At 45.6% G+C, this 922,746-nt stretch carries 795 protein-coding genes, 18 tRNA genes, 6 rRNA genes, 2 other RNA genes, 29 pseudogenes and 1 riboswitch (2 of these 851 only partly in view); of the genes and pseudogenes, 386 read left to right on the forward strand and 464 right to left on the reverse strand.

Annotation, left to right across the window (positions count from 1 at the left end):
• Positions 1-1,018, forward strand: partial view of an adenylosuccinate synthase gene (locus EP181_RS05855; protein ID WP_127470819.1) — the 3' portion only. 302 nt of this gene lie to the left of the window's left edge; only the last 1,018 of its 1,320 coding nucleotides appear in the window; its start codon lies beyond the left edge, outside the window; the stop codon is at positions 1,016-1,018.
• A gap of 90 nt (positions 1,019-1,108) precedes the next feature.
• On the opposite strand, the gene EP181_RS05860 is transcribed toward EP181_RS05855, so the two are convergent.
• Positions 1,109-1,462: a response regulator gene (locus EP181_RS05860; protein ID WP_127470820.1), complete on the reverse strand. Its 354-nt coding sequence runs from the start codon at positions 1,460-1,462 to the stop codon at positions 1,109-1,111.
• A 220-nt stretch (positions 1,463-1,682) separates the two neighbouring features.
• On the opposite strand from EP181_RS05860, the gene EP181_RS05865 reads away from it, so the two are divergent.
• Entirely contained in the window at positions 1,683-3,023 is a 1,341-nt protein-coding gene (locus EP181_RS05865; protein WP_232023342.1) for a SurA N-terminal domain-containing protein, read from the forward strand.
• 17 nt (positions 3,024-3,040) lie between these two features.
• Positions 3,041-3,586: a peptidyl-prolyl isomerase family protein gene (locus tag EP181_RS12360; RefSeq protein WP_232023343.1), complete on the forward strand. Its 546-nt coding sequence runs from the start codon at positions 3,041-3,043 to the stop codon at positions 3,584-3,586.
• Positions 3,587-3,695: 109 nt separating this feature from the next.
• Here the strand turns inward: EP181_RS12360 and hflD are convergent, their stop codons facing one another.
• From hflD to EP181_RS05880, 3 genes are all read right to left on the reverse strand, one after another.
• Positions 3,696-4,409, reverse strand: a complete 714-nt coding sequence (gene hflD / locus EP181_RS05870) for a high frequency lysogenization protein HflD (RefSeq protein WP_127470821.1) — start codon at positions 4,407-4,409, stop codon at positions 3,696-3,698.
• A 57-nt stretch (positions 4,410-4,466) separates the two neighbouring features.
• A complete protein-coding gene (gene mnmA, locus EP181_RS05875; RefSeq protein ID WP_127470822.1) occupies positions 4,467-5,645 on the reverse strand; it encodes a tRNA 2-thiouridine(34) synthase MnmA in 1,179 nt (392 codons plus the stop codon).
• A gap of 160 nt (positions 5,646-5,805) precedes the next feature.
• Positions 5,806-6,363: a pseudouridine synthase gene (locus tag EP181_RS05880; RefSeq protein WP_127470823.1), complete on the reverse strand. Its 558-nt coding sequence runs from the start codon at positions 6,361-6,363 to the stop codon at positions 5,806-5,808.
• 177 nt (positions 6,364-6,540) lie between these two features.
• Between EP181_RS05880 and EP181_RS05885 the strand changes: the two genes are divergently transcribed.
• The 6 genes from EP181_RS05885 to EP181_RS05910 all read left to right on the forward strand — a co-directional run bounded on the left by EP181_RS05885 (position 6,541) and on the right by EP181_RS05910 (position 14,673).
• Positions 6,541-8,784, forward strand: a complete 2,244-nt coding sequence (locus EP181_RS05885; protein ID WP_127470824.1) for an NADP-dependent isocitrate dehydrogenase — start codon at positions 6,541-6,543, stop codon at positions 8,782-8,784.
• A 272-nt stretch (positions 8,785-9,056) separates the two neighbouring features.
• On the forward strand, positions 9,057-10,442 hold the full coding sequence (locus tag EP181_RS05890; RefSeq protein WP_127470825.1) for a YcjX family protein: 1,386 nt from the start codon (positions 9,057-9,059) through the stop codon (positions 10,440-10,442).
• Entirely contained in the window at positions 10,439-11,356 is a 918-nt protein-coding gene (locus EP181_RS05895) for a DUF697 domain-containing protein (protein ID WP_127470826.1), read from the forward strand. Before EP181_RS05890 ends, EP181_RS05895 begins: the two co-directional genes overlap by 4 nt.
• A gap of 338 nt (positions 11,357-11,694) precedes the next feature.
• A complete protein-coding gene (locus tag EP181_RS05900; protein WP_127470827.1) occupies positions 11,695-12,234 on the forward strand; it encodes a YaeQ family protein in 540 nt (179 codons plus the stop codon).
• A 64-nt stretch (positions 12,235-12,298) separates the two neighbouring features.
• Entirely contained in the window at positions 12,299-13,735 is a 1,437-nt protein-coding gene (locus tag EP181_RS05905) for an SEL1-like repeat protein (RefSeq protein WP_127470828.1), read from the forward strand.
• Between the two features lie 485 nt (positions 13,736-14,220).
• Positions 14,221-14,673 (forward strand): host attachment protein, encoded by a 453-nt coding sequence (locus EP181_RS05910; RefSeq protein WP_172959708.1) that lies wholly within the window; start codon positions 14,221-14,223, stop codon positions 14,671-14,673.
• Positions 14,674-14,705: 32 nt separating this feature from the next.
• On the opposite strand, the gene EP181_RS05915 is transcribed toward EP181_RS05910, so the two are convergent.
• Positions 14,706-15,284, reverse strand: a complete 579-nt coding sequence (locus EP181_RS05915; RefSeq protein ID WP_127470830.1) for a PhnA domain-containing protein — start codon at positions 15,282-15,284, stop codon at positions 14,706-14,708.
• Positions 15,285-15,611: 327 nt separating this feature from the next.
• Between EP181_RS05915 and EP181_RS05920 the strand changes: the two genes are divergently transcribed.
• The 3 genes and pseudogenes from EP181_RS05920 (at position 15,612) to clpA (ending at position 19,272) form a co-directional block, all read left to right on the forward strand.
• Positions 15,612-16,478 (forward strand): DnaJ domain-containing protein, encoded by an 867-nt coding sequence (locus EP181_RS05920; RefSeq protein WP_127470831.1) that lies wholly within the window; start codon positions 15,612-15,614, stop codon positions 16,476-16,478.
• Positions 16,479-16,676: 198 nt separating this feature from the next.
• A complete protein-coding gene (clpS, locus tag EP181_RS05925; RefSeq protein ID WP_127470832.1) occupies positions 16,677-16,994 on the forward strand; it encodes an ATP-dependent Clp protease adapter ClpS in 318 nt (105 codons plus the stop codon).
• 2 nt (positions 16,995-16,996) lie between these two features.
• A pseudogene (gene clpA / locus EP181_RS05930) lies at positions 16,997-19,272 on the forward strand (ATP-dependent Clp protease ATP-binding subunit ClpA).
• 127 nt (positions 19,273-19,399) lie between these two features.
• Here the strand turns inward: clpA and infA are convergent.
• Both infA and aat read right to left on the reverse strand, forming a co-directional pair.
• Entirely contained in the window at positions 19,400-19,618 is a 219-nt protein-coding gene (gene infA, locus EP181_RS05935; RefSeq protein WP_127470833.1) for a translation initiation factor IF-1, read from the reverse strand.
• A 346-nt stretch (positions 19,619-19,964) separates the two neighbouring features.
• Positions 19,965-20,762 carry a leucyl/phenylalanyl-tRNA--protein transferase gene (gene aat, locus EP181_RS05940; RefSeq protein ID WP_127470834.1) on the reverse strand — a complete coding sequence of 266 codons (798 nt, stop codon included), beginning with the start codon at positions 20,760-20,762 and terminating at the stop codon, positions 19,965-19,967.
• A 114-nt stretch (positions 20,763-20,876) separates the two neighbouring features.
• Between aat and dnaE the strand changes: the two genes are divergently transcribed.
• The 22 genes and pseudogenes from dnaE to lpdA all read left to right on the forward strand — a co-directional run bounded on the left by dnaE (position 20,877) and on the right by lpdA (position 51,222).
• Positions 20,877-24,368 (forward strand): DNA polymerase III subunit alpha, encoded by a 3,492-nt coding sequence (dnaE, locus tag EP181_RS05945; protein ID WP_127470835.1) that lies wholly within the window; start codon positions 20,877-20,879, stop codon positions 24,366-24,368.
• A 153-nt stretch (positions 24,369-24,521) separates the two neighbouring features.
• On the forward strand, positions 24,522-26,486 hold the full coding sequence (gene acs / locus EP181_RS05950) for an acetate--CoA ligase (RefSeq protein WP_127470836.1): 1,965 nt from the start codon (positions 24,522-24,524) through the stop codon (positions 26,484-26,486).
• A 157-nt stretch (positions 26,487-26,643) separates the two neighbouring features.
• Positions 26,644-26,952, forward strand: a complete 309-nt coding sequence (locus EP181_RS05955; protein WP_127470837.1) for a DUF485 domain-containing protein — start codon at positions 26,644-26,646, stop codon at positions 26,950-26,952.
• The gene (locus EP181_RS05960) at positions 26,949-28,580 is read left to right on the forward strand and encodes a cation acetate symporter (protein ID WP_127470838.1); all 1,632 of its coding nucleotides are present in this window, start codon (positions 26,949-26,951) and stop codon (positions 28,578-28,580) included. Before EP181_RS05955 ends, EP181_RS05960 begins: the two co-directional genes overlap by 4 nt.
• Before the next feature lie 894 nt (positions 28,581-29,474).
• Positions 29,475-30,799, forward strand: a pseudogene (locus tag EP181_RS05965) (putative nucleotidyltransferase substrate binding domain-containing protein).
• Positions 30,799-31,449: a 3'-5' exonuclease gene (locus EP181_RS05975; protein WP_127470840.1), complete on the forward strand. Its 651-nt coding sequence runs from the start codon at positions 30,799-30,801 to the stop codon at positions 31,447-31,449. The pseudogene EP181_RS05965 and the gene EP181_RS05975 overlap by 1 nt, the downstream one beginning before the upstream one ends.
• 179 nt (positions 31,450-31,628) lie before the next feature.
• A complete protein-coding gene (rimP, locus tag EP181_RS05980; protein ID WP_127470841.1) occupies positions 31,629-32,084 on the forward strand; it encodes a ribosome maturation factor RimP in 456 nt (151 codons plus the stop codon).
• Between the two features lie 30 nt (positions 32,085-32,114).
• On the forward strand, positions 32,115-33,602 hold the full coding sequence (gene nusA, locus EP181_RS05985; RefSeq protein ID WP_127470842.1) for a transcription termination factor NusA: 1,488 nt from the start codon (positions 32,115-32,117) through the stop codon (positions 33,600-33,602).
• Positions 33,603-33,614: 12 nt separating this feature from the next.
• Positions 33,615-36,140, forward strand: coding sequence for a translation initiation factor IF-2 (gene infB / locus EP181_RS05990; RefSeq protein WP_127470843.1), 2,526 nt, complete (start codon positions 33,615-33,617; stop codon positions 36,138-36,140).
• Positions 36,141-36,374: 234 nt separating this feature from the next.
• Positions 36,375-36,515 carry a ribosome-binding factor A gene (locus EP181_RS12365; RefSeq protein WP_232023344.1) on the forward strand — a complete coding sequence of 47 codons (141 nt, stop codon included), beginning with the start codon at positions 36,375-36,377 and terminating at the stop codon, positions 36,513-36,515.
• A gap of 11 nt (positions 36,516-36,526) precedes the next feature.
• Positions 36,527-36,736, forward strand: a complete 210-nt coding sequence (locus EP181_RS12370; RefSeq protein ID WP_232023572.1) for a ribosome-binding factor A — start codon at positions 36,527-36,529, stop codon at positions 36,734-36,736.
• Positions 36,737-37,645: a tRNA pseudouridine(55) synthase TruB gene (gene truB, locus EP181_RS06000; protein ID WP_127470844.1), complete on the forward strand. Its 909-nt coding sequence runs from the start codon at positions 36,737-36,739 to the stop codon at positions 37,643-37,645. It begins immediately after the preceding gene.
• Positions 37,642-38,502: a class I SAM-dependent methyltransferase gene (locus tag EP181_RS06005; protein WP_127470845.1), complete on the forward strand. Its 861-nt coding sequence runs from the start codon at positions 37,642-37,644 to the stop codon at positions 38,500-38,502. Before truB ends, EP181_RS06005 begins: the two co-directional genes overlap by 4 nt.
• A gap of 225 nt (positions 38,503-38,727) precedes the next feature.
• Positions 38,728-39,219 carry a Crp/Fnr family transcriptional regulator gene (locus EP181_RS06010; RefSeq protein ID WP_127470846.1) on the forward strand — a complete coding sequence of 164 codons (492 nt, stop codon included), beginning with the start codon at positions 38,728-38,730 and terminating at the stop codon, positions 39,217-39,219.
• Positions 39,220-39,371: 152 nt separating this feature from the next.
• Positions 39,372-39,638 carry a 30S ribosomal protein S15 gene (gene rpsO, locus EP181_RS06015; protein ID WP_127470847.1) on the forward strand — a complete coding sequence of 89 codons (267 nt, stop codon included), beginning with the start codon at positions 39,372-39,374 and terminating at the stop codon, positions 39,636-39,638.
• A 240-nt stretch (positions 39,639-39,878) separates the two neighbouring features.
• On the forward strand, positions 39,879-41,969 hold the full coding sequence (pnp, locus tag EP181_RS06020) for a polyribonucleotide nucleotidyltransferase (RefSeq protein ID WP_127470848.1): 2,091 nt from the start codon (positions 39,879-39,881) through the stop codon (positions 41,967-41,969).
• Positions 41,970-42,108: 139 nt separating this feature from the next.
• Positions 42,109-43,551: an insulinase family protein gene (locus EP181_RS12375; RefSeq protein WP_232023345.1), complete on the forward strand. Its 1,443-nt coding sequence runs from the start codon at positions 42,109-42,111 to the stop codon at positions 43,549-43,551.
• Between the two features lie 23 nt (positions 43,552-43,574).
• A complete protein-coding gene (locus EP181_RS12380) occupies positions 43,575-45,023 on the forward strand; it encodes an insulinase family protein (protein WP_232023346.1) in 1,449 nt (482 codons plus the stop codon).
• A 226-nt stretch (positions 45,024-45,249) separates the two neighbouring features.
• Positions 45,250-47,910, forward strand: a complete 2,661-nt coding sequence (gene aceE / locus EP181_RS06030) for a pyruvate dehydrogenase (acetyl-transferring), homodimeric type (protein WP_127470849.1) — start codon at positions 45,250-45,252, stop codon at positions 47,908-47,910.
• Between the two features lie 158 nt (positions 47,911-48,068).
• On the forward strand, positions 48,069-48,629 hold the full coding sequence (locus EP181_RS12865) for a biotin/lipoyl-containing protein (RefSeq protein ID WP_420824404.1): 561 nt from the start codon (positions 48,069-48,071) through the stop codon (positions 48,627-48,629).
• A complete protein-coding gene (locus tag EP181_RS12870) occupies positions 48,614-49,414 on the forward strand; it encodes a 2-oxo acid dehydrogenase subunit E2 (RefSeq protein ID WP_420824405.1) in 801 nt (266 codons plus the stop codon). Before EP181_RS12865 ends, EP181_RS12870 begins: the two co-directional genes overlap by 16 nt.
• A 14-nt stretch (positions 49,415-49,428) precedes the next feature.
• The gene (gene lpdA, locus EP181_RS06040) at positions 49,429-51,222 is read left to right on the forward strand and encodes a dihydrolipoyl dehydrogenase (RefSeq protein ID WP_127470850.1); all 1,794 of its coding nucleotides are present in this window, start codon (positions 49,429-49,431) and stop codon (positions 51,220-51,222) included.
• A gap of 100 nt (positions 51,223-51,322) precedes the next feature.
• Here the strand turns inward: lpdA and EP181_RS06045 are convergent, their stop codons facing one another.
• Positions 51,323-52,822: a thymidine phosphorylase family protein gene (locus EP181_RS06045; RefSeq protein ID WP_127470851.1), complete on the reverse strand. Its 1,500-nt coding sequence runs from the start codon at positions 52,820-52,822 to the stop codon at positions 51,323-51,325.
• 153 nt (positions 52,823-52,975) lie between these two features.
• Positions 52,976-53,074: riboswitch (TPP riboswitch) on the forward strand.
• 311 nt (positions 53,075-53,385) lie between these two features.
• Here EP181_RS06045 and thiC point away from each other — a divergent pair.
• The 4 genes from thiC to EP181_RS06065 are packed head-to-tail and all read left to right on the forward strand — an operon-like array spanning position 53,386 to position 57,382.
• Positions 53,386-55,191: a phosphomethylpyrimidine synthase ThiC gene (gene thiC / locus EP181_RS06050; protein ID WP_420824406.1), complete on the forward strand. Its 1,806-nt coding sequence runs from the start codon at positions 53,386-53,388 to the stop codon at positions 55,189-55,191.
• Positions 55,191-56,342, forward strand: coding sequence for an FAD-dependent oxidoreductase (locus EP181_RS06055; RefSeq protein ID WP_197723356.1), 1,152 nt, complete (start codon positions 55,191-55,193; stop codon positions 56,340-56,342). Before thiC ends, EP181_RS06055 begins: the two co-directional genes overlap by 1 nt.
• Positions 56,326-56,523 (forward strand): sulfur carrier protein ThiS, encoded by a 198-nt coding sequence (gene thiS, locus EP181_RS06060; RefSeq protein ID WP_172959710.1) that lies wholly within the window; start codon positions 56,326-56,328, stop codon positions 56,521-56,523. The genes EP181_RS06055 and thiS overlap by 17 nt, the downstream gene beginning before the upstream one ends.
• Positions 56,524-56,530: 7 nt before the next feature.
• A complete protein-coding gene (locus EP181_RS06065) occupies positions 56,531-57,382 on the forward strand; it encodes a thiazole synthase (protein WP_127470854.1) in 852 nt (283 codons plus the stop codon).
• Between the two features lie 32 nt (positions 57,383-57,414).
• Here the strand turns inward: EP181_RS06065 and EP181_RS06070 are convergent, their stop codons facing one another.
• The 3 genes from EP181_RS06070 to mfd form a co-directional block, all read right to left on the reverse strand.
• The gene (locus EP181_RS06070; protein WP_127470855.1) at positions 57,415-58,287 is read right to left on the reverse strand and encodes a response regulator transcription factor; all 873 of its coding nucleotides are present in this window, start codon (positions 58,285-58,287) and stop codon (positions 57,415-57,417) included.
• Positions 58,288-58,842: 555 nt separating this feature from the next.
• Positions 58,843-59,490 carry a CsiV family protein gene (locus tag EP181_RS06075; RefSeq protein WP_127470856.1) on the reverse strand — a complete coding sequence of 216 codons (648 nt, stop codon included), beginning with the start codon at positions 59,488-59,490 and terminating at the stop codon, positions 58,843-58,845.
• Positions 59,491-59,522: 32 nt separating this feature from the next.
• Positions 59,523-62,984 (reverse strand): transcription-repair coupling factor, encoded by a 3,462-nt coding sequence (gene mfd, locus EP181_RS06080; RefSeq protein WP_127470857.1) that lies wholly within the window; start codon positions 62,982-62,984, stop codon positions 59,523-59,525.
• Positions 62,985-63,290: 306 nt separating this feature from the next.
• Between mfd and EP181_RS06085 the strand changes: the two genes are divergently transcribed.
• From EP181_RS06085 to EP181_RS06110, 6 genes are all read left to right on the forward strand, one after another.
• Positions 63,291-64,529 carry an RND transporter family protein gene (locus EP181_RS06085; protein ID WP_127470858.1) on the forward strand — a complete coding sequence of 413 codons (1,239 nt, stop codon included), beginning with the start codon at positions 63,291-63,293 and terminating at the stop codon, positions 64,527-64,529.
• Between the two features lie 124 nt (positions 64,530-64,653).
• The gene (locus EP181_RS06090) at positions 64,654-65,970 is read left to right on the forward strand and encodes an NAD(P)/FAD-dependent oxidoreductase (protein ID WP_127470859.1); all 1,317 of its coding nucleotides are present in this window, start codon (positions 64,654-64,656) and stop codon (positions 65,968-65,970) included.
• 162 nt (positions 65,971-66,132) lie between these two features.
• The gene (locus tag EP181_RS06095; RefSeq protein ID WP_127470860.1) at positions 66,133-66,789 is read left to right on the forward strand and encodes a trimeric intracellular cation channel family protein; all 657 of its coding nucleotides are present in this window, start codon (positions 66,133-66,135) and stop codon (positions 66,787-66,789) included.
• Positions 66,790-67,133: 344 nt separating this feature from the next.
• Positions 67,134-68,384: a lipoprotein-releasing ABC transporter permease subunit gene (locus EP181_RS06100; protein ID WP_127470861.1), complete on the forward strand. Its 1,251-nt coding sequence runs from the start codon at positions 67,134-67,136 to the stop codon at positions 68,382-68,384.
• Positions 68,377-69,072 (forward strand): lipoprotein-releasing ABC transporter ATP-binding protein LolD, encoded by a 696-nt coding sequence (lolD, locus tag EP181_RS06105; protein ID WP_127470862.1) that lies wholly within the window; start codon positions 68,377-68,379, stop codon positions 69,070-69,072. The genes EP181_RS06100 and lolD overlap by 8 nt, the downstream gene beginning before the upstream one ends.
• 106 nt (positions 69,073-69,178) lie before the next feature.
• Positions 69,179-71,104, forward strand: coding sequence for an ABC-F family ATP-binding cassette domain-containing protein (locus EP181_RS06110; protein ID WP_127470863.1), 1,926 nt, complete (start codon positions 69,179-69,181; stop codon positions 71,102-71,104).
• Between the two features lie 162 nt (positions 71,105-71,266).
• Here the strand turns inward: EP181_RS06110 and EP181_RS06115 are convergent, their stop codons facing one another.
• Positions 71,267-72,046 carry an enoyl-ACP reductase FabI gene (locus tag EP181_RS06115; RefSeq protein WP_127470864.1) on the reverse strand — a complete coding sequence of 260 codons (780 nt, stop codon included), beginning with the start codon at positions 72,044-72,046 and terminating at the stop codon, positions 71,267-71,269.
• Between the two features lie 149 nt (positions 72,047-72,195).
• Here EP181_RS06115 and EP181_RS06120 point away from each other — a divergent pair, with 149 nt between their 5' ends.
• Genes EP181_RS06120 through EP181_RS06135 form a run of 4 tightly spaced genes read left to right on the forward strand, consistent with a single transcriptional unit; the run spans position 72,196 to position 78,624 of the window.
• Positions 72,196-74,502, forward strand: a complete 2,307-nt coding sequence (locus tag EP181_RS06120; protein WP_127470865.1) for an ABC transporter substrate-binding protein — start codon at positions 72,196-72,198, stop codon at positions 74,500-74,502.
• Between the two features lie 3 nt (positions 74,503-74,505).
• Entirely contained in the window at positions 74,506-75,483 is a 978-nt protein-coding gene (locus tag EP181_RS06125; protein ID WP_127470866.1) for an ABC transporter permease, read from the forward strand.
• Positions 75,484-75,522: 39 nt separating this feature from the next.
• A complete protein-coding gene (locus tag EP181_RS06130; protein ID WP_127470867.1) occupies positions 75,523-76,956 on the forward strand; it encodes an ABC transporter permease in 1,434 nt (477 codons plus the stop codon).
• 9 nt (positions 76,957-76,965) lie between these two features.
• Entirely contained in the window at positions 76,966-78,624 is a 1,659-nt protein-coding gene (locus EP181_RS06135) for an ABC transporter ATP-binding protein (protein ID WP_127470868.1), read from the forward strand.
• Between the two features lie 117 nt (positions 78,625-78,741).
• Here EP181_RS06135 and EP181_RS06140 read toward each other — a convergent pair whose 3' ends face one another.
• The 3 genes from EP181_RS06140 to ubiG form a co-directional block, all read right to left on the reverse strand.
• Positions 78,742-79,443 carry an SDR family NAD(P)-dependent oxidoreductase gene (locus tag EP181_RS06140; RefSeq protein WP_127470869.1) on the reverse strand — a complete coding sequence of 234 codons (702 nt, stop codon included), beginning with the start codon at positions 79,441-79,443 and terminating at the stop codon, positions 78,742-78,744.
• Positions 79,440-80,132 (reverse strand): HAD family hydrolase, encoded by a 693-nt coding sequence (locus EP181_RS06145; RefSeq protein WP_127470870.1) that lies wholly within the window; start codon positions 80,130-80,132, stop codon positions 79,440-79,442. Before EP181_RS06145 ends, EP181_RS06140 begins: the two co-directional genes overlap by 4 nt.
• Positions 80,133-80,202: 70 nt before the next feature.
• Positions 80,203-80,919, reverse strand: a complete 717-nt coding sequence (gene ubiG, locus EP181_RS06150; RefSeq protein WP_127470871.1) for a bifunctional 2-polyprenyl-6-hydroxyphenol methylase/3-demethylubiquinol 3-O-methyltransferase UbiG — start codon at positions 80,917-80,919, stop codon at positions 80,203-80,205.
• A 299-nt stretch (positions 80,920-81,218) separates the two neighbouring features.
• On the opposite strand from ubiG, the gene gyrA reads away from it, so the two are divergent.
• The 23 genes from gyrA (at position 81,219) to EP181_RS06255 (ending at position 102,304) form a co-directional block, all read left to right on the forward strand.
• Positions 81,219-83,858 (forward strand): DNA gyrase subunit A, encoded by a 2,640-nt coding sequence (gyrA, locus tag EP181_RS06155; protein WP_127470872.1) that lies wholly within the window; start codon positions 81,219-81,221, stop codon positions 83,856-83,858.
• A gap of 99 nt (positions 83,859-83,957) precedes the next feature.
• On the forward strand, positions 83,958-85,052 hold the full coding sequence (serC, locus tag EP181_RS06160; protein ID WP_127470873.1) for a 3-phosphoserine/phosphohydroxythreonine transaminase: 1,095 nt from the start codon (positions 83,958-83,960) through the stop codon (positions 85,050-85,052).
• A gap of 71 nt (positions 85,053-85,123) precedes the next feature.
• Positions 85,124-86,215, forward strand: coding sequence for a prephenate dehydratase (gene pheA, locus EP181_RS06165; protein ID WP_127470874.1), 1,092 nt, complete (start codon positions 85,124-85,126; stop codon positions 86,213-86,215).
• A 63-nt stretch (positions 86,216-86,278) separates the two neighbouring features.
• A complete protein-coding gene (gene hisC / locus EP181_RS06170) occupies positions 86,279-87,454 on the forward strand; it encodes a histidinol-phosphate transaminase (RefSeq protein WP_127470875.1) in 1,176 nt (391 codons plus the stop codon).
• Positions 87,451-88,320 carry a prephenate dehydrogenase gene (locus tag EP181_RS06175; protein ID WP_127470876.1) on the forward strand — a complete coding sequence of 290 codons (870 nt, stop codon included), beginning with the start codon at positions 87,451-87,453 and terminating at the stop codon, positions 88,318-88,320. Before hisC ends, EP181_RS06175 begins: the two co-directional genes overlap by 4 nt.
• A gap of 54 nt (positions 88,321-88,374) precedes the next feature.
• Positions 88,375-89,721 carry a 3-phosphoshikimate 1-carboxyvinyltransferase gene (gene aroA, locus EP181_RS06180; RefSeq protein WP_127470877.1) on the forward strand — a complete coding sequence of 449 codons (1,347 nt, stop codon included), beginning with the start codon at positions 88,375-88,377 and terminating at the stop codon, positions 89,719-89,721.
• Positions 89,721-90,422 (forward strand): (d)CMP kinase, encoded by a 702-nt coding sequence (gene cmk / locus EP181_RS06185; protein WP_127470878.1) that lies wholly within the window; start codon positions 89,721-89,723, stop codon positions 90,420-90,422. The genes aroA and cmk overlap by 1 nt, the downstream gene beginning before the upstream one ends.
• Before the next feature lie 291 nt (positions 90,423-90,713).
• Positions 90,714-92,375: a 30S ribosomal protein S1 gene (rpsA, locus tag EP181_RS06190; protein ID WP_127470879.1), complete on the forward strand. Its 1,662-nt coding sequence runs from the start codon at positions 90,714-90,716 to the stop codon at positions 92,373-92,375.
• Positions 92,376-92,515: 140 nt separating this feature from the next.
• Positions 92,516-92,821 carry an integration host factor subunit beta gene (locus EP181_RS06195; protein ID WP_127470880.1) on the forward strand — a complete coding sequence of 102 codons (306 nt, stop codon included), beginning with the start codon at positions 92,516-92,518 and terminating at the stop codon, positions 92,819-92,821.
• A gap of 82 nt (positions 92,822-92,903) precedes the next feature.
• Positions 92,904-93,236, forward strand: coding sequence for a LapA family protein (locus EP181_RS06200; RefSeq protein WP_127470881.1), 333 nt, complete (start codon positions 92,904-92,906; stop codon positions 93,234-93,236).
• A 127-nt stretch (positions 93,237-93,363) separates the two neighbouring features.
• Positions 93,364-94,089: an orotidine-5'-phosphate decarboxylase gene (gene pyrF, locus EP181_RS06205; protein WP_172959711.1), complete on the forward strand. Its 726-nt coding sequence runs from the start codon at positions 93,364-93,366 to the stop codon at positions 94,087-94,089.
• 159 nt (positions 94,090-94,248) lie between these two features.
• On the forward strand, positions 94,249-94,650 hold the full coding sequence (gene rpsF / locus EP181_RS06210) for a 30S ribosomal protein S6 (RefSeq protein ID WP_127470882.1): 402 nt from the start codon (positions 94,249-94,251) through the stop codon (positions 94,648-94,650).
• Positions 94,651-94,712: 62 nt separating this feature from the next.
• On the forward strand, positions 94,713-94,880 hold the full coding sequence (gene rpsR, locus EP181_RS06215) for a 30S ribosomal protein S18 (RefSeq protein WP_232023573.1): 168 nt from the start codon (positions 94,713-94,715) through the stop codon (positions 94,878-94,880).
• A 40-nt stretch (positions 94,881-94,920) separates the two neighbouring features.
• Positions 94,921-95,694 carry a hypothetical protein gene (locus tag EP181_RS06220; protein WP_127470883.1) on the forward strand — a complete coding sequence of 258 codons (774 nt, stop codon included), beginning with the start codon at positions 94,921-94,923 and terminating at the stop codon, positions 95,692-95,694.
• Positions 95,695-95,821: 127 nt separating this feature from the next.
• Complete coding sequence (gene rplI, locus EP181_RS06225; RefSeq protein ID WP_127470884.1) at positions 95,822-96,268, forward strand: 50S ribosomal protein L9; 447 nt, start codon at positions 95,822-95,824, stop codon at positions 96,266-96,268.
• A 211-nt stretch (positions 96,269-96,479) separates the two neighbouring features.
• A complete protein-coding gene (dnaB, locus tag EP181_RS06230; RefSeq protein WP_127470885.1) occupies positions 96,480-97,931 on the forward strand; it encodes a replicative DNA helicase in 1,452 nt (483 codons plus the stop codon).
• Between the two features lie 72 nt (positions 97,932-98,003).
• On the forward strand, positions 98,004-99,080 hold the full coding sequence (gene alr, locus EP181_RS06235) for an alanine racemase (RefSeq protein WP_127470886.1): 1,077 nt from the start codon (positions 98,004-98,006) through the stop codon (positions 99,078-99,080).
• Between the two features lie 3 nt (positions 99,081-99,083).
• On the forward strand, positions 99,084-99,737 hold the full coding sequence (locus EP181_RS06240) for an NUDIX domain-containing protein (RefSeq protein ID WP_127470887.1): 654 nt from the start codon (positions 99,084-99,086) through the stop codon (positions 99,735-99,737).
• 272 nt (positions 99,738-100,009) lie between these two features.
• Entirely contained in the window at positions 100,010-100,354 is a 345-nt protein-coding gene (locus EP181_RS06245; RefSeq protein WP_127470888.1) for a hypothetical protein, read from the forward strand.
• Between the two features lie 28 nt (positions 100,355-100,382).
• On the forward strand, positions 100,383-100,928 hold the full coding sequence (locus EP181_RS12385) for an MATE family efflux transporter (RefSeq protein WP_232023347.1): 546 nt from the start codon (positions 100,383-100,385) through the stop codon (positions 100,926-100,928).
• Positions 100,929-100,945: 17 nt separating this feature from the next.
• On the forward strand, positions 100,946-101,257 hold the full coding sequence (locus EP181_RS12390; protein WP_232023348.1) for a hypothetical protein: 312 nt from the start codon (positions 100,946-100,948) through the stop codon (positions 101,255-101,257).
• Positions 101,254-101,886 carry an MATE family efflux transporter gene (locus EP181_RS12395; RefSeq protein WP_232023349.1) on the forward strand — a complete coding sequence of 211 codons (633 nt, stop codon included), beginning with the start codon at positions 101,254-101,256 and terminating at the stop codon, positions 101,884-101,886. Before EP181_RS12390 ends, EP181_RS12395 begins: the two co-directional genes overlap by 4 nt.
• Before the next feature lies 1 nt (position 101,887).
• Positions 101,888-102,304 carry a YchJ family protein gene (locus EP181_RS06255; RefSeq protein WP_127470889.1) on the forward strand — a complete coding sequence of 139 codons (417 nt, stop codon included), beginning with the start codon at positions 101,888-101,890 and terminating at the stop codon, positions 102,302-102,304.
• A gap of 22 nt (positions 102,305-102,326) precedes the next feature.
• Here EP181_RS06255 and EP181_RS12680 read toward each other — a convergent pair whose 3' ends face one another.
• Positions 102,327-102,455, reverse strand: a complete 129-nt coding sequence (locus EP181_RS12680; protein WP_269471127.1) for a hypothetical protein — start codon at positions 102,453-102,455, stop codon at positions 102,327-102,329.
• 90 nt (positions 102,456-102,545) lie between these two features.
• Here EP181_RS12680 and EP181_RS06260 point away from each other — a divergent pair, with 90 nt between their 5' ends.
• Positions 102,546-103,823: an SPOR domain-containing protein gene (locus EP181_RS06260; RefSeq protein WP_127470890.1), complete on the forward strand. Its 1,278-nt coding sequence runs from the start codon at positions 102,546-102,548 to the stop codon at positions 103,821-103,823.
• Between the two features lie 53 nt (positions 103,824-103,876).
• Here the strand turns inward: EP181_RS06260 and EP181_RS12400 are convergent, their stop codons facing one another.
• From EP181_RS12400 to rpoN, 5 genes are all read right to left on the reverse strand, one after another.
• The gene (locus tag EP181_RS12400; RefSeq protein WP_232023351.1) at positions 103,877-104,587 is read right to left on the reverse strand and encodes an ATP-binding protein; all 711 of its coding nucleotides are present in this window, start codon (positions 104,585-104,587) and stop codon (positions 103,877-103,879) included.
• 205 nt (positions 104,588-104,792) lie between these two features.
• Positions 104,793-105,440, reverse strand: coding sequence for a hypothetical protein (locus EP181_RS12405; RefSeq protein ID WP_232023352.1), 648 nt, complete (start codon positions 105,438-105,440; stop codon positions 104,793-104,795).
• A gap of 59 nt (positions 105,441-105,499) precedes the next feature.
• Positions 105,500-106,156, reverse strand: coding sequence for a response regulator transcription factor (locus tag EP181_RS06270; RefSeq protein ID WP_232023353.1), 657 nt, complete (start codon positions 106,154-106,156; stop codon positions 105,500-105,502).
• 125 nt (positions 106,157-106,281) lie between these two features.
• The gene (locus EP181_RS06275; RefSeq protein ID WP_232023354.1) at positions 106,282-107,211 is read right to left on the reverse strand and encodes a cupin domain-containing protein; all 930 of its coding nucleotides are present in this window, start codon (positions 107,209-107,211) and stop codon (positions 106,282-106,284) included.
• A 121-nt stretch (positions 107,212-107,332) separates the two neighbouring features.
• Entirely contained in the window at positions 107,333-108,877 is a 1,545-nt protein-coding gene (rpoN, locus tag EP181_RS06280; protein WP_127470892.1) for an RNA polymerase factor sigma-54, read from the reverse strand.
• 215 nt (positions 108,878-109,092) lie between these two features.
• On the opposite strand from rpoN, the gene EP181_RS06285 reads away from it, so the two are divergent.
• The gene (locus tag EP181_RS06285) at positions 109,093-109,539 is read left to right on the forward strand and encodes a hypothetical protein (protein ID WP_127470893.1); all 447 of its coding nucleotides are present in this window, start codon (positions 109,093-109,095) and stop codon (positions 109,537-109,539) included.
• A 260-nt stretch (positions 109,540-109,799) separates the two neighbouring features.
• Here the strand turns inward: EP181_RS06285 and xseB are convergent, their stop codons facing one another.
• The 4 genes from xseB to EP181_RS06305 form a co-directional block, all read right to left on the reverse strand.
• Positions 109,800-110,024 (reverse strand): exodeoxyribonuclease VII small subunit, encoded by a 225-nt coding sequence (gene xseB / locus EP181_RS06290; protein WP_127470894.1) that lies wholly within the window; start codon positions 110,022-110,024, stop codon positions 109,800-109,802.
• Entirely contained in the window at positions 110,008-111,744 is a 1,737-nt protein-coding gene (xseA, locus tag EP181_RS06295; RefSeq protein WP_127470895.1) for an exodeoxyribonuclease VII large subunit, read from the reverse strand. Before xseA ends, xseB begins: the two co-directional genes overlap by 17 nt.
• Positions 111,741-112,805, reverse strand: coding sequence for a tRNA dihydrouridine(20/20a) synthase DusA (gene dusA / locus EP181_RS06300; RefSeq protein WP_269471128.1), 1,065 nt, complete (start codon positions 112,803-112,805; stop codon positions 111,741-111,743). Before dusA ends, xseA begins: the two co-directional genes overlap by 4 nt.
• Positions 112,806-113,031: 226 nt before the next feature.
• Positions 113,032-115,725 carry a glycosyltransferase family 2 protein gene (locus EP181_RS06305; protein WP_127470896.1) on the reverse strand — a complete coding sequence of 898 codons (2,694 nt, stop codon included), beginning with the start codon at positions 115,723-115,725 and terminating at the stop codon, positions 113,032-113,034.
• Between the two features lie 337 nt (positions 115,726-116,062).
• On the opposite strand from EP181_RS06305, the gene EP181_RS06310 reads away from it, so the two are divergent.
• The gene (locus EP181_RS06310) at positions 116,063-117,577 is read left to right on the forward strand and encodes a hypothetical protein (protein WP_127470897.1); all 1,515 of its coding nucleotides are present in this window, start codon (positions 116,063-116,065) and stop codon (positions 117,575-117,577) included.
• Complete coding sequence (locus EP181_RS06315; protein ID WP_127470898.1) at positions 117,574-119,436, forward strand: RND transporter family protein; 1,863 nt, start codon at positions 117,574-117,576, stop codon at positions 119,434-119,436. Before EP181_RS06310 ends, EP181_RS06315 begins: the two co-directional genes overlap by 4 nt.
• Before the next feature lie 39 nt (positions 119,437-119,475).
• Here the strand turns inward: EP181_RS06315 and EP181_RS06320 are convergent, their stop codons facing one another.
• Together EP181_RS06320 and EP181_RS06325 are read right to left on the reverse strand one after the other, a co-directional pair.
• Positions 119,476-120,279, reverse strand: a complete 804-nt coding sequence (locus tag EP181_RS06320) for an outer membrane lipoprotein-sorting protein (protein ID WP_127470899.1) — start codon at positions 120,277-120,279, stop codon at positions 119,476-119,478.
• A gap of 40 nt (positions 120,280-120,319) precedes the next feature.
• Positions 120,320-122,311: a hypothetical protein gene (locus tag EP181_RS06325; protein WP_127470900.1), complete on the reverse strand. Its 1,992-nt coding sequence runs from the start codon at positions 122,309-122,311 to the stop codon at positions 120,320-120,322.
• Between the two features lie 221 nt (positions 122,312-122,532).
• Between EP181_RS06325 and EP181_RS06330 the strand changes: the two genes are divergently transcribed.
• Positions 122,533-124,674: a RelA/SpoT family protein gene (locus EP181_RS06330; RefSeq protein WP_127470901.1), complete on the forward strand. Its 2,142-nt coding sequence runs from the start codon at positions 122,533-122,535 to the stop codon at positions 124,672-124,674.
• Positions 124,675-124,692: 18 nt separating this feature from the next.
• On the opposite strand, the gene pgl is transcribed toward EP181_RS06330, so the two are convergent.
• The 8 genes from pgl to gltX form a co-directional block, all read right to left on the reverse strand.
• A complete protein-coding gene (gene pgl / locus EP181_RS06335; protein ID WP_232023355.1) occupies positions 124,693-125,520 on the reverse strand; it encodes a 6-phosphogluconolactonase in 828 nt (275 codons plus the stop codon).
• Positions 125,468-126,955, reverse strand: coding sequence for a glucose-6-phosphate dehydrogenase (zwf, locus tag EP181_RS06340; protein ID WP_127470902.1), 1,488 nt, complete (start codon positions 126,953-126,955; stop codon positions 125,468-125,470). Before zwf ends, pgl begins: the two co-directional genes overlap by 53 nt.
• An 8-nt stretch (positions 126,956-126,963) precedes the next feature.
• Positions 126,964-128,433, reverse strand: a complete 1,470-nt coding sequence (gnd, locus tag EP181_RS06345) for a decarboxylating NADP(+)-dependent phosphogluconate dehydrogenase (protein WP_127470903.1) — start codon at positions 128,431-128,433, stop codon at positions 126,964-126,966.
• 354 nt (positions 128,434-128,787) lie between these two features.
• A tRNA-Glu gene (locus tag EP181_RS06350) sits at positions 128,788-128,863 on the reverse strand.
• A 112-nt stretch (positions 128,864-128,975) separates the two neighbouring features.
• Positions 128,976-129,050: transfer RNA gene (locus EP181_RS06355), tRNA-Gly, on the reverse strand.
• Positions 129,051-129,055: 5 nt separating this feature from the next.
• Positions 129,056-129,131 (reverse strand) — tRNA-Glu (locus tag EP181_RS06360).
• Between the two features lie 122 nt (positions 129,132-129,253).
• A tRNA-Ala gene (locus tag EP181_RS06365) sits at positions 129,254-129,329 on the reverse strand.
• A 287-nt stretch (positions 129,330-129,616) separates the two neighbouring features.
• Positions 129,617-131,029 (reverse strand): glutamate--tRNA ligase, encoded by a 1,413-nt coding sequence (gene gltX, locus EP181_RS06370; protein WP_127470904.1) that lies wholly within the window; start codon positions 131,027-131,029, stop codon positions 129,617-129,619.
• A gap of 176 nt (positions 131,030-131,205) precedes the next feature.
• Between gltX and EP181_RS06375 the strand changes: the two genes are divergently transcribed.
• The 3 genes from EP181_RS06375 to EP181_RS06385 all read left to right on the forward strand — a co-directional run bounded on the left by EP181_RS06375 (position 131,206) and on the right by EP181_RS06385 (position 134,250).
• On the forward strand, positions 131,206-133,074 hold the full coding sequence (locus EP181_RS06375; RefSeq protein ID WP_127470905.1) for a M61 family metallopeptidase: 1,869 nt from the start codon (positions 131,206-131,208) through the stop codon (positions 133,072-133,074).
• A gap of 1 nt (position 133,075) precedes the next feature.
• Complete coding sequence (locus tag EP181_RS06380) at positions 133,076-133,309, forward strand: SlyX family protein (RefSeq protein ID WP_127470906.1); 234 nt, start codon at positions 133,076-133,078, stop codon at positions 133,307-133,309.
• A 107-nt stretch (positions 133,310-133,416) separates the two neighbouring features.
• Positions 133,417-134,250, forward strand: coding sequence for a CvfB family protein (locus EP181_RS06385; RefSeq protein ID WP_127470907.1), 834 nt, complete (start codon positions 133,417-133,419; stop codon positions 134,248-134,250).
• A 155-nt stretch (positions 134,251-134,405) separates the two neighbouring features.
• Here the strand turns inward: EP181_RS06385 and rluB are convergent, their stop codons facing one another.
• The 4 genes from rluB to EP181_RS06405 form a co-directional block, all read right to left on the reverse strand.
• Complete coding sequence (gene rluB / locus EP181_RS06390) at positions 134,406-135,326, reverse strand: 23S rRNA pseudouridine(2605) synthase RluB (RefSeq protein WP_127470908.1); 921 nt, start codon at positions 135,324-135,326, stop codon at positions 134,406-134,408.
• A gap of 149 nt (positions 135,327-135,475) precedes the next feature.
• On the reverse strand, positions 135,476-136,129 hold the full coding sequence (locus EP181_RS06395; RefSeq protein ID WP_127470909.1) for a site-2 protease family protein: 654 nt from the start codon (positions 136,127-136,129) through the stop codon (positions 135,476-135,478).
• Positions 136,126-136,749 carry an L-threonylcarbamoyladenylate synthase gene (locus EP181_RS06400; RefSeq protein ID WP_127470910.1) on the reverse strand — a complete coding sequence of 208 codons (624 nt, stop codon included), beginning with the start codon at positions 136,747-136,749 and terminating at the stop codon, positions 136,126-136,128. The genes EP181_RS06395 and EP181_RS06400 overlap by 4 nt, the downstream gene beginning before the upstream one ends.
• Before the next feature lie 77 nt (positions 136,750-136,826).
• Entirely contained in the window at positions 136,827-137,660 is an 834-nt protein-coding gene (locus tag EP181_RS06405; protein ID WP_127470911.1) for a PHP domain-containing protein, read from the reverse strand.
• Positions 137,661-137,738: 78 nt separating this feature from the next.
• Here EP181_RS06405 and EP181_RS06410 point away from each other — a divergent pair, with 78 nt between their 5' ends.
• The 6 genes from EP181_RS06410 (at position 137,739) to EP181_RS06430 (ending at position 140,731) form a co-directional block, all read left to right on the forward strand.
• The gene (locus tag EP181_RS06410; RefSeq protein ID WP_127470912.1) at positions 137,739-138,368 is read left to right on the forward strand and encodes a septation protein A; all 630 of its coding nucleotides are present in this window, start codon (positions 137,739-137,741) and stop codon (positions 138,366-138,368) included.
• 22 nt (positions 138,369-138,390) lie between these two features.
• Positions 138,391-138,693, forward strand: a complete 303-nt coding sequence (locus tag EP181_RS06415; protein ID WP_127470913.1) for a YciI family protein — start codon at positions 138,391-138,393, stop codon at positions 138,691-138,693.
• A gap of 39 nt (positions 138,694-138,732) precedes the next feature.
• Entirely contained in the window at positions 138,733-138,942 is a 210-nt protein-coding gene (locus tag EP181_RS12410) for a LexA family transcriptional regulator (RefSeq protein WP_232023356.1), read from the forward strand.
• 11 nt (positions 138,943-138,953) lie between these two features.
• Positions 138,954-139,193 (forward strand): LexA family protein, encoded by a 240-nt coding sequence (locus tag EP181_RS12415; protein WP_232023357.1) that lies wholly within the window; start codon positions 138,954-138,956, stop codon positions 139,191-139,193.
• 21 nt (positions 139,194-139,214) lie between these two features.
• Positions 139,215-139,745 carry an asparaginase domain-containing protein gene (locus EP181_RS06425; protein ID WP_127470914.1) on the forward strand — a complete coding sequence of 177 codons (531 nt, stop codon included), beginning with the start codon at positions 139,215-139,217 and terminating at the stop codon, positions 139,743-139,745.
• A gap of 77 nt (positions 139,746-139,822) precedes the next feature.
• Positions 139,823-140,731 carry a DMT family transporter gene (locus EP181_RS06430; RefSeq protein ID WP_172959712.1) on the forward strand — a complete coding sequence of 303 codons (909 nt, stop codon included), beginning with the start codon at positions 139,823-139,825 and terminating at the stop codon, positions 140,729-140,731.
• A gap of 76 nt (positions 140,732-140,807) precedes the next feature.
• Here EP181_RS06430 and EP181_RS06435 read toward each other — a convergent pair whose 3' ends face one another.
• From EP181_RS06435 to EP181_RS06450, 4 genes are read right to left on the reverse strand one after another with little or no spacing between them, the layout of a single operon-like run.
• Positions 140,808-141,344, reverse strand: coding sequence for an outer membrane beta-barrel protein (locus EP181_RS06435; RefSeq protein WP_127470916.1), 537 nt, complete (start codon positions 141,342-141,344; stop codon positions 140,808-140,810).
• Positions 141,345-141,403: 59 nt separating this feature from the next.
• The gene (yjgA, locus tag EP181_RS06440; protein ID WP_127470917.1) at positions 141,404-141,949 is read right to left on the reverse strand and encodes a ribosome biogenesis factor YjgA; all 546 of its coding nucleotides are present in this window, start codon (positions 141,947-141,949) and stop codon (positions 141,404-141,406) included.
• Positions 141,942-144,029: an NAD-dependent DNA ligase LigA gene (gene ligA / locus EP181_RS06445; RefSeq protein ID WP_127470918.1), complete on the reverse strand. Its 2,088-nt coding sequence runs from the start codon at positions 144,027-144,029 to the stop codon at positions 141,942-141,944. Before ligA ends, yjgA begins: the two co-directional genes overlap by 8 nt.
• A 59-nt stretch (positions 144,030-144,088) precedes the next feature.
• Entirely contained in the window at positions 144,089-145,222 is a 1,134-nt protein-coding gene (locus tag EP181_RS06450) for a cell division protein ZipA C-terminal FtsZ-binding domain-containing protein (RefSeq protein WP_127470919.1), read from the reverse strand.
• Positions 145,223-145,468: 246 nt separating this feature from the next.
• Here EP181_RS06450 and EP181_RS06455 point away from each other — a divergent pair, with 246 nt between their 5' ends.
• Together EP181_RS06455 and EP181_RS06460 are read left to right on the forward strand one after the other, a co-directional pair.
• A complete protein-coding gene (locus tag EP181_RS06455; protein WP_127470920.1) occupies positions 145,469-146,914 on the forward strand; it encodes an FGGY-family carbohydrate kinase in 1,446 nt (481 codons plus the stop codon).
• A gap of 22 nt (positions 146,915-146,936) precedes the next feature.
• Positions 146,937-147,308 (forward strand): HopJ type III effector protein, encoded by a 372-nt coding sequence (locus EP181_RS06460; RefSeq protein WP_127470921.1) that lies wholly within the window; start codon positions 146,937-146,939, stop codon positions 147,306-147,308.
• A gap of 99 nt (positions 147,309-147,407) precedes the next feature.
• On the opposite strand, the gene EP181_RS06465 is transcribed toward EP181_RS06460, so the two are convergent.
• On the reverse strand, positions 147,408-148,184 hold the full coding sequence (locus EP181_RS06465) for an HAD family hydrolase (RefSeq protein WP_127470922.1): 777 nt from the start codon (positions 148,182-148,184) through the stop codon (positions 147,408-147,410).
• 276 nt (positions 148,185-148,460) lie between these two features.
• On the opposite strand from EP181_RS06465, the gene dksA reads away from it, so the two are divergent.
• From dksA to EP181_RS06480, 3 genes are all read left to right on the forward strand, one after another.
• Entirely contained in the window at positions 148,461-148,889 is a 429-nt protein-coding gene (dksA, locus tag EP181_RS06470; protein WP_127470923.1) for an RNA polymerase-binding protein DksA, read from the forward strand.
• 133 nt (positions 148,890-149,022) lie between these two features.
• The gene (locus EP181_RS06475) at positions 149,023-150,675 is read left to right on the forward strand and encodes a bifunctional aminoglycoside phosphotransferase/ATP-binding protein (RefSeq protein ID WP_127470924.1); all 1,653 of its coding nucleotides are present in this window, start codon (positions 149,023-149,025) and stop codon (positions 150,673-150,675) included.
• A gap of 33 nt (positions 150,676-150,708) precedes the next feature.
• Positions 150,709-151,317: a hypothetical protein gene (locus EP181_RS06480; protein ID WP_127470925.1), complete on the forward strand. Its 609-nt coding sequence runs from the start codon at positions 150,709-150,711 to the stop codon at positions 151,315-151,317.
• A gap of 4 nt (positions 151,318-151,321) precedes the next feature.
• Here the strand turns inward: EP181_RS06480 and EP181_RS06485 are convergent, their stop codons facing one another.
• On the reverse strand, positions 151,322-151,984 hold the full coding sequence (locus EP181_RS06485; RefSeq protein ID WP_127470926.1) for a YqiA/YcfP family alpha/beta fold hydrolase: 663 nt from the start codon (positions 151,982-151,984) through the stop codon (positions 151,322-151,324).
• A 17-nt stretch (positions 151,985-152,001) separates the two neighbouring features.
• On the opposite strand from EP181_RS06485, the gene EP181_RS06490 reads away from it, so the two are divergent.
• Complete coding sequence (locus EP181_RS06490; protein WP_127470927.1) at positions 152,002-153,762, forward strand: single-stranded-DNA-specific exonuclease RecJ; 1,761 nt, start codon at positions 152,002-152,004, stop codon at positions 153,760-153,762.
• A gap of 58 nt (positions 153,763-153,820) precedes the next feature.
• On the opposite strand, the gene EP181_RS06495 is transcribed toward EP181_RS06490, so the two are convergent.
• From EP181_RS06495 to EP181_RS06530, 9 genes are all read right to left on the reverse strand, one after another.
• On the reverse strand, positions 153,821-155,731 hold the full coding sequence (locus EP181_RS06495) for an ABC transporter substrate-binding protein (protein WP_194073977.1): 1,911 nt from the start codon (positions 155,729-155,731) through the stop codon (positions 153,821-153,823).
• A gap of 31 nt (positions 155,732-155,762) precedes the next feature.
• The gene (locus EP181_RS06500) at positions 155,763-156,245 is read right to left on the reverse strand and encodes a nucleoside deaminase (RefSeq protein WP_127470929.1); all 483 of its coding nucleotides are present in this window, start codon (positions 156,243-156,245) and stop codon (positions 155,763-155,765) included.
• A 270-nt stretch (positions 156,246-156,515) separates the two neighbouring features.
• A complete protein-coding gene (locus EP181_RS12420; RefSeq protein WP_232023358.1) occupies positions 156,516-157,100 on the reverse strand; it encodes a PALP domain-containing protein in 585 nt (194 codons plus the stop codon).
• On the reverse strand, positions 157,082-157,990 hold the full coding sequence (gene thrC / locus EP181_RS12425; protein ID WP_232023359.1) for a threonine synthase: 909 nt from the start codon (positions 157,988-157,990) through the stop codon (positions 157,082-157,084). Before thrC ends, EP181_RS12420 begins: the two co-directional genes overlap by 19 nt.
• A gap of 74 nt (positions 157,991-158,064) precedes the next feature.
• Positions 158,065-159,186, reverse strand: a complete 1,122-nt coding sequence (locus EP181_RS06510) for a hypothetical protein (RefSeq protein WP_127470930.1) — start codon at positions 159,184-159,186, stop codon at positions 158,065-158,067.
• A gap of 123 nt (positions 159,187-159,309) precedes the next feature.
• Positions 159,310-161,883 (reverse strand): bifunctional aconitate hydratase 2/2-methylisocitrate dehydratase, encoded by a 2,574-nt coding sequence (gene acnB, locus EP181_RS06515; RefSeq protein ID WP_127470931.1) that lies wholly within the window; start codon positions 161,881-161,883, stop codon positions 159,310-159,312.
• 118 nt (positions 161,884-162,001) lie between these two features.
• The gene (locus tag EP181_RS06520) at positions 162,002-162,760 is read right to left on the reverse strand and encodes an elongation factor-1 alpha (RefSeq protein WP_127470932.1); all 759 of its coding nucleotides are present in this window, start codon (positions 162,758-162,760) and stop codon (positions 162,002-162,004) included.
• A 209-nt stretch (positions 162,761-162,969) separates the two neighbouring features.
• Positions 162,970-163,425 carry a YcgN family cysteine cluster protein gene (locus EP181_RS06525; RefSeq protein ID WP_127470933.1) on the reverse strand — a complete coding sequence of 152 codons (456 nt, stop codon included), beginning with the start codon at positions 163,423-163,425 and terminating at the stop codon, positions 162,970-162,972.
• Positions 163,426-163,453: 28 nt separating this feature from the next.
• Complete coding sequence (locus EP181_RS06530; protein WP_127470934.1) at positions 163,454-164,209, reverse strand: pseudouridine synthase; 756 nt, start codon at positions 164,207-164,209, stop codon at positions 163,454-163,456.
• 102 nt (positions 164,210-164,311) lie between these two features.
• Between EP181_RS06530 and EP181_RS06535 the strand changes: the two genes are divergently transcribed.
• Positions 164,312-165,526, forward strand: coding sequence for a GNAT family N-acetyltransferase (locus EP181_RS06535; protein WP_127470935.1), 1,215 nt, complete (start codon positions 164,312-164,314; stop codon positions 165,524-165,526).
• A 66-nt stretch (positions 165,527-165,592) separates the two neighbouring features.
• Here the strand turns inward: EP181_RS06535 and EP181_RS06540 are convergent, their stop codons facing one another.
• The gene (locus EP181_RS06540; protein ID WP_127470936.1) at positions 165,593-166,081 is read right to left on the reverse strand and encodes an RNA pyrophosphohydrolase; all 489 of its coding nucleotides are present in this window, start codon (positions 166,079-166,081) and stop codon (positions 165,593-165,595) included.
• 298 nt (positions 166,082-166,379) lie between these two features.
• On the opposite strand from EP181_RS06540, the gene EP181_RS06545 reads away from it, so the two are divergent.
• A complete protein-coding gene (locus EP181_RS06545; RefSeq protein ID WP_127470937.1) occupies positions 166,380-167,036 on the forward strand; it encodes a histidinol-phosphatase in 657 nt (218 codons plus the stop codon).
• Between the two features lie 153 nt (positions 167,037-167,189).
• Here the strand turns inward: EP181_RS06545 and EP181_RS06550 are convergent, their stop codons facing one another.
• Both EP181_RS06550 and ampD read right to left on the reverse strand, forming a co-directional pair.
• Positions 167,190-167,705, reverse strand: coding sequence for a flavodoxin (locus tag EP181_RS06550; RefSeq protein ID WP_127470938.1), 516 nt, complete (start codon positions 167,703-167,705; stop codon positions 167,190-167,192).
• Positions 167,706-168,095: 390 nt separating this feature from the next.
• Positions 168,096-168,683: a 1,6-anhydro-N-acetylmuramyl-L-alanine amidase AmpD gene (ampD, locus tag EP181_RS06560; RefSeq protein ID WP_127470940.1), complete on the reverse strand. Its 588-nt coding sequence runs from the start codon at positions 168,681-168,683 to the stop codon at positions 168,096-168,098.
• Positions 168,684-168,752: 69 nt separating this feature from the next.
• On the opposite strand from ampD, the gene nadC reads away from it, so the two are divergent.
• Together nadC and EP181_RS06570 are read left to right on the forward strand one after the other, a co-directional pair.
• On the forward strand, positions 168,753-169,604 hold the full coding sequence (gene nadC / locus EP181_RS06565) for a carboxylating nicotinate-nucleotide diphosphorylase (protein ID WP_127470941.1): 852 nt from the start codon (positions 168,753-168,755) through the stop codon (positions 169,602-169,604).
• Between the two features lie 82 nt (positions 169,605-169,686).
• A complete protein-coding gene (locus EP181_RS06570; protein WP_127470942.1) occupies positions 169,687-171,678 on the forward strand; it encodes a monovalent cation:proton antiporter-2 (CPA2) family protein in 1,992 nt (663 codons plus the stop codon).
• Between the two features lie 27 nt (positions 171,679-171,705).
• On the opposite strand, the gene pgeF is transcribed toward EP181_RS06570, so the two are convergent.
• Positions 171,706-172,500 (reverse strand): peptidoglycan editing factor PgeF, encoded by a 795-nt coding sequence (gene pgeF, locus EP181_RS06575; RefSeq protein ID WP_127470943.1) that lies wholly within the window; start codon positions 172,498-172,500, stop codon positions 171,706-171,708.
• Positions 172,500-173,543 (reverse strand): 23S rRNA pseudouridine(1911/1915/1917) synthase RluD, encoded by a 1,044-nt coding sequence (gene rluD / locus EP181_RS06580; RefSeq protein WP_127470944.1) that lies wholly within the window; start codon positions 173,541-173,543, stop codon positions 172,500-172,502. The genes pgeF and rluD overlap by 1 nt, the downstream gene beginning before the upstream one ends.
• Positions 173,544-173,707: 164 nt before the next feature.
• Between rluD and EP181_RS06585 the strand changes: the two genes are divergently transcribed.
• Positions 173,708-174,553 (forward strand): outer membrane protein assembly factor BamD, encoded by an 846-nt coding sequence (locus EP181_RS06585; protein WP_127470945.1) that lies wholly within the window; start codon positions 173,708-173,710, stop codon positions 174,551-174,553.
• A gap of 148 nt (positions 174,554-174,701) precedes the next feature.
• Here EP181_RS06585 and EP181_RS06590 read toward each other — a convergent pair whose 3' ends face one another.
• The 3 genes from EP181_RS06590 to sucC all read right to left on the reverse strand — a co-directional run bounded on the left by EP181_RS06590 (position 174,702) and on the right by sucC (position 178,514).
• A complete protein-coding gene (locus EP181_RS06590) occupies positions 174,702-176,351 on the reverse strand; it encodes an NAD+ synthase (RefSeq protein WP_127470946.1) in 1,650 nt (549 codons plus the stop codon).
• A gap of 97 nt (positions 176,352-176,448) precedes the next feature.
• On the reverse strand, positions 176,449-177,333 hold the full coding sequence (sucD, locus tag EP181_RS06595) for a succinate--CoA ligase subunit alpha (RefSeq protein WP_127470947.1): 885 nt from the start codon (positions 177,331-177,333) through the stop codon (positions 176,449-176,451).
• A gap of 2 nt (positions 177,334-177,335) precedes the next feature.
• Positions 177,336-178,514, reverse strand: coding sequence for an ADP-forming succinate--CoA ligase subunit beta (gene sucC, locus EP181_RS06600; protein ID WP_127470948.1), 1,179 nt, complete (start codon positions 178,512-178,514; stop codon positions 177,336-177,338).
• Between the two features lie 162 nt (positions 178,515-178,676).
• Between sucC and EP181_RS06605 the strand changes: the two genes are divergently transcribed.
• Complete coding sequence (locus tag EP181_RS06605) at positions 178,677-178,949, forward strand: hypothetical protein (protein WP_127470949.1); 273 nt, start codon at positions 178,677-178,679, stop codon at positions 178,947-178,949.
• Positions 178,950-179,010: 61 nt separating this feature from the next.
• Here EP181_RS06605 and EP181_RS06610 read toward each other — a convergent pair whose 3' ends face one another.
• The 4 genes from EP181_RS06610 to EP181_RS06625 form a co-directional block, all read right to left on the reverse strand.
• The gene (locus tag EP181_RS06610; protein WP_127470950.1) at positions 179,011-179,454 is read right to left on the reverse strand and encodes an FKBP-type peptidyl-prolyl cis-trans isomerase; all 444 of its coding nucleotides are present in this window, start codon (positions 179,452-179,454) and stop codon (positions 179,011-179,013) included.
• Positions 179,455-179,483: 29 nt separating this feature from the next.
• Positions 179,484-180,782 carry a GGDEF domain-containing protein gene (locus tag EP181_RS06615; protein ID WP_127470951.1) on the reverse strand — a complete coding sequence of 433 codons (1,299 nt, stop codon included), beginning with the start codon at positions 180,780-180,782 and terminating at the stop codon, positions 179,484-179,486.
• 98 nt (positions 180,783-180,880) lie between these two features.
• Entirely contained in the window at positions 180,881-181,336 is a 456-nt protein-coding gene (locus EP181_RS06620) for a hypothetical protein (RefSeq protein ID WP_127470952.1), read from the reverse strand.
• 119 nt (positions 181,337-181,455) lie between these two features.
• A complete protein-coding gene (locus tag EP181_RS06625) occupies positions 181,456-181,779 on the reverse strand; it encodes a hypothetical protein (RefSeq protein ID WP_232023360.1) in 324 nt (107 codons plus the stop codon).
• Between the two features lie 95 nt (positions 181,780-181,874).
• On the opposite strand from EP181_RS06625, the gene EP181_RS06630 reads away from it, so the two are divergent.
• The gene (locus EP181_RS06630) at positions 181,875-183,227 is read left to right on the forward strand and encodes a glycosyltransferase (RefSeq protein ID WP_127470953.1); all 1,353 of its coding nucleotides are present in this window, start codon (positions 181,875-181,877) and stop codon (positions 183,225-183,227) included.
• Complete coding sequence (locus EP181_RS06635) at positions 183,224-183,535, forward strand: VF530 family protein (RefSeq protein ID WP_127470954.1); 312 nt, start codon at positions 183,224-183,226, stop codon at positions 183,533-183,535. Before EP181_RS06630 ends, EP181_RS06635 begins: the two co-directional genes overlap by 4 nt.
• Before the next feature lie 82 nt (positions 183,536-183,617).
• Here EP181_RS06635 and EP181_RS12430 read toward each other — a convergent pair whose 3' ends face one another.
• Both EP181_RS12430 and hrpA read right to left on the reverse strand, forming a co-directional pair.
• The gene (locus EP181_RS12430; RefSeq protein WP_232023361.1) at positions 183,618-184,190 is read right to left on the reverse strand and encodes a c-type cytochrome; all 573 of its coding nucleotides are present in this window, start codon (positions 184,188-184,190) and stop codon (positions 183,618-183,620) included.
• 158 nt (positions 184,191-184,348) lie between these two features.
• The gene (hrpA, locus tag EP181_RS06645) at positions 184,349-188,461 is read right to left on the reverse strand and encodes an ATP-dependent RNA helicase HrpA (RefSeq protein WP_232023362.1); all 4,113 of its coding nucleotides are present in this window, start codon (positions 188,459-188,461) and stop codon (positions 184,349-184,351) included.
• Between the two features lie 117 nt (positions 188,462-188,578).
• On the opposite strand from hrpA, the gene EP181_RS06650 reads away from it, so the two are divergent.
• A complete protein-coding gene (locus EP181_RS06650; RefSeq protein WP_127470955.1) occupies positions 188,579-189,274 on the forward strand; it encodes an MBL fold metallo-hydrolase in 696 nt (231 codons plus the stop codon).
• 56 nt (positions 189,275-189,330) lie between these two features.
• On the opposite strand, the gene EP181_RS12685 is transcribed toward EP181_RS06650, so the two are convergent.
• On the reverse strand, positions 189,331-189,630 hold the full coding sequence (locus tag EP181_RS12685; protein WP_269471129.1) for a tyrosine-type recombinase/integrase: 300 nt from the start codon (positions 189,628-189,630) through the stop codon (positions 189,331-189,333).
• Positions 189,603-190,310: a phage integrase N-terminal SAM-like domain-containing protein gene (locus tag EP181_RS12435; protein WP_269471130.1), complete on the reverse strand. Its 708-nt coding sequence runs from the start codon at positions 190,308-190,310 to the stop codon at positions 189,603-189,605. Before EP181_RS12435 ends, EP181_RS12685 begins: the two co-directional genes overlap by 28 nt.
• Before the next feature lie 388 nt (positions 190,311-190,698).
• On the opposite strand from EP181_RS12435, the gene EP181_RS06660 reads away from it, so the two are divergent.
• From EP181_RS06660 to EP181_RS06675, 4 genes are all read left to right on the forward strand, one after another.
• On the forward strand, positions 190,699-191,352 hold the full coding sequence (locus EP181_RS06660) for a DUF2972 domain-containing protein (RefSeq protein ID WP_127470956.1): 654 nt from the start codon (positions 190,699-190,701) through the stop codon (positions 191,350-191,352).
• Between the two features lie 37 nt (positions 191,353-191,389).
• Positions 191,390-191,725: a hypothetical protein gene (locus tag EP181_RS06665; RefSeq protein ID WP_127470957.1), complete on the forward strand. Its 336-nt coding sequence runs from the start codon at positions 191,390-191,392 to the stop codon at positions 191,723-191,725.
• 273 nt (positions 191,726-191,998) lie between these two features.
• Positions 191,999-192,685, forward strand: coding sequence for a transposase (locus EP181_RS06670; RefSeq protein WP_127470958.1), 687 nt, complete (start codon positions 191,999-192,001; stop codon positions 192,683-192,685).
• Between the two features lie 155 nt (positions 192,686-192,840).
• Positions 192,841-193,893: a Fic family protein gene (locus EP181_RS06675; RefSeq protein ID WP_127470959.1), complete on the forward strand. Its 1,053-nt coding sequence runs from the start codon at positions 192,841-192,843 to the stop codon at positions 193,891-193,893.
• A 303-nt stretch (positions 193,894-194,196) separates the two neighbouring features.
• Here the strand turns inward: EP181_RS06675 and thiL are convergent, their stop codons facing one another.
• The 8 genes from thiL to glyA form a co-directional block, all read right to left on the reverse strand.
• A complete protein-coding gene (gene thiL, locus EP181_RS06685) occupies positions 194,197-195,249 on the reverse strand; it encodes a thiamine-phosphate kinase (protein ID WP_127470960.1) in 1,053 nt (350 codons plus the stop codon).
• A 76-nt stretch (positions 195,250-195,325) separates the two neighbouring features.
• Entirely contained in the window at positions 195,326-195,814 is a 489-nt protein-coding gene (gene nusB, locus EP181_RS06690; RefSeq protein WP_127470961.1) for a transcription antitermination factor NusB, read from the reverse strand.
• Positions 195,814-196,275: a 6,7-dimethyl-8-ribityllumazine synthase gene (ribH, locus tag EP181_RS06695; RefSeq protein ID WP_127470962.1), complete on the reverse strand. Its 462-nt coding sequence runs from the start codon at positions 196,273-196,275 to the stop codon at positions 195,814-195,816. The genes nusB and ribH overlap by 1 nt, the downstream gene beginning before the upstream one ends.
• Before the next feature lie 70 nt (positions 196,276-196,345).
• Positions 196,346-197,461 (reverse strand): bifunctional 3,4-dihydroxy-2-butanone-4-phosphate synthase/GTP cyclohydrolase II, encoded by a 1,116-nt coding sequence (ribBA, locus tag EP181_RS06700; RefSeq protein ID WP_127470963.1) that lies wholly within the window; start codon positions 197,459-197,461, stop codon positions 196,346-196,348.
• Positions 197,462-197,463: 2 nt separating this feature from the next.
• Positions 197,464-198,132 (reverse strand): riboflavin synthase, encoded by a 669-nt coding sequence (locus tag EP181_RS06705; RefSeq protein ID WP_127470964.1) that lies wholly within the window; start codon positions 198,130-198,132, stop codon positions 197,464-197,466.
• Positions 198,133-198,164: 32 nt separating this feature from the next.
• Positions 198,165-199,370, reverse strand: coding sequence for a bifunctional diaminohydroxyphosphoribosylaminopyrimidine deaminase/5-amino-6-(5-phosphoribosylamino)uracil reductase RibD (ribD, locus tag EP181_RS06710; protein ID WP_338064728.1), 1,206 nt, complete (start codon positions 199,368-199,370; stop codon positions 198,165-198,167).
• Positions 199,363-199,836, reverse strand: a complete 474-nt coding sequence (gene nrdR / locus EP181_RS06715) for a transcriptional regulator NrdR (protein WP_127470965.1) — start codon at positions 199,834-199,836, stop codon at positions 199,363-199,365. The genes ribD and nrdR overlap by 8 nt, the downstream gene beginning before the upstream one ends.
• 160 nt (positions 199,837-199,996) lie before the next feature.
• A complete protein-coding gene (glyA, locus tag EP181_RS06720) occupies positions 199,997-201,268 on the reverse strand; it encodes a serine hydroxymethyltransferase (protein ID WP_127470966.1) in 1,272 nt (423 codons plus the stop codon).
• Positions 201,269-201,499: 231 nt separating this feature from the next.
• On the opposite strand from glyA, the gene ettA reads away from it, so the two are divergent.
• The 3 genes from ettA to EP181_RS06735 all read left to right on the forward strand — a co-directional run bounded on the left by ettA (position 201,500) and on the right by EP181_RS06735 (position 204,700).
• A complete protein-coding gene (ettA, locus tag EP181_RS06725) occupies positions 201,500-203,170 on the forward strand; it encodes an energy-dependent translational throttle protein EttA (RefSeq protein ID WP_127470967.1) in 1,671 nt (556 codons plus the stop codon).
• A gap of 5 nt (positions 203,171-203,175) precedes the next feature.
• Entirely contained in the window at positions 203,176-204,111 is a 936-nt protein-coding gene (locus EP181_RS06730; RefSeq protein ID WP_127470968.1) for a sensor domain-containing diguanylate cyclase, read from the forward strand.
• Between the two features lie 76 nt (positions 204,112-204,187).
• Positions 204,188-204,700: a DsrE family protein gene (locus tag EP181_RS06735; protein WP_232023363.1), complete on the forward strand. Its 513-nt coding sequence runs from the start codon at positions 204,188-204,190 to the stop codon at positions 204,698-204,700.
• Between the two features lie 180 nt (positions 204,701-204,880).
• On the opposite strand, the gene EP181_RS06740 is transcribed toward EP181_RS06735, so the two are convergent.
• The 4 genes from EP181_RS06740 to dapA all read right to left on the reverse strand — a co-directional run bounded on the left by EP181_RS06740 (position 204,881) and on the right by dapA (position 212,941).
• Positions 204,881-206,794, reverse strand: coding sequence for a 5'-nucleotidase C-terminal domain-containing protein (locus EP181_RS06740; protein WP_127470969.1), 1,914 nt, complete (start codon positions 206,792-206,794; stop codon positions 204,881-204,883).
• A gap of 181 nt (positions 206,795-206,975) precedes the next feature.
• Positions 206,976-210,845: a phosphoribosylformylglycinamidine synthase gene (purL, locus tag EP181_RS06745; RefSeq protein WP_127470970.1), complete on the reverse strand. Its 3,870-nt coding sequence runs from the start codon at positions 210,843-210,845 to the stop codon at positions 206,976-206,978.
• Positions 210,846-210,907: 62 nt separating this feature from the next.
• The gene (locus EP181_RS06750) at positions 210,908-212,029 is read right to left on the reverse strand and encodes an outer membrane protein assembly factor BamC (protein ID WP_127470971.1); all 1,122 of its coding nucleotides are present in this window, start codon (positions 212,027-212,029) and stop codon (positions 210,908-210,910) included.
• A 27-nt stretch (positions 212,030-212,056) separates the two neighbouring features.
• Positions 212,057-212,941, reverse strand: coding sequence for a 4-hydroxy-tetrahydrodipicolinate synthase (gene dapA, locus EP181_RS06755; RefSeq protein WP_127470972.1), 885 nt, complete (start codon positions 212,939-212,941; stop codon positions 212,057-212,059).
• A 255-nt stretch (positions 212,942-213,196) separates the two neighbouring features.
• On the opposite strand from dapA, the gene EP181_RS06760 reads away from it, so the two are divergent.
• On the forward strand, positions 213,197-213,670 hold the full coding sequence (locus tag EP181_RS06760) for a peroxiredoxin (RefSeq protein WP_127470973.1): 474 nt from the start codon (positions 213,197-213,199) through the stop codon (positions 213,668-213,670).
• A 68-nt stretch (positions 213,671-213,738) separates the two neighbouring features.
• A complete protein-coding gene (locus EP181_RS06765; RefSeq protein WP_127470974.1) occupies positions 213,739-215,145 on the forward strand; it encodes a PhoH family protein in 1,407 nt (468 codons plus the stop codon).
• A gap of 75 nt (positions 215,146-215,220) precedes the next feature.
• Here the strand turns inward: EP181_RS06765 and EP181_RS06770 are convergent, their stop codons facing one another.
• The 5 genes from EP181_RS06770 to EP181_RS06790 form a co-directional block, all read right to left on the reverse strand.
• Entirely contained in the window at positions 215,221-216,174 is a 954-nt protein-coding gene (locus tag EP181_RS06770) for a LysR family transcriptional regulator (protein WP_127470975.1), read from the reverse strand.
• A gap of 118 nt (positions 216,175-216,292) precedes the next feature.
• Positions 216,293-217,615: an FAD-dependent oxidoreductase gene (locus tag EP181_RS06775; RefSeq protein WP_232023364.1), complete on the reverse strand. Its 1,323-nt coding sequence runs from the start codon at positions 217,613-217,615 to the stop codon at positions 216,293-216,295.
• 2 nt (positions 217,616-217,617) lie between these two features.
• The gene (locus EP181_RS06780; protein ID WP_127470976.1) at positions 217,618-218,901 is read right to left on the reverse strand and encodes an FAD-dependent monooxygenase; all 1,284 of its coding nucleotides are present in this window, start codon (positions 218,899-218,901) and stop codon (positions 217,618-217,620) included.
• A gap of 64 nt (positions 218,902-218,965) precedes the next feature.
• Positions 218,966-220,300, reverse strand: a complete 1,335-nt coding sequence (locus tag EP181_RS06785) for an aminopeptidase P N-terminal domain-containing protein (protein WP_127470977.1) — start codon at positions 220,298-220,300, stop codon at positions 218,966-218,968.
• A 54-nt stretch (positions 220,301-220,354) separates the two neighbouring features.
• Positions 220,355-220,987 (reverse strand): UPF0149 family protein, encoded by a 633-nt coding sequence (locus EP181_RS06790; RefSeq protein ID WP_127470978.1) that lies wholly within the window; start codon positions 220,985-220,987, stop codon positions 220,355-220,357.
• Between the two features lie 98 nt (positions 220,988-221,085).
• Here EP181_RS06790 and EP181_RS06795 point away from each other — a divergent pair, with 98 nt between their 5' ends.
• On the forward strand, positions 221,086-221,322 hold the full coding sequence (locus tag EP181_RS06795) for a cell division protein ZapA (RefSeq protein ID WP_127470979.1): 237 nt from the start codon (positions 221,086-221,088) through the stop codon (positions 221,320-221,322).
• Positions 221,323-221,787: 465 nt separating this feature from the next.
• Positions 221,788-222,381: a 5-formyltetrahydrofolate cyclo-ligase gene (locus EP181_RS06800; protein ID WP_127470980.1), complete on the forward strand. Its 594-nt coding sequence runs from the start codon at positions 221,788-221,790 to the stop codon at positions 222,379-222,381.
• Positions 222,382-222,480: 99 nt separating this feature from the next.
• On the opposite strand, the pseudogene EP181_RS12875 reads toward EP181_RS06800, so the two are convergent.
• The 3 genes and pseudogenes from EP181_RS12875 to EP181_RS12440 all read right to left on the reverse strand — a co-directional run bounded on the left by EP181_RS12875 (position 222,481) and on the right by EP181_RS12440 (position 224,833).
• A pseudogene (locus tag EP181_RS12875) lies at positions 222,481-224,210 on the reverse strand (N-acetylmuramoyl-L-alanine amidase).
• Positions 224,211-224,321: 111 nt separating this feature from the next.
• Entirely contained in the window at positions 224,322-224,693 is a 372-nt protein-coding gene (tsaE, locus tag EP181_RS06815) for a tRNA (adenosine(37)-N6)-threonylcarbamoyltransferase complex ATPase subunit type 1 TsaE (RefSeq protein WP_338064753.1), read from the reverse strand.
• Complete coding sequence (locus EP181_RS12440) at positions 224,642-224,833, reverse strand: P-loop NTPase family protein (protein ID WP_232023365.1); 192 nt, start codon at positions 224,831-224,833, stop codon at positions 224,642-224,644. Before EP181_RS12440 ends, tsaE begins: the two co-directional genes overlap by 52 nt.
• A gap of 167 nt (positions 224,834-225,000) precedes the next feature.
• On the opposite strand from EP181_RS12440, the gene queG reads away from it, so the two are divergent.
• Positions 225,001-226,272, forward strand: a complete 1,272-nt coding sequence (gene queG / locus EP181_RS06820) for a tRNA epoxyqueuosine(34) reductase QueG (protein WP_127470983.1) — start codon at positions 225,001-225,003, stop codon at positions 226,270-226,272.
• A 58-nt stretch (positions 226,273-226,330) separates the two neighbouring features.
• On the opposite strand, the gene EP181_RS12690 is transcribed toward queG, so the two are convergent.
• On the reverse strand, positions 226,331-226,429 hold the full coding sequence (locus EP181_RS12690; protein ID WP_338064754.1) for a hypothetical protein: 99 nt from the start codon (positions 226,427-226,429) through the stop codon (positions 226,331-226,333).
• Positions 226,405-227,718 carry an anti-phage deoxyguanosine triphosphatase gene (locus tag EP181_RS06825; protein ID WP_269471131.1) on the reverse strand — a complete coding sequence of 438 codons (1,314 nt, stop codon included), beginning with the start codon at positions 227,716-227,718 and terminating at the stop codon, positions 226,405-226,407. Before EP181_RS06825 ends, EP181_RS12690 begins: the two co-directional genes overlap by 25 nt.
• A 649-nt stretch (positions 227,719-228,367) precedes the next feature.
• Between EP181_RS06825 and EP181_RS06830 the strand changes: the two genes are divergently transcribed.
• The 6 genes from EP181_RS06830 (at position 228,368) to EP181_RS06855 (ending at position 238,094) form a co-directional block, all read left to right on the forward strand.
• On the forward strand, positions 228,368-231,214 hold the full coding sequence (locus EP181_RS06830; protein ID WP_127470984.1) for an intermembrane phospholipid transport protein YdbH family protein: 2,847 nt from the start codon (positions 228,368-228,370) through the stop codon (positions 231,212-231,214).
• A 301-nt stretch (positions 231,215-231,515) separates the two neighbouring features.
• Positions 231,516-231,824: a YnbE family lipoprotein gene (locus EP181_RS12880; RefSeq protein ID WP_420824407.1), complete on the forward strand. Its 309-nt coding sequence runs from the start codon at positions 231,516-231,518 to the stop codon at positions 231,822-231,824.
• Between the two features lie 68 nt (positions 231,825-231,892).
• Positions 231,893-232,261, forward strand: a complete 369-nt coding sequence (locus tag EP181_RS06840; RefSeq protein ID WP_127470985.1) for a YdbL family probable chaperone protein — start codon at positions 231,893-231,895, stop codon at positions 232,259-232,261.
• Between the two features lie 246 nt (positions 232,262-232,507).
• The gene (locus EP181_RS06845) at positions 232,508-234,877 is read left to right on the forward strand and encodes an AsmA family protein (RefSeq protein WP_127470986.1); all 2,370 of its coding nucleotides are present in this window, start codon (positions 232,508-232,510) and stop codon (positions 234,875-234,877) included.
• 131 nt (positions 234,878-235,008) lie between these two features.
• Positions 235,009-236,268, forward strand: a complete 1,260-nt coding sequence (locus EP181_RS06850) for an APC family permease (protein ID WP_127470987.1) — start codon at positions 235,009-235,011, stop codon at positions 236,266-236,268.
• 110 nt (positions 236,269-236,378) lie between these two features.
• A complete protein-coding gene (locus EP181_RS06855; protein ID WP_127470988.1) occupies positions 236,379-238,094 on the forward strand; it encodes a proline--tRNA ligase in 1,716 nt (571 codons plus the stop codon).
• A gap of 249 nt (positions 238,095-238,343) precedes the next feature.
• On the opposite strand, the gene ppnP is transcribed toward EP181_RS06855, so the two are convergent.
• The 18 genes and pseudogenes from ppnP to rpsB form a co-directional block, all read right to left on the reverse strand.
• Positions 238,344-238,658, reverse strand: a complete 315-nt coding sequence (gene ppnP, locus EP181_RS06860) for a pyrimidine/purine nucleoside phosphorylase (RefSeq protein ID WP_127470989.1) — start codon at positions 238,656-238,658, stop codon at positions 238,344-238,346.
• Between the two features lie 151 nt (positions 238,659-238,809).
• Positions 238,810-240,693: a polysaccharide biosynthesis protein gene (locus EP181_RS06865; RefSeq protein WP_197723357.1), complete on the reverse strand. Its 1,884-nt coding sequence runs from the start codon at positions 240,691-240,693 to the stop codon at positions 238,810-238,812.
• A 48-nt stretch (positions 240,694-240,741) separates the two neighbouring features.
• The gene (locus EP181_RS06870; protein WP_127470990.1) at positions 240,742-241,290 is read right to left on the reverse strand and encodes a sugar transferase; all 549 of its coding nucleotides are present in this window, start codon (positions 241,288-241,290) and stop codon (positions 240,742-240,744) included.
• Positions 241,291-242,051: 761 nt separating this feature from the next.
• Positions 242,052-243,026 (reverse strand): chemotaxis protein CheV, encoded by a 975-nt coding sequence (locus EP181_RS06875; RefSeq protein ID WP_127470991.1) that lies wholly within the window; start codon positions 243,024-243,026, stop codon positions 242,052-242,054.
• Positions 243,027-243,371: 345 nt separating this feature from the next.
• Entirely contained in the window at positions 243,372-244,046 is a 675-nt protein-coding gene (gene rnhB / locus EP181_RS06880) for a ribonuclease HII (RefSeq protein WP_127470992.1), read from the reverse strand.
• Entirely contained in the window at positions 244,046-245,239 is a 1,194-nt protein-coding gene (gene lpxB, locus EP181_RS06885; protein ID WP_127470993.1) for a lipid-A-disaccharide synthase, read from the reverse strand. Before lpxB ends, rnhB begins: the two co-directional genes overlap by 1 nt.
• A gap of 12 nt (positions 245,240-245,251) precedes the next feature.
• The gene (gene lpxA / locus EP181_RS06890) at positions 245,252-246,022 is read right to left on the reverse strand and encodes an acyl-ACP--UDP-N-acetylglucosamine O-acyltransferase (RefSeq protein WP_127470994.1); all 771 of its coding nucleotides are present in this window, start codon (positions 246,020-246,022) and stop codon (positions 245,252-245,254) included.
• Between the two features lie 3 nt (positions 246,023-246,025).
• Positions 246,026-246,463, reverse strand: coding sequence for a 3-hydroxyacyl-ACP dehydratase FabZ (fabZ, locus tag EP181_RS06895; protein WP_127470995.1), 438 nt, complete (start codon positions 246,461-246,463; stop codon positions 246,026-246,028).
• Positions 246,464-246,583: 120 nt separating this feature from the next.
• The gene (gene lpxD / locus EP181_RS06900) at positions 246,584-247,630 is read right to left on the reverse strand and encodes a UDP-3-O-(3-hydroxymyristoyl)glucosamine N-acyltransferase (protein ID WP_127470996.1); all 1,047 of its coding nucleotides are present in this window, start codon (positions 247,628-247,630) and stop codon (positions 246,584-246,586) included.
• 7 nt (positions 247,631-247,637) lie between these two features.
• Positions 247,638-248,182 (reverse strand): annotated as a pseudogene (locus EP181_RS12885) (OmpH/Skp family outer membrane protein).
• A gap of 224 nt (positions 248,183-248,406) precedes the next feature.
• Positions 248,407-250,704: an outer membrane protein assembly factor BamA gene (gene bamA, locus EP181_RS06910; protein ID WP_232023368.1), complete on the reverse strand. Its 2,298-nt coding sequence runs from the start codon at positions 250,702-250,704 to the stop codon at positions 248,407-248,409.
• A 1-nt stretch (position 250,705) separates the two neighbouring features.
• Positions 250,706-252,103, reverse strand: a complete 1,398-nt coding sequence (gene rseP / locus EP181_RS06915; protein WP_127470998.1) for an RIP metalloprotease RseP — start codon at positions 252,101-252,103, stop codon at positions 250,706-250,708.
• Positions 252,100-252,915, reverse strand: coding sequence for a phosphatidate cytidylyltransferase (locus tag EP181_RS06920; protein WP_172959713.1), 816 nt, complete (start codon positions 252,913-252,915; stop codon positions 252,100-252,102). Before EP181_RS06920 ends, rseP begins: the two co-directional genes overlap by 4 nt.
• A gap of 4 nt (positions 252,916-252,919) precedes the next feature.
• Positions 252,920-253,602, reverse strand: a pseudogene (uppS, locus tag EP181_RS06925) (polyprenyl diphosphate synthase).
• Positions 253,603-253,777: 175 nt separating this feature from the next.
• The gene (gene frr / locus EP181_RS06930; RefSeq protein WP_127471000.1) at positions 253,778-254,335 is read right to left on the reverse strand and encodes a ribosome recycling factor; all 558 of its coding nucleotides are present in this window, start codon (positions 254,333-254,335) and stop codon (positions 253,778-253,780) included.
• 1 nt (position 254,336) lies between these two features.
• Positions 254,337-255,056 (reverse strand): UMP kinase, encoded by a 720-nt coding sequence (gene pyrH, locus EP181_RS06935; RefSeq protein ID WP_127471001.1) that lies wholly within the window; start codon positions 255,054-255,056, stop codon positions 254,337-254,339.
• Positions 255,057-255,218: 162 nt separating this feature from the next.
• Positions 255,219-256,106, reverse strand: a complete 888-nt coding sequence (gene tsf, locus EP181_RS06940) for a translation elongation factor Ts (RefSeq protein ID WP_127471002.1) — start codon at positions 256,104-256,106, stop codon at positions 255,219-255,221.
• 74 nt (positions 256,107-256,180) lie between these two features.
• Positions 256,181-256,921: a 30S ribosomal protein S2 gene (gene rpsB, locus EP181_RS06945; RefSeq protein ID WP_127471003.1), complete on the reverse strand. Its 741-nt coding sequence runs from the start codon at positions 256,919-256,921 to the stop codon at positions 256,181-256,183.
• Between the two features lie 298 nt (positions 256,922-257,219).
• On the opposite strand from rpsB, the gene map reads away from it, so the two are divergent.
• Positions 257,220-258,011: a type I methionyl aminopeptidase gene (map, locus tag EP181_RS06950; protein WP_127471004.1), complete on the forward strand. Its 792-nt coding sequence runs from the start codon at positions 257,220-257,222 to the stop codon at positions 258,009-258,011.
• Between the two features lie 22 nt (positions 258,012-258,033).
• Positions 258,034-260,673 carry a [protein-PII] uridylyltransferase gene (gene glnD, locus EP181_RS06955; RefSeq protein WP_127471005.1) on the forward strand — a complete coding sequence of 880 codons (2,640 nt, stop codon included), beginning with the start codon at positions 258,034-258,036 and terminating at the stop codon, positions 260,671-260,673.
• A gap of 199 nt (positions 260,674-260,872) precedes the next feature.
• Here glnD and EP181_RS06960 read toward each other — a convergent pair whose 3' ends face one another.
• A complete protein-coding gene (locus tag EP181_RS06960; protein ID WP_197723358.1) occupies positions 260,873-261,247 on the reverse strand; it encodes a VOC family protein in 375 nt (124 codons plus the stop codon).
• A gap of 146 nt (positions 261,248-261,393) precedes the next feature.
• Between EP181_RS06960 and dapD the strand changes: the two genes are divergently transcribed.
• The 5 genes from dapD to EP181_RS06985 all read left to right on the forward strand — a co-directional run bounded on the left by dapD (position 261,394) and on the right by EP181_RS06985 (position 264,878).
• Positions 261,394-262,221 (forward strand): 2,3,4,5-tetrahydropyridine-2,6-dicarboxylate N-succinyltransferase, encoded by an 828-nt coding sequence (dapD, locus tag EP181_RS06965; RefSeq protein ID WP_127471006.1) that lies wholly within the window; start codon positions 261,394-261,396, stop codon positions 262,219-262,221.
• Positions 262,222-262,307: 86 nt separating this feature from the next.
• Positions 262,308-262,679: a Spx/MgsR family RNA polymerase-binding regulatory protein gene (locus EP181_RS06970; RefSeq protein ID WP_127471007.1), complete on the forward strand. Its 372-nt coding sequence runs from the start codon at positions 262,308-262,310 to the stop codon at positions 262,677-262,679.
• 128 nt (positions 262,680-262,807) lie between these two features.
• Complete coding sequence (dapE, locus tag EP181_RS06975; protein ID WP_127471008.1) at positions 262,808-263,947, forward strand: succinyl-diaminopimelate desuccinylase; 1,140 nt, start codon at positions 262,808-262,810, stop codon at positions 263,945-263,947.
• A gap of 5 nt (positions 263,948-263,952) precedes the next feature.
• Positions 263,953-264,219, forward strand: coding sequence for a hypothetical protein (locus tag EP181_RS06980; RefSeq protein WP_127471009.1), 267 nt, complete (start codon positions 263,953-263,955; stop codon positions 264,217-264,219).
• Positions 264,220-264,398: 179 nt separating this feature from the next.
• Positions 264,399-264,878, forward strand: a complete 480-nt coding sequence (locus EP181_RS06985; protein WP_127471010.1) for a Crp/Fnr family transcriptional regulator — start codon at positions 264,399-264,401, stop codon at positions 264,876-264,878.
• Between the two features lie 92 nt (positions 264,879-264,970).
• Here EP181_RS06985 and EP181_RS06990 read toward each other — a convergent pair whose 3' ends face one another.
• Positions 264,971-266,437, reverse strand: coding sequence for a sodium-dependent transporter (locus EP181_RS06990; protein ID WP_127471011.1), 1,467 nt, complete (start codon positions 266,435-266,437; stop codon positions 264,971-264,973).
• Between the two features lie 51 nt (positions 266,438-266,488).
• Here EP181_RS06990 and murB point away from each other — a divergent pair, with 51 nt between their 5' ends.
• Positions 266,489-267,511, forward strand: coding sequence for a UDP-N-acetylmuramate dehydrogenase (gene murB / locus EP181_RS06995; protein ID WP_127471012.1), 1,023 nt, complete (start codon positions 266,489-266,491; stop codon positions 267,509-267,511).
• A 66-nt stretch (positions 267,512-267,577) separates the two neighbouring features.
• On the opposite strand, the gene EP181_RS07000 is transcribed toward murB, so the two are convergent.
• Entirely contained in the window at positions 267,578-267,952 is a 375-nt protein-coding gene (locus EP181_RS07000; RefSeq protein WP_127471013.1) for an ArsR/SmtB family transcription factor, read from the reverse strand.
• Positions 267,953-268,197: 245 nt separating this feature from the next.
• Here EP181_RS07000 and EP181_RS07005 point away from each other — a divergent pair, with 245 nt between their 5' ends.
• From EP181_RS07005 to EP181_RS07035, 7 genes and pseudogenes are all read left to right on the forward strand, one after another.
• Positions 268,198-269,157 carry a permease gene (locus EP181_RS07005; RefSeq protein ID WP_127471014.1) on the forward strand — a complete coding sequence of 320 codons (960 nt, stop codon included), beginning with the start codon at positions 268,198-268,200 and terminating at the stop codon, positions 269,155-269,157.
• Positions 269,158-269,276: 119 nt separating this feature from the next.
• Positions 269,277-269,846, forward strand: coding sequence for a thioredoxin family protein (locus EP181_RS07010; RefSeq protein ID WP_127471015.1), 570 nt, complete (start codon positions 269,277-269,279; stop codon positions 269,844-269,846).
• Positions 269,847-269,963: 117 nt separating this feature from the next.
• On the forward strand, positions 269,964-270,980 hold the full coding sequence (locus tag EP181_RS07015; protein WP_127471016.1) for an ArsJ-associated glyceraldehyde-3-phosphate dehydrogenase: 1,017 nt from the start codon (positions 269,964-269,966) through the stop codon (positions 270,978-270,980).
• Positions 270,981-271,063: 83 nt separating this feature from the next.
• Positions 271,064-272,247, forward strand: a pseudogene (arsJ, locus tag EP181_RS07020) (organoarsenical effux MFS transporter ArsJ).
• A 167-nt stretch (positions 272,248-272,414) separates the two neighbouring features.
• Positions 272,415-273,908, forward strand: coding sequence for a SulP family inorganic anion transporter (locus EP181_RS07025; RefSeq protein WP_127471017.1), 1,494 nt, complete (start codon positions 272,415-272,417; stop codon positions 273,906-273,908).
• Positions 273,909-274,841, forward strand: a complete 933-nt coding sequence (locus EP181_RS07030) for a universal stress protein (protein WP_127471018.1) — start codon at positions 273,909-273,911, stop codon at positions 274,839-274,841.
• 277 nt (positions 274,842-275,118) lie between these two features.
• A tRNA-Met gene (locus EP181_RS07035) sits at positions 275,119-275,195 on the forward strand.
• A gap of 53 nt (positions 275,196-275,248) precedes the next feature.
• Here EP181_RS07035 and EP181_RS07040 read toward each other — a convergent pair.
• A complete protein-coding gene (locus tag EP181_RS07040; protein WP_232023369.1) occupies positions 275,249-275,860 on the reverse strand; it encodes a site-specific integrase in 612 nt (203 codons plus the stop codon).
• 151 nt (positions 275,861-276,011) lie between these two features.
• Here EP181_RS07040 and EP181_RS07045 point away from each other — a divergent pair, with 151 nt between their 5' ends.
• A complete protein-coding gene (locus EP181_RS07045) occupies positions 276,012-276,311 on the forward strand; it encodes a transposase (protein ID WP_127469905.1) in 300 nt (99 codons plus the stop codon).
• A 14-nt stretch (positions 276,312-276,325) separates the two neighbouring features.
• Entirely contained in the window at positions 276,326-277,243 is a 918-nt protein-coding gene (locus EP181_RS07050; RefSeq protein ID WP_232023575.1) for an IS3 family transposase, read from the forward strand.
• Between the two features lie 36 nt (positions 277,244-277,279).
• Here EP181_RS07050 and EP181_RS07055 read toward each other — a convergent pair whose 3' ends face one another.
• The gene (locus EP181_RS07055; RefSeq protein WP_127471021.1) at positions 277,280-277,627 is read right to left on the reverse strand and encodes an EAL domain-containing protein; all 348 of its coding nucleotides are present in this window, start codon (positions 277,625-277,627) and stop codon (positions 277,280-277,282) included.
• 80 nt (positions 277,628-277,707) lie between these two features.
• On the opposite strand from EP181_RS07055, the gene istA reads away from it, so the two are divergent.
• On the forward strand, positions 277,708-279,201 hold the full coding sequence (istA, locus tag EP181_RS07060) for an IS21 family transposase (protein ID WP_127470654.1): 1,494 nt from the start codon (positions 277,708-277,710) through the stop codon (positions 279,199-279,201).
• Positions 279,194-279,946: an IS21-like element helper ATPase IstB gene (istB, locus tag EP181_RS07065; protein WP_127470655.1), complete on the forward strand. Its 753-nt coding sequence runs from the start codon at positions 279,194-279,196 to the stop codon at positions 279,944-279,946. Before istA ends, istB begins: the two co-directional genes overlap by 8 nt.
• A gap of 9 nt (positions 279,947-279,955) precedes the next feature.
• Here the strand turns inward: istB and EP181_RS07070 are convergent, their stop codons facing one another.
• The 7 genes from EP181_RS07070 to smpB all read right to left on the reverse strand — a co-directional run bounded on the left by EP181_RS07070 (position 279,956) and on the right by smpB (position 287,032).
• A complete protein-coding gene (locus EP181_RS07070) occupies positions 279,956-282,112 on the reverse strand; it encodes a bifunctional diguanylate cyclase/phosphodiesterase (RefSeq protein ID WP_172959714.1) in 2,157 nt (718 codons plus the stop codon).
• Positions 282,113-282,164: 52 nt separating this feature from the next.
• Positions 282,165-283,148: a substrate-binding domain-containing protein gene (locus EP181_RS07075; RefSeq protein WP_197723359.1), complete on the reverse strand. Its 984-nt coding sequence runs from the start codon at positions 283,146-283,148 to the stop codon at positions 282,165-282,167.
• Positions 283,149-283,401: 253 nt separating this feature from the next.
• Positions 283,402-283,887, reverse strand: coding sequence for an Lcl domain-containing protein (locus EP181_RS07080; protein WP_127471023.1), 486 nt, complete (start codon positions 283,885-283,887; stop codon positions 283,402-283,404).
• Between the two features lie 227 nt (positions 283,888-284,114).
• Positions 284,115-284,474 (reverse strand): DUF1801 domain-containing protein, encoded by a 360-nt coding sequence (locus tag EP181_RS07085; RefSeq protein WP_197723360.1) that lies wholly within the window; start codon positions 284,472-284,474, stop codon positions 284,115-284,117.
• Positions 284,475-284,512: 38 nt separating this feature from the next.
• Positions 284,513-285,844 (reverse strand): NAD(P)/FAD-dependent oxidoreductase, encoded by a 1,332-nt coding sequence (locus tag EP181_RS07090; RefSeq protein WP_127471025.1) that lies wholly within the window; start codon positions 285,842-285,844, stop codon positions 284,513-284,515.
• A gap of 227 nt (positions 285,845-286,071) precedes the next feature.
• Positions 286,072-286,425: a transfer-messenger RNA gene (gene ssrA, locus EP181_RS07095) on the reverse strand.
• A 124-nt stretch (positions 286,426-286,549) separates the two neighbouring features.
• The gene (gene smpB / locus EP181_RS07100) at positions 286,550-287,032 is read right to left on the reverse strand and encodes an SsrA-binding protein SmpB (protein WP_127471026.1); all 483 of its coding nucleotides are present in this window, start codon (positions 287,030-287,032) and stop codon (positions 286,550-286,552) included.
• A gap of 318 nt (positions 287,033-287,350) precedes the next feature.
• Here smpB and EP181_RS07105 point away from each other — a divergent pair, with 318 nt between their 5' ends.
• Complete coding sequence (locus EP181_RS07105) at positions 287,351-287,779, forward strand: type II toxin-antitoxin system RatA family toxin (protein ID WP_127471027.1); 429 nt, start codon at positions 287,351-287,353, stop codon at positions 287,777-287,779.
• Positions 287,780-287,798: 19 nt separating this feature from the next.
• Entirely contained in the window at positions 287,799-288,098 is a 300-nt protein-coding gene (locus tag EP181_RS07110) for an RnfH family protein (RefSeq protein WP_127471028.1), read from the forward strand.
• 205 nt (positions 288,099-288,303) lie between these two features.
• Here the strand turns inward: EP181_RS07110 and EP181_RS07115 are convergent, their stop codons facing one another.
• Positions 288,304-288,639 (reverse strand): outer membrane protein assembly factor BamE, encoded by a 336-nt coding sequence (locus tag EP181_RS07115; RefSeq protein WP_232023370.1) that lies wholly within the window; start codon positions 288,637-288,639, stop codon positions 288,304-288,306.
• A 228-nt stretch (positions 288,640-288,867) separates the two neighbouring features.
• Between EP181_RS07115 and fur the strand changes: the two genes are divergently transcribed.
• Positions 288,868-289,281, forward strand: coding sequence for a ferric iron uptake transcriptional regulator (gene fur / locus EP181_RS07120; protein WP_127471030.1), 414 nt, complete (start codon positions 288,868-288,870; stop codon positions 289,279-289,281).
• A 362-nt stretch (positions 289,282-289,643) separates the two neighbouring features.
• On the opposite strand, the gene EP181_RS07125 is transcribed toward fur, so the two are convergent.
• Positions 289,644-289,886: a helix-turn-helix domain-containing protein gene (locus EP181_RS07125; RefSeq protein WP_127471031.1), complete on the reverse strand. Its 243-nt coding sequence runs from the start codon at positions 289,884-289,886 to the stop codon at positions 289,644-289,646.
• A gap of 349 nt (positions 289,887-290,235) precedes the next feature.
• Here EP181_RS07125 and EP181_RS07130 point away from each other — a divergent pair, with 349 nt between their 5' ends.
• Together EP181_RS07130 and hrpB are read left to right on the forward strand one after the other, a co-directional pair.
• Positions 290,236-291,585, forward strand: a complete 1,350-nt coding sequence (locus EP181_RS07130) for a Wzz/FepE/Etk N-terminal domain-containing protein (RefSeq protein WP_127471032.1) — start codon at positions 290,236-290,238, stop codon at positions 291,583-291,585.
• A 216-nt stretch (positions 291,586-291,801) separates the two neighbouring features.
• On the forward strand, positions 291,802-294,417 hold the full coding sequence (hrpB, locus tag EP181_RS07135; protein ID WP_232023372.1) for an ATP-dependent helicase HrpB: 2,616 nt from the start codon (positions 291,802-291,804) through the stop codon (positions 294,415-294,417).
• 46 nt (positions 294,418-294,463) lie between these two features.
• Here the strand turns inward: hrpB and EP181_RS07140 are convergent, their stop codons facing one another.
• From EP181_RS07140 to mog, 4 genes are all read right to left on the reverse strand, one after another.
• Positions 294,464-294,739, reverse strand: a complete 276-nt coding sequence (locus EP181_RS07140; RefSeq protein WP_127471033.1) for a hypothetical protein — start codon at positions 294,737-294,739, stop codon at positions 294,464-294,466.
• A 200-nt stretch (positions 294,740-294,939) separates the two neighbouring features.
• The gene (locus EP181_RS07145) at positions 294,940-295,980 is read right to left on the reverse strand and encodes a carbonic anhydrase (RefSeq protein ID WP_127471034.1); all 1,041 of its coding nucleotides are present in this window, start codon (positions 295,978-295,980) and stop codon (positions 294,940-294,942) included.
• Between the two features lie 75 nt (positions 295,981-296,055).
• The gene (gene prmB / locus EP181_RS07150) at positions 296,056-296,985 is read right to left on the reverse strand and encodes a 50S ribosomal protein L3 N(5)-glutamine methyltransferase (protein WP_127471035.1); all 930 of its coding nucleotides are present in this window, start codon (positions 296,983-296,985) and stop codon (positions 296,056-296,058) included.
• A gap of 74 nt (positions 296,986-297,059) precedes the next feature.
• Positions 297,060-297,614, reverse strand: coding sequence for a molybdopterin adenylyltransferase (gene mog / locus EP181_RS07155; RefSeq protein WP_127471036.1), 555 nt, complete (start codon positions 297,612-297,614; stop codon positions 297,060-297,062).
• 208 nt (positions 297,615-297,822) lie between these two features.
• Between mog and EP181_RS12455 the strand changes: the two genes are divergently transcribed.
• Positions 297,823-298,392, forward strand: coding sequence for a hypothetical protein (locus tag EP181_RS12455; protein ID WP_232023373.1), 570 nt, complete (start codon positions 297,823-297,825; stop codon positions 298,390-298,392).
• Between the two features lie 38 nt (positions 298,393-298,430).
• Positions 298,431-300,569 (forward strand): endopeptidase La, encoded by a 2,139-nt coding sequence (lon, locus tag EP181_RS07160; protein ID WP_232023576.1) that lies wholly within the window; start codon positions 298,431-298,433, stop codon positions 300,567-300,569.
• Between the two features lie 181 nt (positions 300,570-300,750).
• On the opposite strand, the gene EP181_RS07165 is transcribed toward lon, so the two are convergent.
• The 3 genes from EP181_RS07165 to EP181_RS07175 all read right to left on the reverse strand — a co-directional run bounded on the left by EP181_RS07165 (position 300,751) and on the right by EP181_RS07175 (position 303,011).
• Positions 300,751-301,584 carry an HDOD domain-containing protein gene (locus EP181_RS07165; RefSeq protein ID WP_127471037.1) on the reverse strand — a complete coding sequence of 278 codons (834 nt, stop codon included), beginning with the start codon at positions 301,582-301,584 and terminating at the stop codon, positions 300,751-300,753.
• 64 nt (positions 301,585-301,648) lie between these two features.
• Positions 301,649-302,182 (reverse strand): DUF4136 domain-containing protein, encoded by a 534-nt coding sequence (locus EP181_RS07170; RefSeq protein ID WP_172959715.1) that lies wholly within the window; start codon positions 302,180-302,182, stop codon positions 301,649-301,651.
• Positions 302,183-302,318: 136 nt separating this feature from the next.
• Positions 302,319-303,011 carry an arylesterase gene (locus EP181_RS07175; RefSeq protein ID WP_127471847.1) on the reverse strand — a complete coding sequence of 231 codons (693 nt, stop codon included), beginning with the start codon at positions 303,009-303,011 and terminating at the stop codon, positions 302,319-302,321.
• A gap of 30 nt (positions 303,012-303,041) precedes the next feature.
• Between EP181_RS07175 and EP181_RS07180 the strand changes: the two genes are divergently transcribed.
• Together EP181_RS07180 and EP181_RS07185 are read left to right on the forward strand one after the other, a co-directional pair.
• Positions 303,042-303,740 (forward strand): ABC transporter ATP-binding protein, encoded by a 699-nt coding sequence (locus EP181_RS07180; protein ID WP_127471039.1) that lies wholly within the window; start codon positions 303,042-303,044, stop codon positions 303,738-303,740.
• A 75-nt stretch (positions 303,741-303,815) separates the two neighbouring features.
• Positions 303,816-306,311 (forward strand): ABC transporter permease, encoded by a 2,496-nt coding sequence (locus EP181_RS07185; RefSeq protein WP_127471040.1) that lies wholly within the window; start codon positions 303,816-303,818, stop codon positions 306,309-306,311.
• Between the two features lie 240 nt (positions 306,312-306,551).
• On the opposite strand, the gene EP181_RS07190 is transcribed toward EP181_RS07185, so the two are convergent.
• The 4 genes from EP181_RS07190 to EP181_RS07205 all read right to left on the reverse strand — a co-directional run bounded on the left by EP181_RS07190 (position 306,552) and on the right by EP181_RS07205 (position 310,470).
• Positions 306,552-307,034 carry a hypothetical protein gene (locus EP181_RS07190; protein WP_127471041.1) on the reverse strand — a complete coding sequence of 161 codons (483 nt, stop codon included), beginning with the start codon at positions 307,032-307,034 and terminating at the stop codon, positions 306,552-306,554.
• Between the two features lie 116 nt (positions 307,035-307,150).
• Positions 307,151-308,725, reverse strand: a complete 1,575-nt coding sequence (locus EP181_RS07195) for a cryptochrome/photolyase family protein (RefSeq protein ID WP_127471042.1) — start codon at positions 308,723-308,725, stop codon at positions 307,151-307,153.
• A 3-nt stretch (positions 308,726-308,728) separates the two neighbouring features.
• The gene (locus tag EP181_RS07200) at positions 308,729-308,908 is read right to left on the reverse strand and encodes a DUF2256 domain-containing protein (RefSeq protein WP_127471043.1); all 180 of its coding nucleotides are present in this window, start codon (positions 308,906-308,908) and stop codon (positions 308,729-308,731) included.
• 2 nt (positions 308,909-308,910) lie between these two features.
• Positions 308,911-310,470, reverse strand: coding sequence for an FAD-binding domain-containing protein (locus tag EP181_RS07205; protein WP_127471044.1), 1,560 nt, complete (start codon positions 310,468-310,470; stop codon positions 308,911-308,913).
• 317 nt (positions 310,471-310,787) lie between these two features.
• Here EP181_RS07205 and EP181_RS07210 point away from each other — a divergent pair, with 317 nt between their 5' ends.
• Positions 310,788-311,654: a delta-class carbonic anhydrase gene (locus EP181_RS07210; protein WP_127471045.1), complete on the forward strand. Its 867-nt coding sequence runs from the start codon at positions 310,788-310,790 to the stop codon at positions 311,652-311,654.
• Between the two features lie 165 nt (positions 311,655-311,819).
• Here the strand turns inward: EP181_RS07210 and folD are convergent, their stop codons facing one another.
• On the reverse strand, positions 311,820-312,680 hold the full coding sequence (gene folD, locus EP181_RS07215; RefSeq protein ID WP_127471046.1) for a bifunctional methylenetetrahydrofolate dehydrogenase/methenyltetrahydrofolate cyclohydrolase FolD: 861 nt from the start codon (positions 312,678-312,680) through the stop codon (positions 311,820-311,822).
• Between the two features lie 325 nt (positions 312,681-313,005).
• Here folD and EP181_RS07220 point away from each other — a divergent pair.
• From EP181_RS07220 to EP181_RS07230, 3 genes are all read left to right on the forward strand, one after another.
• Positions 313,006-313,082 (forward strand) — tRNA-Pro (locus EP181_RS07220).
• Positions 313,083-313,138: 56 nt separating this feature from the next.
• Positions 313,139-313,215: transfer RNA gene (locus tag EP181_RS07225), tRNA-Arg, on the forward strand.
• 29 nt (positions 313,216-313,244) lie between these two features.
• Positions 313,245-313,320 (forward strand) — tRNA-His (locus EP181_RS07230).
• A 233-nt stretch (positions 313,321-313,553) separates the two neighbouring features.
• Here the strand turns inward: EP181_RS07230 and EP181_RS12890 are convergent.
• Together EP181_RS12890 and EP181_RS07240 are read right to left on the reverse strand one after the other, a co-directional pair.
• Positions 313,554-314,096: a DUF1294 domain-containing protein gene (locus EP181_RS12890; protein ID WP_127471047.1), complete on the reverse strand. Its 543-nt coding sequence runs from the start codon at positions 314,094-314,096 to the stop codon at positions 313,554-313,556.
• Positions 314,097-314,316: 220 nt separating this feature from the next.
• The gene (locus EP181_RS07240) at positions 314,317-314,970 is read right to left on the reverse strand and encodes a LexA family protein (protein WP_127471048.1); all 654 of its coding nucleotides are present in this window, start codon (positions 314,968-314,970) and stop codon (positions 314,317-314,319) included.
• Between the two features lie 99 nt (positions 314,971-315,069).
• On the opposite strand from EP181_RS07240, the gene EP181_RS07245 reads away from it, so the two are divergent.
• The 14 genes and pseudogenes from EP181_RS07245 (at position 315,070) to hslO (ending at position 328,088) form a co-directional block, all read left to right on the forward strand.
• A complete protein-coding gene (locus EP181_RS07245) occupies positions 315,070-316,401 on the forward strand; it encodes a Y-family DNA polymerase (protein ID WP_269471132.1) in 1,332 nt (443 codons plus the stop codon).
• Positions 316,398-316,463, forward strand: a complete 66-nt coding sequence (locus EP181_RS12695; RefSeq protein ID WP_269471170.1) for a DUF4113 domain-containing protein — start codon at positions 316,398-316,400, stop codon at positions 316,461-316,463. Before EP181_RS07245 ends, EP181_RS12695 begins: the two co-directional genes overlap by 4 nt.
• Before the next feature lie 329 nt (positions 316,464-316,792).
• Positions 316,793-317,837, forward strand: a pseudogene (locus EP181_RS07250) (rod shape-determining protein).
• 348 nt (positions 317,838-318,185) lie between these two features.
• Positions 318,186-319,100, forward strand: a complete 915-nt coding sequence (gene mreC / locus EP181_RS07255; protein ID WP_127471049.1) for a rod shape-determining protein MreC — start codon at positions 318,186-318,188, stop codon at positions 319,098-319,100.
• Positions 319,090-319,593: a rod shape-determining protein MreD gene (gene mreD, locus EP181_RS07260; RefSeq protein WP_127471050.1), complete on the forward strand. Its 504-nt coding sequence runs from the start codon at positions 319,090-319,092 to the stop codon at positions 319,591-319,593. The genes mreC and mreD overlap by 11 nt, the downstream gene beginning before the upstream one ends.
• A 130-nt stretch (positions 319,594-319,723) precedes the next feature.
• Positions 319,724-321,511: a penicillin-binding protein 2 gene (mrdA, locus tag EP181_RS07265; RefSeq protein WP_232023374.1), complete on the forward strand. Its 1,788-nt coding sequence runs from the start codon at positions 319,724-319,726 to the stop codon at positions 321,509-321,511.
• 23 nt (positions 321,512-321,534) lie between these two features.
• On the forward strand, positions 321,535-322,662 hold the full coding sequence (gene rodA / locus EP181_RS07270; RefSeq protein WP_127471051.1) for a rod shape-determining protein RodA: 1,128 nt from the start codon (positions 321,535-321,537) through the stop codon (positions 322,660-322,662).
• A 142-nt stretch (positions 322,663-322,804) separates the two neighbouring features.
• On the forward strand, positions 322,805-323,962 hold the full coding sequence (locus tag EP181_RS07275) for a D-alanyl-D-alanine carboxypeptidase family protein (RefSeq protein WP_127471052.1): 1,158 nt from the start codon (positions 322,805-322,807) through the stop codon (positions 323,960-323,962).
• A 148-nt stretch (positions 323,963-324,110) separates the two neighbouring features.
• Positions 324,111-325,028: a D-amino acid aminotransferase gene (locus EP181_RS07280; RefSeq protein WP_127471053.1), complete on the forward strand. Its 918-nt coding sequence runs from the start codon at positions 324,111-324,113 to the stop codon at positions 325,026-325,028.
• Between the two features lie 32 nt (positions 325,029-325,060).
• Positions 325,061-325,345, forward strand: coding sequence for a YbeD family protein (locus EP181_RS07285; RefSeq protein ID WP_127471054.1), 285 nt, complete (start codon positions 325,061-325,063; stop codon positions 325,343-325,345).
• Between the two features lie 28 nt (positions 325,346-325,373).
• The gene (lipB, locus tag EP181_RS07290) at positions 325,374-325,847 is read left to right on the forward strand and encodes a lipoyl(octanoyl) transferase LipB (protein WP_232023375.1); all 474 of its coding nucleotides are present in this window, start codon (positions 325,374-325,376) and stop codon (positions 325,845-325,847) included.
• Positions 325,838-326,011 (forward strand): lipoate--protein ligase family protein, encoded by a 174-nt coding sequence (locus EP181_RS12950; protein ID WP_232023376.1) that lies wholly within the window; start codon positions 325,838-325,840, stop codon positions 326,009-326,011. The genes lipB and EP181_RS12950 overlap by 10 nt, the downstream gene beginning before the upstream one ends.
• Positions 326,012-326,120: 109 nt before the next feature.
• On the forward strand, positions 326,121-327,188 hold the full coding sequence (gene lipA / locus EP181_RS07295) for a lipoyl synthase (protein WP_127471055.1): 1,068 nt from the start codon (positions 326,121-326,123) through the stop codon (positions 327,186-327,188).
• A 36-nt stretch (positions 327,189-327,224) separates the two neighbouring features.
• Positions 327,225-328,088 (forward strand): Hsp33 family molecular chaperone HslO, encoded by an 864-nt coding sequence (gene hslO, locus EP181_RS07300; protein WP_232023377.1) that lies wholly within the window; start codon positions 327,225-327,227, stop codon positions 328,086-328,088.
• Between the two features lie 38 nt (positions 328,089-328,126).
• On the opposite strand, the gene yaaA is transcribed toward hslO, so the two are convergent.
• Positions 328,127-328,894, reverse strand: coding sequence for a peroxide stress protein YaaA (yaaA, locus tag EP181_RS07305; protein WP_127471056.1), 768 nt, complete (start codon positions 328,892-328,894; stop codon positions 328,127-328,129).
• Positions 328,895-329,268: 374 nt separating this feature from the next.
• Between yaaA and EP181_RS07310 the strand changes: the two genes are divergently transcribed.
• From EP181_RS07310 to EP181_RS07320, 3 genes are all read left to right on the forward strand, one after another.
• The gene (locus EP181_RS07310; RefSeq protein ID WP_127471057.1) at positions 329,269-329,595 is read left to right on the forward strand and encodes a carboxymuconolactone decarboxylase family protein; all 327 of its coding nucleotides are present in this window, start codon (positions 329,269-329,271) and stop codon (positions 329,593-329,595) included.
• A 501-nt stretch (positions 329,596-330,096) separates the two neighbouring features.
• The gene (locus EP181_RS07315; protein WP_127471058.1) at positions 330,097-330,969 is read left to right on the forward strand and encodes a bile acid:sodium symporter family protein; all 873 of its coding nucleotides are present in this window, start codon (positions 330,097-330,099) and stop codon (positions 330,967-330,969) included.
• A 26-nt stretch (positions 330,970-330,995) separates the two neighbouring features.
• Positions 330,996-331,481 (forward strand): RDD family protein, encoded by a 486-nt coding sequence (locus EP181_RS07320; protein WP_127471059.1) that lies wholly within the window; start codon positions 330,996-330,998, stop codon positions 331,479-331,481.
• Positions 331,482-331,580: 99 nt separating this feature from the next.
• Here the strand turns inward: EP181_RS07320 and EP181_RS07325 are convergent, their stop codons facing one another.
• From EP181_RS07325 to EP181_RS07340, 4 genes are all read right to left on the reverse strand, one after another.
• Positions 331,581-331,853: a hypothetical protein gene (locus EP181_RS07325; RefSeq protein WP_127471060.1), complete on the reverse strand. Its 273-nt coding sequence runs from the start codon at positions 331,851-331,853 to the stop codon at positions 331,581-331,583.
• A gap of 140 nt (positions 331,854-331,993) precedes the next feature.
• On the reverse strand, positions 331,994-332,689 hold the full coding sequence (locus tag EP181_RS07330) for a pseudouridine synthase (RefSeq protein WP_127471061.1): 696 nt from the start codon (positions 332,687-332,689) through the stop codon (positions 331,994-331,996).
• A 21-nt stretch (positions 332,690-332,710) separates the two neighbouring features.
• A complete protein-coding gene (gene murU, locus EP181_RS07335) occupies positions 332,711-333,445 on the reverse strand; it encodes an N-acetylmuramate alpha-1-phosphate uridylyltransferase MurU (protein ID WP_420824408.1) in 735 nt (244 codons plus the stop codon).
• A 5-nt stretch (positions 333,446-333,450) separates the two neighbouring features.
• Positions 333,451-334,488 (reverse strand): aminoglycoside phosphotransferase family protein, encoded by a 1,038-nt coding sequence (locus EP181_RS07340; RefSeq protein ID WP_127471062.1) that lies wholly within the window; start codon positions 334,486-334,488, stop codon positions 333,451-333,453.
• Positions 334,489-334,611: 123 nt separating this feature from the next.
• On the opposite strand from EP181_RS07340, the gene EP181_RS07345 reads away from it, so the two are divergent.
• From EP181_RS07345 to EP181_RS07370, 6 genes are all read left to right on the forward strand, one after another.
• On the forward strand, positions 334,612-336,954 hold the full coding sequence (locus tag EP181_RS07345) for an LPS-assembly protein LptD (protein WP_172959716.1): 2,343 nt from the start codon (positions 334,612-334,614) through the stop codon (positions 336,952-336,954).
• Positions 336,955-336,986: 32 nt separating this feature from the next.
• The gene (locus tag EP181_RS07350) at positions 336,987-338,282 is read left to right on the forward strand and encodes a peptidylprolyl isomerase (protein ID WP_127471064.1); all 1,296 of its coding nucleotides are present in this window, start codon (positions 336,987-336,989) and stop codon (positions 338,280-338,282) included.
• Positions 338,283-338,579: 297 nt separating this feature from the next.
• Complete coding sequence (pdxA, locus tag EP181_RS07355; RefSeq protein WP_127471065.1) at positions 338,580-339,578, forward strand: 4-hydroxythreonine-4-phosphate dehydrogenase PdxA; 999 nt, start codon at positions 338,580-338,582, stop codon at positions 339,576-339,578.
• Between the two features lie 116 nt (positions 339,579-339,694).
• The gene (rsmA, locus tag EP181_RS07360) at positions 339,695-340,567 is read left to right on the forward strand and encodes a 16S rRNA (adenine(1518)-N(6)/adenine(1519)-N(6))-dimethyltransferase RsmA (protein WP_127471066.1); all 873 of its coding nucleotides are present in this window, start codon (positions 339,695-339,697) and stop codon (positions 340,565-340,567) included.
• A 3-nt stretch (positions 340,568-340,570) separates the two neighbouring features.
• Positions 340,571-341,548, forward strand: coding sequence for a symmetrical bis(5'-nucleosyl)-tetraphosphatase (locus EP181_RS07365; protein WP_127471067.1), 978 nt, complete (start codon positions 340,571-340,573; stop codon positions 341,546-341,548).
• Positions 341,538-342,134 carry a hypothetical protein gene (locus EP181_RS07370; RefSeq protein ID WP_232023378.1) on the forward strand — a complete coding sequence of 199 codons (597 nt, stop codon included), beginning with the start codon at positions 341,538-341,540 and terminating at the stop codon, positions 342,132-342,134. Before EP181_RS07365 ends, EP181_RS07370 begins: the two co-directional genes overlap by 11 nt.
• A gap of 39 nt (positions 342,135-342,173) precedes the next feature.
• Here the strand turns inward: EP181_RS07370 and EP181_RS07375 are convergent, their stop codons facing one another.
• Positions 342,174-343,097, reverse strand: a complete 924-nt coding sequence (locus EP181_RS07375) for a histone deacetylase family protein (protein WP_127471068.1) — start codon at positions 343,095-343,097, stop codon at positions 342,174-342,176.
• Positions 343,098-343,119: 22 nt separating this feature from the next.
• Here EP181_RS07375 and EP181_RS07380 point away from each other — a divergent pair, with 22 nt between their 5' ends.
• Entirely contained in the window at positions 343,120-345,813 is a 2,694-nt protein-coding gene (locus EP181_RS07380) for a bifunctional acetate--CoA ligase family protein/GNAT family N-acetyltransferase (RefSeq protein ID WP_127471069.1), read from the forward strand.
• A gap of 246 nt (positions 345,814-346,059) precedes the next feature.
• On the opposite strand, the gene EP181_RS07385 is transcribed toward EP181_RS07380, so the two are convergent.
• From EP181_RS07385 to EP181_RS07405, 5 genes are all read right to left on the reverse strand, one after another.
• Positions 346,060-346,929 (reverse strand): ATP-binding cassette domain-containing protein, encoded by an 870-nt coding sequence (locus tag EP181_RS07385; RefSeq protein ID WP_127471070.1) that lies wholly within the window; start codon positions 346,927-346,929, stop codon positions 346,060-346,062.
• 1 nt (position 346,930) lies between these two features.
• Positions 346,931-347,920 carry a FecCD family ABC transporter permease gene (locus EP181_RS07390; RefSeq protein WP_172959717.1) on the reverse strand — a complete coding sequence of 330 codons (990 nt, stop codon included), beginning with the start codon at positions 347,918-347,920 and terminating at the stop codon, positions 346,931-346,933.
• A complete protein-coding gene (locus EP181_RS07395) occupies positions 347,911-348,843 on the reverse strand; it encodes a YihY family inner membrane protein (RefSeq protein ID WP_127471071.1) in 933 nt (310 codons plus the stop codon). Before EP181_RS07395 ends, EP181_RS07390 begins: the two co-directional genes overlap by 10 nt.
• A complete protein-coding gene (locus EP181_RS07400; protein WP_127471072.1) occupies positions 348,843-349,394 on the reverse strand; it encodes a DJ-1 family glyoxalase III in 552 nt (183 codons plus the stop codon). Before EP181_RS07400 ends, EP181_RS07395 begins: the two co-directional genes overlap by 1 nt.
• Positions 349,395-349,747: 353 nt before the next feature.
• A complete protein-coding gene (locus EP181_RS07405; RefSeq protein WP_127471856.1) occupies positions 349,748-351,088 on the reverse strand; it encodes a S41 family peptidase in 1,341 nt (446 codons plus the stop codon).
• Positions 351,089-351,291: 203 nt separating this feature from the next.
• Between EP181_RS07405 and EP181_RS07410 the strand changes: the two genes are divergently transcribed.
• From EP181_RS07410 to mepK, 7 genes are all read left to right on the forward strand, one after another.
• Positions 351,292-351,609: an ArsR/SmtB family transcription factor gene (locus tag EP181_RS07410; RefSeq protein WP_127471073.1), complete on the forward strand. Its 318-nt coding sequence runs from the start codon at positions 351,292-351,294 to the stop codon at positions 351,607-351,609.
• Between the two features lie 120 nt (positions 351,610-351,729).
• The gene (locus EP181_RS12700) at positions 351,730-351,861 is read left to right on the forward strand and encodes a hypothetical protein (protein ID WP_269471133.1); all 132 of its coding nucleotides are present in this window, start codon (positions 351,730-351,732) and stop codon (positions 351,859-351,861) included.
• Between the two features lie 32 nt (positions 351,862-351,893).
• A complete protein-coding gene (locus tag EP181_RS07415; RefSeq protein ID WP_232023379.1) occupies positions 351,894-352,589 on the forward strand; it encodes an HDOD domain-containing protein in 696 nt (231 codons plus the stop codon).
• A 70-nt stretch (positions 352,590-352,659) separates the two neighbouring features.
• Positions 352,660-353,367 carry a hypothetical protein gene (locus EP181_RS07420; RefSeq protein ID WP_127471074.1) on the forward strand — a complete coding sequence of 236 codons (708 nt, stop codon included), beginning with the start codon at positions 352,660-352,662 and terminating at the stop codon, positions 353,365-353,367.
• 13 nt (positions 353,368-353,380) lie between these two features.
• Positions 353,381-354,148, forward strand: a complete 768-nt coding sequence (locus tag EP181_RS07425) for a L,D-transpeptidase scaffold domain-containing protein (RefSeq protein ID WP_127471075.1) — start codon at positions 353,381-353,383, stop codon at positions 354,146-354,148.
• A gap of 17 nt (positions 354,149-354,165) precedes the next feature.
• Positions 354,166-355,191 carry a L,D-transpeptidase family protein gene (locus tag EP181_RS07430; RefSeq protein ID WP_127471076.1) on the forward strand — a complete coding sequence of 342 codons (1,026 nt, stop codon included), beginning with the start codon at positions 354,166-354,168 and terminating at the stop codon, positions 355,189-355,191.
• A gap of 86 nt (positions 355,192-355,277) precedes the next feature.
• Positions 355,278-355,844 (forward strand): peptidoglycan L,D-endopeptidase MepK, encoded by a 567-nt coding sequence (gene mepK / locus EP181_RS07435; protein ID WP_197723362.1) that lies wholly within the window; start codon positions 355,278-355,280, stop codon positions 355,842-355,844.
• A 41-nt stretch (positions 355,845-355,885) separates the two neighbouring features.
• Here the strand turns inward: mepK and glmS are convergent, their stop codons facing one another.
• The 10 genes from glmS to hldE form a co-directional block, all read right to left on the reverse strand.
• Entirely contained in the window at positions 355,886-357,739 is a 1,854-nt protein-coding gene (gene glmS, locus EP181_RS07440) for a glutamine--fructose-6-phosphate transaminase (isomerizing) (protein WP_127471077.1), read from the reverse strand.
• A gap of 477 nt (positions 357,740-358,216) precedes the next feature.
• Complete coding sequence (locus EP181_RS07445) at positions 358,217-360,709, reverse strand: glycogen/starch/alpha-glucan phosphorylase (RefSeq protein ID WP_127471078.1); 2,493 nt, start codon at positions 360,707-360,709, stop codon at positions 358,217-358,219.
• Entirely contained in the window at positions 360,710-362,230 is a 1,521-nt protein-coding gene (gene glgA / locus EP181_RS07450; RefSeq protein WP_127471079.1) for a glycogen synthase GlgA, read from the reverse strand. It abuts the gene before it with no gap.
• A gap of 22 nt (positions 362,231-362,252) precedes the next feature.
• Positions 362,253-364,454: a 1,4-alpha-glucan branching protein GlgB gene (gene glgB, locus EP181_RS07455; protein ID WP_127471080.1), complete on the reverse strand. Its 2,202-nt coding sequence runs from the start codon at positions 364,452-364,454 to the stop codon at positions 362,253-362,255.
• Positions 364,455-364,530: 76 nt separating this feature from the next.
• Positions 364,531-365,922: a 4-alpha-glucanotransferase gene (gene malQ / locus EP181_RS07460; RefSeq protein ID WP_127471081.1), complete on the reverse strand. Its 1,392-nt coding sequence runs from the start codon at positions 365,920-365,922 to the stop codon at positions 364,531-364,533.
• 341 nt (positions 365,923-366,263) lie between these two features.
• Positions 366,264-367,943 carry a glycoside hydrolase family 57 protein gene (locus EP181_RS07465; protein ID WP_127471082.1) on the reverse strand — a complete coding sequence of 560 codons (1,680 nt, stop codon included), beginning with the start codon at positions 367,941-367,943 and terminating at the stop codon, positions 366,264-366,266.
• A gap of 257 nt (positions 367,944-368,200) precedes the next feature.
• Positions 368,201-369,469: a glucose-1-phosphate adenylyltransferase gene (gene glgC, locus EP181_RS07470; protein ID WP_127471860.1), complete on the reverse strand. Its 1,269-nt coding sequence runs from the start codon at positions 369,467-369,469 to the stop codon at positions 368,201-368,203.
• A 150-nt stretch (positions 369,470-369,619) separates the two neighbouring features.
• On the reverse strand, positions 369,620-370,786 hold the full coding sequence (locus tag EP181_RS07475; protein WP_127471083.1) for a glucokinase: 1,167 nt from the start codon (positions 370,784-370,786) through the stop codon (positions 369,620-369,622).
• A gap of 66 nt (positions 370,787-370,852) precedes the next feature.
• A complete protein-coding gene (locus EP181_RS07480) occupies positions 370,853-371,281 on the reverse strand; it encodes a D-sedoheptulose-7-phosphate isomerase (protein ID WP_232023380.1) in 429 nt (142 codons plus the stop codon).
• Between the two features lie 130 nt (positions 371,282-371,411).
• The gene (gene hldE, locus EP181_RS07485) at positions 371,412-372,929 is read right to left on the reverse strand and encodes a bifunctional D-glycero-beta-D-manno-heptose-7-phosphate kinase/D-glycero-beta-D-manno-heptose 1-phosphate adenylyltransferase HldE (RefSeq protein WP_127471084.1); all 1,518 of its coding nucleotides are present in this window, start codon (positions 372,927-372,929) and stop codon (positions 371,412-371,414) included.
• 163 nt (positions 372,930-373,092) lie between these two features.
• Here hldE and EP181_RS07490 point away from each other — a divergent pair, with 163 nt between their 5' ends.
• From EP181_RS07490 to waaA, 3 genes are all read left to right on the forward strand, one after another.
• The gene (locus tag EP181_RS07490; RefSeq protein ID WP_127471085.1) at positions 373,093-373,755 is read left to right on the forward strand and encodes an acyloxyacyl hydrolase; all 663 of its coding nucleotides are present in this window, start codon (positions 373,093-373,095) and stop codon (positions 373,753-373,755) included.
• Positions 373,756-374,015: 260 nt separating this feature from the next.
• Entirely contained in the window at positions 374,016-374,957 is a 942-nt protein-coding gene (locus EP181_RS07495; RefSeq protein ID WP_127471086.1) for a KpsF/GutQ family sugar-phosphate isomerase, read from the forward strand.
• A gap of 137 nt (positions 374,958-375,094) precedes the next feature.
• Positions 375,095-376,459, forward strand: a complete 1,365-nt coding sequence (gene waaA / locus EP181_RS07500) for a lipid IV(A) 3-deoxy-D-manno-octulosonic acid transferase (protein ID WP_127471087.1) — start codon at positions 375,095-375,097, stop codon at positions 376,457-376,459.
• Between the two features lie 83 nt (positions 376,460-376,542).
• On the opposite strand, the gene EP181_RS07505 is transcribed toward waaA, so the two are convergent.
• From EP181_RS07505 to dapF, 5 genes are all read right to left on the reverse strand, one after another.
• Positions 376,543-377,145: a YqhA family protein gene (locus EP181_RS07505; RefSeq protein WP_127471088.1), complete on the reverse strand. Its 603-nt coding sequence runs from the start codon at positions 377,143-377,145 to the stop codon at positions 376,543-376,545.
• Between the two features lie 23 nt (positions 377,146-377,168).
• Positions 377,169-377,711 carry an ATP-dependent protease subunit HslV gene (gene hslV, locus EP181_RS07510; RefSeq protein ID WP_127471089.1) on the reverse strand — a complete coding sequence of 181 codons (543 nt, stop codon included), beginning with the start codon at positions 377,709-377,711 and terminating at the stop codon, positions 377,169-377,171.
• Between the two features lie 242 nt (positions 377,712-377,953).
• Positions 377,954-378,874 (reverse strand): tyrosine recombinase XerC, encoded by a 921-nt coding sequence (locus EP181_RS07515; RefSeq protein WP_232023381.1) that lies wholly within the window; start codon positions 378,872-378,874, stop codon positions 377,954-377,956.
• A 61-nt stretch (positions 378,875-378,935) separates the two neighbouring features.
• Positions 378,936-379,712: a DUF484 family protein gene (locus tag EP181_RS07520; protein ID WP_127471091.1), complete on the reverse strand. Its 777-nt coding sequence runs from the start codon at positions 379,710-379,712 to the stop codon at positions 378,936-378,938.
• Complete coding sequence (gene dapF, locus EP181_RS07525; RefSeq protein ID WP_127471092.1) at positions 379,709-380,539, reverse strand: diaminopimelate epimerase; 831 nt, start codon at positions 380,537-380,539, stop codon at positions 379,709-379,711. Before dapF ends, EP181_RS07520 begins: the two co-directional genes overlap by 4 nt.
• Before the next feature lie 218 nt (positions 380,540-380,757).
• On the opposite strand from dapF, the pseudogene hslU reads away from it, so the two are divergent.
• The 7 genes and pseudogenes from hslU (at position 380,758) to EP181_RS07560 (ending at position 386,966) form a co-directional block, all read left to right on the forward strand.
• A pseudogene (gene hslU, locus EP181_RS07530) lies at positions 380,758-382,076 on the forward strand (ATP-dependent protease ATPase subunit HslU).
• Positions 382,077-382,108: 32 nt separating this feature from the next.
• The gene (locus tag EP181_RS07535) at positions 382,109-382,489 is read left to right on the forward strand and encodes a gamma-butyrobetaine hydroxylase family protein (protein WP_127471093.1); all 381 of its coding nucleotides are present in this window, start codon (positions 382,109-382,111) and stop codon (positions 382,487-382,489) included.
• 63 nt (positions 382,490-382,552) lie between these two features.
• On the forward strand, positions 382,553-383,305 hold the full coding sequence (gene ubiE / locus EP181_RS07540) for a bifunctional demethylmenaquinone methyltransferase/2-methoxy-6-polyprenyl-1,4-benzoquinol methylase UbiE (RefSeq protein ID WP_127471094.1): 753 nt from the start codon (positions 382,553-382,555) through the stop codon (positions 383,303-383,305).
• Position 383,306: 1 nt separating this feature from the next.
• Positions 383,307-383,969: a ubiquinone biosynthesis accessory factor UbiJ gene (locus tag EP181_RS07545; RefSeq protein ID WP_127471095.1), complete on the forward strand. Its 663-nt coding sequence runs from the start codon at positions 383,307-383,309 to the stop codon at positions 383,967-383,969.
• Positions 383,969-385,582, forward strand: a complete 1,614-nt coding sequence (gene ubiB, locus EP181_RS07550) for a ubiquinone biosynthesis regulatory protein kinase UbiB (protein ID WP_127471096.1) — start codon at positions 383,969-383,971, stop codon at positions 385,580-385,582. Before EP181_RS07545 ends, ubiB begins: the two co-directional genes overlap by 1 nt.
• A gap of 34 nt (positions 385,583-385,616) precedes the next feature.
• The gene (locus EP181_RS07555) at positions 385,617-386,297 is read left to right on the forward strand and encodes a hypothetical protein (RefSeq protein ID WP_127471097.1); all 681 of its coding nucleotides are present in this window, start codon (positions 385,617-385,619) and stop codon (positions 386,295-386,297) included.
• 96 nt (positions 386,298-386,393) lie between these two features.
• Positions 386,394-386,966 carry a thioredoxin family protein gene (locus tag EP181_RS07560; protein WP_172959718.1) on the forward strand — a complete coding sequence of 191 codons (573 nt, stop codon included), beginning with the start codon at positions 386,394-386,396 and terminating at the stop codon, positions 386,964-386,966.
• Between the two features lie 130 nt (positions 386,967-387,096).
• Here the strand turns inward: EP181_RS07560 and EP181_RS07565 are convergent, their stop codons facing one another.
• On the reverse strand, positions 387,097-390,096 hold the full coding sequence (locus EP181_RS07565) for a methyl-accepting chemotaxis protein (RefSeq protein WP_127471099.1): 3,000 nt from the start codon (positions 390,094-390,096) through the stop codon (positions 387,097-387,099).
• A 551-nt stretch (positions 390,097-390,647) separates the two neighbouring features.
• Here EP181_RS07565 and EP181_RS07570 point away from each other — a divergent pair.
• The 3 genes from EP181_RS07570 to EP181_RS07575 are packed head-to-tail and all read left to right on the forward strand — an operon-like array spanning position 390,648 to position 393,241.
• The gene (locus EP181_RS07570) at positions 390,648-391,853 is read left to right on the forward strand and encodes a cation:proton antiporter (protein ID WP_197723363.1); all 1,206 of its coding nucleotides are present in this window, start codon (positions 390,648-390,650) and stop codon (positions 391,851-391,853) included.
• Between the two features lie 59 nt (positions 391,854-391,912).
• A complete protein-coding gene (locus EP181_RS12050; RefSeq protein WP_197723364.1) occupies positions 391,913-392,281 on the forward strand; it encodes an NAD(P)-binding protein in 369 nt (122 codons plus the stop codon).
• 9 nt (positions 392,282-392,290) lie between these two features.
• Positions 392,291-393,241 carry a universal stress protein gene (locus tag EP181_RS07575; protein WP_172959719.1) on the forward strand — a complete coding sequence of 317 codons (951 nt, stop codon included), beginning with the start codon at positions 392,291-392,293 and terminating at the stop codon, positions 393,239-393,241.
• A gap of 166 nt (positions 393,242-393,407) precedes the next feature.
• Here the strand turns inward: EP181_RS07575 and EP181_RS07580 are convergent, their stop codons facing one another.
• From EP181_RS07580 to EP181_RS07650, 16 genes are all read right to left on the reverse strand, one after another.
• On the reverse strand, positions 393,408-393,989 hold the full coding sequence (locus tag EP181_RS07580; RefSeq protein ID WP_127471101.1) for a hypothetical protein: 582 nt from the start codon (positions 393,987-393,989) through the stop codon (positions 393,408-393,410).
• Positions 393,990-394,034: 45 nt separating this feature from the next.
• Positions 394,035-395,891 (reverse strand): S8 family serine peptidase, encoded by a 1,857-nt coding sequence (locus EP181_RS07585; RefSeq protein WP_127471102.1) that lies wholly within the window; start codon positions 395,889-395,891, stop codon positions 394,035-394,037.
• Positions 395,891-396,835 (reverse strand): type II secretion system protein N, encoded by a 945-nt coding sequence (gene gspN, locus EP181_RS07590; protein ID WP_127471103.1) that lies wholly within the window; start codon positions 396,833-396,835, stop codon positions 395,891-395,893. Before gspN ends, EP181_RS07585 begins: the two co-directional genes overlap by 1 nt.
• On the reverse strand, positions 396,835-397,383 hold the full coding sequence (gene gspM, locus EP181_RS07595; protein WP_127471104.1) for a type II secretion system protein GspM: 549 nt from the start codon (positions 397,381-397,383) through the stop codon (positions 396,835-396,837). Before gspM ends, gspN begins: the two co-directional genes overlap by 1 nt.
• Positions 397,367-398,644 (reverse strand): type II secretion system protein GspL, encoded by a 1,278-nt coding sequence (gspL, locus tag EP181_RS07600; RefSeq protein ID WP_127471105.1) that lies wholly within the window; start codon positions 398,642-398,644, stop codon positions 397,367-397,369. Before gspL ends, gspM begins: the two co-directional genes overlap by 17 nt.
• Entirely contained in the window at positions 398,604-399,608 is a 1,005-nt protein-coding gene (gene gspK / locus EP181_RS07605; RefSeq protein ID WP_127471106.1) for a type II secretion system minor pseudopilin GspK, read from the reverse strand. Before gspK ends, gspL begins: the two co-directional genes overlap by 41 nt.
• Positions 399,605-400,540 (reverse strand): type II secretion system minor pseudopilin GspJ, encoded by a 936-nt coding sequence (gspJ, locus tag EP181_RS07610; RefSeq protein ID WP_127471107.1) that lies wholly within the window; start codon positions 400,538-400,540, stop codon positions 399,605-399,607. The genes gspK and gspJ overlap by 4 nt, the downstream gene beginning before the upstream one ends.
• On the reverse strand, positions 400,537-400,983 hold the full coding sequence (gene gspI, locus EP181_RS07615; RefSeq protein WP_127471108.1) for a type II secretion system minor pseudopilin GspI: 447 nt from the start codon (positions 400,981-400,983) through the stop codon (positions 400,537-400,539). The genes gspJ and gspI overlap by 4 nt, the downstream gene beginning before the upstream one ends.
• Positions 400,980-401,516, reverse strand: coding sequence for a prepilin-type N-terminal cleavage/methylation domain-containing protein (locus EP181_RS07620; protein ID WP_127471109.1), 537 nt, complete (start codon positions 401,514-401,516; stop codon positions 400,980-400,982). The genes gspI and EP181_RS07620 overlap by 4 nt, the downstream gene beginning before the upstream one ends.
• A 47-nt stretch (positions 401,517-401,563) precedes the next feature.
• On the reverse strand, positions 401,564-402,031 hold the full coding sequence (gspG, locus tag EP181_RS07625; RefSeq protein ID WP_127471110.1) for a type II secretion system major pseudopilin GspG: 468 nt from the start codon (positions 402,029-402,031) through the stop codon (positions 401,564-401,566).
• Between the two features lie 188 nt (positions 402,032-402,219).
• Complete coding sequence (gspF, locus tag EP181_RS07630; RefSeq protein WP_127471111.1) at positions 402,220-403,461, reverse strand: type II secretion system inner membrane protein GspF; 1,242 nt, start codon at positions 403,459-403,461, stop codon at positions 402,220-402,222.
• Positions 403,462-403,510: 49 nt separating this feature from the next.
• Positions 403,511-404,968: a type II secretion system ATPase GspE gene (gene gspE / locus EP181_RS07635; protein WP_127471112.1), complete on the reverse strand. Its 1,458-nt coding sequence runs from the start codon at positions 404,966-404,968 to the stop codon at positions 403,511-403,513.
• Positions 404,965-407,154 carry a type II secretion system secretin GspD gene (gene gspD / locus EP181_RS07640; protein ID WP_232023382.1) on the reverse strand — a complete coding sequence of 730 codons (2,190 nt, stop codon included), beginning with the start codon at positions 407,152-407,154 and terminating at the stop codon, positions 404,965-404,967. The genes gspE and gspD overlap by 4 nt, the downstream gene beginning before the upstream one ends.
• A gap of 55 nt (positions 407,155-407,209) precedes the next feature.
• Positions 407,210-408,082, reverse strand: a complete 873-nt coding sequence (locus EP181_RS07645; RefSeq protein WP_172959720.1) for a type II secretion system protein N — start codon at positions 408,080-408,082, stop codon at positions 407,210-407,212.
• Between the two features lie 378 nt (positions 408,083-408,460).
• Positions 408,461-408,673 carry a hypothetical protein gene (locus tag EP181_RS12475; protein ID WP_232023383.1) on the reverse strand — a complete coding sequence of 71 codons (213 nt, stop codon included), beginning with the start codon at positions 408,671-408,673 and terminating at the stop codon, positions 408,461-408,463.
• Between the two features lie 8 nt (positions 408,674-408,681).
• A complete protein-coding gene (locus tag EP181_RS07650; protein ID WP_232023384.1) occupies positions 408,682-410,085 on the reverse strand; it encodes an NAD(P)/FAD-dependent oxidoreductase in 1,404 nt (467 codons plus the stop codon).
• 247 nt (positions 410,086-410,332) lie between these two features.
• Between EP181_RS07650 and fdxA the strand changes: the two genes are divergently transcribed.
• On the forward strand, positions 410,333-410,659 hold the full coding sequence (gene fdxA / locus EP181_RS07655) for a ferredoxin FdxA (RefSeq protein ID WP_127471114.1): 327 nt from the start codon (positions 410,333-410,335) through the stop codon (positions 410,657-410,659).
• A 34-nt stretch (positions 410,660-410,693) separates the two neighbouring features.
• Here fdxA and EP181_RS07660 read toward each other — a convergent pair whose 3' ends face one another.
• From EP181_RS07660 to EP181_RS07670, 3 genes are all read right to left on the reverse strand, one after another.
• Positions 410,694-411,803 (reverse strand): 5-(carboxyamino)imidazole ribonucleotide synthase, encoded by a 1,110-nt coding sequence (locus EP181_RS07660; RefSeq protein ID WP_127471115.1) that lies wholly within the window; start codon positions 411,801-411,803, stop codon positions 410,694-410,696.
• Between the two features lie 79 nt (positions 411,804-411,882).
• The gene (purE, locus tag EP181_RS07665; protein WP_127471116.1) at positions 411,883-412,392 is read right to left on the reverse strand and encodes a 5-(carboxyamino)imidazole ribonucleotide mutase; all 510 of its coding nucleotides are present in this window, start codon (positions 412,390-412,392) and stop codon (positions 411,883-411,885) included.
• 140 nt (positions 412,393-412,532) lie between these two features.
• A complete protein-coding gene (locus EP181_RS07670) occupies positions 412,533-414,332 on the reverse strand; it encodes a GGDEF domain-containing protein (RefSeq protein ID WP_232023385.1) in 1,800 nt (599 codons plus the stop codon).
• 576 nt (positions 414,333-414,908) lie between these two features.
• Here EP181_RS07670 and metK point away from each other — a divergent pair.
• The 18 genes from metK to EP181_RS07760 all read left to right on the forward strand — a co-directional run bounded on the left by metK (position 414,909) and on the right by EP181_RS07760 (position 437,129).
• Entirely contained in the window at positions 414,909-416,075 is a 1,167-nt protein-coding gene (gene metK / locus EP181_RS07675) for a methionine adenosyltransferase (RefSeq protein WP_127471117.1), read from the forward strand.
• Between the two features lie 65 nt (positions 416,076-416,140).
• On the forward strand, positions 416,141-417,001 hold the full coding sequence (gene metF / locus EP181_RS07680) for a methylenetetrahydrofolate reductase [NAD(P)H] (RefSeq protein ID WP_127471118.1): 861 nt from the start codon (positions 416,141-416,143) through the stop codon (positions 416,999-417,001).
• Between the two features lie 12 nt (positions 417,002-417,013).
• A complete protein-coding gene (locus tag EP181_RS07685; protein ID WP_127471119.1) occupies positions 417,014-417,805 on the forward strand; it encodes a 16S rRNA (uracil(1498)-N(3))-methyltransferase in 792 nt (263 codons plus the stop codon).
• A 128-nt stretch (positions 417,806-417,933) separates the two neighbouring features.
• Positions 417,934-420,324, forward strand: a complete 2,391-nt coding sequence (locus EP181_RS07690; protein ID WP_127471120.1) for a transporter substrate-binding domain-containing diguanylate cyclase — start codon at positions 417,934-417,936, stop codon at positions 420,322-420,324.
• A gap of 93 nt (positions 420,325-420,417) precedes the next feature.
• Positions 420,418-421,728, forward strand: a complete 1,311-nt coding sequence (gene gshA / locus EP181_RS07695) for a glutamate--cysteine ligase (RefSeq protein ID WP_127471121.1) — start codon at positions 420,418-420,420, stop codon at positions 421,726-421,728.
• A 71-nt stretch (positions 421,729-421,799) separates the two neighbouring features.
• Positions 421,800-422,786: a glutathione synthase gene (gene gshB / locus EP181_RS07700; protein WP_127471122.1), complete on the forward strand. Its 987-nt coding sequence runs from the start codon at positions 421,800-421,802 to the stop codon at positions 422,784-422,786.
• A gap of 128 nt (positions 422,787-422,914) precedes the next feature.
• Entirely contained in the window at positions 422,915-424,603 is a 1,689-nt protein-coding gene (locus tag EP181_RS07705; RefSeq protein ID WP_127471123.1) for a class I SAM-dependent DNA methyltransferase, read from the forward strand.
• Positions 424,593-425,996: a restriction endonuclease subunit S gene (locus tag EP181_RS07710; protein WP_127471124.1), complete on the forward strand. Its 1,404-nt coding sequence runs from the start codon at positions 424,593-424,595 to the stop codon at positions 425,994-425,996. The genes EP181_RS07705 and EP181_RS07710 overlap by 11 nt, the downstream gene beginning before the upstream one ends.
• Positions 425,997-426,234: 238 nt before the next feature.
• Positions 426,235-426,765: an REP-associated tyrosine transposase gene (locus EP181_RS07715; RefSeq protein ID WP_127471125.1), complete on the forward strand. Its 531-nt coding sequence runs from the start codon at positions 426,235-426,237 to the stop codon at positions 426,763-426,765.
• Between the two features lie 95 nt (positions 426,766-426,860).
• Positions 426,861-427,898 carry a virulence RhuM family protein gene (locus EP181_RS07720; RefSeq protein ID WP_127471126.1) on the forward strand — a complete coding sequence of 346 codons (1,038 nt, stop codon included), beginning with the start codon at positions 426,861-426,863 and terminating at the stop codon, positions 427,896-427,898.
• Between the two features lie 87 nt (positions 427,899-427,985).
• Positions 427,986-431,126: a type I restriction endonuclease subunit R gene (locus tag EP181_RS07725; RefSeq protein ID WP_127471866.1), complete on the forward strand. Its 3,141-nt coding sequence runs from the start codon at positions 427,986-427,988 to the stop codon at positions 431,124-431,126.
• Positions 431,127-431,172: 46 nt separating this feature from the next.
• Positions 431,173-432,279, forward strand: coding sequence for an FAD:protein FMN transferase (locus EP181_RS07730; protein WP_232023386.1), 1,107 nt, complete (start codon positions 431,173-431,175; stop codon positions 432,277-432,279).
• A gap of 8 nt (positions 432,280-432,287) precedes the next feature.
• Positions 432,288-432,854 carry a YqgE/AlgH family protein gene (locus EP181_RS07735; protein ID WP_127471128.1) on the forward strand — a complete coding sequence of 189 codons (567 nt, stop codon included), beginning with the start codon at positions 432,288-432,290 and terminating at the stop codon, positions 432,852-432,854.
• Positions 432,847-433,290, forward strand: coding sequence for a Holliday junction resolvase RuvX (gene ruvX / locus EP181_RS07740; RefSeq protein ID WP_127471129.1), 444 nt, complete (start codon positions 432,847-432,849; stop codon positions 433,288-433,290). Before EP181_RS07735 ends, ruvX begins: the two co-directional genes overlap by 8 nt.
• A gap of 19 nt (positions 433,291-433,309) precedes the next feature.
• The gene (gene pyrR / locus EP181_RS07745; protein ID WP_127471130.1) at positions 433,310-433,867 is read left to right on the forward strand and encodes a bifunctional pyr operon transcriptional regulator/uracil phosphoribosyltransferase PyrR; all 558 of its coding nucleotides are present in this window, start codon (positions 433,310-433,312) and stop codon (positions 433,865-433,867) included.
• A complete protein-coding gene (locus tag EP181_RS07750) occupies positions 433,864-434,928 on the forward strand; it encodes an aspartate carbamoyltransferase catalytic subunit (protein ID WP_127471131.1) in 1,065 nt (354 codons plus the stop codon). The genes pyrR and EP181_RS07750 overlap by 4 nt, the downstream gene beginning before the upstream one ends.
• Positions 434,925-436,208 carry a dihydroorotase gene (locus tag EP181_RS07755; RefSeq protein WP_127471132.1) on the forward strand — a complete coding sequence of 428 codons (1,284 nt, stop codon included), beginning with the start codon at positions 434,925-434,927 and terminating at the stop codon, positions 436,206-436,208. The genes EP181_RS07750 and EP181_RS07755 overlap by 4 nt, the downstream gene beginning before the upstream one ends.
• A 69-nt stretch (positions 436,209-436,277) precedes the next feature.
• Positions 436,278-437,129: a hypothetical protein gene (locus EP181_RS07760; protein ID WP_127471133.1), complete on the forward strand. Its 852-nt coding sequence runs from the start codon at positions 436,278-436,280 to the stop codon at positions 437,127-437,129.
• A gap of 65 nt (positions 437,130-437,194) precedes the next feature.
• On the opposite strand, the gene EP181_RS07765 is transcribed toward EP181_RS07760, so the two are convergent.
• Both EP181_RS07765 and ppk2 read right to left on the reverse strand, forming a co-directional pair.
• On the reverse strand, positions 437,195-437,425 hold the full coding sequence (locus tag EP181_RS07765) for a hypothetical protein (protein WP_127471134.1): 231 nt from the start codon (positions 437,423-437,425) through the stop codon (positions 437,195-437,197).
• Positions 437,426-437,522: 97 nt separating this feature from the next.
• Entirely contained in the window at positions 437,523-438,305 is a 783-nt protein-coding gene (gene ppk2, locus EP181_RS07770; protein WP_197723417.1) for a polyphosphate kinase 2, read from the reverse strand.
• Positions 438,306-438,560: 255 nt separating this feature from the next.
• Between ppk2 and EP181_RS07775 the strand changes: the two genes are divergently transcribed.
• From EP181_RS07775 to EP181_RS12480, 3 genes and pseudogenes are all read left to right on the forward strand, one after another.
• Positions 438,561-439,277, forward strand: a complete 717-nt coding sequence (locus tag EP181_RS07775) for a YggS family pyridoxal phosphate-dependent enzyme (RefSeq protein WP_127471136.1) — start codon at positions 438,561-438,563, stop codon at positions 439,275-439,277.
• 1,541 nt (positions 439,278-440,818) lie between these two features.
• Positions 440,819-441,960: pseudogene (locus tag EP181_RS12895) on the forward strand (methyl-accepting chemotaxis protein); the annotation flags it as partial.
• Between the two features lie 27 nt (positions 441,961-441,987).
• Entirely contained in the window at positions 441,988-442,137 is a 150-nt protein-coding gene (locus tag EP181_RS12480) for a hypothetical protein (protein ID WP_232023387.1), read from the forward strand.
• 140 nt (positions 442,138-442,277) lie between these two features.
• Here EP181_RS12480 and EP181_RS07790 read toward each other — a convergent pair whose 3' ends face one another.
• A complete protein-coding gene (locus EP181_RS07790) occupies positions 442,278-443,303 on the reverse strand; it encodes a hypothetical protein (RefSeq protein WP_127471139.1) in 1,026 nt (341 codons plus the stop codon).
• Positions 443,304-443,720: 417 nt separating this feature from the next.
• On the opposite strand from EP181_RS07790, the gene EP181_RS07795 reads away from it, so the two are divergent.
• From EP181_RS07795 to feoB, 7 genes are all read left to right on the forward strand, one after another.
• Positions 443,721-446,033 (forward strand): hypothetical protein, encoded by a 2,313-nt coding sequence (locus EP181_RS07795; protein ID WP_127471140.1) that lies wholly within the window; start codon positions 443,721-443,723, stop codon positions 446,031-446,033.
• A gap of 228 nt (positions 446,034-446,261) precedes the next feature.
• The gene (gene proC / locus EP181_RS07800) at positions 446,262-447,086 is read left to right on the forward strand and encodes a pyrroline-5-carboxylate reductase (protein ID WP_127471141.1); all 825 of its coding nucleotides are present in this window, start codon (positions 446,262-446,264) and stop codon (positions 447,084-447,086) included.
• Between the two features lies 1 nt (position 447,087).
• Positions 447,088-447,681 carry a YggT family protein gene (locus tag EP181_RS07805; RefSeq protein ID WP_127471142.1) on the forward strand — a complete coding sequence of 198 codons (594 nt, stop codon included), beginning with the start codon at positions 447,088-447,090 and terminating at the stop codon, positions 447,679-447,681.
• A 5-nt stretch (positions 447,682-447,686) separates the two neighbouring features.
• Entirely contained in the window at positions 447,687-448,853 is a 1,167-nt protein-coding gene (gene metX, locus EP181_RS07810) for a homoserine O-succinyltransferase MetX (RefSeq protein ID WP_127471143.1), read from the forward strand.
• A 12-nt stretch (positions 448,854-448,865) separates the two neighbouring features.
• Positions 448,866-449,480, forward strand: coding sequence for a methionine biosynthesis protein MetW (gene metW / locus EP181_RS07815; RefSeq protein ID WP_127471144.1), 615 nt, complete (start codon positions 448,866-448,868; stop codon positions 449,478-449,480).
• Positions 449,481-449,507: 27 nt separating this feature from the next.
• The gene (locus EP181_RS07820; protein WP_127471145.1) at positions 449,508-449,744 is read left to right on the forward strand and encodes a FeoA family protein; all 237 of its coding nucleotides are present in this window, start codon (positions 449,508-449,510) and stop codon (positions 449,742-449,744) included.
• Entirely contained in the window at positions 449,741-452,122 is a 2,382-nt protein-coding gene (feoB, locus tag EP181_RS07825; protein WP_127471146.1) for a Fe(2+) transporter permease subunit FeoB, read from the forward strand. Before EP181_RS07820 ends, feoB begins: the two co-directional genes overlap by 4 nt.
• 333 nt (positions 452,123-452,455) lie before the next feature.
• On the opposite strand, the gene EP181_RS07830 is transcribed toward feoB, so the two are convergent.
• The 4 genes from EP181_RS07830 to EP181_RS07845 form a co-directional block, all read right to left on the reverse strand.
• On the reverse strand, positions 452,456-455,818 hold the full coding sequence (locus EP181_RS07830) for an efflux RND transporter permease subunit (protein WP_232023388.1): 3,363 nt from the start codon (positions 455,816-455,818) through the stop codon (positions 452,456-452,458).
• Positions 455,818-456,969 (reverse strand): efflux RND transporter periplasmic adaptor subunit, encoded by a 1,152-nt coding sequence (locus tag EP181_RS07835; protein WP_127471147.1) that lies wholly within the window; start codon positions 456,967-456,969, stop codon positions 455,818-455,820. Before EP181_RS07835 ends, EP181_RS07830 begins: the two co-directional genes overlap by 1 nt.
• A gap of 96 nt (positions 456,970-457,065) precedes the next feature.
• On the reverse strand, positions 457,066-458,418 hold the full coding sequence (locus EP181_RS07840) for a TolC family protein (protein ID WP_127471148.1): 1,353 nt from the start codon (positions 458,416-458,418) through the stop codon (positions 457,066-457,068).
• Positions 458,419-458,701: 283 nt separating this feature from the next.
• Positions 458,702-459,424 (reverse strand): alpha/beta hydrolase, encoded by a 723-nt coding sequence (locus EP181_RS07845; protein WP_127471149.1) that lies wholly within the window; start codon positions 459,422-459,424, stop codon positions 458,702-458,704.
• 120 nt (positions 459,425-459,544) lie between these two features.
• Here EP181_RS07845 and EP181_RS07850 point away from each other — a divergent pair, with 120 nt between their 5' ends.
• The 5 genes from EP181_RS07850 to EP181_RS07870 all read left to right on the forward strand — a co-directional run bounded on the left by EP181_RS07850 (position 459,545) and on the right by EP181_RS07870 (position 464,038).
• Complete coding sequence (locus tag EP181_RS07850) at positions 459,545-460,756, forward strand: 4-phosphoerythronate dehydrogenase (protein WP_127471150.1); 1,212 nt, start codon at positions 459,545-459,547, stop codon at positions 460,754-460,756.
• 188 nt (positions 460,757-460,944) lie between these two features.
• Positions 460,945-461,514, forward strand: a complete 570-nt coding sequence (locus EP181_RS07855; RefSeq protein WP_127471151.1) for a DUF302 domain-containing protein — start codon at positions 460,945-460,947, stop codon at positions 461,512-461,514.
• Between the two features lie 353 nt (positions 461,515-461,867).
• Positions 461,868-463,205: an OmpP1/FadL family transporter gene (locus tag EP181_RS07860; protein ID WP_127471152.1), complete on the forward strand. Its 1,338-nt coding sequence runs from the start codon at positions 461,868-461,870 to the stop codon at positions 463,203-463,205.
• A 322-nt stretch (positions 463,206-463,527) separates the two neighbouring features.
• Entirely contained in the window at positions 463,528-463,770 is a 243-nt protein-coding gene (locus EP181_RS07865) for a type II toxin-antitoxin system Phd/YefM family antitoxin (protein WP_127471153.1), read from the forward strand.
• Positions 463,771-463,774: 4 nt separating this feature from the next.
• Positions 463,775-464,038, forward strand: coding sequence for a Txe/YoeB family addiction module toxin (locus EP181_RS07870; RefSeq protein WP_127471154.1), 264 nt, complete (start codon positions 463,775-463,777; stop codon positions 464,036-464,038).
• A gap of 29 nt (positions 464,039-464,067) precedes the next feature.
• Here EP181_RS07870 and EP181_RS07875 read toward each other — a convergent pair whose 3' ends face one another.
• Complete coding sequence (locus tag EP181_RS07875) at positions 464,068-464,247, reverse strand: hypothetical protein (protein WP_127471155.1); 180 nt, start codon at positions 464,245-464,247, stop codon at positions 464,068-464,070.
• Positions 464,248-464,370: 123 nt separating this feature from the next.
• Here EP181_RS07875 and EP181_RS07880 point away from each other — a divergent pair, with 123 nt between their 5' ends.
• A complete protein-coding gene (locus tag EP181_RS07880; RefSeq protein WP_127471156.1) occupies positions 464,371-465,225 on the forward strand; it encodes an SDR family oxidoreductase in 855 nt (284 codons plus the stop codon).
• A gap of 285 nt (positions 465,226-465,510) precedes the next feature.
• On the opposite strand, the gene EP181_RS07885 is transcribed toward EP181_RS07880, so the two are convergent.
• The gene (locus EP181_RS07885; protein WP_127471157.1) at positions 465,511-466,008 is read right to left on the reverse strand and encodes an FxsA family protein; all 498 of its coding nucleotides are present in this window, start codon (positions 466,006-466,008) and stop codon (positions 465,511-465,513) included.
• Between the two features lie 129 nt (positions 466,009-466,137).
• Between EP181_RS07885 and EP181_RS07890 the strand changes: the two genes are divergently transcribed.
• The 10 genes and pseudogenes from EP181_RS07890 (at position 466,138) to EP181_RS07935 (ending at position 477,001) form a co-directional block, all read left to right on the forward strand.
• Entirely contained in the window at positions 466,138-468,417 is a 2,280-nt protein-coding gene (locus EP181_RS07890) for a protein-disulfide reductase DsbD (RefSeq protein ID WP_127471158.1), read from the forward strand.
• A gap of 183 nt (positions 468,418-468,600) precedes the next feature.
• On the forward strand, positions 468,601-469,044 hold the full coding sequence (aroQ, locus tag EP181_RS07895) for a type II 3-dehydroquinate dehydratase (protein ID WP_127471159.1): 444 nt from the start codon (positions 468,601-468,603) through the stop codon (positions 469,042-469,044).
• Between the two features lie 191 nt (positions 469,045-469,235).
• The gene (gene accB, locus EP181_RS07900) at positions 469,236-469,706 is read left to right on the forward strand and encodes an acetyl-CoA carboxylase biotin carboxyl carrier protein (protein WP_127471870.1); all 471 of its coding nucleotides are present in this window, start codon (positions 469,236-469,238) and stop codon (positions 469,704-469,706) included.
• Positions 469,707-469,741: 35 nt separating this feature from the next.
• Positions 469,742-471,089: pseudogene (gene accC, locus EP181_RS07905) on the forward strand (acetyl-CoA carboxylase biotin carboxylase subunit).
• Positions 471,090-471,328: 239 nt separating this feature from the next.
• A pseudogene (gene prmA / locus EP181_RS07910) lies at positions 471,329-472,137 on the forward strand (50S ribosomal protein L11 methyltransferase).
• A 108-nt stretch (positions 472,138-472,245) separates the two neighbouring features.
• Positions 472,246-473,253 carry a tRNA dihydrouridine synthase DusB gene (dusB, locus tag EP181_RS07915; protein WP_127471160.1) on the forward strand — a complete coding sequence of 336 codons (1,008 nt, stop codon included), beginning with the start codon at positions 472,246-472,248 and terminating at the stop codon, positions 473,251-473,253.
• Positions 473,250-473,495, forward strand: coding sequence for a helix-turn-helix domain-containing protein (locus tag EP181_RS07920; RefSeq protein WP_127471161.1), 246 nt, complete (start codon positions 473,250-473,252; stop codon positions 473,493-473,495). Before dusB ends, EP181_RS07920 begins: the two co-directional genes overlap by 4 nt.
• Before the next feature lie 57 nt (positions 473,496-473,552).
• Positions 473,553-475,126 (forward strand): annotated as a pseudogene (gene purH, locus EP181_RS07925) (bifunctional phosphoribosylaminoimidazolecarboxamide formyltransferase/IMP cyclohydrolase).
• Between the two features lie 108 nt (positions 475,127-475,234).
• On the forward strand, positions 475,235-476,524 hold the full coding sequence (gene purD, locus EP181_RS07930; protein ID WP_127471162.1) for a phosphoribosylamine--glycine ligase: 1,290 nt from the start codon (positions 475,235-475,237) through the stop codon (positions 476,522-476,524).
• Between the two features lie 192 nt (positions 476,525-476,716).
• On the forward strand, positions 476,717-477,001 hold the full coding sequence (locus EP181_RS07935; RefSeq protein ID WP_127471163.1) for a late competence development ComFB family protein: 285 nt from the start codon (positions 476,717-476,719) through the stop codon (positions 476,999-477,001).
• 99 nt (positions 477,002-477,100) lie between these two features.
• Here the strand turns inward: EP181_RS07935 and clpB are convergent, their stop codons facing one another.
• The gene (gene clpB / locus EP181_RS07940) at positions 477,101-479,671 is read right to left on the reverse strand and encodes an ATP-dependent chaperone ClpB (RefSeq protein WP_127471164.1); all 2,571 of its coding nucleotides are present in this window, start codon (positions 479,669-479,671) and stop codon (positions 477,101-477,103) included.
• A gap of 138 nt (positions 479,672-479,809) precedes the next feature.
• Here clpB and EP181_RS07945 point away from each other — a divergent pair, with 138 nt between their 5' ends.
• Entirely contained in the window at positions 479,810-480,613 is an 804-nt protein-coding gene (locus EP181_RS07945; protein WP_127471165.1) for a YdcF family protein, read from the forward strand.
• An 85-nt stretch (positions 480,614-480,698) separates the two neighbouring features.
• Here EP181_RS07945 and EP181_RS07950 read toward each other — a convergent pair whose 3' ends face one another.
• The 21 genes and pseudogenes from EP181_RS07950 to EP181_RS08055 form a co-directional block, all read right to left on the reverse strand.
• On the reverse strand, positions 480,699-482,201 hold the full coding sequence (locus tag EP181_RS07950; RefSeq protein ID WP_127471166.1) for a DNA recombination protein RmuC: 1,503 nt from the start codon (positions 482,199-482,201) through the stop codon (positions 480,699-480,701).
• Positions 482,188-482,853, reverse strand: a complete 666-nt coding sequence (locus tag EP181_RS07955; RefSeq protein WP_127471167.1) for a hypothetical protein — start codon at positions 482,851-482,853, stop codon at positions 482,188-482,190. The genes EP181_RS07950 and EP181_RS07955 overlap by 14 nt, the downstream gene beginning before the upstream one ends.
• A 30-nt stretch (positions 482,854-482,883) precedes the next feature.
• On the reverse strand, positions 482,884-483,588 hold the full coding sequence (locus EP181_RS07960; RefSeq protein ID WP_127471168.1) for a hypothetical protein: 705 nt from the start codon (positions 483,586-483,588) through the stop codon (positions 482,884-482,886).
• Positions 483,572-484,585: a hypothetical protein gene (locus EP181_RS07965; RefSeq protein ID WP_127471169.1), complete on the reverse strand. Its 1,014-nt coding sequence runs from the start codon at positions 484,583-484,585 to the stop codon at positions 483,572-483,574. The genes EP181_RS07960 and EP181_RS07965 overlap by 17 nt, the downstream gene beginning before the upstream one ends.
• 8 nt (positions 484,586-484,593) lie before the next feature.
• Positions 484,594-485,154 carry a hypothetical protein gene (locus tag EP181_RS07970; RefSeq protein ID WP_127471170.1) on the reverse strand — a complete coding sequence of 187 codons (561 nt, stop codon included), beginning with the start codon at positions 485,152-485,154 and terminating at the stop codon, positions 484,594-484,596.
• A 2-nt stretch (positions 485,155-485,156) separates the two neighbouring features.
• Entirely contained in the window at positions 485,157-486,359 is a 1,203-nt protein-coding gene (locus EP181_RS07975) for a type II secretion system F family protein (RefSeq protein WP_127471171.1), read from the reverse strand.
• A 9-nt stretch (positions 486,360-486,368) separates the two neighbouring features.
• Positions 486,369-488,063: a GspE/PulE family protein gene (locus EP181_RS07980; RefSeq protein WP_127471172.1), complete on the reverse strand. Its 1,695-nt coding sequence runs from the start codon at positions 488,061-488,063 to the stop codon at positions 486,369-486,371.
• Between the two features lie 2 nt (positions 488,064-488,065).
• Positions 488,066-489,919 carry a tetratricopeptide repeat protein gene (locus EP181_RS07985; protein ID WP_127471173.1) on the reverse strand — a complete coding sequence of 618 codons (1,854 nt, stop codon included), beginning with the start codon at positions 489,917-489,919 and terminating at the stop codon, positions 488,066-488,068.
• Between the two features lie 35 nt (positions 489,920-489,954).
• A pseudogene (locus EP181_RS12900) lies at positions 489,955-490,532 on the reverse strand (type II secretion system protein GspD).
• A gap of 41 nt (positions 490,533-490,573) precedes the next feature.
• On the reverse strand, positions 490,574-491,728 hold the full coding sequence (locus tag EP181_RS08000) for a hypothetical protein (RefSeq protein ID WP_127471175.1): 1,155 nt from the start codon (positions 491,726-491,728) through the stop codon (positions 490,574-490,576).
• Positions 491,715-492,365 (reverse strand): hypothetical protein, encoded by a 651-nt coding sequence (locus tag EP181_RS08005; RefSeq protein ID WP_127471176.1) that lies wholly within the window; start codon positions 492,363-492,365, stop codon positions 491,715-491,717. Before EP181_RS08005 ends, EP181_RS08000 begins: the two co-directional genes overlap by 14 nt.
• Positions 492,362-493,288: an ExeA family protein gene (locus tag EP181_RS08010; RefSeq protein ID WP_127471177.1), complete on the reverse strand. Its 927-nt coding sequence runs from the start codon at positions 493,286-493,288 to the stop codon at positions 492,362-492,364. The genes EP181_RS08005 and EP181_RS08010 overlap by 4 nt, the downstream gene beginning before the upstream one ends.
• A 117-nt stretch (positions 493,289-493,405) precedes the next feature.
• Positions 493,406-493,520: ribosomal RNA gene (gene rrf, locus EP181_RS08015) — 5S ribosomal RNA — on the reverse strand.
• Positions 493,521-493,712: 192 nt separating this feature from the next.
• Positions 493,713-496,575 (reverse strand): 23S ribosomal RNA (locus EP181_RS08020).
• A 412-nt stretch (positions 496,576-496,987) separates the two neighbouring features.
• Positions 496,988-497,063: transfer RNA gene (locus EP181_RS08025), tRNA-Ala, on the reverse strand.
• A 4-nt stretch (positions 497,064-497,067) separates the two neighbouring features.
• A tRNA-Ile gene (locus tag EP181_RS08030) sits at positions 497,068-497,144 on the reverse strand.
• Between the two features lie 77 nt (positions 497,145-497,221).
• A 16S ribosomal RNA gene (locus EP181_RS08035) occupies positions 497,222-498,767 on the reverse strand.
• The 16S, 23S and 5S rRNA genes sit together here with 2 tRNA genes alongside, the layout of an rRNA operon.
• A gap of 583 nt (positions 498,768-499,350) precedes the next feature.
• Positions 499,351-501,822: a YhdP family phospholipid transporter gene (locus tag EP181_RS08040; protein ID WP_476718459.1), complete on the reverse strand. Its 2,472-nt coding sequence runs from the start codon at positions 501,820-501,822 to the stop codon at positions 499,351-499,353.
• Positions 501,813-503,186, reverse strand: a complete 1,374-nt coding sequence (locus EP181_RS08045) for a hypothetical protein (RefSeq protein ID WP_127471179.1) — start codon at positions 503,184-503,186, stop codon at positions 501,813-501,815. The genes EP181_RS08040 and EP181_RS08045 overlap by 10 nt, the downstream gene beginning before the upstream one ends.
• 102 nt (positions 503,187-503,288) lie before the next feature.
• Positions 503,289-504,760: pseudogene (rng, locus tag EP181_RS08050) on the reverse strand (ribonuclease G).
• An 11-nt stretch (positions 504,761-504,771) separates the two neighbouring features.
• Positions 504,772-505,407, reverse strand: coding sequence for a Maf family protein (locus EP181_RS08055; RefSeq protein WP_127471180.1), 636 nt, complete (start codon positions 505,405-505,407; stop codon positions 504,772-504,774).
• Positions 505,408-505,574: 167 nt separating this feature from the next.
• Between EP181_RS08055 and EP181_RS08060 the strand changes: the two genes are divergently transcribed.
• Positions 505,575-505,991: a hypothetical protein gene (locus tag EP181_RS08060; RefSeq protein WP_127471181.1), complete on the forward strand. Its 417-nt coding sequence runs from the start codon at positions 505,575-505,577 to the stop codon at positions 505,989-505,991.
• A gap of 49 nt (positions 505,992-506,040) precedes the next feature.
• Here the strand turns inward: EP181_RS08060 and EP181_RS08065 are convergent, their stop codons facing one another.
• From EP181_RS08065 to EP181_RS08130, 13 genes are all read right to left on the reverse strand, one after another.
• Positions 506,041-509,016: an FAD-binding and (Fe-S)-binding domain-containing protein gene (locus EP181_RS08065; RefSeq protein ID WP_232023389.1), complete on the reverse strand. Its 2,976-nt coding sequence runs from the start codon at positions 509,014-509,016 to the stop codon at positions 506,041-506,043.
• Positions 509,013-509,678: an O-antigen ligase family protein gene (locus tag EP181_RS08070; protein ID WP_232023579.1), complete on the reverse strand. Its 666-nt coding sequence runs from the start codon at positions 509,676-509,678 to the stop codon at positions 509,013-509,015. Before EP181_RS08070 ends, EP181_RS08065 begins: the two co-directional genes overlap by 4 nt.
• Positions 509,679-509,707: 29 nt before the next feature.
• Complete coding sequence (locus EP181_RS08075; protein WP_127471183.1) at positions 509,708-510,346, reverse strand: hypothetical protein; 639 nt, start codon at positions 510,344-510,346, stop codon at positions 509,708-509,710.
• Positions 510,347-511,417, reverse strand: coding sequence for a phosphotransferase (locus EP181_RS08080; protein WP_172959723.1), 1,071 nt, complete (start codon positions 511,415-511,417; stop codon positions 510,347-510,349).
• Positions 511,404-512,420 (reverse strand): polysaccharide pyruvyl transferase family protein, encoded by a 1,017-nt coding sequence (locus tag EP181_RS08085; protein WP_127471185.1) that lies wholly within the window; start codon positions 512,418-512,420, stop codon positions 511,404-511,406. Before EP181_RS08085 ends, EP181_RS08080 begins: the two co-directional genes overlap by 14 nt.
• Positions 512,421-512,449: 29 nt before the next feature.
• Positions 512,450-513,046: a glycosyltransferase family 29 protein gene (locus tag EP181_RS08090; protein ID WP_127471186.1), complete on the reverse strand. Its 597-nt coding sequence runs from the start codon at positions 513,044-513,046 to the stop codon at positions 512,450-512,452.
• Positions 513,043-514,164 (reverse strand): hypothetical protein, encoded by a 1,122-nt coding sequence (locus EP181_RS08095; RefSeq protein ID WP_127471187.1) that lies wholly within the window; start codon positions 514,162-514,164, stop codon positions 513,043-513,045. Before EP181_RS08095 ends, EP181_RS08090 begins: the two co-directional genes overlap by 4 nt.
• Positions 514,157-515,275, reverse strand: coding sequence for a hypothetical protein (locus EP181_RS08100; protein WP_127471188.1), 1,119 nt, complete (start codon positions 515,273-515,275; stop codon positions 514,157-514,159). The genes EP181_RS08095 and EP181_RS08100 overlap by 8 nt, the downstream gene beginning before the upstream one ends.
• Positions 515,272-516,312 (reverse strand): lipopolysaccharide heptosyltransferase I, encoded by a 1,041-nt coding sequence (gene waaC, locus EP181_RS08105; RefSeq protein ID WP_127471189.1) that lies wholly within the window; start codon positions 516,310-516,312, stop codon positions 515,272-515,274. The genes EP181_RS08100 and waaC overlap by 4 nt, the downstream gene beginning before the upstream one ends.
• Positions 516,313-516,440: 128 nt before the next feature.
• Entirely contained in the window at positions 516,441-516,620 is a 180-nt protein-coding gene (locus EP181_RS08115; RefSeq protein ID WP_127471190.1) for a hypothetical protein, read from the reverse strand.
• A gap of 52 nt (positions 516,621-516,672) precedes the next feature.
• Positions 516,673-517,641 carry an ADP-glyceromanno-heptose 6-epimerase gene (gene rfaD / locus EP181_RS08120; protein ID WP_127471191.1) on the reverse strand — a complete coding sequence of 323 codons (969 nt, stop codon included), beginning with the start codon at positions 517,639-517,641 and terminating at the stop codon, positions 516,673-516,675.
• Positions 517,642-517,650: 9 nt separating this feature from the next.
• Positions 517,651-518,022, reverse strand: coding sequence for a diacylglycerol kinase (locus EP181_RS08125; RefSeq protein WP_127471192.1), 372 nt, complete (start codon positions 518,020-518,022; stop codon positions 517,651-517,653).
• A gap of 178 nt (positions 518,023-518,200) precedes the next feature.
• The gene (locus tag EP181_RS08130; protein ID WP_127471193.1) at positions 518,201-519,688 is read right to left on the reverse strand and encodes a phosphoethanolamine transferase; all 1,488 of its coding nucleotides are present in this window, start codon (positions 519,686-519,688) and stop codon (positions 518,201-518,203) included.
• Between the two features lie 97 nt (positions 519,689-519,785).
• Between EP181_RS08130 and EP181_RS12485 the strand changes: the two genes are divergently transcribed.
• The 6 genes from EP181_RS12485 to EP181_RS08155 all read left to right on the forward strand — a co-directional run bounded on the left by EP181_RS12485 (position 519,786) and on the right by EP181_RS08155 (position 527,233).
• Positions 519,786-519,974 (forward strand): hypothetical protein, encoded by a 189-nt coding sequence (locus EP181_RS12485; protein ID WP_232023390.1) that lies wholly within the window; start codon positions 519,786-519,788, stop codon positions 519,972-519,974.
• A gap of 14 nt (positions 519,975-519,988) precedes the next feature.
• Positions 519,989-520,459, forward strand: coding sequence for a protein-tyrosine phosphatase family protein (locus EP181_RS08135; RefSeq protein WP_232023391.1), 471 nt, complete (start codon positions 519,989-519,991; stop codon positions 520,457-520,459).
• 10 nt (positions 520,460-520,469) lie between these two features.
• Complete coding sequence (gene msbA, locus EP181_RS08140; protein ID WP_127471194.1) at positions 520,470-522,221, forward strand: lipid A export permease/ATP-binding protein MsbA; 1,752 nt, start codon at positions 520,470-520,472, stop codon at positions 522,219-522,221.
• Positions 522,205-523,209 carry a lysophospholipid acyltransferase family protein gene (locus EP181_RS08145; protein WP_127471195.1) on the forward strand — a complete coding sequence of 335 codons (1,005 nt, stop codon included), beginning with the start codon at positions 522,205-522,207 and terminating at the stop codon, positions 523,207-523,209. The genes msbA and EP181_RS08145 overlap by 17 nt, the downstream gene beginning before the upstream one ends.
• 397 nt (positions 523,210-523,606) lie before the next feature.
• Entirely contained in the window at positions 523,607-525,874 is a 2,268-nt protein-coding gene (nrdA, locus tag EP181_RS08150; protein ID WP_127471196.1) for a class 1a ribonucleoside-diphosphate reductase subunit alpha, read from the forward strand.
• A 273-nt stretch (positions 525,875-526,147) separates the two neighbouring features.
• The gene (locus EP181_RS08155; protein WP_172959724.1) at positions 526,148-527,233 is read left to right on the forward strand and encodes a Fic family protein; all 1,086 of its coding nucleotides are present in this window, start codon (positions 526,148-526,150) and stop codon (positions 527,231-527,233) included.
• A gap of 33 nt (positions 527,234-527,266) precedes the next feature.
• On the opposite strand, the gene recR is transcribed toward EP181_RS08155, so the two are convergent.
• The 16 genes from recR to EP181_RS08235 all read right to left on the reverse strand — a co-directional run bounded on the left by recR (position 527,267) and on the right by EP181_RS08235 (position 542,261).
• A complete protein-coding gene (gene recR, locus EP181_RS08160) occupies positions 527,267-527,860 on the reverse strand; it encodes a recombination mediator RecR (protein ID WP_127471198.1) in 594 nt (197 codons plus the stop codon).
• Between the two features lie 12 nt (positions 527,861-527,872).
• Positions 527,873-528,202, reverse strand: coding sequence for a YbaB/EbfC family nucleoid-associated protein (locus EP181_RS08165; RefSeq protein ID WP_127471199.1), 330 nt, complete (start codon positions 528,200-528,202; stop codon positions 527,873-527,875).
• Positions 528,203-528,247: 45 nt separating this feature from the next.
• Entirely contained in the window at positions 528,248-530,653 is a 2,406-nt protein-coding gene (gene dnaX / locus EP181_RS08170; RefSeq protein WP_127471200.1) for a DNA polymerase III subunit gamma/tau, read from the reverse strand.
• 271 nt (positions 530,654-530,924) lie between these two features.
• An RNA gene (gene ffs, locus EP181_RS08175) (signal recognition particle sRNA small type) lies at positions 530,925-531,021 on the reverse strand.
• 47 nt (positions 531,022-531,068) lie between these two features.
• A tRNA-Ser gene (locus tag EP181_RS08180) sits at positions 531,069-531,158 on the reverse strand.
• A gap of 53 nt (positions 531,159-531,211) precedes the next feature.
• A complete protein-coding gene (locus tag EP181_RS08185) occupies positions 531,212-532,696 on the reverse strand; it encodes a hypothetical protein (RefSeq protein ID WP_127471201.1) in 1,485 nt (494 codons plus the stop codon).
• 4 nt (positions 532,697-532,700) lie between these two features.
• A complete protein-coding gene (locus EP181_RS08190; protein WP_172959725.1) occupies positions 532,701-533,330 on the reverse strand; it encodes a tetratricopeptide repeat protein in 630 nt (209 codons plus the stop codon).
• Positions 533,331-533,341: 11 nt separating this feature from the next.
• Entirely contained in the window at positions 533,342-534,238 is an 897-nt protein-coding gene (locus tag EP181_RS08195) for a type II secretion system F family protein (RefSeq protein ID WP_127471203.1), read from the reverse strand.
• Between the two features lies 1 nt (position 534,239).
• Entirely contained in the window at positions 534,240-535,190 is a 951-nt protein-coding gene (locus EP181_RS08200) for a type II secretion system F family protein (RefSeq protein ID WP_127471204.1), read from the reverse strand.
• Positions 535,190-536,608 carry a TadA family conjugal transfer-associated ATPase gene (locus EP181_RS08205; RefSeq protein ID WP_127471205.1) on the reverse strand — a complete coding sequence of 473 codons (1,419 nt, stop codon included), beginning with the start codon at positions 536,606-536,608 and terminating at the stop codon, positions 535,190-535,192. Before EP181_RS08205 ends, EP181_RS08200 begins: the two co-directional genes overlap by 1 nt.
• Entirely contained in the window at positions 536,605-537,945 is a 1,341-nt protein-coding gene (locus tag EP181_RS08210) for a CpaE/TadZ family protein (RefSeq protein WP_127471206.1), read from the reverse strand. The genes EP181_RS08205 and EP181_RS08210 overlap by 4 nt, the downstream gene beginning before the upstream one ends.
• Positions 537,945-539,666, reverse strand: a complete 1,722-nt coding sequence (locus EP181_RS08215) for a type II and III secretion system protein family protein (protein WP_232023392.1) — start codon at positions 539,664-539,666, stop codon at positions 537,945-537,947. Before EP181_RS08215 ends, EP181_RS08210 begins: the two co-directional genes overlap by 1 nt.
• Positions 539,663-540,553, reverse strand: coding sequence for a Flp pilus assembly protein CpaB (cpaB, locus tag EP181_RS08220; RefSeq protein ID WP_127471207.1), 891 nt, complete (start codon positions 540,551-540,553; stop codon positions 539,663-539,665). The genes EP181_RS08215 and cpaB overlap by 4 nt, the downstream gene beginning before the upstream one ends.
• Positions 540,554-540,658: 105 nt before the next feature.
• Entirely contained in the window at positions 540,659-541,132 is a 474-nt protein-coding gene (locus tag EP181_RS08225; RefSeq protein WP_127471208.1) for a hypothetical protein, read from the reverse strand.
• 42 nt (positions 541,133-541,174) lie between these two features.
• Complete coding sequence (locus tag EP181_RS08230) at positions 541,175-541,384, reverse strand: Flp family type IVb pilin (RefSeq protein ID WP_127471209.1); 210 nt, start codon at positions 541,382-541,384, stop codon at positions 541,175-541,177.
• 370 nt (positions 541,385-541,754) lie between these two features.
• On the reverse strand, positions 541,755-542,261 hold the full coding sequence (locus EP181_RS08235) for a GlcG/HbpS family heme-binding protein (protein ID WP_127471210.1): 507 nt from the start codon (positions 542,259-542,261) through the stop codon (positions 541,755-541,757).
• Positions 542,262-542,461: 200 nt separating this feature from the next.
• On the opposite strand from EP181_RS08235, the gene EP181_RS08240 reads away from it, so the two are divergent.
• The 3 genes from EP181_RS08240 to EP181_RS08250 all read left to right on the forward strand — a co-directional run bounded on the left by EP181_RS08240 (position 542,462) and on the right by EP181_RS08250 (position 544,235).
• A complete protein-coding gene (locus EP181_RS08240) occupies positions 542,462-542,728 on the forward strand; it encodes a FeoC-like transcriptional regulator (RefSeq protein WP_127471211.1) in 267 nt (88 codons plus the stop codon).
• Between the two features lie 76 nt (positions 542,729-542,804).
• Positions 542,805-543,746 (forward strand): PilZ domain-containing protein, encoded by a 942-nt coding sequence (locus EP181_RS08245; protein WP_127471212.1) that lies wholly within the window; start codon positions 542,805-542,807, stop codon positions 543,744-543,746.
• Between the two features lie 51 nt (positions 543,747-543,797).
• On the forward strand, positions 543,798-544,235 hold the full coding sequence (locus tag EP181_RS08250) for a DUF4414 domain-containing protein (protein ID WP_127471213.1): 438 nt from the start codon (positions 543,798-543,800) through the stop codon (positions 544,233-544,235).
• 6 nt (positions 544,236-544,241) lie between these two features.
• Here EP181_RS08250 and EP181_RS08255 read toward each other — a convergent pair whose 3' ends face one another.
• A complete protein-coding gene (locus EP181_RS08255; protein ID WP_127471214.1) occupies positions 544,242-545,252 on the reverse strand; it encodes a hypothetical protein in 1,011 nt (336 codons plus the stop codon).
• Between the two features lie 31 nt (positions 545,253-545,283).
• Positions 545,284-546,009: an alpha/beta hydrolase gene (locus tag EP181_RS08260; protein ID WP_127471215.1), complete on the reverse strand. Its 726-nt coding sequence runs from the start codon at positions 546,007-546,009 to the stop codon at positions 545,284-545,286.
• Positions 546,010-546,221: 212 nt separating this feature from the next.
• On the opposite strand from EP181_RS08260, the gene lptM reads away from it, so the two are divergent.
• Positions 546,222-546,419 (forward strand): LPS translocon maturation chaperone LptM, encoded by a 198-nt coding sequence (gene lptM, locus EP181_RS08265; RefSeq protein ID WP_127471216.1) that lies wholly within the window; start codon positions 546,222-546,224, stop codon positions 546,417-546,419.
• A complete protein-coding gene (gene lysA / locus EP181_RS08270; protein ID WP_127471217.1) occupies positions 546,416-547,669 on the forward strand; it encodes a diaminopimelate decarboxylase in 1,254 nt (417 codons plus the stop codon). The genes lptM and lysA overlap by 4 nt, the downstream gene beginning before the upstream one ends.
• Before the next feature lie 365 nt (positions 547,670-548,034).
• Here lysA and EP181_RS08275 read toward each other — a convergent pair whose 3' ends face one another.
• From EP181_RS08275 to leuS, 11 genes are all read right to left on the reverse strand, one after another.
• On the reverse strand, positions 548,035-549,189 hold the full coding sequence (locus tag EP181_RS08275) for a hypothetical protein (protein ID WP_127471218.1): 1,155 nt from the start codon (positions 549,187-549,189) through the stop codon (positions 548,035-548,037).
• Positions 549,183-550,376 (reverse strand): class I SAM-dependent rRNA methyltransferase, encoded by a 1,194-nt coding sequence (locus tag EP181_RS08280; protein WP_127471219.1) that lies wholly within the window; start codon positions 550,374-550,376, stop codon positions 549,183-549,185. Before EP181_RS08280 ends, EP181_RS08275 begins: the two co-directional genes overlap by 7 nt.
• 153 nt (positions 550,377-550,529) lie before the next feature.
• A complete protein-coding gene (gene gcvH / locus EP181_RS08285; protein ID WP_127471220.1) occupies positions 550,530-550,919 on the reverse strand; it encodes a glycine cleavage system protein GcvH in 390 nt (129 codons plus the stop codon).
• Positions 550,920-551,012: 93 nt separating this feature from the next.
• Positions 551,013-552,881, reverse strand: a complete 1,869-nt coding sequence (locus tag EP181_RS08290) for a sensor domain-containing diguanylate cyclase (RefSeq protein WP_127471221.1) — start codon at positions 552,879-552,881, stop codon at positions 551,013-551,015.
• A 570-nt stretch (positions 552,882-553,451) separates the two neighbouring features.
• Positions 553,452-553,922: a 23S rRNA (pseudouridine(1915)-N(3))-methyltransferase RlmH gene (rlmH, locus tag EP181_RS08295; RefSeq protein ID WP_127471222.1), complete on the reverse strand. Its 471-nt coding sequence runs from the start codon at positions 553,920-553,922 to the stop codon at positions 553,452-553,454.
• Between the two features lie 35 nt (positions 553,923-553,957).
• The gene (gene rsfS, locus EP181_RS08300; RefSeq protein WP_127471223.1) at positions 553,958-554,317 is read right to left on the reverse strand and encodes a ribosome silencing factor; all 360 of its coding nucleotides are present in this window, start codon (positions 554,315-554,317) and stop codon (positions 553,958-553,960) included.
• Between the two features lie 87 nt (positions 554,318-554,404).
• Positions 554,405-555,034 (reverse strand): nicotinate-nucleotide adenylyltransferase, encoded by a 630-nt coding sequence (nadD, locus tag EP181_RS08305; RefSeq protein WP_232023394.1) that lies wholly within the window; start codon positions 555,032-555,034, stop codon positions 554,405-554,407.
• Positions 555,035-555,042: 8 nt separating this feature from the next.
• On the reverse strand, positions 555,043-556,296 hold the full coding sequence (locus EP181_RS08310) for a glutamate-5-semialdehyde dehydrogenase (protein WP_127471225.1): 1,254 nt from the start codon (positions 556,294-556,296) through the stop codon (positions 555,043-555,045).
• A 38-nt stretch (positions 556,297-556,334) separates the two neighbouring features.
• Positions 556,335-557,423 (reverse strand): DNA polymerase III subunit delta, encoded by a 1,089-nt coding sequence (gene holA, locus EP181_RS08315; protein WP_127471226.1) that lies wholly within the window; start codon positions 557,421-557,423, stop codon positions 556,335-556,337.
• A complete protein-coding gene (locus EP181_RS08320) occupies positions 557,420-558,085 on the reverse strand; it encodes an LPS-assembly lipoprotein LptE (RefSeq protein ID WP_127471227.1) in 666 nt (221 codons plus the stop codon). The genes holA and EP181_RS08320 overlap by 4 nt, the downstream gene beginning before the upstream one ends.
• 31 nt (positions 558,086-558,116) lie before the next feature.
• Positions 558,117-560,594, reverse strand: a complete 2,478-nt coding sequence (gene leuS / locus EP181_RS08325) for a leucine--tRNA ligase (RefSeq protein WP_127471228.1) — start codon at positions 560,592-560,594, stop codon at positions 558,117-558,119.
• A gap of 203 nt (positions 560,595-560,797) precedes the next feature.
• Between leuS and EP181_RS08330 the strand changes: the two genes are divergently transcribed.
• Entirely contained in the window at positions 560,798-561,190 is a 393-nt protein-coding gene (locus EP181_RS08330; RefSeq protein ID WP_127471229.1) for a zinc ribbon-containing protein, read from the forward strand.
• Between the two features lie 9 nt (positions 561,191-561,199).
• Here the strand turns inward: EP181_RS08330 and lnt are convergent, their stop codons facing one another.
• The 25 genes from lnt to nudE form a co-directional block, all read right to left on the reverse strand.
• Positions 561,200-562,741, reverse strand: a complete 1,542-nt coding sequence (lnt, locus tag EP181_RS08335) for an apolipoprotein N-acyltransferase (protein WP_232023395.1) — start codon at positions 562,739-562,741, stop codon at positions 561,200-561,202.
• Positions 562,742-562,811: 70 nt separating this feature from the next.
• Positions 562,812-563,666, reverse strand: coding sequence for an HlyC/CorC family transporter (locus EP181_RS08340; protein ID WP_127471230.1), 855 nt, complete (start codon positions 563,664-563,666; stop codon positions 562,812-562,814).
• A 43-nt stretch (positions 563,667-563,709) separates the two neighbouring features.
• Positions 563,710-564,189, reverse strand: coding sequence for an rRNA maturation RNase YbeY (gene ybeY, locus EP181_RS08345; protein WP_127471231.1), 480 nt, complete (start codon positions 564,187-564,189; stop codon positions 563,710-563,712).
• Between the two features lie 72 nt (positions 564,190-564,261).
• Positions 564,262-565,272, reverse strand: a complete 1,011-nt coding sequence (locus tag EP181_RS08350) for a PhoH family protein (protein ID WP_127471232.1) — start codon at positions 565,270-565,272, stop codon at positions 564,262-564,264.
• A gap of 104 nt (positions 565,273-565,376) precedes the next feature.
• The gene (gene miaB, locus EP181_RS08355; RefSeq protein ID WP_127471233.1) at positions 565,377-566,816 is read right to left on the reverse strand and encodes a tRNA (N6-isopentenyl adenosine(37)-C2)-methylthiotransferase MiaB; all 1,440 of its coding nucleotides are present in this window, start codon (positions 566,814-566,816) and stop codon (positions 565,377-565,379) included.
• Positions 566,817-566,969: 153 nt separating this feature from the next.
• Complete coding sequence (locus EP181_RS08360; protein ID WP_127471234.1) at positions 566,970-568,613, reverse strand: O-antigen ligase family protein; 1,644 nt, start codon at positions 568,611-568,613, stop codon at positions 566,970-566,972.
• Positions 568,614-568,682: 69 nt separating this feature from the next.
• Positions 568,683-569,195 (reverse strand): prepilin-type N-terminal cleavage/methylation domain-containing protein, encoded by a 513-nt coding sequence (locus tag EP181_RS08365; RefSeq protein ID WP_127471235.1) that lies wholly within the window; start codon positions 569,193-569,195, stop codon positions 568,683-568,685.
• Between the two features lie 136 nt (positions 569,196-569,331).
• Positions 569,332-570,435 (reverse strand): sensor histidine kinase, encoded by a 1,104-nt coding sequence (locus EP181_RS08370; protein ID WP_127471236.1) that lies wholly within the window; start codon positions 570,433-570,435, stop codon positions 569,332-569,334.
• A 394-nt stretch (positions 570,436-570,829) separates the two neighbouring features.
• Entirely contained in the window at positions 570,830-571,093 is a 264-nt protein-coding gene (locus EP181_RS08375; protein WP_127471237.1) for a Txe/YoeB family addiction module toxin, read from the reverse strand.
• On the reverse strand, positions 571,083-571,340 hold the full coding sequence (locus EP181_RS08380) for a type II toxin-antitoxin system Phd/YefM family antitoxin (protein WP_127471238.1): 258 nt from the start codon (positions 571,338-571,340) through the stop codon (positions 571,083-571,085). Before EP181_RS08380 ends, EP181_RS08375 begins: the two co-directional genes overlap by 11 nt.
• Positions 571,341-571,610: 270 nt before the next feature.
• Complete coding sequence (locus EP181_RS08385; protein WP_127471239.1) at positions 571,611-572,243, reverse strand: response regulator; 633 nt, start codon at positions 572,241-572,243, stop codon at positions 571,611-571,613.
• A complete protein-coding gene (locus EP181_RS08390) occupies positions 572,243-573,730 on the reverse strand; it encodes a type II secretion system protein (protein WP_127471240.1) in 1,488 nt (495 codons plus the stop codon). The genes EP181_RS08385 and EP181_RS08390 overlap by 1 nt, the downstream gene beginning before the upstream one ends.
• Positions 573,727-575,118 (reverse strand): hypothetical protein, encoded by a 1,392-nt coding sequence (locus tag EP181_RS08395; RefSeq protein WP_127471241.1) that lies wholly within the window; start codon positions 575,116-575,118, stop codon positions 573,727-573,729. Before EP181_RS08395 ends, EP181_RS08390 begins: the two co-directional genes overlap by 4 nt.
• A gap of 1 nt (position 575,119) precedes the next feature.
• The gene (locus tag EP181_RS08400; protein ID WP_127471242.1) at positions 575,120-576,001 is read right to left on the reverse strand and encodes a type II secretion system protein; all 882 of its coding nucleotides are present in this window, start codon (positions 575,999-576,001) and stop codon (positions 575,120-575,122) included.
• Positions 576,002-576,032: 31 nt separating this feature from the next.
• Positions 576,033-577,034 (reverse strand): hypothetical protein, encoded by a 1,002-nt coding sequence (locus EP181_RS08405; RefSeq protein ID WP_127471243.1) that lies wholly within the window; start codon positions 577,032-577,034, stop codon positions 576,033-576,035.
• Positions 577,035-577,232: 198 nt separating this feature from the next.
• On the reverse strand, positions 577,233-577,712 hold the full coding sequence (locus tag EP181_RS08410) for a hypothetical protein (protein WP_127471244.1): 480 nt from the start codon (positions 577,710-577,712) through the stop codon (positions 577,233-577,235).
• A 103-nt stretch (positions 577,713-577,815) separates the two neighbouring features.
• Positions 577,816-578,409 carry a signal peptidase II gene (lspA, locus tag EP181_RS08415; protein ID WP_127471245.1) on the reverse strand — a complete coding sequence of 198 codons (594 nt, stop codon included), beginning with the start codon at positions 578,407-578,409 and terminating at the stop codon, positions 577,816-577,818.
• The gene (ileS, locus tag EP181_RS08420) at positions 578,402-581,239 is read right to left on the reverse strand and encodes an isoleucine--tRNA ligase (protein ID WP_127471246.1); all 2,838 of its coding nucleotides are present in this window, start codon (positions 581,237-581,239) and stop codon (positions 578,402-578,404) included. Before ileS ends, lspA begins: the two co-directional genes overlap by 8 nt.
• Entirely contained in the window at positions 581,236-581,649 is a 414-nt protein-coding gene (gene hepT / locus EP181_RS08425; RefSeq protein ID WP_127471247.1) for a type VII toxin-antitoxin system HepT family RNase toxin, read from the reverse strand. Before hepT ends, ileS begins: the two co-directional genes overlap by 4 nt.
• Positions 581,650-581,811: 162 nt before the next feature.
• A complete protein-coding gene (gene mntA, locus EP181_RS08430; protein ID WP_127471248.1) occupies positions 581,812-582,156 on the reverse strand; it encodes a type VII toxin-antitoxin system MntA family adenylyltransferase antitoxin in 345 nt (114 codons plus the stop codon).
• Between the two features lie 26 nt (positions 582,157-582,182).
• Entirely contained in the window at positions 582,183-583,124 is a 942-nt protein-coding gene (gene ribF, locus EP181_RS08435) for a bifunctional riboflavin kinase/FAD synthetase (RefSeq protein ID WP_127471249.1), read from the reverse strand.
• 102 nt (positions 583,125-583,226) lie between these two features.
• A complete protein-coding gene (murJ, locus tag EP181_RS08440; protein ID WP_127471250.1) occupies positions 583,227-584,756 on the reverse strand; it encodes a murein biosynthesis integral membrane protein MurJ in 1,530 nt (509 codons plus the stop codon).
• An 81-nt stretch (positions 584,757-584,837) separates the two neighbouring features.
• Complete coding sequence (gene rpsT / locus EP181_RS08445; RefSeq protein WP_127471251.1) at positions 584,838-585,101, reverse strand: 30S ribosomal protein S20; 264 nt, start codon at positions 585,099-585,101, stop codon at positions 584,838-584,840.
• A gap of 154 nt (positions 585,102-585,255) precedes the next feature.
• The gene (gene cysQ, locus EP181_RS08450; protein WP_232023396.1) at positions 585,256-586,167 is read right to left on the reverse strand and encodes a 3'(2'),5'-bisphosphate nucleotidase CysQ; all 912 of its coding nucleotides are present in this window, start codon (positions 586,165-586,167) and stop codon (positions 585,256-585,258) included.
• A complete protein-coding gene (gene nudE, locus EP181_RS08455) occupies positions 586,164-586,769 on the reverse strand; it encodes an ADP compounds hydrolase NudE (RefSeq protein ID WP_127471252.1) in 606 nt (201 codons plus the stop codon). Before nudE ends, cysQ begins: the two co-directional genes overlap by 4 nt.
• Before the next feature lie 59 nt (positions 586,770-586,828).
• Here nudE and yrfG point away from each other — a divergent pair, with 59 nt between their 5' ends.
• On the forward strand, positions 586,829-587,506 hold the full coding sequence (yrfG, locus tag EP181_RS08460; RefSeq protein ID WP_232023397.1) for a GMP/IMP nucleotidase: 678 nt from the start codon (positions 586,829-586,831) through the stop codon (positions 587,504-587,506).
• A gap of 44 nt (positions 587,507-587,550) precedes the next feature.
• Here yrfG and EP181_RS08465 read toward each other — a convergent pair whose 3' ends face one another.
• Positions 587,551-588,177 (reverse strand): thiopurine S-methyltransferase, encoded by a 627-nt coding sequence (locus tag EP181_RS08465; RefSeq protein WP_127471253.1) that lies wholly within the window; start codon positions 588,175-588,177, stop codon positions 587,551-587,553.
• A 75-nt stretch (positions 588,178-588,252) separates the two neighbouring features.
• Between EP181_RS08465 and EP181_RS08470 the strand changes: the two genes are divergently transcribed.
• The 8 genes from EP181_RS08470 (at position 588,253) to nrdB (ending at position 593,857) form a co-directional block, all read left to right on the forward strand.
• Positions 588,253-588,867, forward strand: a complete 615-nt coding sequence (locus EP181_RS08470; protein WP_127471254.1) for a redoxin domain-containing protein — start codon at positions 588,253-588,255, stop codon at positions 588,865-588,867.
• Between the two features lie 132 nt (positions 588,868-588,999).
• Positions 589,000-589,239, forward strand: coding sequence for an antitoxin (locus EP181_RS08475; RefSeq protein WP_127471255.1), 240 nt, complete (start codon positions 589,000-589,002; stop codon positions 589,237-589,239).
• Positions 589,236-589,496, forward strand: coding sequence for a type II toxin-antitoxin system VapC family toxin (locus tag EP181_RS08480; RefSeq protein ID WP_197723365.1), 261 nt, complete (start codon positions 589,236-589,238; stop codon positions 589,494-589,496). The genes EP181_RS08475 and EP181_RS08480 overlap by 4 nt, the downstream gene beginning before the upstream one ends.
• The gene (locus EP181_RS12055; RefSeq protein ID WP_197723366.1) at positions 589,466-589,636 is read left to right on the forward strand and encodes a PIN domain-containing protein; all 171 of its coding nucleotides are present in this window, start codon (positions 589,466-589,468) and stop codon (positions 589,634-589,636) included. Before EP181_RS08480 ends, EP181_RS12055 begins: the two co-directional genes overlap by 31 nt.
• Before the next feature lie 4 nt (positions 589,637-589,640).
• Complete coding sequence (locus EP181_RS08485) at positions 589,641-590,411, forward strand: spermine/spermidine synthase domain-containing protein (RefSeq protein ID WP_127471256.1); 771 nt, start codon at positions 589,641-589,643, stop codon at positions 590,409-590,411.
• A 228-nt stretch (positions 590,412-590,639) separates the two neighbouring features.
• Complete coding sequence (locus EP181_RS08490) at positions 590,640-592,574, forward strand: ATP-binding cassette domain-containing protein (protein WP_127471257.1); 1,935 nt, start codon at positions 590,640-590,642, stop codon at positions 592,572-592,574.
• Positions 592,575-592,724: 150 nt separating this feature from the next.
• The gene (locus tag EP181_RS12955) at positions 592,725-592,877 is read left to right on the forward strand and encodes a hypothetical protein (protein ID WP_476718455.1); all 153 of its coding nucleotides are present in this window, start codon (positions 592,725-592,727) and stop codon (positions 592,875-592,877) included.
• The gene (gene nrdB / locus EP181_RS08495) at positions 592,874-593,857 is read left to right on the forward strand and encodes a class Ia ribonucleoside-diphosphate reductase subunit beta (RefSeq protein ID WP_476718460.1); all 984 of its coding nucleotides are present in this window, start codon (positions 592,874-592,876) and stop codon (positions 593,855-593,857) included. The genes EP181_RS12955 and nrdB overlap by 4 nt, the downstream gene beginning before the upstream one ends.
• 142 nt (positions 593,858-593,999) lie before the next feature.
• On the opposite strand, the gene EP181_RS08500 is transcribed toward nrdB, so the two are convergent.
• Entirely contained in the window at positions 594,000-594,296 is a 297-nt protein-coding gene (locus EP181_RS08500; RefSeq protein WP_127471258.1) for a BolA family protein, read from the reverse strand.
• 154 nt (positions 594,297-594,450) lie between these two features.
• On the opposite strand from EP181_RS08500, the gene EP181_RS08505 reads away from it, so the two are divergent.
• The gene (locus tag EP181_RS08505; RefSeq protein WP_127471259.1) at positions 594,451-594,969 is read left to right on the forward strand and encodes a DsrE family protein; all 519 of its coding nucleotides are present in this window, start codon (positions 594,451-594,453) and stop codon (positions 594,967-594,969) included.
• Positions 594,970-595,105: 136 nt separating this feature from the next.
• On the opposite strand, the gene EP181_RS08510 is transcribed toward EP181_RS08505, so the two are convergent.
• Positions 595,106-595,972, reverse strand: coding sequence for an ion transporter (locus EP181_RS08510; protein WP_232023398.1), 867 nt, complete (start codon positions 595,970-595,972; stop codon positions 595,106-595,108).
• A 77-nt stretch (positions 595,973-596,049) separates the two neighbouring features.
• Here EP181_RS08510 and EP181_RS08515 point away from each other — a divergent pair, with 77 nt between their 5' ends.
• Positions 596,050-596,301, forward strand: a complete 252-nt coding sequence (locus tag EP181_RS08515) for a 2Fe-2S iron-sulfur cluster-binding protein (RefSeq protein WP_127471261.1) — start codon at positions 596,050-596,052, stop codon at positions 596,299-596,301.
• Positions 596,302-596,420: 119 nt separating this feature from the next.
• Here the strand turns inward: EP181_RS08515 and EP181_RS08520 are convergent, their stop codons facing one another.
• The gene (locus EP181_RS08520) at positions 596,421-597,389 is read right to left on the reverse strand and encodes a PstS family phosphate ABC transporter substrate-binding protein (protein ID WP_127471262.1); all 969 of its coding nucleotides are present in this window, start codon (positions 597,387-597,389) and stop codon (positions 596,421-596,423) included.
• Positions 597,390-597,649: 260 nt separating this feature from the next.
• Here EP181_RS08520 and EP181_RS08525 point away from each other — a divergent pair, with 260 nt between their 5' ends.
• A complete protein-coding gene (locus EP181_RS08525) occupies positions 597,650-599,221 on the forward strand; it encodes an inorganic phosphate transporter (RefSeq protein WP_127471263.1) in 1,572 nt (523 codons plus the stop codon).
• 224 nt (positions 599,222-599,445) lie between these two features.
• Here EP181_RS08525 and phoR read toward each other — a convergent pair whose 3' ends face one another.
• The 6 genes from phoR to EP181_RS08555 all read right to left on the reverse strand — a co-directional run bounded on the left by phoR (position 599,446) and on the right by EP181_RS08555 (position 607,332).
• Positions 599,446-600,747: a phosphate regulon sensor histidine kinase PhoR gene (gene phoR / locus EP181_RS08530; protein ID WP_232023399.1), complete on the reverse strand. Its 1,302-nt coding sequence runs from the start codon at positions 600,745-600,747 to the stop codon at positions 599,446-599,448.
• A gap of 3 nt (positions 600,748-600,750) precedes the next feature.
• The gene (gene phoB / locus EP181_RS08535; RefSeq protein ID WP_127471264.1) at positions 600,751-601,449 is read right to left on the reverse strand and encodes a phosphate regulon transcriptional regulator PhoB; all 699 of its coding nucleotides are present in this window, start codon (positions 601,447-601,449) and stop codon (positions 600,751-600,753) included.
• Between the two features lie 256 nt (positions 601,450-601,705).
• Positions 601,706-602,419 (reverse strand): phosphate signaling complex protein PhoU, encoded by a 714-nt coding sequence (gene phoU / locus EP181_RS08540; protein WP_127471265.1) that lies wholly within the window; start codon positions 602,417-602,419, stop codon positions 601,706-601,708.
• 96 nt (positions 602,420-602,515) lie between these two features.
• Entirely contained in the window at positions 602,516-603,334 is an 819-nt protein-coding gene (gene pstB, locus EP181_RS08545) for a phosphate ABC transporter ATP-binding protein PstB (RefSeq protein ID WP_127471266.1), read from the reverse strand.
• 42 nt (positions 603,335-603,376) lie between these two features.
• Positions 603,377-605,029: a phosphate ABC transporter permease PstA gene (gene pstA / locus EP181_RS08550; RefSeq protein ID WP_127471267.1), complete on the reverse strand. Its 1,653-nt coding sequence runs from the start codon at positions 605,027-605,029 to the stop codon at positions 603,377-603,379.
• An 11-nt stretch (positions 605,030-605,040) separates the two neighbouring features.
• Positions 605,041-607,332, reverse strand: coding sequence for an ABC transporter permease subunit (locus EP181_RS08555; protein ID WP_127471268.1), 2,292 nt, complete (start codon positions 607,330-607,332; stop codon positions 605,041-605,043).
• A 335-nt stretch (positions 607,333-607,667) separates the two neighbouring features.
• On the opposite strand from EP181_RS08555, the gene glnA reads away from it, so the two are divergent.
• Positions 607,668-609,074 carry a type I glutamate--ammonia ligase gene (gene glnA / locus EP181_RS08560; RefSeq protein WP_127471269.1) on the forward strand — a complete coding sequence of 469 codons (1,407 nt, stop codon included), beginning with the start codon at positions 607,668-607,670 and terminating at the stop codon, positions 609,072-609,074.
• Positions 609,075-609,219: 145 nt separating this feature from the next.
• Here the strand turns inward: glnA and glnE are convergent, their stop codons facing one another.
• Together glnE and EP181_RS08570 are read right to left on the reverse strand one after the other, a co-directional pair.
• Positions 609,220-611,964, reverse strand: coding sequence for a bifunctional [glutamate--ammonia ligase]-adenylyl-L-tyrosine phosphorylase/[glutamate--ammonia-ligase] adenylyltransferase (glnE, locus tag EP181_RS08565; protein ID WP_127471270.1), 2,745 nt, complete (start codon positions 611,962-611,964; stop codon positions 609,220-609,222).
• Between the two features lie 58 nt (positions 611,965-612,022).
• On the reverse strand, positions 612,023-612,826 hold the full coding sequence (locus EP181_RS08570; protein ID WP_232023400.1) for a hypothetical protein: 804 nt from the start codon (positions 612,824-612,826) through the stop codon (positions 612,023-612,025).
• Positions 612,827-613,050: 224 nt separating this feature from the next.
• Between EP181_RS08570 and EP181_RS08575 the strand changes: the two genes are divergently transcribed.
• From EP181_RS08575 to EP181_RS08585, 3 genes are all read left to right on the forward strand, one after another.
• On the forward strand, positions 613,051-613,389 hold the full coding sequence (locus tag EP181_RS08575) for a P-II family nitrogen regulator (protein ID WP_127471271.1): 339 nt from the start codon (positions 613,051-613,053) through the stop codon (positions 613,387-613,389).
• Between the two features lie 14 nt (positions 613,390-613,403).
• The gene (locus EP181_RS08580) at positions 613,404-614,651 is read left to right on the forward strand and encodes an ammonium transporter (protein WP_127471272.1); all 1,248 of its coding nucleotides are present in this window, start codon (positions 613,404-613,406) and stop codon (positions 614,649-614,651) included.
• A 198-nt stretch (positions 614,652-614,849) separates the two neighbouring features.
• Positions 614,850-615,311, forward strand: a complete 462-nt coding sequence (locus EP181_RS08585) for a flagellar basal body-associated FliL family protein (protein WP_127471273.1) — start codon at positions 614,850-614,852, stop codon at positions 615,309-615,311.
• 72 nt (positions 615,312-615,383) lie between these two features.
• Here the strand turns inward: EP181_RS08585 and EP181_RS08590 are convergent, their stop codons facing one another.
• On the reverse strand, positions 615,384-615,812 hold the full coding sequence (locus tag EP181_RS08590; protein WP_127471274.1) for a hypothetical protein: 429 nt from the start codon (positions 615,810-615,812) through the stop codon (positions 615,384-615,386).
• Between EP181_RS08590 and EP181_RS08595 the strand changes: the two genes are divergently transcribed.
• The 3 genes and pseudogenes from EP181_RS08595 (at position 615,806) to EP181_RS12060 (ending at position 620,326) form a co-directional block, all read left to right on the forward strand.
• On the forward strand, positions 615,806-616,669 hold the full coding sequence (locus EP181_RS08595; protein WP_232023401.1) for a flagellin: 864 nt from the start codon (positions 615,806-615,808) through the stop codon (positions 616,667-616,669). The two genes, EP181_RS08590 and EP181_RS08595, sit on opposite strands and share 7 nt — an antisense overlap.
• A 189-nt stretch (positions 616,670-616,858) precedes the next feature.
• Positions 616,859-619,612 (forward strand): annotated as a pseudogene (locus EP181_RS08600) (valine--tRNA ligase); the annotation flags it as partial.
• A gap of 57 nt (positions 619,613-619,669) precedes the next feature.
• The gene (locus tag EP181_RS12060) at positions 619,670-620,326 is read left to right on the forward strand and encodes a TIGR04211 family SH3 domain-containing protein (protein WP_232023582.1); all 657 of its coding nucleotides are present in this window, start codon (positions 619,670-619,672) and stop codon (positions 620,324-620,326) included.
• Between the two features lie 121 nt (positions 620,327-620,447).
• Here the strand turns inward: EP181_RS12060 and EP181_RS08605 are convergent, their stop codons facing one another.
• The 7 genes and pseudogenes from EP181_RS08605 to ffh form a co-directional block, all read right to left on the reverse strand.
• On the reverse strand, positions 620,448-621,173 hold the full coding sequence (locus tag EP181_RS08605; protein WP_127471276.1) for a DsbC family protein: 726 nt from the start codon (positions 621,171-621,173) through the stop codon (positions 620,448-620,450).
• Positions 621,174-621,314: 141 nt separating this feature from the next.
• A pseudogene (xerD, locus tag EP181_RS08610) lies at positions 621,315-622,132 on the reverse strand (site-specific tyrosine recombinase XerD).
• 203 nt (positions 622,133-622,335) lie between these two features.
• Positions 622,336-622,680, reverse strand: a complete 345-nt coding sequence (gene rplS, locus EP181_RS08615; protein WP_127471277.1) for a 50S ribosomal protein L19 — start codon at positions 622,678-622,680, stop codon at positions 622,336-622,338.
• A 141-nt stretch (positions 622,681-622,821) separates the two neighbouring features.
• Complete coding sequence (trmD, locus tag EP181_RS08620) at positions 622,822-623,502, reverse strand: tRNA (guanosine(37)-N1)-methyltransferase TrmD (protein WP_127471278.1); 681 nt, start codon at positions 623,500-623,502, stop codon at positions 622,822-622,824.
• A complete protein-coding gene (rimM, locus tag EP181_RS08625) occupies positions 623,499-624,020 on the reverse strand; it encodes a ribosome maturation factor RimM (RefSeq protein ID WP_127471279.1) in 522 nt (173 codons plus the stop codon). Before rimM ends, trmD begins: the two co-directional genes overlap by 4 nt.
• 31 nt (positions 624,021-624,051) lie before the next feature.
• Positions 624,052-624,297, reverse strand: a complete 246-nt coding sequence (rpsP, locus tag EP181_RS08630) for a 30S ribosomal protein S16 (RefSeq protein ID WP_127471280.1) — start codon at positions 624,295-624,297, stop codon at positions 624,052-624,054.
• Between the two features lie 386 nt (positions 624,298-624,683).
• On the reverse strand, positions 624,684-626,087 hold the full coding sequence (gene ffh / locus EP181_RS08635) for a signal recognition particle protein (RefSeq protein ID WP_127471281.1): 1,404 nt from the start codon (positions 626,085-626,087) through the stop codon (positions 624,684-624,686).
• A gap of 280 nt (positions 626,088-626,367) precedes the next feature.
• Here ffh and EP181_RS08640 point away from each other — a divergent pair, with 280 nt between their 5' ends.
• The 3 genes from EP181_RS08640 (at position 626,368) to EP181_RS08650 (ending at position 629,448) form a co-directional block, all read left to right on the forward strand.
• Positions 626,368-627,156 carry a cytochrome C assembly family protein gene (locus tag EP181_RS08640; protein ID WP_127471282.1) on the forward strand — a complete coding sequence of 263 codons (789 nt, stop codon included), beginning with the start codon at positions 626,368-626,370 and terminating at the stop codon, positions 627,154-627,156.
• A gap of 235 nt (positions 627,157-627,391) precedes the next feature.
• Positions 627,392-628,633 carry an HlyC/CorC family transporter gene (locus tag EP181_RS08645; RefSeq protein ID WP_127471283.1) on the forward strand — a complete coding sequence of 414 codons (1,242 nt, stop codon included), beginning with the start codon at positions 627,392-627,394 and terminating at the stop codon, positions 628,631-628,633.
• Between the two features lie 2 nt (positions 628,634-628,635).
• The gene (locus EP181_RS08650; protein WP_127471284.1) at positions 628,636-629,448 is read left to right on the forward strand and encodes an inositol monophosphatase family protein; all 813 of its coding nucleotides are present in this window, start codon (positions 628,636-628,638) and stop codon (positions 629,446-629,448) included.
• A gap of 80 nt (positions 629,449-629,528) precedes the next feature.
• Here EP181_RS08650 and EP181_RS08655 read toward each other — a convergent pair whose 3' ends face one another.
• The 19 genes and pseudogenes from EP181_RS08655 to EP181_RS08745 all read right to left on the reverse strand — a co-directional run bounded on the left by EP181_RS08655 (position 629,529) and on the right by EP181_RS08745 (position 647,973).
• The gene (locus tag EP181_RS08655) at positions 629,529-631,820 is read right to left on the reverse strand and encodes a PAS domain-containing hybrid sensor histidine kinase/response regulator (RefSeq protein ID WP_172959726.1); all 2,292 of its coding nucleotides are present in this window, start codon (positions 631,818-631,820) and stop codon (positions 629,529-629,531) included.
• A gap of 207 nt (positions 631,821-632,027) precedes the next feature.
• Entirely contained in the window at positions 632,028-633,305 is a 1,278-nt protein-coding gene (locus EP181_RS08660) for an OmpP1/FadL family transporter (RefSeq protein WP_127471286.1), read from the reverse strand.
• Positions 633,306-633,441: 136 nt separating this feature from the next.
• Entirely contained in the window at positions 633,442-634,809 is a 1,368-nt protein-coding gene (gene radA, locus EP181_RS08665; protein ID WP_127471287.1) for a DNA repair protein RadA, read from the reverse strand.
• A 132-nt stretch (positions 634,810-634,941) separates the two neighbouring features.
• Positions 634,942-635,601: a cytochrome c1 gene (locus EP181_RS08670; RefSeq protein WP_127471288.1), complete on the reverse strand. Its 660-nt coding sequence runs from the start codon at positions 635,599-635,601 to the stop codon at positions 634,942-634,944.
• Positions 635,602-636,846 (reverse strand): cytochrome b, encoded by a 1,245-nt coding sequence (locus tag EP181_RS08675; RefSeq protein WP_127471289.1) that lies wholly within the window; start codon positions 636,844-636,846, stop codon positions 635,602-635,604.
• Positions 636,847-636,898: 52 nt separating this feature from the next.
• The gene (gene petA / locus EP181_RS08680; RefSeq protein ID WP_420824409.1) at positions 636,899-637,462 is read right to left on the reverse strand and encodes a ubiquinol-cytochrome c reductase iron-sulfur subunit; all 564 of its coding nucleotides are present in this window, start codon (positions 637,460-637,462) and stop codon (positions 636,899-636,901) included.
• Between the two features lie 132 nt (positions 637,463-637,594).
• Positions 637,595-638,347 (reverse strand): Nif3-like dinuclear metal center hexameric protein, encoded by a 753-nt coding sequence (locus EP181_RS08685; RefSeq protein WP_127471290.1) that lies wholly within the window; start codon positions 638,345-638,347, stop codon positions 637,595-637,597.
• Between the two features lie 144 nt (positions 638,348-638,491).
• Complete coding sequence (gene hisD / locus EP181_RS08690; RefSeq protein ID WP_127471291.1) at positions 638,492-639,793, reverse strand: histidinol dehydrogenase; 1,302 nt, start codon at positions 639,791-639,793, stop codon at positions 638,492-638,494.
• Positions 639,786-640,427: an ATP phosphoribosyltransferase gene (gene hisG, locus EP181_RS08695; protein WP_127471292.1), complete on the reverse strand. Its 642-nt coding sequence runs from the start codon at positions 640,425-640,427 to the stop codon at positions 639,786-639,788. The genes hisD and hisG overlap by 8 nt, the downstream gene beginning before the upstream one ends.
• Before the next feature lie 66 nt (positions 640,428-640,493).
• Positions 640,494-641,753, reverse strand: a complete 1,260-nt coding sequence (murA, locus tag EP181_RS08700) for a UDP-N-acetylglucosamine 1-carboxyvinyltransferase (protein ID WP_127471293.1) — start codon at positions 641,751-641,753, stop codon at positions 640,494-640,496.
• Between the two features lie 87 nt (positions 641,754-641,840).
• Complete coding sequence (locus tag EP181_RS08705; protein ID WP_127471294.1) at positions 641,841-642,059, reverse strand: BolA family protein; 219 nt, start codon at positions 642,057-642,059, stop codon at positions 641,841-641,843.
• 19 nt (positions 642,060-642,078) lie between these two features.
• Positions 642,079-642,849, reverse strand: coding sequence for an ABC transporter permease (locus tag EP181_RS08710; RefSeq protein WP_232023402.1), 771 nt, complete (start codon positions 642,847-642,849; stop codon positions 642,079-642,081).
• Positions 642,846-643,772: an ABC transporter ATP-binding protein gene (locus EP181_RS08715; RefSeq protein WP_338064730.1), complete on the reverse strand. Its 927-nt coding sequence runs from the start codon at positions 643,770-643,772 to the stop codon at positions 642,846-642,848. Before EP181_RS08715 ends, EP181_RS08710 begins: the two co-directional genes overlap by 4 nt.
• 234 nt (positions 643,773-644,006) lie before the next feature.
• Positions 644,007-644,297, reverse strand: a complete 291-nt coding sequence (locus EP181_RS08720) for an STAS domain-containing protein (RefSeq protein WP_127471295.1) — start codon at positions 644,295-644,297, stop codon at positions 644,007-644,009.
• Positions 644,294-644,971: an MlaC/ttg2D family ABC transporter substrate-binding protein gene (locus EP181_RS08725; protein ID WP_127471296.1), complete on the reverse strand. Its 678-nt coding sequence runs from the start codon at positions 644,969-644,971 to the stop codon at positions 644,294-644,296. Before EP181_RS08725 ends, EP181_RS08720 begins: the two co-directional genes overlap by 4 nt.
• Positions 644,972-644,994: 23 nt before the next feature.
• Positions 644,995-645,462 carry an outer membrane lipid asymmetry maintenance protein MlaD gene (gene mlaD / locus EP181_RS08730; RefSeq protein ID WP_127471297.1) on the reverse strand — a complete coding sequence of 156 codons (468 nt, stop codon included), beginning with the start codon at positions 645,460-645,462 and terminating at the stop codon, positions 644,995-644,997.
• Between the two features lie 138 nt (positions 645,463-645,600).
• Positions 645,601-646,355, reverse strand: a pseudogene (gene mlaE / locus EP181_RS08735) (lipid asymmetry maintenance ABC transporter permease subunit MlaE).
• Positions 646,356-646,377: 22 nt separating this feature from the next.
• Positions 646,378-647,226, reverse strand: coding sequence for an ATP-binding cassette domain-containing protein (locus tag EP181_RS08740; RefSeq protein WP_127471298.1), 849 nt, complete (start codon positions 647,224-647,226; stop codon positions 646,378-646,380).
• A 111-nt stretch (positions 647,227-647,337) separates the two neighbouring features.
• The gene (locus tag EP181_RS08745) at positions 647,338-647,973 is read right to left on the reverse strand and encodes a hypothetical protein (RefSeq protein ID WP_127471299.1); all 636 of its coding nucleotides are present in this window, start codon (positions 647,971-647,973) and stop codon (positions 647,338-647,340) included.
• A 408-nt stretch (positions 647,974-648,381) separates the two neighbouring features.
• Between EP181_RS08745 and EP181_RS08750 the strand changes: the two genes are divergently transcribed.
• From EP181_RS08750 to EP181_RS08785, 8 genes and pseudogenes are all read left to right on the forward strand, one after another.
• Complete coding sequence (locus tag EP181_RS08750; RefSeq protein ID WP_127471300.1) at positions 648,382-649,371, forward strand: calcium/sodium antiporter; 990 nt, start codon at positions 648,382-648,384, stop codon at positions 649,369-649,371.
• A gap of 83 nt (positions 649,372-649,454) precedes the next feature.
• Positions 649,455-649,946, forward strand: coding sequence for a KdsC family phosphatase (locus EP181_RS08755; RefSeq protein WP_420824418.1), 492 nt, complete (start codon positions 649,455-649,457; stop codon positions 649,944-649,946).
• Positions 649,947-649,992: 46 nt separating this feature from the next.
• On the forward strand, positions 649,993-650,568 hold the full coding sequence (lptC, locus tag EP181_RS08760; RefSeq protein ID WP_127471302.1) for an LPS export ABC transporter periplasmic protein LptC: 576 nt from the start codon (positions 649,993-649,995) through the stop codon (positions 650,566-650,568).
• 103 nt (positions 650,569-650,671) lie between these two features.
• Positions 650,672-651,244: a lipopolysaccharide transport periplasmic protein LptA gene (lptA, locus tag EP181_RS08765; protein WP_127471303.1), complete on the forward strand. Its 573-nt coding sequence runs from the start codon at positions 650,672-650,674 to the stop codon at positions 651,242-651,244.
• Positions 651,245-651,293: 49 nt separating this feature from the next.
• Positions 651,294-652,014 (forward strand): annotated as a pseudogene (gene lptB, locus EP181_RS08770) (LPS export ABC transporter ATP-binding protein).
• A 262-nt stretch (positions 652,015-652,276) separates the two neighbouring features.
• The gene (hpf, locus tag EP181_RS08775; protein ID WP_127471304.1) at positions 652,277-652,612 is read left to right on the forward strand and encodes a ribosome hibernation-promoting factor, HPF/YfiA family; all 336 of its coding nucleotides are present in this window, start codon (positions 652,277-652,279) and stop codon (positions 652,610-652,612) included.
• A gap of 177 nt (positions 652,613-652,789) precedes the next feature.
• Positions 652,790-654,148 carry a magnesium transporter gene (gene mgtE, locus EP181_RS08780; protein WP_127471305.1) on the forward strand — a complete coding sequence of 453 codons (1,359 nt, stop codon included), beginning with the start codon at positions 652,790-652,792 and terminating at the stop codon, positions 654,146-654,148.
• Positions 654,149-654,292: 144 nt separating this feature from the next.
• Positions 654,293-654,937 (forward strand): OmpA family protein, encoded by a 645-nt coding sequence (locus EP181_RS08785; protein WP_172959727.1) that lies wholly within the window; start codon positions 654,293-654,295, stop codon positions 654,935-654,937.
• 106 nt (positions 654,938-655,043) lie between these two features.
• Here EP181_RS08785 and EP181_RS08790 read toward each other — a convergent pair whose 3' ends face one another.
• Positions 655,044-657,197: a sensor domain-containing protein gene (locus EP181_RS08790; protein WP_172959728.1), complete on the reverse strand. Its 2,154-nt coding sequence runs from the start codon at positions 657,195-657,197 to the stop codon at positions 655,044-655,046.
• A gap of 238 nt (positions 657,198-657,435) precedes the next feature.
• Positions 657,436-659,019 carry a peptide chain release factor 3 gene (locus EP181_RS08795; RefSeq protein WP_127471308.1) on the reverse strand — a complete coding sequence of 528 codons (1,584 nt, stop codon included), beginning with the start codon at positions 659,017-659,019 and terminating at the stop codon, positions 657,436-657,438.
• Between the two features lie 232 nt (positions 659,020-659,251).
• On the opposite strand from EP181_RS08795, the gene EP181_RS08800 reads away from it, so the two are divergent.
• Positions 659,252-660,307, forward strand: a complete 1,056-nt coding sequence (locus EP181_RS08800) for an AI-2E family transporter (protein ID WP_127471309.1) — start codon at positions 659,252-659,254, stop codon at positions 660,305-660,307.
• Positions 660,308-660,411: 104 nt separating this feature from the next.
• Here EP181_RS08800 and secF read toward each other — a convergent pair whose 3' ends face one another.
• From secF to EP181_RS08830, 6 genes and pseudogenes are all read right to left on the reverse strand, one after another.
• Positions 660,412-661,446, reverse strand: coding sequence for a protein translocase subunit SecF (gene secF / locus EP181_RS08805; RefSeq protein WP_127471310.1), 1,035 nt, complete (start codon positions 661,444-661,446; stop codon positions 660,412-660,414).
• Positions 661,447-661,454: 8 nt separating this feature from the next.
• The gene (secD, locus tag EP181_RS08810; RefSeq protein WP_127471311.1) at positions 661,455-663,341 is read right to left on the reverse strand and encodes a protein translocase subunit SecD; all 1,887 of its coding nucleotides are present in this window, start codon (positions 663,339-663,341) and stop codon (positions 661,455-661,457) included.
• A 115-nt stretch (positions 663,342-663,456) separates the two neighbouring features.
• Positions 663,457-663,785 (reverse strand): annotated as a pseudogene (gene yajC, locus EP181_RS08815) (preprotein translocase subunit YajC).
• A 115-nt stretch (positions 663,786-663,900) separates the two neighbouring features.
• The gene (tgt, locus tag EP181_RS08820; protein ID WP_127471312.1) at positions 663,901-665,025 is read right to left on the reverse strand and encodes a tRNA guanosine(34) transglycosylase Tgt; all 1,125 of its coding nucleotides are present in this window, start codon (positions 665,023-665,025) and stop codon (positions 663,901-663,903) included.
• A gap of 43 nt (positions 665,026-665,068) precedes the next feature.
• Positions 665,069-666,126 (reverse strand): annotated as a pseudogene (queA, locus tag EP181_RS08825) (tRNA preQ1(34) S-adenosylmethionine ribosyltransferase-isomerase QueA).
• A 136-nt stretch (positions 666,127-666,262) separates the two neighbouring features.
• The gene (locus EP181_RS08830) at positions 666,263-668,203 is read right to left on the reverse strand and encodes a putative bifunctional diguanylate cyclase/phosphodiesterase (RefSeq protein WP_232023584.1); all 1,941 of its coding nucleotides are present in this window, start codon (positions 668,201-668,203) and stop codon (positions 666,263-666,265) included.
• Between the two features lie 282 nt (positions 668,204-668,485).
• On the opposite strand from EP181_RS08830, the gene EP181_RS08835 reads away from it, so the two are divergent.
• From EP181_RS08835 to EP181_RS08845, 3 genes are all read left to right on the forward strand, one after another.
• Positions 668,486-668,572, forward strand: a tRNA-Leu gene (locus EP181_RS08835).
• A gap of 56 nt (positions 668,573-668,628) precedes the next feature.
• Positions 668,629-668,705 (forward strand) — tRNA-Val (locus EP181_RS08840).
• Between the two features lie 622 nt (positions 668,706-669,327).
• Positions 669,328-669,630 (forward strand): helix-turn-helix transcriptional regulator, encoded by a 303-nt coding sequence (locus tag EP181_RS08845; RefSeq protein ID WP_127471314.1) that lies wholly within the window; start codon positions 669,328-669,330, stop codon positions 669,628-669,630.
• Positions 669,631-670,186: 556 nt separating this feature from the next.
• Here EP181_RS08845 and EP181_RS08850 read toward each other — a convergent pair.
• Complete coding sequence (locus EP181_RS08850; protein ID WP_127471315.1) at positions 670,187-670,534, reverse strand: hypothetical protein; 348 nt, start codon at positions 670,532-670,534, stop codon at positions 670,187-670,189.
• Positions 670,535-670,665: 131 nt separating this feature from the next.
• Here EP181_RS08850 and EP181_RS08855 point away from each other — a divergent pair, with 131 nt between their 5' ends.
• Both EP181_RS08855 and EP181_RS08860 read left to right on the forward strand, forming a co-directional pair.
• Positions 670,666-670,998, forward strand: a complete 333-nt coding sequence (locus tag EP181_RS08855; protein ID WP_127471316.1) for a hypothetical protein — start codon at positions 670,666-670,668, stop codon at positions 670,996-670,998.
• Positions 670,999-671,024: 26 nt separating this feature from the next.
• Positions 671,025-671,792 (forward strand): IS3 family transposase, encoded by a 768-nt coding sequence (locus EP181_RS08860; RefSeq protein WP_127471317.1) that lies wholly within the window; start codon positions 671,025-671,027, stop codon positions 671,790-671,792.
• 44 nt (positions 671,793-671,836) lie between these two features.
• Here EP181_RS08860 and EP181_RS08865 read toward each other — a convergent pair whose 3' ends face one another.
• Both EP181_RS08865 and EP181_RS08870 read right to left on the reverse strand, forming a co-directional pair.
• A complete protein-coding gene (locus EP181_RS08865) occupies positions 671,837-672,181 on the reverse strand; it encodes a helix-turn-helix domain-containing protein (RefSeq protein ID WP_127471318.1) in 345 nt (114 codons plus the stop codon).
• Complete coding sequence (locus EP181_RS08870; protein ID WP_127471319.1) at positions 672,178-673,491, reverse strand: type II toxin-antitoxin system HipA family toxin; 1,314 nt, start codon at positions 673,489-673,491, stop codon at positions 672,178-672,180. The genes EP181_RS08865 and EP181_RS08870 overlap by 4 nt, the downstream gene beginning before the upstream one ends.
• A 347-nt stretch (positions 673,492-673,838) precedes the next feature.
• On the opposite strand from EP181_RS08870, the gene EP181_RS08875 reads away from it, so the two are divergent.
• Positions 673,839-674,126: a transposase gene (locus EP181_RS08875; protein ID WP_127470532.1), complete on the forward strand. Its 288-nt coding sequence runs from the start codon at positions 673,839-673,841 to the stop codon at positions 674,124-674,126.
• 11 nt (positions 674,127-674,137) lie between these two features.
• The gene (locus tag EP181_RS08880; protein WP_232023563.1) at positions 674,138-675,031 is read left to right on the forward strand and encodes an IS3 family transposase; all 894 of its coding nucleotides are present in this window, start codon (positions 674,138-674,140) and stop codon (positions 675,029-675,031) included.
• Here the strand turns inward: EP181_RS08880 and EP181_RS08885 are convergent.
• On the reverse strand, positions 674,925-675,584 hold the full coding sequence (locus EP181_RS08885) for a hypothetical protein (protein ID WP_127471320.1): 660 nt from the start codon (positions 675,582-675,584) through the stop codon (positions 674,925-674,927). The two genes, EP181_RS08880 and EP181_RS08885, sit on opposite strands and share 107 nt — an antisense overlap.
• A gap of 261 nt (positions 675,585-675,845) precedes the next feature.
• Between EP181_RS08885 and EP181_RS08890 the strand changes: the two genes are divergently transcribed.
• From EP181_RS08890 to EP181_RS08900, 3 genes are read left to right on the forward strand one after another with little or no spacing between them, the layout of a single operon-like run.
• The gene (locus tag EP181_RS08890; RefSeq protein WP_127471321.1) at positions 675,846-676,511 is read left to right on the forward strand and encodes a restriction endonuclease subunit S domain-containing protein; all 666 of its coding nucleotides are present in this window, start codon (positions 675,846-675,848) and stop codon (positions 676,509-676,511) included.
• The gene (locus EP181_RS08895) at positions 676,511-677,602 is read left to right on the forward strand and encodes a DNA methyltransferase family protein (protein WP_127471322.1); all 1,092 of its coding nucleotides are present in this window, start codon (positions 676,511-676,513) and stop codon (positions 677,600-677,602) included. The genes EP181_RS08890 and EP181_RS08895 overlap by 1 nt, the downstream gene beginning before the upstream one ends.
• Positions 677,545-678,081, forward strand: coding sequence for an N-6 DNA methylase (locus tag EP181_RS08900; protein ID WP_232023585.1), 537 nt, complete (start codon positions 677,545-677,547; stop codon positions 678,079-678,081). Before EP181_RS08895 ends, EP181_RS08900 begins: the two co-directional genes overlap by 58 nt.
• Before the next feature lie 229 nt (positions 678,082-678,310).
• On the opposite strand, the gene EP181_RS08905 is transcribed toward EP181_RS08900, so the two are convergent.
• Entirely contained in the window at positions 678,311-678,553 is a 243-nt protein-coding gene (locus tag EP181_RS08905) for an AAA family ATPase (protein ID WP_127471324.1), read from the reverse strand.
• Positions 678,554-679,098: 545 nt separating this feature from the next.
• Between EP181_RS08905 and EP181_RS08910 the strand changes: the two genes are divergently transcribed.
• Positions 679,099-679,833, forward strand: coding sequence for a MobA/MobL family protein (locus EP181_RS08910; RefSeq protein WP_172959730.1), 735 nt, complete (start codon positions 679,099-679,101; stop codon positions 679,831-679,833).
• A 37-nt stretch (positions 679,834-679,870) separates the two neighbouring features.
• On the opposite strand, the gene EP181_RS08915 is transcribed toward EP181_RS08910, so the two are convergent.
• The 4 genes from EP181_RS08915 to EP181_RS12905 all read right to left on the reverse strand — a co-directional run bounded on the left by EP181_RS08915 (position 679,871) and on the right by EP181_RS12905 (position 682,298).
• Positions 679,871-680,170, reverse strand: coding sequence for an addiction module antidote protein (locus EP181_RS08915; protein WP_127471326.1), 300 nt, complete (start codon positions 680,168-680,170; stop codon positions 679,871-679,873).
• Positions 680,157-680,465 (reverse strand): type II toxin-antitoxin system RelE/ParE family toxin, encoded by a 309-nt coding sequence (locus EP181_RS08920; RefSeq protein ID WP_127471327.1) that lies wholly within the window; start codon positions 680,463-680,465, stop codon positions 680,157-680,159. Before EP181_RS08920 ends, EP181_RS08915 begins: the two co-directional genes overlap by 14 nt.
• Positions 680,466-680,500: 35 nt before the next feature.
• Positions 680,501-681,826, reverse strand: coding sequence for a tyrosine-type recombinase/integrase (locus EP181_RS08925; protein ID WP_127471328.1), 1,326 nt, complete (start codon positions 681,824-681,826; stop codon positions 680,501-680,503).
• Positions 681,827-682,175: 349 nt separating this feature from the next.
• The gene (locus tag EP181_RS12905) at positions 682,176-682,298 is read right to left on the reverse strand and encodes a hypothetical protein (protein ID WP_420824419.1); all 123 of its coding nucleotides are present in this window, start codon (positions 682,296-682,298) and stop codon (positions 682,176-682,178) included.
• 11 nt (positions 682,299-682,309) lie between these two features.
• Here EP181_RS12905 and EP181_RS08930 point away from each other — a divergent pair, with 11 nt between their 5' ends.
• Entirely contained in the window at positions 682,310-682,570 is a 261-nt protein-coding gene (locus EP181_RS08930; protein WP_197723368.1) for a DUF1016 N-terminal domain-containing protein, read from the forward strand.
• Positions 682,571-682,794: 224 nt separating this feature from the next.
• Here the strand turns inward: EP181_RS08930 and EP181_RS08935 are convergent, their stop codons facing one another.
• The 4 genes and pseudogenes from EP181_RS08935 to lptF form a co-directional block, all read right to left on the reverse strand.
• Positions 682,795-683,637, reverse strand: coding sequence for an MYG1 family protein (locus EP181_RS08935; RefSeq protein ID WP_127471330.1), 843 nt, complete (start codon positions 683,635-683,637; stop codon positions 682,795-682,797).
• A 115-nt stretch (positions 683,638-683,752) separates the two neighbouring features.
• Positions 683,753-685,150: a mannose-1-phosphate guanylyltransferase/mannose-6-phosphate isomerase gene (locus EP181_RS08940; protein WP_127471331.1), complete on the reverse strand. Its 1,398-nt coding sequence runs from the start codon at positions 685,148-685,150 to the stop codon at positions 683,753-683,755.
• 40 nt (positions 685,151-685,190) lie between these two features.
• Complete coding sequence (gene lptG / locus EP181_RS08945) at positions 685,191-686,360, reverse strand: LPS export ABC transporter permease LptG (protein WP_127471332.1); 1,170 nt, start codon at positions 686,358-686,360, stop codon at positions 685,191-685,193.
• Positions 686,357-687,393: pseudogene (gene lptF, locus EP181_RS08950) on the reverse strand (LPS export ABC transporter permease LptF). Before lptF ends, lptG begins: the two are co-directional and overlap by 4 nt.
• 226 nt (positions 687,394-687,619) lie before the next feature.
• Here lptF and EP181_RS08955 point away from each other — a divergent pair.
• The 4 genes from EP181_RS08955 to EP181_RS08970 are packed head-to-tail and all read left to right on the forward strand — an operon-like array spanning position 687,620 to position 691,894.
• Positions 687,620-689,119, forward strand: a complete 1,500-nt coding sequence (locus EP181_RS08955; protein ID WP_127471333.1) for a leucyl aminopeptidase — start codon at positions 687,620-687,622, stop codon at positions 689,117-689,119.
• 9 nt (positions 689,120-689,128) lie between these two features.
• Positions 689,129-689,632 carry a DNA polymerase III subunit chi gene (locus EP181_RS08960; protein ID WP_127471334.1) on the forward strand — a complete coding sequence of 168 codons (504 nt, stop codon included), beginning with the start codon at positions 689,129-689,131 and terminating at the stop codon, positions 689,630-689,632.
• 46 nt (positions 689,633-689,678) lie between these two features.
• Positions 689,679-690,716: a type IV pilus twitching motility protein PilT gene (locus tag EP181_RS08965; protein WP_127471335.1), complete on the forward strand. Its 1,038-nt coding sequence runs from the start codon at positions 689,679-689,681 to the stop codon at positions 690,714-690,716.
• A 20-nt stretch (positions 690,717-690,736) separates the two neighbouring features.
• A complete protein-coding gene (locus EP181_RS08970) occupies positions 690,737-691,894 on the forward strand; it encodes a PilT/PilU family type 4a pilus ATPase (RefSeq protein WP_127471336.1) in 1,158 nt (385 codons plus the stop codon).
• A gap of 91 nt (positions 691,895-691,985) precedes the next feature.
• Here the strand turns inward: EP181_RS08970 and EP181_RS08975 are convergent, their stop codons facing one another.
• From EP181_RS08975 to uvrB, 3 genes are all read right to left on the reverse strand, one after another.
• The gene (locus tag EP181_RS08975; RefSeq protein WP_127471337.1) at positions 691,986-692,426 is read right to left on the reverse strand and encodes a type II toxin-antitoxin system VapC family toxin; all 441 of its coding nucleotides are present in this window, start codon (positions 692,424-692,426) and stop codon (positions 691,986-691,988) included.
• Positions 692,420-692,734, reverse strand: coding sequence for a type II toxin-antitoxin system Phd/YefM family antitoxin (locus tag EP181_RS08980; RefSeq protein ID WP_127471338.1), 315 nt, complete (start codon positions 692,732-692,734; stop codon positions 692,420-692,422). Before EP181_RS08980 ends, EP181_RS08975 begins: the two co-directional genes overlap by 7 nt.
• Positions 692,735-692,860: 126 nt before the next feature.
• A complete protein-coding gene (gene uvrB / locus EP181_RS08985; RefSeq protein ID WP_127471339.1) occupies positions 692,861-694,903 on the reverse strand; it encodes an excinuclease ABC subunit UvrB in 2,043 nt (680 codons plus the stop codon).
• Positions 694,904-695,055: 152 nt separating this feature from the next.
• On the opposite strand from uvrB, the gene EP181_RS08990 reads away from it, so the two are divergent.
• Complete coding sequence (locus tag EP181_RS08990; RefSeq protein ID WP_127471340.1) at positions 695,056-696,237, forward strand: pyridoxal phosphate-dependent aminotransferase; 1,182 nt, start codon at positions 695,056-695,058, stop codon at positions 696,235-696,237.
• A gap of 101 nt (positions 696,238-696,338) precedes the next feature.
• Here the strand turns inward: EP181_RS08990 and EP181_RS08995 are convergent, their stop codons facing one another.
• The 5 genes from EP181_RS08995 to EP181_RS09015 form a co-directional block, all read right to left on the reverse strand.
• Entirely contained in the window at positions 696,339-697,271 is a 933-nt protein-coding gene (locus tag EP181_RS08995; RefSeq protein WP_127471341.1) for a DNA ligase, read from the reverse strand.
• A 125-nt stretch (positions 697,272-697,396) separates the two neighbouring features.
• Positions 697,397-697,792: a 30S ribosomal protein S9 gene (rpsI, locus tag EP181_RS09000; RefSeq protein ID WP_127471342.1), complete on the reverse strand. Its 396-nt coding sequence runs from the start codon at positions 697,790-697,792 to the stop codon at positions 697,397-697,399.
• Positions 697,793-697,803: 11 nt separating this feature from the next.
• Complete coding sequence (gene rplM / locus EP181_RS09005) at positions 697,804-698,232, reverse strand: 50S ribosomal protein L13 (protein ID WP_127471343.1); 429 nt, start codon at positions 698,230-698,232, stop codon at positions 697,804-697,806.
• 372 nt (positions 698,233-698,604) lie between these two features.
• Positions 698,605-699,297: a TorF family putative porin gene (locus EP181_RS09010; protein WP_127471344.1), complete on the reverse strand. Its 693-nt coding sequence runs from the start codon at positions 699,295-699,297 to the stop codon at positions 698,605-698,607.
• Positions 699,298-699,479: 182 nt separating this feature from the next.
• Positions 699,480-699,764, reverse strand: coding sequence for a winged helix-turn-helix domain-containing protein (locus EP181_RS09015; RefSeq protein ID WP_232023406.1), 285 nt, complete (start codon positions 699,762-699,764; stop codon positions 699,480-699,482).
• A gap of 306 nt (positions 699,765-700,070) precedes the next feature.
• Between EP181_RS09015 and EP181_RS09020 the strand changes: the two genes are divergently transcribed.
• Positions 700,071-700,271, forward strand: a complete 201-nt coding sequence (locus tag EP181_RS09020; protein WP_127471345.1) for a YgaP family membrane protein — start codon at positions 700,071-700,073, stop codon at positions 700,269-700,271.
• A gap of 144 nt (positions 700,272-700,415) precedes the next feature.
• Here EP181_RS09020 and EP181_RS09025 read toward each other — a convergent pair whose 3' ends face one another.
• Positions 700,416-700,991 (reverse strand): hypothetical protein, encoded by a 576-nt coding sequence (locus EP181_RS09025; protein ID WP_127471346.1) that lies wholly within the window; start codon positions 700,989-700,991, stop codon positions 700,416-700,418.
• A gap of 405 nt (positions 700,992-701,396) precedes the next feature.
• Here EP181_RS09025 and EP181_RS09030 point away from each other — a divergent pair, with 405 nt between their 5' ends.
• The 5 genes from EP181_RS09030 to EP181_RS09050 all read left to right on the forward strand — a co-directional run bounded on the left by EP181_RS09030 (position 701,397) and on the right by EP181_RS09050 (position 707,046).
• Positions 701,397-702,458 carry a GGDEF domain-containing protein gene (locus EP181_RS09030; RefSeq protein WP_127471347.1) on the forward strand — a complete coding sequence of 354 codons (1,062 nt, stop codon included), beginning with the start codon at positions 701,397-701,399 and terminating at the stop codon, positions 702,456-702,458.
• A gap of 182 nt (positions 702,459-702,640) precedes the next feature.
• Positions 702,641-703,432 (forward strand): DAHL domain-containing protein, encoded by a 792-nt coding sequence (locus tag EP181_RS09035; protein WP_127471348.1) that lies wholly within the window; start codon positions 702,641-702,643, stop codon positions 703,430-703,432.
• A 98-nt stretch (positions 703,433-703,530) separates the two neighbouring features.
• A complete protein-coding gene (locus EP181_RS09040; protein WP_127471349.1) occupies positions 703,531-703,953 on the forward strand; it encodes a GAF domain-containing protein in 423 nt (140 codons plus the stop codon).
• Between the two features lie 46 nt (positions 703,954-703,999).
• Positions 704,000-705,748: a putative bifunctional diguanylate cyclase/phosphodiesterase gene (locus EP181_RS09045; protein WP_127471350.1), complete on the forward strand. Its 1,749-nt coding sequence runs from the start codon at positions 704,000-704,002 to the stop codon at positions 705,746-705,748.
• Positions 705,748-707,046 carry a CobW family GTP-binding protein gene (locus EP181_RS09050; protein WP_127471351.1) on the forward strand — a complete coding sequence of 433 codons (1,299 nt, stop codon included), beginning with the start codon at positions 705,748-705,750 and terminating at the stop codon, positions 707,044-707,046. Before EP181_RS09045 ends, EP181_RS09050 begins: the two co-directional genes overlap by 1 nt.
• Here EP181_RS09050 and EP181_RS09055 read toward each other — a convergent pair.
• The 18 genes from EP181_RS09055 to EP181_RS09140 all read right to left on the reverse strand — a co-directional run bounded on the left by EP181_RS09055 (position 707,019) and on the right by EP181_RS09140 (position 733,743).
• Entirely contained in the window at positions 707,019-708,884 is a 1,866-nt protein-coding gene (locus tag EP181_RS09055; protein WP_127471352.1) for a putative bifunctional diguanylate cyclase/phosphodiesterase, read from the reverse strand. The genes EP181_RS09050 and EP181_RS09055 overlap by 28 nt on opposite strands.
• On the reverse strand, positions 708,854-709,819 hold the full coding sequence (locus EP181_RS09060) for a methyl-accepting chemotaxis protein (RefSeq protein ID WP_127471353.1): 966 nt from the start codon (positions 709,817-709,819) through the stop codon (positions 708,854-708,856). The genes EP181_RS09055 and EP181_RS09060 overlap by 31 nt, the downstream gene beginning before the upstream one ends.
• Entirely contained in the window at positions 709,816-710,781 is a 966-nt protein-coding gene (locus tag EP181_RS09065) for a phosphate/phosphite/phosphonate ABC transporter substrate-binding protein (protein WP_197723369.1), read from the reverse strand. Before EP181_RS09065 ends, EP181_RS09060 begins: the two co-directional genes overlap by 4 nt.
• Before the next feature lie 362 nt (positions 710,782-711,143).
• Positions 711,144-711,219, reverse strand: a tRNA-Asn gene (locus EP181_RS09070).
• A gap of 159 nt (positions 711,220-711,378) precedes the next feature.
• Positions 711,379-714,249 carry an EAL domain-containing protein gene (locus EP181_RS09075; protein WP_127471354.1) on the reverse strand — a complete coding sequence of 957 codons (2,871 nt, stop codon included), beginning with the start codon at positions 714,247-714,249 and terminating at the stop codon, positions 711,379-711,381.
• Positions 714,246-715,454 (reverse strand): hybrid sensor histidine kinase/response regulator, encoded by a 1,209-nt coding sequence (locus EP181_RS09080; RefSeq protein WP_127471355.1) that lies wholly within the window; start codon positions 715,452-715,454, stop codon positions 714,246-714,248. Before EP181_RS09080 ends, EP181_RS09075 begins: the two co-directional genes overlap by 4 nt.
• 9 nt (positions 715,455-715,463) lie before the next feature.
• Entirely contained in the window at positions 715,464-716,381 is a 918-nt protein-coding gene (locus EP181_RS09085; protein ID WP_127469975.1) for an IS3 family transposase, read from the reverse strand.
• Positions 716,382-716,395: 14 nt separating this feature from the next.
• Positions 716,396-716,695 (reverse strand): transposase, encoded by a 300-nt coding sequence (locus tag EP181_RS09090; RefSeq protein ID WP_127471357.1) that lies wholly within the window; start codon positions 716,693-716,695, stop codon positions 716,396-716,398.
• 2 nt (positions 716,696-716,697) lie between these two features.
• Positions 716,698-717,357, reverse strand: coding sequence for a sensor histidine kinase (locus tag EP181_RS09095; protein WP_127471358.1), 660 nt, complete (start codon positions 717,355-717,357; stop codon positions 716,698-716,700).
• A gap of 8 nt (positions 717,358-717,365) precedes the next feature.
• Positions 717,366-718,268: a cache domain-containing protein gene (locus EP181_RS09100; protein WP_127471359.1), complete on the reverse strand. Its 903-nt coding sequence runs from the start codon at positions 718,266-718,268 to the stop codon at positions 717,366-717,368.
• A 56-nt stretch (positions 718,269-718,324) separates the two neighbouring features.
• Entirely contained in the window at positions 718,325-721,153 is a 2,829-nt protein-coding gene (locus EP181_RS09105) for a PhnD/SsuA/transferrin family substrate-binding protein (protein WP_172959731.1), read from the reverse strand.
• 203 nt (positions 721,154-721,356) lie between these two features.
• On the reverse strand, positions 721,357-724,548 hold the full coding sequence (locus EP181_RS09110; protein ID WP_172959732.1) for a response regulator: 3,192 nt from the start codon (positions 724,546-724,548) through the stop codon (positions 721,357-721,359).
• 169 nt (positions 724,549-724,717) lie between these two features.
• A complete protein-coding gene (locus EP181_RS09115) occupies positions 724,718-725,092 on the reverse strand; it encodes a hypothetical protein (RefSeq protein WP_127471362.1) in 375 nt (124 codons plus the stop codon).
• Positions 725,093-725,163: 71 nt separating this feature from the next.
• On the reverse strand, positions 725,164-725,892 hold the full coding sequence (locus tag EP181_RS09120; protein WP_127471363.1) for an ATP-binding response regulator: 729 nt from the start codon (positions 725,890-725,892) through the stop codon (positions 725,164-725,166).
• Positions 725,893-725,900: 8 nt separating this feature from the next.
• Positions 725,901-729,323, reverse strand: a complete 3,423-nt coding sequence (locus EP181_RS09125; RefSeq protein WP_127471364.1) for a PAS domain-containing protein — start codon at positions 729,321-729,323, stop codon at positions 725,901-725,903.
• Between the two features lie 11 nt (positions 729,324-729,334).
• Positions 729,335-730,240 (reverse strand): sensor domain-containing diguanylate cyclase, encoded by a 906-nt coding sequence (locus EP181_RS09130; protein WP_127471365.1) that lies wholly within the window; start codon positions 730,238-730,240, stop codon positions 729,335-729,337.
• Between the two features lie 223 nt (positions 730,241-730,463).
• Positions 730,464-732,860, reverse strand: coding sequence for a methyl-accepting chemotaxis protein (locus tag EP181_RS09135; RefSeq protein ID WP_127471366.1), 2,397 nt, complete (start codon positions 732,858-732,860; stop codon positions 730,464-730,466).
• 181 nt (positions 732,861-733,041) lie between these two features.
• Positions 733,042-733,743 (reverse strand): response regulator transcription factor, encoded by a 702-nt coding sequence (locus tag EP181_RS09140; RefSeq protein WP_172959733.1) that lies wholly within the window; start codon positions 733,741-733,743, stop codon positions 733,042-733,044.
• Positions 733,744-734,144: 401 nt separating this feature from the next.
• Here EP181_RS09140 and EP181_RS09145 point away from each other — a divergent pair, with 401 nt between their 5' ends.
• The 3 genes from EP181_RS09145 (at position 734,145) to EP181_RS09155 (ending at position 735,297) form a co-directional block, all read left to right on the forward strand.
• Positions 734,145-734,435: a ComEA family DNA-binding protein gene (locus EP181_RS09145; protein ID WP_172959734.1), complete on the forward strand. Its 291-nt coding sequence runs from the start codon at positions 734,145-734,147 to the stop codon at positions 734,433-734,435.
• A gap of 370 nt (positions 734,436-734,805) precedes the next feature.
• Entirely contained in the window at positions 734,806-735,015 is a 210-nt protein-coding gene (locus EP181_RS09150) for a BrnT family toxin (protein WP_127471369.1), read from the forward strand.
• Between the two features lie 123 nt (positions 735,016-735,138).
• Positions 735,139-735,297, forward strand: a complete 159-nt coding sequence (locus EP181_RS09155) for a BrnA antitoxin family protein (RefSeq protein WP_232023586.1) — start codon at positions 735,139-735,141, stop codon at positions 735,295-735,297.
• A 409-nt stretch (positions 735,298-735,706) separates the two neighbouring features.
• Here EP181_RS09155 and EP181_RS09160 read toward each other — a convergent pair.
• From EP181_RS09160 to rpsU, 5 genes are all read right to left on the reverse strand, one after another.
• Positions 735,707-735,783: transfer RNA gene (locus tag EP181_RS09160), tRNA-Ile, on the reverse strand.
• A gap of 173 nt (positions 735,784-735,956) precedes the next feature.
• Complete coding sequence (rpoD, locus tag EP181_RS09165; RefSeq protein ID WP_127471370.1) at positions 735,957-737,744, reverse strand: RNA polymerase sigma factor RpoD; 1,788 nt, start codon at positions 737,742-737,744, stop codon at positions 735,957-735,959.
• Positions 737,745-737,917: 173 nt separating this feature from the next.
• Positions 737,918-739,774 carry a DNA primase gene (gene dnaG, locus EP181_RS09170; protein ID WP_127471371.1) on the reverse strand — a complete coding sequence of 619 codons (1,857 nt, stop codon included), beginning with the start codon at positions 739,772-739,774 and terminating at the stop codon, positions 737,918-737,920.
• Between the two features lie 214 nt (positions 739,775-739,988).
• A complete protein-coding gene (locus EP181_RS09175) occupies positions 739,989-740,432 on the reverse strand; it encodes a GatB/YqeY domain-containing protein (protein ID WP_172959766.1) in 444 nt (147 codons plus the stop codon).
• 61 nt (positions 740,433-740,493) lie between these two features.
• A complete protein-coding gene (rpsU, locus tag EP181_RS09180; protein ID WP_127471373.1) occupies positions 740,494-740,709 on the reverse strand; it encodes a 30S ribosomal protein S21 in 216 nt (71 codons plus the stop codon).
• A gap of 173 nt (positions 740,710-740,882) precedes the next feature.
• On the opposite strand from rpsU, the gene tsaD reads away from it, so the two are divergent.
• A complete protein-coding gene (tsaD, locus tag EP181_RS09185; protein ID WP_127471374.1) occupies positions 740,883-741,908 on the forward strand; it encodes a tRNA (adenosine(37)-N6)-threonylcarbamoyltransferase complex transferase subunit TsaD in 1,026 nt (341 codons plus the stop codon).
• Positions 741,909-741,978: 70 nt separating this feature from the next.
• Here the strand turns inward: tsaD and plsY are convergent, their stop codons facing one another.
• Complete coding sequence (gene plsY / locus EP181_RS09190; RefSeq protein ID WP_232023407.1) at positions 741,979-742,605, reverse strand: glycerol-3-phosphate 1-O-acyltransferase PlsY; 627 nt, start codon at positions 742,603-742,605, stop codon at positions 741,979-741,981.
• 210 nt (positions 742,606-742,815) lie between these two features.
• Between plsY and folB the strand changes: the two genes are divergently transcribed.
• Entirely contained in the window at positions 742,816-743,190 is a 375-nt protein-coding gene (folB, locus tag EP181_RS09195) for a dihydroneopterin aldolase (RefSeq protein WP_232023408.1), read from the forward strand.
• Between the two features lie 8 nt (positions 743,191-743,198).
• Here the strand turns inward: folB and EP181_RS09200 are convergent, their stop codons facing one another.
• Both EP181_RS09200 and EP181_RS09205 read right to left on the reverse strand, forming a co-directional pair.
• The gene (locus EP181_RS09200; protein ID WP_127471375.1) at positions 743,199-743,663 is read right to left on the reverse strand and encodes a FliG C-terminal domain-containing protein; all 465 of its coding nucleotides are present in this window, start codon (positions 743,661-743,663) and stop codon (positions 743,199-743,201) included.
• Between the two features lie 104 nt (positions 743,664-743,767).
• Positions 743,768-744,232 carry a FliG C-terminal domain-containing protein gene (locus EP181_RS09205; RefSeq protein WP_127471376.1) on the reverse strand — a complete coding sequence of 155 codons (465 nt, stop codon included), beginning with the start codon at positions 744,230-744,232 and terminating at the stop codon, positions 743,768-743,770.
• Positions 744,233-744,513: 281 nt separating this feature from the next.
• Between EP181_RS09205 and EP181_RS09210 the strand changes: the two are divergent.
• The 8 genes and pseudogenes from EP181_RS09210 to EP181_RS09245 all read left to right on the forward strand — a co-directional run bounded on the left by EP181_RS09210 (position 744,514) and on the right by EP181_RS09245 (position 751,453).
• Positions 744,514-745,523: pseudogene (locus EP181_RS09210) on the forward strand (class I SAM-dependent methyltransferase).
• Positions 745,524-745,608: 85 nt separating this feature from the next.
• Positions 745,609-746,435, forward strand: a pseudogene (locus EP181_RS09215) (undecaprenyl-diphosphate phosphatase).
• Positions 746,436-746,784: 349 nt separating this feature from the next.
• A pseudogene (locus tag EP181_RS12910) lies at positions 746,785-747,533 on the forward strand (substrate-binding domain-containing protein).
• A gap of 1 nt (position 747,534) precedes the next feature.
• The gene (locus EP181_RS09230) at positions 747,535-748,866 is read left to right on the forward strand and encodes a histidine kinase dimerization/phospho-acceptor domain-containing protein (protein ID WP_127471379.1); all 1,332 of its coding nucleotides are present in this window, start codon (positions 747,535-747,537) and stop codon (positions 748,864-748,866) included.
• Positions 748,867-748,949: 83 nt separating this feature from the next.
• Positions 748,950-749,498, forward strand: coding sequence for an ATP-binding protein (locus tag EP181_RS09235; protein ID WP_172959736.1), 549 nt, complete (start codon positions 748,950-748,952; stop codon positions 749,496-749,498).
• The gene (locus EP181_RS09240) at positions 749,492-749,887 is read left to right on the forward strand and encodes a response regulator (RefSeq protein ID WP_127471381.1); all 396 of its coding nucleotides are present in this window, start codon (positions 749,492-749,494) and stop codon (positions 749,885-749,887) included. The genes EP181_RS09235 and EP181_RS09240 overlap by 7 nt, the downstream gene beginning before the upstream one ends.
• A 22-nt stretch (positions 749,888-749,909) precedes the next feature.
• Entirely contained in the window at positions 749,910-750,101 is a 192-nt protein-coding gene (locus tag EP181_RS12505; RefSeq protein WP_232023409.1) for a hypothetical protein, read from the forward strand.
• A complete protein-coding gene (locus tag EP181_RS09245; protein WP_232023410.1) occupies positions 750,101-751,453 on the forward strand; it encodes an NAD(P)H-hydrate dehydratase in 1,353 nt (450 codons plus the stop codon). The genes EP181_RS12505 and EP181_RS09245 overlap by 1 nt, the downstream gene beginning before the upstream one ends.
• A 25-nt stretch (positions 751,454-751,478) precedes the next feature.
• Here EP181_RS09245 and EP181_RS12510 read toward each other — a convergent pair whose 3' ends face one another.
• The 4 genes from EP181_RS12510 to EP181_RS09265 all read right to left on the reverse strand — a co-directional run bounded on the left by EP181_RS12510 (position 751,479) and on the right by EP181_RS09265 (position 755,435).
• Positions 751,479-752,333, reverse strand: a complete 855-nt coding sequence (locus EP181_RS12510) for a response regulator (protein WP_232023411.1) — start codon at positions 752,331-752,333, stop codon at positions 751,479-751,481.
• Positions 752,255-754,129, reverse strand: coding sequence for a PAS domain S-box protein (locus tag EP181_RS09255; protein WP_127471382.1), 1,875 nt, complete (start codon positions 754,127-754,129; stop codon positions 752,255-752,257). Before EP181_RS09255 ends, EP181_RS12510 begins: the two co-directional genes overlap by 79 nt.
• A 160-nt stretch (positions 754,130-754,289) precedes the next feature.
• Positions 754,290-754,493 carry a zinc-finger domain-containing protein gene (locus tag EP181_RS09260; RefSeq protein WP_127471383.1) on the reverse strand — a complete coding sequence of 68 codons (204 nt, stop codon included), beginning with the start codon at positions 754,491-754,493 and terminating at the stop codon, positions 754,290-754,292.
• A 15-nt stretch (positions 754,494-754,508) separates the two neighbouring features.
• Positions 754,509-755,435, reverse strand: coding sequence for a branched-chain amino acid transaminase (locus EP181_RS09265; protein ID WP_127471384.1), 927 nt, complete (start codon positions 755,433-755,435; stop codon positions 754,509-754,511).
• Between the two features lie 437 nt (positions 755,436-755,872).
• Between EP181_RS09265 and EP181_RS09270 the strand changes: the two are divergent.
• The 4 genes and pseudogenes from EP181_RS09270 (at position 755,873) to mrtJ (ending at position 761,187) form a co-directional block, all read left to right on the forward strand.
• Positions 755,873-757,053, forward strand: a pseudogene (locus tag EP181_RS09270) (acetylornithine/succinylornithine family transaminase).
• A 41-nt stretch (positions 757,054-757,094) separates the two neighbouring features.
• Positions 757,095-758,005, forward strand: a pseudogene (gene argF / locus EP181_RS09275) (ornithine carbamoyltransferase).
• Positions 758,006-758,456: 451 nt separating this feature from the next.
• On the forward strand, positions 758,457-760,553 hold the full coding sequence (locus tag EP181_RS09280; RefSeq protein WP_127471385.1) for a choice-of-anchor O protein: 2,097 nt from the start codon (positions 758,457-758,459) through the stop codon (positions 760,551-760,553).
• Between the two features lie 103 nt (positions 760,554-760,656).
• Positions 760,657-761,187, forward strand: coding sequence for a JDVT-CTERM system glutamic-type intramembrane protease MrtJ (mrtJ, locus tag EP181_RS09285; protein WP_127471386.1), 531 nt, complete (start codon positions 760,657-760,659; stop codon positions 761,185-761,187).
• Between the two features lie 100 nt (positions 761,188-761,287).
• Here mrtJ and galU read toward each other — a convergent pair whose 3' ends face one another.
• From galU to folM, 5 genes are all read right to left on the reverse strand, one after another.
• Positions 761,288-762,184, reverse strand: coding sequence for a UTP--glucose-1-phosphate uridylyltransferase GalU (gene galU / locus EP181_RS09290; protein WP_127471894.1), 897 nt, complete (start codon positions 762,182-762,184; stop codon positions 761,288-761,290).
• Between the two features lie 41 nt (positions 762,185-762,225).
• Positions 762,226-764,463 carry an ATP-binding protein gene (locus EP181_RS09295; protein ID WP_127471387.1) on the reverse strand — a complete coding sequence of 746 codons (2,238 nt, stop codon included), beginning with the start codon at positions 764,461-764,463 and terminating at the stop codon, positions 762,226-762,228.
• Positions 764,463-765,704, reverse strand: coding sequence for a hypothetical protein (locus EP181_RS09300; RefSeq protein WP_127471388.1), 1,242 nt, complete (start codon positions 765,702-765,704; stop codon positions 764,463-764,465). The genes EP181_RS09295 and EP181_RS09300 overlap by 1 nt, the downstream gene beginning before the upstream one ends.
• Before the next feature lie 17 nt (positions 765,705-765,721).
• Positions 765,722-765,940, reverse strand: a complete 219-nt coding sequence (locus EP181_RS09305) for a hypothetical protein (protein ID WP_127471389.1) — start codon at positions 765,938-765,940, stop codon at positions 765,722-765,724.
• A gap of 218 nt (positions 765,941-766,158) precedes the next feature.
• Positions 766,159-766,878 (reverse strand): dihydromonapterin reductase, encoded by a 720-nt coding sequence (gene folM, locus EP181_RS09310; protein WP_127471390.1) that lies wholly within the window; start codon positions 766,876-766,878, stop codon positions 766,159-766,161.
• Between the two features lie 168 nt (positions 766,879-767,046).
• On the opposite strand from folM, the gene EP181_RS09315 reads away from it, so the two are divergent.
• The 4 genes from EP181_RS09315 (at position 767,047) to folE2 (ending at position 771,971) form a co-directional block, all read left to right on the forward strand.
• On the forward strand, positions 767,047-768,156 hold the full coding sequence (locus EP181_RS09315) for a YeeE/YedE family protein (protein ID WP_127471391.1): 1,110 nt from the start codon (positions 767,047-767,049) through the stop codon (positions 768,154-768,156).
• A gap of 137 nt (positions 768,157-768,293) precedes the next feature.
• Positions 768,294-769,646: an FAD-dependent oxidoreductase gene (locus EP181_RS09320; RefSeq protein WP_127471392.1), complete on the forward strand. Its 1,353-nt coding sequence runs from the start codon at positions 768,294-768,296 to the stop codon at positions 769,644-769,646.
• Positions 769,647-769,672: 26 nt separating this feature from the next.
• Positions 769,673-770,851 carry a CobW family GTP-binding protein gene (locus tag EP181_RS09325; RefSeq protein ID WP_127471393.1) on the forward strand — a complete coding sequence of 393 codons (1,179 nt, stop codon included), beginning with the start codon at positions 769,673-769,675 and terminating at the stop codon, positions 770,849-770,851.
• A gap of 169 nt (positions 770,852-771,020) precedes the next feature.
• Entirely contained in the window at positions 771,021-771,971 is a 951-nt protein-coding gene (gene folE2, locus EP181_RS09330; protein ID WP_127471394.1) for a GTP cyclohydrolase FolE2, read from the forward strand.
• A 219-nt stretch (positions 771,972-772,190) separates the two neighbouring features.
• On the opposite strand, the gene EP181_RS09335 is transcribed toward folE2, so the two are convergent.
• Complete coding sequence (locus tag EP181_RS09335; RefSeq protein ID WP_127471395.1) at positions 772,191-773,492, reverse strand: DEAD/DEAH box helicase; 1,302 nt, start codon at positions 773,490-773,492, stop codon at positions 772,191-772,193.
• A gap of 14 nt (positions 773,493-773,506) precedes the next feature.
• Positions 773,507-774,880 carry a nucleotide 5'-monophosphate nucleosidase PpnN gene (gene ppnN / locus EP181_RS09340; protein ID WP_127471396.1) on the reverse strand — a complete coding sequence of 458 codons (1,374 nt, stop codon included), beginning with the start codon at positions 774,878-774,880 and terminating at the stop codon, positions 773,507-773,509.
• A 49-nt stretch (positions 774,881-774,929) separates the two neighbouring features.
• Here ppnN and EP181_RS09345 point away from each other — a divergent pair, with 49 nt between their 5' ends.
• A complete protein-coding gene (locus tag EP181_RS09345) occupies positions 774,930-776,033 on the forward strand; it encodes an AI-2E family transporter (protein WP_127471397.1) in 1,104 nt (367 codons plus the stop codon).
• Between the two features lie 62 nt (positions 776,034-776,095).
• Positions 776,096-777,265 (forward strand): MBL fold metallo-hydrolase, encoded by a 1,170-nt coding sequence (locus tag EP181_RS09350; protein ID WP_232023412.1) that lies wholly within the window; start codon positions 776,096-776,098, stop codon positions 777,263-777,265.
• 99 nt (positions 777,266-777,364) lie between these two features.
• Here the strand turns inward: EP181_RS09350 and EP181_RS09355 are convergent, their stop codons facing one another.
• The 4 genes from EP181_RS09355 to EP181_RS09370 all read right to left on the reverse strand — a co-directional run bounded on the left by EP181_RS09355 (position 777,365) and on the right by EP181_RS09370 (position 782,390).
• The gene (locus EP181_RS09355) at positions 777,365-778,156 is read right to left on the reverse strand and encodes an EI24 domain-containing protein (protein ID WP_232023413.1); all 792 of its coding nucleotides are present in this window, start codon (positions 778,154-778,156) and stop codon (positions 777,365-777,367) included.
• A gap of 56 nt (positions 778,157-778,212) precedes the next feature.
• Positions 778,213-779,622, reverse strand: a complete 1,410-nt coding sequence (locus EP181_RS09360; protein ID WP_232023414.1) for an NAD-dependent succinate-semialdehyde dehydrogenase — start codon at positions 779,620-779,622, stop codon at positions 778,213-778,215.
• An 84-nt stretch (positions 779,623-779,706) separates the two neighbouring features.
• Complete coding sequence (locus EP181_RS09365) at positions 779,707-780,942, reverse strand: EAL and HDOD domain-containing protein (protein WP_127471398.1); 1,236 nt, start codon at positions 780,940-780,942, stop codon at positions 779,707-779,709.
• A 98-nt stretch (positions 780,943-781,040) separates the two neighbouring features.
• On the reverse strand, positions 781,041-782,390 hold the full coding sequence (locus EP181_RS09370; RefSeq protein ID WP_127471898.1) for a dihydroorotase: 1,350 nt from the start codon (positions 782,388-782,390) through the stop codon (positions 781,041-781,043).
• A 383-nt stretch (positions 782,391-782,773) separates the two neighbouring features.
• Here EP181_RS09370 and EP181_RS09375 point away from each other — a divergent pair, with 383 nt between their 5' ends.
• The 6 genes and pseudogenes from EP181_RS09375 (at position 782,774) to ppx (ending at position 791,093) form a co-directional block, all read left to right on the forward strand.
• Positions 782,774-783,823, forward strand: coding sequence for an ABC transporter substrate-binding protein (locus EP181_RS09375; protein ID WP_172959737.1), 1,050 nt, complete (start codon positions 782,774-782,776; stop codon positions 783,821-783,823).
• Positions 783,824-784,020: 197 nt separating this feature from the next.
• Positions 784,021-786,686, forward strand: a pseudogene (locus EP181_RS09380) (bifunctional diguanylate cyclase/phosphodiesterase).
• A complete protein-coding gene (gene yidD, locus EP181_RS09390; RefSeq protein WP_127471402.1) occupies positions 786,673-787,002 on the forward strand; it encodes a membrane protein insertion efficiency factor YidD in 330 nt (109 codons plus the stop codon). The pseudogene EP181_RS09380 and the gene yidD overlap by 14 nt, the downstream one beginning before the upstream one ends.
• A gap of 144 nt (positions 787,003-787,146) precedes the next feature.
• Positions 787,147-788,321, forward strand: a pseudogene (locus tag EP181_RS12805) (polyphosphate kinase).
• Positions 788,246-789,274, forward strand: a complete 1,029-nt coding sequence (gene ppk1, locus EP181_RS12810) for a polyphosphate kinase 1 (RefSeq protein ID WP_338064732.1) — start codon at positions 788,246-788,248, stop codon at positions 789,272-789,274. Before EP181_RS12805 ends, ppk1 begins: the two are co-directional and overlap by 76 nt.
• A 256-nt stretch (positions 789,275-789,530) precedes the next feature.
• Positions 789,531-791,093, forward strand: a complete 1,563-nt coding sequence (gene ppx / locus EP181_RS09400; protein ID WP_127471403.1) for an exopolyphosphatase — start codon at positions 789,531-789,533, stop codon at positions 791,091-791,093.
• Positions 791,094-791,165: 72 nt separating this feature from the next.
• Here the strand turns inward: ppx and EP181_RS09405 are convergent, their stop codons facing one another.
• A complete protein-coding gene (locus EP181_RS09405) occupies positions 791,166-792,365 on the reverse strand; it encodes a flavodoxin domain-containing protein (protein WP_127471404.1) in 1,200 nt (399 codons plus the stop codon).
• Between the two features lie 331 nt (positions 792,366-792,696).
• Here EP181_RS09405 and EP181_RS09410 point away from each other — a divergent pair, with 331 nt between their 5' ends.
• From EP181_RS09410 to EP181_RS09420, 3 genes are read left to right on the forward strand one after another with little or no spacing between them, the layout of a single operon-like run.
• Positions 792,697-793,146 (forward strand): ABC transporter substrate-binding protein, encoded by a 450-nt coding sequence (locus EP181_RS09410; protein WP_338064733.1) that lies wholly within the window; start codon positions 792,697-792,699, stop codon positions 793,144-793,146.
• The gene (locus EP181_RS09415) at positions 793,146-793,670 is read left to right on the forward strand and encodes an ABC transporter substrate-binding protein (RefSeq protein ID WP_127471406.1); all 525 of its coding nucleotides are present in this window, start codon (positions 793,146-793,148) and stop codon (positions 793,668-793,670) included. Before EP181_RS09410 ends, EP181_RS09415 begins: the two co-directional genes overlap by 1 nt.
• A 35-nt stretch (positions 793,671-793,705) precedes the next feature.
• A complete protein-coding gene (locus EP181_RS09420) occupies positions 793,706-795,613 on the forward strand; it encodes a diguanylate cyclase domain-containing protein (protein ID WP_127471407.1) in 1,908 nt (635 codons plus the stop codon).
• Between the two features lie 64 nt (positions 795,614-795,677).
• On the opposite strand, the gene EP181_RS09425 is transcribed toward EP181_RS09420, so the two are convergent.
• The gene (locus EP181_RS09425) at positions 795,678-796,169 is read right to left on the reverse strand and encodes a hypothetical protein (RefSeq protein WP_127471408.1); all 492 of its coding nucleotides are present in this window, start codon (positions 796,167-796,169) and stop codon (positions 795,678-795,680) included.
• A gap of 149 nt (positions 796,170-796,318) precedes the next feature.
• Between EP181_RS09425 and nfo the strand changes: the two genes are divergently transcribed.
• The 4 genes from nfo (at position 796,319) to EP181_RS09445 (ending at position 799,305) form a co-directional block, all read left to right on the forward strand.
• Positions 796,319-797,161 carry a deoxyribonuclease IV gene (gene nfo / locus EP181_RS09430; RefSeq protein WP_127471409.1) on the forward strand — a complete coding sequence of 281 codons (843 nt, stop codon included), beginning with the start codon at positions 796,319-796,321 and terminating at the stop codon, positions 797,159-797,161.
• An 84-nt stretch (positions 797,162-797,245) separates the two neighbouring features.
• On the forward strand, positions 797,246-797,899 hold the full coding sequence (gene pyrE, locus EP181_RS09435; protein ID WP_127471410.1) for an orotate phosphoribosyltransferase: 654 nt from the start codon (positions 797,246-797,248) through the stop codon (positions 797,897-797,899).
• 12 nt (positions 797,900-797,911) lie between these two features.
• Entirely contained in the window at positions 797,912-798,415 is a 504-nt protein-coding gene (locus EP181_RS09440) for a SixA phosphatase family protein (RefSeq protein ID WP_127471411.1), read from the forward strand.
• A gap of 260 nt (positions 798,416-798,675) precedes the next feature.
• On the forward strand, positions 798,676-799,305 hold the full coding sequence (locus EP181_RS09445; protein ID WP_127471412.1) for an OmpA family protein: 630 nt from the start codon (positions 798,676-798,678) through the stop codon (positions 799,303-799,305).
• A gap of 119 nt (positions 799,306-799,424) precedes the next feature.
• On the opposite strand, the gene EP181_RS09450 is transcribed toward EP181_RS09445, so the two are convergent.
• From EP181_RS09450 to dut, 5 genes are all read right to left on the reverse strand, one after another.
• On the reverse strand, positions 799,425-800,189 hold the full coding sequence (locus EP181_RS09450; RefSeq protein ID WP_172959739.1) for a sulfite exporter TauE/SafE family protein: 765 nt from the start codon (positions 800,187-800,189) through the stop codon (positions 799,425-799,427).
• A 93-nt stretch (positions 800,190-800,282) separates the two neighbouring features.
• Positions 800,283-801,095, reverse strand: coding sequence for a mechanosensitive ion channel family protein (locus EP181_RS09455; RefSeq protein ID WP_127471413.1), 813 nt, complete (start codon positions 801,093-801,095; stop codon positions 800,283-800,285).
• Between the two features lie 30 nt (positions 801,096-801,125).
• Positions 801,126-802,022, reverse strand: coding sequence for an acetylglutamate kinase (argB, locus tag EP181_RS09460; protein WP_172959740.1), 897 nt, complete (start codon positions 802,020-802,022; stop codon positions 801,126-801,128).
• Between the two features lie 23 nt (positions 802,023-802,045).
• Entirely contained in the window at positions 802,046-802,531 is a 486-nt protein-coding gene (locus tag EP181_RS09465; protein WP_127471414.1) for a YajQ family cyclic di-GMP-binding protein, read from the reverse strand.
• A 124-nt stretch (positions 802,532-802,655) separates the two neighbouring features.
• Entirely contained in the window at positions 802,656-803,117 is a 462-nt protein-coding gene (gene dut, locus EP181_RS09470; RefSeq protein WP_127471415.1) for a dUTP diphosphatase, read from the reverse strand.
• 149 nt (positions 803,118-803,266) lie between these two features.
• On the opposite strand from dut, the gene EP181_RS09475 reads away from it, so the two are divergent.
• From EP181_RS09475 to EP181_RS09485, 3 genes are all read left to right on the forward strand, one after another.
• Positions 803,267-804,151, forward strand: coding sequence for an SMP-30/gluconolactonase/LRE family protein (locus tag EP181_RS09475; RefSeq protein ID WP_127471416.1), 885 nt, complete (start codon positions 803,267-803,269; stop codon positions 804,149-804,151).
• A 110-nt stretch (positions 804,152-804,261) separates the two neighbouring features.
• Complete coding sequence (mscL, locus tag EP181_RS09480; RefSeq protein WP_127471417.1) at positions 804,262-804,678, forward strand: large-conductance mechanosensitive channel protein MscL; 417 nt, start codon at positions 804,262-804,264, stop codon at positions 804,676-804,678.
• 97 nt (positions 804,679-804,775) lie between these two features.
• Entirely contained in the window at positions 804,776-806,875 is a 2,100-nt protein-coding gene (locus tag EP181_RS09485; protein WP_127471418.1) for an EAL domain-containing protein, read from the forward strand.
• A 96-nt stretch (positions 806,876-806,971) separates the two neighbouring features.
• On the opposite strand, the gene coaBC is transcribed toward EP181_RS09485, so the two are convergent.
• From coaBC to EP181_RS09510, 5 genes are all read right to left on the reverse strand, one after another.
• Positions 806,972-808,252, reverse strand: a complete 1,281-nt coding sequence (gene coaBC / locus EP181_RS09490; protein WP_127471419.1) for a bifunctional phosphopantothenoylcysteine decarboxylase/phosphopantothenate--cysteine ligase CoaBC — start codon at positions 808,250-808,252, stop codon at positions 806,972-806,974.
• Between the two features lie 371 nt (positions 808,253-808,623).
• Positions 808,624-809,553, reverse strand: coding sequence for an IS3 family transposase (locus tag EP181_RS09495; RefSeq protein ID WP_127470533.1), 930 nt, complete (start codon positions 809,551-809,553; stop codon positions 808,624-808,626).
• A complete protein-coding gene (locus tag EP181_RS09500; protein ID WP_127470532.1) occupies positions 809,529-809,816 on the reverse strand; it encodes a transposase in 288 nt (95 codons plus the stop codon). The genes EP181_RS09495 and EP181_RS09500 overlap by 25 nt, the downstream gene beginning before the upstream one ends.
• A gap of 167 nt (positions 809,817-809,983) precedes the next feature.
• Entirely contained in the window at positions 809,984-810,538 is a 555-nt protein-coding gene (locus EP181_RS09505) for a cytochrome b (RefSeq protein WP_127471420.1), read from the reverse strand.
• Between the two features lie 601 nt (positions 810,539-811,139).
• On the reverse strand, positions 811,140-811,529 hold the full coding sequence (locus tag EP181_RS09510) for an acyl-CoA thioesterase (RefSeq protein WP_127471421.1): 390 nt from the start codon (positions 811,527-811,529) through the stop codon (positions 811,140-811,142).
• 71 nt (positions 811,530-811,600) lie between these two features.
• Here EP181_RS09510 and radC point away from each other — a divergent pair, with 71 nt between their 5' ends.
• The gene (gene radC, locus EP181_RS09515; protein WP_127471422.1) at positions 811,601-812,281 is read left to right on the forward strand and encodes a RadC family protein; all 681 of its coding nucleotides are present in this window, start codon (positions 811,601-811,603) and stop codon (positions 812,279-812,281) included.
• A gap of 25 nt (positions 812,282-812,306) precedes the next feature.
• Here the strand turns inward: radC and EP181_RS09520 are convergent, their stop codons facing one another.
• Genes EP181_RS09520 through EP181_RS09525 form a run of 3 tightly spaced genes read right to left on the reverse strand, consistent with a single transcriptional unit; the run spans position 812,307 to position 815,412 of the window.
• Positions 812,307-814,283 carry a BCCT family transporter gene (locus tag EP181_RS09520; RefSeq protein ID WP_127471423.1) on the reverse strand — a complete coding sequence of 659 codons (1,977 nt, stop codon included), beginning with the start codon at positions 814,281-814,283 and terminating at the stop codon, positions 812,307-812,309.
• Between the two features lie 56 nt (positions 814,284-814,339).
• Positions 814,340-814,477: a hypothetical protein gene (locus EP181_RS12070; protein ID WP_197723370.1), complete on the reverse strand. Its 138-nt coding sequence runs from the start codon at positions 814,475-814,477 to the stop codon at positions 814,340-814,342.
• A 50-nt stretch (positions 814,478-814,527) separates the two neighbouring features.
• Positions 814,528-815,412 carry a porin gene (locus tag EP181_RS09525; protein ID WP_197723371.1) on the reverse strand — a complete coding sequence of 295 codons (885 nt, stop codon included), beginning with the start codon at positions 815,410-815,412 and terminating at the stop codon, positions 814,528-814,530.
• A 270-nt stretch (positions 815,413-815,682) separates the two neighbouring features.
• On the opposite strand from EP181_RS09525, the gene selD reads away from it, so the two are divergent.
• The 4 genes from selD (at position 815,683) to EP181_RS09545 (ending at position 819,475) form a co-directional block, all read left to right on the forward strand.
• Positions 815,683-816,753 (forward strand): selenide, water dikinase SelD, encoded by a 1,071-nt coding sequence (gene selD / locus EP181_RS09530; RefSeq protein WP_232023415.1) that lies wholly within the window; start codon positions 815,683-815,685, stop codon positions 816,751-816,753.
• Positions 816,753-817,961 carry a tRNA 2-selenouridine(34) synthase MnmH gene (mnmH, locus tag EP181_RS09535; RefSeq protein ID WP_127471425.1) on the forward strand — a complete coding sequence of 403 codons (1,209 nt, stop codon included), beginning with the start codon at positions 816,753-816,755 and terminating at the stop codon, positions 817,959-817,961. Before selD ends, mnmH begins: the two co-directional genes overlap by 1 nt.
• A gap of 7 nt (positions 817,962-817,968) precedes the next feature.
• A complete protein-coding gene (locus EP181_RS09540) occupies positions 817,969-818,826 on the forward strand; it encodes a lipoprotein intramolecular transacylase Lit (protein WP_127471426.1) in 858 nt (285 codons plus the stop codon).
• Between the two features lie 148 nt (positions 818,827-818,974).
• Positions 818,975-819,475, forward strand: coding sequence for a helix-turn-helix transcriptional regulator (locus EP181_RS09545; RefSeq protein ID WP_127471427.1), 501 nt, complete (start codon positions 818,975-818,977; stop codon positions 819,473-819,475).
• A gap of 26 nt (positions 819,476-819,501) precedes the next feature.
• Here EP181_RS09545 and EP181_RS09550 read toward each other — a convergent pair whose 3' ends face one another.
• The 5 genes from EP181_RS09550 to EP181_RS09570 form a co-directional block, all read right to left on the reverse strand.
• Positions 819,502-820,056, reverse strand: a complete 555-nt coding sequence (locus EP181_RS09550; protein WP_127471428.1) for a cytochrome b — start codon at positions 820,054-820,056, stop codon at positions 819,502-819,504.
• 27 nt (positions 820,057-820,083) lie between these two features.
• The gene (locus tag EP181_RS09555) at positions 820,084-821,361 is read right to left on the reverse strand and encodes an FAD-dependent oxidoreductase (RefSeq protein ID WP_127471429.1); all 1,278 of its coding nucleotides are present in this window, start codon (positions 821,359-821,361) and stop codon (positions 820,084-820,086) included.
• A gap of 12 nt (positions 821,362-821,373) precedes the next feature.
• The gene (locus tag EP181_RS09560) at positions 821,374-822,432 is read right to left on the reverse strand and encodes a c-type cytochrome (protein WP_127471430.1); all 1,059 of its coding nucleotides are present in this window, start codon (positions 822,430-822,432) and stop codon (positions 821,374-821,376) included.
• 223 nt (positions 822,433-822,655) lie between these two features.
• Positions 822,656-824,113: a sensor histidine kinase gene (locus EP181_RS09565; RefSeq protein ID WP_127471431.1), complete on the reverse strand. Its 1,458-nt coding sequence runs from the start codon at positions 824,111-824,113 to the stop codon at positions 822,656-822,658.
• Positions 824,091-824,777 carry a response regulator gene (locus EP181_RS09570; protein ID WP_127471432.1) on the reverse strand — a complete coding sequence of 229 codons (687 nt, stop codon included), beginning with the start codon at positions 824,775-824,777 and terminating at the stop codon, positions 824,091-824,093. Before EP181_RS09570 ends, EP181_RS09565 begins: the two co-directional genes overlap by 23 nt.
• A gap of 196 nt (positions 824,778-824,973) precedes the next feature.
• On the opposite strand from EP181_RS09570, the gene EP181_RS09575 reads away from it, so the two are divergent.
• The 8 genes from EP181_RS09575 (at position 824,974) to rpmG (ending at position 832,814) form a co-directional block, all read left to right on the forward strand.
• Positions 824,974-825,282, forward strand: a complete 309-nt coding sequence (locus EP181_RS09575) for a hypothetical protein (protein WP_127471433.1) — start codon at positions 824,974-824,976, stop codon at positions 825,280-825,282.
• 32 nt (positions 825,283-825,314) lie between these two features.
• Entirely contained in the window at positions 825,315-826,517 is a 1,203-nt protein-coding gene (locus tag EP181_RS09580; protein WP_127471434.1) for a cytochrome-c peroxidase, read from the forward strand.
• 183 nt (positions 826,518-826,700) lie between these two features.
• Complete coding sequence (locus tag EP181_RS09585) at positions 826,701-827,993, forward strand: ATP-binding protein (protein WP_127471435.1); 1,293 nt, start codon at positions 826,701-826,703, stop codon at positions 827,991-827,993.
• A 167-nt stretch (positions 827,994-828,160) separates the two neighbouring features.
• Entirely contained in the window at positions 828,161-830,062 is a 1,902-nt protein-coding gene (locus EP181_RS09590; protein ID WP_127471436.1) for a PhoX family protein, read from the forward strand.
• 107 nt (positions 830,063-830,169) lie between these two features.
• Positions 830,170-830,913 (forward strand): hypothetical protein, encoded by a 744-nt coding sequence (locus EP181_RS09595; protein ID WP_127471437.1) that lies wholly within the window; start codon positions 830,170-830,172, stop codon positions 830,911-830,913.
• Complete coding sequence (locus EP181_RS09600) at positions 830,910-832,202, forward strand: hypothetical protein (RefSeq protein ID WP_127471438.1); 1,293 nt, start codon at positions 830,910-830,912, stop codon at positions 832,200-832,202. The genes EP181_RS09595 and EP181_RS09600 overlap by 4 nt, the downstream gene beginning before the upstream one ends.
• Before the next feature lie 212 nt (positions 832,203-832,414).
• Positions 832,415-832,651 (forward strand): 50S ribosomal protein L28, encoded by a 237-nt coding sequence (gene rpmB, locus EP181_RS09605; protein ID WP_127471439.1) that lies wholly within the window; start codon positions 832,415-832,417, stop codon positions 832,649-832,651.
• Positions 832,652-832,661: 10 nt separating this feature from the next.
• Entirely contained in the window at positions 832,662-832,814 is a 153-nt protein-coding gene (gene rpmG, locus EP181_RS09610; RefSeq protein WP_127471440.1) for a 50S ribosomal protein L33, read from the forward strand.
• 105 nt (positions 832,815-832,919) lie between these two features.
• Here rpmG and EP181_RS09615 read toward each other — a convergent pair whose 3' ends face one another.
• On the reverse strand, positions 832,920-835,760 hold the full coding sequence (locus EP181_RS09615; RefSeq protein ID WP_232023416.1) for a diguanylate cyclase: 2,841 nt from the start codon (positions 835,758-835,760) through the stop codon (positions 832,920-832,922).
• Between the two features lie 210 nt (positions 835,761-835,970).
• Between EP181_RS09615 and mutM the strand changes: the two genes are divergently transcribed.
• Positions 835,971-836,798: a bifunctional DNA-formamidopyrimidine glycosylase/DNA-(apurinic or apyrimidinic site) lyase gene (mutM, locus tag EP181_RS09620; RefSeq protein ID WP_127471441.1), complete on the forward strand. Its 828-nt coding sequence runs from the start codon at positions 835,971-835,973 to the stop codon at positions 836,796-836,798.
• A 16-nt stretch (positions 836,799-836,814) separates the two neighbouring features.
• On the opposite strand, the pseudogene EP181_RS12915 reads toward mutM, so the two are convergent.
• Positions 836,815-837,971 (reverse strand): annotated as a pseudogene (locus EP181_RS12915) (DUF3095 family protein).
• Between the two features lie 194 nt (positions 837,972-838,165).
• On the opposite strand from EP181_RS12915, the gene EP181_RS09630 reads away from it, so the two are divergent.
• Entirely contained in the window at positions 838,166-838,600 is a 435-nt protein-coding gene (locus EP181_RS09630) for a hypothetical protein (protein WP_127471442.1), read from the forward strand.
• A 92-nt stretch (positions 838,601-838,692) separates the two neighbouring features.
• Here the strand turns inward: EP181_RS09630 and coaD are convergent, their stop codons facing one another.
• Together coaD and rsmD are read right to left on the reverse strand one after the other, a co-directional pair.
• Entirely contained in the window at positions 838,693-839,181 is a 489-nt protein-coding gene (gene coaD / locus EP181_RS09635; RefSeq protein WP_127471443.1) for a pantetheine-phosphate adenylyltransferase, read from the reverse strand.
• Positions 839,182-839,276: 95 nt separating this feature from the next.
• On the reverse strand, positions 839,277-839,963 hold the full coding sequence (gene rsmD / locus EP181_RS09640) for a 16S rRNA (guanine(966)-N(2))-methyltransferase RsmD (RefSeq protein WP_232023419.1): 687 nt from the start codon (positions 839,961-839,963) through the stop codon (positions 839,277-839,279).
• Between the two features lie 89 nt (positions 839,964-840,052).
• Here rsmD and EP181_RS09645 point away from each other — a divergent pair, with 89 nt between their 5' ends.
• A complete protein-coding gene (locus EP181_RS09645; protein WP_127471444.1) occupies positions 840,053-840,379 on the forward strand; it encodes a DUF4282 domain-containing protein in 327 nt (108 codons plus the stop codon).
• Positions 840,380-840,430: 51 nt separating this feature from the next.
• On the opposite strand, the gene EP181_RS09650 is transcribed toward EP181_RS09645, so the two are convergent.
• A complete protein-coding gene (locus EP181_RS09650; protein ID WP_232023420.1) occupies positions 840,431-841,780 on the reverse strand; it encodes a M16 family metallopeptidase in 1,350 nt (449 codons plus the stop codon).
• Positions 841,780-843,153, reverse strand: a complete 1,374-nt coding sequence (locus EP181_RS09655; RefSeq protein ID WP_127471445.1) for a M16 family metallopeptidase — start codon at positions 843,151-843,153, stop codon at positions 841,780-841,782. The genes EP181_RS09650 and EP181_RS09655 overlap by 1 nt, the downstream gene beginning before the upstream one ends.
• A gap of 193 nt (positions 843,154-843,346) precedes the next feature.
• Here EP181_RS09655 and ftsY point away from each other — a divergent pair, with 193 nt between their 5' ends.
• Genes ftsY through EP181_RS09670 form a run of 3 tightly spaced genes read left to right on the forward strand, consistent with a single transcriptional unit; the run spans position 843,347 to position 845,996 of the window.
• A complete protein-coding gene (gene ftsY, locus EP181_RS09660; protein ID WP_127471446.1) occupies positions 843,347-844,522 on the forward strand; it encodes a signal recognition particle-docking protein FtsY in 1,176 nt (391 codons plus the stop codon).
• Between the two features lie 50 nt (positions 844,523-844,572).
• Positions 844,573-845,400: a DUF2914 domain-containing protein gene (locus tag EP181_RS09665; protein WP_127471447.1), complete on the forward strand. Its 828-nt coding sequence runs from the start codon at positions 844,573-844,575 to the stop codon at positions 845,398-845,400.
• Positions 845,397-845,996 (forward strand): transglycosylase SLT domain-containing protein, encoded by a 600-nt coding sequence (locus EP181_RS09670; RefSeq protein ID WP_127471448.1) that lies wholly within the window; start codon positions 845,397-845,399, stop codon positions 845,994-845,996. The genes EP181_RS09665 and EP181_RS09670 overlap by 4 nt, the downstream gene beginning before the upstream one ends.
• Positions 845,997-846,136: 140 nt before the next feature.
• Here the strand turns inward: EP181_RS09670 and fabB are convergent, their stop codons facing one another.
• From fabB to EP181_RS09730, 12 genes are all read right to left on the reverse strand, one after another.
• Positions 846,137-847,357, reverse strand: coding sequence for a beta-ketoacyl-ACP synthase I (gene fabB / locus EP181_RS09675; protein ID WP_127471449.1), 1,221 nt, complete (start codon positions 847,355-847,357; stop codon positions 846,137-846,139).
• Between the two features lie 3 nt (positions 847,358-847,360).
• Entirely contained in the window at positions 847,361-847,876 is a 516-nt protein-coding gene (gene fabA, locus EP181_RS09680) for a 3-hydroxyacyl-[acyl-carrier-protein] dehydratase FabA (protein WP_127471450.1), read from the reverse strand.
• A 189-nt stretch (positions 847,877-848,065) separates the two neighbouring features.
• Positions 848,066-848,141: transfer RNA gene (locus EP181_RS09685), tRNA-Thr, on the reverse strand.
• 44 nt (positions 848,142-848,185) lie between these two features.
• A complete protein-coding gene (locus tag EP181_RS09690; RefSeq protein ID WP_127471451.1) occupies positions 848,186-848,980 on the reverse strand; it encodes a type III pantothenate kinase in 795 nt (264 codons plus the stop codon).
• A complete protein-coding gene (locus EP181_RS09695; RefSeq protein ID WP_127471452.1) occupies positions 848,973-849,773 on the reverse strand; it encodes a biotin--[acetyl-CoA-carboxylase] ligase in 801 nt (266 codons plus the stop codon). The genes EP181_RS09690 and EP181_RS09695 overlap by 8 nt, the downstream gene beginning before the upstream one ends.
• A gap of 87 nt (positions 849,774-849,860) precedes the next feature.
• Positions 849,861-849,975, reverse strand: a 5S ribosomal RNA gene (gene rrf, locus EP181_RS09700).
• 192 nt (positions 849,976-850,167) lie between these two features.
• Positions 850,168-853,030, reverse strand: a 23S ribosomal RNA gene (locus tag EP181_RS09705).
• A gap of 412 nt (positions 853,031-853,442) precedes the next feature.
• Positions 853,443-853,518, reverse strand: a tRNA-Ala gene (locus EP181_RS09710).
• A 4-nt stretch (positions 853,519-853,522) separates the two neighbouring features.
• Positions 853,523-853,599: transfer RNA gene (locus tag EP181_RS09715), tRNA-Ile, on the reverse strand.
• A gap of 77 nt (positions 853,600-853,676) precedes the next feature.
• Positions 853,677-855,222, reverse strand: a 16S ribosomal RNA gene (locus EP181_RS09720).
• A 659-nt stretch (positions 855,223-855,881) separates the two neighbouring features.
• Positions 855,882-857,075, reverse strand: a complete 1,194-nt coding sequence (gene tyrS, locus EP181_RS09725) for a tyrosine--tRNA ligase (protein WP_127471453.1) — start codon at positions 857,073-857,075, stop codon at positions 855,882-855,884.
• 110 nt (positions 857,076-857,185) lie between these two features.
• Positions 857,186-858,088 carry a dihydroorotate dehydrogenase gene (locus EP181_RS09730; RefSeq protein WP_232023421.1) on the reverse strand — a complete coding sequence of 301 codons (903 nt, stop codon included), beginning with the start codon at positions 858,086-858,088 and terminating at the stop codon, positions 857,186-857,188.
• 15 nt (positions 858,089-858,103) lie between these two features.
• On the opposite strand from EP181_RS09730, the gene EP181_RS09735 reads away from it, so the two are divergent.
• Positions 858,104-858,568, forward strand: a complete 465-nt coding sequence (locus tag EP181_RS09735; protein WP_127471454.1) for a tRNA (cytidine(34)-2'-O)-methyltransferase — start codon at positions 858,104-858,106, stop codon at positions 858,566-858,568.
• Between the two features lie 88 nt (positions 858,569-858,656).
• Here EP181_RS09735 and EP181_RS09740 read toward each other — a convergent pair whose 3' ends face one another.
• From EP181_RS09740 to EP181_RS09755, 4 genes are all read right to left on the reverse strand, one after another.
• Positions 858,657-859,667, reverse strand: coding sequence for an NAD(P)H-dependent glycerol-3-phosphate dehydrogenase (locus EP181_RS09740; protein ID WP_127471455.1), 1,011 nt, complete (start codon positions 859,665-859,667; stop codon positions 858,657-858,659).
• A 12-nt stretch (positions 859,668-859,679) separates the two neighbouring features.
• Entirely contained in the window at positions 859,680-860,129 is a 450-nt protein-coding gene (gene secB / locus EP181_RS09745; protein WP_127471456.1) for a protein-export chaperone SecB, read from the reverse strand.
• Positions 860,130-860,253: 124 nt separating this feature from the next.
• On the reverse strand, positions 860,254-860,508 hold the full coding sequence (gene grxC, locus EP181_RS09750; protein WP_127471457.1) for a glutaredoxin 3: 255 nt from the start codon (positions 860,506-860,508) through the stop codon (positions 860,254-860,256).
• Between the two features lie 55 nt (positions 860,509-860,563).
• A complete protein-coding gene (locus EP181_RS09755; RefSeq protein ID WP_127471458.1) occupies positions 860,564-861,016 on the reverse strand; it encodes a rhodanese-like domain-containing protein in 453 nt (150 codons plus the stop codon).
• Between the two features lie 98 nt (positions 861,017-861,114).
• Here EP181_RS09755 and gpmI point away from each other — a divergent pair, with 98 nt between their 5' ends.
• The 9 genes from gpmI to EP181_RS09800 all read left to right on the forward strand — a co-directional run bounded on the left by gpmI (position 861,115) and on the right by EP181_RS09800 (position 874,700).
• On the forward strand, positions 861,115-862,722 hold the full coding sequence (gpmI, locus tag EP181_RS09760) for a 2,3-bisphosphoglycerate-independent phosphoglycerate mutase (RefSeq protein ID WP_127471459.1): 1,608 nt from the start codon (positions 861,115-861,117) through the stop codon (positions 862,720-862,722).
• A gap of 254 nt (positions 862,723-862,976) precedes the next feature.
• Positions 862,977-864,437, forward strand: a complete 1,461-nt coding sequence (cls, locus tag EP181_RS09765) for a cardiolipin synthase (protein ID WP_127471460.1) — start codon at positions 862,977-862,979, stop codon at positions 864,435-864,437.
• A 16-nt stretch (positions 864,438-864,453) separates the two neighbouring features.
• Complete coding sequence (locus EP181_RS09770) at positions 864,454-865,221, forward strand: endonuclease/exonuclease/phosphatase family protein (protein ID WP_127471461.1); 768 nt, start codon at positions 864,454-864,456, stop codon at positions 865,219-865,221.
• Between the two features lie 224 nt (positions 865,222-865,445).
• On the forward strand, positions 865,446-869,936 hold the full coding sequence (gene gltB / locus EP181_RS09775) for a glutamate synthase large subunit (protein WP_127471462.1): 4,491 nt from the start codon (positions 865,446-865,448) through the stop codon (positions 869,934-869,936).
• Between the two features lie 24 nt (positions 869,937-869,960).
• On the forward strand, positions 869,961-871,370 hold the full coding sequence (locus EP181_RS09780; RefSeq protein WP_127471463.1) for an FAD-dependent oxidoreductase: 1,410 nt from the start codon (positions 869,961-869,963) through the stop codon (positions 871,368-871,370).
• Between the two features lie 50 nt (positions 871,371-871,420).
• Positions 871,421-871,660 carry a hypothetical protein gene (locus EP181_RS09785; RefSeq protein ID WP_127471464.1) on the forward strand — a complete coding sequence of 80 codons (240 nt, stop codon included), beginning with the start codon at positions 871,421-871,423 and terminating at the stop codon, positions 871,658-871,660.
• Between the two features lie 103 nt (positions 871,661-871,763).
• Positions 871,764-872,639, forward strand: a complete 876-nt coding sequence (locus tag EP181_RS09790; protein WP_127471465.1) for a tetratricopeptide repeat protein — start codon at positions 871,764-871,766, stop codon at positions 872,637-872,639.
• Positions 872,640-872,971: 332 nt separating this feature from the next.
• Positions 872,972-874,330 (forward strand): NAD(P)/FAD-dependent oxidoreductase, encoded by a 1,359-nt coding sequence (locus EP181_RS09795; RefSeq protein ID WP_127471466.1) that lies wholly within the window; start codon positions 872,972-872,974, stop codon positions 874,328-874,330.
• Between the two features lie 25 nt (positions 874,331-874,355).
• A complete protein-coding gene (locus EP181_RS09800) occupies positions 874,356-874,700 on the forward strand; it encodes a hypothetical protein (protein WP_127471467.1) in 345 nt (114 codons plus the stop codon).
• 74 nt (positions 874,701-874,774) lie between these two features.
• On the opposite strand, the gene EP181_RS11840 is transcribed toward EP181_RS09800, so the two are convergent.
• The 16 genes from EP181_RS11840 to EP181_RS09880 form a co-directional block, all read right to left on the reverse strand.
• Positions 874,775-877,309 carry a methyl-accepting chemotaxis protein gene (locus EP181_RS11840; RefSeq protein ID WP_127471468.1) on the reverse strand — a complete coding sequence of 845 codons (2,535 nt, stop codon included), beginning with the start codon at positions 877,307-877,309 and terminating at the stop codon, positions 874,775-874,777.
• Positions 877,310-877,397: 88 nt separating this feature from the next.
• Positions 877,398-878,111 (reverse strand): NTP transferase domain-containing protein, encoded by a 714-nt coding sequence (locus tag EP181_RS09810; RefSeq protein WP_127471469.1) that lies wholly within the window; start codon positions 878,109-878,111, stop codon positions 877,398-877,400.
• Positions 878,096-879,415 carry a molybdopterin molybdotransferase MoeA gene (locus tag EP181_RS09815; RefSeq protein ID WP_127471470.1) on the reverse strand — a complete coding sequence of 440 codons (1,320 nt, stop codon included), beginning with the start codon at positions 879,413-879,415 and terminating at the stop codon, positions 878,096-878,098. The genes EP181_RS09810 and EP181_RS09815 overlap by 16 nt, the downstream gene beginning before the upstream one ends.
• Positions 879,415-880,407, reverse strand: a complete 993-nt coding sequence (locus EP181_RS09820; protein ID WP_232023422.1) for a glycosyl transferase family protein — start codon at positions 880,405-880,407, stop codon at positions 879,415-879,417. The genes EP181_RS09815 and EP181_RS09820 overlap by 1 nt, the downstream gene beginning before the upstream one ends.
• Positions 880,404-881,846, reverse strand: a complete 1,443-nt coding sequence (cysG, locus tag EP181_RS09825; RefSeq protein ID WP_127471471.1) for a siroheme synthase CysG — start codon at positions 881,844-881,846, stop codon at positions 880,404-880,406. The genes EP181_RS09820 and cysG overlap by 4 nt, the downstream gene beginning before the upstream one ends.
• Positions 881,847-881,867: 21 nt before the next feature.
• Positions 881,868-884,630 carry a nitrate reductase gene (locus EP181_RS09830; RefSeq protein ID WP_127471472.1) on the reverse strand — a complete coding sequence of 921 codons (2,763 nt, stop codon included), beginning with the start codon at positions 884,628-884,630 and terminating at the stop codon, positions 881,868-881,870.
• On the reverse strand, positions 884,627-884,950 hold the full coding sequence (gene nirD, locus EP181_RS09835) for a nitrite reductase small subunit NirD (RefSeq protein ID WP_127471473.1): 324 nt from the start codon (positions 884,948-884,950) through the stop codon (positions 884,627-884,629). The genes EP181_RS09830 and nirD overlap by 4 nt, the downstream gene beginning before the upstream one ends.
• Before the next feature lie 105 nt (positions 884,951-885,055).
• Positions 885,056-887,641, reverse strand: coding sequence for a nitrite reductase large subunit NirB (nirB, locus tag EP181_RS09840; protein ID WP_127471474.1), 2,586 nt, complete (start codon positions 887,639-887,641; stop codon positions 885,056-885,058).
• Positions 887,642-887,726: 85 nt separating this feature from the next.
• Positions 887,727-888,995: an NAD(P)/FAD-dependent oxidoreductase gene (locus EP181_RS09845; RefSeq protein ID WP_127471475.1), complete on the reverse strand. Its 1,269-nt coding sequence runs from the start codon at positions 888,993-888,995 to the stop codon at positions 887,727-887,729.
• A 10-nt stretch (positions 888,996-889,005) separates the two neighbouring features.
• The gene (locus EP181_RS09850; protein WP_127471476.1) at positions 889,006-889,797 is read right to left on the reverse strand and encodes an ABC transporter ATP-binding protein; all 792 of its coding nucleotides are present in this window, start codon (positions 889,795-889,797) and stop codon (positions 889,006-889,008) included.
• A gap of 19 nt (positions 889,798-889,816) precedes the next feature.
• A complete protein-coding gene (ntrB, locus tag EP181_RS09855) occupies positions 889,817-890,632 on the reverse strand; it encodes a nitrate ABC transporter permease (RefSeq protein ID WP_127471477.1) in 816 nt (271 codons plus the stop codon).
• A gap of 71 nt (positions 890,633-890,703) precedes the next feature.
• Positions 890,704-892,011 (reverse strand): CmpA/NrtA family ABC transporter substrate-binding protein, encoded by a 1,308-nt coding sequence (locus tag EP181_RS09860; protein ID WP_127471478.1) that lies wholly within the window; start codon positions 892,009-892,011, stop codon positions 890,704-890,706.
• 349 nt (positions 892,012-892,360) lie between these two features.
• A complete protein-coding gene (locus EP181_RS09865) occupies positions 892,361-893,617 on the reverse strand; it encodes a nitrate- and nitrite sensing domain-containing protein (protein WP_127471479.1) in 1,257 nt (418 codons plus the stop codon).
• Positions 893,618-893,952: 335 nt separating this feature from the next.
• Complete coding sequence (locus EP181_RS09870) at positions 893,953-894,762, reverse strand: response regulator (protein ID WP_269471134.1); 810 nt, start codon at positions 894,760-894,762, stop codon at positions 893,953-893,955.
• A gap of 47 nt (positions 894,763-894,809) precedes the next feature.
• Entirely contained in the window at positions 894,810-896,072 is a 1,263-nt protein-coding gene (locus EP181_RS09875) for an ATP-binding protein (protein ID WP_127471481.1), read from the reverse strand.
• 110 nt (positions 896,073-896,182) lie between these two features.
• Positions 896,183-897,328 carry an FIST signal transduction protein gene (locus EP181_RS09880; protein ID WP_127471482.1) on the reverse strand — a complete coding sequence of 382 codons (1,146 nt, stop codon included), beginning with the start codon at positions 897,326-897,328 and terminating at the stop codon, positions 896,183-896,185.
• A gap of 204 nt (positions 897,329-897,532) precedes the next feature.
• Between EP181_RS09880 and EP181_RS09885 the strand changes: the two genes are divergently transcribed.
• Positions 897,533-898,543, forward strand: coding sequence for a ChaN family lipoprotein (locus tag EP181_RS09885; RefSeq protein WP_232023423.1), 1,011 nt, complete (start codon positions 897,533-897,535; stop codon positions 898,541-898,543).
• 50 nt (positions 898,544-898,593) lie between these two features.
• Here EP181_RS09885 and EP181_RS09890 read toward each other — a convergent pair whose 3' ends face one another.
• The 10 genes from EP181_RS09890 to EP181_RS09935 form a co-directional block, all read right to left on the reverse strand.
• On the reverse strand, positions 898,594-898,857 hold the full coding sequence (locus tag EP181_RS09890; protein ID WP_127471483.1) for a type II toxin-antitoxin system RelE/ParE family toxin: 264 nt from the start codon (positions 898,855-898,857) through the stop codon (positions 898,594-898,596).
• On the reverse strand, positions 898,854-899,114 hold the full coding sequence (locus EP181_RS09895; RefSeq protein ID WP_127471484.1) for a type II toxin-antitoxin system Phd/YefM family antitoxin: 261 nt from the start codon (positions 899,112-899,114) through the stop codon (positions 898,854-898,856). Before EP181_RS09895 ends, EP181_RS09890 begins: the two co-directional genes overlap by 4 nt.
• A 148-nt stretch (positions 899,115-899,262) precedes the next feature.
• Positions 899,263-900,246 carry a 2-hydroxyacid dehydrogenase gene (locus EP181_RS09900; RefSeq protein WP_127471485.1) on the reverse strand — a complete coding sequence of 328 codons (984 nt, stop codon included), beginning with the start codon at positions 900,244-900,246 and terminating at the stop codon, positions 899,263-899,265.
• 35 nt (positions 900,247-900,281) lie between these two features.
• Positions 900,282-901,397 carry a TRAP transporter substrate-binding protein gene (locus EP181_RS09905; RefSeq protein WP_127471486.1) on the reverse strand — a complete coding sequence of 372 codons (1,116 nt, stop codon included), beginning with the start codon at positions 901,395-901,397 and terminating at the stop codon, positions 900,282-900,284.
• An 82-nt stretch (positions 901,398-901,479) separates the two neighbouring features.
• Positions 901,480-902,382: a DnaJ C-terminal domain-containing protein gene (locus tag EP181_RS09910; protein WP_127471487.1), complete on the reverse strand. Its 903-nt coding sequence runs from the start codon at positions 902,380-902,382 to the stop codon at positions 901,480-901,482.
• Positions 902,383-902,493: 111 nt separating this feature from the next.
• A complete protein-coding gene (locus tag EP181_RS09915) occupies positions 902,494-903,897 on the reverse strand; it encodes a dihydrolipoyl dehydrogenase (protein ID WP_127471488.1) in 1,404 nt (467 codons plus the stop codon).
• 294 nt (positions 903,898-904,191) lie between these two features.
• Positions 904,192-906,330 carry a TonB-dependent receptor gene (locus EP181_RS09920; RefSeq protein WP_127471489.1) on the reverse strand — a complete coding sequence of 713 codons (2,139 nt, stop codon included), beginning with the start codon at positions 906,328-906,330 and terminating at the stop codon, positions 904,192-904,194.
• Between the two features lie 95 nt (positions 906,331-906,425).
• On the reverse strand, positions 906,426-908,609 hold the full coding sequence (locus EP181_RS09925) for a TonB-dependent receptor (protein WP_127471490.1): 2,184 nt from the start codon (positions 908,607-908,609) through the stop codon (positions 906,426-906,428).
• An 82-nt stretch (positions 908,610-908,691) separates the two neighbouring features.
• Positions 908,692-909,033 carry a hypothetical protein gene (locus EP181_RS09930; protein ID WP_127471491.1) on the reverse strand — a complete coding sequence of 114 codons (342 nt, stop codon included), beginning with the start codon at positions 909,031-909,033 and terminating at the stop codon, positions 908,692-908,694.
• 73 nt (positions 909,034-909,106) lie between these two features.
• Positions 909,107-910,978 carry a TIGR00341 family protein gene (locus tag EP181_RS09935; protein ID WP_127471492.1) on the reverse strand — a complete coding sequence of 624 codons (1,872 nt, stop codon included), beginning with the start codon at positions 910,976-910,978 and terminating at the stop codon, positions 909,107-909,109.
• Between the two features lie 183 nt (positions 910,979-911,161).
• On the opposite strand from EP181_RS09935, the gene pgm reads away from it, so the two are divergent.
• From pgm to efpL, 6 genes are all read left to right on the forward strand, one after another.
• A complete protein-coding gene (pgm, locus tag EP181_RS09940; RefSeq protein WP_127471493.1) occupies positions 911,162-912,802 on the forward strand; it encodes a phosphoglucomutase (alpha-D-glucose-1,6-bisphosphate-dependent) in 1,641 nt (546 codons plus the stop codon).
• 53 nt (positions 912,803-912,855) lie between these two features.
• Entirely contained in the window at positions 912,856-913,794 is a 939-nt protein-coding gene (locus tag EP181_RS09945) for a patatin-like phospholipase family protein (protein ID WP_172959741.1), read from the forward strand.
• A gap of 96 nt (positions 913,795-913,890) precedes the next feature.
• A complete protein-coding gene (locus EP181_RS09950; protein WP_127471495.1) occupies positions 913,891-915,246 on the forward strand; it encodes an urea ABC transporter substrate-binding protein in 1,356 nt (451 codons plus the stop codon).
• Positions 915,243-915,800 carry a hypothetical protein gene (locus tag EP181_RS09955; protein WP_127471496.1) on the forward strand — a complete coding sequence of 186 codons (558 nt, stop codon included), beginning with the start codon at positions 915,243-915,245 and terminating at the stop codon, positions 915,798-915,800. Before EP181_RS09950 ends, EP181_RS09955 begins: the two co-directional genes overlap by 4 nt.
• Positions 915,801-915,835: 35 nt before the next feature.
• A complete protein-coding gene (locus EP181_RS09960) occupies positions 915,836-917,371 on the forward strand; it encodes a diguanylate cyclase (RefSeq protein WP_127471497.1) in 1,536 nt (511 codons plus the stop codon).
• Positions 917,372-917,528: 157 nt separating this feature from the next.
• Positions 917,529-918,092 carry an elongation factor P-like protein EfpL gene (gene efpL, locus EP181_RS09965; protein ID WP_127471498.1) on the forward strand — a complete coding sequence of 188 codons (564 nt, stop codon included), beginning with the start codon at positions 917,529-917,531 and terminating at the stop codon, positions 918,090-918,092.
• A gap of 79 nt (positions 918,093-918,171) precedes the next feature.
• Here the strand turns inward: efpL and EP181_RS09970 are convergent, their stop codons facing one another.
• Complete coding sequence (locus EP181_RS09970; RefSeq protein WP_127471499.1) at positions 918,172-918,618, reverse strand: BLUF domain-containing protein; 447 nt, start codon at positions 918,616-918,618, stop codon at positions 918,172-918,174.
• Positions 918,619-918,736: 118 nt separating this feature from the next.
• Here EP181_RS09970 and EP181_RS09975 point away from each other — a divergent pair, with 118 nt between their 5' ends.
• The 4 genes from EP181_RS09975 to EP181_RS09990 all read left to right on the forward strand — a co-directional run bounded on the left by EP181_RS09975 (position 918,737) and on the right by EP181_RS09990 (position 921,725).
• Complete coding sequence (locus tag EP181_RS09975; protein WP_127471500.1) at positions 918,737-919,120, forward strand: hypothetical protein; 384 nt, start codon at positions 918,737-918,739, stop codon at positions 919,118-919,120.
• Between the two features lie 236 nt (positions 919,121-919,356).
• Complete coding sequence (gene olsF / locus EP181_RS09980; protein WP_127471501.1) at positions 919,357-921,105, forward strand: bifunctional ornithine lipid synthase OlsF; 1,749 nt, start codon at positions 919,357-919,359, stop codon at positions 921,103-921,105.
• A 96-nt stretch (positions 921,106-921,201) separates the two neighbouring features.
• Positions 921,202-921,441, forward strand: a complete 240-nt coding sequence (locus EP181_RS09985) for a hypothetical protein (protein WP_127471502.1) — start codon at positions 921,202-921,204, stop codon at positions 921,439-921,441.
• Positions 921,438-921,725 carry a type II toxin-antitoxin system RelE/ParE family toxin gene (locus tag EP181_RS09990; RefSeq protein WP_127471503.1) on the forward strand — a complete coding sequence of 96 codons (288 nt, stop codon included), beginning with the start codon at positions 921,438-921,440 and terminating at the stop codon, positions 921,723-921,725. The genes EP181_RS09985 and EP181_RS09990 overlap by 4 nt, the downstream gene beginning before the upstream one ends.
• 47 nt (positions 921,726-921,772) lie before the next feature.
• On the opposite strand, the gene EP181_RS09995 is transcribed toward EP181_RS09990, so the two are convergent.
• From EP181_RS09995 to EP181_RS10005, 3 genes are all read right to left on the reverse strand, one after another.
• On the reverse strand, positions 921,773-922,186 hold the full coding sequence (locus EP181_RS09995) for a type II toxin-antitoxin system VapC family toxin (RefSeq protein ID WP_127471504.1): 414 nt from the start codon (positions 922,184-922,186) through the stop codon (positions 921,773-921,775).
• Positions 922,187-922,197: 11 nt separating this feature from the next.
• Positions 922,198-922,458 carry a type II toxin-antitoxin system Phd/YefM family antitoxin gene (locus EP181_RS10000; RefSeq protein WP_127471505.1) on the reverse strand — a complete coding sequence of 87 codons (261 nt, stop codon included), beginning with the start codon at positions 922,456-922,458 and terminating at the stop codon, positions 922,198-922,200.
• A gap of 250 nt (positions 922,459-922,708) precedes the next feature.
• Positions 922,709-922,746, reverse strand: the 3' portion of a protein-coding gene (locus tag EP181_RS10005) for an ABC transporter permease (protein WP_127471506.1). The gene runs 754 nt beyond the window's last position; only the last 38 of its 792 coding nucleotides appear in the window; its start codon lies beyond the right edge, outside the window — the gene reads right to left on this strand; the stop codon is at positions 922,709-922,711.

Raw genomic sequence — 922,746 nt, forward strand, 5'->3', positions numbered from 1 at the left:
AAGTGATGCTTGTCCTCTAATTTTAGACTATCACGTTGCTTTAGATGTTGCTCGTGAAGTGGCTCGCGGTAATAAGCCTATCGGCACAACGGGCAGAGGAATTGGCCCAGCTTACGAAGATAAGGTAGCACGACGCGGTTTGCGTGCTGGCGACTTACGAAATATGGACAGCTTTAAAGTCAAATTAGCCGAAACACTAGCTTATCATAACTACATGATTGAACATTATTACCAAGCAGAGCCCGTTTCTTTTGACGATTTGTGGGAAAAATGTCAGCGTTACAGTGCACTTGTCGTGCCTATGCTCGCAGACATTCCCAACTTGATTGATCTTTATAATCGTGATGGCAAAAACTTAATGTTTGAAGGGGCGCAAGGTACTCTTTTAGACATTGATCAAGGAACATATCCTTATGTAACATCGTCTAATACCACGGCAGGTGGCGCGGCATCGGGTGCGGGAATTGGCCCGACGCAGTTAGATTATGTGCTGGGGATTACTAAGGCTTACGCCACACGTGTTGGCGGCGGGCCTTTTCCAACAGAACTTGTGTACGACTGTGCCAGTGACGTAGGGGACGAAGTTGGAAAAATTTTAGGCACTCGTGGCCGTGAATTTGGTGCTACTACCGGTCGTCAACGTCGTTGCGGTTGGTTTGATGCAGTCGCACTGCGTCGTTCTGCACAAATTAACGGTTTAAGCGGCATGTGTTTAACCAAACTTGATGTAATGGACACGCTAGAAGAAATTAAGATTTGTGTGTCATATTCTCAGAATGGCAACACATTGTTATTGCCACCGAGCAGTGCAGATGAATACGAAACTTGTTTGCCTAATTTTATAACTATGCCAGGTTGGAATACCTCAACGGTTGGAACGGCTTCATGGGATGACTTACCAGAAGCTGCACAAAACTATATTCGCTTTTTAGAAAAAGAAGTGGGTGTTTCAGTATCAATTTTATCCACAGGGCCTGATCGTGCTGAAACCCTTGTGTTAAATGATCCATTTGCATAAGGTTGTTTAAGGCTTAAATTAAAAACCCAAGTAGATTAGAGGCTGATCCACTTGGGTTTTTTTGTATGCGGCGTGATTGTAACGCTTGATTTAAAAGCGCTCTAATATCTTAATTAATTTTTCAGGATCAAAAGGTTTTACAATCCAACCAGTCGCACCGAGTTGTTTGCCTTGTTCTTTTAACTCATCGCTGGCCTCGGTTGTGAGCATTAATACCGGTACAAATTTGTACTGAGCTTGCTGTCTAAGATGACCTAAAAACTCCAACCCCGTCATAACCGGCATATTAACGTCCGAAATAACGACATCAAAATTCTCTTTTAAAATTGCGTTTAATCCCTCTTGACCGTTCTCAGCGGTAGTTACATCGTAGTGTTTGCTTAAGACAAGCTCGACCAGTTTGCGCATTGAGCGTGCATCATCAACATAAAGTATTTTTTTCATTATGAGCCACTTTTTTTCTTGTAAATACGTATATTAGTGGATTTATGCCGAACAAAAGTTATTTTTAGCCAACTAAATTCACCAGGCCTGGTAATGTTTGCTTAATTCGTCTTTAAAATACTTGTTAACCAATAAATAGAATGCAAATAAGATGAAACCTGCTCAGCAGATTGGTATCATATCGACTATTTTTTAATGCTATGCCCACAAAGGATTTACCATGTTACAAACCATTCGAGATCATGCTCAAGGCTGGATAGCTTGGGTTATTGTCGGTCTGATTATTTTAACGTTTGCCCTATTTGGGATTGATCAGTACGCCCGCGGCGATAAGCTGGTTACCGTCGCAGAAGTCAATGGTGAGGACATCACGGCCACGAGCTTTTTAACTCTGTACAATCGACAAAAAGTTCGTTTGCAAGAGCAGTTTGGCGACTTATATGATCAAGTGGTTAAAGACGAAGAATTGCGTAATCAGGTTTTGGATGCGTTAATTGAGTCTGAGGTAATACGTCAGTGGTCACGCGACAGTAATATGACGATTAGCGATCAGCAATTGGCCGCCACGATTCATGGTGCTGAAGTATTTCATCAAGATGGCACGTTTTCAGACAAGGTCTACGAAGAAATCTTAATGCGTAATGGTTTAAATGTGGCTCGGTTTGAATATGAGCAGCGTCAATACTTGTTAGAAGCACAGTACCGTGAGCTGACCAATGGTTCAAACTTTACCACCGCATTTGAGCTTAACCAACTAGCCAACTTGCAAGGCCAACAACGTGATGTTAGTTATTTACGCGTAGATCAACGTCCATTTTTAACAACTGTTCAAGTAACAGATGAGCAAATTGCACAGCATTATGAAGCGCAAAAAGCACTGTATGTTGAAGCCGAAAAAGTTGCGATTGACTACATTGAATTGTCACAAGCCACTATCGCTGAGTCGGTCGCGGTCAGTGATGAAATCATTACAAACTATTATAATGAAAACCAGTCGGCTTTTACTCAACCAGAAAAGCGTCAAGCTAAGCATATTTTGATTGCCGTCGACGCGAATAACCCTGAATCTGAAGCCGCCGCATCTGTGGTGCTTGCCGAGGTTCAAGCTAAATTAAAAGCCGGTGATTCGTTTGAAACGTTAGCGCAAACTTATTCAAAAGACCCTGGCTCGGCCAGTTTAGGAGGGGATTTAGGTTCGTTTGAGCAAGGCATGATGGTACCTGCATTTGATGAAGCTGTTTTTTCGATGGACGTTAATCAAGTCAGTGAACCTGTACAAACTGAATTTGGCTATCATTTAATTAAGTTGATGGCGATTGAACCCCCTAAAGTACAAGCATTAGCCGACATTAAAGTCGATGTTACTGCTCAGTATCAAATGCAACAAGCCGAAAAGCAGTATTTTGAAATGCTAGAAAAGCTTAATGTATTGGCTTACGAGCAACCCGACAGTCTTGAACCAGCTGCACAAGCAGTAGGTTTAAGCGTTATAACTTCTGAAAATTTGGCCGGGAGGGTGGCCCCGGTGATGTGTTGTCTAATACAAAAGTGGCTAATTTAGCGTTTTCGGATGAGGTTTTGAAATCTCGTCAAAACAGCACTTCCATTGAACTTTCTCCAAACCGTTCGGTTTTTATACGTTTAAATGAACATTTCCCAAGTAAACAAAAAACTTTAGAAGAAGTGGCCACTGTTATTAAAGAACAATTGGTACGTCAAGCAGCGATTGATGAAGCCGCGCGTTTGGCCAGCACTTTATTTGAAAAAGTTACTAAAGGTGAAGCACCAGAAACTCTTGCAAAAGAAGGGATTGAGTGGAGTGTAGTGGGCTGGGTAGGGCGAGATACGCAAAAACTATTACCACAATTAACGGCGGATATTTTTAAAGCGTCTAAGCCGGTTAATGGTCAACCAACTTGGCGTTCGCTTCAATTAAACACCGGTGATACTCTGTTGATTCAGTTAAAAGGTATTAAAACAGACGCTATTACAGAAGAACAGAAAACGCCATTATTAACAGCTTATGCTGACTTGATCAGCGGAGCTGAACTTGATGTGCGATTAAATTCGTTGTTGGCAAATGCTGAAGTGGTTAAAAAGCCAGAGTATTTAACCCTTAAGTAAAGCTGTTTTACTTAACGGTTTTAAATCGTCACCGCCTCTTAATTGGCTGTAAACAAAAAAGCCCCTAACAACAACGCCTGGTTGTTAGGGGCTTTTTTGTTTTGAGATTTTAATCGGGTCTAAAATAACTGGGTGGTTCAGACTGATTGTTGTCGCTATTGGTGTCAGTTGGTTGAGTAAGTTTCGTGGCAGGGGGTCGATACAATGCTTGAGCCGATTGAAGATATTTTTTGCGTGATAAAATCAATCCCCAACGCGTTCCACCCACTTGACTCCAAAGCAGAGATGCACGAATGCCAGCCAAAAGCAGCGCGCGAATTTTATTGGCGGTGTTGGGGTTTTGTAGATGGCCATGTTGACCATTAACCATAATTCTGGGCTTAATGTTGCTAACGTTTTCGGTATAAGCGCGCGCAATGCTGGCGATGACGTTTTCGTGCAGTTCGCTAAAATGCACTTGTTGCGTTTTAGCGGTGCTTAATATGCCAGCAATTTTTTCAAACGGTGTGCCTAACTGTGATAACTTTTTTTGTAAAATAATTAAGGTTAAAACGTAACGCGTAATTTCGATATTACGATTTTGCATTGCCATGTCAGAGCTCATTTGCGCCAATAGAGTGTTTACGCCTACCTGTAAATTGGCAATGTCACCCCCAAATACATCCAAAGTGCTCTGCGGGTTTTCGACAAAGAGCGATTGAATACAGGTTTTATAAGCCAACTCATCCGTTTTGCCCGTGGTGGCCAATTCGAAGACCAATTGAGCGGCCTGATAAAGGCCTACTAAAGCCAGTGTTTTATCTTGTTGGGTAAAGTCTGCCATAAGGTGTGTCCAATTAATTATTTTAAAAATCTTTAAAACGTCTTTTAAAGATTGTGATTACGGTGCGTTTTGGGCAGTTAAATCAAGGTTAACTTCGGCAAGAGTATGAAAACGTTGCTCAATAATTCCGCCTCCTAAGCAGTCATCGGCTTGGTAAAATACCACCGATTGTCCTGGCGCTATGGCTGTTTGCGGTTGATCAAACTGCACTACAATTTTGTCATTTTGGGCATATATAATTTGACAAGGTTGCTCTTCTTGACGATAACGTATTTTAGCTTTAAGTGGCGTGTTGAGTGCTGGGCAGTGACCAGCCACCCAATCTAACGTATCGGCAGTCAGCACCGCATGTTGCAGCAGTGGATGCTGTTTGCCTTGTACGGCAATTAATCTATTAAGCGCTAAATCTTTGTCGGCTGCAAACCAAGGTGCATTGTCTTCACCGTGACCACCGCCTACGCCTAGGCCTTTTCGTTGGCCCAGAGTGTGATACATTAAACCTTCATGGCGACCAATAATGTGTCCTTTGTCGTCGACAATGTCCCCCGGTTGTGCGGGCAGAAAGCGTTGTAAAAAGTCTTTAAATTTACGCTCTCCAATAAAACAGATGCCTGTACTGTCTTTTTTATTGTGTGTGACCAGGCCTGCTTGTTCTGCTAAGTGTCTTACCATTGGTTTTTCTAGTTCACCAATAGGAAAAAGCGTTTTTTGCAATTGCGCTTGCTGTAAGGTGTACAAAAAATAACTTTGGTCTTTATTGGCGTCTAAACCTTTAAGTAAATGAAACTTTCCATTAGCGTCTGTGCTGATGCGTGCGTAATGCCCCGTGGCAATGTAGTCCGCTCCCAAAGTCATTGCGTGCTGTAAAAAGGCTTTAAACTTAACTTCTTTATTGCACAAAATATCTGGATTGGGTGTTCTTCCTACTTGATATTCTTGCAAAAAGTGGGCAAATACATTGTCCCAATATTCGCCCGAGAAATTCTCGATGTGCACCGGAATGTCCAACTTTTCGGCAATGGCTAAGACGTCTTTTAAATCTTCGGCCGCCGGACAAAAGTCTTCGGTGTCGTCGCCTTCCCAGTTTTTCATAAACAAGCCTTCGACTTGATAGCCTTGCTCTTTAAGCAACCATGCGGTCACCGACGAGTCAACACCGCCCGATAAGCCCACAATGACTTTGATACGCTGATTGATTGGGTTAAATAAAAAAGGAGATTGAATGGAATCGCTCATAAGCTTAGGGTTCGCGTTTTAATTAATTTTTAAGACCCACATTTTAACAGAGCCTGGCGTTGGCAAACAGTTGATTAACACTGGTCTGTAAAGCAAAATATGGTGTGTAATGTTAAGCAAAATATGGTGTGTAATGTTAAGCAAAATATGGTGTGTAATGTTAAGCAATAGAGCGTAATACGCTTTGACCTGGTTGTAAGCCCTCTAGACTCCAATCGCCAATTTTTAGACGAATTAAACGTAACGTTGCGCATCCTACTGCGGCCGTCATACGTCGGACTTGGCGATTTTTACCCTCGGTAATAGTGAGTTCTAACCACGTGGTAGGAATCAATTTACGCTCTCGAACGGGCGGGTTTCGCGGCCATAGCCAGTCGGGTTGAGGTACTACTTTGGCTTTGGCGGGGCGAGTTAGACCGTCTTTGAGTAGCACACCGGCTTGAAGCTGTTTAAGCGCCGCTGAATTTAGAATGCCTTCGACCTGAACCAAATAGGTTTTAGAGAGTTTATTGGCCGGGTTAGCAATCTGATGCTGTAATTGGCCGTCGTCGGTCAGCAGTAAAAGGCCTTCCGAATCGCGGTCTAAACGTCCTGCGGCGTAAAAATTGGGGAGTTGAATGTAGTCGGCTAAGGTTTGACGTTGGCCTGCAAACTCAGGCTCATCGGTAAATTGGCATAAAACATTAAACGGTTTGTTAAATAAAAGAACAGAACTCATAGAGGGTACAGGCACTTTTGTGGTCGACTTTTGTGGTTGGTCGGTTAAAATAGCTCGTATTCTAACAAATTTTAGCCTTTAACGCCGAGCCGGCTGTACGCTTAAGTTTTAAAAGAGACCTTTGCTCGGTGGTTTTTGCGTTTATTCCTGTATTTTGCTTTGATCTAAGGAACGTTTATGCCTACACACACTAAAAACCCAGCCAAAATTATTTACACGCTTACCGACGAAGCACCAGCACTAGCAACGTATTCATTATTGCCGATTGTAAAGGCGTTTACTCAAGCGGCGCATGTGCAGGTTGAAACACGGGATATTTCGTTAGCTGGACGAATTTTGGCCAATTTTTCGGACATTCTAACGCCTCAGCAGCGTATAGCCGATGATTTGAATGAGTTGGGGCATTTGGCGATTCTGCCGCAGGCTAATATTATTAAGTTGCCTAACATCAGTGCATCGGTTCCGCAATTGGTGGCCGCCATTAGCGAATTACAGGCGCATGGCTTTGCAGTCCCTGATTACCCTGCCAACCCGCAAACAGAGCAAGAAAAATCCATAAAAGCGCGCTATTCTAGAGTGTTGGGCAGTGCGGTAAATCCAGTGTTGCGTGAAGGCAATTCCGATCGTCGTGCGCCCTTATCGGTAAAAAACTACGCCAAAAAACACCCTCATTCAATGGGTAAATGGCAAGCCGATTCTAAATCGCATGTGGCGCACATGAAAAGCGGAGATTTTTACGGCTCTGAAAAATCAATGACACTTGACCAGGCCTGTCAGTTTACTATTGAGTTTGAAGGTCTTGATGGTGAGCGTACCACACTAAAAACCGCCGCGCCCTTGCTGGCCGGAGAGGTGATTGATGTTGCCGTAATGCGTCAAAAAGCCTTGCGTACATTTTTAAGTGCGGCGATGGCCGATGCTAAAGCCCAAGGAGTTTTGTTTTCGCTGCATTTAAAAGCCACTATGATGAAAGTGTCTGACCCCATAATTTTTGGCCAAGCGGTTGAGGTCTTTTTTGAAGAATTATTTGAAAAATACCGCGAAACCTTTGCAACGCTAGGGGTAAACCCCAACCACGGTTTAGGGGATGTATTGGCTAAAATTGCCAGTTTGCCTTCGGTATTACAAACACAAATTAAAGCCGATATAGAGCATATCTTAGCGCTTCAAGCCGATGTGGCTATGGTTGATTCCGACAAGGGCATTACCAATTTGCATGTGCCCAGCGATGTGATCGTGGATGCGTCAATGCCGGCGATGATTCGTACTTCTGGAAAAATGTGGAACGCCGCAGGACAGTTGCAAGACACTATGGCGGTAATTCCAGACCGCGCTTACGCCGGAGTTTATAAGCAAACTATACGCTTTTGCAAACGCCACGGTGCATTTGACCCAACCACCATGGGAACCGTGCCCAATGTGGGGTTAATGGCTCAACAAGCCGAAGAATACGGCTCGCACGATAAAACGTTTCAGATGAGTGCGCCAGGTGTCGTGCGTGTGGTGAATCAACACGGTGCCGTTTTATTAGAGCAAACGGTTGATACGGGCGATATTTTTCGCATGTGCCAGGCCAAAGACGCGCCCATTCAAGACTGGGTTAAGTTGGCCGTTAATCGTGCGCGAGCCACGGGTTTGCCTACTGTGTTTTGGCTAGATCCAAAACGCGCCCACGACCACGAGTTAATTATTAAGGTCAATAACTATTTATTAAATTACGATTTAACGGGATTAGAAATTCACATTATGTCGCCTAAAAAAGCCACTCGCTTTACTTTGCGCCATATTAGAAAGGGAAAAGATGTGATTTCGGTCACAGGAAATGTATTGCGCGATTATTTAACCGATTTGTTTCCTATTTTAGAGCTGGGTACCTCGGCAAAAATGTTGTCGATTGTGCCGCTTATGAATGGCGGTGGCTTGTTTGAAACAGGTGCGGGAGGCTCTGCACCCAAACATGTGCAACAATTTATTAGCGACAACCATTTACGTTGGGATTCGCTGGGTGAGTTTTTAGCATTGGCCGTGTCGCTGGAGCATTTGGGCACCACCCTTAATAATAATCAAGCGCATGTTCTGGCGGCGACCCTAGACCGTGCAACGGGCACATTTTTAGAACAGGATAAATCGCCTTCGCGTAAAGTGGGTGAGCTAGACAATCGCGGCAGTCATTTTTATTTGACCTTATACTGGGCGCAAGAATTGGCTCAACAAACCCAAGACCTTGAACTGCAACAACGCTTTATGCCCTTGGCTAAAACCCTAGCTGAAAATGAAGCCAGCATTGTGGCCGAGTTATCACAAGGTGCGGGTCAGGCGGTCGATTTGGGAGGGTATTACCAACCCGATGTGACTAAACTAAACGCAATCATGCGCCCAAGTGCTACTTTTAATGCGGCGCTGCAAGGTCTAAATGAGTAACCCAAAGCGTTTAAAATAAGTTGTTAATAACAAAAGCCCTTTGACCAGGCCTGGTCAAAGGGATTTTTTATCAAGGCATACAAAAACAAACATTAAGAGACCTTTGCACGAGTGAGGTGCGAGGAAAAAATGAGATAAAATTTGCCTGATTGAGGCGGAAAACGCAGTGAATAGCTGGCTATTCGCAAGGTTTTCAACAAAAATCAGGCAAATTTTAGCCATTTTTTCCTCGCACCTCACTCGTGCAAAGGTCTCATTAACTAAGGAGCAACATGACCTCTATTTTTTCACGAGCCAGTCATGCGTTGGAGTCGTTAGTACATAAAGGTTCAGAGCAACTCGAACAATGGGTTAGCCAAGAGGTGCATAAAATTGCCATAACCGGCTTAAGTCGCAGTGGTAAATCAATGCTTTTTACCAGCCTTATGGGTGCCTTGCAGTATCGAGCCGATCATCTTTACGACAGTTTGCCATTGTTAAAAAGCTTGCCGGTGGAGCTGATTGATAAAATGGAATTGCTGCCTATTATGGGTCACACGCCGTTTCCGTTAACAACACACTTAGATGCATTAGACGCACAGCAATGGCCGCGTGCCACCGATGAAGTGTACGGTTTTCAACTGGTTATTTGGCTTAAGCAAACCCACTTTATAAAAAAACAGCTAATGCCGCATAAAAAAGTGGTGTTTGAGTTTTATGACTACCCCGGCGAATGGCTTACTGATTTGCCCATGCTAAATAAAACCTTTACCCAATGGTCCGATTCGGCATGGGCTCAACAAATGAGCGCTCCCCAAAAGTTTTACGCCAACGACTGGCATGCTTTTGCGGATGATTTTAATTTTGATTCTACCCCCGATAACGCAACGGTAGCACGCTGGGTAAATGAGTATCGTGGCTATTTACAAACCGCTAAAGCCGGTGGCATTTCGCTGTTGCAACCGGGTAGCTTACTGTTGCCTAGTACGCAATTTGATTGGGGCACTTATGGGTTTGCGCCACTGCCCACCAACATCAGCAGCGACCCGCAACATCCGTGGACGCGATTGTTTAGTGCGCATTACAACCTGTTTAACCAGGCCTGGTTAAAACCTCTTAAAGAAACCACGTTTAAAACCACCGACAAACAAATTATCTTAATTGACCTGTTTGAAGGCTTAAACCACAGCAAGCAGCATGTTTTGCAACTTAAAGAAGCTATTAGCAATTTAGCCGCTACCTTTGTATACGGCTCAAATCACTGGTTACGCCAAAAAGTGTTGCGTAAAACGCGGGTGGCCAAAGTGGCGTTTGTAGCCACTAAAATTGATTTAATACCGTTGTCTCAGCAAGCCAATTTAATGGCGTTATTGCACGAAGTCACTGCTGGCGCGCGCGCGCAATTTAAGGCCGATGAAGTTGATTTTGAGCATTTTCTGGTGTCGGCCATGCAAACCACCGACCCCGGAAAAACCCCCGAGAGTTTGCGTTACACGAATCAATATGACGACTACATTGAAGCGCAGTTTGAACCGCTTCCCAGCGGGCTAAAACAGATGCTTGAACATGAAAATTACCCGTACTTACCGGTTAAAGTTCCAAAAGACTATTTGGCTCGCATGCTTAACGCACAAGGTTTAGACCGCTTGTTTGAATACATAATTAAGGATAAATCATGAACGATGCGCACTATCGCTCTAAAGTGACTCAAACTAAACTTAATCAGCGCGCTCCCGAGATGGGCTTACCGAATCCATTGCCCAGTTTAAAGTCCGATGAAGAGCGCAACACAATGGCTGGCTCATCATGGGGTTGGTGGGCATTGGGGCTGGGTCTTACATCTATTATTGCGTTTGCGGTGTTGGACGCCGTTTTGTTTTTGCAAACGCTGTTTGCTGAGTCGCCCATTATTAGCACTGTGCTAGCCGGCTTATTGTTGGCCTTTTTGGTGGTTGCAGGCTTGTTTATTAACCGTGAGGTGCAGGGCTATCGTTCGATTGAGCCATTTTTACAGGTGCAAACGCACATAGTTGACTTGGCCAGTAAAGACGACCGTGCCTTTACCCTAAAAACTTTGCAAAAGCATGCTAAACAGCAAGCCGGTAGCCGGTTTGCGCAAGACTGTTATCACCAGTTTTTTAGCAGTTTAAAGCCACACCACAGCAATGCCGAACTGTTGAGTTTATACGAGCAAAAAGTGCACGGGCTTATTCATGCTAAAGCTCAAGCGGTGTTAAAAAAAGAGTCGTTATTAAGCGGTGGTTTGGCCTTTGTAAGCCCAAATAGCTTGATTCAAACTACCTTAATTTTATGGGTGAGTGTGCGCACACTTAGACGCATAGCTCAGGTGTATGGTTTACGTCCTGGCAAAGTCGGCGGCGTTAAGTTGTTGCGAATTACGCTCGAAAATCTAGCCGCGCAAGGCGTGTTAGACGTTATAAGCGATGAAATTGCTAATCAAATAGGCAGCAGTCTAGCCGCTAAGTTTATCGAAAATTCAGCACAAGCCGTCGCGGCCAGTGCGTTAAACATTCGGCTTGGCAAAGCGTTAATTCGTCAATTAGAAGGGCCTAATAGAGAGGTAAAACTGTAAATGGTTAACGCGTGAACTTAAAGCTTAAAGTTTAAATTACCGCACTGTTTAACGTAGTTTAGATGAGTTAACCCATTGTATTACCAGGCCTGGTTAAAGCATTAAACCTACTTAGAGCCTCTCTAAAACCTCTTTATTCACTACAAATTGATAAAGGCAATGGCAATTTGTTCAAATTTAGGCCGTCAACTCAGAATCAAATAACTTGGCTAAGTCGTTCTTAATTCAACTTGGCGTTAACAGCGGTGCTCTTTAAGATCAGTCTATTAAGATTTGCTTATCAATTTTATCCTGGCACTGTACAATCGCCGCTTCTTTAGTCTAAAAGGCGGTTCTCTGTGGCACTTAAACCCACTATATATAAATTTAAAATTGCGGTTTCTGACTTAAATCGTAATCGATTTGACGATGTAGCCTTGACCATTGCCCAGCATCCTTCAGAAAACTTAGAGCGTATGATGGTGCGTGTGTTAGCGTTTTGCATTCATCAAGCTGAGTTTTTAACCTTTACTAAAGGTTTAAATGAAAACGACGATCCAGCAATTTGGGCGCGCAGTTTAGACGATCAAATTGATGTGTGGATTGACGTAGGCGAGCCAGCGGTTGATCGCCTTAAAAAGGCAAGTTACAACGCCAAACAGGTGTTTGTATACAGTTTTAACAGTAAGTCAGATGTTTGGTGGGAGCAGTCGCGCAGCAAACTTGCGTTGTTAAAGGTAAATGTATTGCAAGTTCCGTGGGGACAGGCTCAAGATTTAGCCAAAATGGTGGAACGTACCATGGATTTTTCAGTGACATTAACGGGTGAGTCGGCTTACTTTGCCACCGCCCAGGGTGACTGCGAAGTGCATTGGAACGTATTGCAGATACCTCAATAATGTTTAATTGACCAGGCCTGGTGTGTTTTTAAGCCGTGCAAAGGTCTTAAATAGGAAAAATTTTGTGATTAAAAAACGACTAATTACCTCATTATGCATGGTGTTGTTAAGCGCTGTTTTTTCAGTAGCCCGTGCCGATGGCTTTGACGCGGCTTTTAGTGCTTACGAAAAACGTGATTACACCAGCGCGATGGCTGGCTTTAAACCTTTGGCCAAAGCTGGCGATGTGGTGGCGCAAAATATGATGAGCTTAATGTACGCCAATGGCCAGGGTGTAAACGTGGACATTGCGCAGGCGGTTTTTTGGCAAACTCAAGCGGCAAATCAGGGTGATGTAGGGGCGCAAGTAGCCTTGGCATTTCGTTATTTTGAGGGCAATGGGGTTCCCAAAGATTATCAAAAAGCGTTAGAACTCAATATCGCGGCCGCTAAACAAGGCAATGCCGCCGCGCAATTTAATTTGGGCGTGATGTATGGGCAAGGTATTGGGGTTGAAAAAAACACTGAACAAGCACTGTATTGGTACAGTCAAACCGCCGAACAAGGCGATGCAGCGGTGCAGTTTAATTTAGCTAAAATGTATCAAACGGGTCAAAATGCACCTCAAAGTGATGCCAAAGCATTGTACTGGTACAACAAAGCCGCTATGTCTGGGCATGCAGGTGCGCAAAATAAATTAGGGTTAATGTTTAAAAGTGGTCTTGGGGTTAAAGCCGATTTAGCAAAGGCAGTGCATTGGTTTAATCAAGCCGCCGCGCAAGCTGAACCCGATGCACAACATAACCTTGGGCAATTGTTTCATCTAGGGTTAGGCGTGTCAAAAGACCTTAAAAAAGCGTTTTATTGGTACGATGAAGCCGCTAAACAAGGTCATTTAGGCGCGCAAAACAGCGTGGCCTGGATGCACGAGCATGGGCTAGGGGTGGTTAAGAATGCCCAAACGGCCTTTGCTTGGTATGAGCAAGCTGCAAAGCTGGGCGATGCACAAGCGCAATACAATTTGGGCGTGCTCTACGCCACGGGCAAAGGGATAAAGTCTGATGCGGTTCAAGCAGCGCATTGGTTTAACCTAGCCGCTCAACAACAACACGTGCGTGCACAATACGAATTGGCGGCGGCTTATTTACGTGGTTTAGGGGTAGCACCTGATTTATCTAAGGCCGTAGATTGGTTTAGAACAGCGGCCAAGGCCGGTTATCCTCAGGCTCAAGATCAATTGGGAGTGCGTTATGCACTGGGAGAAGGCGTTGAGCAGAGCTGGGTTAAAGCCTATCACTGGTTTAATTTGTCTGCCGCACAAGGGTTTAAACCCGCACAAGCGCACCGCGAGCAAGCGGAACAAAAAATGACGCTTAAACAAGTTGAGCAAGCCCAAGCGTTATCACGTCAGCATGACAGCCAAACCAATCAAAATAATAACGCGACGGATTTAGGTGAGCGAGACTTGCCAAGCATCACTGGGAGAGATGCGTTAACCGATGTATTGGGCAATCCAATTTAAATTCGCCTTATAACGACTCTATAACAACCCATAACAAACCCATAACAACCCATAACAAACCCATAACAACCCATAACAAACCCATAACAAACCCATAACAAACCCATAACAAACCCATAACAAACCCATAACAAACCCATAACAAACCCATAACAACCAACTTTAGTCTTTAACGCAGTGAAGTCGTTACATTCTTAAACTGGATTAACCAGGCCCTGCTCAATGCTTGATGCTCAATGCTTGATGCTCAATGCTTGATGCTCAATGCTTGATGCTCAATGCTTGATGCTTGATGCTTGATGCTTGATGCTTGATGCTTGATGCTTATTAAGTTTTGTTTAAAAACAGCCACTATTCTTTTTAATCTTATTTTGAACGATTAAGGCATTTGCCTACGCTGGGTAAAATTAGACCGTTGCAATGCGTAATGAATTTATCAAACCCGCAATTGTGTCAAATTCAGCCTAAACGTAAGGATGTCAACCATGAATACAGAAAGCAAACCCATTTGGATTTTAGTGGCCAATAGCGCACAAGCGCGTGTTTTTAAAACTCAGGATTCAACCGCGCCTTGGCATGAAATAGCCGATTTCTCGCACTCAGAAGCACGCCTGCATGAGCGAGACTTGGACACCGATGTGTCGGGGCGCAATCGCACACCGTTGGGTGGAGGGCATGTTTTTGACGAAATCATTTCACCTAAAGAACAAGAAAATATCTATTTTGCTAACCAAATCGCTCATTATTTGCACGATGCTTTAAATCAAAATCAGTTTGGTTTGTTGTATGTGGTGTCTGCCCCAGAATTTTTGGGGCAGTTGCGTCAGTTGTTTGGTGAACAGCTTCAAAAACAGGTGGTATTGAGTGTGGATAAAAACCTAGTAACGGATTCTGTGCAGAATATTCGTGCACATTTGCCGTTGGCGTTAGGAAAATAGCACATCTAAACACTAAAGTGCTCGGTTATGGGTTAGGCTTTTTTAAGATACGCGGCGACCAATACAATTTGAGTGCCGTTTACTTTGCCTTCAATATGCAATGGATTGTCTGTTAAATGAATCCCTCGCACCATGGTCCCACGTTTTGCAGTAAACCCCGCACCTTTGACCTCCAAATCTTTAATAATAGTGACGTTGTCGCCTTCAGATAACGTAGTACCATTACTGTCTTTGGTGGGTTGCGTGTCATCGTCTGTGAGGGTTTGTGTTAAACCAGCTTCGGCCCACGCTTTGGTGTCGTCGTCCAAATAAAGCATGTCTAACAGGTCTTGCGACCATCCAGTATTAAGGGTTTTTAGCATTCTGTAAGCAACCACTTGTACAGCAGGAACCGTGCTCCACATACTGTCGTTTAGACAACGCCAGTGATTTTCATCGATGGGGGCTGTTTGATTGATTTGGCTTAAACAAGTATTGCACACCACAATAGATTGGTCAGCCGATTCATCGCTTGGTGTAACGGCAAAAGCGCTTAGGTTGTGTTCACTGTTGCATAATTCACAACTGTTTTGGCTGCGTGCCAATAAAGTGTCTAATATTTGATTACTCATTGATTGTCCTTTTTAAGGTTCTATGAGAGCTTTGCACGAGTGGGGTACGAGAAAAAATTGCGAAAAAACTTACCTGATTCTTGGCTTTTCGCCAAGCTCTTCGTTTGAGGCGGTCACTTGTGCAAAGGTCTCTTTATAAATTACGAGCGTATTATGCCAATTTTAACCACTAAACGGCGGCTTTATTCAACCAGACCGCCAAGCCAAATAACTAAAACTTAACCTTTTTACCGATTTTATCGCCCCGCCCACTCGTGCAATGGGGTTAATGTGTATAAAATAGCGGCTTATTTATTGTTGGTGATTTATAGGCCATGACGCGACTCAATGTCTTCCTTTAACGCTTTATACGACCCATTAATGGACTATTTTGCCGTATTGGGAGTGCACCAAGGTGCCTGTCAACAATCGGTTAAATTAGCGTACCGCAAAATGGCGCGACGCTATCACCCAGATGTGTCTAAAATAGTTGACGCAACGACTAAATTTCAAGAAATTGCTCATGCCTATGAGGTCTTAACTAAGCATCGTAAGACGTATTGTCAAGATTTTGAATTGGCACGTCGACAGCAACAGGCAATGCATGCTGCGCAAACTGCCAGAGCTGCTAGAAGCGCTCAGTTTGCTAAAAAAGAGCACACCGCGCATACCGCGTCTAAAAAATCCTGTGAAGAGTCCGGCTCGCACCATGCCAAAAACACTGAGTTTTCGTGGCATAATGCCGGTCGGGGTCAAAAACCATTAAACGGCAAAAATCGCTTAATTACTTATCCATTAACTCTACGTTATGCAATACGCCTACTTAAACTTGGATTTTTTTACATTCCAGGATTAAAAATTAACATGAAATTTACCCGTGAGGCCTTTGAAGGCAAAACCTTTAGAATCGCCGGCAAAGGTTACAGTGGATTATTTGGCGGCACGTCAGGTGATTATTTAGTGCGTTTTAATATTAAGCTCGACACCCTTCGCTATGAATTAAAAGGGGCTGATATTCACGGTGTTTTTTACGTGGAATATGAACAGTTAACCGTTGGAAAATCATTAATGCTGGATGCGCCAAGCGGCCATTTTAGTGTGCTAGTTTCTACTGATTTTGCATCCAATCAGGTTATTAAAGTACCTAATATGGGTTTACCTGGCGATGCTCGATTTCAGGCGGGGCATTTGTATGCAAGATTAGTTGTTCGCTAGGCGTTGCAATTGTGACCAGGCCTGGTTAGATACATGTCTTGAAACCATGCCATTACGTCGCTATAACACATCAATGATTACGCCTTAAAATTTAAAAAAATTAAAAGCTTTTCTATTTTATGAGACCTTTATTGTCTTTTGGTGGATATATTTTATTAACCCCCTGTTTTAACGAAATTGATTAAAGAAGTTATAACCATGCCACACGCTCCAGATTACGACGACGGTAACACACTGCTCGACACTGCCAAGCCCAAGTTAAAGCGCCCTAAACGCTACCAAGTAATACTGTTAAATGACGACTTTACGCCCATGGAATTTGTGGTGCTGGTTTTGCAAGAGTTTTTTGGTATGGACGAGCAAAAAGCCCATGCCATTATGTTAGCCGTGCATCATGATGGCAAAGGGGTCTGCGGTGTGTTTAGCCGAGAAGTGGCCGAGATGAAAGTACAGCAAGTCAATCAGTTTTCACGCGCGCACAAGCACCCATTAATGTGTCAATTAGAGGTAGTCTGACCATGTTAAGCAAAGAGTTACAACTCACCTTAAGCAACGCGTTTAGTGTGGCGCACGAGTACGAACACGAATTTGTAACACTTGAGCACCTGTTGCTTGAACTGTTGGGCATACCCGCGGTTCAAGAGGTTATTAAAGCATGCAATGCCACTGTGGCCGACATTGAAACCGGCTTAGAGCACTTTTTAGAAACCGAAATGCCTGTGCACAAAACCGCTGACTTACAACCCTCGATGGGCTTTCAGCGAGTGATTGAACGCGCGATTTATTTAGTGCAATCAAACGGTTACCCTGAAGTGACTGGGGTACACGTTTTAGCATCATTGTTTGCCGAACAAGATTCGCAAGCGGTCTTTTTGTTAGAAAGTCACGGAGTAGAGCGGGTCGACGTGCTCAGTTACATTTCGCACGGTGTCACCACCAACGAAGCGGATTCTTACAACCCAGCCAGCGGCCAAGATTCGGCGCAAAGTGATGCGGGCGAGGCCGCGCAAAAAAATCCTCTTGAAGCCTACACCACCAACCTAAACGAAGAAGTGGTGAAGGGACGCATTGACCCTATTATTGGACGCGATTGGGAGCTAAATCGCACCCTAGAAATACTCAGCCGTCGGCGAAAAAATAACCCATTATTGGTGGGAGAGCCTGGCGTAGGCAAAACGGCGGTGGCCGAAGGCTTAGCGTATCAAATTGTTCACAACAAAGTACCCGAGCAGCTGGCCAATGCGGTGGTTTACAGCCTAGACATGGGCGCGCTTTTAGCCGGAACGCGCTATCGGGGCGATTTTGAAAAGCGCTTTAAGGCATTGCTAAACGAGCTTGAAAATCAGCCGCACGGCATTTTGTTTATTGATGAAATTCATACCGTTATTGGCGCGGGTGCGGTGCAGGGTGGGGCGATGGACGCTTCTAATTTAATGAAGCCTGGATTGTCGTCGGGCAAAATTAGGTGCATTGGTGCGACCACCTACGAAGAGTATCGCGGTGTGTTTGAAAAAGACCGTGCTTTAGCGCGACGTTTTCAAAAAGTCGATGTGAAAGAGCCAACGGTTCACGAGGCGTTTGAGATTTTAAAAGGTTTAAAAGACAAATACGAGGCACATCACAACGTTAAATACACCTTGCCCGCGTTAAAAGAAGCGGTGGCGTTGTCGGCGCGTTATTTAACCGATCGTCATTTGCCCGATAAAGCCATTGATGTCATTGATGAAGCCGGTGCAAAGCAAGCCTTAGCCGTGGCCAGTAAGCGTAAAAAACAGATTGGTGTGCCCGAAATTCAGCAGGTTATTGCCAGCATTGCGCGCATTCCCGTGTCGCAAATTACCCAAAAAGAAAAAGACAAATTACAAGACCTGGGCGCGAGCTTAAAACGCGTGGTGTTTGGGCAAGATCATGCGGTAGAACAGTTAACGTCGGCCATTAAATTAGCGCGTTCCGGTTTGGGCGACACCAATAAACCCACCGGTTCTTTTTATTTTCTGGACCAACGGGGGTCGGAAAAACAGAGCTATCGCAACAGTTGGCTCTTCACTTAGGGGTAGAGATGCTGCGCTTTGACATGTCCGAATACATGGAGCGTCATACTGTTTCGCGTTTGATTGGCGCGCCACCTGGATACGTTGGGTTTGATCAAGGCGGCTTATTGACCGAAGCGGTTAATAAACAACCGCACGCTGTAGTGTTGTTAGACGAAATTGAAAAAGCACATCCTGATGTGTTTAATATTTTATTGCAAGTGATGGATCACGGCACGCTCACCGACAACAATGGCCGTAAAGCTGATTTTAGAAACATTATTTTAATTATGACCAGTAATGTGGGCGCTCAACAAATAGCGCGATCCAGCATGGGGTTTAGTGTGCAAGATCACACTCAAGATTTTGAAGGCGAGCTTAAAAAAGTCTTTAGCCCCGAGTTTAGAAATCGCTTAGACGGCGTGATTCAGTTTAATCGTTTGTCACAAGATTCGATGGCTTCGGTGGTGAATAAGTTTATTTATGCGCTTGAAAATACTTTGGCCGATAAAAAAGTCACCTTAACCGTAACCGATGCCGCACGTGCCTGGTTAGCGCAACATGGCTACGATCCGTTAATGGGTGCGCGTCCAATGAGTCGTTTGATTCAAGAGAAGGTAAAACAACCGCTAGCGGATAAATTGTTGTTTGGTGATTTACAGCACGGTGGAGTGGTCATCATTGATTGCAAAGACGATGCATTGACGTTTGGCGTAACGGCATCCAATAATAAGTCTAATAAGACAGGTAATAAGCAGGCCTAAAAAGCCAAAACCCCCTTAACAACGAGTTGTTAAGGGGGTTTATTAGGGTTTAACGAGCGTAGACAGTGTGTGAACTTAAACGCTTATTTACCTTTACCGTTAATAGCCGTAAATGGCTTGTGGTGCGTTACTTACCGCGATAAGTAATGCGTCCCTTGGTTAAGTCGTAAGGTGTAAGTTCAACCTTAACAGCGTCACCGGCTAGAATTCGGATATAGTTTTTACGCATGCGACCAGAAATGTGCGCCAAAATTTTATGGCCGTTTTCCAGTTCCACTTTAAACATTGTGTTAGGCAGCGTTTCTAAAACCACACCTTCAAATTCAATGACATCTTGTTTTGACATAAGCTTGTATAGACCCTTTTTTTGTATAAAGCACTTTAAAAATGTGCGCGGATTATACCAAAGTTAATTGATTGAATTCAAATATATTTTTTATGTCGTGTAAAGTGGGTTAAAGATGTTTTTTTACTGTTTCTTTAGATATTTTTTAGAGACCTTTGCACGAGTGGGGTGCGAGAAAAAAATGAGGAAACATTTACCTGATTGAGGCGGGAAACGCAGTGAATAGCTGGCTATTCACAAGTTTTCCAACGAAAAGCAGGAAAGTTTTAACCATTTTTGGCCGTATATCCACACGTGCAAAGGTCTCTTTAAGTTATGTTTTGTAAGAATTTTTTATATTGACTCATCAAATCGGTTGCAAGGTATTTGATGGCGCATGCTTTTGCTCATACACGTAATAATCCACCCAATTAAACCAGTCTGGACTCACTTGCCAAGCGTGTGCCGGAAACGCCATTTGAATTTGCGTGTTTAAATATTGTTCAAATTCAGTACGTGGAATAGAGCGTGCGCCCAAACTTTTAAGGTGAGGGGTTTCTACTTGAGTGTCAAGTAAGCTAAAACCCCATTGTTTTAAATGCATACACAACGCCACTAAACCAATTTTAGACGCATCACGCACGTTAGCAAACATGGATTCACCATAAAACATTTTGCCCAATGCTACGCCGTAGACACCACCCACCAATTCATCGCCTTGCCACACTTCAACCGAATGTGCGTGACCAGACTGATGCAGACTAGAGTATGCGGCAATCATTTTCGGGGTAATCCATGTACCATTTTGACCAGGCCTGGGTGCGTTTGAACAGGCCTGCATCACTTGAGTAAAGGCTTGATCAAACGTAACCGTAAGGTTCTCGTTGTCTTCGATTCGCACTAGAGTTTTTTGCAGACTTTTATGAATTTTTAACTCGTTCATAAACAACACACTGCGTGGGTTAGGTGTCCACCATAAAACAGGTTCGTCTGCGTTAAACCAAGGAAACAAACCTTTGCTGTAAGCGTGTAAAAGCCATTCTGGGGTTAGGTCTCCGCCCACAGCCAATAAACCATTAGGCTCGGTGAGCGCCAAATGACTGGGTGGAAATAAAACCGGTTGCGGGTCAAGCCAAAAGGGGGTGTTTTTCGGGGTATTTTTCATTGCGAGCGTTTTGAAACCATTATGAGTTGAGGCGTAATTTATCGTGTAAAACCATAATAAGGCGTTAGAATACCACACATTCTAACAGCCTTAAAATTATGCGATAGCCTCCTCATGACTCAATTTGTACACTTGCACGTTCACTCTGAATATTCGATTGCCGACAGTACCCTGGGCATAAAACCCATGGTTAATTTGGCCAAAGAAAGTCACCAGCCAGCGTTAGCCTTAACCGATTTTAACAATCTATTTGCCTTAATTAAGTTTTACAGTGCCTCCAATGGTGCGGGGCTTAAGCCCATTATTGGTGCAGATGTTCGTATTGAAGATGTCAGCGGCGAGGTGTTTCATGCGGTTTTATTGTGTCAAAACACACAAGGCTATCTAAATTTATCGCACTTAATTTCGCAAAGTTATCTTAAAAACCAAAAGCTGCTCAATAATAAAACGGTCGCGCTGATCAAACGCGAGTGGTTGGCTGAGTTTAATGGTGGGTTATTGGCGCTGTCAGCCGGTCGCGAGGGTGATATTGGCAACGCACTGGTCGGGCAAAAGCCCGAGCTGGTCGACAGTCGGGTGCAGTGGTGGCAAACCTATTTTGCCGATCGCTTTTATTTGGAATTGATTCGCACGGGTCGTGATCATGAAGAACTTTACATAGAGCACGCTTTGGATTTGGCTCTGCGCTATGATTTGCCCGTGGTGGCCACAAACGATGTACGGTTTGCCAAAACAGACGATTTTGAGGCGCATGAAGTGCGCACCTGCATTCACGACGGGTATGTGTTGGATGATCAAAGTCGTCCTAAACGCTATTCGGAAGAACAATATTTCAGAACCAGCCAAGAGATGTTTGAGCTGTTTTCCGACATTCCTGAAGCCATTATTAACACCGTTGAAATCGCCAAACGATGCAGTTTAAGTTTAACGTTAGGCGAGTATTTTTTACCCGAATTTCCGGTGCCAAAAGGCTTAACCGAAGCCGAGTTTTTTATTCAAGAGAGCCACAAAGGTTTGGACGAACGCTTGACGTTTTTATTTGGGCACTTGTCGGCCGAAGAGTTTGCCTTTAAACGCGCGCACTATTACGAGCGTATTGAGTTTGAGCTCAAAATTATTTTGCAAATGGGTTTTCCAGGGTACTTTTTAATCGTGGCTGATTTTATTCAATGGGGCAAAAATCATCAAATTCCAGTCGGGCCTGGTCGAGGCTCGGGTGCGGGTTCGCTGGTGGCGTACGCGCTTAAAATCACCGATTTAGACCCCATTGAATACGACCTTCTGTTTGAGCGTTTTTTAAATCCCGAACGTGTCTCCATGCCCGACTTTGACGTGGATTTTTGCATGGATCGCCGCGACGAAGTGATTGATTACGTCTCTAATCATTATGGCCGTGATCACGTTTCGCAAATTGTGACTTATGGCACCATGGCCGCTAAAGCCGTAGTGCGCGATGTGGGACGCGTGCTGGGTTTAGGCTATGGCGTGGTAGACGGCATTGCTAAATTAGTGCCAAACGAACTGGGCATTAAGCTCAAAGACGCGCTAGACAAAGAAGAAGAGCTGCAAGCCAAATACGACAACGACGATGACGCGCGGCAATTGCTTGAATTGGCGTTAAAACTTGAAGGCACTGTGCGTAACACCGGTAAGCACGCCGGCGGCGTGGTGATTGGTTCTAAACCACTGGATCAGTTTTGCCCTTTGCTGTGCGACCCCGATGGTTCGAGTGTGGTTACGCAACTGGATAAAAACGATGTGGAGTACGCAGGCCTGGTCAAGTTTGACTTTTTGGGTTTGCGAACACTGACCATTATTGATTGGGCGTTGCAGTCGATTAACGTGGGCAAGCTGCCCGGTGACCAGGGCTTTGTCGACATTGCACGCATTCCGCTTATTGACCCACCAACGTTTGATTTAATTAAGACGGGCAAAACCACCGGAGTCTTTCAGTTAGAGTCCAGCGGCATGCAAAGCTTGATTGTGCGGCTGCGCCCAGACTGTTTTGAAGACATTATTGCGTTGGTGGCCTTGTTTCGACCCGGGCCACTGGAGTCGGGCATGGTCGATAACTTTATTGCCCGTAAACACGGTCGCGAAAAAGTCTCGTATCCCGATGCACAATATCAACATACCTCGCTGCAACCGATTTTAGAACCCACTTACGGGGTTATTTTGTACCAAGAGCAGGTTATGCAAATTGCGCAAGTTTTGGCCGCTTACACCTTGGGTGGAGCCGATATGTTGCGCCGAGCGATGGGTAAAAAACAGCCCGAAGAGATGGCTAAGCAACGCTCCATTTTTAAAGAAGGTGCTATTTCCATTGGTGTCGATGGCGACTTGGCAATGAAAATCTTTGACTTGGTTGAAAAATTTGCCGGTTACGGATTTAACAAGTCGCACTCGGCGGCGTATGCCTTGGTGTCGTATCAATCGGCATGGTTAAAAACCCATTACCCAGCCGAGTTTATGGCCGCGCAAATTTCGTCCGACATGGACAACACCGAAAAAGTGGTGCACATGGTCAATGAATGTTACGCAATGGGATTAAACGTATTGCCGCCCAACATTAATACCGCGCAAATTCACTTTAAACCCTATGGTGAGCGCACGGTAAATTACGGTTTGGGCGGCATTAAAGGTGTCGGCGGCGCGGCGTTAGAAGGGGTGATTGAAGAGCGTAACGCCCACGGTGCGTTTGTGGATTTATTTGATTTTTGCTTGCGCGTCAGCCGCAAGGTCAATCGCCGTGTGCTCGAGGCGTTGGTGCGCTCCGGCGCATTTGACAACCTGCACCCCAATCGCAACGCTATGTTAGAGAGCATTCCAATGGCGTTGCGCCAGGCCGAGCAGCAACAAAAAAATCAACAGTTTGGACAAGACGATCTGTTTGGCGACAGTTTGTCGGTCGAGGCGGTGGGCGGCACTCAGTTATTAGACGTGCCCGAAATGCCCGAAAAACTGCGTCTTAAAGGTGAAAAAGAGACCTTGGGATTGTACATGACCGGTCACCCCATTGATTTGTACAAAAAAGAGCTAGAACACTTGGTGGGTGGAAGTTTAAGTGGGTTGCGTCCCGAAAAATGGCAAAAGAAATGGGTCGCAGGCTTGGTGATGGAGTTGCGCAATAAAACCACCAAAAGCGGCTCGCGCATGGGGTTTGCGGTCATTGACGATAAAACCGCGCGGCTTGACATTGTGATGCGTCCGGCGGTGTATGAATCGATTAAAGAGTCCGTTAAGGTTGATACCGTGGTGATGGTGTTTGGTGAAGTCAGTGAGGATAATTTTAACGGCGGCATTAAAATGGACGCCGAACAGATCATCAGCTTGGCCGAAGCGCGAATTGAGAAGGCTCGCGCCATTAAATTAACCGCGCATCAGCACAGTTTACACAGCGATAAAATTACGCAACTTAAAGGTTTGCTGAACGATTATCAAGCCGAAAAAGGCTTGCCATTGGTGTTGGATTACACTAATAACCAGGCCACGGCGCAACTTATAAGCTCAGCGGATGTGTTTTATTTACCCGAAGACAGTTTATTAGAACTGTTGCACGCACACGGCTGGCAGCCCGAAGTGGTGTTTGCCGATGTTAAAAAATAATGCATTAAAGTACGTATTAAAATTAACTTATTCGTCATATAAGTAAGTAAATTGACTTTCTTTTGACTTAACTTACCCTTAGCGACTTTAAATTTTTACGCGCGGTGGTAAACTTGCCCAAAATTTGTAAACCCTATTCAACCAGGAGACAGCATGTCTAAACCAAACATTGAATCCATCCTAACCGAAACGCGCGTTTTTGAAGCCAGTGATGCGATTAAAAGCAGTGTTGCTATAAATGAAGAAAAGTTGGCGCAGATGCGTCAAGAAGCCAAAGACGATAATGTCGGATTTTGGTCACGTTTGGCCAAAGAAAAATTGGTTTGGTCAAAGCCATTCACTGTGGGTTTAGACGATTCGAATGCACCCCATTACAAGTGGTTTTCTGATGGTGAACTCAACGTTTCATACAACTGTATTGACCGCCACTTAGACACCAAAAGCGATAAATTAGCCATTATATTTGAAGGTGATCGCGGGGATGTTGAACACTACACCTACAAAGAACTGCATGATCAGGTATGTCGTTTTGCCAACACATTAACCGCCCAAGGCGTAAAACTTGGTGATCGCGTTATTATTTACATGCCGATGATTCCCCAGGCGGTTATTGCCATGCAAGCTTGTGCGCGCATTGGAGCGATACATTCGATTGTATTTGGTGGATTCTCATCCGAAGCGCTGCGAGATCGTATTGAAGACGCTGGCGCTAAAATGGTCATTACCACCAATGGCAGTCGTCGCGGTGGCAAAACGATTCCTTTAAAAAGTGCTGTAGACGAAGCCTTAGCAAAAGGTTGTGAGCAAGTTAAACACGTAATTGTGTATCGCCGTACTGACGATGTTGTGCCTATGCAAGCGGGACGCGACTTGGATTGGTTAGAAGCTGAAGCAGGAATGAGCAACTATCACACTCCTGTCATGGTCAATGCAGAACATCCTCTATTTTTACTTTACACATCAGGTTCAACAGGCAAACCTAAAGGGGTGCAACACAGCACTGGTGGTTATTTGTTGAATGCACATTTAACCAACGAATGGATGTTTGATTTAAACGACAAAGATGTGTTTTGGTGTACGGCCGATGTAGGCTGGATTACCGGGCACACTTATGTGGCATATGGCCCTTTATCAGTGGGCGCGACCATGCTAATGTTTGAAGGCGTGCCAACCTATCCAGACGCGGGTCGTTTTTGGCAGGTATGTCAAGACAATGGCGTAACCGTTTTTTACACTGCGCCTACGGCGATTCGCGCTTTAATGAAGTTTGGTGCCGATTTACCCAATCAATACGATCTTTCTAAATTGCGTATTTTAGGCACAGTGGGTGAGCCCATTAACCCAGAAGCGTGGATGTGGTATCACGATGTGATTGGTGGCGGTCGTTGCCCAGTGATTGACACATGGTGGCAAACCGAAACGGGCGCACACATGATTGCGCCTTTTCCTGTTACACCCCTTAAACCTGGTTCGTGCACCTTACCCTTACCCGGTATTGAAGCCGGAATTTTGGACGAAGAAGGTAACGAGTTATGCAAAGGCGAGGGTGGTTTGCTGGTGATTAAAAAGCCATGGCCATCTATGTTGCGCACTATTTGGGGTGACAATCAGCGCTATCTTGATACCTATTTTCCAATTAAAGGCAAGCATTACTACGTGGTAGGCGACAGCGCGCATCAAGATACTGATGGCTATTTTTGGATTTTAGGTCGTGTAGACGATGTCCTTAATGTATCCGGTCACCGTTTAGGAACCATGGAAATTGAATCCGCATTAGTGTCACACCCACAAGTAGCCGAAGCCGCTGTGGTGGGTCGTCCTCACGATGTAAAAGGCGAAGCGGTGTCGGCATTTGTGGTGTTAAACGTTGATATTCCGGTGGGTGAAGCGCGCGAAAAATTGATTTTAGAATTGCGTAATTGGGTGGCTAAAGAAATTGGCCCTATCGCTAAGCCAGATGATATTCGTTTTGGTACTAATTTACCCAAAACACGTTCGGGTAAAATTATGCGTCGATTACTGCGTACTATCGCTAAGGGCGAAGAAATTACCCAAGACACTTCGACCCTAGAAGACCCGGCTATTTTGGCGCAATTTCAAAATCAAAGTGCTAAGTAATCAGTTTGTACAACCCCATTCTTGAGTCGAAGTACTGATTGTATTCGGTTCAATAAATACGGTGGCTTGGCTGTTTTGATACTGTTTAAAACACCTAAAATGCCACCTTTATAAAAGCAAAGGCCTGTCTAAAACAGGCCAAAAAGAGGAGAGAACTATGGAATCCACCATGGTCGAAAAAATTAACGCTCTACCGCAATATCGGCGATTAGTGCGTGAACGTTCACGTTTAGCTTGGTTGTTGAGCGCTGTAATGTTAGTTGCTTACTTTGGTTTTATTTTGTTAATCGCTTTTAACCCAGATTTTTTTAAAATCGTTGTTTTGGGTGAATACATGACCATTGGTTTTCCTTTGGGTGTGGGCATTATCTTATTAGCGTTTGTACTCACTGGAATTTACGTGCGTAAAGCCAACAGTGATTTTGACGAATTAACACAGCAAATTCGTGACGAGGTTCAACAATGAAATTACATTCTTATACAACTGGACTATTGGCACTGTTGGCCTCAAGCAGTGTTATGGCAGACGACGGTGGTTTATTTCAACCCAAAACCATCATGTTTCTTTTATTTGTTGTGGGAACCTTAGCCATTACTTATTGGGCGGCGCAGCGTACTAAAACAGCCAGAGATTTTTATACTGCAGGCGGTGGAATTACTGGTTTTCAAAACGGATTGGCTATTGCAGGCGATTACATGTCTGCAGCCTCGTTTTTAGGTATTACGGCGTTGGTGTACTCCAGTGGTTACGATGGTTTAATTTATGCGATCGGTTTCTTGGTGGGTTGGCCGGTTATTATGTTTTTAATGTCGGAGCGTTTACGTAATCTAGGAAAATTTACGTTTGCTGATGTCGCATCATTTCGTTTTCAACAAACACCTATTCGCGTCTTTTCGGCCGTAGCCGGAATTGCGATTGTTTTATTGTATTTAATTGCCCAAATGGTCGGCGCCGGTGCTCTAATTCAAACTTTATTTGGCTTGGATTTTGAAACGTCAGTCGTGATTGTAGGTCTGTTGATTATTGCTTATGTAACTTTTGGTGGCATGTTAGCGACTACCTGGGTGCAAATTATTAAAGCAGTGTTGCTGCTGTCAGGTGCGACCTTTATGGCGTTGGCAGTAATGTATTTGTCTGAGTTTAGTTTTGAAACCTTGTTTAAGAACGCGGTGGAAAATCATGCCAAAGGCATGGACATTATGTACGTTGGTGGCTTGGTTAAAGACCCAATCAGTGCTATTTCTTTAGGGATTGCATTAATGTTTGGTACAGCAGGTTTACCTCACATTTTAATGCGTTTTTTCACAGTACCTAATGCTAAAGAAGCGCGCAAATCAGTGTTTTATGCCACTGGATTTATTGGCTACTTCTATATTCTTACCTTTATTATTGGTATGGGTGCGGTGGCGTTTGTCTTAGGCAACCCTGCTTATTTTGTTGACGGTAAAATGATTGGTGGCGCAAACATGCCAGCGGTGCATTTAGCGCACGCAGTCGGTGGTGATCTGTTCCTAGGTTTTATCTCAGCGGTTGCATTTGCTACCATTTTAGCGGTAGTTGCGGGCTTAACCTTGGCAGGCGCGTCGGCGATTTCGCACGATATTTACGCCAACGTAATTAACCCTAATGCCACCGAGCAAAACGAATTGCGCGTTTCACGCGTGGCGACAATTGTTTTGGGTATTGCGGCTATTTTGTTAGGTATTGCTTTTCAAACGCAAAACATCGCCTACATGGTTGGTTTGGCCTTTACCATTGCCGCCTCAACGACGTTCCCTGTGCTGATTATGTCTATGTTCTGGAAAGACATGACCACGCGCGGTGCAGTGATTGGCGGAACCTTAGGGTTGTTGTCAGCAGTTACCATGGTAGTGTTAAGCCCGAACGTATGGGTTAAGGTAATGGGGAATGCTGAGGCCATCGTGCCTTACTCAAACCCAGCGCTGTTTACTGTGGCGATTGCGTTTGGTGGTATTTGGTTGTTCTCTAAACTGGACAATTCACCACGTGCAAAAATTGAACGCGATTTGTTTGATGCACAATTTATACGTTCACAAACTGGGATTGGCGCCGAAGGTGCTTCTTCTCATTAAACCCAAAAACTAAAATGTTAAGGGTTTCGTAACGTTTAAATTAAACGCTAGCGACAATAAAAAAGGGCTGTATTTTACAGCCCTTTTTTTTCATTAAATTTTATTGTTTGATGCCCAAAGGCCTCACAAAAAGAGACCTTTATGCTAATAGATTATGGTTTTAAGCACGCCTTGTGGGTGTAAAATTATGAATCTTACATCGGACTTTTTTGCGTCGTACGCAGGTAAAATTTTCTGTATTTTTTCTTTTACATCACTCGTGCAGAAATCTCACAAGGATAAATTATGGCTCTTGAACAACAAATGCAGTTTTTAGCACAAATTTCGCCCTTTGATGTTTTAGATTCAGCACAATTAAAATTGGCCGCCGAAAGCTTAGACGTCGTTTATTTTGTAACAGGACACACCTTAAAACTACAAGACCCTAAGACATCTGACCAGGCCTGGTTGTATTTCGTTATTAAAGGCATTGTGGCTGAAAACGTAGGCGATTTGCTTATAGCACGCTACAGCGTAGGCGGTTTTATTGGCGCGCGTCAATTGTTGTTAGAAGCAACACAACCTCAAAATACCGTTCATCAAAGTCAAATTAACCACGCTGTTTCTACGATTGATGCACAGTATTGTATTGTGGAAGAGGCTATTTTGTATCGTATGCCTGGCGCTGTTTTTGTAACACTTATGCAGCAAAATACTCAATTTAACAGTCATTTTAACGCCAGTTTAGTTGATAAACTTAATGCTTTGCACAATCAATTACAAGCTCAACAATCCACAGAAGTAATGATGGAAACAGTGTGCTCTGCCCCAATGCAACCCCTGGTAAGCGTGGCCGCAACCAGCAGTTTGCTCAGTGCTGTACAAGCTATGGTTGCGGCCAATACCGACGCGTGCATGATCGAGTTTGCATTAGATTCTTTAGAAATTGATGCGTCAGAAAAATGGGGCATTATCACCGCCACCGAAGTGCTAAAAAGTTTGGCGAGTGGAGATAATCCGCAACTTATAAAGGTAGGAGAGCTTGCTAATAAGCCCGTGTACACGGTACATCAGTTTGATTATTTGTTTAATGCCTTGCTTAAAATGACGCGTCATCAAATTAATCGGTTGGTTGTACGCAGCGACAGCGGTTGGTTGGGGTTTTTGCATCAAAAAGAACTGATGAGTTTATTTGCCAATCAATCTGGATTGGCATTGTTAAAAATTGACCAGGCCTGCTCGATTGAGGATTTAAAACAAGTTACTCTGCAAATGGATCAGCTTATAGCCAGCTTAAATCGTAAAGGCATTAAAATGCACTACATTGCTAAACTGGTAGGTGAATTGCATCGCAAGTTGTTTTATAAACTTACCGAGTGGTTTTTACCACAAGAATTGCATTCAAAAGTGTGTTTGTTGGTTATGGGCAGTGAAGGGCGATTTGAGCAACTTATTCGCACCGATCAGGATAATGCACTTTTATTGCAAAACGACTTGTTAGACCAAGAGCGTGCGCAAGTTGATAAGTTTGCTGTGGTGTTTAATGGTGCATTAATAGAGTTGGGGTTTCCAAATTGCTCGGGCAATATTATGGTAACCAATGAGCAATGGCGGCAGCCGATAGGAACGTTTATTGCCCAGATTGACCAATGGTTTGATCAGCCCAATACCAATAGCTTTATAAACATGGCCATTTTTTTTGATGCTCAACCCATTATGGGTGACGAGAGCTTGTTGGATAAAGCCAAGCAACGTTTAAGACTGCGCATGCAACAACAGCCAATGTTGTTAAAGCACTTTGCTAAGAGTGCCTTGCAATTTGAAACTCCGGTGAGTTTTTTTGGTGGATTAATTACCCAAAAAAACAGTGGGGTCGAACGTATGGACATTAAAAAAGGCGGTATTTTTCCCATTGTGCATGGCATACGTTGCTATGCGTTAAAGTCAGGTATTTACGCGACTAACACCCATTGGCGCATAAAAGCCCTAATGGACAAAGGCGTTTTAGATCCCTCTTTTGGAGTTGAACTAGGCGAAAGTCTTAACTTTTTAATACACTGCGTCTTGAATCACAACTGAATCAATTGGCGCACGGAATACACTCTAGTCAAGTAGATAATTGCATCGAACTGCAGGCTTTGTCGCACTTGCAGCAAGATTTGCTAAAACAAGCATTGGGTGTAGTCACCCAATTTAAAAAAATCCTGACACGACAATTTAGCATACAGGATATTTTATAATGCACACTGTCCAGGCCTGGTTAAAGGCAAAACAGCGTTCTTGGCAGTTTAAAAAACTAAAGAATCCTAAATTTACACACCTGTTTACACCAACAATACCGGGGCGTTATGTGTGTTTTGATTGCGAAACCACCGGACTCAGCCCTAAACAAGACAAGATTATTTCGCTAAGCGCCATAATAATAGAAGATAACCAGGTTTTAACCAGCCAAGCGCTTAACTTATGGATTAAGCAATCACAACCCATTAACGCAAAAAGCATTAAAGTGCACCGCATTCGCAATGCGGATTTGACCCATCATCACAATGTAATGAACGAACAGGAAGCCATTAGTCAATTTTTAAAGTTTATCGAAGGCGCGACACTAGTAGGGTATTTTTTAGAATTTGATGTCGCCATGATTAATCAAGTGATAAAGCCATGGCTAGGTGTCAATTTACCCCATCCTCAAATTGAAGTATCCAAACTCTATTATGCGCAGCAATTGGCCAAGCAGTCCCCAGGCGTCTATCAAGGCGATATTGACTTACGCTTTAAGGTAATGCTAAACCAGTTGCAGATTCCAAATTTTGCACAACACGATGCATTTAGCGATGCCCTAATGACCGCATTAATGTTTATAAAACTCAATAAATACCTTCAGCCATAGGCTAAAGGTACAGACAAACTTGACAAAACAGCCTTTAGACTATATATTGCCGACAGATTTTTTAAAAAGTTTGATTAAGAGGCGTTTAAAGCAATTTAAACGACTGCTTAAATTTTTAAAAACCCCGTTTTTACGGGGTTTTTTGTTATTAAAAACCGTTAAATTAATGGAATCTTTGCGTGACTGTAGAAGAAAAATTAGAAAACCTCTTGAAACCCACCATTGAATCAATGGGCTTTGAGTTTTGGGGCTGTGAATATTTACCAGCAGGAAGACATTCTGTCTTAAGAATATACGTCGAAAAGCCCGATGAAGGCATTAATGTAGACGACTGTGCCGATATCAGTCGTCAAATTAGCGCCATTATGGACGTTGAAGACCCTATTTCAACCGCCTATATGCTCGAAGTGTCCTCGCCGGGTATGGAGCGTTTGCTTTTTAACCTTGAGCAGTATCGTCGCTACGAAGGCAAAACTGTGCAAATTCGTACCGCTATTTCTGTACTAGGTCGCAGACGCTTTAAAGGCCCCATGCTCAAAGTAACCGAGTCCCACATCGAAATAGAAGTGGACGGTGAGTTGTTTGAGATTCCATTTGACGTGATTGATAAAGCGAATTTAGTCGCAGAGTTTTAATCAAACACCCCTATTTAAAGTGAGTGCATAATGAGTAAAGAAATTTTAGCGATTGTTGAAATCATGGCAAACGAAAAAGGCGTTGATAAAGAAATTATTTTTGATGCCATCGAAACTGCGCTTGCCACCGCCACCCGAAAAAGTCACGACGACGAATTGGATGCGCGTGTACACATCGATCGTCATACCGGTAATTACGAAACCTTTCGTCGTTGGGAAGTCATTGACGACGCCACCGCCATTGAAGACAACGTGGGCTGGTATTTACGCGAAATGGATGCAATAGACATTGACCCCAATATTGAAGTCGGCGAATTTATTGAAGAGCCTATTGACTCAATTGATTTTGGACGCATTGGCGCACAAACCGCCAAACAGGTCATTATTCAAAAAGTTCGTGAAGCCGAACGTAAAAAAGTCGTAGAGGTTTACTCTAAGCGCGTGGGCGAAATTTTAACCGGCCAAGTTAAGCGTATTGACCGCGGCGATGTTATTTTAGACATGGGCGATTATGTAGATGCTGTCATTCCACGCAATCAATTAGTAGGTCGTGAAACCTTCCGTATTGGTGATCGTGTGCGTGCCTATTTACAAGAAGTTGGTTTTAGACCACGTGGCCCACAACTGTTTATGTCACGTGCATGTAAAGAAATGCTGATTGAATTGTTTAAAATTGAAGTTCCCGAAATTGGTGACGATTTAATCGATATCATGGCCGCAGCACGTGATGTTGGCTTTAGAGCCAAAATTGCAGTTCGTGCCAATGACCCACGACTAGACCCAATAGGTGCTTGCGTGGGTATGCGCGGGGGGCGTGTGCAAGCCGTTACCAATGAATTGGCAGGCGAGCGTATTGACATTATTATTTGGGATGGCAATGATGCGCAGTTTGTTATAAACGCTATGGCACCCGCTGAAGTCACCAATATCATGGTTGACGAAGACAAACACACCATGGATCTTGCGGTTGAAGACGAGCAGTTATCACAAGCCATTGGTAAAAATGGACAGAATATTCGTCTTGCCAGTGAGTTAACAGGCTGGGTATTAAATGTTATGACCAAAACCACCATGTCTGAAAAACACGACACCGAATCGAAAGATCAGGTTGAAGTGTTTGTAAATGCTTTGGACGTGGATGAAGAGATGGCCGAAATGCTTGTCTCTGAAGGGTTTACTACCCTAGAAGAAGTGGCGTACGTGCCTGCAGCTGAAATGCTGCAAATTGATGGATTTGACGAAGATATTATCGCCGAACTTAAGCAACGTGCTAAAGATGCGTTGTTAACACAAGCCATTGCCGCAGAAGAAAAAACCGTTTTAGCCGAACCTGCTGACGATTTGTTGAATTTAGAAGGTATGACTCCTGAGATGGCCAAACAATTGGCCACGCACGGAGTGATTACCCAAGAAGATTTAGCCGAACTTGGTACGGATGAATTACTAGAATACATTAATATTGACGAGACCTCTGCAGGTGAGCTTATTTTAAAAGCGCGTGCACCATGGTTTGAGTAAGGGAGAGTTTCAATGGCCGAAGTATCAGTAAAGCAATTTTCAGAAAACCTTAATTTGTCTGTAGATAAATTATTATCACAGCTTGAAGCTTCAGGCGTGAAAGGCAAAAAATCTGCCGATAATATCTCAGAAGACGAAAAACGTACCCTTTTAGGGTACCTAAAAAGTTTACACGGTGAAACCGGTGATGCTCCCGAGAAGGTGACGTTACGTCGTAAACAAACACTAAACTTATCGGCAGGCACTGGCAGTGGCAAACGCACTGTCAACGTGGAAGTGCTTAAAAAACGTACTTACGTTAAAAAACCCGAAACGGTGGAAGAACCTGTGGTTGAAGCTGTTGTAGAACCCATTGTGGCGTCTGTAGCAGTAGAACAAACTCCAGTTCAAACGCGCGTTGATGCTGGCGTAACCGATGCAGCGGTTGAATCTTTAATTCAGCCAAAATCGGTTGAAAGACCCAAGCCTACACATCAAAAACCAGCGGCAAACAAGCCGGTGGTTGCCGTCAAAGTAGGACAGACATCAGTTGTAGTAGAAGCACCACTGCCTGAGAAAGAAGATCATTCTAAAGCCGCTAAAAAAGAAAAAGACAAAAAACACCACACTGGTCGTAAAGCCAATGACGGTGTAGATGGCCCTAAAGGCGGTAAAGCGAAAGTGCTTACTGCACCAGCAGGCAATCGCCGTCCAGGTGGAAAAGGCGGGCGTAAAGGTGGGTTTAAATCCAATCATGCGCAGTCTGACAACGAACATGCTTTTCAAATGCCTACCGAACCTGTTGTACGTGAAGTAAAAGTACCTGAAAGCATTACCTTGGCCGCATTGGCTGATCAAATGTCGGTAAAAGCCGGTGAAATTATTAAATTTATGATGATGCAGTTGGGCACTATGGCCACCATCAACCAAATTTTAGATCAAGAAACGGCCATGTTAATTGTTGAAGAGATGGGGCATAAAGCCATCGCTTATAACGAAGTAACAATTGAAGACGAAGTGGTTAATCAAGAATACCACGGTGAAACAGTAACACGCTCACCTGTCGTCACCATAATGGGTCACGTTGACCATGGTAAAACGTCCTTGCTGGATTACATTCGTAAAGCCAAAGTTGCCTTTGGCGAAGCCGGTGGAATTACTCAGCACATTGGGGCATACCATGTGGATACCGATCGTGGCGGGGTAACCTTTATTGATACCCCGGGTCACGCCGCGTTTACCGCAATGCGTGCACGTGGTGCCAAAGTTACCGATGTCGTGGTCATTGTTGTGGCTGCCGACGACGGTGTAATGCCACAAACCAAAGAAGCTATTCAGCACGCTAAAGCCAGTGGTGTAGGCATTGTAGTGGCAGTCAACAAAATGGATAAAGAAGCCGCTAACCTTGATCGAGTGATGCAAGAATTGGTGGCCGAAGGTGTGGTGCCCGAAGCATGGGGTGGGGATGTGCAGTTTGTACCTGTATCGGCTAAGACCGGTATGGGCATTGAAGAACTGCTAACCGCTATTTCATTGCAAGCCGAAATGCTTGAGCTGGAAGCACCTATTGAAGGGCCAGCCAAAGGGGTGGTTATTGAATCACGCCTAGACAAAGGTCGAGGGCCTGTGGCGACTGTACTAGTGCAAAGCGGTACGCTTAAAAAAGGCGATATTGCATTGTGCGGAATGGAATACGGCAGAGTTCGTACTTTGCTGGGCGACACCGGTGTGATTATTACCAGTGCAGGTCCTTCTATTCCGGTTGAGATTATTGGTCTTTCAGGTGTGCCAGTAGCCGGTGACGAGATGATTACGGTTGAGACTGAACGCAAAGCGCGTGAAGCCGCAACGTTCCGTCAAGGAAAGCATAAAGAGTTAAAAATTGCGCGTCATCAAAAATCGAAGTTAGACAACATGTTTAACAAGATGACCGAAGGCGAAATGCAAAGTATTAATATTGTGCTTAAGGCCGATGTGCAAGGTTCTATCCAGGCGATATCCGATGCATTAACCAAGTTGTCTAACGATGAAATTCGCGTTAACGTTGTGTCATCTGGCGTGGGTGGAATTTCAGAAACCGATGCCAACTTAGCCATTGCGTCTGATGCGTTGATTGTTGGCTTTAACGTGCGTGCCGATGCTACGGCAAAACGTATGATTGACAGTGAAGGTGTTGCGTTAAAGTATTACAGCATCATTTATGAAATTGTTGATGACGTTAAACGTGCGATTGAAGGCAAAATGGAACCCGAGTTTAAAGAAAATATCTTGGGAATTGCCGACGTTCGTGAAGTCTTTAAAGCACCTAAAATTGGTCTAATTGCAGGTTGTATGATTGTAGATGGCGTCGTTAAGCGCAATAACCCTATTCGTGTGTTGCGTGATAACGTGGTGATTTACGAAGGTGTATTAGAATCATTACGTCGCTTTAAAGACGATGTAGCCGAAGTACGCCAAGGTATTGAGTGTGGTATCGGGGTCAAAGATTACAACGATGTACGCGCCGGCGATCAAATAGAATGTTTTGAGCGTATTGAAGTTAAGCGTACCTTAGCTTAATGCTTGAACCCAAGTCTGTTGCCCGTTAGTTTAAATAACATGTTGAGTTATAAGCGTATTGACCAGGCCTGGTTAATGCGTTTATGGCCAAAACAAATTATTTGTGCCAGACGTAATCACTTTACAAAATTACCCCGTTTGGGGTTTTTTTGTTTAAAATCATCTTAATATTTTAAGATTCGTTTTAATAAACTAAAATTAAATCAATAGCCTACGGGCTTAAGTGAGAACACCATGAGTAACGATGCCGTTAGCCGCCCAACGCGCGTGGCGTATGAAATTAAAAAAACTTTGGCGCAAATGCTGTTGCGTGAGGCCAAAGATCCACGTTTTCAAAAATTAACATTACCGAATGCAAAGTCAGCAAGGACTTAAGCATTGCTAAAATTCACTTTACCTTGATTGGCCACAATGGCGATGATCCAGAAGTGCAAGACGTAGTGCAAGCGCTTGAAAAAGCCAAAGGCTTTTTTAGATCAGAATTAGGAACCAAGTTACGCTTAAGAATTGTTCCAGACGTGCGGTTTTATTACGATGAAGTGCCTGAGCATGCGCAGTATATGGAAGCCTTAATTCAAAAAGCGTTGAACTCGTAAATGGTGCAATTTAAACACCCTCCAAAGCAGAATGTTCATGGCATAGTTTTACTTAACAAGCCAGTGGGCGTTTCGTCTAACGGAATTTTACAAAAAGTCATGCGAGTGTTTAACGCCAAAAAAGGCGGACACACCGGTGCTCTCGATCCATTTGCCACTGGATTGTTGCCTATTTGTTTAGGCGAGGCCACTAAAGTTTCGGGATTGTTGCTCGAATCGGACAAACGTTACACCGCTACCTTAAAATTGGGCGAGCAAAGCAGCACCGGCGACACCGAAGGTGAGATTATTAAACGTGATGCGGTTCCGGTTTTATCACGCGAAATAATTGAAGCCGTTTTTGCTCAATTTACAGGCGATATTCAGCAAATCCCCCCCATGTATTCGGCTCTAAAACACCAAGGAAAACCCCTTTATTATTACGCGCGTCAAGGCATAGAGATAGAACGGCCTGCTCGAGATATTACTATCAAGCAATTAAATTTAATACGTTTTGAAGAAAACAACATTGTGTTTGATGTATTGTGCACCAAGGGCACTTATGTGCGTACATTAGGTGAGGATTTGGCTAAGGGGCTGGGCACGGTCGGGCATTTAATTGCCTTGCATCGTACTCAAACCGGCAGTTTAATAGGCGACGACATGTTATCGCTAGAGCAAATTGAACAGCAAAAACTTGATTGTGTTAAGCCATTAGACATAGCACTTGAGCATTTACAACGAATTGATTTAACGTCGGAAGAAATGGACTTAATTCGTCACGGTCAAATGCTTGCCAAACCTAAGCCTCACACCGAATTGGTGCGTTTATACCACGCCAATGTATGCATTGCTGTGGGAGAATGGCACCTTGAAAAAGGCTTACTTAAGCCCAAAAGGGTATTTAATTTAGAGGAATCTGGTGTATGAGCGAGCAAAAAATGCGCTTTGAACAAGCCGACGGCATTTTAGATTTACGCGATGAGATTGCCTACCAAACTGCACATCTTCTGGGCGCGACTTGGTTAAGTTGGGACGATTTACCCGAAAGTTTAGCCATGTTGCCCGCGGCACCTGCACAATTTTTTTTAGTGGGTTCTAAAGCACAAATAGACGCCGCAAGTATTTTTTTAGACTTAAAAGAATATCAAGTTACCGGTTCATTAGTGGTTGAGTTAGACCAATCAATGGCATTATGGGACGCGCAATTACCAGGCCTGGTGGTTTCTGGAAACGATTCAAAAGTCTTGTGGTCACCCAACGAGCTTGTGGTTAGATGGTTGAGCAAATTAGAGTTTGATCCTAAAGCCTTAAAACCCAGACCACTGGCACTCGATTTGGGCTGCGGTGCTGGGCGTGACGCCGTTTTTTTAGCACAAAAGGGTTTTGTCGTCGACGCTATTGACAGTGAGGCACGCACCTTAAAACGAGCCAAGCAATTGGCTGCACGCAGTCGTACGCAAGTGCGCTTTAAATGTTGCGATTTAAAAAATACCGAGTGCTTCCCCGACCAAATGTACGATGTGATTTTAATGGTGCGCTATTTAAATAGAGATTTATTTGACGCCATCAAACAACACGTTAAACCCGGCGGTTATGTGTTAATTCATACCTTTAGTGAAGGCGTTGAAGAGTTTAAATCTCCCAAAAATCCTAACTTTATTTTGCAACACGGTGAATTACGTCAAATTTTTGCTGGTTTTACCATCTTGGTAGATAATACAACTTATCTAAACGATGGCCGTCCCATGAATGCGTTTATTGCGCAAAAGCCACTTATTGAATAAAACAACGTCCTGAGACCTTTGCACGAGTGGGGTGCGAGAAAAAAATGAGGAAAAATTTGCCTGATTGAGGCGGGAAACGCAGTGAATAGCTGGCTATTAACAAGTTTTCCAACGAAAAGCAGGAAAGTTTTAACCATTTTTGGCCGTACATCCACTCGTGCAAAGGTCTCGTCCTGTAACATCGCCTTTAAAATTAACCATTCAATCTATGTTAGGAGACCCAAAATGTTATCAATGAATCCCAAAGAGTTATTTAACTTTTTTCAGCAACACGCTATTTGTGAGTCACTCACCTTTCCTGAGGTTGAACGTCTGATGGCGTATTTGCAAGAAAAATCCTACGCCGCCGGTGAAATCATTTCGGATGCGGGTGAAGTAAGTGAAGCGCTGGGCTACGTTATTAATGGCAAAGTACAGTTCTCTAGTTTTGATGGTCAAGATGCCGCCATTGTGGGCAAGCAAGATGAAGGGAGCTTAGTGGGTGAAATGTCATTTTTTGACCGAAAGCCCCGTAATTTGCGCATGGAAGCGTCTAAAAAAGGGGTTTTAATGTTTATATTAACCCGTGCTATGTACGACCGTATTAAAGTAGAAGAGCCGTTTATAGCCGTTAATATTTTAGAAAACGCCATTGTCAGCTTGGATAATTTAGTGCGTCATATGGGTGACGATATTTCAGCCTTAGGTCATTACATGCAAGGTTTTGGCAAACATTAAGCGTACTTTGCTCTTACAAATGCACCCTAAACATATTTATGTGTTTAAAGCGCTTGATTTTCGGTTATAAAACCGTAAAATGCGCACATTAACTTCTATCATCGGTTGTGGAAGTTACTTTTATTAAAACCGATCCAATGGAGAAACCCGCTATGTTTAACGCTGAAGTAAAAGCAAACATCGTTGCAGAATACGCGACATCAGAAGGTGATACAGGTTCACCAGAAGTTCAAATCGCACTTATGACGCACCGTATTAAGTACTTAACTGAGCACTTCAAGACTCACAAACAAGATAACCATTCACGTACTGGTTTATTACGTTTGGTAAGTCGTCGTCGTAAACTTTTGGATTACATCCATAAAAAAGATGGTCAAAGATATTTGAGCATCATTCAGCGTTTAGGATTACGTAAGTAATTTGTTCGTTGTTAAAAAACCCCGCTTGCGGGGTTTTTTTATGCCTAAAATTTAACGCTAAAAAGCCCGATACAGCACATTAATAACGAGTAAAATGACTCACTATTTATTTATCCGCTTACTGCAAACCCATTGAGCCTGAATCCCTAATATCGCCAAACCGCTTTTTGCGTTCGTGCGACATTAGGGATTCAGGTTTTCAGTAGCGACGTTTTACCTTACTAAACCAAAGGACATTTCATGGCTAAGATTACCCAAACATTTCAATATGGCAAACACCACGTTACTTTAGAAACCGGCGAAATCGCCCGTCAAGCCGACGGTGCCGTGATGATTGGCATGGGCGACACCCGAGTATTAGTAACGGTTGTGGCCGCTAAAACCGCCAGTCCCGGACAAGATTTTTTTCCTTTAACGGTTAATTACCAAGAAAAAGCTTACGCCGCAGGGCGTATTCCAGGCGGATTTTTAAAGCGCGAAGGCCGTCCTTCTGAAAAAGAAACCTTAACCTCGCGTTTAATTGACCGTCCAATTCGCCCATTGTTTCCAAAAGGGTTTTTAAACGAAGTTCAAGTTATTGCGACCGTAGTTGCACTTGACCCCGAAGTAGGCACCGAAGTGGCGGCCATGTTGGGAACGTCCGCCGCCTTGGCGATTTCGGGCGTGCCTTTTAACGGTCCATTGGGTGCGGCGATTGTTGGGTACGTTAACAATGAATACGTGTTGAATCCTAGTCAAGAAGTGCTAAAAACCTCGGCGTTAGAGTTGAGTGTGGCCGGTACAAAAGATGCGGTATTAATGGTTGAATCGCAAGCCGCAGAACTGCCCGAAGCCGTGATGTTAGGTGCGGTTATGTTTGGGCATTTGCAAATGCAAGTGGCGATCCAAGCTATTGCCGAATTTGCACAAAAAGCGGGCAAACCTGTTTGGGATTGGCAAGCTCCGGCTGAAAATACCGCTTTAAAAGAGGCCGTATTTGGTTTAATTCGTTCAGACGTTGAAGCTGCCTATTCGATCGCCGATAAAATGGATCGTTACAGCGCATTAGATGCCGCCAAAACCAAGGCATTAGAAAGTCTGGCGTTATCAGACACCAATCCAGCTGGTTTTGGTGAAAAAGACATTGATGGCATGTTTGGTAAATTACAAAAAAATATTGTGCGTGGCCGCATTATTAAAGGCGAGCCGCGTATTGACGGGCGTGATGTACAAACCGTGCGTCAAATCACGTGTCAGGTGGGTGTATTGCCAAAAGTACACGGTTCAGCCCTGTTTACCCGTGGCGAAACGCAAGCATTGGTCGTGACCACTTTAGGCACCGAGCGTGATGCCAAAATTGTGGACGATTTAACCGGCTCTTACCACGATCGTTTTATGTTGCATTACAATTTTCCGCCGTTTTCGGTCGGTGAGTGCGGACGCGTTGGCAGTCCAGGACGTCGTGAAATTGGTCATGGTATGTTGGCGCGTCGTGGTGTGGCGGCATTATTGCCCAGTGTGACCGAGTTTCCGTACACCATTCGCGTGGTGTCAGAAATTACCGAATCAAACGGTTCAAGCTCTATGGCCTCGGTGTGCGGTACGTCTATGGCGTTAATGCACGCTGGTGTGCCTATTGCCGCGCCCATTGCAGGGATTGCCATGGGACTGATTAAAGAGGACAGCGGTTTTGCGGTGTTGTCTGACATTTTAGGCGACGAAGATCATTTGGGTGACATGGATTTTAAAGTCGCAGGAACCCAGCAAGGGATTACCGCTTTGCAAATGGACATTAAAATCACCGGTATAACCGAAGAGATTATGAGCATTGCATTGCATCAAGCGCAAGCTGGGCGTTTGCATATTTTAGAAGAGATGGCCAAGGTCATTAGTGTGTCTAATAGCGACGTCGCCGGCACCGCACCGCGCTTTTTCTTAGTAAAAGTAAAACCTGAAAAAGTCCGTGAAATCATTGGTAAAGGCGGGGCAACCATTCGCGCTTTAACCGAAGAGACCGGATGCACTATCGAAATTGACGACGAAGGCAACGTTAAAATTGCGGCCGTAGACGACGAATCGGCCAATCGCGCCAAAGCGCGTATTGCCGAAATTACTGCCGAACCCGAAATTGGCAAAACCTACGATGCCGTGGTTAAAAAGATTGTTGAGTTTGGGGCGTTTGTGGCGTACATGCCTGGTCGTGAAGGCTTGGTGCACGTATCGCAGATCTCAAACGAGCGTGTTGAAAACGTTGAAGATTATTTAAAAGAAGGTCAAGAAATTCGCGTTAAGCTAACCGACATAGATAAGCAAGGTCGCGTTAAGTTGTCAATTACGGCGGTAGAAGCTTAATTTTTAACGCCGTTTTTATGTGAAGCAAAGGCCATGAAAGTGGCCTTTTTTGTCATCAAAATAACCTTAAACCTTTGCATGCGTTTATGCCCTTGTGCGTAGACCGTAAAGTGTCTTTTGAATTGGAAAATAAAATATTATGTCAACAGCGCATTCCGCCTTTAAATACCTTGGCCAACACGCCATAGAGAGCTTAAATTTAACCGTAGAGCATTATCAGCATAACGTCACCGGTGCGACGCATTATCACTTGGCCGCTGAAGATGGCCAAAATGTGTTTTTAGTGGCCCTTAGAACCGTGCCCATGGACTCAACCGGTGTAGCGCACATTTTAGAACACACTACTTTATGTGGCAGTGAAAAATATCCGGTGCGCGATCCGTTTTTTATGATGATTCGTCGCTCTCTTAACACCTTTATGAATGCCTTTACTTCAAGCGATTGGACCGCGTATCCGTTTGCAACCGAAAACCGTAAAGATTTTCAGAATTTATTGCAAGTCTATATGGATGCGGTGTTTTTTCCGTTACTTGACCCGTTAGATTTTGCCCAAGAAGGCCATCGGTTTGAGTTTGAAGAGATGGAAAATCCCAATTCACCTTTAACTTACAAAGGCGTGGTGTTTAATGAGATGAAAGGGGCGATGAGCTCACCCGTTTCTACGCTTTGGGAGGTGCTGAGTCGTGAACTTTACCCCACCAACACCTATCATTACAACAGCGGTGGCGAGCCAGAAGAGATTCCTAAGTTAACCCATCAGCAGTTGGTTGAGTTTCATCAAAATCATTACCATCCGTCAAACTCGGTGTTTATGACCTACGGTGATATTTCGGCACTTGAGCATCAAACGCAATTTGAAACCTTGGCGCTGCATCGCTTTACCGAATCGGTTGAGCAAGTGCACGTTGGCTTAGAACAGCGTTTTAGTACGCCCAAAGTAATCGAAGAAGCCTATGCGCTGGATGAAGAAGATATTGAGGGCAAAACTCACATTGTTTTGGGGTGGTTATTAGGTCAAAACCAAGATCCGTTAGAGGTGTTAAAAGGCCATTTATTGGGTGCGGTATTATTGGACAACAGTAATTCACCCTTACGTAAAGTACTAGAAGAGTGCGACTTAGCCGCCGCACCGTCGCCGTTGTGCGGATTTGAAGAGTCTAATAAAGAGATGGCGTTTGTCGTAGGGGTAGAAGGTTCAGAACCCGAACACGCCCAGGCAATTGAGCAGCTTATTTTAGACACGCTTGAACAAATCGCCCGCGATGGGGTTGAGCAACACCAGGTGGAAGCGATGTTGCACCAATTAGAGTTGTCACAACGTGAGGTAGGCGGCGACAGTTACCCTTATGGCCTGGGGTTAATTTTGCACGCTCTGCCTGGGGCGTTGCACGACGGCGATCCTATTGCTTTATTGGATACCGATAAAGCCTTGCTGGCGTTAGAGAGTCAAATTAAAGACCCTAATTTTATACCAGGCCTGGTCAAGTCTTGGTTGCTAGATAATCCACATCGCGTGCGCTTAACCCTAAAGCCCGACACCGAATTGTCGGCGCAAAAAGCCCAACACGAAAAGACACGTTAGCCGCTATACAAAACGCGTTAACCGTGTCGCAAAAGCAAGCGATTGTTGAGCAAGCGTTGGCGTTGCAAAGTCGCCAAGCTCAGGTAGATGATCCGGATATTTTGCCCGAAGTCACCAAAGATGATATTCCCGTTGATATTGCTAATTTAACATTACCGGTTATGGCATTGGGGCAAATGCCAGTGAGTACCTATCAATGTGGCACCAATGGGTTAGTGTATGAGCAATTAATTTTAGAATTGCCAGCCTTAACGCCACGTGAACAGATGTTAATGCCGTTGTTTAACAGTTGCTTAACCGAAGTGGGCAGTGGCGGGCGCGACTATTTAGAGACGCAATCGTACCAGGCCTCGGTCACAGGCGGATTATCGGCGCGTTCGGCAATTCACTCTAAGTTAAATGCACCTGACGACTGTCACAGTCATTTTATTGTTTCGGGTAAAGCGTTAAATCGCAACCACCAACCGTTGGCCAGCCTAATAAAAGAGACCTTGTTTGATGCACGTTTTGACGAACACGCTCGCTTAAAAGATTTGGTGGGACAAATTCGCTCGTCTATTGACCACGGCATAACAGGCAACGGCCACGGTTTAGCCATGATGGCGGCGGTGCAAAACTTTACGCCCACCGCACAATGGCAGTTTCAGCGTTCGGGATTTGCCGGTATTCAAGCCATAAAAGAACTGGATAAAACCCTTAAGAAAAAAGCCCATTTAGAACAGTTTGCCGAGGATTTAAGCACCATTGCGCAAAAGCTCTGTCAAGCACCCAAACAAGCCTTGTTAATCAGTGACGAAGCCGGTTTGCCACAGGCTATGGCTGGTCTTAAAAGTGAATGGTCTGCAATGAGTAATGTGGCGGCTACCAGCTTGTTTAGCTTACACGCTGATAAAACTCCTATTCACCAGGCCTGGGTAACCAGCACTCAAGTTAATTTTTGTGCATTAGCCTATCCTGCCGTTATGGCCGACCACGCCGATGCACCCAAGTTGGCGGTGTTAGGTGCGTGTTTGCGTAATGGTTTCTTGCATTCCGCCATTCGAGAAAAAGGCGGCGCGTACGGCGGCGGCGCCAGCTACAACAGTGAAGCAAGCGCCTTTGTATTTTATTCGTATCGTGACCCGCGCTTATTAGAAACCTACGATGACTTTAATCTTGCCCAGGCCTGGTTAATGAGCAATGAGGCCACACAAGCCAAAGTGGACGAGGCGATTTTAAACGTCATCAGCGCCATGGACAAACCTGGCTCACCGGCGGGCGAGGCTAAAAAAGCCTTTTATCAAACGTTATATGGCCGCACGCACGCGGTGCGTATGGCGTATCGTCAGGGCGTTATTTCAACTACGGTGGACGAGTTACGCACCGTGGCCGAGCGTTATTTAAGCGCTAATAATGCCTCGCGTGTGGTGCTTACCAATAAAGGCAATGCCCAAAAATTGGTTGATTTTGGTTTTGAAACCCAAATTTTGTAAGCGATTGACACTGTTCAAAGGTCTCAATTGCCATAAAAAATGGTATTATGCACACACTTTTTTTGTTGACCTGTACCGTTGTGCAGGTCCTGTTTTGGACATACTAAGTAGCTGGAACCCAAAACAGTATTGTTGGCAGCATCGGTAAGACCTACCGCATGTTGACTTACTTCAGGCAAACCCAGCTCCTGAAGATCATTGACCCCAACCCATGAGGTAACTTTATATGAGCGGACAGTTTATTGACCAAGATCCACAAGGCACGCAAGAGTGGATCGATGCGTTAGAGGCCGTTGTTGATTTTGAAGGCTCCGAAAAAGCCGAACACATTATTGCCAGTTTGATTGAAAAAGCCCGTTTGCACGGCGTTGACATTCCTTACTCGGCCAATACACCGTACATCAACACCATTGCATTAGAAGATCAAGCGCACTATCCGGGTGATCTTAAAATGGAACAGCAAATTCGGGCTTTATTGCGTTGGAATGCTATGGCGATGGTGGTACGCGCCAATAAATCAACCAGCGTGGGCGGTCATATCGCCTCTTACGCCTCAAGCTGTACCTTATATGAAGTGGGGATGAACCATTTCTTTAAAGGCCCTAAACATGAATTGGGTGCCGATATGGTGTTTTTTCAGGGTCATACCGCGCCTGGTATGTACTCACGTGCCTATTTAGAAGGTCGTTTACCGGTTGAAAAACTGCGCAACTTCCGCCAAGAAGTAAACGGCGAAGGCTTGTCTTCGTACCCGCACCCTTGGTTAATGCCCGATTTTTGGCAATTTCCGACTGTGTCCATGGGATTAGGACCGTTAATGGCTATTTACCAAGCGCGTTTTATGAAATACATGCACGCACGCGGTCTAAAAACCACCGAAGGGCGTAAAGTCTGGGCGTTTTTAGGCGACGGTGAGATGGATGAACCCGAATCACGCGGTGCATTGCAAGTAGCCAAACGCGAAAAACTCGACAATCTTATTTTTGTGGTCAACTGCAACTTGCAGCGTTTAGACGGTCCAGTGCGCGGTAATGGCAAAATTATTCAAGAGCTTGAAGGCGTGTTTAGAGGTGCCGGCTGGCGTGTAATTAAAGTGCTTTGGGGCACAGGTTGGGATCGTCTGTTGCAAAAAGACAAAACCGGCAAGCTCATCGAACTGATGGGCGAAGTGGTGGACGGCGAATACCAAGGTTACAAAGCCAAAGACGGCGCGTACGTGCGTAAACATTTCTTTGGAAAATACCCAGAAACCCTTGCGTTAGTCGAAGACATGACCGACGCTGAGATTTTTCATTTATCGCGTGGCGGACACTCACCACGCAAAATGTACGCCGCTTACAAAGAAGCGGTTGAAACCAAAGGTCAGCCCGTTGTTATTTTAGCGCACACCGTTAAAGGCTACGGCATGGGCGAATACGGTGAAGCCGCCAACACCTCACATCAACAGAAAAAACTCGATATTCACGGTCTAAAGCATTTCCGCGACCGTTTTAGCGTGCCTATCTCTAATGCCGAATTAGAAAATGACGTGCCGTTTTACCGTCCAGAAGAAGACTCGGACATGATGGCGTACATTAAAGACCGTCGTGCCGCGTTGGGTGGCGACATTCCGTCACGCGTGGACGTGGCCGAAGCCTTGCCTATTCCCGATTTAGCCACCTTTAAAATGCTCACCGACGGCACGGGCGACCGTGAAATGTCAACCACCATGGCGTTTGTGCGTATTATCTCTATTTTATTGCGCGACAAAACCATTGGGCCACGTGTTGTGCCTATTATTCCTGACGAGGCGCGCACCTTTGGTATGGAAGGTTTGTTCCGTCAAGTCGGTATTTACGATCCAGCTGGTCAGTTATATGAGCCAATGGATCAAGACCAACTCATGTGGTACAAAGAGTCGGCCACCGGTCAAGTGCTTGAAGAAGGCATTAACGAAGCCGGTGCGATGTCCTCGTGGATTTCGGCCGCGACCGCTTACGCCAACTACGGTGTGGCGATGGTGCCGTTTTACATTTATTACTCGATGTTTGGTTTTCAGCGTATTGGCGACTTGGCTTGGGCGGCGGGCGATTCACGTGCGCGTGGCTTCTTGTTAGGGGCTACCGCAGGGCGCACCACACTTGAAGGCGAAGGCTTACAACACCAAGACGGTCACAACTTAATCATGTTTGACGCCGTGCCCAACTGCATGAGCTACGACCCAACGTTTGCCTACGAAATGGCGGTCATTATTCGTGACGGTTTAGACCGCATGATGGCCAAAAAACAAGACGTGTTTTATTACATCACCTCTATGAACGAAAACTACAGCCACCCCGCCATGCCAGAAGGCGCGGAAGAGGGCATTATTAAAGGGATTTATTCGTTTAAAAAATCCACGTCAACCGCCACTGCACGCGTGCAGTTGATGGGTTCGGGCACTATTTTTGGCGAGGTGATTAAAGCCGCGCACATGCTTGAAACAGACTGGAACGTGGCCGCCGATATTTGGGCCGCACCGAGCTTTAACCTATTGCGCCGTGATGGGATTGAAGTCACTCGTTGGAACATGTTAAACCCAACCGAAACACCAAAAGTACCTTATGTCACCCAAGTGTTGTCAGCCGTAGAAGGGCCATTTGTGGCCGCCACCGACTATATGCGCGACTACCCCAACCGTATTCGTGAATACGTGCCAGGGGCGTTTCATATTTTAGGAACCGACGGTTTTGGACGTTCAGACACGCGTGCCCAGTTGCGTAATTTCTTTGAAGTGGACAGCTACCATGTCGTAGTCGCCGCCTTAAAAGCACTTGCAGACGAAGGCAAAGTGGACGTGTCTTTGGTTACAAAAGCCATTAATCAATATGGTTTGAGTGGACAAAGAGCGTTTCCATTGCACGTCTAATATATGAGCCGCCTATCGCTAAAGTAGCAATTGTAAACTTTGCATAAGCGGCCTTAACGCAATGGGCTTGAACAGACAACACTTTTTATACCCAAACCCAGTCAAGAATACGATGAGTCTTTTATTGGGTTTGCAGGTAAAGACAAAGGAATACGATCATGGCAACAATACAATTTAGCATTCCCGACATCGGGGATTTTGACACCGTCGAAGTCATAGAGGTGTTGGTTAAAAACGGTGACACGGTAAAAATGGACGACTCTTTAATGACCTTAGAGTCGGACAAAGCGACCATGGAAATTCCGTGTCCGGTTAACGGAGTTATCAGTAATTTAAAAATCGTTTTAGGTGATAAGGTAAAACAAGGCACCTATGTGTGCGACATTGAAGTAAACGACGCGGCGCAAACAACCCAAACAACACCGCAGGTGTCTGCGCCCGTTGCAGCCGTAACAGCAACGGCTGCGCCAGTTGCCCCTGTTGCGGCTGTGCAAGCCGCCGCGCCTTCTGCTCCGGCGGTCTTACCAGGCCTGGTCAATGACTCAAAACCCATTAACAAACAATCCATGGGCGCGCAGTTTCATGCTTCGCCCTCGGTGCGAATTTTTGCCCGCACTTTAGGCACCGATTTAACCCACGTTAAGGGTTCTGGGCCAAAAGGCCGTATTCAAAAAATGACGTTGAAGCCTTTGTTAAATCGGTTATGCAAGGTTCGGTAAATCCGACTGGTCAGGCCGGTCAAACTGGGCAACCCGCCAACAGTGGTATGGGCATTCCGCCTATGCCACAAATTGATTTTAGTCAGTTTGGTGCAACCGAAACCGTTGAGCTTGGACGCATTAAGAAAATATCGGGCAAGCATTTGCACACCAGTTGGCTTAATGTGCCACACGTCACTCAGTTTGACGAATGCGACATTACGCAAATGGATCAGTTTAGAGTGGACATGAAAGCCACCGCCGAAAAACAAGGCGTTAAACTTACCCCATTGGTGTTTGTCATGAAAGCCGTGGTTAAGGCTTTGCAAGATTTCCCGCATTTTAATGCCTCTTTGTCGGCTGACGGCCAAGCGTTAATTAAAAAATCCTATTACAACATTGGCATTGCGGTTGATACGCCCAACGGATTAATGGTTCCGGTAGTAAAAGACGTCGATAAAAAAGGCATTTATGAGCTATCACGCGATTTAATGGCCATTTCGGCCAAAGCGCGTGACGGTAAACTTAGCCCAGCCGATATGTCGGGCGGCACGTTTACCATTTCAAGTTTGGGTGGGATTGGCGGCACGCAGTTTACCCCCATTGTTAACGTTCCAGAAGTGGCGATTATGGGTTTGTCTAAAGCTAAAATGCAGCCTGTTTGGAACGGCACAACCTTTGAACCTAAACTGATTATGCCTTTTAGTGTGTCATACGATCACCGCGTGATTGATGGCGCAGAAGGGGTTCGCTTTACCACCAGCGTCGGCCAATATTTAACCGATATACGTCAATTGCTACTGTAATTGGGAGAGATTTAATGAGCAGTATAGTAGACATTCACGTCCCAGATATTGGCGACTTTGCCCAAGTAGAAGTCATTGAAGTGTTGGTTAAAGCCGGCGATGAAGTGATTCAAGACGACTCCATGCTTACGTTGGAATCGGACAAAGCCACCATGGAAATACCCGCACCGCACGCCGGAAAAGTGGTTGAAATGTACGTGTCCATTGGCGACAAAGTCGCGCAAGGCACCTTAATTGGCAAAATGGAAATTGCTAATATTCAATCGGTCAGTGCTAACGTAGAAGTCAGTGTGGGGTCAACGCCCACTGCGGCCTCTGCAACACAAGGGACAGTAGAGCAAACAGCTGCGGCATCCACCGCATTATCGGCAGATGATTTACCAGATGCCGATGTGCAATGCGAGTTATTGGTGTTAGGTTCAGGGCCCGGTGGTTACACGGCAGCATTTCGTGCAGCCGATTTAGGTAAAAACGTGGTGATGGTTGAACGTTTTGAACAGATTGGTGGCGTGTGTCTAAACGTGGGTTGCATTCCCTCTAAAGCGTTACTGCACATGTCGGTGATATTAAACGAAACCAAAGAGATGGGCGCGCACGGCATTACTTTTGCCGAGCCGCAGATTGATATTGATAAAATCAGAGCGTTTAAAGACGGCGTGATTAACAAGCTAACCAGCGGTTTATCAGGCCTGGCCAAAGCGCGTAAGGTTCAAGTGGTAACGGGTTACGGTAAGTTTACCTCGGCCAATACCGTAAGCGTTACCGCCGCCGACGGCTCGGTTAAAACCATTGCCTTTGAAAAAGCCATTATTGCGGCCGGTTCACGCGTGGTTAAACTGCCGTTTATTCCGCACGACGACCCACGCGTCATGGATTCGACCGGTGCCTTGGCGTTAGAAGAGATTCCTAAGCGTTTATTAGTGATTGGTGGGGGCATTATTGGGCTAGAAATGGCACAAGTGTACGATGCATTGGGTTCAAAAATCACCGTGGTCGAGCTAGGAGATACGATTATTCCGGGTGCTGACAAAGACATTAGCAAGCCGTTGCTTAAAAAGATTCAAAAGAAATACGAAAACATCTTTTTAAAATCCAAAGTGACGAATGTAGAAGCAACCGATGCAGGCCTGGTGGTTACGTTTGAGGGCAAAAATTGCCCAGCAACCGACACCTTTGACCGTGTATTGGTGGCGGTAGGTCGCGCAGCCAATGGCAAATTGATTGACGCAGACAAAGCCGGCGTAGCCGTTAACGACTGGGGCTTTATTGAAGTAAATGAGCGCCAAGAAACCAATGTGGGTCATATTTATGCGATTGGTGATGTGGTTGGTCAGCCTATGTTGGCACACAAAGCGGTGCACGAAGGTAAAGTAGCCGCCGAGGTTATATGCGGTTTGCCCAGCGCCTTTACGCCGATGAGTATCCCGTCGGTGGCTTACACCGATCCAGAAGTCGCTTGGGCGGGTAAAACCGAAGAGCAACTTAAAGCCGAAGGCATTGAGTATGAAAAGGGCGCGTTTCCTTGGGCAGCGTCAGGGCGTAGCTTAAGTTTAGGCCGTGATGAAGGTTTAACCAAAGCGATGTTTTGTGCGCAAACCCATCGTTTGCTCGGGTGCGGGATTGTTGGCCCTAACGCCGGTGAACTGATTGCCGAGGCAATGTTGGCGATTGAAATGGGCGCAGACATGCAAGATTTGGCACTGACCATTCACCCTCACCCAACGTTGTCCGAAACCCTAGGGTTTGCGGCGGAGATGGCCGAAGGCACAATTACCGATTTAATGCCGCCTAAGAAGAAAAAACATTAAATTAAATCAAATCAAATCAAATTAAATCGACCAGGCCTGGTAGATTTAATTTAAACTCTTTATTAAAACCCGTGCAAACGGGTTTTTTTTCGTGCAAAAGTTACTGTATGACAAAGCCGCAATCTTGTTGGGCGGCGTGTTTTGCAAATGCAAAGTCTGCTTCAAATTCAGCGTAAATGGTGTACAGTGGCGCGCCTTTTTTAAGGCTGTCCCCCAGTTTTTTATGCAGTTTAACCCCCGCACCTTGATCCATAGGCGCACCCGCTAGGCGTGCGATGTGGGCAATCACAAAATTATTAATGGCACTCACCACACCTTTACGCGGAGCTAGCACGGTAAAACTCAAATTACCTAATGTTAACAAGCTATGGTTACGACCTTGAGCATCCAAAATAGCGTTAAATTTTTCTAACGCTCGACCCGACTCTAAAATATCGCGTGCCATGTAATACCCTTGGCCGGCACGTACTTTGGCATCAAATTCAATAATTCTGCCCGCCAGTTGTAAGGCTTTTTCTTGTAAATGTTTAGACGCTTCTGGGTCATTTTTTAGTACCAATAAAACATCTTGCGCTTCTAAAACCGGGCCCACGCCTGCGCCAATGGGTTGTTGTCCATCGGTAATCATCACCTCTAAATGCAAGCCCATATTATCGCCTACGTATTCAAATAACTTGCGTAGTTTCATGGCCTTAGCGTAGCTGTGCACTTTAGCCGTAGGGCCCACAGGAATATCAATAATTAAATGAGTAATGCCGGCGGCGACTTTTTTAGACAAAATAGACGCCACCATTTGACCCGGAGAGTCCATCGAGAGTGGGCGCTCTACTGCAATTAAAATATCGTCTACCGGAGCAAGCTTGGCTGTGCCGCCCCACACCAAACAGCCACCGTGTTGTTTTACAATTCGTTGTAAGCTGACAATGTCCAATTCTACCTTGGCAAACACCTCCATAGTGTCGGCCGAACCCGCCGGCGATGTAATGGCGCGGCTGGAGGTTTTAGGCATTAACAAACCGTAACTGGCCACTATTGGCATCACAATTAAACTGGTTCGATTGCCGGGAATTCCCCCAATGCAATGCTTGTCACATACCATTCCACCGTCCCAATGAATCGTATCGCCGGTATTGACCATAGCTTGCGTTAGATACAAGACTTCTTCACGTTCCATATCCGATTCGGCGCAACCAACCAAATACGCAGTAATTTCAATTTTAGAGTAGCGATTATGATTAATGTCTTGAATAATTTCAAAGTACTCTGGATAGCTTAAGCGGTCACCCGAAATTTTACGGTGCACATACGACAGCGATTTAGGCTGAGTAGCATGACGAACTTTAACCAATGCACCTTCTGGCTGACCCAATTGGGCAAAGACCTGCTCGCTTAAACCAATTTGATCAAGAGCCGTAATTTTTTCATCGTCAACCACATTAAGAACAGCCACTACGGGCTGAGTTTCGCCGTTTAAATAAATCTCTATTTTATTCAGTGCTTGAAACCCTTGGCTTTGATAAATTTCACAATTACGATGTAAGTACGCGACGTTTTCGCGGTATGTGTCAATGGCAATGCGGCGTAACTTTAAAGTATCCATTATTTTCCCAGTGTGCTTAATGCATAAGATGCAAAGTAAAATCATACTGTTAAAGCAAAAAACATCACTTGATTTAAACGAATAATGTGTTTAACCAGGCCTGGTTAACGTGCAAAATTTGCAAATTTTGTTGTTCAGGTTATAATCAGCATTCGTTTTTTGTCGGAGTGCCTTTAGGCTGAGATCGCGCAAGCGGGATCCGTAGAACCTGATCTGGTTAGTACCAGCGAAGGGAACAATTGAATTTAAGTTGGTTTTTTTAGCCAACTTCTCCCAAAAAACCCCGCCACTTGGCCGTTAAACGCATTTATATTGAATGGGTTAACGGCAAGGTGAGCGGGGTTTTTTGCTCAGTTTTCTACACATGTCTTTAGAGCTTCGCCTACTTTTATATTTAATGTTTAAAAGGGCCAAGCCATGAACCAAATTAAACCCAGTAAAGAACAAACCCGTCGTGAAAGTCGTGCCAGTGCCGAGGCGTTTATTAACAACGTGTCTGGGCAATCGTTTCCCAATTCGCAAAAATTTACGTTGATGGCGCTTTGCACCCCATTAAAGTCGGCATGCGACAAATTACTGTCAGTTCAACGTACATTAGCGGTGAAAAAGATCAAGCGGTGTACGAGCACAACGATCCTGTTTGCGTGTACGACACCTCTGGAGCTTATACCGACCCTGCGATTACTATTGACGTTTACCAAGGGTTGCCCAAACTTCGCCAGGCCTGGATAGAGGCGCGCGGAGATACCGAAGTGTTAGATTCGGTGACCTCAAAATTTACCCAAGAACGTTTGGCCAATCAAGGGCTGGATCACATCCGTTTTGAAAACTTGCCCACGGTACGACGTGCCAAAGCGGGCAAAAACGTTACCCAAATGTACTACGCGCGCCAAGGCATCATTACCCCCGAAATGGAGTACATTGCCATTCGTGAAAACATGCAACGTGCGCAAGTGCGCGATGACCTGCTTAAACAGCAGCACCGTGGGCAATCGTTTGGGGCGAGCATTCCAAAAGACATTACCCCCGAGTTTGTGCGTGACGAAGTGGCGCGTGGCCGCGCCATTATTCCCAATAACATCAATCACCCCGAATCAGAACCGATGATTATTGGCCGTAATTTTTTAATCAAAGTAAACGCCAATATTGGTAACTCGTCGGTGGGTTCGTCTATTCCTGAAGAGGTTGAGAAAATGGTCTGGGCGACCAAATGGGGCGCAGATACGGTCATGGATTTATCTACCGGGCGCAACATTCACGAAACCCGCGAATGGATTATGCGTAACTCACCGGTGCCAATTGGCACGGTGCCGATTTATCAGGCGCTTGAAAAAGTTAATGGCGTGGCCGAAGACTTAACCTGGGAGATTTTTCGCGACACCTTAATTGAGCAAGCCGAGCAGGGAGTGGACTATTTTACGATTCACGCTGGCGTACTGTTGCGCTACATTCCCATGACCGCCAAGCGCGTGACCGGTATTGTGTCGCGTGGCGGCTCTATTATGGCCAAATGGTGTTTGGCGCATCATCAAGAAAGTTTTTTATACACCCATTTTGAAGACATTTGCGAGATTATGAAGGCCTACGATGTGAGCTTTTCGTTGGGCGATGGTTTGCGCCCCGGCTCAATCGCCGACGCCAATGACGAAGCACAGTTTGCCGAATTAGAAACGTTAGGCGAGCTAACGCACCTAGCCTGGAAGCACGATGTGCAGGTGATTATTGAAGGTCCTGGGCACATTCCTTTGCACATGATTAAAGAAAACGTCGAGCGCCAATTAGAAGTGTGTGGTGAAGCGCCGTTTTACACGTTAGGGCCGTTAACGACCGACATTGCACCCGGTTACGACCATATTACCTCGGCGATTGGGGCGGCCAATATTGGTTGGTACGGTTGCGCCATGTTGTGTTATGTCACCCCAAAAGAGCATTTGGGCTTGCCCAATAAAGACGATGTAAAAGAAGGGTTGATGGCCTATAAAATTGCCGCGCACGCCGGTGACTTGGCCAAAGGGCATCCTGGGGCGCAAATTCGTGACAACGCTTTGTCTAAAGCGCGCTTTGAATTTAGATGGGAAGACCAATTTAACCTCGGACTTGACCCCGAACGTGCGCGTGCGTACCACGACGAAACCATTCCACAAGAGTCGGGCAAAGTAGCGCACTTTTGTTCGATGTGCGGGCCTAAGTTTTGCTCGATGAAAATCAGCCAAGAAGTCCGTGATTACGCGGCCGAACAAGAGCGCGTTAAGGTGGCCAATGAAGGAAATATCACCGAAATTTCGCTTGAGAGCATTCAATTGGGTATGAAAGAAAAATCGCAACAGTTTCGCGATGCGGGCAGTGAGATTTATCAAAAGGAAGCGTAATGATGGCCAATCTTAACCAAAAGAGTAAGCCAAACATTGCCATTTTAGGCGCAGGCCTGGTCGGACGAATGTTGGCGGTAAGTTTAGCCAAAGACGTTGACCAGGCCTGCGATATTACGTTATACGACCAAGACGATGGTCACGCCACGCAAAGTGCGGGTTGGTTGGCGGCGGCGATGTTATCACCCGCAGCTGAATCAGCCGATGCGTCGATTGACATTATGCACATGGGCGAACGCGCTTTGCGCTTGTGGCCAGAGTTTTTGGCGCAACTGAGCACGCCGGTGTTTTTTCAGCAACAAGGCAGTTTGGTGTTGGCGTTTGAGCAAGACATGGGCGATTTACAACAGTTTAAAACGCGCTTAAAAAGCACCGATTACACGTTGGTAAACGCCCAAGATATTTTAGAGCTAGAGCCCGGCATTAACCGCCGTTTTAGCCACGGAGTGTTTTTACCCAACGAAGGCCAGTTGGACAATCGCGGGCTGCTGCTGGCGCTTAAAACCGAGTTGGTGTCGCTGGGGGTAACTTGGCACACCCAACAAACCATCGCATTAACCGCAACGGGTTATAGTGCAAATCACACCCCGCTGCCACAGTTCGACTGGGTGTTTGATTGCCGGGGTTTGGGGGCAAAGCCATTAAACGCCGTGCCAGCGTCAATGAGCGGCATTGCCAAAGCTCATTGTGAATTACGGGGGGTTCGCGGCGAGGTGATTCGTTTGCACGCGCCGCAGGTGCATTTAACCAGGCCTGTTCGTTTAATGCATCCGCGTTATCCGTTGTATATCGCTCCCAAGCCCAATGGGGTGTTTGTGGTGGGTGCCACGCAGTTAGAATCACAAGACCTACGCTTGCCCACAGTGCGTTCGGCGTTGGAGTTGTTGTCGGCTTGTTTTAGCGTGCACAGCGGATTTGCCGAGGCCGAAATTTTAAGCATGGACGCCGGTCTTAGACCGACTTATGTGAATAACGAACCGCGTATTGTGGTGCAAAATCGCACCGTGAGTGTGAACGGATTGTACCGTCACGGCTATTTATTAGCGCCACTGATGGTGCAAGCTTGCAAGCAGATTGTGCAAGGCATTCAAGATGATTCTTTACGGGATTTGTTGCAGTTTACGGAGTTTAGCTATGCACGTTTTGGTTAATAATCAACCGGTTGAGTTGGGGTGTGACACTCAATTATCCGTCGCGCTGACGCACTACGGCGCACAGCCTCCGTACGCTATTTTATTAAACGATCGTTTTTTACCGCAATCCGAACACGCGCACACTCAGCTTACGCAGGGCGATCGAATTGATGTAATTTGCGCCATTCAAGGAGGTTAATAACCTAATGACATTGACCGCACATAAACAAACCGCAATCAACGCACATACAGAGTTAAACACAGCCAACGAGGACGGCTTGGATATTTACGGCACCTTGTTAAGCAGTCGTTTATTTATAGGCAGTGCGTTGTATCCTTCGCCGCAGATTATGCAGCAAGCCATTGTGGCCTCAGGCGCACAGGTGGTGACGCTTTCGCTGAGTCGTCAAAACCCGGCCGCCAGCGGTGGTCAGGCGTTTTGGGACATTATTAAAGCGTTGGGATTGCATTTACTGCCCAATACCGCCGGCTGCCATTCGGTAAACGAAGCGGTGACCATGGCGCAGATGAGTCGCGAACTGTTTAAAACCGATTGGATTAAATTAGAGTTGGTGGGTGACGATTATAATTTGCAACCCGACCCGATTGATCTGGTAAAAGCCACCGAGGTTTTGCTAAAAGACGGTTTTAAAGTCTTGCCCTATTGCACCGACGATTTGGTGATTGCGCGGCATTTGGTGGAGCTTGGGTGCAAAGTTTTGATGCCGTGGGGTTCGCCCATTGGAACCGGCAAAGGTTTGCTTAACCCTTATGCGTTACAAGCGATTCGCGATCGATTTCCGCAGATTACCTTAATTGTCGATTCGGGGATTGGCCTGCCGTCGCACGCCTGTCAAGCACTTGAAATGGGGTTGGACGCGGTGTTACTCAATACCGCCGTGGCGCACGCTAAAGAGCCGGTCAGAATGGCGACCTCGTTTGCGCAAGCGGTTAAATCGGGGCGTAACGGATATTTAGCGGGCCCTATGGCGCAACGTAATACCGCCAGTCCGAGTACGCCTACCTTGGGTTCGCCTTTTTGGCATCATGAGGTTTAAGGTTACGGTTACGGTTACGTTTAAGGCTGTGTTTACAGCCCCTGTTTTTTCATGTCCAACACTTCGCCCTTGCCATTACCATTGTGATTGTTGACGCAGTTGTAAAGCTCAAGTTTTGAATTAACATTGTATTTATTAAAAATGTTTTTTACATGGGTTTTAACGGTATTAAGACTAACGCACAGTTCGTTGGCAATTTGCGGGTAGGGCGTGCCAGACAACACCCATTTAATGACCTTTTGTTCGGTTTGCGTGAGTTCTGGTGTATCGGTATTGACGCAGATACACTTTGAATAAAAAGCATCGTTTTGCTCATCGTACAAGGGTCTAAAAATAAGCTGTAACATGGCTGTAATTTTGTATAAATTAACTAAATTTGGCGTGTGATTGTGTTGATAAATATAGACAACGCAGCCAAATTTTTGTTCGGCAAAACTAAAAATAGGAAACGCCACCGCGCTTTCAAAACCCATTGAGGCCTCAAGTTCTTGGCATTGAGCGCGTGGTATGTCGCCGTCAAAAAAGTCTTCTAACGAACTTAATATAAAATGCCCTTTATGATTATTTAACTTTAAACCGTGAAGACGAATAAAGTTTTTTAAACTAAAGTGTTTTGGCTTAGCGTTGATTTTACGTAGATTTTTTAACAGTTGTCTTTCTTGATCTAACACAAACTCAAAGTGCAATTGATGATGGTGATTTAAACAAATAATGGCAAGTTTGCACCCAGTGACTTGTTCTATAAAGGGCACTTCTTGGTGCAATAATGCCTCTAAGCTGTGGCCGTTAATTAGGCAGGATTGAATATGAACCACTTTTTGCAAAAAGACCGCATCGTCTTCAATGTCGGGTTCAGACCAAGTATTTTTTATGGGTTGTAAGGTAGTCTGGTTTGCCTGTTGCATGACGTGTACACCTTTTTTTTCTAGCAAAAATCTGCATTAAAAAGTATTAATGTTTTTAAATAATAGTAGCTAATAAAGGGTGAGAGCGTATCACCTTAAAGGGTGATTTCAGGGTAAAAAACTATATTTTTTTAAATAAATTAGCGAAGTAACAACGAAAATGAACCAATTGGTTAAGTAAATAATTATATTAATTTACGTACTAATGTGCAGAAATAACTATTTTTAAAATTTATTTTTTACCAGTTAGAACCCATTTAAGTTGTACAAGATAAGTACAATTAAGGTGGAGATTTAAGGCTTTTTTGAGGGTTTTTTGCGCTAAGATGAGCCATTTTTTATAAAATTTTTTTATAACGATGGTTGATTTTTGTAGTTTTTAAATGGCTTTAATACTATTATACTAACACAGTTAATTCGTATTATTCAATTTATTCGTTTAAAAAATAGATACGCACATACCTATGTTAGGTATAAGCACATGCGCTTAAAAATTATAAATGGGGTAATGAGAACGACGCATTGGCGTTAAAGCGGGTTAGTGGTTAAAGCGCATCAGCTTTTGGGCGTGATTTGCACCAACACGCCAAACTGCGGGTGGTCAATGTAATGCAGTTCGCCAGGTTTTATTTTTCGGGCATCTTTTAAATTAAAACGCCAATGAGTTGGTAAGAGGTTGGCCGAAATTTTTTGATGGCGTGCAAAATCATCGCGTATGCGAGTGGGAATAATTTTATCTAACGTTAAATCAACGGCTACATGGGCAAAGCGAGTTTTGTACAGTTTAACCGTGCCGTTTAATTGCGAGCCAGTTTGCGCTGGTGCGTTAATGATTACACTGGGGCTTTTAGACGAGTTGCCTGCAGTTTGTGACCAGGCCTGGTGAAACAGAATTTTATACCCTTGTGAACCGCTCATTTTACTGACCACTTGGGTAAGGTTTTTGGGTGCTTGACCAATGCCTAATGGCGCACTGCCGATTTGCGAGAGCGACACACTGTTTTGAGTAGAAGGCTGTTCAACGTCGGCTGGCCAAACTTCTTCAGTCCAGGCTTTTTGAGTGTAGTTTTCAAACACAATCACTTCAATGTTGTAGTTTTCGGCCGCGTGCGCTGGGTTAAAGACCGTTAAAGTGAGTAGACTTATTAAGCCTACAAACACCCATCTTGGCATGGCAAACGTGGGAGTGGTAATGTTGTTCATAATAGTCAGCCTTTAAGGGTCTTTAAGGGTTTTTAATTCTGTTTAATGCTACGTAAGGTGTAATCAATTGCCGCCATACGGTGTTCTAGGGTGGGCATTGTATCTAAAAATTTTAATTCTGTTTGCCCTTTAAGCTGGTATTGCTTGGGTTGTGATTGAATGAGTTTAATGAGTTTAACCGGGTCAATGTCGGGTTGGCTGTTAAATTGAAAACGAATCATCGCCTCTGAAGCGTCGAGTTTAATAATGCCCATGGGTTCAATTTGCAATTTAATGTGCGTGACCGCCAGCAGGTTTTTAACCTGTTGTGGCAACAAACCAAAGCGGTCAATCATTTCAACTTCAAGCTCACGCAGTGCGTGCGTACTGCTGGCGCTGGCTAAGCGTTTGTAAAACACCAAACGGCTGTGCACGTCGGGCAGGTAATCTTCTGGAATAAGCGCAGGAATACCCAGATCCACTTCAGAGCCGGTGTGTAACGCCCGATTAAACTCGGGTTGCTTGCCGGATTTTAACGTTTTAACAGCGCGTTCTAACAGTTCGCTGTACAGAGTAAAGCCAATTTCTTGAATTTGTCCCGACTGGCCATCGCCCAGCAGTTCGCCTGCACCCCTAATTTCTAAATCGTGACTGGCCAGCATAAAACCCGCCCCCAAGGTGTCGTGTTTGGCAATGGCCGTAAGGCGTTTTTCGGCGTCTTTGCTGAGCATGGCTTTGCCGGCGGTAAATAAATAGGCGTAAGCACGATGGTGTGAGCGTCCGACGCGACCGCGCAGTTGGTGCAGTTGCGCCAAACCAAATTTATCGGCACGGTGAATTAAAATGGTGTTGGCAGTGGGAATGTCAATGCCGGTTTCGATAATGGTGGTGCACACCAAAATATTGTAGCGACGGTGGTAAAACGCTTCCATTACGTCTTCGAGTTCGCGCTCGTTCATTTGACCGTGCGCAAAGGTGACTTTAGCCTCGGGAATAAGCGCTTGAATGTGCTCGACCATCTGCTCAATTTTATTGACTTGGTTAAACAAAATATACACCTGACCACCGCGCCTAATTTCACGCAAAGAGGCTTCACGCGCCACGTCGTCGTTCCATTCTTGCACAAAGGTTTGCACCGCCAAACGTTTGGCCGGTGCGGTAGAGATAATGGATAAATCGCGCAGGTCGTTCATGGCCATGTTTAAGGTTCGCGGAATGGGCGTGGCGGTCATGGTGAGCACGTCTACTTCGGCGCGCATTTTTTTAAGCTGCTCTTTTTGTCTTACGCCAAAACGGTGTTCTTCGTCAATGATAATAAGGCCAAGATTTTGGTATTGCACCTCTTTTTGAATCAGCTTGTGGGTGCCGATAATAATATCGACTTGCCCAGCTTTTAGCGCCTCAAGGGTAACTTTTTGCTCTTTGGCCGATTGAAAACGTGACAGGGCTTCGATGCGAATCGGCCAATCTGAAAATCGGTTTCTAAAGTTTTCTAAATGCTGTTGCGCCAATAATGTGGTGGGCACCAAAATGGCGACTTGTTTGCCATCGTACGCGGCCATAAAGGCGGCACGCATGGCCACTTCGGTTTTACCAAAGCCCACGTCGCCGCAAATGAGTCGGTCCATGGGTTTGTCGCTGCGCATGTCCAAATACACCGCTTCGATGGCTTGCTGTTGGTCGGGAGTTTCTTCAAACGGAAAGCTGGCGCAAAAGCGTAAGTATGCGTCTTGCGGTGTTTTAAAAGAGTAACCAGGCCTGGCGGCACGCTGGGCGTAAATATCGAGCAGCTCGGCGGCCACATCAAAGACTTTTTCGGCGGCTTTGCGTTTGGCTTTTTCCCACTTGTCAGTGCCCAGCTTGTGCAGTGGCGCGCTTTCTGGGGTGGCACCGGTGTAGCGACTGATAAAATGCAACGAGGTAACGGGCACGTATAATTTGGCTTGGCCGGCGTATTCAATGGTTAAAAACTCACGCAGTTCGCCACGAATGTCCAAGGTTTGCAAGCCTAAATAGCGTCCAACTCCGTGGTCTATGTGGACAATGGGGCTGCCAATGTCCAGCTCAATAAGGTTGCTGACCGCGCTGTCAAAGTCGTTGTGCTTGCGTTTGCGACGACGCTTTTGCACCACGGTTTGGCCAAAAATTTGCGTTTCGGATATTACGCATACGTCGTCTGAGTACATAGACTCTTCAAGCGGGCTGACCACAATGCAGGTGTGGGGGGCGTTGAGCGCGGCAGGCCAATCGTTGACAATTTGCGGAATAATGTGTTTGAGGGTGCGTTCGGTGCTGAGTTTGCCCAGTAATCCCAGCAAGGTTTCGCGTCGTCCAGTGCTTTCGGCGCTGTAAATGATTTTGCTGGGGTGCGCGTCCAAAAAGGCGTTGAGCTTGCTCAGTGGGTAATCGCTTTGCGATTGCACCGTTAGGTCGGGCAAGGTTTTGGTGTTAAACGCTGTGGTGGTTTTGTCGCCTATTTGCGGTTCTAACGTGATGCGATGGTAGGGTTTAAGCGCGGTTAAAAACTCGGTTTTAGACAAAATAAGTTGGTCGGGTTTGAGCAGCGGAAAGTCGGGGTTGTGTTGGCCAATTTGATAGCGTTCTTGAAAGTCGTGGTGAATCTTGTCCAAACTGGCTTCGAGCTCGCCAAAATCAAAAAAGGTGCTGTTGGCGGGCAGATAGCTAAACAGAGGCGTTAATTGAGTGTGAAACAGCGGTAAATAATACTCCAGTCCACCGACCATTTGCGCCTGACTCACGTCTTGGTATATTTGCGCTTTGCGTGCCTCGTCGCCAAAGTAATCTCTAAACTTTTGTTTAAATAAATCAATGCCTTGCTGGGTAAAGTTAAATTCACGTGCGGGTAACAGCTCAATATTGGCGATGGTTTCAATCGACAGTTGACTTTCTGGATTAAAACTGCGAATGCTTTCGACTTCTTCGTCAAATAAATCAATACGATAGGGCAGCTTGCTGCCCATGGGGTAGAGGTCAATAATGGAGCCGCGTATCGCAAATTCGCCGTGTTCCATTACCTGACCAACCCGTTGGTAACTGCTGGCTTCTAGCTGGCTGGCAAACGATTCGAGCGCTAGAGTGTCGCCGGTTTTAAGCACAAAACTAAATTGCTGAATATAGCTGTGCGGTACGACGTTTTGCAGTAAAGTGGCGACCGGCAAAATCAAAATGCCTTTGACCAGGCCTGGTAACTGATACAACGTTTTTAAACGCTCAGAAATAATATCTTGATGCGGCGAAAACTGATCGTAGGGCAAAGTTTCCCATTCGGGAAAGCTGATAATAGGGGTGGCTTGATGGTTAAAAAACTGCAAGGTTTCGACCAGTTGATTAGCACTTTGACTGTCTTTGGTTAACACAATGACCAGGCCTGGTGAATGTGCGGCGGTTTGGCTGATAACGAGTGCGCTTTCGGACGCGTTGAGCGCCCCCCAATAAGAGCGATTGCCACGAAGGACGATGGCTTGGTCAAATAAAACAGAGTGCAGTTTTTTCATTACGGAAACAAGATTCTTTAAAAAATTAAGTGCCGATATTCTAACCCGAATGTTTGATGAATTTGTGCCTAGATTGCGCAGTAGCTTGATTCCACAAGGTCATTTTAGAAGAAGCGTCGTATCCACGATTACGACCGACTGAGAAAATTGGCCTTGTGGAATCAAGGGGCAAGTAGGGTTGGTGCAAATTTGTGAAATATTCGGGTTAAACTACTGAACGCTAAAAGTTATTTTTTAATGGCGATTATTCGTCTTCTTTTAAGAGGTTTTATGGGCAAAAATTGGGCTTTTACATGGGTTCAAACCATGGCACATCACCGATTAGCGCTGTTTGCGGGCTTTGGTTTATTAAGTTTTGGCCTACTCTTGGGCTGGCTTTGGTTAGACAAGGCGGCTTTGCAAGTCGTTTACCCAGACTTGAGTTGGCTGTTTTTAAGCATCGTTTTGATGAGCGTTGCAGTAGGTTGGTTTGCCGATTCGGTTAAAACCGGTTTTTTGCAAGCGGGGCTAAGTGGCTTTATTGTTATGCTTACATTGGGCGCGCTGGGCTGGTTGGGGTTTGAAATTAGTGCCCAGGCGTTATTGGGTTTGGTGGTGGTAATCAGTTTGCTGACCAGTAATTTAATTCATCTTATGTTAAGTGTATTGCGCGAAATGGCGCGCGGGGTGTTTCAGTTTGATGCGTTGGCTGAAGCATTAAACAGCAATAATGTGCCTATTTTCTTGTCCAACAGCACCACCGCATTGGGCTTTGCCTTTGCGGCATGGTTTGACAGCAGTTTGCACGATTTGGCTTGGATGGTCGCGGTGGGGGCATTATTAAGTTATTTAACGGTCATCAGTTGGTTGCCATTAATTTTACTGTCGTGGTTACTTGAGTTTAGGGTGGGGTCTACAAGCGATCGTCATGGCTTTGGTTTTATAGCGCAATGGTTGATTAAACGTCCAAAGATAACTCAAAAAACAGTGGTTTTAAGTGCGCTTGCCAGCGTTGGTTTACTGGTTTACGTGGCTTTAACGCAACGCCTTGTATTGGATGCGTTGTGGATGACGGGGATTTTTTTTGGTGTGTTTTTAGGGCTGTTTTGGTTTTTTTGGCGTCGCTTTGCTTTAGCGTTGTTAAATGTTTATTTAAACTTAATCGCTTTGCTGTTCACGCTGGTGATTTATCAGTCTTGGATAACGGTGGGCAATGAGGCACTTTTTTTAACACTGTTATTTATTCCAATGGGTTTGATTGTGGATGACGGAATTCACTTTTTTACCCGTTACGTGCGGGCTAAAAACCGTTTTTTAAACGACACACCTGCGGCCGTAAAGTACGCGATGGCCAGCGTAGCCCGGCCAATTTGGATGAGTTCGGTTGTTTTGTTTGCCGGTTTGAGTGTGTTATTGCTTAGTAATAATGGCTTGATGGTGAGTGCCAGTGCGGTGACCTTAGTGGCAATTGTTATTTCGACTGTTTTTATTCTTGGCGTGTTACCAGCGCTGTTAATAAACGGCAAAATCGGGGCTTTTATTAAAAATACTAATGAAGAGCCATAACGTATTCATAAATTTGATTTTTAATTAGGCGCTCAATGTTTGATGATACCGCGTCTAAAATAATTTGTTCTAGGCGCAAATCACTGTAAAGCGGTTGCGCCTAACACCTAAAAAAGGAAAAAATATGTCAACAGTTGTTATTGTAGGTTCTAGCACCGGTGGTTTGCCCATGGCGTATGATATTCGTAAGCACCTTGATAAGGGGCATACGGTAAAAGTGGTTAACGCCGTTGAAGAATTTAGTTTTGTGCCGTCTAACCCTTGGGTTGCGGTCGGCTGGCGTAAGGCCGAAGACATTTCGTTTAAGCTAGAGCCGTATTTAACGCGAAAAGGCATTGAGTTTTATCACCAAACGTGTGTTGGGTTAGACCCAAATGCCAATAAAATTACGTTGGATGACGGTCGAGAGCTTGAATACGACTACCTTATTTTAGCCACGGGCCCCGCGTTGGCGTTTGATGAAATTGAAGGCTTTGGCCCTAAAAGTCATGGCGGCCACACAGTTTCGGTGTGCACAACCCCGCATTCGGTTGAAGCCTATGATGAATGGGAAGATTTTTGCAAAGAGCCAGGCCCGATTGTAGTAGGCGCGGTGCAGGGCGCATCGTGCTTTGGTCCAGCGTATGAGTTTGCCATGATTATGGAAACCGATTTGCGTAAACGCAAATTACGCAGCCAAGTGCCCATTACATTTGTTACCGCTGAGCCATACATTGGGCATTTAGGCTTGGGTGGCGTGGGCGACTCTAAAGGCTTAATGGAATCAGAAATGCGCGCCCGCCACATTAATTGGATTTGCAACGCCAAAGTCACCAAAATTGAAGATGGCATGATGTTTGTTGACGAATACAGTAATCGGGGTGAGGTGATTGATCAACATCAACTGCCGTTTAAATACTCGATGATGTTGCCGGCCTTTAAAGGCAGTAAATTTTTACAACAAATGGTTGATGCTGACCCAGCCAAAGCCGGCGGTGCATTGGTAAACCCGCGTGGTTTTGTAAAAGTGGATCAATTTAGCCGTAACCCAACGTATCATAATATTTATGCCTTGGGCGTGGGCATTGCCATTCCTCCGGTTGACACCACGTGCCCTGTGCCCTGCGGAACGCCTAAAACCGGCTTGATGATTGAGTCGATGGTGACGGCCATTTGCCATAACATAGAAGCTAATTTGCAAGGCAAAGAGCCGTGCGAAGAGCCTACTTGGAACACAGTATGTTTAGCCGACATGGGCGATTCGGGTGCAGCATTTGTGGCGTTGCCACAAATTCCACCGCGTAATTTAACCTGGGCTAAAAAAGGCAAATGGGTGCATTTGGCTAAAATCGCGTTTGAAAAATACTTTATTCGCAACATGAAAGCCGGTAACTCTGAACCTATTTACCAAAAGTACATTATGAAAATGCTGGGCATTAGTCGCTTAAAATCCGAAAAATAAACCGTTTACCGCATTAAACGCGGTTAATATCATTTCTTGAGATGAATAGATGTACCACCGTTAAAACGCCCTTTTGGTCATGGCACTAAAAGGGCGTTTTTTTATGGCATTTTTAAACTATTTTTTCGTTACTTTTAGCCACGCCCCCTTATAATACCGCGCATGAGTATTTCCCTTTCATTACATTATTTAGATTTATTAGGTACGGTGGTGTTTGCCATTACCGGACTGCTCGCGGCCAGCCGTAAACAACTCGATTTGTTTGGTGCTATTGTTATTGCCATGGTTACAGCGATTGGTGGTGGAACGCTGCGTGATATTATTTTAGACCAACCTGTGTTTTGGATAAGCCAGCCCATGTATATTTATGTGATTGTGCTGTCGGCCTTATTTATGTTTTTTTACGCACGTTTTAAACCGGCGCCCATGCGTTTATTGTTATTATTAGACGCTTTGGGATTGGCCGTTTTTACCGTAATAGGCGCTCAAAAAGCGATGGCATTAGGATTAAGCGACCCTATTGTTATCATGACAGGTATTATGACGGGCGTGGCCGGCGGAGTCATTAGAGATGTTTTGGTGGGCGAAGTTCCGCTGATACTTCGTAAAGAGATTTACGCCACCGCCTCTTTTTTAGGTGCCAGTGTGTTTGTATTGGTAAACGATTACGCTCACCAAACTGAATGGGCTATTGGTTTAGCCATGTTAGTGGTGTTTGGCTTACGCATGATGGCTATTTTACGCGATTACAGTTTGCCTGTTTTTAGCCCTGTAGTGACGCCCACGCAAAAAAAACATACAGATTCGTCTAAAAAATAACTTAACAATTTTATTGAGATACCTATGCACGAGTGATGTGCAACAAAACTAATTGAATCCTAACCATTTTTATTTGAGACCTTTGCACGAGTGGGGTACGAGAAAAAAATGAAGAAAAATTTACCTGGTTGAGGCGGGAAACGCAGTGAATAGCTGGCTATTCACAAGTGACCGCCCAACGGAAGTACCTTTGGGGTGCAACGAAAAGCAGGAAAAATTTAACCATTTTTAGCCGTACATCCACTCGTGCAAAGGTCTCTATTTGTGCGTTAACACCTAAAAAAGTTTCATCCTGGCTTAAAGCCTTACTTTGATTGTTTTGATAACTGGAACCCAGACCCCTTATGTTTAAACTGCCCTACGAACTTTTATTAGGTTTGCGCTACACCAAGGCCAAACGCAGAAACGGATTTATTTCGTTTATCTCATTTTCATCCATGATTGGCATTGCTTTAGGCATTACCGCGTTAATAACCGTATTGTCGATTATGAACGGCTTTCAAGAAGAGTTGCGTGAACGAATTTTGGGCATGACATCACACATTACAGTGACTGAAAGCAACGAACGTTTGCAAAATTGGAACGCGTTATACAACAAAGTAATTAATCAGCCCCATGTATTGGGTGCCGCACCCAACATCATGGAACAAGGCATGCTTACCAATAACAACCAGGTAAAAGGTGCGGCCATTCGCGGAATATTACCCGAGTTTGAAGGGCAGGTTGCCGACATTCAAAGCAAAATGGTTTATGGCAGCCTCAACGACTTAACCGCCAACGGTTTTAACATTATTTTAGGTGGGCAATTGGCCAAAAGTTTGGGCGTAACCGTGGGCGATAAAATCACCCTTATTGCGCCCCAAGGCAGCGTGTCGCCCGTGGGCGTTGTACCCCGCATTAAACGTTTTACCGTAGTGGGTTTATTTGAAGCGGGCATGCACGAGTACGACAGCGGCTTGGCTATTATTCATATTGATGATGCCCAAAAAGTCTTTAAATACAATGATTCCTATGGCGCACTACAGCTTAAATTAGACGATTTATTTCTAGTCGGTCAAGTGCGTAAAAAGATTGCCGAGCAAATGGACGATGGGTATTTATTAAGAGATTGGACGCAACAACACGTCAACTTTTTTAAAGCCATTGAAATGGAAAAACGCATGATGTTTATTGTGTTAGCACTGATTATTATGGTGGCCGCGTTTAACATTGTTTCTACCATGGTCATGGTGGTAACCGACAAACAAAGTGACATTGCTGTACTGAGAACCATTGGTGCGACCCCTAACAGCATTATGCTTATTTTTATAATTCAGGGTTTAGTGATTGGTATATTAGGCTCCGTCATGGGTCTTATAGGTGGGATTAGTTTGGCCAGTAACATTGATGTTATTGTGCCGTTTGTAGAAGGGTTGTTGGGCATTCAATTTTTCCCACCCGACATTTATTACATTAGCCAAGTGCCCTCAAAACTTGACTGGAACGATGTATGGTCTATTACCATGATTGCCTTTATTTTAACTTTGTTGGCAACCTTGTACCCTGCGCGCAAAGCCGCTAAAACCCAACCTGCGGAGGCGTTACGTTATGAGTGATTTTATTAAAAGCAATTTAGTCCTAAAAGCCACTAACTTAAGCAAAGTGTATCAAGAAGCCAGTTTGTCTACGGCCGTGTTTGCTAGCTTAAATTTAGACGTGCAAGAAGGCGAAAAACTCGCCATTATTGGTAGCTCAGGTTCGGGTAAAAGCACCTTACTGCATTTATTGGCCGGTTTAGACCAACCAAGCTCGGGTGACGTGCAATTAATGGGGCAAGCGTTTTCAGGTTTAAATGAGGTAAAACGCGGTCGTTTACGCAACCAATATATGGGGTTTGTGTATCAGTTTCATTATTTATTGCCAGAGCTTACAGCACTCGAAAATGTCATGATGCCGCTCAGAATTCGTCGTGACTCGGCCAGCCAAGCACAAAAGCAGTCCCAAGTGTTGTTGCAACGCGTGGGATTAGGCCACCGCTTACACCACAAACCCAGTGAGCTGTCGGGAGGCGAACGCCAACGCGTTGCTATGGCTCGGGCATTAATTACTCAACCCAAGTGCATCTTGGCCGATGAGCCGACAGGAAACTTAGATTATCATTCGGCTGAGCAAGTCTTTAACTTAATGTTAGAACTCAATCAAGAGTTTGGCACCGCGTTACTGATTGTGACCCATGATTTAAGTTTGGCGGCCAAAATGGATCGCCAACTCATCTTGCGCGATGGCTCGTTACACACGCAATAACGGCTTATTTTAATTTGACCAGGCCTGGTGATTGCGTTTAACCAGGCCTGGTTATCTGTTTTAGTCTCTGTTTTTAATCAAATTTGTTGTAATCTGGATTTTTTATATGCTGTCTTTGCAAGGTTTAAGTGTTCGTGCGGGTCTAAAGTCGCTGTTTCAAGGGGTGAATTTAAACATTCATCCAGGGCAAAAAGTGGGGTTAATTGGCCAAAACGGCACGGGCAAAACCACGTTGTTTAAGGTCATTTTAGGCGAGGCGTCGCTTGACGCTGGACACATTGGCATTCCAGCTAATTGGTTAATTGGTTATGTGGCGCAAGAGGTTCATCAAAAAGAGGTTAACGCACTGGATTACGTAATGCACGGAGACAGTGTCTATGCGCAAGTTCAAGATCAACTTAAGGTGGCCGAACAAACTCATAATGAGGCCTTATTGGTCGAGTCGTATGACACTTTGGATAAAATTTCAGGCTATGAAGTGCCTCAAAAGGCTCAGCAACTATTGTATGGTTTGGGTTTTGTTGAAGACGATTTTTGCAAACAAATCAACGAGTTTTCGGGTGGCTGGCAAGTACGATTAAAGTTAGCGCGTGCCTTAATGCAACGTGCCGATTTACTCTTATTGGATGAACCCACTAACCATTTGGACATTGAAGCCGTCGCCTGGCTTGAGCAATGGTTAAAAGGGTTTTTGGGTGCGGTATTAGTGATTTCACACGACCGCGATTTTTTAGATCAAGTGGTGCAGGGCATTGCTCACATTCACGATCAAAAAATTACTTTTTACTCGGGAAATTTTGCCTCGTTTGAACGTCAACGCAACGAGCAAATAATGCAGCAACACGCGCTGCACGACAAGCAAAAGCAACAAATGCAGCATTTAAAAAGTTTTATTGAACGTTTTAAAGCCAAAGCCAGTAAAGCCAAACAAGCCCAAAGTAGGGTAAAAGCCTTAGAACGCATGGAAGAAGTGGCCGCTGTGCAAGCGTCTAATCCGTTTCAATTTCACTTTTTTGAACCTTTGCATCAACCCGATCCTATGATGAGTATTCAAAAAGTCAGCTTTGGTTATGATGAAAAATTGCTCTTAAATAAAGTCGATTTGGTATTGCGCGCCGGCGACCGTATTGGGCTGGTTGGCGTAAACGGCTCAGGTAAAACATCGCTTATTAAAGTGATTGTGGGTGATTTAGTTCCGCAAGCAGGCTTAGTGCAAACCAGTCATGGGGTTAAATTTGGGTACTTTGCTCAACACCAACTGGATTCTTTGCACTTAGAGCAAAGCCCATTGCAGCATTTATTGTCTATGCCAGAAGCGCCTTCGGATCAGCAAGCACGCGACTTTTTGGGCGGTTTTGGGTTTACAAATGAGCAGTGCTTGGCCAGTATTAAACACGCTTCGGGAGGTGAAAAAGCCCGTTTGGCGTTAGCATTAATCGTGTTTCAAAAACCCAATTTAATCATTTTAGATGAGCCTACTAACCATTTAGACATGGAAACCCGCGATGCCTTAGACATGGCGTTGCAAGATTTTACCGGAGCGTTAATTTTAGTCACCCATGATAAGCATTTGCTGGCCAGTATTGCCGACCAATTTTGGTGGGTGCACGAAGGTCAAGTGACGCTGTATAACGGTGATTTAGAGTCGTATTTGCAAGCGCGATTGCGATTAATTAAACAAAAACAAAATGAACAAAAAGCCACTCGACCCGATATTGCACCCTCTAAAAAGCAGTTACGCCAAGTTAATGCCCACGCCCGTAAACAGATTGATGCGGCGTTAAAGCCATTAAAGCTGACCATTGGTAAGCTTGAAAAACAACTTGATTTGGCTCAGGCACAATTAAACCAAGTGCACACACAAATGGAAGACGTGAGTTTGTATGAAGCACACAATAAAGCCCTGCTTACCGAATGTTTAATGGTGCAAGCGCGTGCCGAAAAAGAGATTGAAGCGTGTGAAATTCAATGGTTAGAACTGCAAGAAACGTTAGAAATAGAACAGGCCAAGGCAGAAGAGCAGTTTGTTTAGAATGAATTAAGATTGATTTATAGATTGATTTAAGTTAACTGAATAACTAAACATCTCAACATCTAAGCAAACTGCATTTTACATCAAGGTATCTCTGTTAAACGGCTCGTTTTTACTCATCATGCAGGGCATAAAAACAAACCGTTTAGGGCGTTACCCGTCTTAGTTAGACGCGGTAATGTTGTAACCACCGTCCACATACGTGATTTCGCCAGTAATACCCGAGGCCAAATCTGAGCATAAAAACGCGGCGGTATTGCCCACTTCTTCGATGCTCACATTACGTCTTAACGGCGTAGCAGCCGCGGCTTTATCCAGCATACTTCTAAAATCTTTAATGCCCGATGCGGCTAAGGTTCTAATAGGCCCGGCCGACACAGCGTTAACACGAATGCCATCTTGCCCTAAATCGGCGGCTAAATAACGTACCGTGGCTTCTAATGACGCTTTGGCAATGCCCATGACGTTGTAATTAGGCACCGCGCGTTCTGCACCTAAGTAAGAGATGGTTAATACCGCGCCGTTTTTGGCTTTAAGCATTTCATAAGCGGCTTTGGTGCACGCGGTTAGGCTGTATGCGCTAATGTCGTGCGCTAGGCTAAAACCACTGCGGGTTGACGCGTCAATCATGCGGCCTTCTAGTTCGGCGCGCGGAGCAAAGGCCACAGAGTGTACCAAAATATCTAAACCATCTGACCAGGCCTGGGCAAGTTGATTAAAAGTGTCGGTGATTTGTTCGTCACTGCCTACGTCTAATGGCAAAACCACTTTAGCGCCTAATTCTTCAGCAATCGCTTCAACGCGACTTTTTAACTTATCGTTTTGATAAGTTAAGGCGATTTCGGCTCCTTGAGCGTGCATCTGTTTAGCGATGCCGTAAGCGATGGATTTGTTGTTTGCGACACCAATAATTAAGGCTTTTTTGCCGGCTAAGAATCCCATGTTTTCTTCCTTTATTTATTCATTCGGTATTTTGATTGCGTAGCTAAGCGGCAAGATGCACGAACCAGCATTGCAGGCATTACGGCATTATAACGTTAAATTATTCGCTATAATGAGCCTTCTTTATAATTTACTAAGGTGTTGACGTGATGCAATCACTCAATAAGAGTTTATTTGGTAGGCTTTTAAATAGGGGCTTTATTGGGCGCGTTTTGTTGTCGTGCGGACTTTTAAGTGTGGCGATTCAGTCGCCGGTGTTGGCCAATACGCCTTGGAACAGTCCTTATAGCCATGACCAAATCGCGTCCAAAACCTTATTTAGCTCGTTTGATCAATCGCCCAAACACCTCGATCCGGTGGTATCTTACAGCTCAAATGAGTGGAGTATTTTAGGGCAAATTTATGAACCACCGTTGCAATACCACTATTTAAAACGACCTTACACCTTAGAGCCGTTAACCTTGCGCGAGATGCCAAAAGTGCGTTATTTGGACAAAGACGCTCAACCGGTTGACGCGCAGTTTGAAGCCATTGCGTATTCTGAATACACGTTTAGTCTTAAACCCGGGGTTTTGTACCAGCCGCATCCGGCGTTTGCACAAGATGCACAGGGTGAGGCGTTGTATTTTAATTTAGATCCAGCCACGCTTAACAGCCTAAACAACCTAAACGATTTACAGCAGGGCGCACAGCGCCAACTGCGAAGCGATGATTATGTGTATGCCATTAAACGCATGGCGTTGCGCCAAAATCATTCGCCTATTTTAGATTCCATGACTCAGTATATTGTTGGCCTAGAGGAATTTTCTAAGTCGGTTACCGCGCTGTACCAAACCCAATTAGACATTCAAAAACAGCACGCTGGCGAGGGCGAGTCACTTGGGGCTAAAGTCAGTTATTTTGACTTAAATAAGCATTCCATAAGTGGCGTGCAAGCCATTGATTCGCATAGTTTTAAAATCACCATTAAAGGCAAGTACCCGCAATTTTTGTATTGGTTGAGCATGAACTTTTTCGCCCCCATTCCTTGGGAAGTTGACCGATTTTACAAACAACCAGGCCTGGTTAAAAAGAACATTACTTTAGACACCTCACCAGTGGGTACAGGGCCGTATCAGTTGGTTGAAAACAATCCTAATAAGCAGATGCGGCTGTTAAAAAATCCTAATTATCGTGCCGATTTTTACCCCGTTGATGGCTTGCCTTCTGACGCTAATCCTAACTTATTGGCCGATGCCGGCAAGCCCATTCCGTTTATTGATGAGGTGATTTACTCGCTCGAAAAAGAGAGCGTGCCTTTGTGGAATAAGTTTTTGCAAGGCTATTACGATGCCTCAGGCTTAAGTTCGGACAGTTTTGATCAAGCCATCAGTGTGTCCAGCTCTGGGTCGATGAGTTTAACGCCCGAAATGGCTGAAAAAGGCATTCAATTTTTAAACGTGATTCAACCTTCAACTCTTTATTTTGGCTTTAACATGGCCGATGAACAGGTGGGTGGGTATTCTCCACAACAACAAAAGCTACGTCAAGCTATTAGCATTGCGCTTAATTTTGAAGAGTATATTTCTATTTTCATGAACGGCCGTGGCGTGGCCGCGCAGAGTCCTATTCCTCCAGGAATCTTTGGCTTTAACGAGGGGCAAGCCGGTATTAATCCGTGGGTTTACGATTGGCTTGAACAACGCCCACAACGTAAGTCGATTGACGTGGCCAAAGCCTTGTTGGCCGAAGCGGGCTATCCCAATGGCCGTTTGCCCAATGGTGAGCCGCTGGTCTTGCATTACGATACCGCAGCCACTGGGCCAGACAGTCAATCTTTGCTAAATTGGTATCGCAAACAGTTTGCCGCATTGGGCATTCAATTGGTTATTCGCGCCACGAATTACAATCGTTTTCAAGATAAGGTACGTGGGGCTAAAGTACAAATGTTTTCATGGGGTTGGAACGCTGACTACCCCGACCCTGAAAACTTTTTATTTTTATTGGCGGGCAAAAATGCCGCTATTAACACCAACGGTGCGGGCATAAACAGCAGTAATTATGACAACCCCAAATTTAACGCGTTGTTTGCACAAGTTCAAAACATGGACAATACCCCTGAACGCCAGGCATTGATTGATAAGATGGTGCACATCGCACAGCAAGATTCGCCTTGGGCATGGGGATACCACCCGCAGTCTTTGGCACTGTATCATTCTTGGTACCACAATGTTTGGGCTAATCCATTGGCCAACAATACGCTTAAATACAAGCGAATAGAGCCTGAGCAACGCAAGGTTTTACAAAATGAGTGGAATCAAGTGGTTACCTGGCCATTTTGGTTGTTGCTGTTGGTCATTATTGGGGCTATTTATCCGTTACGCAAAGCGTATGTTAAGCGGCAAAATGCAACGTTACTTTTGGCATCTCCGTTGGCGATAAACACGGTTGCAACGTCTACTTCGAGTAAGGACTAAATTATGTTTGCGTATATTGTTAGACGAATACTCATGGCCATTCCCATTTTAATTGGGGTCAATTTTATTACTTTTTCGCTGTTTTTTATGGTCAATACCCCCGATGATATGGCGCGCTCGCAATTGGGTGCAAAACAAACTACACCCGAAATGATACAGGCCTGGAAAGTGGATCACGGTTATGACAAACCGCTGTTTGTTAACACCGATGCAGAGGGTTTACACATTTTGAGTGAAACGCTGTTTGTACAACAGTCGCTTAAGTTATTTGTGTTTGATTTTGGACAATCAGACGCTGGACGGCAGATTTCGGCGGATATTTACGAACGCATGTGGCCGAGCCTATCGATTGCACTGCCCACTTTTTTTATTGGCTTAATCACAACCATTGCCCTGGCTTTACTGATTGTGTTGTTTAGGGGCACGGTACTGGATACTGCGGCCATGGTGGTGGCCGTGGCAATTATGTCTATTTCGGGTCTGTTTTACATTATTGCTGGCCAAGTATTATTCAGTAAAATATGGCATTGGGTACCCATTTCAGGGTATGAAAACGGCTGGGATGGCGTTAAATTTTTAATTTTACCGGTATTAATTGGCGTGTTTGCCGGGCTGGGTGCCGGCGTGCGCTGGTATCGCAGTATCTTTTTGGAAGAAATTAATAAAGAGTACATTCGTACTGCGCGCGCTAAAGGATTGTCTGAAATAAAAGTGCTGTTTTCACACGTTTTACAAAATGGTTTATTGCCTATTTTAACCGGTGTGGTGGTGGTCATTCCAAGCCTGTTTATGGGCAGTTTAATCATGGAATCGTTTTTTGGTATACCAGGCCTGGGCAGTTACACCATTGATGCCATTAACGCCCAAGACTTTTCCATTGTAAAAGCCATGGTGTTTTTGGGTTCGGTGCTTTACATTGTGGGGCTTATTTTGACCGATATTTCATACACTTTTTTTGATCCCCGCGTCAAATTGACCTAATCAAAATCGTTACAAAATCGTTAGCATAGGATGGTAAACATGACTGTTGTTTTTTTATGGACCGATATCATGGTCTGGAGTTTGGTCTTTATCATTGTTTTGGCCATTAAATCCGCCAGACAATCTATGCACACCCGCCAACAATGGCGGCGTGTTTTTGCCTCTCCCATCGCCATGAGTTCGACGATAATTTTGATGTTTTACCTGACGTTTGCATTATTGGATTCAGTGCATTTAAAACAAACAGTTTCTACTCATGCAACCCAAGCAGACAGTTCATCAGCAAGTACAAACACCGCTTTGCCATCCACCATCAATCAATCGGTGTATAGCCTATTAGATTTAGGGTTAATGCACTTAATTGAACAACAAGAACGCACCTATTCGGCGCCATTTGCGCTAACCGAATACAGCAGTTCTTTGGTGTACGACGCGCAAGGTCAAGTACAGCAACGTTACGTACCATTGCAATACGCGGGGCAACATTTACTCTTACCAACACACGAGACAGCGCATGACATTACCCAGCAGCAAATAGCCCGCGATGTACTCATAAAAAGCGCGCAGGCCTTAGGTGGTGCGATGCTGTTTATGTTGGTGGTCTTGAGTTTGTATACCCTGCGTTATAAGCACGTAAATAAGGCAACAGACACGATTAAGTTGCCGCTTAGAGCGGCTTATATCACGGTGTTTGTGGTAATAAGCTTGCTAACAATCGCTTATTATTTAAGCCACTTTTATCACGTGCTGGGCACCGATAAAGTGGGGGCTGATGTCCTGTATAAATCGTTAAAAAGCATTCGCACTGGCGTCTTAATTGGTGTGCTAACCACCTTGGTTATGTTGCCGTTAGCGTTAATTTTGGGCATAAGTGCCGGTTATTTTAAAGGCTGGGTAGACGATGTGATTCAGTACCTTTACACCACGTTAAATTCGATTCCTGGAGTATTATTGATTGCAGCGGCGGTGTTGGTTATGCAAGTCATGATGAGCAATCACCCCGAGTGGTTTACCAGCACCGAAGAACGCGCCGACATGAGGTTGTTGTTTTTAATTTTTATTTTAGGGGTGACAAGTTGGACTGGCTTATGCCGTTTATTGCGCGCCGAAACCTTAAAAATAAGTCAAATTGAATATGTGAGTGCGGCCAAAGCGTTTGGCGTAGGGCCGTTTGGCATTATAAAACGTCACATTATGCCCAATTTAATGCACTTGGTACTGATTGCATTGGTACTTGATTTTAGTGGCTTGGTGCTCGCCGAGGCGGTGTTGTCGTATGTGGGCGTTGGGGTTGACCCCACCATGCACAGTTGGGGCAATATGATTAACCAAGCGCGTTTAGAAATGGCGCGTGAGCCTATGGTTTGGTGGTCGCTGTTTTCGGCGTTCTTTTTTATGTTTATTTTGGTGCTGGCGGCAAATTTATTTTCAGATCGCGTGCAAACCGTCTTAGATCCGCGTGGTCAAAAATAGGAAGTTGGTATGAGTGAATTACCCTTGTTAACGGCGTTACCGGTGCTGTGCGTTAAAAATTTACAAATATTTGCCGGCAACACTGTGTTAGTTAATCGGCTTAACTTTGACATTAAGCCAGGCGAAATTTTCGCTTTAGTAGGCGAATCCGGCAGCGGAAAGTCATTAACTTCATTGGCTATTATGCGTTTGTTACCGCCCGCTTTAAGCGTATCCGCTGATTGGGTTAAGTTGCATCAAGATGATTTATTTGCCTTGCCCGAATATAAAATGCAGGCGGTGCGCGGTCGTAAAGTGGCCATGATTTTTCAAGAGCCTATGACCTCGCTTAACCCTGTTATGAAAGTGGGTGAACAAGTTGCCGAGGTACTTCGGGTGCATCTTAAACTGTCAAGCAAAGCGGCACGCGCGCAAGTGGTGAGTTTGTTTGAAGAGGTGGGCATTCCCAACCCCAGTGAGCGTTACGATTGGTATGCACATCAATTGTCTGGTGGGCAAAAGCAGCGGGTGATGATTGCCATGGCACTCGCGTGTGAACCCGATTTATTGATTGCCGACGAACCGACTACTGCGCTGGATGTGACCATTCAAGCGCAAGTATTGGATTTACTCAAGCAGATTCGCGACAAGCGCGGCTTGGCCATCTTGTTTATTACCCACGACATGGGCGTGGTAAGCGAAATGGCCGATACGGTTGCCGTAATGCGCCAGGGTGAAATTGTTGAAATGGCCGAAAAAAACCAATTTTTTAACGCCCCGCAACATCCCTACACGCAAAAATTACTGCAAGACGCTGTTCCTAAAAAGCAGTTTAGGGTAATCAACGATGGGCACACCGTCTTAAAACTGCACGATTTAAAAGTGCACTTTCCCATTAAAAAAGGCCTGTTTCAGCGCACTGTGGGTTACGTTAAAGCGGTCGATGGTGTGTGTTTAGAGATTAAAAAAGGCCAAACATTGGCGCTGGTGGGCGAGTCGGGCAGCGGCAAAAGCACCATTGGACAGGCCATTTTAAAATTAGTGCATACCACCGACGGGGCGGTGTTTTTTAACGCACACGACTCGAATGGGACAGACAGTGGTGTCAATTTAAGTCAATTGTCCGAAAAACAGATGAAGCCGTTTCGTAAAAAAGTCCAAGTGATTTTTCAAGATCCTTTTTCGGCCTTAAATCCGCGCATGACCATTCAAGAAATTATTAGAGAAGGCATGGTGAGCTTAAAAGTAGGCCCACAAAACCGCGCATGGCAAGACCAACGCATTGAAGCACTTTTGGCGCAAGTGGGGCTGTTGAGTGAGCATAAAACCCGTTACCCACACGAATTTTCGGGCGGACAGCGCCAACGCATTGGCATTGCCAGGGCGTTGGCGGTAGAGCCAGAATTAATTATTTGCGACGAGCCCACCAGCGCACTGGACGTTACCGTGCGGGCGCAAGTATTGGATTTGTTAGAAGATTTGCAAAAAGAGTACGGTATGTCGTATCTGTTTATCACCCATGACCTGTCTATTATTCCGGGCATTGCCCACCACGTGGCGGTGATGCAGCAGGGTAAAATTGTTGAACAAGGCTCGGTACAAAGCGTTCTGCAAAACCCCCAACATCCTTACACTAAGGCATTGTTAAGTTCTGCACCCAAGTTGATTCAGCAGACTTTGCTCACATAATGTGATGTTAATGAGTGTTAATGGGTGTTAATGGGTGTAAAGCGCTTTAAACACGTTGACCAGGCCTGGTCAACGTTCTTTCTTAATTAGTTTTCTTAATTAGTTTTTCTTAATTAATTACAGTCGATTCAATAGAGCACTCTTTGGTTGGCTTACAGCGGCCTTTTCGTCCAGTAAATCGTTTAACAGTTCTTTGGCTAACGCCTGTGGGCTGGGTAGGTCATTGGGGTTTTCACCCGGAAACAATCGGCCGCGAGCGGCGGTAGCAAACGCGGGCAAATTGGCCAAATAGACGCCTAAATTGCTGTGGGTCTGTTCGGCGGCGACGGTGCGGCACAACTGTTCTAATCCGGCTTTGGCCACGCCGTAAGCACCGTAAAAGGCGGGGTGTTGCTTGGGTAAACGGTCCAAAATACCCACCAATTGACCATTAGGCGCTTGGGTGAGTAACGATAAGGTTTGCTGAATGATATGAAAATTAGCGTTTAAATTGGTGTGCAGCACCTCATACCATTGACTGTAATCAAACTGGGCAATAGGCGTAAACGCCGGCATAATTGCGGCGTTTAAAATAACGCCGTCTAAATGCGTGTAATACTCAGTTAACGTCGTTCGCAACTCTTTGTAGTGCTCAATGTTGGCACCCAATAAATCCAATGGGTAGAGCGTTACTTGGTCTGAATCAAGTTGATCGCACAGGTCATACAGTTTTTCGAGTTCTTTATCAATCAAAATGACGTGATGACCGCGAGCAATCAGCTCGGTGGCAAACGCTTTACCCAATCCGCTGGCCGCGCCCGTGATTAAATAGGTTTTCATAACATTTCCTTTAAATTGGAATGGGGTGATGTTGTTAAGGTTGTTAAAAATTCGGTCAGTTCGTAAGGTGTGCCAAAGTGGTAGTCGGCTTGCCAATCTTGGGCGGTAGAATCTTCTGGAATATAGCCAAATAACGCGGCCGCAGTGCGCATGCCGGCGTTAACGCCCGCTTTAATGTCACGCGGATGATCGCCAATGTACAAGCAATGTTGTGGCTCTACTTGGCACTGTTGCGCCGCTAACCACAAGGGTTCTGGGTGTGGCTTGCGCACCGCTAAAGTGTCGCCGCTGACAATGCTGTGTGGCGTACTGGGAAAGTTAAAATGGGTTAATAATTCAGCGGTAAGCCAGCCGGGTTTGTTGGTGACAATACCCCACGGAATGGCATTATTGGCCAACGCTTGCAGGCCGGCTTCTAGCGACGGAAAAAGCTGAGTGTGGCGCGCAATATTGTCAAAGTAAATTTTTAAAAAGTGCGTGCGACGCGCTTGCAGTTCGTCACCGCTTAAATCGGGAAACGCGAGTTGAGTCATGGCCAAACCGCCTTGCGACACCACTTTACGAATGTCTTGATAACGTAACGGTGGTTGTGAAAATTCTTGGCAAGTTTTATTAAGGGCGTAGGCAAAATCGTACGAGGTGTCTAATAGCGTACCGTCTAAATCAAATAAAATGCATTGAATGCTCATGAAAAAACCTTGCTTGAAAAAAAGTGTAGGGATAAAAACTAAAACCAACTAAAGCCAAAACTTTATAGCGTTAAAGGCCTTTTTGATAGGCTAATAAATAGTTCACGTCCAAATTATCAGACAATCCATAACGATTAAGCAACGGATTAAACTCAATGCCGGCGCTGTCGCGCAAGTACAGTCCGGCCTCGCGGGCCATGGCATCCAGTTCGGCTGGGGTAATAAATTTTTGATGCGTATGCGTACCTTTAGGCACCAAGTTTAATACGTGTTCGGCGGCGACAATGGCCAATAAATACGATTTGTAATTGCGGTTTAAGGTCGAAAAAAACACCCAACCGCCCGGTTTAACCAATTGAGCGGCTGCGCGAATAATCGACGCGGGGTCAGGAACGTGCTCTAACATTTCCATGCACGTTACCAAGTCAAAGCGGCTCGGGTGTTGTTGGGCAAAGTCTTCGGCGGCCACCAATTGGTAATCCACTTTAATACCCGAATCTAAGCCGTGTAACTTGGCGATGGTTAACACCTCTTTGGCCAAGTCTATGCCGGTAACGGCCGCACCCGCACGCGCAAGGGCTTCGGACAAAATACCACCGCCACAACCAATATCCAACGCTTGCATGTCTTTAAGTGTGCCATGCTTTTCTATAAACGCCAATCTGTGCGGGTTGATTTTGTGTAGCGCACCAAACTCACCTTCAAGGTCCCACCAAGTGTTGGACAGACGATTAAAATTGTCTAGCTCGCCGGCGTCGGCATTGGTGTGAGAGGCTGCGATGGTCATATGATTACTCGATTAAAGGCGTTATAGAAGGCGGGCAGTAAAATTAGCCCAAAATTATACCTAAATATGCATGGCGTTTAGAGCTTTAATTGACCAGGCCTGGTCAACTTAAAATATAGATTTGTCCAAAAAACGCCGTATTAAGCGATTTGAGCGGTTTTATTTTGGTCGGCGTTAGGGGGACGAGGAATTTTTTATTTTAGCTTAAAGACCGTTATTTGCTTATTAAACCCTAATTTTGGCTATAAATTTCGCTATAATAAGCGGTTTAGAAATTTACCACTAAGATTGGATGATCGATGTCAGTATTTGCACGTGAAATTATTCCTATTGCTCTCGAAGATGAGATGGAGCAATCCTACCTAAGTTATGCCATGAGCGTAATTGTAGGACGAGCACTTCCAGATGTAAGAGACGGTTTAAAGCCGGTACACCGTCGCGTTTTATACGCCATGAGTGTGTTGGGCAACGACTTTAATAAACCGTACAAAAAATCGGCACGTATTGTCGGGGATGTTATTGGTAAGTATCACCCGCATGGTGATACGGCCGTGTACGACACGATTGTTCGTATGGCGCAGCCGTTTAGTTTGCGTTATATGCTGGTAGACGGACAAGGTAACTTTGGTTCGGTAGACGGCGATTCGCCCGCCGCCATGCGTTATACCGAAATTAGAATGTCTAAAATGGCGCACCAATTGCTGGCCGATTTGGACAAAGAAACCGTTAATTTTTCAGAAAACTACGATGGTTCAGAACACGAACCCAATGTGTTGCCCACACGTATTCCCAATTTACTGGTAAACGGCTCGTCGGGGATTGCCGTGGGTATGGCCACCAATATTCCGCCTCACAACATCACCGAAACGGTCAACGCCTGTTTAGCCTTTATTGAAAACCCCAATATGGACGTGGCTCAGTTAATGGAATACATTCCAGGGCCTGATTTTCCAACCTACGGCATCATCAATGGCACATCAGGCATTCGCGAGGCGTATGAAACCGGTCGTGGTCGCGTTAAAATTCGCGCTAGAACTGGGGTAGAAACTGATAAGTCGGGCAAGTCGCAAATTATTGTTCACGAACTGCCCTATCAGGTCAACAAGGCACGTTTAATTGAGCGCATTGCCGAGTTGGTTAAAGAGAAAAAAATTGAAGGCATTACCGGTCTACGCGACGAGTCGGATAAAGACGGTATGCGCATTGTGATTGAACTGCGTCGCAATGAAGTCCCAGAAGTGATTATTAATAATTTGTACAAACAAACGTCCATGCAAACGGTGTTTGGCGTAAACATGGTGGCGTTAATTGAAGGCCAGCCTAAGCTGCTTAATTTAAAACAAATTATTGAGGCGTTTATTAAACACCGCCGCGAAGTAGTAACCCGCCGCACTATTTACGACTTACGCAAAGCCCGTGAAAAAGCCCATACTTTAGAAGGCTTGGCCGTGGCACTCAATAACATCGATGAGATGATTGAGCTTATTAAAGCCTCACCCAGTCCAGCGGTGGCCAAAGAGCGCATGTTAGAGCGCAACTGGCCGCTAGGGCGCGTGATTGATTTATTAGAGCGCGTTGAACTTAAAGACGTGCGCCCCGAAGACCTGCCCGAAGGCTTTGGCGCCAAAGACGATATTTACAAACTGTCGCCCAATCAGGCGCAGGCTATTTTAGAGATGCGTCTGCACCGTTTAACCGGGCTAGAACAAGATAAAATCATTGAAGAATACCGTGGTTTAATTGCCAAAATTGCCGAGTTTTTAGAAATTTTGCGCAACCCAGACCGTTTAACCGAAGTAGTCAAAGCCGAGTTGGTTGAGGTGATTGAAACCTTTGGCGACGTTCGCCGTACCGAAATTGACCATTCGTATCAAGATTTGGACGCCGAAGATTTAATTGCAGTAGAAGACCGCATTGTGACCTTGTCTAACGATGGCTACATTAAAACGCAGCCGTTAAGCGATTACCGCGCGCAAAAACGTGGCGGGCGTGGCAAATCGGCCACCGCCATGAAAGAAGAAGACGAAGTAGGTCAGCTGTTTGTGGCCAGCACGCACGACATGCTGCTGTGTTTTTCAAACAAAGGTAAGCTTTATTGGCAAAAAACTTGGCAGTTGCCATTGGCCAGTCGTGGCAGTCGCGGTAAACCTATCATTAACGTGTTTCCATTAGAAGACGGCGAGCACATTACCTCGGTACTGCCGGTAAACGAGTTTGACGAACAACGCGTGGTCTTTATGGCCACTCGTGATTCGATTGTAAAACGTGTGGCCTTAAGCGATTTTTCTCGCCCACGCGCCAACGGCATTATTGCGGTTGACCTGTCGGACGACGATGAATTGGTGGGCACGGCGTTAACCGATGGCCAGCAAGAAATTATGCTGTTTAGCAATATTGGTAAAGCCATTCGTTTTAAAGAGAGTGACGTACGCATTATGGGACGCACCGCGCGTGGTGTGCGCGGCATGAAGTTAAGCGACGGCGCTAAGGTGATTAGCATGCAAGTGGCTAAACCCGATACCTTAATCTTAACCGCGACCGAACACGGCTTTGGTAAGTGCACCCCGGTGGACGACTATTCGACCATCAATCGTGGTGGGCAAGGGGTTATCTCGATTAAAACCACCGAGCGCAATGGCCAAGTGGTCGCGGCCGTGTCGGTCAACGCCAATCAAGAAATGGTGCTTATCACCAATAAAGGTACTTTGGTACGCACTCGCGTCTCCGAAGTTTCGGTGGTCGGGCGCAACACCCAGGGCGTTAAACTGATTAATGTCACCAAAGGCGAGCAAGTGGTTGGTTTGGCGGTGGTCGATCTTGAACAAGACGACGATAGTTTGACGGATGATGTGGCAGACAATTTGGTTGACGGTTTGCCCGAAAACCTAAGCGATGCGCAAGACGCCTTGCCACAAGCCGACAACACACCAGAGTCTTAACGACAGGTTTAACGCAATACAATAAATGACCAGGCCTGGTCATTTATTGTTTTACCTTTTAGATTATTTGAAAGAAATCTTTGCTAAGGAAAATCCTCCATGACAAGAGCGTATAATTTTAGTGCCGGTCCGGCCATGTTGCCCGAACCCGTAATGCAGCAAGCGGCCGCCGAGTTTTTAAACTGGCAAAACACCGGTATGTCGGTAATGGAAATGAGTCATCGCTCAAAAGAATACATGGCGTTGGCGCATAAAATGGAAGCCGATTTACGTCAAGTAATGGCCATTCCGAGTAACTACAAAGTATTGTTTTTACACGGTGGCGCGTCCATGCAGTTTTCGGCCATTCCGTTAAATTTAACCCAACCTGGCGACACAGTTGATTATTTAAACACCGGCGTGTGGTCAACCAAAGCCATTGTTGAGGCGCGACGTTTTGTGCACGTAAACGTGGTTACCGGCGGTGAGCTTGATAATCCTGTGACCATCGCCGACCCGGTAGAATGGCACTTTAGTGAAAATGCTAAATACATTCATATTTGCGTGAACGAAACCATTACTGGTTTAGAGATGCAAACCAGCCATTTAGAGGCTGTTTTTGCCCAAGGCAAACCGGTGATTGCCGACATGTCGTCTAATATTATGTGCCGTGAAATCGACGTAAGTCGTTACGCCATGATTTACGCGGGCGCGCAAAAGAACATTGGTCCGGCCGGAATGGCCATTGCGATTGTTCGCGAAGACCTTTTGGGTTATGCCCGTGACGACACGCCTACATTATTAAACTGGCAGGTTTACGCAAATAATGAGTCGATGTTTAACACGCCGTCTACTTACTCTTGGTACTTAGCAGGCCTGGTGTTTGAATGGTTGCAATCGATTGGTGGCGTGGCGCAAATGGCTAAAATTAATGAACGTAAAGCCACTTTGTTGTACAACTATTTAGACCAATCCAGCTTTTACCACAACCCCATTCACCCCGCACAACGCTCGTGGATGAATGTGACTTTTACGCTTAAAAACCCAGCGTTAGAGACGGACTTTTTAAGCCAAGCCAAAGCCGCAGGCCTTCTCAGTTTAAAAGGTCATAAAGCGTTTGGCGGAATGCGTGCCAGCATTTATAACGCCATGCCCGAAGCCGGTGTGGTGGCGTTAATTGCATTTTTAGAACAATTTGCGGCACAAAACGCTTAATTGCCTAATCGCCTAACGCTACGGGCGCGGTTAAATTATTATTAAAAATCAACACTCAAAATAGGCCAGAGATGACAACAGAACAAGCGCAGTTGACTGAGATTCGCAATCAAATTGATGCAATCGATCAGCAAATTCAAGAACTGATTGGTCAACGTGCGGCGTGTGCGCAAAAAGTCGCTGACATTAAAACCCAAGGGGGCAATGTCAGCGCGGTTTTTTATCGCCCAGAGCGCGAAGCGCAAGTGTTGCGAGCGGTTAAAGCGCGCAACACCAGTTTGTTGCCGGACAATGAAATGGCCAAATTATTTCGTGAAATCATGTCGGCCTGTTTGGCACTCGAACACCCCATTACTGTGGCGTATTTAGGGCCAGAGGGCAGTTATTCGCACGCCAGCGTGATCAAGCAGTTTGGTTCCTCGGCGCATCCTATGGCGGTCTCCACCATTGAAGAGGTGTTTAGCGTTGTTGAAAAAGGCGAAGCCAATTACGGCATGGTGCCGGTCGAAAACTCCAGTGAAGGTGTGGTTAAAACCACCCAAAACCAATTGGTGCGCACACCTTTAACGGTGTCTGGTGAAGTCGAATTGGCGATTCACCATTGTTTGCTGTCCAACGCGCAAGAACCCGATGCGATTAAAAAAGTGGTCGCGCATCAGCAAGCTTTGGGGCAGTGCGAACAGTGGCTTAAAAACAACTTACCGTGGGCTGAGGTTCTGGCGGTAAACTCCAATGCGTTGGCGGCCAAAATGGCGCAAGCTGATCAAAGTTTGGCGGCGCTTGCCTCTAAGCAAGCGGCTCAACTCTATAACTTGCGCATTGTAGAGTCGGACATTGAAGATCAGCGCGACAACACCACTAAGTTTTGGGTGATTGGTCGAGAGATGACGCACCCCAGTGGCGAAGACAAAACCGCCTTAATTGTGTCGATTCAAAACAAGGCGGGTGCCTTGTTGGATATTTTGGCGTGCTTTGGTGATCGTAACATCAGCATGACGCGCATTGTGTCGCAACCCACTCACAATAAAGCTTGGGATTACCAGTTTTTTATTGATGTGTTAGGGCACAAAGACGACGCCAATGTAAAGCAAGCCTTACACGATGTGGCGAATAAAGCCGCTTATTTTAAGTTGATTGGTTCGTTTCCGGTGTCGCCTTTGTAAAGTGTCGATGTAAGTTTACGATTTAAACGAACGTTAAAGAATTATTAAAGAGTCCCAATTTCGATGTCGCAGCCAGCACCATTAGTACACTCAACAGCTTCAACACCCACCGCGTTAACGTCCTCTTTTAAAGAGGTGGTTTTGCCGCAAATTTTGGGAATTCATCCCTATGTTCCGGGCAAACCCATTAGCGAATTACAACGCGAGCTGGGGTTAACACGCATCACCAAATTAGCCTCTAACGAAAACCCATTGGGCGCAAGCCCCAAGGTATTAGAGGCTATTCACCAAGCCTTGGTGGACATTGCGCGTTATCCCGATGGCAGTGCTTATGAGTTAAAAACCGAATTGGCTCATTTTCTAAAGTGTCAAACCAATCAATTGGTGATTGGCAATGGTTCAAACGAACTGCTTGAACTGGTGGCACGTGCCTTTGCGGGGCCGGGTGATGAAATTGTTTACTCGCAATACGCGTTTGCCGTATACCCAATTTCGGCGCAAGTAGTTGGGGCTACGGGGGTCGAGGTAACGGCCAAAAATTGGGGGCACGATTTAGACGCTATGGCCAACGCCATTACCGCTAAAACCAAAGTGGTGTATTTGGCCAATCCCAATAACCCAACCGGTACATTGTTTAATCGCCAGGCCTGGGAGGCTTTTATAAGCCGTGTTCCCGCGCACGTGATTGTGGTATTGGACGAGGCTTACGTTGAATACGCCCAAGCGGCGGTTAACGCACAAGACTATTTAAACGGTATGGCTTATATAAACGCCCATCCTAATGTATTGGTGTCGCGCACTTTTTCTAAAGCGTACGGCTTGGCCTCATTGCGCGTGGGTTACATGGCGGGCACGCCAGAGATAATTGGCTATTTAAACCAGTTACGTGCACCGTTTAACATTAATCAGTTGGCGCAAGTCGCCGCCGTAGCGGCGCTAAAAGACGCTGAATTTGTGCAAAAAGGGGTGGCGCTTAACCAGCAGGGCATGCAGCAAATCATCACCGCTCTAAACGAGTTAAACATTGAGTCGATTGCCTCGGTAGCCAATTTTTTATGCATAAACCTAGGTGAGAAGGCGGCAAAAATCAATCAAATGCTCTTACAAAAAGGGGTGATTGTTCGCCCGGTGGCCAATTACGGTTTAACGCAATTTTTACGCGTCTCGATTGGTACACACGCAGAAAATGCCCATTTTATTGAGGCGTTGCGCGCCAGCTTGCAGGAGCAACAGGCGTGAAAAATCTGCATAAAATCACCATTATTGGCGTGGGTCTGATTGGCGGCTCGTTTGCTTTGGGGTTAAAAAAGTTAGGCTTAATTGATGAAATTGTCGGTTACGGACACAATGCCGATAACCTACAATTGGCGGTTGATTTAAACGTCATTGACTCTTTTAGCACCGACATTAAAACGGCGGTAGAAAACAGCGATTTAATTATGCTGAGCGTGCCTTTAGGGGTGATGCAAACTGTGTTGCGTGACATGCAGCCATTTTTAAAAGCCGACGCCATTATTACCGATGCTGGCAGTGCAAAAATGAGCGTGGTCGAGGCGGTGCAAGCCGTGTTTGGTGAACTGCCCAGTACATTTGTACCCGGTCATCCTATTGCCGGCAAAGAGCAATCGGGTGTGGCAGCCGCCTGTGAAGACTTGTTTAAAGCGCATCGGGTTATCTTAACGCCAACGGTAAACACCGATGCGGCGGCACTGCAAACAGTGCAATCCCTATGGCAAGCATTGGGGGCTAATGTGCAAACAATGACTCCGGCGTATCACGATGAAGTCTTGGCTGCCACCAGTCACCTGCCGCACTTATTGGCCTTTGCCTTAGTGGATTTATTAAATGAGCATGATGAACTTGGTAATGTGTTTCAGTACACCGCCGGAGGGTTTAGAGACTTTACCCGTATTGCCTCCAGTGACGCGACAATGTGGCGTGACATTGCCTTGTACAATAGCGACGCCATCAGTAAATGGCTTAAACACTATCAAAATGCCATTGGCCACTTAATTGAATTGGTTGACGCTAAAGATGGTCCTGCATTGCACCATCTGTTTTCTGAGGCCAAAGCCGCGCGTGATGAACATATTGTTAAAAAATAAAATTTAATATCCTACTTAATACCCTACTTAAAAAACAAACTTAAAGAAAATACTATGGCAAATGTAAAGTTTAAAGTTCAACCCGGTGGCGTCATTACAGGTCGTATTCGAGTGCCTGGCGACAAGTCAATTTCACATCGCAGTATTATGTTAGGCGCGATTGCAGAAGGCACTACGCATGTTACAGGGTTCTTAGAAGGTGAAGACAGCTTGGCCACTCTTAAGGCTTTTCAGGCGATGGGCGTGCGCATTGAAGGACCGCAGGATGGACGCGTAGCGATTGAAGGCGTTGGATTAAAAGGGCTTAAAAAACCGCTGCACCCCTTAGACATGGGAAACTCTGGCACCGCCATGCGCTTAATGGCCGGAATTTTGGCTGGTCAAGACTTTGAGTGTGAGTTAATTGGCGATGCGTCGCTCTCCAAACGCCCGATGAAACGCGTCACCGAACCCTTAAATTTAATGGGTGCCAATATTGAAACGGCACCTGGGGGCTTTCCTCCATTAAAAATAAAAGGCACCGGAACAAGTTCGCTCAAAGCAATTGACTACACCTTGCCCATGGCCAGTGCACAGGTTAAGTCTTGTGTGTTGCTGGCCGGTCTGTACGCGCAAGGCACAACGTGCACAACCGAACCAGCACCCACTCGTGACCATACCGAACGCATGCTGAATGGTTTTGGTTATCCGGTACACAGCACTAAACTAGACAGCCAACGCACTCAGGCGTGCTTGCAAGGCGGCGGGCGATTAACGGCGCGTCCTATTGATGTGCCGTCGGACATCTCATCGGCGGCGTTTTTTATGGCCGCCGCCGCGGTATCCAAAGGCTCTAATTTGGTCATTGAGCACGTTGGCATGAACCCAACACGAGTAGGCATTGTCGAAATTTTAAAATTAATGGGTGCCGACATTACGCTTGAAAACCCGCATGAAGTCGGCGGCGAACCCGTTGCAGACATTCATGTACGCTATGCACCCCTTAAAGGCATTGCCATTCCAGAAGCGTTGGTGGCGTTAGCGATTGATGAGTTTCCAGTGTTGTTTGTGGTCGCGGCCACAGCACAAGGTCAAACGGTGTTAACCGGTGCAGAAGAGCTGCGCGTAAAAGAGTCGGATCGCATTCAAGTCATGGCCGATGCGCTGCACACCGTTGGTATTGATGCTGTACCCACCGAAGACGGCATGGTGATTAATGGTGGCGTGCAAACGGCTCAAAAGGGGACTATTTTAAGTCACCACGATCATAGAATCTCTATGGCCATGACCATCGCGGGTTTAAATGCGGTGGCTGAGCTAACCATTGACGATTGCGCCAATGTAAACACCTCGTTTCCAACGTTTATTAAGTTAATTAATCAGGTCGGCATGCAGGTAGACGTTATTAAGGGCGATTTATAATGTCTTTGTTTAATGCACATTCCAATGAGTCTAACCCCATCATCCCCGTCGTTACCATTGATGGCCCCAGTGGGGTCGGCAAGGGAACCTTGGCGCAGTATTTAACCTGCAAAACCGGTTTTCATTTATTAGACAGTGGAGCTATTTATCGCGCTTTAGCGTATGGCGCAGTGCAAAATAGTTTAGACGGCACAAATCTACCAGGCCTGGTCAATTTGGCGTTAAATTTACCGGTTGAATTTATGTCCACCAGTATTTTATACAACGGCGTCGATGTCACTGCATCGGTTCGCACAGAAGAAGTGGCTGCGGTAGCCTCAACGCTCGCCGCAATCCCCGAAGTTCGCAGTGCGTTATTAGCGCGTCAAAAAGCCTTTGCACAAGCCCCAGGGCTAATTGCAGATGGTCGTGACATGGGTACAGTCGTGTTTCCAGACGCACCCGTAAAACTGTATTTAACCGCTTCGGCCGAAATTAGAGCACAAAGACGCGTTAATCAGTTGAAAAACCAAGGACTTAATGCTAATATTCGCAAAATAACTCAAGACATCCAAGAACGCGATGAACGCGATTCAAATCGTGTTGCAGCGCCTCTTAAACCAGCCCAAGACGCAGTGGTTCTAGATACTACGCACTTAAGCATCGAAGACGTTTGCCAGCAGGCTATGTCCTTGTTGTGGCAAAAAGGTTTAATAAAATAAGTTTTAAAGCCAGCCTTATACAAGCCAAACTTTAAAACTTAGGTAGATGTGAGTTAACTTTCAACAGCGGTATCTGTAATAACTTGGTAATAACTTTTTCGTTAATACTTCTTTTGTTTTACACCCCACTGTATTGATTGACGTTTTTTGAATCCCTGGTTTCTATTGTAGAAACTGGGGATTTTATTTTAGTTGGCCATTGGGAGGCCAACCTTAATTAATTGACCCGACTGCTGTTTAATACTCCCATTTGAGATTAGCAGTCGGCTTGAACTATTGGTAATGTTATCCATGAGTGAATTATCTTTCGCGGAATTATTTGAAGAGTCCTTACAACAAGGTCGTTACAACACCGGTTCTTTAATTATTGGTACGGTTGTTGGTATTGATAAAGAAACCGTTTTAGTTGATGCAGGTATGAAATCTGAATCAGCCATCCCTAAGTCTCAGTTCCTAAACGCAAACGGTCAGTTAGAAGTAGCTGTTGGCGATGAAGTCGAAGTTTATCTAGAAATGCTAGAAGATGGATCGGGTGAAACTCGTCTGTCTCGTGAAAAAGCAAAACGTGCTAAAACTTGGGATCGTCTTGAAGCCGCTATGGAAAACAGCGAAGTCGTTATCGGCTTGGTTACTGGCAAAGTTAAGGGTGGTCTAACGGTTGATGTTGAAGGCGTGCGTGGTTTCTTACCAGGCTCACTTGTGGATATTCGTCCAATCCGCGACTTTGGCTTCCTAGAAGGCAAAGAAGTTGAAATGAAATTAGTTAAACTTGATCGTAAACGCAACAACGTGGTGGTTTCACGTCGTGCCGTTATCGAACAAGAAAGCTCTGCAGAGCGTGAAGCTATTCTTGCCAACATGGAAGAAGGTTCAGTGCTTAAAGGTATCGTTAAGAACCTAACTGACTATGGCGCATTCATTGATTTGGGTGGTGTTGATGGTCTATTGCACATTACTGACATGGCATGGCGTCGTGTTAATCACCCATCTGAAATCGTGCAAGTGGGCGATGAGATTGACGTTAAAGTTCTTAAGTTTGACAAAGAACGTAACCGTGTTTCTCTTGGTCTTAAGCAGCTTGATGAAGATCCATGGGCAGACATGGTTGCTCGTTACCCAATGGGTTCTGAAGCCGTTGGTAAAGTGGCTAACATCACCGATTACGGCGCATTTATCGAAATCGAAGATGGTATTGAAGGGTTGGTTCACACGTCAGAATTGGATTGGACTAACCGCAACATTCACCCGTCTAAAGTGGTTCACCTTGGACAAGAAGTACGCGTGAAGATTCTTGATGTAGATCAAGAACGTCGTCGTATCTCTTTGTCAATCAAGCAGTGCACTGTTAATCCGTGGGAAGGCTTCTCAGCCACTCACGCGAAAGGCGATAAAATCTCTGGAAACATCAAGTCAATTACTGACTTCGGTATTTTCATTGGTTTAGACGGCGGGATTGATGGTTTGGTTCATTTAACAGACATTTCTTGGAATCAACCTGGTGAAGAAGCGATTCGTGACTTCAAAAAAGGCGATGAACTAGAAACAGTTATTCTATCAATCGATCCTGATCGCGAGCGCATCTCTTTAGGTCTTAAGCAGTTAGAGCAAGACCCATTTGGTCAGTTTGTAGCTGAAAACGGTAAAGGCAGCATTGTTGAAGGGATTGTAAAATCTGTTGATGACAAAGGTGCTGTGATTGATTTAGGTCCTGAAGTTGAAGGTTACTTACGCGCATCAGAATTACTAGAAGACACGCGTGATGCTTCAAGCATTCTAAAAGAAGGCGATAAAGTATCTGCCAAAATCACCAACATTGACCGCAAAAACCGTTCAGTTTCTTTGTCTGTAAAAGCGAAAGAAGCTCAAGAAGAAGCGCAAGCCATTAAAGGTTACACGGATCAAACACCTGTTGCCGGAACTACTTTTGGTGATCTGTTCAAGGATAAGATGTAATCTGAAGAGTTCTTTTTAGCGCCTTTTTAAAAAGGGCGTTTATCAAGTCTTTTGTGGCTCAACATTCGTTGAGCCATTCTTTGGTCTTAAGTTCAATATTTGAAGACTCTCTTTGTAAGAGATAAAAAGAGCAATATCAAATGACCAAGTCAGAATTAATTGAACTCATTGCAAGAAAACAGACTCAGTTTACACAAAAGGATGTTGAAATTGCCGTGAATCAAATTGTAGATGCGATGATTGATAGCTTGTCTAAAGGTGAACGAATTGAAATTCGTGGCTTTGGCAGCTTCAGTCTTCATCATCGAAAAGCTAGAGTGGGCCGCAATCCTAAAACAGGTGAAACGGTAACCCTTTCTGATAAACGTGTTCCGCACTTTAAGCCTGGAAAGTCTTTAAGAGAGCGAGTTGATGCATCTAAAGAAAGTACTGACATTCTAGTTTGAATAAAAAAGAGGGGCTACTTTGGTAGCCCCTTTTTGTTTATTGCTCTATAATTCTTGTTTTACCATAAACAAAGAGCAATCTATGCTTAAGTTACTCTCTCTTATTGTCACGCTGGTAGTTTTGGCGCTAGGCATTTCTCTTGGTGTATTAAATGCGACACCTGTTGAATTAAATCTTTTTTTAATAAAGCCTACTTTGCCATTAAGTTTAGTACTAACTCTTTTCTTTATTGCTGGTTTTCTTTTAGGCGCGTTAATTATTTCTATGCAAATTATTCGCATTAAATGGCATTTGCGCAAACAAATTAAATTAAATCAAAAACAAGCCGATGAAATTATTCAGCTTAAAAAGTTTAATCTTGAATCACAAGCAGAATTAAAAAAACCAGCTAACAGTATGATTAATTTGAAATAAAAGCAGGAAAATTTTAACCATTTTTGGCCGCACATCCACTCGTGCAAAGGTCTCTATTACACTAAACATTACCTTTATCTTTTTTTGACACAACCCCAAACACTAAACCAATTACTTAGAGATTTTTATGAACTCCCACGCCGTCCATCCTGTATCCAATATAGCTGACCCAAAAGTCTTGGTCGCTCTTGATTTTGCCGAGGCTCAGCCTGCACTAGATTTTGTAAAGACCTTAGACCCGAGCTTATGCCGTTTAAAAGTAGGGAAGGAGTTATTTGCGGTCGCTGGACCAGAGTTGGTTAGAGCTTTAGTAGCCTTAAAATTTGATGTCTTTTTAGATCTTAAATACCATGACATTCCCAATACCGTTGCCAAAGCAATTCAAGCTGCCGCGCGCATGGGGGTTTGGATGGTTAATGTTCACGCGTTAGGTGGGCGAAAAATGATGCAGGCCGCACACGACGCTTTACTTGAGTTTGAGAACAAACCTTTACTGATTGCCGTAACAGTCTTAACCAGTATGGAGCAGGACGATTTAAATGAAATAGGGTTAGTGGGCACCCCTGAGAACATCGTAATACGTTTAGCGCAATTGGCTAAAGACTCGGGCATGGACGGTGTAGTGTGCTCGGCACAAGAAGCTGGTGTATTACGTTCAGCTTTAGGCAGTGACTTTTGCCTGGTAACACCTGGGATTCGACCAGAGGGCAGTGCTAGTAATGACCAAAAACGAATTATGACTCCCAAACAGGCCATACTGGCTGGTTCGAGTTATTTAGTAATTGGCCGCCCCATTACACATTCTCATGACCCTGTACAAACCTTACGTGAAATTAACCAATCAATTTGTTGATGGCTTATAACTTAAAGTATAAATAATTGATTAGGCTTGTATAAATAGCTTTTTTTCATTATAATTCGCCGCTTTCAAGTGTAGTGCTTGAATTTCCTTGTTTCACTTTACGTCAATACGTAATAGGAAACTGTTTTATCATCCATAAGGAGATATTGAATGCGTCATTATGAAGTCGTATTTCTAGTGCACCCTGATCAAAGTGAGCAGGTTACTGCCATGTTAGAGCGTTACCGCGCTCTTATCGAACAGTCTGGTGGTCAGATTCACCGTTTAGAAGATTGGGGTCGCCGTCAATTGGCTTACCTAATTAACAAGGTTCACAAAGCCCATTATATTTTAATGAACATCGAATGCTCACAAGCGGCGTTAGATGAGTTAGAAAATGCATTCTATTATAACGATGCCGTTTTACGTAGCATGGTTACCAGAACTAAAGAAGCGGTAGTTGCTCCTTCTATTATGGCTGGCAAGAAAGAAGAGCGTTCTGACAAGCGTCGTGATACCCGCGAATCTTATGACAACCGCGATTCTCGCGAACCTCGTGATTTTAAGGAGTAAGAAATGGCTAGAAGTTTCGGAAGAAAAAATTCTGTCGTTTTACTGCAGACGACGTAAAAGAAATTGATTACAAAGACCTAGATACCTTGAAAGCGTATATTACCGAAACCGGTAAAATTGTACCAAGTCGTATTACAGGTACTAGTGCTAAGTATCAGCGTCAATTAGCAACTGCAATCAAACGTGCGCGTTACATTGCATTGTTGCCATATACTGATCAACATAAATAATTGATTGTTTTGTCGTTACACTGGGTTTAACAGGGGCTGCATGCAGGGAATCGCTAGTTTTGCAATGAAAGGTCGTTATCAGGCCTTAGTTTCAGTCTTATTGTTTTCTGTTATCAGTGTGTGGATTGCGCCATTTGGAATTTTAGTCGGCGCAATCATTGCTTTAATCACGCTAAGAGTTGGCGTGGTTGAAGGAATACAAGCTCTGGCTTGGGGTGTGATTAGCCATTTATTTTTAACCGTAATGTTGTCGGGTAGTTATTGGCCTGGCTTTATTTCGGTTATGGAGTATATGTTGCCGGTATGGGTGCTTAGTTTGGTTTTACGACAAACAAACTCTCTTGCGTCAACGCTCCAGGTGGCCATGATTATGTCTGGAATTGGTGTTTTGGGATTCTATTTATTGATCTCAAACCCACAAGATTGGTGGTTAGAGCTGTTTAGCCAACATGTGTTACCCATTTTAGATGCGTCTAAAGTGGTTTACGAGGCAGAATCCGTTAAGATTTTTGCAGGTATGGTAACCATGTTATTGGCTGTGTTTGCTGTAGTGCTTTGGTACTCGATAGTACTTATTGCACGTTACTGGCAAAGCTCGCTCTACCATCCAGGGCAATTTAAAATTGATTTTTATCAATTAAGACTGCCCAAAAGCACCGCTTATGCTGCTATTGTTTTAGCTTTGTTAGCAGTGGTGTTTGAGTTTAGGATCGTTATAGATCTTTCCACGATTGTTATGGTTGGTTTGATGTTTCAAGGCTTAGCTATTGCGCATCAAACCTTGGCTGTTAAAAAATGCACACCGCATGGTTAGTCGTTTTGTATTTACTGTTACTGGTGTTTCCACAAGCAATGTTGATGTTAGCAACTATTGGTCTAATCGACATGTGGGTTGATTTTAGAAGCCGATGGGAAAAATAGACAATATAGAGGTTTAAGCCATGAATGTTATTCTGCTTGAAAAAGTATCAAATCTTGGTGGATTAGGCGACCAAGTATCAGTAAAGTCGGGTTATGCTCGTAACTTTTTGATTCCGCAAGGAAAAGCTAAGTCTGCAACTAAAGATAATTTAGCCGCATTTGAAGCTATGCGTGTTGAGTTAGAAAAAGCGGCCGCAGCTGAATTGGCTGTTGCGCAAGGTGTTTACGAAAATCTAAACGGTCAAGTAGTAACTATTGAAGCCTCTTCAGGTGACGAAGGTAAATTATTTGGTTCGGTTGGAACGCAAGACATTGCAGATGCATTAAAAGCCGCTGGTTTTGATGTGGCTCGTCGTGATGTACGTATGCCTGAGGGTGTTCTGCGTCATGTAGGAACATATGAAATTGACGTTCAATTACACACAGATGTAATTGCTTCAATTACAGTTGACGTTAAAGCGGCTTAATAAAATTTGTTTTAATTAAGCAGTTTTAAACTTAAAAACAGAGTGCATTCTTCGATTGCCTCTGTTTTTTTTTGCTTAAATTTTATTAAAAATTTATTGCTTCATTAATTGCTTCTTGATGGACGTGGTTAAGACTCTAAACCCATTCTTACTATCCTACCTTTGCTATAATAACGCCCTTGCTTGTTAAACGGTTTTAAAGCGTTGTCCTATGAATAAAAATACGTCCAAAAACACTCATAATTCTGACACTTTATTTAAAGTGCCGCCTCATTCTATTGAGGCTGAACAATCTGTTTTAAGCGGTTTAATGCTGTCTAATGAATCGTTTGATGATGTTGCCGCGGTGGTTAACACAACGGACTTTTACACCAAACAGCATCAGGCAATTTTTTCGACCATTAATGAATTAAGTCGCAATAATAAGCCGTTTGATTTGGTAGCTGTCGTGGATTATTTGGGCTCGGTTGGACAAATTGAACTCGCTGGTGACCGAGATTATTTAGTGCAATTGCTCAAAAATACTCCGGGTGCGGCCAATATTTTGTATTACGCACAAATAGTTCGTGATAAATCTATTTTGCGAGGCTTAATTCAGGCGTCTAATGAAGTGGCTGAAACCGCTTATTTTCCGCAAGGTAAAGACATTCGAGATGTGCTTGATATTGCTGAGTCTAAAATTATGGCGATTGCCGAACACGGCGAAGGCAAAGAACGTCAATACAAAACCATGGACATGTTGTTAGAGTCGGCCATTAATAAAATAGATGAGTTATTTAACACAGAAGGCTCTATTACTGGTCAAGAAACTCATTTAACTAAATTTGATGAAGTGACTGCTGGGTTGCAAAAAGCCGATTTAATTATTGTGGCTGGCCGCCCATCGATGGGAAAAACCACCTTTTCGATGAACTTAGCTGAAAATATTGCCACTAAAAACGACGCTGCTGTGGCCGTTTTTAGTATGGAGATGCCGGGTGAATCCTTGGCAATGCGTATGATTAGTTCTATTGGACGGATTGACGCTGGTCGAATGCGTACAGGTAAATTACAGCAAGACGATTGGCCTAAGTTAAATAAGGCCATTAATATTTTATCCAAAGCTAAGGTGTACATTGACGATACGCCCTCTTTAATGATCACTGAGTTAAGAGCCCGTGCGCGCAGAATTGATAAAGACGTTAGGGTGTTGCAGCGAAAAGAGGCTCTAGCCGCGGGCATTGAAAAACCCGAAACTAAAGAAATAGGTTTAGGTTTAATTGTGGTTGATTACATTCAATTAATGCGTGGCTCAGCCAACGCCGAAAACCGTGTAAACGAAATTTCTGAGATTTCGCGCGGTTTAAAAGCCTTGGCTAAAGAGTTGAATGTACCCATTATTGCTTTGTCCCAGCTAAACCGTAGTTTAGAGCAACGCCCTAATAAACGTCCAATCATGTCCGATTTACGTGAGTCTGGTGCCATTGAGCAAGATGCGGATTTGATTATTTTCATCTACCGCGACGAGGTCTATAACAAAGAAAGTGAAGATAAAGGCACCGCTGAAATTATTATAGGTAAACATCGTAACGGTGCGCTGGACATGGTACGACTTACCTTTATTGGTGAATACACTCGTTTTGACAATCATTCTGGTTACGATGTGCCAGAAAGTCATTATTGAACAGCACATGATTGACCAGGCCTGGTCAATCATGAATGTATTTAACGCAGTCTTAATTTATATGGAATTTTAATGACATACCGTCCTGCCAAGGCGCTAATTGATTGTTCAGCCCTTAAACATAATTTAGCGCTGATTAAATCACTGGCACCTCATAGCAAAGTATTGGCTGTTATTAAAGCCAATGGCTATGGCCATGGCATGCATAGAGTTGCACAGCAATTGGTTAAAGCCGATGGTTTTGGGGTAGCCTCGATGGATGAGGCCATTTATTTGCGCCAACAAGGGTTTTTACACCGTATTTTACTGTTAGAAGGCGTTTTTTCTGAAGCTGAACTGCACTTAGCCGCTCAGCATCGTATTGATGTGGTTGTGCACGCTTCTCACCAATTACATTGGTTGCTGGACAATACTTTCGAAAACACCATTAATGTTTGGATTAAAGTTGACACTGGCATGCACCGTTTAGGGTTTTTGCCCGATGAAGTCCCCAATGTACTGTCTAAACTGCAACCCTTGGTCAAGCGTTACCCTATTCATGTAATGACGCATTTGGCCAGTGCTGACGAGGACAGTTTGCAGGCTCAACAGTTTACACAGCAGCAATTAAGCTGTTTTGCCAGCTTGTTTAATCACTTGAACTACCCTAAAAGTGTCGTTAATTCTGCGGGCGTTCAAAAGCTTGTCCAAGCTCAGTTTGACTGGATTCGTCCTGGAATATTATTGTACGGTGCGGGCAATTTACAACAGCTGGATGCGCGCGCGGTCATGACTTTATCCTCTGAAATTATAGCGTTAAAGTGGATCAGCGCAGGTGAGTCGGTAGGGTATGGTAATGCCTGGACGGCTCAAAACACTACTTTAGTGGGTGTGGTTGCAATGGGTTATGGTGACGGTTATCCACGTCATGCACCAAGTGGTACACCTTTATGGATTAAAGGACAAAGGGTAGCATTAATTGGTCGTGTTTCTATGGACATGATTATGATTGACCTAACAACAATGGCCGAGCACGTTGCTTTGGGTGATGTGGTTGAGTGCTGGGGTAAGAATGTGTCGGTAGACGAAGTAGCGCGCTATGCCGGAACCATAGGCTATGAATTGCTGTGCGGTGTTACTCAGCGTGTGCCTATGATTGAGATACATTAACCCATGATTAATAACGAAAAAAAACAAATTCTGATTGAGTCTGTTAAAACAGAGTTTGACGGTTTCTTTAAACTTTGTCGCCTGCGTTTTAAGCATTCGCTCTACAAAGGCAATTGGTCTGCGCCCATAGAGCGCGAAGTTTTTTGTCGCGGAGAAGCCGTTGTGGTGTTGCTGTATGATTCACGCCGTCAGCAGGTGGTTTTGGTAGAGCAATGTCGACCTGGCGCTGTTTTGCATCGTTGTGCATTGCCTGAATCCAAAACTAACATAGGCACAGCTATTAATCACGTAATTGAATTAGACCAGGCCTGGTTACTTGAGCCTGTGGCCGGCATGATTGATGCTGGAGAAACCCCCGAACAAGCGGGCATACGCGAAGTGCAGGAAGAAGCGGGGATTACGGTAGACACGTTAGAATATATCTGCCAACTCTATCCCAGCCCAGGTGGGTGTGATGAGATGCTTTACCTTTATGCGGCTGACATAGACTCGAGCCAGTTGCCCAAGTTTGCTGGCTTAGCAAATCATGTAGAGGACATTAAAGTGGTTACCCTGTCTTATGGTGAGGCCAAACAGGCTTTACGTGAGGCACGTTTTAACGTAGCAACTACCTTTATTGCCCTGCAATGGCTTTTCTTTCAAAGAGAATCACAATGAAACCCTTGCACTAGCGCAACGGTTTCATGAATTAAAAATTGCAATTTAAAACGATAAATGACCGCTAACAACGACTTATTAGTTCTTTTAGCTCTTTTAGCCCATTTATCCATTTGCTCATTTTGTAACCAAAAGCCTTAAATTATTAATAATTTTTGCCCAATAACCCATACGTTTAAAGGTTTTATTATGTTTTGTTTGTTTAAGAATACCCATATTCACCCCAAAATTAATCCATATGTGGTGGCTTTAAGTCTATTGGGTGTGTTGTTTTGGATGCACTTTACGTTTATAGAAAAATCGTTAATTCAAAAATAATCACAGGCGAAGCCGTCATCGTTGATTTAGTGTTTGGTCTGCCATTAGTTCTGTCCTTAGCCGTAGTGGTCTATGCGATGATTTATTGGAGCATAAAAGTAGCGTTTATTTACTTATTACCGCAAGCCATGGTGCAGTTGCAAGAGGCATCTACATTGGTGGATAGCCCTACAGATGAACATGAAATCAGCACCCTTGAAGCGCAACACGGCCAAGCGTATTGGCAAAAACATACGTTAAACACCGATGCTGCGTTAAATTCCACGCCGCTAAAAACGCCCAATAACCCAACTTCCTAATGTTAAATACATAATGTTAAACACATCCTTGAGCAGATTAAACATTGCGGCTTTAACCCACGAAACACGTTTGTTAATGAAGTTGGCGTTTCCCATTTTCTTAGCCCAACTTGCACTCACCGGCTTGGGGGTAATTGACACTATTATGTCGGGTTGGGTGGGCACAGCTGACTTGGCAGCGATTGGTTTGGGGTCTAGCATTATGTTTCCGGTGTTTATTTTCTCAACCGGAATACTGTTGGCGTTAACGCCCATTGTGGCAAAGTCTCTTGGACAAGGGGATTTACATCAGAGCGCACAACAACCAAATGAACAGCGTGCTCCAAACATTAATAGCGCACTCAATACCGACACACGCTTGATTATCAGTCGTTTTTTATTTCAGGGATTATGGCTGTCTATTCCACTGGGTTTAATCAGTTTAGTGGTATTGATAAACTTAGAGTGGTTACTTAATCTGCTCAATTTAACACCGCAAGTCTACCAACTTACCCAAGATTATCTGTTTTATGTGGCAATGGGGCTGCCGGGTGTGGCGCTGTATCAAGCTTTACGTTTTTTTGGGAAGGCTTAGGTTTAACCTTACCCACTATGTGGATAAGCTTTTTAGCCTTGTTGATAAACGTCCCACTTAATGCGCTGTTTATTTATGGCTACGGCCCAGTGCAAGCAATGGGTGCGGCTGGTTGCGGTGTGGCCACCGCGTTGGTGATGTGGTCAATGTTTGCGATTGGTTTAATTTATGTGTTTAGATCACCGATTACCAGGCCTTTTATTTTACTAACTGAGTTAACTTTATTAAACCCAACGCACGCCAAACTATGGCATATTAATTGGAATAATGGCGTGTATCCCATTTTAAAACTAGGCTTTCCAAATGCCATGGCACTTATTTTGAAGTGAGCTTATTTAGTTTTATTGCCTTATTTATCGCACAATTGGGTTCAGTGGTAATAGCAGGGCATCAAGTGGCCATTAGCTTTACCTCACTGGCGTTTATGCTGCCTTTAAGCATGGCTATGGCCATTACCGTTCGGGTAGGTTATGGATTTGGTCAGCACAGCCCAACACAAGTTTGGATCAGCCTGGTCAGTGGCATGAGTATGGCGATTGTTATGGGCGTATTTTTAGCGGTCTTTACTTATGTATTCAATCATCAAATTGTGGCCATTTACTCTCAAGACCCTCAAGTTCTTGCTTTGGCGGCCAGTTTATTGGTATTTGCCGCCCTGTATCAAGTGTTTGACGCAATTCAAGTCGCGGCCGCTGGTGCGTTAAGAGGCCTGCATGACACCCAAATTACCATGCTGGTTACATTTGTAAGCTATTGGGGCGTTGGATTAGGGTTAGGGTATTTAATGGCATTTACCCACGTTTTGGGAGATCCAATGGGTGTTAAGGGCTTTTGGTTGGGTATTTTATTGGGATTGGGTTTGGCGGCCATATTACTGGTTTGGCGATTAAAACGCATCTTGGCCGTGACCTTTACAACTGTATTACCGCTTAAAACAGTACCCTCAAGCGAAATTTAATATGAGCCCTTTTAAAACACAATCTTATTTATTACAGCCATGCCTGTGTGGTTCTAACAAAACCTACCATGTTTGCTGTCATAGATATCACACGCAACTTGCCTTTCCTGCAACCGCAAAAGCATTAATGCGCGCACGCTTTGTCGCATATTCATTACACTTAAAATCATACTTACTCAGCACGTGGTGCGAATCAACCAGGCCTGGTCAAGAAGCATTTGAGCTTGACGATGCCTTAATTTGGCAAAAATTGCACGTTCATGAATGCGTAAAAGGCCGTGGCAAGATGCGGGAAGGTTGGGTTAGTTTTAGCGCGCATTATCAAATTAATAATGTTGCGGGCGTAATGCAAGAAAAAAGTTATTTTACCCGCAACACACTAGGCCACTGGTGTTATGTGGATGGCGATGTGCAGTAATTAATTTAATGCAGTTGCCAATTTATACTTCGTCTTTGTTTTTAAAGAAATGATGTACCCACCACATGGCCAAACCAACTATGACAATAGACACACTGACAAAACCAAATGTAATCAGTAAAGCCCACCCAACGCTTTGTATATCAGGCATTTTTGCCTCCTATAAGTTTTTAAAGTATCTTTTTAACGCTAAGCATTCTACAATAAAACCTCTTTTAACTTACGGTTTGTTGAACTCATTATGTCGTTAACCATCTCTGAACTTGAAACCGAGCGCGCAAAACTTCTTGAAGCGATTGAATCTCAAGCCCACAAAATTTCTTCTCAACGCGAACCCACTATTGACAGCGGTCACACTCTAAAAGATTGGTTAAGTGCGGCAGAAGAAGTGATGCCTAAATCTCCCGTACCCAATCAAAATAACAATCAAAATAACAATCAAAATAACAATCAAAATAACAGTAAAACTCAAGCATCCAAGAGTGCGAGTCTATCAGGTAATAACACTATGAATCAAAATAATAAAATCTCATATATTGGGGTTATTTTAATGCTGTCACTTATGCTAACAGTCCTGGGTGTGCTGTATGTAGCGTATGTAACCATTAACAAACAATTAGAATCGGTAAAAGAAGAAAGTTTGGGCGAAATAAAAACACTGCAAGACTCCATGACCCAACTGCAACAAACGCTGTCTGGCGGTGGAAATCCTGAGCTATTTATTAAGTTAGAAGATAAAGTCGTGTTACTTGAAAGTAGATTAAACGACATTCAGCAACAACTGGCAGCGCAAGCCGTTACAAACATCACCGCCGTTGTACCTTCGGCTCAAGCCGCCACTGCCAACACCGAACCGGCTAATGATAATGCTTTAGAGCTGCCTATTAGCTTGCAAGAACAAGTGACCGCACAAACCCAAGTTAATCAAGTCACAGAAGCAATATTAGATGTTAAATTAGCGGCTCTCGAACAAAAAATTGATCAAAAGCTCGAAACTATTCTTAATCATTTATTGCAAACAACCCCTAAAACAACCGCGCAATCCGGCCTTGTGACAGGAGCTTTACTGGCGTCAAAACCAACCGAACAAAGCATTACACAGCCTAATGTACCCAGTGTTAATGACGTTAAAGCACCCACAGTGCAAGCGCCCGTTGTCTCGGCGGTTAAAGTAGCCGAAGCACCTGCGGTGCCTGCTAAACCGGTTGACGCACAAAAACCTTTAAAAAATTACACGGCCGATGTGCAGTGGTTAATGAACGAGCCACCGTTAAATTACACCATGCAATTGGCTAGCACTAATGAGCAAGCCCTGTTGAATAGAATGATTAAGCAAAAACAGTTAACCGATACCAAAATTATTTCGCAAACCCGTAATAATGTTAAAAGTTATGTGTTGGTCAGCGGTTCATTTGTAAGCCGTAAAGAAGCCGAAAAAATAGCCCGCGAGTTTAAAGAACAAACTGGCATTGCACCATGGGTGCGTAAAATTCGCGACATTACCAGTCGCGTAGAGTAATTGATTTAAAGCGCTTTAAGATGACACTTAGGGCAAGGCTTAAGCATTAATCTCTAAGACTTCAGCAACGGCAATTCAATGGTAAACCTAACCCCGCTTATGTCGGGGTTTTTTGTAAATGTCATATTTTGTGCATAAACTTTACCGTGGTGGTAGTCGGTAATAAGCTTCACAATGTGCAACCCTAATCCTAAGTGCGCTTGATCGTCTTGATTTAAAGTGCGTATTGAAGTCATGCCATCAAATATTTGCTGCTCATAACCACTGGGCAGTTCGGGTCCCGAGTTTTCAACACAGACTTTAACAGTTTGATCTTCTGTCCAGCCTTTAACCGTAATAGGTCGTTGATTGTCGCTAAAATCTTTGGCGTTACTGATTAACTTATCCAATAATTGTTCAAGCATAAAACCATCTCCCAATATTTTTTGCTCAGGGCTAATGGTATTTTCTACCGCCAAAGACCAATCAGGGTGCAGTGCAATGGTGTTTTGCATGTAATGATTAAGCATTACGCCAATCCTAAAAGGTTCGGGTGGTTGGCTGTTTAAGCTGTCTTCAATACTGGTGGCCTCGGACAATGAAAAAATAATTTGCTTTAACTGCGCCAAAGCGTGTTGCGCATAATCAAGCTGGTTGCTCTTAAACTCACCGTCAAGCAACGTGAGTGACATAGACAATTTATTGAGTGGATTGTGGAGTTCATGCCGCAAGGTTTTAGGCAACTGCTTAAGATAACGTTCGTATGCGCCGAGTTGTTTTAACATTTCGTGTATATGGTGGCGTAAATCCGATAGTTCATCTTGATAAAAACGCAGTCGACTGTCTGGAAACTCTAAATCGGTTAAACGTCCTTTAAGGTTAAAGGTTTTTTAACATCATTGTCTAGCCTAATAATTCGGTTAGACAGCGCGGCCGTGTGCAAAATGGCGCCAATAATCACTATAAAAAAGATAAGCCCACCAATACCAATTAAGCGATAAAATAATTAAAAGTTTCGCTAAATAGGGTTTCCATGCGTTGCTCAAGCACAATACTGCCAATGATGCGATTTTTAATCATTAATGGGGTAGCAGACATTAAAGAGATGGGCTGCTGTTGGTAATCCATTCGATATTGCTGTATTGTTTTGCCTTTTAAAGCGTTAGCAATCAGGTTGATTTCGGGAGTTTCACTTTGCGGATAGGGGTAGGGTAAAGAGTAAGGGATGACAGTTGCCAGCGTTTTAATCAGGCTTTTGCCCACCATGGTAAAAAAATCATTGTGACCATTGGCCTCTTTAGAAGGCAGTTCGCCTACCACATAGGTGGTTTGCCCTTTTTCGTTCACCACCCAAAGCACTGAGTTGGTTAGATTAAGATGCGACAATCGAGTCGGCTTGCCAGTTTGAATTTGCAAAGCCCATAAATCGGTACGATTTTCTAAAATTAATGCAAGGTTTTCAACAGTTTGTTGCTGAACAATCGCCTGATTGTTCAGCATTATGCGATGCAGATCAATGGCAAAACGATAGGCTAAAAAAGGCAAAATGGTCAGCAATAATAGCAGGATAAAAAAACGTGTTCTTATCGAAATACGCGCATTAACGGGTGTTTTAAACGGTCGGAGAAGCCGATTCATAAAAAATTATTACTCTTCCTTATTTTGCCAGCTGTAACCACGTCCGTATTCATTGTGTATTAGGTTAAAGTCAGGGGTAATTTTTTAAACGCGTTACGAATACGACAAATATGGGTGTTGATGGTATTGCGTTCTACCACGCCTTGAGTTGAAGCCTGTAATGAATCGTAAGAGACCACACTGCCTTCGCCTGCATTGGCAAATTGCTTGAGCATTTCAAACTCGGTGGCGGTTAAATCTAAAGGTTTTTGATGCCAATACGCTTTAAATTTTTCGTTAGCAAGCGTTAAGTTTATGATTTTTGAACGATTTTCGTCAACTTTAGGTTTGGGGCTTGCCGTAATACGCAATAAGTTTTTAACCTTAACCATCAGTACATTTAAACTAATAGGCTTGGGCAAATAATCAATAGCGCCCAAAGCGTGGCCGGTATAAATGTCAAACTCGGACTGGCGTTCTGACAGAAAAATAATGGGAATAGGTTGGTTGTAACTTAATAAATGTTTGGCAAGATCAAAACCACCGTCCATTTCAGCACCCAAAATAATGTCGGAAATAACAAGATTTGGCAAAGACTGGGCAAAGCGCTGTTCGGCGCTAATTCGATTATTAAACGCCTCAACCACAAAACCTTGCTGTTGCAAAGCCAGCACCAAGGTTTCTAACTGAATAGGGTCGTCTTCAATAACGGCAATACGATAATCGGTGTTGTGCATGTTGCATAATCCTAAATAACTAGGCCTGGTCAATGCAAAAAAAGCGTTGACCAGGCCTGGTTAGATGTAAAACAAATTTTAAATAAACTTAAAGAGACCCTTAAGTCACATTGACAACGTTCATATTAACCAACGTATTGAAAATCCAATACTTGCATATTCATAATTAAACCAGCGTCTTGAATAGGCAATACAATCGCATCTTCAGCCGAGTCGTTGTGGTGAGAATGCCACCAGCCTGGAGGCGTAATAAAGGCCGAGCCTGGTGTCCACATGGCTTTGATTGGATCAATAATCTGGCCATTTTCATCGAGTTCTTTGCCAATTAAAGTATAAGTTTCTGAACCAGCAGACACACAAAAGTCTAATGCAATTGAGTTATGACGGTGGGGTTTTTGTACCACACCTGCTGGCAAAACATTGTACAAGGCCCACAAGGTGTGAGTAATTGTCATGGTCAAAGGAAAGTTTGGGTTGTAAAGCAAAAAGCCAGTTCGGTTACGGCCTTCAGCAATTTTACGCACTTCTGCCAACTCTTTGGTTAAGCGTTCTTTTGTGTACAACACGGGTTCAAATTTTGGTTTACTGGGTACCGCGCCTAAATAATTTAGTAAAGGCTCATCATGCACCCAATAAAACGCACTGTCTTCGGTGGCACTGTGCAAAGCATCGGGTAGGGCAGGCAGGGTAAATAAGTCACCTTCTTTCCACTCAATAGTGCCTTGAGCCATTTGGGTACGGCCACGGCCACGTATAACGTAGAACACTTGTGAGGTGGCACCCACATCAGTTTTGAGCGTGTCGCCCTGGCAAATATGAATGTAGTTGGCCATCAAGTTAGGCGAGGTTGCGGGGTAAGCGGTTTTAAGATCTTTGGACAAATCAAACGGGATGACCGCTGTGCCGCCGGTTTTATGCAATGCACTTGGGTAATCGGTTACCGCAATTTTAGGCATTGGCGGATTAACCGCTGACATGTATTCTTTAACCTCGGCTTGGCGTTCCCACTGCTGTTGGGCAACTTCTTGAATGTGTTCAACTTGGATACGATTCATGATTTAAGTGACTCTCATTTATATTTTGCTTAAGATTATAGAACGTGTGGTTGTAAATTTCCATCAAAAGGCACACTTAATAATGGGCTTGAGACATTTTAAAAACCAAGTAAAACAAGGGTTATCGTTTAAATTGGTTGTTCTTTTTACGCTCGCTCGATGACGGAATGTTAAGTGCCTCTCGGTATTTAGCAATGGTTCGACGAGCCACACTAATCTCTTTTTCTTCCAGCAACTCCATTAATTTACTGTCACTTAAGGGTTTCTTAGGATTTTCTTGATCAATTAAACCCTTAATATGCGACTTTATGGCAATAGACGATTGGTCGGCACTGCCATATTGACTAACGCCCGTTGAGAAGAAATACTTTAGTTCAAACGTGCCGCGGGGAGTTTGAATGTACTTTTGACTGGTGGCGCGTGAAATAGTCGATTCATGCAGCTCTAAAAAGTCAGCAACTTCTCTAAGCACCAGCGGCTGCATGGCCGATTCACCTTCTTCAAAAAACTGACTCTGTTTTTCAACAATAAATTTACCCACTCGTAATAAAGTCTCACCCCGGCTGTGAATGCTTTTAATTAGGCCTTTTGCTTCGATAAGTTGTTCTTTAATTTGTTTAGACTGTTCAGAATCGCCAATTTGACTGGCCAGGTCAACGTAGGTTGAATTAATGGCTAAACGTGGAAACGCATTAGAATTTAACTCAACCAACCAGCCTTGTTTAGAGCGTTTTAAGCGTAAATCAGGAATAATAATTTCATCTTGCGTAGTCGAAAACGCACGGCCAGGCCTGGGATTGAGTGACTGAATTAACTTAAGTAATACATTAAGTTCATCGTCGTTCAACCCGTACATTTTTTTTATGCGCTTGTGGTCGTGAAAGGTCAACCAATCAAAATTCTCATGAATTAATTGCAATGCACTTACGACATAAGGTGTTTTAGGCAGAGCGTTTAATTGCAATTGCAAAGACTCTTGAATAGAGCGGGCGGCTACACCAGTAGGTTCAAATTGCTGAATAATCATCAAAACGGCATTGAGCTGCGCAAGTGTAAAAGGGTTAGAGCCTGGTTCAAGTTGAGCTTGAGTGTTATTGATGATGCTCAATAATTCGTTGAGCGGCGTGGTTACATAGCCTTCTTCATTAATGTCGTCAATTATGTAGGATGCTAAAAATTCCTGCTGGTCTTGCCATTGATAGGTGTCTGATTGCCAATAAAGATGGTCGTGCAAGTTCTTTTCAGAAGAGGTGTAGTTTTCTGGGCTTACATAGTCATCGTCTGAACCGCTGCTGGATTGGTTTGCACCGTGATCCGAATAAACGTCTTCCCAGCTGTAGTCAATCTCTAAATCGTCCGATAACGTATTGGAATCATTAATGTCTAATGGTTGTTCAATCTCACCGTTTTCGCCATTAAGCTTAAAATCACTTTGAGCTTGTTCTTCTTGTTGGTTTAAACGATCAGAATTAGCCTCAAGCGGAAGAATGTCTTCACTGGACTGCTCATCATCGATTTCAAGCATAAAGTTGATTTCAAGGGTGGCTTCAATGGTTTGTTGAACCTCAAGTGCTGAATACTGAAGAATTTTGATGGACTGCTGCAACTGAGGTGTCAGTTTAAGCTGTTGACCCATGTTAATTTGTAAACCAGGCATCAGTGCCATATTAATTCAAACTCCATATTAAGGGCATTGAAAGGGTGCTCAAATCGCATTGCTAATAGACAATTTAGATTAGTAAAACCATACAATATAGCTATAATAATCCAAAATTAAGCAAAACGTCACGCAAAAGCGTTTTTAACCCTAAATTATGGCCTTATTTATGCTTGTTACTGGGGTTTTAATTAAAGCTTTGCTCTTAAAATAGGAAGTAAACTATGTCCATTAAACCCATAGCGCGTGAAATTGTTGATCAGCTGGCCGATGATGCCACTTGGAATGATTTGGTTAGAGCGTTGTATAAAGAGAAAAAAATAACCTTAGGCATGTCTGATTTAGAATTGGTTCAAGACCAACTTTCGGACGGTGAAGTCAACAGTATTATGGCGCGTCTACAATCGTCAAGCTCGCAGCCAAGCGATATGCGCAACACCAAAACGTATAATCCTGGCAATGCCATTACCGCCAGCTGGGCGTTGGTTGCGTTGGCACCATTACTGTTTATTTCTTTGTTATTAGCGCCCGCTGCGTATATTTTGGCGCTGTTAGGTATCGCGTTTGGTGTAAAAGCACTCTTTAAAAAAGAACGTGGCGCGTGGCTACCCATAATGGTGGGTGCAATCGAACTGGTGCTGTTTATAGCCATTCCTGTTCTAGGTCATTAAACATTTTAAAGTCTTACTTAAACCGGCCAAGGCCGGTTTTTTATTAAAATAATCAACATACCAACAGCAAGCTTTGCACAAGTAGCTACAATTTTAAGCCCTTTTCTAGAATTATTAATTTCGCATAATGTATATTATGTTAAATTGAATAATCATTTAAACACACCAAGACCGTTTAACGGTTCTAAACCGTATTGACCAGGCCTGGTCAATACGACTCAGCAATTTAAAGTCTTTTACATACTCTTTGTTTAAAATGTTTATAACGCACCGTCATCTGCTGACGTTTTTTCGGTATCGAGGCGTTGGCTTAACGCCGTTTCGACCGCTTCAATGCGTGACTTGCATAACTGATACGCACGCGTAGCTTCATCGACCATCGGGACTAACTCATCAATGTCTACATCATCGTTATTAGAGAGCTTTTGGGCAATTTCTTGCAATTTAGCGTAATTATATTTAAAACTTTCAGCGGCTTGGCTCATCGTAATTCCTTGGATTGCTAAGATTTTTAATTGTGTCAATAGTATTGGACTGTTGGTGCGGTTCTTGAATGATCGTTTGAGGTTCAATGCGTGCCATTAAGGTACCGTCCATAAACACCAACTGCACCGTTTGACTTTTTAACGCTTGTTGCGCGGTTTTTAACGGCTGACCATTTTGGTCTTTTGCGATTACAAAACCGCGATTTAATTGTGTTTTAGGGCCAGAGCTTAAAATAAACCCAATCCATTGCACCATCTGCTGGCGTTTTTGCTCAACCACCCGCTTGGATTCGCTTGAAATTTGCGCGTGATGTTGCTGTAACTGGAGTTTTTTTAAGTTTATTTTATTGCTGGTTTGTGCGTTAACCACTTGATTAAGTTGCGTAATTGTCTGGCTCGCATTGCGCACAATGGCATCACAGCGTCGTTCGAGTTGGTGCTTAAGAGGCACCAATTGATTTTTCCAACGATAAACTAAATTTTGGCTATTTTGGCCAATACCGTGATTAAGTTGTTGCAAATGATTTTGCGCTTGCCTAACCCACAAACGACTGGCCTGGTCAATGTGTTGCCAATGTTGTTGCGCTAAATGTGCCTGACTAAAAATCGCCTGACGAATCGCGGCAATGACCTTGCTGGGCGTGTCAAAGCGGCTTTGGGCGACTTCGTCCAGTATTGTGTTATCACGCTCATGGCCAATACCGGTTAAGACCGGTAGTTTGGCTAAACAAATGTGCTTGGCTAAGGTGTATTTATTTAGGGAGTTTAAATCGAGCTTAGCCCCGCCTCCCCTAATGATGACCAACGCATCAAACGCGTGCGCACTGTGCAGCGATTGCATCGCCTCAAACGCCGCCGACATTTCACTTTCGACCGATTCGCCCTGAAACGCGCTGTAAAAATAAGTAAATTCGCACAGGCCTGTCTTTTGTAAAATATCGGCATCAATTCTAAAATCGCCCAAACCTGCCGCGGCCGGTGGGGCAATCACTGCCACTCTAAAAAAATCTTTGGGCAATGTTAATTGTTTGTTTTGAGTGTAAATCCCTTCTAAAATTAACTGCTTACGAATGTTATTAACATTGGCTTCAAGCTCGCCCAATGTATAACTTGGGTCGATGTCTTGCACCACCATCGAAAAACCGTACTGTTCGTGAAAGGTCATTTCAGCTAATAACAAAACCTTTTGCCCAATCGCTAAGGCGCTGCCGGTTTGGGTCTCAAATTGGGTTAAAATTCGTGGGGCTTGGCTGGCCCACAACATCGCGCGGCATTGTGCCAAGGTTTGGCCTTGAGCATTCGATTCGGTTAATTCTAAATACAGGTGCCCACGACGCTCGTTTAAATTAGCAATCTCAGCCATCACCCACATTGCCCCGGGAAAGCGATTAGCCAAAACGTACTGCACCTCTTTGAGCACGCTGGACAAGGTTGCGCCCTTTTGGGCTTTTTCGGCCGTTAAGCCAAAACTTAAGCTTAAACCCGTGCCATCCAAAGACCCCTGATTTAAGTGATGAACATCACTTGCTAAAGTGCGTTGCTGAGCGTCGAAATTGGCCAAGCTGGTGTCGATTAAGGTGGGTGCCAACCATTTTTGAAACGCATCGGTTTTCTCACTGAGTTCGTGCGGTACATACCATTTTTTACTGGCCGAATCCCAACGTGCGCCCAACGATTTAGCATGGTCTTTTTCTTTAAATGGTACATCTAAAAAAATCATATCCGGTCTTCCATGCGCTGTATCTCGCTTAACACTTGCTGGTAAGCGCTTTCAACCACGTCAATGCCCGCGCCCTCTTTAAAGGCGTTTTCGGACAGCGCACGACGCCAAATACGCCCGCCAGGTAACCCGTGAAACAATCCCAGCATGTGGCGGGTTATTTGATTTAGTTTTCCACCCTTGAGCAAATGCTCTTCAATATACGGATACATATTGGTTAAAACCTGCTCGCGGCTAATAATGGGGGCTGTGCAGCCGTAATAAAGCGCGTCTACTTCGGCTAATAAATAAGGTTGTTCGTACGCGGCGCGCCCTAGCATAACACCGTCTATGGCTGGAAAACCTTGATAATCGCTAAAATGCGTTAAGGCATTATCGTGCGTGACAATGCCGCCGTTAATCATAATGTCTAAGCCGCAAAACTCAGCCTTTATGCGATGCACCCAGTCGTATTTTAACGGCGGAACATCACGATTTTCCTTAGGCGACAAACCTTTTAACCAAGCCTTGCGGGCGTGAATAATCACCCCATCCACTCCGGCTTGCATTAGGCTATCTATAAAATGAGCTAATAGTTCAAAATCTTCTTGGTCGTCAATGCCAATGCGGCATTTGACTGTGACCGGAATTTTCTTAACCGCCGCTTTCATGGCCGCTACGTTTTCGGCCACCAATTGTGGGTGCGCCATTAAGCACGCGCCAATCATGTTATTTTGCACACGATCGCTTGGACAACCCACGTTAAGGTTAATTTCGCTGTACCCCCACTCCTCTCCCAGTCGCGCACACGTGGCTAAATCGGCCGAACCACTGCCACCCAATTGCAAAACAACAGGCGATTCAATGGGGTTATGCCCCAAAAATCGTGGTAAGTCTTTGCCATAAATAATGGCACCGGTGGTAATCATTTCAGAATATAACCAGGCCTGGTGGGTAAGCTGGCGATGAAAAAACCGACAGTTTTTATCGGTCCAATCCAGCATAGGCGCTACCGCAAAGCCGGTGGCGCTGTTTTTATGGGCTAAGTTTTTGGTGATTTGTGCGTCTAAAAGTCTGTTCAAGTCAATCTCGGTGTGCGCTTTAAGTGTGTGGTAACGCAGGATTAGGTTTTAAAAATAGAGCAAGATTATCCCACGCTTAAGCGAATTATCCAATCACAAAGCTAATTGATTTAATGTGACCAGGCCTGGTTACATTGAGTTTTAACAGCGCCAAAAACAAAAAAGCCCCGTTTAACGCGTTATCACGTTAAACAGGGCTTTTGAGTTTACAGTTTAAAGTGTGGTATTACACTTTTAGATTTTGTACTTCTTCTTTTTCAACGACCGTTTCTACCACTGCTGTTTTTACAACATCAGTATCTAACACTGGGCTATTGCACGCCGATTCATTGGGTTTTACGCCGATTAATGAGGCAGGCAATTGTGGTACCGAGCTAATAAGCGAAAGAATCAGTGAGGCAAAATAAGGAATCATCTGCACCACCATTACGCAAATCCATAGGACTGTTTCAAACGAATCTAACCCTACGCGCCAAATAATAACCCACATTAAGGTAAACAGTAAAAAGCCCATAAATGTTTCGGCACGCGCGTCCATTACGGCTTGCGTTAAGGCAATGGTGTCGGCCTTTTTAGGGGTACGCACAAAGGGCATTTGGCGACCAATAAACAGACCCGACAACACCGCCATGGCAATGGCGTGCGATAACGCCAACCCCGCAATGGCCGCCGCAAGCGCGGTTCTAAACGAGGTGCGAACTTGCCCCATGTATAGAATCAGCATTTTCGCCACTTTAAACCCAAAGAAGAAAATGGGTATGAGTGAGAAAATAATTTGCGGTGCATTAAACTCAATCGGGCTAATAATCATCAATACCGACCAGACAATGGCCATTAAGGTAAAGATAAAGTTAAATCCGTCGGCAATCCACGGCAACCAACCGGCTACAAAGTGATAACGCTGACCTGGTTCAAGCTTGGTGCTGTTCCAATGCAGTAAGGCTTTGGCGTGCTCACGCAAGATTTGCATTGCGCCATACGCCCAACGGTAACGCTGTTTTTTGTAGTCAATAAAGGTGTCTGGCATAAGCCCTTTACCAAAACTTTGCTCAATGTAAGCGGCTTGGTAGCCGTGCTCAAAGATTTTAAGACCCAAATCGGCGTCTTCGGTAATGGTTGTTTCACCCCAGCCACCCACTTCTTCAAGCACGCTTCTGCGCACAATGGTCATAGTGCCATGCTGAATAATTGCGTTACGTTCGTTGCGCGTGACCATACCAATGTGAAAAAAGCCTTTGTATTCGGCGTAACACATTGCTTTAAAAGCATTTTCTTGGTGGTCACGATAATCTTGTGGTGCTTGCACAATGGCAATATCGGGGTCAACCAACTGCACCGCTAAACGTCTTAACCAGCAAGACTCAACCATATAATCGCTGTCGATTACCGCAATGGCTTCGGCTCGCGCGTCAGTCTCTTTTAACGCAAAGTTGAGCGCACCTGCTTTGTAACCGGCTAAAGGCGACACGTGGAAGAATTTAAAACGCTCTCCCAAGGTCAAACAATGCGCTTGCACAGGCTCCCAAACAGCAGGATCTTTAGTGTTGTTGTCTATCACCAAGACCTCAAAATTGGGATAATCCAAGAGCGCTAACGCATCCAGCGTTTCAATCATCATGTCAGCCGGTTCGTTATACGCTGGCACATGAATACTCACAAACGGCAAGGCCTGGTCTGGCACGTTGGAATGGGTTAAAGCACGTCTACGCGATTTATACCACAGTGCTTCGGCCCATTCATGAGCCTCAGCCAAAATAACCACCAATACGCCCACCACGCCCAAGAGCAGCAATATGCCCACCAACGCACTGACCCAGTTTTGATAATGTATCGAATAGTCGTAAATAATCCATACAATCAACGACGAGGCCACAAACGCCGAACCAATTAAAAACCCTCGGCCACGGTTGTCAAGCGTTGAGCTGTCAATCATTAAGATTAGCACCAAAAATACCGCTACCAAGACCGATGCGGCCGCCAATAAACGCCATTCTGGTACGGCAATAATAGATTCGTGAAACTCAAATTTTGGCTGACGATTAACATCGTACACGCCCCAATATCCGCCTACTGCACCTTCTAAGTTGGTTTTCCAGGGCTGATCAAACGCTTCCATTAAATAATAAACGTAGCCTTCTTGGTTGGCGCGTTCAATAAAACGGCGTAAAAAGATGGCCTCACTGGCTTTTGAGGCCGACGCTTCTTTAATAGAACGCCCACTGCTCGGCCAGCCAACTTCACCAATCACAATGGGTTTACCGGGAAAGGCGGCTTTTAATGCATTCATCTTATCAACAATGTAGTCGATAGAATCTTCCATTTTAATGCCTTCCCAATACGGCAACATGTGTACAGCAATAAAGTCCACATGCTCAGCCAGCTCGGGGTGTTTAATCCAGACGTGCCAAGGCTCTGCCGTACTAATAGGCACAGTGATTTTACTGCGCACATCTTTAAGATGCACAATCATCTCTTCAACGGTTAAGTCTTCACGTAGCAATGATTCGTTACCCACAATGACGCGCACAACGCTGAATGGGTTGGCTTTAACCAACTTAACCAAGTTATCCAACTCAACCTGGTTAACGTCTTTACGTGCGTCTAACCAAGCCCCCAAGGCCACGTTAATTTTGTATTCACGCGCAATCGACGGAATCTCACCAAATACGCCGGCTACGGTGTAACTGCGAATCGCATAAGTAGTCTCAGACAGGAGTTTAATGTCTTTGGCCACCGATTCACGACTGGGGAATGTTTGGGTAAATGGACTTTCACCTTCTTGATACGGCGAAAAAGCAAACCCAGGAATTTTGTCGGGCCAAGGCGGCTCTTCTATAGGGTTGTTAAAGTAACCCCACACCCCAAAAACAAACAAAACAAAGGCAAATACAATTAAAAACGTTTGTTTAAAACCAGACACAATGGCACTCCAAATAAAGGCGCAGGCGAAAACGCATATTCTTACAGATTTACGTTAATTTTGTCGGGATTTGTTTGGCATTACGTGCAAATTTTGATAAATATTTTTGTACCAAAATCAGCGTAAATACGCTAACAGATCAGTAATGCTCGAGTAATAGTTTAAAGTGATATCGTCATAATGAATGTTGATTAGGTTTTGGACGTTTTTACGCTATCATTTCTTTTATTTTTTAGCGATTATTGAGAATGTGCATGTTTTTATTTTTGGCTTTTTTAAAGTCTTTTTATTTTAGTGTTTTACCCGTTAACGTAACGACAAAAATGAGCAACAACTCATGAAAAGTGCCTGGATAATCCCGACAATTTTTTTAACATTGGGACTCTTTGGATTGCCGGTACAGGCGCATGAAAAAATACACCCCAAATCCTCATCGCCTTTTTGGCCCGATTTTTTAAACGCTAAAACCGACACTGTTAAAGAACAGTCTTCCAATCAACAACCGGCTAATAATGAGTCTTTAGAACCAATATCTAATTTAGACACAACAGAACAACTTAAATCTGACACACCAAGTTGGGTTAAAGAAGTCGACGTTAACGGCGCGCTGTTTTACCGAAATTTAGAAGATGAAACCATCTTTAACGATTCAGCTCTTGGCTTAATCGAGGCCGATTACGCAGGCGATACCTATGAAGTTCAAGCAGGCCTGGTCTACGAAAACAGTTTGGAGTCTTCTTTAAAAATTAACTCACTGTCGTTTAAAAGCTACCACGATAATGCCGTGCGCAATCAACACTATGATTTTCAGCTTGGAAAATTTGTAACTAAAGTAGGCGTGCTGGATTACCTGAGTTTGTTAAACACCTACAACATTCCACGCGTGCAATATTACGATGAAACCAACCCCAATTTACGTTTTGTGCCGGCTTGGATGGGCAAGCTAGACATTTACCCCGACACCGACTCAACCGTAAGCCTGCATTTGCAACCCTTTGACCCCGAATACGTTGCTTTATGGGGACGAGGACAGCAATTTGGCTTAAACGCCGTAGTGCCTTATTTGCTGACCAATACTGGCAATGAAGACTTAGATTTAATTGGTAACGCCATTTTAGTGCCCGTATACGAAAACGGCGCCAAAACCGCTTTAAACCGCTACATCGACTCCAAAGTGCAAGAGATTGACTCGGACATGTACAACAGCACCATGGGCGTTAGTTATTTAATCAACCAGCAACATAATACCTACGGTGTATCGTTTGTAAATGGTGTGTCTAAAGCGCCTTTGATTAAGATTGATCCCAATTTAATCGCCGCAGTAGGTTTATTGGTGGGCGAAGACAAACAAGCGTATTTAGACGATTTTGTATTGCAAGCTGACAACGCGCCTATTAAATCAATTGATTATTTTCGCTACAATCAAGCCGGGTTGTTTTATGAAACCACTCTGGCTCAACTTGGGTTAAGAGCAGAAATTACCCATCAAGACAAGTTTCCGTTGTTAAACGAATTGTCTAATTTAACGACATTGGGTGTTGGCATAGATCATAAAGGCATGGTTTACAACAACCTAGAGTTGCAATATTTTAATTTTAACGAACGCAATTTGGCCGCTTATTACGCTGTGTGGGCATTAAAGCTTGACCCGTTCAATCTTGGCGGGAGTTGGAAGCTACACCTTAAAAACACCCTAGCATACGGAAAATTTGATAACACCGACATCGCAACCACATTGCCCAGCGTAACGTTTAGTTACGATACGTTGGACATTGCACTTGAGTATTTAGCGCATTCGCGTCAAGAGTTTACCCCCGACACCGCAACGGTTGCTGTGAAATTACGATTTTGAAACACTTTCTTAAACTATTGCTTTTAGGGCTGCTGGTAGCAATTAACGCCCATTTGGTTACCCAAGTAAGCATTAACGACATCGATGTAGAGGAGTTTTTTCCCGAAAAAACTGCATCCTCAACAAATACTTCAGCGCAAAATAACATTAATGCAACCAATCGATACTTATTTGTGGCCAACGTGCCCAGCACCACATTAAGTGGATTGCAAGAACAAGCCTTAATTAGCGAATACATGGCTGTACCGTTTAAAGAACATACCTATTTAATCTTGTTTAAATACCCGCAACAAGCCCATGTACTGGCGCAACTGCAACTTAATAAATCGGACTATTTGGGCACGCCTATTGTAGGAACCATACTGTCACAAGAGTTTTTAACTGGTTTAAAAACCTATTTGTGGATTTTAATCCCCATTTTACTGCCCATTATTGTGTTGCTCACCTCGTTTAGATACTTGTTAAATTTAAGTAACGAAGTATTAGTGTTTTCACTGCTTATATTAAGTTGCATTGTGCTGTTTAAAATGCACCTTAATGCCGCTTATCTATTGTCTTTGCTGTTTATTTACATCTATGCGTTTACCTTAATAAACCAAGTGTATTACAACAAGATTGCTACTCCAACACTGCTGTTTAGTTTACTGGCCTCGTTGCTCACAACTTGGTTAAGCGCGCTGTTGTTATCGTTTTCAAACTTTGGCATTATTAAAGATTTTGGCTGGTCGCTTATGCTGTGGCTGGGTGTATTATCGGTGTACATATTGTTGCGTGTGATGGGGTTTTCGCGTTCTAGTTTGCAACTTCACTGGCTTAATTTAAAACCCTCATTTTTAAGCTCAAAAATGCTTGGGTTAATCGCCGGTCTGTTTGTTGTTATTTTTGCGTTATGGCTGATAAAACCGATGACGGTTAATTTAAACCCGCTGGCCATGTCCACTTCACAGCAGCATATTAATCAATTTGAGCAACAACACACCTTAACTCAGCCTATTTTAATGTCAGTAACGGCACACCACTGCAGTCTTAAAACCGTACAATGCAATCAAGAACTGGCCACGTGGCTTAAAGAGGTTTATAAAAACCTTAACGTTAACTACGCCCTAATTTTAGACCTTGAACACGCCTACCAAACTTTTGCTGAAGAGCCTTTAAGCCATGCCACGCCGCAAAAATTAGCTCAATTTCAATTAAGCTTAGACCTTTTAGGTGCCGAAAAACTACTGTATAACCAAGACTTTACGCAAGTAAACAGCCTATTTTCGGTGAGTCTATTACAACCCCTAGAACAGTTAATTATTATGACCCAAAAAATTCAAGAAGCCGACCAAGCCAGTGACCAATTTTCGGTACATTTAGTGGGTCACATGAACCAAGTCGCGCAATATCAAGCCACTTTTTTACAAGAGATGGGGTTGGGTGTGTTGTATATTTTTATACTGTTGGCGGGTTTGTTTGCGCTGTTTTACCAAGACCTTAAAGTCACTGTAAGTTTAGTGCCTGCGCTGCTGTCGATGATGGCGCTGTTGAGTTTTCACAGTCTTATGCAAATAGATTTGTCGATTATGACATTGATTGCGCTTATTTTATTTGTGGGAATTATTTCAGACAATATTATTCATATTTTGATTGCTTACAAAACAGTGCAAAACAACTGCTTTAAAACGGTTTTTAGGCCCATCATATTAACCAACTTAATTATGATTGCCAGCTTGCTGCTTATGGCGTTAATTAACCACAGCTTTTTAAAACAATTTGGCCTAGAACTGGCCAGTTTATTAATAGTGCATTTGATATTAATGGTGTATTTATTACCCAGTTTGTTTAAAACCTTTTTAACCAGGCCTGGTCAAACCTAAAATCGTCTTAAATCATTAAGCTTACTTAAATCATTAAGCTTAATAAAGACAACGACTTAATCGGTTTTTATGAAACAAACCATTGTCCACTTTATTTGAAATAGACGCGCTATCAATAGTGTAATGAATCACTCGTTCACTGGCCGGTTCGTGCACATTCCACGCCGTTATGAGCTTTTCACCAAACACCTGAGCTGTGGTCAAAATAGTCACCTTCTTTTGCAAAGTGTTTTGCTGGTAGACCTCAATACTGTCTAAATTAAAGTTTTCAGCCTCAATCCAATACACAGAATAGCCGTTAGCCGACTTAACCGTGACGTTGTAAAAGGGTTTATTTAAGCGCGTAATCTGCGTCAGCGGCTCAAAGTCACCTTTGGGTTTATTTAACTCTTCATAAGAGATACCAATACCAAAAATTTCTTTATTTTTGTCGCTTTCAGGAATAATTCTAGTGCGATTTAGCGCCGGAAAATAAGCATAACGCTGCGTATCTTGCGCCTGTTTTTGAATAAGAACGGCTGTGCATTTAATGTCGTCGGGTGCGGCAAAACGAATTAATACCGCACTTTCGTGCGCGTTGGGATTATGTTTAGCCAGTAAAAAACGCCGCTGCTGAGTTGAGCCATTGGCGTTTTCAATGGTGGATTGCACCGTAAAACTAAGGTTGTTTTGCGAAAAAAACTGCACGCTTTTGTTATAGACCGTTTGTGCGTCCAACTCATTGGCCATCGCTACGCTTGGGCATGCCACCAAGCCCCATGCAATGGTTGCGCCTGCGAAAATCAAACGGGGTTGAACACAACCATTAAACCAAAAACGTGGCCAAAAGCGTGCTGGAGTCATGAATGAATCCTTAATAAAACTAACGTTATACGACAGGTTCTTACGCAAATTCTTCTAAGGAGTCAATGGTTAACTGTCTTAAAACCTGTTGATTCTCCAAAACGGCCAGCGAATACTCATGCATTTGCGAAAGCATTTGGGTCACGTTGCTGTTAATGGTGTCTAAAATAATGTCTTCAGATGCAGGCGAATACCATTCACGGTCAAAAATAATGGCCAGGCCTGTTAAGATTAAATTGGTGATTTGTTTGATCACCCCGTAAATTAAAATGCCAAAATCTAAAATCAACATTTCGGTGTATACAATCAGTTGTTCGGTGTACACAATACGATCGGCCATTTCGCCAATCCGGTCGGCCATTAAACCAATCTGCACCGCCATCCATAAAATACGGTCAGCCATCACCCCAACCTCTTCACCGCGCGACGCAAACAAATAACCGTATTCCATACCTTGCATGGCAAAGTTATACGCATCGTCTTCAATTTTCATGGTGAACTGGTAGGCTAAATTGGCTAAATTTGTAGCAAATCCAACCGCATTCGATTCAGTTTGTGACGTAAATTGATAGGCAAAATCGGCCAGTTGTAATGCAAAATCGTATGCGTCTGAATCCGCTTCACTGGTAACGTCTTTGGTTGTTGCCAAAAATGAAACATTGCTCTGGGTTGCGATCAAATCATCATCAATTGCATCTGTATGTAACAAAGTGTTATTAGCTGTAAACGCCGTTAACGCCTCATCGTTTGGATTGATTGGTGAAGCAAACAAAATACTAAAAATATCAGCCGTACTGCCGTCTGTAAAGGCGTCACTGCTCACGGTTGAGCCATCAATACTTTGATTAGAAAACAGTGTAAATAAGCCCTTTAGAGCCAAACCTACCATGGTTAAAAACAGTGAGTTTTTATTTAAACTCGCAACTAAATCACCTTGATCGGTAGGCATTGCCTTAGTGAGCACCGCTGTATGCGCGCTGGCTAAACTCGCTTCAATTGTTTGGCTCATAAGGTTTTCTATGACCGTTAACCAACCTAATGAGATTTGATTCACTAGGTTGTTTGACGCCATAAATGCAGTGATAAAATTAATATCGCCTGGAGAGCCCGCCGCTTGATTGTTAAGGTCGTTAATTTTAGTCAACGACAACAACGCCACCGAAGCAATACTCACTTTGGCCAAGCTTAAAATAACCGCTTCTTTATTTGTAAAATCTAAATTAGTTAGGCTTTGTTGCGTAATACTGGCCAATAACTTATCAATGGAGAGATAGGTTAAAAATAAATACGCTAAATTATTCAACGTGCCGTTGATTTTTAAATAGTCGTAAGCTGCGTTTACTGCTGAAGCAACCAAATTTAACGTCGTGCTGGTCAGCCCACTTTTGACAACTGCATTAACACCAGAATCAAGCGTTTCTAGCAATCCTTTTTCAGTTGCATTAATCGTACTACGCGCCTGAGCCTCAATTTGTACAGTCGATTTTGTATTTATATTAGATGCGCTAGCTGGGCTTACAAAGGTTCTTGAGGTATTTTTTGCATCAAACAATCGTAATGCCGCCACCAATTTGGTGTGTTGACGTGTGTATTGCTGGTAGGCCAATTGGTGTGCCGCAACCTGTTTTTGCCAAACCAAACCGTTGCCTAGAGGGGTCGGATCGAAATAATGCAACACTGGATTTGCTACATTAGCCGCGCTGTAAATAGGTTGTTCGTCATTAAAAAACCCCCTTAGTGCCGATGCCACGTCTGCGGCCACTGAGTTTTTGGGCGCCAACAAGCCACTTGGTGAAGCGGTCGGTGTGGCAGAAATAAGATTAAATTCACTTGCTAAAGTGGCATTTGAAGCATCTAAGGTTGTTTTTGCGCTGGCGACATCGGCCAGTGACGTGTTTATTGAACTCACTTGCGCTGGCGTGACTTCATCACTACTTGAACCACCACCGCCGCCACAACCGCTTAGCGAAGTGGGAATAAGGCCTGCGGCCGCTAGTTTGGCACTTAGGCTTAGAAAATCTCTTCTATTCATAACTTAATACTCCGCTAATACAGTTCAATACGGTAATTTTACAATAAAATGAAAATACTCATACTGATTTAAGACTTTTATTAAAATTTTATGAAATTTAAACCTCTGTGTACGTCATTACGTTAAGGCTAATCTTTCTATAAAAAACCTTACCGATAAAATCGTGAATTATTTAGCTTGAGCCGATAGAATATGAGTTCTTTTCTAAAATTGATTACGCCATGACCGACTCCGCTGAACTGTTTAAACGCTTGTTTAAAACCGATGAGCTTACAGATACTGAAAAGCAGCAGTGCAAACTGGCGTGCAGTATTGCCATTGAAGCGTTAAATTTACCCAACTTAAGCATTGTGCGCAGTGTGGATGTGGCGTTAATTTTAGCCAATGTTAAAGTGGACATTCCCACCCTAATCGCCACCCTGCTCAGTGATGCTAATGTGGCGCATTTGTACGATGCCGAGTTTATAGACCAACATTTTGATTTGGCCATTAGTCCATTGGTGATGGGTATTAGGCGCTTAAATCAGTTTAAAGAGTTAAACGTCGCTCAACGTTCGGATGTACAGCACGAACGACTTAGGCAAATGCTGTTGGCCATGACCTCGGACATTCGCATCATGCTGGTTAAATTAGCTTATCGCGTTGCACGCTTACGCCATTTAAAGTTTGAAGACGATGCCACGCGCCATCAAGTGGCCGCCGAAACTCAATTGGTTTTTGCGCCCTTGGCCAATCGCTTGGGAATTGCTCAGCTTAAATGGGAGTTAGAAGATTTAGCCTTTCGTTATTTGCACCCTAATGAATACAAACGCATCGCGTTGCTTTTACAAGACAAGCGTGATGAGCGTGAAATTTATATACAGTCCATTATAAGTACACTGCAAGGCTTGCTTAACCAACACGCAATCAGTGCAAAAATTTCTGGTCGTCCAAAGCATATTTACAGCATTTGGAAAAAAATGTCCCATAAACATGTCTCTATTGATGCGCTTTACGATCTTAGAGCGGTGCGTATTTATGTAGACAATATTCCGCTGTGCTACGAAGTACTGGGCTTAATTCACAGCCATTGGAGTTACGTTAAACAAGAGTTTGACGATTACATTGCTTCGCCTAAAGAAAACGGTTATCAGTCGATTCATACGGTCATTATTGGGCCTGAACATAAAACGGTCGAAATTCAAATTCGCACCCACGAGATGCATCGACATGCCGAATACGGTGTGGCCGCACATTGGCGCTATAAAGAAGGCGGTAAAAACTTTGATTCTAATCTTGAGCGCAGCATTAGCAATGTTAGACAACTGCTTGAAAACAATGATGATCCAGAAGTTTTTAAAGAGATTAGCACTGAACTGCAATGCAAGCATATTTATGTTTTTACACCCAAAAATGAAATTATTACCTTACGCCAAGGTGCCACACCACTCGACTTTGCCTACACCATTCACACAGAGTTAGGCCATCGTTGCCGTGGGGTTAAAGTCAACGGTCGCATTCAACCGCTAAGCTATGCTTTACAAACCGGCGATAAGATTGAGGTTTTAACGGTTAAACAAGGTGACCCGATTCGCAATTGGCTTAATCCAAACTTAGGGTATTTAACCAGCAGCAGCGCACGTAACAAAGTGCGTAGTTGGTTTAACAAACAAAACAAATCGCAAAACATTCAAGCCGGCGAAATTATTTTTAAGCGTGAAATTAAGCGTTTAAACGCTTTGCGTGTTAATGTTAAGCTGTTACTACAACGTTTTAAATTAAACGCCGAAGAAGAGCTCTTTGAAGCGATTGGTAAAGGTCAAATTAGCGACCGTCAGCTTTCTAAGGTGATTCAGGAAAATATTCACCCTTTGCACAAGGCAACCGGAGTTAAGTTTACCCCTCGTTTTGATGATTTAACCAAAGAGCCGATAGCTTATGTGGTGGGTGCGGCTAATTTAAGAACGCAATTAGCCCCTTGTTGCCAACCGCAATTGGGTGACGACATCGTAGGCTTTGTAACCCGTGGTCGAGGTGTTACCGTGCATCGCAGTGATTGCGCCAACATGCTTAACTTATCGCACGAAGATTTACAACGCATTATTGAAGTGTCTTGGAGCGCGGAAGAACCTCAACCCGAGTGCTTTACCGCCGAACTGACCATTAGTGCGTTTGACCGTAAAGGTTTACTAAGAGATGTGATGGGCGTGTTAACTGAAATGGACATTAACTTAACCGACTGCATGACCCATACCGACAGCGCGGAGCGTTCGGTACAGATGGTACTGTCCTTAGAAATAGACTCTAATACGCAATTAAGCGATGTTTTAGATCAGGTAGAACGGGTTAAAAATATTGAAGCGGCGTCCATTACTAAAATTTAATGGGCGGCATTTTAAACGCTAGATTTCAGTATTTGGCAGACTGTCTTTTGAACAAAACACCCAAGTTTCTCCGCTTAGGTTAGTTTTGGCATCGACCTTTGCATTTACTGTTGCAATAGGCAACACGTTTAACACGTTCTTAGCTAAACGGTCTAGCAACCAACGCGTGACCGCCTCTTGCTTATTATTGCCGGTAATTAATTTAATTAACATGCGCGTATTGGCAAGACAATGTGCCGACAAAGTAACTCGCTCTAAAGGCGGTTTGGGTGAGTTAAATTCGGTTAATACGCAGGCGGTGTTGTTCTGCAATGTATCGTGCCCCGGAAACAAGCTCGCAGTGTGTCCATCTTCTCCCATGCCAAGCAATACCACATCAAATATTACATTACAAACCCGGGATTCATACGCCAGAGCGGCTAATTGAGCGCCTAATTCGGTGGGTATAAAGTACCTTTGGTTATGCGGTATTTGACTGTGATTTAACCAGGCCTGGTTAAGAGCAAAGCTATTACGTTGTTCGTTGTCAGCCGGCAAGCAACGCTCATCACCCAAATAGATGTACCATTTAGACCAATCCATTTGAGCGGTTTCTGCCTTAAAGCAATGGCCTTGCTCGGCCTCAAGTAATAGGCGATAAATCGCCAAGGGCGTTGTTCCACCAGCCGTCACTAAATGAAACGCTCCACGCGCTGCAATAGCCGCTTGGGCTTGAGTTAAAATGCACTTAATCGCATGCTGTGCGACTTCATTGGCGTCTTCAAACACCTGCCAATTTTTGGGGAGTTTAATTTCAGGCATCATTAATTTCAACAAAATGTCGCCACTCTTGACCGGCGTGTTCAAAGAGTTTATTAGCCCCTTTTGGCCCCCAAGTACCCGAAGAATAGGTTTCAATAAAACTGGTATTAGCCGACCAGGCCTGGATAATTGGATCAACAATATTCCAACAGGCTTTTACTTCGTCAAAGCGTAAAAAAAGCGAATGATCGCCTTTAATAACATCCAATAACAACTCTTCGTACGCGTCGTTACTAAAGCCTTCGGTGTCCATTAAACTGGCGTCCAAACTCACTTGTTGGGTGTCAATTTCTAAACCGGGTTTTTTAACAGTCATCTCAATTTTAATGACCTCATCGGGCTGAATTCTAAAAACAATCCAATTGGGTTCCATTTTTTTAACTTGCGAGGCTTTAAAAAACTGCTGAGGCGGATGCTTAAAGCAAATAGAAATCAGCGTTTGGCTTTGCGGCATGTTTTTGCCGGTTTCTAAATAAAATGGCACACCTTCCCAACGCCAGTTGTCTACATACAGTTTAAGTGCCGCATAAGTTTCGGTGACGCTGTCGTGCGCCACGCCCTCTTCTTCTAAATAACCGTTAACCGATTTGCCGTTGAGCACCCCTTGCGAATACTGCGCGCGAAACGCTTGTGCGTTGACGTTTTTTTGGGTAATGGGTCTAATCGACTTAAGCAGTTTAACCTTTTCATCGCGCAGGCTTTCAGCCTCGATACACGCTGGCGGCTCCATGGCAATCAGCGCCAATAACTGCAACAAATGACTTTGAATCATGTCACGCATCGCACCACTGTGATCGTAATAACCCGCACGCGTGCCCACGGGACGGTCTTCGGAATGGGTAATTTGTATGTGGTCGATGTAATTACGGTTCCACAACGGTTCCATTAAAATATTGGCAAAACGGAACACCATTAAATTCTGCACCATGCCTTTGCCCAAATAATGGTCAATGCGATAGGTCTGTTCTTCGGTTAGGTATTTATTTAACTGATGTTGCAGCGCTTTGGCCGAATCGGAATCGTAGCCAAACGGCTTTTCGAGCACCACGCGTTTCCAGCCTTTGGTTTCGTCAAGCAGTTGCGAGTCACCCAAATTTTTAACCACCGGGCCAAAATCAGATGGACTCATCGACAAATAAAACGCCATATTGCACGACCAGCCTTTATCACAAATAAACTGGCCTAATTTGGGAAAACTGGTGGCGTCATTTACGTCCATGTGAAAATACGCCAAGCGGCTGGCAAATTGATTAAAACGCTCAATGCTCATGCCACCGCGGGCTTTAAAATCCACCGATTCTTTAACCACGCAAATCCACTGTTCGTCCGTCCAGTTTTTGCGGCCAATGGCCACAATATTGACTTCAGGCGCTAAGCGGCCTTCCACTTCTAAATGATAAAACGCCGGCATTAATTTGGTGAGCGACAGGTTGCCAGTGGCGCCAAAAATAACATAAGTACACGGGGATTGATTGGCCATATCGTGCTTTAAACCTCGTAACTACTAGAACTAATATTGCCGCCAGATTTAATCCAGTCGGTGTGAAACCGCTCGCCGCGTGGCGCGTCAATGCGCTCGTAAGTGTGTGCGCCAAAATAGTCGCGTTGCGCTTGCAACATGTTGGCCGACACAGTGGCACTGCGATAGCCATCAAAAAATGCTAAGGCTGAGCTTAATGCCGGGGTAGGAATACTTTGACTGATGCCAAAAATAACCGCTTTGCGCCAATTGGCTTGGCTGGATTTAATAGCGTGTTCAAAAAAACTATCTTGCAGCAAATTCTGCAAATCAGGCTGTTCATCAAAAGCACGTTTAATTTCACTTAAAAAGGTGCTGCGAATAATGCAACCCCCACGCCACATCAGTGCAATGCCGCCGTAGTTTAAATCCCATTTAAACTCTTTTGCAGCCTCTTTCATCAACATATAGCCTTGCGTGTAAGAGATGATTTTAGAGGCGTAAAGCGCATCGTGAATGGCTTGCAATACCGCTTCTTTGTCTTCGGTATTGGCCACAATCGTGCGCGGGTAAATTTCGGCCGCCACACCGCGCTCGTCTTTTAACGACGACAAACAACGCGCGTAAACCGATTCGGTAATCAGCGTTAGAGGCACACCCATGTCAAGCGAGCTGATTCCCGTCCATTTTCCGGTGCCTTTTTGACCTGCAGAATCTAAAATCTTGTCAATCAAAGGTGCGCCGTCGGTGTCGTTAAAGGTCAAAATATCGGCGGTAATTTCAATTAAATAAGAGTCCAGCACGCCGGTGTTCCAACGCGCAAACACGTCATGGCATTCGTCAGCACTTAAACCTAGCCCTTCACGCATGAGTTGATAGGCTTCCGAAATTAATTGCATGTCGCCGTATTCAATGCCGTTGTGCACCATTTTTACATAGTGCCCAGCGCCCTCTTTACCCACCCAGTCACAACAGGCCTGATCGTTTACTTTTGCTGCAATCGCTTGAAAAATGGGCTTTACCGCCGCCCACGCTTCAACATTGCCGCCCGGCATAATAGATGGGCCATTGCGCGCACCTTCTTCACCACCTGATACGCCCGTGCCAATAAACAAAATGCCTTGCTGTTTAAGGGCATTAGTACGGCGTGTTGAGTCGGTGTACAGCGAATTACCGCCGTCAATAATAATGTCGCCTTCGTCAAGCAGTGGCACTAATTGGGTAATAAAGTCATCCACCACCTCACCGGCTTTAACCATTAACATCACTTTGCGCGGTGTTTTTAGCGATTGCACCAACTCGGGCAATGAATACGCACCTTGTATGGTTTTTTGGGCGGCTTGTCCGGCTAAAAAGTCGTTGGTTTTATCGGCGCTGCGATTATAAACAGCCACACTAAAACCATGGTCGGCCATGTTGAGCACTAAGTTTTGCCCCATAACGGCTAAGCCAATTAATCCAATATCTGCTTTATCTGTTTGCGACTTTGTTTGCGACATAACCCACCCACCTGCTTAAGATTTTAAAAAAATTTATTGTAACCAAAAAAAGTCAAATAACACGCGATAAAGGGCAATAACCTTAAAAAAACTAGAATATAGCTGTTATAAGAGACCTTTGCACGAGTGGTTGTACGGCCAAAAATGGTTAAAACTTTCCTGCTTTTCGTTGGAAAACTTGTGAATAGCCAGCTATTCACTGCGTTTCCCGCCTCAATCAGGTAAATTTTTCCTCATTTTTTTCTCGCACCCCACTAGTGCAAGGGTCTCTATAAGAGATAAAAATGAGTCCTAGAAAAGAGAAAACAAAATTGCGGACATAAAAAAACCCACGGTTAAGTGGGTTTTTAAATGTGGCGTCCCGTAGGGGAGTCGAACCCCTGTTACAGCCGTGAAAGGGCCGTGTCCTAGGCCTCTAGACGAACGGGACAAGTTGTTGTTTAACAAAGTTAAACTAATTTTAATCCGTGCTTATATTTATAAACACCGATTAAAGTTTGCTGATGAGTTATTAGCCTAGGTCATCAACACACTTAGTAATATGGAGCGGGAAACGAGGATCGAACTCGCGACCCCAACCTTGGCAAGGTTGTGCTCTACCGCTGAGCTATTCCCGCAAATTTGGCGTCCCGTAGGGGAGTCGAACCCCTGTTACAGCCGTGAAAGGGCCGTGTCCTAGGCCTCTAGACGAACGGGACACACATTTGATTTTTTGTTTAAAATAAACTAAAAATCGATAGATTTTAAAACAGCGTTAACGAAAATTCCGGCCTAGGGAGTTTTTTCTACTGAATTAAATTTGGTATAAAAGTTATCAACTTGGTGGAGCTAAGCGGGATCGAACCGCTGACCTCAACACTGCCAGTGTTGCGCTCTCCCAGCTGAGCTATAGCCCCTCAAGCTGATGTGGCGTATTATAAAGATTTGCGCTTTCTGGTCAAGCGTTAATTTGAAAAAAACACTCTATATTTGCAAATATTTGTTTAATTCAACGTCCGCCCTAAATTAGCGAACGTTGTGTCAATGACTAAGAAAATCGCTAAGTGTTTGTTTTAACGATAAAAGGCCTTTATTGCCAATATTAAAACCCATATTAAAGCCCATAAAAAACCCAACATACGTTGGGTTTTAAAGCTTTGACCAGGCCTGGTCAAATAAGATATTAAAACGTCTTTAACCCGCTTTAAGCGTTTTCTTGACGTTTTTCAATGTAGGCCAATGCCATTTTAATGCGTGTTAGACAACGCGCTTTGCCAATAAGCTCTGCGGTGGCGTCAATGGCGGGCGACTGACCGCCGCCGGTGATGGCTACGCGCAATGGCATACCGACCTTGCCCATACCCACACCAAGCTCTTCGGCAGTGGTGTTAATGGCGTTGTGAATCGACTCAGCATCCCATTCGCTTAGCGCTTCAAATTGGCTGTACACCACTTGTAACGCCTCTGCGGCCACCGGTCTTAAATGCTTTTTAGCGGCATCGGCTTCAAATTCATCAAAGTCACTGTAAAAATAAATTGACCCATTAGCCATTTCAACCAAGGTTTTAGCGCGGTCACGCAATAAGTTAGCCACCGACGATAAGGCTGGGCCTTGCGATAAATCGCATCCCAATTGCGCCACAAAGCTCGACAAATGACGGGCAAGGTGCTCGGCACTGGCGACTTTAATATGCTGTTCATTAATCCAAGTGAGTTTTACGCTGTCAAAAGTGGACGGTGAGCCGTTGACCGACTCCAAATTAAAGTACTCAACCATTTCATCCATGGTAAAAATTTCTTGATCGCCGTGCGACCAGCCTAAACGCACCAAATAGTTTAATAACGCCTCGGGTAAAAAGCCCTGCTCTTTGTATTGCAACACACTCACCGCGCCGTGGCGTTTTGATAGACGCGAACCGTCTTCGCCCAACACCATCGGAATATGGGCAAACTTTGGCACTGGTGCGCCCATAGCGGCGTACAAGTTTATCTGTCGGGGTGTATTGTTTAAGTGATCGTCACCGCGAATGACGTGGGTCATGCCCATGTCCCAGTCGTCCACCACCACCGAAAAATTATAGGTGGGCGTGCCGTCAGAGCGCGCAATCACCAAATCGTCGATTTCTTTATTGGCAATCACCACACGACCTTTTACCAAGTCGTCAATCACCACTTCGCCGTCAATGGGATTTTTAAAGCGAATAACAGGGGCAACGCCCGCAGGTGCTTCGCCGGTAAAGTCGCGGTAACGACCGTCGTAACGTGGTTTATCGCCAGCGGCTTTTTGGGCTTCGCGCATTTGATCCAACTCGTCGGGGGTGGCGTAGCAGTAATAGGCTAAGCCTTTGGCAAAAAGTAAATCAATGACTTCTTTATAGCGTTCAAAACGATGGGTTTGGTAGATTGGACCGTGATCGTAATCAAGCTCGAGCCAGCTCATGCCTTCTAAAATGGCGTTAACCGACTCTTCGGTTGAGCGTTCTAAATCGGTGTCTTCGATTCGTAGGGTGAATTCTCCCCCCAGTTTTTTGGCGTACAACCAAGAATACAAGGCGGTTCTAACACCACCAATGTGTAAATAACCCGTTGGGCTAGGGGCAAAGCGAGTACGAATCACAAGAACTCCATTTAGACCGCTTAAGGGTCTATTGTCAAAAAAAACGTATTATAAACGCTCACTCGCGCGCAAGTGCGGGATAAATATTAAATATAACCGTTTTTATCCAAGTCATTTGTCTATAATTTGCCCAATAGATTGTCGCCACAGCGCGAAGAAATTATGGAAACCACTTTATGAAACACCCTATTCATTACACCCTTTGTCCAATCGACCCAAATGGCCATTTGTTTGCGGTTAGCTTAACCATTAGCCATCCCAGCCAACCGGTGCAAGAAGTGTGTTTGCCCAACTGGATACCCGGCAGTTATTTAATTCGTGATTTCTCTAAACACCTTATTAACTTAACCGCCAGCGATGACCAGTACCACCCTATTGAACTGGTGCCCATAGACAAATCGACTTGGCATTTTAACAGCGATGGCCGTGCCGTCACCTTGCGCTATAACGTGTACGCATGGGATTTATCGGTGCGCGGTGCGCATTTTGACTGCAGCCATGCGTTTTACAATGGCACGTCGGTATTTTTAGCGGCGCAAGGTCAACGCCAAGCCGCGTGCAGTGTCGAACTAGTGCACAGTGAATGGAGCCAAAAGCACCATTGGAAGGTTGCAACGGGTATGCCCGCCGCGCAGGTTGACGCACAGGGTTTTGGCCTGTATGCCGCCCAAGACTACAATGCACTCATTGATTACCCGGTCGAGATGGGCACGTTTGTGGAAGTGGACTTTATAGCCGCCAATGTGCCGCATAAAATAGTGCTTACCGGCGTATTTGAGTGCGATACCGAGCGCCTAAAGGCCGACTTAACCCACATTTGCGCCACCGAAATTGCCTTATTTGGCGCACCGGCTCCCATGGAAAATTATGTGTTTCAGGTGATGGTTACCGGCAGCGACTACGGCGGGTTAGAGCACCGCAACTCAACGGCGTTGCTGTGCAGTCGCGACGAACTGCCTTATGTGGGAATGACCCAAGCCACAGAAGGCTATTTGCGCTTTTTAGAGTTGTGCGCGCACGAATACTTTCACACCTGGAACGTTAAGCGAATTGCCCCGAAAGTCTATTTGCAGTCCGATTTAAAAACCCCCGCTTACACCCAGCAACTGTGGTGGTTTGAAGGCGCTACCTCGTATTACGATGCGCTGCTGTTAAAACGAGCAGGCCTGGTTGATAACCTGGGCTATTTGCAGATATTGGCCAAACAGATGACCTTGGTCTATCGCATGCCGGGGCGTTTTATGCAGTCCACCGCGCATTCGAGCTGGTTTACCTGGACCAAGTTTTACCAACAAGACGAAAACGCGCCCAACGCCATCATAAGTTATTACACCAAAGGCAGTTTGCTGGCATTGGGGTTAGATCTCACCATTCGCATCCAAACCCAAGGAGCCAAATCGCTCGATGATGTACTACTGCATCTTTGGCAACATTACGGTAAAACCGCCATAGGATTAGAAGACGGTGAAATTGAAGCGCTGTGCTCACAGATTAGCGGATTAGACTTAAGCGAATTTTTTACCCTGTACTTACACGGCACGCAAGACTTGCCGTTTAGAGAGTGGTTTGCCGCCGTGGGCATTGACTTTTCTTTGCGCCCGGCCAACGCCTTAACCGACGCGGGCGCGCACAGTGAAGCTTCTGGTTTAAAGGTTAGTCTGGGCGCAAACCTGACCGACAGCGGCTTTAAAACGGTTAAAATCACTCACGTTTGGAACGACCAAGCGGCCTATCACGCCGGTTTATCCGCCGGCGATGAAATTATCGCCATTAACTCGGTCAAAATCACCTCGGTAAGCCAGTTGGAAGGTCTGCTTAAAAAAGCTCAAGTCAATGCCCAATGGACTTGCCACTATTTTAGACGTGATGAACTGCGCACTACGCAAATCACCTTAACCGCTCCGCCGGCCGACCGCGTAGTATTAAAAGTGGTAAACTCCGCTAAAACCGCGTTATGGCTCGGCGCAGATGATATCAGCACCGATAATGACGCGGATAACCAGGTTATGCACGATCAAAATTCAGCGTCATTAGGAGCCGATTAATATGCAGACTTGCACGCCGAGTTGCTCCGAACTGGCACAAAAAATAGCCCAACTTGAAATGACCGTCAGCTTTCAAGACGACGCTTTGGACGCGGTGCAAAGCACCTTAATGACTCAACACAATCAAATACAGGCACTGCAAACACAAATTAAACTGCTGTCGGACTATCTTAAAACCGTACGCGAAGAGAGCATTCGCGCGCCGCAAGATGAGTTACCGCCACCGCATTATTAATGTACTTAAAACAGGCGTTCATACATTGGCAAATGCACAATGACCAGGCCTGGTTAAACACCATTACACGCTAAACACGACACGCTACATAAATTAAAGGTTTTTACATGGCAGAATTAGGAAAACTCAGCACGCTTAGAGTGGTGAAAGACGTTGAATTTGGGGTGTATTTAGATGGCGGTGAACTGGGTGAAATTTTACTGCCCAAACGCTACGTGCCCGCCAACACCACCAAAGGTCGGCCCATTGAAGTGTTTATTCACCTAGATTCGCAAGACCGTTTAGTGGCCACCACCGCCACGCCGCTTGCTTATGTGGGTGATGTGGCCTTTTTAGAAGTCACCGATGTCAATCGTACCGGCGCGTTTATGAATTGGGGCATGCCAAAAGATCTGTTTGTGCCGTTTTCAGAGCAACGCGTTCCTATGGAAGTGGGTCGTTCGTACTGCGTGTATTTGTACATTGATATTACCGGGCGCATCGCCGCGTCCAGCAAACTAAGCCTGTATTTAGACGAAACCAATAAAGAGTTTAAAGCCGGTCAAGCGGTCAGTTTGCAAGTGGCGAGCCGCAGCGATATGGGCTACACCGCCGTTATTAACGGCACGCACTTGGGGTTGATTCACAACAGCGACATTTTGCAGCCCTTACGCATGGGGCAAAAAATGAACGGCTATATTAAAGGCATACGACCCGACCACAAAATAAACTTAACCCTGCAAAAGCAAGGTCAAGCCGCGCGTGACGAAGATTCAGAGCTTATTTTAGCGTTTTTGCAAGCCAACAACGGCCGCTCAACGCTCACCGACAAAAGCACGCCCGAGGCCATTTTTAAGCAATACCGCATGAGCAAAGCCAGTTATAAAAAAGCCTTGGGCAAACTCTATAAAGCGCAAAAAATCAACCTTGGAAAAGACGAGATTACCTTGGTTCAAAGTTAAGCGTTAAAATTTATTTAAGTCTAATTTTATACTGACCAGGCCTGGTGAATCGGTTTTTTAAGGTATTTAAGATTTATTTATCACAGTTTAAGCTGTTATCTATGTTTGACCAGGCCTGGTCAAACGTAATTAAGCTGATTCAAGATTATTCAATTCTATTTGCGTTTGTTATGAGGTTTAAAACCGCTGGTATTTTTTTCACTTAAATCGTGAACGGGGCGTTTTTTACCAATTAAAGCCCGTTGCGCCGAGCGTGAGTTTTTAAGCGGATTACGCGTTTGGCTAACCACTTTTACTCGCAAATCGGGACGAACCTCTTCGGGCAAACTAACGACTGTTAACAGTTGATTGATTTGTTTCCAACCCAAGCTTTCGGTTTTGCCTTTGCGTAAACCACGCGGCAGTTGAAATTCGCCGTAACGTACACGGTGCAAACGACTGACCTGCACGCCTTGCGACTCCCAGATACGGCGCACTTCACGGTTACGCCCTTCCGATATCACCACTCTAAACCAGTTGTTCATCGACTCGTCTTCAGCCACTTTCATGCGGCTGATTTTGTCAAAACGCGCCGGACCATCGTCCAACATCACGCCACTTTTAAGCAGTTTTATTAAATCGTCCGATACTTCACCAAACACGCGCACCGTATATTCACGTTCAATTTCAAACGACGGGTGCATTAGGCGGTTGGCCAACTCGCCGTTGTTGGTCAAAATAAGCAAACCGCTGGTGTTCACATCCAAACGCCCAATGCTTATCCAGCGACCATTGTGAATGCGTGGCAGTTGTTCAAAAATAGTGTCACGGCCTTTTTCATCGCTGCGCGTGCATAAACGGCCTTCGGGTTTGTTGTACAACAACACTTCGGTGGGTTGTATTTCAAGACGGCTCTCTTTAACCGGCAAATCACGCACTTTAAGCTTGTCCATTTCGGTTGCACGGTCGCCTAATTTTGCGGTTCTGCCGTTGATTTTAACCAAACCTTCAGCAATTAAAGCCTCCACCGCGCGACGTGAGCCAAAGCCGGCGCGCGCCAAGATTTTTTGTAGTTTTTCACCTTGTGGTTGTTCCATTCATTTCTCTTTTACTGTGTTTGATTAGCGGTGTCATGGCGATGCAATGACAATTTTATTATGCTGTTTTTTATTATGCTGTTTTTTATTATGCTGTTTTATCGCGCTGTTTTTATAAAGCTTTTTGTGGACGGCGTTTAAGCGCTGGCTTACAAACCCACCAACTGAACAATAACGGTTTTAAGGGCGTTAAACGGCCCCATCAAAATAGGGCTAAGCAGACCAAGCACCATTAAACCAATCAGCAAAATAAAGCCCATGGGTGCAAAGCGATTGTATTGCCAGGCCAGTTTTGCGGGCAAAAATGCCGACACAACTCGACTGCCGTCTAAAGGCGGAATGGGCAGTAAATTCAACACCAATAAAATAAGGTTAATGCTAATGCCGGCAAATCCGCTGTAAATTAAAAACTGAGCCACGTCGGGCGATTGCGCCTGCACAATCAAGCCCACTTTAGCAACCAGTGCCCATAATACCGCCATGATTAAATTAGAGGCCGGTCCAGCCATGGCTACCCACGCCATGTCTTTGGCGGGGTGTTTAAAGTTTCGGGTGTCTACCGGTACGGGCTTGGCCCAACCAAAGACAAATCCGCCCAGCACCAACAACGCAATAGGCACCACCACGGTGCCAATCGGGTCAATGTGTTTTAACGGATTTAACGTTAAACGTCCCAGCATGCGGGCGGTTTGATCGCCCAGTTTTGAGGCCATCCAACCATGCGCCGCTTCGTGCACGGTAATGGCAAATATAACCGGCAGCGCCCAAACGGCAATTTTTTGGATGAGGGTTAGCTCCATCATTCCAAAAACACCCCTTGGCCTTGGCGCACCAACACCGGTTCGTCTTCGGTAAAGTCAATAATGGTGGTGGGTTCAAACCCGCTGTAACCGCCGTCCAATACCGCATCTAAGGTATGGCATAACGCTTCACGAATGCTCCAACCGTCGGTCATAGGATGGTCCTCTCCCGGCAAAATCAGCGTGGCGGTGATGAGCGGCTTGTCAAAATAGGCCAATAACGCGTTGGTCACCACATTGGGGGTTACCCGTAGTCCAATGGTTTTGCGTTTAGGGGTTTGCAAGCGTTTAGGAACTTCTTTACTGGCAGGCAAAATAAAGGTGTAGGCGCCTGGCAAGTGCATTTTTAAGTACCTAAACTGCACATTGCCCACTTTAGCGTATTCGGACACATTGCTTAAATCACGACACATTAGGGTAAGTTCGTGTTTGTCGTCCAGCCGCCTAATGTCACGGATTTTATCCGCACCGGTTTTGCTGTCCAGCAAACACCCCAAAGCATAACCCGACTCGGTGGGGTATGCGATTAACCCACCTTTATTTAAAATATCAACCACTTGCTCAAGCAAACGCGGCTGCGGATTTTCGGGATGAACATTTATGTAAATACACTCTTTTGCCACGCTAACGACCTTTTAAACAATTTAAGCAAAAATTAACTGGTGTATTATACAGTGTTTTAAAGCTGTATTTTAAGGTGTTAAAACAACTCCCACACCGGTTTAACTTGCTCGGGCATAGCGGCCAACCACCCTAGGCCACGCCAAGTGTGTTCTGGACGATGAAAATCCGACCCCATTGAGCCGTATAAGCCGTGCCTAACCGCCCGTTCGGCCATGCGGCTAATATTGGCATTAAACTGCGATTGATTGACCACCTCGATGGCTTGTCCTCCGGCTTGTTTAAAGTCGGTAATGAGTTTATTGAGTTTGTTATTGGTAAATTTATAAGTATCGGGGTGGGCAATCACCGCAACACCACCGGCGGCTACAATCCATTGCACCACATCGTTTAAAGGCGGCCATTCACTGGCAACGTAACCAATCCGACCTTTTTTTAAATAGCGATCAAACGCTTGTTGCGCGTTATTGACCAAGCCCTCTTCAATCAGCAGTTGGGCAAAATGACCTCGACCCACTACGCCATCGCCCACTAAAACGTCTATTTTTTCGCGTAAGTTAACCACGTTAAAATTATAACGTGCGTCTAGATTGGTAATCATCTGTAACGCTCTGTGCCAACGCAGCTCGCGGGTGCGTGCTAGTCCGTGTTGCAATTGAGCGTGCGCCACATCAAAATTTAACCCTACAATATGAATGGTATGACCTTGCCAATCGCAGGAAGCTTCAACCCCACTAATAAGCTTAACGCCCGCTTGCTCGGCCGCCGTTTGCGCCGTACTAAAACCCGCCGTAGTGTCGTGATCGGTAATCGCTAAGGTATCTACTTGATATTGCACAGCTAAATCAATAATTTGCTGCGGGCTAAGTGCACCGTCCGATGCGGTGGTGTGACAATGAAAATCAACTTTCATGGTTTCTTGCTTTTAATCCCGTCTAAACCCATATAGAATTCGATAACTTAACACAAATTGAAGACCATAAGAAATCCCATGAAATTATTATTTGATCTGTTTCCCGTTGTTCTGTTTTTTATTGCCTACAAACTCTACGACATTTACACCGCCACCGCGGTGATTATTGTGGCCTCAATTGCCCAAGTAGCCTATGTGTACTTTAAGCATAAACGAGTCGAAAAAATACACGTGATTACTTTATTGCTTATTTTAGTACTAGGGGGATTAACCCTTATTTTGCAAGACGAAGACTTTATTAAATGGAAACCCACCATCGTCAACTGGGGCTTTGCGTTGGTGTTTTTAGGCAGCCATTACATTGGCCAAAAATCGATTATTCAGCGCATGATGGATCAAGCATTAAGCCTAGACCCACCTATTTGGATTAAATTAAGCTGGATGTGGATTGCGTTTTTTATCTTCTCAGGCGTCGTTAACTTATACGTGGCGTTTAACTTTGACACCGACACCTGGGTAAACTTTAAACTGTTTGGTTTAATGGGTATGACATTGGTGTTTATTGTTTTGCAAGGGCTTTACATTAGTCGTTACATTAAAGAGAGCAAAACGGACGAAGAAACCACCGAAGCGGCCCCTGACGTGGCGCTTGAAAACGAAACCGACAAATCGACCAGCAAGCCAGCGGTTGATTCGGTTAAATTTTAACTCAATATTTAAGAGAACCACCATGCTCTATTCTATTTTTGCTTATGACGTTGCCAACAGTTTGCCTTTGCGCGTTGAGGTACGCCCGGCGCACGTGGCGCGTTTAAAAGTGTTAAACGACGCCAACCGCTTAATATTGGCTGGCCCCAATCCAGCGATTGACAGCCCAGAACCGGGTGAAGCCGGTTTTACAGGCAGTTTAATTGTCGCCGACTTTCACTCGCTTGAGGAAGCTCAAAATTGGGCCGCGCAAGACCCTTATGTGTTGGCTGGGGTGTATGAGCGCGTGGACGTAAAACCGTTTAAAAAAGTGTTACCGGCTTAAAGGCACCTTAATAAAGACGTAAAAACCAAAGGAAATTGTATGACCAATGTTGCCTATCTTATTCCCAAAAGACTGCAAAAACTGCAATTAGAACACGCCGATCCGCTGGAGTTGCTGGACATTGAATTTGTCCACATTCCCCTACTGGGCTGGACAGCGGCCGGTCAGCCCATTCAAATGGAAATGGACTACGATACCGTGGCGGTGCCGAGTTCGATGGTTAAAAAGAGACCTTTGCGTTGCGCGTAAAAGGTCATTCGATGGTGGATGAAAATATTCACGACGGCGATATTGTTATTATTGAGCGCCGTTCGTCGGCCGAAAACGGTGAATCGGTGGTGGTGCGCATAAACAACGAAGAAGTCACCATGAAAAAACTCTACATTGAAAAAGGCGGCGTGCGTTTACAGCCTGCCAACGCCAACATGGAACCGATTTTTTTAAAAAACCAAGACATTGAAATTTTAGGCATTGTTACCGGTATTTTAAGACAGCCTTAAATCATTACACTGAGCAAAAAAATGACCTTACTCAATACGCCTTGTAGTTTGAACGCCACCCTGCAGTTGTTTATTACCGGCGGCACGCTCGACAAAGAGTACGATGCGTTAAGCGGTGAACTCATTTTTTCCAGCACTGTTGTGCCCGACCTGCTTAAAGAGGCCAACTGCACGCTTGCAAGTGATGTGCAAGTGCTCATGCAAAAAGACAGTTTGCACATGACCGATGAAGACCGTGCCATTATCTGCCAGGCCTGCTTAAACGCTTCTGCTCAGCACATTGTGATTACCCACGGCACCGACACCATGGTGCAAACCGCGTTGGCGTTATTGACCGCTTTTGCAGCAGACGACTTGCAAAAAACCATTGTGCTTACCGGTGCCATGCGACCTTTTCAATTGGGGCGCTCTGATGCCTCGTTTAACCTAGGCAGTGCGCTCATGGCCGCGCAAACCGCCCCATTTGGCGTGTATATTGTTATGAACGGTCGACTCTTTAACGCGCAAAGTGTGCAAAAAAACCGTGCATTGGGTGTGTTTGAACCGCTGTAACCTTTAGCGAGCTTTAATTTTTAACGTTCTTAAACACGCTTTACACTCCTTAACCTCTTTATTAAAGATTACCCATCATGCACATACTTTTGGCCTACTTTGGGGTCATTGCGATTTGGACTACCACACCGCTGGCCATTCAATGGAGCGGGCAAGTGGATTGGTTTTTTGGCATTGCCATTCGCTTAGGGCTAAGCGCCCTGCTGATTTTACCCTTAGCATTTTGGTTGAGTGGTCGTCCCATGTCGTTTGGCTGGCCGGCGTTAAAAGTCTATGGCGCAGCTTCGATTGGCTTATTGGGTGGCATGACGCCGGTTTATTGGGCCGCGCAAACCATGCCATCGGGCTGGATTGCCTTAATTTGGGGCATGACCCCCATTGCCACCGGAATTTTAATTTTCTTTTTACTAGGCCAAGAACGCTTAACCCTTAACAAATGGTTAGGCATTTTAGTCAGCGTGCTGGGGCTCGTCGTGTTGTTTGCGCCCAATTTGCACAGCGAACACGCGGCCTTGCAAATTACCGGTTTATTGGTGGCTTTGGTGGGGGTGTTTTTTCACTCATTAAGCACGGTACTGGTTAAAAAATCGCAACACGATTTACCCCCCTTGCACGTGGTCACTGGCGCATTATGGATCACCACATTGGTGTTTTTAGTGGTACAACCCAGTGCGTTCTTTAACTGGAGTTTACTGCCAACCTTGCCGCTTAAAACCAGCTTGGCCATTGGCTATTTGGTGGTGATTGGCTCGGTACTGGGCTTTGTGCTTTACTATTATGTGCTTAAACACATGGACGCATTACGCCTGGGAATGATTCCCATGATTACCCCATTGTTTGCGATTTTACTGGGGTACTTTGCCAATCAAGAGCAATTAAACCTGAGTATTTTACTGGGAGCAGGCCTGGTGATATTAGGATTGGGGTTGTTTGAGCTTAACACCTTGTACCGCTATTATCAGCGTCATAAGGCAAAGACCTTATGAAACTTAAAACCATAAAAAAATAACATAAAAAAAGCCGGTCTTAAAAGCCGGCTTTTTTGCTTTACATTAACAATCATTAAAAGTGGTAGTTTGCCCCTACGCTAAAACCTTTAACGTCGGTGTTAGAGTCTTGGTACAAATTAACATAGTCTAAATTTAAGCTAACATTGCTTTGCGTATAAGCTCTTACGCCTACACCCCACGACAATGAACTGTCAGATTCTGAATTTGAGCCCAATTTAGTCGAGACTTGCGCCAAGCCTAACTTACCCGTCACTTCAAACATATTAGAAACCGGATAAAAACCCGTCGCGTACAAGCCATAGAAATCTTGAATCTCGGCTTTGACATTCATGCTGTTCACTCTTTGTGAGTCCTTGTCAACGCCATATCCCAACACACCTTCTACTCCAAAATTTGGAGTAATTTTAGTGCCTAACTTCATCGTCATTGCGGGGGTATCAAATTCGCCAATACCATCGTCTTGATCTAGTTTAAAGAAATCATAACTTACGCCCACGTATGGACGCTCTGATGCAAATACAACACCACTGTTTAAAAGTAATGTGCTGGTGACCGCCGCGATAGCCGTCATGGTGAGTGTCTTTTTCATGAAAAGGTCTCCTAGTTTAGGGGGTTAAAAGTCTTTATTTATGCTGTGACGTGTCACGGTTACCACTCAAGCGAGCGTAAATATTTAAAAATCTCTTTTGAGGCTTTGGCTGGCAATTCTTGTTCACGCTCTTTTTGCGCGTTACGAATCCATTGGCGCAACTGTTGACGGTCGGCTTGCGTATAAAGCTCTAAAAACTCGGCCAATACGCCATCGCCCTCTTCAATCATGCGATCGCGCCACTGTTCTAATTTATGAAAATGAGCGTTTTGCTGCTTTTTCTTAATATCAATTTCGGCCAATTTAGTTTTGATTTCAATAATCAAGTCTTCATCTTGACGCAAAGTGCGACCTATAAACAGTTTTTGGCGTTTTAATGCCGGCCCTCTGTCCATGGTTTTTACAAACAACAGCGCCTTAGTAATGTCTTCGGGCAGTTGCAAACGCTTAATTTCATTATCGGTTAAGGCCGCCAGTTCTTCGCCCATGTCGGTTACCGCTTGAGCGGCATCGCGCACTTGGGTACGACTTTTAAACTCTTCTTGCTCCCAATCGGGCACTTCTTTTTTGGCGGTTTTTCTGTTTACGTTACGTGATCTAACCATGGGTTTCTCCGATCATTGTTAACCATTCTTCTTCCGATAAAATGGGGATGCCTAGCGCATCGGCTTGAGCGCGCTTAGAACCGGCTTTTTCACCTGCAATCACATAATCTGTTTTTGCGGAGACACTGCCGGTGACTTTTGCGCCCAAGGCTTCTAATGTTTGTTTGGCGTCTTCTCGTGTGCCGTGCAATAAAGTGCCCGTTAAGACAACGTTTTTACCCGCAAAAGGCGAGTCATTATTCTGACCAGGCCTGGTCACTTCTACTATTTCTGGCCAATGTACGCCAGCGTTTAATAAACCGTTAATGACCTCTAAATTGTGCGGCTGGGCAAAAAAAGTTACCAAATGGTGCGCTACAATCTCACCCACGTCGGCAATTTGCACCAAGGTTTGCAGCGGTGCCTGCATTAACAGGTCTAACTTTTTAAAGTAATTGGCTAAATTTTTAGCGGTCACTTCACCCACTTCGGGAATGCCTAATGCATAAATAAAGCGCGGTAAAGTGGTCTTTTTGGCCGCATTGATGGCCGTAATAACCTTATGCGCCGATTTTTCAGCCATGCGTTCTAAGCCAATCAACTGCTCAAACGTTAACTTAAAAAGATCGTCTGGATGTTTAACCAGGCCTGCTGACTCTAATTGTTGTATGAGCTTATCGCCCAAGCCCTGAATGTCCATAGCTTTACGCGACACAAAATGCTCTAAAGCCCGTTTGCGCTGTGCGGGGCAAAACAGACCACCCGAACAGCGAAACACCGCTTTGTCATGCTCTTTTATCACCGCCGAACCGCACTCTGGGCAGTGCGTTGGCATCACAAAGGGGTGTGCTTCTGCACTGCGTTTAGACAAAACCGGCCCAACCACTTCGGGAATAACATCGCCGGCACGACGAACAATCACCCAGTCGCCAATGCGCACATCTTTGCGGGTAATTTCATCCAAATTATGCAATGTGGCGTTAGACACCACCACTCCGCCCACCGCCACGGGCTGTAACCGCGCCACGGGGGTGAGCGCACCTGTGCGACCCACTTGAATTTCGATGTCCAACAAGGGCGTCCACACTTCTTCGGCCGGAAACTTGCGTGCCACCGCCCAACGTGGTGCTTTGGCGGTAAAGCCTAAAATTGCATGATGCGCCAGCCAATCAACTTTATAAACAATGCCGTCTATTTCATAAGGCATGGTCGAGCGTTTGGCGTGTAGCGCGTCGTAATAGCGCTGCATACCCGCCGCGCCCTCCACCTGTTGAGCATCGGGATTGGTGGGCAGTCCCCAGGCTTTAAATTGTTGCATGAGCGCGGTGTAAGTGGCCGGCATGTTCCAATCGTCTGCATTGGTATCCAAGGCTTTACTGGTAATTTCACCGCTAATTTCTCCCCAGCCGTACAAGTACAAACTTAAGTGCCGTTGCGCGACAATTTTAGGGTCCAGTTGGCGCAATGTACCGGCGGCGGCATTGCGCGGATTGGCAAAAGGTTTTAAGCCTTTTTGCAGTTGCTGTTGATTAAGCTCGTTAAACGTCTGCTTAGACATAAACACTTCGCCCCGCACCTCAAGCACATCAGGCCAGCCTGTTCCCATTAACGCCAGCGGCACCGACTTTATAGTGCGAACATTGGTCGTGACCTCTTCACCCACCGAACCGTCACCGCGCGTAGCCGCTTGGGTTAATTGGCCATTTTGGTAGCGCAAGCTAATCGCCAATCCATCCATTTTGGGCTCGGCACTGTAGACAATTGTATCCGTGGTGTTAAGACGCTCTTGAATGCGTCGCTCAAAATCAAGCAAATCGGCTTGGCTAAACGCGTTGTCCAATGAAAACATGGGCACACGGTGGGTAACTGAGGCAAATTGCGCCAAAGGCTGCGCGCCAACCCGCTGTGTGGGCGAGTCGGCCGTAATAAGTTGTGGGTGCGTGCGCTCAAGGCTCGCCAGTTGTTGATACAGCTCGTCGTACTGTGCATCACTGATCTGCGGCGCGTCCATAACGTAGTACGCGTAATCATGCAAGGCAATGGTTTCGCGCAACTGCTTGGCGGCTTGAGTTAAATCGGGAATAGACTCGGTAATAGGCATCGCTTAGACTTTGAAAAGAGGCACAGAAAGAAAATACATTTTAAGACAAGGCGAGTGCATTACAACGGCGAGGACTCGTAAGCAATTGCCGCTTCACGCATGGCTTGCAAATCAGACTCTTTAATGAGCTGGCGCTCCATGTTATATAAACGACCGTTTAGACGCTGCGACACCTTTCGCCCCATCATAATTAAATCGTCCATCGCGCGCGGTGCCCGCACGGTGGTGGGCAATTCTAAAATCATCGCGATGCCTGGCGTGGTAAAGTGCGCCAAATTTTCGGTGGGAAACGTACCAGGCTCTAACAAATTGGCAATCCGAATAATCTCACCGCCCATGGTGTCGTTTTTAACGTAAATTAACTTGGGTGAAAAACTTAAACCTGCCCCTAACAACGCTTGATTCACATCCGGCATAGCAAAATCGGTTGCGCCACTGAGCACCAATAAAACATACACTTCATGGTTCTTTTTAACACCAGAAGAGACACCCGGTGAGCGACCTTCTTTGTCTTTTGGTATGCCAAACGATGGCTTTTCGGATTCGCAAACCGTTTGAACCGCGGCTGTGCCGTTTAAACCAGGATCGTCCACTACCAACACATAATGGTTGTTAGATGGATTAAGCGTCACGTTAGAATCAATCGCACTGGAGTGAAGGGTAGTTAGCGTTGGCGTGTGCTCAACCACTGTTTTTTGCTCTAAAAACTGCACGTTAACCGGGTTAAACTCAGCCGATGGCAGTTCAAACTCTTCCCCTAACGGCAAAGAGAGCTGATTGGGATTAATTTCAGGCAAGGCTTCAGGGCTAAGGTGCAAGCGCTCCTCGGTGGCTCGCGACAGCGGCATGTGCGGCTCACCCAACTGATTTAAGGCATTAGAAGCAAGTTGTTTTGATGCATGCGATGCTTGAACTGATTGTGGCGTGACATCATTAACCCCAGACGAATCAGGTGTTTTTTTAGACAATAAATCGATTAAACCTGAAAATGCACTACGTTTAATGGTTGGTTCAGCAGACGCATTACTAGGCTCTTCTGCAGTAGATTTGTTTAGAGAATTCACCGAGCCTGACGAAACGGCTGTTTTTGACGGCGAAGAAGACGCCGATTTTTGGCGACTTTTGCTTAAAAAATACAAACCAGCGATCACCACAATCGAAAATATGAGTAAGACTTGTTGTAACTCATTCATGCAAACCGGCTCCAAACACCAACAATTACAGATTCTCAATGAATCATTTTGACAAAAAATTTAATTTAAAATTGTACCTTTTATAACAGGCTAATTTGCAATAAATATGGGTTAAATTGCAGATAAAATAAACACTCGTTTAAATTAGTTGTAAAACCATTTACTTATAAAGCTCTTTTTAAAGCATTTTTACGGTCACTTTTAGCCATTTTTGAGCACAAGATTAAGCAAAATACTGAGATACCTATGCCAACCACTCAAACACATCGTGCAAATCAACTGTCCACTGAAACGCAAAACGCAACAAAAAACCTAATATTGGGCATTGATGTTGGCACTTCGGGTCTACGCGCCTGCTTGGTGCAACGCAGGCCTGGGCAAACACCCGATTCTCTAGCAGATGCTGCGGTAGGATTTTTAAACGTTCATAAAGACTTGCGCAGCTCAACGTGCGTACAATCGTCACCACAAAGTTGGTTAGACGCCTTAACATTACTGCTCGATGATTCCGTTATAAAACCATACCTAAGCCAAGTGGCGCATATTGTAGTGGACGCGACCTCTTCGACCGTGTTGTTGTGTTCTCAAGACGGCCAGCCGCGCACAGCCGCGCTTATGTATAACGACCAGCAAGCGCAGGTTCAAAGCGAACAGCTGGCGCGTTTAACAGACTCATTAGGGGTGAGCACAGCCGCACAAGGCGCGTCTAGCACCTTGGCGAAAGTACGCTTTTTACAAAAAGGCGTTAATGCATCAGCGCAAGAACTTTTTATATGCCATCAAATTGATTATGTTAACCATTATTTGGCTGATTTTGATTGGATAACCGATGAAAACAACGCGTTAAAATTAGGCTACGACTCGGTACAAGGGGCATGGCCTGGGTGGGTAAGTGACTATTTGAGTCCATTAAACGCATTAAATCAACCCAATACTAACACCTTGCCACGGCTTACGCTGCCAAAAGTGGTTGCACCAGGCACCGCCTTGGCACATTTAAAACCCTGCATAGCGCAGCGTTTTGGCCTTAATCCACACGCCACGTTGTACGCGGGAACCACCGACAGCATCGCGGGGTTTTTGGCGGCGGGTGCATCGCAGCCGGGCGATGCGGTAACCTCTTTAGGTTCAACGCTGGCGTTAAAAATGCTGTCGCCCCAACCCATTTTTAACGCGCAATACGGCATTTACAGCCACAGACTTAAAGACCAATGGCTGGTGGGCGGTGCGTCTAACAGTGGGGGCGCGGTGTTATTGGCGTATTTTTCTTTAACAGACATAAACGATTTAATGCGCATGTTTTATCAACTCAATGGCGCACAACAAGACGCTTTATTGAACACAGCCGCGGCAACCAATTATTACCCTTTAACCAGGCCTGGTGAACGTTTTCCGATTGCAAGTTCAAGGTTTAGCCCTAAAATGCCCCCACCGGTTCACGCTGTCCATAACGATTTGGATAAACTGGCGTACTTTATGGCCATGGTGCAAGGCTTGGTGAATGTTGAAAACACTGGCTATCAAACCCTACACGCATTGGGCGCACCCCGGGTAAAACGACTGTACGCGGTGGGTGGCGGTCTTAAAAATCCGCTGTGGGTGCGTTTACGCCAAAACATCTGGCCGACCCAGCTTAATCCCGCCTTAAGCGCCGATGCCGCCTTTGGCGTAACGCAATTAATTTCACTGTAAAATCAATGTAAAAGGAACAACCATGACCAACACATTAACCGTAAATCAACTCATAGAGCAGTTAAATAAAACACCTATTGACTTTAACTTAGTAATTCAAGCCATTGAAAATAATTACGAATTTATCCCAACCGAGTTTAAAAATGGCACCACTGTTAATGCCGCTAACACCAACAATGGCTCGTGCAAAATCTTTGCTTTTGGTCTATTAAACCGCCTAAGCCCCCAGGCCACCTTGCACGCCTTTGGTGACTTTTACACTCAAGATGTGCTGTTGCACCCCAATAACACCGACCATCAAAACATTCGCACGTTTATGCAGCTAGGATGGTCGGGTATTGAATTTATGAGTGCTGCGCTTACCCCAAAAGTCTTTAATAAAGCCTTAATTTAAACCGCTAAAACGTAAAAAACCATTTAACCAGGCCTGGTTAAATGGTTTTTAATGCTTTTTTTAATGCTTTTTTAATGCTTAATGAGACCTTTGCTTTTATTACGCTGCAAAAATTTTATGCACCAGCGCCAAGTCTAAAAACATTGCATCACCCAACGTGTTGGTATCGAGTGTGCCGCCTAATACGGTAAAACCGCTTTTAGCGTCGCCCATTTGATCCAAAATTAACTCCGCACCGGTAAAATCGTCGTCTTTGGTGTATTCATTAATCGTAATAATGGTTTTTAAATTTGAACCTGCTGACGATTTATATCCGTTAATCGAGTCTTCAAACGCAATGGCGTCTGCGGCGGTTAGGTTCATTTTTTCTAACGCCCAAAGATAAATATCCGGCGCAGGCTTTTTGGCCGGGACGACGTCACCCGCGGCAATCACTTCAAACCAGCTTTCAGAATCGGCACCTAAAGTGTTTTGCAATAACGCTGTCACGTTTTCAGGCGTGGTGGTGGTAACCACGGCCATGCGCATGCCCGCTTGGCGTGCTTGGTTAATTAAGTTTTCAACGCCGGTGCGCAATGGAATCTTACCTTGTGCCATCAGTTCGGTGTAAAAGTCGGTTTTAGACGCGTGCAAACTTTTTACAAATTCGTCAAAATTATCGGGCTTAACAAACTCGGTGTTAAATTTTTCTAAGTAAAAACGAATACGCTCTTTACCACCGGTTACCGCCAACAGTTCGCCATACAGCGCTTCGTCCCACACCCAATCCAATCCCGCTTTGGCAAACGCCATATTAAACGCCGGACGGTGACCATCGCGCTCGGTATCGGCCAACGTGCCGTCCACATCAAATAACAGTGCTTGTAAGGTTGCCATAGTAATTTACTCTCTTGGTTTATAAGTTTGCTGGCATTTTGCTGGATAGTTTAGGTATTTTCAAGACTAATTGTTTTTTAACTCAAAATTGATTTAGCGTAACTTAGTCATTCGATATAGTTTTTATGTATGGATGAACAAGTAAAATATCACAAAAAAATCTTGTTGGAGTCTCTTAAAACTGATATAAAACACCGCATTAAAATTATGGTACTCGCCAGCTGGTTGCTTAACGACCGTTTAATCCAATAATCAAGAGTACCTAGGAGCGAGAAAATGGAAAACAACATCGACTTTATTGAAAACTTCCCAGCTTACCAAACTAAGCCAGGCGAAGAGTACATGAGCCCCGGAATGCTTGAACATTTTAAGGCTAAATTATTGGCATGGAAGACACAACTTTTAGCCGAAGCCAACAGCACAGTGTCGCATTTAAAAACTGAATCCAATACACCTGCCGATCCCAACGACCGCGCCTCGCAAGAAGAAGAGTTTGCCCTTGAGCTACGCACTCGCGACCGTGAGCGTAAATTAATTGCCAAAATTGATAAGTCGTTGCGTGACATTGAGTCGGGGCAATACGGCTACTGCAAAATCAGTGGCGACGAAATTGGTTTACCGCGCATGGAAGCTCGTCCTACCGCCGACATGACCGTTGAAATGAAGCGTAAACAAGAAATTCGTGAAAAACAAGGCGTGGCGTAAGGCCTACTTAGCTTTATTAGTTTTAGTTTAAGCGTTAAATTAAATCTTAAAATTTAATGTACGTCTGCAAATTTACGCCTAACTGCGGGCGTAAATTTGACCGCTCTGCCATGCAATATGGGGCTTAATTTTATTGAACTCAAATCAACCTGCGTCTTTGTTTGAGTTTTCTGAACTCGTTAATGCTCTGTGCAATCCGCTGACTTACCCGCACCCTGTTGAAGTCATTACCACCATTGAAACGCATATTTCGATTGTGTTTTTAACCGGTGACTTTGCCTACAAACTTAAAAAACCGGTCAACTTTGGCTTTCTGGACTTTAGCACCTTGGCCAATCGCCAACACTATTGCCAACTCGAACTCACCTTAAATCGCCGTTTTGCGCCGCAACTGTATTTGGCTGTGGTACCCATCTATTTTGATTGCCCAAACTTCTCGGTGCAAACTCCGCTTAACTCCACCGCCCAACCCGTTGATTTTTTAGTCAAAATGACTCAGTTTGACCCTAACCTTGTATTGGGACGCTTGTTAAACCAGCGTATATTCAGCCCCAGTGAGCGCGACAACTTGGCCAATCAAGTGGCGCAAGCAATCAGTCAGTTTCACCTTTTAGCATCGCACGTTGAGCCAACCAGCTTTTTAGGCGAACCCAACACCCTGTTACAACCGATGTTAGATAATTTTGCAGTATTGCAAAGCACCTTTAGCGCGCCCACGCACCAGGCCTGGTTAAACGATTTATTGGACTGGACGCACAGCCAATTTAATGCCTTACGCCTCTTATTGGTGGTCAGAAAACAACAGGGATTTGTGCGCGCTTGCCACGGCGACTTGCATTTGGACAACATTGCGCTGGTTGACGAACAACCGGTGCTGTTTGATGGCATTGAGTTTAGCGAACCGTTTCGCTGGATTGATGTGATGAGCGATTTGGCATTTTTATTAATTGATTTGGATTTTCGCGGTCAATTTGCGCTGCAACGGCAAATTTTAAGCCGTTATTTAACGCTCACCAACGACACCGAGGGCTTAGCGGTACTGCGGTTTTATAAAGTCTATCGAGCGTTAGTGCGCGCTAAAATTACTACCTTGCGCGCCCAGCAACTGGCACACGATCCTTTAGTGCAAAACAATTTACGACAAGACAATTTACAAGAGCAAGCCTGTTTGCAAAACGCCGCGCGCTATATTGAACAGGCCTGGTCATACACTCAACCATCACCAACTCTCAAACTTATATTATTGCAAGGGGTTTCTGGGTCGGGCAAAAGCTTTTTAACGCAAGCCTTACTGCAACACATCGATGCCATATCGCTCAGTTCGGATCTTGAGCGCAAACACCTGTTTGGCATCAATGCCTTAGATCGGGTTAAACCCGCGCAAAAAAGCCAGCTGTATTCGCCCCAAATGAATCAACAAACCTACGCCACGTTGTTAAGCAAAGCGCAAAGCATGCTCAGCCAAGGCTGTAACGTGTTGATTGACGCGACGTTTTTAAAACGCGCGCATCGCCAACCGTTTTACGACTTGGCCAATCGTTTGCAGTTAAACGCGTATGTACTGTATTTACAAACCCCAAGCGCCTTGGCACAACAGGCCATTACCGAACGATTACACGCCAACAACAATCCGTCGGATGCCGATGTCTCGGTAATGCTAAATCAACTGCACGTTTTAGAACCCCCGCAACCCGATGAGCCGGCACTTAGTTTGCACGCGGTCGAATTGCGCCAAGAGATTCCCATTAAACGCATTCAAGATTTTTTACAATCGGTCGATAAGTAGACTAATATTAAAAAACTTACACAAAGTGACTGTATGAACTCCAGCGTGTTTAACTTTTACAATAAAACCGTTTTACCAGGCCTGGTGATGTTGTGCTTGGTAATGCTCAATTCTGCAAACTTATACGCTCAAGACGCTCAACCAGACGCGCCGCCGGTAAAAGTGAGTGAGGTTAAAGTTTTGGGGTTAAGTTTGCTCAGCGCCAATAAAAAAGACGTCAGCAAACACCTAAACGATTTGGGCGGATTTACCCAAGAGCGCAGTACACAGGGGCACAATAACATCAGTCGGTTTTTTCCAATTTCTAATCAACGCGACAGTTATGACTTTACGTTTCGTTTTAATACCGCCGGCAGCATTACCTCGGTCAAACGTCTGTATCGACCTTATTCACTGCAGCACAGTAATCAGCGCACGCCGCTGCAAACCAAAGACATTGCCCTTAGCTTTATCACCCAAATTGGCCAACCCAGTTTTATTAATCGTAAAGGCAATGGCGGGCCAAACACCTATTTAAGCTACGTTTGGCAAGACGACCAACTTAAAATTACCGTTGACAGAGAAGGTTCTGAAAAACACGGTGATGTGTTTGTTGAATATCAGGTAAAAGGCAACGACCCGTTCTTGCTGGCTAAAAAATAAGGCTTTAAACGTCTTTGTCTAATTGCGCCACAAAGTGTTCAATTTCTAACCAGGCCTGGTCAATGTGCGCAAAGGCATGATGGCCTCCGGCATAACACTTCACCTTAAAACGATTGGTTGGTAAGGCTTGATAACGGCTCAAAGCGTGCGGCACATCAATCACTTCATCGGCTTCATCCACCAACAACAACGCATTAATCGTTGGGTTTAAATGCGCCACATCATAGTGTTGCAACGCCTCACAATAGTCTGTATCTATGCAAAACGCCTCACCGGTAACGGGATTAACATGCGAGCCGGCTTCGGCCGCTAAAATGGGCACGGGTGCCAATGCCGGGTTAATCATGATATAAGGCAAATGGTATTTTTGCCCTAAAAATTGCGCGTAAAACCCACCCATAGAACTGCCCATTAACAATACCAACTCGTGCTTATTCAATAGGGGCAGCAAAATCGCCTCAATGGCTTGTACGCTGTGCTGTGGGCTAACAATGGGATAGGTTGGCGTAATAACCTGGGTTATGCGATGTTTGTTGGGCAAATGCGTGCTTTTATCACACTGTGGATGACGAGCTTGACTGGCCACAATATGCGAAAACCATTGACCTTTAACGCTTTGGCCACTGCTTAAAAAGCCGTGTAGATAGATGCATGTGAAACCACTCATTCTGCTAAAATCCTTGCATGATTAAAATTCCCAAAATTATTGAACGCCCCACTTCTCAAGCTGTCTATTTGGCGGCCTTGCAATTAAATTTAACCCCATTGCAAGCCACCTTGGTGGCTAAACGTCTGAGTGAAACCGATTCAATAGAACAGATTGTTTTTCCTAAATTAAAGCATATTCAACACCCCAGCACTCTAAAAAACTCGCTGGCCGCCGCGCACATTATCAGCGACGCCATTGCCGCCAACGGCTTGATTGTTTTGGCCACCGATTACGACACCGACGGCGTAACATCAGCCTGGGTCGCCATGACGGCACTGGTACACTATTTTAACGTGCCAGCCCACAAAGTCGTGCACATTATTGGCGAGCGCAAGGCCGGTTACGGCATTACCGACGAAGTGTGCGATCGTATTTTAGCGCTCAATCAACCGGTGTCTTTAGTGATTTCGGCTGACCAAGGTTCCAGTGACGAGCCGCGAATTGCCCGCTTAAAAGCCGCCGGCATTGCTGTGTGCGTAACCGATCACCATCAAATGCCCATAGACGGCGCTCCCCAAAGTGCTGTCTGCACCGTCAACCCACAACAAGCCGGTTGCGATTACGATAAAACCGTCGCGGGCTGTTTTGTCATTTTTTTGGTCATGACCCAAGTGCGTCAGGTATTAATCGAACGCGGTCTGTTGGCCGCCGACTCCCCTAGCTTAAAAGCCTTAGCCCTTAACGTCGCTTTAGGCACGATTGCCGACAGCGTGAGCTTAAAAAGCCCTAATAATCGGGCCATTGTGCAGTCGGGTTTGCAATTTATTAATCAGTTTACGGTGCCGGCTTGGCAAGCGGTCAAACAACTTAACGACAATCAGGGCGAGCCGTTTAATGCCGAGTTTTTAGCGTTTCAGGTGGCCACACGCATTAACGCGGCCAGTCGAGTCAGTGATGTGACCACGGCATTTAATTTTTTAAACGCCGCGCATCTCAGTGAGGCACAACGCCATTTACAACAATTAGACGACGACAATCAAGACCGCCGTCATCAACAACAAGCCATGTTAGCGCAAGCACAAGACCTGGCGCAGGCGCTTTATCACAATCAAAAATACAGTTTGGCGCTTAAACTGCAAGGCAATGCGGGGATTCAAGGCATTATTGCCACACGAATAGGCGAGGCGTATGGCTTACCGTGCGTGGCCATGACCGATTTAAAAGACGGTTATTTAGCAGGCAGCGGCCGTGGCATTGTTAAACACATCGATTTGCGTCACGCTTTTCAGTGGATGGCCGATCAAGAACCCGGTCTGTTTAAATCGATGGGCGGTCACGCAGGTGCGGCAGGTTGCATGATTAAGCTTGAACACTACGACATCTTTAGCGCCCTATTTGAACAGGCCATTAAGTTGCAAATTGGCGACCAACCGCCCGTGCCGATTATCGAAACCGACGGACAACTGAGCGAGGCGCAATTAACCCCCAATCTTATCAACGAGCTGGCGCAATTAGAACCTTATGGACGCGAATGGCCGCAACCGTTGTTTAATGGTGAATTTGAGATTGTCGAAGTAAAAGCGGTCGGTCAAACGCAAACGCATCTGTCGTTTAAACTTAAACAGGCCTCGGGAAAATGGATTCAAGCCATCTACTTTAACGCCAAACAAAGCGCGCAAGACCCCATTGAGTTTACCCCAGGTGAGCGCATACGCTGTGTCTATCAAGCCAGCTTAAACCGTTACAACGGCCGGGTATCTTTGCAACTTAGACTGCAATGGGCGGCGGCTATGTAGCCAAGGCCATAACTCTCTTGACACGCGCCCAAAAAAACTAAAAAAGACTTGTAATGGTCTAATAATCCGACCGGCTGCTAGGGCTATTAAAATTTGCGTTATGCGCGGCTTTAACTTTGTACATAGATTGGTCAGCCAACCTAATCAGTTGCTCAGCATGTTCCGCATCTTGCGGATAAAACGTCGCGCCAATACTGGCAGAAATGTTTAATGCCAAGTCATTTACGACTATCTCCGAAGCGACGGCGCGCATAATGTCTGCCTGAACGGTTTCCAATGCTAAAGGCTCTTTAACGCCCTTAACCACGGCTAAAAACTCATCGCCCGACAAACGTCCAACCGAGTTAGTTTCGCCCAAAACCTGCGAAAGACGAAGTGCCACTTGCTTGAGCACTTGGTCTCCCACTAAATGACCATGGGTATCATTAATCAACTTAAAGCCATTTAAATCAATAAATAAAATGGCCAAACTCCATTGATATTGCTTGGCCTCGGCCATCGCTTCTTGCAAAAGACTTAAAATCAACACTCGGTTTGGCAGTCCCGTTAAATCATCATAATGCGCGGCTTTATAGAGCTTTTCTTGCATTACTTTTTCTTGCGTAATGTCTCTGGCCATGCATATCACACGTCTTGAACCGCTTTTTCCGGTTGCAAACGGCATATTCGCCCATTGACAAATCAAACGCTCACCATCTTTGCGTTGATTGTGACTTTCCAAATACACCATTTTATTTTGTACCAAGGCCTGATGCACCCGATCACGCACAACGACTTCTTCGTCTTGAGCCATGATAAGATTAAAAACCGTTTGTCCTAGCGCCTCTTGAGCACTGTATTGAAAGGTATTCTGCGCTTCAGTATTCCAATGATAAATTTTGCCCTGCTCATCAACTTCCATCAGGCTCACGGGGGCATTCATAAACAAAGCTTCAAACTGCTGCTGTCTAAGATTGGCTAAATAATACTGACGATAAAAAATAAGAGCCAATAATCCAACTAAAAATAACGCACCAAAAGCATAATAAAACTGCTGTTTTAAGCGTTGATAAGCCATGTCTTTAGTCTGATAAAACAGACCTTCAATTTCAAAATTTTCTGGCAGCAAACCCAGTTGATAATAAACATGCGCGATATGTTGCCAACGCCCAGGATTCATATAACCGGGCTCCACCAAACTCGGAATCATCAGCTTGCGTATCTGGTCGGCTTCAAACAGCAAATGGGCTCGGCTTTTACGTGTGGAGTACTTTGAAAAAATCAAATCAACCATTTCATCAGGGTGCTGCATGGCATAACGCCATCCCGCCAACGATGCTTGGCGAAACGCCTCTACTCGTTCGGGATGGAATTGCACCATCGACTGAGTGGTGACTAAGTTATCGCCATAAAAATCTATGCCCGCCATAATGGGACGAAAAAGCTGCACATCAGCACCTTGGCTGGCAAACTCAAAAGGCTCATCAGCAGTATAGATCGACATTGACTTAACCTTGCCTTCAATCAAATTCCGTGTTTCATGCTGATGCTCCACCCATTGTAAACGCTCAATATCCACCCCTTCCGTCTTCAAATAAGCCAATAATTCCAAAGAATTCGGCTCAAGCATGATGGGCTTACTGGCCAATTGATGAATATTAGAAATTCCCGACGATTTTAGCACCGCGAAGGCTAAGGGCGAATGTTGCATAATGGCAGCCAACACCACAACAGGATCACCTTGATAATAATTCAACAAAACCTCACTGGTGCCAACGCCAAAATCAGCCTTACCAGATAACACAGTTTTGATAATATCCTGCCCAAAACTCGCCTCGATCAGCGACACATCCAAGCCTGCTTGTCGATAATATCCCTTCTCAATGGCTGCATAATAACCCGCAAATTGAAACTGGTGCTGCCACTTAAGCTGCAACTTAACAGGCGTTAATTCGGTGGACGACGCCAAAGCCAAGCTATGACCAATCAAGCAAAAAATCACCAAAACTAAGCCATTAAATCTAGCAGCATGAGTCACAAGCGCACTCCCCAATATCTTCATTCCAAATATCGGGACTTTGCTGAATAAAGCTTGCCATGAGCGATATACATCGCGCATCATTCAACTCAACCACCTGAACCCTCGCCTCTCTTAGCCAGTCCAAATGCCCTTCAAAATTAACCGACTCGCCCACCACCACCGTGCCAATATTAAACTGCCGAATTAAACCCGAACAATACCAACAGGGTGCCAAAGTGGTGACTAAAATTTTGTCGCGATAAGAAGACTGCCGCCCCGCCCGCCGAAAGGCATCTGTTTCACCATGAATAGACGGGTCGTTTTCCTGCACTCGTCGATTACGACCAACGCTCAATAAATCGCCAGACGCATCGAACAAAGCCGCTCCCACAGGCACGCCTCCTTCGGAAAACCCAATTTCGGCCTGCTCAAAAGCGGGTTCAAGCAAAGCAGCATACGCTTGTTTAGACAAAATTCCTGACATACACCCCCCTGAAAAACTCCGTTAAAGTCCTGAAAAAATTCGGTCAAAGTAATAAGGTGAGACCTTTTCACGATTGGATGTAAGGCCAAAAATGGTTAAAATTTTCCTGCTTTTCGTTGCACCCCAAAGGTATTTTCGTTGGGCGGTCACTTGTGAATAGCTGGCTATTCACAAGTGACCGCCTCAAATAAAAAAGCCCATTTATTTTAAAGTGAACGGCATGTTAACGCTCAACACACTTTACGTTAACAAAGAGCTTTACTTATCAACCTACCCTAAAAACGCCAAAATGGCTTCTTCAATTTGGGTCTTTTCAACTACACCATCTTGAGTAATCGGTTTTTGCAAGACCGCTTTAATTTGTGCCGGAATGGGCACATTGGCTTTTTGCGCAATTACGTTCAACGCCGCCACATCACCTTCCACTGTTTGACCGGTAAGGGCTTTGGCAATCACGGGTGAAAACTTTGTCCATTCTGCGGTGGAGTAAACAATGGTTTTTAAGGCTTTATTGTCGCGCCCAGTGTCGTACACTTTAAAGCAGGTGGCGGTGTGCGGATCCATTAAATAACCGTGGTCAAAGGCGGTTTTCATGTACGCGCTGCCTTCTTCATCGGTGCAAAAATCGGCGGCAAACAGATTTTGAATAACGGCCAGTTCCTCTGGGTTTAAAGCGTAAAACTTGTCGTTGTCTAACTGAAGCATTAACGCTTTGGTGCGCGCGGCACCAAACAAATCAAACAAAATCCGTTCAATATTAGACGATTTTAAAATATCCATGGCCGGTGACGACGTGGGAATAACCGGAGTATCGCGTAAATCGTAATGCCCGGTGGTTATAAACTGGGTAAGCACGTTGTTGTTGTTGGACGCGATAAGAATTTTTGCACTGGCAAGCCCATTTTCATGGCGTAATAGCCGCCTAGTGCGTTACCAAAGTTGCCACTGGGTACGTTTAAATAGATTTTTTCGCCCAAGGTAATCGCGCCCTGGCGTATCAACTCTAAATAACTGTGAATGTGGTAAATGGTTTGAAAAATAATGCGCCCAAAGTTAACCGAGTTGGCTGCCGACAACGAGATGCCATGTTCCATTAATTTGGCTTTAAACTTGTCCGACACCAATAAACGTTTAAGCGCGCTTTGTGCGTCGTCAAAATCGCCTTTAATACCAATAACTTTTAAGTTGGCCGCGTCTTCGGTCACCATTTGCAAACGCTGCACGTCCGATGTTCCGCCTTGCGGATACAAGCACGCCACCATGACGTTTTCTTTGTTTCTAAACGTGTCTAACGCCGCAGGTCCGGTGTCGCCACTGGTGGCCGCTAAAATTAAGTACTTTTCGTTGCGCTGTTTGGCAATGGCCGACAACACAGTGCCAAACGGTTGCAACGCCATGTCTTTAAAGGCGCGCGTAGGACCGTGGTACAACTCGCTAACGTACAAATCGTCTAACACTTTAACCACCGGAACGGGGTTGCTTGGGTCGTCAAACTGGTCGTACAGACTTAAAGCCTGGTCAATCACCGCGCTGTCAATGTCAATTTCAAAGGCGTCTAGCACCGCGCGCGCCAATGTTTTGTAGTTGGATTGTAAATGGGCGGCTAAAAATTCTTGACCCAAATGCGGCAAGGTTTTGGGTGAGTAAATGCCACCAAACGACGACATTGGACTTAAAATAACCGCCGAAAAAGGCAGTTCTAGCGGAAAATGGCAGTCGTTTCCACGCGTTTCGATAAAATTCATAGGGGTTCCATCGTGATTAAATTAAACAAAATTAAAGTGCACAAATTATACTCAAAAGCCTTGCTATCGACAGCTTAAAATTGTTTTAACGACTTTTTTAGCCGCCAAAAACGCTTTAAGTGTTTGGGTTGCACATGATATTGACGGCCATCGCCCAACACCAACAACACCGATTGCAAACGCTGTTCACGTAAGCCGTTTAGTATGCCTTCTAACCAATCTTGGTCTAACTGCTGCACCGCATCAATCCACTGCGCTTGGGTTAAATTGGCCAAGGAATCGCTTAACGCATCGTGATAAATTAAATGATGTTTTATCGGCTCTGCATCACTGTTATTTATATTTTGAACTTGTGTGGCGTTTGACCAGGCCTGGTAGTTTGCCAAACTGGGTTTAGCGTGCGCTTGGCAGGCGCTTGCCAGTCCGTTTAAATACGGATTATGGCTCCAAATCGCGGCATCAGGTCGCAGTTTAAGCACACTCTGCCCCTCTACATTGTGCAATTGGCCTTCGCCCCACACCCAAATACTGTTAATTTCGGGGCGATTTTGTTCGCGCCGTGCTTCGTTAACTGGATGAGTGTAAAACAGCATTTGCACTTCATTCATTAACGGGTGCCAATAGCCCGCGGCGTTACCTTTGGGATAGCGTAAATTAACGCTTTGGTTTGCCGCGTCCATTAAGCTGGTCGTGGTAAGGTCAATGGGTTGCACCATGCGCAAATACCAGCGCTGCGGCGCACCGTATTCCAGTTGCACCCCGTCTTGAGCAAAGTGCGCATTAAAACTGTTCATTAACGCCTGCGATTCGGCGGACGTAATGGCCAAGTCCTCGGGCGGAATCAGCACCAAAGTATCGCGATCTGGCACCATTTGTGCCGGATCAACCCGCAACCAAAAGGCCTTGGCGTCAACGTTACCATCAAAGTTTGGAACATCGTAATGCGCGCTGATGGCCGCAAGTGGTAAATCGCTGTTTTGGTGAAACAAGTAATTGGCTTGTTTAAAAAAAGCCTGCTCATTAAACACTTTGGCGCTAAACACATCGGCTTTGGCGCACAAGGTTTGTAAATTGGGCAACTTAAGCTGGCTCCACGCGATACCGGCTTCTTTTAAACGTAACGGATTCAGCAGGTCGGGAACCCACAGGGTCACAACCTGCTGTGGTATGGACGGTGTTGAATGGCTCGATGACATACTATTTGACCTATTTTTGACTTATCTTGCCATAAAAAAACACCCTAATCGATTAAACCGATTAGAGTGTTTATTAGGGTGCTTATACCAACATGAACGGTTAAGCGTCGCGTTATGAATTTATTACGCGACTGCTACGCCTATGTCGGACAGTTTTTTGGGCGAAATCACTTCGTAATCGGCCATTTCATCAAATTGCAAATAACGGTATACGTCATCGCTCATGGTGTCCAGCATGGCAACCGCATCCATGTACTCTTTAATGGTCGGAATACGCCCTAACGCCGCGCACACCGCCGCCAATTCCGCCGAGCCTAAATACACATCGGCACCGTTGCCTAAACGATTGGGAAAGTTGCGGGTTGAGGTTGAAAACACCGTTGCGCCATCGGCCACACGCGCTTGGTTACCCATGCACAATGAACAACCCGGCATTTCGGTGCGCGCGCCCACGCGACCGTAAATACTGTAATAGCCTTCTTCAATGAGTTGACGCTCGTCCATTTTAGTCGGCGGCGCAATCCATAAACGCGTCGGCACATTGCCCATGGTTTCAAGCACCTTGCCAGCGGCACGATAGTGACCAATATTGGTCATACACGAGCCAATAAACACCTCATCAATGTGCGCGCCCTGCACCTGCGACAATAACTTAACATCGTCAGGGTCATTGGGACACGCCACAATCGGCTCTTTAATGGTGTTTAAATCAATTTCTATCACCGCCGCATAATCGGCATCGCTGTCGGCTTCTAGCAGCTGTGGATTATCAATCCACGCTTGCATTTCATCACGACGACGCAACAAAGTGCGCGCGTCTTGGTAACCGTTTTCGACCATCCAATTAATCAGCGCCATATTGGATTTTAAATATTCAATAATGGGCTCTTTAGCCAACTTAACCACGCAGCCGTTGGCCGAACGTTCGGCCGAGGCGTCGGATAATTCAAACGCTTGTTCGGCTTTTAAATGCTCTAAGCCTTCAATCTCTAACACTCGACCGTTAAAAATATTTTTCTTGCCCTTTTTCTCAACGGTTAATAGACCTTCTTGAATCGCTTGGTACGGAATAGCGTTGACCAAATCGCGCAAGGTAATCCCCGGTTGCATTTGGCCTTTAAAGCGCACCAGCACCGATTCGGGCATATTAAGCGGCATCACCCCCAAGGTGGCGCCAAAGGCCACCAGGCCTGATCCGGCTGGGAACGAAATACCAATTGGAAAACGGGTGTGCGAGTCGCCCCCTGTGCCTACCGTATCCGGCAACAATAAACGGTTTAGCCAAGAATGGATAACCCCATCGCCTGGACGCAACGCCACCCCTCCGCGACTGGTCATAAAGTCGGGCAACGAGTGCTGTAAGGTAATGTCTACCGGCTTAGGGTACGCGGCGGTGTGGCAAAACGATTGCATCACCAAATCGGCCGAAAAGCCTAGGCACGCCAACTCTTTCATCTCGTCGCGGGTCATCGCACCGGTGGTATCTTGCGAACCGACGGTGGACATATGCGGTTCGCAATACATGCCTGGACGCACGCCGGCGATGCCGCACGCTTTGCCCACCACTTTTTGCGCCAAAGTATAACCGTGTGCCGCCGCCGATTTATCAGCTGGGCGAATAAACACCTCAGACGGAGCAAGTTTCATCGATTTACGTGCTTTATCGGTCAAACCACGGCCAATAATTAAGGGCACGCGTCCACCGGCACGCACTTCGTCGGCTAGGGTGTCGGGGGCGAGTTCAAACGTTGAAATGGTGTCGCCTGCTTCGTTGGTGATTTTGCCTAAATACGGATGAATGGTAATCACGTCGCCCATGCTCATGGCTTCGACATTGCACTCTATGGGTAAAGAACCCGAGTCTTCGGCGGTGTTAAAGAAAATCGGCGCAATAGTGCCGCCCAATACCACGCCGCCTTGGCGCTTGTTGGGTACAAAGGCAATGTCGTCGCCAAAAAACCACATGACCGAGTTCATGGCCGATTTACGCGAAGAACCGGTGCCTACCACATCACCCACGTAGGCGACAGGATGTCCTTTGGCTTTTAAACGCTCAATGGTGCCGTCCACGTCGTCAATGCGCGCGGCCAACATCTCTTTGGCGTGCAGTGGAATGTCTGGGCGTGACCATGCGGCGGTGGCCGGTGATAAATCGTCGGTGTTGGTTTCGCCGTCCACTTTAAACACGGTAACGGTAATGTGCTCTGGTAACTTGGGCTTGGCCAAAAACCATTGTGCATCGGCCCAAGACTGCACCACTTTTTGAGCAAAGGGATTGATTTTGGCTTTTTCGATCACATCATGGTACGCGTCGTACACCAATAAGGTTTTAGACAGAGCGACCACAGCGGCCTCGGCGACTTCGTTAATGGGGCTGTCCAACAGTTCAATTAACGGCAATACGTTGTAACCGCCCAGCATGGTGCCTAACAAAAACGTGGCGTGTTCGGCTGAAATTAAATCGGTTTTAACCGTGCCTTTGGCCACATCGGCTAAAAAACTGGCTTTTACATAAGAGGCTTCGTCCACACCCGGTGGCACTCGATGGGTCAGTAGGTCGACAATAAACTGGGCTTCGCCAGCGGGAGGGTTTTTAATTAATTCCACCACTTGCGCCGTTTGTTTGGCGTCTAACGACAAAGGGGGAATGCCAAGCTCAGCTCGCTCGGCGACGTGTTGACGGTACGCATTTAACATAGACCTACTCCAAAACTTAATTCAAAACTTAAAATTTAAACTTAAAAAACTGCGATCTTTGCATCTGACCAGGCCTGGTTAAACCAAAAAATTAGCAATATTTTAGCACAAGGCGGTTTTAGCGCCCATCTTGCCAGGTGTTTTCTGCGGACTTTTGACCCCTTAACGGCATAATCCACATTTGATACAGCGAGGTAAACAGCATAATAACCGCCGCCATACTGTACCCAAAGCCACCAATAATCACCAAATAGGCAAATCCTGGGTGCCATTTGGTGAGCCACCAAGAGGCAATGTCCACCAATAAAAACGCAAACGGCACAAAAATAAGCAACGCTTTTAACCACGGTTTAATGCCGCTGGCCATCGAAAAAATAAAGCCAATAAAAAAGAAAATAAACGCAATGCCAAACAGATGAATATGCGACACGCGCGTTAACGCACTCAAGCTCGCACCTTGGTCAATGTGGGCGACCGTTTGCATGACTTTATAATCGGCCACGTTTGGCAGGCTGGCCATATTGGCATGACAGCTGGCGCACTTAGCGTCGACAATGGGTTTAATAATGGGCTGCCATTGGCTTTCGGGCGCACCTTCTCGCGCCCACTGGATTAAGGTAAAGTTCTCTTCTGCCGTGGCGTGATGTTGCATCGAACCGTGCAGCTTGCTCTCTAACTTAGAGCCTTCTCGATTACCGTAATAGCTGTACACAATGTCGTCTACCGACAACCCCACTTTGCCGTCGGCCATACCGTGGGTGAGCATAATTTGCGCGCCAGCCATAATCAATCCGAGTCCAGTGACTAAAATATAACCGGTAAACAACGCTTTTACCGACAACGATAAACTCGCTAAATTTAACCAAGATGTTTGCATAGTAGTAACCTTGTATAAGTGCGTTTGTGTTAAGCCGACAGGCTCTTAGAGACCTTTGCACGTGTGGGGTGCGAGAAAAAAATGAGGAAAAATTGTCCTGATTGAGGCGGGAAACGCAGTGAATAGCTGGCTATTCACAAGTTTTCTAACGAAAAGCAGGAAAATTTTAACCATTTTTAGCCGTACATCCACTCGTGCAAAGGTCTCTCTTAGGGTTTGGGGATTAAATAATCTTCGTAATCCAGTTTACCGTTGTCGATAACCACCGCAATAGCGGTTAATCCTACACCGGCTTTGCCGACACTGCGCGCATCGCCAGAAATTAACGGATGCCAGTTGGGCAAGCTTTGGCCACGATGCAACACTCGGTACGAACAGGTATCGGGCAACCAATCAAACTGCTCAATACCTTCTTGGGTGAGCTGAACGCAACTTGGCACGTTAACACTGCGATGGGCGTAATCGCGACACTGCCCAGTCGTAATATCCGAATAAGCACAGACCACACAAGTGTAGACAATTTCTTCGGTGTCGTCGTCTTGCAGCTTGGTTAAACAACATAACCCACAACCATCACAAATAGACTCCCATTCACCTTGCGTCATTTGCTGCAGGGTTTTGGTTTCCCAAAAAGGGGCGCTTGAGTTGGTAAATTTTTCTGACATAGTGTGCGTAAATCCTGCGTAAATCCAATTAACCGCTAAAAAAATTCCACGGGTGTAACCAGTTTTTAATAATGGCTTGGCACTCGAGCGTTAAAAACTCGGCACCTTCGTTGGGCGCTAGTACAAACTCGTAAGATTGGTTAAAAAGACTAAATTGCATGGCGTACGCATGCAAATACCCGCGATCACTTAGCTGAGCCGATAGGCGCTCGGCATAACGTAGGTCGCCCAAAATGGGCGCGGCTAAACTTTTTAAGGCCACTCTAATTTGGTGCGTTTTGCCAGTAATGGGTTTAACCAAAAACAGGCGTTTTTTGGGGGCGATTAACGACGTAACAAACTGTGTAATGGCCGGGTTTTGCAACGTCTTAGCCAGTTTGTAGCTGCCCCGACGGGCGCTGAGCATATCGCCCTTAACCCAACCTTGTTTTTTGTTGGGTTTTTTATCGCTAATAGCCAAATAGTATTTTTGCACTTCATGCGCGGCAAACATCAAGCCAAACCGTTGTGCGGCCGGCTTATTAAGTGCAAACACTACCAGTCCCGAGGTCATTTTGTCTAACCGATGCACCGGATAAAGTTCAGGACAATTTAATTGTTGTTTTACCAACACCACCAGGCCTGGTTGCCTTGCATTGTCAAGCGTGGCATCTTCAGGCAGTAAATCGGGCGGTATCAATGCTTGCGACACGTCTTGTTGCACCACGCACTCACTGTGAAAATTTAATCCGCTGGGCTTGTCAACCACCACAAAATCGGCATTTTTAAAAATAATGCTCAGCATGGTTGTTTTAACATCGCTATTGTAACCTCTTGGTGCAACGCTTAAAAAAGAACATTATACTGCAACACCCTAGCTTCTTTAACGCCATTTATGGGAATTGCCATGCCACTAAAGATTCAAGTTCACAGTCAAATCAGTCAAATTGACGCCCAACAATGGGATGCGCTGGTAGAAAACCACCAGCCATTTTTAAGCCATGCGTTTTTGCATGCGCTGGAGCAACACCATTGCGCCGCGCCAAGGTACGGTTGGCATCCTCAACACCTGGCGATTTACCATCAAAACACCTTAATCGCCGCCATGCCGCTGTACGAAAAACACAACAGTTACGGTGAATTTGTCTTTGACCAGGCCTGGTCAAACGCGTGGACGCAAATGGGGTTGGCGTATTTTCCTAAATTGGTTAGCGCTGTGCCTTACAGCCCTGTGAGTGGTCAACGTTTTTTGGTACGAAATGTGGCGTTACAGAATATGCCGATTAATCAAACTGAGGATTACTCGGTCGAATTTTTAACGCAAACCTTATGGAACGCCGCACTTGAGCTTGCGCAACAACACGCCTACAGTGGATTGCACCTTTTATTTGCCCACGCCGCGCAACAAACTTGGTTGGCGCAACAGGTGGCCGGCCAACCATTTGTTTATACTCGCCACGATTGTCATTTTCATTGGTTTAACCAAAACTACACTGGCTTTGACGATTTTTTGGCGCAATTAACGCCCAAAAAACGTAAGAACATTCGCCAAGAGCGTCAAAGTGTGGCGCGTGCGGGTGTTACTTTTAGGCGGCTAAACGGCCACACCGCCACCGCTCAAGACTGGGAGCATTTTGGCTATTTTTACACCAAAACCTTTACCGAAAAATGGAGTACGCCTACCTTAAACACCGAATTTTTTAAAGCCGTCGCACGGGCTTTACCCAACAACGTCTTGTTGGTATTGGCCGATAAAAACGGCCAGTGCATTGCCGGTTCGTTAATGTATTACAGCGATACCACACTGTTTGGCCGTCATTGGGGCTGTATTGAAGAGGTCAACCATCTGCATTTTGAAGCGTGCTATTACCAGGGCATTGAGTTTGCCATTGAACGCGGCTTGCAGGTGTTTGAACCTGGTGCGGGGGGCGAGCATAAAATAGCCCGTGGCTTTGTACCCGTTGAAACACAATCCACCCACTGGCTTAATCCATCACAGATTCCACCCACTCTGCAAGCCGATCTTGATCGTGGATTACAAGGTTTTATTAAACAAGAACAGCAACAAAATCAAAACTATATAGCCCAGTGTCAAACACACAATCCGTATAAAACAACATAAAGCATTACAAATTCAAAACAAAAAGGCCTTTGACCAGGCCTGGTCAAAGGCCTTTAAACGCCTTAACTACCTTGGCAACCAAAACTTTTTAAGCGCGCCTTCTAAATCGGTCAGCGCTTGATGGTATACCGCTTGTTTAAAACTAACCACCTCTTGCACTGGACGCCAATAATCAACCCACGCCCACGATTCAAACTCGGGCGAATCGTGCAGGCCTAAATTAATGCGCTCAACGTCGCCTTCAAACCCCAGCATAAACCAAATTTGTTTTTGGCCAATGCACACAGGTTGACTGTAATGCCGAATAAGGTGTTTGGGTAAATCGTAACTTAACCAGCCATTGGTGCGGCCTAAAACACGCACGTCAGAAGGCTCTAAACCCACTTCTTCTTTTAACTCTCTAAAAACCGCTTGTTGCGGGGTTTCATTTTCACGAATGCCGCCTTGTGGAAACTGCCAGGCATCCTGTTGAATTCGTTTACCCCAAAACAGCTTGCCCTCTTTATTGACAATAATAATGCCCACATTATGTCGGTAACCGTCTTGATCGATCATGGAAACCCTAAATACAATTATAAATATGCGCTAATAGTGCCTAAAATTGGTTTTTTTTCAATCCATAAATGATTTTGAAGCCGATTATCGTTCAATACCGTTATTTACGACTCGTTACGATTAATCACAATTTTTTGCAATTATTTGCAACACCTGGCTAATCAGCCGGCTTGTGCGCGTGTCAGTGATGGTTTAGGATGTTGTTCCAAATTTAGGGCGCCTCTATTTGCCACACAGTCAAATCTACCGGTAAATAAAAGCGCCCTTAAATCAACTCATTTAAAAAGCAGGGAATCCCATGGCATTAGCAATCTTTGATTTGGACAACACCTTAATTGCTGGCGACAGTGATTTTTTATGGGGTGAATTTTTGGTGCAAAATGGCTATGTTAACGCCGAACATTTTAGCGAGCAAAATGCCCTTTTTTACCAACAATATCAAGCGGGCACGCTAGACATTATGGCCTACCAGCGCTTTGCGCTCGAGCCATTAACGCATCATGACATGACTACTTTAAACCAATGGCATAATGAGTTTATGGAGCAGTTTATAAAACCCAGAACCCTCGCAAAAGCGCATGCACTTATTAACGAGCACAAAGCCCGTGGCGATCGGCTATTGATCATTACGGCCACCAACACCTTTATTACCCGGCCGATTGGCACGTACTACGGTATTAACGAACTGCTGGGCACCGAAGGTGTGTTGGTCAACAATCGTTACACTGGTGAAGTGTTGGGTACGCCCACCTTTCAGCAAGGCAAAGTGACCCGCTTACAGGCCTGGTTAACAGAGCACAATGAAACCTTAAACGGCAGTTATTTTTACTCAGACTCGCACAACGATCTTCCATTGCTGTACATTGTGGAACACCCCGTGGTGGTAGACGGTGACAGCAAATTATTAAGCGTGGCGCAAGAAAAGCAATGGAAAACCATAAGCTTGCGTGACTAACCTAATCTTGCGTGTTTAATTTAAAACATGATAAAGCTATATCACCTCAAATTGCAGACATAAAAAAACCGCTCGCATCCTAGACATTAAACCTAGGATTGAGCGGTTTTTTAACGCACTGTTTTTAAAAAGCAGCGTTAAGCTTATTCTTAGTTACAACGCCATCTCTTCTTTAACCTGTTCTACCCACGCGTCAATGCGACCAGCGGTTTTATCGGCTTGCTGATCTTCGTCGATTCCTAAGCCGACAAAGAACTCGCCGTCTTCGGTCACCGCTTTTGACTCATCAAACTCATAACCATCGGTTGAGGTATAACCGGCAGGCGTTGCGCCGTTTTCTACCGCAACATCGTGCATTAAGCCCATCGCATCCAAAAAGTATTCTGAGTAATCCGCCTGATCGCCCAAACCAAAACAGGCCACGGTTTTACCGGTAAAGTCGATGCTCTTAAAATCGTTCCAAAAATCGTCCCAGCTGCTTTGCAGTTCGCCGTAATACCAAGTGGGTTGGCCTAAAATAATATTAGTATACTTGGCAAAATCCCCAGCACTCGCGGTGGAAATGTCATGCACATCAATCAAGTCGGCACCAAATTTATCTTTAATCATGTCTGCAACGCGCTCGGTATTGCCAGTATCTGTGCCGTAAAATAGACCCACTTTGCTCATTTTTATCCCCTCTAAATACAAAATTTACGTGTAAAATTGGCTCTCACAAACGTCCGTAAATGCCATAATCTAAACTGTTCATTTAATTGACGCAAATCATAGCACAGCAAAGCTTCTTATTAATTCACTTAATTTTATACATCACCATGAAAAATACTGATTCAATCGATTGTTTTAAATGCCGGCATTTTTTTGTAACTTGGGATGCCTCCAATCCACGGGGTTGCAAGGCGTTTGGCTTTAAAACCCATAAACTTCCCAGTCAAGTAGTGCTCGAAAGCTCGGGGGAACCTTGCTTAAGGTTTAGCCCAAAACCCGACCCCAACACTCAAACAAAAAGTAAGGGTTGGATTGCTTAAAAAAGTCAATAAACAAGCCATTAAACAAGCATCAATCCTCAAGCAGCCGATGCAGCGCAGGCCAAACAAAATACGCCCCAGGGTCGGTTTTTCGATCGGGTGCTATGTCGCTGTGCCCAACAATATTATCATTATTGGCGGTTTGTAAACCTGGATAAACCTCCCGCAGGCTTTTAATTAAGCGCGCCAAAACCGCATATTGCATTGCGGTATAACAACTAAAATCGGTGCCCTCTAGCTCAATACCTACCGAAAAGTCATTGCAATTTGCTTGCCCTTTAAACTTCGACTGTCCGGCATGCCATGCGCGCTGGTTAAACGGCACAAACTGCACCAAGGTGCCATCGCGCTTAATCAGCGCGTGAGCCGATACTTTTAACCCTTTTATCTTTTCAAAATATGGGTCACTAGCGGCATCCAGTTGATTGGTAAACAAGTCGGCAATGGCGGATCCTCCAAATTGATTGGGCGGCAAACTAATGCCGTGCACCACAATTAAGGTAGGATTTACGCACTTTGGGCGGGCATCAAAATTAGGACTGGCAATAAATTCAACCGAACTGACCAGGCCTGTTTGAGTGTTAATGTTATATAAGTTACTAGACGAAGTGGTTTTCATAAGGCGCATTATAATACGAATTGGGTATAATACCGCCCAATACTCACCAGTCCAGTCTTGAGCACTTATATGACGTCAACAATCCTGCCGAATTATTTTTTAAACTTAAGCACTACGGTCGCCTCCGCGTTGCAAGAAGACGTTGGTGCTGGAGATTTAACCGCGCAATTAATTGCGTCCAATACGCAAGCTAATGCCAAAATTGTCTGTCGCGAAGCGGCCATTATCTGTGGTCGCCCTTGGTTTGAGGAAGTCTTTAGGCAAATAGACGCCAGTATTCAAATTGACTGGCACATTACCGAGGGTCAAGCGGTCGCGGCGAATCAGCTAATTTGCACATTACAGGGTTCGGCTCGCGCGATTTTAACCGCCGAGCGCACTGCGCTCAATTTTTTACAAACCTTGTCGGCCACCGCCACGGTCACCGCGCAGTATGTTGCACAGCTCAAAAACACGCACACACAACTGTTAGACACACGTAAAACCCTACCAGGCCTGCGCTTGGCGCAAAAATACGCCGTTAAGTGTGGCGGTGGTTGCAATCATCGCATGGGGTTGTACGATGCCATTTTAATTAAAGAAAACCACATTATGGCCGCCGGTGGCATTGCACAGGCCGTTAATTTAGCGAAAACCTTGCATCCTGGCGTGTCCATTGAGGTTGAAACCGAAAACCTCGCCGAGGTTAAGCAAGCCTTAATGGCGGGCGCCAACATTATCATGCTTGACAACTTTAGCTATGAGCAGATGCACGCGGCTGTTATGCTGGTTAGCGGACAAGCCAAGCTCGAAGTATCGGGCAATGTCGAAATAGACCAACTTGCGCACTTAGCAAAAACGGGTGTGGATTTTATTTCGAGCGGCGCACTTACCAAACATATTAAGGCGATTGATCTTTCAATGCGCTTTGAGATGCTTTGATATGCTTTTAACAAGCGACTTTTTTCTACGGCCATCTTATTTTTAAAACGCTATCCACTCTTAAACGGAAAAATTCTCAGCTGTGCATGATCATATTTTAGTCAGTATTGTTTTACTCTTAGGCATCGCCGTTTTAACGGTGGCGTTGTCACGTCGGCTGCATTTTCCGCCCATCTTAAGCTACATCGTAGTGGGCATTATCGTGGGTCCGTTTGGCTTTGCCTTTATTGAAAATGAAGAAAACATCTCTTTATTGGCCGAATTTGGCATTGTTTTTTTATTGTTTGCGATTGGCTTAGAGTTCTCGCTGTCGCAAATGGTGGCCATGCGTAAACAGGTTTTTGGCCTAGGATCGGCGCAAGTATTTGCAACAGGCCTGGTGGTCTTTTTTATTGGCTGGATGGCGGGTTTAGACACCAATACCAACATAGTCATTGCCTCGGCTTTTGCCCTGTCTTCCACCGCCATCGTCATAAAACAACTGACCGAACAATCCGAAATTCAGTCGCGTCACGGTCGCTCGGCCGTGGGCATTTTAATTTTTCAAGACATCATTGCTATCCCATTGCTTATCTTAATTCCCACCTTGGCCATCACTCAGAGTGACGGTGACTCTTTTGGCATGTCAATGGCTTTTACGTTTGCAAAAGGCATTTTAGTGGTGGTGATTATGCTGGCCATCGGACGCTACCTTCTGCGCCCACTGTTTCACGAAGTGGCGGCCGCTAAATCGCAAGAGCTCTTTACTTTAACGGTGTTAATGGTGGCACTCAGCTCGGCGGCATTTACCGAAGAGATGGGGTTGTCTTTAACGCTGGGCGCATTTTTAGCCGGCATGATGTTGGGTGAGACCGAATATCGCCATCAAATTGAATCGGACATTCGGCCGTTTCAAGATATTTTACTGGGACTGTTCTTTGTCACCGTGGGCATGTTGATTTCGGTTGATATTTTAATGACGCACTTCTGGTTAGTTCTGCTCATTACCTTGGGCATTATTTTAGTTAAAGGTCTGGTTATTTACACGGTGGCACGACTGCTCCATAAAACCGCCGGTGTCGCCGCCAGAACGGCCTTGTCTTTGGCGCAAGTGGGTGAGTTTGGTTTGGTGTTGATTACTCTGGCCTTTACCTACAATTTACTGCCGCTTGATACCGGTAATATTTTGCTGACGGCGGCCGTGTTAAGCATGGCGGTGTCGCCGTTTATGGTTAAATTTAACGGTAAAATTGCCAAAATTATTCATAAAGAGAGCTACAACGCCAACCATTTTGAAATTGAATCAAACATTTCCGAAACCAGTAAACGCTTAAACAACCACGTGGTTCTGTGTGGTTTTGGACGCGTTGGTCAAACCGTAAGCCGCTTTTTACGCAACGCCAACGAAAACTTTATTGCGCTCGACATGGACATTGTTAGGGTAAAAGAAGCCAGTGCAGCAGGCGAACCCGTGCATTACGGTGACGCATCCAAACAAAGTATTTTGCATGCCGCCGGCTTAGAAAAAGCCAAAATCATCATCATTACCTTTAACGATTTTCACGCCAGTATTAAAATTATTCGCACATTGCGCCGTCTCAACCCCAATATTCCCATTTTAGTGCGTACCTTGGACGATTTGCATGTAGACGAGCTGATTAACGCGGGGGCTAACGAAGTAGTGCCTGACACTTTTGAATCCAGCATTATGCTGGCGTCGCACCTGCTATTGATGATTGGCCAGCCGCCCAGTAAAGTGTTAAAAGAGACCCGTTTAATGCGCAAAGACCGCTATCGGTTATTAGAAAAGTTTTACCCTGGCGAAGAAGATTATTTATTGGTTCCCAGTCAATCATCAAAAGTGATTTTGCACAGCGTAACCTTAGAAGAGTCGGCTTATGCCGTTAATAAAACCTTAAACGACTTACCGTTAGAAGAGTTAAAAGTACACGTTGATGCGATTGTGCGCGGCAACATACGGGGCGAAAACCCCGCAGCAGACACGTTACTAAGAGTGCTTGATTTTGTGGTTATTTCGGGCTTGCCGGAAGACGTCGCCCGTGCTGAAAAGCTTCTAAAAACGGGCAAAAGTTAAGCGTTAATACGTGAATTAAAACGCGCCTTAACGCTCCAACCAAATCAGTGAGGCGATGCGTCCGGTTTGCCCAGAACGACGATAAGAAAAAAACTGCGACTCATCGCGGTAAGTGCATAAATCACCGCCGTACACAAAAGAGACACCTAACTGATTTAATTCATACTTGACCAGGCCTGGTAAGTCGGCTAAATATTTTTTGTGTAAATGACTGTCTACAGACAACGGCTTAAAAAAGCCTGCATTGAGCTCTGACGTTGCCACAAAAACCGCTCTAACCTCTTCACCCACCTCAAACGACTGTGCACCAATCGCCGGACCTATCCACGCCATTAAACGTTCTGGGCTTTCTGGTAAAGCCTCTACGGACTGACGCACAATACCCGAAGCCAAGCCTTTCCAGCCCGCATGAATCGCACACACCAACGTGCCTGCCAAATTAGTGATTAAAATAGGCAAGCAATCGGCCGTCAGCACCACCGCCACTCGACCCGATTCTTGCGTCCAAGAAGCATCCGCAATAGGCGGATTATCTTGAGTCGCTAAAGAGTCAAGACAAACAAGCTCGACAGTATGTTGCTGATTAAGCCAAACGGGTTGGCTGGATAAGCCAGCCCGATTGACCAATTGCTGTCGATTGGCTAAAACGGCGTTTAAATCGTCGCCTACATGCGTGGCCAAATTAAACCCATCAAATGGCGGCAAGCTTACTCCGCCCAAACGTGTAGTACACAGCGCTTTTACACCAATAGGTGCCGGCCAATCTGGGTAGATAAAATGGCTGTCAGACTGATTATTAGGCTGACTATTACGCTCTAACATCAGTCAGGAATGTCTTCATCGGTGACCCATTCGACTTCAACGCCGTGATCGTAGTCGTAATCGTCGTACCCCATATTGCGTGATTCGTACATTTCCATGTCTTCGCGCAACACGTCAATTAACTCAAACATCGCATCGGGCATGTCCACTTTCCACTTCATGGTTTTACCCGTAACCGGATGGGTTAAACTCAGCGCGCCAGCGTGCAGGGCTTGGTGTTTAAAGTTACGCAAAAACACCACAAATTCTTCATTCATCTGCTTCGGAATTCTAAAACGCTTGCCATACACCGGATCGCCCACCAGCGGAAACCCTAAGTGCGCCATGTGGACTCTAATTTGATGCGTGCGACCCGTTTCGAGTTTAACGCGGATGCGTGTATGCTCTCTAAAACGCTCTAACACGCGGTAATGACTGATGGCTTCTTTGCCGCCAAAGTGACGAATGGCCATTTTTTTACGATCGGCTGAACTGCGTCCAATAGGCTGATCTACCGTACCGCCATTGGCCATTTTTCCGACCACGACAGCATCGTAAAGTCGCTCTACTGCATGGCGAGATAACTGACTTACCAAATTAGTTTGCGCCGGTACTGTTTTAGCCACCACCATCAAACCAGAGGTTTCTTTGTCTAAACGGTGCACAATACCAGCACGCGGCACTTCACGCAGTTTGTCATTGTGAAACAACAACGCGTTCATTAACGTCATGTCTGGATTACCTGCACCCGGATGCACTACCAAACCCACGGGTTTGTTAATGACCATAATGGCATCGTCTTCGTACAGAATGTCGAGTTCAATCTCTTGCGCCGGAATATCGATTTCATTGTCAATCTGGGCAATCAATTCGACCTTTTCGCCACCTAAAACCGGTTGGCGTGGCTTAAGCCAGGCCACACCGTTAATGGTGACGTTGCCGTCTTTAATCCACTGCTGAATTCGACTGCGCGAATAATCTGAAAATAGTGGCCCAATGGCGACGTCTAACCTTTCTCCAAGTGCATCGTGAGGAATGGTGGCTGTTAATATTTGCTTACTCAATGGATAACCTTAAACAGTTTACGCTGTCAATTAGTAAGCGTGCCGCACAAAGGTCTTAAAAAACCTTAAAACAAAACCGTTTTAAAATGCAAAGCACGCAGTTGAAAATTTGGGAATTATGATACAATCCGTGTCACTTAAATAACGCATATTGTACCTAAAATATGAAAAAAACGCTGTTATCCATCTTATTATTCTCAACACTGAATTTGCAAGGGTGTTCAACCCTTTCTTCTTTAATTGAAAAACCCGATTCTGAAAAAACCGTAGAAGAGTTTTACACCGCGGCTACTGAAGCATTTCAGGACGGCCAATGGGACACTGCCACACAAAACTACGAAAAACTTAAAGCTTATTTTCCGTATGGTGAATTTGCTGAGCAATCGTATTTAGAACTGGCTTATTCGTATTACAAATACGATGAACCCGAGTCGGCCATTCGTGAACTGGAAGAATTCGTTCGCTTGTACCCTAAACACCCGCAATTAGCCTACGCTTATTATTTAAAAGCGCTTGCCGCCGACTCGGTCAATAAAAGTTGGTTGGATAAATACATTACTGATCCAGCTACCCGCGACGTTAAGTCAACCCAGCGTGCATTTACCTTTTATAACGATGTACTGGCACGTTTTCCTCAAACCCCTTACGCCACACAATCGGCTCAACGTTTAATTGTATTGAGCAACCAAATGGCGCGACATGAGGTGTTTGTGGCTGAGTTTTATTACAATAAACAAGCCTACTTAGCCGCCGCTAATCGTGCGCAATCGGTCATAGAAAATTATCCGCGTGCCTCAAGCACACATAAAGCACTACAAATAATGGAAGCGTCTTATGAAAAATTGGGCATGACCGATAACATGCTCGCCGTGCGCATGGTACAAGACCTTAACCAAAAAGGCTTGGAACCAATGGATGTAAACAACGACAATGATGATTTAACCAACCCACCAAAACCTGAGAACCAGAAAAAATCTTGGTGGTCGAGCATTACCAGTGTTTTTGATTAAAGGCTAATTTTGATTAAAGGCTAATGTTAAGGTCTTTAAACTCGCCTTTAAGCGCGCCTTGAGACACGTATTAACACAATAAAAAACCACTTAAAGCACCCGCTCTAAGTGGTTTTTTTGTTGTTAAAGCAAACTAAAAAATCTCAATCTATTCAGTATATCGACTGGTAATGGGATAGCGGCGGTCTTTACCAAACGCTCGTTGGGTGATTTTTACCCCAGGGGCGGCTTGGCGACGCTTGTATTCACTACGGTCAATTAAGCGCACCACCTTGTTAACTTCCTCGGCATTAAAGCCCATATCAATCATCTGCTGGGGCGTTTTATCCTGCCTAACATACGCTTTAATCATCGCATCCAACACAGCATAATCGGGCAGTGAATCTTGATCCACCTGATCTGGACGCAATTCGGCGGAAGGCGCGCGTTCAATCACGCGTTCGGGAATCACGTTAGACAACCCATTCCGATAGTGCGCTAGGCGATACACCAAGGTTTTTGGCACGTCTTTTAACGGTGAAAATCCACCGACCATGTCGCCGTATAAAGTTGAATACCCAACCGCTACTTCGCTTTTATTGCTGGTGGCCAGTACCATTTTGCCGGTTTTATTGGATAACGCCATCAATAAAGTACCACGAATTCTGGCTTGTAAATTTTCTTCGGTTACATCGTTTTCTAGCCCTATAAAACTCGGTGCCAACGCAGTTTCAAAACTGTTAAATAGGTTTTCAATGGGAATACTTTGATAGTCCACCCCCATGGTTTTGGCTTGTAAAGCGGCGTCGTCTTGGCTAATTTGTGCAGTATATTTAAACGGCATCATAACCGCACTGACGTTATTGGCACCAAGCGCGTCAACGGCTAGCGCTAAAGTAAGTGCCGAATCAATGCCTCCGGACAACCCCAATAACACACCAGGAAAACCATTTTTTTGCACATAGTCTTTTATGCCTAAGGTTAAGGCTTGATAGACACGCGCTTCACTTTCATATAACGGGGCTACCAGGCCTGGTAACACGCTCACACCATGCTGAGACTTAACCACTTTAACCGCCGTTAACGCCGTTTTAAACTCCAGACTTTGTACCTGAACAATACCCTGTGCGTCCATGGCAAACGAACCGCCGTCAAACACCAACTCGTCTTGCCCACCCACTTGGTTAACATACAAAATAGGTGCGTTAATTTCGGCCACGCGACGCGTTAGAGTATTTAAACGGTCTTGATGCTTTTCATCTGAAAACGGCGAGGCGTTTAAGGTAAGCAGAACATCCGCACCCGCTTCTTTGGCTTGGGTAGCGGGGGCAAATTTCCAAATGTCTTCGCAAATTAACACCCCAAATCGAACGCCCTTATGCTCAACCACACAAGGTCGATGGCCGGCCGAAAAATACCGTTGCTCGTCAAACACACTGTAATTGGGCAGATGTTGCTTCATGTAACTGGCTTGAATTGCGCCTTTTTCAATCCACGCAGCCATATTAAAGCGCTCACCCAAAGCATCCTGCATGGGATAACCCACCACCACCACGACGTCATTAACATGCTGACAAATCTGCAACAAAGCTCTATCAATTTGTGGGTACAAGCCACCGCGTAATAACAAATCTTCTGGTGGATAACCGGTAAGAGTCATTTCGGGAAACAGCACAATATCAGCATTGTGCTGTAACTTGGCCTGCTTGGCCGACTCAATCACGAGTTGCGTGTTGCCTGCAATGTCGCCGACCACGGGATCAATTTGCGCCATGACCACGGTAACCGTTGGAGAAGGTTGGCTCGAAGACTGGCTCATAGAAAACTCTCTTTATGGGGCTTATGGGGCGTAAATATATTTAGAGACCTGTGCATGAGTCAATTTTACTCGTGCAAAAGCCTCATTTAGTAATGTGTTAACGCGTCAACTGCGCCAACATGGCCGAACCTAAATCCGCTGGTGAACGCACAACGGTAACACCCGCGGCTTCTAAAGCGGCAAATTTGGCCTCAGCCGTACCCTTGCCACCACTGACAATGGCACCTGCATGCCCCATGCGTTTGCCAGGCGGTGCGGTTACACCTGCAATATAGGCCACCACCGGTTTGGTGACGTGCGCTTGAATAAATTCAGCGGCGTCTTCTTCGGCTTGCCCACCAATCTCGCCGACCATAATGATGCCTTCGGTTTGCGGATCTTGCTCAAACAACGCTAAACAATCAATAAAGTTCATGCCCTGTATTGGGTCGCCACCTATGCCCACGCACGTCGATTGCCCTAATCCGTTGCCCGTGGTTTGGTGCACGGCTTCATAGGTTAATGTGCCCGAACGTGATACCACACCAATTTTGCCAGGCAGATGAATGTGCCCAGGCATAATGCCAATCTTGCACCCGGTACCATTAAGACCTGGAGTGATCAGGCCTGGGCAGTTGGGGCCAATTAAATAAGCATCCGACTTATCCAGTACCGCGCGAACTTTAAGCATGTCGGCCACTGGAATGCCTTCGGTAATGCAGGTAATGACTTTAATGCCTGCGGCAATCGCTTCAATAATGGAATCGGCAGCAAACGCTGGTGGCACATAAATCATGCTGGCCGTGGCACCGGTTTGCTCAACCGCGTCACGCACTGTGTTAAACACAGGCAAGCCCAAATGCAATTGCCCGCCTTTACCTGGAGTAACACCCCCCACCATTTTGGTGCCGTAAGCCATGGCTTGTTCTGAATGAAAACTACCTTGTTTGCCGGTAAACCCTTGGCAAATCACTTTGGTGTGTTGATTAATTAAAATGCTCATAGTTAGTTGTTCCCTGCCACTTCAACGACCTTACGCGCGGCATCGGCTAAGCCGCTGGCGGTAATAATGCTTAAACCACTGTGTGCGAGCTTTTCGCGCCCCAATTCAACATTAGTGCCTTCTAAACGCACCACAACAGGAATCGTTAAACCCACTTCTTGCACTGCCTTAATAATGCCATCGGCAATTAAGTCACAGCGCACAATGCCGCCAAAAATATTCACTAAAATAGACTTAACACCCGAATCGGACAGAATCAACTTAAACGCTTCTGCAACGCGTTCAGGGGTTGCTCCGCCGCCCACGTCTAAAAAGTTGGCTGGATTACCACCGTTTAATTTAATTAAATCCATGGTTGCCATCGCCAAACCAGCACCATTTACCATGCAGCCAATGTCGCCGTCCAAAGCGATGTAATTAAGCTCATGTTTTGAGGCCAAAGCTTCACGAACGTCTTCTTGCGAATAGTCGCGTAAGGCGACCAGGTCGGCTTGACGATACAACGCGTTAGAATCAATGCTTACCTTAGCGTCTAAGGCAATCAGGGTGTTTTCTTGGGTGCGAATCAGTGGATTAATTTCAATTTGCGCAATGTCTTTGTCCAGTGCCAATTGATAGAACTGCTGCATTAATGTGCCCAGCTGTTTAAACGCTGTGCCTGTCAAACCTAAAGCAAACCCCACTTCACGACACTGATACGGCATAACACCCACAGTAGGATCAATGTGTACGCTTAAAATCTTTTCGGGAGAATCGTGTGCAACCGCCTCAATGTCCATACCGCCCGACGCAGAAATAACAAACGAATGGGTGCGCGACACACGGTCTACCACCAAACTTAAATACAACTCTTCTTCAATAGCTAACTTTTCTTCAATAAGCAGGCTATGAATGGGTAATTTTTTACCCGCCGTTTGAATAGTAGCCAACTGACTGCCCAATAATTGGCTGGCCACCTGATGCGCCTCGTCGCGCGATTGCACCAACTTTACACCACCGGCTTTGCCACGCGCACCGGCGTGAATTTGTGCTTTAACCACCCAAGCAGAACCTTGATGAGAACCGGCGATAAAATCTAACGCGTCGTCAAGCTCGTTTAAATGCTGGATTAATTGCCCTTTTGGGGTGGGAATGCCGTATTCTTGAAACAAGGCTTTGGCTTGATATTCGTGTAAATTCATGTAAAAAAACGTCTCCAATTGGCCTTGTTTGTTGGCTTAATTGCACGCAAATCAAGGTTTTTAAACGGTCGAATTAAAAGATAAAAATTGCTTTTATTGTATGATTTTTAGACAATGAATGCATTGCATTTTCAATGCGTTTCAATAATAAGGTGTTTTATTGTGCGAACAATTATATTTTTACTGCTGGTTATACTGGCGTTTTTAGTCATTCGCTTTACCCTTAATCGGGTCATTGCAATTCGCAAAAAAAACCAGGAACTGGACTCACCAGGCCTGGTTAACGTGCAAAAAAATCTGGTCACCTGTGTGGTTTGCGGCCTTAACCTGCCCGAAGAAGAGGCCATTATTGAAACCTTAAACGGCGATGAATTTGCATTTTGCTGCGCTAAACATCAACAAGACTTTCATAAATCGGCCATAAAAGTTCAATAACATATGCAAAAAATATAGGCAAAAATCTAACCTTCCTTTAAAGATTGCAACCCATTATCTTTTAAAGAATCTCCACAATAGTGGCCTCAAACACCACCACTGTATCGGCTAATGGGTGGTTAAAATCCACCACCACTTCGGTGTCGTTTAAAGACTCAATGCGCCCTGGCACTTCTTGACCCGTGGGCGTGTCAAAACCAATCACTTGACCGACTTTTAAAGGCTCTTGCTCACTATTTTCTACAAAATCAGCACGATTCATGACCACCACATTTTGCGCGTCGGCGGTGCCAAATGCAGCGTCTGGTGATAAGGTTAATTTTGCTGTCGTACCCTGCTCAAGACCAATAAGCATCTCTTCTAACGTGTGAATAAATGTGCCATCGCCCAGAGTAAAGAAAAATGTTTCATCGCCTTGCGTGCCTTCCACCCAAGTGCCGTCCAATAAACTTAGACTAAAACGTATTTGGAGAGTGCTGTTTTCTTGTACAACCTTGACGGACATATGACTTCCTTTTTATCAAAAATGCGGGTCTAAATAGAGTGTGCTCTTGACTTAGCCGGTGCTTTTTCAGTTACGCTGGGCGTGGTTTTTGTAACGGCTTTAGCCGTGGTTTTTGCCCCAAGGCTTGTTGCACCGCTAACACGACGTTTTTGCGGTGCCATGCCGTCCACAACCACTAAATTTCGCCCCGATTGTTTGGCTAAATACAACGCCTCATCGGCTTTTTTGAGCACCGCTTGCGGGGCATTTAAATGACTTTGAGCCAAAGCAATCCCCACGCTCATCGTTACTTGAGTGGTGACATACTCTTCTTGACTCATAAACTCGAGTGGTGCTTGCTCTAACGCTTCACGTAAGCGGTTCATTTCGGCTTCGGCCATGGCCACATGTTTGCCTTTAAAGACCACGGTAAATTCCTCACCGCCATAACGATAGACTTTAGCACCCTTTACTGTAGCCAATCCATGCGCGACACGCTTTAAGACTTCATCGCCCACATCGTGGCCGTAGGTGTCGTTAAAGCGTTTAAAATGGTCAATGTCGACCATCGCAATAGCGTACTGTTTGCCCAACCCCATAAACGACTCAAACAACGCGCGCCGGCTTTTTAAGCCCGTTAATTCATCCACATAGGCGATATGGTGAGCATCAAAGATAAGGGCCAGTAAAATCATTAACGCCGCCACGCTCGACAGCAATGCCAGTTGCCCAGGTTGGTAAAATTGGTTTAACGCAAGAGCCAACAGCAACAACACCACCAGCGCCGTGTGATTTAACACCTTTACCGGTTGCGAACGCCTCAGCTTTAAAGACAATAAAAACCCGGTTAGTAAAAAGCTTATCGCCCCCACAAAGGTTAAGTTAATAACACCTTGAGTGGATTGAATAATGGGAGCCGAGATTACCGCAATTAATTCAAAGGGCAACGTATTTAACACCCAATAAACGCCCACAACTTGCGCCAAAAAAAGCCCGCCAACAGTGATGTTCATGCCAACATTGTATAGGCCTTTTTCGGGCAAACTTAACCAGACCAAAACATTAAGCGGCAACAGCACCATCAGCACCGGCAAGAGTATTTCACTTGACAAACTTTGCGCCTGCCCCGGCACAAAAATGTCCAGCACCCCATTTAACAACACGATGCTAAACATAAGCCACAAGGGTTGCGCGCGGTTAAACCAGATGCTAATAAACAGCACAAAAACACCTAATACATACGGCGTATAAGACAACAGACCAAACCACGGTGTTTGAGGCGTTAAAAGTACAACTTGCCAAAGAGCAAAACCGCTTAGCAAGAGAAGCCAACTGTAGTGTTTAATCATGTTTTCTCACTTTGTGAGGCCTGGCTGAACGAAGAACTGCTTAAAAAACTTAAGATTGCCAATATCGGTTTGCCTTAAAACCAACCTGTTTTCAAAAATTAGGTTTTTCCAAACAAGGTAAAGGGTTCGTAAGGCACGTCGTCGCACATAATGCGCCACTCTAGCTCATAACCACACGCCTGCGTGGTTTCGCATTGGTTATGCGATGTCGCAAATTCGCCCGCTCGATACGCTTTGCGTGACTCATAAACATAACCTTTTGGACAGGCCTGCTTGGCTTTAGAGCGCATTGCTAGACTGTCAAAGGTGGTAATAGGCTCATGAAACTGTTCGGTTAGGCGAAAATGGGTTTCATCCACCTGCTCCACTTTAACGTGACCCGTAACCCCCACCAAGGCGTCACCAGCGGCTTGAATACCACGGCCAACCGAATCAACCCCATCGCTAAACGTAGAACAACCCGACAGCCCTGCGGTTAATAAAAGCGCACCGGCAACACTCAGCAGGCCTGGTTGACGCCAGATTGTCTTAAAAGAACGAACACTTTGATGCATATTTTCTCTGCTTTTATTGGCTATAAATTTAAACGACAAATCATAACAAATATGCCGCTTTTACAAAATTTTATTTACGAATGGCCTTTGCGCGATCGATGTACGGCTGAGTCGCGTGGTTAATTGGCACTGATGGGTTCTTCTTTAATGCCAATTTCAGAAATAACGTAACACAAATTGGTTTGGAGTTTTTTGCCGTTTACCAGCAAAGACACGCCGTACTGATCCTCTGGGTTTAGACGTACATCGCCTTTATAAACCTTGAGCAGTTTACCGGTTTGACAACTGTACAACTCAACCGTACGGTCTAAGCCCACCCAATCAGATTGTAGATTTTTAGCACTGTTAGCGACTTTTTCACACCCAGTGGCAAATACGGTAATCGCCCCCAAACAAGCCAATAGAACCGTGCGCTGTATCGCATTTACATTTGTTATTTTCATGTGAGTGGTGTCCTTTTTTAAAACACGTAAATAGAGGTGCCCAGCAGCTAATTCCCCTATAATGTTCAGCTTGCAAATTATAGAATCTTAAATTTATGTCTTGTGTCACGCCCACGTTGCTCATTATTGGTTATGTCTGGCCCGAACCCAACTCATCGGCGGCCGGCACGCGGATGCTGCAATTAATTAAGCAGTTTTTAACCCACGGTTACGGCGTGCATTTTGCCAGCCCAGCCAAATTAGGGGAACACAAAGCCGACCTTACAAGCCTGGGGGTACAAGAATACAATATTGAGCTCAACCATTCCAGCTTTGACCTGTTTATTGCAGCATTACAACCCAACCTAGTGCTGTTTGATCGTTTTATGATGGAAGAGCAATTTGGTTGGCGCGTTGCTCAATACGCCCCCAATGCGCTACGCATTCTTAATACCGAAGACTTACACTGCTTGCGCGAGGTGCGCCAGCAGTTGGTTAAAAGCTATTTAACGTCGTCCAAAAGCAACGGCGCTTGCACACTTGATGAAATTGCTTTGCACGACGTGGCTGTGCTTAAAGCAAAGTTGCAGCAAACCGACTTGGCCAAACGTGAAATAGCCGCTATTTTTAGAAGCGATTTAACCTTGATGATTTCTGAATTTGAAATGGATCTGCTGGTAAATCACTTTAACGTGCCCATAACGCACCTGCATTACCTGCCCTTTTTATACGAGCAAGATGCTGGTGGATTACCCGCTGCTTGGGTGCCAACGTTTGCGCAACGCATTGGCTTTGTAAGCATTGGCAATTTTAGACACGCCCCAAATTGGGACGCGGTGCTGTGGCTCAAGCAGCAAATTTGGCCGCACATTCGCAAGCAACTCCCCCAAGCTGAATGTTTCATTTATGGTGCGTATCCACCCAAAAAAGCCACCGAACTGCACAACCCAAAACAAGGGTTTTACGTTAAAGGCTGGGTCGATGATGCATTTGCCGCATTAAGCCAAGCGCGCGTGTGTTTAGCGCCTTTGCGGTTTGGCGCAGGCATTAAAGGTAAATTAGCCGAAGCGATGTTGTGCGGCACGCCCAGTGTCACCACCTCGATTGGCGCTGAATCGATGCTGCTTACCACCTGGCCTGGTCACATTGCCAACAACGATGAGGCGTTTGCGCGTTTGGCGGTACAGCTGCATCAAGATGACCAGGCCTGGTTAAGTGCACAAACCGTTGGGTTTGATACCGTAGCGCAGCGCTATCAAATGCCACGCCCCGAAATATCCAGTCTTTTTGACACACTCAAGCGCATCAACCAACAACTGGATGCTCATCGCTCATCTAATTTTATGGGCAGCGTACTCAATCATCATCACCACAAAAGCACGCAATACATGGCGCAGTGGATTGAGGTTAAAAATCAACTGGCACAAGCCAATGCACCCATCAACCCAATACAACAGGCTATTTTATGAACCCGCCCTTACCCGATTCCATTAAAAGCAAAGACCATTCAAGTAAAGACCCATTGCACGGCATTACCTTAAAAGAAATTGTCACGCAACTGCACGCCAATTACGGTTGGGAAGAACTCGCATTACGCATTCCTATACGCTGTTTTAGCTTTGAACCCAGCGTGCAATCCACGCTCAAGTTTTTGCGTAAAACCCCTTGGGCGCGCACTAAAGTCGAAGAACTTTACATTAAGGCCAGCAAAAACTGGGGGCACTGTCAGCCAGTTACAACAACCGCTACAACGACCGTTATAAACCCCGCAGAATAATAATCAGCACAAACAAAAACGCCCCAAAGTTGGGGCGCATTTTTTGCATTGCACTTTTAGAGAAAATTAATTCTACTAAGGTTTATTTAAGTGTGACCACGTATTGTGCAATGGACTCCATAGTAGCGGTGCTTAAACCAGCCGCCATCGGTGCCATCATTCCAGTCATTGGACCTACTTGCTCACCCGCTTTGTATTTTTCAAGCTTGGCAACAATGTCGGCAATAGGCTGGTTGTTTAAACGTGGACCCACACCGCCTTCCGCGTTCGCACCGTGACAACCTACACACGTTGCATAATCACTTGCGCCAGACGCAGATGCAACCATCTCTTTAGCTTCAGCTTTAACCTCTTTAACGACCTCTTCAGCCTCTGAAACCATCTCTTTGGCTTCTACCTTAACATCTTCAACCATTTCCTTAGCGGCTTCTTTAATCTCGGCGTTAACGTCACTGCGACTTGCTGGCTCTTGTTGCAACGATTCGACTTTAGCGCTTTCTGGCACAGGTTGCTTTACGTCCATTGCATTATTAGCACCGGTTTGAGCCGGTTCTGTTTTATCGTCCGAACAAGCACTTAATAATAACGCTGTGCTTAACACCGCCATGGTAACCACTTTAGGAGCGGTTTTAGTAAAAAGAGTGTGTAATGTCATGTTTTTTCCTTTATTTGAAAATATGAACGTTGAAATGAAAATGCATTTTAATATGGAAAATTTTACCACATTAGGGCGGCCTGCAACCTGATATAACACTTTAACCTTACATTAACGCTTTATAAGACCCGCGAATTCAAGTAAAAACTTGTAAATCCCTATAAGGCCTTAAGTTTTTGCTCTAGTCGCGCAATCGATATGGGCATTAAGGTTTTCATCGGTTGCGCAAAGAGTGAAATTCGTAACTCTTCAATTAACCAACGTAGTTCCACCAGGCCTGGTTGATTGTAATACGCGGGCTCATTGGCCAATGCGTTGTAGGCGTTTAACACCGGCATCAACTGACGAATCGCCAACTGATCTTTACTCGGGTCTAAATCAATTTTTTGCAAGCGGATTTGAATCGCTTTTAAATAACGTGGAATCTGCTTAAACCACTCATCCGGCACGGTGCGAACAAAATCTTTGGCGACCAACGCATCTAACTGCGCCTTAATATCGGCCACCGAAGCCAACCAGCGCGGATTAACCTTACCACGCACCTGCTTACCAATGATTTGCGAGAGGGTAAAAATCTCGTTCACGTGCGCGCTAATCATCAAAGCGGTTTCAATCCAATGCAAACGTACCTGCTCCAACATGGTCTCAAACCCAGCTTGGGTGCGAATCCTGTGCGGCTGCCCCGCCGCTTGATGAACCAATTGCGCCAACGCTCTATCAATGACCTGCTGGGTTAAATCTTGGCAAGTGCCAAACGGGGCGTAACACAAACAGGCTTTTTGAAGGGGCAATTTTTTTTGCAGATACTTCTCTTTATCGGCCAATAAGCGTTCAATTAACGCCAATACGGCTTGACCATGGGCGTGTTGCGATGCGCTCAAATCGCCCATCAACGTCAACTTAATGCGCCCGTCTTGACACTGCAATGCCGGGTAAGCTTGCATCAACGCACCTTGGCTTTTAATGCTTTGGGTGTCGGCTAAATCACCAAAATCCCAGCGTTCTATAAACTCAGACTTTGGCTCTGACGCTAAAGCTAAAGCGCCTTTTTTATCAAGGCCTTCAACAGCCTCAGCAGGTGTTTGCTTTAACCGTTGTTGATGCTGATGTTGATGTTGTTTAATTTTGGCTTCAACCAAATGCAAGTAATCTTGTTTTAACCGCTCTAAACTTTGGCCTTCAGCCAGGGGTTTGCCCTTATCGTCTTCTAACACAAAATAGGCTTGCAGATAATTGGGCAGCACCACCTCGCTCACATCGTGCAAAGAAACTTTTTGATGCCCCAGATGAACACGACGATTTAACGCCCACACCAACTGATGCAAATAGCGTTCTGGCTGGCCATTGGCGGCCATTTTCTGCGGCGACATCTCAGCCAATATCAAATCGGCATACTGCGGTGCGGGAATAAACTGTTTTCTAAGTTGTTTTGGTAATGCCTTAATATAAAAAGCAGTTTTCTCTTTGAGCAGGCCTGGTGTCAACCAGTCAAAATCGGCTTGATGCACCCGATTTAAACTCGATAACGGCAGGTGATACACCAAACCATCGCGCGCTTTATCGGGTTCAAAATGGTAATTAACCGCTAAATTAAGCTGGTTTTTAATCTGCACTTGATCGGGATAATCGGCCAACCACTGCGCATTGGCCGACTGCTTCATTAAATCGGCTTGGGTTAAATACAATGCTTTTAGTTGCGGCGAATTTTGCTGTTCAAGTGTTTTTAACCAGGTTTCAAACGCTGGCTTGTTGTAGATGTGTTTGGGAACGCGCTGGGCATAAAACTCGTACAAAACATCGTCGTCCACCAAAAAATCGGGGCGACGTAATTTGCTTTCAAGCCGCTCAATGTCGGCAATTAAAGCTTGATTGTGCTTCCAAAACGGCGCACGACTTTCGAGCTGCCCCTCGGCCAAGCCGTGACGCAAAAATAACTTGTGCGCCTCAGCCGGATTAATAGGACCGTAATTGCACAAGCGGCGATTTACAATGGGCAAACCGTATAACGTAATGGATTCGTACGCTCCCACTTGACCGGTTTTTTTCTGCCAGTGCGCGTCGCTGTAGGTGTGTTTAATAAGGTGCTTGGCCAAACTTTCGACCCAGTTTACGTCCATTACCGCGTTATTGCGTGCGTACAGTTTGCTGGTTTCAACCAACTCTCCGGCCAACATCCATTTGGGTTTGCGTTTGTAAAGGCTCGAACTTGGGTGAATAAACAGCTTAGTGGCGCGTGCGCCCAGATAGGATTTTTCGTCGTCGCGCATTGCCACGTTACCCAACAAACCCGCCAGCAGTGAGCGATGTACCGCTTGAGAGTGCAAATCGCTTAAACGTTCTTTGAGTTGATTGTCTTGTTTAATCTCTTCAAACAGGTGTAAATCACCCACTTTTAAACCAATGCGTTTTAAGTTTTGTTCGAGCTGCACGGTCAGTTCGTGCCACTCTTTCATGCGAATGTACGATAAAAAATTGGTTTTACAGAGTTTACGCAGTTTAGCTTGGGTTAAATGACGGCGCTGCCCCTCGTAAAAATGCCAAAGATTTAAATAAAACAAAAAGTCCGAACGCTCGTCTTCAAATAATTTATGAGCGATGCGCGCCGCTTGTTGGGTGGTTTGATTGATGTCGCGCGGGTCTTGAATGCTTAAGGCGGCGGCAATCACAATCAGCTCGGCCAATACGCCGTTTTTTTGCGCTTCAATTACCATCTTGCCAATGCTTGGGTCTACCGGCAACTTGGCGATTTGCCGACCTTGAGGGGTTAAGCGTCGCTGGTCGTCCAACGCGCCCAGCTCATGCAATTGGCGGTAACCGTCGTTAATCGATTTGTCGTTGGGCGCTTCAATAAACGGAAAATGCTTTACCTCACCCAAATCGAGTTGCGCCATGGTTAAGATAATGGACGCCAAAGAGGTTCGGTGAATTTCGGGATCGGTAAAATCGGCGCGGGCGGTAAAATCGTCTTCGCTGTAAAGTCGAATGCAAATCCCCTCGCTCACGCGTCCGCAACGACCTTTACGCTGATTGGCCGACGCCTTAGAAATTTTTTCGACCGGCAGACGCTGAATTTTATTGCGCACGCTGTAACGGCTGATTCTGACCAGGCCTGGGTCAATCACATATTTAATGCCCGGCACAGTCAGCGAGGTTTCGGCCACGTTGGTGCTTAAAATAACGCGGCGTTTTTGTGAGGTTTGAAACACCTTTTGCTGCTCATTCATCGACAAACGGGCGTACAACGGCACAATTTCGGTGTTTTTTAACTGCGCTTTACGCAACGCTTCGGCGGTTTCTTTAATATCGCGCTCGCCCACCTGAAACACCAGCACATCGCCAAACGGGTCAGAATGCGACAACTCTTCTAACGCGCTTAAAATACCGTCGCTTATCTCTTGTTCTATCAAATTACCGCCGTCGTCCTCAAAGCTGGACAAGGGGCGATAACGCAGCTCAACCGGATAGGTGCGCCCCGACACTTCAACCACCGGCGGGCGCACACCATTAAAGGTAAAATGTTCGGCAAAACGCTGGGTATCAATGGTGGCCGAGGTAATAATGACTTTTAAGTCAGGGCGTTTGGGCAACAGCTGTTTTAAAATACCCAGTAAAAAGTCGATGTTAATGCTGCGTTCGTGCGCCTCGTCAATAATAATGGTGTCGTATTGGCTTAGGTAACGGTCGTTTTGCACCTCGGCCAACAAAATTCCGTCGGTCATCACCTTAATGACGCTTTGCGCGTGCACCTGATCCATAAAGCGCACCTGATACCCCACCAACTCGCCCACGTTTGAACCCAGCTCTTGCGCAATGCGCTCGGACACACTGCGTGCCGCCAAACGGCGTGGCTGGGTACAGCCAATGCGGCCAAACACGCCGCGCCCCGCTTCTAAACAAATTTTAGGAATCTGCGTGGTTTTTCCCGAACCCGTTTCACCGGCAATCACCACCACTTGGTGCTGGCGTATGAGCGCCATTAATTCATCTCTTTTGGCTGCCACCGGCAGAGCGTCGTCGTAGGTAATGCTAGGAATCGCTTGCTGATTAAGTTGAGCGGCCGCTTGCGAGGCCTGCACACGGGCTTGCCAATCTAACCAGGCCTGGTCAGTTGGTTTTAACGTCGCAAAACTGAGTTTGTTTAACGCTTGCGTAAGCCGAAATCGGTCTTTGCACAAACACATAGCCAGTTGCTGGGTACGAAATGTGGCGTCGGTAAACAATCGTTCTAAATCTAAGAAGTGTGTTGGCAATAAGGGTGAGAAATTTGGCATAGTTGACTGAATGGCTTTTTCTGAGGATAATAAACGGATAAAAATTTATGATGACATTAAAATATTTAATACACCATAAGTATTCTATTATAACAAACAAAGCACCGAGGCCTTGCAATGAAAATTCGTCAACTCTTTGATTACGACACCTGGACCTACACATATCTGGTATGGGATGAAATCACCAAAGAGGCCGCCGTGATTGATTCAGTGCTAGAAAAAGTAGAACGCGATATTGAGCACATTCAACAACTGGGCTTAAACGTTAAGTATCTGCTAGAAACCCACATTCACGCTGACCACATCACCGGCGCAGGACCTATTCGCAAACACACCCACGCGCAAATTGTGGTGCACAAAAATTCCGGCTCACAATGCGCCGACATTTTGGCCGTAGACGGCGACGTGTTTAAACTGGGCGAGCAACACATTAACGTGCTGCACACTCCAGGGCACACCAATAACGACATCACCTATTTAATTGATGGCGCGGCCTTTACCGGCGACACCCTATTGGTACGCGACTGCGGACGCACCGATTTTCAGTTGGGCAGCAATGAAAGCATGTACCACTCACTGACCCAAAAACTGTTTACCCTACCCGACGACACGGTGGTGTTTCCGGCACACGATTACAAAGGCTTTAGCCAATCGACCATCGGCGAAGAAAAACAATTTAACAATCGCGTAGGACAAAACAAAGCCTTTCAAGACTTTGCCACCATTATGGACGGGCTAAATTTACCCAACCCCAAACGCATCGCCGTGTCTGTACCAGGCAACATGCAATGCGGAAACCTTGAACCGGCTTGATTTGGCCGTTATTTGCTTTCGCTGCTCTTCAATTTGGCTGTTATTGACGACGTAATTTACAAGCAATCAAACGGACTCACCACGCCTTGCCCGCCTTGTTTTAACACATGGGTATAAATCATGGTGGTTTGCAAATCGGCATGCCCTAACAGCGATTGAATGGTGCGAATATCGGTTCCTGTTTGCAATAAATGGGTCGCAAACGAATGGCGAAACGTATGCGCACTGACTTTTTTGGCGATGCCGCATTTTCTAATCGCTTGTTTAATCGCCTTATTCACCAACGACTGATCCACATGATGGCGGCGCGTTACGCCCGAGCGTGGATCTACCGCCAAACTACGGCTCGGAAACACATACTGCCAACCCCATTCCCTGTCCGCATTAGGATATTTTTTGCCAATGCATAAGGCAAGTAAACCGAGCCATAACCCTGTTCCAAATCTTGTTGATGCAGGGTTTTCACTTTTTGCAATTGCACCTCTAACAGCGCAATCAAATTGGTCGCCAAAGGCGTCACCCGGTCTTTTTTGCCCTTGCCATCGCGAACAGTAATCTGCCTAAACCCAAAATCAATATCCTGCACCCGCAAACGCACCGCCTCGGTAATGCGTAAACCACCCGCATACAACAATTTGGTAATCAATCCCGTTGTGCCCTCCATCAAAGACAACACCTGTCCCACCTCCTCCTTGGTTAACACCACCGGAATGCGCGGCTCTTTGCGCGATCGACTCGCCTTTACATCTGAAAAAGGCGCATTTAACACTTTGCTGTAACAATACACCAACGCATTTAAGGCCTGATTTTGGGTAGAAGGTGCCACATTTTGCTTAACCGCCAAATGCGTCAAAAACGCCTCAACCCTTACAGAAGCCTCTGAAAGCATCGCCTCACGGCTCAAAAATCCATGAAACTTAACAAAGCGCCGCACCCAATCGCAATAGCTATTCTCAGTAGAATACGCATACCCCTCACGACGTAACTGGTTACGCATATCTTCTAGTAAAGAAGGTTTCTTTAGTGTATTATCCATAGCAATTCTTTTTGAAACAACAGTTAAACCTAATAATAGCGTATAACCTGTCAAAGTAACAAGCCTTACAATCAATAAGAAGTTTGACATGAAAATAAATGTAATAACCAATAAACAGGCAATAGTGCCTTATACTAAATGTTAAAGCGTCTGAGTTTTTTGGGTTAAAACATTTAAAATGAAGATCCGTTTTAAAACCAAATTCAGTATTTAAAAACAGTTCAAAATAAAACAACCAGGCCTGGTAGCTTTAGTTCTGGCGTTATAAATTGGCGCAATGTTTCAAGTTAAAAGTTTGTCTTTCACCTTAAGCATCACGCTTTAACAAAGCACTCAAGCGGACTGCGCTAACGCGCAGCACGCTTAGTTTTATCGTTAGGTTTTTAAAATGATTACAGAACAACTTTATAATAATATCGCTGAAAAATATGGACATGTAGCAAGCTGGGCGGTATGGGCAAAAGCTGGAAACAAACCAAAATCAAACATTTCAGATATGAGTATTTTTGATTTAAAAAATAACCCTTCACTACTAGATAATCTTAAAACAGATACAGTAATGGTGGCTTTAAACTTTTCAAGAGTAGTGAATATGCCTGAGCCATTTTTAAACTTTCACGATTCGAACCCACACGGTCAAGATTACAAAATTCGATTTGCATTAGACGATACCGATTACTTAGGTGCTTATATGACAGATATAATTAAAGATTTTCCTATGCTGTCGTCGAAGGATGTTTTAAAGCATTTAAAACAAAACCCTCATGTGATTAAAGAACAAATAAATGGTTTTAGAGAAGAGCTGAAATTCATTCAGTCTAACAAACCAAAAATAATTGCATTTGGAAAAGATACTTTCAATATCCTTGACCAAAATTTAGATAAATCCGAATACTCTGAATTAATTGCGATAACCCATTATAGCCATCGAATTAGTAAAGAAAATTACCAGATTGATACGCATGAAAAACTTGGAATTACGCCAATAAAACCTAACAAATCACTCAACCCGACCACGCTAAAGCGCGGCGGGTTAGCTTAAACGTTAGGCAAAAAAATATCGGAGAACTATTCTTCTCATGCAAAAAAAGCTAACTTTTTTACTTTGTTTAATGCTAGCGGGCAATGCTTCCTTTGCCGCTGAAGAATTTTTTTATTGTGGCTATTCTAATCTAGATGGGAGTGCCCAAGATTACGCTAAATTTGGAAAAGGTACCGATTTTAAATTCAATAAATCGAAGAATCGCTGGGAGTGGAACACAAAATACACATACCAATATATTTACCCTAATGGCCAATATGAACAAATAGCACGTGTTGGTATTTTCGACAATCAGCATGGTGTATGCAATGCTGAAATGGAGGCCATTTACAAACGAAAACGTGCAGAAATAATGAAGAAAATTGGTAAATAAAATAAAAGCCTAACAAAACACTCAACCCGACCGCGCTAACGCGCGGCTGGTTAGCTTAATCGTTAAAGCGTCTGAGTTTTTAAGGTTAAAACATTTAAAATGAAGACCCGTTTTAAAACCAAATTCAGCATTAAAAAACAGTTATAAAACAAAACAACCAGGCCTGGCACGCCCTGTGGCCATCTATATTTTGTAGGTATATGAAATGAAAGGGGTCAAAGCCCTTTATGTGGATAACTTTACTTTTTAACCGCCCTAGGCTATTATCGTTTGATGCCTCGTAAACCTAGATTTTTTCTTCCTGATGTGCCTAACCATGTTGTACAACGTGGGCGTAATCGTGACCCTATTTTCTTTGAGTCTGCGGATTATTATTTTTATCTGGATAAGCTCCGTGAAGCTCTAGATAAGTACGAAGTCGCCCTGCACGCTTATGTTTTGATGACCAACCATGTGCATTTGTTATTGTCATCGCCTACTGTTAATGCAATCAGCCAGCTGATGCAATTTGTAGGGCGGCATTATGTGCCCTATGTGAATAAAAAATACGGTTTTAGCGGCAGCTTGTGGGAAGGTCGTTTTAAAAGTAGCTTGATTGAAAGCGAATGTTATTTACTGGCGTGTATGCGTTATATTGAATTAAATCCAGTCAGGGCAAAGATGGTTTACGCCCCACAAGATTATGTTTTTTCAAGCTATCATGCCAATGCACTTTCAGGACCAAGCCTTTTAATTACTCCGCACCCTGAATTTACTAAATTAAGTGATAACCCCTTAGTACGTGGACAGTGTTATGCTGCATTTTTTAACCAAGCCCTATCCGATGATATATTGGACAATATAAGACGAGGAACGGCTTCAGGCACACCTGTTGGCGCGGAATATTTTAAAGCGAAGATTGAGTCTACATTGGGGCGAAAAGTTGGACAAACCCATCGTGGTCGGCCTCGTAAAAGTTAACTTATGCACAAAAAGGGCTTTGACCCCCCTTTTAGACCCTCGAAAAAACGGACATCACCCAACTCAATGCAAAACTCAAAACCACCGTCGCCAAAACCGACCAACTGCGCAAAGACATTGACGCCATCGTGGCCGAAATCGAGGGTGCGTAAACCATGAATGAATTCGGCCAATACAAAAAAATCGGCGACCCCGACAAACGACAGAAGGCACAGAACTGGCGCATCGCCATCGGACTGCAGCAGGTGGACGGCCTCACGCCATCGCCAACCCTGATCCAAATCGCCACCGACAATATCGAAGGCAAATTTTCGGTCGAGGAAGCAGAACAACAGATTGCCGCCTATTACCGCCACAATCCGCCCCGTACCCCAAGCGAACTGAGCAAACGCGAAGCCGATGAAGTGTCATCGCGCATCAACAAACTGCTTAGCAAAAACGCTTTCACCTTTAGCCCTGCTGAATATATCGCGATTCATAACTATCTGTTTACGGGGATTTTAGATGCCAAGATTGCCGGAAAAGTCCGCGACTTCGACATCACCAAAGCAGAACCGATTCTGCAGGGCGAGAGTGTGCAGTATGGCAGCGCAATGAATTTGCGGGAAACGCTGGAGTATGACTTTGCCCAAGAAAAGAAGTTTTCTTATCACAACCTCACCAAACAACAAGCGGTGGCGCACATCGCAGAACTTATCTCTGATCTATGGCAAATTCATCCTTTTGGTGAGGGCAACACCCGCACCACCGCGGTGTTTTTGATCAAATATCTGCGCCTGCTGGGATTTAATGCCGACAACACTCTGTTTGAAGAAAACGCCCTCTATTTTCGCAACGCCTTGGTCAGGGCGAACTACCAAAATCTGGAATACGGTATCGAAAAAACCAGCACCTATCTGGATCGTTTTTTTGCCAATCTGCTCTTTGGAGAACACCACCCGCTTAAAAACCGTGACCTGATGATTATCAAATCACCAGAAAACCACCAGAAAACCACCCGACATTCACCAGAAAACCACCAGAAAATTCTGCGGGCTTTAGCAGATAAACCCACCGCCAGCCGCAAAGAGCTTTCGAGCATGCTCGGCATGACCGAAAATCAAGTGCGTGGCGTAATCAACAAACTGCGTGATACCGGCATGATTACACGAGTCGGCCCCGACAAAGGCGGCTATTGGCAAATACTCACAGGACAGAAACATGCATAACAAGGCGCTCCACCGGACGGCAATTCCGCTGCGCTTCATTACCGCCGGTGAGCTTGGTCGTTAATAAACAGGGTCAGAGTCAATGCCATTAAGTTAAGGATTTTGGCATTGAAAATCTTGTGTTTCCCTAGTCAGCATCCTCGCGATAGCGCGGATTTCAAGCCGTTTAAAAAATTCACGCTTTCGCGGGAATGACAGTTTTTGGCTTAACTTAACGGCATTGGGGTCAGAGTAAAATTAAATTGGCTCGACTTGCTTTTTATTGCCACCCTCCTTTTTTATAAACACTCGCAAACAACACCGCTAAAAATGGCTAAAACCCGTTTTTTTGTCTGTTAATTCATAGGGCTTTTGGTCTTTTAGCAAGGTTATTTTTGCTGGTTGCGTGCTTTGCACATCCTCTGTTTTAATGGTTTGAGTTGTTTTAGTTGCCTGGTTTATTTTGCCAATCACGGTTAAGCGCACGCCTAGGGCTTGGGCTTTTGCGGCTATTTCGTCCCAATATTGGGGGGCTACGCTTAAGCAGAGTTGATAGTCGTCGCCGCCGCTGAGTACCAATGACCAATCGTTGGTGCGTGTAATGTAGGTTTGCATGGCGCTTGAAATGGGCAGTTGGTCAAGATTAATACTGGCTTCTAAAGCGGAATTTTGGGCTTTGGATGAGGCGTTTAAAATGTGACCAAAATCGGCCAATAGGCCATCCGAAACATCAATGGCGGCTGAGGCAAGGCCGTGCAAATTCGCACCCAGAGCCAACTGCGGTTGCGGACGATTAAGCGCGGCAAGTACGGCCGTTTGCTCGGTTTGACTTAGGGCGGCCAACACCGTTTTGTTAAGGGTTTGCAGTGCCAGTTTTAACCCTAATGCGCCCTCGCCCAACACGCCGGTAACGCAGATTAAATCACCCGCATGCGCGCCGGAGCGCAACACGGCTTGACCATTTGGCACCCAGCCTTGCGCGGTCACCGTAATGGTCAGCGGACCTTTGGTGGTGTCTCCACCAATAAGCGGAATATTGTGGTTATGTGCCAAGGCTTTTAGTCCGAGGGCAAATTCACTTAACCAGGCCTGGTCAACGTGTGGCAAGGTGAGCGCCAGTGAATAAAAACCGGCTTTGGCTCCCATAGCGGCCAAATCGCTTAAATTGACCGCCAGCGATTTCCAGCCAATGTCGTACGCGCTGGCAAACTCTGCAAAATGCACACCCGCCACCAAGGTGTCGGTGACCACCACCAGTTGATTATGTGCCGGCACAGTTAATACCGCGCCGTCGTCACCAATGCCCAAATCACCCAGACCTAGTGGCTGCGACAACGGCTTAAAATAGGCATCAATTAAATCAAATTCTTGCGACATGGCTTTCCATACTCTTTTATAAAGATTATAAAAAAGCCCCGCAAAAGCGAGGCTAAGGTTTACATAAATAACCGCGTTACATTTTTTCGCTTAATTCAAGCGGTCTTAAGGTTTTGGCTACCTTGTCTAAAATGCCGTTAATGTATTTGTGGCCGTCTTCGGCACCAAAACGCTTACTGAGTTCAACGCATTCGTTGATGATGACTTTGTAAGGAATCTGTGGCATTGATTGCAATTCGTAGACCCCAATGCGCATAATGGCTTTTTCGATCGGGTCAATCATCGACACCGAACGGTCGAGCATGGGCGCATACAATGCGTCTAATTGTTCTGAGTTATCAGACACTTGCAGTAATAACTCTCTAAACAACTCAAGGTCTAAATCGCCCAACAAACCGTCTTCACTAAATTGCTTAATAATGACATGGCCAATTTCGTGAGTCATTTGCCATTGGTACAACGCCTGCAACGCCACGCGACGCGCTTGGGTACGCGGCGTAACTTGGGTTTCAACTTCTTCAATTTCTATACCCTGTCCGGGCTTAATGTCTTTTAAGGTTTTCATTAAATTTGCTTCATCACATTGACCATTTCAATGGCGGCTAGAGTACATTCAACGCCTTTATTGCCGGCTTTGGTGCCTGCGCGTTCAATGGCTTGTTCAATACTGTCAACGGTTAACACGCCAAACGACACGGGTACACCGGTGTTTAGTTGCACTTGACCAATGCCTTTAACGCATTCGCCAGCCACGTAATCAAAGTGCGGCGTGCCGCCACGAATGACCGCGCCCAAAGCAATAATGGCGTCGTACTTACCCGATTGAGCCATTTTTTGCACGGCCAACGGAATTTCAAATGCACCCGGCACCATCACTTGTACCACATTGGCGCTGTCGCCGCCGTGACGCACAATGGTGTCTAATGCTCCGCTTACCAAGTGGTCAACAATAAAACTGTTAAAACGGCCAACCACTAGGCCAATTTTCATATCTTTTGCGGTTAAGTTTCCTTGAATGGTGTTCATAGTTGTCTCTTTGTTATGGTTAGGATGTTTTGTGGGCGACCAGGGTTATCTTTTAATTAATCTGGTTTGATTAATCTTGTTTAGCGACAATCTCAACAATTTCTAAACCAAAGCCACTTAGGGCGTTCATTTTAATGGATGAACCGATGATTTTAAGCTTTTTGAGTCCTAAATCGGCCAAAATTTGTGCGCCCAAACCGTAAGTTTTAGCGTCGTCTTCGTAGGCGGTTTCGGGTGCATTGATGTTTAGGTCTTTCATTTGAAAACGGGCAATTTTGTCTAACAGTTGCACGGTTTCTTCTTTTTTACGCAACACCACCACAACGCCCGACCCTTCGTTGGCAATTTGCTGCATGGCCGCACGCAACGACCATCCGCATTCGGGACGTTGTGAGCCAAACACGTCGCACAAGGTGTCGAGCATGTGCACGCGCGCCGCGACCGGTTGGTTGGGGTCAATGTTGCCAAAGGTTAAGGCAAAGTGGGCTTTGTGCTCTAACTCGTCTTGATAACCGATTAATTTAAACTCGCCAAATTCGGTTGGTAACTTGCACTCTGACACGCGCTCGATGGTTTTTTCGTTTTTTAAACGGTATTCAATTAAATCAGCAATGGTGCCAATTTTTAAACCGTGCAATTGGGCGTACGCTTCTAAATCGTCACGACGTGCCATAGAGCCATCTTCGTTCATAATCTCAACAATCACCGAGGCGGGTTCAAATCCGGCTAAACGCGCCAAATCGCAGCCCGCTTCGGTGTGACCCGCACGCGACAAGACGCCACCGGGTTGCGCCATTAACGGAAAAATATGTCCAGGGGTCACAATGTCGGCGGGTGTCGCGCCCTTGGCCACAGCCGCGTGCACCGTCACCGCACGGTCGGCAGCCGAAATTCCGGTGGTTACGCCCACGGCCGCTTCAATAGACACAGTAAAATTGGTGCTGTGCATGTCGGTGTTGTCTTTTACCATTAACGGCAAATGCAACAGGTTGCAACGCTCTCTGGTCATGGTTAAACAAATTAATCCACGGCCGTAGCGTGCCATAAAGTTAATGTCGGCGGCGGTGACCGTGCTGGCGGGCACCAACAAATCGCCCTCATTTTCACGATCTTCGTCGTCCATTAAAATGACCATTTTGCCTTGTTTGTAGTCTTCTATCAGCGCTTCAATCGTGTGTAATTGCATGTTTATTGGTATCCATTTTCGGCTAAAAATTGCGAGGTAATGTTTGTTTTTTGGGCGGCACTAGCCGATTCACTTGCGTGCGGCGCGTGCAACATGCGCTCTAAATAACGCGCCAGTAAATCGACTTCTAGGTTAAGTTTGCTGCCCACTTTTAAATGTTTAAGCGTGGTTTCTTGGTAGGTGTGCGGCACAATGTTTACCCCAAACACGCAACCGTTTACTTGGTTTACCGTTAAGCTAATGCCGTTTATGCAAATAGAGCCTTTAGTGGCAATATATTTGCAAATCTCTAACGGCGCTTCAATCTCGTAACGCCACGAACGCGCGTCTTGACCAATTGAGCGCACCATACCCACACCGTCAACATGGCCGCTGACCAAATGCCCGCCCAAACGGTCTTGTAAGCGTAGGGCTTTTTCAAGGTTAACCGCGGTGCCCACTTGCCATTCGCCCGCCGTGGTAACGGTTAAGGTTTCACCCGACACATCGGCTACATAGCTGTTAGGGGTTAAGGCTACGGCGGTTAAGCACACACCATTGGCGGCAATGCTGTCGCCAATTTTTACGTCACTCATGTCTAACTTGCCTACCTCGATGGTGACTTTCCAGTCACCTTGGCGGGGTTCAATTTTGGCAATACGACCTTCTGCAGCAATAATTCCAGTAAACATGTGCGATAACTCTCTTAATTTAGTTATATAAGTTAGTTACAAACCGTTTGATTAGCAACGGGCTTTAAAACCAGGTGAATATCCTCACCAATTTGATTGACCGAGTCAAACGATAACTGAATTTTTTGTGCCATCTTAACCAGGCCTGGTAACACCATTAAAGGCTTGGCGGCATCGCCCAATAAGCTGGGAGCCATAAAACAGTGTAACTCGTCCACCAAACCCGCTTGCACAAATGCGCCACTTAGCACCGCACCGGCTTCAACCAGTACATCGTTAATGTGCTCTGCCTTGGCCAAATAGCGCAACACGGCGTGTAAATTTAACCTACCAGCAGGCGCGCCTTCATGCTCATCTCGCGCATCGCACGCTATGGCGACCACTTCGCATCCTGCTTGTTGCAAGTGCAATGCAACCTGGGGTTGCTGCAACAGCGCCGCGTGCGTGGTCATAATTAGCGTGCGCCCTGGCAGACTTAATAGTTTGGCGTTAAGGGGCGTGCGTAATGCACTGTCTAACACCACCCGCAACGGCTGGGCGCTGTCTGGCGTTAAGTTGAGTGCGTGCAAAGTTTGCTCGGGCAAGCGTACGTTTAAACTTGGGTTGTCGGCCAAAACAGTGTTTACACCGGTGATAAGCGCACCGGCAAACGCGCGCATTTTATGCACTTCTAAACGCGACGCTTCGCCGGTAATCCACTGGCTTTCACCATTGGCCATGGCAGTGCGCCCATCCAAACTGGCCGCCAATTTTACCCGCACATAAGGCAATTGGTGCTGCATGCGTTTTAAAAACCCTAGGTTTAAGGCCTCAGCTTGCGCCGCTCCCAATCCCACGTGCACCGCAATACCCGCCTGTTGCAAAATATGCACGCCCTTGCCCGCCACCAACGGATTAGGGTCAAGCATGGCCACCACAACTTTGGCCACCCCTGCCTCCACTAACCCCGTGGCGCAAGGCGGTGTGCGCCCAAAGTGCGCGCACGGCTCTAACGTTACATACGCGGTGGCACCTTGTGCCGCATCACCGGCAGCAGCAAGCGCCAACCGTTCGGCGTGCGGCTCACCGGCTTTTACATGACTGCCTTGCCCTACCACTTGCCCGTTGTTAACCAACACACAGCCAACGGCAGGATTGGGCTTAGTCGAATACGCGCCGCGCTGTGCCAGCGATAACGCTAGGTTCATGTAGTGCACGTCTTCGGTGTTAATCGTAAAGTCGCTAATAATATTATTCACTGGTTTTAGCGGTGGTGGCTTTAACCAATTTTTCAATTTCTTCTCTAAACGCATTTACGTCTTGAAAAGAGCGATACACCGAAGCAAAGCGCACATAAGCCACTTGGTCTAGCTCGCGCAACGCGTCCATAACCCACTCACCCAATTGCGATGACGGAATCTCACGCACCCCTTCGGCCATCAACCGTTTGGTCATTTGACTGGCCATTTGGTCAATCGCTTCACTGGCAACGGGACGTTTTTCAAGAGCTTTAATAAGACCACGACGAATTTTATCTTCGTCAAAACGTTCGCGGTTGCCGTCACTTTTAATGACCCTTGGCAGAGCCAATTCAGCCGACTCGTAGGTGGTAAAACGCTCTCCGCATTGCAAACATTCACGCCGTCTGCGCACTTGCACGCCTTCGGTGGCCAAGCGAGAGTCGACCACTTTGGTGTCTGGCGTATTACAAAACGGACAATGCATGCGTAGGGTTCCTTATGGATTTAACGTGTTTGGATTTAACGTATTTGAATTTATAAAGAGTACGCATTTAACCAGGCCTGGTTAAACGTTCCAAGCGCGTTACAAAATAAAAACCACCAGGCCTGGTGGTTTTTATTAATGGAAAAAATCGGATATTAAATTACTTGTAAACCGGTTTAGCGGCACACAATGCACTGACTTTGTCGCGCACTTGCGCAATAACCGCTTCGTCCCATGAGCCGCTGGCTTGGTCACACGCGTCAATCACGTCGCACATCCAATGAGCCAAATGGGTTGAATCTTGCTCATTAAAACCGCGCGTCGTAGCGGCCGCCGTGCCCACTCTAATGCCGCTGGTAACAAACGGAGACATAGGGTCATTAGGCACCGAATTTTTATTAACGGTAATGTGGGCGGCGTCTAATGCGGCGTCTACCAACTTACCCGTTAAGCCTTTTTCGATGAGGCTGACCAAAAACAGATGGTTTTCAGTTCCGCCCGACACCACATCACAACCGCGAGCCATAAACACATTGGCCATGGCTTTAGCATTTTTAATCACGTCATCGCAATAGCTTGCCCAAGAAGGCTCTAAACACTCTTTAAACGCCAGGGCTTTTGCGGCCATAACGTGCACCAAAGGGCCACCTTGTCCACCGGGGAAAATCGCTGAATTTAATTTTTTCTCAAGTTCAGGATTGGCTTTTGCCAAAATTAAACCACCACGCGGTCCGCGTAAGGTTTTGTGCGTTGTGGTGGTAACCACGTCTGCAAACGGCACAGGATTTGGGTATTTACCACCCGCCACCAAACCAGCCACGTGCGCCATATCCACCAATAAATACGCCCCGACCGAATCAGCAATTTGTCTAAAACGCGACCAATCAATCACCTGAGAATAAGCTGAAAAACCAGCAATAATCATCTTAGGCTTGTGCTCGGTGGCCAAAGCTTGCACTTCATCGTAGTCAATTTGACCCGACACCGGATCAATCCCATACTGCACTGCATGGTATAACTTACCCGAAAAACTCACATGTGAACCGTGTGTTAAATGGCCACCGTGCGCTAAGCTCATGCCTAAAACCGTATCGCCTGCTTCCATTAACGCCAGGTAAACCGCTGCGTTGGCTTGCGAACCAGAATGCGGTTGTACGTTGGCGTAGTCGGCTCCAAACAGCTCTTTGGCACGGTCAATGGCCGCTTGCTCTACCACATCAGCAAACTCACACCCGCCGTAATAACGTTTGCCAGGATAACCTTCGGCGTACTTATTGGTAAAGTAAGAACCCTGCGCTTCCATGACACGTGGACTGGTGTAGTTTTCTGAAGCAATTAACTCAATGTGCGACTCTTGACGTTTCTCTTCATTTTTAATGGCATCCGCAATCAAATCATCGTAACCGGCAATCGTCATAGATTTAGTGAACATGGTGGAGCTCTCCGTGGCAGTTTTGGCAAAATCAAAGATTCGAATTTTAACCCTTTTTGCCCAAAATAAGCAACGAATTGCACGCTTTTTAGTCCAAAGCCCGGCATCTTTAGTTTAATAGCCTGTTTTAAGCTGTTTTAAGCCGCTTACTCACAATTTAGGCTTTCGTTGGGCGGTATTTTTAGGTAAAGTTGGTGAGATTTGAACTTTTTGATTTTAGGAAAATACCCCATGGCACAATTTGTTTACACCATGAACCGCGTTGGTAAAGTGGTTCCTCCCAATCGTCACATTTTAAAAGACATCTCTTTATCGTTTTTTCCGGGTGCCAAAATTGGCGTGCTGGGTTTAAACGGCTCAGGTAAATCCACGCTGCTTAAAATTATGGCCGGCATTGACACCGATATTGTGGGTGAAGCGCGCCCACAACCGGGCATTAAAATTGGCTATTTATCGCAAGAACCACAGTTAGACGAAACCAAAGACGTGCGTGGCAATATTGAAGAGGCGGTGATTGAAGTTAAACAAGCCCTAGCCGATTTAGACGCGGTGTACGCCGCCTACGCCGAACCCGATGCGGACTTTGATGCGCTGGCTAAAAAACAAGCCGCCATAGAAGATTTAATTCAAGCCAAAGACGGTCACAACATCGACCGCGTGCTCGAAATTGCCGCCGACGCATTGCGCCTGCCACCTTGGGACGCCGATGTCAGCAAACTGTCGGGCGGTGAACGCCGTCGCGTTGCACTGTGCAAACTCCTGCTTGAAAAACCCGATATGCTGTTATTAGACGAACCTACCAACCATTTGGACGCCGAATCCATCGCATGGCTAGAACGCTTTTTACTGGATTTTCCGGGCACCGTAGTGGCCATCACCCACGACCGTTACTTTTTAGACAACGCCGCACAATGGATTTTAGAACTGGATCGCGGCGAAGGCATTCCGTATGAAGGCAACTACTCTTCTTGGTTAGAACAAAAAGAGAAACGCCTACAACAAGAAGCCAAGTCAGAAGCCGCACGGATGAAAACCATTCAAAGTGAACTTGAATGGGTGCGCTCTAATGCCAAAGGTCGCCATGCAAAATCCAAAGCGCGTTTGGCGCGGTTTGACGAACTTAGCAGTACCGAAACGCAAAAACGCAACGAAACCAGCGAGATTTTTATTCCCGTGGCTGAACGTCTGGGCGAAAAAGTCATTGAGGTCAATCACGTTTCTAAAGCCTTTGGCGACCGATTACTTATTGACGATTTAAATTTTAGACTGCCACAAGGTGGTATTGTGGGCATTATTGGTGCCAACGGTGCGGGTAAATCAACCTTATTTAAAATGCTCACCGGGCAAGAAAAACCCGACAGCGGCACCATTGAATTTGGACCTACCGTACAACTGTCTTATGTTGACCAAAGTCGTGACGCCTTAAACGACAACAACAGCGTTTGGCAAGAAATTTCGGGTGGCGATGATATTTTCATGGTTGGCAACACCGAAGTAAACTCACGCGCCTACTGCGGTCGTTTTAACTTTAAAGGCGGCGACCAACAGAAAAAAATTGGCACATTGTCGGGCGGTGAGCGCAATCGCGTGCATTTAGCCAAAACCCTGCGCAGCGGAGGCAATTTATTACTGCTGGATGAGCCCACCAACGACCTAGACATTGAAACCTTGCGTGCGCTCGAAGAGGCCTTATTAGAGTTTGCCGGTTGCGCCGTGGTCATCTCGCATGATCGCTGGTTTTTAGACCGCATTGCCACCCACATGTTGGCGTTTGAAGGTGACTCGCACGTTGAGTGGTTTGAAGGCAACTTTACCGATTACGAAGCCGATTTAAAACGCCGTAAAGGGGTCGATGCAAGTCAACCACACCGTATTAAATACAAACCCATTAGCAAGGATTAACCACCATGAGCGAAAGCACGCTTAATTTTTCGCATCTTGAAGCCATCGCCAACGCCATGCCCGACCCCATTTTTATTATGGGACAAGACGGCACGTATTTGGATCTGGTGGGTGGACAAGATCGCAGTCGTTACGCCGACGGTTCTGGCTTATTGGGTAAAAAATACCAAGATGTTTTGCCCGAAAACATGGCCAAACGGTTTTTAAAAGTGGTGCAACGCGCCATCGCCAGCGGTCAACTGCAAGAAATAGAATACCAACTGGCCAACAATGAAATCCAGGGCATTGATGCAACCCAAACCAATAACATTGACAGCTTAAAAGGCGGTCAATGGTATCAAGCACGCGTTTACCCTTTGCAAGCCGGAACCTACTCGCAACCGGCGGTCATTTGGTTGGCCATTAACATCACCAGTCGTAAACACATGGAAGAACAAATTGAGCACTTGTCGTCTACCGACCCGCTAACCAACTTGTTTAACCGCGACTTCTTTTTAGACTTGGTGGATGAAGAGTTAAATAAAGCCAAAATGAACCACCAACCCTTATCACTTGTTAAAATTGACTTAGATTGCTTTAAGCGCATCACCGATGGATTTGGGCATCAGGCTGGCGACAAAGCGATTTTAACCGCCTCGCACGCGATTCAAAGCATTGTTAAAGAGTTGGGCTATGTTGGGCGGTTAAGTTGTGATCAATTTATGATTGTTTTGCCCCAAGTTAAGGCGGTGGACGCGTTTAGAATTGCCAAACTGGCGCAAAAAACCATCTCGGCACAAAATATTAAGCTCGAAGACAATACCCACACCTGCTTAACCAGTCATGCGGGTGTCACCGAGCTGCGCGACGCGCAACTTGACGACAGTCAAAGCCTGTTTAAACGAGTCAATGAAGCGCTGAGTGCTTTAGAAGGGTCGCGTGAAATTACGCGAATTATGTAAGTTTTGATATGTTTTGGTCACTTTAATATCATTTTTGCCTGTCATCTTTGCACCCGTTAACAATGGAGTTAAAAAAATGAATCGACGCACACTGTTAAAAAACATCGGTAAAACCTTTTTACTGGGAAGTTTAGCCACTACTAGCACTTTAATGTCCTTAGGGGCACATGCCGCTCCAAACCCAGCCGCCAAAGTGGTATACCACGTTGACTTCAAAGACCCCACGCGCTATTCGGCTACGTTAACCTCAATTAATAACATTATTAATTACTACGAATCAGAATTTATGGAAGCCGACGTGCATTTGGTATTTGTTGGCTTTGGCCTACGTTTTACCACCGACGACCCATTAAAAGGCACGCCCTATGAGGCCGACCAAGAGTTGTTAACCCGTCAAGCCGAGCTAAAAGGTCGTTTAGACGCGCTGATTAAAACCCGTGATGTAAAAGTGCATTTGTGCGATAAAACCCGTGAAGAAGTCAACCTACCGCAAAGCGCTGTTTACCCTAGCATTCAATTTACGGCATCGGGGGTAGCCAAAATTGCCATCTTGCAAAGCCAAGGTTACGCGTATTTAAAGGTTCAATAAACAATATAACCAGGCCTGGTTAAACAGGTTTTTAGACCTTACCAGTCCTGGTCAATGTGTTTTTAGTCCTTTGCATGTGTGAACGCACGGCTAAAAATGAGGCATAAAAATAAGACATAAAAAAACCCGCTTTTCAGCGGGTTTTTTGTATTCAATAACTCAATACGATATCAATCAATATTAAGCCATTTCACCTGGGTAGCTTTCGATACCTGGGTTGTCTTTAACACCTTTTAGCTTAGGATGATTCACTTTCTTAAGCTTAGTGTCATTTTTATGGTTACGTAAGTAATCCGCAGTAACGTCCCACATTAGACGACCTTTACCTACCGATTCAACTTGCGCCCAACCTGCAACAGTGTAAGTTTTGTTGGCTTCTAACTTAGTACCATCGTCTAAACGCATGTCGGAAATACGACTGCCCAATTTAGCATTTGGCTCGCATGTATAATCCATACCGCCTAAACGCACCATGTCGCCACCCGATTGTAGGTATGGGTCAACTTGGAACAAGTTTTCACAAATACCTTCTAGGATGTCTTTCATTTGTGCACCAGTCACTTCTGACTTATAGGTTTCGCCATAGGTCATAGAGGTTTCATCCATAACGCGTTCCATGGTAATCATTTCACCCGCTAATACAGACGTTCCCCAACGAACACCCGCCGACATGGCAATTTGAGTATCGTGCTCTTCACGCAATGAGTTAACAATAATTTGATCCCATGAACCCATAAAGTTTCCACGACGATACAAAGTGTCTTGCGCCACAGCCAACTCTTCACCCATAATTTCACCGTAGGTTTTGCCTAAACGGTTCTTATTATTAGCCATTTCAGGGTTGCGTGATTCAACCACTTTGTCATCGTATTTACGCATGTACAACGCTTTGATAAAGTCATCCATTTCTTTATCAGCAGCCAACACGTTTGAAAACACCGGTAGCAAAGTGTAATTAACACCTTTTAATTTGCCGTTTTGGATGTCTAAATCCATTACGCCAACGTATTTTCCGTTAGAACCACCGTTGGTTACGTGACACACACCACCAGCAGGCGTTTTAACCGGAGTTGTTTTTGGGATACCATCGTGCGTGTGACCACCAAAAATAGCGTCAATACCGCTTACGCGTGAGGCCATTTTGATGTCAACGTCCATACCATTGTGAGAAATCATCACTACCGCGGCGACTTTTTCAGTGCTACGAATCTTATCAACGGTTTCTTGCAACTCTTCTTCACGCAGGCCAAATGACCAGTCTGGGAAGTTAGCTTGTGGGTTAGCATTAGCAGTACGCGGGAACGCCTGACCTACCACAGCAATACGCTCGCCATTAACTACTTTGACAGTGTAAGGCTTAAAAGCACGCGCTTCATCTTCAGAGAACAGACCTACGCCGTTGTTTGCCGCAACCAAGTCACGATAAGCGTCACCAAACAATGAATCTTCTTTAATACGTAAGTTTTGTGCTAAAAATTCACCTTTGAACGCACCGATGTTTTTTAATACTTCGGGTTCAGAATAGGTAAATTCCCAGTGACCGGTCATCACGTCTACACCCAAAAGGTTAGACGCTTCTACCATGTCCATACCACGAGTAAACAATGCGGTACCTGAACCATGCCAAGTATCACCACCGTCCATTAACAAGGTGTTTTCACGACCGCCCGCTTGTTCACGCAACTTGTCTATTAGTGTTTTAACGTGTGCAAAACCGCCTACCTTTCCGTATTTTTCAGACGCTTCTTGGAAATTAATGTAGGTAAATGCGTGAGCAAGAGATGAATTTTCTTTAATGCCGGCTTCTTTTAAAAACTTGGTGCCAACAATGTGTGGCATTTTACCAAACGCTGGCCCTGTTCCTAAGTTAACGTTAGGCTCACGGAAATAAACAGGGTTTAATTGCGCATGAGTGTCTGTAATATGTAAAAGACGAACCTTACCTTTAGACGGTACATTGTAAATGTCCGCGCTGGCTTTGGCAGCAGCGGTTTTATCCGCACCATTGGTCATGGCACTGGCCGTACCGGGTAACATACCAGCCGCAGCGGCCAAAGACATTACATGAAGAAATTCGCGACGATTTAAAGACATTAGGTCTCTCCGTTGTAGTTAAAAATAAGCCCGACGTGTGTCGAGCTTGAAATAATAACCCAAATTTAAAGGGTCAGGTTGTTAAAGTCAAATAAAGGAAAGTTATTGGTAATTAGAAAATTCTTATCAGTATTTACTAATACGCTTTAATTTCCATACAAAAAATACCCAGAAAATAGCCTTAACCCACCCACTTACGAGCGTTTCTAAACAAGCGCATCCACGGAGCATCCTCTTGCCAATCATCTGGGTGCCAAGAGTTTTGCACCGTTCTAAATACGCGCTCGGGATGCGGCATCATAATGGTGACCCGACCGTCTGGCGTGGTTAAGCCGGTCATACCTCCTTGTGTTCCATTAGGATTAAACGGATAGCTTTGCGTTGGCACACCATTGGCATCGACATAACGCACACCCACTAGGCCTGCTACATCGTCCATTGAACCTGTACCAAAATCCATACGCCCTTCACCGTGAGCCACGGCCACGGGAATAATAGAGCCTTCCATGCCTTTAAACAAAATAGACGGTGAAGGTTGAATTTGCACCTGCGAAAAACGCGCTTCAAACTGCTCGGATTCGTTACGCACAAACGCTGGCCAGTTTTGCGCCCCTGGGATAATATCTTTTAAATTTGACAACATTTGGCAACCGTTACACACCCCTAGGGTAAAGGTGTCTTGACGGTTAAAAAAGCGTTCAAACTCACTTCGCGCCGTAGCATTAAATAAAATTGAGTTAGCCCAACCGCGTCCAGCACCCAATACGTCACCATATGAGAAGCCGCCACACGCCACCAAACCACTAAAATCATCGAAGCTCAATTGACCAGAAAGTACGTCGGTCATGTGCACATCAATGGCATCAAATCCAGCGCGGTCAAATGCGGCGGCCATCTCTTGCTGACCGTTAACACCTTGTTCACGCAAAATGGCTACTTTAGGACGTTTTTTACCCGCAAATTCGGTGGTAATGTCGTCGTTAATATCAAATGTAACACTGGCGACCAACTGGGTATTTTGGTCTTGTTTAATGGCATTAAACTCATTCAACGCGCAATCTGCGTTATCGCGCATCGCTTGCATTTTATAACTGGTTTGCGCCCAAAGCGTGTGCAAATCGCCACAAGATTTGGCTAATAAAGTGTTACCGTGCGCGGTTATTTTAATCAACGAATCAGTTGAAGGTGCACCAATCCAATGCGCCATGTCAGTTAGGTTAGAGTGCGTTAAAATGGCGTTAACAGCCTCAATATCGGCAACTTTAATCTGCATTACCACACCAATTTCTTCAGCGCACATAGCCGCGACAGGTTCAAGCCCTAAAGCCGACACATCAACGTTTAAGCCGCAATGCCCTGCAAACGCCATTTCTAACAAGGTCACCAATAATCCGCCATCGGCGCGATCGTGGTAAGCCAACATTAAGCCCTGGTTAATAAGCGTTTGTGTGGCATTAAACAAATTAAGCAAATCTTCTGCATGATCTAAATCAGCCGCTACATCGCCAATTTGATTATAAACCTGTGCCAAACAACTGCCGCCAACACGGTTTTGACCACGTCCTAAATCAATCACCAATAACTGAGTATCGCCTAAATCGGTGCGCAATTGCGGGGTAACGGTTTTACGCACGTCTCGTACCGGCGCAAAGGTGGTGATATTAAGCGAAATCGGCGAAATCACCGCTTTTGCGGTATCGCCATCTTGCCAAACGGTTTTCATCGACATCGAATCTTTACCCACCGGCACAGCGATGCCTAAAGCCGGACACAACTCCATGCCTACCGCCTCGACCGCATCGTATAGCGCTGAATCTTCGCCTGGATGTCCTGCAGCAGCCATCCAGTTAGCCGAGATTTTAATGTCGCTCATTTTGGCAATATTCGCGCAGGCAATATTGGTAATGGCTTCGGCAATCGATAAACGCGCCGAAGCTTTTGGATTAATCAACGCCACCGGTGGACGTTCACCCGAAGCCATCGCCTCACCGGTGTAACCGTTGTAATCAGAACAGGTAATTCCCGCGTTGGCCACCGGCACTTGCCAAGGACCAACCATTTGATCGCGTGTAACCATACCGGTAATGGAGCGATCCCCAATGGTAATTAAAAACTTTTTGCTGGCAATGGTGGGCAAACTTAACAGGCGCTCGGTCACATCATCAAAATTGAGCACGGCGGTTTCAAACCCAGCTTGGGGTATTAGACGACTTTGCGCACTACGGTGCATTTTAGGTGGCTTACCTAACAGCACATTTAACGGCATGTCCACTGGGTTATTGGCAAACACCATGTCGTTTACCACCAATTCTTGCTCTTTGGTGGCCACTCCCACAATGGCGTACAAACAGCGTTCGCGTTTACAAATGGCTTCAAACTGTTCAATTTTGTCGGGGTAAATGGCAATGACATAACGCTCTTGCGACTCGTTGCTCCAAATTTCCATCGGTGACATGCCCGGCTCGTCATTGGGCACGGCGCGCAAATCAAAGCGTCCACCACGACCCGAATCGTTAACCAATTCAGGAAACGCATTGGACAAACCACCTGCACCTACGTCGTGAATGGACGCTATGGGCGAGTGTTCACCCAAATAAGTACAACGGTCAATCACTTCTTGCGCACGACGTTCCATCTCTGGGTTTTCACGTTGCACCGAAGCAAAGTCTAGTTTTTCGGAGCCTGCACCACTGTCAACCGAAGACGCCGCCCCGCCGCCCAAACCAATTAACATGGCAGGCCCGCCCAATACTACTAACTTGGCGCCAACTGGAATTTCGTTCTTTTGTACGTGCAAGCCACGAATATTGCCTAAACCACCCGCCAACATAATGGGTTTGTGGTAGCCACGCATCTCTTCACCGTCGTGGGTGATTAATGCGTTTTCGTAAGTTCTAAAATAACCGTTAATGGCCGGACGACCAAACTCATTATTAAAGCCCGCCGCGCCCAAAGGGCCTTCTAACATAATCGCTAACGGCGACACAATACGCGCAGGCTTACCATAATCGCGTTCCCACGGCTGTTTAAACCCTGGAATATTTAAGTTAGACACCGTAAAACCGGTTAAACCCGATTTAGGCTTAGAACCACGCCCAGTAGCGCCTTCATCACGAATCTCGCCCCCTGCGCCGGTGGCCGCACCAGGCCAGGGCGAAATGGCGGTTGGATGATTGTGAGTTTCAACTTTAATTTGAAAATGCACCGCTTCATTATGCGTTTGATATTGACGAGTTTCTGGGTTTGGAAAAAATCGGCTGGCAGGCAAGCCTTCTATTACCGCCGCATTATCACTGTAAGCCGACAACACACCTTGCGGATTTTTTTGGTAGGTATTGCGAATCATGCCAAATAACGTATTGGGTTTTTCAGCGCCGTCAATGGTCCAATCGGCGTTAAAAATTTTATGCCGACAATGCTCTGAGTTGGCCTGAGCAAACATCATTAACTCAGCGTCTACTGGGTTGCGCTCAAGACCGATAAAGGCGTTGACCAAATAATCAATTTCATCCCCACTCAACGCCAAACCCATTTGAATATTAGCGTTTACTAAGGCATCACGTCCACCGCCTAAAACATCCACCGTGTTAAACGGCTTTGGTGTTTGATGTGAAAAAAGCCCCTCTAACGGACTTAAATCATAAAACACTTGCTCCATCATACGATCATGCACCACCGCTTCCATGGCGGTACGGTCAGAATCATTAACGCCGTCAAAAAAGTACACCACACCACGCTCAATTCGATGAACATGGGCTATGCCACATGTGTGGGCAATGTCGGTGGCTTTAGAAGCCCAGGGTGAAATAGTGCCTAAACGGGGCGTTACAATGCACGTATCATTATTTAACACAGACGTTTTATCGTCTTGACTGTTGTTTAACAAGGTCTTTAAACGGGCGTGTTCATCCATCGAAAGCTCACTTTCAAAATCGACCAGGTAAAGATATTGCGAACGAACGGCCTTAATTAAACCCACCGTTTTAAGCTTGCTTAGCAATTGATTTAAACGGTATGTGGAATGTGCGGGATTTCCCCAAATAATGTGCATAGTTTTGCCCTTTACAAAAAACAAAAGCCCTCGTAAAAAGAGGGCTTTAAAAACAATTTGGATTACTTAGTTAATAAACCTAAACTTTCTAATACATAGCGTCTTTGTTGCGCATTTAACGGCGTTGAACCTTCGGCCGACTGGATGTTCAACAAGGTTTTTTCAGCGTCGTTTTTAGATTTAGCCAACTGTAATACAATTACGTCCGGTAAATCTTTCTCACCCGAGTCACGCCAAAAAGCTAACTTTGAAAGCATAGAATCTTCTTTTTTAACCGTTTTAGGCACTTGCACCCACATTTGCATTGAATCCTTACGCACCTTATCCATCTGCCAATTAGCACGATAAATCATGGCTTGTAAATACCCCCAACTGCTGTCTAAATTAGCACGCAATGTTAAGCCTTGCAGTTCCTCACCGTCCACGACTTCAACCATGTTTTCGGTGACTTTTAAAGCAGCCAGCGCTTTTTCGCTGGTTGATCCAAAAAACACCATAGCCTGATACAAAGCTTGCGCTTCCATCACAGGACTATAAGGTTTGATTTTCCAACCCTCGTTCAAATTACGTGCTTCGTTTGCATCGGGTGAATACAGCATGCTGTGGCTAAAATAAACACGCGTTTTGCCGGCTGCGGTGTCTGTTTCTAAACGTGCAGTGTACTTATCATAAACTCCATCAGCCAACTCTGGACGCCAGCTGTTAAGCATTCTTGTAATAGGACCTACATCGTCTAAAGGCACTAACTCAGAACGCTGCTGATAATCAGTTTTCATAACGCCAATGTCTTTACGCTCTTCTTCAATCGCAAAACCAGAATTCATAAAGTAGCGTTTTAACCCACTCCATACCTCTTCACTGTTGACCGAATCGAGTTCTAACCAACGCTCTGACAAATTGGACTGAATGGCGATGCCATCGGCTTTAAAATTAGGAATATGGTCATAAGCGTCTTTTTGAGCCAACGCATCTTGTCCCGCATTTTGCAACGCTACCTGAATGTCATTTTTAGGCTTAGCTGGATTAAACAGGTTTGGGGGCATTTCTAAGTTTTGAACAATTTTACCCTCGCTGTCACGGTAATTGTCGTCCGAACCAAATAAATTGGACAGGGTTGAACAACCACTTAAACTCATTACCGCTAAAGACGTTGAAATCACCAACGTTTTTGAATATCGACTCATAGATAGGTTCACTTATGTTTATGAAAATTATGCCTTAATGGCAATGCCTGCAGCGTGCATAGCGTCTAAAATAACAGATTGATTTGGCTCAGATAAAGGTGTTAATGGTAAGCGAATAGCCATGCCCATTAGACCCATTTTAGCCACCGCCCATTTAACAGGAATAGGATTAGATTCTACAAACAAGTCGCGATGCAAGGCTTGCAAGGGAGCGTCAATGGCGTGCGCCTTAGCAGCATCACCAGCAAGAGCCGCAAAGTAAGCGTCGTGCAATGCTTTGGGGGCGACGTTTGCGGTCACTGAAATGCCTCCATGTCCACCCAATAAAATAAAATCAATCGCGGTAGCATCATCGCCGGTGTACAAATCAAAGCTTTCGGGCACGCCGGCTTTAATTTTTGCCACGCGGCTTAAATCACCCGTAGCCTCTTTAACGCCCACTATGTTTTTAACAGTGGCTAAACGAATAATGGTTTCTGGTAATAAATCACAGGCTGTGCGACCGGGCACGTTATATAAAATTTGCGGAATATCGACCGTTTCGGCAATTTTTTTATAGTGTAAATACAAACCTTCTTGGGTCGGCTTATTGTAGTAAGGCGTTACCAAAAGACATGCATCAGCCCCTGCGTCTTTGGCGCATTGTGTCAACTCAATTGCCTCGCTGGTTGAGTTAGCGCCAGTGCCGGCAATGACTGGAATGCGTCCGGCCACTTTGTCTACTACAAACTTAACGACTTGGCAGTGTTCTTTAAAATTTAACGTAGCCGACTCACCGGTTGTGCCCACAGCCACAATCGCGTCGGTTTGAGATTCAATGTGAAATTCCACCAGTTTTTCAAGTGCATCAAAATCAATTGACTCATCGTCCAACATTGGGGTTACCAACGCCACCATACTGCCTCTAAACACGGTGTCTTTCTCCAATAAATTAACGCAAATTTAAAAAACGTAATATTAACCTTTCCCCCCTGACACTTCAACCAATATTGCTGTAATGCTTCATGTCAAGCATAGGCGGTTAAAGATAACGCCAAGCGGTGTTTTTGGTGATGGCCTTCTTAAAAAGTTCATTAACCGATGGCTTGCGGGCGCACCTAAAAGTCGGCATACTAAAAACTCTCGTTAACATGACCAATTCACTTTAAATGCACAGGAGTTGCTTGCATGAGCGTTACGCCCGGTCAAATCGTACCAAGTTTTTTATTAAGTGCCACATCTCAACGCACGATTACTCAAGAAAATTTTCTTGGCAAATTTACCGTTTTGTATTTTTACCCCAAAGACAGCACCCCTGGATGCACCACAGAAGGTTTGGAGTTTGCACAGTTACACGATGAATTTTTAGCGCTTAATGCACAAATATTAGGGGTGTCTTTAGACAGCCTTACCCGTCACGCAAACTTTAAAAACAAACACAGCTTTCCATTTGATTTAATCAGTGATCCAGAGGCTTTGTTATGCAAAATTTTTGGGGTTTATCAACTCAAAAAGAATTTTGGCAAAGAATATATGGGCATTGTTAGAAGTACCTTTTTAATAAATCCGCAAGGCCAACTTGACCAGGCCTGGTTAAACGTTAAAGTTGCCGGACACGCTCAAATGGTTTTACAAACGCTTAAACACACTGCATCACAATAACTTATAAAATCAACAACCGATAACCAGCAACCGAGATAATTTTAAAACGCAATAATTAAGGAGCAACCATGACCAATAACGCTAAAAAACTCTTTATTTTAGACACCAACGTTCTCATGCACGACCCAATGGCGCTGTTTAATTTTGCCGAGCATGATATTTTTATCTCTATGACCGTTCTCGAAGAGCTGGACGCTGGCAAAAAAGGCATGACCGAAATTGCCCGTAATGTTCGCGAAACCAATCGCTTGATTGATCAGATTATCAGTGATGCGAGCTTTGAGGAAATTCAAAAAGGCTTGCCGCTCGAACGCATTCATCCTGGTGTTAAAAACAAGAGCGTGCATTTAGGCCAACTGTTTTTTGAAACCGAACCGCTGCGCGCCCAGTTACCCGACTCGCTACCCAGCCACAAAGCCGACAATCACATATTGCAAACTGGCTTAGCCTTAAAAGAAAAATACGCCAACCGCAGTGTTACCTTAGTCACCAAAGACATTAACATGCGCATTAAATCTTCGGCCGTTGGATTACACTCCGAAGACTACTACAACGACCGCGTGTTAGAAGACGCCGATTTACTTTACACCGGCTGGGAAGTGTTGCCAGAGAATTTCTTTGAAGACAATCGTAAGTCCATGAAATCGTGGCAAGAAGGCGACCGGACTTTTTATGAAATCAGCGTAGATGAACATTGCCACTGGTATCCCAATCAAGGTTTAATCAGCGCCAATGAGGCTGGCTTTAACGCGATTGTACGCGAGGTTGCCGATGGCAAAGCCGTGCTGGAATACTTTTTTGATTACCAGCAAGAAAACCATAAAGTCTGGGGAATTAACGCCCGCAACATTGAGCAAAACATGGCGTTTAATTTTTTAATGGATCCCGAAATTGATTTTGTCTCACTGCTTGGCATCGCCGGCACCGGTAAAACCCTGCTTACCTTAGCCGCGGCATTAGAACAAACTCTGGATCGCAACATTTACAACGAAATTATTATGACCCGCGCCACCGTGCCCATTGGTGAAGACATTGGTTTTTTACCCGGCACAGAAGAAGAAAAAATGACGCCGTGGATGGGGGCTTTAATGGACAACCTAGAAGTATTAACCGCATCGGAAGGTCATACAGAATGGGAAAAAGAGAGTACACAACAACTGTTAAGCAAACGCATTAAAATTAAATCGCTTAACTTTATGCGTGGCAGAACCTTCCAGAAAAAATTTATTATTATTGATGAAGCGCAAAATTTAACCCCTAAACAGATGAAAACCTTAATCACTCGAGCCGGCAGCGGCACCAAAGTAGTGTGTTTAGGTAACATTGGCCAAATTGACTCACCCTATTTAACCGAAACCACCACTGGACTTACCTACATTGTTGATCGCTTTAAAGAGTGGGAACACAGTGCACACATTACCTTGCAACAAGGCGAGCGTTCTAGATTGGCGGAATTTGCATCGGACAACTTATAAATATCTGCCTTTTGTAACGCACATAAAAAAAGGCCAAAACTGGCCTTTTTTTAATTGGATCAAACACCGCAGAAATTAGCGTAGATTGGTCATGTCATTGCCATCAACAGGGGTTTTAAAGCCTAGCTTTACGGCTCTCTCACGACAATAATCAATCGCAAAATCCAGTAACTCGCCTACTGCGCGATGACGAAACTTGTGTTTTTGACGCACATGCGAAAACGGACGCATAATAGGTGGATATAGTGGAATGGCTCTTAATGTACCCAACTGCAACTCTTTTGATAAGGTCGTACGCGATACAATGGCCACACCCACATCCGATTCTACCGCCATTTTAATGGCTTCAGGACTGCCCAATTCCATCACAACTTTTAAATCGCTGTAACTTAAACCTTGTTCACGAATATAAGTGTCAATCACCGAACGAGAACCCGAACCTTCTTCACGGGTAATGTAGGCGTACTTTCTAAAGTCTTCAACCGAGACTTTATCGCGATTGGCCAATGGGTGATCCAACGGGCAAATCAATTGCATTTCGTCAATTCGACACACGTCCACTTCTAAATTTTTATTGTGAACCGGCGCTTCCACCAAGCCTAAGTCAATCATGTTATTTTCAACCATTGACACAATGGCGTCGGTATTGCCCACTTGCAGACGAATGTTAACGTCTTGAAACTTTTTCTTAAACGCGCCCAACAAACTTGGCAACATGTATTCGGCGATAGTGGTACTCGCACCAATGACTAAACTGCCCGTGACTTCTCCGGTAAGCTCACGCACTTCACTGTTCATTTTTTCGTAATGCTCTAGAATCTGGTCGGCGTAGTCGTACACCAACTTACCGGCATCGGTTAAAGTGATTTTATTGTGAGTGCGGTCAAACAGGCGGGTATTAAAAAAATCTTCAAGTTGCTTAACCTGAAAAGTCACTGCGGGTTGAGTCATGTGCAGGGTTTCTGCAGCTTTTGTAAAGCTCATTACCTTTGCAACTGTGTGGAAGACTTGGAGACGTCTATCTGCCATTGCGCAACATCCTTTTTACTTTGGGTAGGTTAAACAGTTTATGTAAACATCTTTTGTAAACGTTTTACGTAAAACGGTTTGGTTAAATTTTAGTCGGGTGAATATAGGGCTTTACACGTTAAATGTCAAACTTGTTACAAGAAGTGGCCTTTACGCGAGTAGATGCATCGCCTAAATTATTAAAAATAAAGGGTTTGGCCAAGCGTGGCACCCCATCTCGACCGTTTAAGGCTTGCATCATTAACCATTTCTTAACGGGCAACAATCGATTAGCCAAGGGTAAAAACCCGTTAAGCAGGCGCGTTTTAAGAGCGGATTGCTGATTAAACAACCAATCAAACCCTTCCATAGAACGCTGAACCAACGCATTGTCACCGCGGCGAGCGCGTTCGTATTGGCGCAATACCGCAAAATTTCCCCACGATTTACCATGCGCTTTGGCCTCAACAATTACGTCCAGTAACACGGCCGCGTCCAGCAAACCCAAATTAACGCCCTGACCCGCTTGCGGATGAATGGTGTGCGCGGCATCGCCCACGAGGGCTAAATTGGGTTTTACATAATGCAATGCATGACGTCGCACCAAGGCAAAAGCAATACGTTGCCCTACTTCAAGCACCTTGCCCAAACGATGGTCTGAGGCGATTTCAATGTTCCGAGCTAATTCTTCATCGGACAAACTCAACGCCCAAGCCATTTTGTGCGTGGGCAAGTACCAAGCAATTGAACTCATGTTATTGCCCATGGCCAAATACGCAAAGGGCCCTGCGGCTTGATAGCGCTGCCAACAAGTGTCTTGATGGGACAACTCGGTTTTAACACAACCTACCACCGCGCATTGCTGGTAGTCATGGGTGTCTAAGCCAATATGTGCCAAGGCTCTAACCTTAGAAAACGCACCGTCTGCGCCCACAATTAACGGCGTAACCACCTTACCTAACCCATCTAAAGTTAACCAGGCCTGGTCATCTTTAAACTCCAAAGATTCAAGAGCTTGGTTTAACGCAATGTGCACGTATTCACAGCCCTTTAGCTGCTCCCACAATGCGGCCTGCACCACATCGTTTTCAACCACGTGTCCCAAATTAGCTTCACCCACATCAGCGGCAGAAAAATGCACTTGACCCACACTGGCCTCATCCCAAACGTGCATGGCACCAAACGCATGACAACGTCGTGCTTCAATTCCGCCCCAAGCACCCAGGTTACGCAAAATGTTTTCGGACGCACGCGTCAACGCACTTACTCTTGGCTGTAAAGGCAACGAGGCATGCCAGTCGGTGGTCACCGCCTGCTTTTCTAACAACAGTACCTTAAAGCCTTGTTGCCCCAAGCCCAAAGCCAGCACCGAGCCGACCATGCCGCCACCCACAACCACAACATCAAACGATGCTGCAGAATCGTTTATGGCTTTATTATTGGTGTCTTGAGCGTGCATCATACTTACTTACCTCCCATCGCAAATTTAGAAAAACGTTTTTTCACGCTAGGAAGCAACTGCATGGCCATTAATCCCACGCCTCGTAAATGCCCCACCAACGCCGAACGATGTTCAAATACACTGATAAGCGTATCGGTTAATCCCATGACTTTTTGATGATCAGGCTGACGTAACGCCGCGTATTCGCTCAACCACACGTTACTGCCAATATCCGCATTAGGCTGCAACACAGTGTGAACCGGCATGCCTTCTAAAAATACCGCAATATCACGAATGCCCAAATTTAAACCTTGTGCGGCCACTGGATGTTGCGTGTGCGACGCATTGCCCATTAACAATGCACGACCTTTAAACATTTGCTCTACATACGTTTCGGTGAGCGGATAAATCACTCTTGGACTCACTTGAGTAAACGCCCCTAAACGCTCGCCCATTTGCTCGGCAAATAACGCCATAAAACCTTCATCGTCCAAAGCCTTAACCGACGCTATATCACTGGCTGGACAAACGTATACGGCCTTATGAAAATGACCATGCATAGGCAAAAGTGCCACAGGCCCGTTTTGAGTAAACCGCTCATACGCCCAATGCTGCGGATGTTGTTCGGTGGCAATTTGTGCCACTACCCCAAAAGCGTTATACGATTTTTCTTGCAACGGCAAACCCAAAATGCGTCGAACCTTTGATTCTGTGCCGTCTGCACCTACTAGCAACTTGGTTTTAACTTGAATCGTTTTAGCTTGAATAGTTCTAGCAGGCTGTGCTTGCTCAACCTGAGAAGACACTTGATCTTCCACATTTAATGTTGCGCTTATGTACGCGCTGTCCATACCTTCTTCGGTAAAGTGCGTTAATGACGCCGGACACACTATGTGCAAGCCCGTCTGACTCTGAGCGTGTGCCCACAACACGGTACCCAAGTCGCTAGACTGTATGCTGTAACCCAGTGCGGCGACACCCACCTCACTGGCATGTAAAGTTGTCAAACCCAAATAACCTTTTTGCGAGACGTGCACATGATGAATTTCAGTTACAAACGGCACAAGATCAGGCCAAATTCCAAGTTGGCTTAACAGCAGCATCGAGCCGTGCGACAGCGCCAAAACCCGACCATCAAACGAATTAGCTGCTCCGGGCTTAGGCGCATATCGTTCGGCTAGCATAACGTCATAACCGGCCTGCCCTAAACCAATCGCCAACATTAACCCCACGGGCCCACCGCCAGAAATTAACACATCGGTCTGAATGATGTCATCTGATTCGTACGATTTTAAGGTACTTTGCATACTGTATTCCTTTAACGTCGATTCGTTGCTTTGTGTTGCAGAGTTAAACTTTTTAGCACGTCCACTAACGCGACTGCATCCAAGCTTCTATTTCGGCCACAGTTCGGGGCAGGCCTTTAGTAAGCACTTCGTGACCCACTTGAGTTACCAATACATCGTCCTCAATACGAATCCCGATATTATGCCATTTTGCATCTACTTCTGTGTGCTGTGACCCAATGTAAAGCCCTGGCTCAACGGTTACGACCATGCCAGGTTGCAATGTTCGCCAAACCCCCGCATGTTTGTAAAGTCCCACATCGTGCACGTCCATTCCTAACCAATGGCCTGTGCCGTGCATAAAAAAGGGTTTATACGCTTCTGACTCAATTAACGTGGCGACATCACCCTGCAAAATATTCAACTCGACCAGGCCTGTTGTGATTATTTGCAACACCGTTTGATGCAACAAATCATATGACACACCAGGTTTAATAACAGCAATAGCCGCTTGTTGAGCCCGCAATACTAACGAATACAACTGAGCCTGCGCAGGACTAAACTCACCGCTGGCCGGAAACGTCGTAGTAATATCCCCCGCATAGCCTTGCCATTCAGCCCCCGCATCCACCAACACCAAATCGTTGGCTTGAATATAAGCACGGTTTTCGGTGTAATGCAAAATGCAGGCATTTTGACCAGCGGCCACAATAGAATTAAACGCCACGCGCGGTGCGCCCAATCGCATAAATTCGGCCTCTAAACTGGCTTGCACTGCGTACTCGGGCATACCCACTTGTACAGTTTTCATGGCCGCCAAATGCCCCGCTACGCTTATGCGCGCAGCCGTGCGCATCTGTGCAATTTCATCGGCGGTTTTGTGCAAACGCATCTCATGTAAAACAACGTCTAAATCGCAAATTTGAGTAGGTGCTTCAATGCCTTTGCGCACCTTTTGTTTTGCCTGACCAATCCACGTTGTAAGATGTGCAGTCCAATCGGACAGTTGAGAAAAGCTCACATAAATCATCTGACAAGACTCAATCTGCTTAGGCACGTTTTGCACCCAATTATAAAATGACCAGGCCTGGTCAACCTGCAAATGTTCAGCGGCTAAATCAACCCCCAAACGTCGACCTTGCCAGGTTTCTTGCTCGGCGTCTTTTGGGCGTAAAAAAACATGACTGCGAGCACTGCCGTCGGCTAACTTTACCAACAACAGCACGGCATCGGGTTCACTAAAGCCCGTTAAATAATAAAAATCACTTTGCGGACGAAACGCAAATTCTACATCGCGATTGCGAATCTGTTCGTGACCCGAAGCCACCAAAACAGCACTGCACGGTTTTAAAGAAGCCAACAGCTGTGAACGGCGCTGTACACAGTGTTCTATTAAATTTAAAGATTCCGCCACTGACATAAGTTTATTTCCAGGCAAGTAAAGGTTAAGAGGCTTTTGCAAAGACTTCTAAAATTAGTGCACAGTATTAAGATGTTTACCAAACGACTCATCCATCTCAATGGGTGCTGGGTCTACAGGATTTAACTCTTCGTTCATCATTAAAATACCCACTCGCACAAACTCAATTAACTGCACAAAGTCCGATTCGGCCTCTTCTACTTCAGCCAAGCTTTGAGTGCTATTAGAACTTTCAGTGCTTTCGGCACTTAACGCGGCTAAACCGTCAACATCAATGCGCGCAACATCGCTAAAATCACTTATTAACTCTCTTACCTCGGGCGGCAAATTTTTGTCGTCGTTTAAGCGCCCTACCAAACCCAAGCCGTACAATACGCCTTCGCATAACTGTCCCAACATAGCCGCTCTAAACACCAAAGGTTCTGCGTCGTCGGGCAAGCACAACTCAAGCTCAAATCCCGAGCCATTCAGGCCTTTATTGGTGGTTTCAAACATTGCATGCAGTGCTTTTAAAAACGATTCTTTAACCGATTTAATTTGCGCCTCTTCAATGAGTTTTTTAAGCCAAATGGCCTCATTTAATTCACTGTCAGCGCACAATAAACCCAACAACATTCCTTGAATAAACGCAGGCGATTCCAACTCTGGAAACGGCGCTATCACTTCATTGACTTGATCAAAATCCATTCAAACATTCTCTTGTTAAACACTTATAATTGGGGAATAATATCATAATTAACTTATCTGTTAATTCCTGAACGCTTATCGATTGTTGGAGAAACCTCGTGCTTACCTTGACCCTAATGAACCATACGTTCGAGATTCCGTGCGATGCCGATGAAAAAGTGCGCTTAATTGAGGCGGCTACCTTGCTTGAAGACAAACTAGACCAAGTGCCCGGTTTAAAGGGAGAAAGCAAAATACTTATGATGGCGCTTAACCTTTGTTACGACTATATACAATTAAAACAAGACACCACGCAGCACACCCACACACTAGAAGAAAAATTGAACATATTATAAAAGGCCTTGCCTCACAAAATAATACACCTGTTTAATAAAGCAACTTTAATTAATACAATAATTGCACAAAAATCATACATAAACCATGCAAGTACTCTAAAAATTTTAAATTTAGCTCCAGTAAGTTATCCCACCAGCAAGCAATTTGTTATAATGCTTAACGCACGCAGTTGTTGAGTTTAAACCCCCTTCCGATAATTACTTACATTGGGGCCAGATGCCTGAAATGGTGCGCATCTCGTTAGCTTTGGCTAACCCGGGAAGCCTAAATTTCTTGAGGAGGCTGCCACCTTGAACTTACGGTTCAGGGACTTTGGCTCAATGGCTGCGCGCTCTTTTACCAGGCCTGGTTAATCTGCGCTTCGGCTGTAATACTTTTATTTATACTTCTTGTACAACGATAAGTCTTAAAACCTACTTCAAAATCCGCTACACTGTTTTTTTGACTCACTCTTAACACTTACCATGAATCCGTCTCAATCCATTCGACAACACTTACGCCTACAACGGACTTTATTAAACGCTGAGCAACAAATCGCCCATCAAAAAGCCGCTTTGGCGCATTTTAAAGCCCACATAGACCTCACTCAAATTCAACACATTGGCGTATTTTTAGCACAAAATGGCGAACTGGAAACGCGCGCTTTAATTGAATTTTTATGGCTCAACCACCAAAACGTTTATTTACCTGTTCTTGAAACCCGCCCAAACTGGCACATGGGATTTGCTCATTACACCGCGCAAAGCACCTTAGTACCCAATCGTTTTAACATAGACGAACCCAGCGAACCTTTAGAATCTCACATTGCTGGTAATGCCTTAGATTTGGTACTAGTACCTCTGGTTGGGTTTGATATGCAAGGCAATAGACTGGGAATGGGAGGCGGATTTTACGACCGAACCTTTGAATTTAAACGCCTAAACCCCAATCAAAAACCTTTATTAATGGGGTGGGCGCATCAATGCCAAAAAGTGGATAAACTTACAACAGAAAACTGGGACGTGCCGTTAGACGGCGTAATCACCGAACAAGGCGTTAGCCTGTTTAATCACGCCTAACAACGACACAATTAAACACCAAACGACGCTTCTTACAGTTAATTTACACGGTTAAATTGTGAGCTAAAATGGTTAAAAACGGCTAAAAATGGCTAAAACTTAAGAAACAGACTCTTTAATAGAACCGGATAAATTTACGGGTTGAGAGGTAGCAGACTGTTTATTAGACACAGGAATTTTAACCGTTTTACCCACATAAAGCTGATTGGCGTTTTTAATGTCATTCACCTCTTTAAGCGTTTGCATAGACACTTTGTAACTGCTTGCAATACTCGACAAAGTATCACCCTTTCGCACTTTGTGCTGAACATACATTGGCTGATTTACAGTGGGCTGATCCAAAAATCTAGGTCTAGTGTCTTCTACATAAAGAGCCAACCCTTGTCCAATGGCTTTGGCCATATTTTGTTGAAAGGTCTTGTTGACAAGCTTTCTAGCCTCTTCAGGGTTAGAAATAAACGCTGTTTCAATTAATAACGACGGCATATCAATAGATCTTAGCACCGCAAAACCAGCCGACTGTAACGATGGCTTATGCAACTTAACCGTTTTTTGCATCTCTTTTAACACCGTGTTGCCTAATTTACGACTGGCGCGTACGTTAGACTCGCGGCTTAAATCGCTTAGAGCAAACGCCACATCATCGTCCAAACCGCCTAACTTAACGTCTTGCAACGCCGCATTTTCGCTTTTAGCCAACAAACTGGCCATCACACTGCTGGCACTGCCTTTAGACAATACATATACCGACCCACCAGTCACCGTTTTATCGTGAAAGGCATCGGCGTGTACCGAAATAAAAATAGCCGCCTTTTTTGCTTGGCAATTTTAACTCGGTCAGCCAAACCAATGTACACATCCCTATCACGGGTTAACACCGCACGCATGCCTGGTTGAGCATCAATTACCGCTTTAATTTCTTTGGCCATTTGCAATGTAACGTCTTTTTCGTACACATTGCCGTGACCAATCGCCCCCACATCTTTACCGCCGTGACCGGCATCAATAGCCACAACAATGTCAGCAGGCCTGGTTAACGCCGCGCTGTCATTATCCAATATGCCCGATGTGGTTAAGTTGCTTTTAATGTCTTTATTTACACGCGGCGCATGAGCAATTTGCACCACAGAAACAAGTGGTTTAGATTCGACTGGCTTAACAACCGCATCGGGTGACGGGGGTATCGTTTGGGTTATCGCTTGGTTTATAGGCGGTGGCGCAACCACCTTAACGTGCTCTGATTCACTTTTTGCCGCTGTCGTATTTTTAACATCGACTATTGCCGCTACAGCCGTAGCTTGATTAACTGCCACAATTGCCGGTTTAGGAGATGAAGATGCTGGAGGTATAGGGGTGGATTTTTGAGCCGGCGCAGCGTGCGCTGTTTGGGTAGAACTGATTAAATCGAGCACCAAACGTTGATCTTTTTGATTGGCTTTTGCATAACTTATCCAGCCGTGAGTTTTGAAATCAGCGGCCTGGTGTAGCCCTAAAATAATACGTGTACGATTAGGGCTGTTTTGCACTTTAATGGATTGAATGCGAGAATCGTTAATGGATTTGTCGTCAAAATTTAACTTATTTTGCACCTGATAAAAGTCAATCACCAAGCGTTCTGGATTGCTTAAAGCCGTAATGGTGTAATGCTTAGCGTAATCTAACTGAAACTCAACCCGCGTTTTTTCAGTGGTCTGGCCAATGCGAACATTAGAAATTTCGGCCGCTAAAACACCGCCAGACAATGCAATACTTGCAAAGCTCAGTACAAAAATGCCTATAAATGTCCACAAAGAAGCAGGCATTGCACGGTTCAGGTTGTTGAGTGCCATGTTAATAGCCCTTTTATTGGTGTGTTACAACGCACTTAACAATCTTTATGCCAACTTTTGCTTTTGCCATTTTATTGGCACTCATTAAATTAAAATTTAAACACGCCACGCTCAGCTTTGACCTATTAAGTTAGACCCACTTAATGCGGTTAACAAGGCCTTTGCCAGCACCTGCCCCGGCACGCTCAACGCTTGCACACTAACACTGCGACCTATTGATTGGTGCTCAAAGGCAATCAGTACATCGGCGCTGGGTAGGTTAGGCGACCCTTTTTGAGGCCACTCAACCAGGGCAATAAAGTCCGCTGTAAGCAAGTCACGAATGGCCAAATATTCTAATTCTTCTGCATCGCAAAGTCTATATAAATCAAAGTGATGCACTTTAATATTTAAAAAACTGTAACTTTCTACCAAGGTATAAGTGGGGCTTTTTACTTTTTGTCCGGGTAAGAAATTTTGAATAAATGCACGCGCAAAAAAGATTTACCCACCCCCAAATCACCTTGTAAATACATCATAAACCCATTATCAGCCACGTTTTGCTGGGCACAGACTTGCGCCACTGTTTGGGCAAAATACACGCTGGCCGCTTCATCGGCTAACTTAAATTGTAACGCTTGCACCTGCTCACCCCATCATTACCTGTTATTAATCTGTGTTGCCATTACCTGTTACTTTTACTATTGCGACTGCTTATCACGCGTCACCCATTACGAGACAATTGCACACATAAAATGGTGCTATTTTGTTAAACTGGCTGTCTTTATCTCTAACGCGCTTACTTACGCTTATGACGCAACTCACCCAGAACCATTCATTTTATCCCGCTGCTCAAGCCCCCGCAGATTTAGACGCGTTGGCTCAAAATATTAAAACTTGGGGACTGCAACTCGGTCTTGCCAACGTGGGCATTACCCATACTCATTTGGCTCATTACGAGGCGCATCATTTTAGCTGGATTGAGCAAAACTTTCACGGTGAAATGGACTACATGGCACGTCACGGTACCAAGCGTACCCGACCAGAAGAACTTGAACCCGGTACCCTCAGCGTTATTAGTGTGCGCATGAACTACCTTGACCTGCTGGCTCAAGAACCTACGGCACAATTGCATCAAAGCCAGCAAGCGTATATATCGCGCTACGCACTGGGCAAAGATTATCACAAAATAATGCGTAAACGTCTAACGCAGTTGGCCAACATTATTGCCCAACACGTTACCGACTTTAAATACCGAGCTTTTTGCGACAGCGCCCCCGTCCTTGAAAAACCACTGGCTACTCAAGCTGGCCTTGGATTTATTGGCAAAAACAGTTTATTAATTCATCCAAAAGCAGGCTCATGGTTTTTTTTGGGTGAGCTCTACACCAACCTTAGCTTGCCCGCTGACGAGCCGTTTAGCAAACAAGGCTGTGGACCGTGTACCGCATGCATTCAAGAATGCCCAACTCAGGCCATTGTAAGCAATGGCGTGGTCGATGCACGGCGTTGTGTATCGTATTTAACCATAGAATTTAAAGGTTCAATTGCCTTAGAATTAAGACCCCTTATAGGCAACCGAATTTACGGTTGTGACGATTGTCAACTGGTGTGCCCTTGGAACAAATTTACCTCATCAACCGAAGAAGACGCTTTTAAAGCCAGCGCCGCTCAAGACTCAAAACAAACCGCTCCAAATATTGGGCTTGACCGTATAAGCTTATTAGACTGCTGGCAATGGGACGAAACCACTTTTTTGCGCCGTTTAGAAGGCAGTCCCATTAGGCGCATTGGCTACACTCAATGGACACGCAATTTGGCTGTGGCACTGGGAAATGTCCAAGCAGACCAAGCTACCCTACACAACATTATTGAACAATTAACCCAAAAACACGGTGCAGTATCACCCTTGGTGGACGAGCATATTGAATGGGCCATTCAACAACTGACTGCCCGCCTTAAAACATTAAACAACCCCGCAACTCCAAACCTAGAGCCAGCCGAGCTGTCGCTTAAAGCCCTGGAGCCGCAGGCCAACCTTAAACCCTTTTTTGCCAAAAAATATTACGTTCCAACACCGTAGCGCTAAATAACACGGCTTAGCACCACTGAACAATACCGAATACCAAACGCCATCAATCCTACAATCGGTCAAAAATAGAACCCTGCGATGGGGTAAATAATTTAGCGTATAGGCGCGACGCGTACGTATTGGTCATACCGGCAATGTAGTCTGAAATGACACGTTGACGCTGTTGCTCGCCTTGGGCAAGCTGATATTTTTATACGCACTTGAGGGCAATAAGGCGCTGGGATTAGCCCGCAACGATTTAAACAACTCCAATACAATCAACTGCCCTTTGTATTCCATTTGTTTCACCTCTGGAATAGTAATGACATTTTTATACACAAATTGCTTTAACAGCTCTAAAACCGCCGCTTGCTCGTCTTTTAAACGCGCCTGATAGCGCAACAATGGGTGTTCAAACTCAAGGTTTTGGGCAATGTAAATACTTTCGACCATAATGCCCACCATTTTACTGACCGCATGCTTACGACCACGCGACGAGTCACTAAACAGCCGTTGGGTCATTTCTTCATCCCATAAACTACTTTGTAAAAACACCGGATGCTCCATTAACTCGGCTTGCCATAGCTCTTTTGACACCATTTTCATGGCCACAGCGTCTTCTAAATCGTGAATACCATAGGCAATGTCGTCGGCCAACTCTAAAAGCGTTGTGTCGAGCGCTTTAAAAGCGGTTTTTTTATGCCCATGATTGTGGCCCAATAGGCTGTCGGGCTCGTTGTCGATTAAACCGGTAAACTTAACTTTATCCACAGCCGAAAAAGGTTCAAGCACCCAATCAAATAAGATTTTCTCTTCTAAATACAAACTTTTAGGGGGTGCCCAACGAGCCATTTGTAAGGTTCTAAAATCGTCTACTTGCGGCTCGTTTAATTGCGCCAAATAACGAGGGTTTGATGAAATCACTTCGTTGTAAATGGCTGGATATTTCATCACACCTAACGTGGCGCGGCGCGATAAATCTAAGCCATTTTGCGGCGTATACTCACCCAACTTGGCTAAAATTCTTAATGTTTGCGCGTTGCCCTCAAACCCACCGTAATCGCGCATCATGTAATTAAGTGCTACCTCACCGCCATGACCGTACGGCGGATGCCCCAGGTCGTGCGCCAAGCAGATGGCCTCCATTAAATAAAACGAGGGCAACCACGCCACATAATCTTGCGCCGCACCCTGAGCATTTAGCCCGACAGTGATGAGTTGTTCAACCAATCCCGAGCCAATTTGCGCCACTTCCATTGAATGCGTTAAGCGGGTGCGGTAAAAGTCCGACTCGCTTAAGCCAAAAATTTGTGTTTTGGCTTGCAAACGCCTAAACGAAGCCGAATGTATAACCCGCGCGCGGTCACGTTGATACACAATGCGCGCCGGCCGTGCTGGATTATCGTTTAAAAAATCGGTGTAGCGTTGCGTCCAAATGGGTTCATCAAGCTCAATCATGCGGTGTTTTCCTGCCAGTTTTTGGACAATTTTTAAAGGGCATTAAGATGATTAACAACAACCAAAAAACCATAATAATCAATAATAATGATTTAACCAGGCCTGGTTAAATCATTATTTAGAGCCAGAATATGTTCTGCCGTGTTGTTTACTTATAAAGAGACCTTTGCACGAGTGAATGCACGAATAAAAATGGTTAAAATTTACCTGATCTTTGTTGAAAACCTTGCGAATAGCCAGCTATTCACTGCGTTTTTCGCCGCAATCAGGCAAATTTTTCCTCATTTTTCTTTCGCACCTGACTCGTGCAAAGGTCTCAAAATATCATCATACTTAAAAAGCATTATACAAAATCAATTTATTCGTCACAGGCTTTGCACTAAACTTGGTTAGTCTGCTTAAAAACAGTATTTAAAGATAATGCCTAACGCCGGTACTGGTTTAATAAACTGGTTTAATAAAAGTAACGTGCCATTTAACTCATGTCACTAACACTAAACAAACCCTCGTTGCACAAGCGCTTATTTAGCGCTGGTAAAGAAAGTAAATCAACTTAAAACAACTTAAAACAACGTAAAAAACGCATATCACCTAACCCATCCACAACGATTACATTAGCCGTTTATCGTATAAATAGGGAATTAAACCAGTGACTAACCCTGTGATAAACCCCGTGATTAGCCCTCTAATGCAACGCACTCTTAAAGGGGTATTAAACATAGGGATTGGCGTGTTGCTGACAGCATTAATCGCCGCCCTAGCTTTGGGCATGTATGCACTTTACACAGCTTATAACGCAAAACAGCAACTCAACCAGATGGGTATTGAGATTAATGCTATTGCCCTTGGCTCACTAAATTTAGAGCAATTGCATGTTAAAAAAATAGACTTTACCTATTATAAAATGGATGCCACAAATGCAAACGCTCACGACGCAACAGCTCACAACGCAACGACTCACAACCTAGTCATCCATAACCTATTCATTACGTTTGCAAAATCCCAAGACTCAACAAAAGTTTGGTTTTTAGGCCTGCCATCGTTATGGCCTGGGCGAACTATAATCGAAAGCCTGGTGATAGAGTCCATTCAACACCACGTTAACACTGCGGCATTGCCTCAGCACATGACGCTTACAACCCCCAAATCTTCGCATGCGACGCAACCGTTTAACCTTCCCACACAACCACAACACTGGCGGTTAAGTTATTGGATGCAAGCCGTTAATCCTGCATTTTTACCCAAACGCATTCAACTCAAACAGCTCACCTTTCAAAACACGCAAACGGCAACGCAACCCCATACAGCCAGTTTAAGCCTAGAACAGGTTACGCCTCAACATCTCAGTTTAAACGCTGATTTTTCCCTTGCCTACCTTAATACCCCGATTACAGCGCAATTTGACCTGCACGTTTTGGATCATCAAGAAGCCATTACATTAACCATAGACAGCGGCAATGAGCAGGCTACCATGGCAATTGCCACCCAAACCACGGCTCATGGCGCGTATTTAAATAAATTGAGTGTTAAAACCAACGTTCAATCGTTGCAACAAAGCCCGGTGTTAAGCGAGCTGTCTAAAGGCTGGCCAACATCTTCGGCGTTTAATGCAATAATCAATGCACTGACCAACCCCTTAAAACACGATGCGTTAAACCTGCAAATAACCATGTCACCAGGCCTGGTGGATTTAACTCAATTAACCACGCTTAAAAGCCTAGCGTTTGATACGTGCTTTACCAGCCAAAGCACACAAAACCTAACCAATAAAATGCAGTTTGTTAGTCACGGCGTAATCAGTGACCTTTTTAACCCGCAAAAGCGCGCGCTTGCCCTAGAGCACGCGACCTTAAACCTAACTCAACAAAGCTTAAAAACCGCTAATAACCTTTCCCTTGAGGCTACTCAGCTCACTTTAAACATGCCGTTTAATGCCGCAATAACCCGTAACAATTTAAGCGTTACCAGTTCATTAAGCACCTTAAGTGCACACACCATTTTGCCTATTGCTGGGGTTCAGTTTAACCAAAACCACCTTAGCCTCAATAAACTAAGCGCACAATTAAGCCTGCACGACTTTGTGCCTTCACCTCACAGCACCTTACATTTTAACTTGCAACATGCCACCTTAACCCAAGCACTTAAGCTCACCACACCCGCCAGTAACGTTAACACCGCCGCCATACAACAACTGACCACTCAAATTACTGGCTTAACCTTCGGCCACACCAGTACGTCGAATAACTGGCATGACTTTGCCAATAACACGCAAATAACTGCTGCCTATCAGGTTAATGCCGTTGCCTTGCAACACGCGCTGGTGCACACTCAAAACTGGCAAACCAGTGGCAAACTTAACGGCACCCTTAACAACCTTAGCACTTCGGGTCGTGTGCACAATTCTAGCGGGCTCAGTCTTACCCATAAAACGACCACCAGCCAGCAAAAAATCAGCACCCAGTGGCACATTAAGCCCATCGAATTTTCAAATAACTCACCTCACCCCCTTATACAAACTTTTCGCGCTTGGCCAACCTTGCTTACGTTGCACGCCGGCACGATAACTTTGCAGGGGCAAACCCATGTTAACTGGATAAATAAGCCCTTATTACAACGCATCAACAGCACCCTAAACCTAAGCCTTGCCGATGTGAGCGGCATTTACAATCAGACTGCGTTTAACACGGTATTAGGCACACTAACCGCTCAGGTAAAAAACAGCCAACTCACACTGTCGACCCAAAACTTAAAGGTTAAAAATGCCTTGCACGCGCTTAACCTAGACGATATTTCACTTAATGCCCGCTATCAGGTCGCGCTTAATAATTTAACGTTTAATGCATTAAAAAACTTACCCCTACCAGGCCTGGTCACCCTTAATAATGCAACCGCCCGAGTATTAAATGGCACGCTCACCGTTGCCCCCTTTACCTGGCCGCTTAACACACCCGTCACGCTGCCCATTACTTTAAGCCAAATTGACTTAAGCGCACTTTTGCACGCTTATCCATCAAGTTTACAAGGCACTGGATTGCTCAACGGGTACTTGCCAATTCAACTTAGTTTTGTAAACCAAACCCCTGACAATCGCAAAACCTCCGTTGCCTCCAACATCGCCCCTAGTATTAGCCTACAACACGGCATGATTTCATCGGTGCGTGGCGGTACATTGCACTATCGTTCAGCCGACTCGGATAATTTAGCCAGCACGCATAAAAGCATGGCAACGGTTGTAGAGATATTAAACGACTTTCACTACACCCAATTAAGTGCTCAAGTTACTTTAGAACCCACCGGAAAACTCCTACTGGGTTTTACCCTTAATGGCCAAAATCCCAGCGTACAAAGCGCTCGACCTATACACCTTAACGTCAACATTGAAGAGCACTTGCCCACATTACTGCGCAGTTTGCAAATAACCAACCAGGTTAATGAGGTAATTCAAAAACGCATTGAACAAAACCTGCTTAAACAACGCACCAGCGCGTTACCTTAAAGACAGCACTTTTGCACATATAGAAAAAAGTAAAAACATGCGCTAATCCGATTACTTTCTTAAAACAAATGCCTCACAAGCCTATGCTTACTGGTAAACTTGCGCCAAAACGTGTTTCGGGTCGCTCGTGGCGGAATAAGTTGATTTTGATTGGGATTAATAAGCGCGACTTTGATACACTTTGACGCTTGTTAGGTGCATTGCACACGTCAATTTTTGCTGGTTCGCCGCTTTTGCACAGCCCATTTAAACGCTTTTAAAACAGGCCGTTAGTGCCATAACGCATGGCAAGGAACACACAATGAACACACCCTTTTGGTTACGCAAGCTTATTCAACGCGCTGTAAAAAAGCCTACAAGCACCCTTAAAAACCTTAAAAACCTTAAACAATTCCGCAACCATACGCTGCGTGCATTGCCCACTTTATTTCTTACCGGCTGGCTAGGTTTAACCTTAAGCACACAAATGGGTTGTACGCCATCCGTGCAAGTGGCCATGCCAAACGAGCCCATTAACATTAACTTAAATGTTAAAATTCAGCACGAAATTCTTATTAAAGTAGACAAACAACTCGATGCCATGTTTAGTGAATCCAGCGGCTTATTTTAAGCCTATGCAGATTTAAGACTGCCGCTTTAACAAACACGCTCTTTTTTAAGACAATCCAGGAACTCAAAATGAACTTTAACAACACAACGTTTACAAAATCGCTTAAAGCCGCCTTTGCCACCGTTTTATTAATGCTAAGTTTAAATGTTTACGCCATCACTCTATCCGACGCCATGACACAACTGCCCACCGCAAAAGCGCAAGGCTGGGTTGGCGAACAACCCAATGGCTATTTAGGCGTAGTAAACCCATCAGCGCAAGCACAAGAAATTGCTAATTTAATTAATCAGGCCAGAAAAGCCGAATACCAAAAAATGGCACAAGCCAACAATATTAAACTGCAAGACGTTGAGCAATTAGCAGGACAAAAAGCCATTCAAAAAACCCACCGTGGTCACTTAATACAACAAAATGGCCAATGGGTTAAAAAGCCATAAACGCACTTAAGTAGCCATTTAAGTGTCTTTAAACAGCCCAAATGCCTATGCATTGTTAGTAAACCATTATAAAATCAGACCTTTGTATAAGCGAATGCGCTATGGTCTAAAAATAACATTTTAAAATTTTAAACATTAGAGACTTTTGTACGTCTAAATTTGTACGTCTAAATTTGTACGTCTAAATTTACCCCTTACAAGGTCTCTTAAGTCACACAACACGTCACACTGCGCGGAGCGTTTTACATGAAATTTCTTGGTCTTTTTTTAAAAGTATTTGCAGCCCTACTGATTTTGATCATTGCTGCTTTAGCCATATTATTTGCCACCTTTGACCCCAACAGTTACCGCGATAAAATCACGCAAATCGTTAAAGAAGAGACCGGACGCGACCTTGTTTTTGAAAACATCAGCTTATCGCTGTTTCCACACTTAGGCTTTAGCCTTGAGCAAGCCTCATTAAGCAACGCGCCAGGCTTTAGCGAACAACCGTTTTTAACCCTTGAAAAAGCCCAATTAGGGGTGTCTTTACTGCCATTGCTTAAACAAGACTTGGACATTGAAGCCTTAACCCTTTACAACCTTAATTTAAATTTAGAACGCAACGCAGAAGGTGCCGCCAACTGGGACAACCTAGTAAAGTCGGCCACCACGCTAAGCAACGGCAACACAACAGCGGTTACTGATGCAACACACCCAGAAAACCCTTTGGCCACTTTGGGTTCATTGCAGTTTGCTGGCATTAACATCCAAGGCGGTCAAGTCACCTTTAAAGATGCCCAAGCTCAACGCGATATGACCTTTAAAAACATAGACTTAAACACCGGAACTGTGACCTTTGGTGAGTATTTTTCAGTTGCATTTTCGGCGCAAACTCAAATAAGCCAGCCCGCATTGAGTGCAGACATTAATCTCACCGTTCAAGCCATGGTAAATCAAGACGGCAGTTACGCCGTTCGCAATGTCGACTTAACCACAAATGTTGACACCACCGATACGCCCATCAAAACCCTTAACGTGCAATTAAGCGCCCCCACCATTGAGCTGCATGCAGCGCAAAACAGCCTTAACATCCCCAATGTTCAAGTAAACTTTAACGCTGCCGGTGCGCCTGAGGCAAGCATTCAAAACTACCAAGGCCAGCTTAACTTGGTTGATCTTGGCGGCAATTTAGCGCAACAAAACCTCAGTGCCAAACACTTAACGCTTAGCACCCAACTGCAAGGCGCATCGCTACCAGAAGGCAAGGCAAATATAGACTTTAGTACCGTACCCAGTCTAGATTGGGGCAAACAAACGGCCGAGCTGGCCAATATCACCTTTAAAACCCTAAACACACAAGTGATTGGTCAGGTTAAAGCCAGTCAACTTAACGACCATCCCAAGGTTAACGCCCAGCTTAATTTAGCCCAAACCAACCTAAGAACTCTGCTAACCCAGTTAAACGTCACCCTGCCCAACATGAGCGATATGCAAACCCTAACGCAGTTTAAGGCCAATATAAACACCGACTTTGACAGTCAATCACAAACCTTAACCTTTAACGATTTAACGGTGCAACTAGACGATACAACCCTAAATGGCAAAGGCAGCGTGGCGCAATTTTCTACACCCGTTATTCAATACGAGCTGGCGCTAGATAAAATAGACCTAAATCGTTACCTACCCAAACCCAATACCAGCAACAACACACCGCCGGCGGTTCAAGCCCCTGAATTTGCGCCACAAGAAGTCGAAATTAATTTGCCTTCTGAGTTTTTGCGTACGCTCACCATTAACGGCAAACTTAAAATAGACCAACTGCAATTTGCGCAACTGAACCCTAAAAATATTCAAACCACCCTAATCGGTAAAGCTGGAAAACTGGCTCTTAACCCCATTACCATGGACATTTTTAACACCCAAGTTAACGCACAAATAAGTGTAGACGCTACAACCGACACACCGATATACAATGTTAAAACCAACACCCAAAACATTCCGGTAGGTGAGGTATTAATGGCGTTTGCTAACACCGACCGTCTAAGCGGTTTAGGCAACATTAACGCCAACTTAACCACCACTGGCTTAATTGTGTCCGATCTTAAAAAGAACGTAAATGGTGAGTTTAAAACCGATTTAAACAATGGTGCTATTAAAGGTTTTAATTTGGCGCAATCGGTTAGAGAAGCCAAAGCCAAGCTGTCGGGTAAAGCACTTGAAGCGTCCACTGAACCCTTACAAACCGACTTTAGCAGCCTAGTCATGCACGCCACAGTTAAACAAAGCGTGTTAGACACTCAAAAGCTAGAAGCCATGATGCCATTTATGCGCGTTAATGGCTTAGGGCAAGTTGATTTAGTGAAAAACACGCTCGACTATCAAGTAAAAGCCACAGTTGTTAATTCCGACAAAGGTCAAGGCGGTCAAGAGCTTAAAGAACTCAATGGCGTGACCTTACCCATAAAATTAACCGGTGCTTTGGCCAGCCCCAATATTGCTCTTGATTTAGAATCATTAGTAACCGAAAAAGCCAAAGCCGAAGTAGAAAAGCAAAAAAAGAAAGTCGTTAAAGAAGTCAAAAAACAGGCCGAAACCCAATTAAAAGAGGCGTTAAAAGGTATAAAACTGCCTTAAACTGAGACTTTAATCGACCTTAAAACTCATATTTAAATCCACATTTAAAGCCGCTTTAACGCGGCTTTAAATGTATAAATTAGGTCAAAAAACCTCATTCATTTATTTAACCAGGCCTGGTCAATCTTACAATGATCCCCCAACAAGCGCCCACCCTAAAACGTGCACTTTCGCTGCCTAAAATGGTGTTTTATGGTTTAGGCACCACCATAGGTGCGGGCATTTATGCCTTAATAGGCGAGCTGGCGGGGGTATCAGGGTATTTAGCCCCCATGGCCTTTTTAGTCGCCTCGGTGTTAGCAGGTCTTACCGCTCTGTCTTTCGCAGAGCTGTCTAGCCGCTACCCGCATGCGGCAGGTACCGCAGCCTATACTCAAGTGGGCTTTAACCTAAAGCCGCTGTCAACCCTAGTTGGCTTATTGGTCATCTTAGCAGGCCTGGTCTCTTCGGCCGCCCTACTGCATGCGTTTAGCGGTTACTTTTTTAAATTAGTGCCCTGGCCAACTCACTGGATTATATTAAGCACTGCTCTTATATTAGGTGCATTTGCATTATGGGGCATTGTGCAAGCGGTCTGGTTTACTGCGGCGCTTACCCTGCTAGGACTAATAGGCTTGGTATGGGTAATTGCTGTGAGTGTAAGCGCGCTTGACCAATTACCCATGCTTTGGCCCGAGCTATTGCCGGGTGCAAGTTTTTCAAGCTGGGGCATTGTTTTAGCCGGTACGTTGCTGGCGTTTTACGCCTTTATCGGCTTTGAAGATATGGTGGCGGTGGCCGAAGAAGTCAACGATGTCCAACGCACCTTGCCCAAGGCCATCATACTGACCTTGGTTTTAACCACGCTACTGTACTTATCCATTATGCTGCTGGCGGTACTGTCCATTCCACCAGAACTATTTGCAAACAGCTCTGCTCCACTGGCCTTGCTGTATGAGCATCACACCCAAAAAAACCCGCAATGGATTATTTGGATTAGCTTATTTGCCATTATTGACGGCGCGCTCATTCAAATTATAATGGCGTCACGCGTGTTATACGGATTAAGCTCACAAGGGCAACTTCCAGCCTGGTTAGGTCAAATCAACCCAAAAACCCACACCCCTGTTTACGCCACCATTTTAGCCATTTGTACTGTCATTATCCTGGCCTTTATAGGCAATTTAAGCAGTTTAGCGCAACTTACATCGTGGATTATGTTGCTTGTTTTTACCCTTGTAAATCTAGCATTGTGGCGTATAAAACGGCGCGAAGTGCAATTTAAACAACCCATTAACACCTCAAAAGCCGCCCATACCCACGCGTTTAACGTACCCATTAAACTCACTCTATTGGCATTTTTGGCCAGCCTAGGCTTTGTTTTACTCGAAACTTATCGTATTTTTAGTTAAATATCATCATCGTCCGCCCAGCCCGAGCATGCGTTTGAAAACTATATTAAAGCCCACAACAAGTGCTAAAATACGCGCTTTATTCTTTAGCGATTTAAGGCCAAACACCCATGAAAACCTCTAACTTACTGCTTGCCACCACGCGCGAAACCCCTGCCGATGCGGTGGTGATTAGCCATCAATTGATGTTACGCGCCGGCTTAGTGCGCCCGCTGGCCGGCGGCTTGTACAACTGGCTGCCCCTGGGTGTACGGGTATTACGCAAGGTAGAGGCTATTATTCGTGACGAAATGAACCGCGTAGGCGCACAAGAATTGCTCATGCCCGTGGTACAACCGCTCGAACTATGGGAAGAATCGGGTCGCGCCAACGACTATGGCCCCGAACTACTGCGTTTTAAAGACCGCCACCAGCGCGACTTTGCTTTAGGGCCAACGCACGAAGAAATTATTACCGACTTAGTACGCCGTGAAATTCGCAGTTACAAACAACTGCCGGTTAACTTTTACCAAATCCAAACCAAATTTCGTGACGAAATTCGTCCGCGCTTTGGGGTCATGCGTTCACGCGAATTTATTATGAAAGACGCCTATTCCTTTCACATAGACCGCGAAAGCCTACAACAAACTTACGACGACATGTTTAACGCCTATAACCGCATTTTTAGCCGTTTGGGCTTAGATTTTAGACCCGTACAAGCCGACACAGGCTCCATTGGCGGCGACGGCTCGCACGAGTTTCACGTTTTGGCCGAGTCGGGCGAAGACAACATCGCCTTTTCAACCGAATCGGACTTTGCCGCCAACGTAGAATTGGCCGAAGCCGTTGCCCCACGAGGCGAACGCCCAGCCGCCACTGCACCGTTAACTAAAGTGGCCACGCCCAATAAACACACCATTGAAGAGGTGTGCGACTTTTTGCAGCTTAAGAAAAAATTCGTGGCTAAAACGCTGTTAGTAAAAGGTGCCACCGACGCCGCACCCGTTGTGGCCTTGGTGATTCGTGGCGACCACGAACTCAATGAAATAAAAGCCGTTAAACTTGACCTAGTAGCCGACCCGTTCTGCTTTGCCAGTGATACCGAAATATTAGACGCCGTAGGCTGCAACGCCGGCTCGATTGGTCCAATTGGCTTAACCATTCCAGTGATTGTCGATCGCACAGCCGCGCATTTGAGCGATTTTGTCTGCGGTGCCAACCAAGACGGTTTTCACCTAACCGGTGCAAACTGGGAACGCGACACCACCCCAACCCTCATTGCCGATTTACGTAATGTGGTAAAAGGCGATTTAAGCCCCTGCGGCAAAGGCAAAATTGAAATCAGACGTGGCATTGAAGTGGGGCATATTTTTCAGCTAGGCAACAAGTACTCTACTGCCCTTAACGCTAATGTGCAAAACGAAAACAGCCGCGCCCAAATTTTAGAAATGGGCTGTTACGGCATTGGTGTTACTCGTGTGGTCGCCGCCGCAATAGAACAAAACTTTGATGAAAAAGGCATTATCTGGCCTGAAAGCATCGCGCCGTTTCAGGTCTGCATTGTACCCATGCAAATGCACAAATCGCCCCGGGTAGAAAAAGCAGCGCTGCAACTTTACCAGCAACTGCAAGCCAACGGCGTAGACGTACTGCTTGACGACCGCGCAGAACGCCCAGGCGTTATGTTTAGCGACATGGATTTAATTGGGATTCCACACCGCATAGTCATCGGAGAACGCGGCCTAGACAGTGGCATGCTCGAATACAAATACCGCCGTGACCCTCAATCACAAGACATAGCCCAAGACGGGTTTATGGAGTTTTTAATGGCTAAATTGGTGGGATAACTTCGGCCAATGACTGTAACGCCTTGTTTTATAAACAGGGAGTAACAAGTCAGGTTCGCACACATTACAGAGTAGAAGGCACGTTTTATCGTGCCCGTTTTATTTAATTAGTTACTTAACCAGGCCTGGTTGGTTTGGTTTGGTTTTACCAAACATAAACCCCCGTCATTGCTGCCGGCTTAACCCGCAATCTATTACGGCGCACATGGTAGATGCTGTGTCGTGGCACGGCATGATGAACTGGGTAAACTAAGCGATATAAGAGCAGCAATAATCGGCAATGGCGTTTACTTTAATGCCAAACTTAGAGTTGGCCGGTACATCAAAGCTGCTGCCGTTTACAATAGACTTCCAGGTTGTTTCACCGGGCAGCAACACTTCAACATCGCCCGACAACATTTCCATGTTTTCGGCTAATTCGGTGCCAAACTCATATTGACCTGGCATCATAATGCCCAAGGTTTTTTTAGATCCGTCGGCAAACAATACCGTGCGGCTGGTGACTTTGCCGTCAAAATACACTGAGGCTTCTTTTAATACTGCGACATTTTCAAACTTAGACATTTAAACTTCCTTTGTGTTTTAAAAATTTTGTTTTAAATTGGTAAAAATCCGGTTTAAGCCATCTGTGCAAATACAGTACACAGTGTGTGCGGCGAATTCTAACGCCTTTTTGATGCACAATCTAGCGTGTATCAACGAACAAACGCAAAACTCAAACATCCAAGTAATCCACAATCGCCGATTGATGATTAAAGCCCGAAACAATTTTTTCTAACTGTGCGTTGAGGGCTTTAAAGTCATGCTGGCTTAAATGCTGTTGCAGCTGTTGCAGCTCGTGCTCAAACGCTGGTAAGGTTAAAAACTCTTCGTGAGCTTTCATAATGCGTGGGTGTTCAGTGCCGTCTACGTTATCACCTATTAACAGCTCTTCGTACAGCTTTTCGCCGGGGCGTAAACCGGTGTACATAATTTCAATGTCACCGTGTCCCAAAGCATCCACCACCGTTAAACCAGACAGGTGAACCACCCTTACCGCTAAATCTGCAATTTTAACCGGCTCGCCCATGTCCAGCACAAACACATCACCGCCCACGCCCATAGAACCGGCCTGAATCACTAACGAGGCGGCTTCTGGAATGGTCATAAAATAACGGGTAATTTCGGAATGTGTGACCGTGATTGGGCCGCCATGTTCGATTTGCTTTTTAAACAACGGAATGACCGAACCCGACGAACCCAAAACGTTGCCAAAGCGCACCATCACAAAACACGTTTGCGGGTATTGGGTTTGTAAAGCCTGTAGCGCCATTTCGGCCAAGCGCTTACTAGCCCCCATAAAGTTGGTAGGCCTTACCGCTTTGTCGGTTGAAATTAATACAAAGTTTTTAACCCCGGTCTCGGCCGCCACCTTGGCGACCGTGTAAGTGCCTAAGGTATTGTTTAACATGCCTTCAGCAATATTGTGTTCTACCATGGGTACGTGCTTGTAGGCTGCGGCATGGTAAATGGTTTCTATCTTAAACTGACTCACCACATTGGCCAGTTTACTGGCATTTTTAACGTCACCCAACATCACCACTAAATGGGTTTTAAAACCGTGCGTCTTAATCAACTTAAGTAAATCTTGCTCTATGCTGTACAGTGCAAACTCGCTTAACTCGTACACAATCAGTGTATTAGGTTGATTTTTTAAAATTTGTCTGCACAGCTCAGAACCAATTGACCCACCGCCGCCGGTCACCATCACCACTTTATCAGTAATGCACTGGCTAAGCAGTTGAGGCTTAGGCGTTACGCTGTCGCGTCCCAGCAAATCTTCAATGCTCACTTCGCGTACATCGCTAAACGACACCTTGCCGTCGACAATTTCGGCCATGCTCGGCAAAATTAACACGTTAACCGCATAGGGTTCTAACCACGCCAGCACAGCCTTTTTTTGGCTGGCGTTAAGCGAGGGTACAGCCAGCAAGACGTCTTCAACTCTAAAGCGCTCAATTAGCGTGGTTAAATCACGGCGACCATACACCTTTACTGAGCCAATTTTTTGATGATACAAACTTTTATCGTCATCAATAAACGCCACTACTTTTCGATTGGCCAATGGGTCTAACGCCTGCATTAATTGGCGACCCGACTCGCCCGCCCCAAAAATAACCACCGAACGCGCTTGCTCGTTAACCCCTAACGACTTAAGCAATACCCAGCGAATCGCCAGTCTAGAACCCGCCACGTAAAACATGGCCATTAACCAAGCAATAATAAGAGCAGAACGAGGGTATTTTACATCAGCAATAAAAATGGCCGTGGCCCACAATAAAAAACTAAACGACACCGCACTAAACACCACAAACACAAAACGGTGACTAATATAACGCACCACCGCACGGTACAACCCCATGCGAATAAATACCGGCAACGCCAACAAAGGCAACAACACAATCGCAGGCACGTAAAGAGTCACCGGAAAAACCGACTCACCCATACGCAACCAAATAGCAAATACACCAATTAACAACAAACCAACCGCATCAACCGCAATAGAAAGCGCACGCTTTTGCCAACGTGGCAACGCCAATAACCAAGTAACATCAAACACTAAAACATGCTCCTTCTTTGCGACTTAAATAAATGGAAATAAATAGGGTCAGATAACTCTGTCGCCCGCGCCTTTACCCAGCACGGTCATTAAAATGTATTTAAAGTAAGTTTTTACCGTTAAAGCCGCCATCATTTGTGCATCGGTTTGTGCCAATAATGCTGGGGTAGACATGTCAATGTTGCTTACTTGCGCCAAGCCAGTTACCCCGGGACGTGCTGCAAACACCCCTAATGCGTCACGCTCTGCCGTTAACTCTTCTTGATTAAACAAACCAGGCCTGGGGCCTACCAAACTCATTTCGCCCTTTAACACGTTCCACAACTGCGGTAATTCGTCTAATTTAGTGCGGCGCAAAAACGCCCCAAACTTAGTAATAGACGACGAACTTGCCAAATGCGACGCAACCGATGCGGTGTCTACTTTCATGGTTCTAAACTTAACCAACGTAAACGGTTTTTTATTACGTCCCACCCGCACTTGCTTAAACAACGGCGCGCCTGTGTCAAACAAGCCAAGCACAAACAATAAGGCCATTACCGGCCATAAAAACACCAAACCTAAAAACGAAAACACTACATCTAAAAAACGCATCATAAATTTATCCAACCACTCAACTAGAATACTCAAAACAAATAAAATAAATGGAATAAATGGGGTCAGAGCAATGCCGTTAAGTTAAGCCAAAAACTGTCATTCCCGCGAAAGCGTGAATTTTTTAAACGGCTTGAAATCCGCGCTATCGCGAGGATGCTGACTAGGGAAACACAAGATTTTCAATGCCAAAATCCTTAACTTAATGGCATTGGGGTCAGAGTTAAAATTAAATAACGTTACTTTAACCCCAGTTATTTCGTTTAAAACCAAATTCAGCTAAAAACAAAGTTACCAGGCCTGGTAACTTCAATTCTGGTGTTTGTAAATTGGTGTTATGTTTCAGGCTAAAAGTTCATCTTTCACCTCAAGCACCACGCTTTAATAAAGCACTCAATCGGCCTGGGCTAAAGTGCAGCTCGCTTAGCTTAATCGTTAGATGCTAGGAGAACTATGAGCATAGGAAGAACAATTAGAATTTATCTGGATGATGGCTTATGTACGGGTGACGCGCAAAAAACTCAGGGTTTTTAAGCGCCCCACTTATGCAAATATTTACGGTAATCAATCAATTAGAGTGTAAAGTTTTTAATAGAGACCTTTGCACGAGTCAGGTGCGAAAGAAAAATGAGGGAAAATTTGCCTGATTGCGGCGGAAAACGCAGTGAATAGCTGGCTATTCGCAAGTTTTTCAACAAAAATCAGGTGAATTTTAACCATTTTTATTCGTACATTGACTCGTGCAAAGGTCTCTAATAGACTATTTAAATTTTAAACATCTCAGTTTCGACCTTATGAATCGTTTCGACGATTAAATCAGTATCAACTTTTCCAATAAAATAGTTAGCACCCATAGACAATACTTCACGGTTATTATTATTGCTGGTCATAGACGTATGCACAATAATTGGCATGTTTTTGGTTTTAGGGTTGGCTCGTAATTCTCGTATAACAGTGTGCCCTGATGCTACTGGCATTTCTAAATCAGTAAACACCATCGAAATATCATCAAGAGATTCTAATTTGCCTACATAATCAAGCAACAAACGACCATTATCAAAACTTATAAACTTAAGCCCTAACTGTTCAAACACCATAGACATATAACGTTGTATTGACTTACTGTCTTCTGCAAATAAGATTGTTTTTTGAAGCACTTGAGCGCTAAATGCATGTCCTTGCTTGCTTACCTGCTTGGCTGAAGCAAAAATCTTTTCGGCCATTGCAGGCATTGCTTCAATTAACAGCCGCTCAATATCCAAGATAAAACACAGCGTTTCGCTGTTTTCTAGGTACGTGTGGTTTACAATTTGATTCGTATTAACGTCCACATTGTAGTTGCCGGCGGGATGAATATCCGACCAACTTTTTTCTTCAACTCCATGAATATAAGAAACACGCAACCCGATAAAATTATGACTAAAATCAGAAACAATAATAATCGATTTTTCTCGTTCCTCGGGAGTCATTTCAAAACCCATCCATTTGGGTAAATCAATAACAGGCAAGTAAACACCACGAAGTTCAACCATTCCCTCAATCAATGGATTGGCATCAGGCATAGGGGATACTTCGTAGGCACGAGCTTCAAGCACCTCTCGAACCTTAAAAACATTCATACCGTAATAGGCAGGTTGATAATCGGCTCTTGGAAACTGAACCTGAAAAACCATCAAACTCATTTGATTATTTTTGCTCAGCTGTGCGGTCTTTTCAACTTGTTCTAATGTAGTACTCATAAAGGTGCGCTCGATACTTTTAAGTGTTGATTGAGTGATTAATGAACCTATTTATAACAAAATTGATTTTAACCCAAAGCGTATAAACTGAACATTTTTTTATCTTATTTATCTAAAAGAGACCCATGCACGAGTCAAGGCACGGTTAAAAATGGCTAAAATTTACCTGGTTTTTGTTGAAAACCTTGCGAATAGCCAGCTATTCACTGCGTTTTTCGCCGCAATCAGGCAAATTTTATCTCATTTTTTCCTCGCACCTCACTCGTACAAAGGTCTCTAAAAGAGACCCATGCATGCATGAAGTGCAACGAAAAACAGGTAAGTTTTAGCCATTTTTTGCCATTTTCAGCCACCTTTAGCCGTACATGAAAGCATGCTTAGATCTCTTACAGGTTTGAAGGACTTACGATAGCCTTCTATTAATCCATACTGCGCCAACGCCGCCAAATGCTTTACAGTAGGATACCCCTTATGATCGGCAAACCCGTAATGAGGGTAACGCTCATGCAGTTCAATCATTTGTCGATCACGATAAACTTTAGCCAAAATGGATGCAGCGCTAATTTCTAAAATTTTATCATCCCCCTTAATGACGCTTTGGCAAGGCAACGTCAACTTCGGGCAACGATTGCCGTCAACGTACACCATTCTAATATCGCTTACATTAGCATGCAATTGACTCACCGCCCTACGCATTGCAAGCAATGTTGCGTGCAAAATATTTAATTCATCAATTTCTTCAAAAGTGGCTCTGGCAATACAATACCCAACCGCTTGGCTCTCAATTTCTAATGCCAAGCGCTCACGAGTTTTTTCGTTAAGCTTTTTTGAGTCACGCAACGGCAAATCACACCCCTTGGGTAAAATCACCGCACACGCAACCACATCACCAATAAGAGGGCCACGCCCCACTTCGTCTACTCCGGCTGTAAAACCGGTTAAAGTTTGGTAAACAGATTCATCATGAACCAACGTGGGATAAACATCAAACAACTGGCCTTGCAAAGAACAGCTTGCCATTAAACTAACCCAGCCCATTCTTGAATCGCATCGGCGGCTAAACTGGATGCATTTTTCTTTAGTTGTTGATATTGCGTGGTAAATTCCGCAATTTGTCGTGTGCGCAATGCCTCGTTAAAACAAACCTGCTCTAGGGCAAAAGCAATGTTTTGCGGCGTTGCGGCATCTTGTATAAGTTCGGTAACTAAGGTTTGGTTGGCTAAAATATTGGGTAAACCAATCCATTGAATGGTTGCCATTTTCTTCATCAACCAATACGATATTGGGTGCACCTGAATGGCCAAAACCATGGGGCGTTTCATTAAGGCGCATTCTAATGTTGCCGTGCCCGATGTCACAATGGCTTGATCACACGCCTCTAAAACCTCTTTAGACTGTCCATCCATCAACTGTATCGATAAACCGACACCAAATTCATCAACCGACCGCTGTATGCGCGCTTTAGCTTTTTTATTAACGCACGGAATTACATAATGCATACCAGGATGCTGCGTCGACAAAATTTGCGCGGTCTGAAGATACACATCACTCATACGCTCAATTTCACTGGCTCTTGAACCCGGTAAAATAGCGGTAACGTTGGCGTTTAATGGCACATTTAATAAAGTTCTAGCGGCTGTTTTATTAGGATATTCTGCAATTAAATTGGCCAAAGGGTGACCAACAAACTTAACTGGAATGTGATATCGCTCATAATAAGGGGGTTCAAAAGGAAATAATACCAGCACGCCATCAACCGCTTTACGAATCTTAATCAAGCGTTTAACCCGCCACGCCCACACAGATGGCCCCACATAATGAATAGTTTTAATGCCTTGCTGCTTAAGAGTGGCTTCAACTTTAAAATTGAAATCAGGTGCATCAATGCCAATAAAGACATTTGGCTGGCACTGCAATAAGCGCTTAATTAATTGCTTACGAATACTAAGCAGTTCTGGCAAATGCTTTAACACTTCAAAAAGCCCCATTACTGAGAGTTTTTCCATGGAAAACCAACTTTCAAATCCGATGGACAGCATTTTAGGACCGCCAATTCCTACGAATCGTGCCTGTGGAAAACGCGCTTTTAATACCTGCATCAAATCGAAACCTAACGTATCACCCGAGGCTTCTCCCACCACCATGGCAATAACAAAGGGCTGATTGGATACATAAGATTGCGGGTCACGTTGAATGTCTGTGTACAAAGTCATTGCAACAAAAAACTAGCGAACAATGCCGCGATGGGAATTTTTTAGAAATGTATTAAGACCGTCTAATGTACCTTTGGCATCATTGATGGCGTCTAATTCGTGTAACGCTTGCTCTAATCTGTAACCGGTTCGATAAATAACACGATAGGCTTTTTTAATTAAATTAAGTTGCTCTTTATCAAAACCACGACGCTTCAAGCCTTCAAAGTTAATGCCTCTTGGCACCGCAAGGTTACCTGAAACAACAATAAAATTGGGAACATCTTGATTAATGACACTGCCCATACCGCAAAAGCTGTGTGCCCCTATGTTACAAAATTGATGCACTAGGGTATAACCCCCTAAAATAGCCCAATCCTGAACGACAACATGCCCTGCCAACGCTGCGGCATTAGCAAAAATACAGTGATTGCCAATCACACAATCGTGGGCAATATGCACGCCAGCCATCACCCAATTGTCGTCACCAATAATGGTTTCACCACGATCTTGCGTAGTACCCCGATTAATGGTTACATTTTCTCTAAACGTGTTATTGTCGCCAATTAGTAAAGTCGTTGGCTCACCGGCGTATTTTTTATCTTGAGGAGCCGCGCCAATAGAACTAAATTGAAAAAAATGATTATTTTTTCCAATCACCGTTGGCCCCTGCACCACAACATGCGGCTCTAACACGCAGCCCGAACCTAAAGTAACCGCACCATCAATGACACAATAAGCGCCAATGGTTACATTGGCACCGATGTTGGCGCGTGGATCAATAATTGCGGTTGAATGAATCAAAATTTAAACCTTTCTTTCTGCACATAATAAATCTGCAGAAGCAATCACTTTGCCATCTACTTTTGTAACGCACTCAAACTTCCAAATCCCACGTTTGTTTCCCAATGTCTTCACTTCAAAATCCAAACGATCCCCTGGAATAGCCGGCTGCCTAAAGCGACAATTATCTACCGCTGCCAAGTAGTACATTGACGTGCCGTCAGGCTTTGCCCCCTGAGTACGAAACGCTAAAATTCCAGTGCATTGTGCCATAGCTTCAATAATCATAACGCCTGGCATGATAGGATTGTTAGGAAAATGACCCGTAAACTGCGGTTCATTAAACGTGACATTTTTAAACGCTTTTAACGACTCACCCGAGGTAAATTCTGTGACCCTATCCACTAACAAAAATGGATAACGGTGCGGTAAATAATCAAAAATATCCTTAACTTCCATCATTTTTAAAATCCAATTCCGACTGTTTTTATGAGCCCTTAATATAAGGTGAAACCACTTTATTAGGCTCTTTATTGTTATATTTATGGTCTATACGCGGTTATATACATTAGGCTGCGGCTATTAAACAGCTTGCTGTGCAATAAGTTCATACTGTGTTTGTAACTCTTTTAGCTGTTGTGCCATTTTTTCAAGCTGCCGTATACGAATAACATTTTTTCGCCACTCATTCACAGGAACAGCTGGAAAACCCGCATACGTTCCCGGCTCAGACAAACTATGCGTAACAGCCGACTTTGCCATCAAGTGAGTATTGCTTGTTACAGTAATATGACCTGTTATACCTGACTGACCCGCCACGGTACAATAATCACCTAACACGGCACTGCCAGCAAGCCCTGACTGGCCAGCAATTGCACAACCTTTACCCAACGTAACGTTATGTGCAATATGCACTAAGTTATCAATAATACAATGATCGCCTATCAGGGTGTCATCGAGTGCGCCGCGGTCAATGGTGCAATTGTTACCAATCGACACATGACTGCCTATAATCACCCTACCAACTTGTGGAATCTTAACCCACTGTCCATCATGATTCGCCCAACCAAAACCATCACCACCAATAATGCTTCCAGCTTCGATAGTCACAAAGTCGCCTAACATACACCCTTGATGAATAACAACGTTTGGGCCAATTCGACACGATTTACCAATGGTAACGCCTTCTTCAATTACAGCTCCAGCACATAAATAAGTGCCATCGCCAATAACAGACCCTTCATATACTACGGCAAAAGCCTCAACCGTTATTGATGAACCCAGTGTCACATTATCTTGAATGTAGGCTTGTTGATGAACCCCCTGCAAACGATGTTTAACAGGGTTTAATAGTTGAGCTACTAATGCATAGGCATAATATGGATCAGGAACTACAATGCAGGCAACTGAACAATCCGCACTTAATGAATCGGGTAACAATACGGCACTGGCATGAGTTGTTGCTAAAAATGGACGATACTTTTTTTCTTTTAAAAAACTTATTTCTTGGTTTTTCGCATGATTTAAAGCCGCAACCTGCTTAATCTCAATAAAAGGGTCACCGACTAATCGAGCAGTCACCCCATGCATTTCAAGATGCTTAACAATCTGAGCTAACTGAACTGTCATAACTTACTTACTTATTAAATTCAGAACGCTGTTTATCACTTTGAGATTGCAATTGAGTTAACACGTCTTTAGTAACATCAATTCTTTCGTTGGTGTAAGCAATTCCTTCATACAAAATAAGGTCATAGGCTTGTTTTTTACCAATGGCTTTAATCGCTTCATTAACCAATGTTTGCATACTGGCTAATTCTTCGTTACGACGCAAATTAAGCAACTCTTGAACATCGTTACGACGGCGTTGAATTTCACGCGTTAACATTCCAATTTCACGCTCTTTCGTGGCTTTTTGTGCGTCACTCATAACCGCTTTATTTTTTGATAATCGTTTTGCTGCTTATCAAGATTGGCGGCTAAACCTTTTAACTCGGTTTGTTGCGGTGCAAACTCTCTTTCTAGCTTAGCACTGGCTAACTTAGCTTGCGGTGCTTGCTCTAGCAACAGAGCCACGTTTACTACACCGACTTTAACAGGCTCTTCTGCCAATGACAAAGTTGACAAGGTCATTAAAAAAACCGCGCTATAAAGTTTAATAATTTTTTGCATTCCACACATCCATTTTAAATAAAAGACCTTTGCATAAGATTTACTTATACAGAGACAGCAATCAGTAGTTATTATATATTTTTTGAATTTTACCCTAAATTCATGATTTAAGGTAAAGGCTTAAATTAATTTTATTGATTCTACTAATAGAATTTGTTATCCGCTTTAAAAACCTTCATTAACCAGGCCTGGTAAGGTTAAATAATTAACTCATTTAACTAAAGGCATCAGACCTAAAGCGCCATGCCTAGGTTAAATTGAAACGTTTGGGTATCGTCGCTCTTTTCATATGCCACAGGCTGTGCAAAACTAAACGACAATGGCCCAACTGGCGTAATCCACGAAAAACCTAAACCCACCGAGCTTCTAAGCTCACCTAAATCAATCTGATCAAAGGTGTTAAACACATTACCCGCATCAAAAAAGACACTTAAACGCAAATTGCTTGAATCTTCAATTAACGGCATTGGAAACACCAGTGCCGCTGTACTGATGACGCGCGTGCTACCACCTCTTGGACGATCACTACCATTAGCGGTTAAATCATAAAGATCACCCAATGAGTTGGGTTCAAAACCACGTACCGAACCAATACCACCGGCGTAAAAACGCTCGTAAAAAGGCAACTCTTCTGTGTCCCCATAGGCCTCACCATAAGCAATGCCTGCGCGCAAATTAAGGGTTAAATTGCGCGTTAAAGGGTAGTAAAACTTTTCGTCGGCAAAAAGTTTGTAATACGCCGCATCTGATGTACCAGGCACAACCGCTTGCATGGACAAGCTGGTTACTTGCCCATCGGATGGGAAGTAAAAGGCGTTTTTAGTGTCCCGTGTCCAGCCCATGCTGTAAATAGCCGCGGTGGTATCCGTACCGTTAATCGCCGCATAGTCATTACAAAAGCTAAACGTATTCGAACATACCAACTCTTGAGAATCTAACTTTAAACCGTAACTTAGGTTACTCACCTCGCTTAACGGATAACCCAACGACAACCTGATCCCTTTGTTGTTGGTGGTATAGTCGGCAATTTCGAGCTCTTCGGCGTCAATTTCGCTTAAATAAAAGCCACCACCCAAACTCACACCATCGTCGGTAAAGTAAGGATTGGTAATACCGATGTCGGCCGTTTTACGCGCCGCACTGGTGGCCACACTAAAATCGAGTTTATTACCGCTGCCCACAAAGTTTCTTTCGGACACACCTAGGTTAAAACTTACACCATCCAACTGAGAATAACCGACACCCGCACTAAACGAGCCCGTGGCCTGTTCTTCCACTTTAACCACTAAATCAACTTCGTCTTTTGAAACACGCTTAGTTTCAATATCGGCACTTTTAAAGTATCCCAGGCGATTTAAACGCGCTTTTGAATTGCGAACGTCTTTTAGAGAATAAGGCGCACTTTCTAACTGGCGCATTTCACGACGAATAACATGATCTCGAGTACGTGTATTGCCTTCTACTTCAACACGTCGAATATACACTCTGTCCTTAGGCTCAACCTTGAACAGCAGAGCAACGGTTCTATTGGTTTTATCCAACACTGTATCAGGCTCAACCTCGGCAAACGCATAACCTTCTTCACTTAAGCGATCTCGAATAGCGTTTACCGAAGCGACGATAGCACTACGTGAAAAAACAGCGCTTTCTTTAATGGTCAATAAAGCTTCAAGCACTTTGCGTTCAACAATTAGCTCTCCGGCAAAATTAATGGTCGAAATAGTGTACTGCTCACCTTCAGTCATATTAATAGTCGTAAATACTTTGGATTTATCAGTCGATAAACTGACTTGTGACGAACGTACTTTATATTCAGCGTATCCACGATCCATATAATAGGAGCGCAGGGTTTCTATATCCGCTTCTAACTTAGGTTTAGAGTATTTGTCGCCATCTCCGAATGCAGCAGATTTATCGGACATTTGTATTAACGATTTTAAACGCTCATCGGAATACACCTTATTGCCAACCAAAGCAATTTTGCCAATGGTCGCAGGATCGTTTTCGACAATTTTAATTTTTAAAGCAACACGATTGCGCGGTAATTCAGTGCTGATAATTTCAACTTCTGCCGCGTAATAGCCAAAATTGTGGTATCGACGCTTTAAATCAACAATGACACGATCCATCTCAACTTGGTTGTAAATTCGTCCAGTTTTAATACCTAAACCATCCAAAGCTTCTTTGAGAGCGTCTGTTTCAATGAGTTTATTGCCCTCCATTTCAATTTCGGCCAATGTTGCACGCTCAACCACCTTAATTACCAAAACACCATTGTCTTTTTGATATAACGACACTTCATCAAAAAAGCCAGTTTTATAAAGACTTTGGATGGTTTTTTGCACCATTGAACTGCTTAAAGTTGTGCCTTTGGCAAAGGGTAAATAACTGTTAATGGTTTCAAAACCAATGCGATTCGCACCCTCAACTTGAATGGTTTCAACCACAAAAGCGTGACTTAACACAGGAGTAAACATCAGGCCAATAAGTGCGCTTGATAAGGCCGTTCTTTTTAGAGATTTAAAGTTCATATTAACCATTTGCAATTCTAACTACGTCATTAAATAAAGCGACAAAGGTTAAGCCTAAAATCAATACTAAGCCTATCTGTTGCCCCACCATCATTATTTTTTCGTTGACTGGAGAGCCTTTAAGCATCTCAACCAAATAAAACATCAAATGCCCACCGTCTAAAACAGGAATAGGCAAGAGATTTAAAAACCCTAAACTCAAACTTAACAATGCCAACAAACCCAAAAACGAGATAAATCCAGTTTGCATGGCCTGCCCAGAAAATTCAGCAATGCTGAGCGGACCCGATAAGTTTTGAACGCTTACCTCTCCTAAAAGCATACGCTTAAGCATTGTCCAGCTCATTTGCAATAGGTCGACGCTTCGGTCAAACCCTTGCCCTAAAGATTCTATATAACCATAACGAACCACCGAGGTATAAGGCGCCATGTCAGCTTCGGTTATTTTTACCCCTACCCCTAACTTGCCGACCACTTGACCATCGGCTAACGTATTAGACTCTAAACGAACCTGAGTGGTTACAACATTGGCATTGCGCATAAACGTTAAGTCAACCAACTGATTAGGGTTGGCCTGAATACGTTCAACCAGCTCATGCCAATAGGCAACCTGCTGACCATCAATTGACACAATTAAATCGTCAGTTTGCAACCCTGCCAGCTGCCCAGCGCTATTAGGCAAGACCTGCCCCACCACGGGTGGTACTGAAATCTTTGCCGCACTTAAACCCAATTCTTTTAACCAATTTTGCTTGGTTTGATTAATGTCTAAACCGTCCAAACCAACACTAAACAGCGTGAGTTCTCGCTGAGTCAACGCATTTTGCAACGTAATATCAACCGAAGACTGCTTTTCAATTAAGGCGTGTAATACCGCCTGATGAACCATTTGCCAACTTGCAACCGACTCATTATTAATACGCGTAATCGACCAGGCCTGGTCATTTTCAAATAACGTTATTTGACTTGCCTTGGCAGAAATAGCTAATGGACTGTTCTCGTGCGTTTGGTTAATGATAGGTTTAACACCACTCACGCCAATCATAAACATAGCGCTAAGCACTAACCAAGCAAACACCAAGTTGATAATGGGTCCTGCCGCCACCACCGCAAAACGTTTGTAAACCGATTGGCGATTAAACGCCCTGGCTAAATCTTCTGGCGCAACATTGCCTTCACGCTCATCCACAAATTTAACAAAACCGCCCAACGGAATCATTGCAATACTAAAACGTGTTTCTTTGCCTTGACGTTGATAAAGGGGTTTACCAAAACCAATCGAAAACTCCAACACCTTAATATTAAACCAACGCGCTACTTGGTAGTGTCCCCACTCGTGAATACCCACCAGCAAGGCAATGACCACTATAAAACCCAAAACAGACCAAAGCACACTCATATAACGCCTTTGGCAAACACCCAAGCAATGTACAGCATAGGCACGGCAATCAATAAACTGTCTACTCGATCTAATATACCGCCGTGACCGGGCAAAATAGACCCACTGTCTTTTAAACCCGCTTGGCGCTTGAGAACACTTTCAAATAAATCGCCCACCACAGAAAATAATGCAATCAACGCCAAGAGTGTTGCCATAATCCAAAGATTCCACTTAAGGTCTGATGACAACAAAAACAAACCCAGTACAGCAACCACAAACGCAAGGACAGTACCGCCCCATACGCCTTCCCAAGTTTTACCCGGGCTTACAAACTGAGCTAATTTAGTTTTACCAAAGCGTCGACCACTAAAGTATGCGCCCGTGTCAACAGCCCAAATAACCATTAAACTTACCAACAATAACTCAGGCGAAAATTCAGTTCTAAAACGCGCCATTAGCACGGTAAAAAGCACAATTGAGAGCACACCCATTAACGCTGTTACAACGGAAGAGTTTACGCCACTTTGTCCTTTAGAGCGTTGATAGCGAATGACAATAAAAAACAACGCAAACGCCTCAAGCATTGTCAGCAAAACAATAAGTTTTAAATCAAGCCACTCCAGTCCCAGACCAAAAGTACCCATGACGCCCAAAACATAAAGTAATTTATGCCATTGCTTATCCAGACCAGCAAAACTCGACCATTCCCAGGCCGCTAAGCCAGCCAGTAACAACATAAGCGTTTGCCAAAGCCACAAAGGCGACCAAAAGAGCGCAACTGTAAATGCGCTGGCCAAGAGCAAGGCTGTAATAACTCGTTGTTTTAACATTTTTTTAACACTTGGTGACCTGTTCACTGGTTTGGCCAAAACGGCGTTCGCGTTGCTTAAAAGAAGCGATGGCAGCATCCAAGGCTGCTTCATCAAACTCTGGCCAAAGAGTATCGGTAAAATAAAGCTCGGCGTAGGCCACTTGCCAAATTAAAAAATTACTAATGCGCTGTTCGCCACCTGTACGAATTAACAGATCAACCTCGGGCAACTCTTTTAAACACAACCAATGGGTTAACTGCGCCTCGGTTAAATCATTAATGGACAGGTCGGGATGAGCGTGCTGCCACTTTTTGACCGCTTCAACAATATCCCAACGCCCACCATAATTAGCGGCTATTGTTAACACCAAACCGGTATTTCGTGCGGTAGTCGCTTCGGCCAAACTAATGTGCGTTTGAATATCTTGACTAAACGCTGTGCGATCGCCAATCACTAATAAGCGCACGTTGTTTTCATTGAGCTTAGTGACTTCTCGTTGCAAAGCTTTTAAAAAAAGCCCCATCAACTTGTTAATTTCATCGGGAGGACGTCGCCAGTTTTCGGTACTAAAAGCATAAAGCGTTAGTGCTTTCACGCCAACTTTAGAGCAGTGCTGAACCACACGCTTAACCGAATTAAGGCCTTTTTGATGACCAACAAACCGAGGCATCAATCTTTTTTAGCCCAACGTCCGTTGCCATCCATAATAATAGCAATATGCTGGGGCACCAATAATTGATCAATTTGTTGTGACAAAACAAACCCCTAAACAGAGCCAAAATGCAAAACGGTCGTTAAACGGCAATAATTTACCTTTATAAACGACCGTTTTATTATATAAAACCATAGGATTATGCCGTAGTTGAGCATAAATATCGACTTAAATTTCCATTAAGGTCGCTTCTTTTTCATGCAATAACGCGTCAATTCGCTTAATAGCTTCGTCTGTAATTTTTTGAATTTGGTCTTCAACTTGACGTGCTTCGTCTTCGGTTATGGCTTTGTCTTTTAATAAGTTTTTAATATCACCATTGGCATCTCTACGAATATTACGCGCAGCCACGCGAGCCGCTTCTGCCTCATTGCGCGCCACTTTGGTAAAGTCTTTACGACGCTCTTCCGTTAGCACCGGCATTGGAATACGCATTACACTACCTATTGTGACTGGGTTAATCCCCAAATTAGACATCATAATGGCTTTTTCGACCTTGGCAACCATCGGCTGCTCCCACGGCTGCACTAACAAAGTACGCGCATCTTCAACGTTGATATTAGCCACTTGACTTATAGGCACTTCGTTGCCGTAGTAATCTACCATGACCGAATCTAAAATACTGGGATGCGCACGACCAGTACGAATTTTGGCAAAGTTAGCCTCTAAATTTTCAAAGGTTTTTTGCATTCTGCTTTTTGCATCGTCTTTTACACTGTTTAGCATTTTATTCTCCTGAGCTTACGAGAGTGCCTTCATCGCCACCCTTCACAATTCGTATTACCGCGTTATCTTTAAACATGTCAAATACGCGAATAGGCATATTATGATCACGACACAACACAAACGCCGTCATATCCATAACCTGAAGATTCTTTTGAATAACTTCATTGTAAGTTAATGACTTATAACGAGTTGCTGTTAAATCCTTTACCGGATCAGCCGTGTAAATTCCATCCACTTTCGTGGCTTTTAAAACAATGTCTGCATCAATTTCAATGCCGCGTAAAGCTGCAGCCGTATCGGTGGTAAAAAATGGACTGCCCGTGCCGGCAGCAAACACCAATACTTCACCGTCTGCCAACTGTTTTTTAACCGTGTTGGCGTTAAAACCGCTTGAAATACCTTCAATGCTCATCGCCGACAAAATTTGTGACTTCATACCAAAACTTTCAATTACATCGCGTAACGCCAATGCATTTATAACCGTGGCCATCATACCCATGTGGTCGCCGGTAGTACGAGCAATGCCTGAACCCTGAATTTGTGCGCCTCTAAAAATATTGCCGCCACCGACCACAATACCAATCTCAACCCCTAAATCATGCAGTTCTTTTACTTGCCCTACGACCCGATGCAGAGTTTTGGCCTCTAAACCAAAGTCACCATCTCCCATTAAGGCCTCACCACTGAACTTTAAAAGAATACGCTTGTATTTAAGTGTCATCACTGTTCCTCGAGTCTTAAAATTACGGTTAGCTGTAAAGTGCTTTGCAGGTTTAAAAATTAACCTGCAAAAAACTCTAAATTTATAGCGCTATTAACAAAAAAGCCATAGCTAGCTTACTGATTCAGCAAGACAAACTATGGCTTCATAAACTAGGGAAGATTACCCGCCCATAGCCATTTTACCAGCCAACGCCACTTCATCAGCAAAGTTGGTTTCTTCAATCACAATGCCTTCTCCGACTTCTAAACGGACAAACGCATCCACTGTAGCTTTGTTGACTTTTAACAACGCTTCAACGGTTTGATCTGGGTTTTTAACAAACGCCTGACCCAATAGAGTAATGTCTTGCAAATACTTACGCATACGCCCTTCGATCATTTTTTCGATGATTTCCATTGGCTTACCACTTTCTTGCGCTTGCTCGATTTGGAACTTGCGTTCTTTTTCAAGCATTTCTTGATCTACATCCGCCGAAGACAATGCAGACGGTTTTGCCGCTGCAATGTGCATAGCAATGTCACGAGCCAAGGTATCATCGCCACCTACAACGCTCACAACAACACCAATTTTTTCACCGTGCTGATATTGACCAATATGACCGGCAGATTCAACCAACTCAATACGACGAACGCCCATATTTTCACCAATGCGCGCTACCATTTCACGACGCGTAATGTCGACTGTTTTACCAGAGGCCATTTGTGCGTTCATGACCGCTTCAACGTCGGTTGTGTTCATGGTTAAAGCAATACTAACTACTTCGTTAGCAAAGGTCTTAAACTCATCACCCTTGGCTACAAAGTCTGTTTCGCAATACACTTCGGCAATGGCCGCTTTTTTCTTATCGCTTGACACTGCAATGGCAATCACGCCTTCTGCTGCAACACGTCCGGCTTTTTTATCTGCACCAGCCATGCCTTTTTTACGCAAAAACTCAATCGCAGCTTCCATATCGCCATCAGTTTCTGTTAATGCTTTTTTACAATCCATCATTCCTGCGCTGGTAATTTCGCGCAGTTCTTTTACCATTCCAGCTGTAATCGCCATGTTTCTTCCTTAAAGTTTAAAGTCAAATATCGTAAAGTAAAAAGGCCCGATCAAGTTGACCAGGCCTGGTTAAATTATTCTGCTGCTTTATCTTCAGCTTCTACAAAATCATCGCCTTCAACCGAAGTGGTGATAGTAGCCTTACCTTCAAGAATCGCATCTGCTGCAGAAGATAGGTATAAAGTAATGGCACGAATTGCATCGTCGTTACCAGGAATAACATAATCAACACCACGTGGGTCGTTGTTAGTATCAACCACACCAATAACCGGAATCCCTAGGTTTCTAGCTTCTTGGATTGCAATGTTTTCATTACCAGTGTCGATGATAAAAATAGCATCAGGCATAGCACGCATGTCTTTAATACCACCCAAAGACAATTCTAGCTTTTCTCTTTGACGCGTCATGGTCAACGCTTCACGCTTGGTTAGCTTTTCAAACGTACCGTCTTGCTGCATGATTTCTAACTCTTTCAAACGTTTAATAGACGCTTTGATTGTTTTAAAGTTAGTCAACATACCACCTAACCAACGGTGGTTTACATACGGCATACCACAACGGTTAGCTTCTTGTGCAATGATGTCACGTGCAGAACGCTTAGTGCCTACAAACAATACTTTACCTTTGTTGGCTGCAATGCCGCCCACTACGTTTAACGCGTCGTTAAACATAGGCAATGTCTTTTCTAGGTTGACGATATGAATGTTATTTTTTGCACCAAAAATGTATTGATTCATTTTTGGGTTCCAGTAACGAGTTTGGTGACCGAAGTGAACACCGGCTTCTAACATTTCACGCATGGTAACTTTTGCCATGATTTTCTCCAAGTATAGGGTTAAGCCTCCGTTTGCCCATAAAACGAACTAAAAAACAGGGATTGTCCCTTTTAAACGTCTTTTAGCACCCCGTTGTATGTCTTGGCAAACGTGCGGATTCTTTGTTTAACTTTCTGTTAAAATAGCTTTCATTTTGAAAAGCGCGGGATTTATACCATAACCCAAGCAAATTAACAATTTTAATTACCGTGAAAAGCACTGTAAAACCAATGGCATTTTTTAGCCTGCGACTTTAGACAGATCTTTGCTCCAAAAGACTTTAAAAGACTTTAAACCCATGACCATAAAAATAAAAACCCCTACCGAACTTCAAGCCATGCGCATTGCTGGTAAATTAGCGGCCGACGTATTAGAAATGATTGCACCGCACATAGTTCCTGGCGCAAACACCGGCGAACTTAATCAAATCATGCACAACTTCATGGTTAATGAGCAAGGCACCATTCCGGCCACCTTAAATTATCATGGGTTTCCAGCCTCATGCTGCATCTCAGTTAATCATGTGGTTTGCCATGGCATTCCAGACTTTAAAAAATCTTTAAAAAACGGGGACATTGTTAACATTGATGTCACCGTTATTAAAAACGGTTACCACGGCGACACCAGCCGAATGTTTGAAGTAGGAGATGTTAAGCCATTTGCACATCGCCTATGCCAAGTAGCCCACGAATGTTTATGGCTGGGGATTGCGCAAGTAAAACCTGACGCTACATTATGGGACGTGGCCAACGCCATTCAAACGCACGCCGAACACAACAACTTTTCGGTTGTTCGCGAATACTGCGGCCATGGCATTGGCGCTGAGTTTCACGAAGAACCACAAATATTGCACTACGCCACCCCCGAGCTTAAAGACATTGTGCTAAAACCCGGCATGGTTTTTACAATTGAACCCATGATTAATTTAGGCAAATCTGGGGTTAAGCTTTTAGGCGACCATTGGACAGTGGTAACCAGAGACCGTAAACTTTCTGCACAATGGGAACACACATTAACCGTCACCCCAACCGGTTATGAAATCTTTACCTTAAGAACCGGTGAACAACCCGTTTTGCCAAATATTGAATGACTTAACCCATTACGAGCCTGCCATGACACAAAATCGCCCCTCACTACCCCGATTTGTCACCGCCTTAAACGACAGCGCAGTGAGCTCGCTCGACACCCTTAAAACTGGGCGCGAAACGCTTAAACAATTTGCAGATTATCAGTTTGCTCAATTTGAGCAAGGGGTTGCTGTGGCCGAACTTATTAAAGAGCGCGCCACTTTTATTGACCAATTGCTTAAAAAAATCTGGCACCATTACATTCCTAAAGAAGCGGCGACTTTGGTAGCGGTAGGCGGTTATGGACGTGGCGAATTGCAACCGTATTCAGACATAGATGTGCTTATTTTAGTGAATGATACGTGTAACCACCAAGAAGCATTTTCGGACTTTATTACCTTTTTATGGGATTTGGGCTTTGATGTAGGCCATGCCATGCGCACGTTAAACGACTGCGTCAAAGCCGGTTTAGAAGACGTCGCCACGGCCACCAACCTATTAGAAGCACGCTGGATTGCCGGCGACTATTCGCTGTTTGAAAAACTACAAAACATCTGGAATCAAACCGACTTTTGGCCAAGCCAAGAATTTTTTAAAGCCAAGTATCAAGAACAGCTCAATCGTCACGCCCGTTTTAACGAAACAGTGTATCAACTCGAACCCAATATCAAAGAGAGTCCTGGTGGATTACGCGATATTCAAACCATTTACTGGGTCGCCAAACGCCACTTTAAAGCCCATTCTATTAATGAATTGGTGCAACGCAATTTCTTAACCATGGAAGAGTACCTGGACATTGAAGCGGCGTATAAATTTTTAAACCGAATCCGGTTTGCCCTGCATTTAATGAAAAAACGTCGTGAAGACCGCTTGCAGTTTGAGCAACAACAATTTATTGCTCACTTATTTGGCTATACGGACACCGCTGAAAAAATGGCTGTTGAGCAATTTATGAGCAGTTACTATCGTAACGTGCAAAACGTCGTCAAAATGAATGAGATTCTTTTACAACATTTTAGAGAAGTGTTGTTTGACCAAGAACCGCCTAGCATCACGCCTATTAACAGTCGCTTTCAATTGGTTAATCATTACCTAGACATTCACAGTGTTGACGTATTTATTCACTACCCTACCGCACTGCTAGAAGTCTTTTTAATTTTAGAAAACGCCGACCACATTCACGGCCTGCGCTCTAATGCCATTCGCACCATTCGCGATCATTTATATTTAATAGACGACAGTTTTCGTAACGATCCCATAAACAAAGCGCTGTTTATGGAAATCTTTAGACAACCCAAAGGCGTTAATGCCGCGCTTAAGCGCATGCACAGTTATGGCATTTTGGGTGAATATCTACCGGTATTTAAAAAAATTACTGGGCTAATGCAATTTAATATTTTTCACGCGTACACCGTCGACGACCACACCATCTTAACCATTCGTAATTTACGACGTTTTTTTGTAGACACCTTTACCTATGAGTTTCCGACCGCGCACCAAATTGCTCAAAACCTATGCAAACCCGAACTGCTTTTTTTAGCCGGTTTATTTCATGACATTGCTAAAGGCCGTGGAGGCGCTCATGAGATATTGGGCGCGCTTGACGCAGCCGAGTTTGCCGCACAGCATCATTTATCCAATAAAGACGGGGCGCTTATTAGTTGGCTAGTACGCCATCACTTAGAGTTTTCGGGTGTGGCACAGCGCAAAGACTTAAGCGACCCCAATGTTATACGTCGCTTTGCCGAAAAAATGGGCGACCAAGAACACCTTGATTACTTGTACCTACTAACCGTGGCCGACGTGTGCGCTACCTCAAGCGAGGTATGGAATGACTGGAAAAACTCTCTGTTCTTAGACCTGTACAATGAAACAACCACGGCATTAAGCCAAACGGCCAGCATACCCAAAGACAAATCAAAAAAAGCCCTGCAAACCCAAGAAAAAGCCAAAGAGCTATTATCACAACGCGGCTTAGCCTCACCGGCGTATCAGGCGTTTTGGAACAGCTTGGTCAGCAGCGAATTTTTTAGTCGTCACAACGCCAGCGATGTAGCGCGCATTACCACCACTTTATATCAAGCTGAACTGAGTAAAACGCATCTTTTTTTAGACGATAAATGCCAGCGCGGTGCAGCCGAACTGTTAATTTACATGCCCGACCGAGATTACTTATTTGCCCAAATAACGCAAATTCTGGATAAACTTAATGTAAACGTGGTTGAAGCGCGTATTTACGCGACCACCAAGGGCATGACCCTAGTGATGATGTACTTTTTAAGCCGCGACAAGCTTACTGAAATTCACACCGACCATCTGCACATTTTGCGTGAAATAGAAACACAGCTTAGAGATCCAGAGATAAAACCCAGCGGCCTTTACAATCCCATAAAGGCGCGTCGAATCAAACATTTTGACACCCCAACCCAAATCACATTTAGCGACATTAATGAACACTTAACCGAGTTGTCTATTTGCACTAAAGACATTCCAGGTTTATTGTCTAAAATTGGCTATGCGTTAAAAAGTTGCAACATTCGACTGCACGACGCCAAAATTCACACAGAAGGCGAAAAAGCCGAAGACGTATTTTTAATTAGCGACATTCACAATAACGCTATTTCACAAAAACAAGCCAAAGGTGCTCTCACCGAAGCACTGCTGGATTTAATAGAAAAAACTTAGTAACTCTTGCGCATACTCTTGTTATTGTTGGGTTTAGCGATAAAAAAATATCCGCAAATCCGTTGGATAATAGCAAACACTGTAAGTTTTTAACCCTTTTATTCGCGTGTTCGTCAATGCAATGCTCTCTGCGTTGCAAATACTCTTTACCAGCAAACAAATACATTTGACCAGGCCTGGTCAAATGTTTAAAACGTATTTAACTCACTTCAAACAGTTCAACCACATTATTATCTAAGTCTTTAAAAAACAATGCGTTGCGACCTGATGCGCTTTGTGTAAACGTAACCTCTAACGCGCGTAAACGTGTTATAAAATCGGTAAAACCATCTACTCGCAATGCAAAATGATAGTCACGACCGCCATGCGGGGGTCTTTTTGTTCCTAAATTAGGATTGTCTAATTGCATAATATGCAAACTTTGACCAGACAGTAAATCAAGCCAATAACCTGGAAAACCTAAATCAGGCCGTTCCAATAAACGTAACCCCAGCACATCTTGATAAAATTGCACACTGGCCGCCGCGTCTTTTACAATAATGCTTACATGATCAAACCCCATTATCTTTGCCACAACCACTCCTTTTTAGTTAACCATATGACTCATATTCAGCGCATAACACGACGCTTTGTGATACTCTTTGACGCAATTTTAAATTCAAAATTATACCCAAAATGCTATAATTTAACGTTATTAACTAAAAAATATGGAACGCCTCTATGTCAGCTGAACTGCAAAAAATTATTGAAGACGCCTTTGAACGCCGCGCAGAAATCACGCCTAAAAATGTTGATGCGGAAACAAAACGCGCTATTCAAGAAACCTTACACTTGTTAGATTCGGGTAAAATGCGCGTTGCCGAACGTCAATCTGTGGGTAAATGGACTGTTAACGAATGGTTAAAAAAGGCAGTCTTACTGTCTTTTCGTACCGAAGACAATGTCTTAATGAACTCGTCTGAAACGCGTTACTTTGACAAAGTACCTTCCAAATTTGCCGACTATTCACAAGCCGATTTTGAAGCCGCCGGCGTGCGTGTTGTACCACCTGCCATGGCGCGTCGCGGTGCATACATTGCGCCTAGCACGGTGCTTATGCCTTCTTACGTTAACATTGGCGCTTACGTAGACACCGGCACCATGGTCGATACCTGGGTTACGGTCGGTTCGTGCGCGCAAATTGGTAAAAACGTCCATTTATCAGGTGGCGTTGGAATTGGTGGGGTTTTAGAACCACTGCAAGCCGCCCCCACCATCATTGAAGACAACTGCTTTATTGGCGCGCGTTCCGAAGTGGTTGAAGGCGTTATTGTTGAAGAAGGCTCGGTTATTTCAATGGGCGTTTACATCGGTCAATCCACACGAATTTACGATCGTGAAACCGGTGAAGTGCATTACGGTCGCGTTCCGGCCGGCTCAGTCGTAGTATCGGGTAACTTGCCATCAAAATGCGGTAAATACAGCTTGTACTGCGCGGTTATCGTTAAAAAAGTGGACGCTAAAACGCTAGGTAAAGTAGGTATTAACGAGTTATTGCGCGATATTTAAGCCAAACCAACACGTTAAAAAAACTATTAAACGCCCTACTGCGCCTTGGCCAGATTAGGGCGTTTTTGCATCAAGAGACCTTCAAAATGATTTTATACGGAATTTCTAACTGCGATACGGTTCGTAAAGCACGCCATTTTTTAGAGCAAAATAAGGTTGAGTTTACCTTTCACGATTTTCGTAAGAACGGTTTAACCCCACAAATTGTGCAAAATTGGCTCACGTTTGTCGCCCTCGAACAATTGGTTAATCAGCGCAGCACCAGTTGGAAGACGCTGACGCCCGAGCAAAAAACCAACCTGTTAATCCACCAAGATTTAAGCCTATTAATAGACATGCCCACGTTAATTAAACGCCCGGTGCTCGAAACATCTAACCAACTGTTGCTTGGATTTGATGCCATTCGTTATCAAAACCTACTCTGTGCAGACACATCGGCCGCCGCTTTGGCTGGTTAAAAAATCGAGCGCCACAGTTAAGGGTATTTTTTGGTTAAATCCGGGCTAATTTCCACAAGCCATCTTCTCAAACCGCGCATGAAGGCCTAGAATAGAAGGCCATTTTATTCACCATAACGAAGCCGACCATGACCGAAACCATTTCGCTTGCACAACAACTCATTCAAATTGATTCTGTCACCCCAAACGACAAAGGCTGTCAAACACTGATTGCCAATTACCTTGCTCCGCTGGGCTTTAACATAGAACCCATGCCGTTTGGTGACGTGGCAAATTTATGGGCGCGCAAAGGAACCGCATCGCCGTGTTTGGTGTTTGCCGGCCACACCGACGTAGTGCCCACGGGCCCCGAAAACGAATGGACTTACCCACCTTTTTCGGCTCATATTGACGGCGATATGATGTACGGTCGAGGCACCGCTGACATGAAAAGCAGCATCGCCTGCTTTATGGCTGCCACCAAACGCTTTGTTGAACACTATCCACAGCACCAAGGCTCCATTGGATTTTTAATCACCAGTGACGAAGAAGGTCCTGCGGTAAATGGCACGGTTAAAGTCATTGAAACCCTAGAAGCCCGTAACGAAAAGTTTGAATACTGTTTGGTGGGCGAACCGTCCAGCGATCAAAAACTCTGCGATTCCATTAAAAATGGACGTCGCGGTTCGTTAAGCGGCACGCTCACCATTAAGGGAATTCAGGGACACATCGCTTACCCAGAACTGGCCGACAATCCTATTCATGCCCTTGCTCCAGCGCTTGAGCAATTGTTGCAAGTTCACTGGGATCACGGCAATGATTACTTTCCCCCGACCTCTTTGCAGGTGTCTAACATTAACGGCGGCACGGGTGCGACTAACGTAATTCCAGGTAACGTTGTGGTGCAATTTAATTTTAGATTTTCAACCGAGCACACCCCAGAAACCTTAAAAGAGGGCGTACACGCCATTTTAGACCACCATCGTTTAGACTATAGTCTTGACTGGAACTTGTCTGGACTGCCATTTATTACCCCCTCGCATGGCAAACTGATTCAAGCCGTACAACAAGCCTCACACGCTATATTAGGGTACCAACCTACCCTATCAACCGCTGGTGGCACGTCTGATGGACGATTTATTGCACCCACCGGTGCGCAAGTGCTTGAGTTAGGCCCACTAAACGCCACCATTCACAAAATTGACGAATGCGTAAGCGTCAGCGATTTAAACAAACTCACTGACGTATACTATCAGGTGTTAATTAACCTACTCGCTAAAGAGAATTAAACCCTATGATGACTGAAAACGAACTGCCGGTAGCGTTGCAATATGGCTTAATTGGCCTACAACTTTTGGCGTTAGCCGTTTTTATTTACGTGATATGGCCATACGTACGCAGTGAAGCCTGGCGTAAAAAATTTATTGAAAACAAAACTGCACGTTCGTTAATTATTGTGTTCGTGTTAATTTTTATCTTTGTATACGGCTTAGGGGCGTTTTTTGATTATTTTTATCCGCTCGAACGCTTAGACATTCCAGCCAATAATTCTCAACCCTAAATACGAGGCCTTTGCACGAGTAGATTGTCGAAAAAAACAGTAAAAAAATGGTAAAAATTTCACGGTTTTTCGCCTCAATCCGCAAAACTTTAGCGCATTTTTATCTCAATCCCAATCGTGCAAGGATCTCAATATATTTTTTATTCATTTTTTCCATATTTACCATATTAGGACATTACATGACCGACGCTATTTTAATTAGTCAATCCATTTTAGGCCAAGATTTAACCGCTCAAGACTGTGAATTGTTGTCACTTGCTGTGACTCACCGAAGTCTTGAAAAAGGTGAAATTTTATTTGACGAAGGCTCAACCGATGAAACCCTGTACATTTTAATCAGCGGTAAACTAGAAGTGCTCAAAATGGTGGGTTCAGACCATTCGATTTCAATCGACATCTTAAAAGAAGGCAGTATGACCGGTGAGTTAAGTTTTATTGATGGCCACCCACATACTATGCGTTTAATTGCCAAAAAAGACTCTAACGTGTTGATGCTGCACAAAACAGCCTTTGAGAATTTGGTTGAAAAACACCCCTTAGTGACTTACCACGTTATGCGCTCTATTTTGCGTTATTCTCATATGTTGCAACGCAAGATGAACGTTAAATATCTTGAAATGCATCGCATGGTGCAAAATCAATACACGGCACAGTATTAAACAATATTGACCAGGCCTGGTTGCATTTCAATCAATGATAAGACGTTCATAAAGCCGCTATGAGAGCTTTGCGCATATTGGCTTAACATAATTTAACCAGGCCTGGTGGTTTGCAGTACGCTTTTTACATACAATCCGTACAACGCTAATGCCCCTATCATTACCCACCAAACAGCCTGCCCAGTCACTAAGTTACTTGCAAATATCCACAAAATCGCCACGGGCACAAACCATTTTAGGTTTAACAAAAACACTGCCGAAAAACGCTTAGGCAGAGCCATTTCTTGTGCGCGGTCTTGATCTTTAAACACCCATGCTACAAACACGGCCATAAACATTCCACCCAACGGCAGCATAATATTAGTGGTCATAAAATCAAGGCTTTCAAACAACGTTCGCGTGCCCATGAAATGTACGTTTTGCCACATATTAAAAGACAAGACCGTGCCTACGCCCAACAACCAAGTAGCAAAACCCAACCCGCAGGCCGCCTTAATTCTTCCAATACCAAAACGTTGATTAAGCCAACTCACCGACGGCTCGAGTAACGAAATGGCCGAGGTTAATGCCGCAAAGACAACCAGAGCAAAAAACAATGTGCCAAAAAACCAACCCCCGCTCATCTGCCCAAAGGCAATAGGTAAGGTACTAAACAACAACCCAGGTCCCGAACCGGTGGCTAAGCCATTGGCAAAGACAATAGAAAAAATCACTACACCGGCTAACAACGCCACCAAAGTATCCACCACCGCCACCCAAAGGCTCGCGCTGGCAATAGAATGCTGCCTTTCAAAATAAGAGCCGTACACCATCATGGTACCTAACCCAATGCTTAGCGTAAAAAATGCATGCCCCATGGCAACCAAAACGGCTTGCCAACTGAGTTTTGAAAAATCGGCCGCAAACATAAACTGGACACTTTGCTCAAATCCAGTGGTTGTCATTGCGTAACCCAGCAACACCAATAAAATTAACAACAGCGCAGGCATCATAAAATTAAGAGCCACTTCCAACCCTTTACGCACACCCCGCGCGACAATCCACACCGTTAATACTGTGACCACAGTGTGCCACCACAGTAATTGCAGAGGATTAGCCAATAACACGGTCAAATGTTCGCTGGCCTGTTGAGCGGACATAGTCTGAAAAACACCCTGCGCGCTATCAAAAAAATACGCCACACCCCAACCGGCAATGACCGTGTAAAACGATAAAATAAGCGCACCGGCTAAAAGACCATTTACCCCCAGCAAAGACCATAGTCGGCTGGCGCCTTGTCTTTTTGCTAACACCTGCATGGTGTGAACCGGATTACCTTGTCCGGCACGTCCCAAGGTAATTTCGGACATTAAAATAGGCAAACCCAGTAACAACACACACCCTAAATACACCAACACAAACGCACCGCCACCGTTTTCACCGGTAATATACGGAAACTTCCATAAATTACCCAAGCCCACAGCCGATCCCACGGCGGCTAAAATAAAAATCCGCTTGGTAGACCAAGTTTCTCTTAATACCGTGCTCGAAACCTTATTCGAAAGTTTAAGTGAGGGCATGATTCTTCCTTTATAATACAAGTCATTTTTTAAAATTATACACAGAGTCTTATGCACATCCAGGCCAACTGCTCACTTCGCCCCTACAACACCTTTAACATTGACGTTAAAACTCGCTACTATGTTGAAATCAACAAGCAAAGCGACATTCTCGTACTGCGCACCGACTTAAAACTGGCGTCTTTACCATGGCAAATCATGGGAGATGGTAGCAATATTTTATTCACCAAAGACGTCGAAGGCGTTACGGTTCGTTGCAGTTTTAATAAAACCAAAGTGGTTAAAGAAGACCAAGACAGCATTTGGCTTTCGGTAGGTGCCGGCGTTAAATGGCATGATTTAGTGGCCTACACGGTAAAACAAAATTGGTGGGGATTAGAAAATCTAGCCTGGATTCCTGGAACCGTAGGTGCCTCAGCCGTGCAAAACATTGGCGCGTACGGTGCCGAAGCGCAAGACACGATTACTCGCGTACAAACCCTTAATATTTACGACGGGCAACGGGTAGAGTTTAGGCACGCCGAGTGCAACTTTGGCTATCGCACCAGTTTGTTTAAGCAAGAATACACCAACAAATTGCTTATTCATCGCGTGACCTTTAGGCTGCGTAAATCACACGCCGGCAAACCCAATTTGGTGTACGAGCCGCTTAAACAGGCTTTACTGCATATTGCTAAAGACGACTTAAAATCTCAAGATATTTTTGAGGCGGTGATTGCTTTGCGACAAGAGCGCCTACCCGACCCTAAAACACAAGGTAATGCGGGAAGTTTTTTTAAAAACCCCATCATCGAAGCACCATATTTTGACGATTTGATACAAGAACACCCCAATATGCCACATCATAAAATGCTTGATGGGCGATATAAAATCCCCGCTGCCTGGTTTATTGAACAAGCGCAATGGAAAGGTCAACATCGTGGGCAAGCTGGGGTTTCGGCTAAACATGCATTGGTTTTAATAAATTTAGGCCACGCCACTGGCAACGAAATTGTCGAACTCGCGCAATTAATTCAAGCCGATGTAAATCAAAAGTTTGGCATTTATTTAAACTTAGAAGTCATTATTCTATAAAAGAACGTTGAAACCTGCGCACAGTTAGAGCTCTTTAAAGTTTGGAGCTCAAGTAAACACAGGCTTTTAAACCTCGCATTGCACTTTTAACTGCAAAGCCTCTGCATCGGCTTGTGTTTGGGCAAATTGCGCGCACAATCGCTTAAACACTAATTCATTAATGCCCAATAACGCATTTGGGGAAATTTGATAATGCATCCATGCGCCCTTACGGTAAGCCGTGACTAAATTTGCCGCCTTTAAATACGCTAAATGACGCGATACTTGACTTTGACCCACCTTCAAAACAGCCACCAACTCACACACACAAAGCGACTCTTTTTGGCTTAATAAATGCAATAATCGAATGCGTAACGGCTCGCTTAAGGCTTTAAAAAACTGACTGTAATGTTCTAAATCTTTTTCGTACTCTTGCTGTATATCACGCTCTAAGTCGTCCATAACACTCTCTTAAAAACCTTTGCACAAATGTGGCGAACGATAAAAAGTTTAACCATTTTTGGCCGTACAGCCATTCGTACAAAGGCCTCTCTAAATTTAAAAAATACCCAAGTTAAACTCTGCAGGACTTAAAAGCCACAACGCAACAGGTACAACCTTTAGGCGTGTTAGCCTTGACTAAATCTGCTTATACGGATATCATGTTTTTACATTAAGTAAAACAATATTATTTTAGGGTAAAAGCCATGTTTGAACAACTCGGAAATTGGTTTGCGTTTGACCTGTTTGGCTTAAGCCCCACCAGCCAACTAGGTCTTGCCGTGCAATTTTTTGTTATGGACTTAACCAAAATATTTGTTCTGCTGGTGGTGATCATTTATTTAATGGGGTTGTTACGCGCTTACGTCTCCACCGAGCGGGTGCGCCAAATTGTCATGGGTAAACCCGCTTGGATGGCGCGAAGCCTAGCGGTAAGCTTGGGTGCTGTCACACCGTTTTGCTCTTGTTCGTCGGTTCCATTATTTATTGGCTTTGTTGAAGCTCGGATTCCGATAGGCATTACCTTTGCGTTTTTAATTGCCAGCCCCATGATAAATGAGGTGGCCGTAGTGCTGTTAATTGGAATACTGGGTTGGAAGATTGCCCTGGCTTACGTGTTAGCAGGCCTGGTCATTGCCTATGTAGGCTCAATTATTATGGAATGGTTTAAACTCGAGCGCTGGGTAGAGTCGTACGTTTGGGACATTAAAGTACGCCAACAAGCCGAGCAAAAAGCCCTAAGCTCTGGTTTCAGCCAACGCCACCACTTTGCTTTAAACGAGGTTAACGTCATTGTTAAACGCATCGGCCTGTGGATTGTCATAGGCATTGGTTTGGGAGCTGCATTTCACGGCTTTGTTCCCGAATCTTGGGTAGCGGGTACGTTAGCCGATGCGTCAAACTGGTGGAGCGTTCCCGCGGCAGTGCTCATTGGCGTACCGCTGTACTCTAATGCCACTGGAGTGTTTCCTATTATTGAAGCGATGCTTAATAAAGGCGTTCCAGTGGGCACTAGCTTGGCGTTGATGATGAGCATCGCCGCACTGTCGTTGCCCGAATTACTGATACTGCGAAAAGTTATCCGCTGGCCTGCTTTGGCGGTGTTTGTGGGCGTGTTAGTCGTATCGTTTACGCTGGTAGGGTATTTATTTAATTACCTGTTTTAGTAAACGGACATTAAACAAACGTTAAACAAACATTAAAAAAATCGCCAGCGCAATTTAACCAGGCCTGGTCAAACGTAAAAATCTCAAAAACATTTAATTTTAGACTTAAGGAGTAAGACATGAAAGGTAATTTAATGGTTCGTATGATGACGCTGATGGTGATTGTCGCGGTGGTTTTAGCGCATATAAGCGGGCACACTAATCTGTTCACAATAAATTGGCTATGGCTGGCACTTTTTGCATCCGCGATGGGCTTACAAGCCACTTACACTGGATTTTGTCCGTCTAATCTAATAGGCAAACTGTCTAAAACAGGGCAATGCTGTCCTAGCGGAAGTTGTTCAAGCACCGATTCAGACTCACAAACAACGCCTAAAAACCCCACGACTTCTTCGGCCTGTTTTGGTGCTGGCCAATCTGAGCCTGCGTGCTGCGGTAACGCACCCTGCTCGACGTTAATCATTAAAGTGCTTGGCACGGGATGCGCCAATTGCACCAATACAGCCAAACTTATTCAAAGCATCGCCGACGAACTTAATGTGGCAATCAGCATCGAAAAAATCGAAGACATCGCTCAAATTGCCTCTTATGGCGTGATGAGCACACCCGCCGTAGTGATTAACGATCAGGTAGTTCATTCGGGTGGCGTGCCGTCCAAGTCTATAATTACTGGCTGGCTTTTGCCCTAAAACTCCATAAATAAGTCACACGACTGTCATATTAAAACCCTAAATTACCACCAAAATACATACCCAAATACATACCCAAATACACACCCAAACAGTTAACTAAAAAAGGAACACAGCATGACCATTAAAGTAGCCATTAACGGCTTTGGCCGCATGGGGCGTTTAGGATTACGCGTGGCGTTTGACTGGGCTGAGCTCGAATTTGTCCACATTAACGAAACCGCCACCGATGCTTACGGCTCAACACACTTGCTTAACTTTGATTCGGCACACGGTCGCTGGCACCATGAGGCGGTTGAAGACGCTGATCAAATCATTATTAACGGTCATGCCATCAGTTACTCAACTAACAAAGACATTGCCGACACAGATTGGGGCGCGTTAGGAGTGGACGTGGTTTTAGAATGCACTGGCAAATTTCGCACCCGCGAAAGCTTGCAACCCTACTTTGACCAAGGGGTTAAACAAGTCATTGTGGCCGCGCCCATGAAAGAAGGCGTTAAAAACATTGTAATGGGCATCAACGACGCTATTTTTGTAGCCGGTGAAGATTGCATTGTGACCGCAGCATCGTGCACCACCAATTGCATTGCCCCAGTGATTAAGGTTTTGCACGAAAAAATTGGCATTAAACACGGCATGATTACCACTTTGCACAACCGTACCAACACCCAAAAAGTAGTTGATCACGGCCATAAAGATTTACGTCGCGCACGTTCGAGTTTTGAGTCACTGATTCCCACCTCAACCGGTTCGGCTACGGCGATTGGTACTATTTTTCCGGAGCTTAACGGCAAACTTAACGGCATTGCGGTGCGTGTACCGTTAATGAACGCCTCGCTCACCGATTTGGTCATGGAGATGAGCCGCCCTACCAGCGTGGACGAAGTGAATAATTTGTTTAAAGAGGCCTCAGAAACCTATTTGCAAGGCATTTTAGGGTATGAGACTCGCCCGTTGGTGTCAGTCGATTACGAGGGCGAGTCGTGTTCATCGGTGATTGATGCCCTATCTACTATGGTGGTTAACGACACTCAAGTAAAAGTCTTAGCGTGGTACGACAATGAAATTGGCTACATGCTAAGAATGATGGAGCTAACGGTTAAAGTCGGACACGCCAACCAAGCGTTGTAAACGTTTAATCGTTAACTATTGATCTTAAAATGACCAGGCCTGGTCATTTTTTATTTTGCGCATTTTTTAAGAGAACTTGTTCAATGAACCTAAAACAGCAATACGGACTTGTTACAGCGAACTATTGGGCATTTACCTTAACCGACGGTGCGTTACGCATGTTGGTTTTATTGTACTTTTACCAGTTAGGGTATTCGCCCTTGGCCATTGCCATGTTGTTTTTGTTTTATGAGTTTTTTGGTATTGTGACCAACTTGGTAGGCGGTTGGCTGGGCGCGCGCCTTGGCTTAAACGTCACCATGAACATTGGTTTGGCCATACAGGTGGGCGCCCTTATTATGCTCACCGCTCCCCCCGAATGGCTGGGCGTGGCGTATGTTATGGCCGCGCAAGCACTGTCGGGGATTGCCAAAGACCTTAATAAAATGAGCGCCAAAAGCAGTATTAAAAGCCTAGCGGCCGATTCGGACGGCACGCTTTATCGCTGGGTAACCATGCTTACTGGCTCAAAAAATGCGTTAAAAGGTGTGGGCTTTTTTATGGGGGCGGTATTGCTCGAAGTCGTAGGCTTTAGCAATGCCATGTGGCTTATGGCCGGCATGCTCAGTGTGGCGCTGGTAGCCTCTTTGTTGTTACTAGACAGCTCATTGGGCAAAGCGCAAAACAAACCAAAGTTTAATGATATGTTTCAACCTCGCCCACCATTAATTGGCTGTCGGCCGCACGTCTGTTTTTATTTGGCGCGCGCGACGTGTGGTTTGTGGTGGCGCTGCCCATCTATTTACAAAGCCAATTAGGCTGGTCGCACTGGGAGGTAGGCGCCTACATTGCGCTGTGGATTATTGGCTACGGGATTGTGCAAGCCGCCACACCCAAGTTAATCACACGCGGACGCAATCCCACTGCCAGTACCGCAGGCAAACTCGCATTGGCATTGGCCATTGTGCCACTGCTGATGGCGTGGCAACTCTCAACCCACCCCGAACTTATTATTGTGATTGGCCTTGCGGTGTTTGGTGTGCTGTTTGCATTCAATTCCGCCGTGCACTCTTATTTAATTGTGTCGGCGGCCAGTCACGACGGCACGTCTAAAGAGGTCGGATTTTATTACATGGCCAACGCCGGTGGACGCTTATTAGGCACCGTACTGTCGGGGTACGTCTACCAAATTGCCGGCATGGAAGCGTGTTTAGCGTTTGCTGGTGGCTTTGTATTGTTGTCGGCCTGGCTGGTGTATAAAATTCCAAAGCCGCTTAAAACGGCTTAAAACGGTTTAAAACGCCTTAAAACGATATGACGTTCAAAATGATTCTACCAGGCCTGGTCAGGGCAAAAATCGCCCAATAAAAGCAAAGTTTGTTAAGATACCGTTTTTTAAAGACGGGTAACAGACCGCGTACGGTTTGCTGCACGTCATCAGTTAAAAGGTGTGTTATGTTATTTTCTTCTACCCGACAAGACTGGCTAGGCAATGTCCGTGGTGACATTTTAGCCGGTATTGTGGTCGCATTGGCGCTGGTGCCCGAAGCCATTGCGTTTTCAATTATTGCCGGTGTTGACCCCAAAGTAGGCTTATACGCCTCGTTTGCAATTGCGGTGATTATCGCCATCGTCGGCGGTCGTGCTGGGATGATTTCAGCCGCCACCGCCGCTACTGCATTGCTGATGATTACCCTGGTAAAAGATCATGGTTTAGAATACTTATTGGCCGCCAGCGTATTGGCTGGGGTTTTGCAAATTTTAGCCGGCTATTTAAATTTACACACGCTCATTAGTTTTATATCACGCTCGGTCATGGTGGGATTTTTAAACGCCTTGGCCATTCTTATTTTTATGGCGCAACTTCCCGAACTCACCAACGTTACCTGGCACGTTTACGCGTTAACGGCGCTGGGTTTAGCCATTATTTATCTGTTTCCGTACGTACCTAAACTGGGCAAAATCATTCCTTCACCACTGGTCACCATTGTCGTGCTCACCGCGTTGGTGGTCTACATGGGCATAGACGTACGCACCATTGGTGACATGGGCGAACTGCCCGACACCCTGCCCATCTTTTTATGGCCTGACGTCCCCATGACCCTAGAAACGTTATGGATTATTCTGCCCTACTCGGTCGCCATCGCCATTGTAGGACTGCTTGAATCGCTTATGACCGCACAAGTGCTCGACGAGATGACCGACACCGACAGCGACAAAAAACGCGAATGCAAAGGTCAGGGCGTGGCCAATATCGGTTCTGGTTTAATGGGCGGCATGGCCGGTTGCGCCATGATTGGTCAATCTATCATTAACGTAAAATCAGGTGGTCGCGGCCGTTTATCCACCATGACAGCCGGCGTGGTGCTGCTCATTATGGTGGTTTTTGTGAGCGATTGGCTGGCCATTATTCCCATGGCCGCACTGGTGGCGGTAATGATTATGGTGTCCATTGGCACGTTTAACTGGAACTCAATCGTTGAAATACGAACCAACCCCCTGCCTGCCACCATTGTTATGCTCACCACGGTCATCGTCACCGTCGGAACGCACAACTTAGCGTTTGGCGTCATTAGCGGCGTCGTACTCGCGGCCTTGTTTATGGCCAGTCGCTTACGCGAATTTATGCTGGTTGAAAAAACCTTTGATGAAGCCACCCAAACCCAAACGTATACGGTGATTGGCCAAGTATTTTTTAACTCAACCGAGAAATTCACCCAATACTTTGACTTTAAAGAAGTGGTCGATAAAGTGGTTATAGACGTGCATCGCGCCCATTTTTGGGACATCAGTGCCGTGTACGCGCTAGACAAAGTGGTGTTAAAGCTACGCCGCGAAGGCGTTGATGTAGAGATTATTGGTCTCAATCAAGCCAGTGAAACTCTAATGGATAAGTTTGCCGTACACGACAAACCCGAAAAAATAGAAAAAATGATGGGAGGTCACTAAATGACACATTCACATTCGGCACAGACTGAGCCAAAAAAATGGATTATGGCCTGTATTGACGACTCTTCCTTAAGCAACGCGGTGGTAGATTACGCCGCATGGCTAGCACAAGCGTTTGGGCAACCATTAGAGGTGTTACACACCCTAGAGCATCCAATCCAGCACAACAGCCACAATCACTCAGGCAACTTAACCCCCAATCAACAAGAGTGGTTAACCAAAAGTCTGTCTGAAGAAGACCAAGTCCTTAATAAACAACGCATTCAACACGGCAAAGACATATTAGCCAATGCACAATTACGCCTAACCGACTTTCAACAACAGGCAACACAACAAGGCTTAAACGGCCTTGTTGAATACGTTACAAAACAACGTCATGGCACGCTAACCGACACCCTAACCGACCTACAAGACAACATTAAAGTCTTAGTATTGGGCATGAACGGCACACAAAGCCAAACCATCAAGGATGCAAACAAGTCGGCTAACACCATTGGTTCACAAATTGAAGCCGCCATTAAACTATTGCACAAACCCGTCTTAATTGTGAACCAAATGTTTAGCACGCCCAACTCCATTATGCTGGCCTTTAACGACACCCCTGGCGCACACTTGGCTTTAGAGATGATTTGCGCCAGTCCACTGTGCAAAACCCTAAAGGTGCACGCAGTGCACGTCACAGACAACCTTCAAAAAGGTCAAATACTGATTGAGCAAGCCAGACAAAAACTCACGACCGCAGGCGTAACCTTTCAAACCGCGCTGCTGCAAGGCCAAGCACACACCGCCCTACTTGACTACCAACAGCAACACAACCTAGACCTAACCGTAATGGGCGCGTTTAACCACGGTAAACTGCATACCCTACTGTTTGGCAGTGTTACCGCCAAAATGCTCCAGCACACCCAAAAACCGCTGCTACTGCTTCGTTAAAACAGCTTGTTATTAAGGGCACCATTAACCTAAACAATCAGGCCTGGTTGTTTAAGTTGCATTTCAAGTTGCATCCAAACTCACCAGGCCTGGTCAAACGCGCAATTTAAACACAACATACAACACAGTTAACACGCAGCATGACTTGACAAAACCACTTTAAATCAACACCTTATAAATTAAAATCAAATAAATCCCATATAAGGCTTGTAATAAAGCTGTAACTAACTATAATACGCCACATCGGAACAGTTCAACGGTTTCGGATTTCAAATGTCGCGGGGTGGAGCAGCTTGGTAGCTCGTCGGGCTCATAACCCGAAGGTCGTAGGTTCAAATCCTGCCCCCGCTACCACATTCTAAAGCCAGATATTTCAAACACTTACGAGTGAATGAAGTCTGGCTTTTTTATTGCCCAAATTTCCTTAGTGTAGGGATATTTGTAGAGGCGTTGGTCGGGTTCCTGTTTACATATTTCTGTAGATGCTGATGGGTAAAATGCGCATAACGCTTTACCATTTTAAAATCAGACCATCCACCTAACTCCTGAAGTACCTCTAAAGGCGTTCCTCGCTGGATATGCCATGTTGCCCATGTATGACGTAAGTCATGCCATCTTAGGTTTTCAATGCCTACTTGCTCACAAGCATTTTTAAAAGACTTGGTATTTGCCCGCCGAATAGGATTCCCCTTATAGGTGAATACATTCTTAGAGTGTTTACCGACTTGTCTTTTAATAACATTGATCGCAATCTCCGATAACGGCACTACAAAGGCTTTTTCACTTTTGAGTATGTCATCACCCTCAATATAGACAATGCGTTGCGAGAGGTCTACTTGTTCCCAGCGGAGCAGGGTGACGTTGGATTCTCTCAGGCCTGTTTCTAATGAGAAGATGACCATATCTGCCAAGTGGGGCGATAACGCCATAATCAGCCTTTGTGTTTCGCTCTCTGTCAGCCAGCGAACTCGCTTTTTAGGTTCCTTCAAGAGTTTTATAAATGGTGGGTCGCATTTCACTTCCCACTCTTTGTGTGCTTTGTTTAATACCGCTCTAAGTTTCTGAAGTAGTCGATTAACGGTTGCATTGCTAACACCTGGACTGGCTACAATCCTTCGTACACAAAGACACGTTAAAATGTGACTTAAAAAATACGAATAGGAATTGAACATGAAACATCAAAAACGCTATGACGACCAACTCAAACAGCAAGCCATTGAAATGGCGCTAGAAGGTTCAAAATCCGTGGCACAAATCGCCCGAGATTTAGACATAAAAGACAACACTCTTTACGGTTGGGTTGATAAACATCGTCGTGATAATCCTGATAAAGCTTCAACTAAACTGGTTGTCGCAATACCAGTCGATTTAGAGGCACAGAACCGCAAACTCAAACGCGAACTCGCTCGTGCATTGGAGGACGTTGAACTCCTAAAAAAGGCGGCGGCGTACTTTGCGGTTCACAAGTAGCAAAGTACGCCTGGATAGACGAACATAAAGCCCACTATGGAGTGTGCCGACTGTGCCGATTAATGGATCTCAAACGCAGTAGTTACACCAGTTATCTTCAATCGCAGCCTGAGCGCGCCAAAAAGCAAGCTCAGCAACAGAAGAGATTAAACGAACTAGATCAGCACATCACGAAGATGGTCGAGGACTACAAAAACACCATTGGTGCGCGACGCATTAAAACCGCCCTCAAGCGCAAGCATAAGCTCATCGTCAGTCGCCGACATATTATTGAGCGTATGAACGCCTTAGAGTTAAAAGTCGTCACACGCCAGCGTTACCGTAATCGCAATGTGGCGGCCATTGACGATGACCGGATTGCGGCCAATGTACTCAAGCGCGAATTTAATGTTAAAGGGCCGAATCAAAAATGGGTCGCCGACATTAGCTATATCCGCACGCTGGAAGGCTGGCAATATCTAGCCGTGTTTATCGATCTTTATTCACGCCGAGTGGTTGGCTGGGCTATGGATAAACACATGAGTGCCCAACTGGTGAAAACCGCTTTAATGAGAGCGTTGTGGAGCCGAAAGCCCAAGCGCGGGTTGATTATTCATACGGATCAAGGCAGTCAGTTTGTCTCCAAGGCCTATCGTAACGTGCTCAAACACTGGGGCATAAAACCCAGCATGAGCCGTCGCGGAAACTGTTGGGATAATGCGGTGGTAGAGAGTTTTTTTGCTTCTTTGAAAAAGGAACGAGTGTATCGGACAACCTACAGCACGGGTAAAGAAGCATTGTACGATGTGACCGAATATATTGGTTGGTACAACCACAAAAGAATGCACAGTACCAATGACGATTACTCGCCAGTAGAGTATGAAAATCAATGGATCAAAGCCATGAAGGACTTAGATAAAAAATGGGCGTCTTTGTGTACGAAAAAGGGTTGACAGTCCAGTCCGCTTTTTCAGTGCAAAGGTCACCTCTTATATATTGTAAATTTTCCATTCCTCAAAGCCCTTATACTGCAACACCCAGTTGGGCACTTCGGTTGCTGGCATTGGTTTGGCTATGACGTAACCTTGGGCTTGATTACAACCCAGTTGCAATAACAATACGCCGTGCTCTATGGTTTCGACACCCTCAGCAATAACGTTGCAATGAAAGGCAGAGGCCAACCCTAAAGAGGCTTCTATTATGGATAAACTGGCTTTGTCATTAAGCATGTCCATCACAAAACTTTTATCTATTTTTATCGTATTAACCGGTAAATCTTTTAAATATCTGAGAGTAGAATACCCAGTTCCAAAATCGTCTAAAGTATTAAGCGACAATTACCTTGGCCGGTTTAGCGACAATTATCTTGGCCGGTTGATCTGATAAAGTTCGGCACAGCAGAACGGAGGAATTCACTGTGCCGGGAATAAGAATCTCAGATCAACAGGTCACAATTTATATGAAAAGTAGAAAGCATAATAGCCAAGTTATCGCGGCGGCCAAAGCCGGTATTTCAGAGCGAACAGCTAGGCGAATTGATAAACAAAACGAACAAAAAACGGCCAATCAACGCCAATGGCGAACCCGCAAAGATCCGCTTGATTCTATTTGGGACAGCATCGTTGTTCCTATGCTTCAAGTCGATGAATCGATTACACCGGTTGGTCTGTTCGATCACCTTTGCGAGTTTCACACCGATAAATTTAAGCCGAGTTCACGGCGAACACTTGAGCGACGCATTCATAAATGGCGAGCGTTTCATGGCGCGGGGAGAGAGGTGATATTCATCCAGACCCATGAATACGGAGTATTGGGGATCTGTGATTTCACGCACGTTCAGTCGCCTGTTACGATTGCAGGTGAGCCGCTAAAACACATGCTATTTCATTACCGTATGCCCGCCAGTGGCTGGGCTTATGCGCAAGTGATTTACGGCGGTGAAAGCTTCGCCGCCTTCTCGGATGGTTTGCAAAAGGCTTTTAAGACCGCAGGTGGCGTTCCTAAGGTCGTTCGAACGGACAGTCTCAGTGCCGCTTATCGGAACCACTCAAATGATGACGATTTAACCGAGCGCTTCAGCGAGCTTGTTACCCATTATGGGTTTAAAGCCACACGCAACAATCGCGGGATCGCTCATGAGAACGGCGCGATTGAGAGCCCTCATGGACACCTCAAATCACAGATCGAGCAAGCCTTGAAAATCCGAGGCCATTACGACTTTAAAAATCGTGAGGCCTATGAAACCTTTATAACAGACATTGTTGCTCGGCGTAATCGCCGCATCAGTGATAAATATTTACTTGAGCAGCGACAATTACAAGCATTACCACGGGTCATGAGCGTCAATTACACCGAGCATTACCTGAGCGTATCGCGCACGAGCACCATCGCACTAAAGCGGGTGACCTATAGCGTGCCTTCACGACTGATCGGTAGCCGATTATTGGTTCGCCTCTACGACAACCGATTAGAATTATTTTATAGCACGGATTTGATTCAAACACTTGAGCGGGTTTACGCAGTTAAGGGAGAACGCGCACGTCATATTAACTATGTACATGTCATTGACGCACTGGTTAAAAAGCCTATGGCATTCCGTCACTCACAGTTGCGTGACGACTTACTGCCGGACGACAATTACAAGGCCATCTGGCAATACGTTGATGAGAACCTTTTGGCGGATAAAGCCAGCTATTACATGGTAAAACTGCTGCATTTAGCCAAACAAAGTGGTTGTGAGCGTCAATTAGGGCGTTTTGTGGCCGCCGAAATCGCTCAGCGACAATTACCGGCCATCCGGGAGTGTGAAGCGCAGTTTTTGGTCATTGAACCGAACATCCTAAAGATGACGGTCAAACAACACAGCTTGAGCGCTTACAGCCGCATGATACCTGGAGGTCTACATGGATAACCTAACCGCCTCATTGCCTTTAATGCTCAAGCAACTGAAGCTTGCAACCATGGTTGGACAGTGGGACGCACTTGGCCAAAAAGCGGTAAAAGAACAGTGGAGCCCACAGCAATACTTATCTGAGCTTTGTCATATCGAACTGGCGACACGTGAGGATAAGCGCCTACAGCGCCTTTTAAAAGACGCTAAGTTACCGATGAGTAAAAACCTTGGCAACTTCGACTTCAGTCTTGTTGAGGGCGTCAACAAGCCGCTTGTTGCCCAGTTCATTGAGCAAACCTATTGGTTGAAGCTTGGCGCGAACATTTTGTTGTTCGGGGCCAGTGGCCTTGGGAAAACCCATATCGCCAGCAGCATTGGTTATGGCCTGATCGAGCAAGGTTATAAAGTGAAGTTTATGGCCGCCTCAGCCATTGTTCAACAACTCCAACAAGCCAAGCAGCACTTACGTTTGCAGGACGAGCTTCTGAAGCTCGATAAATACCCATTACTGATTGTTGATGACGTGGGTTATGTTCGCAAAACCGAACAAGAAACCAGTGTCCTCTTTGAGCTCATTGCGCATCGCTATGAGCGACACAGCCTGATCATGACATCGAATAAATCGTTCGAACAATGGGATGAACTTTTTGATGATTCAACGATGACCATCGCAGCCATCGACCGACTGGTTCATCATGCAACGATTATTCATTGTGAAGGTGAAAGCTACCGACGCAAAATAGCCATGAGTAACGGTAAATAAAATTCGGTATCAACCGGCCAAGATAATTGACGCTAGACCGGACAAAGTAATTGACGCTGTATAGTCTAAAGCCACTTTCATACCAGAAGATTGCGTGGCCAATATAAGTTCACGTGCCTGAGAAGAGTCTTCTAAAGCGGTACTTTCTAAAACTTCGAGTTCAATATGACTTGGCTTTACATTGGGATAACGAGAGATTACCCTATTTAAAAACTTTTCAAAACTTCTGTCATTTAAGTCATGGGAACTAATATTAATGCTCATGACTAAATTAATGTCATCGTCTATCCACTTTGACAATTGGGCAACCGCTTGCTCTACAACCCAATGGCTTAAACCTAACATGAGTTGAGTTTCTTGATTCATTGAGGGTAAAAAGCTATCAGGATAGACCAAACCATCCGTAGGATGTTGCCACCTTATTAAGGCTTCAACCCCAACCACCTGGCTTGTACGTAAATTAACTTTGGGTTGATAGTGGAGCACAAACTCATTTGAAGCTAACGCCTTTTTTAAATGGCCTATTTGTTCTAAATGAATCTTTAATGCATTATCTTCTGCAATATTATAAATATGATAGCGGTTTTTGCCTGCTGATTTGGCTTTATACATGGCCTGGTCAGCCTGTCGTAGCAGAGCCTGTGAGCCAATATCAAAGGCTTGTGGATAAAAACTAACGCCTATACTTGCCGAAACCATAAGACCCGTTTTATTGTTGTCATAACAAATTACTTCACGAGCTAAACCTGTGAGTAATCGATTAAGTATGACGTTTACATGCTCTTTGGTATCTAGGTCTGTGAGCGCAAGAACAAACTCATCTCCGCCTAAGCGAGCCGCAATATCTTCTATACGAATCGTTTTATGGATTATTTTAGCGACCTCTTTTAGTAGGCAGTCACCCATATCGTGACCATAAAGATCATTAACTTCTTTAAAACCATCTAAATCAATAAAAAGAACCGCCAATAACTTTTGATTACGAAAAGCATAAGCCATTGACTTTTCTATCATTTCATTAAATAAAAATCGGTTTGGCAACCCTGTAAGCACATCATGTTTTGCGGTATGGTCTAACTGTTTTTGGTGCTCTACTTGATTTGTGATATCGGTATTAAAGCCAACAAATCGAATCGGATGGCCAGCATCATCAAAAACTGCTTTACCTCGACCCGATATCCAACGCCATCCGCCGTTTTTGGTTTTCATTCTAAAATTGCTGTGATAAACAGAGCTACCTTTAGAGTCAAAATAGTCATTAACATTTTTCATTGCGGTCTTTACATCATCGGGATGTAATAATGACGTCCAAGCCTCAATCGTATCCGACAACTCATGGCCGCTATATTCCAGCATGGTTTCAAAACGTTTAGAGTGATATACCTTGCCCGATGGCACATGCCAATCCCACAAACCGTCCTGACTCCCCTCAATGGCCAACTCAAAACGTTCTTTTTCTTCTTTTAGCTCTTTTCTTGATTTTTTGATGGTATCAATCATTTTATTGATACCTTTTGAAAGCGATATGACCTCAATCGCCCCTTTTGCTAGCATTTTATTAATCGGCAGGCCGTCTTTGGAGGTATTCTGAATATTGGTCACAATATTAAAAATAGGGTTGAGCAAGAAAAATCGAATGCTATAAAGAAGTAAAGTAATCATAAGAAGAGAGACTAAAATAGCCTCCCAGGCACTTTCTACAACTAAACCTTCAAGCTCTTCTGTAACAAACTTATCGGTACTGCAAATCGAAACTAAACCGAGTTTAACCCCCTTTTGAGAGTAAATTTCAGCTTGGTCTTTATAAAAGCAGGTTGCAAATATATGCTCTGTTAGTGAAGGCTCTTTTTCTAGGCTCGTGACGTGCCATTCTGCATTCTTGATACTGCCAGTTTTATAGGCGGGCTGGTTAAGTAAGCTGCCCATATTAAAATCTTCAACTAAAATACCGATAAAATTCTTTTTTTCCATTTCATTGGTAATTAATTTTTCATACTCATTAACCGCATACGACTCCATAAAGTGCGCTAAATTATTTTGCAGTGCCGACAGTGAAATGGCAGATTCCGTTTTAAGGTCACTTAAAATCATCGCCTTGGTCTCTTTATAAGACAAATAGGATTTAATGCCCATAACGACAATGACCGAACTGACGACAATAATCATCAGTATTTTGTAAAACGATAAACTAAGCAATCTCATAATTTAGTGCGCCATCCTAGTCAACAAGTCCCAAAACATTGCGATTAATGATGAGTAGGTTTTGCTCGATATTGTTTTCTGAAATAGCCAATATAGGCAACTGCGTCTCTTTATTAACAGGCCTGCCTTGAAAATAATCCTCAAGATCTTTTACGGCCTGCTCACCCATTAAAAAAGGCTGTTGCATGGCTGAACCAACTAATACCTTTTGCGGAATAAGCTCTAAAAAACTCGGCTCGGCATCAAAACAAATTAAAAAAATCTCACCTATTTTATGGGTATCTTTAATGGCATCTAATGCCGCTTGATAACGGTCTGAACCTTGCAGCCAGATGGCTCTTAAATCGGAGTGTTGTTCAATTAACTGTTTAGAAAACTCATAAGTTTCTGCATAAGAAAACGACACTTGCTGCCTTAAATCGGCTTTATGAATGCCATATTCTCCTAATGCCTTTATAAAGCCTTGGGTTCGAACTTTACCATTTTCTCTTTTTTGAGGAATAGCAATGATTCCAACTCGGCCTTGTTGCCAACCTTTTTCTTGCATTTTTTGCCCAAGAATCTGACCTAGCTTATAAGCCCCCGTAGCGTTGTCAGACGAAACATACGAAACATAATCTCCACCGTCGGTTCCGATGCCTGCAATCACTACTGGAATATCGGCTTTTTTTGCAAGTTTAAGCAACGTCACACTGGTTGAAGAGCTGATTGGCGACAGAATAATGCCATCGACTTTTTGCTCAATTGCATCAATAAGGTTTTGTAATTCTACTTTGGGGCTGTTATTGGCTGAATAGTGCTCTATTTCAAAGCCAAGTGACTCGGCTTTATTGCCAATACCTTTACTCATAATCGCCCAAAAAGGGATATTTAAATCTGAGGCAATGTAAGCTAACTTCTTAGGCGTTTCGTCTACATCATTTGCGAAAGTGGCTGAAGCGGCAAAAATAAAGCTGAATATAAAGGTTGAGGCAAACATGAGAGCATAATTTTTTTTCATTTTAATCACTTATCAAAGTTAAAGCTCTACCAAAAGTACTATGATAATGTTAAATACTAAAAATAGTAAGTTTTTAAAAATCTCGATTTCAAGTAACTTTTGTGCAACTTAGTTTTCAACAGGCGCTAAAAACCGTGTTCAATTTGAAACGTGACACCTTCATTTGGATTACCCTCTTAAAAATACGCAAAATTAAGATTGATGCACGGTGTAAGAACAGTAGCAAAGAGGCGTTGTATTGGTGTTACTCTCGCTAAACTTGCTTTACAAGCAACACCCAGCCAGTGGTTTTACGAAAATAAAAACGTGCCGATTGGGTGTTGGCATAAACGCCCCACGCCCCTGTTTGGTAACCGTTGCCGAGTGTGCTTGTCCAATAAAATCCAGGATAATTTTTTGACAAGATTGTGTTGGCAAAAAGCGGACCGTTTTGTTGCTGCTGATGCCATTGTTTTAAATAATTTATAAGCTCAACTTGAGTTGGCAAATGCCATGAAGCGCTGTGAGAAGCCATATTGACCGGCTGCATGGCTTGATGCCACGACAGAAGACTTGGTGTGCCCTCGCAACGCATGTTATTAAGTGTTTGCCCCTGCGGACACGCTTGCCAAATTAAATTTTGTTGTGTGTCATACACTAAATTTTGCGCCGTCAAGGTCAAAGACGCCGATGCTTCAGGTATCAATCCCACCAACAACAACCCTAGACCGCCTGAAAAACTAGATAACCTTTTAAGCATTGATAACACTCCTGTTTTAATATCTCTTAAATTACAATTAGATTAATCAAAACATCTGACGTTTCTAGTTTTATATACTCCTACCCTACTCAACTCAAACATGCGCTCTTGCGGATGATTTTATTCATGAGCACGATGCCATTACCGAATTAGACAAACTCAAGTCATCTTAATTTAACTGTAATGATTTTAATTTGCAGCGCCGGTTATATTTTGAGCCGACTTCTTTAGCTATGAATCGCTAATGCGAGATAGTAATTAAGGTTTTTTGTATCGAGTTCATTGCGATTTCTGAACTTGAGGTGGCGACGAAATCTGCCTGAACCTTCAAGTTGTTGATACACATCTTCAAACTGGGCGCCTTGACTAAATTCTAATGAAACATGCTGTTGATACACAAACACGCCACATATTACTGACGATTCGGCTTCGGTTCGGTAGAACAAGATTCCACCGTATTTGACCTTTTCAATGAGTTCTGGCGCTTGCTGTTTTATACACTGATATAACCTATCCGCAATTGAGTATAAATTGGGTTTAGTGGTTTGCCAGTTTTGCAGCAAATCAGTAACAAAGGTGGTTTTCACGGTTATCCTACTAAATTAAATGCTTTAATCGTGGGATTTTAATAGAGTTTTAATTTCGGTTTGACGCGTTTTTCTATAAAGCTGCCAAGCAGTATCCAAAAAAGTTTCCAGCCGCCGTGTAAGGTCATTTGGTGTTGGCGGTAGAGGCTGGCATAAGCCCATTGCGCGAATTTTCCTTCGACCATCCAATGTTTTTTAAACAACTCATCCAATAGGTTGCCAAGAGTTTGGAAGCGGCTGAGGGAAATTAATGTGCCGTGATCATTGTATGCAAAAGGTTTAAGCGGTTGTCCATTAAGTTTGGCTTGCAGATTATAAGTGCATAAGGCAGCCATTTGACTCGCTGCCTGCGCAGTGGGCGGTATTGGGCGCGCAGTTTTATCGTCGCCATTAAGCAAGCATGCACAGTCGCCAATCGCAAAAATGGCGTCTTCGCCTTTTACGTTTAAACAAGAGTCAATTTCCAGCTGGTGGATGCGATTGGTGGGTAGACCAAGTTGGGATAAAAATTGAGGCGCTTTAACACCTGCCGCCCAGACAATAAGATCCGCTTTGATTTCGCCATCGGCGGTAATCAGTTTTTGTGATTGAATGTCCTTTACCATCGTTTGGGTCAGAATGCGCACGCCCTGTTGCTCTAAGGCTTTTTGTGCTTTGCTAGCCAGGGCTATGGGTAGAGCAGGCAAAATACGCTCAAATGCTTCAATCAATGTGACTTGAAGGCTTGTGTGATGAATTTGTTTAACACCAAATTGCTCTAAGCGATCCACTGCGTTGTAAAGTTCTGCCGCCAGTTCAACGCCAGTTGCGCCCGCACCAACAATCGCAATATGTACCGGTGGTAATTGCGGTGGAACGTTATATTCGCCGTGCTCGATTTCTTCGTTGGACTCTTCGGAATATTTAAGAAATTGATTTAGAAACGTAAGGTGAAAGTCCTCTGCTTCGTTGGCGGAATCGAGCGTAGTGCAATGTTCGCGCACACCGGCCAAACCAAAATCGTTAGAGCGTGCACCCACCGCGATGACCAAATAGTCATATTCGACCGTTCTTTGCGCTAATACCTGTTTATTGTGATGGTCAAACAATGGCGCAAGGGTAAGGTTTTTATTTTGTTTATCAAGGCCAATCATCGAACCCATACGATAGTAATAACCGTTTTCGGAAGAGTGCGCTCGGTAGCTAAGTGCTTCCGCACCAGTGTCAAGCGAACCTGCTACCACTTCATGTAACAGAGGTTTCCATAGATGCACTCGATTTTGATCAATCAATGTGATTTCAGCTAGGTTCTTTTTGCCAAGTCTTTTACCTAAACGCGTTGCCAACTGCAATCCGCCTGCACCACCACCTACGATAACAATCTTTTTCATCTATGCGTTCTCTATACAATCAAATTTATAAAGGTGATTAATTATTGTAGTCACATTAAAACTACTAACGTAATAACTTCGCGGGGATACTAATTAAAGCGCCTTAGTTAGATTACAGCAACGAAAAAATAAAGGTAAAAATTTGGATGTTTAAAAAAGTTGAGCTGACATATCAGGCAAAAAAAAACCCGCTTTTCAGTTATAAAAAGCGGGTTAATACGTCAATTTGGTGGAGATGGGCGGAGTCGAACCGCCGTCCAGAAAGCTTCCATTTAAAAATCTACATGCTTATTTGGTCTACTAATTTAACTTGAATGTTGCCCGGCCATCAGGGATCACACCAAGCGAGCTTGTAAAGTTTAGTAAACATTATCCAAACACATAATGAGTACGATTCCGTATAAGTCGATACAGACTAGGGGCTACGAACAACGGGTCTAGTCTGCACCAGCGGGATTAAGCCGCTAGAGCGTAGTTATCGTCGTTTGCAACTATAACATTTGAACTGAGATTTACGTGCGTAGTTCGTGCACGGCATGCATCTTAAACTTCCGTCTCCCTGTCGAAACCAAAACACCCCCATAATAGAAGAACATTTTAAGCATGTAACAATAAGACTTTGTGTTCAAACCTGTTTATAAGGTTTTAAATACTATTTTCAAGGCCAAAACATTAAAAATAATAAGTTGAATAGTATAACGATTTTTAACGGGTGAGTTTCATTATTCTTTGTTTATCGCGATTCCATTCGCGGTCTTTTTCTGTGGCGCGTTTATCGTAGAGTTTTTTACCCTTTGCCAAACCGATGTCTATTTTAACCTTGCCACTTTTGCCCCAATGCATGTCTAAGGGCACTAAGGTATAACCGTCTTTTTCAACCTGACCAATAAGTCGATCAATTTCACGGCGATGCAATAACAATTTACGCAAGCGCAACGGATCGTGAACCGTGTGGCTTGAGGCGGTAATTAAAGGTTGAATTTGCGCGCCAAACAAAAAGGCTTCGTGATTTTTAAGTAAAATATAGCTCTCTTTTATATTCACTTTACCATCACGAATACTTTTAATTTCCCAGCCTTCTAGCGCCAAGCCAGCTTCATGCACTTGTTCAATAAAGTAGTCATGCCGTGCTTTTTTGTTTTGTGCAATGGTATTGGAGTGGTCTTTTTTTTTGGGTTTTTGTGCCATAGATTATTGCCGTAGGTTAAAAAGTGGGCGTTTACACAACACTCAGCGCGATGAAAAGGCCTAAAATACAATAAATATACAATAAATATACAATAGCTGATTATTATAACAGTCGACTTGAACAACATTTTCTTATTTAAATATTAAGTAAGGGCTAAAAACTTTAATTCAAGCAAGGCTCAACCAAATCGACTTAATAAGCGTGCGCGGTTTTAAGAACGCTTGGCGCTGGCTTTGTTATAATGCGTTGCTTAATCGGCCTATTATCCGACTGACATGCTGGTTAACAAGAGTTTTAGACTGGGTTAAATATCTACTATGAAAAAAATTACACGCTCTGCTCTTTTGCCCTATTCGGCAACTCAAATTTATAATTTGGTTAATGACGTTAACGCCTACCCCGCTTTTTTACCCTGGTGTGGGGGTGCGCGCGTGGTATCCCAAAACGGTCTAGAAATGATTGCTGAAGTGACCATCGCTAAAGCCGGCATTAAGCAAACGTTTCGCACTCGTAATCACTTGGTCCCTCCAGAGCGCATTGGCATGCAACTAGAACAAGGGCCTTTTAAAGCTTTAACCGGTGAATGGACGTTTAAAGCACTGGATGTAGACGCGTGCAAAATTTTTTTTGAAGTCGAATTTGAAGTAAACAGTTTATTAGGCCTGGCTCTTGGCCCCATTTTTGAACACATCGCCAGTACCATGGTCGACTCATTTTGCGAACGCGCCAAACACGTTTACGGTTAACCCTGCAAGGTCAAGCAACATGTCCAACACCATTCAAATTGAAATAGCCTACGCACCTTCTATGGAGGAGCAGTTTTTGTACACCCAAACGGTCGAGCAAGGCCGTACCGTCGGCCAGGCGTTATCTCAATCTACTCTACTAACGCGCTTTCCAAACCTAAACACAGAGCACGTTGGCATATTTGGCCGCCCAACCCCCTCTGACACAGTATTGCAAGCCGGCGATCGCATAGAAGTCTATCGACCACTAAAAATTGATCCGCGCGACCGCCGCCGCCAACAGGTTGAAGAAGAACGTAAACAAGATCGAAAAGCCTAAAACTTAAGGTATCTGCCTGCTCTAAAGGATAATTAAGAAATCTAATATATCGCCTTCTTGCGTATAAATGACACTTTTGAGGTTAACCCACGATTTAAAATAACAAGCATCCTAAAAACAAAAAGCCGCTCAATTTAGATAATTGAGCGGCTTTTTTTCAGCTTAGTATTAAAATAGTGTTTAAAGCAATCCTCTTACAACACCTTTAAAACCATCCAAGCCCTAACCAACTGTCGTCTTTATTAAGTTCAACTTTAGAATCACTCACCTGCCAGTCTTTAAGCATTTGATCTTGATCAAACTTTAGCACGATGTGCTTGGCCGAGTCTTGATGTAAACGTTCATTCGTACTGTAAAAAGCGTATTCCCAGTGATTAGGCTGAAATGGATTTTTACCTAACGGTGGCCCTAATAATTCACGCACCTGCTGCTTCGTTAAGCCCGCCTGCAAATACTGAACCGCTTCGGGCTTCATCACATTGCCTTGCGTAAGCGTAGGTTTATAGGGCTCTAAATAAGAGCACCCAGGTAAAGTAGCCACGCCCAACACCATAAAAAGTGGAATTAATCGGCGAAAAAACGGCTTTAAAAATTCACCCATAACGGTATAGTTTAAAAGAGACTTTAAGCGGGTAAACTGAGGATTATTCATAGTCATTTAAATTTAAGTTGCCAATAAATTGAGTTATTATACACGCTAATTTATATTTAACGACAACAACGTTGCTTAACGTTAATTAATACAAAAAGTTAGAAATACGAGGTTTAAATGAGCGGAGCGGAGCTAAAAAAGGTCGGTTTAAAAGTCACCTTGCCACGACTAAAAATTTTAGAGATTCTTGAAACAGCCGGCGAAGACCATCATCTTACTGCCGAAGACGTCTATAAACTGCTGTTAGAACAACAAGAAGACGTGGGTTTGGCAACCGTATATCGCGTATTAACTCAATTTGAGCAAGCGGGCATTGTTCGCCGCTTAAACTTTGAAAATAACATCTCTATTTTTGAACTCGACACTGGCGACAATCACGATCATTTAGTGTGTCTAAAGACCGGCAAGGTCAAAGAATTTGTTGATCCCGTGATTGAAGAGCGCATTAAAGTTATCGCCAAAGAAAACGGTTACGACCTATCTTGGCACAGCTTGGTGATTTACGGGGCGCTGGTAAAACAACCAGATTAACCTTAAAATTCAGCACATTACACCCCATAAAAAAGCAGCCCATTTGGCTGTTTTTTTATTTTTATCATAATTTAAAAACGTTTGCCACTAACCAGGCCTGGTTAAAATAAACAAAGTAAAGAGAAAGCATGAAAAAACCAATTGCACTCACTGCAAAGCTAATATTAAATGCCCTATTACTCGCAAACCTAACCGCCTGTTCAATCATTCCCGATTTACCTGGGCCGATTGGCATTCCGGGGATTTGATGCAATCAATTAGGTTACTTATCCTAATTAATCTTTTTTACTCATAATCATCCAGTATCACCGTCATCAAAAATCGATAAAGTTTGTTTTATAATTCTTTAAAACTCAAAAATCTCAAAACCTCTTCAACGTGGCAATATATGTAATACCCGAAATAGGATCAAAGCCTAATTTTTGGCAGTACCATATAAACTCGACCACATCCAACCTTCTTTGTCCAACCTCAATTTTTCCAATAAACGAATGCGGCTTATCAATCAACTCCGCCGCTTGTCGCATAGTTAAGCCCTTAGCTTCGCGCTGCTGGCGAAGCCACTTGGATAAACACTGCGATTCGGGTGTGTATATAGATTTCATGAGTTGCCATTATGGGAACAAATGCCTTGTACCCAAATCAGGAACTAATTATTGCTATTTACGTAAAGTACTTATAAAATCCTGTACCCAATAAAGGTACAGACAATAAATATGCCGCTAAATTTAAACGAAAAATTAACACTCTATTCAATAAACGTATTACTGGTTGGATTCTTCATTACTGTGTTTTATCCCAGCATATTAATAATTAAAAAAATTAAGGTATTTTTAATCCTCAGCATTTTTCAGCTGATTTTACTAGCAGGTGTTTTCTTTACCCAACCGTGAGTATTGGACTGCATTTAATGCTTTTAACTACTCTTAGCTTATACACATTAAAGAAAAAACTATGACCCATCAAACAACAAACACAAACTACACCTCGCAACCAAACCCCATTAACAATTTTCATTTAGATACAAAAGAAGATGAAATTGATCTGTTTGAACTGTGGCAAACTATTTGGAATCAAAAAATACTTATTGCTGGCATTACTGTATTGGTAAGTCTTGGAGCCGCACTCTATGCGATAAGCCTGCCAAAAACGTATGAAACAAATGCTGTTATCATGCCGCCAAGCCCATCTCAAATTGAAGCGATTTCACTTGCCTCGCTAAAAGACTTTGATATTGAACAACCCCAAATTTCAACGGTTTATGAAAACTACCTTGAACAACTTAATCAGACTGAAAGCTTGTTAAGTGTTTTACAGAATCCCGCCGTTAAAGATTACTTTCAGCAAAAGGAGTTGTCCGATACTAAAAGATTTGAAGTTCTCAGCGAGAGCTTAAACGTATCATTACCAACAGAATCCAAAGAAAAACTGGTATTCAAAACACTTGAAACAAGTCTTAAATTTGAGGCTCACGACCCTCAAATTACGCTTGATGTAATCAACACACTGTTACAAACGACCGCCAATCTTACACAGGCGAGTATTAAGCAAAATTTACTCACGGCTGTTCAAGAAAGAATTAATACTACACAACTTCAACTTAACTTAGAAAATGAGCGTGTTAATAGAGAAATTATTGCCGAAATCAGCCGACTTCAAGACCAAGACAATCTTTCGTTAGCGTCGATAAATCAACAAATTGACTTATTAAGAGACAAATCTAAGCAAGAGCGCCAGTATCGAATTGAACGTTTGAAAATAGACTTTGACATTGCTAAAACCCTTAAAATTGAAGTTCCTGTCAACCCACAAGATTACAATCGCCAAGCCTCTTCAATCACTAAAGTTGACTTTTCAAACAAAGACCCCTCACGTTATTGGCTTGGTACAAAAATACTGGCGTTAGAAATTAAGTCATTAGAAAATCGTCTAAACGAAGATGCTTTTATTGACGAGTTGGCTGAACTTCTCAAGAAAAAAGAAGCCCTAAAACTCAATGTAACCATTGAAAATCTTAAAGCGCGTAAAGACAACTTTCCTTTTTCGGATAGTTTGCGTAATTTAAAAACCAAACTCGATAGATTGGATCAGATATTTAAACAAGTAACACTAGCTGAATTTACAGCTTATCGCTTAGTAAAGCCGGCGTATTTGCCGGAAGAGCCCATTAAGCCCAAAAAATCACTCATTGTTGCAGTGGCTTTTATTTTGGGTGGAATGTTAGGATTATTGACCGCCCTAATTCGCGGTGCCATATTAAAACGCCGCGCTGAAAATAACATACAAAAACAGCCGACTCTTTAAACCAGAGCACCTTTACAGCCAGAAAACTAAATTTAACGCCTTTTTATAAGGCGTTAAACACATCTAACATTTCGGCTTAAATTAAAACGCCATCTGCACTACAAAGACCTATAATCGCCTTAATTTTTCACTGCGCCTAAATCTTAAAAACACTCCGTAAAGTGTTTGACCAGGCCTGGTTAAACACTTTATTTTGATTCTTCTAGGCTCACTACCATGCCCATCAATATGCATTCCCTGCCCATTACCCCCTACTTACCCGATATTTTGCACACCATGGCGTGCAACGCGTGTGGCATTTTACAGGCCGAGCCGGGTGCGGGAAAGTCTACGCAAGTGCCTTTGGCTTTTTTGCGGGCGTCCGACTTTAAAGACAAAAAGATTATTTTATTAGAGCCGCGTCGTTTGGCGGTGCGTGCGTTGGCCGAGTATTTGGCCAAACAGTTGGGCGAAGCGGTTGGGCAAACCGTGGGCTATCAAGTGCGTAACGACCGAAAAACGTCAGCCAACACTCGGTTAGAAATCATGACCGAAGGACTGTTAATTAGGCGTTTGCAACAAGACCCGTCGCTGGCCGATACCGCCTTAATTTTATTTGATGAATTTCACGAACGCTCGCTGGACGCGGACTTGGCGTTGGCGATGTGCTTGGACGCACAAAGTGGCTTGCGCGACGATTTAAAAATTTTAGTGATGTCGGCTACGTTAGAAAGCCAAGAGTTAAGCGTATTTTTACACAATGCGCCCATTATAAAATGCCCAGGGCGCTGTTTTCCGGTCACCATTACCCACGTTAAAATGCCTGTTGCACCCAGCAACTACCCTAATTATCACTCTTTTTATCAACACCTTAACCAGACCCTAACCTTAGCGTTACAAAACCATACGGGTAATTTTTTAGTGTTTTTGCCGGGTAAAAAAGAGATTTTTAACGCCATGCAAGCCGCTCACGCCGTCATTAACCCGCAAAATGTGGGGCTCATCGCGTTGCACGGCGGGTTATCACCCAGCGCGCAAAGCCAGGCGTTGCAACCCGATGCCAAAGGGCGTCGTAAAGTCATTTTTGCCACCAACATTGCTCAAACCAGTTTAACCATTGACGGCATTACCTGCGTGATTGACAGCGGCTTGGCGCGAGCCAATGTGTACGACGTAAGCAGTGGCATGACGCGGATGATAACCCAACCCATTGCACAAGCCAGCGCCATTCAACGTGCTGGGCGTGCTGGGCGCACCACACCGGGACACGCTTACCGACTGTGGAGTGAAAGCGACCATTTAGCACGTCCGGCGTTTGAAAACCAAGCCATCTTAAGTTCAGACCTAACCGATTTAGCCCTTGAGCTGGCCATATGGGGTGTCAGTACACCCGACGCCTTGCGCTGGCTTACCGCCCCGCCGCCCGTGCATTATCAAGTGGCCAAAGACCTGCTCATGCAACTGGGGTTTTTAACCGCCAAAGCCACACCCACTTTGCTAGGCGAGCTTGCCATCACCCTGGGAATGTCGGCACGCTTGGCCAAAATGTGTTTGGCGGCCAGTCAGTTTGGCTCAGCAACATTAGAAGTTGCGTGCGATTTGGCGGCCATTTTAAGCGCCGGTGACCTGTTTAAAAACAATCAACAAAGCATCGACATCGAGGTTCGTTTGCAGGCCTTACAAGCCTATCGAGCGGCACCCAGCAATGCCTTAAAGCGCATTCCATTAATGGCCGCCGTGGTCAATGAAGCCAACACCAACAGCTTAAAATGGCAACAACGCTTAAGCAAATTAACGCATAACAATAACTCACATAACTCACCAGGCCTGGTGGTTAAAGATCTCGCGCTATCCACCTTAGCCACATTGTCCATAGGTCAGCTGTTAGCTTTGGCCTATCCTGATCGCATTGCCAAACGCCGTACGCAGACACTTGATGGCGACGGGCGCTATCAACTAAGCAATGGCAAAGGTGCGTTTTTACCGGCCTATGATGCGCTTAACACCCAGGCCTGGTTAGTGGCTGCGCACTTAGACGGTCAACGAACCGAAGGCAAACTGTTTATGGCTGCCGCCATTCGTTTGGAAGAGATTACGGCACTGTTTTCTGAGCAATTAAGTACGCATTCTGCCGTTAAGTTTAATCCCGACAAACAGCGGATTGAAGGCACACAAACTGTGCGATTGGGTGCACTGGTTTTAAAGAGTCAACCCATTAAAAACCTGCCCGCCGTGGAGTTTTTACGTTGCTTAATAAGCACTCTCACCGCACGCAACTTAAGCGATTTGCCGTGGCATCAGGCACAAGACTGGCTTAACCGAGTGCGTTGGTTGGGCGAACACCAACCCGAGTTTGACTGTTTTTTACCAGAACAATTACTGGCCGAGTTTGACGACTGGTGCGCGCCCTATTTAAGCCACATAACCGCGTGGGCACAGCTTAAACAGCTTGATCTACTGAGTTTGCTCAAAGCCCGCCTAAGTTACGCGCAACTGCAAACCCTAGAACGAAACGCCCCCACCCATTTTGTCGCCCCATCGCAAAAACGCGCGCGCATTCACTACGCTGCGGGGCAAACCCCACGGGTGCGCATGCCGCTGCAAGAGTTATTTGGGCAAGTCACCACGCCCACCTTAGCCAATGGCAAGGTGGCCATTACCTTTGAATTGCTGTCGCCGGCGCAAAGACCCATTCAAATTACCGCCGATTTAGGTCGGTTTTGGCTTGATTCATACCATGAAGTGGCCAAAGAGATGCGAGGGCAATACCCCAAGCACCGTTGGCCCGAAAAACCTTTAGAAGAAAAGGCCGGAAAATCTCTGCAAAGAGCCTTTAAAAAAGACTCACCTTAATCAAAAACCACAATTGACCAGGCCTGGTTAAACACAGTAAGACCGCTTACATTGTGGTTATTTTGCCATCTAATAAATCGCGCACAATTCGATCAAGCGCTTCTTCAAACGCACAATCCGAACTGGTAAAGCTAAATACATCGTGCGATGAAATAACCTTATAGGTCTTAAATTGTGACTTTTTACAATGCATCATCTGACTGCCTAACGCATTTAAATACCGCTCGTCAGTGGCAATGGCTTTAAACGTGGGATGCCCGTGATGCCCTAAAGCAATTAAAACATGATCAGAGGGTAAAATAACGCGTGTTGGAAATAACATAAAAACTAACCTTTATCTTCTACTATCTACATTAAGAGACCCTGGCATGCGTAGAGATACCGCCAAAAATGGTTAAAACCTGCCTAACTTCTTGTTAAAAATGATGAATAGCCAGCCATTCACACTATTTTCACCTCAATTTGGTAAGTTCTGTTCATTTTTTGCAGGAATTACACTCGTGCAAAGGTCTCACAAACAAATTAATAAAACTCGTACGGTTGCAGCTCTTGCGTGCCGCTTGCCCAAGACTTTAGCAAGCTACGTGCATACCTGGCTTGCACAGGCCGCGCATTATTGCCCATTAACGCCCGCAATGCTTGTATTTGTTGCGTCGAAGCCTCAACGGGCTGTTTAAAAACCTGCCATCTTACGCCTTCTGTGCAAGGCGGGGTAGTCAACGACCCACTGTACTGATAAAACTGCATATCTGCCGGTAAAAAATACCCCGGATTCAAGTTAATGTCACCTAATGATTTCATTTTTGTGCCTTTTTTAGGCACATTAGCCAATACCGCACTTAACCATTCATTTTCAGCGCCTTCCTGAAACAGCACACTTAAAATTAGCGCCTGTCCATCTCCGTCTTTATGAACAATTTGCATCTCCATAGGATAGCTAAAGCCTTCTAAGGTGTGCTCGCTTGGGGTGTGAAAACCAACGTGGCTTAGGGCATAACGACGGCCTTCACTTAAAATAAAATGACCCATTGGATACTTTATTTGCACACTTTGGTCGACCCATCCCAATTGCACCGACACATCACGATAAGCAAATTGAACCCCGTTCATACCCACGGTACCCTGCGCCAAAGACTCTCTAATATCAATGGGGGACTGATTTTTGCCCGTTTTACACACGCTAAATTTACTGGACAATCCACCCCAATACGCAGGACCTGCTTTGCCGCTGTAACCCCAAGGCAATGCAGGTTTTGCAACAGGTTTGGCAACCGCTTTTTGTTCTGGGCTTGCCGGCGGTTTAGCCGCTGTATTGGCGTTTTCCTGATTGGATTTTTTATCGTCGGTTTTTACAACTTCGGGCTTGGCGGCCGGCTCAACCGGGGGCAACTGTTTTTCAAGCTCTGCACCTAGGTCAATTAAAGGTTCGTCGGCCACGACGGCTGGTTTAGCGTTATTGGCATTAGTGACGTTATTGGTGTTATTAGACGGTTTTTCTTCTGACCAGGCCTGGTTAACGCTAAAAAAAACCAACGCCAACGACATTAAAAATTTAACTTTCATGTGTGTTCCTTAACTCTAAACCCTGAATCAAACCTAAGCTAAATCTAAGCCAACTTGCAAACATACCCAAACTTTTTACCCAGCGCGTGCGTCTAACAAATCTTGAAACACCGCCAATTCCGATTTTTGAATGGCAAACACACCCTCACCGCCGTGGTCGAACTCAAACCAATAAAACGGCAGTTCGGGATACGCTTCTTCTAAATAATATTGCGACACACCCACCTCAACAATCAATACGCCGTCTTCTTTTAAATGCGCAGCGGCTTGGGCTAAAATTTTACGCACCAAATCCAGTCCGTCTTCGCCTGCTTCTAAGCCCAAACGCGGCTCTTGCAAAAACTCTGCAGGCAATGCGTCCATTTCAATGGCGTCGACATAGGGCGGATTAGACACAATTAAATCGTACTGTTTACCGTCTAACGCACTAAATAGATCCGATTCAATGGCGTAGACAAAATCGTTTAACTCATACAAATCAATATTTTGCTGTGCCACTGCCAGCGCATCCGCTGAAATATCCACTAAATCAATTTCGGCATTTGGAAACGCGTCTAACGAGGCAATGCCAATGCAACCACTGCCGGTGCATAAGTCCAGCATATCAGTAACTTCATCAGGATTTACCCATGGCTCATAACGCTGAGCAATTAATTCGGCAATGGGTGAGCGCGGCACTAAAGTGGATTCATTCACCAAAAACCGTACGCCTGCAAACCATGCCTCGCCCGTTAAATAGGCGGCGGGTTTGCGGTTTTCAATGCGACGTTTAAACAAGTCGGTAACCGCTTGCTTTTCGGGTTGGGTTAAGCGTGCTTGCCAATATTTAGCCGGCACTTTAACCGGTAATTTTAAGGCAAAAAACACCAGCACTTTTGACTCATCAAAGGCATTATCCGTACCATGTCCAAAGAACAACTGGGCGGTTGAAAATAATGTGCCACCCCAGCGTACAAAATCGGCCACGGTTTCTAGACCCTCGTATTGATAATTAATGTTCGTCATGTGTGCTCCTTACAATGAGTCGGCGGCGGCAAATAAACCGCCTAAATATGGGGGGGGGATTTAGCGTGTGCGGTTTAGGGTGCGATTTTTAAGGCGTGTTTAGGTCTAAACGCCTTTACAAACTCGTCATTGGTTTCTAAATACGCCCCATCAATTAAATCAATGCAATACGGCACGGCCGGAAACACCGCTGCCAAACACTCGCCTATGGCCGACGGCTTGCCCGGTAAGTTTATAATAAGACTTGCCCCACGCGTGCCGGCAATTTGCCGTGACAAAATCGCGGTAGGAACGTATTTTAACGATTGCGCACGCATTTGCTCGGCAAAGCCATCTAAAATTTTATCGCACACAGCGGCGGTAGCCTCGGGCGTTACATCGCGTTTAGCCGGGCCTGTGCCACCGGTGGTTAAAATTAAACTGCAACCGTGCACGTCGGCTAACTCGATTAAGGTCGCTTCAATTAAGGACTGCTCATCCGCAATCACTCGACTGTGCGCTTGCCAAGACCCTTTTAAGGCTTGCGACACCCAATCGAGCATGGCCGGACCACCCAAATCTTGATATTCACCGCGACTGGCGCGGTCTGAAATGGTGACAAAACCGATGTTAATTTGGTTGTTTTGCATGACTAACCCTTGAAATCAAATTTTTAAACCCACATATAATAACGCATTGTAAAAAGAAGGTTTACGGACTTTATGCCCCGTTTGCGCCAATACTCGTGGTTTACCAACGCATATTCGCTACATTAACCCATATTTGCCCTTAATGGCCTGTAATTACCCTATAATTTGCGCCCTTAAAATACGCCATTCACACCCAAAAGATGCCAACATGACCGACTCAAACCCTTTGCTTGACCCCAATACTCTCATCATGCACACCGATGCAGACGACCAATCGCCGACGGATTTACGGCTAGATAACGTGGACGAAGAGGACGAGTTAGACGATTTTGACCATCTGGACGACAACGACATTCAATTTGACATAGACGACCAAGTTCAAAACGAAGCTGATGGCGATATGGACAACGACGATTTCACCAGTGCGTCTTTAGAAGACCGTATGGCAGCTCAAAACGACTTAAACAGTCCAGCTACGCACTCCAAAAAACCAGTTTTTGGGCAATTGGCCAAACCTGACATTATCCTACCCAATGAAATTTATTTACTGCCGGTTAAAGAACGGCCGTTTTTTCCGGGTCAACAACTGCCCGTACTGCTTAATAAAGTCAATTGGAACGACACGTTTAACGCCGTTAAAGCGGCCAAATGCAAATACATCGGCTTGGTGTATGTTGACCAAGAGCATCACGAAAAAGCCCTGCCCGAAGACTTTTCGGCCATTGGCACCTTGGTGCGCATCCACGACCCTAAAGTTAAAAAGACTTTATTCAACTGATTGCCGAAGGCATTAAACGCTTTCAAATTGACCATTGGATTTCTGAAAAATCGCCGTATCGCGCCCAGGTAAGCTACCCGGCCGACATCAAAAACGGCACCGACACCGAATTTAAAGCCTACGGCTTGGCGATTATGAACGCCTTTAGAGAGTTGTTGCCGCTTAATCCGCTGTACAGCGAAGAACTTAAATACTTTTTAAACCGCTACAGCGCCAGCGAGCCGGCTCAATTGGCCGACTTTGCTGCAGGACTTACCACCGCAGACAATAACGAACTGCAAGATGTGTTAGAAACCATGGACTTGGTGGAGCGCATGGAAAAAGTCCTGGCGCTGTTTAAGCAAGAAATTGAATTTACCAAACTGCAATTTAACATTCGTGAGCGCGTTGAAGAGAGCATAAACGATCATCAACGTGAGTTTTTCTTGCGTCAACAACTCACCGAAATTCAACGCGAACTGGGCATGGTTAAAGACGATCAAACCTTGGACGGCGATCGCTTTCGCGAACGCATTGCCAAACTGGCTTTAAGCGACGAAGCGCTTAAAAAAGCCGAAGAAGAGCTTGAAAAAATCAACCTCCTCGACCCCCAATCGCCCGAATACAACGTAACGCGCAATTGGCTTGATTGGCTTACTCAACTGCCTTGGGGCGTGCACAGTGCCGACAAACTCGATTTAAAACGCGCTAAAAAAATCCTTGATAAGGGTCACGATGGCCTAGAAGACGTTAAAGACCGCATTTTAGAGTTTTTGGCGGTGGGGGTTTTAAAAGGCGAAATTGCCGGCTCGATTATTTGTTTGGTAGGCCCTCCAGGGGTAGGAAAAACCTCGATTGGCCGCTCAATTGCCAATGCATTAGGCCGTAAGTTTTACCGCTTTTCGGTGGGCGGCATGCGCGATGAGGCTGAAATTAAAGGCCATCGTCGTACCTACATAGGGGCGATGCCCGGCAAGTTTATTCAGGCACTTAAAGATTGCGAAACCGCTAATCCAGTGATTATGCTCGACGAAGTGGACAAAATTGGTGCATCGTTTCACGGCGACCCGGCCTCGGCGTTGTTAGAGGTGTTAGACCCCGAACAAAACAGCGGTTTTATGGATCACTTTTTAGACGTGCGTTTTGATCTTTCTAAAGCGGTATTTGTCTGCACCGCCAATACGTTGGACACCATTCCCGCGCCTTTGTTAGACCGGATGGAAGTGATTCGGTTGTCGGGGTACATTACCGAAGAAAAAATGAAAATTGCTCAACACCACCTTTGGCCGGCACTGCTTAATGAAAGCGGTCTGACCAAAGAACAAGTGCAAATAACGCCGGCGGCCGTTCGCCAGGTCATTGAAGGCTATGCGCGCGAATCGGGTGTGCGTAATCTTAAAAAACAGTTGGCCAAACTGGTGCGCAAGTTGGCGTTTAAATTTGTCACCACCGACTTACAAACCATGCGCATTCACGTCAATGAACTGGAAGCGATGCTGGGACAACCCCGTTTTACGCCCGAAAAAATTAACCAGCAAATTGGCACCATTACCGGGCTGGCGTGGACATCCATGGGGGGCGCGACCCTTACCATTGAAGCCAGTCGAGTACACACGTTAAATCGCGGGTTTAAATTATCAGGGCAGTTGGGCGAAGTAATGCAAGAATCGGCGGGCATTGCGTACAGTTTTATCTCATCCAATCTTGACAAATACAAAGCCGACCCCGAGTTTTTTGACAAAGCCTTTGTGCACTTGCACGTGCCCGACGGCGCCACACCCAAAGACGGCCCTAGTGCAGGGGTAACCATGGCCACGGCTTTATTGTCGTTAGCGCGTAACGAAGCGATTAAAACCCCGCTGGCCATGACCGGTGAGTTAAGTTTGACCGGCCTGGTATTGCCCGTGGGCGGCATTCGTGAAAAAGTCATTGCCGCCAAACGCATCGGCCTTAAAGAACTTATTTTACCAGATGAAAACCGCAAGGATTTCTTAGAGTTACCCGACTATTTAAAAGAAGGAATGACCATTCACTTTGCCAAACACTTTGACGATGTAGCGCGATTAACCTTTAACATTCGCGCTAAATCGGTGGCGTTAAAAGCGCATACAGCGCGCAAAACGCTAACACAGGTCATTGCGCCAGCAGGTTCCGGTTCCATAGCCGCCGCCGAAGCGATAAATACAGTACACATTTAAGTAAGAATGCATCAGCATAAATCCAACTGCATTACTGTATGAACCGACAACGCTAAAAGAGTCTTGTTGATTTATTACAATAAAAAAGCATTGACCAGGCCTGGTCAATGCCTTTTTTATTGCCTATAACGTTGTCTAAAATACGTTGTCTAAAATTTTACGCCTTAACAACGCTTAATTCTTAATTCTTAAACGTATAGGTCATTAACGCTGTTCTAATTTCTTTTATTACCCCAGCACTAATCATTAACTCTTTTAAACCGTCCAGTTCGTATTCTCGCATTTCATTACCGCGGTACGCACCCAACGATACCTCAGAAACAATCGCATTGGCCACTTTTAGCATGGCGACCATGGCACGAACACGGTCGTTTTGAATTCGTTCACATTTGTCATTATGGTGCAGCATAATGGCGTTAATCATGTCGACCGGCAAATGCCATTTTTTGGCGATAAGCACGCCCACCATCGCGTGATTAGATTGATACACCGCCTCTTCTTTTTGCAAAATAGACGTAGGCAATGACATAGAGTTTCTAAACAGCGATTCGTATTGCGCCTCAGACTTGGCCGCCAACATTAACGCGCCGGCGTTATGAAACAATCCCAGCATATAAGCCTGATCACGCGTCACATCTTGCACCCAATCCGAAATGTCCGCCATGCAAAACGCCACGTCCACACTGTGATCCATAATGTCTTTAAACAACCCTTTGGTGCCAAATAAGTTTTTAAGTGCAGCCGACACCACCAAGTTGTACAAATTGTCTAACCCAATCACATTCACTGCATCTCTAATAGAATGACACGGTACTTTAAGCTTAAGAATGGGCGAATTAACAATACGCATAACCTCACCAGAGAGCGTGGTGTTTTGTTCAATAATTTGTGCCACGCTTACGGTATTTGAAAACTTGCTTTTAATTTCACGCTCCAACAGCAACACTTCATCGGGCAGTTCTGGAATAGATTGGCCATGAATGGCGTGCATGGCATTGCGTAACTTTTCGTGCATAAAACGTCCTAATAAGGCCTAACTTAAAGCGGTTAAACTGATCAAATTGACATTAATGTGTCACTTATCTTGGTGGATATTGACTCAAAATAGCGTCTACATTTCGTTGGGTAATGATATCTGAATCTTTTGGATTAGCAGGTCGCTCAACTCCGGTATGAGCTTCTCCTCGCCAAATTAATTGACCTTGAGCATTGTGCACATCAATCACCCATTTAGCCTCTTCAACCACTTCGGTTACATAATCACGAGGAAACGCAGTGCCAAAACCTACATTACGACTCATCATACCAAACCCTAAGGTATTTGAAGGCACCAAGGCTTTGGTTTGACTGAGGGTGTAGTGGTACGAAATATAAGCCTGCGGTGCCGATTGCACAAACTGTGCGCCGCGTTGGGTTAAATGATTTTGAATGGCTTTTTCAATGCGTGTGGCCAAAAAGGGATCACTCTTTTTTAAGGATTCTGCCGTAGGTTCAGTTTGCTGAGGGGCGGGCAACCACTGAAAGGTTGAGGCCATTTGAATTCGCGTGCTCGAATCGTAATCTTGTTTAACCGGAATACCTCCGCACCCGCTCAGGCCAATTAGTATCAGCATTAAAGCTAACATTAACAATGAATTATAAAAACCATTTACATTATTTTTAACTTAATAGTAACACTATTTAAACGCATAACACTCTCCAAAATAAATATAACCAGGCCTGGTCAAATGATTTTATTAAACAACAATACTAACGGGGCACAGCCTTAAATGCCGCGTGCAAGGCGTGTTCTATTAATGGCCACACCCGCGCCAAAATAATGGGTTGTGCCGCGGCATTAGGGTGTAACCCATCGGCTTGCATTAACGTCGGATCAAGTGCAACGGGTTCTAAAAAAAATGCATCAAATCGCTCACCAACCGGCAACTTAAATGTTTGCGCCAAACGAGCGTACATATTTTTAAACTCATTATCGTAGGCCGGTCCATAATTAGTGGGTAATTTAACGCCTAATAATACCACTTGGCAGTTAAATCGTGTAGGCGCACACAATGCCATCATACTGTGCAAGTTTTGCTCTGTGGCCGCCAAAGACTGGCCGCGCAACGCATCATTAGCGCCCAATTCAAGCACCAGTACACTGGGTTTATGAGCCTGCATTAGCGCCTCTAAACGTGCTTTGCCGCCCGAAGTGGTTTCACCGCTGATGCTGGCATTGACCACGTTTACAGATTTTTTATTAGTGGCCGACGCACTAAGCAATTTTTGTTGCAATAAATTGCCCCAACCTTGCGCCACATCCAACCCATAGGCCGCACTTAAACTGTCGCCCATTAACAACACCGTTGGGGCACGATGCGTTACACTACTGGCCGACACCGCTTGCAGTTGCGCGAAGGATACACTAGGATAAAACGCTTGCCCTATGCCCATCACCCCCATTACGCTCAAAAACCAAAGTAGTCCAATATTATGCCAAACCCTCTTCAACGCCATGACACTTCTCCTATTTTAGAACTGCAAAACGTGCATTATGCACTTAAATCAGACCAAGATACTCTGAACATTATAAACGCCTGCAACCTTAGCGTGGCGACCAATGAAAGCGTGGCCATCATTGGCCGCTCTGGCTCGGGAAAATCGACCCTTTTGGCGTTAATGGCTGGACTGCAAAGCCCAACCAGCGGCGATATTACTTTGTTAGGCAAAGCCTTAACGACACTGTCTGAAGACCAGCGCGCCCAAGTTCGCGCGCAGCAAGTGGGCTTTATTTTTCAAAATTTTCAACTCATGCCCAGCATGAGTGCACTTGAAAATATATTAATGCCGCTGGAGCTTTTTCAAGTAGACGACGCCAAAACCAAAGCCTTACATGCGTTAGAACAAGTTGGATTAGCGCATCGCGCATCGCATCGCCCCGCCGAGTTATCAGGTGGAGAGCAACAGCGTGTGGCCATTGCGCGTGCGTTTGTCACACACCCAAAAATTTTATTTGCCGATGAACCTACTGGCAACCTAGACGAAGAAACGGCTCAGCAAATTCAAGCGTTGTTGTTTGAGTTAAATCGCACCTTAAATACAACGCTTATTTTAGTGACGCACGATGTGCAGTTTGCCCAAAAATGCGATCGCGTATTGCGCCTTACTCAAGGGCACCTTAGCCAAGATTAATGTGCAAGGGGTCTTGCATCTACGCGTGCAACAGCCTCAAATACTATAACGCTCACAAAAACAGGAAAACACACAATGCAGGCATTTTGGTTAGACAGTATTACCGCCGCTAAATGGTTTTTTCGCAGTGCTAAAAAAGGCGATTGGCTTTGGTTGATGTTGGCGGTGACGATTGCCAGTTTAAGCGTAACCCTGGTAAAACAACTGGGCGAAACAGTACAGCAAAGCATGTTACTCAAAGCCGCCGAATCGCTGGGCGCCGACTTGGTGCTTAAAAGCTCTCGACCCATTGACCCTGTTTGGCAGCAACGCGCCCAAGACTTAGGCTTGCAAAGCGCCGTAAGCACCGAGCTTATTACCATGGCTCTGGCCGGCACGCAGTTTCAGCTAGTGCAACTTAAAGGGGTGTCTAACAATTACCCGTTGCGTGGTTCAGTTATTAATAAAACACCCGGTGACGGCTGGTGGATTGAGCCCAAAGTAGCCGATTTACTGCCGCTAACAGAACATCCTAACATTACGATGGGTCAAATTACCTTGCCGGTTAAAGGCTTATTTGACCGTGCGCAAAATTTCAGTCCTATGAGTGGCTTTGCCCCGCAAATTTGGACCGATTTAGAAACCCTGTCGCGCACTCAATTAATAGGGCCTGGCAGTCGTGTTAATTACGAGATGAGCTTTGCTGGCAAACCCGCGCAAATTACTGCGTTATCTAAGCAACTTAAAGTGCAAAATCAAGCGCATTGGCAAATTATTTCGGCGCAAGCGCCCAACGAAGATTTAGAAAAGTCGCTCAACACCGCTTGGCTATTTTTAGATTTATCGGCTTTATCGGCGGTCTTGGTAGCGGGTATGGCCATTTTAATTGCCAGCCGATTTTATTTAACCCGCTGGCAAAACAGCATGGCATTAATGCGTGCGTTTGGTGCTAACAACATCAAAATGCGCCGCCTGTTTGCCTTGCAATTGACTTTTATAGCATTTTTTAGCAGCTTAATAGGCATGGGATTAGGCATAGGATTGTGGTGGTTATTAACCCCACTATTAGGTGAATATTTTACCCCATTGGTATTGCCCAACCCCAGGAACGCCATGGCGATTGGCTTAATCAGCGGCATTTTGGTGTTGTGGAGTTTTGCGTGGCAAGCCTTTCAAAGTGCGCTGCAAACCTCGCCGATGGCCGTGCTAAAAAGCGTGCCTAAATCACCCAGTGGGGCGCACTGGTTTATTAGCTTTGGTTTGTTACTGGCGTTAATTAGCTTAATGCTGGGCACCGTTGCCGTGCTGTGGGTAGTATTGGGATTATTGGTCATGAGCTTGGTGCTGTACGGCTTTGCCATTGGGTTGCTTAAGGTCATGAGTGCCCTGCAAACCAACAGTGTGGGCTGGTTTAGAATTGCATTGTCTAATTTATTAAAAGAACCAGGCCTGGTTAAAGTGCAATTAATTTCGGTGGGCTTAGTGCTGTTTGTTTTAATGCTAATGACATTTGTACGCCAAGATTTATTGCAAAATTGGCAGGCCAGCTTACCCGCCACCGCGCCTAATACCTTTGTAATGAACATACAGCCAGACCAATTAGACACGACTCAACGCATTTTAAACGATCACAATATAACGCCCCCACTGGTGCCTATGGCGCGTGGTCGGTTAACGGCGTTAAACGACCAGCCCTTACTGGCCTCGCAACAATTAGAAGACCGTGCACGACGTTTACTAGAACGCGAAGCCAACATTGCTATTTTAGACACGTTGCCTGAACACAATGTAGTGGTTAAACAAACTACACCGTCCAATGCGCAGACCAGCGCATTGCCCAATACCCTGCCGAACGTTTCGGTCGAAATGGGCATGGCCGAACTGTTTAACATTAAACTGGGCGACCGCCTTACCTTTGACTTTGCTGGGCAGGCTTACGATTACCAAGTCGCCAGTCTACGTGAAGTAGAATGGCAAAGTTTTCAGCTTAACTTTTTCTTTATTTTAGAACCGGTAGCCGAGCGCATTTTACCCATTTCATATATTGGTAACTTTTACATACACGATGAGGCAACACCTCAAAACCAACCAGGCCTGGTCAATCAACTCACCCAATCGTTAGCGCAACACGCGCCCGGAGTGCTGTTAATTGATGTAAAAAAAATAATGCAACAAATTAAAGACATCATGAGCCAAGCCAGCGTAGCGGTATCGGCACTGTATGGTTTTACTTTATTGGCCAGTTTAGGGGTTTTGTTTACCGCCACCTTAGCCAGTCAGCAAGCGCGGGTGCAAAGTTGGTTATTACTGCGCACTTTGGGTGCAAGCAACCGAACTATTTTTAAAATAGGCCTAACCGAATTTGCCTTACTGGGCGGACTGGCCGGTGTTTTAGCGGCTACATTTGCACAAATAACCAGTGTATTGGTCAGCGTCTTTTTACTTGACACCTCTCCCACTCTCAACTTAGGTTTATGGGTGGTCAGCCTTTTAAGCGGAACCGCGTTATTGCTCACCATAGGTCTCATTACCCAAGCTCGTTTTTTACGCCATAGCCCACAGCAACTAAAACGCTACTTGGATCAGCACTGATCCAATAATCCGCTAACAATTGGGTAACACATTTGCACCCACATTTTGCACCCACATTTTGCACCCACATTTTGCACCCATTGCACCACATTTTGCACCCACATTTTGCACCCACATTTTGCACCCACATTTTGCACCCACATTTTGCACCCACATTTTGCACCCACATTTTGCACCCACATTTTGCACCCACATTTTGCACCCACATTTGCACCCACATTTTGCACCCGTGGACATTGGCTACCAAGACTCGCCTCTAAGCATGTCCAAGTAGGCCATAAACCCATCCGACCAGGCCTGTTTAAGCTGAACATTAAACTGGACTTGTTGTTCATCAAGCAAATCGCTCACAAGCGGTTGTACTTGATATGGGTTGTTTTGATTGCGAATAGCAATGCCGTTTTCCAGCAGTGCTTCTGCTGAGGCCTGTCCGGCAAATTGCCGTCCGGCTTCGCACGCTTGAGCAATTTGGTGCTCGTCATACCCGGTGTCGGCCAAACGGCTGAGCGGCTGATGTTTAAACTGCAAAGCAAACAATGTATGCTCTACTTTAAACCACACTGCCACTTCGCTAGGCTGAGCTTGCAATAAAATATCGCGCAAACAACTGGGCACATCGTACCCAAACAAATGGGCTAATTGCGCGCGTAAGCGGCGGCTGATTAAATAATCGGCCTGCAAAAATGCCCAATCTTGCGGGGTTAATTCGTTGGTGGACTGCATGCATTCTCCTAAGGGGCTCTAAGCTAATAGGCGGGGATTTTTAACCTAAAATCCAGCCAGTGATATCGCCGTGTAACAATTGTATAAAGACCTGAAGTGCATTTTACACATTCTTATTACACACTCTCAATATGTTCAAACAACCATTGTGCACGTTCGCCAATATCGTGTTGCTGACTGGGTGTTTTTTGCTGCCAATTTTTAACCTGCATACCCAAACGCGGATGACCGGCCAATAACGATTCGTGCCGACGCACAAAATCCCAATACAACGTGGTAAATGGACAGGCCTGCTCGCCACTGGCTAAGGTGGGTTTATACGGGCACTGTTTACAGTAATTAGACATTCTATTAATGTATGCGCCACTGGCAATGTAAGGCTTTGAACCCACAATGCCACCGTCGGCAAACTGGCTCATGCCCAGCGTATTGGGCACTTCAACCCACGCCACCGCATCCACAAACATGGCTAAATACCATTCGTGCACTTGCTGGGGTTTTGCTCCCCACAACAACGCAAACAACCCAGTGACCATTAAACGCTGAATATGATGCCCATAACCGTGCGTCAGCACCTGCTCAATACTGTGATGCAAACACACCATTTTGGTTTGACCGTGCCAATACAGACTGGGCAACGCACGGTGTGCATCTAAGGCATTAAACTCCAGCCAATCGTGGCGATAATGCCAATACAACCCACGAACGTACTCGCGCCATCCTAGCACCTGCCTAATAAACCCTTCTACCGCATTTAAACTCGCTTGCTGTTGCACATACGCATGTTGTACAGACTGCAACACCTCATGCGGATTAAGCAGCTTAAGATTAAGCATGGCCGAGATGTGCGAATGAAACAACCACGGCTCACTTGTCCACATAGCGTCTTGATGATCGCCAAAGTAGCGCAAACGGTGCTCAATAAAATGCGCCAACACGTTTAAAGCCTGCACGCGGGTCACTGGCCAGTCAAACGAATTTAAGTAGCCTGGTAAATTAGGCAAATAGGTCTGCACATCGTGCATGACCGCGAGCGTGAGCGCGTCGGCGCTAAAACGTAACGGTGGGGTTAAGTTTTGCGGACCGGCTTTAGCAAACGCTTGACGATTGTCGGCGTCAAAGTTCCAACGCTCGCCTTCGGGCTGGCCATTGGCTTGCATTAAGATGCCGGTACGTTTACGCAATTGACGATACCAATACTCAAGCCGCGGTTGTTTGCGTCCAGTCATCCACTGTTCAAACTCGCCGGGCAAGCTTACAAAATGTGTGTCAACCACCCATTCCAGCGCCACATTGTGCGCGGCACAAACGCTTTTAAAACTCGCCACCAAACGATAGTCGCCCGGCACCACGCAGCATACGCGTTGCACGTTATGGGCGTGCAAAGTAGCGTGTAGTGCCTCTGCAAAACTGGCCACCTTTTGGTTTAAAGACACATAAATTAAGGGTCTTTGCTGTGCGCTTTGTTGTTGGGCAAAATGGCGCATGGCACTTAAAAACAGCACCGTACGTTGCTTGCTTGAAACAATGTCCAGCGATTCGTCCAATACCTCGGCCATCCAAACCGCATCGGTATTGCCATTAAAATGCGCCCAAAGCGCACTTTGATCATCGAGCTGATCGCCCAACACCAAACACAAACGGTCTATGGCGTGTGCGGGTGCAATACACTCAATATGTGCGTTATCCATAATTTACCTGCGGGTAGTTGATTTAGATTGAGGCTCATTGGCGATGGGTTTGGCATTGCGCCGACAGCGTTCTGAGCAATACAGCACGTGTTCCCAATTGTTGTGCCATTTTTTTCGCCATGCAAATGGCCGTAAACAAATTGGACAGATTTTTTGCGGTAAATTAACTTTTTTATGCGCCATGGCTAAAACAACGCCATTTGCGCGGCATTTACCGCACGTTTTTTGCTTTGACCAGGCCTGGTCAAACTTTTTCGCGTTCGCAATCGACTGCCGTGTTTAACAAACACCGCTTGGCTTATGGTTTTGGACGATTGGGTTTTGCGTACCTTTGAAAGCGTCTGCTTGGCCAACTGCGCGCTGGCGATTAAGTCGACAATGGGCGCTGGATACGCCAACCCATCGTTGTCAAACAAGCCATTGTGTGCGCTGTGCAACCAAGGTTGGTGAATCAGCACATCGTCTAACGCCGCCAGCTCTGGGCACCATTGGCGAATAAAATCACCTTTAGGGTCGTGGTCTTGCGACTGTTTAACCGGGTTGTAAACGCGCATTTGATTTATGCCCGTTACCCCCGACTGCATTTGCACTTGCGAATAATGAATGCCTGGCTCGTAATCGGTAAACAAACTGGCTAAAAAAGGCGCGGTTTTTTGCCAAGGCAACCACAACTGATAACTGGCAAACGCCATAAGCATGGCGCGCATTCTAAAAGGCAACCAACCGGTATGACGCAAACAACGCATGTTGGCATCAATAAACGGCACACCCGTTTGCCCTGTTTGCCAAGCGCTCAAACGCTGTTGCGCAGCGGCATCCCACGGCCGTAAATCGTCAAACAACGGGTGCATGGCGCTAAACTCGATACTGGGTTGCGTTTCTAACTTTTGCACAAAGTGACTCGCCCAAAAACAGCGTGACATAAACGCATTTAAATTTCTCTGCTGACTCGACACGCTTAACTGCACATCAATCGCCTGCATAACCTCACGAATCGACACGGTTCCCCACGCCAAATGCGGGCTTAAACGCGAAGAAAACCGATTGGCCAGGCCTGGTTTGGCGATGGTTTGCAAATAGCGAGCGACCCGATCGGTTAAAAATCGAGAGAGCAAGCTCAACCCCAAGCTTCGACCACCACGCTGCGTGTGCTCATTGGGTTCAATGGGGCATAAACACAATTTAAAGCGTTGCCATTTAAGCCCATCGCAACCCATCGCGTTGACCAGGCCTGGTAAGGTGTGCGGTTCGGGATAGATGGGCTGTTTAAAAAAAGCCTTAGAAATCGCTTGATAGTGGTCGCGATGAAACCGGCCGCGCTGCACTGCCTGCTGGGTAAATTGATGCCATTCAATGCCATGCGCCTTGCACCAGTTGGCCACCGCCCTGTCGCGCTTAAAACTCCAAGCGTTACCGGTTTCTTGATGACTCCACAAACCAAGCAGCGTATGGTGTTTGGCTAAATAGTCCAATACCTTCAAAACATCGCCCTGTCCCACGCTTAACGGCTGACCTAGCTCAGCCAAACGCGTGTCCAATTCGTGCAGGCTGTCGAGCACAAATTGCCATTGACGCAACGACGCGTCGGGCTGGGTCCAAGCCTCGGTTTCAAACACATACAACGGCAAAACCGCCGCCCCACTTTGCAACGCCGCTGCCACCGCCAGAACCAAAGGCGCATGATCAAGCGTGCGTAAATCGCGTTTAAACCACACTACATGAATTTTGGGCAAAGGGGCTGACATAACAATGCGCTCTACTTAACTTAAAAGTGATGCAAGATTGTACACTCTTTGCATAACTTAACCACTTCTTGCGGCGTTCTACAGCCCTCTTTTACGCACCAAGGTATTTCAACCCTGCAGATACGTACAAGCACAACATAATAAAACTTTGTTATGCAATACATAACAAACACTAATCCACAAATCCTTGTTGCGCAGGCCTTAAACCTGTAATATTTGCCTCAGTTTAAAACACATTTATTTTATGGTTTTTAGCGGCATTGTGGGTGCAACATCGCAACCCAAACTAACTCATACGTTTAACTAAGGATGAAAACATGAAAAAAAGAATGATTACTCTGGCTATTTCAGTGATTGCACTACAAGGTTTTGCCATCACAGCCTCTGCTGACGGACACGCTCACAGCTCTGTAGCAGATTCTGTGATTGAAAAACAAAATGCCACTTTGGCCAACAACACCAACGGCAAAGGCTATGGCCCACAAGCACCTAGAGATTTAGACGCCAAAGCGGGCAACAACGCGCGCATTTTTAACGAAGCGCCAGCGTACACGCAAATGAACTTATGTGACATTCATTTTCATGAAAACGCCGAGCACAAAGGTGGCGAATTTACAACGTACGCCGGCAATGGCGATGGAAACGGCTATAACAGTGGCTTTAAATACAACGGCACTTTAACAACTGCTGAAAGCAAGCCTTTGAGTGCCGAAGTGTGCAAAGGCAAACACGGCGGATTGCAAGTAGGTGACACCATCGAGATTCATTACGTACACTCGACCGCACTGGCCAAGCCTGCACCTACATTAGGTTCGTGCTTAAGCGAAACCGACATTAACCCGCAGCTGCGTGTAGAAGGCCAAGTGTTTGTATTGGTTAACGACAGCAAAGCCCTCGACTTTATGAAATTAACCGAAATCGGCATGAAAAACGGCTACCACCAAGCCCTTAACATCCCTAACGACATGGGCACGCCTATCCGTTACGCAGGTTCAACCACCGGCCCTACTTACAATGAAAAAGGCTCACTCATGCAGGTTTCTTGGAGTGTGCGCCCTAAAGTGGCTAAGGTAAACATTAACACAGTGGGTGAATGGTGTAAGAGCAACGTGTTTAACGAAGACCACGCACACGGCGTTAGAAATTTAGTCGTAAACCCAGATTTACTCTCAGAAATGAAATAATTATTGCCATTAATTTTTTTACGAGTTTGTAGAAATTTATTAAACACCCCCCGTTAAACACTTTTTAGTAAAGGTTTAACGAGTTTTTTATGCTCACAATTTAAAAAATGAAAGGTCAATAACATGGCCTTTTTACACACCACTCTTAAGAAGACTTAAAAAGAGTTAAAGCTTACACTCCAAGTGATACGCTACTTTTAAGGTGTTTTGCAATAAGGTCGCAATGGTCATAGGCCCTACTCCGCCTGGCACGGGGGTAATCCAACCTGCGCGCTCTTTAGCGCTGTCGTATTCCACATCACCACACAATGTACCGTCGTCTAAACGGTTAATGCCCACATCAATCACAATCGCGCCGGGTTTGATCCATTCGCCTTTTACCATATTAGGAATTCCCACGCCCACCACGACCAAGTCGGCCTCGGCTACTTTTTGCGCCAAGTCTTTGGTGGCACTGTGACAAATGGTCACGGTCGCACGTTCGTTTAATAACTCAAGCGCCATAGGCACGCCCACAATATTAGACGCGCCCACTACCACAGCATTTAAACCACGCAAAGGAATACCGGTTTTGGCCAACATGGTCATTACGCCATGCGGAGTACACGGCGCTAACTGAATCATGCGCGTGGCCAATCGCCCTACGTTATAAGGGTGAAACCCATCCACATCCTTGCAAGGGTGAATGCGCTCAATAATGGTTTCGGGGTTAATGTGTTTGGGTACGGGCAACTGCACAATAATGCCGTGCACCGTGTCGTCGGCATTAAGTTTATCAATTAAGGCCAAAACCGCTTCTTGTGTGGTATCAGCCGGCAACACTTCAGACACATCTTTAAAACCGGCTTTGTGACAAGCCAATTTTTTATTGCGCACGTACACTTGTGAGGCCGGGTCTTCACCCACCATAATCACCGCTAAACCCGGCGGATTTTTGCCCAACGCAACTTGCGCATCAACTTCTTGTTTAATGGTTTCACGTAACTCTTCTGCAATGGCTTTGCCGTCAAGAATCTTAGCTGACATAACTATCCCCAATATTAGGTTTTGTAGGTTTTAAATAGGTTTTTAAAGCGTGTATTTATAGCCAATAAAAACGTCCATCATACTCGATTTAAGCCAACTCGCCCACTTAGAGCAAGCCATAGAATCCAATTTTGCTTAGATTATTAATCCCCATTCTAAAAATTAATTACAAGTCGCAAACATTTTCAACCAATCAATCATCGACTAATCAATAAGTTACCAATAATCGCGCCAAAGTCTTTTAAAAGACATTGGCCATTTTAAAAAATATTTAATATCGGGTGTTGACAGCTATAAGCCTCGTCTATACAATACGCCACATCTTCGGAGTGTAGCGCAGCCTGGTAGCGCACCTGTTTTGGGTACAGGTGGTCGGGGGTTCAATTCCCTCCACTCCGACCATATTCTTATTGGCTTGAAAAATATGTTTCAGGCTAATAGTTACAAAGTTCGATAGAGCGCCCATAGCTCAATTGGATAGAGCATCGCCCTTCTAAGGCGAGGGTTTCAGGTTCGAATCCTGATGGGCGCACCATTTAGGTGGGTCAATCAAACACTACTATGGTGGATGTAGCTCAGTTGGTAGAGCCCAGGATTGTGATTCCTGTTGTCGCGGGTTCGATCCCCGTCATTCACCCCATTTTTATTTGTTTTACGTAACATCCTTTCTTCTTTTCTATCTATTATTTACATGCTCAGCCATGCAATAGATTTAGAATTCAATCTAAAAATCTTATATCTATAATCTCAAAAAATACCCCAGTAGATGCTGACTTATAAAACACATCGTTATTTTTTGTCTTTTTTATACCTCTAAAAACCTCATTAACGGGCTCTATACCCGCTAACTTAATTTTTCTCTTTAGCCATTGGCTACAAAAACTTTAAAACCAAGACAATCAGGACAACCTGCAGCAAAACAATGGCCCAATAACTTAACTGAAACGACGTTTTAATGGTTTTATGTCTAAAAAAGGTTTGTGCAAACAATGCCGCTGGAGAACCACCTATCATGGCCAAACCATGCAATACTTTTTCAGGCACTCTAACTCTATTAGAACCGGCAATCGCCTTGTCATAACCGTACATTAAAACGGTAACCGCATTAATGCCCAGCAAATAGGCCAGCACAAAGTGGAATACTTGGCTTAAATAAACGCTTAGCAACACAACCAATATCAAGGACACTAGCGCAAACAATCCAAATGGCGATAAGTGTTTCCCCCCAACCTTTACCGAAAACGCGGCCTTGCCTTTTGATGTGTTTTTTATCTCAAACTCAACCTCTTGACCCGGCTCAAGCACCTTGGCATTAACAACATTACTAATATGAACAAACACATTTTTTTCATATTCGGCCGAGCGAATAAACCCAAAGCCTTTGGCTGCATCAAACTTAATAACCACTCCTTTCATACACTCCCCTTTTTTATAGTTATATTTCAATTTGAGACCTTTGCACGAGAGGGGCACGAGAAAAAAATGAGGAAAAATTTACCTGATTGAGGCGGGAAACGCAGTGAATAGCTAGCTATTCACAAGTTTTCCAACGAAAAGCAGAAAAATTTTAACCATTTTTGGCCGTGCATCCACTCGTGCAAAGGTCTCATTTGTAACACCCACTCTTTAGCACTGATTAAAACTGGCGAATGGTGGATGTAACCACTCCCCAAATCACAATATCCGAACCCTCTTTAACTGGAATGGGCGGATATTGATCGTTTTCGGGTACCAACCAGGTACCCGTTGATTTAAGCGACAACCGCTTAACGGTTAACTCGCCGTCTAATGCAGCAATGACAATTTTTCCATCGGTGGGCTTTAGGCTTTTATCGACTACCAAAATATCACCATCAAATATGCCAATTTTTTTCATGGAGTCGCCCTGCACCTTAAGCAAAAATGTTGCGTCTTTATTCTTAATTAACTTGTCATTTAAATTAAGGTGCGCCTCTACGTAGTCGTCGGCTGGACTGGGAAAACCCGCCACAACCTTATGACTGTACAGCGGCACAGTTTGACCTTGATAAGCACTTAACGTACTTGGGGCTAAAAAAACCTGGGCATTTGCTTTAGCCAAGTCTTGCCACTCGCCTTGCTGATGCGTTAAAGACGCATTTAAATCAGATTGCAAGGTCACCCCCAACGCTGGCGTTTGTGCAGCCAACCACGATTTTATTATCGCCACTTTAGATTCGGGAACACGCACCACTTTAGTCGCCTCACCAAATCGACCACTGCCTTTTTTTCGCCCAGCCCCACTTCGAGAACCACCGTGTGATTGAACCATACTTACCTCTTGAAATAGGTTACTTACCTTGAAAATTGTTACAAAAAATCAAAAAACACCGTACAATAAAAAACTGTAACATAATTCAAGACTAAAAACATGCCCCTTAATTTAAATCCCCCTCATCCATCCATTCATATACCGGCTCAGCGGCCTATTTTTGCACTTATTGACGGAAACTCATTTTACGCTTCGTGCGAAATTGTTTTTCAGCCTCACCTAGAGCATCGCCCCGTGGTGGTATTGTCTAACAACGACGGCTGCATTGTAGCGGCAAATCAAGTCGCTAAAAACTTAAACAGCGCGCTTTTACAGCAGGTCAACAATCTAGGTACAGGCGGCTATCGGGCGGCACGCCCAACCAGCATGATGTTTCAACCTTACTTTAAAATAAAGCCGTTTTTAGATGCACACAATACCGCCGTATTTAGCTCTAACTATGAACTCTACGCCGACATGTCTAACCGCATGCATCGCATCGTAAGTACCTTTGCTCCGCGACAAGAAATTTACTCTATTGATGAAAGTTTTTTAGACTTAACCGGCATGGCGCAGCAAAATTTAACCGACCTAGCACGTTTAATTAAAAACACAGTCAAACAACACATTGGCATCCCCGTCGCGGTTGGCATTGGCTTTAGCAAAACACAAGCTAAACTGGCCAATCACTTAGCCAAAGCCCAGCATACTCACCAAGGTGTACTGGACTTAACGGCACTAAACAATAATCAATTAAATACACTATTAAAAGACGTAAGCGTGGGCAAGGTTTGGGGCGTGGGCAAACGGCTTGAACAACGCCTAAACGATTACGGAATCAATACCGTGCTGGCACTAAAACAAGCCAACATCGCCAGCATTCGCAAATGCTTTGGCGTGGTAATGGAGCGCACCGTACGAGAATTAAACGGCGAATCGTGCTTACAAATAGAAGAAATTATTGCCCCTAAACAACAAATAATGACTTCACGCTCATTTGGTGTGGCCATAACTGACTACCCGCAAATGGAACACGCTGTGGTGACTTACACAGCGCGCGCCGCCGAAAAACTGCGCCAACAAGGCTCCGTATGCCAAACCCTTTCGGTGATGATTACCAGTAATCCGTTTAAACAACAGTCATTTTATCGTAATCAGCAGACTCAGGCGTTAATTTACCCTAGCGACAACAGCATTTTACTGGCTAAATTAGCAAAACGCGCTTTAAAATCCATCTGGCGGCCAGGGTTTGAATACCATAAAGCAGGGATCAATTTATCGGACATTTCATTAAAAGGCTCGTTGCAAACTGACCTGTTTGAGCCCAGCCCCGAGTATTCAGACAAACAAGCTTCGCTTATGACCACCATGGACACACTTAACACATTGTGCGGGCGCAATACCTTATTTTTAGCCTCGGCCGGTCTACCCCAACAAAAACCTGGTCAATGAAACGCAACCTTATGTCGCCACGCTACACCACACGATGGCTTGAATTGCTATCGGTGTCTTAATCACAGCAAAACAGCCAAATAATGATTTGACCAGGCCTGGTCAAACGCTTTAAACACTTTAAAACAACAAAAACAATCATTTACAAATATTTGCACAAGTGGAGTACCAAAAAAATGCACCTCACCAGCCAAATAACATTAGGGCACCTCTATTAAGTTAAATTCTGTGAGCCGTAAAGGCCATTAACGCTTATTTTTACTTCGTTTTGTACTTGCGCAAATATCTCTAATGCTAATTTTGTTTTTTAATGGTTTTGTCTTCTCCGAACTGCTGAACTACGTTAGAATAGGCGAATTATTTTTTGGTCTACCTTTAAGGACAACACGCAATGTTTCGCAAATTCATGGGGCTTTTTTCCAACGATTTATCCATTGACCTTGGCACGGCTAATACTTTAATTTATGCGCGCGGCAAAGGCTTGGTATTAAACGAACCATCGGTAGTATCCATTCGCACCAATAAAAGGGGCAACAACAGTCGCACCATTGTGGCCGTAGGCGAAAACGCTAAGCTCATGCTAGGCAAAGAAAACCAAGATATTCAAACCATTCGCCCCTTAAAAGACGGCGTAATTGCCGACTTTGAAGTCACTGAAAAATGTTACAAGCGTTTATTCGCAAAGTGCATGAAGCCAAATTTTTTCAGCCCAGCCCACGCGTATTAATTTGCGTACCTTGCGGCTCTACTCAAGTAGAGCGTCGTGCCATTCGTGAATCGGCGGCCGGAGCAGGCGCACGTGAAGTGTATTTAATTGAAGAACCCATGGCGGCGGCGATTGGTGCGGGCATGCCCGTAAGCGAACCCACGGGTTCCATGGTGGTTGACATTGGTGGCGGAACCACCGAAGTCGCCACTTTATCGCTTAACGGCATTGTCTGGGCGGCCTCGGTTAAAGTTGGCGGCGACCGTTTTGACGAAGCCATTATTAAATATGTGCGTCGCAATTACGGCATGATTATTGGCGAAACCACCGCAGAAAAAATTAAAAAAACCATCGGCACAGCCTACCACGAAGTAAACCCTGCCACCATGGAAGTGCACGGCAGTAACATTGCCGAAGCGGTGCCACGTCGTTTTACGCTTAACAGCAATGAAGTGTTAGAAGCCTTGCAAGAGCCTTTGTCGGCCATTGTGAGTGCGGTACGTACTGCACTGGAAAACACCCCGCCTGAGCTGGGTGCTGACATTGCCGAGCACGGAATTGTACTTACCGGTGGTGGAGCCTTGTTGCGTAACCTAAGCACCCTGCTCTCTGAAGAAACCGGAATCCCCGTTATTATTGCCGACGACCCACTTACCTGTGTGGCACGTGGCGGCGGACGTGCGTTAGAACTTATGGATGAAAAGGTCTTGATCTGTTTTCATTTGATTAAAAAACATTTACACGAAGGAGCTTTTGTACGAGCAAAGTGCAACAAAATTCAGGTGAATTTTAACCATTTTTACTCGTGCATACCTTAGTGCAAAGGTTTTATTGCAAAAGTCTTATTGAGTAAAGCGCCTACGCATTACACATGCTTAGTCAGAACGACCGGTCGCTTTTAAAAAATAGTTCTCTAATACCGCCATAAACGTCTAAATTGCCACTATGTTGCTTACGAACCTAACGGCCAGCAGCCAATGGCAATTTTACTGCACGATGGTACAAACTGTATTTTTATCACCCTGCTTGGCCGGAGTTCGCCATTAACACGAAAAATACCACTACCCAGCAAGAAGGCATGCATTTAATTATAGCCTTCATTCTGGCTATTTTGCTGATGATAGCAGATCATTATGGCAATCTAACAAGCAGCTTTCGCAGCATTCTGCTTACCACGCTTAACCCCATTGAACGCCTGGCGGCGACTCCTAACACCTTCTACACCTGGGTGACGACAGACTTTTCTTCACTGGACTCTCTCGAGATTGAAAATCAAAAACTACTAACCGAAAACCTTCTATTAAAAGCCAAACTGCAACAATTTAATAATTTAGAACTTGAAGTCGCTCGTCTAGAATCGTTGCTAGGCACCACGGGAAAAATGAACAATCAAGCCGTGCAAATTGCAACCGTAACGTATTACAGCAATAACCCACTATCGCAATTTTTAAGCGTAAATAAAGGCCAACTCGATAACATCACATCTCAGCAAACCGTGATTGATGCAGAAGGCATTTTAGGGCAAATAGTAGCCACCACCCCGACCAGCTCTAGAGTATTGTTGATTACCGACCCAGACCATCAAATCCCTGTGCGAATTCAGCGTACCGGTCAAAGAGGTATCTTGGCGGGTACTGGGCATGATTTAGCGCAATTAAACTTTATCCCCAAAAGCAGTGAAATTAAAGTAGGTGACTTAATTGAAAGCTCTGGATTAGGCGGTCTGTTTCCGGCAGGTTATCCCGTAGCTAAAATTATTAACATTGAGATGTTTGGCGACAACCCTTATTACAGCATTACGGCCAAACCACTTGCACAAATGCACCAAACACGTAAAGTGCTTATTTTGACCGAATCCGTCACTAAAAATAACTATAAAGAACCACTCACCAAAGAATCTACATCAAAAGACAACTCTAAAGCGGCCACAAACGAATCACTGCAGCTAAAACCCAACGCCATGCCCAATCAAGTAGAAAACCATGTCCGATAAAATACTCGATGTAAACATTAGACAACTGCGCTGGTTAATTATTCTGTCCTACTTTTTTGGGCTGATGTTTGACACTATGTTATTACTCAATAAAGCCACGTTATTTATTCCGCCCGTCACCCTATTTTTAACCTTGTTTTGGTGCGCTCAATTTACCAACCGTACGCATATTTTAAGTGCTTTTGTATTGGGACTGCTTGCCGACACACTGTACCAAACCACATTAGGCTCGCACGCACTCCTATTTGTAGTGATTACATTTATGATGATTAGACACCGCTTACGCTTTAGAGCCTACCCAGTCTGGCAACAAGCCTTTTTTATTAGTGGGTATATGATGGTATACCAGCTGCTTAATTTTATTTTCTTTTCGCCGGTCTTAAGCAGTCAAGAAATGGTTACTTATTGGGTAATGCCCGCAGCGGCCATTCTGCTGTGGCCTGTTGTCTCAACCATTTTGCGCGTAACCATGCAAAAACTGGTTAGTCCGTAACCCAATTTATGTCTAATCACCTCGCCTTTAATACGGATACAGAAACTTTTTTACAAAAAAGGCTGTTTCGTAATCGCCTGCTGTTTGCTCTGCTTTTTGTGCTGTTTTATTTGCGTTACTGATTATTCGTATGGGCTATTTACAGTGGTTTAACTACGAGCGTTACCACGGTCTGGCCGAAGGCAATCGTATTTCAATTGAAACCTTGCCGCCAACTCGGGGAAAAATTTACGACCGCAATCACATTTTGCTGGCTGACAATCGGCCGGTCTACACCCTAACCATGATTCGTGAAAAAATGGAAGACATTGATGCCTTGCATCACGCCTTGTTTCCTATTTTAGGGCATGTATCGCCTGAAAAATTAGCCGATTTTTTTGCTCAATTTAAACAATCTAATCGCTTTAAAAGCCAAGATTTACCGTTTAGTTTGTCTGAAGAACAAGCCGCGCAATTTGCCGTAGTGGGTCACAATCACCCAGGCGTGACTTTAGAAGCACGGTTAAAAAGAACCTATCCGCAAGCGTCTGCTGGAGTACATGCACTGGGTTACGTAGGGCGTATTAACACCAAAGAACTGGCTAAAATAGATGAAAAAGCCTATCGCGGCACTCAAATTATTGGTAAGGCCGGAATTGAAAAATATTACGAAGACTTACTACACGGCTCTCCGGGTATTCAGCAAATTGAAACCAATGCCCGTGGGCGGGTTTTAAGAAAACTAGAAACTTTACCGTCTGTCCCAGGTGAAGACATTCACTTAACCTTAGACATTGAACTGCAAAAATTTGCCGAATCCATGTTTGTAAACACGCGCGGCAGTTTAATAGCAATTGACCCACAAAATGGTGAAATACTGGCGTTTGTAAGCATGCCTACCTTTGACCCCAATCTGTTTGTGGATGGCATTGATCAGGCCTCCTATTCAGAACTAACCAGCAACCCCAGTCGGCCGTTTTTAAATCGAGCCATTAATGGCCAATACCCACCAGGTTCAACCATTAAACCTTTTATAGCCCTAGGAGCCATCGAAAACAACTTTATCACGCCCGAAAAACAAATTTTCGACCCCGGCTACTTTTTGTATAAAGATCATCGCTATCGTGACTGGAAACGTACTGGTCATGGTTTGGTCAATATGGACAAAGCCATTACTCAATCGTGTGACACCTATTTTTATGAACTCAGCTTAGAAATGGGCATTGATTCCATTAATCGTGTGTTAGATCCATTTGGGTTTGGCAAGGTTACCGATGTGGATATTTTTGGTGAATCCAAAGGCATTTCACCCTCACAGGCCTGGAAACGTGAAGCTAAAGGTTTACCGTGGTATCGGGGTGAAACCATTATTTCGGCGATTGGCCAAGGTTACAACTTAACCACCCCATTGCAATTGGCTAAAGCCACCGCCATTTTGGCTAATCGTGGGCGCATCATTCAACCCCACTTACTCAAAAACACCCTTGACGATAACGACCCCCTTGAACAGGTTGAAATCAAAAAAATCGCTCACTGGGATAAAGTTATTAAATCAATGGAAAACGTCATGCACGCGTCCAATGGCACCGCACGTCGACACGGTACAGACCTGCCGTTCACAATGGCAGGAAAAACTGGAACCGCTCAAGTGTTTGGCCTAAACGCCGGAGATTACATTGAAGCCAATGTGGCATTAAAATTACGCGACCATGCCTTATTTATTGGCTTTGCACCTACCAGCAACCCTAAAATTGCAGTAAGTGTCATTGTCGAAAACGCCGGCAGTGGCAGTGCGGTAGCCGCTCCTATGGCCGTAGCGGTTATGAAAAAATATTTAGAGCCCGACTACCCAACACTTATAGCAGAACCTGTGGTGCCTGACATTCCACCGCCTACCTTAAAAGTCGGTGAAGCGCAGGCCTCTGAACGCCTTGAATAGCGCCATACAAATAGGGTCAATCAATGAAAATAAACGACACTAAATCGGCTCGGGTTTACCGACGCAATAAAGGATTTTTAGAGGCTTTGCACTTAGATGGCCTGCTTTTATTAGGCATTGTCTTATTGCTAAGTGTTAGCTTGGCCATAGTTTACAGTGCCTCTGGTGGTGACCAAGATGTTATTGCTCGTCACATTCTGCGCATCAGTATAGGGCTTGGGCTGATGATTTTATTTGCGCAAATCCCTCCCAACATTTTATACATTTTTACGCCCTGGGTGTTTTTGGCCGGACTTGCCATGCTCATAGGCGTGCTGTTGTTTGGGGAGATTGGCAAGGGCGCACAACGCTGGTTAGAGTTTGGCAGCATTCGTTTTCAACCTTCAGAACTTATGAAATTGGCCTTGCCAATGGCCGTGGCTTGGCTGTTTGCCCACAGTCAATTTCCGCCCAGCCCGCAACGCTTATTGCTAGGCTTATTTATTATTGCGCTAACCGGCGGTTTAATTGTGGTGCAACCCGACTTAGGCACCTCTATATTAATTGGCATGAGCGGTTTATTTGTATTATTTTTTGCCGGCCTTCCCTGGAAAATTATTTTGGGCTCTGGTGCTACCTTACTCTTAAGCTTACCCATTGCTTGGCAATTTATGTACGACTACCAAAAACAACGCGTCTTAACATTTTTAGACCCCGAGACCGACCCACTGGGTACGGGCTATCATATTATTCAGTCTAAAATTGCGATTGGCTCGGGGGGAATTGAAGGCAAAGGTTACATGGGAAGTACTCAAGCGCATTTAGATTTTTTACCCGAAAGCACCACCGACTTTATTTTTTCTGTTCTCTCTGAAGAATTTGGGCTAATTGGCGTAGTTCTTTTGTTAGTACTTTATAGCTTGGTCATTGCTCGCGGTCTGTACATCGCGACACAAGCACAAGACAACTTTACCCGCCTGATTGCCGCAAGCTTTATGATGACATTGTTTATTTACGTATTTGTCAACATTGGCATGGTCAGCGGCATGCTCCCAGTCGTTGGGCTACCGCTTCCTTTGATTAGCTATGGCGGTACATCAATGATGAGTCTAATGATAAGTTTTGGAATTTTAATGTCGATTCACACGCACAAAAAAATGCTTATTGATTAAGATAGCCTTTATCCAAACACTCTTTTACAGAATATCGTCAGGGTTTTCAGGGTTTAGGTTTTGCTCAAAATGTGTTAAATTACCATTCCAATTTTAAAGTCCTTTTAAACCGTTTTTCACCCACAAATCAATATGGATGACCATGACCCTTCTTAAACAGTCCTTAAGTCTAGTGCTGATATTATTCAGTTCTCTCAGTCTTGCCAACACTCAACCCACTCCTGATTTAAGCAATATTGCCATGCCTGCAGTGGTGCCCACGGCACCTAGCATCGCTGGAAGCGCTTATTTACTAATGGATTTTAACAGTGGCAATACCCTAGCCGAAAGCAATGTAGATGCGCGCGTTGAGCCTGCAAGTTTAACTAAAATCATGACGGGATTTGTTGTGATAAACGAGTTAAAAAACGGCAAAATGAGCATGGACGATCTGGTTAACATCAGTGAAAAAGCCTGGAAAACGCCAGGGTCTAAAATGTTTATCGAAGTAGGCAAACAAGTCCCAGTTCGCGATTTAATTAAGGGCATGGTTATTCAATCTGGCAACGATGCTTCGGTCGCCCTGGCCGAGCACATTGCCGGCAGCGAAGACACCTTTGCGCAACTCATGAACAAATACGCTAAAACCATGGGCATGAACAACACCAACTTTGTTAACGCCACTGGCTTACCGCATCCAGAGCATTACACCACCGCTCGCGACTTGGGTATTTTAACCAAAACGTTGATTACCAAACATCCAGAAGAATACAAATGGTACTCAGAGCGTTCGTTTACCTTTAACGGCATAACCCAGCACAATCGTAATCGCATGCTATGGCAAGACCCATCGGTTGACGGCCTTAAGACAGGTCATACTGACAGCGCAGGTTATTGCTTAGTTACCTCGGCTAAGCGCGAAAACACGCGTTTAATTACCGTTGTACTGGGCACCAGCAGCTCTGAACAGCGTGTAGAAGAGTCACAAAAATTGCTTAATTACGGCTTTCGTTTTTTTGAAACCCATAAACTGTACAGCGCAAACCAACGTCTAAATGAGGCCAAGGTGTGGGAAGGCGCCACCGGTTTAGTCGGGCTGGGTCTTTTAGAAGATCTTTTCGTAACCGTACCCACAGGTCAATATAAAAATCTTAAAATTGAAACTTCAGTTGATGCCAATATTAGTGCACCCGTGATGTTGCACCAACCCTTAGGCAAGCTGTTTATTTCAATCAACGACAAGCCTTTAATGGAACGCCCTTTAGTGGCACTCGAAGCGGTAGAAGAAGGCTCTTTCTTTAAAAATTATTTGATCAGTTAGCGCGTTTTTTTAGCTCTATTTTTAGTTTTTTAAACTAAAGCCAAACAGTTAACCTATTTAAGTCCTTTGTACCGCTAAGGCAATTACTTTTCACCAGGCCTGTCCAACCCACGTTGACCAGGCTTTTTTAATGTTAAAAAGGAACACCATGTTGTCGCAAACCGTCACCGAACAAATTGTCTATTTAAACGGTCTGTACCTACCCATGTGCGAATCACAGATTTCTACTCAAGACCGTGGGTTTTTATTTGGTGATGGCGTATACGAAGTTATTCCGGTATACGAACGCACAGTGTTTAGTTTTGATGAGCACTTAGCACGACTTAAAAACAGCTTAAAAGCCACCAGCATTCCTAATCCACTCACCGACGCAGAATGGCTTAACCTATTAAACACCTTAGTGGCCAAGCACTCATGGGACAACCAATTCATTTATTTACAAGTGACCCGTGGCATTCAAATGCAACGCGACCACATGCCCGCCGACTGTTTAACCCCAACGCTGTACGCTTACAGCAATCCGCTTAAAGCGGTCAGTGACGACATTATTAAAAATGGCATTAAAGCCATTACCCTAGACGATATTCGCTGGTTAAACTGCGACATTAAAGCCATTACCTTATTGCCCAATGTCATGCTTAAATTAGCCTGTAAACACCGCAATGCCGACGACGCCATTTTAATTGCCCCCAATGGCAATATCACTGAAGGCACTGCCAGCAATGTGTTTATTGTTAAAAACAATACCTTACTTACGCCGCCCAATAGTTCGGCTATTTTGCCCGGTATTACCCGTTTATTAATCAATCGCATTGCCAAAGCGCACGGCATTACGGTACTTGAACAAAACTTAACCCTTGATGACTTAACCAGCGCCGACGAAATTTGGCTGGCCAGTTCAACCAAAGAAGCCTTGCCCATTACCCAATTAAACGACCTGCCCGTTGGATCTGGAAAACCCGGTGCACTGTGGCAATTAATGCGTCAACATTATCAAACGTATAAACATGACTTTGTCGCGCAATACTTGGCTCAGCAAGTTCAACAGCAGCAACAGCAACAATAATAAGATTCAAAAAAGAATAAAGAGCGCCCACTATGACCCAGGATTTACACACCCCAGATACGGAAAGTTTAATTGAGTTTCCTTGTGACTTTAAGTTAAAAGCCATGGGACACAATTGTGAAACCTTTATTGATTTAGTCTACCAAATCACACTTAATTACGCGCCTAACACCCCACGCGACAACATTGAAATTACTCCATCCAAAGGGCAAAAATTTATTTCGGTTAACATTACGTTTTATGCCACCTGCATAGAACAAGTGCACGGCATTTATGGCGATCTTAAAAAACACCCTGAAGTGTTAATGACACTTTGAGCTTTAACTTTTTTACAGTGCATTAACCATGTCAATCGTCATTAAATCGCTGGGACTGCAACCTTACCAGGCCTGCTGGCAAGCCATGCGCGACTTTACCGATGCGCGCCAACCCAATCAGGCCGATGAGTTGTGGATTGTACAACACCCTGCCGTGTTTACCCAAGGGCTTAACGGCCAAACCGAGCACATTTTGCAACACGCACCCCACATCCCAATCATTCAGACCGACCGTGGCGGGCAAGTGACCTACCACGCGCCTGGGCAACTCATTGTCTATGTGTTGGTCGATTTAAAACGCGCCCACCTTGGGGTACGCGCCTTGGTCACCCATCTAGAACAGAGCATTATTGAACTGTTAGCGCAGTTTAATATTGCAGCAACCGCGCGGTTTGATGCACCCGGCGTGTACGTTAATGGCCAAAAAATTGCCTCATTAGGGCTAAAAATTCGTAAACAAAAAGTTATCACGGCTTGGCGCTTAACGTCAACATGGACTTAACCCCATTTAACTACATTAACCCCTGCGGCTTGTTGGGCATGCAAATGACTCAACTAAGTGACCTCATCGCTTCGCCCTGTCCGAGCATGGACGCTTTAGGCGTGCAATTAACCGCGTTACTTAAACAGCGCTTGCTTAATTCGCAAAGCTTAGAAGACCTATAACTGAGCACCTCTATTAACATTAAAACGCATTCACGCCCTAAGTGTATATCTCGTATAATAATGACCCTTTTATTCTCGTTTGGCGCAGCAAGAGGCAGTAAGCAGCACTATGGCAAGTTCACCGCAGTATCAAGAAATCAGCATCGATTCTATTGGCAACTCTTCACGCTCGACCGATGGTTTATTGAGCTTAAAAAGTCAAAACCAAGCCATGCCCAAAGGGCAATACAAAACCAAGTCGCTTAAAAATCGCCCCGACCCAGAAGCCGAAAAGCTTAAAAAACCCCGTTGGATTAAAGCCAAGCTGCCCAAAGCCCGCGACATGCATCGTGTAGCCGAGTTAAAAGCCATTTTACGCGAGCAAGGTTTGCACAGCGTGTGCGAAGAAGCCTCATGCCCAAACCTGGGCGAGTGCTTTGGTCACGGCACCGCCACTTTTATGATTATGGGCGATATTTGCACCCGAAAATGCCCCTTTTGCGATGTCACCCATGGCCGACCCAAACCGCTTAACACAGCCGAGCCCGCGCATTTAGCGGCCACGGTAAACGCCATGCAACTGCAATACGTGGTGGTCACCTCGGTAGACCGTGACGATTTACGCGATGGCGGAGCAGGCCACTTTAACGCCTGCATCAGCGCCCTCCGCGAAACAGCACCCACCACCAAAATTGAAACCCTCGTGCCCGACTTTAGAGGTCGTTTAAGCATCGCCCTTAACACCTTAGTAGAGTGCCCACCCGATGTGTTAAATCACAACCTAGAAACCGTGCCACGGCTTTACGAAGAAGCACGTCCGGGTGCAGACTACCAGGCCTCGTTAGATTTGTTACAGCGCTTTAAAACCCTTAGCCCACAGACCACCACTAAATCGGGTTTAATGGTGGGCTTGGGCGAAACCTTAGACGAATTATTGGCGGTGATGCGCGACTTACGCCGCCACGAGGTAGACATGCTTACAGTAGGGCAATACTTGCAGCCCAGTGAGTTTCACTTAGCGGTTAAAAAATATTGGACACCCGACGAGTTTAAACAAATCGAAACCGCCGGCTACGCCATGGGCTTTAGCAATGTGGCCGCCGGCCCCATGGTGCGCTCGTCGTATCACGCCGATTTGCAAGCGCAAGGCATCCAAGACGACACCAATGCACTTAATTTAACGCCTTTAACCGCTTAACGCTGTTTACGGCACTTACCAAAGAACTCAAAGCCTATGACCGACATTGACACTAACCACATTCAAAACTTTTTATTTAAAACCTTAGCCATTCGTGGAAAAACTTTACAGCTTCACCAGGCCTGGCAAGCCATGATTCAAGACCGTCATTACCCAGCCCCCATCATCACCCTGCTGGGCGAACTTACCGCAGCGAGTGTATTAATGGCCAGCGGTTTAAAGCATCAAGGAAAGATTACTTTGCAAGTTCAAGGCTCTGGACCGGTGACACTGCTGGTGGTTGAAGTCACGCACGACTTAAATATTAGAGGCGTCGCCAAAACCAACCAAGCCATCACCGAACAAACAACCTTAGATGAATTACTCGGCGATGGCCAAATTTTAGTCACCTTAGAAAACACCCAAACTCGCTCGCATTTTCAGTCGTATGTTGAACGACAAGGCGACAGCATAGCTCAAGCGTTTGAAGGCTTTTTTAGTCAGTCCGAGCAGCTGCCGTCTAAACTATGGTTAGCGGCCAGCGAACACGCTATTGGAGGGGTGTTAATTCAAAAAATGCCTGAAACCGATCAACACGATGCCGACGGTTGGGCGCGAATTTTAAGCCTAACAACCACACTCACCCCTAATGAATTAACCGATTTAGACACGTCCACGCTGTTACATCGCTTATTTCACGAAGAAACCTTAGAGTTGTTTACCGCCAAACCAGTGCAATACAATTGCCCACAAGACAAAGCCCGCGTAGACGTCATGTTGCAAGGCATGGGAGAAGAAGACGTTCGTCAATTACTAGCCGAACAAGGCGAGATTGTGATTCACAATGAAATTTGCAACTATCACATTCGTTACAACGAAGACGATGTAAACCAGCTGTTTGCAGAAAACTCAATTCAATAATGACGCTTAATAATGGTTTGACCAGGCCTGGTTAATGTTTAAACACTTCGCGTAAACACCCAATCCACGGCACTTGAGCTTTCTGGTGAAAACCGATAGCCTTCGACGTCAAAATGCTTTAACTCTTCGGCCTGTTCAATACCATTATCAGCCGCGTAACGAGCCATTAAACCGCGTGCGCGTTTGGCGTAAAAGCTAATAATTTTATACTGTCCATTTTTAAAATCTTTAAAAATGGGCGTAATCACCTGCCCCGTTAACTGTTTGGGTTTTATAGCTTTAAAATACTCATTAGACGCTAAATTAATCACTGTTTTACTGCCCTGCTCATCCAGTTGTTCGTTTAATGCCTGGGTAAGTTGCTCGCCCCAAAAAGCATACAAATCTTTGCCCCTAGGGTTTACCAAAGCCGTTCCCATCTCTAGGCGATACGGCAACATTTCATCGCACGGCTTAAGCAAGCCATACAATCCCGACAAAATACGCAAATGATTTTGAACATAATCCACCCCCACATCGTCTAACGTGTAAGCGTCTAACCCCTGATATACATCGCCCTTAAACAACCACGCGGCTTGTTTAGCCGGCGTATTAAAAGGCCATGACCAAGCCTGGTAACGCTCATAATTTAACGCGCTTAAGTTCTCGCTAATGTGCATTAATTTGCCTATTTCAATAGGGTCAAGAGTCTGCAACTTCGAAACCAACTGAGCCGATTGCTCTAAAAACTGCGCCTGAGTTTTGCAATCGGTGGGTACTTTAGATGTCTCATCCAACGATTTAGCAGGGGAAACCAACATTAACATAACATCATCCTTAACCATTGCGTGCGTTCGACGCATAAAAAAGTGAACTGCTTTTTAGAAACTTTTTAAAAACTTTTTAAAGGTCTCTTTTATATTTCCCAAACCTATTTACCCTAAAATTAATAGGGAAAAGATCGATTTTCATGATGCAAAGTAATAATATTGTCATCAAAGAACATTATAGTAAATAATGCAACTTTTGCACGAGTCGGAGTCAACCTAAAAAATAGGCGCAGTACCCGAAAGCCCCCTTGAGGATAAAACTTTGTGAATTAACATACTCGCTAAAAGCGCAAAAAAATTACCAAGTTTTAACCATTTTAGTCGACAATTAGCACAACCAAACAGCTTCATTAATCTAAAAAGGAACGACCATGGAAAGACTACAAGAAACCGGTGCAATGATGGGCCGCTTAATGCAAGACATGCCTGCACAACTTAAAAGTTTTGCCGCCTTTGTTAAAGGTGCCGAAGCCAGTGGCGCGCTAGAAGAAAAAACCAAACACCTTATGTTGCTTTCATTGGGCGTCGCTTTTCAATGCAGTTGGTGTATTGCCGTGCATGTTAAAGGCTCGGTAGACGCAGGTTCAAGCAAAGCTGAAATTTTAGAAGCCGCTATGATGGCCGTGGTTATGGGCGGCGGTCCTAAACTGATGTACATTGAAGTGGTGTATGAAGAGTTAGATAAATACTTTAAATAAGTGTAAATAAGTTTAAATAATTAATCTTTAAATACTCAGTGATTAAAAAACCCAGATTCTTCTGGGTTTTTTAAATCCGCCAACCCATTTTTTACACTCTCAAACGCTATCTTGGCCTTAAGTTTGCGCGAGCCAAAACCTCTTAAATGTGACCTTAAATGCGACTTTAGGCATCTCTATTTTCCATCGCATTACTACCGCATTTACCACCTTATTTATCACCGCAAAATACAACCTGGGTTAATAGAATTACCCTTTAGAGACCTTTGCACGAGTGGATGCACGGCCAAAAATGGTTAAAATTTTCCTGCTTTTCGTTGGAAAACTTGTGAATAGCTAGCTATTCACTGCGTTTCCCGCCTCAATCAGGTAAATTTTTCCTCATTTTTTTCTCGTGCCCCACTCGTGCAAAGGTCTCTTTAGTTTCTATTCGTTAGCAAGTCTACTACAATTCCAATCTTTGGCGCACCACGCGCATTTATAAACGGCATAGGAATCACCATGACCCCGGATATTTTAACCAGCGTTATTTTGCCTTTGGCACTTTTTATTATTATGTTTGGCCTTGGACTGTCATTACGACCAATCAATTTTTACCAGGTTGTACAAGCCCCAAAGGCGGTATTTATTGGCCTAACTGGACAAATGCTGCTATTGCCCATGACGGCGTTTGCAATTGCAAATGCACTTAATTTGCCACCCGAAATGGCGGTAGGACTGATGATTATCGCCCTTGCCCCAGGAGGAGCGACCTCTAATCTATTTACTTATTTTGCCAAAGGGGACGTGTCGCTGTCTATTACCTTAACCGCGCTTACCAGTGTGATGGTACCGTTTAGCTTACCGCTCATAACTGCGTTAAGCATGACCTACTTTATGGACGCGCACAGTGCCTTTAGCTTGCCATTAATGCAAACGATGATTCAACTGCTGCTCATTACCCTGCTGCCAGTTAGTTTAGGCATGATTGTATTGGCGTACTTTCCTAACATAGCGCAAAAATTAGAACGGGTGCTAAAGGTGTTTTCAATCGCTTTTTTGGTGCTTATTATTGCGTTAATTGTGCTTAAAAACCGTGCCGACATGCTAAACTTTTTTGCACAAGCGGGCTTAGCTACCTTAATTTTGAATGTGGCTGTGCTTTTTTTAGGCTATCAACTAGCCCTTAAGTCACATTTATCAAAAGCACAAGCGGTGACCATTGGGTTTGAGGTAGGCATTCAAAATGGTACCTTGGCACTGGTGGTGGCCGGAACTTTAATTGGCAATGAGCTGATGATGATTCCCGCTGTAACCTACGCCATTATTATGTTTGCCAGTGGCGGGCTGTTTGCCTGGTGGCTAGGTCGATATCGTTCAAAACGCACACTATAACAGCCCTTTTAAACTCAGAGAATCTTATGCTTTTAACACCCGAACACATAGAACAACACCCCACTCAACCCCTTGAAACGCCTCATTACGCTGGGTTTTGGGTGCGCCTTAAAGCGGCCTTAATTGACAGCGTGCTTATTTTATTGGTAATTGGCCCCATATTAACCGTGTTGTACGGCGCTCAGTATTGGGATAGAGGCACTCCGCTGGTTCAAGGAGCGTGGGACATTATTTTAAATTATATTTTTCCGGCCATTGCCGTGGTGGTTTTTTGGCTTTACAAGTCGGCCACGCCCGGCAAAATTTTTATGCACTTAAGCATTGTGGATGCAAAAACCGGACAAAAACCCACTACTAAACAATTTATTGGCCGCTACGCGGCTTATTACGTGTCTATCTTGCCACTGGGTGCGGGCTTAATATGGGTGGCCTTTGACCCCAAAAAGCAAGCCTGGCACGACAAGCTGGCCGGCACGCTGGTTTTATTTACACCCATTAATCAAGAAAAATAGCCGAAAATTCAAATAAAAAAACCAAGTAAATAAAATTTACTTGGTTTTTTTTATTACCAAAATGTAAAAACTTTTAACCGCGCGATTAAATTATCGCTGTTAAGCGTTTAACGTATCGGGTGTTAACTTAACTAATTCTAAAAAATGGCGAAGCTGAGTAATATCCGCTTTATCGGCCAATTCGTGTCCGTGATGCGGCAAGCCCAAGACAATTTCTTCCCCACGTAAAACGACCTTAGCCTTATTACTGCTCGAAATATCAATTTGAGCACCAAAATGCTCTAAGGCGTGTTGCAGTTTTTTCCAGTCAATACTGGTAGAAATAGGGTGAGAAAAAACCTTTTCAATAATGGCTTGGTGTTTATGGCTCATACAATACTTTCCTTCTATATTATTAAGAAACTTTCGCACCTCGCTTGTGCAAAGGTCTCTGTGCTTTAAATACTTCATCTTTCATTTTAAATACAAAACCGCTGTTTCAAACAGACTTTAACGGGCAAATCCGCCAAAAGCTATTTTAAATCAAGAATCAATCGTTCTTGCTCATATGGCGTAGCGTATCGCCATGCGCCAGGCGCTAAATCACTTAAATGCAGATTCATAATAGACACACGTTGTAAACGCACCACGTTATACCCTAAGGCTTTACACATGCGTCTAATTTGCAAATTTAAGCCTTGCACCAAAACAATTTTAAACGCAGTCGCCCCCAATCTTTCTACCAAACACTGTAACGTAACGGTGTTTAAAATGGAGACGCCGCTCGCCATGGCGTGCAAAAACTCATCGCTAAACGGGGCGCTTAGCGTAACGTGATAGGTTTTAGAATGACCATTTTGCGCGGTTAAAATGCGATTTACGGCCATACCATCGTTGGTTAACAGCATTAAACCTTCAGAACACTTATCTAGCCGCCCCACCGCAAACAGTTGTTGAGCCAACCCCACGGCTTGTACCCAATTATTAGCCACAGCCGGATCGTGAGTGCAAACCACGCCTACAGGTTTGTGGTAAAGCACATACACATTTAAAGGCCTACACGGCAAGGGTTGATTATGCACACTCAGTACATCATCCTCACCCACCCACATACCTACTTGCGCGGGTTTGCCATTAACCAAAACTTGGCCGGCTTTGATTAAGCCATCGGCTTGGCGACGCGAGCACAGTCCGGCTTGGCTAATTTTTTGATTAATACGGGTTTTCAAGGCAACGCCAAACTACGCCTATCATTGGCCACACCATAAAGTTTCGGCGGCCTGTAATCGTGCAAGCGTGCCAATATCCGACCATAAACCATGGTACACCTGCCCGGTTACTTGGCGGCTTTGCATGGCATTGCGCAACACCGGCGCAAGTTTAATAACTCTAGATTGAGTGTCGTTGGGCACGGCATTAAACAACGCAGGGTGCAGCACGCTTAAACCAGCAAACGTATACTCACCATGGGCGAGTACATGCGAATGTGCATCTAAGCCAAAATCGCCTTGGGGATTAAACACTGGGCTGGGCACTAACATAAGATGCGCCAAACACGCGGTCGATGTATCCATGGAATTAAGCGCTTTTTGCATTGACCAGGCCTGGTCAATTAAGGGTTTAAACGGCATGTCGGTAAATACATCGCCGTTTATTACTAAAAATGGCTCGTTGCCCAACAAGGGCAACGCATTAATAATACCCCCGGCCGTTTCTAGCCCGCCTTCTGGTTCGGGCGAATACATAATATTTAAGCCCCAACGCGCTCCGTCACCCAATGCGTGTTCTATCGTTTGACCCAACCAGGCGTGGTTAATTACCACCTCGTTAACACCTGCGTGCGCTAGCTTTTCTAAGTGATATTCAATTAACGGTTTGCCACACATTGGCACCAAAGGTTTGGGCAGTGAATCGGTTAAAGGGCGCAGTCGATTACCGCGTCCAGCGGCTAAAATCATGGCTTTAATGGGGGCTGTCGGTTGCATCGCGTTCATTCACTGGGCAACTGAAAAGGGGTGTGCGTTAACACGCGTTTTTCAAGTAATGTCACCAAATCACGCATCTCGCTATACTGCGCACCCACTTTAACAATGTAGTCTAAAGTTTGTGGAATATCGTTTAAATAGCCGTCTTTGCCATCACGGTGCGACAAGCGAGCAAAAATACCCGCCGCTTTTAAATGGCGCTGTATGCCCATTAAATCCATCGACTTTTGAAACCCCGCCCATTCGTCTTTAAAAAACACATTATTAGCACACAAATTTAAAAAATAACCTCGTTGCCACTCCACCACTTGTTCGGCCGGCCAAGCAATGTAACAGTCGCGTAATAACGACACAGCGTCGTAGGTAAATGCACCATGCACAGCATCCTGAAAATCTAATATTCCCGGATTATTCTGTTCGGTTACCATTAAATTACGACTGTGAAAATCACGATGCACATACGTTTGGGGCTGAGAGCGCGCGGCGTTCTCTAAAAAGTTTTTAATCGCCAACCACTGCGTACGCTCAAGCCCGCTCATTGAATACTCTAAATGCGTGTGCAGCAACCAATCGCCAAACAAATCCATTTCACGGTGCAACAGCGCGCCATCGTATGTGGGCAAAGCACCGGCCACCTTGCCACCTCGCATTTGCAACTGCACCAAGGCTTGCAAAGCATCTTGATACAATGCATCGGCTTGCGATTCGCTGGCGTGTTTAAGCACCGACAAATAAGTGATGTCACCCAAATCGGTTAACAACAAAAACCCCTGAATTAAATCGTGCGCCAACACTTGGGGCACCTGCAACCCCATTTGGCTCAGCTGTGCCGACACGGCCATAAAAGGACGACAATCTTCAAATTGAACCGGTGCGTCCATAATAATATACGAGGTTGAGGCGTTGTCGGACGTCACCAAAATTCGAAAATACCGTCTAAAACTAGCGTCACTCGATGCGGCGACTGGGGTTGAGCACTCACAGTGCGCCAATTGCGGCAAGGTTTCTAGCCACGCCAACATCGTTTGAAATCTTTCATTCATGGATTCAATACTCGGTTAAAATAAGCAATTCACGAATAATTAATGATTCTTTGCTTGATGTCAAATACCGCTTTAAAAAAAAACAACCTAACGACATCGCTTTGGCCTTTTAACGTGGGCAATATGCGCTTATTTACGCGTTTTTTATTGCGCTTATTTATGACCTTAGCGGCCTTGTTTTTAAGCCCTTCTCTGCTCATGTTAGCGCACGCTCAGCCCAGCGCCCTAAAAGTGCCGGCGTTGTCTACGTTAGAAGCCTGTTTGCCCGATTACATTTTGCCCCTGCAAACTCTGCCGCCACAAACCCCGCATATTGCTAAAGACAAAACGTTGCAAACGCTAGAAGCCGATCGTTTAGAAAAAACCGGTGCAGGACAATACCACGCGTTTGGTGATGTTATTTTAAAACAACCAGGCCTGGTCGCTTTAGGTGACGAGTTGCATTACAACCAAACCCAGCAAACCGCCGACTTACTGGGGCACGTACAACTGCATCAAACGCAAATTTTAATTCAAGGCCAAGACGCGCACCTTAACGAAGTCCAGCAAACCGGCTTAATAAACCAAGCGCGTTATCAAGTTTTACCCTCTCGGGTACACGGATTGGCGCAGACTATTTCTATAGACCAACTCAAAGATTACGCACGCCTAGATTCGGCCAGCGTGACCGCGTGTAAAATAAAGCCCAATCAAAAAGTCGATTGGAACCTTACGTTTGACACCCTAGAAATTGACAACCAAAAACGCCGCATGATTGGCAAACACACCACTGTATATTTTAAAGACCTGCCGGTTTTTTACACACCCTACTTTGATTTTCCGCTGGACGACCGCGCCTCAGGATTGCTGTTCCCCGAGTTTGGCAGTTACAAATCGTTTACTGAAGAAGAAACCCAGCACTTTATAAAGTTGCCCTACTACTTTAACATCGCCCCTAATTTAGACGACACCTTAACCCTTATTCCCATGAGTGATCGTGGCTTGGCGCTCGACAACGAATTTAGATATTTGGCCAAAAATCAAGGTGTTGTGCACGGTGCCGAACTGGACATCACCCTGCTTCAAGACCAAGAAACAGCGCAAAATGGTTTGGCATCGGCCAACCGAACCACGGGTGACATTACCTTTGGCAAAAAAATAGAGGATCGTTGGAGAGCTTCTCTTAAAGCCCAACAGGCCTGGGGCAGCGGCGTAAGCAGCGACATACTGTGGCACGAAGTGTCGGATGAAAACTTTTTTGCCGACATACCCGTCGAATCGACTTACAAAAACCTAACCCAAACCGAACGCCATGCCACCGTAAACTATGCCCAAGGCAACTTTAACGCCTACGCGCAAATATTAAGTTATTTGCGCTTGCGCGACGCCCCCCTTAACTACGAAAAACGCCCCGAAATAGCCGCCAGTTATTTTAAGCAAATTGACAATCTAAACCTTAGCGTTCTAACTCAAGCCACCGAATTTGTAAAACCTTTAGCCAGTACCGCCAAACCTGAAGCACTGCGTGCGCACCTAGAACCGGCGCTTGAATACCGTTTAAGCCAACCTTTTGGAGAGCTTAAAACTACGGTAGTAGCCAACCAAACCCAATACCAAATGAAAGACAACGGCTTTAACCCCAACAACCAACAAACCTTAAACCGCTTTGTACCGCAAAGTGCGGTAAAAGGTGGCTTAATTTTTGAGCGTGAACTCAATATCAGCGATCACACGTTTATACAAACGCTTGAACCCGAAGTGCAATATTTATATGTGCCTTACGTTAATCAAAGCCAACTCACTTTGTTTGACACAGCACGGCGCAGTTTAGACTTTTCAAACCTGTTTGCACTCAATCGTTTTACCGGTGTTGATCGCATTGGCGACACCAACCAACTGTCCATGGCCTTAACGACCCAATTTTTGCAAGAAACGGGCAAACCGCTGGCCGAAGCCGGAATAGGTCAAATTGTTTATTTTGACGATCGCAAAGTCACCCTTACCAACACCGCACCGCAAACCGAAGCGGTATCGGATATTTTTGTAAAATTAGGCCTTACACTCGACCAATTTAATTTTGCCTCCACCACGCAATTCGATCAAGCCACCCATGAGCTTACCAATGCCACCAATCGCCTTAAATGGCAACCCAGTGAACGTAATCTATTTTTAGTAAGCCACACACTCACTAACAGTGAACTGCCGACAGAACAATCGGTTTTGGCATTAGGCGCGTATTCGCAACTTACCCAACAATGGGAAACCGGTTTATACGCCGATTACGACATTGATACACAGCGGATTAATGAAACCAACTTAGGTTTAAGGTACGATAGCTGCTGTTGGGCCACCGAGTTGGTCGCACAACGTGCCGAACTTGAAAACGGTTTATACAACTACACCGTAATGGTGTTGTTTGAACTCAAAGGCCTAAGCACCTCGGGCACGCCTTTTAGAGACGATTTAACCAAACGACTTAATTTTTAACCGATTTATTTGCAACTTTTAATGGCGAACACATGAACACAACCCTAAAACGTCTAGCACGCTCTTTGTTTATTCCCACTTTAGCCTTAGCCTTAAGTGCCCCGGTTCACGCCGACGTGTTATTGGATAAAATTGTCGCGGTGGTCAATGACCGAGTCATACTCAGCAGCGAACTCAACGAGCGCATGGCCGAAAAAGCCCAGGAGCTGCAAGGGCAAAACATCACCGTAGACGACCGCATGGCGTTGCAAGAAAAAGTATTAGAGTCACTTATTTTTGAAACCCTGCAACTCGAACGAGCCAAACAAGTGGGTTTAAACACAACGGACGAAGAAGTCAACACGCAAATGCAACAAATTGCCGAACAAAATAAATTAACGCTCATGGAGCTTAGAAACCGCCTAAACGCGCAAATGCCCGATGGGTTTGCCCAAGTACGTCAAAAAGTTCAACATAAAATACTGATTCAAAAACTGCGTGAAGCCGAAGTCATTAGCCAAACGCAAGTGACCGAAAGCGAAATTCAAAATTATCTGCAACGTCAAAGCCTAGCGCTAAGCGACTTAGAACTGCAGTTAAGTCACATTTTAATTGCCCTGCCCGAATCAGCTACACCGCAACAACGCAGTGAAGCCTTAACCACCATCGAAGCATTACGCAACCGTATTGTGGCCGGTGAAGACTTTAGTCAAATTGCAGTGCGCCATTCTAATGGCAGCAAAGCCTTAGAGGGGGGGAATTTAGGATGGTTAAAACAAGAACAAATCCCCACCTTTTTTGCCGACGCCATTCAAAACTTAAACGTAGGGCAAATCAGCCAAGTTATTCAAAGCCCCAGTGGGTTTCACTTAATTAAACTGGCGGATAAACGCGATTTAAACGCCCAATTGGTTAAAGAGTACCGCCTGCACCGCTTTATTATTTTAAGCGACAACGCGTCCATGGACAAAGTGCCCGCTCAATTACTCGAACTGTCCAAATCGCTTAACAGCGTTAAAGCCTTTAATGAGCTTAATACCTTATTTGCCGACATTCCTAAAGAGGTTAACGCCGGCAGCGATTTGGGTTGGCGAACGCTTGAGCAAATCCCCAGCGGCATTCGCGACATGGTGAGCAGTCTAGCGCCCAATACAGCTTTGCCACCCCTAGCCACCGAAGAAGGTTGGATGATTTTATTTTTAGAAGACGCGCGTGAAATCAATCAGCAAGACGTTGATAAAACTCAACAGGCCATTCAAGCCATTCGTATTCGTAAAGCCAACGAAACCTTTGACTTATGGTTGCGCCGCTTAAAAGACGAAGCGTACATTAAAACGTTTTTAAACTGATTTACAGCCTTAAAACATCCAAAAAGCATTTAACCAGGCCTGGTCAAATGCTTTTTTGCTTTTATTTTTTGCTTTCATTGAAACGCTAATCACTCTAATTTAACGCTTTGAGACCTTTGCACGAGTCAGGTGCGAAAGAAAAATGAGGAAAAATTTGCCTGATTGAGGCGAAAAACGCAGTGAATAGCTGGCTATTCGCAAGGTTTTCAACAAAGATCAGGTAAATTTTAACCTTTTTTATTCGTGCATTTACTCGTGCAAAGGTCTCTTTATAGAATAAAAATAATAGGACCCAACATGATCCAAAAACTGGTGATTACCTCGGGCGAACCTGCGGGCATTGGACCCGACTTGGTGTTAACGCTGGCGCAACACGATTGGCCCATTCAACTGGTGGTACTGGCCGATCCGGAGTGTTTACGCGCTCGCGCCCAACAGCTTAATTTGCCCATTGAATTAATCCCTTACAACGCCCAGCAAGCGGCTGCTCCAAGTCGAGCGGGTCAGTTGTGCATAGAACCCATCACCACCGCGCAACCGGTGGTGGCCGGTAAGCTCAATGAAGCCAATGCAGACTACGTTATTAACATGCTTAAACGCGCCATTGTTGGCTGCATGAGCAAAGAGTTTGCAGGCATGGTTACCGGTCCGGTTCACAAAGGCATTATTAACCAAGCCGGATTACCCTTTAGTGGCCACACCGAGCTGTTGGCGCAAGAAAGCGGCACTCCGTTGGTGGTGATGATGTTGGCCACACCGGGTTTACGCGTGGCACTGGCCACCACACACCTGCCCTTAGCAGGCGTGTCCAAAGCCATTACTCAGCCATTGCTAACCGATATTTTAACCATTACCGAACACGCTTTACGCACCCAGTTTGGCATTAAAAAACCACACATTTTAGTGGCCGGTCTAAACCCGCACGCTGGCGAAGGCGGTCATATGGGGCGAGAAGAAATTGACGTAATAGAACCGGTGCTTGAACGCTTACGCGAGCACATGCACTTAACCGGACCGCTGCCGGCCGACACGTTATTTACCCCAAAATATCTTAAAACCGCCGACGCTGTACTGGCGATGTATCACGACCAAGGTTTACCGGTTCTTAAACACATTGGCTTTGGTAATGCCGTTAACATTACTTTAGGATTGCCCTTTATTCGCACCTCGGTCGACCACGGCACCGCCCTTGATTTAGCCGGCACAGGACACGCCGACGCCGGCAGTTTTAACTACGCCATTAAAGTGGCGTTAGAGATGATTAACGCAGCGCACTCAAGTAAAGACTTAACTTAAACTCATCTGACCAGGCCTGGTTAAACCCATTAAACCGTTTAACCAGGCCTGGTCATAATTTTTAATAATCTTTACACAATTAACCACTCACCACGATTAACAACAATGAGATCCAGATGGCCGTTAAGCAATCACGTTCTAAACAATCGAATTCAAACTCAAAAAGCGCGGCAAAAGCGCGCTCGGCCGCAAGCTCTGGGCATCAGCACAAAAAAGAGTTTGGACAAAACTTTTTAAACAATGGTCGCATTATTGATCAAATAGTCGCCGCTATTCGCCCTAAAGCCACCGACCATATAGTTGAAATTGGGCCGGGTGAAGCCGCGCTTACCGCCCCTTTATTAGACGTGGTACACAAACTCGACATCATCGAAATTGACAACGATTTAATTGGCCCGCTCACCCAGCGTTTTAGCCAAAAACCGGCGTTTTGTTTACACCATGCCGACGCCTTGCGCTTTGATTACGCCAGCCTACTTGCCCCAGACGAACCTTATATAAGAGTAGTAGGCAACCTGCCCTACAACATTTCAAGCCCACTCATGTTTCACCTCTTACACTTTGCGCCACGCATTTTAGACATGCACTTTATGTTGCAAAAAGAAGTGGTAGAGCGTATTTGCGCCACACCCGGCGGCAAAACCTACGGTCGTTTAAGCGTGATGTTGCAATACGCCTGCCAAACCGAATACCTGTTTAGCGTGGGCCCCGAAAACTTTACGCCGCCCCCTAAAGTAGAATCGGCCATTGTGCGCTTAATACCGCATGTGCAAAAACCCGTGGTGGCTCACCACGAACAACGCTTTGCCGAACTGGTTAAGCAAGCCTTTAGCCAAAAGCGTAAAACTCTGCGCAACACCTTAAAAGGCTGGCTTGACGCCGAGCAAATTCAAGCGTGTGGCATTGATCCTACTGCTCGCGCCGAAACGTTGTCGGTGAGCCAGTTTGTCACCTTGGCAAATTTGTACCACCAATTGCAAACGGCCTAACCTATGACTACCTACGTTATTGGCGATTTACAAGGCTGTTTTGATGAGCTTCAAGCGTTGCTTAAGCACATTCAGTATCAACCCGAAGCGGACGTGTTGTGGTTTGTGGGCGACATTGTCAATCGAGGCCCACAATCGTTGGCGTGTTTACGCTTTGTAAAAACCTTACAACAGCAAGGCAAAGCCGCCATGGTGCTAGGCAATCACGACTTTCACCTGCTGGCCACCTACGCCGGTTTAACCAAGTTTGCCAACGCCTCAGACACCCTAGACGACATTTTAAACGCCCCTGATGTTCAAGAACTGATGGATTGGTTAAGACAACAACCCCTTCTCATTCGCCACCCCGTATTTAACGCGGTCATGGTGCACGCTGGCATTGCACCGCAATGGAGCGTAGAGCAAGCACAACAACACGCCAAAAGCGTAGAGGCGTGTTTGCGCGCACCCAATTGGCAAGAATTTTTAACCAACGAACTGTTTTCGGGTAACACTAAATTACCCAATCAATGGCACGACGCGCTCAGCCACACCGATAAAATGCGTTATATTGTCAATGTGTTTGCCCGCATGCGTTACTGTGATGCACAAGGTAAACTCGACTATGAGTTAAAAGCCGCCCCAAAAGCACGCATCAATTTACCGGACGCAACCCAACCCAGTTCAGAAGATAACGCAATGGTGCCGTGGTTTGTATTGCCCGGGCGTAAAAATAAAACCGTTGAGATATTTTTTGGTCACTGGTCCACGCTGGGCGCACTGGACGCCTATCACGTACACTCAACCGACACCGGCTGTTTGTGGGGCGGCCAGCTCACCGCCTACGCCATTGACACTAAGACACGCCACACCCTAAACTGTCAGCAGCGGCTTAAACCTAAACTGCCTAAAGCCAGTAAGGTGCCCAAACTGAAAGCTAAAAATACTTTAAAATCAAATGCAAAACTCAACGCAAAAAAAGACAGCCGCTATGGAAAATGACGCTTATTCAAACCCCAACGTAAACCTTAACAGTGTAAACCTAAGCGAAGACGACACATTTGAACTGATTCCCAGTGCCGAAGAGATGTTACAGCGTTTGCATGCGGTGGATGCGACGACACTCGACATCAGCCGTGTGGCGCAACAGCTAAAAGGCGATAAAATTTGGATTTCTATTTTTACCATTCCTATTAGTGCCATTGTGCTTGTGTTACTCACTTTATTGGGCACCTTTATGTTTGATCAGTTTGTCGCCAGCTTTTTAATTTCGGCGGCCTTGCTGTTTTGGATTGCTAAAATGCTCGATCAATACGACAAGCAGTTTAGCGTCAAAGCCCGCCAAGTTGTGATTGAGCGCATTGCTCAAATTGAGGGTGAGTTTGGCTTGATTCCGCATTTTAAACACTTTTTACCCGCAAAATACCGCCACTTATGGCAATCGGTGCGCAAAGGAAACTACGTATACATCGACCAATACATTCAAGCACTGGTGCTGTTGCAGCACAAATTAGACCCCAAAAAATTTACCAAAATTTGGTATTTAACTTACCCCGACATTGCACCAGAAGAGTTAGATAACTCATAAAAACCAATCAAATACAATCGACCAGGCCTGGTCAATTGTCTAATCCAGCTCAAACAACGCTTTAACATGCTCACGCGCGCTCATGCTCAACGCGCCCAAATCGTAGCCGCCCTCTAACACCGACAAAACCTTAGCATCACCGCATTGAACAGCCACTTTTATCAATTGCTGGGTCAGCCAAAAATAATCATTCTCATGCAAACGTCCATACGCCATAGGATCTAAAGCGTGACCATCAAACCCCGCCGAAATTAAAATAAGCTGTGGATTAAATTGCGCCAACTGAGGCAATGCCTGCTCTGACCAGGCCTGGCGAAAAGCCGTACCGTCAAACCCTTTGGGCAAGGGCATTTTAACCATGTTGTCTAAATCCGATTGTGGCGTACTAAAAGGGTAAATATCGGCTTCAAAACTTGAAGCAAACCACACCTGTGGTTGACGGCGCACAAAGTCTTCTGTGCCGTCACCATGGTGCACATCAAAATCCACAATGGCCACGCGCTCAATCCCATACTGTTTAACGGCGTACATCGCCCCAATAGCGACATTGTTAAACAGACAAAACCCACTCGACTTGGCGTAATGGGCGTGATGGCCTGGCGGGCGCACATTGCAAAAAACCCGTCGATACTTGCCGTCTATTAGTGCATCAATGCCGTCCAACACCGCGCCTACTGCGTGTCGCGCAGCCAATAAACTCCCCGGACTTAATTGAATATCGTCCCCTAAACTGACCACGCCTTCTTTTGGCACATGGCGCTTAATGCGCTCAAGTACTTTTGGGTCGTGCGCCAAGCACAATTCAGCGTCACTGGCGGCACGCGATTGGGCATGGCTAAACCAGTCAAACAGCTGATTACTAATGAGCTGGTCTTGAATTCGGCTTATACGTTGCGCTATTTCAGGATGTTCGTCGCCATTGTCGTGCAAATGACACAATGAATGAGTAATATATAGGTTCATTTTTTTCTCCAGGATGTCATCAATGGGACCACATTATTTATCTAAGCTGTTTAAACCCAATAGCGTTGCTATTTTTGGTGCCAGCGACCGTCCAGAATCGGTTGGCGCAAATGCCTTGCAAAATATGCTTAAAGCAGGCTTTAAAGGGGCTATTTACCCTATTAATCCTAAACACGCTACGGTACAAAATCAAGTTTGCTACGCCTCTATTGCCGACGTACCCCAAGTACCTGAGTTAGTCGTCATTGCCACGCCAGCGCACAGCATTGCCTCAATTATTCAAGCCTGCGGCGAACAAGGCGTTGCCAATGCGGTTATTTTATCAGCCGGCTTTGAAGACGAAGCAGGAAAAAAACTCCAAAAACAAATTACCGCTACCGCGCACGCATACAAAATGCGCTTATTGGGTCCAAATTGTTTGGGTATTTTACGCCCAGAAATTGGCCTAAACGCCACCTTTAGTAAAAACCAAGCCAAACCTGGACATTTAGCGCTCATTTCTCAGTCGGGCGCGTTATGCACAGCGGTTTTAGACTGGGCAGAAGCCAATGAAGTGGGCTTTTCACAAGTGGTGTCTACTGGCGATGCCGCCGACATCGACTTTGGCGAAATTTTAGACTTTTTAGCCGTTGACCCACAAACCCACAGTATTTTGCTTTACATAGAAGGCATTGCCGACGCACGCCGTTTTATGAGTGGCTTAAAAGCCGCTGCCCGCATGAAGCCGGTTATTTTACTCAAGTCGGGACGCATGCCAGAAGGCACGCGCGCGGCCGTATCGCATACCGGTGCATTAGTGGGTGCAGACGACGTATTTACCGCCGCCATTGAACGCGCAGGCGCTATTCGAGCTCAGTCCATTTCGCAACTGTTTGCCGCCGCTAAAACCCTTTCGCACAACATGAACTTTAAGCACAGCCGCTTGGCCATTTTAACCAATGGTGGCGGGCCTGGCGTTATGGCCACCGACCGTGCAGCCGAACTGGGCATTGCCTTGCCTCAACCCAGCGAACAAAGCCTTGAGGCCTTAAACGCCTTTTTACCCCAGCATTGGTCACACGCCAACCCCATTGATATTTTAGGCGACGCTACCGGCGCCCGCTACACCCAATCATTGGCGGTGTGCCAAGCCGACGAACGCTACGATGCTATTTTAGTGCTGCTTACCCCACAAGCCATGACCGAGCCAACCGAAATTGCCCAAGCCATTTGTGAGTTTATTGACAATACACCACACTGCAAACCCATTTTTACAGCCTGGCTAGGCGAACGTTTGGTCAGTGAAGCGCGCAGTTATTTTAGTCAACACAGCGTGCCCACTTTCCGCACCCCCGAAGCGTCGGTAGAAGCCTTAGCCTTTTTAGCCAACTACCACCAAAACCAAGCGTTGCTTATGCAAGCGCCCGCCACAGGTGCGCACAATGGCAACTTGGTTGACGCCAGTGGCGCGCGTTTAATTATTAACGCCGCCCTGTCCGAACACCGTGACATTTTAACCAGCACCGAAACTCGTGCCATTATGCATGCCTTTGGCGTGCCCATAACGCCTGCAATTGAAGCCGCCAATGCCAACCAAGCGATGATTGCTGCTGAATCACTCGGATTTCCAGTAGGCATTAAAATTAACTCTCCCGATCTGACCCATAAATCGGATGTTGGGGGCGTAAAACTCAATTTGCACAGCGCCCTAGAAGTTAAACACGCGTTTACCAGCATGGTCGAACGCATTCGCCTAGCGCAACCAAATGCAAATGTGCTTGGGGTAACGGTCGAACCTATGAGCGTGCGCCCACACGCCCGTGAACTGCTGGTAGGCGTAATGCGTGACCCAGTGTTTGGACCTGCCATTACTTTTGGCAGCGGCGGTACCGCGGTTGAGGTGTTAAAGGACAGCGCGATTGGTCTACCGCCGCTTAATACCTTTATGGCTAAGAAGATGATTAACAGCACCAAAATTGCCAAAATGCTTGGCGAGTTTAGAGGCCTGCCTGCGGTTAATTGCGATGCGGTGGTTGATGTGCTATTACGCATATCGGACATGGTGGCGCAACTGCCCGAAATTATTGAACTGGACATTAACCCGTTGTTTGCCGATGAACACGGCGCAATTGCGGTCGATGCACGCATTCGTATTCAACACCCCACCAATCACAAACGCGCTTACGCACACATGGCAATTCACCCGTATCCAGCCGAACTGATTGTCCACACCCAAACCAAAACTGGGCTGGAAGTGACGTTGCGCCCTATTCAACCCGAAGATGCGTCGATGGAGCTGGAATTTGTTAAAAACTTGTCCGAACGCAGTCGTTATTTACGTTTTATGAATCAACTGCAAACTCTAAGCCCCGAAATGTTGTCGCGCTTTACCCAAATTGATTACGATCGCGAAATGGCGTTTATAATGACAACCACTAACTCAGCTGGACAAGAAGTTGAAATTGGCGTAACACGCTACACCACTAATCCGGACGGACTGTCGTGTGAAATGGCCATTGTAGTGCGCGATGATTATCATCACCAAGGCGTTGCGGGATTACTGCTAGAAAACTTAATTGACCATGCAAAACTAAAAGGCTTGCATAAAATGGAAGGTGAAGTGCTTAGTGAAAACTACGGTATGCTGCAACTGGCACAACAATTTGGCTTTAAACTGCACACCCTAGAAGACGATCCAGAAGTGACTGCGATTGAGCTGGATTTAACCAAACCGTAATTGACTCTTTTTGATTAACCAGGTCTGCTAGCCAGGCCTGGTTAACAGGCCTGTTCACTTTTTTTGTTGTTTATTTAGAGGCCTTTGCACGTGTGAGGTGCGAGGAAAAAATGAGATAAAATTTGCCTGATTGCGGCGAAAAACGCAGTGAATAGCGGGCTATTCGCAAGATTTTCAACAAAAATCAGGTAAATTTTAGCCATTTTTTACCGTGCCTTGACTCGTGCAAAGGTCTCTTAGAGACTTTTATAAACCAGGCAATACCCAAGGCTTTTGGGTTATAGGGTCTTTTTCTATCCGAAGAACAGCGTCTAATGCCTCGTTTAACAACGGTAACTTAAACGTTTCGGCCAGCGTTCCTGCCTGTAAAACTTCGCCTTTTTTTAACAGCACACACGTGTGCGCCAACTGTGCGGCGTAATTTAAATCGTGCAAACTCATTACAATCCCCAAGCCTTTTTTGACCCAACCTTGCATTTGCGTGCCCAAACACAACTGATGCTTTAGGTCTAATCCGGCCGTCCACTCGTCTAAAAACAGCCACTTGCCAGCAAAAGCATTAGGCTGCTGATCATTTTCTGGCCAAATTTGTGCCAACACGCGCGCCAATTGCGTGCGCTTTTGCTCACCGCCCGACAGCGTTAACACATCACGCTGGCGCAAATACTGCAAATCGCAGGCGGTTAATGCCGCTTCTACGCGGGCAACCAAACGTGCTTTTGTGTCAACGTGCAAAGCAAAATTAGCGCCTACGTCAGCGCCCACTTCCGCACCCAAGCTAACCACTTGCTCAACGGTTAATGAAAATGCCACATCGACCGTTTGCTCTAGCACGCCGCGATCTAACGCTAACGAGCTTAAACTATGATGGGTCAAGTCGCGACCTGCCCACATAATGCGCCCATCACTTGGAAGTATTTCTTTCGCCAATAAGCGTAAAAGAGTGGTTTTTCCCGCGCCGTTCTGTCCCAAAATAACGCTAATCTGACCGGGCAAAAATCGCACATTAACGCCCCTCAGCAAGGCATGAGAGGCCACACAAAAACCCACTGCATTTAACTCAATGGCCTGGGCATCCGTGGACAATGAGTCGGCTGTATCTAAAAACACGGCCATGCTAAAACCCTCGCCGTTTGGCTAAAAGCATCATTAAAAAAAACGGCCCGCCTAACAGCGCCATCAACAAGCCAATGGGCAGCTCGCCCGGACTGATTAAGATACGCGCAAACAAGTCGGCGTACACCAGTAAGCTGGCTCCGGCTAGGGCACTTAAGGGCAATAAGGTGCGATGATCGGCTCCGCAACACAGTCGGATAATGTGCGGCACAATCAAGCCAACAAAGCCAATCACCCCCACCACTGAGACCGAACTGCTGACCAATAACGCGCTAAGCAACATAACTTGCCATTTAAAACGACGTGGATTAAAACCCATGTGCAACGCGGTGCGTTCGCCCAACAAAAATGCATTCATGGGGCGCTTTAACCACCATAATCCTATGAGTGATACACCCATAGCCGCACCTACAAAATAGGTGGTATTCCAAGATAAGTTTGCAAACGAGCCCATCATCCAAAACGTGAGTGAGCGTAGCTGAATGTCGTCTGCTATAAACACCAGTACACCAATAAGTGCGCCGGTTAAGGCGTTTAACGCCACACCGGCAAGTAACATCAGCGCCACGTCGGTGTAGCCTTGTCGAGTTGCAATTAGATAAATAAAGCCAATAGACGCTATCCCAAATGCAAATGCCATTAAGGACATGTGCCAGGCCTCTACACTGCCCCACCACATTGCGCCCAACACAATGATCAGCACCGCACCTAGGGCGGCACTGCTGGACACACCAATGAGGCCAGGTTCGGCCAATGGATTTCTAAACAGCGATTGCAAGGCCACACCCGCCACAGCCAAACCAGCCCCCACCATGGCCGCCATGACCACCCTAGGCAACCTAATGTGCCACAACACAAGACTTTGTTGCGCCGACAAACCTTGAGCCCATACCGTGTTTAAGTCTAATGCCATGGTGCCAAACAGCATGCTAAATGCAATGCCCGCCATTAACACAACCACCAACGACCATTTAACAATTATTACGCGCATGAGGGGTCATTAGGGTTAGAAGAGTTAGCAGAGTTAGCAGAGTTAGAAGGATTAGAAAGGTCTGCGAGTTTAAGGGTATCAGGCGGTGTATGCGTTAAGGTATACACCACCGCAGCGTTCCACATGACAATAAACCACACCAAATACAGCCACATTAAAAACAGCGGCACACTGGCAAACGCGCCATATATTAAATCGTAGGTAGGAAACCAACCTATGTATAACGCAAAACCAGTTTTTAATAGTTCAAGTTGCACCGTGGCCAACAGAGCGCCTATAAAAGCGGCTTTGGCGCTTACAAAGACCACTGGCACAAACTTATACAACACCATAAAACCCAACAAACTAAATATAAACGGCAACAGTTGCATGCCAAAGGTAAACTTTTCAAGCATGGGCATAGTGTCTACAAGCCAAGGCAACGCTAAAATAGTTGAGCTGGTAAGCAAGCTCAACCCCAACAGCAAGGGGCCTAAAATGCTCACTCCTAAATAATTCAACAACCCAACCCACCATTTGCGTTTAACGGGACTGTCCCATAAGCCATTCAGTTTTTGGTCTATTTTCCACAACAACATTAAGGTGGTCAGTAGCATTATCACCAGGCCTGGTCCTTTCAATAAAACCGCTTGTTGAGAAAACTGCATTAAATAAACTTCAATCATAGGCTGCGAATCGGGCATTAAATTGTGTACCACTTGCTCCATTACCAGCGCTTCAAAATTGGCAAAATAAGGAGAAACCGAAAACAAGCTTAACATCACCGCCAACATAGGCACTACGCCCAACAAAGTGGTGTACGCCAAAATAGCCACGGCATCAAAGCCTTTGCTTTGTCTAAAGCGCACCCATACTCGTTTCCACAAAGTAAAATGACCTAAGCGTTTAAACTCAATGGGTGGCGACTTAACCGACTCAAACATTAACGCTGCAATCCTTGCTCGACACCGGTGCGAACCGCCTTATTGGTAAGCCGCTCCAACAACAGCAATGCAAAATCTATTGCCGTACCTGGCCCACGAGAGGTAATCACATTACCGTCCTCAACCACCGCCGCATTAACAAAGCGCATGCCTGCCCCTGGTTGCTGCTCAATCACACCTGGGTAACTGGTGGCTTGCTTGCCATCGAGTAAACCGGCATGCACCAACACTTTTGGCGCGGCGCAAATGGCCGCTACATAATGCCCCTGCGCCACGGTGCGTTGCAATAAGGTAATCACACGCGAGTCCTGTTGCAAATAATCGGCACCAGGCAAACCGCCGGGTAACACCACCATGTCAAACACTTGGTGCTCAACTGCCGCCAACGTGGTGTCCGCCAGTAATCGCACGCCTCGGCTGGCGGTGATCACTAAGTTATCATCCAAACTGGCACTCAACACCTCTACTCCACCGCGCACTAAAATGTCCATAATGGTCACGGCTTCTAGTTCTTCGCACCCTTGTGCTAAAGGAATTAATACTCGTGTCATGTAAACCCCTTAAATAGAGACCTTTGCACGAGTCAAGGCACGGTTAAAAATGGCTAAAATTTACCTGATTTTTGTTGAAAACCTTGCGAATAGCCAGCTATTCACTGCGTTTTTCGCCGCAATCAGGCAAATTTTATCTCATTTTTTCCTCGCACCTCACTCGTGCAAAGGTCTCAAATAAATTAAATAAACGTTCTTAAAAAATGCAAACAGCTTACACATAGGTTAAAGGCATTTAGGTTGGACGTTACACCAAATAAAAAAGCCTCTGCAATGCGAGAGGCTTTTATACAACCGTATCAAACCTAAACGTGTACCAAAAAATTACAGCACACGCTTGGAAAAAATAACGCCTAACTTTTCATTTGCTGGGCAAACGTCATTGTTTTTAACAAGCGAATGGCTTCGTTTAGCTCAAAATCTTTATCCAAGACCTCTTGCAACTCTGCTTTCGCCGCGTCTTTGTCTACGGATTTAGCGTCCGATTTCTCTTTGCTTTCAGTGCCATTGCCATTTTCTAAATGACCTGATAAATCTTTTTCTTTGACGTTACTCAATCCGTTATCGTCGATTTTTTCAACTTTAACCAACTCGATATTCACATCTGGCTTAATGCCTTCAGCCTGAATAGAACGACCCGACGGAGTAAAGTAACGCGCTGTAGTAACCTTAATAGCCGCACCATTGTTTAACTGCAACAAGGTCTGAACCGAACCTTTACCAAAACTGTTGCGTCCAGCAATTAAAGCGCGTTTTTGATCTTGCAACGCCCCAGCTACAATTTCAGACGCCGAAGCGGAGCCTTCATTAATGAGTACTACAATAGGACGACCTTGCATAATATCGCCTTGCTCGGCTTCAAAACGCATTTGTGAATTTTTAATGCGCCCTTCGGTGTAAACAATTAACCCTTTGTTTAAAAAGGCATCCGACACCTGAATAGCGGCATTTAACACGCCACCTGGATTATTGCGCAAATCCAACACCAAACCGCTTAACGGCTTGCCATTATCGGCCTCAAGCTTTTCAATGGCCGCGACTAAGTCAGGACCAGTACGAACTTGAAACTGACTGATGCGTGCGTAACCAAAGTTATCGGTCAGCATGCGCTGTTTTAAACTTTTAACCTTAATGATTGCGCGCGTTAACTCCAATACCAGTGGCTTGTCTTCGCCTTTACGCACAATAGTCAACGACAAAGTAGAGCCTGGCTTGCCGCGCATAATATTAACGGCTTCGTTTAAGGTCTTACCTTTAACGGGCTCAGATCCCAACTTAATAATTAAATCGCCTGCTTTTACTCCGGCTTTTTCGGCTGGCGTGTCGTCGATAGGTGAAATAACTTTAACAAAGCCATCTTCCATACCCACTTCCATGCCTAAACCACCAAATTCGCCTTTGGTGCTCTCTTCCATGTCTTTGTAGTCGCTAGGTGGCAAATACGCCGAATGAGGGTCAAGGCTTGATAACATGCCGCTAATCGCACCTTCTAGCAATTTTTTATCGTCAACCACTTCAACGTAATCGTTTGAAACTCGTTCAAATACTTCCACAAAAGCCCTAAGCTCTTCCAATGGCAAGCTCACTTGCTGAACATCATCAGCCACTTCTACAGCCTGAGGAGTTTTATCAGCCCAAACAGTTGTGCCCACCGCAATGGCCGCACCTAGAAATACACCCGTGCTTACATACATTACTTTTTTTATTCCCGAAGGTTTTGTAGCCACCGTTTGCTCTCCAATTAATACTAAATTTCCCGTACCTTTTAAGTGGTATTAGGGTTTGTAAGGCAGTACCCAAAAATTATTAGTCCATTATAAAGTAACTTTAAGTGACATAACGGCTCGTTTTCATTAGAATTTAACAATTATCATAATATAGTTATACAGTGAAATAGATGATTGATTCAGAATCCAAGCAGTTCCAAATGAAAGAAGACAATATTAATAAAGCCTCTAAAGCCTTAAAAGCCATGGGTCATCCATTGCGATTAAAAATTTTATGCGTTATTGGTGAACAAGAACTCCCCGTAATGGACATCGTGTCGCAAGTGGGCACTACACAAAGTAACATATCACAACACATTGATATTTTAAGAGAAAAAGGCATCATAACCTCACGGCGTGAGGGCAGTAAAATTCTGTGCAAAGTGCGCGACAAAACCATATTAAACTTAATGGGCGCTATGCAACAAACGTTTTGCCAAGTAGATTAGTGGCAAAACATAAGAGGGAGCCGCACTGTTTTAATGCATTGAAAAAAACACGTATTACCTAGCTATAACCGTTAAAATCCTGCTAATATATTCTCTTTTTCTAATTAAGTAGGGTTTTTAATGCAAGATAAACTCGCCATTGCTGCGCAAATTATTGCCAAACTGACCATTCCCACCATTCCAGAAGAAATTATTAAGCTTAAAGAAGAACTCCATAAAAATACCCAAATACCTCGGTTATCGCTGGCTTAATAAGTCACAATCCTGAATTATTAGGCAGTTTTATGCGCTTAGTAAATACCAGCGTAACCAATGAAAAATCCGAAATAAAAGACGCTAAAGCGGCGGTAAATGTCTTGGGACTGGACGAAATTTACAATTTATTTTTAGCCAGCAGCCTTACCAAAGTTATTGCTCAAAACCCACTTGAAAAAGAAATTTTACTGCACGGCGCGCAAGCTGGTTTAGCGGCCGCAGAACTATCATACTGGGTGTTTGATGTGTCGCGCTCTGAAGCGTATATGGCGGGGTTAATGCAAAATATAGGTGCCGTTTATATGTCGCGTGTGGCGCCACAACTTTACAGCGAAATTGTTCGTGCTCAACTATCCAACCCTATTAGTGCTTACAACAACGAGTTAGATGTTTATAATACAGCTCATACATACTTGGGTATTTTTATCTCAAAAAAATGGCATATTAGCGCAAGTGTCTACAAAGCTATACTGTTACATCACGATATAGACTTTGAACTTAAAACCGCTAACGATCAAAAAGTACGTCACATTACAGCTTTAATTATGGCGGCCAATTATGTCGTCAGCTCGTCAAACGGTGAGCAATACATGACACAAGAATTAAGAGATTATAGAAATATTGCATTACATGTCTTAAAGATGCCCGACAACGCCATGAAAGCCGCCACCGCGGCCGTTATGAAATGGGGAAAATCGATTGGGTTATCTACCGGAACACATTAAAACCAGTCTCAAAATAAACATTAAACGGTTTAAATGAGGGTTAATCAGGGTTAATTAGCAGAGAAAAATTATGAAGCAAGTTGACCATATGGCGGCGCTTAAACTGCTGTTAGACATAGATACTACGGTATTTAAAGAAGAACTGTATTATCCATGGTTTATTCAAAAACCAGCTATTATTGGGCTTAGCGTTGCTTGGTTGCTGTTTGCTAGCGGATCCATAATGCTTCTTGCAACACTCACTAAAACTTCGTTACTTGTTTTAATCCTTATTTTTAGCGTCTTAACATTCGCATTGGTGGCGGGCTACGCTGGTCTTGTTAAAACCCAAATAGGCCACGCAAAATCAAAAGTACTTAATCTAATGATGCGCTTAGAAAAACAATATTTTATGAAAGGCATTCAACCCTTTGTGCCAGCCGATCAGCAAACCGCGGTTAAACGCATCGCCAAAGACAAAACCTTTACCCCTAAAGAATATACGTCCATCACATTATCCACGCAAAGTCGTGTGTTGTTTAATACCGAATCGTTCATAAAAGAAATTGAACGCATGCTGGCCGACCCAGACATTAAAATCACGCCTAATACATCCACCGACTTCGACGAAAACACCTTTAGAGTTCCACAAAGTGCTCGAAAAAACTACGATAAAATTAAAAACTCTTCTACGTTTAATGATGTATTTACCATTCCTCCTGAAGCCAAAAAAGCCATTCTGGTTAAGGTACATGATTTGGTTAATCAAGCCGCTTTAGGTAAATTGCCCATGCTATGACTGGGTGTTTATAATGAAAAACCATACTATTAAAACGGCATGGCTGCTTGGCGTGTGGTTAACCTGCCTGCCCTACTTAGGCATACAAGCAAACCAAGTAAATCAAACCAATCAAATTACTCAGCCGCAACCGCTTCAACTTCGCTTGCAAAATATCCTGTCGCAACCCCCCCAAACCTTAACGGGTAAACCCACCTACCTTAACGCCAATCAATTGGCTAATTTACAAGACTTTTATGCCGCACGCGCATATCAACTGGCTTGGACTGCTGAAGACTACCAGGCCTGGTCAAACCCGCTTTTTGAGGCATTTAAACTGGCCGCACACCACGGATTAAACCCCAACCATCCGCTGTACCATCAAGAGCACTTAAACGCACTCATCAACCAATCGACATTACATAGGTCGAGCCTAGACCAAGAAAACACGCTCTTACGCGACCTATGGCTCAGCAGTGCGTTTATGTCTTTAAGTCAACATTTGGTGCAGGGTGTCGCTCCTGAGCTGGGGGCAAATAAGATTCACTCAACCCTTTCCCCGCGTGCGTTTAATGCGCCGCAATTTCTTGAAAAAACATTACGACAACGCCCTATCAAACTGACACACGCGTTAGAATCTTTAGCGCCCAAACATCAAGCGTACCTAAATCTTCAGAAAGCTTTGGCGTTTTATAAAACTCTTTCGCACAACAACGCTTGGCTCACAGAGCCTAACGCCTATATTAACCCCGAGAACGTTAGGCAACGTCTTATGCTCACAGGCGACTACACAAAAAACTAACCAGGCCTGGTCAAAGCGTGCAAAACAACATTGCGATGAGTTGGCAATGGGCAGATGAAACAGAAGATATGAATCAATCCTCGGTCGTCACGACAACAGAACCCCCAAAAGAAGACCATCCAATAGACGACTCAATCGAGCGCAAAGCCAGTCTTGACCAAGCCATTCGCACCTTTCAACAGCGTCATCACATCAACGAGGAAGGTGTGCTGGGTCTAAAAACCCGCGCCCAGCTGGCGCTAAGTGTGCCTGAAATTATAGCGAGCATTCGCACCAATCTAGAACGCTGGCGATGGTTTCAGCACCTACCCACTGAACTCAATCAACAGTATATTGAGGTTAACATTGCCAACTTCTCTTTACGCTATATACACGATGCGCAAAATTTTTCGATGAAAGCCGTTGTGGGTACTTTGCAGCGTCAAACGCCCATGATGGAAGCCAGCCTAAACCACCTGGTATTTAACCCCTACTGGCGCATTCCTAAAACCATTTTGGTTCAAGACATATTGCCTAAGCTTAAAAAAGACCTTAATTATTTAAACCAGCACAACATAAAAATTTTTAACCTAAACGACCCCCAAGAACGCCAACCTCTTGATCCCAACAGCATTGACTGGAAATCTATGTCCGCTCAGGGCATTTTAAAGTACCGCTTCAGGCAAGACGCAGGTGCAACAAACGCATTGGGCGCCATTAAATTTATGTTTCCTAATAACCAAGATATTTACATTCACGATACCCCTGTGCGCTCAACTTTTGCGCGAACAACCCGTTTAGCGAGTTCAGGGTGCATTCGTGCCGAAAAACCCAAAGAGTTAGCGTTTCACATCCTTAACCGCAATCAATCACCCACAACCCAAGCCCTTGTAAAAAATTATCTTCAATCCAATCAACAGCACGTCGTTTGGCTTAAAGACCCTATACCGGTTTATCTCACCTATCAAACGGTCTGGGCAGACGAATCTGGACGGATTTTTTCACGACCTGATGTGTACAAATACGACACTAAGCTATTGGATTTATTCAGAAATCAACTATAAAACCCTTATGGAAACGTAAAAACCAAAGTAATTATGGTACAATTTTACTTTTACGACATCGTGTCAAATAATCGTTGAGAATAAGTATGCCAGACCATCATTCAATGAAACGCAGAGCTTTTTTAAAACTGGGAATGGGAAGTGTCGCCGCCATTGCGGGCATCGCGCCCGCAGCCGTATTTGCCAAATCAAGCCACGAAGAATTCCGCAACCTATCGTTTTACAACACCCACACGGGCGAAACCCTTAGTACCACTTACTGGGAACAAGGCGTATACCACAAAAGCGCCATTAACGAATTTAACCAACTCTTAAGAGACCACCGAACCGGCGAATCGCACCCCATAGACATTAAACTGTTTGATTTGCTGCACGCCATTCGCGCCCAAACCGGCCGCAAGGATGCCTTTAATGTTATTTCAGGGTATCGTTCAGCTAAAACCAACGCCATGTTAAACGGTAAATCGGCCGCGTCGGGTGTGGCTAAAAAAAGTCTGCACATGCAAGGCAAAGCCATTGACATTAATTTACCCGGATTTAAACTCGCCGACCTGCGCACCATTGCCATGCACCAACAGCGCGGTGGCGTAGGTTTCTACCCCAAATCTAATTTTATCCACGTTGACACCGGATCAGTGCGCCATTGGCAATAAAGCCGTGTGCGCATAAATCTTTAGCGACCTCTTGTTATCTCTTATTCGACCGTGACGGATTTAGCCAGATTTCTAGGCTGATCCACATCGGTGCCTTTAATTAAGGCAACATGGTAGCTTAATAATTGCAACGGAATGTTAAAGGTAATAGGGGCGGTAATGCGCCCAACATTGGTGGTGGCTTTAATGACTTTAAAGCCCGGCCCTGATTGCACATTGGACTTTTCATCTTCAAACACAATCATTTGTCCACCGCGTGCATTAACCTCTTGCAGATTCGATTTTAGTTTTTCTAACAAATCGTCGTGCGGTGCAATCGCAACAACCGGAATATTTTCATCAATTAACGCCAAAGGCCCATGCTTTAACTCACCTGCTGGATACGCTTCGGCGTGAATGTAGCTAATCTCTTTTAGCTTAAGCGCGCCTTCCATCGCAATGGGGTACATGGTGCCGCGGCCTAAAAACAGCGCACTGCTTTTATCGGCAAATTGCTTCGCAATCTCCATAATTTGGTCTTCGTTGGCCAGCGCACTTTTGATCAGGCCTGGTAACTTTTGCAAACCCAAAACAATAATATTTTCACGTTCTTCACTTATTAAGCCTTGGGTTTTGCCCACGCACGTTAACAACAACGCCAACGACACCAATTGCGTCGTAAACGCTTTGGTGCTGGCCACGCCGATTTCGGGGCCAGCATGGGTTAAAAAGGTTAAGTCCGACTCACGCGTTAAGCTCGATTCGGCCACATTGCAAATGGTCAGCGTAGGAATGTTTTTAGCCTTTTTAAGACGTTTAATTTGCTGTAACGCCGCCAAGGTATCCGCGGTTTCACCCGACTGGCTAATGCTGACAAACAACGTATTGTCTTGCACAACCGGATTGCGATAACGGTATTCGCTGGCCACTTCGACCTGACAGGGCATACCAATAATGTCTTCAAACCAATACTTAGCCACCAATCCAGAATGGTAACTGGTACCACATGCCACAATTTGCACCTGTGTAATGGTGTTAAACAACGCCTCGGCTTGATGACCAAACGCCGAAACCAACACATGTTCTTGGCTAATGCGCCCTTCTAAGGTATCAATGACCGCCTGTGGCTGCTCAAAAATCTCTTTGTGCATGTAATGACGGTGTTCGCCCAGCTCGACCGCATGCGAACTTAAGGTAGAAGTTTTAATAAGCCGTTCTACGACCTCACCTTCGGCGTTAAAAATACACACATCGTCGCGCGTAATTTTTGCAATATCACCCTCTTCTAAAAACATAAAACGTTGCGTAACCGGCAAAAGAGCCGACACATCAGAGGCAATAAAGTGTTCACCAATCCCCACGCCAATAACTAACGGACTGCCTTTGCGGGCAACCACAAGAGTATCTGGCTCATTAATAGCAATAACCCCCAAGGCGTAAGCGCCTTTAAAGCCTTTAATGGCGGTTAATACTGCATTAAATAAATCATGGCCATCGCTTAAGTGCTTATGAATGCAATGTGCGACCACTTCGGTGTCGGTTTCAGAAGTAAACCGATACCCTTGTGCGAGTTGTAATGTTTTAAGTTCGGCGTAGTTTTCAATAATGCCATTGTGCACCACAGCCACTTGGTTGTTGCAAATATGCGGATGCGCATTGTGCTCGGCCGGAACACCATGCGTGGCCCAACGGGTATGTGCAATGCCAATTTGACCAGAAAAAACGGTGGGACTACCTTGAATTTTTTCGTCTAAACTTTTGATTTTTCCTAAAGAGCGAATGCGCGAAAGCTGCTGCTGATTGTCCAATACGGCAATGCCAGAAGAGTCGTACCCCCGATACTCTAATCGGCGCAATCCTTCTAACAAAATAGGCACAATATTACGCTCGCCCACACCGCCTACAATTCCGCACATATCCCACTCCAAACTGCATAATTTAAACATGAATTGTAGCATTCATTGGGCTTAAAACCCATTCAAACAGGCCGACCTGTCAGTTATAGAAGGCTATAAAACCCTACGCGAGTTCTAAAAAATAAAAGATAATTAAAAAAAACCGATTATCCGTGCAGCACACAAATAATCGGTTTAATAAAGATAGCCAACTCAACAAACATTTAAGAATGCCTAGCAGCCTGTCGGATTAAAGCCGATTGGCTGCAAAAAAGCTGGATTTGGCCATTTTTTGCCCACTTTTTCGTCAAATAGCGGGCTATTTTCCTCAAAATTGAACAAAAACTGTTTCAAACCAGGCTTTTTTTCGCTTCAACCATTTTAATCCGACAGGCTGCTAGAGAAACCTTACATTGAAACCCTTGCATGCAAAGGTTTCACATTAAAGGGCACCCCTATTCAACGTAATAAAGGGCACCCTAATGTTTATATCGAGGGTTAAGCCTCAGGTGAAACTGGCGTGAGTTTCCAAATGTCTTGATTGTATTCGAGCATAGTGCGGTCGGTTGAAAAGACCCCACTGCGTGCTGAGTTGATGATACTCATGCGCACCCATTCTTCACGATTTTGATAAGCCAAAGCGGCCTTTTCTTGCGCGGTAATGTAACTGCCAAAATCGGCCAATGTCATCCAAGGGTCACTCGGGCTTTTAAGCGAGTTTAATATGTCGTTAAAAATTCCGGGTTCAAACTGGCTAAAGTGACCACTTTCTAATAAACCCATTACCGCCTGTAAATTATGGCTTTCATTAATGTACCCTTGCGGATAATAATGATGACGCAACGCTTCTACATCAGGTGTATGCAAGCCAAACAAAAAGAAGTTTTCATCGCCAACGGCTTCACGAATTTCGACGTTTGCGCCGTCCAACGTACCAATGGTTAAGGCACCGTTCATCATAAACTTCATATTGCCTGTGCCAGAAGCCTCTTTACCGGCGGTTGAAATTTGCTCGGACAAATCAGTTCCGGGACAAATAACCTCCATAGCCGACACACGATAATTTGGAAAAAACACCACTTTAAGTTTATCGCCCACATCAGGGTCAGCGTTAACCACTTGCGCCACGTTATTGATTAACTTAATAATGTTTTTGGCCATCGCATAACCCGGTGCCGCTTTGCCACCAAAAATAACACTGCGATTGGTCCAATTATCGGTATCACCACGTTTAATGCGCGAGTACAAATGGATTACATGCAATACATTTAATAGCTGACGCTTGTATTCGTGAATACGTTTAACTTGAACATCAAACAACGATTCGATATTAAGCACGACACCCGTTTCTTTTTGAACCATATCGGCTAAAGCTTGTTTATTAGCTTGTTTAACGTCATACCAAGCCTGGGCAAATACAGCATCGGTGGCTAAAGGTTCAATTTTGGCCAATTGAGTGAGTTCAGTAATCCATCCCTCACCAATTTTGGTTTTTAGCAATGCACGTAATTTAGGATTGCAACCGGCCAACCAACGACGTTGAGTTACCCCGTTGGTTTTGTTATTAAATTTTTCAGGCCACAGTTGATAAAAATCGTTAAACAAACCTTCTTTTAACAGCTGAGAATGCAACGCTGCCACACCATTAACCGAATGACTGCCGACAATGGCCAAATACGCCATGCAGACGTTATTGTGCTCATCAATAATGGACAAACGACGTTGACGCTGTAAATCGGCAGGCCACTTCATGGCCACTTGCGTTAAAAAGCGTCGATTAATTTCATAAATAATTTCTAATGGACGCGGCAATAACTTTTGAAACAAGCCAATCGACCATTTCTCAAGCGCCTCGGGCAATAAGGTGTGATTGGTGTACGCCATGGTCTGTGTAGTGATTGACCAGGCCTGGTCCCAAGGCATGCGCTCTTTATCTACCAATAAGCGCATTAATTCGGCTATCGCCAAACTCGGGTGCGTATCGTTAAGCTGAAAGGCATTAAATTGCGCAAAATCGGTAAAGTCTTGGTATTTGGTTTTCCATTGGGTCACCACATCTTGCAAACTGGCCGACACTAAAAAGTATTGCTGCTTTAGACGCAACTCTTTACCGTTTTCACTGCTGTCATTGGGGTAAAGCACCATAGTAATATTTTCAGCAGTGGCTTTTTGCGCCACCGCTTCGTGATACGAACCGGCGTTAAATTGCGATAAATTAAACCCTTCTTGCGCGGTCGCCGACCACAAACGTAAGGTGTTGACCGTGTTGTTTTTAAACCCAGGAATGGGTACGTCAAACGGCACAGCTTCAACTACCTCTGCGTGTTCCCAATGGGCATACACTTGCCCGCTTTGCGGGTCAACATATTGTCGTGACTCGCCGCCAAATTTAATGACTTGGGTGTATTCAGCTCGCTGCACTTCCCACGGATAAGGCCCTGCACCCAACCAATGATCAGGTTCTTCAATTTGAAAACCGTTTTGAATCATCTGTCTAAACATGCCGTATTCATAACGCAAACCGTACCCCATTACCGGCAGTTGCAATGTGGCACAACTGTCCATAAAACACGCGGCTAAACGTCCTAAACCGCCGTTTCCTAAACCAGCATCACGCTCGGCCGATTCAATTTCTTCTATGTTCAAGCCCAAATCGTACATGGCTTGAGTGGTTTCGTTTTCAATTCCCAAGTTTAATAAATTATTGGTAAGCGAACGACCAATTAAAAACTCCATTGATAAATAATAAGCTTTTTTATGTTTATTGTTGTTATACGCTTCCCAAGTATTTTTCCAACGGGTCATTAAACGATCACGAGTCGCATACGATAACGCTTTAAATAAATAGTAGTCTTCAGAAGTAATATCACGACCCAAGGTGTGGCATAAATACTTTAAAAAATCGATTTCAATGTCGTCTTTTTCCATGCCGATATGGTGCAACATTTCGTTAATTACATCCATTCGTTTGGCCTCGGTTGATGTGGGCATTTAGAGTTTCTCCGCATAAAGTTTTGCATAGTGCTTAGCACTGCTTTGCCAACCAAAATTTTGTTGCATACCGGTTTTTTGTAAAGCTTGCCAGGTACGCTTTTTGGTAAACAAGTGTAAAGCGTGTAATAAAGTTGATTTTAAGGCATGCCGACTGGGGTCATAAAATACAAACCCAGTAGCCGTGCCGTTTTTTAAGTGTTCGTCCGTGGCATTGACAACGGTGTCAGCCAGTCCACCGGTGTGGTGAACAATGGGCGGCGTTCCATACGCAAGGCTGTACATTTGGTTTAGCCCACACGGTTCAAACCGCGAAGGCATTAAAAACAAGTCAGCCCCGGCCTCGACTTGATGCGCTAGGGCTTCTGAATAGCCAATATACACCCAAATTCGATTGGGGTGAGCGGCGGCCAGCTCAAGCAAAGCCGCTTCAAACAATCTGTCGCCCGAACCCACAATAACAAAATTGGCGGTGCTTTGTGCCAGCATTTCGGGCAAGATAGTTAAAATCAAATCTACCCCTTTTTGCTCCACTAAACGTCCCACAAAGCCCACCAATGGGCGCTCTAACCAACTGGCCATTTTAGGCTGTATCACGCAATCATCCTGACCTATTATTAAACACATTTCGTTTAACAAAGCCTGTTTATTGTGTTGTTTACCCACCACACGACCTTTACTGGCCGAATAATTACGATGAATTAACGGGTCTTTTTCAGGGTTCCAAACAGTCTCGTCAATACCGTTTAAAATGCCTACCAATCGATGTTGAGCGGCGCGTTTAAGCAAAACGCCCTCTAAACCATAGCCATATTCGGGGTAGCAAATTTCTTTGGCATAAGTGGGGCTAACCGTACTCACCCAATCCGCAAACATTAAACCCGCTTTGAGCATTGAAAAATGCCCCCAATACTCTACCCCCTCGGTATGCCATAAAGTCCACGGCAGACCTAATTGCTCAAACAATGACTTAGGAAAACTCCCAGGATACGCCATGTTATGAACCGTAAATACGCTTACTGGTGCGTTTTCTTCTAAGTGCAACAATGCAGGGACTAGACCAGTTTGCCAATCGTTGACGTGCACGGCATCGGCACGCCAGTTAAGCTCTGCTCTGTCCATAGCAAGCTCAACCACGACTTTTGAAAACACCGCAAAACGCTCGCCATTGTCCCACCAATCCATACCATCCTCGGCTATGTAGGGATTTCCAGCACGCTCAAACAGTTCGGGAATTTGCACCAACCAAATTGGAACATCCAAACCTTTAATCGAGCCAGCGTTAAGCTCTAAAATATGCGCGACTAGGTTTCGCTCACACCCTTCAACCATAATAGAAGCAATTTTTTTGGGTGAACTACCGACCGGCAAGCGCTCCATAATAGCACCGTACGCTGGCAAGACCAGGCGCAATGAATGTTTTAACGCGGCTAAAGCATTGGGCAAACTTCCCGACACATCCCCCAACCCTCCGGTTTTAATCAGTGGGTGCGCTTCAGAAGTGGCAAAAAGAATTTTCATAACAGTTCCTACGGGTAAAAAATTAAGCATCTCGGTGCATCAACACCAACACCGACAAGGGTGGCAAGGTTAGTTCAGCCGAAAAATTTTGATTCATCCAGGGCTGATCTTGTGCCATGACAAGACCCGCGTTGCCTAAATTACTGCCGCCAAATAACGCCGAATCGGAATTAAGTAACTCAACATACTCACCACCTTGGGGTAATCCAATGCGATAGTGCTCGCGAGGTACTGGGGTAAAGTTAAACACGCACACCAATTTTTCATGTTCGCTGTGACGAATAAAACTCAACACAGATTGCTGATAATCGTGACAATCAATCCACTCAAACCCACTGCTTTCAAACTCACGCTCGTACAACGCAGGTCTTTGCTGGTATAGGTGGTTAAGGGCTTTTGCCATCAATTGCACACCCTTATTAAGTGGGTCTTGGCAAACATACCAATCCAATGCACGCGATTCACTCCACTCGTTCCATTGGGCAAATTCGCAGCCCATAAACAGTAGTTTTTTACCCGGATGCAATATTTGGTAGGCCAATAACAGACGTAAATTAGCGGCTTTTTGCCAATCGTCACCTGGCATTTTGGCAATTAAAGAGCCTTTTAAATGCACCACTTCGTCGTGCGACAGCGGCAAAACAAAATTTTCAGAATAAGCGTACATTTGGCTAAAGGTTAATTCGCTATGATGGTACTGGCGGTAAATGGGCGCATTTTCAAAATAGCTTAAGGTGTCGTTCATCCACCCCATATTCCATTTCATTGAAAAACCTAATCCGCCCATCCAGGTCGGACGCGACACCATGGGCCAAGAGGTAGACTCCTCAGCCATGACCACCGCCCCGGGACACTGGGCATGCACTTGCTCGTTCAGAGCGCGCATAAAGGTAATGGCCTCTAAATTTTCGCGACCGCCAAATTCATTAGGCACCCATTGATCGTGGGCGCGTGAGTAATCCAAATACAGCATAGAGGCCACAGCATCAACGCGCAAACCGTCGATGTGCAGTTCTTTTAACCAATAGAGTGCGTTGCTTATTAAAAAGTTACGCACCTCATTGCGCCCAAAGTTAAAAATGTATGTACCCCACTCGGTATGCTCACCTTTGCGCGGGTCTTCATGCTCGTAGAGTGCCGTGCCGTCAAAACGCCCTAATGCAAATTGATCTTTAGGAAAATGCGCTGGCACCCAATCCAAAAACACACCAATGTGATGTTGATGGCAATAATCCACAAAATATTTAAAATCGTCTGGCGTACCAAAACGACTGGTCGGGGCAAAATACCCGGTGGTTTGGTAACCCCAAGATTCATCTAAAGGATGTTCGGACACTGGCAACAATTCAATGTGGGTATAGCCCATCCACAAAACATATTCGACTAAACGATGCGCAATGTCGCGGTAATTTAAAAACGAGCCGTCATCGGCTCTTTGCCAAGAACCCAAATGCACTTCATAGATATTGATAGGCGCTTTTTGCCAATCAAACTGCTTTAAATGGTTTGACCAGGCCTGGTCATTCCATTGATAGTTTGATTCATACACAATGCATCCCGTAGCAGGACGATATTCCATTGCTTGAGCGTAAGGATCGACTTTGGTAAAACAGTCGCCAGTATGGCGATTACGAATTTCAAACTTGTATAAATCACCCGCTTGCAAACCAGGAATAAACAATTCCCACACCCCAGAACCGCCGTTTACGCGCATAGGATGGCGCAAACCATGCCACGCGTTAAAGTCACCAATCACTGACACACGCTCGGCCGACGGTGCCCACACCGCAAATTGAACGCCGCTAATGCCATCAATGACTTTAGGGTGCGCGCCCAAAACGTCGTACAAATTCCAATGTTGCCCTTGCGAAAATAGGTGCAAATCGAGTTCACCTAATTGCGGTAAAAATGTGTAAGGCGACACCATGGCGTGTTCTGAGCCATTTTTTTCAACCCATTGCACTGTAAAATGCAAGGGTAAACTGGCTTTTTGCTGAGCGTTAAGCGTGGCGACAAACAAAGGACTGTCAGCCACTTGTTTTAAGCAAATATTGCCCTCAACCTGAGCGCTTTCCGCGGTAGGCAGCCACACTCTAACTTCCCATTGTGCAGGTGTTAACGCATGAAAACCTAAAACGGCAAAAGGATCATGATGACGCCCTTGCTTTAAACGCTCAAGATTTGCCTGCATTGATTTATCGAGGGTTTGCCATAAAATCTGCATAGTGATATTCAACCAATCTGTTATGACCCACTCACGCTCGTATTGCCTGCACTTAAGTGGGTAAAAAATGTATTAATTAAGGCGCAATGACACGCTGCGTTTGCGTTAATAAACTACGCAATTGTTGGGCAAGAGCATCGGGCACTTGTGTCCAATCAAATTGCCAACGCCAATTACCCCCGGCCACACCGGGCACATTCATACGGTGTTCTGAGTTAAGCATTAAAAAATCTTGCATGGGCACAATCACCCTTTGAGCCACGGTATTTAACGCAGCCGCCACCAATGGCCACGGCATTAAACTGGGCAGTCCTGCTTGCTCCAATTGGTGAGCCACATTGGGCATAAGCTGTTGCACTATCCATGATTGTGCCGACTCATCAAGACTGTTAAACCATCCTAATGAGGTGTCATTGTCATGGGTACCAGTATAAGTCACCGAATTTTCGACCTGCTCGTGCAACGAATGGGGATTGTCTGGCAAACCATTAAAACCAAATTGCAACACCGACATACCCGGCAGTTGATATTGATTTTTTAACGCCACCACGCCAGGCGTGATAATACCCAAATCTTCGGCCACCAAAGGCAATAGCGGACATTCGGCTTGCAATGCGGCCAATAAAGCCTCGCCTGGTGTAGCAACCCATTGTCCATTTATGGCTGTTTCTTCGTGTGCTGCAATTTCCCAGGCCGCTTCAAAGCCTCTAAAATGATCAATACGAACCAAATCAAACTGCTCTAATGCTTGGCTAACACGTTGACGCCACCACGCAAAGTTATCTTGCAACATCACATCCCAATTGTAATGCGGGTTTCCCCAGCGTTGACCGGTTTCAGAGAAGTAGTCTGGCGGTACGCCGGTTACTACGGTTGGGTTTAAATTGGCATCAAGCTTAAACTGTCCAGGATTAGCCCAAACGTCGGCACTGTCGTAAGCTACAAAAATAGGCATGTCCCCAAACAATTCAATGCCTTTTTGATTGGCATCGGCCTTAAACTTTTGCCAAATCAGCGACATTACAAATTGTTGTTTTTTAAACTCCAACAACTCGCTGGCGTGTTTATTAGAAAACGCTTGCAATGCAGATAAATCGCGAATTTTAAGCGCATGAGGCCATTCTCGCCAAGCCATTTTATTGTGTTGCAACCGAATGGTCATAAACATCGCATAATCTTCGAGCCAGTGTGGTGGGTGATTTAGATAGTGTATAAACGCTTCTTCATCCATCCAACGTAACCAATCATCGGGCAATAAAGCGGGGTTTAAGGCAAAAGCCGATACCGCTTGATACGGTGATAAATCATCGTGAGTTTGAGTTAATGGGAGCATTTGCCAAATAGACAAGCCCGCTTGCGCCATCCAATCTAAAAAGCGCCAGGCCTGGTCATTTAACTGTCCAGGCCTGCCTTCTGTATTGGGTAAGGATGTGGGGTGTAACAGCACGCCAGCTTGTTTTTTATTCACAATATTTTCTCAATATGAGTTGAAGAACAACCTAAAATAACTTTATAAAAATACTTTATGAGACCTTTGCACGAGTGGATGTACGGCCAAAAATGGTTAAAATTTTCCTGATTTTCGTTGAAAAACTTGCGAATAGCCAGCTATTCACTGCGTTTCCCGCCTCAATCAGGTAAATTTTTCCTCATTTTTTTCTCGCACCCCACTCGTGCAAAGGTCTCTTTATAAAACTAATTTATAAAAAAGTTTAAAAACAGTTTAAAACATTAAGTTATATAAGCATCCATTTAAGATTAGGTGTACGCTAATAGGTAAACCAAGTTATAAAGATGCCGCTGGCTGTCTTAATTACGGCGCATAGTGCCGGCATTTTCCATGTCGCCACCCCCATAAGAGATGGCCACCGCCAAGTTTTCAGGTACAGCCACATTCAACATTTGATACAACCGAGTTAAATGGCGACGGTACAAATGATCGAAATCACGCACACTGCCCGATGGATTGTACCCACCAAACCACCAAAACCAATCAGAACCCTCACACACGGCCAATTGAGTAGTAGCCTGTTTAACCTCATTAGGCGTCAGACTGCCTAAAGCCATGACCGTATCAAAAGCGTATTTAGCCTCTACCAATAAGTCCCAGCCTCGATTCTTATCGGCCTCACCAATCCACGTCGAAAACGAACCGTACACCCAACTTCCTGCTTTTAACACAGGTAAATGACGCACCACCGCACCTTGGTCTAAAGCATCCGCAAAAGTGGTCATTTGAATGCGTGGATGCTGACTGAGTTTCTCATACATTTTGCTTAAAAACAGATGTGCGTTATCGGGGTAGTATTCCCATGCATTTTCACCGTCTAAAATGACACTGACCACGTGCTCCTCCACATCATCGCCTAAAAAGTTAGCAATGTTTTCCATGTGTTGTGCAAAATCGTTAGCGGCATCTTGCGGGTTCCAATCTTTATATTGAAAACCCACCATATCCGACAGCCCATCGTCTCTAAAAAACATGGCACAATCTTGCGAGCCTTGCTGCAAAGGCTGATATAAGGCTCGCTTGCTGTGTATGTCGTGCTCATTTAAGTGCGAAGCTTCGCATGAATGACGCCATACCCCTTCTCCCGATGCCGTCCAACGAATATCAAACTCGTCCAGCAATCCCACTGCGGCACTGCTGACAGCACCTTCTGACAGCCAAACCCCTTTAGGGCGCGTAGCAAAATAATGTTCATAAACCTCTATGCCATGTTGCATATGCCATTTAGCGCGTTCATATCCGTCCGGATACCCTGAGTATAAAGGCGCTGGAGCATTAGGTAAGGCGTCTTTCATGCTCGCAAAATCAATGAGCAAAGGCATAATGGGATGACCGTAAGGGGTCATTGAAATCTCAATTTGATCACGTTCTTTTAATGCGCGGTAACGAGGAATAATACTGGCCACTGCATCGGTCATTATCTCCATTAAAATACATTGATCTTCTTTAGTATAATGATTTTTTTTGGCCATGAGCTTGTTCACTCTAGGGTCACAGTGACGCAAACTTACGCCCATCCACGCTAAATGATACCAAACTAACAAGTCCACAAAAAATTGCGTATTTAGGTAGCTAATGCACGCATTATCGACACTTAAAGGTGGTTTATGACACTGAACCATCTCAACCAATTCTTTAAAATGCGGAAATACATTTATCATAGTGGGCGCGTAAGCACGTTGACACGCCATAACAATCTCAGCGCGTAAACTTGGTTCGCTAGGAATTGGTTGCGCGCCAGACACTAGATTGAGTAAAGGGTCTTGCATCATTTTTCCACTGACTAACCAGGCCTGCATTTGTTGCTGATAATCGTCTAATTGCTCAAGCAGCACCGGGGCAAAATTAACGACCACTCTAGCCTCCGGACAATTTTCAAGATGCCAAGCCATGTCGGCGTAATCTTTAATGGCGTGTAAATACACCCAAGGCAGACGATACAAACCGTCTAAGCCATCACGATAATGAGGTTGGTGCATGTGCCAACACAGTACGACTTTTATTTTTTTGTTGTCATGTCGATTCTTATTTCCCTTTAAAGCTATCTGAGATCTTTGCACGAGTCAGGTGCGAAAGAAAAATGAGGAAAAATCTGCCTGATTGCGGCGGAAAATGCAGTGAATAGCTGGCTATTCGCAAGTTTTTCAACAAAAATCAGGTGAATTTTAACCATTTTTATTCGTGCATTGACTCGTGCAAAGGTCTCTATCTAAACCACTTAAAACATTAAGACTGCTTAACGCAATGTATGCAACTTTTGCCCCATCATATCTGGGGTTACCAAAACAATACCGCTTTCTGGTTCAACGTAAAACCGTTTGGCGTCTTCAATAGGGTCTTCACCGATAATGGTGTTTTCAGGTATTTTGGTGCCTTTGTCAATTACCGCGTTTTGAATACGACAATTACGCCCCACCTCAACGCGCGGCAGCAACACCGAATCTTTAATAAGAGAATAACTGTGCACCCGCGAACCGCTTGAAATCACTGAACGCTTAATACGCGCGCCCGAAATAATGCAACCGCCTGCCACTAAAGAGTCAATGGCTTCACCACGACGTCCTTCGTCATCGAAGGTAAATTTAGCCGGAGGCATTTGTGCTTGATAGGTCCAAATAGGCCATTCACGATCGTACAAGTTTAACTCAGGTTCAATCGAGCACAGGTCAAGATTGGCTTTCCAAAACGACTCAATAGTACCCACATCACGCCAATAAACTGGATCACCTTTGTCGTCAACAAACGGATAAGCTTGCACTTTATGGTCGGCAATCACTGAGGGGATAATGTCTTTGCCAAAATCGTGTGACGAATTTGGGTTATCGCTGTCTTCAATTAATTTTTGATACAAAAACTCGGTCGAAAAAATATAAATTCCCATCGACGCCAACGCTTTGTCTGGCTTACCAGGCATGGCTTCTGGATCGGCCGGTTTTTCAGTGAACTTGGTAATTTTTAGCGTTTCATCGACCGACATAACTCCAAAACCAGTCGCTTCCATGCGCGGCACTTCAATGCAACCAATCGTTACATCTGCGCCCGAGTTGGCGTGGTCAAATAGCATTTTGCTGTAGTCCATCGAATAAATATGATCGCCCCCCAGCACCATCACAAATTTAGGCGTGTGACGTCGCATGATGTCAAGGTTTTGATACAGTGCATCAGCAGTGCCTTTATACCAATCTTTGTCCACTCGCTGTTGCGCGGGAAGCAGTTCAACAAACTCACCTACCTCGTAACGCATAAAACTCCACGCACGTTGCACATGACGTATTAGTGAATGCGATTTGTATTGGGTTAACACACCAATTTTACGAATTCCAGAGTTAACGCAGTTAGACAATACAAAATCAATAATGCGGTATTTGCCTCCAAACGGCACGGCAGGTTTTGCACGCCAGCGGGTTAAATCTTTTAAACGACTGCCTTCACCACCGGCCAACACCAAGGCTAAGGTTTTACGAGTTAACTTAGTGGCTGATTTTGTTTCCATATAATATTTCATCACGCATCCTCTCTTATTGTTTTGTAGACGTAAAGTTTGTCACTATTTAAAACAAATTGGCTTTTTTAGAAGCGTTTGTTAAACGCAACCCCTAATTTTCTTGATTTAAATCAACTACCAGGCCTGGTTAAATTTCAATCAGTCCCGATTTCACAACGAATCCATAAAATTATGTTGCATTGCCCCGCGTAAACCCAAGCTGGCATCGGTGACTAAAAACACAGGCATTTTAGCTATTACACCGGCCATACGGCCTTTTTCGAGCAAGGCTTGTTTAAAGTAAGGTTTTAACATCCAGTTCAACAATTTATCCGCAATGCCTCCGGCTAAATAAATTCCTTGTGGCGCGTGCCAAATTAAAGCCGCCGCACCTACAAACGCGCCGTAAATAGTCACAAATTCGGTCAAAGCTTTAATGGCCGTTGGGTCACCTTGCTCAGCCGCCGCATGAATTTGCGCCGCATTTAAACTGGGCTGCGCCGCCAAAAGAGCGGATGCCTGTAAATAGGCGGTCGTTTGAGTAATGCCAAAGGGCGTTAGTGGTTTTAACGTGTTTTTTTGTACGCTCAAAACACTTAAATCACCGGCTTCTATCACGGTATTTAACGAATAGGTAGGCGGACAATCAAACAATTTAAAGAACGTATAAAGCGTTTCTATACCTGGCCCCGATAAAACCCGCTCGTACGAAACGTGCTCCCAAGTTTGCCATAACCAATTTAACAAAAGTTGTTGCGTTTCAGAGATAGGGGCAAAATCAAAATGCCCACCTTCACAACTCACAGGTAAATAACGCGCCCCATCGTAAAAAATGGGTGCAAGACCTAAACCGGTACCTGCACCAATCACCAAACGATTGCCGGCCACTTTGCCGTTGGCGTGAGTGGGTATGTTAAAGGGTTGATACAAAGGCACCACATTTTCATCGGTAAGCGTTTGCACCCCTAATGCCGCCGCGTAAAAATCGTTTACAAAACAAACAGATTGGATAAAACAGGCTTTTTCAATGGCATCAGCGTCTACCTCCCAGGGCAAGTTGGTTAACTTAACCTTGCGCCCACTGACTGGACCGGGCAACCCAAAGCAAGCCCGCTCAACCAGGATTTCTTTAGTTTTAAATGACAATTTAGCGCAAGATTCACTGGACTGCATGGACAGAAAATGAGATAAAAAATCACTCACAATACTTTCTAAAGAGTTAAAGTCTTTGCATAAATAATGCTGCTTGGCCAACACAATGGTATCTGAAGACGATCGTACTTCAATCAATTGTAACAACGCTTTAGTGCCACCAATATCGCCTGCCAAAAATAACATTTATTACCCCATTATTGTCTATCTAGGTTAGAGGACATTGGACGCTTAAAATTTTAGGCTAAATCGCTACCCGTAGATAGAATCAAGCCCCTCACAAATTAAATGGCTTAAAAAGCTATGCGCTTCTTGTGCCCGAGCTGTTTCGAGCGTATTTACCTTAAAACATATGTCGGCCAAACTGCTTAAAGCACTGTCAGCCCGGCCAGTCATGGCAACGGTTACACACCCCAACTCTTTGGCGGCTTGCAACGCTTTAAGCACGTTAACGCTGTTGCCCGAGGTAGACAAACCAATCACCACGTCACCGGCTTTAGCCAACCCCATAATTTGCCTTGAAAACACCGTATCAAAACTAAAATCATTACTGTGAGCCGTTAAAATAGAACTGTCAGTGGTTAAGGCTAATGAAGCAATGGGTGCACGATTTTTAACGTAACGCACCATAAGCTCGGCGGCCATGTGCTGCGCATCGGCGGCACTGCCACCGTTACCCAACCAAAGTACCTTGCCACCGTATTCAACACTTTTTTAATTGCCAATACCACTTTACGCACATTATCGGACTGTTGCAAGACCGATTCAATGGCTTTTTGATGTTCTGCGTACGCATATTCAAAATCAATATTCATGCTTTCGCATCCGTCGTAGTGCGTTGCTCTTGTTTTTTGGCGGCTGTAATCTTATCCACTAAACGAGTGGTCGAATACCCATCCCAAAAAGACAATACCTCTACCTGCCCGCCGCTAGCCCAAACACATTGTGCACCAGCAATTTCGGCGGGCTTATAATCGCCACCTTTTACTAAAACATCAGGTTGCAGTTTACAAATAAGACGCTCAGGCGTGGGTTCGTTAAAGGCCACCACCCAATCAACACAACTCAACGCCGAAAGCAATTCCATACGTCCTTGCACGCCTACAATCGGACGCGCATCCCCCTTTAAAATCTGCACCGACGCATCTGTGTTTACCGCGACAATTAAGCGATCACCCAACCCTGCGGCCTCGTTTAAATAACGCACGTGGCCGCTGTGTAATAAATCAAAACAGCCGTTGGTCATCACCACGCGCTCACCATTGCGTTGCGCCATCTGCACCAAAGTCAATAACTCGTCTTCGTTCATGGCCACATAGCCCTTATGGCGCATAGAAGCTTTAATCGCCTGGTCTAACTCTGCTTTGGATACAGTCGATGTACCCACTTTACGCACAACAATGCTGGCCGCCTGATTGGCCAAATGCGTGGCACTTTGCAAACTCATACCACTTGCAAACCCTACCGCTAAAGCGGCGATGACAGTATCGCCAGCGCCAGTCACATCAAACACTTCTTGCGCTTGGCTGCTCAGTAAGTACGGCGCATCATTACGTGTCACCAGCGCCATACCGTGTTCGCTACGTGTCACTAACAATGCCTCTAAATCTAAGCGTTGCATAAGCTCATTGGCCGCGCTTACCAGCGTTTGGCTGTTTACCGCATGTCCCACCACCGCTTCAAATTCACTTTGATTGGGCTTGATTAGACTCGCGCCGCGATATCGTTCAAACGCCAAGCCTTTGGGATCAACCAGCACAGGTACATTGGCCTGCTTGGCGCTAGCAATCATCTGTTCTACAAACTGCAAGCTGCCTTTGGCGTAATCCGAGACCACCAGCACATCATAGTGCGCTACGTGCTCAGCCACTTTAAGCGCCAAGGCTTGCGCGGCCACTTCAGGCACCGTAGTTTCAAAATCCATTCTAATTAATTGCTGATGATGGCTCAAAACACGTAATTTACAAATAGTGCCACTGGGTGACAACACCCAACCACACTCGACTTGAGCCGACTGCATCAACTCATTTAACTGAACACCATACTGATCCAGCGCAGGTTGAATGCCTTGTTGATTTTCAGTTATACCCGTTGAAACGTCTTGCCCAATCACGCCTAACAAGTGCGCCTTAGCACCAAGAGACATAATGTTCATGGCCACATTGGCGGCTCCTCCGGCACGAACTTCTTGAGTGTGAACGTTTACAACGGGCACAGGTGCCTCTGGCGAAATACGCCCGGCACGTCCCGACCAATATTGGTCGAGCATGACATCGCCCACCACCAAAACTTTTACCTGAGAAAAATCGTGCGTTCCATCTTTAACCATTAAATTTATCAGTCCCTAATAGATTGTCTAGGTGTTTAAAGCGGCTTTTGCCTTTTGTAGGCATGTTGCACGTTTAAACCGCTTCAATTTTAAACGTGTAAATTTACAAAGCGTGTTAAATTTACATTAAAATGCGTGTCACAGTTTATCAGGAATCATAAATATGCGCAGTGTAAAAACCTTCCCAAAATACATTATGGTCACGGCTATTTTAGCCTCTTTCTCAGTAACAAGCCCCCACGCTTTTGCCGCTGACGCACAAAACGGCCCTATGTCATTGGCGATTTTGGGAGCCTTAGGCTCATTAGGCTTTGCCTGCTACCAAGGCAAAGCGCCGTGCTCGTTGTCGCCCGGCATTAACACCGACCAGCTCACATTCAGCTTAGACTTAGGCGAAGACAGCACCTTAAAACACGCCAGAATAGCCTTGGGTGCCAATTGGCAAGAAAAAATTTACGAGGCCAATAGCTGGGAAATCGCAGGGCGTTGGGAGGTTAATTTAAACCATTGGGATTCAACCCTTAGCAACCCAGATCAAGACATCGGTTACATGATTGGCATCACGCCCGTGTTTCATTATCAGCTTAAAAACAGAGCCATTACCCCGTTTATAGAAATGGGCGGTGGCCCACAATTATTAAGCAACGTGACGGTTGAAAATGAGTTTAAATCGACCCAATTTCAGTTTGGCAGTATTTTTGGTTTGGGCGTTAAAACGGCCGATTTTGAGGTGGGTTACCGCTATTTACACATCTCAAACGCCGGCATAGAAATGCCCAATCCCGGCACCGATTTTCACAACATTCACGTGGGTTATTATTTCTAACCACGGTTAATCCCATAAATTACACGCCAAGTTGATTAATGAGACCTTTGCACGAGAGGGGTACGAGAAAAAAATGAGGAAAAATTTACCTGATTCTTGGCTTTTCGCCAAGTTCTTCGTTTGAGGCGGGAAACGCAGTGAATAGCTGGCTATTCACAAGTTTTCCAACGAAAAGCAGGAAAATTTTAACCATTTTTGGCCGTACATCCACTCGTGCAAAGGTCTCAATGTAACTTGCTAACAAAGAGTAAAACCACCGCATGCCAATAGATTATCAAGCACTCGCCAAACAGGTTTTTGACATTGAAGCCGAAGCGGTTTTACACTTAAAAACGCTGCTGAACGACGATTTTAACGGCAGTGTTAATGCCATTTTGGCCACGCAAGGCCGTTTGGTGATTTGCGGCATGGGCAAGTCGGGATTAATTGGTAAAAAAATCGTCGCCACCTTGGCCAGCACTGGCACGCCGTGTTTTTTTATGCACCCAGGTGAAGCGTTTCATGGCGATTTGGGCATGGTATCGCCACAAGATGTGTTTTTGGCGCTGTCAAATTCGGGTGAAACCGAAGAGGTGATTCGCTTATTGCCGTTTTTAAAAGACAACGGCAACATTGTGATTTCTATGACCGGCAAACCCAATTCAACCTTAGCCACCAACTCCAATTTTCACCTTAACGTGGCCGTACCGCGTGAAGCGTGCCCGCATCAACTTGCCCCTACCTCGTCCACCACGGCCACATTGGTCATGGGCGATGCGCTGGCGGTCGCGCTGATGGAAGCACGTGATTTTCAACCGCATCAATTTGCGCGCTTTCACCCCGGCGGCAGCTTAGGGCGCAAACTGCTCACCCGCGTGTCGCATGAGATGATTACTAAAAACTTACCCATGGTCAGTGCAAGCGCCAGCATGAAAGACGTGATTCACACCATGAGCGAAGGCCGCTTGGGGTTGTGCATTGTCGATAATGGCGCAGGCATTATTACCGACGGTGATTTACGCCGCCACATGGAAAGCAACGCGGCGCAGTTTATGACCTTAACCGCGCACGACATTATGGGCAAACACCCCAAAAGCATTGACGCCAACGCCCGCTTAAACGACGCCGAAGAGCTGATGAACACACACAAAATTACCTCGCTGTTGGTCACACAAGACAACAACGTGGTGGGTGTGATTCAAATTTACGACTTAAATCGTTGATTTCAATCTTAATTGAGCAACTAATACTTTCATTGATTTTTAAACTAAAAACCCACTTAACCAGGCCTGGTCAACGCTGTTTTAACACGTAAATCCATCCTACGACCTTTGCACGAGTGGTGGAGTCTTTTACCCTAATGCGTTTACTTACATACCAAATTTTAACCACCTTGGCGCTGCCCTTTGTTGCGTATAAAGGCTACAAACGCTGTAAAAAACACGCCTTACAACACGCACAACAGCCCACTTTACCCGCCATTGTCGATTGTTTTAAAGCGCGTTTTGGGCTAAGTCGCCAACCCCTTCAAACCGATGGCATTTGGATTCATGCGGTATCAGTGGGTGAAACCCGCTCTATTTTCCCGCTGCTTTCGCGCTTAAAACTTGACTACCCTAGCTTACCGTTAACGCTCACCAGCGGCTCTACTCAAGGCGCCATGCAAGCGTTGCAATTTGCCCCAGTGCCCATTCAACATCAAATGATTCCTTACGATTACCCGTTTGCAATCAACCGGTTTTTAAGCCAAATTAAACCGAAACTCGTTATTATGGTCGAAACCGAAGTTTGGCCTAATTTGTACCAGGCCTGTTCAAAACGCGGCATTCCCATTGTGTTAATTAACGCGCGCCTAAAAGCGCAATCGTTTTACGCTTACCAAAAATGGGGCGGCACAATGTTGGCCAATGCGCTTAATCAAACCCAATGGATTGGCGCACAATTTAAGGTAGACGCCGACTATTTTAAAGCCCTCGGCGCACACTCTAGCAAAGTCAAAACCTTGGGCAACCTAAAATTTGACCTTGCACTGCCCAAAGAATTAGAAAACCAAGCACAACACTGGCGGTCACAACAAACCGAGCCAGAGCGTTTTATTTGGGTCGCCGCCAGCACCCATAAAAGCACCGATGGCCAGGTTATAGACGAAGAGTTAATGATGCTTCAAGCCCATCAGCAACTGTTAACCCAACACCCTAACGCCTTACTTATTTTAGTGCCGCGTCATGCCGATCGTTTTAACGATGTGGCGCAGATGCTTGAACAATCGTCGCTTAATTGGGCACGGCGCAGCACCCAGCAAACGGTAAACGCCAATACACAGGTCTATTTGGCCGACACCATTGGTGAGCTTATGTTGTGGTTTGCCATCGGCGATGTGGCGTTTGTCGGCGGCAGTTTGGTGCCGTTTGGTGGGCACAATATTTTAGAACCGGCCGCGCTAAAAAAACCGGTATTGTCAGGACCACACTACGCTAATTTGCAAGCACTCTTTGAAGGTCTATTGCAGCAAAATGCGGTGCAGATTGTACACAACACCAACGACCTAGCGCGCACCTTAACGACCCTAGCCCAAGACCCTCATCAGCGCCAACAACTAGGTCAACAGGCCTACCAAGCCTTTAGCCAGCAAAGCGGTGTATTGGACAAAGTGATGCAACACTTAAGCCCGTTGTTACTCAATACACTTCCCAACACGCCCTCTAAAAACGTTCCCCAAAACTAAAAAGCCCGCTCAAAACAATGAGCGGGCTTTTAGTTTTAAACACCTGGTAAAACCAGGATTGGCTTGGTTGGTTCTAAGGTCAATTAGTGATAAGCCTTATGTGACAAATACAACGCCAATGCCACTAACATAATAGCCAAAGCATAATAAAGCAACTCTAACGGTTCGGTGGGTTTCAAGAAAATGGCCTGTTCAAAGAACATTACAATCAAAATTAACACAATTACCTTGGCCAAACGGTCTTTTAAATCGTCTAACGAGCTGATAAATAAAATATTGCTGGCACCGTGCTTATCGCCTGCAATGTCAATTTTGGAGATAAACAACTCGTACAATCCCAGTGAAAAAATCAGCATGATTGCGCCCAATAAAAAGCCGTCGACCGAACCCACCACGTGCGCCACGGTTTGCGACTTTAACAACGCCCGTCCAGCATCATCTAACTCGTGATAATGCGTTAGATGCGAAATGGTGTAATAAATATCGATGGTGGTGATGTAAAAAATGCCAAACGCGGTAATTAAACTGGCCACCACCGCCACCAACACCACAAAGCGACTGTTCCAAAGCATCGACTCAAACGCAACTTCAACTCGACCTGGCGCCTGAGCAGCAGGATAACAAATCAACTCTTCGGCTTGGTTTGCAGTAGGTTCTTTTACTTTTTGTTGTTCTTTTATTTGCATCGCATTCTCCAAATGGGTAAACGTTAGTCTTTTGACTGCAACATTTCAATTGTAAAGTTATGGTTGGTGTAAATACACAAGTCGGCGGCCACGGTTAGGGCTTTTTCGACCACATCGCGTGCCGACAAATCGGTGTTTTGCATTAACGCTTGTGCCGCCGCGTGAGCGTAATTGCCGCCCGAACCGATGGCAATAAAGTCGTGTTGCGGCTCAATAACGTCGCCTGTTCCCGAAATTAACAGCATGTTATCAGCGTCGGCCACCAGCATCATCGCCTCTAATTTACGCAAAGCGCGGTCGGTGCGCCAGTCTTTGGCCATCTCAACCGCCGCACGCATAAGTTGGCCGTTGTGCGTTTGCAAGCGTCCTTCAAAGCGTTCAAACAAGGTAAAGGCATCGGCCGTGGCACCGGCAAAACCGGCAATTACCTGACCGTTGTGCAGACGACGCACTTTACGGGCGTTGCCTTTCATAACCACATGCCCCAAAGTCACCTGGCCATCACCACCAATCACCATTTGGCCATTGCGCTTAGCGCATAAAATTGTTGTTCCGTGAAATGACATAACACCCCTTTTTAACGGTTTATAAACGATAAATTCAGTTGCGTATTCTAACCCGAATATTTCACAAATTTGCACCGATCTTGCTTGTTACTTGATTCCACAAAAAATATTTTCTCAGTTGGCCGTAATCGTGGATACGACACGCCTTCGAAAATTTCCTTGTGAAGCCAATGCCCTGCGCAATCTCAGCACAAATTCATGAAACATTCTGGCTAAAGGATATTTTATGCGTCTTACAGTTTTTACTCATCCAACGACTGAGTGGGCGTTTTTTTAGCGCGTGGATGCGCCAAATCGTACACTTGGGCTAAATGCTGCAAGTCTAATTTAGTATAAATTTGCGTGGTAGATAAATTAGCGTGCCCTAAAATTTCTTGTACCGCACGTAGGTCGCCACTGGATTCCAGCACGTGCGTGGCACACGCATGACGCAAGCGATGCGGTGACATTTTGGTGGGCAAGCCGGCTTGCACGGTGCGTTTGTCTAAACTTAACTGCACCGAGCGCACCCCCAATCGCGTGCCGCGCGCACTGACAAACACAGCGGTTTCATGGGGTTTGGCATAGGTTGGGCGAACGGTTAACCAGGCCTGGAGCGCTTGCAAGGCTTTAGAGCCAACTGGCGCTAGACGGTGTTTTTGACCTTTGCCCAAGACCTGCACCCAACCCGAATTTAACATGGCCAGGCCTGGTAACAAATCTAAACCCACACACTCAGACACCCGCAAACCGCCACTGTATAAAAGCTCAAACACCGCTTGATCTCGCACATTTTGCCACGAATTTAGGGGTTGGTCTAACAGCGTTTGCGTCCAATCAACATCAATACTTTTGGGCAGCGGCTTCCCTTGCTTGGGCGCTTTAATGCCTTTGGCTGGGTTAAGCGTCACCAAACCACGGTGCAATAAAAAATCGTAAAACGCCCTAATGGCCGACAACTGCCTGGCCAACGTACGCGCACCGATACCTTGCGCCATGCGTTCACTTAAAAAGCGCCGCAGCGCATTAGGCTGAATCTGCGCCCAATCGGTAAACTCAGCATCAGACAACTCACTTAAAGAGTGCTTTAAGTAAAATGCCAAAAAGGCCTGTAAATCACGCTGATAATTGGTTTGCGTGTGCACTGAGGCGTTGCGAGCTTGTAAATCATGGATAAACGCCATTATCTGCGGCGCTTGCGACGGGGCTTGGCTACAACGCATAACTAAACGTGGCTAAACATGACTAAGCATGACTAAAAAGATGCCCTAATTTGGCACTGACCAACTCGGCCATCATTTTTAAAAAATAGGTGCCTAAACTGGGATGAAAACGATCGGTTTGACTGCCCAACGCCAACACGCCCCACACTTTGGTGTTACCCAACGGCAATAAGCAGACCGATTGCATCGCCTGTCCTGTGCTAAACAACCCCTTTTGCCACTCTTTTTCAACCAAACCGCAAATGGGATGCTCTGCCTGCAAGGTGGTTTTTAAGGCGCTAACCCAGGTTTGACTTAAACCCAATTGGTTCATGCCTTGCACACTGACCTTAGGCACATCCCAAGACACCAGCGCGATGTGCTCGACCTTAAAAAGCGTTTTCATCTGTTCAATAATGCACTCCACGGCGGCTTGTTCGCTTTGAGTGGCCATCAGGGCTTTGGTAAACTGCTGAACCTTTTGCGACAACTCGGCATTTTCGCCCACAATGTCCAATTGCAAATCCACCGCCACTTGCAAGGCATCACGCTGTTCGCGCAACTGAAACACCTGACGTTCTAACAACGACACCGCCTGACCACTTTTAGGGTGCGGAATGCTCAACTCATCCAACAGATTGGGAAACAGATGAAAAAACGTACGATTTTGGTCTAAATAATTCACCACTTGCTCGGCACTTAAGCGGTGCTTGCCTTCCACATCGTGCCCCAAACGTTCATAGGCAAATATTTCATTGCCGTGTGCGTCGAGCGTTTTGGTCGCCGACTTAGGCGTACCGACATTAAGGTTTAAACTCATAGTTCCATTACCCCTTCAAACACCGTGACAGCGGGCCCGGTCATCCACAAGGGCGACTCGCTTAAACCGCTCCAACGAATCACCAAATCGCCTCCAGGCAAGCTCACGGTAACGGTTTCAGACAACAGCCCACGACTGCGCAATACCGCCACGGCGGCGCACGCGCCCGTACCGCACGCCAAGGTTTCGGCCGCACCGCGTTCGTACACCCGCAGTTTAATATGCTGGGTGTTTAAAATTTGCGCAAACCCCACATTTACTCGCTCGGGAAACCAAGGGTGCGACTCCAACAGTGCGCCCAAATAGGCCACGGGTGCGGCTTCAATATCGTCTACCAGCAACACGGCATGCGGATTACCCATAGACACCGCCCCCAATTCAATCCACTCATCGTCAATGGGCACGCTGTAAATAGGTTGGCGTTCGTCCACCGTAAAAGGCAAGGCGCTGGGGTTAAAATTGGGTTGCCCCATGTTGACCCGCACCAAATCGCCCTCTATGTACAACACAATAATGCCCGAGGCGGTTTCAACGGTAATCTCGGTTTTAGTGGTTAGTTTTTTATCGACCACAAAGCGCGCAAAACAGCGCGCGCCATTGCCACACTGTTGCACTTCTGAACCGTCGGCATTAAAAATGCGGTATTTAAAATCCACCTTAGGCAGACTGGGTTTTTCAACCACCAGCAGTTGGTCAAACCCTACCCCAAATTGGCGGTGTGCCCACTGCTTGACTTTTTCTGGCGTAAATTGCACGGTTTGATTAATGGCGTCGACCACCATAAAATCGTTGCCTAACCCTTGCATTTTGGTAAATTTGAGTTGCATGATGCTCCTTTAATACGCATTACAGTACGGCATGACGGTACAGTTTAAACCGCCCAAAATAATCGCATGAATTTAGCATGCATGCGCTCAATACGCAAACAACACAAACCAATTTGCGGGTGCTTTAGCGCGATTTAGACGCTAAATTTACTTTTAAATCCACTATAATCATTTGTTCATAAAAATTGTTAGGAAACGACCCAAACATGACGACCCGTATGATGACCCCCAAAGAAATTGTCCACAGTTTAGACGCTCACATTATTGGTCAGGCCGATGCCAAACGCGCCGTGGCCATTGCCTTGCGAAATCGCTGGCGTCGAAGCCAATTGGCCGACGATTTACGCCATGAAGTCACCCCAAAAAACATTTTAATGATTGGTCCTACTGGCGTAGGCAAAACCGAAATTGCTCGACGTTTGGCCAAACTTTCCAACGCCCCGTTTTTAAAAATTGAAGCCACTAAATTTACCGAGGTGGGGTATGTGGGGCGCGATGTCGATTCGATTATTCGCGACTTAGTCGAAACCGCCATTAAAATGACCCGTGAACAAGCCACGCAAAAAGTTCAACGCCAAGCCGAAGACCGTGCCGAAGAACGTATTTTAGACATTTTACTGCCGCCCGCGCGCGGTCGCGAAGCCGAAAGCCACGACAACATGGCCGACACCCGCCAAAAGTTTAGAAAACGCCTGCGCGAAGGCAGTTTAGACGACAAAGAAATTGAACTCGATTTAAGCACCGCGCCCGCCCACGTCGAAATTATGGGCGCACCGGGCATGGAAGAGATGACCCAGCAACTGCAAAGTATGTTTGAAGGCTTGGGGCAAGGCAAAAAAGAGAAGCGCAAACTGCCCATTAAAAAGCCCTAAAAGCGCTGATTGAAGAAGAGGCTCAGCGCCTGGTCAACGACGAAGACATTAAAGCGCAAGCCATCGAAAGTGTCGAACAAAACGGCATTGTGTTTATTGATGAAATCGACAAAGTCGCCAAACGCCAAGAAGGCAGTGGCGGCGATGTGTCGCGCGAAGGCGTGCAACGCGATTTACTGCCGCTCATCGAAGGCTGTTCTATCAGCACCAAATACGGCACCATTAAAACCGACCATATTCTTTTTATTGCCTCGGGGGCGTTTCACCTGGTCAAACCGTCCGATTTAATTCCCGAACTGCAAGGCCGCTTGCCCATTCGCGTTGAACTGCAATCGTTACGGGTCGCCGATTTTGTGCGTATTTTAACCGAACCCAAAGCCGCCTTAACCACCCAAGCCATTGCGTTGCTTAAAACCGAAGGGGTCGATTTGAGCTTTACCGATGCGGGCATTCAGCGCCTGGCCGAGATTGCGTTTGATGTAAACGAAGGCACCGAAAACATTGGCGCGCGCCGTTTGCACACCGTACTTGAACGTCTGCTAGAAGAAGTCTCGTTTGACGCCTCTGAAAAACCCGGCACACAGGTTGAAATTACCGCCGAGTTTGTCGAAGAACGTCTGGGCGCTTTAGCCACTAACCAAGACTTGTCGCAGTACATTCTTTAAACATTTTTTAAAAGTTGATTGAGAAAAAAACTATGCCCCACCCCACCGACATCAAATTGCACCAAGCGTCGCGCAAGCTCGAAGTGAGTTTTGACAGCGGTGAAACCTTTGTGTTTACCTGCGAGTTTTTGCGAGTTTATTCACAATCGGCTGAAGTGACTGGGCATGCGCCTGGGCAAGAGGTGTTGCAGGTTGGCAAACACGCCGTCAATATTACCGCCATAACGCCCGTGGGGCATTATGCGGTAAAACTGCATTTTGACGACGGTCACGACACCGGGCTGTACACATGGGAGCGTCTGTACGATTTAGGCGTACACCAAACCGATTATTGGACCGACTATTTACGCCGTTTAATGCGCGCCGGACACGCCCACCCCGATTTGAATGCGTTAAAAATGCAGCACACTTAAAAAGAGCTTCGCCATCGTGCCCACTCTATCCACCTTAGAACCTTAGAACAAAGGCAAAATACCATGAGCAATCCCAAACAAACCATCGATTTTGGCTTTTTAGAAGTGCCGCTGGACGAAAAAGTTAAAAAGGTTAAAGGCGTGTTTGATTCCGTCGCCGGCAACTACGACATTATGAACGACGTGATGTCGATGGGCATTCATCGTTTATGGAAACGCCACACCATTGAACTAAGCGGTATTAGGCCTGGTCAAGTGGTGCTGGATTTGGCGGGCGGCACCGGTGATTTAACCAAAGAATTTGCTAAACGTGTGGGCAAAACCGGTCGCGTGGTGTTGGCCGACATTAACGAAAGCATGGTGCGTGTGGGTCGTGACCGCTTAATTAATCACGGCATTAGCGGCAATGTGGATTACACCATCACCAACGCCGAGGCCTTAGCGTTTCCAGACAACACCTTTGATTTAGCCACCATCGCCTTTGGATTACGCAACGTCACCCACAAAGACAAAGCGCTTAGCGAGCTGTATCGCGTGCTTAAACCCGGCGGTCAATTGATGGTGTTAGAGTTCTCTAAGGTTGAGCAACCTCTGTTAGCCAAAGCCTACGATTTTTATTCGTTTAATATTTTGCCCAAACTGGGCAAATTGATTGCCAACGACGAAGCCAGTTATCAATACTTGGCCGAATCGATTCGCATGCACCCAGATCAAGAAACCCTAAAACAGATGATGCTCACCGCCGGTTTTGATAAAGCCGACTACCTTAATATGAGTGAAGGCATTGTGGCGTTGCACCGTGGTTGGAAGTATTAATATGAGTGCTGCTAACGCCGATCACACTTCACCAGGCCTGGTAAGTTTAGCCACACTCTTACAAACCCTGCTGACCCAAGCGATGCGCTTAAACGACGCGAACGATGCCAACGGCGCGTTGTTTGCATCCCTTGAAGATCACGTAATAGGTGTGCAACTAAAAGAAACCCAACACCCGCTGTATTTTATCTTTACCCACTATGGGGTAAGCGTGCAAACCCAGTTAATAGGCGAGCCCGATGCCATTCTGCACACCGGTTTTATAGACTTATTAAACAACAAACCCATTGAAATTTTGGCCGGCGATGAATTATTAGCCCAGAACTTTATAGACGCACTGCGTGGCATAGAGATTGATTGGGAAGAACAACTTTCACACCTAACCGGTGACTTAGTGGCCTTTAAAGTGGGACAAGGTGTGCGGGCTTTTTTAACGCAGTCAAACACCACACAAGACCACCTAAGAAATCATCTAACAAATCACCTAGGCCAAACGATTAAAGAGTATTTGCACTTTGAGCTTAACGCCCTGCCCACTCAAGCCCAGGTAACGCGTTTTACCCAGAGCAACCAGCAAACCGCCCAAGCGGTAGACGTCTTAAGCGACCGAATTGAACGCCTACTTGAGCGCTTAACCGCACCTAATTTAAAAGAATCCCATTAATGAAATTTATTCACAAATTGTTGCGCATCATCAAAATCAATCGCGTTTTGAGCTATTACCAAATTGATAAAATGGTGCTGAGCGATACCAAATACGCCTGGCTTATTACCCTAAACAAACTATTGCCCTGGAACTGGCGCACCCCATCGCAGGCGCAACGTGGTGAGCGCATTAGGTTGGCGTTAGAAGAGTTAGGGCCTATTTTTATCAAACTCGGGCAAGCACTGTCCACCCGCAAAGACTTACTGCCGCACGACATTTCGCTTGAGCTGGCCAAACTGCAAGACGACTGCCCACCGTTTGACGAAGTGCACTCCAAACAACTCATCGAGACCGGTTTAAAACAAACGGTAGAAGAAGCCTTTGCCTTTTTTGACCCTGTGCCTATGGCATCAGCGTCCATCGCGCAAGTGCACGCTGCCCGCATGCACAGCGGTCTTGACGTAGTGGTTAAGGTGGTGCGTCCCGACATCAAACCCATTATTGAACAAGACGTGTCCATTATGTTTAGCTTAGCGCGTCTATTAGAAGCCGCCGTTAAAATAGCCAAACGCCTGCATCCAGTAGAAGTCGTGGCCGAGTTTGAAAAAACCATCTTAGACGAACTCGACATGATGCGCGAAGCCGCCAATGCCACGCAATTGCGCCGTAATTTTGAAGACTCTGACCTATTGTATGTTCCCGAAATTTTCTGGTCGCACACCTCCGAAAGTGTCATGACCATGGAGCGCATTTACGGCATTCGCATCAGCGAAACCGACAAACTAAAAGAAGCGGGCATTAACCTCACCGACATTTCGGCCAAAGGCGTGGTCATCTTTTTTACCCAAGTGTTTAAGCACAATTTTTTTCACGCTGACATGCACCCGGGTAATATTTTTGTACTGCCCGACGGCCGTTACGCCGCGATTGATTTTGGCATTATGGGCACGCTCACCCCAGACGACCAACGCTATTTGGCCGAGAACTTTTTAGCCTTTTTTAACCGCGACTATTTGCGTGTGTCCGAGCTGCACATCGAATCGGGCTGGGTGCCCAGAGAAACCCGCGTGGACGAATTTGAGTCGGCCATTCGCTCGGTGTGCGAACCTATTTGGGACAGACCATTAAAAGACATTTCGTTTGGCTTGGTGCTGATGCGCTTGTTTCAGACCGCGCGCCGTTTTGGGATGGAGGTGCAACCGCAACTGGTGTTACTGCAAAAAACCTTGCTTAACATTGAAGGCCTTGGCCGCCAGCTGGACGACGAACTCGATCTGTGGGACACCGCAAAACCGTTTTTAGAAAACTGGATGCAAGAACGCGTCGGCCCGAAAGGTTTGGTTAAAAACATCAAAGCCAATCTGCCATTTTGGATAGAACAAGCCCCGCAAATTCCGGGTTTATTGCACGGTACACTCACTAAGTTAGCCCATCAAGGCATTGGGATTCAGTCGGCACAATTAGACGAAATAAAAGCCACACTTGCCCAACAAAATCGCCAACAACGCCAGCGGGCGATTGGTTTAATGCTGATATTACTGGGTTTATTACTGCCCATCGACGCCGACTACGCCAGTACGCTGCAAATTGGTTTATTGCTGGTGGGTGGTTATTTTATTATTAAAAACTAGAGTTAGAACTAGAACCAGCATAAAAGGATTAAACATGGTAAATACATTAACCTGTTTAGCGAACATTGGCCAACGCGCCCTAATGCCCACTCTAATGCCCATTTTACTGGTGGCCATTTTGGGTTTAAGCGCCTGCGCCAGCCCATATCCACTGGGCATGAGCGAAGAGCAGTGGAACGCGTTAAGCACCGATGAACGCAAAACTCTTTTGGTAAAGCAACAAGCCTATCAAGAAGAGCAACGCCTGGCCAAACAGCAAGCCGACGCCAAAGCCCGCGAACTTAGCTTACAACTGGAAATTGCCGAACGCGCTCGCTTAGAAAAGCTGTATCAACAGCCGCAAAACGGCAATGTGATGATGGTCAATGTTTTAGAAGGCCAATACCGTTCTGGCAAACGCCAATTACGCTTAGTAGAAGCGTCGTATCTTATTGCGCGCGGTGAAAGCCAATTCATAGAACTGGTGTTGGAAGACGCTAAACACCGCACCATAACCACCGTAAACGCGTATTTACACTACGATATAAACGGTAATGGCCTTTATTTGGCGTTTGACCGTTACCAAAACGCCCAACGCATTGCCCTGTTGCGCGATGGTCAATGGAACTGTGGCACCACCTATCAAAAAAACTTAATGACCTCGTATCAACAACTGCTCGGCGTGCACTTTTACGTGCAAGAACAAGGGGCGCAATGCCGAGGACATCGGCGTTAGCGATTAGCGCTTACTTTAAAGCGCCTTTATTAACATGTATTAACATGTATTAACATGTATTAACATGTATTAACATGTATTAACATGAGAACCGTTATGAACATCTGCATAAAAAAGCCGTTATCAAACAAACTTGCCACTCCTTTACTGAGCCTGTTTTTGCTCTTTAATGTAGGGCTTTCTGTCACACACACCGCACACGCCGGCGAAATCTTGCCTCTGGCGGTTGACCTTAAAAAAGACGCTCAAACCGCTCAACAACATAATGTGCCCGTGGTGCTGTTTTTTACCGCCACCTGGTGCGGCTATTGCAAAAAACTTGAAGAAAACATTTTAAACCCCCTGTTTGAACACACCGATTTAGAAAACTACGGCGAGTTTAGACAAGTGGTCATGGACAAATCGCATTGGATGATGAAAGACCTAAACGGTCAAGCCATTGAAATGAAAACCTTTGGCCCCGCTATGCACATTAAAGTGGCGCCCACCACGCTGTTTTTAAACGCCAAAGGTGAGCAAATTGCCGAACCCATAATCGGCTTAACGCTAGAAGAGTTTTACCCAGGAAATTTAGAAAAATCGCTCAATCAAGCCCTTAAAGCTTTGGGCAATCCTAAGCAAATCGATTTATACAAAATGGTCAACGACAGCGCCACGAACGTTAAATAAAGCTTTTAGCAGTAGCACTTTAACTCTTTAAACTAATGAACATACTCAACATAGCGTTAGCGTTGTTGAGCATTATTAAGCATTTCTAAATCAGACTTATAAAGACTTTTGATCGTGTGAATGGTCGGCCTTAAGCTGCTGTTTGCTCAATTAATTGACCCAGCAGTTCAACCACTTTGTCACTTTGAGTATCTAGTTCATTAATCCCTTTTTCTAAGGTTTCATAATCGTCAATACTAAAAGCGTCCATAATATTTTTAATTAAACAGTGCATCATTGAGTGTTCTTCACCAAGGGCTTTCATGGCTGGCAGGTGCATAAAGGCTTGGCCATTAGCACCGTAATACCATTTACCTAAGGCACAAGCGGTATGGTCTATGGCATTTTCATAGGTTACGCCAATTTCAGCGCCATCAATAAAGCTACGAATTTTACTCTTCCAACCCAAGTGCGCCTTAACCATCGCGTCAAACTGCTTGGCTAAATCTGACTTCGCAATCAGCTTTTCACGACGACACTGAACCGCTACTTTGGAATGAGTATTAGGCGGGCAACCGACTTTATTAAGTTTAGTGATTAATTCTTCTGGTTTTAGAGGTTTATGAATAATGTCTTTCATGCCGGCGGCATAAATGGTCTTCTCAAAATCAGGACCGTGTCCGGTGTAAGCCAATATGGGTTTTTGGTAACCCATCTTGCGTATGGCATGAGTCGCGTCAATACCGCTCATTCCTGGCATTTCTATGTCCATAAGAATGGCCGCTGGGTTATAGCGTTGGCATTGGGTAATCGCTTCACGTCCATTGGATGCCACTTTAGTGTAATACCCCATTCTGTTCAGCAACATCACCGCTACTTTTTGATTAGAAATATTGTCGTCCACCACCAGCACCAAATACTGGCTTTCGGTCTGCTCTTGAGTAGAGTTTGCCGCAGTTTCACAATCACCCAATTGGAAAGAGCCAACCAGAGCATCCATGCTTTTTGCTACATCCCCTAAATATTCGGCCAAAGAAGCATTTTCTAACACCAAGGTCGAGTTTTCACTGGCCGACTGCTCAAGACTGATAATGGATTGATTAACCTCATGAATCTGCTCGGCTTGTTGGTGCGCATTGTGCGAAATGTGACGAATATTGACGGTCATATCAGTCACTTGAGAAATAATGGCTTGCAAGGATGCACCCGTAGCCTCAACTTTCTGAGTACCTTGTGCAATTTTTTCGGCGGTCATTCCAATTAAACCATTAATTTCGCGTGCCGCATCAGCAGATTTTTGTGCCAAATTACGCACTTCACCAGCCACTACCGCAAATCCTCGACCATGTTCACCGGCTCTGGCGGCTTCAACGGCCGCATTAAGCGCCAATAAATTGGTTTGAAAAGCGATACTGTCAATTAAGGTAACAATACCGGTAATTTTTTGGCTAACCTCGGCAATCTCACTCATGGCAGAAATGGCTTCTTGCATGTTGCGATTACTGGCCTGCACTCCCGCTTCGGTTTGTATGGCGAGTTGATTAGAAACCTTAGCTTGCTCGGTCGTTTCAGTGACTTTTTGGGTTAGTAAATTCATCGATACAGCGGTTTTTTGCAGTTCATCTGCCTGATTTTTAATTGAATTTGATAAAATTACATTACTTTCAGACACATGCTCTGCCGAGTGCGCAACTTCCTTGGCTTGATTATTAAAACCACAAAAAGAAGTTCTTAACGACTCTATGCCAGCGCCTAAGCTTTTAATGGTCCAACCGTATTGTCCAAAATGCTGACTTTGCGCTTTAAGCGTTAGATTTTTAGCCGGTAACCCACCAATTAATATAGAAATATCACTCAGCGTTTTTTGCAGATTGCTCATGAGCGCGTTAATGTCTGTGCATAGATCGTGATAAAACCCAGTCAGTGAAGACGCGTCTACACGCGAATGCAGCTTGCCCTGACTGGCGTTAGTCACAAGATTTTTAATGCTTTGCTGCACAAACAATTCTTGAAAAATATCTTGCCATTCAATGGCTACACCCAACGACTTACCATGGCTGTCAAAAATGGGTGACATGGACAATTGCACTTCGGCTGAATAAAAATTAAATTTAAAGATTTTGGGCTCTTTTAAATCTAAACAAGCCATTAAAATATTGGCATCATTTCTAAACAAACAGCCTATGTTTTTACCGGTTAGTTTGTTTAAGTTAAAGTCAGAAACCTCTTTTTGAATAATCGCTTCTATGGGTTTTAAAAATTCCACTAGCGATTGATTCATAAACACAATGGTGCCATTTTGATCAGAAAGCATAATGTAGGTTTTTAAATCATCCATACCCGATTTCATGCGTTGCGAAAAACGTGCTTCAGTATCAATTAGATTTTGTTGAGCGCCCAAACGTATTTGCATGGTTTTTAAACGGCGGTTCATGGTGCCGGCTGTATTAGCACCGTGAGTATTGATGCGGCCATTTAATTGCCCATTGGTTAACTCATCCACCGCTTTTATGGCATCTTGAATACGGTTTAAATAGTAAATAACATGCATTGCGGATAAAAGCGTTAATACAACAACCGCAATGTTTAAGAACTCGTAATTAATATCAAAGAAAAAAGACAAAATTTCATTCAATATGGCAATTAACGTGGCTGGAATAATGGTAATCAAAGGCGGCCAATGCGCCAGTGGGTTTAGGCGTTGATAGAGCGAGTCTGGCACCCCGTTATGCAATTTTACTTTTCCGGCTTTAATCGCCGCATAAGCCGCCTCGGCCTCTTTAATTTGTTCGCGCGTTGCCTGAACTCTAACGCTGATATATCCGGTAATTTTGTCATTTTCAATAATGGGCGTCGCATTAGCTTCAACCCAATAAAAACCACCGTGTTTGCGTCGATTCTTAACAATTTGATTCCACGGACGACCACTTTCAATGGTGCCCCAAAAATCTGCAAACACTTGTTCTGGCACATCAGGATGACGTAATATGTTATGCGGCTCACCCAGTAACTCTTCCAACTCAAAACCGCTGGATGTTACAAAAGCTTCATTAGCGTAGATAATAGAACCCTGTAAATCGGTTTTGGAAACCAGCATTTGGCCTTCTGGAATGATGTATTCATCATTTATAACTGGCTGATTATTTCGCATAACGTATCCTTATTTTTCTTAAAAAGATTAAAACTTTTGCACGAATTTGGATCTATATAACAATAAAAAATTACCTTATGGTACAACGAAAACCCGCAAAACGTTAGCCATTTTTACACCCTAAACAGGTAACTATGCCGCCAATTTATTCGTACTAAAAACTTTGTAAACACTATGGCAAAATTAACACCAATTTACCGAGGTTTTCATGCGTTTGATTACGAATAACTTCATACACTCATTTACTTATGCAAAGGTCTAAAGATGTCTAAAGAAGCTTAATACGATTTAAGGCTGCTTTAAACTATGGTTTAATAAAACCTATTAGAGACCTTTGCACGAGAGGGGTACGAGAAAAAAATGAGGAAAAATTTACCTGATTGAGGCGGGAAACGCAGTGAATAGCTGGCTATTCACAAGTTTTCCAACGAAAAGCAGAGAAATTTTAACCATTTTTGGCCGTACATCCACTCGTGCAAAGGTCTCTATTAATAAAGTTGTTCACTAAAACTGTTAATAAAACTGTTAATAAATCCAAAAAAGGAAACCGTATGTTTGAAAGCGCATTTTTAGAGCTCAGCATGTTGTTAACGGTTTCAGCTGTCGTTGGTTTTATTGCAGTACAACTTAAACAACCTCTTATTGTTGCCTTTATTGCCGTGGGAATTATTGCCGGACCAGCCGTTTTGGGTATGGTATCGCTTAACGAGCAAATTGATTTATTGGCGCATTTAGGCATAGCCATTTTATTGTTTGTGGTGGGGTTAAAACTGGATTTGCACATTATTCGCACCATGGGTGTGGTGGCGTTATTTACCGGGCTAGGCCAAGTTATATTTACCTCTGTTATTGGTTATTTAATTGCCTTGGCGTTGGGAATGTCACCCATTGGAGCCTTGTATGTCGCGGTAGCATTAACTTTTTCAAGCACCATCATCATCGTTAAACTTTTATCAGACAAACGTGAACTCGATGCGCTGCACGGGCGTATTGCTATTGGTTTTTTAATTGTGCAAGACATAGTTGTAGTGCTGGCCATGATTGGTTTAACCGCGCTGGGTCAAGCACAAGAAACCACCAGTTTGGGGTTTGAGGCTTTAATGGTGCTGTTAAAAGGTATTTTAATGCTCATCGTGGTAGCACTGTTAATGCGCTACGTTATACCAGGCCTGCTCAAACGCCTGGCGCATTCACCCGAGTTGTTAATCTTATTTGCCATTGCCTGGGCGGTATTGGGCGCATCGCTTGGTGATATGCTGGGCTTTAGTAAAGAAGTGGGCGCATTTTTAGCCGGGATTTCGTTGGCTTCAACCCACTATCGTGAATTAATTGGCGCCAGATTGGTCAGTTTGCGTGATTTTTTACTGTTATTTTTCTTTATTAGCTTGGGCGCAAGCCTAGAGATGGATACATTAGGCGCACAAGTCTGGCCAGCACTTATTTTATCGGTATTTGTATTAATTGGTAACCCATTGATTGTAATGGCTATTATGGGGTACATGGGCTATCGTAAGCGCACTGGGTTTTTAGCCGGATTAACCGTGGCGCAAATTTCTGAATTTTCACTTATTCTGGCGGCTCTAGGCTTTAACTTGGGTCACATTGACCAAGAAACCGTTGGCTTAATTACCCTGGTAGGCTTAATTACCATTTCGGCCTCTACCTACATGATTTTGTACTCACACCCGTTATACGAAAAGCTTTCACCCTTCTTAGGCCTTTTGAACGCAAAATACCCCAGCGCGAAATTGCCCTAGACCAAGACCAACCTGCCCAGCCTACTGACATTATTTTATTTGGTTTAGGACGTTTTGGCATGGTTATGGCAAAAGATTTACAAAAACAAGGTAAAACTGTGCTTGCGGTCGATTTTAACCCCGAACTGGTGCAAGAAACTGCCGAGCATGGCGTTCCCACGCGATACGGCGATGCCGAAGACCCCGAGTTTATTGCCAGTTTGCCATTACACGAAGCCCGTTGGGTAGTAGGAACCATGCGTGACCGCCAAATTAGTTTAGCCTTGTTTAAGTCGCTTAAAGAAGACCATTATCGTGGCAAAATCGCCTTAGCCGCCACACATCAAGAGGATGCCGATTATTTTAAAAAGATGGGCGTAGACATGGTTTTAATCCCTTACCACGATGCAGCAGTGGAAGCCGTAAACCGTTTGATAACACAAAACTAAGGAACCATGATGAACTTTAAACACATCTTATTCATGTCGCAAAACATCCCAAACGATCAAGCGTTGTTTGACTGGATTCTTAGGCTCGCTCAACAACATAATGCCCACCTTACGGTGTTAAGCGTACTGCCCGAGCTGACAGCCAATTTAACCGATTGGATAAAAAACTACTTGCCCGGCGATATTATCGCGCAACAAACCCAAAACGCTTTATCGGCTATGCACCCTTGGGCTATGCAAGCCAATCAAGTGGGAGTGCACTTAAGCACCCAAGTTGAATTTGGAAAACCTTTTTACAAAGCCATTCAAACTGTCTTAAAAACCAACGTCGACTTGATGATAAAGCAAACCGATCAAATTGAATCATCTTTAAGCCATTATGTGTTTGGTAGTCAAGACCTGCATTTATTGCGCAAATGCCCCTGCCCCGTACTGTTGCATAAACAAGGCACTAGCTTACCTTTTGAGCGTGTTATGGCCAGTATAGACGTGGACATTGATGCTGAAAACCTTGCGCCAAACCATCTTAATGAATCTATTTTAAGTTTAGCGTTGGCCATGGCAGAACACGATGATTCGGCCTTATCCGTTGTACACGCATGGCAAGCAGAAGCCGAAAATCTAATGCGTTACTGGAACAGCGACCTGTCGGATGTTGATGTATTACGTTTTACCGAAAGCGTCCATCAGCAACATGCCTGGGCGCTCGACCATGAAATAGCCGCGTATCGAGCACGCAAACCTAATTTAAATGTCATGCTGCCTAAAGGTCGTGCAGAACAGGTGATTCCACAAATAGCCCAAGACCAAAACATTGACTTAATTGTGATGGGAACCCTTGGACGCAGTGGTTTACCAGGCCTGGTCATTGGCAATACCGCCGAAACGATTTTGGAGCAAATTCAATGCTCGGTCTTGGCCGTAAAACCTTCTGGGTTTGTTTCACCTATTACCGTTTAACCAATGTGAAACTTTTTGACTAAAACCTTTTGATTTTAAAAGGCGTTAATCTACCAAGATTTATTTTGAATTTATGTTGAATTTATATTGAGTTTGTATTGAGTTTACTAGTTCACTTTGGCTTTCTTGAGTAATTACACCCTTTTAACAAAGGGTTAGCAAAAAGTTAACGCGTTTTATAACGCGGCTCGCTCAAAATGGGCACGGCAAATTGCACGTCTTTATCGCGGTCTAAGGTTTCTAACAAGGTATCAAACGACGTTTGCGGCAGTACATCAACAATCGCAGTAAGCGGATTGGGCAGACGAGTCAGCAGTTTAAAGCCGTAACGGTTGACAATTTTGTCTAGGTCGTCTGCCTCGTAGCTTTTAACTATAAACGTGCCAGTCAACACGGCGTTAACCCCGGTTTGTTTGTTTAAAAAAACCGGCATAAACTCGTAGGGCTTGTTGTTAAACAAGCGGCTTAACGGCGCACATTGGGTGTAACTTAAATCAGGATGGGTGGTGGAATACACAAACCACGCACCGTGAGTTTCAAGTTGCGTTAATTGCCACTCTTCTGGCAGTTTATTCAGCGGCAATAAACTCGCCAGCCGATTCGGTTGGGCTTGATACACCTTGGCATCGGCCATTTTAACCACCAGCTCACACGGTTGGGTAAATGACCAGGCCTGGTTAGACACCAATAAACCCGCCAGCAGCAGTGTACGGACCGTAATGGGTATAAATCGTTTTTTAAATTGCATCAGGGTGTCCTTTGTTGTCTTATCTTTTTGTCTTATTTACAGGCTTTAGTGACCGTACAGCGTCAACGACCAATTAACTAACTTGCCCAAACCTGTTCCATTGGTACTGTTGTCCAAATCGCGCACGGTCACTGTCCAATTGCCATTTAGAGCCTCGCCGTAAAACGCATGGCTAATAAGCATAAGGTTGTTCATGTCGTAATGCGGCAAATAGGCGTTAAACGGGGTAAGCACAATACTTTGCGTGCCCGACGGCGAGGTTAAAAGAATTTGATAATCGCTTAGGTCAATATTATGGGCAACATTGCCTTCTGTATTGCTGTCGCGCCCAACAATGCTGAGCGTTAACAGCACGCTTTCGGCGGTTAGGGTTGAATTAACCGTGGTGATTTTGCTTAAACCTGCGGCGTTAAAATCGGGGATTTCGTTGTCAGTGCTTAAAGAAAAAACCGGTGTGCTGACGGTTTGCATGGCCAGCAATGGGCTGTAATTAGTGCGCGCCAGGGTAATGGCAGCGTCGACATTAAGCGCCCCAAAGCCATAAGCATTGCTGTACTTTATGCCCGCATTATTGGTGACCCAACCATTTTCTAACACCACGCTTGTGCTGTTTACCGCAAGGGTTTTTGAGCTTAAATCGGGATCAATTTGGCGAGCTGTGCTGGCCAGTACATGCTTAACGTCGCGCCAAGTTAAATTAGGATTGGCCTCTAACAACAAAGCCGCCGCGCCACTGACCATGGCAGTAGATGAAGACGTGCCGTTAAAGCGTGAAAAATAATTGCACGACTCATTGCCAGTGCCTTGCGCTCCATCGTCAAAGGGCACGATGCCGTACGGCGTGTTGGTTCGACTGTAACCAATCGTGCAACCACTTTGATCCGTGGTGACTAAAGTTGGACTTTCAACACCAAACTCGCCACCCGGCGCCGATAACCAGAGTGCCGAACCCGTGTTGGAATAGCTTGCTCGGCGATCACTGGCGTTAAACGCCCCCACCACCATTTGAAACGGTGTGGCGTGTTCGGTTTCCATATTGACGTTGTAACAGGTCATACCATTAGCGCAACTGCCAGAGTCGCTGTAAAATTCATTACCAGCTGCTTTAACGTACACCGCGCCTTTTAACGCGCGAAGATTATTTGTACCCCATTCCAATGCGTCCATGATGGTTTGGTAATACGTCAACTCAGTGCCCTCAGGAACATAATCAGGATTACGACCATAGCTTTTATTAAATACATCGATTTGGGTAGAGGTAAGTCCTACAAACTGATCAGCCGACTCTTTGTAACCCAAAGCCGCTAACTCTTCGTTAAATTCTTGCGACGCTAAAAAATTAAAACCATGCAACTCAACGCTTGGGGCAACGCCCCAAATTCCTAGGCTGTTTCCGCCACGCGCACCGGATAACCCCGCTACGCTTGTGCCGTGATCACCATCAACAAACGTTGACGTTGGGTCAAATAGACTTTTACCATTATTAGAAAAATTATATGAACCATTGAGCACCACATTGGGGCTTAAATCTTCATGGCCAATCTCCATACCTTCATCGATAATTGCCAAATGGACACCATCGCCGGTAAAGCCTTGCGCGTAAGCGTCTACCCCTTCACCCGCACCAAACACGTTAATATCAGCACCCGGCACACCACCGGTTCCGTCATACACCAACGCAGCTTGGCCGCTGTTATACAACGACCATTGGTGTTCAATAAACGGATCATTGATGGCCGTAATAGGCGTATCGGGTGGCGGTGGCGGCGTTGAAGAACCTCCTCCTCCCCCGCCGCCACAAGCCGATAGCAACCCTAGCATCCCTAGTAACCCAATGGCGATAATGCGTTTAACGGTGTTATTTAAAGAGTCACCAGGCCTTGTGATGTTTATTTGCTTCATTACAGGGCTCCTTGCGCGCTTAATATGGCAACTGTGGGGCTTTTTAGGTTCATAAAACTGGCCCAATCGGGCATTTGCTGTGCCGATTGCGCGGTGAGCGTGAGATCAATTTGGTAATGTATGCTGCGCTCGGTTGTGATTGACGGTGATGTAACGTGCGCTTGCGTAAAGACTATTTTACCCGACAATTGCCAAGCGTTACTTTGGCTATTACTGGTACTGTTAGCTTGGCTATCGGTTTGAGCCGAGGCCAAAGAAAGAACTACTTTGTCGTTGTCGATACTCGGTGTAACAATAAGGTCAGGCATGGTACTGCCTAAGAGTTCAAGCTGGCTAATACGCACTGAACCAGCCCATTGTGTTGGCCATAAATTGGGTAAATTAACGTTGGCCGACATATCTTCAAAGTGCAGTGTTCCGCCGCGTGTGGCGCCTTTTGCGGTTGCAACTTGAACACCCAACGCGCTTAAATGCGCGTACATGGCCGTTAAATCTATTTGGCCATTAAGTGCGTTCACGTTTAAAGAATATGGGTTAGACGCATTAAACAACGCGGTTAAAGGTACGCTTGCGTGAGTCTTTAGGGTGATGCCGGGTGATGCATTTTCACGGTTTACATTTAGCCTTAACGCTAAATCGCCCCAAAAAAGGGCGCTTGGTGATACCTGCCAGTCAACCAACCCCACCACGGTACGCGGGTTTAAAGTGAGCAGGTGAGTTTGCCCTTGCCACAGCGTACCTTGAGTGGACTGAGCTTGCCATGCGGCACTGGGCAAGTTTAAGGTACTTTGCACCCATGCCGCTGGCAAGTGATAACCTACCGACACGACCAAACCTACACTAAACAGCAACAACCCTTGCACAAACGCTTTTTTAGAGCGCATGCCATTAAAGGTTTTTGCATGGGGTTTACCATGAGAACTGGCATAAGATTGAGCACTCATTAACGCGCACCTGGTGCGTTGGTGCCGGCATTGCGCAAGGCATCTGCTAACACGTCAAACTGCACTTCGGCCTGGGTTAAGCCGGGCGAAATGGGAGTAATATCTAAGCGACTCGCCACCAAGCCTTGTTGCTCAAGAGCGGCCAACCAGGCAAATAAGCGCGGAGCATCTACTTGAGCAAACCGGACTTTAACCCCTTGTGCGGTAGGCTCAATACCTTGGGCGGCGCGCAATAAATTTTGCACACGCAGCGTTTGTTGCACGCTGTCGATTAAGGCGGTTTTACTGTTAAACGCAAGTGGGTCTGTAAGCACCGTTGCCCTTCCCGTTGCACTTTTTTCGACTATTTTAGGGGCTTGTTCGTTAAGCCACTGCCAATCGGCTTGAGATTTTTGCAAGGCTGCATGCGCTTGTTGTTGAGCATTTTGAATAGGCAACCACAGCAGTTGATAAAACATAAATCCCGTTAAAAATACCGCCAAACCTATTAATAATCGGCGTTCGCGCACCGCTAAAGCTGACCAGGCCTGGTTAATTTGCATCCACATACAACACTCCTTCTGCCAAGGTTGCGGTGACGTTTTTAAGCTCTAAACTAAACGTTATATTAGCCATGTTAGACTTATTAGACATATTGGCAGTACCGGGCGTTAGGACGTCTGCCGCCTCACTCACACTCACTAACGTTTGCAACGCCGCGGCATTGGCGGCACTGACTTGCACGCTCATACGCTGACCATTTTTAACCGGTTGCAGCGCTATTTTTTTAAGCGTAACCTCGGGGTTTTTAAGCACTGTGATTTCTAGCGCGCGCATCATCTGCATCGGTGAGGTTTGGGTACGGTTGGTTGGTTGGTCTTTTAAGCGACTGTTGGTTTGAGCCCGCACGTTGACCACGCGCTTTACATCTGGAAACAACTGCTTAAACAGCGCGTGAGTTTGGGTTTGATACACATCTGCTTGCGCGGCTAATCGCTGGGTCTGCCAATGTGTCGCCAACATGGACGTAACCAGCATAAGCGCCACTAAACCGCCCGCCCAACGCAAACGTTTAACGCCCGCGCCCCATACTGATTGGGCTTTAAAATCGCCCTTGGTTAAACTTAATGCCGACAGGACACTGGCCGATGTAAATGTTGGTTCAACCGCCTGCAGTGTCTTATTTTGATGTTCTGGCAAATGCCTAATTTGCTCAAACCAGGCATGGTCGCACGCAAAACCGCTGTAGAAACCGGTGCGCACAGTGTGTAAAGTAGATTGGTTGGTCGTATAAACCAACCAGGCCTGGTCAGTCGATTTAAGATTGGCTGGATTGTTTGTTGGGTTAAACGGCCAATCCAATGCAAAACAATCTGGCACCAACTGGGCGTGTTCGAGTCCTGCGGCGTTTAAACCGGCTTGCCAGGTAAGCATTTTTTGGCGTTCGACCACGGCACAAAACACCGTATTGCCTGCATGGGTATCGCGCGCAAAGCTCACGATATGAAACTGCTCAATGGGTTGCGACAAACTCTCTTCTAACGCATAAGGCAACGCCGCTTGCCAATCGGCTTTACGTTTTCCTGGCACGCTCACTTGGGTTAACAGTACCGACTGAGTGGGAACCCATACGGTGACCACCGCGCTTTTTAAAACGCCCTGTGCCTTAAGTTCTGCCAATAATGCGTCCACCTCACTGGGCAACGTGACGGTACGCGCCAACGATTCCACTACCAGCGTGTCGTCTTGAGTAAATTTAACGCTCACGGGCGTTATGGCTGTCCCGCGTTTAGGGGGCTGCGCGGCTTTGGGTAACACGTTCTGTAACACTTAACCACCTTTGTACTAAGCTAACGTCTGTTGGACTTTTTCGATAAAACAACCCAAATACGGCTTGCTGTGCCACGCCGTAATCGACCTGCGCTTTAAGCAAAAAATACTGGCTTTGCACGCTTAACACCCCATCAGGAAAATCAAGCGCTACTTCGGCTTGCGTAAACCCGCTTTGGGTTTGTAAAAACGCTGTAAACTCTTCGACGGTCTGCGCCGGCTCGGTTTGCCGGCGCTGTAACCAACTGTCTACCATCGCATCGGTTATCCAGTCGGCCAGCACCAATAAGGTTACTTTTGATGCCGTATTAACATTAATGGAGCTTACACTGGGCAATGCCGCCAAATCGTTTAATACGGCCTGCCACTTTAACGGTTCGAGCGTGGCAAAACCCTGCACATTTTTTAACTCACTTAACATGCTAAAAGGTCTGTTAGCCGCACGATACGCTGGATTAAGCAATAAATAAGCGTCACTTTCGGCGCCCAATGGCATAGGCTCATCGTCGGTGTCTACCCAATCGGTTAACACATCGCTTAGGCTAAAATCTAGCCCTTGGCGCGCCGCGTAACGTGTAAACATAGCGTACCATAAACCCCGCATTACCTCGTCGGTGTCGGCCAGGTTGTTAATATTAAGGCGGCCGTTTAAATCGACCAATTGACCCGATACCTCGCCACCCTCAAACGCCATGGGCGCCATGGGTTGAGCCCACACTTCGGTTAAATGGTCGGTGGCGTTATTTTGCGCGTCGACTTTTAAACCCTTTTTAACCCAACTTTCTAACCCATACGCCACCGACAGCGATTGCGCTTGGTGCAACATATGGGTACTGCGTTTAATTTGCGCGTATTGTTCATACAACACATTGCTGGCCATGATAGCCACCAACGCCACAATGACCAAGACTGTTAACAACGCAAAACCGCGCTGTGAGGCACCATGATGCCGAGCCTGTTTCATGGCGTTGCCTCGGGCGATAACGAATCGGTTATACCCGGCACATCGGCGTTAATGGTTAAACCAGCGTCGGTTTCAACCTCGCCGGTTGCATCGCTGGTTTTATCGCCAGTTGTATCGCCGCTTGCATCGTTTTCAATGTCGTTTACGACTTGCGTGCCACGTACCGTGGTGCTCCAATCTACGGCGTCTACGCCCCTAAACAGTCGGGTAATTATGCCCAAATCATCCAACTCTATTTGCACCTCGGTTAACACCGGCAAAGCCGTTAAGGCATCTTTGCTGGATGAATTGGCAGCGGTGCTAGTGGCAGAAATTATAACTGGGGTAAGCGCCTCGCCGGTCCAAGTTTGTGGCCAAACCTCTACCCAAGATTCAATCCCAGGTTCCATCAAATCATTGGCACTGGGAAGTGCTTTTAAAAACCGCACAGTAAAACGCTTAACCCCGGTTAACACCACTTGACGGGTTGGTTGGGTGTCGGGCGCACGGTCTAACACCGGCCACACAAAGCGCACCAGCGTTTCATCTTCTAACTCATAACCCACTCGCAGTAATCCACCCGAAGCATTGGGGGTGGGAAACTGTGCCAAACGGCTTAACTCTAACCCTAAATCGGCACGGTACTGTAAAGCCGGTAAGCTCGAACCCAAACCGTCCAAAATAGGCCGCGGCACCATTTGAATAAAATCTTGTTCCATCCACCATATCGCGCGTTGCACTTGACCACTGCGGTCGGTATGTTCTTGCATCGCGCTTTGCACCTTAACCATGCCGTTTACAGATTGATAGGCCAAGGCGGCAATCACCGCCGACACCGCTAGGGCAATCAGCAACTCAATTAAGGTAAAACCGCGCTGAACGTACTTGAGCTTTTCGCACGGCTTTACGCACGATGTTATGCATGGTGCTATGCAAAATTGAACGCGACTCACTCGCCCACCACGCTGACTAACGTGGCGTGCGCTTGTGTTTTAGAAAACCTTTGCGATGCGGATTTAGACTCGGATTGCAATACCACATGTTGTTCGGTAATGCGCATTTGGGCTTTAACCACTCCGGGCAATAACGTGGGTTCGGTAGTGAGTTCGCTTTGCCACGTGCGCCCCATAAAATCATGGGTTTGTACGGCTTCGGAGCGCAAACCTGGCATTAACTGCACTCTAAGCAGTTCGTTTTGCGCCAACCAGGTGGCGGCCACTTTGGTCTCTAACTGGGCTTGATTGCTAACCGACATCCCCATGGTGCGGCTTACCGCACTTAAAGCAATGGCCACAATCGCCAACGCCATCATCACTTCAATTAGGGTAAAACCCCGCTGGACATGCCGCGTTAATGGCACGGCCAATGTTAGGGTATTTGTGCCAATGTTGTTCACAGCGACGTCTCAAAGTTTAACAAACCATCCCACACTACCGTGGTCACCCCGGCAACCTTACCGCCTTTTGCATTGGAGGTTAATTGAGTTTGTCCGTCCAACTGTATCTTAACCTCGCCGGGTAAAACCTCGCCACTGGGCCAAAACAGCCAACCGGCTTGGGGCAATTGGTTTTGTTGGGCAAAGGTTAAATCGGTGTTCCATTCCACGCTTAGGCCTGCTTGCCAAGGCAAAAAAGCCACTTGGGATGACACCGACCAGGCCTGGTCAGTGAGTACATACGTGGTTAAACCGTCTTGGGTGGGTGCCATTAAATACAGCCTTTGCTCAAACGCCGCGTAATCACTGACTAAACGCAATGCACTTTTAAGCTGACCTTGCTGCGTGTTTAAAATAGCCGAATCACTGGGTCGCAACGACAGCATGCCAACGCTTAAGACCACTGCCATAATCACCACCACCACCATCAACTCAATTAAAGTAAACCCACGTTGGCGGTGTACTTTAGCCGATGCGACATTGACCCAGTTCATTCCATTAACCTTATTAACCTTATTAAGCGTTCAACACGTCATAAAAATTATTCATCTTTTTTCTCGACCCAATTACCTTGCGTAGCGTTAATGCCTTCGCCGCCCTCTACACCATCGGCACCGTAGCTAAACAGGTCAAACTCGCCATGCTCACCCGGCATTAAATACAAATATGGGTTGCCCCAAGGATCCAACGGCACGCTGTCCAATAACGCTTTCCAATTTTTTGGCACGGGCTCTTGCTCGGGCAACGTCACCAAGGCCTCAATACCCTGATCAGTAGAGGGGTAAATGTAGTTGTCTAATTTATACAACTGCAGAGCCGACGAAATAGCGCTGATGTCTTGCTTAACCTTGACCAAACGCGCTTCGTCTGGGCGTTCCATCAGTTTGGGAACCACCAGGCCAGCTAAGACCGCTAAAATAACCACCACCACCATCAGTTCAATTAAGGTAAAACCGCGTTGGGCGTGGTGTTTAAAACCGCTACGGTTGATTTCTTGCGTTGTTTGCATGTTGCATCCTTTTTATTAAGACTACTCTTTAACACGTTGATAATTAAATATAATATTGTTTTGACCAGGCCTGGTTAACTCCAGAGTTAGTCATTACGGGCTTGACCCGTAATCCATTCATCACACTTCACAAAAGACCCCGGGTCGCGCCCTGGGTGACGAAAACAACGTCCACCCCGTTCAAGCGATTAACCCACCATTTGATTCATTTCAAAAATCGGCATCATAATCGCCAACACAATGGTGAGTACCACCCCGCCCATAATAATAATCAGCATGGGTTCTAAAATACTGACCAATGTGGCGGCGGCGGTTTCAACCGACAACTCGTAATGCTTTGCGCCTTTTAACAGCATGTTGTCCAGCTGGCCTTTGCCCTCGCCCGTTTTAACCAAATTAAGCAACAACGGCGGAAAAAACCCCGCATCGGTCATGGCCGTGCCCACCGTTTTACCTTCACGCACTTGGGTCACCATTTTTAACACCGCTTGTTTCATGGGGTCAAGGGTCATCACCTCGGCCGAAATGGTCAGCGCATCTTTAATGGGCACGCCACTGGACAACAACACCCCCAAGGTACGCGCCCAACGCGCGGTGGCGGCGTAAATTAAAAAGCGTTTTAAGCCAGGGGCGTTCATCATTAGGGTGTGCACCTTAAAGCGCCATTTGGCTTGACGCATCAACCAAATACTCCACAACCAAAGTGCCACAGCCGCCACCAACATAAGCGGCCATTGGTTCTGTACAAACTCGCTCACGCTCAATAACCCTTGGGTTAACGGCGGCAGGGCTTGTTGCATGTTGTCAAACACGCTCACCACTTTGGGCACCACATACACCATTAAAAAAAACACAATCAATACCGCCACCACCACCATTAAGGCGGGGTAAATCAAGGCGGTTTTCATCTTTTTATTCAGCTGATCGCGCTGTTCTACCGCATCCGCTAAACGCGACAATACTTTGTCTAAATGGCCACTCTCTTCACCGGCTTGAATGGTGGCAATAATGTCGTGCGACACTTTGGCCGGAGCCATTTCCATCGCCGTGGCTAACGAATACCCCTCGGACACCCGCGTGTGCAAACTGCTTAAAAAGCGCGTTAAGGTTTTAGATTCAGCCTGACCGGCCAACGATTTAAGCGCCTGATTTAGCGGAATCCCCGCATCCAACAAGGTGTAAAGTTCGCGGGTAAACAGCGCCAGTTCATCGACCTTAATTTTGGCACCAAACCAGGCCTGGTGAGTTTGTTGAGCGCGCCCACTGGCTTGCCCTGCCGACTTTTTAGAGCCGTCTAAGGCACGAATTTCAATCGGACTTAAACCTTGATCACGCAACATTTGTCTAATTTGACGCTCACCATCGCCCTCCAACACCCCTTTGGTGGTTTGACCTTGCTGGGTTAAGGCTCTGTATTCAAATACCGCCATGCGCGCCTCGCGTTATCATCGAATAGAGTTTCTGGTATTTCTTGTGCATTTAACTTTGGGTCACACGTAAAACTTCTTGCAAACTGGTTTTGCCTTCCAATACCGCCTGATAACCATTTTGATTAAGCGACGCACTGTGGGTTCGTAAATAGGCTTCCATCTCGGCCTCGGACGCATCGGTATGAATGAGTTTTCGTACCGTGTCGTCCACCAAAATTAACTCGTACAAGCCCATGCGCCCGCTGTAACCGGTGTGCTGGCAATGCTCACAGCCTTCAGGCTGATATATCTGCGCGCTGGGCACACCCAATATTTCGGCTTCGGCGGCATCGGCGGTGTACGGCGTTTTGCAGTGTTCGCACAAGCGACGCACCAAACGCTGCGCCAACACCCCCACCAAACTGGACGACAATAAAAACGGCTCAATGCCCATGTCGCGCAAGCGCGTGACCGCGCCAATGGCGGTATTGGTGTGCAAAGTTGACAACACCAAATGCCCGGTTAACGACGCTTGCACGGCAATATTGGCGGTTTCGGCATCTCTAATTTCACCAATCATCACCACATCGGGGTCTTGGCGTAAAATGGCGCGCAAGCCTTTGGCAAACGTCATGTCGGCTTTGGCGTTAACCTGGGTTTGGTTAATGCCGTCAATGTTGTATTCCACCGGGTCTTCAATGGTCATAATATTGCGCTGAGCGTCGTTTAAACGTCCCAAGCCAGCGTACAAGGTGGTGGTTTTTCCCGAGCCGGTGGGTCCGGTCACCAAAAAAATACCGTGAGCTTTGCTTAAAGCCTTTTGCACCCCAGCCTCTAAATGATTGGGCAGGCCTAAATCGACTAAATTAAGGCGATTGGCACTTTTATCCAGCAGACGCAACACGACACGTTCACCAAAACTCGACGGAATAGTTGAAACCCGTAAATCGACCGCGCGACCACCCAATTTAAGGGCAATGCGCCCATCTTGTGGCAAGCGTTTTTCGGCAATGTCCAAACGCGCCATGACTTTAATGCGCGACACCAACATACTGGCCAAACCAATTTTAGGGGTTAAAACCGTTTTAAGCACACCATCGACTCTAAAACGAATGCGCAGTTGATTTTCAAACGGTTCAATGTGAATGTCCGATGCATTAGCGCGAATCGCTTCGGTTAATACGGCGTTAAGCAGTTTAATAATCGGGGCTTCGTCGGCGCTGTCCAATAAATCCTCGGGTTCGCCTATCTCGGCAAACACAGAGGCCAAATCGTCGGTGTCAATGGCATCCATTGAATCCATACTGCTTTGCCCGCTGGTGGCGTAACTGGATTGAATTTTTTGTTCAAACTCAGCCTCGCCCAATACCTCAAAATGCACCGCACACTTTAGCAAGCGCCGCTGCAGTTCAAGTAACGCCACCAAAGGCGTTTTGGCGGTGTAAAACAGCGCGGTTTCACCGTTCATGGCGCTGGCCAACACCACATTGTGTTTGCGCGCAAAACTAAATGGCAACGCTAAATTCATAACCCTAACAACTCATCGGTGGTCATGGGGAAAATTAAGCGATTAGCGGATTTGTTGGCCGGCTCAACGTCCGTTGCTGTTTTTGACTCTGAGTTTGCATTGCCGTTTGCATTGGCATTGGCTTTGACATCAGCATCAAATGGGGTAGCGGGTTCACTGGCTTTCCATTGCTCCAAAGTTGGCAAACGTGGGCGCAAGCCTTGCAAATAAGTTGAGTCTTTGGTGCGTAACAACTCGTCTTGCTCATCGTAAACGTAGCTGTACTTTTTATTGCTGTAATAGTCACTCATGGTGTTGTCCCTAATAATAACAGGCCGTAAAAACACCATTAAATTGACTTTTTCGCGCTTATTCTGGGTCGAACTAAACAAAGCGCCCAGGCCTGGTATATCGCCCAAACCTGGAACTTTAGAATCCACCAACGTTTCTTTTTCGTTGATTAAGCCACCCAACACCACCATATTGCCGTCACCCACAATTACGCGGGTTTTAATTTGACGCTTGGTGGTTTGAATATCGACTGCTTCGCCTTTAGGCAAGACGTCCGACACCTCTTGGTCAATGTCCAAATAGATTTCATTGCCTTCGTTAATTTGTGGCTTAACCTTAAGTTTTAACCCGACGTTTTTACGCTCAATGGTGGTGAACGGATTGGTTGATGTCGTGGTACCACTGGTGTAACTACCGGTCTGAAACGGTACTTCGCGCCCCACGACAATTTCGGCTTCTTCGTTGTCCAGGGTTAAAATAGAGGGCGTGGCCAACACGTTAGACGACGAATCGCTGTTTAAAGCTCTAATAAAACCACCCCAACCAGAATCGCCACTGGCCGACACTTCACCGCCGGCAAATGACAAACCAGTGCCAATCACTTTTGACTGCTCAAGCGGATTACCCGCGTTACCAATTAAATTAGGAATGGCGCCCGAAAAATTTAAAAGCCCTACGCCATTTTGACCTGCAAACCCCCATTCAACCCCTAAATCAAGGGCTTTGTCAGCCGAAATTTCCACAAAAATGGCTTCAATTAACACTTGTGCGCGTCGAATATCTAACTGCTTAATCACGCCTTTTAACGCTGTCACTACCGCCGTAGGTGCGCTGACAATAACGGCGTTCATACGTTCATCGGCTTCGATGCTAATATTTTCTTTAAGCGATTTGTCGCTCATAATGGCCGTGTTAGCCGCTTGCACGGTCGAGGTAGTGGTGGTTGTGCCATCCGCCGCAGTTACATTGGTCACACTGGGCGTAGTCAATTCGTCACCCGACCCCTCTCCCGACCCCATGAGCACTCGATTGCCCGCAATTTTTTGCAGCACTGGCACAATTTCGGCGGCTTTGGCGTAGCGTAAATAAATCACCTGCACCCGACCTTCGGAGGCCACTTTAATGTCTAAATCGGCAATTAAGGCACGCAGCTGAATCCGTTTTTGCGCGTCACCGGTCAAAATAACTCGGTTAGATCGGCCATCAAAACTTACTTTTACCTCATTACCGCCCTCGCCTTTAGGAATAAGCCCTTTAAGCGTTTTTGCCAGCTCTTCGGCTGATGAATGCTCAACCGTGATAACCTCATAATTGCCACGCGTATCCACGTCAACGCGGCTTAACACGTCTTTAACCCGGCGAATATTGACCACGGTGTCCGAAATAATTAATTTATTGCTTTCCGCCAGCGCCACCAAATGGCCTTCGCGCGCCACTAATGGACGCAGTATCGCCACCAATTTAGCCGCGTCTACATGGTTAACATTAACCACTTCGGTTACCCAAGATTCGTTATTGTCTTCAGCCGTGCGGTAGGGCATTTGATCACGCGCTAAATTGGCAGGTAAAATCTTAATCACCCCATCACCTGGCACCGCCACGTAACCGTGCACATTCAGCACAGCCAATAAGGTCTGATACAGGGCGGCTGGATCCATCGACTGTGGCGCAATTAAGGTCACTTTGCCTTTAACACGCGGGTCAATAATAAAATTGTAACCCGATATTTTTGACACCGCTTCAATCACCGTGGCAATTTCAACGTCTTTAAAGTTTTGATTAAGTTGCTCTTGCCCTTGTGCGGCCTGCACCACGTGCCCCAATACACTCATGTGCAATGCGGCCGCCAACACACCCATTTTGAGCCATTGACCAGGCCTGGTCGGTGTGCGGGTAAAAAGTGTGTGAATTGTCATCTGTTAACCTTTTGTAAATCTGTTGGGATTTTAATTGGAATTAAATATAAATTTTTTACTGTAAACGTGCGCTAAAGTTTTCGGTCTGTCCGTTGCGCTCTACGCTCAGGCTAAACTCGGTTTGGTTCATTAATGCTTGCCAGCGTTGTGGGTTATTAACCATCTCACTTACCGCCACACCGTTAATGGTTTTAAGCACGTCACCCGCTTGAAAACCTATCTGATTAAACAGCGCCGTTTCTTTGCGCGGCCAGACTTTTATGCCCACCACTTGCGTGCCTTCGTTGACCATTTCAAAGCGCACGTAACGACTAATCGTCAAAGGCGCTTGTTTTATTTCATTGCTAATGTCGCTTAATTGCGACGGTTGCGTGGCATTAAGATCAGGATTAACCGCCGATTTAAGCAATGAATTATCAAAATCCATAACCAATTTTTCAAGTGCACCGCGATGCCTAATAACCACATAGTCGGGGTAAAGCGAATCCAATTCTACTCCAGGCTGAATCGTTTCATTCACCCCAACAATCACCAAGCCGCTGGCGGTTTTAATAATGGCAACGCCACGATTAGACGCACTTTTAAACGCGTTATTAACGTTACCAGCGTTACTCTCAGCATTTGCCACTCTTTTTGGCAAACTGATGATTCCATGCAGTTTTAAATTAAGTTTGCTGGTGGCCACCTCATCGGCGGCAATAAAACGTTGCGTATCTGACCCGCTTAATGCGATGGCTTGATTGTCTTTAGGCACGCTGCCCAACAACGTAAACGGGGCAGATGCCGCACTGCTTGTCACGGTATTTTCTGCCGGATTAAAGCCCATACCAGACTGAGCAAACGCCTCTAAACTCGGGACGTTTACGCGCGCCTGCGGCTCAAGTTGCGCGGTAATCACTTTGCCGACTTGCCACCCAAATCCCAACACTAAAAGCACCATCAACGCATTCAAAGCTCGCGGGTGCAAAAACCAACTTTCTAATTGGAAAAGCCATTTAACCATTGCTTGTTCGCTTTACCTTATAAGGCCTTTGCACCGATGGATACGAGAAAAAATAAGCAAACACATTACCATTTCTAATCGTTCGTCCACACCTGCAAAGGTCTCTTTATATTTATTGCTCGACCAAATCGCTTAGATTGATCTAAAGCGTGAATTGTAAATTAATTTACCCCAGCCACACTAGACCAAACAGTATAAATGAGCGCAAGGTTAAGTTAGGATAAGTTTTAGGCATTTTACCCACTAAAAGCGATTTTTGCATAGCTGAGTGGGTTGCCAAAACTCGGTTATGAATTTGATAATTTAACCAAGCTTTTGCGCTTTAACATCTGCATTTATCGCCAACGCCATCGCTTCGGCCACTTTAATGCCGTCAATGGCCGCCGACATAATGCCCCCTGCGTAACCCGCTCCTTCGCCGGCGGGGTATAAACCGTGGGTGTTGACACTCTGATAATCGTCGCCGCGCTTAATCGACACCGGTGACGAGGTACGGGTTTCTACCCCAGTGAGCATCGCGTCTTTTAAGGCAAAGCCGCTGATTTTTTATTAAACGCCGGAATCGCTTCTTGCAGCGCTTCACGGCAATAATCGGGCAAAATTTGTGTCAGGTCGGTGAGTTTAACCCCCGGCTTGTACGATGGCTCTACACAACCCACTTGCGCCGAGGACTTTCCGGCCAAATAATCTCCCACTGACTGGCCTGGTGCATCGTAATTTTCACCGCCTAAAACATAAGCCGCGCTCTCTAATTGACGTTGCAACTCAATGCCCGCCAACGGGCTGTCACTGGGGTAATCACTGGGATCAATGCCCACCACAATGGCGCTATTGGCATTGCGCTCATTTCGTGAGTATTGGCTCATGCCGTTGGTGACCACACGATGTTCTTCTGACGTGGCGGCCACCACGGTACCGCCCGGGCACATGCAAAAACTGTACACCGCACGGCCGTTTTTGCAGTGATGCACCAGCTTATAATCGGCCGCGCCCAAAATAGGATTACCGGCGTTTTTGCCAAATAACACCTCATCTATGGCCGACTGATTATGCTCAATCCTAAAGCCAATCGAAAACGCTTTTGCCTCGATGTACACGCCTTTTTGATAGAGCATTTCAAAGGTGTCGCGCGCGCTGTGCCCAGTGGCAAGCGCGATGTAATTTGATTTAATCTGCTGACCGTCTGCCAAGGTTACGCCGGTGACTTGACCGTTTTCAATGTGCAAATCGTCTACGCGGGCGCTAAAGCGAATTTCGCCGCCCAGTTCGATGATTTTTGCGCGCATCTTTTCAACCATCCCCACCAATTTAAACGTACCAATGTGCGGTTTACTTACATACAAAATCTCTTCGGGTGCGCCGGCCGCCACAAAGTCATGCATGACCTTGCGGCCATAATGCTTTTTATCGTTGACCTGCGTCCACAATTTTCCGTCCGAAAACGTGCCCGCACCGCCCTCGCCAAACTGCACATTCGATTCGGTGTTTAAGGTTCGATTACGCCAGAATCCAAAGGTGTCTTTAGTGCGTTCACGCACCTCTTTACCACGGTCTAACACCAGGGGTTTGTAGCCCATTTCGGCCAACACCAACGCCACAAAGATTCCGCAAGGCCCAAACCCTACCACCACGGGGCGCTGCGCTAAATCTTCTGGGGCGTGCGCCACGTACTTATAACTCATATCAGGAGTAACCCTAACGTTTTGATTTTGGCTGTACTTTTGCAACAACTCGGCTTCATTTTGTACGTTTATGTCAAGAGTGTAGAGCAAGGTAATGTTGTTTTTGCTTCTGGCATCAAACCCGCGTCTAAAAATCGTAAACTCGATGAGCTGTTCTTTTGCGATGCCAAGGGTTAATAAAACGGCCTCTTCAAGTTGCGCTTCGTTATGATTTAAAGGGAGTTTTACATTGGTGATACGAATCATGAGGGTGTCCCAAAAATATCTAAAAAATATCTAAAAAATATCCAAAAAGTGTTCAAAAACCAGGGTCTGCGTTAAAAAGCACCTTTATTAACCCCCAATAATACAGGCTTGCAATTAGCGCAATATTGGGTAGTATACAGACGATTTTAAATCCAAAACCTTATCCGAAACGGCCATGCAACATTGTACAAGTGGCTTAGAAAATGGCTCTCACATAGCCCATAATGGCTCAAAAAGGCTTACAAAGATGGCATTTGTCGTAACCGAAAATTGCATTAACTGTAAATACACCGATTGTGTGGCGGTTTGTCCGGTTGATGCATTTCACGAAGGACCCAATTTTTTAGTCATTAATGCCGACGTGTGCATTGACTGCGACTTATGCGCCGCCGAGTGCCCCGCGCAAGCGATTTTTCAAGAAGATGCGCTGCCCGAAGGCATGCAACATTATCGTGAACTCAACCACAATCTTGCGCAAGTTTGGCCGGTTATTACTCAAGTCATCGCCGCACCGGCCGACGCCGACCAATGGGATGGCGTGGCCGATAAAGAGATCTATTTGATTATTGAATAACGTACAAGTTTGGCTTTACTTGTCTTGGCTTAACTTAGCCTTGTGGCAAAAACGCACTCAAGGTTTTCATGCTATCAAACAACGCTTCTTCGCTGTCGGCTAACACAGTTATATGGCCTAGTTTACGCCCAGCGCGCTCAGCTTTGTCGTACAAATGCAACGACATGTTGGGCTGTTTAAGTACCTCGTGTACAGGACCAATTTGGCCAATAATATTGACCATCGCCGCCAAAGGTTGGCGTGGCGAGGTGTCGCCCAGCGGCAACCCGCAAATAGCGCGAACGTGGTTTTCAAACTGACTGGTGTTAGCGCCTTCAATAGTCCAGTGCCCCGAATTGTGAACGCGTGGCGCCATCTCGTTGGCCACCAAACCTTGAGCGGTTTCAAACAGTTCTAGGGTTAAAACACCCACGTGATCCAACTCGTCTAACAAACTTAACATGTATTGCTCGGCTTGTTTTTGCACCGCGTCGCTTACCTTGCGCGCCGGCGCGACGCTGTAACGCAAAATGCCTTGGTGATGCACGTTTTGCACCAACGGATAATACACATGTTCGTTATGGGCGTTGCGCACTGCAATAATCGACAGCTCGCGCTGAAAATCCACAAAGCCTTCTAAAATTAATTCGCGTCCACCAATTTCTAACCAGGCCTGGTCAACTTGCGTGGCATCACGCAACACAAACTGGCCTTTGCCATCATAACCTTCGGTGGTGGTTTTAAGCACGGCGGGCAAACCAATTTTATCCACCGCTTGGTGCAAGCTTTCTAAAGAATCCACCAACTGATAGGGGGCGCACGGGATATTTAACTGCGTAAACAAGCCTTTTTCACGCCCTCGATGTTGCGACATGTACAGCGATTTTTCGCCCGGATACACGGGCGTAGTTTGCGCGATTTGGCGCACCAGTTCTACGTCGGTGTTTTCGCTTTCAAAGGTAATTACATCGGCAAACTCAACCAACTTAGCCAGCGATTGGGTGTCGTCCGACTGCACATGCATGTGCCCTAACAACGCCGAAGGCTCGTCGTGATTAAGTCCATAAAAGCCAAACTTTTGCCCTAATGGATAACCAGCAATGGCCAACATGCGACCTAACTGGCCCGCGCCTAATACGCCAATGCGCTTGGTAATCGGGGTCATGGTTTTCTCCAAATAAAAAAACCGTGACCAGGCCTGGTCACGGTTTTATGATTGTAATGATTCATGTAACGCAATCGTTTTAAACTCTTGGGTCGGGATTTTCCAACACACTTTGGGTTTGTTGCGCTCTAAACTCTTTAACCGCTTGGCGCACTGATGGGTGATTAATGCCAATAATTTGCGCGGCTAAAATACCCGCGTTTTTAGCACCCGCCTCACCAATCGCCAAAGTGCCCACGGGCACGCCACCAGGCATTTGCACAATAGACAATAACGAGTCTTGTCCGCTTAACGCCCGCGATTGTACTGGCACACCCAACACAGGCACCACGGTTTTGGCCGCGACCATACCCGGTAAATGTGCCGCGCCACCCGCGCCGGCAATAATTACTTGCAGGCCACGGCTTTCGGCACTTTGGGCGTAGTCAAACATTAAATCGGGGGTGCGGTGCGCCGACACCACCTGCACTTCGTGCGGCACGCCAAACAGCGTTAACATTTCTACCGCGTGTTGCATGGTGGGCCAGTCGGATTTTGAACCCATTATGACTCCGACCAAAGGCTGATCGGCAATTGCGCTGTTTGACATAGTTACACTCAATAATAAAACGGTTAATGCTAAGAGACCCTTACACTGTTACGCTCTTACAAAATAACAGTGCACGCCACCAAAGGGGTAAAATTATACCTACTTCCTTTAAAACCGCAAACCTTAAACGTCCCAAGCCATCAACCCAACGCCACTTGCGAGTGAATCACCGCAAAGGTATTACCCCCAAGTGCTTTGGCTTCTTTTTTGGCCTTAGTGGCTAATGAGGCCAGTTTTTGCTGGTGACTGAACAGGCCTGGTTCAACCAATAAAACCCCTAACGATAAGCTCATAATAGGAAAAAACTCTTCCTTCCCATCGCGTCCAACGGCGCTAATACCACCATTAATTTGATCTTGTGGAGAGTAATAACTGGCAATACGAGATCTAAAGGCGCTTAAAACCGATTGGCAAATAGAGCTGTACTCGTTAACCCTTGGGGTAATAATCATAAAATCGTCGCCACCGATGTGCCCCAAAAACTCAACGTCGGGCACTCGGATTTCAAGCAAAATTTTAGCAACAAACCTAATAATATCGTCGCCCTGATCAAAGCTGTAATAGTCGTTGTAGGGTTTAAAGTGATCCACATCCAGATAAATAACCGCAAACGGCACCTTACTAAACAAGTAACGTTCTATGGTTTTATTAATGGGCACATTGCCCGGTAAACCCGACAACGGATTGGCGTATTGCGCACTTTGCATTTTTAAGTCGGTCATGACGCGCAATAAATCCATAAAATGTCCGCAGCCTTTAAACTCGCCATTTTCAGTGATTAAAAAGGTGTCACCGCGGCGCCGGCCCTGGCAATCGGTAATAAGACGACTTAACTCGACCAACGACATATCGTACTCAACCACCACCGGCTGACGATCCATAATGGCATCAATGCGCTTACGATGATACAAATCGCGTCCAAAACGCCGCGCCAACAAATCCATAAGTTCTCGTCGCCAGACTATTCCCACAACCTTGGTGTTTTCAACCACGGGCACAAAATCAATGTGCGGTTCGCTCAATAAAAACTCAGCCACCTCGCTTACATGACCGCTGGGTTTATAGGTTAAACACGGCTGCAACAACCGCCCAGCGCGCTCTTCTAATAAATTGGGCACGCACACTTGGTGGCTGGGCCATTGATAATCTAACGTGGTCACGGGTAACGCTTGGGGTTTTTTAAACAAAAACCCCTGCACGTAATCCACGCCCATGGCCTCTAGCACCTTTAAGGTGGCTTCGTCTTCAACCCCTTCGGCGACAATTTTAGTGTTAAGACCTTTGGCCAACGCGCAAATAGTTTCCATAAAACGGCGTTTGTCTGGGTCATCTGCCAAGCCAGACACAAAATGTTTATCCACTTTTACAAAGTCTGGCTTTACCTCAGACCAAATGCGCAAACCGTTGTAGCCGCCGCCTAAATCGTCAATGGCTACTTTAAAGCCCATTTGCCGATAATGATTAATCGACTCCACAAACAATGAAAAGTCTTCAACGGGTTGCATTTCAGTAATTTCAATTACCACCTGCTCAATGGATAAGCCCAACTCGCCCAAACATTCTAATGTCATACCACTTTGGTGCGCGCCTTGCATTAAGGTGTTAACCGTGACGTTTAAAAAAAGGTATTCGTTTAAACCAAATTGTTTGTATTTTTCGATGGCGATTTGCCGTGCCAGCCAATCCATTTCAAACAAACAACCGTGTTCTTGCGCCACATGAAACAAGTTTAACGGGCTGTACAAAGCCGTCTGCTCTGGGCCTCGAATAAGCGCTTCAAACGCAAACACATTGCGATTTTTTAAATCGACAATGGGCTGATACACTGGCGACAATGTCTTAAGCGTTAAAATGGACAACAGTTCTCTACCCAGCACCGAGCTTTGTAAATGATTGACCATATTGTCATTGGAGGGTACGCGTTGCAAAGGTTGGCACATAAACGATTTAAAGCCTTTTTACAGAAGCAGTCGTACGACCACCTCAAGTTTAAAACGTTTACTGTACCGACTTAAATTAGGACTTTTTGACAAACAGATGATACTTTTATGACCCCCCTCACCCATCATCGTTGCCCTCAAAACTTGACCCTAAATCGGTTTTATCACATAATACTTCACAGCGCCGATTTGATTATCAGCTTGCGGGCGCATTAAAAGTACGGCTAAAGCGAGGAATCTGCCTCCACCCATTTTATCTGTTTAACGTATCTATTTAATTTTTGCGGCTCGTAAACAACACGTTAGCCCGTATTTATTAACGATTGTGAATGGTTAAAATATCTTAGATTCTTTTCTCGTTTTGTTGCCAATCTGTCTAAATTTTGCATTCATCACGCTAAGGGCACCTCTATTCACCTCAGGTTGAATTCTGCGGGGCTTAGCCAAGTTATTCAGCTCTGCGTTACGAACGCTTGCCAGGTCTAGACATGACCGCACGTTCGCGCCTTGATCTGAATAACTTGACGTTGCCAGAATCAATCTGCGGTGAATAGAGATGCCCTAAAGGAAACCAGCATGACCAACACTGTTACCACTGTTTTTACCTCAGAATCTGTGTCCGAAGGGCATCCAGATAAAATTGCCGACCAAATTTCAGACGCTATGCTTGACGCCATTTTGGAACAAGACCCACGCGCTCGTGTCGCCTGCGAAACCTTTATTAAAACCGGCATGGTGATGATTGGTGGTGAAATCACCACCAGCGCATGGGTAGACCAAGAAGAATTGGTGCGTAAAGTCATAAAAGATATTGGCTACAATCATGGCGATTTAGGCTTTGATGGCGACACCTGTGCGGTATTGTCGTCCATTGGCAAACAATCACCCGAAATTGCCATGGGTGTGGACGAGTCGGACGAACACGAACAAGGTGCTGGCGACCAAGGGTTAATGTTTGGGTACGCCAGCAATGAAACCGATGTGCTCATGCCTGCGCCCATTTACTACGCCCACCGCTTAATGGAACGCCAAGCCCAAGTGCGTAAATCCGGTGCGCTACCGTGGTTGCGTCCCGACGCCAAAAGCCAAGTCACCCTGCGTTACCACAACGGCAAACCTGTGGCGATTGATGCGGTGGTATTGTCCACCCAGCACAGTCCTGACATTGACACCGCAACCTTGCGTGAAGCGGTAATGGAAGAGATTATTAAACCTACTTTACCGGCCGAATGGTTGCACAAAGACACCCAATACCACATAAACCCCACTGGGCGTTTTGTGATTGGCGGCCCAGTGGGCGACGCAGGACTAACCGGTCGTAAAATCATTGTGGACACGTACGGCGGCATGGCACGTCACGGCGGTGGGGCGTTTTCGGGTAAAGACCCGTCAAAAGTCGATCGTTCGGCGGCTTACGCTGGGCGTTACGTGGCCAAAAACATTGTGGCCGCCGGTCTGGCCGACAAGTGTGAAATTCAAATTTCGTACGCCATTGGCGTGGCCAAACCGACCTCAATCAGTATAGACACCTTTGGCACCGAAAAAGTCGCCGTCAGTCTTATTGAACGCTTGGTGAGTGAACACTTTGATTTACGCCCCAAAGGCTTAATTACCATGCTAGATTTGTATCGCCCTATTTACCAAAAAACCGCGTCGTACGGTCATTTTGGCCGCGAGCTGCCCGAATTTACCTGGGAAAAAACCGACAAAGCGGCCGCACTGCGCGCCGATGCAGGGCTGTAACCGCCAATAACAATCATGTGACCAGGCCTGGTCACATGTGTAAAACACAATTTAGGGTGAACACCATGCAATCTCAACAAAAATACCCCCAAAAACTCAGTTTAGAATTTTTCCCGCCGCGCACCGACGTTGGCATGGACAAACTTAAAACCGTTATTGACGGTTTGGGCGCAATGCAACCGCAATACATGTCGGTTACCTACGGCGCGGGCGGCACCACCCAAGAAAAAACCTTAGAAACCGTGCGTTACATTCAAGAAAACACCCCCTTTGAAGCCGCCCCGCATTTAACCTGCATTGGTGCCAGCGAAGAGAGCCTGACCCAACTGCTGGATACCTACGCCAGCTTGGGCGTTAAACGCATTGTGGCGTTACGCGGCGATTTGCCCTCGGGCATGCGCGACCCGGGTGAATTTAAATACGCCAGCGATTTGGTTAAGTTTATTAAAGAGCAACGTGGCGACCAATTTCACCTAGAAGTTGCGGCGTACCCCGAAACCCATCCGCAAGCACGCAATTGCGACATTGGCATACAGTGGTTTAAACACAAAGTGCAACAAGGTGCCGATTCGGCCATTACCCAATACTTTTTTAACTTTGACAGCTACCGTTACTTTATTGACAACTGTGAACGCAATGGCATTGACCTGCCGATTATTCCCGGGATTATGCCCATCACCAATTACGAAAACCTTATTCGCTTTTCGCAAGGCTGTGGCGCCGAAGTCCCACGTTGGTTAAAGTGTCGTTTAGAAAGTTTTGAAGACGACCAAGCAGGCCTGGTCGCTTTTGGTCAAGACGTGGTGACCGAACTGGCGCAAAAACTACTCGACGCGGGTGCGCCTGGCATACATTTTTACAGCATGAACAGCATCGAGCCCACCTTAGGCATTGCCAACGCCTTAACGTTGCGCAACGCGCGCTAAGAGCGTTACACCATGCGCATTCCCCGTTTGTATTTACCTGGCGATTATCGCCAGGCCAAACCTCAAGACACCCTTGAGCTCAACAAAGAGCAAGCCCATTACGCCTTAACGGTATTACGTCTTAAAAGCGGCCATCCGGTTCAGGCGTTTGACGGTTTAGGCCATGCGGCCAATGGGGTGTTAAACCACACCAGCCGGCGCAGCGCCGAGTTTGTTATAGAACACATTACCCCCTGCGATAACGAATCACCGCTTAACATCACTTTAGTGCAAAGCATTTCGCGTGGCGAACGCATGGACATCAGCATTCAAAAATCGGTCGAGCTGGGCGTAAGCGCCATTCAACCAATTTTTACCGAACGCTGTGAAGTCAGGCTGGACGACGACAAGCTCGAAAAACGCCGCGCCCAGTGGCAAGCCATGGTGATTAACGCCTGCGAGCAAAGCGGTCGTTGCGTTGTGCCAACGGTGTTGCCTATTCAAACCTACCAGGCCTGGTTAAACGAGTTTAACCAAGCGCAGACCATGTTACTTGGCTCAAATGCATTGCCCTGCATGGGTTTGGTGCTTGACCCTTACGCTCAAAATCGTTTGCACACCCTAACGCCGCCCACTGTTTTGAATGACGCCAGCCAACCAATTTATGTGTTAATTGGCCCCGAAGGCGGCTTAACCGACGATGAAGTGCATTTGGCTGTGCAAAATGGCTTTAACGCAATTCAACTTGGACCACGTATTCTTAGAACCGAAACCGCCGGCCCCGCTATATTGGCTATTTTACAAGCACTGTGGGGTGATTTTTAAAGCACTTTTCTCTTAGACAAACAGGTATACTATTTAGCCAAAATTTGCTCGAAAACGCGCTTTACACTCCATTAATAGTCGATTTATAAGCAAACATTCTCCCTATCAATGCAAAGGTACTTACATCGGTGTTTAAATCGATTTTTTCATCGCTTTTAAAAGCCTTACCAGGCCTGCTCATTTTAATTCCTGCACTGTTATGGGTAAGCCCTTCTTTGGCGGTGCCAACGCCCATTGTAGAAAAGCCTAATTCAACTAGCGAACTTGAGTCTGTCTCACTGCAACTTAAATGGACACATCAATTTCAATTTGCAGGCTACTACGCCGCGCTTAAAAAAGGTTTTTACCGCGAAGAAGGGTTAGACGTCACCATCAAACCGCGCGAACCTTTTAAAAACAATATTCAACAAGTCATCGATGGCGAATCGCATTACGGCATTGCTGACAGCATTTTACTGCTCTATCAAGCACGTAAAGCCCCAGTGGTCATTATCGCACCCATTTTTCAGCACTCTCCCCAGGTGTTTATTACTTTAAAATCCAGTGGTATTGACAGCTTATACGACCTAAACAGTCGAGCCATTGCCTTTTACGAAAAAGACACCGACGGCTTTGGACTCTTGGCTATGTTGCGCCAAAACAACGTGCAACCCGATTTATCACGCATGATGATTAAAGGTCTGCCCGACAGCTTATTGCTTAATAAAATCCAGGCTTATCCGTCTTATTTGTCGAATGAGCCGTATTGGTTTAAACAACAAGGGATAGACATCAATATTATTAACCCTATGCATTACGGTTTAGACTTTTACGGCGACATGCTTTTTACCACTCAAACCGAGCTAAACCAGCATCCTGAAAGGGTTGAACGCTTTAAACGCGCCACGTTAAAAGGCTGGGATTATGCGCTTAAGCACAAAAAAGAGCTCATCAACTACATCAAAGACGACCTAAAATCCGACAAAACGTTTGACCATTTATTATTTGAAGCCAACGTTCTCGAAGAGATGATTCAGCCGCACTCAACACCCATTGGCTCGTTAAACCCTGGGCGCTTAGAATTTATGCAAAAAACCTTACTGGCGCACAATTTAATAGACAGCGCCTTTGAGCTTAATAGCGGCATTTATCAACCCGAAAACCACACCCTGCATTTATCGCACGACGAAAAACAGTGGATTCAAGATCACCCCGTTATTAAAGTAGCCATTGACCCACACTGGGCACCGCTCGAGTTTGTAAACGATAACGGCCAACATTCTGGCGTTGCCAGTGCCTACCTAGCCCATATAACGGCCATGACCGGTTTAAAGTTTGTCGCCGACACCGAGTCGACTTGGAGCGATGCCGTGCGCAAAGTAAAGTTTAGAGAACTTGACATGTTTAGCGCAGTATTGCCTACGTCTGAGCGACAAAACTATGTGCAATTTACCCAAGCCTACTTAAGCGCACCCACCGTCATTGCCACGCAGCAAGGAGTTGATTACATTGATAAAATGAGCAAGCTCGAAGGTAAAGTTATCACCGTAGTTGAAAACTACGCCATTCACGAAACTTTACACAATAATTACCCCAACTTAACCTTAAACTTAGTGCAAAGCCCCACCGAAGGGTTAGAAGCGGTTTCTCAAGGCAAGGCGTTTGCTTATATTGATCATGTGGCCGTTATCACCCATTACTTAAACAGCATGAACGTCCGCAATGTGCAAATTAATGGCGAAACACCGATTAAATCCGACGTAGCCATGGCCATTCGTAAAGACTGGCCAGAACTGCACAGCATTATACAAAAAGCCCTAAACACCCTAGACACTGCAACCCATCAGCACCTTACACAAAGGTGGATTAACACCCAAGAGCCGCCCAAAATTAATTGGCAATGGATTGTGATTATATTGTCGCCTTTGCTGGTTTTAGTCGTATTTGGTGGGCTGTATCTTTTTAAACTACGCCGTTTAAACACCCAATTAAGTCAATCAAATCTAACGCTTAAAGAAACCAAAGAACAACTGCAAGCCAGCAACCTGCGCTTAGAAGCTTTGTCGGCCACCGACTTTTTAACGGGCATTGCCAACCGCAAGCAACTCGAACACATGCTCGAATACGAACACGTAAAGGCGCAACGCTATCATCAGTCGGTGTGTTTGTTAATGATTGATTTAGACTATTTTAAAAACGTCAATGACCATTACGGTCATCAAGTGGGCGATGAAGTGCTTAAAAAAGTGACCGCTTGGATTGAAAAACAAGTGCGCAAATCCGATACTTTTGGGCGCTGGGGTGGCGAAGAATTTATGCTAATTTGCCCATCTACTTTGCACGAAAGTGCGCAATTATTGGCCGAAAAAATTCGTTATGGAGTGTCCCAGCTTGAGTTTAGTCAACCCATTGTTCAAACCTTAAGCATTGGCGTGGCCTGTTATAAAACCGATGAAAACCTACCAGACTGGATTAAGCGCGCTGACGAACGTCTTTATCACGCCAAACACATGGGACGTAACCAGGTGGTGGCGCATTAAGCCAACATAACGTTATAATGCAACGCTTACTCATTTATTAGCCCTATTTTCACCGCCATTGCGTCCAAAACTAAGAGAACCCAAGAGAACATTATGCTGTCAACCAACCAAGTTCCGCATTTGCAAACCGCTTTAAAAGGCCCGCTTCTTGAGCTCGAAAAACATCTGCTCGACCACCATGTAGCGATTGAATCTTGGTTTCGTAAACAATTTAAAAACACCCCAGCACCCTTTTATGCATCGGTTGATTTACGCAATGCCGGTTACAAACTGGCGCCCGTGGACACCAATTTGTTTCCCGCCGGCTTTAACAACCTACACCCCGATTTGCGCTCGCTGGCGGTACACGCCGCGCAATCGGCCATTACCCAAATTTGCCCCATCGCCGATGGCGTGTTGATTATTCCCGAAAGCCACACGCGCAACATGTATTACTTAGAAAACCTGTACACCTTGCAAACCCTAATTGAAAACGCCGGCTACGAAGTCCACATTGGCTCGCTCATTCCAGGGCTAGACGCGCCACTGTTGGTTAGCCTGCCTTCTGGCAATGTGCTTACCCTTAAACCGCTGGTGCGCCAAGGCAATCGCGTGGGTGTCAACGACTTTTTCCCGTGTGCGGTGTTGCTTAACAACGATTTGTCGGGCGGCCGTCCCGAAATACTCGAAAACATCGAACAAACGCTGTTGCCGCCCATGGATTTGGGGTGGAGCAATCGTTTTAAAAATCAACACTTCAACCACTACTCTGATGTCACCGCCGCCTTTGCACAGTTAATTGGCATACAGCAATGGCTGATTAACCCAACCTCGGTGGCGTGTGGCCCCATTAATTTTAAAGAAAACACCGGCTTAGAGTTGCTGTCTAACACCGTTAAACAAGTGTTAGAGACCACCATTAACGACTACAAAACTCATAACATTTCGTGCAAGCCGTTTGTGATTGTTAAATCGGACAGCGGCACCTACGGCATGGCCATTATGTCGGTCGACAGCAGCGATGAGATTCTTAACCTTAACCGCAAACAGCGCAATAAAATGTCCTCGGTTAAAGAAGGCTTGCACGTTGAACAAATGCTGGTGCAAGAAGGCGTTTACACTTACGAAACCATTGAGGGTGCGGTGGCCGAACCGGTGGTCTACATGATTGGCAGCCAGGTAATTGGCGGCTTTTACCGTGTACACACCGGCAAAACCGCCACCGATAATTTAAATTCACCCGGCATGCATTTTGAGCCTTTGTCGTTTGAACAGGCCTGCGCCCTGCCCGACGAGACGCAAACCCCCGACGCCACACCCAACCGTTTTTACGCTTATGGCGTCATTGCGCGATTGGCACTGTTGGCCGCCGCGCGTGAAATCGCCACCGCCAAAGGCGATTTACCGTCGCTGGATGCAATTTAACCCAAACCACCCAAACCACCAACCCGCTTAAAAACCGATGAAGCGCGTATTAAATGCACAGAGGACGTCCCATGACCAATAAACCGCCGTTTAAACCGCTAAATGTCGGCATTGTAATGGACCCTATCGAGGGCATAAAACCGCACAAAGACAGCTCGTTTGCCATGTTGCTCGAAGCCCAACGTCGTGGTCACACCCTGTTTTACATGCAACCCCAAGACCTGTATTTGCAAAACGGCCAACCCTTTGCCACCACCAGCGCGCTTAAAGTTTGGGACAAACCCAAAGAGCAACAATATTACGGTTTTGGCGCAACCCAGCACACCGCGCTTAATACGCTGGACATTATTTTAATTCGCCAAGACCCACCGTTTAACAACGATTATTTGTACAGCACCCATCTGCTTGAACTGGCCGAAGCTCAAGGGGTGTTGGTGGTCAATAAACCGCAATCGTTGCGTGACGCCAACGAAAAACTTTTTGCCAGCTGGTTTTCCAATTGCATCCCCGCCACCTTAGTCAGCGCCAAGGCCGACTTGTTAAAGACCTTTATTAACGAGCAACAAGACACGATTTTAAAACCGCTGGATGCGATGGGCGGCGCGTCTATTTTTAGAGTAAAACACAACGACCCCAATATTAACGTCATTATTGAAGTCATGACCGGCCACGGCCAGCACCACATTATGGCGCAGCAGTATTTGCCGCAAATTAAAGACGGCGACAAACGCATTTTGCTGATTAATGGCCAACCGATTGACTACACCCTAGCGCGTATTCCGGCGGCGGGCGAAACCCGTGGCAACATTGCCGCAGGCGGTACGGGCGTGGGCATGCCCATTACCGAACGCGAACGCTGGTTGTGCGCCCAAATTGCCCCCACGTTACAAGCCAAAGGGTTGTATTTTGCAGGCTTGGACGTGATTGGCGACTACATTACCGAAATCAATGTCACTAGCCCAACGTGCATTCGCGAGCTGGACGCGCAATTTGGCTTAAACATTGCCGGACAACTCTTTGACTGTTTAGAATCGGTTATTAAGCTAAACCTAAGCTAAACGTAAACAAATCATAAACTAAGCATAAACTAAGCGCGCCGCTTAAAAAACCAACAAGACGTTACACAGCATCCCTTTACCCTAATTCCACTCAACTAAAAGCACACACTAAGTCAATATGAGCCAATATGAACCAATCCATTCAGCAAAACGAAACCCAATTTTTAAACGACCTAGAGAAAAAACTTTGGACTAGTGCCAACAAACTCTTGCCCTCGTTAGATGCCTCGCAATACAAACACGTTATGTTAGGTTTAGTGTTTTTAAAATACGTTTCCGACTCATTTGGCATTCGCCGTGATGAACTCACCGCCCAATTTAAAAACCCAGAACATCCCTACTATTTAGACCCCGCTGATTTTGGTGGCGAAGATAGCCCAGAATACCAAGCTGAAATTAACACCGAACTTGAAGAACGCGATTACTATGCCGAAGCCAATGTGTTTTGGGTGCCCGTTCAATCACGTTGGGAGTTTTTACAAAACCAAAACAAAGTCGTTATTACGGGTGAAATTGAAATTCCAGACGGAAAGAACACCAAAAAAATCCGCTCGGTTGGTCAACTGATTGATAACGCCCTTGATGCCATTGAAGTCGACAACCCAAAACTGAAAGGCGTTTTAAACAAGCGCTACACTCAACTGCAAATAGACCAAGCCAAATTGGGTGAGCTGATTGACCTCATCGCCACCATTCCGTTTGTACATAACTCTCTAAGCAGTAAAGACATTCTTGGCCATGTGTACGAATACTTTTTAGGCCAATTTGCCCTTGCCGAAGGTAAAAAAGGCGGCCAGTTCTACACGCCAAAATCCATCGTCAGTTTAATTGTGCAAATGATGGAGCCCTTCAAAGGACGTGTTTACGACCCTGCAATGGGTTCGGGTGGATTCTTTGTGCAGTCCGAACACTTTATTCGTGAACACCAAGGCCGCATTGGCGATGTGTCTATTTATGGTCAAGAATACAACCACACCACTTGGCAACTCGCCGCCATGAATATGGTGATTCGTGGCATCGACTTTAACTTTGGCAACGAACCCGCCAGCAGCTACACCAACGACCAACACCCAGATTTACGTGCCGACTTTGTCATGGCCAACCCACCATTTAACATGAAAGAATGGGACACAGGGGTGGACGACAACGACCCTCGCTGGGTTTACGGCAAACCGCCTTCTGGCAACGCCAACTTTGCGTGGCTGCAACACATGCTCTACCACACCGCACCCAATGGCAGTGTCGGTTTACTCCTCGCCAACGGTTCTATGAGTTCCAACACCAGCGGCGAAGGCGATATTCGTAAAGCCTTAATAGAAGCCGACCTCATCGAATGCATGGTCGCCCTACCTGGTCAACTCTTTACCAACACGCAAATTCCCGCCTGCATTTGGTTTTTAAGCAAAAACAAAAAAGCCAGAACCGCCGCCAGTGGCCGCCAATTGCGCGACAGAACAGGCGAAGTGTTGTTTATAGACGCCCGTAACCTCGGTTATATGAAAGACCGAGTCTTGCGCGACTTTACCCAAGAAGACCTAACCTTAATTACCGACCTATTTCACAATTGGCAAACCGAAAAAGACTTCCAAAATCAACCAGGCCTGGTCAATTCTGCCACGTTGGAAGATATTAAAAAGCATGATTATGTTCTCACCCCTGGGCGTTATGTCGGCGCACAAGAACAAGAAGACGACGGCGAACCCTTTGCTGAAAAAATGGCCCGACTCACCGCACAACTCAAAACACAGTTTGAAGAAAGCGACCGATTAGAAGTTGAGATTAAAAAGAACTTGGCGGGGTTGGGTTATGAGTTTTAATGAAATCTCGCTTGCTGATGCAGTTGAGTTTGTTGTTGATAATCGAGGTAAAACAGTACCGGTTCAAGAGTCTGGCTTTCCATTAATTGCAACTAATTGTGTCAGCAACGAGAATTTATACCCTGCATTCAATAATGTCAGATATGTGTCTGAAGAAATATACGAAAGCTGGTTTAGATCTCATCCATTACCAGGAGATATTCTTTTAACAAACAAAGGAAGTAAAAATGGTGCTATTTGCTTAGTTCCTAATCCAGTTAGCTTTTGCATAGCACAAGACATGGTTGCACTTAGAGCTAAGAATGGTGTTGTATACCCAAAATACCTTTTTGCTGCTCTACGTTCAAATCTAGTACAAAATAGAATTAAAGAATTAAATGTAGACTCTGTAATACCGCACTTTAAAAAAACAGATTTCAACAAATTGTTTTTTCCATTACCTGATTATGAAAAGCAAATAATAATTGGTGATGGTTATTTTAACTTTTGTAATAAAATCGAACTCAACCGCCAAACCAACCAAACCCTTGAACAAATCGCACAAGCTATATTTAAAAGCTGGTTTGTCGATTTCGACCCCGTAAAAGCCAAAATCGCAGCCAAACAAGCAGGCGGCACCGCCCAACAAATCGAACGCGCCGCCATGGCCGCTATTAGCGGAAAGACCGAAACCGAACTAAACCAACTCACCCCAGAGCAGTATGCAAACCTAAAAACCACCGCCGCCCTCTTCCCCGATAAATTAGTCGATTCAGAATTGGGTAAAATCCCTGAAGGCTGGATGGTTAAATCACTCGATGAAATAGCGCACTATCAAAATGGTTTAGCTTTACAAAAATTTAGACCTGAGAATGAAAAAGACGCCATACCTGTTCTAAAAATTGCACAACTTAAAAAAGGCTTTGCCGATGGCGAAGAACAAGCATCCTCAAAGATCAAAGCAGAATGTATTGTTAATAATGGTGACGTTGTGTTTTCATGGTCAGGCTCTTTAATGGTTGATATATGGTGCGGTGGCAAGGTTGCCTTAAATCAACACTTATTTAAAGTTACATCCGAAGATTACCCTAAATGGTTTTACTATTATTGGACAAAAACACACCTAGAAAACTTTCAACAAATCGCCGCTGATAAAGCAGTAACAATGGGACATATTAAAAGAGAACATCTTACTCAAGCTAAATGCCTCATACCTGCATTTGACTTAAAGAATTGTGAACCACTTCAAAACTTAATTCTCAAACAAATAGAATTGCGGATGGAAGTTTTTACCTTGCAAGAACTTAGAGACTCACTACTTCCTATTCTTCTTTCTGGAAAAGGGTTTGACTCGTTCCCACGCTCCCGCGTGGGAATGCAGACCTGCAGCAATACCGGTAGGCATTCCCACTGAGGACAGTGGGAACGAGGTTGGTATAGAGCAGTGGGAGCCAAGTGGTAAAGGAACAATGGCAACGAGGCGGTAAAAATGGAGTTTGACTCGTTCCCACGCTCCCGCGTGGGAATGCAGACCTTATGCAAGACCAGTAGGCATTCCCACTGAGGACAGTGGGAACGAGGTTGGTATAGAACAGCGGGAGCCAAGTGGTAAAGGAACAATGGCAACGAGGCGGTAAAAATGGAGTTTAATTATGGGCAGAAGTCGTTATCAATTTGTAGATGGGCATTTGCCGCATTTTGTGACTTGTACGGTGTTGCATTGGATTCCTGTCTTTACTCGCCCTGAAACCGTTGATATTTTATTGAGTAGCTTGCGTTTTTTGCAAGCCGAAGGCTTAAACGTTTACAGCTATGTGATTTTAGAAAATCATTTGCACATGGTGGTTGAGAGCGATGATTTGTCACGCGACATTGCCCGTTTTAAGCAGTTTACTGCCAAGCAGTGCTTGGCTTTATTGCAGGAAAAGGGGGCTAAAACCCTGTTGGATCAATTTGCTTTTTATAAAAAGGCGCATAAGTCAGAACGTGCGTTTCAGTTTTGGCAGGAAGGTTGTCATCCAGAATGGATTCAATCGGACGAAATGATGCGTCAAAAAATTGAATATATTCATCAAAATCCCGTTAAGCGTGGTTATGTTGATTTACCCGAGCATTGGCGTTATTCGAGTGCCCGAGATTATATGGGACAAGCGGGCTTGCTGGATATTAAACGTGTTTGGTAAATCGGTATGCATTCCCACGCGGGAGCGTGTGAACGAGAAATGAATTAAAGGCAATTAAAACTAACAGGCCTGCTTGTTTTACATGGAATAAATAGATGAACGAACTGTCGTTAAAAGATCAAACCACCGAGTTTTTGCTTTATACCGCACCAAGTGGTCAGGTAAAGGTTGAGGTATTGCTCAATAATGAAACCTTGTGGTTGACTCAAGAACGCATGGCGGAATTGTTTGGTGTTCAGCGCCCTGCGATTAGTAAGCATCTCAAAAACATTTTTGAAAGCGGTGAGCTAATTGAAGCAGAGGTTGTTTCCATTTTGGAACATACCACTGCACACGGTGCTATTGAAGGCAAAACTCAGACAAAATCGGTTAAATACTATAATCTCGATGCGGTAATTTCAGTGGGTTATCGCGTCAACTCAGCACAAGCGACTCAGTTTCGTATTTGGGCAACGGCGTTGATTAAAGAGTACATCATCAAAGGCTTTGCGATGGATGATGCGCGTTTAAAAAATGGGCAGTTTTTCGGTAAAGATTATTTTAAAGAGTTGTTGGATCGGGTTCGTTCGATACGCGCTAGTGAACGCCGTATTTATCAGCAAATTACCGATATTTTTGCTGAATGCAGTATTGATTATGATCCGCAGTCTGAAACAACCCGTTTGTTTTATGCCCATGTGCAAGATAAGTTTCATTTTGCGATTACGGGAAAAACCGCTAGCGAATTGATATATGAAAAAGCTGATGCCAATTTATCCAATATGGGTTTAAGTACTTTTAAACATGCACCATCAGGCCGAATTTTAAAGTCGGATACGATGATTGGTAAAAATTACCTCAGTGAAACTGAAATTAAACAGCTTGAGCGTTTGGTGACGAGCTTTTTTGATTATGTCGAAGGGATTATCGAACGTCGCACTACTTTTACCATGGAAGCTTTTGCAGAAAGTGTCAATAAGTTTTTAAGCTTTAACGAATACCGTATTTTGGAAGGCTACGGCAAAGTTTCACGTAAACAGGCGGAACAAAAGGCGTTTGCTGAATATGAAGAATTTAATAAACGTCAAAATATCGAGTCGGATTTTGACCGAACCCTTAAGCCATTGCTAAAACAAGTAAATCCGAAAAACTAGGCCTAAAAAGAATTAAAAACTACCAGGCCTGGTGATTTTAAAGATATAACAAACTACTCGATATTTATCATTCAGGAAAACGTGAATATGATCACCGAAGACCAACTAGAACAACTCTGCCTTGAATGGTTTCAATCCATGGATTATGACTATGCCAATGGCTACGAAATTGCACCCGATGGCGAAACCCCAGAGCGCAGTGATTATCGCCAAATTGTTCTGTTTGGTCGGTTAGTGACTCAACTGCAAATCATTAACCCGCATATCCCCTCTTCTGTTTTAGAAACCGTTGCCCATCAAATAGCTAAACCTGAAACCCCTATCCTCATTAAAAACAACAAGACCTTTCACCAGTGGCTATTAGAGGGCGTTAAGGTCAACTTTAAACACCAAGGCGAAGATAAAACCGATTATGTTCAGCTGATTGATTTTAGTAACTCCGCTAACAATCAATTTTTGGTGGTGAATCAATTTACCATTATGGGGAGCAAAGGTAATCGCCGACCCGATGTGATTGTGTTTATTAATGGTTTGCCGTTGGCCGTTTTGGAGCTTAAAAATCCTGCGGATAGCCATGCAGATATTTGGCAAGCCTACCAACAATTGCAAACCTATAAAGATGAAATCCCCGATCTGTTTACCTTTAACGAGGCTTTGGTGGTGAGTGATGGTTTAAATGCCCGTATCGGTTCTTTAACAGCGAATAAAGAGCGTTATTTACCTTGGAGAACCGTGGCCAACGAGGATGACCAGCCTTTATTTGAATATCGCTTAGAAACCTTAGTAAAAGGCTTTTTTAATCCTGAGCTGTTTTTAGATTACATTCGCTTCTTTGTGTTGTTTGAGCAAGACGGCGATAAAACGATTAAGAAGATTGCGGGTTATCACCAGTTTCATGCAGTGCGTGAAGCAGTTAAAGCGACGATCATTGCATCCCAAGAATTGAAAAGCGGCGTTGCTGAACCGCGCGCTAATTATGGCAATGAAGTTGTGCCTGGCTCGCGTAAAGCCGGCGTGGTTTGGCATACGCAAGGTTCGGGTAAGTCGATCTCAATGGTCTGTTATGCGGGTAAGTTATTAGCCCAACCCGAAATGAACAATCCCACCATTGTGGTGGTGACAGATCGTAATGACTTAGATGGCCAGCTGTTTAATACTTTTAGCATGGCGTCTGAAACCTTAAAACAAACCCCAATTCAGGCGGGTGACAGAGATGAGTTGCGCGACATTTTGGCTTCGCGTCAATCGGGCGGAATCATTTTCACTACCGTGCAAAAGTTTGCATTATTAGCGAATGAGTCGCACCACCCTGTTTTAAGCCAGCGCCACAATATTGTGGTGATCAGTGATGAAGCCCACCGCAGCCAATATGGCGATAAAGCTAAGCTCAACACCAAAACCGGTCAATACACCTTTGGCTATTCCAAACATTTACGCGACGCCCTGCCCCAAGCGTCATTTATTGGGTTTACCGGCACACCGATTTCTGCTGAAGACAAAGACACGCGCGCGGTATTTGGTGGCTATGTGTCTATTTACGATATTCAAGATGCGGTAGACGATGGCGCTACGGTTCCGATCTATTACGAATCTCGCTTAGCCAAACTGGATATTAACGAGGGCGATATTGAAGCCTTAAACGATGATGTCGAGGAGGTGATGGAAGATGAAGAAGACATCTCTACCCGTGAAAAAACCAAATCAAAATGGGCTGCCTTAGAAAAATTAGTCGGCAGTGCACCACGCATAGAGCAAGTGGGTAAAGATTTAGTCCACCACTTTAAAACTCGAATTTCTACCATGCCTGGTAAAGGCTTAATTGTCTGCATGAGTCGTGAGATTTGTGTGGACATGTATGATGCCATTGTCGCTATTAAACCTGAATGGCATGACTCTGACCCAGCCAAAGGCACCATTAAAATTGTCATGACCGGTTCAGCATCGGATAAATCAAAACTACAACCGCACATCTATAACAAAGACACTAAAAAACTGTTCGAAAAACGCTTTAAAGACGTTAACGATCCACTGCAACTGGTGATTGTGCGCGATATGTGGCTGACAGGATTTGATGCGCCGAACTGCCACACTATGTATATCGACAAGCCGATGAAAGGCCACAACCTAATGCAGGCCATTGCGCGGGTAAACCGTGTATTTAAGGACAAACCCGGTGGCTTGGTCGTGGATTACATTGGCATTGCTAATGAACTAAAGCGGGCATTAAAAACCTATACCGATTCTAAAGGCAAAGGCACGCCTACTTTAGACACGCGTGAGGCCTTCGCTATTTTATTAGAAAAACTGGACATCGTTCACGGGCTATTTCATGGTTTTGATTACCGCGATTATGAAACCAAAGCGCTTAATTTATTACCCGGTGCAATGAATCATATTTTGGCGCTAGAGGATGGTAAAAAACGTTATTTGGATGTAATGGCCGCTATGAGCAAAGCCTTTACCCTATGCGGCACCATGGATGAGGCCGAGCCTTTAAAAAAAGAAATTGCCTTTTTGTCTGCGGTGAAAGCCGCCATTACCAAATTTACGGTGGTGGATAAACGTTTAACCGATGAAGCCAAAAATTCGGCTCTAAAGCAAATTATCGACAATGCCATTGTGGCCGATGGTGTCGCCGATATTTTTGAGTTGGCGGGCTTAGACAAACCCAATATTGGGTTATTGTCGGATGAGTTTTTAGAAGATGTAAAAAACCTACCACAGAAAAACTTGGCCATGGAACTCCTAGAAAAACTGTTGCGCGACGAAATAAAAGCTCGCATGAAAACCGATGTGGTTTCAGAAAAGAAATATTCTGATCGCATTATGGAATCCCTGCGTAAATACCACAACCGTGCCATTGAAACCGCTCAAGTCATCGAAGAGCTGATTGCTCTTGCCAAAGAGATGGAAGCCGACTTAGTACAAGCCGATAAATTAGGGTTAAACCCTGATGAAATCGCTTTTTACCGCGCCTTAATTCAAAACGAATCGGCCGTACGCGAATTAGGCGACAATAACCTGCGTGACCTTGCCAAATACATCACCGAGCATTTACGCAAAAGCACCACAGTCGACTGGCAAGTTAGGGACAGCGTACGCGCCAAACTGCGCAATTTAGTTCGACGCGCGTTAAGAAAATGGAAATACCCACCTGATAAAGCCGATGAAGCGATTGAACTGTGTTTAAGACAGGCTGAAGTATTGAGTCAACGTTGGAGTGCCTAGGGGTCTAGCGGATTAAAGCAAAATGAGAAAAAATATCGCAATTTTTTTGACCCAAAGATGGCCGGCTTTAGCGGCTTTTACGCGTGGATTTACGCGTGCAAAGCTCTCCTTAGCTTGGCTTGGGTTTATCAATCTATTCTTGCTCATCGGCTGCAGTCAAACAGACGAGCCATCCAGTCAAGCAAGCACACCAACCCAAGCGCAAATACTGGTCTTTGGCACGCACGTTAATATTGTGGTTTACCATCCCGATCCGCTACTGGCGCAGGCTGCGATTAGGGAGGTCGAGCAGACGTTTGCGCAGTTTCATATTGACTGGCATGCTTGGGAAAAAGGCGGCGTGGTGGGTAAAATAAACAGTGCCATAGCCCAACAATCGCCTATCGACGTGGCCGATTCGGTGAAGAGTTTTATTCTAAAATCGCAACAACTTACCCGTCAAAGTAATGGTTTATTTGACCCGGGCATTGGCCAACTTATCGCACTCTGGGGCTTTCACAGCGAACACTGGCAAGGCCCGCCACCGCCACAAAGTAAGATAGATCAATGGCTTAAAGACCGCCCGTCTATTTTAGACCTAACGTTTAACGGCCAAACGCTCACCAGTCGCAACCCCAATGTACAACTCGACTTTGGCGGCAACGCCAAAGGTTTGGCCATTGACATCGCCCTTAACACCTTGCAATCGGCCGGTATACAAAACGCCTTGGTGAGCATTGGTGGCGACATGAAAGTGATCGGTCACAAGCCCAAATCCGCCTCAAACGCGCAAACCCTAGTTGACCAGGCCTGGTCAATTGGCATTCAAAACCCCAGTCAACCCAATCAAGTCGTGGCATCGCTCAATCTATATTCCAACGAAAGTGTGGTCACCTCGGGCACCTATCAACGCTATTTTGAATGGCAAGGCCAACGCTATTCGCACATCATTAACCCTAACACCGGTTACCCAGCCAACGGTTTTGCGTCGGTAACCGTCATTCACCCTGATGCTACCACCGCCGATGCGGCCGCCACCGCACTGCTCATTGCCGGCCCCGAACAGTGGCAAACCATTGCCCAAAAAATGGGCGTTAGCGATGTTTTTTGCATTACACAAAACGGTGAGTTTTTACAAACAAAAGGCATGGAAAAACGCCTGAAACTGTTATAATTTTGCCCATGAATCAATTAACCTCATTCGAACACCATTTTTTAATTGCCATGCCCTCGTTAGACGACAGTTGGTTTGAAAAAACCGTTATTTACATCGTCGAAGACAACGAAATGGGCACTATGGGGTTAGTGGTTAATTTACCTCACAAACTCAATATTCAAGACCTATTAGACCACTTTGACTTTACCGCGCTCGTCCATCGTTCCATGCTAGACGAATCGGTGTACATGGGCGGGCCCATTGACATGGAACGCGGCTTTATATTGCACCATCCTATCGGCGACTGGAAAAGCTCAATGCCCTTGCAAGACCACTTGGCTATGACCGTATCCGAAGACGTTTTGGCGGCGATTGCTCAAGGCGAAGGCCCTAAACAGTGTGTTATTTGTTTAGGTTTTGCTGGCTGGAAACCCGGTCAACTGGCACAAGAACTGCACGCCAACAGCTGGCTTACGATTCCCTATAATCAAGCCCTATTGTTTGACACCCCACACTCGCGCAAATGGCACGTTGCCTTAGGTACCTTAGGCATTTCACCGGCTTTTTTAAGCTCCGAGGTGGGACATGCTTAAACCGCAACCCAACACCGTTGTAAAGGGTGTGGTATTGGCGTTTGACTTTGGTCTGCGCCGTATTGGCGTGGCAGTAGGTCAAACCATTACCCAAACGGCCTCGCCTGCCGCCATTGTAAACAGCAAAGACGGTCAACCCGATTGGGCGCACATAACCAAACTGTTTGCACAATGGCAACCCAGCGCCATTTTGGTGGGTTTGCCTTTGCATTTAGACGGCCGCGAGCAAGCCCTAACCCAGCCGGCACGCAAATTTGGGCAACGCCTTAGCGGCCGCTATCAAAAGCCGGTGTTTTTTATAGAAGAACAACTTAGCTCCATCGAGGCCGAACATCGCGGGCTTAAGCAACGTTATATTGACGACCATGCCGCGCAAATTATTTTAGAAAACTGGCTGCAAACCCACAATACACAGCAGTCTACCCCACCCAATTAAGCTTTATGTTAGGAACTTTATGACCCATCTCGCCATTGACGTCAATGCCCTACTCGATGACCTTTGCCAACAAATTAAAACCAAGGCCATCTTTAGCCAAGCCCCCAAAATGATTGGTATACGCACCGGTGGCGAGTGGATTGCTCAACAACTGCACCAACAACTGCAAATAGAAGCGCCTTTGGGTGTTATTGACATTGCCTTTTACCGCGACGACTTCTCTAAAATTGGCCTAAACCCCACCGTTCAACCGTCCAACATTCCGTGGGAAATTGACGGCCAACACATTATTTTGGTAGACGACGTGCTGTATACCGGGCGCACCATTCGCGCCGCTTTAAACGAGATTTTTGATTATGGCCGTCCTGCCAGCGTCACCTTAGTGGTACTGATTGATCGCAAAGGCTGTCGTGAACTGCCGTTTCAACCCGATGTGGTTGGCCAAATTATTCATTGCCATCAAACCGTTAAACTGTCCGGGCCCGACCCACTGTGCATTACCATGGTTGAGCAACCCTGCTTAGACGGCAGCACTCTTACCCACTCCGAACTCGATCAACATAAGGAATCAGCATGAGCGCCGCGCGTCTTTCCGCCCCCAATATTCAGTTAAATGCGCTGGGTAAAATTAAGCACTTCTTAACCATCGAAGGCCTTAAAAAACACCATTTAACCGAGATATTAGACACCGCCGAATCGTTTATAAACCCGCACACCAACGAGATTAAAAAAGTCCCGTTACTGCGCGGTAAAACCATCATGAATCTATTTTTTGAGCCCAGCACGCGCACCCGCACCACCTTTGAAATTGCCGAAAAACGGCTTTCGGCCGACGTTGCCAGTTTGGACATTCAAACCTCGGCCACCAAAAAAGGTGAATCGCTGCTCGACACCTTATGGAACTTGCAAGCCATGCAGGCCGACATGTTTGTGATTCGCCACGCCGAAAGCGGTGCGGGGCATTTTTTCTCGCAACACGTTGCCCCACACGTGCACGTGCTAAACGCCGGCGACGGTCAACACGCCCACCCCACCCAAGCGATGCTGGACATGTTTACCATTCGTAAACACAAAGGCGATATTTTTGATTTAAAAATTGCCATCGTGGGCGATGTTCTGCACTCGCGTGTGGTGCGCTCGCAAATTCAAGCGTTGAGTATTCTAGAAGCGCGTGAAATTCGCGTCATTGGCCCTAAGACCCTAATGCCAGTCAACACCGAAGCCTTGGGTGTGCACGTGTTTCACGACATAGAAGCCGGTTTAAAAGACGTTGACGTCATTATTATGGTGCGCCTGCAAAACGAACGCATGCAAAGCGCGCTCATCCCCAGTGAAAAAGAATTCTTTAAACTCTATGGCCTCACCGAAAAACGCCTGGCCTTAGCCAAACCCGATGCGATTGTGATGCATCCAGGCCCCATTAACCGAGGGGTCGAAATTGATTCGGCCGTGGCCGATGGCCCGCAGTCGGTTATTTTAGAACAAGTCACCTACGGCATTGCCGTGCGCATGGCGGTGATGTCCATTATTATGAGTAACGCCGCCCAACTTGCGCAACACGAAGCCGAACAACTTGCCCTTGCCACGCAAGAGAGCACGCAATCCGACACGCTACTACCCACGGAGACCAACGCATGAGACTGGTCATTAAAAACGGGCGCATTATTGACCCCAGCCAAAACCTAGACAAAATCACTCACCTGTACGTAAGCCGTGGGCGCATTGCCGGAATAGGCGAAAACCCACCCGAAGGATTTAGCGCCGATCAAGAAGTCGATGCCACCGGCAAATGGGTGTTACCAGGCCTGGTTGATTTGCAAGCGCGTCTGGGCGAACCGGGCAGTCAATACGTCGGCGACATCGCCTCAGAAACCTTGGCGGCTGTGGCCGGTGGCATTACCAGCATCTGCTTTCCACCCGACACCTCGCCGGTAAACGATTCGCAAGCGGTAACCGAACTGATTCAACGTCGTGCCCGCCAAGCGGCCACCGCGTTTGTCATGCCCATAGGCGCGCTTACGCAAGAACTTAAAGGCGAACGCTTAAGCGCCATTTATTCGCTTAAACAAGCCGGTTGCGTGGCGTTAAGCCAAGCCAACACCCCCATTCAAAACCCGTTGACCCTAAAAAATGCCCTTGAATACGCCGCCACCCACGACATTGTGGTGATGTTGCGCAGTGAAAGTCGCCAACTAAAAAACAACGGCGTGGCGCATGCCGGTGCGGTCAGCTCACGCTTAGGCTTACCGGCGATTCCACCGTCGGCCGAGACCATTGCGTTGGCGCGTGATTTAATTTTGGTGGAAGAAGCCGGCATTAAAGCGCACTTTTCGCAACTGTCGTGTGCGCGCTCGGTTGAGATGATTGCGCAGGCCAAACAACGTGGTTTACCGGTCACCTGTGACGTCGCCATTCACCAACTGCATTTAAGCGAAATGGATGTGATGGGCTTTAACAGCCTGTTTCACGTCTCGCCCCCGTTGCGCAGTTTGCGTGACCAAGCCGCGTTATTGGCCGGCTTAAAGTCCGGCGTGATTGACGCGGTGGTCAGCGACCACACGCCGCTGGGCAACGACGACAAATTACTGCCCTTTGGCGAAAGCAAACCCGGCATCAGCGGCCTTGAAACCCTGTTGCCGCTGTTGATGAAACTGGTGCAAGAAAACGAGCTTGATTTAATGACAGCGATTCGTTGTGTAACGCAAAACCCGGCCAATATTTTGGGCATTCAAACCGGTACTTTGTGCGAATCCAGCTCGGCCGACTTCTCGATTGTAAACCCCGAAGCCATTTGGACACTAAACCCAAAAACCATGGTCAGCGCCGGGCGCAATACGCCCTTTGCTGGTTGGGAGTTTATTGGCAAAGTCGAACAAACCTATTTTCAGGGTCGTCCAGTGTTTAGGGATTTTGTATAAAATGCTATTAAAAACTGATATTAAAACGACTTTAACCAGGCCTGGTTAAAGAGCGTTAAGGATTTTGACGTGACATCAAGCCCACCCAACACACACCCATTAACCCTATTCATTGAGCGCGTGGTGCAAACCCCGCAACCTGGCGGGTATGCGCTGATAAACATCACCCTAAACGCACCCATCACCCTGTCGCTCGCCCAACAGTTTGGGGCGTTTTATTGGCACCCTCTGCAAGCCAATACAGCACCTTTGGCGATGTATCTTTTTGACCAGACCCCGCTTAACCTGCAACTGTTAAGCCCAACCACCTTAGACGATGCCGCGCTATTGCAATGGACAAATGCACACATCACCTTGCAAACCGCTCCGCAGCCTGTCTTTAATAATGCGTTGTTTAACACGCTTATCAACTCACCAACCGCCCAGCAAGCAAACCTGCTTATTTTGGCCAGTGAAGCACGACTGGCCAATGCGTTGTATTTGGCCAAGCAACGTCAAGCTAAACAGCGTCAAACCAAAGCAAACACACCTCACCAAACAGGCAACACCTTGGTGCTATTACACGCCTCTAAAACCTTTGGATTTGTGGTTAAGCCCGCACGATTTATGGTGCCCAGCATGCCCGCGCAAGCGATTGGCGCGTGTGAATTATTAGAAGACTGGGGCATAGCCAATCGCCTTGCCAGTGAAGCTGAATTAGTGGGCTGTTACCCAGGCCACCTTGATCAACTGCTCACACTTTGGGCATCAGCACAACCAAACCCAGCCTATTTAAAGGATATCAACAACGTTAATAGCATTAATGACATGAGCCAGGACTGGCAAGTGATCAGTTTTGTAGACGATGAACAATACGCTGACATTAAGATTGCCTGCGCACAATTTGACTGGCTAAATTTAACGACACCTTTGCACGTCTAAGGTGTAAAGGTGTCATTAAAACCATATATTTAAACTGAGCGCACGACTTATGGCGCTTACAGTGCTTACTCTTCTAACGCTTCAATTGACGAGGCACGTTTGCGAGTGGTTTTAGCCAATTTTTCTAAATCTTTGGCTAAATCGTGCAAAGCTTTGGATACGGTATCACCAATGGCGGCCTCAACCAATATTTGCAACTCTTCAAACGCCTCATCACCCAACACATTGCGTTGTTCTTTTGTAAGGCTGCGCTTAAACCCTTCTGTAACAGAATAGGCGTGTTTATCAATTTTCATAAAACTCTCTTTTCTTTTTAGGTCTATTTGTTTATGTCTGTTTAACTGTATCAAGACATTAGCAATTTAAGCATTTGCCTTGCGTTATTTCATCGGTTTAATCGGTCTGAAAAATATCCTCGCCCGAGCTCAAAATTAAAGGGTCGGGCTTGCCAACCACGTCAACGTCCTTACCCGCGTACGGAATCACGTTTAAAACATGGCGCATGGCCTCTAAACGGGCGCGCCTTTTATCGTTAGACTTAACCACCGTCCACGGTGCGTGTAGGGTATTGGTGTAAAAAAACATGTCCTCTTTAGCCTTAGTATACTCATCCCAACGGTCTAGCGAGGCTAAATCCATAGGGCTTAACTTCCATTGTTTAAGCGGATCATGTTTACGGGCATTAAAGCGGCGCAACTGCTCTTTGCGCCCTACCGAAAACCAAAACTTAACCAAACGTACTCCATTGGCCGTAATCATTCGCTCAAACTCAGGCGCTTGATGCATAAATTGATTAAATTCGGGTGGCGTGCAAAAGCCCATAACCCGCTCTACTCCCGAACGGTTGTACCAAGAACGGTCAAACAAGACAATTTCGCCCGCAGTGGGTAAGTTTTGAATGTAACGCTGAAAATACCATTGACCTTTTTCAATGTCGCTAGGCTTATCTAACGCCACCACACGAGCACCACGTGGATTAAGATGCTCCATCATCCGCTTAATTGTGCCACCTTTGCCCGCCGCATCTCGGCCTTCAAACACCAAAACCACCCGCTCATCGTTTTCTTTAACCCAACGTTGTAACTTAAGAAACTCAATTTGCAGCAAGCGTTTGGTGGCTTCATAAGACGCATGGTCAATTTTCTCTTTATAGGGATAATTGTTTTCACTGGACATTACTTTTTTCACGTGCACCTCTTTATGTTTTAGGTTGATTTTATAGCTATAATTTAGTCTCTATTTATTTTATTGTTTACTGAGACCTTTGCACGAGTGAAGTGCGAAAGAAAAATGAGGGAAAATTTAACTGATTGCGGCGGAATACGCAGTGAATAGCTGGCTATTCGCAAGTTTTTTAACAAAAATCAGGTGAATTTTAACCATTTTTATTCGTGCATTCACTCGTGCAAAGGTCTCTTACTAGAGAGTCTTATGTCATATAACCTTACGCCATACCATTTAATAACACAATATCAAGCGGTGCAAACCCGACTTAAATCTGCGTGCCAACTTGCGCAACGCCCACTTAGTTCGGTGAAATTATTGGCTGTAAGCAAAACTAAACCTATAGAGGCTATTGAAACCTTAGCCCAGGCTGGACAACTCGCATTTGGTGAAAACTATGTGCAAGAATCATTGACTAAAATCGCCCAGCGTCCCGATTTAGAATGGCACTTTATTGGCCCCATTCAGTCCAATAAAACCAAACCCATTGCCGAACACTTTGCCTGGGTGCACAGCGTAGACAGACTTAAAATTGCCCAACGCTTAAGCCAGCAACGCCCCAATCACTTACCTCCGCTTAACATTTTATTAGAGGTAAATATTAGCGCACAGCCCAGTAAAGCCGGCTTTACCCCGCAAGAGGTTATAGACAATATGGCGACTATAAGCGCACTGCCTCACTTAGTGGTGCGCGGTTTAATGGCCATTCCCGAGCCGGCCAGCACGCTAGACGCGCAACGCCAGCCCTTTGCACAGATGCACGCCTTATTAAAAACCTTACAAACCGCACACCCAGAGTTACCATTAGATACGCTGTCTATGGGCATGTCTGGTGATTTAGAAGCGGCCATCTTAGAAGGCGCGACCCTAGTGCGAATTGGCACCGATATTTTTGGTGCGCGAGATTACCCAAAAAATGCCTAAAAATTCATGCAGTTAAGGCGATTAAATCGCCTAAATCGTCTAAAAAAACTTCTTAACGACCAACTCAATGCGCCCAAGCAAATCAATGCGGTTTTTATGTGAATTTTTTATGGTTTTATAATCTGTTAATGCGCATAATGTTTCGATTAATCGGGCTTTTCCGACAAGACAGGAATACTTTTATGAAACTTACCCCCAAACTTATTCTTAGTTTTTTAACCATAGGTATTTTACCCCTACTCGTTTTTGGGATCATTTCTGTCAACACCGCCGACACCGGACTTAAGTCTTTAGCGCACCAACAATTAGAATCGGTGAGAGACCTCAAGAAAAAAACCATTGAGCGTTACTTTGCCACCATAGATGCTCAGGTGATGACGTTAGCCGACACCCAAGTTGTGCTGCAAGCCATGTTTTATTTGCCTACTCAAGTAAAAACTTATGCTAGTTTAGCCGACAAAAATGCAGATCAAATGCCCAGCTTGAGACAAGCCTTAACCGATTTCTATCAAAAAAATCACCCACAAGTTTTACCCGTAATGCCCAATTTTGTTGAGCAGCTGTCGCCCACCACCGTGATGATGCAAACTGATTATTTAATTGATAATCCACACGATTTAAACAATCGTTGGAAACTCAATAAAGCCAACAGTGCCACGGCGTATCACGCCATTCACGCGTCCATGCAACCGGTGGTGCGAAAGTTTATCCAAAACGCCCAATTTCTTGACCTTTACCTAGTCGACATCAATAGCCATGACGTGCTTTATTCGGTCAACAAATCGGTGGATTTTGGTATTAACCTTAAACAAGCACCGTATCAAACTACTGGACTTGCGCGTGCTTATCAGGCAAGCCAAGGATTACAACAAGGTCAAACCCACTTTACCGATTTTTCTGGCTACGCTCCCACCCAAGGCTTGCCCGTTGCTTTTGTAAGTACACCCGTGGTGTTTGAAGGAAAAACGCTGGGTATTTTAATAATTGAAATAAACCACAATGCAATTAACGATATTCTATTTGACCGCTCAGGCATGGGCAGCACCGGCGAAACCTTTCTAGTTGGGCAAGACAAGCTGCTTAGAACCAATGCACAACAGCAACCCGAGCGCTTTAACATTAACACCGTCTTTGCCAACCCACAGAGCCACCAAATGCAACATCCGGCCATTGATTTGGCATTGAACAATAAAGCAGGCATTATCGACTCGCCTTCCTACACCAACACCCCTACTTTAACAGCCTACGCACCGCTTAATATTAAAGGAACACAATGGGTTATTTTGGCTGAAATGCAAGATGCTGAAGCCTTTGCCTCTTCAGAGCATTTGTTGAACCTAGCGTTAAGTGTTGGATTTTTATCTATTTTATTCATCACCTTAATTGCCACCTATTTAGCGCGCAGCATTTCCAACCCCATACATCGTTTAGTAGAAACACTGCACCGCGTTCATGAAAGCAGTAACTTTACATTACGCCATACGGCCCACCGTCAAGACAGTGTAGAATTACAAAACGCTGGCTCTGCCTTAAACGCCCTAATGCAAAACCTTGAAACCTCTTTTAATGATATTGAAAAGGTCATGGAAGCCATTGCTAAAGGGAAATTTAACCAACGTGTCACCGCCAATTTACACGGCGATTTAGAAAAGCTTAAAACGTTTGTAAACGCCTCGGCAGACAGCGTTGAAAACACCATGAGCGCCCTGTCAGAAGTTATGACCGGGATTGCAGAAGGACATTTTTCGGTTCGTCTTGATGCTCGCATTCAGGGTGAATTAAAAACCAAAGTAGACTTTGCCATGAGCCAAATGGAAAAAGCCATACTCACGATTGCAGATGCCATGGAGTTTGCGGCCAAAGGCAATTTTTCGCATCGGGTTGAAGGCGATTTAAAAGGCGATATGGCGCGCTTAAAAAATTCGGTCAACCTGTCTTTAACCGAAATTCAATCGGCTGTTGATGAAATCACCGACTCTGCCAAAGCCCTTGCTAAAGGTGATTTAACCCAACTGGCCAGCGGCAAACACGAAGGTGAATTGCATGAGTTACAGCACGCCATAAACCACTCAATTAAACACCTTAACCAAATGATTGAAGGTGTTCGCCTTGCCGCCAATACCGTGACTCTTGGTGCCAACGAAATTTCTAACAGCAGCCAAGACCTAAACGGTCGCACGCAACAACAAGCCGCCGCATTAGAGCAAACAGCGGCGGCTATGGAACAGATGACCGCTTCGGTTAGAGGCAACTCTGACCATGCACAGCGCGCCGCACATTTGGCGGCAAACGCTCAAGGAGTGACTCAAAAAGGCGTTGAAATCATGCAAAAAACCATTGATTCGATGAAAGATATTGAAAGCGCCAGCAATCAAATTAATGACATTATTGGTCTTATTGACAGCGTGGCTTTTCAAACCAATTTATTGGCTTTAAATGCTGCCGTCGAAGCGGCTAGAGCGGGAGAAGCGGGACGAGGTTTTGCAGTGGTAGCGGCAGAAGTACGCAATCTTGCAGGTCGCTCTGCCGAAGCGGCCAATCAAATCAAAAACTCATTGGTAATGCCGGTCAACAAATTAAGCAAGGCACTCAGCTGGTAAATCAATCCAGCGAATCTCTTAACGACATTAATCAAGCCATTGTTCAGGTTAACGACATTGTCAATGACATAAGTCACGCCAGTAATGAACAAGCCACAGGCATCTCTCAGGTGAACTTATCCATCACTGAAATGGATCAATCTACCCAGCAAAATGCCACATTGGTTGAAAACTTGGCATCGCATGCCGATAACGTTGACCTGCAAGCCAAAAAACTGCAAGACTCTGTGGCAAGCTTTGTGACACAAAAACGCATCTAAAACATCGCGGTTTAAAGTATCTGCAAAGACCTCTCTTAATTTTTTTAAGACCTTTGCAGAGGTAAGGCGGGAAAAATTTCTTTAAATAAATTTTTTAAATGAACTCTTTAACCATGGCTGATTTCTAAGACACGTCTTGATTAGGCTTGATTAGGCTTGTCTTGATTAGGTTGGTCATTTTGGTTGTCGGGATTAGGGGCGCTAAGCGCATTGCCCTCTTCCGCCTGACTTAACGGTTCCGCTTTGGCCTGCGCCCACTCTACTAACGTTTTATGAAAACTTTGCACCCGCTCAAACCACCCAGACTCACCTTCTTGCCCCCCAAAACGCTGCGTAAGCGTGTTGCCCATTAAGGTATCTATGCTGTTTTTAGCGTTTAAAAACTGTTCATCCAACCGCTCAATGGCGACTTGCCATTGTTGTAAATACGGCGGTAAGTCGCTTAGGCTTGCACTGTTTTGAGCCGCTTGCGCGTTTTCTGCATCAGCGGCGTGTTGTACGTCGCTGTATTGAGCCAAGGCCGCTTGTTGATAGCGACTGGTGACGCTTTGCGTTTGCGTTAAATTAAACTGTACGCTTTGCAGTTGTCCAAAGTTAATATTCATGTCTTGTGCTTGCTGCAAGGCACTTTCAATGTCGCCGTTAAAAAAGGTATTGGCCAGCTGATCCACCTGCGCAAACACCTCAAACACAGCGTTTAATTCATCTTCGTTCAACTCGCCGTTTACGCTAAAGCCAAAACGTTCTTCAAACGCGCTGGCCTCTAATGCTTGCGTGCTGGCAAAGTACCGCGCACCCACAGGTTGCGTGGCTGATGCGTCAGCGTCAGTCCATTGCGAGCGTTCTTGCGACTGACTTAACGACTGATAGTGAGCGTACAACTGCCTAAAATCGACCGTAACCGTATCACCCTCTTTGGTTTTAAGTTGCAAGCTCATGGTTTCGCTGTATTGATAAGATTGCTCAATTTGCGAAATGTTGCTCATTGAACTCATTCGAGTGGTAGGCGATGACGACAACCCACCCATGGGCGCTGTATTTGGCGGGTTATTGGTATTGTTAAACGAATTTAACCCTGAACGTAACTCAGGCGATTTAGCCTCGGATGCGTTAAATGGCGTAAACAGTTTAGCCGACAATGGATTTGGAATAATTGAATTTGCCATACACACTCCTTAAGCACAGTTGAGACTTTAAAGAGTTATCGGCCGTCAACTTAAATGCTTTAATTTTTAAAGCGTAACAATAAAAAATGCTTGATTTACATCAAGTTACCAGGGCTGGTCAGTTTAAAAACCGGCATAATTTGGCTTAAATTTATTTACAATCAACTTAAGATTAAAGCACATTTATCATTCATTGACCTAAATTAACTGAGGTGATTCAATAAAAACATCTCGAGATCTTTGCACGAGTGAGGTGCGAGAAAAAAATGAGATAAAATTTACCTGATTGCGGCGAAAAACGCAGTGAATAGCGGGCTATTCGCAAGGTTTTTAACAAAAATCAGGTAAATTTTAGCCATTTTTTACCGTGCCTTGACTCGTGCAAAGGTCTCTAACTTATTGTTAAAAAAGGTCATCATGAAAATACCTGCCAATGCCATTGCTACACCCTGTTGTTCGCCGCTCTCAACCCTTCGTCAATCACGTCAATCACATCCACTTACGTGGCTATTTTTTTTATTAAGCTTTTTGCTTATGCTAGGTCTAAACGGTTGCGGCAGTGGTTCGGGTGGCGGCTCGCCTATATCCTCACTGCCGAGCATAACCCTAAACGACGCAACCGCACTGCCCGAGCAAACTCAGGTGGTTTTAAACGTTAGCCTGTCAAAAGCGGCCAATAAAGACATCACATTTAACTACCAAACCTTAGATGGCTCTGCGCTCGTTAATATCGACTACCTAGTCGCATCGGGCAGTGTAACCATTGCTGCGGGTCTTACCAGTGCCAGCTTACCGGCCATTAATCTGGTGGCCAATCGTGATACCACGACCACCAAAATGTTTCATGTCACCTTAAGCAATCCAATCAATGCCACTTTAAGCGACGACACCGCGGTGATTACTTTAGCCAGCGACAACGAAAGCGCGCTGTTTAGCAACCCGGCCTACACCGTTAACTGGGGCGTAAAAGGGGTGTTTACAAATGCGACCCAATGCGCCAGCTGTCACACAGGCACCAGCACCATAATGAACGCCAATGGCGAAGACGTAAGCCCAGTCACCCAATGGCAACACAGTATTATGGCGCACGCCCTTAACGACCCTTACTTTACCGCTGTAGTGGAAGAGGAAACCCACCAATTTGCCGATAAAAAAGTCTTTATTGAAGACACCTGCCTACGTTGTCACGCCCCAATGGCGTACACCCACGCCCATCAAAACATTGAACTGCTCACCCCTGACCCAACCGGCTTACTGCCCAACGGCGGCTACGCCATGAGCCAGGCGATGATTGACCCACACGCCCGTGAAGGCGTGGCGTGTACCGCGTGCCATCAAATGCAAGACCAAAACTTGGGCACGGCCGCGTCTATGAGTGGGCATTACAGCATTAAATCGCTGACCGAAAACAACGGTGTAGACCCCACTATTTTTGGCCCTTATACCAGTCCGGTGGGTCAAGCCATGCAAAACAACACCCTTTACACACCCCAATACGCCGCGCACATTCACAGCTCGGCGCTGTGCGCCACGTGCCATAATTTGTACACCCCCACGCTCGATTTAAGCGGTGCGCCGGTCATGATTGACGTAGGCGGCACCCAAACGTTGTCGCAGTTTCCCGAACAAGCGCCCTATTGGGAGTGGCTTAACAGCCGCTATTCTGACCCAGCTAATTCCGAGGCCAAAACCTGTCAGGCCTGTCACATGGTTCCTCCCGAAGAAGGCTTTACCACTGCAATTAGCACCAAACCCAATAATGCGCCACTGCGTCCTAGCGCAACCGATTTAGCCACAGTTGCTACTTCGCAATTTTCGACTCACGAGATGGTCGGCGGTAACGAGTATTTATTAAACCTGTTAAAAACGTACACCACCGAACTCGGAATCGCCGACAAAACAACAAGCACGGGGTTTGATGCAAAAATCAATCAAACCAAAGTGCTGTTGCAAAACTCAGCCACATTGGACATTGGCACCACCACGGTGGCCAATAACATATTAAATGTGCCGCTTACCATCACCAACTTAACCGGCCACAAACTGCCCACCAGCTACCCATCCAGACGCATGTGGGTGCATTTCACCGTAAAAGACAACACCGGAGCCACGGTGTTTGAATCGGGCGCGGTTGACGCCAATGGACGCATTGCCAAAGACAGCAAATTTACCCAATCCGAGTGTTTAAGCGTGACCAAAGACGATGCGACCTTTGACTACACCACCTGCTACCAACCGCACCAAAACCTTATAAATGACCCAAATCAAGTGGCCATTTACGAATCGGTATTGGGCGATGTAAATCAAGACATTACCCATGTACTGTTGCACGCGCGCCAATACTTAAAAGACAATCGCATTCCGCCCATGGGCTGGACGCAGGCCAATCGCCACCCCAACCCAGTGGATGTAAACATTTACGACGACGGCATTGTGGGCTTAGCACAAGCTGACGCCAACTTTGCCAGCGGTGCCAACACGGTCAACGGCGCGGACGGCAAAGACACCCTAACCTATCAAGTTAACATTGCCAGCGTCGCCTTGCCCCTGCGCATAGAAGCGCGCTTACTTTACCAAACCATTAGACCCAGCTTTGTAGACGCACTGCACGCTGATCAACACATCGAAGGCGACAGCCACGTGCGCCGCTTTAAAACCATGTACGCCCAAACCCCACCCACTCCGAGCGTATTGGCCACCGTTGAAGGCGCGTACACCGCCGCGCCTTAACGATTCATTCTATAAACCAGCTTTTACCAGGCCTGGTCACTTTTTTACAACCTGATGGCAACTTATTCAATCTTACCAGGCCTGGTAATCTAAACCAGGCTTGACCAGGCCTGGTCAAATCATAAAACCGCGCGCAAGTTTTATCTTTGGCGTGTTTATCCTTTATAATAACCCGCTACAAAAAAGCCATGTTATGGTTTAAAGATGGGTTTAAGGGGATTATTGAACATGCAAGCAACACTTTGTTTTATTGGTGCCGGCAATATGGCCAAAAGTTTAATCGGTGGATTGTTGGCCAGCGGCTACTCCAAGCAACACATTATTGCCACCGACCCCACCCCGGCGCAACGCGATGCCTTAACGCAAACCTTTGGCATTCAATGCCTAGCCAATAACAGCGACGCTATCGCGTTGGCCGACATTGTGATTTTGGCTGTTAAACCGCAAATTTTGCAAAGCGTCTGCCAAGACATTCAAAATGCTGTACAAGCCAAGCAACCGCTTATTTTGTCGGTGGCCGCCGGCATTCGCACCCAAGACATTAACCGTTGGCTGGGCAATAACTTAGCGATTGTGCGCACCATGCCCAATACCCCGGCGTTAATACAAACCGGTGCAACCGGGCTGTTTGCCAACGCACACGTTAGCCCTGCACAAAAAGAGCAAGCCGAACACATTATGCGCGCCGCTGGCATTACCATTTGGGTGGACAACGAAGCGCATATTGATGCGGTAACCGCGTTGTCGGGCAGCGGCCCGGCGTACTATTTTTTATTTATGGAAGCCATGGAAGACGCCGCACAAGCGTTAGGATTAGACGCTAAAACCGCGCACTTGCTCACCATGCAAACCGCCCTGGGTGCGGCCAAAATGGTCATGGAAAGCAGTGATGATTGCGCCACCTTGCGCCGTAACGTTACCTCGCCCAACGGCACCACCGAACGCGCAATTCAAAGTTTTGAAACCGCGCAACTGCGCACCACAGTCCACAATGCCATGCAAGCCGCCTATCATCGTGCGGGCGAACTGGCCAATGAATTAGGAGGCGTTTAATATGGAAGCCATGACTCCCATCGGCCAAGGCGGCCTGTTTTTACTGCAATTTATAACCGGTTTAATTATTTTTTCGTTAATGTTGCGCTTTTTATTGCGCGCCAGTGCGGCCGACTGGCGCAACCCCATCGTGACGTTTGTGGCCAAAGTAACCAACCCATTGTGCGCGCCACTCAACAAAATTTTACCCGCGCGCGGGCGTTGGGATTGGGCAGCGATTGGCACAGCCCTGATTGTTCAGGCGCTGTTTATTGTTTTAATTGGCGTATTAACGGGCAAACAATTTGCCGTGGTATTTATTGTCTTGGGCTCCATGACCGAGATTTTAAACCAACTGCTCGACATGCTGTTTTGGCTAATTATTATTCAAGTAGTCTTAAGCTGGGTGTCGCCCGGCAACAACCCCAATACCGCTATTTTTGAGCAAATTACCCAACCCATCTTAGCGCCGTTTAGACGTTACATTCCGCCCATTGGTGGCATGGATTTATCGCCCATTGCGGCCATTGTCGCCATTAAATTAACGCAAATTGTTGTGGTTGGCTCCATTACTCAGTTCATTCAACCCATGGCTCAACTGACAACAGGGTCGTAAACCACATGAAAAACTCATTGGGGGTTATTACCCCACAAATATTAGCGGTTACCACCCCGCTTACCCTTGCCAGTGGTGCGGTATTACCCCGTTACGACTTAATTTATGAAACCTACGGCACACTCAACGCCCAAGGGTCTAACGCCATCTTAATTTGCCACGCATTAAGCGGTGACCACCACGTGGCCGGCATGGACGCCGACCACAAACTTGGTTGGTGGGACGACTACATTGGCCCTAACAAACCCATAGACACCAACCAGTTTTTTGTGGTGTGCTCCAACAACCTAGGCGGTTGCCGTGGCAGTACGGGTCCCACCAGCCTTAACCCTGCCACAGGCAAAGTGTACGGCCCTGATTTTCCAATTGTGACCTGTCGCGATTGGGTAAACAGCCAAAACCAACTGCGCGAACACCTTAACATTCCGCATTGGGTCGCACTAGTGGGCGGCTCTATGGGCGGCATGCAAGTGTTGCAGTGGGCGATTGATTATCCAGATAAAGTCCGTCACGCGTTGGTGATTGCCGCCGCCCCCAAACTGTCTGCCCAAAACATCGCGTTTAACGAAGTGGCGCGCCGGGCAATCATGTCCGACCCCGACTTTCACAAAGGCTATTTTATAGAGGCCGGCACCACGCCCAAACAAGGTTTGGCGTTGGCGCGCATGTTGGGGCATTTAACCTATTTGTCGGACGACATGATGGGCTCAAAATTTGGCCGCGAATTGCGCGAAGACAAATTGCAATACAGCTACGATGTCGAGTTCCAGGTAGAAAGTTATTTGCGCTACCAAGGTGAAAAATTTGCCACCAAACAAAACTTTGATGCCAACACCTATTTGCTTATGACCAAAGCGTTAGACTACTTTGACCCAGCGGCCGAATTTGACCACAATCTAAGCAAAGCCCTCGCCGCCGCGACCGCCAAGTTTTTAGTGGTGTCGTTTACCTCTGACTGGCGTTTTGCGCCCCCGCGCTCACACGAGATTGTTAAAGCGTTGTTAGACAACAACGCCGACGTTTGTTACGCCGAAGTGGAATCCGAACACGGCCACGACGCCTTTTTACTGCCCAACGCGCATTACGAAGGGGTCTTTAAAGCCTATATGCAACGGGTGCTTAACGACGTTTCTAACTCAGCACTCCCCATTAACACCACTACGGCAGGCTAAAGTAGGTTAAACATGCACCAAATCACCCCCGAATTTAAACTGATTGCCGATTGGATTTTGCCCAACACCCGCGTGCTCGACTTGGGCTGTGGCGATGGCTTGTTGCTTGAACACCTGATCAACACCCACGACATTACCGCCTACGGCATGGAAATTGACCCGCAAAAAAATATTTTAGCCATGCAAAAAGGCTTAAACGTCATTCAAAGCGACTTAAACAGCCACGACATTTGCGACTATTTTGACGACGGCTCGTTTGACTATGTGATTATGACGCAAGCCTTGCAAGTAGTGGGTAGACCCGATATTTTGCTGGACGACATGCTGGCGGTAGGCAAGCAAATTATCATCACGTTTCCCAACTTTGGTTATTGGAAAATGCGCTTACAACTGCTGTTGCGCGGCAAAATGCCCGAAACCGACACCTTGCCATATCACTGGTACGACACGCCTAACATTCATTTGTGCACCTTTAACGATTTTGAAGCGTTGTGCGAAGCCAAAGGCATCGAAGTGGTGGAGCGCGCGGTGGTTAACGCCCAACACAAAAGCTCGCTGGGCATGCGTTTAATGCCCAATTTATTGGGTGAAGTGGCGCTGTATAAAGTGCAAAAAAAATCGCTTTAAAACCTATCTTTGCGAGAACGCTTAACCATGCCCCACACTCCGTTACTGTTATCACACTGCCTTGCGGGGCAGGTTTGCCAAATAAGCGCGCTTAAGGGCGATTTATCGATGAAGTTGCGCTTGGTTAACTTGGGGTTTCACACCCACAGCGTGATTGAGGTTATCTTAATTCGCGGCCACAATGTAGTGCTCAGCGTAGACGGCAGTCGCTTTGCGCTTGACCGTGCCATTGCCCACAACATTGAAGTCGAACGCCTAGTATGAACACCGCAACGCCCAAATCCACGTTAAAAAACCCCACCCACGCTTATCAAATTGCCTTAATAGGCAGCCCAAATTGCGGCAAAACCACGCTGTTTAATCGCCTAACCGGCGCACAACAAACCACCGGCAATTGGCCTGGGGTTACGGTTGAACAAAAATCCGGCACGTTTGAACTCACGGTAGAACACCAACCCAAACGCTTTCATTTAATAGACTTACCGGGTGTGTACAGTTTAGAGCAATCGTCGCATTCGGGCTTAGACGAGCAAGTCGCACGGCACTTTTTGCAACACCAACCCTGTGATTTAATTATGAATGTGGTCGACGCCACCAGTTTAGAGCGCCAACTGTTTTTAACCGCGCAGCTGCTTCACATGGGCTTGCCCGTGGTGGTGGTGCTTAATCGCATGGATTTACTCAATCAATGCAATCTGCACATCGACGTCGACAAGCTGGCCGCTCAATTAGGTTGCCCGGTTATTCCTATTTCGGCGTATTTTAATAAAGGCATTGACCAGCTTAAACAGCACCTACCCCAATACCTAAACATTCACCCAGGCCTGCATTTTGACCTGCCCGAAGCCTTGCACAACGCCGTACACGCCTTACGTGATTTGCAACAGCAAAATACTGAAAAAACCCATTTAACCAGGCCTGGTCAGTCTGATACACCAAGTAAAGCGGATGAATCGTGTTGGAAAAGCGTGCAGCAGTTAATGCACCCCGAGCAAGCACCCGCCGAGTTACGCACATTTTGTCAGCGCCAAAAGCAGGCGTTAGAAGCGCATTTTAACGAAGACTTGGCGCTGATTGCCGCCGACCTGTATTTTCAGTTTGCGCACGACGCCGCGCACGCCAGTCAAACGTTTACCGACCAATTTACCCGCAACACCACCGACCGCATCGACCGCTGGGCGTTGCACCCTTGGCTGGGTATGCCGCTGTTTTTAGGCGTCATGTATCTGCTGTTTGCGCTGTCGATTGCCATTGGCAATACCTTTATTGACTTTTTTGACCAAAGTGCCGCCGCGTTGTTTGTAGACGGCCCTACCGCGCTATTGCAAAGCCTTAACGCACCCGATTGGCTTATTGCCTTTTTAGCCAATGGAATTGGCGGCGGCCTGCAAGTGGTCGCCACGTTTATTCCGGTGATTGGCGCGCTGTTTTTACTGCTGTCTATTTTAGAAGAGACCGGCTACATGCAACGCGCCGCACTCATTATGGACACCTTAATGCGCCGTTTGGGTTTATCGGGGCAAGCGTTTATTCCGCTGGTAGTGGGATTTGGTTGCAACATTCCGGCCGTATTGGCCACGCGCACCCTGCCCGACCAGCGCGACCGCATTACCACCATTATGATGACACCGTTTATGTCGTGTTCGGCGCGCCTTACCGTGTACGTGCTGTTTGCCACCGCCTTTTTTACCGAGCACGCCGCACTCATGGTGTTTTCAATGTACGTGATTGGCCTGCTGGCCGCGGTATTAACCGCCCTGTTGCTCAAACACACCTTGCTGCCTGGGCAAGCCCCGCCGCTGTTAATGGAACTGCCCATTTACCACAAACCCGCCGTACTGAATGTGCTGTTAAACACCCGCAACAAACTTAAAAGTTTTATTTTAGAAGCCGGCAAAATTATTGTCTTGGTGGTGTTGGCGTTAAACTTTTTTAACAGCCTTGGCACCGATGGCACGTTTGGACACCAAAACCAAACCAGCTCGGTATTAAGCACCGTGGCGCGCGCCGCCACGCCTATAGTAGAACCACTGGGCATTACCGAAGAAAATTGGCCGGCCACCGTAGGCTTAATCACCGGCTTATTAGCCAAAGAAGTGGTGGTAGGCTCGCTGGACGCGCTTTATCAAAATACCGAAAAAAACACCGAGCAGAACCAATCTAACCAAATCGACCCGTCTTATCAACTCGGTGGTGCGCTGTTGGACGCATTGCAAACTATTCCAGACAATGTAAGCAACATTATTGGCACGCTAACCGACCCACTGGGATTGCAGTCGCTCAACAGCACCCAAAGCCCCACTACACTGGCCGAGCAACAAGGCATTGCACCGTCTACCATTCATAAAATGGCGGTGCATTTTGACGGCTACATTGGCGCTTACGCCTACTTGCTGTTGATTTTATTGTATTTTCCCTGCGTGGCCACGTTTGGTGCTATAAAACAAGAGCTGGGTTGGCGCTGGGCGCTCACCAGCGGTGGCTGGAGTTTGTTATTAGGCTACAGCACCGCCGTAGGGTTTTACCAAGCCGCCACATTTAACCAACACCCAACCCAATCCACCGTTTGGCTGGGGCTAATTGCCATGGTGTTTATTAGCCTAACACTCATCCTTAAACACATAGGCAAGCGCGAACTTTAGTGTTGAACATTAGAGAACAGTAGAAAGTGTTAGAATCGTGGCCTAGCACGGCACAGTAATTAAGTTAAGCACCGCAGTTTATGCAACTTAAACACCGCCATTACAGGTATTAATAATATTATTAAGCCTCTTGGCACTGCCTTATAAGCGCTTCGCACAAGTTGTCTCTTTTCATTAGGCATAAAAAAAGCCCGGTCATCTTAATTGAGATGACCGGGCTTTTTTTTATGTCTACTTTTAAACTTTTAAACTCTTAAACGCTTGCTTAAACTTTTGCTTAAACCCATTACGTAATCTCACCAGCAATGGGTTTAAGACCGTTTACACTAGGGTTTAATTATTTGTTTTAACCTCTAGGCGTGCGTTTAGCGCATCGCGTTCTTCTTGTTGTTTTACTCCACCGTGCCACTGCCAGATGTAGTACATCAACGGAATGACCAACAAGGTTAAGATGGTTGAAGACAGCGTTCCAAATATTAACGCTACCGCCAAACCACCAAACACAGGATCGGTAATCATAATCATCGAACCAAACATAATGGCCAAAGCCGTCAGTAAAATAGGACGGAAACGCACTTTACCTGCCTCAATCACCGACTCTTTTAGCGACTTACCTTCTTTGCGGTACTCTAAAATAAAGTCAATTAACAGCAATGAGTTTCGCACCACAATCCCGGCAAGTGCAATTACCCCAATCATGGACGTAGCGGTAAAGGCCTGATCGGTTAACCAATGCCCAGGAAACACCCCAATCATGGTAAGCGGAATAGCGCCCATTACAATGACCGGCATCATAAATGAACGATAATACCCTACTAAAATCAAATAGATAAAGATTAGCGCCACAATAAACGCACTGCCCATATCGCGAAACACGTCCAGTGTTAGGCGCATCTCACCGCCCCATAAAATGGTGTATTCCATCACATCATTGGGCTCAGCGGCTACAAAACCAAGGTTGGCAGTATGAAACGTCACTCCCGATTCAGGCAACGTCACGCCGTCCAACATTTTGTCTAGACTTAACACCGCATACACTGGGCTTGAGCGTAATAACTCACCACCAACCATTACCATTTGATGTTGATCACGTCCTAAAATAGGCTTGGCCGCTATCACCTTTTCAATGGTAGCCACTGCCGACAAAGGAATAGACTCACCAGAACGTGATTGCACACGCAAGGTAAGCAACTGCTCGGCCACGGTGCGCTCAGAGCGTGGCAAACGCACAATAATGTTTACTGGCTCACGCACGTTATCAAGGTGCATATACCCCAGCTCAAAACCATTAATGTAATCACGCAACATTTTGCTAACTTGAACCGGTGCGACACCCAATAAATTGGCTTGTTCACGGTCAATGTTAATTTCATAACTTTCCGAATCGGCGGTGACCGAATCGTCTATGTTAATTAAACCGTATACCTCATTAAACTTGCCACCCACCTCTAGTGCAGCGGCGCGCAACTTGTCGTAATCAGGCCCGTACAATTCCGCCATAATTTGCGTAGTAACCGGCGGCCCTGGTGGAGTTTCATACAGTTTAATATTGGCGGTAGGAAACATCTTGCGTAAATCGTTCAACGCCACGTCAAATTGCGACACAATTTGATGCGAGGTGGCTTTACGATGATGCTTATCCACCAAATTAACTCTAATTTGAGCAAAGTTTGCACCTTGCTTAATAAGATCGCCACGCACCAATGCGGCAAAATCAATCGGTGCATGATTGCCCAAATACACGCTATAGTCCATTACGTGCGCTGTATTAGCCAACACATCGCCCACTCGGCGAACCACACGGTCGGTGGCCTCTAACGCTGTACCTTCGGGCAAGTCTACCTGCACCAAGAACGTGCCGGTGTTGTCATAAGGCAACATTTTCACCTCAACACCCGCAGGGTGCAGTGGATTGTTCATCCCGTCGTCGCGTAAAAACTGTAACGCCGGTTGCAGCATAGCACCCATAAGTGAGGCTAAGACCACAAACAAAAATACGTTACGTTTGGTACGGCTTTCAATAAACGGCGTAATCGACTTAACGTACAGCTTTTGCATCCAATCTTCTTTATGCGGATGCGGCTCGGCCATGCTTTCGCGTTCTTGCATCTCTTTAATGGCTTTTTTGCCTAAAAAGCGATACGCGGCGTAGGGCACTAAAATATACGCAATCAATAACGACGCAATCATAGCCACAGGCACGTTAAACGGAATAGGCGCCATAAATGGACCCATCATCCCCGTTACAAACAACATAGGAATAAACGCTAAAATAACTGCGATGGTTGCCACGTTAGTGGGGTTACCAATTTCGTTGGTAGCGCGAATCAACACTTCATCAAATTTTTCGGGGTCAAAGCCGTTGTGAATGTGTCGATGAATGTTTTCGATAACCACAATGGCCGCGTCCACCAACAATCCCAGCGATAAAATTAACGCAAACAAGGTGATTCGGTTAATGGTTTGCTCGGCAATCATGCCAATAAACAGCACCACAAATAAAATTAGGGGCACGGTTAAGGTCACAATACCGGCTTCACGCCAACCCAAAAACAGCACTAAAATAACAATGACCGACAACACGGCAATGCCCAAATGCTCCATTAATAGATTTACCGCTGCATTGGCTTTTTCGCCATCGTTGCGGGTCACGACCACATCTACGTTGCTGGGTAACATACTCAGCTTAAGCATGTCGAGCTTTTCTATAACCGCATTGGCCACGTCTACCGCATTGGTGCCTGGCTTTTTGGCCAAGGCAATGGTCACAGCCGCTTGTTCGCCTTTGGCGTTAAGCGTGCCGTCGGGTCCAAAACCTATACGGGTGTATGCGTCGGCTTCAATTGGGCCGTCCTCAATAGTGGCAATGTCTTTTAAGTAAATTGGGCGACCGGCATCGGTGCCAATAATAATATCACCCACCTCTTTAGCGTTGCCTAAATAACCGTTAACGCGCACCAAATGGTCTTTGTTGTTGTTAACCAATGAACCCACTGGCATCGATACGTTACTGCCTAGCAACATTTCACTAATGGTGTCTAACGACATGCCCGTTAAGGCAATCTTTTGCGCGTCTAGCCACACATTTATGCCGCGTTCTTGGCCACCCACCACATCGGTAAACGACACGCCAGGAATATTACGCAAGTTTTCAACCAACTTTAACGACACATCTCGCAAATCGTAGGCCGTCATGTCGCTTGACGTAATCGCCAAGGTCATAATAGGCACATCGTCAACGTTAATAGGTCTTACCAATGGCTGTTGAGTGTCGGGCGGCATTTTATCGATGTTTTGCATCAACTGGTTGTACACTTTTACCAAGCTATCAACCTGGTTTTCACCCACTTCAAACTGCACCGTAACCACGCCAAAATCATTAGACGCGTAGCCGTAAGTATGATCTACTCCAGGCAATGCACGCATAATGGTTTCAAGTGGCTTAACCGCCATATTGGCGACTTCTTCTGGTGTAGCGCCGCCTTTAGGCACAATAATATTGGCCGCAGGCACAATAATTTGTGGGTTGTACTCACGCGGAGTAATAATGTACGCCATCATTCCGGCTAGAGTAATAGCGATCATAATCATCATGGTGATTTTAGAATGAATAAACGCTTTGGCTAATTTACCGGCAATGTTAAGTTGCGGTTCGGACGCGTTGTGCGCCATCTCTTTATGCTGTTCAGACATCATTACGCCCCTTCAGTCGTCGCGACTGGGCTTGGCTTTTGTGCTTCGCCTTCAACTTCAACCGTATCGCCATTAAGCATGCTTTCGTTGTTATCAATCACAATGCGCTCACCCAACCCTAGGCCTGATTGAATCTCAACCAAGTCGCCCATTGCTAAGCCTGTGCGTACCATGTGAAAAAACGCTTTGTTGTTTTCAAGCACAAACACACCCTCTACACCCACACGATTTACCACGGCTGCTTTAGGCACCATAATGGCTTGACGCTCACCGGCTTTAAAACTAACACGCGCAAACGTACCGCTGTTAACGCTGCCCAACACCGGCAAGCTTAACTTAACGGTGTGAGTACGCGTTTTAGGATTGGCCGAGCTGACCAACGTATAAATTGAACCCACAAAAGCTGTGGCTTGGCCATCAATGATCACCTGTGCTTCATCGCCCGTGCGCAAAGCCGCAAATAAATCTTGCGCCACTTCAGTTTGCACGCTCAAAGACGCCATGTTTTCAATTACCACAATGGGGTTGCCTGGGGTAGCTAAATCACCGGCTACGGCCAGTTTTTCAACAATAACGCCGTCAAACGGTGCGGTTACGTTAGCGTAATTTAATTGCGCACGTGCCTGCTCTAATCCCGATTTGGCCGCCGCTAAATTTTGTTGTGCAACGCTGTATTGCAAGCGCACTTTGTCAAACTGCTGTTTTGACACGGTGTCGTCTTTGTACAATTTGCTAAAGCGATCAAAATCTAATTTAGCGTCTTGCAAACCCGCCGAAGCTTGTTGATACACTGAGTTGGCTTGGGCAATTTGACTGCGAATGTCGCCAGAATCAATGCTAAACAGCAAGTCACCACGCTTAATGCTTTGACCCACTTGCACTTCTAATCCTTTAATGTAGCCCGTTAAACGCGAAGCTATGCGCGCTCTTTGGTCGGGTACGACCGAGCCGGGTACCGTGGCAATTAACGGCACCGTGCCTAAATCGACGGTTTGTACGTTGGCTTTAATAACTTGAGTGTTGGCTTCTTGCGCCACCGGTGCGCTCTCATCAGAACCGCAACCGGTCAAGGTTAGCGACAAACCGACGGCCAGCCCCATGGCTTTTGCCAGTGTCGATAACGACAACTTAGAGGTGTTTTGTGCTTGTTTCATTTTAGTCACTCCAACTTTCTTAAAATTTGTTAAATGTTTTTAAAGGTTTTTTAATGCGTGTTAAACACCGCTGCAATCTACTTTTACACGGCTAAATTACAAACGCGTTACGTCCATGGTGCCGGTTGCCAAACGCAAGCGGGCTTTTTCTACATTGGTTTCGTACTGCGCCCCAACCAAGTCGGCACGGGCTTTGTCTAGCTGAGTTTGGCTCGCCAATACTTCGGTAATGGTGGCCACGCCGTTGTTAAAGCGTTGCATAATTAAACGCTGAGCTTCTTCGGCCTGCTCAACCGCCAATACATCCGCTTGCACTTGCTGTTTGTAAATTTGCAATTTACGCCACGCGGTCATCACCTCTAAACGCGCTTTGTTAGACTCGGACTGAACGGTCGCCTTTTGCTGCGCGGCGGCGGCATTGGCCATATCGACCGAATGATTGGTCACACCAAAATCGGTGATTTTCCAAGACACCATTCCGGCTACGGTATAAGAGCTGCTGCTTAAGCCTAAGTTTTGATCGTTCCAGTCTTGGCGCAACATAATGTTAAAGTTAGGGTAGTAGGCCGCTTTGGCTTCGTCTACCGCAAACTCCGACACATTAGCCTCTTTACGCTTGGCTTCTAATTGTGGATTGTCGGCCAAGGTTAACCCTACCAACTCGTCCATCGATTCGGTGGGCAGACTTAAATCTTGACGCGCACCCACGTCTAATGGCGCACCAGGCTCCATGCTCATTAACATTCTTAAGTTGTCTAGGGCAATTTGCTCTTGGCCTTGGGCTTTCATTAAGGCCACACTGGCGCTTGACTCATTTACCTGGGCGCTTAAAAACTCCGAGCGCACCAAAACACCTTGTTCTACCAAACTTTGGGTGGTTTTTACAAAACTTTGAGCGGTTAATTTAGCTTGTTCGGCCACAGCGATGTATGCGCGCGCGGCGTGCACCGATTCGTATGCCTGATAAATGTGATAGGTCAGCATTTGTTGCACCGCCACGTTGCCTTGGCGCGCTGCTTCAATCATGGCGGCAGCTTGATTTTCATATGACGTAACAATGCCGCCATTGTAAATGGGCACCAGCATTTCTAAGCGCGTGTTAAAGTCGGTGTGAGCGTCGGGATCGTTTAACCTTTCAACAATAAAATCCTCTTGCACTACTTCACGCTGTTGCAACTTCATCCCAAACACATTTAAGGCATTATTTGAGTTGGCGGCGGTAAACGAGGCGGTTATTTGTGGCAAACGGCTTGATTGCGCCTTGCCCAAAGCCGATTGCGCTTGTTCAATACGCGCACCACTTACCCGCATTTCGGGGTTTTGACTGAGTGCGTTGTCCACACACATTTTAAAATCTAAGGTTTGCGCCAAGGCCGCTGCAGGCATTAAACACGACAACGCCATGGCCAGGACCGTTAGTTTTTGTTTAAAAGGTTTTTGGTGTTTCATACGCACTCCACAAAATGAGTTTTAAAAATGTAAAAGAGAATTGGGTGGTTTATTTGCCTGTGTGTCCAGGATCATTTATGGGTCTATGCATGCTTAAGTAAGCCCACGTTTTCGTACAAACGCTTAACACAAACGCTTAATTTGCTAACCATATCCATAATTAGGTCATAACTCAAGCTTATTAAAATATAAGAATTTTCTTATATAAAGTTGGGCATTATAAGACTTTTAACATATAAGTAAATTCTAATATGTAAATCTAAGCTTAAAAGACCTTACATTTTTAATAAATTGCCAGCACGGTGTTTTTTAACCAGACCAATTCACCGTGAAAAAAATGGCTGGCTTTGCCACGCCAATACACGTCGGCCATCATCGTGTGGTTGTCGTTATGAGCGGTGTTGGCGCTCATAACCCAAGTTAAAATAGCCTGCGCATTCACCACTTCGTCTTGCCCGCCCTGAATCACCACCCAGGGTACGTCTTGCACGTGCAATCCATTAAAATCATACAAGCCTACGGGTGGCGCTACGGTGCAGATGCCTTTTATAAACGGCTTATAATCGTTTAACCAGGCCTGGTTAAGTGCCTGCAAGGTAACGTAACTGCCAAACGAAAACCCCGCTAACACAATATGTTCGGCCTTAAAACGCTGACTTGCCCAACTTAAAACAGCCGCCAAATCGTCTTGTTCGCCCGCGCCATGATCGTGCAAGCCGCTACTTTGCCCCACGCCTCTAAAGTTGTAGGCGACGGTGATGTAACCCAAACTTAAAAATGCGCGTTCTAACGTAGTGATTACCTTATTATTCATAGTGCCGCCGTATAAAGGGTGCGGATGACTCAACACCACCAACTTAACCAGGCCTGGTGATGATGATATTTGTGCTGCCGCAGTAAACTCCAATGCATCGGCTTTAGGCTGTTTGCAACGCACTTCGATGGCACCGACCGCTCCGTTAATTAAGACCGTATTAATGCCGCTTATTGTTTCTAAGTTTTTCATTTGCCACTCCAAAGTTAACCAGGCCTGGTCACATTAAATTAACGTACAAAACGCGTACCCATAAGCGCTAAAGATGTCGTACCATATTGGCTCTAAAATTTGTTACCAAGGCCACGCAACATGTCACATACAACGCCCCCCGTCACGCCCTCTACAAAAACCATCATCATCGACGACGCTGTGCCCTATGCGCAGGCCATGTTTGGACACTTGGGAAACGTGATTACCGTACCCGGCAAAGACATTACCGCGCACACCGTGCAAAACGCCGACGCGCTTATTGTGCGCTCGCGCACTCAAGTCAACGCCGAGCTGCTGCAACACAGCCAAGTGCAATTTGTGGGCAGTACCGTGGTGGGGTTAGACCACATTGACCAGGCCTGGTTAACGCAAAACAACATTACGTTTTACAGCGCCCAAGGCTGCAACGCCAATTCGGTGGCCGAATTTGTGATAAACGCGCTGTTTGAGTTAGCCCAACACAACCACTTTGACCTTAGCCAAAAAACACTCGGGATTATAGGGGTAGGGCACGTGGGCAGTTTATTGCACCAAAAAGCCCAAGCTTTAGGCATGACTTGCTTGCTTAACGACCCGCCACGCGAAAGAGCACTAGAAAGATCACGTGAAAATTCACGAGAAAAAGCGCCATTAAACAGCGCGCAATCCACTCATCTTGAGTTTGTCGACCTTAACACCGCCTTAAAAGCCGACATTATAAGCTTTCACACCCCGCTCACCTTAAGGGGCGTGGACGCCACCTACCACTTGTTAAACCAACAACGTCTGGCGCACATAAATCCACAACAAATTATTGTTAACGCCGCACGCGGCGGCATTATTGACGAAACTGCCTGGGTCAACACCCCCACGCAAGCCAATATTATAGACTGCTGGGAAAACGAACCCCATATAAATCCCGCACTCTACCAAACCGCCTACTTGGCCACGCCGCACATTGCTGGCCACTCGTTTGAAGCCAAACTAGCCGGCAGCACCATGGTATACAACGCCCTGTGCCAAGCCTGGAACATTGCCCCACAAACCCACTGGCAAACTCATTTACCCCCTGCCCCTGCCGTAATTCACCCCAAAACCACTCCATCGCAAACGGTGCAAAGCGTGGTGCAACAGGTGTTAAGTGCCACACATAACGTGCAACACGACGACCAAGCCATACGTAAGAACAATATAACCGACACTTATAACGCTTACGAAACCTATCGCCGCCACTACCCCGTACACCACGAATGGGTCAAACAACGCTTTACCACCACCGGCAACCAACAAGCCGACAACCTATTGACTTTACTAGGGTTTACCAAACTATAACGCACTCAAAAAACCGTAAAATAAGTGCCCCCATGCACTCACGCATTAGCGTATAAGAATCTGTTAATAAAATAATATTATTACTCAACAAAAAAAATCACATTTTCTTTTGTTGCACTTAGGAGTAACCTTGTTAACAAATTTGGTTAGCCCAACTTTTACACCCAAAATAACAACGGAGAAAACACATGAAATTAATCACACTATTTAAAGCCGGTATTTTAGCCGCCGCCGTCACCACCCTATCAGGTTGCGGAACCATCAACGCCATTGGCAACCTAAACGAAGGCGCAGGCGGCACATTTATGGAAGTTTGGGACAAATGGGTTGAAGCCGAAGGCGACATCGCTGACGCCACCATGTGGGAAGTAAAAGTTGAAGAAGGCGTAAAACTAGAAGACGTTATCGACGCCATCAATGCCGTAGGCGTTAACCGCAACATCAAAAACGTAGGCGAACTACCCTTGTCAGAAGAGCTTAAAGCCCGTGGCGTAGCGTCTGGCGTTATTCACGTAATGTCATTCTGCAACCCAGAAACTGCGCGTAAAATGATTGACTTCTCTCCTGCAATGGCCGGATTTTTACCTTGCCGCGTAAACATTGTTGAAGAAGCCGATGGCCTACATATCTACACTATGAACATGGACATGGCCATTAAAATGGGCAAAAAAATGCCACCTGAGTTGTTAGAAGCCACTTTAGACGTGCGTAACACCATGTGGGAAATGCTAGAAAAAGGTGCAAAAGGCGAGTTCTAAGCCTTTAACCAGGCCTGGTTAAAGCATTATTAATAACGTTATTAACATTGTTATTAACCTTAACCAGGCAAAAAACCGCCTTTAATCGTTACATTTTAAAGCGCGGTTTTTTTATACCTAATATTTATACCCTACATATTAACCCTTACTTAAAAAATGCGTATAATCGCCCGAAAAACCAATCTTATGGGCGTTAAGCATTAGTAATGTCTAATATAAGAAATTAATCGTATTAATCAGTCATTAAATTTATTTGATTATCCAAACAAATAAAATTAATGCATAGTGGCAACCGAATCAAAGACAGACCACCGTCTGTTACAAACAACAACAACAAAGTGAGTCAAAACAGCATGAAAAAAACTAACCTAACAAAAACCAAATTAGCTTTAGCCATCGCCACCGCGGCCATGATCTCTACTCCAGTACTAGCCACCAACGGTGACACTTTAATTGGTTTAGGCGCACAAGCTCGCGCACTAGGCGGAACAGGAACAGCCGCATTTTTTGGTTCAGAAAACGCATTGACAAACCCAGCATTGCTAGGTAAATCGCAAGGTACAGAGTTTTCGATTGGCGGAACTTTGTTTAAGCCTAATGTAAAAGCGACTAGTAATGTTGCAACAGCAGTTTCAGCTGCTTTTGGCGTGCCTGGAGCAACTAATGACCCAGTCTCTCAAACCAGCGACAATGACACTAACGTAATTCCAGAAGTATCAATGTCAACCCGCATTAACGAAAACCTAACATTTGGTCTAGGCATGTTTGGTTCTGCTGGTATGGGTGTGGACTATCGCGATACTGACGCACTGTTTAATGGCTACAGTAACCTACAAATTATGAAGTTTGCCCCTACTCTTGCTTATAACGAAGCTAATTTTGGTATCGGTTTTGCACCAGTTATTCAGTATGGCTCACTAGATATTAATTATGATACTGATGGTGATGCAACTAATGGCGGCCAAGGAAACGGCATGTCGACTGACCTAGGCTATGGCTTTAACCTAGGGGCTTATTTTGATGTCACCAAAGACTTTACTCTTGGTTTAGCTTACCAATCAGCTATTTCAATGGAATACAAAGATCAAGTTTCTGTTGCAGCTGCCGGATTTGGCTTACCTCAACAAGGTGTTAACCTAGGCGACAAACTAGAACAGCCCGCTGAAATCAAAATTGGTGCGGCTTACACTATGGGTAACATTATGTTGACTGCAGACGCCAAGCAAATCAAATGGGCGGATGCTGAAGGTTATAAAGACTTTAATTGGGAAGATCAAAATGTATTTGGTTTAGGCGCTAAATACACTGGACAAGGTTACTGGGTTGGCGCGGGTTACAACTTTGGTTCTGATCCAATCAAAAAAATCAACGACAATACTTATACTGGCCAAGCTGTTGATTTGTTTAACAACCACTTCTTCCCAGCCGTTGTTGAAAGCCACATTACCTTTGGTGGTGGTTACAGCTTAACTAAAAACATGATGATTGAAGGTGCAGTAGTCTATGCACCAGAAGTCACTAAAACCGTTAACACTTCAGCTGTAAGTGCAGGTTTAGCATATCAAGGTGCCATTGATGATGGGCAAGATGCTGATGTTGCTGCTGGTGTTGCAGGTTCTGTTGGTGGAACGAGTCACGAAGTCAACCATTCACAAATCGGTTACACTGTTGCTCTAAAAATGAATTTCTAATTTAACCTTTCGTTAATTTAGAACCTTCAAAAGCCGCGTTAGTTTTTCTAACGCGGCTTTTTTTATACCCAAATTCCGTGAAACTCTTTTATACCATGCAAAAAACCATCGTCATGCCGTGCCACGACACGGCATCTACACCGCACGCCCAACACGTATTAGATTGCGGGTCAAGCCCGCAATGACAAACGTCTACAAACCAACCAAAATAAATGGGTCAGAGTCAAAATAAAAGAACATCCACTTTTCCTTTTCCTAATATACATTTCTATTTAAGCCTGCTATATTAAGATGCGATAACGTACGTCATAAAGGAGGCGTCATGCCAATACTCAATAGCACTCAAGCGCGTGCAAATTTTTATGGCTTACTTACTCAAGTCAATGAATCGCATGAACCCGTCACCATTACCGGTAAAAAGGGCAATGCTGTATTGATTGCTGAAGAAGACTGGCAGGCCATTAATGAAACCCTTCATTTATTGTCGATTCCGGGTTTACGTGAATCGGTGATTGAGGGGTTGCATACCCCGCTAGATGAATGCAGCACCGAGTTAAACTGGTAGCCTTATGGTTTGGCAATTGGTCTATACCAAACAAGCACAAAAAGATGCAAAGAAACTGGCCGGCAGTGGTTTAAAAAATCAAGCCCAGCAATTATTGGCACTGCTTGAACAAGACCCATTTCTTACGCCACCGCGCTATGAAAAACTCGTTGGTGATTTGCAAGGAGCGTATTCAAGGCGAATTAACATCCAGCATCGCATTGTTTACCAAGTACTTGAAGCGCAGAGAACCGTTAAGGTGCTGCGCCTTTGGACGCATTACGAATAATCACCGCTTAAAGATGAAACCCCCTAACCTCAAAACCAATAAATAGGGTCAGCAATAAATGGCGCCATGCAAAAACCCATCGTCATGCCGTGCCACGACACGGCATCTTTACCGCGCGCCTTAGATTGCGGGTCAAGCCCGCAATGACGCATCTGCAAACCAACCAGGCCTGGCATCTCCTGCGGCTTTAAAATAGTCTGTAAGCGCAAGGTTCAACCATTTTCAGGCCTCTTTTGACGCTTTAACCGCCTTAAACATCTTTTTTTTAACCCGAGCCTTTTTTGTTTTGGGCTTTTTGTGCATACTAGGCAAAAAATAAGGGGCTTAAAAGCATGTCAAACATTTTAATTGTGGGTTGTGGCGACATTGGTTGCCAGTTAGGAACTCAATTAACCGCTCAAGGCCATAAAGTATTTGGTCTACGTCGCAACATTGCGGCCTTGCCCGATTGCATTACGCCCATAGGTGCCGACTTAGCGCAACCTTTGCCCGCCCTGCCGCAAGACATCGACTATGTGTTTTACATGACCTCAGCCGGCAAATACAAAGACCCTGCGTACTATCAAGCCTATGTGCAAGGCTTACGCAACACCTTAAACGCTTTAAAACTGCAAACCACGCCCATTAAACGCCTGTTTTTTATCTCTAGCACCTCGGTATTTGGTCAAAGCGATGGCCAAAAAGTCACCGAAGCCAGCCCAACCGTTAGCAATAATTTTTCGACCAAACGTATTTTAGAAGGCGAAGAGTTGGCGTTAAGCAGTGATGTCGCGACCACCATTGTGCGTTTTGGCGGTATTTACGGCCCTGGCCGCACCCATTTAATTGAGTTGGTTAAACACGGCAAAGCCCATTGCATGGACGACGTGTGGAGCAACCGCATTCACTCGGCCGATTGCGTAGGCATGTTAATGCACCTAATGCAGTTAAACGAAACAGCCCCTGAGCAAGTAGAACCCCTTTACATTGGAGTAGACAACCTACCCACCCTGTCGTGTGACGTGTACAACTGGATTGCCGAACAACTCAGCGTACCCGAAGTGGAATACAACGAACCCACCGAAAACTCACGCGTTCAACGCAGCAACAAACGTTTGTCTAACGCCAAAATCCGCGCCACCGGCTACGAGTTTATATACCCCACCTACCAAGACGGCTACCAAGAAATTTTGGAAGATTATTTGTGATTGCCTCTTAACAGCACACCACGATAAAACCAAGTAACGTAAATTTTTCAAGCTAAGCAACGCAAACCCGTCATACCGTGCCACGACACGGCATCTACCGCGTTCTTGGCAATAGATTGCGGGTCAAGCCCGCAATGACAAGTTATTTTATTTACAAATCAGCCTGTCAAGCCAAGTAACTTAAATCCGTCATGCCGTGCCACGACACGGCATCTAACACGTTCTTGGCAATAGATTGCAGGTCAAGCCCGCAATGACACGTTATTTTATTTACAAATCAGCCTGTCAAGACTTCTTCGAATCGTCCTGCGCGGGATTTTCTAGTTCACCTTCAATAACATGACCTTTGCTGGTGTGTTTGAGTTGTTTTTGGCTGTTGTGTGTTTCACTCCATTGCCCGTCGTAGTATTGGCCTTGGGTGCGGCTTTTAAAGCGATAGGCTTGGCCTTGCATGCTTTTTTTAATAAAGTACTGGCGCACCGGTGTAATTAAAAACAACACCCCAACAGCATCGGTAATAAGCCCAGGTACAAACAGCAACAACCCGCCTATAAATATAAACACACCTTCTAACAAAGCATCTTGTGGGGCTTGGCCTTGCGCCATCGCTATTTGGGCTTTTTGCATGGTGGCCAAACCTTGACTGCGCATTAACGCCAATCCAATAAACGCGCTGGCCACCACCCATAAAACGGTGGTTAACGCGCCAATGGCACCGCCAACCTGAATCAGTACATAAAGCTCAAGCAATGGAATCAATACAAATAATAATAAAATTTTCATTTAACGGTCTCTTTGGGTGTATTTGAGGGTAAAATCATGGACTAACTTTGACTTTATGGCGTTATTACTTGCAACCGCATCGGTAAACAAGTGGTCACCATAAACAAAACCTATGCGCGAGAGAATACCATGCGAGCAATACCTGCTAAAACACTTTTTAACACCTTTTTAAAAACCTTTGTTTTAAGTTTTTGGGTGTGGATTCAACCAGGCCTGGTCAACGCCAGTGACGATTTATTAGAAGTGGATCAAGCGTTTGCACTGCAAACACCGGTCGTTCAAGACGGCAAAATTAGCGTTACCTGGGACATTGCGGACGACTACAAACTTTACAAAGACAAAATTTCGGTTACTGCCGACACACTGAGCTTAAGCGAACCGAGTTTTTCGGCCAGTAAAGCGTATGACGATCCGCTATTTGGTAAAACCGAGGTATTTTCTAAGCGTGCCATTATTACTCTGCCTTACCAAAGTACAGCCTCACAAACAGCCAACTTAACCATTAAATACCAAGGCTGTGCCGACAAAATTGGCGTATGTTACCCACCGCAAACCCGCACTTTAAGTGTCACCATTCCGCCACAAGCGTTAAGCGTTGCCTCTGCCGCTCCATCGTCTAATGGATTTTCGTCGTTAGGCGATTTAAACAAATTGCTTACCGGCAACAGCAAACAAGCCGAGCTATTGGACGCCGATGCGGCATTTGCGTTTACCACGCAAATTAACAGCAACGGTCAATTGGTCGCCACTTGGAACATTGCACCCGATTACCATCTTTATAAAGACAAAATTAAATTTAGCGTTATACAAGGCAACGCCACATTGGGCGATGTAGAACTGCCCAAGGCCACCCAAATTGACGACCCATTATTTGGCAAAACCGAGGTATTTCATGGTCAAACCAGCGTTATTTTGCCCATCAGCGCATTAACCGACAAGGCCACCATACAAGTTGAGTTTCAGGGATGTTCTGCCCTGTTAGGCGTGTGTTACCCGCCCATGAAAAAACCAGTGGATGTATTGGCCGGGCAAATCAATACACAAACTACCTCTACGCCTGCGACTTCTACAGCCAAAAGTGATATTAATTTTTCGGAAGGTTTGTCTGAAACCGACCAAATCGCCGACACCCTAAAAAACAGCAGTGTGTGGATTGTAATCGCCACCTTCTTTATTTTTGGTTTACTGCTGGCGTTTACGCCGTGCGTGTTTCCAATGATTCCTATTTTATCCAGCATTATCGTCGGTCAGGGCGACCAGTTGACTACGCGCCGCGCCTTTACCATGTCGTTAGTGTACGTGCTGGCCATGTCGGTGACTTACACGGTGGCGGGCGTATTGGCCGGTATTTTTGGTGAAAACTTGCAAGCGGCGTTTCAAAACCCATGGATTATCGGTAGTTTTGCAGTCATCTTCTTACTGCTGGCGCTGTCGATGTTTGGCTTTTACGAACTGCAACTGCCCAGCCGCTTACAAACCAAACTGGCTAATTTATCCAACAAACAGCAAGGTGGCACCTTAACCGGCGTGGCCATTATGGGCTTTTTATCGGCCTTAATTGTGGGCCCTTGCGTTGCCCCACCTTTGGCGGGTGCGCTGATTTACATTGGTCAAACCGGTGATGCCCTTCTGGGTGGCGTGGCCTTATTTGCCATGAGTATGGGGATGGGCTTGCCTCTATTATTACTGGGCACATCGGCTGGCAAATTGCTACCGCGCGCGGGGGCATGGATGGATGGCGTTAAAGCGGTGTTTGGGGTGATGCTGATTGGTATTGCCATATGGATGCTTGAACGCGTGGTTCCGGCCGAAGTAACGCTGTTAAGCTGGGCACTGTTATTGATGTTTTCGGCCATTTACTTGGGCGCGTTTGAATCAACGCAGGCCAAGTCAGGCTGGTTTAAACTGTTTAAAGGCCTAGGATTGGCGCTGTTTATATACGGTACGCTTATTTTAGTGGGCTTATTGGGTGGCTCTAAAGAGATGATGCAGCCGCTTAAAGTGTTTCAAGGCGGCGCGGGCTCAGCGGGTGTAACGCAACAAAGCCAACACTTAAGCTTTAAAACCATTAAAACCGAACAAGAGCTTGACGCCGAACTGGCCAAGGGTCAACCCGTAATGTTCGACTTTTACGCCGACTGGTGCGTAAGCTGCAAAGAGATGGAAAAATTCACCTTCTCAGACGCCCAGGTGCAAAATGCTTTAGCGGGTGTAACCCTGCTTAAAGCCGACGTCACCGCAAACGATGCCGCCGACAAAGCCTTAATGAAACGCTTTGGCTTAATAGGCCCACCGGCCATTTTGTTTTTTAACGCACAAGGTCAAGAACAAAAAGCGCAACGAGTAATAGGCTTTAAAAAAGCCGACGCCTTTTGGTTAATGTGCAAACCGCGTTACCGCAATAAATAAACACCTTAACCTTTTTTACTAATTTAGCGACTTTAACCAGTTTAGCCACGTTTGCCGTCAATAACGACGGTACGTGACTATTACTGACATTTACGGTTTTTTAGTGTCTTTTGCATACAGTAATATAGAGTAATGAGGTTAGTTCAGTTATAATTTTGCAATTAACGTAATTTGGATGAGGTTATGCTAGCAACCATTTTGGTGATAAACGGCCCCAATTTAAACATGCTTGGCCGACGCGAGCCCGAAATTTACGGCCACCAAACGCTTGGCGACATTTTAGAAACCCTAGAAAATCTCGCCGAAGACTACAACGTAGGCCTGTTTGATTTTCAGTCTAACGCCGAACACGAAATTATTAACCGCATTCACGAAGCGATGATGGACGGCACCGACTACATTATTATTAATCCAGCCGCCTTTACGCACACCAGTGTTGCCATTCGCGATGCATTAGCCACGGTAAAAATACCCTTTATCGAAGTTCACCTTTCAAACATTCACAAGCGCGAACCCTTTAGAGCGCATTCGTATTTTTCAGATTTAGCCGACGGTGTCATTGCCGGACTGGGCGTAATCGGCTACGAGCTTGCATTAACCGCCGCCGTTGAAAAACTAAGAACGTAGTCAAACACTGGTTTAAAAGCACCGCGCAAAACCAGTAACCAACCAACAGACACTTTATTCTTAACCTAAGAAAGCGAACCAAAAACATGACTCATTCGCCAACCGACTCGTTTACGCCCAAGCAAAAAACCGCTAAGGCCAAAAAAGATTCGTCAAAAAACAATTTAAAAGAAAAATCAAAGGATCAAAAAATGGATATTCGTTCAATTCGTAAACTAATTGAAATTGTTGAACAATCTGACATCGCTGAAATTGAAATTAAAGAAGGCGAGCACAATATTCGTATTACCCGCAGCAAAGAACCCATTATGTATGCCGCCCCACAACATACCCACTACCCTATGCAAAGTGCCATGCAATCGGCGCCAACCCATGCCGCACCTATTGTGACCGAAGCCTCGGTGGTTGCGGTCGCAGCCGAGCCAAGCGGTCATAAAATGACTTCTCCTATGGTGGGCACGTTTTACGCGTCGCCGTCACCCGACGCGGGTGCGTTTGTAAAAGTAGGCGATTCGGTTGCTGAAGGTGACACCTTATGCATTATTGAAGCCATGAAAATCATGAACCCCATTGAGGCTGACAAAGCCGGCAAAATTAAGCAAATCGTCGCGGTCAATGGCGAACCAGTTGAATACGGCCAAACGTTGTTTGTTATTGAATAATAACGCGTAACCCTACTCAACAAGGAAGCTTTACTATGATTGAAAAAATTCTTATTGCCAACCGCGGCGAAATCGCCCTACGCGTGTTGCGCGCCTGTAAAGAATTAGGCATTAAAACCGTGGCCGTGCACTCCACTGCCGACGCACATTTAAAGCACGTTTTACTGGCGGACGAATCGGTGTGTATTGGACCGCCGTCGTCGAGTTTAAGTTATTTAAATGTTCCGGCCATTATCGCCGCCGCCGAAGTTACCGACGCGGGCGCGATTCACCCAGGTTACGGATTTTTATCTGAAAACGCCGACTTTGCCGAGCGCGTTGAAGAAAGCGGCTTTATTTTATTGGCCCTAAAGCCGAAACCATTCGCATTATGGGCGATAAAGTGTCGGCCATTCGCGCCATGATGGCGGCGGGTGTTCCGACTGTTCCCGGTTCGGGTGGCCCATTGGGCACCGACGACATTGAAAATCACCGTGTAGCCAAAGAGATTGGTTACCCTATAATTATTAAAGCCTCGGGCGGCGGCGGCGGACGCGGTATGCGTGTGGTACACACCGAAGCCAATTTGCTTAAGTCTATTCAGCTCACCAAGTCTGAAGCCGGTAGCTTTTTTGGCAATCCTGAAGTTTACATGGAAAAGTTTTTAGAAAACCCTCGTCATATTGAAATTCAGGTGCTTGCCGACGGCCAAGGCCAAGCCATTCATTTGGGTGAACGCGATTGTTCTATGCAACGTCGTCACCAAAAAGTGGTCGAAGAAGCGCCTGCACCAGGCATTAACCTAGAACAACGCAACCGCATTGGTGCGGCCTGCGTAAAAGCGTGTTTGGCCATTAACTACCGTGGCGCAGGCACGTTTGAATTTTATACGAAAACGGCGAGTTTTATTTTATTGAAATGAACACCCGTTTACAGGTTGAGCACTGTGTTACCGAAATGGTCACGGGCATTGACTTGGTTAAAGCGCAAATCGAAATCGCTATGGGCATGCCGCTTAGCATTAAGCAAGAAGACGTTAACATCAGTGGTCATGCCATCGAGTGCCGCATTAACGCCGAAAACCCAGCCAAAAACTTTATGCCCTCGCCCGGTAAACTTGAGCGTTTGCATTTGCCAGGTGGTCTGGGTGTGCGTTGGGAATCGCACATTTACACCGGCTACACCATTCCACCGCATTACGATTCGATGATTGGCAAACTTATTTGCTTTGGCAGCAGCCGCGAAGTGGCCATTGCCCGCATGAACAGCGCCCTAAGCGAATTGGTGATTAAAGGCATTGACACCAATATTCAAATGCAACGTGAAATTATGAACGACGGCGGCTTTAAAGACGGCGGACGTAACATTCACTATTTAGAAGAACGTTTAGAACACCTAGTTTAACGAGGTTTACAAAAGGCACGAACCGGCAAGGTGCATTACTTTGCTGGTTCGTGCCTTTTTTCATTTTAAGTTTTTAGCTTTTGCATTTTTAGCTTTTGCATTTTTGGCTTTTAAATTTATAACTTTTAAGTTTAGATGTTTAGCGTTAACTTACCAAAATCAAAGGAACCATGATGGCTTGGATACAAATTAACACCACCGTAGAAGAAGCATTGGCCGAACCCTTATCCGATGCGTTTATGGACGCGCAAGCCGCATCGGTGACCTTTGAAGACGCACTGGATCAACCCATTTTTGAACCCGAATTGGGCACTACGCCTATTTGGGCCAGCACCAAAGTCATTGCACTGTACGATGCACAAGTTGACGCCAATGCCGTGATTGCCTTGCTAACGCAAAGCCTGCCGCACATTGCCGCCAGTAGCTACAAAGTAGAACAACTTGAAGACAAAGATTGGATTCGTGAATGGATGGATCAATTTCACCCCATGCTGTTTGGCGACCGCTTGTGGATTGTGCCCAGTTGGAAAACCCCACCGCAACCCGATGCCGTAAACCTAATGCTTGACCCAGGCATGGCGTTTGGTACGGGCACGCACCCAACCACCGCGCTGTGTTTAACCTGGTTAGATCAGCACGCACCGCTTAATCAAACGGTCATTGATTACGGCTGTGGCTCGGGAATTTTAGCGCTCGCGGCTAAAAAACTCGGGGCAGCCAGTGTAAGCGGTACCGACATTGACCCGCAAGCGATTACCGCCAGCCAAGAAAACGCCCGCCGCAATCAAGAAAACCTAGCCTTTGCACTGGTTAAAGACTTTGACAGCCCTCCGGTCGATTTGCTGATGGCCAATATATTAGCCGGCCCACTCAAAGAGTTAGCCCCTGAATTTTGCGCTTGTTAAAACCCGGTGCCACCCTGGTGCTGTCGGGTTTATTGGCCAACCAAGCTCCTGAGCTCATGGCGCATTACCAAACATTAGGCTTTGAACTCAACACCTTGCAAACTCAAGAAGAGTGGGGATTGTTGGCCGGTAAAAAACTGTAACATTACGGCACATCTATTAGTTTGATAACCGCTTAATAATGTTAAAACACCTTTGACCAGGCCTGGTCAAAGCGCTGTGATGATTTAAGCCACTATAAAGAACCCACTATGCTCACCATTGGCCCCTACACCTTTAACAACCGTCTAATTTTGGCGCCCATGGCCGGCATTAGCGATGCCGTGTTTAGAGAACTTTGCCGACAAAACGGTGCGGGACACACGTTGGCCGAAATGGTGGCGTCTAAAAAATCGTTATGGGAATCCAAAAAATCGGCCACCCGACACGTTAACCTAAGCGACCCCGAACCGCGTGCCATTCAACTGCTGGGCACCCACCCAGACGAACTCGCGCAAGCCGCCGCGTGGCAGGTGGCGCAAGGCGCACAAATCATTGATTTAAACATGGGGTGTCCTGCCAAAAAGGTGTGCGACGTGGCCGCAGGCTCAGCGTTAATGCGCTATCCAGAGCGCGTAGCCGATATTTTTAAAGCTGTGGTCAGCGCCGTTGACGTGCCCGTTACCGTTAAAACCCGCACAGGCAGTGATCACGACCATAAAAATGCGCTGCAAATTGGTTTATTAGCCCAAGAACATGGCCTGCAAGCCATCACCATTCACGGACGCACGCGTGCCGATAAATTTAATGGTTTGGCCGAATACGAAACCATTAAGCAGGTAAAACAAGCCTTAAGCATTCCTGTGATTGCAAACGGCGACATTTGCACCCCCGAACAGGCTAAATTTGTATTAAAATACACACTTGCCGATGGGTTAATGATTGGGCGCGCGGCACAAGGGTATCCGTGGATATTTCGTGAAATAAATCATTACCTTACTACTCATACGCACGCAGAGCCACCCACCTCTGCTGAGTTTTACAGCACCCTGTTAAAACACGTTTTGGGCTTACACGACCTATACGGTGAAACCCTTGGCGTGCGCATTGCGCGCAAACACATAGGCTGGTATGCACAGCGCCTGCCTAATAATGGCAAGAGCAATAATAAAAGCGATGGCAACGCGCTTAGAAAAACATTTAACGCGCTTGAAACATCTCAAGCGCAACTTGAACACCTTGAACTCTATTTTAACTCACAACCGACAGCCACATTATGACCCGACCTGTTTCACACCACTCGTTAAGCCAGCAAGTCACCCAAACGTTAGAGCGCTATTTTGAGACGTTGCAAGAAGAGTCTATTTGCGATTTACACGACATGGTGATTCAACAGGTTGAAAAACCGCTGATTGAATTTGTGCTCAATAAAACCGAATATAACCAAACGCAAACCGCACAGATTTTAGGCATTAACCGTAATACCCTTAGAAAAAAAATGCACAAATACGAGCTGATGTAAGGTCGCAAAATTTTAACCCATTTTTATCGATAACCCATTTTTGGAGCACTCACCACCATGAAACCCGTCCGTCGTGCGCTTATTAGCGTTTCTGATAAAACCGGCATTTTAGAATTTGCCGAATCTTTAATCGCCATGAACGTCGCCATTTTATCCACCGGCGGCACCTACAAAGTGCTGTCTAATGCGGGTTTACCGGTTACCGAAGTGTCTGAATACACTGGGTTTCCAGAAATGATGGACGGACGAGTGAAAACTTTGCACCCCAAAATTCACGGTGGATTATTAGGCCGTCGTGGTACCGATGACGCCATTATGGCTCAACACGGCATTGACCCCATCGACATGGTCGTGGTGAACCTTTACCCATTTGAAGCCACCGTGGCCAACCCAAATTGCGCGTTAGAAGACGCGGTCGAAAACATCGATATTGGCGGGCCGACCATGTTGCGTTCGGCGGCTAAAAACCACAAAGACGTGGCCGTAGTAACCGACCCAGCCGACTACGCCCGTATTTGACCGAACTGCAAGACCATAACGGCCAGCTTTCGCACGCCACCCGTTTTGATTTGGCCATTAAAACCTTTGAACAAACCGCCCGCTACGACGGTGCCATTGCCAACTACTTTGGCACGATGTTTAACAAAGACACAGACCAAGACAAAGCCGATACCTTTCCGCGCACCTTTAGCACGCAGTTTGTCAAAAAACAGTCGATGCGTTATGGCGAAAACCCCCATCAGTCGGCGGCTTTTTACACCGAACGCGCACCAGCCGAAGCGTCTATTTCTACGGCCGTGCAACTGCAAGGCAAAGAGTTATCGTTTAACAACATCGCCGACACCGACGCTGCATTAGAATTGGTTAAAACCTTTACGCAAAACGCGTGCGTGATTGTAAAACACGCCAACCCTTGCGGTGTGGCGCTGGGCGACAGTCAGTTTGACGCTTACGACCGCGCTTACAAAACCGACCCAACGTCGGCCTTTGGCGGCATTATTGCCTTTAACCGCGAATTAGACGCCACCACCGCGCAAGCGATTGTCGATCGTCAGTTTGTGGAAGTGATTATTGCGCCCAGCGTCTCTACAGAAGCGCAAGCGGTGGTGAGCACCAAGCAAAATGTACGTTTATTAACCTGTGGTGCGTTAGGCCAACCATTACCGGCTTACGATTACAAAAAAGTGACCGGTGGCCTGCTGGTGCAAGACCGCGACCTAGGCATGGTGACGGTTGATGACCTTAAAGTGGTCACCAAAATCGCCCCAACCGCCGCGCAAATGCAAGACCTGATGTTTGCGTGGAACGTCGCCAAATTTGTAAAATCCAACGCCATTGTGTACGTTAAAGACGGCATGACCATTGGTGTGGGCGCTGGGCAAATGAGCCGCGTCTATTCGGCTAAAATTGCCGGCATTAAAGCCGCCGACGAAGGCTTAGAAGTACCCGGTTCGGTAATGGCATCGGACGCGTTTTTTCCGTTTAGAGACGGCATTGATGCAGCCGCAGCGGCAGGCATTACCGCTGTGATTCACCCGGGTGGCTCAATGCGCGATCAAGAAGTCATTGACGCCGCCAACGAACACGGCATTGCCATGGTCTTTACCGGCATGAGACACTTTAAACACTAAACAACTTTAACCACGAAGACATGAATGTACGAAGAGATTTCGTGTCAACCTTCATAAAATCCTCTGGTCTTCGTGACTTCGTGGTTCAAACTAAAAAGAGAAACGACAATGAAAGTATTAATTATTGGTGGCGGTGGACGTGAACACGCTTTGGCCTGGAAAACCGCTCAATCGAGCCAAGTGTCCCAAGTGTATGTTGCGCCTGGCAACGCCGGAACCGCACTTGAACCCAATTTAATCAATGTGCCCATTGCCGCAGATGACTTACCAGGCCTGGTAACGTTTGCGGCCGACAATCACATTGAATTAACCATTGTTGGCCCCGAAGTGCCTTTAGTACTGGGTGTGGTTAATGCGTTCAAAGACGCCGGATTAAAATGTTTTGGCCCTGACAAAGACGCCGCGCAATTGGAAGGCTCTAAAGCGTTTTCTAAAGACTTCTTAGCCAAACACAATATTCCGACTGCCGCGTACGCGGTGTTTACCGAAATTTTACCAGCGATTAATTACATTCAAAAAATGGGCGCGCCTATTGTGGTTAAAGCCGACGGTTTGGCCGCTGGCAAAGGCGTTATTTTGGCGCAAACCCTGGCCGAAGCGATTGATGCGGTAAACGACATGCTGGCCGGTAACAAATTTGGTCAAGCCGGTGCTCGTGTGGTAATTGAAGAGTTTTTGGTGGGGGAAGAAGCCAGTTTTATTGTGATGGCCGACGGCAAAAACGTTTTACCCATGGCAACCTCTCAAGACCACAAAGCGCGCAACAATGGCGATACGGGTCCCAACACCGGCGGCATGGGCGCTTACACCCCCGCCCCTGTGGTAACCCGCGCGGTGCATGATCGCATTATGCAAGAGGTGATTTACCCCACCATTGAAGGCATGGCCAAAGACGGATTACCTTACACCGGATTTTTATACGCCGGCGTGATGATTGACCCCAATGGCGCCCCAAAAGTATTGGAATTTAACTGCCGTTTTGGCGACCCGGAAACCCAGCCGATTATGATGCGTTTAAAATCGGATTTAGCGCAACTGTGTTTAGCCGCCATTGATGGCAAACTGGACACCATAACCGCACAATGGGACACCCGCGCGGCCTTGGGCGTGGTCATGGCCGCTGGCGGTTACCCTGAAGACAACTACCGTAAAGGCGACGTTATTTCGGGGCTTGACCATGTTAATGCCGCCGATTTAAAAGTCTTTCATGCAGGCACGGCGCTCAACGCCGAAGGTCAAGTTATTACCTCGGGTGGTCGCGTTTTATGCGTGACCGCGCTGGGTGAAAGCGTAACCGCCGCACAAAAACGCGCCTACCAAGGTGTGCAAGAAGTGCAATGGCAAGAAGCTTATTACCGCGATGATATTGGTTACCGTGCGGTAGCACGCGAAAGCTAAAAAAGCACCGTAACATTGCGTTAAAAAACTACGCAATCGCAACGCCTTTAAAAGCACTTCCGTCACCAACGGGAGTGCTTTTTTTATTGGTAAAATTGCTGTATATTAAATTAAATTATTTAAAGCCAAGTCGAACCTTGCCCATTCGTCCTTACATCACCCACTCAATTTCTACCCTCTTTGGAGCCCATTATGTCAATGGATACCGTACACAACTACTACGAACGTTTGGTTATTAATGAAATACGCGAACACTATTTAGACAAACATTTAGATGAAAACCAACTGGCCGACATGGCCTGTATTGCGCTCAATCGTTTACCCCCCAGATACATTCGTTTTGACATTGATATGTCGTTTTACATGTCCACCCACGAGCACATTGAAGTAGAAACTCGCGTTAAAAAAGCGGTGCGTAAAGCCTATAAAAAAATCAGCAAATTCAGTGAAGATGAGTTTGTAGCCGAAGCCGAGTAATTGCCTTTATAAACAACAATATAAACAAAAAGCCCTTTTAACCAGGCCTGGTTAAAAGGGCTTTAAAGGGTTTTTGCGTAAATTAATCGTTAAACAACCTTAATCAAAACACAACACACCCTCTTCAACACTCACTTTTATCGTGCTGCCTGGGGCGTAATCGCCTTTAAGAATTTTTTGCGCCAATGGATTTTCTAAACGATGCTGAATCACCCTACGCAAAGGACGTGCGCCGTACACCGGGTCAAAGCCAGCTTCACCCAACATATCCAATGCCGCATCGCTGATCTCTAATCCCAAATCGACCGCTTGCAAACGCTGATGCACATGCTGCAGTTGCACGCCAGTAATGGCACGAATTTGCGCCTTGCCTAACGGATGAAACACCACAATGTCGTCAATGCGGTTAATAAACTCGGGTCTAAAATACTGACCCACCACTTCAAGCACATCGGCCTTCATCTCGTCGTAACTGGCCACACCGGCTTTTTCTTGAATCACTTGTGAACCTAAATTAGACGTCATGACAATCACGGTATTTTTAAAGTCCACCGTACGGCCTTGGCCATCGGTTAAACGCCCATCGTCCAACACTTGCAATAAAATGTTAAACACATCGGGGTGCGCTTTTTCGACCTCGTCCAATAAAATCACCGAATAAGGTTTGCGACGCACCGCCTCGGTTAAATAGCCGCCTTGCTCATACCCAACATACCCCGGCGGTGCACCCACCAAACGCGACACCGAATGTTTTTCCATAAACTCCGACATGTCAATGCGCACAATGGCGTCGGTGGTGTCAAATAAAAAGTCGGCCAGCGCTTTGGTAAGCTCAGTTTTGCCCACACCGGTTGGCCCCAAAAATAAAAACGAACCATTTGGACGATTTGGGTCGGACAACCCGGCGCGTGAACGACGAATCGCATCGCTCACCGCACTCACCGCCTCGCTCTGACCAATAACCTGTTGGCTTAACTGCTCTTCCATACGCAAGAGCTTGTCGCGTTCACCTTCCATCATCCGTGCCACCGGAATGCCCGTCCAACGTGCGACCACATCGGCAATCTCTTCTTCGGTGACTTTGTTGCGCAAAAGATGCGTGCCGCCGTCGGCTTGCACAGCGGTTTCGGCTTGTTCGGCGGCTTGAATTTTAGCTTCTAAATCGGGAATTTTGCCGTATTGAATCTCGGACATTTTAGCCAAATCGCTGTTGCGCCGCGCGGCTTCTAACTCAATGCGCGCTTGGTCTAACTGCTCTTTAAATTGTTGCGCCCCTTGTAAAGCGGCTTTGTCGCGTTTCCAAATCTCTTCTAAATCGGAGTACTCTTTTTCAAGCTCGGCAATTTGCTCTTTTAACAGCGTTAAACGCTTTTTAGAGGCCTCGTCTTTCTCTTTTTTTAACGCCACTTGCTCCATTTTTAACTGAATTAAGCGACGTTCCAACTTGTCCATGACTTCGGGTTTAGAGTCAATTTCCATCCGAATGCGTGACGCGGCTTCGTCAATTAAATCGATGGCTTTGTCGGGTAATTGACGGTCGGTGATGTAACGCTGCGACAAGCGCGCCGCCGCAATAATGGCCGGATCGGTAATATCAACCCCGTGGTGAATTTCGTATTTTTCTTTTAAGCCACGCAAAATAGCAATGGTGTCTTCTTCGGTGGGTTCGTCTACCAACACCTTTTGAAAACGGCGCTCTAACGCAGCGTCTTTTTCGATGTTTTCGCGGTATTCGTTTAAGGTGGTGGCACCAATGCAATGCAATTCGCCGCGTGCAAGGGCGGGTTTTAGCATATTGCCCGCGTCCATCGAGCCTTCGGTTTTGCCCGCGCCCACCATCGTGTGAATTTCATCAATAAACAAAATGACCTGACCGGCTTGTTTTTCTAGGTCTTTTAACAAGGATTTTAAACGCTCTTCAAACTCGCCACGGTATTTGGCTCCGGCCAATAAACCGGCCAAATCCAGCGACAAGACGCGTTTATTTTTTAAGCCTTCGGGCACTTCTCCGTTAATAATACGTTGCGCTAAACCTTCTACAATGGCGGTTTTTCCCACGCCTGGCTCGCCAATAAGCACGGGATTATTTTTGGTGCGGCGCTGTAAAACCTGAATGGCTCGACGAATCTCGTCGTCTCGGCCAATGACCGGGTCTAACTTGCCCGCTTCGGCACGTGCGGTTAAATCCACCGTGTATTTTTCTAAGGCTTGACGGTTCTCTTCGGCATTTTGGTCTTTCACAGTATCACCCCCTCTAATGTGTTGTATGGCTTGGTCAAATTCGGCGACGTTACCGCCGGCCTGCTTTAACAGATCGGCCGCACTGTCTTTGCTGGCAAACAGCGCGGTAAAAAACAACTCGCTGGCAATGTAGCTGTCACCATTTTTTTGCGCTTGCTTTTCCATTAAATTAAGCACATTGGCCGACTGTTGTGACAATTGCACTTGGCCACTGCCACCGCTCACCTTGGCCAGACGGTCGATTTTATCGTGTGCGGCTTGCTTTAAAGCCACGACATTGACTTTGGCCAGTTGCAATAAAGCGTTCTGTTCATCGGCTAGAACGGCTAAAATGTGCACCGGTTCAATAAATTGATGATCCTTGCTCAACGCCAACGATTGGGCTTGGCCAAGCACCGATTGAAATTGAGTGGTAAATTTTTCGATCATGAGCGCTGTCCTCTCTAAATGTTGCACTTTCGTTGTTTAGAATATAGGTTCATTTTGCGCTCATTCAAGACAGTATGGCTTTTCGTACCCAAAATTAATCGTAATCAACCTTAGCAAGCAACAGGACACCTCTCAACCATGCTGGACTCTCTGTTTTTTATTGTTTCTAAATTGGCCTGGGCATTTCTTAGCCCAGGCAATTTAATGGTGTTTGCTTTTGCACTAGGAACCACTCTATTGGTCTTTAATAAGCTCAAGGCCGCTAAACGCGTTTTAATGCCCAGCGCACTTATCAGCTTTATGGTGATGGCATACCCAGTCAGTGACTTTTTAATGATGCCGTTAGAATCACGGTTTAGCACCCCAAACCCAATGCCACCCAGCATTGATGGCATTATTGTTTTGGGCGGTGGCGAAGACCTAAAACGCTCGTTAAGCTGGAACGTCGCCGAGTTAGGCTTGGGCGGTGATCGGTACATTGGTGCGGCCAAATTGGCGCAACTTTACCCTAACGCACCTGTCATTTTTAGCGGCGGCAGCGGCTCAATGGCCTTGCAAAACACTCAAGGTGAAGGCGCATTGGCAAACACCTTGTTAACCACCATAGGCGTGGCTCAAGAACGCTTAATTTTAGAATCAAAATCGCGTAACACCTTTGAGAACTTTGCGCTGCTTAAACCGTTACTGCCCAAACTGAATGGCACGTATTTATTAGTCACTTCGGCGTTTCATATGCCCAGAGCGGTGGGAATTGCTCGACAACAAGGGGTGAACGTCATCGCCTATCCAGTCGATTACCACTCCAATACTCGCGATTATAGAACCTGGGATTTTGACCTGTACGATCATCTAAAAGCCTTAGAGCCGGCTTGGAAAGAGTGGATTGGGTTAACGGTGTATTACGCCACCGGCAAAACCAATGAATGGTTGCCAGCGCCATAGCAGATTGCGGGTCAAGCCCGCAATGACGGGGTTTTAATTACAAAAAAACACAACCTACCAGGCCTGGTAGGTCTGATAGGCCTGGTTAAATCTCATCGGCTTCTAACAAGGATTGTTTAACGTCAGCCTCTTGCAAAAGATGTTCTGGCAGTTCTTTTTTAGTTTTACTGGCTAATTCTTTCAGCATATGCGCTTGTTTAACCAGGTTGCCAGAGCCTTCGACCAACTGCTTACGCGCCACATCAAAGGTGCTTTGTGCCGTATTAAGCTGCTTACCGACCTTTTCAAAATTTTCAATAAAGCCCACAAATTTGTCGTGCACTTCGGCGGCGCGCTTAATCAGTTTAAGGGTGTTTTCGCTTTGACGCTCGTAGCGCCACAACTGTTCTATGGTTTTTAACGTGGTAAATAAGGTCGTTGGGGTCACGACCGCCACCCGCTTTTCAAAAGCCACTTCAAATACCGACGCATCGGCCTCAATAGCCATTAAATACGCCCCTTCGACCGGAATAAACATCAACACAAAATCGGGGGCGTTTAATCCCACCAAATGTTCGTAGCGCTTACTGGCCAAGGTATCAATGTGATTTTTAAGGCTGAGTAAATGCTGCTTAAGCGCACCCTCTTTGCCTTTTACATCGTCAAGGTTTAACGCGTTTTCATAATGCAGCAGCGACACTTTCGAGTCGATAACAATGTGTTTATTGTCGGGTAAATTGATAATAACATCTGGGCGCATGCGGCGACCTTCGTCGTTAACAAAACTTTTTTCGCGGTCAAATTCAACGCCCTCTTTTAAGCCAGAACGCTCTAACAGGCGCTCTAAAATTAACTCACCCCAATTACCTTGGATTTTACTGTCGCCCTTTAAGGCTTGGGTTAAGTTTTGCGCCTCTTGGCTCATTTGACTGTTGAGCGTTTGCAACTGTTTTAGCTGTTCGTTTAAGCTCGCGCGACCTTCTAAATCCTCTTTGTGGACGGTTTCGACCCGCGACTGAAATGCCTCAATTGCGCCTTTTACCGGCGCAATAATGGCATCAATCGACACTTTACTGGAATGCGCAAACTGCTGATGCTTGCTGTCAAAGATTTGGTTGGCAAGCACTTTAAACTCATTGCTCATTTGGTTTTTAGCGTTTTCTAGCAACGCTATTTTTTCATGTGCGGCGGTTTTTTCAAGCTCTAAAGCCACGCTGAGTTCGGCCGTTTTGGCCTCACTTGCGCTGAGGCGCTGGCGTGCCTCATCCAACTGATTTTCTTTGCCGGCCAGTTGCTGTTGTAAAGCGTTTACAAAGTGTTCAAGTTGCGCCACGCTGCCTTTAAGCGGTTGCAATTGCGCCATTTGAGTTTGCAATACAAAGTGTTGTTCTTGCAAGGCATCATGCACTTTAACCGCTTCAATATGGCGAATGGCGGCCTCGTTTTGTAAACTTAATTGCTCAGACAGCATGGCCAGTTGTAGTCGGTCTTGTTTGTTTTGACGGTGTGCGCGCACCACTAACCCGGTTAAAACCACTAAAACCGTCAAGACTACCCCTACAAATAAAGAGGCTTGCGGGTACAACGTCAAAATGTCATTCAGTTGCATTAATAATCCTTACCGACTGCAGCGCTTCTTTAGCGGCCTTTTCTTCTGTTTTGGGCACGGCGGCTTGTCTTTTTTGGGTTTGTAATTGCCTTTGCAATTGATAGCTGGGCACCACTTGGTTTTTACCGGTAATGAGCGTTGAGCCTACCGGCACGCGCTGTACTTTACCTTGCACCATGATTGGCACACCATCGGCATTACTGTCTTGATAATTAAGCGCAAATCCTTTGGGATTAGTCGGGTTGTATTGGTTGTTAACCCGTACCAAACTCGAGCCGTCGGGCTTAATAATCACCGCGGATACGGCTACATTTTGCGATGCCACCCTTGGCTTACTGACTTTATTTTCGGCAACACGCTTAGGGGTAACCGCCTTTTCTTCTGGCTGTTTTTGAACTTTTTGCGCTTCTGGATTTAAGTAGTTAGCCCTTTGTTGGTCAATCATGGCGCGCGCGCCTTGAGTCAATAAAAGCGTTTTTAAATTGGGGTTACTTTGAGTCAGCGCTTGGTTTAATTCTTCAACTTTTTCAGGCGTCGGTTCTGGGTTAGGCGCAGCCATCGCTTGGCTTAACGCACTAAAGTCGGCCATAGCGACACCGGAAAATCCAAAGCCAAACCAAACAACCAGGCCTGCTTGTATTAAGGGTTTCATAATAAGCTCTTCACGTAATTAGGCTCTTAATCATAATGCTGCGGTGGACGATGCAACCGCGGCTTGCGTGTTTGGATTATTGCCATTAATTGGCTTAGGTGGTTTTGGATGAATGTGAAACACAATCAACGAACATTGTGTGGCCACATTGCCCTTTAACAAATCAAAATTAGCCCATACTTCATGGTCTGAATCATGCAGTTTGGTTTGGCAGCTTTCCACCAAATACAGCGGCGAAATGGTCTGACTGATGGTTTCAAACAATCGAATTAAATCTTCTTCATGCTGTAAGTCGAGCGTTAATTTAACCCGACTGTAAAAAAATACATTGGGTGGAATTTTAATATTGGCAAAATCAGCGGTGCTAAGGGCTTTTTCGGCTGAAAATTCAAATTTTAAATTGGGAATAGCAAAACGGTCTTTCATTTTAATGAGTGAGTCGGCCCAAAATACTCGGTCTTGTTTTTTTACCAAGCCTTTTTTAATCAGCTCTTCATATTTTTCGCCGTATTGCTCGTACAGCGCCACTTGCTGTCTTAAAAAACTGACCTGACTTTTTAATGAGTTAAGTTGCGCAATTTTAGGTTTTTCTTGCGCCGCTAAATAACCATGCAGCTCTTTAAAGCCATACCATGAGGCCGCACCAATCAAAATCAATAAAACGAATATCACAAACAGCCGCTTAAATAAGCGTATGGCTAAGGGTTCTTTAAAATAACTAGTTAGACTGGGCATCTTTTACTCGCAATGTCACCACAAAAGGCAACGCTTTGACTTCGCCAACCTTGGCATCAATCACTAAAGCTTGGCTTAGCTCTCTATTTAAAGGCTCTTTTTGCAGTTCAACCACCTCAATGCCAGTAAGCTGAGTGAGATCGGCCACAAAGTTATCCACCCAGGTTACTGGCAGTAAATACGTATCGTAAAAAGGAAACACCCAACCCTGCAAAACAAGTTGATTACGTTGGCTGTCAAATTGCCCTAGGGTTTTCCACTCTAATGTGGACAGTTGAATATTAGGGTGTTTGCTCAACACTTGGCTTAAATCGTAAGCGTCAAACCCCAATAGACCGTTCACATTTAATTTTAGAATGGCTTCTGAAAACTCAACCGAGGCTTTTATCTCTTGTGCATCGTCCTGTAACTTTACCTTATCTTGTAAATACGTTTTTTCGGCTTCGTGATCAGAAATGTATTGGTTAATAAGATTTTGCTTGTGTACGCTCATCAAAGCATCCACGCTGTTGGTAAGAATGTAATAGACAGCACCTAACAATAAGAGTGCGTTTAAGCCAATAATGACCTTGCGCGCCTGCAGCAAACCGCTGATTTTTAGCACATAATCGTTAAAATAGAACCCTTTAGGTGGTTGACTAAAAACGTAATCCACAACCGCCTGCTGCGAAAAACAGCATTCTGATGACTCGCCCAACGCGGGCTTGCAAAACACGCCGTTTGGCACAAGGTCAGTAAACGTACTGATGGCAAAAGTGTATTCATGCGCCTCCCACGTCGTCCGCAACAATCCTTCTTTTTGACACGCGCTTTGCAAGTCAACTAATACCTCGGCTTGCCCCTCTAAAAAAACCAAACCAATTGGGCTGTTAAACGGCAAAAGGTTTTGGCTGTAAATGTATTTAACAGCCAATTTGGTTTCATCCAACAAGGCTTGCTGAATAAATGCGGGAGTGTGCTGAGTTTGCTCTAATTCAACCAGACGGCTGATTCGCAACTCGCCATTTAAAAAAACAGCTGTCGAAATGTTGAGCTGGATTGCCGAGCAATCAGTAAAAAAGGTTTTTGCACATCGGTACGGGCTAAGTTTAACGCCGGACGCGCTTTGCTCTTAAAAAACTCCGCTAATAAAAAGGCCTTTGAATAAACGGCGGTTAAAATAACCTGAGCTTCTTCAAGACTGGCTAAAAAATTCGCCAGCGGTTGATTTTGATGCACCGTTGCCAACAAAATCATCTCTTCATTACGACCCTCTTCATTTTTACGCGCATTGCTGGTCCAACGTACCTCAGAGAGCACCTGGTCTTCATGTTTAAAACGTTCTTTTCGGCGATTTAAGATGCCTTTCTTTTCCCAAGGCTGTACTTTGGGCACCCATTCAAAATGAATGTCTTCGTCTACCATGTCTAAAATTAAATACGTTTGTGAGCGCTCGGGAATAAGCGCCAAATATTTTTCAAGCGGTACGTTATCATCAAAAGCAAAAAAACGTGCTTTGTCCGCAAGACTGGCATGATTACTGTAGGCGTGAATACCTATGTCATTAAAATAAAATACGGTTTTCATGCTTATTGCACCTGCGCAATCGTGTCATAAATGGGGCCTAAAACAGCAATCATGACCCAACCCACTACAAACCCCATAATCACGGTTAAAACGGGTTCAATGGCCGGCTCAATTTTATCAATCAACTCTTTGGCTTCTCGGTCGTAAAAATAGCTGACATTTTTAAGCGCCACGTCCATTCCGCCACTGAGTTCGCCCACTTTAATCATTCGCACGGCCATGGACGGAAACACCGTCGCCTGCTCAAACGATTCATGAATCGGCTTGCCGTCTTCAATCATTCGCACTGCGTTGTTGATATTGGTTTCTAAATACTTATTGCCAGCAATGATGCTCGACATGCGCAAACTGTCGGGAAAACTCACGCCCGCACCGTACATAACCGCTAAGGCATTGGCAATACGGGCAAGTTTTAACTTATACAATACCGGGCCGACAATCCATAGGCGCAATGAAAGCTCGTCCGTTTTAAGTTTAAAATCGGGCGATTGTTTGCGCCACCACTTTAAAATAAACACTAAGACCGTTGGCACCACAAAAATTTCAATAATGTACTCTTGTACAAAACCCGATGTGGCAATCAATGCAATCGTTGCAAAACCCAGTTCGCCACCCATCGAGGTGATAAATCCTAGAAGCTCTGGCACCACAAACATCATCATTAAAATTACCACCGCAATCACCACGGTGGCGACGATGGCTGGATAAATCATGACTTTTTTAGCCTTTGAAATCAGCTCGTCTTCCCACTTAAGCATGTTGGCCAAATCAAGCAAAATATCTTCTAACTTGCCGGTTTTTTCACCCACTGACACCAACGAAACATACACCTCACCAAAAACCGTTTCATAGTCTTTTAGCGCGGCTGAAAATGTGGCTCCGCCCTCCATTGATTCGTAAATGGTGGCCAGCATCTCTTTCACCGCATCGCTTTCAAAAGAGTCTTTTAAATCGTCAATAATCTCCATTAACGGCACACCTGCGCGAAGCAGTTGCTCAAACTGAAACGTCATTGAAATAATGTCTTTACGAGTGACTTTAGGTTTGCCTAAAAGTGAAAAACCGTCCGATTTCTTTTTAAACGTAAGCAGATCAATCTTGCTTTTTAGTAATTTTTGCTCAAGTTCATGCTCATTATTGGCCGGAATAACACCACTGACCCGTTTACCAAATTTGTTGATGCCTGTGTATTGATAATTTTCCATCGCTACCCCTTACAACAATTCAGTCAAGTTAACTACGCGACTTATTTCATCAAGCGTGGTTTCGCCTTGCTTTACCCAACGAATGCCACTTTGAGCCATGGTTGAAAAGCCTTTTTCAATCGCTTTATTCAACAATACGTGCTGTGACGCTCCCTCTAAAATCAACTCATCCATTTCACTGGTAAAACGCAACGTTTCCAGGACGGCCAAGCGACCTTTGTAGCCAATGCCATTGCACTTTTCACACCCTTTTGCGCGATACAAAAATTTAGGTTGCTCGGCTGTCCCTTGTGTAATGGACAATAACTGCCGCTCAAAATCATCTGGCTCATAAGGTTCTTTACAATGCTTACACAGTTTTCGTGCCAAACGCTGAGCTAAAACTCCAATAATGTTACCGGCCATAATCGAACGCGAGACACCAATATCCAACAGCCGAGGAATCGCGCCAATGGCCGAATTGGTATGCAAAGTGGCAAACACCTGATGTCCGGTCATGGCAGCTCTAATCGACATTTCAGCGGTTTCAGAATCACGAATTTCGCCAATTAAAATAATATCGGGGTCTTGGCGCATTAAAGCGCGAATACCGGCGGCAAACCCCATGCCAATTTCTTCGTTAACCGGGGTTTGCCTAATTAACGCCATAGGGTATTCCACCGGGTCTTCAAGGGTCATAATGTTAACCCCGATGTCGTTCAGTTCGTTCAAAATCGAATACAACGTGGTGGTTTTTCCAGAACCGGTGGGTCCTGTCACCAACAAAATACCCGTGGGGCGCGCCATCATTAATTTGAGTTCGTTGTAAGAGTCTTTGTCCAATCCTAGTTTGTCTAATGGCACAATGCCTTTTTCGCGGTCTAAGATACGCAATACAAAGTTTTCACCATGCGAACACGGTAAAGAAGACACCCTGAAATCAATACGTCGGCCGTGCACAATTAAGGTCATTCGACCGTCTTGTGGCAAGCGCTGTTCGGTTAAATCTAGATTTGAAATAACCTTTAAACGCACCACCAGGCCTGACCAAAACATTTTGTGCAGTAAACGAATCTCTTGCAAAACCCCATCAATACGGTAACGAATTCGAATATAGTCTTCTTCCGGTTCAAAGTGAATGTCGGACGCATTACGCTTAACGGCATCGGTTAACAGGTTATCGACTAAACGCACCATCGGCTGAGAATACTCATTGCCCGACGACAAACTGCCCATATCGACCTTGCCGGTTTCAAGCTCGCGTAAAATACCTTCAATAGACAATTCATAACCATAATAATTGTCTATGGCATTTTGAATTTCGGATTCCACCACCAATACTGGCTCAACTTGCAGCGCGCCATTTTGTAAATGACGACGCAACTTGTCCAATATAATAATGTCGCCTGGATTGCTCATAGCCACTTTTAGCACGTTGTCTTGCAGGCTGATAGGCATTAACAAATAGTTATGTGCAAACGTTTCCGACACCAGCACCAAAGCCTTGGGGTCTGGCACAACCTCTTTTAGGCTCATTGATGCGTAACCAACGTAGCTGCCGACCACTTCACGCACCAAGACATCGGTCACAAAGCCCATGGCCACTAAAATTTCACCTAACTTTTGCCCGGTACGTTTATGCTCGGTAAGTGCAATGCTTAACTTATCGGGACTAATATAACCGTCTTGAACCAGACGCTCGCCAAGTCTTAAAGGCGTTTGCATACTTATTGAGCCCCCAAAAACTGACGAATCGCCGCCAATCGCTGTTTAATTTGCTCTGCATTAAACGCATACCCAGCTTGCTCACCCATCACCAGCGCATGAGTATAATGGGTGGCTGCCAATGAATACTGACCCAAATGGTCTAAACTAATGGCTAAATTGGTAAGATATTGTGCACTGTCCGTCTCTAACGCCACGGCATTAAAATAGGCCGTTTGTGCATCATGCCACTGTTGTTCTTTGGCGTAGTGGTTACCCAACGCGTTTTGCAACACCGCAGAGCGCGGATGTTCAAGCGCCATTTGTGATAGTTTTACACCCCAATCCGCGTTTAAATCTAACGCACTGGCGTAATGCGCAATGCTTTCAAAAGCGGCCAAATTATTAGGTTCAACCGCCAAAGCGCGCTGATAATAATCCATTGCTGTGGGTAAATCTTGGCGAATGCCCGCAATGTTGCCCAAGCCAATCAACGCCGTTGTGTTGTTTGGCTCGACTGATAACACCTGATTAAACTGCTCGTGTGCGCTCAGATAATCACCGGCATCGTAGGCGCTGTAGGCCTTATGCAAAGGCGCTTGTGCCATCACCCGATTAACCATCTTCTCTTCTTGCTGGGCTGTTGGCAAAAACACATCAGGCTTAGGCGATGCCACCTTGGGTTTAGCAGGAACTTTAGGAGTGGACGTGGACGGATGCTTAGTCGCCGGCTTTTCAGCGACAACAGCGGGGTTTGCTTTAGTAGCATTATCCATCGTTTTTGTATTCGTATCGCCGTTGATGTTTGCTGACTCTTCACCAGGCCTGGTCAAATCATTTTCAGACATGGGCGGTTCAGATGGCTCAGGAACGATTTCAGCATTAGGCTCAACCGAGGTCGCCGCTGTGGCAAGCTCACTTTTAGATGGCACGATTTTTTCCGGTTCAGCACTGACTGGACGCTTAGCTAAAACGTATTTTTGCATGCTCTGTTCCAGTGCCGCCTCCTCTTGCTGGTAATAGGTTAGACCATAAAATAACAGGGAGATAAAAACAAGCGTCACCAATAAACCACCCATAAGTCGAGAAGAACTGGACAATACAAATGCCTTTTTGGCGGGAGCACGATTGACACCCGACACTAAAATAGGGTTTTTATATTCTACAGACTCATTCACCGCGGGTTCTAGCTTAGGCTTAGAATCTAGCCCATCCACTTTAACCGCATAAGCCGGTAAATCCTCTAAACGCCATTCAAATCCGGCATTGGAGGTATCCGGCATCAAAGGTTCAACGCGATCAATGGCTTCTGACTTAACCGGCTCAACCCTAGTTGAGTGCTGCTCAACCTTGGACTGCACCATATTTACAACAATTGACGTATCATCGAAGGTCGCATTATCGGTAATCGTTTGAGCACTCAATGCATTTTTAGCCGCTTCAGCATCAGACACTTGCAGCAAATCTTCAAGGCTTAATTCACTTGGTTCAGCGGCGTTTGGCTTAGCGCGAACGCCATCATCCACATCATGGGCTGGGGCGTGCTTGATTTTAAAAATAGGCAATGAAGACGGTGTAGAAAGAGAGTCCACTGTAGTCAAAACTGGCGGTGTAACGTTAAATGATGCATTTTTTGACTGAGTTAACTCAGCGTCTAAGTCAGCGTTAAAGGCAGCGTTTGACTCGACCTCTAGTGACTGTTGTGTCAGTGACAACTTTAATTCATTAGCCGTCGTTAACGCTTTCTCATCAGCCAAGTCGCTTTCCAAGGGCAAATTGACACTGGGCAAAGGCTCTACAATCGCAGGCGCTAAAACACTCTGTGCTCGTTTTTTATCTTCAGCGGCTTTTTTTAACGCATCCAGTAGTACACTCACAATCGCTCCGACTCCGTTGAATAATTGGCCATTCGTTAATTATTAGCGGTTTTTAAAAACTGACTCACCGGCTTTAAATCTCCATTATCCACGTCTGGGTTTTTTACAATCACGGGACGGATAAAAATAACTAACTCACTTTTACTGGTACTGTCGTCTCGACGCGAGAAAAGATCACCCAAAACAGGGACGTCGCCCAACCAAGGTAATCCTTTACGATTATTTGCGTTATTGTCCTCAATTAACCCCCAATAATCGCCGTTTGACGGTCACGCAACTTAAGAACGGATGACATCTCTTTTTCTTGAATGACAGGTATTAAACTTTGTACCGGAGCGGTCAAAGTCGGATCATTAAACGCAGGATTAGGGTCGGCAATATAACTGATTAATCTAGAAATGGTCGGGCGAACGTTTAAAGTAACGTCACCATCAGCACTCACAAAAGGCGTTACGCTCATGGTAAAGCCTACTGGAACCGTATTAACTTGCGTTTCGTAGGTAGACGTAGGAGCCGCACCAGTTGTGGTGGCCGCTGTGGTGGTGACATCTACCGTAAAATACACTAAATTTTCAACCACTTTTAATAACGCCGTTTGATTATTAATGGCCATTATTTTGGGGCTAGACAGTACTTTAGAATCCCCAAATTGTTTTAACAAAGCCAAATTAGACAAAATATTCCAATCCCCGCTGGCGACACCAGGACTGACCGTCGCCACTGAAAACCATTACTAGGCCCACTAAAAGGCGAAGAAATCTGCAAACCGCCATCGGCACCAAAGGCTCTATTCCCCATCAGCGTCCAATCAATTCCCGCTTGATATTGGTCGTTAAGCACCACCTCAACCACAGTGGCTTCAATTAGAACCTGACGTTGTGCACGCACAGAAATATCAGCAATATACTCTTTTATAGCCTTGTGCTTTTTGCTGGTGGTATACACCGATATTACACCTGCTTCAGGGTTGATGACGGTGTTGGCTGATTTATTAGCCGCTTGAGCGGCCGTTTGTTTAACAGGTGGAATCGTTAAATCTGTCGTAGCGATGTCGTTTGATTTTGCGCTAATCGCCTGTACAGCTTGACTGGTTTTCATATTCTCTAAAGGGTCAAGATGCGCTAAAACCTCAATATTACTTTTTAAACGTTCCCAAAATTTATGCTCAGACTTTACCGTTACATTAGTTGAACTGCCAGTATTTGCAGTTGACGTTGTACCCGTCGTGCCCATAGCGCCTGCAGATACATTCATTTTCATGTTAATAGTGTCATTTGTAACCTTATCAATAAACACATAATCCACATTGTAATTACGCCATTCTGGAATATCGGGTTTAATAACAATCGTACCGCCATCAATCACATACATTAAGCCAACTTGATCCGCGATACGCTCTAGGACTTTTTCTAAAGGCTGGTTAATCGCATTAATCGTCACCCGCCCCTGAATACCGGAATAAAGGTCAATTTGTTTACCTGAATCCTTAGCGATCTGATGCAGTAACTCAGCCACTGGGACTTGCACGGCAGAAACAGAGTACAAATTAAGCTGTTCAGCTGCGTTTAAATCAGGGAGTTTAGGTCGTGTAGCGTCCATCACAGAAGGTATTCCTGGGCTGCCTGGAATAATATCTTCGACCTTCTGTTTCGCCTGAATATGACCCGCTGGAATAAAGTCTTTAGAAACAGGCGGTGCTAATGGATCTCGCTTAACCGCTGACTCTTGACACCCTGAAACACCACCCAGCATTACAACAATCGCGGCAAAAGAGAGATAACAACCAAATTTTGAATTAGGGATTAACATTGATAATTCCATCTTGTTTTAATTGAGTTTGTGTAAATTCTAATTTACTCAGAATGTGTCGAACAGAGGCGATGTAAGGCTTGGAAACTTTTAAATGCTTTGGCAGTGATTCAACTCGAGTGACCAGGCCTGGATGACTCATTGAATCAAAGTACAAAACCTTAACACGATAATGATTCTGCCCCTGATTGTAATCCAATAAAACACGTATGAATAGCGGGTTTATTAACGAATCCGTTTTTAATTTATCCATCACACTCAACGCCCCATTCACTCGAATCGTCGATAACTGTATTACATAAGCTTCAGACGGCAACGTGGCCAGCCACTCTTGCGTACTGACATGCTCTTTAATTAACGCTACAAGGTCATCATAAGACAAGCCCAACCCACCTGACTCAGCCACTTTTGGAAAAATAGAATCCATCAAAACAGGCTCTAATTTGGACGATTCCGATAAAGCATCGCTCTCACCTTTATTGTCTACACGACTTGCCGTAGGCTCTTGTAGGATGGGGGTTTCAGTAGAAACAATTCCTACCAGCTCAATAGGTTGATGTAAGGCTTCGTTACCTAAGATGGTTGAACTATTATCAGGTATAGATGGATTCAGCCATAAATCAATAGACTCCTTCAACGAATCCACCAGGCCTGGTGATTGATGATTAGAAAATGCTTAAGGCTAAAGAAAGTTACGGTTAAAAGTAAGATCAAAAAAGCAGCCGAAATTCCAATCACAAACCGTTTTGATATTGACGCATCACTGACTGATTTGAAGTGGCTGTGCTTTACAACAGTATCATTTGCCCCATAAGCCGCCATTAATAGTTTATCGGCTAAAATATTAATGTCTCTAGGTAAACCATGCGTTAATTTAAAGATACGCCTTGAAACCGAAAGATTAAACAGATCTAAACCAGCATAATGCGCTTTTCGTAATCTAAAATTTAAATAAGCCTGCACCTCTGCCACTGTAAATGCAGGAATATAAAGACTGTAAGAAATTCTACTTTTTAACTGCCTAATGTGGGCATTTTCTAGCGCCACATCCAGTTCGGGCTGACCAAACAGAACAATTTGCAACAGTTTATCTTCATCGGTTTCAAAATTGCTCAATAATCTAATTTCCTCCAAACCATCTAAGGTCATGGTTTGAGCCTCATCAACCAACATAACCACTCGTCCGCCGGCAGCATAAATACTCAGAATGTGCATTTTAATAAGATTAAGTATCACAAATTTTTGCGCTGAATCCGCCACAAGTAAGCCCAATTCAGATGCAATATAGAGCAAAATATCTTTAGACGATAAATTGGGTGAATTGATATAAATGAGTGTGTAACAAGTATTTTCAACGGACAACTTAGATGCCAACAAACGAAGCAACATAGTTTTACCACACCCTACCTCCCCGACCACCTTTAAGATGGCGTCACCACGTCCAATCGCATAATACAGCGCATTAAGCGTATCCTGACGAGAACCTTTTTGATAAAAAAACTCAGGATCAGGCGTAGTTTTAAAGGGCAAAGAGGATAAACCAAAATAATTGCGATACATAACTATCTGTTCACCTTCTCATCGGAAAATTGAAACAAACAACAAAAAATTAAGAATACAGTAAAAAGGGCAAAAAAAAACCCGCGAAGCAAAAGCAAGGCGGGTTTTAGGATATAAGCTTGGCAATGACCTACTCTCGCATGGGAACTCCCACACTACCATCGGCGCTAAGACGTTTCACTTCTGAGTTCGGAATGGGATCAGGTGGTTCCATCTTGCTATTGTCACCAAGCAATTTGGTGCTGGTGGCTGTCGTCTATTCTCTACACAACAACCCCCAAAGTTCTTTATTTATTTGAAATAGATCTCATTTCATTCGGTAACACACATACACAAGGAGTAGATGCTCTCACATCCACCCTCTTACTGTTATTGATCATACTCAAGTGCGTATACCACAACTTCAAAGTCACTTTTGAGTTGTATAGTTAAGCCTCACGGGTAATTAGTACAAGTTAGCTTCATACATTACTGCACTTCCACACCTTGCCTATCAACGTCGTAGTCTCCAACGGCCCTTTAGAAGACTTATAGTCTAGGGAAAACTTATCTTGAGGCAGGTTTCCCGCTTAGATGCTTTCAGCGGTTATCCCTTCCGAACGTAGCTACCGGGCAATGCCATTGGCATGACAACCCGAACACCAGCGGTTCGTCCACTCCGGTCCTCTCGTACTAGGAGCAGCCCCTCTCAATTTTCCAACGCCCACGGCAGATAGGGACCGAACTGTCTCACGACGTTCTAAACCCAGCTCGCGTACCACTTTAAATGGCGAACAGCCATACCCTTGGGACCGACTTCAGCCCCAGGATGTGATGAGCCGACATCGAGGTGCCAAACACCGCCGTCGATATGAACTCTTGGGCGGTATCAGCCTGTTATCCCCGGAGTACCTTTTATCCGTTGAGCGATGGCCCTTCCACACAGAACCACCGGATCACTAGAACCTGCTTTCGCACCTGCTCGACGTGTCAGTCTCGCAGTCAAGCACCCTTTTACTCTTGCGCTCATTGCACGATGTCCGACCGTGCTGAGGGTACCTTCGCGCTCCTCCGTTACTCTTTAGGAGGAGACCGCCCCAGTCAAACTACCCACCATACACTGTCCCTGAGCAGGATTCACTGCTCTAGGTTAGAACCTCAACAATACCAGGGTGGTATTTCAAGGACGGCTCCACAAAAACTGGCGTTTCTGCTTCATAGCCTCCCACCTATCCTACACAGATAGTGTCAAAGTCCAGTGCAAAGCTGTAGTAAAGGTTCACGGGGTCTTTCCGTCTAGCCGCGGGTACGCAGCATCTTAACTGCGATTTCAATTTCGCTGAGTCTCGGGTGGAGACAGTGTGGCCATCATTACGCCATTCGTGCAGGTCGGAACTTACCCGACAAGGAATTTCGCTACCTTAGGACCGTTATAGTTACGGCCGCCGTTTACCGGGGCTTCGATCAAGAGCTTCGCTTGCGCTAACCCCATCAATTAACCTTCCGGCACCGGGCAGGCGTCACACCGTATACGTCATCTTTCGATTTTGCACAGTGCTATGTTTTTAGTAAACAGTTGCAGCCACCTGGTCTCTGCAACCCCCACTAGCTATTGGAGCAAGTCCTTTCACCGGCAGGGGCACACCTTCTCCCGAAGTTACGGTGTTATTTTGCCTAGTTCCTTCACCCGAGTTCTCTCAAGCGCCTTAGAATTCTCATCCTGACCACCTGTGTTGGTTTGGGGTACGATTCTCTATAACCTGAAGCTTAGAAGCTTTTCTTGGAAGCATGGCATCAATTACTTCGTCCAAAAGAGGACTCGTCATCAATTCTCAGTATTAAGAGCCCGGATTTGCCTAAGCTCTCTACCTACAATCTTAAACCAGGACAACCATCGCCTGGATAATCTAGCCTTCTCCGTCCCTCCATCGCAGTTATAAAAAGTGCAGGAATATTAACCTGCTTCCCATCGACTACGCTTCTCAGCCTCGCCTTAGGGGTCGACTAACCCTACGTCGATTAACGTTGCGTAGGAAACCTTGGTCTTTCGGCGAGGGAGCTTTTCACTCCCTTTATCGCTACTCATGTCAGCATTCGCACTCGTGATACCTCCAGGACACTTTCCAATGCCCCTTCGCAGGCTTACACGACGCTCCTCTACCATGCACTATGTGCATCCGCATCTTCGGTATATTACTTAGCCCCGTTAAATCTTCGGCGCAGGCCGACTCGATCAGTGAGCTATTACGCTTTCTTTAAAGGGTGGCTGCTTCTAAGCCAACCTCCTGACTGTCTAAGCCTTCCCACATCCTTTCCCACTGAGTAATATTTAGGGACCTTAGATGGCGGTCTGGGTTGTTTCCCTCTTGACTACGGACGTTAGCACCCGCAGTCTGTCTCCCATGATTGCACTTCTAGGTATTCGGAGTTTGCAATGGGCTGCTAATCCTTGACGGACCGCTAGACCATAACAGTGCTCTACCCCCTAGAGTGATACATGAGGCACTACCTAAATAGTTTTCGAGGAGAACCAGCTATCTCCGGGCTTGATTAGCCTTTCACTCCGATCCACAACTCATCCCCGCATTTTTCAACATACGTGGGTTCGGTCCTCCAGTACCTGTTACGGCACCTTCAACCTGGCCATGGATAGATCGCCCGGTTTCGGGTCTACACCATGCAACTAAACGCCCATTTAAGACTCGGTTTCCCTACGGCTCCCCTATTCGGTTAACCTCGCTACATAATGTAAGTCGCTGACCCATTATACAAAAGGTACGCAGTCACAGAACAAGTCTGCTCCTACTGCTTGTACGTACACGGTTTCAGGTTCTATTTCACTCCCCTTTAGGGGTTCTTTTCGCCTTTCCCTCACGGTACTGGTTCACTATCGGTCGGTAGAGAGTATTTAGCCTTGGAGGGTGGTCCCCCCATCTTCAAGCAGGATTTCTCGTGTCCCGCTCTACTCGTTTTCACTGATAAAAGAATTTTGTGTACGGGACTATCACCCTGTATCGTCAGACTTTCCAGACTGTTCTACTATTCTTATGTCAGCTTAAGGGCTGGTCCCCGTTCGCTCGCCGCTACTTAGGGAATCTCGGTTGATTTCTTTTCCTCAGGTTACTTAGATGTTTCAGTTCTCCTGGTTAGCCTCCCCTAAGGGATATCCTTTACGGATGGGTTTTCCCATTCGGAAATCCACGGATCAAAGCTTGTTTACTAGCTCCCCGTGGCTTATCGCAAGTTACTACGTCCTTCATCGCCTTCTACCGCCTAGGCATCCACCGTGTACGCTTAATCACTTAACTATACAACTCAAAAGTAACCTATTGGTTTGTCTTGTCCTTTTGTTTTGAACTCGCGCCCAAACAAGACCTTTTAAGTGCATACGCAACTAAGATTCTTCGCTGTCATGATATACGCTTGAGTATTCTCAATAATATATGTATGTTTTTACCTTTTACTTGGAGATCCAGGTTATTAACGTATTAATAACCTTTCTCTCCAGCATTTGCTACAAGCCGCTGGAAGGGCGACTTGCAACCCTTTTATGACATCTTGTCGGCGTCATAAAAGGTTCTCTTATGTTAAGGTTTAATTAACATTCGAGATCTATTCCAAATTTTTAAAGAACTTTAAGTACACTATCTTTCAGTACGAATACTGGCCAATACGACTTTTAATACACTCTGTCTAAACAGAATTTATTAAACGTAATATTGGTGGAGCTATGCGGGATCGAACCGCAGACCTCCTGCGTGCAAGGCAGGCGCTCTCCCAGCTGAGCTATAGCCCCAATATGGTGGGTCTGGGTGGATTTGAACCACCGACCTCACCCTTATCAGGGGTGCGCTCTAACCAACTGAGCTACAGACCCGGGTCGTTCATTTCTTCAGTAATTCAGAGACAATTTATGTGAAAGCTCGTCTAAGCTTGTAACCCTTGGTATATCTTAAAGGAGGTGATCCAGCCCCAGCTTCCGCTAGGGCTACCTTGTTACGACTTCACCCCAGTCATGAACCACAAAGTGGTAAGCGCCCTCCCGAAGGTTAAGCTACCTACTTCTTTTGCAATCCACTCCCATGGTGTGACGGGCGGTGTGTACAAGGCCCGGGAACGTATTCACCGCGACATTCTGATTCGCGATTACTAGCGATTCCGACTTCATGGAGTCGAGTTGCAGACTCCAATCCGGACTACGAGAAGTTTTTTGAGATTCGCGCACTGTCGCCAGTTGGCTGCTCTTTGTACTCCCCATTGTAGCACGTGTGTAGCCCATCCCATAAGGGCCATGATGACTTGACGTCGTCCCCGCCTTCCTCCGGTTTATCACCGGCAGTCTCATTAGAGTTCTCAACTAAATGGTAGCAACTAATGATAAGGGTTGCGCTCGTTGCGGGACTTAACCCAACATCTCACGACACGAGCTGACGACAGCCATGCAGCACCTGTGTTAGAGTTCCCGAAGGCACTTCTCCATCTCTGGAAAATTCTCTACATGTCAAGGGATGGTAAGGTTCTTCGCGTTGCATCGAATTAAACCACATGCTCCACCGCTTGTGCGGGCCCCCGTCAATTCCTTTGAGTTTTAATCTTGCGACCGTACTCCCCAGGCGGTCAACTTATCGCGTTAGCTTCGTTACTAATCTTTTTAATAAGACCAACAACTAGTTGACATCGTTTACGGCGTGGACTACCGGGGTATCTAATCCCGTTCGCTACCCACGCTTTCGCACCTCAGCGTCAGTTTTAGTCCAGGAAGGCGCCTTCGCCACTGATGTTCCTCCAGATATCTACGCATTTCACTGCTACACCTGGAATTCCCCTTCCCTCTACTAAACTCTAGACTAGCAGTATCAGATGCAGTTCCTAGGTTGAGCCCAGGGCTTTCACAACTGACTTACTAATCCGCCTACGCGCGCTTTACGCCCAGTAATTCCGAATAACGCTTGCACCCTCTGTATTACCGCGGCTGCTGGCACAGAGTTAGCCGGTGCTTCTTCTGAAGGTAACGTCAAACTAAGCAGGTATTAACTACTTAATCTTCCTCCCAACTGAAAGTGCTTTACAACCCGAAGGCCTTCTTCACACACGCGGTATGGCTGGATCAGACTTTCGTCCATTGTCCAATATTCCCCACTGCTGCCTCCCGTAGGAGTCTGGGCCGTGTCTCAGTCCCAGTGTGGCTGATCATCCTCTCAAACCAGCTAAAGATCGTCGCCTTGGTGAGCCATTACCTCACCAACTAGCTAATCTTACGCGGGCTCATCCTATAGCGAAACCTTTCATGAAGAGGGCTCCTTTACTCCGTAGAGCATATTCGGTATTAGCGTACGTTTCCATACGTTGTCCCCAACTATAGGGTAGATTCCCACGCGTTACTCACCCGTCCGCCACTCGTCAGCAAAATAAGTAAACTTATCTCCTGCTACCGTCCGACTTGCATGTGTTAAGCCTACCGCCAGCGTTCATTCTGAGCCAGGATCAAACTCTTCAGTTTAATCTTGCTGATATGTTTTGAGTCCATCTCTGGACTTGTTACAACTCGGAATTGACAAGATTTTTGCATGGAAGAATTTCTTCTACCTGATTTTAACTAACTTGCGTTATTTAAAATATTTACATAATTTTGTCGTTTCGAGATTTTTTATCGGGTCACTCACTTAGGGAGCTTCCACATAAATTATCTCTGAATTACCTGATTTTTAAAGAACTTAGGTCTCTTCGAGCCAGTCCGCGTTGTTCTGCGTTTCTGTCTCGGTAAGCTGCGTATTGTAAGTGGTTCGTTCTAGGTTGTCAATAATTATTTCAAACTATTTTCAAACTCTTTTCTCTTTACCAATAACATTACCGCTTCTTTCTTTCCTTTCCAACCCGCTTTTCGTTTTGCTTTTGCGTTTCGGTTGGAACGCCGCGTATTCTATCCATTTCACTCTTCAGCGCAACCCCTTTCCCTCTCTTTTTTTGCTCTTTTTGTCTTTTTCGTTTCTTTTTTGTGAATTTTTGCTCTTTCTACACCTTACTCAGGCTTTATCCACAGCTTTATGCACATTTTGCTTTGGCCTGGCCTGGTTGAATCTTCTTTATTGGCTCTTATCTGTGTTGTTTATATTAACGGGTTCTATGTTTGGTTCTTTCCACGGGCCGTTTATTTTATAGTTATAGGTAATAAGTTCTTCTGTTAATCCGGGCATTATTTTCAATATGGCGTATAACGCTAATGCGGTTACAGGGGAAGCGGCGCCGGCGAGTGCAGCGATGGTCGGCAGTGAGCCTCCTATTGTGGGTGTAACATCGGCCTGCAGATTGAATGTTTCATCGATTAAGTTCACTTCTCCAAATAATTTAACATTGGCCGCTGGGGCTTTAATAGCGAACTCTTTAAACTTAAGCAGACCAGCTTCAAGCTGGGCATTACCTTTAATGGTGTCGTACGTCATGCCTTGATGCGTAACGTCTTTTAAATCGAGCTTTAAACGCCTTGCGAGTGAATCCACGCTAAGTAAGCCTAGTAAGCGTGCAAATCCAGGTTCAATATCGGCAATCGCGCCATCGGTTAAAGTAAAATCAAGTTTAGCTTGGGCACTCTGCACCGTAAAGCAATCGGCGCTGCCGTTCCAATTAAGTTTGGTGTTTGCATTGGCTTGCTTACCGGTAAAGCCTTTTTCTAATCCTATAAAATCCGTGACCGCCTCAACATCTTGTGAGGTAAGCGAAAGGTTAAACTCACTGAGTTGATTTTGTTTGTGGTAATGGTAATTGCCTACAAATTCTCCAGCATTACTGCCAAATTGACCTTGTAGAGCGTTTACAGTTAATGAGTCTTGCGTGTCGTTAAGTTCAAAACTCAAGCGATTAATAAGCCGTTCGTTAATAAAAATATTTTGACCGCTAAAAAGAATGTTTGGCCACTGGCTTTTTGATGGCTCTGCTATACATGAAGCTTGCTTTGATTCTTGTTCTTTTGCATCAACGATAGTTTGCGTTGGTACATAAAAAGTAAAATGTTCAACGTTCATCTCTAACGTACCCAGACCTTGGGGCTTCCATAATGCATTAGCCACTATGTCGGGACTGGTTACATTGAGGTTAATATTATCTTGCGTGTCTGATTCCCACGCTACATTAAGTTGCGGGTATACCGTGTCTTTATAATGTACCTCATTAATAGAGACTGTTGAGGCTTGCCAATTTGGCCAGACAATTTCATCAGCCGACTCTAACTGAGAAGAAATAACGGCGGTATAAAAATCAAACCACTCTTTTATATTAAGTGTATGAATTATCCCAGCCATCGATAAGCCACTATTAGAGACGGGATGCGTTAACGAGAGCGGTTTAGACCCCCATTGCAAATGCCCCGACTGCAACTGATAATCTTGTTCACCAATACGCCATTGGGATTGCACATGCGCTGTTTTGGGCAATGTAGCGTTAAGGCTTAAATTATCTTCTTTGATACGCAATTCCAGTGAAAGCATTTGTTGATTAAAAGCCTGTGCGGATAAAGGAGCAGGCATTAAACTTTTAGCGGTGCTTACGTCGGCCTGAATATTTACATTAATGTCTGAAGTTGACGCATTGGACGAACCGCCAAACGGAATGAACGCTTGAGCATTCCAAGGAATCGGATGTTGAAAAACTCCGTTTTGAGTCAATTTGGCCGCGCCTGAACCGCTTAAGCGCACCACTTTATTTTTAGGGTCTGTGGTCAAATCAAAATTCGCTGGCATTCCCAACACCCGCGCGCTAAGGCGCGATGATGCCGCGCTTTTTTCATTAAACGTAAGCACACCATTTAATTGCGTAAATCTGAGCATTTCCGCCAAGTTGAATTCTGCGTTTTTAAATTCAACCTGGCCTTGCACGGTTTCGACCTGCTTATCGTAGCCTAGTACCGGCACCCAAACCTCATTTAGCTTAACGTTGACGGCACCACCAAAATTGCGTTGACCTTGTAAAAACTGGCTTAAGCCTAAGTTTTTGGCCAACGGTGAGTTTATTAAGTATTGACTGGCTTTATCCATAGGCGCGGTCACCTCGCCACTTATTTTGACGGCAATATCAGACCGGTGAAGATTATCAATATCTACCACAACATTGGTAGCCTGAAGACCATCGCCCACGGCCACTGAATCACTTTGAATATTAAGCTGATACGGGGTAAAAACAAGCTTAGCCGAAAAGTCTTGTAACATTGGCCAGGCCTGGTCAAACAGCAATTTAACCTTGTGCACTTGAGCCGTTGCCATAAAACTACCTTGACCGTTATTAAACGGAAATTGCGCTACATGGCCTTTTAACACAGCGTTGCCTTGAATAGACTCCCCACTGACCAAGCCGGTTTTAAGCCAGTCTTGCAGTGTTTGCGACATAAGTTTGTACGGTAAATACGTTTTAAGATCCGCCAGACTGTTGGCTTGAAAACCCAAATTGGCGTCTACCCACCCTTTAAAATCGGTGTTACCTTGCAATTGCAGGGCAAAATCGTCAATCTTAAACGCCGTAGGCTCAAGCTCCCACAGTTGGTTTGCAGAATTTTGATTTAAGGTAATTTTTTAGGCAAAGCCACTTTTAAGGCCGTAGCATGCACACTAGGTTCGTTTATTAGAATGGGTTCGCTGATCGTAAAGTGCATGCTCTGAGCGTCTTTTTTAACCGCTAAATTGCGAATAATCAAGCCGGGATAATGCGTGACTGGAATGTCTAAATGCAGCACATCAAATGCTAAGTAGGGTAATGATAAGGTTTGCCAATTAAGTTGGCCGTTAAGGTTTGCCAGATCAAGCTGTGCCGTTTTACCAAATAATTGGGTGACCAAATTGTTATTGGCTAAAGCCGCGACCATCACTTTAAAAGGCTCTATGTCAAAACGTTCGGTTTTAAAGTGAATATGCTCATCGTCTAACATTACTTCAATGGGCGCAAGCGAGGCGACGTAACGATTGTTAATTTGAATATTAGACAAACTAACAACCATATATTGCGATTGCGTGCTGGGGGCTTGCCAATTAAACACCAAGCCCAAACTGCCGGGTAGCACCGATTTGGATGACTGTGGCCATTGCAAAGATTGGCCATACAAATTAATAGTTACCTCAGCCAATCGTGAGCGCTTAACATGGGCGTTAACATCTATCATCAGCTCACCGCTGGGTAAAATACTGTGCCACTTTGGCGGCAACCATTGCGCGACTTGATGCGCGTTTAAGGGTTCAAACGCCGCAAGGCTTAATTGCGCTTCGGCCACTTTGCCCCATACATTAGGAATAACACGGGCTTTAATATTAAACCGTTCATGATTAAACCCAGGCGGTAAGCCCAAAGACACTTCAGCCACCACGTGCATTTGTGCGGCTTTTAGAGCTTGTAAGTGCACAATTTTAAGACTTTGACCAGGCCTGGTTGCATCGCTTAACGTTATGTTGTCAAACTTAATGCGCTTCCATAAACGGCCGACATTAAGATGCTCATAAGCACGCGTTTGCCATTGCTCTAGGCTAAAGACTGGATTCACTAAATCGGCTTGAACGGCATTGTCTTGGCTAAGACTGTCTTGAGTTGTAAGATTGGATTTTGTTTCTAAATGGCCATTTTGTATGATCAGCGCCGCGCCGTAATCTAAACTAGGCCACAACGGTGCAAAAAGGTTAATGTCACCCTTAACCAAATCCAATTTAAGCGAAAATTCAGGGCGATTGACCGTTAGATTATGTACCTGTAACTCAAACCCCAACCAATCTTGTTTGATGGTAAGCTCAGAAAAATTCACCTCACTGGCGGTTAACCACTCGACCGAAGCCACAAACGGCTCGGGCATAGATTGCGCCCACGTAATAACCGCTCGTGTAAGCAGTAAATAGACCACAAAAATGGCTAATAACACCTCTAAGAAACGGTGGGTTTTTTTGATTAACATCGTAAACTCTCAAATGTTTAACATCGCATTTAACCAGGCCTGGTCAAATATTGGGTGCTTATCCATTACGCATGACGTTTTAGCGCACAAAACATCACAGTATCACAACATGACCACATCAAACTGCTCGGCGGCGTACGTGCTTTCGGCTTGAAAACGCACACTTTTTGTAAAAACGCTTCCAACTCCGCGACGCTATTAGACTCTTCGTCCATAATGCGCGCCACCACGGTTTCGGCCGCAATAACGCGGTATTGGTCGGCGTTATACGACCGTGCCATGCGAGTAATTTCTCTAAAAATTTCATACGCCACTGTTTCAGGGGTTTTAACCGTACCGCGACCGTTACACACCGGACACAATTCACACAAAGTGTGCTCTAAACTGTCGCGAGTGCGTTTACGCGTCATTTCAACCAAGCCCAAATTAGAAATACTGCTAATCGAGGTTTTAACGCGGTCTTTGCTCAACTCTTTTTCAAGCGCGCTTAAAACGTGTTGTTGATGCTCTTTAAACTCCATGTCAATAAAGTCTAAAATGATGATTCCGCCCAAATTACGCAAGCGTAACTGGCGCGCAATGGCTTGGGTGGCTTCTAAATTAGTGCGGTAAATGGTTTCTTCTAAATTTTTATGCCCCACAAACGCGCCGGTGTTTACGTCAATGGTGGTCATCGCCTCGGTTTGGTCGATGATTAAATACCCACCCGACTTTAAATTAACGCGTTTTTCAAGCGCCGACTGAATCTCTTGCTCAATATTATACAAATCAAAAATGGGGCGTTCGCCTTGATACAGCCCCAGCCGCTCGGATAACTCCATAACATACATGTCCACAAACGTTTTCATTTTACGTAATGTTTCGGTTGAATCCACGCGAATTTTTTCAATGCGCTCCAGCGGAATATCGCGCAAAATGCGTAAATACAGCGGCAAGTCTTCATAAATAACGGTTGGCTTTCGAGCCGCTTTAGCGCGCTCTTGTACGCCGTTCCACAAACGTTGCACGTAAATCATGTCGGCGCGCATCTCATGAAAATCGACCCCTTCGGCCACGGTACGCACTATAAAGCCGCCTTCGGCCTGTTGAAACTCAGGGATTTGTTTCATCATTTCACGCAACCGATCACGCTCGGCCGAACCGTCAATTTTTTGCGACACGCCCAAGGTTTTTTCAATGGGCATGTACACCAACATACGCGATGGAATGGTGACTTGCATGGTAATTCGCGCGCCCTTACTGCCTAATGGGTCTTTGACTACTTGCACCATAATTTTTTGCCCAGGATAGAGCAATTTTGCAATGTCGTCGCATTCGTCTTGCGGATCGCGGCCCATGCTTTTTTGACAAATGTCAGACACGTGTAAAAAGGCCGCGCGATCGAGTCCAATATTAATAAACGCCGCTTGCATACCCGGCAACACGCGATCGACCTTGCCCATGTAAATATTGCCCACCAAACCGCGTTTATTGGCGCGCTCAACCCAAACTTCTTGCAAAACGCCGTTTTCGACCCACGCCACCCGGGTTTCGTTGGGGGTAACGTTGACTAAAACTTTTTCTTCATTGTGCATAGTGTGTGCCTTCATAGGTGGGTTTTGGCCGAGTTATGCGCCGTAAAATAACCCGCTTGGGTAAGCAGTGCATGCAACTCAAACAACGGCAAGCCCATCACCGCCGAATAACTGCCATTAATGTGACTGATAAACTGCGCGCCCAAGCCCTGAATCGCGTAACCGGCGGCTTTATCGGCAGGCTCGCCACTGTGCCAATACTGCGTTATTTCGGCCTCGGTTAAGCTTTTAAACGTTACGGTTGTGGTATTAAGCGCACAAAACACTTCCCCATCAAACGCCACGGCCACGGCCGACAACACCTCATGGGTTTGCCCAGACAGCTTGTTTAACATCGACGCCGCATCGGCTTGATTTTTGGGTTTACCCAGTACTTTGCCGTTAAACAACACGGCCGTGTCACCGCCCACCACCCAAATGGCTTTGCCGGCTAACTTATTAAAGCCGTCCAGCGCTTTTTCAATGGCAATGCGCTTTACATACGATTGGGGCGATTCATTGGGCAGTGCGACCTCTTCAACCGGCGCGTTAATAATTGAAAACTCTAAATTAAGTTGCGCCATCAATTCTTGACGGCGCGGCGAACTGGACGCTAAAAATAAACGGCAAGGCAAGGGATTGGCGTAGGGATTGACGTGTATTGTCATAAAATTCTGCTATTATTGGCGACCATTAACGACGATCTGCAATGGCGCGCGGGAGTTTAAGGCACATCTATTCAGCCCCACATTCTAACCGTTAATGGCGCGTTGCGCGTTGGTAAAACCCACTAAAACTCACTAGAACCAATTAAAGCCAATTTTAAGAGCACTCTATGGACATCATTCTTAGCAATCACAGCCCGGCGTTGTTAGAACAAACCTTTAACAGCGTGTATTTATACGACCACCCACTGTTTTCTTTAATGGCCGAGCGCACCGAGCTGCCGTGGTTATTGGTGATTCCCAAACAACCGCTCACCACGCGCGGTTACATCGAAGGCCTCTACGGCGAGATTTACAGTGTGATTAACGCCTTGCAAGACGCAGGATTTGGGCCGCATTTTAACATCGCCAAAATTGGCAATAAAAACCCCAACCAACACATTCACGTTATTTTTAGAGAACCGGGTGACGAAGTATGGCCAGACGCCGTTTGGTGTCACGAGCCATTGCTGACCAGCGACGACATGCCCATGCGCTTAAAAGCGGCGTTGCGTGATTTCTTTGAAGACAAACCGGCTCTAACGTGATTTAACCAGGCCTGGTCAAATGTTTTGCAAACGTTTTGTGCTGTCTTGGTTACGCTCTATTCGACAACACCGCGTCAAAGACTTGCGCCATGTGCCAAACCTGCTTTTGCGCGGATCGGTTTTCAGCACCTTTGCCAACACCTTTGCCAACACCATTGTTGTCACTGTTAATGGGCGCAAACCCCTCGGCCAAATCGACAATTTGATGCCGGCAACTCGTGCCCGTGGCCACAATCCAATCGTGCGCTTGGGCGTTGACCAGGCCTGGTAACAAACTTTGTTGCGCAATAATGTTAGACACATCGTAATGCTTATACCCAAACTCACCCGACATGCCGCAACACCCCGTGGGCAGCAGATTTACGTTTACCCCTGGCAATAATTTAAGCGCGTTTACACTGTCTTGCGGATTGGCCAACGCTTTTTGATGACAATGCACATGCAACCAAATGGTTTTTGGTGCGCCAGACAACTTGGGCAACGCAGGCCATTCGGGTAATGCTCCGCTGGCATGCAAACGCAACATCAGCTCTTCAAAACTCAGTACCGCGTTAGACCAATATGACCAGGCCTGGTCATTCTGCTGATGTGCAGCCGCTTTTACATTCGCCGTTTTTACATTCGCCGCTTTTACACTGAGTAAATCGCCAGCTTCATCGCGCCACACCAATAATTCAGAAGGCTCAATGCCCACAATGTAATCGCCCGCTTGCCAGTGGGCCAACTGTTGCACCGTCTGTTGCAGCGCGCGTTTGGCCTCTGGAAGCAACCCCTGACTAATGAGCGCGCGCGGCGAGTGGGTTAAAAAAACCGGTTGCACGTTTAACCCCAATTTAACCAAACTGCGCAAGGTGGCGCGTCCCACTTCTGGCTCGTGGTATTGACTGTACAGGTCGCACAACACCCACACGGTTTGCCCCTGACTTGCGTTAAACCCAGCGTTTTCTTTATGCCAGCTTTGCCACCAGGCCTGGTTGTTTTGCGCCACCGCTTGAGGCAAGGTGCGGCGCACGTCCACTCCCATTATTTTTTTAACCCAAGCCAAACCTTGCACCGCGTTAAACACGTTTGGCCAGGCCTGGCCAACGCGCAACAACGTGCCATAATGCACCATTAACCAATTGTTTAAACTTAATTTTTTGCGGGTTTGATGCAACACCTCGGCCTTTAACCGCGCCATGTCCACATTGGCCGGACACTCGGTTTTGCAGGCTTTGCACCCCAAACACATCGCCAACGCATCTTGCAAATCGTCCGCGCTTAAGGCCTGTTGCGGATTGGGCTCGGTCAACGCAAAACGCAATAAATTGCTGCGCCCACGAGTCGAGTAATTTTCTTCACGCGTGGCCTGATACGACGGACACATCACCCCGCGCCCCGCCGATTTTCGGCACGCGCCCGCGCCATTGCATTTTTCGACCGCGTCCATAAGCGACAAATCTTTTGACCAATCCAACGCGGTAAAGAGCGGTTTTTGCGGCTGTCGGTGAGCGCGTAAATGTTGCGTAATGGGCGCATCACCAATAATCACCCCGGGGTTAAGCAAATTATGGGGGTCAAACGCGCGCTTTAATGCGCACAACACCTCGTACACCTCGGCCTCAAACTGCTCTTTTAAAAACGGTGCGCGAATTCGACCGTCGCCGTGTTCGCCCGACAACGCCCCGCGATACTTTTTAACCAAGGTTGAATTACGCTCGGCAATCGTTTTAAACAGCGTTTGCCCCTCGGCCGTGGCCAAATCCAACTCAGGGCGAATGTGAATTAACCCCACCGACGCGTGGCCGTAATAGACGCAATTGACCTGCAAATCGGCCATTAACGCCTGCACATCTTGATAATAATCAAACAAATGCGCCACCGGAACCGCCGCGTCTTCAATCACCGCCACCGCTTTTTTACGCGTCACCTTACCCATCAACAACCCTAAGCCGGCTTTGCGAACCTCCCACACTTTGGCCGCATGTGTGCTCTCAATAATGGGCGAGGCGTAAGCGCCATGTGCCAGTAACCAGGCCTGGTAACGTAACATTTGCTGATTTAAATCCGTTAAATCCTCCGCAAACCACTCACACACCAACACCGCTTGCGGGTCGTCCGCAATCCAAAACCGATTGGCTTGTTGGCCAATATTGGTTTTAGTACCCTCCAACGTCGCCTTGTCAATAAGCTCAATCGCCGCGGGCGCAAACGCCAACAAATCACACACCACCTTCATCGCCGCTTCAATCGAATCAAAATGCGCGCACAGTAACTGACGCTGTTTTGGCACCTTAACCAAATTAAGCGTCGCGGTTTTTATCACCGCCAACGTACCCTCACTGCCGCACATTAACGGCGCAAGACTAAACGGTTTACCAGTGGGATTAAACGGTTGATGATGACGATACAGCTCGTCCAAAGCATAGCCGGTATTGCGGCGTTTAATAGAAGGGTGCGGAAAATGCGCTAAAATTTGCGCGCCGTGCGTGTTGAGTAAATCAATGACCGTGCGATAAAGATGGCCTTCAAAAGTGGCCAGCTGCAACTTTTCATCCAACTGTTGCGTGCTAAGCGCACCAAAAGTGGCCTCAGAACCATCTGCCAAAATCACCTCAAGCGACTTAACATGCTCACGCGTAGTGCCATAATAAACCGAGTACGATCCGCACGAGTTATTACCAATCATACCCCCCACCATCGCCCGATTAGACGTTGACGTATCCGGCGCAAACCGCAAACCATCGGCCGCCACAAAATCATTCAAATCGTCCTGAATCACCCCCGGCTCAACATCAATTTCTTGGTCTTCTGGACGGTAATTTAGAATATTGGTCAAATGTTTAGAAACGTCCACCACCACACCAAACCCAATCGCTTGACCGCCTAAAGACGTGCCACCAGCACGAAGGGTGATGGGGGTGTTGTGTGCTAGGAGGTTTTGAATGTGCTGGGTTAGGTCGGCTACATCAACCGGAAAAACAACTTTTTGTGGTTGAAGCTCATACACTGAAGCATCGCTAAAATGCGACGTATTCATCTTCATAAAGACGACTTTGAGGGGATTAAATGACTACTTTTCCTTGTGATCAGTAAACTAAAAACAATAAATAAAGTCGTTATCAGAAAAAAATGTGAACTATACACACTTCGCTGAAGAGGACTCTCTGGCATAAATGACATAAACTCAGCCAATGAGAATACAAAACCTGCAATCCAAACAGGCTTGTCTGTGATATCAGCTGTCTTCATACCTTTTAAAAAATAAAAAAATAAAAATATAAATAGTAGTAAAACACTCATGAATCCAAATAGCCCTTTGGTAATCAATGCCATTAAAAACTGATTGTGAATGTGAGAATAATCAAAACCATCAAACTCTTGATTAAAACGAGTGTAAGCAATTCTTTGTGTTTCGGATTTCATAAACACCTTAAAATCATTTTCTCCAATGCCAAGCCATAAATGATTTGAAATGCCTGTTATACCCGCCTCATACATAAGCAGGCGTTGACCACTACTGCTTTGAAAAGACTTACCAGTAATATAATCGTTGGCACCACTAAATACTTCTCCTACTCTTTTTGTTATTACATTACTGCTTGAGAAAAATAATCCAACAAAAATAAGTGCGACAACAGACAAACTCAAAATAATTCGACTATTGAATTCAGGATGGCCTTTTTTATACAGAAAATAATAGTAAATGCCCCAGGCTAAAAATGCTTCAGGAAGTCCTAGCCAAGCTGTTCTAGTTTGAGAAAAATAACCGCAGTTAACAACATAATGCCCATAATCAAATAAGCACCAAAAATTATTTTATTTTTAAAAAATGCCCAAGGAAGAGCACCGACTAAAATAATTAAAAAAGTATTAGCCAGAATACCAAATCCAATGGGGTTGCCATAAAAATCACCAAGTCGCCCAACCAAGTTAAAATCTACCGCAGCAAATTCTAAAAAACTTAGAAAAAGAATAAAAAACGAACCAATACCAACACTTATCCATAAATAATCAATAGTGGGCTTTAATTTATAAAGTGCCCATCCCATTGCAACAAAAACAAGCACTGAATGTACAACATTCATTGTATTGCCTGAACGTCCCTCTAATCCATCATGATAAAAAAGAATTACTAAAGCAATAAACCAATAAAATACAATTAACCAACTCCATATGAACAAACTTACATTTTTTGTTTTTTTGGTATTTAAACGATCACGCAGTATCACCCAAAGTGAAAAAGTTAACATGATCAAAAACAATATCTCAAAATTAACCTCTACTACGTTTCTTAAGACATATCCAAACATCATTAGCCAAATAAAACTAAACAAAATAATTTTTGAACTTGTTTTTTCTTTTTCAGTAATCATTTAATGACACTCTTTATGTTGAACATCACGCTGTAATTTATTTAAAGCTGGGGATATATGAAATTTATATTTGTATTTAAAAGTCGAGGGTGTTAAGTGCAACATCGCGGCTAAAATAAAACATAAGATTAAAAGTCGATTCTCTTCAACAGAGAAACTTGTAAGGGATTTAAGTTCATAATAAATAATGTCAAAATGTTTTTTTTGTTTTGACATAAAAAATGCTAAATCCCAAACGCGAACTCCAACCTGATAATACTGAAAATCTACTAGCTTTAAATTACCATAATTATCACGCATCATATTAGCCGCTTTATAATCCCCATGAACTAAGCCAATCATGCTCTCGTCGAGTTTGCCAAATTGAACTAAATACTTTTCTACTTTTTCTTGAATGACTTCTATTTCTTTGCTATGCAAGGGATTAATCTTCTTACGTTGATCAAAAAATACTTGAATATATTGCTGTGAAGATGGCGTTCCAAATTGACATATCAGCGTAAGCAGAAGGTCACGAATTCGACTGCCTCCAGTCATCTTAGGAAATCCGTTTGCATTATGATGCTGCCGTATAAACAATTCTCCGACAGATTGCAGCTTGACATACAGCTCAACTATTTCAGCAAAGCTGATTTTATTTGGTGAATTAAGCGCTTCCATCGTCATAAATCTAACGTTTGAATCACCAAGTACGCCTATTACTTTTAAAACCGGGGCGATTGCATGCTGGGTCAAAACATTTTTTTGATGCCACTGCAAAAAATAATCTTCACGCGCGATTTCCTCTGAATAAGCAAATTTTGTCACCCATGTGAGTTTTTTCAATTCAGTTCGGTGCAATAAAAACCCCAGATTATTGGCACCACCCAAGTCTTCAAAACGTGAATTATCAGAGAGTATTCCTAATTCTTGTAAAGAGATTTCTACAGTATTAATTATTTTATCTAGGGTTTCACCAGACGCTAATTGCAGTTTTGTTTTTAATTGATTTGAACGTTTTCTTAAACCAAAAAAAACAGCTAAATATTCTTTTATCTGCCGACACAAAACTATTATTTCAGGATACCTCAACGGAATTCACCTGATTAAAAGTTTGCACTTTTAAAACAACACTCTTTAGCATTGCGAAATTGCCCTCTTCTGCCTTCGATAAAAATTTATCAATTGCATCCAGCTCTTCCGGCAAATAGGGTTTCCAATGCTCTAATTGTAAATGCTCTAATTCTTCAGCTCTAATAACCCTTTTAGAATGTCCAAATACTTCTTTAAGCAAAAAAGTTATCTTAGGTGTATTCGATTCAAGAGCAACAAAAGGAATCTTATTTTTTAAACACATTGTTACAGTATGATATCGACCTGTAACAACTAAATCACACTGTGCTAAATAAGCCTCAAAACTAGAAGGTTCTAGACTCCGTTTTCTGTCACCTAACAGCCACTTAATGGACTCTACAAAATACTTTCTAGGACGCTTCCAAAAACAGTAATTGCTCGGCCTTGCAACGATCATTGAACAATATTTTGCATGATATCTGCGACTGAACCGTTTTAAATGTGGCACGTCTGATTGCATTACAGAGTCAATAACACACACTCTGCCTTTTTCAGGTTTATAAGGTGCACTAGCTGGCAATGCAAACGTCATATCCGCAACAAACTCAGCTAAGATGTTATGTTTGAGTAAAGTTTTATAGCTTGAACGATCACGCACATAAACCCCATCAAACTCACGAATAAACTCATAAATTGAGGCATCATTTGCAAACAAAGTAGCGTTGAGCAAAAAACATGGTACTTTCAGTTCATTATGTGCAAAAGCTGCAAACTCAACCAAAGCTTGAGCTTGCCAACGTCTTGAACCATGATGAATAGTTCCTTCGCCGTTAACAATCACCGCATCCACCGAAGGATATTGACGAATACCAGCTTTATTCTTTCGCCAATCCCGACCAACTGGCCACGTCCAAACTACTTCTACCCCTTGTGCCTCGAGCAATGACTCCAGATTCTTCATCACCATAAGACAACCATAATGGCTTGTTGGCCTGGTATCATTAATAATCGCAACTCGCATATTTAACAATTCAACTCTTTTATTTTTTCTTAGTTAGTTTTAATGACTGTTAATTGGTGCGTCGGCAAACAATTTTGAATAAACATAGCTTCTTTAACGCCGTCATGGGGATTAACATATATTTCCTTGCCCAACCATACTTGTATGCGTTCTTTTATAGAATACTGCTTATGCCAACTTGGATTCTCAAAAAAATCAAAACCATATAGAGTAAGGGTACCGTCGCCAATCATTCTTCTTAACATATCCACCGCCATACAACCTGTCGACGGCCTTGACCCTAATTGCTCGTACAGAGATGCCCACCATTCCTCAGGATAAAAATACAGATTTTTAGATATAGTATCTGAAATAACATTACGGTTTTTTGGTGACATATAAACCACATTCGACAATTTCTCAACCAGTGCGTTTATTTCTTTTTTTGCACCAGACACACATAAAATATCTAACCGTTGCCCAACACTTAACCGCATATTTTCTGGTAAATTCCATGCGCCGTTCATGCGTATAACCAAATCATGTTCATCCACAGGGAATTGTTTACCTAATACATTTTTTGAATTCCCAACAAGCGCTACATTTTTGCCTCTTACCATTACAGCAAGATGTTCAATATTTTTCATACAACACATCCACTTAAAATAACTCGGTCACAATCATTCACACTAACAACGTCTACCATTATTTTTTTACAAAATTCTGCCATTTTTATAGAGTAATTATCATCACTAATTTGTACCATAACGACTCGCTTTACGCCCTCAGCATAATTAGCCAGTAAGATCGTTGAAGACACATCCCCAACCACAGTGCACTGTTTTAAAAATGGCAGCAGCATCTCAAAGCTTACTTGACCTGGTAAACGCCAAACATTTTGTTGTTCGAGCTTTAACGGGTCGCTGTCGCCGGCGGCGGGGTGGTATTTTATCGCTACGTTTAGGCCTTGTGCCTCAAACCCCGCCAGTAATGTGGCTATGGCTTGTTCGTAATGTGCCACTTTAGAAAATATTGTTTGATTGGGTAACGTAATCAATACATCTAGCGCAGCTAACCGTTGCATGGATACCCCTTGCTCTTCAAGGACTTTTTGCGCTAAACCGGTCAATTCTTTAAAGCCGTTATTATCTGGGTAAATTTCGTGCAAACACTTAGATTTTAGAGCTTGATTAACTTGATTTGGGTACATTACCCAGGCCTGGTCAATCCATTTACTCGCGCCGATGGTGAGTGGCGTATCGTACCAAAAGCCGTACATCATTTTTTTTAAAAAAGCGTCTACATAACGCTCAGATTTTTTTTGCGAAGCGGCTCGCCCCAAATAGGTATACACGCCCTCGTCAAGATAGCAGCCCAAACAATTTGGACGGTATGATTTAGCCTGTTTAATAATAAACTGCCCTAACACACTGCGATCATTGCCAATAAACACTCGTTCAATACGGTGCTCCTTGACATAATTGGTCGTCCAAGCAAATTGCGCTCTGCGATTGCGCCATTTTGCAATTCCATTGAGTTCGCGACCCGCCATTAATTGAGTGGCTACAAATGGCGCACTTTCGGTATTTATAAAATGGTTAAACACCATTGGACGGTTGGTATATTGATCAATTATTACAAGGTGACTATCACGTTCGCCGCGATGTTTTGCAGCCAACACAAACGCCCAAAAAAAGTGCAACGTCGAAGAGGCCAAGTATATGTCTACTGGACGAACCATAGAGATTGCCGCCATTTTAGTCATAAACAGCCTCATACGCAGATTCGTAACTTTGCACTATACGCACCTCTAAATTGTGTAATATCGGTTTAAACGCACGTTCAAAAGCACTGTCTTCATTTAATACCGCCACGCCATTTAACTCTGGACGAAGCCATTTTGTGGTGAGTAATGCCGTGCCTACATCGCCAATAATCTGGGCGTGTGCAGGCAAATTAGGTAAGACAAACTCAAACGCCAAGCGCTCAGGCACTAATATGACCCCAAAACGAGCTTCTAATTTTAATGCATCGCGCTCTAAGGCACGCGGATGATATTTAACGGCAACTTTTTGACCGCATTCATAAAGTGTCTGTAAAAAGACTTCTATGCGTTCAACATAGCCGGACATTTTTTGAATATTATTAGGGTGCGGTATCAATATCAAACAGTCTACTGACTGCAAACGCACAAGCATGTCACCCTGTAAGCCGTAAAGTGCGCACATCTGTACGCTAAAAATTTGCACATCTGGTGCAGTAAACCAACTTATATCAAGCGTCTTCATCTGCTTTTTTTGTAAGGCACTTACTGCTTGTTCAGGACGAAACAACCAGGCCTGGTTAATCCAATTTGAAGCACCCACTGTTTTGGGTTCTTGCCACCAATGACCGTAGACTGCTTTTTTAAGCAAACTGCTTATAGAATCTTTAAACCAATGATGCGCTCGACCCGCGTAAGAGTACAGTCCATCGTCTAAATACCAACCTTCAAGCTTTAGGTTCTGTTTTTTTCCCAACTGCATTAAATACTGAAACTCTATTCGCCGATCACTGCCAGTGGCGATAACATCAACTGCAAAGGTCTTAATAACATTGGCTAATATCTCAAAATTAGCTTTACGCTCGGCTACTTTACCCAAGCCTGTCGCCTTACCTGGCAAGATAAACACTTGCTCAAATGGCGAGTTTGGCCAATTTTTTAATACTTGATAATATGCGTTATCTTGAACGTTTTTTTGGTCAATTAACACCAGTTGAGCACGTTGTTGAGGTGCAAAATGCACAGCATGCGCCACCGCGACTAAAATATTTAAAGGCGTAGAGGGGACATACAAAACATTAGGCTGTGCTTTTATGCTTTCAAGGCTATTCATACCGTACTTAACGCCAACTTGTTAGACAAAGCTTTTATTACGTCTTCAACCAACAAGCCTTGTAAAGAATCGTTTTCCTGACAAGGCTGGGTAAACTTTTTAAGATACTTCGTGGCCAAAGGCGAGCAAAGATGCACCACATTTTGCCCATCTGCCCCCACCAATTTAGGGTCAGTTACGCGGTATAAAACCACCATGGGAACTTCTAATGCGGCGGCGACATGCGATAATCCAGTGTCTACCGACACGACGGCTTGGGCGTTTTTTAGAGTTTTGGCCATGTCGTTTAGACTTAACATGGCTTGTGGCACCCAAACATTTTCTGCTTCAACATGACGGCTGATGCGTATAGCACGTTGGTGTTCGTCGGCGTTTCCCCACGGCAAAATGACTTTTTTACCGATGGCATTGGCTTTTTGTAACAGTTCAATCCAATAGTCTTCAGGCCAGTATTTAGTCGTCCACGTTGTGCCGTGCAAAAACACCCAATAATCGTTATCGGCAAACTGTTCAGTGACCAAACTCGGCTTTGACCAGGCCTGGTTGGTTAAGCCATACACCATTGGGGCGTTGGTGGCTAACGAATACCCTAAGCACTGCGCCAGTAATTGCCGTAAGCGCACAATGGCGTGCTGTTGTTTACTTACCGGGTATTTATAGTGATAAAACCACGTTGCCAAAGGTTCACGCGCGCTGCTCCAATCGTAGCCGGCGGTTTTAGCGTGCATTTTTTTGGCCACCCAGGCGCTCTTTAATAAACCCTGTGCATCAATGACCAAATCGTAGTGGGTTTGGTTGACGTGTGCAAAAAATGCTTTTATTTGCGCACGATATTTAAACGGCTGTTTTCGCCATTTACGCAGTTCAATCGCATACACCTTGTCTACCGCTGGATGCCATTTTGGAATCTCTGCAAACGCACTTTCAACCACCCAGTCGACCACCAGGCCTGGTGTATTTTGCAGTGCGTCCGACAACGCCGGAAACGTGTGAAACACATCGCCCATTGACGACATTTTGATTAATAAAATGCGCAAGAATTAAAGTTCCATCTCAATAAAATCCTCTGTCCACTCTGGTAGCTTATGCGTTGCATATAAAATTTAAAACTTGTTCGGTAATCGTGGTTTTCCCCGATCCATTTGGACCGGCCACAATAATAAGCCTAGGCTTGCTTGACATGTAACTTATCATTTTTGATTTTTTGAATTTGCGAATGAATATTGGCCATAAAGGACTTCATGGCTTGCTCTTTTTTTTGATTGGCTTGCTTAATGGCCGAATCGGTTAGAGCAAACAACTCTTGATCGGTAGGCTCTCGCTCACTTATAAATTTATAACTCATGGCATGCTCCTATTAAAATTCCAAAAAATCTAAACAATCCTTACATAACGGACTATATTTTAAAGTTTACTGTGTTTGGATGCTCACTCAACCACGTTAAATATTTTTTTACCCCTTGCGCAACGCTGTTAAAGGGCGCGGTATAGCCGGCTTGGCGTAGTGCGCTGTTGTCGGCTTGGGTAAAGCTTTGGTAGGCGCCTTTTAGGTGCTCGGGAAACTCGATAAATTCAATTTGACCTTTACCATGAAAATCAATCACCGCATCGGCAATGTGTTTAAACGGTTCAGCAGCGGCTGGCCCTAGGTTAAAAATTCCCGATTTTTGCGGGTGTTGCATAAACCACAAGTTCACTGCGGTGACATCGTCGATGTAGACAAAATCGCGGGTTTGCATGCCGGCGTCAAAGCCATCGTACGCGCCAAACAATTTAACGTTTTGCCCAGCTAAAATTTGATTGTGCAGTTTAAAAGCCACGCTGGCCATGTCGCCCTTGTGCTGTTCGCGCGGGCCATAGACATTAAAATACCTAAACCCCACCACTTGGCTTTGGGCGTGCGGCAAAATTTGACGAATGTATTGGTCAAACTGAAACTTTGAAAAGCCATAGACGTTTAACGGTTTTTCATGTTCACGCGACTCAACAAACGTAGGACCATCGCCATACACGGCGGCCGACGAGGCGTATAAAAACGGAATACGGCGATTTAAACAGTAATTAAGCAGATCTTTGCTGTATTCGTAATTGTTGTCCATCATGTATTTGCCGTCCCACTCGGTGGTGGCCGAGCATGCGCCTTGATGAAACACGCATTCAATATCGGGCAAGCCTTCTTCGGCAAAAATACGGGTTTGAAAATCTTCTTTGTCTAAATAATCGGCAAAATCGCAATCGGCTAAGTTAATGAATTTTTTGCCGTTTTTTAAGTTGTCCACCACCAAAATATCGGTGCGCCCCAACGCATTTAACGCTTTAACTATGTTTGAACCAATAAACCCAGCCCCACCGGTTACGACAATCATGCGCTACTCCTACCCAAAAATCTTTGAAATTAAAAATCCGCTCCACACCACCACGGCCATTAAAAATGCCAAAAACACCGCCGCCGACCCTTGGTCTTTGGCGCGCCCTGACAGCGTGTGGTACTCTTCACCAATGCGATCCACCACCGATTCAATGGCTGAGTTTAACAGCTCAACCACCAAGACAATCAGCAAAACCCCAATTAACAGTGCGCGCTCCAGCGCGTTGTCGCCCAACCAGTACGCCAACGGAATCAGCAACAGCGTCAACACCACTTCTTGCCTAAACGCCGCTTCGTGTTTCCAGGTGGATTTAAAGCCTTTCCACGAATACCCTGCGGCGTAAATAACGCGTTTTAAACCTGAATGAGGTGATTTCATTACTAACCTTTTTAACCTATTGGTTTTAATAAAAGTCTTACACTAACCTGTTATCTCATTAAAATTTAAGAGCTTCAGTGTAACAAACCATTCTCATACCTTTTACCAGCAACCGTGCGTGGTTTTGAAACATAACTTTCCTCACAGGGCGACGAATCTTTATATCTAAACTCTGACTTTAGTCCCATAAAACATAGACCAAACTCAAAAAAGAGTCGTTTAAAAATGGCTCAGAACGAAACTTGTGCATATTTTGCATTTTGTAATCAAAAACTTGCTGATAATTTTGGTTTGTCCAAACTATAAATGGGATTTCAAACATTTCAGGGCTGACTCGCTTTAATTCATGCCCAATAAAATTTTTATAATCATAAACTTCTTCACCGTGGTCAGAAAAATAGACCAATCCGTTAACCGATTGTTCTTGTGTTTTAAGCATATTCACGATTTCATTTAAAATAAAATCAGTATAGCGAATCGAATTATCATAAGCATTCACAACGGATACTTGCGCTTCTGAAGGGGTCTTGGTGTAAATCGCCAACTCAGCACTCTTAAAATGATCAAATTCTTCGGGGTACCGCTTTGCATAAGACATGTGACTGCCACGCAAATGTACAAAAATAACTTTATGAGTTTGGGGCGATGCAATAGCTTGTTTTATAGTAGGCAATAAATAACTATCAGTTTTACCGTTATCTGTTAAATAAAGTGCATGATCTGACACCTGAGATAATGACAGCGTGGTTCCCTCGTAACGAGGTTGATTAGAAATCCACCAAGTTTGAAAACCACCCTTTTTTGCTAACTCAACCAAACTTAAAGCCTCGGCAAAAGGGATATTATTGACTAAGCTTTTTTGGGTCAAGGCATGACTAAGCGCAAGATACGTTACCGCAAACGGTGAAATAACATCATCAAATAAGATTAATTCATTTTTAAGTACCGTAAGTGCCGGATTTGTATCTCTGTGATACCCATAGAGTCCATGATGTCCTCTAACCGCAGACTCTCCAATCACAACGACATAAGTTTGCGGGGCTTTTTCAGCTTCCTTACCTACCACGCCTGAATAGTTTTGTAAAAGCATTGGTCGCATAGTCATCTCGTCTTGCAATGCTATGTACTTATGAATACCATCTGTTAACTGACCAAATGCCCCAGGTAAAACATCTTTATAGCGTTCATGAAAAGCCACTTGCTGAACTGCAACCACCAACATAATCAAACCAAAAGCTATAACCAATTTACTTTTATAACCCTCTGGAGTAAATAGTTGCAATTTTCGCCCTAAATAGACAAAACCCAGTAAATAGGCAACGAGTAAGCTTACATTTATCAGACTTATATAAACGTCTAAAAACTCTAATGTTTCTGCACTGTCGGTATCTGTTAAAACACGCACCAGGCTTGCTTCAAATTGCTGGTTAAAAGTAGACGTGTAAAATAAATCAACAACACCCGAAAGTGCAAAAGGCCATAACAACAGCAAAAACAACCACTTGCTTTTAATCACGTAAGAAATAGCCACCAAGAGCAAAAGCCAACCAAGCCTGGCGGTTAATTCAGATTCGCTAAAGTCGTCCGCTAGGGCAAAAAAAACCAACAATGGAAACATTAAAACCCATAAAACCATTCCACTTGAATGCGCTAGATAACGATCCACAAAATCTTTCTCAACTGGTAAAAAAGCCGAATTTTAACATTTTATTGCAAATAAAAGTTAGAATAAGACCCGCTTAAATCTACTATAAAGAACCTGTATGCCCTCCTCAAAATTGCCGCTTGGCACGCCTTTTCGCCGCCTTAAAGCACGTTTAGACAACTTGTTAATTGACCATGAAATTTTAAGAATGGCGTACAGAAACTTTTATGAACTATCCCAAACTGTATTTCGCAGTAACCATCCTTCAGCGGCTTTTCTAGCTAAATTGCAAAAAAACATGGTTTAAAAACCGTCATAAGCATGCGTAAAGCCAACAGCTCAGGTTCGTATCTACTTGAAAAAGAAGCCTGCGATAAGCTAGGAATTACCTTAATAAACCACCCTATGTCGTCTAGAAAACTTCCAAAACCACACATGGTACTCGAAGCCAAACGTCTGCTTGAAACGGTTGAGCGCCCGGTGCTTATACATTGCAAATCAGGTGCGGATCGCGCTGGTTTAATGAGCGTTTTTTACATGCACTTTATTGAGCAACAACCGTTAGAGCAAGCGGTAAAACAACTAAGCATTAAATATGGCCACTTTCGCTGGGCCGATACGGGCAAGCTTGATTACTTTTTTGACGCATTTTTTGCCTACCAAAAACAACATCCAGAAACTGAGTTTTTAACTTGGGTAACCCACATTTATAACCCTGAGGTATTGGACCAATCGTTTAAAAGCGCCGGCTGGGCTAATATTGTGGTTAACAAAATTTTAAAACGAGAATAACGCACCCCTTATGTTTGATAAACACACGTTATATTTATACAAACGGCTTCTTACCTATATAAAACCGTATTGGAAAGTGGTGGCGATTACCTTGGTGGCGCTGGTGATTGCGGCGGCTATGGAGCCGATGATGCCGGCGCTGTTAAAGCCGTTGGTGGACGACAGTTTAATTGGCAAAGACCCCACGGCTATCACATTGATTCCACTGTTAATTATGCTGGTGTTTATTATTAAAGGCCTGGCCGAATACGCCAGTAAATTGGCAAGTGAATGGGTGGCGCATAAAGCCATTCTGGACATTCGCGCGCAGATGTTTGCCAAAATTAACAACTTACCGCAACAGGCGCATCACGACTACACCACGGGCAAATTGCTTTCTAAAATCACCTACGATGTGGCGCAGGTGGGCGCGTCTTTAAGCCAGGCCTGGATCATCATCATTCGTGACACCTTAATTATTATTGGCTTGCTGGGCTTTTTGTTTTATACCTCATGGCAACTCACCTTATTAATGATTGTGATAGGCCCGGTGATTGCGTTTGTGATTGAGCGCGCCAGCCGTTTAATGCGCCACTCAAGCAAAGAGATGCAAGGCACCATGGGTGAGCTAACCCAGCGGCTTGAGGAAGGCTTAAACGGCCATAAAGAGATTAAAATTTACGGCGCCGAACACTACGAGCAGCAACGCTTTTTTACCACCGCCGAAACCCTGCGTAAGCACACCATGGACGTGGTAAAAGTCTCGGCGGCAAACGTGCCCATTGTGCAAATGTTGGCGGCCATCGCGCTTTCAGGCGTGCTGTACGCCGCCTCGTTAATGTCGGCGCAAAACCTATTTACACCCGGTGAATTTATTGCCTTTATTACCGCGATGGCGATGATTTTTGAACCCATTCGCCGCCTCACCACCATTAACGTCACCATTCAAAAGGGCATGGCAGCGGCCGAAAGTATTTTTGAACTGCTTGATCAACCCGACGAACCCAATACGGGCACGCATCTCTTACATGCGCCGCACGGCCACATTGAGTTTAAAGACGTGACCTTTCAATACCCCGGCAGCCATGCACCGGCATTAAGCCAATTTAACTTGAGCATTCCTGCCAAACAAACTACCGCGTTGGTCGGGCAATCGGGCAGTGGTAAAACCACCTTGGCCAATTTAATTACCCGATTTTACGAGCCGCAAAATGGTCAAGTTTTAATTGACGGCACGCCACTCAACCAACTTGAACTCAACAATGTACGCCAGCACATTGCTTATGTAAGCCAAAACGTAGTGTTGTTTAACGACACCTTAGCGGCCAACATTGCTTACGGCCAAAGTGACGTGGCGCAAAGCGACATTATTGCGGCGGCCAAAGCGGCCTTTGCCTGGGAGTTTATCGAAAAACTGCCGCTGGGGTTAGACACCCAAATTGGCGACAATGGAGCAAGTTTGTCGGGCGGACAACGTCAACGTATTGCGATTGCCCGCGCGTTTCTTAAAAACGCCCCTATTTTAATCATGGACGAAGCCACCTCGGCACTCGACAATCAGAGCGAGCAGATGATTCAACAAGCCATGGACAAGCTCAAACAAAACCGCACGGTTATTTTAATTGCGCACCGCTTAAGCACCATCGAAAAAGCCCAGAAAATTGTGCTGTTGCAACACGGCCAATTGGCCGAAATGGGCACACATCAAAGCTTGTTGGCGCAAAACGGTTTGTACGCCCATTTGTATCAACAGGGACACGATATTGATGCCCAACACACCTAACACCCCCAATACTAAAAACACGCAAAGCAATCAAAAAACCACTTTAACCAGGCCTGGTCAAAGCCAAAACGCTTTTAAATGGGCTTTTTTACACCCCAAGTATTGGGGCATTTGGTTGGGTGTGGGGCTGTTAAAGCTGGCCAGCCCACTGCCAAATCGCGCTAAATTTACCCTAGGCAAATGGCTTGGGCGTGGACTGTATTGGCTGGCCCCAAAACGTCGTCGCTTAGCGCGTGCCAACATTCAGATGGCGTTAGACAAACTCACGCCAGCCGAACAACGCGCCATTTTAAAAGCCCATTTTGAATCCTTAGGCATCGGATTAATGGAAATGGCCATGGTTTGGTATGGCGACCATAAAAAACACCACGCCACCGCTAAAGAACGCGCGCTAGTGCATTTTATTGGCCAAGAAAACCTGTATAACGCCCAACAACAAGGCAAAGGCGTGTTAATTTTGGCGCCGCACTTTACCACCTTAGAAGTCACCGGATTATTTGTGTCTTTTTTAACCAACTACCACGCGGTGTATCGCCCGCACGACAATCCGTTAATGGATTATTTGATTGCCAAAGGTCGTGCCATTGCGTTTGGTGACGGCTCACACGTTCAACCTGTGGCCAACTCAAACACCCGCCAAATGCTTAAAATTTTACGCAATGGTCAAAGCATGACCTTTTTACCCGACCAACGTTATCGCTCCAAAGGTCATGTGGTGGTGCCGTTTTTTGGTGTTGACACCAAAAGCAACCCAGCCACCTCTAAAATTGCCAAACTCACCGGGTGTGCGGTGGTGCCGACGTTTACGCGCCGCCTAAAAAACAACCAATACGAAGTCGAATTTTTACCCGCATTAAACCATTTTCCTTCGGGCGATGATGTGGCCGACACCTTACGTTTGCATCAACTTTACGAGGCCGAAATTGCCCAAAATCCCAGCCAATATTTATGGGTACACAACCGCTGGAACTTAAAAAATACTCACTAATTCTTAATGCCACTTAACATCAGCCATAATTTTTTTTGAGTGGCAATAGAAAAATTTTAACGCATCTTATTTCTACCTTTGCACAAAGTTATCCACACCCTTTCAACGTTGATTCTTAGGCAACTTAAGTGACTTTTCCACAGGGAACACCACCCAACTTTTCAAGATAATGTCAAAATTCGTCACTTGCATGATAACCTAAAATACACTATATTTTGACATTCCGCGAACTCCAGTTACTACATGTTGTGGCTCGTCGCAAAAATCTCACTAAAAATTAAACGCGCTTGCTCAGGCTAATTTTTCATTAAGACGCTAAGCGCATGAATTAATTAATTTTTTGTTTTTTTAGACTCTTTTAAGTTTATTACTTTTATACACAGGTTCAACGTCTTCCATGAAAAACCAAAACATTCAAGTCACCAAACGCAATGGCTCTAAAGAATCAATCGATTTAGAAAAAATTCATCGTGTCATCACCTGGGCCGCCGAAGGACTTGAAAACGTGTCGGTATCCGAAATTGAACTGCGCTCGCATATTCAATTTTTTGATGGCATTACCACTTCAGACATTCACGAAACCATTATCAAATCGGCTGCTGATTTAATATCGGAAAACGCTCCAGACTATCAACATTTGTCGGCGCGCTTAGCCATTTATCACTTGCGCAAAAAGGCCTTTAACCAATTTACTCCGCCCGCGTTATTTGAGCACATCCAAAAAATGGTGCACAACGGTTTGTACGACCCCCAAGTGTTGGCCGACTTTAGTCAAAAAGACATTAATGAATTAGACAGTTACATTTGCCACGAACGCGACATGACCTTTGGTTATGCCGCCGTAAAACAGCTAGAAGGCAAATACCTAGTGCAAAACCGCGTGACTGGCAAAATTTATGAAAGCCCGCAGTTTATCTACATGCTCATCCCCATGTGCTTATTTGCCCACTATCCAGCGCACAACCGCTTGCAGTACATAAAAGAATTTTACGACGCCTGCTCGCTCTTTAAGCTGTCCCTGCCCACGCCCATTATGTCGGGTGTGCGTACGCCAACACGTCAATTTAGCTCGTGCGTGTTAATCGAATGCGGCGATTCTTTAGATTCCATTAACGCCACCTCGTCGTCCATCGTTAAATACGTGTCACAACGTGCCGGTATTGGAGTGAACATTGGCCGAATTCGCGCATTAGGCAGCGAGATTAGGGGGGGTGAGGCCTATCACACGGGCATGATTCCGTTTATTAAGCATTTTCAAACGGCGGTTAAATCGTGTTCGCAAGGTGGGGTGCGCGGTGGCGCAGCGACGTTGTTTTACCCTATTTGGCACTTAGAGGTTGAATCCCTGTTGGTGCTTAAAAACAATCGCGGGGTTGAAGAAAACCGCGCGCGCCATTTAGATTATGGCGTGCAAATCAACAAAATGATGTATCAACGCATGATTGAAGGTGGCGAACTTACGCTGTTTAGTCCATCGGACGTGCCTGGCCTGTACGATGCGTTTTTTGCTGACCAAGAAGAGTTTGATCGTCTGTATAAAATTTACGAAGTGGATGACAGCATTCGTAAGAAAAAAGTCAAAGCGATTGACCTGTTTACTCAACTGGCGCAAGAGCGTGCGCAAACTGGGCGTATTTACATTCAAAACGTTGACCACTGCAACACCCACAGCCCGTTTGACCCACGTGTAGCACCAGTGCATCAGTCTAACCTTTGCCTAGAGATTGCTCTGCCCACTAAACCGCTTAACTCGGTAGAAGACCCCAATGGTGAGATTGCGTTGTGTACGTTATCGGCGTTTAACTTAGGGGCGTTGGACAGTCTGGACGAATTAGCCAGTTTGTCTAACTTAATTGTGCGCGCTTTAGACAGTTTATTAGACTACCAAGATTACCCCGTTGAAGCCGCGCGACGTGCCAGCATGGGTCGTCGTACTTTGGGCGTGGGCGTAACCAACTTAGCCTATTATTTGGCCAAAAATAAAACCAAATATTCTGACGGCTCGGCCAATAATTTAGTGCATCGCACCTTTGAAGCGATTCAATACCACCTATTAACCGCTTCTAAAAACCTTGCGCAAGAGTTGGGGCGTTGCGAATACTTTGGCGACACCACTTATTCGCAAGGGGTATTGCCCATTGACACCTACAAAAAAGATTTAGATACCGTATGCAGTGAACCCTTGCACTTAGACTGGGAAACCTTGCGCGCGCAAATTAAACAACATGGCTTACGCAACTCAACGCTAACGGCCTTAATGCCTTGTGAAACTTCGTCGCAAATCACCAACTCCACCAACGGTATTGAACCACCGCGCGGCTATGTGTCGGTTAAAGCGTCTAAAGACGGCATTTTAAAGCAGGTGGTTCCGGGCTTTAAAGAGCACCGTAACGACTACGAATTGCTGTGGCACATTCCCGACAATAAAGGCTATTTGCAGTTGGTGGGCATTATGCAAAAGTTTGTCGACCAGGCTATTTCATCTAACACCAACTACGACCCAGCACGTTTTAACGAAGACCGCGTGCCCATAAAATTGGTGCTGCAAGATTTGTTGTACGCCTACAAAATGGGTTTAAAAACCCTCTACTACCACAACACCCGTGACGGTGCCGGCGACGACCAAGAAGACGACGGCTGCGCAGGTGGCGCGTGTAAGCTTTGACGTGTACAAAAAATAAAAAACTCTTAAGCCCCTGAAATACGGGGATTTTTCTAGCCACTTTTTTACGTTTTCTTACCGGAATACAAACCGGAATACATAAACTCTTAAACATTAAAAAAACATATTATAATCAACATCATAAAATCTGTTTTAAAACCGGAACAAGAATATTTGATTATGAATGAGTTAACCCCCTTTTTACCATCAGAATCCCATCCTAAAAGAGCCGCGCTGCTTGCCATGCTCGATGAACTGCATGTACGTATGCGCTCTATGAGTGCCAATATACATCCGCTTATCCTTGATGAAATCAAATCCGGTATTGGATTTGTTAACAACTACTACTCCAACCTTATTGAAAGCGAAGGCACTCATCCGGCTGACATTGAAAAGGCCATGAAACACACCTATTCAGACAATCCTGAGAGTGAGCTTAAACAGCGTACGGCTATGGCCTATCAAAATGCTCAAAACCTAGTCAGGCTAAGAGAGCCGAGCCTGCACTTCGATTTTGAATTGGTTAAGAAGATTCATCAGGCCTTTTATAGTTCAACAGAACTTTTGCCAGAACAGCTTGTGGTAAGAAACAACAGCGGAAAAGAGTACCCCATCATCCCAGGAGAAACCAGGGAACAAGCCGTGGAAGTGGGCAATCACCGGGCACCAAAACACTCTGACATACCTCGGCTAATGAGTGATTTTGAACAGCATTATTCATTCAGTAACAACGAGATGGGCGCCATAAAGCTCATGAAAACCTTTGCGGCACACCATCGCTTTATGTTTACTCACCCTTTCTTGGATGGAAATGGACGCATTGGGCGGCTATTAACCGACGCTATGTTAAAAACAATTGCTCCCGATGCCTACGGCTTGTGGTCGTTGTCTCGTGGATTAGCGCGTAATAGCAATGACTACAAGATTGCGCTAAGCCGTGCCGACCTAATTAGGCAAGGCGACACCGATGGCCGAGGTCAACGCACTGAGTCAGGCCTTGTTACATTCATCGAGCTAATGACCCAAATATCTATGGACCAGGTTGAGTTTATGAGTAGCAAGCTTTCTATGAATAAGCTTTTTGAGCGTATCGAGCGTTACGCCCAGTATGCCGATAAGCCTATTTTGCCTGAATACATACGATTAGTGCCAAACTTGCTGGTTAACGGCTCCATGAAAAAAAGCGAGGCGCATAAGCTAATGGGCTGTACAGAACGTCATGCTCGAGACATCCTCAAAAAACTAAAATCTCGTGGCGTGATTAAGGATTTAGAAGACTCTGTTCGCTCACCGTTTACATTGCACTTTAATAGCGACATGTTGAACTATTTATTTCCGTCTTTGGTTCCACCAAAGGACTAGGAACGCCTAGAAGCCTGTCGGATTAAAGCCAATTTAAAGCGTTTTGCGGGCTAAAAAAGCGTGCGATAACGTACCGCTGTCTAAATATTCTAGCTCGCCGCCCATGGGAATGCCTTGCGCCAAACGAGACACTTTAATATTAAAGCGGCTGGCCATTTGCTGAATGTAGTGCGCCGTGGCCTCGCCTTCGACCGTTGGATTGGTGGCTAAAATCAGCTCTTCAATCGGTTCAATCGCTAAGCGCTGCTCTAAAACATTTAAACCCAGTTCGTTAGGACCAACGCCGTCAATGGGCGATAAATGCCCCATTAACACAAAATACTTGCCTTTAAAAATCCCTGATTGTTCCATTACGGTGACGTCGGCCGGGCTTTCGACAATGCACAGTTCGTGGGCATTGCGCTTGACCGAAGCGCACAAACCACACACCGGCTCTTCGGTTAAGGTGCGGCATTGCGCACAATGTCCCACCTTTTCGATGGCCTGCGTTATGGCACTTGCCAAGGTTTTTCCGCCTTGTCTGTTACGCTCTAACAACTGATACGCCATGCGTTGTGCCGACTTAGGCCCCACGCCGGGCAAGACCCGCAAGGCTTCAATCAGTTGTTTTATAAGTGGACTTTGCACGGCCAAAAATCCTTAAAACGGCATTTTCATGCCCGCAGGCAAGTTCATGCCAGCGGTCACATCACCCATGCGTTTTTGGCTCTCTTCTTCTACTTTACGCGCCGCGCTGTTTACGGCGGCAGCAAATAGGTCTTCTAGCATCTCTTTGTCGTCCATTAGGCTGTCGTCTAATTCGACTTTTAGCAGTTCGTGTTTGCCGGTCATAACCACCTTAACCAAACCGCCGCCCGCTTCGCCCGTCACTTGCATGTTGGAGACTTCTTCTTGCGCTTTTTGCATGTTTTTTTGCATGTCTTGCGCTTGTTTCATTAAATTGCCTAAACCGCCTTTTCCACCAAACATAGTGTTTTCCTTTGTTGATTGTGTTGTTAATTTATAATTTTCTGTTCAAAGCGGATGCACGCTTGTGGCAATCACGCTTAACCCCAACGTCTGGTGTAATTGGCCAATATTGGGGTCTTGCATAATGGCGTTTTGTGCCGCCACTTGCCTAGCCTGCGCTTGCGCTTGCCATTGCTTTGCTGGCGTATTGTACTCGCCTGACACGTGCGAACCTTGGACAAAGTCCACTTGCACGGCCGCTCCAAAATGCGTTTTAATGCTGTCGCGCAAACGCGTCTGCGCCATGTCGGTTTTAGCGTAAGCCTGCTCTGGGTCAACACTTAACCACCAGGCCTGGTCATCTTGACGTACCAAAATGCAATGCCTGGCCAACTCAAACGCCATGCCGTCTAATTGCATTTGCTCAATTAAGTTCAACCAATCTAAACCATGTGCAGAAATGGGTGCGCGCTCTTGGGGCGGCGTTAGCACCGGTTCAAACATCGGTTCGATTATAGCCTCGATTATTGGCTGGCTGATAGACGCACTTGCAGACTCACTGAGTATGGGTACGGGGTGTTCAACCGGCACTTCTTGAAAAACATCCTGGGTTTCGACGGCCTCAACCAACGAATTTAAGGGTTGCGAAGGCTGTAACGATTGCGCAGTTTCAGAGAGTTGCGCGGCGGCAACCCCATTAAACTTTCCCAATGGTTGTTTTAAACGCTCTCTAATTTGCGCCAAATGATCCATCGCTTCGCCCGAACGTTCTGGTAGAGATTCGACCACTTCACCAGGCCTGGTCATAGGTTGCGGGGCAAATTCGCGGTTTGGTGCCGCATTAAAGGCAGGTGCTGGCTCGTAAGGCATCTCGGTTAACCACGGAGGCATTTCCTGCTCATAAGCATTTTCCAAATGGGCTGCGGCCTGCTCGGCAGGGGTTACTTGAGCAACTTGCGTCCGTTGAGGTTGAGCATAATAGGAAGACGGTTCACTTACCTCAGCCACTTCAACCACTTCATTCACCACAGCGGCCTGATTTGACTCAATGAGTGGTTGAATGATGGGCTCAACAAGGGGTTCAATGGCCGACTGCGTTGCAAGCGTTCTTTCAACCTGTTCGACTTTTTTACCCATTAACGAACGCGCTGACGCCAACCCCGCTAAGGCTTGTTGAGCGTCTAAATGGTTTAATAATTCAGGCTCGGCCGACACCGCATTGACATTAGCCGCGTTAACAGGCAAGGGATTAAACGCCTCTTTTACCAGGCCTGGTGGATTAGGACTAGCGTTAGGATTAGGCGCCGCCGTGGCATTATTAGGGATTTGGGTGTTATTAGAGTTACTAGCGTTATTAACAGGCAACGCCGTGGCATCGGTAAGCGGCACAAAGGCCAACATTCTAATTAACGTCATTTCAAACCCAATGCGAATGTCGGGTGCTAACAACATGTCTTGTTTGCTTAACAACGCAATTTGGTAAAGCATTTGCACGCGATCGGCAGGGATTTTTTGGCTTAAATCGTGCAACACGTCGTCGGGCAACACGCTCATCAACACATTGTCGCCAAACAGTTGATGACTGGCGATGGCGTGCAAGGTTTCAATTAACTGCGCCAACAACGCTTGATAATCAACGCCCATGGCGGCCAATTGCGAAATGACGGCTTTAATTTGCGCGGTGTCGTCCGAGGCCAAGGCGTTTAAAATAGCCAAGCCAAACTGCTGATCCACCAAGCCCAACATGGTTTGCACTGGCTCAAACAGCACTTCGCCTGCGCCATACGCAATCGCCTGATCCAACAAACTTAACGCATCACGCGCCGAACCATCGGCACTTTTGGCAATAAGAGCCAGCGCGCTGTCTTCAAATTTAAACGCCTCTTGTTGCAAAATAAACGCCAAGTGATTTTGAATTTGCGGCGGCGTTAAACGCATTAAATTAAACTGCAAACAGCGTGACAGCACGGTTATAGGCAATTTGTGCGGGTCGGTGGTGGCCAATAAAAACTTAACGTGCTCGGGCGGCTCTTCTAGGGTTTTAAGCAGCGCGTTAAAACTGCTTTTAGACAGCATGTGTACTTCGTCAATTAAATAGACTTTAAAGCGACCTTGCGTGGGCGCAAACTGCACATTGTCTAAAATCTCGCGCGTGTCGTCCACCTTAGTGCGCGACGCCGCATCCACCTCAATTAAATCAATAAACCGTCCTTGATCTATGGCCACACAGGTTTCACACACCCCACACGGGGTTGAGGTAATGCCGGTTTGACAATTAAGCGCCTTGGCAAAAATACGTGCAATGGTGGTTTTGCCCACGCCGCGTGTGCCGGTAAAAAGATAGGCGTGATGCAAACGCTGTTGATCCAGCGCATTAGACAACGCCTGCATAACATGGCCTTGCCCCACTAATTGTGCAAAGTTTTTAGGGCGCCATTTACGGGCCAAAACAGTATAGCGAGAAGAACTCATAAAGACAGTCACCTAAAAGTGGCGCGTTTTAGCCCAGCCAACGCACGTATAAAACGAGTGCTATAACTTAACCATAAACCCAGCACGTTAAAAAACGAAACCGTATTTTAACGTGAATGCACACTAAAATCCGCACAAATTGACCCTGCAAGGCAAACTAATGTACCAAGGTAAAAAAGTTAAAACAAAACGAAAAGTAACGAAAGAGAAAGAGGTAAAAACCGAGGTAAAACGAGAGTAAAAAAAGAAAACCAAACATTAAGGGCGGCAACTCTACCCACCTGGTCTCGGCGCACGCATCAATCGGTACCGTTGCTACCTTCCGGTCCTGGCGGAGTTCCCAACTTAGCGTCGCGAGGGGGCAAATAGAGTCACCATAATAGGATGACACATATAACTAAAACAACTTAAAAATTGGTGGAGAACGAGGGGTTCGAACCCTCGATAGGTATTAACCTATACACACTTTCCAGGCGTGCGCCTTCAGCCGCTCAGCCAGTTCTCCAAAAGAGTGCGGATTATAACGAGTAATCCGCGTAAAGTCTAGTTAACTGTAGGCTATTGAATTTGCCAAGTAAAGCCACCACCTAAAAACGGGATCTTAATACTAAAATAACGCATTTTTTGAATACTACAATCTAACTGTTTATAACTTGTATCAACATCAGTAAAAGGCGAGAAAAACAAACTCATCATCCACTGAAAGAAATTCATACGAGTTTTTTCATTACTATTAAAGTCAATACAGCTTTGCTGCGCATACCCAGTGACATTCGCTGTGGTTTCATAAGTTCCAAAAGGATTGCTGAACCAACACGCTGGATTAAATCCACAGCTTTTAGTAACAGAAGTAGTTCCAACAGTCTTTTCATAACTCAAACAACGAACAACTTCTGAAGCACTGGTTGATGACGCAACATTATTAATATTCGCCAACCCACCAGATATATTAGGGACATTTGCAGCCGTTGTACCCATTACACAAGTCCCCTTCCGACCAACGTAAAAATAACCATGAACCATTATTTTTTTGTCCCAACCATCATAAAAATAGTCCCCAGAATATTCATAACCATTGTCGTAAGAATCACTACGCTTTAGGGTGGTTCCATCCCAGTCACGCACATAATAATTATTTCCACCAAAGAACCACTTTAGCATCCAAAAATCCCAGTAATTCTTAGAAAAAGGATCATCTCCCTTATTCACTTTTAAAGGTTCGTGATTTAAAACTTTAGAAAAAGCATCCGGAAGTACCGTAGAGGTATCAACCAAAATCTCGTTGCCCGATCTATCTTTACCAATCCATTGAGGAGCTAGAGGAACAGATGGATACTTGGTTTTATTCACATTTGCAGGATGAGAATCTACGTGACCATATTCACAGTAATTTTTCCTTGCTGGGCTACCCACAGCACCTACCGAGCCGGGAAATGAAGCTGGTACGCCAGCCATATCGGAAACCAGGCACATTTCGTAACGCTTGTCACAAAAACAAGCGGCAATATCAGGACTCTCTACGCTTTCTTGACTTAAACCGTAAATCGCTTTTCCTGACGGTATAAAAATACGTGGCGTACCTGGTATGACAGAAAAGCCCTTAGCTTCGCTCCACAATTCTACGGCTACCGCGCTAAATTCTATAAATTCATCACTCGCCTTTGGGTTACTTGCATAAGTCTCCAGCGGAATAAACTGATTATTAACAATATTGCCGAATGTAATTTTCTTTTCTAAATCAAAAGCCGCCCCTGAATCTTCAGGATTAGGCAGTGAAAATGCGGCTGTGTTTAAAATACTGGATACCGTAGCATCTGTAATAGCCCTATCCTTCATATTCTTAGTAATCGCCAGCTCCGAGCGCAATGCCACGGCCGCGACATCGCGGGCGTAGTTGTCTAGTTCGCGATCCAGCAGCTTGGCGTTGCCGTATTCAATCATGGTGCCGGCGGTAGACAGTGCCAACACAATAGACAACGCACCCAAAATAGAAATTGAGCCATGTTGCTTTTTAAGCGATTGCGCGGTTAAGTTTACGTTCATGTCATTACTCCGTAATGCTGTTTAAAAGCTGTAAATTACTGCGGGCTTTGCTGTTAAGCGGGTCTTTTTGTAGCGCCTTACCAAAGTACTCTTTGGCCGTTGGGTATTGTTTTTGCAACAGGGCGCTAAACCCCAAATTATTTAACCCGCTTACCTGACGACTGACTTCGTTTGAACTTAACCAGGCCTGGTAAATGGCTTCAGCCACGGCGTATTGGTCTTGCATCAGAGCTAAGCGCGCCCACTCCGACTCGTCGTCCACCGTTTTGCTGGGGAGTTTATTGGCCTCTTGCCACGCCACCAGCGCGGTGGGTAGTTTGCTTTGCGCTTCATACATTTGGGCTAATAGGCGATAAACTCTAATGTCTTGCCCATTGGCTTTACGCAGTTTTTGCAACAAGCCTTCGGCGCGTGAATAGTGTTTGCGCTCGACCGACAGCTTGGCTAAATCCAGTGCAAATTCGTACTCTTGCGCGTCGTTTAACTCGGTGTTAAGCGGTTCGTTTTGCTGGGCAAACTTGGCGTAATCAATGCCAAGAGGCTCTTTTTGCGACGTTTGCGAGCACCCCGCCAGCGCAATGACCAGGCCTGGTAACCATGTTGCTCTAATCAATTTACCCATAAAACCAGTCATTAAAAACATCCTTAAAACCCTCGGCCTAGCATCACAATTTTCTCTCCTAACAATAAAATCAAATAGGGTATAAACAAAAAAGGCATAATCACCAACGCCATTTTGGCCGAGGTTTTGGCGGCTTTTTCTTCTAACATTTGTTCGCGATTTAAATACATGCGGCGCGAAAAATCGTTTAACGCCTCGCTAATAGAACTGCCCAATTTTTCGTTTTGAATAAGCACCTGCACTAAATTTTCAATTTCGGAGGTAGGGTTACGCGCCGCAAATTGGCGCAACGCATCGGCACGCGGTACACCAAATTGAATTTGCTCTAACAAATAATCAAACTCATAACAAATTTCGGGGTGATGCTCTTTTAGCTCGGTCGACACCCGTTTTATCGCCACCAAATAACTTAGCCCTGCGTTCATGCAAATATTGCACATGTCTAAAAAATCGGGCAAATGTTCGCTCATTAACCCCAAACGGCGCTGTCCCAAGTAAATTAACACCCGCTCGGGCAACAACAAAAACACCACCGGCCCTATGGCAATCACTGCGGGCGACCAACCTTGCCAACTCCACAACAGCGCGCCCACTAAACCGGCCACCAACACCAAACTGTATTTCATAAAAAAGTATGCACCAATGTGCGCATCATCTCTAAAACCGGCGCTGATCAATTGGCGCTGCAACAGGTTAATCTCTTTGTGGTTTTTAGGCCCCAACGCACGCCCTAAGGCGCAAAACCCGCACCCCGAATACTGCACACTTTTTTTGGTAAATTGATTGGCCAGCCCAACGCGCGACTTTAAACGCTCTTTTTCGAGCTGATGCGCTTGGCTTTTTAATAATCGATTCACCAGCAACCAGGTGCTTAAAAACGCCAAGGCGGCGGTGAGCGCTAACACAATCAACAAATTCATTTTAAAATCTCATTTTAAGCATGCTGCGTAAAATCAGCATGCCGATCAAAATCAGTACAAGCGATACACTAAACAGCTTAACGCCGGTGGGGTCTTGCAAAAAAAACGTTAACGACGGCTTGTCAAAAAAGTATTTGTAAGCCACATACAACACCGGCGCACCGCCAATAAACCACGCGGTAAACCGCGATTCGGCGGTAAGCGTTTTAAGCTTGGCCTGAAAGTTGACTCGGCGGCGCATAAGTCGAGCCAGCTCGGACAATATTTGCGACAACTGGCCACCGGTTTCGCGCTGAATGATTAAGGTGATAACAAAAAACTGCGCCTCGGGCAGTGCCACACGGCGTTGAAAGTCACGCAAAATGTCACGCATGCTAATGCCAATGGTTAATTGTTTATTGACCTCGCCCATCTCTTGCGCCAAAGGACCTTTTAGGTCTTCGGCCACTGCGCTTAATGCTCCGTCAATGCCGTAACCCGATTGCAAAGAGCGCACAATCGAATCAAGCATATCGGGAAACTGTTTGCGCAACAGCGTTTGCCGTTGATGAATTTTAAACAGCAAAAAGCCACTGGGCAAAAGCGGTAACGCAATGCACAGCAGCACCAATTTATCGTTTAGCACGCTAAATTGGCTGACCACAATAAACGCACTTAAAAACGCGGTAACCGCCTGCGCCACAAACCACGTTGGCATGGCGTTTTTATCGCTTAAACCGGCTTTTTTAAATTTACTGGCCAGCCAAATAAACCACTCGCGGTCTTTTTGACTCATTAACTGCTCTTTAATGGTTTTTTGTTGCGCGCTGCTGATGCCCGCCCGCAGCAACAACTTACTGAGTGCGGCTTTTTGGGCTTGCTGTTTGCGATGGGCGCGGGCGTAAGCCAACAAGGCAAACGGCACTAAAATACCCAAACTTACCAACAAAAACCCTGCGTCTAAGCCGCTCATTAGCCAACTTCCTGTACAAAGTTAAACAAATCTTGTGGCAAACGATAACCCACCGCTTCACACTTTTTACCGCACGCTGGACGCAATCCAGTGGCCCTAAACGCCCCTTTCATCTGTCCGGTTATCGGGTCAATTTCGCGATACTCAAACACGTAAACCTCTTGCAGCACCACGTTTTCTTCTTCAACGCCCACCACTTCGGTAATAGACTCAACCCGACGCTTGCCGTCTTTACCACGGTTTACATAAATAATAAGGTCAATGGCGCTGGCAATTTGTTTACGAATGGACGCGGCCGGAATGTCCACGCCGCTTAGGTTAATCATTAACTCCAAACGCGCAATGCTGTCGCGTGGACTGTTGGCGTGCAAGGTCGCCAAAGAGCCATCGTGCCCCGTGTTCATGGCTTGCAGCATGTCCAACACCTCGCCCCCACGCACCTCACCCAACACAATGCGGTCGGGGCGCATCCGCAACGCATTTTTCAACAGTTCACGTTGTGTTACCTCGCCCACGCCTTCGGCATTGGGTGGACGCGTTTCTAAACGCACCACATGCGCTTGTTGCATTCTAAGTTCGGCGCTGTCTTCAATGGTAACGGTGCGCTCGTTTTCGGGTATTAACCCCGACAACATGTTTAACGTCGTGGTTTTGCCCGAGCCTGTTCCGCCACACACCAATATGTTTAAACCGGCTTTAACGGCGTAGTCTAAAAACTGGTACATCTGCTCGGTCATCGAGCCAAATGCAATTAAATCTTTTGGGCGCAAATGCTGTTCGGGAAACCGTCTAATCGACACGCTAATGCCGTCCACTGCTAAGGGTGGAATAATAATGTTAATACGCGAACCATCGGGCAGACGTGAATCTACCAACGGTGATGACTCATCGACTCTGCGCCCGGTGGTGTAGAGCATGCGATCAACTTTATTGCGCAAATGCTCTTCGCTGATAAAACGCACGTCAGTCAGTTCTAACTGCCCTCCGCGCTCAACGTAAATTTGTTTGTAACCGTTAATTAAAATATCCGAGATGGTGGGGTCGGCCAACAACGGTTCTATCGGACCTAAACCGTAAATTTCGTCCAGTAACTCAACGCCCAATTGACGTACTTCAATCTCGGATAACGGATACCCCATATCGCTGGCGGTTTCGCGCACCAGCACCTCTAAACGAGGGCGCAGTTCTTGGCGGGTTTCGGTGCTGTCGGCTTCGTAAAAAGCTTCGTCTTCGGCGGCCTTTTTTTGGCAACGCGCTTTAATTTCTTGAAACGTGGTGTTTTGCACCAAGCTCGACTCTTGGCGTGCATCACGGGTGAGCATGCTCATGTCGGCTTTTTTGGCGCTGTCGACACTTTCAATGGCGTGATTAACTTGGCGTTTTTGCTCCACTTGACGTAAACGGTCGCGAATGCTCATACGTTACCTGCTGCATTGCTTGGGTTAATTGCGCTGGTTTTCGCGGAGTTTAAGGCCGTTGACTGCTTGGCTTTTTTCTGACTAAAAAAACTTACCAGGTCTGGTAGGCCTGGTAAGCCTGATAACCAACCGGTTTTTGCCTTGGGGCGATGATGATTTTTAGAACGTTTAAACATGCTCACACTGTTTTGTGCGTCTTGCAACTCCAGCGGCACGCTGCCGTTGTGCAGCATATTTGCGATGCCCAACAACTGCAAATTGACAATCGATTCGGGTTTATATTGGTTTAACAAACGCCCCTCTTTTAACGAGTCGTTAAAGCCCAAGTAGTCGTTGGCCACGCGCGCCACCGAGCTCACTTCAAGCGAGGCAATCACCTCTTCGAGCATGTCGTCGTGTTCGCAATTGCAACGGTTTACCACCAATTTAAGCGACTCTTTTAAATAACCCAGTTTTTGGCTTAATTTAATGGCGGTGTTCACCGCTCTAAACGACGACAGCGACGGTTCGGCCACCAAGACAATGTTGTCGGCCTCGTCTAAACAATTTAGAGTTAAATCGGACAAATCACACGCGCAATCTATCACCACGTGGTCAAAGTAACGGCGCAAAACATTAATAATGGTTTTAATTAATTCGCCGTTTAAGCTGTCCAATTCGGTCACTTCACTGGGCAGTGGTAGCAAATACAACCCCGACTCATGCCGACTCAGCGACTTATACACCAAGTTCTCGTCAAAACGGTTTAGGTTGTACACAAAGTCGGTAAGGGTATAAAGGCGCTGGCCTTCCATGTTTAAATACAATGCGGTGTCGCCCAGTGGCATGTTCATGTCCACCAACACGGTGCGGCCTTCGGTAAGCGTGTTTAAATGCCCGGCCAAATTAGTGGCCAACGCGGTGCAGCCCACGCCGCCTTTTAAACTAAACAACGCCGACACATTGCCGTTTTTACCCTTTTGGCGGCGGTCTTGCATGTGCAAAATAGACAAAATATTAAACACTTCACTCGGGCATTCAATAAAGCCGGTCACCCCTTGGTGATTGGCTTCAATAATAAAGTCGGCGTTTTTCTCTTTTAACAGCAGATAAATCGCCACCCCTTTGGCCAGGGTAAGAATTTGATTGACCTTTTCAAGCACCGCTTGCGCATCACCGTGGTATTCCAGCAAGACCAACTGCACATCGTCTGGCCAAATATGCGGCACGTCGTCCAAAGGTTCTAAAAAATATTTAGACAGCACAGACACCCGCACCGCTTCTTTTAAGTCGGCGTCGTGGCCAAAATAGAGCGCGCGCTTAAGCATCATTAAGTTGGTAGAGTAAACTTGGCTCATTAAGGCTTCTCCAACCCAATCTTAACCGACGACTCGGGCAAAGCGCTCTGGCCTTCGGGCAGTAGCTTGGCCACTTTGCCCATAAAAAAGCCATCGGCCACGCTGGGACGTTCTAAGTTTTCGCCTGGCAAAGTCACTTTTGCGCCGGCGGCAATGGGTTCTATAAAGGTGGGGGTAACCAAAATCGCCAACTCAGACTGATCTTTTTCGTAGCTGGTCGATCTAAAAAACGTACCTAAAATAGGAATGTCACCTAATAACGGAATTTTAGACACTTGGCTTCTAAAATTGTCTTGAATAAGCCCACCAATCACAAAACTTTGCCCAGCGGCCAAGGTAATGGTGGTGTTGGCTTTGCGCGAACGAAAGCCTGGCACAATAATACTGCCGTTTTGCATACCAGCACTTTCGTCAATGTTGCTAATTTCGGGTGCGACGGTCATTTGAATTTCACCCGATTCGGTAATAATTGGGCTAAAACGTAAGCGCACCCCAAACTCTTTGTACTCAATTGAAATGGCTCCAGCCTCTTGCGACACCGGAATAGGCACCTCACCACCCACTAAAAAGTCGGCGGTTTCACCCGACTGCACAATCAGTTCGGGTTTAGCTAACACGCGCGCCAGGTTGTTGCCTTCTAAAATTGAGAGCACACCAAAAAAATCTTCATTTTTAGGGTTTACACCAATTTGAAAACCATCAGAATGCGGAAAAGCAATTTCTCTGGGTGCATTAGTACCCACCACCGCGTTTAATAAAAATTGTGCCGTGGTTCCCAAATTACCTGGCGGAAAAACCCCATAGGTATCTTGTTTGTCGCGTACCGCAAACCCACTTCTAAACGGATTGCCTTTTACCACTTCGGCGACGCGCACCGACAGTTTAATTTGTTGTGGCCCGGTGACACCCACCATGTTAACCACGCTTAAACCCAACGCCGAAATAACCGACTGAATGCGCTTTTTTTGCGCCATATTGGGCACAGTACCTGACAACAGCACCATAAAATTACCCGCTTGCGGGGTGGCGCTTAAATTACCGGCGCTGGTTTGCGTTTGCAAAATGGTTTTGTCTTGGCGCGCATTGGCGGTGGGTTTGGCGTCGTCGTCAATTAAATTACCCACATGGTCTACTTCACGGCGCACGGCACCTTCGGCGGCAATCCAAATGTCTTTAAGCTGAAAGCTTACCGTGCCTTCTGGGTTTAAATCTTTAAGCAGTTGGGTCAGGGTTTGTTCAATTTCGTTGCGGCGCGCTTGGTCGGGGGCTACGTTTAACACAATTTGGTGATCGGTATTGGGTGTGTCGCGGTAGGTCACAATTAACTGGGTACGACCGGCCGATTTTCCGCTGATTAACAACTCGTTGTTGCCCAACACTTGCACACTGGCCAGCTCGGGGTTAGCAATCATGGCGCGTTTTAAGGCTTTATCAAACTTTATAATTTGGCTGTCGGTGGCGGTTAGGTTTACTACTTTGCTGGTGTTATTAGCGGGCGATTGCAACGACGATTGCGAAGACAACTGAGAGACATCATTGGCGGGCGCGGCCATGGCGACATTGACCAGGCCTGGTAAAACCGCGGTTCCCATGGCAACGGCCAAACTAAGCGCTAAAACACGTTGGTTGAGGTTTTTGTACTTTATATTCTTGTGCTTGGTGTTCTTTTTAGTGCTTAAAACTGTGGGCTTTAAACGTGCGTGTGTTTGCATAAAGTTCATCGTGTTCTCACCTCTTCAACCTGACCGCCTTGCATAATTTGAATAACATCACGGTCTTGTTTTGCTTTATAAATAGGCGGACGTTGCTGTTCACCTGCCATAGACTGTACGCTTACCCCATTGGTTTCCACCAAATCTACGTCGGCCGCGCCGCGTAAGACTAAGTGAAACGCGCCAATGTTCATGGCCAAAGCCAGTTTTTCGGCTTGCTCGACATTGACATTTAACGCCACCATAGAGGCTTTAACAAACGCTTCACCTTGTTGATTTTGCTGGCTTTCTTTTTGTACTTCTACGGTCTGCTTGCCCATGCGATCGACTTGTCCAATAGAAAGCACCTCAATGTTTTGCAAAATAGTTCGGCTGATCATGCGCTTGCCGTCGGGGCTTTCAAACACGCTAATCACGTCTACATGATCGCTGGGGTTTAACATACCCAATAACCCGCTTTCGGCCGACACCGGAATACGAATGGCGCGCATGCCCTTTTCGAGCAGCGCCAAGACATTGCTTTGGGTCTCTTCTTGCATGCCCAGCTTTTGCTCTAGCAGCCATTCGCCCGCAAAAATATCCTGCTTGGCCACATGACCCACCACCGTGGTGACGTCGGTTAACACGCCGGTGGTGACCACGCCTTCGGTGGGTACCATCAGCAATTTAATGTCGTCGGCCTCTATTTTTTCGCCGCGATACACATCGCGATTGGCCACCACAATGCCTTTAAGCTCGGGCTTTTCGACCACAGTGATGGTTTTAATTTCGGTTTTAACCTTAGCCTCGGCACTGGCCACCCTACTTTCGACGTATCCGTACACCAAACCCATGGCTAACACCGCCGAAAGCAAGGCAACGCCATACAGCACCACATCACTGCGTTGAAATTTCATATAAAACTCGTTTATGTTTGATTGGATTAACTTGCTTGAATTAACACTAATTTGAATTCGGTTAGAGCCATTTAAAAGCCCTTGCACTCATTGAGCGGTATCACGTTAAGCTGGCGTGCAAGTGTCTTTAACACTGATGATGGTGTCTACGCTAATGGGTAAAGGCACGCCTAACGAATTAGGTACTATCAAAGTATTAGCAACTCCTTTTACATTAACTACATACACATCAAACCCACCTACCGCACTTTCGGTAAACTTAGCTGTAACAGGGGTTGCAAACTTCATAACATCTTTGAGCTTTGCTTCCACATCACTTTTTAATGTAGCGGCTGCATCACCTTTTAACGCCACCTTACCAGATGCACACGTCACATAACGCAACGTGGTACCTAGTGCTGCGACGTCACTCACTTCACTGATTATTTCTGAATGCGCTGCGGTGAGTACATCACTTACGGCAAAACTGTTTAAGGCATAATTAAGCGTCTCTACCATAAACAAAATCACCAAAATAATAAGAGGAAGAACATACGCCGCTTCCAGCATCACAGCACCGCGTTGATAATGGAGTTTCATATATTTTCCTCTTAAAACGACTAAGTGATTAACTAAAGAGTTTTATCCTCCAGTCGTAGGAGTTACTGTAGCACCAGAAACAGCACTCTTGATCTTAGTGGAAATATCAGCACCAATATTAGCGTTCGTCACAGCTACACCGATTGCAACAATGACACCCACCAAAATCGCGTACTCAATCATTGACGCGCCCTTTTGCTTTTTAACTTGTTTTGCTTTGATGATCTCTTGAACTTTAACTTCGTTTAACATGGTAATTTCCTCGTTTTATTGAATTAGACCGTTTCCGGTTGATGGGCATTAAAACGCATAAAAAAGTAAAGAACAATAAAATTTATGGGCTTTCATAAACAAATCTTTTGATGCGCTAATAAGTAAATCTTCTACCCTTTAAAAACCCCTTTCAAGAAGCACTCAACCTATTGAAAATAAACATAAATTATTAATAAATGACCGTATAAGTTAAAACTATATTATTATTTTTAATATTATTACATGCTAATATTTATAAGCCTATAAGTAAGAAGCTTAACTAAAATATCGTTTTTTTCAAACCGCAAAAAGCAAAAAAGCCAGCATTTTAGGCTGGCTTTTTTGCATCTCACAACGTTGTTTTAACGCATTATTGCATCTCTAAATCATCTTGCACCGATTCTACCCCGGCAATTGCGCAGGCTTCGTCGTCTTTTCCGTCGGGTGCGCCGCTTACGCCTACTGCACCGTATAGTTTACCGCCGGCCGCAATCGGAGTTGACCCTGCCATAAACGCTAAGCCCTCACCCATGGTTTGCAATGGGCTGTTGGCGCGGCCTTCTAACTCTGAGCCTTTTACGTTAAACATAACGGCGGTATAGGCCTTTTTTTGGCTAATGCCCAGTGATACGGCCGGAGCAATGGTGTCGCGCAATTGGGCTTGAATAATTCCGTTACGATCCACTACGCTTACGCTAACTGGAATACCCTTTTCACGACAAGCGGCTACGGTGTTTAAGGCAATTTTATTGGCCACGTCCATTGAAAGTACCGACACATTGACTGTTAAAGGCTCTTTTGCCATAACAGGAGCCGCCATAAAGGCCGCAACTAACCCTAGAGCAGCCATTTGAGTGTTTAACTTTGTTAATTTCATTGTCAATTCCTTATTTTGTGAGCATTTTTTGTAAACGTTTTGTCTAAAGACAATCTAAAGCTGTCATATGCATTCTATCAGGGCTTTTTTAAAAAACCAGGCCTGGTAAAAACCCTTAGCCAGTGCTTAATAAGTGTGTAAAATGAGTTAAAATTAACTCAAAAGGTGTATTAACGCCTTACCAGGCCTGGTCATTTGTCATGATTTTATTGTCGCTAAAAAATTATATACAACACAACAAACGTGTAAGTTTGCTGGATATTTGCAGGCATTTTGACTTAACGCAAGAAGCGGCGTTGGGTTTAGTGCAACCGTTATTAACGCAGGGTTTTGTTCAGGCTGTTTCGGCTGATGTTTGCGCCAGCGGTGCGTGTCAAAGTGGTTGTGGATCATCCAAAAGCACGCCATCGTATCAATGGGTAAATCGGCGATTAAAAAACCTATCTATTCCCGTGCAAATTCTTTAAAATCAAATGCTGTGCCAAAACGAGTCAATAAACACCACCATCTACGTGAATCTTCGCTGGGAACTCGCTAAAAATTATGAATAAATGGTTTAGAAAAGGTAACTCACGTCGCTTTCACCGCGTTAACATGCCTGTGCGGTATTTTATTGTGCCCAGCTCACCCATTAAAGACCGCGAAATTTACGCCACAGGTGCCGATTATTTTCCGCAAAGTTTTTTAAACGTAATTGAAACCCGCAAACACTTTACCAATTTATGGGTATCTCGCATTCAAGAACAAAATGCATTATTAACTGAAATTTTTGATGAAATCATTTCGTTTATTGAGTTTTTTGGTAATTGCAGTCGCGCTATTGCCGAGGGCCGAAACCCCAAAAGCGATCCCAGTTATTGGATGAGCGTAAATGAGCATTTAAAAGGGTTTCAAAGCACATATAAGTTTCAGGCCAGCTCGCCTAAAACTTTTCAATATTTAAAGATGATTGAAGAAAAATATTTAAGCTTTCTAAACAGTATGGTCAACAGCATTAATCAATCTACTCCCACCCATTTTCATGTTATTGGCCATTTGCCAGTCGGTTTTAAAATGGATGAGATGATGATGATTTTTGACTCTGAAAAGTTTAAAAAAATTCCGCTCATTCAGGCCATTAGCTACGTATGCCAATTGCTCAACGCTTATTTAGAAACATACAGACAAATTAACGACGATAACTACTTTAAGCAGTTTCCTACCGAATGGCCTGTGCGCAATGCTAATGTAAGCGCCAGCGGCATTGCGGTTAATATTAATAAACGTTTTCCGCAGTATTCACGCGTCGACGTGTATTTGTATTTTGAATCTGATAAAAAGGTACTGTATTTTAATGGCAGTGTGGTGGACATGCGTACCGACCCAGACGGTCTAACCGAGCGCGTGGCGATTAATTACGAGTTTCCGGACGGCAACCATCAAAATTATATTCAACAAGAAATTCAAAAACAAGAAGTCAAAGAGTGCATGGACATACCGTTGTAACTCATCGCTTTTTGCACTGACATAAATACACATTAACAACAAGAGAACCCTATGCCTGGCAGTAACCACGACGTTGACCCCTCTTTTATGGATGCCTTGCCCTTAGCATTGCGCGAAGCGGCGTTGGAGTTAATTCGCTTTTCAACCTTAAAAGACATGTTAATCATGCGTAAAAATGGCCCAAGCGAACGTCTTAAAACCAGCTTTGCTCTTACCCCAATGCAATGGAACGAACTGTTAAACGCGGTGATATTAACCAAGGTAAGTTACTTTGACATCGCGCCTAAGTTTCCCAACCAATACATTGATAAACTGCATGAAATTGCCGCTAACGCGTTTGGCATGCCAGGCAAAAACCCCGCCGACTTATACCAAGCCATGCTCACCGACCACCCTTATTTTGCGCAATGGCTAACCAAAAGTTTACAAGTTAAACAACAAAACTTGCGCGCCGCTCGCGCGCATGCTGTTGCCAGTGGTACTGTGTAAACCCCATTAAAGCGCCACTGTTGCCATGGCATCGCGCAATTCTTTGCGCTGCAAAAACAGCTCAATTCCCTGCTGTTGCGCGGTTGTTAAAAACTCAAATTCAATAGACACTTTACAACCGCTTAAACCTGATTGGTGCATTAATAGGTGGGCATTCTTATCACTCGCTACCTTGTCGTTTACCGGCTTATCGTTTAAGGGTTTATCGTTCTGCGTTAGCTCAATTTTTTTGACCGTTACCACTTTGCCACTGCATACCATAACCTGTGATTCAATGGCCATAAACACATGCAACTTACTAAACAACGCAAATCCAGGATGCGCGGCATCGCTTATAAAGCTTAACCCACCTGCGCTTAAGTTTAGCGCGTAACGCTCCCAGTATTCGGAGCGCGAAATAGTGTGAAACGCTGTTTTTAAGCGACCCAATACCGTGGCGTATAAATTGAGTTTTTCAATCATAAGCTGCAATACTTTAGCTGGCAACACACCAGATTGTGCAAGGCTGTTTAAGTTGGTCACGTAGGTTTGAGAATTAAAGGCATCAGCAATAGGCTGTGGATACAAAAATATTTTGCCTTCAATACTGCTGCTAACCACGGTGTTTATTTCTACAAGGTAGTCGTCAATACGCTGATACAATCCCAATATTAACGGCGCAATGGTTGACGATTCTTTGGCTTTGGGCGGGGTAAATTTTTGATCCTCTTTGGCTCTAAATTTATAGTCGTGTTTTAAACGTGGGTCTTGCGATTCCATCAGCGATTCAAGCAACCACCCCATAAAGTCAATGCGATGGTTAAGAACGTAAAAAACATACAACGCATCCGACCGAGCATCAAATACCTTATTTAACAGTTCACTTAGTAATTCGTTTACATCGTGCAACCTAAATTCTTCAGCCTCGGTAATAAGTTCACGCCGTTGGGCGCTTAAATATTGTCCGTACTGATCGACCGGTTCTAAATGCATGGCAATAGTGGCCTGATATCTAAAATGACGCCGAACGTTGCTCATGCTAATAATAACCCATATTAATAATGTCCCATTATGACCAGGCCTGGTTAAGCGTTAATGTGCGGCTGAACCATTTTGCCATGTCGTTTATTTGCGCCGCGCACACCTGATGCGCCATGGGGTATTCGTGCCAATCAACCTTCCACCCTTTGGCCGCTAAAGCCGCACAAGACTGCTGGGCGATACGCAGCCCAATCACATTATCCAATGTGCCGTGCATCATGGTAATAGGCACATCGGTAGACAGCACATCGGTAGGCGGTGCTGTAACACCCTTTGTAAACGCATCAACCAGACGATCCATTGGATAATACGTGGATAACGCCAACACGCCCGCCAAGGTGGGTTTAAAGTGCAATCCAGTATGTAAGGCCACCAGACCACCTTGTGAAAAACCGGCCAACACAATTCGCGAGGCGAGTATGCCTTGATTTATTTGCTGATGAATCAGGGTATCAATCTGTGCGCTGGACGCCTCAATACCGGCCGCATCAACTTCTTTTAAAAAATCGGTTGAAGCAATGTCATACCAAGAACGCATTTTAGCGCCGCCGTTAATGGTTACCGCTTGCACGGGTGCGTGTGGAAACACAAAGCGAATACCGTGCTGCGCTGGCAAATTAAGCTGCTCAACAATCCCGGCAAAATCATAACCGTCGGCACCCAAACCGTGCAACCAAATTACCGCCGCCGTAGCGGGTGCTTTAGGTTCAATAATAATGGGCGCATCTTGCACATCGTTCAAACGTTGGTTCATAGTCACTCTCTTTATTTACTAACCGTTTATGACCGTTTATTGCGTTATTAAAACAGCCAAGGTCGCAGGACGATAACCCACCTAAATGCGAATGGATTCTGCTAGAATAACGCCCATTTTAACGGGTTTGGCTTTAAGTTGAGTAAAGTTGTCTAAATAAAACTTAACGCTAATCAAAGACGATTCAAGTCCCAACCAAAAGCGAGATTTTTATGCGATTGCTGTCTGAGTTAAGACTCTTGACCTTAATGGCTTTAATAGCCGTTACCTTAACCGCCTGCGGTAAAAAAGGCGATTTAACCTTGCCTGCCGCCGAGCAAACGACCATTCAACCCTCGCTTAGCCTGGCGCCTACACTTAGCTTGGCGCCTGCGCACGCTTTACACTCTTTAAACCAGGAGCGACCATGACCACGCCTATTTTTAATTTAAAAAACAATACGTTACACATCGAAGACGTGAGTCTTGTGCAACTTGCTCAAACCTATGGCACGCCATTATACGTTTATTCGCGCACCGAGCTAGAGCAGCGTTGGCAAGCATTTGACCAGGCATTTGGCACGCATCCGCACTTGGTTTGTTATGCAGTTAAAACCAACTCAAACCTGGCGGTACTCAGCGTATTGGCCAAACTGGGTGCCGGCTTTGACATCGTATCGCAAGGCGAATTAGAACGCGTGCTGCGTGCCGGCGGCGACCCTAAAAAAGTGGTTTTTTCCGGGGTCGCCAAGCAACCCGCCGAAATAAAACGCGCGTTAGAAGTCGGCATTCGCTGTTTTAACATTGAATCGCACGCCGAACTCAACCGCATTCAAAGCGTTGCGCAAGCCATGGACAAAATAGCCGACGTGTCGGTGCGCGTAAACCCCGACGTGGACGCCAAAACCCATCCGTATATTTCTACGGGTTTAAAGGACAATAAGTTTGGGGTCGATATCAACACCGCTCCCGCGCTGTACGCCGACGCGTGCGCCTGCTCGCACGTTAACCCCGTAGGCATTGATTGTCACATTGGCTCACAACTCACCGAGCTTAAACCCTTTGTGGACGCATTAGAGCGCGTTTTGGCGTTAAAAAGCACCTTAACCGACATGGGCATTGACATTCACCACCTTGATTTAGGCGGCGGTTTGGGCATTACCTACACCACCGAAAACCCTCCACCCATTGGCGACTACATTCAAGCGTTGCTGGCAAAATTGGCCGACGATTCCTTAGAAATTATTATTGAACCCGGCCGTGCCATTGCCGGTAATGCCGGAGTTTTGCTGACCAAAGTGGAGTTTTTAAAACCCACCGAACACAAAAACTTTGCCATTATTGACGCCGCCATGAACGACTTAATTAGACCTGCGCTGTACCAAGCGTATCAAGACATTGTGCCGGTGTGCCCGCGCACCGATGGCTTAGAAGCCCATTGGGACTTGGTGGGACCGGTGTGTGAAACCGGTGACTTTTTAGGCAAAAACCGCCTACTCAACTTAAAAGAAGGCGATTTACTTGCCGTCATGTCGTCGGGCGCGTACGGTTTTAGCATGAGCTCAAACTACAACACCCGCCCCCGCGCCGCCGAAATTATGGTGCAAGGCCAGAACGCCTTTGAAGTACGCCCACGCGAAACCTATGAAGATTTAATGGGCTCTGAAAAAACCCTAGATTGATTGGACGTATAGAATGATGGAGACTCACGCGCCGTAAACTGCAATAGATTGCGGGTCAAGCCCGCAATGACGTTATTGGGTCGGTCTTGTTTAACAGATTGGGAAAAGTGACCAGGCCTGGTCAAACCAAATCACCGTCATGCCGTGCCACGACACGGCATCTACCGCACGCGCCGTAAACTGCAAGAGATTGCGGGTCAAGCCCGCAATGACGTTATTGGGTTAGTCTTGTAATAACAATCCACCGTCATGCCGTGCCACGACACGGCATCTGCCTCACTCGCCGTAAACCGCTAAAGATTGCGGGTCAAGCCCGCAATGACGTTATTGGGTTAGCCTTGTAATACACAATTTATTGTGCCTGTTTACAACTGACCCGCTTGCCACAAATGCACTTGGGTGAGTTGTTTTGAACCGGCCAGTACATTGTCTAAACCACGTACTTTTAGCACTTTATTGGTCGCGTCTATTAACGCCGCCCAAACGCCCTCTTCGTCTTGCCAGGCCAGTAAATGGCAAGGTTGTGTGTTCGCTGTACTTTCGCCCTCCACCGGTTCACCGTCAACATTGACCCACCACGCGTGTTGTTGCAATACACTTAAGGCGTGCCAATCGTTACGGTGCAAAACCGTGGGTTGGGCGCTTAAACGTTGCGGATTTAAAGCCTTAACCTCAAGACCCTGCAATGCCTGGGTTAACCAGCCCTGGTAGAGTTGACTCACTTCAATTAAGTACCGACATTCGCCAATGTTCTTTAGTTCAGCCGGGCTTAAACCTAAATAGTCGGCCAAGGCGTAGGCGTCTTCTAACAACTCCACCATGCTTTTGCATTGCATGGGGCGGCACGGCAATTGCGCTAACGCCATGTGCAAGCGGCAACCAATCAGCTCTGGAAAACGCGCCGCCAATGACAACGCCATCGAGTTAATGCGCGGCAACGTTTGCAAGGCGTTTAAACGCTGCTCGTCCATTAAACACACCTCGACTTGCTGGGCAATGTCGTCGTTTACGATGCGCAACCGCAAGTTACGCAAAAATCGAATGGTTTCATCTTTGCCCGGCCAGCCCATCTGTTTGGCCATGAGCTGGCGTTTACCGCCCAATAACCCCACCACTTCGGGTTCACTTAGCCCAGCGCTGACCAAACGCCACGCCAACATGGGCGAGTTGTCCAGCAGTTCGAGCATTTGCGGATATTTTCCCGCGTAATGCAACAAGCTTAATTGATGAGTGGGAAACAGCGCGCAACTCTCTTGCACCCATTTGGGAATGGGTTTGCGCCATGCGTTAATGTGCGCGGTGTTGGCCCAAGCCAGCACCTGTAAATTAGACGGATAGGCGTCCACCTTGGCCGCACTCATCATCATTGCGTCCCAACTGGGCACGCTTACCACGCCTAAGGCCGGAAATATTTTGCGGCAATCAATCCACAAGGTGTGTTCGGACTCATCCCAAAAACTAAATTTGGCCAGTTGCAATTGCTTGCGCTGATCCAGCGTGAGTGGGCTTTGCTCTACCAACTGGCAATCACTCTAAAAAACAGGGTTTTAATGTATTCGGTTTCTGGAATGGCGGGATGCACTGGGTGGTCGGGACCTTGATGCCCTTGCTCAAACAACTGTACGTTGCGATCAATGTGACGACTGGCCGACTGCACCGCTTGCACTAAATTGTCGCGTGTTAAATGGTGTGAACACGACGCCGACACCAGAATGCCGTCGGGTGCAAGCACGCGCATGGCAATTTCGTTAATACGGCGATAGGCTTCAAAACCGGCTTTAAAATCTTTTTTACGTTTTACAAACGCCGGCGGGTCAATAATCACCACGTCAAATTTTTCGCCTTCCATGCGCAACGCGTTCAACACATCAAACGCATTACCTTGAATGGTGGTCATTTTTTCGCTCACCCCGTTTAACGCGGCATTGCGGTCAACACCATCCAGCGCAAACTCCGACGAATCGACGCACGTGACCGACTCGGCACCCGCTGTGGCCATTGCCACGCCCCAACCGCCTAAATAACTAAACACGTCCAAAACGCGCTTGCCTTTTACCAGGGTTTGCAAGCGCGCACGCGCCATACGGTGGTCGTAAAACCAACCGGTTTTTTGTCCACCCACCACGGGGATAATAAAGCGCGTGTTGTTTTCAACAATTTCAATTTGCTCGGGTAATTCACCAAACACCACTTCTTCGTACAGGGGCAAGCCTTCGAGTTGACGACTGGCCGAGTCGTTGCGCATCACAATGGCGTCGGGATGATACAAATTAATCAGTACCTGAATAATATCGTCTTTGGCCAGCTCCATACCAGCGGTGGTAATTTGCACCACAAACACCGCACCAAAACGATCAATGACCAGGCCTGGTAAGCCGTCGCCTTCGCCAAACACCAACCGATAAAACGGTTGGTCAAAATGCAACTCGCGCAACGCTTGCGCTTCTTGTAAGCGCTTTTTAAAGAATTTAAGGTTTAACTCTAACTTAGCACTGCGGCTCAACAAACGCCCACAAATCAAGGTATTGGGGTTGACGTATCCCATGCCCAACGGCTTACCGGCCGAATCTTCAAACACCACTCTTTGACCGGCGGTAAACTCTTTTAATGGGGTTTTTTCATTATCCACTTCGTTGCTAAACACCCAAACATGGCCTTGCTTAATACGACGTTCTTCATTTTTTTTAAGTTTTAAACTGGGGTACATGTTGGGATTCTCTTTTGTGTTAATTCTTTTGTTTTAATTCTGTTAAGGCGATCACTTTGGCGTAAATTTAATGCCAATAAAAAAGGCTTTCAAATGAAAGCCCTTTTGCAAATCACACTGTTACGGGTCAGGCGTTTAGCGCATTAATAGCCTTTATTCGTTGTCAATTTGCTCTTGATACTCTTCGTCCGACATCAAGTCTTCCAACTCGCTTACGTCATTGGGGGCAATTTTAAACAACCAACCGCCATCGTAAGGTTCGTCGTTAATCAATTCTGGCTCATCTTCTAAGGCTTCGTTAATCGCGATGACTTCGCCGCTCACGGGTGCATAAATGTCCGAGGCGGCTTTAACCGACTCCAACGACATAATGTCATCGCCCTGCGTTACGTCCATACCCAATTCGGGAAACGTCACGCTCATTAATTCACCTAACGCTTCTTGGGCAAAGTCGGTAATGCCCACTACGACATTGCCGTCTTCATCCACATAAGCCCATTCGTGGGTTTGCGCGTATTTTAAATGACTGGGTAAAACGCTCATGTTGTTTGCTCCTATGAATTTGAATGCAAAATCATATCACTAAAAAGCCTTAAATCGCAAAGCCCATTTTAAACATTTTCTTTATAACGCTTTTTACAACGGTTTTGGGTCTAAAAATGCGTCTACTGCCAGCACCACGCGATTGCGTCCTTGCTCTTTGGCTAGATACAACGCGTCGTCTACCCGTTTTAACAAGGTTTTTTCGCTGTCCCATTTGGTCATTTGCGCCGCACCAAAACTCACGGTTAATTGAGTGGGCAACGCATTAGACGACAGGCTTGCTATTTGTTCACGCAGTCTTTCAGCGGTCGCTTGCGCCTCAAACGCATTCGATTCGGGCATAATAATGGCAAATTCTTCCCCGCCAAAGCGACACAACATATCTGTTTCGCGCAGTAAATTTTTAACCACCGTAGTGATTTCAATTAACACCGCATCACCCACATCGTGGCCGTAAGTGTCGTTAACGCGTTTAAAGAAGTCTATGTCAAACATCAGTAACGACAGCTGGGTTTGATAACGGTGCGAGCGTAAAATTTCTTGGTTTAAGCGTTGATTAAAATACAGGCGATTGCCCACTCCGGTTAAGGCATCGGTTTGAGAAAGATGCTCTAGTTGGTCTTTATAAACTTCTTGTTCGGTAATGTCTTGCAACAATACATTATACAAAGGCTCAGCCAACCCCTGCATTAAGCGTGCTTTAACCGAAAAATAATGGGCTTTGCCGTCTTTTAGAATCTTCGCTTTATGCACTTCACCTGCGTGCTGAATTACATAGTCTAACCAATATTGACCTTGGGTCATGCGTTGCAAAAATCCGTTGTCTTTTTCAAAAGTGTCGCACACGCAAGCGTAACGAGTTAAAAACTCATCCAAGGTTTTAAACTCACTGTAAAACTCAAAAAAGTGCCTATTTACATCCACAATGGTTTGGCGATTGGCCACAAAAATAATTTCAGAAGCTGAATCAATAATTTGCCGATAATACGCTTGACGATGATCGGTCTGACGTTTTAATACATAAAGCAACAGCAGCAAAAATGAGAGAATCAAGAAAATAACAACGCCGTAAACTACCTTTTGCATAACCGATTTTACTTCTGAAAAATCAATGTTTTCACGATCCGAAAATGTAAACCAATATCCAATGGCCTGCTGCTGCGAGCCCATAATTAAATGCTGGCCAATCACCTTATCACCATTAAAAAACTGAGTACTGGCTTTAAACTGACTAACCCCCATTTCGCTAAGCTGCCTTTGTGCGCTCAAAGGCGCATCGGCATTAATAACATAATAGTCTTCTACAAACATGCCCGTTAACGCTAACGTGAGTTGCTCGCGGTAACGCTTGTCCAACAACATAACCGAATCAACCCCCTTTATAGCCTTTAACTGTTTAGCCAACGAACCAAATTGGGAAATTACCTCGACCAAACCTACAAATTGTTTTTGCTCGTTGTACACCGGCACCATCGATTTAAACGACAGCGTATAGCGCCCAGCGCTTAACGAACGAGTAATGCGTGGGTTGTTTAAAATATCAGGCAAATCTTTGCGTACTCTGTGCACTGTATCGTCTTTTAAATCGGTCCAGCTTCTTAAAACAGTAATACCTTGTGCGTCGACCAGATGAATCCAAACATCGTCAAACCGGCTGTTCTGCCCTAAACGCTGTAAAAAAGGCTTAACGTCAAACGGTATGGCCATTGGCGAACACGTCTTGCACAACAAATTTTTAATAGCAGGATTTTCAGCCAACGTAATGGCAATGGCCATAGAGGCATCGTGTTTATCGTCTATCAGTGCGGCAATTTCAGCATCGAGCATTTTTTGATGCACTTGAATTGCACTGGCCTCTAAGCTGTTTTTTCCAAAACCATATAAAACCGCTGCGCCTATTAAAATAAGGCCAAAAATTGCACTGAAAGCAATTGTAAGATGTTGATTTTTATTCACTATCATCCAAAACTTGCTTGTAAAATTAAAAAATAAACACCCTGGCACAGGTACAAAGCTAAAACAATCATTAAAACTCACGCGTGCACAAATTTTAGGCTATTCGTATTTTCAAAACAGTTCTAGTTTGCACCTAAAACCCACGGGTTGCAATTGCTTAAGACCTAGCATTTCTTATTGCTCCACAGGTGTTATTAATGATAAGCGCATAAATATATTCAAGGATGAATTTTTAGCCGAGATAAACCCACAATCTATTGTGGTTTACGGCGCACGTGACAGATGTCGTGGCACGGCATGACGGTGATTTGATGTGACCAGGCCTGGTTAGGTTGCTTAATCTTTTACACAAAATCAACCCAAATACGTCATTGCGGGCTTGACCCGCAATCTATAGCGGTTTACGGCGCACGTGGCAGATGCCGTGTCGTGGCACGGCATGACGGTGGTGAGATGTAACCAGGCCAGGTTGTAAACGCGTGGATTTTTAGTCAAGGTCAAGGCGCTGGCCGGTGACGTGTACATACAAGTACACGAACTGGCCAGCAACGCAGAGATTGGCTAAAAAGACCGCGTTTACTCGCGGTGGTAGGGGTGGTTTTGTATAACCGACCAGGCTCGATAAAGCTGTTCGGCAACCAAAATACGCACCATTGGATGCGGCAAGGTTAGGTTAGACAGTCCCCATTTCCAGTGCGCTTGGTCAATTAAGGCTTGTTCTAAGCCGTCGGGACCGCCGACAATTAAGGCGACGTCTTGCCCGCCGCCCAACCACTCTTCGAGCTTTTGAGAGAGCCCTAAAGTAGTGACTTGTTGGCCGTGCTCGTCTAACACAATCAATCGCGCGCCCTTAGGAATCGCGGCTAAAATGCGCTTGGCTTCTTCGGCTTTTAAATTGTCTACCGAATTGGCTTTGCCGCGTTGCGCCATGGGCAGTTCAATGAGCTTGAGCGCACAGCTTTTGGGCATGCGTTTGGCGTATTCACCGTAGCCGTCTTGTACCCATTTGGGCATTTTTTGACCTACGGTAATAAAGTGAATAATCATGCAAATTTTAAAACATTATTCGACATTACTCGGCATCACTCAGCGGCGGGTGCTACAACATCAGAGGGCTTGATGTCCCACAGTTTTTCAAGCGCATAGTGCGCGCGTGCTGCCTCGGTCATAACGTGCACAATGGTGTCGCCCAAATCGACCAATACCCAGTCAGGCTGTGGACTGCTTTCGATGCCCAATGGCGGCTCTCCTGCGTCTTTTAACGCTTGTGCTACGTGCGAACCCAAGGCTCTTACGTGGGTGGTTGAGGTGCCTGTGGCAATAATCATACAGTCGGCAAAGGTGCTGATGCCGGCTATGTCAATCACCTGAATATCACGTCCCTTAGAATCGTCTAGGGTCTTAACCACTAGGGCTTCTACTTCTTTTAAACTTAAACTCATGTTGTGTTCTCTTTTTGATAATTTTTGTTAAATATTTTTGTTAAATTTGGATTATTTTTAATTAAAACTCTACTTAACCAGGCCTGGTTAATCGAATTGTTTATATAGTTTTTGCTGTTCTATGTAGTCAATCACTGCCGCAGGTACTAAGTATTTTATGGACTGTTTGCTTTGGCACAGCGCGCGCACTACGGTAGAACTGATGTCCAGTTGCGTGATGGCCACCTCAATCACTTGCCCATTGGCTTGGGTTAACTGGCTAACGCCATACGTTTGATAAATAATGGCCGCACTGCTTTGCACTGGCCACGGCTCGCTAGGGCGATGCATCACCGCAATATTGGCCAACGCCAAAATGCCTTGCCAATCGTGCCAGGTGTCAAACTTAGCAAACGCGTCGGTGCCCATCATTAACACCAAACTCTCGTTGCCAAACTGCACTTTTAACGCCCTTAAGGTGTTGACCATATACGACGGGCCACCCAAATCCATTTCGGTGGTGTCCAGATAAAACGTCGGCTGGTCGGCCAAGGCCAGCGCCAACATGGCGCTGCGCTGTTGGGCGCTGGCGCTGGGCGCCAAACGATGCACCGGATTAAAGCACGGCACAAACCGCACCTGCTCTAAGCCTAACTTGGTTTGCACCTCAAGTGCGGCGCGTAAATGCCCAATGTGCACTGGGTCAAACGTGCCGCCATTTATACCAATGAAACGCATTTTATCCATTATTGACGAATGTGACCGTCGCCTAACACAATGTACTTTTGCGACGTTAAGCCTTCTAAACCCACCGGCCCACGGGCGTGAAATTTGTCGGTACTGATGCCGATTTCGGCACCCAAACCGTACTCAAACCCATCAGCAAAACGAGTTGAAGCGTTGACCATCACCGAGCTGGAATCGACCTCGGCCAAAAATCGCCTGGCGACAGTATAGTTTTCGGTAATAATCGATTCGGTGTGCCCCGAGCTGTATTGAGCAATGTGCGCCATCGCCTCGTCCACATTGGCCACGACTTTAATAGACAAAATCGCGGCTAAATACTCGGTTGCCCAGTCTTCTTCTGTGGCCAAAGTAGCGTCAATAATGGCACACGTTTGTGCACAACCGCGCAACTCAACGCCTTTTTGGCGGTACAAATCGGCCAATTGTGGCAACACCGCGTGCGCATTGGACTGCGCCACCAACAAGGTTTCCATGGCGTTGCACACGCCGTAGCGATGAGTTTTAGCGTTAAACGCCACCTTAACCGCTTTGTCTAAATCGGCGGCCTCGTCAATGTACACATGGCAAATACCGTCTAAATGCTTAATGACTGGCACGCGCGCACCGGCACTAATACGAGCAATTAAGCCTTTACCACCACGTGGAATAATCACGTCGACAAACTCGGGTATACTGATTAACGCATCCACCGCCGCACGATCAGTGGTGGCCACTACTTGCACGGCATGGCTTGGCAAACCAGCGGCCACCAGGCCTGCTTGAATGCACTGAGCCAGCGCCTGATTTGAAAAACTCGCCTCAGACCCGCCGCGTAAAATGGCGGCATTGCCCGACTTTAAACACAACGCCGCCGCATCAACCGTCACATTGGGACGCGACTCGTAAATAATGCCCACCACACCCAGTGGCACGCGCATTTTACCCACCTGAATGCCTGATGGACGATAGGCCATGTCGGTTATTTGACCAATCGGGTCGGGCAAAGCCGCCACTTGGCGCAACCCTTCGGCCATACTGGCAATGCCGGCGTCGGTGATGGCCAAACGCTCCAACATGGCCGCATCCAATCCATTGGCTTTGCCGTTGGCCAGGTCTTTGGCATTTTGGGTCTTTAATTCGTCGGCCGATTGCTCTAAGGCATTTGCCATGGCCAACAACGCGCGGTTTTTATCGGCGGTAGTGGCGCGCAACAGTAAGCGTGACGCAATGCGCGCTTGCTGGCCTAATTGGGTCATCATCTGTAAAACGCTCATACATTCCTCTTTTAAAAATTGCGCGTGGTTTGAACGGCTTAGCGGTCGCTGGCAATGTCCACAATCAACTGCAGCAACGCGTGCCAGATTGGGTCAGCACCAAGGGTTGGGGTAATGCCTTTAATCATTAAATCAATCTGTAACGCTTGCGCCAGCAGGCCTGACCAATCGCCTTTTTTGCGTTTAAGCGCCGCACTGTATTGAGCGTGCTGGCTTGACCAAACATGCAACTGCTTTAACGCTTGCGCGACCGACATGCTCATACTTAACTGACGCAAGGCCGCGAGTTGTCTAATCTCGGTGGTTAATAGCCATAAAATAATCGGCGCTTCAACCCCCTCTTCGCGCAGTCGAGTGAGCATTTGCACACTGCTGGCCACTTGACCATTCAGCATGGCGCTGCCCAATGCAAACAGTTGGTAATGCGCCTGATCCACCACATTGTCTAAAATGGTTTGCACGTTGATGGCGACGGCCGGCGCATGGACATTGTGGGCGTTAACATTAAAATCAGCTGGCGCAAACAACAACGACAATTTAAGCAGTTCTTGGTCGGCGGCCAGCAAATTGCCTTCAACTCGTTGCGCCAACAGAGTGGCGGCCTCGGTGTCTAATTGCAACCCCAGAGTATTGGCTTTTTGCTGACACCAGCCTGGCAACGCCGCCAGCGGCACCGATTTGGCTTGCACCACCAAGCCGGCCGACTCAATCGCACTGACCCACTTAGCTTTGCTTTGTCGCGCGTCTAAGCGTTCGCACAAAAAAACCAACACCATCTCGGGCAACGCCACCTGCATTTGGGTCCGCGCACACCAGTCCTGAATAAACTGCGTACCCGCTACCCCTGGCGCACCTTTGGGCATGGACACCAAAATCATCCGCTGTTCGCTAAACAACGAGCCCGCTTGGGTTGCCATTTGCAGCGTTTGCCAGTTAAAGTTGGCATCCACCTCATAAAAGTCGCCGGTTAAATAACCCTGTTGTTGCAACTGGGTGCGCAAACTATCATGGCAATCACGCAAAAACAGCGGCTCTTCGCCGTACAACAAATAAACCGGCTTAATCTCAAACGCTTGCCCGGCCTGCACGGCTTTTAATTGATTTAAAAACCCGCTGGCCAATATCACGGCTGCACGCTTTGCGGTGCAGCGGGCGTAATGTTAGGCGCAACAACCGGGGCGCTGCTTTGAGTTTTGGCCTGCTTTAGCATGGCGCGATTCACTCGGTCAATTACTTGGCGCGCTAAGGTTTCGGCCATTTGACGCTGAATATTGGTTAATTCTCGATTGGCGGCCAAAATAGCGGCGTTATCAATTTGGCGGTCACGATAGGTGCTGGCTACGCCACTCACCACCAACGCATCGCCTTGGCTTACGCTAAAGCCTTGATCCATTCGCAACAGTTCACTGCTGGTGTCGCCCAATCCCGATGTGGCGGTGCGCGTGACTCGATACGCCGTGGGGACAAACTCAATCGCAATATCCGCTTCATTGAGTTTTTCAACCACCTTAACACCCGAGCTGGCTAATTGAGCGCGCAACGCTTGCCGCACATCGGCACGCATGGCCGAGTCGTTGACCAACATCACCGTGCTAAACGTCACTTGCCCAACGTTGCCCATGCCGCGCAAATGAAAGCCACAGCCGGCTAAATGCAACACACTCAGCGCCATCGCTATCACCATAAACAACTTAAATCGCGCTGTGCGATTTAACCAGGCCTGGTTAAAGGCGGTTACGCTCTGATTTAAGCCTGGCTTGAAGCTGTGCATTAAACCTTGCGTTGTCATTTAGCGGTTCTTTTAAACGTAACCAACATGCTTACCCTTTTACCACCAAGTTAACCAAACGTCCTGGCACGACAATTTCTTTGACCATTTCTAGCCCATCAATATACTTAAACACGCCATCAACGGCTTTGGCCGCCGCCAAAATGGTGGCGTTATCGGCGTCACTGGCCACTTCAATTTTACCGCGCAATTTGCCGTTCACCTGCACCATCAACTCAATTTCCGATTTAACCAACGCCAATTGATCCACTTTTGGCCACGGAGTGTCCAGTACCAAGCCTGGTTTGCCGAGCGCATTCCATAAGTGCTGAGTCATGTGCGGGGTCATGGGTGACAACATGGCAATTAACAGTTCTAACGCTTCTTGCATCACCGCACGACCGGCGGGTGATTCATCGCTAAACTTGCTCAGTTCGTTCATTAACTCCATGCACGCCGCAATGGCGGTATTAAAGTGTTGACGTCGCCCCATATCGTCGGTGACTTTTTGCAAGGTTTCGTGCACTTTTAAACGCAATGCTTTAGCGTCTTTGTCTAGGCTAAGTGACGCATCGGCGGCTTTAACCAGGCCTGCTTCAACATGGTTTGTGACCTGACGCCAGACCCGATTTAAAAACCGAAACCCGCCTTCTACCCCTTTATCAGACCACTCTAAACTTTGCTCTGGCGGGGCGGCAAACATAATAAACAAGCGCACGGTGTCGGCGCCAAATTTTTCAATGAGCGCCTGTGGGTCAACCGTATTGCCTTTGGATTTAGACATTTTAGAACCGTCTAGCAACACCATGCCTTGGGTCAGCAAATTTTTAAACGGCTCGTCCGATTTTACCAGACCTTGATCGCGCATGAGTTTGTGAAAAAATCGGGCGTACAATAAGTGCAAAATGGCGTGCTCAATGCCGCCAATGTACTGATCAACCGGCGCCCAATAGTCAGCGCGCTCGTCCAACATGGCGGTGGCATTGTCTTTTGAGGTATAACGCGCGTGATACCAAGATGACTCAAAAAAAGTGTCAAACGTATCGGTTTCACGCTTGGCACGGCCGCCGCACTGCGGGCACGTGCAGTCTTTAAAACTGTCTAACTTGGCCAAAGGCGAACCCGAACCATCGGGCACGATGTCTTCAGGCAATCGCACGGGCAGTTGGTCTTCGGGCACAGGCAGTGCGCCGCAGGCTGGGCAATAAATAACCGGAATAGGACAACCCCAATAACGCTGACGTGAAATCCCCCAGTCGCGTAATCGGTAGTTGGTCTGCTTTTCGCCCAAACCTTTAGCGCTTAACTCCAGCGCCATCGCCTCAAGCGCTTGGCCAAAATCCAAGCCATCAAATTGCGCCGAATTGACCAAAATTCCTTTGTCGGTAAACGCCTGCGCCGCCACATCCACCATAACGTCGGCTGCGGGCGCAACCACCGCTTTAATAGGCAAACCATAGGCCTGGGCAAATTCATAATCACGCTGATCGTGCGCAGGCACCGACATTACCGCACCGGTGCCGTAGGTCATCAACACAAAATTGGCCGCCCACACCGGCAAGGTTTCGCCAGTAAGCGGATGGGTCACACGAATGCCCGTATCAACCCCACGTTTTTCCATGGTTTCCATATCGGCTTCGGCGGTAGACACATGCGAACACGCTTCAATAAACTGCTCGAGCGGCTCGTTGTGAATGGCCGCTTTTTTGGCCAACGGATGATCTGAGGCAATCGCCAAATACGTCACGCCCATTAACGTATCGGGACGCGTGGTGTACACGTCCAACGTAGCGTCTTGTTCTAATAACGGAAACGAAATTTGCAACCCGGTCGATTTACCAATCCAGTTGCGTTGCATGGTTTTAACCTGCTCGGGCCAACCGTCTAACGTATCTAAACCGGTTAATAACTCTTCGGCGTAATCGGTAATGCGTAAAAACCACTGGGCAATCTCTTTGCGCTCTACCGGCGCGCCAGAGCGCCAACCTTTGCCGTCAATGACTTGCTCATTGGCCAACACGGTCAAATCGACCGGATCCCAATTCACCACCGACAATTTGCGATACACCAAGCCTTTTTCCATTAACTTGGTAAACAACCACTGTTCCCAGCGATAATATTCGGGGTGGCACGTGGCCACTTCGCGCGTCCAATCGTAGCCCAAGCCCAATGATTTAAGCTGATTGCGCATGTAGGCAATGTTTTCATATGTCCACTTGGCCGGCGCTACCTTGTGTTGCATGGCGGCGTTTTCGGCCGGCAAGCCAAAGGCATCCCACCCCATGGGTTGCAACACGTTTTTGCCTTGCATACGCTGATAGCGTGAGATTACATCGCCAATGGTGTAGTTACGCACATGCCCCATGTGCAACTTACCGCTGGGGTATGGAAACATCGACAAGCAATAATATTTTTCACGCGGGCTGTCTTCATTAACCACAAAGGTTTGGTGGTCGTCCCAGTATTTTTGAACCTGGGCTTCAAGTAGTTGCGGCTGGTAGGCAGTGGGTGTGTGCTGAACGTCTGACATGGTGGGTTTCTTCTATTCCAAAACGGGATTTATAAATTAGCCATGACAGCGCGCCTTAAACAAGGTGATAACCCTGTGACTAACTTGCGGCCAATCATTGCTAAATAATTAAAATAAGTTCAGTATTATAGAGAGTTTTAGCGCATGAAACACGAAAAGATTTTTAAACCCGCACTCAACCTGCGCTCAAAAGGAGAACCCACATGGCACAAAACAAAATGCTCGTTGCTTACCGCACTTTATTAAATCACGCTTTAAAAACCGCGATTAGCTTAGAGACCAAAACGTGGAGTGTGCTTGGGCACACCATTGAAAAAACACAAAAAGCCGAACACGCACTCGCCGAGCTTACAGAGCACGAATTTAAACAGGTGCAACAAGACCTGCAAGCCGATTTAATGCAAACCGCTGAATACTTTGCCGAAGTAGAAAAAGGCGTAGAAGAGTTTTTAGAAATTGAACTGCCCGTGCTAGAGCAAATATTAATAGACAAAGCCATGAAGTTGGCCGACCCAACCGACATTACCTTATTAAGGTTGCGCTTTGCTGCCGCGCTGGACGAGCAACATCCTACTTTTGATCACAAAATACACTAAACAACACCTTTAGTGACGTGAAAGTCGCCCCGTCCAAAAATAACGGCGGGCTAAAATAAAGCCAAAAATGCCCAATAACGCCAGCATTAACGGTAAGTTTTTCCATTGGGCAAAAAAAGTCAACCCATCGTAAGGCTGAATCTTGCCGCGCAACACACCCACTTCATAGGCTGGAATTTGCTGTTTAATATGGCCTTTGGTATCCACAATAACCGTATAGCCTGTGTTGGTGGCGCGGGCAATTTCTCGTCCCAACTCAAGCGCACGCATTTGCACTTGCTCTAATTGTTGAGCCGGTTCAAAAGTATGCGCAAACCAAGCATCATTACTCACAGTAATAAAATACTTAGCGTCGGGCAAACTGCGTGCCAGCTCCTCGCCAAACGCCATTTCAAAACAAATGCTCAAGCCCGCTAACTGCCCGCCCAACATAAGCGGTGGTTGATGCGGGTCGCCTGCACTAAACGTAGCAAACGGAATATCAAATAAGCCGCTTACAAAAGCAAACGCCGAACTCAATGGAAAATACTCGCTAAACGGCACCAAATGGTGTTTTTGATAAACTTGCTCAGGGTTATGAACATTTACCACTGCGTTAAAATATTCTTTAGTTTCCTTATTGCGGGTAATAACGCCGAGTAAAATGTCGTTTTCAAGCAATTGCGCGTCTTTTATAAAGGTATGCAACGCCCCTTTTTCAACCACATCGTAATAAGACGGCACCGCCGTTTCTGGCCACACAATTACTTGCGCGCCTAAGTTTTGCTTGGTTAAATCAACATACGTTTTTAAGGTTGGCATAAAATTTTCGGTCTGCCATTTGGTTTCTTGCTTAACATTGCCTTGCAACAAAGCAATCTCAATGGGCTGTTCAAAGGGCTTAACCCATTCGATGTTTTGCAATAAACCGCCCACCGACCAAAGTAAGCATAACGACATGCTGGCCATAAACCAGGCGCGTTGCAAAAACAACCAAGTCAGTAAACCGGCGGTAATGGCCACCGTCCAGCCCATGCCTAACACGCCAAAAACCGGCGCGTAACCGTCTAACCAAGTGTGCAAATGAGTATTGCCCACCATTAAAAACGGAAACCCACCAAATAAATACGCACGAACCAACTCACCCACTACCCACGCAGCAGGAAACAACACACTTAAGGCCAGGCCTGGTCGTTGTTTATTAACAAAACTCAGCGCGACCATGCCCGCTAGAGCAATGCTAAGCGCCAAAAACAATACAAACCCAAAGGTAAGCAACACCGCCAACGGCAATACCACGCCCGAATACACGTAAATACTCGAAAACAGCCAACTCACCCCAAGGCCAAACATTCCCAACCCAAACCACAAGCCCAACTTAAAACCTTGCAAACGGTCACGGGCTTGCCATAACAGCGCAAAAAAGCCAGCCAAAGTACCAATCATAACCGGTGCGTAGTTAAACGGCGCAAACGCCAATACCGACACTGCACCCAAAACAAAGGCATAACCATCAAATTTATTAGGAACAACCAGTTGCTTTAAAACAGACCAAAATGCGCTTGCTTTCAATGACAATCACTCTTATGAATACTTATTAATGCTCATTAATGTTTGTGAGCAGGTCGGTAAAATGGTTCACCTAAAACTCTGCAATTTCAGGTAAGTCTTCCGGGGGTGCTAACTTTACTTCAAACAACTGCGCGCACCGCTCATTGGCTTTAAGCACTTTAAAGTGCACACCGCCCACGGTTAACTCTTCGTCAACGCGCGGCACATGCCCCATTTCGGTGGCGACAAAACCGGCGACCGTTTCGCTGTTATCGTCATCAATACTGACCTTAAAAAAGGCGTTAAACTCTTCTATGGGTGTAAACGCTTGGACCGAAAACGTGCCACTTAAACGCTTTTGAATATTGGCGTCCTCGGTCACATCGTGCTCGTCTTCAATTTCGCCCACAATTTGTTCTAACACGTCTTCGATGGTAATCAAACCCGCCAACTCAGCGTATTCGTCTACCACCAAAGCCAAGTGGTTACGGCTCGATCTAAAATCGCGTAATAACACGTTTAAACGTTTGCTTTCAGGTACAAAAATGGGTGCGCGGTAAATAGCCACCAAGTCTTCTTTGGTTTTTAATTCGCCCTTAACCACCGCTCTAAACACATCTTTGGCCAATAACACACCCACAATATCTTTGCCTTCCATCACAGGGTAACGCGAATGTGAGCTTTCAAGCATGTTTTCTAAAATACGCTCTAGCGGTTCGGTGGCATCAATAAGTTCGATCTGCAATCGCGGAATCATAATATCGCGCGCGCGCAGTTCAGAAACGTCTAACACCCCTTTAATCATTAATAAAGCATCGGCGTCAATCACGCCTTGAGTTTGTGCTTCTTGCAAAACAATTAAAAGCTCTTCTTGGCTCTCCGGCTCGCCTGAAAATACTTTTCCAAGGCGTTCTAGCCACGAAGAACCGTTACTACTGTCGCTCATTTAGTTACCTACTCATTATTAAATTTAGTTTTTTCTATTACGTTTAAACGCCGTCTTCTGCATACGGATTGGCAAAGCCCAACGCGTGCATAATCTCTATTTCTAACGATTCCATCTCTTGCGCATCGTCGTCATCAATATGGTCAAAGCCCTGTAAATGCAAGGTGCCGTGCACCACCATGTGCGCCCAATGCGATTCTAACGATTTATTTTGCGCACGCGCCTCGTCTTCAACCACTTGCGCGCAAATCACCAAATCGCCTAAATAAGGCAATTCTTCGCCTAACTCAACCAGGCCTGGTGGGTTTTCAAACTCAAACGACAACACATTGGTGGGCTTGTCTTTACCACGATAGTCGTGATTTAACTGCTGGCTTTCTTCTTCGCTCACAATCCGAACGGTCATTTCAACCTGCTGATGGGCGTGTTCGTCCACCAAACTGGCTCTTACCCATTGCTCGCACTGCGCCTGAGAAGGCAAGGCTTCGGGTTCAATACCCCATTGAAGTTCAAGATCTAGCATGCTGTTTTCCTTGCAAAAAGGTGAGTGAGGAGAACTATTTTAAAACGTTTAAAGCCAGTTTGTGTGGCCAATTTATGACGTTTCCTGAGCTTGGCGCTGTGCCCGCTTTTGCTCTTGCGCCTGCTCAACTTTTTTATCGTGTTTTTCGTAGGCTTGCACAATTTTTTGCACTAAGCTGTGGCGCACCACGTCTTGGGTTTGATAAAAAGTAAAACCAATGCCCTTTACGCCGTCCAGCACCTCAATAACGTGGCGCAAGCCCGACGTTTGATGTTTGGGTAAATCGCACTGGGTAATGTCGCCGGTAATCACCGCCGTAGAGCCAAAGCCAATGCGCGTTAAAAACATTTTCATCTGTTCGGTCGAGGTGTTTTGCGCCTCGTCCAAAATAATAAACGCCTCGTTCAGCGTGCGTCCGCGCATAAACGCCAATGGCGCGATTTCAATCACATTTTTTTCAATTAAACGCTCAACCGTTTCAAAGCCCAGCATATCAAACAGCGCGTCAAACAACGGCCGCAAATAAGAGTCTACTTTTTGGCTTAAATCGCCGGGTAAAAACCCCAGCTTTTCACCGGCTTCTACTGCGGGACGCGTTAAGATAATGCGACGAACTTTTTCACTTTCCAACGCCTCGACCGCACAGGCCACCGCCAAATAGGTTTTGCCGGTTCCGGCCGGACCAATACCAAAATTAATGTCGTATTTTTGAATTGCCTCAATGTACTTGGCTTGATTGGGATTGCGAGTTTTAATGACCTTGCGGCGGGTTTTAATCAAAACCTGATCACTCGCCAACGGCTTGGGCGCTTCAAATCCCAGTTGGTGCAACACCAAATGAATTTTTTCGGGCACCAAGGTTTCGTCCAGCGTGGCGGCGTACAACACGCGTACGACCTCTTGCGCTTGCGCCAAACGATCAGCTTGCCCGGTAATGGCTACGTTAAAACCACGGACGTTAATTTCAACGCCCAAGCGCAACTCAACCTGTGCAAAATGCTCGTTATGCCAACCGCATAAGTTTTGTAAGCGCGTATTGTCTTCTGGAAACAACTTAAATTGTAGTGTGTGCAGTTCTGACAAAAAAGGCCTCTAAACCGATTGACCAGGCCTGGTGAAAGCCTGACTTATTAAAAACAACGTTAAAAAAGGTTAAAACAACCTTAAAAAACCGGTTACTTAAAACCTTATAACGCATAAAACTGCGGGGCAACGTGCGTGTGCGCCTCGGGCGTGGCCACCACTTTACCGCGCAATGAGTTGTTTAATGCCTCGGTAATTTCCACATCGACAAACTGGCCAATTAAATCGGGCGAGCCTTCAAAGTTTACCACGCGATTGTTTTCGGTGCGCCCCGCAAGCATAGTAAACGAATGACGCGACAAACGCTCTACCAATACACGCTCTACCGTGCCTAACATGGCATTGCTAATGGCCTCGGTTTGCGCGTTTAATAAGTCTTGCATTGCCACTAAGCGGCGTTTTTTCTTATCAAGAGAGGTGTCGTCCGGAAAACCCGCCGCCGGCGTACCCGGGCGTTCACTGTAAATAAAACTAAACGAACGGTCAAAATTTAACTCTTCAACCAACTTTAAGGTTTCTTTAAAGTCGTCACAACTTTCGCCCGGAAAACCAATAATAAAATCGCCCGACAAACACAAATTAGGCCGCAACGCGCGCACTTTACGAATGGTCGATTTGTATTCTAGCACCATGTGATTACGCTTCATCATCGCCAAAATCCGATCCGAACCGGACTGAATCGGCAAATGCAAATGCGACACCAGCTCGGGGATTTCGGCGTAACAATTAATAATGCTTTGCGTCATTTCATTGGGGTGTGAGGTGGTAAAACGAATACGATCAATGCCGTTAATGGCGCGTACGCCGTGCATTAACACCGCCAAATCGGCAATTTCGCCGTCGGCCATCACCCCGCGATACGCGTTGACGTTTTGCCCCAGCAAATTAATCTCACGTACACCCTGTTGCGCCAAGACGCGCACTTCGTGCAACACATCATCGTAAGGACGACTCACCTCTTCGCCGCGCGTGTATGGCACTACGCAAAACGTACAATATTTAGAACACCCTTCCATCACCGACACCATGGCTGACACGCCGTTGACTTCGGGTTCGGGTAAATTGTCAAATTTTTCAATCTCTGGAAACGAGATGTCAATCACCGCTTTTTTCTTTTTAATGCGGTCATCACCGCGTATGCGCAACGCCTCATCAATCATCGCGGGCAAACGGTGCAGGGTTTGCGGGCCAAAAATAACGTCCACACAAGGCGCACGCTTACGAATCACCTTGCCCTCTTGCGACGCCACGCAACCGCCCACCCCAATCACACGATTGGGTTTAAGCGATTTCCATTTTTCCCAACGTCCCAACTCCGAAAACACCTTTTCTTGAGCTTTTTCGCGCACCGAACAGGTGTTCATCAACAACACATCGGCGTCTTCAGGCTCGGTCACCAACTTTAAACCGTGGGTTTTCTCAAGCAAACTGGCCATCTTGTCCGAATCATATTCGTTCATTTGACAACCGTAAGTAATCACATAAAGACCGCCGGTAAAAAGCGAAGAACTGTTGGATGACGCAGGGTGAAAAGTTTGAGACATGCTGTTTCCGTGTAATTTTACGTGTGATGTTAAAGGGCTACCAACCAGGCCTGGTCGTTTATTTTTACCCTATCCCACTGAATATACTGATAAATCCAGGGTCGCGTATTCTAACATAATGCCCGCTAAAACCCTAAGTACGTTTTGTAACGACTACTTCAACAAAACGGTGCGTGCTTTAGCAAGATTTTTGCTCGTTAAACTGCTGCGACTTTGCCCAGCTTGGGCTTCTGCCCACCAAATAAAGCGTTGAATGTCGTAACGATTGTTATCTGCAATGGCTTTTATAAGCATTTTATTCATAACGCCATGCACCGAATCTTTAAATACTGGGTGGTAAGACGCGTATTCAAAATAGTGCATATCACGAATTTCTTCTGGCGTTTGCTTGGCGGTTAAAAATAGACGGTATTCATATTGATACACATCTTGAATACTTTTAACGCTCCAATACGCCACTCCAAGCCACCCCAGCATTAACACCGTTAACAAACCACGCCCCACCAACACTTGATTTGAACCTACCTTAAACCGCACCCTTTTTTTAGAATTACGCACCCCATAATGCAATAAAAACAGCAGTAAAAATAGATGAATAGCCGAGAACACAAACGGAGATGACAGTTGGGTCTGAATTAACATAGGGATTGCTAGAGCCAAAACACCCAATGCAAATTGAGCGCGTTGTTTAAACAAAGTGTAAACATAATGTGCAATCATTAAGCCAATCCCAATCAATGCCACCACGCCACTTTGCAGCATCCAATAAAGCACCTCATTATGCGGGTGCAAAAATTGATGCAACTTTAATTCACTAAACGCCGCTGGCACCCCCGCCGTTTGCGCGTAAGCCACAAAAGCGGGCGTATATCCGTCTAAGCCAAACCCAAGCCATGGCGACGTTAAAAACAACTGCCAACTGGTTCGATATAAAAACAACCGAACGTCGGTTCCCATGGCAACATCATTAAGCTTATCGCTCAACAATTCTATTTGACTGGCCTTACCCGGAAACCAAAGCGCCAATAACACCGCCAAAACCACTAAAGCCAACCAAATCATCAAGCGCACGGGGTGTTTTTTTAAAGCCACAAACCGCACAGCCAGCACCAGTGGCAGTGCTACCAGTAACGCCAACCAACCCGCGCGCGAGCCACTTAATAATAAAATATAACCGCTTAACAGCACCGCTAACCATACTACCGCTTGCCAATACCACTTATAACGCCCAAACGACGCGTGCGACACCACATACAAAGCCATTACCGCTACCGTTGCCATAAACGTAGCGGTCATATTAACTTGCTGAATAATGCCCACAGGGCGATTGGTGACTACGCCAAAGGGTAAATACCCCGTTAAGGTGTACCAAACTCTAAACGGATCGAGCAACTGCACGGTGGCCACCAGTGCGTGTACCACACCCAACAAACAAACTAACGTTAAAATCTTTAAAAAAAGAGCATGCGTTATGCGCCACTGCATCAACGCATAAAAAAACAGCCAAGCCCCGATTATTCCGCCCAAAAAGAGCATTTGCTGACTAAAACTGGTGGCGGTGTTAACCAAAGCAAACCCAAAAATGACCAGGCCTGCCAAACCCCAAACATTGCCAACCCAAGACACGGCAAACTCTTTAGCCGACACCACGCGCTGCAACGTCACCAATATTATTAAGCCTGCGGCAAACCACACTCCGACATAATTAGGCATAAACAAACCTGAACCGCCTGTATTGGGTTGAGAGTACAGCAGGCTGATAAAAATAATGAATGCAAAAATAGCTCGATAAAGCATGATATTATCCAGTTATTAAGATATAAAAAAACCCGCACAAGAGCGGGTTTTTAGTGTAAAAACAATATATTACATTAGCTCTTTACACAGGGTAACTGTAGCCGTGGTTGATACATAAGCAAGTCCGTCACTCGTTCTAATAGAACCTGTTGAACCAACTCCATCATCTAACTTAGTATCAATATTATTGGCAATATCAAAAGGAATATCAGAAGCACAAACCTGCTTTCCAGTTATTGCTGGAGCAGTAGCTGAGGCTACATAAGAAAACTCACCATCTAATGCATGCTTAGGCCCTGATACATTAGTCGATACTGCATTACCACCAATAAAACCTTCCGTTCTTAAATCAACAAAAAAATTACCAGCTGTTGTTCCAGGATATGAACCAGTACGATCACGATAAGCCCAATAAGCCGCAGAAATTCCTTCAAAATCAGCTGTCACACTCTTAATTTTAGAGTTCGTAATCAACTCTTGTCCTTTTAACACACCGCCCAATAGTAGACCGATAATGACCAATACAATGGCGATTTCGACTAGGGTGAAGCCTTTTTGATTTGTTACGTTGGTGTTTGTCATGTTGGTATCCTTTTATTTAAATGGCCTACTGTTTCGTAGTGTTGCCATGATAGCAAAGACTTATAAATTAAAAAGAGTAAATTTTTTTACATGGCGCGACTAAATGAGACCTTTGCACGTCTGTTTGCCACAAGACTTAACGTACTGCTGGCACGTTGTTGAGCACTAGGGTAAAGCTTAGGCGTTGGTTTTGTTGGTCAAAGCTGACTTGACTGCCGACTTGTTTGAGCAGTTCGCGGGTTAAAAACAGGCCTAAGCCCATACCGCTTTGGCTGGTGGTCCAAAAGGGTTCAAACAGACGTTCGGACTTTAGCGGTTGGGCGGCCGGCGACGCACAGCTTTGAATGGTGACGGTTGCACCGATGGGCTCGGAGGTGATTTGACAGGCAATAGGCACAATATCAATGTTAAGGTCGCAATCGCCCAGCGGGTGGTCGCGGTAGTTGCCCAGCAAATTTTTAAACACTTCGACCAACACCGGTTTGGCGATGCTTACCGCGCCCTGGCCGTTAAGTTGTGCGGGCAGTTGGTACATAAACAACACTTCTTCTATTAAGGGGGCTAGCTCAACGGGCTGACTGTCGTAAAAGGTGCTAAGGGGTTGTTTCATTTGCGCGATGGTGTTTTTGGCGCGTTGTGCCATGGTGGGCAAGGTGGTTTGCAGGCGGTTCATTAGGCGTACTTTATCGTCGTCTAGGGTTAAGGTGGCGACTTGCTCGTTAAGCAGACTGATAAATTGGGCAATGTTTTTAACCTCGTGTTGCACAAACATTTGATAGCGTTCTAGCCGCTTTTGCGAGGCTAAAATCTCGGCGTGTTTGTGCTCTATGTCTTGCTGCAAAATTTGCACAAACGTGGTGACCACCAAATTAAGCCATTCGCTGCGTTCGCCCCGATATTTGGGCAGCGCCAAGCGCAGTTCAAAGCACATGTCTTCGGTTTGCAGGGTGTAGGATTGGTAGTCGGCCTGCTCTGTGGCGTGCCCTAGGTTTTCAATACGTTGTTCGCCAAACCAGTCTATGTGGGCGTTTAAATGCAAAATTCCAGCGTGTTGCAAAACCGACCAGGCCTGGTCAAAGAAATCGAGCGCGTCTTGATTAACGTGTTTGTTAAGCGCGTACAACTTGGCCAGCGTGCGACTTAAACTGGCGGTTTGTTGGTGAACATAATACGCCACCAGCAGCAACAGTGCACCCAACACCACCAGCGCATAGGGCAAGACGTCCATTATAAAGTTCATGTTGAAGAGTTCATGTTAAAGAGATCATCTGTTAGCCTTTTAAGCATTTAAATCGGTTTAACCAGGCCTGATTGCTTTGGTTTTATCGCACATAAAAACCCGTCATTGCGGGCTTGACCCGCAATCTATGAATTGCTACGGCGTATGTGGCAGATGCCGTGTCGTGGCACGGCATGACGGATTATGCACAACAATCAAACTGACCAGGCCTGGTTGCTTTGGTTTTATCGCACATAAAAACCCGTCATTGCGGGCTTGACCCGCAATCTATGAATTGCTACGGCGTATGTGGCAGATGCCATGTCGTGGCACGGCATGACGGATTATGCACAACAATCAAACTGACCAGGCCTGGTTGCTTTGGTTTTATCGCAACAATTGGATGCCTGAACGATTAATAGTGGTAACGGCAGGCAATGACAGTAATCTGGTTTGAATCAACCGCATAAACAAGGCGATTAGACTCATCTATTCTTCTTGACCAAAAACCTGAAAGATTTTCTTTTAAGGGTTCTGGTTTACCAATCCCTTCAAATGGTGAGCGCATGGTATCTTGAATTAACTTATTAATACGCCTTAAGGTTTTCTTGTCTTGGCTTTGCCAATATTCATAATCAGACCAAGCTTTCTCTGTCCAAGACAGAATTTCAATCGTCATTAAGCAGCCCTTTTTGAACGATTTTTCCTGAATGATATTGCTCAATAGAGTGCTTTAAATGGATCGCATTTGAGGGGGATTTAAGTAAATGCACAGTTTCCATCAAGCTATTAAAGTAATCCAGTGACATGACAACCGCATTACCAGCGTCTCTGCGTGTGATGATTGCGCAATCGGCATTATCAACGACTGAATCCAAGACAGACTTTAAACTGTTTCTCGCTTCTGTATAACTTACAACTTGCATATTGCTTCTCCTTTTTGAAATTATAGCAAACATGAACAATAATATGTACATGTCCGACTTGGATGTTTAAGCAATATTAGATAATCAAGGTGTTACAAAGAGTAAACGGGCAACAAACGCACGATAATAGTTGTAGTAGTTCAGATAAATAAAACCCCGTCATTGCCGGCTTGACCCGCAATCTATGAATTGCTACGGCGTATTTGGCAGATGCCGTGTCGTGGCACGGCATGACGAATTATGCACAACAATCAAACTGACCAGGCCTGGTCATTCGTTATTTTGACGTTGCAGACCGTATTTGTTAATAAGGTAATAGACGTTTTCGCGCTTTATGCCCAATCGTCGGGCGGTTTCGTGGACGTTAAACTGCGTTTGCGCCAGCACATGGCGCACCAGTTTTTCTTCGGCCAAATTGCGCACGCTTTTTACGCCTTCGCCCACGTTAATCTCTAATTGCAAACTTTGCAGACCTTCTTGAATTTTGAGCTTTTGAGCCTGCGTGTAAAACAACACCGCCCGCTTAACGGCGGGTAACAAGGTTTGCAACAAAACGGGTTTTTCTAAAAAATCAAACGCGCCGTGTTTAAGCGCCAAATACGCGCTGGTGTCTGGATTTTGCCCGGTTAACACCACAGTATTAACCTGCGGTTGATGCATTTGCAGCCAGCTTAAAACGCGCAAACCTTCGTCGGCTGAATGCTCGTTGGGCGGCATCCCCATGTCTAAAATGGCCACTGCAATGTCTTGCAATGTAAGTTGCTTAATCGCACTGTCGGCGCAGTCGGCCTCTAACAACGCATAACCCGCGCCCTCTAACGAAAAACCCAACATGCTGCGCAATGCTGGGTCGTCGTCGATGAGTAGAATGGTTTGAGACGTTTGATTATTATTGTTAATCATTATGGTGCACAGGTTGTAGAGCCGGTTTTAAAACAATAAAGCCTCGCGCCATTGGCATCGGCTTTAAATATGACGAGTTCAAAGTTATCAATATATCGTTTTTTTGTGGTTGTTAAACTTGACCAAGAGGCTGTATTCTCAAGCACCACAATATCGTAGCCTGCCCCACCGTCAATATCGTCATATAAAATACCGGTACTGGAATTACTCGCATCACCTAACCACACAATATCATCACCGTTACCCAGGATTAAAGCGCTGTTACTATTAATATTGCCCTGTATCCAAACCTTATCATTCCCCGTGCCACCATCCACGGTTTTGATTAAATTACTGCCCAACACAAACGTATCATCGCCATCACCCAAATAAACAGACGACTGCGCCTTGCCCACAATGTAAACGGTGTCATTGCCAGCACCGGCATTTAAAATGGCTTGAGTGCCCAAATCGCTTTTAACACCCGTCACGTTGTTGTACACCAGCCCCGAAGACAAATCATTGCCTACCACCACATAGTCATTGCCTGCGCCTAAATCCAACGCGGTGGTAATATTGCGATTCACCACAATCACGTCAGGTGTGTTGGCATCGTCCAAGGGCGTGTAGTCGCCTGCACTTAAATCAAAGCTTTCGTAAGTGGCGTTGGGCATGCTGCTGCCACCGGTAAAACTGGTCCAGTTTAAGGTAGAAGACAGCACTTTAGCTTTGATTTCGTAGCCACTAATCACCTCAATCACATCGTCAAAAAAGCCAACGCCACTGTCATCGCCTTTGGTTTTTGTGGCTTGATGATAATACTCGTCCGTGTCGCAGTTTTCGGCCGTTGCACCACTGGCGCTGCCGCAATTGGCAAGGGTATTAACGCCATCTTGGTTATAGGCCACCAACACCACGCTGGCGGCTTGGTGTGCTAACGCACTGCTGGCCGGAGTACCCGAACAACTGGCGACGGTGTTATTGCAGACCGTGTAATTACCCGCACCCAAATTATTCATTATGGGCGGCGTGTCCAATAACGTAAATCTGGCCGTGCCTGGTGCGGCCGCGCAAAAATAGCTGGCCGATGAAGTTGGATCGCACACCACAACACTTACGCTGTCGGCGGCTTGTGTGTTTATGGCGTAGCGAATAAACCCGCCCCAAGCGTCTTGCGCCGCCGTCTGGTCAATGCCCAAAGTTAAATAAGGTGCACTCCCCCACGACTGATCACACACGCCGGCGGTACGATTTTCTAGCCCATCGTCATCCGTGTCTGGGCACGGTAAATATTTGTTAATGACTGCAAATTGCAATAACTGACTTTTTAAATCTAACACCAGGTTTTGACTTTGCTTTTGCTTGTTAACCGCTCTTTGCTCACTGGTAGGAGCCAACAACCCCACCAAAGCGATGGCCACAATCACCAATACAATAGACAATTCGACCAACGAAAAACCCTTTTGCCAGGCCTGGTCAATGGTCTTGTTGTTATGTAAAGCATTCATTGCGTCAACCCCTGCGTTTGACTCACCCCTTCAATAGGGTAAACCGACGGAAAACTGGGCAAGGTTGGCGGCGGATTATACAAAATGACCTCAACATTACTGACCAACACGCGTTCTGTGGTGTGCGTTGAACCCACCACAAAGTTAACATTAACCTGGCCACTCTCATCCAACACCACGTTGTACTCTTTGTACTCATTCCAACTGTCGTAACTGTTGTAACCGGTGTTATCTCTATTGGATGGATCGTCGTAGGTAAACACCTCTAGTTCTTGCTGAGTATTCAACAAAGTGGCTATTTGGCTAGAATCAAGCGTGCCATCATCCGGCTGAGTGCCGTTAATGCCCACAATAAATTGATCCTGAGTATGAGCCACACCGCCGCTGGAGCGTGAACCGTCTTCCCAACCGCCAATAATTTCGGCATCAAATTTTAAAGTAACGGTTTTGCCCGCATTGCCTGCACCAAAATCAAAGTTTTGGTTGTTGTAATCCCACGTGTCAACAGGTCGAGTTTGCACGTTATGCCCAGAACCACCGGTGGTTTTATTTTCTCCTAAACTGCCGGTGTTGCTGCCCGCGATGGCTTGTGTGGGAATGGTTACCGCGTTAACGACGGATTCGGATTCAAAACGTGTTTTAAGCTCATTGGCTGAAATAGTTTCAATCACATCATCAAAATATGGCGACTCGTTGTAAACACCTTGCACAAATACCGCGTCGTTATTGCGATTTTCGGCTTCGTATGTGCCCAGGCCTGAGGTAATCGCACCGTTTTCATTGTAAGCCACCAGCACCGCAACCATGTTGACCGCGGCAGCGACTAAACCCGCTGGCATCTCTTTATTCACGGTTAAGTTGCCGCTACCCGCTTGGCCAGGTAATGGCAGGGTGGTTAAGTTAAACGCCGGCGGGGTAATATTGTTAAAAAAACAAGCCGATTGCGTTGGGCAATTAACAATATCGGTTGCGCTCACTGCATTTTGGTTAACGGCATAACCCACCATAAAACCCCAGCTGTCTTGCACATCAGCGCGCGACAACCCCAAGTCAAGGTAAGGCAAAGCGCCATTTGCCGCAGTGCACGCGCCAGCCGTTCGGTTCTCTAGCCCATCGTCATCCGTGTCTGGACACGGCAAATATTTATTAAGTTTGGCAAACTTTAACAACGAGGCTTTATTTACCTTGAGTTTGGCACCACTGTCCATCCAGTTAACATGCACTTTTTGCTCAGAATATAAACTAACCGAACCAATCCCCAAAACACCCACAATGGCTATTACCAAGGCCATGCCCACTAAAGAATAGCCACGGGCGTGTTGCGTTAATGGATTGTTTAAGCGGTTGTTTAAGCGGTTGTTTAACGGGTTGTAAGGCTTGATGCTCATGTTAACTCTCCAAATCTGACAAAAATCGACCCGTTCGAATAATGGCGTGCTTAAGTTCGTACCCTGTTAGCCATATTAACTGGTCATCAAATAACGATGCATTGTTGTCAGCGGCCACCCAAAAATAGTTGTCGTTATCGATATTTTCGGTTTCAAAGGTGTTTAAGGTCGCCCCTGACCAAGTTTCTTGACCGTTTACGCCAAAGCTGATGACCACCGCGATGGCCACCTGTTCAACCGTGTCGCCGCCTGCGGTGCTGCCATTGCACGCGGCGGCCGTTTGTGCGCAAACCGTGTAATTGCCCGTGCCGGTTTTAGAACCAAAAGGCGGGGTATTAAAACCAAACACAGGGTCATTACCACCTTGATTGCTAAAATAACTGGCCGATTCTGCCACACTATTGATGGTAGCGGCATCATTATCGGCTACATGGTTTACCGCATAATAAAAAGGTTGCTGCCATGCGTCGGTGGGTGCAACACCCAGCTCTAAATAGGGCAAACGGCCTTTGCTGACAGTACATTGAAAATTTCCCGCAGTGGCTCTGTTTTCGCGACCGTCCGCGTCGCTGTCTGGACAAGGCAAATAGCCGTTTACTTGCACAAAGGTCAGTAAGGCCAATTTAATGTCGTCGAGCACTAAACGATTTTGGGCATATTGATCAAAGTTGCGTCCAGTGTGCGTGGTGTTGGCTAAGCCATAAGTCAGCACCCCTAAAATGGCCAAAGCAATGCTAATTTCAAGCAAAGAAAATCCATTTTGCGCATGCGAAGGTATTTTTTTATACGAACATGCCAAACCCTTACGCTTAAACCTCATAACCATCTTGACCAGGCCTGGTAAGTTCACAACGCACCTTAAAAAACCTTGTTTTAAGACCATTTAAAACTCCTTATAAACACCTTCAAACCGGTTAAGGACAACCTAACACCCCACGCCAATTTTGTCCCACCTGATTATCAAAATCAGTCGCCACTCCCGCACACAAAGTGCCGTCACTGGCGGTTTTAAAAATATTATTGCACGCATTAAACCAATGCGCCGAATCGTCAGGCAAGGCACACAAATCGGGGATATCATCTGAGTTAACGTCTTGACTTACTCTTGTCAACAAAGCCGAATTCCATTCATCTCGCGTAATGGCAATCACATGATCGTTAAACTGAGCAGGATTAGCCGAAGTTGAAATAAAATCTGCATCGCCATCGGCGTTTTCAAGCTCTAAAAACGCGGTAACTGTATTGCTGCTACGATCTTGACCGGCTAAAGCACTGCCGGTATAAAACAACACCATAACCACATCGGTTACTCCGTCCAGGGTCAACGCGGCGGTGGCAGGTTCGGTGCTGTTTAACGGCGCGTAACGTTTACTTTTAAATGCGCCAGCGGCACCAAAATTATTAAAGTCGTTGTTTTGCACCACAAAACGAGAATCTACCGCAAACCAATAATTTTCTTGCAACACTGGACGCGTTATAAAATTAAAAAAACGTGAACTGATGTGCGAAGGCACCCGCCCAACGACCACACTCACCCCCGCACCACAAGGCGCATTGCTTATTCCATTACCACTGGTATCTGGACAAGGAAAGTAGCCTGGCCCAGGAATTTGTTCAACGGGTAAAGCCGTGGTAGCGCCAGAAGCCGTTCTAAAAATTTCGGGTTGCATGACCGCGTACATGAGCATTTTATCTTTAATGTCTTTTAAGGCGTTGACGTGCGATTTCTCCATGCTAATTTGCATGGTCTCGGAGCGAATATTGCCCACGTTACCAAACCAAGCCGCCGCGCCCAACACCAGCATTAACATGCCCAACAAGACCATAAACCCAGATTGTTTTCTGAGTTGAATGCGCCTGTTTTTAAGTCGTGCATTAAGCCGTTTTTGGGATAAGTTGTTTACAGGGGTGGTCATGTTTGCCTCGCTAATTAACTTAGCTTTAATACTTATCAAGCTATTCTAAATTATTAAAAACGTTGCGATAACAACTATTTAGACCAATACCTACTTGGGTTAATTAAAGTTTACACCCAACACAGGCAAAGCAAAAGAGATGGTTTTAAATGGCTAAACAAACTTGTGTCACCCTAACAGCGCATTACGCTTGCGACCCTACCAAAGTGTTTTGCCTTGCGCTTGTTGTTCTAACACCCATTGCTGAAACGCGGGTGGGCCGTAGGCGAGTGTGAGGGGATTTTTTTGCAGGAGTTTGCTGTCTGGGTCTTGTTGTTGGTAAATAAGCGGGCGCAAGGTGCGCTCGGCAAACTCTTTTAACCAATCTAAAGTAGCGGGGGGAATTTCTCGGCCAACGGGAACCGCCAAATCAACGCTAAGGCCTTGCCATTTTAAAATTCCGTCGATGACCAGCGCACCGCTTTCGCTGGGTTTTAAATGTTCGGGTAAGGCACTGCCGGCTTTAACCCAGCTGCATTCAAATGTTTGGCAAGGTTGCACAGGGCGATTAAGGTAATCGTCGCAGCCTTGGCCTGTGCTGTGCGGACAGGGATGACCGGGATAGGCTTCACAGCCTTTAACGGTAATTTGCACCCAGCCATCGCAACAGGCGGTGCAAGGTTGGCACTGTCTATTCATGATTTCCTTTGTTTGTGTTTGGCTTGTGTTTGGCTTGTGTGTTTTAGAATGCAAAACAAGCGTTTAAATTAGGTTAACCAGGCCTGATCATACTGACTAACGGTTAAGGTTTGTTTTGCAAATCACTGGGCGAATCGCTTTGCGAATCACTCTGCAACGGGTCTTGTTGCAAGGCGTGCTTGGCCAAACGGGGTTTTAACCACAGCTCGGACCACAACAACAATATCGCACCCACCGTAATCGCCATGTCGGCAACGTTAAAGGTGGCGTAGTGCCATGTGCCGATGTAAAAGTCGACAAAGTCGGTTACTCGCCCCGCCAACACGCGGTCAATGACGTTGCCAATGGCGCCGCCTAATACGAGGTTTATGGCCAATACATCAACCGTAAATCGATTGGGCAGTTTGGCCAACCACAGCCACAAAATCACAGTAACAGCGGCAGCTAATCCGGTAAAAAACCAGCGTTGCCAGCCACCCATATCGGCTAAAAAGCTAAAGGCTGCGCCGTAGTTGTACACCAACGTCATGTTTAAATTGGGCATAACCGGCACGGGAACACCCATCACCAACGTAGACACAGCCCAATATTTAGTGAGTTGATCAACCACAATTAACATAACCGCAAACCACAAAGTGCGCACCGCGCTTGAGGCGTTTGCGCTGTTTAAGTCTGCTTGAATTGAATGGTTAGGCATAGTGACGCACTTCTCCATCACCGTCCACGTTATCCACACAACGTTGACACAACTCTGGATGTTCGGCAATATGACCGACCTCTTCACGGTGATGCCAACAACGCGCGCATTTAGCGTGCTCGGTGGCCACCGACTCAATCCACAGGCCTGGCAGTTCGCTTTCTACCGCGGCGACGGTTTTTTGCGACAACGGTTTTACCCAGGCCTGAGAGGTAATCAGCACAAAGCGCAACTCGTCTTGCAACGCTTCAATGGCGGTTAACAAATCGTCTTGGCAATACAAGGTAACTTCGGCACTTAAAGATGCGCCAATGACTTTTTCGGCGCGCAGTTTTTCAAGTGTTTTGGCCACGGCCGAACGCACTTCAATCATTTGTGCCCAGTAGGCCGAGTTCATGGCGGCGGTTTCGTCTAACGCCGTTAAGCCGGTGTACCATTGCGCCACAAACACCGTTTTATCGCGTTCGCCGGGTAAAAACGTCCAAATTTCTTCGGCGGTAAAACTCAAAATAGGCGCCATCCAACGCGTCATGGCTTCAATAATGTGATACAACGCGGTTTGCGCCGAACGTCGTGCTAATCCATCGGTTTTGCAGGTGTATTGGCGGTCTTTAATAACGTCTAAATAAAACGCCCCCAACTCAACCGAGCAAAAATGGGTTAAGGCCTGATAAATTGCATGAAAATTATAACTGTCGTACGCCGCGACAATCTCTTGTTGCAAGATGTGTGCGTGACCAATCACCCATTTGTCTAGCGGCAATAAATCATCGTACGCCACCAAATCGGTCGCGGGATTAAAGCCGCTAATATTGGCCAATAAAAAGCGCGCGGTGTTGCGAATACGACGATAAGAGTCGGCGGTACGGCTAATGATTTCGTCCGATACAGTCATTTCATAGCGGTAGTCGGCGGCCGAAATCCACAGGCGCAAAATGTCTGCACCCAAGGTGTTAGAGATTTGCTGGGGTGCGACCACATTGCCTTTGGATTTAGACATTTTTTTGCCGTCTTTATCCACCGTAAAACCGTGGGTAAGCACTTGTTTGTAAGGCGCATGGCCGTCGGTGGCTAAGGCCGTTAACAACGACGATTGAAACCAACCGCGATGTTGATCTGAGCCTTCTAAATACAAATCGGCCGGAGCCGACAACTCGTCACGTTGCCCTAACACGGTAAAATGCGAAATACCCGAATCAAACCACACGTCTAAAATATCGGTGACTTGCTCGTAGTCGTCGGCGTCACTGCCCAATAAACTGGCCACGTCCAAATCGTACCAAGCGTCAATTGAATTGACTTCAACCAACTTAGCTACTTCTTCCATTAACTCAATGGTGCGCGGGTGCATTTCTTGAGTCACTTTGTTTACAAAAATAGTGATGGGCACACCCCAAAAACGCTGCCGCGAAATACACCAATCTGGACGGCCGTCAATCATGCCTTCAATGCGGTTTTGACCCCATTCGGGAATCCACTGCACGTTTTTAATTTCACGTAGCGCACCGTCACGTAAACCGGCTTGCGTCATGCTAATAAACCATTGCGGCGTGGCTCTAAAAATAAGCGGCGTTTTGGTGCGCCAGCAGTGTGGGTAACTGTGCTCAATCACTTCAATGTGCAACAGCGCGTGGTGTTCTTTAAGCACTTCAATCACGTGGTCGTCTACTTTTAAAACGTTTTCGCCGGCAAACAACGGCGTGCCGGCCACGTAATTGCCGTTGCCGTCCACGGGGCAATCCACCTCTAAATCGTATTTTAACCCTACCGCAAAGTCATCAACCCCGTGACCTGGTGCGGTGTGTACACAGCCTGTTCCGGCCTCGGTGGTGACGTGTTCGCCTAAAATTAACGGCACAATGCGTTCGTAAAACGGGTGACGCAATCGAATTAAATCAAACTGATTACCACGCCCATAAGCGATGACGCGGTAGGCATCAAAGCCCCATTTATCCATGGTGGTTTTAATCATGGCTTCGGCTAAAAACAGGCGCTCTGGACCGTGCTCGCCGGTGACTTGTACCACGGCGTATTCGAGCTCTGGGTTAATGGCAACGGCTTGGTTAGCGGGTAATGTCCAAGGCGTAGTGGTCCAAATCACCACCGACAAAGGCCCTTCGCCCAAATGGTCTTCAACGTGATGGCAACGCGCAAAAAACGCCGCTTCATCCAGCACCTTAAAACGCACGTCAATCGACTTTGAGCGTTTCATTTCGTATTCCACTTCGGCCTCGGCCAAGGCCGAATGGCCGCCCACCGACCAATACACCGGCTTAGTGCCTTTGACTAAGTGACCGTTTTGAATGATTTTGGCCAGCGCACGAATTTCGTTGGCTTCAAATTTAAAGTCTTTGGTTAAATAAGGATTGTCCCAGTCGGCCATAATGCCCAAACGTTTAAAGTCGGCCATTTGCCCTTCTACCTGACTTTGTGCGTAATCTCGACAGGCCTGGCGAAACTCGGTAGCGCCAATTTTTTGCCCTACTTTGCCTTTTTTCTTTTCAACGTTTAGCTCAATGGGTAAGCCATGACAATCCCAACCGGGCACAAACGGCGCATCAAAACCGCTTAAGCCTTTAGACTTTACAATCATGTCTTTTAAGACTTTATTCACCGCGTGCCCAATGTGAATGTCGCCGTTGGCGTACGGTGGGCCGTCGTGCAAAATAAATTTAGGCAAGCCTTTTTTATGTTCGCGAACGATTTGATACAACCCATCGGCCTCCCACGCTTTGACTTGAGCAGGCTCACGCGTCGGCAAACTGCCTCGCATCGGAAAGTCGGTTTCGGGAAGGTTTAACGTCAATTTATAATCGGTGGTTTGTGTCATACATTGCTCTCTAAAACGTTGGCGGTGTAGTCAATTAAGTCGTGTAAGCGGTTTTCAATAACGTCTTGCATGAGTTGAATATCCAATGTTTGATATTCATGAACTAAGACGTTTCTAAATCCAACCATGTTCTGTAATTTTTGCGATAACTCAGGCGAAATCACTTGGTGTATTTCTAAGATTTGAAAGTGATTCCGACTGTCTTTGGGCAGTCCCCATTTGTATTTTTTTATGGTGTACGCGGCCATATCAATGGCCAACTCAGCAATGCGCTGTAAGTTAATGGCAATGGCGTCTTGCTTTAAAAAATCATCTTTAAACGCGCAACCGGTATTTAACGCATAGTAGGTTTTAATTTGCCTAATGCAGCGCTCTATACTGACTTTTTTATTGAGCAATACATCGTTCATAGCGGCATCAAAACTCCCAAAAGTTGGTGTAGCAACCTAGTACTTAACACTTAATACTTAATACCTAATACTTGATAAGCAGCTAATAAAATCCGCTGGCTAATCCAGATTCAATAATGGCCTGGCGCTCTTCGTTCAGTTTTCGGTAACGCGCCATAACGCCTATTTCAAATTCATCCAGCTGGCTTTGAGTAAAGTCGTCGGCCAAAAAATGACCTTACCCTGATGAATAATTTCATTTTGAAACACGGTATCCACCAACTGCAAATTAATTAAATCAACCCCAACGCCCAACAAAGATTCTAACTGCACCTGACCGAGTGAGTTTAACAAGGTAATGCGTTTAGCGTCGCTGGGTGCAAACAGCAAGGCCAAATCAACATCGCTGTTATTACGTTGCTCGCCATGAGCGTACGAACCAAACAAATACACCGCCTTAACATTTGACCAGGCCTGGTGAATGGCAAAAGCCAGTTTTAAAACATTAAGAGGGGGTGCAGTGGCCAAGCGAACTCCTAAAAACGTTAAACACGTTAAACCAAGCCAAAATAGTTTTTTGCACTTTGCGCATCGTGTTGTATTTGGGCTTTTAAGGCGTCTAAACCAGCAAACTTCATCTCATGGCGAATAAACTGTTGGAGCGTTACCTCAACATGTTGGCCGTAAACGTCTTTGTGCCAATCAAACAAATGCACTTCAATGGACGGCCTTTGGCCATCGACCGTGGGACGCAAGCCTACGTTGGCCACACCCGGCCAGGGCTGGGTGCTAATGCCATGCACCAACACCGCATACACGCCTTGCACCGGCATTTGGGCGCGTTTTGGGTTTAAATTTAAGGTTCTAAACCCCAAGGTTCTGCCCAGTTTTTGACCGTGAATCACCCGACCATTAAAGCTAAACTCTTTGCCTAATAAACGCTTGGCGTAAGGCAAATTGGGCAACGCTAAGGCCTCTCTTATACGGGTACTGCTGACGCGTTGCTCGTCCACTAAATAGGTGGGCATGTCGGTTACGCTAAAACCGTCTTGTGCGCCACGCTCAAGCAAATAAGCAAAATCACCTTGGCGTTGTTGTCCAAACCTAAAGTCGTCGCCCACCACCAATTGCTTAACATGCAAACCGTTTATTAACACGTCGCTAACAAACGCGTGCGCGCTTAATTTGGCAAAGACCGCATTAAAGCGCACACACAATACAAAATCTATGGCGGTATTTTGAAACGCGCACAGCTTTTCTCTAAAGTTCATTAAGCGCACCGGCGCGTTGTCTGGGCTAAAAAACTCAATGGGCAGTGGCTCAAACAACATCACCACGCTGGGTAAATTAAGCGCTTTAGCGCGCGCCACCACCGAGTTTAAAACTTGCTGATGGCCTAAATGCACGCCATCAAAATTGCCAATCGTCAGCACACAGCCGCGCGCCAACGATGCATTAAACTGGGGCAAATTGTTAAGGCTGCGAATCAACTGCATCGGTTAAAGTTCAGTCTGTTAAAAAAGCACAAAGTATAGCGTATTCACGCTAAAACGGCACGCTAATCGATTTTATAAAGAATACATTCACAAAACGCATATTTACCGCGCCAACAACCGCTTAGGATTAAGCCCTACGGCCAACAAAGTGCCAAAATACAGTACTAAAGAGCCAAATATTAATGTGAGTAACCAACTCACCCGCTCCCAACCGCTAAATGCCAGCCATTGCGGATTACTTGGGCTAATCAGCACAATAAACAGCACCAACACCACGGTGGCGGTAACGACTTGTGCGATTAATTTGCTCCAACCCGCCAAGGGTGCAAAGGCATTTTGCTTGCGCAAATACCAATACAATAATCCGGCGTTTACAAACGCCGAAATACTGGTGGCCACAGCCAATCCAACGTGGGCAAAAGGGCCAATCAATAATAAGTTAAGCACCATGTTAGTCACCAGGGCAATAATGGCCACTTTAACGGGGGTTTTCATCTCTTTGCGGGCGTAAAACGCGGGCGCTAAAATTTTAACCAAAATAAACCCTAATAAACCAACCGAATACCCCATTAAACTCAAACCGGCCATGTGCGCGTCGTGCGCGGTAAATGCGCCGTAATAAAACAACGACACCACCAACGGCTCGGCCAGTAACAGCAAGCCCAACATGGAGGGTACGCCAATAATTATCACTAACCGTAAGGCCGAATCTAAATCTTTTTGAAAACCTTGCCAATCTTCATTGGCGGCACTTTTAGCCAGGCCTGGTAATACCACAGTGGCCAACGCCACGCCAAAAACCCCTAACGGAAACTCCATTAAGCGATCCGAATAATACAACCACGACACCGAACCGGTCACTAAAAACGACGCCAAAATAGTGTCTACTAATAAGTTAATTTGCGCCACCGACACCCCAAACAGGGCAGGAATCATTAGACGCTTAACCTCAGACACACCTGGGTCTGATTTTAGCGTAGGCTTGGGCAACAAGCCCAAGCGGTATAAAAAAGGCAGATGAAACAGCAACTGCACCACGCCCGCTACCAACACGCCCCACGCCAAAGCCATAATAGGCACGTCCAACAGCGGCGATACCCAAATGGCAAAAATAATCATCACCAAATTTAAAAATACCGGGGTAAACGCGGGTACGGCAAATTGGTTGTAACTGTTCATAATGGCCGATGAAAACGCCACCAATGAGATTAACAATAAATACGGGAACGTGATGGCCAGCATGTCGGCGGCCAAATTAAATTTTTCGGGGTCGTCAATAAACCCAGGCGCAAACACCATCATCCACAACGACGACCCAAACACGCCAAACGCAGTGAGCACCAGTAAAATACCGGCCAATCTAAAACTAATCGCGTCAACCAAATGCTTAACCGCATCAAAACCACGGCGCTCTTTGGCCTCGACCAACACCGGAACAAAGGCTTGCGAAAACGCGCCTTCGGCAAACAAGCGCCTAAAAAAGTTGGGGATTTTAAAGGCCACAAAAAACGCATCGGCACCGGTGCCGGCACCAAAATAGCGGGCAATAACCATGTCGCGCACAAAGCCTAAAATACGCGAAATCATCGTCATGCCACCCACGGTGGCGGTGGCTTTAATTAATCTTCTCAAGGGCGACTCTTATTGATTAAATTGAGATATAAAAAAACCGGGCAAGCCCGGTTTTTTAAATTTTACGTATTAACCGTAAAATTACGCCATCGCTTTAATGCGCGCGTTAATACGGCTCTTAGTACGTGCCGCTTTGTTCTTAGCAATAATGCCTTTGCGAGCCATGCCGTCTAATTTAGACTGTGCAACACGAAATAATTCGTTTGACTTAGCTTGATCACCCGCTGCGATAGACGCCAATACTTTTTTAAGTGCCGTACGCATGTCTGAACGCATTGCTACGTTGTGTTGACGACTTTGTTCCGCTTGACGTGCGCGTTTTGCTGCTTGTACTGTATTTGCCACTTTGTAAATCTCCAAAAGTTAGGTTTTACGCATCAACGATCCATAGACCGAAATAACGCAACTTCAGATAGCACACCGCGCGCTAAAGAAGAAAAAAAGAATTATCCACATTTAGCCCATAACCGTCAATCCCGAACAGACAAAATTGAATAATTTAAAACACTTCTGGAAACTTAGGCCAAGGATAAGCCGCGTCACCGACCGCCATAAAAAATGGATTAAGCAACGACTGGGTTTGCACGTATTTAAGCGGATGTCCGGCGGCGTTTAAAACCGAACCACCGGCGGCTTCCAACACCACTTGCGAGGCGGCGGTATCCCACAACGACGTAGGGCCAAAACGCGGATAGACATCAGCACGGCCTTCGGCCACCAAGCAGGTTTTAAGCGCCGACCCCATTATAATGCGCTGCGTGTCACCCAATTGCGCCACAAACTTAGTCGTAGACTGGCCATGTCGACGACTTACCGCCACGTTAATAACAGGATGGGTTTGACACACTAACCGACTTGATTCAATAGGTTGCGCTTGCGCCATAACGGTTAACCAGGCCTGGTCGGTTATACCCGCCTCTAAAGCCAATAAACCCGTAAGTTTAAACGCCCCACCGCCGTGCACCGCACAATATAATTCGCCTTTTTCGGGTGCGTACACCACCCCCAACACCGGCTGTTGCGCGTCAATTAAGGCGATGTTTACACTGTACTCACCCGTGCGTTCAATAAATTCTTTGGTGCCATCCAGTGGATCAACCAGCCAATAACATGACCAGGCCTGGCGGGTTGCAAACGGCACGCGCTCAACGCTCTCTTCGCTAATAAGTCCAACGTCGGGCAGTAAATCCGTTAACGCGTGGCAAATAAAGTCGTCGGCCTGTTGGTCGGCAATGGTGACGGGTGAGCCGTCGTGCTTTTTTTCAACCGCCACGGCACCCGCTTGATGATAAATGGCACTAATACGCTGTCCAGCTTCATAGGCAATTTTGCATACCTGTGGCAAAATAGCTTGCAGTTGCGCTTGGGTAAAAGTGGGTAAGCTTGCTTGGGTTACATTAGGTGTGTTCAAATTTTTTTCATCTCTTGTAACAACAACATTAAGGCCGCATAAGCGCGACCCTCGCTAAAATCGGGTTGTTGCAATAAACGCGTCCAATCGTCTAGTTTCCACGGCACCACTTCTAAGGGCTCGGGTTCATCGCCAAGCGCAGTTTGCGGGGTTAATTGAGTGGCCAAGACAATGTGGGTGTGATGCGTCATGTATCCCGCCGCCAGACTGACTGAATCCAACAATTTAACGTGCGCGGGGCAATGCCCCACCTCTTCTTGGCTTTCACGAATGGCCGCCTCTTTCCAGGTTTCACCCGCGTCAATTTTACCCTTAGGAAACCCCAGCTCGTAACGCCCCACACCGGCGGCAAACTCTCTAATCAACAACATGGTATTGGCGTCTAACATAGGAATAATCAACACCGCCCCCAACGTACTGCCCAACAACCGCTCGTAAGTGACCTGCGTGCCATTGGCAAACTGCAACTGCTGAGTTTGCACGGTAAAGTTTTGTGATTGCACCGCAATGTTTTGGGCTAAAATAACCGGCGATTTTTGCGTGGATGGGTTTATTGATTGGTTTGTTGATTGGTTTAACAAGTTTGACGAAATAACCGACATGTTTTAACGCCTTATAAACTAATTTTGATAGAACCTCATAATACGCTAAGGAGCGCCCATTGCCAATAATTCAGCCGCACAAGCCACTCATTGACTGGTCTAACATTGACACGGTTTTATTAGACATGGACGGTACTTTACTGGATTTGCATTTTGATTGGCATTTTTGGATGCATGTCATTCCGCACGCCTACGCCGAGCAAAACCAATTGGCGTTAAGCGATGCTAAAGCGTTAATTCACCAAAAAATTCACTCACAAACTGGCACGTTAAATTGGTACTGTCTAGACTATTGGAGCGCCACCCTTAACCTGCCTATTGCCCAACTTAAACGTGAGCTAAAACACCAAATTAAAGTTCACCCGCAGGTGCTGGATTTTTTGGCGCGTTTAAAGCAGTTAAACAAACACGTGGTGATGGTCACCAACGCCCACCGCGACAGCTTGGCACTCAAATTAGAGATGACCGAAATTGGCGCTTATTTTGACGTATTGGTTTCGGCACACGACTTTGGCACCCCCAAAGAAGACATCGCTTTATGGTCGCACCTGCACAATGCCACGCCCTTTAATCCGCAACGCACCTTATTAATTGACGACAACTTGCACGCCCTGCAATCGGCCAAGGACTATGGCATTGCCTATTTATTGTGCGCCACCCACGTCAGTCCAGAGCTTGAAAAAATTGACCCAAAAGACTTTGCAGGGTTTGAACGCTACGAGCAAATTATGCCGTAAGCGGCTATAAAGCCAGCATCCCGTCTTACAAATTTAACAGCGCGTTAAGATTGCATTAAAAACACCAGCTCGGTGACCGCCACGCCTCGGCGTGTGCTGGTCGATTGAGCGACCTTCTCAATGTGCATAAACCCAGCAAATAATTCCATCACCTCGTCTTGCGTCACCGAAAACGGCGGGCCAGACAATTGCGTTTCGTTGTACTCCATGGTCACCATTAACAGTTGCGTGCCTTTTGGCAAAATGACTTTAAGATGCTGCGCGTAAGCCGCACGCATGGCTTTAGGCAGCGCCACAATCGCAGCGCGATCGTACACCGCACACACATGGCGGCACTCTTGCGCGGTTAAATGAAAAAAATCCCCGCATAATAAACGCATCCCGGGTAACTCGTAACCGCAATAACGGTCGTGCGTAATGGGTTGCGCAACGATATTATTTTCGTGTAAAAATTCGTCCAGCGCCTGGGCGCTTAGCTCAACCCCCAAAACCTCGTGGCCGGCCTCTTTTAACCACAGCATGTCCAGCGATTTACCGCACAATGGCACCAATACCGCGCCACCGTTTAACATTAAGCGCGGCCAAAACTGGCGCAAAAACGCGTTAATATCCGCCTGATGAAACCCCACCACACCGCTTTGCCACATTTTATGCCAAAAATCTGCGTCCATTTTGTTCTCAAACTTAGTTAATTTAAACGTTATGCGCCCTATAATAGCGATTCATTAAACGCAAAGAGCATCGGCATGTCAAACTCAACACCCCCAATCACACCCAATACACCCAATACACCCAATACACCCAATACACCCAACGAAACCAGGCCTGGTCAACCCATTGTGCCAACCTTAAAACGGGTATGGCAAAACAATTGGGTTAAAAACAGCGTGACTGTTTTGGCGTTTTTGGCGCTGTTCTTAATCTTACGACCCTTTATGCAAGGCGATGTATTGCGCGGTCAAGCGCCCATTTTGCAGGTGCAAAGCCTCACCGGACAAACGTTAGATTTGCAAGCCCTAAACCAACAAGGCAAACCGGTGCTGATTCACATTTGGGCCACCTGGTGTCCCATTTGCAGTGTCAGCCGTGATGGCATCGAGTCCATTGCGAAAGACTACGCGGTCATCAACATCGCCTCGCAATCGGGCACCAACGCCGAGCTGTTAGCCTACGCCCAACTTAACAATATGAACCCGGCGTTTATCGTCAACGACGAAAGCGGCCAGTGGCTCAGTCAATTTGGTGCCAAAGCCGTGCCGGCCGACTTTATAGTTGGCTCCGATGGCCAAGTTGAGTTTGTCGAAGTAGGCTTTACCACCGCCTGGGGTTTGCGTTTACGCTTGTGGTGGCTGGGATTATAAAAACCGCTTTAACCAGGCCTGGTCAGAAGCATTTTTGACGTTTTTGATTGGGTTTGCTTACTTTATCCCTATTTGGATTCAGCCCTTATATGGTATATACTTAATGGTAATACCCACTCATTGGAGAACACCATGTTACACACCGCCAAAGTATTTCAAAATGGTCGTAGCCAAGCGATTCGTCTGCCAAAAGAATTTAGAGTAGAAGGCACAGAGGTGTACATTGAAAAAATTGGCCACTCTATTTTAATCAGCGCCAAACAACCCAGCCAGTGGGATTTAATGCGCCGTGCGCTCGACGATTTAGCCGAACTAGACGATTTTGAGCAACAACGTAATCAGCCCGCCGCACAAGAGCGAGCGTTATTTTGATTTATCTGCTGGACACCAACATCATCTCTTATTTAATTCGCAGTCGTGATTATGCACTGATAGACCGCTTTGAAGCCACAGCAAAACAGGCGCGTTTGGGTGTGTCGGCCATTACCGTAGCCGAACTGTTTTACGGCGTGCATAAAAAGCCAGCCCCAAGTTGGCTGTGGCGGTCAGAGAGTTTTTATACCCGCTCGAAAAGTTTGTTTTTGACGACTCAGCGGGCTTGGCTTATGGCCAATTACGAGCTTATTTAGAAGCCTCTGGACAAGTCATTGGCGCACACGACATGCTTATTGCCGCCAACGCAGTGAGTTTAAACGCCACCTTAGTCACCAACAACGTTAAAGAATTTGCGCGAATTCCTAATTTAACCATTGAAAACTGGTGCGACTAAACCAATGACCAAACCAGTGACTAATCGCATGACTAAAACAGCGGCCACATCACGTTTGCCCCGCCAAAAATACGGTGGCACGGTGTTGCATTGTGAGCGCGACGCTTATGGCTTAATCGAGGTGGTGGACACTCAACACATGCGCGGTTTGTTTTTTGGCCCGGGTGCCGAGCAAAGCCGGCTGTATTTTAACGCCCCCATGACCTTAGCACTTGAATACCAAGAAGTGATTGAACAGCAGGTGCTTAATTTTTGCGACCAGCACAGCGTTAAGCGTTTGCTTATGCTGGGACTGGGGGGCGGCACATTGCTCACCCACCTAAACCGCTTACTGCCCAACGTCACCCTGGACGTAGTCGAGCTGCGCCAAGCGGTGATTGATGTCGCCTACCGTTACTTTTACCTGCCCGACGTGCCTGAAATTACCCCCATTTGTACCGACGCTTATACGTTTATGGCGCAATCGCATGCTCAGGGTGCGCCTGGTTATGATGTGCTGGTAATTGACCTATTTGACGACCAAGGCATGCCCGATGTGTTTGCGCAATTTGAGTTTCAACAACACTGTTTGCAACGGGTAAACACACCAGGCCTGGTCATCTTTAATGTGTGGAACAATCCAGAACCGCACATAAAAGCCCAAACCGAACAACTCATTAGCCACTGGCAACACCTGCAAACTGAGCATCTAATAACCCATCCGCGCGCAAGCTTCACAGTTGAACGCTATCAAATTCACTCAAGTGAGAATATAATCCTGTGCATTCAGCGTTAGCCCGGAAAATTCATAAATTATGCACCCTCTCGCTTGCTCCTTGATTCCACAAGAAATATTTTCTCAGTCGGTCGTAATCGTGGATACGACACTTCTTCGAAAATTTCCTTGTGAAAACAAGTTTCTGCGCGATCTTGGCACAAATTTATGAAATTTCCGGGCTAGACGCATTCTTTTGTACAATTTTGGAACAACACCACACATTATGGCTCTTCTTTTTTACGCGACATCACCCTAAGCTTTGGCGCAGCACCCTTATTTGACAAAGCGACTTTTCAAATTGAACCCAACGAACGCGTCTGTATTGTGGGGCGTAACGGCGAGGGCAAATCGACCCTGCTCAAAGTGGTGGAAGGCGCAATTCAAGCCGACGGCGGCACGCGCATTGTGCAAGACGGCGTAAAAATTGCCAAACTGCAACAAGAAGTTCCGCACGACATGACAGGCAGCGTGTTTCACGTGATTGCCAGCGGATTGGGCAACTTAGGCAGTTTAATTGAGCAGTTTCACCACATCAGTCACCAACTGCAAACGGATTACACCGACGAGATTATGGAAGCTTTTAGCGAGGTGCAACAGCAAATCGACAACCAAAACGGTTGGGAGCTAAACCAAAAAGTCGATACCATTATTTCTAAACTGGAGCTGCCCGCCGACGCCGAGTTTTCAAACTTATCAGGTGGTATGAAACGTCGCGTGTTGTTAGCGCAAGCCTTAGTGCAAGAACCCGACATTTTACTGTTAGACGAACCCACCAACCATTTGGACATTCCGTCCATTCAATGGCTTGAAGGCTTTTTAAAGAACATTCGCTGCAGTTTGGTGTTTATCACCCACGATAGAGCGTTTTTACAAGCTCTAGCCACACGCATTGTTGAGCTTGATCGCGGTAAAATCGCCAGTTGGCAGTGCGACTACCAAACCTATTTGCAACGCAAAGAAGAGGTTTTAGAAGCCGAAAGCAAACAAAACGCCTTGTTTGACAAAAAACTCGCACAAGAAGAGGTTTGGATTCGTCAAGGCGTAAAAGCGCGCCGCACCCGCAACGAAGGCCGCGTGCGCGAGCTTGAAAAACTGCGTTTAGAACACCAAGCGCGTCGCGGCGTGCAAGGCACCGCCAACCTGCAAGTGAACCGGGCGGCCAACTCGGGCAAGCAGGTGATTGAAATGGACGAGGTATCGTTTGGCTGGGGCAATCGCACCATTATTGACCAGTTTTCATGCATGATTATGCGTGGCGATAAAGTGGGCATTATTGGCGAAAACGGCTGCGGCAAATCAACCTTAATTGGCTTGCTTCTTGGCAAAACTCAGCCGCAAACCGGCCACGTTAAAATAGGCACCAACATTCAAATTGCCTACTTTGACCAGCATCGCGCCCAGTTAGACGAAAGCAAACCGGTGGTCGAAAGCGTGTTAGAAGAGAGCGATCACGTTGAAATCAACGGTCAGCGCAAACACATCATGAGCTACTTGGCCGACTTTTTGTTTACCCCAGAACGCGCCCGCCAACCGGTCAAATCGCTTTCGGGGGGCGAGCGCAACCGTCTGTTATTGGCGCGAGTGTTTTCCAAACCGTCTAACCTGCTGATTTTAGACGAACCCACCAACGATTTAGACGTTGAAACCTTAGAATTGTTAGAAGACTTGCTGATGAATTATCAAGGCACTGTGCTCATAGTTAGCCACGACCGCGCCTTTTTAAACAACGTGTGCACCAGCTCGATTGTGTTTGACGCCCCCGGCGTGGTCAACGAATACGTGGGCGGTTACGACGATTGGTTGCGTCAACGTCCCGCGCATTTTGGCAAACAGAGTTTTAACAAACTCAATAAAGAAGCCGAAACCAAAGCGCTAGAGAAAACCGATGCTATCGAGCAAGCGGCTATTCCTGCGCCCACCGACAGCGGTCAAGTCACAAAAACCAGCAAACCCAAGAAACTCAGTTTTAAAGACCAGCGCGAATACGACGCCCTGCCCGTTGAAATTGACGCGCTTGAAAAAGCCTTGAGAGCCTTAGCCGAGCAAATGAACGCCGCCGAATTCTATCAATCGGGTGAAGAAAAAATTCAAGCCACCTTAAAAACTCTGGCCGACAAAGAGAGCCAACTGGAAGCCGCCTTTGCCCGTTGGGAAACCTTAGAAGCGTTGCTTAACGAATAATAGCGCGTCATCACGACAAATCAGCAGCCAAGCACACCCAAAACGCATTTAACCAGGCCTGGTCAAATGCGTTTTGTTCTCAAACACGTGTTTTAGACCGATGTTTTAATGTAAACTACTTGACCCATTTTTATTCAGGACTCCGCCACTATGAGCTGCAAAGAAAAACACAGTTATTCTACTTTTTGTCGTTCACCCAACGATGCCATGAAAGAACCGATGTTCTTTGGTCAAAACGTCAATGTGGCGCGTTATGACCAGCAAAAATACCCTTTTTTGAAAAACTCATTGAAAAACAACTGAGCTTTTTTTGGCGTCCCGAAGAGGTCGATTTATCGAGCGATCGCACCGAATACGCCGATTTGCCCGACAACGAACAGCACATTTTTATCAGCAATTTAAAATATCAAACCCTGCTCGATTCGGTGCAAGGCCGTTCGCCTAACATCGCTCTGCTGCCGCTGGTGTCTATTCCCGAGTTAGAAACGTGGATAGAAACCTGGGCGTTTAGCGAAACCATTCACAGCCGCTCGTACACTCATATTATTCGCAATATTGTCGCCAATCCCTCGTTGATTTTTGACGACATTGTCAATAACGAAGAGATTACCAAACGCGCTGAAAGCGTTACCCACTATTACGATGAGCTGATTGCCTTAACCAATCACATGTATGCCAACGAAATTGATTTGTCTCAAGACGATGCGTTTCGTAAAAAGATTAAAACCGCGCTGTATTTAACCTTGGTGTCGGTCAATGTGTTAGAAGCCATTCGGTTTTATGTGTCGTTTGCCTGCAGTTTTTCGTTTGCCGAACGCAGCTTAATGGAAGGCAACGCCAAGGTGATTAAACTGATTGCGCGCGACGAGGCTTTGCATTTGTCGGGCACGCAAAACATGATCAATCTCTTGGCTGACGGTCAAGACGATCCAGAGATGGCGTTAATTGCCAAAGAACAACTGGAACAGACCTACACGATCTTTAAAGAAGCCGCTCAGCAAGAAAAAGAGTGGGCTGAGTACCTGTTTAAAAATGGCTCGATGATTGGTTTAAACGCGCAAATTTTAAAAGACTATGTGGAATACATTACCAACGTGCGTCTAAAAGCCTTACGCCTTGAACCCATTTTTGAACACAAAAGCAATCCACTTCCGTGGATGAACAATTGGCTGGTGAGCGATAATGTACAAGTCGCCCCACAAGAGTCCGAAATAAGTTCGTATTTGGTGGGACAAGTTGACTCAAAAGTAAACCAAGAAGACTTTAACGATTTTTCACTGTAGCGGTTTGCAACACCGTTAAAAAGCTTTTAGACCGCATATAAATCTGGTTAAAAAGGCTTTTAAAACCAAAAAACCCATTTAACCAGGCCTGGTTAAATGGGTTTTTTGCGTTAATACACGGCAACGTTTTTAAAAAGACAACTTAATGCCCGCCGGTGCATTTTGGCGAACGCGGCGCTTGCTCGACTGCTAACCATTCGGTGGGCGAATAGGTGTGCAAGCCCAACGCGTGAAACTGCGGCATTAACTCGTTTAACGCGCGGTATACCGCTTGCTGACGCCTTACTTTGGCCAAGCCTTCAAACTCGGGCGACACCACCACCAACTTAAAATGCGATTCGGGTTCTGGCCCAGAATGCATGTGACTTTCGTTTATTAGCTCCATGTAGACCACATTAAAAGTGGCGCGAATGGCGTGTTCAATTTGGGGTTGTAACATACAAAATACCTCATCAATATGGGCTTGGCGGGGTTAACTCAATGTTAACTGGTCGCACTGAACCCAAGATTATAAAACTTATTTATGCCTTAAATTTATATTTTTATCACTGTTTGTGAGTATAATTTTAGGTCTATTGACACAGGAGTCTGCCATGAACTTTGTTAAAACCTCTGCCCTCGTAAGCGTGTGCTTATTCAGCTTTAGTCCCTTAAGCCAAGCGCAAACACAATCTGCTCCGGCCAGCGGTGCACTTAAACCCGTACCCGAACTGCAAGACGCGCCCACCGAGCGTTTTCCGGGCGATCCAGCGCAACACAAAGCGGTGTACATGTTTAACAAAGCCGACCCCGATTATCAATTGGGAATTTTAAATTCAATTCAGGCCATGATTAAACGCTACGGCGACAACGTGGACATTGCCGTGGTCGCGATTGGTCCTGGGTTGCATGTATTGGCCAAAAACCCGACCCGTAAAGTAGACCCCCTTACCTACGAACGCGTGGCGAGTTTTGCTAAAGACTACAACGTGCGCTGGATTGCGTGCGGCAACACTATGAACACCCTGCACTGGAAAGACGCCGACATGCGTGACTTTGCCGAATACGCCGAAGTGGGTGCGGCGGCGTTAATGGAGCTGCAAGAAGAAGGTTACAAACCGTTATTTTGGTAATGCATCACGGCTAATTTGTAAATTACTCTTTACTTCACCTTTTACATTACCAGGCCTGGTAGATTTGTTAAATTTTGTAAATTCAAATGACCAGGCCTGGTTTAACCGCTCTATTTAACCGCTCTAATTAACGACTCTATTTAACCGCTTGTTGTGCCAAAAGCGCGTCCAGTTTTTGATGCAACGCCTGCAACTCTTGCTCAATGCGCATCTCGTAGTCCACGTGTTCTTGTTTTTCTAGGTCGTCTTGATCGGCGGTTAATTTTTTATGCTCTTCGTCTAACACCTCAACCACAATCCCAATCATCATGTTAAAAAACACAAACGCCGAAAAGAAAATAAACGTTAAATAATAAATCCAACTTAAGCCGTACATCGCCATGGTTTCGTACATTACGCTGGTCCAGCTTTCAAATGTGGCCACTCTAAACAGGGTGAGCAACGACACACCCAAATCGCCCCACAGCACCGGATTAATGTTTTCAAACAACAAGTTTCCAATGACTGCGTACACATAAAAGATAATAAACATTAATAACGCCACATACCCCATGCGCGGTAAGGCGCTGAGTAAAGCGCTTACCAACACGCGCAGCTCAGGAATAAACGAGATTAAACGCATGACCCTAAACAAACGCAACATTCGCGCAATAAGGGCGTATTGCGAATCGTCTAGCGGAATTAAACTCACCGCCACAATCACAAAGTCAAAAATATTCCAGCCCTTTTTAAAGAAGTCTTTTAGACGGTCTTCGGCCGCCATGCGAATGCTTATTTCTAGCAAAAAGAACAGGGTGACGGCGTAATCTAAACCCCATAAAATTTGTTCGGCCACCGGATGCATCTCGTAGGTGCGAATACCAATCATCAACGATGAAAAAATAATCACCCCAATCACAAACAGCTCAAATGCTTTGTTGTCACGAATAGTTTGAAAGCGATTTTGAAAGTCATTCCAGGTCATAAACACAATCTTCTTTTGTTTTTTAAATAAGAGGGGCATTTTACTGCAAAGCCCTTATCAATCGTTGTTAAAATACACCACGTTAAATGACCCATCCAAAACAAAAAGGAAATACCATGGCAAAGATTCAAGTCGTAGGACAAGGTGAGTGTGAATTTACCGGACAGTTTTCACTGTTAGAAGCCTTAGATGAAAACGGTTTTGACATGCCCTACAGTTGCCGTGGTGGCAATTGCGGCGCGTGTACTGTGCGATTAATATCCGGAAAAGTAGAAGAAATTCAAAGTCCCGCTTACGATACGCGGGCGGGTGAGATTTTAACCTGCAGCGTAATTCCGTTAACCGATGTGGTTATTGAGTTAATTTAACTTAAATCGGATACACAAAAAACCCACTAAAAAGTGGGTTTTTTGTGTCAATATGGCCTATTAAGGCCAATAAACCATCTGCTTAACGCATTGTTCAATGCGTTAAGTTTTGCATCATATTACTTAATAGCCGCTAATTGCTTAGCAACGATTTCAGCAGGAAGTGCAATGTAACCATCCTTCTCAACGTCTTCTTGGCCTTTTTTAGACAATACTAACTTTAAGAACTCACCCACAACTGGCTCGATAGGCTTGTTAGGCGCTTTGTTAACATACACATACAATAAACGTGACAATGGGTAAGTACCATTTAACGCGTTTTCAGTAGTGGCTGCAACGTGCTTATCGCCCTCTTTCTTGCCTAATGCTAAAGCTTTAACACCGGCTGTTTTGTAACCGATTCCAGAATAACCAATCCCGTTTAAAGAAGCTGAAACAGATTGTACAACCGATGCAGAACCAGGTTGCTCGTTAACTGACGACTTAAAGTCACCTTTACAAAGCGCTTTTTCTTTGTAGTATCCGTAAGTTCCAGACACTGAGTTACGTCCAAATAACTGAATGTCTTTATCAGATAAAGTCCCTGTTGCGCCAATCTGACCCCAGTTAGTAATATCTTCTTTAGCACCACATGTACGTGTTGTAGAGAAAATAGCGTCTACTTGTGCAAGAGACAAACCGTCAATTGGGTTGTCTTTGTTTACGTATACAGCCAAGGCATCAATCGCAACGGCAACAGCAGTAGGCTTGTAACCGTGTTTTTCTTCAAACGAAGAAATTTCTTTGTCTTTCATTTTACGGCTCATAGGGCCAATGTTAGACGTGCTTTCAGCTAGTGCTGGTGGCGCAGTAGAAGAACCAGCCGCCTGAATTTGGATGTTAACGTTTGGATACGTACGCTTAAACTCTTCAGCCCAAAGGGTCATTAAGTTAGCAAGGGTATCTGAACCCACTGAGTTTAAGTTACCAGAAACACCTGAAACTTTTTCGTAAACAGGTAAATTAGCGTCTACGGCGTGAGCGGCGTTTGATGCCATTACGGTAGTAGCAGCAAGACCCATGGCCATTAAAAACTTACGTTTAATCATGTTTATACTCCGAGTTAATAATAAAAACGTTCTTTACGGGACAAAAGTATAAGCACACTTCATAACACGCAATTGACAGAAATATGACAACTGTGTGACGTCGTACCTAACCGTGCTTAAAAGCACGAAAATATTCATGGCCTAACACCCCAAAAGAGACCATTACTTATCTTGTCATCTTTTTGTAATATTCCGCCCTTTTTAAGCGGTTTTTATATACAATTCACGCCTAATTTAGCCAACAGTAGAGCTTTAAGCTTATGGAATTACGAGATATTAACGACATAGAAAACGCCACCCAGCGCGGCCGCAAAGAAATGTTTCGCTTTGGTACGGCTCTGCTCTTTATTATTATGATTATGATGTTTACCGCAAACCTGCAAACGGGCACGGGCGTGGTCAGCATCGAACTGGTTATCGCCGCCATGATTGGTGGTTACATGGCACTTAACATTGGTGCCAATGACGTGGCCAACAACGTAGGTCCCGCGGTGGGTTCTAAGGCGCTTACGCTTACAGGTGCCATCGTCTTAGCCGCTATATTTGAAACCGCCGGCGCGCTCATTGCGGGGGGTGACGTAATCAGCACCATCAAAAATGGCATCATTGACCCTCAATTAATTAACGACAGCGACACGTTTATTTGGCTCATGATTGCCGCTTTATTGGCCGGCGCATTATGGTTAAACCTAGCGACCGCTATGGGTGCACCCGTTTCTACCACGCATTCGATTGTTGGCGGGGTTTTAGGGGCGGGCATTGCCGCCGCCGGTTGGGACATTGCCAACTGGAACCAAATGGGGGCTATTGCTGCCAGCTGGGTTATCTCACCCATTTTAGGCGGCTTAATTGCCGCCGGGTTTCTGTTTTGGATAAAGCGCACGATCACCTACAAAGACGATATGGTGGCGGCTTCTAAGCGCATGTTGCCTATTTTAATTGCTCTTATGGCGTGGGCATTTTCAACTTATTTGGTTATGAAAGGCTTAAAAACCCTTTGGAAAGCAGAGTTTTACGAAGCCGCATTGATTGGTTTAATCATTGCCTTGCTAACCTATTGGGGCGTAAAACGCATTATTAACCGCAACGCCAACAGCATGCAAAATAACAAAAACAGCGTTAACAAGTTGTTTACCATTCCGCTTATTTTTGCGGCCGCTTTATTGAGCTTTGCTCACGGTGCCAATGACGTAGCCAATGCCGTAGGGCCTTTGGCAGCCATTTACGATGCTGTGCAAACCCACGGCGTTTCAGCCAGTGCGGCTATTCCATTGTGGATTTTAGTGATTGGTGCGCTTGGCATCAGTTTAGGGCTACTCTTGTTTGGCCCTAAACTTATTAAAACAGTTGGCAGTGAAATTACCGAACTGGATCAAATGCGCGCCTATTCTGTGGCTATGGCGGCCTCTGTCACGGTGATTGTTGCCTCTCAACTGGGATTACCCGTAAGCTCTACCCACATTGCGGTAGGCGGCATTTTTGGCGTTGGGTTCTTGCGTGAATATTTAAAACGCAATTACGCCAATACCATACAAGAGATTCGTGACCACCATCAAGGTGCCGATCATCACGTTACTGAACGCTTTATTCAAAAATTTGAAAAAGCATCAGTAAAACAGAAAAAACTCATGCTGGCGCAATTAAAAGACAAGCAAACAGAGCTAGAACTAACCAAAAAAGAGCGTAAATCGCTTAACAAGGTTTATCAAAAAGAGTTGGTAAAACGCTCGGCGTTCTTAAAAATTGTGGCCGCCTGGGTCATTACGGTTCCTGCGTCGGCTCTGTTGGCTGCATTGATATATTATGCAATTCGCGGAATGATGGTGCCTTAATGACCTTTAACCACCCTTTACAACATAACGCTTATTCAGTTTTTTATTAAATATATTTTAACCAGGCCTGGTTGTTTGCATACATTCATCAACAACCTCACCAGGCCTGGTCACTGCGCTTAAATCAAACACTTCTATATAGAGACCTTTGCACGAGTGGATGTACGGCCAAAAATTTTTCCTCATTTTTTCTCGTACCCCACTCGTGCAAAGGTCTCATATACTTAATCTGGCGTTTGCTCAATCACCTTTTTAGCAGAGAACTTACAACTAAACGTTGACCCTTTACCCAACTGACTGTTAATTGCCAATGAAGAGCCATGACGCTCTAAAATGTGTTTTACAATGGCCAGCCCCAACCCTGTTCCCCCCGTGCCACGTGAACGTGCTGTGTCAACACGGTAAAAACGTTCGGTAATGCGGCTAATGTGCTCGGGTGCAATGCCAATGCCGTTGTCTTTGACGGAAAATTGCGCGCTATTTTTTTCTTTAAACCAACGCACTTCTATCACACCGCCTTCTGGCGTATAGCGAATAGCATTTGACACCAAGTTCATAAACACACTTTTAAGCGGTTCAGGTTGCCCCATCACGCCAAGACAAGGGTCTACATCAAAAACAATTTTATGCTGCCCTTGACTGAGCTGATTGGCCTCTACTTCAAGTTTAACCAGCATATCAGGCACATCAACCGGTTCTTCTTTGGCGGTTAAGGTTTCGGACTCCATGCGCGACAACATAAGCAAATCTTCAATAATAGCCTGCATGCGATCCGATTGATTTTGCATATTGCTCAAAGCGCCCTGCCATTGTGCTTGATGCGGCCCTGGGGTGTCGAGCATGACTTCTAAATACCCTTTTAACACCGTAAGCGGGGTACGCAACTCGTGCGAGGCGTTGGCTATAAAATCTCGCCGCACTTGTGCCAAATTATAAAGCTCACTAATATCTCTTAAAATCAATAGCTTATGATTGTTAAAATACGGGATAATTTGCACATTGTAAATGCGTTGCTGACCTTGCAACCGTTTAATGGTTAAGGAAGACGTGTGTTGTTTTAGTTTTAAATACGCTAAAAAATCAGGATGCCGCATCAAACTTTCAATTTTACGACCGACATCATCACGCTTAAACTCTAAAATACTTTCGGTTGAGGCATTAAACCATTCAATGTAGTTTTTAGAATCTAACGAAATAATGGCATCAGGAATCAGCATGGATGCGGCTTTAAATTGCTCTGACTTATACAGTTGCAAATCGGCGTGCTTTTCAACCGCTCGCTGTTTCTTTGACACCAAGTAGCTTAGCTCGCTCCAAAACCCAGACGTGGGTGGAAAAGCCGATTGGGTACCGCCTTCCATCCACCGCTCAAATTTGCGCATACTCCACAACTGTCGAGCCACATAAAAAACGGCATACGCCACAAAGCTTTGTAGCCACCAACTGGTAAGCCAAGCAAAAAACATCACCCCCCACAACGAGGTAACTAGCCAAGTGAGTTCGCGGCGAACGCCGCTGGACAACAACGCTTAAACCTCAAGCGCCGAAAATCGGTAGCCGGTGCCGCGAATAGTTTGAATGTAATCGGCGACATTAAGCGGTTCAAGAATTTTACGTAACCGACGAATATGAACGTCAACCGTGCGGTCTTCGACCACAATGTTTTCGCCCCAGACGTGATTAAGTAATTGCGTCCGTGAATAGACGCGGTTGGGATGAGACATAAAAAACTGAATCAACTTAAACTCAGTAGGGCCTAATTTAACTTCTTGTTGGTCTACTAAAAAACGGTGACTGGTTAAGTCTAAGTGCATTTTTCCGGCCACTAAGGCATCAACCGATTGAACGTCACTTTCTTGACGACGCAATATGGCTTTTACCCTAGCCACTAAGGCGCGCGGAGAAAATGGTTTAACCACGTAATCGTCTGCACCGGCTTCAAAGCCTTTAACCTGATCGTTTTCTTCACCGCGAGCGGTTAACAAAATAATGGGCACCGCACGCGTTTTGTCATTTTGTCTAATGCGTTGCGCCAGTGAAACACCGCTGATGCCGGGAAGCATCCAATCCAATAAAATCAGATCGGGTTGTTGCTCAAGCACCATTAACCAGGCCTGCTCAGCGTTCGCCGCTTCTATTACCGTGTATTCCGAAGATTCCAAGGTAAATCTAAGCATATCGCGAATTGCAGCTTCGTCCTCAACAATCAAAATGGTGGGTTGTGACATTAATGTCTTTCTCCTATTGGGTGGTGCAGACTCGTGAGCCAGACCACCTTTGCACGTCTTTTAGGCTTAATGAGACCTTTGCACGAGTGAATTCACGAATAAAAATGGTTAAAATTCACCCGATTTTTGTTGAAAAACTTGCGAATAGCCAGCTATTCACTGCATTTCCCGCCGCAATCAGGCAAATTTTCCCGCATTTTTCTTTCGCGCCTCACTCGTGCAAAGGTCTCTAATAATTAAACGGGTTTAACGCCTTTTAAAAGTCTGCTAGTTTATCTGAATCCATATTGCGAATGTCTTGACCTTCGACCAAGTACACGACGCTTTCGGCAATATTAACCGCATGGTCGGTAATACGCTCGGCGGCACGCAACGCATAAATCATTTCGATTAAATACTCTGGTGGAATATTGGTACTGTTAAAACCTTGCAACACGCTTTGAGTAGCGGTTTTTAGGGCAATGTCCATGCGTTCTTCATCGTCGATTATATCCGCAATTTCGGATAAGTCTAACCGTGAAAAGGCATTGAGTGACTTTTTAAGCATTTCAGTGGCGCAGGTGGCAATTTCTATCAAACCTAAGTAACCCGGAATGCTTTCGCAACGATAATCACTGTCGGCAATTTTAATGGCTAATTTGGCGGCGTTAACCGACTCATCGCCCATTCGCTCTAAATCGACTGCAATTCGGATGGCAATAATAATTAAACGTAAATCTGACGCCGTAGGTTGTTGACGTGCTAAAACGCTGGCGCACAAACGGTTAATTTCCATCTCTTCTTTGTTGACAATTTTGTCCAACACTTTAATGTTTTTTGCCAATGGCAAATCGTTACATTTAATAGCTTCTAGGGCGTTATCGAGTTGTTTTTCGACCATTCCACCCATTTCTAATACTTGGTTAAACAGGTCTTCTAAATTGCGATTGTATTGCTCAGAAATATGCGCTTTAAATTCAGTACGTTCCATGGTTACACTCCTAAAAACAGCTTTAATAAAATATATGCGGATTTTTGCGTTGACCAGGCCTGGTCAACGCCGTTTTAAAACGTTGTGAAGCGTATATTAGCCATAACGTCCGGTAATGTAATCTTCGGTACGCTTAATTTTAGGGCGCGTAAACAAGCTGTCGGTGTCAGCGTATTCAATGAGTTCACCCATGTACATAAAGGCCGTGTAATCTGATACACGTGCCGCTTGTTGCATATTGTGCGTAACAATAACAATAGTAAAGTCTTTTTTAAGCTCAAAAATAAGTTCTTCAATGGCAAGCGTCGAGATAGGATCTAACGCCGACGTGGGCTCATCCAATAACAGCACTTCAGGCTTAATGGCAATGGCGCGTGCAATGCACAAACGTTGCTGTTGTCCACCAGACAATCCCAACGCATTGTCGTGCAAACGATCTTTGGCTTCTTCCCACAATCCTGCGCCTTTTAATGCCCATTCGACCGTTTCGTCTAATACAGCTTTGTCACTGATGCCTTGCAAACGCAAACCGTAGCAAACATTTTCATAAATGGATTTTGGAAACGGATTAGGCTTTTGAAACACCATGCCCACACGGCGGCGTAATGCAGCTACGTCCATTTGCTTGGCGTACATTTCATCGCCATGCAACAACATCTCACCTTTGGTATTCACAATGTCAATAAGATCGTTCATGCGATTAAAACAACGCAATAAAGTCGATTTACCGCACCCTGACGGCCCAATAAACGCGGTAACGCGGTTTTCGGGGATAATCATATTTACATCCATCAACGCTTGCTTGGTACCGTAATAAAGATTCCAGTTTTTAACTTCAATTGCCACTTTTTCGTTTGCTAACGATAGGCTGCGATCTTCTCTGTCTAACGAAATACTCATGTTGTATTCACTCATGTCGATTTTCCTTAAAAATAGGGGTCATGCCAAGCATGTAGGTTAATGGTCAAGCGCTTTGTAGCGTTCTCTTAATCGGTTACGAATGGTGATGGCGCCTAAGTTAAGCCCGACAATAATAATCACCAACAATAAAGACGTTGCATACACTAAGGGCTGAGAAGCTTCTATATTAGGACTTTGGAAGCCTACGTCGTAGATGTGAAAACCTAAGTGCATAAATTTGCGGTCTAAATGCACAAACGGGGCAATCATGTCTATTGGCAACTCTGGAGCTAATTTAACCACGCCCACCAACATTAACGGAGCAACCTCACCCGCTGCACGCGCAATAGCCAAAATTAATCCGGTCATAATCGCAGGCATCGCCATGGGCAATACTAAACGCATAATGGTTTCGGCTTTAGTTGCACCCAAGGCCAAGCCACCTTCACGTAAAGCACGAGGAATACGCGACAAGCCTTCTTCGGTTGACACAATCACCACGGGCAACGTTAGCAACGCCATGGTCAATGACGCCCATAATAAGCCTGGCGTTCCAAAAGTAGGACTGGGTAAGGCGTAGTTGTAAAACAGTTCGTCTACATTGGCACCTAAAATATATACAAAGAACCCTAATCCAAAAATACCAAAGACAATCGACGGAACACCCGCCAGGTTGTTAATGGATATACGAACCAAACGCAATACCGTGCCTTCTCTAGCGTATTCACGCATGTAAATGGCGGCAATAACGCCCATTGGGGTTACAAATAACGTCATCAATAACACCATGGTCACGGTACCAATAATGGCTGGAAACACACCACCTTCGGTATTGGCTTCACGTGGGTCGTCCCACAAGAAGTTGCCCATAGCATTAAAGAAATACCCCACCTTTTCAGTGGTCGTCATATTGTTAGGCTGCCAAGCGTGTACCATCTTTACCACAGGAACAACGACTTCTTTACCCGTGCTAACGCGTAAAGTTAACTCACCCAACAATTTTAACTGATCATAAAAAACCTTAGTTTGCCCTTGGTAGGCAGTAAATTGCTTTTCATATTCGGCGCGTTGTGAATCCAACAGAGCCTTGCTGTCAGTGGTTAAGGTCTTGTCAGCAATTTGTATTTTTTCTTCTAAACGTAACCCCTCAATTTTGGCGTTTAATTTACCAATCTCGATTTTTTCGATGTGACGTATTTCGGCGCGAATATCGGCGCTTTTACCCACTTGCTCATTTAAGCGCGCCAATAACTCGGCAGGCTCTCTGATATCTTGACCGTCCACACTAAACTGCACCGCGTGACCATACAGATTACCGTACTCAAAACGCTCAACCACCATGACATTGTTAGACAAGGTAGTAAAACCACCTTGCAAGTCCAAACTGCTGACCCATCTAAAATCAATGCCTAGAATATCGCGGTTACCGGTCTTAATAAGGTGCTGGGGAACGTCGATTTTGCCATGAATTGCTTCTGGCGCATCACTTTCAACCACCAACATCTTAGAGTCTTGCCACTCGCCAATCACCGTTTCTAACTGGCCATTGGGTTGCTTAACACTTACCTCATAAACCTCATGTGGCCAAAAGTGAATCAGGCCTTTATAAGTAATCATCGCCAACAAACCAAACACCAATACCAAACTGATACTGACAGTTGATGCACTAAACCAAATCCAATGTTCGCCTTTTTTAAACCAGGTTTTCATCTCATAACTCCTTATAGCGAACCGTATTTGCGACGCATTCTTTGACGAACAACTTCGGCTAATGTGTTAAATACAAAGGTGAAAATAAACAACACCAGGCCTGATAAAAACAACACTCGATAATGCGAACTGGCGACTTCTGTTTCGGCCATTTCAACCGCTAAGTTGGCCGACAGGGTACGCAAGCCTTCAAACAGGTTGGTTTCCATAAGCGGCGTATTACCCGATGCCATCAACACAATCATGGTTTCACCCACGCCGCGTCCAAAGCCCAACATAATGGCCGAAAAAATCCCAGGACTGGCGGTAGGCAACACTACGCCCACCAAAGTTTGCCAACCGCTTGCACCCAATGCCAAAGAAGCATTAACCAAGTAGCCCGGTACGTTATAAATAGCGTCCTCGGCCACTGAAAAGATGGTGGGAATTAATGCAAAGCCCATAGCAAAACCGATAACCATGGCGTTACGCTGATCAAAATCTATGCCTGCACTAACCGTTAACCATTGGCGCATATCACCTTGAAACACAGCGTTTTCAATAGGCACGCTCATAGTCATTGCAACCCAACCTAAGAATAAAACAACCGGAATCATTAAGACTGCACGCTTGCCCACAGGGACTTTATGACGCAGGTTTTCGGGCAATTTTGACCACCCATAACCAAAGAGCAATATCCCAATGGGCACTACAATAAACAGCGAGAAAAACCCGGGTAAATGCGCTTCCATATAAGGGGCTAACCACAGACCGGCTAAAAACCCTAAAATTACCGTAGGCAAGGCTTCAATAAGCTCAACCGATGGTTTAATCCACTGGCGAGTTTGTTTATCCATAAAAAACGCTGTAAAAATGGCCGCCAAAACAGCAATAGGCACGGCAAACAACATTGAATATAAGGCCGCTTTTAACGTACCAAAGGTTAAAGGCGTTAATGAAAACTTGGGCTCAAAATCTGAGTTAGCCGAAGACGACTGCCACGTATAAGTAGGCTCGTCATAGCCTTCATACCATACCTTACCCCATAGGTTTGACATGGATACGTCAGGGTGCTCGTTTTCAATATGATACTGCACCAATTGACCTTCAGCAGTTTCAATCAATGCACCGTTAGCACGCGGCGTAATCGCTACAAAACCAGCACCACTAGAACTAACAAGCTCAGAGTACAAATGACGCTCAGAGGTCGAATGAAATAAATCTAACTCTCCCTCTGCATTGGTTGTGGCAAATCCTTTACGCCCTTTCTCAATAGCAATGGTTTCAATGGGAGATTCGCTGACTTTAAAATTACGAATATTTTTTAAGCTGTAGTCGTTGTTTGCATCACGCACTGGAAACCACTGCATGACCTGACCTTGGCTTGTACCGACCATTAAAGAATAATCGCCTAGTAAAAAACGCACGGTGGTAACATTTTCTTGCTGCCCTGCAGGCAATAAATCAATTTGCTCAATGTATTCAGGGTTGCGTAAATCACGTAGATTAAAATAATGCGCTTCACCGGTTTTGCTTACCGTATACAAATTGCGCATGTTGCCATCCAGTAACAGCCAATCAATTTGACCTTTAGCTTGAATGCTCACCGCGACATCTTGTTCAAGCGTTATGCCATCGGTCAACATCGACTCAATTTTTGAGAAACGTTTTAACTCAATAGATTCACTTGCCCCTGATTGCACATAAGCTATTTGCAAGTCAGACGTTTTATCACGCAAGGCTAAATGCGTAATTTCCGAATCGCCCAACACAAGAGGCGTCTCACCATACGGATAAGTCATAACCGGCGTAATAGTACGCTGATCGTTAGGATACGTTACTTTGTAGCCATATTTAGCGACCAACACGCCCCCACCAGACAAGCCAAACGCTAAGATGTTTTTAGCCTCGTCCACCACATTAAAGCTACTGATTGTTTGACCGCCTAATGGCAAATCTTCTACTAACGTAGTTTCACCCGTTGCGACTGTAAAGCCAAACATCTTACCCGAGGCACTAAAACGTACCGCAGATTCTTGATATTCATCCATAGCGTAGTAAAGTGTTTTTTCAGAAGCTCCACCGGGCACAGTGTACTGATTGGCTTTTTCTACAGAGGCTGATATAAATAATGGACCAACCACGTACACCAAAAAGAACATAATTAAAAGAACAGCAAAAATAACACTGATACCACCCACGGTTATTCCGACTGCGGCTATCGTATCTTTTAAATTTCTTCGTTTGATTCGCTTATCAAACAAAGGTCCTTTTAAGGCTTTGTCTAAAGCGGCTTGCGCGTTTGAGGAACGGGTTGTACTCATAAGTTTTTAACCTTTCGGCAATCAATTTAAAAAGGAAGCGTTTTTTCACGACGCAACTATAACGACTCAATATGACAATAAGGTTGCAAAACTCGTATATTTCTAAAAAAAACACCGCATTTAATCGCTGCATCGCACCACAATAAAACACCCAACGCACCATATTTGTACATTTTTCCATTTTTCTTGCACGCTGTTACGCAAAATACAGCCATCAAACCCGTTAAATTCAAGCAGTTAAAAGATTAATAAATATTATTGGCAACCTGGCACAATTCCAGCTATTATTTGCAAACTTCATTTCAATCACCTTCGCTGTAAAAGGACATATAACAATGCCACAAGCTATTTTTGATTTAATCCAAGAAAAAGACGTCAAATGGGCTGACTTACGCTTTACTGACACACACGGTAAAGAACAACATGTCACCGTTCCTGCGTCTAAAGTAGACGAAGATTTCTTTACCGACGGTCAATCGTTTGACGGCTCATCTATCGAAGGTTGGAAAGGCATTCATAATTCAGACATGATTCTGATGCCACAAACCGACGGTTACGTAATAGATCCTTTCACCAACGATCCAACCATCATCATTCGCTGTATGGTTATTGACCCCAACACCATGGAATCTTATGAAAAAGATCCACGTGGTATTGCGTTAAAAGCAGAAGCTTACCTAAAATCAACCGGCATTGCCGACACAGCGTTTTTTGGTCCAGAACCTGAATTCTTCATTTTTGATGACGTTCGTTGGGGCGCTGACATCTCTGGTTGCTTTGTTAAGATTGACGGTGGCGAAGCCGCTTGGAACTCTGAAAAAGCCTACGAAGGCGGCAACATGGGTCACCGCCCAAGCATTAAAGGCGGTTATTTTCCAGTTCCTCCGGTTGACCAGTTGCACGAAGTACGTGCCGACATCTGCGTTATGGCCGAAGAAATGGGTCTAAAAATTGAAGCGCACCACCACGAAGTGGCCACCGCTGGACAGTGCGAATTAGCTGTAGGTGGTAACACCCTTACCGCTAAAGCCGACGAAGTGCAAATTCTTAAATACGCCGTGCACAACACCTGTCACGCCTTGGGCAAAACCGCTACGTTTATGGCCAAACCCATCGTAGGCGACAACGGTTCAGGCATGCACATTAACCAGTCTTTAACCAAAAATGGCAAAAACATTTTTGCCGGTGACGTATATTCTGGTTTATCGCAAGAAGCCATTTGGTACATTGGCGGCTTAATGAAGCACGCCCGCGCCCTAAACGCCTTTACTAACCCTGGAACTAACTCATACAAGCGTTTGGTTCCTGGCTTTGAAGCGCCTATTTTATTGGCCTACTCTGGTAAAAACCGTTCAGCCTCTATTCGCATCCCTTACGCGCCGTCTGAGCGCGCACGTCGTGTTGAATTACGTTTTCCAGATCCAACGGCTAACCCATACCTAGCGTTTGCGGCAAGCTTAATGGCTGGTTTAGACGGTATTTTAAATAAAATTGATCCAGGCGCTCCGGCTGAAAAAGATCTTTACGATTTAGAGCCAGAAGAAGAAGCGCAATTTAAAACCGTTTGCTCATCACTAGACCAAGCGTTAGAAGAGTTGGATAAAGACCGTGAATTCTTGACCAAAAGCGGTGTGTTCACCGACGAGATGATTGACGCGTACATTGAACTAAAAATGAAAGACGTTACTCGCATGCGCGCCACCACGCACCCGATTGAGTTTGACATGTACTATTCAATGTAATTGCATTAAACGCTCTTATAAAAAAACCGCAGAAATGCGGTTTTTTTATGTCTTAAATTTAACGTCTAAATTAATAAAAAAAGCGTTTGACCAGGCCTGGTTAAACGCTTTTTACTTACATTTATCTACACTTAATTACACCTATCTAACCCGCCAACATCAACCCCTTCCAAACCGCGACCACAGCTTGACGCTCTTCCGAGTAGCACTCTGAACTTACCATGGGCGCTTGATTTTGTAAGGCCATGCGGTGGTATTTTGACCGGTACACTTTGTAGGCCTGCGTTAACATATCCACCGATTCACTGGGCAATAACTGGGTGGCTTTAACGGCTTCTAAGATACGCACGTTATCGCTAAATTGAGACAACTGCGGGTATTGTTGTGCAAAGGCCAGGACTAAATATTGCATCATAAATTCTATGTCTACAATGCCACCCTGCCCTTGCTTTAAATCAAACTCTTGAGCCGTGCTTTTATCCAGTGAGGCTTGCATTTTTTGGCGCATTTCAACCACTTCGGCGCGCACCGTTTGTGGGTTGCGTGCTTGTTGCAAAAAGCTTTGTTTAAAAGCATCAAAATGAGCCACACTTTGTGCGTCACCCACCACTGCTCTGGCACGTACAAACGCTTGATGCTCCCAGTTCCAGGCTTTTTGCTCTATGTATTTGGTAAAGCCATCAAAATCAATCACCATCATGCCCGACACGCCGTTGGGGCGTAAGCGGGTGTCCACTTCGTAGAGTACACCTGCGGGCATGAGCGTGGTCATGAGCGAGATGATTTTTTGCCCCATGCGCACAAAGTAAATAGAGTTATCCACCGCTTTGCCACTCGGATTAATGGATTGCGCACTGGGGTTAAGCCCTTCGTAGACAAACACAATGTCCAAATCCGAACCATAACCCAGCTCAATACCGCCCAGCTTACCGTAACCAATCACCATAAAAGGGTTGCGCTGATTATCGGGGGTCATGCCACCCGGCAGCCCCGATTTTTTAAGGCTAAGTTGCCAAGCAAACTCCACCACGGCGTGCAAAACGGCTTGGGCAATCCAGGTTAAATAGTCACTGACTTGCATAATAGGCACATTGCCGGTAATGTCGGCCGCCGCCACTTTAAACACTTGGGCGTGTTTCCATTGGCGAATCTCTTCCATAAATTGCTCTTCGTCACCGTTGGCGTTGTGCAATAAGCTTGTTACTTCACGCTGCAATGCTTGAGCGTTCATGGGTTCGTAGAGCGTTCGCTCGTCGAGCAACTGATCCATCAAGGCTGGGTATTTGACCAACATATCGGCCACCCACAAACTCACCTGACACAACTTAACCAGGTTTTTAAGCGCCTGAGGATTTTCTTTCAGCAGAACCAAATAGACGCTGCGTTTAACCACCGATTCGACCACCGCTAACACGCGCTTGAGCAGTTCTGGGCTGTAATCGCACTGCAAGACCTCACGCATAATGAGCGGTATGGTGGCGTTAAGTCGTTCAGTGCCTTCTTTGCCCAGCGTTTGCACCATTCGACTGGTTTTAAAACTGAGTAATTGAGCTAAAAAGTCGTCTGCATCGTGAGACGATAAACTAAATTCGGCCAGTTTATCGGCTTCGTCCAAGGCACTTAACCACAGCTCGGTCATTAAATCGTGTGTGCCACAAGCCTCGTCTACGGCAAAGACTTCGGCAAATTGCGCTTCTACAAAGTTGCGATGCACGTTTAAGGTGGTTAAGAAGGCCGCGTAATCAGCAAACCCCATGGCATTGGCCAGCATAAGTTGCTGATGCGATTCTTTAGGCAAGCTGTGGGTTTGTTGGTCGTCCCAGGCTTGCAAACGATTTTCGGCGCGCCGTAAAAACACATACGCCTCTTTAAGCCCTTGATACACGGTTATATCAATAAACCCGTGCTGACATAAAATCTCTAACATGGGCAACAGCGCGCGTCCTTGTAGGGTTTTGTCGCGTCCGCCGTGCACCAGTTGAAACGCTTGAGTTATAAATTCAATTTCTCTAATTCCGCCGCGTCCCAACTTAATATTGTCGTGCATGCCTTTTTTAGCGACTTCGGCGGCAATCATCTGTTTAAGCTCACGCAACGAATCCATGGCACTAAAGTCAACATATCGTCGATAGACAAACGGCCGTAAAACATTAAACAGTGCTTGCGCCTCATCGACATTTCCAGCCATTACACGGGCTTTTACCAACGCATAACGCTCCCAAGCTCGGCCATGCAGCTCATAGTAATGCTCAAGCCCTGCAAAACTCACCGCCAAAGGCCCACCATCGCCAAACGGCCGCAGCCGCATATCCACCCTATAGACAAAGCCATCGCCGGTCATTTCTACCAACGATTTATTAAGCGCCTGCCCTAAGCGAATAAAAAACTGATCGTTAGCCAATGGACGCGAAGCGCCCTGGGTTTCACCGCCCTCTGGATACGCAAAAATAAGATCAATGTCCGATGAGAAGTTTAGTTCTTGTCCGCCCAATTTACCCATACCAATCACCAGCATGGTTTGTGGCTTGCCCGACTCACGCCCTATTGGCGTGCCGTAACGCACACAAAAACGTTCATAGTGCCAATCCAACGCACTGGTTACTAAGGCATCGGCCAAGTCTGAAATAGCCGCCATACTCTCTTCTAATGAGGCCAAGCCCATTAAATCGCGCACGGCGATGCGTGTCATCATACGATTACGTTGCACCCGCAAATGCATTTTTAACTCGGTCTCGTCGGTGGACGCTATCGCCGTTTGATAAACCGTGTTGTAAAGTGTTCGTTCTGGCCAAGCGTCACGCCACACCTCTGGGGTGTGTAAATCGTTAAAACGCTTAAACATATTGCTAACATACAAACTCCAAGCTTGCACTTGTTCTAATGAATACATTGTTAAACCCTACTAAAAAGACTAAAAAAGACTAAAAATTAAATTCAACCAGGCCTGGTCATATTTTGTAAATAAACAATTGGGTTTGCCGAGCGTCGCTTAAAATCCATACTTCGGTGGGCTCTACGTCGGGCACCGCAAAACTGTTGCTCACAAACACCGCGCCACTGGGCAGCTCTTGCGACACTTTTTGCCAAAGCTTAACCATTGGTTCGGGGGATAAAAAAGCGTACACCATATTATAATCAGCCAAAGACACCTTCCATAAATCGGTGGCAAACGTTTCACCGCCTCGCAAGGTCGTGTGCATTTTAGACAACAAATACGGAATAGGCGCGGTTTCTACCCCGTGTGAAACCTGCACATTGGGCACCTGCGCCATAAACACTACGTTGCCGCCAAGGCCGCAACCTAAATCAATAAAGCGCACGTTTTGCGCACTGTCATGCTCACTACAGTGCAAAGCCACTTGCTCGGCCACCAACGCTTTAAGCGCTTGGCGGGTGACTGAGTTGGTTAAATACAGCGGCACGCGCTCGTGTCCGGCGTTAGAAAACACCAAACCAATCAACACAAACAGAGCCAATCCCCACCAAGGATTAACGCCGGCCGATAATGCGCCATACAACCCTAACGGAATTAACAATTGAATCCAACGCCACCAACTGGGTAAACCCAGCCAATGGCTTAACACGGCGGCCAACACACCTTGCACCAACACCAGCGGCCAGTAGGCGTAAGGTGGTGCAATCCACTGACTGGCCAACATTACCCCCAGCGCCAACACCATTAACGCCAAAGCCTGAGCCAGTAAAGCCACCAAAATTTTAGGCCATTTAACCAACCAACGTTTTAATACCACGCTTTATGTCTCATCTGTCTACATTCCTTAAACACCGATTGCACCACAAAATAAAAACCCTGCACCAAAAAAACAAATCCACCTTAAATAAACCCCTAAAAAAGCAAAAAACCACATAAATAAAACACTATCTTGTTGTTTTAAAAGTTATTTTAATTTTTTGGCACATTCCAGGCTTAACAATCATCGAAAACGTATTATTAATAACATTTTGAGAGGTTAGTATGAAACTGGTCGTTGCAATTATCAAACCTTTTAAACTCGATGACGTTCGTGAAGCGCTCCACGAAGTGGATGTTCACGGCATGACCGTTACCGAGTCTAAAGGTTTTGGCCGCCAAAAAGGCCATACCGAAATTTACCGTGGCGCTGAATACGCCATTGAATTTTTACCCAAACTGCGCTTAGAAATTGCCGTATCGGACGAGCAAGTTGAAAGTGTGATTGAAGCCATTGGCACCGCCGCGCGTACCGGCAAAATTGGCGACGGAAAAATCTTTATTTTACCGCTGGAACAAACCATTCGTATTCGTACGGAAGAAACCGGCGACATCGCCCTTTAAAAAAGGAATTAATTATGGAACAAGTACTTCAATTAAGCTATGCGCTTGATACCTTTTATTTCTTAATGTCCGGCGCGTTAGTCATGTGGATGGCCGCCGGATTTGCCATGCTCGAAGCCGGTTTGGTGCGCTCTAAGAACACCACCGAAATTTTAGCTAAAAACATCGGTTTGTTTGCCATTGCCTGTGTTATGTACATGTTGGTCGGTTACAACATTATGTATCCAGCCGAAGCGATTAACAGCTTTATCCCAGGGTTAAGCTTTTTAATTGGTGGTGATAACGAAGTGGCCGCTGTAATTGCAGGTGGTGACGATGCGCCTTATTACTCAGGCATGTCTGACTTCTTCTTTCAAGTTGTGTTTGTGGCAACCGCCATGTCCGTGGTGTCAGGTGCAGTGGCTGAACGTATGAAGTTGATGTCGTTTTTTGCCTTTGCTATCGTATTTACAGCGGTAATCTACCCGATGGCTGGTTTCTGGAAATGGGGCGGCGGGTTCTTAGACGAATTGGGCTTCCTTGACTTTGCAGGTTCTGGTCTAGTTCACATGGCGGGTGCTGCAGCGGCGTTAGCAGGTGTGTTATTGCTAGGAGCGCGTAAAGGTAAATACGGTCCAAACGGTGAGTCACGTGCAATTCCCGGTGCTAACCTACCGATGGCGACACTAGGAACGTTTATTTTATGGCTAGGTTGGTTTGGTTTTAACGGCGGCTCTGAGCTTAAGATTTCTAACGTTGAAGAAGCCAATGCAGTTGCTATGATTTTTGTAAACACCTTAATGGCCGCTGCAGCCGGTGTGATTGGTGCGCTGTTAGCCTCTAAATTAAAATTTGGTAAAGCCGACTTAACCATGATGCTAAACGGCGCATTAGCAGGCCTGGTAGCTATTACCGCAGAACCGCTAACCCCTACTGCATTAGAAGCAACATTGATTGGTCTAGTTGCTGGTATCTTAGTGGTGTTTGTAATTTTAATCATGGATCGTAAGTTTAAAATTGATGATCCAGTGGGTGCGATTTCAGTTCACGGTGTTATTGGTATCTTTGGTTTGATTGCGGTCACGTTCACAAATCCAGATTCAAGCTTAGTAGCGCAGTTAACCGGGATTGTCGTAATCTTTACTTGGGTGTTCTTAACCAGCTTAATTTTGTGGTCAATCATCAAAGCAGTCATGGGAATTCGTGTTAGCGAAGAAGATGAATACACCGGTGTTGATCAGTCAGAATGTGGTATGGAAGCGTACCCTGAGTTTAAAAAGTAAGTTTTAAGTTAGAGAACGTAACTTAGTTGTAAATGTTAAATCCTTCATGTTGTAAATGCTCCTCGTTTTTTGCCCCGCTTAGTCGGGGCTTTTTTTTGCGTAAAATACGCCTCATCCCCCCGTGTTTTCGCTACAATAACACTCATTGCATTCATCCTATTACTATTACTCAAAACATCCTAACCCAGAGAATTATATATGTCCTTACACCGTTTACTGTCTTCTTTGCTGCTGAGCAGTATTTTTATGTTAAACCCGGTCTTGTCCTTCGCCGAAGAAGCCGCCACCGGCAAAACCTACTCACCCAAATACAAGCAATTTGAAGCCCCCAAAGAGAACATTCCAAAATACTTTGCCATGGAAAAAAACGTGGTGAATTTTAAGGGTGAAGGTCAAGCGAAGTTTTTAGCCATTGATTTAAAATTTATGTCGTACTACCCACAAATTGTTGAAATAGAAATGGAGCATTTACGCCCTATTTTAAAAAATGACATTGATCGCTTATTACGCAATAAAACTTACACTCAACTAAAGTCACCCACCGGACCCGATGAGCTAAGAGCCGAAATACTAAAAGTAGCGCGCGATATTTTAGAAAAACACAATCTGTTTCCAGACTTGTTAGAAGACGTGTATCTTGAACGCTTTGTAATGCAATAATTAGCACACAAACGCAATACATAACCCAGAAATACATAATCCCGAGTTAACTCGGGATTAATAAAAAGTACCCTAAAACGTTCTTAACTTATAAAGCCACTTATAGAGCACCATTTTTAAACTTGGTTTTACCTCAATAGGATGCTTAAACACCAAAACAACCGCTTGTTCATTGGGGTTGCGTAACGGGTGGTTATACCAATCCAACAAGCTTTCGTATTCATAACCGCTGTCTAACGCAATAAGTTGCCAAGGCAAAGGGCGTACCGCAGAATCAACTTTTATGCCTTGTGGTGTAAATTCAAGCGCAATTTTTTCGTCAATAAAGACTGGTTTAGCTTTACCAGACTCCATCCAAATACGCACCACCTCTCCTGCTTGCAACAACGTACCATAAGGTAAAAATAAATACTGTGCGTTTAGACTGTTCACAGGGTTGTCCAATAACGGTGGCCCATCAGGAAACGTAAACTTGCAATAACCTCCAGAACAACATGACATTTTATTTTCCTTACGTGCAAAAAGAGTTTATTATTATAACCATAGCCTTTAGCCTTGGAGCGATTCAAATGGTCATTAACTCTAACCCCATCTCACCCAGCTACTTTAATCAGATAAACCAGGTTAATCAGACACTTAGTTCTGGAAGCCAAATCAACAGTGCAGCCGACAATCCTGCAGGTAGCGCCATTGTTAGTGCTTTAACCGCGCAAGTCAATAGCCGCGATATGGCTACCCAAAATGCCAACCAAGGCATAGGATTATTGCAAACCGCCGACGGTGCGAGCAACACCATTGGTCAAGCGTTGTTGCGCATGAACGAACTGGCTCTGCAAGCCCAAAATGGCACACTTAACGATGGCCAACGTGGTGCGTTAAACGCAGAGTTTCAGCAAAACCTGCAAAGCATTAATCAAACGGCACAAAACACCGCGTTTAATGGGCAACCGCTCTTAAACGGTCAAAGCCCTAGCGTTAACATTAACCTGGGCGACAGCAGTAACAGCACCTTAACCCTGCCCAACCAGAGCAGTGACGGCTTGGCCATTAGTGGTTTAAACATCGGCAACGCCGCCGACGCTTCTTTGGCCTTTGCCGGTGTCACCACCGCGCTTGAGCAACTCACCACTCAGCGCAGTGAATTTGGTGCACAACAAAATGGTTTAGTCCGCGCGATTGATAATTTAGCCACTCAAAACATCAATAGCCAAGCCAGTCGCAGTCAAATCAGCGACACCGACTTTGCCCGCGCCATGACCGAAAAAATTAGACAACAAACCCTAAACGAAAGCTCAATTGCCATGCAAGCACAAAGCAATCAAACCCGAGGCAACGTGTTGCAACTGCTGAGTTTTTAACCACATTAAAACCCCCACTCTCCTTAAAACGGCCGAACTTTTCGGCCGTTTTAATTTGTAGCACGTTTAAATTTCAATGACTGTCTTGTTGTAGCCCACTTTTTTAACCGCCCACTTACAGACAACCGCCCAAGCGATTGTTATAATCGCGTCAATATTTTTTATTAAAAAGAGTTTAATAAACGTCCTATGGAAAAGCATTTCGACCCCAATATTATTGAAACTAAGTGGTACCAAATCTGGGAAAAAAAGGGCTACTTTAAGCCGCAAAACAACCAGGCCAGCCCTTACAGCATTATGATTCCGCCGCCTAACGTGACCGGCAGTTTGCACATGGGACACGCGTTTCAAGACACCATTATGGACACCTTGATTCGCTACCACCGCATGAAAGGCGAAGACACTCTTTGGCAACCCGGTACCGACCACGCGGGCATTGCCACGCAAATGGTGGTTGAACGTCAACTGGCCGCCAAAGACTTAAGCCGTCACGATGTAGGGCGCGAAAAGTTCATTGAAAAAGTCTGGGAATGGAAAGAAGAATCCGGTGGCACCATTACCAAACAATTGCGTCGCATGGGTGCGTCGGCCGATTGGAGTCGCGAACGTTTTACCATGGACGACGGTTTATCCAACGCGGTAAAAGAAGTCTTTGTACAGCTTTACAATGAAAACCTCATTTACCGTGGCAAGCGCCTTGTCAACTGGGACCCGGTACTGCACACCGCCGTGTCGGACTTAGAAGTTATTTCAGAAGAAGAACAAGGCAATTTGTGGCACATGCGCTACCCACTGAGCGACGGCTCAGGGTTTTTGGTGGTGGCCACCACACGCCCCGAAACCATGTTGGGCGACCAAGCGGTTGCCGTGCATCCCGAAGACGAACGCTATGTGCATTTAATTGGTAAAACCATTACCTTGCCCTTAGTAGGTCGAGAAATCCCCATTATTGGCGACGATTATGTGGATAAAGACTTTGGTACCGGTTGCGTCAAAATCACCCCCGCTCACGATTTTAACGACTACGAAATGGGCAAACGTCATAACCTACCCATGCTGAACATCTTAACGGTGGATGCGGCGATCAACGACCAAGCGCCTGAAAAATATCAAGGGCTTGATCGTTACGAAGCGCGCAAACAAATCGTAGCCGACTTAGACGCATTAGGCTTAATGGACGCCATTAAACCGCATACCTTAATGGTGCCACGCGGTGACCGTTCGCATGCAGTAATCGAACCCTTATTAACCGACCAATGGTACGTTGCGGTGCAAGAGTTGGCCAAACCCGCGATTGACGCGGTTAAAAATGGCGACATTGAGTTTGTGCCCAAAAACTGGGAAAACACCTATTTTGAGTGGATGAACAACATTCAAGACTGGTGCATTTCACGCCAAATTTGGTGGGGACACCGAATTCCCGCTTGGTACGATAACGACGGTAAAATTTACGTTGGTCGCAGCGAAGCGGAAGTACGTGCCCAGCATCAATTAAGCCCAGACCATATTCTTAAACAAGACGAAGACGTGTTAGACACTTGGTTTAGCTCGGCGTTATGGACGTTTTCGACCCTAGGCTGGCCCGAAAAAACGCCTGAACTTGCCAAGTTTCACCCCACATCTGTCTTAGTGACTGGCTTTGACATCATCTTTTTCTGGGTTGCCAGAATGATTATGATGGGACTAAAATTTACCGGCGAAGTGCCGTTTAAACAAGTTTACGTACACGGCTTAGTGCGCGATGGCGAAGGCCAAAAAATGTCAAAATCCAAGGGCAACGTGCTTGACCCACTGGATTTAATTGACGGCATTGAGCTGGAAGAACTGGTTAAAAAGCGCACCTACGGCATGATGCAACCCGAAAAAGCCGCGCAAATTGAAAAAGCCACCCGCAAACAATTTGCCGATGGTATCCCTGCATTTGGTACCGACGCGTTGCGCTTTACCTTTGCCTCATTGGCCTCAACCGGTCGCGACATTCGGTTTGATTTAAACCGCGCCGAAGGTTATCGCAACTTTTGCAACAAGCTGTGGAACGCCACGCGCTATGTGCTAATGAACACCGAGGGCTTTGACACCGGCGTAGACGATAAACAACCCATAGAACTCTCTTTAGCCGACCGCTGGATTAACGCACGCTTGCAAGACGTTATGAGTGAAGTCAATCGTCACTTTGACGGCTATCGTTTTGATTTAGCCGCCACGGTGTTGTATGAATTTACCTGGAACGAATATTGCGACTGGTACTTAGAACTGGCCAAACCGGTATTGAACAAAGACGCCAGCGACGCCGCCAAACGAGGCACTCGTAAAACTTTGGTGGGTGTACTAGAACAACTGTTACGTTTACTGCACCCTATTATTCCGTTTATTACCGAAGAAGCGTGGCAAGCGGTTGCTCCTTTAGCGGGCAAACACAATGCCACCATCATGCTTGAACCTTACCCACAAGCCAATTCAGTGCTTATGGACGCGCCGGCGGTATTGGAGCTGGAATGGGTTAAACAATTTATTGTCAGTGTGCGTAAAATTCGCTCAGAAATGGACATTGCTCCCAGCAAAGCCCTGCCTGTTTTACTCAGCTGTTTAAACGACAATGACCAGGCCTGGTTAAACAACAATCACGTTTCACTGACCACTTTAGCCAAACTGGCCAGCATTGATGTGGTTGAAGATGAAAGCAGTGTTCCCGAATCGGCTGTGGCGCTGGTGGGTGAAATGAAAATTTACATTCCAATGGCCGGCTTAATCGACAAAGAAGCTGAACTTGGGCGTTTAACCAAAGAAATTGGCAAGCTCGTAGGCGAAATTCAACGCCTAAGCGGCAAGCTTAACAACGATGGTTTTATTGCCAAAGCGCCCGAAGCGGTCGTGGCGGTAGAGCGCAAAAAACTCAACGATTATGAAATCGCCCTTAACAACCTAGAGGCACAGTATGAAAAATGCTTCAACTTTAAGCGTTCACAACGCGCACTGTCGGTAACGGCATTGCTTATGTCTATGAGCCTAAGTGCCCTACCAGGCCTGGCGAGTGCCGCAGAAGGCAGTTATAAAAACTACGTTACCGATGCTGTGGATGTGCCAGTGCGTAAAGGCGCTGATTATAAGTTTAAAATTTCGCACATGCTAAAATCGGGCACGCCCGTGACCATTCTAACCGTGGACAGCGCTGGCTGGGCAAATGTGGAATTTATGAGAAGTGGTAAAACAGTCACCGGCTGGATGCCCACCAGTGTATTGCAAAATGAGCCCGTGGCCAAAGAACGCCTGAGTGCACAAATGGCAAAAACAACGGCCGTTGAACAAAAACACAACGCACTATTACAAGAACTAGACACGCTTAAAGCGCGTTTTGACAGCACTGAGCTAGAACTGACCGCCATTAAACAAGAAAACTTTGAACTCACTCAAGAGTTAACTCGTTTAAAATCCATTTCGAGCAACGCACTCGAACTGGATGAAGAAAATCAAACCATGAAAAAACGGTTGTCGGCATTTGAAACTGACAACGCTATTATGAAAGAACAAATTGACGCGTCAAACGACGCTATTCAACGCCAATGGTTTTTAACCGGTGGCGGCGTGTTGTTGCTAGGTTTACTGTTAGGACGTTTCTTCCGCCTGCCTAATAAGCGTAAAAAATGGGACAGCTTTTAGCAGACCGCTTAAATTTAGTACTGGGGTAGGCTTAAACTTTACCCATAAAAAACCCTTTTAAAAGGGTTTTTTTACGGGTAACACTCTAGGCTATTTAAGTCGAGACTTTTGCACGACTAAATTACTTTGCCAAAAGTTTAATCAACTCTTTGGCCGGAACATAACCTGGCAATAACTCGCCGCTGTCTAATACAATGTTGGGCGTACCATTTACTCCAAATAATTCGGCTTGCATCATATGATTTTCCACTGGATTTTTGCAAGTTTTAGGCTCTACCACCCCACCTTTCATAGCCTCGTCCATGGTTTTTCCCTTATCAGCAGAACACCATACCGACACCGCTTTTAGATACGATGGCGTTGCTAAACCCGAGCGTGGATGCGCCATGTAACGCACAGCAATGCCTGCTTTATTCAGTTCAGGAATCTCTTTGTGCAACTTAGCGCAATAAGGGCAGTCAATGTCGGTAAATACAGTAACACGATGCTTTTGCTCGCCTTGTGCTGGGTACACAATCAGAGTGCTTTCTTCTATTTTATCCAACTCAGATTTACGCGCACTGGCCTTAGCCAATTCGGTTAGGTTTTCACGCGTGTCTAAACGAATCAAATCGCCGTTAAGTAAGTATTGACCGTCCTTTGACATGTAAATCACCATAGGTCCCACACTCACCTGATACACTCCCGGAAACGGACTGGGAGTAATTTGAGCGGCCGGCGCATCTGGTATCACCTTTTTAAGCTGTGCTTGTATGGCCGAATACTCTTCGGCCGAAAACGCCTGCGATACCAAGCTGGCCGATAACGCCAACACCCATACACTTTTTTTAATAATCGACCCTTTCATAACAAAATAACATCCTACTTAGTACTGTTAATAAACACTGCTCATAAAAACCGCTCATAAATACTGCTCATATTGCTAAATTTAATCTCTAACAATCGCTACCATTAATGTTGGTTAATATAACACAAATTATGTTCCATTTTAGCCACGCGGATGATGCTGCTGGTGCAAGCTAGCTAAGCGGTCTTTGGCCACATGGGTATAAATTTGAGTCGAAGACAAATCACTGTGACCCAACAACAGTTGCACTGTGCGTAAATCAGCGCCGTGGTTAATTAAATGGGTGGCAAAGCATGTCGCAGAGTGTGCGGCGACAAATTTGCATCAATACCGGCTTTTATCGCTAATTGACGAATACGGTGCCACAGCGTTTGCCGCGTCATCGTCCGTCCAATCCGGGAAATAAACACACTGTTTACCCATGCACCTTTTAACAAAACTGGCCGAGCATCTCTCATATAACGCTCTAACCATTCAATGGCAAACTCACCCAGTGGCACAATACGCTCTTTATTGCCCTTGCCGGTAACGCGAACCAAACCGGCCGATAAATTAACCTGTTCAAACGGCAACGTGACTGTTTCAGATACCCGAAGTCCGGTGGCGTACATGAGTTCTAAAATAGCGCGGTCACGCAATCCTAACGCTGTGGTCACGTCCGGTGCTGCCAACAACATCACAACCTGCTGCTCACTTAAAGTACTGGGCAAAGTTTGCGCACGTTTGGGTGATTTAATCAGCGCGGTTGGATCAATAATAAACTGTTGATGAACACAACCCCATTGATAAAATCGTTTTAAAGTCGACAATAAGCGAGCGTTGCTTTTAGCATCGCGGCCAACGGTGTGTAAATGATGCATAAACGCTTCAAGAGTAGATGCGCTAGGCGCTTGTAAATCAGGTACGTCAACGCTTATCAACCAGGCCTGGTAGAGTTCTAAATCGCGGCGGTAGGCCATAAGTGTATTGTGACTTAAGCCTTCTGAAAGCTGTAAAAATTCAATAAATTGATGTACTAAGGTGGGCGAATTAGACAAGGGGAGTGACTCAGGCGAATTTGTATTTTGCATGGCAAAATTATAGCAAACTCAACCCAAAAAAACGCCCAATAAAGGGCGTTTTAAACAAAGAAAACCAAAGTAATCGTGTTAGTAATAAACGATTATACTTTTTCTCTGATACGAGCGGCTTTACCAGAAAGCTCACGCAAGTAGTACAATTTAGCACGACGAACCGCACCACGGCGTTTTAGCGTAATGCTATCAACCATTGGGCTGTAGGTTTGGAAAGTACGCTCAACACCAACACCGTGTGAAATTTTACGCACGATGAAGTTTGAGTTAATTCCACGATTTTTGATGGCAATAACTACGCCTTCAAATGCCTGCAAACGCTCACTTGCGCCGTCTTTTACTTTTACTTGTACAACAATAGTATCACCAGGAGCAAATGCCGGAATTTCTTTGGTCATTTGTTCTGCTTCAATACGCTTAATGATATTGCTCATTTTAAGCTTCTCCACTTAGGACGGTCGGGACTTTTGCCACCGAACCATAAGGTCATTACAACCTTATATTTAATTTATTCAACATACGCTAACCCATGTTAACCAGAGGTTGAATCCGAATTTTAAAACTGTATAGGTTATTTAACCCAATATTAAATCAGGCCGACGTTGCTGAGTTCGCGCTAACTTTTGGGCGTGTCGCCAGGCCTCAATTTTAGCGTGATGCCCTTCAAGCAACACGGCAGGAACGTCTAAACCATCTACCACTTCAGGTCGGGTATAATGTGGGCAGTCCAATAAACCGTCCGAAAACGAGTCTTGTTCGGCCGACTGCGCATGCCCTAATGCCCCTGGAATTAAGCGAATCATCGCATCCATCAACATCATAGCCGGCAGTTCGCCACCACTTACTACAAAATCCCCAATGCTAATCTCTTCGTCAACCGATGAGGCAATTAAGCGCTCATCAATTCCTTCATAGCGACCACACAGCAGTGTTAGATTGGCGTGTTCTAATAACTGCACCACCTTACGTTGAGTTAACGGCTGACCTTGTGGTGATAAATACACCACGTGTGGTTTTTGGGTTAACTCAGCTTCAATGGCACACAATGTCTCTTTTAAGGGTTGGTACAGCATCACCATTCCAGGACCACCGCCATAAGGCCGATCGTCTACTGTGCGATGTTTATCGCGCGTAAAATCACGAGGATTCCACAAGGTAAGTTGATAAAGATTGGCCACATTGGCGCGTCTACTCACCCCCGATTCCGTTAATGCACTAAACATTTCGGGAAACAGGGTGATGACATCAAATCTCACAACGTTTCTTCCAATGGTTCAATATCCCAAATAACATTAATGCGCTTATTGACAATGTCTACTGACACCACAAACCGCTCCATTACAAAGGGAATTAAATCACTGTGCTCACCTTTAACACGCATTACATCGTGAACGCCGGTTTCGACCATTTCAGTGATTTCACCCAAAACGATGCCATCTTGGTTGGTCACTGTGCAACCAATTAAATCAATCCAATAAAGATTTTCTTCTGGATTTTTTAACTGATTACGGTCTATTGCAATATCGCATCCCATGTATTCACGGGCTACATCACGATCCGGCACACCCTCAAGTAACGCGACTAAAGTCTTGCCACCTTGTTGCACTTTACTGTCCAACACTTTAACTTGTCGCCATTCGCCCTTGCATTTAATCCACCAGGGAGAATACGCTAAAATATTTTGTCTGGGCTCGGTATGAGAAAATATTTTGACCCAACCTGCTACACCAAACACACCATTAATTTGGCCAACCATCAATTTTTCTTGCGACATAAATCGTCCTTTGACGGCGGTTAAAAAATGATTAAGCTTTAGCTGCTAATTTGATAATACCTTTTACGCGTGGGCTCATTTGAGCGCCTAGTGCAATCCAGTGATCAACTCTCGCCTGATCAACACGGGTTTTTTCTTCATTACCGGTTGCTACTGGGTTGTGAAAACCAACTTGTTCAATAAAACGACCGGTTGCGCTGTTGCGCTGATCGGCTACAACCATTTTGTAAAACGGACGCTTTTTAGATCCACCACGTGCTAAACGAATAACTACCATTTTTGATTCCTTTATTTAATCAGGCGATGAGAGGAATTCCTCTCAACAATTTCTTCTTTTGACTCACTAAATTTCACCGTAGTTGGCGAAAGGCGGAATTATACTGAAAAGCATTTTTTAAATCAATTACTTAAACGTATTTTATTTAATAACTTAAACCGCCAGCCTGACATTGGCAATGTGCGGTAAAAAATTACATAATCCATAACAAGACTTCATAAACCAGACTGTTTTAGATAATTTATTAAAAAACCGTTTGACCAGGCCTGGTCAAACGGTTTTTTGAATGTCTAATGTTGTATTATCTGTCGTTTTTAAAGAGCGTCTTATAAAGAGTTTTATAAAGAGCGCGTTGCACACGTAAGGTGCAATGCTCTCAAAAAGACTTATCGTGACTTGGGCGGCAAGCCCGGCATACCACCCATACCCAAACTGCCCGCCATACCAGGCGGCAATTTACCAGCCAAACCACGCATCATGTTTTTCATGCCGCCTTTAGACATTTTTTTCATCATCTTTTGCATTTGCGTAAACTGCTTAAGCAATTTATTTACGTCCTGCACCGACGTACCCGAACCCATAGCAATACGACGTTTACGCGAGCCTTTAATCACCGCTGGAAACAAACGCTCTTGCTTGGTCATAGAGTGAATAATAGCCTCTAAACGTCTAAACTCGCGCTCGGCGACTTCGTTATTCATCTGTTCTTTCATTTGCCCCATACCAGGCAACTTACCCATCAAGCCGCTAACACCGCCCATAGACTGAATTTGCTGCAACTGCTCAAGAAAATCGGCCAGGTCAAAATCGCCTGACTTTTGCATTTTTTGAGCAAATTGCGCGGCTTTTTTCTGATCGATTTTAGCCTCAGCCTCTTCAATCAGACTGAGTACATCGCCCATACCCAAAATGCGCCCGGCCATACGATCGGGGTGAAAGGTTTCTAACGCATCGGTTTTTTCACCCGCACCAATAAACTTAATGGGTTTACCGGTAATTTCTCGAATGGACAATGCGGCACCACCGCGTGCATCGCCATCTGTCTTGGTTAAAATAATTCCGGTCAACGGCAAAGCATCATTAAACGCTTTGGCGGTATTCGCCGCGTCTTGCCCGGTCATCGAATCGACCACAAACAGCGTTTCTATCGGTTTCACACTTTGATGCAATGCTTGAATTTCACGCATCATGTCGTCGTCAATGTGCAAGCGCCCAGCGGTGTCTAATATAAGCACATCCACAAACTGTTTTTTGGCCGCGGCGTGCGCATTGCGGGCAATCTCAATAGGGTCTTGGTCGGCGCTAGAAGGAAAAAACAGCACGTCTACTTGTTGAGCCAGCGTTTCTAACTGTTTTATTGCGGCGGGACGATAAACGTCAGCCGACACCACCATGACTTTTTTCTTTTCACGCTCTTTTAACCACTTAGCCAACTTAGCGACCGTAGTGGTTTTACCTGCGCCTTGCAAACCGGCCAACATAATAACCGCTGGCGGCTCTACGTTAAATTTAAGCGGCTGCGCTTCTGACCCCATTACCTCGGCCAATTGTTCGCGTACAATTTTAATGAACGCTTGACCAGGGTTTAAACTGCTTGATACTTCTTGGCCTATGGCGCGCTCTTGAACCTTTGTGGTAAAGATTTTTACCACGCTTAAGGCCACGTCCGCTTCTAAAAGCGCACGGCGCACATCGCGCATCGCGTCTTTAATATTGTCTTCGGTTAAACGCCCTTGTCCACGAATGGCTTTAAACGTTTGAGCCAAACGGTCTGCTAAATTGTCAAACATACAAAATATACTCCTGCCCACACGGCGGTTTGCCAAGCGACAAGGCGACTATAAAACGGTGCTTGCTTATTAAGACCTTTGCTCATAAGCAAAGGTCTTATAATAATGAACCGCCGTTTTAACCGCCTTGCAGACTACTAATTAAAATTCAATTCCGCTATTATAACTAAAGTTAGCGCATGTATGCGCCAAAGCAGTTTGTTTGACTGTTTTTGAAATTTAATACAATCACCTCATTACGTACTCTTTTACCGTGCAATAGTGATTAAAGGTTTTTTTTATGCTCGTTAGCGGAATCACCGCGCTGTTTGCCAGCGTACTTTATTTGTATGCAAGCGCTTTAATTTGGCAAAGAATTCAGTCGACTTCAAGTGCCGCTCAGCGCAGCAAAGTGCTTATTATCGCCATTTGCGCCACAGTACTGCACGCTTACACGCTGAGTAACACGCTGTGGGTAGATCAACAAATTAACTTTCACATTGGCAATGGACTTTCGTTAGTGGCGTTATTGGGCAGTGCTATTTTATTAATCACCAACATTAATAAAAGCACCGAAACTTTAGGCATATTCATCTATCCTTTTGCCGCCCTTACAACGTTACTGCCGTTAATGGTGCTTACCACCACCTATTTACCGTTTGAGTTGGGCACGCACGTGCTTATTTCTATTTCGGCTTACAGCATTATGGGCATAGCGACCGCTCAAGCCATTTTATATGCACAACAAGAACGTCTGTTTAGAACCAAAAAACTTTCTAAATTAATGAACGCACTGCCGCCATTGCAAGTAATGGAAACCACCCTAGTTCAGCTAATTTTGATTGGTTTTGTATTTTTAAGTTTTGCATTAATCAGCGGCGCTCTGTTTATAGAAAACATGTTTGCTCAACATTTAGTACATAAAACGTTTTTTGCCGTTCTTTCTTGGCTGGTGTATGCAGTATTACTTTTGGGGCATTTTAAGCGCGGTTGGCGCGGGCAAAAAGCAGCCACCTATTCTATTTGGGCGTACTTTTTACTCATACTTAGTTACATTGGCACAGAGTTAACGTTGGCCATGTTACGCTGACACTCAGGTTTACCAAAATTTGAAGCGCTACCGGCAACCTTATATAAACAAATATATTACAAATATATAACGAATGGATAACCGCTTCATAACGGACAGCGCTTTAACCATCATTGATTGGCAAAATAAGCTTTTTTATCCATCCATCAACCGTTATAATTTAGATTCACTCATAACCCATTGAACGATTTTGAACTCTCTTGATATCTCTACCCTATTTGGAATACTTTTACTAATGATTGTGCTTTCTGCTTTGTTTTCAGCCTCTGAAACCAGCATGATGGCGCTTAACAAATACCGTTTAAGACACCAAGTTAAATCAGGTCACAAAGGTGCTATTAAAGCTCAAAAACTGCTCGAAACTCCCGACCGCTTGTTGGGCGTAATTTTACTTGGCAATAACTTTGTTAATATCTTTGCCTCTTCCATCGCCACCATTATTGCCATGAAACTGATTGGTGAGGCTGGAATTGCTCTAGCGGCAGGCTTGCTAACCTTTGTTATTTTAGTGTTTTCAGAAGTCGCTCCTAAAACGCTAGCCGCGCTGTATCCCGAAAAAATTGCCTATCCAGCCGCCTATCTGTTAACACCCATTCTTAAAGCCCTATCGCCCGTAGTTTGGTTAATTAACTTATTTGCCAACAACTTTTTACGTCTGTTTGGCGTGAACACCAAAGCAGGCGACGACCCGCATTCACTGACCCATGAAGAGTTGCAAACCTTAATTTACGAAGCCACCAGCCAACTGCCCGACACCTACCGTGCTATGCTCACCAGCGTACTGCAGTTAGAGTATGTGACCGTTGAAGACGTCATGATTCCCAAACAAGACATTTACGGTGTGGACATTGACCAACCATTAGAAGATATCTTAAAAGCTCTTCAACAATCACCTTACACACGCATCCCGCTGTATAGAGGCTCTATTGATGAAGAACTTATCGGCATCTTAAATTTACGCCGTGCTCTGCCTTTATTAATGCGCCAAGAAATTACATTAAAAGACATTATTAGAATCACCAGGCCTGCTTACTTTATTCCTGAAACCACTTCGTTAAACGTGCAACTGGGTAAATTTAATCACCATAAGCGTCGTATGGCTTTTATTGTTGACGAATACGGCGACTTGCAAGGTTTGCTTACCATGGAAGACTTGTTAGAAGAAATTGTGGGCAAACTATCAACCGACGCTAAAGCCAAACCTATTGAACTGGCGGTGAGCTTAAACGAAGACGGCAGCATGAACGTAGATGCCTCGGAATTTATTCGTGAACTTAATAAAGAATTTGACCTATGTCTACCCACTGACGGCCCCAAGACTTTAAACGGTTTAATTCAAGAAGAACTTGAATCTTTGCCTACGCCTGGGACATGTTTAAAAATTAACGACTACATTCTTGAAGTATTAACCACCTCGACCAACACCATTGAGCTGGTCAAATTAACCCCACCAAATAACGATCCAAGAGACAATTAACCATGTCAACTGTACAAGAACACCCTTTTTTAAGCGAGCATAACTGGCAACTGCTTAAATCGGGTATTCGTCAATTGGCTTTAAACGAGGTGTTGTCACGATTTGAAAAGGTTGGCTTTGAAGAAAAAGCCGACGGCTCATTATTGACCGAAGCCGACACTCAAATGCAGCTTAAAACCCAAGAATTTTTAGCGCATCACTGGCCTAAGTTTGCATTTTTAGGGGAAGAATCGTCGCTTGAACAGCAACAAAATGCGCTGCAAAGTACGCAAGGTTGTTGGATTTTAGACCCAGTAGACGGCACCAGCAATTTTGCCAGTGGCATTCCTGTGTTTGCGGTGTCGCTGGCATTAATCATAAATAAAGAAATAGTGATGGGGTTAATTTACGACCCCTGCCGTGATGAGCTTTTTGCAGCAAGAGCGCACCTGGGCGCCCAACTTAATGACCAAACTCTGCTGGCCAAAACATCCAAAACGGCTGTAAAGCAATGCAGTGGCATTATTGACTTTAAACGCTTACCGACCAATTTAGCACATCAACTGGCGCTGAACCCGCCCTACTCGTCACAACGTAGCTTTGGTTCGGTTGCTCTTGATTGGTGTTGGATTGCAGCCGGTCGCGGCCAAGTTTATTGCCATGGCGCGCAAAATATTTGGGACTACGCCGCAGGCTGGTTAATATTAGAAGAAGCTGGCGGAAAAAGCAGCACACTGCAAGGCGATTCGGTTTTAATCGCTAAAGTTGAAAAGCGTTCGGCCATTGCGGCCACCACACCGGAGCTGTTTAAACAATGGCAAATGGCCATTCTTTAAACTACCTGCTGCATTCAACAAAGACCTCTTAAAACCCAGCCAGTAAAACCCAGCCAGCGTATATTTATAAGCCCATCAACCTATCGACTTACCAAACTCCACACGGCTAGAGCGCGTTTAAGGGCTTGAATGTCTATGGGCTTAGACAAGTAGTCGTTCATACCGGCTTGTAAAACTCGTGCACGGTCTCCGTCCATGGCGTTGGCCGTTAAGGCCACAATAGGAATATTTGCATTCCTAGAATCGAGCAACCTAATGGCTTGAGTGGCGCTGATTCCGTCCATTATAGGCATTTGCATGTCCATCAAGACCAAATCAAACTCATCGCCATATGTTTGCACCAGCTCTACCGCTTTAAGGCCGTTATCGGCCAAACTTACCCGATGACCCAACTTGCTTAAAATGGCTTTAATTAATAATTGATTAGACGCATTGTCTTCAGCCACCAATATAGACAAGGGGCGAGCATCTTCAAGTTCTTGTTCACTGTTTTCGGTTAACACCTCATTCACGTTGGGCAAGTTAAACGGAATTTCAAACCAAAACACACTGCCTTTGCCCAATTCGCTGATAATGCCGATTTCGCCTTTCATGGCTTCAACTAAACGCTTACTAATCGACAAACCTAGCCCTGTGCCGCCGTGTTGTCGGGTGGTTGAGGCATCCACTTGGGTAAACTCTGAAAACAGCTTGGTTAAACTTTTCTGAGGAATTCCCATGCCTGTGTCTTGCACTTCAAAACGTACACGCTGTCCACCGCTTGAGGCATGACCAAATTCATCCATATCGCGCCCTGCTAACAGCTTAACGGTGACGTGCCCATGGTAGGTAAACTTAATGGCGTTGCCGACTAAATTTAATAAAATTTGCCTTAGTCGCGCTTCATCCCCTTTGTAAAACTTAGGCAACGAAGCGTCTAAAGAGTAACTTAAGGTTAAATGCTTTAGCTTCGCTTGCGTGCTGCTCATATCAATAACGGTTTTAATGGGTTGCTCTAATTCAAACACTCTTTGCTCTAGCTCAACTTTGCCAGCGTCCAATTTATTAAAGTCTAAAATATCGTTAATTAAATACAATAAATGCTCACCCGAGCGTTTAATCATCTCGACGTATTGCCCTTGCTCATCGTCTAAATCCGAATCAAGCAACAAACCAGATGTACCAATTACCGAATTAAGCGGTGTACGAATTTCATGGCTCATCACCGATAAAAAGTCAGCCTTGGCTTTTGCCGAACTTTCGGCGTCTTGCCGCGCCGTTTTAAGCATCTCTTCCATGGCTTTACGTTGTGTGATGTCAAGCGAAAACCCCAAAATCCAAACTTCTGGAGTGCGCTCAGGTCGTTCAACTTTAATAGGTCCTTTGCCCATCATGAGCCAACGCGGCTCGCCGTTTAACAAAAGTGACTCTTCTGAAATAATAAGCCTATTTTCTTCTTTAGCCACCTGATCCCCATGCAAATGTTGGTGAGCAAGGTCTAACGGAAAAATCTCATAATCGGTACGTCCAATGGCTTGCGCGCGGGACACGCCCGTGTCGCGTTCGGTTTGCTTACTAAAAAACCGAAAGCACCCTTGACCGTCTTTAACGTAAATACTGATGGGCAAGGCATCAATAATTTGCTCAATTAATGCCTCTTTTTGTTGCACTTGCTGCTGCGCTTGTTTACGTGCACTTATATCGACTAACGTGCCAGCCACTCTAATGGGTAAGCGGTGTGCATCATCCCAAATACTTTGGGCCGTTACTTGCAACCAATTATAACTGCCGTGCTGATTGCGGACTCTAAACTCAACATCAAACGGCCAATGTTCATCAAAATGCGCTGCCAAAGCCTCACTCACCCGCACGCTGTCGGCAGGGTGAACATGAGCCATTAAACTGGCTTGACTGCTGCCCAACTGAGCGGGGGCGATGTCTAAAATAGTATAGGCGCGCTGTGAGTAATGAATAAAATCTTGCGCCACGTTCCAATCAAAAACCCCAAAATTAGCACCCTCTACCACCCATTGATACAGTGAGGTATTTAAGGCATCGCTTACTAATACAGGTTCAGATTTTCGCTGGCTTTCAGGTAAGAAACTCACCAGCAACGCGTTCTGCTCGGGAGAGGCTGTAAAACGATAAGCCTCTAAAGCGTGATGAAAAGTGTGTAAAAAAGTCGATGCACTGGCGCGCGTCATGGCATCCATTAATTCAAGCTTTAAAGCCAAATCGTCGTTAAGCGCATAATCACCCCAAATGGCTTGAGCCGCCGCATTATGCCAAAAAAGTTGCCATTGCGCGTCGTCATCACGTTTTACAACCGCGTGCGCTAGGGGTAAAAAACCAAACAACAACTCCAATTCATCAGGGGTTTTACTCGAAAACATAGGCATCTCTTGGCAGGGCAGAGTGATTAAATAAGTCCGTTATTCTACTGCAACTGCAAAGCGTATAGTAAATTAAACCGTAATTAATAAGGTGCGGTTTTAAGCAATAAAATGCAAAAATCGTTTTAACCAGGCCTGGTTAAAACGATTTTGACCTTGTTTATATACAAAGAAACAGCGCTTAAAACGTTATTAAGACCTGCGCAATTAATATGTCCAAACGAGCTGCGCGCTTACAATGTCGACGGCAGAATCGTAAGAGCCCACTAAATATTGAGTGTTATCGGTCGTGTAATTAACAGCGGCACGATCTGCAAATAAATGACTGTAGGCGACATCTAAATTAAGCGTCTTATTCATTGCATAACCCAAACCAACCGACACCCACTTGCGATCCGAATCAGGAGTTCTTGGACTGCGATTCACTTCACTCGAAATAGGCGTTTGATCCAATGCCATACCGGCACGCAACTTAAGTGCCTCGGTTAACTCAACCAGACCGCCTAACGACAAACGCCAACTGTCTTTAAAGTCTTGACGCGCATTAAACGCTTCCTGCATTGAGTCGAATTCAATCTCCAACTCTTTATAATCGCTCCACTGTGTCCAAGTGGCATCGGCCAAGACATGCACATTATCGCCAACCGCTTGCTTAATACTAAACGACGCAGTGGCCGGCAAATGTACTGTTGATGTCACATTAGCATCGGTCAATTTTTTAACCGCCGCCAAGGTCGGATTTAAATTATCACTGTAATCAACCTTACCCTTAGCATCGTGAGTCACTTTGGAACGGAAAGCAAACCCTAAATCGGTGCTTAAAGTGGGTTGATAAAGCAAGCCAAAGTTAAAACCATACGCCCAACTGTCGGCGGTTATTTTGGCATTGGCATCGCCCACGCCGCCCGCTAATGCATTATTGAGCTTACTTTCTAAAATCAAATCGACATATTGTGCATTTAACCCAAAACCAAAAGACCACTTATCGTTTAATTTACGTGCCAATGCAGGATTTATATTAACGGTTTTAAGATCGGTTTCAGTGGCATGATAACGCCCAACCCAAGCAGCATCGTATGAAATATGCTGTCCGTAAGGTACATTAATACCCAAACCTAAATCGTAATCGCCTGCTTTACCCTTCCAATAAAAATTAGGCACTAAACCAACGGTTGCGCCATCGTCTCCCGCACCGTTAAGGGTGTTTGCAGGCACACCCACGTATGAACCTTCATTTTTAAACTGCGCTTTAGGTGCAATAATATGCACCGCACCAATCAGTTGATGCCCATCAATCTGGGTTAAACCGGCCGGATTAAACCACATTACACTGGCGTCTTCGGCGTTGGCGGCGGCACCAGCGTAAGACAAACCTTGGCCACTGGCGCTTTGCTCTATTAAAGAAAATCCGGCGGTTGCAGCGGTTTGACTCACTAAAGCAAGCATTACCGCGCTGATGATTTTAGTGTCATTTTTAAGGTTCATACACGTTCCAATTTAAGGTAATTCACAAAGTGCGTAATATTAACACTACACACTAAAAAGAACACCTAAAGGTTTAAAGGCGCCAATAAATACTTTTAATACCCATAAATAACAAGTATGACCAGGCCTGGTCAACTTACAAAACATCCAATGCCTGCTGTAGGGTTTTAACTCCAATAATTTCCATGCCCGGCACACCTCCTTTTGGAACGTTGCCTAATGGCACAATAGCGCGTTTAAAGCCGTGTTTGGCGGCTTCGATTATGCGCTCTTGCCCGCTGGGCACTGGACGAATCTCGCCGGCTAAGCCAATTTCACCAAAAATAATCAATCCTTGATCCAGCACCTGATTGCGCATACTGGATAAAATTGCGCACAACAACGCCAAGTCGGCGCTGGTTTCGGTGACTTTTACGCCCCCCACCACGTTTACATACACATCTTGGTCGCTGGCTTGAATCCCACCGTGACGGTGCATAACCGCCAACAGCATGGTGATGCGATTTTGATCAACGCCCACGGTCACTCGACGCGGTGAGCCGTACAATGACTCGTCTACCAACGCTTGAATTTCGACCAGCAAGGGGCGTGAGCCTTCCCAAATGACCATCACCACCGAGCCGGCGGAAGGTTCGTCGCCACGCGATAAAAATATCGCTGAGGGGTTGGTAATTTGCTTCATGCCTTTTTCGGTCATGGCAAATACGCCCAGCTCGTTCACCGCTCCAAAACGATTTTTAATGGCACGCAAGGTTCTAAAACGACTGTCGGACTGACCTTCTAAAAAAATAACCGTGTCCACAATGTGCTCTAACACCCTAGGCCCGGCCACCTCGCCCGATTTGGTAACGTGCCCCACCAAAAACACCGCTATGTTATTTTGCTTGGCGTACCGAGTTAAGTAGGCGGCCGACTCTTTTACTTGTGACACGCCGCCGGCAGCGCTGCCCACTTCGGCCAATTGCATGGTTTGAATCGAGTCCACGACCATGACTTTAGGCTGCTCTTGGTGCGCGGCGGCGATAATACTTTCAACGTCGGTTTCGGTGAGCAACCGCAAATGCTCGTCCGGTAATTGCATGCGTTTGGCGCGCATAGCGACTTGTTGCAGTGATTCTTCACCAGTAACATACAGTACGGTTTGCCGAGTACTTAGGTAGCACATGACTTGCAATAAAATAGAGCTTTTACCAATTCCGGGATCACCGCCAATCAGCACTACCGAGCCGGGTACAATCCCACCTCCCAAAACGCGGTCAAGCTCGCTCATGCCCGATAAAATACGCGGGACAACGGACAAATCGACCTCACTGATGGACTTAACTTGGTTTTCGAGCACTCCGGCGTAGCCTGTGGCTTTGGCCATAGCGGTGGTCTTTTTAACCGTACTGAGCTTAAACTCTTTTAGCGTGTTCCACGCCCCACAACTGGCGCACTGACCTTGCCATTGATTGTGCTGCGTTCCACAGTCGGTGCAAACATACGCCAATTTTTCTTTTGCCATAATCGCGCTCTCTTTTAATAATGCGTTTAGTTGTGCAATTTTTGCAACACGTAGACCGACAAAGCGGCAGCGATAAAAAAGCCCGCAAAGCGGGCTTTAAAAACAGTACTTATGACGCGTTGGACACATTACTTAATGCTTAATATCACGCCAATATTCACGTTTTAACAAATAGGTTAACAGCAATAAAAACAATAAGAAGGCAATAACTTTCCAACCCAAATCCAAACGCTTTAGTTGAGCCGGCTCGCCCACATACTCCATAAAATTGGCAATATCACGGGTGGTTTGGGCAAACTCTTCTTCACTCATTTGACGCTGTAAACTCTCGAGCACATTAGGCATTGACGTGCCTGGTAGCGCATGATTGTTCCAGTTGCCTTTATCGTCTTCATAATAACTGCGTAAAAAAGTGTAAATGTAATCGGTGCCTTTTAAACGTGCCATCAACGATAAATCAGGTGGTTCTACGCCCAATACCGCCAAACCTGTTTCGGGTAACATGCGAGTTTGGATGATGTCAACGACCTTATTTTGGCCATAAGCCATTTTAGCCAACACCTCTTCATCCGTCCAACCCAAATCTCTGGCCACACGATTGTAGCGCATATACTTAACCGAATGGCACGCCATACAGTAATTAGCAAAATGCACCGCACCACGCTGTAACGAGTCTTGATCTTGCAGGTTGTTTTGTGCAGGCTCTAACTCTATTTTGTATCCACCGGCCGCATTAACCAAAGAGGCTGATAATGCGGTAAGTAGACTTATCATCCATACAAATTTTTTCATTTAACTAACCCTCTCTGGAACCGGTTTGGTTCGTTCGTTAATAGAGGTAAACGGCAATACCAAAAAGAATGCAAAATAGGTCGCCGTAAAAATTTGTGCCAGTTTGGTTAATTCAGGTGTCGCAGGTTGAGTGCCTAAATAACCCAGCACCACAAAACTCACCACCAACATGGTTAATAATATTTTAAATGAAATTCCACGGTAACGAATCGAGCGCACCTTGCAACGATCTAACCAAGGCATTGCAAACAGCACGGCAATAGCGCCACCCATAGCAACCACGCCTAAAAACTTATCAGGAATAGCGCGTAAAATGGCATAAAACGGTGTGAAATACCACACTGGTGCAATGTGATCTGGCGTTACCAAAGGGTTTGCCGGTTCAAAGTTTGGCGGCTCTAAGAAAAACCCACCACCCTCTGGCCAGTAAAACACTACCGTAGCAAAAATAACCATAAAGAACGCCGCGCCCATCATATCTTTAACCGAAAAATACGGATGAAACGGAATCCCGTCAATTGGCAAGCCTTCGGCATTTTTGTATTTTTTAATCTCTACGCCGTCCGGATTGTTAGAACCGACTTTGTGTAACGCCACAATGTGCATAAATACCAAAATCATTAACACCATCGGAAGTGCAATCACGTGCAAAGCAAAAAAGCGGTTAAGTGTCGCGTCCGAGATAACAAAGTCACCGCGAACCCACAAGGCCAAATCAGCGCCAATTACCGGAATCGCTCCAAACAACGAGATAATAACCTGTGCGCCCCAATACGACATTTGTCCCCAAGGCAGTAAATACCCCATAAACGCTTCGGCCATTAACACTAAGAATAACATCATACCAATTAACCACACCAACTCACGGGGCTTTTTGTATGAGCCATACAGCAGGCCACGCATCATGTGCAGATAAATTACAATAAAAAACGCCGACGCGCCGGTTGAGTGCATGTAGCGAATTAACCAACCCCACTCCACGTCACGCATAATGTATTCAACCGAATTAAAGGCTTCTTCGGCACTGGGTTTATAGCTCATGGTCAGCCAAATACCGGTAATAAACTGGTTTACCAACACCAATAAAGCCAAGGCACCAAAAAAGTACCAAAAGTTAAAGTTTTTAGGCGCGTAATACTGCCCAACGTGGGCGTTCCAGGTGCTAATTAGGGGATAACGAGCATCTATCCAACCCAGCAACGAGCCGGGCTTAGCCTGATTCTCTTCAACATCGTATTTTGCCATTATGCCGCGTCTCCTGTCGTGGGATCTAAACCGATACGAATCACGTTTTCAGTCAAAAATGATACGGGGGAACTTCTAAATTGGTTGGTGCGGGCACCGACTGAAACACGCGTCCGGCTAAGTCAAAGCGAGAGCCATGGCAAGGACAAAAGAAACCGCCTTGCCAATCGGCACCCACGTCAGCTGCACCCAATTCAGGACGATACAAAGGCGCACAACCCAAATGAGTACAAATTCCCACTACCACTAAATATTCATCTTTAACGGCGCGACTTGGATTTTTACAATACTCAGGTTGATCCGATGCGTTAGACGCAGGATCACGCAACTGCGTATCCAAAGGCGCTAAACCTTGCAGCATCTCAGGTGTCCGGCGTACCACCCACACAGGCTTGCCACGCCATGCTACTGTGAGCATTTGACCAGGTTGCAACAAACTCACATCTGCATCTACTGGAGCACCGGCGGCTTTAGCTTTTTCACTAGGCTGCCAAGAGCTGACAAAAGGCACGGCTAAAAAAGTTGCCCCTGCCGCGCCCACCACACCAGTAGCACCGGTTAGGATTTTTCTGCGTAAAATATTTACGCCCTGATGGTTATGTTCTGTGTTTGACATATCTGTCTTCCCTTTATCGGCACATTATTCGCAAGCAAATCCACCCCATTCTACCTAAGGAGCCCTAAAACTTAAATTAATATTACTAATGCATGACATAATAAATTTTATCTATAGCTTATAACAAGCCATTTACACCGGATTTGCAATGTCCACAAAATGACATTGCAACCCAAATTTGTCTGCTAAATGCTCGCCCAACGCTTTTATCCCCAAACGCTCGGTGGCATGATGTCCAGCGGCAAAGTAGTGCACACCGCCCTCTTTGGCCAAATGGGTGGTTTGCTCCGAAACTTCGCCGCTAATGTAAACATCGGCCTGCCACGCAATGGCCTGATCAATGTAATTTTGCGCCCCACCACTGCACCAAGCGACTGTTTGAACGGTATTTTTTCCGCCGGACAGATGCAACACCGGGCGCTGTAAACTGTTTGAAACCAGCGTTGCAAAGGCATCAATAGAACACGCCTTTGGTAAACGCCCTAATCTCACTAAACTGTCTAAACCAACCAGGCCTGGTGTGATGTCTTGCAAACCCCATAATTGACCCAGCAACACGTTATTGCCTAACACCGCATGTTGATCAAGCGGTAAATGATATGCCAGTAAATTGATGTCGTGCGCCAGCAAAGCCTTAACACGTTTTTGTTTTATGCCCACAATTTGCGCGGGTTCGTTTTTCCAAAAATATCCGTGGTGCACCAAAACAGCATCAGCTTGTAACGCAATCGCCGCGTCAATCAATGCCTGACACGCGGTTACACCGGTTACGATGGTTTTAATGGTGTCCCGACCTTCAATTTGCAAACCGTTGGGCGCATAGTCATTAAAATTGGCTATGTTTAAATAGTCGTTTAAATAAGCCACCAACTCAGTACGCTGCATGCACACTTCCTTTTGACCGAATTAAGCACATTATTAATCCAACCGTATTCAGCCAAATACACCAATCAACATTCGCATAAAAAAGCCACCAGACTTTTACCAGGCCTGGTGGCTTTACTGCAACGAAAAAATACTACTGTAGCACTAATCTTTAACGCGGTAACGTGCCGATGCAGCGTGCGCATGCAAACCTTCACCATCGGCCAATACGCCGGCAATTTTCCCTAAGGCACTTGCGCCATCGGCCGAACACATAATTAGGCTAGAACGCTTTTGAAAATCGTACACACCCAAGGGGGATGAAAAACGCGCGGTTCTTGAGGTAGGCAATACATGGTTGGGACCGGCGCAATAGTCGCCCAAAGCCTCAGCCGTATAACGTCCCATAAAAATAGCTCCGGCATGACGAATGCGCGGCAACAACGCTTGTGGATCATCCACCGACAACTCCAAATGTTCGGGAGCAATTAGGTTAATCATCTCTAGCGCTTGCTCTTCGTTGTCCACCACAATAATTGCACCACGGTCGTCTAACGCTTTACGAATAATGGCGTGACGCGGCATGGTGGGCAATAAACGGTTCATGCTGTCCACTACTTTTTGAGCAAACTCGGCATCAGTGGTCACTAAAATAGACTGTGCGTCTTCATCGTGTTCGGCTTGTGAGAACAGGTCAACTGCAATCCAATCAGGGTTGGTTTTACCGTCGCAATACACCAAAATTTCAGACGGTCCGGCAATCATATCAATGCCCACAGTACCAAACACCATACGCTTAGCGGTGGCCACATAAATATTGCCCGGCCCTACTACTTTATCGACCGCGGGTACGGTTTGCGTGCCATACGCCAAAGCGGCAACGGCTTGCGCGCCACCCAAGGTAAACACCGCGTCCACATCACAAATGGCAGCGGCTGCCAAGACCATGTCGTTAACTTCGCCATCGGGGGTTGGCACAACCATAATTAACGTTTTAACCCCGGCCACTTTTGCCGGAACCGCGTTCATAATCACTGACGATGGATACGCCGCTTTGCCGCCCGGCACATACAATCCCACGCTGTCTAACGGCGTGACTTGCTGACCCAACAACGTGCCGTCCGACTCAGTGTAGCTCCAAGACTCTTGCACTTGACGCTCGTGATACGCACGCACGCGTTGCGCCGAAATCTCTAATGCTTCACGCTGGTCGACTGGAATACGCTCTAGCGCTGCAAACAAACGCGCTTTAGAAATTTGTAAATCGGCCGCATTGGTTAAGCTTAAACGGTCAAATCGTGCGGTGTACTCTAGTAACGCTGCGTCACCTTGGGTGCGAACGTTGTTCACCACTTCTTTAACAATATCGTTAACCGCTTCATTGGAAACGGTTTCCCACGCTAACAGCGTGTCTAACTCTTCTCTAAAGCCTGCTTGGTTAGCAGATAATCGACGGATATTAAGCATGTTGACTCTCTATGACGGTTTTGAATTGAGTGATGATTTCATTAATTTGACTAAACTTGGTTTTGTAAGCGTGTTGGTTAACAATCAAGCGCGAGCTGATGTCAGCAATGTGCTCAAGGGGAATTAGCCCGTTAGCACGCAACGTGTTGCCCGTGTCCACCAAATCGACAATGCGGTCGGCCAAATCAATCAGTGGCGCAATTTCCATTGAGCCGTACAATTTAATCAAATCGACCTGCTCGCCTTTTTGAGCGTAATAAGCCTGCGCCGATTTTAAATATTTGGTGGCAATTTTTAACCGGTGGCCGTGCGGCTTTTCAACCACGGGGCCTGCTACCATCAATTTACAACGGGCAATTTGCAAATCCAATAACTCATACAAATTATCGGTGGGCGCTTCCATTAACACGTCTTTACCCGCCACGCCCATGTCAGCGGCACCATGCGCTACATAAGTAGGCGCGTCGGTGGCGCGCACAATCAGTAAACGCACCAGTGGATTATTGGTGGGCAAAATTAATTTGCGACTTTTACTAGGGTCTTCCAAAGGCGCAATGCCAGCGGCTTCTAGTAATGGCAAGGTATCTTCATAAATGCGCCCTTTGGACAGCGCAATGGTAATTTGTTGGTTCATAGTAGATTCATTTTTTTAATAATAATTAAAATAAGTTTAAGAAACCTTAACGTGCGGGTTTAATTTTTAATCTGACAAACGATAAATGTGTGCGCCAACTTTATGAAATTTCTCTTCAATCAGTTCGTAACCACGATCAATATGGTACACACGATTCACCACGGTTTCGCCCTTGGCGACCAGGCCTGCTAAGATTAAACTGGCTGACGCACGCAAGTCGGTGGCCATAACCGGGGCACCATAGAGGGTTTTAACCCCTTTAATGTGCGCTGTATTGCCTTCTACACGAATGTCCGCTCCCATGCGCACCAGTTCAGACACGTGCATAAAACGGTTTTCAAAAATGGTCTCTTCAATGGTCGATTCGCCATCGGCTAACGCATTCATCAACAAAAACTGTGCCTGCATATCGGTCGGAAACAACGGATACGGATCGGTTACCAGGCTCACCGGCTTAAGTTGACGACCGCGCATATCCAACGTTACCGTATCTTCGGTACAGGTAATAAGCGCGCCCGCTTCGGTAAACTTTTCGAGCACAATGCCTAAATGTTCTGGATTGACTTTAGTCACGGTAAGCATACTGTTGGTGACCGCAGCGGCGGCTAAATACGTGCCAGCTTCAATTCGGTCGGGTATTACTTGATACGGAACACCCGTTAGACGTTCAACCCCTTCTACCACCAAGGTGCTGGTGCCTATGCCCGAAATTTTAGCGCCCATGGCGTTTAAAAACTCAGCTAAGTCGGTTACTTCGGGTTCGCGTGCGGCGTTACGCAAATAGGTAGTGCCTTCAGCCAATACCGCGGCCATCAAAAGATTTTCAGTTCCGGTGACGGTGACGGGTTGCATAAAAATGTCCGCCCCCTTTAAACGTCCGGCTTTAGCGATAATGTAGCCTTGCTCGACTTTAATGTCGGCACCCATTTGCTGCATGCCGCTGATATGAATATTGACCGGACGCGAGCCAATTGCACAGCCACCAGGCAAAGACACTTTAGCCTCGCCAAAGCGAGCTAATAAAGGACCCAACACCAAAATAGAGGCGCGCATGGTTTTAACCAATTCGTAATCAGCCTCTTTTGAGGTGATGTTTGAAGCATCTATCTCGATATTAAGCGACTCGTCAAACAAAATCTCTACGCCCATCGACGCCAACAACTGAATGGTGGTGGTAACGTCCATAAGATGTGGCACGTTGGACAAGGCAACCGGGGTTTCTGCCAGCAAACAGCCCATTAAAATGGGTAAAGCGGCATTTTTAGCCCCCGAAATTTCCACGCTGCCCGCAAGTTGACCGTTTCCAGCAATAACTAATTTATCCATAAAGGTTCTTTTATTCTTTTAATTTTGACCAAACAGGCGTTAACAACGCGGCGTGTGAATTATTCAACTTTGGTTATTCAAACTTGATTATTCGGCTTTGGTTTTAATGGACAACGCATGCAACTCACCATTGGCAAATTGCGTTTTAAACACGTCGTTTACCATGCGATGACGTGCTAAAGGACTTAGACCAGCAAACACAGGACTGGTCACCACAATAGTAAAATTACAGTCTTCACCAGCGGTTTCGACCTTGCATTCTGGGATTACAGCGCGAATCATATCGCGAATGGTATTAGGGGACACAGCAACCTACTCCAATTTTTTAGTGACGTATTTTAACGCCTTTATGCAATAAAATCAGATTTATCGCCGAGATGACCAGCAAGAAAGCCACCGTCACCGCCAAGCTTAAATAAACCGACACGTCTGATTGTTGAAAAAAACCATATCGAAACCCGTCTACCATGTAAAAAAACGGATTAAAGTGTGAAATTTTTTGCCATACCTCGGGCAAAGCGTGAATCGAATAAAATACTCCGCTTAAAAAGGTTAAAGGCATAATAATAAAATTTTGAAACGCCGCTAGATGATCGTATTTTTCAGACACAATGCCCGCCAACATACCCAATCCGCCCATCATTGCAGCACTTAAGACGGCAAACACCACAATCCAAATAGGGGCATGCCAAGTTAAATCAAACCATACAATGCCTACCAGCAAAATACCCAAGCCCACTGCCACACCACGCACCACAGACGCGGCAATAAACGCAACGTACAGCTCCAGTGGCGAAATAGGACTTAACAATACAAAGGTTAAATTACCGTGCATTTTTGATTGGATTAGACTCGATGAACTATTGGAAAACGCGTTTTGCAAAATAGCCATCATCACCAGGCCTGGTATTAAAAACTGACTGTAACTCAAGCCGCTAAACACATCTATTTGACTGTTAATAACCGTGCCAAACACCAACAAATACAATAAGGTGGCAACCACTGGCGCAAAAATAGTTTGCACCGCAACCGAATAAAATCGGCGCACTTCTTTAATAAACAGCGCCCAACAACCGGTAAAATTAAAGGCCATCATAAGACTGCCTCGCGGGTTAAATCCATAAAGACTTCTTCAAGAGACGCATCACGTGTGCTCACATCACACACCGCCATGCCACTTTGATGCAACCAACCCAACATATCGGTCATAGAATGCTGTTTTTCAAGCCTAAAGACATACCCGTTAGACTCTTGCTCAACCAAACGCTCGGCCAGCGGTGCTATTAAACTTTCAGAACGCTGCTCAACCGATACTCTAATGTAGCGATATGGGTGTTTTGACAACAGCGCACTGGTTTTATCCAACGCTTTAATGGCACCGTTTTGCATAATCGCTACTTTATCGCACAGCGCTTCAGCTTCGTCTAAATAATGCGTGGTTAAAATAATGGTGTGCCCTTGTTGATGCAACTCTTTAGCAAACGCCCACAAGGTACGGCGCAAATCGACGTCTACGCCGGCCGTGGGTTCATCCAGCACCAATACGCGTGGCTTATGCACCAAAGCCATTGCAATTAATACTCGACGTTTCATGCCGCCCGATAACTGACTGGTGTTGGCATTCGCTTTGTCGCTCAGTGCCAAACGTTCCAGTAATTCGTTAATCCACTGGGTTTGTTGTGCGCCTTTAATGCCAAAATAACCCGACTGGAGTTGCAACAACTCCTTAATGGAAAAAAACGGGTCTGAAATTAACTCTTGCGGCACCAAACCTAAAAACCGTCGGGTTTGACGATACTCTTTAATGACATCACACCCTTTTACACGAATGTGACCACTGCTGGGAATAACCAGGCCTGACATGGCATTAATGAGGGTCGATTTTCCGGCACCATTAGGTCCTAGCAAACCAAAAAAAGCCCCCTCTTCAACATTAAAGGTAATGCCATTAAGCGCTGAAAATTGTCCATATTGTTTTGTGACCGCATAAAACTCAACCGCGGGGTTAGAGTGCATCATTAACGATCCTTTGTTTAAATGTTAGACCTTAAAACAAGCGGGTTAAAATAAGGAACCTTTGCACAAGTGAACGTACGCAAAAGATTGACAGAACAACAATCCACTCGCGCAACAACGTATGGTAAAAATGTGCTGTTTAAAAACTGACCAGGCCTGGTTGCTTTATTTTAAGACCTTTGCCCGACTGAAGGTTAATAGCCTGCGGTTTAAAACCATTTAGCTCTTTTAACTGTTTTAACTCTTTTTAACGGCCGCTAAAATAGGTTCAAGCTGGTACAAACCCACTAAAGTTTTTAGCGTTTGCGGTAAATTAATAACCGTTATAGGACGTTGCGCTACACCGTACCAAGTCAAAAGTAAACTCAACATAGCACTGTCAGCGTGGGTAACCTGAGTAAAGTCAACTGTACCCACGCAATACGACAACCAATCTTGTTTTTTTAACAACAACGGCAACGTGTGCACGTTAACCACCGCAGGTAACGTTACACACTGGCTGTCTTTGTCAAAATGTATTTCGTTCATAACGAAGCACTTTCCGAGCTGTTAAACGTTTTATTCTGGATATTCATTTGCTCCACAACAGCATCAACACCCATTTTTTCGAAGTCAGAAGCGTAGGCTTTTCGATAGTTTAGCAACATGCTAATCCCTTCAATAGCCACGTCATACACCATCCACTTTTGCGTGTCTTTGTCTACAAATAAACGATACACCACTTGGGTATTATTGCCATCGGCTTGCAATACCTCGGTGGGAACAGTAACGCGATCAGCTTGCTCAACTTGCACTGTTTTAACCGTAACCGAAGTGATGTTAAGCTTAAGCAAACTTTGTGAGTAAGAGCGAATTAACGTGGTGGTAAACGCATCGGTAAAGGCCTTTTGTTGCGCCTCAGTGGTGGTACGCCAGTAATTACCCATAACATAACGTGCCATTCTAGACGTGTCTAGATAGGGCAAAACATACTGTTTGGCAAACGCCTTAATTTTTTCGGGCTGACCTTCAAGTTCAACTCGCTGCACATTAAGCGCATCAATAATGCTGCTAGACACCTCTTGCATCATTTTACCTGGCTCGTCTTGCGCCACCGCCGCTGCATGGGCATGGGCATGCCCTAACAATAACCCTAGTACACTGGCAACACCCACCAAACTCAAAAAACGACTTAGCCAATTTTTTTTATTTAACCCACTCATACTGATTCCTTATACGCGCTGTATTAATCTTTGCTGTCACTGAATTTAACCAAAAACTGGCCAATTAAATCTTCAAGCACCAAGGCCGATTGCGTGAGTTGCAATGTAGCACCTTCTTTTAATAAATCGTCTTCGGAGCCCACTTCCAGTCCGATGTATTGTTCGCCCAACAATCCAGCGGTTAAAATAGAGGCTGCACTGTCCACCGGCAAAGCGTTGTAATCAGTGTAAATACTCATTTGCACTCGCGCTTTATACGACTGGGAGTCCACTGCAATTTGCGTGACTCGCCCAACGACCACTCCGCTTATTTTAACCGGCGCACGCACTTTTAACCCACCAATATTGTTAAATAACGCCGATACCTGATAGCTTGGACGCTCTTTAAGCGCACTGAAGTTACTCACCTGAAATGCAATCATTAACAACGCAAGCAGTGCCAAAAGCACCAACAACCCCACCCAAATTTCTACTTTCAACTGTCGTTTCATTGCATCACCTTGTTTTTAACCACGCCAAACACCGTTAAGACCTTTACACCCGTGAGTTGTCGGCCGAGATGCCCTTAAAGATATTAAATTTTCTGTCATTTTTATCTCGACCCCCGCAGGTCTAAAAGTAAAGGCCTCTTAAGCAAACATAAGAGACGTTAGTACAAAATCCAACCCTAACACGCCAAGGGACGAATGCACGACCGTACGAGTGGTCGCATTGCTCACCCCTTCGGACGTAGGAATGGCATCGTGACCGTGGTACAGAGCCAAAATAGCAATTAATACTGCAAAAGCAATGGATTTTATCACACCGTTTAACACGTCCTCATGCCAATCGACTTGCGCGTTCATTTGCGACCAAAACGCCCCTTCGTCCACGCCTAACCAACCAACTGCCACCATGTAACCACCAAAATACCTAAGGCGGTAAACATGAGCGTGAGCATCGGCAGGGTAATAATAACCGCACAAAAACGCGGTGCATAAATATACTTTAGCGGGTCGATGGCCATCATTTCCAAAGCAGACAGCTGCTCGGTTGAGCGCATTAAACCAATCTCGGCCGTTAACGCCGAACCCGCTCGACCTGCAAACAATAATGCAGACACCACGGGCCCTAACTCGCGCAACAGTGATAACGCCGTCATACTGCCTACGGCTTCGGCCGAATTATAATCGACCAATACATTGTAGCCCTGCAAACTCAAGACCATGCCCACAAACAACCCAGCGGTCAAAATAATGGGCAGTGACAGCACACCCGAAAAATACACTTGCTTTAACAGCAAATCAAACCGCCAAAACGCATAGGGAATGGCAGGAAACAACGACACCACAAAAAACCATGCGCGTCCTAGCGCACTTAACAGCGCCAAAGTTTTGCCGCCCATTGTCGCTAATAAGGTTATGAAACTAGTCATGGTTATTGGCTCGTGCAAAATCAACAGAATTCGACTTACGGCTTAAAAACTGTAAATCTTGGGCGTATTGTTCATTGGGATAATGAAACGGAATAGGTCCGTCTGCCAACCCATTAATAAATTGTTTTACAAAGCCATTGGTCTGAGCCTGCAAGTCTTCACGAGAACCTTGCGCGACCACTTTTCCTTCGGAAATAACAAAAATAAACTCGGCTATTTTCATCACTTCGGCCACGTCATGCGACACCATAACACTGCTTAGACCCAAACTACTGTTAAGCTTTTTAATTAATTCTACCAACACCGCCATGGTAATTGGGTCTTGCCCTACAAAAGGCTCGTCGTAAAATACCATAGCCGGATCAAGCGCTATGGCACGCGCCAAAGCCACACGCCGTGCCATACCACCCGACAACTGTGAGGGCATTAAGGCTTTTGCGCCGCGCAAACCCACCGCTTGCAGTTTCATAAGCACCAATGCATGAATTAAAGTTTCGGGCAAGCCCGAATGCTCTCTAAGCGGAAACGCCACATTATCAAACACCGACAAATCGGTGAGTAACGCGCCACTTTGAAACAACATGCCCATCTTTTGACGCAATGCGTACAACTGAGTGCGCTTTAACGTGTGTACATTAACACCATCAACCCATATTTCGCCTGCATCGGGCGTAAGCTGGCCAGCAATAAGCTTAAGCAAAGTGGTTTTTCCCGAACCACTGGGCCCCATAATTGCAGTAATTTTACCTTTGGGGATGCTCAACGTTATATCGTCAAAAATCTTGCGATTACCCCGTAAAAAGGTCAAATTTTTAATTTCAATAACGTTGTCAAATGACATACCCAAAATACTCTTAATTCATGCCATCTTAAATAACATAAGACTTTTGCACGGATGGATGGTTGGCTAAGATGATTAACAGGCTAATACCGCGCTGCTTTAAAAATGCCTTTAATACCCTAAAAATTCATTGACTGTTTTAGCGTTGGCAACCGCCAACATATCAACCTCTAAACCACCGACAATAAATACCACACCATTAGACTGCGGTGGCAAACTGGCTTTAAAGTCTTTAAGCAAGGCGGCTTGTTGTTTGCCCTGGGCAGGCAGTGTAAAAACGTATCCCAATGGTGCGCCCGAAACCCACACACCACTCGTCTGCCAGCACCAACCAGGTAACTTATAATTTTTAGACACCAAGGTAACAGATAGATTTTGCAAAGTTGTTGGCAATGGTAATGTCGGCATTTTCACATCATTAAACAAAACCAATCCGGCTAAAGCCGGGCTTAACTCATTTAAAATGGCCTCAATAACCTGAACTTTTTCATCGTTTAAGTCTGAGTCGACCGCCAAATAAAACCGAAACCCGCTAGCAAGGTCCAATCCTAAATCGCCCGCTAATGCATGCAATACATGGCCTTGCCAGGTCATCCACTGCTCTTGCGGCACCAATACCACATGATAAGCATTGGCGTAAAATTCAAAATACCACTCACTTGGCATGTCTTCTGGGTAAAACGTACCCTCCCAAGAAGGGTGCAACCAGCCAAAAGTACCCATTTGTAAATTTTCTAAATAATTCAATATTGCCTCAAAAAAACATGTCAATAAATTAAACAATGAGACCTTTGCACGAGTGAGGTGCGAGGAAAAATGAGATAAAATTTGCCTAATTGCGGCGGAAAACGCAGTGAATAGCGGGCTATTCGCAAGGTTTTCAACAAAAATAAGGTAAATTTTAGCCATTTTTTACCGTGCCTTGACTCGTGCAAAGGTCTCACAATGGTAAAGCCGGTCATTTTAACGTGAGTTAGATGAATAAACAGTAAAAATTGTTTTTTTACCACCTCGGTACTTTTAGTCTGATTAAATACTAGACCTAATAGGTCACAAATTTGTACACGCAAACGCCTAACAATAAATAACACCCCTCTTTGCACAAATTTTCTTTATAATGTTCCAACATTTTTTATTATGAGCCCTGTCCAAATCATGTCAACTACCCTTTTACTGCCCATTATTGCTCTTATTATCGGTTTGATTATCTTAGTATGGAGCTCGGATATTTTTATTGACGGCGCGGCAAGTACCGCAAAACATTTTAATATATCGCCTCTTATTATTGGAATAGTGGTGTTAGGTTTTGGCACCTCGATGCCAGAAATGCTAGTGTCTACCATGGCGGCATTAGACAACAGCCCAGGCATTGCCATTGGCAACGCAGTAGGCTCTAACATTGTTAACATTGGACTGGTGCTGGGCGTAACCGCTTTGATTGCACCCATTTTGGTTAAATCATCTTTGCTTAAACGTGAACTGCCCGTATTGCTATTGGTGTCGCTGATTGCCTACGGCCTTATTTTAGACGGCACCTTGAGTGTCACAGATGGCATTATCTTAATCATCTTGCTGATAGCCACGTTAGTTTGGATGATTAAGGTGAATAAAAACATCGATCCCAGCGACCCATTAGCCGACGAAACATTAAGTGAAGTCAATTCTATGCCAACACTTTCACTAAGAAAAGGCATCTTGTTTTTAATAATAGGCCTGACGATTTTAATTTTAAGCGCCAAAACCATGGTGTGGGGCGCGGTCGAAATTGCACACGCATTTGGTGTACCCGAACTGATTATTGGGCTTACCATTATTGCCGTAGGCACGAGCTTACCAGAACTGGCCGCATCGATATCGGCCGCGCTTAAAAATGAAGCCGATTTGGTCATTGGTAACATTGTAGGTTCTAACTTATTTAACATTTTAGCGGTACTGGCCGTGCCGGCTATTTTGTCGCCTTCGACCCTCGACCGCAGTATACTAACGGTCGATTTTCCAGTAATGCTGGGTTTTACCGCAGTAATGCTGCTAATGGCACTGCCGTATAAAGGACAAGCACTGGTCAACGCCCCCAAAGGTTTACTGCTTTCTTTGGCTTTTGTAGCCTATTTAGGCGTGTTGTACGTCCGCACAGTGACCGCCTAACGCAACCACTTAATATTAAAAAAGAGACACACCATGCACATAGCCGAGCATTTGCGCCAAAAAGCCCAAAAATTAAACTGTTAATTTTAGACGTAGACGGTGTGTTAACCAATAACTACCTAACCTACAGCGACGACGGCCAAGAACACAAAGCGTTTTACACGCGCGACGGTCATGGCATGGTACTGTTGCAAAAAAGTAACGTGGATATTGCCATCATCACCGGACGTAAATCGCAATTAGTGGCGCATCGCATGCGCGATCTTAAAGTAAAGCATGTACATCAAGGCGTGCCCGACAAACTCCCAACTTTTCTTAAACTGGTCGACGAACTGGGCTTAAACCTAGAACAAATTGCTTACATTGGCGACGACATTATTGACCTACCTATTTTAAAACGAGTCGGGTTAAGCGTGACCCCACAAGATGGCGACACCGAGGTTAAATCTCGCGTAGACTACACATCACCGTTTAACGGCGGCCAAGGTTGTGTGCGTGAAGTGTGCGAGATAATTATGCGCTCACAAGACACTTGGCAACAACACATGGACTTTTACTTAAGAGACTTAGATTAATATGCTCTCACGGTTAGTGCGTTTATCGCCACGGAGTGAATAAAAGATGCGGTTGTCTCGATTTAAATTTGTTCTCATTGCACTCAGCTTAGCCGGGGCAACGCTGTGGATTACCAAACATCAAAATCAAAACGCGACTCACTTAGCCAGCGCAAAGGCTCCTTTAAGTTACAGCTGGCAATCTAACCACAGCACCACTTGGCAAATAGACCGCGCCACTCCCCAAAAGCAAACGCTTATTTACACTCAACAAATGAACTACCAAGACACCAGCCAGCGCAGTGACTTTAGTTACCCCTTTGTACTGCTAATCGACGCTCAACAGCACACTAAAATTCAAAGTCAAACCGGCTTTAGTGAACACAATCAGATTATTCACTTTGAAAAAGAGGTATTAATTACCCAATTTGAGCCAAAAAACCCAGAACAAAATAAAACCCTAAGCACCCAAAGCATCACTTATAATGCGCAGACCAACCAGGTTAGCACAAGCGCACCGGTGGTTATAAAGCAACCGCAAGGCACGCTCACCGGAACCGGGTTAAACGCCAATTTAGAAACGGGTTATTATCAACTTTTGTCCAATGTAACCGGCGTATATCAACCGCAATCCCAGCCTTAATACGCAAGCAGCTTGATAATTGGGTTTAACTTTAAGGCTTAACTTTAGAACGTCCTTAAGGTCTTTTGGGATTTAATATAGGCTTTAATATAGGTTCACATTTATGTCGCATTTAAAAACGCTTTTAACACTGGCTCTTATAAGCTATTTAGCCTATGCGCCCAAAGCACTGGCCGTAGAAACCCCTAAACCTTCCAATGTCCCCGACGAACAACAGCCCGTTCACATTTTGGCCGACCGCCTAGAAGTCGATGAAGGCAAAGGCAAAAGCATTTACTCTGGCCACGTGATCATCACCCAAGGAAGCATGACCTTAACCGGTGAAACCATTACGGTAATCCACCCCAATAACCAAGTACAAACCATTGTTTCGGTGGGCAAACCCTCTACGTTTAAACGCTTTAATCCAACTGACCAGGCCTGGTTAAAAGGTCACGCCAATCAAATTGACTATCACGCCATAAAAAACACCGTCTTATTACAAGGCAATGCACAGGTTGAACAACCTGGCGACCATATTATTAGTGGTCCACAATTATTTTACGACATGGCTCAACAAACCCTAAAAGCGCAAAGTACCGCGCAAGAAAAACAACGTATTTCGGTGACTATTAACCCGGCAAGCGCACCAGAAGGCAGCGCAAAACCACCAGCAACACAAACGCCACAACCTTAAAGTTCAAGCACACTAGGCACCTCAACAACCTAATTCACAAGGCGACACTATGGCGCATTTTTACGCTCGCAACCTAGCCAAAAGCTACAAAAAAGACAAGTGGTCACCTCGGTCGATTTAGACGTGTACAGCGGTCAAGTGGTGGGGTTGCTAGGGCCAAACGGCGCCGGTAAAACCACCACGTTTTATATGATGACGGGGCTTATTGAAAACGACAAAGGGCAAATCTTTTTAGACGACACTGAAATCAGCGCCCTGCCCATTCACAAACGCGCCCAACTGGGCATTGGTTATTTACCTCAAGAAGCCTCGGTGTTTCGTAAACTCACCGTCACTCAAAACATTATGGCCATTTTAGAGATGCGCCCAAATTTAACCCCCACACAACGCCAAACCTTGTTTGAAAACCTGGTAGACGATTTGCAAATAGGCCATATTTTAGACCAACCTGGCCAAGCCTTATCGGGTGGCGAACGCCGTCGTGTAGAAATTGCCCGTGCACTTGCAATGGAGCCCAGTTTTATTTTACTGGACGAACCCTTTGCGGGCGTTGACCCTATTTCGGTTAAAGACATTCAAAACATCATCATTCACCTTAAACACAAAACATTGGGGTGCTCATTACCGACCACAACGTACGTGAAACCTTAGGCGTGTGCGACCACGCCTACATTTTGCACGCGGGAACCATTTTAGCCTCTGGCACGCCCAGCGAAGTGTTAGAGCATGCAGAAGTACGCCGTGTTTACTTAGGCGAGCATTTCCAATAAAGTCGCGTTAAGCACCCCTTGACCATAGAAGTCCAATTTTTTGCGCTACCGCATCTTAAGTACGCTTTGTTAAAAAACCAATAACCTTTGAGTAAAATCTGGTGTTATACTAAAAACGAATACAGTTTTAAGCGCCGCCAATTTATAATAATTGGCCTTCAAGAAAAGAACTCCGTATAAATAAAAACGGTCTCTAACTCTTGACCAGCCTTAAAATTTAGCACAACCTCATCGCAAAATTACAAAACCAAGGAGCGATACCATGCAAATCAATATCACAGGCCACCACATTGACGTTACCGACGCACTTCGTAACTACGTTACCGAAAAAATGGGCAAACTTGCACGTCACTTTGATCACGTTACCAACGTTCACGTCATTTTGACCGTTGAAAAACAAGAGCAAAAAGCCGAAGCCACCGTTCACGTTTCTGGTGCAGATTTATTTGCCCACCACATCACGGATGATATGTATGCTTCTTTAGACGGTTTAGTGGATAAATTAGACCGCCAAATCATCAAACACAAAGAAAAAATTAGCAGCCACAACCAAAAATCCGGTGGCGTTAAAAACATGCTGGTAGCTGAAGAAGCGTAATTAAACTACCTTTCAAGCACATAAAAAAACGCCTTACGGCGTTTTTTTTTACCTAACAAGACTGTATACAATTATTTTACATAACACCCCGCCAGTTGCACATACATGTCATATTGTATTGCTACAATACAGAGTTGTATAAACAATTTAAATCAAGGCCTTTGCACAGGAGTCCACATGGCGCAAACTTTTCCGTCCATTGACAAAGCCAAACTGACCGAACAACTTCTGCGTGCCGTAGACGCACAAAGCTACGAGCTTATTAAAGATTTGTTTGCGCATTTGGTGGCCGAAGAAATTGCCGAACTGCTCGAATCAACTCCACCTAAAGCCCGTCATGAACTTTGGGCGTGCATTGACCCTGAGCAACAAGGCGAAATTCTTACTCACACCAACGATGAAGTACGCGCCAGCATTCTCGAAAAACTCGAAGCGCACGAAATTGTTGAAATGACCGAGGAGCTCGAAACCGACGACATCACCGACATTGTTCAATCGCTGGATAAAGATGGTCAAAAAGCCTTTTTAGAAGCGCTTCCCGATGAAGACCGCTCGGCCATAGAAACCGCTCTAACCTTTCCCGAGGACACCGCCGGGGGAATGATGAGCGATGACTTCATCTCTATTCGTGCCGACATCAGCTTGGACGTGGTACTGCGTTATTTACGCAAGCTGGGTAAACTTCCCGAATCGACCATTGAATTATTTGTGCGTGATCGTGATGACCACTATGTGGGCACGCTCAAACTTACCACCCTGCTCACCACCGATGGCGACACCTTAGTGGCCGATGTACTCGAAACCGACCGTCCGGTAATTCACGCATTTATGCCCGAAAAAGAAGTGGCGCAATTGTTCGAAAAAAAGGACTTAATTTCAGCCGCCGTTGTTAACGATCATAACCAAATATTAGGGCGTGTTACCATTGATGACGTGGTAGATATTATTCGTGAAGAAGCCGAACACGCGCAAATGGCCAGCGCAGGTTTGGACGAAGACGAAGACATTTTTGCCCCCGCACAGCGCGCCGCCAAACGACGCACCTTTTGGCTGGGTATTAACTTAATTACCGCTATTTTTGCCTCAATGGTTATTGGGTTATTTGAAGCCTCCATTGAAAAAATTGTAGCTCTTGCCGTGCTTATGCCCATTATCGCGAGCATGGGCGGCATTGCCGGTACGCAAACGGCCACCATTGTTATCCGAGCCTTGGCCACGGGTAAATTAGGTAAAAGCAACAGTCGTTCTTTGCTTATAAAAGAAACCAGTGTAGGCTTTTTAAACGGTGTTATTTGGGCGGCGGTAACCGGTCTTGCCGTACAATTGTGGTTTGACGATTGGGCACTTAGCGCCATATTTGCCACCGCCATGATGATAAACCTTTTGGCCGCTGCGTTTGCGGGCGCGATGATTCCATTGGTATTGCAGCGGATGAAAATTGACCCCGCCCTAGCCTCTGGACTGATGCTTACCACCGTGACCGATTCGTTAGGTTTTTTTGTCTTTTTAGGCTTAGCGACAATTGTTTTAATTTAAGCGGTTTTAATTTGCCTTTAAAACCCTGACAACAGCATGACGGTTTTAACATTCTGCTTAAAATTACTTGAACGCAAGGGATATTACCCTTATAAATGTCACAATTATTTAATTAATACAAACACCCTAAATGAGAATTTTTGCATGAATAAAAAACTATTAAGCCTTTTTATCGCGGGCGGTTTAATCACCTTAACAGGTTGTTCAACCAACCAATACAAAACCGAAGAGGAGCGCGGTACTGAAAAAAACGTTATTACGGCCGCTGCCGCAATTGGTGGGATGTTAGCCGCTAACGCCCTAGGTGTGGACAGCAACATCGGCAAGGTAGCTGTAGGCGCAATTACTGGATTTACCGCCCGTGCGGTGTACGATGAAGTCAACAAAGGCACAGCATCTGATCCAAATACTACAGTTACGCCGGTCCAAATTGATGGCCAGCAGTACATTCAAGTTGAAGTAAAAAACGTCAACTTTCAGTCAGGCTCTGCCAATTTAGCCCCCAGCGAGTTAGGCCGTTTATTGCCCATCATTCAAACCATGACCAGTCATCCTAATACAAAGGTTCATATTGAAGGCCACACCGATTCAGACGGCTCTAATGAATTTAACCAACAACTGTCTGACAGCCGAGCACGCAATGTGTCGTTTTATTTAATGGACAATGGCATCAGCCGTGATCGCATTGTCACCTATGGCTACGGCGAAGAACGCCCCATTGCCAGCAACAGCACCCCAGAAGGCAAACGTGAAAACCGTCGCGTAACCTTTTTAATTAGCGAAAACTAAGCCGTTGTCTTGAGTGGTTATTTAAAACCAAAACGGATCTATTGTGAACATTTAACCAGGCCTGGTCAAAGCCCTAAACCCAAAAGCCACTCAATTGAGTGGCTTTTTATGCGCTTAATAGCCCCACAAAGGCTTTTAATTGTAAAAGCGACAATGGCTTACTAAAAAAATAACCTTGAAACTGCCTACAACCAAAAAGCAATAACTGATTAAACTGCTCCTCTGTTTCAACGCCCTCGGCTATGACCCCAATCCCAAAGTTTTTACTTAAATCGACAATGGCTTTAACCATAATAGAATCCGACTCATCGGTCATTAAATCCCTAATAAAAGATTGGTCGATTTTAATTTCGTTTACCGGCAGACGCTTTAAATAGCTTAACGAAGAATAACCGGTACCGAAGTCATCCAGCGAAATATGAATACCCAGCTCTTTAAGCACGTGCAATTTATGAATCGTATCGACAACATCGTTTAACAATACACTTTCTGTAATTTCAAGTTTAAGCTGGGCAGGCTTTAGCCCCGCTTGTTTTACAATTTCACAGACTTGTTCAATAAAATTAGGTTGCCACAGTTGTTTGGCGCTGATGTTGACACTGACGGTCATATCTTTAAGTATTGGATGACTTTGCCAACTCGTTATTTGCTGGCAAGCATGCGTTAACACCCATATACCAAGCGGTAAAATCAACCCTGTTTCCTCGGCCATCGGAATAAAGTCCGAGGGTGAAATGTACTCGACCAACGCCAAATCCTTGTTTGGACTTGGCACGGGCCAACGAATTAAGGCCTCTAAGCCAATAATGCGTCGTTCGTCATTAAACTGTGGCTGGTAAAAAAGCTCAAATTGATTTTGACCGATGGCCTTACGAAAATTATTTTGTAACTGTTGAGCCGCCCAAAGGTCTTGTTGCATGCTGGGGTCAAATATCACCGTTTGGTTACGACCCTCGGTTTTAGCACGATACAGTGCTAAATCTGCCAACTTTAACAGCTCATCCACCTCGGTAAAATTGCGGCCGTTAAAAATGACCACCCCAATACTGGCGGTTAACTGATGCTCAACATGAATGCCTTTTTCAACCCCTGGTATATTAGACGTTAAAAAAAACGGCTTAGACAAAGCCATGTGAACGTGTTTTGCAATATCAAATACTTGCTGAGCGGCAGCCGAATGATTTAAATCAAGCTTATTAATCACCATGACAAATTCATCACCACCAAAACGCGCAATGGTATTTTCTTGAACAATGGCCGCTTTTAATCGATGTGCCACCTCAACCAACAATAAATCGCCAAATGCATGACCTTGTGTGTCGTTAAGCATTTTAAAATTATCTAAATCCAAAAACATCACCGCCGCAACAGAATGATGTTGTTGGTTATAAATAATAGTACGCTCTAGGCATTGGTGTAACAAACGACGGTTAGGCAAAGAGGTTAAAGGGTCATAAAAAGCAAGTTGTTCAATTTGATGTTTATCGTATTTTTGTTGCGTAATGTCCTGCGCCGCGCCAATCATTCTAAGCGGTTTGCCCAAGGCGTCCCGTTCAACCACCTCACCCCGATCAAGCACCCAAATAACCTGACCATCGGGGCGATGAATCCTAAACTCAGCACAATATTTTGAATCGCCTTCAAGACAGTTTTTAAGTGCCGTTTGCACCTTGGCACGGTCCTCAACCAAAATACACGCTTCAAAATCATCAAAGCTAGACTGACTTTCATTTAAACCCGTTAAGGTGAACCAATACTGGTTGTGAAACACTTTTCCGGCATTAATATCCCAATCCCAAACACCTTCTTGTGTTGTTTCAAGCACGTAGTTTAGGCGTTTTTCATTAAACTCGGCTTGAATTTTAAGCCGCTTAATGTCGGTGATATCTTTGGCAATCACCAAAATATTCACCTCTTCATCGGCATTTTTAAAGGGCACTTTGTACGATAAAAAATGCCTAACCTCGCCGGTTTTGGCGTCGGTTGAATCTTCGTAAACCACTTCGGCTTTAAAAGAGCGCATCACCGCTTGAACATTTTCTAAGAAAAAATTGGACTGCTCTTGATTGCCGGTAAAATAGCCATCGTCATGTCCGAGCATTTTATCTGGGGTTGTATTGTAGAGGGTTGCACAGGCTTGATTGGCGTAAATAAATTTACCGTGCCAATTTTTACAATAATTGGGTCTGTATTGGTGTTGATGATTAGCTCCAAAAAGGCAACTCTTTCTTGCTCTGTCATTGGCTTCATAACACAACACTCTTGCTTTAATGTTTAGTATTGTAGTCTAGCCTAAACGCTTTTAAAAGAGTGCTACATCAAACAAAAACTCAATTCTAAATAAGTCTAAATAAGAACAAAATAACGAAAATAACACTATTTTTAAACCTGACTTTGACCAGGCCTGGTCAAATGCCATAAACCAAAAAGCCACTCAATTGAGTGGCTTTTTGGTTTATGGCTGCTGGCTCTTGATTGTTGATTATTGAGAACAACAATCAGTGTTCGCGAATGGCCACAAATTTAAGATTAGGCCAACGCTCTTCTATTAGGCTTAAATTAACGCGCGTAGGCGCAATGTACACCAACTGGTCTGCTCCGTCGTAGGCGACGTTTTCGACCACTTTGGCGGTAAATTTTTCAATTTCGGCCGGTTCTCCCACCACCCAACGGGCGGTGGAAACGTTAACGGGTTCAAATAAGCAATTTACGTTGTATTCGTCCATTAAACGCTGTGCGACCACTTCAAATTGCAAAATACCCACTGCGCCCAAAATTAAATCGTTGTTGCTCACTGGGCGAAACAGCTGGGTTGCCCCTTCTTCGGACAACTGCGTTAAGCCTTTTTGCAGCGATTTCATTTTCATGGGGTCTTTTAAACGCGCCCGACGAAACAGCTCGGGGGCAAAGTTAGGAATCCCGGTAAACTTCAAATCTTCACCCTGGGTAAAGGTGTCACCAATTTTTATGGTGCCGTGGTTGTGCAAGCCAATAATATCACCCGGAAACGCCTCTTCGGCCTGTTCACGCTTATTGGCCAAAAACGTAATGGCTTTACTCACTTTAACTTCTTTACCCAGACGTACGTGTTTAAGCTTCATGCCTTTTTCGTATTGCCCAGAAACAATGCGCATAAACGCAACACGGTCACGGTGCGCGGGATCCATATTGGCCTGAATTTTAAAGATAAATCCGGTTAGTTTCTCTTCACTGGGCGACACCGTGCGTGTTTCGGTGTCGCGCCCACGCGGTTGGGGTGCGTATTTCACAAATCCGTCCAACAACTCTTGCAAGCCAAAGTTGTTTACCGCCGAGCCAAAAAACACCGGAGTGAGTTCGCCGGCTAAAAATGCCTTTAAATCAAATTCATGGCTCGCACCGCGCACCAGCTCAATCTCATCGCGCAACTCTTGCGCCTGAGCGCCAATAAGCTCATCCAAGCGCGGATTATTAATTCCAGCAATTAACTCGCCTTCGGCCGCACGCAAGGTATCGGTCACGGCAAACAAGCGAATGGTGTCGTTATAAAGGTGATAAATCCCCTTAAAACGTTTACCCATACCAATTGGCCAGGTCATAGGGGCGCAGTTAATTTTTAACACGCTTTCGACTTCGTCAAGTAAATCAATCGGCTCACGACCTTCGCGGTCCAGCTTGTTAATAAACGTTAAGATAGGGGTGGTGCGTAAACGACAGACTTCCATGAGTTTAATGGTACGGTCTTCAACCCCCTTGGCCACGTCAATCACCATCAGCGCCGAATCGACCGCCGTGAGCGTACGATAGGTGTCTTCTGAGAAGTCTTCGTGTCCAGGCGTGTCCAACAGGTTCATCATAACATTGTCGTACGGAAACTGCATGACCGACGAGGCGATAGAGATACCACGCTCCTGCTCCATCTTCATCCAGTCCGAGGTCGCACCACGGTCGGTTTTACGGCTTTTAACCGCGCCAGCCATCTGAATCGCACCGCCGTACAACAGCAGTTTTTCGGTAACAGTGGTTTTACCCGCATCGGGGTGAGAAATAATTGCAAAAGTCCTTCTTTTAGAGGATTCGAGCTGAAGTGTCGCATTAGTCATTAAATCAATTCTTCTTGTTTTGCACGGTGATCGCAGTGGCTTAAACAGCCACTATTGTGGGGTCGAGAAAGCACAGCTTTGGCATGTTAATTATTGGCGTGTATTCTCGCTGATATTGACCTAAGACACAATCTAAGGTTTTGAATACGATTGTTTTCTATTTTATTTAGGAACGGCTTGCGCCGCCTTTAACAGTACAATACACGCAATCAACATTAAGAGTTTTTGTCAGATGTCACAAATATTTAGTAACTCCGCCATCAGCCGAGCCTTATTGTTGCTTATTGTCGGCTTGGGTATTTACTTTTTTTATGGATTTTTAGTGCCTGTATTGGCCGCTCTCATTATTTACTTTGCTAGTTGGCCACTGTATCAACGCTTGCTAAAACGCTGTAATAACAAAAAAATAATCGCCGCCAGCTTGGCGCTTTCGGCCATGATTCTAGGGTTAATTATTCCGTTGACCCTTGTATTTTCTTATGCCATCGAGGAAGTGCAGGCCTGGGTAGCCTGGTTAACCCATGCCAACCAATATGGTGCCGCTGTGCCTTCATGGATTCAAGCATTGCCTATGATGGGCGATTGGCTTGGTAAACAATGGACTCTTTACTTAGGTGAGCCACAAGCATTAGGACACATTATTGGCGTGGTTAGCGGTGATCACATTACCGGCATATCTCGCTGGTTAATTATGTTTGGTTGGGACACCATGGGCTTTATGCTCACTCTATTGTTTATGCTCATTACTTTGTTCTTTTTGTACAAAGACGGCGATGTACTCGCCGCCCAACTGGACACCATTGGTGAGCGAATGTTACCCACTCGCTGGCAAAGGTTTTCACGAGTGGTGCCAGCCACCGTCAGCTCTACCGTTATAGGCATGACCATTATTGCGATTGGCGAAGGCTTTGTACTAGGCATCGCTTATTGGATTGCTGGCGTGCCGTCACCCATTGCCTTTGGGGTGCTAACCGCGTTTATGGCGCTGATTCCGGGTGGTGCACCACTGGCGTTTACTCTGCTTTCACTCTACCTGGTTGGTACAGGTGATTTTACCGCTGGCGCTGGACTGTTTATGTGGGGTGTGATTGAACTCTTTATTGTCGATAAAACCATTAGACCACATCTAATAGGTGGCCCCATTAAGTTGCCCTTTTTACCCACATTTTTTGGATTAATTGGCGGCATCAAAACCATGGGCTTAGTAGGACTGTTTGTCGGCCCGGTCTTAATGGCTTTATTGGTAGCGATGTGGCGCGAATGGCTTTTGGATGAAACCGAGGTATAAAAAGCCAGAACCCATATTGCGGTTCTGGCTTAAGTGCCAGATAACATCTTGACCAGGATACCAGGCTTAACCAGGCCTGGTTAAACGTTATTTAGTCAATAACACTAAGCTTTATCAACTTGTTTTTGGGCTATCAACGCTTCTTTTTGGGCTTCTTTCGCTTCACGCTTGGCTTCTTGCTCTAAAAAATAGCGCTGTAACTCTGCTTCTTCTTGTCCAGAATCTACACCTTCTTTGGGTGCTTTCATTAAGTCTTCGCGTGACAGACCTAACCACAAAGCAACCGACGTGGCCACATAGGTGGATGAAAAGGTCCCCACAACAATGCCCACAATTAACGCCGCTGCAAACCCACTGATGATTTCGCCGCCTAAGACAAACAAGGCCATTAACACCAGTAAAGTGGTCATTGAGGTCATGATGGTACGTGAAAGCATCTCGTTAAGCGCCAAGTTAGTGACATCAAAGGGGGTGCCTTCGGTGCGAATTCTAAAGTTTTCACGCACTCGGTCAAAGACCACAATGGTGTCGTTAATAGAGTAACCAATGACCGCCAAAAGCGCGGCAATCACGGTTAAATCAAATTGCATTTGCGTCCAAGCAAACAAGCCCACGGTAATGATTACGTCGTGCACCAAGGCCAATACCGCGCCCACAGAAAAACGCCATTCAAAACGTAATGCCACATAAATTAAAATACCAAACAGCGCATACAACACGGCTAAAGCACCATCTTCGGTAAGCTCTTCGCCCACTTGTGGCCCTACAAATTCAACACGACGTAACGTCATGTTGGCTTCATCCATTTTTAAGGTGTCCATAATTTGGTTACTGAGTTGCGCCGAGTTTAATCCTTCACGCGGGGCAATTCTAATTAACACCTCTTCAACTGAACCAAAATGCTGCACCACCGCATCGCCATAGCCATTTTGGGTTAAGCGCGTTCTAATTTGCGACAGTTCAACCGCCTGAGGATATGAGACTTCAATCAGTGTGCCACCGGTAAAATCAATACCCAGATTTAAACCTTTAAACCATAAACCCCCTAAAGAGCCAATAATTAAAATGGTCGATAGAACAACCGCATAAAAGCGTTTGCCCATAAAATCAATAGTTTTGTTGGTTGTTTGATTACTCATGTTACATCCTAAATTGAAATTTTAGTCACGTCACGTTTGTTGCCGTACAGTAAGTTAATAATGGCACGCGAACCTACAATGGCGGTAAACATCGAGGTTAAAATCCCGATTGACAACGTAATTGCAAAGCCTTTAACCGGCCCTGAACCAAAGCTAAATAATAATACAGCCGCCAATAGGGTTGTAATATTGGAGTCGGCAATGGTCACAAACGCTTTTTCATAACCAGCATGAATGGCCGCTTGTACCGATCCATTTTTAAGCTCTTCACGAATACGCTCAAAAATAAGCACGTTGGCATCCACCGCCATACCCACGGTTAACACAATTCCGGCAATACCAGGCAACGTCAAAGTAGCTTGCAACATAGACAGAACCGCAACAATCACCACTACGTTAAGCATGAGCACTACGTTAGCCACCAACCCTGCGACTTTGTAGCGCCAAACCATCAAAATTAACACTAAAACAAACCCAACAATCACCGACATAAGTCCTTGGTTAATGTTGTCTTGCCCTAGGCTTGGCCCCACGGTACGTTCTTCAACAATTTCCATGGGCGCGGCTAAGGCTCCGGCGCGCAACAATAACGCCAAATCTTGTGCTTCTTGCGGTGAATCCAAACCAGTAATTTGAAAACGATCGGCAAACTGTCCACGAATCACAGCGGCATTAATCACGTCTTTTGTGGTGATACGCACTTTGGTCTTTACACCGTTTTCTTCGACCGTTTCAACGCGGTTTTCAATAAACACCACCGCCATACGATTACCGACATTTTGCTTGGTGGTGGCCAACATTTTACGTCCACCCGCACCGTCCAATGTCACGTTAACCATGGCCGAGCCTTGTTGCGAATCAATGCCCGATGAGGCGTTAATCACGTTTTCACCGCTAACAATCACACTGCGTTGCAATAAAATTGGCTTGCCATCTCTAAACTGATACAGCAATGCCCCGTTGGGAGCAAAGCCGCTTTTTTGCGCGCGATACGGGTCGCCTTTTTCTTCGACCATTCTAAATTCAAGTGTGGCGGTAGCGCCTAAAATCTCTTTAGCGCGTGCGGTGTCTTGCACACCGGGTAATTGCACGACAATACGGCGATCGCCCTGTTGCTGAATAACCGGCTCGGCTACGCCTAACTCGTTAATACGATTGCGTAACGTGGTTATGTTTTGTTGCAATGCAAACTTTTGAATTTCGGTGGCGGCTTTAGGCAACAAAACCAGTTTAACAGTAGGTGCAGCCGTGTCTTCTACAGTGGTGGTGCTAAATTGCTCACTGTATGTTTCGGTCAGTTTAAGCAGGCCTGCTTGCAAGGTTTGCATATCTTTAAACTGAACATTTAAGGTACGGTCTTGTACTTCTACATTAACGTAGCGCACGGCGGCTTCACGCAACACGCCTTTAATTTCGTCTACATGACGCTCATAAGCTTTGTCGACTGCCGCGTCCATGTCTACGTCCATTAAAAAGTGGACACCGCCGCGTAAATCAAGCCCTAAATACATGGGTTTTGCGCCCAGTGCACTTAAAAAATCGGGGGTTGCTGGCGCTAAATTTAGTGCGACTACCGCTTGACGGCCTAAGGTTTCTTTAACCACTGACTGCGCTTTAAGCTGGTCTTCGGTATTATTAAAACGAATTAAAAAACGACCATTTTCAAACTCTAACGACTTAACCGCTAAACTGGCTTGGCTTAAGGCTTTTGTTACGCTGTCTTGCGTGTCGGCATTAAATACCATCGATTTTGCTGGGGTAATTTGCACCGCAGGATCATCACCAAATAAGTTGGGTAACGCGTAGGTTAAACCAATGATGGTAACCACAATCAGCAGCAGGTATTTCCATGCCGGATAAGTGTTGGTTATGAGGGTTTGTCGTGTTTGAAACATCGCATTCTTCTCGTATTGATTCAAAAAACCGTTGCTCTTCTTAATACTGGTCAACGTTCTCTAGAAACTAAAAACAACAAAAGGGGCTTAAAGCCCCTTTTAATGAAACGGCAATTTACTCGCCTTTTAAGGTGCCTTTTGGCAATAAACGCGAAATAGTTTGACGCTCGATTTTAACCACCACATTGTCGGCGATTTCAACGTCGCAAAAGCCGTCGTTCATTTCACGGACTTTACCGGCCAAACCGCCGTAAGTGACCACTTCGTCGCCTTTTTTAATGGCTTCAACCAACGCTTTGTGTTCTTTTACTTTTTCTGTTGTGGGCGAATTAATAAAAAATAAAACACCACAAACAACAATACTAAAGGAATAATCCCTTCCCAACCGCCGCCTACGCTGGTGGCCGCGCCTTCTGCCATTGCATCACTAATAAAAAAACTCATGCTTTTCTCCTAAGGTTAAAAAATTAATCGCGCTATTTTGGCACAGCCTGCTTAAAAAATCTGCTAAAAATAACCAGGCCTGGTGACTTTAATGCGCTTAGTGGGGTTTAGATCATCATTTAGAGTCTAAAAGTACCGGGACGGGCTGACCAATTCCGGCGTAAAATTCGTCTACAAACGCCTCTAGCCGATGCGCGCTGATCGCCTCACGCAATCCGCGCATTAAATCTTGGTAGTAGTGCAAATTGTGTATGGTGTTTAAACGTGCGCCCTGAATCTCTTTGCACTTATCTAAATGGTGTAAATAGGCGCGAGTGTAGTTTTGGCAGGTGTAGCATTGGCACTCGCTGTCAATCGGCTCAAGGCTGATTTTGTGTTTGGCGTTACGAATTTTAACCACCCCTTGGCGTGAAAACAAAAAGCCGTTACGCGCGTTGCGGGTGGGCATGACGCAATCAAACATATCAATCCCCCGACGCACCGCTTCCACCAAATCTTCGGGTTTGCCCACGCCCATTAAATAACGTGGTTTGTCTTTGGGCATGTGCGGCTCGGTAAAGTCCAGCGTTTCCATCATGGCCTCTTTGGGCTCGCCTACCGACAAACCGCCAATGGCGTAACCGTCAAAGCCAATGGCTTTTAACGCGTCAACGGATACTTTGCGCAAATCCTCAAACATACCGCCTTGCACAATACCAAACAGCGCCGCTGGGTTGTCGCCGTGCGCGACTTTAGAACGTTGCGCCCAACGCAACGACAGTTCCATCGACACTTTAGCCATTTCATGAGTGGCGGGATAAGGCGTGCATTCGTCAAAAATCATCACAATGTCCGAACCCAACTTACGCTGTACTTCCATGGACTCTTCTGGCCCCATAAATATTTTAGCGCCGCTGACCGGACTGTTAAACGTCACACCTTCTTCTTTTATTTTGCGCATTTTACCCAGGCTAAACACCTGAAAGCCGCCCGAATCCGTCAAAATAGGACCTTTCCAGTGCATAAAATCGTGTAAATCGCCGTGCAGCTCAATAATGTCCGTGCCCGGGCGCAGTGCCAAATGAAAGGTGTTGCCTAAAATAATCTGTGCGCCAGTAGCTTCGACCTCTTCGGGCGTCATTCCTTTTACCGAGCCGTATGTGCCAACGGGCATAAACGCCGGGGTTTCGACCACGCCACGCGCAAAGATTAATCGGCCACGGCGCGCTCGGCCGTCGGTGGTGTCCAGTTCAAATTGCATGTTTATTCCTAATTAGTGTTTGACCAGGCCTGGTCAACTCAAGTTAACGTGTTGTCGGCGATACGGCGGGCTTTGGAAACACCAGCATGGCGTCACCGTAACTAAAAAATCGATAGTGCTGTTGCACCGCGTGTTGATACGCCGCCATGGTGCGCTCATACCCGGCCAACGCCGACACCAGCATAATCAAAGTTGATTCGGGCAGATGAAAATTGGTGAGCAACACATCCACTTGTTTAAAGTCGTAGCCTGGGGTAATAAAAATATCGGTTTCACCTTGATAGGGTGCTAACTGTCCGCTCGGCGACAAGCGCGAGGCACTTTCTAAACAGCGAACCGACGTAGTGCCCACCGCAATCACTCGACCGCCGTTAGCGCGTGCCGTGCGCACTTGATCCACCAATGTTTGCTCCACCTCAAGGTATTCGGAATGCATGACGTGCTGAGCAATATCGTCCACCTGCACGGGTTTAAAGGTGCCCGCGCCGACGTGCAAGGTGACAAAACCTATATCAACCCCCAGCGCGGCAATGTCGGCCAACATATCGGCATCAAAATGCAACCCCGCCGTGGGTGCGGCCACCGCACCTGGTTTGCTGGAATAGACGGTTTGATAGCGCGTTTTGTCGGCCAATTGGTCTTCAGTACGCTCAATGTACGGTGGCAACGGCATATGACCGTGCGCCTCAATTAAGTCTAAAGCGCTCTGGTGATGATGGACTTTAAGCACAAATAACGCGTCTTTTCGACCCAACACTTCTACTTCAAACGCGTTTTCAATGATGAGCCGCGCCCCCACTTTGGGCGCACGACTGGCGCGAACATGTGCCAGCACCGTGTGCTCATCTACCACGCGTTCAATGAGAAGTTCAATTTGACCGCCACTGGCTTTTTGCCAAATAAACGCGCTGGAATCACCCGTGTGTTGTTAAACACCAATAAGTCATTAGGCTGTAAAAAGTCCAATAGGTCAGGAAACTGCGCATCTTGCAACGCGCCGTCTTCGGTTAATACCAACAAACGACTGCCGCGGCGTTGCGCGGAGGGTTGCTGGGCAATTAGATTGGGTGGCAGTTCAAAAAAGAAATCTTGGCGTTTCATGCGCTCTCAAAGGCTTCGCGCGCACCTGTTTATGGATTTTAACCAGGCTAACGCTTCAATAAAAGGGCGTTATTTTGACTGATTGCACCTGTATTTTCAAGCGCTTATCGCATGCTTAATTATGGCATTTAAACGTTTAAACCTTTTTACCAGGCCTGGTCATTGTCATGTCGCGCTGATTTATAACAATAAACTCGCTTAACGCCTCAGGGCAAATGGGTCGGCTAAACCAATACCCTTGCCCCACATCACACCCCAAGTCGGACAATACTTGACGTTGCTCATCGGTTTCAATCCCTTCAGCCACCACCGTCATAGACAAATCGTGCGCCAAATGAATCATGGCTTTTGCAATCGCAAATTGACGTTTATCGTCAATAATATCAATTACAAACGCACGATCAATCTTTAAGGTATCAAACGGAAACAGCGTTAAATAGTGCAAAGATGAAAAACCGGTACCAAAATCGTCTAAAGCAATTGAAAAACCCCTAGACTTTAACAACTCAATTTTTTCCAAACTGCGCTCTACATTATTAAGTAAAACACTTTCGGTCAGCTCAATTTGCACTCGGGCCAAATCGACACCCAACCGCTCAAACTGCTCAATAGCCCGTTCACAAAAGACCTCATCCGCAAATTGGCGCGCCGAAACGTTAATAGAAAACTTAATATCAACACCCAAAGCCTGCCATTTAGCAATATCCGCACCCGCTTGCGCCATTAAGGTTTCGCTTACCGCACCAATCAAACCCGTTTCTTCTGACACAGGAATAAACACGCCCGGCGATGGCCCATGCGATCCATCGGGTAAAATCCAACGCGCCAACACTTCTGCGCCCACCATTTGACCACTCTTTAACTCAATCAATGGCTGATAATACGGCTTAATACAGTCGGTTTTTAAGGCAGCGCGCAAGCGCGTTTGCATGTCCACCATTTCGGTGGCGTGTTCGGCCATTTCATGAGCAAAAAATGCCATGCTTAAACCCTGGCTTTTGGCCTTAAACATAGCCGCATCGGCGTGCTGAATCAGCGCTTCGGGTGTAACGCCATCGCGTGGATACACCGCAATTCCAGCTGTCGCGCCTATGCTTAAACGATGCCCCTCAATTCTAAAAGGTGCTTCAAGTAACTGATTTATGCGCAACACACAACCTTGTAAAGCGGCGCTGCTAGTTGATTGCTGCGTTACCAACACAAACTCATCACCGCCAAAGCGCGCTATCATGGCTTGCTCTACCTCTAAACAACTGTGCTTAAAACGCCCCGCGACCTCTTGCAATAACGCATCGCCAATTGAGTGCCCATAAGCATCGTTGACATATTTAAACCGATCCAAATCAATAAACAGCACCGCAAATTCACCTGCATGCTCACCATGAATGGTTAATTCGTCAAAATACGTGCTGTTTTGCGCAATTAATTTTTGCATATAATCGCTTAAATAACGTCGATTAGGCAAATCAGTAAGCGGATCAAACAAACCCAAGTGCTCTAACTGATGCTCGGCCAACTTACGCTCTGTAATGTCAATATTAATGGAGCGCACCCCAATAACATGCCCCGAAGGGTCTCTAACCGTGCCGCACAAATGCTCAAGCCAGCGCACCTCGCCATCACGTTTAACCACTCTAAATTCAACTTTTTCAGGCGCGCCATCATCGTTCATGTGATGCGAATGACTTAACCAGGCCTGGCAATCGTCTTTGTAAATAATGGAATCCATAAAGCTTGGGGTTTGATAAAAATCTTCTGGCTGATAACCCGTAATAGACAACACTGCGGGCGACACATACTGATACACACCCTCTACGGTGCGCAACGACACAAACTCTAATGAAAAGTCAGCCACCGCTTTAAACAAAAGTTTTTCGCGTTGATGCTGCTCATTACGCTCATAAATCCACCCCCAAGCTACACCCAAAAACACACTGGCAAACAGCGGTATTAACCAGCCAACTAACCCAGAATCAGACTGAATTACACTATTTTGAATGTACGCAAACGGCAAAATAAACACAAACGCCCAAAACACCGTTTTAACGTAACTTACGCGCGCCAATTTCTTAAACATTTTCACTTAAAACAACAGCCTTTTTAAATTCATTAACTACGATTAATCCATGCAAAAAAGTCACAGACTAAAAATAAAATTTTGTAGAGTATTAGTTATATTTATAGCAGAGTCAAAACAGCATTTTTTATTTGCCGATAAGTTTTAAACCTAGGTAATTATTCTGCCCACACACTTTGGCGGTCACTAACGAACCCATTATTCAAAATTAAGGCATTGTTTTGGTTTTTACAGTTGACAGGCTTAAAACAAGCCACTATAATTCGCGACCACAACATGCACGCCAGTGTGGTGAAATTGGTAGACACGCCGGATTCAAAATCCGGTGCCTTTAAAAGCGTGTCGGTTCGAGTCCGACCACTGGTACCATTAACTTATCGCAAGTTAATGTTTTTTGTTTTGCACAAATCGTTTCACCTCTTTATACAACCGTAGCTCAGTTGGTTAGAGCACTACCTTGACATGGTAGGGGTCGGTGGTTCGAATCCACTCGGTTGTACCAAATAAACGTTTAAAATCAGTAAGTTACAAAAAAATAAGCCACACATCCCTTCTCGATTCACACGCCAATTAAAAAAACTACACGAAAACTACACGCTGACCAATAAACCACATTCGTTGATTTGTAACCAATGTTGCAACCAAACTCATGTCTTCTAGAAAATCTTAACTTATATAAAAAATAGAATTGATTTCAACTGCTTTCTAGACTGGGAGGAGGTTATAAAGATTAGTGCTGAAAGATGTCTATGACGCTCAACAGAGCTCCCATCAATGAACGTTGATGAGTTACTGCTAATAAATAAAATTAATTGCCTCATAAAATAAAAATAATTCATTTATAAAATAAACTTAAGAAATTACTATTTTTTAAAACTAAAGCTTAATAAGATGCAATCAAGCAAATGAAAACCCGTCAAAATGACGGGCTAATTTTTCAAGCATTACAGTGCTTAAGAGATAAATGCTTCGCAAAGTACTGAGCCATTGTGAATTCGCATTTTTTTGAGATATGCGATTAATATTCTAAAAAATAAACGCTTGTTTAGCAATTTTTTAATTTTCACAATAAAGAGCTAAGTACCTTTTTAATTATTATTTTTATTGTTAAAGGAAATTAAAACATGATACAAAAAAACTTATTCGATATAGTATCTATGCAAGAAGAAGATTTAAAAACGCTAATAAGATTTGTTATTTCTGAAGTCGCAGCAAAAACACAACAAGAATTGACCGCTAAAAAATCTGAAGTTCTTCGGCCTAAACACGTGCAATGTTTGTTGGGGTGCTCTCGCTCGCATTTAGATCTGCTAAGTCAAAAAGATCCAAAATTTCCAAAAGTCATTCGGCTGGGCTCACGATGGACGGGCTATTTAAAATCGGATATAGATACTTACCTGAAAACTCTGGGCTCAACCATTCATTAAATGTATCTTATATACAAGACGACGATCAAAATATTGACGCCGTCTTAAAACACTAACGCGCTTTGACCACCTTCAATTTTTTAAACAAAACAGCCTTTTAATAAAAAATTAATTAAAGACACAAAACAAATAAATAATTAGAGACCTTTGCACGAGTCAATGCACGAATAAAAATGGTTAAAATTCACCTGATTTTTGTTGAAAAACTTGCGAATAGCTCGCTATTCACTGCGTTTTCCGCCGCAATCAGGCAAATTTTTCCTCATTTTTCTTTCGCACCTGACTCGTGCAAAGGTCTCAATTAATTAATTATATTATTTAATTTTTTAATTAATTTTTTAATTAATTTCGCGACTTTAATTCTTTCAAAAACTCTACGCCGCTACTAGCGAAATCACGAGCAATCACTTCCACAAAATGCTGTTAGGGATTTCAGAAAACTTATTTTCAAGCCCTTGTTGTAGTTGTTTAATATCCATTTAGTGTCTTTATCCAGTTACTTACCAAGGTTAACGTTATGAGGAAGTCGCTATCTTTGTTAGGGATTGTTTGCTTATCAGGAAGTGTCACGTTCCGGCGCGTGCAAAGCGTAAAGATACAGCCCCATAACCTCACTGGTAATGCTGTTTTTAGACATGCTTGTTATGGACTTTTCTACCTGGCGGCCAAAGTCTTGCACCTTAGAAGGTAAGATGGCTAAGAAGCGTTGAATACCGCTGTAAATGTCCGGCGCTTTGCCTTTGGTTTCTGTATCAAGCGCATCTTGCAACTGCTTAACGCGCTCAAAGCGGTCGTACTCGTTTTTCTTAATCTCTTCTGCCTTAGTCCATTTAGCCAATAATTCATTAGCCTCTTGGTCAGTAGGCGCGGCAACTTCTTCTTGCGGGTCTTTACGGCTAAACACTAGGTTAGGTGAATCGGCTTGGTCTGGGTCGAATGCGGCGTTGATTGAGCGGATTTGGTTTGGCTTGTAATGGTCTAATAAACCTGTAGGGTTTCATAGCCTATAATTACCTCAACTATAGGATATGGATCATGACCGATAACAGCAGAAAAGATCGCATTAATGTAACGCCCAAACAAAAACACGAATACGCCAGATTGATGGTGCAAGACAATTACACCAACAAACAAATTATGGAAATTTCCGGCGCGGCCGCCCCTGCAGTCACGCGTTGGAAAAAGCAATATCTCGCTGAACAACGCGGTGAAATGATCGAAGGCAAAATCCCCTTGGATGCCGATAAACGGCTCATACATGAGCTCAAACAAGAACTCGCCGAGGCAAGAGAGGATATACGACTATTAAAAAGGCCACAGCCTGGACTGGCTACAATCCTTCGTACACAAAGACACGTTAAAATGTGACTTAAAAATACGAATAGGAATTGAACATGAAACATCAAAAACGCTATGACGACCAACTCAAACAGCAAGCCATTGAAATGGCGCTAGAAGGTTCAAAATCCGTGGCACAAATCGCCCGAGATTTAGACATAAAAGACAACACTCTTTACGGTTGGGTTGATAAACATCGTCGTGATAATCCTGATAAAGCTTCAACTAAACTGGTTGTCGCAAAACGCCCCAAAAAACCGCACTATTATCCCGTGGGTAAAGAATTGCCAAACATTCCCAATCACCTAAATCGAGAATTTAATCCGCCTAATATCAACACCCACTGGGTCGGCGACATTACCTACATTCGTTCACATCAAGGATGGAGTTATTTGGCCACGGTGATGGACTTAGGCAATAAGGAGATCGTTGGCTATGAGATCTCAAAAACCCCCGATGCTCAGTTAGCCAAGCGCGCCTTAATCAATGCCATTGCCAAGCATCAACCGGATACAACGCAATTAATGTTTCACTCAGATCAAGGGGTGCAATATACAGCCAATCTGTTTAAGGATTGTTTAGCGTTACACAAAATCACCCAAAGCATGAGTCGTCGCGGGAATTGTTGGGACGATGCGGTACAAGAGCGATTTTTTCGCAACCTAAAAACGGAGTACCTCAATGACTTGAGTTTTATAAATCATCAATCCGTTGTTGATGCGGTTGAAAAATACATTGGCTTTTACAACCATAAAAGACTCAACTCGGCGATTGATTATTTAACCCCAGTCCAAAAAAGACTGGAAATGCAAAAATTGGCTTAGAAAGCCTACAGAAATACTTGACCATTACACAGAGCAAGGCCGGTTCAATTTTTAGATGCCCTTTGACGCTTGTTCTTGATTTTCTTTTGTTGTAGCTCAAATCGTTCCTGAAGGCTAATCTCAGGCTCAACATACAAGCTAAGTAAATCTTTAACCATCAATAAGGGTATCATTACCTTTATCATATTTTCAGTAGAAACGGGTCTGCCTTGTTCCAGCCGTTTAATCGTTCCCACGCTCACGCCAGTATGAACAGACAATTCTTCTTGAGTGACATTCATGCTTAATCTTTTTGCTTGAATCACGTTGCCAAGCTGCTTAACAGCCTGTTCGATAGGCATGTTATTACCCGGTACATATCGACCACCTAGTTTGCTATTGGTATTCATAATCCGAACTCCATACCATTTGAATCCGTCTCAGGTTGGCTATCCGATTCAGAGTCCAACTCAATTAACGCCTCGTTAATATGCTTTTCAATCGCCTCTTTCTTGGCTTGTTTTACATCAGCTTTATAGGCAAAGACGCTCCATTGTTTTACGGCATCTTTAACCTGTTCAATAACGGTCAGTTTTTGAGTGTCGTCAAGCGACAGAGCCGCTGACTCTGCAAGTAAGTCACCCAAGTGAATATTCAAACCCTTGCCGTTAATAAGCAGGTTGTGCTCTCTTGTCCAAGCGTTTGGATTTCTCTCATTATAGGCATGAGTCACATCATAAGCCGGAGCCAATGACCAACGACCTTCTTTTGAGAGAATGAATGAGAAGTTTTTAGTGTGATCGTCACGATTGACCGCTAGAACATTAAACACCATTCGTCTAAAAGCTTCCTCCTGGTCAGATAACGGCAAGTCAAGATTAACAACGGATGCAAAATAATCACGATAGCTGCCTGATTGGAATTCATTGAAATCAATGCCGGTTAAGGCGCATAAGGTTTGAACGTGAATCTTTTCATTATTAACACGATCAAAACGTTTAGTAACAAAATGTTTTCTATCTCCATCACCTAGTAAATAGCAATCCATCATGTCAACCTTGGCTTCTTTTGACATTAAAAAATAGGCGTATTCAATGTTTGAGTAGCCTTGCGGGTCACAGTCAATGCTATTAGCATCTACACCATCAAATTTAATAAGGTAATGCTCAAATCCTTCGGGAACATCATATTGTCCAGAAATGATGTTCTTAAATCCTTTATCCGCTCCGATAAGTGCTTTTGGCCTTGCACCACCCGCTGATGAGCCAATGGAAATTAATTCACTTGATACTTTGCAGATATTTCCGTTTATGGCACTTCTTGCATCTTGAACAAGTTTATTAACTTGCAATGAAACTTGATAGTTACTTTTATAGGACTCTTGGGGCTCAAACTCTAAAGCACCAATGGCTTTTTTGCCAACATAAGAAAGGCGTTGAAGAGCATTAATACTTATAGCTGAAACCCCTTTTTTAGCATAATAAGAGTTAATGACCTGATTACCAAACCGGTCGGGCAAGGCATCGGAAATGAATTCAGGAAGGCCTTTAAAGGTATTGTTAGAAACTCTGTTGCTATATCGTCCTTGTGATAACGGCATCAAAAACGGAGAGATTTCCAGCCCATTTCTTTGATAAGAATAATCGTACTCAAAGACAATCTTTCCGTTATCTATCGCCAAGTACCCAACGGTTTCCCCATATAATTTAACAGACAACATATCAACCTCTAAAGCAAATATTAAATATTAATAGATAATATATTAGACTTTATTTAAGTATAGTCCAGCTAATTTGAGTCCAAAGCTGAAATGACTTGAGATGGGTGGTGTAGGTGTGATTGGGAGAGATTGAAAGCAATCTAATGTCGGACAGGCTGTTAACGTGTTTAAACACCTTTTCGGGTTAGGCGTGGATTGGGTAGATTAAAGCACTAAAACTAATTTCAATAAGGTGTATGGCGCTTACTCTGTCAATGTCGTATTCAATAGACCTTAATTAACTGGAGTGGTTACACTATTTCGTACCTAGATGATGTTATAAAATCACCATCCAAAGGAGACCCGAAATGGCCAATGCAAAATACGACCTTGAACTTAAAAAAGAAGTTATTGACGCCATCGTCAATGGTGGAAGAAGTTCAGCTCAAGCCGCAAGAGATTATGAGTTACCCGTTACCGTTGTTTACACTTGGGTTCGTGCACATAAACTTAAAAATGATTTGGCTGTGATTCCAAAACTCTCGGAATCTCTAGAACAAGAAAATAAACGGCTTAAAAAAGAACTCGCTCAAGCCAAAATGGAGCGAGACATCTTAAAAAAAGCCACCGCATACTTCGCCAGTCTCGAGAAATAAAGTATGCGTGGATACAAAAGCATCGAGAAGAATTCCCGCTTGTACTGATGTGTAAGGTATTAAACGTGCCCGTCAGCAGCTTTAATAGCTGGCTAAAATTAGACCCCACAGATAAGGCAGCCGAACAAAAAGAGAATACTGATTTGGTTAAAGAGACCTTCGGCATCTTAAAAGGAAATGCAGGAGCAAGAGGCATAAAAGGTTATTTAACCAACGAAAAGAAAGTGACGATGAGTCGGCGTAAGATTGCTCGAATCATGCGAGAACAAGGCCTAATCGTCCACACTCGTAAGAAGTTTAAGAAAGCCAGCAGTGCGGCCATTAATGACCCAAAAATACAGCCAAACTTACTCAAACGGGAGTTTAAAGTCAGCTACCTCAACCAAGTATGGGTCGGTGACATAACGCAAGTTAAAACCCAGCAAGGCTGGATGTACTTGGCCACCTACATTGACCTCTACTCAAGAAAAGTAGTCGGATGGGCATTGGAATCGCATATGCGCTCAGAGCTCATCGAAACCGCATTAAAAAGAGCACTGTGGAATCGTAAACCACCAAAAGGACTGATGGTTCACACGGACCAAGGCAGTCAATTTATCAGTAATGCTTACCGCAAGCTGATTGCCCATTGGGGCATTAAGCAAAGCATGAGTCGTCGCGGAAATTGTTGGGATAATGCCGTTATTGAAAGCTTCTTTAAGTCTTTCAAAACAGAAACCGTTTATCAGCTTACAAAATTAATCGACCAACAAGAAATGCGTTGGCTGGTTTCGGAATATATGGGGCACTACAACCACATCAGGCCACACAGCTCGAACGGTTATATTGCGCCTGCAAAGTTCGAGCAAATAAGGCTAGACCGACTAAAAGAAATTGAAGAAAATCTAGGTACGAAAAAGTGTTGACACTCCAGTGTTGCTCAGTACCGGCTAAGGTGAAACTTCCTTGCATCGTACTTGCGTCCACAAATTCGCGTTCTAATCCTAGTGCGCTTGCAAGGCTAAGTAAAAACTCCGTCTTGCCAATTCCAGGCTCTCCAACGATCAGCACGGGGGTAATGTGCAATGGCTTCTGGCCGTGCTGACAGACCCGCAAGCTAGTCGCGACAATATCGACTACCGGCGTAAAATTTGGGAATTTCTTTGAAAGTGCTTTTACACGCGACACTAAGTCATCGTCAACGATACGCTCGTCTTTCATAAGGGAATGGTCTAAATACGACTTTAAAAGCTTTGCAATGTGCGTGAGATAAGGCTTATCTCTTTTTAAACGTGCGTCAAGCATGACCTCTTCGGCTTTCAATACTAAGCTCGGGGCAATGCTGATCATCTGTCGCTTAGTGTGTGTCGATGTCTCAAGTGTACTGACCATTACATCTTCCATTTTTGAGGCAAGCTCAATGTCATCTTCTTCGTCTTCAATGTTTTCAAAAAGGGCATCGTGACTTTCATGTTCCATTCGACTATGTAATTTTCGTATCCGCTTCTTTAAATCATTCATAAACCTTCTCCCAGATCAATATTGACTATCCCGACTTATAAAACTATTTTTAATTTAGTTTTTATACGACTTCACAATAGCAAACTTTCTCAAGAATGAAAAGTATTTTTTTTTACGTGTTTTAAACATCTTCTGCTACAATCTTTTTAAACCTTAAACTTATGACTAAAAGGCCATTTATTGATGCACATAGACTTTCTGCTGTTTAAAGAGCACAAAATGTTAGTTGAACCCGTTCCTGAATCCTTTCATGGCAGCACCACCCTGGGTGAGATTTGCGACATTTCCGCTGGACTGTCTTTGGGCAAAGTTGAGAGCGTCCCGTTTCAACCGAATACCAGTCAAGACTCAATACAGTTAATTCGCCCTCAAGACCTGGCTCATAGCAATTCGTTGGAGGCTAAGCAGCTAGAAAGCCTTGATACGATTGTTCTGACCGATGAGATTTCTGATCGCTTGCAAGCCCACCACTTTGTGATGGTAGGTGACATCATAATTTCTGCACGCGGCACGCTCTACCATGCAGCTTTAGTCAAGTCACTTCCCGATGAGGCCAATATTATTCTGTTGAACAACATGATCTGCTTGAGACCGAGGATAAGGCTTCCCGAGGTAATATTGCTTTACCTGAACTCCGCTTGGTTTAAAGAGCACGTGATTGAAAAGGACTTTCCCAAGATGCTGTCGCTCACCGTAAAATGGTTAAGAGCACAAAAATTTATTTTGCCTACACTGGAAAAGCGTCAAATGATGGTCGATTTAATCGCGCACCAACAAAGTCATAAGAGTGCGCTTGAGAAGATGATGAAGGCCTCACAAGATCTGGTGGAAGGGGTTTTATTTGAAGCGATGCGGGAAGCCAGTCCACAAGAGGAAGATAATTGATGCATTTTATTTCTAGAAATGACCAGCTACTCGACCCGGTTGAAACCGAGTTTAATAAAATACTCAATACATTAGAAGACTCCGCATACCGCGAAAATGAACTCGATAAAGTGATTGGGGTTTGCATAAACCCTCGCGAAGATGAAAGACATGCCGCCCTTTTTTCGCGCACCGTAGCAAAACTTGGCTTTGAGGACTTAGCGACCAACCTCAGCGTTTTTTTAAGCCTGGTTATTGCGTATCAAGATAGCTCACCTTTTATGACTCCAAGCAGACGCCCTTTCTCAAATTGGCCGGATAGTCCTCTTGCAATGGTGTTTTTAGAACACTATCAAAAGAATCATTGGCCTATACCTCTCCATCAAGCGGCTTTGGATGACTCAACTGAAGTACACAAAAATATAAAATTGAGTCCTGAAGAGGTGCTGAAATCGTGGAATAGCGTGGAGACTTTAATTGACGCGCTGAATTTTATTCAAAGAGAGTACCAACCAGAAAACAATTGGCGACTTAAGCTGGCGGATGACATCAGACATTTTTTGGATAAAAAGGCGCGTGCTTTTGAGTGGTATGGCTTTAACCAAGACATACTGCAGATGATTGCGCACATTCTTGAAGTGGCTGATGTGAACAATCAGTCAGTGATTCAAGATGGTTGCGCGGGTTTGGGTCTACTGAGCTTACAATTACCGTTGCATAATGATACACATCCTGAACTTAGACTTGAAACAACCACCCCGATTTTTCAACAAATTACAATGCAAATGGCTCAAATTCAAGCGTTAAACCGTATCGTGCACTGCCATACTAACAACCCGCTTTCCACGACAGAATTAAAATTCACAGCAAAACAAGCGGATGTAATTCTAAGCTTTCCTAAGATGCCTTATGTACTGAGCCGGGTTGAAAGAAGCATTGAGCAACCTTTTTTAAAGATTAGACGCTATGAAATCTTACCAGGGTACGCCAGTGACGCTCTCTGGGTTCAATATGCATGGCATCATCTAAAAGATGGAGGCATTGCTTTTTGGCCGTGCAAGAAGGGTTTTTACGTCGCGGTGGGTACGACCAAAGTGTGCGTAAGTATTTAATCGACCGCAGCGCGGTTAAATTGGTTATTACGCTTAACGCAAATCAGGCGCGTCAATCACAATACAACCAAGTTTACTTGCTGATGCTGGTCAAAAATAGTGCGCGCGGTCACGTTAATAATGACTCACTTTTTGACAACGAGGGTGTCATGTTTATAGACTTTCGTGAAATTCAACGACTTTACGATAGAAAGGGTACGAGCTTACTCAATCTCACCACGCTGCCCTTCTGGGATGATGAAAAATACAAGCAAATGACTGACCATTTCAATCTGGGAAGTGTTCGTATTTTTAAGTCTAATCATGAGATAGTTATGAACAATTGCAATTTATTGATTGGAAATTATCAAGATAAACCTGGCCAAAATGACTTTCCAAACCTAGCACAGGCAACGTTGTATTACGATGAATCGGCCAAGCACTTAGAGCAGTGCTTTGAAGAGTTTAATGCGGTACTTAAAAAGTTTAAAATTATCTAACAAAGGCACGTCACCGTTGAATAGACTATAAATCATCCCCCGTTAGAATCAGCCTTGCTAGGATGGGGCAACGATTGATACCCCTTGAAATGTCATTGAAACGCTTTGACATTCACCCAGCTCTGCCATCATGCGTACGTGACTGCGAAATCGTAGCACGCTCCATAATATCATCACAGCCAGCTAATTTCTGTCTGGGCTTACGGGCACAGATAACATTGCCTTCACTTTATTTTACAAGTTGCTGTAATAACAACCCGGCCGGTTCAAATCGCAGTGATTTAAACTCTATTTTCAAATCAAAACGGAGCATGGCAGTAGAATTGATATTATCCATCAAATTATTTGAGGCGATAAACACCCCTTCGTAACTTTCCATTTGAATTAACAATTCATTCACTTGAGTCACCTCCCAGCTGCTCTGCGCTTTCTCTCGACTTGGCAAGAAAATATCGACTTGATTGAGCGACAATTATCTTGGCCGATTGATCTGATAAATTTCAGTACAGCAAAACGGAGAGTTTGCTGTACCGGGAATAAAAACCTCAAATCGATTTGCAATTTAATGGACTTCCAATTAATGAATTGATTGGGTTTGTCTAACTCAGCAATGGCTTCTTGCTGATGAATGCAGGCATCGGCAAGAGAGGTTTAAGTTAGGTTTTCCAGGCCATTTTAATGCTCCATTTTTCATGGAATGCTTATTAAAAGTTAACATCTTTTCGCATCAGAATATTTTGAGTTTTTCAAAGGGTTCTCTTGCAAAGTCTTCTCATTAAAAACAAAAGGTAAAGAAAGTATTTCATATTAATGATTTATTTAGATAATCAATTTATTACTTAAATAACTAAACCAGCATACTCATATATAAAATAGGATAATCTAAATGAAAAATGTTTTTTTAAAATAATTAAAGGCAAGCGCTTAAATGACTTATCATCAACAGAGAAAAAAAACGCTAAATGTAAAAGTTCGAGCATAAGTTCACTTGAACCCTTGCACTTAATGAATTATCTTTTGCGTACAAAAGAATCTAAAACGAATAAGAATGATTTAATTGAATATGAAATACTAAACTTACCGATTTGGAGTTCTGACTATCAAGAATTCTGGTGCCAATGTTTTGAAAGTGAAAGAAAAAATAGCGTTTTGTACAGACACATCATTATTCCTCTTCCAACTGGAATTTCGTTAGAAAAAATAAAACCGGCGGTTTATGGCTTTGTACACTACATGTCAAATAAACACTTTAACTCTAAAATACCGCTTATGTGGGCCTTGCACTCCGGCGTAAAGCAAGATTATAAACACATTCATATCCTGCTACACGACCGACCCATTGACACAAAATTAAATAAAGAAGAACACTTCACTACAAAAAATCCAAAAGTGAAGGGTATAAACGCACTAAGCTCTTCCTTTCTAGATGAAATAAAACAATGCTGGATCAATTTCATCAACCCCTTACTAGCCGATTCAGACAAATTCCAACTTCAAAGTAAAGCGAAGAAATACTCAACAGATCCGGTAGAAATACGCACCTCCTCAAACTTCGTCAATTATTCACAACCAAGCCTTGAGCAAACTAATTATAAAAACTCATATGAGTTTATGATGAGTGATGAATTTAAACTGTCGTTTTTAAATGGAATTAGAATTAATTTTGACGCAATATTAAGGGATGGACTTAACATTTCACATAATACAAAACAAACACAAGAACTAGAAAACTCTAACAGCATACGTCACTAAATTGACTTTATAAAATGTTATGAGACCTTTGCACGAGTCAAGTTAATGAGCGCTGTGGCTGTAATCGAAACTCTAACCCGAGCGCAGTAATGACCTTGTAAACGGTTTCGAATCGAGGGTGCTTGCCTTCACCGAATGATTTGTAAAGGCTTTCTCGCCCTAGCCCGGTTCGCTTGCTAATTTCGCTCATACCCTTAGAGCGTGCCACCACGCCAAGCGCATAAATGAAAAACTCCGGATCATTTTCTTCTAAGCAGGCCTCAAGATAACCGATTACATCCTCCGCCGTATTGAGGTAATCCGCCGAATCATAGGCTACAGATTCAAGTTTTTTCATTTAACCAGCTCCTTACTGTTTGAATGTCTTCAGCTTGTTTGGGCTTGTCACCCACCAGCATCAGTAAAATAATTTGACCATTCTCATGGGTATAGTAAACGCGCCAGCCCTTACCTACATCAATCCGCAATTCATAAAGCTGGGCATCAAGTTGTTTATAATCGCCCGGATTGCCTTGAGCTAAGCGGTCTATCCGCATAATGATTCTTGCTTTGGCGCGGTCGTCTTTAATCTGCTGAAAGCGTTCATCAAAGGGAGTCTTGCCGTTACGTTGGTATTTATTGATTTTCTTCATCGCTATTGTATCCAATTTTATACAGCAAAGCCTGGCTATTTTATCTGTTGTCTCGGTTGGCTAATGATCACATCAAATGCTTGTAGCGCACCTTTAGCGCGGTCAGGAACAAGATGACCATAATGCTTTTCAATCATCTTTGTAGACTTGTGGCCGGCCATGCGCGCCACTTGAAGCAGGTTCTCGGTTTGAAGCAAGGTGCTAATCCAGTGGTGGCGTAATGAATAGAAGTCTAAATCATCCGGCAGACTTGCGAATGCGCGAATCTTTTCCCAATGAGTGATGTGCGCGTGTTTGTCATAAGCTTTACCAGTAATGTCAGATGGAAATACTAAGGCGGTGACCGGTGATTTGCCTTGTTGCTGATGCCATTGAGTCATTAGCTCGATAATTGAGTCGGGTAAATCCAGCGTAACTATAATCGGATCCGCGTGATGCCGTGTTTTGTTGGGCGTGAAACTCAAGCGTTTAAAGTTGAGGTTCAGGTTTTGCCATGTCAAAGATTTGATGTCGCCGGTGCGCATACCTGTGTAATACGCCAAATAAGTGAACGGAATTGACCAGTGCGCAAAGCGTTTATCGGCAAGTGGCTCAAGATAAGTGCGGCCACGCTGAATAGAATGCACTCTTTGGCGCTTTAGGTCAGTATTATAGGCTTCAATACCATCAAATAATTGTGTAAGTTCTGCTTTGGTGAGAAGTCGGCGTTTACTTTGGCTGTCGAGTTGTTTATCAACTTCTTCATAGTGTGGGCGCTCCAAGGGTGATTTGGCTGGCAGCGGATTGGTCTCAAGAATACCTTCCTCAATCGCCTTGTTGAGCAATGTCTTTAGTGCACCATAAGCACGTTGAATGGTGGAGAAGGCGATTTCTTGCTCACGTTGTAGTTGCCATAACTTAATGTCAGTCGCTTTAATGCTTGCCATGTCTTTTTCAAGCAGGTGTGCAAAGTTATTGCGGATCATATTAAGTGTTTCGTGACCGGAACGCTTGCGAGCTTGGTGCTTGGCGTAAAGACCATCAAGATAATTACCAAGGGTGCGTTGACTGGCGCGCTGCTGCTGTTCAAAGAAATTTTTCTTCTTATCAGCCGCTTCGCGTAAAGGATCTGCGTCAGTTGCTATAATTTTTAAGGCTTTCTCTGCCGCTTGCTGAGGTTTCAGATGAGTTGATTTAGCAATAACTTTATTTCTAACCTTGCCACTAATATCAGTGTAACGAAGGCGGTAACTTACACAGTTGGGATTCCGGTAGAGATGAAAGCCCGAAATCATTTCACATTGAAGCCGCTCTTTAGGCCTCGAGCTATTTTCAAATTGAGCAAGCTTAGCCAGTGTTATGCTGGTTACCTTTTGAGCCATCGCGACCTTCCTTCTAAAAACTACACAAAAACTACACAGTAACCGAAGTATAACACGTTAAAACTAGTGAAAGCTAAGGAATCAATAATACATTAACTCTATGATAAACATGATATTTTATATGTAAGCATCTGTTTTAACACGCTTCTTATAATGCCTTGACATGGTAGGGGTCGGTGGTTCGAATCCACTCGGTTGTACCAGTTTTTATCCATATTTTTCAATAAGTTACAAAGTCCTTATCTCCTGTTAAATTTCTTAGATCTACTCTCTGTGCCCATCCTGTGCCCTCTTTGTGCCCAACACTTTTTCTTGCCAAAACTATCGCTCTATAATTTTGACCACTACCCTAAATTTCTTTATCGCTTTCATGCCTAATAAATTCTGCAAGATCACAGACTGAACAATCAAAATAGCCACACAACTTTTCTATATTGTCTGTTGTCGTGTTGTAGTCCAACTGCTTTGCCATTTTTGACAAAGTTGTACGATGGATCCCTGTCTCTACATCTGCATCAAGCTTTTCCCGATCTCAAAGGTTTCTCGCGCACCAATTTACTTTACATGCGTTCGTTTGCTGAAAATTGGGCGGATTTTGAGCAAAATCCAATTGTCCAACAGGCTGTTGGACAAATTCCCTGGGGACACAATCTGGTTTTACTCACCAAATTAAACGAACCACAAACACGTCTTGCCTATGCGCGTTTGTGCATTCAACACCGCTGGTCGCGCAATGCGCTTTAACATCACATCGAAAGCGGTTTATTGCAACGTCAAGGCAGCGCCATGACTTGAATTTTATGAATCATCCATCCATTGTTGTTGTGGTTGAAAAATAGATTGGCTTTTACAACCATAAAAGACTCAACTCGGCTATTGATTATTTAACCCCATTCCAAAAACGACTGGAAATGCAAAAAGTGGCTTAGAAACACTACAGAAATACTTGACCATTACACAATGCCAAATCACACACTGCGCGCCAAAATTAGGGCACTGTCTAGACTTTTACACACGGCCATAAAGCCCGATTTATGGCAAAACACGGCGTCTTGCAAACCGCTAATAGCATTGAGTTCGTCGGCGCGTAAACCTCTAAAACGTTCGGGTAAATGGTGTATTGAGCCATTGCAAAACACCCCAAAACCTTCATTGCCTTTTGGGTAAACTACGCGAGTGATGTCGGTACGATGGCGAATAAAATCTTTAAAGGGCAAATTTTTGTCCAGCAATAACACTCCAGCGGTGACGTTTTGGGCGTGCGCTTCTAACTCCACCACCACTTCGGCCTCTTTTATGGCCGCTTTAATAAAATTGGCTAAAATCCCAGTGGTAAATTCAATGGCTTTATCAAACGCCGCCTGCTGTTGCGCCTCGTCGTCGGTGGAAGAAACGTTCATCATGGCCACCAACATTGACACCGATGGGCGTGGATTGTCGCTGTACCAGCCGTTATCAACCGCATCAATGTCTTTAATCAGTTTGTCGTCCACCCACTGCAAAGCAAATGCGGTTTCATACTCACCTTTTAGACCTTTTAACGCCAAAATTTGTGCGCCAAAATATTCCCATACCAAACCTGCCGTCGCAAACGGCACGCCGTCTTCGCGGGTTTTGGTAAAACTGTTTTGATGATGGTCAAAGCGTAGCGTAGCGGGATCATAGTGCGCGCCCACGTCCAACACAATGTGCGCCTGCTCAATAATGGCCTCGTCGCGCGTTCTAACAACGGCACGTTCTTCGAGCATTAAAAGCATCGAAATAGCAAAAACTTCATCGGCATGAAAACGGCCAGAGTGGGTAACAAGCATGTGGATTCCTTGTGGGGTTAATTGGCCTTAATGGCACGGGGGTTCGTAATTTGTACTAATTGATACACACGGCTTTTTAAAACGTAACAACATAGCCACGCAGCAACGCAATCATTTAACTGCGCGCATAAATATCTTCTAAGCGCACAATGTCGTCTTCGCCCGTGTATTCGCCCACTTGCACCTCGATCATCACCAAGTCAATTTTGCCGTCGTTTTCTAGGCGATGAGTTTGACCCATTTTTATGTAAGTGGATTCGTTGGGGCGCACCAGCATAGTGGTGTTGTCTACTGTTACCGTGGCAGTGCCCGACACGACTATCCAGTGTTCGTTGCGGTGAAAGTGTTTTTGCAGGCTTAAGCGTCCGCCGGGTTTGACCACAATGCGCTTAACTTTATAGCCTTTGGTGTCAACCAACACTTCGTACGTGCCCCAAGGTCTAAACGCTAAGCGGTGTATTTCGGCTAATTCTGGGGCTTGTTTTTTTATTTGTGCGACGACGTTTTTGACTTTTTGCGAACTGCCTTTTTTTGAGATTAAGATGGCATCACTGGTGTCTACCACCAATAAATCATCCACATCAATCAGTGCGATGGTGCGTTCTCGGGTCACAATGAGGTTGTTGTTGGCATCAATGCAAATGGGTTGGGGTGAGTTGTCTAACCTTGATAAAACTGCATTGACCAGGCCTGGTTGTTTGATTTCGTCGAACAGCGCATCAAAACTGCCTAGGTCTGACCAGCCCATGTCGCAGGGTACGACTTTTACAATGTGCGATTTTTCCATCACAGCATAATCAATGCTGTCTTCGGGGATGGCGTGCATTTTGTCTAAATCGATACGAATCTCTGTGTGGCAATTTTCTTGTGGCAGAGCCTCTTTACAGGCCTGGTAGATGTCTGGCGCATAGGTTTGCAACTCGTGCAAAAACACCCCGGCTTTAAAACAGAACATGCCTGAGTTCCAGTAGTAATTGCCTTGGTCAATATACGATTGTGCGGTGGTGGCATCGGGTTTTTCTTTAAACGAGATGACATCATTGCCTTGGTGTTTATCGGCTTCAATGTAGCCAAAGCCAACTTCGGGGTAGGTGGGTTTTATGCCAAAGGTCACCAAGTAACCTTGTTGAGCCAGCGCTTTGGCTTGCAACACCGCGTGCTCGTAGGCGGCTTGGTTTTTTACCAGGTGGTCGGATGTGGTCACAAACACCAAATCATCTGGGTCTAATGCCATACACGCCAGCGCAATGGCCGGTGCGGTGTTTCGACCAATGGGCTCTAATAAAAACTGGGCTGTGTGTGAATTAATTTGGCTTAATTGATCCACCGCCAAAAAGTATTGCTCGATATTAGACACAATTAAACTGTGCGAACAGACGCTTTGGTTACGCAACACCGTGTCTTGAAACAAAGACTTACCGTCAAATAAACGCACAAATTGCTTGGGTAACATGGTGCGACTTAACGGCCAAAGACGTGTACCTGATCCGCCGCATAAGATGATGTTAATCATGAGTTTTTCCTTAAATTTTAATACGATTACTCTCAACCATTTACCGCGCCCTGCTTAACCAAAACAGGGCTACCAGCAACACGCTTAACGCCGGCAATAGTGCGCCAAGCACTATAGGAAAATGGTAAATAACGGTTAAATTTCCAATCAATTGATTAAGCAGATGAAATCCCATGCCAATCAGCACGCCAATAAACACGCGTTGCCCCATGGTAACTTGGCGCAATGAGCCAAATATAAGCGGAAACACAATGGCAATCATGGCTGCTACTACCAAAGGTAATGTTATTTTTCGCCAAAGTTCCAGTTGATACAATCCCGATTCTAGTTGATTGGTGTCTAAAAAATTAATGTATTGATACAAGTTCCAAGCGCTTAAGTAACGGGTTTCAATGTTTAAGTTAACCAGTTCTTCGGGTTTGAGTGGAAACGTTTCGGCAATGGTCTTAAGCGCTTGGCTTTGCAATTGCAGTTTTGCGGTCGGACTTTGTACGTTTTCGCCAAGGGGTACATTCACAGAGTCCGTGCTTAAGAACCCCGGCAACGCGCTAAAACCCAGTGTTTGTTCAACCGCTTGACTAAACACCCAGGCCTGTTGTTTGGCATCAAACGTGGCGCGTTTAATTTGCACCACACGACTTAAAACTGGGGTCATTCGCGTATCCATGGTTTGTTCGTAAACACTAATGTCTTTAAGCTCGGTGCTGGACAGTACTTGTTTAACGTGAATAAATCGCTGGCCATCGCGCAACCAAAACCCGCTGGCAGAGCCCATGCCCGCGTCCACCGAAAAGCGTTCGTTTAGTGCTTCTGCTCTAATTTTTTTGGCATACGCTTCGCTGTGCGGTGCCAACCATTCGCCCACCACCACCATAAACACCCAAATTAACAGAGCCGTTTTAAGCACCGCCCATAAAATGCGTTTAATAGACCAACCGGTCACGCGCAAAATAGTCAGCTCTGATTGATTGGCCAAACTGCCCAATCCCATTAAGGTACCAATGAGCAGCACCACCGGAAATATCTCATAACTGTAAACCGGTAGTTTTAAAAGGGTATACCATGCGCCCAGGCCCAGGGTGTAGGTGTCGGTGAGCTTACTTACTTGGTTCATAAACTCAAAAAAAGCCAAAATAACCAACAACACCAGCATCACCAAAAAGGTGTAACTCACCACCACCCCGCCCAAATAGCGTTCGATACGATTCATTTTTGGCCTCGGGTAAAATTGATTGCTGGCAGTTTAAACCACTCAGGCACTTTAAACTGCCAAAAAGCAAACAGCAAAAACAGCACTGGAATAGGCCACAAACCTAGCCAAACCGGCCAAGAACCATCGGCCATGGTGTCGCGTCCTACGACTAAAAACTGGTTGTAAATAATGTACAACACCAGTGCCAGCAAAATTTTAGCAAAGCGCCCTTGGCGCGGCCCAGTTTTGCTCAGTTTTAAGCCCAACAAGCCCAACACAATCAACCCCATTGGCGTTACTAACCGCCATTGCAACAAGGCTTGATGCTCTAAATCGCTAGAACCCCACAAAAGTTCAGTGGCCACTTCGTATTTTTTAGGCTTTGTGGGTGCGACACTCAGTTCGGGCAAGAACCCTTCAAAGCGTGTAAAATTTTGCACCACTAAGTTCTGGTTAAATGTATGTAAATTTTGATAACTGTAACCGTTCTCTAACACCAACACCACGCGTTCGTTAACCCATTCAAACTGACCGGTAGGCGCCATCAACACTAAGTCTTTTTCGGTGTCTTTAAGCTGAATCCACACCCCTTGCATTTGGCCATTTTTCTCAATTAACTTAGCGTAAATAACCCCGTCACCTCCCGGAATACTGTTAAATTTACCCGGCACCAACCCCGAAACGGGGGCCACTACTTGCGCTTGGCTCATTAAATTACGCTCGGCCGTATAACTCCACGGCGACACATACAAGGTAATCCAAGCGGTTAACAACGCCAGCGGCACTAGAAAAATCACAATGATTTTTTGAAAATACTTAGGTGCCACACCACAACTGTTGAGCACCACCATCTCTTGGTCTTGATACAAACGCCCCACCGCCAACATCACGCTTAACAGCGCCACCAAGGGCATAATCACCTCAAGCGCGGGGGGATTTTAAGCAGCAACACTTGCATAACAACCGACGCGGGTAATTTACCCTGCACCGCCAAGGCCAATAGCTTGGTGGCCTCGGTGCCAAAGGTTATGAGCAACAGCACCGTTAACACGGCAAAAAAGGTCGCCAACAACTCTTTTAATAGGTATTTGTCGAGAATTCGCAAAAAACAACTCCACTCACGTTAAAATAAGCTCCATCAAAAACTGAGCAAAGAGGCTCATTATAGTCTAAAGAGTGCAGCAAACCACGCCAAAACACGCCGCACCAACCGACTCAATCTATCCACGCGCAGGCCATTTAGCGCCTGCGCCCACTGCATAAAAAGGTAACCAGAGATGAAAACCATACAATTTGCTTGCAACCACGCCCCCGATTTTAACCAGTTTGACACCTTAATTGTCCCGGTAGGCCAACAAGGTACACTGCCCAGCTTGGCCAGCGAACTGCCGCAATACGCCGCGTTGGCCAGTTTGGTGCACGACCTGTTTGAGTCGGGCGATTTTTTAGGCAAAGTGGCCAAAACCTTATTATTGGTGCGCCCTGCGGGCTTTGATGTGCAACGTATTTTGTTAGTGGGCATGGGTGATTTGGCCACGCTGAGCGTTAAAAACACCTTAAGCGCGCTTAAAGCCGCCGCCGACGCGCTCGACCATTGTGGTACGGTTAACGCCCTTAACGCCTGTGTATTAGTCAACCCAAATGAAACTAACCAGGCCTGGTCAGTTCAACAAAACGCCCAAGTGTTTCAAAAAAGCTTTTACGACTATGCCCATGAAAGCCGTGGAGCGACACCGCTTAAAGACCCCAAACTCAACACCATGACCTTCACCTGTGAAGCCACGGCACAAAACCTTGCGGCCGTTCAACAGGGTCAAGCCACGGCATTGGGCATGGCGCTTACCCAAGAACTGGCCAACATGCCCAGCAACTTTTGCACCCCCAGTTATTTGGCCGACACCGCTGTGCAACTGGGTAATGAATACGGATTTGAGGTCACTATTCTAGAACGGGAACAGATGATTGAAATGGGCATGGGCTCGTTTATGGCGGTCGCTCAAGGCAGTCACACCCCGCCTAAAATGATCTGTTTGTCTTATAAAGGCAGCGACGCCCAAACCGCCCCCATTGCGCTGGTGGGTAAAGGCGTTACCTTTGATACAGGCGGCATTTCACTTAAACCAGGTGAAGCCATGGACGAAATGAAATACGACATGGGCGGCGCGGCCACGGTACTGGGTGTCTTTAAAGCCCTAGGACAACTTAAACCCGACCTAAACGTGGTGGGCGTGATTCCGGCCACCGAAAACATGCCCTCGGGCAACGCCATTAAACCGGGCGACGTGGTCACATCGCTGTCGGGTCAAACCATCGAAATTTTAAACACCGACGCCGAAGGCCGTCTTATTTTATGCGACGCACTCACCTACACCCAGCAAACCTATCACCCCGCTAAAATCATCGACATGGCCACGTTAACGGGCGCGTGTATCATTGCGTTGGGGCATCATGTGTCGGCGTTAATGGGCAACAACCAAGCGTTGGTAAACGACTTATTAAGCGCAGGCCTGGCCACTTACGACCGTTTTTGGCAAATGCCCTTGGGCGAAGAGTGGGACGAACAATTAAAGTCTAACTTTGCCGACATGGCCAACATTGGCGGACGTCCAGGTGGCGCTATTACCGCCGCGCAATTTTTAGCGCGTTACACCAAAGATGTACCCTGGGCGCATTTAGACATTGCCGGCACCGCGTGGGTAAGCGGCGCTAACAAAGGGGCTACGGGTCGTCCGGTGCCTGCGTTGGTGCAGTATTTAATGCAACAGGCGCGTGGCTAATTTAACGCTATGACCTCTACGACGCCCTTAAATAACGCTCACGACACCGCTCACAATAACTTGCCCGACGCGCGCAACCCAACGCGCGCGCCGCAAGACGTACTGTTTTATGTGCTAAACAGCACCGACACCCCCGCACGTGAAGCCTTTTTAAGCAAACTGCTTAAAAAAATTAACCGCGAAAAACGTCTGTGCGACGTACGCTTTGACAGCGATGATAACGCCCTGCGCTACGATTTAACCTTGTGGAACATTGAACCACACAGTTTTATCGCCCACAGCGTACAAGCCCAAACCCCCGCGCCCATTCAACTGTATGGCGCGCACATTGGTCAACCGTGTAAAGATGTGTTAATTAATTTACACCCCGAATTGTTTAGCGCTTTTGGCGTCTATCAACGCACCATCGAAATTTTAGACCAAAGCGACTACCTCATTAAAATGGGGCGCGAACGCTACAAAGCCTACAAACAACAAGGGCTTGAGCCCACGGTGCATAAAATTGGGTTTTAAGTTTTAGTTTTATCAACCCGCAACATCTACTTCGGGAGAATCGGCAATGGACATCACTCAGCTTTTAGAATTTAGTTTTCAGCAAGGCGCCTCCGACTTGCATCTGTCAACCGGTCAGCCGCCTATTTTAAGAATCGACGGCGACATTCAACGCATTGAAGCACCTAATTTTGAAGCCGAAGAGTTGTCCACCATGATTTATGACATCATGAACGACGAGCAACGACGCGGTCTAGAAGCCAGTTTAGAAGCCGATTTTTCATTTGAACTGCCCAACATTGCGCGATTTAGAGCCAACGTGTTTTTTCAAAATCGCGGCATTGCTGCGGTGTTTAGAACCATTCCCAGCACCATTTTGACCTTAGAAGAGTTAAAAGCCCCCAGCATCTTTAAAGAAATTGCCAGTTTTCCGCGCGGTTTGGTGCTGGTCACTGGGCCGACGGGCTCGGGAAAATCCACCACATTGGCCGCCATGGTCGATTACGTCAACAAAAAAGACGCCGCGCACATTTTAACCGTGGAAGACCCCATTGAATTTGTCCACCAACCGATGCGCGCGCTCATTAACCAACGTGAAGTACACCGCGACACCCAAAGTTTTAGCAACGCCCTACGTTCGGCACTGCGTGAAGACCCAGACGTCATTTTGGTAGGCGAAATGCGTGACTTAGAAACCATTCGCCTGGCGCTCACCGCCGCCGAAACGGGTCATTTGGTGTTTGGCACCTTGCATACCAGCTCGGCGGCCAAAACCATAGACCGCATTATTGACGTGTTTCCAGCCGACGAAAAAGAGATGGTGCGCGCCATGCTGTCCGAATCGTTGCGCGCGGTAATTTCACAAGCCCTGCTTAAAAAAGTAGGCGGTGGGCGCATTGCCGCGCACGAAATCATGCTGACCACCACCGCCATTCGCAATTTAATTCGCGAAGGCAAAGTGCCACAAATGCAGTCGGTACTGCAAACGTCCACCCAACTGGGCATGCAAACCCTCGACCAAAACCTAAAAGAACTGCTCACCAAAGGGCTGATTACCCGTGAAAACGCGCGCGCTAAAGCTGTGAACAAAGACGCGTTTATCTAGCTCTATTTGGAGTATTTACCATGAACAATGACACCTTAAACGATTTGCACGCCTTACTGACCTACTTTAGCCAGCAAGGTGGCTCCGATTTATTCATTACCGCCGGTCGCCCCGCGTCCATGAAAAAAGACGGCAAAATTATCGACATTACCGAAGAAAAACTCACCCCTGCCATTGCCACTCAACTGACTCACGCCATTATGAACCACGACCAACTGGCGTCGTTTCAGACCACCCAAGAGTGCAACTTTGCTTATCACATCAGTGGGCTGGCGCGGTATCGGGTTAACGCGTTTATTCAACGCGGCACACCAGGCCTGGTCATTCGTTCGGTACACACGCACATTCCGTCGTTTGAAAGCTTAAAGTTGCCGCCCATTTTGCGCGACATTATTTTAGAAAAACGCGGTCTAGTATTAATTGTCGGTGGCACAGGCTCAGGTAAATCGACCACACTGGCCAGCTTAATTGACGTACGCAATCGAGAAACCCAAGGCCACATTATTACCATTGAAGACCCCATTGAGTTTATTCACTCACATCAAAACTGCATTGTGACCCAACGCGAAGTGGGCGTGGACACCGACAGCTACTCAACCGCCCTTAAAAACACCTTGCGCCAAGCACCCGACGTGATTTTAATTGGTGAAATTCGCAGCCGCGAAACCATGGAACATGCCATTGCGTTTTCAGAAACCGGTCATTTATGCCTGTCCACCCTGCACGCCAACAACGCAAACCAAACGCTTGACCGCATTGTTAACTTTTTTTCATCCGCCGAGCGCGCCCATATTTTGATGGACTTATCGCTCAACATCAAAGCCATTGTGTCGCAACGATTAGTGCCTAAAATCGGCGGCGGCTTGGTGGCCGCCATTGAAGTATTAATCAACACCCCGCGCATGGCCGAGTTAATTTTTAATGGCAAGGTGGGAGAGATAAAACAGTTGATGTTGGCCTCAGAAGCCCAAGGCATGCAAACGTTTGACCAAGCCTTATTTGAACTGTATGAAGCGCAAAAAATCACTTACGAAGACGCTCTGCGCAACGCCGACTCCACCAACGATTTACGCTTAAACATCAAACTAAACAGCCAGCTGCCGCCCCCCAACGCCGAATACGAAGAACAAAAAGCCCAACCCACTCCCACGTTTAGCCTACGCACTCACGTTGATTAATGGTTAAAGTAGAATTTAAGCAGTGAGTTTAAAAATAAGCTTTTACCAGGCCTGGTTACATTCTTTTTGCGGTGCGTTACCCAACAAATTGCTAGCAGGCCGTAAACCAGTTTTCTAACCTAAGACCTTCAACCCCTTTAAAGTCTTTTTGATTACGCGTGACCAAAACTAATCCATTTGAAATCGCGATGGCGGCAATTTGCCCATCGACAAAAGGTAAAACGACCCCTTTCTTTTGACAGTCTATTCTAATTTCAGCATGCACTCGAGCGGCTTTGACATCATAAGTAAAGCAAGGATAGTGCGTAACCACTTGTGAGAGATAAGCGCCTATCGCTTGCTTTTTAGCGCCATCGGGCATTCTTAGCCATCCAAAACGCAGCTCATGCAGCGTGATTGAACTTAAGCCACACAGCTCGCTCAATCCACAGAGTTTGTCCATCACGCCAAAATCAGGTTGTAGACGAGACGGTTCTGAAATCACATTGGTGTCCAATAAATAGCCAATTTGCTCGATATTATTTTCTACCATGAAAAATCACGACCCAAATCACGACCCAAATCACGATTTGCGTCACAACCTAACTCATTTTCGCGAACCGCTGCCCAGTCGTCTAAATCGTTTACTGTGCTTTCCGCTTCCTCTGCGAGGTATTTTTGACGCCAAGCAACAATCGCATCAAACACTGGCACACCCTGTCCAGCGGCGTTAGCAATGGGCATTAAAACTGCACACGGCTTTCCGTGTTTGGTAATCGTGACCGATTGGTGATCACAGGTAACCGTCTCCATAACCAACGCCAAATGATTACGAAAATCGGTAAAACTTTGTGTTTGCATAACGTCACCCTCTTTTTAATGTACACATAAATTGTACATTTATTATCTAAATTCAGGAATAAAAATCGCCAAGTCATTCAATTGCTAACACGTTATCAGGCCTGGTTAAATCCATTTGCACGTTTTTTAACGCAAATCCCCAATGCCTACCAAGGTGTTTTTTAGGGTTTTGAGTTCGTCACGCAGTTGTGCGGCGGTTTCAAATTCCAGTCCTTTGGCGGCTTGATACATCTGTTTTTCAAGTTTTTTAATGTGGCTGGCAATTTGCGCGGGTGTCATGGTTTTGTGATGGGCGGCGTAGTCGGCTTGCGCTTGTGCCACTTTGGCGGTTTGCGCCGCAGTGCTGGGGCGCGACGATTTAGAGGCGTACGGCGAGTCTTCTAAAATGTCGCTGACTTTTTTGTTTAAGCCTTTTGGGGTAATGCCGTGCTCTAAGTTGTAGGCTATTTGCATGGTGCGGCGGCGTTCGGTTTCGTCTATGGCGACTTTCATTGACTTGGTGATTTTGTCAGCGTACAAAATGGCTTTGCCGTTCACGTTGCGCGCCGCGCGACCAATGGTTTGAATCAACGAGCGTTCTGAGCGTAAAAAACCTTCTTTGTCGGCGTCTAAAATGGCCACCAAGGCCACTTCAGGAATGTCTAATCCTTCGCGCAACAGGTTAATGCCCACCAACACGTCAAACACCCCTAAACGTAAATCGCGAATAATTTCAATGCGCTCGACCGTGTCAATGTCCGAATGCAAATAACGCACTTTTACGTTGTGATCTTCTAAATATTCGCTTAAATTTTCGGCCATGCGCTTGGTTAGGGTGGTGACTAAAATTCGCTGCTCTAGCACCACGCGCTGTTTAATTTCGCCCAATAAATCGTCTACTTGGCTTAAGGCTGGGCGCACTTCAATAATGGGGTCTAATAAACCGGTGGGGCGCACCACTTGCTCTACAATTTTGGACGAATGTTCGGCCTCGTATTTGGCCGGCGTGGCCGACACAAAAATCGCTTGCGGCATGAGTTGTTCAAATTCGGCAAACATCAAAGGACGATTATCCAGCGCAGAAGGCAATCTAAACCCGTAGTTAACCAAGTTTTCTTTCCGCGAACGATCGCCTTTGTACATGCCGCCAATTTGCGGAATGGTGACGTGACTTTCGTCAATGACCAGCAAGGCGTTTTTAGGAAAATAGTCCATCAAGGTCGGCGGCGGTTGGCCAGCGTCGCGCCCCGACAAATAGCGCGAGTAGTTTTCGATGCCTTGGCAATACCCCAACTCGAGCATCATTTCGATGTCTAAGCGCGTGCGTTCGTCCAGGCGTTGTGCCTCGACTAATTTATGGTGCGCGCGCAGGTCTTCTAAGCGCACTTTAAGCTCTTCTTTCACCGAATCCAGCATGTCCAACACGCGTTCGCGCGGCGTAACGTAGTGCGACTTGGGATAAATAGTGACCCGGGTGGGTTTGCTAATCACCTCGCCGGTCAGCGGGTCAAACCACGCAATGGCCTCCACTTCGTCGTCAAATAAGGTTAAGCGCACCGCAAACTCTTCGGCTTCGGCCGGAAACACATCAATCACATCGCCGCGTACTCTAAACGTGCCGCGCCACAACTCAACATCGTTGCGGGTGTATTGCATCGAAATTAACCGCGCCAACACATCGCGTTGCGGTAATTTGTCGCCTAGGCGCACCTGCAAAATCATCTTTAAATACATTTCGGGGTCGCCCAAACCGTAAATGGCCGACACGGTGGCAATTAAAATCACGTCTGGGCGTTCTAGTAAGGCTTTAGTGGCGGATAAACGCAGCTGTTCAATTTGCTCGTTCACCGACGAGTCTTTAGAAATATACGTGTCCGACGCGGGAACATACGCCTCGGGTTGATAATAGTCATAGTACGACACAAAATATTCCACCGCACTTTTAGGAAAAAAACCTTTCATTTCACCGTACAGTTGCGCGGCTAAGGTTTTGTTGTGCGCCAAAATAATGGTGGGTCGTTGCACCTGCACAATCACATTGGCGATGGTAAAGGTTTTGCCCGAACCCGTTACGCCCAGCAGGGTTTGAAACGCTTCGCCGTCTTGCAAACCTTCCACCAATTGTGCAATGGCTTTGGGCTGATCACCATCGGGTTGATAGTGCGAAACCAGTTCAAACAATTTAGACACAATTATTCCTTTAAATAAGACACAAAAATCCAGTAAAATAGCCGGTATTGCCTATTACAACGTGTTTTAACGTGCGCCCAACGCTATAAACGCCCAAACGCACCCAACCAACCATTATACAGGCTCCTTTATTTTCGGAGAAAAACATTAAAATGACCAGCTTATCGGATCGCGTTAACAGAGTAAAACCCTCACTGACTCTAGTGATTACGGCCAAGGCCGCTGAACTGAAACGCGCAGGCAAAGACATTATTAGCCTTGGCGCGGGGGAACCCGATTTTGATACGCCCGATCACATTAAAGCCGCTGGCATTAGCGCTATTCAAACTGGCCAAACCCGTTATACAGCGGTGGACGGCACCCCAGAGCTGAAAGAAGCGGTGCGCGCCAAGTTTAAACGCGACAACCATTTGGACTTTGCCATGAACCAAATTTTGGTGTCGTCAGGCGGCAAACAAAGCTTTTTTAACTTGTGCCAAGCGGTGTTAAACGACGGCGATGAGGTGATTATCCCCGCACCCTACTGGGTCTCTTACCCAGACATGGCGCTGTTAGCCGGTGGCGAGCCAGTGATTATTGAGGCAAACATTGAGCAAGGTTTTAAAATCACCGCCGCACAACTGCAAGCGGCGATTACCCCTAAAACCAAAATAGTGGTTATCAACAGTCCGTCCAACCCAACTGGAGCCATTTACACCGCCGCCGAGCTCAAAGCCTTGGCCGAAGTGTTAATTAACTACCCTAATATTCTCATTGCCTCGGACGACATGTACGAACACATTTTATTAACCGACTTGCCTTTTATCAATATTTTGCAAGTTTGCCCAGAACTAACCAATCGCACCATTGTGCTAAATGGCGTGTCTAAAGCGTATTCCATGACGGGTTGGCGCATTGGTTATGCGGGTGGCCCGGTTGAAATCATTGCCGCCATGCGCACCGTACAGTCGCAAAGCACCTCTAACCCATGTTCTATTTCGCAAGCTGCGTCGGTTGAGGCGTTAAATGGTTCGCAAGAGTGCATTCAAACCATGTTGGTCGAGTTTAAAAAACGCAACGAATTTGTGACCGAGCGCGTCAATCAAATCCCCGGTTTTAAATGCATTAAAGCCGATGGTGCGTTTTACGCTTTTATGGATATTTCGCACGCCATGGATTTAAAAGGCTACGCAACCGACGCCGACTTTGCAAATGCGTTGCTTGAACAGCAATTGGTGGCGGCGGTTCCTGGCTCGGGCTTTGGTGCCGACAAACACCTGCGCATTTCGTTTGCGACCAGCATGCAAAATTTAGTCAACGCGCTCGATCGTATTGAGGCGTTTATGCAAAGCTAGGGTTGAGGTTGACCTATAACCGCTAACACGCTTGATTTACCAAAAGCCCGCGACGATTAAATTGTCGCGGGCTTTTTGGTTTTTAGCGGTTATAGCTGTTATTAACGACTATTCTCACCACACCCATCGTTGCGCACTCTTAAAAACACCGGAAAGCGCGGCAAGCCTTTTTGGGTTAGCCCCATATATTGAAAGGTCACGCAACTTCCGAATGGCGGCGGCGTGGCGCGCAACGCGTCGGTTAAACCACTGCCAATTTTAAGCACTCTAAGCTCGCCCACCAAATGAGCAAACTGCCCAGTTGGTAACGCACACAGCAACGCACCAGCTTGTTGGGTGTATTTACCTTTACCGGCTGTTACTCCCTGCACCACGCATTCGGCATCCTGTTTAAGTTTGACCTTTTGCGCCGACGCCAAACGCCCCACTTGGTAATCGTGCTGGGGATTGCGCACCACCACGCCCTCGCCGCCTTGTGCCAACACCGTATGCAGGTAACGTTGTACGTCGCTGTTTTCAAGAATAGGGGCTTGCGCCAAAACCCGCAAATACGGTGCGGAATGCGTTTTAAGATAATCATTCACCACCGCCAAGCGCGCCAATAATCCACCGGGCTGGTACGGCACTTCAAATACCTGATAGGTTAATGTCTGCCAACCAGAATGCGCGGTCAGTTGATTAACAACCGACACGGTTTGTTCAAACTGGCCACGCGCCAACCACAGTTCGCCATCTAACGCAAAAGGTGGAAAACCGGCAATAAACCACTCGGGCACGGCAAACACCAAACCATTGCGACTGATCAGCTGCTTGCCATCCCACAGCGCACGTACGCCATCGAGTTTTTCGCTCATGACCCAACCGTTTACCTCTTGCGTGTTTGAGTACTCGGTTAACAGCATAATGTTAGGACGCTCTACCGCACCTAATGACGGCATGGGTACTGCCAGTATGCACACGGTTATAACCTTTAAAATTAATCTTACCAGGCCTGGTGGGTTTGCTTTTGAGTGTTTACTTAATATGAGTGTCATAGCAATGCCTACGTCTTATTAGTAAGATAACCATCATAGCAAAAGCACGTATTTTTTACAGGCATAAAAAAACCCGCACCAAGGCGGGTTTTTTAACAGAACCAAATACGGTAATAAATAAATTATTAACGCTTTGAGAACTGAGGACGACGACGCGCTTTGCGAAGACCGACTTTTTTACGCTCAACTTCACGAGCGTCACGCGTTAGTAAACCACGTGCACGAAGTGCTGGGCGGTTAACTTCATCGTATACGCACAATGCGCGAGAAATACCGTGACGAACGGCACCGGCTTGGCCGGTAGTACCACCGCCTAACACAGTGATATAAATATCAAACGTCGTTAGGTTTTGAGTGGCTTCTAATGGCTGATTAATAACCATTAAATCGGTATCGCGCGCAAAATATTCATTAATTGCACGACCGTTTACCGTCATTTTGCCAGAACCTGCACGCATAAATACGCGCGCTACTGAGCTTTTACGACGACCTGTTCCGTAATACTGCTGTACTGTTGCCATAATAATTCCTTTTACAACTCAAGTGCTTTAGGTTGTTGTGCTGTATGTGGGTGTTCGGTACCTGCATACACTTTTAGCTTTCTGAACATGTCACGGCCTAAAGGACCTTTTGGCAACATCCCTTTTACTGCAAATTCAATTGGACGCTCAGGGGCTTTTTCAATTAACTTTTCAAAGTTAGTTGATTTTAGGTGACCTACATAACCAGTGGTGTGATAGTACATTTTATCTTTGCGCTTGTTACCGGTTACGGCTACTTTTTCGGCATTGATAACAACAATGTAATCGCCACAGTCAGTGTGTGGTGTGAATTCTGGCTTATGCTTGCCACGTAAACGTGAAGCGATTTCAGCCGCCATACGCCCTAAAGTTTTACCTTCAGCATCTACAATGTACCAGTCGCGTTTAACTTCAGCCGGTTTTGCAACAAATGTTTTCATAATTTGTTCCTAAATAATTTAAATAATCCAAATCCAAAAGATTGTTTGATTAGCGATTGATTTCAACCAGTTAATCAAAAATCCACTTACTGTTTTAACGGGCAATAAGGGGGAAGGGATTAACGAGCCGCAAATTATACAAAGTTATGAATTAAGTTTCAATATTATTTACGACTATTTTGTTGGGTTTAGATGAATTTGACGTGAACTTGATATGTATTTAAAACAATTTGGCCTTGACCAGGCCTGGTGAGTTTAAAAATAGCTTTTAAACGTATTTTTAATCATGCTTAAACTCTTTACACACTTTAAACACAAAAAAACCAGCAAAATGCTGGCTTTTTTGGTTTACAACTTGCTTACAATTTTAAATTACATTAAATCAAATGACTTTGATAAACCGACTACAAAGTAAGTCGTGTCATTGGTGTTTGCACCACTCATGATAACGTTTGCGCCGAAATCAAACCCTTCAACTTCTGTCGAATAACCAATGTCAAAGTAAGCCGCTGCGTCTGCTTTATCGTATTTAGTTTCGCCATAAGTCAAAGAAACCCCTTCAGCCACTGCGCCAGCGTCTAACGACACAGAGTAATGCACATACTTATCTTCAGCCGTAGATTCAACAGTATTATCTTGACCTAAGTCATAAGTTGCTGAAAGTGGTCCAAAACCTGTTGATAAATTAATTTCCTCAAACGCACCAGCTTTTCCACCATAGATTTTTTTATCTGTGTAACTGTAGCTTGTATAAGCCGCGCCTAAATCAACGCCACCAAAGTTACCACCCCAACCAGCATATAAATCGTATTCAGCACCATGCTCCATGGTTGAACCCCATACGCCAGCAAACAATCCAGAATCATGTTCGTAATCCAAACCACCTTGCAATGCTGGTGATGGCGTATCCTCTTGCTGATTAAAACCACGAAAAATATAATCGGTTACAAACCCAGCATTGGCCGAAACACCCGCGTGAGAGGTGGCGGGAGCAACCGCCATAGCCGCAGAACCAGCTAGCGCCATTGACATCAATACGGTTTTTAATTTAAGTGTTTTTTTCATTTGTGTTACTCCAACGTTAAAAATAAATTAAATTGTTCAATAACCTTATAACCAAATAAGTGCCAATATTAAAATTAATTATATAAATCAATAGCATAAAAATAAAAACACTGCCCACCACTTTTTTAACTCTCTAAAATCGCCTCGTTTCGCACAATTTAAAACAAAGTTGCACCAAAATATTACAACTCTTCAAGAGCATGACTCGCTGTCATTAAAAACTTTTGTAAATCGTCTTCAAGCTCTCTAAAGCATTTAATCAATCGCTCAGCCTTGGCCGTTAATTGCGTGCCACCACCCGACTTACCACCCTGCACTTTTACCACCAGTGGTTGATCGTACATGCCGTTAAGCTCTTCAATTAGTTTCCAGGCTTTTTTGTAAGACATGCCCATCTGCTTTGCCGCTTGGTTAATAGAACCAAAATGCGCAATGTGCTCTAACAACTCAATTCGTCCAATGCCCACGTAACTGGCTTTTGTACCTGTAATCCAAAAACGCGCTCTTATGTTTTAGAATACCCTTCACCAGGCAATTTAATTTCAAGCTCTGTGGGCACGGTTGAAATGGACATAAATAAATCTTCCTTAGCAAAAACCCTATTGTAAGATAATTTAAGCCATTTGCACGCGTGAGACGCGAAAGAAACATGAGGTAAAATTTACCTGATTAAGGCGACTACTTGTGCAAAGGCTTTATAAAATATGTTAGCGTATTAATTGACCTTGTATGAATGCATAGGCGCTATTTAAATTCTATTTTGGAGAGTACACATGAACGTTGGATTATTAGACCGTATCATCAGAATCATTGCGGGGTTGGCGCTAATTGCTTTAGCTTTTTTTGATGTTTTAGGGGCCTGGGCTTACATTGGGGTTATTCCATTGGCCACCGGATTGCTTAAATGGTGCCCGTTGTATACCTTGCTGGGCGTGCAAACTTGTGCAGTACACGAGCACATTAATTATAAATAAGCGCTTATTAAGAGCTATAAACACAAAAAAGCCAGGGATAAATTATCGCCTGGCTTTTTATGTTTAACCCTTTTTATATGGCTTTTTTAACGGTTTTTAAAACCCGTTTATTTGCAACCTTTGCACAAGTGAAGTGCGAAGATCTTATTTAGCATAAAACGCCTTAAATTTAGCTCTTAACTCAGTAGGCTGTTTTTCACTATTGGCTTTAGTTTGCGCAAATACAATGGTTTCGCCTTTTAGCCCCGCGCCCACTTCGGTCACTCTAAACGCCACCTCGTGATTGGCTAAATACTCTTGCAATAATGCCCAGTTATCAAACACATTAATACGACCTTCGTGTCTAATTTCACCGTAAAATTTTTCAGCGGGCGCTAAACGCCCTTCTAACATTTCAACTGAAGGAATACCGCTGGCTTTTTCACTGTCTTTTTTGGTTAGACCGTGCATCACTGTTTCGCCCTTTGGACCAGCACCAATCATAGTTTTACGAAATGTAGCTTCGCCTACAGACAAAAAGCTTTTGTATAATTCTGCTTCATAAAACACATTTAAACGACCGTCTTCTATGACCACATAAAAATCATCGTTGTTTTGAGCAGTCGAAGTTGCCGCCGCTTCTGCTTTAGCCATATTTTTGGGTTCTTCAGTGGTTGTTTCGTTGGCCGTACATCCGCTCAATACTCCGGTTGCCATGATTGCTAACAGTAATTTTTTCATTTAGGTTCACCTATTTATTAAGAACATTAAGAATATCTAAGAATAGTAAGACGTGTTTTACCCAACCGCCCATTACTCAATACAATGCACGAGGGATTTAAATGTGGTCACGATTAAAACGACCTAATTTTAAAAAGGCTATGTAACAAATACATTAAAACCATGTTACAAATAGATGAACACCAGCGCCTAACTACTCTCAAAAAACATCAAAAGCCCACAAAATGGTCGCAGAGTTTAGACTCCAAAATAAAAACCTTAATTAAATAACCCTACTGGCGATAATTGCTTGCAATCGCGGCCGATAAAGCTAATATTATTACTTAGTAACCAATCCGCTACAAATTCAATCACCGCTTACACAATGGTCTTTTAAACGTTATTACCTAGGCTTAACACTTAATTATGGCTCAAACTAACATGCCCAAAACTCAGCATCAAATTATTGAACGTTTTGGAGCTTCACATTCAGACAAAAATTTACCCAATTTAACCTTGTCTAAAATTAACGCTTTAAAGCTCAACGCTAATCCTATTCACTACACCCTTATTTACGAACTGCTAAGCCGGGCTGACCCCTACTTTACCGAAGAAATTAGCAATGCCATAGAATTTAACAACTATAACGACCAAACGGCTCAAGGGCTTTTTATAGAGCTTATTACTAATATTATTCATAAACAAATACCCACCGAAGAAGTAGGAAAACTGCTCAATGGCTTGCTTAACGACATTGAAAACTGGGTAAAACGCGCTCAAAGCAAACAGCTTAATTTACGCGATGAAATGCAACACATTAGTGAGCACAACGAGCTTCCCGCCTCTATTGCCGAACGTTTACGTACCCGAATTTTTCCGGCTTTAGATGAATTTTATGTTGAAACCTCGCAGTTGCAGCAACAAGTAAGCGCTTCTGCAATCGAAATTAAACAGCTTAAAGATGAGTTAGAGCAAGCTACTTCTATTGCCAAAACCGACGAGCTAACCAACATTCCTAATAGGCGTGGTTTTAACGAAATCATTCAACGCCTCAAAAACAAGGCCTTACAAGAGCAAGCCACGTTTGCGTTAATTATTTTAGATATTGACCATTTTAAGAAAGTTAACGATATTTTTGGCCACTTAATTGGCGACAGTGTTTTACGTTATATTGCCAAATTACTTAAAGAAGAAACCAAGGGACGTGACTCAGTAGCGCGCATAGGCGGCGAAGAATTTGTGGTGCTGTTGCCCAACACCCATTACGGCGAGGCACTTAAGGTTGCCAACAATTTACGTTTAAAGGTTAATAGCAAAACCCTGAGCGTTAAAAACAACAGCACCCCTTTAAGTTTAAGCATCTCGGCAGGAGTGGCCATGTATCAAATGGACGAAGACATTGAGAGCCTAATACACCGTGCTGATTTATGCCTGTATAAAGCCAAAAACTCCGGTCGCAACAAAGTCTGTGGCGAAGCAGAATCGTAACATCTTTAACTTAACACCCATAAGACTGTTTGCACACCAACACAATTAAAAACAGGTTAACCAGGAGGAGTCATGCTTCAAAAAACATATACTTTTGAACCCCAAATAATCGTTAATTCAAACGACATTAACCTGTTAAACCTGCCTACAGGTCTAACCAGCCCAAAAAAAGGTATCGCATTGTGACTCGTACCAGATTTAAGGCACTCTTAAATCGGTATATTGCCCATTACAAACTGTGGCTGCTTATTTTAGTCAGTTTATTGTTAACCGCACTGCTGTATCAAAAAACTGAATCGCCCTTATTAGAACAGCGCGCCAGCATACTGAAACAAACCTTTATGCTTAACGAACTCCAAAGAGCCATATTAGACAGCCTGGACACTCCTCAAAACCAAACGATTAATCATTTTGACACCCTAAATTACCAAAGTGTGGCTTTACAAAGTCATTTAATGACGCTGATTAAAAATCCTGCCATACACACCAATAACGTCTTAGACAAAAGCCTGCAAACACTGCTCATTTTGTCGCAAGAACAATCTGAGTTAGTAAATCAATTTAAAACCAATTATTTAGTATTGCATAACTCTTGGGCCTATTTTCCAAGCACCTTTGACCAATGCTTTACCGTGTTACACGCCCAATCACATCAAGAACTTGAACCCTTACTAATAAAAACATTTATGTCGGGTGTAACCTTAAAACAGGCACTCAATGACGCCTCTTTACAATCTTTTAACGACCACCTAAACCAGCTTAAACTGGCCACACAAGATGTTCAATGTAAACCCTTTATGCAACACAGCGACCTAATTTCTCGTTACACACCCGTTTTGCAAAAGACTCACCAAACCTTATTTAGCTTGCCCATAGGTTCAGAGATTGCCCAGTTTTACAGTTTGCTTGAGCAAGCCATTAGCGCTCTTGACCAACGTAATAAACACATTTATCTGCTTATTTCACTTTTTTAGGGGGGTTACTGCTTTATATTGGCCTAACCTTAAACACGCTGTTTAAAAAAAATATACAGTTGCAAACGGCTCTTAAAAACCTTTCTAATCAAAAAACCATGTTTGCAGCGCTTATTAAAGCCAACTCGGCCATTATGGACGTTACCCATAAAGAAAGTTTGTATCAAAAAATTTGTGACATCGCCACGCACGATGCCCAATTTGACAGCTGCTGGATTGGCGAGATTCAATCCAACAAAAGCGTAAAACCCATTACCACCGCTGGCTTGGGCGGGGCTTTTTTAAAAACATTAACCGTTTCAGTTGACCCTAATACGGCCGAAGGCCATGGTGCAGTTGCCGAAAGTTACACTAAACGACAAGCGATCATTACCAATAATCATGTTGCAAAAATTCGCGGCACGCCATGGGAAAAAATCAGCCAGGCCTGGGGGGTTAAAGGCAGCGCCACGTTACCTATTTTTGTGGACAAAGAAATCATTGGTTTTTTGTGGTGTACACCGGAACAGCTGACTTTTTAACGATGAAAACGCTCAACTACTGCAACAATTAGTCAATGATTTGGGCATGGCTTTACAACGTATCGCGCTTAAGCAGACCCAGCAACAAGACCAGCAAAACTTGGCCATTGCCTCTATTGCCTTTGAAAGCCATGAGGCCATTATTATTACCGACACGCACGGGCAAATTATTCGCAGCAACCAAGCCTTTAGTGATTTAACCGGCTATCGCCGCGACGAAATTATAGGCAAAACGCCACGGGCGTTTAAATCGGGCTTACACAACGTCGAATTTTACGCCTCGTTATGGCACAGCGTCATGGCTAAAGGAAAATGGCAGGGCGAAATTTGGAACCGTAAAAAAGACGGCACTCTTTACCCAAGTTGGCTTAGCATCAGCGCCGTGCATAATGCCCAAGGGGTTATAACACATTACATTTCGCACGCATCAGACTTAACCCGTGACAAAGAATCTGAGCGCAAAATTCACTATTTATACAATCACGACAACCTCACCAATTTGCCTAATCGTGTTTTATTATTAGACCGTTTAGAGCAACAATTATTAAGCCAAGACAGCCACTATAACGCGCTGTTTTTAATTAACATTTACCGTTTTAAAATGTTTAATGAATCGTTAGGCCACGCGGCGGGCGATGCTATTTTAGTGGCGGTAGCCGAACGCTTAAAAAACTGCAAAATTGACGACGTTCTAAACACTAATGTCGCGCGCATAGGCAGTGATGAATTTACCTTGCTGGCCAAAACTGATGCCGCTGACAGCATCTCTACCACTCACCTTGCGGGACGCATAGCTCGGCGTATTCAAGAAAAGCTTAGCGAACCTTATATCATTAATGGTCAGTCGGTCATTATTGACACCACCTTAGGCATTACAGTGTTTAATGCCGGCTTACAAAAGGCCGAAGAAATTATTCAAGAAGCCCAAACGGCGCTGCATCGCGCCAAATTAAACGCCAAACACTCCCGTCTTAGCACCTTACAATTTTACGAGCCGGCCATGCAGTTGCAGGCGCAAAAGCGTTTGCAACTCGAAACCGATTTGCGCCGCGCGCTAACGCAAAATGAGTTTGTTTTGTACTTTCAGCCACAACTTGACCTTAAAACCAATACCATTTTGGGTGCCGAATCACTCATTCGTTGGCAAAAAAGCCCAGGTCAACTCGTCCCACCTAACGAGTTTATTCCGGTGCTAGAAGAGACTGGTTTAATGGTGCCAGTAGGCTATTGGATTTTAGAAGAAGCGTTAAAACAAGCCGCTAAAATTCATTTAACGCACCCCAACTTTACCGTGGCGGTAAACTTATCGGCGATGCAGTTTAACGACGAACATTTGGTTGAAAACATTCAAACTCGTTTAAGCGCACTTAACTACCCTGCCAGCCGAATTGAACTGGAAGTCACCGAAAGCATTTTAATGATAAACGCCACCAGTACACTCGACAAACTCAACGCGCTGGCTGAGCTGGGCATACACATTGCTATTGATGACTTTGGTACTGGATACTCATCATTAGCCTATTTAAAACGTTTTCCGGTAACCAAACTTAAAATTGATAAATCGTTTATTGACGACCTTAACAGTCACCTGCTCGCCGATACGGCTATTGTGCAAGCCACTATTGACATGGCTCGGGCACTCAACATAAAAACCATTGCCGAAGGGGTCGAAACCGCAGAGCAAAAAGCTCGACTAACGTCCATGCAATGTGATCAAATACAGGGCTATTATTTAGCCAAACCCATGCCAATTGAATCATTTTTACACTTTATTAACGCAGGTAATACCGCTTAATGGCTCTTAATCTTGGCGACGCTTCAATGACGTTAACCCTTACTAAACCCACAGCGGTTAATTTAATTACTGGCTCATTAGGCGCGGGTAAAACCACGTTATTGCGCCATTTAATCGCCCACAAGCCAGCCCACGAACATTGGGTTATTTTGGTAAATGAATTTGGCCTAGTGGGAATTGATGGAGCCATTTTAAGCGAACACCCCAGCGACACGTTGCGCGTTAAGCAAATTCCAGGAGGCTGCATTTGTTGCAGTGCGTTAGGCGAACTAAAAGAAACGCTGCAAAACCTGGTTAATGAGCAAAAACCCGATCGAATATTAATTGAACCCACCGGATTGGGTGAGCCAGACAGCCTAGTTGACGTGCTAAAAAGCCCAGCTTTAGCACACTATTTTGATGTGCAAACCGTGTTTGCAGTGTTTGACGCCACACAAGTCACGTCTGATGATTTTGCGCTTTACACCATCTTGCAAAACTTAGCCAACATGGCCGATGTCATTATTTTTAATAAACAAGACTTAACCATAAACCAGCCACAAGGCTCGCCTCAACGTCTGCAATTTGAAAAACTGCACGACTACGCAAGCCAACTTTATCCGCCTAAAGCGCACATTATTTATACCCAACAAGCACAAATTGATGCCAATTTAATACACCTTTCATCGCTTAACAAAACCACTCACCTTATGCGAAACACTTGGCCAGTCCACAGTGTGTTGTCTGAGCACATGACCAGGCCTGGTCAAAGTTTAGACAATGCGTTGCCATACTGCCCACAAACGCTTAACCATTTAATAGAACGACGTTATCGTCAAGATATAAATTTAATTACTATAGGTTGGTTATTTGATGACAAAGCGTGCTTTGATTGGAAAAAAATACACACTTTGTTTGAGTCATTAAACTCATTTGAACGATTGTTGAATTCACCAGGCCTGGTGCAAAATCAGGGATTAACGCCCATGCCGCGTTTACAACGCGCCAAAGGGGTGTTTAAAGTAGGAAAACCCAGCATGTTGTTTCAATGGGTTAATCAACACACCACCCGCGAACTCATCGCCTATCGGCGTGATTCTAGGCTAGAGCTGTTAATTAATCATTCTGTCTCGACAACCTCAAATTTAGAACCTTTACAAACCATAAACACAGGCACAAGCTCAGACTTAAACGCAAACGAACGACCTAAAATTTCTACGATCTCTACGCCATCAGAAGCATTAAAACCATCCGATGTGTTTGATTTTGCAGCATTTGAAAATGCCTTAGCTCAGTGTTTAATGCCAATGTCTAATTGATCAATCGGCACGGGACGGCCAAAAAAGTAGCCTTGATAATAACGACATCCCATTTTCAACAACGCCAGTTTTTGCGCTTCGGTTTCAACGCCTTCGGCTATAACCGCCAAGCCCAAGCTTTCGGCCAGAGCAATAACCGCTTGGGCTATTGCCGCATCGTTAACATCTTCAATAATATCGCGCACAAACGACTGGTCAATTTTTAACTGATCTAACGGCAGTTTCTTTAAATACGACAAAGACGAATACCCAGTACCAAAGTCGTCTAACGAAAACCCAATGCCATGATGCTTTAACTCGCTCATTTTTTCGACCACCAAATCTATTTTGGTAAGCAACATACTTTCGGTCAGCTCAAGTTTAAGCTGCTTGCCTGGCGCACCACTGTTTATCAAATTAAGTAAAGTCGAGCTCACAAAGTTTGCTTGCAAAAACTGCCGAGCACTCACATTAACCGATAAAGTGAGTGCCATGGTTGCGGGATGCATCGCCCATAACGCCAATTGCTGACACGCTGTACGAATCACCCAATCGCCTATTTCAATAATTAAACCGGTTTCTTCGGCCAAGGGTATAAATTCAGCCGGTGAAATTGCGCCTTTAACAGGATGCGTCCATCTAATTAACGCCTCAACACCCTGCATAACACCGTGCTGGTCTACTTGCTTTTGATAATACAGCGCAAACTGCTCAGATTGAATCGCCTGGCGTAAATCCAGCTCAAGATTAGCCTTGTAGCTTACTTCGGCCTGCATTTTGGGGTCGTAAAAACGTATGGCGTTGCGCCCCATTGCTTTGGCTTGATACATGGCTAAATCGGCACGTTTAAGCAACTCATCAACCGACATTTTATGATCTGAAAACATCGTGACACCAATACTGGGCGTACTTAAATAATTATGCCCCATTAGTCGATAAGGTTGATTTAAGGCTTTTAAAACTTTTTCGGCTATGTTTTCCGCGTAAAACGCCGCCACCGAATGGGCTGTATCGAGCTCGCACAGCATAACCACAAACTCATCCCCGCCTAAACGTGCCACGGTATCCACTTCACGAACACACGACGACAATCGTCCGGCTACTTGCTGCAACAACTGATCTCCCACATCGTGACCCAAAGTGTCGTTTAGAGTTTTAAAGTTATCCAAATCAATAAACATCAACGCACCCAGTCGAGGGTCACGCGCCATTTTAGACACCGCTTGTTGCAAACGATCCTGTAATAAACGTCTATTAGGCAGATGTGTAAGCGGGTCGTAATACGCTAAGTTTTTAATGGCTTCTTCGGCGTCTTTACGCTGGGTAATGTCCGACATGGAGGCTACATAATGCGTAACTTCGTTTTGAGTATTTTTGACCGCCGTAATGGTTAACCATTCGGGATAAACTTCGCCATTTTTGCGGCGATTCCACACCTCACCTTGCCAACCGCCGGTGCGATTAATCGTCGCCCACATAGCTTGGTAAAAAGCATCCGAATGCCTGCCTGAATGCAATATAGAGGGATTGCGCCCCAATACTTCTTGAAAACTAAAGCCCGTCACTTGCGTAAAGGCATTGTTGACACGCAAAATTCGTTGATTCAAATCGGTAATGCACATGCCTTCTTGCGTTTCAAAGGCGGCGGCGGCAATGCGCAAATCAACCTCGGTTTGTTTTTGAGCTGTCACATCAAGCAAGCTTCCCATCATGCGCAATGGCTGTCCGGCGGCATCGCGCTCTACCACATCACCACGGTCTTGTACCCAAATAATGCCACCATGAGCATGGTGCATACGATATTCTTGGCGATATGCACCTTGACCGTTTAAGCACGCCTCAATACTGTGCAACACCATGGGTCTATCTTCTTCAAAATTAAGGCTTTGAATGTGTCGGCATCGTGTTCAAGAAATGCAGCATCCAAGCCTAAAATGCTGCACCATCGCGCATTGTGCACCACATTATTGCGCGCAACGTCCCAATCCCAAATGCCCTCGCCCGTAACCGCCATTACTTGATTAAGACGTGACTCACTGCGTTGCAAGGCCGCGCTGGATTGCTCTATTTCAAGATCTCTCTTAGCCAAGGTATCCAGCATGGCGTTAAACTGCCGTGCCAACTTAGCCGACTCATCGTTGCACGTTAAATACGCCCGCGCAGTATGATTACCCAACTTAACCTGATCAATCACGTCCTGAATTATATACAAACGACGCGTTAATCGATTGGCTGCAATTAAGGCAAAAAGCCCTGCCAATAACATAGCCAATAACGTAAAAATAGTTGCGTTTTTTCCAATATCACTTAACCGCTTGCTAATTGAGTCACTGCCCAAGCCAATCCTAACCCAACCAATTGCGTGCTCATTGAGCATTACTGGGTGCGCTACATCAACCAGGCCTGGTTGATCGCTTATTACATGCATTTTAGCGGCGGCGGGCAAATCCGTTAAATACTGACTACGACGTTTTAAATCGGTATGCGCCAATACTTGACCACTCATGTCCAATACAATGACGTGTTTTAAATCGGGGTAAGTGGCCACGCCATTCACAATTTCTTGCAACCCGCTTAAATCGCGAGCGGCGACCCAAACTGAGCTAGAAGCGGCTACGTTTTGCGCCAAGGCAATCGCGTGGGCAGAACGTTCCTCTAAAATAATATTTTGTTGCATTCGGGTCACTTCCCACGCAAACAAAGACATGGTAATGCTCACCACCAATACAATTCCTACCACCAACTGGCGCTGTAATGAATCAAACAACCAAGATTTAATGGCCTTAAATGTCATGGTGCGCTCACCGGTCTAACCTCTTTTTCAAACTGCGCTATGTAATCACGCACTTTGTTATAGCTTTGATCGTTGCCCGCAACAAACCCAGCGGTTTCAATACCCTCTAAAATAACTGCTCCACCCTTAGATTGCTCAGACAGCGCCAAGAGCCTTTGTTTAACATGCTCTTTAATAGACTCAGGCACACTTTTATGAGCCATTACCGAATTATTGACAAGCGATGGTGTTTCCCAAATAACCTTTAGCTTTGCAGCCTGATCAGGGTGCGACTTTTGAAAACTCCGCCACGGTGGTGGCCAAGTAGCACCCGCCGTGGCATGACCTAAATACACATTCATAATAGAAGATTCTTGTGAACCTACATAAATGTTGTTTAAGTCATTCATTACATCTAGCCCAGATTTATGCAAAAAATACTGCGGCATTATGGCGGCGGCTAATGCCGTTTGAGAAGGGTAACTAACTGTTTTACCTTTTAAATCGAGGGGTTTTTTAATAGCACTGTCTTTACGAACAATTATAAGACCTTTAAAGTCTTCGTTTTGCCCCGCCACCGCAAGCACCTCATAGCCATGCGTCATAGCCTGTAATGTTTGCCAGGGATTAGGCAAAATAAATGCAGGGGCTTCTTGCTGAATTTTTTGTTCAAACACTTGATAATCACGTGAGGCTTCTAACTCGAACTGAACATGTGGCAACCCTTCGCTTAAGTATTGCATTAAGGGTTGATAGGCTTGACTAAGCTTTTGGGGATTATGCAAAGGATGCACCGCAAAACGATAAATTACAGTTTGACTGCTGGGCGGCTGTAAGCTGTATTGCAACTCGGTAGCCGCAGCCTCAGGGCGATCGCAACCTTGCAACATTGCCACCCATAATAAAAAGATAATCGGTGCAATCAAATTTATATTGGGCATAAAATTTGCCAGCATCACTCTATTTTTTAGATGTTCCGTCATGCCTACACCCGCCTTAATTAAACGCCTACCCACTCACTAACACACAAAGCGTTAAGCCATTTAATAGGCCACTTGATGCTTTAAGTACGTGTTAATAATACTCGAGTTTTTGAAGCAAAATTTAACTTAAACCATTTAAAATTTTAAAAAAAATTAACTAAAAACCCTTTATAGGTAAAAACTAAGACAAAAATAAAGAAAATTAACCAATTAAAGCCATTATTTACGTAAAACTAGGGCGAGGATAACAAACGTTAAAGCCTACCGAGTAAGCAACGGGTAAATAAAACGAGGCAGCCTAGGTTAACAAACCCTAAAAGCAAAAAACCCCAGGTTAATGAATAACCTAGGGTTTAATAATTTGGCTCCCCAACCAGGACTCGAACCTGGGACATACGGATTAACAGTCCGGTGTTCTACCAACTGAACTATTGGGGAATAGTAGTTCAAGCGTGTTGCTCGATGTGGCGTATTATAGAGATTTGAAAAACCTTTGCAATCCCTTTTTGCAAAAAAAATTATCTTTTTGTCTCTAGCAGACTGCTGGTATCTTTATACAACGTTTTTATTTAAAACGCGCATAAGCCTGGGGTGCATTTAAAGCCGGTGTTCGGCCTTCCAGCTTGCCAACCAATCGTTACTGGCTTGGGGTTTTGCCAGTAAAAATCCTTGTAGTTCTAAATGCTCTAGTTCAGACAATTGGTTGAGTTGTTCTTGGGTTTCGACCCCTTCGGCCACCACGGTTAACTTCATTTTTTGACCCATTGCGTAAATTGAGGCCACTAAACTGCGCTCAAACCCATACTGAGTCATTGCTAGCAAAAATGCGCGGTCAATTTTAAGTTCATCCACTGGCAAATGTTGTAGGTAGCTTAATGAAGAGTAGCCTGTTCCAAAGTCATCAATTGAAAAACGAATCCCTAGAGCTTTAAGTTGATTCATTTTATCAACCACTTCATCAAACTCATCTAAAAATAGGTTTTCAGTAATTTCTAGCATTAATCCATGAGGATTTGCACCCGTTTGTGCCAGTATCGTTTGGCAGGTTTGTATAAAGCCTGCCTGTCTAAAATGACGTGGACTTATATTAACCGCCACACGCAAGGCTTCATGCGTGGATTGTAACTGCGTTAGTAACACGCACGCTTGGCGCAAAACCCAATTTCCTAAAGACACAATAATGTCCGACTCTTCGGCCAGAAGAATAAAATGAACGGGCAACAACAAGCCTTTTTGGGGATGTTGCCAGCGCACTAAGCACTCTAAGCCTACTAAATCTTTACATTGATTAAACTGTGGTTGAACAAACAAACGTAACTCATCTTTTTCTATTCCCGCGGCCAACGCTTGCTGTAATTGGTGTTTTTCAACTGAGTCTGTCATTAATGCCTCATTAAACACAACCAGTTGATTGGCCCCTTTTTGCTTGGCCTGCTTTAATGCCATTCCAGCTTGATTAAGTGTGTTATTAATGGCTTCTGCGCTGCCCGCTTTGTTTACCATTAAGGCGGATACTCCAACACTTAGCTGTAATTTAAAAAATTCTCCTTTAACTTCGAGCGTTTGTTCAAATGTCAGTAATGCGCGCTGCCCCATCATTAACAGCCATTCGTCAATTTGCTCAAAATCGGCTTTGTTGTCACAAAACACGGCAAAATCGTCTGCCGCTAAGCGCGCCACCAATCCTGTTTGGGCATAGGCCTGTTCTAAACGTTGAGCCATGGCACTTAACACGGCGTCGCCTACATCGACACCGTGCAACTGATTTACAAATTTAAACCGTGCTAAATTGAGCAATACCAAACAACCTTTGACCGGTGCCACGCCCGTTCGATGCAACGATTTATCCATTACTTCTAACAACTTATTGCGGTTGGCCAACCCTGTCACGCTGTCAACATACAGCAACTCTTGAATGCGTTGCTCGCGGTTTTTTCGTTGTGAAATATCGTGCTGAATGGCTAAAAAATGGGTTGTATGACCACTTTCGTTTTTAACAGGTGAAATAATGGCCTGACTTGGATAAAGCTCACCATTTTTACGTTTGTTTATTAATTCACCGCGCCATACTTTGCCGGTATTTAGCGCCTGCCACATAGACTCGTAAACCGATTTTGGTGTTTGACCGGATTGTAAAATGCGTGGATTTTGGCCTTTTACCTCATCCATTTTATAGCCGGTAATCAGTTCAAACATTGGGTTCATGTACGTTACGCGCCCTTGTGTGTCGGTAATTACCAGCGATTCGGGACTTTGTTCTACCGCTTGATTTAATACCCTAACCTGCTCTAACGCGTTCATTAATCGATTACGTTCTAGTTTTAATTGACGCTGTTGTTTAAGCAGTAAACTAATAATTAAGGTAATGGCTACCAAAAAGACTATAAGCCCAATCAACAGTTCGACAAACCACCATTCAAGTACTTCCTTAATGGAATAACCCAAGTTATTAAAGGGTTCTAACTGCAATTCACGCATTAATACATCAATGGTGCGATAGTCACCTGATATGGTAAAACCAGCAATATCCATCGAACTGGCCATTGCCCCTTCTCTTGGCATGGCCAATAAAGCCGAGGAGACTTGACGAGCCATATCTTTATTAACAAAAGGCTGGGCGGCAAACGGCCATTCAGGGTACAAAGGTGTGCTGGTCACAAAAGGAAAATCGGGGTAGCGTTGGGCATTGAGTAATTTAAGGCGCGACATGTCTAGCTCACCGCGTTTAACCAAATCTTCTATAACCCCAGTACGAACAAAACCTACGTCAGCGCGTCCAGAAAGCACGGCATCAATGGCATTACGTTGCGGTTGTCCGGTTTCAACGACTTTGGCATCTCGGGGTAACCTAATGCCATGTTGCAACAGTTCAAAAGCCTGCATTTGATACGCTCCCAATGACGTTGTTGAGGCCCCGGCCACCAATTTGCCTTTAATATGTTTTAACGTTGTTATGTCATCACGGTGCGCAAGCGTAAAAATTACCCCACCAAAGTGCTCGGTAACAAAGTCGCCTTCTAGATTTAACATAGACGCTAACGGTGACGTTAGACTGCTACGATAGGTTAACAATACATACTGAGCGGGCTGAGTCAAAACAAAATCAACGTCGCCTGCGGCTACGCGCTGTTCCATTTCATCGTTATGAAATGCCGCTATGCTAAAGTTTGTGCCGACAATGCTTGCTTGTAAATAGTCGGCTAAAGGTTGCCATCGTAACGCTGTTTGAGCCTTATCCCGAAAAGCTAATACCCCGATAACATAGGATGACTTAACCGACTTTTTAACAGGCGTATCAATAGGCGAGTTAATAACTGCATTTACAGGCGTATTGACAGACATATTTACTGAGGCGGCTACCAACGATTGCTCAGCTGTATTTTCAACTTGCGCCCAGGCCACGCCCATAACGTTTGCACTTAACCACAGCCCCAATGTCCAAAACGTTATTATTTTTTGCACGTTCATTTATCTTCTGCCTTGGTGTCTTGCGTCAGTTGTTTTATTTTATTTTGTGTTTGCTCAACACAACTTTGTAACGTATGCCAAAACAGTTCGTTGGGCACCACTCGGTGAGCCATTAAATCTTCTAAACTTTCCAACCCTCTCACCAACCGCGTTGCGGCCAAATTAGCACTAATGCCTTTTAAACTGTGCACAGCCGATTCAATTGTTAACCAGGCCTGGTCATTAGTTAACGCGGTGTGTGCAATATTGTATTTAATAGACAAAAAGTCTTGCGGCAACTGCTGCGAAAAAGACGTTAACATGGCGTGGTAAAAGGTTTGTTTACCGCCCAACATTTTCAACCCAACCGCCTCATCAATTAAACTTAAATTGTCTTGGTCGGCAACGCTTACATCTGGTTGCACTGCACACAACTGATCGTTAAGCATTATAGGCTGATCTAGCCAGCGCGCTAAGGTTAGCGCCAGTTTACGTGAATCAATAGGCTTGCTGAGATAATCGTTCATGCCGGCTTTCGCAGCCAAAGCACGCTCTTCGCCCATAGCCGAGGCCGTTAACGCTATAATTGGAATGGTGGAATGAAAGGCTCTAATTTTTTGAGCGGCTTGATAACCGTCCATTATTGGCATTTGCTTATCCATTAATACCAAATCAAAATGTTCTTTGCCAAAACGCTCTACCGCTTCTTGCCCATCGGCAACCAAAACAACCTCAAGTCCAAAATCAACCAGCAACTCAGTAATAACTTCTTGATTAATAGGGTTGTCTTCGGCCACCAGCACCTTACCTTTTAGGCACACGTCACTTAAAGGCTTAGCCAAAGCACGAGATTTAACCCTTGACAGTTCAACCACGTTTTTAATTTCGTCATCAAAGCACATTCCCAAGGGCAGCTTAAAAGAAAATTCGCTCCCTTTACCTGGCCGGCTTGTTACTTCAATTGGATGACCGCCCATTAACAGCACCAAGTTTCTACTGATAACCAACCCCAAACCGGTTCCGCCATATCGACGTGAAATAGACTCGTCACCCTGACTAAACGCCTTAAACAAACGTTCTATTTGCACTTCATTCATGCCAATGCCGCTGTCCTGCACTTCAAATAACAACCAGGCCTGGTGGTTTTCACCGCGTAAATTTGTAATGCTTAAACGCACATACCCCTGGTCGGTAAACTTTAATGCGTTACCCAGTAAATTAGTCAAAATGGACTGTCAACCCTTTTTCGTACACAAAGACGCCCATTTTTTATCTAAGTCCTTCATGGCTTTGATCCATTGATTTTCATACTCTACTGGCGAATAATCGTCATTGGTACTGTGCATTCTTTTGTGGTTGTACCAACCAATATATTCGGTCACGTCGTACAATGCTTCTTTACCCGTGCTGTAGGTTGTCCGATACACTCGTTCCTTTTTCAAAGAAGCAAAAAAACTTTCTACCACCGCATTATCCCAACAGTTTCCGCGACGGCTCATGCTGGGTTTTATGCCCCAGTGTTTGAGCACGTTACGATAGGCCTTGGAGACAAACTGACTGCCTTGATCCGTATGGATAATCAACCCGCGCTTGGGCTTTCGGCTCCACAACGCTCTCATTAAAGCGGTTTTTACCAGTTGGGCACTCATGTGTTTATCCATAGCCCAGCCAACCACTCGGCGTGAATATAGATCGATAAACACGGCTAGATATTGCCAGCCTTCCAGCGTGCGGATATAGCTAATGTCGGCGACCCATTTTTGATTCGGGCCTTTAACATTAAATTCGCGCTTGAGTACATTGGCCGCAATCCGGTCATCGTCAATGGCCGCCACATTGCGATTACGGTAACGCTGGCGTGTGACGACTTTTAACTCTAAGGTATTCATACGCTCAATAATATGTCGGCGACTGACGATGAGCTTATGCTTGCGCTTGAGGGCGGTTTTAATGCGTCGCGCACCAATGGTGTTTTTGTAGTCCTCGACCATCTTCGTGATGTGCTGATCTAGTTCGTTTAACCTCTTCTGTTGCTGAGCTTGCTTTTTGGTGCGCTCAGGCTGCGATTGAAGATGACTGGTGTAACTACTGCGTTTGAGATCCATTAATCGGCACAGTCGGCAAATTCCATAGTGGGCTTTATGTTCGTCTATCCAGGCGTACTTTGCTACTTGTGAACCGCAAAGTACGCCGCCGCCTTTTTTAGGAGTTCAACGTCCTCCAATGCACGAGCGAGTTCGCGTTTGAGTTTGCGGTTCTGTGCCTCTAAATCGACTGGTATTGCGACAACCAGTTTAGTTGAAGCTTTATCAGGATTATCACGACGATGTTTATCAACCCAACCGTAAAGAGTGTTGTCTTTTATGTCTAAATCTCGGGCGATTTGTGCCACGGATTTTGAACCTTCTAGCGCCATTTCAATGGCTTGCAATTTGAGTTGGTCGTCATAGCGTTTTTGATGTTTCATGTTCAATTCCTATTCGTATTTTTTAAGTCACATTTTAACGTGTCTTTGTGTACGAAGGATTGTAGCCAGTCCAAAACCTGACCTAAACGCTGACTGTCGCCGCGATACACTGGCAATAAGTCAGGCGAAGACTGCATCACAAAATCCAAACCTTTTTGTTCGGCCAATGCACTAAACTGATTATTAAGCTGTTCAAATACATCGGCTAAACTAAAAGGCACTCTGTTAATCAGCAACTCTCCGGCCTCAATTTTTGACACATCTAAAATATCGTTTAATAAAGCCAATACCAATTGACCCGATTGGTTAATCTTTTGCAACGCACCTAACATTTTTTGTGAATTATTAGGCACTCGCAAACCCAGCTCACTCAACCCCAATACGGCATTCATTGGTGTCCGAATTTCGTGACTCATTGAGGCCAAAAATGTCGATTTCATTTGATTTGCTTGCTCGGCTTTTTGTATGGCTTGAGCCAACTTTTTCTGATTATCATTTTGCTGAATAATTAAACAATTAACCGATTGAATCAGCCGACCCACTTCGTCTTCGGTGGTGTGCACTAACGGCTGCAAAGACGATTGCTGATGAACCATTTTAGTAATGTGATCGCTGGCCTGACGTAAGGGTGTAAATTGCCTACGCATTAACAAATACAACAACGGAACGCTTAAAAAAACAATACCCCTCCGACAATCAGCACATTTAACAACATTGTGCGCGTAGGCTCTAAAACCTGTTCTCGATGCGTGCCCGACACAACCCACCAATCGACGTTTTTTAATTTTTGTGCATTAAAGAATAGTGGCACGCCATCAAAACCCACGGCTTCGCCATGATGCTCGCCTTGCTCTAGCTTTTGTAAAAGTGGTGATGACATACGCTCACCCATCGCTTGAAACACAAAGCCCTTATCAGTTGAATTAATGAACATTTTATTTTTTAAATCAAGCACAAAAAACTGACTCTGATGATTTAAAAATCGTTGCGCTAATTGCGTGAGCAGATGATCCTCTTTAAGAATACTAATGCCAATCATGTAGCCCAATAATTTATTTTGATCTGATAAAACAGGTACGTTTACAATAAAAATAGGGGTTTTTAATCGACGCCCCATAAAAGGCGAGGACGTATACGGTTTTAAATACATCTTTACCCATTGCACATGCTCGCGGTCATGGTAATGGGTGCCCACACGGTTAGGAACTATAGGAGAATCAACCATTCCAACGGCTTCTGAATCTAATAAAAGCAAGCCGCCGTTAAAAAACTGATGCAATAACACGCGATCGTCGAGCATGGCTTGCACGGTTTCTTTCGGCTTTAATTGTTGACCGTTGTGCAGCATAGCCGCAAACTGGGTAAGCGACTCGGTGCGCATTTTTAACGAATCGTCAATTAAATGCGATACCGCCTCAATTAACGCTGTTTTTTCGAGCATAAATCGTGTTTTAGATTCTTGCAAAAACAACTGGCTAACCAATCCCAACAGCAGCACTAAAAAGACCACTGTAAATGCAACCGCAATAAGCAAAATACGCACACTCAAATTGTGAGTAATGGCCTTAATCATTCGTTGTTTTTACCCAAAATTTGCACTCACAATAGACACCCATACATTCAGCCGCATTAATCGTTAATCTCAATATTAACTTTAAACGTCTTTTGCAACGCTTCTACCACATCGGTCAAGTTAGGCCATTGACTTGATACCATGACCTGCTTAATTTCTGGGTGTTGCGTTAGGATAGTGTTGGCTTTTTCGACTTGGTTGGCAACCAACAATCTGGCTTTGCCTTGATACGCATCGGCAATTTTTTTGATGCGCAGTCGGTCTGTTTCTAACACCAAAATGGTTTCAATCGGGCTTAACGGCATAGGCGTACCGGGTTTGAGCCAATGAACCAATTTGGCGTACAGCACACTTTTTTCAATGGGTTTACTTAAATGGTCATTCATCCCCACTAAAAGCGCTTTATCACGATCCTCAACCATGGCCGCCGCGGTAAGCGCAACAATAGGTATAAACGAATTAAACTGACGAATAAGTTTTGTGGCCTGATAACCGTCCATTATAGGCATTTGAATATCCATTAACACCAAATCAAATGTGGCTTCTTTTAACTTATTTACCGCCTGTTCACCATTTGAGACTAACTCAAACGTCAACCCTAGTTGCTTAAGCATTTCGCTAGCAACCTCTTGATTAATTTCGTTATCCTCTACCAACAACACTTTTGCATTGCCAAAATCAGCTTGTTTTAGTACCAATGAGGGTTTGGTATTGGATGCCAGTTGCTGCATTTCTTTGGCGTTAAGCATTTGAAAAGGCACACAAAAATAAAACAAACTGCCATGCCCAAGCTCTGATTTCAACTGTATGCCATCGCCGCCCATTAAACACACCAACTTATCACTAATAACCAACCCCAAACCTGTGCCACCGTATTCGCGGGTAATAGAACCATCGGCTTGCGAAAAAGGTTTAAACAGCCTTTTTTGCTGTTCTAGGCTAATGCCGCGACCGGTGTCTTGAATTTCGAATTTTAACCATACTTTTGACTCATTATCAGCGGCATTGGACGCATTAATATCCGCGTCACTGGCCATTTTAATGCGTAAAATCACCGTGCCCCGCTGGGTAAATTTAATGGCATTGCCCAATAAATTAGTTAAAATTTGACGTAATCGTAAGTCATCGGCCGCGTACCCCTTGGCCACAGAAGGGTCAATTTCTGCCAAAAATTCAATGCGCTTTTCATGCGCACCCAGACGATATACACCCATTAAATCGTTAACCAAATCGGTTACGCTAAACGCATGCAACTCCAGCGATAAACGACCCGCTTCTATTTTAGAAATGTCTAAAATATCATTAATAATGCCCAACAATAAGCACCCCGAATAATGAATTTTTTGCAGGCGCTTATGCAAACCAACCACATCTTGCTCTTTTAAGGCCAGTTCACTTAAGCCAATAATGCCATTCATGGGGGTGCGAATTTCATGGCTCATATTGGCTAAAAAATCAGACTTTGCTTTATTGGCTTGCCCAGCCAAATGAGTTTGCTCGGCTAAACATTGATTGCTGATTTCAAGCTCTGTTATATCAACCATTGTGATTAAGTAAAGACCTAAGCGATTGCTGAAAACCGCATTAACTTTAAAAAAGGTGAGTTTTCCATTAAAGCTTACAATCGCTTTATGCTCTGGCTGTGCTGTATTCATCAGTGCGGTTATCCACGACTGATTAGGATGGTTAAACAAATACCCTTCACGCAAAACAAATAATTCGCAGATGCATTTATGCTCTTGTTTAAACGCCGCTAAAGACTCAAAGTAACCTGCAAAAAACGTATAAAACCCGCCACTCACATCCACCAACTCATCGCCGCTGTTAATCAAAACAATTTGCTCTTGTGATGCCAACAACTCATTACTGTACAGCCCCGCGGTGCGGACTTTTTTAAACCAAATGGCTAACAAGATTAACGCCAATATTAACGCCATTGCTAAACTCACTACCCAGGCAATGGCCAGGCCGTATTGTGCTTTTAAATCAACCCAAGTTATGGCTTCACGCTGCTCAAACGGCGGAACGCGCAATGTGCGTGAAAGAGATTCAACACTTAAATAATCCGCCGGAACACTAAATCCATAAATCATGTCTTGACCAATCACCAACTCTTCAAACTCAAGACTGAGCAATGCGGATGTAATGTGTCGTTTGGCTTTTTCTGACACATGCGACAATGCAAAAACCGGCCACTCGGGGTACAGTCTGGTCGAAACTACGTGGGGAAAATCTGACCGATATTGCACGTTAATTACTTTTAATTCTGACCCATCCAGTTGACCAGAGTGCTGCATTTGCTCTAACAAACCGTCTCTAATAAAGCCCACTGCGGCCTGTTTATTAAGAACAGATTCGACAGTTGCCCGGTGTGACCCAGTAAACAAAATACGATTAACATCCTTAGGCAAGTCCACTCCCGCCAAATAAAGTTCGTAGGCTTGTGCACGATAACCCCCCATAAACTCATCACCGGGTGCCGCAATATTTTTACCCTGAATGTCGGTTAAGCTATTAACCTCATGGTTATCCGCTCTGGCAACAATAACCCCGCCTAAAGACTGTAGAGGCTTGCCTTGATGGTTTCTAACCAAGGTGGCTAAGGCGCCAGATACCTGATATTTGTGACGCGCCAACAAAAAATGCGTTGGGTTTGTCATTACAAAATCCAACGTTTGATTTTCTATGCCTTTGTAAATATCGGCCTGAGATAAAACCTGCAGTTCAATGCGCTCATGAATTAAATGCTTATTTAACAACGCCACCATGGGTGAAAATTCATTATAAGTACGCACATCGCCTTTGTACGAAAACACACCCAACTGATACGTTTTTTGTTTTTCGTCACTGGGTTGAGCGTGACCAGAGGTTGCAAAAGTCAGCAAAAAAACCACCCCAAACAAACCATACGCCCATGATTTAAGCCAACTTAATTTAAATCTTAATTTAAATTTTAATGGCTCACATTGTTGGTGAGGATTGCCTATTGTTTTTAGCTTATGCATACATAAATTCTCTTAGTAACGCTGTTTTCTCACAAAAAATGCTCTTATTTTTTGCTTTTTAATGTTTTTTTTAATTTTGTTTCTTAAAACATAACAACCTTATTACGGCCATTTTCTTTTGCTTTGTATAACGCTTTGTCAGCTTGTTTTAGTAGGGTTTTTGCGGCCGCTTCGCTGTCCACCGTTGCACTTATGCCCCCTATGCTAATGGTTACACGCTCAGCCACCGCCGAATAGGCGTGGTTAAAATTTAACGCCCATACGGCGTGACGTATTTTTTCGGCCATAGTGCGCACGCCTTCGGCATCGGTTTCGGGCAAGAGCACAACAAATTCTTCACCCCCATAACGGGCAAATAAATCGGCCGAACGTTGAAATACCGATCCAATAGCCTGCGCCACTTTAATCAAACATTCGTCCCCTTTGCCGTGTCCATAGTGATCGTTAAAGGGTTTAAAATAGTCAATGTCCAGCATTATTAAGCCCAACGGTTGCCCGTTACGCACAAGACGCTGACTCTCTTTTTTAAGGGTTTCATCAAACTGGCGGCGATTGGCGATGCCGGTTAAGCCGTCAAGGTGCGACTCTAATTCAAGCAAATCGGTTTTTATTTTTAAATTAATCTGGCTGCCCACACGTACCTTAATAATGGGTAACTTGAAGGGCTTGGTAATATAGTCAACAGCGCCCAACTCTAAACCACGTTGCTCGTCAATAGAACCGTCCAAAGCGGTTACAAACATCACCGGAATATTTTGGGTTTGAGGGTTGTTTTTGAGTGTTTTAATCACCTCAAAGCCATCCATTTCAGGCATTACAACATCCAGTAAAATAATATCGGGTTGCGGCAAGGCCTCGGCCAGTCGTAAGGCTTTTTTGCCTGAATCGGCGGCCTGAATTACATAATCGTCTTTTAGGCCATTGGCCAACACTTTAATATTGGTAGACTGATCATCAACGATTAACACACGTCCTTTACGCGCTATGCTATCGACTTTACCCACGTACTCTTGGGTATCGGACTGTACATTAGCCACACTGCCGTCACCTTTTTTAAAGACACTCTCAATATAGGGTTCTCCCAAAATACGTTTTAAACACGCAAACAATTCCGGTCGGCTTATGGGTTTGGTAAGGTGGTCATTCATGCCTGCGGCCAATGCTTTGGCTCGGTCTTCAACCGCCGCCGCGGTTAAAGCCACAATGGGCAAGGCACTGTTAAATTGACGTATGGCCTGACAGGCCTGGTAACCATCCATAATGGGCATTTGAATATCCATTAAAACCAAATCAAAGGCTTGAATTTTTGCTTTTTCAACGGCTTTTTCACCGTTTTCAGCCAGACTCACCTCTAAACCAAACTGGCGCAGTAGCTCAGTGGCCACTTCTTGATTAATGTCATTGTCCTCAACCAAAAGCACTCGTCCCTTAAAGACAATATGGCGCTGAGTTAATTGCGTGTCTTGTTCTAATAGCGTCCATTGTTGAGCGTCACTCAGCTTATCTAACGGCAAACAAAACGTAACGCAAGTGCCTTTGTTTTCTTCACTTATTATCGAAACCGCACCTCCGCCCATGGCGCGTACTAGGCTTTGGCAAATTGCCAACCCTAAACCAGAACCGCTGTAACGACGTGTAATGGTGGTATCAACTTGGCTAAAGGCTTTAAAAAGCGTTGCTTGCTGTTGCTGGCTTATGCCTATTCCGGTGTCTTTAACCGCAAAACAAATACCGGCTGGACTATAAGGCGTTAAATGAACGCTGACCTGACCGTGCTGAGTAAACTTTATCGCATTAGCAATCACATTACTTAACGCCTGTTGTAGGCGAAGTTCGTCGCCCACATACCCTTTGGCTAATAGTAAATCGACCTCAAAAACTAATACAATGCCTTTTTGTTGCGCCAGAGGTTGGTAAAGGTCATTTAACCGCTTTATAAGTGATTGCAATAAAAATGGTTTAAATTCAATGGTTAGCTTGCCGGCTTCAATTTTAGAAAAATCTAAAATATCATTCAAAATGCCTAAAAGTATTTGTGCAGAGTGATGTGCTTTTTTTACACGTTGTCGCATTTTTGGCAGACTATTTTCTTTAATAGCCAAGTCGGTTAAGCCCAGCACCCCGTTCATTGGCGTGCGAATTTCGTGGCTCATGTTGGCTAAAAAGTCAGATTTAGCCTGATTGGCTTCGTTAGCAATTTTTCGCTGTTTGTTTAAACGTTGATTTAAACCCAATACGCTCATTAAACTTACGCTAAGAAGTCCTAACAACACCATTAAACTGATAATGTGCCAATGGTATTGGTACCAAATATCCAGCCATCCGGTTTTTATAGGGGTATCAAACGGTTTAACGCGCAATTGCCGCATTAGGTGTTCAACATCATCGTAATTTTTGGGGCGTGTAAAACCAAAAACCCCCGCAGCCATTGCGGCTGGATGGTCCGATTTTAATTGCAACAGCGCAATTGTTAACGAATTAGCCTGGCGCTCGTTTACCGTTGATAAAGCCAAAATAGGCCACTCGGGATACAGCTTAGTTGAGTGTGCAAAAGGGTACGCTAAATCGCTTTGGGCATTAATAACTTTAATTTGCGACCAGTTAAGCTCACCCTGTGCAATCATCGCCTCTAAAACACCCGTGCGTACAAATCCCACGTCGGCCTCGCCACTTAACACTTTATGCACCACCCTGTCGTGCGGCATGCCCGTGATAAGCACACTCTGATGATCCGGCGCGGCTAATCCAGACTCCAGCATTTGATAAACCTGCATTTGATAACCGCCTAACGAACCGTGAGTAACGGCGGCAATGCGCTGATTGGGTAAATCCAGTAAGGTATTTATGTTATTTTGGTTTGCACGCGTAAAAATCACCCCACTAAACGTATTAATGGGTTTACCATGTTCTTGGCGTGTTAGCGTAACAAGTGGCCCTGACATCTGTAGATTTAAACGCTTACGCAATGAAACATAATGCGCTGGATTGGTCACCACCAAATCAAGCTCTCCGGCATGCAATTGCTGCTCTAAAGCCAAATAATCCAAAGCCCTTAATTCGACGTGACACGAATTGCATTCTACATTTTGCGTTAAATAGTCCACCAACGGTTGCCACTGCTGATGCGTTACGTCTTTAGGACGAAAAGACAAAACACCCAGCACTAACGTTGGTTTGCTTGCGGTCACTTGGTTGCTTGAATGAGTAGGTTGTGTACTGACCGACGCTTGCGCATGAGGCAGTCCAACCCAACACCCCACAACCAATAAACTCATTAATTTAAATTTAAATTTAAATTTAAACTTAAACTTAAATTTCAACATAATGCTCATGGCATTTTTAATGCTAAAACGCTTATAAAAAGCCTGCACACGCGTAAATGTTTTAAGCCAATAATCCGCTCGTGCAAAAATTTGGCTATTCGCTGTATTGCCTAATTTCATCTTAAGCCGCGTTTAGTTGTGTCATAAGGCGGTGTAATACGCCTTGAGCCAAATCAAAATCAAACTCTTCGATGGCCAATTCAAAGGAATGCCAAGTCGCCTGCAATGAACTGGGCATGCGCTGACTCAATAATTGCAACTCGCCCTCATCGATGTATTCGCTGGCGGCCACCCGCTGGGTTAAAACCTGCAGTTGAGCCAATAGCTCGTCTTTGGATGTTGTCTGCATGGCCATAACGCCTTCGTTGTTAACCTTGTCCTGAGCAAGGTACTCTCTAATTTGATGCTGCGTCATGGTCATCGCCTCGACCAATTGCGCATGCTGTTGCGCAGTAGGACATTGATGCTGTTTAATCAGGGTATCAATATCAGTCACTATCAACGCCAAATTTTGAGCTGCTAAATTACCAGCAACGCCTTTTAAAGAGTGATTGAGTGTTTGTGCATTTAACCAGGCCTGGTCATCTGATTTTGACTTAAATTGCTTATTAACAAGGTTAAATTAGCAAACTCTTGCGTTAACTGTTCATCAAAGCGTTTTAGCAGTTTACGATACAACGCCTCATTGCCACCCAGCTGTGTTAAACCCTGCTGAATGTTTAGCATGTCGATCGAATGGTGATGATTTTGTTGCACAATTGGCTTGTCTATAGGCGCGTCACTCTTAGACTCGATTGGCTCAAAGTAATGACCCAACGCCTTAAATAAAGCCTGGGAATCGAGGGGTTTACTTAAATGTTCATTCATTCCTGCCTTTAGGGCTTTTACGCGGTCTTCGACCATTACGGCGGCGGTTAGGGCAATAATAGGAATGTGTGGATTAAACTCACGAATGGCCAAACAGGCCTGGTAACCGTCCATAACAGGCATTTGAATGTCCATTAAAATCAGGTCAAAATGTTTATTTAGGGCTTTTTCTACCGCCACTTGACCGTTTTCAGCCAAGGTAACGTCCAAGCCAAGTCGGCGCAACTGTTCTTGAGCCACCTCTTGATTCACTTCATTGTCCTCAACCAACAACACGCTGCCTTGATAACGAATGTTTGTCTGCTGTTGCGGCAAATGATGCACCGCAAGTTGTGTTTGTTGCTGGAGCGAACAGTTGGCCAGTTCCAGCTCAAAATAAAATGTTGACCCTTTATTTAATTGGCTTTTAACCGCAATTTCACTGCCCATTAACGCCACTAATTTTGGCTAATCACCAAGCCTAAGCCTGTGCCGCCATGTTTTCGAGTAATACTGCTATCGGCCTGGCTAAAAGCGTGAAAAAGCTTTTGCAAATGCAGCTCACTTAAACCAATGCCAGTATCGTGCACGGCAAACGTAACCTTAATTTTTTCATTTTGATCTATAGAATTTGTTTGGCTGTTTGTTTGACTGGCTGCAATTTTAATAGATAAGGTAACTTGACCTTGTGCCGTAAACTTAAGCCCGTTGCCAATCAGATTGGTTAATACTTGGCGCAGTCTTAATTCGTCGGCATACACGCATATGTTTTCAACCCCCGCACAGTCCAATTGAAACGTAAGCCCTTTGGCGTGAGCGGTGCTAATAAATAAGCTGTAAAGATTATCGCTTAAAGTGTGCAAATAAAACGGCTGGCAATCCAGCTCCATCTTGCTGGCCTCAATTTTAGAGAAATCAAGAATATCATTAATAATGCCCAGCAATAAACGCCCTGATTGATGCACCTTATACAAATAATTTTGCAGTTTTTCTGGGTCTTTTTGCTTCAATCCCAACTCACTCAAACCAATAATAGCGTTCATAGGAGTACGAATTTCATGGCTCATATTGGCCAAAAACTCGGACTTTGCTTGATTAGCCGCTTCGGCTTTATCGCGAGCAATAAGCAGTTGTTGATTTTGTTGCTCTGTTTTAATTTGTAACAGTTTTTGCTCCGCAATCACTAAATGACTGCCCATCATTTCAATGGGCTGACCTTGCTCATCGCTTTTGGTGGGATTGCCGCGCCCCTGAATCCAAACCCAATCACCTTGGGCACTTTTTAAACGAAACTCAACAATAAATGATTTTTTGTTGGCTATCTGTTGCTGAACTACCAAAAACATAGGCTCAGAATCATCGGGATGCAACAACGTTGTAAACATCAATAAATCCAACTCAAACGCTTGCGGCTCATACCCTAATTGAACAAAGGCCTCGTCCGACCAATTTAAGCGATTGGTTTGCATATCCCATGTCCACAAACCTATTAATGCGGCTTGCATAGACAACTCAATGCGCCGACTGGTTTGCTCTAACTGAAGTTGTTGAGACTTTTGCTCTGTTATGTCTAAACCTGTTCCTCTGTAAGCAATTAACTCTCCGTGCTCTGAAAAAACAGGAACACCGCTGACTCGTTGCCAAACCCTAGTGCCATTTTGGTGAATAGAGCAATGTTCAAGATTACGAAATGGCGCTCTATTTGCGACTTTTTCTGCAAAAAAAGCCGCAGCTTTTTCTTGCTCGTTAGCCGGCATAAAGTCAAACGGGGTGTGGTTTAAGCACTGTTGCGGCGTAAGGCCTAAAATGTTTTGAATGGGATCGGACGCAAACAGATAACGCCCGTCCATGCCCACTTCCCACACATACTCACCGGCCGCTTGCATTACATCTTGTAAGCGCTTTTCGGAGTCGATGCGCTTTTGTTGCTCTGATTTTTGTTCGGTTATGTCCAAAATAATGCCGCTTAAACAGCCAGGAACACCTTGCTCGTTATAATCTTGAGCTGACCCAGTTTCTGACACCCAAATAACGTGGCCGTCTTTATGCCAAATTCGATATTCGATGCAATATTTTGTTTTATTCACTACGCCTTGTTGCACAGATTGTTCAACAAGCGCTAAGTCTTCTGCCAAAATAACGTCTGCCCAGGTAAGTCTGCCATCTAAAAATGCTTGTGCCTCATAACCGCACAACCTTTGGGAATTTTGACTTACATGCAGCATTTGCCAAGGCGCATCAATTTGACAGCGATAAATCATAACGGGCAAGTTCTCTACCAGTGTCCGATATTTATCCTCACTTTCTGCAATGGATTTTTGTGCTTGCTCAAGGGCTAATATTTGCTCTTTTTGCGTGGTGATATCGTGCACAAAACCATGCCATAAAATCGAGTCATCTTCACGCTTAACCGGCATTGATTGGCCACTTAACCAACGCGTTAAACCGCTGGGTAAATTAACTCTAAACTCTTCAGACCACGGGGTAAGATATTCAGCTGATTGGCGAATAGCGTCTAAAACTTGCGCAACATCTTCGCTGTGTATGCGCTTAAATAAACTACTTGCATCGTATTTAACATCTTCAAAACTTAGGTCAAATAAGTCAACAATGGCCGGACTTACAAATGAAAACGCATAACGCTCACTGGGATAATAAACAAGTTCATAAATCATTCCTGGAATGTTTTTGGCCAGTTCGGCAAGCCGATGATGCGCCTGTTTTTCTTTGGTTTGGTCAATTAAATACCCTAACACCTCAACCACTTCACCTTGTTTATTGTAAATGGGTCGAGAATAATCGTAAAACCAACGACACTCACCATTGGCACTGATCAGGCGATAATCTTGCTCCCAAAAGCTGCTTTTTTTAGCCAAGTATTCACTGACTTCTTGCGCCACCCTTTTAAGGTCATCGGGGTAAAACAGGCTTGAAAATCTAAATTCTTTGGCCACCATCGTGTGCGCCGAATAACCCAACACTTGCTTTACATTAGGCGAAACAAACCCAATAGGCCAACCGTCTTTTGGCAACCACTTAAACACCACCACTGGGCCACTAGAGAATAAGTCGCGCTCGGTTTTTATAAGGTCTGTTTCATAAGACAGTTTCTTTCCCCATTCTTGATAAACCAGGCTCACCAAATCTTTTTGGTGCAACACGCCTATTGCTGCGCCGGTGTGTTCTTCAATAACCACCAAGCGTTTAATGTGATGTTTTCGGGCTACTTCTAATGCCTGACTTAGGGTTAAATGGCAAAAAAAGGTCTTAAGCGGTGCCGACATAACTGCATCGGCTAATTGCATTAAATCAGCCCCATGATCAAACAGCTTAATGATGTCGCTTTGGGTAATCAGTCCAACGGCCTTGTTGCCCTCAAAGACCACTGCGGCGGTTTGTTGTGCTCGACTAAGCTCAATAAACACCTGTTCTATTGTGTCGTGGCACTGCACTTTAACGCACGGCGAACCACTCACCACTTGAGCTAATGTTTTGGTGTGGGTTAAATTTTCTGGATTTAAACAACTTGCCAAATTGGTATAACTCACAATGCCAACCAACTGATTGTTATCCAGCAGGCACAAATATTCATCTGGATGATTGCGAATAATCTCCAAGGCCTCTAATACCGTGGCTTGCGGTGAGAGGGTGGGCACCAAATTAAGATGCACATTTTTTAACGGCTGATTAAACCCAACACATTGCAAACGAAACCCAATTAACTCACGAGTGGTTAATATTCTTAACCCAGCTTCACCCGTAACAATCACATCGCGCAAATCTTGCTCGGCCATCAAATGCACAGCCGCCTCAATAGTTTGTGTGTCGGCTATGGTGATAACGTTGGCAGTAGCAATGTCTGCTAGCTTGGGTAAGTACATTCTAACCTCGTTTAAAATAATTCAATGTCAACGTTAGCACTCACCACTTCGACTTGATTGCGCCCTTTTTGTTTGGCGCGATAAAGTGCCTCATCGGCGTACTTATAAATTTCGTCACTGGCGTATTGTACCCCAGGATTTAGTCCCATTAATCCCATCGATAAAGTGACACAATAAAAAGGTGGGTTGCCAGAGTGACTTATATTTACGTCTTGAAAGTGTTGGCGCGCTTGCTCAGCCCGGTGGCGAATTTCGTGGGGATTGGTTGCTCTCACCATAACGCAAAACTCTTCACCCCCTAACCGAAACACTAAGTCGTGTATTTGATTAAATGTACTCGTTAAGCTACTGCCAATGGTTCGTAACACATCATCGCCGGCGTGGTGACCATAACTGTCGTTGTATTTTTTAAAATTATCCGCATCAATCATTAAAAAACCAATCCAAAAGCCATTGGCACGATGTTTTTTAATATAAGGCTCTAATTGCTGATTAAAATAACGACGGTTATAAACTTGCGTTAACTCATCGGTATGCATCATCACTTCAATTAATTTTTGATCTGTAATATCTTGGCGCACTGCGCTATAACCGATAATACTCCCAAGTGCGTTAAAATTTGCATGAATGTGAACTTTGACCCAATAAAAACCACCGTCTTTTTTTAAGTTTTTAATTTCACCCGACCAGGCCTTACCTTGTTTAATGGTAGTCCATAAATCGTCATACAGTGCGGTAGGCATATCGGGATGGCGCACAATATTGTGACTTTTACCCACTAACTCGTGTTGTGAATAGCCACTAATAATGCAAAAGGCTTTACTTACCGACGTAATCGTACCTTTGGTGTCGGTTGTTGAGGTAATAACATGCTCGTCCAGCATTTGAATATAGTTCTTGCAGTCTTTAACAGACATTAAAACGTTCCTGCTTTATTTTGGGCGTTGCGCCATTTCATGCCGTTAAACAGAACCGTTTATTTTTTAAGCCGCCTTTGCACGAGTGAAATATCGGCCTAGGCAACCCCTGAGATAATAAACTTGGTTAACATTTTACGACTTACCGTTACACCCTAAGAGAGACCTTGCGTTCATTTTTATATCGACCTACGCGTGCGTAAACCATGCATAGGTCTTTACATTAAAACTCGGCCCATTCTTTCTCATTAAGGGCTTTTGCTGGAGTAGCGGGTTTTGCGGACAAGGCATTTTCTACTTTTTGGGGCATCCGCGCATTAGGCTGAACCCTGGGTTTTGGCGGACTTGCACTCGCAGAAACCGCAGAATGAGCAGAACGATTAATATGATGAGTCAACGGTATGGCCGCTGGTGCGGTGCGTGACGTTTTAAAGAAGCTCATTTCTTTGCTTAAATTAGTAGACTGATCACGCATGTTTTCTGAGGCAGCGGCGGTTTCTTCAACCAGTGCGGCATTTTGCTGGGTAATTTGATCAATGCTCGTTATAGCGTCATGCACCTGATTAATGCCTTGCGCTTGCTCGTAGGTTGCTTTTGAAATTTGCTCAATCATGCTGGTGACTTCATCAATTGAAATGGTGATACCCTTTAGAACTTCACCCGATTGATCTGCTAGCTTTGTCCCTTGTTCGACTTGAGTCACACTTTGACCAATGAGTTTTTTAATGTCTTTGGCGGCTTCTGCCGACTTTTGCGCTAATCCGCGCACTTCTCCGGCCACTACGGCAAAACCACGACCGTGCTCTCCCGCTCGCGCCGCTTCTACCGCCGCATTAAGTGCCAGCAAATTGGTTTGAAAAGCAATGCCATCAATCAGCGAAACAATGTCTACAATTTTGTGACTTGATTCCTGAATGGCTTGCATCGCGTCTATGGTTTGACGCATAACAAGCGTGCCATGCTGGGCTTTTTGCTGAACAGCTCGTGCAACTTCTGACGCCTGATGCGTATTTTGAGTGTTGTTTTGAATCGTTGAGCTCATTTGATCCATCGTGGCGGACGTTTCTTCCAGCGATGCCGCTTGTTCTTGCACTCGGTCGCTTAAATCGTGCGAACCTTTTAAGACTTCACGCGCGGCACCGTCCACTATAACAGCCGCTTCAACGGCGACCATAATGGTGCTCTCTAACCGAACAATAGAACTATTAATGGCTTCTTTTAACTCGCCCAGTTCACCATCAAAATTATTTTCTATTTTTTGGGTTAAGTCGCCCTTAGACATGGCATTAGTTACCCTAATAACATCACCCATAGCCCCTTGAATTGCATCCATCAGCTCATTAATTGAGCCACTAAGATCATGAGCAACCCCTTCTAACTGCGACACATCAATACGTTCACCTAAATAACCTTGTTGGGCTTTTTTAACGGTACTGCCTACGTTTTCAAGCAGTTGAACCTCTTGCGTTCTATCACGCCACTCCACCAATGTGGCGGTGCGTATACCCGCACGATTTTTAATGGGCAGTATGGCCAATTCAAAATAATAGCCAGCCACCTCAATATTTGCGTTCATAGGCTTATCTAACGCCGCTAACATTGCACGTTGATGCGATGGGTTTTTATGAAAAATGTCTATATTTTGTCCTATTAACTTACTGGCATTAAAGTTTGGCAAAACCTGTTTAAGCCTGTCTTCTCGACTGGTAAGAAACGTGTGAATATTTTCATTCATATACATAATGTTGTAGTTAGCGTCTGCCATCATTACATTACTTTTTAGCTTATCCAGAGCCATCTTAAGCTGCCGAGCTTGATCGAGTTGAAATGCACTTTCTTCAATATTTTCTTGAAAGGCCAAATTGGCTGAAATCGTCGCATTACGCAATTTTCCGCTGTACGATTCAGGATCGTAAACATGATTAATAAGCGCTTGGCCGCTCGCCATTTTTTGCAACGCGCGCACAGCAAACTCATTGGCTCTTTTTAAGCGATAGCCGTAAAGGGTCATGCTGATTACAAGCATAAAAGACAACACCAACAACAAAGTGTCAGACACGCTGGCCGAAACCATTGACGATACAATCAGGGGAATAAATGAGAATAAAAGGGTTGCAAGACCCAGTTGAAAAGGTGGGCTTATGTGTGCAAATACATTAAGTTTAGTTTTGTTAATACCGCTGTAAACCTGACCGTGTTTTATCTTAGCCTGACCAGAGGCAATCGCTTGGTAAGCCGCCATGGCCGCTTTTTTTTCAGCGTCGCTAATCGCTGACCGTATAGACATGTAACCTACAATATTACTGTCTTTATATATGGGAGTAGCGTTTGCTCGTACCCAATAAAAACCACCTGACTTGCATCTATTTTTAACAATTTGCGTCCAAGGAACGCCATTTTTTAAATCTGCCCACATATCAGCAAACACGGCTGGGGGAACATCTGGATGTCGAATCATGTTATGCGGTTGGCCAATGAGTTCGGCGCGCGAATATCCACTCGCGGCTTCAAAAGCATCATTACACTCTGTAATATTTCCAGATAAATCTGTTTTTGAGACCAGAGTTTGCCCTTCTAACACCACGTATTCTTCATTATTAATTGGTTGATTATTTCGCATGCAGGCTCCCCAAACACTAAACGTTAAATTTTGTGAAAACAAATGTTAACATTCCGTTTTATGGGAACCTTGCTAAACCTTTCAATAATAAGATTCTTTACTTATATGCATGCAGTTTTTTATTTTTTATTTTTTCTGAGGTCTGTGTTTGAGCGGGGTGCGATAAAAAATGGCTTAAAACTTAAGTCCTCTCATCTGACAATACAATACTGATGGGCAATTGATAACCATGAACACGAATGGACTTTATTGACTCGGTCTGCCCAGTTAAATGGGTTAACTTATGCCGAAGACGAGAAATCATTACTTCTAGTTGCTTACGACCTTTTTCATCAAAGGTAAACTGGTTGAGTTCTAATAACTGCCAGTATTCAAGCGTTTGTTCTTCGGCCTGTATAAACGCTTTTAGCACCTTGCTTTCCTTAAAACTAAGCACTTCAACGCTGTGCTCATCAAAAAATAATTTTTGCTTAATAACATCCAAATAAAGAATCTTTTGAGAGCCTGCATCGCTTAATCCAAGCCGTTTATTAAGGGCTTTTATGGCTGCTAAAAGTTCTAATGACTCTAATGGCTTCGTTAAATAAAGGTCGGCACCCGATTCGTAACCCTGGACTTTTTTATCAATTGTATCGTGCATGGTTAACATAATAATCCCCATGCCCGGACACGCTTGTCGCAATTTTTGCGCTATTTCAAAACCATTCATGCCCGGCAAAGACACATCTAAAATAGCAATCTGCCAGTGCATGTAGGTTTGATGCACCGCGCACAACGCTTCTGCTGATTCAAAAGCAGAAACTTCATAATCCGCACTTTCCAAACAATTTATTAAGATTTCGCGAATTAACAGCTGATCTTCAACAATAAGCACTCTAAGCATAAAATTCTTCAAATCCAAACAAGGTGCACTCTTTGCACAAATAAAAGCAGCAATATGGCCTTTTAAAGTCATGTGAATAACACGCAACTCACTGCATTTTTGGCCTTACATCTACTCGTGCATAGGTCTCATCAAGGCAATACAAAAATACTTATTTTAAATTAAACCATCTAATTTTTAGGGGTATATTTTAAAAAAATACATCAACCTGTTTAAAAATGCGAACCATAAAGATTTTTAGAGTCAATAAACCGGTAAAAAAAAGCGGTAAAAATAAACCTAATTAAATATAAATACTTATTTAATTTCTTAATAACGCACCAATTACGCTTTTATTTGCTATTATGAAGTTCGCTTTGCCTTTAAAAGCGCACGCAATATTATGCATTGGAGCAATTACCATGTTATTAAAAAGTATATTTAAAAGTGGTTTTTTAGTGGCGTTACTGTCAATCAGTAGCGGTGTTCTAGCCAGTCCCATTAACGTCAATACTGCAACACCGGCTCAAATATCCGAGGCATTAAACGGCATTGGACCGGCTAAGGCCGAGGCAATTTCAGCCCTTTGCAAAGCAACCCCATGCACCAAACCCGAAGACTTATTAGCGGTAAAAGGCATTGGTGAGAAAACGCTAGAAAAAATTAAAGCCGACCTTTTATTTACCGACGCACCTGTAAAAGCCAAGCCTTAAACAATATAAAATCTTTGCATGGGTAAGGTGCCGAAAAAATCAGGAGAATTTTAACCATTTTTTTCGAGCCTTCACGCGTGCAAAGATTTAAAAACATTACTAACCTTTAACCAGGCCTGGTCAATCATCAGGCTTGCTATCCAACATTAGCCAAAGCGTCACTCGAGCAAAAGCATCCTTCGCCCCTCTCTCAAAGCATCCATTAGTAAAAATACTTTATTTGATTTTTAACGCATCTCTTTAATGCCTAAACTGTTAAGCAGCCTCAGTGAAGCCGATAAACGCAATCTAGCCTTACATCTAATGAACCAAAGCCAAGCGGTCTAAATTTCTTCCAACGCCAAATAAATGTAGGTACAATAATTATTCGATGAATATACAATATGACGAACAGAAACGGCAAATTACGCTAGAACAGCGCGGCCTTGATTTTGCGGACGCATGGCAAATATTTGAAGGCACTCATTACACTCTTGAAGATGATAGACAGAATTATGGCGAACAGCGGCTTATCTCTATCGGGCTGATAAATAAGCGTATGGCTGTTGCGGTATGGACACCCCGAGCCGAAGATAAATGAATAATCTCACTGAGAAAGGCGAATGATCGTGAACAAGCAAGATTTAAACAATACCTTTGATGATGTACCGGAATTAGAGGACGATTTTTTCAACGTGCCGAACTCAAGGACGGTGAAACGCTGATTAGAGCCGGCAGACCAAAATTAGTCCATCCCAAAGAGAAAGTAACCATTCGCTTTGATGCTGAAGTCGTCAATTACTTTAAAAGCACTGGCAAAGGCTGGCAAACTCGAATGAATGACGCGCTCAATGAATGGATGAAAGAACACGCCAAAGCCTGAACAGAATTTGCATTGCCTTGGTTCGTTTCCACAAAACGGTGAATGCGAAAATAAACAGGCCAGCTCATTAGATGGTGCGAATTCGCGCCATTACCAACGAAAACCATGATGGGAAGTTTTGAGAGTGCTGAGAGACGAAGATAAGTCACTCAATGAATATGTGCAACGACTTTCCAAAGAACATATTACAAAAAAACTTGGGCGAAGATACACCAAATATCATTCATCAAAAAATGGATGACGATGGCCTAGGATATGAAGCAGATGATTTATGGCGCTTAAACGGCGAAATCAAGAGATAAACAAACGCTGTATTTTGACATAGTGTTATCTAGGCGCTATCTAGAAAATTAACAGGCAAGCTAAAGCCCTAACAAGGTTCAACATACTGTAAATAAAGGATTTTAAATGGTGGGCCCTCACGGACTTGAACCGTGGACCTAACGATTATGAGTCGTGTGCTCTAACCAACTGAGCTAAGGGCCCTTATAGAAAGGAGTGTTGCGGTAAAACTGTAAAACTTAAACAACCAGGCCTGGTTGTTTAAGCGGCGCTTATTATAGCGCCTGTTTAATATTTTTTAAATCTTTATGGTCAATATATACGTTTAAAACTGGCCTAAAATGCGTTTTAAACCAACTTTAAACCACGGGTAATCGTTAATCTAAAAAGCTTTTTAAACGCTCGGCACGACTTGGGTGACGCAGTTTGCGTAATGCCTTGGCTTCAATTTGACGAATACGCTCACGCGTCACATCAAACTGTTTACCTACTTCTTCTAGCGTGTGATCGGTGTTCATGCTTAGGCCAAAACGCATACGCAATACTTTGGCTTCGCGAGGCGTTAAGGTGTTTAACATTTCACGCACCGTTTCGCTCATGCCTTCGGCATCGGCGGCATCTTGCGGCGACAATATATTGGAATCTTCAATAAAATCACCCAATGAAGAATCTTCATCGTCCCCGATAGGCGTTTCCATAGAAATCGGTTCTTTGGCGATTTTCATCACTTTACGAATCTTGTCCTCGGGCATTTCCATCTCAATCGCCAACTCTTCTGGTGTGGGTTCACGACCCATTTTTTGCAAAAGTTGACGTTGAATACGATTGAGTTTATTGATGGTTTCAATCATATGCACCGGAATACGGATAGTACGCGCTTGGTCGGCAATGGAGCGCGTAATGGCCTGACGAATCCACCACGTGGCGTAGGTTGAAAATTTGTAACCACGACGGTATTCAAATTTATCCACCGCTTTCATCAAACCAATGTTACCTTCTTGAATTAAGTCCAAAAACTGCAGGCCACGGTTGGTGTATTTTTTGGCAATTGAAATCACCAAACGTAAGTTGGCCTCAATCATTTCACGCTTTGCCACGCGCGCCAAAGTCTCAGCCTTACTCAAATCTTTATAAATGGATTTGTACAAGGTGATGGGCATTTTTTCAGCTTTAGAAATCATCGCCAAACGCTTTTGAGCACGTTTAATGTCAGAGCGAACCGATTCTAATTGCTCGGCATGCTTAGGGCTGGCCAACATAAGGCGATCAATCATTTCGTAATCGGTTTCAGAACCTACAAACGCTTCTAAAAACACCGAGCGTGGAACTTTAATCTTACGCATGATGATGTCAACAATGACTTTTTCTTGCTCACGAATCGAGGCAATACGCGTTTTAATGGCGCGAATAATGCGAGTTGAAAACGCGGGCGTAATTTTAGCACCTTGCAAATGCTCAACCACGGCACGACGTTTTTTAACGGCTTTTTCATCCGTTGAGCCATATTTGGCCTCGGCGGCTAAGGCGGCGTTATTTAATTTTTCAAGCTGGGCTAAGAAGGCCGCTAACTCTTCAGGATTAATACCATCTTCTTTGGGTGCAGCATCGGCATCGGCATCGGGCGATAACTCGTCCACGGGCACATCATCCAAATCGCCAGGACGCACAAACCCTTGAACTACGTCGGCGATTTTACCTTCGCCGTCGTCCATTTTGCCAAAGGTATTTAAAATCGAATCGGTAAAAATAGGGTACAAAGACAAGGCGTTAAGCATGTCACGAATGCCCCATTCGATGCGTTTGGCAATTTCAATTTCGCCCGTACGCGTCAACAGCTCAACCGAACCCATCTCACGCATGTACATACGCACCGGATCGGTGGTACGACCAAATTCTGCATCCACTTCAGACAAGGCGCTTAAAGCGGCTTCGGCGGCGGCATCGTCAAACGCTTCGCCATCTTGCGCCAGCAATTCGTCTTCGTCTGGTGGTGTGTCAAACAGCTTAATACCAAAGTCTTTTAATATGGTGAGTACTTGACCCAACTGGTCTTCTTCAATGTCATCAGGCAAAACATCATTTACGTCAGCAAAGGTTAGATACCCTAACTCTTTTGCGCGTTCAATCAAATCCATTAACTGCTGTTTTCTTTCGACTTTTGTCATTTTTGCCTCGATACAAAGAATAAAAACCCAATTTTTGCTTAACAACCACCCTTAAAAAGAGGGGCTAATGTCAAAAATTCAGAGCCAAGTATTATACTAAATTTAATTTAAACCGTGGGGTTAAATAACCCAACCTAACCTTTTAAAAAGATTAGATTTTTAGACTGTACGCTTTACCAGACCGTGCCAAATACCCAGTACTTTGACCTTGATATTAAGACCTTTTTTAATCTTAACCAGGCCTGGTCATTTATTTTTGTAAAATGCTGAAGCTTGCGCATTTCATCAACATTCCAGCCAAATTGGCCAATTTTTCGTCCGTCTAAATCCAAGGCCAGTGCTGTTATAGCTACTTCAAACTCGGCCATTAAAAAGCTTTCATCATTTGGCAGTTCAGACTGTCCAATCAAATTTAGCTCGACCGAATAACCATTTCGCACCATCCAATCGGTAGCCGCCTGAGCCACAAACTGCTGATGTTTTAAGACTTTTATAACCGCACCCAATACAACATAGTCACGCTCAGGAAGTTTTAAAAGGTCATCGGCGAGTTCATTTGTAAAAAACTCTGCCCAGTTGGGACGCTTTAGCAAAATTCTGACCAATTTAAGTGACAAAGTAACTAATTTGCTGGCCGACTCACCTGTTGATAATCCAAATTGAGCACCTGTTTTGGCTGGCTCTTTAAACGTGGCAAAACCCGAACGGACATTCATTTGCTTTTCTAAACGCCACGTGGGCAAATTGACCAATGCAGCAATACCTTCCACCAGTAAAAACTGATACAACCCTTGCGCCAACTGCACATAAGGCTGTGCTAAAGACACCAATTGTTGACGACCTTCAATAGAGTGAATAGAAAAACCGAGCTTGCCTTGCAAGCCTTGCATTAAAAAGGCCGACAAAGATAAGGCACTGGCCGCACGCTGTTCAAACCCGGTTGCACCTTCTTTGCGCACCACCGAATCAGGGTCTTCGCCTTGCGGTAAAAACAGAAACTTAACCGACCGGGTTTTTTCCATTAATGGCAAGGCCAACTCTAAAGCCTTCCACGCTGCTTTTAACCCAGCTGCGTCACCATCAAAGCAAAAAACAATCTCATCTACTTGCCTAAATAACATGTGCAAATGATCAATGGTGGTTGCAGTGCCCAAAGTAGCGACGACGTTGCGAATTCCAAATTGCGCTAAGGCCACCACGTCCATATAGCCTTCAACCACCACAATGTGATCAAACTTAACCCGCGATTGGCGCATTTCGTACAAGCCGTAAAGCGCATAACTTTTGTGAAAAATAGGTGTTTCAGGTGAGTTTAAATACTTAGGCTGCTCATCGTTCATTACTCGACCACCAAAGGCCACCACTCGACCACGACCATCCCTAATAGGAAACATAATGCGATGCCTAAAGCGATCATAAAACTTGTCGGTGTCTTTTTGCACCAATAAACCCACGTCGACCAACTGCTGTTTTAATAAGGCATCGGCTTTTAAACCACTCACCAAACTGTCCCAACCAGGCGGAGCAAAGCCAATTACAAATGTTTTGGCAACCTCGGCACTTAAACCGCGATTTTTTAAATAGGCTTGCGCTTCACTCGCCAACGGATGGTCGCGCAATTGGTGCCGATAAAACTTGGCCGCCAAATGCATGACATCGTATAAATCACGTTGTTGCTTTTGTTTAACTTCTTGTGCCTGTTGCTTTCCCGGTGAAAGTTTTTCACGTGGCACTTGCATGCCGTACTGTGCCGCTAAGGACTCGACTGCCTCTACAAACGAAAGGCCGTCGTACTCCATTAAAAACTTAAGCGCGTCACCACTCGCGCCACACCCAAAGCAGTGATAAAACTGTTTGACCGGACTGACGTTAAACGAAGGGGATTTTTCTTGATGAAAAGGGCAGCAGGCTTTGTAGGTGGCACCGGCTTTTTTAAGCGGTACACGCTGATTGATAACCTGCACCAAATCGGCTCTAGACAATAATGTCTCTATAAACGAACGCGGAATGGACCCTGTTGCACTTGTCATATTCACACCTTATCCACAGAAAAATACACCGCCCTTAAACGCAAAAAACCCGCCAGTTAAAAACGGACGGGTTTATTTGAGCGTGTTTAGCGTAATTGTTTAAACACCGTGACAGAGTATTTTAAGACCTCCTGAACTATTAAAAATTATTTAATATAAATTATATTATTTAATAGCATCTAATAGTCTTACCAGGCCTGGTCACAACAAAGTATTACGTTAATTTAGCTTTAATGAGCTTACTAACCTCAGCCATATCAGCACGACCTTGCATTTGCGGTTTGAGTATAGCCATGACTTTACCCATATCCTGCATATTGGCCGCACCGGTTTCAAGCATAGCGGCGTCAAGCAAAGTAACAATTTCAGCTTGAGTGAGTGCTTGTGGCATAAAGTCCTGAATGACCGTCATCTCATAGGCTTCTTGCTCAGCTAAATCAGGACGCTCTGCGGCCACAAATTGCTGATGAGAATCTCGACGTTGCTTCATTGCCTTGTCTAAAATAGCCAAGACACCTGCATCATCTACAGTAATTTGATTATCAATCTCAACCTGTTTGATGGCGGCTAACATTGTGCGGACTACTAAAAGTCGCTCTTTGTTTTTGGCCTTCATGCAGGTTTTCATTTCATCGCTTAATTGTGTTTTTAGATCAATTGACACTTAAACACTGCTCCTAGCTTGGGTTAACACGTTTTATTAATGATTTTTTAAACAATTAATATAAACGAGTTCCACGACGGTTGTCGCGTGACAAACGCTTAGCCAAACGCTTAACAGCCGCAGCTTTCATACGTTTTTTAACCCAGGTAGGCTTTTCATAAAATTCACGTTTACGTGTTTCGGTTAACACGCCGGCTTTTTCACAAGCACGTTTAAAACGACGCAATGCGACGTCAAATGGTTCAGTATCTCTGATCTTTACGCTTGGCATAATTCTACCTATTAAAATTTTTGAATTCTGTTACGCACCCAACGCAAGAAATGGGGGAACAGTGGAAACGACGAATTATAATTTTCTCAACCCACATTTGCAAACCTTTTTTACAATTAACCCTAAGATAATTTGTTAAAATTCAGTCACTTTTGAATGAATGAGTTTAAATAATGCTAGTACTGGGAATAGAAAGCTCTTGTGATGAAACCGGCATTGCCCTGTACGACACCAATGCAGGTCTATTAACGCACACCTTATACACACAAATTGAACTGCACGCGCAATACGGCGGCGTAGTGCCCGAACTCGCATCGCGTGACCACATTCGTAAACTCAGCCCGTTAATTAAGCAGTCTTTGGCACAAGCCAATGTAAGCTTTACGCAATTAAATGGCATTGCTTACACCGCGGGCCCAGGCTTAATGGGCGCATTATTAGCTGGGGCTTCCGTGGCGCGCAGTCTAGCGTATGCGCTTAATATTCCGGCCATTGGCGTGCATCACATGGAAGGCCATTTACTTGCCCCCATGCTAGAACCTAGTCCGCCGGCGTTCCCATTTGTCTGTTTATTGGTATCGGGTGGCCACAGCATGATTGTTAGAGTGGATGGCATTGGCCAGTACACTTTATTAGGCGATACACTCGACGACGCGGCGGGTGAGGCGTTTGATAAAACTGCCAAGCTGTTAGATTTAGGTTACCCAGGCGGCCCCAACGTGTCTAACCTGGCGTTAAAAGGGGTGGCTACGCGCTATCATTTTCCGCGTCCTATGGTTGACCGCCCCGGATTAGACATGAGTTTTAGTGGCTTAAAAACCTTTACCTTAAACACCTGGCAAGCGGCGGTTAAAGCCGGTGACGACTCCGAACAGACCAAGGCTGATATTTGTAGGGCGTTTGAGTTGGCGGTGGCCGACACCCTTGCGGTTAAATGCAAACGCGCTTTAGAGCAAGTAGGGTTTAATCGCTTGGTAGTGGCCGGAGGCGTCAGCGCCAACCGTGAAATCAGAGCCAAACTTAATGCGCTTATGCTCAAACGCGGCGGCGAAGTGTTTTATCCGCGCCTTGAGTTTTGCACCGACAACGGTGCCATGATTGCCTACGCCGGCGCGCAACGCTTACTGGCTGGGCAGCATAACAATTTAAGCTTTGCCACTACGCCGCGCTGGTCATTAGAAGATTTGCCGGCGGTGTAAACAAAAAATCGTTTTGACCAGGCCTGGTCAAAACGATTTTAGTGGGTCAAATTTGGCTTTAACCATGGTACTATTTGGCTTTAATTAAACTCTCTTCACCGCTTATTAAGCGTTCAATATTACCCCGATGACGCCAAAATAAAAGCATGGTCATTAAGCCTGAAACCAAAATCCAACTCACTTCATCGGCTAAAAAGTAAATATACAATGGCGCTAAAAAGCTCGCTATTAAAGCCGACAACGACGAAATTTTAAGCACCTTTGCCGCAAACAACCACGTAGCGGCTACCGCCAAACCAATGGGTAACGACAACCCAAACATCACCCCCAGCATAGTGGCCACGCCTTTGCCGCCTTTAAAACCAAAAAACACTGGATAAAGATGCCCAATAAACGCCGCAAACCCCACCAACACAATGACCAGGCCTGGTAGGTTAAACGCGTGCGCCACCAATACTGGCAATAAGCCTTTTAACATGTCGCCCACTAGAGTAATCGCCGCCGCTTTTTTGCCTTTATCGCCGCCAATTCGCAACACATTAGTAGCACCCGGATTGCCCGAACCACCCTCTCGTGGGTCACCCAACCCCATGACTTTACACACAATAATAGCCGTTGAAACAGAGCCTAACACATAGGCCGCCGCAATAAATCCAAGTGCCTGAAAATCCATTATCGTGTGTATCAATGTGTCCATAACTGCCTTTTTAAACTGTAAAAATGATTAATTTGTGCGAATTTTACTAGAAGTCACCCGCAAGAAGTAGATAATGATGCGCTAAAATCACTGGATGACACTCACAAAGACCTTTGCACGAGTGGATGCACGGCCAAAAATGGTTAAATTTTTCCATATTTTTTTCTCGTACCCCACTCGTGCAAAGGTCTCTCGCAAAAGGAATTTAATGTGAGCAAACTGTTAATGGACACCATTTTTATTCAAGGCTTACATACGCAGGCCATTATTGGCATTTACGATTGGGAGCGGGCGCAACCGCAACCGCTTATTTTTGACATTGACATGCGACTTGCCATTGCAAAAGCCGCCCAAAGTGATGCTATTAGCGATACGGTAGATTACAAACAGGTGGCCGATGAAGTGATTGAACTGGTAAACCAAAGTCGATTTGAACTACTAGAAAGTTTATGTGAGGCCATTTGTGCGCACATTTTAGCGCACCATTTGCCCGTGCAATCGCTGCGCTTGCGCGTAAGCAAACCACAAGCCGTACCGCAAGCCACCACAGTAGGATTAATCATTAAGCGGCATAGGGCGGCATAAGCCAATAATCACCCCATACTTGCGTGATACTGCTTTTGCTCTTGAGCGGCGCGTTTTATGGTGGGCACGAGTTGCTCCATGTAAAGACAGGCGTGTTGCTCGGTAATTTTATTGAGTTGTGCGTAATCTTCTTCAAACTGACGGCGATTTTGTTGCGATAAGTTGCGCAATACTTTGTTGTACAGCACGTCACCCTGAGCCAAACGCACTATGGTGACCAATTGTTCTGGGGTGACTTTAGTGGCAAACTTTTGTACCACGCGGTCATCGACACTGGCCATTTTTGTGGCCAAGGTGCGATAAGCTTCTAGCTTACGTTTTAAGTTTTCGGCGTCCACTTCACTGGGCTGATTTATTCGCTGTTCAATCACCTGTTGCAAAGCCTTTACCACCTCAACCGGCAACGTAAACACCACTGGCCCTAGCTCTATTTGAAACTCACCACTGGCATCTCTTCTGGCTAAAATTTCCATTTTTATTCCTATTCGCCTACGCACGTGGCATTAAATAACATTTTTGTACAAGTGAACTGTTGGCTTATTATTGGCTTATTAATTAACTCACCATAAAGTTTGAGTTAAATGTATTGCGTGCGATCATTCACAAACTCAATCTGCCCCAATCCCTCTAGCTCAAACAGCTTTTCGACCACGCGTTTAATGGCTTCTTTAGCGGTTTCTTCGCTGGGCATGGTCGCTTTTTGTAAATCTTCATGCAGTTGTTTGGCCATAATGCCGCCAATATTACTGATAACGCTGTCGGATAAACCAGCATCACGTGCCACCATCATTAGCACTAGCACGTCTTGATTGTCTACTTCTCTTAAAAGCTTTTGCAGTTCAAGCGGCTTTAACTCTTTAAGCCGCAAACCTAATTTAATATAACTTTTTAAGGTTGAATGGCTTTCACCCCGCTCCAGTGCTAATAAATGTTCTAAGGTAATGCTTAACAGCTCTACCGCAAAACGATCCATTTTTACCGCACCACAACCTATGTGCACTAACCATTCATTTTCTTGCTGTTTTTTTATGCCCACTTTCATGCGGTTTTCTCGCCTTAAAATCAAAGATGCGGTTATTTTTAGTTCTAGCAATTATACTGCCAATCTTGCTATTCAACACACTGAATAACCTCTGTTCGTTTACTGGGGTTTATAGCATAATACGCATCTTAATTAACAAGTGCTGCTGCCCCTCTATGAAAGCCCACAATCAATTACCCGAACCCTGTGAATCTGCAAAACAGCAAAGCGCGCAATTAAGCCAAAAAATAAAGACTGCCTTGGCGCGCCACAAACATCTAAGCTTTGCCCAATACATGCAAATGGCACTGTATTCACCAGGCCTGGGGTATTACGCATCGCACTTGCCTAAAATTGGCCAAAGCGGCGATTTTATCACCGCCCCCGAAGTATCGCCCTTGTTTTCGCGCTGTTTAGCACGCCAAGCCGCGCAAGTATTAGCGCAACTTAGCACCCCCAACATTGTAGAATTTGGTGCCGGTAAAGGCACCATGGCCAAAGACATCTTATTGGAGTTGGCGCGCCTTAACCAACCATTAGAGCGTTACTATATTATGGAGCTGAGCGGCGATTTAAAACAACGCCAACAAGACCTATTACAAAACAGCCTGCCGAGCGAACTGTTTGCCAAAGTGGTGTGGTTAAGTGAACTGCCTAAAACCCCTATTTCGGCTGTCATATTGGCCAACGAAGTGCTTGACGCCATGCCTTTTGAACGCCTGCGCATCGAACCCCAGCACGCCTTAAAAGGCGATGTGGTTTACAACCCGCAACACAATCGCTTTGAATGGGACTATCAACCCATTACCCAACGCCCATTGCAACAGTTTGCTAACCAGCTCATTCAATACATTGGTCAACCGTCCCATTTAGGATATGAAACCGAAATTAATTTACACCTAGACCCTTGGTTAAAATCCGTTAGTCAGATTTTATCTGAAGGCGCGTTACTGGTCGTCGACTACGGTTACACGCGCAACGAATACTATCAACCTGCGCGAGTTATGGGCACATTACGATGCCACTACCAACACCGTGCGCACAGCAATCCCTTTTTTACCCCGGCCTGCAAGACATAACCGCACACGTTGACTTTACCGCCGTGGCCGAAGCAGGCTACAAACATGGATTTAAAGTGGCAGGGTTTAGTACCCAAGCGCATTTTTTAATGTCGACAGGCTTGCTTGATATGGTTAATAACTTGGATACCACCGTCACCGAACAGATACAATTAGCCCAACAAATTAAAACCCTAACCTTACCCAATGAAATGGGCGAAACCTTTAAAGTCATCGCGCTGACTAAAAAATAGAACAGCCATTGATGGGCTTTGCCATTCGCGACTTAAGACATCAATTGTAATCACCGCACTAAAACAAGCATACTAAGGCATTTTCATGGAAGAGATAAGCGTTATACAACCCACCCTAGACTGGCTACAAATTGTCTTTTTGGCCTTAGTACAGGGCATTACCGAATTTTTGCCTATTTCCAGTTCTGGACATTTGGTGTTGGTGCCCCAAATATTTGGCTGGCCTGACCAAGGTTTGGCATTTGATGTAGCGGTACACATTGGAACTTTATCGGCCGTAATTTGGTATTTTAAACACGACATTTGGTTAATGACGCGCGAGTGGAGTACCTCATTGGTAACCCGCCAGCCCACCTCAAACAGTCGTTTGGCGTGGTGGGTTATTTTAGCCACCTTACCCGCGGTGGGCGTTGGATTAATGATTAACAATGGCATAGAAGAAAGCTTACGCAACCCCCTGATTATTGCCGCTACCACCATCGTGTTTGGCGCGTTACTGTGGTGGTCGGACGTAAAAGGCCAAAAATCCGAGACGAATACAGCTTAAGCTTTAAAGACATATTTATTATTGGCGTAGCACAAGCCATTGCACTTATTCCTGGCACCTCGCGCTCGGGCATTACCATCACCGCCGCTTTAATGGTTGGTTTAACCCGCGAAGCCGCCGCACGATTCTCATTTTTACTGTCCATTCCCATTATATTAGGAGCAGGCCTGGTTAAGTTTAAAGACCTGCTTGAAAGCACCGTGCCGGTTCAGTGGGAAGCCATGTTTTGGGGTGCTCTGCTGTCGGGCATAAGCGCCTACATTATTATTGCTTTGTTTTTAAAATGGATTAGCGCCATTGGCATGGCACCGTTTGCCTGGTATCGTTTTGCACTGGGGGCGCTGCTTATTTACTTATTTATTTAAGACCGCAGAGCACCTCTATTAAGCCCATGCTTAAAAGGCTATCAAAAGCCAAAACCGAGTGTTAAAATCAAGGACTATTTTGGTGATTTACAGGTTGGCTTTACCCATGCAATGCTACTGCTTTATGCGCTCAACGTGCTTACTAAGGTCATTTAAACCCAATATTGTTAGGCTGCTCAGACAAATAATAAACTGGTCAGCCAACTGGTCAATAAACAGGTTAATTAGCCCCTTTATAGTCATTATGTTGCTCAGTGGTTGTAATAACCCAAACGAAAACAACCAGCAAACGGTCGCAAGCAGTACCCACAATCACCCCACCCCACTTAAAGTATTTAGCGGCATTACCATGGTAAAGCCGTTGCAAAAAATCGCCACCGAATTTGAACAGCGCACGGGCATTAAAGTCGAAATTCAACAAGGTGCTACCGGCTTAATTTACAAAACCTTAGTCATGGATCGCCAGGGAGATGTGTTTTTTCCGGGCTCAGAACGCTTACGCCTCCGAGACCAAGACCATCCTGATAATATTTTTGGCGAGCATGTTTTTGTTGGATACAATCGTTTAGCCATAATGGTACCCAAAGGCAATCCCAAGAATTTAAGCAACGATTTACACCAATTAACCAACCCTAACTTATCGGTGGTATTGGCCACTGTTAACTCGGGTACAGTAGGCCAAGAAAGTAAAAAATATTAGACAAATTAGACCTTACTGCCGCCGTATATGACAATATTACTTACTTTACAACCGACTCGCACCGTTTAACGAGCGCGTTACAACAAAAACACGCTGACGTGGTATTAAACTGGTACGCTACCAGCCAATGGGAAGAAAACAAGAACATCGTTGACGTGATTGCAATTGACCCCAATATTGCCACCTTAAAACGCCTAGAAATCAGCCTGCTTAACTTTTCAAAACAGCCCACCGTGGCCAAAGCGTTTTTAAATTTAGCACGCTCTGAATTTGGATTGCGCACCTTTGCAGAATACGGTTTTTTAACACCCGACGAGCTGACCCACGAGCTTGAACTTGAGCGCACAAAAACGCGTAACCATTCACAAACACCCTCTATAAGGGCCGAGCAACCTTAAAATGCCCACCAAACATCGCACCAACCTCTTGGCTCCTAGCCAAACGTCTAAAAACTTGTTTTTACTGTTTTTAGTATTTTTTATTGGCTTTAGCTTGCAAGCCATCTTAAACCTAAGCGTATCTAACTTTATATCTGAACTGGATAAAAAGCTCACTAACGCTGATGTGCAAAATTTAATTGGTCAAGACATCGTCTTGGACATTCATAAAATTGAATCTAACTTTTTTCAAATGGCGGCCTTCCCCAACCAGCATTTGCGCCGCATCCTAATTGAAAACATTCATAGAAATCAAACCGGCATTCAAAAGTACATACAGCTGCTAAACCAAGGAGGCGACTACAACCATCATTACAATTTAAACCTGCCTAATACCCCAGAATTAAAAGATGTCTTTAATTACATGCCCGACGAGCGCGATCGTTATCATTTTATTCAGGCCGAAATTACGCCTACCTTTGATATGATTAACCAGCAACTGATTCAAATCGAAAGCTTATTACGCGAAATTGATCGCTACAAACAAGAAGATTCGGCCAACATAGGCAATATTATTACCGAATACAAGCTGACGATTAAACAGCTTGCACCCACGTTTCAGCGTTTAAAAGAAAACGCTAACCAAATTTTTTATCGCAGCAAGCTTGATCATCAAACCCTAAAAGCTTATGTACAAAAACAAAAAACGTTGTATTACTTTATTCAAAGCATCCTAACAGGCCTGGTGATTTTACTGGGTGCGGTGGGCTTTTGGCGTTTGAGTAAAAACATTACCCAAACCACTCAGCAGATACAAATAAATCAGGATTACACCCAAGATATTTTAGATTCGCAATCCAATATTATTGTGGTGAACGACGGTGGCAAAAAAATCATTGATGTCAGCGGTGGGTTTTTTAGCTTTTTTGCCGACTATCCAACATTAGAAGACTTTGCCAACGATTACGCGTGCATTTGCGACTTATTTGTAAAAGAACCCGGCTTTATTTATAAGTTTGAAGACAAAAACTGGGTTCAATATTTACTCGAAAACCAGCATATTGCGCACAAAGTTAAGCTGGCCTACCGCGGCAAAATCACCACGTTTCAAATATCCGCTAACGAGTCTAAAAAGTACGGGCGCTTTATTATTTCAATGTTTGACATCAGTGAAAATGAAAAAATTAACACCGCTCTGCAAGAAGAAAAAAACAATGCTCTGTCGGCCACCAAGGCTAAAGGCGAGTTTTTGGCCAATATGTCACACGAAATACGCACGCCTTTAAACGCTATTTTGGGGTTTATAAGTCTTTTAAAAGACAAAGAGCACGACCCAGAATCTAAAAATATTTAGATACCATTAACGATTCCGGCCATTCGTTATTAGGCATCATTAATGATATTTTGGATTTTAGTAAAGTAGAAAGCGGTAAGTTTGTGCTTGACCCTATAGATTTTAGCCCCCGCAAAGAATTTACATCAACCGCCGATTTGTTTAGAGCGCGTTGCAGTGAGAAAAACATCTCGTTTACGCTTATTCTTGACCCAAACATTCCGCCAGGTCTTAACGCCGACATTTTAAGAGTCAAACAAGTTATTTCTAATTTACTGTCAAACGCCATTAAATTTACCGAACCCCAAAAGTCGGTAGAGTTGCGTGTAAATTACAATATCGATAAACAACACCTTGTATGCCATGTAATCGACGAAGGCTTGGGCATTAGCCTAGAAAACCAGCAACGTGTTTTTGAGGCGTTTTCGCAGGCCGAAAGCTCTACTACTCGTAAATTTGGTGGCACAGGCTTAGGACTGTCAATCAGTTCAAAACTCATTGAAATGCTAGGCGGTAAACTTGAGCTTACCAGTCAATTAGGCAAAGGCAGTGATTTTTACTTTAGCATTCCGGCCAAAACAGTCCAACTGACTAAAGCCGCCCACCCATTACCCATAAATAACCAGGTTTTGCAGGGCGCATTTTATTGGTAGAAGACAACAAAACCAATCAGTTGCTTATGACGGCCATCTTAAAACGCCAAGGCTTACAGTTTGATATTGCCAATGATGGACAAGAGGCGGTGACCATTTTAACGCAGCCGCATCAGTACAGTTTGGTGCTAATGGATGAAAACATGCCCAATTTAAATGGCATTGAAGCCACAAAACAAATTCGGACTTTTGAACAACTGCACGGCCTTAAACCGTTGCCTATTATTGCGCTAACCGCCAATGCGATGACCGGCGACAGAGAACGCTTTTTGGCTGCAGGCATGAACGAGTATTTAACCAAACCCATTAATATTCCCGCTTTAATGGATTTATTTGCCGTGTTTTTAACATCCGATGTCCAGGTATCTGAACCATCTACCCTCTCATAGCCACCGACTAGAGGTTAACCGTATGCTTAACTTTTACACCGCTCAACAAAGCCAGCGCATTGACCAATATGTCACCTCCAACTTAAGCATCTCAAGTCTGCTGCTGCTTAAACGTGCGGCGCTGTTTGCCTTTAACACCTTAACTTTGCACTACCCCAAAGCTCAAAAATACATTGTTTGTGCGGCGTTGGGCACAACGGTGGTGATGCTTTAATGGTAGCGCAATTGGCCAAAATGGCGGGATTAGACGTAAGCGTTACCCTGTTTGGCACACAAGCACAGCTTAAAGACGATGTGTTAACCGTGTATAACGAAGCACTTGCGCTTGGAATTACCGTTGAATTCTGGCCAATGCCTAAGCCTTTAAACAACTTGCTTGTTGATGCCGACGTGCTGGTGGATGGCCTGTTTGGTACTGGCTTAAACCGCGACATTACTGGAAATCTTGCTGAATTTATTACGGCTCTTAACCACGCAAAAATGTCTGTTTTAGCGTTGGATGTTCCCAGTGGTTTAGATGCCAACACCGGCCAACCAAAAGGGGTTGCCCTTAACGCCCAACATACCTGCAGTTTTATTACCCGAAAAATTGGTTTATACACAGCGCTTGGCGTGCAATACGCAGGCGTGCGCCATTTTAGCGATTTGTTTATTCCCCATGACGCCTATAACGCAGCGCATTACACACCGCAGCCTTCTTTGCCATTTTCAATGCACCCCATTGCTCAACATCACCCCCTTAAGCACTGGTTAAGCACTCTACCCCCAATGCAACCCAGCCGTCATAAAGGCGATGCCGGCACAGTGTGTTTAATTGGTGGCGACACCAGTATGATGGGTGCCCTGCAACTCGCGGGTTTAAGCAGTTTAAAAACGGGAGCAGGCCTGGTTAAACTGCTCAGTCATGCCCAGCACAGCATTGCCATCACCCAAGCCATTCCAGAACTTATGTGTTATGACACCACGCAATTAAGCACACAAGTCGCTCACGCCAAAGTCATTGCCATTGGGCCTGGCTTAGGCATTCAAGAATGGGGACAAACGTTATGGCAGCAAGTTAACAACCTAACAACCCCCAAAGTGGTAGACGCTGACGCGCTCAAACTTTTAGCAATGCATGCCGGGCAGACCAAATCGCAGGTTAATTTACCCTTGAATTCAACTAACAATTGGGTACTCACACCCCACCCTGGCGAAGCCGCACAACTCTTGGGCACAACCGCGCAAACGGTGCAAGCGGATCGAATAGCGGCGGTTAAACAACTGCAGCACCGTTATGGCGGTGTTGTGGTGCTTAAAGGCAATGGTACGTTAGTGTATGACGGACAACGCTTAGAGGTGTGTTTAGCCGGAAACGCGGGCATGGCAGTAGGTGGAATGGGCGATGTGTTGACCGGCTGTATTGCCAGTTTAATCGCTCAAGGCGCGACATTGTTTGACGCGGCGTGTTTAGGCGTAGCCTTACACGCCCACGCAGGGGATATTTTGGCCGAACAACAAGGACAAAAAGGCATTTTACCCTCTGACCTTCCGCCCGTAATTCGCCAACTTTTGCAGTACGCTTAGCTAAAAATACTCATACTTAACTGACCTAGCCTAGCCATTTTGTGAGTTTTTGCGCCATAATATTGGGGTTAACCGGCTTGGTAAGGTAGTCACTCATGCCAGAGGCATAACATTTTTCTTCATCGCCTTGCATAGCGTTGGCGGTCATGGCAATAACCGGTATATCTTTATTGGCTAAATTAGACGCTCTAAGCTCCTGAGTAGCCTGGTAGCCGTCTTTAATAGGCATTTGACAATCCATAAGCACCACATCAAACGGCTGCTGCGCCAAAAACTCTAACGCCTCTTGACCATTTTGAGCAACAGTGGCGCTTAATCCCATTTTTTTAAGTAACGCTAGCGCCAGTTTTTGATTTACCAAATTATCTTCTACCAACAAAATTTTGGCCGTTTGATTGGCTGACAAAGCCATATCTTGGGTTAAAAACGTGGTGACACTCTCTTTTGGCGAACCACAACTGTTTATCCAATGACTGATATTGGCGTACTTTATTGGCTTAATGCGCATTTTCACATCCAGCACTTGCATTTGCTCACGCCACTCACTGGCTTGCTTATGCGACACCAATAAAGTCACGCACTCATGCTGGGTTTTAAAGTCGTTAATTAAGCTTAAAGGCTGTTCGTAAATTCGTTGTATCTCGTCCATGTCCAACCAAACAGGAAGGCGCGCGTCTAAATCAGCCTCGTTTACCCCCACTAAATCGTAAGGTTTTACCACCACATTAAGTTTGGCAAATTGCGCCACATACCGCTCACATAAAGCGTCCTTAGGCATAACCCATATCAGTGTTTTGGGCTCTACCAACGGTTGTAAGCAAGGCACAAAGCCCTGCGATGACTCATTAAGCGCATCACATTCAATCGAAAAATAAAACACGACCCTTGCCCTAACTCACTTTTCACGGCAATGTCGCCGCCCAACAACGCTACTAATTGACGCGAAATAGCCAAGCCCAATCCCGTGCCACCAAATTGACGCGAAGACGAACTGTCTACCTGGCTAAAAACACCAAACAATTTACTTTGGCCTTCTAGCGAAATACCCATGCCAGTATCCACCACCTCAAAACATATTTTTTGAGACCCTTCGGCGGCTTTGATTACGTTTAAATACACGCTTCCCTGTTGGGTAAACTTAATAGAGTTACCCAACAAGTTAATTAACACCTGACGTAACCTAACGGGATCGGTATTAAAATGCGCCGGCAATTGCGGATCAATAAAATAAGCAAAGTTAAGGCCTTTGGCCTGTGCGGCGGGAGCCACCATATCCACAATACTGTCAAGCAAACTGACCAACGCCACCTCTTCAATCGACAAGTCGAGTTTACCGGCCTCAATTTTTGAAAAGTCTAAAATATCATTGATAATTCCCAACAGCGACTTAGCACTGCTTTCAACGGTTAAACTTAACTCTCTTTGTTCGGCGCTCAGGGCTGTATCGAGCAATAAACCGGTCATGCCAATCACACCGTTCATGGGCGTTCTAATTTCATGGCTCATATTGGCCAAAAATTCAGACTTCATTCGCACCGACTCTAAAGCAATATCACGGGATTTTTCGATGGCTAATTCGGCACTTCTTCGCTCGCGTCCGTCACGAATAATACCGGTAAAATTACGTTCTCGACCATTCCAAACTTCGCTCACCGCCAAATCAATGGGCACTAACTGACCTTCTTTATTAACCGCTTCAAGCTGACGAGTAAAGCCAATAACACGGGGTTCTCCCTCGGCTAAATAGCGCCTGAGGTATTCATCATGCTTTGAACGATGCGGCTCAGGCGTAATTAGGCTAATATTATTGCCCACTAAATCTTCTGCACTGTAACCCAATATTTTAGTAATGGCTTTGTTGACTTCAAGCACCACACCGTTTTCATTAATCACCACAATAGCGTCAACCACCGAATCCATGATGGCTTGGGTTTTAGCCTGCTGCAATTTTGCTTCAGCCACCGCTTTTTTATTACGATGCACCACCACTCCCAGCAGTAACAAAGCCAAAACAGCCATGCCCACCATGGCTAAAAAGGTAGTCCAAGCCGCCGCTTTGCTGTGTTCCTGTACCGCCGAAATAGGCCGTATTACCTCTAATACTCCGCGGACATCGCCTTCTTTCCAATCGGTTTTGGGAGAGCCTGTGTACGTGTTGTGACATCCTACACAAGTAGCTTTCATTACATCGGCCACAGCAAAGCGCAACACGCTTTGACCATTAACAATTTCGTACCGTGAAAACGATTCGGTGGGATTATCACGCAAATAGTTCATGGCTTGACGCTCAAAATCGTCACGCACACCACCGTCTTTGCGCCAGGTAAAAGGCATGTCGCTGTACAAACGCACTTTGTACTGGCTGTTAGCCGATAATTTATCGCCAAAATCAATCGCAAACGTGGCCGGCAATGGCACACTGCCGGGTTGTTTTAAATAGTTGTGAGTCACCGGCACATTGTATTGCTTCAGTGCCGGTAAAATAGTGCCGGCGTAAAAATTTCGAAACTGCGCCACCGAGCCCGAAAAATTGCGTGCGTCTTCAATGGCAATTTCATGGGCATGTTCTTCCGATTCTTGATAATGCAGCCAAAACACCAACGACACACCAGCCACTAAACCGATTGCCAAAATAGCAAACAGCGAATCCATTACCCACAAAAATAAGCGTTTCATAGTGTCTGTTCCAAATAATCATGTGGTCGTTTAGATGTGTGACCAGGCCTGGTGAATTCTATTTTTTTGCTTTACGGAGAATGCCGTCAGCAAAAACGAAAACAAAAAACCACTTTAAAGTGGTTTTAGGGGATCAGGTCAACTCATCACACCGCGCATATTAATGCCCAGTATGATGCGGATTCCAATCCTTGAGTACATATTCAGCGCCGCAATAAGGACATTTAGCGTGCCCAGTTTGCTCTATGGGCAAAAACACCCGTGGATGCGAGTCCCACAAACTCATGTCGTCGGTTGGACAGTGCAAAGGCAAGTCGTCGTACGTCACTTGACGTGGTGCTTTGACCGGTCGTGTTTCTGTCATAGGGTTCTCCAAAAATTAAGCAACCGGGGTTAACCAGTTTAAGTGCGGCGCAGAACGACCGTGCACAATGTCAAAATACAGTGTTTGCAGTTTTTCGGTAATAGGCCCACGCGAACCAATGCCAATTGGACGATTGTCTAGTTCACGAATGGGCGTTACTTCGGCCGCTGTACCAGTAAAAAAAGCTTCGTCGGCAATGTACACTTCGTCACGGGTAATGCGTTTTTCAACTACTTGCATGCCCAGCTCACGCGCCATGTGCATAATGGTTTTACGCGTAATCCCGTCCAAAGCCGATGTAAGTTCAGGGGTGTATAACACGCCGTCACGTATCATAAAGAAGTTTTCGCCCGAACCTTCGGCCACATAGCCTTCAGTGTCCAGCAACAACGCCTCGTCACAGCCGTGACTAATGGCTTCTTGCAAGGCCAGCATCGAGTTCATGTATGCGCCGTTGGCTTTGGCTTTGGTCATGGTAATGTTAGGGTGATGACGCGTGTAAGACGACGTAGCCACTTTAATACCGCGCGTTAGGTTTTCTTCGCCCATGTACGCGCCCCATTCCCAAGCGGCCACCATCACGTGCACTTTAAGATTGTCGGCACGCAACCCCATGCCCTCTGATCCGTAAAATGCCATAGGGCGAATATAGCCCGATTTTAAATTATTGGCGCTGACCGACATGCGATGCGCTTCGTTTACGGTGGCTTTATCGAACGGCATGGCCATGTTCATGATTTTGGCCGAATTAAACAGACGATCAGTATGCGCTTCTAACCTAAAAATAGACGTGCCTTGCGTGGCATCGTATGCGCGCACGCCTTCAAACACACCCATTCCATAATGTAATGTGTGTGTTAAAACGTGTACTTTTGCTTCGCGCCAAGGCACCATTTCACCGTCTAACCAAATCAGTCCGTCTCTGTCCGACATTGTACGCATCAAATTTACTCCACCGTAATGTATTTGCCATAATTAAGTCGGTCATTTTATCCTAAAATAAATATCCTTTATCGCTCTTTATGACTGTTTTTATAATTTTTTAATCCTTATTGTCGCTAAACGCATCCTAAAAGAGGTCAAAAAGTTAATTTACTTGATATTTTATGGGGTTGCGCTAGAATTACTTTTTTGAAAATTTCGCTTCAAAAAGCAACCGCTGTGGGCACATTCTTTGCGTATATTAAATAAGACCTTAAAAGGCCTCTAAATATGCGTTGATGCTGACCTAATAACCCGGTTGCTTTTTTTGTTTATGCTGGGTTGACCTTTAAATTTAAACCGCGTAAACACATCTCTAACCCTTGGCACCCAAACTTACACAAAACAAACAAAACAACACACATGTCACCAGGCCTGGTAAGAATAAGGATTAAAAAATGTCTGACCATTTAATGAACACCTATGCAAGACTCCCCGTTACCTTTGAAAAAGGCGACGGTGCAACGCTGCAAGACTCAAATGGAAAAACGTATTTAGACGCTGTCAGCGGCATTGCCGTGTGCAGCCTTGGGCACGCGCACCCCGCCATTGCTGAGGCCATTTGCCACCAAGCGCATCAACTTATTCACACCTCTAACTTATACCATGTGGCCAATCAACAAAAACTGGCCGACAAACTCATTGAGTTGTCCAATATGGACCGAGTGTTTTTTAGTAATTCGGGTGCCGAAGCCAATGAAGCGGCCATTAAAATTGCCAAAAAGTTTGGCCACCATAAAGGCATCAACGAACCGGCTATTATTGTGATGGAAAACAGCTTTCACGGTCGCACCATGGCCACGCTGTCTGCCACGGGTAATAAAAAATTCAGGAAGGTTTTGAGCCGTTGGTGGGCGGATTTGTTCGCGTACCGTTTAACGATGTTGCTGCGGTAACAGCCCACAGCCAAAACTCTAATATTGTGGCCATTTTAGTAGAGCCCATTCAAGGTGAAGGCGGAGTTTTTGTACCCGATGCAGGCTATTTAAAGGCCTTAAAAACCATCTGTGAAGCCAACGACTGGTTGCTTATGATTGATGAAATTCAAACCGGTGTAGGACGCACTGGCAAATGGTTTGCCCATCAACACGACGGCATTGTACCCGACGTAATGACCCTAGCCAAAGCCTTGGGCAATGGTGTACCCATTGGGGCGTGTTTGGCCAAAGGCCAAGCGGCTCAAGTGTTTGTACCTGGCAACCACGGCACTACATTTGGCGGCAATCCGTTAGCCTGTGCGGCCGGTTTAGCCGTGATTAACGTGCTTGAAGTGCATAATCACATTGCCGCCGTAGCGCACAAAGGTGAACAGCTTTTGTCAGATTTTAAACACGCTTTAGCCAATTTACCAGGCCTGGTCGAAGTGCGCGGCAAAGGCTACATGATAGGCATACAACTTGACCGCCCTTGTGGTGAGTTAGTCGGCCAGGCTTTAGAGCAAGGGTTGCTCATAAACGTCACTCGTGGCGACACCATTCGTTTGTTACCTTCGTTTGTGATGAGCACGCAACAGAGCCACCAATTAGTTGAAACCTTATCAAAATTAGTGCGCGAATTTTTAACTAAAAACGCTGCGTAATTAAACGGCAAACTTTCAAAAAATAACTCAAAGAATCCTTTATGACCGTTAGACATTTTTTAAAATTAACCGATTTAACGCCAGCGGAACTCAATCACATTCTGTTACGTGGCATTGAGTTAAAAGCCATGCACAAAGCCGGCGAGGCCTATGAACCCTTGCTGAACCAAACCTTGGCGATGATTTTTGAAAATCTTCTACTCGCACGCGCATCTCATTTGAAACGGGCATGACTCAACTTGGGGGTCACGCGATTTTTCTATCGTCTAACGACACCCAGCTAGGCCGTGGCGAACCCATCGAAGACAGCGCACGCGTTATTTCGAGCATGGTGGACGGCATTATGGTGCGCACCTTTGAGCACGACATTGTCGAAACCATGGCCAAACATTCCAGCGTGCCCGTCATTAACGCCTTAACCGATGATTTTCACCCCTGCCAACTGTTGGCCGACATGCAAACCTACCACGAACACCGTGGCAGTATAAAAGGCAAAACCGTGGTATGGGTGGGTGACGGCAATAATATGTGCCAGTCGTACATTAACGCCGCACGCCAATACGGTTTTAACTTACGCATTGCCTGCCCGGTAGGTTACGAGCCTGACATGCAACTGGTTGAAGCCAATAAAAGCTTTGTTGAGATTATTCACAACAGTTTAGAAGCCGCCACAGGCGCCGATTTAATTGCCACTGACGTATGGGCCAGCATGGGACAAGAAGAAGAGCAAAAATTGCGTGTAAAAGCCTTTGCTAATTTTCAGGTCAACAGCAACGTCATGCATCAAGCCAACCCAGACGCGCTGTTTATGCACTGCCTACCCGCTCACCGTGGCGAAGAAGTCAGCGCCGAAGTCATGGACAATCCCGATTCGGTGGTGTGGGACGAAGCCGAAAACCGTCTGCATTCACAAAAAGCCTTGCTTGAATTTTTAATGGCTAAGAATAACTAAAAGTAACTTAAGAACAACTTAAGAACAACTTAAGAACAACTTAAGAGTAACTTAAGAGTAAAAAAAGCTCTAACACGTTAGAGCGCTTTTAAAACCGCAAACTGCCTTAATGTTTGTTAAAACACCTCTCAAAATACATTTCAAAACACATCTGAAACACCTCTCAAAACACCCATTCAACCCTAAAATAAATATTAACCAGGCCTGGTCATATTTGTTTTTCACTTTAAATCGACAATAAATAAGCCATTGATTTAAATCAAGTTAAACACCATTAACCACTCAAAACCTTATCTAAATCAACTCAAGCACCACTCAATCACCCTTGTGGGTGATACCTATTTTAGGGTGTTTTTTTCACAATAAAGCTGTACCAAAAATCGTTTAAATCAGTCTGAATTGTTCTGAATTGTTTTAAACCCTGTATTTGCTTTATCGTGAGGAACCCAAAATGAAACTACAAAAAAAAGCCCTGCTACTTGCCATGACTGCCACCTTTGCGATTCCAATGGCGCAAGCAGAGACTGCCCCAACTCAATTACAATTTAGTGACCCTATTCGCGTTAACGACCGCGCCCCTGCAGACTTTGGCCAAGGCAATAAAGTTAAATTAGATTTGCTGGGCAACGGCATGCTCATCAGCACCTTTGGCGAAGCGGTAGACGGCACAAAATTAGTTTACGACCCAAAAGACCAAGTTGAACGTCCAGCCAGTGATATTTTTGTGCGCACTTGCAATACCATTACCGCAGACTGCTCGGTAGAGAGTAATTGGAGTAACCCTGTTAACCTATCCAACACCGCCACCCGAAGCAGCATGAACGCCGATTGGCAAGGAATCAATGGTGAACCTTCTGCCTTTTGGGGCGATTCAGACAAACCCAACGTTTCGACCGGTGGCACTAACGTCATGGTCAGCTGGACGGATAAATTTTGCCCCGCTATGGACGGTGATACGGATGGCACCAATCAGCGTGCGGTGACTTATTTAACCCGCGAAAACCGCGAAATCCCGTTTAGCTGTACTTATGTAAGCCAATCCAGCGATGGTGGAATGACATGGAGTGTGGCCAAGCAATTATCAGATGGCTCGCGTGACGCCAAACAAGACGTTAACAAAGTAGCCCTTGATGGCAAAGCTGTTGTCACCTGGCAAGAAGACCCATTAGGACTGTCGCTAGGCGAGGGTGATGGGCCAGGCGATGGTGCGTCAGGTGCTACGGCCTCACACGGAACCGATATTTGGATCAGTACCAAAACGGCGGCAACCGATTTTAGCGCAGGCGTTCGCATTACAGACAATTATGGCACTCAGAGCGCCTCGGGACAGCATGACCCTATAAAAGATGCCACTGGCAACTTAGTGGACGATGCTAACATCGAAAGCGGTCAAGTCGCCGCTACTCGTGCTAACACCAACTTAGTAGGCCCCAACATAGTGGTGGCCTATGAAGAAAGCAAAGGTTCAGAAGGCTTAGACGATGGCAAGTACGTGCGTTATCACGCCATTCCATTTGCTAACCCTCTTAATCCAACTACGGTCACCGGCCAAGCCGCTGGTTGTATTATCTCGAACCCCACTGAAAACGCACGTCGCGTGCGTTTTATTCCACAAGCCATTCCAGGCACCGAAAGTGGTGTGCAAATGGGTATCTTTTGGAAAGAGGGTGAAAACACCAACGGTGGACCGTCGGACATTATGGTGCGTTTAGCCAAAAATGGCGTACAACCCGCTAACATGACCCCTGCGGTAGACCCAAACTGCGCCACCTCTGATTTTGCCACCGCACAGGCGTTAACCAGCGTAAGAGCATCAAACTTAAGCAGTAACACCAAGGCCGGCACCAATAACTTAACCGATGCCACCGACACCAACCCGTACGAAAATGCCTTGGCGCATCGCGGAGCCATTGTGGGGGACGATGTGTACGTAGGTTACAGTTACACCACCGACTGGGCGTTGGCCACTTATACCGACCAAGTGATATACGATTTTTGGCTACGTCACTACGACGGCACCACCGACACTTGGTCAGCGGCTAAAAACCTGTCTAACCTTCCCACCAACGAGTTTGACGTGCGTGAACCACGTTTTGTTAAAACCCCAGCAGGAGATGGATACAATCCCAACGCCTTTATTGTGGCTTGGGGCTTACAAACCAACGTACCTACGCACATAGAATCGCCAGAAGATGTCGATATTATGTACACGCGTAGCTTTGACAAAGGCCAAACCTTTGAGCCTGTGGTCAGCATTACCAACCCAGAAGGTGTCGGACGATTTGAGTCACAACTGCGCCCAACCCCTGACGGGTTAACGTTGTACGCCGCTTGGAACGAAAGCACCATCGATGGCAAAACCAAAGCGATGATTGCGGTTGCCGAAACCATTGATGCGCCAGTACCAGAACCTTTGCCAGCGGTGGCAACCAGTTCCAGCTCGGGTGGGTGCAGCTTAAACCAACAAGCCAAGTTTGACCCTCTCTTGCCCGCGCTGTTGCTGGCGGCCTTAGGGTTCTTAGGGTTTAGACGTTTTAGCAAAAAATAACCCAAATCCTTTAGCTATCCGCTAAAGGTAAAGGGCTCGCTCTGTAAAAGGCATTCACCCTAAATGAGTGCCTTTTTTTTGCCTTAAAAGCGGAGAAAACATCATGCCGCACACCTCGCACAGTTCTAACTCTTTAGACTCCTTACACACCTTTAACCCAATTGGGGCACATTGCTCGGGTTATTTTTTAACCCAAAAATGGTTTTATCTCGCCCTGCTCTTCGCGCCGTTGAGCTTAAGCACGATTGCATTTATAGCGCCCAATTTACTGCAACACCAGCCCTGGCATTGGCCCGCGTGGTTTATTTTGATTGTTTGGCAACCGGTGCTTGAAGAACTTATATTTAGAGGACTAATACAACAAAAACTAACTCACCAGGCCTGGTTAACTCGTTTTTTTAACACAAACACGGCATTAAACACCCTGTGCATTGGCGGCATTAGCGCGGCAAACCTAGTCACCAGTTTACTGTTTACCAGCCTGCATTTTTTGTATCATCCACCCCTTTTAGCCTTGGGTGTGTTGGTGCCTTCGCTTATTTTTGGCTGGTTTTTTGACCGTTATCATTGCGTTGTGCCGGCCATACTGCTGCACAGCGTCTATAACGCGGTGCTACTGTTTAGCTTCTTTTAATGCAAAAAAAAGCGTAACTTTCGTTACGCTTTTTTTCAAATGACCTTCTAATTCCTTATTAGGTCGCTCTACTGTCTAAAACAGCTGGTCAATTAAGCTCTTACTCTTTTTTCTTTTTAAGCGGCTTTAATTCTAAACTGGCTAAATAGTCATTAAACGCCGCCCCCAAATTTGGATCACGCAATGCATATTCTATATTGGCGCGTAAAAAGCCTAGTTTATCGCCACAGTCGTAACTTTTGCCGTCTTTAAATTCAAACCCAAACATAACCTCTTCGTTTAACAAAGTGGCCATCGCGTCGGTTAACTGAATTTCACCCCCCACACCCGCTTTAGTCGTCTTTAACAACTCCATTAAGCGCGGGGTAAAAATGTAACGACCCACTACCGATAGATTAGACGGTGCTTCTTCAGGCTTAGGTTTTTCGACCAACTGATGCACGCGCAAATCGACTTCGCTTACCCCTGCAATGCCGTATTTATTCACCTGATCCATTGGCACTTGCTCTAATGCAATGACGCTGGTGTGCACGGTTTCGTAGTATTCGGCCATTTGCGCCAAACAGCCCTTGCGCGGATGGTGCATCAATACATCAGGCAACAACACCGCAAACGGCTCATTTGGGGCAATAATGTGTGCGGCACACAAAATAGCGTGACCCAAACCCAACGCTTCTGGCTGACGTACCGACACAAAATTTACATTGGGTGGCGTAATGGCTTTCATGGTGGCCAAACGATCCAGCTTGCCCCCTTCAATCAATTTAGCCTCAAGCTCGTAATGCGAGTCAAAGTGGTTTTCGATGGCGCCTTTGCTTGAATGCGTGACAAAAATAATGTCGGTAATGCCCGCTTCGGCCGCTTCATGAATAATGTATTGAATCAATGGCTTATCCACCACCGTCAACATCTCTTTTGGGATGGCTTTAGTGGCCGGTAAAAAGCGCGTTCCCAACCCTGCTACCGGAATAATCGCCTTAGTTAACTTTGCATAAATCACAATAACACTCCTAAAACCATCAAAAATACGTGCCTCTATTAAGGCAAATTTGTGGCGGCTATTCTATCCGAATCCGCATTTAGGATGGCATTAAATAATCGCTTTACATCAATGGGTTTGCTTAAAAAGTCATCCATACCCGCGGCTTTGCAGGCCGCCTGATCGTCGGAAAACGCGTTGGCGGTAAGCGCAATGATTTTGGGCTGTTTAATAGACAGCTTACGAATCTCTCGCGTGGCGGTAAGTCCGTCCATATTGGGCATTTGCATGTCCATTAAAATAACATCGTAATCACGCGCATTAACGGCAATTAGGGCTTCTAGACCATCGTTGGCGGTGTCAACCGTTACCCCAATTTTTTCTAACAACTTACTGGCCAGCATGCGATTAATTAAGTTGTCTTCTACCAATAACACGCTTAAATGACTTAACGATTGAGTATTGGGCGTGCTGACGTATTGACCAGGCCTGGTGATCTCGGTGGCTTGAGCAAAAAACGTAAAATGAAACGTTGAACCAACGTGCTCGGTGCTGTCAATCCAAATGGTTCCTTGCATCAGTTCAGCCAGTTTTTGACAAATAATCAACCCCAATCCTGTGCCACCGTATTTGCGGGTAATAGAGGCGTCGGCTTGGCTAAAGGGTTTAAATAATTTATCAATGGCGCAGGCCGATAAGCCAATTCCGGTGTCGCTTACGGTGGCATGAAAACGGTTTTTAGCGTTGTCTTGCTCAACCTTAAGCGTGACCGCGCCTTGATGTGTAAACTTGATGGCGTTGGACAGTAAATTAAAAAAGACTTGTTTAATGCGCGTTGCATCGCCTTGTAAAAATTGAGGAAAATCAGGCGGATAATGCACACTAAACGCCAAATCTTTTTGCTTGGCTTGCAGTGAAAAAATACTGTAAAGCTCGTTAAATAACTGGTGCGCATCAAAGGCGACCTGTTCTAATTCTAACTTGCCGGCTTCTATTTTAGAAAAATCCAACACGTCATTAATAATGCTCAGCAGAGTTTGCCCACTGCTTTGCAACACGTCTACATAATGACGTTGCTCTGGGCTTAACGGCGTATCCATAAGCAGGTTTGACATGCCTAATACGCCGTTCATGGGGGTTCTTATTTCGTGACTCATGGTGGCCAAAAATTCACTTTTGGCCACGGTGGCGGCTTGGGCTTTTTGCAAGGCGCAAGCCAGTTCTTGGGTGCGCAATGCCACTTTTTGCTCTAGGCTATCGGCAAAATTTTCGAGCTCTTGGTTTCTAACGTTAAGTTCTTGCGTGGCTTGTTCGGCTAAATTTTTGGCTCTTAGCAACTCTTGCTCTAAACCAATACGTTGCGTCATGTCTTTAGCGGTTACTAAAATGCGTTGTTTATCGCTCATTAAAACCATGGCCATGTTAACCACAATTTCTTTTTGGTCTTTAACCAAACAGGTTTTAATAAGGTCTTTAACAAAGCCTAAATCCATCACAGCATCAATGGCTTGATAGGTAATATCAAGATCTTCTGGACGCGTTAAGCTAATGCAACTGGTGCGTTTGAGCTCGACCAAACTAAACCCTGTTAACTCTAAATACGCTGGATTGGCGTCTAAAAAGGCGGTTGTGTGCACGTCTAAAATAGCAATGCCGTCTTTTGCGCTGCTGTAAATGGCTTCAAAACTGTTTTTTTGCTCTAAGAGTTCTTGGGTTCGAATGGCAATATTTTCATTTAAACTGGATTTTTCGAGTGACCAGGCCTGGTAAAAGTGCGCGTTGTTTACCGCGTGCGATAGGCTAGAAATTAAATTCATCACACAAGTTTTTAACACAGGATTGGCCACACAGCGCGTTGGATTAGGCGCGCTGTTGCCCACAACAATTAAGCCATAAGGCGCTTCTTGATCGCCGGCAAACAATTGCAAGTGCGCTTCTTGCAACCCCAACGAGCTTAAAAACTTTTGCGCCATTAACACCGGTTCGCTAGAAGTGTGAGTAATGGCTTGTTGGCTTAGACGCAAAGACTCAATGATTTCGCCCGACAACAATAGGTTAATTATGGGTAATATTTTTTGCTGTGCGGTGTTTTCATACCCACCGTGCGAATGCACTTTAAACAAACCGCTGCGGTCGTCGTGTACAAAAATTAAACACCGTTCAAACCCTAACTGCGTGCGGGTAAAATCAATGGCCAACGCATACATTTCTTCAACTTGGCTTTGCTCATTTACCCGGCTCCAGAGCTGGTAAAGTTGTTGATAAATTTGATTAAGCGCATCAATTTGGTAAGGCATTATAAAAACACTTCTACTTCTAAATAATCGTCGCCCATGGCGATGCTTTTGGTCATTTTAGTTTGGTATTTAGCCGTTGAGCGGCGCATTTGTCTAAAGCCTTCTTCGGAGTCAATGCGTTCGCCTTCTACCAAACGAGTGCTGTAAATAAGTTGCATTAAACCAGTAAAACCGCCGCTGTTAGCCCAATGCACTGGGTAGGTACTTTGGCCGTACATGCGTTGATAACTTAAATCTTCAAAGTCGTTGTAGTTACGAAATACCGCGCGTTCTGGCGATAATTCTACCGCCGTGTGATAGCCCCAACCCATGGTATTAATTAATGCGGCTAAGCCTTTTACCCAGTCTTCTTTAGAATGTAAATACGGCTTAACGGCCATGCGCCACTCTTCTGACGTCATAATTCCGGCGTAGGTAAAAAACCCACACGCGTGACCGGCTTCTAACAGCAGTTCGGACGCTAAAGTTTCACCGTATTCACCCGCCACATCGCTCATGGCGCGCATAAATTCAAACTGCAAGCGGTTTACATAATCACTTTGATTGCGAACTAAATACACGCCAAACGCGGAAATATAGCCTTCTTCATTGCCCACAAAATGGGCGTGCGCGCCCAAAAATGCTTGGGTAATAGTGGCTTCATGCTCCCAATTTAACGATTGTTTTGGCACCTCTACAAAGCGTGTGGGTGCTTTGGGTGGATAGGTGGCAAAGTTGCCTGTTTGAGGACTGTGTGCGCGTGAAATTTTATGGGTATTAAAGGCGTCTCCGCAGGCCATGCACATGGTTTGCTGTGCGGTAACCTGCGCCAACGGCACTTGGTAAATCACTGCGTAAACAGCGGCTAAATAACCGCGCGTGTAATAATCGACTGGCTTTATAGCTTTACCAAACTTCATTAACCAGGTTTTAGAAAAAAATGATTTATAGGTAATCAATTCAATGCCTTCGGCATTGAGCGTGGATAAATCAATTAAGCCATAACCAAAGGCTTTGTAAACGTCTTGCGCCATTTGCTTGGATTGATTTTCGTCTAACCCTGCACACAACTGGGTTAACTGGTGGTAAACCGCATCGGCGGCCGAACCTATTAAAAAGGGTTCGCTGTCAATATAGTGGGCGTCTAAAATAGAGCGTTGCAAATAATTAATATAATGGTGACAGTGAAAAACCATTGCCTCGCCGCCAATGTCCAGAGCGTTGTGCTGTTCGTCAAACGTGTATTGGTGAATATCAAACATAATAACCTCGCATAACACTACTTAAAAGACTGGCCAACCAGGTCTTGAGCGGTGCTTAACACCTGTTGATATAGTTCAGCCGGCACATCAATCACCTGGGCATTAGTAATGTCTTCTGGGGTCAACTTTAAACCTGCGTTTAAAAACTGGGGCAGTAAAGTAACTAAAATTCGATCGATGATTTTAGCCTCGCCATTGGCTTGCGCCCAGCGCAAAATAGGAACGATATTTTTCACGGCTTTTCTCTGCTTTTGAGTTTTGATGAGTCTGTAAATGAGTCTAACTTGCTTAGTTTAGTTTATGTAGTTTTAGAGGCATTTTAAAGGTCTCTAATAGTAACCAGGCCTGGTTATTACACAATCGATAACTTAGGTTAGAACCTGCGACAGTTCTTAGGTTAAAACCTGCAACGGTAAGAGTACTTAGGTTGCTGGCTGATTTTAATTTGTTTAGATTACATCAAACCTCGGCCACCGTCCAAATTTAATACGGTTCCAGTGGTGTAATTATTGTTCATTAAATACTCTACGGCTTGCCATACCACCTCAGCTCCCGGCTCAATGCCCAGCGCCGACTGCGCTAAACGCTTGGTTTTATAGTCAGCACTGTCGCCTTCATTAAATAAAATTAACGCCGGAGCTAGGTCGTTTACCTTAATATGCGGGGCGTATTTTTTAGCGAATCCTTTACTCATCGATTGCATGGCGGCTTTGCTGGCCAAATAGGCAATGTGGTCAACCGAGGGGCGCGCGACACTAAAGTCCGAAATTGAAATAATGTCTTTTAACGGGCTGGAGCTGGCCAACAACAGCCCATGCAACGCTTGATTAAGCGCGTAAGGCACTTCAACGTGCACCTTAAACAGTTGGGTGTAGGCGTTTAATAACGGCCAATCGTCGTCGCTCAACCATTGCGAGGCGTTGTGAATTACACAACGCAAACTGTCAACCTGGTTGTGCAGTTGCGTCAACATCGCCTCTATGGCATGGGGTTGGTTAAAATCCACCTGAATACCCACCGCCCCCATGGCTTGCAATTGCGCCACTTGTGGGTGGGCGGTGCGATAGGTAAATACCACCGGATAATTGGTGTGGGTTAAAAATTGTTGTACCAAAAATGCGCCAATACGTTGCCCTGCGCCGGTAATAAACACCCCATTTTGCAAACGATTCATGGTTAACGCCCTTTGTAGTGGGTTGGACTGGATTGTATTGAGTTGTATTAAATTGCGCAGATGACTGCCAAGCGGCGATGAATGGATAACCCTTAATAAAATACATTATCCCTTTTTGCTTTATTCCATCTAAAATACCTAATTACTCTTTATAAAAGCGCTTTTACGATGACAGACGCATTTTACCCATTCTTGTTACTGTTAATAGGCGGATTATTGGGTGCCAGTTTAAATTATTTTCAATATGGCTTTAGCAGCAGTTTTAGAAATTTAATGGTACAACAGCGCACCGCAGGCGTTAGAGCCTTGCTGTGGATGCTGGCGCTGGCGGTACTGCTGTTTACCCCTATACTGGCTTGGCAACCCTTTGCGCCCTTTTTGCCTTTAGACCACTGGGGCGCACAAAGTCATCAAGGATTTATTAGACCGCTTAGCCTAGCGGTTCCGGTGGGCGCGTTTTTATTTGGCATTGGCATGCAAATTGGCTGTGGTTGCACATCGGGCACGCTTAATCGCGTGGGACAATTGCAACCGCTGTCGTTTATTACCTTGCTGTTTATTATAGTGGGTGGCACCTTAGCCGCGTTTAGCTTTACCCACTGGCAAAGTTGGCCAACCTTAAATGCGGTGGCGTTTCAAACCACATTTGGGGTATTACCAGGCCTGGTCATTCAACTGGCGCTGTTTTTTGGACTGTATAAAGGATTGTTGTGGCTTGAACACCAGCGCCATCACCACATTGAACCGCTTATAAGCACACCACTCAACGCGCATAAACGCCGACTGACACTTCACCCTTTTTTATTGGCTGGCCTAGCGCTCGCCTTATTAAACACGCTGTTGCTGCTGGTATTAGGCTCGCCGTGGGCGATCAGTGGCGCGTTTGTGTATTGGGGCACGGCATTAATAGAGTTGTTTAGCCTGCCCATTGACTGGCGCTATTGGGATTACACCCTAGAAAACGCCACTCGTTTGCAACAAGTTTGGTACCAAAACCCCGTAGTGCTTACCACCGTGGGATTAGTTTTGGGCGCGCTTGCGGTGACGCTGTTGCATCCAACACCGCGCGTTAAAGTGACCCGCTCGGGTTTTTTAGCCAGCGTAATGGGCGGCACCATTATGGGCGTGGGCGCGGTCATGGCGGCCGGTTGTAACATTGGCGCGCTGTTTAGCGGCATCGCCTCGGGCAGCTTACACGGCTGGCTGTGGCTGGTCTTTGCCCTGCTAGGCAACGGCGTAGGCGTTTACCTCAAGCAACGGTTTTTTAATAAACCTTAAACCTGTTTAACCACATTTTTCGCTTAAACAGACTTAACCAGGCCTGGTTAAGCCTAAATTTAGTTATACGCCACACAGAGCGCAAAAGTTTTATATAATTAGCGTTTACTAATGAACCCATGCTAAAGAGTCTAAAAATGAATAATCGAATGTTTGATGTGGTGATTGTCGGCGGTGGCATTTCCGGTAGCGCGCTTACCTATATTTTATCTAAATACACCGACGTCAAATCCATTGCCATTTTAGAAAAATACGGCTCGTTAGCACCGCTTAACTCTAATGCGCGCGCCAACAGTCAAACCCTGCATTGCGGCGACATTGAAACTAATTATTCGCTTGAAAAAGCCATTATTGTTAAGCGCCAAGCCAATATGTTGGTGAACTACGCCAAAACAGTCGATAAGAACGATTTTTTATACAAATACCCCAAAATGATTTTAGCGGTGGGCGACGACGAATGCGCGCGGTTAGAGCAACGTCACCACCAATTTGCCGAGGCGTTTCCGTACATGGAACTGTGGGACGCCGAGCGCATTGCCGAAGTAGAACCGGCGGTGGCGTACAAAAACGGCAAACTGCGCCCAGAAAAGATTTTGGCGTCGGGTTGCACGGACGAATACAGCGCGGTGAATTACGGCAATTTGTCTAGATCGTTTATACATCATGCCCGCGATAACGGCACCGAAATTCAGGTGTCGTTAAGCTCAGAGGTTAAAAAAATTCAACGGTTTGACGACCATTACGAACTCACCACCCCGCAAGGCACCTTTATGGCGCAGTTTATTGTGGTGTCGGCTGGCGCGCACAGTTTGTTGCTGGCCAATCAATTGGGGCACGGTTTAGACTTGTCTATTTTGCCTATGGCGGGGAGCTTTTATTACATTCCTAAAACCCTTAACGGCAAAGTGTACACTATGCAAAACGACAAATTGCCGTTTGCCGCTCTGCACGGTGACCCCGATTTGGTGGAGCTTAGCAAAACCCGTTTAGGCCCAACAGCCTTGGTATTGCCCAAGTTAGAGCGTTACACCGGCGGCACCTATTGGGATTTTTGGAAGAGCTTAAAGCTTGACCGCAAAGTGGTGCGGGTGTTTTGGGATTTAATGAAAGACCGCACCATTCGCAACTACATTTTTAGAAATTTTGCGTTTGAAATTCCGTGGTTGCGCACCCGCATGTTTGCCAAAGACGCGCAAAAAATCATTCCGGACTTAACCCCGGCCGACCTAGAATACGCCAACGGCATTGGCGGTTTGCGCCCACAGGTGATTGATAAAACCCACATGGTGCTTAAATTGGGTGAGGCGAGCATAAACCCCGAAAACGAAAATCTTATTTTTAACATGACCCCTTCGCCCGGTGCGACCACGTGTTTGGGCAACGCGTATCGTGACGCGCAAATAGTGGTCGAACGTTTAGGGTTAAACATCGACAAAGAGCGTTTGGTAAACGACTTGTTGGACGGTGAAGATTTGTTGTTTTTTAAATAACTTTCACGCACGCAACCACGTTATCCATGACCACGCCCCTGCCCATTCATCTGATTACCGGATTGTTGGGCAGTGGCAAAACCACCACGTTAAAACAGCTCATCGCCCAAAAACCCCAAAATGAACACTGGGGCATCATCATTAACGAGTTTGGCGAAATTGACATTGACGCCGCCTCGGTGAGCGCCGATACGACCAACGACAACAACCAAACGACCAGGCCTGGTCAATCGTCTATTCAAGTGCTTTCGGTAGCGGGCGGTTGCGTGTGTTGCAACGCCCAACTTGGCCTAACCCAAGCGTTGCACCAACTGTTACACCCCACAAACTCAACAAACCCAACCCAAAAAACCCCGCCACTGCACCGCATTTGGATAGAGCCTACCGGCTTAGGGCATCCGGCCAAAATCATTGACACGCTGACCCGCACCCCGTTTAGCCGCCCATTGGCCTTGCAAAAAATTCTGTGCGTCATCACGCCCGCCCAATTAACCCAAGCACGTTGGCAAAAATCAAATGTGATGCGCGACTTGGTTACCTTGGCCGACGTCATTTTATTCACCAAAACCGACTTAAGCACCCCAGAGGCCGTGCACGACGCACGCACATTACTCAGTAATTTATACCCACCCAAAACCGACGTTTGGGTAAATGAAGCAATCAGTCACTCAAGCAATCACTCAAACTTTAAACTCCCCTTGAGCGCCGTGCTGGGCATGCGCCGCGTTGCACCGTTTGCACTGTTATCGGGCGTGGTAAACCCCTCAAACCCCGCCAGCGCGATACGGCAAAACTCGCACCCGCAACATCAACAAGACGTAACCTACCAGGCCTGCTCAATCACCAGCACACTGCCAGGAGTGGTAACGTGCATTGCCCAATACGGCAATCGCCATGACGACCAAAATACTACTCAAACAACCACCTTAAAATCCATTGGCTGGGTCTTTACCCCAAAGACCCAATTTAGTCGGGTTGCCTTGCAAAGACTGTTTAGTCAAATTAGCCCCACACTCAGTCGCGCCAAAGGATTGCTCAAAACAGGATTAGAATGGCAACTGGTCAATTGGGCCGATAATCAACTCACGTTTAACGACATTGCCTGGCGCACCGACAGCCGTTTAGAGTTAATTTTTTCAGCCGACGTTGCCTTAGAAATCACGGCACTGGAAGCTCAACTGCTTGGCTGTATCTGCAAACAATAAGCGCACTCACGGCTGGACGCTCAAACTGCCCGCATAAAAACCTAGTAAAATAGTCAGGTATTAAGTTAACGTGACCTGGGTTTTTTTGGTAAAATCGCCAATCACTTAATCGCTGTTGTGTTTACATCGCGTTACACCGAGTAAAACAACCTTAGCCGAAGGAAATTGCATGACCAAGCACATGCCCGATATCGCGTGTCAACCGCACCAAAGCCCTCAGGGAAAACTTAACTGGGTTGGCATGAGCGGGATAGAACTCCCCATTTTAATTCAGCAAGGCCTTAACCCCGAAAACAGCGTACGCTTGTCTTCACAAACCCAAGCCTACGTTGACCTAAACGACCCTTTAAGCAAAGGCATTCACATGTCGCGCTTGTATTTGCTGCTCGACCAAATGGCCACGCAACAACCGTTAACCCCTTTGCGCGTTAAAGCCATTTTAGAGGCGTTTATTGACTCGCATCAAACCCTAAGCACTCAAGCGTTTGTGGAATTTAAATTTGATTATTACGAACGCCGTAACTCACTCAAAAGCGACAACAGCGGCTGGAAACACTACCCCAGCACACTGCGCGGTGAACTGCGTAACGGTCAGTTTGAATGCGAAGTCTCCATTGAAGTGCCTTACTCGTCTACGTGTCCTTGCTCGGCCGCGTTATCGCGCCAGTTAATTCAACAAGCGTTTGAAGCCCAATTTTCGGGCAAAGCACTCGACTACACTCAGGTAATGGATTGGCTCGGCACCCCCGAAGGCATTTGCGCCACTCCACACAGTCAACGGTCGTACGCACAAGTTAAGGTTAAATTAAACCAATTAGAGCATTTAGAACTCTCTAAACTCATTAACCAAATTGAAGACGCCGTACAAACCCCCGTGCAAGCGGCGGTAAAACGCGAAGACGAACAAGAGTTTGCACGCTTAAACGCCTCTAACCTGATGTTTTGCGAAGACGCCGGTCGCCGTTTACAAAGCCAGTTTGACCAGTGTCCTGAATACCAAGATTACTGGGTGCGCATCAATCACCTAGAAAGTCTGCATCCGCACGACGCCGTGGCCGTAATCACCAAAGGCGTTCCACAGGGCTACCGTGACGAACCTAACTTGATGGACAGAATGTAACCAGAACCCGCTGGTTACAACGGGTTTCAAGGGGCTTAAACTCCCACTTGCCAATCTAAACCTTCAAACTGAACCTTCAAAAACCAAAAAGCCGATTTAAGAAATTCTTAAATCGGCTTTTTGGGTTCCAACTACTGTAAAACCGATTTGACCAGGCCTGGTCAAGTGGGTTTTAAAAAGGTTTTAAAGTGTTTTTAAAGGCTTTAAAAGCGTTGGGGATTATTCGTCGTCCCAATCTTCTTCTATGATGGGTTGTTCTTGTCTTACTTTAGGTATGCGCTTTTTGGCGGCTTTTAGGTCAGCGGCTTTTTTGGCGGCGGCCATTCTTGGGGTGACTTTGACTTTTTTCTTCTTTTGCACTTTTTTGATGGTGTCGGTCATTTTAAAGTGCGGCTCAAGTCCGGCGATTTTTTCGACGGGCAATTTGAGCTTTAAATGGTATTCAATGCGCTCTAAATTCACTAGATCGTGGCGTTCTACTAAGTTGACCGCAATGCCCACTTGCTGAGCGCGTCCGGTGCGGCCGATGCGGTGAATGTAAATATCGCCTCTAAACGGAATATCATAGTTAATCACGTGAGTAATTTGCAACATGTCCAGTCCACGCGCCGCCACGTCCGAGGCCACAAGCACTTTGATTTTGCCGTTTTTAAATTTGTTCATTTTATCCATGCGCACCGCTTGAATAAAATCGCCGTGCAACACTTGTGCCGAGACATTGCGCGATTGCAACCAGTCGGTTAGCTCTACTGCGCGCTCTTTTTTGTTGCAAAATACAATGGCGCTTTGGCAAGTTGGGTCTTTTAAAATGTTTTCAAGCAGCGCTTGTTTGTGGGCTTTGTCGTCGGCTAAATACACCACTTGCTGAATTTGCTCAGACTTTTGATTGGGTGCGTCTACTTGCACCACAATAGGGTTGTCCAAAATCTCTTCGGCAAAGCGGGCTACACCGGTGCCCGCCAACGTGGCCGAAAACAGTCCCGCCTGAAAGTTTCCGGGCGTGGCTTCTAATAACGCCAACACATCGGGGCCTTGACCCATGTCCAGCATGCGGTCGGCCTCGTCGATGATGACGATTTCCAAATAGGTTAAATCGACCGCGTCTTCTTCAATCATTTTAAGCAAACGCCCAGGGGTGGCCACCAAAATGTCGCACGGCTCATTAAGCCGATTCATCTGTTCGCCTTGCTTAAACCCACCGGTAAGAATAACCGAAGGGAAATTGCAGTTGTGACCCAACTGCTTCACCACCTTGTGAATTTGAAACGCGAGTTCTCGCGTCGGTGCCAACATGAGCACGCGCGGATTGCTAGGGCGCTTGGGTTCGTCCAGTAAATATTGCAATACGGGCAACACAAACGCGGCGGTTTTGCCGGTGCCGGTGGCGGCACCCGCCAAAATATCTTGGCGTTCGAGCATCACCGGAATGGCTTGCGCTTGAATGGGCGTGGGTTTGTTGTACCCTTGTTTGTGAATGGCCGTTAACAGCGCGGGGTCTAGGTCAAAATCTTCAAATGTCATACAACTCTCTGGGCTTAATCGCGAATAATTTTATAGCAGGGATTATACGTGCTTGCATCGAGTTTCATGCGTTTTTGTTCAACAAAGCTCTGCAATAGCGTGTCCATTTCGGCCATTATTTTTGGGTCACCGTGCAGTTCAAACGGGCCGTGCAGGGCAATTTCGCGTAAGCCATCGGCTTTTACATTGCCGGCCACAATGCCCGAAAACGCTTTGCGCAATTGACTGGCCAACAAATGCACCGGTTGATTACGGTGCAAGTTAAGCGCGGCCATGCTCTGATGGGTGGGAATAAACGGCGTTTGCTGGTCAATGTCCACCAACAATCGCCAGTTGTAATAATATGCGTCACTGCTGGCTTTGCGATCTTGATGGATTTGCGCCATGCAAGCTTTCATGTGACTGGCCACATCACGCGGACGGTCTACCATAACCGTGAGCAAACGACTGGCCTCTTCGCCCAGCGTAATGTCTATAAAACGCATAATGCCTTCAAAGTACGTTTGGCTTTGGGCATTGCCCGTTAACACCACCGGAAACGGCAAGGCCTGGTTGGCCGGATGCAATAAAATACTCAGTAAATACAGCAACTCTTCCATGGTGCCCGCCCCACCCGGAAAAATCACAATGCCGTGACCCAAGCGCACAAAGGCCTCTAAGCGTTTTTCGATGTCGGGGAAAATACACAGTTCGTTGACAATGGCGTTGGGGGCTTCGGCGGCGATAATACCGGGTTCGGTAATGCCAATGTAACGCCCCACTTTATAACGCTGTTTGCCGTGGCCTAATACCGCGCCTTTCATCGGGCCTTTCATGGCGCCGGGGCCGCACCCAGTGCACACGTCTAAATTGCGTAAGCCCAGTTCGTACCCCAAATGTTTGCTGTATTTGTACTCTTCGAGCCCAATGGAGTGCCCGCCCCAACACACCACCACATTGGGCACGGTGTTGGCGCGCAATAATCCAGCGTTGCGGGCAATGTGAAAAATAGCGTTGGTAATGCCGTGGCTGTGGTTTAAATTAAATTGTGGATTGTCTAAAATTTCGTCGCGTGCGTATACCAAGTCGCGAATCACCGCAAACAGGTGCTCTTTAAGCCCCACAATCATTTGATTGTCTACAAATGCGTGGCGCGGCGGATTTTTAATAACTAACTGCACGCCGCGGCCTTTAACGGCCACCTTAATGTCAAAATCGTGATATTTTTGCAATAACGCCAAGCCGTTATCCTCTTTGGCGCCGGTGTTAAGCACCGCCAAAGCGCACTGGCGCAACAGGTCGTTTAAGCCGCTGGCCGACACATCACACAACTGTTCAGCCTCTTTATACGACAAAATTTGTAACGAACCTTCTGGGCGAATGATGACTTCTGAAATATCGGTATTCATATTAAGGTAAACTCCTTGCACAATTGCACACGTTAACGAGGGTCTAATTATGCTTGCAAATCGCTCCCATGAAGAGGGATTTTTAATTCTTTTACTGCTGGCGGCCGTCGCCGGATTAATTTGGCTGTTTTCGCCGTTTTTAGAGGCGCTGTTTTTTGCGATGATTTTGGCCACCGCCAGTTACAGTCTTTACCAAAAATTGTTGCCGCGCTTTAACGGCTCAACCACCTTAGCGGCCTCGGCCATGAGCACGTTGGTGTTTGTGGGCGTTATAGCACCCGTAACCTACTTGCTGATTGAAGCCAGCTTGCAAGTGGGTCATTTGTACAATAGTGCCCAGGCCTGGTTAAGCACGCAAAACCCCGAAAGTTTAGCCCAGCTTAACCAAACGTTGTTGGCGTATCTTCCACTGAGTGAATCGGCGCAAATCAACGCGCTTGAACAGCTTAAAGCCAACTCTGAAAAGATGATTGAGTTTGCCCAAAAAGCCACCATTTTCTTACTTGAAGGGGTGATTGGCAGCACGTCTTCGTTTATTACTTTTTTAGGGTTATCGGTGTTTGCGTTGTTCTTTTTTTACCGTGATGGCCATACTATCGCCAACCACATTAAAATTTTATCGCCGCTTGAAAACTACTACGATCAGATGATTATGACCCGTTTTACCAATCTTTCCTCGGTGCTGACCTTAAGCGTATTAGGCATCGCCCTTTTGCAAGGCGTGTCGTTTGCCATTGTGGCCTGGATTTTGGGTTTACCAGGCCTGTTCATTGGCATGGCCATTGCCGTAGCGTCGTTTATCCCCATTGTGGGCGCGGCGTTGGTGTGGGTACCCTTAACGGTGTACGCCGTGGTGCAAGGCGATTATGTTACCGCCGCCATCTTAACGTTTTGGGGCGTAGTGGTAACCGGGTTTATCATTGACAACATTATGCGCCCGATGATGATTAAAAAAATCACCCGCTTAATCGGCTCAAGTGCCGACAGCTTTGATGTCGCCAATCACACGCTGATTACCGTGCTGTCAACCTTTGCCGGATTAATTCATTTTGGCGTAATTGGCCTGTTTTTTGGCCCCGTTATTGCCGCCATGGCCATCACCATTTTTGACGTTTACGAGCATAAAAATTCTAATACCCTTGATAGAACTTAGTGATAATGAACGCCGGTTAAACATGCTACGATAAAGGTTCTTTCAACGAGGAGAGCCTTTAAATGAACCTTAAAATAAACCTTAAATTAAACATCCAAAGCCCATCTCATCGCCCGCACCGCGTCTTTAAAAAAACCGCTTTATCCTTAGCCTTACTCAGCGGTTTATTACTAAACAGTGTTAACGCCGTAGCCGCCAGTGCCAGCGAAGAAGACCCCTACATTAAAAGCTTTAAAACCTACGCCAATGAAGTCAATTCTAGCAGTGGCATTTTAAAAAAATCGGCCGAAGCCTACGCCGACGATGTCTTTAAAACCGAACGTTCGGTCGGTTATATTGGTAAAGAACTCGCCATTCCCAAAGCCATTAACGTCACCGATGACGTGTACACCGTGGTGGGCAGTATGATTTGGCACACCCCAGACAATTTTGGTTTAAACAACAACCTGAGTTTTATGATTTTTAAAGACGGCGTATTTGTGTTTAATGCCGGTGCAAACCCAGCCATCGCCTACTCATTGCACAAGCAAATTAAACGCGTTACCGATAAACCCGTTAAATGGGTTGCCGTTGAAAACAGCCAAGGCCACGCCTATTTAGGCGCCAGTTATTGGGTGGATGTTGGGGTTAAAAATCTGTATTCCAGCACGCTGGCCAACCAACAATTTCACGAAGGCTATGCCGAAATAAAAGAAGAATGGGCGTCACGCGTGGGTCGTGACATTACCAAAACCGCTCGCGATGTATCCGATAAATTTACCACCTACGACAACGAGCTGACCATTGACGTTGGCGGCGGCGAAACCGTGATATTAAAAGACTTTGGCCCAGGACACACCCCCGCGTCCACCAGCGTGTATGTGCCGTCTAAAAAGGTGATTTTAACTGGCGATTTGGGCTTTAACGAACGCATGCCGGTGTTTTTTGCCTACACCGACTCGTTTGCCTGGAAAGCCTCATACAAACGCATGCTCGATGAAATACCTGCCGACACTATTGTAGTGCCCGGCCACGGTACGCCCACTGACATGGCCACGGGCAAACGACAAATGTACGATTATTTAGACTATATGCACACCCAAATTCAAAAAATTGTCGACGCCAATGGCACTGAAGAACAAGCGTTATTGGTCGATCAATCTATGTACAAAGATCGCCCCGTATTTGACCAAGCCGCCCCCAACAACGCGCAACACATTTACCGCGAAATTACCGGCGGCAGTTTTAAATAAACACACTTTTACACTTAACCAGGCCTGGTTAAACCTCATCTGATCAGGCCTGGTCACTTTTTTTAGCGTCATGTCTTTTAACCACTGACCAATTACCTATTAATCACTTACTTTATTAACACACGCATCAACCAACGGTTGCGGTTGTTGTGATAGCGCATCAAAAAAATAATGCGCTAAGGCAATCACCGCCAACACGGGGGCAAACAGGCTGAACAACGGCATTAAACTTAGCCCAAAAAAGCCTGCCAGCGTTAAGGTTGGTGTCCAGTTGGTTAAGGGTTGCAGTTTTATAAACTGCTTTTTGGGCAAAATCACCTGCCCTACGTCTAATACCAGCGCGTATCTAAAAAACACAAACCCCAACAGTCCAAACCACACCACGTTAATCAACGGAATAAACAGCATGGGAATGGTGACCAAAAACAGCAGCAGCAGTAACAAACCAAATTTGAGCATTTTCCATAACATGCCCAGCATCGAGCCATGGCCATGATAAGCCGTGTGCGGATAATGTTTATCGTGCACCGCTTTAACTAAGCTGTCGGTCATAAAACCGGTGATAATCATCGCAAACAGCAAAATTAAATAACTGCCCAACAACAATCCCAGCACACCCGCAATCACCGCCACCACTATGCCAAGCGTCCACAACAGCACCCCGCCTACCAGCGGAATCGCGCCAATCGTTTGTTCAGCTTGGCTTGACCATGCATAAAACTCCGTAACCGCTGGGCTTTGAGTAAAGACATCACTTAATAAGAACACCCCAAAAAATCCGTAGCCCATTAACGACACCAAGACTATGGCGGCCAGTAACGGCACAAACAAACGCCATAAAATAGCCGGCTCTTTTAAGTCGGCTAGGGTTTTTAAAAACAGAGTCATCATGGAGTACACCTTGCTTAACGTAAACTTGCTTAATTAAAGACGACTTAACGCAGAGTTTACTTAATCCAAATGGCTTTAATGTTGGTAAACTCGCGAATACCGTGTTGCGCCAATTCACGACCGTAACCCGAATTTTTAACCCCACCAAAAGGCATGCGCGGATCTGAAAAACTGTAACTGTTAATAAACGTTGCGCCCGATTCCATGCCGCGCGCCATGGTTTCGGCGGTGGCCATATCACGGGTCCAAATCGAACCCGCCAAACCAAAGTCCACCGCATTGGCAATACCCAAGGCGTGTGCAGGTTCGGTGGCTTTAATAACAATGGCCACCGGGCCAAAAAACTCTTCGTTGTAGGCGGGCATATTACTGCTAACGTTGGTTAAAATGGTCGGCGCATAATAATACCCAGGGCGATCCAACTGATAACCGCCAGTGACAATCACCGCACCCAAATCAACCGATTCCATGACTTGCTCGTGCAGTTCGTCCAGTAAATCTTGCCGCGCCATAGGTGCCAAAGTGGTGGTTTTGTCCATAGGGTCGCCGGCCACAAAATGGTTTTCGATGGCGGTTTTAAATTGCTCAATAAAGCCTTCACAAAGCGTTTGATCGACAATAAAACGTTTGGCGGCAATGCAACTTTGCCCCATGTTTTGAAAGCGTCCGGTCATCGCGGCTTTAATGGCCGCGTTTATGTCGGCGTCGTCCAGCACAATAAACGCGTCTGACCCGCCCAATTCCAACACCACTTTTTTAAGCTCCGAACCGGCAATGCTCGCCACCGTGCGCCCAGCATGTTCACTGCCGGTTAACGCCACGCCTTTTACAAACGGGTGACGAATAACGCTTTCAACCTGCTCTGAGGTAATCATCAAACTGGTAAAAATGTAGTCTGGAAAACCGGCTTTTCTAAAGACTTCTTCTAAAGCCAAGGCGCATTGTGGCACATTAGAAGCGTGCTTTAATACCGCTGTATTGCCGGCAATAAGCGCGGGCACGGCAAATCGAAACACTTGCCAAAATGGGTAGTTCCACGGCATAACCCCTAAAATAACGCCCAATGGCAAATAGGCGACGTAACTTTTTTTGGCGTGGGTTTCAACCGGCTCGTCGGCTAAAAAGCCCGGGCCGTTTTCAGCGTAAAACTCGCACAACATGGCGCATTTTTCAATTTCGGCGCTGGCCTCAACAAAGGTTTTACCCATTTCTAGGGTAATAAGCTCGGCCAGTAAATCGCTGTCGTCGCGCAGCACATCGGCCACGCGTTTTATCATGGTGCAACGATCTTCAATGGGCGTGAGCTTAGACCAGTCGCTAAACATATAGCCGGCTTGAGTAATCACGTCGTCTAAAATTTCAGAATCCCAGGTTTCAAATTCGCCCAAAAGAGTGTCGTTTGCGGGATTGATGGATTGCATGACCATATTAGGATGACCTTTTAAATAAAAAATAACTGTGCACAATTAAAGGACACCTCTATAACCCCAGATTGATTCTGAGGTTAATAGAAGTGCCTAAATTATTGGCAAAAAATGAAGGGGTAAACTTTAACCCGAAACAACTTGATGAGCCCAAACATTGGCTGACATAAAACGACTGCTTAAATCGCTAATTGTAAGTGCATTGTAAGTGAGCTGTTCTATGGGATGGTTGGCAAGTTCAAGGGCTTCAAGCACATTAATAGCCTCACCCATTGCACCTTTTTTGGTTAATAACGACTCACGCAGCACTTCACCCAATGGCAATTGCTGTAAAACAGTTTGCATGGGCACTTTAAAAAACCCGTCTAAATTAGAAAACAAACCCACTAAAAAATAGCTGTCTTTGTCGCGTGATAAGCCTGTCGATTCGGCCAACAACTCGCAAAATTTAGCGCGTGCTAACGAGCTAATCAACAACTCGGCTGGCACACCTTCCATGCCCGACAGCATAAGCATATTAACCCAAAACTTTAACCGTTTAAGCCCCATGTATTTTAACCCATCGGCCACGGTGTGGACTTGCACCGGTATTTGGGTGGCCGGATGATTAATGGCCACTAACAATTTATGACTCAAGCCAACATCGTGCTTAATAATATTGGACAGTTCAACAAAATCGGTATTAGGATCGTTAACCTTGGCCAACAATTGCAGCAAAGTAAGTTGATTGCCTGAGAGCACATGGTTTTCACGCATAATGGGTTTGGTAAAAAAATAGCCTTGAAAATAATCAAAGCCTAGTTTTTTAAAAAACTCAAACCGCTCTTCAGTTTCGACCTTTTCGGCAATGACCTTTACGCCGCGAGCGTGCAGGGTATCCAACATGGTTTTAAGTTGCAACTCGCTTTGCAATTCACTGTTAATTTTTGCAAATTCGCTGATACTGGCCAGTTTAATGCTCGTTGCTTCGCCATTAAAATCGCTTAACGCCACAGCATGACCTTGGGCTTTTAGCGTTTTTAAATTTTTAAGCACCTCAATGTCTTTACTGACCGTATTGGGAATTTGCAACACCATTTGATGGGCGTGCGACTCGCCAAAACACGCCAAATGTTCGGGCGTTAGCAGCTCTTTAGGCACGTTTAAAAACGCCGTTTGCGTTGGCGATCCGGCCATCAAGGCAAAGCCCATTTGCGCGTACGCCTGCTGCATTAAGTCGGCAATTTCCTGAGTAGATTGTGCACTGGGTACATCGCCACTGTAAAAACACAACTCGTAGGCAAAGACTTGCATGTGGCGATCTAAAATGGGTTGCCGACCCATAAATACGGCAGGCGTTGTCGCCAAAGAAGCATTAGACATAAAGCAATCCTTTAAGATTTTTAAGACCTTTAAAGCCTAAAAGAGACCTTTGCACACGTGCAAAGATCTCTAAAAATATAACGTATTGATACACGAGATTAACGATTAAACAACATTCTTTGCCCTGGCGTAAAATCGGCAAACTGCCCTTGGTGATATTTTAATTGACCTGACACAATGGTGCTTACCACCGTTGATTTAAAGGTATGACCTTCCCAGGGTGACCACTGACACTTATACAAGTTATGCGCTTTATCGTCCACATGCGGCTTATTCATGTCCACCAGCACTAAATCGGCCCAATACCCTTCACGAATAAACCCACGGTCTTCAATTTGATAGCGAATAGCCACGTTGTGCGCCATTTTTTGCACAATGGTTTCTATGTCAAATACACCGTCGTGCACCATATCAAGCAATGCCACTACGGCCTGCTGAACCTGCGGCAAACCGGCGGGGGCACTAAAGTAAGTATTGGCTTTTTCAGCCTGAGTGTGGGGTGCGTGATCCGTTGCAATAATGTCAATACGGCCTTCGCGAACTGCTTGGCGAATGGCGTCTCTATCCGACTGTTTTTTAATGGCTGGATTGCACTTAATTAAATGCCCAGAAGTGGCGTAATCTTCTTCGCTAAACCACAAATGATGCACACAGGCTTCAGCGGTAATTTTTTTGCCTTCGACCGGGCCTGGCTCAAACAACGCCAACTCTTCGGCCGTGGTAATGTGTAACACATGCAAATTAGCCCCGGTTTCTTTGGCCAATTCAATCGCCATGGACGATGATTTGTAACAAGCCTCTCTGCAACGAATATTGGGATGCTCAAACGCAGGAATGTCGTCACCGTATTGTTGACGATAAACAGCCTCTTGCGCTTGAATCATGGGCGTGTCTTCGCAATGCGTGGCGATTAACGTGGGGCTGTGGGTAAATATGTCGCGCAAAGCTTGCTCGCGGTCAACCAACATATTGCCGGTTGACGCACCCATAAACACCTTTACCCCACACACGTTGCGTGGATTAACTTGTTTTAGCTCTTCAACATTGTCGTTGGTGGCACCAAAATAAAACGAATAGTTTATCCACGATTTTTGCGCGCCAATTTGGTATTTGGCCTCTAAATTCTCAATTGTGGTGGTGGTTGGCTTCACATTGGGCATGTCCATAAAAGCGGTAATACCCCCAACCAAAGCCGCTTTAGACTCGGTAGAAATATCGCCTTTTTGAGTAAGCCCTGGGTCTCTAAAGTGTACTTGATCGTCAATCATGCCCGGAATTAAAAATAAGCCCGTCGCATCAATAATTTGATCATCGTCACCGGCTTCAAATTCAATGTGTTGAGCAATTTTTACAATACGGCCATCTTGCACCAATACATCGGCCACCCAAGTTTTATGTTCGTTAACCAACGTAGCATTTGAAATAAACAGTCTATTAGTTTGTGCCATGTTCACAGTAACGTCCTTTTAGTTTACTAAGAGACCTTTGCATTCACTCGTGCAAAGGTCTCTAAATTTATAAATTTATATTGATATGATGAAACCTTTGCGCAAAAGTCTCATAATGTATACTTATAAAACCTTTAAACGTTACTAAACACATATAAACGCTAATGGTTGGTTAAATTAATGCGTGTTATTCTATCCTGAAATACGGTTATTTTTTTAAGCCAATATGCTTTGTAACACACAATTTTGTCAATAAGACCGTTGCAACCGTCTTTTATTAGCCTTGCAGTTAAACGCTAAACAACCATCGTGACCAGGTAATTACAGTGCGAAAAACAAGGTTAACACATTTTATATCAGTTTTTTTTATGACTAGACGGATAATGCATACCACTCATTTTATTAGCTTACCGGTCAGCTCGCTGCAGACCTGGCGAGTTTTAAGCCTTTTACTGCTTACAGTGTTTAGCGTGCTAAGCTCAAAATCGGCGTTAGCCAACTCCAATAACAATACCAATTCTTCTCAAGCAGTGTGCGTACACATCGCCTCTTACAAGATCGGTTATGAGTGGCAAGATGGCATTGATGCGGCACTTTCGCAACACCTTAACCAGGCCTGCCAACTTAAAACATTTTACATGAACACCCAAAACACCTTAAGCACTGAAAGCCTCACACAACGTGGCGAACAAGCCAAAGATTTTATTGAACGCGAACAACCTAATGTGGTCATTGTATCGGACGACGACGCGGTTAAATACGTTTTACAACCGTATTTTCGCGACCATAGAATTCCGTTTGTATTTTGTGGACTTAATAACGGTGGTGCAGTGTATGACCTGCCCTACAGCAATGCAACTGGCATGGTGGAATACTCGCCAGTAGGCCAGCTGCTTAAACTCTTATTTAGCATTAACCCAGCTAAAACTCACGTAGCTTATTTAAATACCCTGGGCACCACGGCTGAAAAAGACGCCTTAACGTTTCATAGAGTTATGAAAAGAATGGGTACGCCCTACACAATTTACACTGTGGCTAACCAAGAAGAATGGCGAGCCATGTATCTAAAAATTCACAACGACCCACACGTGGATTTGGTGTTTTTAGGCAATACCGTGGCGTTTAAAAATTGGAACCACGCAGACAATTTAGCGTTTACCCTCGTTAACAGCCAAAAACTTAGCTTTGCCGAGCACAATTGGATGATGCCTTATGTAAGTTTAGGTATTTTAAAATCGCCCTACGAACAGGGCGCTTGGGCGGCACAAACGGCCAAAGCCATTTTAAATGGCATGCCTGTAGAGCGTTTACCTGTGGTGCCCAACCGTAATTTTCAACTGTGGTCCAATCTTAAGCAATTAAACGCCATTAAACAGACGTTACCCGACTCATTATTGTCACAAGCCATTTTATACAGCGAACCAGCGCGATGACCCCCGTTAAAACTAACCCCCTTAACAAACGTGCCAAACATGGCTTTTTAGCAAGCCTGCAAGGCCAAATGTCTTTAAAAACCAGTCTGTTACTAACTTTGGCCGCTCTGCTGTTTGTCAGCCTAGCGGTGATTGCTCAAATTAATCAACAATTTCGTGCCGCTGAAACGGTGTTTGAAGACAACATTACTCGGCTCATGCAACAACAACTCACTGAAGCTAAGCGTGCTGAAACCTTGCTTAATGCATTGTCACAGTTTTACGCCTCAGACCTTATTAAATCGGATACTGCTTACGAGCAATTTTCACAAGGTTTGGTTGACAAAATAGACCACATAGAAGCCATTGGTTTGGCGCAGCTTATCCAAAAAGAACACGCTTATATCTTTGAAAACCAACAAAAAAACTTAGGTTATGAAGACTTTACCATTGAAAACAAAAACTTATTTTTACAAGAAACGGCCAATACCACTGACCAACACTTAGCCATTCACCTGATTGCCCCGCTCTCACCAGAACACTCTATTTATTTAGGACAAGATTTGCTCAGCTTGCCTAATATTGCGTTAAAACTAGATCAGGCCATTAAAAACAATCAATTTTTTGCAGAAACAACGCAATTAACTGTTCGTCGTAACCCTAACTCTTTAGAGCATGAAATATTTTCTTTGTTTTTAAAACCCGTCTATTTAAGCAACCCTAAAAGCCTGGGTACTGAAGAACGGCAACGCCAAATTAAAGGCGTCGCGTTTATGGCGACACCAACCGAAAAAATACTGCTAGATATGGTAGAGACCCTTTTTGCAGACAAAAAAATACGCATCATCGTATCCTTTCAATCAGGCACGCTTGAGGTGAGTAAAACCCTCATAAACAGCTTGCCAGATACCCTCTATGAACTGCCCTGGCTTAAACAAACCTTTAGCAGCAAATTTGCTTTAAACTTATCCAGCCCCAACACCGTGCTGCATATTACTCATCATTGGCCATTAAGCGAGCTTAAGGCCTGGCCTGTTATATTCAGTGCTCTATTAGCACTGCTTTTTTACACCGCATTAATGCTCTTGTTACTGCTGGGAATACGCTACACCAAAACACTGCAACAAGCGCAAAACCGCCTAACCCAAATTATTCGCACCTCTCAGGACGCGGTGATTGTCACCAATCGTCAAGGCTACATTCAAGAATGGAACCCCGAAGCCACTCGCCTTTTTGGCTATTTACAAGAGCATGCTTTGGGACAATGCATTGTCTGTCTTATTTTTGAAAACCCCGACAATCTTCAGCCATCCGACCGCCAAAACGAAGCCCTTTTAATTGACATTTTTTCAAACAACATAAACTTACAACGCCAGCAAGGCAAAACCAATCGCACCGAAGTTACCTTGCGCACCCAAAACGGCGAACGCCTTACGGCCGAAGTAGCAACGGCCATTTTAAGCGTACAAAATGACTTAGAGATAAGCTTGTTTATAAAAGATATAACCTATCAGCGTCGTACCGAAGCCGCAATTAAACAACTGGCCTATTACGACCCACTCACTCAGCTTGAAAATCGCACCCATTTCAAGCAGCAAATAGAACACCTGATTCACCAAAAAAACATCAGTCATTTTGCACTGTTCTTTTTAGACCTAGACGGTTTTAAACAAGTCAACGACACTCTAGGGCACAGCGTAGGCGACGAGCTTTTAAAGGTTATTGCTAAACGCATCACCCATACCTTGCGTGATGCCGCCCACGCCACCCATATTTGTCGCTTTGGTGGTGATGAATTTGTGCTGATGCTCGGCGGCGTCTCAGAACACGATGTGGCGCAAATATCGTTACGTTTGCTTTCGCAAATTGAACGTTTGGTTAAAGTAAACGAAGACGAGTTGCATGTATCTGCCAGCATTGGCATTGCCTTGTACCCCCAGCACGGTCACAATGTTGATACGTTATTGCGGCACGCCGACACCGCCATGTATCAGTCTAAAGCCGCTGGCAAAAACACCTTTTCGGTTTACAACGACGTTATGGAACAAGACCTTTCCAAGCGTACTCAGGTCGAAAAACACCTGCGTAATGCCATTCGCAATAAAGAGTTCTCGTTGGTATACCAACCGCAAATAGAGCTTAAAACCGGTCTCATTGTTGGCGTTGAAGCCTTAATTAGGTGGAACAACCCCATTTTAGGCAATGTGCCACCCGATGAGTTTATTTCGATTGCCGAAGAGAGCAATCAAATTATTGCCATTGGCGACTGGGTAGCACAAACCTGCATTAACCAATTAAACGCTTGGAAAAACAGCCCTTTTGATTATTTGCACATTGCCCTTAACGTCAGTGGCGTGCAATTTGAACACCCGCACTTTTAGACACCATTAGAGTGATGATGACACAGGCCAACATTAGCCACCACCTTCTTGAAATTGAGCTAACCGAACGCACCATCATGGGCAACGTGACCGAAAACATTTCGCGCTTTAACAACATTCGAGCCGAAGGCTTTGGTTTGTCGGTAGACGACTTTGGCACCGGCTATTCGTCATTAAGTTATTTAAAAAAGTTTCCCTTAAGCATTTTAAAAATAGATAAAAGCTTTGTAGACGGCTTACCCAACGATGAGGAAGACGCGAGCATTGCCACAGCCATTATTAATTTGGCACACAGTTTAAACATGCAAGTCGTCGCCGAAGGCGTAGAAACCTTTGCGCAACTCACTTTTTTAAGCGCCCTTAACTGCAACAAAGCCCAAGGCTATTTTATTAGCCGCCCGTTGCCGATTGAACAACTTGAAACCTGGTTGCAAATCCACCGCCAAGGTTTTTTTGCCCAAGAAAATTTTTATATAAAGAACCAACCACATGAAACCCTTTAACTCAAACAACCCCATTATTTGGTTGCTTATTGGCACAGTGCGTGGTTATCAACTGTTTATTAGCCCACTGCTAGGACCACGCTGTCGGTTTTACCCGAGCTGCTCACACTACGCCATTGACGCGCTAAAACAACACGGCGTGTTTTGTGGCAGTTGGCTGGCGTTAAAGCGCATTGGCCGTTGTCATCCGGCCAATCCAGGAGGCATTGATTTTGTTCCTCAGTGCGGCTGTCAATCGCACGCCAAATGCCAAGAACTCACGCACGACCAACCAGAACCTGACACCCAAGCCAACGACGTAGCCAAACCTAATTAATTGGTCTTTGACCAGGCCTGGTTAAACGTCAAAATGCATCTAAAAAGCGCATTTAATACAGCTGTCATGTTTTATGGCGCTTAACGCGATAGAATAACAAGATTACCTATTAAACCTCCTTTAACCGCTTGTTAGGATTTATTCATGCTTGTTCACGAACCGACGTTATCTTCTACCCAAATTCAACCCGCCGAACGTTATATAAACCGCGAACGCAGTTTATTAGAGTTTAATCGTCGCGTACTCGCTCAAGCCCTAAACCCTGATGTTCCGCTGCTTGAACGCTTAAAGTTTTTATGCATTTCCAGCACCAACATGGACGAATTTTTTGAAGTGCGCCTTGCCAGCTTATACGAGCTGGCCAAAGACCCTAGCGCGGTCACGCAACCCGACGGCCATTCGCCCATCGAAGCCATTAAATGTCTGTCTAAGGCCGCCCATCAAATTGTTGAGGAGCAATACCACACCCTAAACAACGTACTAACCCCAGAACTGCAAAAAGAAAACATTCGTTTTTTACGTCGCAACCACTGGAACCAAGAGCAGCGCGATTGGATTAAGCATTATTTTATCGAAGCACTTCAACCCGTATTAAGCGCCGTAGGATTAGACCCCTCGCATCCGTTTCCGCGCGTACTCAACAAAACGCTTAATTTTATTGTTTCGCTCGAAGGCAAAGACGCGTTTGGACGCTCTAACGGCTTGGCCATTGTTCCGGTACCACGCTCATTACCGCGCCTTATTAAACTGCCCAGTGAAGCGACCTCTGGTGAAAACGACTTTGTGTTTTATCGTCCATTTTGCACGCCAATGTGTCCTTATTGTTTCCAGGCATGACCGTTACAGGTTGTTACCAATTTAGAGTTACCCGCAACACCAATCTGTTTATTGACGAAGAAGAAGTAGACGATATTATGAGCGCCCTGCAAGGCGAGCTGTCAACTCGTCAATACGGCGACGCCATTCGTATCGAAGTGGCCGACAACTGCCCGCGTCACATTGTGGATTACTTATTAGAGCGTTTTAAACTGGATGAAACCGCACTGTACCAAGTAAACGGCCCGGTTAACTTGCACCGTTTAGACGCCGTGCCAGGCAAAGTAAATCGCCCCGACCTACTTTACCCACCGTTTAGCCCCAAAGTATTCGAAGCTAAGCGCCCCCAAAAAAATGCCTTTCGCTTTTTAATCGCCAAAAAGAGCCGGCTAATATTTTTGAGCAACTGCAAAAACGCGATATTTTATTGCATCACCCGTACGATGCCTTTGCTCCGGTTATCGACTTTTTGCAGCAAGCCGCCAACGACCCCGACGTGCTAGCCATTCGCATGACGCTGTACCGTACCGGTCAAGACTCGCTTATTATTAAAGCCTTAGAGCGTGCCGCCAAAAATGGCAAAGAAGTCACCGCCGTGATTGAACTGCGCGCACGCTTTGACGAAGACACCAACATTATTCAAGCCACCCGTTTGCAAGATGCGGGCGCACACGTGGTGTACGGCGTGGTGGGTTACAAAACCCACGCTAAAATGATTTTGGTGGTGCGTCGTGAAGGCGACAAATTACGCCATTACGCCCACATGGGCACCGGCAATTACCACCACATTACCACCCGTTTTTACACCGATTTTGGCCTAATGACCGCTAATCCGGCGATTGGGCGCGACGTGTCTAAAATTTTTCAGCAACTTACCAGCTTGGGCGACACCAAGCACATGGAAGTGTTGTTGCAATCGCCTTTTACTCTGCACAGCGGCATGTTAGAGCGCATTGCGCGTGAAGCCGCCAGTGCACGCCAAGGCAAACCCGCCCGCATCATTGCCAAAATGAACGGCCTTGAAGAGCGCACCATTATTGATGCGCTGTACGACGCATCGAGCGCGGGCGTTAAAATTGATTTAATTGTTCGCGGCATTTGCAGTTTGCGCGCCGGCGTACCAGGCCTGTCCGAAAATATTACGGTTACTTCTATTATTGGCCGATTTTTAGAGCATCACCGTATCTACTATTTTGAAAACCAAGGCCAACCCGAACTGTTTTGCGCCAGCGCCGATTGGATGCGACGTAATTTATTGGCGCGGGTTGAAACCTGCTTTCCCATTTTAGACCCCAAATGCTTTCAGCAGGTGTACACCGAAGGCTTGGCCATGTACTTAGAAGACAATGTGGGTGCGTGGCAGTTGCAACCCAATGACGAATACACGCGTAAACAAAACGACCAACCCCTGTTTAGCGCCCAACAAACCCTTATCGAAAAATACACTCGAGCCTAAACTTTTTAAAAACACGGCCTTTACACTCACTTCCTTGTAAAGGTCGGTCAATGTATGTTAAAGCTCGTTAAAGACCGATATAAAAATAGACGCAGTCTTCCTGTCAAAACATTTTGTGTTCGCTTAAACCTCATCAAGCGTTCCTCCCAAATATTAAGCGGCTTTTTATGGTGCACGCGCGGCGCAAAAAAAGTAAACTACCGCAAAACCGCGCGGACAATACGGTTTATTGTTCGCCTATTTGAGAGCCTTGCCCATGACAAACACGCCCAATTTGCCCCCCGAAATCCCTCAAAACACGCCATCGGGTAACGCAACCGATTCGGCCGACCAGTCTTTATATGCCGCCATTGACTTAGGCTCAAACAGCTTTCACATGATTATAGCCCGCGAAATTCACGGTCAAATGCAAGTGGTCGACAAACATAAAGAGATGGTGCGTTTGCGTGCCGATTTGGGTGTAAACGGAGAATTGTCCGAAAAAGCCTTTAGCAGTGGCATTGCCTGTTTAGAGCGTTTTGGCCAGTTAATTAATGGTATACCCACGCAAAATGTGCGCGCGGTAGGCACCAATACATTGCGCAACGCCACCAACAGTCGCTCTTTTTTAGCCCAAGCCAGTAAAGCTTTGGGGCATAAAATACAAATTATTGCCGGCCAAGAAGAAGCCCGACTCATCTATTTAGGCGTAGCGCATGGGCTGCCCAATAATGACGAGCAACGCTTGGTTATGGACATTGGCGGTGGCAGTACTGAATATATTATTGGCAAACACTTTGACAACCAACACTTAAGCAGTACCGAAATGGGCTGTGTAAGCATCACGCAAAGTCACTTTCCTAAAGGTGCTATTACCCTTGAACGCTTAAATTACGCCATTGCCTGCTGCCGTCAAACCCTGCGCCCACACCGCAACAAGCTTAAAAAACTGGGTTGGGACACGGCCATTGGCGCATCGGGCAGCATTAAATCAATTGGCGAAATTATAAAAGCCAACGGGTGGTCAGACAACGGCATTACCTTACCGGCCATGGTCAAGCTCAGCGAAGCACTTATTGCCGCGGGTTCGGCCGATGACATTAAACTTGAAGGCTTAAAAGACGAACGCCGCCCCGTTCTTATTGGCGGCTTAGCCATTTTAATGGCCACGTTTATAGAACTTAATATCGCGCAAATGAACGTGTCGGCCAACGCCCTACGTGAAGGCTTAGTGTTTGATACATTAGGCCGACTATACGCCGAAGACGCGCGTGAAATAAGCGTAAACGCCATGCAACAATGGATGAAAGTAGACGTTCAACAAGCCAATCACGTGGCTCAAACGGCTCGTTCACTGTTTAAGCAAGCACACACCATTTGGCCATTACGCCCAACCGAATACGACTTTAAACGCCTGCTTAAATGGGCGTGTATGCTTCACGAATGCGGCATTGCAATCAGCTACAAACGCTATCGTCAGCACAGTGCGTATTTAATTGAACAAGCTGACATGGCCGGGTTTGACCAACAAGAAAAACAAATTTTAAGCACGATGATGCTCAACCACCGAGGCAAATTCATTCCTACGGTGTACGACGAGCTAGAAAAAGAGTTTAGTGAACAATTGATTTGCCTAACCGTCCTGCTGCGCCTAGCGGTACGCATTCACCGAGGCCGCGACCTAGAAGACGTAGACCCCGTATTAAGCATTGAAAACACCAACGAAGTGCACTTAAAATTTACCAATCAATGGCTTAATGAGCACCCGCTAACGCGGTTAGATTTAGAAACCGAAGCCAAACGACTGGAAGCCGCTGGGTTTAAATTGACGTTTGAATAATGTGCGACCCTTGCGCGCTTAAACCCGCGCAATTAACCGTAATTAACCTCAACTAGCATTAAGCCATCGCTCTTAATACACGTCTAACTGAATGCGTTTTTGAGCTTTAGCGTCTAACCAGGCCTGGTCGGCTTGAGCTTGGCTTAAACCGCCCAGACTTTGCATTATGGCACTCCACGTTTGCTCAACCGCTTTGGCCATGGTGGCTTGAGCACCACACACATACACCACCGCCCCTTTTTGCCACTGCTGCCAAACCAAGGCGCGCTGTTGCCACAAACAATCTTGCACATACACTTTGTGCGCTTGATCGCGTGAAAAAGCCGCAAACCACTGTAACTGCCCAGCGGCTTCCCAAGTGCGCAAATCGTGGCATTTTAAACAGTGCGTTTGCGCGCTCGCCTCACCCCAAAACAGCACGTTATGCGAAGCATCTAACCAGGCCTGGTCATCCTCAAACTTAACATCCTGCATTGTTACATGGCTCATTTGCGCAACGCGCTGTTGCATAAACCCTATAAACGGCGCAATCCCCGTGCCCGCGCCAATCATAATAATGGGCAAGCGTTCGTTAGTGGGCAATTTAAAGTTGCGATTGGGTTTTACATCGGCTTGCACCACATCGCCTACGCTTAAAAGGCTTAAGCATCGTGTGGCCACGCCAAAGCGTTGCCGAGGTGCGGTCAGGCTCGATACAGCGGGCGTAAACTGCACTAGCTTATAAATGAGGTTTATCTCTTGAGTCACAGAACCCGACAAATAACCAGACGAACCAACCCCATTGGGCGCACTGGCAATCGAATAATAGCGTGGTGCCAGAGGCGACATCCAGTTTAAAAACTCAAGCCCCAAATTCACTAAGCTGGGAAACTCGGCCAACACATCCAGCATATCGCGTGCGTAAGCGTAGTCGATCATTGCTTGACGATTTTGCCAATCGCCCAATCCTAACTGTTGTTGCATTTTGTTTAAAATCGCCGGATTCACACGGGTAAGTTCTAAACGCTCAATGAGTGCTTGGCGAGCGGTACTGTGAACATTACGCAAAACAACAGACTCATCGCCGCTTAACCCTAACGACGCTAACATTAACGCCACCACTTGCGGGTGATTGGTCACGCTCACCGCCACCCAATCGCCAGGCTGATAGTCGAGCGTGCAGTCTAACTCATTATCGTTGGCTGAGTTTAACGCCCGCAACGTCAATTCAAACGCAGGGCTTTCAATACCCGATGCGGTAAGCTCTAAATTACGAATCACTTCAAATTGCATTTTTCACCTATAAAGCCCATTAAACTCATTAAAAACATCATTTTTTCATAATAACACGCCAAAAACAGCTTTGACCAGGCCTGGTCAAAGGCAAAATAACGGTTTTGCCCATTTAAAAAGAACCATTATGATGACTAAACCCCCACCCTGTTTACGCACCGCACGTTTGGCTTAAACCTAAAAGTTGCCTTAAACAAACAGCACAAAACGCGCTCGACATAATGGAATAAAAAAGTTAACCTTATGGTTAATTTCAATACTTAGTTTTTATTGTTTAGAGACCTTTGCATGAGTGAGGCGCGAAAGATCTCATTTAGCAAGGGTTAAATCGATGCCATCAATAAATTTAAATAAGATAAATAGGTCGATCACGTCATTATGGCTCGCACGTGGGATTTCACTTTTTATCGCCTTAACCCTAACGTTAACCCAAACAGGCTGCAACAATACTACTTTAGCAATAGGCGTGCACCCTTGGCTGGGGTATCAGCCCATTCACCTTGCTCAACAACACAATTTATTACCCGCTGAATTTTCGTTAATACACACCACTTCAGCCTTACAAACTCAGCAAAAACTGCGCAACGCAGAGCTGGATGCAGGTTACTTAACCTTAGACGAAGTGCTGTTATTAAAAGAACAAGGTGTCGATTTAACCATTGTATTGGTTACTAATGTATCCACCGGTGCGGATAAAATATTAGCACGCCAACCCAATCAAACTAAACACGACATAATTGGTAAAACCCTGGCTTACGAAGCGGGAGCTGTGGCGAATTAATGCTAACGGCTTTTTTAAAACACCATCAACTCAGCCCTAAAGACTTAAAATTGGTGCCACTCGCCACACCCAACCATTTAAACGCTTGGCAAACTCAAGACCTAGACTATTTAATTACTTACGATCCCATTGCGCAAAAAATACTGCCCGCCAACGCCCATATTGTGTTTGACAGCCGTCAAATCCCCGACTTAATTATAGACGTACTGGCCGTAAGAACCCCACTGTGCCATGAGCGACCACAAACCATTAAACGCTTAACCCAGGCACATTTTGCAGGGCTTGAACTTATTAAACGCGACTTTCAAGAATCCAGCTACCAAATAGCCGATAACCTAGGACTTACACAAGCCCAAATTGTTCAGGCTTTGGCCGATATAACGCTACCCTCAAAAGAAATTAACCACAAAATGCTGGCCAACGACTTTGACCAAAATACACAAACAATAAGCCAAATACTGTATCAAGCGGGGTTAATCAAAACCTTAACACAGCAAAAGATCCATACGGATACCTGCTTGTGAAAATACTTTTTTGTCTATTCACGCTTCTGTTAAGCATGCAACTAAACACAGTCAATGCCGCCAAACAGCCGCTTGTTGTAGGGGTGTACGCTTATCAATCGCCGCTTAAAGTGACGCAAGAATATCAGCCCTTAATCTCATTTATGGCCTTAAAGTTACCCAACTTAGACATTCAATTAAACGTCCTCAGTGCACCAGACTTAAAAGAAGCGGTACGCAAAGGCCAAGTGGATGTGCTGATTACAAGCCCTAATTTGTATGAAGAAATTCGTCACGAAAACTTTATCACCGGGGTCGCGGCTACAGTGCAGCGCCAATATGAAGGCGTTGCCACCACCAGCTTAGGTGGCGTTATATTTACCCTGGCTAACAACACTCAATTTACCCACTTACAAGATGTACAGCATGCCAAAATTGCCACACCTAGCCTAATCAATACAGGTGCTTATAGAGTGCCTTTGTACGAACTGCACAAAGCCAACCTCAATTATACCAACCTAAATTTGCTCGAAGTTGGTTGCAACGATGCCGTTGTTGAGGCTATTTTACTGGGCGATGCAGACGTAGGGTTTGTGCGAACAGGCGTGCTTGAAGATTGGTTTGAACGGGGAGATTTGTCACCGCAAGCGATTAGAGTCATAAATCAAAGAACCCTTAAAAGTTTCCCATTTTTACTCTCTACTCAGCTTATGCCCGAATGGCCGGTAGTGATTATGCCCAAGGTATCTTCTGCGCTGTCTAGAGAAGTCTTGTCGGTGCTGTATCAATTTAACAATCCGTCAGAACATAATAATCATGGCCGCATTGCCAATTTTGCACCACCATTAGACTATAAGCCTTTTGAAAACATGCTTAGAGAAATGAAATTATCGCCCTATGATGTAACACCCAAACCCACTTTTAGTAGTATTTGGTCTAATTATTGGCACTTTATCGCCTTAGGTTTATTATTGTTTTTGGTTATTTTAGTGGCTTTTATATTAGCCGAAGGCTACCGTAGAAAAATTTGGCAAATACACTTAAGGCTCAGCCAAGTTGTTGATGCAACCCGAGTAGGTACGTGGGAATGGAGCCCCGAAACAGGCCGCATTATTATAAACGAACACTATGCCAGTCAAATTGGTTACCAAATGGCTGAGTTATTGCCGTTTAATTACACCAAATGGCAGGCTTTGGTTGCCCCTGATGATTTAGACGCCGTGCAACAAAAAATTAATCATCACTTTAGCCATCCTAATCTTCCCTATCAAGCTGACTTTAGGTTAAAACACAAAAAGGGTCATTGGGTTTGGATTCACGCCAAAGGGCTTGTAGTGGATCACTCGCCCAATGGACTGCCTTTGTTAATGGATGGAACGCACACCGACATATCGTTGCAAAAAAAACATGAGTTACTGCTCAATAAAGAAGCAAACTTTGACCATTTAACCGGATTAATGAACCGCAATTATTTTATGCATTCGCTTGAAGCCACGCTAAATAAAATTGTGCCATCGGTTATTGATGCAGACAACTCAGACTCTTCCATGACTCAGGCCTTGGTGTTTATTGATTTAGATAACTTTAAACCGGTAAATGACAAATACGGCCATGAAGCAGGCGATGCCGTGCTTAAAAGCTTTGCACACCTACTCAAAGAATCGCTTAGACCTGACGATTTAGCGTGTCGTCTTGGCGGTGATGAATTTATTTTGTTAATTCAAAACATTGCACATCGAGCGCAACTCGACAGCATCATAAACCGCATATTAACCCAGCTGCAAACCCCCATGATATATGACCAAAACCCGCTTAATGTGTCGTGCAGTATTGGCGTTTATGATTACGTTGCATCACAAACATCGATTAATTTACCAGCCGATGAAGCGGTTAAAAAAGCCGATTTAGCCATGTACCAAGCCAAAGCCTCTGGAAAAAACAAAGTGGTTTTTTACTCTACTTAATATTTATTTACTTATTTAAAATCTATTTAGCGCAATGTGTTCATCAACCCATTACGCTAAACCACTAAATTAGCGACATTAACCAAGGTGCGCTGGCAATTAAGGTAATAGCCGAGGTTAAACCCGTAATTAACCCTATTACAATTTGCGGCATTAAATTGCTTTGCTTTACTTCAAACTGCGCCATTTGACGCTCTACCGAACTAAACACATCCACCTGCTTTTTAAGCAAACTGTTTAAAGTAGAAATTTGTTTAAACAGCAACTGCTGTTCTTTTTCGAGGCCAGTGCGTGATTTCTTAGCCTGTTCGTCCAAGTCGCGTACCTGACCGGCCAACTGACCAATCGACGCGTCCATTTGCTTAACCAGGCTTTGCAAGGCGGTTTTATCGTCTTTAAGCCATTCAAAATCGGGCGTAATCATGTCCGACATGTCCATATCGTCGGTAAAACGTTTGCCCTGCGCGTTATTTGCGCCGCGATGGCGACGCATCGCCTGCTCAAGCAAAACGCTTTTTGATCCCAACGGTTCCACATTTCTTAAATCAATGGCCATGAATACTCTCCTAAATCGCTTAAATACGCCGCGCTACAATAACTGTCAAACTTTTGTCACCAGCGCCTATTTTAACCAACTAATGCAGAAAACGTGCCAAATGCAAAAAAGTGCGTCAAAATAGTCGTCTTACTTTTAGGGAATGCACTATGAAATACATTGGAGCTCACGTATCGGCCGCAGGCGGTGTTGAAAACGCGCCATTGCGCGCCCATCAAATTGGGGCAACGGCCTTTGCGCTGTTTACCAAAAACCAACGTCAATGGGTGGCCAAACCCTTAAGCCCGCAAAGCATTAACGACTTTAAAGCCGCTTGCCAACGCTACGGTTACAACGCCAAACAGATTTTGCCACACGACAGTTATTTGATTAATTTAGGTCACCCGCATCTTGATCAACGGCAAAAATCATTGGACGCCTTTATAGATGAATTGCAGCGCTGTGAACAATTAGGCATTGGCTTGCTTAACTTTCACCCCGGCAGCCACCTGCGTGAAGTGTCCGAAACCCGTTGCATGGACTTTATTGCCGAATCGATTAATTTTGCCTTAGCCCAAACCACCGACGTGTGCGCCGTACTCGAAAACACCGCCGGCCAAGGCTCTAACTTGGGTTATCAACACGAACAACTGGCGTACATTATTGATAAAGTTGAAGACAAAACCCGCATTGGCGTCTGTTTTGACACCTGCCACGCCTATGCCGCCGGGTACGATTTAAAAAACGACTACGACGGTGTAATGCACGACTTTGAAACCGTGGTGGGTTTTAACTATTTAAAAGGCATGCACATTAATGATTCTAAAGCCAAGCTGGGGCAAAAACTCGACCGCCATCACAGTCTTGGCGAAGGCGAGATTGGTTGGGACTTTTTTAAAAAACTCATGCAAGACCCGCGAATTGATGAAATCCCCATGACATTAGAAACCATTAACCCCGATATTTGGGCGCACGAAATTCAAACCTTAAAAACCTTTGCCGGGCAAACTTAATCTCGCGCAGGATTGTCTTGGTTTACCTCAATGCGACCTTAGAGTAAGATAACCACTCAAACTTGATACTAAAAAAGAAAATTCATGGATAAAACTCAATTTATCGAATTCGTAATGCAAACCGGCGTGTTAAAACTGGGCGAATTCACTTTAAAATCTGGGCGCGTTAGCCCGTACTTTTTTAACGCGGGTCTGTTTAACACCGGCGCACAATTAGCCACACTGGCCGCCGGCTACGCCAGCGCCATCGCGCAATCCAACCTAGCATTTGACGTACTGTTTGGCCCAGCTTACAAAGGCATTCCTTTGGCCGCTACCACCAGCGTGGCGTTGGCGCTTAATCACCAAATTAACAAACCTTATGCGTTTAACCGCAAAGAAGCCAAAACGCATGGCGAAGGTGGGAACATTGTCGGCCATCCATTGCAAGGTAACGTGTTAATTATTGACGACGTAATTACCGCCGGCACTGCCATTAGAGAAGCCATTGACATCATCACCGCACAAGGCGCACAGCCCGCCGGAGTTGTGGTGGCGTTAGACCGCATGGAAAAAGGCCAGGGTGAATTATCGGCCATTCAAGAGGTCGAGCAACAATTTGGCATTCCGGTTATGAGCATTATCAATTTAAACGATATTATTCACTATCTAGCCCACCACTCTAAAGACCCTAATGCACCGCATTATTTGGCGGCCATGCAAGCTTATCGTCAGCAATACGGTATAAAATCCGCATAAGGAAACATTTACATGTCCAGCAAACTCCGTGAATTAATTTTGCTTAGGCACGCCAAATCCGACTGGCAACAAGCCGAACTCGCAGACATTGACCGCCCCCTTTCCAGTAAGGGCAAAAAAACCGCCGCTAAAATAGGTAAATGGATAAAAAACCAAGGGTTATTGCCCGACTTAATTTTGGTATCGCCCGCGGTTCGCACCCAGCAGACGCTTAAACGCGTCTGCAATGAATGCCCAGCCAATTCCATTGTGGTGCCAGAACTGTATCTGGCCGACTTAGACACCTTAAAAACCGTACTTGCGCAAGCACCAACGGCGCAAAGGATTATGTTAATTGGCCACAATCCTGGTTTAGAACGTTTGTTTAACTATTTATGCAATCAACCTCTAGAGCAAGACTTTAACCTGTTTCCCACGGCGGCTTTAGCGCATTTTATTATGCCCAACAATTGGTCTAGCCTTGAAGCGGGTGATGGCCGTTTAGCACAATTTGTGCGCCCTAAAGAGGCGTTCTAAAAAGTCGGTCTAAAATCGGTTTAAAACCTACCTTTAAAAAAACATTTGCACGTGCAAGGTGCAATGCTCTCTCTGTTTAAATACCATTAAAAGCATAAACGTAGGTTAAACCGTAAGTTAAATAGACAAATAACTTAAACTCCCTCAACTTTAGCCATTAAATATTTTTTAACCCTCTTTTAAATGTTATATTTAATGTATAAAATCTCATTAATTTATTTAAACCTTACCTTCTTAACTATCTATAAGGATAATTATCTATGAAAACTAAACTTTTGCCTTTAGCAGCCGCTCTTTTATCGGTTGCAGCAATGTCTTCTGTTCAAGCGGCTGAAAAACCAGCGTCGGCTAAAACTACTGCTTACATCGTTAACTCTGACGGTGCTTATTTAGTCGATACTTGGGGACGTTGTGTACGTTCTATCGACTGGACAAAGGACACCGCTAACAACAAATGTGAAGGGATTGCAGAACCTAAGCCTGAGCCAGTTGCTGAAGTAGCTCCTGCTCCTGCTCCTGTTGTTGCTGCACCGGTTGAAAAACCTGCTCCGCTAAAACTAGGTGGCATTCAAGAACATTTTGATACTGACAGAGCTGTTTTAAAATCGACTGCTTACCCAGAACTAGACAAATTTGTTAAGTACATGGGTGCTGTACCTGCCAGCAAAGCAAAAATCGTCGGTCACACTGACAGCACCGGTTCTGATGCGCACAACCAAAAGTTGTCTGAAGCACGTGCTGGCGCAGTTAAAGGCTATTTAACCAGCCAAGGTATCAATGCTGACCGTATGGACGTATCTGGAATGGGTGAAACTCAGCCTATCGCCAGCAACAAAACCAAAGCTGGTCGCGCTGAAAACCGTCGTGTAACGGTTGAAATCGTTGAGTAATTAACACTCTCAACTCAAATTAAATTATGAGTTGAGTTTGTGATAACACAGTGATTAAAATATGATTATTAAATACCCGCGCAAACTAGGTTTACGCGGGTATTTTTTGCCCATCTTTTTTAAATAAATGCCTTATACAGCAGTGACAGCCCTACCAGCACCGTAACCACTTCAAAACTGCGCTTTACCCATACATTGCCTTTTACAATCGCAAAATGCGCGCCCAAGTAGCCGCCTAACAACGAACCTAAGATTAATGCAGGCAACCAGTCCCATCTTATTTCACCCAACACGCCCAGCGTTGCCGCACCAAACCCGTTCCAAAAAATGCCCACCAACACCAAGGTATACGAAATAGCGGTTTTGTAGTCCAACCCAAACCAGCGAATCAGCCAAATGGTGACAAATAATCCCGTGCCCGAGGTTAAAGAACCGTTTAACACTCCAATCAAAAACAGCACCAAAGCGCCAATGACCAGGCCTGGCCAATCGCGGTGTTGTGTGACCATCACTTGCCCCAGCTGAGGTTTTAACCACGAATAAACCCCCAAGCCTAAGGTAAGCAAACCCAGTAAACCTTGCGCTACTTGTTCATTCACCTGCAAAATAAGACTCGCGCCCAGCACTACCCCCGGCAAGCCTGCCAGTAAAATATACCCAGAAAAACGCCAGTCAAAGTGTGTCGATCTTAAATGACGTGCCGTGGCGCCTAACCCCAAAAACACACTGGCTACCTTATGAGTAGCCAACGCCACGCCAAAGGGTAACCCTAAAAAAAGTAAGGCCGGCAGTTGCAACAACCCCGCGCCACCGCCCGCTAAAGCCGAAAAAAAATTGGCCACAAACGACACTAAAAACAATCCAAAATGTTCGATTAAACTCACATAATCCACCTTACCCTACCAGGCCTGGTTACAAAAAACCCCTTGTAAAAAGGGGTCTTAATCAAAACAACGCAGCCATTTCATTACAGACGGCTAAGACTCTGACTGATGTAAATGCACGTCCATTTGTGGATAGGGAATGCCAATGCCTGCTTCGTCAAAACGCAGTTTTACTTTTTCGTTCATATCCCAATACACCGCCCAATAGTCGGCTGAGACCACCCAAGGACGCACCACAAAATTAACACTGTTGGCTCCCAGTTCAGACAGCGCTACCACGGGAGCAGGTTCTTTTAACACCCGCTCATCGTCGGCCAACAATTGCTCTAAAATGGCTTTGGCTTGACGCAAATCGGCCTCGTAACTAATACCAAATACCATGTCTACTCGGCGAGTAGCGCGTGCCGAATAATTGGTAATGGGGCCGCCGTAAATTCCGCCGTTAGGCACAATAATCTCTTTATTGTCGCCCGTGCGTAAGGTGGTGCTAAAAATTTGCACATTTTCAACCACACCCGCCACACCGCCGGCTTCGATAGAATCGCCACTTTTAAAGGGTTTAAACACCAAAATCATCACCCCAGCGGCAAAATTTTGCATCGAGCCTTGCAACGCTAAGCCAATGGCCAACCCAGCGGCGGCAATTAACGCAATCAGCGACGATGTGTCAACTCCAAGCTGGTTTAACGCCGCAATGATCACAAACAGCATCAGCAATGCGTTAAGAATGGATACCGCAAAATTGACCAGCATGCTGTCCATGGACGGCACACGATCTAATACGCGCTTAATCACCTTAACCAGAATCTTAACCGCGTAGCGCCCCACCACAAAAATCAACAACGCCAACCCAACCTTGATTCCCCAAGGCAGTGCGTAATCGTTTAGCATCAATTCAAAATTCATTTTTGCTCCTATCTTGCTTTTGGCATGGCGTTATTGCGCGGTTATTAACGTGCCCACGCCTTCGTCGGTAAACACCTCTAACATCACGGCATGTTCTACGCGGCCGTCGATAATATGCGATGACGTTACCCCATTTTGCACCGCGTCCAGCGCGCATTTAATTTTAGGCAACATGCCACCGTAAATGGTGCCGTCGGCAATTAAGGCGTCTACCGTTTGGCTGTTAAGACCGGTCAGCAAATTGCCTTCTTTGTCGAGCAAGCCGGGGATATTGGTAAGCAATATCAATTTTTCGGCGTTAAGCGCTTCGGCGATTTTGCCCGCCACCAAATCGGCGTTTATATTGTAAGAGTGGCCATCTTCGCCCACGCCCACTGGGGCAATGACTGGAATAAAATCGCCCTGAATAAGCATGTTTAAGACTTTAATATTAATCTCTTCCACTTCGCCCACATGGCCTAAATCGATGATTTCGGAGGTGTGAAACTCGGGGCCGTCGCGCAATAACGTCATTTTTTTAGCGCGAATTAAGTTGCCGTCTTTACCGGTTAATCCCACCGCGTTGCCACCGTTACGGTGAATCAGGTTTACAATCTCTTTGTTTACCTGTCCACCCAAAACCATTTCAACAATGTCCATGGTTTCGGTGTCGGTAACACGCATGCCCTGAACAAACTCGGATTGCTTGCCAATTCGGCTCAATAAATTGCCAATTTGCGGCCCGCCGCCATGCACCACAACGGGGTTCATGCCCACCAATTTCATGAGCACAATGTCACGCGCAAAGCCAGCTTTTAAAGCCTCATCGGTCATGGCGTTGCCGCCGTATTTAACCACAATGGTTTTACCAGCAAATCGTTGAATGTAAGGCAAAGCTTCGGACAAAACGGCCGCAATGTTTTGCGCTTGTTCTTTATTTAGGTTCATGGTGTTTTGCACTCTCATCAAAATTAATCTCTAAAGTTATTAAATTGCAACGGCAGTTCTAAATCGTCCAAGCCACGCAGTAATTGCATGACTTCTTGTAAATCGTCGCGTTTTTTACCGGTTACACGAATGCTGTCGCCTTGGTTGGCGGCTTGCACTTTAATTTTGGAGTCTTTAATGGCTTTAATAATTTTTTTGGCCAACGGCGCGTCCAAGCCCTCTTTCATTTCGATGTCCTGCTTGGCGGTTTTAAGCTGAATATCGGGGTCTTTGCGTTCCATGCATTTTACGTCGATGCCACGACGATTGGCCTTTTGCACCAAAATATCGTACATCTGATCCAGCTGAAAATCCGACTGGGTTTTTAGCGTCACCGTGGTGTCTTTTAGCTCAAAACTTGAGTTACTGCCTTTAAAATCAAACCGAGTAACCACCTCTTTATTGGCTTGATCAATGGCGTTGGTGAGTTCGTGTTTATCCAATTCGGACACAATATCAAATGTGGGCATGGCCGTCTCCTTTTAGTGTGTAACCCCTGTTTTGGGGCAATACGTTAATTGATAATTTGCAATGACCAGGCCTGGTCAAACGTGTTTTTAATGTTTTATTGTTTTGATTGTTTTGTTAAAGATATTACAGCGCACCCGTGTGGCCAAAACCACCTTGACCGCGTTCAGTAGCGTCACCAAACTCGGTTACTTGGGTAAAGACCGGTTGCAACACCGGCACAATCACCATTTGGGCAATACGTTCACCCACCGCCACGGTGTAAGGCTCGTCACCTCGGTTCCACACCGACACCATTAACGGTCCTTGGTAATCCGAATCAATCAGCCCCACCAAATTGCCCAGCACAATACCGTGCTTGTGCCCCAACCCCGAGCGCGGCAGCAGCATGGCCGCAAAACCTGCGTCGTCTAAATGAATGGCCATACCGGTGGGAATCAACACCGTTTGCCCGGGCAAAATGGTTAAAGGTGCGTCAACGCACGCGCGCAAATCCAAACCGGCTGACCCTTTGGTGCCGTAATGTGGCAGTTCAATTTGGTTGCCCAAACGGGGGTCTAAAATTTTGTATTGCACCTGAAGAGTCATGGCTCGCTTCCTTTAAAATAAGTTTGGCGGGTATTTTACAACAAAGCTCATTTAAAAAATGCCACAATGAGAGGCCTTTGCACGAGTCTATTGTCGGCTAAACGGTTAAAATTTCTGTTTTTTATCTGCCTCTATCTTAAGGAGTTTTTATGACCACGTTATTTTCACGTTCTGTTTTGGGTATGGCTTTGTTTGGCGCGGTTTTAATGCCAGCTTACGCCCAACCGATCACCCTAAGCGATGTTGGCTTTGCCACCCCAGAATCGGTTGAATACTATGCCGCCCAAGACGTTTATTTGGTGGCCAACATTAACGGCAGTCCGTTTGATAAAGACGACAATGGCTTTATCTCTAAGGTAAGCCCCAGTGGCGAAGTGGTTAATTTAAAATGGCTAGACGGCGCGTCACCCAACGTGCGACTTAACGCCCCCAAAGGCTTTGAAGTCATTGGCAACAAACTCTACGTGGCCGACATTGATGTAGTGCGCGTATTTTCATTGCCCGACGGCCAGCAGCTCAAAGACATTAAAATTGAAGGCAGCACGTTCTTAAACGGCTTAAGTCGTATAGACGACCAGCATTTTTATCTAACCGACAGTGGTTTAAACCTGGGCTATAAAGCCTCTGGTCAAGATGCGCTGTACAAAGTGTCCACCGCCGGTGAGGTTCAAATAATTCAAAAATCAGCCAATTTAGGCCGTCCTAATGGGGTAACGCCTTATAAAACCGGCGTGGCCATGGTCACTTTTGGTACGGGCAAACTGCACTATTTAAACTCACAAGGTCAAACGACCGCCTTAATGACGTTGCCAGGCGGCAGTTTAGACGGTTTATTAGCCATGCCAAACGACGCGTTAATCACCTCGAGCTGGGAAACCTCGTCTATTTACCACATAGACGCTCAACGCCGCGTGACCACGCTCATTAATCATTTAGACTCGCCGGCCGATTTAGGCTTTGACAGCACACGCAATCGCTTGTTGATTCCGCTGTTTAAAACCAACGAAATAGTGATTTTGCCGTTAAAAAAATAACCACTTGGCTTTTTTGATGCCATCAAATCGATTAACCTATGTTTTCCGAGGAAATTAGCGATAATCGTGCTTGGTATTTACAAAACAAGAAAAACGAGAGGAGTGTTACGATGAGTTTAATAAAAGAGTTTAAAGAGTTCGCTGTTAAAGGCAACGTCATCGATTTAGCGGTGGCGGTCATTATTGGAGTGGCGTTTGGCAAAATCGTCAGCTCACTGGTGGCCGATGTGGTGATGCCGCCGATTGGGGTGTTAATGGGAGGGGTCGATTTCTCAGACCTGTCGATTGTGATTAAAGAAGCGGTAGGCGAAGCCCCAGCGGTCGTGATTGCCTACGGTGCGTTTATTCAAACCGTGGTGGATTTTATGATCATCGCTTTTGTCATTTTTATGGCCGTTAAAGGCATTAATCGCCTTAAAAAAGAAGACGTGGTGGTTGAAGAGGTTAAAGCCGAACCCGCACCGTCCGACGAAGTGCTGTTACTCAGCGAAATTCGCGATTTATTAAAGGCACAAAAAAATCTTTAAAAGACCTTACTGTCAATGCAATTGACCAGGCCTGGTCAATTGCATTGACAGAACAAACCGCAGCTTAAACCCTTCTTAAACTGGTCACGGCACATCGATGAAACCCAATCAAACCTCTGAACGCGCTTTTTTTAACCTGCAACTAAGCAGTGCTTTGGCGTTTATTTTTGGGCTGGCATTGGTGCTGACCATCTTTTTCATTTACCAACAATGGCACGCTTATCAACAACACGCGCAAGCGTTTCGCGCTCAATTTAGCCAAACGCAATTTACGCAGTTAAACGACCAAATCAAACGTGAAACGCGCCTTATTAACGCCCTGATTGACAAAGGTCAGTTTGACGCCGCTCAACAAACCCAAGTGCTCAATCGTCTGCGTGAAACCCGCATTGGCCCTGAGCAAATTGGCTACTTTTTTGTTTTAAAGCTTAACCAGATCGACGGCGGCGCCGACTTTGCCCGCCATTTGCTGTTGCCCATTGACCCTGCACAAGAAGGGCTGCCCATGGACTCCAGCCTTAAAGATTCACAAGGCCACGCCTATCGTGAAACCTACCTTAAGCAGCTTAAAGAAAATGGAACCGCCAAAGTATCGTATTGGTATCAAAAACCAGGCGCCCAATACACCAGTCAAAAAGTGACGCAAATTGAGTGGATAAAACCGATCAACTGGCTCATCGGCGCCGGATTATACACCGACGACATTGAAGCGATTATTTATCAACAACAGCAGCAATTAAAGGCTCACTTTGTGCGCCAAGCCGGCATCTCACTGGCGCTTACCGTGCTGTTTATTAGTCTAGCCCTAATGGTGAGTTTAAGATTGCAAGCGCGATTAAAAACGCGTTTTGCGCAACTTAAAACCAACCTTACGCACTATCAAACGCAACTTGAAACGCTTAACCAAACACTCGAATCTGAAGTGGCCCAAAAAAGCCAAGAACTGGAAGACCTATACCAACACGACGCGCTGACCGGCTTGTTTAACCGGGCTAAACTGCTCAGCGATTTAGCCAAGCGCAAAAACCTAACCACTCCGCCACCGTGCCTGCTGATTTCGCTTAACATTGACGATTTTAAAGCCTTAAACGAACTGTTTGGCATGGAGCTGGGCGATCAATTGCTCATCACCGTCAGTGAAAATCTCAAAGTCCAACTCCCCAATGCCAAACGCTTATACCGCATTGGCGCCGATGAGTTTTTAGTCTGGATGCCCAACAGCCTACAAGCACCGGGGGCGTTAGACGCGCTGCTGCAGCAGCTGCATCAGGCGTTAACCGTCGATTTGCAAGCTCCCAATTTACAAACCATCTCGTTTAACTTAACCATTGTGGCCACCACCGCACTTTCCAGCCCGCTAAGCGAATTGGAGATGGCGATGCGACTTGCCAAACAAAAGAAAAAAGACATTTTAATTTATGCCCCGCAAATGGATCAAAAACAACGCTCTTTAGACAATCTGCACATCACCAGTCTGTTAAAGCAAGCGCTAGCCAATGATCAAGTGATGCCGTACTTTCAACCCATTTACAATCTTCACACCCAAAAAATTGACAAATACGAGTGTTTAATTCGAATTAAAACCCCAACCGAGGTGTTATTGCCCTATCAGTTTTTGCCCGTGGCCAAAAAGTCCAAACTGTACGCGCAATTGATGCAAGCCATGTTGGTTAAAAGCTTTGCCATGTTTGCCAACAATCAGTACCGATTTAGCATTAACTTATCATACGAAGACATTGTGGGTGAAGACATTCCCAAAACCTTAGAGCACCTGCTCACCCCCGACATTGCACCACGAGTGATTTTTGAAATTTTAGAAACGGAAGGGGTCGAAAACTATCAAATCGTCTCGAGTTTTATTCAAAAGGTTAAGGCACTGGGCTGTCAAATCGCGGTAGACGATTACGGAACGGGCTTTTCAAGTTTGGAACACTTGCTCAAGCTCAACATTGATATTTTAAAAATCGACGGCTCACTCATTCAAAGTTTACCGCAACCCCATGCCATGGCCATTGTGCAAAGCGTGGTGTTTTTTGCCAAACAACTCAACATCACCACCGTGGCCGAATTTGTCAGCCACGCCGATCTATTAAGCTGTGTGAACGACTTGCAAATTGATTACGCCCAAGGTTTTTACATAGGCCAACCACAACCCACCCTGCAAACTGAGCCACTTAAGCCAATAACCGCGAATTAAACACCCAATTGGCTTTGACCAGGCCTGGTTATTTTGGTTTTACCGCACATAAAACCAAACCCATCATTGCAGGCTTGACCCCCAATCTATGGCGGTTTACGGCGCAGATGCCGTGTCGTGGCACGGCATGACGATAGGATGGTTTGCAATAAAACCCAGCAACGCCATGGCTTGTTGGGTTTTGCTGGATGTTGTCAAAGGCTGCTCTTGTGTTGCCGTCATTAACGTTAAAGCGTTGTGGTCTTGCTCAAACCCCATTTGCTCGCCCGCGTGCTCACCCACTAAATTGGCGCATATCATGTCCAATTTTTTGCTGTGCAACTTACCGCGCGCGTACTCAAGCACGTTTTGAGTTTCGGCCGCAAATCCGACAACAAAAGGCTTACCTTCTATTTTTGGCTGGCTGGCCACCCACGCCACAATGTCGGGGTTTTTAACCAAGTGCAACGTCATCTCATCATTATCGGCATTTTTTTTAAGTTTGTGTTGCGCCCACTGCGCCACTCTAAAATCGGCTACCGCCGCCGCACTGATAAAACAATCGGCGGTTAATGCGTGCGCTTGCACCCATTCAAACATGTGCAGTGCACTGCGAACATTCAATCGATTAACATTTTGTGGCGTCGCCAAATTGACCGGGCCGGCAATTAACGTGACTTGTGCACCCGCCTTGGCCGCGACTTGCGCAATCGCAAAGCCCATTTTGCCCGAACTTCGGTTGCCCAAAAACCGCACCGGATCCAAATCTTCATACGTAGGACCGGCGGTAATCACCAACGATTTACCACGCCAATACGCCGTTAAATCTAACCAGGCCTGGTCATCTTGTGCTGTGCGTTGCTTTAAATCGTGCTGAAACGCCAACACCGCCTCAAAAATAACCTGCGGTTCGGGCAGTCGCCCTTCGCCCACTTCGCCGCACGCTTGTTCACCCAAGCCAGGATTTAACACTGTTAAACCGCGCTGTTTTAGCACCTCAACGTTTTCTTGGGTGGCTGGGTTGTTCCACATTAAACGGTTCATCGAGGGCGCGAGCATAATCGGTTTTTCGGTCGCCAAACACACGGTGGTGAGTAAGTCATCGGCACGCCCCATGCGCAGTTTGGCCAGGGTTTCGGCACTGGCTGGCGCAATCACAATCTGATCTGCCCAGCGCGCCAGTTCAATATGCCCCATGCCGGCTTCTTGGTGCGCGTCAAATAAACTGTCGCGCACCGGATGCCCAGACAACGCCTGAAACGACAAAGGCGTAATAAACTCTTTAGCACCGGCGGTCATCACCACCTGCACATGATGGCCGGCTTTTACAAATAATCGCGTAAGTTCCAATGCCTTGTACGCGGCAATGCCGCCGGTAACGCCTAAAAGTATGTTCATGGTTGTGTGGGTTCTTTTTATGATTTTTTTGTGGTTTTTTTAAGGAACAGCCTTTGCACGAATAAAACACAACAGAAAAATAAGTACAAACTTATCTGATTGCGACTAAAAATCCAGCCAATTGAAAGCTATTGACAGGTTTTCTAACAAAAACCAGATGAATTTTAACCCTTTTTATCCGTGTATTCACGCGTCGCAAAGAGCTTGTTTAAAGTAACGCGGTTTAAAGTTTAAATTCAGCTTTGCTATTTTTCATGCGCTCATGATACCCAAATACCAACTTAGCCGCCAAGCTTGGTTCGTTAAACTTAACTCCAAGCGCTTAATTATGTATGCCATTCGTTTTAGTTTTATTAATTCGCACTGGAGTGTCAACACTTTTTCGTACCTAGATTTTCTTCAATTTCTTTTAGTCGGTCTAGCCTTATTTGCTCGAACTTTGCAGGCGCAATATAACCGTTCGAGCTGTGTGGCCTGATGTGGTTGTAGTGCCCCATATATTCCGAAACCAGCCAACGCATTTCTTGTTGGTCGATTAATTTTGTAAGCTGATAAACGGTTTCTGTTTTGAAAGACTTAAAGAAGCTTTCAATAACGGCATTATCCCAACAATTTCCGCGACGACTCATGCTTTGCTTAATGCCCCAATGGGCAATCAGCTTGCGGTAAGCATTACTGATAAATTGACTGCCTTGGTCCGTGTGAACCATCAGTCCTTTTGGTGGTTTACGATTCCACAGTGCTCTTTTTAATGCGGTTTCGATGAGCTCTGAGCGCATATGCGATTCCAATGCCCATCCGACTACTTTTCTTGAGTAGAGGTCAATGTAGGTGGCCAAGTACATCCAGCCTTGCTGGGTTTTAACTTGCGTTATGTCACCGACCCATACTTGGTTGAGGTAGCTGACTTTAAACTCCCGTTTGAGTAAGTTTGGCTGTATTTTTGGGTCATTAATGGCCGCACTGCTGGCTTTCTTAAACTTCTTACGAGTGTGGACGATTAGGCCTTGTTCTCGCATGATTCGAGCAATCTTACGCCGACTCATCGTCACTTTCTTTTCGTTGGTTAAATAACCTTTTATGCCTCTTGCTCCTGCATTTCCTTTTAAGATGCCGAAGGTCTCTTTAACCAAATCAGTATTCTCTTTTTGTTCGGCTGCCTTATCTGTGGGGTCTAATTTTAGCCAGCTATTAAAGCTGCTGACGGGCACGTTTAATACCTTACACATCAGTACAAGCGGGAATTCTTCTCGATGCTTTTGTATCCACGCATACTTTATTTCTCGAGACTGGCGAAGTATGCGGTGGCTTTTTTTAAGATGTCTCGCTCCATTTTGGCTTGAGCGAGTTCTTTTTTAAGCCGTTTATTTTCTTGTTCTAGAGATTCCGAGAGTTTTGGAATCACAGCCAAATCATTTTTAAGTTTATGTGCACGAACCCAAGTGTAAACAACGGTAACGGGTAACTCATAATCTCTTGCGGCTTGAGCTGAACTTCTTCCACCATTGACGATGGCGTCAATAACTTCTTTTTTAAGTTCAAGGTCGTATTTTGCATTGGCCATTTCGGGTCTCCTTTGGATGGTGATTTTATAACATCATCTAGGTACGAAATAGTGTAACCACTCCGCACGTTATGCTTAAGATTTTTACGGCCATAACCTCTGCGGCCGGCGTGAATTGGTGGCGTTCTTTTTTGAAGACTTATTAATTAGTTAAGACCTTGCAACGCTTACTCTTTTTTGCGCGTTGGCCACATTCGTATCAGTGTATTGTCTTTTAACACATAATGATTAAACAACGCTGCTGCCACATGTAACGCAATCAGGGCATAACCTATTTGCCCCAACACCTCGTGCAGATCTTCAAATCGCTCGGCCCACAAGGGGTCTGGAGTAACCAGACTGGGAACATTTAGGCCAAAAAACCAAATGGTTTTGGCCTTGGCGCTGACCATAAGCCAACCCGCCAACGGGGTAAAAAACATAAAACCGTATAACGCAATGTGCCCCCAACGCGCGGCGATGGCTTGCATGGCACTGGGTGCAGGGGCAATTAAGGGCGTAAGTTGAATCCATTGCAACAATAAACGCACCCCCACTAACCCCAAAATAAGCAAGCCAATGGCGTGATGTAAATTTTTTATCCAAAAACGCACATCACTCTCTTTGTCAAACATGCCTTTTAATTCAATGCTGCCGTAGGCCAGCACAATCAGTCCAAACATAAGCCAATGTAAGGCTATTGAACTCACGCCATAATGCGCTCTGGTGTTTTTTAAATGCATCTGTTCTCCTTATATGGCCATTTTAAACAGCCACCTTATATAAACATTTCTACTTGCGAAAAAATGTCGGCAAACAAATTGCCCATCCAATCAAATATATCGCGGTAATATCGGCGATGTTGTTGCGATTCATTTCAAGCGGAACATAGCCTAAATTAGCAACCGATTGTGAGGGGGGGCACAACCCGTTGTTTTTAGAACGGGTAAAACGACAGCGGCGTCATCATGCGATTGTTTAAATCAGTTTCGTTGGTGGTCATCAATGGCATGCGCCGAGCAGGTAAACCTTCTTTATTACTTTACGCCGTTAACACTCTACGACAATCTATTGCGGTTAAAAAATACTCTCTCTTAGCTTTGACGACGAATGTTTAAAATGTGCAAGCCAAAGATTTGAAGCTGATTTTGTAAGCCTATCAAGAACTTTATCCTGAACTGGATTTAAGCCAATGTTATTTATTTTTGGATGAAATCTAAGAAATCAATGGCTAAAAAAGGTTATCCAAAGTTGTTATTCAACGTTGCTATTCAACGTTGCTATTCAACTTTGCGATTCAACGTTTGAATCGCGTCATCAGTCGGGTTGCTCAATTTAAAACACCTAAGCCTGCAGCAAACTTTCTAAATGCGGCGAAGCCATGGGGCGACCTTGCTCGTTTACCGCCACACCCAGGGTTTTGGCGCTTACAATCAAGCGGTTATCGGTTTGGTGGTAAATGTTTTGCACAAAGGCGTATTGAATGCGCGAGAGTTTTTGCACGGCCACCGTAACGTAAAAATCGTCTTGCGATTTAAGCGGTTTTTTGTAGTCAATTTCAACGCGCAACACCATTAAGTTAATGCCCGCGTGCGCTAACGCCGCAAAGTCTACGCCGTTGGCCAATAAAAACTCATGGCGCGCGTGTTCTAAATAATTTTGATAGACGCTGTTGTTAACGACTTTTTGCAAATCGCATTCGTAATCTCTTACCCGCATGGTGTACGTAAACATATTAATTTTACCTGTGTTTTAATTTGAGGTTATAGTGTTGGCATTGTGTTGTTTTGCATAGGAGTGCGCACATGGCCATTACCGATTGGCACGAAAACGATCGACCGCGTGAAAAATTGCTTAAATTTGGTCCGCACAGTTTAACCGATGCCGAATTGCTGGCGATTTTTTTACGCGTGGGCATTAAAGGCAAAAGTGCGGTGCATTTGGCGCAAGATTTATTAGACTATTTTGGCAGTTTGGACGCGCTGTTAAAAGCCGACCAAACTACTTTTTGCCAAGCGAAAGGCCTGGGCGAGGCCAAATACGTGCAAGTACAAGCCATTTTAGAGATGTCGCAACGCCATTTTAAAGCGCAGTTGCAACACGGCCAAGCCATGACCCAACCCGAAAGTGTGGCGCGCTATTTAAGCCATCAACTGGGATTTGAGCACCGTGAGCAATTTGTGGTGCTGTTGCTAGACCAACAACACCAATTAATTCACACCCAAACCCTGTTTGTGGGCACGCTTAACCAAGCCACCATCCACCCGCGCGAGGTCTTAAAAGTCGCTTTAGACCATCACGCTGCGGCGGTTATATTAGCCCACAACCATCCATCGGGCGACCCCACGCCCAGCGCCGCCGACCACCGTTTAACCCAACTGCTGGTAAACGCGCTAAGCTTGGTGGACATTAGAGTGCTTGACCACTTTATTTTAGGCGACAGCGGGCGCTGGCATTCGTTTGCTCAACAGGGGCAAATGCCTTAAACCGCATTGGCGCCGCTTTAATGGTTTAACGCAATACATGCAAAAAGTGCATGTGTTTATGATAGTGGTCAATAATGTCATTAATTAAAGCCTGCTTTGACCAGCCCATTACATCGTAATCCTGGCCACCTTCACGCAGATGAATTTCCGCTCGGTAATAACGTGCAGACTCTTCAAAACTCTCTTCGGGTTGATCCACTTGTGTAAACTCGGGTTTAAGGTGTGATCGACTGCGAACCTCATACACAAAGTCGGCTTCTTCACCGTGAAAAACCACCATTTTAACGCGATCTTTTTCGGCGTCGTACTCCACCTGAGCCACCAGAGATTGGGCGTTTAACTCCGCCGCAACTTCTTCACACGCCGCTTTGGCTTTTTGTTTAATAAAGCGGCTCACCACCGACTGACTTGGATAGTCAATGATGGTGTGCAAACGTTCTTTCCAGTCGCCTTGATTAGCCGGTGCAATGGGAGCCATGTTTAACTGTAAGCTGTCGCGTTTGGCCATGTCCACTCGCAACGCCTTAATTAAACCATAGGTCGCAATAAGCAATACCACCGAAAAAGGCAACGCGCTGGCAATGGTCATGGTTTGCAAGGCGCCTAAACCGCCCATTAATAATAAGATGGCTGCAATTAAACCTACGCCGACCACCCAATACATTCGTTGCCACAACGGGGTGTCGTCACGGCCGCTTGAGCAGAGCATATTAACCACCATGGCGCCTGAGTCGGCCGACGTGACAAAGAAAATAACCACCATTACAATAGCAATAAAAGACAGGACAGCACCCCATGGAAACATGTCTAAAAAGGCAAACAACGCCAGCGCCACATCGTTTGAAACCGCTTCAGACAAGCTGTTCATTCCGCCGTTTAAAATCATATCAATGGCCGAGTTGCCCAAAAATGTAAACCACATTAAGCTAAAGCCCACCGGAACAAACAACACGCCAATGACAAACTCTCTAATTTTACGACCACGCGAAACTCTGGCAATAAACAGTCCCACAAAAGGAGCCCACGCCAGCCACCAAGCCCAATAAAAGATTGTCCAACCACCAATCCAATCGGTTTTTTGATAGGCAAACAGGTTAAAAGTAACCCGAACGATGTCCGATAGGTACGCACCAGTGTTTTGAATTAAGGCCTGCAATAAAAACACCGTTGACCCTAAAAACAGCACCAACAACATTAAAATTACCGCCAAGCTCATATTTAACTCTGAAAGCCGACGAATCCCTTTATCTAAGCCAGTGGCAACCGAAATCGCCGCCAATCCGGTTACCGCAGCAATTAAGACCACTTGCATCATCGCACTGATTGGCACGCCAAACAGCGTGTTTAAACCGCTGTTCATTTGCAATACACCGTATCCTAACGAAGTGGCAATTCCAAATACCGTACCAATCACCGCAAACACATCCACAGCATGTCCTATTGGACCGTAAATTCGATCGCCAATAAGCGGATACAAGGCCGAACGTAACGTAAGTGGCAGTCCATGACGATAACTAAAAAAGGCCAAAATGAGCGCCACAATGGCGTATATGGCCCAGGCGTGTAATCCCCAATGAAAAAAAGTAATGTTCATGGCCTGACGTGCGGCCTCTACCGTGCCGGGATCACCAACCGGGGGGGCTAAAAAATGCATAACGGGTTCGGCCACGCCAAAAAACATCAATCCAATGCCCATGCCCGCCGAAAACAGCATAGAAAACCACGTTAAGTTAGAGTAATCGGGCGATGCATGGTCAGGACCAAGCTTAATTTCTCCATAACGGGACAAGCCTAAAAACACCACTGTAATGAGAATAATCGCAACCGTTAAAATATAAAACCAACCAAAATTAACAATAATGGCGTTTTGCAAACCACCCAATACCGCCTCGGCGTGGGTAGGAAAGGTTACTGCATAAATCAGCAGCAAAACCACCAATCCTGAAGCGGTGTAAAATACCGGCGGATTTAACTTGGCCGGTGCTAAAGTCGAATCGGACATATTTCTCTCCTTGGTAAAACCAAACGTAACATCACTAAACTAAGCGTCCATAACCCTTAAAAATCGTATCGCGCACCCAAAACCAAAGCGTGACCGTTTGATTGCGTTTGATACCCTCCTAGCGGGTTAAACTCTTCGGAATCTGGCGTGTAAATGGCGTAACTGTTTTCTTCATAAAAATACTCAACAAACACTTTAAACGCTTTGGTGTATTGATAATCGACCCCAAGATGGTAAGAAGAACCTATAAAAATGCATCGGCTTCATCATTTTTACCGGCTTTACCATCGCCTTTAGACACCATGGCTTTAAACGTATAGTCGTTTAAAGTATATGAACCATACAAATTGGCCACCATTGGATTGGCATTTTGCACAACCGTATGATGCGATTGCAATTGCTCTACTTTAGTAGCAAACCGCCAAGCACCGCTGTGATAAGAGCCCGACACCCCAAGTAAATTAGCGCGTTCGTCATGGCTGTCTTGATACGCCAGCGCCAGTTGAACCCCTTGGTGTTGATACGACAATGCTGTTTGCAAAGTATCTAAATAGGCGGTGCCCGCGCCATCGGTCATATCAACGCCTGACACGGTTAACTGCACGCCGTTTAATGGCGGTGTTGTGTACGTGAGTGCTTCACGGCGAAAGGTTGCGTGGGTGGCAAATCCAGAATAAAACGAGCTAAAATAATCGACCGGATAAGCGATGTTATTGTAATAAGCCAACCATTGATTGCCCAAAGCCAAAGAGCCCCACTGGTCGCTTGACGCGGTTATTTTAGCGATGCGTGGCCCGTTATTTTCTTTATAAAATCCTTGAAAAAACGACGGATCTTGCGCTTGCATTTGCGCCACATCCAACGGAAACTCTAAGACCGCGCCCAGTTGCACGCCATTGTCTAAGAGGTAATTGGCCTGAACCCCAAGCCGAGAGTACGCATCTCGCAAGCCGTTGTAATGATTGTCTTCACCGGCTTGCGCCTTATCGACCACTACCGACTCGGCTTGAACACGCAAAGAACCATAAGGGGTGAGCGTTAATTCGGCAAACGCGGCTGTTGCGCCACTTAAGCCAAACAAAAAAATCAGAGCAGAAACTAAAAATGCAGTACCAAAAAATTTTGACATAAGCCGTCCTTTTGAGTTTAAAAAAACGCGCTATTTTAAAAAAATTAAGCAGGCTGACCTTTTCAACCGTAACACACCCCGCCTACCTTATCAAATAGGCTTAATGCCAAAATTAAGCACTATTATTAAATTAATAAGCTCATAAACTGATTACAACACCGTTGTACCGGCTGGCGTTTAAAGTGGCTAATGACCGGCTAATATTAACGTCACACAACCAGCTCAAGTTGGTAAACTAGTGCCCTTTAAAGCCTATGGATGCAAACCCACATGATTAAACTCACCGAATACAGCCATGGCGCAGGCTGTGGCTGTAAAATTTCGCCGCAAATTTTAGACTGTATTTTGCAAACTCAATTGCCCGTAGCCGCTCACCCCAATCTGTTGGTAGGCAACAGCACCAAAGACGATGCGGCGGCGTACGACTTGGGCAATGGCACGTCGGTGTTAAGCACCACCGACTTTTTTATGCCGATTGTGGACGACCCGTTTACCTTTGGGCGCATTGCCGCCACCAACGCCATAAGCGACATTTACGCCATGGGCGGCACACCGCTTATGGCGATTGCCATTTTTGGCTGGCCGATTGACAAACTGCCGCCCGAAGTAGCGCAACAAGTGATTGAAGGCGGCCGCGCCACCTGCGAAGCCGCCGGCATTCCGTTGGCGGGCGGGCATTCGATCGACGCCCCCGAACCCATTTTTGGATTGGCGGTAACCGGCCTGGTCAATAACGCGCATTTAAAACGCAACGCCGGCGCACAACCCGACTGTCAACTGTTTTTAACCAAGCCGTTGGGCATTGGTATTTTGGCCACCGCACAAAAACAGAAAAAAATAAGCCCCGAACATTTAGAACTTGCCATAGACGCCATGACCACACTCAATACCATCGGCGCGCAATTTGCCACGCTTAAGGGTGTAACCGCACTCACCGACGTAACCGGCTTTGGTCTATTGGGGCATTTACTTGAAATTTGTGAAGGCAGTGGCGTTACGGCACACATTGAATTTGCCAAAGTGCCGGTATTGCCGCACGTTTTAGACTATTTAGCGCAAGGCTGCATACCTGGGGGCACGGGGCGTAATTTTGACAGCTACGGTCACAAGGTCAGCACCGCCAACGGCGAGGCGTTAACCGACATTCAAAAAATGATTTTGTGCGACCCGCAAACCTCGGGTGGGTTATTAGCCGTGGTGGCCAATGAGACCGTGGCCGAATTTAAAGCCATGGCGTTACAGGCCGGACTGGCGCTTGAATCGATTGGCTTTACCGCACCATTGACAGCACCCGTAAACTCGCAAACCGGCTTACAACCCGCTTACGTTGTGGTGGTGTAATGACCCAAGACAACGCGGCCATCACCCAATTTAGCCAAGACCTGCCCCAAACCGCCGACTTTAAACGTTTGGTGTTAGAACAAACGCCGTTAATTGATGTGCGTGCGCCGGTGGAATTTTTACAAGGTGCGTTTAGCCAGGCGATCAACTTACCGCTCATGACCGACGCCGAACGACACGCCATTGGTGTGTGCTACAAACAGCACGGCAATGCGGCGGCGGTTAAACTGGGGCATCAATTGGTTAATGAGGCGGTGCGTGCGCCCAGAGTGCAGGCCTGGTTAGACTTTGTAAGCCAGCATCCCAACGCGTTGTTGTACTGCTTTAGAGGTGGCATGCGTTCTAAAATTGCCCAACAATGGTTGCGTAATCAGGGCTGCGACATGGTGCGTTTAAAAGGCGGCTACAAAGCGTTTAGGCGGTTTTTAATTGACTTTTTAGCCCACGCGCCCGCCCAGATGCAGGCGCAAAACATCACCCCGTGGGTGTTGGCCGGGCGCACCGGTTCGGGTAAAACCCAAGTGATTCACACCCTCCCCAACGCTTTGGACTTAGAAGGTTTGGCGCACCATCGCGGCTCAACATTTGGTCGGCACGCTTGGGCGCAACCCACGCAAATTAATTTTGAAAACCAGTTGGCCATGCACTTAATGCGCTTAATAGAAGACGCTATAGACCCTATACGTCATTTAGTAATTGAAGACGAAGCGCGCAATATTGGCTCGGTGGACATTCCCAAGCCGTTGTTTGACCACCTAAAATCGTGCGCTCGCGTGGTGTTAGACACACCATTGCCCGAACGACTGGCCATTACCTATGACGAATACGTGGTGCAAGCTCAACAAGAATACGCCACCCTGACCGACTGGGAAACCTTTATGCAAGCCGCACTGGCGCGCATTCAAAAACGCTTGGGCGGAACACGCTACCAGCACATTTTGCAACAATTTAACCACGCGCTGAGTGTGCAACGCAGTGATCCCAGTCAGGCGCAGGATGCGCACCATGCCTGGATTAACACGCTGTTGGTCGAGTATTACGACCCAATGTACGACTACCAAATGGCCAAAAACCAACAACCCATCGCCTTTAGTGGCAACGCTAGCGCGGTGCAAGAATTTTTTGCGCACCTTAATCAAACCAGCGATTCAGGGCAAACAGCGCAAAACTTAACCCCTTTACCCAACTTACCAGGCCTGGTCAAATGAGTATTTTGTGTTAAAGCGCCTGCCTGTCTTGGCACGCTCTTGGTTAAACGTGTCGTGGTTAAATCTGTCTTGGTTTAGCTTTATTTGGCTAAGCTTTATCTTGGCGATTTACCTAAGTTGGTTTGCGTTGGCGCAGGTCAACTTTTTGTACCCCATCTGGTATGAATACGCAGGCATTAAACAAAACATAGAACAATTTGCACCGCAAAATCAATACCGAAAACACTTTGAGCACACCGACGATGCCACCCGAAAAACCTTGTTTGCCTGCATCGTGCAGGCCATTCGTCAAGGTGATCATGAAGGTCAAGGTCAAGACAATCCAAGCAATCCAAGCAATCCAAGCAATCAAACCGACCAAAGTTTGCGTCAATTACATTACCAAGTAACCTTGCCTAGCGTGTTTGCTCCGGTAACGCTGCACGTGCCGTTGTTGCACAACGCCGAAATTACCCATTTAACCGACGTGGCCAATCTTATTAGCCGGTTAAAAACTGTCGGTCTTGCGCTGTTAATGGCCTGGAGCGCGCTGCTGTTAGGGCTGCTTTGGCGCAACACGCCTTTTGTGAGCCAACGCACGGTATGGCTTAATGTGGCGCTCGGATTAGGCGCAATCGGCTTGCTGGTGAGCGCTTTAGGCGCAAAAACCGTGTTTTACCAACTGCACGTTTGGGTGTTTCCGCCCCAACATCCGTGGTTTTTTTACTACCAAGACTCGCTCATGAGCACCTTAATGAAAGCCCCCGACCTGTTTGCCTACATTGGTGCGACGCTGTTAATGGTCGCTTTACTGCTGTTTAGCGCACTCACCTTCGTCCTGCGCGCGCTGTTTAAACGCCTTAAAACGCGCCCAAAAACGCTTTAACCAGGCCTGGTTAAACCCTAAAAAGCAATTAAATGAGACCTTTACACGGTAATAAACTCTAAATTCAGTTTAAATTCAGCTTGGTTCATTATGATAAGTCTCTATTCTTAACCGGTTTAATCGTCACATTCAATTGGGAGAACACGGCATGCACGCCATTCGCTTTAGTCTTGTTATTTTTAGCTTAATTTTTACCATCGCCCTGACCGACATTGTCTACGACTGGGAAGAAGCGGGCGCGATTGATTCGCACGTGATGGTTGAGATGTTTATGGCCATGGCCTCGTTGGTGGCGTTTGTGGTGTTAATGCGGTGTATGTGGCTGGACAAAAAAGCCTTAAAAGAGTCCGCGCAACGTTTATCGTCGGCCAAAAGAGCGTTAAGTGCGGCCGAACATCAAACTCAAAAACTCATGGGGGATTTTTCTAAAATTATTCAGGCGCAATTAACCGACTGGCAATTTACCCAAAGCGAAAAAGAGGTGGCGTTGTTGCTGTTAAAAGGCTTAAGCCTAGAAGAGATTGCGGTGGTACGCGAAACCAAAGAGAAAACCGTGCGCCAACAAGCGTCCAATTTGTATAAAAAAGCCGGCGTCTGTGGCCGGCATGAATTGGTGGCGTTCTTTTTTGAAGATTTGTTAATAGATTGAGATCGTTACACGAAACCGTTACACATTCACTCTTTTTTGCGCGTTGGCCACATTCGTATCAGTGTATTGTCTTTTAACACATAATGATTAAACAACGCTGCTGCCACATGTAACGCAATCAGGGCATAACCTATTTGCCCCAACACCTCGTGCAGATCTTCAAATCGCTCGGCCCACACAGGGTCTGGGGTAAACAGGCTGGGAACATTTAGACCAAAAAACCAAATGGTTTTGGCCTTGGCGCTGACCATAAGCCAACCCGCCAACGGGGTAAAAAACATAAAAACGTACAACGCAATGTGCCCCCAACGCGCGGCGATGACTTGCCTAACACTGGGTTCGGGGGTAATTAAAGGGGTAAGTTGAATCCACTTTAGCCCCAATCGCACCCCCACCAATCCCAAAATAAGCAAGCCAATGGCGTGATGTAAATTTTTTATCCAAAATCGCACCTCACTCTCTTTGTCAAACGCGTCTTTTAACTCAATGCTGGCGTAGGCCAGCACAATCAGACCAAACATAAGCCAGTGCAACGTCATTGAACTCACGCCGTAATGCGCGCTGGTGTTGTTTAAATGCATTTAATGTCCTTTTAACCCCTTCTTGACTTACGCAAATGTGTCAGAAAACAAATTGCCCGCCCAGTTAAACATATCGCGGTAGTTATCGGCAGACGGCGCTTCTGAGGCGGGATAACCCACCCCTGGCACCAACTCCATTTGTTGACTGATGCTGTTGTACTGATACACCGCCGTTAACCACGACGCCGTATTAGACGAGATAGGACTATAACAGGCCGAGTTGGTTTTGGGGGCACTGTCGAGTGGAAAGTTATTTAAGGTTCGCAAAATAGCGTCAGCACAGACTTTGGCTTGCGAATTACCCATGTGCCCCGCTTTGGGTTGCCCGGTGCCCTGACTGTCGCCAATAATGTAAATGCCCGTTGCCCCCGCAACGGTTGACTCATAACTAAGTGGATTAATGGGCGCCCAATTGCCACTGTTTACCCCAGCGGTAAAAATAAGCGGCGCCGCCTTTTGGTTGGGAATCACATTTAAGACTTTTGCGCTTAACGTTTGGTTGGCCGCACCACTCACACTGTAGGTGACGCTCTTTGTTGCTGAGTTAACCGATTGCACCACCGCATTGGGCACATAGGTTATGCCGTAGCTGGCAAACGCCGCACTGAAGGTGAGTTCTTCAATGGTAATGCCTGGGTTTGCGTCCAGCACCGTGACGGTGCAATTGCTTAAGCCTTTGCTTTTAAGAAAGTCGGCCACCACGCAGGCGCGCTCATAAGGTCCAGGTGGGCAGCGATACGGGGCGGCGGGCACGGTCATGACAAACGCATCGCCATCGACCATGGTGTCTAATTGTGCTTTTAACAAATTGGTTTGCACCCCCGCCTGCCAGGCGTGCGGCACTTGGTCAAAATCGTGCCCGGGTGCGGCCACAAAATCAATGCCGGGGGCAAGCACCAAACGGTCGTACGCTATGCTTTGTCCGTTTGATAAAGTAAGGGTTTTAGCGGTTTTATCCACATTTGTGACGGTGGCGTGCACCATTTTTACCGCATAACGCTGATGGTGGTTTAAATACCCAAAACTCAATCCAGCGGTAGTTTTTTGTTCATTTAAGACCAAATTACTTAAAATAGGCGACACGTAAGTTGGGTTGGGCTCAATTAAGGTCACTTGCACCCCTAACCCGCCCCACATTTTTAAATATTTGGCGGCGGTAGCGCCGGAAAAACCGCCCCCCACCACCACAACGTGAGGCACGGTGGCGGCACGCGCCACACCGGGCAATAAACTGGGCACCAAGGCAAACGCCCCTCCCAGACCCAAAGCTTTTAATACCGTTCTGCGTGAAAATTTGGTTGTCATGGTTATTCCCCTTTAATCGTCATTGTCGTCGTTGTCGTCATCATCGCCGTCGTCCCCAGAACTACTGGGTTGCGCCATGAGCCAGCTGCTCATGGCGGCAATTTCGGCGGCGGTGTAACCGTGGGCTTGTGCGGTCATAATGGCGGCATCGTCCAATATTTCGCGGGCTAACTCATCACCCTCGTCGGTAATGCTGTCCCAACCAGTCACCGAACGACCGTTGGTGCCGTGACATTGCGCACACTGCGACACCAATAAACGCCCAGTGCTTAAGGTGTAGTTTTGCACCGATGCGGCCACCACGGTAGTGGGATGGTCGTCAGCGTCGTAATCGTCGTCTATGCCATCGTCGTCACTGTCGTGATCATCGTCTTCGTCTTCATCATTCGTACCGTCGCCATCATCATCGTCGTCTTCACGGTTAAAACGGCCGTCGTTATCGTCGTCCTCGTACACATTAGGAATGCCATCGCCATTAGTATCTAAAAGGTCAAACGAGACCGCTTTTACGGTCATGCCAGCGGCACTGGGCACCGCAAGCGGCGCGTCGGTCACGCCGTCGTTGTTGGCATCGATGATATTGTTGCGATTCATTTCAAGCGGAACATAGCCTAAATTGGCGGCCGATTGCAGGGTAAACAAACCGCTGCTTTCGGTACTGGTAAACGACAGCGGCGTAATCACGCGATTGTTTACATCGGTTTCGTTGGTGGTCATCACCAAGCGGCAATCTAGGTTGCTGGGTAGGTTTAAGGTAAAAGGGTGCTGTGCGGTGCCGTTGTTGGTCGAACTGACTTTGTAATACGCGCCATTGGCGCAAAAGGCCTCAATTAACGTGCCCGGAACCGTACCGCTAATGCTGGCGGTCGTCGGCAGAGGAACGACTGGATCGGTTACCGGATCGTTCGAAGAACCGCCACCGCCACAACCGCTTAATAACAGCGCGGCACACAACGTGGACAAAGCCCAAGGGGCATGGCTCTGGAAAGAGCGAGTTTGAGTGTTATGTTTAACAACCCGTCCGCAATGCAAACGGTTTAAATTTTTACGTATTTCAGGCATCTGGCTCATGTTGGACTCCTTAACTATGCGCTAAATTTTTGAACCTTATGCACAACCTTGACGACTCAAGTGGTTCAAATTTATCGCTAGCGTAAAGTGTCAAACGGCGCATTAAAAGTGGGCAAATGTCTTTTGGGACATATGCCCTAGGCTTTGTAAGCCTTATAAACCAAGATAAATCAAAGCAACCAGGCCTGGTCAGTCGCATTTGGGCACAACCATTCACCCAATACTACATCGTAGGCAAAAACACCTTGGCCACTGTTCCGCTAGGCTTTTGTTGAGATGGGCAAGTGCCCGCAGTGCAATGCGATTGCAAACGCACTTGCCAGCCATTGGCGTTAGCCAACGCCTTAACCACCGCCAAGCCCAATCCGCTGCCGCCCGTGTGCGTGTTGCGCGAACGTTCTAGACGATAAAACGCTTCAAACACCTGCTCTAATTCGTGCGCGGGAATGCCTGGACCTAAATCGGCTATGGCAATTTGCCAGCCATTTTGCCGGCCATTGTTAACCCAGTTTAGTGCAACGGTAATGGGTTGATTGGGCGCGTAGCGCAACGCGTTGTCCAACAAGTTAGACAACACCCGCTTAAGCGCCAAAGCGTTGCCCTCCCAAAAGGTTGGCGCGTCCATGCAAGGCTTAAAAACAATCTGTGAAGACGTGCCATACGGTTCTAACCAGGCCTGCACAAACGCATTTAAATCGCATTGATCTATTAAATGGCGGCTTTGAGTCACATCACGACCCAAATCGACAAACTCGCCAATGAGTTGATTCATTAACGTTAAATCTCGGGCAATCGACTCAACCAATCCCGCTGGTGTGCTGCTGGGCAACAGCTCTAGCGCCAACTGCAAACGGGTAAGTGGCGTGCGTAAATCATGCGACACGCCGCTTAACAACACCGTGCGTAAGTGCAGCGCGCGCGCCTCATTGTGCAACAGTTGGCCAATGGCTTGGCTTAGGCGCATTAACTCATCACTGATGTTGAACGACTCTTTTGGCCAAACGGTGGAAGGGTTTTGCTGTTTGCGCGCGTCCAATTGCGCCACCATGCGCGCCAGCGGTTGAGTCATATTGCGCACCACCCAAACCGACACCGCCAACGCCAGCACCACACTCAACGCCAACAGCAACAAACCCAGCTTGGGCAAACCCTGACCAAAATGTTGCTGGGCTATGCCTAACTGCAAGGTGTGACCGGCTAAAGAAATCGTTGTCCAATACTCAAACGGCGCATCGGGTGGCGCGTTGGGGTCAAAAGACCAAACAACAGGTTGATTAAATTGGCGCGTTAAGGCCTCGGCACTCCAGCGCAAAAAGGGTTTGCTCGACGCATTTAAAGGGGCGTTTGCGGCCAGAGCACTGGCAACACGCAATTGCACGCCGTGCTTTAGCGCCAGCTCGGCTGCAAAATCGGCGCGTGCATTGGGTGGCAACTCTACCCAAGTTTTAACGCTTAAGGCCATAAACGCGGCTTGATCGAGGGCGTTTTTTTCGGCCATGGGTTTTACCACCGCTAAAAACAGCACGCCCACCAACAAGGCGGTAAACCCCAGCATTACGCCGGTTAAACGCAGGGCGATATTAAAAAACAGGGTATTGGGCAAGCGGGCTAACAACCGTTTAAATCCTTTTATAAAAACCCGATTGACCAGGCCTGGTTTACACATCCAAACGGTAGCCAACGCCGCGCACGGTGCGCAAATGCTCTGGGCGTTCGGGATGGGTTTCTAATTTGCGTCGCAGACGGGTAATGCGCACGTCCATGGCGCGGTCAAACGGCCCGCGCTCATAGCCTTGCAACTGGCTGACCAGCACGTCGCGGCTGACCACTTGGTTGGGGGATTGCAACAGTAAACTAAGTAAATCGGCTTCGCCTTGCGTGAGTGCGCAGGTTTGACTTGAATTTGGCTGAATTAAGCGCAGTTTATCGGCGTCAAAAAGCCATGCACCAATGCGGGGCAAGTTGGGTTTAGTCGCAGACGATTCTGTGTTGCGGCGCAGTAACGCGCGCAATCTTGCCACCAGTTCACGCGGGTTAAACGGTTTGGCCATGTAGTCGTCGGCGCCCACTTCTAACCCCACAATACGGTCAATGTCGTCGCCCAACGCCGACAGCATCAACACCGGAAAAACATAGTTTAAGCGCAGGTTTCTTAAAATAGACAATCCGTCCAGGCCTGGCAACATCACATCCAAAATAAGGCAATCGGGTGTGCGCAACGCCAGAAGCTCGTCTAACGCTTGAGCGTGCTGTGCGGCCCTCACTTCAAACCCTTGCAGGGTTAAATAAGCGCTTAACAGCTCAACAATGCCTGCGTCGTCTTCGACCAAAAAAATTAACGGCACGGTAGCAGCATAAATAGAAATGTCCTTTGAAAAGTGTCTTGCGGTATTGTGCCCTGTTAGCCCGCGCCTTGTAAACGCGCTGTAACACTTTGTTACAAAACCCAACCCCGCTGAAACCCATTGAAACCACTTTAAAAACACCCAAGCCGCATACTGCAGGGCGTTAACACACGTTGAGTTTAAAAAGGCACGCACTATGAAACAGCATCGGTTATTACGCCACGCACTTTGGATCAGTACTTTGGCACTTTTAATGGTCAGCAAACCGGTTTGGGCGCAAGAAGCGCACACCCAACAAAATCTGCAAAACCAATGGGGGCCACAACAACCCAGCCCCAGCGTACCCAATCCACTGATTTACGGCACGCCCAGCACATCCACTGCCCCGTCGCTAGGTGGGTTTGGCCAGGGTTATGAACAAAGGCAACAGCAAACTAAACAAAAACAACCATCGTCACAACACACCAAAGGCTCAGGGTCAAAACGTGCGCAATCGCCGTATTAATCCTGTGTCAAGCACTTAAAAAAGGAATCCTTATGCACGTTAAAACTACGCCAAAATGGCGCATTACCGGCGCTTTTATCGCCTTCGCCGCCGCAAACTTAGTGGGTTGCGGCGGAGGTACAACCAACGACGCACCGGCCAGAATATCGCCGGCCAATGTAGACCCTGTGGCCGCAGCCGCATTGGGCGAATTGCTGTTTAACGACCCAAATTTATCGTTAACACGTCAGCAGTCGTGTGCCACGTGCCATAACGCCGAGCATGGTTTTATCGACAATCGTCCCAACTTTTTAAACTCGGCAGTCTCATTGGGTGACGATGATGCGTCTTTGGGCACGCGCAATGCGCCTACGGTGGCGTATGCGGCGTTTATTCCGCTGTTTGCACAAGGCGCAGACGGCCAATATTTGGGTGGACAGTTTCACGATGGACGGGCTAAAAATTTAGGCGCGCAAGTGAATTTAAACGGCGGCCCCATTTTAAACCCGGTTGAGATGATGATGCCCGACCAGGCCACAGTCATTGCCCGTCTACAAGAAAACCCCGATTATGTGGCCAAATTTACCACGCTGTTTGGTGCCGATGTGTTTTCAAGAAACGATACCTTTATCTTTAATCGCATTGGTCAATCGATTGCCGCCTATGAGAAAACAGCCCTCTTTAGTCCATTTGACTCAAAATACGACCGCTACTTGCAAAGCGCCTACACCCTAACCGACACCGAAACCTTAGGCTTACAACTGTTTAACCAACACTGCGTGCAGTGCCATCAATCGCAAGCCACAACGGGTGTCAACCAAGAAGTGTTTAGCAACTTTAAATACTACAATTTGGGCGTGCCCAACCATCAAGCGGTCAGAGACGCCGTGGGCGATCCATCGGCCGACCCAGGTTTAATGGGCAACCCCAATGTAAACAACGACCCGCTACTGGCCGGAAAGTTTAAAACCCCCACACTGCGCAATGTGGCGATTACCGGGCCTTACATGCACAATGGCGTGTTTCAAGACTTACGCACCGTGCTGCAATTTAAAGATCATCGCCGCATCATCAACAACGCCGAGCGTACCATTAACCCTGAAACCGGCCTAGCCTGGTCAGACACCGATTACACCGACACCGTGGATTACAGCAACGCGCCGGCCTTAAGCGACAGCGACATTGACGCCCTAATGGCCTTTTTACCCCTGCTTACCGACGCCCGCTACGAAGCCTTATTACCAGGCACGCCCTAAACCTTAACCACAAACGTGAGCGCTTAACCGACCAGACCTGGTGGGTTAAGCAAATACATGGCAGGGCGATCCGCTTAGACAAGTTGCTTAGACAAATTGTTTAGACAGATTTGAACCGTGGGCTTGCACCAAAGCCTTAAAACTGTCTTTACATAAAATACAATTTGCAGTAAATTGTCGTTTATGAATACAAAATCACTCTTTAAACAACTCATTGCGGACTTTCATGCCGCACCGATACGCCCATTAATGACGCGAGATGTGGTGTTGCCACTGGATATTGAAAAAATTGTGGTCGTCACTGGCATGCGCCGAGTGGGTAAAACCTCTTTACTGCTTAACGCCATCGAGACTCTGCGGCAATCCGTTGCGGTTCAAAAAATACTCTATCTTAGCTTTGAAGACGAACGTTTAAACGTGCAAGCCGAGGACTTGGATCTAATTTTGCAAGCCTATCGAGAGCTTTATCCTGAACTGGATTTAAGCCAATGTTATTTCTTTTTTGATGAAATCCAAGAAATCAGCGGCTGGGAAAAGTTTATCCGACGTTTGGATGACGCCATCAGTCGGCACATTTATTTAACCGGCTCCAACTCCAAGCTTCTTAGTTCAGAAATTGCCACCTCCTTGCGCGGCCGTTGTTTGAGTTTTGAGGTCTTTCCACTAAGTTTTGGCGAGTTTTTACGCTTTAAAAACATTGCCCCAGACCTGATTAGTTCTAAGGGCCGAGCGTTGATCGGTTTAGAGTTTGAACGCTATTTAATACAGGGCGGATTTCCGGAGTTGGTCAACATTGAATCAAGTGAAATTCGCCGCAAAATTATTCAGGATTACTACGATGTCATGTTGTTTCGTGATGTCATTGAACGCTATCAAGAAAGCAATATTCCAGCCCTCAAATATTTTTTAAAACGGGTTTTAGAAAGTGTGTCCAGCTCGCTCTCGATTGCAAAAATCCATAACGAGATGAAATCGGCTGGTTTTAAGGTGGGCAAAAACAGTCTGCACGATTATTTAGCCATGAGCGAAGCGGTTTACTTTACGGTCATCGCCAGTAAATTCGATCCATCTATTGTGCGACAAACGATGGCTGAAAAAAAAGGCTATATCATCGACAACGGATTTTTAACCCAACTTAGCTTTCGATACCAACACGATTACGGCAAATTGCTTGAAAATTTAGTGGCGATTAGTCTGCGTCGCCAAGACCCCAATGTGCATTTTATTAAGGGCGTGCAAGAGTGTGATTTTGTATTATCCACTGCAAAAGGTCTTTTGCCCGTGCAAGTTGCTTACGACCTGAGCCACCCAGACACCTTAGCGCGCGAGCTAAAAGGATTGGTCAAAGCCGCGCAATTTTTGAATGCATCAGCCGGAATCATCGTCACACTCAACGAAGAGCGCACCTTGATACATCACGGTATTAACGTAACCATCTTAAGTGCTTGGCAATTTTTATTAACAGAACTGAATTAAACGTTAACACGCGTCAAAACACGCTTTGACCTGGTCAAAGTGTAAAAACATTAAAAAGTTTAAAACTTAAGCGAACTGACAAAATTCTGTAACAGCCGTTTGTTACCCTTAGTTTGTTACCCTTAGTACACTTTTTGTTAACGCATTCTCAATTGAGCACCTCTAAAATGAAACCAACCACTCTTAAAATCAGCTTGGCGTTAAGTGCCCTTACCCTAGCCGTACTTTCGCTGGCGTATTTGGACAACTCCGATTCTACCAATACCACAAGCGCCGCTTTGGATGCCAACAAAACCTTTGCCTCAATTGAATTCACTGACACGGCCGCTCCCAGCACGGCGGCACAAATGGCGACCACCTACACCGAATCCAGTGCCATTGTGACCTACACCGACGGCACGAAAGACACCTTTCCATTAAGCTACACCAAATTATTTGGCGTTAACGACAAAGTAGGCACCAACCCCTATCCAGCCGGCACCTTGTACAACGAAGCCATGCAACCCATCTTAGACCCTAACGGTCTACCCGCCGTAGCCGAAACCCCGGACGCCAACAGCTTATTAAACATTGACGGTCAAATTTATTTAATTTCGCATTTAGAATACGACTGGCGCGAAGTGCTGGCCGATGGTTCAGAATCGACCGCGCGTTTGGCGCGTAAACCCATGAGTATGATTTTAACCAAAATGGCGCAAGACCCTAAAAGGGGTGCATTAACCGCAGTCGATCAAGCGCCCATTGACTTCTCAAACGTCGATGGCCTGTGGATTCCGTGCTTTGGTTCGCAAACGCCCTGGAACACCCATTTAGGCTCGGAAGAAGATTACGACTTGCAATACAACCCACTGGCCACAAGTTATACCGTCACCCAATCGGGACTGGATCAGTTGGATAATTTGTACTTTACCTCCAGCAGTACACCCGTTGCCAACCCTTATCATTATGGCTACATGCCAGAAGTCACAGTAAACGCAAACGGCACACCCAGCGTGGTCAAACATTACTCTATGGGACGCGGTACCTGGGAGATGTCTAAAGTGATGCCCGATGGCAAAACCGCTTATCACGGCGACGACGGCAGTAACGTGGCCTCTATTATGTACGTGGCCGACAAAGCCGGCGACTTAAGTGCTGGCACACTGTATGCGGCTAAGGTAACCGAACAAACCGGTTCTTATTCAGCCAATATTAAGTGGGTCAAACTGGGACAAGCCACCGATGCACAAGTTAAAACGCTGGCCGACACGCATAGCTTTGGGGATATTTTTAACAACGAAGCCGCCAACCCTGATGGCACTTGCCCAACCCTAACACGGGTGCGCGCTGGTTCAACCACCGACGAATGCTTAAGCGTTAAAACCGGCAAAGAACAAGCGGCGGCGTTTTTAGAAACCCGTCGTTATGCGGCGTTACTGGGTGCCACCACCGAATTTAACAAAATGGAAGGCATTGCGGTTAACAACAAAGACAAGCATCTGTACATGGCCATTTCGTATTTAGATGGCGGCATGAAAGACAACGGTTTGCCGGCTAACATGGAACATTTAAAAATGGCTAAAATCAGTGCCGGTGCGACCTTAACCCTGCCGATGGCGGCTGGACAAGACGACATTAATGGCAATTTAATCGCCTCAGACTACGTGGTTACAAACTTTTACATCGAAGACAATTTGCGTGGCCGTGACATCACTCCCGACGCGTTGGGTAACATCGCCGACCCAAGTTACATCGCCAACACCGACAACGTGTTTTTCTCTGAAAAAATGCGCACTCTGTTTATTGGTGAAGACTCGGGCACACACGTTAACAACTTTGTGTGGGCTTACAACGTCGACACCAAAAAACTCTCACGCATTTTAACCAACGTAGCCGGTGCCGAAGCGACCGGCCTACAAGCGGTCGAAAACATGAATGGCCACGCCTACATCATGAGCAATTCGCAGCACCACGGTGAATACATCAGCACCATGAACGCCGATCTTGCAGCCGCTGTGGACGCCATTGGCGTGCAAAAAGTTAATGCCGGTAACTTTGGTTACATTGGCGGAATTCCTGCCATTAAATAAGGCGAACCAGGCGTGATCGCACGCTAAATTTGTCCTAGCCAGCGTACCGAACCCTTCGTGCGCTGGCTTTTTTGCATGTATCACAACCATTTTTTAAGGTCTTTATTATGAACGCACGCACTGCTTTAATATTTATGCCCCAGCTACTGCTTGGCACACTGGCGACACTGCTGGTCGGCTGTGGTGGGCAAAGCCCTTCATCCGAATCCACATCCTCCGCTAACACTGCCGAAGACAACCCAACCATTTTGGTCAAACAACTCGCCTTAACCGGCGACTTTGCCAGCCCGCTTAACTTTGACAACCCGTATGCGCAAGTACCGGCGCAATGTTACATAGAAACCAGTCACGGCCGGCAAAACGCCTGTCTTTTTTGCCACACCAACGGTCTTTATAATTTAGGCTTGGGCAATAACAATCCGCAAGCCGGTGCGGTGCCCATGGTTAATTTTCAAATTGACTATGGGTTTGACCCCTTTAGCACCACCGCCCCTTACGCCAGCATTAACCGTTGGGAAAACACCCTTTACCCAGAACAACTCGCACAACACGTTGCAAAGCTGGGCGTGGTAACCCAAGAGTGGGACATGCAAAGCTACATTCGTCAAAACAACTGGCAAACCGCCTATAACCAGCGCCCTGGTTCATCCAAAGAGTGGGACAGCGGCTATGAACATCCGTTGCGGTTGTTTCCGGGGTTAAACCCAGCCGACTTACCCGCCGATAGTGATGGATTTGTACGCACCAAACCAAACAGCAACGCCAACAACGCCTTTTTAACGATGGCACCGGCGGCATTACCGGCTGGCGCGCCATTAACTTTATGCCCTACGGCATTTTTACGCCCATGAGCGGCTCGGTATCGGGCATTTACATTCGTTTACCGCAAAAGTTTATGCAAAACGCCAACGGTCAATTTGACCTACCCACTTACGCCAAAAACTTAAACTTGCTCGAAAAAGCCATCACCGACACCTTGGGCGATCTTGCCGGCACAAGGTACAGCGGCATGGCGAGCGATGAAAAAATAGTGCGCGGTGCGTATCCAAAAGGCACCGAGATTGCCCACCCATTGCATTATGTCGACATGGAAGCCGACGGTAAATCGGCCGTAAGCGCATTTCCAGGCACGCGCGCGCAACGCGTTAAAGAGATTCGTTACATGTACAAATACGACCACTACAACCCCATGGACGCGCGCCCCGGTGACGAGGGCGGCAACAATATTTTCGGTAACGACCAACAAGGTTGGGTCGACAACGGCGCAGGTTGGTATTTGGCCGGTTACATCGAAGACACGCAAGGCGAACTGCGGCCACAAAACCGTGAAGAGATGGCGCAATGTTTGGGCTGTCACTCTGGTTTTACCACCAACACCCTTCAACCCACGTTGACCAGTGGAACCGGCAACACCGTGGACAGCACTTGGGCGCTGCCCAGAAAACTCACCGGTGACACGGGCTGGCAAGAGATGAATTATTTAGGGTTTAGTCGTACAAACAATATAACTCTAAGCACCCAACCCGAACCCCAAAACCGTCATGCCAATATGGGCGAATTTGGCTTACTGTTAAATTATGTGGTGGGCGCCAGTCTGTACGGCGACATGCCCGAGCCATTAGAGCAAGGCTTTAGCCAAGCCATTACCCAAGCCAACGGCTACAGCCAAAATTGGCCAGCCTTAAACGTAAGCAGCGCCAGCGCATTTGAGCAAAGCAGCGCCGCTCGCCAAACCTCGCTAAGAGAGTATGTCAGCCAAAAAGGTTACTTAAACGCCGACGGCACGCTTAAAGCGTTTTTACTTTACCCAAACCAAGCCTACGCCCTAGAAAGTGCGGCGCGCTACCGTCAAGTGGTGGTCACTCAGCGTTATCGGTTTGGTAAAGATGTTTTTGCACAAACGCCCTTAACGTATAAACATTATCGTCTTCCCGGGCAAGAAGCCTTAAAAATAGACAGCACACCTTATGCGTTTGGCGAGGTCATTACCGAGCGTTCGGTGCAGCTGACCGACCCAGCGCGGTTTGATTATCAAGCAGGCGACAGTGTCACGGGCATTGAAGAATTATTGCCCTTTAAAGACGGTGGCACCTATTTTCCAGAGTATGTACCCTACTTAACACACACTCAGTCTCAATAACCTGAAGTTTAGCGGTAAGTTTTTAAAGGGATTACTTGCAATTGCCCTAGGTTTTGTGGATAATCCCGCTTTCTTATTTTCCGCTGCCTTAACGTAGCGTAAGTTTAGAAATATTCGAATATTTTTAGTTAAAAACACCCCAGTGTGCAAAACACGTTCTGTGGTGATTTTAATAAGTTTTAGTTTTCAATAAGTTTTAAAGGGATTGTGAAATGTCTAGAGTATGCCAAGTAACAGGAAAACGTCCTGCGGTCGGTAACAATGTTTCCCACTCACAACGTAAAACACGTCGTCGTTTCTTACCAAACTTGCAATCGCATCGTTTTTGGTCTGAAGCTGAAAGCCGTTTTGTTAAATTGCGTGTCACTGCTGCGGCAATGCGCATTATCGACAAAAATGGCATTGACTCTGTGATCGCTCAAATGCGTTCACGTGGTGAGAAGGTCTAAGGAGACTGTCATGCGCGATAAAATTAAATTACAGTCAACCGAGTCTCATTATTTTTATACTACGGATAAAAATAAAAAGAACATGGCTGGAAAGTTTGAAATCAAGAAGTTCGATCCAGTGGTTCGTAAACACGTCTTGTTCAAAGAAGCTAAAATCAAATAATCTTACCCAGATTATTGATTGTCTGACCAAAACCCGGTTCAAAAGACCGGGTTTTTTATGCCTCGTTATTGCCTTTGCAAATTCAAGTTATAGCCTCAAAAACGTTTAAACCATCATCAACTGGTTACGACCTTGCTCCTTGGCCAAGTACAACATTTTATCGGCCTGCTTAAACATTTCTTCAGAATCCATTGACTCATTAACCGTAGCGTACAGCGCACCAATCGACAGTGTAAGCACCTTAAACGGTGAGTTTTTATTGGCAATTGCCAGCGCCTCAACTCGCTTAAGTACCTCACGCAAATGCGTTTTATAAGTGGCTTTGCTGTCAAACGATGTCAGCACTAAAAACTCTTCACCGCCCATTCTAAAGACAAAATCGTTGGCTCGATGAAAGCTGCTTGACAACACACTGGCCACGTTTTGCAATACCACATCGCCATGCTGATGCCCATAGGTATCGTTTACAAGCTTAAACAAATCAATGTCCAACACCGCCATGCCGAGGGTGCGACCTTCGCGTTTAGCACGCCTTAATTCGTGCTCAATAACCTCATTGTAGTAACGGCGATTGTATAATCCGGTGAGCTCGTCGGTAATGGATAACTGCTCTACCCGTTTTTTGTCGGTAATGTTAACGCGCGTGGCCAAACAACGGGTAAACTCACCCCGCCAGTTTTTCTTGGGGGTTAACGTTAAGTTTACCCAATAGAGCGAACCTGATTTGGTTTTACCCTCTACATCGCCCTGCCAGGTTTTGCCCTGTATAACCTGCTGGTAAATACTTTGAATGTGTTCATTGAGCAATGTATCACTGGATAAATTTACATAGGGCATGTCCGTAAGCTCTTCAGCCGAATACTCACTTAGCTTGACAAAAGCGTGACTGGTCCAAATAATTTTTTGGGTGCGTAAATCAATTTCGGTGGCGTATGAAAGCTCATGAATTTTTGCAATGTAAGCCTTTTGTTGACGCTTTTGGTAGGCGTACACGCCAATAAGCAACAGCAAGCCCATGATAATAAGCATAGCCGGCGCTAGCACCTGCATGAGCTGCTGATTGCTTATTTTATTGATCACTTCGAGCTTAACCCAACGGTTAAAAATAACTTGACGCTGCTCTTCGGTCACTCTATCCAATGCTTTTTGTAAAATACTAAACAAAACCTTATCTTGCGCTTGCACGCCTATGGACAGTTCAAAACGCTCTTCAAACTGTCCAATAATGCGAATACCGTCCAAACCGTATTGACGCTGGGCGTAATTTATAACCGCTAAATTGTCCAAAAACCCAGCCGCACGACCGTCCAGCACCGCCTCAAGCCCTTGGCGAACATTTTGCACTTCTAACAGCGTCACATTAGGGTAACTTCGTTTAAGCAACTCGTGCGACCAATAGTCTTTAACCACGGCAATGGTATAGTCTTCTAACTGTTTGTAATTGCCAATAAACGGCATAGACTCATTACCCGCCAACGCCATAGGAAACGACAGATACGGTTGAGTAAATTGCATGTAGGTTTGTCGATCTGGCGTGGCCACGGCACACGAATACACGTCCACCAAGCCTTCTTTAGCCATTTGCGTTACTTCACCCCAGGTCTTGTCCACAACCGGCTCAAACTTAATGCCCAACATTTGTTCAAACAGCTTGAAGTAATCGGCTGACATGCCACTAAACAGCCCATTGGAATCGGTAAACTCAAACGGTGCCCAATCGACATCGTTGCCTAATTTAATAACGGGGTGCGCCGCTAAATACGCCAGCTCTTCGGGTGTAAAAACCCCTCGATTGTCGTCAAAAATAAACGCAGACATGTCCAAACTTTTAAACTGGGCGGGAGTAATCAAACCAATGTCTTTGGCATCAGCGGCAATACCCATTAATTTGTCTGGGTCGACGGTTCCAATAGGTATTTGTCCAGACTGCACGTATTGCAGCGTGGCTTTGGCCTCGGCCAATAAGGCCTCTTTGGATTTGTCTACCGGATAATTCTGTGCAATGTGCTCAACCAATTCTTCAGGGTGCGCTAACGCGTATTGCCAGCCTTTAATACTGGCGTCTTTAAAGGCTTTAACAACGTGAGGCTGCAAGGTGGCCATCTGTTGCGAAACAATCACAAAATCATCGTAACTTTGTGCGCCGTAGCTTTTAGGGTCAACAATGTAAAAAGGCACCCCTTTTTGGGTTAACCGATATGGCTCATTGGTAGAATACGCGCCGTATAAATCAACTTTTTTACTAATAAAGTCGTTTAAATTCCCCGAGGCTGGTATGTTTTTAATGGGCGTGCTGCCTACCGCATTGGCTTTATGAATAAGCGTTTGAATTTGTAAATTGCCATAATGCATAATGCGCTTGCCACTAAGCTGGGATAAATCGTAAATGGGTTCGTGCGACAACAGCACCATGGGCGAAAACTGAAATGAGGCCATTACCAATGAAATAGGCGCACCTTTGGCGTATTCGACCACCAACGAGCCATAACCCACGCCAAAATCTGTGCGCCCACTCACTACTTCTTGATTAACATCCAAGCCTGGTTTCCACGTTTGAATTTGTACATCTAATCCAGCTTGCTGGTAATAACCTTGAGAAAGTGCTGCGTAAAACCCTGCAAATTGAAATTGATGATGCCAGTTAACTTGAAATTTTATAGGAACTAAAGCCGAGCCTGATGGCGATGGCGTAGAGGCCAACGAGGAAGAAGAGATCAATGTTGAAGATTGTGCCGTGTCATTTTGCACGGGTGAGACGTTTTGCGCCTGTGCCAAATTTAGCCAACCCACCAAACCTATTAAACTAAACACCAAGCTCAAAAACCCTAGCGCCTTAAACACACCCAAGTGCATTAAAAACGGTATGGCTCCGTTTAGTAACAACCGCGCCCAATAAAGCGCTGTGGGCACAACAGATAAAGTCATTGAAAACGGCTGAATTGGCATGGGAGTGCTCTGTCTTTTTTAAAGTAAAAACGGGTTTTATTATAAGGGAATCACAACCAAAAACCGCGATATTTAACCCCTTTTTATACCTTCAAAGCGCGCCACGGTCGACAATCCATATAAACATAGAGCGGTTAGTGACCCAATACAACAACGCAACTTTAGTAAACTTGTACAATAAACCTTTATATTTTATTGCGAACCTTCATTATGCCCGAACTGCCCGAAGTAGAAACCACCCGCAAGGGCATTCAACCCAAAACTCAACAGCAAACCATTAGCCACGTTGTGATTCGCAACGCCAGTTTGCGTTGGCCGGTAGATCTTAACTTAATAAACACTCTACCAGGCCTGGTGATTAACTCTGTCACGCGGCGCGGCAAATACATCTTGCTAAACACCCCTGCGGGCAGTTTACTGATGCATTTAGGCATGTCGGGTAATTTACGCATAGTGCCGTTGGGCACAGCGCTTCAAAAGCACGACCACGTCGACATTGAACTTGCCAACCAGCACGTTTTGCGCTTTAACGATCCACGGCGTTTTGGTTCTATTTTATGGCAAGACCAGCAAGACGGTACACCATTAACGCACCCATTATTGGCTAAATTAGGGCCTGAGCCGTTGTCAGACGACTTTAACGGTGATTATTTATTTGCCCAAACCCGTGGGCGCAAAGTGGCCATTAAAACCTGGGTAATGAACAGTCAAATGGTGGTGGGTGCGGGTAATATTTACGCCAACGAAGCACTGTTTATGAGCCACATTCACCCACAAACGTTAGCCAACAACCTTAATCAATCGCAATGCGACACCTTAGCCAAAAACATTAAAAGGGTCTTAAATGCCGCCATTAAGCAAGGCGGCACTACTTTAAAAGACTTTGTAACCCCCGATGGCAAGCCCGGCTACTTTGCCCAGTCGCTTAATGTATATGGTCGCCAAGACCAGGCCTGCTTACAGTGCCAAACTCCCATTCAAAAAGTGGTGCTAAATCAACGCGCAACCTTTTTTTGTCCGCACTGCCAGCCACGCTAAGGTATTTAGTGGAATTTTATAGTGTGGCGGCTTTTATTTGCGCCTTTAACTGTTTGGCCGCCATGGCGTAACCGCCTTCGGCACTGTCCACAAAATGCACATGTTCCACCCCCGTTTGCGCCACCAAACAGGTAATTATGGCCGAATGAGTTTGATGGCAACCGTAAAACACCCGACCTTGTTGGCGTGCTTCCTCGAGCCAGGCCAACAGGGCGTTTAAACTTTTTTGATCGGCCGACATGACGGTGCGATACACATCGTCTAATTTAATGTAATCGGTGTTTTTAATTAAATCTTGTTTGTAACCACCCCAATCCACGCCATTCACGTGCTTTTTATAGGTTAACCAATACCACCCTACTGCATTCTCTAAACGGATTTTCCAGCGCATTCGCCATACATTCCAGCTTGATAGGGGTTGGGCTTTGGTGAGAGCTTCGGCGTTGATTTTACTGGCACTAAAAGAGAGGTTTAAGCCTTTTTCGTTCAGCGGATGATGCTGCTGTTCATTGCCCATAAAACGCAGCAGCGCCTGCAAAAACTCTCTATACCATGCAAAGGTTTGTTCTGGCGTAACGCATCGTGGCTTTACCAACAAACTAAAGGTAACCTCTTTTGCACTAGGAATTTGATTCCAACGGCACTCAAAACCGCTGAAGTCAGCATCGGCTTCAATGTCTTCTGACAAAGCATAATGCGCTTGGCTTTTTACCAACCCATCGGCTTCCTCTAAGCCCCTCCCATAAAAAAATATTGTGTCATATTGACCGTGCGGGCATACCGACACACCAACACTTTTTTAGTCAGGTCGGATACAGGAACCAAACCCACTCTAAGCTCTAATTTAAGGCCATCGCGCGCCAATTCTTGACAGCCGCGCAAGGCTTTTTTTATCTGTGGCAACGCAGTGGGCGGCACACAAAATGTTGCGCCATCGCCTCCAAATACAAAGGGCGCCGCCAAGGGTTTTAAGGCGTTGGTTAAGGCGGCAATGGTGCTGCCGCCAACGGCGTTGACATCACGATAGCGCCCTTCTTGAATCGCTAAAGTAGAGTTTTTAATGTCCGTAACAATCACCACCCAGTCGGCGGGTACGGCCACATAAGCGTTCACATCTAACGTGGCTTCTAACATGGTAAAAATAGGTATACTTTGTTCAAAAAAATCGCTCATAATGCCCTCTTAACAACGAGTTAAAATTCGTAAAAAAATCAATTTTTAACAACCAATTTTAACTAACTATTGAACCCTTACCCAGAAACGACTATTCTTAAAACATGAAAACACTCTCATCCTCCAACTCTGATCTTATAAGCCTTAAGCGCCCAAATTGGCGTTGGTCTTGGCGCCTAACGTGGGCGGGTGCCTTGTGCTCAATAACGTTGCTTAGTGGATGTGATTCGGGCTCAAAGCCAGCACTGCCAAATGTGACTCAATGGACGACTGTTGAGCAATGCGATTTGCACCATCAGGCTTGCTTGGCGCAAAATCAGCACCAGTCGGTGCGTTTAAATATCACGCCACACCCTATTCCCATTGCTCGGCCGCTCAACGTGAGTGTCACGCTTGATGCCATTACGGCCACCAAAGTTGAGCTGGATATTTCGGGGGTTAACATGTACATGGGCTTTAATAGGGTGACGTTAACGCCTCATCCGCAGCACCCTGGAGAATTTGTGGGCACGTCAATGTTGGCCTTTTGTACCATTGCTAAAATGCAATGGCAAGTCACAGTGATGATTCATCAACCTGATGGTTCGCAAATTCAGGTACCTTATTTATTAGAAACGTCTAATCGTTAATAAGGTCGTTGGTGCAATGCGTGTGTTGGATGACAATCTTTAAAGACCTTTGCCCGTGTGGATGCCCAAATAAAAACAGTTAAAATCCATTTTCATGCTTCATTTTCATGCTTTAATTTTAGTGCCGCACCCACTGCTGGGTGAACAAACTCAGATACATCGCCCCCTAATACTGAAATCTCGCGCACTAAGCTAGACGAAATAAACGCGTATTGCTCAGATGGTGTCATAAACATGGTTTCGATTTCGGGAGCTAACTTGCGGTTCATGGACGCCAGCTGAAATTCGTACTCAAAGTCCGATACTGCTCGCAGTCCACGCAACAGCACATGTCCGTCGACCTTATGCACAAAATCAACCAACAAAGAACTAAACCCAATCACTTCGACATTGGGGTATTCTTGAGTGACTGCTTTGGCCAACGCAATTCGCTCGTCCAAACTAAACAGGCTTTTTTTGTTGCGATTGTCGGCCACTGCAATAATTAATCGGTCGTAAAAACGGGCGGCGCGCTTAATTAAATCGGTATGGCCGCAGGTAATGGGGTCAAACGTGCCGGGGTAAACCGCGGTAATAGACATAAGGTTGGCCTTTTAAAAGTTTGCGCTATTCTACTGCATCCACTGCGATACACAACCCGCTTGGCATGGGTGTTAAAATACACGCCAAACGGCGTTCATCGAGCGCCGTTTGCGTCCCGACAAAACAAGCCGTAACGTACTTGCGAGGTGGTTTTTTGACGATGACAGCGCCAATCATTGGGTAAGTTTGGCCAAGGTGTATTTTTTTCTTGCTCCAAATACAACCAGGCCTGGTGAGAGTCTAAAAGAGAACTTTTCAACAACTTATCCACAGCCGGTTGCATCAGACTTTGGTTAAACGGTGGGTCTAAAAACACCACGTCAAACCGAGGGTTCTCATCGATTGCTTGACGTTCAATCCAAGCTAATGCGTCACCTTGAACCACTTGAGCTTGCAAGGACGTTACCTTTAGCGTGGCCATATTGGCTGTAAGTTGCGCGCTGGCGGCTGTGGATAATTCTAAAAATGTCACCGCTTGTGCACCGCGCGATAACGCTTCTAGCCCCAAAGCGCCACTGCCCGAAAACACATCCAAACACCGCGCCCCAGGCACGGTATATTGCAGCCAATTAAACAAGGTTTCACGCACTCTGTCGGCGGTAGGTCGCAAACCGTCTTGTGAAACTACTGGGAGTTTTCGACCACGCCATTGCCCACCAATTAAACGAATCTCGCCCAAAGTTGCTTTTACCGCTTGTGTGGTTTTAGTGCTGTGGATAGTTTGACCAGGCCTGGTCGGCTTTGTTAAGCGTGGAGTTTGAGGGATAATGATTTTAGACAAGATTAAGACCTTTACAACCCTGTTAAGGTAAATGGAGACTTTTGCACCAGTGAAATGCAAAGGTCTCAAATGGTTTATGGGAGTCGCTAATGGATACTTTGTTTGATTTTTTAACGTTTAAGCGTTTTATTAGCTTTGAAGCGTTAATGGTTTTTTATTATACGGGTGCCTTAGTTATGCCTTTTATGGCTTGGGGTTTAAGTTTTTGGTTACTAACCAAATACCAACACGCGCGCACGGCATATCAAGCGGCTAAAACACAGTTTTGGAGCACACTGTCTTGGCGACACCGCCTAGTATTAATAATGAGTTTTGTGGTGGCGTTGGCGTTTATGCAGTTGTTTTGGCGGATGTTATTTGAGTTTTTAATAGCCTATTTGCAAATTAGAGACTCGGTAATGCAACTCGCCCTTTAACACGCAACCCAATGACCAGGCCTGGTCATTGGGTGCAAATTGATGCATGCATTACTGCGGCTTACCCACCATTACCGTGGTCATGGCGTTTAAATCAATCTGACGTTGCCAAGCGGCCAAAACATCTTGTTTGGTTAAACGAGCCATAGCATTGGGAAACGCTTCTAAATAATCCAGCGGCAAGTTATAAAACCCCATCATAGAGATGTAACCAATAATTTTGCCGTTGCTGTCAATGCGCAACGGAAACCCACCCACTAAATTATCTTTAATCGCCTCAAACTGTTGCGCGTCAAAATCTTGCATAAAGCCTTTAAGGGTATTTTCTACCACTGTTTGAGCCTCTTTAGCACTTTGATTTTTAGTCGACAACGCCACGCTCCACGGTCCTGCATAGCGCATAGGCGCAAAGCCACTGCTAATGCCATACACCAATCCGCGTTTTTCGCGCACTTCTGCCATTAACAATGAACCAAAGCCGCTGCCTCCCAATAAATGATTGCCTAAAAACAGCGCATAATAGTCTGGATGACCGCGTTCGACCCCAAGCTGACCATACCTAAAATAGGTTTGGCTCGAATCAAACTCTATGTTTTTCTGCACAGCTTGTTTACTTTTTATCGGTGCCGCTAAGGGTTCGGGTTTTTGCCCAATCGCACCCTTGGCAAACAACTGTTCAGCAATGGTTTGCGCCTGCGCTTTGGTCACATTACCAACAATAGAAATGGTGGCGTTTTGAGCCACCATATAGCGTTTGTAAAATGCATTAAGGTCGTTAAGAGTTATATTTTTAACACTATCAACAGTGCCTTGCACAGGATGAGCATAGGGATGATTGGCGTACAACTGCGCCCAAAAGGCCTCATTGGCCAAATTTTCGGGTGACACTTGCTTTTGCTTTAAGCCTACCAACACCCGGGCTTTTTCACGCAAAAACACCTCTTCACTCATCACCGACTCGGTTAAAGTGTCGCTAAACAAGGCCAGTGCGGGCGTTAAAATGCTAGAGCGTGTTAAGGTACGCAGTGAAAAACTCGCTGTGTCGCGTTGCACATCGCCGCCTAAATTTATGCCTAAAGCATCGGTTTTGTCAGCCAGCGCTTGTTCGCTCAAGGTTTTAGTTTGCGTGCCCAACAACAAAGTGGTCATGTAAGCCACGCCTGGTTTATCGCCATCACGCGCGCTGCCTGCATCAAAGGTCACGTCAATGTCCAGCATGGGCAATTGCGGTGCCGCCACATACATCACCTTGGTGCCCTTTTGCGTGTGCCAAGTTTCAACTTGAATACCGGCTTGTGCAACGGACACTAACAACGTAAACCCCATTACCAAAGAGCTTGCCAATTTAACCAGGCCTGGTTGAATGCTCGCTTTAAAGGATTGCTGTATTAATGAAGGCATTACAATCTCCCTGTGTAGGCTTTAATATTGGAATGATCTTTGCCGTCAGGGTAAAGCGTGGCAACGGTTAAATTATCACGAACTAAATATTTTTTGGCTACCGCTTGCACCATTTGAGGCGTGACTTTGCGTAAATTTTCAATCCAATCATCATACGTATTAGCGGGCAATCCTACGCTTACCAATGCGCCAATAATCGATGCTTGTGCCTGAATTGAATCTTGATGATAAACGTGCTGAGCCTCATCCATTGCCCAAACTCTTTCTAACTCATCTTGACTGACCAGTTGCGTTTTAAGCTTTTCAACTTCAGCCAACAAAGCTTCTTCAAGCGCGCTCACACTGTGACCAGCCACGGGCGCACCTGACAACTCAAACAAAGTACTTAAACGGTCGGTGGCACTGTACGAGGCGCTGACACCCGCCGCCAATTTTTGATTGCGCACCAAACTTACTTGCAAACGACTGCTGGCTCCGCCAGACAAAATACTGCTGAGCACAGATAATGCATAAACTTCGTTTTTGTCTTCTGCTGTCACTAAACTGGGCACGTGAAACCCCATTTGCAACGACGGCACTTGGGTGGCTCCCTTTAACTCTATACGGCGAATGCCCTCTTGCTCAATTTCTTTTTGCGGCTTAAGCGTAGGCAATGTTTCGGGCTGATACCCCCCGTAATATTTTTTTGCCAGTGCTAATACCGCCTTAGGCTCAACATCGCCAACCACCACAAGCGTGGCGTTGTTTGGGGCGTACCATTGGCGATACCATTGGCGTAAATCGTCTGCTGTGTAACTTTCAATATCATTCATCCAGCCAATAACTGGGTTACGTGCCGGACTGCTCATAAACGCTGTCGCATTAAATTGTTCATTAAGTTTTGAGCTGGGCTTGTCCTCCAAACGCCATCGACGCTCTTCGGTAACCACATCTCGCTCTTTTAAAAACTCAGCCTCGTCAATTACCACGTTGCGCATGCGATCGGATTCTAATTGCATTACGGTCTCTAAATGTGGCGTACCTACCACCTGATAATAGGCTGTATAGTTGGCGCTGGTAAACGCATTTTCTTGTCCACCCAGTTGCGACACTATTTTAGAAAACTCGCCGGGTTTAAGCGTTTTAGTGCCTTTAAACATCATGTGTTCGAGCATGTGCGACTGACCCGTGTGCCCAACGGGTTCATAGGTTGAGCCCACTTTATACCAGACTTGCTGCACCACAACAGGCGCACGATGATCTTCTTTAACAATAACCTGCATACCGTTATCCAGTTGATACTGGGTCATGCTAGCCATGCTGTGCGCGCTTAGTAAAGACACGCTGGTAAACAATAAAGTTTGAGTAAGCCATTTTGAGGAACTAAGATTCATATTTTCTTCCTAATGCCAATCTGTTAAGGCCGCAACAAGGCGGGGGAATTACTTTATAATACCCAAATATAAATTTACAAGTATCAATAATCTTTACAAGTATCAATAATCGCCCTTTAATAAACCTTTAAGATGGGGCGAACAGCATTCAACGCCACAAAATACAGTCATAAGACCATAATGGAACGCCCTCATGTTTAGCTTTTTACGCCGCAAAAAAACCACACAACCCGACGATGCTCCTTTGCCAACCCAAGAAACACCCGCCCAAGACCTTATTAGCCTGACCAACACCGCTGACGTGGCAAGTGAGCCATCCGCTGAACCAAACGCAATCGTGACTGCATCTGCTGACATTGCTGTTAACTCCACGCCACAAAACTCACCCGAGCTTAGGTTAGAAACAACAGAACAACTCGTCAAGCCAACCAAAGCCGGTTTTTTTACGCGTCTTAAACAGGGCTTAAGCAAAACACGCCAAAGTTTCACCCAAAGCTTGGCTGGTCTGGTGTTAGGCCGTAAAGAGATTGACGACGACTTACTCGAAGAACTTGAAATGATTTTACTTACCGCTGACGTAGGCATGGCCGCCACCGATCGCATCATTAAACACCTAACCGAACAAGTCAGCCGTAAAGAACTAAAAGACCCAGAAAGCCTTATTAACGCGCTTAAAATGCAATTGCAAGCCATGCTAACACCTATTGTGCATCCCTTAAACGTGGATGACTTTTTAGCGAATAATGACGGCCCTTTTGTTATTTTAATGGTTGGTATTAACGGCGTGGGCAAAACCACCACCATTGGAAAACTCGCCAAAAAGTTTCAACAAGAAGGCAAGTCCGTCATGCTGGCCGCCGGAGATACCTTTAGAGCTGCGGCAGTAGAACAACTGCAAACCTGGGGCGAGCGCAATAATGTCAACGTAATAGCACAAAAAACCGGTGCCGATTCTGCCGCGGTTATTTTTGATGCGATTCAATCAGCCAAAGCTAAAAAAATAGACATTCTCATTGCTGATACTGCTGGACGGCTTCACACTCAATCCAACTTAATGGAAGAGCTTAAAAAAGTAAAACGCGTCATACAGAAAGTAGACGCTAATGCACCGCATGAGGTGATGCTGGTGATTGATGCCGGAACTGGGCAAAACGCGCTCAACCAAACCCAGCAATTTTACGATGCCGTAGGCGTCAGCGGCATTACTCTGACCAAACTAGATGGCACAGCAAAAGGTGGAATTGTCTTTGCTTTGGCTCAACAAAATAACATTCCCATTCGGTTTATTGGCGTGGGCGAATCAATTGATGACTTACGTCCTTTTGAAGGCAAAGAGTTTACTGAAGCGTTATTTGACCAATCCCGTTAAATTGGCCATAATGCGTTAACGTATTTTCAAACAGATTTACACGACCCGCTATGACGCTACCCGATACTGACAACGTGCATTTTCAACATGCCTTTAAAAAAGGGTATCGGTTGGCACTCGAAGGTAAATCGTTAATGAATCTGCCCAGTGAAGTGCGTCGTGATCTTGAGTTACGCCAATACTTTCAGCAAGGCTGGGAACAAGCACAGCAAGATTTGGCCATTAATCTGCAAACCATACACCAACCTAATTGGCGAGCACGACTTGGCTGGTTTATCATCCTAATGTTAGGGGGCATAAGCACAGGAGCATTAATGGTGCATAATGCCGAAACCGAAAAAGCCCAAAAACCGTCTTTAGTAAGTAAAGAGACATCCAACGCTTCCCAAGCATTAGCGCATGCCAAGCCTATTCAGTTGAGCCTGCTGACTATAGAACAACGCGATGACCTAAGCGCCGATTTAAAAAGTCAGCAACAAAATGCTTACCTTACTGCGCCGTTACAACCTTTGCTAACCAACACACTGAGCACGTTTAATGTAACCTCATATCAACTAAGTGCGCCACACAAAGAGCTTTCGTCTGCACCAACCATACAGCAATCGTTTGACCAGCATGTACCCAAGCACATTAGATTACTGCATTTCACGGCTACGCTACTTCAGCCCACCGAAAGCAAACAAACAGTATATTTACGCTGGCGTTTTAATGAAAAAATTATAAACACTTCCGCCTTCGACCTTACCAATCCACAGACGACAATTGCAAGTCAGCAGCCACTTAGTAACGCCTGGCTGGGTACGTGGCACGTCGAAATTCTTAACGCTGAAAAAGCCGCCATTTTCAGACACACCTTTCAATTTGGAAACGTCTTATGAACCAAAATACGTTACACAACCAAGTACGACTCGGAGTCCTTACCGCGCTTATTATCTTGCTTTCTGGCTGCAGCACAACCCCTCCTCCTGCGACAACTCACAATAACATGTGCTCGATTGTTGGGCACGACAAAGCCTGGCTGGAAGGTGCAAATAAATCCTTTAAACGCTGGGGCACACCGCCACACATTTTACTGGCGATTGTTCATCAAGAATCTCGCTTTAAACCGCACGCCCAACCGCCTAGACCTTATGCCCTTGGAATGGTACCGCTGCCTAGAACCTCAACCGCATATGGTTACGCTCAGGCTAAGGATGAGGCCTGGTACGACTATCAAAAGGGCACTGGAAATTGGACCGCTAGCCGTTCTAATATTAACGATGCATTAGACTTTATTGGCTGGTATAACCATCAATCGTTTACACGGTTAAAAATTCCTCGCAACGACACCTTTAAACTCTACTTGGCCTATCATGAAGGCCATGGCGGTTACTCAAGAATGACCTATCTTAAAAAAGAGTGGTTGGTTAATGTAGCCAAAAAAGTGTCCAATAAAGCGCGTGAATATCAACAGCAGTCTAAAAATTGCTCTTAATAGAGCATCGCTCACCAAACACCAGACATAAAAAAACCGAGTGATAAAAAATTATCACTCGGTTTTTAACAATACATTCTTTGTTTAAAACTCTAAATAACCAGGCCTGGTCATTTAGAACAATGCAATTTAAGCCTTTATCACTTTTTATAACGCTCAAAGACCACCGATGCGTTGGTTCCACCAAACCCAAAACTATTGCTCATAATGCGATTTAAGCCAGCGTTTTCAATTAACTGGGTCACAATCGGCATTCCTTCGCATTCAGGATCTAGATTGTCAATATTGATAGACGGCGCAATAAAGTCATTTTCTAGCATACATAAGCTGTAAATAAACTCATGCACACCCGCCGCACCTAAAGAGTGGCCAGACATTGATTTAGTCGAACTGATCTTTGGAATATTAGCACCAAACACTTCGCGAATAGCGGCCGCTTCTTTTGTATCACCCACTGGCGTAGACGTACCATGCGGATTAATGTAGTCAATATCACCGCTTACAGTAGACAGCGCCATCTGCATACAACGCACCGCACCCTCACCCGAGGGAGCGACCATGTCATAACCATCCGAATTTGCACCGTAACCGGTAATTTCAGCGTAAATTTTGGCACCACGTGCAAGAGCGTGATCTAACGACTCAACCACAACCATTCCACCGCCGCCAGCAATCACAAAGCCATCGCGATCAGCGTCGTAAGCGCGCGAGGCTAAAGCTGGCGTGTCATTGTATTTTGTAGACAACGCACCCATGGCATCAAACAAAACCGACATCGTCCAATGCAGCTCTTCTCCACCGCCTGCAAAAACAACATCTTGTTTGCCTAATTGGATTTGCTCCATCGCTGCACCAATACAATGAGCGCTGGTTGAGCATGCTGAACTAATTGAGTAATTAATACCTTTAATTTTAAACGGCGTGGCTAAACAGGCTGATACAGTAGACCCCATGGTACGAGTCACCATATAAGGACCCACGCGACGAACACCTTTGTCGCGCGCTATTTCTACCGCTTGAGTAGAATTGGAGTTTGAACCGCCGCCAGAACCCGCAATCAAACCAGTCCGAGGATTCGACACTTGCTCTGGACTAAGCCCAGAATCATTCACCGCTTGCTGCATAGCAATATAACTGTACGCCGCTGCATCGCCCATAAAGCGCAATTGTTTACGGTCAATCAGTTCGGCAAAATCAAGGTTTTTGACAGCACCATGAACTTGAGAGCGTAAACCATTTTCTGCATATTCTGGCGCAAAAACAATGCCAGAGCGGCCATTACGCAAAGAATCTGTTACTTCATCAACATTGTTTCCAATACTCGAAACAATCCCTACACCTGTAATGACAACTCTTTTCATAATTTAAAAACTATCCGTATTGGTAAATAAACCGACTTTTAAATCCTGTGCGCTATAAATCTCACGACCATCAACGAACATTTTAGCGTCACCCAAGCCCATATACAATTTACGTTTTATGACACGTTTCATATCAATTACGTATTCAACTTTCTTAGCCGTTGGTAAAACTTGTCCATAGAACTTAACTTCACCCGAACCTAAGGCACGTCCACGTCCGGGACCGCCTGTCCAACCTAGAAAAAATCCAATAAGTTGCCACATCGCATCCAACCCCAAACAACCTGGCATAACCGGATCTTCATTAAAGTGACACTCAAAGAACCATAAATCCTTTGTTATGTCTAATTCAGCACGAATTTGCCCTTTGCCATAGGCACCACCTTCTTCAGAGATGTGAGTGATGCGATCCATCATTAGCATCGGCGGTAAAGGTAATTGCGCGTTACCAGGGCCAAAAAGCTCACCTCGGCCACTCGATAACAGTTCTTCTTTTGTATAACTAGATTGTTGGTTCATTCGGCTTTTCCGGTTTTTAACAATATTTTTTATTATAGCAGTTAGTCTGTACGCAATTCAATTTACGAATCCCATAAACTAAAAAAAGCCTTCTAATTGTAATGATTTGAGACTTTTATTAAAAAATCAAACAACATTGAAAATTAAAAAAAACCCACGCTACCTAAAGATAACGTGGGTTTTAATATATGGTGCCGACAGAGAGACTCGAACTCCCAACCTACTGATTACAAATCAGTTGCACTACCAGTTGTGCTATGTCGGCTGATGTTGCGTATTATAAGATTTAAATTTTAAGTGTCAACTTTTTTAAGACTTTTTGAGCTTTTGTATACTTACCATGCCTTTCAAAACTAAGTCAAAAATCTTATCTGTTTTGACGTCTATTAACGGCTGCAATACCGCTGCGTCACCACCGGTTAAGAACACTTTAAAATAAGTGCCAACCTGTTGATTTAAATCTTCCACAAAACGATTTATAAAGGCCGCGCTCATATACAACGTTCCACCTAAAACGGCAGATTCAGTGTTAGTGGCTAATAAATTGTCGGCATACAAGGCGTCTGAGGAGGAATCACTCATAGACACTGAAACCAATGCTAAAGCAGAGGCATCTTTAACAAGTGCGGAACGTAAACTGGTTAAACCAGGAACAATGAAACCACCAAGATGCTGACCATCGACCACTGCATCTACTGTCATTGCGGTTCCGGCATCCACAACAATAAAGGGCTCATTACATAGTTGCAGTCCACCTTGCAAGGCCATCCAACGATCAACGCCTAGCTGATGAAAAACATCATAACCAGACGTTAAATTACAACAAGACTGTTGTGAGGTAAATACAATGGCAAAAACGCCCCACATCTCTAAAATAGCGGTCTTAATTTCTTCTAAAACATCAATAGATGTCACAGAAGATATAAATACTTCTGTTATATTATCAAACCCACCAGACAATAAAGCCGTTTTTAAATCAGTAAAAGAAGATCTATCGTTTAAAAACCCGTTTAAATCATAAGCACCAATATAATAGTAGTCACCACCACTTACCACGGCCGCTTTAACTCTACTATTTCCAACATCCAAAAATAATTTATCCATAATATTCTAAAGGCCTAATTGAAACACTTCCAGAACGAAACGTTATAATTTTATTTTCTTGTAAAATTCTAACCGCACCAGTTGCCGACAACCCCTTGTATTTTCCTTTAAAAAAACCCTGATTATCATACACAATAACGTCTTGGTCTAATTTGAAAAAATCATACTTTGTATAAAGAGCATGCATTTGTGAAAAAGTGTTTTTTGAATAGTTATCGCATGAGTTAATTAATCGCTCAACTAATTTCACCAAAAGAATTTCTAAGTTAAATTCTACTTCTGACTTAAGAAAATCTATCGGTGCGGCTAAAGAATCACCAGAGAGTTCTAAATTATTTGATAAATTCAATCCAACACCAATGATCAACCAGCAATAATTCGGTTTATATGAAACAACTTCAATTAAAAGCCCTCCAAATTTACCTTTTGTAGTGTAAAGATCATTTGGCCACTTAATAAACAAATCTTGCTCAAATCTGTCCGACAAGCCTTCTATAAGGGTCAAGCCTAATATTAAAGGTAAACCATCTAAATCAACTAGATTAACAGGAACTTTAAGCAAGACACTAAACGTTAGACACTCAGAGTTACTCAACCAATTCTTATTACGCTGACCATAACCAGCAGTTTGATGATTCGTAATACAAAAATGTGGTTTTAAACATGAATTGTCTAAAGACTTTACTTTGTTTTTTAAATAACCATTAGTTGATTTAAGCTCTTCAAAACCTGTAAATTCAACCATTGGTAACTCAGTACAAAAAAGGGTTCGTAATAAAGAAATATTTAACATATTTAGTACGTACTCAAAAACCTAAAATCGAAAATCCCAGGCAAAAAAAACCCGCGAAGCAGAAGCAAGGCGGGTTTTAGGATATAAGCTTGGCAATGACCTACTCTCGCATGGGAACTCCCACACTACCATCGGCGCTAAGACGTTTCACTTCTGAGTTCGGAATGGGATCAGGTGGTTCCATCTTGCTATTGTCACCAAGCAATTTGGTGCTGGTGGCTGTCGTCTATTCTCTAGACAACAACCCCCAAAGTTCTTTATTTATTTGAAATAGATCTCATTTCATTCGGTAACACACATACACAAGGAGTAGATGCTCTCACATCCACCCTCTTACTGTTATTGATCATACTCAAGTGCGTATACCACAACTTCAAAGTCACTTTTGAGTTGTATAGTTAAGCCTCACGGGTAATTAGTACAAGTTAGCTTCATACATTACTGCACTTCCACACCTTGCCTATCAACGTCGTAGTCTCCAACGGCCCTTTAGAAGACTTATAGTCTAGGGAAAACTTATCTTGAGGCAGGTTTCCCGCTTAGATGCTTTCAGCGGTTATCCCTTCCGAACGTAGCTACCGGGCAATGCCATTGGCATGACAACCCGAACACCAGCGGTTCGTCCACTCCGGTCCTCTCGTACTAGGAGCAGCCCCTCTCAATTTTCCAACGCCCACGGCAGATAGGGACCGAACTGTCTCACGACGTTCTAAACCCAGCTCGCGTACCACTTTAAATGGCGAACAGCCATACCCTTGGGACCGACTTCAGCCCCAGGATGTGATGAGCCGACATCGAGGTGCCAAACACCGCCGTCGATATGAACTCTTGGGCGGTATCAGCCTGTTATCCCCGGAGTACCTTTTATCCGTTGAGCGATGGCCCTTCCACACAGAACCACCGGATCACTAGAACCTGCTTTCGCACCTGCTCGACGTGTCAGTCTCGCAGTCAAGCACCCTTTTACTCTTGCGCTCATTGCACGATGTCCGACCGTGCTGAGGGTACCTTCGCGCTCCTCCGTTACTCTTTAGGAGGAGACCGCCCCAGTCAAACTACCCACCATACACTGTCCCTGAGCAGGATTCACTGCTCTAGGTTAGAACCTCAACAATACCAGGGTGGTATTTCAAGGACGGCTCCACAAAAACTGGCGTTTCTGCTTCATAGCCTCCCACCTATCCTACACAGATAGTGTCAAAGTCCAGTGCAAAGCTGTAGTAAAGGTTCACGGGGTCTTTCCGTCTAGCCGCGGGTACGCAGCATCTTAACTGCGATTTCAATTTCGCTGAGTCTCGGGTGGAGACAGTGTGGCCATCATTACGCCATTCGTGCAGGTCGGAACTTACCCGACAAGGAATTTCGCTACCTTAGGACCGTTATAGTTACGGCCGCCGTTTACCGGGGCTTCGATCAAGAGCTTCGCTTGCGCTAACCCCATCAATTAACCTTCCGGCACCGGGCAGGCGTCACACCGTATACGTCATCTTTCGATTTTGCACAGTGCTATGTTTTTAGTAAACAGTTGCAGCCACCTGGTCTCTGCAACCCCCACTAGCTATTGGAGCAAGTCCTTTCACCGGCAGGGGCACACCTTCTCCCGAAGTTACGGTGTTATTTTGCCTAGTTCCTTCACCCGAGTTCTCTCAAGCGCCTTAGAATTCTCATCCTGACCACCTGTGTTGGTTTGGGGTACGATTCTCTATAACCTGAAGCTTAGAAGCTTTTCTTGGAAGCATGGCATCAATTACTTCGTCCAAAAGAGGACTCGTCATCAATTCTCAGTATTAAGAGCCCGGATTTGCCTAAGCTCTCTACCTACAATCTTAAACCAGGACAACCATCGCCTGGATAATCTAGCCTTCTCCGTCCCTCCATCGCAGTTATAAAAAGTGCAGGAATATTAACCTGCTTCCCATCGACTACGCTTCTCAGCCTCGCCTTAGGGGTCGACTAACCCTACGTCGATTAACGTTGCGTAGGAAACCTTGGTCTTTCGGCGAGGGAGCTTTTCACTCCCTTTATCGCTACTCATGTCAGCATTCGCACTCGTGATACCTCCAGGACACTTTCCAATGCCCCTTCGCAGGCTTACACGACGCTCCTCTACCATGCACTATGTGCATCCGCATCTTCGGTATATTACTTAGCCCCGTTAAATCTTCGGCGCAGGCCGACTCGATCAGTGAGCTATTACGCTTTCTTTAAAGGGTGGCTGCTTCTAAGCCAACCTCCTGACTGTCTAAGCCTTCCCACATCCTTTCCCACTGAGTAATATTTAGGGACCTTAGATGGCGGTCTGGGTTGTTTCCCTCTTGACTACGGACGTTAGCACCCGCAGTCTGTCTCCCATGATTGCACTTCTAGGTATTCGGAGTTTGCAATGGGCTGCTAATCCTTGACGGACCGCTAGACCATAACAGTGCTCTACCCCCTAGAGTGATACATGAGGCACTACCTAAATAGTTTTCGAGGAGAACCAGCTATCTCCGGGCTTGATTAGCCTTTCACTCCGATCCACAACTCATCCCCGCATTTTTCAACATACGTGGGTTCGGTCCTCCAGTACCTGTTACGGCACCTTCAACCTGGCCATGGATAGATCGCCCGGTTTCGGGTCTACACCATGCAACTAAACGCCCATTTAAGACTCGGTTTCCCTACGGCTCCCCTATTCGGTTAACCTCGCTACATAATGTAAGTCGCTGACCCATTATACAAAAGGTACGCAGTCACAGAACAAGTCTGCTCCTACTGCTTGTACGTACACGGTTTCAGGTTCTATTTCACTCCCCTTTAGGGGTTCTTTTCGCCTTTCCCTCACGGTACTGGTTCACTATCGGTCGGTAGAGAGTATTTAGCCTTGGAGGGTGGTCCCCCCATCTTCAAGCAGGATTTCTCGTGTCCCGCTCTACTCGTTTTCACTGATAAAAGAATTTTGTGTACGGGACTATCACCCTGTATCGTCAGACTTTCCAGACTGTTCTACTATTCTTATGTCAGCTTAAGGGCTGGTCCCCGTTCGCTCGCCGCTACTTAGGGAATCTCGGTTGATTTCTTTTCCTCAGGTTACTTAGATGTTTCAGTTCTCCTGGTTAGCCTCCCCTAAGGGATATCCTTTACGGATGGGTTTTCCCATTCGGAAATCCACGGATCAAAGCTTGTTTACTAGCTCCCCGTGGCTTATCGCAAGTTACTACGTCCTTCATCGCCTTCTACCGCCTAGGCATCCACCGTGTACGCTTAATCACTTAACTATACAACTCAAAAGTAACCTATTGGTTTGTCTTGTCCTTTTGTTTTGAACTCGCGCCCAAACAAGACCTTTTAAGTGCATACGCAACTAAGATTCTTCGCTGTCATGATATACGCTTGAGTATTCTCAATAATATATGTATGTTTTTACCTTTTACTTGGAGATCCAGGTTATTAACGTATTAATAACCTTTCTCTCCAGCATTTGCTACAAGCCGCTGGAAGGGCGACTTGCAACCCTTTTATGACATCTTGTCGGCGTCATAAAAGGTTCTCTTATGTTAAGGTTTAATTAACATTCGAGATCTATTCCAAATTTTTAAAGAACTTTAAGTACACTATCTTTCAGTACGAATACTGGCCAATACGACTTTTAATACACTCTGTCTAAACAGAATTTATTAAACGTAATATTGGTGGAGCTATGCGGGATCGAACCGCAGACCTCCTGCGTGCAAGGCAGGCGCTCTCCCAGCTGAGCTATAGCCCCAATATGGTGGGTCTGGGTGGATTTGAACCACCGACCTCACCCTTATCAGGGGTGCGCTCTAACCAACTGAGCTACAGACCCGGGTCGTTCATTTCTTCAGTAATTCAGAGACAATTTATGTGAAAGCTCGTCTAAGCTTGTAACCCTTGGTATATCTTAAAGGAGGTGATCCAGCCCCAGCTTCCGCTAGGGCTACCTTGTTACGACTTCACCCCAGTCATGAACCACAAAGTGGTAAGCGCCCTCCCGAAGGTTAAGCTACCTACTTCTTTTGCAATCCACTCCCATGGTGTGACGGGCGGTGTGTACAAGGCCCGGGAACGTATTCACCGCGACATTCTGATTCGCGATTACTAGCGATTCCGACTTCATGGAGTCGAGTTGCAGACTCCAATCCGGACTACGAGAAGTTTTTTGAGATTCGCGCACTGTCGCCAGTTGGCTGCTCTTTGTACTCCCCATTGTAGCACGTGTGTAGCCCATCCCATAAGGGCCATGATGACTTGACGTCGTCCCCGCCTTCCTCCGGTTTATCACCGGCAGTCTCATTAGAGTTCTCAACTAAATGGTAGCAACTAATGATAAGGGTTGCGCTCGTTGCGGGACTTAACCCAACATCTCACGACACGAGCTGACGACAGCCATGCAGCACCTGTGTTAGAGTTCCCGAAGGCACTTCTCCATCTCTGGAAAATTCTCTACATGTCAAGGGATGGTAAGGTTCTTCGCGTTGCATCGAATTAAACCACATGCTCCACCGCTTGTGCGGGCCCCCGTCAATTCCTTTGAGTTTTAATCTTGCGACCGTACTCCCCAGGCGGTCAACTTATCGCGTTAGCTTCGTTACTAATCTTTTTAATAAGACCAACAACTAGTTGACATCGTTTACGGCGTGGACTACCGGGGTATCTAATCCCGTTCGCTACCCACGCTTTCGCACCTCAGCGTCAGTTTTAGTCCAGGAAGGCGCCTTCGCCACTGATGTTCCTCCAGATATCTACGCATTTCACTGCTACACCTGGAATTCCCCTTCCCTCTACTAAACTCTAGACTAGCAGTATCAGATGCAGTTCCTAGGTTGAGCCCAGGGCTTTCACAACTGACTTACTAATCCGCCTACGCGCGCTTTACGCCCAGTAATTCCGAATAACGCTTGCACCCTCTGTATTACCGCGGCTGCTGGCACAGAGTTAGCCGGTGCTTCTTCTGAAGGTAACGTCAAACTAAGCAGGTATTAACTACTTAATCTTCCTCCCAACTGAAAGTGCTTTACAACCCGAAGGCCTTCTTCACACACGCGGTATGGCTGGATCAGACTTTCGTCCATTGTCCAATATTCCCCACTGCTGCCTCCCGTAGGAGTCTGGGCCGTGTCTCAGTCCCAGTGTGGCTGATCATCCTCTCAAACCAGCTAAAGATCGTCGCCTTGGTGAGCCATTACCTCACCAACTAGCTAATCTTACGCGGGCTCATCCTATAGCGAAACCTTTCATGAAGAGGGCTCCTTTACTCCGTAGAGCATATTCGGTATTAGCGTACGTTTCCATACGTTGTCCCCAACTATAGGGTAGATTCCCACGCGTTACTCACCCGTCCGCCACTCGTCAGCAAAATAAGTAAACTTATTTCCTGCTACCGTCCGACTTGCATGTGTTAAGCCTACCGCCAGCGTTCATTCTGAGCCAGGATCAAACTCTTCAGTTTAATCTTGCTGATATGTTTTGAGTCCATCTCTGGACTTATTACAACTCGGAATTGACAAGATTTTTGCATGGAAGAATTTCTTCTACCTATTACATAATTTTGTCGTTTCGAGATTTTTTATCGGGTCACTCACTTAGGGAGCTTCCACATAAATTATCTCTGAATTACCTGATTTTTAAAGAACTTAGGTCTCTTCGAGCCAGTTCGCGATGTTCTGCGTTTCTGTCTCGGTAAGCTGCGTATTGTAAGTGGTTCGTTCTAGGTTGTCAATAATTATTTCAAACTATTTTCAAACTCTTTTCTCAATACCAATAACATTACCGCTTCTTTCTTTCCTTTCCAACCCGCTTTTCGTTTTGCTTTTGCGTTTCGTTTGGAACGCCGCGTATTCTATCCATTTCACTTCACAGCGCAACCCCTTCCCCTCTCTTTTTTTGCTCTTTTTTGTCTTTTTCGTTTCGTTTTTGTGAATCTTTGCTCTTTCTACACCTTACTCAGGCGTTATCCACAGCTTTATGCACATTTTGCTTTGGACAGGCCTGGTTGATTTGGGTTTATAGGACATATTGTTAAAACAAAAAAGCCTGATACTTAATATAAGTATCAGGCTTTAAGCATTACCACTCTTAATTAAACCAACGAACTATTTATGAATAAATTTAATCTTCGAGTGTTACACGGGCAAATTTACGTTTACCGGCTTGATAAACACTCGTTGTATTGGAGGGCATCATTTGGCGACTGTCTTGTACTTTTTCGCCGTTTATTTTTACCGCACCTTGTTGAGTCATTCGATGTGCTTCAGAAGTTGAATCGACCAGGCCTGCTTCTTTTAACAGTGCAGCTAAAGACATTTCACCTTTAAACGTGAATTCGGGCATATCGTCAGGAATGGCGTTTTTGCTAAAACGTGTTTCAAAATCGTGTAGCGCGGATTGTGCATCCTCGTTACTGTGAAAACGCGTGATTAATTCTAACGCCAGTTTTACTTTTATATTACGTGGGTTCTCACCTTGTTCGACGGCCAATTTGTATCCATTGATGACGTCCATAGGTTCAAAACTAAGCAGTTCATAATAACGCCACATTAATACGTCCGATATTGACATGATTTTGCCAAACATATCGTTTGGTGCGTCTTTAATACCAATGTAATTGCCCAACGACTTGGACATTTTTTGTACACCGTCCAATCCTTCTAAAATGGGCATGGTTAAGGTGCATTGTTGCGGCTTGCTATAATGGCCTTGTAAAGTGCGACCCATTAATAGGTTAAATTTTTGATCCGTTCCGCCCAATTCAATATCGGCCTCCATAGCGACCGAATCGTAACCTTGCACCAATGGGTACAAAAACTCATGAATGGCGATGGGCGTGTTGGACTTGTAGCGATCGTTAAAATCGTTACGCTCTAACATTCTGGCCACCGTGACGGTGCTGGCCAATTGAATCATCTCAGCGGCACTCATTTTAGACATCCATTCTGAGTTAAACATCACCGTGGTTTTAGCAGGATCTAAAATTTTAAAGACTTGTTCTTTGTAGGTTTCGGCATTTTTTTCGATCTCTTCACGGGTAAGTGGCGGACGCGTTTGGCTTTTGCCGGTTGGGTCACCAATCATGGCGGTAAAGTCACCAATTAAAAATAGCACCTCGTGCCCTAAGTCTTGAAACTGCTTAAGCTTATTAATCAGCACGGTGTGCCCAAGGTGCAAATCGGCTGCTGTTGGGTCAAATCCGGCCTTGACGCGCAAAGGACGACCACTTTGCAGTTTTTCAATTAACTCTTTTTCTACCAAAATTTCTTCTGCACCACGTTTAATGAGGGCAAGTTGATCGTTTACTGGGATCATTGTGTGTTCCATTGTTTATAAGTTGAGACCTTTGCACCTGACTCGTGCAAAGGTCTCAAATTGTCATTACCCGCACAACACAGTGTCGGTGTTTAAAGACAGCAACCCAGTCATCTGAGAAACCTGTGTAAAGCCATTTTTTTGCATGTATTGCGCAATGCCTTTGTTGATTTTTTAGCCAGCAAGGGATCTTTGGCCAAGGCCGTTCCCATGGCCACCATGGACGCGCCCGCCAAAAAAAACTCAATCGCATCTTCTGCACTGCTAATACCACCCAAACCAATAATAGGAATATTGTGCAATTTTGCCACTTGATACACTTGGTGTACCTTTAACAGTGCAATAGGCTTAATAGCCGGGCCTGACAAACCACCTTGGTTATTGCCTAATGTAGGTTTGCGTGAATGTATGTCAATTTGCATGCCCATTAAAGTATTAATAGCTGATAACGCATCGGCTCCGGCCTCAATCACTCTGCGTGCGCCTTGCGCAATATCGGTTTGATTGGGCGACAACTTTACAATAAGCGGTTTGCTGGTTTGTGCTCGACACGCTTCAACCACGCGCGCCGCCATATCGGGGTCATTGCCAAACGCCGCCCCACCCTTTTTAACATTGGGACACGAAATGTTAATCTCCATGGCAGGCAAGGCAGTTTGATCAAACAATCGCACCACCTCGGCATACTCTTCAATACTTGAACCCGACACATTAATAATAAACTGCGACTGGCTTAAGTCTAACTTAGGCAAATAACTGCGAATCACTTCGCGCGCGCCTGGATTTTGCAAACCAATTGAGTTGAGTAAACCGCTGGGGGTTTCCATAACGCGCTCGGCCTTATTGCCTAACTTGGGTTCTAAGGTAGTGCCTTTTAAAAACACCGCACCCACATCTTGATTGGCAAAGCCCGAAACAGACTGGTATTCTATGCCGTACCCAGCATTACCCGAGGCCATGGCCACCGGAGAAGTGCACTGAATTCCACAAATATTTACTGATAAATCAACCACAGACTGACTTCCTATATGCTACATATTATTCTTTATGAACCTGAAATCCCGCAAAACACTGGCGCACTGATTCGTTTAAGCGCCAACATGGGTGCGCATTTACACCTTATTCACCCCATCAGCTTTGATTTAAGTGAAAAAAAAGTGCGTCGCGCAGGTTTGGATTACGCTGAGTTGGCCAACTTACAAGAGCACGCTAATTTAAGCGCCTGCTTAGAACACATTAAACCCAACCGCGTGTTTGCCCTTACCACCAAAACCACCCGCTACTATACCGAGCCGCAGTTTGAAAACGGCGATGCCTTTTTATTTGGCCCCGAAACCCGTGGATTACCCGCCGAAGTGATTGCCAGCCTGCCCGAACAACAGCGCTTAACCATTCCGATGATTCCCGGCGGCCGAAGCTTAAACTTGGCCAACGCCGTGTCGGTAGTGGTGTATGAAGCGTGGCGACAATTAGGCTTTAACCCTAATCTTTAACACGTTTAACGCGTTTAAATACGTTTAAACATAAAAACACAACTGACCAGGCCTGGTCAGTTGTGTTTTTACTCGCACTTATTAAATGTTAAGCCTCAGACTTACCCGAACGCGCCAGCAACTCTTGCACCGCTGCTTTTGGACTGCACTGCTCGACCACCAAGCGATAGACTTGCTCCATAATGGGCAAATCGAGTTTTAAGCGTTCGGCAATTTGTTTGACGGCTCGCACCGCTTTAACCCCTTCGACTACTTGACCAATTTCGGCCATAGCCGCTTGGGGTGATACATTGCCTTGCGCCAACTTAGCACCAAAACGACGGTTACGCGATAAATCATCGGTGCAGGTTAATACCAAATCACCTAAACCCGCCAAACCCATCAAGGTTTCCGGTTGACCGCCCAAAGCTTGACCCAAACGCATCATCTCAACCATGCCGCGCGACACCAAAGCCGCACGGGCGTTGGCGCCTAAATGCAAACCATCGCTGACACCCGTGGCAATCGCAATAATATTTTTATACGCGCCGCCCACCTCAACGCCAACCACATCGGTTTGGGTATACATTCTAAATGCCTGGGCGTGAAATAAATCGGCCCAAAATTGCGCTTCGCTTTCCAGCACCGAAGCACTGACCATTGCAGTAGGTAAACCTTTAGCCACTTCATCGGCAAAGGTTGGCCCCGACAACACGGTTAATAACGCTTGGTCTCCCAGCTCTTGTTGAGCCACTTGGTGCAGCAAACATTGCGTATCAGGCTCAAAACCTTTGGTGGCCCAGGCAACATGCACCAGGCCTGGTTGAATTAACAAAGGGTTTAATTGATGCAATACGCTACGAAACACATTACTTGGCACCACCACCAACACCGCCGTTGCCGCCGCAATCGCTTGTGGCAAATGCGAGGTCACGCTTAAACCAGACGGCAAAGCAACACCCGGTAAATAGCGACGATTTTCACGGTGTACCAGCAATTGCTCGGCGTGCGTTGCACTGTGCGCCCACAAGGTCACATTATGCCCCACTTTAGCCAAGTGAATGGCTAACGCGGTTCCCCAAGCGCCTGCGCCTAAAACAGCAACGGTGAGTTGAGTCATTTTAATAACAAACTATTGCGCGGTGTCCGAACCCTTTGCTTGGTGCAAATGTTCGGCGTACATAGATTCAAAATTAACCGGTTCGAGCAACAGTTGTGGAAAACCGCCTTTGGCGACCAAATCCGAAATCGCTTGGCGCGCATACGGAAACAGTACGTTAGGGCATTGCACGCCCAACAAATAGCCCATTTCAGTTTCACTAAACCCTGTTAAGGTAAAAATACCGGCTTGCGCGACTTCACACAAAAAAGCCGTGCGTTCTTCGACCTTGGTGGTCGCGGTAACGCGCACCACGACATGATAAATCCCCTCTTCTAACGGCGCGCTTTCAACGTTTAAATTAACTTCTAACGTGGGTTGAAATTGCGAGGTAAAAATAGCCGGAGTGTTGGGCGATTCAAATGAAATGTCTTTGGTGTAAACTTTTTGAATCACAAAGGCTTGCTGGGATTGTTCCGACATGGAAATTCCTTAAAATGCGTTAAAAATAATAGGGGGTTGAAAGAGTTTTAAACGTAAGTAGACATTTACAAACATCACCACACAAAAACAAAAGGCGCTTGCGCGCCGTATAAAAATAAGTGTGTTACGCGTTTAGCAGCGGATCAATTTCACCGCGCTTATCGGCGGCCGACAAATCGTCAAACCCACCCACATGGTGCGTGCCAATGTAAATTTGCGGCACGGTATTGCGACCTGTTTTGGCTTCCATTTCAGCCCATAATGCCGCATTTCCACCCACGTCAATCGACTGATATTTAACGCCTTTAGAATCCAGCAACCGTTTGGCCATGGTGCAATAAGGGCAGCTCATGGTGCAATAAATAGTGACTTCAGCCATTTTATTCTCCTTAATGTTTGTCTCAATCGATTCAATTGGATTGGTTGATTGGGTTTTAACCGACTTGGCTATTTGGCGCGGTTTTTTTTGAACGTTCACGACCGACTGGCAAGCCTGCCGACTTCCAGGCATTTAAACCGCCCGCCAAGTTAAACACTTGAGTGTAGCCGTTTTTAACCAACATGCCTGCGGCACGTGCCGAACGCGCGCCGCTTAAACAATACACCAACACGGGCGCGGTTTTATCTTTGGGGAGCGTATTCATTTTTGCCGCCAACTCGGTGACTGAAACATTTACGGCGTTGCCAATATAACCTTCGCGAAATTCGCCCGCGGTGCGCACGTCTAACACATAAGCGTCGTCGTTATAAATGCGCGTGGCTTCGGTCGAATTAACCGTTTTAAACCCCGCCAAACGTTCACCCACGTAACTGTAAATTAACATGGCCACCACAATGGCTAAGGCGATAAATAAAATCACTTGTTCTTGCATAAATTCAATAAACATTCAAATACCCTGAATAGACCGATGTCAAAGCGGATGATTTTAACAGTGAAAGTGGCTACAATAAATGGAATTATTCATTTTTATGGTAGATATCGCACATGAGCCACTCCGACAATTTGGTAACATCAGAACCAACCCCAGTAAACACATCCGCCCACACCCCTAAAAACCGCCCGACTGGCTTACTTATTTTAGACGGTTGGGGCTACCGCGAAGAACGTGAACACAACGCCATTGCCCAAGGTAACACACCCAACTGGGATCAGCTTATGGCCACACGGCCGCATGCGTTAATTCACACATCGGGCATGGCGGTGGGTTTGCCACACGGCCAAATGGGTAACTCCGAGGTAGGTCACACCAACTTGGGCGCGGGGCGCGTGGTGTATCAAGAACTCACGCGCATTCAAAAAGACATTGATGAAGGTGGATTTTTCACCAACCCAACCCTTATTCAAGCCATTGACGCGGCGGTTAATAAGCACGCTCAAGTGCATATTTTTGGTCTGTTATCAGACGGCGGCGTGCATTCGCACATCGAGCACATTAAAGCGGCGATCACTTTGGCGGTGCAACGTGGAGCCACTCCCTTGGTGCATATTTTTACCGACGGCCGCGACACTCCCCCACAAAGTGCGTTACTTTACATTGCACAATTAGAAGCGCACCTAGCGCAAACTGGCGGTCGTATTGTGAGCGTGATTGGCCGCTTTTACGCGATGGACCGCGACAATCGTTGGGAACGTGTAACCGCCGCTTACAACACGCTGTGTTGCGCCCAAGCTTCGTTTAGCGCAGCCAGCGCAGCGGAGGCCGTTGAAGCGGCTTACGCACGTGGCGAAAACGATGAGTTTGTTCAGCCCACGGTTATCATCAATACAGAGCCAGCCGCGCACATAAACGATGGCGATTCGGTGCTGTTTATGAATTACCGCTCTGACCGCGCACGCCAGTTAACCAACGCGTTTTTAAACCCTGAATTTAACGAATTTGAACGCGTCAAAACGCCTGTACTAAGCCATTTTGTGACGCTTACCGAATACAATAAAACGTTTGTAAGCTTGGGTGCAACCATTGCATACGGCCCTACGGATCTTAAAAACACCTTTGGTGAAGTGGTTTCAAACTTAAACCTTAAGCAATTGCGCATTGCCGAAACCGAAAAATACGCCCACGTTACCTTCTTTTTAAATGGCGGACTCGAAACCCCCTATCCCGGTGAAGACCGTATTTTAGTGCCCTCTCCTCAAGTGCGCACGTACGATTTGCAACCCGAAATGAGCGTGGGCGAACTCACCGAAAAACTGGTAGGCGCCATCGAATCGGGTAAATACGACACATTTATTTGCAACATTGCCAACCCCGACATGGTGGGACACACTGGCAATTTTGCGGCCTGCATTAAAGCGGTTGAAGCGGTTGATGAGGCACTGGGAAAAATCTTGACGGCCATCGAAAAAGCCAACGGCCAAGTCATTGTGACCGCCGATCACGGCAATATAGAGATGTTGGTTGATCCCATTACCGGCGACCCATTTACTTCGCACACCACGTTTCCGGTGCAATGCGTGTACGTGGGGCCAAGAGAGTGCGTGTTACGTGACGGCGGCTCACTGCCCGACGTTATTCCCACTTTACTCGACTTAATGGACATTGCCAAACCCACAGAAATGACTGGCGTCAGCCTGTGCGTTAACTCAAAGTAAATTTAATAACGCTGCAGTTTAACGTAATAACCGCACCACACACTTCACCAGACCTGGTTAAACACGTTTAACCAGGCCTGGTCGTTTTAATTTACACATTCAAAACAAACGTCCCATTACGCAAGTTTATGGGTTTTATGGGCGCTTGCCTCATTTCTTCGCTGGCGATTTTCGCCTAATCCCTTTATGCTAAAGAAACCTTTTGAGACCTAAGGTCTCCTTTTAACCATCTTACTTTATAGGTCTGCACCTTTATGTTGTCGCTTGACCATTCGTTTATCTGGGTTCAACTGTATTTACTGTTGGTAAGTGCGGCCTTATTACACATGCTTTATCAACGCCGTTCACCGCAAAACATTATGGCTTGGCTTATGGCGTTGTTGCTGTTGCCCGGACTGGGTTTACTACTGTATGCGGTACTGGGGTCGCGCAAAATTTTTTACCGTCAACCGTCGGTTTTACCCAAGTTTAAATCCGCTCAACCCTTTTATAATCAAACAAGCCAACCTTTACCCGTCCCACTGTGTCTGCAACTGGATATATTGCTCACAACCAACCAGCTCACACCAGCCTCGTCCAACAACGAGCTTACGCTGTGCCCCAATGCCCAAAGTGCATTTGAACAATTTATGCTTGCACTGACTCAAGCTCAGTCACACATTGATGTACAAACCTATATTTTTGAATTAGACGCAACCGGGCAAGCCATACTAGACGCGCTGATTGTTAAGGCACAACAAGGCGTTAAGGTGCGTTTATTAATGGATGCGATTGGCTCGTTTGAACTGTATCGCCGACCAAAACCCTTGCAAACACTGACTCAAGCAGGTGGCGAATTTGCGTTTTTTCAGCCTTTAATTAAGGCGTTTTTTAGCAGCCAAATTAACCTACGCAACCACCGCAAAATTTATCTTTTTGACCAAACTCTCTTTACCGGCGGCATGAACCTAACCCATCATTACCTTGGCAAAACCACCAACACCCAAGGCTGGAATGACTTGATGTTAAAGGCGCACGGCACCATGGTCGAACACTATCAACATATATTTAACGCCGACTGGCAATACACCACTGGAAAGCCCAATTTAAAATCCAATTTAAAACCAAGTATAAAGCCAAATGTAAAGCACGCTTTAAAACCCACCAGGCCTGGTCAAAGCGCACAAACCTCGCTTAACACACAAACCGTTCACGTCATTCCATCTGGACCAGACATTACCAGCGACGCACTGTTTGAAAGTCTTTTGCTTATGCTGTACAGCGCACAACTCAGCATTAAAATTGTCAGTCCGTATTTTATTCCTGACAGCAGCGTACTAAACGCTCTGCTCATCGCCTGCAAACGCGGCGTGCAAGTTGAACTCATTACGCCTCAAACCTCGGATCACTTAATCTTCGATTTAGCGCGCAGTTCGTTTATGCGTCAACTCCATGAGGCCGGTGGCAAAGTATGGCTAGATCAAAGCGCTATGCTGCACGCCAAACTGATTATAATTGACCAGCAATGCGCCTTAGTTGGCTCCGCCAACTTGGATTATCGTTCATTGTTTATTAACCATGAGGTGGTTAACGTTCTTTACCACGCCCCGCTGCTGCAAGAACTTACTGAGTGGTGCCAAAGCCTTCAAGCCCACAGCCAAGCCTATCAACCACAACAACAACCTTACCCCAGGTTAATTGAAAACATCGCACGCATTGTGGCGCCCATTTTGTGAAAACAGGCTTTATATAATGTACCAACCCAAATTCACACCCATCAGCGCACTCAACTCAACACTGCACTGTGACCAGGCCTGGTCACAAAGCCGTTTGCCCGCGTGTTTTAATGTACTTACCTGGAATTTACACAAAATTGATTTTTCGCATTTTACCCACCGCCCAATTGAAAGCCTTTTGCCCATAGAGCCGCCCCACATTTTAAGCCTACAAGAAGCAACGATTATCCACAGTGCCAGTGCAAGTCATCGCTTCTTTGACCTTCCTTTTGTGATGGCGCCCAACTTGCAAACGGCCAAACGTCAAGCCGGGGTTTTAACCGCGTCTTCGAGCTTTTTACGCGGTCAACAACAATGCCTAACACAAAGCCGAGAACTGGGATTTTTAACCCACAAAACCGCACTCATCACTCATCACACTTTGGCCTGCGGCCAAAATTTAATTCACGTAAACATTCACGCCATTAACTTTGTGTCACACCGCGTGTTTGCTCACGAGTTGCAACAGCTTTGGAACCACCTTGCACACAGCACCCAAGCGCTCATTATCAGTGGCGATTTTAATACCTGGAATCCAACTCGCTTAAAAACTCTGCTAAACGCCACCCAACAACTCAACTTAAGCCAAGTGGCTTATCCCGATACTCGCCCTATTAAAACCCTGATGCGCCAACCCCTTGACCATATTTTTTATCGCGGCCTCCAGCTTACATCGGCTCAAGCACTCAATGTACCTAGTCTTTCGGATCACAATCCTCTCATTGCCCAGTTTTGCCAACCCTAAAAGCCTGCACTTTTCTTAAAATCCATACCCAAAGGGCGTACAGCGCGCTAAAACATAGGCCAAACAATGATACAATTTGATTCCAAACCCGCAATTACAGTATAATCTGCCGCTATTTTATTTTTTTAAACGCGCTAAAAATAAATATTTCCCTTATAAATCAAGTGGTTAAACCCAGTTTATCGCACTGATTTATCGGCTTTCTGACAGACAGGACACTGACTATGAATCCATTACAATCTCATCCCGGCTTAAACTTAACAGGCCTTTATTCACCTGAGTTTGAAAAGGAGAACTGCGGCTTTGGTTTAATCGCAAACATGGACGATAAACCAAGTCACTGGGTCGTGCAAACCGCTATTGAATCACTGGCCAATATGACCCACCGTGGTGGTGTAGCCGCCGATTGCTGCACTGGCGATGGCTGTGGCCTGTTAATCAAAAAGCCCGCGGCGTTTTTACAAAACATCGCAACACAAGCGGGCTTTGAACTGGCTCCAATTTACGCCGCGGGCATGATTTTCTTAAATCAAGACGCTGCCAAAGCCCATTTAGCGCGTAAAACATTAGAAGAAAAATTGCTCAACAAGGGCTTAGTGGTTGCCGGCTGGCGCGTCGTTCCGGTTAATTCAAGCGTATTAGGCACTCAGGCCAAAGGCATGGAACCGCGCATTGAACAAATTTTTGTCAACGCACCCGCCGACATGACCGAAGCCGCGTTTAATCGTTTGTTGTTTACCGCACGTCGCAAAACTGAAATGGCCATTGAACCTGCTGACAACGTATTTTATATCGCCTCGCTTAACAGCCAGTTGTTGTCGTACAAAGGCTTGGTAATGCCTAAAGAATTACCCGAATTTTATCTAGATCTTAAAAACGCCGATTTTGCCTCGTCTATTATTTCGTATCACCAACGTTTTTCGACCAACACTGCACCGCAGTGGCGATTGGCGCAGCCTTTCCGCTTTTTGGCGCACAATGGTGAACTGAACACCATTAAAGGCAATCGCTTTTGGGCGTTGGCGCGTCAAAGCAAATTTGCCACGCCTTTATTGCCCGACTTGGCCGACCTAAAGCCGCTGGTGGCGCAATCCGGTTCTGACTCTAACTCGCTCGACAACATGCTCGAAGTGCTTATGATGGGCGACATGCCGGTGTTTCAGGCCTTGCGTTTATTGGTGCCACCGGCTTGGCAAAACATTCCACATATGGATCCGGACAAAAAAGCCTTTTTAGAATACAACTCCATGCACATGGAACCGTGGGATGGCCCGGCCGGAATGGTTATAAACACCGGCAAATACGCCATTTGCGGCGTAGATCGCAATGGCTTGCGTCCCACGCGTTACGTCATTACCAAAGACCGTCACATTACCTTTGCATCCGAAATTGGTGTGTACAAATATGCCCCCGAAGACGTGGTAGCCAAAGGTCGCTTACGACCAGGCCAGGTGATTGCCGTTGACCTCGAAACCGGCACACTGATGATGCCCGACGAAATTGACGATCAATTAAAAATGGCCAAACCCTACCGCGAGTGGATGGACAAAGGCTACATGCACATTGAAGAAAAACTGCAGCAAGTCGAAAACACCCTAGGCTGGGATCGCCATACCGCTGACATCTATCAAAAATACTTTCAAGTTACATTTGAAGAACGTGACGCAGTTATTCGTGTTCTTGCCGAAGAAGGTCAAGAAGCCACTGTATCGATGGGTGACGACGCACCTTTGCCGGTGTTTTCACACAAGCCACGTTCGGTGTTTGATTACTTTAGACAAATGTTTGCCCAGGTAACCAATCCGCCCATTGACCCATTGCGTGAAAACATTGTTATGTCCCTTAACACCTGTTTTGGTCGTGAGATGAACATGTTTGAAGAAGGCCCAGAACACGCGCGTCGCCTAGAAGTGCGCTCGCCCGTTCTCAGCCCATCCATGATGCAACAGTTGATGTCAATGCCAGACGCCGACTACCAAAACACCGTATTGTCACTGCACTACAATCACGAACAAATGGGCTTAAAAGCCGCCGTTATTGCCTTGTGCGATCAGGCTGTGCAAGCGGTTAAAGACGGTTACACCCTGTTGGTGTTAAGCGATTTAAATGTGGTCGATGGGCACATTAGCATTCCGGCTGTTATGGCCACGGGTGCGGTACACCACCGCTTAATTGTGGAAGGCTTGCGTACCGAAGCCAACCTAATTGTGCAAACCGCCACAGCACGTGACCCTCACCACTTTGCCGTGTTGTTTGGCTACGGTGCCACTGCCGTCTACCCCTATTTGGCGTACGAAACCATTGAAGACATGCGTCGCACCAATGAGTTAGACAAAAACAAACCCATTAGCGATTACATTAAAAACTACCGCAAAGCCATTGACAAAGGGCTGTACAAAATCCTCTCAAAAATGGGGATTTCGACCATTACCTCGTACCGTGGCTCACAACTTTTTGAAGCAGTCGGATTGACCTCTGAGTTGGTTAACCTATGCTTCAAAGACACCCCAAGCCGCATTGAAGGTGCAGGGTTTGAACACATTGAACTCGACCAACGCCGTCTGGCGTGGGAAGCGTTTAATCCGCGTAAAGCATTGCAACAAGGTGGCCAGTTTAAATACGTTTACGGTGGCGAATACCATGCTTTCAACCCCGAAGTGGTTAACAGCATTCGTGAAGCGGTGCAAAAAAACGACCAAGCCAAATACAATGAGTTTAGAGATTTGGTCAACACCCGTCCGGCTATGACCATTCGTGACTTGCTCACCTTTAAAGACGGCATTACCGCCATTGACATTAGCGAAGTTGAGCCTATTAGCGCGATGTTTAAGCGTTTTGATTCGGCCGGTATTTCGCTGGGCGCACTGTCACCCGAAGCCCATGAAGCGTTGGCCACCGCCATGAACCGTTTGGGCGCACGCTCCAATTCGGGCGAGGGTGCAGAAGACCCAGCGCGTTACGGCACCGAAAAAATGTCTAAAATTAAGCAAATCGCTTCGGGGCGCTTTGGGGTGACTGCACACTATTTACGCAATGCCGAAGTGCTGCAAATTAAAGTCGCTCAAGGTGCTAAACCGGGTGAAGGCGGGCAATTGCCTGGCCACAAGGTGGACATGACCATTGCCAAACTGCGTCATTCGGTGCCTGGGGTTACTTTAATTTCCCCACCGCCGCATCACGACATTTACTCTATTGAAGATTTGGCGCAGTTAATTTACGATTTAAAGCAAATTAACCCCAACGCATTAGTGTCGGTTAAGTTAGTGTCAGAACCTGGTGTGGGTACGATTGCAGCCGGCGTGGCCAAAGCCTACGCCGATTTAATCACCATTTCTGGCTACGATGGCGGAACCGGTGCCAGCCCAATGACCTCGGTTAAATACGCGGGCAATCCCTTTGAAATGGGCTTGGCCGAAGCGCATCAAGTGTTGCGTGCCAACGACCTACGCGGCCAGGTTATTTTACAAGCCGATGGCGGCTTAAAAACCGGTTTAGATGTGATTAAAGCGGCCATTTTAGGCGCAGAATCGTTTGGTTTTGGAACCGTACCCATGATTGCACTGGGCTGTAAATACCTCCGTATTTGCCACCTTAACACCTGTGCCGTGGGCGTAGCCACGCAAGACGAACGCTTACGTAAAGAGCATTTTATTGGTCTGCCCGAAATGGTCATGAACTACTTTACCTTTGTGGCCGAAGAAACTCGCGAATGGCTGGCCAAATTGGGTGTGCGTTCGTTGCACGATTTAGTGGGACGCGTTGATTTATTAAAAATGATTGACAACCCACTGACCGAAAAACAAAAAAACATCGACCTTTCGGCGTTTATGACCGACGGTGGTGTGCCGGCCGACAAACCACAAACCGTGCAAGTTAAACGCAATAACCCGTGGGATTTGGGTGACATAGCCGAACAGATGGTCAAAGCCACCTTGCCGACGATTGAAGCCAAAACCGGCGGAACATTCCATTTTGACCTGGTTAACACTGGCCGCTCGATTGGCGCACGTGTGGCGGGTGAAATTGCCGAACGTTATGGCAACGACGGCATGAAAGACGCACCCATTACCTTAAAGCTCACCGGCATAGCTGGGCAGTCGTTTGGGGTGTTTAACGTCGATGGCTTAAACTTACACCTAGAAGGCGATGCTAACGACTACGTGGGCAAAGGCATGGCCGGCGGCGAAATTGTGATTCGTCCACCTGCTGTAAGCACCTTTGACTCAAAAAACACGCCTATTGTAGGCAATACCTGTTTGTATGGTGCTACGGGCGGTAAATTATTTGCCAACGGCACCGGTGGTGAGCGTTTTGCAGTACGTAACTCGGGTGCTACGGCCGTTTTAGAAGGCTTAGGCGACCACGGTTGTGAATACATGACCGGTGGAACGGTGGTGAGCTTAGGTGAAGTGGGGGTTAACTTTGGTGCCGGTATGTCGGGAGGCATGGCGTTTATTCTAGATGAAAACCGCACCCTACCCGATCGCCTCAACCCCGAAATGGTCGAATCTATTCGCATTGACACCGAAAACACCGAAGCGTATCGCGTCTATTTAAAAGCGTTAATTACCGAATACGTCGAAAAAACCAACAGCCCTTGGGGACAAGAAGTGCTGGCCAACTTTAGCCGTTATATTCGCCATTTTTGGCTGGTTAAGTCACGCGCCATTGACATTGAAGCCCTGTTTGACCTATTTGTGTCAAAAGTCGATTAAGCGAAACGGAAAAGGAATTTAAAAATGCCCAATGTACGACAATTTTTAGAACTTAACCGCCAGCTTCCCGAAAAGAAACTGGCCGAAACGCGTAAAACGGAATTTACTGAAATTTATCATCCGTTTGACATGCAAAGCGCCATGGCACAAGCCGACCGTTGCTTGCACTGCGGCAATCCGTATTGCGAATACGCTTGCCCTGTGCACAACTACATTCCAAACTGGTTAAAGCTGGTGGCCGAAGGCAATATTATGGAAGCCGCTGAAATCTCCCATAAAACCAACTCATTGCCCGAAATGTGCGGTCGCATCTGTCCACAAGATCGCTTATGTGAACAGGCCTGTACCTTAGAAGACACCCATTTTGGCTCGGTGACCATTGGTCAAATAGAAAAATACATTACCGACACCGCGTTTGCGATGGGCTGGAAACCCGACCTGTCCAATGTGCCACACAGCGGTAAAAAAGTCGCGATTGTCGGCTCTGGCCCGGCGGGATTGTCGGCTGCGGATATTTTAATTCGCAACGGTGTCACCCCCGTGGTATTTGAAAAACAACCCGAAATTGGTGGCTTATTAACCTTTGGGATTCCACAATTTAAGCTCGACAAAGACATTGTGATTCGTCGTCGTCAAATGTTAGAAGAGATGGGCGTAGAGTTTCATTGCAACACCGAAATTGGTAAAGACGTACACTTTCAAACCCTAGTGAGCGATTACGACGCAGTGTTTTTAGGTTTAGGCACTTACAAACCAATGGCTGGACGCTTTCCAGGTGAAGAGATGCCTGGCGTGTACAAAGCCCTAGACTTTTTAATTGGCAACGTAAAACACGAACTGGGCATGCCACAAACCCCCGAACCGTTTGTGAGCATGGCCGGTAAAAAAGTGGTGGTGCTAGGCGGCGGCGACACTACAATGGACTGCACGCGTACCTCGATTCGTCAAGGCGCCTCAGAAGTGTATTGCGTGTATCGTCGTGATGAAGAAAACATGCCAGGATCACGCGCTGAAGTTAAAAACGCCCGCGAAGAAGGGGTGCAATTTAAGTTTAATTTGGCACCCGTTGAAATCATTGGCAACGGCCAAGTACAAGGTATTAAGGTCGTTGAAACTCGCATGGGAGAGCCCGACGCCAAAGGCCGCCGTGTGGCCGAAACGGTTCCGGGTTCAGAGTTTATTATTGAATGCGATGCTGTCGTGGTAGCGTTTGGTTTTCAACCCAATCCGCCTGAGTGGTTGAAAGACTTTAACATTGAGCTTAATAGCTGGAACGGCGTGGTGGCGTCTGATAAATCGCTGTTTACCTTTCAGACCAGCAATCCCAAAGTGTTTGCCGGTGGCGACATGGTGCGCGGCTCAAGCTTAGTGGTAGAAGCGGTGGCCGAAGGGCGTGCGGCGGCGGAAGGTATTTTAGACTATCTAAATGTATAGAGACCAGGCCTGGTTGTTTTAACAATCGCTTTATGTAAGGAATCGGCTTAATGGACATTTGGACTAAGATTTTTTTATTTGGCGGCGCGCTGTTTGGTGCTATTTTTTTACTCATCGCGCTCATCGCACTGGGCACGGCACAAGATGGCCTGCTGACCGTTGAAGGCTTGCAACACCTTGAGCAGCCTTTAACCTCGTTTTACGAATTTATTCGCTGGTTTTTATACCCTTGGCTGGCGGTAGCGTTGTTTATTTTTGTGCGTTTTTTAAAACGTGTCTTTGGCCGCTAAACTCACTTTTCACAAAATAATCTCTTTGCACAATCGTGCAAAGAGCTCAAAATATAATAAATGGCGTTTACAATGCCATGCATCAATTTAACGGAATTCACCCATGAACCCAACCCTGCCTGCTTATGCCTTTGAAGTGTCGCTTAAAAATTTTAATGATTTAGTACTGTTAAACTCACACAAACTCCCTGTTGTGGTTGAGTTTATGAGCGTCGATTCAGGAATCTGCATGGAAGTTGAAAAATCGCTCACCGATTTAGCTCACGACTTTTCTGGCCAGTTTATTTTTGTAAAGGTCGATGTCTATGAGCAACCAGAACTTAAAGCCGAATACGACATTCAAAACTTACCCACCATTAAAGTCTTTAAAGACGGCAACATCGTCCGTCATGAAGTAGGCAGAATGGACAGTGATGAACTTGCCTTAATGCTAAAAGAGTTTGGCATTTACCGTGCTTCAGATGAAACACGCATGCAAGCACGTGAAGCGCATTTGGCGGGCGACACTATGGCCGCCATCAACTTATTAACGCAAGCGATACAATCCGACCCCAGCAACCGCCGCGTGGCGCTCGACATGATTCAAGTTTTACTGGACGTTGATGCGATAGAACCGGCCACCGATTTGTTCAATCGTTTACCCGATGCCGACAAAGAGAGCGACATTGGCCGCGCGCTCGTTGGTCAACTGACCTTTAAAAATTTAGCCCTAAAAACATCCGGTAAAACGGCACTGTTAGCGCAAATCAACGCCGATCGACTCGATTTTGATGCCTATTTTGATTTAGCCATTTGCCTAGTAGCGGAACATGACCCCAAAGGTGCATTAGACGCTTTATTTGCTTTGCACGAACAGTCACCGACTTACCGTGAAGGCGCAGCACGTGAACTTATCATCACCATAGTAAATATGCTTTCTTCCACCGACGTCGAACTGTCCAAGCAATACCGCCAACGATTGGGCAGTTCGGTAAACTAACCGCTCTTGCTCTGGCATAAACCATACAAAAGTAGTGCTAATACCTTGCGTAAAGCACATATTAACAGCATAAATTTTTCTGATTAATGCATTAATTTTGAGTGAATCACTGGATATTCCCATCAATTTCAAGCAAAATTGTTGGCTTCAACCTGGTTAATGCGCTAAAAGAGTATTTTCTCAATTAGACAACCGCATCAAAAAGCGTCTGGGTTGCTAGAAGAACGTAGGTTCTATTTGAACTTTAGCACCGCACTCGGAACACACTTAGCGCGCGGTTAAAAAGCACTCAAAAACCTCTAAGAACATCTACTCACATTCCCTTCACAAGGATGAACCATGAAAAAAATCAAGATAACGCGCCCATAAATGGCCTTGGCGGCTTAAGCCGTCGTGGTTTTTTAATGGGAGCTGCGGCAGGCCTTGCCTATATGACTGGATTAGAAAATGCCATTGCCAGTCAATCCAGCGACACCCCAGTCCATATTGTTATAGCCGGCAGTGGTTCGGCGGGAATCAGCATTGCCAACCGCCTGGCCAAAGCACTGCCTAATGGCAAAATCACCATTATTGACCGCAAAGAAGCACACGTTTACTGGCCAGGTTTAACACTGGTGGCCACTGGTTTATGGCCAAAGGACAAAGTATTACCGGGTGCTAACGCCGATTTTTTACCGCACGGTGCAAACATTAACCATATTAAAGAGATGGTGGCTTCGTTTGACCCCGATAATAAAAAACTCACCACCGATGCCGGTCAAGTGATTGGGTACGACTACCTGGTAGTAAGCATGGGTATTGAGTACGACTACCAGGCCATCGAAGGCATGGACGTTGAAGCCATTGGTCAAAAAGGCTTAACCAGCGTATACCACAGCCCAGACAAAGCCGAAGCATCGTGGAAAGTAATTGAAAGCTACACTCAAAAAGGCGGTAACGGCTATTTCACCTTGCCGGCCACGCCTATTCGTTGCGCGGGTGCGCCGTTAAAAATGGCCTTTTTAACCTTGGACCGTTTAAAAAAGAACGGCGGATTTGAGCAAGCCAACATGAACTTCTACTCGTCCACAGGCGGTGTATTTGGTTTGCCTTGGTTTAACGACTTTGTCATTGAACGCTTTAAAGAAAATAACATGGGCACAGCGCTAAAAACCCAGCTTAAAGCCATTGATATTGGCGCCCAAAAAGCCCACTTTAGCAACGCCGAAGGCGAGATTAAAGAAGTTGCGTACGATTTACTTCACGTAGTACCGCCTATGCGCGCACCCAAAGTGGTTCGTGAATCGGACTTGGCATGGGGCGAAGGCACGTTTGCATCGGGCGGCTGGTTGGCTGTTGATAAAAATTCATTGCAACACACCACCTACCCAGAAATATTTGGTTGCGGTGATGTCAACGGCACACCACTAGGCAAAACGGCTGCTACAGTCAAAATGTCGGTTCCCATTGTGGTTAACAACTTGTTGTCGGTGATTGCCGGTAATGAACCCACAGCGAGCTTTAACGGCTATACGTCGTGCCCGCTTATTACTCAAGTTGGTTCGGCCATGTTGATTGAGTTTGATTACAACAAAGACTTAATCCCCACCTTCGATTTTATCGACCCAAAACAAGAGTCTTGGTTTGCCTGGATTATGAAAGAACAAATGCTCAAACCCACATACCTAAAAATGCTGGAAGGCAAGGTCTAAAGCGTATCGCAAAGGAAATACTAGCATGCAAGAATTTGGTTTAGCTTTTTATACAATGGTAGGACTGCTTGAGTTACATTGGCAAACGGTCATCACGGTGCTGATTGCCGCGACAATTTTATACGGCGCGGTGCTTAGCTCAAAACGTTCACTGATTAACGGTGCGGCATTTAAAAAATCGTTAATGATTGGGGTCATCATTGGCCTAGTCTTTGTGTTTATTCTGCCCAGCTTAACGCAATCCTCAATGAGTCAAGTCACCTACCTAGTCGACTGGATTTTTCTAGTGGCTATTTCAGCCGCTTACGCTGGCATTGCCAGCGTATTGGTCTACCCAGCGCTGGTATTGATGGGTAAAAAAACGGCTTAACATCTGTTAGCACGTTTCAATAAGCCGCGAGCATCTTTGCTCGCGGTTTATCTGTTTTTTACAGTCAGTCCTTTCTAAGCAATCTGTTTTAAATCGACTGTATTCGCAGGCGGTTTAAATGATTCGACGTCCATCGTCTTAAACGTTTTAATTGACTCCTCTAAACCTCGCACTTGCTCGATAATATTAGCCGAAGTAGACGCAATCTCTTCTACTAATGCGGCGTTCTGTTGAGTGGCTTCGTCAATTTCATTTAACGCATGGCTTACCTCTTGAATACCATTAGTTTGACGCTCTAGGCTTTGGTGCATGGTCGCAATCATGCTGGAAACCTGTTCGACCGCTCGACTGTTTTTATCAAAGGTTTCAGTCGTCATTCGACTGAGTTTTATGCCGATTTCAACTTTTTCCATACTTTTTGCTGAGACCATGCGAATCTGCTTAGCGGCCTCAGCCGAGCGTTGTGCCAGTGAACGAACCTCACCGGCTACCACAGCAAAACCACGACCCGACTCACCGGCTCGAGCGGCTTCAACAGCAGCGTTTAACGCCAACAAATTGGTCTGAAACGCAATGCTATCAATGACCTGAGTAATTTTAGAAATTTCCTGACTGGCCGTTAAAATGCCTGACATGGCCTGATCCATCTCAATCACTACACGACTTCCTTGTTCTATGGTTTGTCTAACGGAGAGGCTCACACCGTTAACATCGCTGGCTTGCTGAAGTGATTGCGTTACACTGTGCGCCATTTGATCCATATGCAATGTTGTTTTTTGAATAGCCGATGCTTGGCTCTGTACGCGACGGTTTAAATCTTGATTGCCGGCACTGATCTCTTCAACACCGCTTACTGCATCCATTGACGCTTGTTTAACATTGGTCAGCATGTCGCTTACGCTGTACGCCATGCGATCCATATTGGTTTTAAGTTCATTCAATTTTCCGCCAAACACCATTTTGGTTTGATACGAAAAATCACCTTGTTTGTAATTGTCTAAAATATCATTTTTGCTATCAATAGAGTGTTCTAGGCTGTCTAATGAATCGTTTAAAAATTGCTTTAACGCACTGTATTCACCCGGCAAATCAATGGTAATACGTTGACTAAAGTCGCCTTGTGTCATGGTGTGCATCACTAAATTTATGGACGATATAGACTCTTTTTGAACTTGAATAGCCTGCTTAAGATTAAGCATGACTTCACGGTAGCCGCCATCAAACTTTTCTAGGTCAATTTCTGCACTCAAATGACCACGTGCCAAGTCTTGACTGGCATTATTAATGGTTTGAAACGTACTGACAATTTCACTAATGCTCTTATTGAAGTTGTCTTTTAAGACCGCCAGTTCGCCCTGATAATCCCCTTGCATTTTTGCCTTAAGATCACCGTGCGCTAAATTTTCACTGACAAGGTTAATTTCACTGGTGGCATTAACCACCGAAGAGAGCAAAAACTGAATGCTGTTTTCAATGTCGGTAAGCTCGTTACGCCCTTTAGACACTTGCCAATTTTTGTACGTTCCTTGGTTGGCAATTAAAATGACCTGCCGTTGCATTTTAGATAAAGGGGTGGTTACTGAACGCACAATGGCAAAATTTAGCACCAACATAAGTAACAAGGTAATGGCACTGGCGGTGGTCATTTCGACCATCTTAGTTTCACTTAAAAGACTTAAAGAGGCCATTAAACCCAGGGATTTTTGGTCTGTTTTATCAATCGCATTTTGCAATAAATCATTGGCTTTTTGTGTTAATTCTGAAATGCTAACGTTGTTTTGAGACTCAGTTTGAATGTAATCTCTTAAATCATTAAAAGACTCGGTGTAACTCTCACGAGCGCCATAAAGCTCTGCAAACATTTCTTGGTTCATAATATTAGCGGCATAACGTTCACTTAAGCCTGTAAAAAGCGCTTCACTTGAATGCCCTAAGCCCTGTTCATCAAAAACTGTTTTTAATTGAGTATTGCTCAACGCAATCATTTTAACCAAGGTAAATTGCGAGGTATTAAGACGTTTAAGCAATTCTTTAAACGGTTCTGTGTTTGCTGCGTTGCCAGACTCCAACTCCATAAACGTTTTTATGTGGGTTTGCAGTCTTTCAGAACTTGGTTCAATACCGTATCTTAAGGTTTCCTGAATTTGCTCTTTTAAAAACACCAATGAGTTGGCTGACTTTTTAATATTGGTTAAATGCTCGTGCATTTTTGCCACGGCCAGCACGGTGTTATTTGTGCTTTCTGTGTTTTCTGTGTTTTTGGTAAGTTCGGCGGCGTTAGCCAATTCGTCATTTGGATTAAACGAAGGGTCTAGCGCTAAGTTAAGCGCCATAAGCTCATCCATCTTTAAGTAAAATACTTGACCCGCGGCTTTATCAAGCGTGCGAGTATAGTCATTCATTTTTAGTAAAACATTAGAAAACTGATGCTGAAATTCATCTATTTTGGCCGTTTGAGTGGTTTGAATCGTCTGCAGGTTTTGGGTATTTTCCTGAACCTCAACCAAAGCCGAACGCGATAACAAGACCAATCCCACTAAAAAGATAAGGCCAATTAAAAGATTGAGCCAAAGTCGGGTCTTAATGGAAATTTCTTCAAGAATTCGCATAATTCGTTTGCCTTGAGCCGTCTGTTATAAGATTTTATATTCTAGACAGACAATATGACATTTGCAGGTTAGTACTGTGACAATCAAATTAAGCGCTGTAAATACCCTTACCAAAACCCTCTAACTCATTGATGTTTAAAAACTTTTGTTTATCATTGAAAACAATAGGTTGGGCTTTTTCTTGCCTTAACCATTGGTAAATTGACCCAGAACTGTGCGCAGTATTTAATACGCTACTCGCTGTTTTAAGGGCATGATTTTGCTCTCTATTTTGGGCTGTATACATTTGCAACGCATTCAAAGAATGGCTAGGAAGACTCATGTGTGCAAAATACGATTGTGGCGATTGTGGCTTTTCTGGCTTTTGCAAATCATTAGAGAGGTACTGAGCAAAGCCCAAAGTACGCTCATGCAACGCGCTCATGCGTTGCAAATAGTCTGTGGGCAATGCCATGGAATCTACTGGGCAAGTAATCCAACGTGAAATGCCCAAATTTAACTGCAATGCACCCCATTGCAACGCGGCTTCTATGCCAGACAAAGGGCCTAAATAACCAGGGTTAATATCCGACACCACCGCGTCAACCAAAGCAGCGTAGCGTGCATTATTGCGGTTGGCACTAATCACACACACTGTGTCTTGGCCTGATTGATGTAGTTTAGCGCGCTGTGCGTTTAAGTCTTGTAACACCCATTCAATCATCGGTTTTTGGCGATACTCGCACCAACCCTTATCTTGTCCGCCCATGCGTTGCCCGCGACCGCCGGCTAAAATCAGCACGCCAATCATGAGTACGTCCACAGGGTCACCCAATCGCCCACCAACACGCGCTGCTTGGGTAAAAGCGCCATGTAACCATCGGCTTGCAAAAGGGTTTTTAAGTGACCGCTGGAGGGCGCTTCTAACACCACAACGCCAGCAGACGTACGCTTAACTTGCAACCACAAGGTGAGCGAATCGTGTCCTGCATACGCGTGTGCCATCTGCACCTGTTGGCTGTGAGCTTGCCAGTGGGTTGCTCGACACATTCTCGCCAAAAAAGCGTTTACAAACAGTTTAAAACTCATAAACCCCGCCAGCGGATTGCCCGGTAAGGCCAGCAGATGGCAAGCCGCAATAGAGGGGTCGTGCGCGCTGGGCCAACACACATACGACAAGGGTTTGGCTGGTCGCATTTGCAATTGCCAACGTTTCACCACAATGGGTGCGGCCATAGACGACAGCGCTTGAGTGACGCCGTCTTTGTCGCCCACCGATGCCCCGCCGACCGTAAGAATCAAATCGACGCGCGATTGCCAAAATGCCAGCGCATCACCCATCGCCCCCGGATCATCACTCACCTGTTGCATCGCCACCCATTCAATCGAAAACGCGCTTAACAACGAGCGCAACCACCATGAGTTGGTTTCGTATCGTTGCCCGCTTTGCAAGGCTTGCGTGGGCGAATCGCTGAGCGGCACCAGCTCATCACCGCTTAACAACACCACCACTTTAGGCATTGCCCACACCTCAACAAAACCGATGCCCATAGAGGCCAATAACGCCATCTCTACCGCACCTAATTTCTGTCCGGCGTGCAAAACCAGCTCGCCCTGCGCCAACTCACAGCCGACTTCTTTAATATTCGATTTGATTAACGGTTGGATCGGACGACGTAACCAGGCCTGGTCATTCAGGCTTTTTAACTCAGCGCATTCCAACGGAATAACGCAATTAACACCCTCCGGCAAGCACGCACCGGTCATCACTCGCACCGTCTGATTGGGCGCAAGCGCCGACATCGGCGGTTGGCCGGCCATTTGACAGCCCACAACCTCTAACCAGGCCTGGTCACAATCTAACGTGTTAGAACTTAACGTAGTCTTTGGTTTTGCCTTTGGTATAGCCGCAGGTGTTTCAGATATTTCTTGGGTGAAGGCATAACCGTCCATCGCGCTTAAACGCTGGCGTGGCTCGGCCATTAAACTGCACACCTCCACGGCTAAAATGCGCGCACTGGCGTCCACCAATGCAACACGCTCTACGTTCAATTGGCCTAATTGGCTTTGCTGCATCAACCAATCAAACACCTCGGTGTAGTCGGCTTTTTGCAGTTGCGCCATCATTATGGGTGCGCCAAACGGTTTTGCCAGGCCTGGTCAGCGTGTGCAAACGCTACGTCTACCGGCCATTTCTCTACCGCCATCAACGCCACGGCCATGGTCGCAATCACACACGCTTGGCCATACACGTCGTTTAGGCGGGCGTGCCAAAGTTCTAATAAATGGTCGTTTTCCCAGGTTTTTGGGCGCTCTTGGCGTTCAATTTGTCCTTTAAGCGCCACCGTCTCTTGTGTGGCGTGCTCTTTGTGCGAAAAATAGAGCTGGCTCAAGGCATCGGGTCTAATTTCGGCCTCGCCACCTTCGCCTTTAAACACCAAGTTGCACGGCGTCTGCAACGCCAGCGCGACAGCGTGATGCAGATTTTCGACCCCTTTATGGTAAATGCCTTGCACGGCCACCCGAGCGTTTAACGGGTTTAAACATTTTACCGCGGTGTTAAACACCGTGCGCACCCCCAGCTCGGACTTTAAGTGCAAAATGCCACGCACCGCAGGTGCAAAGTGCTCCAACCCCAAGTAGGTGGCGCGGCCTTGCGCGATGGCGTGCTGCGCGTCGCTTAATGAGCAGGCCTGGTAAAAGCCCAAAGGCTCAAGCACGCTGTGTGCGTAGGTGCGATTGCTAAATTGCCCAGCGTCGCCATGCAATAACACGGTATAGCCGTTTTGCACCAGCAACTTAATGCTCAGCAAAAAATACGGCGGATAACGCCATTTGCCGGCGTACGCCGCCCAGTCTAAATCAATGCGTTCGTCTAAGTTGGGCGCGTTTAAGGTTGAACGCAACCCTTTAACAAACCCCACCAGCTCGCTGGGCGTTTCGCCATTGGCGCGCATCAGCAGTAAAAACGCCCCCAATTGTTTGTCGGTCACTTGGTTGGCTAAAATCATCTGCAAAGCACGCAGCGCTTCGTCTTCGGTTAACGGACGGCGGCTGTGTGGACCTTTGCCCAAAATGCGCAAAAACTCGGTAAAGGGGTGATCCATACTGTCGCTCATACCGCCTCCTGAATGGGCGTGGACGCCGACGCGCGCAAACGTTCGCGCAGGTTAATCACCTCACCAATAATCAACAACGCCGGCGGCTTAATGGTTTGGGTGGCAATCACCTGCACCATTTGGGTCAGGTCGGTAATGGTAACTTTTTGATTGGCGCGCGTGCCGTTTTCAATAATCGCCACCGGCATGGTGGGACTTAAACCGTGCGCCAACAAACTGCGTTGAATCTGCGCGGCATTTTTAATGCCCATGTAAAACACCATGGTGTCGCCCGAATGCGCTAAACGTGCGTAGTCAATTTCTTGCGCGCCCGCTTGTTGATGCCCGGTAATCAGCGACACCGACTGAGCGTAGTCACGGTGCGTTAACGGAAACCCGGCGTACGCCGAACACCCTGCCGCCGCGGTAATGCCTGGAACCACTTGAAACGGGATGTTGTTTTGCACCAGCAGCTCGGCCTCTTCGGCACCTCGGCCAAAAATATAGGGGTCACCGCCTTTTAAGCGGGCGACACGTTTGCCTTGTTTGGCCAAATCGACCAACATTTGACTGATGTCGGGTTGCGCCACTTTATGCCATTTTTCGCGTTTACCAACGTAAATGCGCTCGGCTTCACGCCGCGCCATGTCCAAAATTTCGGGCGCGACCAGACGGTCGTACAAAATTACATCGGCTTGTTGCAACAAACGCAGCGCCTTAAAGGTCATTAAATCCGGATCGCCCGGCCCTGCGCCAATAATATACACCTCGCCCTGATGCGCGGGCATGGCGGCAGACTCGTGATTGCCATCGGCGTTGGCGTGCAACGCGTTAATTTGGGTTTGCAACAGCGCTTCGGCCTCACCCTCTTGGCCGTGTACCGCTTTATCAATAAACAAGCCGGTTAAGACCTTTTCCCAAAAACCTTTGCGCTGCTCTTCGTTTAAAAGATTTTTAACCTGCTGGCGATAGCGCCCCACCAAGTCGGTAAGCTGGCTAAAACCGTGCGGAATTAAGGTCTCTAAACGCGCTTTCATCACCCGCGCCAACACCGGCGAGCGTCCACCGGTGGAAATAGCGATGGTCATGGGCGCGCGATCGACAATGGCAGGCAAAATAAAGTCGCAATACTCGGTTTGGTCGGCCACATTTACCGGAATATTAAGCGCTTTAAAATAGTGGTACACCGCCAAATTAACCGCTTGCACATCGGTGGCGCAAATCACCAATTTAATGTTCAACAAACCCGCTAACTGACTTGGCGAAAACTCAGCCATCTGCCAGACAATTTTGCCTTGCGCCAAATGAAAGCGCATCTCGGTGCCCAATTGAGGCGACATCACTGTCACCATCGCACCGGCTTGAATAAACAGATCGGCTTTGCGCGCCGCTACCGCGCCGCCGCCCACAATTAAACAGTGCTGCTGTTTAATGTTCATAAAAATAGGTAAGTAATCCACGTTGATTCCCCTTAAAAAACATCAATGCATTTGACGCAACAGCTCGGTTAACTCGGGCACGCAACTGCCACAATTGGTGCCCGCTTTGCAGTGCGCGCCAATCTGCGCCACGGTGGTTAATTTTTGACTTTGTATCGCGCTCACCAACGTGTTTACCCCCACCCCAAAACAGGCGCACACTTGCGCACCTGGGTCGGGCGTGTTGCGGCCATAACCGGCCAACAACGCAAAACGATCACTGGGCGTAAGCGTGGCATTGGCAAACAAACGCCCCAACCAATCGCGGCTCGGAAGTGATGGAGATGGCGATGGCGTTGCCGCTAAAAACACCACCTGTTGCAGCGCGCCTTTTACCAACCACGCCGCGCGTGTTTGTCCTAAACCTGGGGCGTGATACTCTAAAAACTCAACCGCATCAACACCATTATTTAATGTATTTTGCCCACTACTACAAACGCTGGGCAACGCTGCCAAAGCGCTCGGCAAGGCATCCAAACGTCCCCTTCCCACCACTTCGTAGCGATAAAATGGGTCGCCTTGCACACTGACCCACGATACTAAATCGCTTAACAGCGCCGCTGGCAATGGGGTGCGACTGAGCACAAAGCCTTGCCAATCGCTCTGCAAGCGTGCCACTTGCACGGCGGCGTGTTTCAGCTCGGGTTGACCGGACAAGGGATCGACCACGGCGGGTATCAGTGCGTCCACACGGCCGTGTGCGCTGTTTTGTGCTGTCCAATGAATGGGCGCAAACACCTCATTGACGCGCTGTTGTTCAGACAGTTCGGCGCGTCCCATATACTGCCCCAAGGGGTTAAACACCCGCACCCAGTCGCCGGCCACAATGCCACGCGCCGCCGCATCACTGGGGTGCAGGCTAACAAACGGCTCGCCGCGATGCGCCAATAACCGTGGGGTTTTGCCGGTGCGCGTCATGGTGTGCCATTGGTCACGCACCCGCCCGGTGTTCAGCCGTAGCGGCCAATCGGCACTCAGCACGGCGTGTGGCAAGCGTGGGGTAATGGCGATAAACTGCGCCCGACCGCTTGGGGTAAAAAAACGGCCATCGCTAAACAGGCGTTTGCATCCATTGGGGTGTGCGGCGTTAATAGGCCAAGGTTTTGGACTAAAATCGGCGTAATCGGCGTCGCTTAAATTGACCAGGCCTGATAAGTCAAAATCGCGGCGGCCGTGCAAATCATCGTTTTCAAACCCCGACAGCGCGGCGTGCTCTCTAAAAATATCGGCCTCGCTGGCGTAGCTAAACGCGTCCGACCAACCCATGCGTTTAGCCACTTCACAGACAATCCACCAATCGGCTCGGGCGTGCTCGGGGCCTTGCATAAATTGGCGTTGCATCGAAATGGTTCTGTCCGAATTGGTGACCGAACCGCTGGTTTCGCCCCAAGTTAAGGCGGGCAGCAATACCGTGCCCACAGCCGTGGTGTCGGTGTGCTGCAAGCAGTCTTGCACAATCACGCACTCGCACCCTTGCAAAGCGGCTTTTACCGCATCGGCGTCGGGCATCGACACCACCGGATTGGTGTTGATAATCCAAATGGCTTTAATGTGGCCTTGCGCCACCGCGTCAAACATCTCCACCGCTTTTAAACCGTTGCTGCGCGCCATATTGGGCGCTTGCCAAAAGCGTTGCACGCGGTCAATGGCGCCGGGCGTGGCAAAGTCCATGTGCGCGGCCAGTTGATTGGCCAAACCGCCCACTTCGCGCCCGCCCATGGCGTTGGGTTGACCGGTAATCGAAAACGGCCCTGTGCCTTCTTTGCCAATGCGGCCGGTCGCCAAGTGGACGTTAATGATGGCGTTCGATTTATCCACCCCCGAGCTGGACTGATTGACCCCTTGCGAATACAGAGTCACCATTTTAGGGGTCTGCAACGCCCATTTAAACCATTGCTCAAGGGCGCTGGCGTCTAAGTCGCACCAGGCGGCCACCTCGTGCAACGACTCTAGCGCTTGCGCGCTGGCCAATGCGGCCTCAAACCCTTGGGTGTGCTGGGCAATATAGGCGTCGTCCAAACCGTTGTGCTGGTGCAAATAAGCCAACAAACCGTTAAACAACGCTGCATCGCTGCCGGGTTTTAAGGCCAAGTGCAGGTCGGCAATTTCGCACGTCGCGGTTTTGCGCGGGTCAATCACCACCACTTTTAAACGGGGATTGGCTTTTTTAGCCGCCGCAATGCGCTGGTAGACAATGGGGTGCGCCCAAGCGGTGTTCGACCCCACCAACGTAATCAGCTCGGCGTGCTCTAAATCTTCGTAACTGCACGGCACGGCATCGGCGCCAAACGCACGTTTGTAACCCACCACCGCCGAGGCCATACACAGCCGTGAGTTGGTATCAATGTTGGCGGCACCGATAAAGCCTTTCATAAGTTTATTGGCCACATAATAGTCTTCGGTCAGCAATTGTCCCGAAACATAAAAGGCCACCGCCTCACGACCGTGCTCTGCAATCACCCGCTTTAAGGTGTCGGCCACATGGCGCAGTGCGTTGTCCCAATCGACTGGTTTGGCGTTAATTTGTGGGGCAAGCATGCGCCCAGCAAACCCCAAGGTTTCGGTCACCGAGCTGCCTTTTACACACAACTTGCCAAAATTGGCGGGGTGACTTGGACTGCCTACTACTGAAAAAGCATCTACTGAAAAAGTGGCCTCCGAATCGGGCGTACTCGACACATTAGACGCACTGGGCGTAATGCGCATGCCGCACCCCACGCCGCAATAGGGGCAGGTGGTTTCGGTGACCTTGTTAGCCGTCGTCATGGCACGCTCACCCACACCGCGTGGTCTTCAATACGACTGGGGTAAACCGTAAGATAAATATCGGGGTGCTCAAAACACTGCCCGGTTTGCAAGTTGTAATGCTCTTTGTGCAAGGGCGAGGCCACCATCAACTGGCCTTTTAAATCGCCCACCATACCGCGCGACATCACAAACGCATGGCAAATGGGGTCGTAATTGCTGGTGGCGTAAACCTGCCCAGCCAAATAAAACAGCGCAATTTGTTGACCGTTAATCAGCGCGGCCACCCCCGAGTTGGCCACCAACGCATCCACTGAACACACATACTGAAATTGGCTCATAAAATTTCCTAACGATAATAGAGGTGCCCTAATGGGCTTTGACCAGGCCTGGTCAGTTTAAAATTCACATTGACCAGGCCTGGTTAAACCGCGTTTAAACGATTTTTAAGCGATTTGTTTTATTTCTACCGCAATCCCCGCCAAACGTTCGGCTTGAGTGGCGGGACGAATTTGACCGCGCTCCAGAACAAACGGTTGTGGGGCTTTGTCCTCAACGTTTACAAACGATTTAAAGCGTTGGGTAAACTCAGGGTTGTTAATCGCACGTTGCCAATCGCATTCGTAGCTGGCGTGCAACTGCGCCATTTGCGCTTCCAAATCGGCGGCTAACCCCAACGAATCGTCGATGACCACCGCTTGCAAATAGGTCAATCCACCTTCTAAATTGTCGAGCCAGGTGGCGGTGCGTTGCAAACGGTCGGCGGTTTTAATGTAAAACATCAACAGACGATCCACGTACTGAAACACCTGCGCTTGGGTTAATTTGGTGGCAAACAAGTCGGCGTGACGCGGTTTCATACCGCCGTTGCCGCACACGTATAAGTTCCAACCCTCTTCGGTCGAAATCAGCCCAATGTCTTTGGCTTGCGCCTCGGCGCATTCGCGGGTGCAACCCGACACGCCCATTTTAATTTTGTGCGGTGAGCGCAAACCTTTGTAACGGTTTTCAAGTTCAATGGCCATGGTGACCGAATCGTCTAATCCGTACCGACACCAAGTAGACCCCACACACGACTTTACGGTGCGCAAGGCTTTGGCGTAGGCTTGTCCCGACTCAAACCCTGCGGCAATTAGCTGTCGCCAAATATCGGGTAAATCGTTCATCTGTGCGCCAAATAACACAATGCGTTGACCGCCGTTTATTTTGGTGTACAGGCCGTACTGCGTGGCAATTTGCCCCAAGACAATTAATTTTTGCGGGGTAATCTCACCGCCTGGCACACGCGGAATGACCGAATAGGTGCCGTCCTTTTGCATGTTGCCCAAATAGTTGTCGTTGGTGTCTTGCAGCGGGATTTTGTCTTTTTCGAGCGCATAACTGTTCCACAGCGAGGCAAAAATATTGCCGGCGGCTTGTTTGCAAATTTCGCAACCGTGGCCTTGATGACCGTCATGGTGATGGCCGTGGCGTGCCATTAAGTCTTCAAACGTGGTGATATTTTCAACTTTGCACAGGTGATACAACTCTTGGCGGGTAAACCCAAAGTGTTCACACAAGTCGGTGTTTACCTCAACGCCCAGTTTAGTGAGTTCGCTGTTAAGAACATTGGTGACCAACTGCACGCAACCGCCGCACCCTGTGCCGGCTTGTGTGTTGGCTTTTATGTCAGCCATGGTGCAACAACCGCCGGCCACGGCCTCAACAATTTGACCTTTGGTGACGGCGTAACACGAGCACAACTGGGCGCTGTTGGGCAACGCGTCAGGGCCAAACAGTTCGGTGGTTGAGCCACCGCGATTGGGCAAAATAAGGCTGTCTGGGTGCTCCGGCAAGGTCATGTTATTGAGCTTAATTTGCAATAAATTACCAAAATCGTCGGCGTCACCGACCAACACTGCACCCAATAAGGTTTGGCCATCGGCCGACACCACCAATTTTTTGTAAATCTCTTCGGGGCCGTTTTCGTACACATACGATAAAGCAGTTTCGTCGTTACCGTGCGGGTCGCCAATCGAGGCAACGTCTACGCCCATTAATTTCAGTTTGGTGCTCATGTCCGCGCCGCTAAAATGGGCGGCTTCGGCGTTAAGCGTGTCCACGGCCACTTGCGCCATGGCGTAACCTGGCGCAACCAGGCCGTAAATCATGCCGTTGTGCAAAGCGCATTCGCCAATGGCAAACACGTCGGGATGAGAAGTAAGACATTGGTCGTTGATGGTAATGCCACCGCGCGGTCCGGTGACCAGGCCTGCTAACTTAGCCAATTCGTCGCGCGGTCGAATACCGGCCGAAAACAGCACCATGTCGGTTTCTAAAAACTCGCCGTCGGCGAACTCCATTTTGTTTAAACACGTTTGACCGGCCACAATTTGCTTGGTGGCGTGGGCGGTGTGCACGCGCACCCCCAGTTTTTCAATTTTGCGTTTTAACAGTGCCGCCCCCCCTTCGTCTAATTGCACGGGCATTAAACGGGGAGCAAATTCGACCACATGGGTTTGCAAGCCTAAATCGACCAAGGCTTTGGCGGCTTCCAACCCCAACAGACCACCACCGACCACCACACCGACTTTACCGGTGGCGGCCACGGCTTTCATCGCTTCCAAGTCTTCAATAGTGCGATACACCAAACAGCCTGGGCGATCATTTCCGGTAATCGGCGGCACAAACGGGTATGAGCCGGTGGCCAGCACCAATTTATCAAACGCCACCGTTTTCCCGCTGGCCGAGGTCACGGTTTTAGCGGCTAAATCCAAGGCGACCACCTTGTCGTTTAAGTGAATGCTAACGCCATTGTCTTGGTAAAAATTAGGGGTGACCAGCGATAAATCGTCGGCTGTTTTGCCCGAAAAATAGGACGATAAATAGACTCGGTCGTAGGCCATGCGCGGCTCTTCGCCAAAAACCTGGACGTTAAACTGTTTAAAACCCGGGCTTTTGACCAGTTTTTCGATAAAACTGTGCCCTACCATGCCGTTGCCCACCACCACAATGGTTTGCGCTGCGTGTTGTGTGTGTTGTGTCTGTTGCATTGCCGCTCTCCCTCTTTGGCGCGCCAAAGTGTCTTTGTACGTTTATGTGTTTGTATAAATACCGATATTTGTGCCGATAGTTCGTTTAAATCTCTAAACCAAAGATCAAATTATCTTGCGATTGGCTCAGGTCGTTTGGCGTGCAAATAAGCTCAAACAAACCGTTGGCATCGCGGGTGTCGCCCATTAACAGTGCGCCTACTAAGCGTTGGTTTTTAAACACCAGCTTGCGGTACACCTGCCGTGCCCAATCTCTAAACACCACACTGTGCGTGCCGGGTTGACCTTCAAAATCGCCGGCCGAAAACACATTTACCCCGGTTATTTTGAGCTGGGTCGCGACGTTTGAACCCACATAAGTGGCGGCGTTACCGTCTTCAGCGCACACGCCGCCCAGTACCTTGGCCAATACTTCGGCCTGTTGATACAATGGGGCGACCAAACCGTAGGTTTGTCCACGGTGTTGCACGCACTCGCCTAGGGCGTAAATGGGCGCTTGTGACGTCGCCAACTGATCGTTGACCACCACCCCGCGCTCCACCGTCAATCCCGAGGCGCTGGCCAACTCGGCATTGGGTTGAATGCCAATGGCCATCACCACCAAATCGGCGGCCAACTCTTCGCCACTGTCTAAACGCACGCCGGTTACCTGCTGTGTGCCCAAAACTTCAACCACATTGGCCGCCAATTTAAATTGCATGCCCACCAGCGCGGGGTTTTCTAAATGGGTTTTAAGCAACCCTGCGGCGCTGGCGTCCATTTGCTGGCTCATTAACTTGGCATTGCGGTGCACCACCGTTACCGCCACGCCTTGCTTCACCAAACCATAAGCGGCCTCTAACCCTAATAATCCACCGCCAATCACCACGGCTTTAGGCACTTTAAGGGTAGAACCTTTAACATTGACCCAATACAACATGCGATCAACGTCCGAGACCTCTCTAAAACTTACCAGGCCTGGTAGATCGCGTCCTTTAATGTCGAGCATTAAGGGTTTAGAACCGCTGGCCATCACCAGCACGTCGTAAAAATGGGTTTCGCCGCAAAAGGTGGTGAGACGTTTGGCCGCGCCGTCCAAATGCGACACCGTTTTGCCACTGTGAAACACCATGCCACGCGCTTCAAACCAGGCCTGGTCATGGGTCACAATGCTGTCAAAGGTTTTTTCGCCCGCCAACACCGGCGACAACATAATGCGGTTGTAACTGCATGGCGTTTTGCCTTGGCGCACGCGGGTATGCAAAGGCTCGGCGTTAAACACTTCTACTAAATACTGCCCTGGAGCATGCACCAGCAGTTGCTCTAAAAACCGCATGCCGGCCATACCCGCGCCCACTAACATGAGTTTTTTCATAACTACCAGCCTAGCCGTGTTTGCGCTGTTTTTCGTGCAAAAAGTGCAGCACTTGATGACGATAATGGTTGTAGTCGGCGTTGTCGGCCATTTCGATGCGGTTGCGCGGTTTGGGCAAGTTAATCTCTAAAATTTCACCAATGGTGGCCTCGGGGCCGTTGGTCATCATCACAATCCGATCCGACAACAACACCGCCTCGTCCACATCGTGAGTAATCATCAACACCGTGCTGTTAAGCTCGCCTTGAATGCGCATCACCTCGTCTTGCAAATGAGCGCGGGTTAAGGCGTCTAATGCGCCAAAAGGTTCGTCCAACAACAACACTTTAGGCTCTAAAGAGAGCGCCCGAGCAATGCCCACACGCTGTTTCATGCCGCCCGATATTTGCGAAGGCAAGCGGTCTAAGGCGTGCGACATGTGCACCATGTCCAAACTTTTTAAAATCCATTCGTGGCGTTGCTTGGCGTTCATGGTATTTTTAAAGGCTTTATTAACCGCCAAAGCCACGTTTTCGTACACCGTTAACCACGGCAACAACGAGTGGTTTTGAAACACCACGCTGCGGTCGGGGCCGGGGCCTTTGACCTCGCGATTTTCTAAAAAAACGTTGCCCGCACTGGCGTCCAATAGACCGGCGACAATGTTAAGCACGGTGGATTTACCGCAACCCGAATGGCCGATAATGGCAATAAACTCGCCTTTTTGAACCTGCAAATTAATGTTGCTAAGCACTTTAGTTTGGCTTTTGCCTTGACCAAACGCCATGTTGACGTTTTCAATCACTAAATATTTTTCTTTCATGACTCTCTCCAAACTCACATTAACTGGCGCTGGTGCCACGGGTAATTTTATTGCCTACGTAAGCCACCAATCGGTCCAAAATAAAGCCTACAATGCCCACATAAATTAACGCTAAAACAATGTCGCTGATTCTGGAGCTGTTCCACGCATCCCAAATAAAGAAGCCAATTCCCACGCCGCCAATTAACATCTCGGCCGCCACAATCGCCAACCACGACAACCCCACGCCAATGCGTAAGCCCGAAAAAATATACGGTGCGGCCGCTGGCAACATGATTTTGGTGAAATACTCATAACCATTTAAATTCAGCACGCGCGCCACGTTGCGATAGTCTTCAGAAATATTGCGCACCCCCACCGAGGTGTTGATGATAATCGGCCAAATGGCGGTAATAAAAATAACAAAAATAGCCGACGGATAACTGTCTTGAAACCCCGCCAAAGACAAAGGCAACCACGCCAACGGCGGGACGGTTCTTAACACCTGAAAAATAGGGTCTAAACCACGCATCGCCAAAGTAGACTGTCCGACTAAAACACCCAACGCTACCCCCACAATCACCGCCAACGTGTAACCGTACGCCACGCGTTCTAAACTGGCGAGTATTTGCCAACCCATGCCCACGTCGGTGCCGCCATTGTCATAAAAAGGGTGAATAATCAGCCCCCAAGTCTCTTCAATCACCCGACTGGGCGAGGGCAATGTGGCGCCACTTGACGAGGTAAGCCACTCCCAAATCAGCAATAAAACAATCATCACCACCAAGGGCGGCAAAAGATGATTCATGCCATAGTCTTGCGCTTGCTTTAAACGCTGTGTTGTTACCGAACTCATGTTCACTCCTTTGGGAGCGTGCGCTCCCAACGTACTTTAAAAAGTCTTAAATGGTCTTAAATGGTTAATCTTTAACTTACTTTAATGGTCTTAATGGCCAAGCTGTCTAAATAGGCTTGCGGGTTTTCTGGGTCAAACACTTTGCCGTCAAAAAAGGTCTCTTTGCCGCGCGACGTACCGGTAGGAATATCGGCTTTATCAATGCCCAACGATTCGGCCGCTTTACGCCATAAATCTTCGCGATTTACCTGGGCAATTAATGCGTTGCTGTCCAAGTTCATCGGCAAATAGCCCCAGCGTTTGTTTTCGGTTAAAAACCATAAATCGTGGCTCTTAAACGGGTACGAGGCCTGATCTTTCCAATAACGCATTTGGTCAGGATGGTTTTCAACCACGCGGCCAGTGCCATAATCAAAATTGCCTTGCATGCGGTCAACAATGTCTTTAAACGGCGCGTTAATCCAACGACGACTAGAACAAATTTTGGCTACTTCTTCGCGGTTTTCGGCTTGTTCGCAATACATCTGCGCTTCCATGACCGCCATAATTAACGCTTGAGTTGAATTAGGATTGGCATCGACGTAATCGGCACGCATTGAAAACGCTTTTTCGGGGTGGTTGTGCCACAACTCGCCGGTGGTGTTGGCGGTGTAACCAATTTTTTGATTGATGAGTTGCTGATTCCACGGCTCACACACACAAAAGGTGTCCATGCTGCCTACTTTCATATTGGCCACCATTTGCGCAGGTGGCACCACAATGGTCGATACCTCAGAACTGGGGTTAATCCCACCGGCCGACAGCCAGTAACGCATCCACAAATCGTGCGTTCCACCTGGGAACGTCATGGCTGCATTGACCGCCACGCCTTTCGTCTTTTTGGCGGCCAAAGCGGTTTTAAACTCACTGGTGTTGGTGCCCACTTTTAAATCGGCGTACTCATTGCCCACCGAAATACATTGTCCAGCCAAATTTAAGCGTGCCAAAACGTACATAGGCACCGGAATATTATTGGGTGTTACTGCGCCCGAACTAATTAAATACGGCATGGGGGTTAAAATGTGCGCCCCGTCAATACCGCCTTTGCCCGAACCCAATACCAAATTGTCGCGTGTCGTGCCCCACGACGACTGTTTAAGCACTTCAACATCGGTCATGCCGTGCTTGGCAAAAAAGCCTTTTTCAATGGCCACAAATAAGGGCGCGGCGTCGGTTAGGGCAATAAACCCCAACTTAGCTTTGGTGGTTTCTAATTTACCGGTGGGCGCAATGGCCGCATGCGCCATGCCACTTAACCCGGGCAGTAAGCCAGACGCCAAACCAATCCCAGCCCCTTTTAATAACGTTCTTCTTGAAATTCCATTTTTATGATCAACCATGATGTTTCTCCTAAAGCCTAAATTACCAAAACCCTAAAAACAAAAAAGGCGTCACATCATGCCTTGAACCATTCAAGTTCAAAGTAAGATGGACGCCTTAATCCAAAATTCAAATTGTGAGCCTCTGCGCCGACTGGCCGCCAGAGTGCAATGCTTAAACCCCAATTGCCCTAAGCTAATTAGTTAAAAGCTAAATACATGCCAATATAAAAAATAAACTCGTAACTAGCTGTTTTATAATGATTTATAATGATTTATAAATATTTACACATTACAGAATAAATAATATTTTATTTTTAAAACGAATGTTGCACCAAAACACAACACAAAAGCACCAATATAAAAAACACTAATACATTCGCTGACCTAAAACCTTTTTAGCCACTTCAACCAGCTTTTCACCCTCTTTCATCGAGCGCGCCTGCAACCATTGATGCGCTTGCTCTTCGGTTAAACCCGAGCGCAAAATTAAATGCGCTTTAGCGCGTTCAATTAATTTTCGCTCTAACAAGGTCTGCTGCGCCAAACGCAATTGTTTGGACATTAAACGTAAATCGTGTGCCTTGCTTTGAAGTTTTTCAAACAACAGCTGACTCACCCCCTTGTGCCCCTGCATAAAACCGTTTACCGGGTTTTTTTGGCCGTGCGCCTGCTGATGCACCAGCCACTGTTCACAAAACACTTGTTCTGAATTTAACAGCTGCTCGGCCTGCTGCATGCCTTGAGCGCACACCCGCAACAGCACATCAATTAACGCGTTTTCTAATAAATGTAAGCCATCAATGCGCTGTGTGGCCACTTCAAACCAGCGTTGCGCCAACACACAATCCTGTGGCGCATTAACAACCGAGGCGTCTGGCTCAAACAATTTTTGCCTAAACAGGCTAAATTGCGCCACTCGTTCGGGTGCGCTTAATTGCGCAAACAAGGTTAACTCGGCGGGCAAAGCAAATTCGCTAAACACATCCAAACACGCCTCTTGCGCCTCTTGCTTGTAAATAAATTCGGCCAACAACGCCGAATCGACACCCTGGCTAAACATCAACACCCCCAACGCGCGCTCTTGTCCGGCCAGCTCTTTGGCTTTCATCAAGTGCAATAACGCAATTAACGCTCTGGACACTTGCACGTCCATGCTCCAGTCAGCCATGTCCGAAATAACCATAAACAGACGTTCTACAATTTGGTTAAAACGCCCAATGGCCTCTAACGGCTTAATGGTCAATTGATTGACCTGCGCTCTTAACGCCGAAAGCTCTTCTAACGCGCCCAATAAAACCGCTAAGCTGGCGTAAATACTGCCGCTGAGCAATTTGTTATCAAACTCGCCACGCCACGCTTGTAACGCCAATAAAAACGCCTGCTCATCGTCCTCAAACTGGCGGCGATAACGCCCCACGGCGGCCAAATGCTCAGCCTGACACGTCACCAAATACAGCGTGCTGGCACCGCGCTCTAACTGCAATTGATGCACCAATAAGCGAATGGCGCGCACCAAACCCGAGGCTCTAAATAAAAACCCCAGTGCATCTAATTCCGATTTTTTAGACAACAAAAAGAAATCCATCACCTCTTTTTGCAGCGCTTCATGCTTTAACACGTCCATACGTTAACTCAAACTTAAACCCCAATAAATTGACTTTAAGCGAATTTAATACCCAATTAACTTTTTAATAAATAATTCAGATGGTTATCGAATTAACCCATTAATAATAAACACTTTATCTTTAATATATTTCCCAATAAGTAGCAACTTGCACCAAAATAACTCAGCGTAAATCGTAAAGTGTTTATCGTTCATCGTTAATAAAGACCAACTGTTTTGAATCTTACCAGGCCTGGTAAAATGCAAAAAACCGTTGTGAAGACATTAAACGGTCTAATAGACCCGTTTTATTTGGGGGGAAGGGTGAGCGCAACAACATTTTTTATTAACCTTAATTACGCCCACTTAGCCAAAATTTCTTTGAGCTTTTCAATGTCAATCGGCTTAGAAAGGTAGTCGTTCATACCCGATTGAAGACATTTTTCGCGATCCCCTTCCATGGCATTGGCGGTAAGTCCAATGATGGGGATTTGCTTGGCGTGGCTTTGACGAATGGTGGCGGTGGCAACGTAGCCGTCCATAATGGGCATTTGACAATCCATTAAAATAAGGTCAAACGACTCGGCATTAAAGGCCTCTACCCCTTCTTTGCCGTTATGCGCCACCTGCGATTGATAACCAAATTTTTGCAGTAATTTGACCGCAACCATTTGATTAACGGTGTTGTCTTCCACCACCAAAATACGTTTGAGAGAAGCCTGCTTTTTCTCTTGCTCAATTTGTAATAACGCCCGTTGTTGCTGGGCATCTTGCGCCGCGTGTTCCGCCTTAGAAAATTTTGGACCTTGAAGTATGCCCGACAACACTTCGCGTAAAATGCTTTGCCGTAGGGGTTTGCGCAGGCAGTAATCAAAGGTATTTTTGATCTCTTCTGGCCATTGGTTGGCATAGTGTGACGAGGCCATCACCAATTTAATGTGCGCACAACTGGGAAGCTGCCTTATTAATTCGGCCAATTCTAACCCGTTCATGCCTGGCATTTGCATGTCTAAAATAGCCAAATCAAACGCAATACCCAATTGACGATTTTGATTAATTATTCTTAAGGCTTCAACGCCTGAATTCACAATATAAGGCTCTAAATTCCAAGCTTTTAACTGTTTTTGAAGCATCGCGCAATTGGTCTGATTATCGTCTACGACCAAAATTTTTTGTTTTTGAAATTGCGCTTCCAGTGCGCGTTTAACCTGCTTTATTTTTGCTCGGTTGTTCTGGACAAAGGCACTTCAAACCAAAAAGTGCTGCCTCGACCCGACTCACTTTCAACGCCTATGCGCCCACCCATCAACTCAATTAACTGCTTTGTAATACTCAAGCCCAAGCCTGTTCCACCAAAACGTCGAGTGGTCGAACCATCGGCTTGTGAAAACGGCTGAAACAGTTTGTTAAGCGTATTGGCTTCAATGCCGATTCCCGTGTCTTTAATTTCAAAACGAACCAGGTTAGGCTGGCTTGGTGACGCGGGCATAAAAGCCGACACCGAAACTTCACCTTGTTCGGTAAATTTATAGGCATTGCCAATCAAATTAATCAACACTTGCCGAATACGTACCGAGTCCCCAATCACCCAGTGCGGCACATTAGGGTGCGGGTCAACAATCAACTCTAGGTTTTTTGCGCCAAATTGCAGACCAAAAATTTCCGATATATCCTCCAACACTTCGTAGAGATCAAAGCTGATATTTTCGATCTCCATTTGCCCCGCTTCGATTTTAGAAAAATCTAAAATGTCGTTAATAATCGACAACAACGCCTCACCCGAGCGAATGATTGTGCCCGAAAGTTCGCGTTGCTCTTGGGTGAGCTCGGTGTCGTTTAACAGGCTCGACACGCCAATAATGCCGTTAAGCGGCGTGCGTATTTCATGGCTCATGGTGGCCAAAAACTCAGACTTGGCCTTAGAGCCGGCTTCGGCCAACAGCTTGGCTTGGGCTAAGTTTTGCTCGTAGGCTTTTTGCAGCGACACATCTCTAAAGAGCAAGGCAATCGACTCAAGCTGCCCTTGCTGAATAATGGGCGATAACACTAAGGACACCGGACAATTTAGGCCATTGTGCGTTAAAAACGCCGTGTCGATTTTAAGCACATCGCCTTGATGCAATAAGGCTTTAAGGCGTTCGGGTTCATCGGTTAATTCGGGTAACGAAAAGACGTTTAAAATATTGTAGTCCGATAACGTGGCGTTACTGGGCAGGTTCATCAATTCTAACGCGGCCTGATTGGCGTACAACATGGCGCAATTTAAATCGAGCTCACACACTCCGTCGTTTAAAGACTCTAAGATGGCTTTAAACTTATGCTCTTGCGCCTTAAGTTGTTCATGACTGTGTTGACGAATTCGCTCATGCAACTGCACCATCTCATCACTGGACACTTGCAACGCTCTTTCCATACTGTAACGTTCGTCGTCAAAACCTTGATAGGCTTGTTGCAAATGCCCTAAAAAGCCTGCCACGCCTCTAAGGACGGAGGCTCATTACCCGAAAGCTTTAGGCGTTTAAGCGGTCGCCTAAGCGCGCTGTGCGTAACGAGTTCGGCTGAATGGGTCAAAAAAGTCATAGGCAATTACTCTTCACGCAGTGTTGTGAGCGTCATGGTTTGATTATGCAAACTGCACACACCATTGGCCATAGGGGATATTTCACCATACGAGTAAAAACCAATTTGCTGGGTATTAGCGGGCAAAGCGTCTAATGTGGCTTCGACCTCTTCTTCAACGCGGCCTTTTAAAATTAAACGCCGCCCCACGCAACTGATGGCAATCGACAATGTGGGCTGTTGGGGCAAGTTTTGCCAATTAACCAACTCTGCGGCCGAATACGCGCCATCAATTAAACGATCAAAATTGGCTTTCATTAACTGCACCGTTGCCCCTTCTGGCACGTCACCGGCAAAAATTAACGCTTGCTGTTCCACATCGATTTGCACAATGGTGCGCACCAAACGCTCGCCATCGGCGCTGATAATTGCCAACGGAAACAGCAAGGCCGACCCAGGCAGCCCTTCTGCCAAATCGCCTAAATAAGTTTTATACAGTGCCAAAGCCGGCGTTCCATCAAATTCATACACGATATTGTCAACCGCTCGGGTGACCTGTCGTTCGGGGCCAAATACATCCCAACCGCCTTTAGAACCGTGGCTCAATTGAATGCTCTGACCATAAAAGCCAATAGCCACCACTTGTTTTGAGGCCCAGTTGCCTTGAGCCAAGACAAATGTATTCTCAAATCGAGGCCCATCGCCCATCAAACCACCGGTAATTAAGGTGTTAGGCGCGGCCTGCATCAAACCATTGACTAAATGAGTGCCATTGACATGCAAGCCATCGGCTAAGACAAAAATACCTTTTAATGCACCTGCAGGGTGCGGCTGCGCCAGTGTTTGGCCAAGATGTTCGCCGATGGCGTACGCGTTTTCAAAATCATCCACCTGAGCGATGGACACCTTAAACGCCGACTTTTCTAACCTAACCAAGCAAACTGCTACCGAAGCGTCGTTCACCTCGGCACCAAAAATTTCTCCTGCCGTTGAGCCGCCCACAAAATGTACGTTAGGAAACGCGGCGTAAAGCTCAGCCAACACGTTTGGCATATGGCTCAACTGAGCGTCTGCAAACACCAAACCAAACGTGTCTTGCGAGTTCATCGACGCCAGTTCGGCCAAATTTTCTGACCAAGCGCCCTCTAAATACTGCACTAACTTGAGTTGCATAGACACGTCCTTTTTTAAAATCGTCGTTAAAACATATTAAACCATTACGTCATTCTAACGCGTTATTGAACCAAGTAAATGGTTTTAGAATTCACCAGGCCTGGTCAAGTTAGGCCGTTAAAATAACGACCTTCTATTGCCAAACCAAGCAAGACAGGTTAGTTTTATTTGAGTCTTACTTTACCTACGTTAATAGGCGTTCACATGTGCTTAAAAAAATATTTAAACCCGCGTTTTAACAGCCAATCTTTTCTCTATTTATCGAGCCTGTTGCTTATAAGTCTGACCAGCGGTTGCACGCACATGACCGCCCAGCCGCTGACCACCTTGTACGACTATCAAATTATAGACAGCGACGGCGCACAACCGCTTAGTTTGCAACAGTTAACCGATAAAGTGCGTGACAGCGATGTGGTGTTTGTGGGTGAATTTCACGGCAATCACGCCTCGCATTTACTGCAAATGCACTTAATGGCGCAACTGCACGCCCAGCGCCCACAGCAGACACTCTCAATGGAAATGTTTAACCGCGACCAACAGCCCATTTTAAACCGCTATTTAGACGGCGAAATAGGCGAAACCTACTTAATAAAAGAAGCACCCGCCTGGCAAAATTACACCGGATCGTACCGACCTTTGGTGGAATACGCCAAAAGCCACTTTATTCCAGTCATTGCCGCCAACGCCAGCGCCGACATTGTGCGCTGCATTGGCCGCGAAGGCGCCGCGTATCCAGACAAACTGCCCAGCCATGAGCGCGCTTACATTGCTAAAGAACCCTTTAAAGATAACTCGGCGTATCGTGAAAAATACATGGAATTTTTAGACGGTGCACGACATTTAAGCCCAGAAAAAGCCCAAAACAATTATTTAGCGCAACTGGCGCGCGACAATACCATGGCCGAATCAATTTACCAGGCCTGGTTAAAACATCCCAAACATCAAATTGTGCATCTCAACGGCGCGTTTCACAGCGACGAATTTTTAGGCACTGTGGCGCTGCTCAAAGCCCGGAACCCCGCGCTTAAAATAAGTGTGATTAGCCCAATAGAAGTAGACAATCCAGCGCAACCCGAAGTCTATCCAGACGATTTAACCAAAGGCGATGCCGTCTACCTAGTGCACCGCCAACCGCCCGCGTTTACCGACGTGGCCTACCAGCAAAAAGTGCAACAAGCGATGTTTAAGCAAGCACAAGACAAGATGTGTTATTAACGTATTGTTAAAAAGCCTTAGCGCGAATAGATTATTGACCCAAAAACGAATCATTCGCCGTAATGCGTTTTTGCGCGAACAATCAATACCACACAGACCCCTTGCTCAATTCGATACACAATACGATCTTGAAAACTAAGGCGAACGGAATAATACCCCTGCAAATCCCCAACCAGCGCTTTGCCCATTTCGGGTGATACGCTAATTTTATGTCGCAAAATTTCTTTAAGTTTCTGTTTTAGCTTGGGCGTAAGCTGAGAAATGTCTTTTTGTGCCTGTTTAGTGAATTCAATCTGATAACGTTCACAACTCACAAGGGCTCTCCAAATACCTCTTCAAAACTCACAACCTCACCCGCATTCGCTTCAAGAACCGATTGATTAAAGGTCTGCTTAAACTTAGGTTGAGACAAAAGATGCAGCGTTTCCTGCAAACTTTCGTAATCCTCGGCTGACATGATGATCGCGTTGCCGCCTTTATGCTGCACTTCAATGATTTCATGCTGTTGATTGGTTTGCTTAATAATGTCAAAAAACGTTTTTCTGGCTTCTGTAGCCGTAATCGTCATCATAGCGTTTACCTCGATTAATGTACCAGTTAATGTACCACTACAATTTTAAATAGTAAATCGCCCTTCACAATACTCACCCACTTTAAGCCCAATTATCGGGCTCTGTTTGATGTAATTGACCAGGCCTGGTCAACGTTAAAAGTGATGTTTAAACCGCATTTGCCAATGGTTTGTTGGCGATAAATTCGTATACATTGTCTACGGTGGTTTGGGCGATGTGTTCTAGGGCTTCTTGGGTAAAGTAGGCTTGGTGGCCGGTTACTAGCACGTTGTGAAAACTCACTAAACGCTCAAACTCATCGTCTTGAATAATGTCGCTGGAATGATCTTCAAAAAACAGTGCGCCTTCATTTTCGTACACGTCCAACCCTAAATAGCCAATTTTTTTGGATTTTAAGCCGTTAATTAAATCGCCGGTGTTCATTAATGCGCCGCGCCCGGTGTTAATCAACATCACCCCGGGTTTCATTTGCGCAATCGACTGGGCATTAATCATGTACTGCGTGTCGGGCGTTAGCGGACAATGTAAGGTAATAATGTCCGATTCGCGCCACAAGGTTTCTAAATCGACTTGTTCAAAGCCCATTTGCGCGCAAAAAGAGCACTCAAACACGTCGTAAATAAGCACTCTGCAGCCAAACGCTTTAAGCATATTGGCGACCAAATGGCCAATTTTTCCCGCGCCGACAATGCCAACGGTTTTGCCGTGCATGTCAAACCCCAGCAAACCGTTTAACGCAAAATTGCCCTCACGCACGCGATTGTAGGCGCGACACAACTTGCGGTTAAGCGCCAACATTAACCCCACCGTGTGTTCGGCCACCGCATAGGGTGAATAGGCTGGCACGCGCGCGACCTTAATGCCTAAACGCTTTGCACAATCTAAATCAACATGGTTAAACCCCGCGCAACGCAGCGCAATAAACTTAACGCCGTAGTGCGCCAGTTTTTCAAGCACGGCGGCGTCTAAGCGGTCGTTTACAAATGCGGTAATGGCCTGCGCACCGTGCGCGTATTCCACCGAATCTAAATCGAGTGGCACTTCTAAATAATGACTGTCCCATTGCGAGTCAAACACCTTTATTAAGGCTTGTTTATCATACGGTTTACAACTAAACGACACGACTTTCATGCAGACTCTCCCTCAAATAACCATGATGGCCGTACTTACAACGCGCGGGCGCGCAAATAGGCTTGCTCTGATGCGGTTGTCCAAGGCACCACGCTGTCGGTAAAGGCTTTTTGCGAAGCCCATACTTTGGTGGACAGCGCATCGGCTTTGGCTTCTTCTTCGACCACTTGCTGGGCGATGGTTTTGAGCGCGCGCAACACGTCGTCCGGAAAATGGCGCAATTGCACACCGTGTTTGCTGATTAAGTTGTGCAGTGCTTGCTGATTGCGTGCGGTGTATTCGGCCAACATGTCGCCGTTAACGGCTTTAATGGCGGTGCGGACAATCACTTGTAAATCGGCCGGCAGTTCGTTATACGCCGCTTCATTAATCATGCATTCCATCGCTGTACCGGGTTCTTGCCAACCTGGGGTGTAGTAATATTTGGCGGCTTTGTAAAATCCAAACGCCAAATCGTTGTAAGGACCTACCCATTCCAACGCGTCAATCGCACCCGACTGCAATGAGGTAAACAACTCGCCACCGGGCAAGGTCACCGGAATACCGCCGGCGCGTTTAAGCACTTCGCCACCCAGGCCGGGGATGCGCATTTTTAAGCCTTTTAAATCGTCAATAGTGTTAATTTCTTTGTTAAACCAACCGCCCATTTGCGTGCCCGCGTTGCCGCCTGGGTTGGGGATTAAACCAAACGGTTTGTAGGCCTCTTCCCACAGTTCCATGCCGCCGCCGTAATAGAGCCAAGCGTTCATCTCATTGGCGGTTAACCCAAAGGGCACGGACGAAAAAAACGACGCGCACGGAATCTTGCCTTTCCAATAATACGCGCCCGCATGACCCAATTGCGCGTTGCCGCGTGATACCGCGTCAAACACCTCAAATGCCCCAACTAATTCGCCCGCACCGTAGACTTTAACGTCAATACGTCCGCCCGACATTTGGGTTATCAACTCGGCGATTTTATTGGCGCCTGTTCCCAGGCCTGGAAAGTTTTTAGGCCAAGTGGTGACCATTTTCCACTGATGAATTTTTTGCGGTGCGGCAGCGGCCGCATTGGCCACATTGGCACCAGCACTCTGGTCATTGCCACACGCGGTGAGTGCTGTGGCGGCGGTAGCGCCCGCAATGGCGCCAATAAAATCTCTACGTTTCATATCCGTTCTCTCTGAAATAACAACAAAAATTAATAACAACAAAAGGCCTGCATTAAGCAGGCCTGGTTAACTATTACACTGATTAAACTTCGTTAAAATGGGCGCGCGGCTCAAACTCAAACTGTTTGGCCATCGCCTCGTAAAACGCCACTTGCTCGGGCGTACTCGCCGGCGGGGAAAAAATTTGTACCACCACGTATTGATTGCCTGGCTCTTTGCCCAAGCCACGACCTTTAATGCGCAACTTAGCACCCGACTGCGTGCCCGGCGCAATCGCCATTTTAACCTTACCTTTTAAGGTGGGGATTTCGGCTTTTGTGCCCAAGGCCGCTTCCCATGGGGTAATAGGCAAGTCCACGTAAATGTCTTGGCCTTCTACTTTAAAAAACGGGTGCTTTTGCAAATTAATCTCAATCAGCACATCGCCACTGGGACCGCCGTTGAGGCCGCTAAAGCCTTTTTCTTTGACTCTAATTTTTTGATCTTGCAACACGCCCGCCGGAATACGCACTTTAATCGGCTGCGTATCGTAAGAGTGCGACTGCGAACGTGCGTTGCCGGTTTGCACATTGATGGTGCGCTCTACCCCGTCCATCGCCTCTTCTAACGACAGCATCACGCGCACGGTTTGGTCGTCGCCTTTTTGCGGACGTGGCCGACCTTGCTGTTGACCAAAGCCGCCTTGTGCACCACCGCGCCCCCCAAACACCGAGCCAAAAATATCGCTAAAGTCGGCGCCGCCTTCGTAGCCACCAAAGCCCGAGCTATGACGTTGCTGATAGTTAGCACCGTATTGGTCGTACATCGCCCGTTTTTCGGGGTCGCTTAGGGTTTCATAGGCCTCGCTTAACTCTTTAAACTTGGCCTCGTCACCGGTGGGTTTGTCGGGATGCCATTTGGCCGCCATTTTGCGGTAGGCTTTTTTAATTTCCGCTTCGTTGGCGGTGCGGCTCACGCCCAAAATAGCGTAATAATCGTTACTCATAAATACGGTCTCTCCATGTAGGCTGCAATTTTAGCCTTTAAATAAGGTTACACCGCACTATTTTCAAGCCAATTGCGTCATAACAAGTTTTAATATTGATAGGTCAAAACATCAAACCAAAACATCCAATTCGCTGAGTTCTTCTGGCAAATACAACTGGGCGGCCAATTGCTTAATGGCGCCTTGAATGGCTTCTTCTAATACGGGGTGGTAAAAAGGCATTTTAACCAAGTCTAAAATCGTGCTGTTTTGCGCCACCGCCCAGGTCAGCAAATGGGTAACGTGTTCGGCATGCGGCATGACTATTTCGCCGCCCAATAGGCGTTTGCTGGTTTTATCGGCGTACAGACAAATCACGCCGTGATCTTCACCCATGACAATCGCACGGCCGTTATTGCGTTCTAAATTAAAGTTGGACATAACGGTCTGGTCTAAATTAAGCGTGGAATACGCTTGGCCAAAAAAGCCAATTTGCGGATGGGTAAACGCGATGCCTAATGGGGTTTTGCGGGCAAACCGTGTGCAATGAGGGTAGGCAATGGCGTTGAGCGCGGCCATGCGTCCCTCATAACCGGCTTCGTGCAAAATGGGTCTAAACACGTTAACGTCGCCGGCCATAAAGATGGGCGTGTCTTCAATTTGCAAGGTGTTAATATCAAAATTTGGCATGCCGCGTTCGTTTAAGGCAACGCCAATCGTTTCAAGCCCCAGTTGATCTACATTAGGACGACGCCCTAACGAGGCCAACACTGCATCAACCTCAAACGTGCCAGCCGATGTGCTCACCTTAACGCCGGTTGGTGTGCGTTCTAAATTGGCCGCCTCGCCCAGATAAATAGGAAATTCTTGGCGCATTAATTTAACCGCCTCGGCCGACGCATCGGGCGAACTTAGTCCGGCTAGGGTGGTCAGCATTTCAAAACCAATCACCTCCACCCCTAACCGTGCCATAGCCTGCCCCAACTCTAAGCCAATAATACCCAAGCCAATAACGGCCATGCGTTTTGGCAGGGTGTCTAATTCAAAAATATCATCGCTGGTCAACAGTCGGTCGCCTAACGCCGCCCAAGGTGCGGGCACAACCGGGCGCGAGCCGGTGGCGATAATAATGCGCTCACCTTCAATCACTTCGCCGTTGACTTCGACTTGATTGGGCGCCACAAACTTAGCGTATCCGCTGATCAGTTGCCCGGCTTTTAAGGTGTCGGTTGAGCCGGCTTTAACGTTGCCGGTAAAGCGATCGCGAAAACTTCTGACCCGTTTAAGTATGGCGGGAACATCGGCCGTTAATCCTTGAGCACCATCAATGCCAAAATCGACCATTTTATGGCGCGCGTTAAACTGTTCGGCGCAATGAATTAAGGCTTTAGACGGCATGCAACCAACACGCGCGCACGTCGTGCCGTAATGCCCGCCATTAATCATGACAAAATCGTCGGTGGTTTTGCGAATCACGCCCATGGCCGTTAGTCCGGCCGAGCCTGCTCCTAAAATAATGTATTTAACTTTACGCATGGTGTTTTCTCTTTAATGTTTTTTCTGAATGTTTTGGACAATAGCAAAAATTTATAACGATTGCACTCTAAGAGACCTTTGCACGAGTCAGGTGCGAAAGAAAAATGAGGAAAAATTTGCCTGATTGCGGCGGAAAACGCAGTGAATAGCGAGCTATTCGCAAGTTTTTCAACAAAAATCAGGTGAATTTTAACCATTTTTATTCGTGCATTGACTCGTGCAAAGGTCTCTCTAAGAGACCTTTGTATGAAAAGTTGCCGTATCGTGTTTGACACGGCAAAAAAGAACCGTGGCTTAAAAATCCAAACGTGCGCTGAGTTTTACGCTGCGCCCGGTGGCTAGGGCGTAGCCTTTGTAGGTGTCTAAAAAGTCAACGTATGCGGTGTCCAGCAGGTTTTCGACCGCCGCACCTAAATACACGGTTTTGCCGTCTACTTTGGTTTGTGCGTTGTAGCCCACATTGTACACGGCGTACGCGTCGGTTGATGCGCGCCCAGTGGGAGCGGTGTCAAACTGCGCAAACGGTTCAAACGGGCCGGCGACCTTGCGAGCATCGACCACTTTAACCCCCAGCGTAAAGGTTTGCTGTTGCAGTGCCGCCCAATCTTGTGGGCTAAAACCAACCCCTAAGCGCAGATTATTGGCCGGCATTAACGCCAATTCTTGATCAGTTTGGGTGTTTAAACCGCCAATTAATTCCAGTGCCGCATTGGTTGACCAGGCCTGGTTAAGACGATGGTTAACGCTGAACTCAAACCCGTGAATTTGTGCATTGGTTTGCAGCGATTGCATTTCGGGAATTGCCGCTGGATTGGTGGAGGCAACGATTGCGCCATTAATGGTGCGATAGGCGCCCGTGTTGGCCAAATAAATGTAGTTGTCTATCCAGTTTTGGTACACCGTGGCGACCATTTGGGTTTTGGGGGTTTGCCACCGCAGCGACAAATCGGTGTTTAACGCGGTTTCGGCTTTAAGTTCAGGATTGCCCAATTGATAGGCTTGCACGCCACCGTGCACGCCTTCGGCGTACAGCTCAAAAATACTGGGCGCTCTAAAACCGCGCGCAATATTACCGGCCACGCTCCAGTTGGGCGTTACGCGGTAAGTCGCCCCCAGCGAACCGCTGGCCACTTCAAATTGACGCGCATTGTTGCTGGCGTTTACCACTTCGCTTGTGGCGTTGAGTGGGGTATTCACTTCGTGCCAGTCGTAGCGCGCGCCCATTTGCAGTAACCAACGATCGTAATCGGCTTCTTCAAACAAGGTGATGGCGCGGGTGCTCACATCGGCGGTGGGCGCGAGCGATCCCGAACGCAACGTTTGAGCTTTTTCACCCATTTCAACCGCCAATTCGCCTGCAAAATCGCCTAGTTTTGGATGCGCTATGGCCAATTTAACATCGTCACGCTTCACCAATAAATCTAAATATTTAGGGGCATTTTCTTTGGTCGATAACTCTTCAAACTCCACCCCGGTAAAGGCTTCACGTTGATTACGTACGTGCGTCCAACTGGGTTTTAGCACCCAGTCATCGCCCAACTCAAATTCGGCTTTTAATTGGGTTTCGTTGTTTTGCAATTTTTGCCCGGTGGGTACGGCCACGAATGGACTGTTGCGGTTAGCGGCGGTGATGCCTAAATAGTTTTGCTGGGCGTTCCATTGGGTGTGGCGCAGCTCAATTAAGCCCCAGTCGTCTTGATAGCCCACACCAATATTGCCCGCTTGGGTGGCAAAGTTAGTAAACGGCACTTCACCGACAAACAAAGGTTTATCGCTGGCTGCGCTGTTGGGAGTCGCGCCTTGTGACGAGGCTACATTGGGCACGGTAAAATTATCGCCCTGACGATTGACCAGGCCTGCTTGAATACCAAAACGCTCTGAACCCGTACCCATTTTAACGCCCAGCATGCGCTCTTGATTGTTGCTGTTGTATTCGGTTGCCACTTGGCCACCCACAGGTTGGCCGTAAGGAATGGGCGCTTGAATCACGTTGACTACACCGCCCAAAGCCTCAGAACCGTACAACACACTTTGCGGGCCTCGCACCACTTCAATGCGCTCGGCCAAATAGGGTTCGGTGTTGGGTAAATGACGCGTGCCGTTGGCTTGGTCGTCGGTGCTTTGGCCGTTAGAAAGCACCTTGACGCGATCGCCGCTTAGCCCTCTAATAATGGGTTTACCGGCTTGTGTGCCGGTAGACAAATTGTTGACCCCGGGAATATGATCCAACATTTCGCCCAATGAGCCGCTGTCGAGCGCCATTTTTTGCGCCCCACTGACGCTGTCAATTTGCGAGGGCACTTCAAACGCCGTATGCTCGTGAATGGGCGAGCCACTCACGGTAATGGGCGATAACTGAGTAGGCTCGGCGGCGTAAACGCTTAACAAGCCGCTGGCCGCCCAAAGGGCGAGCGTTAATTTGGTGTAATGCATGGTGTTTCCTAAAATTTTTTAATATTTGTTTAATGTTTGCTTATTATTTGCTTATTAACCAGGCCTGTTCAGTTTGACCAGGCCTGGTTAAACCCTTAAAAACTCATGCGCGCGCTTAACTGCACATTGCGGCCTTGGTTTAGGGTGTAACCTTTGTAGGTGCTTAAAAAGTCAACGTAGTCGGTGTCAAACAGGTTTTCAACCCGCGCGCCCAAACTCACCACTTGGCGATCCAGCTTAACCTGCGCTTGATACCCGACGTTCCACAACGCGTAAGCGTCGGTTGAGGCGCGGCCAAAGGACGTGGTGTCAAATTGTGAAAACGGCTCGTAATCGCCCGCGGTTTTTTGACTGTCGACCATTTTCACCCCCAAACTTACTTTTTGTGCCCGCACGCCAGCCCAATCTTGCGGCTGATAATGCACGCCCAAACGCAAATTGTTGGCGGGCATTAACGGTAGGTTTTGACTGTTTTTGGTGTCGCGTCCGGCAATCAGTTCTAACGCCGCGTCGGTTGACCAGGCCTGGTTAAGTTGACGATTAACGCTCAATTCAAAGCCGTGAATTTGCGCGTTGGTTTGGCGCGATTGCATCTCGGGCACTAAACCGTCTCCGGATGAGGTTTCGGTTTGACCTTCCGCCCCCAAACCTTCTTCAATCGCCGCTTCGGTGTAGCGATACAGTCCGGTGTTGGCCAAATAAATATAATTGTCTATCCAATTTTGATACACCGTGGCGACCATTTGGGTTTTGGGGGTTTGCCAACGCAGCGATAAATCGGTGTTTAACGCGGTTTCGGCTTTTAAATCAGGGTTGCCCAATTGATACGCTTGCACGCCACCGTGTTCGCCCCCGGCGTAAAGTTCAAAAATGCTAGGCGCTCTAAAGCCGCGGGCAATATTACCCGCCACGCTCCAGTTGGGCGTTACCCGGTAGGTCGCGCCCAGTGAGCCGCTGGCCACTTCAAATTGACGGGTGTGGTTGCTGGCGTTAAAAATTCCGCTTTCAATAAAATGCTCGTTGCTGTCCAACGGCGCGTTTACATCGTGCCAGTCGTAACGTGCACCCATTTGCACCAACCAACGGTCGTAATCGGCCTCTTCAAACACGTACAGCGCGCGTTTGCTTACGTTGGCGTTGGGCGATAAGTGACCCGAGCGCAAAGATTGTGATTTTTCGGTGGCTTCAATGCCCACTTCGCCTTCAAAGTCGCCTATTTTGGGGTGTTGCACCGCCAATTTTACGTCGTCGCGTTTGACCAAAATATCCAAATAATGCTCGGTGCCTTTGTCCTCGCTCATGGTTTCATAGCCTAAATCGTGCGACTCTTCGCGCTGATTGCGGGTGTGCGTCCAGCTGGGTTTTAGCACCCAGTCACCGCCCAACTCAAGTTCGGCTTTTAATTGAGTTTCGTCGTTGTGCAATTTTTGCCCGGTGGCCACGACTTCGTAAGGCTCATCGGCCGCACCCTCTTCCGCGCCAACAAAGTTTTGTTTGGCGTTCCACTGAGTGTGACGCACCTCCATTAAGCCCCAATCGCCTTGCCAACCCAACCCAATGTTCGCGCCTTGGTTTTCAAAATTGGTGTTAGGCACCTCACCGGTTAACAGCGGAGTATCGCTGGGCGCATCGTTTGGCGTTACGCCCAATGCTTGGCGCACGCTGGGCACGCTAAAATTGTCGGCTTGACGTTTAACCACGCCGGCTTGAATCCCAAACTGCTCTGAGCCGGCACCCATTTTGACCCCAAACAGGGTTTCTTGATTGTTGGTGTTGTATTCGCTGGCGATCTCACCGTGCACACCTTGGCCGTACGGAATCGGCGCTTGAATCACGTTGACCACACCGCCCACCGCCTCAGAGCCGTACAGCACGCTTTGCGGGCCGCGAATCACTTCTATGCGCTCGGCCAAAAACGGTTCTGTATTGGGGTTATGGCGGGTGTCGTACCCCTGAAAATCGGTGCTTTGACCGTTGGATAAAATTTTAATCCGATTGCCGGTTAACCCACGAATCACCGGCTTGCCCGACTGCGCGCCAGTAGACAAGTGGTTGACCCCGGGAATGTGATCCAACATCTGGCCCAGTGAGCCGCTGTCGAGTGCCATTTTTTGCGCCCCGCTGACGCTGTCAATTTGCGAGGGCACTTCAAACGCCGTATGCTCGTGAATGGGCGAACCACTGACGGTAATGGGCGATAAGTGAGTAGGCTCGGCGGCGTAAACGCTTAGAAAGCCGCTGGTCGCCCAAAGGGCGAGCGTTAATTTGGTGTAATGCATGATGTTTCCTAATTTTTTAAATTTAATAGTTTTAATAACGGTTAACAGGCCATTGACCAGGCCTGGTAAAACGCTTAAAAAATTAGAATGGCGGCGGAGCGCGCGGAGTAAAAAGACAGAACGCGCGCGGTTGATGCACGCAATAAAACGGCTGCGCCAAAGGCACAAACGGAGCGGGTTTTACTAAAGAAAAGTGTAACGAATCAAGCTTGGCCGCTGGATGCGCCAAGCCTTCAAACAAGTCACAGGTTTCGGAGTGTTCGTGAAACAGATGCACCTGCGCGTGCACCACGCCAATGGTTTGCGCCACCGCAAACACACCCAGCAACGCCAGCATAGGCCAAGGTGCAAGCGCGCGCTTAAAAAAGCGCTCAAATAAAGGGCTAGGCAGGCCATTTAAGGCAAAAAGGCGGTGTAAATTCATACCCATAGTATACAAGAGTGTTAAGTCAAATAGACGTAAATGTTACTTTGTAACAAGCAATATCAACACAACATCAACGCACCACCACCGCTTGGATGGTTTCGAGCTGCACCGGTTCGCCCAGCGAGGCCTCCACCTGCGATTTAACAACCTCCAACTGAGCACGACTGAGCGGATTGGCCACCAATAATTTTGCTGAGATAAACAATGGCTCGTCCATCCGAATCTTAACGTCTCGTAACACCACCTCTTGGTATTGCCAGCCTTCAAGCTGGTGGACAATTTTTTTCTCTTTGACCATGCTGTTAAAACCGATCACTAAAGGAATACTAACCAAGACAACCAACGGAAAAATCAACAATAGACCCTTTTTAGCCACTTTAAACGGACTAAATCCCATGACCAAAAAAGCGGCCGCGGCCGCCAACACCATACCGATTAGATTGGTTAAAAAAAGCAAAAATGCGCCCCAAAAAATCGACCAATCCAACCAGCCAATCCCAATGGCCGATACCGCTAAGGGTGGCACTAGAGCCACAGCAATCGCCACACCCGCTAAACTTTTAGCCACTTGCGAGCGCGCACTGGCGTAAGCGCCAGCAATACCCGCAATAATGGCCACGCCTAAATCCAAAATGGTTGGCCTAATTCGTGCAAGCATCTCGCTGTTTAAATCATGCAACGGCATCATCACGGTAAGCAATACCCCAAAAAACAAGGCTAAGGCGATTCCAATCCACAGCGTTTTTATACTCCCTATAACCAGCTCGTTACTCTGCCGTAACACTCCCATAGACAACGAAATAATAGGCGTCATAAGCGGTGCTAAAATCATGGCACCAATAATAACCGGTGCCGAATTGGCAAATAAACCAATAGTGGCCAATACCGAGGATAAAATCATCAATACCACAAACGATTCCGACAACGCCGCACTCTCTTTTAAAGAGACAAACATCTCTTTAAGCTCTTCTTTATCAGCGTGGTAAATCCATGGCAAAGGCCGCCCACACAGTTGCATCATGGCTTGACCTTTAGGCAACTTAGAGACATCAATCAACTCGGCAATAACCGGTTCGGTGCTTTTTTGTGGCAGTTGCGTTGTCCGAATGTTTAACGCGTTTTCTTGCACCGTAACGCACAAACTGTTAGCCGTATGCGCCTGACCATCCAAGGTATATTGAATGGATTGCGCCGCGCTTACCGTAATGGTTTGCGTTTTAATATGTCCTGCATAACTGGGTATGTTGGTAAAACGCCCTGGCTTTGGCAGCACTTTGGTAAAAAAGAAATGCAACACTTCGGTCATGCTTCTAGGGGCTAAAATAACCGTGTGCAAACTGGCGTGATCGTTTTGCGTGTCGCCCACTACGCGTCGGGTAAAGTCGCTGGCACTGGGACGATAGACCACCGCGATGCCCAATGCAGCAGCTTTGACCTCGACGTCTTTTGCCGTTTTCAAGGTGTACGGTGACAAATGCGCCTGGCGGACATTTTTAGCCAGCACCAGCACATTAAACAGTTTGCTCCACCAACCTACATCCACTTTTGCGGCCGATTGCATCAACGCGTGTTGACCCAACATCACCGAGCTCAACACAGGTTGTCCATTGCAAAGCATTAAATCGGCCGCCATCGCCTCTTTCGCTTGATTAAAATCGTCTAACGCTTCGGCTAAGGTGGCGGCTAACGGAAAACTACGATAAAACCACTGCATCTCAGGGTGGGGTAAAAATCCCAACACCCAATTATGTTGGGCGGCCATAGGCAATAGCGTGTAAAACGCCTGATCGCCTAACCACGTTAAAACCGTTTGATTGGCAAAGTCCGCAGCGCGCACTTGAGCATCAAACGCAACAAACTCACAGGGTAAATCCAGTAAAGCTGGTTTAATCTTCCCTTCAAATTCAACACGACGCTCTGCGTCAAATAAGACCTTAATCATGCTTCTATCCTACTTTTTTACCAAACCCGTTAAAAAATTAGTGTACACCAAACACCCCACTGCAACCGACTCGTCCTCATTCAACAAGCCATGTTTAAATAAGTTAAATGCAATAACAGCGCCCAAGTACGCCAAAATTTGTATAATTCAAAAACACAATTTTATTACCAAGAGAATTTAATCATGGCAATCTCCCCTTTGGCTGGCAAACCCGCACCTTATTCGCTACTTGAAAACATCCCCAAACTTATGGCCGATTATTACACCTTAAAGCCCGACGTTAACCAAGTCAGTCAAGCGGTGAGTTTTGGCACCTCTGGGCATCGTGGTTGCTCAAGCAAAACTACCTTTAACGAAGATCACATTGCGGCCATTTGCCAAGCCATTGTTGAGTACCGTTATTTGCAAGGCACAGTAGGCCCGCTGTACATTGGCATGGACACCCACGCGCTGTCGGAAGCGGCGCACGCCACCGCCATTCAGGTGTTTGCCGCCAATAAAATTACGGTGTTTATTCAAGCCAACGGCCGCTACACCCCCACGCCAGTCATTTCAAACGCCATTTTAAGTTACAACCAAGGCCGCAAAGGCGGGTTGTGTGACGGCGTGATTATTACCCCCTCGCACAATCCACCGCAAGACGGCGGGTTTAAATACAATCCGCCTACGGGCGGGCCGGCCGACACCGACGCCACCAACTGGATTCAAGACCGCGCCAACGCCATGATTAAAAATGGCTTAACCGAGGTAAAACGTCTGCCCATTAATGAGGCGATGGCGTCCGAGTTTGTCGTCCCCACCGACCTGATTACCCCCTATGTTGAAAACCTTGGTCAAGTCATTAATATGCAAGCCATTAAAGACGCTGGCTTAAAATTGGCCATTGACCCTATGGGCGGCGCGGCCGTTGATTACTGGGCGCCCATTGCTCAACATTACGGTCTAAACATTGACATTGTTAACCCCAAAGTAGACCCCACGTTTGGCTTTATGTCGGTCGACAAAGACGGCAAAATCCGTATGGATTGCTCGTCACCTTACGCCATGGCCAGTTTAATTGGCCTTAAAGACAATTACGATTTGGCCTTTGGCAACGACCCCGACGTGGATCGTCATGGCATTGTGACCAAATCGGTGGGCTTAATGAACCCCAACCACTACTTAGCGGTGGTAATTCAGTATCTGTTTACCCATCGTCCCAATTGGCCGCAAAACGCCGCCGTGGGCAAAACGTTGGTGTCCAGCTCAATGATTGACCGTGTAGCGCACGCGCTTAATTTAAACCTGTGTGAAGTCCCTGTGGGCTTTAAATGGTTTGTAGACGGTTTGCAAACCGGCACCTTTGGCTTTGGCGGCGAAGAGTCGGCTGGTGCGTCGTTTTTACGCCTAGACGGCGGGCCGTGGAGCACCGATAAAGACGGCATTATTTTAAACTTATTGGCTGCCGAAATGACCGCCGTTACCGGCAAAGACCCGGGTGAGCTGTACCAAGAATTAACCCAACAATTTGGCAACCCTATTTACACTCGCATTGACGCACCCGCCAACCGCGAACAAAAAGCCATTTTAAGCAACCTGTCGCCTGACATGGTGAAAGCCAGCACGCTGGCCGGAGAGGCCATTACCGCCAAACTCACCCACGCGCCCGGCAACGGTGCGGCCATTGGCGGGTTAAAAATCACCACCCAAAACGGTTGGTTTGCAGCACGTCCATCGGGCACCGAGGACATTTACAAAATATACGCCGAAAGCTTTTTAGGCCAAGAGCACCTTGACGCCATCTTAAAAGAAGCCCAAGCCATCGTTACGGACGCGCTCGCATAAACACGCCAGATTCGCCCACCACAACCATTTCACCACCGCCAAACTCGTTAGGTGTGGCCTTGGTTTTAGGCAGTGGTGGCGCGCGCGGCTTAGCGCACATTGGGGTGATTCGTTGGTTAGAGTCGCACAATTACCACATTCAATCCATCTCGGGCAGCTCGATTGGCGCGCTCATTGGTGGCGCGCACGCCGCGGGCAAATTAGACGAACTGGAAGCCTGGTTTAAAAGTCTTACCCAAAGTGATATTTTTAGCCTAGCCGACATTGCCTGGATGCGCACCGGACTCATTAAGGGCAACCGACTCTTTGACACTCTTAAAGAGATTATTGGCGACCCTAACATTGAAGACCTGCCCATTCCGTTTACCGCAGTGGCCAGCGACATTGAAAACGAAAAAGAAGTGTGGCTCGAACGCGGCTCGTTACTGACCGCTATACGAGCCTCTACCGCCTTGCCAATGATTTTTACTCCCAGCCAAATTGACGGCTTAACGTTGGTAGACGGTGGCGTGCTTAACCCCATTCCCATTGCGCCCACTTTTAGGCAAACCCCCGACCTAACCGTAGCGGTTAACCTAGGTGGCAAACCCAAAACGGCGCGTGCCGTACCCTCTTTACCGGCCAGCGCCCTATTACCAGGCCTGGTCAAATCATCCAACAATGCCCACAGCGCAACTAACGTCTTTAAGCGCCGTTTAAAAAGCGTACTCAAATACCTTCACCTAAGCATTTTAGGCAAACTCTTTTTGACCGATAGCACCTTAAAAAGTAGCTTAAAAAACCCCTCTTACTGGGATGTATACGAAATAAGTTCGCGGGCGTTTGACAGCATGCAAAACAGTCTAGCGCGCCAAAAATTAGCCGACTACCCGCCCGACCGCCTAATTGAAATTTCGCGTGATGCCTGCGGCATGCTCGAATTTACCAAAGTGCATGAGATGATTGCACTGGGCTATCAAGCCGCCGAAACAGCGCTTAACCCAACACAGTGACCAAAAAACCAACAAACTAACCCACTAACTTACCAACACGCTCATTTTTTTTGGTAAAGTGAGTGCTTATTTATCTACTTAGGCTATGCGCTAAACATGCTTAACACTCGACTTGTGTTTATTAAAGGACTGGTTGTTATTTTGGTGTTCACCGTTACTTTTCTAAGTTACCTAGGCTACCAGGCTTACTCATCCATAAATTCGCCTATTTTGGTTGGAATTTTGCATGCGCAAACCGGCACGATGCATTTAAGCGAACAACCCGTTGCCCAAATGACTCAGCTGGCCATTGACGAAATTAACGCCCAAGGAGGCATTTTAGGTCATCCTATTAAAGCCGTATCTCTAGACACACAATCCAGTCCACAAACTGCCGCCTTGTTGGCGCAAAAACTTATTAAAGAACACAACGTTTCGGCCCTGTTTGGCTGTTGGACATCATCGTGTCGCAAAGCGGTAAAACCCGTTGTTGAAGCCAGCGACCATGTATTATTTTACCCCGTGCAATACGAAGGCATTGAAACCTCAGACGCCATTGTCTATTTAGGACAAACTCTAAACCAGCAAATAAAACCCACCTTAAACTGGGTGGGTCAACACCTAGGGCAACGGCTTTTTTTGGTGGGCAACGACTACATCTATCCACGAATGGCGCATTTGTACATTAACGACTTGGCACCCTTGTTAAACCTTAGCGTAGTAGATGAACACTATGTGCCGTTGGGTCAAACAGACTTTAGCGCCATTATTCAAGCCATTACACACGCCCTTCAAACCCCGGACATCCCGACCGCACCCAACCAAACTGCGTCAAAACTGGTGATTTTAAACACCTTAAATGGCGACAGCAACATCGCTTTTTTTAAGGCCTTGCATGCGGCCGGACTGCATCCCAGCACGCAACCCATTGTGTCGTTTAGCGTATCTGACAATGAAATAAACACCATCACCCAACAAGTAGGGGTTACGGCCGTAACCGGACATTATTTGGCTTCAAGTTATTTTGACGGCGTGATTAACTCTAATAACCATCAGTTTAAAAAACGCTTACAAAAACAAGACATCACCATTCCACAAAATGCCGCCACGGTAAATGCCTATTCGGCACTTTGGCTTTATAAACAAGCTGTTGAATCGTGTGGCAGCTTTGAACCGCGCCTTTACAAACCCTGTTTAGCCTACCAAAGCTACGCCAGTCCAGCCGGCATTTTAAGTCTGGACAAAATCAACTTTAACGCCTGGCAAGCCAGCCGCATTGGGCAGTTAAACAGCCAAATGCACTACGATATTATTTGGGATTCTAACACCCCCATTAAACCTGAAAACACCCCACACACCCGTTCTGACCAGGCCTGGTCAGAATCGTTATTACACTTTTACACTCAATGGCAACAACAATGGCAGCCCAAAGATCAACCCAAAGATCAACCTAACTCGGCGGTGCAACCATGAACTTAATTGGCGTTTTAACCCAAAAGTTTACCCAAAAGTTTACCCACCGCATTTTGCATCAAATTATTGTGGCCATGCTTCTAGTCGCCCTGTTGCCATTAGGGTTAGTGTGGTACCAAGATCACGCCAATAAACACCAACTCTATCAAAACCATTTAATAAATTTAAACAGCACTCTACGCTACAACGTAGATTTAATTGTTTCGCATGTTGAGCAACAACAAGCCTTAATTGAAAACATAGCCGCCACGCCGTTAGTAGGCAACTATTTTGACCCTCTATTTCAATACAACCCTAACTATCAACAACGCTTGGCGAACTATGGACAATCGCTGATTCGAAGTGGACAAATTTTTGATTGGTTTATTATTTCGTTACAAGGCGATATTTTATATTCGGCGCAAGCCGAGAACGATTTACACTCCAATTTAATTCACGGCCCTTATGCACAAACCGCTTTAGCGCAGGTCTTTAAACTTAGCCGAGATTTACTCAGTACCGAGCTCTCTGGATTACGCTACTACGCACCGTCTAATAAATACGCCTCTTTTTAACCACGCCTATTTACGCCCAAGGCACGCTTAAAGGCGTGTTAGCGTTTCAATTCAACAGTGAAACCCTTTTTTCGTTGGTCAGCAGTTACAACGGGCTAGGCAAAACTGGCGAACTGGTGGCCGGTGAGCTGGCGGATAACGGCGACATCATCGCAGCTATTCCGCTTAAATACGACCCTCAAGCCGTTGACAACCAACGTAAACTCAATAAAGGCAACGAAGCCATGGGCATGCTCAAAGCCATTAAAGGCCAGTCGGGTAAGGGGATTATTGTTGATTATCGAGGGGTAAACGCACTGGCCGCCTGGACATATGTGCCGCAATTAAAATGGGGATTAGTGGTTAAAACCGACTTAAGTGAACTGCAAGAACCCGCACAACAAAAAACTCAGCAACTTATTGGCTTAGTGTTAGCAATAGGCGTGCTCATCGCCCTGTTAAGTGCCTTGGCCGCGCGATTTATAAGCACGCCGATTCAACAACTTCTAGCCGCTATGCAAGACTACACCCAAGGCCAGCGTAACCGCCGCGCACGCATTCACAGCAATAACGAAATGCACATTTTAGGCACTGCTTTTAACACCATGGCCAACCAAATTGACCAACAGATGACCGAACTGTCAACGCAAGCACAGTATATTCAAACCCAATCGGGTCAAATTGAGTCTATGAACAACGAATTACTTCGCACCGTTAGCCAACGCACATTAGAGCTTAAAAAAGCCAACGCCGAGTTAAACGAAAACCTTCAAATTGTCGACGACCATGTTGTATTGGCTCGCACAGACCAACATGGCACTCTTCAATATATTAGCCACGCATTTTGTCGTATTATTGGTGTGCAAAAAGACCAACTTCTGGGAAAAAACATTGCACAACTTGATATACCGCTGGTACATCAAGTTCAAAGTCAGGCTATTCAGACTACGCTGTTGCAAACAGGTCAATGGCAAGGACAAATTGAGTACACCAATGTAAAAAATCAAACCTTTTGGCTGACTATTATCATAAACACCATTACCGACGCGCAAGGCGAACTAACCGGCTTTACCGCTTTGGGCGACGATACCACCTACCAAAAACGCCTAGAACAATGGGCCATTACCGACCAACTCACCAGACTGTATAACCGCCATCATTTAACCCAAGTGCTTAATACTGAAGAACAACGTATGCAACGTTATGCACAACCTTTTTGCCTGATCATGTTTGACATTGACCACTTTAAACAAGTTAATGACCAGCACGGTCACGCCGTTGGCGACAAAGTGCTTATCGAAATAGCGCAACTTATGCAACAACACTCTAGAGAAACCGACGTATGCGGTCGCTGGGGCGGCGAGGAGTTTTTGTGTATTTTGTCGTCCACCCAGCTTGATGATGCTGCTTTAGCGGCCGAAAACCTGCGTAAAGCACTTGCCAATCATACCGCGCCCAACCTCCCCGCTATTACATGCAGCTTTGGGGTAGCGCAATATCAAACCAACCTAGCCCAATGCCTTAAAGCCGCCGACGATGCACTGTACAAAGCCAAGCACAATGGCCGCAATAAAGTGTGTGCCGCTTTGTAACGGTTTGGGTTTGGGTGTTAGCTTTAGCTTTAGCTCAATATGCGTGTTAAAGACATTAAATGCCTTGCAATGTTTGCTTGCTTTAACGCACCAAACTATCGAAAATAGCGCACATTATTTAGACCCATTTAAAAAGACCCCATTTAAGGATAGTTTTATGCTAAGAGCCAACGAACTCAAGAAAGGCGACATTGTTGAAATCAATGGCGTGCCGCACATTGTTAAAACCTTTGACGCCAAATCACCGTCGTCACGCAACGCCACCACACTTTACAAAGTGCGTTTAAACAACTTAAAAACCGGTCAAAAGCTCGACGAATCGTTTAAAGGCGAAGACCTACTTAAAGAAGTGGATTGCGCCAAAGCCACGGTACAATTTTCGTACATGGACGGCGACAGTTACGTGTTTATGAACACCGACGATTACAGCCAATACCTGCTGAACAGCGACGATTTAGAAGACGAAAAAAATTACCTTACCGAAGGGTTAGGCGGCATTACGGCGGTGATATTGGACGACCAGATTTTAACCATTGAACTGCCCACTAACGTAGACTTAGAAGTGGTTGACACCGTACCTGGCAGCAACGCCACGTCGGGTGGGCGCACCAAGCCTGCGGTGTTATCCACAGGTTATCAAATTCAGGTGCCTGAGTTTGTTGAACCACACGAAAAAGTAAAGGTGAGCACCATTACCGGCAAGTTTTTATCGCGTGCTTAACACTTAATGCTTAACACTCAATGCTTAGTACTTAACGCGCAGAGCAATGTCTGCTGGGCATGTCTATTAAGCGTTTTTATTAGGCATGCACTTTAAAGGCTTCTACCAATACTTTTGCCACGCTGGGTTTTATCCAGTTTTCAACGCTCTCTTGCGATTCCAGTAACGGCACATAACCATCGCCCACGGGCAGTGACTCAGATTGTCCGTCTGTGTTCAATATCGACTCATCGTGAAACGCCATCGCCCAGTCACTAAAATTGCGTTGTTCTAAGGGGTTTTGATACAACTTAAGCACGTCGTAATGTCTAAAATCGAGTTTAATTTTAGCAAATAACGCTTCTACAACATCTGACTCACCCTCGAGCACTTGTAAAAAAGAGCCATTTTTATACAGCAACATACCTGTAATATCATGGCGTTGATTATAGCGTCTGGCTTTTTTAAGCAAATCAAGCAACTCTGTTGCGTTAAATAATTTAGGCGCACGGCTGGTATAAGCAATTTCTATAAGATTATTTTTCATAATTGTACCTTTTGGTTATATACATTATACGTCTGCATGATTAATATTAATTACTATGAAAAATATTTACGATATCCGTTGCAGCAATTGTCGCTTACTAGTTGAACATGCAGGCAGCATGTCTGCTTTTGCGCAACAAATAGAACGCAGTCAAACCCAAGTGAGCCGCTCTATTGGCATTCACCCCGTGCGCAATATTGGCGAGAAACTCGCTCGTCACATCGAGCACAGCTTTTGTTTACCGCAATTTTGGCTCGATATCGACCACACACATCAAGAAATGCCGGTAAAAGCCTATTTTAACCACTTAAATCAAGAAAAATATCTTGAACTGCATCAAATTTTGTCCGATATATTATTGGCCGTAAAAGAGCATCGCATTGACGAAGTGACCTACACGCAGTTACTTGAAATGGCCAGACAAGCCAATAAAACCACCGAGAAAAACGCCGAGTCATTCGACTCTTCTAACACACTTAGTTTTACACCTGCTAAAGATTAACTCAATCGTTAAAAAATTGCTTTAAAAGCGCGCAACCTCCCTTCACCGACTGGCCACACAAACAGCCACAAACTATTACAAACAGTGCAATCAGCCATTAACTGACCAGGCCTGGTCACATTGTAACCATACATAGGATACAAACTCGCTGTTCACGATTAATTCACCGTTAATTCATCTAACGTTAACATGGTTCGTAAATACTGTGTCTATTCTTTCAATTAAGATGGATCACCATGCTCAACCTTGAAAAAGCCTTAAACGAAAAATTTCCCGACCTATCGCAAAAACTGGGGGGCAAGTGGCTTATTAAATTTATAAAAACCCTTACCCACGAAACCGAAATTAACGACTTTATACAAACCCACCAACATTTGCGCGGCTTTGCGTTTTTAGACCACGTGCTGAATCACTTTAACTTTGGCTATCGGGTCAGCGCACGTTCGCTAAATCGCATCCCTGCCGAAGGCCGGGTTATTTTAGTCGCCAACCACCCTATTGGCTCGTTAGACGGCTTGGCGTTGCTTAAGATGGTGCGCAGTGTGCGCCCAGATGTGCGCATAGTCGCCAGCGATTTGCTCAACCACATTGACCCGCTACAATCGCTGTTTTTAGGGGTAGACAACCTCAGCGGCAAACCCAGCCATAAAACGCAATTTAAAGCCATTTTGGCCGCGCTTGAACACGACGAAGCGGTGATTATTTTTCCGGCCGGTGAGGTGTCACGCATTCGCCCCAACGGCGTGCGCGATGGCAAATGGAAAGCCGGCTTTTTAAAATTAGCCCAAAAAGCCCAAGCCCCCATTGTGCCCATTTTGGTAGACGCACGTAACTCGGCGCTGTTTTACGGTCTGTCGGCACTGTACAAACCCTTAGGCACGCTCATGCTGGTGCAAGAGATGTTTAACAAAGAATATCAAGAAATCGAATTTCACATTGGGCGCGCCATTCCTTGGAAAAACGTCGCCAAACTTGAACTGCCCGCCAAAACCCTAGCGCACCGTTTTAGAAAACATCTGTACACCCTCGATAAAGCCGGCAAACCAGGCAAATCATTTAAGCCCAACGATTTGTTTGAAACCGTCGAAACCATCGCTCATCCAGTAGACCGAAAAGCCCTTAAAAAAGCCTTAAAAACCGCGCAATTGCTGGGCAAAACTCAAGACGGAAAAATCATTTACCTGTACGATTTTGTCGCCGACTCGCCCGTTATGCACGAAATAGGCCGCTTGCGCGAACTCACCTTTAGAACCGTAGAAGAAGGCACCGGTCACGCCATAGATTTAGACGTGTACGACAGTCGCTACCGCCATTTGGTGTTGTGGGACGAAGAAGATTTGGAGATTGTAGGCGCCTATCGCATTGGCGAATGCCAAGCCATTGTAGACGCGCACGGCGTGGCGGGTTTATACACCAGCACCTTATTTGAGTTGCAACCCGAGCTGATCCAAAAACTGCCCCACGCCATCGAGCTGGGACGCAGCTTTGTGCAACCGCGTTACTGGGGCATGCGCAGTTTAGATTATTTGTGGTACGGCATTGGCGCATACGTGCGCCAACATCCACACATTGCCTATTTGTTTGGCCCAGTGTCGCTCAGCAACGCTTATCCGGCCAACGCCAAACAGCTCATTATGGCGTTTTATCACCAACAATTTGGCCCAAGCCAACCGTACGCCCTAGCCAAACGTCCGGTCACCGTATCGCCCGAAAACCAAACCGTCGCGCACACCCTGTTTAACGACGACTACGCGACCAGCTACAAAAAACTAAACGCACTCTTAGAGCTAGAAGGCGTTAAAGTCCCCACCCTGTTTAAACAATACGCCGAACTGTGCGACGACCGTGGTTGCGAATTTATAGACTTTAGCGTCGACCCACAATTTGGCGACTGCATAGACAGTTTAATTTGGGTCGAATTGGCCAAAATTAAACCCAAGAAAAAACAGCGTTACTTAACGCCGTTAGAAGAGTCAGGAAAATAAAAATTGATTTAGCCAGGCCTGGTTGGCCTGGTTGAAGTCATCAGATCACAGCTTTTGTTGTATACTTCTTCAACAGGATTAATGAGGTATCTCACGATGTATGCAATTGAATTTGAAACGGTTGTTAAAAATGGCTTTATCCAGCTTCCGGCTGAGCACACCGAATTCGCACTCAAACCAGTCAAGGTCGTCGTCATACTTGACGAATCAGAAAAGGCACAAAAAATCGAGCAGATGCAGGCTTTGGTCAATGAAAGCTTAGCAAGTCAGCCCAGTACCAAAACAATGGCTGAGATTAAAGCACTCGCCAAAACAAAAATTGGCATTTTGGCTTGAGTTATATTCTCAATAAACAGGCCGAAAATGACTTGGTTGCCTTGTACATTCAAGGTTATCAGCAATTTGGCGAGCAACAAGCCGAGCACTATTTTCAGTCACTTGAATCCACATTTGAACTACTCGCACAGTTTCCAACCATCGCCCGCATCAGAACCGAACTAACCAATGATGTTCGTGTTCACTCGCACGGCACGCACCTTATCTTGTACCGCATCGCAAACAACTCAATTGAAATCCTACGCATTCGCCATGCCAAAGAAGACTGGCTAAACAACGAATAATCAACCAGGCCTGGTGAAGATACCTTTAAATGTTTTAAAAAACATCATTACGAACGAGTTCCATCGAATGGATTTAACCATTCCACTTCCAGCATTTTAAAATCGGCGACATTACGCGTTACTACCGTTAAATGATGTACTTTTGCAGTGGCGGCAATCATGGCGTCTTCATACAGCGTATTGGACGTGCCATGCATCAATTTAGCCCACGTTCTAAACACCTTGCCATCCAGCGGAAGAATATTGTAACTTTCTGCAACTCGATTCAGCCAAGCCTCAATTTCGTTTGCCTTTTGAGGGTCTTGCATTCGTGTTAACTCTATACCTGCCTGAATCTCGCCTAAACTAACCGCCGAAACAAACAGTTGATTGTCGTCAATCCGTTGAACCCACTCAACCACAGCACCATGCGGTTTGACACGGCGTAACTCAGAAATAATATTAGTGTCGAGAAGATACATAATTTTTCTATTTAACCTTCTAACAGCGTAACTTCACGACGACGCGCTTGCCCACGTTGCGGCAAAACCAAGTCGCCACGCGCATCATCACTCAAAAGTAAGCTTTTTAAACTGGGTTTAGCGGAAGACTGTAATTGACGCCACAACTCAATCGGCACCAAAACCGCCGTTTCACGGCCACGCTTTGAAACCATCTGTGGACCATCGTGTAAACAAGTCTCTAAAAACTCACTAAAACGCGCCTTCGCGTCTTGAACTGGCCAAGTATGCATAACCAAACTCCTTCTGACTAGAATAATGACTAGTTTACTCATTGCAGACTAATTCACAAGCCTAAGTTAAACCAAAGATCAGAAAACCCTGATCGACGCATAAGAAAAGGGCAGCCCACCCTTTTTCATCGACTTCACTTACCGGGTTAAAAAGACGCTTTTTTTGCCTAATCTGCATCAGATTTGCATCAAACCTACGTCAAAAATAAGCTTAAAACACGTTACCAGGCCTGGTAACTTTAGTTTTAAGTTACGCTTTCACCAAGCGTTCTAAATTTAAGCGTTGTC

Origin of the sequence: Thiomicrorhabdus aquaedulcis, assembly GCF_004001325.1 — a bacterium.
GTDB classification, from domain to species: Bacteria; Pseudomonadota; Gammaproteobacteria; order Thiomicrospirales; family Thiomicrospiraceae; genus Thiomicrorhabdus; species Thiomicrorhabdus aquaedulcis.

Excerpts from the sequence above, each read along its gene's own strand:
- EP181_RS05860 (WP_127470820.1), bottom strand. The coding sequence starts at position 1,462 with ATGAAAAAAATACTTTATGTTGATGATGCACGCTCAATGCGCAAACTG.
- EP181_RS05865 (WP_232023342.1), top strand. The coding sequence starts at position 1,683 with ATGTTACAAACCATTCGAGATCATGCTCAAGGCTGGATAGCTTGGGTT.
- hflD (WP_127470821.1), bottom strand. The coding sequence starts at position 4,409 with ATGGCAGACTTTACCCAACAAGATAAAACACTGGCTTTAGTAGGCCTT.
- mnmA (WP_127470822.1), bottom strand. The coding sequence starts at position 5,645 with ATGAGCGATTCCATTCAATCTCCTTTTTTATTTAACCCAATCAATCAG.
- EP181_RS05880 (WP_127470823.1), bottom strand. The coding sequence starts at position 6,363 with ATGAGTTCTGTTCTTTTATTTAACAAACCGTTTAATGTTTTATGCCAA.
- EP181_RS05885 (WP_127470824.1), top strand. The coding sequence starts at position 6,541 with ATGCCTACACACACTAAAAACCCAGCCAAAATTATTTACACGCTTACC.
- EP181_RS05890 (WP_127470825.1), top strand. The coding sequence starts at position 9,057 with ATGACCTCTATTTTTTCACGAGCCAGTCATGCGTTGGAGTCGTTAGTA.
- EP181_RS05895 (WP_127470826.1), top strand. The coding sequence starts at position 10,439 with ATGAACGATGCGCACTATCGCTCTAAAGTGACTCAAACTAAACTTAAT.
- EP181_RS05910 (WP_172959708.1), top strand. The coding sequence starts at position 14,221 with ATGAATACAGAAAGCAAACCCATTTGGATTTTAGTGGCCAATAGCGCA.
- EP181_RS05915 (WP_127470830.1), bottom strand. The coding sequence starts at position 15,284 with ATGAGTAATCAAATATTAGACACTTTATTGGCACGCAGCCAAAACAGT.
- EP181_RS05920 (WP_127470831.1), top strand. The coding sequence starts at position 15,612 with ATGTCTTCCTTTAACGCTTTATACGACCCATTAATGGACTATTTTGCC.
- clpS (WP_127470832.1), top strand. The coding sequence starts at position 16,677 with ATGCCACACGCTCCAGATTACGACGACGGTAACACACTGCTCGACACT.
- infA (WP_127470833.1), bottom strand. The coding sequence starts at position 19,618 with ATGTCAAAACAAGATGTCATTGAATTTGAAGGTGTGGTTTTAGAAACG.
- aat (WP_127470834.1), bottom strand. The coding sequence starts at position 20,762 with ATGAAAAATACCCCGAAAAACACCCCCTTTTGGCTTGACCCGCAACCG.
- dnaE (WP_127470835.1), top strand. The coding sequence starts at position 20,877 with ATGACTCAATTTGTACACTTGCACGTTCACTCTGAATATTCGATTGCC.
- acs (WP_127470836.1), top strand. The coding sequence starts at position 24,522 with ATGTCTAAACCAAACATTGAATCCATCCTAACCGAAACGCGCGTTTTT.
- EP181_RS05955 (WP_127470837.1), top strand. The coding sequence starts at position 26,644 with ATGGAATCCACCATGGTCGAAAAAATTAACGCTCTACCGCAATATCGG.
- EP181_RS05960 (WP_127470838.1), top strand. The coding sequence starts at position 26,949 with ATGAAATTACATTCTTATACAACTGGACTATTGGCACTGTTGGCCTCA.
- EP181_RS05975 (WP_127470840.1), top strand. The coding sequence starts at position 30,799 with ATGCACACTGTCCAGGCCTGGTTAAAGGCAAAACAGCGTTCTTGGCAG.
- nusA (WP_127470842.1), top strand. The coding sequence starts at position 32,115 with ATGAGTAAAGAAATTTTAGCGATTGTTGAAATCATGGCAAACGAAAAA.
- infB (WP_127470843.1), top strand. The coding sequence starts at position 33,615 with ATGGCCGAAGTATCAGTAAAGCAATTTTCAGAAAACCTTAATTTGTCT.
- EP181_RS12365 (WP_232023344.1), top strand. The coding sequence starts at position 36,375 with ATGAGTAACGATGCCGTTAGCCGCCCAACGCGCGTGGCGTATGAAATT.
- truB (WP_127470844.1), top strand. The coding sequence starts at position 36,737 with ATGGTGCAATTTAAACACCCTCCAAAGCAGAATGTTCATGGCATAGTT.
- EP181_RS06005 (WP_127470845.1), top strand. The coding sequence starts at position 37,642 with ATGAGCGAGCAAAAAATGCGCTTTGAACAAGCCGACGGCATTTTAGAT.
- EP181_RS06010 (WP_127470846.1), top strand. The coding sequence starts at position 38,728 with ATGTTATCAATGAATCCCAAAGAGTTATTTAACTTTTTTCAGCAACAC.
- rpsO (WP_127470847.1), top strand. The coding sequence starts at position 39,372 with ATGTTTAACGCTGAAGTAAAAGCAAACATCGTTGCAGAATACGCGACA.
- pnp (WP_127470848.1), top strand. The coding sequence starts at position 39,879 with ATGGCTAAGATTACCCAAACATTTCAATATGGCAAACACCACGTTACT.
- EP181_RS12375 (WP_232023345.1), top strand. The coding sequence starts at position 42,109 with ATGTCAACAGCGCATTCCGCCTTTAAATACCTTGGCCAACACGCCATA.
- aceE (WP_127470849.1), top strand. The coding sequence starts at position 45,250 with ATGAGCGGACAGTTTATTGACCAAGATCCACAAGGCACGCAAGAGTGG.
- EP181_RS12865 (WP_420824404.1), top strand. The coding sequence starts at position 48,069 with ATGGCAACAATACAATTTAGCATTCCCGACATCGGGGATTTTGACACC.
- EP181_RS12870 (WP_420824405.1), top strand. The coding sequence starts at position 48,614 with ATGCAAGGTTCGGTAAATCCGACTGGTCAGGCCGGTCAAACTGGGCAA.
- lpdA (WP_127470850.1), top strand. The coding sequence starts at position 49,429 with ATGAGCAGTATAGTAGACATTCACGTCCCAGATATTGGCGACTTTGCC.
- EP181_RS06045 (WP_127470851.1), bottom strand. The coding sequence starts at position 52,822 with ATGGATACTTTAAAGTTACGCCGCATTGCCATTGACACATACCGCGAA.
- thiC (WP_420824406.1), top strand. The coding sequence starts at position 53,386 with ATGCGACAAATTACTGTCAGTTCAACGTACATTAGCGGTGAAAAAGAT.
- EP181_RS06055 (WP_197723356.1), top strand. The coding sequence starts at position 55,191 with ATGATGGCCAATCTTAACCAAAAGAGTAAGCCAAACATTGCCATTTTA.
- thiS (WP_172959710.1), top strand. The coding sequence starts at position 56,326 with ATGCACGTTTTGGTTAATAATCAACCGGTTGAGTTGGGGTGTGACACT.
- EP181_RS06065 (WP_127470854.1), top strand. The coding sequence starts at position 56,531 with ATGACATTGACCGCACATAAACAAACCGCAATCAACGCACATACAGAG.
- EP181_RS06070 (WP_127470855.1), bottom strand. The coding sequence starts at position 58,287 with ATGCAACAGGCAAACCAGACTACCTTACAACCCATAAAAAATACTTGG.
- EP181_RS06075 (WP_127470856.1), bottom strand. The coding sequence starts at position 59,490 with ATGAACAACATTACCACTCCCACGTTTGCCATGCCAAGATGGGTGTTT.
- mfd (WP_127470857.1), bottom strand. The coding sequence starts at position 62,984 with ATGAAAAAACTGCACTCTGTTTTATTTGACCAAGCCATCGTCCTTCGT.
- EP181_RS06085 (WP_127470858.1), top strand. The coding sequence starts at position 63,291 with ATGGCACATCACCGATTAGCGCTGTTTGCGGGCTTTGGTTTATTAAGT.
- EP181_RS06090 (WP_127470859.1), top strand. The coding sequence starts at position 64,654 with ATGTCAACAGTTGTTATTGTAGGTTCTAGCACCGGTGGTTTGCCCATG.
- EP181_RS06095 (WP_127470860.1), top strand. The coding sequence starts at position 66,133 with ATGAGTATTTCCCTTTCATTACATTATTTAGATTTATTAGGTACGGTG.
- EP181_RS06100 (WP_127470861.1), top strand. The coding sequence starts at position 67,134 with ATGTTTAAACTGCCCTACGAACTTTTATTAGGTTTGCGCTACACCAAG.
- lolD (WP_127470862.1), top strand. The coding sequence starts at position 68,377 with ATGAGTGATTTTATTAAAAGCAATTTAGTCCTAAAAGCCACTAACTTA.
- EP181_RS06110 (WP_127470863.1), top strand. The coding sequence starts at position 69,179 with ATGCTGTCTTTGCAAGGTTTAAGTGTTCGTGCGGGTCTAAAGTCGCTG.
- EP181_RS06115 (WP_127470864.1), bottom strand. The coding sequence starts at position 72,046 with ATGGGATTCTTAGCCGGCAAAAAAGCCTTAATTATTGGTGTCGCAAAC.
- EP181_RS06120 (WP_127470865.1), top strand. The coding sequence starts at position 72,196 with ATGCAATCACTCAATAAGAGTTTATTTGGTAGGCTTTTAAATAGGGGC.
- EP181_RS06125 (WP_127470866.1), top strand. The coding sequence starts at position 74,506 with ATGTTTGCGTATATTGTTAGACGAATACTCATGGCCATTCCCATTTTA.
- EP181_RS06130 (WP_127470867.1), top strand. The coding sequence starts at position 75,523 with ATGACTGTTGTTTTTTTATGGACCGATATCATGGTCTGGAGTTTGGTC.
- EP181_RS06135 (WP_127470868.1), top strand. The coding sequence starts at position 76,966 with ATGAGTGAATTACCCTTGTTAACGGCGTTACCGGTGCTGTGCGTTAAA.
- EP181_RS06140 (WP_127470869.1), bottom strand. The coding sequence starts at position 79,443 with ATGAAAACCTATTTAATCACGGGCGCGGCCAGCGGATTGGGTAAAGCG.
- EP181_RS06145 (WP_127470870.1), bottom strand. The coding sequence starts at position 80,132 with ATGAGCATTCAATGCATTTTATTTGATTTAGACGGTACGCTATTAGAC.
- ubiG (WP_127470871.1), bottom strand. The coding sequence starts at position 80,919 with ATGACCATCGCAGCCTCTCACACCAATGCCGACGCCGGCGAGCTAGAC.
- gyrA (WP_127470872.1), top strand. The coding sequence starts at position 81,219 with ATGTCAGTATTTGCACGTGAAATTATTCCTATTGCTCTCGAAGATGAG.
- serC (WP_127470873.1), top strand. The coding sequence starts at position 83,958 with ATGACAAGAGCGTATAATTTTAGTGCCGGTCCGGCCATGTTGCCCGAA.
- pheA (WP_127470874.1), top strand. The coding sequence starts at position 85,124 with ATGACAACAGAACAAGCGCAGTTGACTGAGATTCGCAATCAAATTGAT.
- hisC (WP_127470875.1), top strand. The coding sequence starts at position 86,279 with ATGTCGCAGCCAGCACCATTAGTACACTCAACAGCTTCAACACCCACC.
- aroA (WP_127470877.1), top strand. The coding sequence starts at position 88,375 with ATGGCAAATGTAAAGTTTAAAGTTCAACCCGGTGGCGTCATTACAGGT.
- cmk (WP_127470878.1), top strand. The coding sequence starts at position 89,721 with ATGTCTTTGTTTAATGCACATTCCAATGAGTCTAACCCCATCATCCCC.
- rpsA (WP_127470879.1), top strand. The coding sequence starts at position 90,714 with ATGAGTGAATTATCTTTCGCGGAATTATTTGAAGAGTCCTTACAACAA.
- EP181_RS06195 (WP_127470880.1), top strand. The coding sequence starts at position 92,516 with ATGACCAAGTCAGAATTAATTGAACTCATTGCAAGAAAACAGACTCAG.
- EP181_RS06200 (WP_127470881.1), top strand. The coding sequence starts at position 92,904 with ATGCTTAAGTTACTCTCTCTTATTGTCACGCTGGTAGTTTTGGCGCTA.
- pyrF (WP_172959711.1), top strand. The coding sequence starts at position 93,364 with ATGAACTCCCACGCCGTCCATCCTGTATCCAATATAGCTGACCCAAAA.
- rpsF (WP_127470882.1), top strand. The coding sequence starts at position 94,249 with ATGCGTCATTATGAAGTCGTATTTCTAGTGCACCCTGATCAAAGTGAG.
- EP181_RS06220 (WP_127470883.1), top strand. The coding sequence starts at position 94,921 with ATGCAGGGAATCGCTAGTTTTGCAATGAAAGGTCGTTATCAGGCCTTA.
- rplI (WP_127470884.1), top strand. The coding sequence starts at position 95,822 with ATGAATGTTATTCTGCTTGAAAAAGTATCAAATCTTGGTGGATTAGGC.
- dnaB (WP_127470885.1), top strand. The coding sequence starts at position 96,480 with ATGAATAAAAATACGTCCAAAAACACTCATAATTCTGACACTTTATTT.
- alr (WP_127470886.1), top strand. The coding sequence starts at position 98,004 with ATGACATACCGTCCTGCCAAGGCGCTAATTGATTGTTCAGCCCTTAAA.
- EP181_RS06240 (WP_127470887.1), top strand. The coding sequence starts at position 99,084 with ATGATTAATAACGAAAAAAAACAAATTCTGATTGAGTCTGTTAAAACA.
- EP181_RS12390 (WP_232023348.1), top strand. The coding sequence starts at position 100,946 with ATGTGGATAAGCTTTTTAGCCTTGTTGATAAACGTCCCACTTAATGCG.
- EP181_RS06255 (WP_127470889.1), top strand. The coding sequence starts at position 101,888 with ATGAGCCCTTTTAAAACACAATCTTATTTATTACAGCCATGCCTGTGT.
- EP181_RS12680 (WP_269471127.1), bottom strand. The coding sequence starts at position 102,455 with ATGCCTGATATACAAAGCGTTGGGTGGGCTTTACTGATTACATTTGGT.
- EP181_RS06260 (WP_127470890.1), top strand. The coding sequence starts at position 102,546 with ATGTCGTTAACCATCTCTGAACTTGAAACCGAGCGCGCAAAACTTCTT.
- EP181_RS12400 (WP_232023351.1), bottom strand. The coding sequence starts at position 104,587 with ATGTTAAAACAACTCGGCGCATACGAACGTTATCTTAAGCAGTTGCCT.
- EP181_RS12405 (WP_232023352.1), bottom strand. The coding sequence starts at position 105,440 with ATGAATCGGCTTCTCCGACCGTTTAAAACACCCGTTAATGCGCGTATT.
- EP181_RS06270 (WP_232023353.1), bottom strand. The coding sequence starts at position 106,156 with ATGCACAACACCGATTATCGTATTGCCGTTATTGAAGACGACCCTATT.
- EP181_RS06275 (WP_232023354.1), bottom strand. The coding sequence starts at position 107,211 with ATGAATCGTATCCAAGTTGAACACATTCAAGAAGTTGCCCAACAGCAG.
- rpoN (WP_127470892.1), bottom strand. The coding sequence starts at position 108,877 with ATGGCACTGATGCCTGGTTTACAAATTAACATGGGTCAACAGCTTAAA.
- EP181_RS06285 (WP_127470893.1), top strand. The coding sequence starts at position 109,093 with ATGTCCATTAAACCCATAGCGCGTGAAATTGTTGATCAGCTGGCCGAT.
- xseB (WP_127470894.1), bottom strand. The coding sequence starts at position 110,024 with ATGAGCCAAGCCGCTGAAAGTTTTAAATATAATTACGCTAAATTGCAA.
- xseA (WP_127470895.1), bottom strand. The coding sequence starts at position 111,744 with ATGATTTTTTTAGATGTACCATTTAAAGAAAAAGACCATGCTAAATCG.
- EP181_RS06310 (WP_127470897.1), top strand. The coding sequence starts at position 116,063 with ATGAAAAGTGCCTGGATAATCCCGACAATTTTTTTAACATTGGGACTC.
- EP181_RS06320 (WP_127470899.1), bottom strand. The coding sequence starts at position 120,279 with ATGACTCCAGCACGCTTTTGGCCACGTTTTTGGTTTAATGGTTGTGTT.
- EP181_RS06325 (WP_127470900.1), bottom strand. The coding sequence starts at position 122,311 with ATGAATAGAAGAGATTTTCTAAGCCTAAGTGCCAAACTAGCGGCCGCA.
- EP181_RS06330 (WP_127470901.1), top strand. The coding sequence starts at position 122,533 with ATGACCGACTCCGCTGAACTGTTTAAACGCTTGTTTAAAACCGATGAG.
- zwf (WP_127470902.1), bottom strand. The coding sequence starts at position 126,955 with ATGGCCAATCAATCCCCGTGTACTTATGTTATTTTTGGCGCCACTGGC.
- gnd (WP_127470903.1), bottom strand. The coding sequence starts at position 128,433 with ATGTCGCAAACAAAGTCGCAAACAGATAAAGCAGATATTGGATTAATT.
- EP181_RS06375 (WP_127470905.1), top strand. The coding sequence starts at position 131,206 with ATGAAACACCCTATTCATTACACCCTTTGTCCAATCGACCCAAATGGC.
- EP181_RS06380 (WP_127470906.1), top strand. The coding sequence starts at position 133,076 with ATGCAGACTTGCACGCCGAGTTGCTCCGAACTGGCACAAAAAATAGCC.
- EP181_RS06385 (WP_127470907.1), top strand. The coding sequence starts at position 133,417 with ATGGCAGAATTAGGAAAACTCAGCACGCTTAGAGTGGTGAAAGACGTT.
- rluB (WP_127470908.1), bottom strand. The coding sequence starts at position 135,326 with ATGGAACAACCACAAGGTGAAAAACTACAAAAAATCTTGGCGCGCGCC.
- EP181_RS06395 (WP_127470909.1), bottom strand. The coding sequence starts at position 136,129 with ATGATGGAGCTAACCCTCATCCAAAAAATTGCCGTTTGGGCGCTGCCG.
- EP181_RS06405 (WP_127470911.1), bottom strand. The coding sequence starts at position 137,660 with ATGAAAGTTGATTTTCATTGTCACACCACCGCATCGGACGGTGCACTT.
- EP181_RS06410 (WP_127470912.1), top strand. The coding sequence starts at position 137,739 with ATGAAATTATTATTTGATCTGTTTCCCGTTGTTCTGTTTTTTATTGCC.
- EP181_RS06415 (WP_127470913.1), top strand. The coding sequence starts at position 138,391 with ATGCTCTATTCTATTTTTGCTTATGACGTTGCCAACAGTTTGCCTTTG.
- EP181_RS12410 (WP_232023356.1), top strand. The coding sequence starts at position 138,733 with ATGACCAATGTTGCCTATCTTATTCCCAAAAGACTGCAAAAACTGCAA.
- EP181_RS12415 (WP_232023357.1), top strand. The coding sequence starts at position 138,954 with ATGGTGGATGAAAATATTCACGACGGCGATATTGTTATTATTGAGCGC.
- EP181_RS06425 (WP_127470914.1), top strand. The coding sequence starts at position 139,215 with ATGACCTTACTCAATACGCCTTGTAGTTTGAACGCCACCCTGCAGTTG.
- EP181_RS06430 (WP_172959712.1), top strand. The coding sequence starts at position 139,823 with ATGCACATACTTTTGGCCTACTTTGGGGTCATTGCGATTTGGACTACC.
- EP181_RS06435 (WP_127470916.1), bottom strand. The coding sequence starts at position 141,344 with ATGAAAAAGACACTCACCATGACGGCTATCGCGGCGGTCACCAGCACA.
- yjgA (WP_127470917.1), bottom strand. The coding sequence starts at position 141,949 with ATGGTTAGATCACGTAACGTAAACAGAAAAACCGCCAAAAAAGAAGTG.
- ligA (WP_127470918.1), bottom strand. The coding sequence starts at position 144,029 with ATGCCTATTACCGAGTCTATTCCCGATTTAACTCAAGCCGCCAAGCAG.
- EP181_RS06450 (WP_127470919.1), bottom strand. The coding sequence starts at position 145,222 with ATGAATGAGTTACAACAAGTCTTACTCATATTTTCGATTGTGGTGATC.
- EP181_RS06455 (WP_127470920.1), top strand. The coding sequence starts at position 145,469 with ATGCCAACCACTCAAACACATCGTGCAAATCAACTGTCCACTGAAACG.
- EP181_RS06460 (WP_127470921.1), top strand. The coding sequence starts at position 146,937 with ATGACCAACACATTAACCGTAAATCAACTCATAGAGCAGTTAAATAAA.
- EP181_RS06465 (WP_127470922.1), bottom strand. The coding sequence starts at position 148,184 with ATGGCAACCTTACAAGCACTGTTATTTGATGTGGACGGCACGTTGGCC.
- dksA (WP_127470923.1), top strand. The coding sequence starts at position 148,461 with ATGGAAAACAACATCGACTTTATTGAAAACTTCCCAGCTTACCAAACT.
- EP181_RS06480 (WP_127470925.1), top strand. The coding sequence starts at position 150,709 with ATGAACTCCAGCGTGTTTAACTTTTACAATAAAACCGTTTTACCAGGC.
- EP181_RS06485 (WP_127470926.1), bottom strand. The coding sequence starts at position 151,984 with ATGAGTGGTTTCACATGCATCTATCTACACGGCTTTTTAAGCAGTGGC.
- EP181_RS06490 (WP_127470927.1), top strand. The coding sequence starts at position 152,002 with ATGATTAAAATTCCCAAAATTATTGAACGCCCCACTTCTCAAGCTGTC.
- EP181_RS06500 (WP_127470929.1), bottom strand. The coding sequence starts at position 156,245 with ATGTCAGGAATTTTGTCTAAACAAGCGTATGCTGCTTTGCTTGAACCC.
- thrC (WP_232023359.1), bottom strand. The coding sequence starts at position 157,990 with ATGAATTTTATCGAAACGCGTGGAAACGACTGCCATTTTCCGCTAGAA.
- EP181_RS06510 (WP_127470930.1), bottom strand. The coding sequence starts at position 159,186 with ATGTCATCGAGCCATTCAACACCGTCCATACCACAGCAGGTTGTGACC.
- acnB (WP_127470931.1), bottom strand. The coding sequence starts at position 161,883 with ATGTTAAATGCGTACCGTCAACACGTCGCCGAGCGAGCTGAGCTTGGC.
- EP181_RS06520 (WP_127470932.1), bottom strand. The coding sequence starts at position 162,760 with ATGCAAACATCTTGGTTAAATTTAGCGAGTTTATCGTTGTCGGTAAAA.
- EP181_RS06525 (WP_127470933.1), bottom strand. The coding sequence starts at position 163,425 with ATGTCAGAAAAATTTACCAACTCAAGCGCCCCTTTTTGGGAAACCAAA.
- EP181_RS06530 (WP_127470934.1), bottom strand. The coding sequence starts at position 164,209 with ATGCTGAGCATTATTTTTAAAAATGCCGATTTTGTGGTGGTTGACAAG.
- EP181_RS06535 (WP_127470935.1), top strand. The coding sequence starts at position 164,312 with ATGCCACTAAAGATTCAAGTTCACAGTCAAATCAGTCAAATTGACGCC.
- EP181_RS06540 (WP_127470936.1), bottom strand. The coding sequence starts at position 166,081 with ATGATCGATCAAGACGGTTACCGACATAATGTGGGCATTATTATTGTC.
- EP181_RS06545 (WP_127470937.1), top strand. The coding sequence starts at position 166,380 with ATGGCATTAGCAATCTTTGATTTGGACAACACCTTAATTGCTGGCGAC.
- EP181_RS06550 (WP_127470938.1), bottom strand. The coding sequence starts at position 167,705 with ATGAGCAAAGTGGGTCTATTTTACGGCACAGATACTGGCAATACCGAG.
- ampD (WP_127470940.1), bottom strand. The coding sequence starts at position 168,683 with ATGAAAACCACTTCGTCTAGTAACTTATATAACATTAACACTCAAACA.
- nadC (WP_127470941.1), top strand. The coding sequence starts at position 168,753 with ATGACGTCAACAATCCTGCCGAATTATTTTTTAAACTTAAGCACTACG.
- pgeF (WP_127470943.1), bottom strand. The coding sequence starts at position 172,500 with ATGTTAGAGCGTAATAGTCAGCCTAATAATCAGTCTGACAGCCATTTT.
- EP181_RS06585 (WP_127470945.1), top strand. The coding sequence starts at position 173,708 with ATGAAAAAAACGCTGTTATCCATCTTATTATTCTCAACACTGAATTTG.
- EP181_RS06590 (WP_127470946.1), bottom strand. The coding sequence starts at position 176,351 with ATGAGCCAGTCTTCGAGCCAACCTTCTCCAACGGTTACCGTGGTCATG.
- sucD (WP_127470947.1), bottom strand. The coding sequence starts at position 177,333 with ATGAGCATTTTAATTAATCAACACACCAAAGTGATTTGCCAAGGGTTT.
- sucC (WP_127470948.1), bottom strand. The coding sequence starts at position 178,514 with ATGAATTTACACGAATATCAAGCCAAAGCCTTGTTTCAAGAATACGGC.
- EP181_RS06610 (WP_127470950.1), bottom strand. The coding sequence starts at position 179,454 with ATGTCCGTCAAGGTTGTACAAGAAAACAGCACTCTCCAAATACGTTTT.
- EP181_RS06615 (WP_127470951.1), bottom strand. The coding sequence starts at position 180,782 with ATGATTAAACACTACAGTTGGCTTCTCTTGCTAAGCGGTTTTGCTCTT.
- EP181_RS06620 (WP_127470952.1), bottom strand. The coding sequence starts at position 181,336 with ATGCATCAAAGTGTTCGTTCTTTTAAGACAATCTGGCGTCAACCAGGC.
- EP181_RS06625 (WP_232023360.1), bottom strand. The coding sequence starts at position 181,779 with ATGAAAATAACAAATGTAAATGCGATACAGCGCACGGTTCTATTGGCT.
- EP181_RS06630 (WP_127470953.1), top strand. The coding sequence starts at position 181,875 with ATGTCTTGTGTCACGCCCACGTTGCTCATTATTGGTTATGTCTGGCCC.
- EP181_RS06635 (WP_127470954.1), top strand. The coding sequence starts at position 183,224 with ATGAACCCGCCCTTACCCGATTCCATTAAAAGCAAAGACCATTCAAGT.
- EP181_RS12430 (WP_232023361.1), bottom strand. The coding sequence starts at position 184,190 with ATGACATTACACACTCTTTTTACTAAAACCGCTCCTAAAGTGGTTACC.
- hrpA (WP_232023362.1), bottom strand. The coding sequence starts at position 188,461 with ATGCCAAATTTCTCACCCTTATTGCCAACACACTTCTTAGATTTAGAA.
- EP181_RS06650 (WP_127470955.1), top strand. The coding sequence starts at position 188,579 with ATGAAAATTCGTCAACTCTTTGATTACGACACCTGGACCTACACATAT.
- EP181_RS12435 (WP_269471130.1), bottom strand. The coding sequence starts at position 190,310 with ATGGATAATACACTAAAGAAACCTTCTTTACTAGAAGATATGCGTAAC.
- EP181_RS06660 (WP_127470956.1), top strand. The coding sequence starts at position 190,699 with ATGATTACAGAACAACTTTATAATAATATCGCTGAAAAATATGGACAT.
- EP181_RS06665 (WP_127470957.1), top strand. The coding sequence starts at position 191,390 with ATGCAAAAAAAGCTAACTTTTTTACTTTGTTTAATGCTAGCGGGCAAT.
- EP181_RS06670 (WP_127470958.1), top strand. The coding sequence starts at position 191,999 with ATGCCTCGTAAACCTAGATTTTTTCTTCCTGATGTGCCTAACCATGTT.
- EP181_RS06675 (WP_127470959.1), top strand. The coding sequence starts at position 192,841 with ATGAATGAATTCGGCCAATACAAAAAAATCGGCGACCCCGACAAACGA.
- thiL (WP_127470960.1), bottom strand. The coding sequence starts at position 195,249 with ATGTCGCAAGAATTTGATTTAATTGATGCCTATTTTAAGCCGTTGTCG.
- nusB (WP_127470961.1), bottom strand. The coding sequence starts at position 195,814 with ATGAAAACCTTAAAAGACATTAAGCCCGGACAGGGTATAGAAATTGAA.
- ribH (WP_127470962.1), bottom strand. The coding sequence starts at position 196,275 with ATGAACACCATTCAAGGAAACTTAACCGCAAAAGATATGAAAATTGGC.
- ribBA (WP_127470963.1), bottom strand. The coding sequence starts at position 197,461 with ATGCAATTACACACGATTGAAGCGCTGATAGAAGACTACAAACAAGGC.
- EP181_RS06705 (WP_127470964.1), bottom strand. The coding sequence starts at position 198,132 with ATGTTTACTGGAATTATTGCTGCAGAAGGTCGTATTGCCAAAATTGAA.
- nrdR (WP_127470965.1), bottom strand. The coding sequence starts at position 199,836 with ATGCATTGTCCGTTTTGTAATACGCCAGACACCAAAGTGGTCGACTCT.
- glyA (WP_127470966.1), bottom strand. The coding sequence starts at position 201,268 with ATGTTCACTAAATCTATGACGATTGCCGGTTACGATGATTTGATTGCG.
- ettA (WP_127470967.1), top strand. The coding sequence starts at position 201,500 with ATGGCACAATTTGTTTACACCATGAACCGCGTTGGTAAAGTGGTTCCT.
- EP181_RS06730 (WP_127470968.1), top strand. The coding sequence starts at position 203,176 with ATGAGCGAAAGCACGCTTAATTTTTCGCATCTTGAAGCCATCGCCAAC.
- EP181_RS06735 (WP_232023363.1), top strand. The coding sequence starts at position 204,188 with ATGAATCGACGCACACTGTTAAAAAACATCGGTAAAACCTTTTTACTG.
- EP181_RS06740 (WP_127470969.1), bottom strand. The coding sequence starts at position 206,794 with ATGTCTTTAAATCGTCGCGAATTTCTTCATGTAATGTCTTTGGCCGCT.
- purL (WP_127470970.1), bottom strand. The coding sequence starts at position 210,845 with ATGCACATTATTTGGGGAAATCCCGCACATTCCACATACCGTTTAAAT.
- EP181_RS06750 (WP_127470971.1), bottom strand. The coding sequence starts at position 212,029 with ATGAGTCGATATTCAAAAACGTTGGTGATTTCAACGTCTTTAGCGGTA.
- EP181_RS06760 (WP_127470973.1), top strand. The coding sequence starts at position 213,197 with ATGAGCGTTACGCCCGGTCAAATCGTACCAAGTTTTTTATTAAGTGCC.
- EP181_RS06765 (WP_127470974.1), top strand. The coding sequence starts at position 213,739 with ATGACCAATAACGCTAAAAAACTCTTTATTTTAGACACCAACGTTCTC.
- EP181_RS06770 (WP_127470975.1), bottom strand. The coding sequence starts at position 216,174 with ATGGCAGATAGACGTCTCCAAGTCTTCCACACAGTTGCAAAGGTAATG.
- EP181_RS06775 (WP_232023364.1), bottom strand. The coding sequence starts at position 217,615 with ATGATGCACGCTCAAGACACCAATAATAAAGCCATAAACGATTCTGCA.
- EP181_RS06780 (WP_127470976.1), bottom strand. The coding sequence starts at position 218,901 with ATGCAAAGTACCTTAAAATCGTACGAATCAGATGACATCATTCAGACC.
- EP181_RS06785 (WP_127470977.1), bottom strand. The coding sequence starts at position 220,300 with ATGTCAGTGGCGGAATCTTTAAATTTAATAGAACACTGTGTACAGCGC.
- EP181_RS06790 (WP_127470978.1), bottom strand. The coding sequence starts at position 220,987 with ATGGATTTTGATCAAGTCAATGAAGTGATAGCGCCGTTTCCAGAGTTG.
- EP181_RS06800 (WP_127470980.1), top strand. The coding sequence starts at position 221,788 with ATGAATCCGTCTCAATCCATTCGACAACACTTACGCCTACAACGGACT.
- queG (WP_127470983.1), top strand. The coding sequence starts at position 225,001 with ATGACGCAACTCACCCAGAACCATTCATTTTATCCCGCTGCTCAAGCC.
- EP181_RS06825 (WP_269471131.1), bottom strand. The coding sequence starts at position 227,718 with ATGATTGAGCTTGATGAACCCATTTGGACGCAACGCTACACCGATTTT.
- EP181_RS12880 (WP_420824407.1), top strand. The coding sequence starts at position 231,516 with ATGAACACACCCTTTTGGTTACGCAAGCTTATTCAACGCGCTGTAAAA.
- EP181_RS06840 (WP_127470985.1), top strand. The coding sequence starts at position 231,893 with ATGAACTTTAACAACACAACGTTTACAAAATCGCTTAAAGCCGCCTTT.
- EP181_RS06845 (WP_127470986.1), top strand. The coding sequence starts at position 232,508 with ATGAAATTTCTTGGTCTTTTTTTAAAAGTATTTGCAGCCCTACTGATT.
- EP181_RS06850 (WP_127470987.1), top strand. The coding sequence starts at position 235,009 with ATGATCCCCCAACAAGCGCCCACCCTAAAACGTGCACTTTCGCTGCCT.
- EP181_RS06855 (WP_127470988.1), top strand. The coding sequence starts at position 236,379 with ATGAAAACCTCTAACTTACTGCTTGCCACCACGCGCGAAACCCCTGCC.
- ppnP (WP_127470989.1), bottom strand. The coding sequence starts at position 238,658 with ATGTCTAAGTTTGAAAATGTCGCAGTATTAAAAGAAGCCTCAGTGTAT.
- EP181_RS06870 (WP_127470990.1), bottom strand. The coding sequence starts at position 241,290 with ATGATGCGTTTTTTAGATGTAGTGTTTTCGTTTTTAGGTTTGGTGTTT.
- EP181_RS06875 (WP_127470991.1), bottom strand. The coding sequence starts at position 243,026 with ATGAGTACTACATTAGAACAAGTTGAAAAGACCGCACAGCTGAGCAAA.
- rnhB (WP_127470992.1), bottom strand. The coding sequence starts at position 244,046 with ATGGCAAGCTGTTCTTTGCAAGGCCAGTTGTTTGATGTTTATCCCACG.
- lpxB (WP_127470993.1), bottom strand. The coding sequence starts at position 245,239 with ATGACTTTGTACACAGACATTCAACGTGACCCGCAATCTTATGTATCC.
- fabZ (WP_127470995.1), bottom strand. The coding sequence starts at position 246,463 with ATGATGGAAGTTAAGGATATTTTTGATTATTTACCGCACCGTTATCCA.
- lpxD (WP_127470996.1), bottom strand. The coding sequence starts at position 247,630 with ATGACAGTTCAGTTAGCTCAGATTGTTAAGCATCTTGAAATGCATGGG.
- bamA (WP_232023368.1), bottom strand. The coding sequence starts at position 250,704 with ATGAACTTTAAATCTCTAAAAAGAACGGCCTTATCAAGCGCACTTATT.
- rseP (WP_127470998.1), bottom strand. The coding sequence starts at position 252,103 with ATGAGTGTGCTTTGGTCTGTTTTGGGTTTTATAGTGGTCATTGCCTTG.
- EP181_RS06920 (WP_172959713.1), bottom strand. The coding sequence starts at position 252,915 with ATGTTAAAACAACGAGTTATTACAGCCTTGCTCTTGGCCAGCGCATTT.
- frr (WP_127471000.1), bottom strand. The coding sequence starts at position 254,335 with ATGCTAAACAGTGTAAAAGACGATGCAAAAAGCAGAATGCAAAAAACC.
- pyrH (WP_127471001.1), bottom strand. The coding sequence starts at position 255,056 with ATGACACTTAAATACAAGCGTATTCTTTTAAAGTTCAGTGGTGAGGCC.
- tsf (WP_127471002.1), bottom strand. The coding sequence starts at position 256,106 with ATGGCGATTACAGCTGGAATGGTAAAAGAACTGCGCGAAATTACCAGC.
- rpsB (WP_127471003.1), bottom strand. The coding sequence starts at position 256,921 with ATGGCAAAAGTTACCATGCGTGAAATGTTAGAAGCCGGTGTTCACTTC.
- map (WP_127471004.1), top strand. The coding sequence starts at position 257,220 with ATGACCATAAAAATAAAAACCCCTACCGAACTTCAAGCCATGCGCATT.
- glnD (WP_127471005.1), top strand. The coding sequence starts at position 258,034 with ATGACACAAAATCGCCCCTCACTACCCCGATTTGTCACCGCCTTAAAC.
- dapD (WP_127471006.1), top strand. The coding sequence starts at position 261,394 with ATGTCAGCTGAACTGCAAAAAATTATTGAAGACGCCTTTGAACGCCGC.
- EP181_RS06970 (WP_127471007.1), top strand. The coding sequence starts at position 262,308 with ATGATTTTATACGGAATTTCTAACTGCGATACGGTTCGTAAAGCACGC.
- dapE (WP_127471008.1), top strand. The coding sequence starts at position 262,808 with ATGACCGAAACCATTTCGCTTGCACAACAACTCATTCAAATTGATTCT.
- EP181_RS06980 (WP_127471009.1), top strand. The coding sequence starts at position 263,953 with ATGATGACTGAAAACGAACTGCCGGTAGCGTTGCAATATGGCTTAATT.
- EP181_RS06985 (WP_127471010.1), top strand. The coding sequence starts at position 264,399 with ATGACCGACGCTATTTTAATTAGTCAATCCATTTTAGGCCAAGATTTA.
- EP181_RS06990 (WP_127471011.1), bottom strand. The coding sequence starts at position 266,437 with ATGCCCTCACTTAAACTTTCGAATAAGGTTTCGAGCACGGTATTAAGA.
- murB (WP_127471012.1), top strand. The coding sequence starts at position 266,489 with ATGCACATCCAGGCCAACTGCTCACTTCGCCCCTACAACACCTTTAAC.
- EP181_RS07000 (WP_127471013.1), bottom strand. The coding sequence starts at position 267,952 with ATGGACGACTTAGAGCGTGATATACAGCAAGAGTACGAAAAAGATTTA.
- EP181_RS07005 (WP_127471014.1), top strand. The coding sequence starts at position 268,198 with ATGTTTGAACAACTCGGAAATTGGTTTGCGTTTGACCTGTTTGGCTTA.
- EP181_RS07010 (WP_127471015.1), top strand. The coding sequence starts at position 269,277 with ATGAAAGGTAATTTAATGGTTCGTATGATGACGCTGATGGTGATTGTC.
- EP181_RS07015 (WP_127471016.1), top strand. The coding sequence starts at position 269,964 with ATGACCATTAAAGTAGCCATTAACGGCTTTGGCCGCATGGGGCGTTTA.
- EP181_RS07025 (WP_127471017.1), top strand. The coding sequence starts at position 272,415 with ATGTTATTTTCTTCTACCCGACAAGACTGGCTAGGCAATGTCCGTGGT.
- EP181_RS07030 (WP_127471018.1), top strand. The coding sequence starts at position 273,909 with ATGACACATTCACATTCGGCACAGACTGAGCCAAAAAAATGGATTATG.
- EP181_RS07045 (WP_127469905.1), top strand. The coding sequence starts at position 276,012 with ATGAAACATCAAAAACGCTATGACGACCAACTCAAACAGCAAGCCATT.
- istB (WP_127470655.1), top strand. The coding sequence starts at position 279,194 with ATGGATAACCTAACCGCCTCATTGCCTTTAATGCTCAAGCAACTGAAG.
- EP181_RS07070 (WP_172959714.1), bottom strand. The coding sequence starts at position 282,112 with ATGATTATTGTCGTCAGTTCGGTCATTGTCGTTATGGGCATTAAATCC.
- EP181_RS07075 (WP_197723359.1), bottom strand. The coding sequence starts at position 283,148 with ATGAAAAAAAATTATGCTCTCATGTTTGCCTCAACCTTTATATTCAGC.
- EP181_RS07080 (WP_127471023.1), bottom strand. The coding sequence starts at position 283,887 with ATGCTTAAAAGGTTATCTAGTTTTTCAGGCGGTCTAGGGTTGTTGTTG.
- EP181_RS07090 (WP_127471025.1), bottom strand. The coding sequence starts at position 285,844 with ATGAAAAAGATTGTTATCGTAGGTGGTGGTGCAGGCGGATTGCAGTTG.
- smpB (WP_127471026.1), bottom strand. The coding sequence starts at position 287,032 with ATGGCACAAAAACCCAAAAAAAAAGACCACTCCAATACCATTGCACAA.
- EP181_RS07105 (WP_127471027.1), top strand. The coding sequence starts at position 287,351 with ATGAAAAAAATTACACGCTCTGCTCTTTTGCCCTATTCGGCAACTCAA.
- EP181_RS07110 (WP_127471028.1), top strand. The coding sequence starts at position 287,799 with ATGTCCAACACCATTCAAATTGAAATAGCCTACGCACCTTCTATGGAG.
- fur (WP_127471030.1), top strand. The coding sequence starts at position 288,868 with ATGAGCGGAGCGGAGCTAAAAAAGGTCGGTTTAAAAGTCACCTTGCCA.
- EP181_RS07125 (WP_127471031.1), bottom strand. The coding sequence starts at position 289,886 with ATGAAATCTATATACACACCCGAATCGCAGTGTTTATCCAAGTGGCTT.
- EP181_RS07130 (WP_127471032.1), top strand. The coding sequence starts at position 290,236 with ATGACCCATCAAACAACAAACACAAACTACACCTCGCAACCAAACCCC.
- hrpB (WP_232023372.1), top strand. The coding sequence starts at position 291,802 with ATGCCCATCAATATGCATTCCCTGCCCATTACCCCCTACTTACCCGAT.
- EP181_RS07140 (WP_127471033.1), bottom strand. The coding sequence starts at position 294,739 with ATGTTATTTCCAACACGCGTTATTTTACCCTCTGATCATGTTTTAATT.
- EP181_RS07145 (WP_127471034.1), bottom strand. The coding sequence starts at position 295,980 with ATGAAAGTTAAATTTTTAATGTCGTTGGCGTTGGTTTTTTTTAGCGTT.
- prmB (WP_127471035.1), bottom strand. The coding sequence starts at position 296,985 with ATGACGAACATTAATTATCAATACGAGGGTCTAGAAACCGTGGCCGAT.
- mog (WP_127471036.1), bottom strand. The coding sequence starts at position 297,614 with ATGCAAAACAACCAAATTAACATCGGTTTTGTCACCATTTCAGACCGC.
- EP181_RS12455 (WP_232023373.1), top strand. The coding sequence starts at position 297,823 with ATGACCGACTCAAACCCTTTGCTTGACCCCAATACTCTCATCATGCAC.
- EP181_RS07165 (WP_127471037.1), bottom strand. The coding sequence starts at position 301,584 with ATGCACGAAAAGTTACGCAATGCCATGCACGCCATTCATGGCCAATCT.
- EP181_RS07170 (WP_172959715.1), bottom strand. The coding sequence starts at position 302,182 with ATGCTGATACTAATTGGCCTGAGCGGGTGCGGAGGTATTCCGGTTAAA.
- EP181_RS07175 (WP_127471847.1), bottom strand. The coding sequence starts at position 303,011 with ATGGGGGTGATGGGCATAGGGCAAGCGTTTTATCCTAGTGTATCCTTC.
- EP181_RS07180 (WP_127471039.1), top strand. The coding sequence starts at position 303,042 with ATGCCAAACCCTCTTCAACGCCATGACACTTCTCCTATTTTAGAACTG.
- EP181_RS07185 (WP_127471040.1), top strand. The coding sequence starts at position 303,816 with ATGCAGGCATTTTGGTTAGACAGTATTACCGCCGCTAAATGGTTTTTT.
- EP181_RS07190 (WP_127471041.1), bottom strand. The coding sequence starts at position 307,034 with ATGCAGTCCACCAACGAATTAACCCCGCAAGATTGGGCATTTTTGCAG.
- EP181_RS07195 (WP_127471042.1), bottom strand. The coding sequence starts at position 308,725 with ATGGATAACGCACATATTGAGTGTATTGCACCCGCACACGCCATAGAC.
- EP181_RS07200 (WP_127471043.1), bottom strand. The coding sequence starts at position 308,908 with ATGGCGCATAAAAAAGTTAATTTACCGCAAAAAATCTGTCCAATTTGT.
- EP181_RS07205 (WP_127471044.1), bottom strand. The coding sequence starts at position 310,470 with ATGTCAGCCCCTTTGCCCAAAATTCATGTAGTGTGGTTTAAACGCGAT.
- EP181_RS07210 (WP_127471045.1), top strand. The coding sequence starts at position 310,788 with ATGAAAAAAAGAATGATTACTCTGGCTATTTCAGTGATTGCACTACAA.
- folD (WP_127471046.1), bottom strand. The coding sequence starts at position 312,680 with ATGTCAGCTAAGATTCTTGACGGCAAAGCCATTGCAGAAGAGTTACGT.
- EP181_RS12890 (WP_127471047.1), bottom strand. The coding sequence starts at position 314,096 with ATGAAAGGAGTGGTTATTAAGTTTGATGCAGCCAAAGGCTTTGGGTTT.
- EP181_RS07240 (WP_127471048.1), bottom strand. The coding sequence starts at position 314,970 with ATGGTTCAATCACACGGTGGTTCTCGAAGTGGGGCTGGGCGAAAAAAA.
- EP181_RS07245 (WP_269471132.1), top strand. The coding sequence starts at position 315,070 with ATGCCCCTTAATTTAAATCCCCCTCATCCATCCATTCATATACCGGCT.
- mreC (WP_127471049.1), top strand. The coding sequence starts at position 318,186 with ATGCATTTAATTATAGCCTTCATTCTGGCTATTTTGCTGATGATAGCA.
- mreD (WP_127471050.1), top strand. The coding sequence starts at position 319,090 with ATGTCCGATAAAATACTCGATGTAAACATTAGACAACTGCGCTGGTTA.
- mrdA (WP_232023374.1), top strand. The coding sequence starts at position 319,724 with ATGGGCTATTTACAGTGGTTTAACTACGAGCGTTACCACGGTCTGGCC.
- rodA (WP_127471051.1), top strand. The coding sequence starts at position 321,535 with ATGAAAATAAACGACACTAAATCGGCTCGGGTTTACCGACGCAATAAA.
- EP181_RS07275 (WP_127471052.1), top strand. The coding sequence starts at position 322,805 with ATGACCCTTCTTAAACAGTCCTTAAGTCTAGTGCTGATATTATTCAGT.
- EP181_RS07280 (WP_127471053.1), top strand. The coding sequence starts at position 324,111 with ATGTTGTCGCAAACCGTCACCGAACAAATTGTCTATTTAAACGGTCTG.
- EP181_RS07285 (WP_127471054.1), top strand. The coding sequence starts at position 325,061 with ATGACCCAGGATTTACACACCCCAGATACGGAAAGTTTAATTGAGTTT.
- lipB (WP_232023375.1), top strand. The coding sequence starts at position 325,374 with ATGTCAATCGTCATTAAATCGCTGGGACTGCAACCTTACCAGGCCTGC.
- EP181_RS12950 (WP_232023376.1), top strand. The coding sequence starts at position 325,838 with ATGGACTTAACCCCATTTAACTACATTAACCCCTGCGGCTTGTTGGGC.
- lipA (WP_127471055.1), top strand. The coding sequence starts at position 326,121 with ATGGCAAGTTCACCGCAGTATCAAGAAATCAGCATCGATTCTATTGGC.
- hslO (WP_232023377.1), top strand. The coding sequence starts at position 327,225 with ATGACCGACATTGACACTAACCACATTCAAAACTTTTTATTTAAAACC.
- yaaA (WP_127471056.1), bottom strand. The coding sequence starts at position 328,894 with ATGTTAATGTTGGTTTCCCCTGCTAAATCGTTGGATGAGACATCTAAA.
- EP181_RS07310 (WP_127471057.1), top strand. The coding sequence starts at position 329,269 with ATGGAAAGACTACAAGAAACCGGTGCAATGATGGGCCGCTTAATGCAA.
- EP181_RS07315 (WP_127471058.1), top strand. The coding sequence starts at position 330,097 with ATGACCCCGGATATTTTAACCAGCGTTATTTTGCCTTTGGCACTTTTT.
- EP181_RS07320 (WP_127471059.1), top strand. The coding sequence starts at position 330,996 with ATGCTTTTAACACCCGAACACATAGAACAACACCCCACTCAACCCCTT.
- EP181_RS07325 (WP_127471060.1), bottom strand. The coding sequence starts at position 331,853 with ATGAGCCATAAACACCAAGCCATTATTGAAAAGGTTTTTTCTCACCCT.
- murU (WP_420824408.1), bottom strand. The coding sequence starts at position 333,445 with ATGCAACCGACAGCCCCCATTAAAGCCATGATTTTAGCCGCTGGACGC.
- EP181_RS07340 (WP_127471062.1), bottom strand. The coding sequence starts at position 334,488 with ATGAATGAAAGATTTCAAACGATGTTGGCGTGGCTAGAAACCTTGCCG.
- EP181_RS07345 (WP_172959716.1), top strand. The coding sequence starts at position 334,612 with ATGCGCTTATTTACGCGTTTTTTATTGCGCTTATTTATGACCTTAGCG.
- EP181_RS07350 (WP_127471064.1), top strand. The coding sequence starts at position 336,987 with ATGAACACAACCCTAAAACGTCTAGCACGCTCTTTGTTTATTCCCACT.
- pdxA (WP_127471065.1), top strand. The coding sequence starts at position 338,580 with ATGATCCAAAAACTGGTGATTACCTCGGGCGAACCTGCGGGCATTGGA.
- rsmA (WP_127471066.1), top strand. The coding sequence starts at position 339,695 with ATGGCCGTTAAGCAATCACGTTCTAAACAATCGAATTCAAACTCAAAA.
- EP181_RS07365 (WP_127471067.1), top strand. The coding sequence starts at position 340,571 with ATGACTACCTACGTTATTGGCGATTTACAAGGCTGTTTTGATGAGCTT.
- EP181_RS07370 (WP_232023378.1), top strand. The coding sequence starts at position 341,538 with ATGGAAAATGACGCTTATTCAAACCCCAACGTAAACCTTAACAGTGTA.
- EP181_RS07375 (WP_127471068.1), bottom strand. The coding sequence starts at position 343,097 with ATGAACCTATATATTACTCATTCATTGTGTCATTTGCACGACAATGGC.
- EP181_RS07380 (WP_127471069.1), top strand. The coding sequence starts at position 343,120 with ATGGGACCACATTATTTATCTAAGCTGTTTAAACCCAATAGCGTTGCT.
- EP181_RS07385 (WP_127471070.1), bottom strand. The coding sequence starts at position 346,929 with ATGGCCGTGTTTTTAGATACAGCCGACTCATTGTCCACGGATGCCCAG.
- EP181_RS07390 (WP_172959717.1), bottom strand. The coding sequence starts at position 347,920 with ATGCGCGTAATAATTGTTAAATGGTCGTTGGTGGTTGTGTTAATGGCG.
- EP181_RS07395 (WP_127471071.1), bottom strand. The coding sequence starts at position 348,843 with ATGTTTGAGTCGGTTAAGTCGCCACCCATTGAGTTTAAACGCTTAGGT.
- EP181_RS07400 (WP_127471072.1), bottom strand. The coding sequence starts at position 349,394 with ATGACACGAGTATTAATTCCTTTAGCACAAGGGTGCGAAGAACTAGAA.
- EP181_RS07405 (WP_127471856.1), bottom strand. The coding sequence starts at position 351,088 with ATGTATGTAAGCACGGGTGTATTTCTAGGTGCGGCCATTGCGGTGGGC.
- EP181_RS07410 (WP_127471073.1), top strand. The coding sequence starts at position 351,292 with ATGATTGATTCAGAATCCAAGCAGTTCCAAATGAAAGAAGACAATATT.
- EP181_RS12700 (WP_269471133.1), top strand. The coding sequence starts at position 351,730 with ATGCAAGATAAACTCGCCATTGCTGCGCAAATTATTGCCAAACTGACC.
- EP181_RS07415 (WP_232023379.1), top strand. The coding sequence starts at position 351,894 with ATGCGCTTAGTAAATACCAGCGTAACCAATGAAAAATCCGAAATAAAA.
- EP181_RS07420 (WP_127471074.1), top strand. The coding sequence starts at position 352,660 with ATGAAGCAAGTTGACCATATGGCGGCGCTTAAACTGCTGTTAGACATA.
- EP181_RS07425 (WP_127471075.1), top strand. The coding sequence starts at position 353,381 with ATGAAAAACCATACTATTAAAACGGCATGGCTGCTTGGCGTGTGGTTA.
- mepK (WP_197723362.1), top strand. The coding sequence starts at position 355,278 with ATGCCAGACCATCATTCAATGAAACGCAGAGCTTTTTTAAAACTGGGA.
- glmS (WP_127471077.1), bottom strand. The coding sequence starts at position 357,739 with ATGTGCGGAATTGTAGGCGGTGTGGGCGAGCGTAATATTGTGCCTATT.
- EP181_RS07445 (WP_127471078.1), bottom strand. The coding sequence starts at position 360,709 with ATGCCCACATCAACCGAGGCCAAACGAATGGATGTAATTAACGAAATG.
- glgA (WP_127471079.1), bottom strand. The coding sequence starts at position 362,230 with ATGAAAATTCTTTTTGCCACTTCTGAAGCGCACCCACTGATTAAAACC.
- glgB (WP_127471080.1), bottom strand. The coding sequence starts at position 364,454 with ATGCAGATTTTATGGCAAACCCTCGATAAATCAATGCAGGCAAATCTT.
- EP181_RS07465 (WP_127471082.1), bottom strand. The coding sequence starts at position 367,943 with ATGCACCAACCTCATTATCGTGATGGCTTAGACGGTTTGTATCGTCTG.
- glgC (WP_127471860.1), bottom strand. The coding sequence starts at position 369,469 with ATGAAATATTATATGGAAACAAAATCAGCCACTAAGTTAACTCGTAAA.
- EP181_RS07475 (WP_127471083.1), bottom strand. The coding sequence starts at position 370,786 with ATGTTATTTTTGGCAGGCGATATTGGTGGCACTAAAGCGTTGTTACAA.
- hldE (WP_127471084.1), bottom strand. The coding sequence starts at position 372,929 with ATGGTTAAAGATGGAACGCACGATTTTTCTCAGGTAAAAGTTTTGGTG.
- EP181_RS07490 (WP_127471085.1), top strand. The coding sequence starts at position 373,093 with ATGCGCAGTGTAAAAACCTTCCCAAAATACATTATGGTCACGGCTATT.
- EP181_RS07495 (WP_127471086.1), top strand. The coding sequence starts at position 374,016 with ATGCCAATAGATTATCAAGCACTCGCCAAACAGGTTTTTGACATTGAA.
- waaA (WP_127471087.1), top strand. The coding sequence starts at position 375,095 with ATGCGTTTACTTACATACCAAATTTTAACCACCTTGGCGCTGCCCTTT.
- EP181_RS07505 (WP_127471088.1), bottom strand. The coding sequence starts at position 377,145 with ATGCAAATAAAAGAACAACAAAAAGTAAAAGAACCTACTGCAAACCAA.
- hslV (WP_127471089.1), bottom strand. The coding sequence starts at position 377,711 with ATGTCATTTCACGGAACAACAATTTTATGCGCTAAGCGCAATGGCCAA.
- EP181_RS07515 (WP_232023381.1), bottom strand. The coding sequence starts at position 378,874 with ATGGCGTTTATCCATGATTTACAAGCTCGCAACGCCTCAGTGCACACG.
- EP181_RS07520 (WP_127471091.1), bottom strand. The coding sequence starts at position 379,712 with ATGAGTTTAAACCTTAATGTCGGTACGCCTAAGTCGGCGACCAAAACG.
- dapF (WP_127471092.1), bottom strand. The coding sequence starts at position 380,539 with ATGCAACTCAAATTTACCAAAATGCAAGGGTTAGGCAACGATTTTATG.
- EP181_RS07535 (WP_127471093.1), top strand. The coding sequence starts at position 382,109 with ATGCCCCACCCCACCGACATCAAATTGCACCAAGCGTCGCGCAAGCTC.
- ubiE (WP_127471094.1), top strand. The coding sequence starts at position 382,553 with ATGAGCAATCCCAAACAAACCATCGATTTTGGCTTTTTAGAAGTGCCG.
- EP181_RS07545 (WP_127471095.1), top strand. The coding sequence starts at position 383,307 with ATGAGTGCTGCTAACGCCGATCACACTTCACCAGGCCTGGTAAGTTTA.
- ubiB (WP_127471096.1), top strand. The coding sequence starts at position 383,969 with ATGAAATTTATTCACAAATTGTTGCGCATCATCAAAATCAATCGCGTT.
- EP181_RS07555 (WP_127471097.1), top strand. The coding sequence starts at position 385,617 with ATGGTAAATACATTAACCTGTTTAGCGAACATTGGCCAACGCGCCCTA.
- EP181_RS07560 (WP_172959718.1), top strand. The coding sequence starts at position 386,394 with ATGAACATCTGCATAAAAAAGCCGTTATCAAACAAACTTGCCACTCCT.
- EP181_RS07565 (WP_127471099.1), bottom strand. The coding sequence starts at position 390,096 with ATGCGAAATAATCAGCCAGTTATAAATGATGAATACATCATTCCAGAA.
- EP181_RS07570 (WP_197723363.1), top strand. The coding sequence starts at position 390,648 with ATGTTTGAAAGCGCATTTTTAGAGCTCAGCATGTTGTTAACGGTTTCA.
- EP181_RS12050 (WP_197723364.1), top strand. The coding sequence starts at position 391,913 with ATGGTTATGGCAAAAGATTTACAAAAACAAGGTAAAACTGTGCTTGCG.
- EP181_RS07575 (WP_172959719.1), top strand. The coding sequence starts at position 392,291 with ATGAACTTTAAACACATCTTATTCATGTCGCAAAACATCCCAAACGAT.
- EP181_RS07580 (WP_127471101.1), bottom strand. The coding sequence starts at position 393,989 with ATGCAATTTAAAAAACGATTTATACCCATTACGGTCCGTACACTGCTG.
- EP181_RS07585 (WP_127471102.1), bottom strand. The coding sequence starts at position 395,891 with ATGAAGCAAATAAACATCACAAGGCCTGGTGACTCTTTAAATAACACC.
- gspN (WP_127471103.1), bottom strand. The coding sequence starts at position 396,835 with ATGAGTGCTCAATCTTATGCCAGTTCTCATGGTAAACCCCATGCAAAA.
- gspM (WP_127471104.1), bottom strand. The coding sequence starts at position 397,383 with ATGTGGATGCAAATTAACCAGGCCTGGTCAGCTTTAGCGGTGCGCGAA.
- gspK (WP_127471106.1), bottom strand. The coding sequence starts at position 399,608 with ATGAAACAGGCTCGGCATCATGGTGCCTCACAGCGCGGTTTTGCGTTG.
- EP181_RS07620 (WP_127471109.1), bottom strand. The coding sequence starts at position 401,516 with ATGAACTGGGTCAATGTCGCATCGGCTAAAGTACACCGCCAACGTGGG.
- gspG (WP_127471110.1), bottom strand. The coding sequence starts at position 402,031 with ATGCAAACAACGCAAGAAATCAACCGTAGCGGTTTTAAACACCACGCC.
- gspF (WP_127471111.1), bottom strand. The coding sequence starts at position 403,461 with ATGGCGGTATTTGAATACAGAGCCTTAACCCAGCAAGGTCAAACCACC.
- gspE (WP_127471112.1), bottom strand. The coding sequence starts at position 404,968 with ATGAATTTAGCGTTGCCATTTAGTTTTGCGCGCAAACACAATGTGGTG.
- gspD (WP_232023382.1), bottom strand. The coding sequence starts at position 407,154 with ATGACAATTCACACACTTTTTACCCGCACACCGACCAGGCCTGGTCAA.
- EP181_RS12475 (WP_232023383.1), bottom strand. The coding sequence starts at position 408,673 with ATGCTCACTGGGGTAGAAACCCGTACCTCGTCACCGGTGTCGATTAAG.
- EP181_RS07650 (WP_232023384.1), bottom strand. The coding sequence starts at position 410,085 with ATGATTCGTATCACCAATGTAAAACTCCCTTTAAATCATAACGAAGCG.
- fdxA (WP_127471114.1), top strand. The coding sequence starts at position 410,333 with ATGGCATTTGTCGTAACCGAAAATTGCATTAACTGTAAATACACCGAT.
- EP181_RS07660 (WP_127471115.1), bottom strand. The coding sequence starts at position 411,803 with ATGACCCCGATTACCAAGCGCATTGGCGTATTAGGCGCGGGCCAGTTA.
- purE (WP_127471116.1), bottom strand. The coding sequence starts at position 412,392 with ATGTCAAACAGCGCAATTGCCGATCAGCCTTTGGTCGGAGTCATAATG.
- EP181_RS07670 (WP_232023385.1), bottom strand. The coding sequence starts at position 414,332 with ATGTGCCAACCTTTGCAACGCGTACCCTCCAATGACAATATGGTCAAT.
- metK (WP_127471117.1), top strand. The coding sequence starts at position 414,909 with ATGACCAACACTGTTACCACTGTTTTTACCTCAGAATCTGTGTCCGAA.
- metF (WP_127471118.1), top strand. The coding sequence starts at position 416,141 with ATGCAATCTCAACAAAAATACCCCCAAAAACTCAGTTTAGAATTTTTC.
- EP181_RS07685 (WP_127471119.1), top strand. The coding sequence starts at position 417,014 with ATGCGCATTCCCCGTTTGTATTTACCTGGCGATTATCGCCAGGCCAAA.
- gshA (WP_127471121.1), top strand. The coding sequence starts at position 420,418 with ATGCTGTCAACCAACCAAGTTCCGCATTTGCAAACCGCTTTAAAAGGC.
- gshB (WP_127471122.1), top strand. The coding sequence starts at position 421,800 with ATGACCAATAAACCGCCGTTTAAACCGCTAAATGTCGGCATTGTAATG.
- EP181_RS07705 (WP_127471123.1), top strand. The coding sequence starts at position 422,915 with ATGAACCAATCCATTCAGCAAAACGAAACCCAATTTTTAAACGACCTA.
- EP181_RS07710 (WP_127471124.1), top strand. The coding sequence starts at position 424,593 with ATGAGTTTTAATGAAATCTCGCTTGCTGATGCAGTTGAGTTTGTTGTT.
- EP181_RS07715 (WP_127471125.1), top strand. The coding sequence starts at position 426,235 with ATGGGCAGAAGTCGTTATCAATTTGTAGATGGGCATTTGCCGCATTTT.
- EP181_RS07720 (WP_127471126.1), top strand. The coding sequence starts at position 426,861 with ATGAACGAACTGTCGTTAAAAGATCAAACCACCGAGTTTTTGCTTTAT.
- EP181_RS07725 (WP_127471866.1), top strand. The coding sequence starts at position 427,986 with ATGATCACCGAAGACCAACTAGAACAACTCTGCCTTGAATGGTTTCAA.
- EP181_RS07735 (WP_127471128.1), top strand. The coding sequence starts at position 432,288 with ATGAATCAATTAACCTCATTCGAACACCATTTTTTAATTGCCATGCCC.
- ruvX (WP_127471129.1), top strand. The coding sequence starts at position 432,847 with ATGCTTAAACCGCAACCCAACACCGTTGTAAAGGGTGTGGTATTGGCG.
- pyrR (WP_127471130.1), top strand. The coding sequence starts at position 433,310 with ATGACCCATCTCGCCATTGACGTCAATGCCCTACTCGATGACCTTTGC.
- EP181_RS07750 (WP_127471131.1), top strand. The coding sequence starts at position 433,864 with ATGAGCGCCGCGCGTCTTTCCGCCCCCAATATTCAGTTAAATGCGCTG.
- EP181_RS07755 (WP_127471132.1), top strand. The coding sequence starts at position 434,925 with ATGAGACTGGTCATTAAAAACGGGCGCATTATTGACCCCAGCCAAAAC.
- EP181_RS07765 (WP_127471134.1), bottom strand. The coding sequence starts at position 437,425 with ATGAAAATTGATAAACACGCCTATTCTGTTACAGAAGGGTTTAAGCGC.
- ppk2 (WP_197723417.1), bottom strand. The coding sequence starts at position 438,305 with ATGTCCAGTGAAAACAATTATCCCTATAAAGAGAAAATTGACCATGCG.
- EP181_RS07775 (WP_127471136.1), top strand. The coding sequence starts at position 438,561 with ATGTCATATAACCTTACGCCATACCATTTAATAACACAATATCAAGCG.
- EP181_RS07790 (WP_127471139.1), bottom strand. The coding sequence starts at position 443,303 with ATGGCAAATTCAATTATTCCAAATCCATTGTCGGCTAAACTGTTTACG.
- EP181_RS07795 (WP_127471140.1), top strand. The coding sequence starts at position 443,721 with ATGAAAATACCTGCCAATGCCATTGCTACACCCTGTTGTTCGCCGCTC.
- proC (WP_127471141.1), top strand. The coding sequence starts at position 446,262 with ATGCAAGCAACACTTTGTTTTATTGGTGCCGGCAATATGGCCAAAAGT.
- EP181_RS07805 (WP_127471142.1), top strand. The coding sequence starts at position 447,088 with ATGGAAGCCATGACTCCCATCGGCCAAGGCGGCCTGTTTTTACTGCAA.
- metX (WP_127471143.1), top strand. The coding sequence starts at position 447,687 with ATGAAAAACTCATTGGGGGTTATTACCCCACAAATATTAGCGGTTACC.
- metW (WP_127471144.1), top strand. The coding sequence starts at position 448,866 with ATGCACCAAATCACCCCCGAATTTAAACTGATTGCCGATTGGATTTTG.
- EP181_RS07820 (WP_127471145.1), top strand. The coding sequence starts at position 449,508 with ATGCCCCACACTCCGTTACTGTTATCACACTGCCTTGCGGGGCAGGTT.
- feoB (WP_127471146.1), top strand. The coding sequence starts at position 449,741 with ATGAACACCGCAACGCCCAAATCCACGTTAAAAAACCCCACCCACGCT.
- EP181_RS07830 (WP_232023388.1), bottom strand. The coding sequence starts at position 455,818 with ATGATGTCTGAACAGCATAAAGAGATGGCGCACAACGCGTCCGAACCG.
- EP181_RS07835 (WP_127471147.1), bottom strand. The coding sequence starts at position 456,969 with ATGAAACAAGCACAAAACACCTCTAAGTTGTCGTTATCGACACTGGCA.
- EP181_RS07840 (WP_127471148.1), bottom strand. The coding sequence starts at position 458,418 with ATGAAACACCAAAAACCTTTTAAACAAAAACTAACGGTCCTGGCCATG.
- EP181_RS07845 (WP_127471149.1), bottom strand. The coding sequence starts at position 459,424 with ATGAAAAACTTAGAAACAATAAGCGGCATTAATACGGTCTTAATTAAC.
- EP181_RS07850 (WP_127471150.1), top strand. The coding sequence starts at position 459,545 with ATGTCACATACAACGCCCCCCGTCACGCCCTCTACAAAAACCATCATC.
- EP181_RS07855 (WP_127471151.1), top strand. The coding sequence starts at position 460,945 with ATGAAATTAATCACACTATTTAAAGCCGGTATTTTAGCCGCCGCCGTC.
- EP181_RS07860 (WP_127471152.1), top strand. The coding sequence starts at position 461,868 with ATGAAAAAAACTAACCTAACAAAAACCAAATTAGCTTTAGCCATCGCC.
- EP181_RS07865 (WP_127471153.1), top strand. The coding sequence starts at position 463,528 with ATGCCAATACTCAATAGCACTCAAGCGCGTGCAAATTTTTATGGCTTA.
- EP181_RS07870 (WP_127471154.1), top strand. The coding sequence starts at position 463,775 with ATGGTTTGGCAATTGGTCTATACCAAACAAGCACAAAAAGATGCAAAG.
- EP181_RS07880 (WP_127471156.1), top strand. The coding sequence starts at position 464,371 with ATGTCAAACATTTTAATTGTGGGTTGTGGCGACATTGGTTGCCAGTTA.
- EP181_RS07885 (WP_127471157.1), bottom strand. The coding sequence starts at position 466,008 with ATGAAAATTTTATTATTATTTGTATTGATTCCATTGCTTGAGCTTTAT.
- EP181_RS07890 (WP_127471158.1), top strand. The coding sequence starts at position 466,138 with ATGCGAGCAATACCTGCTAAAACACTTTTTAACACCTTTTTAAAAACC.
- aroQ (WP_127471159.1), top strand. The coding sequence starts at position 468,601 with ATGCTAGCAACCATTTTGGTGATAAACGGCCCCAATTTAAACATGCTT.
- accB (WP_127471870.1), top strand. The coding sequence starts at position 469,236 with ATGGATATTCGTTCAATTCGTAAACTAATTGAAATTGTTGAACAATCT.
- dusB (WP_127471160.1), top strand. The coding sequence starts at position 472,246 with ATGCTCACCATTGGCCCCTACACCTTTAACAACCGTCTAATTTTGGCG.
- EP181_RS07920 (WP_127471161.1), top strand. The coding sequence starts at position 473,250 with ATGACCCGACCTGTTTCACACCACTCGTTAAGCCAGCAAGTCACCCAA.
- purD (WP_127471162.1), top strand. The coding sequence starts at position 475,235 with ATGAAAGTATTAATTATTGGTGGCGGTGGACGTGAACACGCTTTGGCC.
- EP181_RS07935 (WP_127471163.1), top strand. The coding sequence starts at position 476,717 with ATGTCAATGGATACCGTACACAACTACTACGAACGTTTGGTTATTAAT.
- clpB (WP_127471164.1), bottom strand. The coding sequence starts at position 479,671 with ATGATCGAAAAATTTACCACTCAATTTCAATCGGTGCTTGGCCAAGCC.
- EP181_RS07945 (WP_127471165.1), top strand. The coding sequence starts at position 479,810 with ATGCTGGACTCTCTGTTTTTTATTGTTTCTAAATTGGCCTGGGCATTT.
- EP181_RS07950 (WP_127471166.1), bottom strand. The coding sequence starts at position 482,201 with ATGCAACTGAATGACATTTTGACGTTGTACCCGCAAGCCTCTTTATTT.
- EP181_RS07955 (WP_127471167.1), bottom strand. The coding sequence starts at position 482,853 with ATGAAACCCTTAATACAAGCAGGCCTGGTTGTTTGGTTTGGCTTTGGA.
- EP181_RS07960 (WP_127471168.1), bottom strand. The coding sequence starts at position 483,588 with ATGCCCAGTCTAACTAGTTATTTTAAAGAACCCTTAGCCATACGCTTA.
- EP181_RS07970 (WP_127471170.1), bottom strand. The coding sequence starts at position 485,154 with ATGAAAACCGTATTTTATTTTAATGACATAGGTATTCACGCCTACAGT.
- EP181_RS07975 (WP_127471171.1), bottom strand. The coding sequence starts at position 486,359 with ATGGAAAATTATCAATACACAGGCATCAACAAATTTGGTAAACGGGTC.
- EP181_RS07980 (WP_127471172.1), bottom strand. The coding sequence starts at position 488,063 with ATGCAAACGCCTTTAAGACTTGGCGAGCGTCTGGTTCAAGACGGTTAT.
- EP181_RS08000 (WP_127471175.1), bottom strand. The coding sequence starts at position 491,728 with ATGTTAATCCCTAATTCAAAATTTGGTTGTTATCTCTCTTTTGCCGCG.
- EP181_RS08010 (WP_127471177.1), bottom strand. The coding sequence starts at position 493,288 with ATGTATCGCAATTATTTTGGTTTATCCTCTTTGCCCTTTAAAACTACG.
- EP181_RS08045 (WP_127471179.1), bottom strand. The coding sequence starts at position 503,186 with ATGTTAATCAAAAAAACCCACCGTTTCTTAGAGGTGTTATTAGCCATT.
- EP181_RS08055 (WP_127471180.1), bottom strand. The coding sequence starts at position 505,407 with ATGACAATACACGTCAATCCCTACGCCAATCCCTTGCCTTGCCGTTTA.
- EP181_RS08060 (WP_127471181.1), top strand. The coding sequence starts at position 505,575 with ATGGACATCATTCTTAGCAATCACAGCCCGGCGTTGTTAGAACAAACC.
- EP181_RS08065 (WP_232023389.1), bottom strand. The coding sequence starts at position 509,016 with ATGAAGATGAATACGTCGCATTTTAGCGATGCTTCAGTGTATGAGCTT.
- EP181_RS08075 (WP_127471183.1), bottom strand. The coding sequence starts at position 510,346 with ATGATTACTGAAAAAGAAAAAACAAGTTCAAAAATTATTTTGTTTAGT.
- EP181_RS08085 (WP_127471185.1), bottom strand. The coding sequence starts at position 512,420 with ATGCGAGTTGCGATTATTAATGATACCAGGCCAACAAGCCATTATGGT.
- EP181_RS08090 (WP_127471186.1), bottom strand. The coding sequence starts at position 513,046 with ATGAAAAATATTGAACATCTTGCTGTAATGGTAAGAGGCAAAAATGTA.
- EP181_RS08095 (WP_127471187.1), bottom strand. The coding sequence starts at position 514,164 with ATGACTAAAATGGCGGCAATCTCTATGGTTCGTCCAGTAGACATATAC.
- EP181_RS08100 (WP_127471188.1), bottom strand. The coding sequence starts at position 515,275 with ATGAATAGCCTTGAAAGCATAAAAGCACAGCCTAATGTTTTGTATGTC.
- EP181_RS08115 (WP_127471190.1), bottom strand. The coding sequence starts at position 516,620 with ATGAGTTATAAATTTATAAGTGAGCGAGAGCCTACCGATCAAGAGTTG.
- rfaD (WP_127471191.1), bottom strand. The coding sequence starts at position 517,641 with ATGATTGTCGTAACCGGTGGGGCTGGGTTTATTGGTTCAAACATAGTT.
- EP181_RS08125 (WP_127471192.1), bottom strand. The coding sequence starts at position 518,022 with ATGAAATCACCTCATTCAGGTTTAAAACGCGTTATTTACGCCGCAGGG.
- EP181_RS12485 (WP_232023390.1), top strand. The coding sequence starts at position 519,786 with ATGCCCTCCTCAAAATTGCCGCTTGGCACGCCTTTTCGCCGCCTTAAA.
- EP181_RS08135 (WP_232023391.1), top strand. The coding sequence starts at position 519,989 with ATGCGTAAAGCCAACAGCTCAGGTTCGTATCTACTTGAAAAAGAAGCC.
- msbA (WP_127471194.1), top strand. The coding sequence starts at position 520,470 with ATGTTTGATAAACACACGTTATATTTATACAAACGGCTTCTTACCTAT.
- EP181_RS08145 (WP_127471195.1), top strand. The coding sequence starts at position 522,205 with ATGCCCAACACACCTAACACCCCCAATACTAAAAACACGCAAAGCAAT.
- nrdA (WP_127471196.1), top strand. The coding sequence starts at position 523,607 with ATGAAAAACCAAAACATTCAAGTCACCAAACGCAATGGCTCTAAAGAA.
- EP181_RS08155 (WP_172959724.1), top strand. The coding sequence starts at position 526,148 with ATGAGTGCCAATATACATCCGCTTATCCTTGATGAAATCAAATCCGGT.
- EP181_RS08165 (WP_127471199.1), bottom strand. The coding sequence starts at position 528,202 with ATGTTTGGTGGAAAAGGCGGTTTAGGCAATTTAATGAAACAAGCGCAA.
- dnaX (WP_127471200.1), bottom strand. The coding sequence starts at position 530,653 with ATGAGTTCTTCTCGCTATACTGTTTTGGCCCGTAAATGGCGCCCTAAA.
- EP181_RS08185 (WP_127471201.1), bottom strand. The coding sequence starts at position 532,696 with ATGAACGTAAACTTAACCGCGCAATCGCTTAAAAAGCAACATGGCTCA.
- EP181_RS08190 (WP_172959725.1), bottom strand. The coding sequence starts at position 533,330 with ATGACTGGTTTTATGGGTAAATTGATTAGAGCAACATGGTTACCAGGC.
- EP181_RS08195 (WP_127471203.1), bottom strand. The coding sequence starts at position 534,238 with ATGAATTTGTTGATTGTGTTAGCGCTCACCGCCGCCTTGGCGTTTTTA.
- EP181_RS08200 (WP_127471204.1), bottom strand. The coding sequence starts at position 535,190 with ATGAGCGGCTTAGACGCAGGGTTTTTGTTGGTAAGTTTGGGTATTTTA.
- EP181_RS08205 (WP_127471205.1), bottom strand. The coding sequence starts at position 536,608 with ATGAGCATTCGCGACCGTTTACGTCAAGTGGAGCAAAAACGCCAAGTT.
- EP181_RS08210 (WP_127471206.1), bottom strand. The coding sequence starts at position 537,945 with ATGAGCCAAGTTTACTCTACCAACTTAATGATGCTTAAGCGCGCGCTC.
- EP181_RS08215 (WP_232023392.1), bottom strand. The coding sequence starts at position 539,666 with ATGAACTTTATGCAAACACACGCACGTTTAAAGCCCACAGTTTTAAGC.
- cpaB (WP_127471207.1), bottom strand. The coding sequence starts at position 540,553 with ATGAAATTTCAACGCAGTGATGTGGTGCTGTATGGCGTTGCCTTGCTT.
- EP181_RS08225 (WP_127471208.1), bottom strand. The coding sequence starts at position 541,132 with ATGAAACTCCATTATCAACGCGGTGCTGTGATGCTGGAAGCGGCGTAT.
- EP181_RS08230 (WP_127471209.1), bottom strand. The coding sequence starts at position 541,384 with ATGTTAAACGAAGTTAAAGTTCAAGAGATCATCAAAGCAAAACAAGTT.
- EP181_RS08235 (WP_127471210.1), bottom strand. The coding sequence starts at position 542,261 with ATGAAATTAACAAAGTTAAACACTCAAATGGCTGCTCTAGGGTTAGTT.
- EP181_RS08240 (WP_127471211.1), top strand. The coding sequence starts at position 542,462 with ATGATTTTATTGTCGCTAAAAAATTATATACAACACAACAAACGTGTA.
- EP181_RS08245 (WP_127471212.1), top strand. The coding sequence starts at position 542,805 with ATGAATAAATGGTTTAGAAAAGGTAACTCACGTCGCTTTCACCGCGTT.
- EP181_RS08250 (WP_127471213.1), top strand. The coding sequence starts at position 543,798 with ATGCCTGGCAGTAACCACGACGTTGACCCCTCTTTTATGGATGCCTTG.
- EP181_RS08255 (WP_127471214.1), bottom strand. The coding sequence starts at position 545,252 with ATGAGCAACGTTCGGCGTCATTTTAGATATCAGGCCACTATTGCCATG.
- EP181_RS08260 (WP_127471215.1), bottom strand. The coding sequence starts at position 546,009 with ATGAACCAACGTTTGAACGATGTGCAAGATGCGCCCATTATTATTGAA.
- lptM (WP_127471216.1), top strand. The coding sequence starts at position 546,222 with ATGCGATTGCTGTCTGAGTTAAGACTCTTGACCTTAATGGCTTTAATA.
- lysA (WP_127471217.1), top strand. The coding sequence starts at position 546,416 with ATGACCACGCCTATTTTTAATTTAAAAAACAATACGTTACACATCGAA.
- EP181_RS08280 (WP_127471219.1), bottom strand. The coding sequence starts at position 550,376 with ATGTACCCCAGTTTAAAACTTAAAAAAAATGAAGAACGTCGTATTAAG.
- gcvH (WP_127471220.1), bottom strand. The coding sequence starts at position 550,919 with ATGAGCGTTTTACCCAGTCATTTAAAATACGCGCAAACCCACGAATGG.
- EP181_RS08290 (WP_127471221.1), bottom strand. The coding sequence starts at position 552,881 with ATGATAGTGAATAAAAATCAACATCTTACAATTGCTTTCAGTGCAATT.
- rlmH (WP_127471222.1), bottom strand. The coding sequence starts at position 553,922 with ATGATTATTCACTTTATTACCGTAGGTCAAAAAATGCCCAAATGGGTA.
- rsfS (WP_127471223.1), bottom strand. The coding sequence starts at position 554,317 with ATGAGTTTAAGTTTAAAAGAAGTAGAAGCCCTAGTGGTTAAGACCCTA.
- nadD (WP_232023394.1), bottom strand. The coding sequence starts at position 555,034 with ATGCGTTTCATTGGTATAAATGGCGGCACGTTTGACCCAGTGCACATT.
- EP181_RS08310 (WP_127471225.1), bottom strand. The coding sequence starts at position 556,296 with ATGAGCGTTTTACAGATGATGACCCAATTAGGCCAGCAAGCGCGCATT.
- EP181_RS08320 (WP_127471227.1), bottom strand. The coding sequence starts at position 558,085 with ATGACAACGCAAGGTTTAATGCACAGCTTCAAGCCAGGCTTAAATCAG.
- leuS (WP_127471228.1), bottom strand. The coding sequence starts at position 560,594 with ATGTCAGACGTTCAGCACACACCCACTGCCTACCAGCCGCAACTACTT.
- EP181_RS08330 (WP_127471229.1), top strand. The coding sequence starts at position 560,798 with ATGGCACAAAACAAAATGCTCGTTGCTTACCGCACTTTATTAAATCAC.
- EP181_RS08340 (WP_127471230.1), bottom strand. The coding sequence starts at position 563,666 with ATGAGCGACAGTAGTAACGGTTCTTCGTGGCTAGAACGCCTTGGAAAA.
- ybeY (WP_127471231.1), bottom strand. The coding sequence starts at position 564,189 with ATGCTAGATCTTGAACTTCAATGGGGTATTGAACCCGAAGCCTTGCCT.
- miaB (WP_127471233.1), bottom strand. The coding sequence starts at position 566,816 with ATGTCTCAAACTTTTCACCCTGCGTCATCCAACAGTTCTTCGCTTTTT.
- EP181_RS08360 (WP_127471234.1), bottom strand. The coding sequence starts at position 568,613 with ATGCTTTATCGAGCTATTTTTGCATTCATTATTTTTATCAGCCTGCTG.
- EP181_RS08365 (WP_127471235.1), bottom strand. The coding sequence starts at position 569,195 with ATGACAAACACCAACGTAACAAATCAAAAAGGCTTCACCCTAGTCGAA.
- EP181_RS08370 (WP_127471236.1), bottom strand. The coding sequence starts at position 570,435 with ATGAACTTTATAATGGACGTCTTGCCCTATGCGCTGGTGGTGTTGGGT.
- EP181_RS08375 (WP_127471237.1), bottom strand. The coding sequence starts at position 571,093 with ATGACGATTGAAATTCTGTCTTGGACAGAGAAAGCTTGGTCTGATTAT.
- EP181_RS08380 (WP_127471238.1), bottom strand. The coding sequence starts at position 571,340 with ATGCAAGTTGTAAGTTATACAGAAGCGAGAAACAGTTTAAAGTCTGTC.
- EP181_RS08385 (WP_127471239.1), bottom strand. The coding sequence starts at position 572,243 with ATGATTAACAATAATAATCAAACGTCTCAAACCATTCTACTCATCGAC.
- EP181_RS08390 (WP_127471240.1), bottom strand. The coding sequence starts at position 573,730 with ATGAATGCTTTACATAACAACAAGACCATTGACCAGGCCTGGCAAAAG.
- EP181_RS08395 (WP_127471241.1), bottom strand. The coding sequence starts at position 575,118 with ATGAGCATCAAGCCTTACAACCCGTTAAACAACCGCTTAAACAACCGC.
- EP181_RS08400 (WP_127471242.1), bottom strand. The coding sequence starts at position 576,001 with ATGGTCTTAAAACAAGGTTTTTTAAGGTGCGTTGTGAACTTACCAGGC.
- EP181_RS08405 (WP_127471243.1), bottom strand. The coding sequence starts at position 577,034 with ATGACCACCCCTGTAAACAACTTATCCCAAAAACGGCTTAATGCACGA.
- EP181_RS08410 (WP_127471244.1), bottom strand. The coding sequence starts at position 577,712 with ATGAATAGACAGTGCCAACCTTGCACCGCCTGTTGCGATGGCTGGGTG.
- lspA (WP_127471245.1), bottom strand. The coding sequence starts at position 578,409 with ATGCCTAACCATTCAATTCAAGCAGACTTAAACAGCGCAAACGCCTCA.
- ileS (WP_127471246.1), bottom strand. The coding sequence starts at position 581,239 with ATGACACAAACCACCGATTATAAATTGACGTTAAACCTTCCCGAAACC.
- hepT (WP_127471247.1), bottom strand. The coding sequence starts at position 581,649 with ATGAACGATGTATTGCTCAATAAAAAAGTCAGTATAGAGCGCTGCATT.
- ribF (WP_127471249.1), bottom strand. The coding sequence starts at position 583,124 with ATGCAGTTGATTCGCAGCCTTAACAATTTGCCCCAGTTTAATGCATCG.
- nudE (WP_127471252.1), bottom strand. The coding sequence starts at position 586,769 with ATGTCGGTTATTTCGTCAAACTTGTTAAACCAATCAACAAACCAATCA.
- EP181_RS08465 (WP_127471253.1), bottom strand. The coding sequence starts at position 588,177 with ATGGACGCAGATTTTTGGCATAAAATGTGGCAAAGCGGTGTGGTGGGG.
- EP181_RS08470 (WP_127471254.1), top strand. The coding sequence starts at position 588,253 with ATGTCAAACTCAACACCCCCAATCACACCCAATACACCCAATACACCC.
- EP181_RS08475 (WP_127471255.1), top strand. The coding sequence starts at position 589,000 with ATGTTACACACCGCCAAAGTATTTCAAAATGGTCGTAGCCAAGCGATT.
- EP181_RS08485 (WP_127471256.1), top strand. The coding sequence starts at position 589,641 with ATGACCAAACCAGTGACTAATCGCATGACTAAAACAGCGGCCACATCA.
- EP181_RS12955 (WP_476718455.1), top strand. The coding sequence starts at position 592,725 with ATGAGCTGCAAAGAAAAACACAGTTATTCTACTTTTTGTCGTTCACCC.
- EP181_RS08500 (WP_127471258.1), bottom strand. The coding sequence starts at position 594,296 with ATGTTACAACCCCAAATTGAACACGCCATTCGCGCCACTTTTAATGTG.
- EP181_RS08505 (WP_127471259.1), top strand. The coding sequence starts at position 594,451 with ATGAACTTTGTTAAAACCTCTGCCCTCGTAAGCGTGTGCTTATTCAGC.
- EP181_RS08510 (WP_232023398.1), bottom strand. The coding sequence starts at position 595,972 with ATGCCCCTCTTATTTAAAAAACAAAAGAAGATTGTGTTTATGACCTGG.
- EP181_RS08515 (WP_127471261.1), top strand. The coding sequence starts at position 596,050 with ATGGCAAAGATTCAAGTCGTAGGACAAGGTGAGTGTGAATTTACCGGA.
- EP181_RS08520 (WP_127471262.1), bottom strand. The coding sequence starts at position 597,389 with ATGATTAAACGTAAGTTTTTAATGGCCATGGGTCTTGCTGCTACTACC.
- EP181_RS08525 (WP_127471263.1), top strand. The coding sequence starts at position 597,650 with ATGGAATTACGAGATATTAACGACATAGAAAACGCCACCCAGCGCGGC.
- phoB (WP_127471264.1), bottom strand. The coding sequence starts at position 601,449 with ATGTCACAACCCACCATTTTGATTGTTGAGGACGAAGCTGCAATTCGC.
- phoU (WP_127471265.1), bottom strand. The coding sequence starts at position 602,419 with ATGGAACGTACTGAATTTAAAGCGCATATTTCTGAGCAATACAATCGC.
- pstB (WP_127471266.1), bottom strand. The coding sequence starts at position 603,334 with ATGAGTGAATACAACATGAGTATTTCGTTAGACAGAGAAGATCGCAGC.
- pstA (WP_127471267.1), bottom strand. The coding sequence starts at position 605,029 with ATGAAAACCTGGTTTAAAAAAGGCGAACATTGGATTTGGTTTAGTGCA.
- EP181_RS08555 (WP_127471268.1), bottom strand. The coding sequence starts at position 607,332 with ATGAGTACAACCCGTTCCTCAAACGCGCAAGCCGCTTTAGACAAAGCC.
- glnA (WP_127471269.1), top strand. The coding sequence starts at position 607,668 with ATGCCACAAGCTATTTTTGATTTAATCCAAGAAAAAGACGTCAAATGG.
- glnE (WP_127471270.1), bottom strand. The coding sequence starts at position 611,964 with ATGTATTCATTAGAACAAGTGCAAGCTTGGAGTTTGTATGTTAGCAAT.
- EP181_RS08575 (WP_127471271.1), top strand. The coding sequence starts at position 613,051 with ATGAAACTGGTCGTTGCAATTATCAAACCTTTTAAACTCGATGACGTT.
- EP181_RS08580 (WP_127471272.1), top strand. The coding sequence starts at position 613,404 with ATGGAACAAGTACTTCAATTAAGCTATGCGCTTGATACCTTTTATTTC.
- EP181_RS08585 (WP_127471273.1), top strand. The coding sequence starts at position 614,850 with ATGTCCTTACACCGTTTACTGTCTTCTTTGCTGCTGAGCAGTATTTTT.
- EP181_RS08595 (WP_232023401.1), top strand. The coding sequence starts at position 615,806 with ATGACATTTTATTTTCCTTACGTGCAAAAAGAGTTTATTATTATAACC.
- EP181_RS08590 (WP_127471274.1), bottom strand. The coding sequence starts at position 615,812 with ATGTCATGTTGTTCTGGAGGTTATTGCAAGTTTACGTTTCCTGATGGG.
- EP181_RS12060 (WP_232023582.1), top strand. The coding sequence starts at position 619,670 with ATGAGCCTAAGTGCCCTACCAGGCCTGGCGAGTGCCGCAGAAGGCAGT.
- EP181_RS08605 (WP_127471276.1), bottom strand. The coding sequence starts at position 621,173 with ATGAAAGGGTCGATTATTAAAAAAAGTGTATGGGTGTTGGCGTTATCG.
- rplS (WP_127471277.1), bottom strand. The coding sequence starts at position 622,680 with ATGAGCAATATCATTAAGCGTATTGAAGCAGAACAAATGACCAAAGAA.
- rimM (WP_127471279.1), bottom strand. The coding sequence starts at position 624,020 with ATGTCGCAAGAAAAATTGATGGTTGGCCAAATTAATGGTGTGTTTGGT.
- rpsP (WP_127471280.1), bottom strand. The coding sequence starts at position 624,297 with ATGGTAGTTATTCGTTTAGCACGTGGTGGATCTAAAAAGCGTCCGTTT.
- ffh (WP_127471281.1), bottom strand. The coding sequence starts at position 626,087 with ATGTTTGACAATTTAGCAGACCGTTTGGCTCAAACGTTTAAAGCCATT.
- EP181_RS08640 (WP_127471282.1), top strand. The coding sequence starts at position 626,368 with ATGCTCGTTAGCGGAATCACCGCGCTGTTTGCCAGCGTACTTTATTTG.
- EP181_RS08645 (WP_127471283.1), top strand. The coding sequence starts at position 627,392 with ATGATTGTGCTTTCTGCTTTGTTTTCAGCCTCTGAAACCAGCATGATG.
- EP181_RS08650 (WP_127471284.1), top strand. The coding sequence starts at position 628,636 with ATGTCAACTGTACAAGAACACCCTTTTTTAAGCGAGCATAACTGGCAA.
- EP181_RS08655 (WP_172959726.1), bottom strand. The coding sequence starts at position 631,820 with ATGTTTTCGAGTAAAACCCCTGATGAATTGGAGTTGTTGTTTGGTTTT.
- EP181_RS08660 (WP_127471286.1), bottom strand. The coding sequence starts at position 633,305 with ATGAACCTTAAAAATGACACTAAAATCATCAGCGCGGTAATGCTTGCT.
- radA (WP_127471287.1), bottom strand. The coding sequence starts at position 634,809 with ATGGCAAAAGAAAAATTGGCGTATGTTTGCACCGACTGTGGAACGCAG.
- EP181_RS08670 (WP_127471288.1), bottom strand. The coding sequence starts at position 635,601 with ATGAAAAAATTTGTATGGATGATAAGTCTACTTACCGCATTATCAGCC.
- EP181_RS08675 (WP_127471289.1), bottom strand. The coding sequence starts at position 636,846 with ATGGCAAAATACGATGTTGAAGAGAATCAGGCTAAGCCCGGCTCGTTG.
- petA (WP_420824409.1), bottom strand. The coding sequence starts at position 637,462 with ATGTCAAACACAGAACATAACCATCAGGGCGTAAATATTTTACGCAGA.
- EP181_RS08685 (WP_127471290.1), bottom strand. The coding sequence starts at position 638,347 with ATGCAGCGTACTGAGTTGGTGGCTTATTTAAACGACTATTTAAACATA.
- hisD (WP_127471291.1), bottom strand. The coding sequence starts at position 639,793 with ATGCTTAATATCCGTCGATTATCTGCTAACCAAGCAGGCTTTAGAGAA.
- hisG (WP_127471292.1), bottom strand. The coding sequence starts at position 640,427 with ATGAACCAACAAATTACCATTGCGCTGTCCAAAGGGCGCATTTATGAA.
- murA (WP_127471293.1), bottom strand. The coding sequence starts at position 641,753 with ATGGATAAATTAGTTATTGCTGGAAACGGTCAACTTGCGGGCAGCGTG.
- EP181_RS08710 (WP_232023402.1), bottom strand. The coding sequence starts at position 642,849 with ATGATGGCCTTTAATTTTACCGGTTGTTGGGCGCTGTTTATTAAAGAA.
- EP181_RS08715 (WP_338064730.1), bottom strand. The coding sequence starts at position 643,772 with ATGATGCACTCTAACCCCGCGGTTGAGTTTTATGCGGTCACAAAACAA.
- EP181_RS08720 (WP_127471295.1), bottom strand. The coding sequence starts at position 644,297 with ATGAACGAAATACATTTTGACAAAGACAGCCAGTGTGTAACGTTACCT.
- EP181_RS08725 (WP_127471296.1), bottom strand. The coding sequence starts at position 644,971 with ATGAGTGGGTTAAATAAAAAAAATTGGCTAAGTCGTTTTTTGAGTTTG.
- mlaD (WP_127471297.1), bottom strand. The coding sequence starts at position 645,462 with ATGAAACGACAGTTGAAAGTAGAAATTTGGGTGGGGTTGTTGGTGCTT.
- EP181_RS08740 (WP_127471298.1), bottom strand. The coding sequence starts at position 647,226 with ATGTCATTTGACAACGTTATTGAAATTAAAAATTTGACCTTTTTACGG.
- EP181_RS08750 (WP_127471300.1), top strand. The coding sequence starts at position 648,382 with ATGTCAACTACCCTTTTACTGCCCATTATTGCTCTTATTATCGGTTTG.
- lptC (WP_127471302.1), top strand. The coding sequence starts at position 649,993 with ATGCGGTTGTCTCGATTTAAATTTGTTCTCATTGCACTCAGCTTAGCC.
- lptA (WP_127471303.1), top strand. The coding sequence starts at position 650,672 with ATGTCGCATTTAAAAACGCTTTTAACACTGGCTCTTATAAGCTATTTA.
- hpf (WP_127471304.1), top strand. The coding sequence starts at position 652,277 with ATGCAAATCAATATCACAGGCCACCACATTGACGTTACCGACGCACTT.
- mgtE (WP_127471305.1), top strand. The coding sequence starts at position 652,790 with ATGGCGCAAACTTTTCCGTCCATTGACAAAGCCAAACTGACCGAACAA.
- EP181_RS08785 (WP_172959727.1), top strand. The coding sequence starts at position 654,293 with ATGAATAAAAAACTATTAAGCCTTTTTATCGCGGGCGGTTTAATCACC.
- EP181_RS08795 (WP_127471308.1), bottom strand. The coding sequence starts at position 659,019 with ATGACTAATGCGACACTTCAGCTCGAATCCTCTAAAAGAAGGACTTTT.
- EP181_RS08800 (WP_127471309.1), top strand. The coding sequence starts at position 659,252 with ATGTCACAAATATTTAGTAACTCCGCCATCAGCCGAGCCTTATTGTTG.
- secF (WP_127471310.1), bottom strand. The coding sequence starts at position 661,446 with ATGAGTAATCAAACAACCAACAAAACTATTGATTTTATGGGCAAACGC.
- secD (WP_127471311.1), bottom strand. The coding sequence starts at position 663,341 with ATGTTTCAAACACGACAAACCCTCATAACCAACACTTATCCGGCATGG.
- tgt (WP_127471312.1), bottom strand. The coding sequence starts at position 665,025 with ATGCAATTTGAACTGGACACCACCGACGGCCGAGCGCGCCGTGGCCGA.
- EP181_RS08830 (WP_232023584.1), bottom strand. The coding sequence starts at position 668,203 with ATGTTTAAGAAATTGGCGCGCGTAAGTTACGTTAAAACGGTGTTTTGG.
- EP181_RS08845 (WP_127471314.1), top strand. The coding sequence starts at position 669,328 with ATGATACAAAAAAACTTATTCGATATAGTATCTATGCAAGAAGAAGAT.
- EP181_RS08855 (WP_127471316.1), top strand. The coding sequence starts at position 670,666 with ATGACCGATAACAGCAGAAAAGATCGCATTAATGTAACGCCCAAACAA.
- EP181_RS08860 (WP_127471317.1), top strand. The coding sequence starts at position 671,025 with ATGAAACATCAAAAACGCTATGACGACCAACTCAAACAGCAAGCCATT.
- EP181_RS08865 (WP_127471318.1), bottom strand. The coding sequence starts at position 672,181 with ATGAATACCAATAGCAAACTAGGTGGTCGATATGTACCGGGTAATAAC.
- EP181_RS08870 (WP_127471319.1), bottom strand. The coding sequence starts at position 673,491 with ATGTTGTCTGTTAAATTATATGGGGAAACCGTTGGGTACTTGGCGATA.
- EP181_RS08875 (WP_127470532.1), top strand. The coding sequence starts at position 673,839 with ATGGCCAATGCAAAATACGACCTTGAACTTAAAAAAGAAGTTATTGAC.
- EP181_RS08885 (WP_127471320.1), bottom strand. The coding sequence starts at position 675,584 with ATGGAACATGAAAGTCACGATGCCCTTTTTGAAAACATTGAAGACGAA.
- EP181_RS08890 (WP_127471321.1), top strand. The coding sequence starts at position 675,846 with ATGTTAGTTGAACCCGTTCCTGAATCCTTTCATGGCAGCACCACCCTG.
- EP181_RS08895 (WP_127471322.1), top strand. The coding sequence starts at position 676,511 with ATGCATTTTATTTCTAGAAATGACCAGCTACTCGACCCGGTTGAAACC.
- EP181_RS08915 (WP_127471326.1), bottom strand. The coding sequence starts at position 680,170 with ATGAAAAAACTTGAATCTGTAGCCTATGATTCGGCGGATTACCTCAAT.
- EP181_RS08920 (WP_127471327.1), bottom strand. The coding sequence starts at position 680,465 with ATGAAGAAAATCAATAAATACCAACGTAACGGCAAGACTCCCTTTGAT.
- EP181_RS08925 (WP_127471328.1), bottom strand. The coding sequence starts at position 681,826 with ATGGCTCAAAAGGTAACCAGCATAACACTGGCTAAGCTTGCTCAATTT.
- EP181_RS12905 (WP_420824419.1), bottom strand. The coding sequence starts at position 682,298 with ATGGCAAAGCAGTTGGACTACAACACGACAACAGACAATATAGAAAAG.
- EP181_RS08935 (WP_127471330.1), bottom strand. The coding sequence starts at position 683,637 with ATGCTTGTTACCCACTCTGGCCGTTTTCATGCCGATGAAGTTTTTGCT.
- EP181_RS08940 (WP_127471331.1), bottom strand. The coding sequence starts at position 685,150 with ATGATTAACATCATCTTATGCGGCGGATCAGGTACACGTCTTTGGCCG.
- lptG (WP_127471332.1), bottom strand. The coding sequence starts at position 686,360 with ATGAATCGTATCGAACGCTATTTGGGCGGGGTGGTGGTGAGTTACACC.
- EP181_RS08955 (WP_127471333.1), top strand. The coding sequence starts at position 687,620 with ATGAAAACCATACAATTTGCTTGCAACCACGCCCCCGATTTTAACCAG.
- EP181_RS08960 (WP_127471334.1), top strand. The coding sequence starts at position 689,129 with ATGACCTCTACGACGCCCTTAAATAACGCTCACGACACCGCTCACAAT.
- EP181_RS08965 (WP_127471335.1), top strand. The coding sequence starts at position 689,679 with ATGGACATCACTCAGCTTTTAGAATTTAGTTTTCAGCAAGGCGCCTCC.
- EP181_RS08970 (WP_127471336.1), top strand. The coding sequence starts at position 690,737 with ATGAACAATGACACCTTAAACGATTTGCACGCCTTACTGACCTACTTT.
- EP181_RS08975 (WP_127471337.1), bottom strand. The coding sequence starts at position 692,426 with ATGGTAGAAAATAATATCGAGCAAATTGGCTATTTATTGGACACCAAT.
- EP181_RS08980 (WP_127471338.1), bottom strand. The coding sequence starts at position 692,734 with ATGCAAACACAAAGTTTTACCGATTTTCGTAATCATTTGGCGTTGGTT.
- EP181_RS08990 (WP_127471340.1), top strand. The coding sequence starts at position 695,056 with ATGACCAGCTTATCGGATCGCGTTAACAGAGTAAAACCCTCACTGACT.
- EP181_RS08995 (WP_127471341.1), bottom strand. The coding sequence starts at position 697,271 with ATGACACTCATATTAAGTAAACACTCAAAAGCAAACCCACCAGGCCTG.
- rpsI (WP_127471342.1), bottom strand. The coding sequence starts at position 697,792 with ATGGCAACAGTACAGCAGTATTACGGAACAGGTCGTCGTAAAAGCTCA.
- rplM (WP_127471343.1), bottom strand. The coding sequence starts at position 698,232 with ATGAAAACATTTGTTGCAAAACCGGCTGAAGTTAAACGCGACTGGTAC.
- EP181_RS09010 (WP_127471344.1), bottom strand. The coding sequence starts at position 699,297 with ATGAAAAAAACACTTAAATTAAAAACCGTATTGATGTCAATGGCGCTA.
- EP181_RS09020 (WP_127471345.1), top strand. The coding sequence starts at position 700,071 with ATGAACGTTGGATTATTAGACCGTATCATCAGAATCATTGCGGGGTTG.
- EP181_RS09025 (WP_127471346.1), bottom strand. The coding sequence starts at position 700,991 with ATGAAAAAATTACTGTTAGCAATCATGGCAACCGGAGTATTGAGCGGA.
- EP181_RS09030 (WP_127471347.1), top strand. The coding sequence starts at position 701,397 with ATGGCTCAAACTAACATGCCCAAAACTCAGCATCAAATTATTGAACGT.
- EP181_RS09040 (WP_127471349.1), top strand. The coding sequence starts at position 703,531 with ATGTTTGCAGCGCTTATTAAAGCCAACTCGGCCATTATGGACGTTACC.
- EP181_RS09045 (WP_127471350.1), top strand. The coding sequence starts at position 704,000 with ATGGCTTTACAACGTATCGCGCTTAAGCAGACCCAGCAACAAGACCAG.
- EP181_RS09050 (WP_127471351.1), top strand. The coding sequence starts at position 705,748 with ATGGCTCTTAATCTTGGCGACGCTTCAATGACGTTAACCCTTACTAAA.
- EP181_RS09055 (WP_127471352.1), bottom strand. The coding sequence starts at position 708,884 with ATGGTGTTGCACAGTATTGAGGCGTGCTTAAACGGTCAAGGTGCATAT.
- EP181_RS09060 (WP_127471353.1), bottom strand. The coding sequence starts at position 709,819 with ATGACATTTAAGGCCATTAAATCTTGGTTGTTTGATTCATTACAGCGC.
- EP181_RS09065 (WP_197723369.1), bottom strand. The coding sequence starts at position 710,781 with ATGACGGAACATCTAAAAAATAGAGTGATGCTGGCAAATTTTATGCCC.
- EP181_RS09075 (WP_127471354.1), bottom strand. The coding sequence starts at position 714,249 with ATGAACGTGCAAAAAATAATAACGTTTTGGACATTGGGGCTGTGGTTA.
- EP181_RS09090 (WP_127471357.1), bottom strand. The coding sequence starts at position 716,695 with ATGAAACATCAAAAACGCTATGACGACCAACTCAAATTGCAAGCCATT.
- EP181_RS09100 (WP_127471359.1), bottom strand. The coding sequence starts at position 718,268 with ATGATTAAGGCCATTACTCACAATTTGAGTGTGCGTATTTTGCTTATT.
- EP181_RS09110 (WP_172959732.1), bottom strand. The coding sequence starts at position 724,548 with ATGAGTTTATTGGTTGTGGGGTGTTGGGTTGGACTGCCTCATGCGCAA.
- EP181_RS09120 (WP_127471363.1), bottom strand. The coding sequence starts at position 725,892 with ATGGGCAGTGAAATTGCGGTTAAAAGCCAATTAAATAAAGGGTCAACA.
- EP181_RS09125 (WP_127471364.1), bottom strand. The coding sequence starts at position 729,323 with ATGTACTTACCCAAGCTAGCAGACATTGCTACTGCCAACGTTATCACC.
- EP181_RS09130 (WP_127471365.1), bottom strand. The coding sequence starts at position 730,240 with ATGTCTGTTAAAGACTGCAAGAACTATATTCAAATGCTGGACGAGCAT.
- EP181_RS09135 (WP_127471366.1), bottom strand. The coding sequence starts at position 732,860 with ATGCGAAATAATCAACCAATTAATAATGAAGAATACGTGGTGTTAGAA.
- EP181_RS09140 (WP_172959733.1), bottom strand. The coding sequence starts at position 733,743 with ATGCTTAGAGTGCTTATTGTTGAAGATCAGCTGTTAATTCGCGAAATC.
- EP181_RS09145 (WP_172959734.1), top strand. The coding sequence starts at position 734,145 with ATGTTATTAAAAAGTATATTTAAAAGTGGTTTTTTAGTGGCGTTACTG.
- EP181_RS09150 (WP_127471369.1), top strand. The coding sequence starts at position 734,806 with ATGAATATACAATATGACGAACAGAAACGGCAAATTACGCTAGAACAG.
- rpoD (WP_127471370.1), bottom strand. The coding sequence starts at position 737,744 with ATGACAAAAGTCGAAAGAAAACAGCAGTTAATGGATTTGATTGAACGC.
- dnaG (WP_127471371.1), bottom strand. The coding sequence starts at position 739,774 with ATGACAAGTGCAACAGGGTCCATTCCGCGTTCGTTTATAGAGACATTA.
- rpsU (WP_127471373.1), bottom strand. The coding sequence starts at position 740,709 with ATGCCAAGCGTAAAGATCAGAGATACTGAACCATTTGACGTCGCATTG.
- tsaD (WP_127471374.1), top strand. The coding sequence starts at position 740,883 with ATGCTAGTACTGGGAATAGAAAGCTCTTGTGATGAAACCGGCATTGCC.
- plsY (WP_232023407.1), bottom strand. The coding sequence starts at position 742,605 with ATGGACACATTGATACACACGATAATGGATTTTCAGGCACTTGGATTT.
- EP181_RS09200 (WP_127471375.1), bottom strand. The coding sequence starts at position 743,663 with ATGGAAATTTTAGCCAGAAGAGATGCCAGTGGTGAGTTTCAAATAGAG.
- EP181_RS09205 (WP_127471376.1), bottom strand. The coding sequence starts at position 744,232 with ATGAAAGTGGGCATAAAAAAACAGCAAGAAAATGAATGGTTAGTGCAC.
- EP181_RS09230 (WP_127471379.1), top strand. The coding sequence starts at position 747,535 with ATGCCCACCAAACATCGCACCAACCTCTTGGCTCCTAGCCAAACGTCT.
- EP181_RS12505 (WP_232023409.1), top strand. The coding sequence starts at position 749,910 with ATGCTTAACTTTTACACCGCTCAACAAAGCCAGCGCATTGACCAATAT.
- EP181_RS09245 (WP_232023410.1), top strand. The coding sequence starts at position 750,101 with ATGGTAGCGCAATTGGCCAAAATGGCGGGATTAGACGTAAGCGTTACC.
- EP181_RS09255 (WP_127471382.1), bottom strand. The coding sequence starts at position 754,129 with ATGAAACGCTTATTTTTGTGGGTAATGGATTCGCTGTTTGCTATTTTG.
- EP181_RS09260 (WP_127471383.1), bottom strand. The coding sequence starts at position 754,493 with ATGACAGAAACACGACCGGTCAAAGCACCACGTCAAGTGACGTACGAC.
- EP181_RS09265 (WP_127471384.1), bottom strand. The coding sequence starts at position 755,435 with ATGCGTACAATGTCGGACAGAGACGGACTGATTTGGTTAGACGGTGAA.
- EP181_RS09280 (WP_127471385.1), top strand. The coding sequence starts at position 758,457 with ATGAAACTACAAAAAAAAGCCCTGCTACTTGCCATGACTGCCACCTTT.
- mrtJ (WP_127471386.1), top strand. The coding sequence starts at position 760,657 with ATGCCGCACACCTCGCACAGTTCTAACTCTTTAGACTCCTTACACACC.
- EP181_RS09295 (WP_127471387.1), bottom strand. The coding sequence starts at position 764,463 with ATGCCTTACCAAATTGATGCGCTTAATCAAATTTATCAACAACTTTAC.
- EP181_RS09300 (WP_127471388.1), bottom strand. The coding sequence starts at position 765,704 with ATGTTTGATATTCACCAATACACGTTTGACGAACAGCACAACGCTCTG.
- folM (WP_127471390.1), bottom strand. The coding sequence starts at position 766,878 with ATGAATCGTTTGCAAAATGGGGTGTTTATTACCGGCGCAGGGCAACGT.
- EP181_RS09315 (WP_127471391.1), top strand. The coding sequence starts at position 767,047 with ATGACAGACGCATTTTACCCATTCTTGTTACTGTTAATAGGCGGATTA.
- EP181_RS09320 (WP_127471392.1), top strand. The coding sequence starts at position 768,294 with ATGAATAATCGAATGTTTGATGTGGTGATTGTCGGCGGTGGCATTTCC.
- EP181_RS09325 (WP_127471393.1), top strand. The coding sequence starts at position 769,673 with ATGACCACGCCCCTGCCCATTCATCTGATTACCGGATTGTTGGGCAGT.
- folE2 (WP_127471394.1), top strand. The coding sequence starts at position 771,021 with ATGACCAAGCACATGCCCGATATCGCGTGTCAACCGCACCAAAGCCCT.
- EP181_RS09335 (WP_127471395.1), bottom strand. The coding sequence starts at position 773,492 with ATGACATTTGAAGATTTTGACCTAGACCCCGCGCTGTTAACGGCCATT.
- ppnN (WP_127471396.1), bottom strand. The coding sequence starts at position 774,880 with ATGAATACCGATATTTCAGAAGTCATCATTCGCCCAGAAGGTTCGTTA.
- EP181_RS09345 (WP_127471397.1), top strand. The coding sequence starts at position 774,930 with ATGCTTGCAAATCGCTCCCATGAAGAGGGATTTTTAATTCTTTTACTG.
- EP181_RS09350 (WP_232023412.1), top strand. The coding sequence starts at position 776,096 with ATGAACCTTAAAATAAACCTTAAATTAAACATCCAAAGCCCATCTCAT.
- EP181_RS09355 (WP_232023413.1), bottom strand. The coding sequence starts at position 778,156 with ATGATGACTCTGTTTTTAAAAACCCTAGCCGACTTAAAAGAGCCGGCT.
- EP181_RS09365 (WP_127471398.1), bottom strand. The coding sequence starts at position 780,942 with ATGTCTAATGCTTCTTTGGCGACAACGCCTGCCGTATTTATGGGTCGG.
- EP181_RS09370 (WP_127471898.1), bottom strand. The coding sequence starts at position 782,390 with ATGGCACAAACTAATAGACTGTTTATTTCAAATGCTACGTTGGTTAAC.
- EP181_RS09375 (WP_172959737.1), top strand. The coding sequence starts at position 782,774 with ATGCATACCACTCATTTTATTAGCTTACCGGTCAGCTCGCTGCAGACC.
- yidD (WP_127471402.1), top strand. The coding sequence starts at position 786,673 with ATGAAACCCTTTAACTCAAACAACCCCATTATTTGGTTGCTTATTGGC.
- ppx (WP_127471403.1), top strand. The coding sequence starts at position 789,531 with ATGACAAACACGCCCAATTTGCCCCCCGAAATCCCTCAAAACACGCCA.
- EP181_RS09405 (WP_127471404.1), bottom strand. The coding sequence starts at position 792,365 with ATGCAATTTGAAGTGATTCGTAATTTAGAGCTTACCGCATCGGGTATT.
- EP181_RS09410 (WP_338064733.1), top strand. The coding sequence starts at position 792,697 with ATGCCATCAATAAATTTAAATAAGATAAATAGGTCGATCACGTCATTA.
- EP181_RS09415 (WP_127471406.1), top strand. The coding sequence starts at position 793,146 with ATGCTAACGGCTTTTTTAAAACACCATCAACTCAGCCCTAAAGACTTA.
- EP181_RS09420 (WP_127471407.1), top strand. The coding sequence starts at position 793,706 with ATGCAACTAAACACAGTCAATGCCGCCAAACAGCCGCTTGTTGTAGGG.
- EP181_RS09425 (WP_127471408.1), bottom strand. The coding sequence starts at position 796,169 with ATGGCCATTGATTTAAGAAATGTGGAACCGTTGGGATCAAAAAGCGTT.
- nfo (WP_127471409.1), top strand. The coding sequence starts at position 796,319 with ATGAAATACATTGGAGCTCACGTATCGGCCGCAGGCGGTGTTGAAAAC.
- pyrE (WP_127471410.1), top strand. The coding sequence starts at position 797,246 with ATGGATAAAACTCAATTTATCGAATTCGTAATGCAAACCGGCGTGTTA.
- EP181_RS09440 (WP_127471411.1), top strand. The coding sequence starts at position 797,912 with ATGTCCAGCAAACTCCGTGAATTAATTTTGCTTAGGCACGCCAAATCC.
- EP181_RS09445 (WP_127471412.1), top strand. The coding sequence starts at position 798,676 with ATGAAAACTAAACTTTTGCCTTTAGCAGCCGCTCTTTTATCGGTTGCA.
- EP181_RS09455 (WP_127471413.1), bottom strand. The coding sequence starts at position 801,095 with ATGAATTTTGAATTGATGCTAAACGATTACGCACTGCCTTGGGGAATC.
- argB (WP_172959740.1), bottom strand. The coding sequence starts at position 802,022 with ATGAACCTAAATAAAGAACAAGCGCAAAACATTGCGGCCGTTTTGTCC.
- EP181_RS09465 (WP_127471414.1), bottom strand. The coding sequence starts at position 802,531 with ATGCCCACATTTGATATTGTGTCCGAATTGGATAAACACGAACTCACC.
- dut (WP_127471415.1), bottom strand. The coding sequence starts at position 803,117 with ATGACTCTTCAGGTGCAATACAAAATTTTAGACCCCCGTTTGGGCAAC.
- EP181_RS09475 (WP_127471416.1), top strand. The coding sequence starts at position 803,267 with ATGACCACGTTATTTTCACGTTCTGTTTTGGGTATGGCTTTGTTTGGC.
- mscL (WP_127471417.1), top strand. The coding sequence starts at position 804,262 with ATGAGTTTAATAAAAGAGTTTAAAGAGTTCGCTGTTAAAGGCAACGTC.
- EP181_RS09485 (WP_127471418.1), top strand. The coding sequence starts at position 804,776 with ATGAAACCCAATCAAACCTCTGAACGCGCTTTTTTTAACCTGCAACTA.
- coaBC (WP_127471419.1), bottom strand. The coding sequence starts at position 808,252 with ATGAACATACTTTTAGGCGTTACCGGCGGCATTGCCGCGTACAAGGCA.
- EP181_RS09500 (WP_127470532.1), bottom strand. The coding sequence starts at position 809,816 with ATGGCCAATGCAAAATACGACCTTGAACTTAAAAAAGAAGTTATTGAC.
- EP181_RS09505 (WP_127471420.1), bottom strand. The coding sequence starts at position 810,538 with ATGCATTTAAAAAACACCAGAGCGCATTATGGCGTGAGTTCAATAGCC.
- EP181_RS09510 (WP_127471421.1), bottom strand. The coding sequence starts at position 811,529 with ATGTTTACGTACACCATGCGGGTAAGAGATTACGAATGCGATTTGCAA.
- radC (WP_127471422.1), top strand. The coding sequence starts at position 811,601 with ATGGCCATTACCGATTGGCACGAAAACGATCGACCGCGTGAAAAATTG.
- EP181_RS09520 (WP_127471423.1), bottom strand. The coding sequence starts at position 814,283 with ATGTCCGATTCGACTTTAGCACCGGCCAAGTTAAATCCGCCGGTATTT.
- EP181_RS09525 (WP_197723371.1), bottom strand. The coding sequence starts at position 815,412 with ATGTCAAAATTTTTTGGTACTGCATTTTTAGTTTCTGCTCTGATTTTT.
- selD (WP_232023415.1), top strand. The coding sequence starts at position 815,683 with ATGATTAAACTCACCGAATACAGCCATGGCGCAGGCTGTGGCTGTAAA.
- mnmH (WP_127471425.1), top strand. The coding sequence starts at position 816,753 with ATGACCCAAGACAACGCGGCCATCACCCAATTTAGCCAAGACCTGCCC.
- EP181_RS09545 (WP_127471427.1), top strand. The coding sequence starts at position 818,975 with ATGCACGCCATTCGCTTTAGTCTTGTTATTTTTAGCTTAATTTTTACC.
- EP181_RS09550 (WP_127471428.1), bottom strand. The coding sequence starts at position 820,056 with ATGCATTTAAACAACACCAGCGCGCATTACGGCGTGAGTTCAATGACG.
- EP181_RS09555 (WP_127471429.1), bottom strand. The coding sequence starts at position 821,361 with ATGACAACCAAATTTTCACGCAGAACGGTATTAAAAGCTTTGGGTCTG.
- EP181_RS09560 (WP_127471430.1), bottom strand. The coding sequence starts at position 822,432 with ATGAGCCAGATGCCTGAAATACGTAAAAATTTAAACCGTTTGCATTGC.
- EP181_RS09575 (WP_127471433.1), top strand. The coding sequence starts at position 824,974 with ATGAAACAGCATCGGTTATTACGCCACGCACTTTGGATCAGTACTTTG.
- EP181_RS09580 (WP_127471434.1), top strand. The coding sequence starts at position 825,315 with ATGCACGTTAAAACTACGCCAAAATGGCGCATTACCGGCGCTTTTATC.
- EP181_RS09585 (WP_127471435.1), top strand. The coding sequence starts at position 826,701 with ATGAATACAAAATCACTCTTTAAACAACTCATTGCGGACTTTCATGCC.
- EP181_RS09590 (WP_127471436.1), top strand. The coding sequence starts at position 828,161 with ATGAAACCAACCACTCTTAAAATCAGCTTGGCGTTAAGTGCCCTTACC.
- EP181_RS09595 (WP_127471437.1), top strand. The coding sequence starts at position 830,170 with ATGAACGCACGCACTGCTTTAATATTTATGCCCCAGCTACTGCTTGGC.
- EP181_RS09600 (WP_127471438.1), top strand. The coding sequence starts at position 830,910 with ATGAGCGGCTCGGTATCGGGCATTTACATTCGTTTACCGCAAAAGTTT.
- rpmB (WP_127471439.1), top strand. The coding sequence starts at position 832,415 with ATGTCTAGAGTATGCCAAGTAACAGGAAAACGTCCTGCGGTCGGTAAC.
- rpmG (WP_127471440.1), top strand. The coding sequence starts at position 832,662 with ATGCGCGATAAAATTAAATTACAGTCAACCGAGTCTCATTATTTTTAT.
- EP181_RS09615 (WP_232023416.1), bottom strand. The coding sequence starts at position 835,760 with ATGCCAATTCAGCCGTTTTCAATGACTTTATCTGTTGTGCCCACAGCG.
- mutM (WP_127471441.1), top strand. The coding sequence starts at position 835,971 with ATGCCCGAACTGCCCGAAGTAGAAACCACCCGCAAGGGCATTCAACCC.
- coaD (WP_127471443.1), bottom strand. The coding sequence starts at position 839,181 with ATGTCTATTACCGCGGTTTACCCCGGCACGTTTGACCCCATTACCTGC.
- EP181_RS09645 (WP_127471444.1), top strand. The coding sequence starts at position 840,053 with ATGGATACTTTGTTTGATTTTTTAACGTTTAAGCGTTTTATTAGCTTT.
- EP181_RS09650 (WP_232023420.1), bottom strand. The coding sequence starts at position 841,780 with ATGCCTTCATTAATACAGCAATCCTTTAAAGCGAGCATTCAACCAGGC.
- EP181_RS09655 (WP_127471445.1), bottom strand. The coding sequence starts at position 843,153 with ATGAATCTTAGTTCCTCAAAATGGCTTACTCAAACTTTATTGTTTACC.
- ftsY (WP_127471446.1), top strand. The coding sequence starts at position 843,347 with ATGTTTAGCTTTTTACGCCGCAAAAAAACCACACAACCCGACGATGCT.
- EP181_RS09665 (WP_127471447.1), top strand. The coding sequence starts at position 844,573 with ATGACGCTACCCGATACTGACAACGTGCATTTTCAACATGCCTTTAAA.
- EP181_RS09670 (WP_127471448.1), top strand. The coding sequence starts at position 845,397 with ATGAACCAAAATACGTTACACAACCAAGTACGACTCGGAGTCCTTACC.
- fabB (WP_127471449.1), bottom strand. The coding sequence starts at position 847,357 with ATGAAAAGAGTTGTCATTACAGGTGTAGGGATTGTTTCGAGTATTGGA.
- fabA (WP_127471450.1), bottom strand. The coding sequence starts at position 847,876 with ATGAACCAACAATCTAGTTATACAAAAGAAGAACTGTTATCGAGTGGC.
- EP181_RS09690 (WP_127471451.1), bottom strand. The coding sequence starts at position 848,980 with ATGGATAAATTATTTTTGGATGTTGGAAATAGTAGAGTTAAAGCGGCC.
- EP181_RS09695 (WP_127471452.1), bottom strand. The coding sequence starts at position 849,773 with ATGTTAAATATTTCTTTATTACGAACCCTTTTTTGTACTGAGTTACCA.
- tyrS (WP_127471453.1), bottom strand. The coding sequence starts at position 857,075 with ATGATCCCAGTAAACGATCAACTTGCCCTCATTAAACGTGGTGCAGAA.
- EP181_RS09735 (WP_127471454.1), top strand. The coding sequence starts at position 858,104 with ATGCTACATATTATTCTTTATGAACCTGAAATCCCGCAAAACACTGGC.
- EP181_RS09740 (WP_127471455.1), bottom strand. The coding sequence starts at position 859,667 with ATGACTCAACTCACCGTTGCTGTTTTAGGCGCAGGCGCTTGGGGAACC.
- secB (WP_127471456.1), bottom strand. The coding sequence starts at position 860,129 with ATGTCGGAACAATCCCAGCAAGCCTTTGTGATTCAAAAAGTTTACACC.
- grxC (WP_127471457.1), bottom strand. The coding sequence starts at position 860,508 with ATGGCTGAAGTCACTATTTATTGCACCATGAGCTGCCCTTATTGCACC.
- EP181_RS09755 (WP_127471458.1), bottom strand. The coding sequence starts at position 861,016 with ATGTTTATTGAATTTATGCAAGAACAAGTGATTTTATTTATCGCCTTA.
- gpmI (WP_127471459.1), top strand. The coding sequence starts at position 861,115 with ATGAGCCACTCCGACAATTTGGTAACATCAGAACCAACCCCAGTAAAC.
- cls (WP_127471460.1), top strand. The coding sequence starts at position 862,977 with ATGTTGTCGCTTGACCATTCGTTTATCTGGGTTCAACTGTATTTACTG.
- EP181_RS09770 (WP_127471461.1), top strand. The coding sequence starts at position 864,454 with ATGTACCAACCCAAATTCACACCCATCAGCGCACTCAACTCAACACTG.
- gltB (WP_127471462.1), top strand. The coding sequence starts at position 865,446 with ATGAATCCATTACAATCTCATCCCGGCTTAAACTTAACAGGCCTTTAT.
- EP181_RS09780 (WP_127471463.1), top strand. The coding sequence starts at position 869,961 with ATGCCCAATGTACGACAATTTTTAGAACTTAACCGCCAGCTTCCCGAA.
- EP181_RS09785 (WP_127471464.1), top strand. The coding sequence starts at position 871,421 with ATGGACATTTGGACTAAGATTTTTTTATTTGGCGGCGCGCTGTTTGGT.
- EP181_RS09790 (WP_127471465.1), top strand. The coding sequence starts at position 871,764 with ATGAACCCAACCCTGCCTGCTTATGCCTTTGAAGTGTCGCTTAAAAAT.
- EP181_RS09795 (WP_127471466.1), top strand. The coding sequence starts at position 872,972 with ATGAACCATGAAAAAAATCAAGATAACGCGCCCATAAATGGCCTTGGC.
- EP181_RS09800 (WP_127471467.1), top strand. The coding sequence starts at position 874,356 with ATGCAAGAATTTGGTTTAGCTTTTTATACAATGGTAGGACTGCTTGAG.
- EP181_RS11840 (WP_127471468.1), bottom strand. The coding sequence starts at position 877,309 with ATGCGAATTCTTGAAGAAATTTCCATTAAGACCCGACTTTGGCTCAAT.
- EP181_RS09815 (WP_127471470.1), bottom strand. The coding sequence starts at position 879,415 with ATGATGGCGCAACTGCAAAAAGCCGACTACACCGAGGTGTTTGATTGG.
- EP181_RS09820 (WP_232023422.1), bottom strand. The coding sequence starts at position 880,407 with ATGAGCGACAGTATGGATCACCCCTTTACCGAGTTTTTGCGCATTTTG.
- EP181_RS09830 (WP_127471472.1), bottom strand. The coding sequence starts at position 884,630 with ATGACGACGGCTAACAAGGTCACCGAAACCACCTGCCCCTATTGCGGC.
- nirD (WP_127471473.1), bottom strand. The coding sequence starts at position 884,950 with ATGAGCCAATTTCAGTATGTGTGTTCAGTGGATGCGTTGGTGGCCAAC.
- nirB (WP_127471474.1), bottom strand. The coding sequence starts at position 887,641 with ATGCAACAGACACAACACACACAACACGCAGCGCAAACCATTGTGGTG.
- EP181_RS09845 (WP_127471475.1), bottom strand. The coding sequence starts at position 888,995 with ATGAAAAAACTCATGTTAGTGGGCGCGGGTATGGCCGGCATGCGGTTT.
- EP181_RS09850 (WP_127471476.1), bottom strand. The coding sequence starts at position 889,797 with ATGAAAGAAAAATATTTAGTGATTGAAAACGTCAACATGGCGTTTGGT.
- ntrB (WP_127471477.1), bottom strand. The coding sequence starts at position 890,632 with ATGAGTTCGGTAACAACACAGCGTTTAAAGCAAGCGCAAGACTATGGC.
- EP181_RS09860 (WP_127471478.1), bottom strand. The coding sequence starts at position 892,011 with ATGGTTGATCATAAAAATGGAATTTCAAGAAGAACGTTATTAAAAGGG.
- EP181_RS09865 (WP_127471479.1), bottom strand. The coding sequence starts at position 893,617 with ATGGACGTGTTAAAGCATGAAGCGCTGCAAAAAGAGGTGATGGATTTC.
- EP181_RS09880 (WP_127471482.1), bottom strand. The coding sequence starts at position 897,328 with ATGCAACTCAAGTTAGTGCAGTATTTAGAGGGCGCTTGGTCAGAAAAT.
- EP181_RS09885 (WP_232023423.1), top strand. The coding sequence starts at position 897,533 with ATGTGCTTAAAAAAATATTTAAACCCGCGTTTTAACAGCCAATCTTTT.
- EP181_RS09895 (WP_127471484.1), bottom strand. The coding sequence starts at position 899,114 with ATGATGACGATTACGGCTACAGAAGCCAGAAAAACGTTTTTTGACATT.
- EP181_RS09900 (WP_127471485.1), bottom strand. The coding sequence starts at position 900,246 with ATGAAAGTCGTGTCGTTTAGTTGTAAACCGTATGATAAACAAGCCTTA.
- EP181_RS09905 (WP_127471486.1), bottom strand. The coding sequence starts at position 901,397 with ATGAAACGTAGAGATTTTATTGGCGCCATTGCGGGCGCTACCGCCGCC.
- EP181_RS09910 (WP_127471487.1), bottom strand. The coding sequence starts at position 902,382 with ATGAGTAACGATTATTACGCTATTTTGGGCGTGAGCCGCACCGCCAAC.
- EP181_RS09915 (WP_127471488.1), bottom strand. The coding sequence starts at position 903,897 with ATGCGTAAAGTTAAATACATTATTTTAGGAGCAGGCTCGGCCGGACTA.
- EP181_RS09920 (WP_127471489.1), bottom strand. The coding sequence starts at position 906,330 with ATGCATTACACCAAATTAACGCTCGCCCTTTGGGCGGCCAGCGGCTTG.
- EP181_RS09925 (WP_127471490.1), bottom strand. The coding sequence starts at position 908,609 with ATGCATTACACCAAATTAACGCTCGCCCTTTGGGCGACCAGCGGCTTT.
- EP181_RS09930 (WP_127471491.1), bottom strand. The coding sequence starts at position 909,033 with ATGAATTTACACCGCCTTTTTGCCTTAAATGGCCTGCCTAGCCCTTTA.
- EP181_RS09935 (WP_127471492.1), bottom strand. The coding sequence starts at position 910,978 with ATGATTAAGGTCTTATTTGACGCAGAGCGTCGTGTTGAATTTGAAGGG.
- pgm (WP_127471493.1), top strand. The coding sequence starts at position 911,162 with ATGGCAATCTCCCCTTTGGCTGGCAAACCCGCACCTTATTCGCTACTT.
- EP181_RS09950 (WP_127471495.1), top strand. The coding sequence starts at position 913,891 with ATGCTTAACACTCGACTTGTGTTTATTAAAGGACTGGTTGTTATTTTG.
- EP181_RS09955 (WP_127471496.1), top strand. The coding sequence starts at position 915,243 with ATGAACTTAATTGGCGTTTTAACCCAAAAGTTTACCCAAAAGTTTACC.
- efpL (WP_127471498.1), top strand. The coding sequence starts at position 917,529 with ATGCTAAGAGCCAACGAACTCAAGAAAGGCGACATTGTTGAAATCAAT.
- EP181_RS09970 (WP_127471499.1), bottom strand. The coding sequence starts at position 918,618 with ATGAAAAATAATCTTATAGAAATTGCTTATACCAGCCGTGCGCCTAAA.
- EP181_RS09975 (WP_127471500.1), top strand. The coding sequence starts at position 918,737 with ATGTCTGCTTTTGCGCAACAAATAGAACGCAGTCAAACCCAAGTGAGC.
- olsF (WP_127471501.1), top strand. The coding sequence starts at position 919,357 with ATGCTCAACCTTGAAAAAGCCTTAAACGAAAAATTTCCCGACCTATCG.
- EP181_RS09985 (WP_127471502.1), top strand. The coding sequence starts at position 921,202 with ATGTATGCAATTGAATTTGAAACGGTTGTTAAAAATGGCTTTATCCAG.
- EP181_RS09995 (WP_127471504.1), bottom strand. The coding sequence starts at position 922,186 with ATGTATCTTCTCGACACTAATATTATTTCTGAGTTACGCCGTGTCAAA.
- EP181_RS10000 (WP_127471505.1), bottom strand. The coding sequence starts at position 922,458 with ATGCATACTTGGCCAGTTCAAGACGCGAAGGCGCGTTTTAGTGAGTTT.